The 922,746-nt window shown below is 59.5% G+C and carries 745 protein-coding genes, 10 tRNA genes, 1 other RNA gene, 7 pseudogenes and 1 CRISPR repeat array (1 of these 764 only partly in view); of the genes and pseudogenes, 405 read left to right on the forward strand and 358 right to left on the reverse strand.

What is annotated here, in order from left to right:
- Window positions 1-676: 676 nt before the first annotated feature.
- The 4 genes from IPP95_00005 to IPP95_00020 form a co-directional block, all read right to left on the reverse strand.
- Window positions 677-823 carry a hypothetical protein gene (locus IPP95_00005; GenBank protein QQS72655.1) on the reverse strand — a complete coding sequence of 49 codons (147 nt, stop codon included), beginning with the start codon at window positions 821-823 and terminating at the stop codon, window positions 677-679.
- 482 nt (window positions 824-1,305) lie between these two features.
- Window positions 1,306-1,647 (reverse strand): hypothetical protein, encoded by a 342-nt coding sequence (locus IPP95_00010; GenBank protein QQS72656.1) that lies wholly within the window; start codon window positions 1,645-1,647, stop codon window positions 1,306-1,308.
- A gap of 2,194 nt (window positions 1,648-3,841) precedes the next feature.
- A complete protein-coding gene (locus IPP95_00015) occupies window positions 3,842-4,027 on the reverse strand; it encodes an SDR family NAD(P)-dependent oxidoreductase (protein QQS72657.1) in 186 nt (61 codons plus the stop codon).
- A 1,047-nt stretch (window positions 4,028-5,074) separates the two neighbouring features.
- On the reverse strand, window positions 5,075-5,221 hold the full coding sequence (locus IPP95_00020; protein QQS72658.1) for a hypothetical protein: 147 nt from the start codon (window positions 5,219-5,221) through the stop codon (window positions 5,075-5,077).
- 1,178 nt (window positions 5,222-6,399) lie between these two features.
- Here IPP95_00020 and IPP95_00025 point away from each other — a divergent pair.
- Entirely contained in the window at window positions 6,400-6,843 is a 444-nt protein-coding gene (locus tag IPP95_00025) for a hypothetical protein (GenBank protein ID QQS72659.1), read from the forward strand.
- Between the two features lie 119 nt (window positions 6,844-6,962).
- Complete coding sequence (locus IPP95_00030) at window positions 6,963-7,106, forward strand: hypothetical protein (GenBank protein ID QQS72660.1); 144 nt, start codon at window positions 6,963-6,965, stop codon at window positions 7,104-7,106.
- A 6-nt stretch (window positions 7,107-7,112) separates the two neighbouring features.
- Here IPP95_00030 and IPP95_00035 read toward each other — a convergent pair whose 3' ends face one another.
- Window positions 7,113-7,265: a hypothetical protein gene (locus IPP95_00035; GenBank protein QQS72661.1), complete on the reverse strand. Its 153-nt coding sequence runs from the start codon at window positions 7,263-7,265 to the stop codon at window positions 7,113-7,115.
- Window positions 7,266-7,548: 283 nt separating this feature from the next.
- Between IPP95_00035 and IPP95_00040 the strand changes: the two genes are divergently transcribed.
- From IPP95_00040 to IPP95_00110, 15 genes are all read left to right on the forward strand, one after another.
- Window positions 7,549-8,187: a 2-hydroxyacyl-CoA dehydratase gene (locus IPP95_00040; protein ID QQS72662.1), complete on the forward strand. Its 639-nt coding sequence runs from the start codon at window positions 7,549-7,551 to the stop codon at window positions 8,185-8,187.
- 29 nt (window positions 8,188-8,216) lie between these two features.
- Window positions 8,217-8,726, forward strand: a complete 510-nt coding sequence (locus IPP95_00045; GenBank protein ID QQS72663.1) for a hypothetical protein — start codon at window positions 8,217-8,219, stop codon at window positions 8,724-8,726.
- A complete protein-coding gene (locus tag IPP95_00050) occupies window positions 8,726-9,598 on the forward strand; it encodes a hypothetical protein (GenBank protein ID QQS72664.1) in 873 nt (290 codons plus the stop codon). Before IPP95_00045 ends, IPP95_00050 begins: the two co-directional genes overlap by 1 nt.
- A gap of 53 nt (window positions 9,599-9,651) precedes the next feature.
- Entirely contained in the window at window positions 9,652-10,794 is a 1,143-nt protein-coding gene (locus IPP95_00055) for a saccharopine dehydrogenase NADP-binding domain-containing protein (protein ID QQS72665.1), read from the forward strand.
- Window positions 10,795-10,803: 9 nt separating this feature from the next.
- Window positions 10,804-11,655 (forward strand): benzoyl-CoA reductase subunit D, encoded by an 852-nt coding sequence (bcrD, locus tag IPP95_00060; protein ID QQS72666.1) that lies wholly within the window; start codon window positions 10,804-10,806, stop codon window positions 11,653-11,655.
- Between the two features lie 83 nt (window positions 11,656-11,738).
- Window positions 11,739-13,484, forward strand: a complete 1,746-nt coding sequence (locus IPP95_00065) for an AMP-binding protein (protein ID QQS72667.1) — start codon at window positions 11,739-11,741, stop codon at window positions 13,482-13,484.
- 1 nt (window position 13,485) lies between these two features.
- Entirely contained in the window at window positions 13,486-14,676 is a 1,191-nt protein-coding gene (locus IPP95_00070; protein QQS72668.1) for a 2-hydroxyacyl-CoA dehydratase, read from the forward strand.
- 5 nt (window positions 14,677-14,681) lie between these two features.
- Window positions 14,682-16,511 carry a 2-dehydropantoate 2-reductase gene (locus IPP95_00075; protein ID QQS72669.1) on the forward strand — a complete coding sequence of 610 codons (1,830 nt, stop codon included), beginning with the start codon at window positions 14,682-14,684 and terminating at the stop codon, window positions 16,509-16,511.
- Window positions 16,508-17,767 (forward strand): thiolase family protein, encoded by a 1,260-nt coding sequence (locus IPP95_00080; protein ID QQS72670.1) that lies wholly within the window; start codon window positions 16,508-16,510, stop codon window positions 17,765-17,767. Before IPP95_00075 ends, IPP95_00080 begins: the two co-directional genes overlap by 4 nt.
- A gap of 4 nt (window positions 17,768-17,771) precedes the next feature.
- Window positions 17,772-18,833, forward strand: a complete 1,062-nt coding sequence (had, locus tag IPP95_00085; GenBank protein ID QQS72671.1) for a 6-hydroxycyclohex-1-ene-1-carbonyl-CoA dehydrogenase — start codon at window positions 17,772-17,774, stop codon at window positions 18,831-18,833.
- A gap of 21 nt (window positions 18,834-18,854) precedes the next feature.
- On the forward strand, window positions 18,855-19,955 hold the full coding sequence (gene oah, locus IPP95_00090; GenBank protein QQS72672.1) for a 6-oxocyclohex-1-ene-1-carbonyl-CoA hydratase: 1,101 nt from the start codon (window positions 18,855-18,857) through the stop codon (window positions 19,953-19,955).
- Between the two features lie 33 nt (window positions 19,956-19,988).
- Entirely contained in the window at window positions 19,989-20,789 is an 801-nt protein-coding gene (locus tag IPP95_00095) for an enoyl-CoA hydratase/isomerase family protein (GenBank protein QQS72673.1), read from the forward strand.
- Between the two features lie 13 nt (window positions 20,790-20,802).
- Entirely contained in the window at window positions 20,803-22,803 is a 2,001-nt protein-coding gene (locus IPP95_00100; protein ID QQS72674.1) for a 3-hydroxyacyl-CoA dehydrogenase/enoyl-CoA hydratase family protein, read from the forward strand.
- Between the two features lie 114 nt (window positions 22,804-22,917).
- Complete coding sequence (locus tag IPP95_00105; GenBank protein ID QQS72675.1) at window positions 22,918-23,298, forward strand: transposase; 381 nt, start codon at window positions 22,918-22,920, stop codon at window positions 23,296-23,298.
- Between the two features lie 461 nt (window positions 23,299-23,759).
- The gene (locus tag IPP95_00110; protein QQS72676.1) at window positions 23,760-27,281 is read left to right on the forward strand and encodes a PKD domain-containing protein; all 3,522 of its coding nucleotides are present in this window, start codon (window positions 23,760-23,762) and stop codon (window positions 27,279-27,281) included.
- A gap of 51 nt (window positions 27,282-27,332) precedes the next feature.
- Here the strand turns inward: IPP95_00110 and IPP95_00115 are convergent, their stop codons facing one another.
- Both IPP95_00115 and IPP95_00120 read right to left on the reverse strand, forming a co-directional pair.
- Window positions 27,333-27,737: a hypothetical protein gene (locus IPP95_00115; protein ID QQS72677.1), complete on the reverse strand. Its 405-nt coding sequence runs from the start codon at window positions 27,735-27,737 to the stop codon at window positions 27,333-27,335.
- A 208-nt stretch (window positions 27,738-27,945) separates the two neighbouring features.
- Window positions 27,946-28,320 carry a winged helix-turn-helix domain-containing protein gene (locus IPP95_00120; protein QQS72678.1) on the reverse strand — a complete coding sequence of 125 codons (375 nt, stop codon included), beginning with the start codon at window positions 28,318-28,320 and terminating at the stop codon, window positions 27,946-27,948.
- Window positions 28,321-28,645: 325 nt separating this feature from the next.
- Between IPP95_00120 and IPP95_00125 the strand changes: the two genes are divergently transcribed.
- Genes IPP95_00125 through narI form a run of 5 tightly spaced genes read left to right on the forward strand, consistent with a single transcriptional unit; the run spans window position 28,646 to window position 36,302 of the window.
- Window positions 28,646-29,491, forward strand: a complete 846-nt coding sequence (locus IPP95_00125) for a c-type cytochrome (protein QQS72679.1) — start codon at window positions 28,646-28,648, stop codon at window positions 29,489-29,491.
- Between the two features lie 16 nt (window positions 29,492-29,507).
- Window positions 29,508-33,134 (forward strand): nitrate reductase subunit alpha, encoded by a 3,627-nt coding sequence (locus IPP95_00130; GenBank protein QQS72680.1) that lies wholly within the window; start codon window positions 29,508-29,510, stop codon window positions 33,132-33,134.
- 20 nt (window positions 33,135-33,154) lie between these two features.
- Entirely contained in the window at window positions 33,155-34,648 is a 1,494-nt protein-coding gene (narH, locus tag IPP95_00135) for a nitrate reductase subunit beta (GenBank protein QQS72681.1), read from the forward strand.
- A 26-nt stretch (window positions 34,649-34,674) separates the two neighbouring features.
- Window positions 34,675-35,340, forward strand: a complete 666-nt coding sequence (locus IPP95_00140) for a hypothetical protein (protein QQS72682.1) — start codon at window positions 34,675-34,677, stop codon at window positions 35,338-35,340.
- A gap of 8 nt (window positions 35,341-35,348) precedes the next feature.
- Complete coding sequence (gene narI / locus IPP95_00145; GenBank protein ID QQS72683.1) at window positions 35,349-36,302, forward strand: respiratory nitrate reductase subunit gamma; 954 nt, start codon at window positions 35,349-35,351, stop codon at window positions 36,300-36,302.
- Window positions 36,303-36,403: 101 nt separating this feature from the next.
- Here the strand turns inward: narI and IPP95_00150 are convergent, their stop codons facing one another.
- Genes IPP95_00150 through IPP95_00160 form a run of 3 tightly spaced genes read right to left on the reverse strand, consistent with a single transcriptional unit; the run spans window position 36,404 to window position 38,900 of the window.
- The gene (locus IPP95_00150) at window positions 36,404-37,099 is read right to left on the reverse strand and encodes a Crp/Fnr family transcriptional regulator (GenBank protein ID QQS72684.1); all 696 of its coding nucleotides are present in this window, start codon (window positions 37,097-37,099) and stop codon (window positions 36,404-36,406) included.
- Between the two features lie 26 nt (window positions 37,100-37,125).
- Window positions 37,126-38,169, reverse strand: coding sequence for a cytochrome-c peroxidase (locus IPP95_00155; protein ID QQS72685.1), 1,044 nt, complete (start codon window positions 38,167-38,169; stop codon window positions 37,126-37,128).
- On the reverse strand, window positions 38,166-38,900 hold the full coding sequence (locus IPP95_00160) for a hypothetical protein (protein QQS72686.1): 735 nt from the start codon (window positions 38,898-38,900) through the stop codon (window positions 38,166-38,168). The genes IPP95_00155 and IPP95_00160 overlap by 4 nt, the downstream gene beginning before the upstream one ends.
- A gap of 234 nt (window positions 38,901-39,134) precedes the next feature.
- Between IPP95_00160 and IPP95_00165 the strand changes: the two genes are divergently transcribed.
- From IPP95_00165 to IPP95_00185, 5 genes are read left to right on the forward strand one after another with little or no spacing between them, the layout of a single operon-like run.
- Window positions 39,135-41,186: a T9SS type A sorting domain-containing protein gene (locus IPP95_00165; protein ID QQS72687.1), complete on the forward strand. Its 2,052-nt coding sequence runs from the start codon at window positions 39,135-39,137 to the stop codon at window positions 41,184-41,186.
- A gap of 17 nt (window positions 41,187-41,203) precedes the next feature.
- Window positions 41,204-43,189, forward strand: coding sequence for a tetratricopeptide repeat protein (locus IPP95_00170; protein QQS72688.1), 1,986 nt, complete (start codon window positions 41,204-41,206; stop codon window positions 43,187-43,189).
- A 3-nt stretch (window positions 43,190-43,192) separates the two neighbouring features.
- A complete protein-coding gene (locus IPP95_00175; GenBank protein ID QQS72689.1) occupies window positions 43,193-43,609 on the forward strand; it encodes a cytochrome c in 417 nt (138 codons plus the stop codon).
- Entirely contained in the window at window positions 43,599-44,519 is a 921-nt protein-coding gene (locus IPP95_00180; GenBank protein QQS72690.1) for a hypothetical protein, read from the forward strand. The genes IPP95_00175 and IPP95_00180 overlap by 11 nt, the downstream gene beginning before the upstream one ends.
- Complete coding sequence (locus IPP95_00185) at window positions 44,516-44,941, forward strand: hypothetical protein (protein ID QQS72691.1); 426 nt, start codon at window positions 44,516-44,518, stop codon at window positions 44,939-44,941. Before IPP95_00180 ends, IPP95_00185 begins: the two co-directional genes overlap by 4 nt.
- A gap of 6 nt (window positions 44,942-44,947) precedes the next feature.
- Here IPP95_00185 and IPP95_00190 read toward each other — a convergent pair whose 3' ends face one another.
- A complete protein-coding gene (locus IPP95_00190) occupies window positions 44,948-46,606 on the reverse strand; it encodes a multicopper oxidase domain-containing protein (protein QQS72692.1) in 1,659 nt (552 codons plus the stop codon).
- A gap of 140 nt (window positions 46,607-46,746) precedes the next feature.
- On the opposite strand from IPP95_00190, the gene IPP95_00195 reads away from it, so the two are divergent.
- From IPP95_00195 to IPP95_00205, 3 genes are all read left to right on the forward strand, one after another.
- Window positions 46,747-47,205 carry an OsmC family protein gene (locus tag IPP95_00195; GenBank protein QQS72693.1) on the forward strand — a complete coding sequence of 153 codons (459 nt, stop codon included), beginning with the start codon at window positions 46,747-46,749 and terminating at the stop codon, window positions 47,203-47,205.
- 168 nt (window positions 47,206-47,373) lie between these two features.
- Window positions 47,374-47,784 carry a hypothetical protein gene (locus IPP95_00200; GenBank protein ID QQS72694.1) on the forward strand — a complete coding sequence of 137 codons (411 nt, stop codon included), beginning with the start codon at window positions 47,374-47,376 and terminating at the stop codon, window positions 47,782-47,784.
- Window positions 47,785-47,804: 20 nt separating this feature from the next.
- Complete coding sequence (locus IPP95_00205) at window positions 47,805-48,266, forward strand: hypothetical protein (protein ID QQS72695.1); 462 nt, start codon at window positions 47,805-47,807, stop codon at window positions 48,264-48,266.
- Between the two features lie 371 nt (window positions 48,267-48,637).
- On the opposite strand, the gene IPP95_00210 is transcribed toward IPP95_00205, so the two are convergent.
- Entirely contained in the window at window positions 48,638-49,699 is a 1,062-nt protein-coding gene (locus IPP95_00210) for a cytochrome-c peroxidase (protein QQS72696.1), read from the reverse strand.
- A gap of 279 nt (window positions 49,700-49,978) precedes the next feature.
- Here IPP95_00210 and IPP95_00215 point away from each other — a divergent pair, with 279 nt between their 5' ends.
- The 9 genes from IPP95_00215 (at window position 49,979) to IPP95_00255 (ending at window position 58,774) form a co-directional block, all read left to right on the forward strand.
- Window positions 49,979-50,398, forward strand: coding sequence for a hypothetical protein (locus IPP95_00215; GenBank protein ID QQS72697.1), 420 nt, complete (start codon window positions 49,979-49,981; stop codon window positions 50,396-50,398).
- 15 nt (window positions 50,399-50,413) lie between these two features.
- Window positions 50,414-50,995 carry a cytochrome b/b6 domain-containing protein gene (locus tag IPP95_00220; GenBank protein ID QQS72698.1) on the forward strand — a complete coding sequence of 194 codons (582 nt, stop codon included), beginning with the start codon at window positions 50,414-50,416 and terminating at the stop codon, window positions 50,993-50,995.
- Window positions 50,996-51,089: 94 nt separating this feature from the next.
- Window positions 51,090-51,794 carry a carboxymuconolactone decarboxylase family protein gene (locus tag IPP95_00225; GenBank protein ID QQS74153.1) on the forward strand — a complete coding sequence of 235 codons (705 nt, stop codon included), beginning with the start codon at window positions 51,090-51,092 and terminating at the stop codon, window positions 51,792-51,794.
- Window positions 51,791-52,381 (forward strand): TetR/AcrR family transcriptional regulator, encoded by a 591-nt coding sequence (locus IPP95_00230; GenBank protein ID QQS72699.1) that lies wholly within the window; start codon window positions 51,791-51,793, stop codon window positions 52,379-52,381. Before IPP95_00225 ends, IPP95_00230 begins: the two co-directional genes overlap by 4 nt.
- Complete coding sequence (locus IPP95_00235; GenBank protein QQS72700.1) at window positions 52,378-52,809, forward strand: hypothetical protein; 432 nt, start codon at window positions 52,378-52,380, stop codon at window positions 52,807-52,809. Before IPP95_00230 ends, IPP95_00235 begins: the two co-directional genes overlap by 4 nt.
- The gene (locus IPP95_00240) at window positions 52,806-54,143 is read left to right on the forward strand and encodes a TolC family protein (protein QQS72701.1); all 1,338 of its coding nucleotides are present in this window, start codon (window positions 52,806-52,808) and stop codon (window positions 54,141-54,143) included. The genes IPP95_00235 and IPP95_00240 overlap by 4 nt, the downstream gene beginning before the upstream one ends.
- 7 nt (window positions 54,144-54,150) lie before the next feature.
- Window positions 54,151-55,197, forward strand: coding sequence for an efflux RND transporter periplasmic adaptor subunit (locus IPP95_00245; GenBank protein QQS72702.1), 1,047 nt, complete (start codon window positions 54,151-54,153; stop codon window positions 55,195-55,197).
- 33 nt (window positions 55,198-55,230) lie between these two features.
- Complete coding sequence (locus IPP95_00250; GenBank protein ID QQS72703.1) at window positions 55,231-58,329, forward strand: efflux RND transporter permease subunit; 3,099 nt, start codon at window positions 55,231-55,233, stop codon at window positions 58,327-58,329.
- Window position 58,330: 1 nt separating this feature from the next.
- Window positions 58,331-58,774 carry a DUF2141 domain-containing protein gene (locus IPP95_00255; protein QQS72704.1) on the forward strand — a complete coding sequence of 148 codons (444 nt, stop codon included), beginning with the start codon at window positions 58,331-58,333 and terminating at the stop codon, window positions 58,772-58,774.
- 80 nt (window positions 58,775-58,854) lie between these two features.
- Here the strand turns inward: IPP95_00255 and IPP95_00260 are convergent, their stop codons facing one another.
- The 3 genes from IPP95_00260 to IPP95_00270 all read right to left on the reverse strand — a co-directional run bounded on the left by IPP95_00260 (window position 58,855) and on the right by IPP95_00270 (window position 63,888).
- A complete protein-coding gene (locus IPP95_00260; GenBank protein ID QQS72705.1) occupies window positions 58,855-59,751 on the reverse strand; it encodes a hypothetical protein in 897 nt (298 codons plus the stop codon).
- Window positions 59,752-60,301: 550 nt separating this feature from the next.
- Window positions 60,302-61,591 carry a putative DNA binding domain-containing protein gene (locus tag IPP95_00265; GenBank protein ID QQS72706.1) on the reverse strand — a complete coding sequence of 430 codons (1,290 nt, stop codon included), beginning with the start codon at window positions 61,589-61,591 and terminating at the stop codon, window positions 60,302-60,304.
- A 416-nt stretch (window positions 61,592-62,007) separates the two neighbouring features.
- Window positions 62,008-63,888, reverse strand: a complete 1,881-nt coding sequence (locus IPP95_00270) for a gliding motility-associated C-terminal domain-containing protein (protein ID QQS72707.1) — start codon at window positions 63,886-63,888, stop codon at window positions 62,008-62,010.
- A gap of 408 nt (window positions 63,889-64,296) precedes the next feature.
- Between IPP95_00270 and IPP95_00275 the strand changes: the two genes are divergently transcribed.
- Together IPP95_00275 and IPP95_00280 are read left to right on the forward strand one after the other, a co-directional pair.
- Window positions 64,297-64,776 carry a cytochrome c gene (locus IPP95_00275; GenBank protein ID QQS72708.1) on the forward strand — a complete coding sequence of 160 codons (480 nt, stop codon included), beginning with the start codon at window positions 64,297-64,299 and terminating at the stop codon, window positions 64,774-64,776.
- Window positions 64,760-66,169: a cbb3-type cytochrome c oxidase subunit I gene (locus IPP95_00280; GenBank protein ID QQS72709.1), complete on the forward strand. Its 1,410-nt coding sequence runs from the start codon at window positions 64,760-64,762 to the stop codon at window positions 66,167-66,169. The genes IPP95_00275 and IPP95_00280 overlap by 17 nt, the downstream gene beginning before the upstream one ends.
- 19 nt (window positions 66,170-66,188) lie before the next feature.
- On the opposite strand, the gene IPP95_00285 is transcribed toward IPP95_00280, so the two are convergent.
- From IPP95_00285 to IPP95_00295, 3 genes are read right to left on the reverse strand one after another with little or no spacing between them, the layout of a single operon-like run.
- Window positions 66,189-67,250, reverse strand: a complete 1,062-nt coding sequence (locus IPP95_00285) for a response regulator (GenBank protein ID QQS72710.1) — start codon at window positions 67,248-67,250, stop codon at window positions 66,189-66,191.
- Window positions 67,247-68,455, reverse strand: coding sequence for a PAS domain S-box protein (locus IPP95_00290; protein ID QQS72711.1), 1,209 nt, complete (start codon window positions 68,453-68,455; stop codon window positions 67,247-67,249). Before IPP95_00290 ends, IPP95_00285 begins: the two co-directional genes overlap by 4 nt.
- A 16-nt stretch (window positions 68,456-68,471) precedes the next feature.
- Window positions 68,472-69,017: a cysteine dioxygenase family protein gene (locus IPP95_00295; GenBank protein ID QQS72712.1), complete on the reverse strand. Its 546-nt coding sequence runs from the start codon at window positions 69,015-69,017 to the stop codon at window positions 68,472-68,474.
- A gap of 108 nt (window positions 69,018-69,125) precedes the next feature.
- Here IPP95_00295 and IPP95_00300 point away from each other — a divergent pair, with 108 nt between their 5' ends.
- Window positions 69,126-69,947 carry a universal stress protein gene (locus tag IPP95_00300; GenBank protein ID QQS72713.1) on the forward strand — a complete coding sequence of 274 codons (822 nt, stop codon included), beginning with the start codon at window positions 69,126-69,128 and terminating at the stop codon, window positions 69,945-69,947.
- A 10-nt stretch (window positions 69,948-69,957) separates the two neighbouring features.
- Here the strand turns inward: IPP95_00300 and IPP95_00305 are convergent, their stop codons facing one another.
- The 6 genes from IPP95_00305 to IPP95_00330 all read right to left on the reverse strand — a co-directional run bounded on the left by IPP95_00305 (window position 69,958) and on the right by IPP95_00330 (window position 78,807).
- Window positions 69,958-70,392: a thiol-disulfide oxidoreductase DCC family protein gene (locus IPP95_00305; protein ID QQS72714.1), complete on the reverse strand. Its 435-nt coding sequence runs from the start codon at window positions 70,390-70,392 to the stop codon at window positions 69,958-69,960.
- Window positions 70,389-71,438, reverse strand: coding sequence for an agmatinase family protein (locus IPP95_00310; protein QQS72715.1), 1,050 nt, complete (start codon window positions 71,436-71,438; stop codon window positions 70,389-70,391). Before IPP95_00310 ends, IPP95_00305 begins: the two co-directional genes overlap by 4 nt.
- A 353-nt stretch (window positions 71,439-71,791) precedes the next feature.
- On the reverse strand, window positions 71,792-73,504 hold the full coding sequence (locus tag IPP95_00315) for a PspC domain-containing protein (GenBank protein QQS72716.1): 1,713 nt from the start codon (window positions 73,502-73,504) through the stop codon (window positions 71,792-71,794).
- A gap of 65 nt (window positions 73,505-73,569) precedes the next feature.
- Entirely contained in the window at window positions 73,570-73,905 is a 336-nt protein-coding gene (locus IPP95_00320) for a PadR family transcriptional regulator (protein QQS74154.1), read from the reverse strand.
- A 274-nt stretch (window positions 73,906-74,179) separates the two neighbouring features.
- Entirely contained in the window at window positions 74,180-75,883 is a 1,704-nt protein-coding gene (locus IPP95_00325; GenBank protein QQS72717.1) for a T9SS type A sorting domain-containing protein, read from the reverse strand.
- A 35-nt stretch (window positions 75,884-75,918) separates the two neighbouring features.
- Window positions 75,919-78,807, reverse strand: a complete 2,889-nt coding sequence (locus IPP95_00330) for a TonB-dependent receptor (protein QQS72718.1) — start codon at window positions 78,805-78,807, stop codon at window positions 75,919-75,921.
- 267 nt (window positions 78,808-79,074) lie between these two features.
- Here IPP95_00330 and IPP95_00335 point away from each other — a divergent pair, with 267 nt between their 5' ends.
- The 3 genes from IPP95_00335 to IPP95_00345 all read left to right on the forward strand — a co-directional run bounded on the left by IPP95_00335 (window position 79,075) and on the right by IPP95_00345 (window position 82,757).
- The gene (locus IPP95_00335) at window positions 79,075-80,493 is read left to right on the forward strand and encodes an amino acid permease (GenBank protein QQS72719.1); all 1,419 of its coding nucleotides are present in this window, start codon (window positions 79,075-79,077) and stop codon (window positions 80,491-80,493) included.
- 331 nt (window positions 80,494-80,824) lie between these two features.
- The gene (locus IPP95_00340; GenBank protein ID QQS72720.1) at window positions 80,825-81,187 is read left to right on the forward strand and encodes a hypothetical protein; all 363 of its coding nucleotides are present in this window, start codon (window positions 80,825-80,827) and stop codon (window positions 81,185-81,187) included.
- Between the two features lie 157 nt (window positions 81,188-81,344).
- The gene (locus tag IPP95_00345; protein ID QQS72721.1) at window positions 81,345-82,757 is read left to right on the forward strand and encodes an MBL fold metallo-hydrolase; all 1,413 of its coding nucleotides are present in this window, start codon (window positions 81,345-81,347) and stop codon (window positions 82,755-82,757) included.
- A gap of 3 nt (window positions 82,758-82,760) precedes the next feature.
- On the opposite strand, the gene IPP95_00350 is transcribed toward IPP95_00345, so the two are convergent.
- Window positions 82,761-83,762: a tryptophan 2,3-dioxygenase gene (locus IPP95_00350; GenBank protein ID QQS72722.1), complete on the reverse strand. Its 1,002-nt coding sequence runs from the start codon at window positions 83,760-83,762 to the stop codon at window positions 82,761-82,763.
- Between the two features lie 85 nt (window positions 83,763-83,847).
- Here IPP95_00350 and IPP95_00355 point away from each other — a divergent pair, with 85 nt between their 5' ends.
- Together IPP95_00355 and IPP95_00360 are read left to right on the forward strand one after the other, a co-directional pair.
- Window positions 83,848-84,306: an energy transducer TonB gene (locus IPP95_00355; protein QQS72723.1), complete on the forward strand. Its 459-nt coding sequence runs from the start codon at window positions 83,848-83,850 to the stop codon at window positions 84,304-84,306.
- 56 nt (window positions 84,307-84,362) lie between these two features.
- Window positions 84,363-84,848 carry an energy transducer TonB gene (locus tag IPP95_00360; GenBank protein ID QQS72724.1) on the forward strand — a complete coding sequence of 162 codons (486 nt, stop codon included), beginning with the start codon at window positions 84,363-84,365 and terminating at the stop codon, window positions 84,846-84,848.
- 68 nt (window positions 84,849-84,916) lie between these two features.
- Here IPP95_00360 and IPP95_00365 read toward each other — a convergent pair whose 3' ends face one another.
- Window positions 84,917-85,303, reverse strand: coding sequence for a hypothetical protein (locus tag IPP95_00365; GenBank protein QQS72725.1), 387 nt, complete (start codon window positions 85,301-85,303; stop codon window positions 84,917-84,919).
- A 121-nt stretch (window positions 85,304-85,424) separates the two neighbouring features.
- Between IPP95_00365 and IPP95_00370 the strand changes: the two genes are divergently transcribed.
- Window positions 85,425-85,646, forward strand: a complete 222-nt coding sequence (locus IPP95_00370) for a hypothetical protein (GenBank protein ID QQS72726.1) — start codon at window positions 85,425-85,427, stop codon at window positions 85,644-85,646.
- 109 nt (window positions 85,647-85,755) lie between these two features.
- Window positions 85,756-86,145 (forward strand): response regulator, encoded by a 390-nt coding sequence (locus IPP95_00375; GenBank protein ID QQS72727.1) that lies wholly within the window; start codon window positions 85,756-85,758, stop codon window positions 86,143-86,145.
- 4 nt (window positions 86,146-86,149) lie between these two features.
- Here IPP95_00375 and IPP95_00380 read toward each other — a convergent pair whose 3' ends face one another.
- Window positions 86,150-86,917: a S1/P1 nuclease gene (locus tag IPP95_00380; protein QQS72728.1), complete on the reverse strand. Its 768-nt coding sequence runs from the start codon at window positions 86,915-86,917 to the stop codon at window positions 86,150-86,152.
- Between the two features lie 216 nt (window positions 86,918-87,133).
- On the reverse strand, window positions 87,134-87,442 hold the full coding sequence (locus IPP95_00385) for a hypothetical protein (GenBank protein QQS72729.1): 309 nt from the start codon (window positions 87,440-87,442) through the stop codon (window positions 87,134-87,136).
- A gap of 157 nt (window positions 87,443-87,599) precedes the next feature.
- Between IPP95_00385 and IPP95_00390 the strand changes: the two genes are divergently transcribed.
- Window positions 87,600-87,851, forward strand: a complete 252-nt coding sequence (locus IPP95_00390; protein QQS72730.1) for a hypothetical protein — start codon at window positions 87,600-87,602, stop codon at window positions 87,849-87,851.
- Window positions 87,852-87,870: 19 nt separating this feature from the next.
- Here IPP95_00390 and IPP95_00395 read toward each other — a convergent pair whose 3' ends face one another.
- Genes IPP95_00395 through IPP95_00405 form a run of 3 tightly spaced genes read right to left on the reverse strand, consistent with a single transcriptional unit; the run spans window position 87,871 to window position 90,864 of the window.
- On the reverse strand, window positions 87,871-88,131 hold the full coding sequence (locus IPP95_00395; protein QQS72731.1) for a hypothetical protein: 261 nt from the start codon (window positions 88,129-88,131) through the stop codon (window positions 87,871-87,873).
- Entirely contained in the window at window positions 88,109-90,028 is a 1,920-nt protein-coding gene (locus tag IPP95_00400) for a helix-hairpin-helix domain-containing protein (GenBank protein QQS72732.1), read from the reverse strand. Before IPP95_00400 ends, IPP95_00395 begins: the two co-directional genes overlap by 23 nt.
- Window positions 90,029-90,048: 20 nt before the next feature.
- Window positions 90,049-90,864, reverse strand: coding sequence for a hypothetical protein (locus IPP95_00405; protein QQS72733.1), 816 nt, complete (start codon window positions 90,862-90,864; stop codon window positions 90,049-90,051).
- Window positions 90,865-91,055: 191 nt separating this feature from the next.
- Here IPP95_00405 and IPP95_00410 point away from each other — a divergent pair, with 191 nt between their 5' ends.
- The 7 genes from IPP95_00410 to IPP95_00440 all read left to right on the forward strand — a co-directional run bounded on the left by IPP95_00410 (window position 91,056) and on the right by IPP95_00440 (window position 97,435).
- Complete coding sequence (locus IPP95_00410) at window positions 91,056-91,595, forward strand: hypoxanthine phosphoribosyltransferase (protein QQS72734.1); 540 nt, start codon at window positions 91,056-91,058, stop codon at window positions 91,593-91,595.
- Window positions 91,596-91,633: 38 nt separating this feature from the next.
- Entirely contained in the window at window positions 91,634-92,200 is a 567-nt protein-coding gene (locus tag IPP95_00415) for an adenylate kinase (protein ID QQS72735.1), read from the forward strand.
- A 159-nt stretch (window positions 92,201-92,359) separates the two neighbouring features.
- Complete coding sequence (gene obgE / locus IPP95_00420; protein QQS72736.1) at window positions 92,360-93,385, forward strand: GTPase ObgE; 1,026 nt, start codon at window positions 92,360-92,362, stop codon at window positions 93,383-93,385.
- Window positions 93,385-93,966: a phosphatase PAP2 family protein gene (locus IPP95_00425; GenBank protein ID QQS72737.1), complete on the forward strand. Its 582-nt coding sequence runs from the start codon at window positions 93,385-93,387 to the stop codon at window positions 93,964-93,966. The genes obgE and IPP95_00425 overlap by 1 nt, the downstream gene beginning before the upstream one ends.
- Window positions 93,963-94,331, forward strand: coding sequence for a CrcB family protein (locus IPP95_00430; protein ID QQS72738.1), 369 nt, complete (start codon window positions 93,963-93,965; stop codon window positions 94,329-94,331). The genes IPP95_00425 and IPP95_00430 overlap by 4 nt, the downstream gene beginning before the upstream one ends.
- Complete coding sequence (locus IPP95_00435; GenBank protein QQS72739.1) at window positions 94,328-95,944, forward strand: alkaline phosphatase family protein; 1,617 nt, start codon at window positions 94,328-94,330, stop codon at window positions 95,942-95,944. The genes IPP95_00430 and IPP95_00435 overlap by 4 nt, the downstream gene beginning before the upstream one ends.
- Before the next feature lie 138 nt (window positions 95,945-96,082).
- Window positions 96,083-97,435: an OmpA family protein gene (locus IPP95_00440; protein ID QQS72740.1), complete on the forward strand. Its 1,353-nt coding sequence runs from the start codon at window positions 96,083-96,085 to the stop codon at window positions 97,433-97,435.
- 26 nt (window positions 97,436-97,461) lie between these two features.
- On the opposite strand, the gene IPP95_00445 is transcribed toward IPP95_00440, so the two are convergent.
- From IPP95_00445 to IPP95_00505, 13 genes are all read right to left on the reverse strand, one after another.
- On the reverse strand, window positions 97,462-99,156 hold the full coding sequence (locus tag IPP95_00445; protein ID QQS72741.1) for a sensor histidine kinase: 1,695 nt from the start codon (window positions 99,154-99,156) through the stop codon (window positions 97,462-97,464).
- A gap of 22 nt (window positions 99,157-99,178) precedes the next feature.
- Window positions 99,179-99,565 carry a hypothetical protein gene (locus IPP95_00450; protein QQS72742.1) on the reverse strand — a complete coding sequence of 129 codons (387 nt, stop codon included), beginning with the start codon at window positions 99,563-99,565 and terminating at the stop codon, window positions 99,179-99,181.
- Window positions 99,562-100,587, reverse strand: a complete 1,026-nt coding sequence (locus IPP95_00455) for an aminotransferase class I/II-fold pyridoxal phosphate-dependent enzyme (protein ID QQS72743.1) — start codon at window positions 100,585-100,587, stop codon at window positions 99,562-99,564. Before IPP95_00455 ends, IPP95_00450 begins: the two co-directional genes overlap by 4 nt.
- Window positions 100,588-100,633: 46 nt before the next feature.
- Window positions 100,634-101,020, reverse strand: coding sequence for a TerB family tellurite resistance protein (locus IPP95_00460; protein QQS72744.1), 387 nt, complete (start codon window positions 101,018-101,020; stop codon window positions 100,634-100,636).
- A gap of 60 nt (window positions 101,021-101,080) precedes the next feature.
- Entirely contained in the window at window positions 101,081-101,524 is a 444-nt protein-coding gene (locus tag IPP95_00465; GenBank protein QQS72745.1) for a DUF2007 domain-containing protein, read from the reverse strand.
- Between the two features lie 2 nt (window positions 101,525-101,526).
- Window positions 101,527-102,168, reverse strand: coding sequence for a class I SAM-dependent methyltransferase (locus IPP95_00470; protein QQS72746.1), 642 nt, complete (start codon window positions 102,166-102,168; stop codon window positions 101,527-101,529).
- Entirely contained in the window at window positions 102,168-103,364 is a 1,197-nt protein-coding gene (locus IPP95_00475) for a T9SS type A sorting domain-containing protein (protein QQS72747.1), read from the reverse strand. Before IPP95_00475 ends, IPP95_00470 begins: the two co-directional genes overlap by 1 nt.
- 139 nt (window positions 103,365-103,503) lie before the next feature.
- Window positions 103,504-104,469, reverse strand: coding sequence for an OmpA family protein (locus IPP95_00480; GenBank protein ID QQS72748.1), 966 nt, complete (start codon window positions 104,467-104,469; stop codon window positions 103,504-103,506).
- Between the two features lie 125 nt (window positions 104,470-104,594).
- Window positions 104,595-105,596 (reverse strand): T9SS type A sorting domain-containing protein, encoded by a 1,002-nt coding sequence (locus IPP95_00485; GenBank protein ID QQS72749.1) that lies wholly within the window; start codon window positions 105,594-105,596, stop codon window positions 104,595-104,597.
- A 28-nt stretch (window positions 105,597-105,624) separates the two neighbouring features.
- Complete coding sequence (locus tag IPP95_00490; protein QQS72750.1) at window positions 105,625-105,915, reverse strand: hypothetical protein; 291 nt, start codon at window positions 105,913-105,915, stop codon at window positions 105,625-105,627.
- A 42-nt stretch (window positions 105,916-105,957) separates the two neighbouring features.
- On the reverse strand, window positions 105,958-106,980 hold the full coding sequence (locus tag IPP95_00495; protein QQS72751.1) for a T9SS type A sorting domain-containing protein: 1,023 nt from the start codon (window positions 106,978-106,980) through the stop codon (window positions 105,958-105,960).
- A 121-nt stretch (window positions 106,981-107,101) separates the two neighbouring features.
- Window positions 107,102-107,749 (reverse strand): response regulator transcription factor, encoded by a 648-nt coding sequence (locus IPP95_00500; protein ID QQS72752.1) that lies wholly within the window; start codon window positions 107,747-107,749, stop codon window positions 107,102-107,104.
- 3 nt (window positions 107,750-107,752) lie between these two features.
- Window positions 107,753-110,974 carry a hypothetical protein gene (locus IPP95_00505; protein QQS72753.1) on the reverse strand — a complete coding sequence of 1,074 codons (3,222 nt, stop codon included), beginning with the start codon at window positions 110,972-110,974 and terminating at the stop codon, window positions 107,753-107,755.
- Window positions 110,975-111,005: 31 nt separating this feature from the next.
- On the opposite strand from IPP95_00505, the gene IPP95_00510 reads away from it, so the two are divergent.
- Window positions 111,006-111,524: a hypothetical protein gene (locus tag IPP95_00510; protein QQS72754.1), complete on the forward strand. Its 519-nt coding sequence runs from the start codon at window positions 111,006-111,008 to the stop codon at window positions 111,522-111,524.
- A gap of 12 nt (window positions 111,525-111,536) precedes the next feature.
- Window positions 111,537-112,541 (forward strand): hypothetical protein, encoded by a 1,005-nt coding sequence (locus IPP95_00515; protein ID QQS72755.1) that lies wholly within the window; start codon window positions 111,537-111,539, stop codon window positions 112,539-112,541.
- Window positions 112,542-112,733: 192 nt separating this feature from the next.
- On the opposite strand, the gene IPP95_00520 is transcribed toward IPP95_00515, so the two are convergent.
- The 10 genes from IPP95_00520 to IPP95_00565 all read right to left on the reverse strand — a co-directional run bounded on the left by IPP95_00520 (window position 112,734) and on the right by IPP95_00565 (window position 127,786).
- On the reverse strand, window positions 112,734-113,951 hold the full coding sequence (locus tag IPP95_00520) for a hypothetical protein (GenBank protein QQS72756.1): 1,218 nt from the start codon (window positions 113,949-113,951) through the stop codon (window positions 112,734-112,736).
- Between the two features lie 264 nt (window positions 113,952-114,215).
- Window positions 114,216-116,027: an acyl-CoA dehydrogenase family protein gene (locus IPP95_00525; GenBank protein QQS72757.1), complete on the reverse strand. Its 1,812-nt coding sequence runs from the start codon at window positions 116,025-116,027 to the stop codon at window positions 114,216-114,218.
- 155 nt (window positions 116,028-116,182) lie between these two features.
- Window positions 116,183-117,424, reverse strand: a complete 1,242-nt coding sequence (locus IPP95_00530; protein ID QQS72758.1) for a hypothetical protein — start codon at window positions 117,422-117,424, stop codon at window positions 116,183-116,185.
- Between the two features lie 324 nt (window positions 117,425-117,748).
- On the reverse strand, window positions 117,749-118,177 hold the full coding sequence (locus IPP95_00535) for a hypothetical protein (protein QQS72759.1): 429 nt from the start codon (window positions 118,175-118,177) through the stop codon (window positions 117,749-117,751).
- A gap of 152 nt (window positions 118,178-118,329) precedes the next feature.
- A complete protein-coding gene (locus IPP95_00540) occupies window positions 118,330-119,505 on the reverse strand; it encodes an acetyl-CoA C-acyltransferase (GenBank protein QQS72760.1) in 1,176 nt (391 codons plus the stop codon).
- 160 nt (window positions 119,506-119,665) lie between these two features.
- The gene (locus tag IPP95_00545; GenBank protein ID QQS72761.1) at window positions 119,666-120,247 is read right to left on the reverse strand and encodes a hypothetical protein; all 582 of its coding nucleotides are present in this window, start codon (window positions 120,245-120,247) and stop codon (window positions 119,666-119,668) included.
- Window positions 120,244-122,520: a restriction endonuclease subunit S gene (locus IPP95_00550; protein ID QQS72762.1), complete on the reverse strand. Its 2,277-nt coding sequence runs from the start codon at window positions 122,518-122,520 to the stop codon at window positions 120,244-120,246. Before IPP95_00550 ends, IPP95_00545 begins: the two co-directional genes overlap by 4 nt.
- A 184-nt stretch (window positions 122,521-122,704) precedes the next feature.
- Window positions 122,705-125,068 carry a 3-hydroxyacyl-CoA dehydrogenase/enoyl-CoA hydratase family protein gene (locus IPP95_00555; protein QQS72763.1) on the reverse strand — a complete coding sequence of 788 codons (2,364 nt, stop codon included), beginning with the start codon at window positions 125,066-125,068 and terminating at the stop codon, window positions 122,705-122,707.
- A 111-nt stretch (window positions 125,069-125,179) separates the two neighbouring features.
- Window positions 125,180-125,614 carry a winged helix-turn-helix transcriptional regulator gene (locus IPP95_00560; protein ID QQS72764.1) on the reverse strand — a complete coding sequence of 145 codons (435 nt, stop codon included), beginning with the start codon at window positions 125,612-125,614 and terminating at the stop codon, window positions 125,180-125,182.
- Window positions 125,615-125,731: 117 nt separating this feature from the next.
- Window positions 125,732-127,786 (reverse strand): gliding motility-associated C-terminal domain-containing protein, encoded by a 2,055-nt coding sequence (locus IPP95_00565; protein ID QQS72765.1) that lies wholly within the window; start codon window positions 127,784-127,786, stop codon window positions 125,732-125,734.
- A gap of 119 nt (window positions 127,787-127,905) precedes the next feature.
- Between IPP95_00565 and IPP95_00570 the strand changes: the two genes are divergently transcribed.
- Window positions 127,906-128,814 carry a hypothetical protein gene (locus IPP95_00570; GenBank protein QQS74155.1) on the forward strand — a complete coding sequence of 303 codons (909 nt, stop codon included), beginning with the start codon at window positions 127,906-127,908 and terminating at the stop codon, window positions 128,812-128,814.
- Here the strand turns inward: IPP95_00570 and IPP95_00575 are convergent, their stop codons facing one another.
- On the reverse strand, window positions 128,815-129,486 hold the full coding sequence (locus IPP95_00575) for a hypothetical protein (GenBank protein ID QQS72766.1): 672 nt from the start codon (window positions 129,484-129,486) through the stop codon (window positions 128,815-128,817). It abuts the gene before it with no gap.
- A gap of 74 nt (window positions 129,487-129,560) precedes the next feature.
- Window positions 129,561-130,268, reverse strand: coding sequence for a DUF2807 domain-containing protein (locus tag IPP95_00580; protein ID QQS72767.1), 708 nt, complete (start codon window positions 130,266-130,268; stop codon window positions 129,561-129,563).
- Between the two features lie 100 nt (window positions 130,269-130,368).
- Between IPP95_00580 and IPP95_00585 the strand changes: the two genes are divergently transcribed.
- A complete protein-coding gene (locus tag IPP95_00585; GenBank protein ID QQS72768.1) occupies window positions 130,369-131,013 on the forward strand; it encodes a hypothetical protein in 645 nt (214 codons plus the stop codon).
- Here IPP95_00585 and IPP95_00590 read toward each other — a convergent pair.
- On the reverse strand, window positions 130,989-132,203 hold the full coding sequence (locus IPP95_00590; protein QQS72769.1) for an alanine dehydrogenase: 1,215 nt from the start codon (window positions 132,201-132,203) through the stop codon (window positions 130,989-130,991). The two genes, IPP95_00585 and IPP95_00590, sit on opposite strands and share 25 nt — an antisense overlap.
- A 151-nt stretch (window positions 132,204-132,354) precedes the next feature.
- On the opposite strand from IPP95_00590, the gene ssrA reads away from it, so the two are divergent.
- Window positions 132,355-132,751: a transfer-messenger RNA gene (gene ssrA / locus IPP95_00595) on the forward strand.
- A gap of 77 nt (window positions 132,752-132,828) precedes the next feature.
- Here the strand turns inward: ssrA and IPP95_00600 are convergent.
- The 4 genes and pseudogenes from IPP95_00600 to IPP95_00615 form a co-directional block, all read right to left on the reverse strand.
- Window positions 132,829-133,449 (reverse strand): hypothetical protein, encoded by a 621-nt coding sequence (locus IPP95_00600; GenBank protein QQS72770.1) that lies wholly within the window; start codon window positions 133,447-133,449, stop codon window positions 132,829-132,831.
- Window positions 133,439-134,947 (reverse strand): hypothetical protein, encoded by a 1,509-nt coding sequence (locus IPP95_00605; protein ID QQS72771.1) that lies wholly within the window; start codon window positions 134,945-134,947, stop codon window positions 133,439-133,441. The genes IPP95_00600 and IPP95_00605 overlap by 11 nt, the downstream gene beginning before the upstream one ends.
- Window positions 134,948-135,085: 138 nt before the next feature.
- Window positions 135,086-136,309, reverse strand: coding sequence for an NADP-dependent isocitrate dehydrogenase (locus IPP95_00610; protein ID QQS72772.1), 1,224 nt, complete (start codon window positions 136,307-136,309; stop codon window positions 135,086-135,088).
- A 199-nt stretch (window positions 136,310-136,508) separates the two neighbouring features.
- A pseudogene (locus tag IPP95_00615) lies at window positions 136,509-138,277 on the reverse strand (DNA polymerase III subunit gamma/tau).
- A gap of 220 nt (window positions 138,278-138,497) precedes the next feature.
- Between IPP95_00615 and IPP95_00620 the strand changes: the two are divergent.
- The 6 genes from IPP95_00620 to IPP95_00645 all read left to right on the forward strand — a co-directional run bounded on the left by IPP95_00620 (window position 138,498) and on the right by IPP95_00645 (window position 144,567).
- Window positions 138,498-138,878 (forward strand): 30S ribosomal protein S6, encoded by a 381-nt coding sequence (locus IPP95_00620; GenBank protein ID QQS72773.1) that lies wholly within the window; start codon window positions 138,498-138,500, stop codon window positions 138,876-138,878.
- Window positions 138,879-138,889: 11 nt separating this feature from the next.
- The gene (locus IPP95_00625; protein QQS72774.1) at window positions 138,890-139,207 is read left to right on the forward strand and encodes a 30S ribosomal protein S18; all 318 of its coding nucleotides are present in this window, start codon (window positions 138,890-138,892) and stop codon (window positions 139,205-139,207) included.
- Window positions 139,208-139,219: 12 nt separating this feature from the next.
- Complete coding sequence (locus tag IPP95_00630; GenBank protein ID QQS72775.1) at window positions 139,220-139,666, forward strand: 50S ribosomal protein L9; 447 nt, start codon at window positions 139,220-139,222, stop codon at window positions 139,664-139,666.
- Window positions 139,667-139,975: 309 nt separating this feature from the next.
- The gene (locus IPP95_00635; GenBank protein QQS72776.1) at window positions 139,976-141,277 is read left to right on the forward strand and encodes a threonine/serine exporter family protein; all 1,302 of its coding nucleotides are present in this window, start codon (window positions 139,976-139,978) and stop codon (window positions 141,275-141,277) included.
- An 86-nt stretch (window positions 141,278-141,363) separates the two neighbouring features.
- Window positions 141,364-143,640, forward strand: a complete 2,277-nt coding sequence (locus IPP95_00640; protein ID QQS72777.1) for an aconitate hydratase — start codon at window positions 141,364-141,366, stop codon at window positions 143,638-143,640.
- Between the two features lie 150 nt (window positions 143,641-143,790).
- Window positions 143,791-144,567, forward strand: a complete 777-nt coding sequence (locus IPP95_00645; GenBank protein ID QQS72778.1) for a PorT family protein — start codon at window positions 143,791-143,793, stop codon at window positions 144,565-144,567.
- A gap of 165 nt (window positions 144,568-144,732) precedes the next feature.
- Here the strand turns inward: IPP95_00645 and IPP95_00650 are convergent, their stop codons facing one another.
- Window positions 144,733-145,389 carry a PorT family protein gene (locus tag IPP95_00650; protein ID QQS72779.1) on the reverse strand — a complete coding sequence of 219 codons (657 nt, stop codon included), beginning with the start codon at window positions 145,387-145,389 and terminating at the stop codon, window positions 144,733-144,735.
- Between the two features lie 201 nt (window positions 145,390-145,590).
- Between IPP95_00650 and IPP95_00655 the strand changes: the two genes are divergently transcribed.
- From IPP95_00655 to lhgO, 3 genes are all read left to right on the forward strand, one after another.
- Window positions 145,591-146,757, forward strand: a complete 1,167-nt coding sequence (locus IPP95_00655; protein QQS72780.1) for an OmpA family protein — start codon at window positions 145,591-145,593, stop codon at window positions 146,755-146,757.
- A 121-nt stretch (window positions 146,758-146,878) separates the two neighbouring features.
- Window positions 146,879-148,201 (forward strand): MFS transporter, encoded by a 1,323-nt coding sequence (locus IPP95_00660; GenBank protein QQS72781.1) that lies wholly within the window; start codon window positions 146,879-146,881, stop codon window positions 148,199-148,201.
- Window positions 148,202-148,215: 14 nt separating this feature from the next.
- Window positions 148,216-149,448 carry an L-2-hydroxyglutarate oxidase gene (lhgO, locus tag IPP95_00665; protein QQS72782.1) on the forward strand — a complete coding sequence of 411 codons (1,233 nt, stop codon included), beginning with the start codon at window positions 148,216-148,218 and terminating at the stop codon, window positions 149,446-149,448.
- A gap of 105 nt (window positions 149,449-149,553) precedes the next feature.
- On the opposite strand, the gene IPP95_00670 is transcribed toward lhgO, so the two are convergent.
- Window positions 149,554-150,099 carry a hypothetical protein gene (locus IPP95_00670; protein QQS72783.1) on the reverse strand — a complete coding sequence of 182 codons (546 nt, stop codon included), beginning with the start codon at window positions 150,097-150,099 and terminating at the stop codon, window positions 149,554-149,556.
- Window positions 150,100-150,196: 97 nt separating this feature from the next.
- Between IPP95_00670 and IPP95_00675 the strand changes: the two genes are divergently transcribed.
- Window positions 150,197-150,673 carry a hypothetical protein gene (locus IPP95_00675; protein QQS72784.1) on the forward strand — a complete coding sequence of 159 codons (477 nt, stop codon included), beginning with the start codon at window positions 150,197-150,199 and terminating at the stop codon, window positions 150,671-150,673.
- Between the two features lie 66 nt (window positions 150,674-150,739).
- Here the strand turns inward: IPP95_00675 and purB are convergent, their stop codons facing one another.
- Window positions 150,740-152,095, reverse strand: a complete 1,356-nt coding sequence (purB, locus tag IPP95_00680; GenBank protein ID QQS72785.1) for an adenylosuccinate lyase — start codon at window positions 152,093-152,095, stop codon at window positions 150,740-150,742.
- A 99-nt stretch (window positions 152,096-152,194) separates the two neighbouring features.
- Between purB and IPP95_00685 the strand changes: the two genes are divergently transcribed.
- Entirely contained in the window at window positions 152,195-152,755 is a 561-nt protein-coding gene (locus tag IPP95_00685; protein QQS72786.1) for a hypothetical protein, read from the forward strand.
- Window positions 152,756-152,915: 160 nt separating this feature from the next.
- Window positions 152,916-155,153 (forward strand): S46 family peptidase, encoded by a 2,238-nt coding sequence (locus tag IPP95_00690; GenBank protein QQS72787.1) that lies wholly within the window; start codon window positions 152,916-152,918, stop codon window positions 155,151-155,153.
- 163 nt (window positions 155,154-155,316) lie between these two features.
- On the opposite strand, the gene IPP95_00695 is transcribed toward IPP95_00690, so the two are convergent.
- The 4 genes from IPP95_00695 to IPP95_00710 form a co-directional block, all read right to left on the reverse strand.
- Window positions 155,317-155,682: a hypothetical protein gene (locus IPP95_00695; protein ID QQS72788.1), complete on the reverse strand. Its 366-nt coding sequence runs from the start codon at window positions 155,680-155,682 to the stop codon at window positions 155,317-155,319.
- Window positions 155,683-155,779: 97 nt separating this feature from the next.
- Entirely contained in the window at window positions 155,780-157,678 is a 1,899-nt protein-coding gene (gene yidC / locus IPP95_00700) for a membrane protein insertase YidC (protein QQS72789.1), read from the reverse strand.
- Window positions 157,679-157,805: 127 nt separating this feature from the next.
- The gene (locus tag IPP95_00705) at window positions 157,806-159,446 is read right to left on the reverse strand and encodes a CTP synthase (GenBank protein QQS72790.1); all 1,641 of its coding nucleotides are present in this window, start codon (window positions 159,444-159,446) and stop codon (window positions 157,806-157,808) included.
- Between the two features lie 177 nt (window positions 159,447-159,623).
- Window positions 159,624-161,951 (reverse strand): carboxypeptidase-like regulatory domain-containing protein, encoded by a 2,328-nt coding sequence (locus tag IPP95_00710; GenBank protein ID QQS72791.1) that lies wholly within the window; start codon window positions 161,949-161,951, stop codon window positions 159,624-159,626.
- Window positions 161,952-162,573: 622 nt separating this feature from the next.
- Here IPP95_00710 and IPP95_00715 point away from each other — a divergent pair.
- The 4 genes from IPP95_00715 to IPP95_00730 all read left to right on the forward strand — a co-directional run bounded on the left by IPP95_00715 (window position 162,574) and on the right by IPP95_00730 (window position 166,620).
- Window positions 162,574-163,011, forward strand: a complete 438-nt coding sequence (locus IPP95_00715) for a hypothetical protein (protein ID QQS72792.1) — start codon at window positions 162,574-162,576, stop codon at window positions 163,009-163,011.
- 521 nt (window positions 163,012-163,532) lie between these two features.
- Window positions 163,533-164,303 carry a T9SS type A sorting domain-containing protein gene (locus IPP95_00720; protein QQS72793.1) on the forward strand — a complete coding sequence of 257 codons (771 nt, stop codon included), beginning with the start codon at window positions 163,533-163,535 and terminating at the stop codon, window positions 164,301-164,303.
- Window positions 164,304-164,358: 55 nt separating this feature from the next.
- The gene (locus tag IPP95_00725; GenBank protein ID QQS72794.1) at window positions 164,359-165,588 is read left to right on the forward strand and encodes a hypothetical protein; all 1,230 of its coding nucleotides are present in this window, start codon (window positions 164,359-164,361) and stop codon (window positions 165,586-165,588) included.
- Between the two features lie 252 nt (window positions 165,589-165,840).
- A complete protein-coding gene (locus IPP95_00730) occupies window positions 165,841-166,620 on the forward strand; it encodes a tail fiber domain-containing protein (protein QQS72795.1) in 780 nt (259 codons plus the stop codon).
- 443 nt (window positions 166,621-167,063) lie between these two features.
- On the opposite strand, the gene IPP95_00735 is transcribed toward IPP95_00730, so the two are convergent.
- Entirely contained in the window at window positions 167,064-169,514 is a 2,451-nt protein-coding gene (locus IPP95_00735) for an LPS-assembly protein LptD (protein QQS72796.1), read from the reverse strand.
- Window positions 169,515-169,611: 97 nt separating this feature from the next.
- On the opposite strand from IPP95_00735, the gene IPP95_00740 reads away from it, so the two are divergent.
- From IPP95_00740 to IPP95_00755, 4 genes are read left to right on the forward strand one after another with little or no spacing between them, the layout of a single operon-like run.
- On the forward strand, window positions 169,612-170,844 hold the full coding sequence (locus IPP95_00740; GenBank protein ID QQS72797.1) for an N-acetylmuramoyl-L-alanine amidase: 1,233 nt from the start codon (window positions 169,612-169,614) through the stop codon (window positions 170,842-170,844).
- Between the two features lie 11 nt (window positions 170,845-170,855).
- Window positions 170,856-171,878 (forward strand): MCE family protein, encoded by a 1,023-nt coding sequence (locus IPP95_00745; GenBank protein QQS72798.1) that lies wholly within the window; start codon window positions 170,856-170,858, stop codon window positions 171,876-171,878.
- Window positions 171,875-173,200: a (Fe-S)-binding protein gene (locus IPP95_00750; GenBank protein ID QQS72799.1), complete on the forward strand. Its 1,326-nt coding sequence runs from the start codon at window positions 171,875-171,877 to the stop codon at window positions 173,198-173,200. The genes IPP95_00745 and IPP95_00750 overlap by 4 nt, the downstream gene beginning before the upstream one ends.
- A complete protein-coding gene (locus IPP95_00755; protein QQS72800.1) occupies window positions 173,197-173,988 on the forward strand; it encodes a (Fe-S)-binding protein in 792 nt (263 codons plus the stop codon). Before IPP95_00750 ends, IPP95_00755 begins: the two co-directional genes overlap by 4 nt.
- Window positions 173,989-174,041: 53 nt before the next feature.
- On the opposite strand, the gene IPP95_00760 is transcribed toward IPP95_00755, so the two are convergent.
- Window positions 174,042-177,326, reverse strand: coding sequence for a PD40 domain-containing protein (locus tag IPP95_00760; GenBank protein ID QQS72801.1), 3,285 nt, complete (start codon window positions 177,324-177,326; stop codon window positions 174,042-174,044).
- Between the two features lie 192 nt (window positions 177,327-177,518).
- On the opposite strand from IPP95_00760, the gene IPP95_00765 reads away from it, so the two are divergent.
- The 3 genes from IPP95_00765 to IPP95_00775 all read left to right on the forward strand — a co-directional run bounded on the left by IPP95_00765 (window position 177,519) and on the right by IPP95_00775 (window position 180,648).
- Window positions 177,519-178,079, forward strand: coding sequence for a hypothetical protein (locus tag IPP95_00765; protein QQS72802.1), 561 nt, complete (start codon window positions 177,519-177,521; stop codon window positions 178,077-178,079).
- Between the two features lie 87 nt (window positions 178,080-178,166).
- Window positions 178,167-178,574: a hypothetical protein gene (locus tag IPP95_00770; GenBank protein ID QQS72803.1), complete on the forward strand. Its 408-nt coding sequence runs from the start codon at window positions 178,167-178,169 to the stop codon at window positions 178,572-178,574.
- Between the two features lie 52 nt (window positions 178,575-178,626).
- Entirely contained in the window at window positions 178,627-180,648 is a 2,022-nt protein-coding gene (locus IPP95_00775) for a right-handed parallel beta-helix repeat-containing protein (protein QQS72804.1), read from the forward strand.
- 7 nt (window positions 180,649-180,655) lie between these two features.
- Here IPP95_00775 and IPP95_00780 read toward each other — a convergent pair whose 3' ends face one another.
- Window positions 180,656-181,348, reverse strand: coding sequence for a DUF2461 domain-containing protein (locus IPP95_00780; protein ID QQS72805.1), 693 nt, complete (start codon window positions 181,346-181,348; stop codon window positions 180,656-180,658).
- A 48-nt stretch (window positions 181,349-181,396) separates the two neighbouring features.
- Window positions 181,397-182,863, reverse strand: a complete 1,467-nt coding sequence (locus IPP95_00785; protein ID QQS72806.1) for a Fic family protein — start codon at window positions 182,861-182,863, stop codon at window positions 181,397-181,399.
- A 113-nt stretch (window positions 182,864-182,976) separates the two neighbouring features.
- Between IPP95_00785 and IPP95_00790 the strand changes: the two genes are divergently transcribed.
- Entirely contained in the window at window positions 182,977-183,807 is an 831-nt protein-coding gene (locus IPP95_00790) for an alpha/beta hydrolase (protein QQS72807.1), read from the forward strand.
- Between the two features lie 6 nt (window positions 183,808-183,813).
- On the opposite strand, the gene IPP95_00795 is transcribed toward IPP95_00790, so the two are convergent.
- Window positions 183,814-184,230, reverse strand: a complete 417-nt coding sequence (locus tag IPP95_00795) for a hypothetical protein (GenBank protein QQS72808.1) — start codon at window positions 184,228-184,230, stop codon at window positions 183,814-183,816.
- Window positions 184,231-184,406: 176 nt separating this feature from the next.
- Here IPP95_00795 and IPP95_00800 point away from each other — a divergent pair, with 176 nt between their 5' ends.
- Window positions 184,407-184,745, forward strand: a complete 339-nt coding sequence (locus IPP95_00800; protein ID QQS72809.1) for an alkylphosphonate utilization protein — start codon at window positions 184,407-184,409, stop codon at window positions 184,743-184,745.
- A 42-nt stretch (window positions 184,746-184,787) separates the two neighbouring features.
- On the opposite strand, the gene IPP95_00805 is transcribed toward IPP95_00800, so the two are convergent.
- From IPP95_00805 to IPP95_00835, 7 genes are all read right to left on the reverse strand, one after another.
- A complete protein-coding gene (locus IPP95_00805) occupies window positions 184,788-184,973 on the reverse strand; it encodes a hypothetical protein (protein QQS72810.1) in 186 nt (61 codons plus the stop codon).
- A 112-nt stretch (window positions 184,974-185,085) separates the two neighbouring features.
- Window positions 185,086-185,667, reverse strand: coding sequence for a YdeI family protein (locus IPP95_00810; protein ID QQS72811.1), 582 nt, complete (start codon window positions 185,665-185,667; stop codon window positions 185,086-185,088).
- Between the two features lie 227 nt (window positions 185,668-185,894).
- Window positions 185,895-187,589 (reverse strand): gliding motility-associated C-terminal domain-containing protein, encoded by a 1,695-nt coding sequence (locus tag IPP95_00815; GenBank protein ID QQS72812.1) that lies wholly within the window; start codon window positions 187,587-187,589, stop codon window positions 185,895-185,897.
- 598 nt (window positions 187,590-188,187) lie between these two features.
- Window positions 188,188-188,388: a hypothetical protein gene (locus IPP95_00820; GenBank protein ID QQS72813.1), complete on the reverse strand. Its 201-nt coding sequence runs from the start codon at window positions 188,386-188,388 to the stop codon at window positions 188,188-188,190.
- A gap of 611 nt (window positions 188,389-188,999) precedes the next feature.
- Entirely contained in the window at window positions 189,000-189,644 is a 645-nt protein-coding gene (locus IPP95_00825) for a hypothetical protein (protein ID QQS72814.1), read from the reverse strand.
- Window positions 189,641-190,747: a DUF262 domain-containing protein gene (locus tag IPP95_00830; protein QQS72815.1), complete on the reverse strand. Its 1,107-nt coding sequence runs from the start codon at window positions 190,745-190,747 to the stop codon at window positions 189,641-189,643. Before IPP95_00830 ends, IPP95_00825 begins: the two co-directional genes overlap by 4 nt.
- A gap of 165 nt (window positions 190,748-190,912) precedes the next feature.
- On the reverse strand, window positions 190,913-192,559 hold the full coding sequence (locus IPP95_00835; GenBank protein QQS74156.1) for an acyl-CoA carboxylase subunit beta: 1,647 nt from the start codon (window positions 192,557-192,559) through the stop codon (window positions 190,913-190,915).
- 193 nt (window positions 192,560-192,752) lie between these two features.
- On the opposite strand from IPP95_00835, the gene IPP95_00840 reads away from it, so the two are divergent.
- Window positions 192,753-193,160: a collagen-like protein gene (locus tag IPP95_00840; GenBank protein ID QQS72816.1), complete on the forward strand. Its 408-nt coding sequence runs from the start codon at window positions 192,753-192,755 to the stop codon at window positions 193,158-193,160.
- A 70-nt stretch (window positions 193,161-193,230) separates the two neighbouring features.
- Here IPP95_00840 and IPP95_00845 read toward each other — a convergent pair whose 3' ends face one another.
- The 6 genes from IPP95_00845 to IPP95_00870 all read right to left on the reverse strand — a co-directional run bounded on the left by IPP95_00845 (window position 193,231) and on the right by IPP95_00870 (window position 207,065).
- Complete coding sequence (locus IPP95_00845; protein ID QQS72817.1) at window positions 193,231-194,061, reverse strand: T9SS type A sorting domain-containing protein; 831 nt, start codon at window positions 194,059-194,061, stop codon at window positions 193,231-193,233.
- A 130-nt stretch (window positions 194,062-194,191) separates the two neighbouring features.
- Complete coding sequence (locus tag IPP95_00850) at window positions 194,192-194,611, reverse strand: hypothetical protein (GenBank protein ID QQS72818.1); 420 nt, start codon at window positions 194,609-194,611, stop codon at window positions 194,192-194,194.
- Between the two features lie 199 nt (window positions 194,612-194,810).
- Window positions 194,811-195,245 carry a cold shock domain-containing protein gene (locus IPP95_00855; protein QQS72819.1) on the reverse strand — a complete coding sequence of 145 codons (435 nt, stop codon included), beginning with the start codon at window positions 195,243-195,245 and terminating at the stop codon, window positions 194,811-194,813.
- Between the two features lie 249 nt (window positions 195,246-195,494).
- Window positions 195,495-199,916 (reverse strand): lamin tail domain-containing protein, encoded by a 4,422-nt coding sequence (locus tag IPP95_00860; GenBank protein ID QQS72820.1) that lies wholly within the window; start codon window positions 199,914-199,916, stop codon window positions 195,495-195,497.
- Between the two features lie 296 nt (window positions 199,917-200,212).
- A complete protein-coding gene (locus IPP95_00865; protein QQS72821.1) occupies window positions 200,213-204,880 on the reverse strand; it encodes a T9SS type A sorting domain-containing protein in 4,668 nt (1,555 codons plus the stop codon).
- Window positions 204,881-205,100: 220 nt separating this feature from the next.
- Window positions 205,101-207,065 carry a T9SS type A sorting domain-containing protein gene (locus IPP95_00870; protein QQS72822.1) on the reverse strand — a complete coding sequence of 655 codons (1,965 nt, stop codon included), beginning with the start codon at window positions 207,063-207,065 and terminating at the stop codon, window positions 205,101-205,103.
- A gap of 237 nt (window positions 207,066-207,302) precedes the next feature.
- Here IPP95_00870 and IPP95_00875 point away from each other — a divergent pair, with 237 nt between their 5' ends.
- Complete coding sequence (locus IPP95_00875) at window positions 207,303-208,634, forward strand: PhoH family protein (GenBank protein QQS72823.1); 1,332 nt, start codon at window positions 207,303-207,305, stop codon at window positions 208,632-208,634.
- Between the two features lie 81 nt (window positions 208,635-208,715).
- Here IPP95_00875 and IPP95_00880 read toward each other — a convergent pair whose 3' ends face one another.
- The 3 genes from IPP95_00880 to IPP95_00890 all read right to left on the reverse strand — a co-directional run bounded on the left by IPP95_00880 (window position 208,716) and on the right by IPP95_00890 (window position 213,105).
- On the reverse strand, window positions 208,716-210,866 hold the full coding sequence (locus IPP95_00880; protein ID QQS72824.1) for a choice-of-anchor J domain-containing protein: 2,151 nt from the start codon (window positions 210,864-210,866) through the stop codon (window positions 208,716-208,718).
- A 118-nt stretch (window positions 210,867-210,984) separates the two neighbouring features.
- Window positions 210,985-212,244, reverse strand: coding sequence for a PKD domain-containing protein (locus tag IPP95_00885; protein ID QQS72825.1), 1,260 nt, complete (start codon window positions 212,242-212,244; stop codon window positions 210,985-210,987).
- Between the two features lie 51 nt (window positions 212,245-212,295).
- Window positions 212,296-213,105 (reverse strand): hypothetical protein, encoded by an 810-nt coding sequence (locus IPP95_00890; GenBank protein ID QQS72826.1) that lies wholly within the window; start codon window positions 213,103-213,105, stop codon window positions 212,296-212,298.
- Window positions 213,106-213,604: 499 nt separating this feature from the next.
- Between IPP95_00890 and ychF the strand changes: the two genes are divergently transcribed.
- The 4 genes from ychF to IPP95_00910 all read left to right on the forward strand — a co-directional run bounded on the left by ychF (window position 213,605) and on the right by IPP95_00910 (window position 219,703).
- On the forward strand, window positions 213,605-214,696 hold the full coding sequence (gene ychF / locus IPP95_00895) for a redox-regulated ATPase YchF (protein ID QQS74157.1): 1,092 nt from the start codon (window positions 213,605-213,607) through the stop codon (window positions 214,694-214,696).
- Window positions 214,696-216,630, forward strand: a complete 1,935-nt coding sequence (locus IPP95_00900) for a cytochrome c/FTR1 family iron permease (protein QQS72827.1) — start codon at window positions 214,696-214,698, stop codon at window positions 216,628-216,630. Before ychF ends, IPP95_00900 begins: the two co-directional genes overlap by 1 nt.
- Before the next feature lie 89 nt (window positions 216,631-216,719).
- Entirely contained in the window at window positions 216,720-218,855 is a 2,136-nt protein-coding gene (locus IPP95_00905) for a M3 family metallopeptidase (GenBank protein ID QQS72828.1), read from the forward strand.
- A gap of 95 nt (window positions 218,856-218,950) precedes the next feature.
- On the forward strand, window positions 218,951-219,703 hold the full coding sequence (locus IPP95_00910; GenBank protein QQS74158.1) for a glycosyltransferase family 2 protein: 753 nt from the start codon (window positions 218,951-218,953) through the stop codon (window positions 219,701-219,703).
- Here the strand turns inward: IPP95_00910 and IPP95_00915 are convergent.
- A complete protein-coding gene (locus tag IPP95_00915) occupies window positions 219,667-221,067 on the reverse strand; it encodes a hypothetical protein (protein QQS72829.1) in 1,401 nt (466 codons plus the stop codon). The two genes, IPP95_00910 and IPP95_00915, sit on opposite strands and share 37 nt — an antisense overlap.
- A gap of 459 nt (window positions 221,068-221,526) precedes the next feature.
- Here IPP95_00915 and IPP95_00920 point away from each other — a divergent pair, with 459 nt between their 5' ends.
- The 6 genes from IPP95_00920 to IPP95_00945 all read left to right on the forward strand — a co-directional run bounded on the left by IPP95_00920 (window position 221,527) and on the right by IPP95_00945 (window position 231,344).
- On the forward strand, window positions 221,527-224,487 hold the full coding sequence (locus tag IPP95_00920; protein ID QQS72830.1) for a fibronectin type III domain-containing protein: 2,961 nt from the start codon (window positions 221,527-221,529) through the stop codon (window positions 224,485-224,487).
- A gap of 151 nt (window positions 224,488-224,638) precedes the next feature.
- Complete coding sequence (locus tag IPP95_00925) at window positions 224,639-225,328, forward strand: hypothetical protein (GenBank protein ID QQS72831.1); 690 nt, start codon at window positions 224,639-224,641, stop codon at window positions 225,326-225,328.
- A 168-nt stretch (window positions 225,329-225,496) separates the two neighbouring features.
- The gene (locus IPP95_00930; GenBank protein QQS72832.1) at window positions 225,497-227,416 is read left to right on the forward strand and encodes a type IIA DNA topoisomerase subunit B; all 1,920 of its coding nucleotides are present in this window, start codon (window positions 225,497-225,499) and stop codon (window positions 227,414-227,416) included.
- Window positions 227,413-228,138, forward strand: a complete 726-nt coding sequence (locus IPP95_00935; GenBank protein QQS72833.1) for a hypothetical protein — start codon at window positions 227,413-227,415, stop codon at window positions 228,136-228,138. Before IPP95_00930 ends, IPP95_00935 begins: the two co-directional genes overlap by 4 nt.
- On the forward strand, window positions 228,135-228,560 hold the full coding sequence (locus IPP95_00940; GenBank protein QQS72834.1) for a hypothetical protein: 426 nt from the start codon (window positions 228,135-228,137) through the stop codon (window positions 228,558-228,560). Before IPP95_00935 ends, IPP95_00940 begins: the two co-directional genes overlap by 4 nt.
- A gap of 33 nt (window positions 228,561-228,593) precedes the next feature.
- Window positions 228,594-231,344: a DNA gyrase/topoisomerase IV subunit A gene (locus tag IPP95_00945; protein ID QQS74159.1), complete on the forward strand. Its 2,751-nt coding sequence runs from the start codon at window positions 228,594-228,596 to the stop codon at window positions 231,342-231,344.
- Between the two features lie 61 nt (window positions 231,345-231,405).
- On the opposite strand, the gene IPP95_00950 is transcribed toward IPP95_00945, so the two are convergent.
- Window positions 231,406-232,200: a universal stress protein gene (locus tag IPP95_00950; GenBank protein QQS72835.1), complete on the reverse strand. Its 795-nt coding sequence runs from the start codon at window positions 232,198-232,200 to the stop codon at window positions 231,406-231,408.
- 109 nt (window positions 232,201-232,309) lie between these two features.
- Here IPP95_00950 and IPP95_00955 point away from each other — a divergent pair, with 109 nt between their 5' ends.
- The gene (locus IPP95_00955; GenBank protein ID QQS72836.1) at window positions 232,310-233,905 is read left to right on the forward strand and encodes a choice-of-anchor B family protein; all 1,596 of its coding nucleotides are present in this window, start codon (window positions 232,310-232,312) and stop codon (window positions 233,903-233,905) included.
- Here IPP95_00955 and IPP95_00960 read toward each other — a convergent pair whose 3' ends face one another.
- A complete protein-coding gene (locus IPP95_00960; GenBank protein QQS72837.1) occupies window positions 233,906-234,853 on the reverse strand; it encodes a hypothetical protein in 948 nt (315 codons plus the stop codon). It abuts the gene before it with no gap.
- Between the two features lie 34 nt (window positions 234,854-234,887).
- Complete coding sequence (gene tsaD, locus IPP95_00965; GenBank protein QQS72838.1) at window positions 234,888-236,312, reverse strand: tRNA (adenosine(37)-N6)-threonylcarbamoyltransferase complex transferase subunit TsaD; 1,425 nt, start codon at window positions 236,310-236,312, stop codon at window positions 234,888-234,890.
- Here tsaD and IPP95_00970 point away from each other — a divergent pair.
- A complete protein-coding gene (locus tag IPP95_00970) occupies window positions 236,289-240,455 on the forward strand; it encodes a translocation/assembly module TamB domain-containing protein (protein QQS72839.1) in 4,167 nt (1,388 codons plus the stop codon). The two genes, tsaD and IPP95_00970, sit on opposite strands and share 24 nt — an antisense overlap.
- A 233-nt stretch (window positions 240,456-240,688) precedes the next feature.
- Here the strand turns inward: IPP95_00970 and IPP95_00975 are convergent, their stop codons facing one another.
- From IPP95_00975 to cas1, 3 genes are all read right to left on the reverse strand, one after another.
- Complete coding sequence (locus IPP95_00975; protein QQS72840.1) at window positions 240,689-241,906, reverse strand: bifunctional 3,4-dihydroxy-2-butanone-4-phosphate synthase/GTP cyclohydrolase II; 1,218 nt, start codon at window positions 241,904-241,906, stop codon at window positions 240,689-240,691.
- A 382-nt stretch (window positions 241,907-242,288) separates the two neighbouring features.
- A CRISPR array of direct repeats spans window positions 242,289-246,071; the repeat unit is 36 nt; unit sequence GCTGTGATCTGATACCGCAACGCGATCTTTGACAAC.
- 228 nt (window positions 246,072-246,299) lie between these two features.
- Window positions 246,300-246,605: a CRISPR-associated endonuclease Cas2 gene (gene cas2 / locus IPP95_00980; GenBank protein ID QQS74160.1), complete on the reverse strand. Its 306-nt coding sequence runs from the start codon at window positions 246,603-246,605 to the stop codon at window positions 246,300-246,302.
- A 59-nt stretch (window positions 246,606-246,664) separates the two neighbouring features.
- The gene (gene cas1, locus IPP95_00985) at window positions 246,665-247,549 is read right to left on the reverse strand and encodes a type II CRISPR-associated endonuclease Cas1 (protein ID QQS72841.1); all 885 of its coding nucleotides are present in this window, start codon (window positions 247,547-247,549) and stop codon (window positions 246,665-246,667) included.
- 155 nt (window positions 247,550-247,704) lie between these two features.
- Between cas1 and IPP95_00990 the strand changes: the two genes are divergently transcribed.
- From IPP95_00990 to IPP95_01000, 3 genes are read left to right on the forward strand one after another with little or no spacing between them, the layout of a single operon-like run.
- Window positions 247,705-247,959, forward strand: coding sequence for a nucleotidyltransferase domain-containing protein (locus IPP95_00990; protein ID QQS72842.1), 255 nt, complete (start codon window positions 247,705-247,707; stop codon window positions 247,957-247,959).
- The gene (locus IPP95_00995; GenBank protein ID QQS72843.1) at window positions 247,931-248,158 is read left to right on the forward strand and encodes a hypothetical protein; all 228 of its coding nucleotides are present in this window, start codon (window positions 247,931-247,933) and stop codon (window positions 248,156-248,158) included. Before IPP95_00990 ends, IPP95_00995 begins: the two co-directional genes overlap by 29 nt.
- Window positions 248,143-248,256, forward strand: a complete 114-nt coding sequence (locus IPP95_01000) for a DUF86 domain-containing protein (GenBank protein QQS72844.1) — start codon at window positions 248,143-248,145, stop codon at window positions 248,254-248,256. The genes IPP95_00995 and IPP95_01000 overlap by 16 nt, the downstream gene beginning before the upstream one ends.
- Window positions 248,257-248,282: 26 nt before the next feature.
- On the opposite strand, the gene IPP95_01005 is transcribed toward IPP95_01000, so the two are convergent.
- Entirely contained in the window at window positions 248,283-252,464 is a 4,182-nt protein-coding gene (locus IPP95_01005; protein QQS72845.1) for a hypothetical protein, read from the reverse strand.
- Window positions 252,465-252,618: 154 nt separating this feature from the next.
- On the opposite strand from IPP95_01005, the gene IPP95_01010 reads away from it, so the two are divergent.
- Window positions 252,619-253,128 carry an HIRAN domain-containing protein gene (locus tag IPP95_01010; protein QQS72846.1) on the forward strand — a complete coding sequence of 170 codons (510 nt, stop codon included), beginning with the start codon at window positions 252,619-252,621 and terminating at the stop codon, window positions 253,126-253,128.
- 216 nt (window positions 253,129-253,344) lie between these two features.
- On the opposite strand, the gene IPP95_01015 is transcribed toward IPP95_01010, so the two are convergent.
- The 4 genes from IPP95_01015 to IPP95_01030 all read right to left on the reverse strand — a co-directional run bounded on the left by IPP95_01015 (window position 253,345) and on the right by IPP95_01030 (window position 257,664).
- The gene (locus IPP95_01015) at window positions 253,345-254,535 is read right to left on the reverse strand and encodes a glycosyltransferase (GenBank protein QQS72847.1); all 1,191 of its coding nucleotides are present in this window, start codon (window positions 254,533-254,535) and stop codon (window positions 253,345-253,347) included.
- On the reverse strand, window positions 254,532-255,731 hold the full coding sequence (locus IPP95_01020; GenBank protein ID QQS72848.1) for a glycosyltransferase: 1,200 nt from the start codon (window positions 255,729-255,731) through the stop codon (window positions 254,532-254,534). Before IPP95_01020 ends, IPP95_01015 begins: the two co-directional genes overlap by 4 nt.
- Window positions 255,706-257,151: an LptF/LptG family permease gene (locus IPP95_01025; GenBank protein ID QQS72849.1), complete on the reverse strand. Its 1,446-nt coding sequence runs from the start codon at window positions 257,149-257,151 to the stop codon at window positions 255,706-255,708. The genes IPP95_01020 and IPP95_01025 overlap by 26 nt, the downstream gene beginning before the upstream one ends.
- Window positions 257,152-257,226: 75 nt before the next feature.
- Complete coding sequence (locus tag IPP95_01030) at window positions 257,227-257,664, reverse strand: SRPBCC domain-containing protein (GenBank protein QQS72850.1); 438 nt, start codon at window positions 257,662-257,664, stop codon at window positions 257,227-257,229.
- 13 nt (window positions 257,665-257,677) lie between these two features.
- Between IPP95_01030 and IPP95_01035 the strand changes: the two genes are divergently transcribed.
- From IPP95_01035 to IPP95_01060, 6 genes are all read left to right on the forward strand, one after another.
- Window positions 257,678-258,187, forward strand: coding sequence for a pentapeptide repeat-containing protein (locus IPP95_01035; protein QQS72851.1), 510 nt, complete (start codon window positions 257,678-257,680; stop codon window positions 258,185-258,187).
- 74 nt (window positions 258,188-258,261) lie between these two features.
- Window positions 258,262-258,335: transfer RNA gene (locus IPP95_01040), tRNA-Met, on the forward strand.
- A 186-nt stretch (window positions 258,336-258,521) separates the two neighbouring features.
- A complete protein-coding gene (locus IPP95_01045; GenBank protein ID QQS72852.1) occupies window positions 258,522-258,950 on the forward strand; it encodes a DUF4440 domain-containing protein in 429 nt (142 codons plus the stop codon).
- A gap of 22 nt (window positions 258,951-258,972) precedes the next feature.
- Window positions 258,973-259,584, forward strand: coding sequence for a rhomboid family intramembrane serine protease (locus IPP95_01050; protein QQS72853.1), 612 nt, complete (start codon window positions 258,973-258,975; stop codon window positions 259,582-259,584).
- Window position 259,585: 1 nt separating this feature from the next.
- A complete protein-coding gene (locus IPP95_01055; protein ID QQS72854.1) occupies window positions 259,586-260,083 on the forward strand; it encodes an HAD family hydrolase in 498 nt (165 codons plus the stop codon).
- Complete coding sequence (locus IPP95_01060) at window positions 260,083-260,925, forward strand: aminotransferase class IV (GenBank protein QQS72855.1); 843 nt, start codon at window positions 260,083-260,085, stop codon at window positions 260,923-260,925. Before IPP95_01055 ends, IPP95_01060 begins: the two co-directional genes overlap by 1 nt.
- Here the strand turns inward: IPP95_01060 and IPP95_01065 are convergent.
- Window positions 260,918-261,505: a YqgE/AlgH family protein gene (locus IPP95_01065; protein QQS72856.1), complete on the reverse strand. Its 588-nt coding sequence runs from the start codon at window positions 261,503-261,505 to the stop codon at window positions 260,918-260,920. The two genes, IPP95_01060 and IPP95_01065, sit on opposite strands and share 8 nt — an antisense overlap.
- A gap of 78 nt (window positions 261,506-261,583) precedes the next feature.
- Here IPP95_01065 and pdxH point away from each other — a divergent pair, with 78 nt between their 5' ends.
- A complete protein-coding gene (gene pdxH / locus IPP95_01070; GenBank protein QQS72857.1) occupies window positions 261,584-262,228 on the forward strand; it encodes a pyridoxamine 5'-phosphate oxidase in 645 nt (214 codons plus the stop codon).
- 206 nt (window positions 262,229-262,434) lie between these two features.
- On the opposite strand, the gene IPP95_01075 is transcribed toward pdxH, so the two are convergent.
- From IPP95_01075 to IPP95_01100, 6 genes are all read right to left on the reverse strand, one after another.
- Window positions 262,435-262,713 carry a 30S ribosomal protein THX gene (locus IPP95_01075; protein ID QQS72858.1) on the reverse strand — a complete coding sequence of 93 codons (279 nt, stop codon included), beginning with the start codon at window positions 262,711-262,713 and terminating at the stop codon, window positions 262,435-262,437.
- Window positions 262,714-263,072: 359 nt separating this feature from the next.
- Entirely contained in the window at window positions 263,073-263,777 is a 705-nt protein-coding gene (locus IPP95_01080) for an RNA methyltransferase (GenBank protein QQS72859.1), read from the reverse strand.
- Window positions 263,778-263,849: 72 nt separating this feature from the next.
- Window positions 263,850-264,122 (reverse strand): HU family DNA-binding protein, encoded by a 273-nt coding sequence (locus tag IPP95_01085; GenBank protein QQS74161.1) that lies wholly within the window; start codon window positions 264,120-264,122, stop codon window positions 263,850-263,852.
- Between the two features lie 249 nt (window positions 264,123-264,371).
- Window positions 264,372-265,328 (reverse strand): methionyl-tRNA formyltransferase, encoded by a 957-nt coding sequence (locus tag IPP95_01090; GenBank protein ID QQS72860.1) that lies wholly within the window; start codon window positions 265,326-265,328, stop codon window positions 264,372-264,374.
- Window positions 265,325-265,906 (reverse strand): DNA-3-methyladenine glycosylase, encoded by a 582-nt coding sequence (locus IPP95_01095; protein QQS72861.1) that lies wholly within the window; start codon window positions 265,904-265,906, stop codon window positions 265,325-265,327. The genes IPP95_01090 and IPP95_01095 overlap by 4 nt, the downstream gene beginning before the upstream one ends.
- Before the next feature lie 2 nt (window positions 265,907-265,908).
- Window positions 265,909-267,690, reverse strand: a complete 1,782-nt coding sequence (locus IPP95_01100) for a RecQ family ATP-dependent DNA helicase (GenBank protein QQS72862.1) — start codon at window positions 267,688-267,690, stop codon at window positions 265,909-265,911.
- A 77-nt stretch (window positions 267,691-267,767) separates the two neighbouring features.
- On the opposite strand from IPP95_01100, the gene IPP95_01105 reads away from it, so the two are divergent.
- From IPP95_01105 to IPP95_01115, 3 genes are all read left to right on the forward strand, one after another.
- A complete protein-coding gene (locus IPP95_01105; protein ID QQS72863.1) occupies window positions 267,768-268,838 on the forward strand; it encodes a branched-chain amino acid aminotransferase in 1,071 nt (356 codons plus the stop codon).
- Between the two features lie 138 nt (window positions 268,839-268,976).
- Entirely contained in the window at window positions 268,977-269,636 is a 660-nt protein-coding gene (locus tag IPP95_01110; GenBank protein ID QQS72864.1) for a hypothetical protein, read from the forward strand.
- Window positions 269,637-269,685: 49 nt separating this feature from the next.
- Window positions 269,686-271,038: a hypothetical protein gene (locus tag IPP95_01115; GenBank protein QQS72865.1), complete on the forward strand. Its 1,353-nt coding sequence runs from the start codon at window positions 269,686-269,688 to the stop codon at window positions 271,036-271,038.
- A gap of 10 nt (window positions 271,039-271,048) precedes the next feature.
- Here the strand turns inward: IPP95_01115 and IPP95_01120 are convergent, their stop codons facing one another.
- The 6 genes from IPP95_01120 to clpB form a co-directional block, all read right to left on the reverse strand.
- On the reverse strand, window positions 271,049-271,540 hold the full coding sequence (locus IPP95_01120) for a histidine phosphatase family protein (protein QQS72866.1): 492 nt from the start codon (window positions 271,538-271,540) through the stop codon (window positions 271,049-271,051).
- Window positions 271,541-271,559: 19 nt separating this feature from the next.
- A complete protein-coding gene (locus IPP95_01125; GenBank protein ID QQS72867.1) occupies window positions 271,560-272,003 on the reverse strand; it encodes a hypothetical protein in 444 nt (147 codons plus the stop codon).
- A 321-nt stretch (window positions 272,004-272,324) separates the two neighbouring features.
- Window positions 272,325-272,768, reverse strand: a complete 444-nt coding sequence (locus IPP95_01130) for a hypothetical protein (GenBank protein ID QQS72868.1) — start codon at window positions 272,766-272,768, stop codon at window positions 272,325-272,327.
- Window positions 272,750-273,115: a nucleotidyltransferase domain-containing protein gene (locus IPP95_01135; GenBank protein QQS72869.1), complete on the reverse strand. Its 366-nt coding sequence runs from the start codon at window positions 273,113-273,115 to the stop codon at window positions 272,750-272,752. Before IPP95_01135 ends, IPP95_01130 begins: the two co-directional genes overlap by 19 nt.
- Window positions 273,108-273,503 (reverse strand): nucleotidyltransferase substrate binding protein, encoded by a 396-nt coding sequence (locus tag IPP95_01140; GenBank protein QQS72870.1) that lies wholly within the window; start codon window positions 273,501-273,503, stop codon window positions 273,108-273,110. Before IPP95_01140 ends, IPP95_01135 begins: the two co-directional genes overlap by 8 nt.
- A 101-nt stretch (window positions 273,504-273,604) precedes the next feature.
- Entirely contained in the window at window positions 273,605-276,256 is a 2,652-nt protein-coding gene (gene clpB / locus IPP95_01145; GenBank protein QQS72871.1) for an ATP-dependent chaperone ClpB, read from the reverse strand.
- Window positions 276,257-276,452: 196 nt separating this feature from the next.
- On the opposite strand from clpB, the gene IPP95_01150 reads away from it, so the two are divergent.
- The 5 genes from IPP95_01150 to IPP95_01170 all read left to right on the forward strand — a co-directional run bounded on the left by IPP95_01150 (window position 276,453) and on the right by IPP95_01170 (window position 286,752).
- Window positions 276,453-280,883, forward strand: coding sequence for a gliding motility-associated C-terminal domain-containing protein (locus IPP95_01150; GenBank protein QQS72872.1), 4,431 nt, complete (start codon window positions 276,453-276,455; stop codon window positions 280,881-280,883).
- Between the two features lie 174 nt (window positions 280,884-281,057).
- Complete coding sequence (locus IPP95_01155; GenBank protein QQS72873.1) at window positions 281,058-282,719, forward strand: tetratricopeptide repeat protein; 1,662 nt, start codon at window positions 281,058-281,060, stop codon at window positions 282,717-282,719.
- A 197-nt stretch (window positions 282,720-282,916) separates the two neighbouring features.
- Complete coding sequence (locus tag IPP95_01160; GenBank protein ID QQS72874.1) at window positions 282,917-283,090, forward strand: hypothetical protein; 174 nt, start codon at window positions 282,917-282,919, stop codon at window positions 283,088-283,090.
- Window positions 283,087-284,682: a hypothetical protein gene (locus IPP95_01165; GenBank protein ID QQS72875.1), complete on the forward strand. Its 1,596-nt coding sequence runs from the start codon at window positions 283,087-283,089 to the stop codon at window positions 284,680-284,682. Before IPP95_01160 ends, IPP95_01165 begins: the two co-directional genes overlap by 4 nt.
- 15 nt (window positions 284,683-284,697) lie before the next feature.
- Complete coding sequence (locus IPP95_01170; protein QQS72876.1) at window positions 284,698-286,752, forward strand: T9SS type A sorting domain-containing protein; 2,055 nt, start codon at window positions 284,698-284,700, stop codon at window positions 286,750-286,752.
- 63 nt (window positions 286,753-286,815) lie between these two features.
- On the opposite strand, the gene xseB is transcribed toward IPP95_01170, so the two are convergent.
- The 7 genes from xseB to IPP95_01205 all read right to left on the reverse strand — a co-directional run bounded on the left by xseB (window position 286,816) and on the right by IPP95_01205 (window position 291,451).
- Window positions 286,816-287,022: an exodeoxyribonuclease VII small subunit gene (xseB, locus tag IPP95_01175; GenBank protein ID QQS72877.1), complete on the reverse strand. Its 207-nt coding sequence runs from the start codon at window positions 287,020-287,022 to the stop codon at window positions 286,816-286,818.
- Window positions 287,009-288,391, reverse strand: coding sequence for an exodeoxyribonuclease VII large subunit (xseA, locus tag IPP95_01180; GenBank protein QQS72878.1), 1,383 nt, complete (start codon window positions 288,389-288,391; stop codon window positions 287,009-287,011). The genes xseB and xseA overlap by 14 nt, the downstream gene beginning before the upstream one ends.
- 147 nt (window positions 288,392-288,538) lie before the next feature.
- Entirely contained in the window at window positions 288,539-289,306 is a 768-nt protein-coding gene (locus IPP95_01185) for a C40 family peptidase (GenBank protein ID QQS72879.1), read from the reverse strand.
- Window positions 289,307-289,396: 90 nt separating this feature from the next.
- Complete coding sequence (locus tag IPP95_01190; GenBank protein ID QQS72880.1) at window positions 289,397-290,575, reverse strand: acetyl-CoA C-acyltransferase; 1,179 nt, start codon at window positions 290,573-290,575, stop codon at window positions 289,397-289,399.
- Between the two features lie 367 nt (window positions 290,576-290,942).
- Window positions 290,943-291,034, reverse strand: a tRNA-Ser gene (locus IPP95_01195).
- 40 nt (window positions 291,035-291,074) lie between these two features.
- Window positions 291,075-291,148 (reverse strand) — tRNA-Arg (locus IPP95_01200).
- A gap of 228 nt (window positions 291,149-291,376) precedes the next feature.
- Window positions 291,377-291,451 (reverse strand) — tRNA-Pro (locus IPP95_01205).
- Between the two features lie 130 nt (window positions 291,452-291,581).
- Here IPP95_01205 and creD point away from each other — a divergent pair.
- Together creD and IPP95_01215 are read left to right on the forward strand one after the other, a co-directional pair.
- Complete coding sequence (gene creD, locus IPP95_01210) at window positions 291,582-292,958, forward strand: cell envelope integrity protein CreD (GenBank protein QQS72881.1); 1,377 nt, start codon at window positions 291,582-291,584, stop codon at window positions 292,956-292,958.
- A 148-nt stretch (window positions 292,959-293,106) separates the two neighbouring features.
- Window positions 293,107-296,301, forward strand: coding sequence for a right-handed parallel beta-helix repeat-containing protein (locus IPP95_01215; protein ID QQS72882.1), 3,195 nt, complete (start codon window positions 293,107-293,109; stop codon window positions 296,299-296,301).
- Between the two features lie 130 nt (window positions 296,302-296,431).
- On the opposite strand, the gene IPP95_01220 is transcribed toward IPP95_01215, so the two are convergent.
- From IPP95_01220 to IPP95_01255, 8 genes are all read right to left on the reverse strand, one after another.
- Window positions 296,432-297,184 carry a tetratricopeptide repeat protein gene (locus IPP95_01220; protein QQS72883.1) on the reverse strand — a complete coding sequence of 251 codons (753 nt, stop codon included), beginning with the start codon at window positions 297,182-297,184 and terminating at the stop codon, window positions 296,432-296,434.
- On the reverse strand, window positions 297,181-298,932 hold the full coding sequence (locus IPP95_01225) for a protein BatD (GenBank protein QQS72884.1): 1,752 nt from the start codon (window positions 298,930-298,932) through the stop codon (window positions 297,181-297,183). Before IPP95_01225 ends, IPP95_01220 begins: the two co-directional genes overlap by 4 nt.
- Before the next feature lie 3 nt (window positions 298,933-298,935).
- The gene (locus IPP95_01230) at window positions 298,936-299,655 is read right to left on the reverse strand and encodes a tetratricopeptide repeat protein (protein QQS72885.1); all 720 of its coding nucleotides are present in this window, start codon (window positions 299,653-299,655) and stop codon (window positions 298,936-298,938) included.
- Window positions 299,643-300,794, reverse strand: a complete 1,152-nt coding sequence (locus IPP95_01235) for a VWA domain-containing protein (GenBank protein ID QQS72886.1) — start codon at window positions 300,792-300,794, stop codon at window positions 299,643-299,645. The genes IPP95_01230 and IPP95_01235 overlap by 13 nt, the downstream gene beginning before the upstream one ends.
- Window positions 300,791-301,873: a VWA domain-containing protein gene (locus tag IPP95_01240; protein QQS72887.1), complete on the reverse strand. Its 1,083-nt coding sequence runs from the start codon at window positions 301,871-301,873 to the stop codon at window positions 300,791-300,793. The genes IPP95_01235 and IPP95_01240 overlap by 4 nt, the downstream gene beginning before the upstream one ends.
- Window positions 301,857-302,816, reverse strand: a complete 960-nt coding sequence (locus IPP95_01245; protein QQS72888.1) for a hypothetical protein — start codon at window positions 302,814-302,816, stop codon at window positions 301,857-301,859. Before IPP95_01245 ends, IPP95_01240 begins: the two co-directional genes overlap by 17 nt.
- A gap of 55 nt (window positions 302,817-302,871) precedes the next feature.
- Window positions 302,872-303,750, reverse strand: a complete 879-nt coding sequence (locus tag IPP95_01250; GenBank protein QQS74162.1) for a DUF58 domain-containing protein — start codon at window positions 303,748-303,750, stop codon at window positions 302,872-302,874.
- Between the two features lie 140 nt (window positions 303,751-303,890).
- On the reverse strand, window positions 303,891-304,925 hold the full coding sequence (locus IPP95_01255) for a MoxR family ATPase (GenBank protein QQS72889.1): 1,035 nt from the start codon (window positions 304,923-304,925) through the stop codon (window positions 303,891-303,893).
- Window positions 304,926-305,102: 177 nt separating this feature from the next.
- On the opposite strand from IPP95_01255, the gene IPP95_01260 reads away from it, so the two are divergent.
- On the forward strand, window positions 305,103-305,489 hold the full coding sequence (locus tag IPP95_01260; protein ID QQS74163.1) for a nucleoside triphosphate pyrophosphohydrolase family protein: 387 nt from the start codon (window positions 305,103-305,105) through the stop codon (window positions 305,487-305,489).
- A gap of 9 nt (window positions 305,490-305,498) precedes the next feature.
- On the forward strand, window positions 305,499-306,005 hold the full coding sequence (locus IPP95_01265; GenBank protein QQS72890.1) for a DUF4442 domain-containing protein: 507 nt from the start codon (window positions 305,499-305,501) through the stop codon (window positions 306,003-306,005).
- A gap of 234 nt (window positions 306,006-306,239) precedes the next feature.
- Here IPP95_01265 and IPP95_01270 read toward each other — a convergent pair whose 3' ends face one another.
- Window positions 306,240-307,064, reverse strand: coding sequence for a hypothetical protein (locus IPP95_01270; GenBank protein ID QQS72891.1), 825 nt, complete (start codon window positions 307,062-307,064; stop codon window positions 306,240-306,242).
- A gap of 91 nt (window positions 307,065-307,155) precedes the next feature.
- Between IPP95_01270 and IPP95_01275 the strand changes: the two genes are divergently transcribed.
- Window positions 307,156-307,737 (forward strand): glutathione peroxidase, encoded by a 582-nt coding sequence (locus tag IPP95_01275; GenBank protein ID QQS74164.1) that lies wholly within the window; start codon window positions 307,156-307,158, stop codon window positions 307,735-307,737.
- Window positions 307,734-308,459: a bacillithiol biosynthesis deacetylase BshB1 gene (bshB1, locus tag IPP95_01280; GenBank protein QQS72892.1), complete on the forward strand. Its 726-nt coding sequence runs from the start codon at window positions 307,734-307,736 to the stop codon at window positions 308,457-308,459. The genes IPP95_01275 and bshB1 overlap by 4 nt, the downstream gene beginning before the upstream one ends.
- A gap of 12 nt (window positions 308,460-308,471) precedes the next feature.
- On the opposite strand, the gene IPP95_01285 is transcribed toward bshB1, so the two are convergent.
- The 13 genes from IPP95_01285 to lpdA form a co-directional block, all read right to left on the reverse strand.
- Entirely contained in the window at window positions 308,472-309,611 is a 1,140-nt protein-coding gene (locus tag IPP95_01285; GenBank protein ID QQS72893.1) for a hypothetical protein, read from the reverse strand.
- Window positions 309,612-309,638: 27 nt separating this feature from the next.
- Window positions 309,639-315,281 carry a hypothetical protein gene (locus tag IPP95_01290; GenBank protein QQS72894.1) on the reverse strand — a complete coding sequence of 1,881 codons (5,643 nt, stop codon included), beginning with the start codon at window positions 315,279-315,281 and terminating at the stop codon, window positions 309,639-309,641.
- Window positions 315,282-315,388: 107 nt separating this feature from the next.
- A complete protein-coding gene (locus IPP95_01295) occupies window positions 315,389-317,470 on the reverse strand; it encodes a hypothetical protein (GenBank protein ID QQS72895.1) in 2,082 nt (693 codons plus the stop codon).
- A 25-nt stretch (window positions 317,471-317,495) separates the two neighbouring features.
- Entirely contained in the window at window positions 317,496-318,944 is a 1,449-nt protein-coding gene (locus IPP95_01300) for a hypothetical protein (protein ID QQS72896.1), read from the reverse strand.
- A 162-nt stretch (window positions 318,945-319,106) separates the two neighbouring features.
- A complete protein-coding gene (gene uvrA / locus IPP95_01305; GenBank protein QQS74165.1) occupies window positions 319,107-321,938 on the reverse strand; it encodes an excinuclease ABC subunit UvrA in 2,832 nt (943 codons plus the stop codon).
- Window positions 321,939-321,969: 31 nt separating this feature from the next.
- Complete coding sequence (locus tag IPP95_01310) at window positions 321,970-322,902, reverse strand: transglycosylase SLT domain-containing protein (GenBank protein QQS74166.1); 933 nt, start codon at window positions 322,900-322,902, stop codon at window positions 321,970-321,972.
- A gap of 37 nt (window positions 322,903-322,939) precedes the next feature.
- The gene (locus IPP95_01315) at window positions 322,940-324,025 is read right to left on the reverse strand and encodes an undecaprenyl/decaprenyl-phosphate alpha-N-acetylglucosaminyl 1-phosphate transferase (GenBank protein QQS72897.1); all 1,086 of its coding nucleotides are present in this window, start codon (window positions 324,023-324,025) and stop codon (window positions 322,940-322,942) included.
- Between the two features lie 4 nt (window positions 324,026-324,029).
- Entirely contained in the window at window positions 324,030-324,575 is a 546-nt protein-coding gene (gene rfbC / locus IPP95_01320) for a dTDP-4-dehydrorhamnose 3,5-epimerase (protein ID QQS74167.1), read from the reverse strand.
- Window positions 324,575-327,034: a polysaccharide biosynthesis tyrosine autokinase gene (locus IPP95_01325; protein ID QQS72898.1), complete on the reverse strand. Its 2,460-nt coding sequence runs from the start codon at window positions 327,032-327,034 to the stop codon at window positions 324,575-324,577. Before IPP95_01325 ends, rfbC begins: the two co-directional genes overlap by 1 nt.
- A 12-nt stretch (window positions 327,035-327,046) precedes the next feature.
- Window positions 327,047-327,805: a polysaccharide biosynthesis/export family protein gene (locus IPP95_01330; GenBank protein ID QQS72899.1), complete on the reverse strand. Its 759-nt coding sequence runs from the start codon at window positions 327,803-327,805 to the stop codon at window positions 327,047-327,049.
- Between the two features lie 43 nt (window positions 327,806-327,848).
- Window positions 327,849-329,075 (reverse strand): glycosyltransferase, encoded by a 1,227-nt coding sequence (locus tag IPP95_01335; protein ID QQS72900.1) that lies wholly within the window; start codon window positions 329,073-329,075, stop codon window positions 327,849-327,851.
- Window positions 329,076-329,108: 33 nt separating this feature from the next.
- Window positions 329,109-329,972, reverse strand: a complete 864-nt coding sequence (locus tag IPP95_01340; protein QQS72901.1) for a class I SAM-dependent methyltransferase — start codon at window positions 329,970-329,972, stop codon at window positions 329,109-329,111.
- Between the two features lie 49 nt (window positions 329,973-330,021).
- Window positions 330,022-331,410, reverse strand: coding sequence for a dihydrolipoyl dehydrogenase (gene lpdA / locus IPP95_01345; GenBank protein ID QQS72902.1), 1,389 nt, complete (start codon window positions 331,408-331,410; stop codon window positions 330,022-330,024).
- A gap of 253 nt (window positions 331,411-331,663) precedes the next feature.
- Here lpdA and IPP95_01350 point away from each other — a divergent pair, with 253 nt between their 5' ends.
- Window positions 331,664-332,170, forward strand: coding sequence for a hypothetical protein (locus tag IPP95_01350; protein QQS72903.1), 507 nt, complete (start codon window positions 331,664-331,666; stop codon window positions 332,168-332,170).
- Window positions 332,171-332,246: 76 nt separating this feature from the next.
- Window positions 332,247-332,714, forward strand: a complete 468-nt coding sequence (locus IPP95_01355) for a hypothetical protein (protein QQS72904.1) — start codon at window positions 332,247-332,249, stop codon at window positions 332,712-332,714.
- A gap of 116 nt (window positions 332,715-332,830) precedes the next feature.
- Here the strand turns inward: IPP95_01355 and IPP95_01360 are convergent, their stop codons facing one another.
- A complete protein-coding gene (locus IPP95_01360; protein ID QQS72905.1) occupies window positions 332,831-333,208 on the reverse strand; it encodes a RidA family protein in 378 nt (125 codons plus the stop codon).
- Window positions 333,209-333,336: 128 nt separating this feature from the next.
- Here IPP95_01360 and surE point away from each other — a divergent pair, with 128 nt between their 5' ends.
- The 4 genes from surE to IPP95_01380 are packed head-to-tail and all read left to right on the forward strand — an operon-like array spanning window position 333,337 to window position 336,723.
- Window positions 333,337-334,116 carry a 5'/3'-nucleotidase SurE gene (gene surE, locus IPP95_01365; protein QQS72906.1) on the forward strand — a complete coding sequence of 260 codons (780 nt, stop codon included), beginning with the start codon at window positions 333,337-333,339 and terminating at the stop codon, window positions 334,114-334,116.
- A complete protein-coding gene (locus tag IPP95_01370; GenBank protein QQS72907.1) occupies window positions 334,106-334,426 on the forward strand; it encodes a hypothetical protein in 321 nt (106 codons plus the stop codon). Before surE ends, IPP95_01370 begins: the two co-directional genes overlap by 11 nt.
- On the forward strand, window positions 334,405-335,520 hold the full coding sequence (lpxB, locus tag IPP95_01375; protein QQS72908.1) for a lipid-A-disaccharide synthase: 1,116 nt from the start codon (window positions 334,405-334,407) through the stop codon (window positions 335,518-335,520). Before IPP95_01370 ends, lpxB begins: the two co-directional genes overlap by 22 nt.
- 33 nt (window positions 335,521-335,553) lie before the next feature.
- Window positions 335,554-336,723, forward strand: a complete 1,170-nt coding sequence (locus IPP95_01380; GenBank protein ID QQS72909.1) for a SpoIID/LytB domain-containing protein — start codon at window positions 335,554-335,556, stop codon at window positions 336,721-336,723.
- Between the two features lie 68 nt (window positions 336,724-336,791).
- Here the strand turns inward: IPP95_01380 and IPP95_01385 are convergent, their stop codons facing one another.
- Window positions 336,792-337,478, reverse strand: coding sequence for a PorT family protein (locus IPP95_01385; protein QQS72910.1), 687 nt, complete (start codon window positions 337,476-337,478; stop codon window positions 336,792-336,794).
- Window positions 337,479-337,949: 471 nt separating this feature from the next.
- Between IPP95_01385 and IPP95_01390 the strand changes: the two genes are divergently transcribed.
- The 5 genes from IPP95_01390 (at window position 337,950) to IPP95_01410 (ending at window position 344,316) form a co-directional block, all read left to right on the forward strand.
- Window positions 337,950-339,677: a hypothetical protein gene (locus IPP95_01390; protein ID QQS72911.1), complete on the forward strand. Its 1,728-nt coding sequence runs from the start codon at window positions 337,950-337,952 to the stop codon at window positions 339,675-339,677.
- Between the two features lie 194 nt (window positions 339,678-339,871).
- Window positions 339,872-340,411 (forward strand): hypothetical protein, encoded by a 540-nt coding sequence (locus IPP95_01395; GenBank protein QQS72912.1) that lies wholly within the window; start codon window positions 339,872-339,874, stop codon window positions 340,409-340,411.
- A 480-nt stretch (window positions 340,412-340,891) separates the two neighbouring features.
- Entirely contained in the window at window positions 340,892-341,473 is a 582-nt protein-coding gene (locus IPP95_01400) for a radical SAM protein (GenBank protein QQS74168.1), read from the forward strand.
- A gap of 161 nt (window positions 341,474-341,634) precedes the next feature.
- The gene (locus tag IPP95_01405; GenBank protein ID QQS72913.1) at window positions 341,635-343,569 is read left to right on the forward strand and encodes an OmpA family protein; all 1,935 of its coding nucleotides are present in this window, start codon (window positions 341,635-341,637) and stop codon (window positions 343,567-343,569) included.
- 102 nt (window positions 343,570-343,671) lie between these two features.
- Window positions 343,672-344,316 carry a DsbA family oxidoreductase gene (locus IPP95_01410; GenBank protein QQS72914.1) on the forward strand — a complete coding sequence of 215 codons (645 nt, stop codon included), beginning with the start codon at window positions 343,672-343,674 and terminating at the stop codon, window positions 344,314-344,316.
- Between the two features lie 21 nt (window positions 344,317-344,337).
- Here IPP95_01410 and IPP95_01415 read toward each other — a convergent pair whose 3' ends face one another.
- From IPP95_01415 to IPP95_01425, 3 genes are all read right to left on the reverse strand, one after another.
- Window positions 344,338-345,141, reverse strand: a complete 804-nt coding sequence (locus IPP95_01415; GenBank protein ID QQS72915.1) for a pyrroline-5-carboxylate reductase — start codon at window positions 345,139-345,141, stop codon at window positions 344,338-344,340.
- Between the two features lie 187 nt (window positions 345,142-345,328).
- Window positions 345,329-345,658, reverse strand: coding sequence for a multidrug efflux SMR transporter (locus IPP95_01420; protein QQS72916.1), 330 nt, complete (start codon window positions 345,656-345,658; stop codon window positions 345,329-345,331).
- A gap of 24 nt (window positions 345,659-345,682) precedes the next feature.
- Window positions 345,683-346,258 carry a hypothetical protein gene (locus tag IPP95_01425; protein QQS72917.1) on the reverse strand — a complete coding sequence of 192 codons (576 nt, stop codon included), beginning with the start codon at window positions 346,256-346,258 and terminating at the stop codon, window positions 345,683-345,685.
- 48 nt (window positions 346,259-346,306) lie between these two features.
- Between IPP95_01425 and vsr the strand changes: the two genes are divergently transcribed.
- Window positions 346,307-346,759, forward strand: coding sequence for a DNA mismatch endonuclease Vsr (gene vsr, locus IPP95_01430; protein QQS72918.1), 453 nt, complete (start codon window positions 346,307-346,309; stop codon window positions 346,757-346,759).
- A 77-nt stretch (window positions 346,760-346,836) separates the two neighbouring features.
- On the opposite strand, the gene IPP95_01435 is transcribed toward vsr, so the two are convergent.
- The 3 genes from IPP95_01435 to IPP95_01445 form a co-directional block, all read right to left on the reverse strand.
- Complete coding sequence (locus IPP95_01435) at window positions 346,837-347,163, reverse strand: prolipoprotein diacylglyceryl transferase (GenBank protein QQS72919.1); 327 nt, start codon at window positions 347,161-347,163, stop codon at window positions 346,837-346,839.
- A gap of 81 nt (window positions 347,164-347,244) precedes the next feature.
- Complete coding sequence (locus IPP95_01440; GenBank protein ID QQS72920.1) at window positions 347,245-348,396, reverse strand: PD40 domain-containing protein; 1,152 nt, start codon at window positions 348,394-348,396, stop codon at window positions 347,245-347,247.
- 264 nt (window positions 348,397-348,660) lie between these two features.
- Complete coding sequence (locus tag IPP95_01445) at window positions 348,661-348,945, reverse strand: acylphosphatase (protein QQS72921.1); 285 nt, start codon at window positions 348,943-348,945, stop codon at window positions 348,661-348,663.
- A 127-nt stretch (window positions 348,946-349,072) separates the two neighbouring features.
- On the opposite strand from IPP95_01445, the gene IPP95_01450 reads away from it, so the two are divergent.
- On the forward strand, window positions 349,073-352,741 hold the full coding sequence (locus tag IPP95_01450) for a PQQ-dependent sugar dehydrogenase (protein ID QQS72922.1): 3,669 nt from the start codon (window positions 349,073-349,075) through the stop codon (window positions 352,739-352,741).
- Between the two features lie 108 nt (window positions 352,742-352,849).
- Here IPP95_01450 and IPP95_01455 read toward each other — a convergent pair whose 3' ends face one another.
- From IPP95_01455 to katG, 3 genes are all read right to left on the reverse strand, one after another.
- Entirely contained in the window at window positions 352,850-353,449 is a 600-nt protein-coding gene (locus IPP95_01455) for a carboxymuconolactone decarboxylase family protein (protein ID QQS72923.1), read from the reverse strand.
- A 2-nt stretch (window positions 353,450-353,451) separates the two neighbouring features.
- Window positions 353,452-353,994: a peroxiredoxin gene (locus IPP95_01460; protein ID QQS74169.1), complete on the reverse strand. Its 543-nt coding sequence runs from the start codon at window positions 353,992-353,994 to the stop codon at window positions 353,452-353,454.
- A gap of 621 nt (window positions 353,995-354,615) precedes the next feature.
- Window positions 354,616-356,859, reverse strand: a complete 2,244-nt coding sequence (katG, locus tag IPP95_01465) for a catalase/peroxidase HPI (protein QQS72924.1) — start codon at window positions 356,857-356,859, stop codon at window positions 354,616-354,618.
- Between the two features lie 160 nt (window positions 356,860-357,019).
- Here katG and IPP95_01470 point away from each other — a divergent pair, with 160 nt between their 5' ends.
- The 6 genes from IPP95_01470 (at window position 357,020) to rimO (ending at window position 362,425) form a co-directional block, all read left to right on the forward strand.
- A complete protein-coding gene (locus IPP95_01470; GenBank protein QQS72925.1) occupies window positions 357,020-357,967 on the forward strand; it encodes a LysR family transcriptional regulator in 948 nt (315 codons plus the stop codon).
- A gap of 85 nt (window positions 357,968-358,052) precedes the next feature.
- Entirely contained in the window at window positions 358,053-358,235 is a 183-nt protein-coding gene (gene rpmG / locus IPP95_01475) for a 50S ribosomal protein L33 (GenBank protein ID QQS72926.1), read from the forward strand.
- 1 nt (window position 358,236) lies between these two features.
- Entirely contained in the window at window positions 358,237-358,395 is a 159-nt protein-coding gene (locus IPP95_01480) for a DUF4295 family protein (GenBank protein ID QQS72927.1), read from the forward strand.
- A gap of 65 nt (window positions 358,396-358,460) precedes the next feature.
- Window positions 358,461-359,414: a signal recognition particle-docking protein FtsY gene (gene ftsY / locus IPP95_01485; GenBank protein QQS72928.1), complete on the forward strand. Its 954-nt coding sequence runs from the start codon at window positions 358,461-358,463 to the stop codon at window positions 359,412-359,414.
- Window positions 359,414-361,096, forward strand: a complete 1,683-nt coding sequence (locus IPP95_01490; protein QQS72929.1) for an STAS domain-containing protein — start codon at window positions 359,414-359,416, stop codon at window positions 361,094-361,096. The genes ftsY and IPP95_01490 overlap by 1 nt, the downstream gene beginning before the upstream one ends.
- Window positions 361,097-361,114: 18 nt before the next feature.
- Window positions 361,115-362,425, forward strand: coding sequence for a 30S ribosomal protein S12 methylthiotransferase RimO (gene rimO, locus IPP95_01495; GenBank protein QQS72930.1), 1,311 nt, complete (start codon window positions 361,115-361,117; stop codon window positions 362,423-362,425).
- Between the two features lie 51 nt (window positions 362,426-362,476).
- Here rimO and IPP95_01500 read toward each other — a convergent pair whose 3' ends face one another.
- From IPP95_01500 to IPP95_01510, 3 genes are all read right to left on the reverse strand, one after another.
- Window positions 362,477-363,544 (reverse strand): SAM-dependent methyltransferase, encoded by a 1,068-nt coding sequence (locus IPP95_01500; GenBank protein ID QQS72931.1) that lies wholly within the window; start codon window positions 363,542-363,544, stop codon window positions 362,477-362,479.
- 151 nt (window positions 363,545-363,695) lie between these two features.
- Window positions 363,696-364,190 carry a heme-binding domain-containing protein gene (locus tag IPP95_01505; protein ID QQS72932.1) on the reverse strand — a complete coding sequence of 165 codons (495 nt, stop codon included), beginning with the start codon at window positions 364,188-364,190 and terminating at the stop codon, window positions 363,696-363,698.
- Between the two features lie 88 nt (window positions 364,191-364,278).
- A complete protein-coding gene (locus IPP95_01510) occupies window positions 364,279-365,883 on the reverse strand; it encodes a DUF4384 domain-containing protein (protein ID QQS72933.1) in 1,605 nt (534 codons plus the stop codon).
- A gap of 90 nt (window positions 365,884-365,973) precedes the next feature.
- Here IPP95_01510 and bshC point away from each other — a divergent pair, with 90 nt between their 5' ends.
- A complete protein-coding gene (bshC, locus tag IPP95_01515; protein ID QQS72934.1) occupies window positions 365,974-367,554 on the forward strand; it encodes a bacillithiol biosynthesis cysteine-adding enzyme BshC in 1,581 nt (526 codons plus the stop codon).
- Between the two features lie 16 nt (window positions 367,555-367,570).
- On the opposite strand, the gene IPP95_01520 is transcribed toward bshC, so the two are convergent.
- Window positions 367,571-367,963 carry a hypothetical protein gene (locus tag IPP95_01520; GenBank protein ID QQS72935.1) on the reverse strand — a complete coding sequence of 131 codons (393 nt, stop codon included), beginning with the start codon at window positions 367,961-367,963 and terminating at the stop codon, window positions 367,571-367,573.
- A gap of 147 nt (window positions 367,964-368,110) precedes the next feature.
- On the opposite strand from IPP95_01520, the gene IPP95_01525 reads away from it, so the two are divergent.
- Window positions 368,111-368,914, forward strand: coding sequence for a universal stress protein (locus IPP95_01525; protein QQS72936.1), 804 nt, complete (start codon window positions 368,111-368,113; stop codon window positions 368,912-368,914).
- A 102-nt stretch (window positions 368,915-369,016) separates the two neighbouring features.
- On the opposite strand, the gene IPP95_01530 is transcribed toward IPP95_01525, so the two are convergent.
- Together IPP95_01530 and IPP95_01535 are read right to left on the reverse strand one after the other, a co-directional pair.
- Window positions 369,017-372,898 (reverse strand): lamin tail domain-containing protein, encoded by a 3,882-nt coding sequence (locus IPP95_01530; GenBank protein QQS72937.1) that lies wholly within the window; start codon window positions 372,896-372,898, stop codon window positions 369,017-369,019.
- Window positions 372,899-373,346: 448 nt separating this feature from the next.
- Window positions 373,347-373,625: a hypothetical protein gene (locus tag IPP95_01535; GenBank protein QQS72938.1), complete on the reverse strand. Its 279-nt coding sequence runs from the start codon at window positions 373,623-373,625 to the stop codon at window positions 373,347-373,349.
- A gap of 239 nt (window positions 373,626-373,864) precedes the next feature.
- Here IPP95_01535 and IPP95_01540 point away from each other — a divergent pair, with 239 nt between their 5' ends.
- Window positions 373,865-376,312 (forward strand): hypothetical protein, encoded by a 2,448-nt coding sequence (locus IPP95_01540; protein ID QQS72939.1) that lies wholly within the window; start codon window positions 373,865-373,867, stop codon window positions 376,310-376,312.
- A 378-nt stretch (window positions 376,313-376,690) separates the two neighbouring features.
- Here the strand turns inward: IPP95_01540 and IPP95_01545 are convergent, their stop codons facing one another.
- On the reverse strand, window positions 376,691-377,602 hold the full coding sequence (locus tag IPP95_01545) for a tyrosine recombinase XerD (protein QQS72940.1): 912 nt from the start codon (window positions 377,600-377,602) through the stop codon (window positions 376,691-376,693).
- Window positions 377,603-377,667: 65 nt separating this feature from the next.
- Between IPP95_01545 and aroQ the strand changes: the two genes are divergently transcribed.
- Window positions 377,668-378,093 (forward strand): type II 3-dehydroquinate dehydratase, encoded by a 426-nt coding sequence (aroQ, locus tag IPP95_01550; GenBank protein QQS72941.1) that lies wholly within the window; start codon window positions 377,668-377,670, stop codon window positions 378,091-378,093.
- Here the strand turns inward: aroQ and IPP95_01555 are convergent.
- Both IPP95_01555 and IPP95_01560 read right to left on the reverse strand, forming a co-directional pair.
- Entirely contained in the window at window positions 378,051-379,118 is a 1,068-nt protein-coding gene (locus IPP95_01555) for a glycosyltransferase family 2 protein (protein QQS72942.1), read from the reverse strand. The two genes, aroQ and IPP95_01555, sit on opposite strands and share 43 nt — an antisense overlap.
- A 72-nt stretch (window positions 379,119-379,190) precedes the next feature.
- Window positions 379,191-381,725: a hypothetical protein gene (locus IPP95_01560; GenBank protein QQS72943.1), complete on the reverse strand. Its 2,535-nt coding sequence runs from the start codon at window positions 381,723-381,725 to the stop codon at window positions 379,191-379,193.
- 222 nt (window positions 381,726-381,947) lie between these two features.
- Here IPP95_01560 and IPP95_01565 point away from each other — a divergent pair, with 222 nt between their 5' ends.
- Window positions 381,948-382,925, forward strand: a complete 978-nt coding sequence (locus IPP95_01565) for a hypothetical protein (protein ID QQS72944.1) — start codon at window positions 381,948-381,950, stop codon at window positions 382,923-382,925.
- Here IPP95_01565 and rlmD read toward each other — a convergent pair whose 3' ends face one another.
- Entirely contained in the window at window positions 382,926-384,344 is a 1,419-nt protein-coding gene (gene rlmD, locus IPP95_01570) for a 23S rRNA (uracil(1939)-C(5))-methyltransferase RlmD (GenBank protein QQS72945.1), read from the reverse strand. It lies immediately after the preceding gene.
- Between the two features lie 245 nt (window positions 384,345-384,589).
- On the reverse strand, window positions 384,590-385,564 hold the full coding sequence (locus IPP95_01575) for an SIMPL domain-containing protein (GenBank protein ID QQS72946.1): 975 nt from the start codon (window positions 385,562-385,564) through the stop codon (window positions 384,590-384,592).
- Between the two features lie 346 nt (window positions 385,565-385,910).
- Between IPP95_01575 and IPP95_01580 the strand changes: the two genes are divergently transcribed.
- From IPP95_01580 to IPP95_01610, 7 genes are all read left to right on the forward strand, one after another.
- Complete coding sequence (locus IPP95_01580; protein ID QQS72947.1) at window positions 385,911-386,909, forward strand: sensor histidine kinase; 999 nt, start codon at window positions 385,911-385,913, stop codon at window positions 386,907-386,909.
- Window positions 386,906-388,225, forward strand: coding sequence for a sigma-54-dependent Fis family transcriptional regulator (locus IPP95_01585; GenBank protein ID QQS72948.1), 1,320 nt, complete (start codon window positions 386,906-386,908; stop codon window positions 388,223-388,225). Before IPP95_01580 ends, IPP95_01585 begins: the two co-directional genes overlap by 4 nt.
- A 487-nt stretch (window positions 388,226-388,712) precedes the next feature.
- A complete protein-coding gene (locus IPP95_01590) occupies window positions 388,713-390,002 on the forward strand; it encodes a Glu/Leu/Phe/Val dehydrogenase (GenBank protein QQS72949.1) in 1,290 nt (429 codons plus the stop codon).
- 2 nt (window positions 390,003-390,004) lie between these two features.
- Window positions 390,005-391,126, forward strand: coding sequence for an NAD(P) transhydrogenase subunit alpha (locus IPP95_01595; protein ID QQS74170.1), 1,122 nt, complete (start codon window positions 390,005-390,007; stop codon window positions 391,124-391,126).
- A 5-nt stretch (window positions 391,127-391,131) separates the two neighbouring features.
- A complete protein-coding gene (locus tag IPP95_01600; GenBank protein ID QQS72950.1) occupies window positions 391,132-391,458 on the forward strand; it encodes an NAD(P) transhydrogenase subunit alpha in 327 nt (108 codons plus the stop codon).
- Entirely contained in the window at window positions 391,455-392,834 is a 1,380-nt protein-coding gene (locus IPP95_01605; GenBank protein ID QQS72951.1) for an NAD(P)(+) transhydrogenase (Re/Si-specific) subunit beta, read from the forward strand. The genes IPP95_01600 and IPP95_01605 overlap by 4 nt, the downstream gene beginning before the upstream one ends.
- A gap of 1 nt (window position 392,835) precedes the next feature.
- Window positions 392,836-393,243, forward strand: a complete 408-nt coding sequence (locus IPP95_01610; GenBank protein ID QQS72952.1) for a GreA/GreB family elongation factor — start codon at window positions 392,836-392,838, stop codon at window positions 393,241-393,243.
- Between the two features lie 109 nt (window positions 393,244-393,352).
- On the opposite strand, the gene IPP95_01615 is transcribed toward IPP95_01610, so the two are convergent.
- From IPP95_01615 to IPP95_01635, 5 genes are all read right to left on the reverse strand, one after another.
- A complete protein-coding gene (locus IPP95_01615; GenBank protein QQS72953.1) occupies window positions 393,353-393,751 on the reverse strand; it encodes a DUF1801 domain-containing protein in 399 nt (132 codons plus the stop codon).
- A gap of 68 nt (window positions 393,752-393,819) precedes the next feature.
- On the reverse strand, window positions 393,820-394,227 hold the full coding sequence (locus IPP95_01620; GenBank protein ID QQS72954.1) for a glyoxalase/bleomycin resistance/extradiol dioxygenase family protein: 408 nt from the start codon (window positions 394,225-394,227) through the stop codon (window positions 393,820-393,822).
- A 17-nt stretch (window positions 394,228-394,244) separates the two neighbouring features.
- Complete coding sequence (locus IPP95_01625; protein QQS72955.1) at window positions 394,245-394,823, reverse strand: YdeI/OmpD-associated family protein; 579 nt, start codon at window positions 394,821-394,823, stop codon at window positions 394,245-394,247.
- Window positions 394,824-394,911: 88 nt separating this feature from the next.
- Window positions 394,912-395,376: a GyrI-like domain-containing protein gene (locus IPP95_01630; GenBank protein QQS72956.1), complete on the reverse strand. Its 465-nt coding sequence runs from the start codon at window positions 395,374-395,376 to the stop codon at window positions 394,912-394,914.
- Between the two features lie 225 nt (window positions 395,377-395,601).
- On the reverse strand, window positions 395,602-396,273 hold the full coding sequence (locus tag IPP95_01635; protein QQS72957.1) for a DUF1698 domain-containing protein: 672 nt from the start codon (window positions 396,271-396,273) through the stop codon (window positions 395,602-395,604).
- Window positions 396,274-396,368: 95 nt separating this feature from the next.
- Between IPP95_01635 and IPP95_01640 the strand changes: the two genes are divergently transcribed.
- Window positions 396,369-396,821, forward strand: coding sequence for a MarR family transcriptional regulator (locus IPP95_01640; protein QQS72958.1), 453 nt, complete (start codon window positions 396,369-396,371; stop codon window positions 396,819-396,821).
- A gap of 43 nt (window positions 396,822-396,864) precedes the next feature.
- Entirely contained in the window at window positions 396,865-397,455 is a 591-nt protein-coding gene (locus tag IPP95_01645) for a YceI family protein (protein QQS72959.1), read from the forward strand.
- Window positions 397,456-397,476: 21 nt separating this feature from the next.
- Here the strand turns inward: IPP95_01645 and IPP95_01650 are convergent, their stop codons facing one another.
- The 3 genes from IPP95_01650 to IPP95_01660 form a co-directional block, all read right to left on the reverse strand.
- Window positions 397,477-397,785 (reverse strand): phosphoribosylpyrophosphate synthetase, encoded by a 309-nt coding sequence (locus IPP95_01650; protein QQS72960.1) that lies wholly within the window; start codon window positions 397,783-397,785, stop codon window positions 397,477-397,479.
- Window positions 397,786-397,928: 143 nt separating this feature from the next.
- Window positions 397,929-398,924 (reverse strand): SPFH/Band 7/PHB domain protein, encoded by a 996-nt coding sequence (locus IPP95_01655; protein QQS72961.1) that lies wholly within the window; start codon window positions 398,922-398,924, stop codon window positions 397,929-397,931.
- A gap of 3 nt (window positions 398,925-398,927) precedes the next feature.
- Complete coding sequence (locus tag IPP95_01660) at window positions 398,928-399,383, reverse strand: NfeD family protein (GenBank protein QQS72962.1); 456 nt, start codon at window positions 399,381-399,383, stop codon at window positions 398,928-398,930.
- A gap of 116 nt (window positions 399,384-399,499) precedes the next feature.
- On the opposite strand from IPP95_01660, the gene IPP95_01665 reads away from it, so the two are divergent.
- The 8 genes from IPP95_01665 to IPP95_01700 all read left to right on the forward strand — a co-directional run bounded on the left by IPP95_01665 (window position 399,500) and on the right by IPP95_01700 (window position 409,713).
- Window positions 399,500-401,317 (forward strand): glycosyltransferase, encoded by a 1,818-nt coding sequence (locus IPP95_01665; protein ID QQS72963.1) that lies wholly within the window; start codon window positions 399,500-399,502, stop codon window positions 401,315-401,317.
- Window positions 401,318-401,387: 70 nt separating this feature from the next.
- Window positions 401,388-403,085, forward strand: a complete 1,698-nt coding sequence (locus tag IPP95_01670) for a hypothetical protein (GenBank protein QQS72964.1) — start codon at window positions 401,388-401,390, stop codon at window positions 403,083-403,085.
- The gene (locus IPP95_01675; protein ID QQS72965.1) at window positions 403,082-404,527 is read left to right on the forward strand and encodes a hypothetical protein; all 1,446 of its coding nucleotides are present in this window, start codon (window positions 403,082-403,084) and stop codon (window positions 404,525-404,527) included. Before IPP95_01670 ends, IPP95_01675 begins: the two co-directional genes overlap by 4 nt.
- Window positions 404,524-405,555, forward strand: coding sequence for a glycosyltransferase family 2 protein (locus tag IPP95_01680; protein ID QQS72966.1), 1,032 nt, complete (start codon window positions 404,524-404,526; stop codon window positions 405,553-405,555). Before IPP95_01675 ends, IPP95_01680 begins: the two co-directional genes overlap by 4 nt.
- Window positions 405,556-405,597: 42 nt before the next feature.
- Entirely contained in the window at window positions 405,598-406,602 is a 1,005-nt protein-coding gene (locus IPP95_01685; protein QQS72967.1) for a glycosyltransferase, read from the forward strand.
- The gene (locus IPP95_01690; GenBank protein ID QQS72968.1) at window positions 406,589-407,860 is read left to right on the forward strand and encodes an O-antigen ligase family protein; all 1,272 of its coding nucleotides are present in this window, start codon (window positions 406,589-406,591) and stop codon (window positions 407,858-407,860) included. The genes IPP95_01685 and IPP95_01690 overlap by 14 nt, the downstream gene beginning before the upstream one ends.
- Window positions 407,861-407,883: 23 nt before the next feature.
- A complete protein-coding gene (locus IPP95_01695) occupies window positions 407,884-409,110 on the forward strand; it encodes a DegT/DnrJ/EryC1/StrS family aminotransferase (GenBank protein QQS72969.1) in 1,227 nt (408 codons plus the stop codon).
- Between the two features lie 3 nt (window positions 409,111-409,113).
- Entirely contained in the window at window positions 409,114-409,713 is a 600-nt protein-coding gene (locus IPP95_01700) for a sugar transferase (GenBank protein ID QQS72970.1), read from the forward strand.
- Between the two features lie 5 nt (window positions 409,714-409,718).
- Here the strand turns inward: IPP95_01700 and IPP95_01705 are convergent, their stop codons facing one another.
- From IPP95_01705 to IPP95_01715, 3 genes are all read right to left on the reverse strand, one after another.
- The gene (locus tag IPP95_01705) at window positions 409,719-410,030 is read right to left on the reverse strand and encodes a hypothetical protein (GenBank protein QQS72971.1); all 312 of its coding nucleotides are present in this window, start codon (window positions 410,028-410,030) and stop codon (window positions 409,719-409,721) included.
- Window positions 409,945-410,580, reverse strand: coding sequence for a hypothetical protein (locus tag IPP95_01710; protein ID QQS72972.1), 636 nt, complete (start codon window positions 410,578-410,580; stop codon window positions 409,945-409,947). Before IPP95_01710 ends, IPP95_01705 begins: the two co-directional genes overlap by 86 nt.
- A gap of 176 nt (window positions 410,581-410,756) precedes the next feature.
- The gene (locus IPP95_01715; protein ID QQS74171.1) at window positions 410,757-411,623 is read right to left on the reverse strand and encodes a nucleoside phosphorylase; all 867 of its coding nucleotides are present in this window, start codon (window positions 411,621-411,623) and stop codon (window positions 410,757-410,759) included.
- 168 nt (window positions 411,624-411,791) lie between these two features.
- On the opposite strand from IPP95_01715, the gene IPP95_01720 reads away from it, so the two are divergent.
- Window positions 411,792-413,525: a hypothetical protein gene (locus IPP95_01720; protein QQS72973.1), complete on the forward strand. Its 1,734-nt coding sequence runs from the start codon at window positions 411,792-411,794 to the stop codon at window positions 413,523-413,525.
- Between the two features lie 259 nt (window positions 413,526-413,784).
- Here IPP95_01720 and IPP95_01725 read toward each other — a convergent pair whose 3' ends face one another.
- From IPP95_01725 to IPP95_01745, 5 genes and pseudogenes are all read right to left on the reverse strand, one after another.
- The gene (locus tag IPP95_01725) at window positions 413,785-414,519 is read right to left on the reverse strand and encodes a DUF4197 domain-containing protein (GenBank protein QQS72974.1); all 735 of its coding nucleotides are present in this window, start codon (window positions 414,517-414,519) and stop codon (window positions 413,785-413,787) included.
- Window positions 414,520-414,536: 17 nt separating this feature from the next.
- Window positions 414,537-414,944, reverse strand: coding sequence for an acyl-CoA thioesterase (locus IPP95_01730; GenBank protein QQS72975.1), 408 nt, complete (start codon window positions 414,942-414,944; stop codon window positions 414,537-414,539).
- A 129-nt stretch (window positions 414,945-415,073) separates the two neighbouring features.
- Complete coding sequence (locus IPP95_01735) at window positions 415,074-415,475, reverse strand: hypothetical protein (protein ID QQS72976.1); 402 nt, start codon at window positions 415,473-415,475, stop codon at window positions 415,074-415,076.
- Window positions 415,472-416,540: pseudogene (locus tag IPP95_01740) on the reverse strand (polysaccharide biosynthesis protein). The gene IPP95_01735 and the pseudogene IPP95_01740 overlap by 4 nt, the downstream one beginning before the upstream one ends.
- Window positions 416,541-416,678: 138 nt before the next feature.
- A pseudogene (locus IPP95_01745) lies at window positions 416,679-417,464 on the reverse strand (hypothetical protein).
- 35 nt (window positions 417,465-417,499) lie between these two features.
- Between IPP95_01745 and IPP95_01750 the strand changes: the two are divergent.
- The 7 genes from IPP95_01750 (at window position 417,500) to IPP95_01780 (ending at window position 424,254) form a co-directional block, all read left to right on the forward strand.
- Window positions 417,500-418,501, forward strand: a complete 1,002-nt coding sequence (locus IPP95_01750) for an NAD-dependent epimerase/dehydratase family protein (protein ID QQS72977.1) — start codon at window positions 417,500-417,502, stop codon at window positions 418,499-418,501.
- A 53-nt stretch (window positions 418,502-418,554) separates the two neighbouring features.
- Window positions 418,555-419,691, forward strand: a complete 1,137-nt coding sequence (locus IPP95_01755; protein ID QQS72978.1) for a glycosyltransferase family 4 protein — start codon at window positions 418,555-418,557, stop codon at window positions 419,689-419,691.
- Complete coding sequence (gcvT, locus tag IPP95_01760) at window positions 419,642-420,757, forward strand: glycine cleavage system aminomethyltransferase GcvT (GenBank protein ID QQS72979.1); 1,116 nt, start codon at window positions 419,642-419,644, stop codon at window positions 420,755-420,757. Before IPP95_01755 ends, gcvT begins: the two co-directional genes overlap by 50 nt.
- Before the next feature lie 135 nt (window positions 420,758-420,892).
- Window positions 420,893-421,642, forward strand: coding sequence for a 2-phosphosulfolactate phosphatase (locus IPP95_01765; protein ID QQS72980.1), 750 nt, complete (start codon window positions 420,893-420,895; stop codon window positions 421,640-421,642).
- A gap of 74 nt (window positions 421,643-421,716) precedes the next feature.
- The gene (locus tag IPP95_01770; GenBank protein ID QQS74172.1) at window positions 421,717-422,661 is read left to right on the forward strand and encodes a S1/P1 Nuclease; all 945 of its coding nucleotides are present in this window, start codon (window positions 421,717-421,719) and stop codon (window positions 422,659-422,661) included.
- Window positions 422,662-423,067: 406 nt separating this feature from the next.
- Entirely contained in the window at window positions 423,068-423,691 is a 624-nt protein-coding gene (locus IPP95_01775) for a hypothetical protein (protein ID QQS72981.1), read from the forward strand.
- Window positions 423,685-424,254: a hypothetical protein gene (locus tag IPP95_01780; protein ID QQS72982.1), complete on the forward strand. Its 570-nt coding sequence runs from the start codon at window positions 423,685-423,687 to the stop codon at window positions 424,252-424,254. The genes IPP95_01775 and IPP95_01780 overlap by 7 nt, the downstream gene beginning before the upstream one ends.
- A gap of 168 nt (window positions 424,255-424,422) precedes the next feature.
- On the opposite strand, the gene IPP95_01785 is transcribed toward IPP95_01780, so the two are convergent.
- A complete protein-coding gene (locus tag IPP95_01785; GenBank protein QQS72983.1) occupies window positions 424,423-424,884 on the reverse strand; it encodes a carboxymuconolactone decarboxylase family protein in 462 nt (153 codons plus the stop codon).
- Between the two features lie 123 nt (window positions 424,885-425,007).
- Here IPP95_01785 and dcm point away from each other — a divergent pair, with 123 nt between their 5' ends.
- Window positions 425,008-426,261: a DNA (cytosine-5-)-methyltransferase gene (dcm, locus tag IPP95_01790; GenBank protein QQS72984.1), complete on the forward strand. Its 1,254-nt coding sequence runs from the start codon at window positions 425,008-425,010 to the stop codon at window positions 426,259-426,261.
- 51 nt (window positions 426,262-426,312) lie between these two features.
- On the opposite strand, the gene IPP95_01795 is transcribed toward dcm, so the two are convergent.
- Window positions 426,313-426,891 (reverse strand): DUF3365 domain-containing protein, encoded by a 579-nt coding sequence (locus tag IPP95_01795; GenBank protein QQS72985.1) that lies wholly within the window; start codon window positions 426,889-426,891, stop codon window positions 426,313-426,315.
- 111 nt (window positions 426,892-427,002) lie between these two features.
- Entirely contained in the window at window positions 427,003-427,632 is a 630-nt protein-coding gene (locus tag IPP95_01800; protein QQS72986.1) for a carboxypeptidase-like regulatory domain-containing protein, read from the reverse strand.
- Between the two features lie 138 nt (window positions 427,633-427,770).
- Between IPP95_01800 and IPP95_01805 the strand changes: the two genes are divergently transcribed.
- Window positions 427,771-428,829 (forward strand): T9SS type A sorting domain-containing protein, encoded by a 1,059-nt coding sequence (locus IPP95_01805; protein QQS72987.1) that lies wholly within the window; start codon window positions 427,771-427,773, stop codon window positions 428,827-428,829.
- Here the strand turns inward: IPP95_01805 and IPP95_01810 are convergent.
- Both IPP95_01810 and IPP95_01815 read right to left on the reverse strand, forming a co-directional pair.
- Window positions 428,826-429,419, reverse strand: a complete 594-nt coding sequence (locus tag IPP95_01810) for a hypothetical protein (GenBank protein QQS72988.1) — start codon at window positions 429,417-429,419, stop codon at window positions 428,826-428,828. The two genes, IPP95_01805 and IPP95_01810, sit on opposite strands and share 4 nt — an antisense overlap.
- Window positions 429,420-429,421: 2 nt before the next feature.
- Complete coding sequence (locus IPP95_01815) at window positions 429,422-429,910, reverse strand: DinB family protein (GenBank protein ID QQS72989.1); 489 nt, start codon at window positions 429,908-429,910, stop codon at window positions 429,422-429,424.
- Between the two features lie 73 nt (window positions 429,911-429,983).
- On the opposite strand from IPP95_01815, the gene aroC reads away from it, so the two are divergent.
- The gene (gene aroC, locus IPP95_01820) at window positions 429,984-431,063 is read left to right on the forward strand and encodes a chorismate synthase (GenBank protein ID QQS72990.1); all 1,080 of its coding nucleotides are present in this window, start codon (window positions 429,984-429,986) and stop codon (window positions 431,061-431,063) included.
- Window positions 431,064-431,201: 138 nt separating this feature from the next.
- On the opposite strand, the gene IPP95_01825 is transcribed toward aroC, so the two are convergent.
- On the reverse strand, window positions 431,202-432,692 hold the full coding sequence (locus IPP95_01825) for a DUF5106 domain-containing protein (protein QQS72991.1): 1,491 nt from the start codon (window positions 432,690-432,692) through the stop codon (window positions 431,202-431,204).
- 102 nt (window positions 432,693-432,794) lie between these two features.
- Window positions 432,795-434,390, reverse strand: coding sequence for a peptide chain release factor 3 (locus IPP95_01830; GenBank protein QQS72992.1), 1,596 nt, complete (start codon window positions 434,388-434,390; stop codon window positions 432,795-432,797).
- A gap of 163 nt (window positions 434,391-434,553) precedes the next feature.
- Here IPP95_01830 and IPP95_01835 point away from each other — a divergent pair, with 163 nt between their 5' ends.
- Window positions 434,554-436,173: a PQQ-dependent sugar dehydrogenase gene (locus tag IPP95_01835; protein QQS72993.1), complete on the forward strand. Its 1,620-nt coding sequence runs from the start codon at window positions 434,554-434,556 to the stop codon at window positions 436,171-436,173.
- Window positions 436,174-437,289: 1,116 nt separating this feature from the next.
- On the opposite strand, the gene IPP95_01840 is transcribed toward IPP95_01835, so the two are convergent.
- Entirely contained in the window at window positions 437,290-445,650 is an 8,361-nt protein-coding gene (locus IPP95_01840; GenBank protein QQS72994.1) for a fibronectin type III domain-containing protein, read from the reverse strand.
- 619 nt (window positions 445,651-446,269) lie between these two features.
- The gene (locus IPP95_01845; GenBank protein ID QQS72995.1) at window positions 446,270-451,489 is read right to left on the reverse strand and encodes a T9SS type A sorting domain-containing protein; all 5,220 of its coding nucleotides are present in this window, start codon (window positions 451,487-451,489) and stop codon (window positions 446,270-446,272) included.
- A 318-nt stretch (window positions 451,490-451,807) separates the two neighbouring features.
- On the opposite strand from IPP95_01845, the gene IPP95_01850 reads away from it, so the two are divergent.
- The 4 genes from IPP95_01850 to IPP95_01865 all read left to right on the forward strand — a co-directional run bounded on the left by IPP95_01850 (window position 451,808) and on the right by IPP95_01865 (window position 454,782).
- Complete coding sequence (locus tag IPP95_01850) at window positions 451,808-452,389, forward strand: tRNA-(ms[2]io[6]A)-hydroxylase (GenBank protein QQS72996.1); 582 nt, start codon at window positions 451,808-451,810, stop codon at window positions 452,387-452,389.
- A gap of 37 nt (window positions 452,390-452,426) precedes the next feature.
- Window positions 452,427-453,716 (forward strand): competence/damage-inducible protein A, encoded by a 1,290-nt coding sequence (locus IPP95_01855; protein QQS72997.1) that lies wholly within the window; start codon window positions 452,427-452,429, stop codon window positions 453,714-453,716.
- Between the two features lie 67 nt (window positions 453,717-453,783).
- Window positions 453,784-454,023, forward strand: a complete 240-nt coding sequence (gene rpmB, locus IPP95_01860; protein ID QQS72998.1) for a 50S ribosomal protein L28 — start codon at window positions 453,784-453,786, stop codon at window positions 454,021-454,023.
- A 108-nt stretch (window positions 454,024-454,131) separates the two neighbouring features.
- Window positions 454,132-454,782 carry a phosphatase PAP2 family protein gene (locus IPP95_01865; protein QQS72999.1) on the forward strand — a complete coding sequence of 217 codons (651 nt, stop codon included), beginning with the start codon at window positions 454,132-454,134 and terminating at the stop codon, window positions 454,780-454,782.
- A gap of 221 nt (window positions 454,783-455,003) precedes the next feature.
- Here IPP95_01865 and IPP95_01870 read toward each other — a convergent pair whose 3' ends face one another.
- From IPP95_01870 to IPP95_01895, 6 genes are all read right to left on the reverse strand, one after another.
- Complete coding sequence (locus IPP95_01870; GenBank protein ID QQS73000.1) at window positions 455,004-456,134, reverse strand: sorbosone dehydrogenase family protein; 1,131 nt, start codon at window positions 456,132-456,134, stop codon at window positions 455,004-455,006.
- Window positions 456,131-456,574 carry a universal stress protein gene (locus tag IPP95_01875; protein QQS73001.1) on the reverse strand — a complete coding sequence of 148 codons (444 nt, stop codon included), beginning with the start codon at window positions 456,572-456,574 and terminating at the stop codon, window positions 456,131-456,133. Before IPP95_01875 ends, IPP95_01870 begins: the two co-directional genes overlap by 4 nt.
- Before the next feature lie 97 nt (window positions 456,575-456,671).
- A complete protein-coding gene (locus tag IPP95_01880) occupies window positions 456,672-457,271 on the reverse strand; it encodes a hypothetical protein (GenBank protein ID QQS73002.1) in 600 nt (199 codons plus the stop codon).
- A 105-nt stretch (window positions 457,272-457,376) separates the two neighbouring features.
- Complete coding sequence (gene selD / locus IPP95_01885) at window positions 457,377-458,429, reverse strand: selenide, water dikinase SelD (GenBank protein ID QQS73003.1); 1,053 nt, start codon at window positions 458,427-458,429, stop codon at window positions 457,377-457,379.
- Window positions 458,407-459,435, reverse strand: coding sequence for a tRNA 2-selenouridine(34) synthase MnmH (gene mnmH, locus IPP95_01890; protein ID QQS73004.1), 1,029 nt, complete (start codon window positions 459,433-459,435; stop codon window positions 458,407-458,409). Before mnmH ends, selD begins: the two co-directional genes overlap by 23 nt.
- A gap of 301 nt (window positions 459,436-459,736) precedes the next feature.
- The gene (locus IPP95_01895) at window positions 459,737-461,140 is read right to left on the reverse strand and encodes a GWxTD domain-containing protein (GenBank protein ID QQS73005.1); all 1,404 of its coding nucleotides are present in this window, start codon (window positions 461,138-461,140) and stop codon (window positions 459,737-459,739) included.
- A 128-nt stretch (window positions 461,141-461,268) separates the two neighbouring features.
- Here IPP95_01895 and IPP95_01900 point away from each other — a divergent pair, with 128 nt between their 5' ends.
- A complete protein-coding gene (locus IPP95_01900; protein QQS73006.1) occupies window positions 461,269-462,441 on the forward strand; it encodes a class I SAM-dependent rRNA methyltransferase in 1,173 nt (390 codons plus the stop codon).
- An 18-nt stretch (window positions 462,442-462,459) separates the two neighbouring features.
- On the opposite strand, the gene IPP95_01905 is transcribed toward IPP95_01900, so the two are convergent.
- From IPP95_01905 to IPP95_01925, 5 genes are all read right to left on the reverse strand, one after another.
- Window positions 462,460-463,590, reverse strand: a complete 1,131-nt coding sequence (locus IPP95_01905; GenBank protein ID QQS73007.1) for an AI-2E family transporter — start codon at window positions 463,588-463,590, stop codon at window positions 462,460-462,462.
- A gap of 5 nt (window positions 463,591-463,595) precedes the next feature.
- Entirely contained in the window at window positions 463,596-464,051 is a 456-nt protein-coding gene (locus tag IPP95_01910; protein QQS73008.1) for a hypothetical protein, read from the reverse strand.
- Window positions 464,038-464,448 carry a hypothetical protein gene (locus IPP95_01915; GenBank protein QQS73009.1) on the reverse strand — a complete coding sequence of 137 codons (411 nt, stop codon included), beginning with the start codon at window positions 464,446-464,448 and terminating at the stop codon, window positions 464,038-464,040. The genes IPP95_01910 and IPP95_01915 overlap by 14 nt, the downstream gene beginning before the upstream one ends.
- A gap of 74 nt (window positions 464,449-464,522) precedes the next feature.
- Complete coding sequence (locus IPP95_01920) at window positions 464,523-464,882, reverse strand: YtxH domain-containing protein (GenBank protein ID QQS73010.1); 360 nt, start codon at window positions 464,880-464,882, stop codon at window positions 464,523-464,525.
- A gap of 196 nt (window positions 464,883-465,078) precedes the next feature.
- Window positions 465,079-465,942 (reverse strand): cyanophycinase, encoded by an 864-nt coding sequence (locus tag IPP95_01925; GenBank protein ID QQS73011.1) that lies wholly within the window; start codon window positions 465,940-465,942, stop codon window positions 465,079-465,081.
- A gap of 170 nt (window positions 465,943-466,112) precedes the next feature.
- On the opposite strand from IPP95_01925, the gene cphA reads away from it, so the two are divergent.
- The 3 genes from cphA to IPP95_01940 all read left to right on the forward strand — a co-directional run bounded on the left by cphA (window position 466,113) and on the right by IPP95_01940 (window position 472,556).
- Window positions 466,113-468,773, forward strand: a complete 2,661-nt coding sequence (gene cphA / locus IPP95_01930) for a cyanophycin synthetase (GenBank protein QQS73012.1) — start codon at window positions 466,113-466,115, stop codon at window positions 468,771-468,773.
- A gap of 235 nt (window positions 468,774-469,008) precedes the next feature.
- Window positions 469,009-471,522, forward strand: a complete 2,514-nt coding sequence (locus IPP95_01935) for a response regulator (protein ID QQS73013.1) — start codon at window positions 469,009-469,011, stop codon at window positions 471,520-471,522.
- Window positions 471,519-472,556 carry a response regulator gene (locus IPP95_01940; protein ID QQS73014.1) on the forward strand — a complete coding sequence of 346 codons (1,038 nt, stop codon included), beginning with the start codon at window positions 471,519-471,521 and terminating at the stop codon, window positions 472,554-472,556. The genes IPP95_01935 and IPP95_01940 overlap by 4 nt, the downstream gene beginning before the upstream one ends.
- A gap of 13 nt (window positions 472,557-472,569) precedes the next feature.
- On the opposite strand, the pseudogene IPP95_01945 reads toward IPP95_01940, so the two are convergent.
- From IPP95_01945 to trmD, 3 genes and pseudogenes are all read right to left on the reverse strand, one after another.
- Window positions 472,570-472,808, reverse strand: a pseudogene (locus tag IPP95_01945) (GlsB/YeaQ/YmgE family stress response membrane protein).
- A gap of 87 nt (window positions 472,809-472,895) precedes the next feature.
- Window positions 472,896-473,324, reverse strand: coding sequence for a 50S ribosomal protein L19 (gene rplS / locus IPP95_01950; GenBank protein QQS73015.1), 429 nt, complete (start codon window positions 473,322-473,324; stop codon window positions 472,896-472,898).
- 74 nt (window positions 473,325-473,398) lie between these two features.
- Window positions 473,399-474,091, reverse strand: coding sequence for a tRNA (guanosine(37)-N1)-methyltransferase TrmD (gene trmD, locus IPP95_01955; protein QQS73016.1), 693 nt, complete (start codon window positions 474,089-474,091; stop codon window positions 473,399-473,401).
- A 105-nt stretch (window positions 474,092-474,196) separates the two neighbouring features.
- On the opposite strand from trmD, the gene IPP95_01960 reads away from it, so the two are divergent.
- Complete coding sequence (locus IPP95_01960; GenBank protein QQS73017.1) at window positions 474,197-474,937, forward strand: hypothetical protein; 741 nt, start codon at window positions 474,197-474,199, stop codon at window positions 474,935-474,937.
- Between the two features lie 96 nt (window positions 474,938-475,033).
- Complete coding sequence (locus IPP95_01965; GenBank protein ID QQS73018.1) at window positions 475,034-477,172, forward strand: WG repeat-containing protein; 2,139 nt, start codon at window positions 475,034-475,036, stop codon at window positions 477,170-477,172.
- Here the strand turns inward: IPP95_01965 and IPP95_01970 are convergent.
- Together IPP95_01970 and IPP95_01975 are read right to left on the reverse strand one after the other, a co-directional pair.
- On the reverse strand, window positions 477,161-483,370 hold the full coding sequence (locus tag IPP95_01970; protein ID QQS73019.1) for a gliding motility-associated C-terminal domain-containing protein: 6,210 nt from the start codon (window positions 483,368-483,370) through the stop codon (window positions 477,161-477,163). The genes IPP95_01965 and IPP95_01970 overlap by 12 nt on opposite strands.
- A 111-nt stretch (window positions 483,371-483,481) precedes the next feature.
- On the reverse strand, window positions 483,482-484,135 hold the full coding sequence (locus IPP95_01975; GenBank protein QQS73020.1) for a methyltransferase domain-containing protein: 654 nt from the start codon (window positions 484,133-484,135) through the stop codon (window positions 483,482-483,484).
- Between the two features lie 54 nt (window positions 484,136-484,189).
- Between IPP95_01975 and IPP95_01980 the strand changes: the two genes are divergently transcribed.
- Together IPP95_01980 and IPP95_01985 are read left to right on the forward strand one after the other, a co-directional pair.
- A complete protein-coding gene (locus tag IPP95_01980) occupies window positions 484,190-485,248 on the forward strand; it encodes an adenylate/guanylate cyclase domain-containing protein (GenBank protein QQS73021.1) in 1,059 nt (352 codons plus the stop codon).
- A gap of 10 nt (window positions 485,249-485,258) precedes the next feature.
- Entirely contained in the window at window positions 485,259-486,362 is a 1,104-nt protein-coding gene (locus tag IPP95_01985) for a hypothetical protein (protein QQS73022.1), read from the forward strand.
- Here IPP95_01985 and IPP95_01990 read toward each other — a convergent pair.
- A complete protein-coding gene (locus IPP95_01990) occupies window positions 486,356-487,417 on the reverse strand; it encodes a hypothetical protein (protein ID QQS73023.1) in 1,062 nt (353 codons plus the stop codon). The genes IPP95_01985 and IPP95_01990 overlap by 7 nt on opposite strands.
- 82 nt (window positions 487,418-487,499) lie before the next feature.
- Between IPP95_01990 and IPP95_01995 the strand changes: the two genes are divergently transcribed.
- Window positions 487,500-488,063, forward strand: coding sequence for a hypothetical protein (locus IPP95_01995; protein ID QQS73024.1), 564 nt, complete (start codon window positions 487,500-487,502; stop codon window positions 488,061-488,063).
- Here IPP95_01995 and folP read toward each other — a convergent pair whose 3' ends face one another.
- Entirely contained in the window at window positions 488,064-488,834 is a 771-nt protein-coding gene (folP, locus tag IPP95_02000) for a dihydropteroate synthase (GenBank protein QQS73025.1), read from the reverse strand.
- 101 nt (window positions 488,835-488,935) lie between these two features.
- Here folP and IPP95_02005 point away from each other — a divergent pair, with 101 nt between their 5' ends.
- Window positions 488,936-489,481: a DUF1599 domain-containing protein gene (locus IPP95_02005; GenBank protein QQS73026.1), complete on the forward strand. Its 546-nt coding sequence runs from the start codon at window positions 488,936-488,938 to the stop codon at window positions 489,479-489,481.
- On the opposite strand, the gene IPP95_02010 is transcribed toward IPP95_02005, so the two are convergent.
- Entirely contained in the window at window positions 489,478-489,984 is a 507-nt protein-coding gene (locus IPP95_02010) for a hypothetical protein (GenBank protein ID QQS73027.1), read from the reverse strand. The two genes, IPP95_02005 and IPP95_02010, sit on opposite strands and share 4 nt — an antisense overlap.
- A 206-nt stretch (window positions 489,985-490,190) precedes the next feature.
- Between IPP95_02010 and IPP95_02015 the strand changes: the two genes are divergently transcribed.
- The 13 genes from IPP95_02015 (at window position 490,191) to IPP95_02075 (ending at window position 513,673) form a co-directional block, all read left to right on the forward strand.
- On the forward strand, window positions 490,191-490,757 hold the full coding sequence (locus IPP95_02015; GenBank protein ID QQS73028.1) for a carboxypeptidase regulatory-like domain-containing protein: 567 nt from the start codon (window positions 490,191-490,193) through the stop codon (window positions 490,755-490,757).
- Window positions 490,758-490,919: 162 nt separating this feature from the next.
- Window positions 490,920-492,260: a DoxX family protein gene (locus IPP95_02020; GenBank protein ID QQS73029.1), complete on the forward strand. Its 1,341-nt coding sequence runs from the start codon at window positions 490,920-490,922 to the stop codon at window positions 492,258-492,260.
- A gap of 100 nt (window positions 492,261-492,360) precedes the next feature.
- Window positions 492,361-493,143 (forward strand): triose-phosphate isomerase, encoded by a 783-nt coding sequence (locus tag IPP95_02025; GenBank protein ID QQS73030.1) that lies wholly within the window; start codon window positions 492,361-492,363, stop codon window positions 493,141-493,143.
- Window positions 493,143-493,973, forward strand: a complete 831-nt coding sequence (gene prmA, locus IPP95_02030) for a 50S ribosomal protein L11 methyltransferase (GenBank protein QQS73031.1) — start codon at window positions 493,143-493,145, stop codon at window positions 493,971-493,973. The genes IPP95_02025 and prmA overlap by 1 nt, the downstream gene beginning before the upstream one ends.
- A 65-nt stretch (window positions 493,974-494,038) precedes the next feature.
- On the forward strand, window positions 494,039-498,442 hold the full coding sequence (locus IPP95_02035) for a hypothetical protein (protein QQS73032.1): 4,404 nt from the start codon (window positions 494,039-494,041) through the stop codon (window positions 498,440-498,442).
- Between the two features lies 1 nt (window position 498,443).
- On the forward strand, window positions 498,444-499,094 hold the full coding sequence (gene plsY, locus IPP95_02040) for a glycerol-3-phosphate 1-O-acyltransferase PlsY (GenBank protein QQS73033.1): 651 nt from the start codon (window positions 498,444-498,446) through the stop codon (window positions 499,092-499,094).
- On the forward strand, window positions 499,091-505,471 hold the full coding sequence (locus IPP95_02045; GenBank protein QQS73034.1) for a PD40 domain-containing protein: 6,381 nt from the start codon (window positions 499,091-499,093) through the stop codon (window positions 505,469-505,471). Before plsY ends, IPP95_02045 begins: the two co-directional genes overlap by 4 nt.
- 46 nt (window positions 505,472-505,517) lie before the next feature.
- A complete protein-coding gene (locus IPP95_02050) occupies window positions 505,518-505,793 on the forward strand; it encodes an ATP-dependent Clp protease adaptor ClpS (GenBank protein ID QQS74173.1) in 276 nt (91 codons plus the stop codon).
- A 2-nt stretch (window positions 505,794-505,795) separates the two neighbouring features.
- Entirely contained in the window at window positions 505,796-506,596 is an 801-nt protein-coding gene (locus IPP95_02055; GenBank protein QQS73035.1) for a M48 family metallopeptidase, read from the forward strand.
- A gap of 55 nt (window positions 506,597-506,651) precedes the next feature.
- Window positions 506,652-506,725 (forward strand) — tRNA-Arg (locus IPP95_02060).
- Window positions 506,726-507,020: 295 nt separating this feature from the next.
- Window positions 507,021-511,655: a T9SS type A sorting domain-containing protein gene (locus tag IPP95_02065; GenBank protein QQS73036.1), complete on the forward strand. Its 4,635-nt coding sequence runs from the start codon at window positions 507,021-507,023 to the stop codon at window positions 511,653-511,655.
- Window positions 511,656-511,695: 40 nt separating this feature from the next.
- The gene (locus IPP95_02070; protein ID QQS73037.1) at window positions 511,696-513,219 is read left to right on the forward strand and encodes a T9SS type A sorting domain-containing protein; all 1,524 of its coding nucleotides are present in this window, start codon (window positions 511,696-511,698) and stop codon (window positions 513,217-513,219) included.
- The gene (locus IPP95_02075; protein ID QQS73038.1) at window positions 513,176-513,673 is read left to right on the forward strand and encodes a hypothetical protein; all 498 of its coding nucleotides are present in this window, start codon (window positions 513,176-513,178) and stop codon (window positions 513,671-513,673) included. Before IPP95_02070 ends, IPP95_02075 begins: the two co-directional genes overlap by 44 nt.
- Window positions 513,674-513,818: 145 nt before the next feature.
- On the opposite strand, the gene IPP95_02080 is transcribed toward IPP95_02075, so the two are convergent.
- The 3 genes from IPP95_02080 to IPP95_02090 all read right to left on the reverse strand — a co-directional run bounded on the left by IPP95_02080 (window position 513,819) and on the right by IPP95_02090 (window position 515,259).
- Window positions 513,819-514,211, reverse strand: a complete 393-nt coding sequence (locus IPP95_02080) for a DUF1987 domain-containing protein (GenBank protein ID QQS73039.1) — start codon at window positions 514,209-514,211, stop codon at window positions 513,819-513,821.
- A gap of 143 nt (window positions 514,212-514,354) precedes the next feature.
- Window positions 514,355-514,759 carry a hypothetical protein gene (locus IPP95_02085; GenBank protein QQS73040.1) on the reverse strand — a complete coding sequence of 135 codons (405 nt, stop codon included), beginning with the start codon at window positions 514,757-514,759 and terminating at the stop codon, window positions 514,355-514,357.
- Complete coding sequence (locus tag IPP95_02090; GenBank protein QQS73041.1) at window positions 514,756-515,259, reverse strand: tetratricopeptide repeat protein; 504 nt, start codon at window positions 515,257-515,259, stop codon at window positions 514,756-514,758. The genes IPP95_02085 and IPP95_02090 overlap by 4 nt, the downstream gene beginning before the upstream one ends.
- 260 nt (window positions 515,260-515,519) lie before the next feature.
- Here IPP95_02090 and IPP95_02095 point away from each other — a divergent pair, with 260 nt between their 5' ends.
- Window positions 515,520-516,629, forward strand: a complete 1,110-nt coding sequence (locus IPP95_02095; GenBank protein QQS73042.1) for a hypothetical protein — start codon at window positions 515,520-515,522, stop codon at window positions 516,627-516,629.
- 2 nt (window positions 516,630-516,631) lie between these two features.
- Here the strand turns inward: IPP95_02095 and IPP95_02100 are convergent, their stop codons facing one another.
- Together IPP95_02100 and IPP95_02105 are read right to left on the reverse strand one after the other, a co-directional pair.
- A complete protein-coding gene (locus tag IPP95_02100) occupies window positions 516,632-517,792 on the reverse strand; it encodes a hypothetical protein (GenBank protein ID QQS73043.1) in 1,161 nt (386 codons plus the stop codon).
- Window positions 517,793-517,865: 73 nt separating this feature from the next.
- Complete coding sequence (locus tag IPP95_02105; GenBank protein ID QQS73044.1) at window positions 517,866-519,470, reverse strand: hypothetical protein; 1,605 nt, start codon at window positions 519,468-519,470, stop codon at window positions 517,866-517,868.
- A gap of 122 nt (window positions 519,471-519,592) precedes the next feature.
- On the opposite strand from IPP95_02105, the gene IPP95_02110 reads away from it, so the two are divergent.
- Window positions 519,593-520,003, forward strand: a complete 411-nt coding sequence (locus IPP95_02110) for a hypothetical protein (GenBank protein ID QQS73045.1) — start codon at window positions 519,593-519,595, stop codon at window positions 520,001-520,003.
- A gap of 7 nt (window positions 520,004-520,010) precedes the next feature.
- On the opposite strand, the gene IPP95_02115 is transcribed toward IPP95_02110, so the two are convergent.
- Both IPP95_02115 and IPP95_02120 read right to left on the reverse strand, forming a co-directional pair.
- Complete coding sequence (locus IPP95_02115) at window positions 520,011-521,309, reverse strand: replication-associated recombination protein A (GenBank protein ID QQS73046.1); 1,299 nt, start codon at window positions 521,307-521,309, stop codon at window positions 520,011-520,013.
- A 106-nt stretch (window positions 521,310-521,415) separates the two neighbouring features.
- Entirely contained in the window at window positions 521,416-530,502 is a 9,087-nt protein-coding gene (locus IPP95_02120; protein QQS73047.1) for a hypothetical protein, read from the reverse strand.
- Window positions 530,503-530,796: 294 nt separating this feature from the next.
- Here IPP95_02120 and bcp point away from each other — a divergent pair, with 294 nt between their 5' ends.
- The 3 genes from bcp to IPP95_02135 all read left to right on the forward strand — a co-directional run bounded on the left by bcp (window position 530,797) and on the right by IPP95_02135 (window position 533,681).
- A complete protein-coding gene (gene bcp, locus IPP95_02125) occupies window positions 530,797-531,273 on the forward strand; it encodes a thioredoxin-dependent thiol peroxidase (protein ID QQS73048.1) in 477 nt (158 codons plus the stop codon).
- Window positions 531,274-531,389: 116 nt separating this feature from the next.
- Window positions 531,390-532,406: a recombinase RecA gene (recA, locus tag IPP95_02130; protein QQS73049.1), complete on the forward strand. Its 1,017-nt coding sequence runs from the start codon at window positions 531,390-531,392 to the stop codon at window positions 532,404-532,406.
- 333 nt (window positions 532,407-532,739) lie between these two features.
- The gene (locus tag IPP95_02135) at window positions 532,740-533,681 is read left to right on the forward strand and encodes a tetratricopeptide repeat protein (GenBank protein QQS73050.1); all 942 of its coding nucleotides are present in this window, start codon (window positions 532,740-532,742) and stop codon (window positions 533,679-533,681) included.
- A gap of 279 nt (window positions 533,682-533,960) precedes the next feature.
- Here IPP95_02135 and IPP95_02140 read toward each other — a convergent pair whose 3' ends face one another.
- Window positions 533,961-536,135 (reverse strand): S9 family peptidase, encoded by a 2,175-nt coding sequence (locus tag IPP95_02140; GenBank protein ID QQS73051.1) that lies wholly within the window; start codon window positions 536,133-536,135, stop codon window positions 533,961-533,963.
- Between the two features lie 603 nt (window positions 536,136-536,738).
- Here IPP95_02140 and pyrR point away from each other — a divergent pair.
- From pyrR to IPP95_02170, 6 genes are all read left to right on the forward strand, one after another.
- On the forward strand, window positions 536,739-537,284 hold the full coding sequence (gene pyrR, locus IPP95_02145) for a bifunctional pyr operon transcriptional regulator/uracil phosphoribosyltransferase PyrR (protein ID QQS73052.1): 546 nt from the start codon (window positions 536,739-536,741) through the stop codon (window positions 537,282-537,284).
- The gene (locus IPP95_02150; protein ID QQS73053.1) at window positions 537,281-538,234 is read left to right on the forward strand and encodes an aspartate carbamoyltransferase catalytic subunit; all 954 of its coding nucleotides are present in this window, start codon (window positions 537,281-537,283) and stop codon (window positions 538,232-538,234) included. Before pyrR ends, IPP95_02150 begins: the two co-directional genes overlap by 4 nt.
- 183 nt (window positions 538,235-538,417) lie before the next feature.
- Complete coding sequence (locus IPP95_02155; GenBank protein ID QQS73054.1) at window positions 538,418-538,792, forward strand: STAS domain-containing protein; 375 nt, start codon at window positions 538,418-538,420, stop codon at window positions 538,790-538,792.
- Window positions 538,793-538,796: 4 nt separating this feature from the next.
- Entirely contained in the window at window positions 538,797-539,555 is a 759-nt protein-coding gene (locus tag IPP95_02160) for a T9SS type A sorting domain-containing protein (protein ID QQS73055.1), read from the forward strand.
- Window positions 539,556-539,618: 63 nt separating this feature from the next.
- Window positions 539,619-540,545, forward strand: a complete 927-nt coding sequence (locus IPP95_02165) for a ribonuclease Z (GenBank protein ID QQS73056.1) — start codon at window positions 539,619-539,621, stop codon at window positions 540,543-540,545.
- Between the two features lie 155 nt (window positions 540,546-540,700).
- Window positions 540,701-541,552 carry a hypothetical protein gene (locus tag IPP95_02170; GenBank protein ID QQS73057.1) on the forward strand — a complete coding sequence of 284 codons (852 nt, stop codon included), beginning with the start codon at window positions 540,701-540,703 and terminating at the stop codon, window positions 541,550-541,552.
- Here the strand turns inward: IPP95_02170 and IPP95_02175 are convergent.
- The 6 genes from IPP95_02175 to IPP95_02200 all read right to left on the reverse strand — a co-directional run bounded on the left by IPP95_02175 (window position 541,488) and on the right by IPP95_02200 (window position 553,748).
- Entirely contained in the window at window positions 541,488-543,860 is a 2,373-nt protein-coding gene (locus tag IPP95_02175; protein QQS73058.1) for a hypothetical protein, read from the reverse strand. The two genes, IPP95_02170 and IPP95_02175, sit on opposite strands and share 65 nt — an antisense overlap.
- A gap of 78 nt (window positions 543,861-543,938) precedes the next feature.
- Window positions 543,939-545,627 carry a glutamate formimidoyltransferase gene (ftcD, locus tag IPP95_02180; GenBank protein ID QQS73059.1) on the reverse strand — a complete coding sequence of 563 codons (1,689 nt, stop codon included), beginning with the start codon at window positions 545,625-545,627 and terminating at the stop codon, window positions 543,939-543,941.
- Window positions 545,628-545,754: 127 nt separating this feature from the next.
- Window positions 545,755-546,549, reverse strand: a complete 795-nt coding sequence (locus IPP95_02185; GenBank protein QQS73060.1) for a CPBP family intramembrane metalloprotease — start codon at window positions 546,547-546,549, stop codon at window positions 545,755-545,757.
- Window positions 546,512-547,786, reverse strand: coding sequence for an imidazolonepropionase (locus IPP95_02190; GenBank protein QQS73061.1), 1,275 nt, complete (start codon window positions 547,784-547,786; stop codon window positions 546,512-546,514). Before IPP95_02190 ends, IPP95_02185 begins: the two co-directional genes overlap by 38 nt.
- 211 nt (window positions 547,787-547,997) lie before the next feature.
- A complete protein-coding gene (locus IPP95_02195) occupies window positions 547,998-552,734 on the reverse strand; it encodes a M4 family metallopeptidase (GenBank protein QQS73062.1) in 4,737 nt (1,578 codons plus the stop codon).
- Window positions 552,735-552,899: 165 nt separating this feature from the next.
- The gene (locus IPP95_02200) at window positions 552,900-553,748 is read right to left on the reverse strand and encodes a hypothetical protein (GenBank protein QQS73063.1); all 849 of its coding nucleotides are present in this window, start codon (window positions 553,746-553,748) and stop codon (window positions 552,900-552,902) included.
- A gap of 151 nt (window positions 553,749-553,899) precedes the next feature.
- On the opposite strand from IPP95_02200, the gene IPP95_02205 reads away from it, so the two are divergent.
- The 3 genes and pseudogenes from IPP95_02205 to rocD all read left to right on the forward strand — a co-directional run bounded on the left by IPP95_02205 (window position 553,900) and on the right by rocD (window position 558,243).
- Window positions 553,900-556,671, forward strand: coding sequence for a serine hydrolase (locus tag IPP95_02205; protein ID QQS73064.1), 2,772 nt, complete (start codon window positions 553,900-553,902; stop codon window positions 556,669-556,671).
- A 43-nt stretch (window positions 556,672-556,714) separates the two neighbouring features.
- Window positions 556,715-556,894, forward strand: a complete 180-nt coding sequence (locus IPP95_02210) for a hypothetical protein (GenBank protein ID QQS73065.1) — start codon at window positions 556,715-556,717, stop codon at window positions 556,892-556,894.
- A gap of 103 nt (window positions 556,895-556,997) precedes the next feature.
- Window positions 556,998-558,243 (forward strand): annotated as a pseudogene (gene rocD / locus IPP95_02215) (ornithine--oxo-acid transaminase).
- 135 nt (window positions 558,244-558,378) lie between these two features.
- Here rocD and IPP95_02220 read toward each other — a convergent pair.
- The 3 genes from IPP95_02220 to IPP95_02230 all read right to left on the reverse strand — a co-directional run bounded on the left by IPP95_02220 (window position 558,379) and on the right by IPP95_02230 (window position 564,124).
- Complete coding sequence (locus IPP95_02220) at window positions 558,379-558,768, reverse strand: hypothetical protein (protein ID QQS73066.1); 390 nt, start codon at window positions 558,766-558,768, stop codon at window positions 558,379-558,381.
- Window positions 558,769-559,006: 238 nt separating this feature from the next.
- Window positions 559,007-561,517: a carboxypeptidase regulatory-like domain-containing protein gene (locus IPP95_02225; protein QQS73067.1), complete on the reverse strand. Its 2,511-nt coding sequence runs from the start codon at window positions 561,515-561,517 to the stop codon at window positions 559,007-559,009.
- Window positions 561,518-561,595: 78 nt separating this feature from the next.
- Complete coding sequence (locus IPP95_02230) at window positions 561,596-564,124, reverse strand: cation-translocating P-type ATPase (GenBank protein ID QQS74174.1); 2,529 nt, start codon at window positions 564,122-564,124, stop codon at window positions 561,596-561,598.
- 347 nt (window positions 564,125-564,471) lie between these two features.
- Between IPP95_02230 and IPP95_02235 the strand changes: the two genes are divergently transcribed.
- Window positions 564,472-566,865 carry a gliding motility-associated C-terminal domain-containing protein gene (locus IPP95_02235; protein ID QQS73068.1) on the forward strand — a complete coding sequence of 798 codons (2,394 nt, stop codon included), beginning with the start codon at window positions 564,472-564,474 and terminating at the stop codon, window positions 566,863-566,865.
- A 221-nt stretch (window positions 566,866-567,086) separates the two neighbouring features.
- A complete protein-coding gene (locus IPP95_02240) occupies window positions 567,087-569,486 on the forward strand; it encodes a PKD domain-containing protein (GenBank protein ID QQS73069.1) in 2,400 nt (799 codons plus the stop codon).
- 162 nt (window positions 569,487-569,648) lie between these two features.
- On the opposite strand, the gene maf is transcribed toward IPP95_02240, so the two are convergent.
- From maf to IPP95_02260, 4 genes are read right to left on the reverse strand one after another with little or no spacing between them, the layout of a single operon-like run.
- Window positions 569,649-570,248, reverse strand: coding sequence for a septum formation protein Maf (maf, locus tag IPP95_02245; GenBank protein ID QQS73070.1), 600 nt, complete (start codon window positions 570,246-570,248; stop codon window positions 569,649-569,651).
- The gene (locus IPP95_02250; protein ID QQS73071.1) at window positions 570,245-571,276 is read right to left on the reverse strand and encodes a geranylgeranylglycerol-phosphate geranylgeranyltransferase; all 1,032 of its coding nucleotides are present in this window, start codon (window positions 571,274-571,276) and stop codon (window positions 570,245-570,247) included. Before IPP95_02250 ends, maf begins: the two co-directional genes overlap by 4 nt.
- Before the next feature lies 1 nt (window position 571,277).
- Window positions 571,278-571,805 carry a 3-deoxy-D-manno-octulosonate 8-phosphate phosphatase gene (locus tag IPP95_02255; protein QQS73072.1) on the reverse strand — a complete coding sequence of 176 codons (528 nt, stop codon included), beginning with the start codon at window positions 571,803-571,805 and terminating at the stop codon, window positions 571,278-571,280.
- Window positions 571,786-572,571, reverse strand: a complete 786-nt coding sequence (locus IPP95_02260; protein ID QQS73073.1) for a DUF2520 domain-containing protein — start codon at window positions 572,569-572,571, stop codon at window positions 571,786-571,788. The genes IPP95_02255 and IPP95_02260 overlap by 20 nt, the downstream gene beginning before the upstream one ends.
- A 353-nt stretch (window positions 572,572-572,924) precedes the next feature.
- On the opposite strand from IPP95_02260, the gene IPP95_02265 reads away from it, so the two are divergent.
- Window positions 572,925-573,302 (forward strand): hypothetical protein, encoded by a 378-nt coding sequence (locus IPP95_02265; GenBank protein ID QQS73074.1) that lies wholly within the window; start codon window positions 572,925-572,927, stop codon window positions 573,300-573,302.
- Window positions 573,302-573,604, forward strand: a complete 303-nt coding sequence (locus IPP95_02270) for a type II toxin-antitoxin system RelE/ParE family toxin (GenBank protein ID QQS73075.1) — start codon at window positions 573,302-573,304, stop codon at window positions 573,602-573,604. Before IPP95_02265 ends, IPP95_02270 begins: the two co-directional genes overlap by 1 nt.
- 48 nt (window positions 573,605-573,652) lie before the next feature.
- On the opposite strand, the gene ccsA (IPP95_02275) is transcribed toward IPP95_02270, so the two are convergent.
- From ccsA (IPP95_02275) to IPP95_02295, 5 genes are all read right to left on the reverse strand, one after another.
- Complete coding sequence (ccsA, locus tag IPP95_02275; GenBank protein ID QQS73076.1) at window positions 573,653-576,439, reverse strand: cytochrome c biogenesis protein CcsA; 2,787 nt, start codon at window positions 576,437-576,439, stop codon at window positions 573,653-573,655.
- A gap of 136 nt (window positions 576,440-576,575) precedes the next feature.
- Window positions 576,576-576,971 carry a cytochrome c maturation protein CcmE gene (locus IPP95_02280; GenBank protein QQS73077.1) on the reverse strand — a complete coding sequence of 132 codons (396 nt, stop codon included), beginning with the start codon at window positions 576,969-576,971 and terminating at the stop codon, window positions 576,576-576,578.
- 27 nt (window positions 576,972-576,998) lie between these two features.
- Window positions 576,999-577,214 carry a CcmD family protein gene (locus IPP95_02285; GenBank protein ID QQS73078.1) on the reverse strand — a complete coding sequence of 72 codons (216 nt, stop codon included), beginning with the start codon at window positions 577,212-577,214 and terminating at the stop codon, window positions 576,999-577,001.
- 76 nt (window positions 577,215-577,290) lie between these two features.
- Window positions 577,291-577,917 (reverse strand): cytochrome c biogenesis protein CcsA, encoded by a 627-nt coding sequence (gene ccsA / locus IPP95_02290; protein QQS74175.1) that lies wholly within the window; start codon window positions 577,915-577,917, stop codon window positions 577,291-577,293.
- A 393-nt stretch (window positions 577,918-578,310) separates the two neighbouring features.
- Window positions 578,311-578,979 (reverse strand): heme exporter protein CcmB, encoded by a 669-nt coding sequence (locus IPP95_02295; GenBank protein QQS73079.1) that lies wholly within the window; start codon window positions 578,977-578,979, stop codon window positions 578,311-578,313.
- 259 nt (window positions 578,980-579,238) lie between these two features.
- Between IPP95_02295 and IPP95_02300 the strand changes: the two genes are divergently transcribed.
- Both IPP95_02300 and IPP95_02305 read left to right on the forward strand, forming a co-directional pair.
- Window positions 579,239-580,279: a hypothetical protein gene (locus tag IPP95_02300; GenBank protein ID QQS73080.1), complete on the forward strand. Its 1,041-nt coding sequence runs from the start codon at window positions 579,239-579,241 to the stop codon at window positions 580,277-580,279.
- Window positions 580,280-580,767: 488 nt separating this feature from the next.
- Window positions 580,768-582,192 carry a DEAD/DEAH box helicase gene (locus tag IPP95_02305; protein ID QQS73081.1) on the forward strand — a complete coding sequence of 475 codons (1,425 nt, stop codon included), beginning with the start codon at window positions 580,768-580,770 and terminating at the stop codon, window positions 582,190-582,192.
- 86 nt (window positions 582,193-582,278) lie between these two features.
- Here IPP95_02305 and IPP95_02310 read toward each other — a convergent pair whose 3' ends face one another.
- Complete coding sequence (locus tag IPP95_02310; GenBank protein ID QQS73082.1) at window positions 582,279-583,238, reverse strand: sterol desaturase family protein; 960 nt, start codon at window positions 583,236-583,238, stop codon at window positions 582,279-582,281.
- 361 nt (window positions 583,239-583,599) lie between these two features.
- Between IPP95_02310 and IPP95_02315 the strand changes: the two genes are divergently transcribed.
- On the forward strand, window positions 583,600-584,313 hold the full coding sequence (locus tag IPP95_02315) for an FkbM family methyltransferase (protein QQS73083.1): 714 nt from the start codon (window positions 583,600-583,602) through the stop codon (window positions 584,311-584,313).
- Window positions 584,314-584,378: 65 nt separating this feature from the next.
- Here IPP95_02315 and IPP95_02320 read toward each other — a convergent pair whose 3' ends face one another.
- Both IPP95_02320 and gyrA read right to left on the reverse strand, forming a co-directional pair.
- Entirely contained in the window at window positions 584,379-585,551 is a 1,173-nt protein-coding gene (locus IPP95_02320) for a tetratricopeptide repeat protein (protein ID QQS73084.1), read from the reverse strand.
- A 32-nt stretch (window positions 585,552-585,583) separates the two neighbouring features.
- Window positions 585,584-588,160 (reverse strand): DNA gyrase subunit A, encoded by a 2,577-nt coding sequence (gyrA, locus tag IPP95_02325; GenBank protein QQS73085.1) that lies wholly within the window; start codon window positions 588,158-588,160, stop codon window positions 585,584-585,586.
- Between the two features lie 255 nt (window positions 588,161-588,415).
- Here gyrA and IPP95_02330 point away from each other — a divergent pair, with 255 nt between their 5' ends.
- Complete coding sequence (locus IPP95_02330) at window positions 588,416-591,001, forward strand: ATP-dependent Clp protease ATP-binding subunit (protein ID QQS73086.1); 2,586 nt, start codon at window positions 588,416-588,418, stop codon at window positions 590,999-591,001.
- Window positions 591,002-591,139: 138 nt separating this feature from the next.
- Here the strand turns inward: IPP95_02330 and IPP95_02335 are convergent, their stop codons facing one another.
- From IPP95_02335 to IPP95_02345, 3 genes are read right to left on the reverse strand one after another with little or no spacing between them, the layout of a single operon-like run.
- Entirely contained in the window at window positions 591,140-591,787 is a 648-nt protein-coding gene (locus tag IPP95_02335; protein ID QQS73087.1) for a hypothetical protein, read from the reverse strand.
- Window positions 591,784-592,161, reverse strand: a complete 378-nt coding sequence (locus tag IPP95_02340) for a hypothetical protein (GenBank protein ID QQS73088.1) — start codon at window positions 592,159-592,161, stop codon at window positions 591,784-591,786. Before IPP95_02340 ends, IPP95_02335 begins: the two co-directional genes overlap by 4 nt.
- A gap of 7 nt (window positions 592,162-592,168) precedes the next feature.
- Window positions 592,169-592,444 (reverse strand): DUF493 family protein, encoded by a 276-nt coding sequence (locus IPP95_02345; protein ID QQS73089.1) that lies wholly within the window; start codon window positions 592,442-592,444, stop codon window positions 592,169-592,171.
- 398 nt (window positions 592,445-592,842) lie between these two features.
- Between IPP95_02345 and IPP95_02350 the strand changes: the two genes are divergently transcribed.
- The 15 genes from IPP95_02350 to IPP95_02420 all read left to right on the forward strand — a co-directional run bounded on the left by IPP95_02350 (window position 592,843) and on the right by IPP95_02420 (window position 608,644).
- Window positions 592,843-593,586 (forward strand): hypothetical protein, encoded by a 744-nt coding sequence (locus IPP95_02350; protein QQS73090.1) that lies wholly within the window; start codon window positions 592,843-592,845, stop codon window positions 593,584-593,586.
- A gap of 45 nt (window positions 593,587-593,631) precedes the next feature.
- Window positions 593,632-594,501: a hypothetical protein gene (locus IPP95_02355; GenBank protein ID QQS73091.1), complete on the forward strand. Its 870-nt coding sequence runs from the start codon at window positions 593,632-593,634 to the stop codon at window positions 594,499-594,501.
- Complete coding sequence (locus tag IPP95_02360; GenBank protein ID QQS73092.1) at window positions 594,498-594,638, forward strand: hypothetical protein; 141 nt, start codon at window positions 594,498-594,500, stop codon at window positions 594,636-594,638. Before IPP95_02355 ends, IPP95_02360 begins: the two co-directional genes overlap by 4 nt.
- A gap of 8 nt (window positions 594,639-594,646) precedes the next feature.
- On the forward strand, window positions 594,647-595,198 hold the full coding sequence (locus tag IPP95_02365) for a cation transporter (protein ID QQS73093.1): 552 nt from the start codon (window positions 594,647-594,649) through the stop codon (window positions 595,196-595,198).
- 90 nt (window positions 595,199-595,288) lie between these two features.
- Window positions 595,289-596,296 carry a trypsin-like peptidase domain-containing protein gene (locus IPP95_02370; GenBank protein QQS73094.1) on the forward strand — a complete coding sequence of 336 codons (1,008 nt, stop codon included), beginning with the start codon at window positions 595,289-595,291 and terminating at the stop codon, window positions 596,294-596,296.
- 48 nt (window positions 596,297-596,344) lie between these two features.
- Complete coding sequence (locus IPP95_02375) at window positions 596,345-597,124, forward strand: hypothetical protein (protein QQS73095.1); 780 nt, start codon at window positions 596,345-596,347, stop codon at window positions 597,122-597,124.
- On the forward strand, window positions 597,099-597,611 hold the full coding sequence (locus IPP95_02380) for a hypothetical protein (GenBank protein QQS73096.1): 513 nt from the start codon (window positions 597,099-597,101) through the stop codon (window positions 597,609-597,611). Before IPP95_02375 ends, IPP95_02380 begins: the two co-directional genes overlap by 26 nt.
- A gap of 3 nt (window positions 597,612-597,614) precedes the next feature.
- Window positions 597,615-598,349 (forward strand): phospholipase D family protein, encoded by a 735-nt coding sequence (locus IPP95_02385; GenBank protein ID QQS73097.1) that lies wholly within the window; start codon window positions 597,615-597,617, stop codon window positions 598,347-598,349.
- 357 nt (window positions 598,350-598,706) lie between these two features.
- A complete protein-coding gene (locus IPP95_02390) occupies window positions 598,707-599,816 on the forward strand; it encodes a hypothetical protein (GenBank protein QQS73098.1) in 1,110 nt (369 codons plus the stop codon).
- A 5-nt stretch (window positions 599,817-599,821) separates the two neighbouring features.
- Complete coding sequence (locus tag IPP95_02395) at window positions 599,822-600,433, forward strand: sigma-70 family RNA polymerase sigma factor (protein ID QQS73099.1); 612 nt, start codon at window positions 599,822-599,824, stop codon at window positions 600,431-600,433.
- A complete protein-coding gene (locus tag IPP95_02400; GenBank protein ID QQS73100.1) occupies window positions 600,430-601,350 on the forward strand; it encodes a hypothetical protein in 921 nt (306 codons plus the stop codon). Before IPP95_02395 ends, IPP95_02400 begins: the two co-directional genes overlap by 4 nt.
- Before the next feature lie 235 nt (window positions 601,351-601,585).
- On the forward strand, window positions 601,586-602,953 hold the full coding sequence (locus IPP95_02405) for a sugar MFS transporter (protein QQS74176.1): 1,368 nt from the start codon (window positions 601,586-601,588) through the stop codon (window positions 602,951-602,953).
- A 190-nt stretch (window positions 602,954-603,143) separates the two neighbouring features.
- Window positions 603,144-604,064: an ROK family protein gene (locus IPP95_02410; protein ID QQS73101.1), complete on the forward strand. Its 921-nt coding sequence runs from the start codon at window positions 603,144-603,146 to the stop codon at window positions 604,062-604,064.
- Window positions 604,065-604,242: 178 nt separating this feature from the next.
- Window positions 604,243-607,152, forward strand: coding sequence for a GH92 family glycosyl hydrolase (locus IPP95_02415; protein ID QQS73102.1), 2,910 nt, complete (start codon window positions 604,243-604,245; stop codon window positions 607,150-607,152).
- A gap of 238 nt (window positions 607,153-607,390) precedes the next feature.
- Window positions 607,391-608,644, forward strand: coding sequence for a sugar MFS transporter (locus tag IPP95_02420; GenBank protein ID QQS73103.1), 1,254 nt, complete (start codon window positions 607,391-607,393; stop codon window positions 608,642-608,644).
- 125 nt (window positions 608,645-608,769) lie between these two features.
- Here the strand turns inward: IPP95_02420 and mazG are convergent, their stop codons facing one another.
- Window positions 608,770-609,567, reverse strand: a complete 798-nt coding sequence (mazG, locus tag IPP95_02425; GenBank protein QQS73104.1) for a nucleoside triphosphate pyrophosphohydrolase — start codon at window positions 609,565-609,567, stop codon at window positions 608,770-608,772.
- 352 nt (window positions 609,568-609,919) lie between these two features.
- Between mazG and IPP95_02430 the strand changes: the two genes are divergently transcribed.
- The gene (locus tag IPP95_02430) at window positions 609,920-610,855 is read left to right on the forward strand and encodes a T9SS type A sorting domain-containing protein (protein ID QQS73105.1); all 936 of its coding nucleotides are present in this window, start codon (window positions 609,920-609,922) and stop codon (window positions 610,853-610,855) included.
- Between the two features lie 189 nt (window positions 610,856-611,044).
- Here IPP95_02430 and IPP95_02435 read toward each other — a convergent pair whose 3' ends face one another.
- On the reverse strand, window positions 611,045-611,803 hold the full coding sequence (locus IPP95_02435; protein ID QQS73106.1) for a rhomboid family intramembrane serine protease: 759 nt from the start codon (window positions 611,801-611,803) through the stop codon (window positions 611,045-611,047).
- Window positions 611,804-611,886: 83 nt separating this feature from the next.
- Here IPP95_02435 and IPP95_02440 point away from each other — a divergent pair, with 83 nt between their 5' ends.
- The 10 genes from IPP95_02440 to mscL all read left to right on the forward strand — a co-directional run bounded on the left by IPP95_02440 (window position 611,887) and on the right by mscL (window position 623,775).
- Complete coding sequence (locus IPP95_02440) at window positions 611,887-612,384, forward strand: hypothetical protein (protein QQS73107.1); 498 nt, start codon at window positions 611,887-611,889, stop codon at window positions 612,382-612,384.
- Window positions 612,385-612,440: 56 nt separating this feature from the next.
- The gene (locus IPP95_02445; protein ID QQS73108.1) at window positions 612,441-613,751 is read left to right on the forward strand and encodes a serine hydrolase; all 1,311 of its coding nucleotides are present in this window, start codon (window positions 612,441-612,443) and stop codon (window positions 613,749-613,751) included.
- A 42-nt stretch (window positions 613,752-613,793) separates the two neighbouring features.
- Window positions 613,794-613,877, forward strand: a tRNA-Leu gene (locus IPP95_02450).
- Between the two features lie 715 nt (window positions 613,878-614,592).
- On the forward strand, window positions 614,593-616,497 hold the full coding sequence (locus IPP95_02455; GenBank protein ID QQS73109.1) for a T9SS type A sorting domain-containing protein: 1,905 nt from the start codon (window positions 614,593-614,595) through the stop codon (window positions 616,495-616,497).
- A gap of 176 nt (window positions 616,498-616,673) precedes the next feature.
- Window positions 616,674-617,981 carry a T9SS type A sorting domain-containing protein gene (locus IPP95_02460; protein ID QQS73110.1) on the forward strand — a complete coding sequence of 436 codons (1,308 nt, stop codon included), beginning with the start codon at window positions 616,674-616,676 and terminating at the stop codon, window positions 617,979-617,981.
- A 77-nt stretch (window positions 617,982-618,058) separates the two neighbouring features.
- Window positions 618,059-618,994, forward strand: a complete 936-nt coding sequence (locus IPP95_02465; protein ID QQS73111.1) for a hypothetical protein — start codon at window positions 618,059-618,061, stop codon at window positions 618,992-618,994.
- 12 nt (window positions 618,995-619,006) lie between these two features.
- A complete protein-coding gene (locus IPP95_02470) occupies window positions 619,007-619,777 on the forward strand; it encodes an enoyl-CoA hydratase/isomerase family protein (protein ID QQS73112.1) in 771 nt (256 codons plus the stop codon).
- A gap of 74 nt (window positions 619,778-619,851) precedes the next feature.
- A complete protein-coding gene (locus IPP95_02475; protein ID QQS73113.1) occupies window positions 619,852-621,318 on the forward strand; it encodes a SpoIIE family protein phosphatase in 1,467 nt (488 codons plus the stop codon).
- A 128-nt stretch (window positions 621,319-621,446) separates the two neighbouring features.
- Complete coding sequence (locus IPP95_02480) at window positions 621,447-623,303, forward strand: DUF349 domain-containing protein (protein QQS73114.1); 1,857 nt, start codon at window positions 621,447-621,449, stop codon at window positions 623,301-623,303.
- 49 nt (window positions 623,304-623,352) lie between these two features.
- Complete coding sequence (gene mscL / locus IPP95_02485; protein ID QQS73115.1) at window positions 623,353-623,775, forward strand: large-conductance mechanosensitive channel protein MscL; 423 nt, start codon at window positions 623,353-623,355, stop codon at window positions 623,773-623,775.
- A gap of 287 nt (window positions 623,776-624,062) precedes the next feature.
- Here mscL and IPP95_02490 read toward each other — a convergent pair whose 3' ends face one another.
- Window positions 624,063-624,839, reverse strand: coding sequence for an ABC transporter ATP-binding protein (locus tag IPP95_02490; protein QQS73116.1), 777 nt, complete (start codon window positions 624,837-624,839; stop codon window positions 624,063-624,065).
- Entirely contained in the window at window positions 624,836-625,849 is a 1,014-nt protein-coding gene (locus IPP95_02495; protein QQS73117.1) for an iron ABC transporter permease, read from the reverse strand. The genes IPP95_02490 and IPP95_02495 overlap by 4 nt, the downstream gene beginning before the upstream one ends.
- 357 nt (window positions 625,850-626,206) lie before the next feature.
- Here IPP95_02495 and IPP95_02500 point away from each other — a divergent pair, with 357 nt between their 5' ends.
- Window positions 626,207-626,497 carry a DUF3817 domain-containing protein gene (locus IPP95_02500; GenBank protein QQS73118.1) on the forward strand — a complete coding sequence of 97 codons (291 nt, stop codon included), beginning with the start codon at window positions 626,207-626,209 and terminating at the stop codon, window positions 626,495-626,497.
- A gap of 138 nt (window positions 626,498-626,635) precedes the next feature.
- Here IPP95_02500 and IPP95_02505 read toward each other — a convergent pair whose 3' ends face one another.
- The 4 genes from IPP95_02505 to IPP95_02520 all read right to left on the reverse strand — a co-directional run bounded on the left by IPP95_02505 (window position 626,636) and on the right by IPP95_02520 (window position 631,022).
- Window positions 626,636-628,408 (reverse strand): LysM peptidoglycan-binding domain-containing protein, encoded by a 1,773-nt coding sequence (locus tag IPP95_02505; protein QQS73119.1) that lies wholly within the window; start codon window positions 628,406-628,408, stop codon window positions 626,636-626,638.
- On the reverse strand, window positions 628,405-629,940 hold the full coding sequence (gene guaA, locus IPP95_02510; GenBank protein ID QQS73120.1) for a glutamine-hydrolyzing GMP synthase: 1,536 nt from the start codon (window positions 629,938-629,940) through the stop codon (window positions 628,405-628,407). The genes IPP95_02505 and guaA overlap by 4 nt, the downstream gene beginning before the upstream one ends.
- Before the next feature lie 124 nt (window positions 629,941-630,064).
- Window positions 630,065-630,655, reverse strand: coding sequence for an ORF6N domain-containing protein (locus IPP95_02515; GenBank protein QQS73121.1), 591 nt, complete (start codon window positions 630,653-630,655; stop codon window positions 630,065-630,067).
- 118 nt (window positions 630,656-630,773) lie between these two features.
- Window positions 630,774-631,022, reverse strand: coding sequence for a hypothetical protein (locus IPP95_02520; protein ID QQS73122.1), 249 nt, complete (start codon window positions 631,020-631,022; stop codon window positions 630,774-630,776).
- A 260-nt stretch (window positions 631,023-631,282) separates the two neighbouring features.
- Here IPP95_02520 and IPP95_02525 point away from each other — a divergent pair, with 260 nt between their 5' ends.
- Complete coding sequence (locus tag IPP95_02525) at window positions 631,283-631,717, forward strand: STAS/SEC14 domain-containing protein (GenBank protein ID QQS73123.1); 435 nt, start codon at window positions 631,283-631,285, stop codon at window positions 631,715-631,717.
- Between the two features lie 76 nt (window positions 631,718-631,793).
- On the opposite strand, the gene rimK is transcribed toward IPP95_02525, so the two are convergent.
- On the reverse strand, window positions 631,794-632,672 hold the full coding sequence (gene rimK / locus IPP95_02530; GenBank protein ID QQS73124.1) for a 30S ribosomal protein S6--L-glutamate ligase: 879 nt from the start codon (window positions 632,670-632,672) through the stop codon (window positions 631,794-631,796).
- A 209-nt stretch (window positions 632,673-632,881) separates the two neighbouring features.
- Between rimK and IPP95_02535 the strand changes: the two genes are divergently transcribed.
- Together IPP95_02535 and IPP95_02540 are read left to right on the forward strand one after the other, a co-directional pair.
- Window positions 632,882-633,610 carry a phytanoyl-CoA dioxygenase family protein gene (locus tag IPP95_02535; protein QQS74177.1) on the forward strand — a complete coding sequence of 243 codons (729 nt, stop codon included), beginning with the start codon at window positions 632,882-632,884 and terminating at the stop codon, window positions 633,608-633,610.
- A 95-nt stretch (window positions 633,611-633,705) separates the two neighbouring features.
- On the forward strand, window positions 633,706-634,506 hold the full coding sequence (locus tag IPP95_02540) for an SDR family NAD(P)-dependent oxidoreductase (protein ID QQS73125.1): 801 nt from the start codon (window positions 633,706-633,708) through the stop codon (window positions 634,504-634,506).
- Here the strand turns inward: IPP95_02540 and IPP95_02545 are convergent.
- Window positions 634,484-635,149, reverse strand: a complete 666-nt coding sequence (locus IPP95_02545) for a hypothetical protein (GenBank protein ID QQS73126.1) — start codon at window positions 635,147-635,149, stop codon at window positions 634,484-634,486. The two genes, IPP95_02540 and IPP95_02545, sit on opposite strands and share 23 nt — an antisense overlap.
- Before the next feature lie 63 nt (window positions 635,150-635,212).
- On the opposite strand from IPP95_02545, the gene IPP95_02550 reads away from it, so the two are divergent.
- Both IPP95_02550 and IPP95_02555 read left to right on the forward strand, forming a co-directional pair.
- Entirely contained in the window at window positions 635,213-636,739 is a 1,527-nt protein-coding gene (locus IPP95_02550) for a glycosyltransferase family 39 protein (GenBank protein ID QQS73127.1), read from the forward strand.
- A gap of 48 nt (window positions 636,740-636,787) precedes the next feature.
- Window positions 636,788-637,540 carry a TerC family protein gene (locus IPP95_02555; protein QQS73128.1) on the forward strand — a complete coding sequence of 251 codons (753 nt, stop codon included), beginning with the start codon at window positions 636,788-636,790 and terminating at the stop codon, window positions 637,538-637,540.
- A gap of 80 nt (window positions 637,541-637,620) precedes the next feature.
- On the opposite strand, the gene IPP95_02560 is transcribed toward IPP95_02555, so the two are convergent.
- The 6 genes from IPP95_02560 to IPP95_02585 form a co-directional block, all read right to left on the reverse strand.
- Window positions 637,621-638,598, reverse strand: coding sequence for a hypothetical protein (locus IPP95_02560; GenBank protein ID QQS73129.1), 978 nt, complete (start codon window positions 638,596-638,598; stop codon window positions 637,621-637,623).
- Window positions 638,598-639,704, reverse strand: a complete 1,107-nt coding sequence (locus tag IPP95_02565) for a hypothetical protein (protein ID QQS73130.1) — start codon at window positions 639,702-639,704, stop codon at window positions 638,598-638,600. The genes IPP95_02560 and IPP95_02565 overlap by 1 nt, the downstream gene beginning before the upstream one ends.
- Before the next feature lie 43 nt (window positions 639,705-639,747).
- On the reverse strand, window positions 639,748-641,823 hold the full coding sequence (locus tag IPP95_02570) for a PD40 domain-containing protein (GenBank protein ID QQS73131.1): 2,076 nt from the start codon (window positions 641,821-641,823) through the stop codon (window positions 639,748-639,750).
- Between the two features lie 64 nt (window positions 641,824-641,887).
- A complete protein-coding gene (locus tag IPP95_02575) occupies window positions 641,888-643,627 on the reverse strand; it encodes a hypothetical protein (protein QQS73132.1) in 1,740 nt (579 codons plus the stop codon).
- 1,013 nt (window positions 643,628-644,640) lie between these two features.
- Window positions 644,641-646,071: a dicarboxylate/amino acid:cation symporter gene (locus IPP95_02580; GenBank protein QQS73133.1), complete on the reverse strand. Its 1,431-nt coding sequence runs from the start codon at window positions 646,069-646,071 to the stop codon at window positions 644,641-644,643.
- Between the two features lie 31 nt (window positions 646,072-646,102).
- The gene (locus IPP95_02585; GenBank protein ID QQS73134.1) at window positions 646,103-650,014 is read right to left on the reverse strand and encodes a hypothetical protein; all 3,912 of its coding nucleotides are present in this window, start codon (window positions 650,012-650,014) and stop codon (window positions 646,103-646,105) included.
- 69 nt (window positions 650,015-650,083) lie between these two features.
- On the opposite strand from IPP95_02585, the gene IPP95_02590 reads away from it, so the two are divergent.
- Both IPP95_02590 and IPP95_02595 read left to right on the forward strand, forming a co-directional pair.
- Window positions 650,084-651,226, forward strand: coding sequence for an FAD-binding oxidoreductase (locus IPP95_02590; protein ID QQS73135.1), 1,143 nt, complete (start codon window positions 650,084-650,086; stop codon window positions 651,224-651,226).
- Between the two features lie 90 nt (window positions 651,227-651,316).
- Window positions 651,317-652,888 carry a T9SS type A sorting domain-containing protein gene (locus IPP95_02595; GenBank protein ID QQS73136.1) on the forward strand — a complete coding sequence of 524 codons (1,572 nt, stop codon included), beginning with the start codon at window positions 651,317-651,319 and terminating at the stop codon, window positions 652,886-652,888.
- Between the two features lie 7 nt (window positions 652,889-652,895).
- Here the strand turns inward: IPP95_02595 and IPP95_02600 are convergent, their stop codons facing one another.
- Together IPP95_02600 and IPP95_02605 are read right to left on the reverse strand one after the other, a co-directional pair.
- Window positions 652,896-653,273: a hypothetical protein gene (locus tag IPP95_02600; protein QQS73137.1), complete on the reverse strand. Its 378-nt coding sequence runs from the start codon at window positions 653,271-653,273 to the stop codon at window positions 652,896-652,898.
- Between the two features lie 114 nt (window positions 653,274-653,387).
- Window positions 653,388-653,462: transfer RNA gene (locus IPP95_02605), tRNA-Thr, on the reverse strand.
- A gap of 167 nt (window positions 653,463-653,629) precedes the next feature.
- On the opposite strand from IPP95_02605, the gene IPP95_02610 reads away from it, so the two are divergent.
- From IPP95_02610 to IPP95_02620, 3 genes are all read left to right on the forward strand, one after another.
- The gene (locus tag IPP95_02610) at window positions 653,630-654,487 is read left to right on the forward strand and encodes a GNAT family N-acetyltransferase (GenBank protein QQS73138.1); all 858 of its coding nucleotides are present in this window, start codon (window positions 653,630-653,632) and stop codon (window positions 654,485-654,487) included.
- A gap of 128 nt (window positions 654,488-654,615) precedes the next feature.
- Complete coding sequence (locus IPP95_02615) at window positions 654,616-654,792, forward strand: hypothetical protein (protein QQS73139.1); 177 nt, start codon at window positions 654,616-654,618, stop codon at window positions 654,790-654,792.
- A 190-nt stretch (window positions 654,793-654,982) separates the two neighbouring features.
- Entirely contained in the window at window positions 654,983-657,112 is a 2,130-nt protein-coding gene (locus IPP95_02620) for an elongation factor G (protein ID QQS73140.1), read from the forward strand.
- 3 nt (window positions 657,113-657,115) lie between these two features.
- Here the strand turns inward: IPP95_02620 and IPP95_02625 are convergent, their stop codons facing one another.
- Complete coding sequence (locus IPP95_02625; GenBank protein QQS73141.1) at window positions 657,116-658,972, reverse strand: M1 family metallopeptidase; 1,857 nt, start codon at window positions 658,970-658,972, stop codon at window positions 657,116-657,118.
- 206 nt (window positions 658,973-659,178) lie between these two features.
- Window positions 659,179-659,661 carry a response regulator gene (locus IPP95_02630; protein QQS73142.1) on the reverse strand — a complete coding sequence of 161 codons (483 nt, stop codon included), beginning with the start codon at window positions 659,659-659,661 and terminating at the stop codon, window positions 659,179-659,181.
- A gap of 140 nt (window positions 659,662-659,801) precedes the next feature.
- On the opposite strand from IPP95_02630, the gene IPP95_02635 reads away from it, so the two are divergent.
- The 5 genes from IPP95_02635 to IPP95_02655 all read left to right on the forward strand — a co-directional run bounded on the left by IPP95_02635 (window position 659,802) and on the right by IPP95_02655 (window position 667,234).
- Entirely contained in the window at window positions 659,802-662,120 is a 2,319-nt protein-coding gene (locus IPP95_02635; GenBank protein QQS73143.1) for an Rv1355c family protein, read from the forward strand.
- Window positions 662,121-662,143: 23 nt separating this feature from the next.
- Window positions 662,144-662,902: a hypothetical protein gene (locus IPP95_02640; protein ID QQS73144.1), complete on the forward strand. Its 759-nt coding sequence runs from the start codon at window positions 662,144-662,146 to the stop codon at window positions 662,900-662,902.
- A gap of 87 nt (window positions 662,903-662,989) precedes the next feature.
- On the forward strand, window positions 662,990-665,116 hold the full coding sequence (locus tag IPP95_02645) for a sensor histidine kinase (protein QQS73145.1): 2,127 nt from the start codon (window positions 662,990-662,992) through the stop codon (window positions 665,114-665,116).
- An 8-nt stretch (window positions 665,117-665,124) separates the two neighbouring features.
- Window positions 665,125-666,651, forward strand: coding sequence for a response regulator (locus IPP95_02650; GenBank protein ID QQS73146.1), 1,527 nt, complete (start codon window positions 665,125-665,127; stop codon window positions 666,649-666,651).
- A 64-nt stretch (window positions 666,652-666,715) separates the two neighbouring features.
- Complete coding sequence (locus IPP95_02655) at window positions 666,716-667,234, forward strand: hypothetical protein (GenBank protein ID QQS73147.1); 519 nt, start codon at window positions 666,716-666,718, stop codon at window positions 667,232-667,234.
- Window positions 667,235-667,324: 90 nt separating this feature from the next.
- Here the strand turns inward: IPP95_02655 and paaK are convergent, their stop codons facing one another.
- Window positions 667,325-668,416, reverse strand: coding sequence for a phenylacetate-CoA oxygenase/reductase subunit PaaK (gene paaK, locus IPP95_02660; GenBank protein QQS73148.1), 1,092 nt, complete (start codon window positions 668,414-668,416; stop codon window positions 667,325-667,327).
- Window positions 668,417-668,574: 158 nt separating this feature from the next.
- On the opposite strand from paaK, the gene paaA reads away from it, so the two are divergent.
- From paaA to IPP95_02690, 6 genes are all read left to right on the forward strand, one after another.
- On the forward strand, window positions 668,575-669,516 hold the full coding sequence (paaA, locus tag IPP95_02665) for a 1,2-phenylacetyl-CoA epoxidase subunit A (protein QQS73149.1): 942 nt from the start codon (window positions 668,575-668,577) through the stop codon (window positions 669,514-669,516).
- 106 nt (window positions 669,517-669,622) lie between these two features.
- Window positions 669,623-669,913, forward strand: a complete 291-nt coding sequence (gene paaB, locus IPP95_02670; GenBank protein QQS73150.1) for a 1,2-phenylacetyl-CoA epoxidase subunit B — start codon at window positions 669,623-669,625, stop codon at window positions 669,911-669,913.
- Between the two features lie 2 nt (window positions 669,914-669,915).
- Window positions 669,916-670,674 (forward strand): phenylacetate-CoA oxygenase subunit PaaC, encoded by a 759-nt coding sequence (gene paaC, locus IPP95_02675; GenBank protein QQS73151.1) that lies wholly within the window; start codon window positions 669,916-669,918, stop codon window positions 670,672-670,674.
- 10 nt (window positions 670,675-670,684) lie between these two features.
- Window positions 670,685-671,167, forward strand: a complete 483-nt coding sequence (paaJ, locus tag IPP95_02680; protein QQS73152.1) for a phenylacetate-CoA oxygenase subunit PaaJ — start codon at window positions 670,685-670,687, stop codon at window positions 671,165-671,167.
- 187 nt (window positions 671,168-671,354) lie between these two features.
- Complete coding sequence (locus IPP95_02685) at window positions 671,355-672,308, forward strand: glycosyltransferase family 2 protein (protein QQS73153.1); 954 nt, start codon at window positions 671,355-671,357, stop codon at window positions 672,306-672,308.
- 106 nt (window positions 672,309-672,414) lie between these two features.
- Window positions 672,415-673,869, forward strand: a complete 1,455-nt coding sequence (locus tag IPP95_02690) for a hypothetical protein (protein QQS73154.1) — start codon at window positions 672,415-672,417, stop codon at window positions 673,867-673,869.
- Window positions 673,870-673,911: 42 nt separating this feature from the next.
- Here IPP95_02690 and IPP95_02695 read toward each other — a convergent pair whose 3' ends face one another.
- Entirely contained in the window at window positions 673,912-675,024 is a 1,113-nt protein-coding gene (locus IPP95_02695; GenBank protein QQS73155.1) for a glycosyltransferase, read from the reverse strand.
- A gap of 197 nt (window positions 675,025-675,221) precedes the next feature.
- Between IPP95_02695 and IPP95_02700 the strand changes: the two genes are divergently transcribed.
- Both IPP95_02700 and IPP95_02705 read left to right on the forward strand, forming a co-directional pair.
- Window positions 675,222-677,735: a T9SS type A sorting domain-containing protein gene (locus IPP95_02700; protein ID QQS73156.1), complete on the forward strand. Its 2,514-nt coding sequence runs from the start codon at window positions 675,222-675,224 to the stop codon at window positions 677,733-677,735.
- A gap of 182 nt (window positions 677,736-677,917) precedes the next feature.
- Window positions 677,918-678,301 carry a lactoylglutathione lyase gene (locus IPP95_02705; protein QQS73157.1) on the forward strand — a complete coding sequence of 128 codons (384 nt, stop codon included), beginning with the start codon at window positions 677,918-677,920 and terminating at the stop codon, window positions 678,299-678,301.
- A gap of 208 nt (window positions 678,302-678,509) precedes the next feature.
- Here IPP95_02705 and recQ read toward each other — a convergent pair whose 3' ends face one another.
- On the reverse strand, window positions 678,510-680,363 hold the full coding sequence (recQ, locus tag IPP95_02710; protein ID QQS73158.1) for a DNA helicase RecQ: 1,854 nt from the start codon (window positions 680,361-680,363) through the stop codon (window positions 678,510-678,512).
- 179 nt (window positions 680,364-680,542) lie between these two features.
- On the opposite strand from recQ, the gene IPP95_02715 reads away from it, so the two are divergent.
- Window positions 680,543-681,334, forward strand: a complete 792-nt coding sequence (locus IPP95_02715) for a universal stress protein (protein ID QQS73159.1) — start codon at window positions 680,543-680,545, stop codon at window positions 681,332-681,334.
- Between the two features lie 87 nt (window positions 681,335-681,421).
- Window positions 681,422-682,006, forward strand: a complete 585-nt coding sequence (locus IPP95_02720) for an SAM-dependent methyltransferase (protein QQS73160.1) — start codon at window positions 681,422-681,424, stop codon at window positions 682,004-682,006.
- A 212-nt stretch (window positions 682,007-682,218) separates the two neighbouring features.
- Here the strand turns inward: IPP95_02720 and IPP95_02725 are convergent, their stop codons facing one another.
- Window positions 682,219-682,917: an RDD family protein gene (locus IPP95_02725; GenBank protein ID QQS73161.1), complete on the reverse strand. Its 699-nt coding sequence runs from the start codon at window positions 682,915-682,917 to the stop codon at window positions 682,219-682,221.
- A gap of 56 nt (window positions 682,918-682,973) precedes the next feature.
- Here IPP95_02725 and IPP95_02730 point away from each other — a divergent pair, with 56 nt between their 5' ends.
- Genes IPP95_02730 through IPP95_02755 form a run of 6 tightly spaced genes read left to right on the forward strand, consistent with a single transcriptional unit; the run spans window position 682,974 to window position 689,231 of the window.
- Entirely contained in the window at window positions 682,974-683,960 is a 987-nt protein-coding gene (locus tag IPP95_02730) for a stage II sporulation protein M (GenBank protein ID QQS73162.1), read from the forward strand.
- Window positions 683,914-684,795, forward strand: coding sequence for a hypothetical protein (locus tag IPP95_02735; GenBank protein QQS73163.1), 882 nt, complete (start codon window positions 683,914-683,916; stop codon window positions 684,793-684,795). Before IPP95_02730 ends, IPP95_02735 begins: the two co-directional genes overlap by 47 nt.
- 27 nt (window positions 684,796-684,822) lie before the next feature.
- Complete coding sequence (locus IPP95_02740) at window positions 684,823-685,644, forward strand: DUF4129 domain-containing protein (protein QQS73164.1); 822 nt, start codon at window positions 684,823-684,825, stop codon at window positions 685,642-685,644.
- Window positions 685,641-686,870 carry a hypothetical protein gene (locus tag IPP95_02745; GenBank protein ID QQS73165.1) on the forward strand — a complete coding sequence of 410 codons (1,230 nt, stop codon included), beginning with the start codon at window positions 685,641-685,643 and terminating at the stop codon, window positions 686,868-686,870. The genes IPP95_02740 and IPP95_02745 overlap by 4 nt, the downstream gene beginning before the upstream one ends.
- Before the next feature lie 40 nt (window positions 686,871-686,910).
- A complete protein-coding gene (locus IPP95_02750; protein QQS73166.1) occupies window positions 686,911-687,900 on the forward strand; it encodes a MoxR family ATPase in 990 nt (329 codons plus the stop codon).
- Complete coding sequence (locus tag IPP95_02755) at window positions 687,897-689,231, forward strand: DUF58 domain-containing protein (GenBank protein ID QQS73167.1); 1,335 nt, start codon at window positions 687,897-687,899, stop codon at window positions 689,229-689,231. The genes IPP95_02750 and IPP95_02755 overlap by 4 nt, the downstream gene beginning before the upstream one ends.
- Before the next feature lie 18 nt (window positions 689,232-689,249).
- Here IPP95_02755 and IPP95_02760 read toward each other — a convergent pair whose 3' ends face one another.
- The gene (locus IPP95_02760; protein ID QQS73168.1) at window positions 689,250-691,238 is read right to left on the reverse strand and encodes a VCBS repeat-containing protein; all 1,989 of its coding nucleotides are present in this window, start codon (window positions 691,236-691,238) and stop codon (window positions 689,250-689,252) included.
- A 266-nt stretch (window positions 691,239-691,504) separates the two neighbouring features.
- Between IPP95_02760 and ppsA the strand changes: the two genes are divergently transcribed.
- The 4 genes from ppsA to IPP95_02780 are packed head-to-tail and all read left to right on the forward strand — an operon-like array spanning window position 691,505 to window position 694,725.
- Window positions 691,505-693,967: a phosphoenolpyruvate synthase gene (gene ppsA / locus IPP95_02765; protein QQS73169.1), complete on the forward strand. Its 2,463-nt coding sequence runs from the start codon at window positions 691,505-691,507 to the stop codon at window positions 693,965-693,967.
- A 44-nt stretch (window positions 693,968-694,011) separates the two neighbouring features.
- Entirely contained in the window at window positions 694,012-694,257 is a 246-nt protein-coding gene (locus tag IPP95_02770; GenBank protein QQS73170.1) for a hypothetical protein, read from the forward strand.
- Between the two features lie 20 nt (window positions 694,258-694,277).
- The gene (locus tag IPP95_02775) at window positions 694,278-694,505 is read left to right on the forward strand and encodes a type II toxin-antitoxin system HicB family antitoxin (protein QQS73171.1); all 228 of its coding nucleotides are present in this window, start codon (window positions 694,278-694,280) and stop codon (window positions 694,503-694,505) included.
- 4 nt (window positions 694,506-694,509) lie between these two features.
- The gene (locus IPP95_02780) at window positions 694,510-694,725 is read left to right on the forward strand and encodes a type II toxin-antitoxin system HicA family toxin (protein QQS73172.1); all 216 of its coding nucleotides are present in this window, start codon (window positions 694,510-694,512) and stop codon (window positions 694,723-694,725) included.
- Between the two features lie 69 nt (window positions 694,726-694,794).
- Here the strand turns inward: IPP95_02780 and IPP95_02785 are convergent, their stop codons facing one another.
- Window positions 694,795-695,841 (reverse strand): NAD(P)-dependent alcohol dehydrogenase, encoded by a 1,047-nt coding sequence (locus tag IPP95_02785; protein ID QQS73173.1) that lies wholly within the window; start codon window positions 695,839-695,841, stop codon window positions 694,795-694,797.
- A gap of 107 nt (window positions 695,842-695,948) precedes the next feature.
- On the opposite strand from IPP95_02785, the gene IPP95_02790 reads away from it, so the two are divergent.
- Both IPP95_02790 and IPP95_02795 read left to right on the forward strand, forming a co-directional pair.
- Window positions 695,949-696,479 (forward strand): hypothetical protein, encoded by a 531-nt coding sequence (locus tag IPP95_02790; GenBank protein ID QQS73174.1) that lies wholly within the window; start codon window positions 695,949-695,951, stop codon window positions 696,477-696,479.
- 46 nt (window positions 696,480-696,525) lie between these two features.
- On the forward strand, window positions 696,526-697,251 hold the full coding sequence (locus IPP95_02795) for a YiiX family permuted papain-like enzyme (GenBank protein ID QQS73175.1): 726 nt from the start codon (window positions 696,526-696,528) through the stop codon (window positions 697,249-697,251).
- 55 nt (window positions 697,252-697,306) lie between these two features.
- Here the strand turns inward: IPP95_02795 and IPP95_02800 are convergent, their stop codons facing one another.
- A complete protein-coding gene (locus IPP95_02800; protein ID QQS73176.1) occupies window positions 697,307-698,257 on the reverse strand; it encodes a phosphoribosylaminoimidazolesuccinocarboxamide synthase in 951 nt (316 codons plus the stop codon).
- 118 nt (window positions 698,258-698,375) lie between these two features.
- Entirely contained in the window at window positions 698,376-699,353 is a 978-nt protein-coding gene (locus IPP95_02805) for a PhoH family protein (protein QQS73177.1), read from the reverse strand.
- A gap of 96 nt (window positions 699,354-699,449) precedes the next feature.
- On the opposite strand from IPP95_02805, the gene IPP95_02810 reads away from it, so the two are divergent.
- The 12 genes from IPP95_02810 to IPP95_02865 all read left to right on the forward strand — a co-directional run bounded on the left by IPP95_02810 (window position 699,450) and on the right by IPP95_02865 (window position 710,983).
- A complete protein-coding gene (locus IPP95_02810) occupies window positions 699,450-700,274 on the forward strand; it encodes an SAM-dependent chlorinase/fluorinase (GenBank protein ID QQS73178.1) in 825 nt (274 codons plus the stop codon).
- Window positions 700,271-700,603, forward strand: a complete 333-nt coding sequence (locus IPP95_02815; protein QQS73179.1) for an antibiotic biosynthesis monooxygenase — start codon at window positions 700,271-700,273, stop codon at window positions 700,601-700,603. The genes IPP95_02810 and IPP95_02815 overlap by 4 nt, the downstream gene beginning before the upstream one ends.
- Window positions 700,600-701,475: a tetratricopeptide repeat protein gene (locus IPP95_02820; protein ID QQS73180.1), complete on the forward strand. Its 876-nt coding sequence runs from the start codon at window positions 700,600-700,602 to the stop codon at window positions 701,473-701,475. Before IPP95_02815 ends, IPP95_02820 begins: the two co-directional genes overlap by 4 nt.
- Window positions 701,476-701,738: 263 nt before the next feature.
- Complete coding sequence (locus IPP95_02825) at window positions 701,739-702,779, forward strand: IS5 family transposase (protein QQS73181.1); 1,041 nt, start codon at window positions 701,739-701,741, stop codon at window positions 702,777-702,779.
- A 160-nt stretch (window positions 702,780-702,939) separates the two neighbouring features.
- Window positions 702,940-703,932, forward strand: coding sequence for a hypothetical protein (locus IPP95_02830; GenBank protein ID QQS73182.1), 993 nt, complete (start codon window positions 702,940-702,942; stop codon window positions 703,930-703,932).
- 241 nt (window positions 703,933-704,173) lie between these two features.
- On the forward strand, window positions 704,174-705,112 hold the full coding sequence (locus IPP95_02835) for a hypothetical protein (protein QQS73183.1): 939 nt from the start codon (window positions 704,174-704,176) through the stop codon (window positions 705,110-705,112).
- Window positions 705,113-705,120: 8 nt separating this feature from the next.
- Window positions 705,121-705,456, forward strand: coding sequence for a T9SS type A sorting domain-containing protein (locus tag IPP95_02840; protein QQS73184.1), 336 nt, complete (start codon window positions 705,121-705,123; stop codon window positions 705,454-705,456).
- A gap of 287 nt (window positions 705,457-705,743) precedes the next feature.
- Window positions 705,744-706,469: a gliding motility-associated ABC transporter permease subunit GldF gene (gene gldF / locus IPP95_02845; protein QQS73185.1), complete on the forward strand. Its 726-nt coding sequence runs from the start codon at window positions 705,744-705,746 to the stop codon at window positions 706,467-706,469.
- Window positions 706,469-708,211: a gliding motility-associated ABC transporter substrate-binding protein GldG gene (gene gldG / locus IPP95_02850; GenBank protein QQS73186.1), complete on the forward strand. Its 1,743-nt coding sequence runs from the start codon at window positions 706,469-706,471 to the stop codon at window positions 708,209-708,211. Before gldF ends, gldG begins: the two co-directional genes overlap by 1 nt.
- Window positions 708,208-709,233, forward strand: a complete 1,026-nt coding sequence (locus IPP95_02855) for a hypothetical protein (GenBank protein ID QQS73187.1) — start codon at window positions 708,208-708,210, stop codon at window positions 709,231-709,233. Before gldG ends, IPP95_02855 begins: the two co-directional genes overlap by 4 nt.
- Before the next feature lie 158 nt (window positions 709,234-709,391).
- On the forward strand, window positions 709,392-710,513 hold the full coding sequence (gene dnaN, locus IPP95_02860; protein ID QQS73188.1) for a DNA polymerase III subunit beta: 1,122 nt from the start codon (window positions 709,392-709,394) through the stop codon (window positions 710,511-710,513).
- 32 nt (window positions 710,514-710,545) lie between these two features.
- Window positions 710,546-710,983, forward strand: a complete 438-nt coding sequence (locus IPP95_02865) for an META domain-containing protein (GenBank protein ID QQS73189.1) — start codon at window positions 710,546-710,548, stop codon at window positions 710,981-710,983.
- A 115-nt stretch (window positions 710,984-711,098) separates the two neighbouring features.
- Here IPP95_02865 and IPP95_02870 read toward each other — a convergent pair whose 3' ends face one another.
- The 3 genes from IPP95_02870 to IPP95_02880 all read right to left on the reverse strand — a co-directional run bounded on the left by IPP95_02870 (window position 711,099) and on the right by IPP95_02880 (window position 719,389).
- A complete protein-coding gene (locus tag IPP95_02870; protein ID QQS73190.1) occupies window positions 711,099-715,349 on the reverse strand; it encodes a T9SS type A sorting domain-containing protein in 4,251 nt (1,416 codons plus the stop codon).
- A gap of 301 nt (window positions 715,350-715,650) precedes the next feature.
- Window positions 715,651-719,127: a T9SS type A sorting domain-containing protein gene (locus IPP95_02875; protein ID QQS73191.1), complete on the reverse strand. Its 3,477-nt coding sequence runs from the start codon at window positions 719,125-719,127 to the stop codon at window positions 715,651-715,653.
- Window positions 719,102-719,389: a hypothetical protein gene (locus tag IPP95_02880; GenBank protein QQS73192.1), complete on the reverse strand. Its 288-nt coding sequence runs from the start codon at window positions 719,387-719,389 to the stop codon at window positions 719,102-719,104. The genes IPP95_02875 and IPP95_02880 overlap by 26 nt, the downstream gene beginning before the upstream one ends.
- Window positions 719,390-719,586: 197 nt before the next feature.
- Here IPP95_02880 and IPP95_02885 point away from each other — a divergent pair, with 197 nt between their 5' ends.
- Window positions 719,587-721,407, forward strand: a complete 1,821-nt coding sequence (locus IPP95_02885; protein QQS73193.1) for a sensor histidine kinase — start codon at window positions 719,587-719,589, stop codon at window positions 721,405-721,407.
- A 15-nt stretch (window positions 721,408-721,422) separates the two neighbouring features.
- Window positions 721,423-722,775, forward strand: a complete 1,353-nt coding sequence (locus IPP95_02890) for a DEAD/DEAH box helicase (protein ID QQS73194.1) — start codon at window positions 721,423-721,425, stop codon at window positions 722,773-722,775.
- Here the strand turns inward: IPP95_02890 and IPP95_02895 are convergent.
- From IPP95_02895 to IPP95_02915, 5 genes are all read right to left on the reverse strand, one after another.
- Entirely contained in the window at window positions 722,772-723,461 is a 690-nt protein-coding gene (locus IPP95_02895) for a peptidylprolyl isomerase (protein ID QQS74178.1), read from the reverse strand. The genes IPP95_02890 and IPP95_02895 overlap by 4 nt on opposite strands.
- A gap of 51 nt (window positions 723,462-723,512) precedes the next feature.
- On the reverse strand, window positions 723,513-724,031 hold the full coding sequence (locus tag IPP95_02900) for a hypothetical protein (protein QQS73195.1): 519 nt from the start codon (window positions 724,029-724,031) through the stop codon (window positions 723,513-723,515).
- Between the two features lie 51 nt (window positions 724,032-724,082).
- Window positions 724,083-724,616 carry a 1-acyl-sn-glycerol-3-phosphate acyltransferase gene (locus IPP95_02905; GenBank protein QQS73196.1) on the reverse strand — a complete coding sequence of 178 codons (534 nt, stop codon included), beginning with the start codon at window positions 724,614-724,616 and terminating at the stop codon, window positions 724,083-724,085.
- A 97-nt stretch (window positions 724,617-724,713) separates the two neighbouring features.
- Window positions 724,714-726,600: a 30S ribosomal protein S1 gene (gene rpsA, locus IPP95_02910; protein ID QQS73197.1), complete on the reverse strand. Its 1,887-nt coding sequence runs from the start codon at window positions 726,598-726,600 to the stop codon at window positions 724,714-724,716.
- 212 nt (window positions 726,601-726,812) lie between these two features.
- Entirely contained in the window at window positions 726,813-728,144 is a 1,332-nt protein-coding gene (locus IPP95_02915; protein QQS73198.1) for a gliding motility-associated C-terminal domain-containing protein, read from the reverse strand.
- 217 nt (window positions 728,145-728,361) lie between these two features.
- Between IPP95_02915 and IPP95_02920 the strand changes: the two genes are divergently transcribed.
- Complete coding sequence (locus IPP95_02920; protein QQS73199.1) at window positions 728,362-729,600, forward strand: 4-hydroxy-3-methylbut-2-enyl diphosphate reductase; 1,239 nt, start codon at window positions 728,362-728,364, stop codon at window positions 729,598-729,600.
- Entirely contained in the window at window positions 729,597-730,493 is an 897-nt protein-coding gene (locus tag IPP95_02925; protein QQS73200.1) for a hypothetical protein, read from the forward strand. The genes IPP95_02920 and IPP95_02925 overlap by 4 nt, the downstream gene beginning before the upstream one ends.
- A 13-nt stretch (window positions 730,494-730,506) precedes the next feature.
- On the opposite strand, the gene IPP95_02930 is transcribed toward IPP95_02925, so the two are convergent.
- The 11 genes from IPP95_02930 to IPP95_02980 all read right to left on the reverse strand — a co-directional run bounded on the left by IPP95_02930 (window position 730,507) and on the right by IPP95_02980 (window position 743,974).
- Window positions 730,507-731,208, reverse strand: a complete 702-nt coding sequence (locus IPP95_02930; protein ID QQS73201.1) for a (d)CMP kinase — start codon at window positions 731,206-731,208, stop codon at window positions 730,507-730,509.
- Between the two features lie 161 nt (window positions 731,209-731,369).
- Entirely contained in the window at window positions 731,370-732,425 is a 1,056-nt protein-coding gene (gene porQ / locus IPP95_02935) for a type IX secretion system protein PorQ (GenBank protein QQS73202.1), read from the reverse strand.
- A 114-nt stretch (window positions 732,426-732,539) separates the two neighbouring features.
- Window positions 732,540-733,766: an S-adenosylmethionine:tRNA ribosyltransferase-isomerase gene (locus IPP95_02940; GenBank protein ID QQS73203.1), complete on the reverse strand. Its 1,227-nt coding sequence runs from the start codon at window positions 733,764-733,766 to the stop codon at window positions 732,540-732,542.
- Window positions 733,766-734,971: a hypothetical protein gene (locus IPP95_02945; GenBank protein QQS73204.1), complete on the reverse strand. Its 1,206-nt coding sequence runs from the start codon at window positions 734,969-734,971 to the stop codon at window positions 733,766-733,768. The genes IPP95_02940 and IPP95_02945 overlap by 1 nt, the downstream gene beginning before the upstream one ends.
- A 135-nt stretch (window positions 734,972-735,106) precedes the next feature.
- Window positions 735,107-737,557 (reverse strand): endopeptidase La, encoded by a 2,451-nt coding sequence (gene lon, locus IPP95_02950; protein QQS73205.1) that lies wholly within the window; start codon window positions 737,555-737,557, stop codon window positions 735,107-735,109.
- Window positions 737,558-737,671: 114 nt separating this feature from the next.
- Window positions 737,672-738,856, reverse strand: coding sequence for a glucose-1-phosphate thymidylyltransferase (locus IPP95_02955; GenBank protein QQS73206.1), 1,185 nt, complete (start codon window positions 738,854-738,856; stop codon window positions 737,672-737,674).
- An 86-nt stretch (window positions 738,857-738,942) separates the two neighbouring features.
- The gene (locus tag IPP95_02960) at window positions 738,943-739,599 is read right to left on the reverse strand and encodes a carbonic anhydrase (protein ID QQS73207.1); all 657 of its coding nucleotides are present in this window, start codon (window positions 739,597-739,599) and stop codon (window positions 738,943-738,945) included.
- Entirely contained in the window at window positions 739,596-741,215 is a 1,620-nt protein-coding gene (locus IPP95_02965; GenBank protein ID QQS73208.1) for a SulP family inorganic anion transporter, read from the reverse strand. The genes IPP95_02960 and IPP95_02965 overlap by 4 nt, the downstream gene beginning before the upstream one ends.
- 115 nt (window positions 741,216-741,330) lie before the next feature.
- The gene (locus tag IPP95_02970) at window positions 741,331-741,654 is read right to left on the reverse strand and encodes a hypothetical protein (GenBank protein QQS73209.1); all 324 of its coding nucleotides are present in this window, start codon (window positions 741,652-741,654) and stop codon (window positions 741,331-741,333) included.
- Window positions 741,655-741,767: 113 nt separating this feature from the next.
- Window positions 741,768-743,168 carry an inorganic phosphate transporter gene (locus IPP95_02975; protein ID QQS73210.1) on the reverse strand — a complete coding sequence of 467 codons (1,401 nt, stop codon included), beginning with the start codon at window positions 743,166-743,168 and terminating at the stop codon, window positions 741,768-741,770.
- 158 nt (window positions 743,169-743,326) lie between these two features.
- The gene (locus IPP95_02980) at window positions 743,327-743,974 is read right to left on the reverse strand and encodes a DUF47 family protein (GenBank protein ID QQS73211.1); all 648 of its coding nucleotides are present in this window, start codon (window positions 743,972-743,974) and stop codon (window positions 743,327-743,329) included.
- A gap of 231 nt (window positions 743,975-744,205) precedes the next feature.
- Here IPP95_02980 and IPP95_02985 point away from each other — a divergent pair, with 231 nt between their 5' ends.
- The 5 genes from IPP95_02985 to IPP95_03005 all read left to right on the forward strand — a co-directional run bounded on the left by IPP95_02985 (window position 744,206) and on the right by IPP95_03005 (window position 748,447).
- On the forward strand, window positions 744,206-744,799 hold the full coding sequence (locus IPP95_02985) for a transferase hexapeptide repeat family protein (protein QQS74179.1): 594 nt from the start codon (window positions 744,206-744,208) through the stop codon (window positions 744,797-744,799).
- A gap of 158 nt (window positions 744,800-744,957) precedes the next feature.
- Complete coding sequence (locus tag IPP95_02990; protein QQS73212.1) at window positions 744,958-746,688, forward strand: cation:proton antiporter; 1,731 nt, start codon at window positions 744,958-744,960, stop codon at window positions 746,686-746,688.
- A 241-nt stretch (window positions 746,689-746,929) separates the two neighbouring features.
- Window positions 746,930-747,376, forward strand: coding sequence for a response regulator (locus tag IPP95_02995; protein QQS73213.1), 447 nt, complete (start codon window positions 746,930-746,932; stop codon window positions 747,374-747,376).
- Window positions 747,373-747,741 carry a response regulator gene (locus IPP95_03000; GenBank protein ID QQS73214.1) on the forward strand — a complete coding sequence of 123 codons (369 nt, stop codon included), beginning with the start codon at window positions 747,373-747,375 and terminating at the stop codon, window positions 747,739-747,741. Before IPP95_02995 ends, IPP95_03000 begins: the two co-directional genes overlap by 4 nt.
- Window positions 747,734-748,447, forward strand: coding sequence for a HAMP domain-containing histidine kinase (locus IPP95_03005; GenBank protein QQS73215.1), 714 nt, complete (start codon window positions 747,734-747,736; stop codon window positions 748,445-748,447). Before IPP95_03000 ends, IPP95_03005 begins: the two co-directional genes overlap by 8 nt.
- Before the next feature lie 15 nt (window positions 748,448-748,462).
- Here the strand turns inward: IPP95_03005 and IPP95_03010 are convergent, their stop codons facing one another.
- Window positions 748,463-749,413, reverse strand: a complete 951-nt coding sequence (locus IPP95_03010; protein QQS73216.1) for an NYN domain-containing protein — start codon at window positions 749,411-749,413, stop codon at window positions 748,463-748,465.
- 112 nt (window positions 749,414-749,525) lie between these two features.
- On the opposite strand from IPP95_03010, the gene IPP95_03015 reads away from it, so the two are divergent.
- The 14 genes from IPP95_03015 (at window position 749,526) to IPP95_03080 (ending at window position 765,444) form a co-directional block, all read left to right on the forward strand.
- The gene (locus IPP95_03015; GenBank protein ID QQS73217.1) at window positions 749,526-750,089 is read left to right on the forward strand and encodes a hypothetical protein; all 564 of its coding nucleotides are present in this window, start codon (window positions 749,526-749,528) and stop codon (window positions 750,087-750,089) included.
- A gap of 45 nt (window positions 750,090-750,134) precedes the next feature.
- Window positions 750,135-751,445, forward strand: a complete 1,311-nt coding sequence (locus tag IPP95_03020; GenBank protein QQS73218.1) for a sensor histidine kinase — start codon at window positions 750,135-750,137, stop codon at window positions 751,443-751,445.
- A 514-nt stretch (window positions 751,446-751,959) separates the two neighbouring features.
- Window positions 751,960-752,469, forward strand: a complete 510-nt coding sequence (locus IPP95_03025; protein ID QQS73219.1) for a low molecular weight phosphotyrosine protein phosphatase — start codon at window positions 751,960-751,962, stop codon at window positions 752,467-752,469.
- Window positions 752,459-753,172, forward strand: coding sequence for an SAM-dependent methyltransferase (locus tag IPP95_03030; GenBank protein ID QQS73220.1), 714 nt, complete (start codon window positions 752,459-752,461; stop codon window positions 753,170-753,172). Before IPP95_03025 ends, IPP95_03030 begins: the two co-directional genes overlap by 11 nt.
- A gap of 183 nt (window positions 753,173-753,355) precedes the next feature.
- Window positions 753,356-754,429 carry a fatty acid desaturase gene (locus tag IPP95_03035; protein QQS73221.1) on the forward strand — a complete coding sequence of 358 codons (1,074 nt, stop codon included), beginning with the start codon at window positions 753,356-753,358 and terminating at the stop codon, window positions 754,427-754,429.
- A 222-nt stretch (window positions 754,430-754,651) separates the two neighbouring features.
- Window positions 754,652-755,161, forward strand: a complete 510-nt coding sequence (locus IPP95_03040; GenBank protein ID QQS73222.1) for a GNAT family N-acetyltransferase — start codon at window positions 754,652-754,654, stop codon at window positions 755,159-755,161.
- A 15-nt stretch (window positions 755,162-755,176) separates the two neighbouring features.
- Window positions 755,177-755,515, forward strand: a complete 339-nt coding sequence (locus tag IPP95_03045; GenBank protein ID QQS73223.1) for a hypothetical protein — start codon at window positions 755,177-755,179, stop codon at window positions 755,513-755,515.
- Between the two features lie 303 nt (window positions 755,516-755,818).
- Complete coding sequence (locus IPP95_03050) at window positions 755,819-757,984, forward strand: T9SS type A sorting domain-containing protein (GenBank protein QQS73224.1); 2,166 nt, start codon at window positions 755,819-755,821, stop codon at window positions 757,982-757,984.
- Between the two features lie 172 nt (window positions 757,985-758,156).
- Entirely contained in the window at window positions 758,157-760,250 is a 2,094-nt protein-coding gene (gene paaZ, locus IPP95_03055; protein ID QQS73225.1) for a phenylacetic acid degradation bifunctional protein PaaZ, read from the forward strand.
- A 105-nt stretch (window positions 760,251-760,355) separates the two neighbouring features.
- The gene (locus IPP95_03060) at window positions 760,356-760,718 is read left to right on the forward strand and encodes a hypothetical protein (protein ID QQS73226.1); all 363 of its coding nucleotides are present in this window, start codon (window positions 760,356-760,358) and stop codon (window positions 760,716-760,718) included.
- A 98-nt stretch (window positions 760,719-760,816) separates the two neighbouring features.
- Window positions 760,817-761,035, forward strand: a complete 219-nt coding sequence (locus IPP95_03065) for a hypothetical protein (protein QQS73227.1) — start codon at window positions 760,817-760,819, stop codon at window positions 761,033-761,035.
- Window positions 761,025-761,369, forward strand: a complete 345-nt coding sequence (locus IPP95_03070; GenBank protein ID QQS73228.1) for a type II toxin-antitoxin system RelE/ParE family toxin — start codon at window positions 761,025-761,027, stop codon at window positions 761,367-761,369. Before IPP95_03065 ends, IPP95_03070 begins: the two co-directional genes overlap by 11 nt.
- Entirely contained in the window at window positions 761,366-761,620 is a 255-nt protein-coding gene (locus tag IPP95_03075) for a hypothetical protein (GenBank protein QQS73229.1), read from the forward strand. The genes IPP95_03070 and IPP95_03075 overlap by 4 nt, the downstream gene beginning before the upstream one ends.
- Window positions 761,617-765,444 (forward strand): ATP-dependent DNA helicase RecQ, encoded by a 3,828-nt coding sequence (locus IPP95_03080; protein QQS73230.1) that lies wholly within the window; start codon window positions 761,617-761,619, stop codon window positions 765,442-765,444. Before IPP95_03075 ends, IPP95_03080 begins: the two co-directional genes overlap by 4 nt.
- A 117-nt stretch (window positions 765,445-765,561) precedes the next feature.
- Here the strand turns inward: IPP95_03080 and IPP95_03085 are convergent, their stop codons facing one another.
- The 3 genes from IPP95_03085 to IPP95_03095 all read right to left on the reverse strand — a co-directional run bounded on the left by IPP95_03085 (window position 765,562) and on the right by IPP95_03095 (window position 767,856).
- Window positions 765,562-766,587 carry a serine/threonine protein kinase gene (locus tag IPP95_03085; GenBank protein QQS73231.1) on the reverse strand — a complete coding sequence of 342 codons (1,026 nt, stop codon included), beginning with the start codon at window positions 766,585-766,587 and terminating at the stop codon, window positions 765,562-765,564.
- Between the two features lie 4 nt (window positions 766,588-766,591).
- Entirely contained in the window at window positions 766,592-766,897 is a 306-nt protein-coding gene (locus IPP95_03090; GenBank protein QQS73232.1) for a hypothetical protein, read from the reverse strand.
- A 575-nt stretch (window positions 766,898-767,472) separates the two neighbouring features.
- Entirely contained in the window at window positions 767,473-767,856 is a 384-nt protein-coding gene (locus tag IPP95_03095; GenBank protein ID QQS73233.1) for a hypothetical protein, read from the reverse strand.
- A 127-nt stretch (window positions 767,857-767,983) separates the two neighbouring features.
- Here IPP95_03095 and IPP95_03100 point away from each other — a divergent pair, with 127 nt between their 5' ends.
- From IPP95_03100 to IPP95_03115, 4 genes are all read left to right on the forward strand, one after another.
- Window positions 767,984-768,202, forward strand: a complete 219-nt coding sequence (locus tag IPP95_03100; protein QQS73234.1) for a hypothetical protein — start codon at window positions 767,984-767,986, stop codon at window positions 768,200-768,202.
- Window positions 768,192-768,536, forward strand: coding sequence for a type II toxin-antitoxin system RelE/ParE family toxin (locus IPP95_03105; protein QQS73235.1), 345 nt, complete (start codon window positions 768,192-768,194; stop codon window positions 768,534-768,536). The genes IPP95_03100 and IPP95_03105 overlap by 11 nt, the downstream gene beginning before the upstream one ends.
- 373 nt (window positions 768,537-768,909) lie before the next feature.
- Window positions 768,910-770,784 carry a PLP-dependent transferase gene (locus tag IPP95_03110; GenBank protein QQS73236.1) on the forward strand — a complete coding sequence of 625 codons (1,875 nt, stop codon included), beginning with the start codon at window positions 768,910-768,912 and terminating at the stop codon, window positions 770,782-770,784.
- A 169-nt stretch (window positions 770,785-770,953) separates the two neighbouring features.
- Window positions 770,954-771,487: a hypothetical protein gene (locus IPP95_03115; protein ID QQS73237.1), complete on the forward strand. Its 534-nt coding sequence runs from the start codon at window positions 770,954-770,956 to the stop codon at window positions 771,485-771,487.
- Window positions 771,488-771,544: 57 nt separating this feature from the next.
- Here the strand turns inward: IPP95_03115 and IPP95_03120 are convergent, their stop codons facing one another.
- Window positions 771,545-772,879: a fibrobacter succinogenes major paralogous domain-containing protein gene (locus IPP95_03120; protein ID QQS73238.1), complete on the reverse strand. Its 1,335-nt coding sequence runs from the start codon at window positions 772,877-772,879 to the stop codon at window positions 771,545-771,547.
- Window positions 772,880-773,217: 338 nt separating this feature from the next.
- Here IPP95_03120 and IPP95_03125 point away from each other — a divergent pair, with 338 nt between their 5' ends.
- Together IPP95_03125 and IPP95_03130 are read left to right on the forward strand one after the other, a co-directional pair.
- Entirely contained in the window at window positions 773,218-775,887 is a 2,670-nt protein-coding gene (locus IPP95_03125) for a hypothetical protein (GenBank protein QQS73239.1), read from the forward strand.
- 97 nt (window positions 775,888-775,984) lie between these two features.
- Complete coding sequence (locus IPP95_03130; GenBank protein QQS73240.1) at window positions 775,985-776,554, forward strand: ester cyclase; 570 nt, start codon at window positions 775,985-775,987, stop codon at window positions 776,552-776,554.
- Window positions 776,555-776,725: 171 nt separating this feature from the next.
- Here the strand turns inward: IPP95_03130 and IPP95_03135 are convergent, their stop codons facing one another.
- A complete protein-coding gene (locus IPP95_03135; GenBank protein QQS73241.1) occupies window positions 776,726-779,425 on the reverse strand; it encodes an amidohydrolase family protein in 2,700 nt (899 codons plus the stop codon).
- 286 nt (window positions 779,426-779,711) lie between these two features.
- Between IPP95_03135 and IPP95_03140 the strand changes: the two genes are divergently transcribed.
- Together IPP95_03140 and arsB are read left to right on the forward strand one after the other, a co-directional pair.
- Complete coding sequence (locus IPP95_03140) at window positions 779,712-780,131, forward strand: arsenate reductase ArsC (protein ID QQS73242.1); 420 nt, start codon at window positions 779,712-779,714, stop codon at window positions 780,129-780,131.
- Window positions 780,128-781,159, forward strand: coding sequence for an ACR3 family arsenite efflux transporter (gene arsB / locus IPP95_03145; GenBank protein QQS73243.1), 1,032 nt, complete (start codon window positions 780,128-780,130; stop codon window positions 781,157-781,159). The genes IPP95_03140 and arsB overlap by 4 nt, the downstream gene beginning before the upstream one ends.
- A gap of 96 nt (window positions 781,160-781,255) precedes the next feature.
- On the opposite strand, the gene IPP95_03150 is transcribed toward arsB, so the two are convergent.
- Window positions 781,256-781,672, reverse strand: a complete 417-nt coding sequence (locus IPP95_03150; GenBank protein QQS73244.1) for a helix-turn-helix transcriptional regulator — start codon at window positions 781,670-781,672, stop codon at window positions 781,256-781,258.
- A 152-nt stretch (window positions 781,673-781,824) separates the two neighbouring features.
- Between IPP95_03150 and IPP95_03155 the strand changes: the two genes are divergently transcribed.
- The 10 genes from IPP95_03155 (at window position 781,825) to IPP95_03200 (ending at window position 788,303) form a co-directional block, all read left to right on the forward strand.
- Window positions 781,825-782,526, forward strand: a complete 702-nt coding sequence (locus IPP95_03155) for an NAD(P)-binding domain-containing protein (protein ID QQS73245.1) — start codon at window positions 781,825-781,827, stop codon at window positions 782,524-782,526.
- A gap of 64 nt (window positions 782,527-782,590) precedes the next feature.
- Window positions 782,591-783,589, forward strand: a complete 999-nt coding sequence (locus IPP95_03160) for an aldo/keto reductase (GenBank protein QQS73246.1) — start codon at window positions 782,591-782,593, stop codon at window positions 783,587-783,589.
- A 295-nt stretch (window positions 783,590-783,884) separates the two neighbouring features.
- Window positions 783,885-784,190, forward strand: a complete 306-nt coding sequence (locus IPP95_03165) for a winged helix-turn-helix transcriptional regulator (protein QQS73247.1) — start codon at window positions 783,885-783,887, stop codon at window positions 784,188-784,190.
- Window positions 784,191-784,202: 12 nt separating this feature from the next.
- On the forward strand, window positions 784,203-784,436 hold the full coding sequence (locus tag IPP95_03170) for a TM0996/MTH895 family glutaredoxin-like protein (GenBank protein QQS73248.1): 234 nt from the start codon (window positions 784,203-784,205) through the stop codon (window positions 784,434-784,436).
- Between the two features lie 2 nt (window positions 784,437-784,438).
- The gene (locus IPP95_03175) at window positions 784,439-785,413 is read left to right on the forward strand and encodes a permease (GenBank protein QQS73249.1); all 975 of its coding nucleotides are present in this window, start codon (window positions 784,439-784,441) and stop codon (window positions 785,411-785,413) included.
- Complete coding sequence (locus IPP95_03180) at window positions 785,410-786,099, forward strand: formylmethanofuran dehydrogenase subunit E family protein (protein ID QQS73250.1); 690 nt, start codon at window positions 785,410-785,412, stop codon at window positions 786,097-786,099. The genes IPP95_03175 and IPP95_03180 overlap by 4 nt, the downstream gene beginning before the upstream one ends.
- Complete coding sequence (locus tag IPP95_03185; GenBank protein QQS73251.1) at window positions 786,096-786,527, forward strand: hypothetical protein; 432 nt, start codon at window positions 786,096-786,098, stop codon at window positions 786,525-786,527. The genes IPP95_03180 and IPP95_03185 overlap by 4 nt, the downstream gene beginning before the upstream one ends.
- The gene (locus IPP95_03190; protein QQS73252.1) at window positions 786,527-787,234 is read left to right on the forward strand and encodes a sulfite exporter TauE/SafE family protein; all 708 of its coding nucleotides are present in this window, start codon (window positions 786,527-786,529) and stop codon (window positions 787,232-787,234) included. Before IPP95_03185 ends, IPP95_03190 begins: the two co-directional genes overlap by 1 nt.
- A gap of 12 nt (window positions 787,235-787,246) precedes the next feature.
- Complete coding sequence (locus IPP95_03195) at window positions 787,247-787,702, forward strand: DinB family protein (GenBank protein ID QQS73253.1); 456 nt, start codon at window positions 787,247-787,249, stop codon at window positions 787,700-787,702.
- A 109-nt stretch (window positions 787,703-787,811) separates the two neighbouring features.
- Window positions 787,812-788,303 carry a hypothetical protein gene (locus IPP95_03200; protein QQS73254.1) on the forward strand — a complete coding sequence of 164 codons (492 nt, stop codon included), beginning with the start codon at window positions 787,812-787,814 and terminating at the stop codon, window positions 788,301-788,303.
- A 12-nt stretch (window positions 788,304-788,315) separates the two neighbouring features.
- Here IPP95_03200 and IPP95_03205 read toward each other — a convergent pair whose 3' ends face one another.
- The 3 genes from IPP95_03205 to IPP95_03215 all read right to left on the reverse strand — a co-directional run bounded on the left by IPP95_03205 (window position 788,316) and on the right by IPP95_03215 (window position 791,312).
- Window positions 788,316-789,170, reverse strand: a complete 855-nt coding sequence (locus tag IPP95_03205; protein QQS74180.1) for a ChaN family lipoprotein — start codon at window positions 789,168-789,170, stop codon at window positions 788,316-788,318.
- Window positions 789,171-789,246: 76 nt separating this feature from the next.
- Entirely contained in the window at window positions 789,247-790,785 is a 1,539-nt protein-coding gene (locus IPP95_03210; GenBank protein QQS73255.1) for a T9SS type A sorting domain-containing protein, read from the reverse strand.
- 239 nt (window positions 790,786-791,024) lie between these two features.
- A complete protein-coding gene (locus IPP95_03215) occupies window positions 791,025-791,312 on the reverse strand; it encodes a hypothetical protein (GenBank protein ID QQS73256.1) in 288 nt (95 codons plus the stop codon).
- A gap of 263 nt (window positions 791,313-791,575) precedes the next feature.
- Here IPP95_03215 and IPP95_03220 point away from each other — a divergent pair, with 263 nt between their 5' ends.
- Complete coding sequence (locus tag IPP95_03220; GenBank protein QQS73257.1) at window positions 791,576-793,024, forward strand: aminoacyl-histidine dipeptidase; 1,449 nt, start codon at window positions 791,576-791,578, stop codon at window positions 793,022-793,024.
- A gap of 98 nt (window positions 793,025-793,122) precedes the next feature.
- Here IPP95_03220 and IPP95_03225 read toward each other — a convergent pair whose 3' ends face one another.
- Complete coding sequence (locus tag IPP95_03225) at window positions 793,123-794,733, reverse strand: hypothetical protein (GenBank protein QQS73258.1); 1,611 nt, start codon at window positions 794,731-794,733, stop codon at window positions 793,123-793,125.
- A 218-nt stretch (window positions 794,734-794,951) separates the two neighbouring features.
- Between IPP95_03225 and IPP95_03230 the strand changes: the two genes are divergently transcribed.
- The 3 genes from IPP95_03230 (at window position 794,952) to IPP95_03240 (ending at window position 796,398) form a co-directional block, all read left to right on the forward strand.
- Window positions 794,952-795,398, forward strand: coding sequence for a hypothetical protein (locus IPP95_03230; GenBank protein ID QQS73259.1), 447 nt, complete (start codon window positions 794,952-794,954; stop codon window positions 795,396-795,398).
- Window positions 795,395-795,601, forward strand: coding sequence for a hypothetical protein (locus tag IPP95_03235; GenBank protein ID QQS73260.1), 207 nt, complete (start codon window positions 795,395-795,397; stop codon window positions 795,599-795,601). The genes IPP95_03230 and IPP95_03235 overlap by 4 nt, the downstream gene beginning before the upstream one ends.
- 71 nt (window positions 795,602-795,672) lie before the next feature.
- Window positions 795,673-796,398 carry a hypothetical protein gene (locus tag IPP95_03240; GenBank protein QQS73261.1) on the forward strand — a complete coding sequence of 242 codons (726 nt, stop codon included), beginning with the start codon at window positions 795,673-795,675 and terminating at the stop codon, window positions 796,396-796,398.
- Between the two features lie 49 nt (window positions 796,399-796,447).
- On the opposite strand, the pseudogene IPP95_03245 reads toward IPP95_03240, so the two are convergent.
- Together IPP95_03245 and IPP95_03250 are read right to left on the reverse strand one after the other, a co-directional pair.
- Window positions 796,448-797,670: pseudogene (locus IPP95_03245) on the reverse strand (MFS transporter).
- Window positions 797,671-797,756: 86 nt separating this feature from the next.
- Complete coding sequence (locus IPP95_03250; GenBank protein ID QQS73262.1) at window positions 797,757-798,140, reverse strand: hypothetical protein; 384 nt, start codon at window positions 798,138-798,140, stop codon at window positions 797,757-797,759.
- A gap of 92 nt (window positions 798,141-798,232) precedes the next feature.
- Between IPP95_03250 and IPP95_03255 the strand changes: the two genes are divergently transcribed.
- Window positions 798,233-798,670, forward strand: coding sequence for a DinB family protein (locus IPP95_03255; protein ID QQS73263.1), 438 nt, complete (start codon window positions 798,233-798,235; stop codon window positions 798,668-798,670).
- A 92-nt stretch (window positions 798,671-798,762) separates the two neighbouring features.
- Window positions 798,763-800,007, forward strand: coding sequence for a T9SS type A sorting domain-containing protein (locus IPP95_03260; GenBank protein QQS73264.1), 1,245 nt, complete (start codon window positions 798,763-798,765; stop codon window positions 800,005-800,007).
- A 12-nt stretch (window positions 800,008-800,019) separates the two neighbouring features.
- On the opposite strand, the gene IPP95_03265 is transcribed toward IPP95_03260, so the two are convergent.
- From IPP95_03265 to tnpA, 3 genes are all read right to left on the reverse strand, one after another.
- A complete protein-coding gene (locus tag IPP95_03265; GenBank protein QQS73265.1) occupies window positions 800,020-801,660 on the reverse strand; it encodes an aryl-sulfate sulfotransferase in 1,641 nt (546 codons plus the stop codon).
- Between the two features lie 64 nt (window positions 801,661-801,724).
- A complete protein-coding gene (locus tag IPP95_03270; GenBank protein ID QQS73266.1) occupies window positions 801,725-802,807 on the reverse strand; it encodes an iron-containing alcohol dehydrogenase in 1,083 nt (360 codons plus the stop codon).
- A 660-nt stretch (window positions 802,808-803,467) separates the two neighbouring features.
- Complete coding sequence (gene tnpA / locus IPP95_03275) at window positions 803,468-803,914, reverse strand: IS200/IS605 family transposase (protein ID QQS74181.1); 447 nt, start codon at window positions 803,912-803,914, stop codon at window positions 803,468-803,470.
- Between the two features lie 268 nt (window positions 803,915-804,182).
- On the opposite strand from tnpA, the gene IPP95_03280 reads away from it, so the two are divergent.
- Window positions 804,183-804,557 carry a DoxX family membrane protein gene (locus IPP95_03280; protein ID QQS74182.1) on the forward strand — a complete coding sequence of 125 codons (375 nt, stop codon included), beginning with the start codon at window positions 804,183-804,185 and terminating at the stop codon, window positions 804,555-804,557.
- 106 nt (window positions 804,558-804,663) lie between these two features.
- Here IPP95_03280 and IPP95_03285 read toward each other — a convergent pair whose 3' ends face one another.
- Both IPP95_03285 and IPP95_03290 read right to left on the reverse strand, forming a co-directional pair.
- Window positions 804,664-806,304: a T9SS type A sorting domain-containing protein gene (locus tag IPP95_03285; GenBank protein QQS73267.1), complete on the reverse strand. Its 1,641-nt coding sequence runs from the start codon at window positions 806,302-806,304 to the stop codon at window positions 804,664-804,666.
- Between the two features lie 340 nt (window positions 806,305-806,644).
- A complete protein-coding gene (locus IPP95_03290; GenBank protein QQS73268.1) occupies window positions 806,645-807,871 on the reverse strand; it encodes a DegT/DnrJ/EryC1/StrS family aminotransferase in 1,227 nt (408 codons plus the stop codon).
- Window positions 807,872-807,922: 51 nt separating this feature from the next.
- Between IPP95_03290 and IPP95_03295 the strand changes: the two genes are divergently transcribed.
- Both IPP95_03295 and IPP95_03300 read left to right on the forward strand, forming a co-directional pair.
- The gene (locus IPP95_03295) at window positions 807,923-808,258 is read left to right on the forward strand and encodes a translation initiation factor (protein QQS73269.1); all 336 of its coding nucleotides are present in this window, start codon (window positions 807,923-807,925) and stop codon (window positions 808,256-808,258) included.
- Between the two features lie 73 nt (window positions 808,259-808,331).
- A complete protein-coding gene (locus IPP95_03300) occupies window positions 808,332-808,682 on the forward strand; it encodes a DUF488 domain-containing protein (protein ID QQS73270.1) in 351 nt (116 codons plus the stop codon).
- 77 nt (window positions 808,683-808,759) lie between these two features.
- Here the strand turns inward: IPP95_03300 and IPP95_03305 are convergent, their stop codons facing one another.
- On the reverse strand, window positions 808,760-809,626 hold the full coding sequence (locus IPP95_03305; GenBank protein ID QQS73271.1) for a hypothetical protein: 867 nt from the start codon (window positions 809,624-809,626) through the stop codon (window positions 808,760-808,762).
- Window positions 809,627-809,816: 190 nt separating this feature from the next.
- Here IPP95_03305 and IPP95_03310 point away from each other — a divergent pair, with 190 nt between their 5' ends.
- Window positions 809,817-810,569: a hypothetical protein gene (locus IPP95_03310; protein QQS73272.1), complete on the forward strand. Its 753-nt coding sequence runs from the start codon at window positions 809,817-809,819 to the stop codon at window positions 810,567-810,569.
- A gap of 2 nt (window positions 810,570-810,571) precedes the next feature.
- Here the strand turns inward: IPP95_03310 and IPP95_03315 are convergent, their stop codons facing one another.
- Window positions 810,572-812,596 (reverse strand): dehydrogenase E1 component subunit alpha/beta, encoded by a 2,025-nt coding sequence (locus IPP95_03315; GenBank protein QQS74183.1) that lies wholly within the window; start codon window positions 812,594-812,596, stop codon window positions 810,572-810,574.
- A 404-nt stretch (window positions 812,597-813,000) separates the two neighbouring features.
- Between IPP95_03315 and IPP95_03320 the strand changes: the two genes are divergently transcribed.
- The 6 genes from IPP95_03320 to nth all read left to right on the forward strand — a co-directional run bounded on the left by IPP95_03320 (window position 813,001) and on the right by nth (window position 819,175).
- Window positions 813,001-814,851, forward strand: coding sequence for an LTA synthase family protein (locus IPP95_03320; protein ID QQS73273.1), 1,851 nt, complete (start codon window positions 813,001-813,003; stop codon window positions 814,849-814,851).
- On the forward strand, window positions 814,848-815,714 hold the full coding sequence (locus IPP95_03325; GenBank protein ID QQS73274.1) for a diacylglycerol kinase family lipid kinase: 867 nt from the start codon (window positions 814,848-814,850) through the stop codon (window positions 815,712-815,714). The genes IPP95_03320 and IPP95_03325 overlap by 4 nt, the downstream gene beginning before the upstream one ends.
- A gap of 262 nt (window positions 815,715-815,976) precedes the next feature.
- Window positions 815,977-816,759 (forward strand): CPBP family intramembrane metalloprotease, encoded by a 783-nt coding sequence (locus IPP95_03330; GenBank protein QQS73275.1) that lies wholly within the window; start codon window positions 815,977-815,979, stop codon window positions 816,757-816,759.
- Window positions 816,760-817,150: 391 nt separating this feature from the next.
- Window positions 817,151-817,774: a hypothetical protein gene (locus IPP95_03335; protein ID QQS73276.1), complete on the forward strand. Its 624-nt coding sequence runs from the start codon at window positions 817,151-817,153 to the stop codon at window positions 817,772-817,774.
- Entirely contained in the window at window positions 817,758-818,543 is a 786-nt protein-coding gene (locus tag IPP95_03340; GenBank protein QQS73277.1) for a nucleotidyl transferase AbiEii/AbiGii toxin family protein, read from the forward strand. The genes IPP95_03335 and IPP95_03340 overlap by 17 nt, the downstream gene beginning before the upstream one ends.
- Window positions 818,540-819,175 carry an endonuclease III gene (gene nth, locus IPP95_03345; GenBank protein QQS73278.1) on the forward strand — a complete coding sequence of 212 codons (636 nt, stop codon included), beginning with the start codon at window positions 818,540-818,542 and terminating at the stop codon, window positions 819,173-819,175. The genes IPP95_03340 and nth overlap by 4 nt, the downstream gene beginning before the upstream one ends.
- Window positions 819,176-819,681: 506 nt before the next feature.
- On the opposite strand, the gene IPP95_03350 is transcribed toward nth, so the two are convergent.
- Window positions 819,682-820,269 (reverse strand): sigma-70 family RNA polymerase sigma factor, encoded by a 588-nt coding sequence (locus tag IPP95_03350; GenBank protein ID QQS73279.1) that lies wholly within the window; start codon window positions 820,267-820,269, stop codon window positions 819,682-819,684.
- A gap of 315 nt (window positions 820,270-820,584) precedes the next feature.
- Between IPP95_03350 and uvrA (IPP95_03355) the strand changes: the two genes are divergently transcribed.
- The gene (gene uvrA / locus IPP95_03355; GenBank protein ID QQS74184.1) at window positions 820,585-823,398 is read left to right on the forward strand and encodes an excinuclease ABC subunit UvrA; all 2,814 of its coding nucleotides are present in this window, start codon (window positions 820,585-820,587) and stop codon (window positions 823,396-823,398) included.
- 117 nt (window positions 823,399-823,515) lie between these two features.
- On the opposite strand, the gene IPP95_03360 is transcribed toward uvrA (IPP95_03355), so the two are convergent.
- The gene (locus tag IPP95_03360; GenBank protein ID QQS73280.1) at window positions 823,516-823,743 is read right to left on the reverse strand and encodes a hypothetical protein; all 228 of its coding nucleotides are present in this window, start codon (window positions 823,741-823,743) and stop codon (window positions 823,516-823,518) included.
- A gap of 173 nt (window positions 823,744-823,916) precedes the next feature.
- On the opposite strand from IPP95_03360, the gene IPP95_03365 reads away from it, so the two are divergent.
- On the forward strand, window positions 823,917-824,846 hold the full coding sequence (locus IPP95_03365; protein QQS73281.1) for a DUF58 domain-containing protein: 930 nt from the start codon (window positions 823,917-823,919) through the stop codon (window positions 824,844-824,846).
- Between the two features lie 225 nt (window positions 824,847-825,071).
- Window positions 825,072-825,145 (forward strand) — tRNA-Asp (locus tag IPP95_03370).
- Between the two features lie 752 nt (window positions 825,146-825,897).
- On the opposite strand, the gene IPP95_03375 is transcribed toward IPP95_03370, so the two are convergent.
- Window positions 825,898-826,035, reverse strand: a complete 138-nt coding sequence (locus IPP95_03375; GenBank protein ID QQS73282.1) for a hypothetical protein — start codon at window positions 826,033-826,035, stop codon at window positions 825,898-825,900.
- Between the two features lie 170 nt (window positions 826,036-826,205).
- Here IPP95_03375 and IPP95_03380 point away from each other — a divergent pair, with 170 nt between their 5' ends.
- The gene (locus IPP95_03380) at window positions 826,206-826,589 is read left to right on the forward strand and encodes a hypothetical protein (protein ID QQS73283.1); all 384 of its coding nucleotides are present in this window, start codon (window positions 826,206-826,208) and stop codon (window positions 826,587-826,589) included.
- Between the two features lie 864 nt (window positions 826,590-827,453).
- On the opposite strand, the gene IPP95_03385 is transcribed toward IPP95_03380, so the two are convergent.
- The 6 genes from IPP95_03385 to IPP95_03410 all read right to left on the reverse strand — a co-directional run bounded on the left by IPP95_03385 (window position 827,454) and on the right by IPP95_03410 (window position 831,331).
- A complete protein-coding gene (locus IPP95_03385) occupies window positions 827,454-827,930 on the reverse strand; it encodes a hypothetical protein (protein QQS73284.1) in 477 nt (158 codons plus the stop codon).
- Between the two features lie 310 nt (window positions 827,931-828,240).
- Entirely contained in the window at window positions 828,241-828,705 is a 465-nt protein-coding gene (locus IPP95_03390; GenBank protein ID QQS73285.1) for a hypothetical protein, read from the reverse strand.
- A complete protein-coding gene (locus IPP95_03395; protein QQS73286.1) occupies window positions 828,702-828,992 on the reverse strand; it encodes a helix-turn-helix domain-containing protein in 291 nt (96 codons plus the stop codon). The genes IPP95_03390 and IPP95_03395 overlap by 4 nt, the downstream gene beginning before the upstream one ends.
- Before the next feature lie 77 nt (window positions 828,993-829,069).
- Complete coding sequence (locus tag IPP95_03400) at window positions 829,070-829,936, reverse strand: hypothetical protein (GenBank protein QQS73287.1); 867 nt, start codon at window positions 829,934-829,936, stop codon at window positions 829,070-829,072.
- Between the two features lie 28 nt (window positions 829,937-829,964).
- Entirely contained in the window at window positions 829,965-830,450 is a 486-nt protein-coding gene (locus tag IPP95_03405) for a tyrosine-type recombinase/integrase (protein QQS73288.1), read from the reverse strand.
- A 32-nt stretch (window positions 830,451-830,482) separates the two neighbouring features.
- Complete coding sequence (locus IPP95_03410; GenBank protein ID QQS73289.1) at window positions 830,483-831,331, reverse strand: phage integrase SAM-like domain-containing protein; 849 nt, start codon at window positions 831,329-831,331, stop codon at window positions 830,483-830,485.
- A 421-nt stretch (window positions 831,332-831,752) separates the two neighbouring features.
- On the opposite strand from IPP95_03410, the gene IPP95_03415 reads away from it, so the two are divergent.
- The 5 genes from IPP95_03415 (at window position 831,753) to IPP95_03435 (ending at window position 837,067) form a co-directional block, all read left to right on the forward strand.
- A complete protein-coding gene (locus tag IPP95_03415; protein ID QQS73290.1) occupies window positions 831,753-832,772 on the forward strand; it encodes a hypothetical protein in 1,020 nt (339 codons plus the stop codon).
- The gene (gene mnmA / locus IPP95_03420; GenBank protein ID QQS73291.1) at window positions 832,769-833,872 is read left to right on the forward strand and encodes a tRNA 2-thiouridine(34) synthase MnmA; all 1,104 of its coding nucleotides are present in this window, start codon (window positions 832,769-832,771) and stop codon (window positions 833,870-833,872) included. Before IPP95_03415 ends, mnmA begins: the two co-directional genes overlap by 4 nt.
- On the forward strand, window positions 833,869-834,558 hold the full coding sequence (locus IPP95_03425; protein QQS73292.1) for a hypothetical protein: 690 nt from the start codon (window positions 833,869-833,871) through the stop codon (window positions 834,556-834,558). Before mnmA ends, IPP95_03425 begins: the two co-directional genes overlap by 4 nt.
- A 287-nt stretch (window positions 834,559-834,845) precedes the next feature.
- Entirely contained in the window at window positions 834,846-836,468 is a 1,623-nt protein-coding gene (locus IPP95_03430; GenBank protein ID QQS73293.1) for a S8 family peptidase, read from the forward strand.
- On the forward strand, window positions 836,465-837,067 hold the full coding sequence (locus tag IPP95_03435) for a leucyl/phenylalanyl-tRNA--protein transferase (protein QQS73294.1): 603 nt from the start codon (window positions 836,465-836,467) through the stop codon (window positions 837,065-837,067). Before IPP95_03430 ends, IPP95_03435 begins: the two co-directional genes overlap by 4 nt.
- Here the strand turns inward: IPP95_03435 and IPP95_03440 are convergent, their stop codons facing one another.
- Window positions 837,068-837,748: a copper homeostasis protein CutC gene (locus IPP95_03440; GenBank protein QQS73295.1), complete on the reverse strand. Its 681-nt coding sequence runs from the start codon at window positions 837,746-837,748 to the stop codon at window positions 837,068-837,070.
- A gap of 1 nt (window position 837,749) precedes the next feature.
- The gene (locus IPP95_03445) at window positions 837,750-838,754 is read right to left on the reverse strand and encodes a N(4)-(beta-N-acetylglucosaminyl)-L-asparaginase (protein ID QQS73296.1); all 1,005 of its coding nucleotides are present in this window, start codon (window positions 838,752-838,754) and stop codon (window positions 837,750-837,752) included.
- Here IPP95_03445 and IPP95_03450 point away from each other — a divergent pair.
- Complete coding sequence (locus tag IPP95_03450) at window positions 838,736-839,086, forward strand: DUF2141 domain-containing protein (GenBank protein ID QQS74185.1); 351 nt, start codon at window positions 838,736-838,738, stop codon at window positions 839,084-839,086. The genes IPP95_03445 and IPP95_03450 overlap by 19 nt on opposite strands.
- A 968-nt stretch (window positions 839,087-840,054) precedes the next feature.
- On the opposite strand, the gene IPP95_03455 is transcribed toward IPP95_03450, so the two are convergent.
- The 13 genes from IPP95_03455 to IPP95_03515 all read right to left on the reverse strand — a co-directional run bounded on the left by IPP95_03455 (window position 840,055) and on the right by IPP95_03515 (window position 855,989).
- Window positions 840,055-840,708 (reverse strand): phosphatase, encoded by a 654-nt coding sequence (locus IPP95_03455; protein QQS73297.1) that lies wholly within the window; start codon window positions 840,706-840,708, stop codon window positions 840,055-840,057.
- 140 nt (window positions 840,709-840,848) lie between these two features.
- Window positions 840,849-841,871 (reverse strand): CBS domain-containing protein, encoded by a 1,023-nt coding sequence (locus IPP95_03460; protein ID QQS73298.1) that lies wholly within the window; start codon window positions 841,869-841,871, stop codon window positions 840,849-840,851.
- A 147-nt stretch (window positions 841,872-842,018) separates the two neighbouring features.
- Window positions 842,019-842,867: a 3-deoxy-8-phosphooctulonate synthase gene (gene kdsA / locus IPP95_03465; GenBank protein ID QQS73299.1), complete on the reverse strand. Its 849-nt coding sequence runs from the start codon at window positions 842,865-842,867 to the stop codon at window positions 842,019-842,021.
- A 93-nt stretch (window positions 842,868-842,960) separates the two neighbouring features.
- Complete coding sequence (locus IPP95_03470; protein ID QQS73300.1) at window positions 842,961-843,581, reverse strand: fumarylacetoacetate hydrolase family protein; 621 nt, start codon at window positions 843,579-843,581, stop codon at window positions 842,961-842,963.
- Between the two features lie 152 nt (window positions 843,582-843,733).
- The gene (locus tag IPP95_03475; protein QQS73301.1) at window positions 843,734-844,504 is read right to left on the reverse strand and encodes a 3'-5' exonuclease; all 771 of its coding nucleotides are present in this window, start codon (window positions 844,502-844,504) and stop codon (window positions 843,734-843,736) included.
- Window positions 844,505-844,571: 67 nt separating this feature from the next.
- Complete coding sequence (locus tag IPP95_03480) at window positions 844,572-846,797, reverse strand: PD40 domain-containing protein (protein ID QQS73302.1); 2,226 nt, start codon at window positions 846,795-846,797, stop codon at window positions 844,572-844,574.
- Window positions 846,798-846,883: 86 nt separating this feature from the next.
- Window positions 846,884-848,206, reverse strand: a complete 1,323-nt coding sequence (locus IPP95_03485; protein QQS73303.1) for a 2-oxo acid dehydrogenase subunit E2 — start codon at window positions 848,204-848,206, stop codon at window positions 846,884-846,886.
- Between the two features lie 87 nt (window positions 848,207-848,293).
- Entirely contained in the window at window positions 848,294-850,192 is a 1,899-nt protein-coding gene (locus tag IPP95_03490; protein QQS73304.1) for a glycosyltransferase, read from the reverse strand.
- Between the two features lie 131 nt (window positions 850,193-850,323).
- Window positions 850,324-850,941, reverse strand: a complete 618-nt coding sequence (gene recR, locus IPP95_03495; protein QQS73305.1) for a recombination protein RecR — start codon at window positions 850,939-850,941, stop codon at window positions 850,324-850,326.
- Between the two features lie 183 nt (window positions 850,942-851,124).
- Window positions 851,125-851,886 (reverse strand): MBL fold metallo-hydrolase, encoded by a 762-nt coding sequence (locus IPP95_03500; GenBank protein ID QQS73306.1) that lies wholly within the window; start codon window positions 851,884-851,886, stop codon window positions 851,125-851,127.
- A gap of 192 nt (window positions 851,887-852,078) precedes the next feature.
- Window positions 852,079-853,617, reverse strand: coding sequence for a GNAT family N-acetyltransferase (locus IPP95_03505; GenBank protein ID QQS73307.1), 1,539 nt, complete (start codon window positions 853,615-853,617; stop codon window positions 852,079-852,081).
- Window positions 853,614-854,969, reverse strand: a complete 1,356-nt coding sequence (locus IPP95_03510; GenBank protein ID QQS73308.1) for a DUF389 domain-containing protein — start codon at window positions 854,967-854,969, stop codon at window positions 853,614-853,616. Before IPP95_03510 ends, IPP95_03505 begins: the two co-directional genes overlap by 4 nt.
- Before the next feature lie 117 nt (window positions 854,970-855,086).
- A complete protein-coding gene (locus IPP95_03515) occupies window positions 855,087-855,989 on the reverse strand; it encodes a mechanosensitive ion channel (protein QQS74186.1) in 903 nt (300 codons plus the stop codon).
- A gap of 218 nt (window positions 855,990-856,207) precedes the next feature.
- Between IPP95_03515 and IPP95_03520 the strand changes: the two genes are divergently transcribed.
- The 3 genes from IPP95_03520 to IPP95_03530 all read left to right on the forward strand — a co-directional run bounded on the left by IPP95_03520 (window position 856,208) and on the right by IPP95_03530 (window position 859,036).
- Window positions 856,208-857,035 carry a mechanosensitive ion channel gene (locus tag IPP95_03520; GenBank protein QQS73309.1) on the forward strand — a complete coding sequence of 276 codons (828 nt, stop codon included), beginning with the start codon at window positions 856,208-856,210 and terminating at the stop codon, window positions 857,033-857,035.
- A gap of 21 nt (window positions 857,036-857,056) precedes the next feature.
- Complete coding sequence (locus IPP95_03525) at window positions 857,057-857,869, forward strand: ion transporter (protein ID QQS73310.1); 813 nt, start codon at window positions 857,057-857,059, stop codon at window positions 857,867-857,869.
- Window positions 857,870-857,968: 99 nt separating this feature from the next.
- Window positions 857,969-859,036, forward strand: a complete 1,068-nt coding sequence (locus IPP95_03530; protein ID QQS73311.1) for a CoA transferase — start codon at window positions 857,969-857,971, stop codon at window positions 859,034-859,036.
- Window positions 859,037-859,142: 106 nt separating this feature from the next.
- Here IPP95_03530 and IPP95_03535 read toward each other — a convergent pair whose 3' ends face one another.
- Together IPP95_03535 and bshA are read right to left on the reverse strand one after the other, a co-directional pair.
- A complete protein-coding gene (locus tag IPP95_03535; GenBank protein ID QQS73312.1) occupies window positions 859,143-859,709 on the reverse strand; it encodes a hypothetical protein in 567 nt (188 codons plus the stop codon).
- Window positions 859,693-860,841: an N-acetyl-alpha-D-glucosaminyl L-malate synthase BshA gene (gene bshA / locus IPP95_03540; GenBank protein ID QQS73313.1), complete on the reverse strand. Its 1,149-nt coding sequence runs from the start codon at window positions 860,839-860,841 to the stop codon at window positions 859,693-859,695. The genes IPP95_03535 and bshA overlap by 17 nt, the downstream gene beginning before the upstream one ends.
- Window positions 860,842-861,320: 479 nt before the next feature.
- Here bshA and serC point away from each other — a divergent pair.
- The 5 genes and pseudogenes from serC (at window position 861,321) to IPP95_03565 (ending at window position 866,524) form a co-directional block, all read left to right on the forward strand.
- Window positions 861,321-862,390, forward strand: a pseudogene (gene serC / locus IPP95_03545) (3-phosphoserine/phosphohydroxythreonine transaminase).
- A gap of 4 nt (window positions 862,391-862,394) precedes the next feature.
- Window positions 862,395-863,369 carry a D-2-hydroxyacid dehydrogenase gene (locus IPP95_03550; protein ID QQS73314.1) on the forward strand — a complete coding sequence of 325 codons (975 nt, stop codon included), beginning with the start codon at window positions 862,395-862,397 and terminating at the stop codon, window positions 863,367-863,369.
- The gene (locus IPP95_03555) at window positions 863,366-864,583 is read left to right on the forward strand and encodes a DUF1015 domain-containing protein (protein ID QQS73315.1); all 1,218 of its coding nucleotides are present in this window, start codon (window positions 863,366-863,368) and stop codon (window positions 864,581-864,583) included. The genes IPP95_03550 and IPP95_03555 overlap by 4 nt, the downstream gene beginning before the upstream one ends.
- Before the next feature lie 8 nt (window positions 864,584-864,591).
- Window positions 864,592-865,260 carry a YggS family pyridoxal phosphate-dependent enzyme gene (locus IPP95_03560; GenBank protein ID QQS74187.1) on the forward strand — a complete coding sequence of 223 codons (669 nt, stop codon included), beginning with the start codon at window positions 864,592-864,594 and terminating at the stop codon, window positions 865,258-865,260.
- Window positions 865,261-865,504: 244 nt separating this feature from the next.
- Entirely contained in the window at window positions 865,505-866,524 is a 1,020-nt protein-coding gene (locus IPP95_03565; GenBank protein QQS73316.1) for a hypothetical protein, read from the forward strand.
- Window positions 866,525-866,529: 5 nt separating this feature from the next.
- Here IPP95_03565 and IPP95_03570 read toward each other — a convergent pair whose 3' ends face one another.
- Complete coding sequence (locus IPP95_03570) at window positions 866,530-866,751, reverse strand: hypothetical protein (GenBank protein QQS73317.1); 222 nt, start codon at window positions 866,749-866,751, stop codon at window positions 866,530-866,532.
- Window positions 866,752-867,274: 523 nt separating this feature from the next.
- On the opposite strand from IPP95_03570, the gene IPP95_03575 reads away from it, so the two are divergent.
- From IPP95_03575 to trxA, 3 genes are all read left to right on the forward strand, one after another.
- Complete coding sequence (locus IPP95_03575) at window positions 867,275-867,823, forward strand: transposase (GenBank protein ID QQS73318.1); 549 nt, start codon at window positions 867,275-867,277, stop codon at window positions 867,821-867,823.
- 542 nt (window positions 867,824-868,365) lie between these two features.
- Entirely contained in the window at window positions 868,366-872,034 is a 3,669-nt protein-coding gene (gene dnaE / locus IPP95_03580; protein ID QQS73319.1) for a DNA polymerase III subunit alpha, read from the forward strand.
- Window positions 872,035-872,175: 141 nt separating this feature from the next.
- Complete coding sequence (gene trxA, locus IPP95_03585; GenBank protein QQS73320.1) at window positions 872,176-872,505, forward strand: thioredoxin; 330 nt, start codon at window positions 872,176-872,178, stop codon at window positions 872,503-872,505.
- Window positions 872,506-872,682: 177 nt separating this feature from the next.
- On the opposite strand, the gene IPP95_03590 is transcribed toward trxA, so the two are convergent.
- Together IPP95_03590 and truA are read right to left on the reverse strand one after the other, a co-directional pair.
- Window positions 872,683-874,428: an ABC transporter ATP-binding protein gene (locus tag IPP95_03590; protein QQS73321.1), complete on the reverse strand. Its 1,746-nt coding sequence runs from the start codon at window positions 874,426-874,428 to the stop codon at window positions 872,683-872,685.
- A complete protein-coding gene (truA, locus tag IPP95_03595; GenBank protein ID QQS73322.1) occupies window positions 874,425-875,186 on the reverse strand; it encodes a tRNA pseudouridine(38-40) synthase TruA in 762 nt (253 codons plus the stop codon). The genes IPP95_03590 and truA overlap by 4 nt, the downstream gene beginning before the upstream one ends.
- Before the next feature lie 110 nt (window positions 875,187-875,296).
- Between truA and IPP95_03600 the strand changes: the two genes are divergently transcribed.
- Window positions 875,297-875,803 (forward strand): metallophosphoesterase family protein, encoded by a 507-nt coding sequence (locus IPP95_03600; GenBank protein QQS73323.1) that lies wholly within the window; start codon window positions 875,297-875,299, stop codon window positions 875,801-875,803.
- 138 nt (window positions 875,804-875,941) lie between these two features.
- Here IPP95_03600 and IPP95_03605 read toward each other — a convergent pair whose 3' ends face one another.
- Complete coding sequence (locus IPP95_03605; protein QQS73324.1) at window positions 875,942-876,415, reverse strand: DUF4293 domain-containing protein; 474 nt, start codon at window positions 876,413-876,415, stop codon at window positions 875,942-875,944.
- A gap of 222 nt (window positions 876,416-876,637) precedes the next feature.
- Here IPP95_03605 and rho point away from each other — a divergent pair, with 222 nt between their 5' ends.
- Window positions 876,638-878,605 carry a transcription termination factor Rho gene (gene rho / locus IPP95_03610; protein QQS73325.1) on the forward strand — a complete coding sequence of 656 codons (1,968 nt, stop codon included), beginning with the start codon at window positions 876,638-876,640 and terminating at the stop codon, window positions 878,603-878,605.
- Window positions 878,606-878,711: 106 nt separating this feature from the next.
- The gene (locus tag IPP95_03615) at window positions 878,712-879,200 is read left to right on the forward strand and encodes a DUF4199 domain-containing protein (GenBank protein ID QQS73326.1); all 489 of its coding nucleotides are present in this window, start codon (window positions 878,712-878,714) and stop codon (window positions 879,198-879,200) included.
- Between the two features lie 18 nt (window positions 879,201-879,218).
- On the opposite strand, the gene IPP95_03620 is transcribed toward IPP95_03615, so the two are convergent.
- Entirely contained in the window at window positions 879,219-880,598 is a 1,380-nt protein-coding gene (locus IPP95_03620) for a peptidoglycan synthetase (GenBank protein ID QQS73327.1), read from the reverse strand.
- Window positions 880,599-880,728: 130 nt separating this feature from the next.
- On the opposite strand from IPP95_03620, the gene IPP95_03625 reads away from it, so the two are divergent.
- Both IPP95_03625 and IPP95_03630 read left to right on the forward strand, forming a co-directional pair.
- Window positions 880,729-882,138: a T9SS type A sorting domain-containing protein gene (locus IPP95_03625; GenBank protein QQS73328.1), complete on the forward strand. Its 1,410-nt coding sequence runs from the start codon at window positions 880,729-880,731 to the stop codon at window positions 882,136-882,138.
- A 302-nt stretch (window positions 882,139-882,440) separates the two neighbouring features.
- Window positions 882,441-883,304 (forward strand): MBL fold metallo-hydrolase, encoded by an 864-nt coding sequence (locus IPP95_03630; protein QQS73329.1) that lies wholly within the window; start codon window positions 882,441-882,443, stop codon window positions 883,302-883,304.
- A 183-nt stretch (window positions 883,305-883,487) separates the two neighbouring features.
- On the opposite strand, the gene IPP95_03635 is transcribed toward IPP95_03630, so the two are convergent.
- Both IPP95_03635 and IPP95_03640 read right to left on the reverse strand, forming a co-directional pair.
- On the reverse strand, window positions 883,488-883,850 hold the full coding sequence (locus IPP95_03635; protein ID QQS73330.1) for a Rieske 2Fe-2S domain-containing protein: 363 nt from the start codon (window positions 883,848-883,850) through the stop codon (window positions 883,488-883,490).
- The gene (locus IPP95_03640; protein ID QQS73331.1) at window positions 883,850-885,904 is read right to left on the reverse strand and encodes a ComEC family competence protein; all 2,055 of its coding nucleotides are present in this window, start codon (window positions 885,902-885,904) and stop codon (window positions 883,850-883,852) included. The genes IPP95_03635 and IPP95_03640 overlap by 1 nt, the downstream gene beginning before the upstream one ends.
- A 136-nt stretch (window positions 885,905-886,040) precedes the next feature.
- Between IPP95_03640 and IPP95_03645 the strand changes: the two genes are divergently transcribed.
- The 7 genes from IPP95_03645 (at window position 886,041) to IPP95_03675 (ending at window position 892,345) form a co-directional block, all read left to right on the forward strand.
- Window positions 886,041-886,607: a hypothetical protein gene (locus IPP95_03645; GenBank protein QQS73332.1), complete on the forward strand. Its 567-nt coding sequence runs from the start codon at window positions 886,041-886,043 to the stop codon at window positions 886,605-886,607.
- A 26-nt stretch (window positions 886,608-886,633) separates the two neighbouring features.
- Window positions 886,634-887,362, forward strand: a complete 729-nt coding sequence (gene dapB / locus IPP95_03650; GenBank protein QQS73333.1) for a 4-hydroxy-tetrahydrodipicolinate reductase — start codon at window positions 886,634-886,636, stop codon at window positions 887,360-887,362.
- 245 nt (window positions 887,363-887,607) lie between these two features.
- Window positions 887,608-889,167: a signal peptidase I gene (gene lepB / locus IPP95_03655; protein ID QQS73334.1), complete on the forward strand. Its 1,560-nt coding sequence runs from the start codon at window positions 887,608-887,610 to the stop codon at window positions 889,165-889,167.
- Window positions 889,164-890,099 carry a signal peptidase I gene (lepB, locus tag IPP95_03660; GenBank protein ID QQS73335.1) on the forward strand — a complete coding sequence of 312 codons (936 nt, stop codon included), beginning with the start codon at window positions 889,164-889,166 and terminating at the stop codon, window positions 890,097-890,099. Before lepB (IPP95_03655) ends, lepB (IPP95_03660) begins: the two co-directional genes overlap by 4 nt.
- A gap of 236 nt (window positions 890,100-890,335) precedes the next feature.
- Complete coding sequence (locus tag IPP95_03665; protein ID QQS73336.1) at window positions 890,336-890,821, forward strand: hypothetical protein; 486 nt, start codon at window positions 890,336-890,338, stop codon at window positions 890,819-890,821.
- A gap of 6 nt (window positions 890,822-890,827) precedes the next feature.
- A complete protein-coding gene (locus tag IPP95_03670; protein ID QQS73337.1) occupies window positions 890,828-891,472 on the forward strand; it encodes a CoA pyrophosphatase in 645 nt (214 codons plus the stop codon).
- 87 nt (window positions 891,473-891,559) lie between these two features.
- On the forward strand, window positions 891,560-892,345 hold the full coding sequence (locus IPP95_03675) for a T9SS type A sorting domain-containing protein (GenBank protein ID QQS73338.1): 786 nt from the start codon (window positions 891,560-891,562) through the stop codon (window positions 892,343-892,345).
- A gap of 264 nt (window positions 892,346-892,609) precedes the next feature.
- Here the strand turns inward: IPP95_03675 and IPP95_03680 are convergent, their stop codons facing one another.
- The 5 genes from IPP95_03680 to recN form a co-directional block, all read right to left on the reverse strand.
- A complete protein-coding gene (locus tag IPP95_03680) occupies window positions 892,610-894,805 on the reverse strand; it encodes a hypothetical protein (protein ID QQS73339.1) in 2,196 nt (731 codons plus the stop codon).
- Entirely contained in the window at window positions 894,700-895,740 is a 1,041-nt protein-coding gene (locus IPP95_03685) for a hypothetical protein (protein ID QQS73340.1), read from the reverse strand. The genes IPP95_03680 and IPP95_03685 overlap by 106 nt, the downstream gene beginning before the upstream one ends.
- 27 nt (window positions 895,741-895,767) lie before the next feature.
- Window positions 895,768-897,915: a hypothetical protein gene (locus tag IPP95_03690; protein QQS73341.1), complete on the reverse strand. Its 2,148-nt coding sequence runs from the start codon at window positions 897,913-897,915 to the stop codon at window positions 895,768-895,770.
- 111 nt (window positions 897,916-898,026) lie between these two features.
- Complete coding sequence (locus IPP95_03695; protein QQS73342.1) at window positions 898,027-898,842, reverse strand: SDR family oxidoreductase; 816 nt, start codon at window positions 898,840-898,842, stop codon at window positions 898,027-898,029.
- A 251-nt stretch (window positions 898,843-899,093) separates the two neighbouring features.
- The gene (gene recN, locus IPP95_03700; protein ID QQS73343.1) at window positions 899,094-900,755 is read right to left on the reverse strand and encodes a DNA repair protein RecN; all 1,662 of its coding nucleotides are present in this window, start codon (window positions 900,753-900,755) and stop codon (window positions 899,094-899,096) included.
- Between the two features lie 245 nt (window positions 900,756-901,000).
- On the opposite strand from recN, the gene IPP95_03705 reads away from it, so the two are divergent.
- Window positions 901,001-903,475 (forward strand): hypothetical protein, encoded by a 2,475-nt coding sequence (locus tag IPP95_03705; protein ID QQS73344.1) that lies wholly within the window; start codon window positions 901,001-901,003, stop codon window positions 903,473-903,475.
- Window positions 903,472-904,872 (forward strand): hypothetical protein, encoded by a 1,401-nt coding sequence (locus tag IPP95_03710; GenBank protein ID QQS73345.1) that lies wholly within the window; start codon window positions 903,472-903,474, stop codon window positions 904,870-904,872. Before IPP95_03705 ends, IPP95_03710 begins: the two co-directional genes overlap by 4 nt.
- Before the next feature lie 59 nt (window positions 904,873-904,931).
- Here IPP95_03710 and IPP95_03715 read toward each other — a convergent pair whose 3' ends face one another.
- The 4 genes from IPP95_03715 to bamD are packed head-to-tail and all read right to left on the reverse strand — an operon-like array spanning window position 904,932 to window position 908,207.
- Complete coding sequence (locus tag IPP95_03715) at window positions 904,932-905,834, reverse strand: DUF4835 family protein (GenBank protein QQS73346.1); 903 nt, start codon at window positions 905,832-905,834, stop codon at window positions 904,932-904,934.
- Window positions 905,824-907,050, reverse strand: a complete 1,227-nt coding sequence (gene coaBC / locus IPP95_03720; GenBank protein QQS73347.1) for a bifunctional phosphopantothenoylcysteine decarboxylase/phosphopantothenate--cysteine ligase CoaBC — start codon at window positions 907,048-907,050, stop codon at window positions 905,824-905,826. The genes IPP95_03715 and coaBC overlap by 11 nt, the downstream gene beginning before the upstream one ends.
- Before the next feature lie 15 nt (window positions 907,051-907,065).
- Entirely contained in the window at window positions 907,066-907,401 is a 336-nt protein-coding gene (locus tag IPP95_03725; GenBank protein ID QQS73348.1) for a DNA-directed RNA polymerase subunit omega, read from the reverse strand.
- Complete coding sequence (bamD, locus tag IPP95_03730; protein ID QQS73349.1) at window positions 907,398-908,207, reverse strand: outer membrane protein assembly factor BamD; 810 nt, start codon at window positions 908,205-908,207, stop codon at window positions 907,398-907,400. The genes IPP95_03725 and bamD overlap by 4 nt, the downstream gene beginning before the upstream one ends.
- Window positions 908,208-908,423: 216 nt before the next feature.
- On the opposite strand from bamD, the gene IPP95_03735 reads away from it, so the two are divergent.
- On the forward strand, window positions 908,424-909,668 hold the full coding sequence (locus IPP95_03735) for an aminotransferase class I/II-fold pyridoxal phosphate-dependent enzyme (protein QQS73350.1): 1,245 nt from the start codon (window positions 908,424-908,426) through the stop codon (window positions 909,666-909,668).
- 303 nt (window positions 909,669-909,971) lie between these two features.
- Here the strand turns inward: IPP95_03735 and IPP95_03740 are convergent, their stop codons facing one another.
- Window positions 909,972-910,370 (reverse strand): DoxX family protein, encoded by a 399-nt coding sequence (locus tag IPP95_03740; GenBank protein ID QQS73351.1) that lies wholly within the window; start codon window positions 910,368-910,370, stop codon window positions 909,972-909,974.
- Between the two features lie 166 nt (window positions 910,371-910,536).
- Here IPP95_03740 and IPP95_03745 point away from each other — a divergent pair, with 166 nt between their 5' ends.
- The 5 genes from IPP95_03745 to rplT all read left to right on the forward strand — a co-directional run bounded on the left by IPP95_03745 (window position 910,537) and on the right by rplT (window position 914,688).
- Complete coding sequence (locus IPP95_03745; GenBank protein ID QQS73352.1) at window positions 910,537-911,121, forward strand: hypothetical protein; 585 nt, start codon at window positions 910,537-910,539, stop codon at window positions 911,119-911,121.
- Window positions 911,122-911,282: 161 nt separating this feature from the next.
- Window positions 911,283-913,226, forward strand: coding sequence for a threonine--tRNA ligase (gene thrS, locus IPP95_03750; GenBank protein ID QQS73353.1), 1,944 nt, complete (start codon window positions 911,283-911,285; stop codon window positions 913,224-913,226).
- Between the two features lie 30 nt (window positions 913,227-913,256).
- Window positions 913,257-913,856, forward strand: a complete 600-nt coding sequence (locus IPP95_03755) for a translation initiation factor IF-3 (GenBank protein ID QQS73354.1) — start codon at window positions 913,257-913,259, stop codon at window positions 913,854-913,856.
- A gap of 197 nt (window positions 913,857-914,053) precedes the next feature.
- The gene (gene rpmI, locus IPP95_03760; GenBank protein ID QQS73355.1) at window positions 914,054-914,245 is read left to right on the forward strand and encodes a 50S ribosomal protein L35; all 192 of its coding nucleotides are present in this window, start codon (window positions 914,054-914,056) and stop codon (window positions 914,243-914,245) included.
- Window positions 914,246-914,343: 98 nt separating this feature from the next.
- Complete coding sequence (gene rplT / locus IPP95_03765; GenBank protein QQS73356.1) at window positions 914,344-914,688, forward strand: 50S ribosomal protein L20; 345 nt, start codon at window positions 914,344-914,346, stop codon at window positions 914,686-914,688.
- Between the two features lie 184 nt (window positions 914,689-914,872).
- On the opposite strand, the gene IPP95_03770 is transcribed toward rplT, so the two are convergent.
- The 5 genes from IPP95_03770 to prmC all read right to left on the reverse strand — a co-directional run bounded on the left by IPP95_03770 (window position 914,873) and on the right by prmC (window position 919,958).
- Window positions 914,873-915,475, reverse strand: coding sequence for a 3'-5' exonuclease (locus IPP95_03770; protein ID QQS73357.1), 603 nt, complete (start codon window positions 915,473-915,475; stop codon window positions 914,873-914,875).
- A 104-nt stretch (window positions 915,476-915,579) separates the two neighbouring features.
- A complete protein-coding gene (locus IPP95_03775; GenBank protein QQS73358.1) occupies window positions 915,580-916,473 on the reverse strand; it encodes a 4-hydroxy-tetrahydrodipicolinate synthase in 894 nt (297 codons plus the stop codon).
- A 7-nt stretch (window positions 916,474-916,480) separates the two neighbouring features.
- Window positions 916,481-917,053 (reverse strand): hypothetical protein, encoded by a 573-nt coding sequence (locus IPP95_03780; protein QQS73359.1) that lies wholly within the window; start codon window positions 917,051-917,053, stop codon window positions 916,481-916,483.
- Window positions 917,050-919,068 (reverse strand): NAD-dependent DNA ligase LigA, encoded by a 2,019-nt coding sequence (gene ligA / locus IPP95_03785; protein ID QQS73360.1) that lies wholly within the window; start codon window positions 919,066-919,068, stop codon window positions 917,050-917,052. The genes IPP95_03780 and ligA overlap by 4 nt, the downstream gene beginning before the upstream one ends.
- 11 nt (window positions 919,069-919,079) lie before the next feature.
- Window positions 919,080-919,958, reverse strand: a complete 879-nt coding sequence (prmC, locus tag IPP95_03790; GenBank protein QQS73361.1) for a peptide chain release factor N(5)-glutamine methyltransferase — start codon at window positions 919,956-919,958, stop codon at window positions 919,080-919,082.
- Between the two features lie 174 nt (window positions 919,959-920,132).
- Between prmC and IPP95_03795 the strand changes: the two genes are divergently transcribed.
- Both IPP95_03795 and IPP95_03800 read left to right on the forward strand, forming a co-directional pair.
- Window positions 920,133-920,206: transfer RNA gene (locus IPP95_03795), tRNA-Ala, on the forward strand.
- 83 nt (window positions 920,207-920,289) lie between these two features.
- A tRNA-Ser gene (locus IPP95_03800) sits at window positions 920,290-920,376 on the forward strand.
- Between the two features lie 394 nt (window positions 920,377-920,770).
- On the opposite strand, the gene IPP95_03805 is transcribed toward IPP95_03800, so the two are convergent.
- Window positions 920,771-921,814: an SRPBCC family protein gene (locus IPP95_03805; GenBank protein QQS73362.1), complete on the reverse strand. Its 1,044-nt coding sequence runs from the start codon at window positions 921,812-921,814 to the stop codon at window positions 920,771-920,773.
- 110 nt (window positions 921,815-921,924) lie between these two features.
- Between IPP95_03805 and IPP95_03810 the strand changes: the two genes are divergently transcribed.
- Window positions 921,925-922,509 (forward strand): hypothetical protein, encoded by a 585-nt coding sequence (locus tag IPP95_03810; GenBank protein QQS73363.1) that lies wholly within the window; start codon window positions 921,925-921,927, stop codon window positions 922,507-922,509.
- A 72-nt stretch (window positions 922,510-922,581) separates the two neighbouring features.
- Here IPP95_03810 and IPP95_03815 read toward each other — a convergent pair whose 3' ends face one another.
- Window positions 922,582-922,746, reverse strand: the end of a protein-coding gene (locus tag IPP95_03815) for a hypothetical protein (protein QQS73364.1). It continues 888 nt past the right edge of the window; only the last 165 of its 1,053 coding nucleotides appear in the window; its start codon lies off the right edge, out of view; its stop codon occupies window positions 922,582-922,584.

Genomic DNA, 922,746 nt, shown 5'->3' on the forward strand with positions numbered 1-922,746 from the left:
GGGCCGATGCGCAGATGGTCGCCTTTCGTTTGTCACTTCCTTCAGCGCGGCGTGCCCGTAGAGGTCGACGGGCAGGGGTGCCATCCCGGTGCCTTGGAAGGAATTCACCAGGACGTCGGTGCCGTAAAGCGAGAGCGAAGTCGTCCGCGTGTTCCACCTGAAGCCATGGCCACGGCTACGCTGCGGTCCGTGGTTTTACAGGAAGATGCGCTCTGCGGTGATGTGGTTGCTCGGATAAGGGGAATTGCCAGTGCTATCGCGGATGATGCGCCCAAGGCGCATCATCCGTCTTATGACGAACCACGGATGGACACGGATGAACACGGATACTGAACGTACCGGCCTCGCCAGTTGGTCCATGGCCGCTGTCCCATGGTCAGGCCATCCGATGTGTGGATGATATGTATCCGTGGTTCATTCTATTTGCGCAGCATGACGTCAGGTACGACCTCTTGTTCTTTTTCTTCTCCTTCATCAGCTGCAGCACGCGTTCGGGGCGGATGGGCGGTTGCGGCGGGATGCCGCCACGCGTCGCCGGATATGGCGTTGGCATTGGCGGGGATGGGATGCAAGGCGCCTCGCCTGATCCCTTCGCGCCGAACGGGCCCCTTCCAGTTGGTTCATCACGGTGTTGGCAGTATGCAAGTTCCGGCGTGTCAACGGGGTGGGCATCTTGCTAATCGGGGAAGTTGTTGTTGATCGACAAGCCTTCGTGGTAGCGCATCTCCTCATCGCTCATGGCACGGCCCGATGCCCGTGTGCCAGGAGCCTTCAGGCTGGCCTTCCACAACGCAGGCGGGTTCGGGGCCTTTCCCGCGGTCATTGCGCACGCCCCAGACGTCGAGGATGCTTCCACGCGGCCCGATGCGCGGTCGGCGAATCACTTCCACGGCGCGGGCACCGAAGGAATAAGGACGGGCTGAGGCCCGCGCCGCTACCTTTGAAATCGCCGTCAAGCTTCGGGCTGATATACTTGCCGCTGTAGTTCACGGCGCCCCTTCCGGCGGTAATCGGGTCTACCGGCTTCCCGATCCACGGAAGGTCAACGGGCGGCTCGTTGCTGCGGACGCGCGCGTGGTCGAAATTCAGTTCCTCCCGCGGCGATGCCGCTGGCGGCGCGACACCGCCTCCGAAGGCGTCACAGCGCAACTGCTCCGCCGCGTCCTTAGCGGCGTTCCCGCCATGAAGGTCACCCGGCTGGAATAGCTGCGGGTCCACAGGCGTGAGAGCGTGTCGGCGCCGAGCACGAAGAGGTGCTCCCGTATCTGAGGCCGAGCACCTCGCCCACCACGATCGCCAGGCATCTTATCGCTGCCCACTGTCCGATGTCGTTGGCACCGGGTAGTCGGTACGCAGCCATCGAAATCCAGCAGGTGGACGGTGCTTTGCGGCAGACCGTTGCGGATGATGGCGGCAATGCGCTTCCGCTGATGAAAAAATACGACCCGCCCGGCCCATGTCCGTAGGGCGGTTTCCGTGGCGTTCACTCCACCGACCGCTGCGCCACGCTCTGGATCGAGTCGCGGCTGCCGTTGGAAGTGATGCAGTATTCACCGACGGTGAGGTGTGCGGCTCGAAGTTCTTCATGCGCATCTCCACCGGGTCCGTACCGTTACGGTGCGCGATATCGTCGACGAGCGATTCCACGGCGAAGCGCGGATTCACCGCGCCGCTGGCCGCGCCTTAAGCTGCCCTCTGCGGTTTGTTGACGCCACACGCGGTGGGTGGTGAGGCCGAAGTTATCCGAGCTTGTACGGGGCCTGCAACAGCGCCCGTTGCAATAGCTGGTCACCACGCCGAAACTGCCGTACGCACCGCCGTTTCGGTGATGTTGGCATCGAGCGCCTTCAGTACCCATCGTTATTCACCTAGTTGGATGGTCATCCGCGAAGGATGCCGACCGTGGTTGGTGAGAAGCCCTCCTCCCGGCTCAGGCGGACGCGGACCAGGACGCCCTGTGCGCCCGTGCGATGTGCGAGACTGATGATCTCTCGTGCAGGAAGGGATCAGGCTCTTGCCGCCGAAAGCCACCGCCGACCCGCGGCTTGATCGCGCCCGGTGCAGCGGCACTCCAGAGCTTCGCCAAGGCGCGGGTGCAGGTAGTGGGTGACTGCGTGGGGTGGTGATCAATCAGTGTCCGTTCTCGTCCCAGAACGCGTTGGCGGCATGCAGCTCGAGTAGACCCGTAGTTCCACTCCATACTGAAGGTCATCGCGCTCACCACATCGGCGTCCTTCAATCCGGGCACAGTCGCCGAAGCCGGGGATCGACTCTTATGCGTTATTGCCATGGCGCGTGTATGGCGTGGATCTACCTCCTCCGCCCCAACATCCGCTGGGCTCGTCCATGGTGAGGAGGACACGATGGGGCGGTATGAACACCTGGATCGGGGCGCGAGCCAGCCGAAAGCGATAGTCTCCGAATCCCCCGCGACCGGCCGCGGCAATCGCCGATGTATGCGAGTCTTCCACAGCGCCGTAGCGGGGTCTCGTCCTGCGAAATCAATCTGCACGCCGAAGGGATGGACAAGCTCGGTGCCTGTGGCGACGTATTGCACGCCGGCAGACGCATCACCTCGGCGGTATCGATGCCACCAAGGATGTACGCTGAGGATGCGGGCTGGAAGAACTACTTGCAGGGGCGTTCTTCGCCGGGGAAAGTCATCCGGCGAGTCGGCGATGCCTGTCGCCTTGCGAGCCGCCTCGATGAAGGAGCGGCCCGTGCCCACCATGCCAGTCGGGCGCCGGTGAGGCGGAACGGCGTCCTCCTGCTGCTCTTGGCGTATTCGGCCACGGCCTCGATGGTCTTCTTGTAGCCGGTGCGGCGGCTGCACGTTCCCGGAAAGCGCCTCGCCGAGTCCCTCCACGTCGGTCAATCGCTTGCAGGCCCATGGTCCAGCGCGGTGGGCACCATGCCGGGCGTGCAGAAGCCATTGGACGGCGCCCGCCTCCACAATTTCTATTGCAGACGGTGCAGTTCCGCGTTGGTGGATAGCCCCTCGACGGTGGTGTTGGCGGCACCGTCGAAACGCATGGCGGGCGTGATGCAGTTGAGTACCGGTTCGCCGTCCACCTGGCGCGGTGCGGAAGCGCCGCAGCTGCCCTGCGAGCAACCGTCTTGGACAACGTCAGCCCGACCTTCGTCCGGATCGCTTCCGAAAGCATTTCATGCGGACCCACCAGCACGTAGTGTTCCTGCCATTGTTAGTGAACCGGGCTGTTCCCAGGATGCGAGCGGTTAGTAGTGAGATGAAGTGAGCGGAGGGTCGTCATCGTGGGGTGTTCGTTCGTGGTCAGATTCCGGCGCCGATGCTTTGCCGCCGTCCGCATAGAAGTCTGCCCGGTGATGAAGCGGGCCTTGTCGGAAAGCAAGAAGGGAGGCGACAGTGTGCTCCGTTTCATCACCGGCTGGCCCATGGGGCGTATGGGTTGCGCGACGATCGGCGTTAGAGCACTTCGGGTTCGAGGCTTTAGGTGAGCGGCGTATCGGTCCCGGGCCAGGGTGCCACGGCGTTCACGCGCACGTTGGAAGGGCGAACTCCAGCGCGAGCACGCGGGTGAGCGCCACCACCTGCAGACTTGGAGGGCCGGCGTCGTTGCTCTGGCCGGGATGCCGAACCGGGCGCGGGAAGAGATGTTCACGATTAGGCCCCGGACTTCTGGTGAACGCATGCGGATAGCGGCTCGCGGCACATCGACCAGTGCCCTGCACGGTTTCACGTCCAGCACCGCTTGCGAAATCCTCCAGCGTCATTTTCCAGGTCGGCCGGTCGCGGATGATCACGCGTTATTCACCACGGCATCCACCTTTCCCGCGAAGGCCATCACCTGCTCGAAACGGGTCACACGGCCTCCTCCTGCCGGATGTCCACGGCGATGAAGGTGACCTGTCCTTGCCGAATCCGTTCGTGTGCTTCGCCCTGCAAAACGTGGTCGATCTCCACGGCGACCACGTAGTGGCCCTCCGCCACGAGCTGCCCGGTGATGGCGCGCCCGATGCCCTTGGCGGCGCCGGTGAGCGATGGCAATGGGTCCGTTGCTCATGATGCAATACTGTTTTCACGCGGATCGATTCGGCGAGGATACTCACGACGATACTCACCTCCGGCCCCGCTTCCGCGCCGATGTCGATGCCCATGGGCATCCACCCGCGCCAGTTCCTCCACCGGGTGGCGATGCCGCCCTCTTGGAACATCTTCCGTCATTTCCACCTTGCGCTGACCACCGATGATGCCCGGAGTAGGCGAAGGACTTCTTCAGGCGGAAAGGCGAAGATATGCCGCCGGTCCATCGGATGGCTGTAGGTCATGATGGCGATGTAGCTGCGTTCATCGAAAGGCTGGGCAGCTGACTGGTCGTGCGACCGGCAGTTGATTGATCAAGTATCGGTCGAAGTCCCTGAACTGGTCCTTGCGGTCATCCACAAAGACCTCAGAAACCTGTCCGATGGGCGAGATTGGGCAAGGCCGTTCCCGTATGGCACGCGCCGAAAATGTAAACTGTTCTTCTTCATCCCACCGGCTCGATGCTCAAGGATGTCCACGCTTGCCCCCACGACATGCCGTTAGTGTTGCACCAAGGTCGTGGCACGTCCCAGGAGGTTACGCCGGTGCGGATGACATCAAGGCCTGCTGGATGACCGAGCGTTCCAACTCCCACCGCCGATGGTGCCATGGATACTCCCACAGAGGCCACCACAAGCATCTTTGCACCCACTCGCCGGGGCGTGGATCACCCGTGGAGACGATGATGCACAGGGCCGCGGCCTCCTTCCCGTCCCGCACCGGATGGTGCTGGTATTCGGGTCCATCAGCAGAGCATGATGGGGCCGGTCAGGTGTAGTGCCGGGAGTGCTCCTCCGGCGTATTGATGTTCGGCGAGACACGCAAGGATCGGCGGTGGGTACGCGATGCCGTGCGGACCCGGAGAAGAGCAGGTTGAGCGGCGTGTCCGTGCTTCGTCGGCCTGAACGAGTTCGATGAGCGGACGACCGATGAGCACCGGATGGCCACCAAACGCTGTCTGCTCGGTGTGATGTACGGTGCTTCTTCGCGTGCGGCGTAGAGGTGCGCCGATCAGCTCGGCTCCACGAACGGGTTGTCGATGTTCTGGACGAAGCAATAGCGGGCGGGGAAGCGCCGCCAGCCCCAAGCGCAGGGAATGGGCACGCCGGGGAATCGGTCTGGGTTGCGTACGATACGCACGCCGGGGGATACCTTCATACAGTTCCGTGGGGATCGTCGGTTGCCACCACCAGCGCCAAGGTGCAAAGGTCCGAGGAGGCCAGGGGTGAATCAATTGATGTGGGACATATGGGTGCCAACACCCGGGAAGGGCAGCAGCGCCTTGTGCGCGCCATCCGCCGGAGCGCCCGGCGGACAGCACCACGCAGCCCGCATCGTGCTTGGGCGCTGCTTCATGGCCTGTGATGTCTGCGGGATGGTGGCACTTGCTCAGTATGGCGGGGTTCTTTTTGGGAAAGCGTTCCTGCCGGATGTGCATGTTGCCGGTGCCGATGCAAGTTCTGACACAGATCGGCAATGTCGGAGCAGGTGTTGAAAAATATTATGATATAAATCCATATTGTTGGTTGAGAGTTGATCTACCTGAGCCCGCAATGACTGCGTCCCTTCGACAGGACACAACACCACTGCGAATGGCCGAACAATTGACCCGAAACCCCGCGCGCGCCTTGGAGCGATCCTGGCGGAATGCGAAGAGGTCGCCTTCGATCTCGGAATTCAAACGTGCCAGCAGTGGCGGGAAGCGGCGCCGGACCGCCTGCTCGTCGGCTACCTGCCGATCTCATCCCGCGTGAGGTGCTGCACGCGGCCAACGCGCTGCCGGTGGGCATAAGCGGGCGCGGGCGACCGCAAGCGAGACTTCATCAAGGGCGATGCCTACTACCAATCCTACATCTGCCACCTGCCGCGCGGGGTCATCGAGATGGCGCTGGACAGCAACCTCGTGGGCTTCGGTTTCCTCTTCCCCCGATTTGCGATTGCGTCCGCAACCTCTCCGGCATGTTCAAGCTGGCGAAGAAGGGAAGTTCACCCGCTACTTCGACTATCCGCAGAACTTCACCGAGCATCAAGGGCGCACCTTCTCTCCCGCGAGCTGATCCAGACGGTCCAACAGGACATGTTCAAGCTGAACGGGAGGAGATCACGCCCGAGCGGCCCATGCGACCGGGCTGTACAACTCACGCAACCGGCGGATGATCGAGAAGACCTACGACATCCAGGAAATACCCGGTGGCGCCTCCGCCGTCGATACCTAATACATCCTGCGCGCCGGGCTGGCGATGCCGGTGGAGGACCACAACGTCATCCTCGAAGAGGTGCTTCACCGTTGGTCAAGCAGGACCACGGCGAGCCGATGGACTGGCATCCGCGTGGTCATGGCCAAGTTCCTTCTGCGAGCAACCGCCCATCGGCATGCTGAAGTCCATCGAGATGGTGATTGCTACATCGTGGACGACGACCTGATGCTCGGCTCGCGCTGGACGCAGGGCGACGTGGACGAGAACACGGCGGACTCCCTGGGCGCCATCGTCACTGCCTTCCTCACGAAGAGCCCGGCCTCTTCCATAAGTGTACGACGTGGGAAACCCCAAGGGCGCGCGCTTGATAAAGCTGGTGCGGCGCCGGGCGAGGCCGACGGCGTGAAATCTTCTGCGCGGCCAGCTTCTGCGACCCCCGCCCTGCTGGGACGCCCCGAGCCGCAAAAGGCCTGCGACGCGGAAGGCGTGGCCCACATCAACTTCCAGTTCACAGTTAACCGGCCAGTTCAAGACATCGGGGAACAGGTGGCGTTCTCCGATTCCATCAAGCTCTGGGTCTGACCCACCAACGCACAAGCACAATCCCATAACACCAGCACCCCATGGCACAGGCGATCCCGAAGCTATCAAGGAAAAGAGCATGCTCATCCAGAAGGAGATGCTCGCCGAGCTCTTCACGGATGAGCACCGCCAAGGAAAAGGCCGCAAGGGTGGTCCACACCTTCGTGCCGGGGGACCCCACGGAACTGATCACGGCCATGGACATGCTCCCGGTATACCGGGAATCAACGCCCCGCAGTCCGGCATGCGGAAGAAGTCCGTAAGCTACATCAGGACGCGCAGAAGGCGGGTTTCAGCGAGGACGTCTGCACGTACGTGAAGTGCGACATCGGCATGATGCTCAACGGGAACATCGGGCCCACCGGCGAAAACTGCCGGAGCCCGACCTGCTGCTGCTGAGCTACCGGCTGCTTCACCTTCATGAAGTGGTTCGAAACCTCGAGCGCCTCTACCCCGGCGTGGAGATCGCCATGCTGCACACGCCCTACCAGGAGGACGGGCGCATCACCGACGACAAGAGTGGCCTACATGGTGAAGCAGCTGGAGGAGGAGGGTGATCCAAGATGGAGAAGGTCGCTTAAAAGAAGCTGGACCGTTGCGCGCCTTTCGAGATGCTGGAGGATTCCCTCAAGGCGGAGGACCTGTGGGTGAAGGTGCTCGAGTCGGCCAAGAACGTGCCCTCGCCGATCGACTCCTACTTCGCCGGTGTCTACTACATGGGCCCGTTGTTCACCGCTTTCCGCGGCAGCGAGCGCGCCTTGGAATACTATCAGGAACTGCACGACGAGATCGCTGGCCCGCAAGGAACAAGGTCTGTTCCCCATCACGCCGGAAGGGGAAATGAAGGAGGAGCGCTTCCGCTTGGTGGTGGAAGGGCCGCCGAACTGGACCAACTTCCGGGAGTTCTGGAAGATCTTCTACGACATGGGCGCGGTGATTCGTGGCCTCCACCTACACGAAGGTCGGCGGCGTGTGATCAGGGGTTTCCGCCACGATCCGAAGAACCCCATCGAGAGCCTCGGCCGCTACTGCATGGGCTGCTACACCAACCTGAGCCTGCCCCAGCGCGTGGACCTGCTGGAGAAATACATCAAGGAATACAAGGCGGACGGCTTCCTGATCAACTCCATCAAGAGCTGCAACTCGTTCTCCGCGGGCCAGCTGCTGATGATGCGCGAGATCGAGAAGCGCTGCAGCATCCCGGTGGGCTTCATCGAGAGCGACCTGGTGGACCCGCGCTACTTCAGCTACGCCAACATCAAGAACCGTTTGGAGTCCTACTTCCAGATGCTGGCCCAGCGCAAGACCATCCTGGCCCAGGAAGCCACCACTGAACAAGCCTGAAATCCACGAGCAACAATAGATCACCGGCCATGAGCAAGTACTATCTCGGCGTCGACCTCGGGTCCACCACCTCCAAAGCGATCATCATCAACGACAAGGATGAGATCATCGGAAGGGGCATCACCAACACCCGCGCGAACTATTCGGTGGCGGCGGACATCGCACGCGACGAGGCGGTCTACGACGCCCGCTTCTCCGTGCTGAAGAAGAACCTCGAGGCCGAGCTCACCGCAAAGCCCGCCTACCGCAAGTACATCAACGACCTGGAGAACGTGTTCCGCTACGAACAGTTCAAGGTGCGCCTGGACAAATTGGGCGATGAACTGGTGAAGACCTGCAGCGAGTATTTCACGGAGGAAGAGACACAGCAGGAGTTCCTGAGCCACCTGCGCTCCATCCGCCGGGCCTTCAAGCCGAAGATCAAGCACGACTACCTGTACAACGACCTGGGCTCGAAGAACCAGTTCTTCCGTGACATCGTCTCGGAGAAGTACAACGAACAGGTGAACCAGCTTGCCCCGATCTCTTTGAGCCGCTGATGACCCTTTGGGACAAGAGCATCACCCCGGCGGAGAACGAGGTGGTGAAGTTCGACTTCAAGACCCTGGTACACGAGGCCATGGAGCTGCTGAAGGAGAAGTACGCCAGCCTGCCGGACGAGCCGCAAGGGACGCCCATCGCGGACGGCCCCGCTTTCGATCAAGAGATGTACGTGCTGAAAGGACAGTTCGGTGCCGTGGCCGATTCCCTGCGCGACCGCATCGATGAAGTGGCCGGCCTGGAGTTCCACATCGCCAACATGACCGGCACCGGTTACGGCCGCGCGCTGCTGCCCTTCCCGGAGGACTGTATCCGCTCGGAGATCCTCTGCCATGCCTTCGGCGCGCATGCCGTGTTCCCGGACACGCGCACCGTGCTGGACATCGGCGGACAGGACACCAAGGCCATCCAGGTGGACCAGTACGGGCTGGTGACCAGCTTCCAGATGAACGACCGCTGCGCCGCGGGCTGCGGGCGCTACTTGGGGTACATCGCCGATGAAATGAGCATCTCGCTGAACGAGCTGGGGCCGCTGGCCCTGAAGGCCGAGAAGGAGGTGACCATCTGCAGCACCTGCACGGTGTTCGCGGGGGCCGAACTGCGCGAGCTGACCAACCTCGGCGAGAAACGCGAGGACATCCTCGGCGGCCTGCAAGGCGATCATCATGCGCGCCATGTCCCTGATCGCCCGCTCGGCGGCGTGTTCAACGAGTTCACCTTCACCGGCGGCGTCGCCCGCAACCAGGCCGTGATCAAGTACCTCGGCCAGCTGGTGCGCGAGAACTACGGCGAGGGATCAAGATCAACATCCACACCGATTCCATCTTCATGGGCGCGCTCGGCGGCGCCATGTTCGCCCGGCGCAACGTGAAGGCGGAACTGCCCGGCCAAAAGAAGACGAGCGCGAAAGTCGCGTAACACAAGATGAGCGAGAAGAAGGTATTGGTCCTGGGTGCCGGCCTGATCGGAAAGGCGATCGCCATCGATCTGTGCCGCAGGCATGCCGTCACCAGCGCCGACCGAAGCCCTGAAGCGCTCGAGGAACTCACACGTCAGCATCCCATCACCGCGCTCGTTCTGGACATCACCGACCACCGCGCTTTGGCCGAGGCGGTGTTGCCCTTCGACCTGGTGATCGGCGCGGTGCCAGGGGCCTTGGGCTTCGCAACGTTGCGCACGGTGATCGAAGCCGGGCGCGACGTGGTGGACATTTCGTTCTTCCCGGAGGACGCGCTGGCATTGGACGCACTGGCCCGTGAGAAGAACGTCACCGCCGTGGTGGACTGCGGCGTGGCGCCCGGTCTGTGCAACATCATCGCCGGTCATCATCACCGGAAGAGCCCGCTCACTCATTACGAATGCTTAGTGGGCGGACTTCCGCGCAAACCCGAATGGCCCTTCGGCTACAAGGCCGTCTTCTCCCCTGCTGATGTCATTGAGGAGTACACCCGTTCGGTACACATGCGGGAGGACGGACAGAACGTGGTGCGTGAAGCATTGAGCGGGATCGAAGCGATCGACATGGAAGGCGTGGGCCGCTTGGAAGCCTTCAACACCGATGGCCTCCGCACCCTGCTCACCAGCATGCCCAAGGTGCCGAACATGGTGGAGCGCACGCTGCGCTATCCGGGGCATGCGGAACTGATGAAGGTGTACCGCGCCACCGGCCTCTTCTCCGCGGAACCAATTGACGTGGACGGGAAGAACGTATCTCCCTTGAAACTCACAAGCGCCCTGCTCTTCCCTCGGTGGAAGATGAAGCCGCAGGACGAGGACCTCACCGTGATGCGCGTGACGCTGAAGAACAGGAAGGGGACCATTACCTACGACCTGCTCGATCATTTCGACCGCGAAAGCGGAACCAGCTCGATGGCGCGCTGCACGGGATACTCCTGCACGGCGGTCGCTGAACTGGTGCTGCAAGGCACGTTCACGCAAAAGGGGATCAGCCCGCCGGAGGTAGTCGGTGCGGAGGACGCTTGTTTCGATGGCGTGATGGACTACCTGAAGGAGCGCAAAGTGAATTGCACGGAACGGAAAATGGAACTTCAACTGCGAACAGCATAGAACGGAACAATGGAGCACAGCACATACACCATGGGGATCGACGTGGGCAGCAACTTCATCAAGTTGGTGCTCATGGGCTACGACGGGGAACCCGAGATAATGGACAAGCGCACCGAGAAGATCCGCAAACGTGACCCGTCGGCGCTGGGGGATGAAATGGTGCAGTCGATGCTGGATCGCAACAAACTCAAGTACGAGGACATCGCCTACTTGGCCAGCACGGGCGAAGGGGACATGGTGAAGCGCAAGCGCGGCCACTTCTACGGCATGACCACCCATGCGCGCGGCGGTAACTTCTTCTTCCCGGAGGCCCGCACCGTAGTGGACCTCGGCGCGCTCTATGTCCGCGCAGTGCGGATCACCACCGAGGCCCGCGTGGAGGACTACAAGATGACCGGGCAATGCGCATCGGGATCCGGTCAGTTCCTGGAGAACATCTCGCGCTACTTGGGCCTGAGCATCGAGGAAGTGGGCGACGTCTCCTTGACGAGCACCCAGCCCGAGGTCAGTTCCGGCATCTGCGCGGTGCTGGCCGAGACGGACGTGATCAACATGGTGTCACGCGGCATCTCCACGCCGGACATCATCAAGGGCATCCACATCAGCATCGCCTCGCGCATCATCAAGCTGATGAGCTCCTTGAAAGCCGTTTCGCCCATCGTGCTCACCGGCGGCATGGCGCTCAACAAAGGCATGATCCAGGCCATCAACGAGGCCTTGGCCGAAAGCAGCAAGGGCTTCGAGGTGCGCACCCATCCCGACGCGATCTATGCCGGGGCCATCGGTGCCTGCCTTTGGGGCGGGTACCGCGACGCCAAGCTCCGCGAAAAGGAGGCCCAACGCGCGATGCAGGCCGGATGATACGGAACTGTATGGTCGGGCGATGACCCTTCCACCCAAGGCACACCGCAGAAGCACAAGTGATGTAACCAAACCGATAAACGATGCAACTCAGCGGACCCGAACTACCCCCCGGTGCATTGATCCCCAACGTGGCCACGTTGCTGGAGATGAACGCGCATCTTTTTGGTGATCGGCAGGTGTACTGTGAAAAGCGCGACGGCGTGTATGAAGGCATCACGTGGAAAGCGCTTTTCGCCGACGTACGCTCGATCGCTCACAACCTGCGCACGCGTTACGGGTTCAAGCCGGGGGAGAAGCTGGTGATCTTCTCGCCGAACCGTTCCGAGATGCTGCGGCTCCAACTGGCCGTGATGGCCTCGGGCGGTATCGCCGTGCCCATTTTCGCCTTCTTCCACCAAGAGACCGCGGAGCTGCTGATCCAGCATAGTGATGCCCGCTTCCTCGCCGTGGCCGGCGAACTGCAACTGGAGCGGCTTGATCCGGAACTGCCCTTGGAGCATGTGTTCTGTTTCGATCGCGTCAAGCACCCGGAGCGGAAGAACCTGGTCGCATTCAGCGAACTGCTGGCGCCTCCGGCCAATGGCGCCGACGTGCTCGAACCCAACGCCGACCCGGACGCACTGTGCCTGAACATGTACACCTCGGGCACGATGGGCACACCGAAGTGCGTGCAGCTGAGCCATCGCAACATCCTTTCCCAACAGGCGGCCTTGGGGATGCTCTGGGACCTCGGCCCGGGCGACCGCTTCCTCAGCTACCTGCCGTGGCACCACAGCTTCGGCGGCATCTTCGAGCTCTTCACGGCGTTGCGCTCCGGCGCCACCCTCTACTTGGAATCCAGCTACGGCAAGGACGCGAAGGAGATCATGGAGAACTGGAAGTTGGTCAGGCCCACGGTCTTCTTCAGCGTACCCAAAGTGTACCAGAGCCTGGTGGAACTCACGCGGCAGGACCCGGAGGTCGATCGCATCTTCTTCCACGCCGGGCTGAAATTCATCTTCACGGCGGCGGCGGCGCTTCCGCAAAAGCTCTCCGAGGAATTCGAGCGACGCGGCGTCCCGGTGGTGGAGGGCTGGGGCCTTACGGAGACCTCGCCCTGCTGCACGTTGACGGATCCGGTGCGGAAGCGCACCACCGGCGTGGTGGGCAACCCGATCCCCGGCGTCACCATCCGCTTTGCCGAGGACGGCGAGGTGCTGGTGAAAGGCCCCAACGTGATGTGCGGATACTACAAGAACGACGAGGCCAACGCCGGGCTTTTCACCGACGACGGCTTCTTCCACACGGGCGACATCGGCGAGGCCACGCCGGACGGACTGAAGCTGATCACGCGCAAGGACCGCATCTTCAAACTCAGCAACGGCGAGAAGGTCATCCCCTCCGACCTTGAGAAGCTGATCGAGTTCAAGTGCCATTACATCTCTTTCGCCATGGTGGTGGGCAGCGGGCAGGAATATCCCATCGCGCTGCTTTTCCCGAACAAGAAGCAACTGGACCATCCCGATTACTCGGTCAGTCCGATGGAAGGCTGCTTCTGCCCGCGCAGCTTGGACGAATTGAGCAACTGCCTGCGAGGTTGCCTGCACGACGCCAACTGCGGCATCGGCCAGAAGTTCGCCAAGATCAAAGCCGCCATGATCATCGACGATGAACTGTCCCTGGCCAACAACACCCTTACGCCGAGCATGAAGGTGGCGCCGCGCAAAGTAGTGGAGGCCTACCGCGCACACTTGGAAAACCTCTACGGCGCCGACAATCCGCTGGACGAGGAGGTCTTCATCATCAAGCTCGACGAGATCAACACCGTGGGAAGAAAGATCGCGTGACATGCGTACGATAGAGTCCACCAACGAATTGAAGCGCCTGATGGGCGCGTACTTCCAGGGCATCAAGAAGCCGGTGGCCTGGTGTACCAGCGTGGGCCCCGCGGAATTGCTCCGGTCCTTCGGCTTCGAGGTGTATTTTCCGGAGAACCACGGCGCCCTGCTCGGCGCCACGCGGACGGCGGGCGACTACATCCCCGCTGCCGTGAAGGAGGGATACGCCGGCGACATCTGTTCCTACCTCACCAGTGATATCGGTGCGCACCTCAGCGGCGAAACGCCCTTGAAGAAGCATTACGGATTGAAGGAGGTGCCGCGCCCCGACCTGATCGTGTACAACACCAACCAGTGTCGCGAAGTGCAGGACTGGTTCGGCTTCTTCGCCAAGGAATACGACGTGCCCGTCTTCGGCATCACCCCGCCGCGACACGTGGACGAGGTGACATCGGCCCATGTGGCGGACGTCGTCTCGCAGTTCAAGGACATGTTGCCGCTGTGCGAGAAGATCAGTGGCAACCGCTTCGACATCGACCGCTTCCGCGAGACGCTCCGGCTCAGCCGGGAGGCCACGGACCTGTGGAAGGAAGCACTGGCCACCGCGGTGAACAGCCCGGCACCGATGCTCTTCTTCGATGCCACTATACACATGGGCCCGATCGTGGTGCTGCGCGGCACGCAGGAGGCGAAGGACTACTACGCGCTGCTGCTGAAGGAGCTGCAGGGCATGGTGGCCAAGGGCGAGGGCGCCATCCCCCGCGAGGCCTGCCGCATCTATTGGGACGGCATGCCGATCTGGGGCAAGCTCCGTTCGCTCAGCGACCTCTTCGCCAAGAACCAGGCGGCGGTGGTGGCCTCCACCTATTGCAACAGCTGGGTGTTCGACGCCTTCGATGAGCGTGATCCATTCACCTCCAGCGCGCTGGCCTACACGGAGATCTTCATCAACCGCAGCGAGAAGGCGAAGACCGCCATCCTCGGCCGCATGGTGAAGGACTTCGGGATCCACGGCGTGATCTTCCACGACGCCAAGACCTGCCACAACAACTCCAACGCGCGCTTCGGCATGCCGCAACGCCTGAAGAAAGAGGCCGGCGTGGAGACGCTGGTGCTGGAAGGCGACCTCTGCGACCTGCGGTTCTACAGCGAAGGCCAAAGCCACACCAAGATCGAGGCCTTCATCGAACAACTCACTTGATCACCATGGAAGAGCACAACGGGACCTTGCGGGTGGGCGTGATCGGCATGGGGCCGGTGGGGCAGATACTGGCCGTCCACCTGAAGGAGGCCGGCTGCCACGTCACCGTCTGCGACCGCAACAAGGAGCGCGTGGAACTGATCCGGAAGGAGGGCCTTCACCTGGAGGGGAAGATGGCCAAGCAGGTGATGCCGGACGAGGCTTTCGATACGGTGACCGAGCTCGCTTTGCAGCGGCCGGACGTCATCATCCTCGCCATCAAGGTCTACCACACCCGCGCGGTGATCGATGAGCTGATCGCGGCGGGAGGGGACAAGCCGCACATCATCTGCGCGCAGAACGGCATCGATGTGGAGGAGCCCGTTATCGACGAGTTCGGCGAGCAGCACACCTTCCGCATGGTGCTCAACTTCGCCGGCAACCTGGCGCGGCCCAACGCGGTCAACGTCACCTTCTTCAACGCGCCGAACTTCATCGCTTCCGTGGATGATTCCCAGGAAGCCTTCGCGCAGCGCTTCGCCGCAACGCTCACCAGCGTCCATCTGGACACCGTGGTCGTCGACTCGTTCTCCCTCGTGGACAAGGTGTGGGAGAAGACGATCCTGAATTCCTCGCTCAGCGCGCTCTGCGGCATTTCGCGCCTCACCATCCGCGAGGCCATGGAGCAGCCGGGCATGGCGGAGATCATCGAGCAGGTGATCACGGAGAGCGTGCAAGTGGCCAAGGCGGAGGACATCCGCTTCGGCGACAACTTCGTCAAGCTGTGCATGCGCTACCTGCGGAAGGCCGGCAACCACTTCCCCTCGTTGGCGGTGGACATGATGAAGAACAACCAGACCGAGATCGACCACTTCAACGGGCAGTTCGTGAAGTACGGCCGCAAGCATTACGTGCGTACGCCGCTCAACCTGCTCTTCACCAACATGGTGCAGTCGCACACGAAGAAGGGGGGCGCTCTGGATGCGCCGGAACCCTTGACCCTCGCGGGCATGTTCGCCATAGAAGGCACCGGCGCGATCAAGGAGACCAATGCCGGCGCGCATTACGTGGGGGTCGACATCGGTTCCTACTACACCAAGATCAGCGTGATCGATGAGGCCGGTGAAGTGGTGTACCGCGAACTGCTGCGCACGCTGAACCGCGACAAGAACGCCGTGCAGAACACGCTCAAGGACATCGAGAGCCGCTATACCGTGGAAGGGATCTGCGCATCGGGCTACGGCCGCGAGCATTTCCCGAACGCCCAGAGCACGAAGACCGAGGTGAGCTGCGCGGCGTTCGCGATCGACTCCCTGTACCCGGGACGCAAGAACATCGTGGACATCGGCGCGGAGGACATCAAGCTGATCCGCGCGGGCGACGGCGGCAAGGTGGAGGACTTCTACATGAACAACAAATGCGCGGCGGGCACCGGCGCGTTCATCACCGAAGTGGCGGAACGCGCCGAGATCGACCTGCGGCAGATGAGCGAACTGGCCGGCCGGTCCGAGGCGATGAAGGAGCTCAATAGCTTCTGCACCGTCTTCGCGAAGACCGAGATCATGGGCTGGATCTTCGCGGAGATGCCCGTGGAGGACATCGCCAAGGGCATTTACCTCAGCGTGGCCAACCGCATCTACAAGATCCGTATGGAGCCTGACCTCCCGATCTATTTGGTCGGCGGCGTCATCGCCTATCACCCGTATTTCAAGACCATCCTCTCCGAACGCTTCGGGCAGGAGGTGGTGATCCCGGACCATCCGCAGTTCATCGTCTCGCTCGGCGCCGCCCTTTACGCGCGCAAGCATGCACAACTGCAGGTCGCCGATAACAACGAGCAGAAGGAAAGGGCATGAAGGCCATACACGATAAAAAGAAGGGCTTCGGCATCCAGTACGACGGGATGTTCCTGGTCCAAGGGGCGCGCACGGCATTCGGCAAACTGGGCGGCACGCTCGCCCGGATATCCCCGACGGACCTGGCCATTTTCGCCAGCCGCGCAGCCATGGAAAAGTCGGGCATCCGTCCGGACGAGGTGGATCAGGTGATCATGGCGAACATCGGACAGAGTTCGTACGATGCCTACTTCCTGCCGCGCCACATCGGGCTGTACGCCGGCGTTTCCCAAGGGGTGCCCGCCGTGATGGTGCAGCGGATCTGCGGCTCGGGCTTCGAGACGATCACTGCCGCCGCGGACCAGATCACCTTGGGCAAGGCCGGCGTGGTGCTGTGCGGCGGCACGGAGAACATGTCCCTCGCGCCCACGGTGTCTTATGGCAACCGCATGGGCTATCCCTTGGGCCGCGTGGAATTCAAGGACGTGCTCTGGGAGGCGCTCAACGACAGCGCCGCCGTGCCCATGGGCAACACCGCCGAGAATGTGGCACGACTGCACAGCATCACACGTGCGGAAGCGGACCTCTTCGGAAAGCTCAGCGTGGACCGCGCCGTGGCCGCCACCGAACGCGGCTGGTTCAAGGAGGAAGTGGTACCGATCGATGCGAGGGTATTTGAGGCCGAGGGCCTGCTGCCGCGCAAGGTCGGCCTGCCCCGAGGCGTGAAGGGATTTGTCACCGATGAGCACATCCGGCCGACCAGCTTGGAGGACATGGCCAAGCTGCAACCCACGTTCGACAAGGACGGCGTACAGACAGCGGCCAACTCGAGCGGCATCGTCGACGGTGCTGCTGCCGCCGTGGTGGCGGGCGCGGACCATGTGCAAGCGCGCAAACTGCAACCGCTCGCCCGCATCGTGGCATCTACCACCAGCGGTGTCGATCCGCGGACGATGGGCCTCGGCCCTGTGCCCGCCATCCGATTGCTTTTGGAACTCACCGGCCTGAAGCTCGCAGACATCGGCCTGTTCGAGATCAACGAAGCCTTCGCTGCGCAGTTCATCGGTTGCGAGCGCGAACTGGGACTTGACCGTTCGATCTGCAACGTCAACGGTGGTGCCATCGCATTGGGCCATCCACTGGCCGCCACCGGCCTGCGCTTGTCGCTGACCCTTGCCCGCGAGATGAAGGCGCGCAAGGTGCGCTACGGCATCGCTTCCGCATGCATCGGTGGTGGGCAGGGCAACGCCATCCTTTTCGAGAACACGGAGCACTGATCACATGGCAACAATGGAACAATGGCAGATGACCGCGCTGAAGGCGGACTTCGCGCGAGTGGAAAGTGAACTGCCGGCGATCACTGCCGATGAGGCGCTGGTGAAAGTGGCTGGCTGCGGCGTGTGCCACACGGACCTCGGCTTCTGGAACGATGGAGTCCGCACGAAAAAGGAACTGCCATTGACGCTCGGCCACGAGATCAGCGGCACGGTGCTGGAAGGACCCGCTCACCTCAAAGGCCGCCACGTGATCGTGCCCGCCGTGCTGCCCTGTGGCGAGTGCGATCTGTGCCGCAAGGGCCGCAGCAACATGTGCCAGAAGCAATTGATGCCCGGCAACGACCTGCACGGCGGCTTCGCATCGCACGTCGTTGTGCCGCACCGCTACCTCTGCGTGCTGCCGGAAGATCTGCTGCAACGGTACCCGTTGGAAACGCTCGCCGTGATCGCCGATGCGATCTCCACGCCCTACCAAGTGGTGCGGAAGAGCGAACTCGAAGCGGGCGACCTCGCCATCGTGATCGGCGTGGGCGGCGTGGGCGTGTACGGCGCCTTGATCGCGGGTATTATGGGCGCGAAGGTGCTTGCGCTGGACATCGACGACGGCAAGCTGGAGCGGGCGAAGGCGCACGGTGTGCATGCCACCCTCAACACCAAAGGGATGAGCGGCAAGGACATCAAGGCGCGCGTCCGTGAACTGGCGGTGGAATTAGGCGCACCGGAACTGGGCTGGAAGATCTTCGAGTACTCCGGCACCACCGCAGGTCAGGAGTTGGCCTTCAGCCTGATCACCTACACGTCCACACTTAGCGTGGTGGGCTTCACGATGGACAAGCTCGAAGTGCGCCTGAGCAACCTCATGGCCTTCGATGCCAAACTGATCGGCACCTGGGGCTGCAAGCCGGAGCTCTATCCCGAAGTGGTGGACCTGATCGCCAGCGGCAAGCTCGACATCCACGACTTCGTGGAGGCCGTCCCCCTGTCGCGGATCAACGAGGTCTTCCGCAACTCGCTCGCCCACAAATACACGAAGCGCATCGTTCTCGTGCCCGATCACAGCAATTGAAACCGGATCCCTCCGCATACCATGGAAGCACTGCACAGCCACAACATCGTTGAACACACGTTCACCGAGATCATCTTCGAGAAACGTCCTTGCTTGGACCGCGATGGCAGCCCCGTGAAGGGCTTGTTCAACGCGTGGATCATGCTGAACAATCCGAAGCAGTACAACTCGTACACCACCGCAGCGGTGAAGGAGGTGATCCTCGCCTTCCGCACCGCGTCCAACGACCGCAGCGTGGTGGCCGTGGTGTTCACCGCCGTGGGGGACAAAGCCTTCTGCACCGGTGGCAACACCAAGGAATACGCGGAATACTACGCGGGCAATCCGCAGGAGTATTCGCAGTACATGCGCCTGTTCAACGACATGGTGTCGGCGATCCTGATGTGCGAGAAACCTGTGGTGTGCCGCGTGAACGGCATGCGCATCGGCGGCGGGCAGGAGATCGGCATGGCCTGCGATTTCAGCGTCTCCAGCGACTTGGCGCGTTTCGGGCAAGCGGGTCCCAAGCACGGCAGCGCGCCTATCGGTGGTGCCACGGACTTCCTGCCGTTGTTCACCGGGATCGAACGGGCGATGGTATCGCTCACCCTCTGCGAACCGTGGACCGCGCACCAGGCCTATTGGAACGGCGTGATCTGCGAGATCGCACCGGCCTTGAAGGTGGACGGCAAGTTCATCGCGAACCCCTTGGTGCGCCTGGACCGCGTGACGGACGACCATGGCCGCATCGTCTTCGGCACGATGAAGAGCGGCGATGAATTGGCGAAGGCCAAGGAGATCATGGCCAAGGGCGAAGTGGACCTTTCGATGCTGGACGCGGCGGTGAACGCGCTCATCGCCAAGCTGCTGCACACCTTCCCCAACTGCATGAACAAGACCATCAGCGAGGTGCGCAAAGTGAAGCTGGACCGTTGGGATCGCAACAAGGAGAGCAGCCGCGAATGGCTTGCGTTGAACATGATGACCGAGGCCCGCTCCGGCTTCCGCGCCTTCAACGACGGGCCCAAGGAGAACCGCGAAGTCGATTTCATCAAGCTGCGCCGCATGCTCGCAGAAGGGCATCCGTGGAACGACGAATTGGATCAGGCGATCTCGCCCCAGTACCAAGCGGCGAAGCAATGATCACAACGAACTAAGAATGCAACAGCACGAGCGATGACACCGACGATGGCGACGCAACAATTGGAGAAGACACGACTGATGATGGAACACGGCGGCGCAGTAGCGCGGATCGTGCTCGACGACGGAAAGGGGAACGTGCTCGACCATGTGATGATGGAGAGCTTGCAGCAGATCCTGGACGGACTGAAAGACAAACCGGATGTCAAGCTCATCACTTTCGAGGGCAGCGGCAAGCACTTCTCCTTCGGGGCCAGTGTGGAAGAGCACCAGAAGGACATGGCGCCCACCATGCTGCGTTCGTTCCACGCGCTGTTCTTCACCATTCGCGACTTGTCCATACCGACCCTCGCACGAATCAGCGGCCAATGCTTGGGCGGCGGCATGGAGCTGGCCATCATGTGCGACTTCCTTTTCGCGGATCAAAGCGCGCGGCTCGGGCAACCGGAGATCGTGCTTGGCGTGTTCCCACCTCCGGCATCGGTGATCCTGCCGGAGAAGATCGGCCTCTCGCGCGCCACTGACCTCTTGCTCACCGGGCGCACCATCGACGCGCAGGAGGCGCATGCGATCGGCTTGGTGAACGCTGTCGTTGCGGACCGTGCAGCGCTCGAAGCGCACGTGGAAGCCTTCATCGTTGCGCAGATCCTGCCCAAGAGCGCGTCCTCCCTGCGCTTCGGGGTGAAGGCCGCCCGTGTGAAATTCAACCATGTGCTCGGCAATTTCCTGCCCACGCTGGAACAACTCTACGTGAACCAACTGATGAACACCGCCGACGCCAACGAGGGCATCACCGCCTTCATCGAAAAGCGTGCGGCGAAGTGGACCAACCGCTGAATCAAGACCAGCTATGAGAACGATCAAGACCGTCGGCGTGGTCGGTGCAGGCACAATGGGTGCGGCCATCGCCCAGAAATTCGCGCAGGAAGGCTTCACCGTCCTGCTGGCCGACCGCGACCAAGCTTCCGTGGAGAAAGGCCTGGGGCACATCCGCACGATGCTGGCCCAAGGCGTGGAGCGCAAGGTGTTCAGCGAAGCGCTCATGAACGGGGCCTTGGCGCGCATCACCGGCACCGCCGACCTGCAGGATATGAAAGGCTGCGACCTCGTGGTGGAAGCCATCTTCGAGGACCGTGATGCGAAAGCACAATTGTTCCGCACGCTGGACGGCATTGTTCCGCCGACCACCATCCTGGCCACCAACACCTCTTCGTTCTCGATCACCGAACTGGCCACGTTCGCGTCGCATCCCGAGCGCTTCATCGGCCTGCACTACTTCTACCATGCGGCGAAGAACCGTTTGGTGGAGATCATCCCCGGAGCGCACACATCGCCCGAGGTGTTCGATGCGGTGCGTGCCTTCTGCGACCGCTCGGGCAAGGACGCCATCACCTGCAAGGATGCTAACGGCTTCGTGGTGAACCGCTACTTCGTCCCCTGGCTCAACGAGGCATCGCGCCTGCTGGAGGAAGGCGTGGCCGACATCCCCACCATCGATGCCGTGTGCATGCGCACCTTCGGGATCGGCATGGGGCCGTTCGCGCTGATGAACGCCACCGGTGTTCCCATTTCTTATCACGCCCAACGCACGTTGGAAGTCTTCGGCCCCCTGTACGCCGTGAGCAATAGCCTGAAGCATCAGGCCGAGGCCAAGCAGCCTTGGACGCTGGAAGGGGAGGCCGATGCGGACGAGGCGAAGGCCCGCCTGATCTCGGAACGCATGCTGGGCACCGTGTTCCTTGTCTGTTCCCAACTGCTCGATGAGCAGGTCTGCGGCGCGGTGGAGATCAACCGCGGTGCGCGGATCGGTCTACGCTGGCGCAAGGGCCCGATCGATCTGATGGAGCGCTACGGCGAGGCAGAAGTGCGGAGGCTCTTGTCCGCCATGGCTGCGCGACACGGCACTCCCGTTCCCAAGTCCATCGGCCCTGCGCATTGGAGCATGGAGTTCGTGAAGTTGCGGAAGAAGAAGAAGAACATCGCGGTGATCGAACTGGACCGCCCGGAGGACAGCAATGCGCTGAACGAACTCGTGGTGCGCCAGTTGGACGCGAAGTTCAAGGCCGCGGATGAAGACCCTTCGATCGATACGATCTTCCTCATCGGTTCCGGCAAGGCCTTCATGGCCGGTGCCGACATCAAGTTCTTCGTCGATCACATGAAGAAGGGCGATCTGGAAGGGATCGATCGCTTCACACAGTACGGCCAGGAAGTGTTCGCACGGATCGACTCCTCGGCGAAGAAGGTCGTGGCCGTCCTCAATGGCCTCACCTTGGGCGGCGGTTTGGAACTCGCCCTGTGCGCCGACCTGATCCTCGCGTTGCCCGGTGCAAAGCTCGCGTTCCCGGAAACGGGGATCGGTATCTACCCCGGCTTGGGCGGCACCCAGCGCAGCGTGGCGCGGGTAGGGAAGGGCATGGCCAAATACCTCATTCACACCGGCCGCATGCTGGATGCCGCGCAGGCGGAAGAGATCGGCTTGGTGGACCAAGTGATCGACCGCGATCTTATGGCGGATCTGTTGGACGGCCGTGAAGCCCTGCCGCATCGCTGTGACCCTGAGTTGACGACCAAGTGGAGGTCGCTCGAGGACCTCTTCGGCAACCACGGGGTCGATGAACTGCTGGCCAAGGACCACGAGCCGAACGGCCTCGATCTCGAAGAGATCGCCCGCATCAAGAAGATCCTGTCCAGCAAGGCGCCCATCGCACTGCGCCTCGCCGACCGTTTGATCGACGAGGCCAAGGGACCGAGCTCCGAGCTCGCGCACCTACAGACCGTGTTCTCCTCGAAGGATGCCATGCTGGGCCTTACGTCGACCGGGAAGAAGGTGGTGTACACCGGGGTGTAGGGTCGCACACAATACTCTGGCGCGGGAGTTAGGCGAGCGGAGGCAAGTGCGCGGCGGGCCGTCCTCCCGTGCCCTTCAAAGATCGCTGATAGTCCGGCAATCTTATCTTGCAGGATGAGCCGCAAATACAAGTTCCATGACCCGGCCGGGGTATACTTCATCTCCTTCGCGACAGTGGGTTGGATCAATGTCCTCACCCGATCTGACTACAAGGACATCATCGTGGAAAGCCTTCGGCATTGCCAGAATGGAAAGGGACTGCTGCTCTATGAATGGGTGATCATGACCAACCACGTCCATCTGCTGGCAGCTGCCCGGGAGGATTATTCCATGTCCGACATCATGCGCGACCTGAAGAAGTTCACCAGCGGGAAGATCCATACGGCGATCAAGGAACATCCGGGTGATAGAGGCCGGGACCCGAAATCCACAGAACGCATCCTTCCAGCTCTGGCAGCAGAACAACCAGCCGATGCAGGTGACCAAGCTTGCTGAGATCGGCCGTGTGATGGACTACATAGGGATGAATCCGGTGACGGAAGGGACCGTCGATCGACCGGAGAGTTACTGTTATTCATCGGCCTATGAACCCGCGATGTTGAGGTTGGACCATGCGTAGTGTGTGGATAGTGGAGACGAAGTCTCCCGAACCACCATAGCCGTATTCGTTCTATGGTACGAGACACCATGCCTGCGGCAGGCAAGCCCGCTATCTGGAACGCAGACCACCGGAGGCGGAAGTCTCGCGCCAGAACGAGGCCGATCTTTCCGGTCTGGCCAATGACCGGATCGGATATAAAACAGGTGTGCCATGTGCATTTGGTGGATGCGGACATGATGGCCGCGACGGGCCTTCGCCTTGATATTGAAAAAAAATAGGATGATGGATCCAATGCCACAGCCTACTTTCGGCAAGATCTTCCCATTGACCGTGATCGACCTTGACCTTTGAAAACATGAACATCCTGCATTCCCGTTCCGTCTTGTTGCTGATGTCGGCATTCTTGCTGACGGGCATCCGAGCCCAAAGTTTCAACCCTGGCAACGCACAAGAATGTGGTTTCGAGGCCGCGCACCAGCGCATGATGGGCACGGACCCGCACTATGCCGAGCGCACCCAGGTCTTTGACGGGCTGATGCGGACCGGGATCGCAGTGGAACGCGACGGCAACCCCTTCGTGGTACCGGTGGTGGTACATATCATGGAAGCGGGCAACGCGCTCACGCAGATCACCGATAAGGAGGTGCGCGAGGCCATCATGATCCTGAACCAACGCTTCCGTAAGGTGCCGGGCACGATCGGCGATGGCAGCGGGGAGGACCTCGGCGTGGAATTCGCCTTGGCGGCGCGCGACCCGCAGGGCAATTGCACCAGCGGCATCACCCGTACCGACCTGAGCGGCTTTCCGGACTATGCGAACTACGGTATGCTTTCGGACGGTGCCTTGGGGATGACTGAGATGGACGTGAAGGACCAGGACCGTTGGGACCCCTTCAACTACTACAACATCTGGGTGGTGAACGAGATCGATAACAACGACGGCGGTTCGGGCACGCAGGGCTTCGCCTATTTTGCTTCGGCACACGGCCAGGATTACGACGGCATGGTGATCCTGTGCAACAGCTTGAAGGACCCTACGCGCACCACGCTGACCCACGAGCTGGGCCATGCATTGAACCTCTACCACACCTTCGAGGGCGATGCCAACGGTACGACCTGCCCCCCCAATACCAACTGCGCAACACAGGGGGATCAGGTGTGCGATACCCCGCCGCACATCCGTAGTCCGAGCACCTGCCCCTCCGGCGGCACCAATGCCTGCGACGGCGGTTCCTCCAACACGCTGTATGTCTTCAACTACATGGATTACTCCAACTGCCGCGATGGCTTCACCTCAGGGCAAGCCGTGCGCACAGGCCCGGCACTTACCACACAGCGTGCTTCATTGCTCGCCGTGAACGGCAACCTCTCGTTGGTGCCCCCGACCGGCTCGGCACCGCTGATGGACCTGTTGGCCACCAGCACCATGGTGTGCGGCACGGGTCAGGATGTCACCTTCTTCGATCATAGCTCATGCATCCCGAACACGTACTTGGAGGACACGCCCATGCCGGGCATCAGTTTCGCATGGACGGTGACCAACGGCGTGGTGACATACAACTCCGCCATGCACAATCCCACCTTCACCCTGGCCCAAACGGGTGTGTACAATGCCACGCTCGCCATCACCACCGCGAACGGGACCTTCACCCGCACCGAGCAGGGCATCGTGGTGGTGACGGCCTCGCCGGTGGCGGCCTGTGCCCCCACGACCAATAATGCGGCCAACTACGGCCAGACCGTGAGCAAGGTGGTGTTCAATACCATCAACGCCACCAGCAGCACGATCACCAATGTCGCGTACACGGACCTGTCGTGCGGCCACAATACCTCGGTGGCCGTGGGCGGCACTTACCCGCTGTCCATCACGATCAACGCGGGCGGTAGCGCGGCGGAATCGCTCAACGCGTACATCGATTACAACAACAACGGCGTGTTCGAGGACCCCAGTGAGCTCGTGGCCACCGGTTCGCAACCGGCGAACGGGTCGAGCGTCGTCGCTGCCAACGTCACCATTCCCGGCGGCGCGGTGACGAACACCCTGTTGCGGATGCGCGTGTTCGGCGAAGCCGGCACCTTGAGCGCGAACGAGCGGAACTGCGTCTCGGCCCTGTTCATCGGTGATGTGGAGGACTATGGTGTCTACGTCAGCAACAGCATCGCATCGGTCTCCATCGCTGCGGCGCCGGGCAGCACGATCACTTACGGCACGCCCGTCACCTTCACCCCGACGCCCGTGAACGGCGGCGGCGCACCCACTTATGCCTGGTTCCGGAACGGGGAGCCGGTCGCTACCGCAGCCACCTACCAAAGCAGCGACCTGCTGCCCGGCGAGGCCGTGCATTGTGAAATGACCTCGGACCTCGCGGGCGTGATCGCATCACCGGCGTTGTCCAACACCATCACCATGGTGGTGACCGGTCCGCCGCTTTCGGACTTCGGTGCATCGACCGTCGCCACGTGCGAGGGGACCGGTATCACCTTCACCGACAAGTCACTGCTTTCGCCCACCTCGTGGAACTGGAGCTTTCCCGGTGGGACCCCTTCCACTTCGACGGATCAGGATCCGGTGGTGAGCTACGCCGCACCCGGCACCTACTCCGTCACGCTGACCGCATCGAACGGCGAAGGCACGGGCTCCACGGCCACCTACACGGACCTCATCACCATCTATGCACCACCGCCCACGGCGTGCGCGGTCACGCGATCCAATTCGCCCACGTCCGGCATCGGTATCACGAACGTGACGCTCAACACCATCAACCACAGCACGCCATACAATGATGCCGTGATGAACGACTTCACCTGCACCGCGTGGACCACCCTGCAACCTTCCACGAACTATCCGATCGCGGTGACCGTGGGCAGTTCCAACAACCAATGGGTGCGTGTGTACATCGACTACGACAACAACGGCACCTTCAGTGCCGGTGAACAGGTGTTCGCGCCCGCCACCGGTACGGGCGTACGCAGCGGAAACTTCACCACGCCGGCCTCGCCGACCACGGGTGCCCTGCTGCGCATGCGGGTGATCACCGACTTCGTGAACACCACCGCCGGTGCCTGCACCAGTCCGGTGCAATATGGCCAGGTGGAGGAATATGCCGTCGTATTTGTTCCACCAGCCGCCGTGCAGGTGGCCGCGCGTGGGTTCCTGGACGGGCCGTACAATGCCACCACCGGTGTGATGAATGACGCCCTCCGCGGCTTGGGCGCATTCCCGCTGGCCGAGCCTTATACGGCGCTTGGTTATGCGCACACCGGAGGGGGTGGGGGAGAGACCATCCTGCCCGCCGTACTGGCCGTCTCGGGGAACAACGCGATCGTGGATTGGGTGGTGCTGGAACTGCGGGACGCCAACACAAACTCCACCGTGCTCGCCAGCCGCAGTGCGCTGTTACAGCGCGATGGCGACGTGGTGGACGTCGATGGCACCTCGGCGGTGAGCTTCGGCCTGCCACCGGCCAACTACTTCATGGCGCTGTTGCATCGGAACCACCTTGGCGTCATGACGGCGAGCAGTGTGGCCTTGGGCGCTGCACCCTTATCCGTGGACTTCACGAGCAATGCGACCACCACCTACGGTACCGATGCGCGCAGGAGCGTGACCGGGGCTTTCCCTGCGGAATTGCTCTGGTCCGGTGATGTGAACTTCGACCATTCGTTGAAATATGTGGGTACCGGTAACGACCGTGACCTCATCCTGTCCTCCATCGGTTCATCCATACCCACCAACACCATTACCGGCTACCACATGGAGGACGTGAACATGGACGGTGTGGTGAAGTACGTTGGCAGCGCTAACGATCGCGACCCCATCCTGTTCGCCATCGGAGGAACCGTCCCAACGGATACGAGGCCGGAGCAGCTGCCGTGAGGTCGTCAATGTCCGTTCGGGTGCTTAGCGCGATTACTCTCCGCAGCCATGCTAAGGGTTCCGATGTAGCGTGGTAGAGTCCGTAGGTACCGGCACATCGTCCATATAGCGTATGTGTGAGGTCAACTTGCCCTGTGCGTCCCACTGGGTGTAATCGCCGTTGAGCCGGTCGTTCACGTACATGCCTTCGGTGAGCATGGTGCCATCGTTTCCCCAAGTGGTCCAGATGCCTTGGCGTTTGCCCTTGTCGAACTGGCCTTCCATGCGTCGCTTGCCGTTCTCGTAGTACCAGGTCCATCGGCCGTTGTTGAGGTCGTTCACCACATTGCCGCTGTACCTGATCTGCCCGTTCTCGTAGCGCGTGGGGTCCTTGTCGCGGGCGGTGAAGTGGAAGGCCGCCCACAGCACGATGATGATCCCGGTGATGAACTTGTGGTTACTGTTGTAATTGAACATCGCCTGTTTGGGATACCGGTATTAAAGGATAGTGGCGTGGCAGGCCGGGGCTGCTGGCCGTTGTTGTTGACCATGTCCACCGAGGGGACGTGGTCCCGTGTACCGGTGCGGTTGGTTGAACATGTCCATGACGCCGATAATTCGCGAAAAGTAATACGGACGGGCTGCTTGCACAGCGGGCGGGGCACTGTGCGTACACGCTGCATGGCTATAAGTCGGCCGGGAGCATTACAGCTTCCAGGAAGGCTTTATGCGCAGCCTCGATGGACCGGAACGCGGCGATGAGCCGGAGGCATTGATCGGTCAGCTTCGTGCCCCCGCCGTCCGGGCCACCGCTGGTGCGGACCACAAGGGGGGCCACGGCCATTGCGTTCATCGCGTCCACCAACCGCCATGCCTTCTTGTAGGACATGCCCATGTGCTTTGCAGCTTGACTGATCGAGCCGGTGGAGGCGATCTCTTCCAGCAGCGCCACCCGGCCGCGGCCAAGGAAAGCGTGGCCATCACAGATTACCCAAATGCTGCCCATCACGGCAAAGGGGGAAGGGGAGGTGGGGAGGGATGTGGAGCGGGGGGGCGTCATAGTCGTAAGGGGATAACGGGCGCAATCTATGCTTCGGAGGCGGATGCGCTCACTGAGCTTGGTCATGTGATACCGCCCTGGTGCGGCACGTGTACATGAGCTGAAAGTCGCGTGGGTCAAAGGATGTAAGCATCGCTGCACGTTCGCCCCAAAGGTGTGCGGAGGGGCTTCAAATGCATCGGAGCGCCATCGGGTCCGTCCGCACCCTTGGCGGTTGTCCGATGCAAAAGTGACATGGGTCATATTCTGTTCCGTGCCGTGCGTGAACATTGGCCCAGCGGAATTGAACCTGCTTCACGCTTACGATCACCAACGATCACCACCGATGCGACAACCGATCAAGCTTCTTCCGATCCTGTTCTTCCCCCTGTTATTGGTCCATCAACCGGCCTCGGCCCAGGATGGGGAAAAGATCTTCAAACAGAATTGCGGCGCGTGCCACATGATCGGCCGCCGCTTGGTGGGGCCTGATCTTACAGGGATCACGGACAAGCGGTCCAAGGAATGGGTCCACTCCTTCGTCAAGTCCTCGCAGACGATGGTCAAATCCGGCGATCCGGACGCAGTGGCCATTTTCAAGGAATACAATGAGATCATGATGCCGGACCAGCCCCTCAGTGCCGGGGATGTGGATCAGGTGCTTGATTACATCAACAGCTTCGGTGCAAAGGGGGCCACGGCCTCCTTGGATACGGCCGCGGCAACGCCCATCATTGCGTTCACGGACGCGGACCGCGAAACGGGCCAGGCCCTGTTCACGGGCCGCTCCCGCTTTACGAACAAGGGTGCCGCGTGCATCTCCTGCCACAACGTGACCAACGACCAGGTGATGATGGGAGGGAGCTTCGCGAAGGACCTCACCGGCGTTTACGGGCGTATGGGCCAAGCGGGCGTCGCGGGTATCCTGGGGGCGCCGCCTTTCCCGGCGATGGCCACCGCCTATGCCAACACGCCGCTCACCGAGCAGGAGGTCCATTCGCTAACGGCCTTCCTCGAGCATGCCAACGCGGTGAGCGCCGATCAGGCGGTACGGTCACACTACAGACCCTTCGTGATCTATGGGGGCGGCGGATTGATCGCGCTGCTGGCCTTCATCGGCTTTCACTGGCGCGGACGGATCAAGAGGACTGTGAAGGAGGACATCTACGATCGGCAACTGCGATCCAACTGAAGAAAAACGGAACACCATGAGCTGGATAGAAGACATCATTTCGCCCAAGTCCCGACAGTGGGAGGAGTTCTACCGCAACCGCTGGCAGTATGACAAGGTGGTGCGCAGCACCCACGGCGTGAACTGCACCGGTGGTTGTTCTTGGAACATCCATGTGAAGGACGGCATCGTGGTATGGGAGATGCAGGCCCTGGACTACCCGTTGCTCGAGGAGGGGCTTCCGCCCTACGAGCCGCGCGGCTGCCAACGGGGCATCTCCTATTCGTGGTACCTCTACAGCCCGATCCGCGTAAAGTACCCGCTGATGCGCGGTGCCTTGATGGACCTCTTCCGCAAGGAGAAGGCACTGACCGGGAACGACCCGGTGCAGGCTTGGGCCAACATCCAGAACGACCCGGAGAAACGCACGCGTTATCAACGTGCCCGTGGTAAAGGCGGCTTCCGCAGGGCGCATTGGGACGAGGTGCTCGAGCTGATCGCCGCTGCCAACATCCACACCGTACAGAAGTACGGACCGGACCGGATCATCGGCTTCTCGCCCATCCCGGCCATGTCCATGATGAGCTACGCTTCCGGCGCACGCTACCTGCAGCTCATGGGCGGTGTGAACCTCAGCTTCTACGATTGGTACTGTGACCTGCCCTGTGCATTCCCCGAAGTGTGGGGCGAACAGACCGATGTCTGTGAAAGCGCCGATTGGTTCAACTCCAAGTTCTGCGTGAGCATGGGCGCCAACCTCGGCATGACCCGCACGCCCGACATCCACTTCTTCTCCGAAGCCCGGCACAACGGCACGAAGACCGTGGTGATGTCGCCGGACTTCAGCATGGTGGCCAAGCACGCCGACCAGTGGATCCCCTGCCACGCCGGCAGCGATGGCGCGTTCTGGATGGCCGTTACCCACGTGATCCTCAAAGAATGGCACTCGGACAAGCGGACACCCTACTTCCATGAGTATGTGAAGCGCTACACGGACTGCCCCTTCCTGGTGGAACTCGAACCCAACGGGGAGCACTTCAAGCCCATGAAAATGGTGCGTGCCAACCGCCTGGATAAGTTCAAGGACATCAGCAATGGTGACTGGAAATTCCTGTGCCTGGATTCCAAGACCGGCCAGCCCGTGACCCCTAAGGGCACCATGGGCTACCGTTGGGACAAGGAGCCGGGCAACTGGAACCTGAAGTACGAGAACGGTCCGGACAACGCGGTATATGATCCCGAACTGACCTTCCTGGAAAATTGCGAGGAAGTGCTCCAAGTGGAGTTCGTGGAATACGGGTTGAAGAAGAAGGTCCTCCGCGGCATCCCGGTAAAATACCTCACCGGTGTGGACGGCCGTCGCATCCCGGTCGCCACGATCTATGACCTCACGATGGGCCAATACGGCGTGGGCCGTGGTCTTTCCGGCGAATACCCGAAGGATTACGACGACAAGGAGCAGGCCTACACACCGGCATGGCAGGAGATCTTCACCGGCATCGGCAAGAAGACGGTGATCAAGTTCGCCCGCGAATGGGCCTCCACCGCCGAGGCCACCGAGGGCAAGTGCATGGTGATCGTGGGCGCTGCCATCAACCACTGGTTCCATGGCAACCTGATGTACCGCGCGTCCATCATGGCGCAGATGCTCACCGGGTGCAACGGCAAGAACGGTGGTGGCATGAACCACTATGTGGGCCAGGAGAAGCTCGCACCGGTCGATTCGTGGGGCACCATCATGGCGGCCAAGGACTGGGTCGGTGCCAACCGGCTCCAGCAAGGGCCCATCTGGCACTACATCAATTCCAGCCAATGGCGCTATGACGGCTGCCAGGCCGATTACAACAGCATCCCCGATGATGCCAACCCGCTGGCGAAGATGCACTCGGCGGACTGGATCGTGAAGTCCGTGCGTAACGGATGGATGCCCTTCTACCCGCAATACAACAAGAGCAACTTGGAGATCGCCAAGGAGGCCAAGGCCGCCGGAGCGAACACGGACAAGGAGATCGCGGACCATGTGGTGTCCCGCCTGAAGTCCGGCGATCTGCTCCATTCGGTGGCCGATCCGGACGATCCGGTGAACTTCCCCCGCAACTGGTTCATCTGGCGCGGAAATGCCCTGATGTCAAGCGCCAAGGGCCATGAGTACATGCTGAACCATTACCTCGGCACGCACCACAACGACATCGCCGATGAGGTGGCCGGGACCATGGTCAAGGACATTGTGTATCGCGACAAGTCACCCTCGGGCAAGATGGACCTGGTGGTGGACATCAACTTCCGGATGGACACCTCCGCGCTCTATTCGGACATCGTGCTGTCCACCGCCTCCTGGTATGAGAAGGCGGACATCAACAGCACGGACATGCACTCCTTCATCCATCCGCTTTCCGAGGCTGTGCCGCCGGTGTGGGAGGCCAAGACCGACTGGCAGATCTTCCAGATCATCGCGCAGAAGGTCAGTGAATTGGCCAAGCATCACCTGCCCACGCCTGTGACGGACATCGTGAACGTGCCGCTGCAACACGACAGCGCCGACGAGATCACGCAGACCAGCATTCAGGACTGGAGCAAGGGCGAATGCGAGCCCATCCCCGGCAAGACGATGCACAAGATCGTTACCGTGGAGCGCGACTATACCAAGATCTACGAAAAGTACATCTCGCTCGGTGGGAACATGAACACCAAGACCCTGGGCGCCCACGGCAACTCGTACATGGCCGACGACGTGTATGCGGAAATGATCGAGGATAAGCGGCACGTGCAGCGGATCGATGGCAAAGACCTGCCATCGCTGAGGGAGGATGTGGAGGCCGTGAACGCCGTGTTGAAGCTCTCCACGCTCACCAACGGGATGCTGAACGACCGTGCGTACAAGAACATGGAGGTGAAGGCCGGCATGGTGCTGGCCGACCTCGGCGAGGGCAGCAAGGACGTGCGGATCGATTACAAGGACCTGCAGGCCCAGCCCCGGCGCTACAACACCTCGCCGCTGTGGTCCGGCCTCATGAACGATGGCCGTGCCTATGCCGCGTACACCTACAACGTGGACCGCCTGATGCCTTGGCGCACGATGACCGGGCGGCAGCACACCTACCTCGACCATGATGGCTACATCATGTTCGGCGAGCACTTCACCACCTACAAGCCCTCGCCCACACCACAGGTCTATGGCGACCTGCGCAAGACGGTGAACGACGGCAAGGCCAGGATGCTCAACTGCCTCACCCCGCACGGCAAGTGGCACATCCACTCCACCTACGGTGATACGTTGCGGATGCTCACCCTCTCCCGCGGCATGGAACCGTGCTGGATCAATGAAAAGGATGCGGAGGAATTAGGTATCAAGGACAACGACTGGGTAGAGGTGTACAATGACCACGGGGTCTACTGCACGAGGTCCTGCGTCAGCTCGCGGATCCCGCGCGGGGTATGCATCGTGTACCACTCACCGGAGCGCACCTATTCCGTGCCCAAATCGCAAGTGCGCGGTGGGCGTAGGGCAGGTGGGCACAACAGTTTCACACGCGTACACCTGAAGCCCAACCTGCTGATGGGGGGCTACGGCCAGTTCTCCTACCACTTCAACTATTGGGGACCGGTGGGTGCAAACCGCGACACCCACGTGCTGGTGCGCAAAATGGACAAGGTCGAATTCTGAACCACGATAAAGCCAAGACCATGAACGTCAGATCACAGATCACAATGGTGTTCCACCTCGATAAGTGTATCGGGTGCCACACCTGTTCGATCGCCTGCAAGAACATCTGGACCGATCGCCGGGGTGCGGAATACATGTGGTGGAACAACGTGGAGACCAAGCCCGGTACCGGTTACCCCACCAAATGGGAGGACCAGGACGTCTACAAAGGCGGCTGGGTGAAGGACGGCAACTCCGTATCCCTGCGCGGGGCGGGCAAGTGGAAGGGGTTGAAGAACATCTTCCACAACCCGAACATGCCCGTGCTGGAGGACTACTACGAACCTTGGACCTACAAGTACTCCGACCTGTTCACCGCACCGGAGGGGGATGACCAGCCCACGGCGCGCCCCGTGTCCTTGGTGACCGGCGAGCATATCGACGTGAAGGCCGGGCCAAACTGGGACGATGACCTTGGCGGCTCGCAGGACTACGCCCGCAAGGATGTCAACTTCAAGGAGCTCTCACCGGTGGAGCAGGAGAGCCTGTTCCAATTGGAGCGGATGATGATGTTCTACCTGCCGCGTATCTGCAACCATTGCCTCAACCCGGCCTGCGTGGGTTCCTGCCCGTCAGGTGCCCTGTACAAGCGTGGTGAGGACGGCATCGTGCTGCTCAACCAGGAGCGTTGCCGGGCATGGCGCATGTGCGTCACCGCATGCCCGTACAAGAAGAGCTACTACAACTGGAACACCGGCAAATCCGAGAAGTGCATCCTGTGCTACCCGCGCCTTGAGTCGGGCCAGGCGCCTGCCTGCATGCACTCCTGCGTGGGCCGCATCCGCTACCTCGGCGTGATGCTTTACGATGCCGACATGATCGAGGCCGTGGCCTCCTGCCCGGAGAACGAGCTGGTGGACCGCCAGATGGCCATCTATCTGGACCCGAACGACCCGCAGGTGATCGCCGCCGCCAAGGCCAATGGTATCGCCGACTCCACGATCCGCGCGGCACAGCAATCACCGGTGTACAAGTTCGTGAAGGAATGGGGCATTGCCCTGCCCTTGCACCCGGAGTACCGCACGTTGCCGAACCTCTTCTACGTGCCGCCGATGCTGCCGGCCATGGCGAGCGTGGACAGCGATGGCGTGTATGATTCCACCACCAAGTCCCTGTGGGGCGGAGTGGAAACCTCCCGCCTGCCCATGAAGTACCTCGCCAGCCTCTTCACCGCCGGTGATGAGGAGAAGGTGCGGAACGTCCTGCGCAAATTGCTCGCGGTGAAGATCCACCGCCGTGATGCCACCGTGGGCGACCTGACCAAGGAGGAAGTGGAGGAAGCACTACAGATCGGCAGCACCAACCCCGGTGAAGCGGACGCTATTTTCCGGCTGACCTCTTTGGCCACCTTCAACGAGCGTTTCGTGATCCCGCCCGCACACCGCGAGGAGAGCATCGAGATGATCGAAGCGACCGCCGACGTGAAAGGCGAGACCGGGTTCGGATTCAAAATGAAGCCCGCCCGCGGCCTGTGATCATGCAAGCCGAACGCTATGCCCTGATGGCCGGATTGTTCCGGTATCCCAGCCCCGAATTGCCCGGGGCCGTGCAGGCATGCCGTGCCATGTTGATGGCCACCTATCCCGAGGCCGTGCCCGATCTGGAACGCTTCGCGACCTGGGTGGAGAATACCGCGATGTACGACCAGGAGGAGATCTATACCCGGACCTTCCACGTGCAAGCCATCTGCTACCCCGATCTCGGTTATGTGATCTTCGGGGAGGACTACAAGCGCGGTGAGTTCCTCGTGAACATGAAGCGCGAGCAGGCGGAAGCACAGAACGACTGCGGAGGTGAGTTGCCGGACAACCTGGTCAACGTCCTGACCTTGTTGCCGTTGATGAAGGACCATGCCATTCGCGATGAATTGTGCGTGCGCATCGTCATGCCCGCACTTCGCCTCATGCTCAAGGAGTTCGAGACGGCGCGCATGGCGCTACGGGAGAAGATGCTCATGCGCAAGCACAACGCCATCGTGCTCCAAGGGTGCGAGGACGGGAACGTGTACGGCAACGCGCTGAACGCATTGCTCACCCTCCTGCAAAGTGAACATATCGAGATCGAGAACCACGTGGACGAACTCCCGGCCTCACAAGCATTCATTCACGGTGCCGCCACCTGCGGTACCTGCAGTACCCCACATCCTAAGACCTTAAAAACGACCTGACCATGGTGATGCTTACCACAATACTCGGCGATTGGGCCCTCCCTTTGTTGCTCGTGCTCGGGGCGGCGGTACTGTATTTGGCGATCGGCGCATACCTCAAGGCCAAGCGGACGATCCAGGAACAAGGCATCGCACCAAGGACCCATAGGCCCAACTATGTCATGGTGTTCTTGGCCATGCTCGGTGTGGCGGTCCTGGTGTCCTGGGGGCTGAAGCTCGGCTGGGACGCGGGCGGGGCGGTCATCAACATGATGACGCTCGTGGCCTTCCCGTACATCGCGTTGGCCATATTCCTGATCGGCTCGGTCTACCGTTACATCAACCGGGGCTTTCAGGTCTCCTCGCTCTCCTCGGAATTCCTGGAGCGCAAGAAGCTCTTTTGGGGAAGCCAGCCATTTCACTGGGGCCTGATGTGGCTCTTCTTCGGCCACCTGATCGCCTTTCTCTTCCCGGCAAGTGTCCTTGCATGGAACGGTGAGCCTGTGCGGTTGTTGATCTTGGAGATGAGCGCCTTCGTTTTCGGACTTGCCACCTTGATGGGATTGGTGCTCTTGATCCGTCGCCGCCTCGGGAGCCGCAAGGTGATGATGGTGACCAACCGCATGGACATGCTGGTGTATGTGGTCCTGCTCGTCCAGATCCTGAGCGGATTGATAGTCGCCGTGGCCAACAACTGGGGAACCTCTTGGTTCGCTTCGTCGATCACGCCCTACCTGCGCAGCGTCTTCGCCTTCAACCCTGATGTGGCGGCGGTGAGTGCCCTGCCATGGACGGTGAAGATGCACATTTTCTCGGCCTTCTTCATCGTGGCCATCATCCCCTTCACCCGCTTCATGCACTTCCTGGTGGCACCGGTGGATTACATCTGGCGCGGTTACCAAGTGGTGATCTGGAACTGGAGCCGGAAGGCGATCCGTTCCTCCACGAATTACTTCCCGGGCAAGAAGGGGATGAACCACTGAGCGCACCCTCCGCAGGTCAGGCCCCAAGTGTCCGACCCTGCGGAGCCATAAGGTCTATGCCATATGGAGCATGGCCTGCCGGGCGTTGACCGGTTCGTCGATCAGGACGATCGCATTGCCTTTTCCAGCTCCCGCTTCTTCAGCACACGGATCTCCTTTCCCACGAGTTCGATAATGCCTTGCTGTTGGAATTCGGCCAAGGTCCTGATCACCGATTCGTAGGTGGTGCCGGCCATGCTGGCGATGTCCTTTCGGGAAAGGGTGAATGCGAATTTGCGCTTGTCCGTTTCATCGAAGCCGAAGGTGTCCCGGTTCCGCAGGAGCGTTTTGGCCACGCGCTGGGGCACGTCCAATTCCATCTGGTCGCGCATGTCCTGGTCCAGCTTGCGCATTTCTTCGGTGAAGTAGAGGAGGAAGTGGTAGCAGAACAGGTTGTTCGCCCGGAGCGTGCTAAGGAAGAGGGGCATGGGTATGGAGTTCACCCGGGTCTCGCTCAAGGCTGTGACAGCTGCGGTGTAAATGGGCTTGTCGCCGATGGCCCGATGGCCCAGCACTTCGCCGTCGCCCGCCACGCGGATGATGCGTTCGGACCCCTCGGCCTGGCGCACGACCACCTTCACCCGGCCTTTGTAGATCATGAACATGTGCGTGGCCACTTGCCCATCGCTGAAGATATGCTCGCCCTTGCGGAATGTGAGCACGGTGTTGCCCTCCCGCAGCAGTTCCCGCCATTCGGGGCTACAGTGTTCGGCGATCAATTTGTCAAGGCGAACGGGTTGTGCAGGTGTCTTTCCCATGGCCGCCAAGTTAGCGGTCAGTGCGTTCAGAAGGGGCTGGCCAATGCCGTGTCGGTCAGGAAGGTCTGGTCGGTGAAGGTGTGCAGGAAGGCCACCAGGTCGGCTTTCTGCTGCGGGGAAAGGTTCAGCCCCGTCTCCTTGCCGGGCTTGGTCATGATCGGGTCAAGGCTGGCCGAAGGCCTCACGCCGGAGTTGTAGTGCTCCACCACTTCCTCCAGTGTGGCGAACCGGCCGTCGTGCATGTAGGGCCCGGTCTGTGCGATGTTCCGCAGGGAAGGGGACTTGAAGGCCCCCATGTCCGTGGAGTTGCCCGTTATCATGTAGCGGCCCTGATCATTGCCCGTGAAGACCGAGTCCAGCCCGATGTTGTGGAAGGCATTGTCCGTGAGGAGCGGGAATCCGTGGCAGTGGAAGCAATCGCCTGTCTCAGTGAGGTAGACCATCATCCCGTTCATCTCCGAGGGCGTGAGCCCGATCTCGTACCGGAGATACTGGTCCAGCCGGCTGTTGGAGGAGATCATGCTGCGGAACCATTGTGCCAATGCTTTGCTCACCGCATCCTGCGTGATCGTGGAGCTGCCTAATGCCGATTGGAACAACTGCGGATAATCGGGGTCATTCTGCAGGACGCTCACGTCCACTTCAAAGAACTCCTCCACCTCGAAGCGCATGATGTCCTCCAGCGTGCCCTGCACGTTGCCCTTCCACAAAAAATTAGTGCTCCAGCCTAAGTTGACATGGGGCAGCACGTTGAGAAAACCGGGGGGGACGGTGGGCACACTGAAGCCCAGCTCCTGGGAATGGCAGCTACTGCACGAACGGCCTGCCCTGGGGCCGTTCGTGGAGAGGAGGGGGTCGTAGTAGAGCCTGCGCCCCAGTTGGATGCCTTCCTGCGTGGTGGGGTTGTTGGCCGGTACGGTCATCTGCGGGAAGTATCCCGGCCCTGCGAGGTCCACGGGTGTTCCGGATGGGCCGGAAGTGGCCGCTGTTGGTTCAACCGAGTCCCGTTTGCAGGAGGAGGCCAGAAGCACCGGGATGAGGAGGAGGCCCGCAAGAAGGGATTTGTTCATGGCTGATAGGCGATGGTGAAGGCGTTCGCGCAATTCTCCTGCAGCTGGCCCATCAGGTCCATGTTGCCCATGGAATAGTTGCCCGTAGCGAGGTCATACGTGTTCGGCGTGCGGAATACTTCGTTGAGGTTAAAGGTGAGCTGCAGTTTTCCGCCGCTGCCGGTGATGGTAAAGCCTTGTTGCAGCTCGGCGTGGGGCAGGAAGGCGTTCTTACCGATGTGCATGGCATAGCCCGGTGTTGTTCCGTCGGAAACGAAGCGACCCTCGAACTTGATAAAGTGGTAACCGCCGCCCATCGGTTCCGGCCAGGCCATATTGATGTTCTCGATGGTGTTGGGCAAGGCGCCCGTAATGTTCAGCGCCGGGGGCAGGCCCAGCAACATGGTTGCCCCGCTGTACGTGCCGGCGCGCAAGCTGCTGAGGTCGAAGTCCGTCACCCCGGCGGCGTTCACGTACCACGGGCCGTGCAGGGTATCATTCGCGGTACTGCCCGTGCCCATCAGCACCAGCTCGCTCAGGTAGTATTCCACCTTTGTGACACTGTAAAGCGCACCCGCCTCATTCGTATAGAGCAAGGTGTCGTAGGTCAACGGCAGGCCGTCCACCACATGGCTTACGCTCAGAACAGCCGGGTCGGCAGGAACGGCGGCGGGCGGGTACGTCGTCTCTTTTTTGCAACCACTAACGAGCATGGATAGCAGGAAGGAGGGGAGCAGGAGATGTCGGAGCATGATGGTTAAAAGTTGTTCGTTCCACAAAGAACGGGATCGGTCGATCATTTATGGTGATATGTATCACATAGGATGAATGTGGATCAGGCATGGGGTGATCTAAAAAGTCAATGAATACGGGGGAAGGAAGGTGTGGCATCGTCGATATCCACGATCAAGTTGAAAAATAATATGACATAGGTCATACAAATGCCTGTTGATCTCCCTACCTTGCCCTCACAAACGCCCCACACGATGCGACACCTTTACCTTCTGCTCCTTCTGCTGTTGATGGTCCGGACCGGTACGGCCACGGCCCAATGCACCACCAACAATGCCACCTCCTGCGCCTGCCCTGACGGGAGCCAGGATTGCGACCTGCTTCCGGACGTGACGATCTCGTGGTATGCCCTGTTGAACTACTTGAGCGGGCCCAACGAGGAGGCTGGCCGGATCTATGTGACCGGCTCCACACCGAACATCGGCATGGGGCCCTTGGAGGTGCGCGGCGTGGACCTCGACGGCTATCGGCGTTTTACCTGCGGTACGGACACCTTCACGGTGTACGACCCGAACGCGCAGCAGCAGTTCGCCTGCCCGAACGGCGGCACGGCCAAGCAGCTCACCACCCAGCGCATCTTCCACAAGAACGGACCGACCATGACCTCCCGGGAGCGCGTGATGCCGCAAGGCATGACCTATCACCCCACTCACGGGCATACGCACTACGACCAATGGGGCATCTACAGCCTGCGGATACCGGAGGCAGGGGTGACGGACCCGCGGGAATGGCCGATCCTGGGGCAGGGCTACAAGCTCGGCTTTTGCTTGATGGACTACAATAGCTGTGGCAGCTCATCGGTAACGAACCATTGCAAGGATGACAACACCGTGTACAACGCGGGGAACAGCTTGACGACATCGGATTTCCCGAATTACGGGCTCGGCGGGCCTTACGGCTGCAGCATGGTCCGCCAAGGGATCTCCTCGGGCTATACCGATATCTACAGCGAGTACCTCGATGGCATGTGGATCAACATTCCCGCCAACACCTGCAACGGCGATTACTGGATCGTCTATGAGGTGGACCCGCTCAATGTGGTGGAGGAGGCCAATGAGGAGAACAATTTCACCGCCGTGCCCATTACGCTGACCCAGCAGTCCTCTTCCGCCCCGCCCATGGCCGCCATCCATTGCGATGAGCAGGCTTATGTATGCCCTGGCGGTCAAGTGAAACTGCAAGCCAATGCAGGCGTCTCCTACCAGTGGTCCAACGGTGCTACGACCAATTCCATCATGGCAGACCCCGGTACGTACTCTGTAGTGGTGACCACGTATTGCGGTACGGCCACCTCCGCGCCGTTCACCGTTACGGAACTCCCCCAACCCGGGCCGCCCGTGGTTGAGGATGCCTTGGTCTGTGAAGGCGGGATCGCCGTGCTCACCACCACCGCTTCAGATCCGGTATGGGCCGATGCCCAAGGAAATACACTGGGGACCGGATCCAGCTATGAAACACCTCCGTTGTACGCCTCCACCACCTATCAGGTGACCAGCACGAATACGCTGGCCGGTGCCCTGTTGCACGGTGGGAAGCTCGATAACAGCGGGGGAGGCAACTACCATGCGGGAGGGATCGCCCTGAAATTCGATGCGCAGAAGTCCTTCCGGCTGAAGTCCGTGCGGCTCTTCGCGGGCAGTGCGGGCATGCGCACCATCGAAGTGGTGGACGTGGTCGGCGTGGTGCGCCATACACGTTCTGCCTTCGTTCCCGCCGGCGAATCGCGCATGGACCTGGACTTTGATATCCTTCCAGGAACGGACTACACGCTCACTGTTGCCGGCCAAGTGGACCTCTGGCGCAGCACCAGCACCGTTTCCTATCCTTACACCATCGGCGATGTGGCCACCCTTACCACGTCGAGCGTGGGCTCGTCCTACTATCCCTATTTCTTCGATTGGGAAGTGGAAGTGGGCGGTGGGCAATGTGCCAGTGCGCCCACCATGGTACAGGTGGAGGTGGAGATCTGCACGGGGGTGAATGAGCCGCTGTCGCTGCGCGGCTTCGAAGTATATCCGAACCCGAGCAACGGCTTCTCCGAGATCTCTCTGCACTTGCTGGCACCGGCCGAGGTGCTGTTGGACCTCACCGATGCGCTGGGCCGGAACGTCCGTACCGAGCGCTTCCACGCAGTAAGTGGCCAAGTGCTGCGACCGCTCGACACGAGCGTGTTGCCCAAGGGCATCTATCTGCTTTCCCTGCGGATCGAGGGGCGCCTCTTCCAGCGCAGGCTGGTGGTCCAATAGCAACGGGATGATGGGCCATGGCGACTAAGCGGACCCGCTCGTTCGGCAAGTGGCGCACGGCCACCCTCGTGGGCGTACATCTGCTTTTCATCGCCCATTTCATCCACTGGAAGCTGCGCGGGCGCACCTTGGCGCCGCTGGAGTTCAACGAGGTGCTGTACACGATCCATCAAGGCATCGTAACGGCGGGCTTCATCTTCATGGCGCTGGTGATGGTGGCCACCTTGTTCTTCGGCCGCTTCTTCTGCTCGTGGGGATGCCACATCCTGGCTTTGCAGGATGCATGCGGCTGGATGATGGACAAGCTGCGCATCCCGCGGACCTCGATCCGTTCGCGCACCTTGGTCTGGATCCCTTTCGTGGTGATGGGCTACCTTTTCATCTGGCCGCAGATATTGGCCTTGTTCCACGGGCTGGACCCCGCATCGCTCCATGTGGTAGAGGCCAGTGCAGCAGGTGGCTGGTCCTCATTCAGCACGGACAACCTCTGGCGTAACCTCCCGCCACCGGGCATCGCTGTGCTCACTTTCTTCATCTGCGGTTTCCTCATCGTTTACCTGCTGGGCAGCCGCGGCTTTTGCTTTCAGGCTTGCCCGTACGGTGCGCTCTTCAGCATCGCCGACCAGTTCGCCCCGGGGCGTATCGCTCTGAACGTCGCCAAGGATTGCACCTCATGTGGCTTGTGTACCAAGGCCTGCACCTCGGACATCCTCGTGCACAAGGAGCTGGCCCAGCACGGCATGGTGACGAATCCGCGCTGCATGAAGGACCTTGACTGCATCGCGGCCTGCCCCGAGGATGCCATCACCTACGGGTTCCGGAAGCCGCCCCTGTTCCGCAAGGGCCACCCGTTGGGCACCTATGCAGGCCGGTACAGTTTCTCCTTGGGAGAGGATATCCTGCTGGCGGTGGTCTTTCTGATCGCGATGTTCATTTTCCGGGGGCTGTACGATGCCGTCGCCTTCCTGATGGCCGTGGGCCTATCGGTGTGTACCGCTTATCTCGTTCTGATGGGTTTCCGCCTGTGGAAACGGAAGACCATGAAGGTCCGTGGACTGGTGCTGCGGAGCGATGGCCGGTTGCACTCGGCCGGTGTCGCTTACGGTGTGGTCGTGCTGGCCTTGGTGGCGTTCACGCTCCACAGCGGTTTTGTGCAATTCCTCACCTGGCAAGGAAAGTCCGCGTTCAAGGAATTGGCCGGTGCGCCTGCCGGAAAGATCGACCGCACCGAGCTCGACGAAGCCATCTCCCATTACGAAAAGGCATTGTATTACGGTCTGGTCGCACCCATTGACCGGCGCAAGGAACTGGCGAACCTCTATCTGCTTGCCGGCCAGGCGCCCAAAGCCATCACCCTGCTTGAAGGCATCGTGGAACAGGACCCCGAACATGTGGAGGCGCGTTACCGGTTGGGCGAGCTGGCCATGGCGGCAGGGGACCGGAAGCGGGCACTGGAACATTGGAGGAAGACCCTTGAACTGGGGACGCCCCGGCCGCATGGCAAGGACGAGGAACTGCTGGGGAACGCCGCGCTCCAAGTGGGGATCGACTTGGCCGGTGCCGGCAAGATGGACGAAGCACGTGCGATGTTCCAACGGTCGCTCCAAGGAATGCCGGGGGACCCGCGCCCGCAGTTGGCCTTGTCCGCGCTGGAAAGTGCCGCAGGACATGACGATGCCGCCATCGATCTGCTGGAACAGGCCTTGCGCAACGGTGCGGAAGAGGCACTGGTGCGGAATAATCTGGGCGCGCTCCATCTTCGGCAGGGGCACTGGCAGGAAGCACTTTTCCAATATGATCGCCTTGTGCAATTGCGCCCCGGGGACAGCAATGCGCAGTACACCCTCGGCGTGGTCCAGGCCCGGACCGGCGACACCAGCGGCGCGCGTTCTACCTTGCAGCACGCTCTTGCGCTCGATCCCGGGAATGCACGTGCCCGGACGGCCTTGTCCGTGCTTGATCACCAAGGGGGTGGTGCCGGGAACGCGCTTAACGAACAGTGAACCATGGCACACCGATCGATCCCCTTCATCCTCCTTTTTTTCATGCTGATCACAGCCTTCCGACTTTCCCAAGGCACGGGCGACCCATGGAAGGCCCCGGCGGAAGCTGACGCCTTGGTGGACCCCTTGGCCAAAGATGCCAAGGCTGTCACAAAGGGAGCACGGGTTTTCACCTCGCTCTGCTGGACTTGCCACGGTATGCAGGGCAAAGGCGATGGGCCGAACGCGGCCGTGCTCACGGTCCACCCGGCCGATCTGGGTTCACCGGGGATCCAGGCCCAATCCAACGGCGCTTTGTACTGGAAGCTCACCCACGGGCGCGGGGAGATGGCCTCCTACGAACAGGTGCTTTCGCGCGAGCAGCGCTGGGCCGTGGTGCATTACCTGCGTACCTTGAAACACGGTCCGGATGAAAAGTAGTCCACTGTTCGTCCATTTATTTTTCGGGGCACTCCTGTGTGCGTCCACGGCCGGGGTGCAGGCCCAAGAGGCCGGTAAGCCCGAGCTGGTAACGAACACCTTCTCGTGGTCGCAGGTGATCAATGCGCAGTCCATCGAGGTGGTGCCCAGAAAGCGTTCCTTCGGCTTCATGATCCAGCACCGCTTCGGTGCCTTTGGCATGGATGATCAATCCTACAAGCAGTTCTTCGGCCTGGACCTGCCCGCCAATATCCGCTTCGGCTTCCAGTATGCGGTGAGCGACCGGATCCACTTGGAGGTCGGCCGTTCCAAGAACGGCAAACTGGTGGACCTGGCGGTGAAGGCCCGGATCCTGCGGCAGACCGTGGACAATACCATGCCCATCTCGGTCACCGGCTTCTTCGATGCTGCGGTGATGACCGATGCGTTCCCCGCCGTGGCGGATAACTACTACTTCGCCGATCTGACCACGCCTTTCGTTTACGAGTTCAAGCACCGTATGTCCTACAACTCACAGGTGATCGTGGGCCGCCGCTTCAACGAGGTGTTCTCCCTGCAGGCTGCGGGCGCCTTCGAGTACCGGAACCTGGCACCTGCCGGAGGGGAGAACCTCACTATAGCCGTCCCGGTCAGCGGGCGGATCAAGGTCTCCACCAAGGGGGCCATCCTCTTCGAGTATGCACCGGTGGTGCAAGGGCGGCAACCCGTTGACCACCTTGACCCGGTGGCCATTGCTTACGAGCTGGCCACCTTGGGCCACGTGTTCCAGATCATCATCGCATCGAGCGGGGAGATCATGGAGCAGCGCTTGTACACTGCGCCACAGGTGCGCTACGATGAAGGCAACATGCTGCTCGGCTTCAACATCTCGCGCACGCTATTCGTCAAACCCAAGAGTCCACGTCCATGAGCACCTGTCGGGTTGTGTGGCCCATCGCGGCATTCATACTGTTGCTAATGGCGGGATGCGCCAAGGATGAGGGTCCTGTAGTGCTTCCCCGAGCGGATGTACCAGGCACGGTGGACACCGCCTACTTCAACACGGAGGTGGTTCCCATCTTCACCCAGCACTGTTGGAATTGCCATCCGACCAATGGCGGACTGGATCTTGGTGCTGCGGCGGCGTATACCGACCTGGTGAACGTGGTCTCCATGGGCTATGCGCCGGATGTGCGAATCGTGCCCGGCGATCCGGATGCATCGGTGCTGTGGCACAAGATCACGGGATCTACGAGCTATGGCCTCACCATGCCACCGAACGGCGCCACGCTGAACGCGGCAGATCTTCAGACCATCCGCGACTGGATCGAGCAGGGCGCCTTGGACAATTGATCGGCCTTATTCCCGCACCACACGGACCCGTGCCGATGATCCGGGCCCATCCAGCACGATGGTGTACAGCCCCGCCGGGAATGATCCCATGGCGATGCTGCCCTCTGTATTTCCGCTTCCCGGAGCACGTTGAAGGACACGCCCCGTGAGATCCATGATGGTAGTGGACCGCACGGCGAACGGTGCCTCGTAGGTTACGGTGGAGGATGTGGGGTTCGGGAACATGCGCACGTGTGCGGAAGCCGTTGCCTCTGTGATCCCCATGTTCGGGTCCGTCACGATGAACTGCAGCATCATCATGTTGTCCTCGTGCATCAGGTTGTGGCAGTGGTACATGTAGGGGTAGCCATTGCTCAGGTGCTCGAAGCGCATGATCGTGCGCACCGTTTCGAACCTGTCCACCAGCACCACGTCCTTCGCTCCGGCCTCTTCGGGTGCCACCGCAACACCATTCCGGTCCAGCACGAAAAACGAGACGCCGTGGACGTGCATGGGATGCGCCATGTTGGAGTTGTTGACGTAGGTCCAGATCTCCGTGGCGTCCAGTTGCACCGTGTCGTTCACCACGTTGATGTTGAAGACCTGGCCGTTGATCAGGAACATGCCCATGCCCACCATGCCGTTTCCGGTGATCGTTTTCACGCGGGTGCGCACGGCTTGTGCCTCGGGTATAGGCGTTGCACTGCCCAGCACGGCGGGGATGCTCGTGACCGGGTTTGTGGTGGGCGCCTGCACGCGGATGCGAAGCAAGGGGAAGTCGATGCCGTTGAGCGCACTGGTCTCCCAGAGGATATTGGCGCTGCCGGGCACGGTGACGGGAAGCTCGCTGCCGAAGCTCATCAGCAACAGGCTGTCGCCCTCCATTCCGGTAAGGTCCAGAAGTACTTCGGCGCGTTCACCGTTGCTGAGGTCCAGGCGTTGTAGCGGTACCGGAGCGTTCAACAGCCCACCGTCACCGGCGATCATGGTGAACATGCTACTGTCCTGCAGCCCGACACGATAAACACGCGAGTTGGATCCGTTCAACAGCCGCAGCCGCACCATTTGTGCGGGCAGGTCGAGGTAAGGGTGCGGCGTTCCGTTCACCAGCACTGAATCACCGTAAGGTCCAACGACGAATTCGCCGCTGGCCAAGAAACGACGGTCCTGCAACACCACGGGAATGTCGTCAACGCCGTAGGTGCGGGGCAGGTCCAGCGCGGATTCCTCATCGTCCTGCACGATGATCAAACCGGCGATCCCGCGCGTGGCCTGCGTTCCGGTGAGCATGTGCGGGTGCGGATGGTACCAGTACGTTCCCGCCGGGTTTACCACGTCGTACTTCACGTCCCAGTCCATGCCGGGGTCGATGGTGCGTTGCGGACCACCGTCCATGTCGCCGCTCACGTGCATACCGTGCCAGTGCATGGTGGTGACCTGCGTGAGCCCGTTGTGGACGCGCAGCCTTGCCGTATCCCCTCGATGGAAGATCAATGTAGGGCCGAGATAGTCGCCGTTCACGCCCAGTGTGGTGGTATTCATGCCGGGATAGAACTGGTGCGTGTGCTGGCCCACGTTCAGGTGGAAAGTGTCCTCGTCCAGCGCTGGCGGAATGGCCAACGGCTGCTGGGCGAAGGCACTGGAAATGGAAAGCACGGCAACGGATGTGAGGAAAAGTGGACGCATGTATGAAGGGTGTTCTAAGGTGGTGCAACAAACGCGGGTGCAATGTACCCATGGTGACATTGCTCACATCCCGGAAGGTGCGGAGGCAAGACCTTTGCGCATCGCCGATCGGATGTTCCGGGCGGCATAATTCAAAGACGATGACACACGACGTGGATGCGGTATGGATGGGAAAGATGCAGTTCAATGCACTGGTGGGCGGCCACACGGTGATCATGGACGGTCCCGAGCGCGCAGGCGGGGAGGACCAAGGGCCGATCCCGAAGCCCTTCATGCTCACCGCGCTGGCGGGCTGCACCGGCATGGACGTGGTAGCGCTGCTGCGCAGGGCGGAAAAGCCGCTCGATCGTTTCGAGGTCCGCGTTTCCGGGGAGATCACCAAATCACACCCCATCCAGTATTCCAGCGTCCACGTGATCTATGAAATGCACGGTGAAGCGGCACATGAGGAAGAAGCCCTTCGCGTGGTGGACCGCTCCCAGAATGAGCTGTGCGGGGTGAGCGCCATGATCAAGAGGGCCTTGCCCGTCACATGGGAGGTGACCTACAATGGGGTCGAGCGCTTCAACAACAAGGAGGCAGAGGTCGTCGGCGCGTAGTTCCAGACAATATCTCACACAGGGCCTTCCGTCGTACGGCGGAAGACCCTGAGCGGAAGGAGGTCTTGAGTGTGACTTGCTCCCGTGAACCATTCAGCCGGACAGCGTTTTGTTTCTGACAATGGTCAGCTTCCCGGACCACCTTGTTGGCCACTTTTGGAACGACCCATGAAAAAGCAACTCTCCTCTCCGCGCGGATCCCTGATCACCGCGGGGGTGATGGGTCTTTTCGGGCTCATCACCTTGGCGGCCAGTAGCTCGTTGTTGTTCAACCTTGGGGGAGCGCAGGAGGCCGCAGGTCATACCGTTCCGGTGGTGCTGTGGATGAACTTCTTCGTAGCCTTCCTCTACCTGATCGCGGCATACGGATTGATCTCCCGCAAGGGATGGACGCCGGCCGTACTTGCCATCGCCGTGGTGCTGATGCTGGTCGCCGCGATCGGCTTTTACTTCCATGTAAGTGGTGGCGGCGCGTATGAGCAACGCACGATCGGCGCGCTGTCATTCCGCATCTTTGTCACCGTGCTGCTCTATGCGGCCGCACGGTACTACATCCGACGTTCAAATCCAAGCAACTGATCAATACAACTCTTGAGCCCATGAAGACCACACCGATCATCCCCTTCTTCCTCGCAGCCCTGCTGGCCACGGCCTGCGGCAGTTCCGACACGACCCACGAGGGTCATGACAACGATACCACCGCGGTGGAAAGCCCGGAGCATGATGACCACGCCGGCGACGAGGGCAACGCGGTGCAATTGGACAACGGCAAGACCTGGGAAGCCAACATCGAGACCACCGACGGGGTGAATGCCATGTTGGATCTGGTAGAGGCCTATGACCCGGCCAGCGGCAAGGGTGCCATGTTGAAGGAGGAGCTGGAGGCGGAGTTCAAGGAGATCTTCGCCAAATGCACCATGACCGGCGAGTCGCACGAGCAACTGCACAACTACCTCATCCCGATCCACAAGACGCTGGACAAGCTTAGCCCGGAGCCATCGGCCGCGGAGCTTTCGCAACTCGGTGACTACTTGAAGACCTATGGGAACTACTTCCACTGAGGAGTAGCGCGACCCCACCGGGGAATTGATCTCCGGTACACAAAGACCCCGCCCGACGCGACCGCGTCAGGCGGGGTCTTTTATGCCATTTCGTAGTACAATTCAGTCCGAAGCCGGGAGCGGCATTCGAGGTGGCTCCAATGTTGAGCGGGGCCATTCAATTTGGACAGGATCAGCTGATCATTGCTGGAACCAGAATGTTCGGACGGGAGATGGAAAGCGAACATCGAAGCAGTATAGCAGCCCCAAAAATCGGGTGCAACTGTAATGAGAAATGGTACTGGGTTTTGTTAGATCCGCGTTGGGGTCACGGTGTGAATGGGAAATGAGGACCAGGCTCGCACGCAGGAGCACCGATACATGGGGGCTCTTCACGGGGTGGCCGCACTGACCTTGGCGGTGGCGGGGACCACACCTGTAAGCACTTCGAGGAAGGCCTTCAGGTCCGTTACCTGCTGATCGCTAAGCTCCTTGCCCAGCTGTACTGTACCCATGATGCGGATAGCCTTGTCCAGTTCCGCCACCCGGCCATCGTGGAAATAGGGTGCTGTCTTCGTGATATTCCGTAGGCCAGGCACCTTGAATAGGTCCCTGTCGCCCTCAGCACCGGTCACATCCTTCCGACCCTGATCGTCAGGACTGCTCCCCGTAAGTGGACGGAAATCGGCATGCACGCCGAACTTCTGCAGCATGGTACCGCCCATGGCCGCACCCGTATGGCAAGTGGTGCATCCCACCTCCATGAAGGTGAGCAGGCCAGCACTCTCACTAGGGGTAAGCGCTGTGGCATCGCCCTTCAGGAAGTCATCGAAACGGGAAGGGGTCAGCAACGTTCGTTCGAAGGCACCGATGGCCTCGCGGATGTTGGCATATGTAAGTGGGTCCTTATCGGCTGGGAAGGCTGTGCTGAATAAAGGTGAATAGTCCGCTATCCGCTTCAGCTTCTTCACCAAGGTACCTTCCGATGGGATCCCCATTTCCACGGGGTTCATCACCGGCATACCGGCCTGCTCTTCCACGTCGACAGCACGCCCGTCCCAGAACTGCATGTTGTGCAGCGCGGCATTGTATACCGTGGGTGAATTGCGCGTACCTAATTGACCGCGCACTCCCGTGGAAGTGGGCGTGCCGTCCACGCCATACTTGTCCAGCTGGTGGCAAGAGTTGCAACTGATAGTACCGTCCGAGGAGAGTTGTGGGTCCATGAAGAGCTTAGCACCAAGAGCGACCTTCTCCGGCGTATCCGGCACGGCCGGATGCACCACCACCTCCGGCAGGGGCTGGAAGTAGTTCAATGCCTGAACCCGCAATGCTTTGTCGATCTCCAGTTGGTCCGCAGTACTGCCCGCCGCAGGGGGAAGGGTCGGCGTTGTGCTGCCCCCTCCGCAGGAAGCCAGCAGCATTACGAAAAGATAGCCTGTTGAAATGCGCATGGGTCTGTGGTTGGCATGTAAGGTAGGCCTTTTCCGGGGCCAATGCCCTGATAGGAGTCAGTTCCTTCAACCTCTGCACGGACTCCAGCGCTTTCGGCGAGGACCCTGCAGGCCGGTCCGGGTGCGCAGGGTCCCGAGGTGGAGGGCCTGCGCAGTTCTGAGGTCTGACCCTGCCTTGAACCCCTTGGCCCATGCCGCATGTAGCGGTAAGTGACAACTATCACCGTTTGCGCATGTTAGTAATCACTAACTTCGTCCCCGAAAGAAAAGAACAGCATCATGAACGGCAAGAACAACATTGCGATCGGCTTCCTCATCATGGGCGGATTCATGCTCTATGGCTTCCTATTGATCTACCTGCGCGATTTCGCTCCGGATAAGCAGGCATGGGTGGACACCTACTCCACGGGCAAGCACTTTGAATCGCGCTTGGCGCACGTGCATGGCAACCTCTTCGCCGTACTGAACGTGATCATCGGCTATCTGCTTCTGCACTTCCACGGAAAATTGAACAATTCCAAAGCGATCTCCTGGTTGGCCATGGCCGGTCTGCTAATGCCCATCGGCATACTGGCCGAGGTCTATTTAGGCGTACCGCCGGCACTTGTTCTGGTCGGGGCCATCGCCATGACCTCTTCCGTGATCTGGCTTGGCATCTCGTTCTACACCATGAAGCTCACAGCGAAGGAAGCGGCGTAAAAAGGCCGGCCCACCATGGAAAAGAGAAGCTATCCCGCCATCTACCGGATCGTCCACTGGGCCATCGCGGTTTCATTCATGCTGTTGCTGATCACGATCTTCCTGCGGTTGACATGGATGAACAAGTACAACGTGGCGGCCATCATCCAGGACCAGCTGGCCGTTACGGGGCAACAGCTCTCCCAAGACCAGGCCATCGCCATGGCCAAGAAGATCAGGCAGCCGATGTGGGACTGGCACATCTACACGGGCTATGCGCTCACGGGCTTGTTCGCGCTCCGCTTCATGCTTCCCGCCTTCGGGCGAATGAAGTTCCAGAACCCGCTGGGCAAAGGCTTGTCCACAACGGCGAAGTTCAGGAAGTGGACCTACCTCATTTTCTACGCCTTTGTGGTCGTCTCATTGGTCACCGGGCTGCTGATCGTCTGGGGGCCGAAGGGATGGAAGGAGCCGCTGGAGCAGGTGCATGTGCTGAGCATCTACTACCTACTGGGGTTCATCGTGGTCCATTTGGCAGGTGTGCTGAAGGCTGAGTTCACGGACCGGAAGGGGATCATTTCAAGCATTGTAAGTGGCCCTGATGATGCCGGACGATAAAGAAACGATCATGGACCAGGAAGGGACAAGTGCCCTGTTATCCGGTACCGTTCCTGTGCAGGAGGGATCCCTGTTGAAGGCTTCCGTCCAACCCATGGATGCGCACAATACAAGCGAACAGCGGAAGCCGACACCGGAGGAAGTGATACCCGGGTCGATACGCTTCAGAGCGGAGTACAAGCGCAAGTTCAGTTTCTTGGAGATGTACCGCTCTTTCGTATGCGTGCCAAGCGCGATCATGTGCATGGTCGGGAACAACAAGAGCAAGTTGGTGGACCCCGATCTCGTGCGGCGGATACAATTGGCCGTGACCGAGGTGAACGGTTGTGCAGCGTGTTCCTATGAGCATGCCAAGAGGGCCCTGCGCCAAGGGATGAGCGGTGCGGAGATCAGCAGCTTCCTAAGCGGAGCGGATGGCTTCATCAAGCCCGAGGAAGCAAAGGCCATCGTGTTCGCCCAGCATTTTGCGGACTCACGGGGCTTTCCGAAGGAGTACGCCTATGAAGCGATCGTGAGGGAATACGGGGAAAAGAAAGCGCGCATCATGCTCGCTGCGGCCCAAGTGATGATCGCCGGGAACATGTACGGCATACCCTACAGTGCCTTCCAGTCCCGGCTCAAGGGAAAGCCCTTCAAGGACAGTTCCCTGTTCTTTGAGCTGGGGATGTTGATAGGCGGTGTGCTTTGCCTGCCGGTCGCGATCCTTCATGCGGTCCTACGGGGCTCGTTCGACTTGGAGAACGAACGGCTGGACAGGTCCACTACCGATCAACGGACAACGGGAAACATTGAACAATGAGAACGGACATCACCCCTAGGCAATTGGAGATCATCGCCGCAGCCGGCCAGTTGATCAGTGAGGACGGCTATGCCAAGCTCACCACCAAGCGCCTGGCAGAGCGCATGCACTTCAGCGAAGCCGCACTTTATCGGCACTTCGCCAGCAAAGAGGACATCCTGGTGAAGATGCTGGAACTGCTCACCGCATCGGTGCAGGAACGCATGGAGGCGGTGACCGCACAGGAGGAAAAGCCGGACATGCGTTTGCGCGCCATGTTCGACAGCCACTTCACCTACTTCAAGGCGCACCCGGAATACCTGATGGCCATTTTCGCCACCAACTTCATGGAGCCATCACCGGTGATCGATACCGCGATCAAGAACTTGATGGAGGTGATGCGACATCATCTGCGAGCGGTCGTAAGCGCTGGCCAGAAAGCGGGCACCTTCACCCGGGTGATCCCCACCGACATGCTGGTGCAGATCGTGATGGGCACCTTCCGGCTGCACATGTTGCAATGGCGCATGACGGGCAAAAACACCGATGTGAAAAAGGTCGGCAACAAGTTGATCAACACCGTACTCACCTTAATAGCTGCAAGATGAAGAATACACGAAATACAAATCGGGTACGGTGGGCATTGATCGCGGTGCTGCTGCTATTCGGCGGTGTCACGTTGTTCCTGAGCACCTCGGTCCTGTTCGATCTCTTCGGCATGCGGGAGAAGGAGGGCAACTATGTGCAGATCGTGGTGCTGGCGAATTTCTTCGCGTCGGTCCTCTACATCGTTGCGGCGATCGGCCTTCTCGCGCACCGGCTCTGGGCGCGCTATCCCCTGTGGATGGCCAGCGTGGTCCTGATCACGGCATCCATGGCCTTTGCCTGGCATGTGTACCAAGGCGGCATCCACGAATCACATACCATCAGCGCATTGGTCTTCCGCACAGTGCTCACGCTCGCTTTCTACGCAACGGCTGTCTGGGTCGGCCGTGCGCAACAGCAACAGCATCACACGACCACTGGACGATCATGAACCACAAACTCACGATCATCACCGCAGCACTTGCGCTCCTGCGTTGGCCGCTCGTGGCCGCGTTGTTGTTCAGCCTTGCTCCGGTGCATGCACAAGTGATGTCCCTGCAGCAATGCATCGACTCCGCGCTGGTGCATGAACACCGCATCAAGATCGCCGATACCGATGAGCGCATCGCCGACGAACGGCTCCGCGAAGCACGCGGCGGGATGATCCCGAAGTTGCGTGCCGGGGCGGATTACAAGTACTACGTCGACCTGCCATACCAACTGATGCCGGCGACCGTTTTCGGCGGACCTTCCGATGTGTACCGCGCGATCCAATTCGGCACACCGCAGAACGTAACGGCCAACCTCGCATTGCAAGTCCCGCTCTATGACCCGACCGCCATCGGCGCCATCCGGGTGAACAAGGAAGCCGCTGCCATGGCGGGCATTCAAGGCGAACGCACACGCGAGGACGTGGTGCTGGAAGTGAGCGCTGTGTACTACAACGCGCAGATCATCCAGAGCCGCTTGGCCTTCGTGGACAGCAACCTTGTGAACGCCGAGGAACTGGTGCGTTCGCTAAGCCTTCTGCACGAGCAGGCCCTGGCGCGCGGTACGGACGTGGACCGGATGAAGCTACAGCGCGATCAACTGAAAACACAGCGCGAGCAAGTGCGGTCGCAGCGCGAACAAGTGCTCGATGTCCTTCGGATCTTCATGGGTATGCCTACGGATGCTCCCGTAGCCGTTGCCCCCGTGGAGCCGGTCACGGTAGAACCCGTGGCCGGATCGGGCACCACAACGGCGATGCGCCTTGCAGACCAAGCCTTGCACCTGCGTTCCGCGAAGCTGAGCCTGATGAAGCAGGCGCGCTATCCGAGCCTGAGCGGACAAGGCTTCTATGGCACCACGGGCTTCGGGCCCGTCGGCGCGGACGATCAGTTCGACTTCTATCCCATGAGCTTCCTCGGGCTTCAATTGCAGGTGCCGCTTTTCCAAGGCACCATCGTGCAGCACCGCATCAAGGCGGAACGCTACGAACTGGAGAAGGCCGAAGAACAACGCGCCGCATTGCAGGACCGCGAAGGCATGGAACGGCGGACGGCGGAGCGGCAGTTCACCGTGGCACAAGGGACGGTGGTGAACGCCGTGGCACAGCTCGAACTCGCGGGCCGGATCCGGAGCAATACCGTCGCACTGCATCAGCAGGGCTTGGCCGCTGTCTCCGATCTGGTGATGGTAGACCAATCCCATCGCCAAGCACAGCAGAACTACTTAGACGCCTTGGTGGACCTACGGAAAGCACAACTCGAACTGGAACGCCTCAACGGCGGTCTCTTGAAATGATCAGACCATGAAACGCAACATCATCTGGATCGTCCTCATCGTTCTTCTCGCCTTGACCATCTGGAAACTCGCCAGCAACAAGAGCATTCAGGAGGAGCGCGTCTACCGGCACGACCGCAACGCGGCGGTGAATGTCACGGTTGACACCGTGCGGCAACAGGCCTTCACCGAGGGCGTGCGCTACACCGGCACCATCAGCTCTTTGTTGGAAGGCAAGGTGATGGCGGAGGTCCCCGGCCGCGTGGTGGCCGTGGCGGTCGCGGAAGGGCAATGGGTGGAGAAAGGCCAGGTGATGGTGAAGCTGGACGGCGACCTGCTGCGCTTGCAGATGCAGGCTGCCGAAGTGCAGGTGGAAGGCTTGGAGAAAGATCAGCAGCGCTACAGCATCCTCACTGGCGCGGATGCCGTGCAGGGCGTGCAGTTGGAGAAAACCGAACTGGCTTTGCGCGGTGCGCGGATCCAGCTCAGTACGCTGAAGGAACAGGTGCAGCGCACCACCATCACTGCACCGTTCAGCGGCTTCGTCACGCAGCTCGGCGTGGAGGTGGGCACGGTGTTGAACCCCTCGATGCCGGTGGCCATGCTCACCAACGACCGCGCCTTGGAACTGGTGGTATCGGTACCCGGCCCCGAGCTTACCGCATTCCGCAAGGGACAGACCGTAATGGTGATGCCGGAAAGCGGCGAGGCGCAAGTGCCCGGCACCGTGGAAAGCGTGGGCAATCGCGGTGACATGGCGCACAATTTTCCGGTGCGGATCACCCTAAAATCCGATGCGGACTACGGCGTGAAACCGGGCATGGCAGCCACCGTGCGCTCCATACCCACGGATGCGAAGGCGTGGCCGACCATCCCGTCCACGGCCATCATCGGCTCTTCGCTGGATCCCGAAGTGTACGTGGTGGAGAACGGCATCGCCAAGCGGAAACGTATTGTAACGGCCGGTCGCGACGAAGGCCTGGTGGCCGTCTCCCAAGGCCTCGCTCCTGGTGAGACCGTTGTCACCAGCGGATTCATCAGCCTCGCCGACGGAGCACCCGTGAAATTCCGCTGATCAAAACGAACAAACGGAAACAAACCCGGCACCATGAGCATCACCGAACTCGCCATCAAGCGCCCCTCGCTGATCATCGTCATCTTCGGTGTATTGCTGCTCGGCGGCGTGGTGGCTTTCAAAGGTTTAGGCGTGGAGCTGATGCCGGACTTCAATCAGCCGGTGATCACCGTGCGCACCATGTACCCCGGCGCCGCGCCGGAAGAAGTGGCCAACACGGTGACACGTCCGGTGGAAGATGCGCTGAGCTCGTTGGAACACGTGGACTTCATCTCCAGCCGCTCGCTGGCGAACGCGTCCATCATCATCGTCAACTTCAAGTACGGCGCGAACCTCGATCTGGCGATGCAGGACGCACAGCGCCAGATCGACAACATCCGCAAGGACCTGCCGGACGGCATGCAACCACCGGTGATGACCAAGGTGTCGCCCAACGACCTGCCGATCATGAGCGTCACCGCGTTGAGCAATTTGCCCGCTCCGCAGTTCTACCAGATGATGCACGACGAGCTGCTGCCGCGCTTCCAACAGCTGAAAGGGGTGGCGGAGATCACGCTACTGGGCGGTGAGCAGCGCGAGGTACAAGTGCAGGTGGACCAAGCCAAATTGATGCACTACCGCGTGCCGCTTCCCCGCGTAACGGAAGCAATCCTGCGCGCCGGGAAAGAGGTGCCCGCGGGTAACGTGCGCACGGAACGCGACAAGATCACCGTGAAACTCGCAGGCAAGATCCACACCGTGCAGGAACTGGAGAACGTGGTGGTGGCCATGCCATCACCGGGCACCGTGGTGCGGGTGAAAGACGTCGCCACTGTGGTGGACGGCATCGCCGACATCACATCGGTGAACCGCTACAACGGCGAGGAAGGCATCGGCCTGCTGGTGAAAAAACAAGGGGATGCGAATGCCGTGGAAGTGAGTGCCGCCCTGCGGGAAGAATTCACCCGGATCGAACAGGAGCAGAAGGCTTCGGACATGCGTTTCGTCCTCGCCGACGACAGCAGCGACATCACCATTGAAGCGGTGAACGGCGTGCTTTTCGACCTCGGACTGGCCGTGCTGCTGGTCTCCTTCATCATGCTGATCTTCCTGCACAGCCTGCGGAATTCGCTCATCGTGCTGGTGGCCATCCCGGCCTCGCTCGTAAGCGCATTCCTCGCCATGGGCCTCTTCGGCTACACGCTGAACCTGATGACCCTGCTCGCCATGTCGCTCATCATCGGCATCCTCGTGGACGACTCGATCGTGATCCTGGAAAACATCCAACGCTATTTGGACAAAGGCCACGACAAGGTCACCGCTGCGATCGAGGGCCGCGCGGAGATCGGCTTCAGCGCGCTCTCCATCACCTTGGTGGACGTGGTGGTCTTCCTGCCGATCATCTTCGTGCAGGTCTTCGTGGCCGACCTGCTGAAACAGTTCAGCGTGGTGGTGGTGGTGAGCACACTGATGAGCCTTTTCGTGAGCTTCACCCTTACGCCATGGCTCGCATCGCGCATGGGCAAGAAGAGCGAGCTGAAGCCGACCAACCTCTACGGACGCATGCTGATCCGTTTCGAGCGCGGCGTGGAAGATCTGAGCGATTGGTACGAGGGCGCGTTGCGCTGGGTGCTGCGCCACAAGCTCGTTTTCATGGGCATCATCCTCGCGCTGTTCGCGGCCACCGGCATCATGATGACGCAAGGTATCATGGGCAAGGAACTCATCGCCACCGGTGATCAGGGCAAGTTCATGCTCGCCTTGGAATTCGATAAGAGCACCGCGTTGAAAGAAAACAACCTGCGTGCCTTGGCGGTGGAGAATTACTTGTTGTCGGAACCCGTGGTAAGCTCCGTGTTCAGCAACGTCGGCGGGCCCAGCACCGGCATCGGAAGTATGGGTGTTGGCGCGGAGAACAAGACCGAGCTCACCGTGTCGCTGCTGCCGAAGGATGAGCGCGGCGGCATCCGCACCGATGCCTTTATGCAGGACGTGCGCCAAGCGCTGCAGGACAGTTTCCCGGGGATCGACTTCACCATGTCCGCCATCGGATTGATCCCGCGCACCGCACCGGTGGAGATCACCCTCAGCGGCGCGGACCAAGACCTGCTGATGCGCACCGCGAACGCCATGAAGGATACGCTGATCGGCATCCCCGGAGCGAACAACGTGCGCATGAGCATCGAAGCGGGAAGCCCCGAACTACAAGTGGAACTGGACCGCGACCGCATGGCCAACCTCGGGCTGGACGTGGCCGTGGTGGGCGCCACGCTGCGCAATGCACTGGCCGGGAACGATGACGCCAAGCTCTTCGAAAAAGGCACCGAGTACCCCATACGCATCCGGCTGGACGACCTCGACCGGCGCCATGAACAGGACGTGGACAAGATCCGCTTCATCCGGCCCGACGGCTCATCCGTTAGGCTGGACCAATTCGCCTCGGTGGTGCGCCAAGAACCGCACGCCATGGTGGAACGCATGGACCGCCAGAACGCGGTGACGATCACCGCCGACGCGCTGGGCCGGGGCAGTGGCACCGTGGCCGACGAAATGGTGGCCTACGTGAAAGAGCATCCCCTTCCGGCGGGCATCCACATGGCCTGGGGCAGCGACATCAAGCGGCAGAACGACAGCTTCGGCGCGCTGGGCGGGGCTTTGCTCATCTCCTTCATCCTCGTCTACCTCATCATGGTCGCGCTCTACGACAGCTTCCTCTACCCCTTCGTGGTGCTCTTCAGCATCCCGGTGGCCATCATCGGCGCCTTCCTCGCGCTCAACCTCTCCATGTCCACGCTCAGCTTGTTCACCCTCTTGGGCATGATCATGCTACTGGGCCTGGTCTCGAAGAACGCCATCCTCATCGTGGACCGCGCCAGCCAATTGAAGGCGCAGGGAAAGCACTTCAGCGAGGCCGTAGTAGAGGCAGGGCGCACACGCCTACGGCCCATCATGATGACCACCTTCGCCATGGTCTTCGGCATGTTGCCCATAGCCCTCGCGACCGGCACCGCCAGCGAATGGAAGAACGGCTTAGGCTGGGCACTGATCGGCGGCCTCACCAGTTCCATGATCCTCACCGTGTTTCTCGTGCCGGTGGTGTACTACGCCGTGGATGCGGTGAAGGAGCGGTGGACCAAAAGAACCGCGAAGTGATATGAGCGCGTTGATCAATAGCTCGCTGGCCTTGCTGTTCTTGTTCAGTGCATTCGTGACCCCGAATGACGCATCCTATTCCTTGACCGTAGAGGTGAAAGGGCTGCGCAATTCAACCGGAGAAGTCCAGTTCGCGTTGTACAACAAGGACGGGACGATACCGGATGAACACTTCGAGAAGTACTACAAACTGTTGAAGGCAGAGATCATCGATGGAGCTTCTACGGTCCTGTTTGAGAACATCCCTCAGGGCACCTACGCCGTGAACATCCTACACGATGAGAACAAGAACGGTGAGATCGACAAAGGCTTCATTCTCCCCAAAGAAGGCATAGGTTTTTCGAACATCGCATCGATCGGACTTCGGAACAAGCCGAGTTTCTCGAAAGCCAGCTTTGACCTGAAAAGCGATCGGACGATCGAAGTGAAGGTAATCTATATGTAGGGGGTTGCTCTGAAAGTCCCGACGCAGGTCCGATATGTATCGGACCTCGAGGCGATGCCCCTGCGGGGATTTGAAGATTTTTATACCTTCGTTAAGCTAACCCAGAGCTTCATTCTATCAGGCAGCAGGGATAGATTTTGATACATGAAATCGGTGATTGTTTTCGTGTCAATAAAATGAATATTTGACTTGGGTAAGCCTCGGTAATTTCCCTTTGTCGTAAATAGATAAATTTCGGATTCTATTCCACTATAGTCATCTGAGGATAGGTCAACATATCCATTTTTAACCTGCACGACCGCCTTTCTTCCGGTTTCCCTGTGCTTTAGTTCGTACTCATACGTCATCGTATCACTTTTGCATGAGCTGGGAATTACCATGTATCCCTTTTCTACTTGCAGATAGAGGGCTATCGCATCCTCGCAATCAGAAGAAGAGAGTAGAGAATAAATGTCCTTTCCAGTTAGAGATTCTATGTCATAAAATGTGGTTCCGATTTTCTTGTTATAAAGAATTTTCGAAAACAGTAGAACGGTTTCATCATTGACTGCTTGTACAGTCCTGGCAGGAATGAAGCTATTTACAAGCTTGCCAGGAGCTGATTCAATAGTGCCAATTTTCTGCCAATCGCATTTCCGAACATTTACAATGTCAGCTTGTGCGAAATCTGGAGTCGTTTCGTAGTGCCAATCGCTTTCTATACGACCAACGTAATAGATCCCTTGCCAATCTCTTGTCCAAATTAAGTCGTCCGTCTTAATACGGTTATAGATTGCATTTAGAGCCGGCCACCAGCTTTTATCCCCATTATTGTAATAGATTTCAATTGCCTTCCTCTCATAGTCTTCCCATAGCACTGGTTCGCTCTGCCAATCAATTTGCCACCCAACGCCTACAATCCCCTTATCAAGGCATAACCGTCTCGGGTCAATTCCAGCCGCAGCACTAGGCTTAAGATTTATCCTCCAAACGTTCATGAGAATGGATCGTCGAATTCATTTTGTGCGAATGATAATGTGCCGCGTTGAATGATTCAAAGCACTTCAGGAGGGATATGCCACTGATATGTGAATAGGTCTACTTCGGCCGGGGTTGGGTGTGCTAACTCGGCATGCTTCAAATATAGTGCAGCTCCGTACCGCTGCGAACGATGTGCATAACGCTGCCCAAGAGCAAGGGCTTCTTTCCGGTTGTTCCAGCTCTGGCATAGCCTGTTGCATCTTGGGCAAAGGCTATCCGCCATATATCCGCCACATATCCGCCATTCGGCAGTATGTAGCGTGAGCCCTTCTTATCGCCTTCCCGTTGAACCGCACCCGTGGATGCCAGTCCATCGAGGTCCCTCAAGACAGTTCGGTTCCTTGTTCGGTCCTGCCGTGCTTGATGGCTGCAACGCTGCCAAGATCAAGCCTTCTACCAGGTTGTACTGGTGCGCTCTCGCCTTCTCTGCTAGTGCAAACCTGTCCTGTTGGTTGCTGGAGATTTACCCGCCACTTGCGTGCCATTTATGCGCCATTTATGCGCCACTTATGCGCCATTCAAGAGGACGTAACGCGCGCCTTTCAAGTCGCCCATCCGCTCCACTTCACCGGCGGTGACCAGCCCGTCAAGATCTCGTAAAGCTGTCCGCCTCGACACATCGAACAGCGCTCTGTATTCTTCATTGGTTAAAGACCGATGTTCCTTCAGGTGCTTCAACGCCTTCTGCTGCCGTGCGTTCATGACGCGATAGGCTACATGTTCGGCTACTTGTATGCTCGTAATGCGCGTGATCGTCAACAGGAAGCCGCCGTCCAGTTCGGCCATAGCCGGGTCGGGGAGTTCGGCAGCTGTGCAGCTGTCTATGATCTTGATGGTACCACGGCCCCATGCATCGATGTATCCGCCTTTGAAAGCCACATCGGCAAGAATGGGGTTCCGAGGCCTTGAAGCATGCGAGCGTTTCAGCGCGGCCAAGGTCAAACCCTTGGGCAGGAAGCCTTCGTTCCAGATGCTCATCTTCTGGTCGTAGACGCGGATCTGAACGGGGGCGCCCATGTAGTTCCTGTGAATGAGCGCGTTCAACAGCATCTCGCGAATGGCCGCGGTCGGGTATTGGCCTTTCTCGATGCGGTGCATACCCTCGAAGTCGATCGCCTTGACAAGGAACTTCCGGTTCAGCTGTTCCTGCACGGCTTGGACGAGCGTGATCAAGTTGCCTTCTTCCACTTCTTGGAATTTCAGGTCCGCGTCATCCTTCCCGAAGCGGCCCACCTTGACGAAGGTGTTGGGATAGAATTTGCCCGGGTCCTTGCCAAAAAGGATGATGGCCGCCCGCTTCAGCTTCCCATCTACGGTGAGCCTGAGTTTCTCCAGGAGTTCGGGCAGCGCAAGATCGAGGTCTTCCGGAAGCCGCCCAGCATTCTTGGCGGCTTTCAGATAGATCGCGATACTCTTCGGGTCGATGTCGTCAAATGAGGCTCTTGGTTCCACCACATCATCCCACGTGCGACCACTGCGTTCGAGGAGGAATTCGTTCAAGGAGGTACCCGTCAGCTCTTGTTTGGTGCTACCGCTGCGGTAATAATAGCGGCCACGCAAAGAGATGGGAACGGAATAGGGAGGCACCACGATCTCAATGAAGCTTTTGCCATCGGCAAGGTGCATGTTCACCGCGGTGGTGATGCCCATGAGGTTGCGGATCTTGTTGGGAATGGCATCCATCAGGTCCTCGCACTTTTCCACGTGAACGGCCTTGCCTTTGTCGTCCTTGCCGATGAAGATGCTCCCGCCTTGGGCATTCGCAAAACCGCATACCCATTTTATACCATCTCGCAATACAAATACACCCGATCTACTTGCTCTTTTTCACCGATGCTTCTCCAAAACAGTGGTCCCATAGCTATGGCTATGCAACCACTATTTTGTATCGCCTCGATAAAAAATAGCTACGCATCTTCGGGTGCATTTGTATCACGAAATGGTATTAGCTAATCATCATGCCAGCTCTGCTTGAATTCTATGTTCTGATGTTCGGGCATACCAATACCGGCTATCTAAAAGGGCCTTCAAGTTTAACGTTTCCTCGCCGCCTGCGGCAGTTGTAAAGTAATCCTTTACAACTCGATATGCGAGTAACACCTTGTCAACCAATATGCTTCCGATGAATTGGAAAATGTTCTGATCCGAGGTGTCAAAAAGTTCCGCGAGCTGGTTCTGATTCATCCAGACCATGCTGTCGCACGAATAAGCCTTCAACGTAGCAACTGGACATATCCGGTATACCGCTTCGAGCTGGTCCGGTCCAAAAGGGCGTAGTAGTAAACCCCTTCAGGTACATCGTTGCCATTCTGTTGATGTTTCCCGCGCCAGATGTCCGAAGCATTTCCGCTTTGGAAGATGTCCTGGCCCCAACGGTCCTTGATGGTCAATGTGAATGCAGCGGGTAGGGAGCGGATCACAAAGCCATCGTTGACCCGGTCATTGTTCGGGCTGAAGACGTTCGGGATGATGGGAGGGCAATCCGGGGCAATGGTCATTACTTGGGTCGAGGTGTGCTGGCCGGAAGGAGAGGTTACGGTGAGTTGGACAGCATAGGACCCTTTCTCCGTCCAGCATACTTCCGGAGGCGTGCTACCTACGTGGCTGTCCGGAATGCCATTCTCGAATTGCCACACCCACTCCGTAGGGCCATGCCGCGAGCTGTCGAGAAAGGTATAGCAGGAGCTAAGGCAGTCATTGTCCGGCATGGGCACCACATGGAAGATCGATGAAGGTGGAATGTTGGCACATGCGGTAAATGGCACGATCTCCGGTGCATCGATCGCGACCACATCGATCGGCGTTACTGTTACTGCAAGTGGTTGGCTGCTGTCACTGACCAAGGTCTCCGTGAAGGTCTGGTCCACCACGGATAAATTGTGGTCGTAGGTAAAGCAACCGGCATCGCCGTTCGGCAAGGTGCGCAGGAGGTAGGTGTCCCTCATTTTTCCGGTCACGTGCATATCGCCGACCATGATCAGGCCGCCGTTCGAGGCAGCAACAATATCCAGCACGTAGTTCGTGAATTGGGGTTCATAGGCGTAGGTCTTGTTCCAATTGATGGTGAGGTCCGAAAGGTTCAGGGACACCACGGCCGGGCTTCGCCCATCACTGGACCCGTGGTCATAGCTTATGGCCAAGGTGCCATCATTGATGAGCGTTGCACATCGTGCTTTTTCTGCGCCATTGCCGCTATCGAAATGCCGGGTGGCAAGGACCTCGCCGTTCAGGTCCGTTTTGATCAGAAAAATGTCCCATTCACGTTGGATATCGTAGTTGCGTCCGATCAAGTACAAGGAGCCTTGGGCATCCATTAGGAACGCAGCCAATTCATCATCGTAGGTCGTGTTGAAATGCTTGGTCCAGAGCGGTTCCGCAGCCGCGTTGAGGCGCATCAGGAAGACGTCCGTAAAGCTGGGTTCCAGCTTGCCTGTGCCGGCCAGGTACAGGTCTCCGTTCCGCGTGATCAGCTTGATGGTGGAAAGTTGGTAGTTGTCCGTGTTGATCTGTTTGGACCAAACCACGTTGCCGCCCATATCGATCTTCAAGCAAGCGATCTCCGCATACCCCGATGAACTTGGATAGGTTATGCCAGCGAACAGATACCCATCGTCGACGGCTACCACATCGGTGGTACGTAGCCCATTTCCCGCTTCCAGGTACTTGCTCCAAAGCACATTTCCGGCCGGGTCGGTCTGGCTTATCCAAGTGTGCGAGTTTGTGATCCCGACCAATAGGTATCCATCGCCGTTAGGCATAACATGCTCCAGAAAACTGGTGCTGCTCAGCGCGGAGAACTTCTTACACGAAATGAGCCCTCCGGCGTCATTGGTCAACAAAAGCCCGGGATAGACCATCCTGCCCGCATTGGGGTTCGAGAGCTGCATGACCGTGGCGATCACATGGTCGTTCCGGACAGCTACGGCATTGCCTTGTTCGGTAAAATTCGCGCCGTATGATCGGAAGAACGAAATGTCTTGAGCGTTCAGGTCAATGCTCGAACAAGCCGAGATCGATCCTGCCAAGAAGGTCGCAGAAATGGACACGCGCAGATAGCGCAACAGATAAATGGTTTGGTGCTTGATCGACATCATGTGGTAATGAGACGCTCAAACGATTTGATAGGCTGCTTGTGCAACGAATTATGCCGCCTGCCAACCCTGTATCGGATGTCCGGGCCGCTGTGCACGATGTGCATAACGCTGCCCAAGAGCACGCTCTCTGGCCGATTGTTCCAGCGCCGCATTCACTTCCTCTTGTGCGTGACCTTGTATTCCTTGCCGTCGGCGGCCTCACCAGCTCCATGATCCTCAGTGCTCCTGGTGCCCTAAGCGGTGGATACGATGAAGGAGCGTATATCCAAGAGGAGCCTTTCGAGAGGAGGGGGCCAGTCGAAGGGATATCGATGTGTTGGTGCCGGAAGTGCATAGCGCGGCATCTCCTGAAATATGACCTATGTCATAAAAAGGAAGGACCGGTCCGGTACGTTTGTACGTGCATTCATGTCCAAGAAGCAAATGGTCCCGAACGGGTCGCTAGAGCCGAGTGGGGTTGGTGTACGCCAGCGTCGCACGGTCTATTTCATCTTGATCGGGCTATTCGTCCTACAATCCGGGCTTATCTATACGGTGTCCACGGAAGCATCTTCGCCTGCTGCGGAATTGAACGCTTCGGCCCGACGCGGCGAAGCCCTGTACCGGGAGTTCAACTGCACGGCCTGCCACCAATTCTACGGCTTGGGTGGCCACATGGGGCCGGACCTCACCAACGTGGCCATAGCGCAAGGGAAGGGTCCGGAGTATGCGCGTGCCTTTATCCTGCACGGTTCGGGACGCATGCCCATGTTGGGCGTATCGAAGGAACAGGCCGACGATCTCGTCGCCTTCCTTGAAGCCGTTGCAGCCACCGGTACCTATCCCATCCGGAACCTGGACCTCACACCGTGGGGAACCTACCAACAGATGCATGGCGATGCGAAGTGAGCTGACTCCTGCCAAGGGCTTTGTGATCGCGGGTCTGCTGTCCTTGTGGTGCGGGGCGCTCTTCGGGGTCATTGGATCGTGGCAACATGTGGTGCCCAATGTGGTGGACGCTATTCCTTTCGTGAAGTCGCGGCCCTTGCACGTGTCCCTGGTGATCGCATGGATCTTCCTCACTGCGGTGGGCGGCGTGTACCATTACCTGCCTCGGATCGTTGGCGCACCCCTGCACTCCACGCGGCTGGCCTGGTTGCACTTGGCGGTGTTCATCGGGACCGGCATCGCCGTGATCGCCTCGTATTTCATGGGCCGCTTCGGCGGAAGGGAGTATTGGGAGTTCCCGCCCGTGCTGGGCATTCCGATCGCCTTGTCCTGGGGTTTGCTGATCTACAACTTCTTCCGCACGGCGAACAAGCACAAAGGTCCGTGGCCGGCCTACCTGTGGATGTGGGCCACTGGTATCGTGTTCTTCCTGATCACCTATGCCGAGGCGAACCTCTATCTCTTTCCGCACTTCACCGGCAATATGGTACGCGAGATCACCGTGCAGTGGAAGGCCTATGGTGCGCTCACCGGATCTTGGAATATGTTGGTCTACGGCACTGCAATGGTGGTGATGGAACGCAGCACCGGAAACATGGCCATCGCCCGCTCCAAGACGGCCTATCTCTTGTTCGGACTCGGCTTCACCAACCTCCTGTTCGGCTGGGCACACCACATCTATCCCGTGCCGTCCGCCTTGTGGATCCGCATGCTCGCCTATGCGATCAGCATGACCGAGTGGATCATTCTGGCGCGTATGATCCACCAATGGCGCACCACCGTGGAAGATGGCAAGCGCGGCAGTTCCACCCTGTTCGGACGCTTCCTCTTCGCCGGTGAAGTCTGGGTCTTCCTTAACCTCGGGGTCGCGTTGCTCATCTCCATTCCCGCCATCAACCTGTTCGCGCATGGTACGCACATCGTCGTTGCGCACGCCATGGGCAGCACCATCGGCATCAACACCACCATCCTCTTCGCATCGGTGTTCTTCATTGCGGGAAGAGCGCCATCCGGATCGATGCGGGCAGGCTTTTGGATCTTCAATGGCTCCTTGCTCGCCTTCTGGATCTGCCTGATCGGTGCGGGTTTGGTGAAGGGCTGGTTCACGGTGATGAGCGATCTGCCCTTCCAAACGATCACGGAGAAGATATGGCCCTACATCGCAGGTTTTGCCGTGAGCGGTATCGGCTTGTTCACGGGCCTGAGCATGTTGGTGTGGGGTGCATTGAAGGTCTTGTTGGCCTCCAACAGCAAAGAAGTGGTGTATGGGCACAAGGCCTATGGGCTTGATGCGGTCCCGGTGGAAGATGGGCGACCTTCCGTGCCAGAGAAGCCCATGCTACACCGGCGATGAGCCTTGTACGGAACGGCGCTCAGATATTCGCTAACCGTGCCAACCCGCGCTTGTCCGCGATCTTGATGTCCCTTCCCTGGGATTCGATCAGCCCTTCGTCTTTCAGGTCGGTGAGGCACCGGATGAGCGATTCGGTGGCGGTGCCCACGATAGCGGCAAGGTCGTCGCGACTGATGCGCACGCCTAGGTTTTCCGACGGGTCCTTGCTGAAGCGTTCGTGCAGTTGCAACAGCGCTTGTGCCACCCGTTGGCGGACGCTGGCGTAGGCCAATTGCAGCAGGCGCTCCTGCCGTTCGTTCACGTCGTGGGTGAGCATGCGGATGAAGCGCATCGACACGTCGCGGTCGCGGTAGAGCAGGCGTAGCAGGTCCTCGCGTGGCACCATGGCCACTTCGCTTTCCTCCAGGGCCTCCGCGGTCTCCGTGGCATGGCCGCCTTCCAATAGGCCGAGGTAGCCGATGAAGTCGCCCGGCACGTGCAGGCCGGTGACGAACTCTTTACCGTCGTTGTTCACTTTGAAGGTGCGCACTTTGCCTGAGACCAAGAACGGCACGGTGCGCATTTCGTCGCCTTCGTGGAAGAGGATCCCCTTGCGCTCCACGTTGCGCGTCTTCCGGTCCTTGCTGATGTCGTCCAAGGCGGATACGCCGCGCGCCTGATCCATGAAGTCGTTCAATCCGTCGAGGGTCCGGTCGAAACCTTTTCGGAACAGGTCACTGCGTTTGATCCGGCCCTCGATGGCGTTCAGCAGCTCACTTTCCTCGAAGGGCTTTGTGAGGTAGTCGTCGGCACCGAGCTCCATGCCGCGCCGCACGTCGCCGCGCTCGGCCTTGGCGGTGAGGAAGATGAAGGGGATCTCGGCGGTGTCCGGCGAGCGGCCCAGCATGTGCAGTACACCGTAGCCGTCCAGCTCGGGCATCATGATGTCGCACAGGATGAGGTCGGGCATTTCCTTGCGGGCGATATCCACGCCCTGCTTGCCGTTCCCGGCTTTCAGTACGCGGTAGTGGGCGAGCTCGAGCATTTCGGCAGTGTTGTCGCGCACATCCGCGTCGTCCTCGATGAGCAAAAGGGTCTTCATGTTCCGTGTTTGATTTTTGGGATGCGCACATTGAACGTGGATCCTTCCCCGGGCGTACTGGTGAAGGTGATGGTGCCGCCCATCAGGTCAAGGTATCGCTTCACTAAGTTCAGTCCGAGGCCGGTGCCTTGGATGGTGAGCACGTTCTGGGCGCGGAAGAAGGGTTCGAAGAGATGGGCCTGGTCAGCGGACGGGATGCCCATTCCCTTGTCGATCACTGCGACGCGCAGGCAGCCGTTGTCCACCGACGTGCGCAGGATGACAGGCCGCCCTTCGGGAGAGTACTTGATCGCGTTCGTCACTAAGTTGGTGATGGTGTTCACGAGCGTGCTGTGGTCCAGGGTCACGGTGCGCTCATCGCTTGTGTGGTCAAACTCCAAGGCCTGTCCGGGCTTGGTCATTCCGCGCAGTTCCTCGATGAGGCCGATGCACAGATGTACGATGTCGAGGTCTTCGGGCACGGAGGGGAGGTCACCTTGGCCGATCCGCTCGAAAGAGAGGAAGTCGTTAAGGATGGCGGTGAGGTCGCGCACCTTGGCACGGATCCGCTGCACGTGTTTGTGGACTTTCTCATTACCCGGTCCCTCGGTGTAGCGCGCGATCAGGTCTGCCGAACCCATGATGGTGCTGAGCGGAGTGCGGAATTCATGCGAGGCCATGGAGACGAAGCGTGATTTCAGTGCGCTGAGTTCCTTCTCCCGCTCCAAGGCAAGTTCCACCGCGCGCGCGCCCTTCGCAAGTTCCGCCGTGCGTTCCTCCACGCGCTTCTCGAGCTCCGCCGTATTGCGCTGCAGCGCGTCTTCCGCCTTCCTCCGTTCGGTGATGTCCGTCACCAAGGCCATCACGTACAGCTCCTTGTCCACCGTAAAATGGTTCAGGCCCACTTCAACGGGGAAGATGGTGCCGTCCTTGCGCACCCCGTTCAGTTCACGCCCTCGCCCCATGTGGCGTTTGGCGGGCCGGGCATTGTAGTTGGACCGTTGTGCCAGGTGCGCGGTGCGGAAGCTCTTCGGCAGAAGCAGATCGATGGAACGGCCGAGCAGATCCCCTTCCTCGTAACCGAACATCTCCAGCAGGCGCGGGTTGTTCATGCGGACGGTCCCGGTGCGGTCCACCAGCACCAGCCCTTCCGCCGCGGTGCTGAACAGCAACTCGCGCACCCGTTCCAAATGGACCGGATCGACATTGGATTCTCCTTGGGACATCTAAGTCCGGGCGAAGTTATTCGCCATCGGCCTCGGCCGTGCCCAAAAGCGAGGCCAGACCGGTCCGTTCATCGTAGACCCGCCAGCGACGGATGGGCTGTGAGTAGAGGTTCAGAGTGATCGCACGTCCCGTTCCGGCGTTGGAATGCCGGTGGATACAGTTTTTGGCCGCCATGTAGGATAGGCTGCCGACGCCGAGGGTCTTCTCCCCATGGAGCCTGAACTTCCCGTCGGCATTGGCCTTGAAGCGCTCTTCCCGCACCGACCCCAGTACAGGCTTGATCCACGCCATTTGGCTGTCATAGTCATGGATGCTGGTACTTTGCCCCGGTTCATAACCGATCAGCATCAGTTCAAAATCGTGCGTGCGGTGGATGCACTGCCGCGTGTAGTGCCGGCTGTTCCATTGGCTGAACGAGACCAGTTCCTCGGGTGGGATGGACGTCCGCAACAAGGCATCGGTGTAACCCGCGGGATGGGATTCCCGGTCGAGGGCACGCACCAGCTCGGCAAGCGAACCGATCGTTTCCGAAAGGAGGCCGGGTTCCAGTATCAGAGCCATGGCCCAAGGTTAGCGGAACGTGGGCGTTTGGACGATGACCTTTGTCAGCCGGGCCAAGCTGCCGGGGGCGGAAGCGGTCCGCTACCTTTGTGCTTTCGATCCCACACCATGGCCCACATTCTGCTCCCCACGGACTTCAGCGACAATGCACTCCACGCCTGCGCCTATGCGGGCGGTTTGTTCGGCGCGGAGGACAATGTCTACACCTTGATGCACGCCTATATCGACGCGGCCCCGTCCATCAGTACCTGGCCCGGCATGGCGGATGAGCTCTACAAGGCCTCGGTGGCGGGCATGGGCACATGGGCCGAACGTGCCCGGGCCTTGCCCGAGCTTGAAGGTGCGGTCGTAAGGACGGAGGTGATGTACGGCATTCTGCCAGACGTACTTAACGGACTGGCCGAGGAAAAGCGTGGGGATATCGTGGTGATGGGCACCCAAGGGAGCTCGGGCAGTGACCTGCTGGGCAGCAACGCAGGAGCCGTGGTGAAGCACAGCAAAGTGCCCGTGCTGGTGGTGCCGAACAAGGCCGTACCGAAGCCCGTGAAGCGGATCATGTACGCCGAAGACGACAGGCATGTAGAGGTGACCGGCAGCCGGATGCTGCTCGACATCGCACTGCGCACCAAGGCTGAAGTGGTGCTGGCCCATGTGCTGAAGGACCCCGATGACGTGCCGGACCCGGATGTGGTGGCCATGTATGAGGAACTGTTACAGGCCGTGCCGCACCGTTTTATTTCCGGTGAGGGCAAGGACATCGCCGGGGTGATCGACTTCCTCGCGGATCAGGAGGGTGCGGACATGGTGGCCGTCCTGCACCGGCATAGCGGCTTTATCGAGGGCCTCTTCCGCACCAGCACCGCCAAGCGCTTGGCGCTGCACACGCACATCCCATTGCTCGTGCTGCAACAGCTCGACCCACAGGGGTGAGCCGATCGTGCTATTCAAGAAAGCGCTCGCGCAGTTCCGATGTCGGCACCATGCAGGCATCGCGCTTTCCGGACCAGCGGTAGCGTTTTCGCGCCACGAGGTCGTACACGGCATCGCGGATGAAGCGTGGCACCAGCATGAAGAAGTAGGCAAAGGCCCATGGCCCGCCGAGGTCATTCGCCACGTTCAAGGCCGCGCTCGACCGGGTCAGCATCTTGCCTTTGCGCCAATACACCAGTGAATCAAGGTGGCTTTCGGCGAGCCCATGGGTTTGAAGGAATCGCTGGCCCACCTCCGACTGGAGCGAGGCGAAGCGGAAGCGCCCGCGCTTGTCACGCCGGATGATGAAGTGGACCAAGCCGTTGCAGAGGTTGCACACACCGTCGAAGAAGAGGAGGTATTCAGGCAATTCGCCCGCACTGCCGTTGCCCTCATCCGGGATCATTGCGCCTTTGCCAGCACGCCGCACAGGTGCCAGAGCGATCGCGCGCCCACGTTGGCGTCCCAGTCGCCGTGCGGCCCAGGTGTCACCTCCACCAGGTCGAAACCGATAATGGTCCTTTCGCTCGCGGCCAACCGTGAGAGCAGATAGGTGGCCTCCTCAAAAGCGAAGCCGCCGGGCACGGGCGTGCCGGTATGCGGACACAGTGCAGGGTCCAGCGCATCGATATCGAAGCTGATGTGGACCTTCTCCGGCAGTTGGTCGATGATGCGGTCACATTGTTTCTGCCAGGTCATCCCCTCGAATTGCTCGCGGCGTAGTTCGGCGCTCCGGTGCAGGCGTACACGAAGTTCTTCCTTGGCGAAGACGCGGGCCTCTTCTTCGCAGAAATCGCGGATGCCCACCGAAACGATGTTCTCCACTTCGGGGATGGCCAGCGCATTGAACATGATGCTGGCGTGGCTGTACGTGAAGCCTTCGAAGGCCTTGCGGAGATCAAGGTGTGCGTCCAAGTGCAGGATGCCGAAGCTCTCGTGGCGCTGCGCCAAGGCGCGGTAGAAGCCGAGCGGCGTGCTGTGGTCCCCTCCGACAAGCCCCACGAGTTTTCCTTGGTCCAGCCAGTAGCCGGTGCGCTGCTCCACCCAGTCGTTCATCACGGCGCTCTCCTCGTTCACCAGCTTCAGCGCTTTCGTGGCACGGTCCTTCTTCGCCTTGGTCCCGCCGTGTACCAACAGGTCGATCACATGCGCGGCCTCCTTCTTCAAGGCATCGCTCTGCTCCAACAGAGCTACGGGGATCTCGTCCATCGCGATGCCGCGTTTCCACAGGTCGGCGAACTCCGGGTGGAACAGGTCAACTTGGAAGGAGGCTTCTTGGATAGCCTCAGGACCATGCGCGGTGCCGCCTCCGTAGCTTGTTGTCACTTCCCAAGGGACAGGCACGAGAACGATATCGCTTTCCTCCGCGGTGAAAGGCAGTCCATAGATCCCGGCGTTGGCGTTGCCCGGGCTGTTGGGGTCGAAGGCTTTGATCTTGGCGGCTTTGGTCATGAGGGTCCGGCGTTGAGGGCGCGAAGTTCGGCACTGACGGGGCATCGTGGGTTTTTTACCACGGAGGCACGGAGGCACAGAGAAGAGGCAGGGATGATGGACGTAAGTATCGAATGGAATAGGCCGCGGAGGCGCGGAGACGCAGAGAAGTGAAGGAGGAAGGCATTTATCTGCGTCCATCCGCATTCATCTGCGGTCCGCATTCCTCCGAGGGCCGTATTCATCTGCGTCCATCTGCGAGATCTGCGGTTCGCATTCATCTGCGGTTGAGAATGCGAACGGCCCCGGGATGGTTACCGGGGCCGCCGCTGGCCGATCGAACGAAACCCCTCGTCGCGCTGATGGCCGATCGATCATGGCCGGAACCCGGCCGAAAGCAGTTGAAGCAGGTTGGGCATGGCGGGGCCCGTGCCTTGGTAGGAAATTGTTGTTCCAGCGGTCGGGGCCGCAGGTGGTTGCGGGGATGGCGTGACGGGAGTGGGAGCGGGCACCGGATGAGGCGCGTTCGGCGCGGGATCTTCCGGGTCCTCCAATCCCCTGGAGGTCATCGTCCAGGTGCGCCCCACCATGTTCCCATCATAGGTGTTCGTGGTGTTGTCAATGTCATCGAGCAGGGTCCTGGAGCCTTCCCGGAAGAAGACGCTTTTCTCCAAGGGGACCTGCACGATGAACCGCACTTCCTGGGCGCGCACCTTGTCCGTAATTGAAAAGCGTACCACCGGCGAGAGTTGGAGCACATTGTCCTGTTGCCGATAGTCGAAGCCGATGTTTCCGGCACGGGCACTGGCGACTTTTACCGTCCTTCCACGGGCCTCACGCAGTACCAAAAGGTGATAGAGACTGTCGGGGCTGCGCTGAACATCCAATTGTCCCCAGGCACCGCTGATGTTCCCGTTGTCCACGTGGATCCCGCTCATGTCCGTCTTCAACCAGCCGTGCTTGTAGCTCACGCTCCAGCCCTGGCCTAGGCTGTCCTGCGGTTGCAACATGTCCAAGTACATGGTGTTGCCGACGGGCTGCACAAGGCTGACCTCCTTGCGCACGGTCGTCTCGCGGCGGAAGTCATTGGCCAGGTTCACACAAGTGACGACCATCAGGATGAGCGCCGCGATCCAGACCAAGCTGATGGTCCAGCTCAACCAACGGGGAGCGGGAGAACCGAGGAGAAGTCGGAAACCGGCTAGAAAGATGCCGAGGATGGGCAAGGCAACAAGGAGGAGCAAAGCAAGCCCGGCCCAGATCACCTGGGCCGGACTGTTGAACACGTAGCCGCCGAGATCGAGCAAACTGATGTCGTCGCTGCCCCAGGTGCTGTGCCAAAGCGAGACGGAACCACCGATCAGCGCGGTGACCAAGCCTAACAGCAGGCTGACACCGAAAATAATGAGTGCGACCCCGATCAATTTCAGGATGATCTCCCCTGCACGGGTGCCGGTCCCCCGGGAGCGCCGCCCCCAGTTCTTCCCGAGGTCCCTTGCTTCATGGGCCATACGCTCTCCGCCCGCTTTCACACGTTCGGTACCTTCCTCGAACACGCGCTTGATGTTGTCAACCGTTACGGGCTCGCCCTGCATTTCCAGTCGTTCTGCCGCGGTGGAGGCCTCGGGGATGAGCGCCCACAGGACCAAGTAGAGCAAAACCGGCGATCCCCAGCCTGCGATCAACACCACGATGAAGGCGATGCGGAACCAGAGCGGCTCCGTGCCGAAGTAGTTGGCCAAGCCGCCGATCACGCCGCCGACCCAGCGGTCCTCCGGGTCACGGAACAGGCGTTTGTTCTTGCGTGATCCGCTGTGCTGGTAACTGCGTTCTCCCGCGGAGCTTCCGCCAGTACCCGTTTCATCGTCCACATAGTCCTCGGGTTGGCCCATTACCTGCTTCACGTGGTCCACGTCCGCGAGGGACACGGCTTGGCGGCCTTGGAGGCGTTCGGTGAACAGTTCGGCGATGCGCGCCTCGATGTCCGCCATGATCTCCTCCGCTTCCGCGCTGCCACTGAACTTTGCGCGGATGTTCGCGAGGTAGCGTTGCAACTGGTCATAGGCGTCCTCTTCGATATGGAACACGGTCCCATTGAGGTTTGCGGTGAATGTCTTTTTTCATCTTGAAGCGCCGTAGCTCGGCGAAGGCGTTACGAGGGGTTGTTGCGGGTGGCTTTTTTAACGGCTTGGACGAGTTCGTCCCAGGTATCATCGAGTTCCTTCAGGAATTTCCGGCCCACGGGGGTGAGCTTGTAGTACTTGCGGGGCGGGCCGGAACGGCTTTCCTCCCAGCGGTAGGCCAGGTAGCCCGCGTCCTTGAGCCGGGTGAGCAGGGGGTAGAGTGTTCCCTCCACCACGATCAACTTCGCGTCCTTCAGTTTGGCGATGACGTCCGAGGGGTACATCTCCTCCGCGCTCAGGAGCGAGAGGATGCAATACTCCAGCACGCCTTTGCGCATCTGTGCTTTGGTGTTCTCCACTTTCATCGCTTGGTGCTCTTCATTGTCATCGGGCAGTACCCGGTAGCTGACGATGCAAATATATGGGTGTAAGATGGTACTATGCAAAACAAAGTACTATTTAATGATGAACGGTCGACGGGTGGGATGAAGGCACACTAGAGGAGGGCCACGAATACGGTAAGGATGTTTAGCCGACCATTCTCACCGTTCCGACCGTGTTCACCGTTCGATCCGAATGCCAGGAAATTATAAAGGGCCGCGATCTGCGGCCCTTTATAGAGAGATGGAAGTATTGTGATCAGTCCAACATCAACTTGCGCGTTACCGTGCCTTGGTCGAAGGTGAGGGTCACGAAGTAGGCACCCGGCTTCAGGCCGTCGCGGTGGAGGTTGAAAGCGGTGTTCTCAACGTTCTCGGCACGCACGCGGCGACCGTTCACGTCATACACCTCCATCATGCGGATGGTCTCTTTCGCACTGCTGATGCGCACCACGTCATGTGCGGGGTTGGGGAACATGTCCACGCCCACGGCGATGGGGTCGTTCTCCTGCAGGCCGACCAAGGCGCAGGGGCCAAGGTCCAAGGCGCAGGCGATGCGCGGGTTCATATAGCCCATGATGGTGTCGATGTAGGCGCGGCCTTTGGTCGGGCTGAAATTCGGATTGCTGGCCTGGCTGGCCTGTGTGGCGGTAATGGGCGGCGGACCGGCGGAAACGACCGTCTGGGCGATCGCGCTGTTCGGGTCCCACCATTGCCATGGGCCGGCTTCTTCCAATGGCGCTACGGCCATACCGGGCCAATCCGGAGTGACCATGGGGAAAAGGCCCTCGACGTCGGAGTTCACGTGTACCGAGACGGGACCATGTACTTGATCCGTTCCATAGAGGGACCGCGCGCGTGCCGTGAAGGCTTCGCCACCCGGGTTCGGCAAGTTGGCGAAGCTGGAGTTGTTCCCATAGGTGTTCACGAGTTCCATGAAGAGGTTGCTTCCCTGAAGCGGTAACACTTGCTCGCCTGTCGTGGGGACGATCACCACACCCTCGGTGAAGGGCGCGAAGGGGTCGAACACGGTATGGAAGGATACCATGGGCACATCGCCCGGTGCCAACCAGCTGGTGTCGGCCAATGCACCACCGGCGTTCACGCAGAAGTGCACACGGCTGTCAAAACCGTTGGGGCGGTACAGCGCCAAGGAACCACCGAAGCCGTCGATGTTACCTACCGTGGTGGAATCCACATAGCTCACGTCGGGCTGGAATGGATCGGGCAGGAACTTGTCGATATAGAGTTCGGCGGGATGGTCCAATGTGACGGTGGCCAGAGTGATGTAGCCGCCGGTGCCCTCACCGTACAAGATGACCTTGTCCGGGTTGATCGCATAGTTGTTCGGACCGGCCGCATCGGCCTTGAGGTTCCGCACGCACTGCTTCACATCGTGAATGGCGCGGTAGATGGCATTGAGCAGGGTGCCCCGGCGGATCTCCACGGTGCTTCCCAACGGATTCCAGCCATTGCGGTAGTCCATGCTGATGGCCACGTAGCCGCGGCGTGCCATGCGCTTGCACACCTCCACCGCGCTGCTGTCCGTCCGTGTCCCTGTCGGGCTCCCGTTCAACGGGGGGGGCAAGGCGTTGCCGGCATGCACGAAGACGAAGACCGGTCTGGCCGTCTCAGTGTCCACGGTTTGATCGGGCTGGTACACGTCCATCTTCAGGTGGGTGACCTTTACCACGGTGCTGGCGTCCTGAGGGTCGAAGTAAGGCGCCGGGATCGGTTCGCCCGAACTCACCAAGCCTTGTAGCTGCATCACTTCCGGGCCGTACAGGGAAGGGTTTGCAAAGGAGGAGGTCAGGAAATCGATGTTCGTGCCGAAGATCACACCACTGGTCAGGGTCACCTCAGATGGGGTGAACACCTCCGAGAGGTAGCGGTCCTGGGCATGGACCTGAGCAGAGAAGGCCAGAGCCGCGAGCGGAATGGCATAACGTATGTTTCGTTTCATGATGTTCAGGGTTTGATCTCCGAAAGTTAAGGTTTTCATCGCTTGCTCAGCTCATAACTGATCTGGGCATAGGCCAAGCGCCCGATGCGTGGGCCGCCATAGACCAGATACACGTCATTGTTCAGCGCGCGATCAAGGCGGTCATTGTCAGGGACGGCATTGTCCCACAAGGGCAGTACGCCGAAGAGGTTGCTCGCGCCGAGTTTCAGGGTAATGTGCTGTTTGGGGAACTGTACGCTCACTTGAGCGTCCACCATGTCATAGCTGGAAATGGGCCCGGTGAACTGAGGCGAGCCTTCAAAGGTGTAGCCTTCCACATATTTCCAGTTCACGCCGTAACCGAACCGCTTCAGGTCCGTGAACGGGATCTTCCTGTCCCGTGCATTGAATCCGGCATTGAACTTGTTCTGCGGTGTGTTGAAGGCAGGGATGATGGGGTCGTCCTCGCCGGTGATGAGCTTGTTGTAGCTGTAGTTGAAGGAGTATGTCAGCCTGGGGCGGTACCACGTTAAGCCAGCGTTCACCCCGCGCGTCACCACCTGTGAGGTTGCGTTCGCAGCCACCCGGAAGACCTGTAATCCCCCAATGGGGAATCCGGTGGTCTGGTCGAATTGCGTATGCAGCCCGACCACGTAACCGATGAAATCCTTGTACCAACTGTTGTAGGCGCCGATGTCGATATAGACGTTCTCCCAATGGGTCCCGCGGTAGCCGACCTCCACCGTCTTCACCTGTTCCGGCCGGATCCGGTCCACGTTGAAATAATCCAGCTTCCCCAAGCCTTCGAGCAGTCCGCCGGGGGAGTCGCGGTATTCGTTGAAGCTGTCAATGGTGAACATCGAATCGCGCCCGGCCTCGAACTGGCCGTCGATATTGCCCAGTAGCAAGGCACGGCCCACGTTGTAATAGAGGTATTGGTCCGCCAGGGTGGGGTTGCGGATGGCACTGCTGAAGCCGACGCGCCAGACGTGCGCCGGTGTGTTGGCGTAGACCAGTGAAAGAGCGGGGGAGAAGAGCGCTTTGAAATTCTCGTTCTTGTCCATCCGGAAAGTCACAGTGCCGGTGAGCTTGTCCTTTAGGAGCTTTTTCTCCAGGCCGGCCACGAGACCGAATTCACTGTTGCGGATGTGTACGTCGCCGGTATCGCGGAAGATGGTGCCTTCGCTATTGGGCATGTATTGCCGGAAGTTGCCGCCTACGGTCACCTCTCCGAACGCTGGTTTGAACTTGTATTCCCCCACGGCATGGGCCAGGATGCTCTTGTCATAAAAGAGCGATCCTCCGTCGGAGAAACGCTTGTGGGTGATCTCGTCGAACTTCTGGTCGTAGCGCTCGGTGCCGGGGGCATAGAAGGGATCCAGATAGGCGGTGTTGACGGCGTTGGTATGTTCAAGCGTCTGCTCGTGATAGCCTTGGAATACCGAGATATTGTCCTGGATGAACTGGTCCTGCCACGCGATCCATTGGGCTTGGTTCCAGCCCATCCCCGCCGCCTGTGTGGCAGTGATATATCCGGGTGTGCCATGTACTAACGGAGTGATCACGTTGCCCCAGTACTTGTTGTATTCGAAGTTCCAGCCATTGGCTCCTCCCGTGGGGCCAGCGGCATCTTGTAAACGCAAGGCCGTGGTATAGATGTCATAGGTCTGCCCGGCATCCTCGTGGGTGACATATCCACGCACGAACCACTTGCCTTCATGCATGATCTCCAAACGGTGCTGAAAAAATTTGATGTCCTTCAGGCGGTAGCGGTTGTCGCCTTGATACACCGTGTTCCCGGTGCTGAAATTGCTGGCCGCGATGATCTCAAGGCTGTCATTGATGCGGTAGTGGAGCGATCCACCGAGCTTGAGGTTCTGCGTTCCGTAGTCCACCAGTTCGCTCTCCGTATACCCGTTCCGTATGAATTTGCCCAGACCGGGATAGCTGCGCCGGCCGGAGAAGGTGCTGTAGTTGTTGTTCAAGCTCACATCCTCGTCGCCATAGATGTTCACCGCATCGTATCGCCCCGGGTTGTCAATGCCGGTCGGGCTGTTCTCCGTCGGGCTGTAGTTCTCGGCCTGCCAATCGTCAGCGCGAAGCCCGTACGCGTTCAGCTTATAGGCCCAGCGCGCCCGGCCATCCTTGTTCTTGAACACTTGGGCCCAACGCACGGCGGTCTCCAGCATGTTGCGCTCACCGCCCTTCACGCTCACGCTCAGTCCGGGGAAGTTCCAAGGGCTTTTGGTGGTCATGTTGATCACTCCGTTGAAGGCGCCCGGCCCGTAGTATGCCGTGCTGGCGCCCGCGATCACGTCCACCTTCAGTACGTCCAGGTCGCTGGCCCCGAGGAAATTTCCGAGGGAGAAGTTGAGGCCCGGGCTCTGGTTGTCCACCCCGTCGATCAGCTGCAGCGAGCGTACCGGACTGGTGCTGTTGAAGCCGCGCGTGTTGATCACTTTGAAGCCGAAGCTCGCCGCGGTCATGTCCACACCCTTCAGGTTGCCTAGGCCTTCGTAAAAATCGCCGCCGGCCACTTCCTTGATCGCCAGCAGGTCCATGGTCTCCACGGTCAACGGCGCCTGCTTCTGTTTATCGCTGATGCGCTGCCGCACCACCTGTGCATCGCCGAGCAGCACGGCGTCCGTGGTCATCTTCACGTTCACCTCCTTGTCCAAGCTTATAACGGCAACTTCCTTCGGGGCATAGCCGAAGTAGACCACCGAAAGGGTGAACGGGGGCCGGTGTTCCACCTTGAGGGTGAACTTCCCATCAAGGTCCGTAACCACCCCGCCGGGCATGTCCTTCACCTTCACCACCGCTCCGATGACGGGCTCGCCGTTGCCCGCATCACTGACCGTGCCCTTGATGCTGAGCTCTTGTGCGTTCGCGCAGGTCCCCAACAGAAGACCGGCAATAAAAGGGAGGATGCGGAGGCGTCTCAAGTGGGGGAAGTGTTGGATGGGTCCGTGCAGCGGAGGCAATATAGCGGGCCGGACAATAGGTGGATCCCATACGCGCAAGCAATTTATTCACCGGCAGTACAGGACATGTTCCGGGGCAGGTGTGGAATGAAGGGGACGTAGACTTGTTCGCGCCGGTTACATTGCCGACCGCATTGATGCAGGCTGTGCGGAACTGATGCCAGTATAATGGCCAGTTCTTCATCCGCGCCTGCGCGACCCTGCGGCTTATACACCGACACCACCACCATGCCCGGATTCAAACGCTCTCTCACCTTGTTGGATGCCGTGATGCTCGTTGCCGGTTCCATGATCGGCAGCGGCATCTTCATCGTCAGCGCCGACATGATGCGGCAGCTCGGTTCCCCGGCCTGGATGCTCACCGCTTGGGTGGTGGCCGGTGTGATGACCATTCTGGCCGCACTGAGTTACGGTGAACTGGCCGCGATGATGCCCAAAGCGGGCGGGCAGTACGTCTACATCCAGCGCGCTTTCGGAAAACTGCCCGCCTTCATGTACGGGTGGACGGTCTTCACGGTGATCCAGACCGGCCTGATCGCGGCGGTGGCCGTGGCCTTCGCGAAATACACGGCGGTCTTTCTCCCGGTGCTGGGCGCGGACAATATCCTGATGGACCTCGGTTTCATGTCGGTAAGCGCGGCGCAGGTCTTCGCCATCGCCAGCATCGTGCTGCTCACTTGGTTCAATACACGCGGAGTGCGCAACGGAAAGATCCTGCAGACCAGCTTCACCTTGGCCAAGATCATCGCGTTGCTGGGCCTGGTCGTGCTCGGGCTGTGGGTCGCCTCCGGCACGGGGGTGCTGGCGGAGAATTTCAGTGTGGGCTGGCAGGCCACCGGTCTTTCCTTGGCAGGCGACGGCACGGAGACGAGCACGTCGCTTTTCGGGGTGGCGCTGCTTTCGGCTTTCGGCGTGGCACTTGTGGGATCGCTCTTCAGCAGTGACGCATGGAACAACGTCACCTTCATCGCGAGCGAGGTGGACCGGCCCCAGCGCAACATTCCCTTGAGCTTGCTGCTCGGTACAGGTCTGGTAACGGTGCTCTACCTCTTGGCGAATTACGCATACCTGGCATTGCTGCCTGTGGCGGAGATTCAGCATGCACCGGCTGACCGGGTGGGTGCCGCTGCGGCCGGAGTGATCTTCGGCGGAGCGGGCACGGCCATCATGGCGGCGCTCATCATGGTGAGCACCTTCGGCTGCAACAACGGCATCATCCTTTCCGGCGGTCGGCTGTACTATGCCATGGCGAAGGACGGGTTGTTCTTCAAAAAGGCGGGTGAACTGAACAAGGACGCGGTACCGGGCTTTGCATTGTGGGTGCAGTGCATCTGGGCATCGGCGCTTTGCCTGAGCGGACGGTATGGTGACCTGCTTGAGTACACCATGTTCGCTTCCTTGCTCTTCTACATCGTCACCACTCTTGGCCTGTTCCGCCTTCGTTATCGCGAACCGGAAGCCGAGCGTCCATACCGCACGTGGGGCTATCCCGTATTGCCGGCCCTATACATCGTGGCTGCCTCCGCGTTCTGCTTGAACTTGCTGTGGAGCAAACCGCTCTATACCGGCTTGGGTCTGGGCATCGTTGCGTTGGGGGGCGTGGTGTACGCCCTGCGCCCAAAGTCCGTGGTCGCGGAGCGGGAATGACGGTCGACGTGATCGAAAGTGGATCAGCGGGCGAAGCTCCTGCATTGTTACGCACAGGCGCGGCTTGTGGAAACGCACATTGCCATACCCTTGGGGACGTGTCCCTCTCGGCAGTCGGATACCTCATACCGTTTCGCAATAAAGCTGCGTCTTAAAGAGCGAGCAGATCGGATGCAGCTAAATTGCGAACCGGTATTACGTCGCGCAGCGGATGGTACAACTGCGATCAAACCTTTTGGCACGGTCCGTGTCATACTCCCCGTAATCAAACCAACAGCCCCGTCGGCTTTATGGCGGATAGAACATGAAACGGATGATGATCGGTATGGCTATGGCCCTCTTCACTGTGGGTGTGGCCAGTGCACAGGACATGGATAAAAGACCACCGGCAGAGCGTGCCAAGCAACAAACGGAGCGGATGACGAAGGAACTGGGCCTCGACCCGGACCAAGCTGCCAAGGTGGAAGCGATCAACGCGAAGTATGCTGAAAAGACCGAGGCGGTGCGTGCTGAGCGCAAGGACAAGATGGCCGAGACCAAGGGCAAAGGTGCCGATTTGAACGATGCCCGTATGGCCGACCTCAAAGGTGTGCTGACACCCGAACAGTATGCCAAGTGTGAGAAGAACATGGAGGAGATGAAGGAGAAGCGGCAAGAAAAGCGCAAAGAGATGCGTGGTGCCAAAAAGGAGTGAACACCTGCACATACGTGGTGAAAGCCCCGGCCGATCGAACGGCCGGGGCTTTCCAGTTGAAGGCGGCACCGTTCATTAGCTAGGTCAGGGCGTTTTTTCGACAAGTACTTGCGAGGCTATCTTGCATGCCGATCAAAAGCGACTTGATCCGATCAATATGCCCCTGTCCATCACCTTCCACGGCGCCGCAGGCATGGTCACCGGCAGCAAGCACTTGCTCGAACTTCCCGATGGAAAGCGTGTGCTGTTGGATTGTGGCATGTTCCAAGGGGAAGGCCCTGCGAGCGATGCGCTGAACAGGCGTTTCGGCTTCGACCCCCAAAGCATCGATGCGCTGGTGCTCTCCCATGCGCACATCGACCACAGCGGCCTGATCCCGCGGTTGGTGGCCGAGGGTTTCCGCGGGCCCATTTTCGCTACGCCCGCCACGCTGGACCTCTGTGAGATCCTGCTCGCCGACAGTGCCTATATCCAGGAGAACGACTTTCGCTATGACGTCAAGCGTGCCAAGAAACAGCGCCGGGCGATGACGGAGATCGGGCCGCTATACACCGCCGCGGACGTTGATGCGGCGATGACGTTGTTCAGCACGGTGCAGTACGACACGCCCACCGAGATCCTGCCCGGCCTCACGCTCACCTTCATTGATGCGGGGCACATCCTTGGTAGTGCATCGGTACATCTCACCGTGGCCGGTAGGGAAGGTGTGCGCCGGATCACCTTCAGTGGGGACGTGGGGCGCTATGTGGACCGCCTCCTGCCGGATCCCAAGCCCTTTCCACAGGCGGACGTCATCATTTGCGAAAGCACGTACGGCGACCGCGATCACCCGGAGGCCGGGGCCACGTGGAAGGAGCTGTTGGGCCATGTGCAACGCGTGTGCGTGGAGCAACACGGCCGTTTGATCATCCCGGCCTTCAGCGTGGGGCGCACCCAGGAGATCCTCTACGCGCTGAACCACCTGTTCAACGAAGGGAAGCTGCCCCGCGTGCCCGTCTTCGTGGACAGCCCGCTCTCCATCAACGCCACCGGGATCTACCGCAAACACTCAGACCTGCTGCAAGCGGACATCCGCAAAGAGCTGGAGACAGACCCCGACCTGTTCGGCTTTCAGGGCGTGGAATTCATACGTGAGGCCTGGCGCAGCAAGGAGCTCAATACGCGGAAAGGACCGAGCATCACCATCGCGGCGAGCGGCATGATGGACGCAGGCCGCATTCGGCACCATTTGCTGCATGGCCTGCCTGATGCGAACAACGCAGTGCTCATCGTCGGCTTCTGCGCACCGGGTACCTTCGGGGAGCGCCTTTTACAGCGACCGGAAACGGTGAAGTTGTACGGTGAGGTAGTGCCGGTCCGCGCTGCCATACTCTCTATGGACAGCTATAGCGCACATGGCGATCGCAACGAACTGCTGCGCTGGATCGCCTGCCAAGAGCCGACCTTGGTGAAGCACGTCTTCCTGGTCCATGGCTCGGACCACGCGCTGGAAGGCCTGCGGGATCGCTATGCGGAACACGGTTTCCGGGACATCCAGATCCCGGAACTGGGCCAGCGCTTCGAGGTATGAGCCTCAACCCGCGAACTGCACCGCCTTCTTCAAGGCTTCAGGCAATGGCGGCAACTTCCGGCGCTCGAAGAGGAAGCTACTGAGGTCCGCGACCTCCGAGAAAACGTGGTGGCTGTCCATCGCGCCTTTCAGGTAGGATTGGCCGGTGCTGCCGCCGGTGCCCACGCGCAGGCCGATCATGCGGTGAACCATGCTGATGTGCCGCGCGCGCCACGAGGCCATCACCGTGTCGATGTCCAGCAGCGAATCCAAGAAGCGGAATGCCTGCTGGAAGATCGGCTCGTCGCGATAGAGCATGATGAAGAGCGCGCTGCGTGCTGCTGCGGGGGAGAAGTGCCGTTCCGGCGAACCGTTCACGAAGATCTTTTTCCACAGTTCCGCGTTGCCCTCCTCGCCTTTCACGAGGCTGCCCACGTACAGTTTTTCCAAGCGGCCGAAGAAGTCCGGTTCGCCGGGCCAGAAGCGTTCCTGCAGGAAAGGCATGCGCTCCAGCCATTTGTTCACCAGCTCCAGCAAAGTGGGCTCCGTCTCCAACGCTTCGATCTGCGCCTTGTGGTCCGGCCGCAGTTGGCTGGTGTAATACTGCTTGCCGAAGCGTGCCTCCATGCGCAGGCCCAAGCGGGCCTCCAAGATCTTGAACTGCATGCTTTGGAATCCGCTGGCGGGCCGCAGCTGGTCGCGGAAGTCCAGGAAGTCCAGCGGCGTCATCGTTTCGATGATCTCCCACTGATGCACCAGCACGTCGAGGATCGTCTTCACGCGCTGTAAGCGGTGTACGGCGATGTTCAGCTCGCCGCCGTTGTCATCCACTTTGTTATGCTTGAAGATCTCCATCACGCTGCCCACCTCGTACAGCACTTGCTTGAACCACAGCTCATACGCCTGATGGATGATGATGAAGAGCATCTCATCGTGGGCGTGCGTGCCGGCCTTGTCGCTCTCAAGCTCTTGTGCGCCGAGGATCTTCTCCAGTTGGAGGTAATCAGGATAATAGACGTTGCTCATGGAGTTGGATATGGGTTCCGCCAAATGTAATCGGGGGAGGTTTTCCACCCTGAAAACGGTCAAGACATTAACTTCGGGCATGCGGATGAAAGGATCGATCTTCGCCATGTTGATGGTAATACAGGGAAGTATGGCATTTGGGCAATCCAGCGTGGGCGCTTTGGGCGGTGCGTCCGATGCGGCACAGCGGGTGTTCGATGGCAGGACCCAAGAACCGGTGGACACCATCATGGATGCGTCCACGGCCGAGGTGCGGCCGCAATACCCCGGCAGTGATACGGCCATGTACAGTTATCTGAGAAATTCGATCACCTTTCCGAAGGATGAAGCGGAGCAAAAACTGTCAGGAAAGGTCATTGTGCAATTCGTCATCGGCAAGGACGGGAAAGTTGATCAAGTGAAGGTCCTACGCGGTGCCGATCCAGCTTTGGATGCTGAAGCTGTGCGGGCCGTACGCGCCATGCCATCATGGACACCCGCAAGGATGAACGGCAAGCCTGTCGCCACGCGATACGTGGTGCCCATCAATTTCGTGGCCGAATGAACCGCGTATGTCCTTCGCATAGCGCCCGATCGTCCAACCTTAGAACACGCATAGCCATGTTGAACAAAAAAGGTCCCCGATTTTCCGCACTCCGGTATGCCCTCGGCATCCCGGTGGTAGTGGCATCGTTACTTGCGGTTTCCTGCATTCAGCAGGATGCGTCGCCATCATCGCCTCCGCCACCGCCACCGGTGCCACCGATCATGGACCTGTCCGAAGTGGATGTGCCGCCGGAATTTCCGGGAGGTATGGAGGCCATGCACACCTTTATGCAGAAGTCCGTCCACTATCCGGAGCAGGCGCGGGATGAAAAGGTGCAGGGGAAGGTCTATGTACAGTTCACGGTGGACCACGATGGCAAGGTGAAGGATGTTGAGATCAAAAGAGGCATGCGCGAGGATCTGAACGAGGAGGCTTTGCGCGCAATGCGTGCCATGCCGGATTGGTCACCGGGCAGCAAGGATGGCCAAGCGGTGGCTACGAGGTTCATCATGCCCATGGAGTTCCGCTTGGACAGCACGAATTCCACCGGAAAGGACTGAGCATGCTCTTTGAAAAACAAGACGGCCCGGGATCACCGGGCCGTCCTGTTTTATAGACCGATCGCCGGTCAATCCGTCGATTCCACTTCTTGTATCTCCCTGCCGTCCTCCGTGCGCTTTTCATGGCCCTTCTGCAACTCCATCCACTTTCCGTATTGCTCCGGGGTGAGGATCGCTTTCAGGTCGGCGTCCATCCTTGCGGTCAGTTTTTCTTTCTCATGGCCCCTGTTGCCAGTGGCTTCCCCGGCCTGCCGGTCGTCCAATTGCTCCGCATACTTCACGTACATCGCATTCACCTGATCCACCTGCTGAGCGTTCAGTTCGAGCTGCTTCGTCATGCGCTCCGTAGCATGTGCTGCTCGCTCGGCGGGGGTGGGGGATTGCCCTTTTGTGCTTTGCGCGAACGCATTTCCCAGCAACAGGACGGACAGGGCGAGGGTCATCAGCAGTTTCATGTGGTGGGTGTTTTATCCGACCAAGGTAAGGAGCTGGGCACCAAGGATCGGGAGTTGTGTTCACGGATGACAAGGAGGAACCATGGGATGTGTTTCCTTTGGGACCATAAACCCCGTACACATGCGATCCATCAAATACCCTGTTGCCATTGCCGCACTTGTGCTGGCGGGCCTTGGCGCCATCGGCTGCACCAATGAGAACGGCGCGGGCAGCACTTCGGACGGTACCAGCGCCGAAGGCTATGAGCTCCGATCCGAGGAGAACCTGGCCCCGCCGATGGACAGCGTGAAGTCCACCTTGGCGGACAGCACGGCCGTGGACAGCGCCGTTAGCGGGGAGTAGTTTCCCCGTGGAGCGGGGATGATCCTGCCGCCTTCCCGGTCCATGGGGTCATTGTGGACGCACGTGCCGTTCATAGCGGCATGGCCCGTGCTTTGTCTTTTCCGTTGCGATGGAACACATGGATCGGCCAAAGAATACAGTCTCGTTGATACTGGTGGATGACGACAAGGACCTCCTTTGGCTGATGTCGCACGCATTGAGGCTCCGTGGTTTTCAAGTAGAGGCATTTGATCATGCCCCGAGCCTTGCCCAGGTCCGCGATCTACATCCATCGGTGATCCTCTTGGACGTGGAGGTCGGGGAGGAAATATGCGGGAAGATCAAGGGCGGGACGGACCCGTCACCAGTCCCGGTGATCCTTCTTTCCAGACATCCCATTGACAAGCTGCGGGAAACCGTTCTCCGCTGCGGTGCGGACAGCTACTTGATCAAGCCTTTCAATGTGGAGCGCTTGACCCGATCGGTCCACCGGTATGCCAAGGACCGGCCGGTGGCTTAAGCTGCTATCCGAAGATCGCGTTCAGCAAGCATGCCAATCGGACCCCGCCCTTCAGCAATTGCTGCTGCACCAACGGCCAGTTCAGGTATTGATACTCATAGCCGAGCTTGTCCCCGGCCTGAAGGTCATAGATCTGCGGCCGATAGGCCAGATTCTCCTGTGCCCAGTCCACAGCGGTGCCGCGCGACCAATCCCGCAATTGCTCCTTGCTCACGTGGTCGATGCTGCAGGCGAGTTCCGTGTAGCTCAGGTCGTTCGTATCGATCATTCCGCTGTCCCACACGCGGTGCAAGTTGCTTCCCTTGCTGAACCATTGCACTTGCACGGTGTTGCCGCCCTTGTCATCCCCACGGCCCACGTGCAGCGGCTGGTGGAGATCGCCAACAAGATGGATCAACACCTTCAGGCAGAACAATTGACGGGCGGGGGATAGCGTATCACTCTTCAGCTTGGCCACCATGCGCTCGATCGCCTCGATGGCATCTCCGTCCGGGTTTTTCTCTGCAGCGGCGTAGGTGCTTCCGTCGGGTATGGTCACCCAGTGCCAATCGCGCATATGGTCGTACGCGTGGTCGCTGCGCACCTCGTCCATCCAGGTGGCGGCGGTCGCCATGGATCCCTCGCCCAAGATCCGGTGTACCGCCTTGCGGGCCTTCCGTGAAAGGTGGTCCTCCGCGATGGCGCCCACCACGCGGTGGCCGGTGGCTCCCCATGCGAAAGCCGGAACAGGTTGGAGCAGAAGGACAGGCAGAAGTGCTTTAAGCAATTTCATGGTGCAATATCACATGCAAACGTACATGGCCGGATCTTAGACACACCAGAGGGGTGCACGCAGCGTATGAATACCGCCGGTCGAGGGCCGGAAACGAAGTTGCAAGCTTGTTCACCATGGGCCGGACCCGAATCGGACGGTCGGCGGCCAAGGACTCCTTGGCTTCATGGCACGTTCGTACCGATGGTGCGATTTAAGGGCGCGGTCTGCTTCGTTCTATTTCTTCAGTAAGTCACCAGGTCCGCTGGTCACCGGCGGCTGCATGCTATCGGGTATCCGGATGGAAAATAGCGGGCTGTCTTTGCCATGACGGTACTGCAGTTCGATGAAGCGGTACAGGTCATGGTCGTAGATGGCATAATAGAAGGGGATCAATTCCTTGCGGATGATGATGGTGGAGGTACGTGAGCATGGGGGGCGCGACGGCACGGGACGCGATCGTTCGAGAAAACGCTGGAGCAATTCCTGTTCAAGTTCAGGGTCGCGTCGCTCCAATGAGGTTCGGCCGGTGTTCTGTTCTTCCATTTCGGACTGGTCGCTTCTTGCATCACACGCTGTGGTGCCTCTTGTCGATCGGAATAGCGAAGTGGGTGCCATGGGGGAACGAAAGGACCCCGTTCGTGAGTTCACCCGAAAGGACGATGTGATCCCAGAGAGATAGGAACGCCCCATGTGCGCCTGCATGGGCATGGGTCCGGCCAGTGCCGCATCACCGGACATGATCTTGGGATGCTCGCACTCGGTGCAGGCCCCTGTAGTCCGCCATGGCGTGCAGCTATTTCCCCATCATCAGGAAGGAATGCCCATGTTCTTCATCATCGGTGTATTGCTGATCGTGGGGGCGATCATTGCGGTGTACGCGTACCGACACTACAATAGTCCGGAGAGCATCCAGCCCGTGCCGGAGCAGCAGGCCATGCCGTTGACACTGTGATCCGGTAGGTGTTGGAAGGCTAGAACTTCACGCGGAGCTCCATTTTCAGGTCGCTCTTATTGCTTCCCGAGATCTCCTGCAGTCCGGAGCTGATCCGATCGCGGTCCGTGAACATGGTGATGCCATAGCGGGCCCACACGTCGATGTTCCGGGCCACGGACCAGCGCAGCATCGTGTACCAGCGCATGCCGCGCCCGTAGATCGGCGGCAGGCTGAACACGCCGGGGATGTCGGACTCGAAGGCATAGATCCTGGAGTCATAACTGTCCGTGGAGAACAAGGCGATCCTTCCGGTGAACTCGACCCGGCCCTTCTTGGGGCGGTGGATGATGTCCTGATAGATCAGGAAGCCGTGGTCCACAGGGTTTGATCCGCGCTGATAGTCCACGCTTTCGATGCGCGTGCGCAAGGTGACGCCCGGGCTTACGCGATAGCTGGCGTTGAAGCGGTAGTTGTTCTGTTTGGTGTCCACTAATGGGAGTATGCCGCTGACGCTTTCCGTGGTATTGCGCGGTTTCATCTGGGTGCGGGCCTTCACGTAGACCTGTACGGCCTTGCTGGGCGTCCACGTCAATTGGCCCAAGGCCTCGTATCCGCTGCTGAGGCCGTTGGTCTGGTAGCGGAGCCACGGGAAGGTGAACTGGTCGTAATAGGCATTGAAAACCCACTTCCGGCTGGGCTTCAGCTCGATGCTCGGCATAGAGGCCGCGTTCGTTCCACGGGTTGGAGCTTTCCGCGAAGGCGCTGCTGTACAACCCTTGGAAATCGCGTTGCAGGTCGCGGTACAACATGGCCAAGGAAAGCCGCTTGTCCAGTGCCACCAGCAGGCCGGTGACGCCCGCCATGCCCCCGTTCGAGCTGCGCGCACCCTCGCCGAACCAAGTAACGTTGCGGGACACGGCGTTCCAGTCAAAGCCGTAGGTGGTGTTGCTGTTCCCTTGGAACTCGTATTGGTTGTAGGGCTGGGTACTTGACTTCACCAGTGTGTTGTCGAAGTTCACTTGCGCGGCCGTGGCGCCAAGGCTCCATCCGGTCCGCTTATATTCGAGGTGCCCTCCGTAGATGAACTCCTCCAACGCGTTCTTTTTCCCCAGTTCGGTATTGGTGCGGTGGTAGCCGTCTTCCAGGAAGGAACTGAAGGTGCTCTGTTCGTCGCTGAACCCCGTGCTGCTCGTGTCAGTAGAGGTCTGCACGTTGGCGTCGTACTTCTTCTTGCTGATGAACGCGGTGCCCTCGAGGTGCTTGCCGAAGCCCATTGTGGCGCCCGCGCCGCGCAGGAACTGGTTCTCGTTCACGCTGGCGTAAGGTGAAAGCCCCGGCGCGTTCTTGCTGATGTTCATCGTATAGGCCGACTTCCGCGCGAAGGAGAGTCCGCTGGAGAACACGAGGCCCTGGCCGAACTGCGCTTGGTAGTCGCCGATCGCCACTGCCTTTATCGGGCCGATGTTCCGCAGGAAGAGGTGCGCCGAATAGAAATCGAAGCCCTGTTTTTGGCTGCCTTTGAAAAATTCCTCGCCCTCGTCCTTCTCGGCGGTGATGCCGAAGTCCAGGTTGCGCCTGTACTTGAACCGGTAGCGCGCATAGGCCTTCCACGGGCTGCCTAAGTAGACCTTGTTGTTCGCGCGCAGCGAATCCAGCACGTGCGGGTCGTCCACATCCGGCAACGGGTCGCCGTCGGGGTCCCTGTACGGACTGTTGAAGGGGTCGCCACCACCGAGAAAGCCCTTGCGCTGTTCGATGTTGATCTGCGTGCGGAACAGGAACTCGCTCTTGCCATTGGCCAGCATCTCCTTCAGTGAGGTACGCGAGCTGCCTTCGCCGCTGACGGTAACGAAGGGCCTCATGATCTCCAACGTGGCGTTGTCCAAGCCGTCCACCGTCTGTAGCTCATAGATGCTGATGTACTTTCCGAAGTGTATGATGTGCGCGAGGATGGCGTTGATCTGGATGTCGGTGAGCAGGTGCAGGGAACCCAGCTCCTCCGCATCGGTGCGGTTGAGGTTGATCGGGTCGCTGAGGCGTTCGGTGAGCTGGTCGGCCAGTGAGGAGAGGTCCACGTCACTCTCGTCGCCAAGCTGTTCCGCGATGGTGGCGATGCGCTGTTCGATCAGGTCGCGCAGCTCCGGGGAAATGTCGTCCTGCGCACGCAGGGCCATCGCCCCGAAAAGAAGCGCCATGCACAGCAAGAGATACCGCATCATTTGAAACGGTAATTCAGGTTCACCATCGGGGTGAGGCCCAGCTGCGATCGCATTACTGCCGCCACGTCAACGTCCAGTTGTTTCACGCGCACGCCCACCCCGAAGTGTGCCTTCGTGGGGCCGGTGCTGATGCCCGTGCGCAGGAACAGCGCCGAAATGGGCCGGTACTCAATGCCGGCGTGGTATTCCTCCGGGCGGTCGATGTCCTTGGAAACTTCGCCCGTAAGCGTCACCTGTTCACTGAAGGTGTAGCCGAGCCCCGCGCGGACCACCGTGGGCGCTTTCTCTTCGTATGGCCCGCCCAGCTTGGCGCGGTTGGGGTTGTACAGGTGCGCGCCGATCCACAAATGCTCGGTGAGCTTCGCCTGCACACCCAGTTCAGCGGTGATGGCGCTGGTGCTTCCGTAGTCGTCGCCCAGCCTGATGTTGAGGTAGTCCAGCTGCACGCCCACGCGCAGCCCGTCGTTCAGCTTCATGGCATAGGCCAGCCCGAAGGTGCGCTGGGCATAGAGCGTGTTGCCGAAGGAATTGGCGCTGACCGCGAAGGTGCCCTTGCCCACGGGCAGCGCGAAGGCCAGCCCTTGCATGGCAAGGTCCGGGGAGAGCCAGTGTTGCTGGTAGTAGGCCCCGGCCACCGGACGCTCCAACCCCGCAAGGCCTGCCTGGTTGCTGCTCACGCTCCAGAGGTCCACCAAAGTGATGCCCGCATGGCCCATCCCGGCGAAGCGGGCACCCACGGGAAATTGCTCGCCCCCGGCGAGCACTGTAGCAGGGACCAAGGTCACTGCCAAAAGGAAGGTCGTCGTGCGCATCGGTCCGAAAGTAGGTATCCGGAGCATTGGTAACGAATTGAACATGCCGAAACAAGAGAATGCGGCATGCCGATAGCGCTGCGTTCGATCATATCGGGAGCTGGAAGTGGAAGCATGGTCGGATCGAATACCGCCTTCAATGGCGATCGGGGTGAGCCACCGCTCACGATCGCTACCTTCGGCCCCTGCCCATGGAAAAGGTCACCCTTCACGACAAACAGTTCGAGCCGTTCATCAGTGCTACGGACCTGAGCGCGGCCATGGATGCCGTGGCCAAAAAGGTCGCAGCTGAATACGCGGACAAAGTGCCGCTGTTCGTGGGCGTGCTCAACGGCGGCTACTTCTTCGCCTCGGAGCTTTTGAAGCGGCTGCCCATCACCTGCGAGATCACCTTCGTGAAAGTGGCGAGCTACCACGGCACGGTCAGTTCCGGCACCGTGAGCCAATTGATCGGGCTTAACGAGCGCATCGCGGACCGCCACGTGGTGGTGGTGGAGGACATCGTGGACACCGGCAACACCATCGCGCACATCGTGGAGGCCTTGCGGGAAAAGAACCCCGCGAGCATCGCCATCGCCAGCCTCTTGCTGAAGCCCGATGTGTACAAAAAAGACATCCCGATCAATTTCGTGGCCATGGAGATCCCCAACGTCTTCGTGGTGGGTTCCGGCCTGGACCACGATGGCTTTGGAAGGAATCTGCCGGGTATTTATCGGATCGTAAACAACTGAAATTCCAGCGTCGGAATCGGCGTTCACCAATGGACAAAATGAACATTGTGCTTTTCGGCCCTCCGGGAGCGGGCAAAGGCACGCAGAGCAAATTCCTGATGGAGCGCTATGGTCTCGACCACCTGAGCACGGGCGACCTGCTGCGCGCTGAGATCAAGGCGGAAACACCGCTTGGCTTACAGGCCCAGGAGCTGATGAGCGCCGGCGAATTGGTGCCGGACCACGTGGTGGTGGGCATGATCCGCAACCTGCTGGAGGAAAGCCCGGATTCCAAAGGCTTCATCTTCGACGGCTTCCCGCGCACGCGAGCGCAGGCCGAGGCGTTGGACGGAACGCTGGAGAAGATCGGCAGCGACATCTCCCTGATGTTGGCCTTGGAAGTGGAGGAGGAGGAATTGGTGAAGCGCCTGCTTGGCCGCGGTGCCACCAGCGGTCGCCCGGACGATAAGAGCGAGGAGGTGGTGCGCAAGCGGATCCGCGAATACGAGAACAAGACCGCGCCCTTGAAGGCATACTACGAGGAGCAGGGCAAGCTGCGGCGGATCGATGGGATGGGCGGGATCGCTGACATCACCGCGCGGCTCACGGCTTCCATTGACAAGTGACCTTTAGTTGTCGGTTGTCGGTTGTTCGTTGTTCGGCTGCCGACGCTTTTAGCAGGCAGCCCTTTTTCGGGCAATACGTCCGTGATCTGTGCCATCCTTGTTCAGGCGGGACCCACCTACGGAAAACCATTCCTCCCAGCCATTCACCACCTTTGCGGCATGTCCTCAGCGAACTTCATCGACCAGATCAAGATCGAATGCCGCTCCGGCAAGGGTGGCGCGGGCAGCCGCCACATGCGGCGCGAGAAGTACATCCCCAGGGGCGGCCCTGATGGTGGTGACGGTGGTCGCGGCGGCCACATCATCCTGCGCGCCGATCCCCAATTGTGGACGTTGTTGCATCTGCGCTACACCAAGCACGTGATCGCCAAGGACGGTGAGAGCGGCGGCGCAAGCCAGAGCAGCGGCAAGATGGGGGAGGACCGCATCATCGAAGTGCCGTTGGGCACCGTGGCGAAGGACCCGGAAACAGGTGAGGTCTTCTGCGAGATCACCGAGCCGGGCCAGGAGGTGATCCTCCTTCAAGGCGGCCGCGGCGGATTAGGCAACCAGAACTTCCATAGCTCCACTTTCCAGACCCCACGCTTTGCGCAACCCGGGGAGCCGGGGCTGGAGCAATGGTTCGTGTTGGAGCTGAAAGTTTTGGCGGACGTGGGCCTCGTGGGCTTCCCGAACGCGGGAAAGAGCACCTTGCTTTCCGTGGTGAGCGCGGCCCGGCCGAAGATCGCCGACTACCCGTTCACCACGCTGGTGCCCAACCTCGGCATCGTTGCTTACCGGGACAACAAAAGCTTCGTGATGGCGGACATCCCGGGCATCATCGAGGGTGCGCACGAGGGCAAGGGCATCGGCCTGCGCTTCCTGCGCCACATCGAGCGGAATAGTGCGCTCCTCTTCATGGTGGCCGCGGACAGCCCTGACATCGCGGCGGAATACAAGGTGTTGCTGAACGAACTGGCGCAATACTCGCCGGAACTGCTGGACAAGGAACGCCTGCTTGCGGTGACCAAGAGCGACCTCTTGGACGAGGAGCTGATCGCGGCCCTGCGTAAGGAGCTGCCCAAGAATGTTGAGCACGTCTTCATCAGTTCCGTGGCCAACCAAGGGCTGGACAGTTTGAAGGACATGATCTGGTCGAAGATCCATAGCACGGTGGAGCCGGAGCCTCCGCCAAGCCGCTTTTAATGAGTTGGACGGATACGATACTTTCCGCCGACCGTGCAGGATTTCTGGCCGTGAACGGCGCACATAGTGCTGCGGCCGATCCCTGTATGGTGCTCTTGAGCGATCCGCGGGTCTGGATACCGGTCTATGTGCTTTTCCTGGTTTTGGTCAAGCTGCGCTGGGGCTGGCGCGGACTGTGGTGGTCCTTGCCTGTGGCAGCCTTGATGATCTTCTGCAGTGACACCGGTTCCGTAGTGTTCTTCAAAGACACCGTACAGCGCTTGCGCCCCTGCCATGCCCCGGACCTGCAAGGTCTGGTCCACTTGGTGGACGGCTACTGCGGGGGACAGTACGGTTTCATCTCTTCCCACGCTGCCAATCACTTCGCGCTGGCCACGTTCATGGCCGGTATGCTGCGCCGCGATCCCTGGTGGACCTTGCCGCTGCTGTTGCTTTGGGCGGGCCTGATCGCGTACAGCCGCGTGTACCTTGGGGCGCATTATCCCGGCGACGTCATCGTGGGGGCGCTCTATGGCTCGCTTATCGGCGGCCTGGCCTACTCTCTTTTCCGTGCCATTCACCAAAGGACCGGCGAACGATGAACATCTGGGCAGCGGTATTCCTCGGCGGCGGCATTGGCAGTTTGCTGCGTTTTGGCATTACACGCCTGCTTTTGGCGTTGGACCTCCGGGGCGCATTCCCTTGGGCCACGCTGATCGCGAACGTTCTGTCCGTTATGATCCTCGCTTGGGTGCTGCTTCGCGTTCCGGCGCATTTCCAGCAGCGCCCGGCTCTTTCCGCATTCATCACCGTGGGGATCTGCGGCGGGTTCAGCACCTTCAGTACGTTCAGCTACGAGAATTTCCTATTGATCCGGGAAGGCCTTCCGGGCATGGCACTGGCCAACATCGCCGTGAACGTGGTGGCCTGCTTGGCGATCTTCTTCATCATGGCCCGCAGCGTATGAGACATGCCCTGACCGGAGCTTGTGCGCTCCTTTTCGTAGCCGCTCAAGCACAAGATCCCCAATGGACCGATCCTCCGAAGCTGGTGGTGGTCATCGTGGTGGACCAGATGCGCGTGGACAACATCTACCGCTATTGGGACAACTTCAGCGACGGCGGCTTCAAGAGGTTGGTGCGTGAAGGTTCATTCCAGCGCGATGCGCATTACGACTATGTGCCCACCTTCACGGCCCCGGGCCACACGAGCATCTACACCGGCACCACGCCCGCTCACCACGGCATCGTGTCCAACTATCCCTACGTCCGGGGTCTCCGCCGCAGCTGGTATTGCGCCAAGGACACCACCGTGGATCCGGTAGGCACGGCCGATCTTAGCGCCCAACGATCGCCCTATCAACTCTTGGCCAGCACCTTGGCGGATGAGCTTGAGCTGCGCACGGACCGCCGGTCGCGCACCGTGGGCATCGCCTTGAAGGACCGCTCCGCGATCATGCCCATCGGCCGCACGGGCGATGCCTCCTATTGGTACGTGGGAGGTGAAGAAGGCAAGTTCGTAAGCAGCTCTTGGTACATGAAGAAACTCCCCGCGTGGTTGGACGCCTTCAACCAAAAAGGCCTTGCTGCGAAGTACCTGGACCGGACCTGGGAACTCTCACTGCCGCGCGACCGCTACCATACGCCCTTGCCGGACGACAATCCCTACGAGGAGGCCTTGGGCAAGGACCTCCGTCCCACGCTGCCGCTGGACTTGGCCGCCTTGCGGAAAGCGGGGGCCGATCTACGGCTGCTCATATACACGCCCTGGGGCAACACGCTCACCACGGACATGGCCATCGCCGCCATCGCCGGGGATTCATTGGGCATGGATGTGGTGCCCGACTTGCTGGCACTGAGCTACAGCAGCCCGGACGAGCTCGACCACATGATGGGGCAGCGCTCCATCGAGGGAGAGGACATCTATGTACGCTTGGACGCGGACCTCGCACGCTTGCTGAGTTACTTGGACGAGCATGTGGGAACGGGCGAGTACACGGTCTTTCTCACCGGCGATCATGGTGGTGCCGATGTGCCCGCCTACCTGCGCGACCTCAAGGGCAGTGCGGGCTACACCCCGATGGCGGAACTACAGATCTGGCTCGGTGCGCATGGTTTTGCGGGCACGATCGACACCGTCCGGCAGGGGCAGGTCTACCTGAAAGCGGATGCCCCGAAGGAAACCGCTGAAGCGGTGGCCCATGCGTTGAGCATGCACCCGGCGGTCGCCTGTGCTGTTTCCGGCGAGCGCTTGCAGGACATGGGCCAGCTTCGGGGCATCGCGCAGGCCATGGCCCGGGGCTACATGCCGCAACGTTGCGGGGATGTGCTCTTCTCCCTGCACCCCGGCTATTTTGAGGCGGAATACAGCAATGGCGGTGTTGGCACCGAGCACGGGACGGCGTGGAACTACGACACCCAGGTGCCGGTCGTTTTCTTCGGTAAGCATGTGGTGAAAGGGGAGGTCATGCGGCGCACCTCGATCACGGACATCGCACCCACGGTTTCCACCATTCTGGGCATGGCCCTGCCCAATGCCGCAGATGGACGGGTGGTGCCGGAGGCCATCAGCACACATTGATCATCCTGACCGGCGAACGTAAGCTCAGGATACTCTTTGTCAAAGGGCCCGGACCGAAAGGTGTTGGAGCGGATTGTTAGAGCTTTCATGCCGGTGGACTGGCGCCGCGTTGTGCAGTGTTCTAAGTTAGCTCCGCCAATGCCACTGCACATTCCTTTCCGGGGGATCCTCTTCTTCTTTTTCCCGTGGACGTTCGGCTTCCTGTCCGCGCAAACACCGCTGTCGTTGGTCGCCCAAGGGACCGTTGATTCCATCGCCGTGACGGGGTTCGTGGGAGATCCGGGGTCCGGTGCGGCCGTGTTCCGGGCGGATTGGACCGGAATGGACGGCCAAGCACCTGCGTTCAAGTTCAAGGAACCGGCCGGTCAACACGGGGACAGCAGGACTTCATTGGACGAGCTGATCATCGCCGGCGTGGAACAATACCTTGACCAGCGGGTCCACTTCACCCGCGATGGTGTGCAGGTCGATATCCCCGTACCGCGCTTGGCTTCCGGTATTGATAGGATGATCGGCACGGCGGCGGCGCGTTTCGGGGCGCCGGCCATACCCTTGTCCGCTGCCACTAAGGAGCAGCTGGGCCGTGTATCCCGGATCGATTGGAGCCAGGCGACCTTCGGCATTGACGGGGGCGACGACCAAGAGAAATACCTCGCGATCTACTACTACGTAAGGGCACAACGTCAGGAGTTGGAGCGGCAGCTTCACAATGACCTTATCCAACTGTCGACCGTGGACGTGCTTCCTCCGCAGGGAGCGGCCCAGCGGGATCCCGGCAAAAGCGAACCCGTGCCCACCGTCTGCAGCACCGTCTTCGATGAGGAAAACTACCTCTGCGCCCTGGACCTGAAAATGGACAGCGGCAAGGCGTCTCCGGACGTGAAGTTGACCGATGCGATGCTTTCGGACATCGCGATGAAGGCCAAGGAAGCGGAAGAGCTGCCACCGGCACCCAAGCTGCGCAAGCGGGACCGTTGGTTGAAGGCGGAGCTGGACGCCATCAACCGCAGGATCGACCAGAGCGATCAACGCAAGGAGCTTTGGGCGTTGCGCGACCGGATGGATGACATGGAGGGGCGTTTGGACGACATCGGCCTACAGGTGGACGAGCTGAAGACGGACCGTGCCGCACCGGGCACAACGGACAATCCAGTGGCCACATTGAGCGCGCTCACCGGGCGCAATGTGACCGTGCGTTTCAGCAAAGGATCATCGGACCTGGAGCCGAATGAAAGGGCATTGCTCGCTGAAGTTGCCCTCTCCATGAGGCAAGCGCCGAACGGGCGGGTGCTGGTGACCGGATATGCGGACAAAACCGGAGATCCGGGATCGAACTTGGCCCTGAGCGAGCGGCGCGCCAAAGCGGTGCGGTCCTATCTGCTCGGGCAGGGCATTGACGGCAGCCGGGTCCTGATGAATTATTACGGCTCCAGCCAAAGCTCGGGATCGGACCCGTCGGAGCGCAGAGTGGAGCTGGAGTGGGTCCGCTAACAGGCCTTAATTGCCTTTCGCGTCGCTCATTTGGCATACCGGTCACTGCGGAAGGTCACTTCCACAAAAGTGCCGCCGTCGTGGGTCACGCGCATGGTGCCGTCGAGCTGGTCGGTGAGAGCTTCCACCACTTCCAGTCCCAATTGCGTTTCCTTGATGTCCTCTGGACTGAAGCCTTTGCCATTGTCCTTCACACCAAGGATGAACGTACCATCACCGGGATCCCGCACTGTGATCTCGATATGGCCGCCGGTGGCATAGGGGAAGGCATGCTGGTGGCAGTTGGCGAGCAGTTCGCAGAAGACCATGCCGAGTTGGATGGCGGTGTCCGCGTCACAGTGGATACCGGCGGCGTCCACGTTAAAGCTCACCGAGCGGCTGTCGGGGTCGAACATGGCGGCGATGGCCTTGGCCAGATCGTCGAGGAACACGCCGAGGTCCACGGCGGAAAGATCGGTCTGTCGGTAGAGCTTATGGTGGACCAAGGCCATTGAATCGATGCGTCGTTTGCCGCGCATGAACTCGCTCTGTGCCTCGCTGTCGGGAACGCGTTGGGCCTGAAGGTTCAGCAAGCTGCTGACCACTTGCAGGTTATTCTTCACCCGGTGATGGACCTCGCGGTCCAGCACTTCGCGCTCGTCAATGGCCTTCGCCAAATGCCGGGCTTGCACGCTCGATCGCCGTTCCTGGCGCTGTACGCGCCGTTCCGAGCCCCGGTTCAGGAGAAAGACCATCGTCAACAGCGCGGCCAAGAGCACAAGCAGCACGAACACCGACCACAGGGCGATGCGCGCTTCCCGGTTCCATTCTTGGATCTCGTGCCCCCCGATCATCACCCCGGTGTAGATCTTGGCACCGTTCAGATCCAAGGGAACAATACGCCCGATCCACGGTTCTTCTCCGATCGATCCATGGAAGTCCGTGATCGGTCGGTCCTCGCTCCAGACCAGCAGGGTCCTGCCCCACAACCGTCCGATGGAGGATGTGTCATCCGCATTTGTCAGTAAACGGCCTTTGGAATTCAGCTCGATCGTGGAAACTTCAGGGGTCCACTGCGACAACCGGGAGAACATCGCATCGGCATCGACGTCGAAGTGGACCACCCTATATGCCGAATCGTCCGACCCGCCCCGGACCAAGAGGGAAATATGGAGGACTTCCGAACCATGCGCGCCTTTCCCCTCCGACCATACAGGCTGGTCCCGTCCATTCTCCAGTGCATGGCTGAACCAGATGTCCTCCCGGGGATCATTGTCAGCTTCAGCGGCGACCGGCATCGGTATTCCGGCGAGCCTGACCGGCCATTCCGAACGGAAGGTGCGTGCAGGAACACTGGCACGCACGGTCGATGTGAAGCGCCACGTGCTGTCCACAAGCTGGAGGATTTGCTCATCACCCCGATCGTTGGCGACCCCGATGGCCCGGATCGCGAACCGGCTGCGCATCACGGGCAACCAGCGCTTGATCAATTCCGTGTCGCTGATCGTATCGTTTTCCTGCAAGTAATTCGCCTCTTCATTCAGGTTCCAGGCGAACGTGTTCGTGAGCAGTTCCAATTGCCAGCGCTGGCCGTCCAAAGAGCGGTCCAACGCCAGCTTGCTCAATTGCTCGCCGCGTTCGGTGTTGTGCGACAGACCTCGCGCCAATAGGCCCAAGGCCAACACCATCAGTATGGCAACACCGATGATCGTCCACCGTTCTGATATGCGCTTCTTGATCAAAGTCGTGAGCTGATTGGGTCGATCAGGGGCATGATACGGATCGTTCCACGCTGTATCCGGTCAATTCCACTTTGGTATCGGGGCTGGCAGCCTGTTCAGGCGTGAGTTTCTGCGGAACGAAGTAGATGCCGTTCAGTTTGCCGTTGAATGTCCGCCCTGCGGGAATGCAGGTATCCGCCGTGAACTGCTCCACGGTAAAGGCCTGATAATAGAGGTCCAGCCCCAAATGCATCCGCTGCGGGGACGAACTTGCGTTCACGATCTTCAACAACAGCTCGCTCGGCTTGCCGGCCCTGTGGTTCCAGCGATAACTCACGGACACATCGTCCTCCTGCCCGGCCTGTATGAACTTGGGTGCTGCACAGCCCAGAACGAGCGTCGACAAAAGGAGGAGCAGACCTTTTTTCATTTCTCAATAGACCGCATCACGGCGATGGTTTGGTCGACGGCGTCATCGTCCACGTCCCGGTGTGTCACCATGCGCACCATGAACGTACCGAACTGCGAAGCCAGAACGCCGTTCTGCTTCAGTTTGACGATCAATTGCGTGGCGGGCATTGTGGGTTTCAGGACGGTGACCACGATGTTGGTCTGCACGGGCAATACGTGTTCAACAAAGGAAAGACCGGCCAGTGATGCTTCCAACCGCTTGGCCCGGGCATGGTCTTCCGCAAGGCGTTCCACATGATGGTCCATGGCATGCAGGCCCGCTGCCGCCAGGATGCCCACCTGCCGCATCCCCCCTCCGATCCGCTTCCGCACGCGCCGGGCTTGAAGAATAAAGTCCTTCCCGCCAACCAGAACACTTCCTACAGGCGCGCCAAGGCCCTTGCTCAGGCAGATGGAGATCGAATCGAACGGCGCGCCCCATTCCTCGGGAGAGCGACCGTCCACCGCCATCGCATTGAAGATCCGGGCCCCGTCCAGATGGAGCATCAGTTCATGTCGGTCACAAACGGAGCGGATGCGCTTTGCCTCGCCCAGATCCCACACGCTGCCACCTCCCCGGTTGTTCGTGTTCTCGATGTTCACCATGCGGGTCCGGGCCAAGTAGGCGGCGTCCCGGTCGTTCACGGCGTCGGCCACGGCTTCCGCGGTGAAGCGTCCGCGATCTGCCGGGACGAATTTCACGCTGCATCCACTGGTGGCCATCACGCCGCCACCTTCGTAGCGATAGATGTGCGCGCCTTCCTCGCAGATCACCTCGTCTCCCGGCCGGGTATGGACGTTGATCGCGATCTGGTTGGTCATGGTGCCGCTTGGGCAGAAAAGACCGGCTTCATGGCCAAAAAGCTTGGCCATTCTTTCTTCGAGCGCGTTCACCGTGGGATCCTCGCCGAACACATCATCACCCACCACGGCGGTGGCCATGGTCTCGCGCATGGCCGGGGTGGGCATGGTCACGGTGTCCGAACGCAGATCTATCGCCATGAAGGGGCCAAGATAACAAGGTGCGAAAGGCGTATGATGCGACGGTTCAATGCAAGCGCCGCTTCAATTCGGCGAGCATCCGCAGTTCCTTGGCGTTCACACCATGGAACGCATGGGCCACCACGTCAGCGGCCCGAAGGACAAGTTCCTTTTGCTCGTCACAGAGCCGGTCCTTGTGCTGGGTGAGATAAGTGGCGAAGGAGTCGAATGCTTCTTCAGGAGCTTCACCGCGGTCGGCCTGAATGTCGAATTCGAACTCGGTGATGTAGGCCTGGTCCGTACCGAAGTGGTCCGTCGCGGCCTCCTGTGGCACCAATTGCTCGGAGACGATGCGCTTCATCGTGGCGGCCTCCTTGGCATGGATACGCCCGTCCACCGCTGCGATCGCGTAAAGCAATCGCCCGAGTTCCGCATAGAATTTCTTCTGGTCCACGCCGAAAGGTAATCCATCGGGGATCAGAAGGAGCAGGCCCGGTAACTTTTTAAGCTTTCATCAGGTGGTGACCGCAGCAACTTCCTCGGGGACGAATTGTTCGCCGCAGGCGTTGCAGTTCATACCCCGCTCCATAACGATGGGATACACCCCGAAGAGGAGGCCCAACAGCCAGTGGAACTTACCACTGTTGGTGCGCGGCTTCGACACGCCGCTTTGAAGATCGGTCGAGCCACACTTGGGGCAGCATACGGGCTGGTCGTCCTCGTCCAGGTAGGGCCGGTGCTCGGTCTCTTGCAGGATCAGTAGCGCCTGTTCTTTGTCGGTCGCGGCGACCTTGAGCTTCACCCCGCCGAGCGCCACGCCAAAGGCCCGGTTCAGACCGATGATGTGCTCGTCGTGGATGTATGCCTCGATGCCTTCGTTCTGCAACAGGCAACGGCCGAGGTGTGCCTCCATGGGGTCGTCATAGAAACGAACGGGCACGAGGTCGTTCGGCTCCATGGTCATTTTCGGCGGGCCACCATTAGGCCGTCGCGCAAGGGCACCATCACGGTCTCCACGCGCGGGTCGGCATTTACGCGGCGGGCGTACTCCACCAGCGCTCGGGTCTGGTCATCCTGCTTTTCCTTGGGCTTCAATACCTCGCCGCTCCATAGCAGATTGTCCGCGATGATGAGGCCGCCGGGGCGCACCTTTTCGATCACCGCGTTGAAGTAGTTCGGGTAATTCGGTTTATCGGCATCGATGAAGACGAGGTCGAACGGCGCGGGCAGATCGGGGATGACCTCCAACGCGGGCCGGTGGTGCATGGTGATCCGGTCCTGCATGCCGGCCTTCCCGATGTAGCGGTCCACCATCTCCGGCAAGTTGGGGTCGATGTCGATGGTGTGCAACATGCCGCCTTCGGCCAAACCTTCCGCAAGGCACAGTGCGCTGTAGCCGGTGAAGGTGCCGATCTCCACGATGATCTTCGGCTTCACCAAATGGCTGAGCATGGCGAGGAAGCGTCCTTGCAGATGGCCGCTGAGCATCTGCGGCATGTGGACTTTCTCCTGGGTCTCCGCAGTGAGTTCTTTCAGGTAGGACGGCTCGTTGCCGCTGTGTGCTTCGCAATAGGCGTCGAGTGCGGGATCGAGGAATTGCATCAAGGAAGTTTGGTCAATATGCCGCGAAGTTGCGTCGGTCCATGTTGGGCTTCCACCACGTAGCGGCCGGGCGCTAAACGACTAACATCGATGGGGGAGCCGCTGTTCACTTGTTGATCCCGTACCGTGCGACCCACGGCATCGAGGATGAGGATCCGGGCATCGGGCCATGTTTCCGACCAGATAATGGTCATTGAGGTGGTGGCAGGGTTTGGGAAGAGTTCGATCCGGGGCATGTCCCGGTCCTCGATCCCCAAAGCGAAGTCCAGTCTCCACCAGTCCTTATGGCGCGTAAGGCCCTGATCCAGTCCCAGGCCGAAGAAGAAAGTGTTGTTCCAGTTACTCGGGGCCGGGATCCCTGCGCCCACACCGCCGCGCCGAGGTCCGCCGGGGAACGGGGGAAGGCTTGACCATTCATTGGTGTACCCGCTCCATGCATCATCGTGGAAGACGGTGTCACTGTCCGCCCCGCCCACGAGGACCATTATGTATTGTGTTCCTCCCTTCATCTCGTACCGGGGAGCGGGCAGGCCGGGCCGTGAATAGTATTGGCCGGTCTCAAACCAGACCGGATAGCTCCATGCGTCGCTAAGCGCGGTGCCTGTGGAGTCGGCCCCGCCGAGGATCAACATGCCGCCGCCATCCTGAATGGCCACGGCGCGGTGCCGGGAAGGACCGGGCACCGGGTTGATGGCTTCCCATGTGTCGGTCGCGGGGTGGTACTTCCATGCTTCCTTGGTGGGCACGCCGCTGGCCAACATGCCGGTGGCCACAATGCCATAGTTCCAAGCTTCTACCGCCGCTGCGGCATAGCGGGCCTCGGCGGCCATGGAGCTTTTCTGCACCCACTGATCGGTACCGGGGTAGTAGGCCCACAGCTCGCTCAAGGCACCGTTCGCATCCACGCCGCCGAAGACATAGCCGGTGTCATAGACGGTGAACGCGGCGCAATATTGGCGGGGCGTGGCGGGCATGGCCGCGATGGCAGCCCAGTTTCCCGTCTGCGCATCGAAGCACCACCAATCGTTGGTCAAACCCCAACCCACTTCCATGCCCGTGCCCACATAGATCTTGTTCCCGATGCTGAAGGATGCCGCATCATCGCGCGCTGTACCGGGGAAGTCCGGGAGTTGCTGCCAGGTCTGCGCGGAAACCACAGTAGCGGACAGAAGCAGAAAGGGGAGAAGGCTGCGCATGTTCGAAGGTACTATCGGGACGGCCCCACCATTTACGTGGACCCACGAAAAAGGTGAGGCCCGCACTTCTGGGCGGGCCTCTTCAAAGCAACATCTCTTTCTGTTACCGGTCAGAACGGGTTCTTCCCCGCCTCCGCCCTCACCGCGCTACCACCTCTACGCGGCGGTTCAGCTGCCGCCCATCGGCCGTGGTGTTGGTCGCCACCGGCACCAGCGGCCCTACGCCGTGGCCCGCCAGACGCGCTTGCTCGATCCCTTGCTCGGCGACCAATAGGCGCACCACTTCGTCGGCCCGTCGCCGGCTCAGGTCCATGTTGTGCTCCAGGCCGCCGGTCATGTCGGTGTGTCCCACGATGTACACGTTCAACTTGGGGCGGGCTTTCAACAGCTTGCCGATCTCTGCGACCACGGGCATGGACGCGGGCTGCACCGTGGCCCCGTCGGTGTCGAACAGCAGGTCGTTGAGGGCCACCTTGCCCTGGCGGTCGATCTGCTGCATCATCCATTCGGCATTCACACGGATCTTGTCGGTGGCGATGCCCACTTCCTCGATCACGTCCACCAGCACCAGTTTGGTCCCGGTGGTGTATTGTGCGCCACCGATCACTACGTGTACAGGAGTCCCTTGGTCGTCCAAGGTGCCTGCCAGCATGAAGGTCCCGCCGGAGGTGGCGGACCCGTTCAGCAGGACGATGCCGGCGCTCGGCGGGAATTCGTTCCGTGCGTAGTGGACGCCCAGAAAGGAGCGGCTGCCCACATTGGGCGATGTGGACTTCATCTCAATGCCGTCGGCGAGCATTTGCGCTCCGGCCCGCTGCAATGCACCTTGGTAGTTGAGGTAAATGTCCCGGATGCTCATGTCGCCTTCCACCGTGTAGTAGATGCGCGTGCGCTTGCCCGTCACCTCGGTCCATTCGTCGATCTGCCGGTAGCCGGTGATCGGCCCGTGGGCGATGGCGTACGCAACATGGTTCTGCTCCTCGCAGTAGGTGATGAACGATCCCGGATAGCGGGTGATCACCGGATGGTCCTTGCACCCGGACTTGTCCTGCGCGAAGATCAGGGAGGGGGCCGCCAACAGGAAGAAGAGGAGCAAGAGTCTCATGGTGGAGGATTTGTGTTCGATCGACGGTGGTGAATTGATCCTCCACAGGCCCACCTGAGGAATGCAGCGATCCTTCGGAGGACCAATGTCCATAGAGGCAGAAGGTGCGGAGGATGTAACTGACATCACTGGACCACTACGCGGGTGGTCTGTGCCTTGCCGTTGCGGAGGAAGGTGATCACATAGACACCACTGGCCAGACCCGCGGTGGGGAGTTCCATGCCTTCCCGGCCAAGGGTAGTACGGTCGAGGGCGGAGATCCGTCGGCCATTGAGGTCGGTGAAGGTGAGCGATCCCGTAGTGGGTGCCCAGGACCAGATGCGGATGGGATCACCGCGCCGTACTACGGTGTTCAGCACGTTGAGACCAGCAGTTGCGGAAGGAGCATCCGCCATGCCCACTTGAAGCGGGTTCAGCGACCACCTGTTCAGGTAGGTGACAACACCACCCGGGTTGAGGTTTTCGCCCACTTCCAGAAGCCAGAACACCCGGTCCGGGCTGATCCAACGGTGGACCTCCGACTCGTAGACAGCACCGACGGACGATTGTGTACGCTCTTCGCGAAGCCTGATCGTGTTCATGTAGGTGCCATTCGGCAGGATCAAGGTTCCCCATGCATCGGCTTCGATCGATTTCGTCCCTGAGATATACTGTTGAACGCCCAGCGCGCCTTGCGTGCCCTCGAACGTGTCGCTCTCTGAATTCCCGAAAGTGAACGGTACGCTGATGATGCGTTCCGGGTCCAAGGCAAGGTCCATTTCTATGATACCGAATCCGGGTTGGTCCTTGGCGAGCCCGATCGATTCGACCGTGCTCCCTGTCAAGTTGTAAAAGAAGTAGGTCGTGTCCTGCATTCGTGCGGCCAGATTGGCGGCCGGGAACGAGTCCTGGAACGGCGTTTCCGAGGGGTCCATGAAGATGTAGGAGTGCTCCGTGATCTGCGGCAGTGTGCTGAAGTCCCAGGTCTGGTCGGCTCCAGCAGGCCCTGGAGGAACCCCTGGGAAATCGTTCACGCCCAATGTTACCGTTACTCCCGCTTGGGGTAGAAATGGAACATCCAAGATGGGTTGGGCCCATACCGGGGCAGTTAGTAGTGCGGCAAAGGCAGTGAGTAGTTCTTGTTTCATGGCATGGGTAGGTATGATGAAATCGGGTTCAGCGTGTCAGTTCAAGAGGCTCGGTGGAAATGTGTCCGTTGTGGAGCAGGGCCAGGTGGTAGACGCCGTTGGCTATTCCGGCATGCGGGTTCCGGTCGTCGATCGCCCTGTACCCCGTTATCGGGCCATGAGCGATGGCGTACGCCACATGGTTCTGCTCTTCGCACCACGCAAGCATGGCACCGGGATAGCGGGTGATCAAGGGGTGGTACTTGCATCCGGCTGTGTCGTGGGCGGCCGTGGGTTGAACAAGGGCGAAAAAAAGAAGGATGATCAGGAAGGAGCGCATATCAGGTTCCGTTGTGCAGTGGGTTCAAGCAGCAGGACATGGCTATCGAACGACCAATCGCGTGGTCCCCGCGGTTGTTCCGTTCGGTCCGAGGAAACGCACCACGTACACGCCCGGTGCCATGGCATCCGTGCTGATACGCGTGGTCCCGACCGGGAAGGTCCGCAGAGAACGACCGGTGGCGTCGATCACTTCCATGCGCAGGGCGGAGCGATCGCTGTTGCCCACGATGGAGACCGACGTGCCCGGCTCAACGGGGTTGGGATGGAGGGACCATGCGGCCTGCGCGACCTCGACCTGGCCTGTCGGTCCGGCGAGCGCGGGGTTCTTGTCGTACCAAACTTGCTGGCTCGTATTGAACCCATCGTAATTGATCTCCATCAGCAGCAACCAGAACCGATGATCGGCAGAGACCCAGGCCCACTGCTCCTTGCTGGTCTGCACGGTGTTGCCGAAGACGGTGTTGTTCTGGATGCGATCGAAGTGATAACGCACCACGTCATCGTACATACCGGTAGGGAGGATCAAGGTGCCGTGGCCATCCACCTGCAGATCCACCGTACCGTCCATCGTGCCTAGGAAGCCAGATGCGCTGAACGTTCCACTGAAGTCATCCAAGAATGCATCCCCAAAGCTGTAGGGCAGTTCCAGGATACGCTCGGTGTTCCCGTTGAACAGGAACTTGGCGGTGTCCTCCGGCGGAGGCCCGGGGACAATGATCGCATTACCCTCTGTCTCCAGGGCGGAGGCGCTCAGGATGTAATAGCTGTATGCATCGTCCCAGCTGATCCCGCACAGGTTGGAGTTCGGGAAGTCGGCCGTCCAGGGTGTGGTGGCCGGATCCACGAAATAGAATTGCTCTTCGCTGAATTCGGTCAAGCCACTGAAGTCCCACGTTTGCATCGCACCGGCGCTTGCATCCAGTGCGTCAGCATCAATAATGTCCGTGCAACGACCAATGGTGACCACATCGCCGAGCTGCGGCAAGTTGTTCACGGTGATCGTCGGTTGCGCCTGAATGAAGGTGGCGGCAAAAAGGAGTGAAAGGAAGGTAGGCGTGCGCATGGCGGTGGTGTTTACGCGCCGGTGTTCGGCGCATGTGTGTCGAGTTCTTCGCATGTCGTTGATGTTCACGGGGCAAAGCAATCCCCCTGCACCATGCCGCGCCATCACCCATTTGGGTGGATCAGATCAGCCGGTCCCGCAAGGCTTTGCGGACTGCTTCCGCCCGCGTATGCACCTGCAGCTTTTCGTAGACGCGCTTGATATGCGCCTTCACCGTGTTGGTGCTGATGAAGAGCGCCTCCGCGATGCTACGGTAGTTCTCTCCGTCACAGAGCCTCGCCAATACTTCCGTCTCGCGCTCGGAGAGTGCCGCATGATCCCGTACCGGCTGGAATGTGCAGACCACCAAGCGGGCGATCGCGGGCGACATGGCCGAGCCGCCTTCATGGACCTCGGTGATCGCCTTAAGGATCGCCTCGGGTGATGCGTGCTTCAGCAAATAGCCCGAGGCCCCTGCGCTCAACGCATGGAACACGGTCTCCTCGTCCTCGCGCACGGAAAGCATCAGGAACTCGGTCCCGGGCAGCTTTTCCTTCAAGGTCCGTACGCCCTCCACGCCGTTCATCCCCGGCAGGTTGACGTCCATGAGCACCACGTCGGGCGGTTCTTCGGGCAAGAGCTGCAAAGCCTCCTCGCAGGAGGGGAAGCCATGGGTGAAGTGGAAACCGTCCTGTTCTTCAAGGATGAGCCGGAGCGCCTCGCGCACCTCGCGATCGTCCTCCACCACGGCCACGGTGATCACGCGCGGTATGTCGCTTCCCCGGCTCATGCTTTAGGTATTCTCCAGTGCGGCTTGCAGGGATCCCATTGGTACGCGCAAGGTGATCTTCGTTCCTTGGCCAGCGGCGCTATGGATGCCGAGGGCGGCCCCGATCTCCGAGGCGCGCTGCTGCATGTTGCGCAGTCCACGGTGGTCGGCTGACCGCTGGGCCAGCGTGTCGAAGCCGCTGCCGTCATCCTCCAGGTCGATCACCAAGTGTGCCTCCTCCATCCGGGCGCTCAAGTTACAGCGGCGGGCCCCTGCGTATTTGGCACAGTTGTTCATGGCCTCCTTCATGAGCAGGGTGATCGCACGGCGCGTCTCCATGGTGACGTGCATGCGCAATGCGGATGGCGGCGGAGCGGTCACTTTGAAGGCCGTGGGCGTGGCATCGAAGAGGGCCAGCCCGAAGGAGGTGAGCCGTTCCACGGTGTCCCCGAGGCTGTCCCGCGTGGGGTCCATCGTCCAGATCAGGTCGCGGATGCCGGCGGAAAGTTCCCGGCTGGCGGTCTCGATCTTCAGGAGATGCGGGACCAGTTCCGGGTTTCCGGCGGCGCGCTGGCGGACCAGTCCGGTGAAGAGATTGATGCGGGTGATGCGCGCCCCGGCCTCATCGTGGAAATCGGCGGCGCTTCTGCGCCGGAAGCCCTCGAACTGCTCCGCCTTGGCCTTTTCGGCGTGCGCATTTGCCGCTGCTTCCCGGCGGACCATACGCAGGCGCATGCTGAAGACCGCATAGAGCACCCCGCCCAGCAAGCCCGCATACACGAGGTAGGCGTACCAGCGCAGCCAGGGCGGGGCGAGCACATGGATCGCGAGCGCGGCCCCTTCGGTGTTCCAGACCCCGTCGTTGTTGGCGGCCTGCACATGCAGCCGATAGGAGCCCGGCGCCAGGTTGGTGAAGGTGACATCGTTGCGCGGGCCGAGGTCCACCCACCGTTCATCGAAACCTTCCAGCCGGTACCGGTAGCGGTTCTTCTCCGGGGCGATGAAGTTCAGCGCCGCAAAGGTGAAGGTCAGCACATGGTGGTGCCAGGCCAGATCGAGCTGTTCCAGCTGATGTGGTGGCCGGTCGAGCGCGAGATCGTCGCCGGTCCCTGCGGGCCGGACGGGCAGGGGCTTGTTGTACAGGGCGATGCCGGTGAAAAGCACGGGAGGCAGGCGCGTGTTGGTCGCGAGGTCCGCTTCCCGGAACCAGGACAACCCGATCGCACCACCGAAGTACAGCGTGCCGTCGTGGCCCTTGAGAAAAGCGTTCTGGTTGAACTCGTCCCCCGGTAGGCCGTCGCCTTGATCGAGCACGCGCAACACTGTCCCACTGTCGGGATCCCATTCCACCAGTCCGTCGTTGGTGCTCAGCCAGAGATGGCCGCGCCCGTCGGGCTGGATGCCATAGATCACCTCGTTCGGCAATCCGTCCGCACGGTTGTAACGCTTGAACATTCCTTCCTCCGCGTGGCCCTCAAGTACGGTGCGTCGCAGTTCCGCGTTCAACGGTCCGCGTGTGCGGCAGAGGCCGTTCACTGTGCCGGCCCAAAGCCGGCCCTTCGGGTCTTGGTACAGGCAGAGCACGAGGTCCGCGCTGAGGCTGCCCATGTCCTCCGGTTCATGCTTCACCGTTCCGAAGGTGCCATCGGGGGAACGCAGCAACAGACCGCCGCCCGCCGTGCCCGTCCAGAGGTACCCGGCATCGTCCTTCAGTAGGGTGAAGAGGTAGGGGTGCGAAGGGCCGTCGCTACCACCGGTGGGGCCTTGGCAGGAAAGCTCGCCGGTGGCACTGTTCAACCGGCAGAGACCCGCACCGCCAGTGGCGAGCCAGACAGTCCCGTCCGCAGTGGGCAGGATGTGGTGAACGATGTCTGCACGGCGCGGGTCGTCCAGGCCGACAGGCCTGTGGCGCTTGATCTCGATCTTCCCGTCGCGCTCGACCACCTCGTTCAATCCGCCGCCCAAGGTGCCAACGAGGATCCGTCCCTGGCCGTCCATGGCGAGTGACAGCACGTAGTCGGCGCCTAGTGATCCGGGATTTATCGGATCATGCCGCAGGTGCCGGAACGAGTCCTTCGCGCGATCCCAGATCGTCAAGCCGGACGGGGAACCGATCCAGATCCGGCCTTGCAGGTCCTCGATCAGCGCGGTCACGCTTGCATGCAACAGGCCGTTGGTGTCCCCGGGTGAATGCGTCAAGGCATGGACGGTCGGCTCCAGGCGGTCGATGCGGTCCAGCCCGTTGCGCGTGCCCACCCAGATCTCGCCGCCGCGCCCGGCATGGATCGAAAGGACGTGGTCGTCCGCAAGACTGGATGGGTCATCGGGCCGGTGCCGATGGATGTACGTGGCACCGCTGGAGCGGACCATGAGGACCAGGCCGTGCGTGGTGCCGATCAGGATGTGGTCCTTCAGAAGCAGGAAACACTGGAAGCCCATCTTCGGGTCGGCCCCGGAAAGCGAGTCCACGTCCACCAGTGCGGTTTCCTCCGCAGTGCGCGGGTCGATCCGGTACAAACGGTGGTTCTCCAGCACATGGACAGCCTCCGGGGTAGCGGTCAAGGCGGTCACCTCCTGTTCCGTGCCGGTCTTTTGGCCCTGCTTCAAGACCTCCACTCCGCCGGTGGACATTGTGAACCGCAGCAGTCCCGCCCGGCCTTGGAGCAGCAGGTGGTCCGCATCACCGGGGGCCATGGCACCGATCAGGTCCCCTTCGGCCATGCCGCCCTCGATATAGCGTTGAACGCTTCCGGTTTCCATGTCCAACCGGTCGAGCCCCTTGCCGGTGCGCACCCACAGCGCACCGGCAGGGTGCTCCAGCAAGCCCAGGACGCGGTCGCTGCTCAGGCTCCGGGGATCTCCCTCGGCATGCCGGAAATGGCTGAACGCGCCGGTGCCGGGGTCATAGCGGTCGAGGCCGCCCCCGTATGTGCCGATCCACAGTGCGCCGTCCTGCGCTTCCAAGGAGGTCCACACATAGTTGTTGGAGAGGCTGTTCGCCGTCCCATCGTTCCGGTAGGTGATAAAGCCGTGCCCGTCGTAGCGGCACAAGCCGTCCTGCGTGCCGGACCAGAGGAAACCGTACCGGTCCTCCAGCATCGTGTTCACGGAATTCTGGGGAAGCCCGTTGGTGTTGTCCAAGTGATGGAACCGCAGCGGGCCGGGTTGCGCGAAGGCGATCAGGTTGGCCGCCGCCCAGACAAGGGCTAAAGCAATTCGGGCGGGATCATGTGGAGCAATGCGCATGCTGGGCGAGCAACTAACCTACGGAGGATCCATGGAAGATCCACCCAAATGGGTCATGCGCGGGCAAAAGCGATGGGCGACCTTCGTGCCAAAGAACATCATGACCATGGACATTATTTCAAGGAAGTTGATATTCGGCATGCTCCTGCTCTCGGCCTGCGGCACCGGCACCACTGCGGAGGAGGCCACGGGGACGCAGCAGGATATCCCTGCCGTGGAGGCGGCCACGGCGTGCGATCCACTGGTGGGCGAGTTCCGCGATCTGATGGCCGACTATGAGGCCGGTCTTAAGGAGATGGTCGCCGATGGGAAGGTGGATGAGGAAAGGCAGAAGGAATGGTCCGCGAAGGCCAAAGACCTGGGCGAGCGGATCAATGCCAAGGGAGAGCGGGAGCTGGGCCTGAAGTGCTACCAGGAGTTCAACACCATCGGGCAGGTGTACGCGCCGCGCATCGCTGAGCTCGGCATGCAACTGGCCCTTCTGCAGATGAAGGACAAGGGCATGGACCCGGCCGCCATGGAGCAGGTGAAGAAGGCCATGGGGCAATAGCTTTTGCGCAGCATGGAGGAGAAGACACGGACGGCCAAGTTGTTGCCGGGCTTGGGCCTTGCGCTCAGCGCCATGGTGCTCGGGCTTTTCGCCGGGGGGCTGGTCGGCAGGCTCACGGTGCCGAAGACCGAGGGTTTAGCGGGAGCGGTCGAGGTTTTGGCCTACGCGCTGTTCGGAGGGCTGCTTCTTCTGGTCTCGGCGGTTGTGCTGGTGTGGCGGTCTCCAAGGGGTATCAGCATCCGCTTGTTGATCTTTTCGGGCCCCTTGGCCGTCATCTTGCTCTCGTACGCCACGTGGAGCTTCATGAAGAACAAGGCTGAAAAGGACCGCCAATGGGAGGAGGAGCAAAGGCGCTACAGGGAGATGAAGCCTACCGCGCCCGCCGCACCGGTCATGTTCGCTGCATGGAGCACCGCCGGCACTGCTGCGGCAACGAGGCCCCCGGAGCAGGGTCCGCAGCGCTTGGGCCTCGGCATGGCTGCACCTGTGATGGAGACCGGGGTCTTTCATTTCTACGCCGGACCGGACATGGACCGAATACCCGATCCCTCCCAAGCGCTGGACAGCCTGATCTTCGAGAAAGGGAAGCACTACATCGGGATCGCGTCGGCCCCGCCCTGGTTCGTGCCTGCCCACATGAAGCTGGACTACGGACTGCTCTTATTGAAGGTCATCACGCTCTCGCGCAACTGGGTGGAAGTGGAGGTGAACACCTTTGATGGCGCCACACGTTGGGTGGACCGTCAGGAATTAGGCATCGCGCTGTGGCCCGAGTTCATCAGCACGGTCAATTCCGTGGAGATCATCGACCCGGAGACGAATCCGATTCGCATCAAGCCTCTGGATCATGCTTCGATCATGGCCGATGGCGCGGATGCGTTGCTGAAGCCGCTGGCCGTGCAAGGCGATTGGCTGATGGTGGATACATCCGGGCTTGCCGACCGCATCGCCCCGACGGGCTGGATCCGCTGGCGTGATGGGGAGCGCTTGCTGGTGCGCTACAACCTGCTTTGCTGAAAAGTGGGAGCTCGCCGTGTCGCCGGGCTACTGTTCAGCATCCGATCTAGATCGTTTCCCTGATCCGGTCAGAAGGGATCCTTCCCCGCCTCGATCATCTTCTTCGACACCAGCTTCCAAAGCGCCGCAGTGCTTAGTTCGTGTTCTTGCAGAAGCGGTCCACACCTATCAGCATCGTGACGGCGGTCGAACTCAACGATGTTCCGTGGTCATCCGAATTGCATCAAGGAATGCAGCATCACGTCCCTGGATCACATCATCGATCGTCCTGGCAACGGGATGGGTCGGCATTACACCGTGGCCATCATCTTTTCGGTCCACGAGTAGCCATTGTCTTGTGGAGATCGTGCAGTTCATGCCGGTATGCGGCAAGGTCCAGGTCTTTCCGCTACCGCTCATCACGGTCCTGTCGCCTCCGCTCTCCTCGCCGATCAACGGACCGCGCTGGTGAAGTTCCAACTGAGCCAGCACCATGGTCGTGACGGAAAAGCTACCGCCGTCCATCAGGGTGTACAACCGGCCTTGGTACGGTCGCTTCACCGGATGTGCCGGACCACTCGCCGGACCAGCCGCGACGAGCGTGAACGGCCGGTTGAGTAGATGAGCAAGGAGCACCTTGGCCACCGCCGGGTCTCCCCCTTGGTTGCCGCGCAAGTCGAGGATCAGGTGTTCAATGCCGCGTTCCGCGATCAGGACAAAGGCATCCTTCAAGGAGCTTTTCATCTTAGGTAGGGTTACGCGATCGAAGGTGGGGATAGACAGCAAGGCCACGGAACTGTCCACATGGAAAGACAGTGAGATCCCGGACTGCTGATCGGTGGGGCAACGCCCACCAATGCTGTCACTGGGCTGTGCGGTAAGCATCACCGTGCGTGAACCATCTGCTTGTTCCAATTCAAGCTCGAAGTGCTCAGGCTGACCAAATGAGAAACGGAAATAGGGCCTGAACCAGCGATCGAGTATCCAACGCGGATAACTAAGGTCGTGCCCGTCTCGAACCTGGCGCCTGAGCATCGTGTCCATGACAACCGCCGCAGCCATCCCATTGATCGCGAGGATCCGTGCTCCGGCCTGTAGGCCATCTGTTCGCGAAGGGTCGCAGCGCAAGTACAGCGCCGTATCGATCCATGCCACATCCAAAGGCAGGTACATGGGGCTGATACCGCTGTCCCCACGTCCGCTTGGAAGCAGGAGTGTGTGACCATCGCCTAAGAGCGGGTACAAGGCTGCGATCCGACCTAGGAACTCCAGTTCGGTGAGGGGGCGGTCGAGGGTAGCCCTCAGACTGTCTACGCAACGGTCGAATTGCGCCGGTGTACAGTAACGGTGTAGCGCGGGGTGGTGTTTACGCAACAGACTGACAAGTGTGTTCAAGTCGCTCTGCAACTCCGCGGGCTGCCAGGTATGCATGCCAGCGAAAGGGCCTCGCTGGGCAAATGCTGGCCTGGTAAAAGTCCCCAGCAGGAACACCGACAACAGGATCAGTCGAACGTTGCGGAAAATCATACCGTATAGTGTCGATGTGTCGCTATACCGGTCGCGATTGCCATTGGAGCATGTACCCGCCTGAAATGGGAACGACGCATTCTGTTGATCATCCTTCCCATTGCCATGTTGAGATCCCATCCTCCCCGGCATTCCATATTCTGATCCGCTGATCGCCCGATCTTCCGATCAGAAGGGATTCTTCCCCGCCTCGATCATCTTCTTCGCCACCAGCTTCCGTAGCGCCGCCGTGTTCAGGTTGGAGCTCTTGCAAAAGCGCTTGGCGCCCATCAGCATGGCACGTTGCTCATCGCCCTCGGCGAAGTTGTTCACGGCCTCCTTCGCGTACTTATGGATGCGGTCCGCAGCATCGTGGACGTACAGTTGGGTCATCGCCACCTGCTCCGTGATAGCGCCATCGCCCTTCACGTTCGCGAGCTTCAGTGTCCGCAACAACACGCTCTCCGCGAGGTAGGTGTCGATCACCATGTCCGCGATGTGCATCAAGGTCTCTTGGTGCTTCGCCAGTTCCAGGCCCAGCTTCTGAGCAGCGCCACCGGCCACCATCAGCACGGCCTTCTTGAAGTTCGCCACCATACGCTTCTCGTCGCCGAGGAGTGAATCATCAGGCTCCGGCATGTCCGGGAGGCCCATCAGCTCCGCGGCCACGGCCTGTGCAGGACCCATCAGATCCAGCTGGCCTTTCATCGCGCGCTTCAGCAGCATGTCCACCGTCAACATGCGGTTGATCTCGTTCGTCCCCTCGAAGATCCGGTTGATCCGGCTGTCGCGGTAGGCGCGCTCCACGGGGCTCTCGGCGCTGTAGCCCATGCCGCCGAAGATCTGCACGCCCTCATCGCACACATAGTCCAAGCACTCGCTACCGGCCACCTTCAGGATGGCCGCCTCGGCGGCATACTGCTCCACGCCCTTCAGGAATGATCTGGCAGGGTCCGCGCCGCCGGCCTTGAGTTCCTCAATGGCACGTTCCATGTCGTTGCTGCAGCGGTAGGTCGCGCTTTCCACCACGTAGCAGTAAGTTGCTTGGTCGGCCAACTTCTGGCGGATCGCGCCGAAACTGCTGATGGGCCTGCCGAACTGCTGGCGTTCGTTGGCGTACTTCACGCTTTCGTCCACCACGGCCTTTGCACCGCCCAGCGCAGCGCCCGACAGTTTGATGCGCCCGATGTTCAAAATGTTCACAGCGATCTTGAAACCGTTGCCGCGCTCGCTCAGCAAGTTCTCCACCGGCACCTTGCAATCGTTGAAGAACACCTGCCGGGTGCTGCTACCCTTGATCCCCATCTTCTTCTCCTCGGGGTTCAGTGTGATGCCGCCGAAATCCTTCTCCACGATGAAGGCGCTGAGGTTCTTGTCCATTTCCCCGGTCTTCGGGTCCACCATTTTGGCGAACACGGTGAAGACGTCCGCAAAGCCGCCGTTGGTGATCCACATCTTCTGGCCGTTGAGGATGTAGTGCTTGCCGTCATCGCTCAGCACGGCCTTCGTTTTCCCGCTGTTGGCATCGCTGCCGGCCCCGGGTTCCGTGAGACAGTACGCGGCCTTCCACTCGCCGGTGGCCAACTTCGGGATGTACTTCTTCTTCTGCTCCTCGGTGCCGTAATAGAGGATCGGCAACGTGCCAATGCCTGTATGTGCCGCGATGGCCACGCTGAAACTATGACCCGCCCCGGTCACTTCCGTCAGGAGCATCGTGGTCACGAAGTCCTTGCCGAAGCCGCCGAACTGCTCCGGCACCGAGATGCCCAACAGACCAAGCTCGCCGGATTTTTCCAGCAAGCTCTGCATCAGACCTTCCTCCATGCTATCGATGCGGTCCAAGTGCGGCCAAACCTCCTGAGACAGGAAGTCCCTCGCCGTCTGCGCGATCATGCGCTGCTCCTCATTGAATTCCTCGGGGATGAAAATGTCCTGCGGGTCGCTTTCGCGGATCAGGAATTCGCCGCCTTGAAGGGCTTTGGGTTTGGTCTCGGTCGCCATTGTTCAGTTCGAATGTTCAGGCCGTTGATGTCTGCTGCCAATTGTAACGAAATGCGGTATGCACTAGTTCGCATAAAGGTATGCATGCATACCATATTCTGCAAGTATTGGGAAGGAATGCCGGAAACGCCCATTGTCAGCCGGGGAACAGCACGCTAGTTCCAAGGACCGGTCTTTGTTACGTGGAAGAAGCGCTTCCCACCTGTCCTGAGCGATGCCGGTCCCTCCAGAGCCTGTCGAAGGGAAGGATCGAAGCGGAAGAGCCCCTTCCAACCACCGAACCAGAACCGCCCTTCCCGGTCCTGCAAGATGGCCAGAATGCCGTTCGTGTCGAGGCCATCCTCCGTGTAGTAGTTGGTGAATCCGCTATCGCCTGCCCTGAGCGAACCTGCCTGTCCGGTAGGCAGGGCCGAAGGGTCGTAGCGATAAACTCCGAAGTTCTCAGCAGCGAACCAGATGTTCCCTTTCTTGTCCTCGTAGAACGCACCGACCTCCATGCCTTCGATCACGCCGTCCTTGGTGAAGTTCTCGAAGGTCTTGCCATTGTATCGGCTCACTCCACCGAAGCTGCTGCCGATCCACAGGTTGCCCCTGCTGTCCTCCATCAAACCAGTTACGCTATTGTCGCTCAGGCCGTCTTCCGTGGTGTAATGCGTGAAGGCCGTACCCGACCCATCGACCATTGCGGACGGGTCAAACTTGAACAGGCCACCGGCATCGCGTCCCAACCAGATGTTCCCCTTGCTGTCCTCCAGGATGCACGTGATGCGCGTGGGGGAGAGCATGGCCGTGGTGTCGTCGGCCCGCACTGCTGGAATAGGTACGGTGGTGAATGCTTGGGTCCCGAGCGGACCTGCCTGTCCGGTAGGCAGGGCCGAAGGATCGAAGCGGCATAGCCCGTCCATCGTGCCGAGCCAGATCGTGCCGTCGCGCCCCATGGTCATGCTCCAGATCTCATTGTGGAGCAGGCCATCCTTCGTGGTGTAGTGACTGAAGCCACGACGACTCATATTCCGCGTGTCGGTGGGATCGTACTTGAAGAGTCCCTCGCCATCCGTGGCCAGCCAGACGTTCCCTTCGCGGTCCTCCACGATCCCGTTGATCCGCCCTCCGGTGATGCCTACGCTATCGGCGAAGTACTCCAGCGTATCGTTCTGGTAGCGGATCACGCCGTAGTGATTGGTGCCGAACCAGAGCGCACCGCGACTGTCCTGGAGCATGTTGCGCACCCAGTGGCAGAGTTGCCCTTCGTATGAAAGGCGCACGGGCCACTCGCCCGGGATCGGAACGGTATCGTTCGTGATCACTACCGGGGCTTTGGGCAAGGGTTGGGCGTTGCAGGAGGAGAGGAAGGTGATCGAGAGCAGAAGCTGGCACAGCAGCACTGGAGGCGCCACAGCTTTCTGATGACCACACCGGCTACGATCAGTAACCGGTTGCCCTTGCACCGAACCCAACTGGTAACGATCTGATACCAGTTGGCCATCACCCATTTCAGTTGGTGACAAACCGTCACCGACTGAACCCGCTCTTGCAGCCGAGCCCAACTGGTGATGACTTGTCACCGGTTGGAAATTGGCGGATGGTAGCAGGGCGCTCATGGGTTCAGTGGGCGACGGTTTCTTCGTCAACGCGCATTGGACAACATACGGACAGGTTGCCGTGCATGAAGCGGGCCTTGTGAGGGCCGTTCTTTGGAAAGGAAGTCGCAGACTTCATGACTACTTATTCTGTCGCTTCAAATCGCTCTTGTCGAAGTTGTCAGCCCCGGTTTCAAGTCGTGTCTTCCAATGTTTGAGATTCTCCGGGGTCAATGCGTAGCCAATCTCTGGGTTATCCCAATCGAACGCAGTAGCGCTCACAATCTCGCCGTCGGCGGTTCCGTCGTTCAACATGAAATGCTCGGAGGTCATCAACGCAAAGCCGATTGTGTTCAAGTCTTCGGTGGAAATATTACTTGCAATGGCATCGTTGCAAAGCATGAGCATATGCACTCGCGTCACCTTGAACTCTTCTTCACCAGTGAGTTGAATGACACGGACCGAGGTTGTGTCCTGACCAGTGCGGATTTGACTTCCATGCACATCGCGTGATAAGTCTCCGACTGACAATTTGCCTTCGAAATAGTCTTTCAGCGCTTGCTCAGTCATTGTCTATGGTCTCAGTGCATTTCGGGTGAGCGATTGAAGCGGGTACCCCGCAGCGAGGAACGAGTGAGGAGTACAAGCGGAAAGCGCGACGGCGAGTCTTCGAGCCGGCACGCCCACATCTCGACTCCGCTCGATGTGACAACGCTGCTCCATCAATTCAACAATTCGAACACACTCGCAGCTCCTTGCCCGGTCCCCACGCACATCGTCACCACGCCGTACTTCTGTTTTCTACGCCGCATCTCATTGAAAAGCTGCACGCTCAGCTTCGCTCCGGTGCAGCCCAGCGGATGCCCCAGCGCGATCGCGCCGCCGTTCACGTTCACGATGCTCGGGTCCAGCCCCAACTCGCGGATCACCGCCAATGACTGCGACGCGAAGGCCTCGTTCAGCTCGATCAGCTCGATGTCCTTCAACTTCAGCCCGGCCTTCTCCAGCGCCTTCGGGACCGCCGCGATCGGACCGACGCCCATGATGCGCGGCTCCACGCCGGCCACGTGGTAGGAGAGGAGGCGCGCGATCGGCTTCACGTTCAGTTGCTTCAGCATGCGCTCGCTCACCACCAGCACGAAAGCCGCGCCGTCGCTGGTCTGGCTGCTGTTGCCGGCCGTTACGCTGCCCTTCGCATCGAAGACGGGGCGCAGCTTCGCCAGCCCTTCCAAGTTGCTCGCGCGCGGACCTTCATCGGTGTCCACCACGTACTTCTCCACTTGGCGTTTCTCCTTTGCATCGAGGAACACCCGCTCCACCTCGAACGGCACGATGTCCTCCTTGAAGCGCCCGGCGGCGATGGCGGCGAGGGCCTTCTCCTGGCTCGCAAGCGCGAACGCGTCCTGGTCCTCGCGGCTCACCTTGAAGTCGCGCGCCACGGCCTCGGCGGTGAGGCCCATGCCCCAGTACCACGTCGGGTGCTTCTGGGCCACGGTGTGGTTCGGCACAATGCGCCAGCCGCCGAAGGGGATCGGGCTCATGCACTCCACGCCCCCGGCGATGATGCAATCGGCCATGCCGCTGTGGATCTTGGCGCTGGCGATCGCGATCGTCTCGCTGCCGCTGCTGCAATAGCGGTTCACCGTCATGCCCGGCACCTTCTCGTTGTTCAGGCCCATCAAGGCGATCATGCGGCCGATGTTCAGGCCCTGCTCGGCCTCGGGCGTCGCGTTGCCCACGATCACATCGTCCACATGGTCGCTGCTGAGGTTCGGGACGGAGGCCATCAGGTGTTTGATCACGTGCGCCGCGAGGTCGTCGGGGCGGGTGAAACGGAATTTGCCGCGCGGGGCTTTTCCTACTGCGGATCTAAATCCGGCGATGATATAAGCATCCATAGTGCTGTTGCTTTTTAGTTCGTTGGTGTCGTCACACTGAGCTTGTCGAAGTGGGGCGTGCCCCGGCTCAAATGCAGCCGGGTCGGGCTATTCGCTGCAAGTCCTCGCGCCGAAGACGGCGCTCCGGGCTTTCCGCTGCTATCCCTCACGCGAAGTGTCGTCAAGAAAAGAGATGCCATTTCCATGGAAGTATGTACTCATAAGGTTGACGATCTGCCTTGTGCTCAAGTATGCGAGCTTGCCGTAGGATTTCCTCGAAGGAGTTCAGGATTTCCTTCTGAACACGTTCGCATGCTTGCATGACTTCACTTCGCTCAGCATCGGTAGTGGCACTCAATAGCTCATTCGTAGGACGAATGAGCCATGCCATGGCATCATCTGACCAAATACCATAAGGGCCATCTATATGATCCATTGCGACATGGAACTCCTCATTGATGCTCAATAGGTTCTTGCGATATGCATTGTCGAAGAAAGTCTTGAAGCGGATTGAACTTGAGTCTCTTCGGACCTCGAGCTCCAGATTGGCCAGTGGTTCGAGCAAATTGGAACGAACAGCTTGATCAAATCCGAACGTAAAGACAAGATTGTTGAGGGTCTGGTCGATGAGGTACGTTTTCTGAATATGCTTCCAAATCATTCGGTTATGCTCGGACAATGGCCTGAATACAAAGTTGATGAGGCCAGCTAAGAGGCCACCGGCAGCGCCGATACCAGCAAGTAGATACCCAGTGTCGTTCATGCTGTCAAGCGTTCTAGGAAGGATCTTGCAATTCCGGTATTGTCGACTTCTTCTGCACGATGCTCAAAGTGATAGGACACTAGTTGCGGGATGCCACCTTCAAGGCGACTATAGAAGTAACAAGCTGGTTGCTCCTTCTCCTTCATCTGAACAAGTGGAGCTATTCCGAGCGCTTTTGATCGGCCCGTCTCGAGTAGGTAAAGCTGGCCTTTGACCACATGCTGCACTAACTCTAGGTCTTGCGTTTTGAACTGAGGGTTCGAACCTGTCAGTACACGCACGGAAACGCGCGAAGCACCGCTCGGTAAGCCATCTGCAGAGCCTGCTTGGACGAGCTGTAAACTGTAGAACGAGCTCCCAAGACGATCTCGGACCGTCTGCAAGAGCCCGGCGAGTTCCTTGTGTTGTTCTTCCGCTTCTGCTTCACTGATGGCCCCACCGTGGGCTTTCCGGTTGCGCATGTTGTTGGCAGCCTCAAGAATTTGGCTCAAGCCTTTGTCGACTAGCCCTTCCAAACAACCCTGTGATACAACTGAGTACAGATCTACTAATGCTTGCTTGTCATCGTCCTTTCCGTTCAACATCGCCCTTGTCTCTTTTGCCAGAGCGTTGTAGACGGTGCACCAAAGGCCGAAAGAACCTCTGCGGAAGTCAAGGTCAGCACCGGTTGATGCGCGTTTCAATTTGTCTTGAACGAGTAACCATCTGCCGGGATCAGAGGTGTATGCGCTCAAATGAATGATTGCCATGAACTCGGCGAACGCCTCGAAGAAATGCAGCAGTCGCTCCCGCTTGTCTTTGAATGACCTGTCCACAGCGTGGTAGTGGCGGAGAATAGAGGCCAATGGGAATGGTAACGTCTCAACCCAGTCTGCGAATCGAGCTAAGTGGTCTGTCTTAGGCAGCTTTCCAGCGATCTCATCCAAGGAGCGAGTACTACTCCATATTGCTGATTCAGCTTCATTGAGTTCGATGCGCATTTGGTCGACGACACGTTGCGTGCTCACCATCCTTTCCTGTTGGGGGAGAGGCGGAAGAGGAAAGGATGATTCCTTGAGAACGCTAATCGATATCGCTGGAATTGTCGTGCCTGAACTGTTCATCCTGCGGAATAGCTGTCCCGCCTCGGTATTGAACCAATGAGCTAGGTACTCTGGGTGGGCAACATCAGGTTTGGCAATGAGCTGTAGGTATGACTTCAGCTTTGTTGGAAGACGATCTTGGGCGGTCGTTGCGCGGGTTGCGCCCATAGTGGGCAGGTAGACTGCATTTTGCTGCTCAGGCAATGGCTCGAATTCAGCAGCACTCTTTTTCGACGCGACCACTTTGACTATGGCGTTGTTGAATTCAGTTAAAGGGCCGACCTTCCATCCAGGAGTGTTAGCGATTGTCTCCTGAGTTTGAATGGCAGCACAGCCATAGAAGTTCAAGCGGTCGATGAGAATTCCATTGGCCAGCCTGCCGCGATGTTTGCGTTTGAGCAGGCCTTGTATCAGGCCCGGAATACTCTCTTCGTTTGCCTGTGCCTCGACTACATAGAGCTGCTCGAAATCCTTCTTCTGGAGGATTGCAATGGCGAAAGGCACACTCGAAATGGGAAGCAGGACACCGGCAGGAAGTTGAATCCATCCGGTAAGGTACAAACCGAGCTTGCCCAAGTTCTGTCGAACTGATTTTGAGGACTGGTCAAACGCAAATCGGGGAGGAACCAGCCATGCAATGATGCCCTCGTCTGATAACTGGCCTGCCGCTGAGCACATTTCGAGGAGGCCAATGTCATCTGACAACTCTGTGGCACGAATCGTCCGCGATTCTCGCATCCCAATAGGTCCGAGGGATACAATGGCATCATACTGCGTTGGTCGTTCTGGTTGCAAGCTGCTCCATCCTTTTCCAATTCGTACATGTACCCTTGAATCACCAAAGGCTTTAGACCAAACCTCTGCTTCACCATTGATTGAAGCCACGTCTAGCCGCTCAATGGATTGAAGTGCATCGGCAACTTGGAGAGCATCCCATGGCATGTAGCTCCACGGGTCCAACACCGTTTTGACGTTGTGCGCTCGTAGTAGCTCTGCCACCAGTCGTGCCACGAACCGAGGTGCAATGACTTCACCCGTTCGCGAGGACATTCGGCGAATCGCATTGAGCGCTTCATCAAGGCTAACCTCGATGCCCTCACTCTTTGCCCTCAGGATCAGACTTGGTGTCAGTTGCGCAGTGCCTCGTTGATCTTCAAGGTAGTTCCACAAGCCAGTCATCTCGGTTTTCATAGTACGCGAGTAATCTTATTCAACAGTGATTGCCGTAGTTTGCGTGAGCGATTGAAGCGGAAAGCCCACAGCGCGGTAATCCGCGCGAGGACTTGCAGCGAAAGCGCGACCCGGCTGCCCCCGGATGCAAACTCCGGGGTGAGCCGGGGCACGCCCAAAGAACCGATATGCTTCAGCGCATTCATCAGTTCCGCAACACCTTTCCAGTAGTAATGATGCTCTGCAACCGCTCCAACGTCTTCCGCTGCATGCACAGCTCCAAGAACGTCTTCCGCTCGAGGTCCAGCAGGTATTGCTCGGAAACCTCCGTGATCTCCGAGAGGTCGCCGCCGCACATGACGTAGCCGAGCTTTTCGCTGATGAGCGCATCGTGCTCGCTGATGTAGTTGCCGCTTTGCATGCTGTTGGCGCCGACGTAGACGATGCCGAGGCCTTCCTTGCCGAGCACCTTGATGTCGCGGCGCATGGGCGGCTTGGTGTAGCCCTTGCTCCAGAGGTCGAGCGCGCAGGCCTTGGCGTGGGCGAGCTGGTGGGCGCGGCTCACGATCACTTCGTCCTGGCCGGGGCGGAGGTAGCCCAGGTCGAAGGCTTCTTCGCCGCTGGTGCTCACTTTGGCCTGGCCGATGGTGAGGAAGCGCTCGCGCATCCGGTTGATGCGGATGTCGCCTTCCTTCAGTTCGTCGCTGAGGCGCAACGCGAATTCCTTGGTGCCGCCGCCGCCGGGGATCACGCCGACGCCGAATTCCACGAGGCCCATGTAGGTCTCGGCGTGCGCCACCACTTTGTCCGCGTGCATGCAGAGCTCGGTGCCGCCGCCGAGGCAGAGCTGGTGTGGTGCGGCCACCACGGGGATGCTGCTGTGGCGCATGCGCATAATGGTGTTCTGGAAGGTGCGGATGGCCATGTCGAGGTCCTCGTATTCCTGCTCCACGGCCATCATGAAGATCATGCCCACGTTGGCGCCGGCGCTGAAGAGCGCGCCGTCGTTGTAGACCACGAGGCCTTTGTAGCCCTGCTCGGCGAGGTCGATCGCTTTGTTGAGGCCTTGGATCACCTCCGCGCCGAAGGTGTTCATCTTGCTGCTCCAGCTCACGGCGAGGATACCGTCGCCGAGGTCGCGCACGGTGGCGTCCTTGTTCTTCCAGACGATGCTGCTCTCCGGCATGTCGGCCAGCACGATCAGTCCTTCCTGACCCGGCACCGGCTTGTAGCTCTTACTCGGGATGTCATAGAACAGCCGCACGCCTCCTTCGCGCTTGTAGAACTGCGTGTTGCCAGCGGCCACGAAGTCCTTCACCCAAGGCGCCGCCTTGATGCCCTTCGCATCCATGTCGGCCAGCACTTCCTTCACACCGATCGCTTCCCAAGCTTCAAATGGTCCCAGCTCCCAACCGAAGCCGGCGCGCATGCCGTCGTCGATGCGGTACAGCTCGTCGCTGATCTCGGGGATGCGGTTGCTCACGTAAGCGAACATCGCTTGGAAGGAGCGGCGGTAGAATTCACCGGCCTTGTCGGTGCCGTGGTACACGAGCTTCGTGCGTTCGCGCAGGTCGTCCACCTTCTTGGCCGCGTCCAGCGTGGCGAACTTGGGCTTCACCTGCGGTTTGTACTCTAGTGTTTTCAGATCGAGGGAAAGGATCTCGCCTTTCTTGCTGCTGCGGTCCTTGAAGTAAAAGCCCTTACCGGTCTTGCTGCCGAGCATTTGCTTCTCAACCATTTTCTGGAGGTAGTCCGGAATGGCGAAGAGATCGTTGCGTTCGTCCTTAGGGCAGTTGTCCTTCACGCCCTGCGCGACTTTCACCAGCGTGTCCAGTCCTACGACATCCGCCGTGCGGAAGGTGGCGCTCTTGGGACGGCCCAATACAGGACCAGTGAGGCGGTCGACCTCTTCCACGGTAAGGCCCATCTCTTCCACCAAGTGGAACAGACCCATGATGCCGAACACGCCGATGCGATTGGCGATGAACGCGGGCGTGTCCTTGCACAGCACAGTGACCTTACCGAGCACGCGCTGGCCGTAATCTTCCAGGAAGCTGAGCACAGCGGGATCGGTACCCGGACCGGGGATGATCTCCAGCAACTGCAGGTAGCGCGGCGGGTTGAAGAAGTGCGTGCCGCAGAAGTGTTTCTTGAAATCGTCGCTACGTCCTTCCGCGATCGCGTGGATCGGTATGCCGCTCGTGTTGGTAGTGATCAAGGTGCCCGGTGTGCGATACTTCTCCACGTTCGCCAGCACCTGCTGCTTGATGTCCAAGCGCTCGATCACAACTTCGATGATCCAGTCGCAGTCCTTGATCTTCGGTAGGTCATCGTCGAAGTTGCCGGTGCTGATCCGGCTCGCGAATTTCTTGTCGTAGATGGGAGAGGGGTTGCTCTTCAACGCGAAGGTCAGCGCGTCGTTGACGATCTTGTTTCTGTCGGCTCCCTCTTTCGGGACGATGTCCAGCAGCAATACTTCACATCCCACGTTGGCGAAGTGGCATGCGATCCTACTACCCATTACGCCGCTTCCGAGGACGGCAACTTTTTTGATGGTACGGTTTGGCATTTGGGGTTGATTTTTTCACCGCCACGACGCCAAGGACGCAAAGGCTACGCAACGCCAATGGAAATTCCTTGGCGGGACCGTGGCGTTCGTAGCGTCGTGGCGGTGAGGCATTCACTTGAAGAGTTCGTCGTTGTCTAACAGCGTATTGATCTTGTTCATCACGTTATGGAAGGTCTGCAGCTGTCCGGCGGGGATCTTGGCCTGCACGACCTCATTGAAGCGGATCACGGTGTCCTTGCTCAGGTCGCGCATCTGTTTGCCCTTGGCCGTCAGCATCACCCGGCTCATGCGGCCATCGGAGCTGTCGGACACGCGCTTGATCAGACCTTCCGCTTCCATGTTCTTCAGGGTTCGCGTGAGGCTGCGTGCCTCCATGCCCATCTTGGGTCCGAGCTTGGTGCTTGGCGTTCCTTCGGGATCGATGTTCAGCAGCACATAGCCGATGCTCATCGAGCCGCCATGCTCTGAGGCCTTTTCATTGTAGCGCCGCATGATGCGATGCCACGCCCAGCGGATCGGATGGTCTATGGTCTCCTCGGGCCTCATGGTCGTCACAAGGTCCGAAGGTAATCAGGAATAGTATGCGTGCATACAAAATAACAAACGTGAACAAGCCGCTTTCGTTGGATGCTTGGATCACGCTTGTATGCAGGAAGAAGCGCTTTAGCGGATCAAGCTCAGATGCCCGTGGAAGGTCTCGTTGTTGATCTGCACTTCGTAGAAGTATACCCCTTCGCTCGCGGGTCCACCGTTCTCCTGCTTACCGTCCCAGCCATTGTTGCCGCCGTTACTTTCATGGACGAGTTTGCCCCAGCGATCAAAGATCCGCAACTGGAAACAGGGGTCAAGCGTTTGCGTCGACTTCAGCTTGAACCGGTCGTTCACATTGTCGTGGTTGGGCGTGAAAACATTGGGCAGCTCGAAGTGTACGAGTTCGCCGTACGGGGCGACCTCGATGGTTTGTTCGGCGTAGCCGGTGCAGCCCGTGTTGGTGGTGGTCTGCAGACCGATGGTGGTGGGTCCGTTGAAGGGCAGCAGGAATTCGGGGCCGTTCTGCCCTACTGTCGTGGCCGATCCGTTCACGGTCCAAGTGGAACCCACGGTGTTCGGGCTGGTATCTATGGCCCGGGCGAGGATACCCAAGCAGGTGGTGTCCGTGGTGACGGTGAATTCCGCCGGTGGGGTGGTGAGAATGTTGATCGGTTGCATGGTCTCCATCGTGCATCCGTTCAAGGAGCGCTCCACGGTGATCTGTCCGATGCCGGGGTCTCCCCATGCGATGGTGACACAGCTGCTGTCGGAACCGGAAAGGATCGTGCCCCCGGTCACGGTCCACGTGTAGGTGGCATTCTCGATCAGCTCGGTGCAGTATTCCGCCGTGGTCTGGCCGGAACAACCGATGCCCAACCCGGAGATCGTGGGCGGCGCCGAACTGGGCACTACATTGATGGTGACGGTGGCGCTGAAGGTCGCGGGTGGGCACCCTTCATCATACACCAGTACGGAGAAGTTGTAAGGATCCGTGCTCCCTTGGGCGCAGACCGTGGGCCAGCAGAATTGCGTGGTGAGCAGGCTGTCCCCGGTGGAAGGCCCGGTGATCGTCGCGGGCGGATCGGTCTGTACGTTCGAAAAGATCGCGCCGATGGCGCTGAAGATGATCACATCACCATCGGAGTCCGTGAAGGTCATGGGGAAGCACAGGGTGTCCCCGGCCACCACTTCGTAATTAGCGACGAACTGCCCGTCCAAGGGCTGCGGTGCGGCATTGCTTCCGCTGCATGGCACGCTCAGGAGCTGGAGGTCGCTCCGGATCAGGCCGATCAGTTGACCGTTCCGGTATTCCCGCACTTCCACCACCACCACCCAGTTGCCGATCATCGGCGCGACATATTCCGTGGCGCCGGTCACCGGGTCGATACTTGCGTAACCGCTGGGGCCGAACGGCATGGGCGTGGTGATCCCCAGACCGTATTGCACCGGCTGCAGGGGCCAGTCCAAAAGGGTGGGCGGGTCGATCACGCCACCGATGTTGTCCTGTGAACCATAGGGCGTAGCAAAACTGAACACGAGTGAATCTCCGTCGCTATCGATGGCCGCATTGCTGAACGCCGTGGTGTCGGAGATGCAGATGTACGGCACCGGCGTCCCGGTGAACACGGGCGAAGAATTGGCGATGGAGGTGGGCGGCATGTAGGAATAGAACCCCATGCCCGCTTCGCCGGGATCTTGCAGATTGACGATGGCGCCGTTCCGGGCGAAGAGCTGCAGATAGAGGTGAAAGCCGGTATTACTGGCCGAGAGCACCACCTCGCCTTCCAACCGGCTTTCCTCCACGCACTGGCCATCGCCCAAGTTGCAGCCGGCGGGTATGTTGGGCGTGATCACGCCATAGGAGGTCAGATAGACCATGGCGGTCTGGATCTGGTTCTTGTCGGCGCCGGGCGCGGTGGGGTCGTCGGCATAGACTCCGACGGGCAGGCCTGTCGATGCGTTGCCGAGCAGGTCGATGATCGAAGGATAGCTTGAACCGGAGCCGCAGTTGATAAAGAGCCTTACGATCACTTTATACCGGTATTCCCCGGTACCCGGAGCGGTCTCACCTAGGTATTGATAGCCCAGATCACCACCGACGATATGGGTGGCGCGTGCGCTAAATGATGTGGCGAGGCAGGCCAATAAGAACAAGATCCGCACAGGCCGAATAATGAATTGTATCATCTGGCGTATTTTGAAAGGGTCCCCAAAATAGGGAGATCGATCGATCCCGAGGACTATTTCGCCGAAAAGGGCGGTAGTTGGTGCATCCTTGTCCATATTTGACGACCGCCCTGACGAAAATGAAGATGAACGCAAGATCCTTCCTTCCGCTGCTCGCCGTTGCCGTTCTTTTTGCCTGCCAGAAAGAACGACCAGATCCGATCCCATCGGTTCCTGCGGCAACAGCCCCCCGCTTGATCATGAAGTTCAAATTCGACAGCACCCAGGTGCGGTTAGGCAGCCACGGGGAGCCGGTGTCGGTGCCGACCGGGCATGGGGCACAAAGCCCGCGTTTCAACGTGATGAGCGCCCATTATGTGGAGTTCACCCCCACGGCATTGACCCCGTTGGGTCAGGGAGATGTGGTCTACACAAGTCCGACGACCACGGCAGGCGGTGCCAGCGCGATCGATTACGCGCAGGAAGTGAAGGTCGGGGATGGCGGCACCTTCCTCGATATCCCGCTCTCCTCCTTGGCCCCGGGCACATACGAATGGCTGCGGGTGTCACTTGCATACCAGAACTACGATGTCAATTTCCGATATACGGATCCGACCTTCGGCCAGTTCAACCTCACCGGCACCTTGGCCTCCTTCATCGGGGTGAATACCTACATCGGGAGTTATCAGGTAGACCAGCAAACGGTCACGGTTAATGGCAACAGGCTCCAAGGTTACTGGGGTTTTGAAGTGCATGACCCTCCGGTGCCGCTTGCACCCACCACCGGACAGGCCCCGGGTACCACGGTGGTCAATCCATTATTCGGCACTTCAGCCATTCCGGCCGGGTCCTGCGTGGTCACCGGAGGTTTTGCACAGCCGCTTACGATCACCGGCAACGAGACGCAGGATGTCACGATCACCGTTTCGCTCAGCACGAACAAGAGCTTCGAGTGGAGCGATGCCGCCGACGACAATATCTATGAGCCGCTCGCAGGGGATACGGTGGTGGACATGGGCGTCCGGGGTCTGATCCCGATCGTGGAGTGATCAGGCCGGGTCCTTCGGTAGGCGAGGCATCCCGTCCACCACAAGGATCATCCGGTCGCCATCGTACCGGTATTTGACCCGGCTTGCGGGGAACATCACTTCCGTTCCGCCTTGGAGGTCATCATAGAGCTGGAGGCTGTCCCCGGTGAAGGAGAACTCGAAGTGATCGTCCGCGCCATGCACCACGGTGCGCGGGGCGATGTTGCCGCGCCATTGCTGAAGACTGTCCATGCGTGTCTTCCATTCACGGTAGGCCACGTCCAACCAGCCGAGATCGATGAAACGGTGACCCTTCAGCCAAAAGACGTTCTGCCCCCAGCTCTCCAGCCCACCATAGTTGGCCAGAATGACAGTACCGTCGGCGGTGTCGCCGGTGGAGAAGTAGGTGGGGAGCATCACTTCGCTGTCGTAGGCCGGTTTGGAAACGGCGAGAACCTCGGCGCTGCTATCCGGTCTTGGCCTGTACAGGATGAGCCGGAGTCCTTCCCGCTTGTCGTCCGCGTGCTTGGCGGCCATAACGAACTCGCCGTTGCCCAGATCATGGGTGGTGTAGACCAAGAGGGTGTCGTTGCGTACGTTCTCGTCCAAGTTGGGAAGATCCTTCAGGCTGAAGGTCTTTGCGTGCTCCAAGGGAGCGATCGCCCCGGCTTGTCCGGTGGTGTCGGTGGACATAGTGCCGACGGATGTTCCTTCCGGGGCAGAGCACGAGGCCAGCCCCAAGGCTGCGAACAGAAGGGTGCAGCTTTTCATTGGACCGGTGTTACGGACCCACTTCCGGAGACGGAGGATCTCACATCAGGTTTACCTGCGTACCGGACCTCTCCGCTTCCGGAGACTTTCGCGTTGAGTTTGCTGATGGCCGTGATCGTGGCGCTACCGCTGCCGGAGACCTTCAGGTCCGCCTCATTGGCCGTGAGTTCCTTTCCATGTAGGTCGCCGCTGCCGGAAAGCGAGGCATCCAGCTCGCTGCAAGTGCCGCGGACGGTGATGGTGCCGCTGCCGGAGATCCCCAGCTCCAATTCCTTTTCGTTGATCCCGGAAATCGTGATACTGCCGCTTCCTCCGGTGCTCAGATCGGTGTGGCCTGTACCGAAAACGTCATCGCTGAGCACGTCCGAGCTTCCATGCACTTCGATGGAATTGAGCAGGGACGGTGTGACGATGTGAACGGTGAATTCCGCATCGGATATCCAGCACTGGGAGGTCCGGATGTCCCAAACATCCCCTTTCACCTCCGTGTTCAGCAGGTCGATCAGCTCCGGCTGCGCGGTCACTGTGATCTTCTGTTCCGCTCCTTTTTCGATCGTGACCCGTGTGGAGCCGCCCACCTCGATACCGGTGAACGAGGCTACCACAAGGGTCCGTTCTTCCACGGGGCCGCTACCTTTTATGCAGTTGATGTTGCAGCCGGTGGTAAGCAAGGCAAGGGCTGCTGCTAAAGCAAGGGTCTTCATGGGGTGGGATGATGTTGGAAGGAAGGTCCGGAAGTGGTCGACCCCGTAAAGGAATGAAGGATCCCGGACTTTTTGGGAACCAAGTCACCCTTGAGGACGTATGACACAACCTCAAAGTGGTTACGCAAAGTTGCCGCCGAACAGGATCATGGAGCATGCCATTCCGCTTCCGGAAATGAGCCATCGCTGGCTGGACAAGGCGAGGTCGCGTCTACTTGTGGAACCGTCGGACATGCTCGTTTTTGAGCATTCCGGCGCGGTGCATGCGGACCTCATCCCCGACATGCTCGATCTCGTTGAGGCCCATAGCTATGCCTCCGGTGATCCGATAGTGCTGCGCAAACGGTTGATCCACGTTCTGGTGGAGTCTGTTGACAATATGCGCCGGCATGCCTTGGGCATTCTGGCGGATGCTTCGTTCGCCTTGTTGGTCAGGAACAAGGATGGGTACCGGTTCACTACGGGCAATGCCGTTCCCCATGCCACGGCCATGCTTCTCGCCAAACGGGTGGAGATCTTGAACGCGATGGAAGGGGAGGACCTGAAAGAGCACTATATGAAGTTGCTCACCAACGATTCGCGGTCCACGAACGGAGGGGCAGGATTGGGTTTGTTGACGCTTGCTCGCAAAAGCATGCGGCCGATCCTCACCACCAGCGATACCCTCGGACCGTTCACCTCATACTTTTCCTTTGAACTTCAGGTGTGCGGCGATGCCGACTATCCCGCTCCTCCGGCGGCATAAGTGGTGAGATACGCGTACTTCCCGGTCAAATGCCCACCCTTGGCGATGGTGGCGCGCTCGATCATCCCCTCGGCATCCGTGCCCGTGAGGTGTGGCAGCACGTTGGTCATCAGGTCGCGTCCAAAAGACTTTGACGAGTCGCGCGGAAGCTCGCAAGGAAGATTGTCCACGGACATCACGGTAATGCTGCCGGGCGCGCCCACAGGGCATTCCTGCCCGGTGGCGATGCCATAGCCAAAGAACGGGTCGGCGATGGTGCTGGCCCGAAGCGTGCTATCGATGGGGCCGTCAATATCGCAGCTGATGTCGGCCACCACTTTCAGGCTGATGCCCGTTCCGCGCAGGTCCTCGGCGGAAAGGATCTTGGGCCCCCGTGCATCCCAGAAGTGGCAGGCGATGTAGATCTGTGCCCGCATGGCGAACGGGAGGAAGTTGGCATGATGGCCGCGTGGATCGGCATGGAATGCAGCACGGTCGAACGGTTTCCCATCGTCCCGTACGTAGAGGTCCTCGCTGCCAAGCACGGTGTATACAGGCCGATCGAAATTCTTATCGAGGAAGTCCGCCGGGGACACCTTGGTCATTCCCGCGCGGTCCAGGGTCTCCATGGCTCCGTGGCCCACACGGCCTGTTCCGGTGAGCGCCACCCGGAGGTCCTTGGGAAGTGGGAAGGCCGCCAGATGAAGGTCCATTTCTGCCCGGTCGTGGCAGGCATGGGCGGGCTTCAAGGTCTTACCTCCGCCCTCTGTGGCCTGCCAAGCGCGTACAGCGTTGTAGGCGCCCACAACACCGGCCCACTTGCCGAAGGCCAGCACCCGCTTTCCCTTGGTGTCCGTGAGCAGTTCATGGTCCAACAGGGTGATGCGCCTTTCCAGCACGGTGCGCAAGAGCTTGGCGTTGTGCGGCTGCTGCTTGATCGTGTGCGAAAAGAAGAGGTAGGCTTTGTTCGCCATCAGCATGTCCAACGGCACCTCTTTGACGCCGATAATGAGGTCACGGTCCGTGAGATCCTCCGTCAGACGTACCGCCTGCGCCGTGTATTCGGCATCGGTGTAGGCCCGTACGGGGCTGCGCTGCACGGCGATGTCGATACCTTGAAGCATGGCCTCGTGGCATTGCTTGGGAGTGAGCGGGACGCGACGGTCAGGTGGTTGTTTGCCTTCGCGGATGATGCCGATCTTCTTGAACATGTGATGGTTTGCGGGCGGCGAAAGTAGAAGTTGTTGCCGAGGCGTTCCCTGTCCATCGTCAGGGACCGTCCATCGGTGATCGCAGCCCGGGATGATCTCCCCGTGGATCGCCGTATCTTTGCGGTGTTCTTTGAAAGCACACAGCAGTATTGGGGCCGACATGGTTTCGACAGCGGCTACGTGGTGCGTGTAAGCATGCAGAGCGGTGGGGAACGGCTCTTCAAAACGATCTCCAAGCCCTAACAGGCAACACTGAGTACGCACTTGCTGCTTAATAGCCCAAGGCTATGAAGCTTTACCCCGTGAACAACAGTAGCGGGGGCAAGTATCCTTCGGGGAGGCCCGCAACCCTCCTTCCCGGCCCAAGGATATCATCATGGGAAGCTGGTCAGCGCGGTGGTCCGTAGCGCTGATGAGACAACAGGACCTAAGCTGTCAGTAGGGTGTCCTTCCCCGGCTGGCTTTCGAAAACCAACGGAGGAAGAAGCATGTGGAAAGCTCGTGTTGCGGTCGTTTGGACGAGGGTTCGAATCCCTCCGGCTCCACCAATGCAAAAGCCCGCCGTCCGGCGGGCTTTTGCATTGGTGGCAACCTCTCCTCTGGTGCCTTGGCTAACGCATTTCACCTAAAATCCGATGCCCACACCGCCGCTCAAGATCGGGCCTTGGCCATAGTAAATGCTGTTGGGGTCCTGAAGCACCTCGAACAGGACTTGCAGGTAGAATGAACTTCTGCCGCCGATCGGTTGCACATAGCCCGCACCCAACAGCAGGTGCGGCACCCAGATGCGGCCAATGTGGTTATCGAAGTAGTAGAACGGCTGGGTGTTCACATGCAGGAACTCCGCGTGCAGATAGGCTTGTGGGATCACACGGTACCGCGTGAAGACGCGATATCCATAGTTGCTCTGCTCATAGGCCGGCACATAGCGGTTATCGCGGAAATAGGAATAGCTCAGCCCCAGCCCTGTGGAGAGTTTTCGTTTGTTATCGAGATAGACGCCCAACAATGGGTCCAATTGTACCACGGTCACCGTACCGAAGCTGAGGCCTATCCCGCCACCGAACCAGATGCGGTCCTTGAAGGGGACGGGCTTCTTCTGCGGCTTCTCGGAAACGTATGCCGTGCTGTCCTGTGCATGGGCTGCTTGCAGCGAAAAAGCGATCAAGATCAGGGAAAGCAAACGCAGCATGGTGACGAAGGTACGTGGGCTGTGCGAGGCCTGCGCGGTGGTCCTATCTTCCATCCACTGTTCGGTCAAGGAATGATGTTGTCGTGGGCATTCGCGCTTCATACAAGATCCACACCGGTTTGGCGTTCTCCCATTCGTACCACCGCAAGGCCTGCTCTTTCCACCAAGGGAGCGTGGTCATTTTCAGTTGCCATTCCGGCGTGCCGGCTTTTCCGCAATGCTTGAGACCCGGGCCGGCAACAAGGAGATCAACGCCCGTGCCATGAACGGAAAGCAGCGGACAGGGGTCGGTGATCACGCTGTCGGTGGCCGTGCCGGACAAGTAGAAGGGGGGAATGCGGATGTCCCAAATGTTGGTCTCATCAGCGAGGTAGTTGATGCGAACTGACCGGCCCGGATAGTTCTCCTCTATGTGCTTGGCCAACGTTGTCCGGCCAGCACCGGCGGGAGAAGTGGCCACAACGGCAAGGGCCAGGCAGTTCACCGTGAGGATCAGCATGACCGAGCCACGCAGCACCGGTCTCCACGATGGCCGGGCAATTACTTGCAGATCTTGCCAAGCCAACACCAGCAAGAGCGGTACAAGGTCCACCAAGGGAAAGAGGAAGCGGAGTTCCTTGTGCGGGATCACCATCAACAGGAAGAGGTAGGGCCAGATGCACCAAACGATGAAGGACCGGGGCCGCTTGATGGTGGACCAGGCCAGTGCAGCGAGTATTGCGGCCCCGATCGGCCATGAGGCGTATTTGGCGGACCAGGCGAAGTAGTACCACCAAGGGAAAATTTCCACCACGTTCGGCAATGGCCGGATGCGGAGGATGCTCAGGGTGTTCAAGTGCAGGTAATTCCAGAATGACCAATTGAACTCTTGATAGAACCAGGAGTCGGCTGCCAAGCCGATGATGGTGGCCAGGACCACGCCCACGGCAAGCCTCGCGGCCGCAGCCGTGCGTCCGCCCCGGGCAGGCAAAAAGGAGATCATTGCGAATGCGCACACCAGCAGCATCACAGGCTTGATGAAAATGCTGAGGCCGAGACAAAGCCCCGCGACGGTCCAACTCCATCGGCCCTGTGGCGAGCGCAATAATTCCGCGATCCCGAGCAGGAGCAGTAGCCCGGCCCAGGTCTCACTGGAGAACCGGACGTGCTGAAAGGGAAGGAACCAGATGAAGAAGGAAAGAAAGAGAAAGGCGGGGCGAAGCGGTTCCTTCACCAAGTGCCAGGCACTGCCCACGAAGCGCTTCACGATGGCCATAGCCACGATCGCGGTCAAAGCACGAAGCAGGAAGGCAAGGAGGAAAGGAGAGGATGCCCCGGCGGCTCCTGCGGTCTTGAACACTGCAACACAAAGCGTGGGCAGCAACCCTGACCGCAGGCGGTCGGCATATTCCCAGGCCAATTGGTCCTTCGGGAACTCACCCATGCGTGCTTGGGCGAACTCGATGATCTGGTAATGTTCATCCGCCGCGTAGTAGCCCGTACTGAACCACGCCGTGATCAAGTGGACGACAACGGCCGCGAGGAAGATCCAACGTGTGCGCGAAGGGTGCATGCCCCGCGAAGATGCGGTGATCCCGCCGGATGGTGCGGCTACGGCTCACGGAACCTGTTCTTCACGCACGGTGTTGGCGAGATAAATTTCCTTGGCAGTCATCTTCCAGCCCTGCCACGGATCATCACAATTCGACTCTCACTTCATCCCGCGCTCCAATCCTTCGCGCAGCGCCGCCATAAAGGCTTCACTGGTAAGGTACTGGTCCGGCGTGGCCTTGCTGCCGTGGATGCAGACCGCGAGGTCCTTGGTCATCTTGCCGGCCTCCACGGTCTGGATGCAGACGGCTTCCAGCTTGTGGGCGAAATCCACCAAGGCTTGATTGCCATCAAGCTTCCCGCGGAAGGCGAGGCCGCGCGTCCATGCGAAGATGCTGGCGATGGGGTTGGTGCTGGTGGGCTTGCCTTGCTCATGCTGGCGGAAGTGGCGCGTTACGGTGCCGTGGGCTGCCTCGGCCTCCATCGTCTTCCCGTCGGGCGTCATCAGTACACTGGTCATCAGGCCCAGCGAGCCGAAGCCCTGTGCCACGATGTCGCTTTGCACGTCGCCGTCGTAGTTCTTGCAGGCCCAGATGAAGCCTCCGCTCCACTTCATGGCAGCGGCTACCATATCGTCGATCAGGCGGTGCTCGTAGGTGATGCCCGCCTTGCCGAAGTCGGCCTTGTAGTGCTTCTGGAAGATCTCATCGAAGATGTCCTTGAAGCGTCCGTCGTACTTCTTCAGGATGGTGTTCTTGGTACTCAGGTACAGCGGCCACTTCTTCTCCAACGCGAGGTTGAAACAGCTATGCGCGAAGCCCTCGATGCTCTCGTCCGTGTTGTACATGCTCATGGCCACACCATCGCCCTTGAAGTCATACACGTCCCAGGTGGTGGACCCGCCTTCCTCCGGGGTGAAGGTCATGGTGAGCTTTCCCTTGCCTTTGATCACAGCGTCGGTGGCTTTGTACTGGTCTCCGAAAGCGTGGCGGCCGATCACGATGGGTTTGGTCCAGCCGGGCACCAAGCGTGGGATGTTATTGATCACGATGGGCTCGCGGAACATGGTGCCGCCGAGGATGTTGCGGATGGTGCCGTTGGGCGACTTCCACATCTCCTTCAGGCCGAACTCCTTCACGCGCGCCTCGTCGGGCGTGATGGTGGCGCACTTGATGCCAACGTGGTGCTTCTGGATCGCCTTGGCCGCGTCCACGGTCACTTGATCGTTGGTGGCATCGCGGTGCTGAATACCGAGATCGTAATAGTCCAAGGGCACGTCCACGTAGGGCAGGATCAGTTGGTCCTTGATCCACTTCCAGATGATGCGCGTCATCTCGTCACCATCGATCTCCACTACAGGGTTCGCCACCTTGATCTTCTGCATGCTTTCGCTATTGACTTGTTTTACGGGCCGCGAAGGTATCGCGCCGCGTTGAACCCAAGAAAGGTGTTCTGGTCAGGGGGCAGACCTTGGCCACAAGCCATAAGCTCCAAGCTCCAAGCCGCAAACTTGTGACGGACAGCTTGCGGCTTGGAGCTTATGGCTCGTGGGTCAAGGCTCACGACTCAAGGACTATTCGGAACTACCCGAGGTCCAGATCCAGGTCCTCCCTGAGCTTCAACAAAGCGGGGTTCTTCTCCGCCATGATCATGAAACGGTCCTTCGCGGTGTAGCGGGGGCGCAGGTCTTTCGCTTCCTGCTTGGTCACTTCCAGTTCCAGGCCGGGGACCCCCATTTCGCGCCGCAGATGCCCGAGCAAGGCTGGCTTTTCCTCCTTCATGTAGTTCTCCTGCACCGTGTTCACGATGGTGAAGGAGATCGATCGCGGCCCGGTGATCACGGGTTTGTTGGCGATCAAGGTGGCGTGCATGCTGCTTTTCCCTTGTTGCTTCAAGGCCTTGGCATGATCGCCCCAGGTCTTCAGCAGCAAGGCCTGGTTCAGCTCCCTCGTGGGGCCGGTTTGGCTTTTCCCCATCGGTTGATCGCCGGGCCGATCGGACAGGTCCGTTCCGGCCATGGTTTCGGCAGGGGAGTCCAGATGTTGCCGGATCGAGACCGCGCCTGCCATGCGCCTGGAGGAGCGTTCCGGTGCCGAAGCGACCGGCGCTGCAGGAGCGGGCCTTTGGGCAGGTTCAGGCTCTGCAACGGTTGTAGCCGCTGGTGCCGTTGGGCGCACCGTGGCCGTGGCCTTGGTCAGGTCAGGACTTTTTTTTTCCTGCGCCACGGCAGGCCGTTGAGCCGTGGGGGCGGTCGCAGTGCGGTCGCCGTGATGGGCCAATTGGATCAGTGCCAGTTCCACCAGCAACCGGGGTTCCTTGCTGTTCTTGTACTGCGAATCCACTTGCCCGAGACGGTCCAATCCCTGCACCAGCAGTTCCCGTGGTACCGCTTGGGCCTGATCGGCGTAGCGTGTGCCAAGCTCATCGCTCACCTCCAGAAGTGGAATGGTCCGGGATCCTGGCTCACCAACAGGTCGCGGAGATGGCGCGCAAGGCCGGCAACGAATAGATGCCCGTCGAAGCCTTGGAAGAGGATGTCGTTAAAGATCACGAGCGCACCGGCGGGGTCGGCCTTCACCAAGCTATCGGTGATGTTGAAGTAGTGCTCATGGTCAAGTACGTTCAGGTTCTTCAGCACGTCCGCATAGGTGAGCCGGTCCCCGCCGAAACTGACGAGCTGGTCGAAGATGCTGAGCGCGTCCCGCAGCCCGCCGTCGGCTTTCTGCGCGATGGTGTGCAAGGCCTGGGCCTCGGCGGTGATGCCCTCCTTTTTGGCGATGCCGGCCAAGTGCTTGGCGATGTCCGACACGGTGATCCTCCGGAAGTCGAACACTTGGCAACGGGAGAGGATGGTGGGAAGGATCTTGTGTTTCTCCGTGGTGGCCAGGATGAAGATGGCGTAGGAGGGAGGTTCCTCCAAGGTCTTCAGGAAGGCATTGAAGGCCGCTGAGCTGAGCATGTGTACCTCGTCGATGATGTACACCTTCTTCGTGCCTACCTGCGGGGCGATCTGCACCTGTTGGATCAGGTTGCGGATGTCGTCCACGCTGTTGTTGCTGGCAGCATCCAGCTCGAAGATGTTGAGGGAATGGCCCTCGTCGAAGCTCTTGCAGGAAGGGCATTCGCCACAGGTGGTGACGTCCTCGTTGAGGTTCTCGCAGTTGATGGTGCGGGCGAGAATGCGGGCGCAGGTGGTCTTTCCCACGCCGCGCGGGCCGGTAAAGAGGAATGCTTGGGCCACATGGTCCGTGCGTACGGCATTCTTCAACGTGCCGGTGACATGCTCCTGTCCCACGACGGAATCGAAGGTGTCGGGGCGGTATTTTCGGGCGCTGACTACGTATCGTTCCATGAGCGGCGGCTAAGATAGTTGCCTCCGGGGAGTCTGCCTCCTGTCGATCTCCGGATAGCCGCAAGCCGCACGCCATAAGCCACAAGCTTGAGGCTTGAAGCTTATGGCTTGTGGCTTCTCAGGACAAGCGCGGATCCACTTTTTCAGCGTCATCTGCGTTCCATGTAGTGCCATTTCCACCAAAACCCTACATTTGCACCCCAAATTTACCAAGAGTCACATGACCAACCGGTACGAGACCGTCTTCATTTTAACTCCCGTTTTGTCTGAGGACCAGGCAAAGGAGGCGGTCACCAAATTCAAAGACCTTATCAAGAAAGGCCATGGCAAGGTCCGCCATGAAGAGAACTGGGGGATGCGCAAGCTCGCCTATCCCATCCAGAAGAAGTCCACGGGCTTCTACCACCTGATCGAGTTCGAGAGCGACCCTTCGCTCATCGCCAAGCTCGAGACCGAATACCGCCGCGACGAACGGGTGATCCGTTTCCTCACGGTGGCCATGGACAAGCACCACATCGCATTCGCCGAAAGCCGTCCCGCAAGGGGAGGCAAGGAGGCTGGCGAAGGTCGCGCACCACGTAAGAAGAAGGAAAACGCCTGAACCCAACGGAAATGAGCGAAGAGACGACCACTTCCGCAGCCCCCGCCGCCGCTAAGACGGGCGGAGGCGCCAGCAATGAGATCCGCTACCTGACGCCGATCGCCATTGAGACCAAAAAGGACAAATACTGCCGCTTCAAGAAGCTCGGTATCACCTACATTGATTACAAGGACGCGGACTTTCTGCTGCGCTTGGTGAACGAACAGGGCAAGATCCTGCCCCGTCGCCTCACCGGCACCAGCCAGAAATATCAGAAGCGCGTGGCACAGGCTGTGAAGCGCAGCCGCCACCTCGCCCTGATGCCGTACGTGGCCGATATGCTCAAGTAAGAACGCACGACCATGGAAGTGATCCTCAAACAAGACGTGGAGCATCTCGGTTTCGCCAATGACCTGGTGAAAGTGAAGGACGGCTTCGCCCGCAACTACCTGCTCCCCCGCAAATTGGCCGTGGCCGCCACGCCCAGCGAGCGCAAGCAGCTTACCGAGACCCTCAAGCAGCGCGCCCACAAGGAGACCAAACTCCGCGATGAGGCCGACAAGAACGCAGCCAAGCTCATCGATCAGACGATCAAGATCGGTGCGAAGGTGGGCGAGAAGGGACGCATCTTCGGCAGTGTCAACACCATCATGCTCAGCGACGCCTTCAAGCAGCTCGGCATCGATCTGGACCGCAAGTACATCAAGCTGAAAGGCGAAGCCATCAAGACCATCGGAACCTATGAGGCCGAGGTGACCTTCCACCGCGATGTGGTGAAGATCATCCCCTTCGAGGTGGTGGAGGAGTGAGCTTTTAGCGAACGCAATGAAAAGGGCCGTCTCGTGAAGAGATGGCCCTTTTTCGTTGAGTCAACTTTCTACCTCATTTGCATGGCCATGCAAACGTGCGCTTTTAACATTTCCGGAGGTTGCCTTGCGCCGTGATAAACTACCGGGGATCTGCGCAACACTAGGCCTGGCGGGGTGTTGCGCTGGACCCGAGGGAGGTGGTCGGATGCTGATGACGTTGGGTTCATGATCGTTTTCCTCATTTGCATGGCCATGCAAACGTGCCACTGACAAAAAGCTTTCTCCCGTTCCCCTGTAGCTTTCGCCGCCATGGCCGAAGGTGATCCTGATCAGCGACTCTTGCTCCAATTCCTGGCGCGTTTAGGCCAGGCGGAACTGGCAGCGGGCAATGCCGTGGCCTTGGTGGAGCGCGACCTCGGGGATATCGCCAAGCGCAACGGGCAGGCCAATATCGTCGTGTTCGCCCTGCCTACCGTGCTCATGGTGCAGAGCGACGATGGGGAGGAGCACCGCGTGCAGATCACCCCCGGGCCCTATCGCGTGGGGGACCTGCGCTTCGATCAAATGGAAGGTGTGCTGGAGATCGCACGCGAGGCCCGCGCCGGTCGTCTTTCCCCGAAGGACGGCCTGCGCAAGCTCGACGCGATGTGGCGCATGAAGCACCGGTACGGCGACTTCGGCTTCGTGGTCGGCTATCTGATCACCACCATCGGTACGGCCTTGATCCTGCGGCCCACATGGAGCGGCTTAGGTTACGTCGCCGTGCTCGGCCTCATCTGCGCCATGCTCTTGGTGGCGGTGCGGCGCCAGCCTGCGTGGAACGCCGTGATGCCCGTGGTGGCCGCGTTCATCCTGGCCTCGGTGGTGGCGGTGTTCTACCGCTATGGAGTGAAAGAGGCGCCCTTCCAGTTGCTGATACCGCCCTTGATCATTTTCCTGCCGGGCAGTGTGCTCACTGTTGCCGTGGTGGAGTTGGCCTTTGCCAATACCGTCTCCGGAGCATCAAGGTTGGTGGCCGGCTTCGGACAGCTGATCCTTCTGGCTTTCGGGCTCTTGGGCGGGTTCCGGCTTTTCGGGGAGGGGACCCCGGAGCTCGTGGACCATACGGAACGCTTGGCACCATGGCTGGCGTGGGCGGGCGTGGTGCTCTTCGCCATCGGCCTGCACCTCTTCAAAAGCAGCCGTAGACGTTCCCTGCCGTGGGTGATCCTTACCATGCTCATGGCCTACCTTGGGCAGTACGTCTCCGGCCTCTTCATCGACGGGGCCTCCACGGCGTTCTTCGGCGCGGCGGTCATGGCCATCACAGCGCTTCTGATCGAATACCGCTTCAATGGGCCGCCTGCTCTGGTGACCATCCTGCCCGCGTTCTGGCTGCTGGCTCCCGGCTCTTTCGGTCTGGTCAGCATCACCACCATGGCTACCGATGGCATGGGCACGGCGGGCAACATCCTGCGCTTGCTTTTCATCCTCACCGCCATAGCCTCCGGCTCCCTCATCGGGGCTTTCATATATAGCGGCCTGCTGCATGTGCGCAAAGCGCGTTTGTGGCGGAAGGGGCCACCAGTGCCTGTAGATCCTTTGGCGAGGAGTGAAGAAGAGGGAACGTAGTGAGGGCGGCGCTTTCACAGGTCCCTTCGATCAAGCCTTTCCCGATATGTACCTTTGCGGCCTCTTAACTATCGCACAGAACAACCATGGCCCACATCTTCGATATCGACATGATCAAGGCGGTTTATGACCGCTATCCCGAACGCATCGCCGCTGCCCGTAAGGCATTGGGCAAACCGCTCACCCTTACGGAGAAGATCCTCTACGCGCACCTCACCGAGGGAGCGGCGACCAAGGCGCTGAAACGGGGAGAGGATTATGTCGATTTCGCACCGGACCGCGTAGCCATGCAGGACGCCACCGCGCAGATGGCCCTGCTCCAGTTCAAGACCACCGGCCGAGCCCATGTGGCCGTACCCAGCACCGTACACTGTGACCACCTGATCCAAGCGCGTGTGGGCGCTGAGAAGGACCTCCAAGAAGCACTGTTGAAGGGCAATGAGGTATTCCAGTTTCTGGAAAGCATCAGCAACAAGTACGGCATCGGCTTCTGGCGTCCTGGCGCGGGCATCATCCACCAGGTGGTACTTGAGAACTATGCCTTCCCCGGTGGCATGATGATCGGCACGGACAGCCACACGCCAAACGGTGGCGGCCTTGGCATGCTGGCCATCGGCGTGGGCGGCGCGGACGCTTGCGACGTGATGAGCGGTCTGCCATGGGAGCTGAAGATGCCGAAGGTCATCGGCGTGAAGCTCACCGGCAAGCTCAGTGGTTGGGCATCGGCCAAGGACGTGATCCTCGTGGTTGCCGGCATCCTCACCGTGAAAGGAGGTACAGGTGCCATCGTGGAGTACTTCGGCCCCGGTGCCGAGAGCCTTAGCTGCACCGGAAAGGGCACTATCGGCAACATGGGCGCGGAGATCGGTGCCACCACCAGCACCTTCGGCTATGACGACAGCATGCGCCGCTACCTCAACGGCACCGGGCGCGAAGAACTCGTGAAACTGGCCAACAAAGTGGCCGAGCACCTCACCGGCGATCCCGAGGTCTATGCCGACCCGAAGAAGTACTTCGACCGTGTGATCGAGATCGACCTCGGCAAGCTGGAGCCGCATGTCAACGGACCGTTCACACCGGACCTCGCTTGGCCGATCAGCAAGTTCGCCGCGGCGGTGAAGGAGAACGGCTGGCCGGAGGAACTGGAGGTGGGCCTCATTGGTAGCTGCACCAATAGCAGCTACGAAGACCTCACACGCAGCGCTTCCATCGCGCAGCAGGCCGTGGACAAGAAACTCAAGACCAAGAGCGAATTCACCGTCACGCCCGGAAGTGAGCAGGTGCGCTTCACGGCGGAACGCGACGGGCTGCTGGACACCTTCGAGAAGATGGGGGGGCTCGTCCTTGCCAATGCCTGCGGTCCCTGCATCGGCCAATGGGCGCGGCACAATAAGCACCCGGAGAAGAAGAACTCCATCCTCACCTCCTACAACCGCAACTTTGCCAAACGCAACGACGGCAACGCGAATACCCACGCTTTCGTCGCCAGTCCGGAATTGGTAACGGCCATGGCCATCTCCGGCAGCCTGCTTTTCAACCCGCTCACAGATGAACTGGTGAACGAGGAAGGCAAGAAAGTGAAATTGGACGAGCCGAAAGGAATGGAAATGCCGCCCAAGGGCTTCGACGTGAAAGATCCCGGCTTCAAGGCCCCGGCCAAGGACGGCAGCAGCGTGGAAGTGGTCGTGAAATCCGATAGTGACCGCATCCAGCTATTGGAACCTTTCCCCGCCTGGGATGGCAAGAACATCACTGGCGCAGTGCTGCTGATCAAGGCGAAGGGCAAATGCACCACGGACCACATCAGCATGGCCGGACCATGGTTGCGCTACCGCGGGCACTTGGACAACATCAGCAACAACACCCTGATCGGGGCCATCAACGCCTTCAACGGCGAGGCCAACAAGGTGAAGAACCAGCTCACCGGCGAATACGGCGAGGTGCCCGCCACGCAGCGCACGTACAAAGCCGCTAAGCAACCCAGCGTAGTGGTGGCGGACCAGAACTACGGCGAGGGTTCCAGCCGCGAGCATGCGGCCATGCAACCGCGCCATCTGGGCGTGAGCGCTGTGATCGTGAAGAGCTTCGCGCGCATCCACGAGACCAACCTGAAGAAGCAGGGTCTGCTGGGCGTAACCTTCGATAAGGAAAGCGACTTCGACAAGGTGCAGGAGGACGACCGTATCGACTTCACCGACCTCATGGATTTCGCACCGGGCAAGCAATTGACCGTGGTGCTGAACCACAAGGATGGCTCGAAGGACACGATCAAGTGCAACCACACGTACAACGAAGCGCAGATCGGCTGGTTCAGGGCCGGCAGCGCACTGAACGAGATCAGGGCGGCGATGGCGAAGAAGTGATCCCAACATACGGACATGGAAGAAGCCCCGCTTGGTAGCGGGGTTTCCTCTTTTTAAATAGTGAAAGAAAGGGGCGGGCATCCCCCGAATTGGGGAGTTGTGGAAGTGGAGGCGGATGTCTACGTTTGGCAAAATTCCAACCATCCAACCATGAAGCGCGTTTGCACTGGACTCTTGCTCGGTTCCGCCCTCCTGTTCGCGAATACCCTCACTGCGCAGGTGAAATTCGGCATCAAGGTGGGGGGGAATTATCTGATCGCCTCCCAAAAGATCCAGCCGGAACCCAAGAACCCGCCGACCAGCCCCAAAGGGTTGGGTCTCATGTTCGGCGTTTACGGAGAAATTCCTTTTTCCGATCTGGTGGGTCTTCGCCCCGAACTGGGTTTCTCCTTCCGCCGGGGAAAGTCGGAGACCACCGACAATCAAACTCTGACCAACAATACTGAGGTGACGAACAACCAAGGGGCCTATACGGGGAGCAGGGACTACAAGCTGGAGGATGACCAACGCCTTTCCTATTTCCAGATCACTACGCCCTTGACCATTAAAGCTACTGAAGAGTTTCGCGTCATGCTCGGTCCATCGTTCAACTTTTTGATGGGAGGGAAGGACAACACGGATGAGACCACCGACTGGAAAGGTTCGGTCACGGGCCAGAACGCGCAAGGGCAAACGGTCACTCAGGCGATAGACCAGCAGGATTTCTTGACCACGAAGAAGAAAGGCAGTGCGGCCATCAAGGACTTCAAGAAATTCGATATCGCGGTGATGGCCGGGATCGGGTATACGCTGCCGGTGGGTTTTGATCTGGACCTGCGGTATTACAGGAGCCTCACCCCGACCTACGACCGTACCGAGAGCAATACCCGGGCCCGATTCTGGACTAACCTCGTGGAGTTCTCCATTGGGTGGACCTTCGGGAAATAAAGGCCGATCAACGGTAGGGTTGTTTGACGGGTCCGATCATCGGAAAGGGCGCTCTTGGGGCCGATGCTCCTCTCTGTAGCCGTATAAAACAGAAAGGCCATCCTCAGGGTGGCCTTTCCACAATCGTTTCCGGATCTATTCAGTTTTCATCAAGGGGGCGGTCGCTTACCGGCGGCGATGCCCACGGCGATGGCCACGGCCACCGTCAGACCATTTGAAATAGTACATCACGGAGATCTGTCCCACGGTATTGATGGATATGCTCGCGGACTCATCCGTTGACTTGCTGATGTTGGCCAACCCCAGATTATATCGGTACCCGACACCGATGCCGGTCCGATGGATGTAACCGAGGCCGACGAGGAAGCCGTAATCCGTGCCGCTGAAATTATCCTTGAGCTTCTTCTTTACCGGTTTCCCGTTTTCGGTAGCATCAACTTCGCTTTCACCATCGTATTTCGCGTTCATCAGCAATCCGAGATCGACCCCGGTCTCCAGATACAGGCCGAACCCGAAACGGTAACGGAAATAGAGGGGGACATCAATGTAATCCAGCGAGTAGGGCTTATCGACCACCGTGCTCCCTTTCTGGCTGTACAGCACATCGAGACCTATGCCGAAACGGCCTTCCCTGCCGAATCCGTAATGCAGGGTGGGGCCGACGTGGAAGCCCAGCTTGCTCTTGTTGTCCACGAAGTCCGTATTGACGATGTTCGCCATGTTCAGTCCAAGCTTACCCCCGAACTTGAAACCCTCTTGGGCCTTCAGGATCCCCGGGAGCACCAGTGCGGCGATCGCCAAGGTTTGTGTAAGGTTTTTCATGTGTGCTGATCTTTTGGTCCGATTTATGGTCCGAATGTAAAAATTGTACACTTCACCGACCAACTCCCGCCAGACGCTGTCCCGTGGCCCTTGCAAGCAGCGTTAATACCGCATCCCTCCTTCGGCATTCATGCACCTATGGCCCATATGGCTAAATTGCCGCCGAATCATTCATCCTTGCACCCTTCAACGTCCCCCCGCATGATCCACCGCCTCTCCTTGATCACCCTTGCCTTATCACTTGGCCTTGCTCTTTCCGCACAGGAAGTTCCGGACAGCCTGAACATGATCGCCAACGGTAGCTTCGAGGAAGTGGAAGGGAAGCTGCGGCGGCTGGGCGGGATCGAGGCGGCCACGGGGTGGGACAGTCCCACCGATGCGAAGGCGGACCTGTACAGCGAATCCGTGGATAGCGAATCACCGATCAAGGCACCCAAGAGCGCCAACGGTTTTCAAAGTGCGTTGAGCGGTGTGAACTACGCAGGTGTGCTCTGGTACAGCTACATGGACAAGGAGCCGCGTAGTTACTTGCAGGTGAAGTTCAAGAAGATGCTGAAGAAAGGGCAGAAGTACTGCATCAGCTACTATGTGAGCCTCAGCGACCTGAGCAAATACTCCAGTGATCATATCGGGGCGTACATGAGCCGCATCGCGGTACACAAGAAGGATGAGGCCAGCCTCACCTATGAGCCACAGGTCCCGGCCCTGATGACAAAGGTCTACGATGATGTGAACGGTTGGCAAGGCGTGTGCGGCGTATATGAAGCGAAAGGCGACGAGCAGTATCTCATCATCGGCAACTTCGCGCCAACGGAAAAAGTGAACACGGGGAAGGTCCGCCGCCAGCGCGGGGAAACACGCCCGCAGCGGCCTTTTGCCTACTACTTCATCGACGATGTGAGCGTGAAGCCCGTAAAGCGCCTCAGCGAATGTTCGTGTGAGCAGGTGGACAAGGACCAGAGCGAGTACATCTACGACCGCAAAGTCACCATCAATCCCAACCTGGCCCCTGTGGAACGCGTGGGCCGTAGCGTGATCTACTTCAAGCGCTACAACAAAGACATCGATCCCTCCATGACGGCGCTGGTGGACACCTTGGCCTCCGTGCTCAAGGCCGACCCGGCGATCAAGGTGAAGTTGACCGGCAATACCGATGTAAAGGAAGTGGACCGCGTGCGTATGCGCCCGGACCTGACCGAGCTCGGCAAGGAGCGCGCCGAGGCGGTGAAGAATTATCTGGTGGACGCCGGGATCGCGGCGGACCGCATCATCGTTGCGGGCGACAAGGGGGACAACCCCGCCGTGGAGGGTGATGACGAGGTTTCCACCAGCCAGAACCGCCGCGTAGAGGTGGATGTGGTGAAGTAGATCCGTGCCGGGCGATAAAGCTGCGAGGGTGCGAGGAGGCGATATCCCATTCCTTGCACCCTCGCCTTTTTTACCATTTGCACCGTTCTCGCCGTTTGCATCAGCAACTTACCTTGGCCCGATGCAGAAAGGGGATCCCCGCCTGATCCGGGCATGGACGATGTACGACTGGGCCAACTCGGCCTATTCGCTCACGATCACCTCCGCCATTTTTCCGATCTACTTCGCCGCCATCACCACGATCGGCGGAGAGGACCAGGTGCTGGCCACCTATGGCCTTCCGGCGGCATCACTGCAATCCTACACGCTCTCGTTGGGCTTCCTGATCGTGGCGTTGGTGGTACCCATCCTCTCCGGCATCGCCGATCACCGCGGCAACAAGAAAAACTACCTTAAGTTCTTCTGCTATCTCGGTTCCATCAGTTGTGCGGGCCTGTTCTTTCTCACCTATGATAACCTCTGGCCGGGCCTGCTCCTGTTCATGCTGGCCTGCATCGGCTTTTCAGGAAGCCTGATCTTCTACGATGCCTATCTCCCGGAGATCGCTGAACCGAAAGACCATGATCGCGTGAGCGCGCGCGGTTATGCGATGGGCTACGTCGGAAGCGTGATCCTGCTGGTGATCAACCTGCTGATGGTGATGAAACCGGACCTTTTTGGCATCCCCGACCGCGATGGCCTCCCGGCGCGGCTGTCGTTCCTTACGGTGGGGCTCTGGTGGGTCGGATGGGCCCAGATCACTTTTCGGAACCTTCCCGATGCACGCGCGCCTAAAGAGGACAAGGTGAACGTGTTCACCAACGGCTACAGGGAACTGCGTAAGGTATGGCAGCAGATGCTCGGCCTCAAGCGCCTCCGCCGTTTCCTCACCGCGTTCTTCGTCTTCAACATGGGGGTGCAAACGGTGATGTACCTCGCCGTCACATACGCCAAGCAGGAGATCAAGGACCCCGACGGCTCACCCATCGCTGACAGCGGATTGATCGTCAGCATCCTGGTGATACAGCTCGTAGCGGCCGTAGGGGCGTTGCTTTTCGTGAAACTGAGCAAGCGGTACGGGAATATCGTGGCCTTGATCATCGGCCTTGTGATCTGGATGGGCATTTGCTTGGCGGCCTGGCGCATCAATTGGACGAATGAGTTCTATGTATTGGCCGCATTCGTGGGGCTGGTGATGGGCGGCACCCAGGCGTTGTCACGAAGTACCTATGCCAAGCTGCTTCCGGAGACCGAGGACCATGCCTCATTCTTCTCCTTCTATGATGTGACCTTCTATCTCGCCACCGTTCTGGGCACCTTGGCCTTCGGCCTGGTGAATCAGATGACGGGCGACATCCGCAACACCATCATCGCCATCGGTTCCTTTTTCGTGGTCGGCTCGTTGCTGTTGCTGCGGGTCCCGAGGGAGGAACGCATTGCTCCGGCAGTGGACCCTGCACAGTAACTTCGCCGCCCTTCATGGAAACATCGTTGAGCGCCGAACCGTGGGACGTTGTGATCGTAGGAGGCGGCATCGTCGGTGCGGCCACCTTGTACAAGTTGCAAAAGCGCTTCCCGGCCAAGCGTATTCTCCTGTTGGAGAAGGAAGCGGTGCTGAGCGATCACCAGACCGGGCATAACAGCGGTGTGATCCACAGCGGCATCTACTACGTCCCCGGCAGTAAGAAGGCGATCACTTGTGCCAATGGGCGCAAGGAGCTTGTTGCTTTTGCGAAGGAACACGGAGTGAAGCACGATGTATGTGGAAAGATCATCGTGGCCATGGAGGCCGATGAACTGCCTCGCTTGGAAAAGATCCACCAACGCGGCATTGCCAACGGCATCGAGGACCTCAAGCTGATAACTGCTGAAGAGATCAAGGGGATCGAGCCGTACTGCACCGGCATCGCGGGCCTATGGGTGGGCTGCACCGGCATCATCGATTTTCGCGGGGCCACCAACAAGATGGCCGAACTGGCCTTGGCGGTCAATCCCGCCTCGAAAGTGCGCACTGGCGAAGAAGTGCTCGGCTCGGTGCCGGGCGAGGACACCAGCACCGTGCGCACGAACAAGGGCACCTACAAGGCCAAGTGCGTGATCTTCTGCGCCGGCCTGCAGAGCGATCGGCTTGCGCGTGCGGACGGTGTGCCCGTGAAAGAACAGATCGTGGGCTTCCGCGGGGATTATTACGAGCTGTCCGAGAAGGGCAGGCACAAGGTGAAGAACCTGATCTATCCCGTACCGGACCCGCGTTTCCCGTTCTTGGGCGTCCACTTCACGCGGATGACCGACGGCAGCACCGAGTGCGGACCGAACGCCGTGTTCACCTTCAAACGTGAAGGCTATGGCAAGACGGACTTCAGCCTGCGCGATACCTGGGACGCCCTTACCTACGGAGGCACCTGGAAACTTTTCTTCAAGAACATGTCCTACGGCATCGACGAGTACCGGCGGGCCTTCAGTAAGAAGCTTTTCCTGAAAACGCTGCGTCGCCTGATCCCGACCTTGGAGATGGACGACATTGAACCGGGCCGTGCAGGTGTTCGAGCAATGTTGCTAGGCGCCGACGGTGAAATGGTTGACGACTTCAGGATCGAACGGTGCGGCAACCACATCCACGTGCTCAACGCCCCCTCACCGGCGGCAACGGCCTGCTTGGCCATCGGTGAGCACATCGTGGAAATGGCGGAGGGGGAAGGGGTGTTGGGGTGACGGAGGAAAAGTTGAAAGAGGAAAGCTGAAGATCGAAACGGGGTACTTGACGACCACCGGTTTTTCAGCTTTCCAGTTTCAACTTTCAGCTTTAGCTAAACAACCTCACGAAGTCACCTTCCAATCATCGAGCAGCTCGGCCCAATCCCAGAGGCAGTACTGCATCAACTTATTGATGCGGCCGAGGATGATGGGGTTGGGGGCTTTCTGTTCGCGGAAGTAGGCGTCCTGATGACGGAACAGGTCGTACTTATGAAAGATCGCCTTGCTCATCGCGTACACCGTGTTCTTGCTCGGGTGGTTGATGCGCGACATGAAATGCTGCAAGGCGATGGTCTCTGTCTCCAGCTCGGCGGCGGAGGTGTCCATCAACGGGGCGAACTTCGAGTAGGCATGCTGGGCTAAGCGTTGATCCTGACCGGCAGGCATGTGCTTGGGGGCCTCCATCAAGTTGCCTGCGAAGAGGATCAGGGCGAAAAGCTCGTCATCACCGGGCCCGAACACGGGGCGGGTCACGAATTCGCCGGCTTCCTCCAGCTCGGCCACCACCATTGGGTAGCCCTCTTCCGTGAGGCGCAGTACGGCATTCACGAACACGTTCGCGAATTTGTCCTCACTGATCTTCTTCTTTCCGAAAATGGTTCCGATCATGGCTGCGCCGTTCACTGCGCGAACGTAGTGGATCCCTTAGGGGCGAAATCCCGGATCCTTGCGTATTTTCAACACCGTTATCCACGTGAACACGATCATGAAAGTCCTCATCCATCAATTTGCCGCCTATGACCTGTGGGCCAACACACGTATTGTCGAGCGTTTGCAACGCGAAAATGACAACATGTTTGGCCGCCATGTGAAGAGCAGTTTTCCCGCGCTGGGCCTGACGATCATGCATATCAGGGATGCGACCAACACGTGGATGGGAAGGATCTTCGGTGAGCCGGAGGAGGGGTTGGACGATAGCATCGGCTCATTGCTGAAGGTGAGCGTGGGGATGAACGACAAGGTGCAGGCGCTGGATGAAGAAGGACTTCACGAGATAATTCGCTATGCCAACACCAAATGCGAGAAGTTCGCCCAGCCCCGTTGGCAGTTGCTGATGCATTGCTTCAACCATTCAAGCTGTCATCGGGGTCAAGTGGTAACGATCATGCGCCAACTGGACATGACGGATATCCCGACCACGGATTTGATAGCCTACCAGCGTCTGCTGTTGGCAAGGACATGACGGAGTTGGATCAGTGATCGGTGAATGGTGGTCGGAGCCTCACGACTCACACGACTCCCGCCAGACTCAGGGAAACAGATCAACTCCCAAGTACGTACTTGGCGAAAGCCTACGCAAGCGGACTTTCACCCGCTCCTCCACATCCAGCGCTTCAATGAACTCGGCGATGTCGCTCTGGCCGATCTTCTCCTTGCCACGTGTCAGTTTTTTAAGCAGCTCGTAGGGTTCCGGATAGCCTTCGCGCCGCAGGATCGTCTGGATCCCTTCGGCCACCACGGCCCACTGTGCTTCAAGGTCGCGGGCGATCGCAGCCTCGTTCAGCAGGAGCTTGTCCAAACCCTGCATCACCGAGCTGATAGCGATCACCGTGTGGGCCATGGGCACGCCGATGTTGCGTGTCACGGTGCTGTCGGTGAGGTCGCGTTGCAGGCGGCTGATCGGCAGTTTTTCGCTGAGGTGCCCGAAGAGCGCGTTCGCCAGACCGAGGTTCCCTTCCGCGTTCTCGAAGTCGATCGGGTTCACCTTGTGCGGCATCGCGGAGGAACCCACTTCGCCGGCTTTCACGCGCTGGCGGAACCAGTCCATGCCGATGTATGCCCAGAGGTCGCGGCAGAGGTCTATCACGATCGTGTTGATCCGTCGCATCGCATCAAATAGCGCGGCCATGGAATCATAGTGCTCTATTTGCGTGGTGAAGCGCTGGCGTTGCAGTCCCAGCTTTTCCGCAGTGAACCGGTCTGCCAGCGCTACCCAGTCCAGTTCCGGGTAAGCGGCATGGTGGGCGTTGAAATTGCCAGTGGCCCCGCCGAACTTGCACGAGAAGGGAACTTCGCGTAGCAGGCGCAATTGATCGTCCAGGCGCTCGGTGAAGACTTCCAGTTCCTTGCCAAGGCGCGTGGGGGAAGCGGGCTGCCCGTGCGTGCGAGCGAGCATGGGTACTTGCGCCCATTGCAAAGCCAGCCCATGGATGCGGTCGCGCAGGGCGTTGATCGCTGGCAAGTAATGCTGCTCGGTGAAATCCTTCAGCAGCAGGGGCATCGCCGTGTTGTTGATGTCCTGAGAGGTGAGCCCGAAGTGGATGAACTCCTTGGCCGCACCGAAGCCGAGCGCGTCCAATTGTTCCTTGAGCCAGTATTCCACGGCCTTCACATCGTGGTTGGTGGTACGTTCGATGGCTTTCACGGCGCGGGCGTCCGGCTCGGTGAGCGCTGCAATGCGCTTGGCCAGATCGTCCAGCCCGGTGGGTCGGACATCCTTCAGCTCCGGCAGAGGGACCTCGCAGAGGAAGCGGAACCAGTGGAGTTCCACCAGAAGGCGGTAGCGGATCAGTGCCAGTTCAGAGAACCAGGCGGCCAAAGGCGCTGTGCGCGCACGATAGCGCCCGTCGATAGGGGAGATGGCTGTGAGCGGGTCAAGTTCCATGCCCGGCAAAAGTAGCCCGCGCACCCCAGCAGCAACGATCCCTCCCGGATCGGCACGGTCTTCGCCATGAACGGATGCAATTAACTTCGCGCCATGCAGATGCCTACATTGATATTCGCCGCTGCTCTCCTCGCCTTTACCGGCGGGTGCAAGAGCAAGGAAAAGATGCCCGACGCCTCAGCGAACGGCACGTCAATAGCAGAACAGGTGGAACCTGTGAAAGAGATGCCCCGGGATGAGGCGGAAGATGCGGTAAATCTGGCCCAATTGGAAGGGGATAGCGTCTTCTTTTCCATTGAGCGGACCCCTTGCTTCGGCACCTGCCCCACCTATAAGCTCACGATCCTGCAGGACGGCTCCGCGACCTATTTGGGCCGCCGTTTTGCTGCGCGCGAAGGACACTTCACGGGCCATGTGAACGCCGCGACGATGAACGCATTGAAAGCCGCCGCGGACTCGTTGGGCTTCTACAAGTTGGAGGACAAGTACGACCAGCCGGTGACGGACCTCCCAAGTGTGATCATCCGCGTACATGCGGACCAGCGTGATAAGCAGGTGATCGGCAGGGTGGGCTCACCGGAGGAATTCAAGGCGCTGACCAAGCGGGCGGAAGCATTGCTGGCCGACGTGGAGTGGACCAAGGTCGGTGACCTGCGTTGACAACGGGCGGTATTTACCGTTCCATTCGCCGTCCATCACGGCAAAAGGCCGCTTTTCCATGGGCCGTCATGAACTTGGCCGTAAACGTTAAATTCGCGGCCCCGGAGCTGTTCGCGGCTGCGGCCGTCCAATTTCTTAAAACGATCCCAGACCGACCGATATGAAGAAGATCATTTCCTTGCTCCTCGTAGCCGTGCTTACGATGGGCAGCGCCTTTGCCGGAGAAGGCATGTGGCTGCTGAACAAGCTGAAACAGGTTAACGAGGCGCAGATGCGCAAGCTGGGCTTCAAGCTCACTGCGGAGGAAATCTACAGCCTGAACCAAGCGAGCATGAAGGACGCGGTAGCGCGGCTCGGCGGAGGTTTTTGCACCGGCGAGGTCGTGAGCGCCGACGGACTGATGCTCACCAACCACCACTGCGGCTTCGATGCCATCCAGAAGATCAGCAGCGTGGAGCATGATTATCTCACCGACGGCTTTTGGGCGATGACCCGCGACCAGGAAAGCCCGGCGGCTTTCGAGGTCAGTTTTCTGCAATACATCACCGATGTCACGGACACGGTGATGAGCCAGCTCAGCGCCGACATGACCGAGGCCCAGCGCGATTCGGTGCTCGGAGTGGTCGGCCAGGCGTTGGAGTCCAATGCCACGGAAGGTAAGCCGCACCTCCTGGCCGATTTCAAAGTCATGTTCGAGGGCAACGAATTCTACCTCTTCGTCTACAAGAGCTACCCGGACGTCCGGCTCGTTGGCGCCCCGCCCAGTGCCATCGGCAAGTTCGGCGGTGACACCGACAACTGGGAGTGGCCCCGCCACACCGGCGACTTCAGCATGTTCCGCATTTACACCGGCCCGGACGGCGAACCCGCCAATTACTCCACGGAGAACATCCCCTTCAAACCCAAGTGGCACTTCCCTGTGAGCTTGGACGGCGTGAAGAAAGGCGATTTCAGCATGATCATGGGCTTCCCCGGAAGCACGGACCGTTTTCTCAACAGCGACGGCGTGAAGTTGGCCCTGGACGTGGAGCAGCCCGCCCGCGTGAAAGTGCGTGGCGAGAAGCTCGATGTGATGAAGGAGCACATGAACGCCAGCCCGGAAGTGCGCATCAAGTATGCCAGTAAGCATGCGCAGATCGCCAACTATTGGAAGTACTTCATCGGCCAGCAGAAGGGTCTGAAGCGCCAGCATGTCTTTGACAGGAAGAAGGAGCAGGAGGAAGCCTTGATGGCCTGGGTGAACAGCGACCCCGTCCACCAGGACAAGTATGGCGACGTGGCCAAGGATCTTTCGGAAGGCTACGCCCAACGCGCCAAGTTCGAAAAGTCCAGCACCTACATGCAGGAGGGGGCTTTCGGTTGCGAGGCCGTGATCTCGGGTTTCCGCCTCTATGGCTTGAAGATGCAACTGGAAAAGGATCCGAAGGCCACGGACAAGATCACAGCGATGTCCGCCCAGGCGAAAGCCTCCGTGCGCAAGATGTGGAAGGACTATGACCCTGCCACGGACCAGGACATCACCGCAGCGATGTTCAAGATGATCCATGAGGACGTTGACCCGGCGCAGCAGCCGGACATCATTGCCGTGGTCACCAAGAAATACAAGGGTGATTTCACCAAGTGGGCCGCGGACATGTTCAAGACCAGCATCCTGACGGACAGCACCCGCATGATGAAGTTCCTGGACAACCCGAAGGCAAAAACCTTGCAGAAAGACATGGGCATGCAGACGATGCTGAGCTGCCTGAGCCTGTACCGTGGCGTGCTCGCTCCGGGCATCCAGGACGCACAGGTGGAGATCGATCGGGGCTACCGTTTGATGGTGGCCGCCATGCGGGAGAAGGACCCCGAGCAGATGTGGTATCCCAATGCCAACAGCTCTGAGCGCCTCACATACGGCCAAGTGAACGACTATTCCCCGGCGGACGCCAAGCAATACAGTTTGTCCACGACGCACGTCGGCATTCTGGAGAAGGAGGACAACACGGACGAGGAATTCGTGGTGCCGAAGCGCGAGCACGAGATGCTCGTCGGCAAGGATTTCGGCCGCTACGCGAATGTGGACGGCAACCTGCCCATCTGCTTCATCAGTGAGAACGACATCACCGGCGGCAACAGCGGCAGCCCGGTGATCAACGGCAACGGCGAGCTCATCGGCATCGCCTTCGATGGCAATTGGGAGGCGATGAGCGGCGACATCTCCTACGAGCCTGAGCTGCAGCGCACCATCAGCGTGGACATCCGCTACGTGTTGTGGGTGATCGACAAGTACGCCGGTGCGAAGCATATAGTGGACGAGATGACCTTGGTGTCAGCGCCCAAAGTCGTGGAACCTGTTCCTGCACCCACACCAGTGGTCGCTCCTCCCGCCAAGAAACCCGCAGGTGCCAAGAAATAAGCATTTCAGGAACTGTAATGCGAAAAGGTCGCCCCGTCCGGGGCGGCCTTTCGCATTTGGTCCAGTTGTGCATTAGTCCGCTCAGCGGTCCCCCGCAGGGAACCCTGAGCAACAGCAGCGAACCCCCGACCCCTTCTTTTGGAAGGGGGAGGAGACCGCAAGCTCACTTCGGCCGCATCATGAGGTCGAAGCGGAACTGCTTCACGCCTTTGGGGATCACCGGGGCGCGCCTTCCCAGGTCCTTGTAGCCGTCCTCGCGCTCAATGCGCAGCTCGAACGGGATATGCGCAGGGATGAACATGGCATACTGGCCATCGCTGTTCACGGAGGAGATGGACCGGCGGTCGCCTTCCAGATCGTAGTAGGCCACAAGGCAATCGTACACAGGCTTTCCGGTGAGGCTGTCGGTCACCGTGCCGAACACCTGCACGCGGTCCGCGGAACTGTCCGGCGGAACATCAAGCTGCGGCTTCTGGGCTTGAAGACCACAAGTAAGGAAGAGGAACAGGGCGATGTGCCAAGCGCGCATGGGGGCATTTCAACGCATGGGGAAGACCGATGGTTCCGACGGTCCGCGTAGAATGTGAGCGGTCGTTCGTACCGCGCTTTCGCAGTCCTGAAGTATCCTACCGTCGCTTTTTCGCCGTCTGCTGCTGCTTCTGGATCTCCTCCATGCGCTGCTGCCACTTGCTCTTCTTGCGGGGCTTCTTCATGTTGGCCAGCAGTTGTTCACGCAGCTTATCCTCGTCCAGGAACCACTTGGTGATCACCGTCATCTGGAGGATGCTGATCACGTTGGCGAGGAAGTAGTAATAGCTCAGGCCGGCGGGGAGCGAGTTCATGAAGAAGAGCATCATCACCGGGAACATGTACATCATCACCTTCATGTTCGGCATGCCCTGCTGTTGGGGCATCTGCTTGCTGTTCACGAGGGTGTAGATAATGGTGCTGGCGGCCATCAGCAGGGTGAAAAGGCTCACATGGCTGCCATAGGCGGGGATGTTGAACGGCAGCGTTAGGATGCTGTCATAGCTGCTGAGATCGTCCGCCCAGAGGAAGGACTGTTGCCGCAGCTCGATGCTGCTGGGGAAGAAGCGGAACATGGCATAGAGCACTGGCATCTGCAGCAGCATGGGCACGCAACCGGCCACGGGGCTCACGCCGGCCTTGCGGTAGAGGTCCATGGTGGCCTGCTGCTTCTTCATCGCGTCGTCCGAGCCGAACTTGGCGGTGATGGCGGCGATCTCCGGTTTCAGCGCACGCATGCGGATACTGCTCTTCTGGTTGCGATAGGCGATGGGCAGCAGCAGCATTTTGATCACCACGGTGAGCACAAGGATGATGATGCCGTAGCTGAGGTTGAACTGGCTGAGGAAGTTGAAGATCGGGATCACCAGGAAGCGGTTCATCCAGCCGAAGATGCCCCAGCCCAGGTCGATGACGCGGCTGAAATCGGGGATACCCGTTTGGCGCAGGGTATTGTACTGGTTCGGGCCGAGGTACATCTGCATGGCCAGGATGGCGTGCTCGCTGGGTTCCTGCCCGAAGAACAGCTTGGCGTCGTATCTTTTGGAATAGAGCGTGTCATCGGGGAGCGTGGTGATGGAGATCTCCGATCCGTTACTGGTGAAGCCGTCCTTCTTCACCATGGCCACGGTGAAGAAGTCCTGCTTGAAGGCCACCCAGTTCGTCTTGGCCTCAAGCTTCTTGGAGTCGTCCTTGCTTTCGCTCAGGTAGTCCCGGTCGCTGTTTAGGTATTTGTAGTAGACGGTGGAATGCTGCTCCTCGGTGGGGCGGTGTTTCTCATTGTGGAAACCGGTGAGGTTCCAGTGGAACATCACGTTCCTCGGGTCGATCTCCGGTAGCCCCACCAGCTCGGCGGTGGTGTTCATGAACCAGGTGCCGCTGTCCAACTGGTAGGTGATCTGGAGATATTTCGAGGGGTCCGTGGTGGAGGCTCTTAGTCGTACGCCCGTGGTGCCGAGCTTCTCAGCGGTGAAATTCATGTCCTTCGTGCTCAGCTTGCGGTTGCCGAGGAAGAAGTTGTACTCGTATGCGCCGCTGTCGGGCACGGAAAGCAGCAGTGGGTTGTGCTCGTGATAGGTTTTGTATGCCTTCAGTCGGATCACATTGGGCCGGGCCCCGAAGGTGTTGATGGCGACCTGCAGGTGCTCGTTGGCGATCGTCACCACCTCGTTGTGCCCGCTGGCGGCGGGGCCGAAGATGCCCAAGCGCTCATGCTGCTTGGCGGCGAGGAGGCTGTCGGCATTGACGCTGTCCGCGACCAGGCCGGTATCCATCGTAGCATCCGCCGTGGCCACGGTCGTGGCGTTCTTCACCTGTTGCTGCTGGTCGGCCAGAGCGGAATCGGCATGGTCCGCCTGCTTTTTGATGGCCACTTCGGCAATGCTGTCCTGCTCATGCTGCATCCGGGCGCGTTCCTCCGCGCTGGGCATGGTGAGGTATTGATAGCCAAAGAGGATGGCTATGATGAGGAGGATGCCGATGATCGAATTGCGGTCCATACTGATCCGTGGTCGCTGTGGTGGGAACGTGGAAAGGCCGCGAAGATAACCGCTTGGGTCCGGGTAAACGCGCCCTTTTCGCCCCGCAAGTGCCAAGAGGTCGGAACGGCCGTGCTATCGGAGCGGCTCAGACCTTGGTCTTTTCGCGTTTCGCGACCACGGCATGCTGCGCCAAAGCCTCCCTCACAAAGCGTGTGAAGAGGGGATGGGGCCGGGCCACGGTGCTCTTGTATTCCGGATGGTATTGCACGCCCACGAACCACGGGTGGTCCTTCAGTTCCACCACTTCCACCAGCTTGGTCTGGGGATTCACGCCGGCGGCGATCATGCCGGCCTTCTTGAACTCCTCGGTGTAGGCGTTATTGAACTCGTACCGGTGACGATGGCGCTCCTTGATGCTGGTCTTCCCGTAGGCCTGTGCGCTGAGGCTTCCTTCGGTGAGCTTACAAGGATAGGCGCCCAGACGCATGGTCCCGCCCTTGTCCACTTTGGCTTTCTGTTCCTCCATCATGGCGATCACCGGCCACTTGGTTTCGGGGTCCATCTCGGTGCTATTGGCTTCCGCATGGCCCAGCACGTTGCGGGCGAACTCGATCACCGCGCACTGCATGCCCAAGCAGATCCCGAGGAAGGGGACTTTGTTTTCCCGCGCATAGCGGATCGCATCGATCTTTCCTTCGATCCCCCGGTTACCGAAGCCGGGTGCCACCAGGATCGCGTCGAGGCCGCCGAGGTGTTTGGCCACGTTCTTCGGCGTCAGCTTTTCGCTGTGGACCCAACGGATGTCCACCTTGGTCTCGTTGGCCGCACCGGCATGGTCCAAGGCCTCCTTGATGCTCTTGTAGGCATCGCGTAACTCCACGTATTTGCCTACCAGGCCGATCTCCACAGTGTGCTTTGGTTCCTTGTGCCGCCGCAGGAATTCGCGCCATTGGGTGAGGTCCGCCTCCGGGTAGTTGGCGATGCCGAGCTTCTCCAGCACCACCTCGTCCAGTTGTTCCTGCTGCATCAGCAAGGGAACGTCGTAGATCGTCTCCGCGTCGGCACTTTCGATCACTGCCTTGGGGTCCACGTTGCAGAACAGGGCGATCTTCTCCTTCATGCCCTTGATCATCGGGTGCTCCGTGCGGCACACGAGGATGTCCGGCTGCACGCCGAGGCTGAGAAGCTCCTTCACGCTGTGCTGTGTGGGCTTGGTCTTCAACTCGCCCGTGGTGCTGAGGTAGGGGAGCAGTGTGAGGTGGATCGACAAGGCATCGCGGCCCTTTTCCCACTTCAGTTGGCGGATGGCCTCGACGTAGGGCAGGCTCTCGATGTCGCCCACGGTGCCGCCGACCTCGGTGATCACAAAATCGTAGATGCCCTTCCGTCCTAAGAGCTGGATGTTCCGCTTGATCTCGTCGGTGATGTGCGGGATCACCTGAACGGTCTTGCCGAGGTATTCGCCCCGGCGCTCCTTGTTGATCACGTTCTGGTAGACCCGGCCCGTGGTGATGTTGTTGGCCTGGCTGGTGGGCGTGTCCAGGAAGCGCTCGTAGTGCCCCAGGTCCAGATCGGTCTCGGCGCCGTCCTCGGTCACGTAGCATTCCCCGTGCTCGTACGGGTTCAACGTGCCGGGGTCGACGTTGATGTACGGGTCCAGCTTCTGGATGGTCACCGTGAAGCCGCGCGCCTGCAGCAGTTTGGCCAAGGAGGCGCTGACAATGCCCTTGCCCAAGCTGGAGGTGACCCCTCCGGTAACGAAAATGTACTTTGTGGAACCCGTCATCACTTGTTGATCCCGCCCTGAATGGGGATGGTGATCACGGGGTGTAAAGCTAATCCGATGTTCGGAACCAAGAGGGAGAAAGCTGAAAGATGAAACAGGAAAGCTGAAAAGATCGGTCGCCGAGCGCCCTGTTTCACTTTCAACTTTCCAGTTTCAGCTTTCCTGTTTCATCTTTTGCTAAAACGTGTACGAGAACCCCAAGCTCGGCAGCACCGGCAACTGGTACACCTCCTTGCTGGTCACGCGGTCACGATAGAAGATATTGTCGCGGTCGTAGGCATTGGTGACGCTGAGGTCCAACTGGACGACTTGGTGCTCGTCGAGCTTCCAGATCTTGGTGATGCCGACGTCCAGCCGGTGGTAGTCCGTGAGGCGTCCGCCGTTGAGCGGGCCGTAGATCACCGTGAGGTCACCGTTGGTGTTGTTGATATCGCTGTTGACGCCGTCGCTGAAGGGCAGCCTTTCGTAGAAGCCCTGGTTCTGGGTGAAGGGGAAGCCGGAGCCGTAGTTCCAGCGGGCGCTGGCCTTCCAGCTGTCGTGCTTCCCGAAGGTGTAGCTGGCCACGAGGTTCACGTTGTTGCGGCGGTCCCAGATCGGACTGTAGGTCTGCGTACCGTCGAAGCGGTCCACGAAATTGAGCGAGTAGACCACCCAGAGGTAGAGGCCCTTGTTCTCGTACTTCAGCAGCATGTCCGCCCCGTAGGCACTGCCGGTCTCCACCACGAAGTCCTTCTTCAGCTCGTCGGGCTGGTTGATGAATTCCGGCGTGTCGTTGTAAAGCTTTTCGCGGTTCAGGTTGGTCACTTGGCGGAAGTCCTTGTAGTAGCCTTCGATGTTGATGCTGGTCTTGGGGGTGAGGTCGTACTCGAAGCCGCCCACGAGGTGGTTGGCGCGCTGCAGCGGGTCCTTGATGTCACGCGTGTTCCCGTTGGAGGTGGTGATGGTGGAGGGGATGTCGTCAGGCGCGGTGATGAAGCCGTAGAAGAGGTTCACCACATCGCGGTCGTTGTTGGTGGCGATGAGGTTCTGGCTGTAGATGCCGGCGGCGCCTTTGATGCGGAAGCGGTCGCTCACGTTCCACTTGAAGCCAAGACGGGGTTCGGGGTTCAGCACGGCCAAAGTGGCGTAATACTGGAGGCGGACACCGGGGTTCAGCACCCATTTGCCGATGCGCAGTTTGTAGTTGATGTAGCCGGCCAGCTCGGTGCTCACCTTCTGCTGGCCCAGCTCGTAGCCGAGCGAATTGTAAAAGCTGAGGTCCGTCTTCACGCCGGTGACGTTGATGCCGTACTGCACCTCGTTGTTGCCCATGAAGTATTTGAAGTTCAGCCCGGCGGTGAAATTGTTGATGCTGCTGGTGCGGGGCTGGAGATCGCCTTCCAAAAGTTCGATCTTGTAGTTGCTCAGCGCGAATACGCCCTCGATCAGTACGGCGCTGCCCGAGGGGACCAGCACGAAGTTGGTGCCCGCGCCCCAATTCTTCCAGGCCAGGTCACTGATGCCCCTGTACTGGGCACCGTCGGTGAAGTTGAAGCCGAAGAAGTTGACCTTGCTGCCGTTGGCGGCGTTTATTGAGATCTTGCCATAGAGGTCGGTGAACTTGAAGGGCAGCCCTGCGGAGTCCACATAGGTGTAGAGGCTCTTACTGCTCTGGTCCAGATAGCTGTGCTTGAAATTGAGCAGGAAGGAACTGCTCCCCTTGCCCGGCGCGCTCTGCTTCTTCAGCGGTCCTTCCAGCAGGGCCTTGGCCGCGAAGGTGCTGGCGGCCACTTTGCCGCTGAGGCGGGTCTTGTTGCCGTCGCGGGTGGTGATGTCCATCACGCTGCTGATGCGCCCGCCGTACTCCGCGTTGAAGCCGCCGGTGAGGATGTCCGCATTGCGGATGATGTCGTTGTCGAACACGCTGAAGAGGCCGATGCTGTGGAAGGGATTGTACAGGGTCATGCCGTCCAGCAGCACCTCGTTCTGCACGGGGGATCCCCCGCGGATGTAGAGTTGCCCGCCCTGGTCCCCGGTGAACACCACGCCCGGCACCACCTGCATGTATTGCGCAAGGTCCGCCTGTCCGCCGATCGCCGGTAAGCGCTCGATCTGCTTCGGGGTCAGCTTGGTGACGCCCACGCGCACATTGTTCTGCGCCTTCTGCTTCTCCGCCGTCACCACCACGGTCTTCATCTCGATGCTGCCTTTTTTCAGGTACAGCTGTTCGGTCTGGATCAGATCCGCCTTGATGTCCACCTCCTTGCTTACCGTGTCGTAGCCCAAATAGACCACCTGCAACGTGAAATGCCCCGGAGGCACCTTGCTGATGGAGAAGTAGCCGTTCACGTCCGTTTGCGCACCATGGTCCGTGGCACCGCGCAGCGAGACCGGCGTGAAGATCGACGGTTCACCGGTGGCCTCATCGTACACGAAACCGCGCACGGTACCGGTCTGGGCGAGGGAAAAGAGGGGAAAGGCCAGCGTGCAGAGCAGCGCCAAGCGGTGGATCAGGTTTCGGGTCATCGATGAAGGCTTCCTTGCAGGGGGCGCTAAAGTAGGTGACGGGCGCGGGCAGGCCAGCGGCGAACTTGGGGAACGGTGGGAAGGCTGCGGGCATTGGAACGCTGATAACACAGAAAGGGCAGATGGTCACGGGTCGTGTGTCTCAGATAGCTGGATCGAGATTATTGGATCTCGCCCAAAACAGGCGCTCGCGTTTTTTCGCGAGTGCGTGGGTTGCTGAAGACCTTCGGCATCCTCCGGCCATTCTCACAAGGAGTCAGGCACAAAGGATTAAAAGTAGGCAAAACATAGGGACTCCCGTGAACTGTTTTTTACTAAGCTTCACTCCCGAAATGGAACGATCCGCCACACATTCGCGCGTAGGGATGTCCGCTTCGGGGCCGATACGTATCGGACCGAACAGTTCATCAGCGTGGGTGCCGAGCGAAGTCGAGGTGCATCAACCCGTCAACCCGTCAACCCGTCAACCCGTCTTCTAAAGTTACCGTCAGCAGCTTCACCGCCACCTCCCGTCAAGGGCGTTTCCCAACGCGGCATAGTGCAGATCCCCCTTGCCATGTTGCGCGGTGGCCTCTTAGCACTGTTTCTGGTCTGCCCGCTTTGGGCTTACCTTCGGGTTTCCATGGAAACTGTGGAGTCCCGGTCCATACTGGCCTACGTGCGATCGGCTCCCGGCATGGGTTTGGAAAAGCACAGCCTCGGATGGAGCGCTGTTGCAGGAACCAACCTACGCTGCGAGCAGGATACCACGAAAACATCCCGTGCGGAACAGGTGGGCAGCTACCAACACCCCGACCCGGAAGTGTATAGGGAAATACTGTGGCAGATGAAGATGGATCGCCAGCGCCAAGCGACAACGCTGGAAGGATGCGCAAGCCAACTGCATGAACTTCAACAGCGTGTGGATTTCCTGGAATTGTACGTGGACGAGCTGCGGAAGCACATTGCTTACGAACTTCCCATCTCACATGAGGCTCCTAAACTCACACCTGCACAAGCGCAATACCTGCGGGAATTGATCCAGAGACCAGTGCCGACCCCATCAACAGAAGAAAAATGAAAAAGCCCCCGGTGCGCTAACACCGAGGGCCGTGTCACGAGGGCTGAGGCCCTCGAAGCCCATGTCCCACCTAAACTGCGAAGTAAAATGAAACGGAGCTGAGCAAAGGTAAGGCGAAGGTTGAAGCACAGTAAGCCGCGCCTAAGTGGATACCGGACCCACATGCCCCCAAGCTGCCGCGAGTTGGGAGAGCATAGAAAGGAGCGGCATTTTTGGACTGGGACGATGCTCTCGGCCAAACATGAACAAACGAGTAGAAGAATAAGACCATGCTTCCCTGTGGCAGACAATACCGAAAACTGGTCGCGATGCTTGCGCTGACGTGCCTTGGAGCAAGTCAACCGGCATTCTGCCAGAATTGGGTGCCCAATCCGGGGTTTGAGGAGACGGATTCCTGCATAAACGGGATCGGCCTTTTACCTCTAGGAACAGGGCCGACCAGCTGGTTCAGGGCCAATCTCACCTTCGACCATTTGCAAAACTGCCTGCCTTACGGTGCTGTGAACGGCCTGCCTTTGAACATGTTCACTTTTCAAGAACCATACGAGGGTAATTCGTGCATTGGATTAGGGACGTACATTGACACCGGAAGTGAAGAGCAACGTGAATGGATCATGGTGCCCTTGTTGGAAACCTTGGTGCCGGGCCAGACCTATTACTGCAGTTTTCGTGCGAACGCCGGTTTTGGCGGGAATTTGCTCCATCCGACAATCTGGGTGGCCAGTAATCATGTGGGGATGCTTTTCACCACTTATGCCCGGCACTGGAATGGAGGCGACCCCTATCCTGCTGCTTTGAACAGGGCTGACATCCAATACCCCCAGATCCTTTCCGATACGGTGGACTGGACTTTGGTAAGCGGAAGTTTTGCGGCGGACAGTGCATACACCTGCCTGATGATCGGGAACTTCTTCAGCAATGGCCAAACGGATACCATTCGCTTCGCGGACTCATCTAATGTGGAGCAGTGGTACAACAACGGTTATACCTTGATCGATGCGGTCTGCGTTTCTCCCGTGCCAAATGGATGTGAACTGGAGCAAGGGGTTGCTGAAACGGCGAATTCGACGCCCTACGTGTTTCCCAATCCGGCGACCGATGACTTGTTCATCGGGCATGCAGCCGGGCAGGAGGCCACGGTGTCGGACATGCTGGGGCGCCGGATCTGGCAAGGGAAGGTGAACGGTGATCGCTATGCGTTGTTGGTGGCGGATTGGGCGCGAGGCCCTTATGTGTTACAGGTAAGCGGAGCAGGTAGACTGCAATTCGTGAAGTTCATGTTGACCGAATAAATAGCATCGTTCCGGTTCTTTTCGGTGAAAACAAAAACCAAAGAACATGAAAACGATGAAGAACATACGGCATCTGTTGATCGCCGCGACCATCATGGTGTCAGGGGAGGCGTTCGCACAAGCGGATGTCACTAATCACGGAGGAGGTTTTGGTTACTACTTGGGCTGGAATGCCAACGCGCTCCAGAACTTGGAGATCCGTCACGACGGGGACTTTCCGATACAGTTCTGGACCAGCGGAGATTTCCGTGGGTTGATCAACGAGAAGGTAACCTACGGGAGCCTCAACGGCTTCCCGAACATCCCTGCCGACGGCTTCAACCTGATCACGCCGAATGATGGTTTCCTGCATCAGGCGTCCAAAGGCCCGTTCAGCCGGCTGCACTTGGCCGAGGGGGGCGAGGATCTCAACGCGCAGGAATGGGGCTACCGGCCTTGGCAGCGCAACGGCATCACCTTCACGGGGAATGGTGACCAAGGCTACATCGGCCACAAATACAAGGACAAGGATGTAACGGACATGGTGATCCAGTGGAGCGACAACCCGGGAACATGGAAGGGAGACCGTATGCGCTTCCTCTTTACTTCCGGTTACAACCCAAGTGCCACCACGGGGATGAATTCCGCAGAAGGGTTAGAGGGCATGCGGCTATTCCCCTCAGAACATGACGAGATTTTTGTAGGCGTGGGGGATTTCTACGCTGGTGGAGACGATCCCACGGAGCGCTTGGATGTGCGCACGGGCCGGGTGCGCATTCGGAAGTTGCCCACGGATCCGGAGGCTGCCACGTTGGACCAGTACATGGTGGTGGACAATACAGGAGTGGTGAAGTGGAGGCATTTGCCAAGTGTTTCAAGTTGCAGTTCGGGCTGGTCGCTGCAAGGGAACAATGCGGTTACCGCGTTCAATGGCAATCCATGCCCGCCACAGGATGCGAACTATGTGGGTATGGGTACACCTTTATCCGGATTTACCTTACCGGTAAACTCGCCACCATCCTTCTACACCACCAAGGTAAACGTGCTGAACAATAACTTCAATACCGGGATGCTCTCAAAAACCACCCGGTCAACAACGGGAGAGAACTTTGGAGTGATGACCGATGTTACGGGCAGCAGCTACCTGAACGCCGGTATTGAGGTGAACGTTCACGGCTATTCGCCCTATACGCGGGGCATTCGGGTAAAGGGTACCTCGAAGAACCTCGAACCGATGGCACAAGCGCTTATCGTTCGTGACAGCCAAGGCGCGACGAAAGGAAGTTACCCGAAGGTAACTGACTGAGGAGCAACGCAGGATGGCCGAACGAGAACGCTTGCCCGAAGGGGCGACGCGCAGCATCGCTGACACGGGAGCGAGGTTCTTCGAGGTACCCTAAAGACCAACGGTGCGTACACTAGCGCATATGCAGGAGCTTTCCTAGCCTATGACAATGCCGATCACACAATAGGCGCGGAGGGCATTTCCTATGGCGGAACCCTCGAAAGCATCGGGTTGTGGGGCGAAACTTCAGGCACGGCAGCAAAGAGTTATGGCGTGTTCGGCAAGGCAACTGCCCCGAACAGTTGGGCAGGCTGGTTTGAAGGCAATGTGATGATCAACGGCAACGGCTTTCTCACGGGGATGATCCCGATCACATCCGATGCCAACCTGAAAACAAATGTCCAGGCTCTCACGAATGCATCGGAATTCTTGGATCAACTACTGCCGAAAACCTATGATTTCCTGGTCGATGAACATCCGGAGATCGCTTTGCCGTCGGGACCACAAATGGGCTTTATTGCGCAGGACGTTGAACTGATCCTGCCTCAACTTGTGAAGCAGGCCACGATCCCTGCGACCTATGATTCAACGGGCGCGCAATTGACCGCGTCGGAGGACATCAAGACATTGAACTACATCGGCATCATCCCTCTTTTGGTCGCAGGCTATCAGCAGCAACAAGCCACCATCGCCCAACTCCAAGACCAGATCAACAACTGCTGTTCTGCACAAGGAGGCGTGGCCCCACAAGGCGGCTCAGAGCACAGAATGGTACCACAAGAGAACGACCTCCACGAGCAGCGCTTGCTCATCATCCCCAATCCGGTTGCGGACCTCACCATGCTCGAGTACTACGTGCCGAAAGCAGGTAAAGTGAGCTTGCAGGTGAGCACCAGTGATGGGAAGCCCTTGGCCACCTTGCGTGAGGAGCTGGCCGAAGCCGGTGCATACAACTACAGTTGGAACACCACCAAGCTGGCGGCGGGCACCTACTTCTGCACTTTCATGTTGGACGGTGCTGTGGTGGTGAAGCGTGCGGTGAAGGTGAAGTGAAAAGAACAGGATAAAGGTGACCGCAGGGTCCGCCGACCATCGGAGATGATGGTTGGCGAGACCCTGCGGCTGCTTCTAACCGGCAAGGTGGTCGGTCAAGCCACGACGGTCGGCAATCTGGCTACACCAGACTCGCGCGAGTCTTCCCTGAATAATTTCTGGCGCGGGAGTTAGGCGAGTGTAGGCCTGTGCGCGGCAGGCCGTCCTCCCGTGCCCCCTTGAACAGTCATCAGGCTACGGATCCGGGATGTTGAAGGTGGATCTATTTTTAGCGTGTGTTGAGCGGAGACGAAGTCTCCCATGTCATCGCTGTTGGATCCGTTCATTGGCACGAGACATCCGCCTTGTGGAGCGCATAGTTCCGGAGGCGGAAGTCTCGCGCCAGAGAATTATGAGATCAACGTTGCGTCCGTTGTGAACGTTTCGGTTAAAAAACGGCGGTCTCAGTACAGCAGCTCGTTCTTATTCCCGAACGGCCTCCTCAGCTCGTACTTCAGGTCGTGGAGCACGCTGGCCTTCACGTTGATGCGGAAGGTGAAGCTCTTGCGCACGCCCATCGGGATCACGTTGGCGTTGAACTCCCAGCAGTGCAGGTCCCAGTAGAGGTTCAATGAGGTGGGCGTCCATTCGCCGGCCTCCATGTCGTAGCCGCTGCTGAAGCCGAGCTTCCAGTATTTGAGGATGTTGAGGTCGCCGCTGAAGAGCACGCTCTGCGTCTGCTGCTCGGTGTATTCCGCCACATGGTAGGCGCGGGCCATGCTCCAGCTGTAGTTCACGCGGAGGTGCCAGGGGATGTTGAAATTCACGCGTGCCCCTTTGCTGGGATCGGCCTCGGCCACCACTTGGTCGTCATCGGATTTTTCCGCCAAGGACTTACCGTAGCGCTTGCTCTGGAGTTCGAAGCCCAAGGCGGCGGTGGCGGTGCGCAGGTGGGCGAGCGAACCGTCCACTGTGCGGGTGGGGCGGTCCACGTTCCGGCCCAAGCTGTCGGTGGCATACGGGTCCCACGTGCTGGCGAGGTTGAGGTCCAAGAAGTTGAGCAGCCGGGTGCGGGCGGCGATGTTCACCGCGCTCCAATTCAGGGAATCCTTCAGCAGGTCGTAGTTCGCGTTGATACCGAGGTAGTCCAGGAACTTGATCTTCGTGAACTGCTGATCGCCTTTGGCATCGGGCTTTTTCGAGAGCATCTTCCCTTCGATGCTTTGCACAAGCCCCAAGGATACCAAACCGCTGGCTTTCGGGGAAGGCTGGCCATAGATGCCGATGTCATAAGGTGAATAGGATGCTTCCGCGCCATTGTACCCGAACGGGCCGGTGATCCGGGTATCGTTCCCCGGCAGGTAGGTGAGCGCTGCGGACGGCGTGATCACATGGCGGATCGCCTTCAGTCTTCCCTTCCGGAAGCCATACATGCCGTAGAGCTTGCTGGTGGCGGTGGCACCGATGTTCCAGTCGAATAGGTTGTACAGGCCCGGCACGGTGTCCACGGCCACGGAATCGTTCGCGGCGTAATAGGTCTTGCTCAGCGCGTCGAAATAGTTGCGGTCGGTGATGTTCACCTGCGGGTTCAGCGTGAAGGCGCGCGTCTTGATGGAGGAGCTGATCGATGCGGTATGGCGGACGCCGTTGCGCAACTTGTCGATCAGGTTCGGGATGTTGGCGATGGAGATCTGGTCCTCGGTGGTGCTGAGGCGGTTGTCGAAGACGGAGTTCCACGTGACGCCGATCTGGTCGAACCATTTCGGCTTGCCGGTGGCCTCGGGATGGAACCAGGTGCCGGGGAAGAAGCGCTGCGCATTGAAATTCACCGAGGGCAGGGTGATGTCGAAGGTGCCGTTGATGGTGTTCTGGCTGTGCCGTGCGGCCACGCTGAGGCTGTAGGGCTTTCCGGGCCAGAGGTGGCTCCAGTTCACGTTGCTCTGGAAGGTGTTGCTGAGGTAGTCCTGCGTGGAGCTGTTGAAGTTGTTGGTGAAATTCTGGCTGGAACCCACGTTCACGCTGGCGTTGAAGCGGTCGGTGAGGCTGGCCCGCGGGTCCATCAGGTGGCTCCAGCGGACGAAGAAGGTGCGCTGCTCGCTGAAATCCGGGTACTCGCGGATGCTGTTGACCTTGTCGCTGTATTGCAGGTCCATGTTCCCGCCATAGCGGTAGCGCTTTTTGTAGCGCGTAACGGAGCGCAGGCCCCAACTGCCCTTGCTGTAGATGTCGCCCGTGAGATGCTCGTCGAAGTTGTCGCTGATGGGGATGTAGTAGCCACCGTTCAGGAGGTAGAAGCCGAACTGGTCCGAGGTGCCGAATGTGGGGATCAGCAGCCCGGCGGTTCCGCCTTTGTGGTTGGGGAAGAAGCCGAATGGCGCCACCAGCGGGGTGGGGACCTTTCCGATCTTCATGATCGCCGGGCCTGTCACGATCTTGTCGTCCGGGATCACCATCATCCTGCTCACGGCGAAACGGTAGTGCGGGTGGGGCCGGTCGCAGGTGGTGAGGCTGCCGCCGCGGCTATGGATCTCCCCGTTCGCGTGGCGCTTGCTGATGCGGGCCATGGCGTACATCTGGGATTCCTGCGTGCGCACCTCCTTGATCAGGCCCTCCTTCGTCTTGAAGTTGTAGCGGATGCTGTCCGCGGTGACCTTCTCGCTTCCCTGCGTAAATTCCGGAAGGCCCACCGGCGCTCCGGCGCTGTCCCGCGTTCCGAAGGCCTGCACTTCCTCGTGCGCCAGATCGAGCATGATGCGGTCCGCCGTGAGCTGCACATCCTCGAATTTCACCTTCGCGGCGCCAAAGAGGTACACGGTTTGCCGGGCCAGGTCGTAGCGTATGCTGTCCCTTGCCCCATACTTCACTTCACTTTCCAGATCCTGCGCGGCGGCGGCGCCCCATGCGGTTACTGACATGAGCGTGATGAAAAGCGCGCGGAGCGTGGCCCCGGCCCTGAAGGGACGGCCCATACTTTCGCCGCGACGGCCTTTGTTTGCCGTTATGTTACCGGATATGCAGGGATCACAGGACATCAGCGGGCACGCCTGCTCGGCGACCGCGCCGAAAGTAGCGGTTGGCACCGGCGCAGAGCGGCAGATCATCAGGGATAGGAGCAGGGAATGGTGGCTGATCGCTGTTTTCGTGCTGGCCTGCACCGCACATGCCATGCCGCAAAAGTCGGTAAGCGATGCCAATATGGTCGGCACGGTGGTCCTGGACGCGGGCCACGGCGGTAAGGACCCCGGCAACCTCGGCACCAAGCGCTACAAGACCACAGAGAAAGACGTGGCCCTGGCAGTGACGTTGCTGGTGGGCAAGTACATCAATGAGAACCTGCCGGAAGTGAAGGTGATGTACACCCGCGAGGACGACCGCTTCATCGAGCTGATGGAACGGAACAACATTGCGAACAGGAACAAGGCCGATGTGTTCATCAGCATACACTGCAACGCGAACAAGAGCACGGACCCCCACGGTTGCGAGACCTATGTAATGGGCCTGCACAAGACGGAAGCGAACATGCGCGTGGCCATGAAGGAGAACGAATCCATCCTCTTAGAGGCGGACCATGCCCTGAAATACGACGGCTACGACCCGAAGGACCCTGAGAGCATGATCGCCCTGAGCCTACGCCAGAACGCCTATTTGGACCACAGCTTGCTGCTGAGCTCCTTGGTGCAGGCCCAGTTCAAGGACCGTGTCAGTCGCGTGGACCGTGGCGTGAAGCAGGCGGGTTTTCTGGTGATCAGCTACACCACCATGCCTGCGGTGCTCATCGAGCTGGGCTTCCTCACCAATGCGGACGAGGAGGACTTCCTGCAAAGCGCCAAGGGGCAGGACTACATGGCATCCGCCATCTACCGGGCCTTCAAGGAGTACAAGAACCGGATCGAGCACAAGGACGTCACTTTCGTGGAGCTGGAAGCCAAGGCCGACAGCACTGCGGTCGACACCTCTAAGACCGTCACGAAGCCGGTGAAGGACAACAGCGTCCGGTTCAAGGTGCAGATCGTCACCAGCAGCAAGCGTATTCCGGTGAAGTCGCCCAAATTCAACGGGTTGGACGTGGAGGAGATGCAGGCCGACGAGCTTTGGAAGTACAGCGTGGGGGGCGAGCCTGATCTGGCAGGGGCGAGGAAGATCCAAAGCACCTGCAAGGACAAGGGTTTCACCGGCGCTTTCATCACTGCTTGGCAGAACGGAAAGCGCATCGATCTGCAGCAAGCTGTTAATTTGGTCCGCTAACCTCCACGCCCGTGCCAAAAATCAAACGACAGTATTCCATCGCGCTGATGGCGATCGGTGGCATCGTCCTGCTGATCTTCGGGTTGAACTTCCTCAAGGGGCTGGACCTGCTGAAAGGCCGCAACGTTTACCACGCGGTCTATACCGATGTCTCAGGCATCAACGACGCCACGCCGGTGCTGTTCAACGGCTACAAGGTGGGGCAGGTGATCAGCACCGAAATGCTGCCCGACGGAACAGGGCGCATCGATGTGAGCTTCCAGATCAAAGAGAACCGCCTGAAGCTCACCAAGGACACCCGTGTCGAGCTCTTTAGCGCCGATCTCTTCTCCCGAGCAGTACGCGTCATCTTGGGAAATGGTCCGGAGGCCTTGCGCGGCGACACCTTGGTCGGTAATGCCGAATTGAGCCTCACGCAATCGGTGGGCGCCCAGATCGACCCCCTGAAGCGCAAGGCCGAGGGCATGCTCGCCAGCGTGGACTCGGTGCTCAGCGCCTTGCAGCTGATCCTCAATGAGGATGCGCGAGGCGACATCGATGCCAGCTTCACCAACCTGCGCGCCACCATGGAGAACATCAACTCCACCACGCACGGCCTGGACCAGCTCATCGCGACGCAGACCAAGCATATCAATGCGATCCTCTGCAACCTGGACACGCTCTCCGGCGCTTTGGTGGCCAACAGGGAACACTTGGACAACATCTTTACGAACATGGACAGCGCCACCGCCGCCTTGGCCAACGGCCGCCTGGAGCGCATGATGGCGAATCTGGAGTCCACCTCCAACGACCTGAAGGCCACCATGGAGAAGATCAACAGCGGGCAGGGCACGCTCGGAAAGCTGATGACCGACGACAGCCTGTACCACAACCTGAATTCCGCCAGCCATCAGATGGACCTGCTGCTGGAGGACGTCCGCTTGAATCCGGGCCGTTACCTCTCCATCTTCGGCCGGAAGGACAAGCTGCCCAAGCTCAGCGGCTCCGACATCGAGCGCATCCGTGACGCCTATCCACCGAAGACCACGCCATGAGCATCGCGTCCATTGTCTTCCTCCTTGCGTTCGCGGCCGCCGCTTGGTGGTTCACGTGGAATGTGAGGCGCATCCGGAGGAACATCCTGCTGGGCCGTGATGAGGACCGCACGGACCGCCCCGCGGAGCGTTGGGCGTTGATGACGAAAGTGGCTTTGGGCCAGAGCAAGATGGTGGTGCGGCCCGTCGCCGGGATCTTGCACATCGTCGTTTACGCGGGCTTCGTGATCATCAACATCGAAGTGCTTGAGATCATCATCGACGGCATCTTCGGCACACACCGCGTGCTCAGCTTCCTCGGCGGCTCCTACGACTTCCTCATCGGCAGCTTCGAGATCCTCGCGGTCCTCACGTGGTTGGGCTGCGCGATCTTCCTCATCCGGCGCTTCATCCTGCGCATCAAGCGTTTCTGGTCAAGGGAGATGACCGCCTGGCCCCGCACGGACGCCGGTCTCATCCTCACCTTCGAGATCCTGCTGATGTCGGCCTTCCTGCTGATGAACGCCGCCGACCACACGCTGCAAGGCATGGGTGCGGAGCACTACATCGTGGCCGGAGCCTTCCCCATCAGCGCGCACCTTGCACAGCTCTTCCACTTTGGCAGCCTCGCACCTTCCACCCTCATCGGCATCGAACGATCCTGCTGGTGGTTCCACATCATCGGCATCCTCGGTTTTCTCAACTACCTGCCGTACAGCAAGCACTTCCACATCCTGCTGGCCTTCCCCAACGTGTGGTACAGCAAGCTGAAGCCGAAGACGGAGATGTCGGAAATGCCGCGCGTGTCGGCGGAGGTGAAGAGCATGCTGGACCCGTCCATCCCGCCGCCCGCCCCGCCTGCGGAACCCACGAACGGTCTTCCGCCCGAGCACTTCGGTGCCAAGGACGTCTTCGACCTCACCTGGAAAAGCCTGATGGACGCCTACACCTGCACCGAGTGCGGACGTTGCACCAGTGAATGCCCGGCCAACATCACCGGCAAGCTGCTCAGCCCGCGCAAGATCATGATGGACACCCGCGATCGCTTGGAGGAAGTGGGCAAAGTGATCGATTCGAAAGGCAAGTGGGAGGACGACGGCAAGAGCCTCTTCAGCCGGATCAGCGAGGAAGAGCTCTGGGCCTGCACCACCTGCAACGCCTGCACCCAGGCCTGTCCGGTGAACATCGATCCGGTGAACATCATCCTTGACATGCGCCGCTACTTGGTGATGGAGGAAAGCAAGGCGCGCCAAGAGCTCAACGCCATGTTCACGACGGTGGAGAACAACGGGGCCGCATGGGCTTTCGGGCCTGATCAACGCATGAAGTGGACAGAGGAATGAGCGAACCCATCCAAGTGAAGACCATGGCCGACTACGCGGCCAGCGGAGAAGTGCCCGAGGTCCTCTTCTGGGTGGGTTGCATGGGCTCCTTCGACGATCGGGCGCGTAAAATTTCCAAAGCTTTCGTCCGCATCATGAACGCGGCCAAGGTGAAATTCGCCGTGCTGGGGCAGGAGGAAAGCTGCACTGGTGATCCCGCGCGTAGGGCCGGCAATGAGTTCTTGTTCCAAATGCAGGCTTTGCAGAACGTCACCGTGCTCAACGGCTACGGCGTGAAGCGCATCGTCACCGCGTGCCCGCACTGCTTCAACACCATCAAGAACGAATACCCTGCGCTGGGCGGCGAGTACGAGGTGATGCACCATACACAGTTCATCAACGCGCTACTGAAGGAAGGCCGCATCACCGTGGACGGTGGCAGTTTCAAAGGCAAGCGCATCACTTTCCACGATCCCTGCTACTTGGGACGGGGCAATGGCGAATACGAGGCCCCGCGCGAGGTGCTGCTGAAGCTGGATGCCGCGCTGGTGGAGATGAAGCGGAGCAAGGCAAAAGGGCTGTGCTGCGGTGCGGGCGGCGCGCAGATGTGGAAGGAGGCCGAACCCGGCGACAAGGAGGTGAACGTGGAACGTGCCGAAGAGGCCATTGGCACCGGGTCCGACATCATCGCGGCCGGATGCCCGTTCTGCAACACCATGATGACCGACGGCGTGAAGCACTTCAACAAGGAAGGCAGCGTGGTGGTGAAGGACGTCGCGGAACTGATCGCGGAGGCGGGAGATCTCTAACCCCTCTCACTCAGTGGGCCGAACCGGCGACATTGAGCGAACTAAGGGCTGGATCATTTTTTTCCTTCTAACAACACTTTCACCGCCGCGCCGATCTGCTGGTCCGTGCCCGTGCTGAGCAACCCGGGTTCAGCGGCCTGCTTCACATCGGGTTCCAACTGCTGGTTCTCCAGGTAATTCCCGTTGTTGTCCACCATGCCCACCTGCGGGATCCCGAAGATCACGCCGTTCTGCAGGTCCTCCCACCAGACGGCGGTGCCGGTGCCGGGCACGGGCATGCCCACCAGCTTGCCGATGCCGAGGGCCTTGTAGGTGAAGGGGAACATGTGCGCATCCGAATAGTTCGATTCGTTCATCAGCACCACGCTGGGCTTGGTCCATTTGAACTGTGGCTCGGTGCCGAGGTCCTGTCCGCGTGGCTGCAGATGCATGTAAACGTGGCCGTTGAGGAAGGTGGCGAGGTCATCGTGCAGCCAGCCGCCCCCGTTGAAGCGGGTGTCCACGACCAGTGCGTCTTTGCCGTAGTATTTGCCAAGCACCTCCTCATACACGGTCTTGTAGCTGTCGTTGTTCATCCCGCGCACATGCACATACCCCACGCGGCCCCCGCTGATGCTGTCCACTGCGTGGCGGTTCCGTTCCACCCAGCGGTGGTAGAGCAGCTCGTTCTCCTCACCTTCATCGATCGGCTTCACCGTCTCTTCCCAGCGCTTGCCGGTCTTGGGGTCGAAGAGGGAGAGCAGTGTATTGCGCCCCGCTTTGCGGTCCAGCAGCCGGGCGGGATCCTCCTTGCTGGAGATCGCGATGCCGTCGATCTTCTCGATCACCATACCGGCCTTGATCTTCGAACCCGCTTTTATCACGGGCGAACGCTCCATCACTTCGGCGATGGTCAGCCCCGGCATGGTGTCGTTGGTATAGAACAGACCGAGGTGTGCCGTAGCATCACCCTGCGGATCGCGGTCCCGGTAGTAGGCACCGGTATGTGACGCGTTGAGCTCGCCCAGCATCTCGCTCAGCAGCTCGGCGAAGTCGTTGTCATTGTTGATGTACGGCAGGTATTGCGCGTACTCCTTCTTGTAGTATTCCCAGTCCGTGCCCTGAAGGTCCTTCACGTAGAACTTCTTCACCATCTGCCGCCATACATGCCCGAAGAGGTGGTCACGTTCGGCCGCGGCGTTCAGTGTCATCTCGCCATTGATGCCCACGCCCTTCACCTCACCCTTGTCCAGGTCCACCATGGATATGCCGCCGTTGTTGAGGAAGAACAGGTTCTTGCCCTCCTTGTCCATCTCCAGACTGCCCGCGTCTTCAGCGCCGATCTTCACCAGCAGCTTCGTCTCCTTGCTGCGCACATTCGTCTCCCAGAGGTCATAGCCCTTTTCAAAGGAGGCCAAGTAGTAGAGCTTTTCACCGTCCTTGGAAAGCACCGCGTCCGCCAGATCAGAGGAGTTGATCGTGAGGCGCACCTTCCGGTCCTCGATCCCGTCCAGTTCGAATTTCAACGGCGCGACGGTGCTGTCCTTCTTCACTTCTTTACTTCCCTTACCTCCCTTACCTCCTTTACCACCCTTACTGTCCTTACCATCTTCACCATCCTCTCCCTTCTCATCGCCTTTGCCCTGCTTCTTCAGCAATTCGTATTCCTCCTTGTTCAGCTTGAAGGTGTCCAGCGCTGCCTGCGTGAAGAACATGGCGTACGCATCCTCCTGGCCTCCCCAGCTGGCCTGGTTCTTCATGCCGTCGCGACCGCTGAACCAGAGCATCGCTTTGCCGTCCAGTGCCCACTTGGGGTGTGCGCCGCCGTGCCCGCTCTTGGTGAGGTTCACCACGGGAGAATTCCCCGATGCGCTCACAAGGCCGCATTGCGTGATCCACTGGTTGCCCTGGAGGAATTCCACCAGCAGCCACTTGCTGTCCGGTGACCATGAGAAGTATTGATCGCCGTCGCTGTAGCTGTAGTTGCGGTCGCCCGGCAGGATGGTGCGCGTTTTTCCGCTGGCAAGGTTGACCACCTTCACGGTGGTGCGCTCCTCGAGGTAGGCCACCTCTTTGCCGTCGGGCGAGAAGACGGGCTGGAATTCCTCTGCGGGCGTGGCCAGCACGGCTTCCTCCTTCAACACCGTGGCATTGAAGAACTGCTTCTCGGATTTACGTGTGAGCGAGGACCGGTAGAGATCCCAGCTGCCTCCCGCAGCATTGCGGGAGCGCTCGCTGGCGTAAATGATGCTGCGGCCGTCCGGGCTGAAGCTGGCGGAGCGCTCCTGCTCCGGCGTATCGGTGATGCGGCGTGTGGTACCCTCCTTCACCGAGGTGACGAAGACATCGCCGCGATGCACGAACACCACTTCGTTGCCGTTCGGCGAAAGGGTGATCTCCGATGCATCGCCCTTCACGGGTATGGTCTTTTCGGCGGCGTACCGGCTGTCGGTGGCAGTGCTCACTGTGATGCGTTGCGGGGCCGCGCCGGGTGCCATGGTGTACAGGGCGCCGCGGAAGGCGAAGCACAGCGTTCCGTTGGAGCTGATGGAGAGGTAACGCACCGGGTCCTTGTCCAGAAAAGTGATCTGCGTGGAAGGTCCGCCGAAAATGCTCGTGCGGAACACGTTCATGGAACCCTTCGCTTCGCTGAGGAAGTACACCTGCATGCCGTCCGGGCTGAAGACCGGGTTCAGGTCCTCACCGTTGAAGGTGCTGATCTGTGCGTACTGCTTGTCCTTGACGTCGTACGTCCAGATGTCACGCGTCACCGATGAGGTGTGGTGCTTGCGGAAATTGTTCTCGTAGCCCTTGATGTCCTGGTAGACGATGGTGGTCCCGTCCGGGCTATAGCTCGCATTGACGGCCGCTGTTGACATCACGCGCAGAGCCTCGCCACCGCCCACGGGCACTTGGTACAGGTCCCCGAAGCGACCGCTGGGGAACTGCCGGTCCGCTGCGCTATACAGGCGGTTGCTGCTGAAAAGGACGGCGGAGTTGTCCGGCGTGAGATCGCTGGGGACATCGTTGGCGCTGTTGTAGGTAAGCCGGGTGGCCGGGCCGCCGGTGCTCGGCATGATGAACACGTCATTATTGCCATGGCGATCGCTGGCGAAGGCGATCCACTTGCCATCATGGGACCACACCGGTGAATGCTCATAGGCTTCGTTGGTGGTGAGCAGGGAGGCCGTTCCTCCGGAAGCATCCACGCGCCACAGGTCGCCCTGGTAGCTGAAGACGATGCTGCTACCGTCCGGTGAAATGGCAGGGTAGCGGAGCCACAATGCCTCGTTCTGCGCGGTGGTGGAGAGGGGGAGGAGGGTGAGCGCGCCGAAAGCGTAAAGGAGGATGCGGTCCATGTTGAAAGATGTCGTTGGTGGACGATCGAAGGTGCCAAATCTATCCGTCAGCAGCCAAGCGCATGGTTGAATATACTAGGGCGATCGCTTCTTCCGGTTCAGAGTTTCACGACGGTGTTGAGTTTTCCCCTCCTTTTTTCAAGGAGGGGAAGGGGTGGTGCATTACTTGAGCGAACCACCCCCAACCCCTCCTTGAAAAAAGTAGGGGAGACCCCGGCCTTGAATGTGATGGCCGGTGATGCCGACCTTTGCCCCATGGAAGCTCAGACCACAAAACCGACACTTGCCACGATGCCCGCCCATTCCAGGGTATGGATGTACAAGAGCGCCGTTGCCTTCACCCCGGAGCGATCGGCTGCGATCAGCAAGCAGGGGCAAGCCTTTGCGGATTCATGGGTCTCCCATGGCGAAGAGGTACGGACGGCCTTCGGGGTGCTTAACGACCATTTCGTGGTCATCGTCGCCGACATGGCGGACATGGTGATCTGTGGTGGCAGCGTTGACGGATCCGTCCAGTTCATCAAGCGGCTGGAAGATGACATGGGCCTCAGCCTGACCGATCGCATGGTGGTGCTCTATGAAAAGGACGGCGCCATCCGCTCGTGCCGCGTGCCCGAAGTGGAGGACCTGTTGAAGACCGGGGAGATCACCGCCGACACCATCGTCTTTGATGATCTGGTGGCCACAAAAGCCGATCTGGACGCGCGTTTCCGCACGCCGCTGCGGAACACATGGATGGCACGATACCTCTGACCTTGCGCCGGTTACTCACGGTGCATTGTTGGCGAAAGCCGCCTTCCACGGTCCTGCTCCACGCCCGTGTTCCTGAAATTCGCCGTTATGCGCGAACAGATGGACCATTGGTGGCGGATCTTTCCTGCGGGCACGGGGGACGTTGTCGTGCTGCTCGTCCAGTTGATCGTGGCCCTTGCCGTAGTGGGCTGGGCCTATAACCGGGGCTATCGGGCCCATGACCGAGGACCCTTGCTGCGCTTGCCGCTCCTGACCGTATCGTTCGGACTGGCCCTGCTGGTCCGCAGCTTTCACCAGGAATGGTGGCAACCCTTGGTGATCGCCTTCGCTGTCATCGTCGCGGGCTTCTTCGATCGGAACGACAATGGCCGTGGACTGGTGGTGCCCATCATGCTGATCGCCACATTGCTGGGCCTCGGACTGATCCTCAGCGCCTTGGTGCTCACGGTGGTGGCCTTGCTCGTGTTCATGCTCAGCCCCGTCGCCAAGCGATGATCCGGTATAGCGACCACAGCGCATGAGGAAAGGGAGGCGATCCAAGACCACGGTGCAATCATGGTTGTTCGGCCTCGCCGTGCCCGCCGTGGCGCTCTTCATGATCTTTTCGCTTTTACCATACGATCGGATGGTGGCACATTGGCCGTGGGGCATCGGCAAAGAGGAGGTGATGGCCTATCAACACCTCTTCGACCGCCGGCCCGGGCAACATGTGCAAGGCGATGCGGAACTCTTCAAGCTCACTGGCGGGGATCAAGGGAGCGTGACATTGAGCGCGGGAAAGGAGGAAGCGGCGGCCACCATCATGCCTTTGATGATGAACGCAAAGGGTACGCCGGTCGTGGGCGGGATCGCTTTGGACTTTCCCGAAGAGCACCCTTTCCGCGGCACCACGGCCATGGCTTTGGTACCTGCGGACCTGCGCTCGTTGGAAGCGCTGTACGCCCAAGCCGTTACCGATTCCTTGGACATCCTTGCGCCCGGATCCGCGTTGGTCCAAGTGGAACGCGACGGAAAGAAGCTCGGTGCCTTTCTCGCTCAGGAACGCATCACGTCCGACTATGTGCTGAAGCATGCGCCCTTGGCCATGGTGCTCGTGTCGGAGAACGGCACGGTGCCGCCGGACGGACGACCCACGACCGTCGTCGGCGATACGTTGGGCAACGCGGAGAACCAACCTTTGCACGCGGACCGCTTTGACACTTCCGCCACCGCGGCCTTGGGTTTGCTGGCCCTTGCGGAACAACGGAGCAGCCTTCTCAACGGAATTGGCGGCGCCTTGTACGACCGCGTCACCGGCCGGGTGCTGCCGCTCTACCGCATGCGCTTCGGCGCGGACACTGCATGGACCGACGGTCCTATTGCTACAACCTTCCGCAACGCGATGGCCACTGCGAAGAACCGATCAAGCATCACCCGGCTGGCCGATCGCTTGCGTGCGGACAGCGCAGCTTGGACGGCACGATTCCTCGCCATTGATTCCGCAGCGGTGCCCGTATTGGCCAACGGCCGCAACATCGGGCTGGTGCAGGCGGAGGTGGACCACACGCGGGAGCAGTTCATGCAGCGCCTGTTCCATCCGGCAACGGCGGGCTTCATCGGCGCGTCCACTGCGGAGCCTGTAGCTGCCGCAATTCCGTTGGACCCTTGGCTGAAGCCCTTCCGCAGCGACCCCGACACCATCCGTTTCGTGCGCGGCAAGTACGAGATCGATCATGACCTCGTGCTGCCGAAGGGCATGGCGGTGGTGCTGGAACGAGGAACGCGTTGGTTCATCGCACCGGGCGTGAGCGTGGTGGTAAACGGCGAGTTGCACATGCGCGGCACGGACCTCAATCCCGTCTTCATCCGCCCCATGGACGATGCGCAGCCTTTCGGCTCCATCGCTGTGAACGGCACCGGCGCTACACGTGTCCGCATCCGCGGTTTGCGCATGAGCGGCGGCAGCGACCTGCTGCTGGACGGCATCCGGCATGGCGGCATGCTCAGCTTCATCAGCGCCGACGTGCACGTGGATAATTGCAGCATTGGCCCCACATTCGGGGATGCTTCCATCAGCCAGCGTCGCGGCACTTTGGCGATGAGCGATTGCTATCTGGCCGGAGCGGGACATGGATACGTGGACCTCTCGGAGGTGAACGGATCCATTGAGCGCTGTGCCTTCATCCAACCTGCTGGTGGCGGCGATGCCAAGACCCGCACCGGACTTGGCCTGCGTGCCTCGCACATGCTGGTGCGTAGCTGCACCTTTGCCGATCTGCCGTTCGTGGCACTGCGCGCGGGGCGGGCCAGCGAGGTCTTGGTCACAGGCAGCCAGTTCACCAACAACGCAATGGCCATGCGTGGCTCGGACGGGTCAAATCTGGACGTGGACGCATGCACCTTCACGGGGAACGAAAAGGTCTTCGTGCTGCACCGCGACAAGGTGGTGCTGGGAGGTGCCACCTTGATGCTTTACGCCAACACCTTGACGGGCAACACGACCGAACAGGAGGTGGATGCCACGAGCACCGTGAAGACCGGTACCGCCGTGGATCCGAAGCTGCGCCAAACGTTCGGCGCGCAGAACTGATCGTTGCCTACAACGGGTTCCCGTTCTCGTCCGTGGTGAGCACCTCGCTCATGTGGTCGAACAAGGGTCTTATGGTTTTGAAACTGGCGTTCACGGTATCCGCGAAACCGGGTGCCAGAACCTCCTTGTCCGTGAAGGAATGGCGGAACAGGAACTGCGTGCGCCGCAACAGGTCGATGGCTGCGTGGTCCTTCGGAAAGCCACGCGGCGCGGTCTTGAGTTGATCCCCTTCAATCGTACCCAAATGCTTGCGCAAGGCCTTTCCTTTCAAAAGCCTTTCCCATGTTTCATGATCATACAGGATGTCCATGCGGATGCGTTTCAGGTCCGCCGCTTCCGGGGCGAAGAAGCCGCACGCGATGAACGAAGCACCTGGCTTGATGCTGAAGTAATAGCCTCCGCGCAAGGCCGGTTTCACCCGCGCCAGCCCGCCGCCGAAACGCGCTTTGTACGGCGGGCGCTCCTTGTGGAAGCGCTGGTCATTGTAGATGCGCTGGAGGCTCGCCTTTCCTGATGCTGTTTCGATCCGGTCGTGCCGGTTCATCCGCTCGATCAAGGCATCCGCGAAGTCGCGCATGTTCTCCAAAGCGGCTTGGTAGCGCTCCTTGTGGGCAAGGAACCAATCGCGGTCGTTGTGTTTGTCGAGGTCGGCAAGGAATTTCAGCGTTGTTGGCGCGATGCGGATCGGCGTTGTGGTCATTCGAATGCAGTGTCTGCCGGCTATTTATTCGGCTTAGATAGTTCCGGGTCAAGGTTGATCATCACTTGTCGCTCCCGAAAGAGGCGGCTCCATACCACCGCGGTTCACCCAATGCTCAACGTGACTGGCTACGGCATTGCCGAATTGACGATTGATATCCTCAATAATGGAGGGAGGCAGAGCTTTGTGCAGGAGTCCTTCAGCCACCTTTATTGATTTCCGCTTACTGCTCCCCTCATTGAATTGATCGATGTGTACCTCGTAGTGATGATAGCTGATCACGACCTCGGCGTGATACACACAGCCGAATCCATTCTTGCCGAGGAACTTGAAATCCCCAAGAAAAGCGTTGAACACAAATCTTCCTCCCGAATTAAGGGATGCATCGCTATCGATGATCTGTTGCCGCAGCGAGGCGCTCACCGCTGTCGGTGATTCATCGGCGAATTGCATGCTTGCGACCATATTGGTCGTTACATGTGGTATCTCCCCAACTTCTTCGCGCAGATAAAGGTGATGTGCCGGCTTGATGAAGAATTGATGAAATTGCTGGGTCGTCTGGATAAGCTCCTCGAACATGGGGCTTATCCAAGCATCCAACATCCAAAGCAAGTGCTCGCGGCTGAAGGTCCACTGCACGGTCAAATCCGGGTCCATGTTCGCGAACTGCTTGGAAAGGACATTCAATCGCTTATGAAGATCATTGGACTCCTCAATTCTTTCACCCTTGCCCGCCTTGATACCCAGTTCCAAAGCCCATTCTTCCTGTTCGGCCAAGTATTCAGTGAACGGCTGAAGGTCCCCTGCATCCGCCTGTTGCAATGCTCGCAGATAGTTGCTCTTGTCCGCGCTCTTGATCACGACCGGCATGTAGCCTGCGCGCATCAGGATGTAGTTGGTGATCAAACGGGCGGTCCTGCCGTTGCCGTCCCCGAACGGATGGATGGCAACGAAGCTGTGATGGAAGATCGCTGCCTTCTCTACCGGGTGCAGGTCTTCGGTCTGGGCGAACCAGTCCATCAGTTCATGCACCTTCGCCGGCGTCTCCTCAACACTTGCAAATCGGAAGATCTCGCCGTTCGCTAACCGGACATTGTTCGGCTGGCGCTTGTACTCTCCGGGCAGGATCTGCACCCGTGTAGGTTGTCCGTCCGGGGTGATCGCCTCCTTCCAGAAGGGGTCCTTCAGTAGAATTTTGTTGAGCTCACGCAGGTTGATCTCAAGCAACGGTCGCTCCGGATCGTCTGCCCATGAGCGCACCATGGAGACGGCGACGTCATGGGCTTTCATCTCCTCAAACTCGCGCATGGAGTGCCCGCCGTTGGTCTGACCATGGATCAGCAGCAAAAAGGTTTCGCCGTAGGTGAGGGTGTTGCCCTCAATGTGGTTGCTGTTGTAGTTCCACTCCAAGCGCAGCTTTTGCCAAAGACGCTGCTCATCCTCCGGGGCCAATGGTCGCAAGGCGTCCAGTTCCGACTTTAGAGAATCGATGCGGTCTAAGGCTTCCGTAAGCATTGGGGAGGTTGCCGAGTAAAATGGCGATCTGAGGAGGCCAAGATAGCGGGGGGAAGCCGTAGTAGCCGCTGCCCATCGTCCGTTTAGAAGCACAATTTCGTCAACTTCGCACCATGCGCTCGATCATTCCCCTCGCCCTGTTGCTCTCCACCACGCTTAGTGCCCAAGTGCAGAGCACATCCCGGACCACCCCCTTCGTCTTTGGCGATGTTATCACCTTCCATTCCGAAGCCCTTGACCAGGAGCGCGTGCTGAACGTCTACCTGCCGGAAGGGTATACCGACAGCACGTTGAACTATCCGGTGATCTACGTGCTGGACGGTTCCGCGAACGAGGACTTTCCGCACATCGCCGGGCTGGCGCAGTTCATGAACATGTACGACCTGCTTCCGAAGAGCATCGTGGTGGGCATCGCCAACAACGGCAAGTCGCGCTACCACGATTTCACCGGCGCTACGCAGAGTGACAGCGACAAGGTCTGGTTGCCCACTTACGGCGGGTCCGCAGCCTTCATCAGTTACTTGGAGAAGGAAGTGGAACCGATGGTGAAGCAGCATTACCGCACCTCGGGGCATCGCACTTTGATCGGCCAATCCTTAGGCGGGCTGTTGGCGACGGAAGTGCTCTTCACCAGACCGGAGCTCTTCGATGACTACATGCTGATCGGTCCCAGTCTTTGGTGGAATGACGGTGCGCTCGCAGCCGGTGCGGAAGCTTGGGTGAAAGCACATCGCGACCTGCACAAGCGCGTCTTTATCGCCTCCGCCGGGAACGAGGACATGATGAAGGAACAGGTCGGGCAGGTGGTGGATGCGCTCCGCAAATATGGAGGACCATCACTTCAAAGTTGGTACGAATACTTCCCGAAAGAGACCCACGCCACCTTGCTGCACCGTGCGGTGTACAAAGGGTTCGAGCGGTTCTGGCCGCAGGTGGAGAAGTGATCCAGGTCACGCTCGCTCCGCAGCCAGCCGGTAGCCGATCCATGCCATCGGCAGATAGGCCACCACCAGGTCCAGCGTGCTGAACCAGACCGGTGCATTGGGGATCATGCGAACGGCCATGATGCCGCCGAGCATGAAGAAGGCACCGATGATCATGGCCAGGGCCAAGTGCCGGGAGGCTGCCAGCTTCGCCGCGAGGAAGGCTCCCACCAATACGCCTGCCGCATGCGCGATGAAAGGCGCCATGAGCTGAAGCACCGAATACTCACCAATGTGCGCGTTGATGCTGGCGATGTCGTTCACGTCCACGCCCGCCGGTGGCGGAAGGAACTTTCCGCCGAGGATGATCAGGCCCATGTTCACGAAGCCGCCAACGACGAGGCCGGCAAGAACAGCGAGGATGTTGCGGAGGATCGGGTGCATGGTGCGTGGGTTTGGTGGATCGGAGCGGGCAATGTACGCGATGGTGACAGGTCGATGCCTGAAGCGCAATGGGACAATGGCGCCACGCACCGGCTTGACGAGCGGAACAGGCCACAGGAATGCCCCGGCCAGCATCATTTGCTTTGGGTAGCTTCGCAGCTTGTTATACCACAGCCATGAGCACCACGCCCCCATGCCCGCAATGCAAGTCAGCCTTTGCTTACCCCACTGGCCAAAGTCTGATGTGCCCCGAATGCGGTCACGAATGGAACCCGGAGGAATCGGCTGCTGAAGAGGCTGGCCCGGTGGTGAAGGACGCGAACGGCAACATCCTGCACAACGGCGATGATGTGGTGATGGCCAAAGACCTCGCCGTGAAAGGCGCTCCCAAAGCGCTGAAGGCGGGCACCAAGGTGAAGAACATCCGGCTGGTGGAAGGTGACCACAACATCGATTGCCGCATCGAGGGCTTCGGTGCAATGGCGCTGAAGAGCGAGTTCGTGAAGAAGGCGTAGGTGGCAATTGCCTGCTTTGTTCGCGTAAGGTTTGAACAAAGCTCAACTCTCTTTCTTCGGCATCCGCGACCAGAAAAGGATCGAGAACGCCAGACCTGCAAAAAAGACGGAAGCCGCCCGTGCCGTATGCCCTCCTTGCAGCCCCAAATAGGCCGATGCCGTGCAGGAGATCATGATCCCGGCGATCAGCAACACGATGACTTTGCGACGTAGTGCGGGGTTTTTCATGTGGGCCAAATGTAGGCGAAGGTAGATTGGCTCACCACCTTAGCTGGATCCCGATCGCCCATGCTCGTGACCACGATCGTTCGATCATTGTCCGATCGAAGGGCTGAAGGTCTTACTGGTCATCCAATCCCTTCCCCTCCAAGATCCGGTCGACATTTTTCTCCACCCGCGCCATCCGCGTTTTCTCTTGCTTGGCTGAGGAGAAGTAGAGGAGGTAGCCGCGCTGCCGGCCGGGCGTCAGGGCTTGAAAGGCTTTCTTCAGTTCCGGCATCTCTTTCAGTGCTTGTGCGAACTCCTCCGGCATGTTGAACTCCTTCGTCTTCTTCATCGGCACCTTCGTGCCGGCCTTCTCCACAGCAATGGCCTCGTGGATGTAGGCCTTCAGCACCGGCGCCAGTTTCTTGATCTCCTTCAGGCTCTTGAAGCGGATCTGTCGCACGACCTGCACGTTCTCCGTCTGCTGGGTCATAATGCCTACGTCATCCTTCAGCAGCACGCCTTTGTGGAACAGCAGCGCGCAGTAGTCCTTGAAGCCGTGCATAAGGACCACATTCTTGCCCTTCAAGGTGTAGCAGGGGTGGCCCCACTTCAATTCCTCATCGAGGCCGCACTCCAGCGCGATGGTGCGCAGGGCCTTGAATTCCGCCTGCCACTTTGAGTCCTTGTCGAAATACCAGTCCACTTTGGGGTTCATGGGTCCATGGATTGAATGTCCGAATCACCACATGGGGGGATGCACGGACGGTATGCTGGCCCGAAAATTATTCATTGGCGGAGGAGGGACGAAATCTGAACGTGGAGTTTTCTTATTCTCCCCAACATATGCGGAGATCAAGCGGGATATTCTCCGCATCGGACCATTGCAAGGGCGATCGGCCGGCAGTCTGTGGCAACGGGCATCGGTGGTCCGGGAACTCCGCTTCACCGCAACACCGTGATGGTGCCGTTGGCTTCCTTGTCGATGACAGCGCCACACTCCGCCCGGTAGGCGACCTTGTAGAAGTAGGTGCCATCGGCCACATCTTTCGCGTTCCAGGACCCCTTCCCACCGCTGCCGGCATCGAACACCGTCTGCCCCCAGCGGTCGTATACGGTCAGTTCGTAGGTGTCGAACAAGGCGGTGACGTCCATGTCGGGGTCTGCGGGCAGGAAAGGCCGCCACACATCGTTCATGCCATCGCCATTGGGCGAGACCACGTTGGGGAGTGTGATCGAGCTGAGGTCCACAGTGGGCACCGAGGTCTCCGCGATCACCACGGACGCTTGATCCGTGCATCCGTCCTCCAAATCGGTGACAAGAACGGTATAGGTGCCCGGTTGGGAGATGGTGGGCGAAGCCTCGCTGCTGAAGGCCGGGTCGGTGCCGCTTGCGGTCACGGCCGTCCACACGTAGTTCACGGCCTGCTCCGGAAGCACCTGAACGCCTTCCACGGTGATCGAGGTTATCGAGCAGGAAAGACTGTCCTGTTCCTGGGGGATGAGCACCTGTATCACATGGTCCGGTATGGTCACCTCAGCCAAGATGTTACAGCCCGCGGCATCATCCACATGCAGCACATAATCGCCGGCCCAGAGCCCTGAGGCGGTGCCGTCGGGAAGCACGGTCCCCCCCAGCGTGAAGGTGACCGGTGCGGTCCCCCCGGACACGTGGACAGCCTGCAATGTTCCGCCCATCCCATTGCACGCGGAGGTGACCTCCACGGTATAAGAGAACGGTGCGATGATGGGTACTTCAAAAGTGGTCTCCACCACGATGTTGCCGCACGGGTCCTCCACGTTCCCCGATGTGGACGTGATGGTCAGTGTGTAAATGCCGCCTTCCATGGGAACGTCGTCCAAGGTGATGGTATAGCCCGATTGTGAGACCGCGCCCGGAACGTTCGGGGTGACAGTGCCGAAGGGGAGCACAACGCCGGAAGGGGAGGTCAGGGTGAAATCCGTCGGGATCACCGTACTGGTGACGATGGGTTCGCTGAAATTCACCACAAAGCTCTGGTTGGAACAATCCGTGGTGACCGATACCGGCACCGGTGGGACATTGTCATAGATCGCCGCCGTGCTTTGCGTGAAATCGATGTTGTACCCGTCCGGGCTGCCGGACCAGTTCATCACCACCAAGGCATAGGTCTGCCCGACCGTTACGGGGAGGTCGGCATTGAAGGCCGGCCCGTTCAGGTCGCCGGGGCCGTTCGTGCTCCCCGTACCTCCATTGGCGGTGGAGATCCCTGTGGGGCCGTTCGTGCCAATTACACCATAGGAATTGCATTCCACCTCCGGTGAAGAACCGTTCTGTGCATTGATGCCGGCGCAGCCCCCGTCGGTGATGTTGAACAATCCCCAGTCGTAGTCGTCCGCATCGTTCGCCGGGTCGAGCACGAAGCTGAGATCGCCGGCTTCCTGCACCGTGAAGGTGTACCACAGGCTTGCGCTCTCCGCATTTTGGTTGCAGATCCCCGTGAACTCGAACACGTTCCCCGAACCCTGCGGAGCGGACAATTCGGTGTAGACGCCCCCGCAAAGCTGGATGGAACCGTCGCAGTCGCTCGTACTGGTCTGTGCGAACAAGGTTCCAGAGAACGCGATGCAGAGGCTGGCGAGGGTGCGGAGGTTTTTCATCGGAGCGAATATAGGTGAGCGGTCCGGGATCCATGTTCCTCTACCCCCGCGCTCGGCCCCGGAGCCTCATCCGGGGTCCCGGGTGCCAGGTCTCGTGCGGCCTCCGGCCGTCTTCAATCCTCATCTCCGAACATCTTTAAAGGACTCCCATCGTGCGCGCAGCTGTACGCGTAATGCTCCGGCAACATGACCAAGCCCTGCTCAACCGGTTTGTTGCCCAATGCTCCCGCAAGTCTTCCCGGCTGACCAAACTTGGCGCTCCAGCTTGCTCGGCCGGGGCGACTTGTGGGTGGTGTACATGCTTCCATCCATGCTTTTCCGTGAAGTCTTCGGACTTCACACAGCGGGGTTCGAACATATCGAAAGGAGACAACGCATGCTCTTCGATCCAATGCAAGTGCTCCGGAGGTAGTTCCGTGTGGCAGTCTGAAGACTGCGAAAGTTTCAGGGCCGCGATAGGCTTCTGAGGTTTCAAACCACAAGTCGCCCCGGCCTGTTCATGTCAGGAGCTCCCTTTATCCTGGGGCCGGGAAGACTTGCGGGAGTGAGGGGAACCACCACAACCCGATGAACCGGATGAACCATGGAACAAACGGCCTCACGAAAAATAGACCAGCGCACCAATGACCAACCCCACGGCCAACATCCCGACGCCCCCGGACAGTTCAAGCCTTTCATCCGCCCAATGATCAAAGGTCTTCCGCCTTCCCGTTATGTGGTACAGTATCAGCGCGCCCGGATAACGAAAGATAAAGACAGTGAGGATGTAGCCAATGGCACTTGCGATTATTTCGCCCATCGTTGCTGCAATAGTTCCATGTTGCACACCTTCATCGGCGGTGCTTCAAACGTTATCTCGATACCTGTCTCGTATATCATGGCGCCATTTCGTTCGTCTCCGGTGCGGGTTTGTCCCACATTACTTTGGCTCTTTCCGGATGTGGCCTCCAGTAGCGTATCATGCGGTGCTCTCCGATACACCATTTGGTTCCTATACAATCTTTGAACCAATCCGAGGAGGAGGAGACGGTGTATGTGTTATCATTCACATCGAACTCGAATACAGTCACCAAATTGCTCCGCCCAGAACGGTAAACGTTGACAACCGTCCCGATCGCTTCACCAGCATCGCTCTCCAGTTCCCTATCCTGTTGCCATGACTTTGGTATGTTATAGGCAAGCACTCCGACAACCACAACGATGGCAATCCAAGTCTTCTTGTCAGATGGTAGGAGGCGTTTCCAATTCACTTTACAAGTTTTTCAAGTCTGCAACTCCACAATATTAAGCCCTTGTCTTAGCGCCAGCGTCCACGCTCATGTTGATGAATAGTGTGATCGATTAAACGCACGAGCGAAGATGCTCGCGCGAGATGGCGGATTATGAGGACCCGAGCACGGGAATGGGGAACTATGGTTGCTTTCTAAAGAGACCTGTAGATACGGCATTGCACAAATCAGTGCGCACGTGATCAATCATTTCAACAATTTCGCGATGCAAGTGATTGTAGTCCGACTTATTCAAAGGAGGTTCACTCCCGTGAGCAATATCGTTCCGGTTCTTAAGTAGTTGCTGGTCTATCAGTTTAAACCTAAGTTCGTAATAAGATACATCAAGACCTACTGTAGCGTAAATCTCTTTTAGGATATTTGAATTCAGGTTTGAGCCTGTCCTTATCGAGTATGTATCAGAGAAGTCCACTTTGTCGGACAACCCACTTTGGACGTAATCAAGAAACTGTACATGCAGCGTGGCCTTATTCGTCTCTTCAAACTGACTTAGTCTCTGCTTTAACGACAGTGCCAGAATTGACGTGTTGACTTGATTGAGGCTCAGTCCTTGGTACTTCACATAGTTTAGATAATACTGTGTGGAGTTCTTAACGAACCCTTCCCAATGAGCATAGAGCATTACAGAGGCGCAACGAAGTGCTTTGGGAAGGAGCTTTTCTGAAGCACTTTGTACATCGATATTGAGCGAGGTAAGCTCCTTCTTCCTCCATGCCAAATCTTGCTCAATACGGTTGATGCAGTCTTCCTTCGACCGAATTTTCATGGCCGCAAGATGGTCTCGCCTAAGGGAATAATTGCAGGGACTCTTGAGGTTACATTGACACCTGCTCCATATCGAGACTGAAACTTAGGATTAGACCAAATATCCTTCACCTTATCGACAAGTGATTCTGGATCCTTGTCTTTCCAAAGACTAATGTTCTTTCCAAGCCCAATTGCCACCGCTTCAAACGCGGCAACGAGGAATTTACCTTCGAACCTTTGCTTATCAGAATTGTATCGCTGAAAGGACGAATCACCAAGTGAGGCGTCAAGAAGGGTGAACGTCCGGGTGAATTTATTCTCCATTGAAACCCTGTCGAATTTCTTGTCATTGACGATGGACACCATCTTCTCCGTGATAAACTCGCTGAAATCATTTACGCCTTTCACCTCGTTGGGGTCAATTAGGCTGAGTATGACGAACCTCAATGCTAGTTCCATGTTGTACTTCTCCTTAAGAAGTCTCTCTGCAATTGATATGGTACTCAAGAAGTGCTCGTCCTCGGAGAGGTTCTTGAGCCAGTCGTGGAAAGGTCGGTCAAGCATCACTAAAAGGCAATTCCTCACCTCTTGATCGGATAGCTTTGAACCAAGTGTATTGAGTCTTTGGAATAGCTCATACTTGATTGAGTCATCACTTTCCTGCTTCACTATCTTCACATCTATCTTCTCCCTCTTAAAGGCAATTCTCATTGCGGCGTCAAGAGAGTTTGCAGGATCATCAGTATTCTCCCAGGCCTTTCCTTCTAATGAAGGAAGGTATTCGGTTCTAATCAAACGACTCCCTGGAAGCACTTTGCCATTCTCATCTTTAAGTATGCCGATGAACTCAAATATGGTTGAGAGCCTTTGCAGCCCATCGACAACATCCCACACACCGTCCTTTCGTTGCGATACGAATATCGAGGGGATTGGAATACCTAGGAGTATGCTCTCAATTAGTCTAGTTCGTTGCAATGGTTTCCAGCGGAAGAGGCGTTGAAATTCGGGGTGTATGTCTAGCTCGTCATCCTTGTATAAGTTCACGAGTTCACCAATGGACATTGGATATCCGTCGGTGATGATTTCCCGTTTCTTACTGAGTATCTCATCTTGAAGTGCCATGATTATCAGGGGTCGGTGCGTAAAGTGTTGAATTCGGTCTGATTGACCAAGCTGTTAGTGATTCGCCATTTGCTCAACTCAAATATATGGGCCCGACCATTCTTGCGTTCCCCCCTAGTTCTTTCCCTCGACTCGAGGTAAGAGTTTCCCGCCAGTTGCGCAGCCTTACACCTGCAAAACCCCCATATTAAACTCCCGCGTAGCCGGGCTCTGCGCCGCCGCCTCGATCCCCATGCTGATCCAAGTCCGAGTTTCCAACGGATCAATAACCGCATCCAGCCAAAGCCGCGAGGCCGCATAGTACGGCGAGGTGGTATCCTCGTACTTCTTGCGGATCTTGTCCAACAGTTGCTTCTCGTTCTCCGGCGTGATCGTTTCGCCGCGGCCTTTCAGCGCGCTCACTTCGATCTGGAGCATCACCTTGCTGGCCTGGTCGCCGCCCATCACGGCGACGTTGGCGCTGGGCCAGCCCACGATGAGGCGTGGGTCGTAGGCCTTGCCGCACATGGCGTAGTTGCCGGCGCCGTAGCTGTTGCCCACGATGATGGTGAACTTCGGCACCACGCTGTTGGCCACGGCGTTCACCATTTTCGCGCCGTCCTTGATGATGCCGCCCTGCTCGCTGCGGCTGCCGACCATGAAGCCGGTGACGTCCTGCAGGAAGACCAGCGGGATGTTCTTCTGGTTGCAGTTGGCGATGAAGCGGGTGGCCTTGTCGGCGCTGTCGCTGTAGATCACACCGCCGAACTGCATCTCGCCCTTCTTGCTCTTCACCACTTTGCGCTGGTTGGCCACGATGCCCACGGCCCAGCCGTCGATGCGCGCGTAGCCGGTGAGGATGCTTTGGCCGTAGCCCTCCTTGTATTCGGTGAATTCGCTGCCGTCCACCAAGCGCGCGATCACTTCGCGCATGTCGTAGGGCTTGGTGCGCTCCTTGGGGAGTATGCCGTAGAGCTCTTTTTCATCGGCCTTCGGCTTGGCGGATTTTTCCCTGCTGAAACCAGCGTCTTTCGGCTTGCCGAGCTTGTCCACGATGGTGCGGATGGTCTTGAGGCATTCCGCATCGTCCTTGCATTTGTAGTCCACCACGCCGCTGATCTCCGTGTGTGTGGTGGCGCCGCCGAGGGTTTCGTTGTCGATGTCCTCACCGATGGCGGCTTTCACGAGGTAGCTGCCGGCGAGGAAGATGCTGCCGGTCTTCTCCACAATGAGGGCTTCGTCGCTCATGATGGGCAGGTAGGCGCCACCGGCCACGCAGCTGCCCATGATGGCGGCGATCTGCGTGATGCCCATGGAGCTCATTACGGCGTTGTTGCGAAAGATCCTGCCGAAGTGCTCCTTGTCGGGGAAGATCTCGTCCTGCATGGGCAGGAACACACCGGCGCTGTCCACGAGGTAGATGATGGGCAGCCGGTTCTCGATGGCTATTTCCTGTGCGCGGAGGTTCTTCTTGCCCGTCATGGGGAACCACGCGCCGGCCTTCACGGTGGCATCGTTGGCCACCACCATGCACTGGCGCTTGCACACGTAGCCGATCACCACGACCACACCGGCACTGGGCGCGCCACCATGTTCGGCGTACATGCCGTCCGCGGCGAAGGCACCGATCTCGATGCGCGCCTGCCCGCTGTGGTGGGGGCTCTTGGGGTCCAGCAGCGCGTCGATGCGCTCGCGGGCGGTCATCTTGCCTTGCGCGTGCTGCTTGGCGATGCGCTTCTCACCGCCGCCTTCGTGGATCTTGTGGAGGCGCTTGTGCAGGTCGGAGCAGGCGAGCTTGTTGTGGTCCTCGTTCTTGGAGGCTTCGATGTCGATCTTTTGGGCCATGGTAAACTGATTAGCGGATGGGCAGATTAGCCGATTAGCCGATGGGATTGTGCGAAGATCGGGACCGGAGCTCAAATGACCGAATTATCGCCCTGCCATTGTCTTTATTGGACTTGCGGACGTTTGCGGAGGAAGTGGTCAGGTCAGGAGATTCCATAGCTTTCACCCGAAAAGTACCACTATGGATATTCGGAAGACCTTCATGCTGACTGCGGTTTGTCTCCTGATGGCAGGCTGTGCCAAAGAAGGCCCCGCAGGCCCCACAGGACCGGCTGGCCCTACTGGGCCGGATGGGAACACTGATTTTCATGTCGAGAGTTTCACCGCGCTCAGTTCTGATTGGGAACAACTGTCAAACGGAATACAGTATACGCAAGAGATTCCCAGCCTTACCCAGGAAGTGATCGATAATGACGCGGTGTTGCTGTATATGCACAAGAACAACATTTGGTATTTGCTTCCGCATCAATTGAGCACCCTTCAATACACGTACAGCTACCAGCCTGGCGAGATCACCATCACCGTGATTGGAACCCAAATACCTACCACCCTCATCTTGAAGTTGGTGTACATGGAGGATTCGGAATAAACAGGCTTCTCCTTGTGCGGAATTTCCGTTTCAGGAACCCCGCGTAAGGACAATAGCCGGATCAACGGTTTCACCGCCCCACGACAAAGCGCAACGTCCGGCGTATGCCGCTGATCGTTGCAGTTGCGCTATAGTTGCCAGATGGCAGGCCGCTCAGGTCAACCGCACCAGCAGATATTCTTGCAGGCGTTTCAACGCGCTGCCCGAGCGCATTGACGATCGAGAGCGAATTGGCTTGCACATCGCCCACGATCCTCAAAAGACCGGAAGCGTTATCGAACCACATCGCCACGGGGCGGTCGTTCGCGTCAGCACCGATGGAGGTGGACAGTTCCACGGTGATGACGACATCGTCCGAGATAAGTTGGAAGCAAGGTCCACTATCGCTGGTCCACCGTAAAATGTTCTCACCCTCGCTCAAGTCGGTTACCGTGGCGTATGGGTCATTCGGGTTGCTGAAGAGACCCGTGCCTTGGATCAGCGACCAAGTGCAGACCTGCGGGGCGATCGGAGGCGCCGCGCCCATGGTGGCGCTGAACGGCGGCGCATAGATGGATTGATCCGGCCCGGCATTGGGGATCGGCGGATCGACCTCGTAACGGGTGATGCTCACTTGATCGGCGGTCGTATCCACCGGCGTGATGATGGTCCAAGTGAGAACGTTCTGGCCAAAGTAAATTCCGGTAACGGAGGTCGATGGGTCCGAGGGATCGGTGATGGTGACCATGCCGCTTGTCAATGACCACATGCCGGTCTCCGTTGGCAAGGGTGTGTTCGCCTGCATGGAGGTCGTATCAAAGCAGGTCTCCTGGTCGGGCCCGGCGTTGGCTATGGTCTGGGCATTTGCAATGACCGGGAAAGTCGAGAATGCAAAGAGGATAACGAACTGTTGTGCGCGCATGTTGATGGGAACTTGAACGAAGTTCGCCGATCATGCCTCTTGCGAAAATGTTTCCGAGGGAATGATCCAACAGGAGACTATGGGATCCTCGGCACAGCGATGCTTGACTGGTCGCCGCAAAGCCGAGCGCTCAGCTCCCTGTCCGTCCAAGCTCCTCCATCTGCTTCTTCAGCCATTGGTGTGCATCGGCTTCGGACGGGGTTACATGGATGCGCGTGAGCTGTGGGTGGTACGCGAAGTAGAGCTTCAGGATCATTTCCATCATGTCCGCACGGGCCACCACGGCGATGGCGAGCAGCGCACCTTCCTTGCGGTCCTCGTGCAAATGGTCCACCGTGATGGCGGACACGGTGTAGTCCACGTCCTCCGGAATGATGCTGAGCATACAGTACGGGACCTTTCCCATCAGTTTGTGCCGGGCCCGCTGCACCTCTTCCAAGGAAGCGGTATTGAGCACGGCGCCATGCAGGTAATGCGCTTCGAGATGGTCGGGGCGCATCCGCTTAAGGATGGCCACGCTGGTGCGGATCTCACGCGGTTCAATGGACATGGCAGTTGACCAAGGTACGAACTTGCCGCTGGGTGGCTTTCGTACTTAGATCTCTTGCTGTTGCGGTGCCGCACCGCAAGCATTGCGGAACGAGAATCACAAGTCGAGGCACAACAGGAACGACCAGTTCAAGATAAATGGGGACCGGTGCTCCGTGCACGGGACGGAACCGGCCGCCCCGCATTTCAATTCATTTGTATCAGACCTTCTGCACGCGCACGGCGTTCATGCCCTTGGGTCCGCGTTCGAGCTCAAAGCTCACTTTGTCGCCCTCGTTGATCTCGTCGATCATACCGCTGATGTGTACAAAGTAACGCTCTTGGCTACCGATCTCGTTGATGAAGCCGAACCCCTTCGAGGTGTCGAAGAAGTCCAACTTGCCCTGGTGCATGGGGTCCACGTCCACTTTTTCGCGTTTGGGCACGCCGAGCTCGATCTCGCTGGCGTCTATTTCAACCCTGTTGGCAGGGTCCGGCGGGGTGTCCACGATCTGGCCGAACTCATCGACGTAGGCCATCATGGAGTCCAAGCTGCTTCCACCGGGATTGGCCTTGCGCTCTTCCTTCTTACGCTGCTTCTCTTGTTTCTTCTGCAATCGTTTCTTTTCCTTCTGCCGTTTCTCGAATGTTGCCATGTGCTATCCCTGCATGGATGTTCCGTCCCGGGTGATCAATTGGCGCGGATCCTTTTCAGGAAAAGCACGCCGGTGGTGTTTGGGGCGGAAAGATGCAGGTGTGCGAAGATACGCTGTGTTGGGCACAGGTCCGTGAACATGCAGGATGAATGCGTCGGAATGGTCGCTCTCACGATCCGCAAAACGCCGAAGGGCCGCCCATTTCTGGACGGCCCTTCGGCTCTTGGTATGATGGTTTCCTCGGTGGCCTTACCGGAGGATGCTCAACCGCTGGACGGTCTTCTGTCCGTTGACGGTGAAGTTCACCAAGTACACTCCGCTGGCGATGTCGCTCGGCAGGTCGAGGATGGTGGTGAAGCGCTCACCGCTGTTCCCGAACTCCTTGGCGAAGACCTGCTTGCCGTAGACGTTCTGGATGTCCACGATGATCTGCTGGTCCGCGTCCTGGATACCGTCGATGCTCAGGTTCACCTGGCTTTCACGCACCGGGTTCGGCCACATCGTCGCCGTTCCAGTGGCTTGTGCCATGCTGGCCTCGGGGCGGGGGTTGCCGTTGTTGATGGTGATCGTACAGGTCTGGCCGCAGAAGCCGCTGTAGGTGGCTCCGACTTTCACGTTCACTTGCACGTTGTAGGTGGAGCCGTTGACCATCGGAGGACGGTTGTTCCACTTCAACTGCAGGATGTAGGTGCTGCGGATGAAAGTTTCATCGTAGCCCTCGCTGGGGATGAAGATGCGGAACTGGTACTCCGTCGCGCCCACCACCGGCAAGGCATAGATGAAGCTGTTGTTGGTGTTGAAGGCGCGTTCCTCGCCGCAAGAGTGCCCGTAGGTGGGTGCGCTGATCAGCTCCGTGCAAGGCACCGTCGACGACATGGCCACTTCGCAACCCGTGCCAAAGTGCGCGCTGGCCAAGGGGCCGGCTTCGTTGGTGCGGACACGGACGAAGTACTTCACGCCTGGCGTGAGCGGACTGGTGTGCATCTGGTTGAAGCGCACCTTGTTGGTGTTCACCGCGATCCGGCGGATGTACCCTTCGTCGGGGTCGGAGAACTCGAACTGGTAGCTGGACGCTCCGGCCACGTAGCGGCAATACACGTAGCTGTTCATGCTGAAATCGAAGATGCCGCAGGACTTGTTCGCGACCTGGGCGGGGCCGGGAGGCAGGCAGAAGCTGTGCCCGGACCCATAGGCCGGGTATGCCGGAGTGGAGCTGGGTGAATCGTAGCCGTTGGCGAAGTCATCGCCCATGAACACCTTGCCATCGGTGGTGCGTAACTGCCAGTAGCCATTGCCGGTGAGGCCGTCCCCGTATCCATCATAGAGATGGAATGTGTAACAAGCGTCAACCGGCGAGACCCCGATGCAGACCGTTTCGGTGACGAGGGTGTTGTTCTGCCCCGTGTAGGGGCCGCCATAGGCGACGGAAGCATTGAGGTCGTCCAAGACTTCCCATGAGGTCTGATCGCCGTTGGCATCGGTGTGGATGGCCACCACGAAGGAGTTGCCCGGGCAGGCCAAGGTGGTTATGTCGATGGTGTTGGAGTTGGCCGACGCACACGCACCGGATTCCGCGCGGACGCGGAAGTAGTACGTGGTGCTGGTGTTCAGGCCGGTCACGGATTGGGACGTGCCACCAACAGCCAGATCCTCATATCCCGGTAGGAAATACGGATCGATGTCGTTGAAGGCATGGGCGCCGAGGTAGCTCACATCGTCTTGGGCATACACGGCCCACTCACCGTCCAGCGTGGGAAAGGCAGCGGGCGGGTTGGCCGTTACGCCACCGGTGACATCGGGGTTGCGTACCAAGGTCTTGTTCAACGTGGTGCGGCCGCCGGTTCCGGTCCATTGTGTCCCGGGGTCTTCCCCGATCTTGCCGATAATGTCCAAGGTGTCACCGGTAGTGGTGTTCATCAGGAGAAGTGCGTCGTCCCCATTGAAGTTGCAGACACCGGTGGTTGTTACGGTTCCAACGTATGCGGTGGCGGCGGAATTCGCATATACGATCGTGGCACCATTGGCCAAGGTGCCGGAGAGGGCTTGCACGGTCGTCGGGATAGTAACACCATTGGCGAAGAGCGTCAGGCTGTAGTTGGAGAGGTTCACGCTGGCACCCGTGCCGTTGAAGATCTCGATGTATTTGTTGTTGCTGCCACCTTCGACGTATTCGGAGATGAAGAGCTCACTGGCCACGACGGGCGTGCCGAACAGGGGCAAGGTGCTCACGTCAAGGCGATAGCCCGTCGCACCGGCCGCCGCGTTCCAGGTCGCAGTGAAATCGTTCGTGTTGATGGTACCCGGCATGGTGGCCTCGGGCGCCTCGATGGGGTCCGTCGTGAAGCTCTCCTCCGTGCCGTAGGACGTTCCGCCGTTATTGGTGCCGTATGCCACGTAGTAGTAGGTGGTGCATGGATCAAGGCCGGTGAGGGTGCTGGAGAAGTTGCCGCCGGAGATATTTGTGCTGCTAACCGGTGTGCCGGTGCCGGGGGTAAAGCCCATGGAGGTGCTGTACTCGATCCCGTAGTCGGTAAGGGCCGAGCATCCTTCGTCGGTAAGGCTGCCGCTTACCTCTGCTTGGTCCATGCCCACTACGGTGCCACTGGTCGCCATCGTGGGCGGGGTATCGATGCCATCGCCGGTAGCGGCCACGGTGATGTCCGAGGCTCCGCCGCCGCCCACGGTGATGTCGCCGTCGTAGTTCTGCTCAAGCGTTGGCGTGAAGGTCACCCAGATGTCCTGCGAGAACGTGCCGCCGGTCTGAGGGATGGAGAGGGACGCCGTGTACGTTCCGAACTCAGTGGTCGAGTAGGTGAATCCGCTCAAAGCGGCCACGGTCACATCCACAAAGGCGGTGAGGTTGGTCCCGTCCACATGGAAGGCGAAGGGGCCGCCGTCCGCATTGAGGCAGATAGCGCCGAGATCTTCCAAGGTCCCGGCCGTGAGAATTGGGTCGATGCCGACCGCAGTGACCACCTCGATCGGGGTACTATTGATCGTGGTAGGGCATCCGCCGCCGGTGGCGCGCACGCGGAAGAAGTAGTGTGTAGAAGGGGTGAGTCCGGTGACACTGTATGAGGTCACGTTGCCCAGAATGAACGGGGAACCGGATACCATGGTCTCGCCGGTGCCGCTGTAAGTATGGCTGCCCAAGTCGGACAGTGAATTCATCGCCAAAGGCGTCCATTCACTGTCCAAGGTGGGGAATCCGGCTGCAGGGTTTGAGGTGACACCTCCTGTGATGGATGAATTCCGAACCAATGTTCCGTCTTTCGTAGTCCGTCCGCCAGTACCTGCCCACTCCGTTCCGGGGTCTTCGCCAATGCGACCAATGATGTCGAGCGTATCCCCCGTGACATTGTTCAGTAGCAGTACGCCGTCGTCGCCATTGAAGTTGCAGACCGATGATGGCGTGGCACTAGGGTATCCGGTGGAGCTGGAGTTTCTGTAGACCATGACCTGTCCGTTAGCCAATGTTCCGGACAGGATATCCGTTGACTGCGCGGGTATATTGCCATTGGCGAACAGCTGGATGGTGTAATCGGAAAGGTCCACCGTAGCACCTGTGCCGTTGTATATCTCGAGGTATTTCTCAGTGCCTACGCTGCCTTCCATGTATTGGGAGAAGAACAGCTCGCTGGTGGGAATGGGTCCGTCGGTATATACGTCCAGCTCATAACCTGTTGCACCTGCGCTGGCGTTCCAGGTCGCGGTGAAGTCCTCGCTGTTGATGATGGCAGGCGTGGTGGCCACCGGAACGCCCAGCGCCTCGTTGTCGATCACCGTAAGGGTGTCAGTATGATTTGCGCCGACAAATGGGAACCCTTGGCCGCCTGTGATACCAGATATAGAGAAGTAGACATCCTCATCCCCGTTGCAGATCGCGTCGTCGTCCAAGGTGACGACAACGTTCTCGTCGTCAATGCTGCCCCCTCCGAAGATCACCGGTGTGGTGAAGGAAAACACACGGGTCGTGGCCCCGGAGGTACTGATGGTCACGGTGGTGGAATTGACCGGATCGGGGTTCGTGATATGGAGCGCAAGGTTGATGGGGCCGCCATCTTCAGCCACGCTGCCGGTGGTGCTGACAAATTCCACGGAGGTGTTCGATCCGGCCGCATTTACGGCACCTCCGATGGCAAGGCCGTATGAACCCGCCGAGACTGAATAGAATCCCCATCCGCCCGTCGTGGTCTGGCCGGAAGCGTAGTACCGCAATGTGATAGTCGTCCCTGCTGCCACGCTCTGCAAGGCGGACACCCCGCTCACATCGATCTGTGTCAAGGGTGTCGTGTTGCCGACGGTCACTTGTGGCGTCCCGATCAAAGTGAAGGTTATTCCATCGAGGCTGTACGCGAATTGATGGGTAACGCCCGGGCTATTGGCGAATGAAGCAGTGCCGTTGAATTTGGCATCGATGGTGGAGAGGGAGACGGCATATCCGGTGGCGGCACCGAGCGTGACTTCGAAGTAGTCCGTATTGCTGGTCGAGATGCCTTCATTCTTGAAGCCTTGGGTGCGGAACGAATTCGAACCCGAGCTTGAAGTAGCAGTGGCACCACGGGTGATGAGGTTCGACGATGAAAGATTGCCATCGAAGACGTCCGCAGCCGAAGTGGCCGGAGAGCTTTCGCCATTGAAATCCCACGCCGCGATCTGTGAAAAGCCCATCAAGGATGCCGGTAAGAGGCAGCCGAGCAGAAGAAGGCGGTGAATGGACCGAAAGAGTCTGGATCTGCACATGGGATGTATTTTTTTGATGGTTTGGTCTTCCGGATACCGCAATCAGTGATCGGGCCTTCCTTGGGTTTTGGGAACCGAAACTATGTTTTTTTGCTATTCCAACAAAACATTGTTGATGCTTTGTTCGTGTGTGCCCTCCAGCAATGAAGGATGTATTGTTGCGGTTCCGGAGGTTATGGGGGGAGCCCCCGTTCCGATAGCATTTCATAGGAGGGTGAGATCGGCTATTGCTTCACGAACCGCAGTCGAGAAACATCCCCGCCGTTTTGGAGGTCGACCACCAGCAGGTAACTCCCCGGCGCCAGGCCGACGATGTTGAGCTGCGTGGTGTTCTCTTGCCGCAGGACCGCGTGCCCCAGCATGTCGTACACCACGACGTCCATCGGCCTGCCAGTGGCACTGGCCAGGAACAGTTCCGTGCTCGCCGGGTTCGGATAGGCCATCAAGCCCAAGTCCCCGGCGATCTCCGCAATACCGATCGCGTCGCCCACTTCAAGGGAATATTCCTCGGCCTGTCCATCGTTGTACACGGCACACGGGTCGGAGGCGTAGTTGTTCGCGTTCATCAAGATCCGCATCCGGAACGTGCCGACGGCCGCTGCGGGCGGTACCGTGATGGGCAACGACGCCGGGCTTTCGCAGGCAACGCCGGTGATCGTTCCCACGCTCGCCACGGTCTCGAACACACCATTGCCGTCCCAGTCGAAGAATGAAGATACGAAACCCGTGCCTCCTCCGGCATTGCCACGGACCGTGAGCGTGTACGTGTGTCCTTGAAAGACTTGGGCCGTGAAGGTGCTGAAGTCCTCAAAGCCGGGGCTGCTGTTGAGCGTTCCGTCCGAGGCATGGTCCAGATCGGCAAAGCTCGTGTTACAGATGGGCAGCACCGTGTTGTTGAAAGCCACCCCGGTACAATAGCAATCCACAGGTGGTGCGAGGTCCACTAGCCGGGGCATACTGAACGTCGCACCGGCGGCAGCACAGGTGACCTCGGCCCGGTACCATGTGGGGGCCGACAGTGAAGTGGTGAAGGTGGCCTCATCACTGTTTCCCGGGGCATCGGTCCAAATGGCCCCGTCGGTGCTGCGCTGCCATTGGTAGCTGATGCCGGTCTCGAGGGTCACCGTCCCCATACCGAGCGTGAAGGGTGTGTTGGGGCAGATGCTGTCGGGGCCCGTAGTGTTGCCGGGTTGGGGCAACGCATTGCAGACCGGTGCGGTCGCAACATGGATCAAGTAATCCTCGCCTTGGCCCGAAACGTAGGTGTCGCACGGGTCGGAGGGAATGTTGAAGTCGCCGATCAGCACGCGCATCCGGCTGTTTCCGGCCAGTGCGAACATGGGCACGGCCACCAGGGCGGTGAGTTCCGTGGTGCAGCTATTACTGGTGATGCTTCCCAATGGGACGGAGGTATCAAAAACGCCGTCCTGATTCCAATCGAAGAAGGCCACCACTTGGGAAGTTGTGATGTCTGAATAGCCCTTCACCGAAAGGGGATAGGAGAAGCCGGTGACCACTTCGCCCGGCGTGGTGGCGGTAAAGTCCTCCAAAGGGAAGGTGCCGCTACTGCTGTTGTCGATCCCGGCGAAGGACACATGGCAGATCGGTTGTACTTGGTAGCTAAAGCTGAGCGTGTTGCAATAGCAGTCCGTCGGTGCGTTGATGCCGACGTGCAAGGGGGCGCTGGCCGTGGTCCCGGCCACGTCACAGGTCATCTGTGCCCTATACCACATGGGTTCTGTTTGTGAGGTCGAGTAATGGCTTTCCATACTGTTCCCGGGTGCTTCGGTCCAGATGCTTCCATCGGTCGAGAATTCCCATTGATAGCTTATTCCGACCGATGACGAGGGGTTATCCAGGCCCATGGTGAAGAGGACATCAGGGCAGGCATGATCCGGACCGGTGGTGTTGCCCGGCGTTGGCAGCGCATCACAGAGGTCCGGAAGCGTGACATTCACCAAGTAGTCCTCGGCCTGTCCGTAGCTGTATGTGGCGCAAGGGTCCAACGGGGAAGGCCCCGCGTTCTTGACAACGCGCATCCGGGAGGTTCCCTCCAACGCATCAATGGGGACACTGATGATCCCGGTTGCGGGCACGCCGCAATCCGTGTTGGTGATGCTGCTCAACGGAACGGCGGCATCAAACTGGCCGTTCTGGTCCCAGTCGAAGAAGACCGTGATCCGGTCGGTCAGATTTCCGTTGGTATTTCCGGTCACGCCGATCGGGAATTCCGAACCCGCCACAAGTTCGGCGGCTGGCACATCGGTGAAATCTTCCACCGCCGGTGAGCCGTCCACTGCGCCGGGGCTGTCGTTGTCAATGCCCGCGAAAATGACCTTGCAGATCGGTTCCACCTGTGCAGTGAAATCCACGCTCGTACAGTAACAGGTGTTGAACGGATCGGTCGCGACCAACAAGGGCGTGCTGGTGCCGGTGCCTGCGGCATCACAGGTCACCTGCACGCGGTACCAAGTATCCGAGGCCTGCGAGGTTGAATAGCTTGTTCCCGTGCTGGCGCCGGGCGCGTCGGCCCAGATGCTTCCGTTGGTCGAGGTCTGCCATTGCCGGGAGATCCCATTGGTCGTGGTGGGGTTTCCCATGCTCAACGTGAACAGGATCCCCGGACAGATGCTGCCTGGCCCCGTGGTGGCGCCGGGCATGGGCACTTCATCGCATACCACTGGAGCACTTCCGACGAATTGGATCTGTGCGATCGCGCCGTCCGGTCCTTGGTTTGCGGGCGGTGGAGAAGCGGGGTCAGGGTTGATCGCATCGTTCTGGAACAGCAAACCACGGGCTGCTCCCGTCTGAAATGCCGACCACTGGGCCGTGCAGTTGAAACCAACACTATTTTCATCAACGGCCACCACGATGTTGCTCGTGCCGTCCCAAGTGAATGGTGCGTCCAAAGTGATGTCCATCCATGAGCCGGCCACCGGTGTGACCGTTCCGGTGTAGACCTGTTCCAGCGACGGGAATGGCACCCAGTCCGTTTGGCTGTTGAAGGCCGCTTGGCCGGTGTTGCCCAAGTACACTGTCCAGTTCGACCAGGAGGAAGGATCGGCGGAGCCGCCCTGGTACTTGAAGCGGATGTGCGTGATGGTGGGGCTTCCGTTGTATTCACTGGCGAGGTAGATCTGCTGGGAGTAGTTGTACCCATAACAGGAATTGATGGGGTAGGAGCCATCCGCGTCCGGGCCATTGCCGATCTGGTAGGTCCCCGGTGTGAAGTCTGCCGGTCCTGCCCACGTGCTTTGGTCCGCATCGGAGCATCGGCTTCGCACCCATACATGTACAGGTATGCCCTCTGCAAGGCTGGTCAACGGTTGGCTGATACCGGGCACGGCCGTGAAGTTGGGCGTGGTCCCGGCGTCCGGTGGCACCGTGCTGGTGCTGAAGTAGACATCGTAGCCATCGGCGGGCGGATCCGCCGGGGCGTCCCATGAAACGGACCCCGCGTCCAGGCCCGTTGCAAAGGCGGTGAGTTCGAGCACTTGTTCACACGTTGGTGACAAAACCAAGTGGATGTCGTCCAGGAACATCTGCCCCGGGTTTCCTCCGGACATGGCGAAGTAGTGGAAGCCGATGTAGTACACGCCGGTGTCGTCCGGCGTGAAATCCACAGTGTTGGCGAGGGTGTTCACGGTACTGATGGAGAGGTGCTCCGCGATCATGGCAATGGTGTCCAATGCGGTGCGCCCGGTGCCGTAATAAACGGAAAGGTTGTCTTGTGTGGCAAGGTTGCCGTTGCCGTATTGGTAGGAGAGGCGATAGCTCGTTCCTCCTTGCAAGTTCAGCCCTGTGGTGAAGAGCCAGGCGTCCGGGTAGAAGACTTGGTCGTATGCGGCATGCGCACAATTCCCGCTCATGCCCGGAAGCGAGGCGGCCGTTGTGTTCCACATGCCGCCGACCACGGCTTCCGAGGAGAAACAAGCGGGGATCGCGGGAGGCGTGCTTCCGCCGAAGTTCTCCGTGTAGGGGATCCCGTCAGCCTCACAAGGGGTGCGCACTTCCACGGCATAGCTCCACAACGAAGGCGATCCGTCGCAGGTGCCGCGCACATAGATGAAGAACGCGGTGTTCGGCAGAAGGCTCTCCACAGGAGTGGCCGCCAAGCCCGAGACGACATTACCGGCTGCAAATAGACCTGTAGACCCGGATCCGGGTCCGCCGCTGCTTCGCACCTCGTAGGAATAACTGTCCGAAGCGTTGTCGGTCCACGTAAGATCGAGGGAAGTGGGGGTGATATGCTCCACCGTGAGGCCGGACGGAGGCAGGCAAGAGGCCACCGCACCTTCGAACTGTATCTGAGGCAGGATGTCCGATGGTCCGATGTTGGCGACCGGAGGTGAGGCCGGGTCCGGGTTCACCGGGTCGCTGCGGAACAGCAACGCTCTCTCGCTGCCGGCATTGTACGCCTTCCATGCCGCGGTGCAACCAAAGCCCGGGCTGTTCTCATCGATGGCCACCACCACGTTCTGGACGCCGTCCCAAGGGAAGGGCGTATCAAGCATCAGCTCCATCCAATTGCCGATCACCGGTTGGACGGTCCCTGAGAACACCTGTTGCAGCTCGGTAAAGGGCACCCAATTGGAGGTCCCGCTGAAGCCCGCCTGTACTGTACTGCCCATGTACACGGTCCAATCGTTCCAGCCGGTGCCGAGGTCGTCCGCCCCGGCCACATGATGGAAGCGGATCGCCGTGATGTCGCCGGCCACACCGCTGGTGGCAGTGATCTCATCGGCCAAATAGATCAGCTGGGAATAGTTGTACGTGTAACAGGAGTTGATCGGAAGATCAGGCGTTGTCACACTCCCGTTGCCGATGGTGATGGTGCCGGTCTGTCCGTTCACTTGCGCCGCGAAGAGCAGGAAGACGGGCAGGAGGTGCAAAAACCGGTAAGAAAGTGTCAGTGGACGAGGAGTGTGATGGGCCATGGAATGGATGAAAAAGGAACAGGTGGTAGATCTGCACGTTTGTGCCGGTTTCCTTATGCGTCGAATTTAAGGTCGATGGCGCAGTTCCGGATCATGATCCGGGGCGGGAGGGTGGAAAGAAAAAGGCCCCCCGATGTCGGGAGGCCTTTTCGTTCAATGTTAACCGGAACACTGCTCACTGCTTCACGAAGCGCGCGTGGGACCGCGCAGTGCCTTTCTCATCGATGATCATCACGCTGTAGCTGCCCGGCGCGAGGCTGGTGATGTCAAGGCGTGTAGCCATGTCCTGTTCCATCGCCAAGTGGCCTACCATGTCGAACACCTTCACATGCACGGGCTTACCGGTCGGGGTGTTGATGAAAAGCTCCGTGCTGGCAGGGTTGGGGTAAACGGCCAGTTGATGCGGTGGTTCAACTTCCCCGACGGCCTGCCCGAAGTCGGTACCTACGCAGACATCAAAGGCGGACGATTGATTGGGAGTGGATGTCCACGTGTAGACCTGCAGGTAGTAGGTGGTCCCGACCGTCAATCCGCCGATATTCAGCGTCTGGGGGTCGCTGCAACTGCCGGGAACAAGCGTCAGGTTCCCGCAATCGCCGCTCCAGAGGGCCATGTACATGTCCGAGGTGGAGCCGGTGAAGTTGATGAGGCTGATGCGATGCAGGGTGTCCGTTGCGGTGAAGCTGAACCAGACATCGTCATCGGCGGTGCCACCACAGGTGCTGGTGACATTGGACGCCGTGGCACTGGCAACCGTGCCGGGTGTCACCGAGCTGCAGCTATAGTCCGGGTTCACCGTGAGGGCGACCGCTCCGCTGCATTCATCATTGGCGGGCGGCGGGGGCGGGGTGCCGATACAAACGTTGAACGTGGAGGTCTGGCCCGGAGCGCTGGTATAGGTATACACTTGCAGGTAATAGGTAGTGCCGGGTGTCAGGCCGGCCATGAACGCGCTTTGCGGGTCGCTGCAACTACCGGGAACGAGCGTCAGGTTCCCGCAATCACCGGTCCACAGGGCCATGAACATGTCGGTAGTGGAGCCGGTGATGTTGATCAGGCTCACGCTGTGCGCGGTGTCGGTAGCGGTGAAGGAGAACCAGACGTCGTCATCGGCCGTGCCCCCGCATGTCGAGGTAACGCCCGAGCCGGTCGCTCCGGCCACCGTGCCCGCCGTCACCGTTCCGCAACTGTAATCCGGGTTCACGGTGAGGGCGATCGCACCGCTGCACTCGTCATTGGTGATGCCGGTGGTGAATGGGAAACCGTTGCTCCAGTTGCTGAAGGTGCCATCGCCACAGTCGGACCTCACGAACGCCGTGTACGGCGTGCCGCTTTGCAGACCGATGATCGTCATGCCCGTGCCGTCGCCGCTGGCGAGTTCGTTGTTGCCGTCAGGAAGCCCGCCTGCGGTCACCGCCCATTCGTAACCGGCGCTGCCGTTGTCCATCCAGCCGATGATGCCGCCTTCCACGGTGATTCCTGTTACGGCCAGATCTTCAGGTGCGGCGCAGCTCACGCGTTCTATCATGATATTGTCCAATGCCCACCACCAGTCCCAGCCAGCGCTGAACTGGAAGCGTATCTGCGCGGCGGCCGATCCACCCGTGGCGGTCGTGATGTTGATCGAAGTGGTCACCGCCGGATTGGGATATCCAACGTTGGTGGTCGTGTAGTTGGCGACCTGGTTCCATGTGTTCCCGTCGTAGACCTCGACGCGGCCGAAAGATGCCAAGCGGGCCCTGAACTGTTGGGAGAACGACAGGATGTAGCTGCCTGTCGCCGAAGCGTCGAAGGGTGCGGAGATCAAGTAGCTGTTCACTGTAATGCCGCTGGCACCGCATTCATCGGAATCCAGAAATACGAAGTCCGTGTCGAACCCGGCACCTGTGGGCAAGGCCCCGCCACCGAGCTGACTGAAGGCATCGGGGGTAAGACCTCCCGGTGCGTAGATCCACGAGCAATCACTGGCCGTGTCCGCCACGGTAAATCCCGTGGTGCTGGCGCCACCGGTGAATTGCTCATTGAGCACCACCTGTGCGTTGGTGCTGGTCGTGAAGGCAAGCACTGCAGCGAGAGCTGCGGTATGCCAAGGCAGGCTGCGCAACATGCGTCCGCCCGATCGGGTGTCGTGTGTCATCATTTTGTCCGGAGGTTAAGGGTTTTTAGTTAAGACCGCATGCACACTTGACTTTTCCTTGGTGCACGAACGGGCTTGAAGGTACAAGGTTATTTCTTGTGGACGGCAATGGCGTGGTGTATGGATGAATTAACAGCGGTGAGGTCGTCAGGCCACGATCGATCGTGCAAAACTGCGGCGCTCGGACCTGCTTTCGCCCTGCTGTGCCTCCCACATTTGGCCAAGCCCGAACACAAGTACATGAAGAAGAAGGACCGGAAGATCTTCGTCTTGGACACCTCGGTGATCCTGTACGACCATTCGGCCATTGAAAGCTTTCAGGAGCATGACGTGGCCATCCCCATACAAGTGCTGGAAGAACTCGATACCTTCAAAAAGGGAAACGATACCATCAACTTCGAGGCAAGGGAGTTCATTCGCCATCTCGACGGCATCGTGCAGCATGACCTGCTCACTGACTGGGTGCCCTTGAACGGCCCCACGAAGGGCCAGTTCAAGGTGGTGGCCAAGCACGACCTCAATGGCGTGGATGCCACCAAGGTGTTCCAGGACGGGAAGAACGACCACCAGATCCTCAATGCGGCGCTCACGCTCCAGCGCCAGAACAAGGACCGCAAGGTGGTGCTGGTGAGCAAGGACATCGCGCTGCGCCTGAAGGCCAAAAGCCTGAACATCGTAGCGGAGGATTTCCTGACCGGCAAGGTGCGTGATCTTGGCCGCAACCTGTTCAACGGGCTCACGGTGGAGGAGCGGATGGACGAAAGCACCATCGATGACCTCTTCATCAAGGGCTCGGTCCCTGTAGAAAAGATCGGTGAGGAACCGAAGGGGAACCACTTCTTCATCCTCAAGAACGGGAAGAAGAGCGTGCTGGCGAAGTACGATCCACGCCAGCGCACCGTGACGCGCGTGGAGAAGCACGCCGTGTTCGGCATCGGCCCGAAGAACGCCGAACAGGCATTGGCGATGAGCGCCCTGCTCGATCCCGAGATCAAGCTCGTCACCATGCAGGGAGCGGCCGGAACGGGCAAGACCCTGTTGGCATTGGCCTGCGCGCTGGAGCAACGGCGCGACTACCGCCAGATCTTCGTCACCCGCCCGGTGGTGCCGCTGAGCAACAAGGACATCGGCTATCTGCCCGGGGACATCCAGAGCAAGATGGACCCGTACATGCAGCCGATCTGGGACAACTTGAAATTGATCCGCGGGAATTTTGAGAAGAACGACAACACGCTGAAGCGGATCGATGAGATGGTGGAGAACGAGAAGATCACCGTGGCCCCGCTGGCCTACATCCGAGGTCGTAGCCTCAGCAACATATTCTTCATCGTTGACGAGGCGCAGAACCTCACGCCCTTGGAGGTGAAGACGGTGATCAGCCGCGCGGGCGAAGGCACCAAGATCGTCTTCACCGGTGACGTTCACCAGATCGATACGCCCTACTTGGATTCCGAGAGCAACGGCCTGAGCTACCTCATCGACAAGGCCAAGGGCGATCCGCTCTTCGCGCACATCACCTTGGAGAAAGGCGAGCGCAGTGCCTTGGCGAACCTGGCGAACGAGCGGTTGTAGGATCACATGCTCCGTAAGGAGAAAGGGGCCGCCTCAAGTCGAGGCGGCCCCTTCATGTCGGGTTTTGCTTTTGGCTTGACCTTAGCGCACCACTAACCGTTCCACGCGTTGGCCGTTGACATGCTTCAGGCACACTAAGTACACCCCGCTGGTGAGGCCCATTTTGCCGAGGTCGAAGTGCAATTGCTCTTCGTCGGCGTTCACTACTTGGTCGTAGATGGTCCTTCCGGTCATGTCCAAGAAGGTGAGCGTACCGGTGGATGCACCGGCCAGGTCCAGCACCACGGTGAGGCTGTTGCTGGCAGGATTGGGCATCAGGCCCATGCCGCCGCTTTGGGCGAGTTCATCAATGCCCACGTTAACGCCATCGATGTTCACGTCGTCGATATAAAGGTCATTGGAGGCCGGGCCGGAGGAATATTCGAACTTTAGGCGGACATTATTCTTGGCGTAAAAGCTCGAGAGGTTGAAAGTCGCCTCGCGCCATTCGTTCGCTATGGGGACGTAACCGGGCGATTGAACGCCGGCGGTCACGAGGTTTGCTCCGGCAAGGGTCAAGTTCGGGGTGGAGCTCCAGCTCTTTCCGCAGCTCGTGGATGCGTATACCTTAAGGCTTTCCGTGATCTGGGACGGGTTTCCGGTCTGTGAGCTGTATGCGTACCAGAAGCTTACTGTCAGGTTTTGGACGAAGCGCAGGTCGAGCATCGGGGTCACCAAGAGGTCCTTATCATGGAATTCGTTCGGAGCGAGCCCGTCCTGTACCAATGTATATGTGTTTGAAGCGTTCAACATGGCGCTACCTGGTGCATCATGGCCAGCCTGGTCGTTCCAATGCCAGTAGGAGTTGTTGTCCTCGATGTTGAGCGTGGGCCAACGCTGGAAGTCGTTGTTCGTGTTGAAGGGCTCATGGAGCAGGCCGTCCACTTGGCTGTAGTCAGCACCCACTATGAAGGTGAACCACTTGGTGGTGGTGCTGGAACCGAAGTCGTTGCCCGCGGTAAGGGTCACGGCATGGTATCCCGGTCCATCGAAGGAAACGATGGGGTCCTCTTCCGTGGATGTGGCGGGGTTGCCTCCTTCGAAGGTCCATGCCCAAGAGGTGGGCGTGGCGCGCCTGGAGTTGTCCTTGAAGCGGACCGGGGTGCCTTGGCAGACGAAATGGTCGAGCGCGTAGAAATCGACCTCGGGCCCGCAGGTCAATTCATGCCCGGCGGTCCCGGTATACTGGTGGTTGGCCTCCTGCCAGAGACTGCTCCGTCCACTGACGGGACTTTCCAAGGTAGCACGCATCCTGTCCCGCTGTCCCTTGGTGAACATGTGCTCGCAGAAGGAGTAGTCCATGTAGTTCTGATAGTTCTCGAAAGAATCGGGGTTGCACACCTTCGACTGTTCAGCACCGGGGCAGAATTGCCATCCCTTGGTGACCGGGGTGTCCGCCACGCCATCATCGCCGCAGGACTGTGCGACCGTTCCATTCCCCCAGACATGCTGGAGGTTGAGCCAGTGGCCGATCTCATGGGTGAGCGTGCGCGAACTACCGGGACTGCTGGTGCCGATGTCACCACAATATGTGTTCAACATCATTACTCCGTCGATCAGGGAACCGTTCACATCCTGCACATCGGAGGGGAACATGGCATATCCGGACACGCCGAAATCAGCGACCGAGCCAATGCTGTTGGCCACCCAGACGTTGAGGTAGTGGTCGCGGAACCAGGGGTGGAGCTTGGCGTAGTTCTGGGCCAAGGTGGACCGCTGCGTGGTGATGCGGTCAATACCGTTGGTGCAATTGCCGAAGGGGTCTTTGGTGGCTAATTGGAACTGTATGTGCGTGTTGGCCGCCCGCGAAAGGAAACCGCAACAGACCTGCGTGGTGTCCGCGTTCAGCTTGGCGTAGTCCTGGTTCAGGATGTTCATCGCACTGTAGACCTGCGCATCGCTGATGTTGTGCGCATCCGATCCCGTGGTGGGGTCAAAGAGGATGTGGAAGACGATCGGGATGCGGTACACGATCGTGTCCGCATCATCACGCAGCCCCGCCTTGGCCTGCAGGTATTCCTGTAAGCCATGCTCGTATTCGGCTTCTTGGTGGAGCAGGTCAGGATTTCCAGCGATCATGTGCTGGCGGACCTCATCCGCGCCGCACCGGTCCGGGGCCTGTGCGTGCAGGTTCCCTGTGGTCAGCAGTACCGGGGATAAGGCCAAAAGGAAAACGAGGGAAAAGAGCTTCATGGTGTGGGTTCGAGGGGCGCGAAAGTAATGGAAGGGGGGGATTTCCCCCGTTGTGTTCCACACTCATGCACGCGGCTTCCCGTTCCGGGCCCCCATGGTATTTCGCACGCTTGCTTCCTCAGCGCACCACGAGTCTTTCCACGCGCTGGCCGTTGGCATGTTTCAGACGCACGAGGTAGACACCGCTGGTGAGGCCCATCTTGCCGAGATCAAAGTGCAATTGCTCCTCGTTGGCGTAAACGGCTTGGCTGTACACGGACCTTCCGGTCATGTCGAGGAAGGTGAGCGTACCGGTGGGGGCGCCGGCCATGTCCAAAGCAACGGTGAGGCTGTTGCTGGCGGGGTTGGGCATCAGGCTCATGCCGCCACTTTGCGAGAGTTCGTCGATGCCCACATTGGTGCCCTCGATGTTCACGTCGTCAATGAAAATATCATTGGAGTACAGGCCGGAGGAATACTCGAATTTCAGGCGGACATTGTTCTTGGCGTAAAAGCTCGAGAGGTTGAAAGTCGCCTGGCGCCATTCGTTCGCCAAGGGGACGTAACCGGGCGATTGAACGCCGGCCGTCACGAGGTTTGGGCCGGTAAGCGTCAAGATCGGGCTGGAACTCCAGTTCATGCCGCAGCTCGTGGATGCGTAGACCTTCAGGTTCTCCGTGATCTCTGAGGGGATACCGGTCTGGCTGCTGTAGGCATACCAGAAGCTCACCGACAGGTTTTGGACGAAACGCAGGTCGAGCATCGGGATCACCAGCAGGTCCTTGTCATGGAAATCGCTCGGGAAGACCGCGTCCTGGATCAAGGTGTACGTATCTGACGCGTTTAATACGGCACTTCCAGGAGCGTCGTGTCCCACCTGGTCGTTCCATTGCCAGTAGGAGTTGTTACCCTCGAGGTTGAGCGTGGGCCAGCGCCAGTAATCATTGAGATCGTTGAAGGCTTCGTGGAGCAGACCGTCCACTTCGCTGTAGTCGGCACCGACGATAAAGGAATTGTATTTAGTCGTGCTGCTGGACCCGTGATCGTTGCCCACGGTAAGGGTCACGGCATGTTCGCCCGGCTGATCGAAGGAAACGATGGGGTTCTCCTCCGTGGAGGTGGCTGGGTTGCCACCATCAAATGTCCAAGCCCAAGAAGTGGGTGTGGCACGCTTGGAATTGTCTTTGAAGCGGACCGGAGTGCCTTGGCAGACGAAATGGTCGAGCGCGTAGAAATCGGCCTCCGGCCCGCAGGTCACTTCATGGTCGCCGATACCGGTATATGCGTGGTTGGCCTCCTGCCACAGGGTGCGGCGTCCGCTAACGTCACTGTTCAAGGCGGCGCGCATGCGGTCGCGCTGGCCCTCGGTGTACATCACCGAGCAGTACGAGTAGTCCATATAGTTCTGGTAGTTCTCCTGGACGTTCGGGTCGCAGATCGAACAGTTGTCCTATCCGGGGCAGAACAGGTCGTAGCCTTTGGTCACCGGGGTGTCGTCCACACCATCGTCACCACATACCAACCCGGGGTCATTGTTGTTCCCCCACACGTGCTGAAGGTTCAGGTAGTGGCCGATCTCATGGGTCAGGGCGAAGGAGACCAAGGATGTGGATTCGATCATGACCCCGTCACGCAGCGCACCGATATCGCCCTGCACATCACTGGGGTAGTTGGAATAACCGGCCACAAAAGGCGAGTTGATCGAATTGCATACCCAGATGTTCATGTAGTGGTCCCTGAACCACGGATCCAGCTTGGAGTAGTCATTTGCCGCAGTGCCACGCAGCGTCGTAATGCGGTCAATGCCATTGGTGCAGTTGCCAAAGGGGTCCTTGGTGGCCAGGTCGAACTGGAGGCGTGCATCCGCCGCGATGGCTTCAAAACCACAGCAGATCTGATCTTGGTCCGCGTTCTGCTTCCTGTATCGGATGTTCAATTGGTTCACCGCATTGTATATGGCCGCATCGCTGACGTTGTGCGCGTCCGATAATGAGGAGGGGTCATACAGGACATGGAAGACGATCGGGATGTGGTACACGACCGTGTCCTCGTCATCGCGCAGGCCGGCCCTGGCTTGCAGGTATGCCTGAAGGCCAAGCTCGTATTCAGCTGCTTGGTGAAGCAGGTCGGGGTTTTCCGAGATCAAGACCTGGCGGGCCGCATCGATGCCACACCATTGCTGGGATTGGGCATGCAGGGCTCCGGTGGTCAGCAGTGCGGAGGCCGTGGTCAACGAGAGGACGAGAGGAAAAAGCTTCATGGTGTCGATTGGATGTGTGCGAAAGTAAGGAGCGGACGGCTTTTTACAGGCTTCTGATCGTCGGTGGGGCTGAAGTAAAGAGGATGCGGAACGTTTCAGCCCTTGCTTCCAAAGGGATGGGTAATGGACCTGGGTTTTTCTCCGACATGGATCGTTTGCATGGCGAAGCTAATCATTCAGCCCGTCCGGACGTCCCCGACGGGCATGCGCCCGATCGTAGTTCATGCGTTGAAGGACATGTTGGCGGAGGACTCCCGGTCTGTCGTGGTTGCTGCTGAAATGCATGACTATCAGGGGTTTTTAGCATGGAACCGGCCCCGGGCGATGCAATCGCCGGGTCTGGTCCGGTCGTGTTGGACCTGTATATGGCCGACCCATATTGGAGACCGATCGGGCTTTCCATTGAGGCTGTCCACGGCGATCTCCGTGGACGGGCCAAGAAGTACCTTCGCGGCCCGCCGGAAAATCGAAGGGCGACAATTCCAAGGAAAGCATGGGTTTGAAGTGTGGTATCGTGGGGCTGCCCAATGTGGGGAAGAGCACCTTGTTCAATTGTGTCAGCAGCGCGAAGGCCCAAGCGGCCAATTTCCCGTTCTGCACCATCGAGCCCAACACGGGCATCATCACCGTGCCGGACCCGCGCCTCAATGCCTTGGCGGGGATCGTGAACCCCCAGCGCATTCTGCCCACCACGGTGGAGATCGTGGACATCGCCGGTCTGGTAAAGGGTGCCAGCAAGGGCGAAGGCCTCGGCAACCAGTTCTTAGGCAACATCCGCGAGTGTGACGCTATCCTGCACGTGCTCCGATGCTTCGACGACCCCAACGTGGTGCACGTGGACGGTAGTGTGGACCCCGTCCGGGACAAAGAGGTCATCGACATCGAGCTGCAGCTGAAGGACCTCGAAACGGTTGAAGCCCGGCTGAAGAAAGTGGAGAAGCAGGCGCAGATCGGGGAGAAGGAGGCCAAGCGCCGCTTCGAGCTGCTCAGCCGCATCAGGGAGGCGCTGATAAAGGGTGAAAGCGCCCGTACGGTGGTGACGGCCAACGACGACCCCGCGCTGCTCAACGAGTTTCAACTGCTCACCAGCAAGCCCGTGCTCTATGTGTGTAACGTGGAGGAGAAGAGCGCAGTGACCGGCAACGCCTACGTGGAAGCCGTCCGCAAGGCCGTGGCCAGTGAGGACGCCGAGGTCATTTTCGTCACTGCGGCCATCGAGGCGGAGATCGCCAGCATGGAGACGGCCGAGGAGCGTGAGATGTTCCTGCAGGATATCGGCCTGAAGGAGCCCGGCGTCAACAAGCTCATTCATGCCGCTTACGACCTGCTCAAGCTGGCCACCTACTTCACCGCCGGGGTACAGGAGGTACGCGCCTGGACCATCCACCAAGGCATGACGGCTCCGCAGGCCGCCGGTGTGATCCACAGCGATTTCGAAAAAGGCTTCATCCGCGCCGAGGTGATCGCCTTCAATGACTTTGTAACGCTGAAAGGCGAAGCCGGGGCCAAGGCGGCCGGCAAACTGCGGGTGGAAGGGAAGGAATATGTGGTGAAGGACGGCGACGTGATGCACTTCTTGTTCAACGTTTGATGCGCACGCTCCGGCTATTCCTCATCCTTTTCCTGGCATTCGGTATCCGATCCTGGGCGGTGGCCGTACCGGGGAATGAGGACCAGGCCCGCACCGTGGTCCATATGCTGGATTATGTGAGCGTGGACTACCCTGTCTTCGTGAAGGACGGCCAGGTGCTGGACGCGGCGGAATATGCCGAACAACAGGAATTCGCGCAGCAGGTAATGGTGCTGCTGGAGGCATTGCCGAAAAAGGAAGGTGGCAAAGACCTCATGGCCGAAGCGCGCAAACTGCGGGAGCGGATCGCGCAAAAGGCGGACGGTGCGGAAGTGGCCGCCTTGGCCAAGGCATTGCGCGGGGATGTGATCTTGGCTTACGGCGTTACCGTGGCACCCAAACAGGTCCCGGACCTTGCACGTGGAAGGACGCTTTACATCGCCCATTGCGCCTCCTGCCACGGGCCGACCGGTGCCGGCGACGGCCCACAAGCTGAAGGCTTGGAACCGGCACCGCGCAACTTCCACGACACGGAGGCCATGGATGTCCGCAGCCCGTTCGGCCTGTACAACACCATCACGCTCGGGGTGGAAGGCACTTCGATGCTGGGATACGGCGCGTTGACGGATGCCGAACGTTGGAACCTCGCATTTTACGCAGCAAGTGTTGGCATCAATTCCGCATTGGTCAAGCAAGGCGAAGCACTATGGAATAAAGGTGAAGGCACGGATCAGTTCACGGGCCTGCGCGCGCTTGTGACCGCCACGCCGTTGGAAGTGGAACAGCAGCATGGTGCCGACCGGGCTGCGGTACTGGCCTTCCTGATCGCCCATCCGGAAGCGGTTAAGGCTTCGGCTCCCTCGCCGCTGGCCATCACTCGGGCCCAGTTGCAGGCCGCGCTGGAGGCGTACCGCAGCGGCGACCTGGCCACAGCAAGTCAGCTGTCCATCAGCGCCTACCTCGAAGGCTTCGAGTTGATCGAAGCACCGCTGGACAATGTGGACGCCCCGCTGCGGAAGCAGACCGAACACGAAATGATGGCCCTGCGCTCCACTATCGGTGCCAACGCGCCAGCGGATTCGGTTTCCGCAAGCATCGCCCGCATCAACGTCCTGCTGGACCGTGCCGACGAAAAGCTCTCCGGCGATGGGCTCTCCACCACGGCGGCCTTCATCAGTTCCCTGCTGATCCTGCTGCGCGAGGGTTTGGAGGCCATCCTTGTGCTCGCGGCCATCATCGCCTTGGTGATCAAGACCGGTCGCCGCGATGCGTTGGCCTGGATCCATGCAGGATGGATCGCTGCGGTGGTGCTGGGCATCCTCACATGGTTTGTGGCGCGTACGGTGATCTCGATCTCCGGTGCAAACCGCGAAATGACCGAAGGTGTTACCGCCTTGCTCGCAGCGGCCATGTTGCTCTATGTAGGCTATTGGCTCCACAACAAGTCCAATACCAAGGCATGGCAGCACTTCATCCGGGAGAAGGTTGACTCCGCGCTGGGCAAGGGTACGCTTTGGACGCTCGCAGGCATTTCCTTCCTGGCGGTCTATCGCGAGCTCTTCGAGATCATCCTTTTCTACGAGACCTTGCTCAGCCAAGCCGGACCAGCAGGCCAACAAGCGGTCTTGGGCGGTATCGGTGCGGCGGCGATACTGCTGGCGGTCATTGGCGGTGCCATCCTGAAATTCAGTGTGCGCCTGCCCATCGGGCCCTTCTTCGCCGCAACCGCCGGTCTGTTGGCGCTGATGGCGGTGGTCTTCACGGGGAACGGTGTGGCCGCGCTACAGGAAGCGGGCGTGCTGCACGCCACCATGGTACGTTTCATATCGGTGCCTTTGTTGGGGATACATGCCACCTTGCAAGGCCTGATCATGCAGGGCATCGTAATGGCACTGGTGATCGGGGGCGTGCTGTTGGGGCGCTGGCGGATGGCGCGGGAGACACACAAGGCCTGAGACAGCTTCAGACAGATTTTTATTATTGGTTCTCAATATCCTTGTCCATTATCGGTCCGCTACATTCGCCCTCCCATTCCCATTTCCGCATGAACCATTCCCTCGCCGCGTTGTCCGTACTACTGCTCGCCGCCTCCTGCGGAACGAGTGACACCACGAAAAAAGAAATGCCAACGACCGCACCGGCCCACGAAGATCCCTTTGCCTCCGAAAGCACGCTTTACCTCGGCGCGCCGGACTTCACCAAGATCCACAACGGCGACTTCGGTCCTGCGATGGAGGAGGGGATGAGCAAGCAACTGGAGGAAGTGAAGGCCATCTCGGACAACAAGGACGCAGCCACCTTTGAGAACACCATCATCGCCTTGGAGAAGAGCGGACAGGAGCTCACCCGTGCCAGCAAGGTGTTCTTCAACCTTGTGGCCTGCAACACCAACGATAGCCTACAGGCCACGAATACCGATATCGCACCGAAACTGGCCGCACACAGCGACGCCATTAACCTCGACCCGAAGCTCTTCGCCCGCGTTAAAAGCCTGTACGACCAACGCGGGTCATTGGGCCTGGACAGTGTTTCCACTCGGCTCATCGACCGCTACTACACGCGCTTCGTCCGTGCCGGCGCCCTGTTGAACGAGGCCGACCAGAAGAGCCTGCGTGCGCTCAACAAGGAAGAATCCACCCTCGGCACGCTGTTCAGTGAAAACTTGTTGAAGCAAGTGAACAAGGCCACCGTGCTGGTGGAAGACAAGGCCCAGTTGGACGGCATGACCGAAGCGGATATCGAGGCCGCCGCTACCACCGCCAAGGACAAAGGACATGAGGGCAAGTGGCTGATCACCTTGCAGAACACCACCACGCAACCCGTGCTGGCGGAGCTCAAGGACCGGGCGTTGCGCGAGCGGATCTTCAACGCTTCCATCAACCGCGGTATGCTGGGGGATTCCTCCGATCAGCGCTCCACCGTGAGCCGTCTTGCGCAACTGCGCGCCCAACGTGCCAAACTGCTCGGCTTCCCGAACTACGCGGCCTATTCCCTGGACGACCAGATGGCCAAGACGCCCGATGCCGCCGTGAAGCTCCTCACCGGCATGGTGCCCGCCGCCGTGAAGAACGTGAAAGCCGAAGCCGCCAAGCTGCAAGCCGTGATCGACAAGGAGAAGGGAGGCTTCACGCTCGCGCCTTGGGACTGGGACTTCTATGCCGAAAAAGTGCGCAAGGCGGAATACGACCTCGACGAAAGCCAGATCAAGCCCTACTTCGAGCTGGACCGCGTGCTGCAGGACGGCGTCTTCTTCGCCGCGGAACGGATGTACGGCATCAGCTTCAAGGAGCGGAAGGACCTGCCCACCTACCGGCCTGAGGTGCGCGTGTTCGAGGTGTTCGACGCGGACAGCAGCACCATCGGCCTGTTCTACGCCGACTATTTCGCACGAGACAACAAGCAAGGTGGTGCATGGATGGACAGCTTCCAAGACCAGAGCGGGTTGCTGGACGAGAAGCCCATCGTCACCCAGAACATGAACATCCAGAAGCCCGCCGAGGGCCAGCCCGCGCTGCTGAGCTTCGATGAGGTGACCACCGTATTCCACGAGTTTGGCCACGCCCTCCATGGGCTATTGAGCAAGCAGCAGTATCCTTTCTTCTCCGGCACCAACGTGCCTCGCGACTTCGTGGAATTCCCCAGCCAATTCAACGAGAACTGGGCCTCGGACCCGAAGGTGTTCGCTAAATACGCCAAGCACTACAAGACCGGTGAGGCCATGCCGAAAGCCTTGGTGGACAAGATCAAGAAGTCCAGCAAATTCAACCAGGGCTTTGCCACAACTGAATACCTCGCCGCCGCGCTCATGGACCTACAGTGGCACATGCTGCCAGCCGACGCGCCGGTTCAGGACGTGCCCAAGTTCGAGAAAGCCGCGCTGGCCAACTACGGACTGGACCTGCCGATGGTGCTGCCACGCTACCGCACCTGCTACTTCAGCCACATCTGGGGCGGCGGCTATGCGGCCGGTTACTACGCCTATCTCTGGGCCGAAGTGCTGGAGGCTGATGCCTTCCAATGGTTCGAGGAGCACGGCGGGATGACGAGCGCCAACGGCATGCATTACCGCGCCACTATCCTCTCACAGGGCGGCAGCAGGGATGCGGGCGAGCGCTATCGCGACTTCCGCGGCCGGGACCCCGAGGTGGGGCCGTTGCTGGAGAAGCGCGGGTTGAAGTAGGCCGGATGTCCGGCGTTCAAGGCAGCCGTGAGGGGAATGCTGAGTATACGATCACTCCTCACTGGCCAAACTGATACTCCCCAATTATCCCCGCCATCCAAGCGCATACCCTCTCCATTCTTGTGCCCGCTTACAATGAAGCGCGGACCATCGCGGCCGTCCTGAAGGAACTGGTGGCGCTTGAGCTACCGGAGGGAATGGGCAAGGAGGTGATCGTGGTGGATGACAGCTCCACGGACGGTACGGTGCGGACGGTGGAGGAATTCATTGCGGACGAAGGGCAAGGTCTGGTACGCTTGGAACGCCAGCCCATGAACCGGGGTAAGGGCGCGGCCATACATAGGGGGATCCATTCCGCAACAGGGACGTTGATGGTGGTACAGGACGCCGATCTGGAACTGGACCCGAACGATCTTGTTGCCCTGCTCGGCCCGCTGCTTAGCGGGGAAGCGGACGTGGTATACGGCCACCGGTTCCACAATGGTCCCCCGTATCCGGGCTTTCCCCGTGGGAGCTATCTGGCGAACCGGTTTTTGACATGGCTCAGCAACCGGCTCACGGGCTTGGACATTGGCGACATGGAGGTGTGCTATAAGTTGATGCCACTTGAAGTGGCCAGGGATCTGGAGTTGCGTGAAGAGCGCTTCGGTTTTGAGCCGGAGGTGACTGCCTTGCTGGCGCGGCGAAGGGAACTGCGTTGGGCGGAGGTGCCGGTCCGTTATCGTGCCCGGACCGCTGCGGACGGGAAGAAGATCGGCTGGCGGGACGGGCTTCGGGCCATCTGGTGCATCGTGAAGTACTCCCGGCGAGGTCAAGGAAGGAGGTCGGTACTGTCCAAACTGGAATAGGGGCCGGGCTCGACTTGGAACATGGGCCTGACCTTGTGGATGGGCTTGGGTTCCCAACGTCGCAGGAGCATCACACTGTCCGGCAGGTGGGCATACGCGCTGTCGAACGCCAGGTCTTCGGTGGTGATCAGACTGACGGTTTTTCCCGATTCCGCCTTGCTGATCAGCAGGGCCTCCATGGGCAGGCTCCATTCCCACCCCCAGCCGAACGGATCCATGAAACCCGCAGGGATCAAGCATTTTTCGTGACCTTGTTGCCCACACGCCGAAGTGATCGCCATGATGGTCCGTGTCCGCAAGGCCAATTGCCTGCCTTGTTCCGTGATGAAATAAGACCTCACACCCACCAGAACTATCAGGCAGATCAAAGCAGCCCATGTCGAACGCGGACCCAGGCGGGGCAGGCCGGAGACACCAAGGATCACCAGCAACGTGAAGGCGGGGAAATATGCGGAGTCAATGTATCGCGAAGCGTCAGTGGCGTCCATGGCGGTATTGACCACCAACACCACGACCAGGGTCCCTGCAAGCAGGAGCACGGCCGGGAGCAGTGAACCCCGGCGCACGGAGATGATCAGCCCGAAAAGAGCCAGTGCGATGAGGTCCGGAAAATGGCTCAGGAACAGGACCGCCACTTTCCATGCATAGGCCGGGTGGAGCCAGCGTAGATCCCCGTTCCAGGCATTGCCCAATTTGCCTTCTTCATACTCGCTCAGGAAGAACACCTTGATGAACACCAGGACCGCCAATGGCCCCACGGCCATCAAAAGGGTCCGCCATTTCCTGCCATTCCCTGCCCATACCACGGTGGTGATCACCAGAAAAGTGATCGCATGCTCCGGGTGGCTGGTCACCAGAAGCAGGGCCAAGAAAGACCATACGGCCAATTTCGAACTGCGTGGAACGGGGTCCGCCTGCCAATAGCCCAGCAGTACCACGGCGGCGGTGGCCCCGTAGCAGATCTCCATCATAGGTGAGAAGAACAGCCAGGTCTGTCCGATGAACTGTAGCAAGGCCACGGCAACGGCCAGTTCAGGGCGCGCCATCCGCATACACCACACCGCTGCCAGCCATGCCCACAGGACATGTCCCAAAGAGTACACCAGAATGATCCCGCTTAATGAAGAGCCTGCGTAGAGCGCCACCAAAGCGGGGAGTTCGGCAAGTACAAGCGAGTAGCGTTCATGGTCCACCCAGGGCAGACCCGTGTCCAAGGTGTGCAACAGATAGTAGGAAGAATCAGCGTAGAGGCGCTCGTAGCGGAAGTGGACAGCAAGTATGGCCAACAACAGAAAGCATCCATGGATGAACCATTTCCATTTCCGGTATGCGGAAATGGGAATTTCGGCCGTGCTCTTGGACATGCTGCAATGATAGCACCTTCTGTCCTGTAGGCCTGTCCGGTACGGGGTACCTCGAAGAACCTCGCTCCCGTGTCAGCGATGCTGCGCGTCGCCCCTTCGGGCAAGCGTTCTCGTTCGGCCATCCTGCGTTGCTCCTCAGTCAGTTACCTTCGGGTAACTTCCTTTCGTCGCGCCTTGGCTGTCACGAACGATAAGCGCTTGTGCCATCGGTTCGAGGTTCTTCGAGGTACCCTACGGTCTCCCGGTAATCCCGTTCCTGACCCGATCAGCGGCCATGGAAAGTGGGGACGGAATAGCTGAGTTGTGCTCCTTGACATGCCAAGGAGCGCTCATCGGTCGCGATCCGGACCTATGGGCCCGGTCAAGAGCTACTGCTTGTCGAAAAGATATGATAGGCTTTCTCCTGAACAGTTAGCTTCGTGACGGTCGGGCCATTCAAGGTCTTGATCCGAACTGCCCATGATCCGTCGCTCCGCCGCCTTTTTCGCTTCGTTTTTCCTTTTGCTCTCCCTGTTCAGCCAAGCCCGTTCCGGTGGCTTGGTCTCGGAGCACATTCAGGCCATACAGTCCCGGGGCGTCGCTTTTGAGCCAGTTGAACTGTTCACTCCGGTGGCCACATCCGCTGCCACGGACGCACTTTGGTCGCGGGCGTGCTATCGGGCTACGGTATTGCGCTTCGATCCGACCAAAGCGGCAGACGTCCTCGGAAGGCAGCCTCACCATATCAGCCTTTCAGTCCCCGGCGCGAACGGCCCCGTGGTGCTGGACCTCGAGAAGGTGGACATCACCACCTCGGATTTCCGCGTGGTGCAAGCGAGCACGGACCTGCCAGTGCGGCGAACAGCCTCGGTGCATTACCAAGGCATGGTGCGTGGCGAACCGGGCTCCATCGCGGCGATCAGTGTTTTCCCCGACCAAGTGATGGGCCTGTTGGCCGATGCCGACGGCCAGCGGGTGATCGGTCGCTTGGACAACGACCGGGATGGGCTTCATGTCTTCTACCGGGAGCAGGACCTGCGCGGAAGTCCCGGTGCGCAATGCGATGTCAGGGAGGTGCCGGGAGATGCGAGCCACCCCGTACCGGCAGCTCCGGGGGAACGGACCACGCGGTGCGTGCGCTTTTACTGGGAGGTGGACAATGACATTTTCGTCAACAAGGGCAGCGTGACCAACGCCACGAACTACGTCACCGGCCTCTTCAACCAAAGCTCCATCATCTATGCGAACGATGGGATCGATGTGGCGCTTTCCGAAGTGTACGTTTGGGACGTTACCAGCCCATATACCAGCAACAGTTCCGGAGAGTTGCTGGACCAGTTCGGTGACTACCGCACCAGCTTCAACGGTGACCTGGCCCATTTGCTCGCTTTTCGTGGGGGAGGTGGCATCGCTTGGTTGAACACCTTGTGCAACGGCACGCGTTACCGGATGGCGTTCAGCGGTATCAGCTCCAGCTACAGCAGTGTTCCCACCTACAGTTGGAGCGTGGAAGTGGTGACGCATGAGCAAGGGCACAATATGGCGTCGCCGCACACGCATGCCTGCTCGTGGAACGGCGACTACACGGCCATCGACGGTTGTGGCCCTGCCGCTGGTTATGTGGAGGGAACCTGTCCAGCGGCTCCGGTACCATCGTCCGCGGTCGGTGGTACGATCATGAGCTATTGCCACCTGGTCAGTGCAGGGATCAAGTTCGTGAACGGTTTTGGCCCACAGCCTGCGGCGTTGATCGTAGGCCGGGTGAACGCAGCGACCTGCTTGGCCGTCTGCGGTACCTCCTGCGATCCGCCAACTGGGCTCAGTGCCAACATGATCACCGTGAATTCAGCAAACCTCACGTGGGCCTCGGCCGGGGCTACCGCTTACACCCTGCAATGGAGGCTTTCACCAAGCGGTGGCTGGACCACGGTGACAGGGCTGACCGACAGTAATTATGCACTGACGGGCCTGGCGCAAGAGACCGCGTACGACTTCCGGGTGCTTTCCGAGTGTGGTGCTGAGATGTCCACGTATTCGGCCATCGCCACCTTTACCACCGTGGCACCCTGCCCGGACTTCGTGGAGCCGAACAATAGCCTGGGCACCGCAGGGGCCGTTGCCGTCCCGGTTTCCATGGATGCGTTGATCGCGACCGCAGCGGACGAGGACTATTACAGCTTCACCGTGGCTTCGACCAGTAACATCAACATGAACCTCAGTGGGCTGGCCGGCGACTATGACCTGGAACTGCTCGATGCCGGAGGGACGCAACTCTCTATTTCCCAGAACGGGGGCACTACCAGCGAATATATCAATTTCTCCGGGGCTGCACCGGGCACCTACTACGCCCATGTATACGGCTATGGCGGTGCCTTCAGTGCCACCCAATGCTACCACCTTTACATTTCTGCCCAAGTTTCGTCCTGTCCTACGCCGTCGGGACTTCAGGCCCAGAACATCACCTACAACAGCGCATTGCTGTCCTGGGCTGAGCTGCTTGTTGTCACCACCTTCAACCTGCGCTGGCGCCGGACGGCGGACGTCACTTGGACGGTCGTTAGCAACGTCCAAGCGAATTCGTACGCCCTCAGCGGCTTGGACCCGGCGACGGAATATGAGTTTGAGGTAAGCTCGGCTTGTCCTGGAAGCAATGCGCAGTATAGCGGGCCGAAAGTCTTTACAACACTGGAAGAGCCATGTGAGGTAACGCCACCCATAATTCTGAGCATCAGCGTATTATTACAAGGTCCGTATCGTGTTTCCGACGGGTTGATGGTGGATTCCTTGCGTGCCGCCGATCTGCTGCCGACCGATGAGCCGTACACGGTCATGGGCTTTCCGGTGGCGGGGCCAGTGACGGTCGATCCAGCTGTTTTCACCGTTACCGGTCCGGATGCCATTGTGGACTGGATGCTGGTCGAGCTTCGGAACGCGACCGACCCCACCGTGGTGGAGGAAACTCGCGTAGGTCTGCTTCAGCGGGATGGCGATGTCACCGCGCTTGACGGCGTTTCCCCGCTGGGCTTTTGCTCGAACGCGGGCAACTACCGGGTAGTGGTGCGCCACCGGAACCACTTGGGGTGCATGTCGGGAACCTATCTGCTGTCCTCCACGGCCACGGACATCGACTTCAGTCTGGCTGGAACAAGCACCTACGGCACCAATTCGCGCAAAGTGGAAGGCTCTGTGATGCTGCTCTGGTCCGGCAATGTGAACGGGAATACCACGGTGAGCTATACCGGGGCCGGCAACGACCGGGACCCGATCTTGCAGGCCCTCGGCAGCTCCCCGGTCACCGGCTTCATCAGCGGCTACTGGGGCACGGACGTGAACATGGACGGCAAGGTGAGGTACACCGGGGCGAACAACGATAGGGACCTGATCCTTTCGAACATCGGCGGAAGTGTGCCCTCCGACGTGGTGAACGAGCAACTGCCGTGACCAGGAGACGGGCATTTGGGTGGAATGAGAAAGGATCACCCTGACGGGCGATCTTCAGGTATCTGAACAAGTACATTCGTGCATGGCTAATTCATCCGGCCTATTGTCCACGAACTGCTTGCGCCGCCCATTCGGAGGCGTTTGCTTCCGCATGATGCTGCTGAGCATCGGCCTGTTCGGAACCATTTTGGGTCGAGGGCAGAGTATTGAGGTAATGGCCGGTTTCGTTCATGGATGGGGAGCTGAGCTGGTGAGCAAGGATAGGGTCAAGCCATCTGCTATCGGGAACGGTTGGCAGCTTTCGGCGGCCTATCATTTCGGAGCGGATACCGTGACCCACATGAGCCTCGGCGTGGGTTGGTCCACGGTGTTCTGGGACCAGAAGTTCCGTTCGGTTGATTGGACCGGTGACTGGATTTATGACAAATCAGGAACGATGGAGACACGGACCGGACAGGTGTTGCTGACACCCCTGCTTTCCGTGCATTTATCGAAGAGAGTCCACATATTGGTCGGTGCCGATCTGGGACTCAATGTTCAAGCAAACCGACATGAAAAGAGCTCGGGTACGATCACTTGGCAAGGATATAGTTCTCATGGTGGCCCTCCGGCCGGTCACATCCATGTGGACAGCGTGTATGCGGACATGGAACAAATGAACCCCTTCGCCTTCGCTCCCTATGTCGGGTTGGAAGGCTCATTTGCCAAGCACTGGACCATCCGAGGGGAAGGAGTGCCTTATTCGTCCAAGTTCGCCACGTTCCGCCAAGTCGGTCCAAGACCAGCGTATGTGCGACTGATGATCGGTTATCGCTTCTTCAGATCGTCGGCCCGCCCGTGAAGCAGTATCCCTAGATCGGATGGTCGCCAAAATGGCGGTTCTGTTGAAAACCCGTCGCCGATCGTTGATAACGCGACCGGCATGGGGGCCGTACCCCTTGCCGGGCAAGGATTAACTTCGTGCCGACGCGCGGGAACCCTTGTCGACATTGAGGTTCCGCACCCATACATGAGCGAGACGAATTACGGCGAAGAGCATATCCGGTCGCTGGACTGGAAAGAACACATCCGGCTGCGGCCGGGCATGTACATCGGTAAGCTGGGCGACGGCAGCAGCTTCGACGACGGCATCTACATCCTGCTGAAGGAGGTGCTGGACAACTGCATCGATGAATTCGTGATGGGCCACGGCAAAAAGGTCGAGGTCACGATCGAAGGCCCGCGCGTGGAAGTGCGCGACTACGGGCGGGGTGTGCCATTGGGCAAGGTGGTCGACGTGGTGAGCAAGATCAACACCGGCGCCAAGTACGACAGCAAGGCCTTCAAGAAGAGCGTGGGCCTGAACGGCGTGGGTACGAAGGCGGTGAACGCGCTGAGCAGCTACTTCAAGATCGAGAGCGTGCGGGAGGGGCAACTGAAGCGCGCCGAGTTCGACCGCGGCGTGTTGCGCAAGGACACCAAGCTGGAGAAGAGCGACGAGCCCAACGGGACCCGCGTGGTCTTCGAGCCGGACGAGCAGATGTTCAAGCAGTACCTGTACCGCGACCAGCACATCGAGCGGCTGCTGTGGAACTACTGCTACCTCAACACCGGCCTTACCATTCATTACAACGGCCGGAAGTTCCAGAGCAAGAACGGCCTGCTGGACCTGCTGGAGACCAAGATGGACGGCGAGCCGCTGTACCCCATCATCCACCTCATCGGCGACGACATCGAGGTGGCGATCACCCATGCCAACCACTACGGCGAAGAGTACTACAGCTTCGTGAACGGCCAGCACACCACGCAGGGCGGTACGCACCAAGGCGCCTTCCGCGAGGCCGTGGCGAAGACCATCAAGGAATTCTACAAGAAGGACTGGGAGGCCGGTGATTGCCGCACGGGCATCGTGGCCGCCGTAAGCGTGAAGGTGGTGGAACCGGTCTTCGAAAGCCAGACGAAGACCAAGCTCGGCAGCCTCGAAGTGGAACCCGGAGGCCAGAGCATGCGCAGCTTCGTGGGCGACTTCCTCGGCCGCGAATTAGACAACTTCCTGCACAAGAACCCTGCTGTGGCCGAGGTGCTGCAGGGGCGCATTTTGCAGAATGAGCGCGAGCGGAAAGAGCTCAGCGGAATCCGCAAGCTGGCCCGTGAACGCGCGAAGAAATCCAGCCTGCACAACAAAAAGCTGCGCGATTGCCGCGTCCACCTCAGCGACCCGAAGAAGGACGACCGCAAGGAGAACAGCACGCTCTTCATCACCGAGGGCGACAGCGCCAGCGGCAGCATCACCAAGAGCCGCGATGTGAACCTGCAAGCGGTCTTCAGCCTGAAGGGGAAGCCGCTGAACTGCTACGGCCTCACCAAAAAGGTGGTGTACGAGAACGAGGAATTCAACCTGATCCAGGCCGCTCTGGACATCGAGGACGGCATGGAGGGCCTGCGGTACAACAAGATCGTGATCGCCACCGATGCGGACGTGGACGGCATGCACATCCGCTTGCTGCTGATGACCTTCTTCCTCCAATTCTTCCCGGACCTGGTGAAGAACGACCACCTCTACATCCTGCAAACGCCGCTCTTCCGTGTGCGGAACAAGAAAGAAACGCATTACTGCTACAGCGACGAGGAGCGCCAACGCGCCATCGCCAAGCTGGGCAAGAGCGCGGAGATCACCCGCTTCAAAGGTCTTGGAGAGATCAGTCCGGACGAGTTCAAGCACTTCATCGGCCCGGACATCCGCTTGGAGCCGGTGATGATCACCAAAGACGCCAAGGTGAACGACCTGCTCGGCTTCTACATGGGCAAGAACACGCCGAACCGGCAGCAGTTCATCATCGGTAATTTGAAGGTGGAAAAGGACTTGGTGGAAGAGACAGCTGCGGAAGCGGCGGCTGCAAGTGTGAGGGCCATCGCGAAGAAGTTGGAGGAGAACGAAGTGGAAGTATGATCATGGTCCTGCGGCGCTTCCTTCTGTTCTTGGCTTGGCTGCCCGCCGTTGCGCTGATCGCGCAGACTTCCGGAGAGCTCCGCCTGGAGATCGATCCCCCGACCTCCTTCTCCTACAGGCTTGATCACCAGTTCACCATGCAGAGGCCCGAGTTGGAACTGCTGGAAGGTGCGCACCACTTCAGCTTTTGGGCACCCCAGCGAAATATGGTGGACACCACCATCACCATCGCCGGTGGGGAGGCTCGATCACTGGCTCTGCGCTTGCCCTTCTCGAAAGAATACCTCGTTTACCAGCGGGACCTGAAAGCCTTCAGGAACGATAGGCAGGTGATGCGGCTCATTCCCGCCGTGGCCACCGGCGCTTCTTTGCTCTACACTTCGATCAGGTACAGCAAAATGAAGAAGGCGCACGACCGGTTGGACGACGATCGCCAGGCTTACAATGAAGCCGCTTCGCCCAATGCCATCACCGTGTTGAAGAGTGAGACCATTCCTTCGCACGAGGACGAATTTGACAAGGCCCGCACCGGCTATTTGGTCGCGGCGGGCGTCACGGTGCTTTTCGCCGCCGCCACGACCTACTTGTACCTGCGTTCCGCGAAAACGAAGAAGCCTGTTTTCATCGACACGGAAAAACTGCGCTTTGACGGATTGAGCTGGACACCCGGAACAGACGGCGGTGAATGGACCGGCGGCTTAACATGGAATTTCTCCCGATGAGGCGCGCGTGGTTGATCTGCATTCCCCTGATTATCGGTCTGGCTGGCTGCCTGAAGGACGACCTTGACCCAGCAGGTCTCACCTCCAATCCCTTGGACCCGGATTACAACGGGCCCGCGTTGATAGAACTGGTCTCCGACACCGCACGGATCGTATACAGCGGTCCGGTCCACGTGGACACGGTAGTGGAACAAACGATCCACGTCCGTGCGGACCTGTTAGCGCCCGGCACGGACTACACGCTCTATGTCACCTTGGTGAACACGGGCGAGGTCTTCGATTACTCAAGCGAGTTCCCGCCCCCGGAAGATCGCGCCTACCACCATGTGGTGCCCGGCGTTTCCTATTGCTACGATTACCAGCTGAAAGTGCAGTTCTCAAAGACCAAGGTCTACCGGTACTGCACCACTGCGAACCCCTGAATACTGGAATTCCGCATAGTGGCGGTGAAAACGATGAGTGACGAATTGGACGACAACCAGAACGCGGAAGAGGGTGAGGAGATCACCCCGAACGGAAGCGAAACGCCTGAAGGCGTACCAGGCGCGGGCCAGGCGGGCACCTTCAGCGTGAGCGGCATGTACCGCGAATGGTTCCTGGATTACGCGAGCTACGTGATCCTGGAACGTGCGGTGCCCGCGCTGTATGACGGCCTGAAGCCTGTGCAACGCCGGATCCTGCACAGCATGAAGGACCTCGACGACGGGCGCTACAACAAGGTGGCGAACATCATCGGGCATACCATGAAGTACCATCCGCACGGTGACGCCAGCATCGGTGATGCGCTGGTGCAGCTCGGCCAGAAGGACCTGCTGATCGACATGCAGGGCAACTGGGGCAACACGCTCACCGGCGACAGCGCCGCAGCCCCGCGTTACATCGAGGCACGCCTCAGCAAATTCGCGAGCGACGTCGTCTTCAATCCGAAGACCACCGAATGGCAGAGCAGCTACGACGGGCGCAACAAGGAGCCGGTCTTTCTGCCGGTGAAATTCCCGCTGCTGCTCGCACAGGGCGGCGAAGGCATCGCGGTTGGCCTCAGCTGCAAGGTGCTGCCGCACAACTTCAACGAATTGATCGACGCCAGTATCGCCGTGCTGCGCGGGAAGAACCCGAAGCTCGTGCCGGACTTCCCCACGGGCGGCCTCGCCGACGCGGACAACTACGATGAAGGCCGTCGCGGAGGGCGTGTCCGTTGCCGGGCACGGATCCGCAAGGAGGATGCGAAGACGCTGATCATCTCCGAGATCCCCTTCGGCACCACCACGGCCAGCCTGATCGAGAGCATCATCAAGGCCAACGAGAAAGGCAAGATCAAGATCCGGCACATTGAGGACAACACCGCCGCCGAGGCGGAGATCCAGATCCACCTCGCCACCGGTGTCTCGCCGGACAACACCATCGACGCGCTCTTCGCCTTCACCGACTGCGAACTCAGCATCGCACCGAACGCCTGTGTGATCGAGAGCGACAAACCGCGCTTCCTTGGGGTGAACGAACTGTTGAGGACCAGCACCGAAAACACGCTGCGGCTGTTGGAACTGGAGTTGCAGATCAAGAAGGCCGAGCTGCAGGAGCAATGGCACTTCGCATCGTTGGAACGCATCTTCATCGAGAAGAAAGTGTACCGCAAGATCGAGGAGGCCGAGACGTGGGAGGAAGTGATCAGCTTCATCGACAAGGGCTTGAAGCCTTATGTGAAGGAGCTGCGCCGGGCCGTCACTGAAGAGGACATCGTGCGCCTCACCGAGATCCGCATCAAGCGCATCAGCAAGTTCGACAGCTTCAAGGCCGACGAGCACATCAAGGGATTGGAGGAGCAGCTTGCCAGTACGCAGGGCAAATTGGATGCACTGGTGGAATACGCCATCGACTACTTCAAAGAGCTGAAGCGCAAGTACGGCACGGGCCGCGAGCGCAAAACGGAACTGCGCGCATTCGACACCATCGTGGCCACCAAGGTCGCCGTGGCCAACCGCAAGCTATACGTGGACCGCGCGGAGGGTTTCATGGGCTGGGGCCTGCGAGGTTTCGAGCAAGTGGACGAATGCTCGGAGATTGACGACATCATCGTCTTCCGCGACAACGGCACCATGCAGGTCACCAAGGTGGCGGACAAGAAATTCATCGGCAAGGGCGTGCTGCACGTCGCCGTGTGGAAGAAGAACGACGAGCGCACCATCTACCACCTGATCTACCAGGACGGTGCGCAGGGGCCGAGCTACATGAAGCGCTTTTCCGTCACGTCCATCACGCGGGACAAGGATTACGACCTTACCAACGGCAGTAAGGGGAGCAAGGTGCTCTACTTCACCGCCAACCCGGACGGCGCGTCGGAGACCATACGCATCAACTTGCGTCCTCGCCCCAACCTGCGGAAGACCCAGTTCGACGTGGACTTCGGCGATCTCATGGTGAAAGGGCGCGGCAGCAAGGGCAACCTGCTCACGCGCTACATGGTGCATAAGCTGACGCAGAAGGAGCGTGGCGGAAGCACGCTCGGCGCGATCCCGATCTGGTTCGACGAGACCGTGCGCCGCCTGAACGAGGCCGGGCACGGGCGCTATCTGGGGCGCTTCAGTGGGGACGACAAGATCCTCGTGATCCTCAACACCGGCCACTACCAGCTCTTCCCGTTCGCCTTGGGTACGCACTTCCCTGATGAGGCCGTCACCATTCTGAAGTGGGATCCGGAAGTGGCGATCACTGCCGTGTACTGGGAAGGGGAGAAGCAGCAGTACAACGTGAAGCGTTTCCTCGCCGAGGCCGCGCGCGATCCCGTGCAGTTCATCACCGACCATCAGGACAGCAAGCTCGTCCTGCACACCCTCGTTCCAGAGACGGGCCTGCACGTCGTCTTTGACAAGCGAAGCAATGACCGGCCCGATGAGGAGGTGGCGCTTTCAGAGTTCATCGCCGTGAAAGGCGTGAAGGCTTTGGGCAACCGCTTAACCCCGTACAAGGTGAAGGATCTTAAGCTCACCGGTGAGGTCTTCACCGTGATGACCCCGGAACTGGAGGAAAAGCAGCGGATGTTGATCTCCGACGACGAGATCGGCCATTTGGACCCGCCCGAGGAGGAAGGCTTGGAGCGCTCGCCGATGGAGGAGTTCCGCAAGAGCCAAAAGGCGCCCAAGGAGGACGATCCCGATCAACCGATCATCGGTTACAAGCCCGGAAAGCAAATGGACCTGGGATTGGATTAGTCCCCCTAAGTGATCTTCCGAAGGGGTTCCTGAGGCACGACTTCTTTCGATCGAAATGGGCTCACACCGCGCAAAGGATCGGGATCCCCTTTTCGTTCACCAATAGGTCCTGCTTCTCCTTGTCCGCGATCTTCTTGTGGTCGCCGCTGGCGTTGGCCATGATGGCGATGCAGCTGGCGCCCACCTTGTTCGCATAGCGGATGGTGCGGACGGCGAAACCCTCGTAGAATTTCTCCACGGGCTCATGCACCTCTTCGTGTTTGATGCCTTCCTTGGCAAGGCGCTCCATCATCTTCACCTTGTTCGCCAAGAGCGTATTGCTGGTGGTGCTGCCTTCCTGCAGCTGCTGGTACACGTCAACTTCGGCCCCGGAGATCTTGGCCAGCAGGCATACGGCGTCCAATAGCGGAGTGATATCGGCATGGCCGGCCACCGGCATCAGTATGTGGCCTATGTTCTCCGTGCGCGGGGAATACATCTGCACCACCAACGTGGGGATGGGCACTTCGCGCACGAGCTTCAGCATGTCGGACCCCAGCCACTCCTGACGCAGACCTTGCACACCGTGTGTGCCGGCGACCATCAGGGCATGGCCGTTCTTGGCCTCGGCGACGATCTCCTTCAAGGGTGATCCCTCGCGGTCCACACGGTTCACTTTCACGCCTTGCTTTGACAACAGGTCCAAGGTCTTCACGTGCGGGCCGGGGTTTCCAATGTCGTTGTTCTTAACCTCCTCCTTGGTGAGCACATGGAAAAGTGTGACCTCCCCATTGCCCCGTTGGGCGATGTTCCCGGCATGGGAAAGAGCGATATCGGTGGCCAAGGTGAGGTCGGTGGGGCAGAGGATCTTCATCATGGATGTTAGTGGTAGGCGGGCACCAAACTACGTTTTTCTGCCGTTTGGATCACCATCGAAGGGCAATAGCGGGCGTATCCGCCCGGACGATCCGGCGTATGCTTGCAGGATGAAGACCGCGTTCACCCTGGTGTTCCTATCAGCTATTACGCTGGGTTCCAATGCCCAGACCAACATTGTTGAACTGGGCCATCTGGACTACGACAGCCTGCGCAGCAGCGATCTTTCCAATCTGTGGGGCTATGCGGATGAGGAGGGGAATGAGTATGCCTTGGTCGGGGTCAATGGCTCGGGGGCACCGAACAGCGGGGGACTTTCCGTGGTGAACGTTACCGACCCGGCCCATCCGGTGGAGGTCTTTTTCGCGCCGGGGCCGCCCAGCATCTGGCGGGAGGTGAAGGTGTGGGGAGATCATGCCTATGTGACCACCGAGGCGAATTTCGGCCTGCTGATCGTGGACCTGTCGCCGTTGCCGCAGAGCACGGACCTGCCGGTGACCATCTTCCATGGCCAGGGTTGGAACACGGCACACTCGCTCTTTATCGATGAAAATGGAAGGCTCTATGTGCAAGGCACTAACCGGGGAAACGGCGGGGTGATCATGTACGACCTTACTCAGGACCCCGAGGCACCGGTGGAGGTGGGGAGCTATGACCCGCTCTATTGCCACGACAGCTTTGCCCGGGGGGATACGCTCTATGCTGCGCATGTCTATCAGGGGATCTTCACCATCGTGGATGTCAGCGACCCGGCTTCTCCGGTCATGCTGGGATCGCATGCGTCCGCCTCGAATTTCACGCACAACCTGTGGCTTGACGATTCGGGACAATACCTTTTCAGCACGGATGAAGTGTCCAATGCGTACGTCGCGGCGTATGACATCGGCGACCCTACGGACATCCGTGAGGTGGACCGGCTCCGGAGCGATCCCGGGAACAATGTCATACCCCACAACACCTATTGGCTGGACCATTTCCTGGTGACCAGCTACTACACCTATGGCGTGGTGATCTACGATGCCACCCATCCGGAGAACCTCGTGGAAGTCGGGCATTTCGACACATCACCTTCTACCGGGTACGGCTTTCATGGTGATTGGGGCGTCTATCCGTTCCTGCCCAGCGGGAACTTGCTCATCAGCGACATTGAAGAAGGCTTGTACATCCTAGGGCCGACGTATGTGCATGCCAGCTGGCTTCAAGGCCTCATCACGGACGCGGGCACCGGGGATCCGGTGAACCAGGCCACGATCACCCTGGAAACCACCACGGCCGCGGACAGTACCGGTTTTGACGGGCTGTACGCATTGGGCACGGATGTTCCGGGAAGCTATACCGTCACGGTGTCAGCGGCAGGTTATCCGACGGCCACCATCTCGGGTGTCGAGCTGGAGAGTGGGCATGTCACCGTGCTGGACGTGCCGTTGGGGGGTGCCGTGAACGCCGGTTTGGCGGAGTTCACCGATCGCCCCTCGTTCTTCATCAGCCCGAATCCCTGTTCCGGAAGCTTTACACTGGAAATGGCAGGCCCAGCTATGTTGATGGTGGATGTGGTCGACACACAGGGCCGTGCGGTCATACCGTCGTTCCATATGGTGGGAACGGCGTACGGGGCAGTTGAGGACCTGATGCCGGGCGTGTATCTTGTGCGTGCCACGGACCTGGATGGTCAGGTACGTGTGCAGCGGTTGTTGGTGGAGCAGTGATCAGCGTTTCTTCGGCATGCCGGAGCAGTGCTGCTTGATCAGGCCGTCCACCTCCGGTGCGCCGCCCATGGCCTTGGACAGGGTGAGGTCATCACAGGCCTTGTCCTGATCGCCCTTTCGCAAATACAAAAGTGCACGGGTCCGGAGGGCATAGGGATTCGCAGCTTCCGCCTTCAAGCTGCGGTTCACGGCGGATAAGGCCTCCGCGTCACGGTCCAATTTCAGCAGCGCGTGGGCCTTATTGCTCAGTACCACCGGTTCGTCCTTGTCGAAGTCCAAGGCCCTGTCCAGCACTTGCACGGCTTCTTCGTACCGTTCAAGTTTGCTGAGTTCGAAGCCCCGGTTGCTCCAATTACCGATATCCCCCGGCTCTGCCGCGCACAGCCTTTCCAGCACGACCAAGCTCTTGGAGGGCTGGCCCGCGGCATCATAGAGCCGTGCCAAGGTCTTCATCGCGGGCAGGTCGTCCAAGCGTTCGTCCAGTCCCTCGGCGAGGTCGGTGATGGCCTGTGCGTTCATGCCCAGTGCGGCCTCGGCCTCACCCCGCAGGACCAAGGCCCGGCCCCAGAGTTCCCGGGTGCCTTTGGGCTGTACGCGTGAAGCGAACCCGATCGTTTCCGAGTTGTTGCCCGACCTGAATGCATAGAGCGCCCGTTGATAGTTGGCGTTGGCGTGCAGGCTGTCCAATTTCAATGCGCTCGCCACGTCCGTGATGAACTTGTCATACTTGCCCAAGTAGTACCAGCCACGTGCCCGGCCCGCATAGGTGTCCGCTGTGGGCGCAAGGGCAATGGCGGCGTCATACACTTCCATGGCCTTGGTGCCACGGTCGGCCTCCAACAGGCTGTCACCTTGGGCGATAAGCGCTGCGGCATCCTGGGCATGGGCGCCGGCCATTGCCGCGAGGAACCATACAATAAACAGGGAAACGGCGCGGTGTTTTGCCATGGCGGGCAAAGGTAGCCTTGTCGGCGTGGCTGTATCAATGTGTGCGTGGCAGGGGCACCATGTCCAATGGGGCAAGGCGTCCAGCTTCGAGCAAATGCAGTCCGGCCATGGCGATCATGGCCGCGTTGTCCGTGCAGTAGGAGAAGGGCGGGATGAACACCTCCACATTCTCCTTCTCGCCGAGCTCTTTCAACCGGGCCCGCAGCCCGCTGTTGGCCGCCACTCCGCCAGCAATGCCTACGCGGTCCACCTCGTGCAGGCGGATGGCGCGGCGTGTCTTGGCCATGAGGTGGTCGATGATGGCGTTCTGCAAAGAGGCACAGAGATCGTCACGTTCGGCCTTCGCGAAGCCGGGTTGTTTTTGCTCCCCGCGCTGCACCATCGCAACAAAGGCGGTCTTGATCCCGCTGAAACTGAGGTCCAGCCCGGTGATCGCCGGCTTGGGCAGGGCAAAGCGGTGCGGATCACCGGTGCGGGCATGAAGGTCCACCAAGGGGCCGCCGGGATAGGGGAGGCCCAGCACCTTGGCGCCCTTGTCGAAAGCCTCGCCGGCCGCGTCGTCCAGCGTGGTGCCGATGATCTCCATGTCCAACGGGGAACGGACCAGCACCAATTGCGTGTGACCGCCGCTCACGGTGAGGTTCAGAAAGGGGAAGGCGGGCATGGGCCGGTCCTGGCCGTCCCGGATGAAATGTGCCATCACGTGGGCCTGTACATGGTTTACCGCCAACAAGGGGATGTTCAGCGCCTGCGCCAAGGACCGTGCGAAGCAGGAACCCACGAGCAAGGCGCCGATCAGGCCCGGTCCGTTGGTGAACGCCACGGCGGAAAGATCCTCCTTCGCGATGCCTGCTGTGTCCAAGGCCTCGCGGACCACCGGTACGATGTGCTCCTGATGGGCCCGGCTGGCCAGCTCAGGCACCACGCCGCCCCACTTGGCATGAACCTCCTGGGAGGCCACCACGTTGGAGCGGAGCTCACCGTCCACCAATACGGCGGCCGCGGTCTCATCACACGAACTTTCGATGCCGAGAATGACCTGATGCACGGGCTGGGGCAAGAGCGGGGTTAATTTGGCCGATCGGGCCTGATGCTTGATAGTGTACAGCACACTACGAAGGTCCGAAGCTAAGCAGGGATGGCACAAAGGAAAGTGAAGCGGGTACGGCCGTGGCGCACTGGGCGCAGGGTGTTCCGTGTGCTTGCGGTGCTGTTTATTCTGGTGGTCTCCGTGGTCGGGGCGTTGATGACCCCGGCGGTGCAGACCTACCTGGCCCAGCAGCTCAGTACGACCCTCAGTGCGGAATTGGGTGCCGAGCTGCGCATCGGGCGCGTGGAGTTGCGGCTCTTCGGGGCGAACCGCTTGCACGGGGTCTTTATTGCGGACCTGAACGGCGACACCTTGGTGGCGGCGGATGAGATCTGGGTCCGCGGATTGAGGATCCACCCGGATGCCCATGTGCTGGAGGCCAAGCGTGTGGAGCTGCACCGCTCGCGATTTGCCTTGGCCAGGGCGGCTGACGACCCGCACAGCAACCTGACCAACCTGTTGGAAAAGCTCTCCTCGCCCTCCGGAAGCGACACCACCACCTCTGCACCGTGGTCTGTCCGTGTCGCCCAAGTGGACATCCGAGACCTGCATTTCAGCCACCATGACGGCCATCACGCCCGGCTGCCCTTCGGGGTGGACGTGAGCCACGTGGACATCCCTGACGCCAACATCATCGGCCGGGATTTTCTGCTAGCGGGCGATTCGATCCTTTTCCGGTTCGACCAACTTGCACTGACGGAGCAGAGCGGCTTGGTGATCAAGCAGTTGGCCGGTTCGGCACGGGTGGCCCCGCGGGGGATCAAGGTGGACCGGTTGCACTTGATCACAGGTGGCCAACATCCGGGCAGCACGGGCAGCGACATCCGCGGGGATATCGACCTGCGCTCGAAGAGCCTTGCCGAATTCGAGTACTACAATACCAAAGTGTTCATGTCGGCGCGCTTGGACAGTTCCCGGTTGCAGTTCGCCGATGTGGCACTTTTCGCACCGGACCTTGAGGGCGTGGATTATCTGGTCGCCGTGAGCGGCAAGGTACAAGGGCGGGTGAACGAGCTGAAAGGGCGGGACATGGACCTGTACTTCGGGAAGCGTTCCATATTCCGGGGAGACATCGAAATGACGGGCCTTCCCGATTTCCCGAACACCTTCATCGTGCTCGATGCGAGCAGTATCCGCACGGACCCCGGTGATCTCTCCTTGTTGCCCGTTCCTCCGTTCACGTCGAAGGCCACCTTGGTCCTCCCTCCTGAGGTGGAGCGGCTTGGGCGCTTGTCGTTCAGCGGGAACTTCACGGGCTTCATCAACTCCTTCACCACCTATGGAAGCGCGACCACCGAGGCGGGAACGTTGCGCAGTGACATCTCCTTCGAGCGGGATACGGTGACCAAATATTTCGAGCTGCGCGGAAAGTTGGCCACGGACGGCTTCGATCTCGGGAAGGTATTACAGAGCAAAGCGGTGGGCCGGATCGCCTTGGATACCAAGGTCGCAGCCCGGGGAAGGGACCTCAACACCATGGAGGCGGAGATCGAAGGGACTGTGCCCGAGCTGGGCTTGGCGCACTACACGATCGGCGGGATCACCCTGAACGGAAAGCTCGAAAAGAACCTCTTCAACGGCGAGCTGCACTGTCGCGACCCCAAGCTCAACTTGGATTTCAATGGCCTGGCGGACCTTCGCGGCAGGTGGCCGGACGTGGACTTCACAGCGGATGTTCGCCGGATGGACCTGCGTGCGCTGGGCCTCATCGGTGGGGACGGGTACAGCGACGTGGCCATGCAGATCAATGCCAAAGGCCAGCTCGCTCCGGACAGCCTGCAAGGGAAGATCAGGCTGCGGGAGGTGAGCTACTGTGAGGATTCCATCGATCTGCACCTCGGTGACATCGCACTGGACGCATGGCGCGACAAGGGTGTGCCTATGGTGAAATTGGAAAGCACCGTGGCGGATGCGATGATCAGCGGCCCTTTCTATCCGACATTGCTGCCCGGGGCCTTCCAAAGCGTGATCTTCAGCATCTTCCCTTCGATGCAGGAGCAGGTGAAATACGACCAAGAGGACCAGAACTTCACCTTCGACGCCACCTTGAAGGAGGCGCGATCCCTGCTGGAGCTGGTAGTGCCGGGCCTGGACCTTGCGGCGGGCACCCACGCCACCGGCAGGTTCAACAGCCGGACCTTCGACCTGGGCCTGGACGCGCACCTGCCGACCATCGGCTACATGGGCTACTCGGGTGATTCACTGGACATCACCTTGGGCAAGACCATGGACCTGGTCGCCTTCAGTATCAAGGGCAATGGCAAGATACGGAAGGACAGCAGTGTCACCCTCAGTGACCTGTACATCACCGGGACGGCTTACCAGGATGAAATACGCTTACGCGCGGATTGGGCCGGCGAGGACAGCGTGGCGAGCGGCACGGTGAACCTGAACGCATTGGTCAAGGGACCCGCGTCCGTATTGATCGACATTGAACCGAGCAGCGTGGACCTGGGCCAGGGTATTTGGCACAATGAACGCACGGCGCACATCCAAGTGGACAGCAGCACGATCACGATCGACACCCTGCTGATGTTGAACCAAGTTCAGGCCGTTCGGCTCGGTGGCACCATTGGGCGCGATCCCGGCCAAGCGCTCTCGTTTGAACTTCAGGACGTGCGTTCCGAGAACCTGAAGCCCCTTTACGATGGCCCGGTGGTGCATGGGGCCATCAGCGGCGACGGGCGGATCTTCGACCTGTACGGGAAACCTTACCTGCTGAGCTACCTGTGCGTGGACAGTTTGGCCATAGCGGACAAGCCCGTGGGCGATCTGCGTCTGGCCGCCACCTACAACGAGGGCGGGGATGCCATTGACGTAAATGGGTCATTGCAACGGGACACCTTGCGGGCCTTTGATTTTTCGGGGAAGGTCAATCCCGGCAAGGACCAGGAACTCGACCTGAAATTGCGCATGGACCGGTTCGACCTGCGCTTCATCGATCCCTATCTGCCGGAGGCGATCAGTGAGATACAAGGAAAGGTCACCGGTGTGGTCGATATCACCGGAAAGCTCAATGACCCGCAGATCAATGGCTCGGCCACGCTGGAGAATGCCGGCCTCCGCGTCAACTACCTGAACACCTTCTACAGCTTCTCGCACAAGGTTGACATCAAGCCGGACATGTTCGCATTGGACCAAGTGCTGTTGCATGACGATGAAGGCCACACGGCGACCGCCAACGGAACCATCATCCACCACGGGCTGAAGGACTGGAACTTCGACGTGAGCATGGACGTGGACAATATGAAAGTGCTGGACACCGATGCGCGCCGGAACGAGCTGTACTATGGGAAGGCCTATGCGATGGGGATCCTGGGCATCAGCGGTTATGCGGACAACCTGGAGATCAACGTGGACGCAGCCACAGGGCCGGGCACGGACATCCATTTCCCGTTGGGGGCCAGCCAGGAAGTGGGCGGCATCTCCTTCGTCCGCTTCACCGGCAATGGCATCTCAGCGGAACAGAGCGACCAGGCGGTGGACCTCAGCGGGATCCGGCTGGACATGAAAGTGGCGGTGACCCCGGATGCACGCTTCGAGCTGATCTTCGATCCCACGGTGGGGGATATCATGCGCGGGCGGGGCAACGGCAACATCGCCATGGCGGTGACCCCCTCGGGCGATTTCAGCATGAAGGGCGACGTGGAACTGGTGGACGGGGATTACCTCTTCACGTTGCGCAATCTGGTGAACAAGCGCTTCGGCGTGGAGCCCGGGGGGCACATCACTTGGTACGGCGACCCCTTCAACGCCATTATCGATGTGGATGCGGTGTACCGGCTCCGTGCCAGCCTCTATGACGTGATCCCGCCGGCCCTTCGCACCGAGGCCTACAAGAAGCGCTTCCCCGTGGAAGTGCTCATGCACTTGTCACAGAACCTGATGAACCCGGAGATCGGATTCGATGTGAGGCTGCCTTCGGTGGACGAGGGCGTGCGCACCCAGGTGAACAGCGCCTTGGCCACACCGGACGACATGAACAAGCAGGTTTTCTCCTTGATCGTCCTGAACCGCTTCCTGCCCAGCGATGCCACGGGAGGGCCTTCGGACAACAGCGGACTGGGCGGTGCGACCGCGGCCACGGGCACCGAGCTCCTCAGCAACCAGTTGAGCAACTGGCTCAGCTCCTTCAGCAGCAACTTCGATCTGGGCGTGAACTGGCGTACGGGCGATGTGATCTCACAGGATGAGGTTGAACTGGCGGTCAGCACGGCCATCTTCAACGACCGGCTACAACTGAACACGAACGTGGGCGTGGCCTACGGTGCAGGAGGAACGCAACAGGGTTCCAACACCGTCATTGGCGATTTTTCCGCCGAGTACAGCCTTACCCAGGACGGTAAGTTGCGCTTCAAGGCGTTCAGCCAGAGCAACGACCGCAATTTGAACCAAGTGGACCAGGCGCAGACCACCCAGGGCGCGGGCCTGGCCTATCGCGAGGAGTTCGACACGTTGGGTGAATTCTTCCGCAAGGTGACGACGGTGTTCCGGAAGAAGGACAAGAAGTAGTTCCTCACAAAGGTTTATCCGCAGATGTCGCAGATGCCACGGATAATGCTGTCCGATACCGATCGGACCTCCGACTTCTGAGGACGATACTTGGCTTCTTCCGCGCAGCCGAACTTCTGCGTGATCTGTGACATCCGCGGTTCTCTTCCTCGGCAGCCGCATGCTCTCCATCCAGAAGACACATCTGCGTCCATCTGCGACATCTGCGGTTCTCTTCCTCGGCGGTCCGACGATCAACCTTCCAGGTCCAGGTGGTGGCCCATCTTCAGCTTCTTGGTGAGCAGGTACTTGTGGTTGTGCTCGTTGGGCACGATCTGGATGGGGATGTTCTCGGTGATCTCCAAGCCGTAGCCCACCAGACCGGTGCGCTTCTTCGGGTTGTTGGTGAGCAGACGCATCCGCCGTACACCGAGGTCATGCAGGATCTGCGCGCCCACACCGTAGTCGCGGGCGTCCATGTCGAAGCCGAGCATGAGGTTCGCCTCCACGGTGTCGGCGCCTTCTTCCTGTAGCTTGTAGGCTTTCAACTTGTTGAGCAGCCCGATGCCGCGACCTTCCTGCTGCATGTACACCACCACGCCCTTGCCGTCGCGCTGCACCATCTCCATGGCCGCGTGGAGCTGGGGGCCGCAATCACAGCGGCGGCTCCCGAAGATGTCGCCGGTGAGGCAACTGCTGTGCATACGGACCAGCACCGGTTCGTCCTTTTCCCAAGTCCCTTTTACCAAGGCGAGATGTTCCTCCCCGGTGTCCTTCCCCCTGTACGCGATCAGGTGGAAATCCCCGAAGTCCGTGGGCATGTTCACCTCCACGACACGTTCCACCGAACGCTCCGTGCGCATGCGGTACGCCACCAGGTCCTCGATGCTGATCAACTTCAGGTCGAACCGCTTCGCCACCTCGCGCAATTGCGGAAGACGGGCCATGGTACCGTCGGCGTTCATGATCTCCACCAGCACCCCGGCGGGCTCCATGCCGGCGAGCCGGGCGAGGTCCACCGTGGCCTCGGTATGCCCCGTGCGCCGGAGCACGCCTCCGTTGCGGGCCTTGAGCGGGAAGATGTGGCCCGGCCTGCCGAGGTCGGAAGGCTTGGTGACCGGGTCGATCAGGGAAAGAATGGTCTTGCTGCGGTCGCTGGCGCTGATGCCGGTGGTGGTGCCATGGCCGCGCAGGTCGATGCTCACGGTGAAGGGGGTCTCGTGCAAAGCTGTGTTGTCCTGCACCATCAGGTCCAGTCCCAGTTCATCACAGCGCTCTTCAGTGAGCGGTGTGCAAATAAGACCGCGTCCATGGGTGGCCATGAAGTTCACCACTTCCGGTGTGGCGTTCCGCGCGGCGGTGATAAAGTCGCCTTCGTTCTCGCGGTCCTCGTCGTCCACCACGATCACGAGCTTGCCCGCGCGGATGTCGGCAATGGCACTTTCAATGCTGTCGAATGGGGAGGTGTTCATAGTGGATAGCGCGCTGACATAAGTCCATACTTGTAGCGCGGGTGCAAATTTACGATACGGCGGGCCGGCGTGCTTGTGGGTGAATGCGAATGAACCACCCCGGCTTTCGCCGGGGCAGGCTGCTGGGCACGGATACGCATGGATAAGATCAAGACTGCTCTTTTACTGGTGCGAGCATCCGCGCTCGTGCCTCTTCTGAAAGTTGGACCGGGTGCTCAAGCGCACGAGCGTGGACGCTCGTGCGAAAACTATGATAGAGCGGTATCTGCCGCGCGGAGCGCGGTCCTGAAAACCTATATGCCAGCGCCGCAGGCTGAGTTGGCCGGTTGGCCCCCCAAGATCAGGCGGAAGCCTGATCTTGGGGTCCGAGTGGCCAGCTCATTCTGTGATCTGATACCGCAACGCGATCTTTGACAACGTGACATCAGCGAACTACAGACCCGCCAAAGCTGTGATCTGATACCGCAACGCGATCTTTGACAACGAAGGCCTCTTTGCTGCGCTCATAAACCGTGCTGTGATCTGATACCGCAACGCGATCTTTGACAACGCCGTCGAGGATGGACGCACGCGCCACTTCGCTGTGATCTGATACCGCAACGCGATCTTTGACAACCTACGGCGACAACCTCTGCGCACGGTTCAAGCTGTGATCTGATACCGCAACGCGATCTTTGACAACACGATGCAAGCGGCGACCGACCGCCTCTACGCTGTGATCTGATACCGCAACGCGATCTTTGACAACCTTCCTTCATTTAGTATTCTCGCTCGTGAAGCTGTGATCTGATACCGCAACGCGATCTTTGACAACCGACTGCTCTATGCTTTGTGTTGAGTGATGGCTGTGATCTGATACCGCAACGCGATCTTTGACAACCGGGGTATGCGGGCGGTTCAACCGGTGGTGGCTGTGATCTGATACCGCAACGCGATCTTTGACAACAGGCGCGGCCATGCTTGCAAAAATGTCCAGCTGTGATCTGATACCGCAACGCGATCTTTGACAACGACCTTCAGCCGGTCCCCGTGGAGAAATGGGCTGTGATCTGATACCGCAACGCGATCTTTGACAACCCTTCCACTGTACACGCTTTCCCAGACCTGGCTGTGATCTGATACCGCAACGCGATCTTTGACAACTCCACGGCATCAGCCCCAGCAAGAGCGGCAGCTGTGATCTGATACCGCAACGCGATCTTTGACAACTTCATCAATGGAGCCAATTGACGGAAAGCAGCTGTGATCTGATACCGCAACGCGATCTTTGACAACGGCGGGTCCACGGGGTCTTCGGTGAGGTAGGCTGTGATCTGATACCGCAACGCGATCTTTGACAACATTATCATCGTTTACACTTGGCTGATGCTAGCTGTGATCTGATACCGCAACGCGATCTTTGACAACATCAGGATGTGAATGACTTCACCTCGTTCAGCTGTGATCTGATACCGCAACGCGATCTTTGACAACTTTATGTCTCGGACCTGACCGGTGCGCGAGCTGTGATCTGATACCGCAACGCGATCTTTGACAACATTCATCCGCATTGCTCGGCGATGTTTCAGGCTGTGATCTGATACCGCAACGCGATCTTTGACAACCGATGCCGCGCTGTTCCCCATGCAGTTGATGCTGTGATCTGATACCGCAACGCGATCTTTGACAACCACTTGGTTCGTGGCCACTGCGGTCTTGTAGCTGTGATCTGATACCGCAACGCGATCTTTGACAACATGGGGCAAGGCACACGCATGCCCAGCGCCGCTGTGATCTGATACCGCAACGCGATCTTTGACAACTGTGGAACAAGGCCAACGGCAAGATGAAGCGCTGTGATCTGATACCGCAACGCGATCTTTGACAACCACGGCTACGGCTTCGAGGGCAGCGGCATTGCTGTGATCTGATACCGCAACGCGATCTTTGACAACGTATCGCATCGTTGTGCCTCTCTTCTGCGGGCTGTGATCTGATACCGCAACGCGATCTTTGACAACATACACCGTCTGGCATCTCAGCCACTTTGTGCTGTGATCTGATACCGCAACGCGATCTTTGACAACCCACGGCGACATGCAGCGCCCGCGCTCCGCGCTGTGATCTGATACCGCAACGCGATCTTTGACAACTCGAAGCCCATTGCACGCAGCACGACCTTAGCTGTGATCTGATACCGCAACGCGATCTTTGACAACGGGGGTAGGCCAGCCCCTAACAGCACGGTAGCTGTGATCTGATACCGCAACGCGATCTTTGACAACAACGCCCGCCATGGAGGCTGGTCTTACCAGCTGTGATCTGATACCGCAACGCGATCTTTGACAACTGCGGGGCGTCGAATGAATAGGACCACTCGGCTGTGATCTGATACCGCAACGCGATCTTTGACAACTCTGAGTTGGGTCGCCGTCACCGGCGCAAGGCTGTGATCTGATACCGCAACGCGATCTTTGACAACACAGGCCCATGGGGCTGCACGTTGACCGGAGCTGTGATCTGATACCGCAACGCGATCTTTGACAACCCTCGCTCCTGGTCCAGTACGGTGCCGTGAGCTGTGATCTGATACCGCAACGCGATCTTTGACAACCGGAGACGGTGACGGTCCACTGGCAGTATGGCTGTGATCTGATACCGCAACGCGATCTTTGACAACAACCAAAGCATGAGTGCTCTGCTATCTGCTGCTGTGATCTGATACCGCAACGCGATCTTTGACAACTAGCTGATTCACATGCATCCGCTCCGCCTGGCTGTGATCTGATACCGCAACGCGATCTTTGACAACCCAGCGTCCTCCCACACGATAACGTGTCCAGCTGTGATCTGATACCGCAACGCGATCTTTGACAACTGTAGTCCTCCAGCTTGCCGCTCTCGTCCAGCTGTGATCTGATACCGCAACGCGATCTTTGACAACGCGCGGGCTGTTCGGGCTTGTCGGTCGGCCGCTGTGATCTGATACCGCAACGCGATCTTTGACAACGGACATGGCGCGCCTGCTGCGCTTTCTGGGCTGTGATCTGATACCGCAACGCGATCTTTGACAACCGGCCACGGTGATGCCGTACATGGTCTCCCGCTGTGATCTGATACCGCAACGCGATCTTTGACAACGAGGCGCAGTACGCGGCGGCGGACGCGGCGGCTGTGATCTGATACCGCAACGCGATCTTTGACAACGAGGCGCAGCCGCGCATCCCGCCGATCCTGGCTGTGATCTGATACCGCAACGCGATCTTTGACAACTGGTCCGACGCTAAGGACCGAGAAACCACAGCTGTGATCTGATACCGCAACGCGATCTTTGACAACACGCAGGGCGGCAGCGTGCCACCGCCCCGAGCTGTGATCTGATACCGCAACGCGATCTTTGACAACACGCGCGCGCGCCGGTCGCGGCGCGGACGGGCTGTGATCTGATACCGCAACGCGATCTTTGACAACCTCCCGCAGGCCGGGCAGGTCTGGCCATCGGCTGTGATCTGATACCGCAACGCGATCTTTGACAACTGCTCTTCAACTCCATCCGTATCGAGCGGGGCTGTGATCTGATACCGCAACGCGATCTTTGACAACATTAGCCCGGGGAAGTACCGGAGCACCGTGGCTGTGATCTGATACCGCAACGCGATCTTTGACAACCCATGGACATCAACTTCACCAACGATGGCCGCTGTGATCTGATACCGCAACGCGATCTTTGACAACTTCGGGATGGCCACGGACCGATTGGGGCTTCGGCTGTGATCTGATACCGCAACGCGATCTTTGACAACATCACCTTGGACCTGCTCCTGGCTGATCTGGCTGTGATCTGATACCGCAACGCGATCTTTGACAACAATTCCGCCGCGAGGGCGATGCGTACTTCGGCTGTGATCTGATACCGCAACGCGATCTTTGACAACTACAGGGGTGCGAGCATCTCATCACCAGCAGCTGTGATCTGATACCGCAACGCGATCTTTTGACAACCTGTGGGCCTTGTATCGCTGCCGACGGAGGGCTGTGATCTGATACCGCAACGCGATCTTTGACAACTGCCGCTGCGTGTCACGTAGGCTCTGATCCGATACCGCAACGCGATCTTTGACAACGTGCGCCGCGCGCCTTCCGCACGCTCGCCGCGATCCGATACCGCAACGCGATCTTTGACAACAGCGCGATCGATACCGCAACGCGATCTTTGACAACCCGCGGCGGCTGGGGCCGATACCGCAACGCTCTGACAACGGCAGCTGGTGCTGTGATCGATACCGCAACGCGATCTTTGACAACACCAATGGCACGTAGTCGCTCTGGACCAAGCTGTTAAGGGACCGTTGTGGTGGGAAGAAAAGAAGTCCCGGAAGGCATGCCTTCCGGGACCCTTCCCGAATTTCCTGTCCTAGAAGAGTTCCAATTGGCTCGGGGCAGGGGCAAGGGCTTCGCGGACCCTGCCAAGGATATTGATCATCCCGCTGTACTGCTTGTCCGTGATCTGTAGAATGGTCACCTGTCCTTCCTTAGGTACGAATTTCTGGACGCGCCTCATATGGACATGCATGCTTTCCCGACTGGCACAATGGCGCGTGTACACACTGTATTGGAGCATGTTAAAGCCATCCGCCATGATGTGCTTCCGAAAACCGGAATAGACACGCCTGTATTCACGCGTGCTTGTCGGGAGGTCGAAGAAGACAAAGAGCCACATGATCCGATAGGCGTTGAGGCAATAGTGCGTGTTCCGTCCCTGATGGCTTTTCATAGGGCTTATTTGAACAGGGGATAGCTCAATTTCCGCCCTTGCTTATCGAAGCAGCCCAATAGACTTTGCGCTGTCCGGTGCAAGGCCACCATCATAGGACCCTTTTTTCCATCCTGTTTCACATCGGCCAGCACCGCGCCGATCAATTGAGCTTTGGCAGCCTTGTTCAGCTCGTCGATGCCAAGTTGTTGCAGTTCCACCACCTCGGCATCGATGAACGGCCGGTAGGGTTCCATCAGGTCGTCCGCCAGGCAGAAGGCATTGTACTTATTGCTGTGGTGTATGCCCAGTGTGGGCAATAGGCCAGCGGCCACGATGGCCCTTGCCGTGGCTGCGCGAAGCACGGCATAGCCGTAATTCAATGCGGAATTGGGCCATGCACCTTCCCGCTCTCGGCGGAAATCAGTCAGGAACAGTTGGCCCCAATAGGCCTTGGCAGCTCGGGCCTCGTGGTTTTCGCTGTCGCCGCTCTTCACGTCATCGGCCATTTGGCGAAGAGCCTGTCCGCTTTTGCCAAGGCTTTCCAGCAAAGCAGCCTGGTTCTGGATCTTGGCCTTTACCGTTTGCTGCCACAATTGTTTGGTCAACGGTAGGCTTGCCCCGATCTGGCTTTGGAAGCGATGATGCTGTAATACATTTCCGCTGAGGGGGAGGAGCAGTCCGGCAGGGTGGTAGTCGGCACCGCAGAATACCACGGCCACATTGTGTGCCATCAGTTCCTGCATGGCTGCATGTGTGTACGTCAGCTGTGAATGTTCGAGCATCAGCACGGCCGTGTCCTCTATGGGCCGGTTGATGACCTCGCCCGTGTCCTTGTTGGTGATCACGAGCTGGCTCAGCTTCACCGAGAGGTGGTAAGGCTGGCTGAAATGAAGGATGCGTCCGACCATGGTGGTGGTTTATACGGGCAGACCCCTGCCAAGGATCGGGCCAAGGTGATATGCACCTGCACGGCTGTCTACATTTGAGCTCATGCTAAAGGAACTCATTGACCGGGACCGCGCCGCTTTCGGGGCCCTGCTGGCCGCGAACCAGGTCAGTCGCATTGTATGCCTTTGGCAGCAGTGTGCATGGTACTTTTGGCCCGGAGAGCGATGTGGACGTGCTGGTGGAGGTGGACGCCGCCGATGAAGTGGCGGGAGGCATGCTCATCAATATCTGGAACGGCTTGGAGGACCTTTTCCAACGGCCCGTGGACCTGCTAACGGAAAGCAGCCTGCGCAACCCTTACTTGCGTGCCGAGATCGAACGTACCAAGAAGCTGATCTACGATGGATCGAAGCGCCAAGTTCTGGTCTGACATCCTCACGGCGATCACCGAGATCGAGGGCTTCGTGGCTGGCATCGTTTTGCTGAACGGCTATACCCGCGATGTCAAGACCAAGCGCGCCGTTGAGCGCGGCTTGGCCATCATCGGTGAGGCCATTGTCACGCTCACTAAGCAGGATCCTGTACTGAAGGTGGACAGCGCCCGATCGTGGGCATGCGCAACCGCCTGATCCACTCCTATGATAATGCGGATGGCAAGATCGTGTGGGAAGTGGTGCGCATACACTTGGTTCCGCTGAAGGCGGTCGCGCTGGAGCGGTTGGGATGAAGCGTCCTTTGTCTCTTCCCCGATGGTCAGACCGTTGTTGGCAGTGGGCTCAGGTCGATGTCGATGCCGTCGAACTGGCATTTGAGCTTTGAAAGAGCGAAGCGCAACCTCTTGAGAGGGTTGGCCGGATTCCATATACTCTCTGTTTCCTTTGGGATGAGTTTCGGGTCGCGCGCATCGAGCACATTGGTCATGAGCATGCGGATATTGTTGCCATTCACCTGTAGCTCGTCTATGACGTAAGTGCGCCGGTTCATGTCCTCCGCATCGTCCCGCATGATCTCTTCCGGCCCGCTCTTGTACATCACCACTTTTTGCCCGGTATGGACTATGAAGGGGCGACCACTGAGCTTGATGACCTGCCACTCAGGATGCTCAGGGTGCGTGTGCGGTATGAGCTGGGGAAGTGATGCTCGAGTATGGCACTGCGCGGTTTTCGCGTATTGCGCCAGTTCCAACTGGCTGAACACGTAGCCGTATGGTCGGCCGCGTTCATCGGCATATACTGCTGCTATGGGATTTCCCCCGCCCGTAACCCACAACTGGTGCTTGTGTTCAAAGCCTGGCAATTGATCGCGGTGGGCTTTAATGCCAACCGGGTTCTTCACCCTGCTCTGGATCATCACGCGCACCTTCTTCATCTTCTGTATCGTGAAGGCATCGCCGTTCTTGGTGTTCATATCAAAGCCGCCGTTCTTCTTTATTTCGTCCAGATCCTTGTCAGCGAGCAGCGCCTTGATCGCTGGGTCCACTACGTTCGCCTTGTCTGCTTCCGTGAATGGGAACTGAGTAACGCCCAATAGGGATTTACGAATGACAGTCTGGAGTTCGTAGGACTTGGTTTCAACTTTCTTGTGCTTAATGCGGCCATAGAAGGTGTCTTCATGCAGTGAACCCCGCACCGTATCGCCTGTGGCTTTCACCTCCTTCCAGGTGCCGTCCTTCAGTTTCATTTTGGTGTTGAAGGTGCTTCGCCTCCCGATGCTCGCCTTGTCCACATGGTAGATGAGCGCGCCATCGCGCAGCTTGTGCATGTCCGTTCCAAAGCTGGTCCAAGGATGGTCAAAACTAGCGGTCGGGTCGGTCGAATCATGTACTTCATAGTACTGGGCAAGTGCATCGAATACACTTCGGTCAACGGCGGCGCACACGGCGGCATCCACCGCATGGTGGCTGTGCTTGCTGCGGTCCTTCTCTTTCACGAAGCTCTCGCCCATCCATTCCTTGCGGAAGGCGCTCAGTGCTTCGGGCTTGTAGCACACCACCTTCTCGAAATAGCTGTTCATGTAGCTCCGCGCCAGCTTGGTGATCTGCGCCGTGGCCACCAATTGCCGGTTCAGGAAGCGCGGCTTGATCTCATCGGCCATCAAGTGCTCGTACTTCGTGCGCCAATAGTTGCGGAAGAACTGGGCATACCAGCGCTTCTGTATGGCCTTGTCCTTTTGCTCCTTGGTGGTGGCCGACTTGCTCTTGTTGCGCAGCACTTCCACCTCGCGTTTGTACTTCATCCACTTCGCATAGATGGGCTTGGTGCTGTCATTGATCGCCGGACAATCGCGGTTCGCTGCGCGGGCCGGCATGCTGAAGTTGGGCAGTGATCCCGGCAAGCCCACCTTCTTCACATCGCGGTTGTAGCGCGTGTCGCACAGCATCTTGTTTGCCATGCTATTGTCCGCCGTCTTGCCCCGTGGCAGGGTGTGTTCTATCTCCACGCTTCCATTGAACAGGTCGTTTACGCCGATCGGCTTGCCGGTGTACACGCATTTGGCTTCGCCGAACAAGTGCCGCGCCTCCTGGTAGAGCCACATGCGTTCGATCTCGTCATCGGTGGGGTTGTGCGGGTTACCGCTCGCCTCGAAATGTTCGCGGAGTTCCTTCTCTGCCTCTTCGTTGTAGGTCTTCATCTCGGCCTGGTAGTTCTCCCAAGCCCGCCGCTTGTTGGCGCTGTCCAGCTGCCGGGCCATTTCGATGTGGACCACCGTCTTCTTGTCGATCAACCTCTTTGCTGGGTCGTCCGGTGAGATCATGTCGTTCACCAGTTTCCGCAGTGTGTGCAGCGCACGGTATACCATGGGATTCTTCATGCCGCGCGTAAGCGGGCTGCCCAGCCGGTCGTCGCGTTCGCGGTACATGCTTATGGCGCTGTGGTGGTAGAGTTGGTCCACGCGCCGCTTAAGCCCGCGCTTGTCGATGGTCTTGGCGAGTTCGTATTCCGGATATGTATCGATCAACCAGAACTTGATGCGGTCCTCCATTGAGGCCACTTTCTCGAAGAGCACCTTGTCGTGGCTCTCGATGTGGTGGAGGAACGCGGCCTTGATGCTTGCCGCAAGTTGCGCACGACCACTGTCGCCCATCTCCTGCTTTTGGCTGTTGGAGAAGGCTTCGTCGATGGCAAGGCCAAGCCGCTGGTCCCAGTCGCCGTTCCAGAAGTCCCGGCGTCGGCCCTTATCATTGAACTGGTCGCGGTAGTTGCGGATCAGGCCGTTGAGCAGGATCGTTTCCACGCTGTATTGTCGCTGACCCTTTACTTGTTCACGCATGCCATTGCGGATGCGCTCGCGTTGGTCTTCGTTCATATCGGCCCAGCGATCGTCCACATAGGGTTCAGGCTTTCCGTTGGGGCCGGTCCGTAGTTCAGTTATGAAGTCGCCGTTCTTGTCGGTGAGCGGCCGCCCGTTCGCATCCAGTTTCTTGTGTACCACTTTGAAGACTGTGGGCAGGTTCGCGAACAGCACGGCATCGTGATAGGGTATGCCTTGGTAGAGGTAGGGGAGGATGCGCCCCATAGCCCGCGCGCTCAGGTTGTGGTAGCCCTGCTTCAGGTCGAAGTTCTTCCTGTCCTTGACCTGTTCGTCGGTAAGGTGCCAAACGTTCTTGGCGTACTCCTTCAGGTCGCGTTGCTCGTATTTGCTCTCCGCTTTTCGCACATATTGTCCTTTCGCCTTGCGCTCACTGATCTCGCCCCAAGCGTTCTGTTCGCGATGGATCAGATTCCATCGGTCGTCCCATTTCTTGCGTTCGGCCTCATCCTCCGTACGCATGGGGCCGTACGCCCGTAGAATATCCACGCCTTCCACGTTCCAAAGTGCTGCCAAATGCGCGATGGTATGCGCCCCGGTCAGCTTCACCTCCTTGTTCTCCTTGGCCGCGCGGATCTCCCACTTTTCGTAGTTCAGTTCACCTTCGATCTTGGCCTTCTTCAAGGCTTTGCGCACATCGCCAATAGGAAAGGTGGGGCTGCTCTTGCGGAAGAAACACGGTAGCACGGCTTTGCGGCCGGCCTCAGTCAGGTTCTCCCCGTTCACCTTGATATTGTTCACGGCATGAAGCACATTGAACACCTCCGCGATCGGGCTGCTCATGGGTGCGCGCTTGTTGCCGGGCTCCAACGTACAGCGACCGACGTCTCCCTTCTTGCCCTTCAGTTCCCGTTGGAAGAACAGATCACCGTTCTTGCCATCTCCCAATTCCGCTTTCAGCGCATCGGACAGCAGTTCCTTGTGAAAATCCTTCTGTGCATCCCACAGCTTGTTGAACTCATCGACAAGGTCAATGCGCATCACATAGCGGTTGCGGATCGGCGTATGGGTTTTATGCAGTTCAGCGCCCGCCTTGCCGAGCGTATCGTAACGCTCGATCAACTTCTTCGTCTCATCATAGCCCGTGATACCCCGATCAGGTGAACCTTCATGCAGGGTCTTCTGCTCTCCGTCACCGCCCTTGCGATTGCTCCGGAAACCTCGGCGTTGCGCGATGTGGTAAAAGATGCGCCCCAACTCCAACGGCATCAGTTTCTCTTGTAGTCCCTTCGCACGCAACTCGTAAGGGTTCAACATGAACCAAGAGGTGAAGCCATCTTCTTTTGGGTAGATGCCTTCCTTCTTCCATAGGTGCAGTCCGCCTTCGCTTAATGGGCACATTCCATTTTTAATCAAGTGCTCCAGCAAACGTTGCTTCCGCATGCGACGGCGCATGTACAGTCGCCTCGTCCGCCTCGCTCCAGTACGTGTACTCACTGAGGGCACCTCGTGGCCTTTCACCCTCGCAACACCTTCACTGAAGATCACCGATCCAGCCAGCACCGGATTGTGACCGATGCTCTCTTCTGGGTCATGCGCATTGATGTATTTCTTTCCATTCACTTCTGTAATGATCGCCCAACCAATGCTATTGGTGCCAAGGTCCAGTCCAAGTGTCCGCTTCATAATGCTGGTGGATTATCCGTCAATAATCGGTTTGTAATGTAGAAATTCATTTACTTTGCAGCATCAGATCACAGTAAGGCTATAAGCCGCAGTGAAAACTTGGCCTCTGCTTCGGTGGGGGCCTTTCTGTTTTTATTGCCACCCATTTCCCGCCATGGACCGCTCCACCTTCCTCCGCAACATGCTGGGCAAAGCCGCCTTGCTCACCCTGCCACCGTGGGCCATGCTGCCCAAGCCGGAGCAGGACCGTTTGGCGTGGACGCAGAACTGCCACGGTGTCTTTGTGTTCAGCGCATTTGTGCGCGGCTTCCAGTACCACAACGGCCCGGCGCTGATACAGAAGATGCAGGCAGAGGACACGCTGGACCTGGTGCGCGAACACGGGAACGAACACGATACCAACGCGGTGGCCGTGTATTGGGAAGGGCAGAAGCTGGGCTACCTGCCCATGGGCGAGAACGTGAGCTTGGCCACCATGCTGGACCATGGCCTGCTGTTGGAAGCGGAGGTGGCCTACACCGCGCCGGAGCTGGCCCCGTGGGAGCAATGCTTCATCTCGGTCTACCTGCTGGTGCCGGCCACACCTTCCTTCGATGCATACCTGAATGATTACATGGAGCGGCCGGATGCGGGGTATAAGTTGCGGCCGGAGTATGGCGGGTAGTTGTCCGTTGTCCGTTGTCAGGCGTGGCCTCGCCGGACCGTGATGGCGGCGACAGCCTGAAGCATGCGGCTTGAATGCCAAGAGGCCGAAGACCTGAATGCCGGGCCTGATTACACCAAAAGCCAAGGGGCCAAGGCACCTGGGCACCAAGAGGCCGAATGCGCCTGAAGTTTGTAACCTACAGCCAAGGAGCCGCCAGGCCCACTTGATGCTATCCTAAACACTTTCTTGCAAAGGCGCCGGGAACATCAGCCTGTCCAAGCGCTCGGTGGACCGGTCCCAGTCGAACGCCTGGTGTACGAAGCGCTCCCCGTTCGCCGCGAGGCGATCGCGTTCCTCGGGATGGTCCAACAGGCGTAAGATGTGGTCAGCATAGTCGCGGGGATCGTGGCCGATGAGGATGGAGGCTCCGGGCTCGGCACCAACGGCGTTGTTGGCCAGGTCCGAGGTGACGCAGGGCATGCGCATGGCCAAGGCCTCGAGCAGTTTGTTCTGCAGGCCGGTGCCGATCTGCATGGGGGCCACGAATATCCGGGCAGAGGCGTATGAATCGCGGATGTCCTTCACCCAGCCGCTCACGGTGACCCGCGTATCGCGTACGGCCAGCTCGCGCACCCGCTGGTCAGGGTCCACGCCGGCGATCAGCAGGGTGGTGCCCGGCCGTTGCGCATGCACCAATGGCAGCACGTGATGGACGAGGAAGAGCACACTGTCAATGTTGGGCGGGTAGTTCATGTTCCCGGTGAAAAGCAGATCGTGCTTTTTTTCGGTCTCCCGCGGGGTGAAATAGGCCGTGTCCACACCGTTGGGGATCACCTCCACCTGGTCCCGTTGCGGGTGGTAAAGCAGGTCGCGGTCCTGTGCGCTGATGATCGCATGGTGGTCGAAGAGGTCGAGCATCAGGTTTTCATAGCCGATCAGTCTTCGCGTCTCGGTCTTAAAGAACGGGCGCAGATGGAACGGGGCGTTCTCGGCGCGCCGTTCCATGCCCTTGCTCAGGGTGTCCATATAGTCCAAGGTCTTGCCCAGGTCAAAGCGGTGCCGCACATACTCGGTGGTGCGGACCAGTTGGCAAAGCACATGGTCCGGCCGGAAGTCCCTGATCACGCTGTCGATCGCTCGTTGGGCATGCCGATGGTGGAAGTAGCTCACTTGAAATGGGAGACGGGAGAAAACGGAGGTGACGGCGCGCAACAGGATCCGCCAACGGGGGAGGTGTACCACTTGCAGATGCTTGCAGAAGCTGCGCAGGTGCTCCGCATCTTCAGGCTTGATGTGCTGGTCGCTCAGGCAGAACAAGTATATCTCATGGCGTTTGGCCAGCCTCTTGATCAGGTGGTAGGCACGCAGCTTGTCGCCCTTTTCCAGCGGGTAGGGCATACGGGAAAGCACTACCAACAGCCTCATGTTTTTGCCAGAGAGGCGTAGAAGGCCACCAGTTCCTTGATGATGTCCGAATTGGTGTGCCTTGCGCGTACCAGTTTCCAGGCTTCTTTCCCGATGGCATCGGCCAATTGTGGTTCCGCGAGCACCTTGTCGATCTGGTCGGTGAAGGCGGCGGCGGTATCCGCGATCAGGATGTTCTTTCCCGGGGTATGGTCGATGCCTTCCGCGCCGATAGTGGTGCTGATGATGCACTTGCCCATGGCCATGCCCTCGATGATCTTCACACGCATGCCACCCGCACTAAACAGAGGGACGAGCATCACATGCCGTTGGGCGATGTAGCGGTTCGCGTCCGGCACGCGCCCCACCACGGTGGTGCCCGGCAGCCGGGCCCGGATCATGTCCTTTGGCATGCGGTTACCGGCCAGGTGCAGCTTGGCCTCCGGGTGCTTTTTGATCACACGGGGCCACACGGTGCGCAAGAGCCAGCGGATCCCTTCCTCATTGGGCATCCAGTCCATACTGCCCAAGTGGAAGAAGATGGGCCTGCCGGGCGGCATGGGTGCTTCGTAATCGCCGGGGTCGATTCCGAAAGGCACGGTGATGATGGGCGTCTCGCAGCCATGTTCCCTCATGTGTTGGGCGTCGGCGTCCGTGATGGCGGCCACTCCGTCCACCTGCTTCAGCACCTCGCGTTCATATTCCTTGAGCTGGCGGGCGAGGAATTTCCGGTAGGGCTTCTTCAGGATGTTGCGCTCCCCCTTGGCTATCCGCTCTTGGATCACATGTTCGAGGTTGTGTGACCGCAGCACGATGCGCGCCTTGGAGTAGCGGCGCAGCGTGGGGATGTAGGGCGTTACGAAAAGGCTTTCCAAGTGGATGATGTCGAACTCCTCCTGGGACAACAGCTGGATCAGCCGGATGTCCATGTCCGGGGAAAAGAAACGGCTGATGTTGTAGTTGTCCGCCGTCACCAGGTCGGTGAACGCGTCCACCACGTTCAGCGAAGTGTCCACGAAGACGCCTTCGATACGGGTGCGCTCGCGGTATTCGTCGGGTATTGAGGCGACCTTCAACGGGTGCTTGGCGGTGCTGATGCACAGGACCTTCACCTGGTGCCCCGCGTCCAGCAGGCCCTGCGTGATGTTGTGCATGGCCTTGGACCCGCCATCGAGGGGCGGATAGGGGGGCTTATTGCACAGTTGGAGGATGCGCATGGCGTGGTTTGAGGAGCGATCGGAAACGGTTCCACGTGCGATCATACGCATCGCGGTCGAACAACGGGCTGTCCGTTGCCGCTTTCCAGGTGAGGAAGATGCCGATGGGAAGCAGCACCATGGTACTGATCCACATGCCGGGCCATGCGGAAAGCGTGCCGGCCTTCACCATTTGCTCGGTGGAATAGCTCAGGATATGGAACACGAGGAAGAAGATGATCGCGATCACGGTGGGCACGCCCATGCCCCCTTTGCGCACGATGGCGCCCAAGGGTGCCCCGATGAAGAAGAAGATCACGCAGGCGAAGGCGAGCATCAGCTTGCGGTGCCATTCCACCTGGAACTTGGCGATCTGTTCGGTGCGGTCCCGCCGCTCGTCCACGGATCGCCCCAGTTCGTTGATCGTGTTGCGCGCCTTGTCGGTGGCGGTCTGGAACCAGATCTTCCGTTCCTGTGCGGCGGCGAGGAGGCCGGCACCTTCTCCGGGTTCCATTGCGGCACTCCCGGTCGTGCTGTCACGCGTCACGAGGAACCCGTTCCGCAGGTTTTGTTCCTGCTCCTTCTTTCGCGTGTCCAGTCGCTTCGCCAAGCTGTCCTCCGCATACTGCAGCTGCCCAAGGGTCAACATTTTATAATGATCCTTGAAGAGGTCCTCGTCCGTGCGTTTCATGCCCATGCCGGAAAGGTCGAGGCGGATCTCTTCCCGCTGGAAGCGGCCGCGAAGCAGCGGGTAGCTCCCGTTGGCCCGTGCGGGATTGTCCGATCGCTCATCATAGATCCTGCCATTCTCCAGCACCAGCACTAGGTAATGACCGTCCGTGCTGCGGCGCATGGTCCCTTTCTCCGCGCGGACAACGGTCTTGTTCGCCTGGAACGGTTTGCGATGGTCGTAGATCAGCACATCCTTCAACTCTCCCGTGCGGTCGTCCTTGTCACCCACGCGGATGGAGAAGCCGTCCAACCCGCCGAAGAAGACGCCCGGTCTCAGGTTCAGCGCCGGTTTCGCGCGGGTGACGTCCCACAACAGGCTTTGGAATTTCAGGTTGGCCACCGGCAATACGTTGTTGCTGAAATAGAACGAGAACCCCGCGAGACCGACCACGAACACCACCAAGGGGGCCATTATCTTGAACAATCCCAGGCCAGCGGACCTCATCGGCGTCAGCTCCGATCGTTCGCCCAGCCCGCCCATGGTCATAATGGAACTGAGCAGTACCGCGAGAGGAAGCACGGCAGGGACGAAGGCAGAGGTGGCGAACGCGATCAGTTTGGTGAGCACGTCCCACGGCAGGCCCTTTCCCATCAGGTCGTCCACCCATTTCCACAGCCATTGCATGCTGAAGAGGAAGAGCACGATAAGGAAGGTGACGAGCAGAGGTCCCCAATAGACCCCGATGATCATGCGGTGCAAACGCTTCATGCGCGGTATGCAAAGATCGCCAAAACGATGGCGCTGAGGTCGAACGCTGAACATCGGCGTCCGAAGAAGTACGGATCAAGCGCCCAGGACCCGGGTAAGGGTGTGGATCTGCGATTCCCAGAGGGCCTTTTCCTCTTCCAGGTCCCTAGGCCACGCGTGATCCGTCACCACCAAGCAGGTCTCATTGGTCATGCCGTCGATACGGATGCGCAGTTCAAAATAGGCGTTCGGGTCCTCGTCCATGTCGTCCGCCCATCGAAAGCGGATGTACTCGCCGGACCGTTGGTTCAGGCATTCCGCGACCTCGGTATCTTCTCCCCATTTGAAGGTGTACATGCTGTCAATGACGTTCACGTCATCGCAGAACCATTTGCTGAAGCCACTGGGCGTGCTGATATGTTCGTAGAGCGATGCGACGGAGGCGTTCAGGTAGAATTCAAGCTGGTATCGCTGCTTCAGGGCCGATTTTGGCGGACGTACCGGGGCCGCTTCCTTCTTCGGGAGCTGCGCCACCGAGGGGACTGTTTTGGCGGGGGCCTTCTGTGCCGGGGCCTTTTTCACGGGCGCCTTCTTTGCGGGAGCATTCTTCACCGGGGCCTTTTTCACGGGCGCCTTCTTTGCTGGGGCCTTTTTCGCTGGGGCTTTTTTCTCGGGTGCCTTCTTTGCTGGGGCCTTCTTCGCCGGGGCTTTTTTCACGGGTGCCTTCTTTGCTGGGGCCTTCTTCACCGGGGCCTTTTTCACGGGTGCCTTCTTGGCGGGAACCTTCTTTGCCGGGGCCTTTTTCACGGGCGCCTTCTTGGCTGGGGCCTTCCTCGCCGGAGCTTTTTTCACGGGCGCCTTCTTGGCGGAGGACTTCTTTGCGGGAGACTTATTCGCGGGCGCCTTCTTGGCGGAAGCCTTTTTCGTGGATGCGGCTTTTCCCTTGCTCATTTTGCGCCCGACGGACGGTTTGGCGGGTTTCGCAGCCTTACTGCGGGGCTTGGTCTTCAATTGCGCCATGGTCGAAAAGCTCGGTATCGGTGTGGGGGAAAGGTAAGCAGATCCGGTTGCCGTGCAAGTATGGCCCAGTTTTCAAGGTTCGGGCACCTTGCTATATTCGCGGCCCGAAATGGCGCGGTAGCTCAGCTGGTTAGAGCGCGTGATTCATAATCACGAGGTCGAGTGTTCAAGTCACTCTCGCGCTACTCCTACGGTAGCAAGCCCTTCAGCGAAAGCTGGGGGGCTTTGTTTTGGGAGCGGGCGTCAGGAGTTCAATTTCGGCCCGGTCATTCAAATGCGGCAGGGTGGCAGGTCCGCAGGATCCTTAGCTTCGGCCTGTGTCCAGAAGTCGGCTTAGGAGAGTCCTATTTCAATCCGACCAGAGGCCCCACATGTACATTAAGATCTTCCCTGTCGTGGTCCTGTTGTTATTGGCAGCTTGCGCGGCTCCCACGTTCTCCTCATCGGACATGGATGCCATCCGTTCAACCATTTCCCAACAGGAAAAGGCCTGGAATAACGGCGACATCCCCAGCTTCATGCAGGCGTATGATGACAGTGCTTGCTTCATCAGCCTCAAGGAGAGGACCTGCGGAAAGTCCGTGGTAACGGCACGCTATGAAAAACGGTATCCGGACCGGGAGGCGATGGGGACACTTGATTTCGGGCAGTTGGAGATCCTGGGTGCAGGGGCCGACCATGCCTGGTGTACGGGCACGTGGCGTCTGGTCCGTTCGCAGGACACCCTTTCCGGCGGCTTCAGCCTTTTCTGGGTGCGAACACCCCGAGGCTGGCGGATCTTGCGAGACCATACATACTGAGGGTGGCGGCTAACTTGCGCCCATGTCGATCACCCTCGTCATCATAGCGGTCACCGTAGTGGTATCCTTGGCTGCGCTCAACAACCAGCGGTTGTTCGAGAACCTCTTGTTCCAGCCTTTCGTGATGCACGATAGCAAGGACTGGTTCCGCTTCATCTCGCACGGCTTCGTGCATGGAAGCATCATGCACCTGCTGGTGAACATGTACGTGCTCTGGATGTTCGGCACGGCAGTGGAGAACGCTTATGGTGAACTCACTGGCAAAGACCCACTGCTGCCATATCTCATTCTGTACCTCGGCGGCATCATCCTGAGCTCGCTGCCCGGCTACTTCAAGCACCGTCATGATCCCCAATACCGTGCGGTGGGCGCATCAGGCGCCACTTCCGCCGTGGTGTTCTCCTTTATCCTGTTGCATCCGGACACCAAGCTGATGCTCATCTTCCTGCCCATTCCCATGGCGGCCTGGATCTTCGGCGGCCTCTATTTGGCCTACGAATGGTACATGAGCAAAAAGGGAAGGGACGGCATAGCGCATGACGCGCACTATTTCGGTGCCTTGTACGGTATAGCCTTCACCGCTTTGCTCGGCCCGCACGTGGTGTCGCACTTCATTGAAGCGGTCAGTTTCTGATATGGGCGAAGGAAGGGCCGCTTTGTTCCTTGACCGCGACGGTGTGATCAACCGGGAGCGCGGTTCGCACACTTGGAAGTTGGAGGATTTCGAGATACTTCCGGATGTGGGGGAAGCTGTCAAAGCGGCGCATGCGGCGGGGCTGCCCGTCATCGTGGTGACCAACCAGAGCGGGATCGGACTGGGTCTTTACGGCCACGGCGATGTGGAACGTTTACATGGCTATCTTCACCGGCAGCTTGCCCTGCAGGGCGCACAACTCGACGCCGTGTACTACTGCCCACATCATCCCTCCCAAGGCCGGTGCCTGTGCCGCAAGCCGGCCGGCCTGCTTTTTGAACGTGCCGTGGCCCGCTTCGGCATCGATCCATCACGGTCCTTGATGGTGGGCGACCGCCAACGCGACCTGGACGCCGCCGCCACGGTCGGCATTCGCGGGGTGCTGGTACCGGCCGACCAAGCTTTAATGCCATTGTTGAAAAAGGAAGATTTTATCTGATGGGGGCCTACGTAAATCTCAATGGAGCTCTATGCCCGGCCGATGCGCCGGTGATCCCCTTGGACAACCGGGCCTTCCACTTTGGTGATGGCGTGTTCGAGACCATGCGGATCGTGCGCGGGCGCATCTGCTTTTTGGATGCGCACTGGTCCCGCCTCGTGGAAGGGCTGAAGGTCCTGCGGATCTCGATGCCGAAGAACCTGGACTTCGAAAGCCTGGAACAGGCGATCACGGAACTGTTCGAGCGCAATGAGATGCCTAATGCGCGCTGCCGCCTCACGGTGTTCCGTGATTCACCGGGCTTTTTCAGGCCGGAACGGAACGACGGTGCGTACACCATTGAACTAATGCCCGTGGAGCGGGACACCTATATCCTCAATGAACGGGGACACACTGTAGATCTCTATCCCGAAATGCGAAAGGCCGTCAATCTGCTCTCCGTCCACAAGACGTTGGATTCGCAGCTTTACGTGATGGCCTGTCTGTGGTCCATTGAGAACCACCTGGACGATTGCCTTTTGCAGAACGACCGCGGCAACATCATTGAGAGCAGTTCCGGGAACATCTTCATCGTGAGCAACGGTGTACTGTACACGCCTCCGCTTACCGACGGCTGCTTAGGCGGCATCATGCGCATGCAGGTCATCAACGTCGCGCTGGAGAACGGCATCAAGGTGTACGAGAGCTCATTGACGCCGCAGAACTTACTGGTGGCGGATGAGCTGTTCTTCACCAATGCGGCCTTGGGCGTACAGTGGGTGGGCGCTTATCGCACCAAGCGTTATGCGCACCGCATGGCCTTGCGCTTGCAGGACCTGTTGGTGAAGAAGGTGCTCAGTTGAGCGAGGGGTCTTCCGGAAAATTCGCGAGCGGTGCATAGGCGGGACCCATGGTCCGCAGCGTGTTAGCCCACAGGTTTTCCGTACGGGAATTCATCACCACGCGCTTGTCCGCAGGATGGATCAACCAGGAACGTTGTTCGATCTCCGTGTTCAATTGATCCGCGCCCCAACCACTGTATCCTACGAAGAAGCGGACATGCTTGGCCAGTTTCGGCGCTGCGGAGAGCATTGCTTTGAGCTGGTCATAATCGCCGCCCATGTGGATGTCGTCCACCACCTTCATGCTTCCTTCAATGCGCGGCCCCAAGGTGTGCAAGTAGAAGAGGTTGCCGCTTTGCACAGGACCTCCGATACCTACGGAGGAAGGTACGGTCGGCATGTCCTCCATGAGATCCGATACGGCCATGTCGATCGGGCGGTTGAGGACCAGACCGAAGGAGCCCTCGTCATCATGCATGCACAACAGCACCACGGACCTTCTGAAATACGGGTCGGCGAGATAGGGGCCGCTCACGAGCAGTGTTCCCGGAGCGGGAGGCAACGGGTTGGGCGGGTCGAGTTCAAGCGGGTCGGTCGACATGGTGCAACGGATGAAATGTACGATTTCATCCGATCATGCCGCAACGGATAACTTCGCCGCAACAGAAAAACGCAGGCCATGGGCGAGGAACGAAAAGTGGGGGAACGGAATGAGTACGATCGGTCGTCGCTGATGGAAACGGATGCGGGGATGGACCCGATGCGCTTGTTCCTGTCATGGCTGGACGAGGCGGAGCGAACGGGCCAACCGGACCACAACGCGATGATGCTCTCCACCGTCGGCAGCATGAGCATCAGTTGCCGCGTGGTGCTGCTTCGTCAAGCGGATGAGCGCGGCTTCGTCTTCTACACCAACTACAACAGTCGCAAGGCGATGGACCTGGAGCGCGATCCAAGGGCCGCGCTCACCTTTTTCTGGCCGGCGTTGGAGCGTCAGGTCCGGATCGAGGGAAAGGCGGTGAAGCTTCCATCGGAAGAAAGTGATGCATACTTCGCCGATCGCCCGAGGGCAAGTCGGATCGGTGCTTGGAGCAGTGACCAAAGCAGGACCGTGGAGGACCGGGCTGCGATGGAGGAGCGATTCGAGCGCTGGACCAAACGGTTCGAAGGACAAGAAGTGCCGCGCCCGGAACATTGGGGCGGCATCCTTGTAAGGCCGGTGAGGATGGAACTGTGGCAAGGACGTGCGAGCCGCTTGCATGACCGGCTTGCCTACGAGCGCTTCAGCGACGGTAGCTGGCAGCGCATGCGGCTCCAGCCCTGAACCGGCCCCGCGTCCGTACTTATGCATGACGACCTGAGGGATGGTCATCATCCGGGTTTTCGGGACCGTGCCGAAGAGGGACGGTCCGTGAGGGAGCCCGGTGTCATTCATGTGGACTTGCGTTCCGATGATGGTGTGACGGAACATCCATATAGCAGAAGACCCCCGATCTCTCGGGGGTCTTTGCTTCTGTCGCGTTCTGCCGCTTACTTCTTCTTCTTGGCAGCGGCCTTCTTCTTAGGAGCTGCCTTCTTGGCGACTGCCTTCTTAGCGGCTGCCTTCTTCGGCGCTGCTTTTTTAGCGGCTGCCTTCTTCGGCGCTGCCTTTTTAGCGGCTGCCTTCTTCGGCGCTGCTTTTTTCTTTGGCGCTGCTTTCTTGGCAGCGGCCTTCTTGGCAGAGGCTACCGTGCGCTTGGCAGGACGAGCCTTGCCTTTGCTACCAGCGGTACGCTTACCCTTCTTCGTCTTCATATCACCTTTACCCATTGTCTGGAGTGTTTAGGATTTGATCCAAATCTATCCGCAAGTTGTAACGCGCACATCATGAGTACGGTTTCATTTCTCCACTGAACTGTGTTGAGAACCATCGGTCCGATCAACGGTATTGATGGTCATCGCAAATGCGGGTTGAAGTTGCTTGAGCGCTGAACGCCTTGTCAACGCTGATGTTTTTAAGTGCCCGCATCTTCAATGTGATCTACTTCGTGCATGTTCGTGATGATGAAGATGGAGTCGTTCAACACGTGCGATCATGTTCTCATGGACGGTCGCGAAGTGAAAAAAAAGTGCGTGACCGGTCGTGCCGTCATCGCAAGATCGTGTTCGCTGGATCATGGAAGGGGCGATCACTCCGATACTTCCTCATCGGAAATGCCGTCGGCCTCCTTGTCGAAACGCGCTTCAAGGAATTGCGCGGAATGCACGGTCTTGCGCGCCCACGAAAGTTTGAGCGCGTCGATCGCGCTTTCGTCCAACCGCCATTCCACGTCCGAATTGCGCAGACGTTGCATCACTGTATAAAGGACGATCGCCGCGGACACCGAGATGTTGAAGCTCTCCGTGAAGCCGTGCATCGGAATGCGCAGGAAGGTGTCGGCGTGCTCCATCATGCCATCGCTCAGTCCGGTGAGCTCGGTGCCGAAGCAGAAGGCCATGGGCTTGTCCAGCGGAATGGTCTCCGGTGTCATGCTGTCCGCCCGTGGAGAGGTTGCGACGATACGGTAACCGTTCTCCTTCAATGCGGTCACGCAGGTGAGTACGTTGTCCGCGGCACGATCGCGATAGCGGATCATGTCGGTCCACTTCGAGGAGCCCAGTGTGACGTCCGGGTTCACGGTGTACTTGTTCCGATTCTCTATGATGTGGATATCCTGCACGCCTAAGAGGTCGGCCGTGCGCACCACCGCGCTTGCATTGTGGGGTTGGTAGATGTCCTCTAACACCACGGTGACATGCCGTGTGCGCTCTTGGGCGATGCGCTCGAAGAGGGCCCGCTTGTTGTCGGAAATGAAGGGGGCAAGTTGGGCGTATCGCTCGGCGTCGGTGGCCATGGGTGAATGTTGAAGTGGTACAAAAGAAAAGGTCCCCCACGAATGGAGGACCTTTCCAATGTCGGGTGATGATCACTTCACCTTCTTGCTCAGGTCCGCACCGGCCTTGAACTTCACCACTTTCTTAGCGGCGATCTTGATCTCCTTGCCGGTCTGCGGGTTGCGGCCTTTACGGGCTGCACGCTTGGTGATGCTGAAGGTGCCGAAGCCAACGAGGGCTACGCGCTCACCTTTTTTCAAAGCCTTCGTGGTGTTGTTCACGAAAGCGTCCAAGGCACGCTTGGCGTCCGCCTTGGAGATCTTCGCCTCAGCGGCGATCGATTCGATCAATTCTGCTTTGTTCAGTCCCATGTTCTTTTGGTTTTGAGTGTTGGTTAGATGATGAACTCGGAGCAAATGTATTTGGAAAGCCCCTGCTGTCAAGGGTTTCAGAGGGATTGAGCGGAAAATGTTGAAAAATCAGGGGGTTTGTTCATAAGTCGGGCGCATAACTACTGATACCAAGGGTTTGCGGGAACGGTCCCAAATGTCTCAAGGAGGAGGAAGTGAAGAGCCGGATCCCCTTCACTTCGACGGTGATGAACAACTGGGTTTTTATGCGACGTGGATCCCTGTCCGGTTATGAAGCCCGCGTAAAAAGGCCTCCGCGCTCATCGGGCGTTTGCCTTGCATCTGCACTTCCAGCGCCTCGATCGGACCGTTGCTACATCCGATCAACAGGCGATCGTCCACCAGGGTCACCTGGCCGGGCCGTGACTTTTCCGTGGAGGCCGGTGCGCGCCGGGCCGCGAGGATCTTGAACTGGCGATCGTCGTGCCCCTCCTCCTTCCATGTGGTCCATGCACCGGGATAAGGTGATAGTCCTCTTATATGGTCGTGGACGCGTTGTGCGGAAAGATCCCAGTCGATCCGGGATGAGAGCGGCGTCAACTTCGGTGCATCGTGTACGCGGTCCCCGGCGAACTGTGCCTGGGGGATGCTTTCCACCGTGCCGTCCAGAATGTCCTTCGCCGTACGAACGAGCAGGTCGGCACCGATGCTCATCAACCGGTCATGCAGGGCGCCGGTGTTTTCTTCGGGACCTATCTCGACGACCTCTCGGAGCAGGATGTCACCGGTGTCGATGCGTCCGTTGATCATGAAGGTGGTCACCCCGGTGCGCTGCTCGCCATTGATCACGGCCCAGTTGATCGGGGCCGCACCGCGATAGTCGGGGAGGAGCGAGGCATGCAGGTTCACCGTGCCATTCTTCGGCCGCGCCCACACCGCCTCGGGCAGCATCCGGAACGCCACCACCACATAGAGCGATGCTTTCGTTGCATCCAATTGCGCATGGAACTCGGGCGCTTTCAAGTTCTCGGGCTGAAGTACAGGGAGGCCGAGTTCCAACGCGCGTTCCTTCACGGCGCTCATGCGCAATTGCCGCCCGCGCCCCGCAGGCCGATCTGGTGCGGTTACCACGGCGGCCACATCCATTTTGGCATTGATGAGCGCGTTGAGGGAGGCCACCGCGAACGCGGGGGTGCCCATGAAAACAATGCGTCGGTTCATTTCAGTATACGGGGATCGAAGTGGAAGCGATAGGGGAGCAACGCATCCTTGCCGGCATAGTCCACGCCGATACGCGGGCCGATGATAACGGAAGTCCGGGGAATGGTGATGCCGTGGTCCTCGACGGTGATGAGATCGCCCAGCAGATCGGTGCCGGTATGTGCCGTTCGGATGCCGAGCGACTGGGACAGTGTTCCGGGGCCGGTGGTGGTGAGCACCTTAGCGTTACGCCTTCGTAGCATGGTCTCTTTTCCTTGCAAGGGATGGATGGCGCGCACCAGCACGGCATGAGCGATGCCCGGCATGTCGGTGACGATGTTGAAGAGATGGTGGATGCCGTAGCAGAGGTATATGTAGGCGAAGCCCGGTTCTCCATACATGATGGCATTCCTCTTGGTCACCTTTCCCCCATACGCATGCGATGCACGGTCCACTGCGCCGGCATAGGCTTCGGTCTCGGAGATCACACCTGAGGTGAGCTCCCTGTCGATGTTCGTCACGAGCACCTTGCCTAAAAGTTCGCGCGCCACTTCGACCACATCGCTATTCGCATAGAATCTCCGGTCCAACTTTTTCATGCTCAGTTGCGATCGCGGATCGCATGCCCTTCATCCACCTCCCAACGAACAGGCGGCTCCTGCACGATGTTCGTCCGGTCGGCTGCCTGGCAGTTGTCGCACCGGCGACAGGGCGCTTGCGGTGTCTCCCCGAAATAACGGAGCACCGCGGATTCCCGGCATCCAAGATCATGGAATGCGAACGCCACCATCGCTTCCATCCGCTCGCGTGCGCGCTCCTCGCGTGCCTGTAGAGCTTCCTTGTTCAGTGTCAACGTCCGTGCATCGCGTCGCGGGATGAGCAGCGTCGCCGTGGGTGAATCATTCCTTGGCCGATAGAAGAGCACATTGGTGCGGGAGAGGTCGAACAGCAGGTTGCGCACGTGCATCACGGACTTGCCCAGGTGTTTGGCCAGCGCTTCCTCGTCGATGATGGCGGCTTCCTCGAAGAGCCCGCCATACAGCCGCAACAGGGCCTCCAGCAAAGGCCCGGCGCGGTTGTCCTTCACGCGCAGGTCGTGTACAGTGTCCGCCCCGGCGCGCATCAGCACGCGTGAGGGGGAATGCGCACCGTCCGACAAGGCGATGCCACCGTCGAGCTCAAGGGCCTTCAGCGCGTTGTTCACTTTGGCCACGGGCAGGGTCGCCCTTCGGCCCAGTTCAGCCAGGTCCAGGTTGTAGGCCTCGAACTCGCCGGCGCCCAAGGCGATACCATGTTGATCGGCGAAGGCCTGGTAAACGCGGCGGACCTCGTTGAGCGACGGGAAGGAAGCATCCACCTTTTCGCGCAGCTTCCCCTCGTCCGCCGGATGGGTCAAGAGGAATGCATAAGCGGATTTGCCGTCGCGTCCGGCGCGCCCCGATTCCTGATAGTAGCTCTCCATGTCCGGCGGTGGTTCCAGGTGTACCACGGAGCGCACGTCGGCCTTGTCGATCCCCATCCCGAAGGCGTTCGTTGCAGCCACGAAGCGCGTTTTTCCTTCCGACCATTCACGTTGTACCCGTTCACGGTCCTCGAACGGGAGCCCTGCGTGGTAGGCTTCGGCGCTGATGCCGTGCTGCTTCAGGTATTGTGCGATCCGCACCGTGCCGCGGCGGTCGCGCAAGTAGACGATGCCGCTGCCTTGCACCTTGTGCGCGATCCGCAACAACCTTCCGAGCTTGTCCTCGCCACGGCTTACCCAGAAGGTGAGCTCAGGCCGGATGAAGGAGCCGCGTAATTCGTTCTTCTTCCGGAAATCCAGCCGCTTCATGATGTCCTTCGCCACCTCCGGTGTGGCCGAGGCGGTCAATGCCAGGATGGGTACCTTGGGATGGGCTTCGCGGAGCGAGCCGATAAGCATGTACGCGGGCCGGAAATCATAACCCCACTGACTGATGCAATGGGCCTCGTCCACCGCGATGAGACCGACGGGCATACGCGAAAGACGCGCCTTGAAGAGATCCGAGCCCAACCGTTCCGGCGAGACATAGAGGAAGTCCAACTTACCGAGCATCGCACTGTCCAAGGCATTGTCGATCTCCACATGGCCCATGCCGCTGGTGACGGCAGTGGCGCGAACGCCCTGTTTACGGAGCCGTTCCACCTGATCGCGCATCAGTGCGATCAGCGGCGACACCACGATGCAAAGCTTGCCCATTGCGAGGGCCGGCACTTGAAAGCACAGGCTCTTCCCTCCACCGGTGGGCATCAACGCGAGCGTGTCTTCGCCGTTCATCACGGCCCGTACCACCTCTTCCTGCATGGGCCGGAATTCGGGATAGCCCCATACGGAGAGAAGGACTTCTTGGATATCGCGGGCCATTGGAAGCACAAGGATACGGGTCCGGGTTCTGGGAATCCTTAGCGAGAGAGGTTACATTTGGGCACAAACACAGCGAAATGATCAGTGCTGCACCAAGTATGGATATTAGGAACATCGAACGTTCCCGCCTTCCGGAGACCGATCTGGAGCATTTGAAATTCGGCCGGGTCTTCACCGACCACATGTTCGTGATGGATTTTGTGGACGGTGCATGGCAACGGCCGCAGATCGTGCCTTTCGGCGATCAAGAGATGAGCCCGGCCACGCTGGTGATCCACTATGCCCAAACGATATTCGAAGGCATGAAAGCCTATCGAAATGAACAGGGCGAGGTGACGCTGTTCCGGCCGGAGGCGAACATTGCCCGGATGAACCGCAGTGCGAAGCGGATGTGCATGCCCCAGATCCCGGAGGACCTTTTTCTGGAAGGGCTGAAGGAACTGGTGCGCCTGGACGGGGCCTGGTTGCCGGAAGGGAAGGACGGCGCGTTGTACATCCGTCCGTTCATGTACGCGGACGACGAATACATCGGTGTGAAGCCCAGCGACGGCTACCGCTTTATCATCTTCATGAGCCCGGTCCGTGGCTACTATCAGGAGCCGTTGAAAGTGCGTATCGAACTGGAGTACAGCCGGGCCTTCCCCGGAGGGACCGGCGAGGTGAAGTGCGGCGGCAACTATGCGGGCGGGCTTTATCCCTCGAAGATGGCGCAGGATGCCGGCTACCACCAGTTGTTGTGGACCGATGCGATGGAGCACAAGTACATCGAGGAGAGCGGTACGATGAACGTCTTCTTCATCATCGACGGCGTATTGACCACCCCCAGCTTGGACGGGACGATCCTGGCGGGGATCACACGGGACAGCATCCTGAGGATCGCCGGTGAAATGGGCCTGTCCGTGAAGGAGCGGAGAGTGACCGTGGAAGAAGTGGTGTCCGGTGTGGGCAACGGCAAGGTGACCTCTGCCTTCGGCGCCGGTACGGCCGCCACGATCGCGCCGATCGCTGTGATCGGCTACAAGGGCGAGGACCTGAAGCTGCCACCGGTGGACGAGAACAGCGAAGTGATGCGGATCGGCAAGTTGCTGGACGACATCCGGCGCGGCCGCGTGTCGGACACCCGCGGCTGGGTGGTGAAGGCTTCTTGACGCTACCGGACCTGCACAGAGACTACCGGCCGTCCGGTACCGTTCCATACCGTAATGTCCTCCGTGTCTTCCCGCATGGATCCAGTGCAACGGTCTTGGTACCGTCTCTTGCCATGGGTCACCGCCTTTGCGGTGGCCATGGGTTTCCTTGAATCCGCCGTGGTGGTCTACCTGCGAGCGCTCTATTATCCGGACGGGTTCAACTTCCCCTTGGTGCCGATGGACACGACGCTCGTTCTGACGGAGCTGCTCCGGGAGTTCGCAACGTTGGTGATGTTGCTTGCACCAGGGGCGTTGATCGCGAAGGGGCGCATGGAGCGGTTTGCCTGGTTCTGTTGGGCGTTCGCGATCTGGGACCTTTTCTACTATGTCTTCCTGAAGGTCTTGTTGGGCTGGCCGGAAAGCTTCTTCACGTGGGATGTCCTCTTCTTGCTGCCCACGGTCTGGGTTGGACCGGTGCTGGCACCGTGCATGGTGTCGTTGGGCATGCTCGGCCTTGCGGCGGTGATCTTGCATGGGCGTACACGCATGCCCAACTATGGGCCGACACGTGTCCAATGGAGCCTGCTGATCGGTGCTGGCGCGATCATGTTGTACACCTTCATGTCCGATCCGATCAGGTACCTGCGGACCTTGGAGCCTGGCCGGGGCGTGGAGGCCACGGGGATGTCCGCGCTGGCCGACTATGTGCCCGTTTCCTTCCAATGGCCGCTATTCCTTTCCGCATGTGTTATAGCGTGTGTAGCTTTATTCTCCATGCTTCGCGATACGCGCCGGGCAACTGCGAAAGGGCATTGATCCTGCTTCCTGATCATGCATTCGGGAAGGATGTCGCATCTTTCCCTTGATGAAGCTGCGCTCGAAGCTCTTCCTTTTTGTACTGGCATGTGTATTCGCGTTGACCGGGCCAAAGGCGGCATCCGCTCAGACCGGCTCGCGGACGGTGCTGGTAGTGGACAGCCTGGATGGGCATCCCATTCCCGAGGTGTCGATCACCGTGGACGGCGTTCCGCAGCGAACAACGGAGGTGGAGGGCAAGGCGCAACTGCGATGGGACGCTCGATCGGATGTGAGGTTGCGTTTCGAACACGTCAGCTATCGTGCGTTGGAAGTCCGCTTGAAGGATATGGAGAAATTGGATGGTGCATGGGTCGTCCGCTTGGTGCCGAAGGACTATCAGCTTGGCGCGGTCACCGTAGGGCGCGCTGTTCCTGAGGTTGTCTTCGAGCGCCCGGACCTGCATGCGGCGGATCTTTTTATCAACGATGAAGGGCTCTGGGTGCTGGCCTACGAGCATCCGCGCATGGTGCGCTCGCAGGTGGATGCGAGCAAGGAGATCCTGCGTGATGTCCGGCTGGTGCTGCTGGATACGTCATTCAACGAAGTGGTCTCATGTCCGGTGCCCGAGGATGTGTTCGGGCTTCGGCACGACCTGCGGAACGACGTGGTGATCGAGGGCACGCGGCACGCGTTCAGTGTGGGACGCTCCGGCGATGAACTGGTGCTTCGGCCGTTCGGCTTGGATGAACTGCGCCGGGCGGTGTTGCCATGGTCGGACAGCATCCCCGGCTGGGTGTTGGGCTCGAACGCCGCCCCGGAATATCCGGCGCTGGACCACCTCGCCTTCGATCCGGAACGCGACACTACGCGACGGATCTGTTCCGTGGTGGACACCTTCATGATGGACCTGTTCCGCAGTTCGTACAAATACATGAAGGGGCCGGACAAGGTGGCGGCGATGAACCTTGCGGCGCAGCTTGGCGTGGACAAGGAAGTGGTGGCGGGATACATGAGCGGCTTCAGCCATAACATCTGGTACCGGCCGGTTTATGCGCCGCTCTTCGTGGTGGGCGACACCTTGTTGGTCTTCGACCACGAGCGTTGGCGATTACGGAAGTTCGCACGCTCCTTGTCCGCGGCAGGGGAGGTCGCGCTGCCGTACCAAGTCAAAGCGGAGGGGCGGTTCTGGTCCGGGGAACTTGTCCAAGACCGGATGACCCAACGGATCTACGCGGTGTTCCAGCGCAACGGGATCACGTGGTTGCGTTCCATTGATCCCGTTTCCGGCGCATTGGGCGATCCCTTCCGCTTGGCGAACAGCTATCCTGAACGTGTGCAGGTGCAGGCCGGCAAGGTGTACTACATCTGGCGCCCATACGCTTCGTTGCAGAAACGCACGGTCTACAGGGAACGGATGTAAGGTGATCGGCTCATCCCTGGTCGCTCTTCGGCGTATCCCACCACTTGAGCGTACCGGTGCCAGCGACGACCTCTTGCCAAGTGGCCACATGCAGATCAATACGAACGGTGGCACAGGTTGGCATGTCGCCGATGCCGTTCCCGGTAAGCAGTTCCACCAGTTCGCTCACTCCGGGGTTATGGCCGAACAACATCGCTTGTCGCACACCATCGGGCAGTTTGCCTATGATGTACAGGAGCGATCTGCGATCAGCCAGGTAGAGCTCCGGGATCTCATGGACAGGTGCGTTCTCCAATGCCGCAGCAAAGAAGTTGGCTGTGGTGAGGGCGCGTTTGGCGGGGCTGCTCATCAACAGATCCACGGGCTCCAGCCTGCCGTCAAAACGTTCGGCCATCATCGGTGCATCGTGCATGCCGCGCTCGTTCAAGGGGCGGTCGAAGTCGCTCATGCCCGGGTCGGCCCAGGAGCTTTTCGCATGGCGAACGATATACAACGTGCGCATCCGGCCGGACGGTAAAAGCTCAACCTTTGGTGAATTCCTTCAGCCCACCGATGATCGAATAGAGCAGCGCATTGGGGTCGTTGCTCACCAGTAGCGGCACTTGCATGGATTGAGCATCGCTGAACTGGTTCTTGCTCTCCGTGCCTTTACTGAGGTGCAGGAACAAGGTCTCCGGATAGTTGCCGGTAAAGAGCAGGTCCACCACCGCGCCACCGCGCATGCGCAGGTCGAACCGCGGATAGTGGTTCACGGTGTCCTTCCATGCAGTGATCTCGTCAAGCACATGGCCCTCCTTGCGTAAGTCGGCCTTCCATTCGTCCATCACGTAGAGCAGGACGTCCTCCACGAAGATCTCAGGGTCAGTGGGGAGCAACAATTGCTGGTGGTCCAGCGGTGCGAGGAGCCGTGCGTGCGTTTGGCGCAGGGCCACCAGCATTTCGTCCAATTGGGAAGTGAAAGTCATTTTAGTCTTCTCTGATGGGACGCAAACTACTCGCACAGGGGATGCGCGGTGGAAACGTCAAGGACGTGTTATGCACGATCGATCAACGATCGGGACTTTGCTCAGTTGCAATGGCCGAGCAGCGCGTAGATGATGATGAAGATCACCACCGTGCTGAGGCATCCGCCACCGAGCTTCTTTGCTCCATAGCCGGCAATGAGGGTTTTGAAGAGTCTGTTCATGACATTCGGTCTGGTTGATAACGCACAAGAACGCTTTCAGTTCGGGCTACGGCTCAAGGCGTGAGCGATCAGGGTCCAGGGGCAGCCGGTGCTTTTGAACTCAATCCCAATAGAGGTACCCGATCACTTGCGCTACAACCCCATTGTCCAAATAGACCTCTCGAAGCCTGTAATTCTTGCTTGAGGGACTCCTGCTGTATTCTAGGCCGACAAAGTGGGCCTTTTCGGGATATGGGGTATGCGGAAAGTCATAGGGACTCCATCGTGCCAAAGGTTCGCCAAGAATGTCAAGGACCTCATGCTCCGTCATCCCTTTCCGGATACGGCTAAAGCCTTCTTGGGAATAGCCATCCGCATATTTCGTGTCTGTCATTAGAAGTAGATCGCAGACCTCACCGGAGAAACCGTCGATCCGGATACGATCGGCCGCTATATGGTAATAGATGCCGAGCAGGAGCGAGAACAATACCGCCGCTGTGAAAAGGGTGCCGAGGCGCTTTGCCATTTTCAATTTCTTGCCATCGATCACGACGTAATCCTCCATCGCAAGGTACGGGGCGATCTTGACATTCGGGCCCACGGCACTTGCATCGTGCGCATCAAAGCGGCACACGTTGCCGTTCCACGATCTGTTTTGAATGGCATTCTCACCGTGCGCATGTCCAAGAGATCGACGCTGATGGGCAGGTCACTTTCCGCGAAGGCATATCGCAAGTCGCCGAGGGTGCCGATGGAAAGTTCATCCTCTGCTTCGATCGCGATGTCGAGATCGCTGAACTTTTTAGCCGTGCCAAGCACACGCGAACCGAATGCCCACGCCTTTGCCTGCGGAACATGTTCCGCTAGGATCGCACGGACGATTGCGAGATGATCGGAGGACAATTCAAGCATGGTGTTCTTTTAATGCACGGAGCAGCTTGGCTGCATCCTTGGTGAACTGCTTGAGGAGCCCCGCCACTTTGCGCGCATTGTCCTCGTCATAAGTGTTCGCCGTGAGGTTCCGGGCTTCATGGTATTCGAACCATGCCAACGGCTCATCGATCAACGCGAACCGTGCGGCTTGCCGAAATAATTCGCGCCGCGTAGTAATGGGCGAGTCGGTCATGCCTGCCCATTCCAAGTGCCGCCGCATCATCTTCCATGCGATCTCGTAAGTGAACTCGAAGCGCTTAATGGCCGCATCGCGGACCACTTCATCCTCCAAGTCCATCCGGGTCACTTTCCGCAACGCGGCAAGTGATCGCTTGAAGGAGGCAAGATCCAGTTTGGCAGGTGACATGGCAGGCCGAAAACACGATAGCTCTCTTTGTTCCGTCTGAGGCCAAAGCAGTACCGTCGCGGCAACGCCTGACAACTGACAACCAACAACTGACAACTCCCTCACGCCTCCGCCTTCTTCCGCTTCCCCTTTTCCTCACCGTCCACCTTCTCCTCATCCTCAAGCGGCTTGCGGAAGACAATCTTCCCGTCGAAGACGTCGATCACCATCGGTGAGTTGACCTCCACTTTGCCCTCGATGATCCAGCGGCTCAGCTCGTTCAGCAGCTCCTTTTGGATCATGCGCTTGATGGGGCGCGCGCCGAATTGCGGGTCGTAGCCCAAGAGGGCGATGTGGTCCACCATTTCCTCGCTCGGGGTGAGCAACATGTCGCGCTCCGCGAGCTTGGCCATTAACGCATCGAGCTGGATCTTCACGATCTCCCGCACGTTGGCGCGGCTCAGCGGCTCGAACATGATCACCTCGTCAATGCGGTTGAGGAACTCGGGGCGCACGCTCTTCCGGAGCAGGTCCATCACCTCGTCGCGTGTCTTCTCCAGCACTTGCGCGTGGTTCTTCTCATCGATCTTCTCGTAGTTCTCCTGGATGATGTCCGAGCCGATGTTGGAGGTCATGATGATGATGGTGTTCTTGAAATTCACCACCCGGCCCTTGTTGTCGGTGAGACGGCCGTCGTCCAGCACTTGCAGCAGCACGTTCCACACGTCGGGGTGCGCTTTCTCGATCTCGTCCAGCAGCACCACGCTGTACGGTTTGCGGCGCACGGCCTCGGTGAGCTGTCCGCCTTCCTCATAGCCGATGTAGCCCGGAGGCGCGCCCACCAAACGGCTGGTGCTGTGGCGTTCCTGGTACTCGCTCATGTCGATGCGCGTCATGGCGTGCTCATCGTTGAAGAGCACTTCGCTGAGCGCCTTGGCCAGCTCGGTCTTGCCCACGCCGGTGGTCCCTAGGAAGATGAAGGAGCCAATGGGCCGCTTCGCGTCGCCCATGCCCGCGCGGCTGCGGCGCACGGCGTCGGCCACGGCGCGCACGGCCTGGTCCTGTCCCACCACGCGTTTGTGCAGTTCGTCCTCCAAGGTGAGCAGCTTCATACGCTCGGTCTCCAGCATGCTCGTCACGGGAATGCCGGTCCATCGGCTCACCACGGAAGCGATCTCCTCCACGTCCACTTCCTCCTTGATCATCTTGGAAGTGGTCTGCAGTTCAATAAGGTCCGCCTTGGCCTTCGCCAGTTGGTCCTCGGTCTCCTTCATGCGTCCGTAGCGGATCTCCGCCACCTTTTCGTAATCGCCTTCACGCTCGGCCTGCGCGGCGTCGAACTTCAATTGCTCCGCACGGTCCTTGGCCTCATTGATCTTCTCCACGAGGCCGCGCTCGCTTTCCCAGCGGGCCTTCAACGCGTCGCGCTTGTTGCCTAATTCGGCGATCTCCTTGTTCAAGCCCTCCAATTGGCTTTGGTCGCCTTCGCGCTTGATCGCCTCGCGCTCGATCTCCAACTGCATCACGCGGCGATCCACCTCGTCCAGTTCCTCGGGTTTGGAGTTGATCTCCATGCGCAGTTTGCTGGCCGCCTCGTCGATGAGGTCGATGGCCTTGTCCGGCAGGAAACGGTCGCTGATGTAGCGCGTGCTGAGCTCCACGGCAGCGATGATCGCGGCGTCCTTGATCAGCACCTTGTGGTGGCTTTCGTACTTCTCCTTCAGGCCGCGCAGGATGCTGATGGCGTCCTCGCGGGAAGGCTCATCGATCAGCACTTTCTGGAAGCGGCGCTCCAAGGCTTTATCCTTTTCGAAGTACTTCTGGTACTCGTTCAGCGTGGTGGCACCGATCGCGCGCAGCTCGCCGCGCGCCAATGCTGGCTTGAGGATGTTGGCCGCGTCCATCGCGCCTTCACCCCCGCCCGCGCCCACCAGCGTGTGGATCTCATCAATGAAGAGGATGACGTTGCCTTCCGCGCTGATCACCTCCTTCACCACGGCCTTCAGGCGCTCTTCGAATTCACCTTTGTATTTCGCTCCGGCCACCAACGAACCCATGTCGAGGCTGAAGACCTGTTTGCTTTTCAGGTCGTCCGGCACGTCGCCGCTGACGATGCGCTGCGCGATGCCTTCCGCGATGGCGGTCTTGCCCACGCCGGGTTCGCCGATCAGGATCGGGTTGTTCTTGGTGCGTCGGCTGAGGATCTGCAGCACGCGCCGGATCTCCTCATCGCGCCCGATCACCGGGTCCAGCTTGTTCTCTTTGGCGAGCTGGTTGAGGTTCTTCGCATATTTGTTCAACGCATTGTAGGTCTCCTCCTGGCTCTGACTGGTCACCTTGCTGCCCTTGCGCAATTCTTTGATCGCAAGCACGAGGTCCTTGTGGTTCACGCCGCCATCCTTCAGCAGTTGGGCCACATTGTCGCTGCCCGCCTCCAGTCCGATCAGCAGGTGCTCCACGCTGGCGAATTCATCGCCGAACTCCTTCAGTGAAGCCAACGCCTTGTTCAGCACCGTAGCACTTTGTCGGCTCAGCACCACATCGCCGCCCTGCACCTTCGGGTAACCGTTCACAATGCGGTCCAAGGCTGAAAGCAAGGTGGCCGTGTTGACGTTCAGTTTTTTCAGCAGGAATGGCGTCACGTCCTGGTCCACCTCCAGTAGTCCCTTCAGCAGGTGGCCGGTCTCGATCTGTTGCTGGCCCAAGCCGGTGGCGATGGTCTGCGCCTGTTGGATAGCCTGCTGCGAGCGGATCGTGAATTTGTTCAAGTCCATGTTTGTATTCAGTATTTCGCTGATCTTGGAAAACGCTCCTTCAGCGTTATGCGGCATGATCAAAGTTCGCACCAAGCGGAATCTGCGCTCAATACCTGAACAAATGGCACGAAGAATGGATCGCGGGGTGACGGGATGGCGGGGATTTGTTGTGTCCTTGGTTCATCCCATCGATCCACGATGCTACATTGGCAACATGATCGGCCATTTGTTGCCAAGCTTTCATGCCGACCGTTTGGCATTTCTTTTTTCGCTGAAGCGTTTGGTCGTTGTATTGGTGCTCGGAGCATTTGCCCCGGCACTTTTCGCCCAACATTGGATCACCAAGACTTCCAGCCCGCAGGCCGATCACATCGCTGACATGGTGTTGGACGGTTCGGGCAACAGCTACGTGATCGGCGACTTCAGCTTGGGCGCTTCCTTCACGCAAGGCATCAACACCTTGGGGAGCTTGAACTCGGCCGGCGGCAGGGACGTGCTGGTGGCGAAGTTCGCGCCGGACGGATCCCTGCTTTGGGCGAAGCGAGCGGGCGGTAATGCACTGGATGTCGGGCTGAAACTGGTGTTGGGCACAGCGGGGCTGGGCATCACGGGGCTTTTCACCGGTACGGCGGACCTGTTCGGAAGCTCGCATTCCGCGCAAGGCGGCAGCACCGACCTCTTCGTGGCGCTCTTGGACCCGGCGAACGGCAATGCGCTATGGGTGCGCACCGCCGGCGCACCGGGCTATACGGACACGCCCGGCGGCATCACCATGCGGCCGAATGGCGATATCGTGCTGGCCGGGAAGTTCAAGGGCGATGCCGTCTTCGGAACGGACACGCTACACAGCGCCTTCGACCCATGGACGAGCACTCTGGGTTTCGACGTCTTCATCGCTTCATGGGCTTCCGACGGCACGTACCAATGGGTGCGGCAGGGGAGCGGGCCGCATGACGATCAGGCCGTGGAACTCACTTCAGGCCCCGACGGCATGCTCTACATCACGGGGCAGTTCAGCGACACCATCACCTTCGGGGTGGAGCACCCCAACATCTCGCTCAACAGCATGTTCGTGGTGAAGTACGACGGGCAAGGGCAGGAGCAATGGTACCGCAAATGCGGCGGCAGCACCTTCAACCAGGTCAGCGACATTTTGTTCTCCTCGGAAGGCGACCTGTTGATCGCCGGCGATGTGGCCAACACGATGTACTGGGTGGACAACATCGCTACGCCCATACCGAACCCGGAGCCGCACGCCTACTTCATCCTGCGCGTGGACACAGCGGGCACCCTGCTCCGCGCCACCACCATGGGCTCGGTGTCGAACGTGCATGCAGCTTCGATCACGGAGCAGGCGGATTCGGTAGTGGTGTACGGCGAATTCGAATGCTCCTTCACCGGCCTTCAGGATGCGTACAACGCCAACGGCCTCTTCATGGCCACGGGGCTGAAGGACCTCTTCATCGCGAAGCATCTGGCATCGGATCTTTCCTTTGTTGAAGCACAGCAGTTCGGTGGAAGTGGGGCGAAACGGGCGGGTGCCGTGGCTTGGGCCGCGAACGGGCTACTGTTCACCGGTTCGTTCGAGCAAGAGCTGTTCCTGCCGCGAAGCTTTCCGATGTGGGGTGACCCGGTCGAGACCTTTCCCTTCGGCTGTTCCTATCTCGTCGCCAATGCCGGCCTCACCTACTGCGGCGACCCCAATTACGGCTACTTCGCTTGGGCTGTGAGCCAAGGACTTTCGGACGGTTTCCTTTCGCGGGGCTATGAAGAAACGCGGCAACCCTACGACTGGTGGAAGCGCCAGAACACGCCGCCTTGCGATAGGAGCGACCGTGGAAGCGAAGTCTGCATTTCCGAGCAATACCATTCGTGTACGGACACCATAGAGGCATGCGGATATGCCGTGCTCATGGTGAATGCACCGTTCCCGACGCAAGATGACTATTGTGGGATGGGGTTTAACATTCCCACAGTCGGGCCGTATGCCTACCAATGGTGGAATGGTGCCTTCCCTTTTGGTTCGACTGTGACTGTGAGTACCACCGGCTGGGTCGGCGTGACCGTCAGCACAACCAATAGTTGCACAACCTACACGGATTCCGTGTACGTGATCATCCACCCGGCCCCCACCGCCACCGTGAGCGACAGCAGCGGCATCTTCATGGACGACCTTTTGCCGCAACAGTACCAGAGCTGCGTGCCGATGGTCTTTTGGGCCACGCAATTCGCGCCCACCGACCAAGTGTACTGGACCTTGGGTACCGACACCACCTGGAGTGATACCATGCGCATGGACACCTCCGGTATTTACCGTTTACACCTGCTTTCGGTCGATGGCTGCGATAAGGAGTATACCATGAGCTTCACCCTGTTCCCGACCTCGGTCCTGCCGAACATCACGGATGCATCCTTCCATTTCGGCATAGGTGACACGCTCGTGTATTGTGGTACCTCGGCCTGCCTAACTGCATATCTGTATCCGGATTATTATGTGGACGGCCAACTGACCAGCCTGCCGCTAACCGTCCACATGCAGTATCAATTCCAGCGCACGTGTACGTCCACGAACCCGGCACCGCAGACGAACCCGTATGTGAACGCCCCCATCCAGTGGTCCTTGCCGCTCACGGGGCCGGGCTGGTATACGGTGGGGGTGCAGTGCACGCTGAATGCGCTGCCCTGCGACACCAATACCTACAGCTTCACCTTCTTGGACAGCATCTACGTCCTTCCGGGCGAACCGCCGCAGTTCACGGCCAGCAACGCGTTCCGTTGTACCGGGGACACGATCGCCATTCCATTCCAATGCACCAACTGTGACAGTGTGTCCTGGACCGGGCCGGGGATTGTTTGGACCTCCGCGAACGGGGATTCGATCCGGGTGAACGCAGATGGCCAGTACCATTTCGTCGTGTACAATACCAGTGCGGGGAACACATGCCAAACGAGTTCCTACCGCACAGTGTACGCTCCCCCGCCGCCGCCGATCTATATGCAGCCCTACTACGGCGTGATCTGCCCCAATGACTCCGTGCTGCTCTTCACGACCACGGTCGGCACCAACTATGAATGGACCGGTCCCGGGTTCACCACGATGCCCAACAACGACTCCATCTGGACCGACGATCCCGGCGACTACTACCTCACTGTTACGCATTATCCGGGTTGCACAGCGACCAACGGGCCACGAACGGTGCTCAGCTTCAGCTCGCCCTTTATTGAAGCGCTGCCCACGGGCTCCATCTGCCTCAATGGCACGGTGGACCTACAGGTGGCTACGGGCCCGGGCAGCACCGTGCAGTGGCAGGCTCCACTTTCGGGCACCGCGTTCGTGCATACGGTGAACGCGCCGGGCACCTACCAATGCATCGTGTCCAGTTGCGGCATCGATTGGCCGTTGAGCTACACCGTGCAGGCCAGCGGCGTCACCGCGGAGCTGGACACCACGGTCTACCTGCTTTGCGGCGCGGAACCTGTTACGCTCACCGGGCCGGACGGCGGGAACATTTACCAGTGGCTGCCATCGGGCACCACGGGCCAGTCCATTACGCTGAACGTGCCCGGGCAGGTGCAGTTGGTGGTGTTGGACGCCTTCGGTTGCGCGGACACTTCGGCCATGATCTCCGTGAACCCCTTTGCCTACACGCAACCGGCGATGGCCTTTGGCGACACCGTTTGTGCCGGTGGATCAGCCACGGTTTCGGCAACCGGTTCCGGCGATCTGTTCTGGTATGCTTCCGCGGATACGAACCTGCTTCTGAGCAATGGCAGCACATGGACGTTCGTGCCGTTGGGAAGCGACACCGTTTATCTGCTGCAAATAGAGGACGGCTGCGCAAGCACCTTCTTGGCCGTTCCCGTGGAAGTGGCCCCGGTCTCACCAGCTCCGTCCATCACTGGTGTCGTGGCGTACTGCGTCGGGGATACGCTGCTATTGATCGCCGAAGCGAGCGGTCCACCTGTGGAATGGAGCACGCCAGCGGGAATGGTGCAAGGCGGCTCCATCGGCCCGATGTTGGCGCAACCGTCCGCTGCGGGGCTGTATTCCTGCTGGGTCGTGGCCAGCGGTTGTGGCAGCGACACGGCAAGCGTGGAGGTGGACGTTTCCCTTGTTCCCGACATACCGGTGATCACCGGGGATACACTGCTTTGCGTAGGTGATACCTTACTGTTGGTCGCCGATGCCACGGGCGGGACCGTGCTGTGGCAAACGCCTTCCGGGCCCTTCAACGGTACCACGCTCACGGTGGATGGTGTGCTGTACGCAGACCAAGGGGAGTACCTGTGCATGGCATTCGATGGGGCCTGTGCCAGTGCGGCCGCCATGGTCCTGGTCCTGGTGGATCCATGCACTTCGGACACCACCGACTTTATCATCCCGAACATCTTCAGCCCCAACGGCGACGGTGTGAACGACGGCTTCTTCCTCGGCGGAGAAGGCATCCGCCGAGTGGATCTCCAGGTGTACAACCGGTGGGGTCAGCTAATGGCGGAACTGAGCGGAAGGAGCGTCCGCTGGGACGGCAGGACCGCCGGTGCAGGCGTGTTGTGCAGCGAAGGGGTATACTACTGGGTGGCGCAGGCCACGCGGAACACGGGGGAGAACGTTCAGCTTTCCGGTTATGTGCAGTTGGTGCGGTGATGACTTCTTGGGCTGGAGGACTTTCTCGTAAACGGGTCGATCTGGTTTTGACAGCGAGAACCCCCTCAAGAGACCAAAAAGCAGCGCTTAATTTTGAAACCGCCCTTTTTTCGGGAATTGGACCGCATGATCGTTCGGACTTTCTCAAACGCTGAACAAGGAACACGGGTCCTGTTGTCCCTTGTCCTGTTCGTGGCCGTCTTGTTCACGCCCGTTCGCGCCTACTCCGCAGGAAACCACCAAGATGCCACCACTTGCGAGGCCCGCATCGCGCAGGCCAAAGTCCTGCTGACCAGCGATCCGGATTCCGCCTTGGTGCTCGCGTTACAGGCCGAGAAGCAACTGGGGGAGCTTCCCACGGGGTGGCAAAAGGTTCGTGCGCTGATGGTCCTGGGCGACGCCTACCAAGCTGCCGGGGAAATGCCCGATGCCTTGGCCGCTTTCCAGCGGGCGCAGCTCATGATCGATGAGAAGCCGGACGACCAGGCCGCCGACACCTCGCTCATCCTTGCCCGCGTGGACCTTCAGCTGAAGATCGGCACGTTCTATTCCGACCTGCACGACTTTGACAAAAGCGTGGTCCGGTTGAACGACGCCTTGCGCATGCTCGATGCGGCGCTGGATGCCCTGACCCCGGAACAGCTGAACAGCAGGAAGGTCCGTGCCTTCAACAACATCGCCGGGGTCTACCTCCAGCGCTCGGACTATACGACGGCGTTGCCGTATTTCCAGCAGGCCGTGGCGATGAACGTATCGCTGAACAACCTGCGCTACGAGAGCGCGCTGAACAACAACATCGGCATCTGCTATATGGAGATGGGCAAGCACGACAAGGCTGACCAGCATTTCCTGAGCTCCCTTGCGGTACGCAAGCAGACCGGCGACGTGCGCGGGCAGGCGCAGGTGTTGAACAACATGGGCAAGAACCAGGCACTCATGGGCCGCTTCAGAGAGGCCCGCACTTATTTCGAGCAGGCGCTCGCGCTCGGCCGGTCGGTTGGCAGCCTTGCATCCATGGCCATTTCCTTGGAATCACTTTCCACCGCGTACGACACGCTTGGGGAATACAAGGCGGCGTTCACGGCCTTTCGGGAGTACAAGGGGATCAACGACAGCCTTTACAGCTCGGAGGCACGGACGACCATCGCCCGGATGGAGGACAGGTTCCGGCGCGACAAGGAGAAGAAGGTGTTCGAGCTCGAAGCCAAGCGCAAGGATGCCGTGAACGAGCGGCAGCGGCTCTTGAACATCGCACTTGCGGTGGCGCTGTTCTTCCTTCTGCTCACCGCCTTTCTGCTCTTCACGGTGATGCGCTCACGGGTGCGTACCAGCGCGCTGAAGCAGGAAACGCTCCGGCTGCAAAGCGAAAAACTGGAGGCCGAGAAGGTGATCCTGAAGGAGAACCTGGAGTTCAAGGAACGCGAGCTCACCGCCAATGCCTTGTTCCTGCTGAAGAAAAATGAGTTGATCGCGCACATCGTGGAGCGGCTCCTCAAGGCGAAGTCCACCTTCCGGCAGGAGAACCAGAAGATCGTACAGGACATCGTGCATGACCTTCAGGCGAGCCGTGATGAACATAACTGGGAGGAGTTCGAGGCGCATTTCACGCGGGTCCATACCACCTTCTACCAGACCCTGCAGGAGCGCTTCCCGTCGCTGACGCCCAACGAGCGGAAACTGTGCGCCTTCCTCCGGCTGAACATGAGCACCAAGGACATTTCCGCCATTACGCACCAGAGCCTCAACAGCATCACCGTGGCGCGGTCGCGGTTGCGCAAAAAGCTGCAGATCGATGGCGAGGATGTGCATTTGATCGATTTCCTGCAGTCCATCTGACCGTTTTCGGGCACACATTATAAACGTCTGTGGATCAGGTGCATGCTTGTTCCTGTATGGTCGGTGTAAGGTCATTTTTCGGCGTTGTACCGACCGTGTAAGGCCAATGTCTTAGCGTGTGCCGCTGATGTAAGGCTGTTCCCGGTATCAATGGGAAATTCCATGCGCAACATTGCGGCCCTCCAAGAAATTCCGCTTTGAAAACCCCGAAAACCGACGCCCTTCGATCGAAGGAGCTTGAAAACCTCGAACGCTTCCATCAGAAGATGAAGGACGAGGCCGAAGCTTGGCAAAAGCTGTTGGAGAACCTGGACAAGATGAAGAACCGCCGGACCGATAAAACTGAACCCAAAAACCCGACCGAACGATGAACACACGTTACTCTTTACTGGCAGGCTGTTGCCTTCTGCTGTGTACCGTCCCGCTGCTGCAGGCCCAGCCCGGCGCGCTCGACCTTACCTTCAACGGCACCGGTTACGAGGTGGATCCGGTGAATAGCTTGGACGTGGGACAGAAGATCCTCGTGCAGGACGACCAGAAGATCCTCGCCATCGGATCCAGCTTCGATGCCACCTACACCGCCCGCGCGTATGTGTTCCGTTACCTGCCCGACGGCACGCCCGACGCAACGTTCGCCACCAACGGGGTGTTCTCTTATGAACTGGACAACGAGGTGGATCTCTATTCAGCCGTATTGACCCCGGAGGGGAAGATCCTCCTTGCCGGAAGTACAACGGACTATCAGACGTACAGGCTGCTGCTCATCCAGCTCAACGCGCACGGTTCATTTGACAATTCCTTTGGGATCAATGGGGTACTGGTCCAAAGCGTAAGCGTGGTGGAGGCAAACGCCGAGGACATGGGGTATGACGTGGCGTTGGACACGCAGGGCAACATCCTCGTTTGCGGGTCCACCTACGATGCGGATACGATCCGTCATCCGTTCATCGCCCGTTTCTCGCCCAGTGGTGAGCTGGATACCTCCTTTGGTGTGAACGGGATAGCGACGATCCCCTCCTCCGGGGAAGGGTCGAGCGCTTTCAAGGGGATCGTGGTACAGCCGGATGGGAAGATCGTGGCCTCTGGATATTACGGCAATACCATTCTGTGGTATGTCATGCTCGTGGTGCGCTTCAACGCGGACGGCAGCCTCGATCCCGCTTTCGGCGACGCCGGTGTGGTCAAGTACAACTACGGAAATGTCGACGATGAAGGCGATGACCTGCAGTTGACCGCGGATGGTTCCTTTCTGGTCGCCGGAGTGACCGTTACACAGACCTACAACTACAGTGCGCTGCTCGCGAAGTTCACACCGGATGGCATGCTGGACACCACCTTCGGCAATGCGGGCACGGTGAAAGAGGACCTGAATACCTTCGATTTCGCCTCTAACGTTGTGGAGCTCCCTGATGGTAAGATCGTCATGGCCGGTTCGTCCGGTGTAGGGCCTCCAGGTGCCTTTGACCTCGCCGTGTGGAAGTACCACGCCGACGGTACGCCGGACATGACCTTTGGGACCAACGGTGTCGCCCAGCACGTGATCCCGCAATACAGCACCATGATCTATGCGATGGGCATACAGGCCGACGGGAAGATCCTCATCGGAGGCCAAGCGCGCACCACGACCAACCAGAACTATTTCTACATCGGCCGGCTGCAGAATGACCTCAGTACCGGGATCACGGAACGGAACGCTTCGGCGGAAGTCTTGGTGTACCCCGATCCCGCCACGGCAAGCTCCACGGTGACGCTGCAGGTTCCGGAAGCCGTTCTGCCCGGGGCACGGATCAGCCTGTATACTGCTGACGGCCGACTGGCCTTCACCTCCGCGGTAGATGAACTTCAGCATGACGCACAGCACATCAGCATTCAACTGCCCTCCGCTCTCGCACCCGGCGTCTATCAGTTGGCTTTCCAGCAGCAGGGCACCCGCCTTTCAACAAGCCTCTTCATCACCCGTTAACAACTGAAAGAACACATGAGAACATTGTACATCCCCTTGGTCTTTGCCGCGCTGGCCGCGGTATCGGCCTCCGCGCAACACAGCGCGACCATCACTGTCACGGACCTCGGTTCCGGCATGCCTGTGGAGAACGCGACTGTCTCGTTAGACGGCAACTTCATCGCCACGGATCCGGCCGGCCAGGCCATTTTCCCCGGACTTGCGGACGACACGTACGACTATTCCGTGTTCGCCACATGCTACAACGAAGGTTCCGGATCGGTCACGATAGCCGGCGCGGATGGCGCTTCATCCGTAATGTTGGACCCCTTAAGCACCAACAACGTGTTCTTCTTCATCGGTGATCCGCTGGCGATCACCGGTGCCACGGTGCAAGTGACCGATGGCGCGGACTACAACGCGAGCTTCGTGACCAGCGACCCGTTCGGCGGGGAGATCTTGGCGGACGTTCCATACGGCGACATCAGCTACACGATCAGCGCGCCTTGCTATGCGACGGTGACCGGCATGGTGACGGTGGACTGCAACAACGGTGACGGCATCGCGGTGTTCGAGAACCCGGCCCCGGCGACGACCAACAACGTGTTCTTCTTCATCGGCGATCCGCTGGCGATCACCGGTGCCACGGTGCAAGTGACCGATGGCGCGGACTACAACGCGAGCTTCGTGACCAGCGACCCGTTCGGTGGGGAGATCTTGGCGGACGTTCCCTACGGCGACATCAGCTACACGATCAGCGCGCCGTGCTATGCGACGGTGACCGGCACGGTGACGGTGGACTGTAACAACGGTGACGGCATCGCGGTGTTCGAGAACCCGGCCCCGGCGACGACCAACAATGTGTTCTTCTTCATCGGCGACCCTTTGGCGATCACCGGTGCCACGGTGCAAGTGACCGATGGCGCGGACTACAACGCGAGCTTCGTGACCAGCGACCCGTTCGGTGGGGAGATCTTGGCGGACGTTCCCTACGGCGACATCAGCTACACGATCAGCGCGCCTTGCTATGCGACGTTGACCGGCACGGTGACGGTGGACTGCAACAACGGTGACGGCATCGCGGTGTTCGAGAACCCGGCCCCGGCGACGACCAACAACGTGTTCTTCTTCATCGGCGACCCTTTGGCGATCACCGGTGCCACGGTGCAGGTGACCGATGGCGCGGACTACAACGCGAGCTTCGTGACCAGCGACCCGTTCGGCGGGGAGATCTTGGCGGACGTTCCCTACGGCGACATCAGCTACACGATCAGCGCGCCTTGCTATGCGACGTTGACCGGCACGGTGACGGTGGACTGCAACAACGGTGACGGCATCGCGGTGTTCGAGAACCCGGCCCCGGCGACGACCAACAACGTGTTCTTCTTCATCGGCGACCCTTTGGCGATCACCGGTGCCACGGTGCAGGTGACCGATGGCGCGGACTACAACGCGAGCTTCGTGACCACGGACACCTTTGGCGGTGAGATGCTGGCGGACGTGCCTTTTGGCGACATCAGTTACACGATCACCGCGCCTTGCTATGCGACCGTGACCGGCACGGTGACGGTGGACTGCAACAACGGTGACGGCATCGCGATCTTCACCGATCCGGCCCCGGTCGTCATCGATGTCAACGTTACTCTTACCGGCAGCACCCTCACCGCCACAGCGACCGGAGTGGGCTACCAATGGGTGGATTGCGATAACAACAATGCCCCGATCGTTGGTGCTGAAGGACAGAACTTCCTACCTGCGGAAAGCGGCGATTACGCCGTGGTCCTTACCAGCGGAGATTGTTCGCAGACCTCTGCATGCACGGAGGTGATCGTGACCGGCGTGGACGAGCTGGCAGGTCGTGATGCCTTCGCGGTGTACCCGAACCCTTTTGGTGACAGGATCACTGTGAGCACCAACGGCAAGCTCGGGCCTGTCCGCCTGGAACTTCTCAGCTTGACCGGCCAGGTCCTTTTGGATGAGACCCGAAGCGGCATGGAGATCTCTCTGCAGACTTCGGTGCTTCCTTCAGGCAGCTATATCCTGCGCATGAGCTCCGACAACGCGCGCTCCACGGTCCGTGTGGTGAAGTAGAACGGACCGTAATACGGGAAGGGGCCGTCTCATTGCGAGGCGGCCCTTTTCTATTACAGTTACTTACAACCCCAACTTCTTCACCAGCGCTCCCACTTCGGCCTCCGTGCTCCGCAGCATCTCGTTGCAGAAAGTGATCAGTACCACGGCGCGTTTCACTTTGCCGGTGAGCTCGTCCACGGAGATCTTGTCCTCCTGCAGGTCCTGCATGATGCGCTCCAGCTCGCTGTATGCTTTTTCGTAGGTGAGCTTCTCCTCAACTTTCTGCATGGGGTTCGATGGTGTTGATGGTGGACCAGGCCTTGCCTCGTGCAAAGGTCGTCTCCAACTGGTCACCGGCTTGCAGGGTACGTGCATCCTTCACGGCATGGCCTTCCTTGCGGGTGATACTGAAGCCACGCTCGAGGTGCTTCTCTGGTGAAAGCATCTGAATGGCGTCGTCCATGCCTTGCAGCCGGCCGAGTACGAGTTGGAAGCCGCGTTGAGCGATCACTGAAAGCGATCCGCTCATCTCGCGGATACGTGCGGATTCCACCTGTGCCAGCTTGTGGCGCGGCAACAGGGCGAGGTCGTGGGCGAAGGTTTCAAGGCCCCGGCGGGAAACGGCGATCTTGTCTGTCACGGTACGCGCGAACTGGCCCGTGGCGGTGTTCAACAGGCCCCGCTCGGTACGGCAGCGTACGGTGGGCCGCATGGCGACCATCTCTTTGAACATGCTCAATTGATCCTTCCGGTCGGAGAAGGAGGTGAGCATCGCGTTGTGGATGTGGACCAGCATGCCGGTCATCGCGGTCTCGAAATACAGCGTGCGGTCCACGAGGAAATCAGCGACGGCGGTGGGCGTCTTGTGGTGGCCGTGCGCGATGAGGTCCATTACGGAGACGTCCACATCGTGCCCAATGCCGGTGAGCACGGGGATGCGTATTCGTGCCGCCACGCGTGCCAGTTCCAGGTCGTTGTAGGGTTCGAGGTCCAGCTTGGAGCCGCCGCCACGGATCAGCACCACGGCATCGAATTGTTTTGGATCGATCGAGGATAGGGCCGCACGCAGTTCCTGCGCGGCCGCATCGCCCTGCACCACGGAGTTGAACACGCGCACATGGAAGCGGTAGCCATGCTCGTTGCGCTCCAAGTGCTGCATGAAGTCCGCGTAAGCCGCAGTGCCGACGGACGCCACCAAGGCGATGCGCTGCAACACCATCGGCATCGGGATGAAACGGTTCCGGTCGTACAGGCCCTCTTCTTTCAGCGTCGCGATCGTTTCCCGCTTGCGCCTTTCCAGCTCGCTGATGTTGAAGCTCAGGTCGATGGTCTCGATCACCAAGCTCAGCCCATGGACGAGGTGGTAGTTGGTCTTGGCGAGGAACAGGATCTCCACGCCGTCCTTGAGGATATTGCGGCTTTCGCTGCCCAATTCCTCCCGGATGCGGTGCAACGCGGACATCCAGATGGCACCGCGCATCACGGCCACTTTCTCACCGGCTTGGTGCTGCACAAGCTCCAAGTACGCGTGCTTGCCCACGTTGATGGACGCGATCTCCGCCTTTACCCAGAAGGACGCGCCGTGGGTAGCCTCCTCGATCCGTTGCTTGATCGCATTGCCTACCTGACGTAGCGTATAGATCTTGCGCTCCTCCATTTTCCGGGGGAACAAGTGTACCAACTATGGTGGTGAAAGGGGTGAGGGAGGTAAGGGAAGCGAGGGAGGTCACGGAGGTGGTGCCATCCCTCTCCTCCCTGTCCTCCTTGACTTCCATTACCCACTTTGCATAGGAGTACGGGAGGGTCACACCACCCGCTTGATCATCCGCAGTTTGTGGGTGTACTTCTTTTCCGACGCGTTGAAGATGCCTTCCTGATCGAGGTTGTCGATGCGTACGCGGCCGGAAGCATGGAGGATCCGTCGATTCTCCAGCACGATGCCCACGTGGACGATGCGGCCCTCCTCATTGTCGAAGAAGGCAAGATCGCCGGTGGCGGCCAGATCGATCAGTTCCACGAGCTTGCCTAATTCGGCCTGTTGCCATGCATCGCGGGGAAGTTGGATGCCGCCCACGAGAAAGAGCATCTGGGTAAGGCCTGAACAGTCCACGCCGAAAGGTGAGCGTCCGCCCCAGAGATAGGGTGTGTTCAGCCATTGGTCCATTACCGCGAGTAACCGCATCACCGGCGTGCCATTGGCCTGCGCGGTGGTGCGTCCGGGGAAGGCCAAGTGCTCGTTCCCGATCTCGAACTGCCCGGCGGAGTATGCCGGGAGCACCGCCCCGAAGGGTACCACCAGCGCCCCGGAGGCGGTGGCGACGTGCATGAACTGTTCGATGGAACGCACGGGTTTCACATCCACGCCGTCCCGCGCGGAACTGACCTGCTTGTTGTCCACCCAACCTTCATAGTCGTCATGGTGGAACTTCAGGCGCGTCCATTTGGAATTTCGCTCCAGCACGTCGGCGGTCTCACCGAAAAGCCATTGGGTGACCTGTTCGGCACGGTCGTCCGGCTCGCGGCGCACGGGCACGATGCTCAGCGTGCAGATGGCTTGGTCGTGTTCGCTCATGGCCGCGAAGGTGCATCTCCTACCATCCGTGGCAACGGACTGCCGGGCCAAGTTTTACGCGGGCGGGCGTTAACGAAAGGGAGGGAGGGGTCAGAGCACCTCGATCACCATCGCGCTGGCACCGCCGCCGCCGTTGCAGATGCCGGCCGCGCCGTACTTCCTGCCGTTCTGCTTCAACGCATGTAACAGCGTAACGATGATGCGCGCGCCGCTGCAACCCAAGGGATGGCCCAGAGAGACCGCGCCGCCATGGATGTTCACCTTGGCCGGGTCGAGCCCCATCAACTTCGTGTTCGCGATGCCCACCACGGAAAAGGCCTCGTTGAGCTCCACTAGATCGATGTCCTCCATCTTCAGCCCGGCTTTCTTCACCGCCAGTGGTACGGCCTTGCTGGGCGTGGTGGTGAACAGCTCAGGAGCCTGCTCGGCATCCGCGTAACCGATCACTTTCGCTAGCGGCTTCAGACCTAATGACTTCGCCTTCTCTGCGCTCATTAAAACCAGTGCGGCCGCGCCGTCGTTGATCGTGCTGGCGTTGCCGGCGGTGACGGTGCCTTCTTTGGTGAAGACGGGACGCAGCGTCTTCAGCTTCTCGAAGTTCACGTTGGAATATTCCTCATCCTCGCTCACCACCGTGTCTCCCTTGCGGCCCTTCACGGTCACGGGCACCACTTCATCCTTGAACTTTCCTTCTTTCCACGCCTTGGCGCTTCGGGTGTAGCTCTCGATGGCGAAGGCATCCTGTTCCTCGCGGCTGATCTTGTTGTCGGTGGCGCAGAGGTCGGCGCACACGCCCATGGCCTGCTGGTCGTACACGTTCATCAGCCCGTCCTTGCCGATGCCGTCGATAAGTTTGCCATCGCCGAATCGGTAGCCGTAGCGGGCGTTCTCCACATAGTAGGGCGTGCGGCTCATGTTCTCCATGCCGCCTGCGACCACCACTTCGGCATCGCCTAAGAGGATCTCCTGCGTGGCGATCATGATCGCTTTCATGCCGCTGGCGCAGACCTTGTTCACGGTGGTGGCCGGGGTGCTGTCCGGGAGTCCTGCGAACTTCGAGGCTTGGCGCGCGGGTGCCTGTCCCAGATTGGCGGACAGCACGCAGCCCATGATCACGTCGTTCACGTCCTCCGGCTTCACGCCTGCTTTTTCCACGGCGGCCTTGATGGCGGCGGCGCCCAGTTCGGTGGCGGGCACGGTGGAAAGACTGCCCCCGAAGGAGCCGATGGGGGTGCGTACTGCGGAAACGATGACGACTTCACGGGCCATGGGAAATGAATTTTGATTTGGGCGGCAAAGGTACGGATGGTGGAAATGGCAGGGTTTTGGGTGGAACCGCCATAGTTAGAGAGGTGAAGGAGGGAGGGGATCGCTTCGCGATCTCGACCTTGCTGTTTTTCTACCGCAACGTGCGCAACGGACACAACGACGTTGGCGAAACTGACCACCTCGGCGCCGCACCTATTCCGTTGCGCTCGTTGCGTCCGTTGCGGTTCCAACTTCTTGGCAGAACCTTGCTTGGCATTCCGCCCGACACGCTGCGAGCACGCCTTTGTTGGAGGGGATCGCGCGAGGCGCGCTATCCCTTTTGGGGGAGGCTTCAATGCAAAACGCCCGCTTTCGCGGGCGCTTGCACTGGCGGAGAGGGGGGGATTCGAACCCCCGGTACAGTTTAACCCGTACGGCAGTTTAGCAAACTACTGGTTTAAGCCACTCACCCACCTCTCCAATTCGGGCGGCAAATATAGCCGCCTCTTTGAAAACTTCGTGATCCCGGTTGGATTCGAACCAACGACCGCCAGCTTAGAAGGCAGGTGCTCTATCCAGCTGAGCTACGGGACCAAATACTTCGGCGAAAATAGAGATTGCATGGCCATACAGAGCTTCCGAAGGCTCAGCCGGATAGAGCGGCGTGCCTTTTTTGCGCTACGCGCGGGCTAGCTGAGCTACGGGACCGAGCCGCGAAAATAGGCGTGACGATCAGAACGAGGAAGCTCTTTGACAGGCATTTACCATGTGGTCACCCACGAAAAAGGGCCACCTTTTGCAAGATGGCCCCCTCGTTTTCCGTCGGGGTGGCAGGATTCGAACCTGCGACCCCCTGCTCCCAAAGCAGGTACGCTAACCGGCCTGCGCTACACCCCGAAAACGGGCTGCAAAGAAAGGCTTTTGGGCGACGCGCCCGACAGATCGCGGATTTTATCCATTTGTACCGGCTCCACGATACTACCGGTCCTGCTGTCACGTTCCCCGGTTTCACCCCATCCGATCCACCATGTCCGAACAAATGAACGGTCCCGCCCCTGCCACAGGTCCCATCGCTCCACGCCCGGACCGCTTGAGCTGGCTCCGCCGGTCGATGACCATGCGCGCGGTGTTGGTGGCGGTGCTCGTCCTGCTGCTGTTGGTCCCGCTGGCGATGGTGCAGGACCTGATCCATGAACGGGAGTATCGCAAGGACGATGCGGCCCGCGAGGTGAGTGCCACCTGGGGCGGTAGCCAGACCATCACCGGGCCAGTGATCACCGTGCCGTACCAAGCTACCGTGCGCGTGGACATAGGCGACGGGAGAACGGAGATGCGGAACGTTACGCAGTACGCACATTTCCTGCCGGAAAAGCTCGACGTGAAGAGCAGCTTGGACCCGGAAAAACGCCATCGCGGCATTTATGACGTGGTGGTGTACAAGGGCCATGTGGAACTATCGGCCACATTTCCGGCCATGGGCGGGCTGTTGCCGACAACGGCTTCCGCATTGCGCTGGAACGAGGCTGAGCTGTGCCTCGGGATCTCGGACCTGCGGAGCATCAAACAGCAAGTTTCCGCGAAGCTGGCGGTAAGCAGCCTGGCCTTTGAGCCCGGGCTCCCTTCGGATGATCTCATCGCCTCGGGGCTAAGTGCCGACATGCCGATGGACAGCAGTGCCTTAAGCAGGCCGTTCGATCTGTCCATCGTGCTGGAACTGAATGGCAGCGGCAGTTTCCGCGTTGTGCCCACGGGCCGGAACACCTCGGCATCCGCGCGCTCCTCTTGGCCGGACCCCAGCTTCCAGGGCGCATTCTTGCCTGACAGTTCCACGGTCTCGGCAGACGGCTTCACGGCGCATTGGACCGTGCTGCATTTGAACCGGCCCTATCCGCAGGAATTCACCGGGAGCCGCAATATGGAGCTTGAGGCGAGCGCCTTCGGTCCGGACCTGATCCTGCCGGTTGACGAATACCAGAAGAGCACGCGGGCGGCCAAGTACGGCCTGATGTTGATCGTGATGGTATTCCTCGTGTTCTTCTTCGTAGAGGTGCTTCAGAAACTGCGGATCCATCCCATCCAGTATTTGCTGGTGGGCTTGGCACTGTGCATTTTCTACACCTTGCTCATCGCGCTCAGCGAGCACATCGGCTTCAGTTCGGCCTACATCGCCTCAGCCATTGCAGTGATCGCGCTGGTGGTGTTCTATGCGCGGAGCGTGTTCAAGCAGATAAAGGCCACGCAGCTGTTGGGCTTGGTGATGGTGCTGGTGTTCGGCTTCATGTTCACGGTGATCAACCAGGAGGACTATGCGCTGCTGATCGGCAGCATCGGCCTGTTCATCGTGCTGGCGATCGTGATGGCGGTGAGCCGGAAGATCGATTGGGACCGGGCAGGGGAACAGTAGAGGATCGGCGCGCTCATCGGCTGGGATCCCCGCTTGTCGGGTGCTTGGGGCAGGTCGTCGAATTGTTGATCAATGGTCGGCAATATGTTGAGGCTGAGGCAGGTTCATAGGGATCTTCGCGGCACTTCAACGGTCATTGATGAACCTCATGCGCAACTTGCTCCTTCTCGCCGGATTGCTTTCGGCACTGCTCGCCTACTCCACGGACTACTACGTTTCCCCGGGCGGCAACGACTCCAACAACGGCACTTCACAGGGTACGGCTTGGAAGACGATCTGGCGGGTGAACCAAAGCACCTTCTCGTTCAACCCGGGTGATCGGGTGCTCTTTGAACGCGGCGGCGTATGGCGCGGCGAGATCGTACTGGGGAATTCCGGGACCGTCAGCCAACAGATCACCCTGGGCGCCTATGGAAGCGGGGCCAAACCGCTCATCAAGGGCAGTGAATTGGTCTCCGAGTGGTCCGTGTACCAAGGCCACATCTGGCGTGCCTCGGTAACCTCCGGCAGGGTGGAGCAGGTATACCTCGCCGGGCAGCGGATGACCCCGGCCCGCTATCCGAACACCGGCTGGTTGCGCAACAGCCAAGGCGGGGGAAGCCAGATCCAGAGCGCGGGCCTCACGCAGGCCAACGGGTATTGGAACGGGGCCTTGGCGATCGTTCGCAGCTCCAGCAGTTCCTTCGACACCATGAGCGTGTCCAGCTATTCGAACGGTACGCTCTACTTCTCCAACTCCACGCTCAACATGGGCAGCGACCCATGGGGCTTCTACATGCGGGGGAAACTTTCCGAACTGGACAGCCCCGGGGAGTGGTACTACGACGGTACGGCACAGCAGCTTTATTTCTGGCCGCTGAACAACGGCGACCCGAACAGCCAGTCCGTGGAGGCCGCCGTGTACAAGAACGGCGTGAACTGCTATTGGCATCGCGCCTACCTCCGTGTGGAGAATTTGGAGTTCCGGCATCAGCGCCTTGCGGGGGTGCTGAATGACGGGGCGGACCATGTGACGGTGGCCGGCTGCACGTTCAGGGACCTCTACCACGGCATCCGCTGTGCGGGAACAAATAGCAACTATAGCGGGAACATCTTCCGGAACACCTATGCCACTGCGGCCATGGCGTTCGGGGACAATGCGACGATCGCCGACAATACGCTCAACCAGATCGCCGTGGTGGACGGCGCGGGGGAGAGCACATGGGGCTATTTCGGAATCCGCACCACGGGCAACGGGGTGACCATCCGGAATAATCGCATGGACACCATCGGATATATCGGCATCATCGCGGACGGCACCGCGTTGATCGAGAAGAACGTGGTGCGGCATCCCCTGGCCACCATGAACGACGGTGGCGGCATCGCCATCGACCATGCGAACGGAATGATCATCCAGGACAACATCGTCAGTGACCCCATCGGCTCCTTTGCCAATGGGGCTGCCACCAATGCGCCGCATAACGAGCACATGGGCATCGGCATCTACTTCGGCAATACCTCCATCACGAACACCATCGCGCAGCGCAACACCGTCTACAACTGCCCGCAGTCGGGGATCCATGTGGACCACACCATGGTGACCACAGGCCTGCAGATCAAGGACAATGTGTTCTTCAACAACGGCGTACAGATCACCATTTCCGACTACTCAAATGCGACGGGCACCGGTGCCACGCCGCCCTATTACGTGCCCAACTACAATGATGTGTTCAGCGGCAACGTGATGTACTGCCTGAAGAAGGAGCAGTTGTGCATGCTACAGTACAACACGCACGGTGCGGACCCTGTGGACTTCGGTACCTACACCAACAACCGCTACTTCAACCCTTACAACGAGATGAGCATCAAGGTGATCAACTTCGTATCAGGGTCACCGCGCTATTATGCGCTGGAACGGTGGAGGACGGAGAAGAACGAAGATGCCGGCAGTACGCGCAGCCCGTTGCGTCTTCCGGATCATGTCACGATCCAGGAACTCAGCGATAACTTGGTGCAGAACGGCAACTTCACCAGCAATGTGAACGGTTGGACCGGCTGGCCGGACAATGCCCAGGTGAGCCGTGTGACGGACCACTTGGACAACGGCTCGCTGAAAGCCTATCTGCCGAACAACAACCAATACAGCAGTTTCGGCTTACACAATCCGGATCTTTTCCCGATCCAGGACCAAGCGTGGTATCGTGTCCGCTGTAGCGTACAGAGCGACACCGAAGGGGATATCATCGTAGGGGTGAAGGGCGAGTCCACCTTCTCGAACCCGTATTCGACCTGGGAACGGCAGGTGCCCTTCGATACGGAACGCCGTGACCTTGAGATGTATTTCCAGAGCGACCTTACCGATCAAGCGCAGGTCCAATTCATCAATCAGTGGACCGAGCCGATGTATTACTTGGACAACGTGGAGGTCACCAAGGTGACCGCTCAGGTGTTGGACCCCTTGGACCGGCACAAGCTGTACGTGAACGACCAGCCGACGCAGCAGAGCTTCGATCTGCCGGAGGGCTGTTGGAAGGATATCGATGGCAACTTGCTCTCCGCGTCCATCACGGTCCCGGCCTATTCATCCAAGGTGACCTACCGCTATGACGGACCGGAATGCGGTATCGTGGTGCCCTCCGGGGGGGTTCTGATCAAGATGCTGCTTGGCGGCGCTTTGGACGCCGGTAGCGCATTGATGCGCGACGATCTGCGCACACAGGGGCTGATCCCCGCCACGGAACCGTATACTGCTTTGGGCTACACGCTGGAGAATGCCGGTACGACCGCAACACCGAGCGTGATACAGGCCACCGGGGACCAGTCCGTGGTGGACTGGGTAGTGGTACAACTGCATGAGGACAACCCCGGATACACCGTGGCCGGCCGCCGGGCCGCGTTTGTACAGCGCAATGGCACGGTCGTGGACCCTCAGGGGAATGAGCTGATCAGGTTCAATGGGACTGCGGCCGGGCGGCACATCTCGGTGCTGCATCGCAATCACTTAGGCGTCCTCTGTACCGCATTGCTTGCGGGCAATGGAGAGTTGGTGGACCTTAGCCAAGCTTCCACGCCGACTTTTGGCAGTGAAGCGCAAAAGGTCATCGACGGCCGCAGGGCATTATGGCCCGGCAATGTTTCCGACGATGGGGAAGTGAAGTACACCGGGACCGGGAATGACCGGGACGGTATTCTGGTCACCATCGGGGGTGCGGAACCCACGAACTTCGTTCCCGGTTACTATGCGTCCGACACGAACTTGAACGGTTTTGTTTCCTATACCGGTTCGGGCAATGACCGGGACGTGGTGCTGATCACCACCGGAGGCACCTTGGGCACGGAGGTCCGCATGGAGCAGATGCCATAGGAGTCCAGGATCCGTGCGTAGCGGACCACGGTATTGAACGGATGCCTTGTTCCGGTTCGACCTGATCATGATCGAGGACCGGACCTTCACAAGAGGAGCCGGTTCTCGGCCTTTCCGGTACGGCCCCCGATCAGATGATCTCGATCGCTTCCTGCGGTACCCATCCCACCGCGCCGCTGGCCAAGCGCACCTCCTGCCATCCGTTCTGCTGCTGCAGAGCACCCACTTTGGTGCCTTGATGGAGGATGAAGAGCCGTGTGGCACCGGAGCGCGGTTCACCGAGGATCTCCACCGAGGGTGACATGATGATCGCCTGCGAGCGGCTTTCCACCTCCTGCACGCGATAGGCGGCCAGCGCGGTGGATACCAAGGTCGTCACCAAAGCCAATGCGGCCAACGCGAACAGGGTGCGCTTGAGCGCGCGCTGCCGCAGCAGGAGTCCTGCTATCGCGGCCAAGGCCAAGAGGGCACAGGCCCACAGCGAACGCCGCGCCCATTGGTCCACATCGGTGCCGCCCTGCAAGCGGTCCCAGATGGAACCGAGCGTGAAGGCCGGTAACTCGTTCACCCGGTCCACCACCTTGGAACGTTCGAGGTCCAGGTTGGCCTGCACGTCTTCGGCCCCGGGCGCCAACCGGAGGGCACGTTCGTAGTACAGGACCGCATGGGGCGTGTCGCCCAGCTTGCTCCAGCAATTGCCGATGTTGAAGAGGAGAGCAGGGGAGGTGAAGGTGGTGTTCACCGAGTCGTAAAGGGCGAGTGCTTTTTGGTGGTCCCCCTTGGAATAAGCGTCCTGGGCCTCTTGTAAAAGCTGCTTGGTGTCGGCAAGCGAAAGCAGCGGCAGGCCGATCGCGATCATGAGCGTGACGATGGGACGTATCATGTGCGAAGCTGGTTTTCGATCCGGCTGATGATGGCACTGGCCTCGTCGTAGGTCTGGCGCTGTGGCTTGTTCTCCATCGGTGCGAAGCGGGCCATTTCCGCGTCGCGGAGCAAGGCGATGTAAGCCTCGGCGGTGCGTCCCTCGTCCAAGCCTCCCAATTTGGCCTTGATCGTTCCGGCGTTCACTTCGGCCACGCCGAGGTTGAACTTGTCCGCGAAGTAGCCTTCAAGCGCTTTGCCCAGAGCATCATGGAAGGCCTCCCGGTCGTTCTTCTCCAAGGCCGTGGCCGCGGCGGCTAGGCGCTGCTTGGCCACCTTGTCGGCACCGCGCCGGCGTTGTCCTTGGAAGTCGCCCAGGCGTTGCTCTCTGCGCCGGTGCCAGAGGAAGACCAGCAGTATCAGGGCGGGCGGCACCGCCATACCCAGAACGTAGGCCCACGAACCGAAGAGGTGCTTGCCCTTCGCCTTGAGTTGGAGGTCGCCAGTGCGGATGTAGCGGATGTCCGAGCCCAATCGCTTCACATCGCTTTTCATCGGCGTGTTCACCGAGGCGCCCGCATCGGCGTCGCCGGGCTGCACATCGAAGGTCAATTGGCCGGAGCGCAGTTGCTTGTATGTGCCGCTGGACGGGTCGAAGTAACTGAAGGACAACGTGCCGAGGTCGAATTTTCCGGGGTGGCGCGGGATCAGCAGGTATTGGAATTCCCTGCTGCCGTTCATGCCCGCGCCGTTCACCGTGATCTTGTCGTTGACCTTCGGGTCGTAGCTCTCGAAATCAGGAGGGAGCTCGAGTTTGGGAGCATCGATCAACTTCAGGTTGGCGCGGCCGGAGAAGCGGATGGAGAGGTCGATGGCCTCGTTGGCCTTCACGGTCGGTGATCCCGCTTTCACCTCCATGTTCAGGTCGCCCACGGCACCGATGAAATCCGCGGGCTTTCCGGCGGGCAGTTCCGAAACGCTGACCTCGCTGGTGTTGCTCTGGATGCGAACGGGCGTGCCACTGCTGAAGAAACCGGGGTTCACCAAGTAGTTCAGCGTCATCGGTTCCACGCGCAGTTTTCCGCCACGCAGAGGGATCAAGACCTGTTTTTTCAGCACGGCCACATTGTAGCGCAGGCCGTTCACGGTGCGCGGCGTGGCTTCCCAGTTGCTCTGCCCCATGTCCACTTCCTCCGCCCAGAAGCCATTTAGCTTAGGCAGGTCGTAGTCGCGTGCTTGCAGCGAGTTGTAGCGGGAGAAGAGCGTATAGGTGGCGATGATCTGCTCGCCCACGTACGCCTTGTTCTTGCTGAGGGTGATGGTGCAGAACAGGTTGGCATCGCGCTTCTGGGCCTGGTCCGTAGCGGCATTGGAGCCAGCGGACGATTCCCCTTTGCTCACCTTTATGGCAATAGGGTCCGTCTGAAGCGTTCCCCCGCCCACGCGAACGGTGGAAGAGCCGATGGTATAACTGCCCGGTTGCGTGGCAGTGAGGTACCAGGTCCGGGAGGAGGAGCGGCTCATGCGTCCGTTGATGCTACTGAAACTGCTGCTCTCCATGGGGCCCTGTGCCACTACGAGACCGCCCCAGTCCGGGGTGGTCATGCCCCCGCCGGAAGATGCGTTTTCCAAGGAGATGGTGTACTTGACGGCCTCCCCGGCGGCGATCTCATTCCGGTCCACGCTGGCTTGGAACGAGACCTCTTGGGCCTGCGCGGACACGCCTATGAGCAGGAGCAATGCGATGGTATGGGTCAGCTTCTTGAACATGGTTCACCAGTCCTTCTCCGCAGGCGCGGCGGGTTTCGGCTGCATGATACGGCGCACTTTGTCCTGCACGTCCTTCTCCTGCTGCTGCGCGGCGTCCAGCATCCGTTTCGCATCCTGCGGGTTGATCCGCTCCTGTTGCTGTTGTTGCTGCTTCTTGTCCTGATCGTCCTTCGGTTGACCATCCTTCTCTTGGTCGTCCTTTTTCTGTTGATCCTTGTCCTGCTGGTCCTTGCTCTTTTGGTCCTGCTTCTGCTTGTCCTGATCCTTTTGGTCTTTGTTCTGGTCCTTGTTCTGCTGCTGTTGTTGCTGCTGGGCGAGTTTTTTCTGTGCGTATGCCAGATTGTAGCGGGTATCGTCGTCGTCCGGGGTCCGCTTCAACGCTTCCTTGTAGGCGTTCGCGGCCTCTTGGTAATTGCCTTGGCGCATCCAGCTATTTCCCAAGTTGTGGTAGGCGCGGGCCTGTGCCGGTGCGCCCTTGGCCATGGAGGCGGCGTTCTCATAGGTGCGCTGGGCCAGAGCAGTGCTGTCCTGCCGGTAGTAGGCGTTCCCAAGGTTGAACATGCCCCGCTCGTCCTTCGCCGCACCGGAGTAATTGGTGACGGCATCCTTCAAGTCGCCCTTCTCGTAGGCGGAATTGCCTTTGCGCAACGAGCGGTCCACCTCCTGCGCTTGGAGACCACAGGAACAAGTCACTGCTATCAGGATCAAGGTCAGGCGTGCCATGGCATCAGTTTATTCCATTTCAGGGACAGGGTGCGCTCACCGATGAGCATGCCAAGGAAGACCAATATGCAGGCCACGGCCAGAAAGTATTGAAAGCGGTCTTCGTGCCCGGCGAATTTGTAGGTGCCTAAGTCGGTCTGGTCCATGCCGCGCAATTTGGCGATCAAAGTGTTCACGCCGGTATCGCTGGAGGTGGCGTGGATGTATTCGCCATTCCCGGCGGAAGCGACACGGGAGAGCACGTCCTCGTTGAGCTTGGTGATGACGGTCTGTCCGTCCTTGTCCTTTTTGAAACCGATGAGCTGCCCATTGCGTCGCATCGGGATGGGGGACCCCTCCGGCGAGCCCATCCCGATGGTATTCACGATGATCCCTTCAGCGGCCGCATCTTTTGCGGCCGTGATGCCATCGTCCTCGAAACTTTCGCCATCGCTGATCACGATGATGGTCTTGCCCTTGGCGGCATCGGCCCCGAAGCTCTTCCGCGCCTGGTCGATGGCCGCTCCGATGGCGGTGCCTTGGGCACGCACCAGGTCCGGCCCGATGCTATTGAGAAAGATCTTGGCGGCGCTGCGGTCGGCGGTGATGGGCAATTGGGTGTATGCCTCCCCGGCAAAGACCACGATCCCCAGGCGGTCGCCGCTCATGCGGTCGATCAGTTGCGAGAGCGCGCGCCTGGCCACTTCCATGCGGTCCGGCTTCAGGTCCTCGGCCAGCATGCTGTTGCTCACGTCCAAGGCCACCACCACGTCCACGCCTTTGGCCGTGATCTCTTCCAAGCGTGTGCCCATTTGCGGACCGGCAAGCGCGAAGATCGCGAAGCTGAGGCCGTGGCGCAGAAGCAGGAATTTCAACGCACTGCGCCACGAGGAAACGCCGGGGACCATGGCGGTGATCAACAGGTCGCTGCTGAAGCGGCGCATCGCCCGGTTCTTCAGGGCCAGCCCGGTCAGGTATAGCATCACCAGCAGCGGCCCGGCCAGCATCGCCCAAAGCACTTCCGGACGTTGGATACGGAACTGGGGCAGGTAGTGCGCCATGGAGAACCAGAGCGCCAGGCCGATGCCCCAGGCCAGCACTTCGATGATCACGACGGTGGTCGCGATCGGGCCCGTGCGATATGTGCCGCGGGTGCTCATGGCGTGGTACGAAGCAATGTATTTCCCAGGAAGAGCGAGAGGAACAGCAGGGAACAACCGGCGAGCAACGGCTTGAAGTACTCCTCGGTGCGGCTGCTGTGCTCGGTCACCTTCACGCGGGTCTTTTCCAAGCGGTCGATCTCCTGGTAGATCTCCCGGAGCTTTTTCTCATCGGTGGCGCGGAAGTAGCGTCCGCCGGTCATGTCGGCGATCTTCTTCAGCATGCCCTCGTCGAGGTCCACGTCGACATAGTCGTACTTGTACTGTCCGTTCGGATAGATGGCCACCGGGGAAAGCGCGCGGCCCCGTGTGCCCACGCCGATGGTGTATACCCGGATGCCAAGTTCCTCCGCGATCTGTGCGGCGTCCAGCGGTTGGATGGTGCCGGCGTTGTTCATGCCGTCAGTGAGGAGGATGATCACTTTGCTTTTGCTGGTGCTTTCCCGCAGGCGGTTCACGGCGGTGGCGAGCCCCATGCCGATGGCTGTGCCGCCGGTGATCAAGCCGGTCTTGGCCTGTGCGAAGAGGGTCTTCAGCACATCATGGTCGGTGGTGAGCGGGCATTGGGTGAAGGCCTCGCCCTCGTACACCACCAGTCCGATACGGTCGTTGGGCCGGTCGTCGATGAAGTTCATGGCCACGTCCCGCGCGGCGTCCAAGCGGTCCGGCTTGAAATCTTTGGCGAGCATGCTGGCGCTGTAGTCCATGGCGATCACGATGTCGATGCCATCATGGGTCACGTCCTGCCAGCTGTCCTTGCTCTGTGGGCGCGCCATGGAAAGGAGCATGAAGGCCATGCCGAGCATGGCCACAGCGAAGGGCAAATGGCGCAGCCGGGCGAGCAGGTCGACGGGGCCGTTCCGCAACGCGCTCAAGGTGCTCAATGTGGCGTGCGGCCTGCGCCGGTTCCGGCGGATCACGTACCAGATGCTGAGGACCGGCACCAATAGCAGGCCCCAGAGCATCCGCGGGGAGGCCAGTTCGTAGTGCTCGCGCAGCCACCACGCCGCCACCAAGGCCGCCACATGCACCAGCACGAGCAGCACGATGAGGATGATGAGGTCACGCGAGCGGCGCATCGGGTCGGGTATCAGCGGTTTCCTGCACCAGCCTGATCGCGCTGGCCATCACCTGTTCGTTCTCTGTCGGCAGCGCTTTCCATTTGGCGAACTTCACCATGTCGGCCAAGCGGAGCAGTTGGGCCAATTGCTCGCGCGGTGCGGTGGGCATGCTGCTAAGGCGAAGGCCCGCCAGCAGTTCATCGGTGGTCTGTTCCAAGGCCGGGATGCCATAGCGTTCCTCAATGTAGCTCCGTAGGATGTCCGTAAGCTCGATGTAATAGTCCTTCGTCCGGTCCTGCTCCCAGAGTTTCTTCTGTTGCAAGGCCTCCAAGGCCAACAAGGTGCGCACATGGAGCGGTGCTTTCGGGGCCTCCGGCACGGGCGGCTTCGGCCGGCGCGAACGGCGGACAAGGAAGATGATCAACGCGGTGAGCATGGCTGCGCCCGCGATGCCGCCTGCGACCCACGGCCAGTATTCGCGCAGCCAGTCCAGTAGGCTGAAGGGAACCGTGTAGATCTCCTTGATGTCGCGGTACGCCTTGGAAGTGTCCGCCTCCACGGTGTTCACCGTTAGCAGGAGCGGCGTCGTGCCCACGGTGTCTCCGTTGATCACGAAAGTGAACGGCGGGATCGCCCAGTAGCCGGAATCCCACGCCGTGATCGTGAGCATGCGCGTTTGCTTGAAGAGGTAGGGGTCGTTCTGTTTGTCCGGCAGGATCGTGTCCACATGGCTGTCGTGCAGGATCGGCAACTTCGAAGTGATCGTATCGGTGATCATCGGCCAGATGACGTTCACAGCCCATTTGTTCACATGGTAGGTCACGCTCAGTTCCAGATGGGCCTGTTGACCGATCAGTATCGTAGCCGTGTCCAGCTTGGCCATCGGCTTCACATCCTGCGCCATCACAGGGGAGAACAGGCTCAGCAATGCGCAAGCAAAAGCAGTGATGAACTTGGTCACCCTGGATCTCCGTTGCGCCCCTGGCTGCCGAAGGCATGCTCCGCGTCCCCTCATCTCAATCCCGCTGGCGGAATAAGTTCATCAAAGGCCGCACATAGCCCTCCCGCGTACTGATCACCGCATGATCGACCCCCGCCCGGCGCAAGGCATCGCGGGAACGCGCTTGGTGCCGCAGGGCCTGTGACCGGTAGTGGTCACGCACGGCTTTGTTCCGCGTGTTCACCCATTGGGCCTCACCGGTCTCCGGGTCCGCGAACTGCACCAGGCCCATGTTCGGTAGTTCCAGTTCACGCGGGTCCGTGGTGCGCAGGACCACGAGGTCGTGCCGGCGGTTGGCGATCTTCAGCGCATCGTCGTAGCCCTCGTCCATCAGGTCGCTGATGAGGAAGGCGATGCTGCGCTTCTTGATCACATTGTTCAGGTATTTCAGTGCCAGGGTGATGTCCGTGCCGCGGCCTTTGGGGCGGAATTCCAGCAGTTCGCGCACGATCCGTAGGATGTGGCCCCGTCCTTTCTTCGGAGGGATGAAGAGCTCCACCTGGTCGCTGAAGAGGATCAGGCCCACCTTGTCGTTGTTCTGTATGGCACTGAAGGCGATCGTAGCGCAGGCCTCGGTGATCAGCTCGCGCTTCAATTGGTTCACCGTCCCGAAATCACCGCTTCCGCTCACGTCCGCCACGAGCATTACGGTAAGCTCACGCTCCTCATCGAAGATCTTGATGTACGGATGCCCCAGCCGCGCCGTCACGTTCCAGTCGATCGCCCTCACCTCGTCGCCCGGCACATACTCACGCACCTCGCTGAAGGCCATGCCCCGGCCCTTGAACGCGCTGTGGTACTCACCGCTGAAAATGTGGTTGCTCAGGCCGCGTGTCTTCAGCTCGATCAACCGCACCTTCTTGATGAGGTCCTTGGTATGTTGTAGTGTGGCGATGGGTTCTGGTGATTGGTGAACGGTGATTGGTGATAAGTGACTGGTGACCGAACAGGCTCAAGACTCATGACTCCCGACTTCTGACTCAAGACTTCGTCAGCAAATGGTTTTCAACTTTCACCTTTCCACTTTCAACTTTCTCAAGGAACTTCCACCGTATTCAAAACCCGGTCAATGATCTCGTTCACGCTGATGTTCTCCGCTTCCGCCTCATAGGTCAATCCGATGCGGTGGCGCATCACGTCGGGGCAGACCGCGCGGACGTCCTCGGGGATCACGTAGCCGCGCCGCTTGGTAAAGGCATAGGCCTTCGCGCCCAGTGCCATGTTGATGCTGGCGCGGGGGCTACCGCCAAAGCTGATCAGGGAGCTGAGGTCGCTGAGGCGGTAGTCGGCGGGCTTACGGGTGGCGTAGACGATGTCCACGATGTACTGCTCGATCTTCTCGTCCATGTACACCTCGCGCACCAGTTGCCGGGCTTGTACGATATCCTTGGGATGGATCACCTTCTGCACTTGGGGGCGCGCACCGGCACCGGTGTTCTGGCGGATGATGGCGCGCTCCTCCTCCTTCCGGGGATAATCCAGTACCACCTTCAGCATGAAGCGGTCCGTCTGGGCTTCCGGCAGGGGATAGGTGCCTTCCTGCTCGATCGGGTTCATGGTGGCCATCACCAGAAAGGGTTCCGGCAGCTTGTAGGTCGTGGAGCCGATGGTGACCTGCCTTTCCTGCATGGCCTCGAGCAGCGCGCTCTGCACTTTGGCGGGGGCCCGGTTGATCTCGTCCGCAAGGATGAAATTGCTGAAGATCGGCCCTTTTTTCACCGAGAACTCCTCGTTGCGCGGGCTGTAGATCATGGTGCCCACGAGGTCGGCGGGCAGCAGGTCCGGGGTGAACTGCACCCGGCTGAAACCCACGTCCACCACATCGCTCAGCGTCTTGATGGCGAGGGTCTTGGCCAGTCCCGGCATACCCTCCAACATGATGTGCCCGTCCGCCAACAGCGCCACGAGCAATTTTTGCACCATGTCCTTCTGCCCCACGATCGACTTTTGCATCTCCTGATCGATCAGGTCCACGAAGGAACTGGCCTGCTGGATGCGTTCGTTGAGGGCGCGGAGGGTATCGGAAGTGGATGCGGGGGCCGGAGCGGCCAAAGGGGATGTCTGTTCCATGTCCATAAAATGGGTTCCCGAAGGTTCGGGACGCAAAATTGCCACTATTGACGGGCCTTTCCGGGTGATTTGCAGTTAAGTTGTGTTAACCGGTATTAGCACCTATACATACCTTGTGACACCAATTTGACCGGTTTCATCACGACCGGTTTCAACCCTGCCATCTGACCCATGACTTTGCAAGAGACCATCGATCACGTACGCGCCTTCCACGATGCGTTCGGCATCGCCAATGCGGATGCGCCCGAGGCCGCGCTCAGCCCCAAAGAGATGCGTTTGCGCCATGAATTGATGCGCGAGGAGAACGATGAATACTTGACCGCAGCCGAGCAGGGCGACCTGGTGGAAGTGGCCGACGCCTTGGGTGACCAGCTTTACATTCTTTGTGGTACCATCCTGAAACACGGGCTACAAGACAAGATCGAAGAGGTTTTCATAGAGATCCAGCGCAGCAACATGAGCAAGCTGGACGCCGAAGGCAAGCCCATCTATCGTGAGGACGGGAAAGTCCTCAAAAGCGAGCGTTACTTCCGTCCGGACATCGCTGCCGTGCTGGACCGCTGAACACAGACCATGGAACTCGCACCGATCCTCGCCAAATCGCGCAATTCGGCTTTCACACGCTGGTGGATGAATATCGGCCTGCACTGGATGGTCCCTTTCAACCGACCCCACGGCTTCCGCGTGGTGCCGATGCCGGAGGGCGGCATCCGGGTGGAGATCCCGAACTGGCGTATCAACCGCAACCACATCAAGGGCATCCATGCCTGCTGCTTGGCCACCGCCGCCGAGTATTGCAGCGGGCTGGCACTTATGGAGCATCTGGACCCGAAGCGTTACCGCATCATCATGAAGTCCTTGGCCATGGACTATCACTACCAAGCCAAGGCCAAGGCACACGCCGAATTCGCACCCTCGGCCAGCGAGTTCGACGAGCTGATCCTACGTCCCCTACGCTCAGGAGAACCGGTGCTGTACACAGCGGAAGTGCCCTTGCACGACGTATCCGGGAACCACTTAGCCACGGGAAGGATCACCTGGCAGATCAAGGATTGGGGTCAAGTGCGCACGAAAGTCTGAATCCGCGAACAGCGCTCACCCCAACAAACCGCAAAGCGGTTTCCATCTGCGCCTATTTGCGCTTCAACCGGTCGGCAGGCGCACTATCTGCGCGCATCTGCGAAATCTGCGGATGTTCTCTTGTCGGCAGGCGCATTATCCACGTAGATCTGCGAAATATGCGGTTTCCCCTTGATGGAAGCTGTTATCCGTGCCCATCCGTGTTCATCCGTGGTTCTTCTCCTTGTCGGCGGATCACTTCTTCCCGCGCACTTCCACGCCAGTGGCCGTGTAGATGAAGTACAGGTCCACGAAAGGCCGCATCAGCACCGGCATCCGGCGGTTCTTCTCCACCGGCACGATCAGCAGAACCTTATCGTCCCAGCGGGCGCCTAAGTATGCGTGGTACTTTTTGAATTTCTCCAGCATCGGGTAGCGCTTCTCGAAGCTGTCTATGCCGTCGGGCCAGTTGCGCTCCGTGCTGCGGAAGATCACCGCATCGATCTCCGGCCTGCTCATCCCGGCCTTGTACAAAGCGCGTCGGCCGACGGTGTCCAGGGCCAGGTCGTAGGCTGCGTACAGTTGGTCCGGCTTGATGATCTTCACCTTCGCGTTCTTCTTCCACTGGGGGCCGCGGCTGATCGTGGGCCGGGGTTTTGGGACTTCGGCATTTTTCAAGGCCCGGTCCGGTAGCACGAGGTAGAGATCCGCCAAGGGACGCATGCCTTCCGGCATGTGGATGTTGCTCTTGGCGGGGATCATCACCAGCGACATCCGGCTGGTGTCCTCTTGGAATTCGCAGAGGCGGAAGCCCACATAGTTCTGGACGTACGGCGCATTGGCGGCGCGGCCGGTATCGGTGCGGATGCCCTCCGGCCATTGGTCGCGGTCGCCGTACTGAAGGATCAGCTCGGTCTCCTCGTCGCTGAAACCGGCGGTGCGCATGGCTTCCTGCACAGCCTTGTCCTTGCGGACATTTGGTGCATCGGCCAAGGCCTTGGCATCGGTGATCTTCACTTCCTGCTGCGCGAACAGGCTGGAAATAAAGGCAAAAGAGAGTGTCAGTAGCAGGCTGCGCATGGTTCTTCTTTCGTTCGGGATCCCGATCCAGGGCCAAAGATACCGGCGGAGCTTGGCTTTGATCGCGCAACTTTGTGGCCAAACCATGCACATGCGCAAAGCGATCATGCTACTTCCCCTGGCCGTCCTCGGTTGTGGAAGCACACCGGATGCCAGTATCATCACGGATCAACCTGTACAAGAACCGACCATCATGAATTTCCATCAGCTCACTGCTACGGACATCAACGGCAAGCCTTACGACATGGCCCAGCTTAAAGGCCACAAGGTGATGGTGGTGAACACTGCCAGCGAATGCGGCTTCACCCCGCAGTACAAGCAGTTGGAGGAGCTTTATGAAAAATACAAAGACAAAGGCCTCGTCATCATCGGTTTCCCCAGCAACGACTTCGGCAAACAGGAGCCGGGGGATGAGAAGACCATCGCCGCCTTCTGTGAGAAGAATTACGGCGTCACCTTCCCGCTGATGTCGAAGATCGCGACCAAAGGTCCCGAGCAAAGTCCGGTGTACACGTGGCTCACCGAGAAGAAGCTGAACGGCAAGTTGGACAGCAAGGTGAAGTGGAATTTCCAGAAATACCTCATCGATGAGGAAGGCAACCTCGTCACCATGTACCCCAGCGCGCAGGAGCCGATGAGCGATCCCATCCTCAACTGGTTGGACGGAAAATGAGCATTGAGAAGGTGGACATCCTCTGCATCACGGCGCACCCGGATGATGTGGAGATCGGCATGGGCGGCACCGTTGCACGCCACATCGCCCAAGGCCGCAGCGTTGGCTTGGTGGAATTGACGGCGGGCGAACTCGGCACCCGCGGCTCGGCGGAGATCCGCAGGAAGGAGGCCGAGGCCGCCGCCCAAGTGCTCGGCGTTTCCTTCCGCTACCAGCTCGGCTTGCGCGATGGCTTATTTCGGGCCGACGAGGAAAGCCTCTTGAAAGTCGTGGTCGCGCTGCGCAGGCACCGGCCCAAGGTGGTGTTCACCAACGCCGTCCGCGATAGGCACCCGGACCATGGACGTGGTTCCGAACTGGTCTCGGAGGCCTGCTTCCTCAGCGGCCTGCGCAGGATCGTTACCAAGCATGAAGACAAGGAGCAGCAGGCGTGGCGCCCCGTCACCGTGCTGCATTGCGTGCAGGACCGCTGGATCGAACCCGACCTCGTGATCGACGTCAGCGCGCATTGGGAGAAGAAGATGGAGGCGTTGAAATGCTTCGCCTCACAGTTCCACGATCCCAAGAGCACCGAGCCGGTGTCGCTCATCAGCGTGCCGGAGTTCCTGCCCACCTTGGAAGGCCGCGCCCTCGACATGGGCCGCTTGATCGGTGCGACCTACGGCGAGGGCTTCACGGTGGAACGGCCGCCGGGGGTGGGGGATGTGCTGGAGCTGGGGTGAACCCGGTCTGGTTTAATTTCCCGAAGCGTTCTTCCTTACCAGCACCGCTTGCGCACCGTTCGGCCCGAAGGCTCTTCCCGCCGTGATAAAGCCGCCGTCCGGTAGGACCGAGAGGCGGTGCAGCACATCCTCGTTCTCGATGTCGTAGGTGCGTTTCCAGATCTGGTCGCCGGTGGCGGAGATGCGCATCACCATGCCGTCCGTGAGGTGGCTGTTCCCGGCTTGCCCGGCCAGGAAGAACTCGCCGTTGTCGGCCACTTGAATGTCCTCGGCAGCACTTGCCTGACCAATATCGCCGATGGTGCGTGTCCACAGGGTATCCCCGGCGGCGTTCAGGGCGATCAGGTAGACACTGCGGACATGGAGTGCGCCCACCTGTGGGCCATAGCTATCCGTGTATCCGGCCATCACGAATTCGTTCCCGCTGCGTGCTATGCCTTTCAGCACTTCCTGATTCACGCCGCCCCAGCTTTGCCACCACTGTTCTGCGCCCGCATTGTCGGTGCGCAGGACGTAGGCATCCACGTTGTTGTCGAAACCGGTGATGCGCCCCGCCGCCATATAGCCGTTGCCGTCTAAGGCTACGCTGTTGGCAGTCTCTTCGGCGGTGGTGCCGTAGCGCTGCTGCCATTGCAGGTTGCCCGAAGGATCGAGCCGGACGAGCAGGGCGTCGCTGTCCGCCGTATCGCGCCGCGAGCCGCAGGCGATGTATCCGCCGTCGTCGGTACGCCGCACGTCTATCAGTTGCTCCTGAAGGCTTGGTGTGTTGGAGGTCCAACTCCAGAGCACTTCACCCGTAGGTGAGACCTTCGCGATCAGCGCGTCCTGATCCGAGCGGCCCGGCGCGATACGGGAGCCGCAGAGCGTGATGTTGCCATCGCCGGAGGGCACGGCAGCCTGTACGAAGCATGCTCCGGGGATCGCCACGTCGTACCACTGCTGGTTCTGCCCTTGCAGCGTGGTGCGCAGGATGCGGATCCGCATTTTGTCACCTTGTGGGAACGTTTCGCGGACCAGCGTGGTGTGGCCCGTGGCATCGCTCACCGTGGCCACGGCATCTTGCAGGTTGGCGCCCCCGAATTCAAGTTGAAAGCTCTGCGCGAAGGCGCCTGCCGTGGTGAGCAAGGAGAGGAAGAAAAGCCGCGATCGCATGGCGTGAAACTACAATGTGAGGTACGGTCACTTTGCGTTGGCTTCGGCCCCGGGCTTCACCACCGTCACCCATTGTCCGCCGTTCCGTGCGTTCACCGTGTTGTCGTACATCGCCGAGCAGGTGGTGCTGGGCAGGTGGAAGCGCCCGGTATAAGCGGCATTGAGGAAAACGCGGTAGGTCACGCTCTGCCCGGCGCTGAGGTTGAAGTAAGTCATCACGCGGTCGTCGCGGATGTCCTGGTAGTTGAAGTTGCTGTTCTCCTGTGCGCTTTCCGTGCCCTCCAACCGGCTGTTGCGGATCTCCCACCCGCTGGGGAACACCTGCGTGAGGGCGAGTTCCTGGTAGCTGCCACGTGGGCCGGGGTTCTGCACGGTCACTTCAGCTTGGAAGTCGCTGCCTTGGTCGAGGCTGGCGGGGTTGATGGGCTTGCCGTCCATGGTTTTGTACCTCACCTGCATGGCCAAGCCATTGCTGGCCGGGGTCTCTTCGCCGGCGATGGGCGTGCCCGTACGCACCAAGCGCAGGTACAGCAGGTTCTTGCCGGTGTTGGCGATGGTCACGCGCTTTTTGGCATCGGGCACGGGCAGGTCCAAACGGACGATCGGTTTCGCGCTCACACGGTTGTCGGCTTTCCCAGCTACGGTAGATGTGAAGTGCATCGTCTTGTCCAGCGCATGGTCCGCAGCAAAGCGGCTCACGACCATCATGCCCCATGCGGTGCTTTGGGTGCTGTACCAGCCGCCACTGCTGAGCTGTTGGGCGATCTCCCGGACCACGCCCGCCGCGCTGGCCTTGTCGTCCATGCGCATCAAGGCCTCTGCGATCACGGCCTCATCGCGCAGGTCGCTGCCGTAGGTCCAGCCCATTTCGCGGTACGGCGAAACGTTCGTGGTGAGGTCCTTCACGATCTCTTTCGCCACGTCCTTGCGGTTGTTCAAGGCATACGCTGCCGCGAGCATCCAGCGCGCTTGGTCGCTCAATGCGGGCGTGGTGCGCAGGCGGTTCATGGCACCGGCCTCGGCGCTGTTACCCAAAGCGAGGACATACAGGCGATAGGCCTGTGCCAATTGGTTCCGGCCACGGCTCCATCCGTCGTGCTCGCTCGGTGCCCAGTCGCGGGCTTGCCTGCGCGCATAGGACAGCCAAGCATTCTTCACGCCGGGCGGGGTAGTGAAGCCCTTGCGTTCGGCCTCGATCATGAAATGCCCCGCGTAGGTGGAGGTCCAATCGTTCGCTTCGCGGTCACCCGGCCAGTAGCCGAAGCCGCCGCCCGAGGTTTGGAACTGCTTCAGTTTACCCAGCCCGGCCTGCACGTTACGGCGCGGTTCGTCCACGGTGGCATCGCTCGTCTCCATCACGTCGGCGATGTAGAGCTGCGGGAAGGCTTTGCTGGTGGTCTGCTCCAAGCAGCCGTGCGGATAGTCGATCAGGTACTGCAGGCGGCGACCGAGGTCCACGGGTGGCATGGTGCTCAGCTCGAGGTACGCGCTGTTGGTACCCGCGATGCCGAGCGCTTCAGGGGCCACGTCCCAGCTTTTGCCGGGTTCGATGATGGCTTCCGCCGCATCCGTTTCCGGCTGCCCGGCTTGCCGCACATCGATCTCGATCGTCTGCGTGCTCTTCTCTCCGGCGCCTTCCGCTGTCAGCGTCACTTTGCCAACGCCGATGCGGTCCTTCATCTTCATGCGGAACATCACCACCTGCTCGCCGGTCTTGGGGAACACGAGTTGTTGCGACGCACCGCCTTCGATGCTGAAGAGGTCGTTCGCCGCAAGGCTCAGCGTGACGTTCCGCACCTTCGGGTCCATGGCGAAAACAGTGACGGGCAGGTCCACGGTCTCGCCTGGGCCGACCACGCGCGGAAGCGTGGCGAGCAACATCAAAGGCTTCTTCACCGGCACGGCTTTTTCGGCATTGCCATAAGCGCCTTGCGGGGTGCTGGCCACCACCATGATGCGCACGGAACCCACGTAGTTGCTGATGGTGAATTTGTGCGAAGCTTTCTTCCCCTTGGCCAACGTGAACGGTCCGACATAGCGCACTACCGGCTTGAAACGCTGTGCCTTCTTGGCCTCGGCGGGATTGGCCTGGTCGCTGCCGCCGAGCGCAAGGACACGCCGCAAGCGTTGGCCGAAGGCACCGATCACATCGTCGTAAAGGTCCCAGGTGCGCACGCCCAAAGCTTCCCGGGCATAGAAATGATTCCACGGGTCCGGAGTTTTGAAGCGGGTGAGGTCCAGCAATCCCTCATCCACGATGGCGAGGGTGTAGGACATGGCCTTGCCGTCCTTCTCCGTCACATCCACCGTGAAAGGCGCGTCGGTCTTGAATTCCTTGGTCGATCCGATCACCGGCGTAAGGTGGGTGGCCGCGTTCTCCACGGGGATCGGGATCACTCCGTAAAGGCGGATCGGCAGATCATTGTCTGCGCTGGAAGTGCTGTCTGAAGGTGCTGTCAGCGCGTGCGGCTGGATCAAGGTGACATGCGCGTAGATGTTCGGCGCCATGGCCCCGGTGATGGCGAAACCGTACTTCGTCTCCTTGTCCTTCAGGTCGATCCACTTCGCCTCGATGATGCGCGTGCCGGTCTCCAAGCTCACCAGGGCGCGCCCATGGCCGGAGCTGGGGATGGTCAGTTCGCAGCGGTCGCCCACGGCGTATTTCTCCTTGTCGCTGTTGAAGCGGAGCATGGCGGCGGCCTTACCGTCCTCGCGCTGGCTGCGGCCACCGTAACCCGGCCAGTCCACGTAAAGTTGTGCGGCGGAGGTATGGCCGCTCTCGGGATCGGAAAGGCGGATGACGAAGCGGCCCCATTGCGGGCGGTCCACGCGGAAGTTGAAGCTGGCTTTGCCGCTGCCGTCGGTGTTGAGGTCCTGCTCGCTGATCACGCGCGAACTCGGTGCGGTCATGTAGTTGGATGGATCGTCCATGTCGCCGCTCCACCACCAGTTGGAGCCGAGCTTCACCACCTGTGCTTTCAGCGCGTGATGCGCCAATGGCTTGCCGTCCGCGTCCACCGCGACCGCTTGGATGGCGTAGGTGGTATCGGTGATATAGCTGCCCCAGTAGCTGTTGCCTTCCGGGATACGCAGACCAGCATAGGCTACGTATGGATAGTACTGCACATCGGTGCGGTCGATGCTGGCGTCGCCACCGGCCTCGAACACGCGGGTGACGATGTTGGCCTTCACCGCTGCGGGCGCACGGCCGTTCATCTGCAGGTCGAAGGGGAAGGAGGCATGGCCGTTGGCGTCCAATTGGCCTTCATAGATCGGCGTCTCCTCTGTGTTGAGGTCGCTGTTCAGGTCGTTGAAGTCGTACTTCTCAAAGCCCTTGAAGCTGGCGTTGGAGCGCGTGAGGCTCACGGTGACGCGCGCAGTGAGGTCCTTTGCGGGCGCGCCGTGCAGCCAGTTGCTCTGGAGCTGAGCGGGCTTGTTGTCCGTCGCGGTCAGCCGTTCGCCACCGAGGTCCAGCAGGATCTTCAATCGGTTCGGCTTCACGGTTTCAATGCGGATCGGCTTGTAGAAGGAGGTGCCGCCCACGGTGACGCGCGCCCCCCATACACCCGTCGGTGCATCCGGCGAAGTGGTGCAGCGGAATGCATACGTGCCCTCCACGCCGCTGGTGCGCACGATCCGCTGGTCCAGCCTTCCTTGGGGATCGGTAAGCTCCAGCGTCACCGGGATGTCCTTCGGCAGCTTTTGCACGGACTGCTGTAGGATGAAGGAGAGGAAGAGGGTGTCGCCCGGGCGCCATACGCCGCGTTCACCGTAGAGGAATCCTTTCAAGCCCTTGTCCACGCTTTCACCGCCCACGTCGAAATCGCTCACGCTCAACGCGCTGCCGTCGTCCAATTTCAAATAGCCGCGCTGCTTGTCCTTTGACGCCACCAGCAGGAAGGGCTTGTGCGCCGTGGCCGGCAGGGTGATCATGCCGTCCTTGTTGGTCTTTTCCTTGGCCATGGTGCGCTGCTGCAGGTCCAGCACCTTCACCTCCACGCCATTTACGGGGTCGGTGGTGCGCAGGTCGCTCACGGCGATCAGCAGGGAGCCGTCGTTGCCGCGCTTGGCGATGATGCCCAGGTCCGAGGCGAGGATGTTCCGCTGCACCACGCTTCCTTTGTTGCGGAAGTAGCTCGGGGTACACGGGTCTTCTCGATCCCTGTAATTGTAATCTTCGTCGTAGTAGCCGTAGTCATCATCGTAGTAGTAGTAGTAGTAATTGCGCGGCGTGTCCCATTGGTCGTCCTCCAGTTCGTCCGGTTCTTGCGCCGTGAGCGGCTGCACCGCGGGCGTGCCCCCACAGGGATAAGTGGAATAGACCTGCCGGAAGCCGAGACTGATGCGGTAGATCGCGCCGGGTTCCTCCTTGATCAGTTTGTCCAGGTCCAAGTAATAGCGCTGCCATTGGCCGGCGCGCACTTTTTCCTTGGCGTCCAAGTGTACCGTCTTCTTCATCACCAAGCGGCCTACGCGCGCCAATTCCTGGTCGCCGCTCATTCGGTTCACTTGCAGGAACTGCGGCACATTGTCAGCATAGATCCGCACCACGCGTACGTCCACGGCGTTCAGGTTCACCGCCTCGAAGGGGAAAAGGAGGCCGTCCGTGCTGGGAAGGATGGTGCCTTTGCCCACCGTGCGCACATTGGGCTTCACCTCCTGAAAGGAGAGATCCACCGTGAGGTCCTTCCCGATGGCGCGGCCGTTCACGTTCTTCAAGCCCGCGGCTACGAAGGCAGTCTGATCGCCGGTAAGGCGGTCCTGCGGATAGAGCATCAGCTTGTTGCCCGTCACCGCAAGGCGCACGTTGTCCGCCCCGGCGATGCCCGCCAGCCCGTTGAGGTCCTGCGCCGCGTCCAACGGATCGCTGAAGAGCAAAGTCGCATACTGTTCGCCTTCGGTGAAGGTCTCGGCGGAGATCAGCTGGAGGTCGCCGATGGCCGGCACTTCGAAAGTGAGCTCACCATCACCCTTGCCGCCGATCTTGTCGGCATCCCATTTGAACACCACGCTGCTCGCTTTTTCGCCGCGCAGCACACTGTCCGCCACGGCGCGGTGAAGGGTGCCGCCGGGCTCATGCTCCCAGGTCATCTTCAACTTGCGCCCGTCCTGTGTGGCGCTCACGCTGCCTTCCAAGTCCGATACATATCGGACCTCTCCGGTGGCATCATCACTGGTGAACACGCCCACGATCACACGTTGCCACGTGAGGTCGGAGGGCGAGAGACTTTGCAGGTCGTTCACTCGAAGGTCGATGCTTTGCTCGAAGGTGCTGACGGTGAACTTGAGGTCCTGCAGGTCCTTCGGCACCTCGGCCAAGCGGCCCAAGTGGAAGGTGACGGTGTAGTCCGTGTTCTGCTTCAAGCGCTCCCGCGGCTGGAAGGCGAGGGTGTACGCATCCTGCCAGCTCACCACGCCGTCAGCAGCGGGGCTCAGCGAGAAGAGTTTTTGCAAGGCGTTGTCCGAGGTGTCCTTCAACGCCACACCTTCCGCGATGCGAACACGGATCGCCGCTCGCGCAGAGATATGCCCGGAGGTGAACGCGGAGACATAGGGAATGAAGGCCGCATCCGGTCGTATCGGGAGCTTCTCACGTTGGCAGCCGCTGGCCAGCAACAGCAATAGAACAGGAATGAACGAGACGCGGAACAAGCTGCGGTAATTCAACATGGGCTGGGGTGGGTCACGGGGCAGAAAGATAACGGCCCGGATCAAGAGAACGTGTGTCGTTCCTTGGGCATGCACGCGCGACACGCGAGCGCATGCATCGGTCGCACCTACTTGCCCTCAAGCAGCTTCTGGGCGTCCTCGGCCTTGATGATCCGGCCGTTCATTTCACCCACCACGAAGGCGTCCTTGAAACCAAGGTTCTGCAGCTCATTGCGGGCTTCTTCGGCAGCGGCACGGGAAGCGTATTCCCCGTAGAGGTAACGCACCACACTCTCGCCGGCCACTGGTTTCACGTTGCCCAGGTCCACGTACTTGCTCATGGTCTCCATAGGAACGTTGCCAGCGAACGTGCCCACCTGCACGCGGAAAGAGAGATGTTCCGGATTGATGCTGCCGGCCGGGATGTCGTTGAGGTTTTCCGGGCCGGTGAGCTGTGCGCCCGCCTCGGTGATGGAGACGCGCTTGCCATCCTTGAAGGCCACTAAGAAGGCACCCTCGAACCCTTTCAGAAGCATGTTCACCTTGTGCTTCGCCGCATCATTGATGTCGGTGAAGGTGCCGGTGTAATAGCGCGTCAAGCCGTCCTTGTCCTTCAGGGTCACAAGGTCGGAAATGCCGGTGAAGATGTTCTGTGAAAGCCGGTGCCGGAATGCGCCGAGCTGCACGCGTACCACCACTTTGCCCGTTTTCTCAGGCTCGACCGGGGTGATGTTGGAGAGCACCTCGTTCTCCCGCGGTGTGATGCCGCCTTCGGGCAGGTCCATCAGCTTGCCGTTCTGTTCGATCATCACCGTGCCCTCGAAGCCTTGGCCTTTCAATTGCAGTTCCCGCTTGATAGCATCAGGCAGCGCATCGTAGTTGCCCACTATGTAGAAGGTGGTGTCACCGCGCTCGATCGTGCGCACGTCCGGCAAGCTGAGGATGCGCTGGATCAATTCCTCACTGATGCCTTCCACCTGGGAGCCCACCTTCACGACGTAAGTGCGCTTGGCCGGTGTGGCGGCACGGGTCACCTTCGGCTTGCCGATGGGGCCGAAGGACTCCACGCGGCTGCTCACGATAGTGACATTGGCGGAGTCCTTGTAGTTCAACCATGCACGAAGCAGGTCATCGTCCGTGAGGGTGACACCGCGCTCGTCCACGGGGGCACCGGACAAGGTGCCCGGTTCATCGTCCATGTGGTCCGGAACCCCGTCGCCGTCGCTGTCCAATGGGCAGCCATGTTCATCCACGGCCGCGCCTGCCGGAGTATGCGGGCAGAGGTCGCTCCAGTCCATCACGCCATCACCGTCCTCATCGTCATTGAACGCGATGACGTCCATCTGCTCCGGAGAGAGCGTAGGCTTGAATTTTTTCTTCCTCGGCGTCGTGTTGATGGCGTATCCGACGGAAAAGGATGTAAAAAGGAAGCGATCCATGCGGCCGTCACCTTTTCGCTCCCCGATGCTCAAGTCGGAGACGCCGTCGATGAAGTCGGTGCGTGTGAAGTGCATCGTGGCACCGACGCGTGCATCGAAACCATGGCCGAGAAGCATCTTCACGCCCACGCCCACCGGAATGGCCCAGGTCTGCTCCTCGTACTTGCCGAACCCGTCGATGTTGCTTTCGCGCACATCGCTCTCATACGTATAGTCCCGCGGGATCTCCACGGCATCGGCCGCGTTCAATGCGTTTTCCGCGATATCGCGGATGGTGCCGTCGCTCCAATAATTGTAACGGCGGCCATGCGCGTCCATCAGATCGGTCTTGCTGAGGAATTCCAAGCTCTCAAAACCAACGCTCACGAAGGGTTCAACCACATGCCCGGGCTTCAGCAGTTGGTTGAAGGTGTACGTGAACTGCACTCCACCGGTGGTGATCCGCGACTCGAAGTTGAGGTTGCGTTCCACGCTGCGTTCGTTCGCGCTCAAGCGGCCGTGCATCGCGAAGAGGCTCACCTCCAGCCATTCAGTGATGGGGGAGGAGGCCCGCAGCTCATAGCCGATACGCGAGACCAGCGGACTGTAATTCTTGCTATTGAACCCGACATCGCCGTAAAACCCGAGCATGCCCGTGCCCAAGGAGAACGAGGGCTTAAGTTGGAAGCGGGCGGAATCGGACCGGACCTGTGCGAACAGTGTTGCGCATATGGACATCACGGCGCTCAACGCAAAGAGGCGGAGCGGGGAGGGCGTTGCCGGGATGCGCATCCAAGTGGGTTATGAAAAATTCAGCTCACTGCGCCGCGCTTTGTTTGGCGATCATCAAGGCTTCCTGCACGGTGATCCGCTCGCCGTTGTTGTATGCAGTGACGAAGGGGCCGGGGAAGTTGTAGTTGGCGTCAAGATAAGCCTGACGTTGGTCGCGGGCGGCGCGGTAGCGGTCGAACATGCCGGTGACGTACTTGATCCATCCATCGTTCCGCTCGATGCTGAAATCACCGTCGTAGCGGTGGCGCTGCACGAAATAGGGCTTGCCAACTTCGCGGTGGGCGGCTGTGATCTGCACCTTGAAGGTAATGCCGGATTCCGGTGCCGGGGTGGAAGTCACCTTGGCCTTGGAAGGTTTGGAAGCGACGGCATCCGTGGAAGGCTCTGTCCGGGTGGACTTGGTCACCGTGGGTACCGGTGTGGTCGTCGCCTGCTGCGTGGTGGTGGCCGCTGTGGAAGTGTTGGTTTCCGGCTTCTTCACTGGCGTGTTGTCCGCGACCGTTCCACCAACAGAGAAGTTGGTGGTGCCGATCACTGCGCGTTGTGTGAGGTCATTCAGCAAGTATCCGAATTCGCCGTTCACTGCGAGTTCGCCGCTGGCGGTGGTAGGCGCGATCAAGCGGTAAGTCACCTTCATCTCTTCTTTCGAAGGCAGGTTCAGCCAAACGAATTTGGCCATGCGGCCTTTGGTGCTGAAGATGGCATCATCGGATTCCTTTGCCACCACGGTGAATCCTTCCGGTACCGTCTCCTGCAATTTCCCGAATCCTCGCAGGAGGCCTTTCTTGATGGTCACCGCCACAAGCATCTCCGTAGCATTGACCGGGGTGATGGTGCGTGATGCGTTCACATCTCCGGGGCCGGTCTGCGGGAGGATGCTCGATATATCGGTCGCGGCGACATCGGGTATCACGGACTGTTCCAAGGCTGCCGCGATGGCACCTTGTGAGGTTAGGGCCTCTTCTGCCTGAGTGTCTTCGGTGGTCGTGCCACCCCCGCTACCCGCCGCTTGCTCGTTGACGGAGGAAGGTGTGGAGGCAACAGCGCTGCCGGTGCCGACGGTGATGTTGGACGGCACCATATCCACGGTCTTACGCTCGTTGTCCTCGATGTAGGACAGCCGACCGGTCACTTGCATGGGACCTGCGGCATTGGCATCGGCACTGAGGGTGTAGCTCACCTTGAAGGAAGGCTGGGTGGGCAACGCCATCCAGATGAATTTGGCCTTTCCGTCCGCGAAGGTGAAGGACGCTCCTTTGGTTTCGATGGAGGTTGCAGTAAGTCCCGGAGGCAGGTCAAGTTGCAGTTTGGCGAAGCCGGAGATCTTGTCCTTGTTGATCGTAACAGTGACGCGGACCTCCGTCCCCGGGTCCATTTTTGCAGGCATGTCCTGTACGATGCTGATGTCCCCGACGAAGAGCAGGTTGAAGAGGAACAGACCTGCTACATTGAGTAAGGTAAATATCTTGACCATGTGATCGGGCTTCGCGGATGGTTGCTTTTTTCGACGTGAGCAAACTTATCCGCGCGCCATGTGCCGCGCACCGTGCGCAGTGCGCCATCTTCCAACAACGGCGTGTTGAAGAGCAGGCCGCCTTCCATTTCTGGGAGAAGGCGTTCGTGCGACAGGCACGGTTCAGTTGAAGAGCTCGCGTTCCAGGAATTTGGCGGTGTGTCCGCGCCCCGTCAACGCCACTTCCTCCGGTGTGCCGTGCGCCACGATGCGCCCACCGCCTTCGCCACCTTCGGGCCCCATGTCGATCACATGGTCCGCCACTTTGATGATGTCCATGTTGTGCTCGATGGTGAGCACCGTGTTACCGTGCTCCACAAGTTTGTCCAGCACGTGGATCAATTGGCGGGTGTCGTCGAAATGCAGGCCGGTGGTGGGTTCGTCAAGAATGTAGAACGTGCTGCCGGTGTGGCGTTTGCTCAGCTCCGTGGCCAACTTGATGCGCTGTGCCTCACCACCGCTTAGCGTGGTGCTGCCCTGTCCCAAGGTGATGTAGCCGAGCCCGACGTCGAGCAAGGTGCTGAGCTTTGAACTGATGTTGGGGATCTCGCTGAAGACCTCCATCGCTTCTTCCACGGTGAGCGCAAGCACGTCGGCGATGTTCCTGCCCTTGAAGCGGACCTCGAGCGTTTCGCGGTCGTAGCGTTTTCCGCGGCACGTTTCACAGGGCACGGCCACGTCGGGCAGGAAGTTCATGGCGATGGTGCGTACGCCGGCGCCCTTACAGGTCTCGCAGCGGCCGCCCGGTGTGTTGAAACTGAACCTCCCCGTCCTGTACCCGCGGATCTTCGCGCTGGGCAGTGCCGCGAACAGCTGTCTGACGTGGTCGAACAGGCCGGTGTACGTGGCCGGATTGCTGCGCGGTGTGCGGCCGATGGGCGATTGGTCCACTTCGATCACCTTGTCGAGATGCTTCAGCCCTTCGATGCTTTTGTAGGGCAATGGATGGGTCTGCGCACGGTGGAAGGTCTTGCTGAGGATGGGGTAGAGCGTGTCGTCGATCAGGGTGCTCTTGCCGCTGCCGCTCACGCCGGTGATGCAGATGAAGGTGCCCAAAGGAAGCGTGAGGTCCACGTCCTTGAGGTTGTTGCCCGAAGCGCCTTTCAGGCGGAGCACGTGCCCGTTGCCCTTTCGACGCACTTTGGGAATGGCGATGCGTTCCTCTCCGGTGAGGTAACGCGCGGTGAGGGATCCGCTGCGCATCAGTTCCTCAGGTGTGCCTTGCGCCACCACATGCCCACCATGGATCCCGGCGCCGGGCCCGATGTCGATGATGTGGTCCGCGTGCATCATCATTTCTTTGTCGTGCTCCACCACCAGTACACTGTTCCCGCCGTCCCGCAGGTCCCGCAGGCTGTCGATCAGGCGGTGGTCGTCGCGCATGTGCAGCCCGATGCTGGGCTCGTCCAGGATGTAAAGCACGCCGGTGAGCTGGCTCCCGATCTGCGTGGCCAACCGGATCCGCTGTGCCTCGCCACCGCTAAGCGTGCGGGCGCTGCGGTCCAACGTGAGGTATTCGAGGCCCACGTCCAGCAGGAACTGGCTGCGCGATGCGATCTCCTTCACCACCTCATGCGCGATCACCGCTTGGCGTTCGTTCAACTTTTTCGGCAACGCCTGCATGTGTGCGTGCAGTTCGTTGATCGGCATTTGTGCCAGCTCCGCGATGTTCTTGTTCCCGATGCGGAACCAGCGCGCTGTTTTCTTCAGCCGGGTACCTTCACACAGTGGGCATTCCACCATGCGTGTGAACTGCCCTGCCCACTTGCGTGCGCTTTGTGGGCCGTCCTGCGCTTGCTCGAGGATGAAGGGGATGATGCCGTCGAAGCGGATGGTGCGATCGCTGAGGCCCGCCTTGCTGACGATCCGCAGTGGTTCGTCAAGGCCGTTCAGGATGGTGGTGAGCACCTCGTCCTCCATCTCGTCGAACGGCGTGTTCGCGTCATGCCCATAATTCTCCAGCACGGCTTCCACCTGCCGGAAGATGCCCATGGGTTTGTAGCTGCCCAACGCCGGGATGGCACCTCGTTTCAGGCTTTTGGAACGGTCGGGGACGATCTTCTCAGGTGCCGCCTCGGTCACCTGACCCAGGCCCCCGCACTGTGGGCACGCGCCATAGGGGCTGTTGAAGCTGAAGAGGTTCGGTTCGGGTTCCTCGTAGGCGATGCCGCTGACGGGGTCCATCAAATGGCGGCTGAGATAGCGCGGAGAGTCCGGATCCTTCGTGTCGAGCGCGATCATGTTGCCCTTGCCGTACTTCAGCGCGGTGGCACAGCTTTCCTTCAGCCGTTTGGCCTGTGCGGAGGATACCTTGAGCCGGTCCACCACCAGTTCGATGTCGTGCGTCTTGTAGCGGTCCAAGCGCGGCCGTCCGGTGATATCGATCACGTTCCCGTCCACGCGGGCGCGCAGAAAGCCTTGGCGCAGGAGTTGCTCGAAGAGCTCGCGGTAATGTCCTTTTCGGCCGCGGACCAAGGGTGCGAGGATCAGCAGGTCCTGCCCTTCGTGCTCTTTCATCAGCAGGTCGGTGATCTGCTTGTCGGTGTAGCGTACCATGCGCTCGCCGGTGACGTGGCTGTACGCATCGGCCACACGGGCATAGAGCAGGCGCAGCAGGTCGTAGATCTCCGTGATGGTGCCCACGGTGCTGCGCGGGTTCCGGCTGATGGTCTTCTGCTCGATGGCGATCACGGGGCTGAGCCCGGTGATCAGGTCCACGTCCGGCCGCTCGATCCCGCCAAGAAATTGACGGGCGTAGGCATTGAACGTCTCGATGTAGCGCCGTTGGCCTTCAGCATGTATCGTGTCGAAGGCAAGTGAGCTTTTTCCGCTCCCGCTAAGGCCGGTCACCACCACCAGCTTGTCCCGGGGGATGCGAACGTCGATGTTCTTCAGGTTGTGGACGCGCGCACCGAGGACCTCGATGTGCTCCTCCTCCAGGGGATCTGCCAACATACCGGCTTCCGCTGCGGAAAGGTTGTTCCCCTTATTGCTCATCGTCCGCCGTGGCCTGATCGAACCCTTTGTCCGGCAGCAGCACGGTATAGGTCTTCCCGGGATGGTCCGTGAGGATGTTGTCGCGCAGCCAGGGATTCAACAGTTTCAAGGTCTTATAGTTCGTTCCGTTCGCATTCGCGAAGGCGTTCAGGTCGGCCGCGGGAGGCGCCAACGTCACGGCATGCGTATGATACGGAGGGTAGAGGTCCTTCTTGCGCAGATGAAAACCATAGCGCTCCGGATCGGTGATGATGGACCGCATTGCCAGTACGCGGAAGATGTAGCGCGAGGTCTCTTCCGGCAGCAGCAGGTCGAAGTAGTTGGTTTCCTTCTGGCGGCCGAGCTGCTTCTCCAGATTGCCTTGGCCCAGGTTGTAGCTGGCAGCGGCCATGGCCCAGGAACCATAGCGGGCGTGGGCCTCCTTCAGGAAGGCGCAGGCGGCTTCCGTGCTGCGGACCACATTGTACCGCTCGTCCACCTCGTTGTTCACCTCCAGCCCCTCAGCGATAGCGGTGGCCTGCATGAACTGCCAAAAACCCACCGCGCCCGTAGGGCTCACCACATGGGTGAGGCCGCTCTCCACCAGGGGGATGTACTTCATGTCGTCCGGTACGCCCTCCCGCTTCAGGATCGGCTCGATCACCGGGAACCACCTGTTCGCCCGCTTGTGCGCCAGTAGTGAACTGCTCTGCCAGTAGGTGTTCACCAACAGCTCACGGTCCAAGCGTTCGCGCACGTCCACCTGTTCCAACGGCACTTTCTCGCCGCAGAATTCCAAGTGCGTGGGCAGGTTGAGGCTGAAGATGTTGTAGCTCTCGTTGAAACGCCGTTGATGGTCCAGATCGGTATCCTCACCGCTGGTACTGAAGGCGAGGACCTGTAGCGCAATGGCACCACCACCGATGAGCAGCAGCATCAGCATGCTTTTGCCGATGATGGAAGGGAAGTTGCGCATGGGGCTACAAAGGTCGGTCGATCCTCCGCCTTTTCGTCAAGCCGAAGAGAAAGATGAACACCACCAAGGCGTACCCGAGGAAGAGAAAGGAATGCAACGGACGCCAGACAGGGATGAAACGGAGCGCGATGAAGCTGAGGAAGCTGGATACCAGACCGAGACCACCGAACACCATGGCCACCTGTGAATCCGTGAGGCCGGCATAGCTCATGAAGTGCGTTGTATGGTCCTTGCCGCCCACGAACGGGGATTGGCCGCGCAGCATGCGGTTGATGGACACGGTGGTGGTGTCGGCAAGCGGTAGGATGAACACCATCGCGGTGATGGAGATCTGCCGCCAGGGTTCGATGGCCCCTGCGAGGGAAGTGCCGTTCCAGAAATAGCGGATGCCGAGATACGCTATGAAAACCCCCAGGAATTGGCTTCCCGTATCGCCCATGTACATCCGCGAGGGGTGCCAGTTGAAGAAGAGAAAGCCACCGATGGCTCCGCAGACCGCGATGATGATCACCGTGTTGACATCGGCGGCGTTGCCCAGGGGCAGCAATTGGATCAGCGCGGCGACAAGGATGGCCAAGGTCACCACCGTGGTGATGGCGTCCATGTTGTCCAGCATGTTGATCGCGTTCATCATGCCCACCACCCATAGGATGGTAAGTGTATTGTCCAATGCGGGGATATTGAAGAGGTGAATACCGGTGCCGGTGCCCAGCAGCAACACCCCGCAGGCCACTTGGGTCGCGAATTTCAGCAGGGGACGGGTATCGTAGGCATCGTCGGCCAGGCCCATGAGGAATCCTAGGCCGGTGGCCGCCAACAGGCCCAATAATTTCGGTTGGAACGGGTCGGATGCATTGTTCGGGAAGAGGACGCCGTAGGCAGCGAAGGCAAAGAGGAACACGATGAAGAAACCGATCCCTCCGAAGGCGGGTTTCGCCGAGGCGTTCCAGCGTACCATCGTCGGGGCGTCCTCGCGGATCCCGAAGGTCCGGAAGAAGCGCATGAACACCGAGTTCACCAATAAGGAGAACACCAGCGCCAGAAAGAACAGGCCGCTCAGGATGAGGAACAACTGGTTCGCTGTATACATGGGCCTAATTCTCCCAAGCTCGCGATGCGAAAGAGGAACCAGCGAGGTCTTTCGCACTGATCAATGGCTTCTCGACGCCCCAATGGATGCCCAGGTCCGGATCGTTCCAGAGGATGGTGCGTTCCGCTGCCGGGGCGTAATACGCGGAACACTTGTAGGCGAAGATGGTGTCGTCCTCCAAGGCCAGAAAACCATGCGCCATGCCTGCGGGGATGTACAGCATGTCATGGTCCACATGGTCCAAGCGGATGCTGAAGTGCTCACCAAAGGTGGGACTGCCCGGGCGCAGGTCCACACAAACGTCAAGCACGGCACCTTTGACCACCCGGACCAGCTTGGCCTGGGCATGCGGGGCGGTTTGAACATGGAGGCCGCGCAGCACACCTGCCGTGGATCGGCTTTCATTGTCCTGTAGGAACTGGTCGGTGATGCCCGTGGCTTGCGCGAAAGTGGCCGAATTGAACGGTTCCATGAAATGGCCCCGTTCGTCAGTGAATACCCGCGGGCGTAATCGCAATAGTCCGTCCATCCGGGTTTTGAAGACTTCGATCATATCCGGTTGAATAGCTTGGAGAACCAGTTGGAGGGCATTTTTGTTTTGGCGCGGTCCTCATAGTATCCGTAGCCATACCCATACCCATACCCATAACCATAGCCGTATCCGTAGCCATAGGCATAGCCGTATTTGTTGCGGTCCACATCCACTCCGTTCAGCACGGCACTGAGCCGTGTAATGTGGTTCTCGTTCATCAATCTGTCCACGTTCTGGACAAAGGACTTCTTGGAATAGTCCGCCCTGAAAATATAGATGGGGATATCGGCGCTTTGGATGATGGAAATACCGTCCGTCACCAAGCCCACGGGCGGGGTGTCGATCAGCACGACATCGTATTCCTTCTTCAGGGACTCCAATATGCGGGTCATGTTCGCGCTGATGATCAGCTCACTGGGATTGGGCGGTATCGGCCCGGCAGTGATGAAGTCCAGCCCCGGCAGATCGCTGTGCTGGAGGCAACTCTGGATCTCGTCCTTGCCGATGAGCAACGTGCTCATCCCCCGGATGTTCTCCACCCCGAAACCCAAGTGGATCTTCGGTTTCCGCATGTCCAGGTCAAGTATTACCACGCGCTTTTCGCTGAAGCTGATGATCCCGCCCAGGTTGATCGCCACGAACGTCTTGCCCTCGCCGGAGATGGTGCTGGTCACCGCGATCAATTTTGGTCCGGGGGAATTATCCACGAACTGGAGGTTGGTACGGACGCTGCGGAAGCTTTCGGCGATCAACGACTTCGGGTTCTTGTCCACCAGCAGTTGGCTTACGGGGATCTCCTTCTTGTATTTGGGCACCATGCCCAGGATCCCCACCGAGGAATTGCTCGCCTTGGCGATGTCGTTCAACGAGGTGATGTTGTTATGCAGGATATAGCGCACCAACACGATCAACACCCCTATGATAAGGCCCGTGAGGATATATGAGAGCATCACTATGCTCCGGTTCGGGGAGATCGGTGTCGTCGGCAACACCGCCGATTCCAGCACGTGGTTCTCGGGTACGAAGCCGGCTTTGCTGATCCGGTATTCGATGTCCTTCTCCAAAAGCTGGGTGTAAAACTTCTCGTTGATGTTGAACAGGCGGTTGATCCGGGCATAGGCCAGCTCCTGTTCGGGCATTTGGGAGAAACGAAGCTCGTATTCGCTCAGTTTCGCGGAATAGTCATCCATGCGTGAGGCAATACGGGAACGCATGGTCGCGACACTTTCCATGATCAGGCCCTGTTGCATTGCGATCTGCCTGTCCAACGCCATAAGGCTCGCATTTTCCAAAGTGACCTCGAAGGCCATCGTTGCTCTTTCCTCGAGCATCTTGCCCAGCCGGGTGATGGCAGCCTCCAAGGAGGAGGCGAAGTCGGTGCCGATCAGCATGGGCGTCAGCTCGTAAACGTTCAGGTGCCCCTCGTCCTGTTTCGCCGCATGCTCGATCTCCTTCAGTAGGTTGTCCTCCATGCGGAGCTTCAGCATCTCGTCCTCATATTCGTCCGAACGCTGGAGAAGGAGGGGGGTGAGCTGGTCCATGTCGGCCACCCGGTTGTCCCGCTTGAAAAACTCCAGTTTCAATTCGCTGGCCCTCAATTCCTCGAACACCGTGTCCTTCTGGCTTTCAATGAACCGGAGTATGTTCTCAGCACTTTCGGACTTCCGTTCCAGGTCATAGGTGATGTATGCGTCCGCCATGGCCTGGCAGATATCCCGGGCAAGTAACGCGTTATGGTCGCTATACCCGATGTTGATGGTCTTGGCACTCGGGTCGTTGATCGTCACGTTGATCCGGCTGGCGAAAACGCTCGTCAGCGACATAGGGTCATTAATTGTGAAATAGAGTGTGCCGCGTTCGATACCTGCGGGCCATTTGCGACCAGCATCGGTCACGATCCTGCCATTGAAATGAGGGGTGCTGAATTCCTTGCCCACGGTCACCGGGACAGTGTAGGGCGTCACGCCGATCGTATAGGTGAGCTGCAGGTTCCCGTCATCGAGCGGCATCACACTGATCGGCCTGCCCCACACCTCCGCGTCGATCACCTTCAGGTGGTCCACGTTGTAAAAGGATTGCCTATAGTATTCCTCGGTCAGGATCTGGCCCCGGAAGAAATAGCGTACTTCCAATGGAAGAAGTGCCACGGCCTTGGCGACAAAGAACTTCGAACGGAGCAGCTGAACATCCGCCTGCAGCGTATTGTTCTCCATCAGGTCGTTCACCTTCAGCACCATTTGCGCATTATTGCTTTGCCCCAACTGGAGTAGGACGCTGCTGGCATAAGTGGGCGCCGTATAACGCAGATAGAGATATGCTGCGCTGAAAGCCAAGAGCAGGCACATGCCGATCCAGATGAGGGACCGCCTGACGATATAGATGAAGAGGCCGAGGTCGAACTCGTTGCTGAAGTTGGTGATGCGCTCGCGGTAGCTGTCCAGCTGGGCCGCATTGTTGCTCACATCATCGTTCAGCATACCTGGGCCCGGTTAAAACGACTTTGCTATGCCGATCACCAGGATCGTTGTGGTCAGCAGGGTGATCAACGGAGTGATCTGCTGGAGAAGTCCTCTTGCGATCTCGGCGTTCGGTTGCACGTAGATCACATCGTCCGCCTGCATCACCATGTCCGCATACTTCAGGTTGTCGATATCGGAAAGGTCGAACTGGAACACCTTCCGGCCCCCGTCGCTGTCCCTGCGGAAGAGCTTGACCCGGTGCGCGTCGCCTCTGCTGGCCAGACCGCCGGCACTGGCCAATACCTCCAGCATCGTGGTGTTGTTCTTTTCCAAGGGGACGATCTTTGCATCGCCGCCGCCGCCGGGAAAGACCACGACACGCCGGTTGCTTACGGCCAACAGGACAAAGGGCTTTTGATAATACACCGTATACAGATTTTCCAACTTCATTTCCGCCTCGCGCACCGTCAAGCCCGAAAGATGCACCGCCCCGATCACCGGAAGCCTGGTCGCACCGTCGGGGTCCACGGTGTAGCTGAACTGGATGCGGTTGGTGGAGCTCATGCTCCCCTGATTTTCGTTCACCAGATCGATCATCTTGAATCCATCGTTGGAGAACATCCGGAAACTGAGGATGTCGTCCGATTGGATCTTGAACTGGCGGTCCAAGGTGTCGGACACCGTGTCGAACTCAAAGTCGTGCGGCGTCTTGAACATGATGTCCCGGTTGATCACGCAACCGGATAACATGAGCGCAGCCAAGGCCAGCACGATCGATACCCTCCCCATTCCCTCTGATTTCGGGCAAAAGTAAACCATAGGCGTCTCCCCTTCAGGCGATCAGCCGTTGATAGAGCTCGGCCGTGTCGCTGATGAGGCGTGAATAGTGGTAGCGCTCGCCCACATGTGCCCATCCGGCGGAGGACAAACGGGCGCGCAAGGGGGCATCATCCACCAGGCGCAGCAGGTTTTCCCCGAAGGACCGTGCGTCGTTGTTGGCGCTGAGCAGGCCGGTCACGCCGTCATTTACCACGTTCTCGATACCCCCAACGCGGGTGCTGACCACGGCGCGGCTGGCGGCCTGTGCCTCGATCAGGCTCACAGGGGTTCCCTCGTTGAAGCTCGTCAAAGCCACGGCGTCAACGCCGGCATGTACGATATCGATCTCCCGCACCCAGCTGGTGAAAGTGATGTCGGCACGGTCCACGATGGGCTTCCCGTTCACGCCATGGCCGAACCCGCCGCCGTTGAAGCTGCGGGCATGCGCCATGCTGAGGCCAAGTTCCGCCGCGGCACGCTGGATGCTCTCCCGTTCTTCGCCATCGCCCACCACAAAAGCCCTTACCTTCTTTCCGGTCCGGTCCCTTACGTGTTTCATCCCCTTCAGGAAAAGTGCGTGGTTCTTCACCGGGACCAACCGCCCAACGATGCCGATGGCCACCTCGTCGTCAGCCACGCCATAAACACGGCGGAACAAGGCCCGTTTCAGGTCCTGGTCCTCACGGAACTTGCTCAGGTCGAGCCCTAACGGGATCACGGTCACCTTGTCGGCGCGGCAGATCCGGTGCTCTTCCACCAGTTCGGTCTTCTGCCGATCGCTGATCGCGATGATCTGCGAGGAACGTCCGGCCAGATAACGCTCCACGTTCTTGAACACCGAAGTGCGCACCGGCCCGAAATAGCTGTGGAAGACGTGCCCATGAAAGGTGTGGACGATCCCCTTCACCCCGAGCTCGCTCGCCGCCATCCGGCCTACTGCGCCCGCCTTCGCGGCATGGGTATGCACGATGTCCGGCTTGAATTCCTTGATCACTTGCTTGATGCGGCGATAGGCGCTCAGGTCCCGGGAGGGGGAAATGGCCCGGCACATTTCCGGCAGTATCATGGCCTCCACCCCCAGTTCGGAGAGGATGTGGGCACTGCTCTCCTCCGTGCCCTCCGGGGGGCCGCCCACCAGCAAAGTCTCAAAACCAGCGGGCATATACCGCGCCAGATAGGCCAGATTGTGGGTGGGCCCCCCCAAGTTGAAGCGGTTATTGATGTGTAGGATGCGGGGCATTTGTGATTTCGGGTGAACGGTCGCCGCAATGGCTTATTCGTTCGGGCCGGGGGCTGCTTTTGATAGACGTTCAGGATGCGCTTGGTTGCCTTCCGTTCCCAAAGTTTCGGGTGGCGAATATCGGCTTTCGGCATGGACCATCAGGTCTGAACTGAGGAACCGGAGCCATGCGGCAGTGCCTTTCCGGTCGGAAAGGCCACGGGCCAAACGGATGGAAGCGTCCGGTAGCAGGTGGTTTGCCGGGAATATTGTGTGGTTCAAAAGGTCCCAGCCCTTGATGGTGAAGTGGCGTTCCACGATCGATCGGGTTTCGCGGAAGCTGTAGCGGTGGATGCGCAGGTCGCTGGTGAGGACATGGTCGCCTCGGCTGAAAAGCCGCAGAGGCCAACGGGCCAGCGCCCTGGTCCAGGAGTCCAGCGCATGCTTGTTGGTAAAGGTGGCCGTGAAGGTCCCGCCAGGGGCCAGGTGCCGGGCGGCGAAAGCCAGGTTCTTTTCCAATTCCTGCCGGTCCATATAGGTGGACACGCCAAGCATGAAGATGGCATGGAAACGGCGGTCGCCCATGGCGTGGTCGTAGGCATGGCCGAGAAGGCGTTGGGAAGCGGGTACTTTGCTTTTGGCCAGCATCCCTGCACTCACGTCCGTCGCGATGAAACGCATGTCCGGGAACCGGGTGATAAGCTTCGCGTACAGGTCCCCGGTCCCGCTCCCGATGTCCAGCACATCCCGGTCCGAAAGGTCCAGACCGAGGATGGCCTTTGTCAAGCGTTCCTGGAAAAAGTGGTCGTGAAAGCGGTCCTTCCCTCCGTACCGCTCCCCGTAATCCGGGGCCAGGCGGTCGAAAAAACGCATTACCCGTCCTTGATCTTCAAGAGCGTTGAATGCCAAGGTTTTCATCCGTGGTTGCCCCGTGGTACCAACCCCGGGGCGAAAGGTCTTTCGCCCCCTATAGGTGGATCACTTCGCCGTATGCCGCGGCCGCAGCCTCCATGATGGCCTCGCTCATGGTAGGGTGGGGGTGTACCGTCTTGATGATCTCGTGCCCAGTGGTCTCCAACTTGCGCATGGCCACGCACTCGGCGATCATCTCCGTCACGTTCATGCCGATCATGTGCGCGCCCAGCAGTTCGCCGTACTTGGCGTCGAAGATCAGTTTCACGAAACCGTCCTTCGCCCCGGCGGCGCTGGCCTTGCCCGATGCAGTGAAGGGGAACTTGCCGATCTTCAGCTCGTAGCCCTTTTCCTTGGCGGCTTTCTCGGTGTAGCCCACGCTGGCGATCTCCGGCGAGCAGTACGTGCAGCCCGGGATGTTGTTGTAGTCCAATGGCTCCGGGTTCTTCCCGGCGATCTTCTCCACGCAGATGATGCCCTCGGCACTGGCTACGTGCGCGAGCGCCTGTCCGGGGGTGACGTCCCCGATGGCGTAGTAGCCGGGGATGTTCGTGGCGCTAAAGCCGTCCACTTTGATCTTTCCCTTGTCCGTCACGATGCCCACTTCCTCCAAGCCGATGCCTTCGATGTTGCAGGCGATGCCCACCGCGCTCAGCACGATGTCGCACTCGATGGTCTGGTCACCTTTCGGGGTCTTTACGGTCACCTTGCAACCCTTGCCGCTGCTGTCCACTTTGGTCACTTCGCTGGAGGTCATCACCTCGATGCCCTGTTTCTTGAAGCTCTTCTCAAGCTGCTTGCTGACGTCTTCATCTTCCACGGGCACCACGTTCGGCATGAATTCCACCAGAGTGACCTTCGTGCCTAAGGCGTTGTAGAAATAGGCGAACTCACTGCCGATGGCCCCGCTGCCCACCACCACCATGCTCTTTGGCTGTGCGGGCAGGGACATGGCCTCGCGGTAGCCGATCACCTTCTTGCCGTCCTGCTTCAGGGCGGGCAGTTCGCGGCTGCGGGCGCCAGTGGCAATGATGACGTGCTTGCCCTCCAGGGTCTGCTTCTTGCCGTCAGCACCGGTCACCTCGATCTTCTTCCCCGGCTTCAGCACGCCGGTGCCCATCACCACGTCGATCTTGTTCTTCTTCATCAGGAACTGCACGCCGTTGCTCATGCCCTTGGCCACGTCACGGCTGCGCTGCACGATCCCTTTGAAGTCGGCCGTCGGCGCCCCCACGGTGATGCCGTAGTCCTTCGCGTGGTTGATGTACTCGAACACGTTGGCGCTCTTGAGGAGGGCCTTGGTCGGGATGCAGCCCCAGTTGAGACAGATGCCGCCTAGGGCCTCCTTCTCAACGATGGCCGTTTTCAGGCCCAACTGACTGGCGCGGATGGCGGCTACATAGCCGCCGGGGCCGCTGCCGAGAACGATCACATCATAGGTCATCTTCGCAGGGAATAGGATTGGTTGTTTTTGCTCGCCCTGAACAGGCGCGGCGCGAAGTTAGCCCGACGGCGCGAAGGCGAAGATCCCTCATTGAGTTCCGCTCCGGCTTGGCCCCGGTACCGTAGGCGCTCAGCTCGCGCCAATGCTCCTATCCCTCCGGTTATCAACGATCACACGGCGATATTCTGCCGGTTCTGCCGATCGTCAGCTTGTCGTGGCCGCTATTTTCGTTCGAACCAAAATCCACATCGGCATGAACGACACGAACACTTCAACCATGGGTGCTGCACCGGCCAGGCCCACATTGCTCACCGTGATCTGCATCATCAGCTTCATCATGGGCGCGTGGGGCGTCATCAACGGAATTCAGACGGTGACGACCGACCAGACGGCTGCGATCGAGGAAGGACGGGCCAAGATGGAGGAGGCCAAAGCGCAATTAGGGGATCAGGCGGACGGGATGGCCGGCCGCATGATGGATTCCGCGATGGAGATGACTGAACGGGCCGCTGAGAACGCAAAGCCCATGGGGATCGCGGGGGTCGTCCTTGCGCTGATAAGCCTGTTCGGCGTGTGGCAGATGTGGAACCTGAAGAAGAGCGGCTTCTGGCTGTACGTGCTTGCCGCGATCGGAGGGCTGGCGGTGCCCATCGTATATCTAGGTGGCAGTATGATGGCATTAGCGAGCGTGGGCTTTGTTGGCTTCTTCTCGCTCGTCTTCATCATCCTTTACGCGGTGAACCTCAAGCACATGCATTGAGGCTGACCATCCTTAACGAAAAAGCCCCCGGCGTGGTCGGGGGCTTTTTTCGTTGCTTAGCGCGGTGGAACAACAAATGGAGAAGATCGTGGTGGAAGCGCGACCGGTGATGCTGACGCGGCTCTGCGTGGCCAGCTTCATCAACCAGGGCGTGGTATTCCCGATCTACCTGATCGGTATTCTGGGCGCGTATGCGATAAAGAGCATGAGCGTGGAGGAGGTGCGCCAGATCATCGAGACCACGTGGTCCTCCTACTTAAAGCCGGACCAGCAAGATGCCTTGCTCACCTACGTGGGCGTGATGCGTGCCCACGGCGTGGCGCTCATGGGCGTCTTCGCCTTACGCACCTTGGCGCGCTTCGTCGGTGTCTTCCGCATGTGGAACGGAAAATTCGACGGCTTCCACATATACACCAGCGCACAACTGCTCGGTATGCTGGTCCCGATCATGATCGCAGGGTCGGCAACGCTCAACATCCTCGGTTTCTTCCTGGCCTTGAACTGGTGCTACCTCTACTTCATCCACCGGAAGTCGTTGAAGTAGATTCCACTCAGAGTCTCCGCTCCGGGACCCTGAGTTCATCGCGTCATCTGAGGCCCTCTTTCCGCCACAATTTATCAGCGGTGATCAGCCCTTTCAGCGTCATCTGCGTTCTATGTTCATCGCATCGCGATCCCGCTGATCTCCACGTTCACTCCGGCAGGCAATCCCTTTACCGCGACCGCCTCGCGTGCCGGGGGCACATCACCGAAGTACTTGCCGTACACCTCGTTCACGGCCCCATAGTGGTCCATGCTGCTGAGGAAGATCGTGCATTTCACCAAGTGCTCGAAGCTCAGTCCGGACGCCTTCAGCAGGATCGAGATGTTCTCCATCACCTGCTTGGTCTCCTCGGCAATCGAGGCCATCTGAAGCTTGCCGGTGCTGCCGATCAACGCGATCTGGCCACTGAGGAACACCATGCCGTTCATCTCTACTGCGGGGGAGTATGGCGCCAACGGCTTCGCGGCACCTTCAGGGATAATGGGCTTTTTCATGGCGCAAAGGTCGGATTTTCATCAAATGGCGGAAGGATCGATCTGCGATGATCAACCCTTTCTGCGTCCCCGGCTGCCGTAGGCATGCATTAGGGTTCCATTTGAAGCCCCGCTTAGCTTTGCCCCGCATGGAAAAGACCGATCGCCCTTTGATCCTCGTCACTAACGACGACGGCATTTTCGCACCCGGGATCAAGACGCTTGCGGAGGAGATGAAAGCCTTCGGGGAAGTGCTGGTAGTGGCGCCGGACAAGCCGCAGAGCGCCATGGGGCATGCCATCACCATCCACAACTTCCTAAGGCTCCGTGAAGTGGAGTTCATGGAAGGGGTGCGTGCGTTCAGTTGTACCGGCACACCGGTGGATTGCGTGAAGCTCGCGGTCTACCACATCATCAAGGGCCGTCCGGCGTTGTTGGTCAGCGGGATCAACCACGGCAGCAACCTCAGTATCAATGTGCTTTATAGCGGCACCATGAGCGCGGCCGTGGAAGGGGCGCTGGAAGGCATCCCCAGCGTGGGCTTCTCCCTGATGGACCACAGCATCGAGGCTTCATTTGAGCATACGCGGCCGGTGGTGCGTTCGGTAACGGCCAACGTGCTGGCGAACGGATTGGGCAAGGGCTGCTGCCTGAACGTGAACATTCCTGCGAATTCAGAAGGGCCGATCAAGGGCATCCGGGTGTGCAGGCAGGCGATCGGGCATTGGGAGGACGCCGTTGACACCCGGAAGGACCCTGCGGGCCATGAATACCATTGGCTCAAAGGCAAGTTCACGGCCAACGACCACGGAGAGGACACCGACGTCTGGGCCACCGGCCACGGCTATGCGAGCCTCGTGCCCGTGCAGTTCGACATGACGGCCCATCACGAAGTGGGCAATATCAACATGTGGGACCATGCGCTTTGACAACGTACGGACAGGCGTGATCGCAGGTCTGATCGTTCCATTGATCGGCCTGCTCCTGTATTCGGTCTTCATCGTCACCGTGCTTCGGCCGGAGCTGGAACTGGGATTTTTTCTCCGGGGCATGGTCTTCGGCATCCGGGGGAACATCGCACCGGTGCTGTCGTTGAGCCTCTTGGCTGACGTGGTGCTCTTTTTCGCATTCGACCAACGGCGGATGCTCAAGGCCATGCGTGGCGTCATCGGGGCGATGTTCGCCTATGGCGCGGTGATCGTGCTGTTGCTGCTGCTATGGGGAAGAGACTTTATGTGATCGCGGGCGAGGCCAGTGGCGACCTCCACGGCGGCAACCTGGTGCGGGCGCTCTTCGCTCAGGCCGGGCAAGAGGAACTGAAGGTGCGTGCATGGGGCGGCGACCACATGCAGGCCGCCGGCGCCGAAGTGGTGAAGCACTACCGCGATCTGGCCTTCATGGGCTTCACGCAGGTGCTGATGAACCTGCGCACCATCCTTCGCAACATCAAGGAATGCAAGGCGGACATCCTCGCGTTCAAGCCCGATGCGATCATCCTTATCGACTATCCCGGCTTCAACCTGCGCATCGCCGAGTTCGCCCATGCCCACGGTATCCAAGTGATCTACTACATCAGTCCGCAGGTATGGGCGTGGAAGGCCGGCCGCGTGAAGGCCATCAAGCGGAACGTGGACGACATGTACGTGATCCTGCCCTTCGAGAAGCAGTGGTACGCCGAGCACGGCATGGAGGTGGAGTTCGTGGGCCATCCGCTGTTGGACGCGCTGCCCGTCCACTCGGAAGTACGGCCGGAAGCCGCGGATATGAAGCCTGTGGTAGCACTGCTTCCCGGCAGCCGCACCCAGGAGATCACGCGCATGTTGCCCGTGATGCTCAGCACGGTGAAGCATTTCCCGGAGGTGGCTTTCAAGGTCGCGGCCGCACCCTCCGTGCCGGAAGCATTGTACCGGAACATCATCGGCGATGCGTCGGTGGAACTCGTTTCCAATGGCACTTATGACTTGCTCAAAACGGCGAAGGCCGCTCTGGTCACTAGCGGTACCGCTACGTTGGAAACGGCGCTCATCGGCACGCCGGAAGCGGTCTGCTACGGTGGTGGTGCGGTGAACGTCTGGCTGGCCAAGCGCTTCATCAAAGTGCCTTTCATCTCCTTGGTGAACCTGATCATGGGCCGCGAAGTGGTGCGCGAGCTGATCCAAAAGGACATGGCGCCCAAAGAATTGCGCAAGGAACTGGACCAACTGCTCAACGATGACGCGTACCGGAGCAGAATGCTGGCGGACCTCCAGGAGCTTCGCGAAAAGCTCGGCGGGCCGGGCGCATCGGCACATGTGGCCGATCGGGTGTGGAAAAGTCTGCGCGCACGTCCGTAACCCCGTATCGGGGCCGGGTAGTTTCGCGCCGGAATGAACAGGGTCTCTCTCGGCTTGGCAACAGTGCTGCTCTCCGCTACGGCTGTGGCGCAACAATATGCCGATGTAAGTGTCGGGCTGCTCCGGGACACGCCCACCGCCTCTGTGATGGTGATGGGCGACAAGGGGCCGTTGACGATCTGGGCTGATGGCAAGCAAGTGGGTGAACTCGCTTCATCGGACGGCTTGATGATCCGTTCCAGCGAGAATGGCATGCACGCCAAGTCCTTGGTCCTGGACATCACGGCGAAAAAGAGCTTCACTTTTCGTTCACCTGTCGGGAAAGGCTTCCGACTACGGAACATGGCACCGAAGTCCGCTGAGCGCGCCTATCCCGGAAGTTTGGAAGTGCTGAAAGCAGGGGGGCGCTTCTTGCTGGTCGCCACGGTGCCCATAGAGGAATATGTGGCCGGCGTGGTGCAGGCCGAGGCGGGCAAGGGCCACGATATCGAATACTACAAACTGCAGGCGGTGAGCTGCCGCACCTATGCCTTGGCCAACAAGCGCAGGCACCTCGGGGAAGGGTTCGAGGTCTGCGACGGCACGCATTGCCAAGTCTTTCAAGGTAGGAACCAGCAGGACAGCATCACACAGGCCGTGGCGCTGACCCGCGATCTGGTGGTGGTGGATTCGGACATTCATCTGATCCACGCCACTTTCCACAGCAACTGCGGAGGGGAGACCATGAACGCTGAGGACGTCTGGAGCAAAAGCGAGCCCTATCTCGTCAGCACCATGGACACCTTTTGCCTACAAGCACCGCACGCCTCGTGGGAGAAGAGCATCCCCCGCACCAAATGGCTCAGCTACCTGCGGCGGACCTACGGCGTGAACACCGATGACAGCAACGTTGTGGCCAGCGTAACGGACCACATCCCCGAATGCCGCGAACTCTACCTCTCCAACATCAGCCCGGAGGTGCCGCTAGCCCAGATCCGCAAGGAGTTCGGCCTGCGATCGGCTTACTTCAGTGTGCGTCCCGAGGGGGACATGGTGGTGCTCGAAGGGCGGGGCTTCGGCCACGGTGTGGGGCTCTGTCAGGAAGGTGCCATGCGCATGGCCCGCGACGGCTTCAGTTATACGGACATCCTGCACCACTACTTCGCCAACGTCCACCTCGTGAAGCTCCAGAACCTGGACTTCTTCCGCGACGACGGACTTTGAGCAGGTGTGTTCTCCCCTCCTTTTTTCAAGGAGGGGAGAACGTTAGACTAGCGGGAAACAGAACGTGGTCAGTTCTGGTCGTCCTCTTGAGCGCTGCGTTTCTTCTCCCTTTCCGAATTTGTGGAAAAACGCCAGGCCACTTGCAGGGAGTAGACCACGTTGTGCGAACGCTGGATCGCCTCGAAGGTGTTCAGGCTGCTCTGGCCGCGCAGTTCCCACATCCAATGCCCTTTCTCATGGCCAATGCCCAATGCCGCGCTGAATTGACTGCGATGGGTATTGTCACTGGGCGAGTAATCGTAGGCGCTCACCAAGGTGCCATCTTGATAATTCCGGACCTTCCCGAACAGGAAGTATCCGTACATCAGGCCGCCGCAAAGGAATAGCCCTTGAGGGTCCGGATTGGTGCTCACCTTCAGCATCAAGGGCAATTCCAGATAGTTGAGGGCGACGGAGCCGCGTGTCTTCAACTGGCTGTTCACGTTTACGCTTCCCTTGCCGATGTACATCGGCTCGATCAGCAGGCTTACCTGCGAGGTGAGCGGTGCCTCAAAGCTCCAGCCCGCGATGAAGCCGAGCTTCGGCAGGCCGTACCAAGAAAGGAACTGGCCGGCAGTCTGTGTGCCGATGTCGATGCCGATCTTGGGGCCGTTCCGAGATTCCTGTGCGGCCACGGAATATGGCAAGAGCAGTACGACGATGAGGCCCGATAGGCATTGGGCGCGGAAGGAGCGGGGCATGTTCATGTCGATCATGGTCGAGGGACGAAGGTGCACATCCCGTTCCGGTAGAGTTGATCGGGCCAGGTTATTTCTTCCCAAACGCTGGTTGATCGATCACTCCCGATTTGCAACGAAATTATCATTCGTCGATGAAAAATAGGTATTCGTCTTGACAAAGGGTTCATTGATGTGCGAACTTGCGGCAAATCGATCGTTCCCCATGTGGCCCATCATGACCCTCACGCTTCTGCTCCAGCTCACTTCCGAGGAGCAACTCTATGCCCAAGATGTCGGGCCTGTCCTTCAGCCGCAAGTTGAAGAACAGTCAACACCGGGGCCAGCTACCGATCCGGAAGAAAATTGCGCCCCTTGGAAGGAAGTAGGCACGACTGATTGCTGACCTCAATGGCCCGGCGACATTGGTCGCCGGCACTTCGGAAGCCCTGACGCTCCTTGCTGCGTCGGGGCTTCCCTCTTTTTAGGCGGACAAGGCCATCTTTGTGCATGTTCTGTCGTGAACGTCTCTTCTTCTTGCTCACTGCCATGGTCATCTTCAGGACCGTGGAAGCCCAATGGACCTTCACCGGTGACACGTCCGCCACCTGGCAACAAACCATCGCGCGCTATGCCAGCATGGTCTCATTGTATGAAGGCGCGAAGCTCACAGTGATCAGTAAGGATGATGACGGCCATCCGATCCACCTTTTCATCCTCAGCGACGGTAGCGGCTTCACGCCGGACAGCATCCGTGCAGCGGGCAAGAACATCCTTTGGATCACCAATGCCATCCATCCCGGGGAGCCGGACGGGATCGATGCCAGCCTCATGCTCGCACAAGCGCTGTTGGACAGCGATCAGCTAACGGGCCTGCTGGTGCATACCGCCGTGTGCATCGTGCCCGTGTACAACGTCAGCGGAGCCTTGAACAGGGGACGGTACAGCCGCGTGGACCAGAACGGGCCGCTGGAATACGGCTTCCGCGGGAACGCCAAGAACATGGACCTCAATCGCGACTTCATGAAGATGGATTCCGAAAATGCGCGCTCATTGGAAGCGGCATTGACGGCATGGGACCCGGACATCTACTTCGAGCCGCATGTCAGCGATGGCGCGGACCACCAGTACACTATGGCGTTGCTGGCCACGCAGAAGGACAAGCTTTCACCGCCGCTCTCGGAGTTCATGACCAAGGTCCTTCAGCCAGGCCAGTACGACCGGATGAATAGCAAGGGCCTGCTGATGTGCCCCTATTTTGAGACCACGGGCAAGGTCCCGGAGGAAGGGTTGCGCGGCTTTTACGACAGCCCCCGATACAGCAGCGGCTACAATGCTTTGTTTGATCGCATCAGCATCATCAGTGAGAGCCACATGCTGAAGCCCTTTGCCGATCGGGTGAACGCCACCTTCCAGCTGTTGCTGGGCACCTTGGCGGTCATGGACCAACATCCGGATGAGTTGAAGAAGGCACGCATTGCCGCTAAGGAGCGGACGCGCACTGCGGCCGGCTTCGGTTTGAACTGGCGGCTGGATACCTCTGCCGTGAGCAGCATCCCTTGGAAAGGCTATGCGGCAAGGATGGATACCAGCCTTGTCACAGGCCTCCCGCGCATCCGCTATGACCACAACGAGCCGACCGACACGGTCGTCCCTTGGCACGATACGTACCGGCCATCCTTCACCATGGCCAAGCCTAAAGCCTACCTGGTGCCGCAACAATGGAAGGCAGTGATCGACAGGTTGAAAGTGAACGGCGTGGAAATGAATATCCTTCCGAACGACAGTTTGTTGCAGGTGGAGCAGGACAGCATCGGGGAATTCACCACGGTGCCCATGGTCTATGAGGGGCACTACTTGCACCGCGACATCAACACCACGCGGCGGCGGACCGAAATGACCGCCCATGCCGGTGACCTGCTCGTGCCGATGGGCCGGACCACGGACCGCTATGTGATGGAGGCACTCGAATGCCGGGCCGAGGACGGCTTCTTCGCGTGGAATTTCTTCGACGGCGTGTTACAGCAGAAAGAGTGGTACGACAGCTACGTCTTTGAGGACATGGCCGCGCGGCTCCTCACGCATGCCGTGGATCTGAAGCGGGCCTTCGAGGGTAAGCGGGCAGCGGATCCCGACTTCGCGAAAGATGCTGGCGCACAGCTCACCTGGATCTATCAGCGGTCGCCCTGGATGGAGCCGACTTGGCGGAAGTATCCCGTGCTGCGTGTGGTGGAATAGCGGCCCCGTCGCATTTTGCCGGACGTGAATGCCGCCGGTGAACGCTCAGCCTTCCTCTGCGTTCTCGATCGCCGTATGACGGTTCCGTTCCTCTGCCGTCATACGTATGTATTCTTTGCGCTCTCCGCGTTCTTTGCGGTTCAATTTCATAACGCTTTCCATCCCCATCTTCGCAACCTCATCCCTTTCAACCCATGGATCTTTACGACATCGGCATCGGCGCACGTGTGAAGCACCCCACCCTCGGCGTAGGCGTGGTCTATGACCTGGACGCGCATTCCATCCACATCTTCTTCCGCGAGCACGGCGAGAAGCCCATCGCGCGCTCCTTTGAGGACCTCGTGGTGATCGCGCCCGGAGTGGAAGTGGAACCTGAGGCGCTGGACCTTGAAAGCGTGAAGGACGCACTGCGCGAGGTGCTTGAGGAGGACAACAGCCTGCAACGCCCGGTTCCGCTCGCGCGCCGTTGGCAGAAAGGCATCCTGGAAATGCGTTCCGCTGATCCCGCCCTTAAGAGCAAGGAGGTGCCCATCGAGGACTTCTTCCACAAGATCGTGATGATGCGCGACCGTTTCCGCGTGTTGGAGCAAAAGATCAACGCCAGCAAGGACCTCAGCGAGCAGGACAAGGTGGAGATGCAGCAGTACATCACGCGCTGCTACGGCAGCCTCACCACCTTCAACATTCTCTTCGAGGACAAGGAGGACCATTTCGTGGGGCAGAAGGGAGAGTAGGGTAGTCGGGAGTCTATGAGTCGTGAGTCTTGAGTCTGTGAGTATCGATCCTCGAACTCCAGCAGATTGAAAACGCTATCTGCATGGGTCAGTTCTTTCAGCGTCATCTGTGTTCCATTGATCGTTGATCGTTTCCGTTTGGCGATCTTCACCACAGCGCTTACCTTCGTTCCACGGACACGTTCTTTCTCAGCTATGTGCTGATCAACAGACAGCCCACATAGGCCATAGGTTCTCAAAACCAACACTTTTTACTCAGGATCGGAAGATCCAAAGGGCAAGGGCGCGCCTCATCGCCTTCGGGCGAATTCCTTCGGGAATGCCGAGGATTACCGACCCCTTTCCTGTCCGACCCGCTCATGTGATCCATGGGTTTTTTGAACTCGGTCCTGTGTGGGCTTTTTTTGTCCTGACGTGAACCAACTTGCACCCGTGAAACCAACCCAAGATCCCGTTCGGGCCGGCACTGTCCTGCCTGTGATGGAAGCCTTTTACACCGTCCAGGGGGAAGGGGCCTTCACCGGCCAGGCGGCCTACTTCATCCGCTTGGGCGGCTGTGATGTGGGCTGCACTTGGTGCGATGTGAAGGACAGTTGGGCCATGGACGCACATCCGATGCACAGCGTGGCGGACATCGTGGCCGAAGCGCTGAAGCATCCGGCGCGCATCGCCGTGGTGACCGGCGGTGAACCCCTGATGCATGATCTCGGCCCTTTGACAAAAACGTTGCGCGCCGCCGGCTTTCGCACGCACATCGAAACAAGTGGTACCTCACCGATAAGCGGGGAATGGCACCATATCTGCTTCAGTCCTAAAAAGTTCAAGGCCCCCGTGCCCGGCTTCCATGCACTGGCCGATGAGTTGAAAGTGGTGGTCTTCAACAAACACGACCTGCAATGGGCCGGGGAACATGCCGCCAAGACACAGGCCGACTGCGCCCTCTACCTACAACCCGAATGGACCAAACGCGAAACCATGATGCCGCTTGTCACCAACTACGTGATGGCGCACCCGCGCTGGCGCATTTCCTTGCAGACACACAAGTATTTGAACATTCCATGAAGCGGTTATCAGTTGTCGGTTGTCAGGTGCCCACGCCAAAGCGCCCTGGCGACGGCGTGTTGTCAGTTGTCAGGCTGCGTAGGGTGCTCCGTGGTGGTGGTGAGTTTTCTCGGTCACCAGTCACCAACTACCATTCACCAGCACACCGGATCCTCCGGAGCTTGCTCCTTGCTGCTTACTGCGTCTGCCAACTGCCAACTGCACAAGCTCAACCCGGTAACTACACCAGCACGGACAAGAAGGCCATCAAGCTCTATGAGAAAGGGGCCGAGTGCATGCGCCTTCAGGACTGGAGCTGCGCGGAGAACGGATTGAAGAAGGCGGCGGAGGCCGATCCGCGCTTCATCGAACCGCGGATCTACCTCGGGGAGATGTACGAGCAGCGCAACATGCCGAAGGAGGCCATGGCCATGTATGGCGAAGTGGTGGCGATCAACCCGCGCTTCTTTCCGCCCGCTGCGCTGCACCTGGCCGAACTTGAGATCACCGCCAGCGACTATACCGGAGCCCGGAAGCATTATGCCATGGCGAAAGAACTGGACAGCGATCCGAAACGGAGGCAACGCGCCTCACTTGGGATCGCCAACTGCGATTTCGCGGTGGAGGCCGTGCAGAACCCCGTCCCATTCGACCCTGTGAACCTCGGCCCGGGAGTGAACAGCAAGGACCCCGAGTATTTCCCGTGCGTTACAGCGGATGACAGCACGTTGATGTTCACGCGCTTATTGATCGATGCCCGCTCACAGTTCGGCAAGCAGGAGGACTTTTTCGTCAGCCACAAAGGGGGCGATGGTGCATGGGGAACGGCTCAGCCGATCAGAACGGTGAACACGGTGGACAATGAAGGCGCGGGAACGCTCACACCGGACGGGCGCTTCATCGTTTTTACGAAATGCGCAGGCATCGACGGCTCCTACGGCAAGGGACTGAAGGGACTGGGCAGTTGTGACCTCTTCATCAGCCGCAGGATCGGCGACCGCTGGACACCTGCGCAGAACCTAGGCAGCCCGGTGAACACGCGTAACTGGGAAAGCCAGCCGAGCATGGGCAGCGACGGCCGCACGCTCTACTTTGTCCGTGCATCGCAAGCTGCGGACGGACTGAAGAGCATGGACATTTATCGTACGGTGCTCGGCGAGGACGGGGCCTTTGGCAAACCGGAGCGCTTGGGCGACAACGTTAACACGGCTGGCCAGGAGGAAAGCGTGCAGATCCATCCCGATGGCAGAACGCTTTACTTCAGCAGCGACGGCCATCCCGGCATGGGCGGACTGGACATCTATGTGAGCCGCATGCAGACCGATGGCTCTTGGGGAAGGGCACAGAACCTGGGATATCCCATCAACACGGGCGGCGATGAGAACAGCGTGCTCGTAGGCGCCGAAGGCAAACTCGCCTACTTCGCCAGCGATCGCCCCGGAGGCGTGGGCGACCTTGACCTGTACAACTTCGTTCTTCCGGAGGAGGCTCGTGCTTCCGCGGTCGGATACATCCACGGAAAGGTGACGGACCGCACCAACGGCAAGCCCGTGGAGGCCGATGTGGAACTTTATGATCTCGCTTCCGGGGCCTTGGCCACGGCCGCATACAGCGATCCGGAGAGCGGGGAATTCCTCGTGTGCCTGCCGCGCGGTAAGGACTATGCGCTGAACGCCTCGGCGGAGGGCTACCTCTTTTTCTCCAAGAATTACAGTGTGGCGCAAAGCGATGCGACCTCGACACCGGATCTCGATGTGAAGCTGAACCCCATCGTCGCAGGCGAGAAGATCGAGCTGCGCAACATCTTCTTCGAGACAGCCAGCTATGAATTGCTCCCGGCTTCCACGGTGGAATTGGACAAGCTGGTGAAGCTGATGACGACGAACGCTGCGATGCGCATTGAAGTGGGCGGCCATACCGACGACGTGGGCAATGACGCCGCCAACCAGAAGTTGAGCGAGCAGCGCGCCAATGCCGTGCGCGACTTCCTCATCACCCACGGCATTGAGGCCTCGCGCATCGTGGCGAAGGGCTACGGGGAGACCAAGCCCATGGCGACGAACGATACCGACGAGGGCCGTGCAATGAACCGGCGGACGGAGGTGACGGTGTTGTGAGGCGGCCAGTTGGCAGAAGGCAGTGGCAGTTGGCAGCGGCGACATGAGATGTGTTCTCCGATGCTCCTTTCGGCCTGAAGACGTGGGGCCGACCTTTGCACCATGAAAGTGAAGATCTGGTCCGATGTGGTGTGCCCGTACTGCTACATCGGCAAGCGCGAGTTTGAGAACGCCTTGGCGAAATTCCCGCACAAAGACGAGGTGGAGGTGGAATGGAAGAGCTTCGAGCTGGACCGCGACGCACCGGTCCGCTCCGAGGATGACATGTTCGAGCATCTGGCGAAGAAGTACGGTCGCACGCGTGAGCAGGCCCAGGAGATAGTGGCCGGCGTGGTGGAGCGCGCACACTCCGTGGGGCTCGAGTATGATATGGAGAACGCCGTGATGGGCAGTTCCTTCGATGCGCACCGCTTGATCCAGTTCGCAAAGACCAAGCAGAAGGGATCCGAAGCGGAAGAACGCTTGTTCCAAGCCTATTTCCTCCGGGGTGAGCACATCGCTGACCGAGCGGTGCTAAAGAAGATCGCCGAAGAGATCGGTCTGGACGGGACCGAAGTGGAGGAGATGCTGGTCGGCGATGCCTTCACCGAAGCGGTCCACGCCGATGAATACGAAGCGCAGCAGATCGGTGTGGGCGGCGTGCCGTTCTTCGTGCTGGATGACAAGTATGCGGTGAGCGGCGCACAGTCCAGTGACCACTTCCTCGGTGCGTTGCAACAAGCGTGGAGCGCGCGAAAGACGGATTGAACGAAGTTGTCTGCGATCAGCTCAGGCCTGCGAAAGCTCCTTGGAACGCCGTTCGGCGGCCAGGATGCCCCGCTCCAAGGTACCCGCGAGATCAGCGGAACGGAACACGTCGAACGCGGCCTGCGTGGTGCCTCCCTTGGAGGTGACGGCCAGTATCAGCTCATCCGGGGTGCGGTCGGAGTGGTACATGAGCTGTACGGCGCCGAGCATGGTCTGCTGCACCAACGCTGCGGCCACATGGTTCTCCAATCCCATCGCCCGCCCGGCCTCGGCCAAGGTTTTGGCGAAGAGGAAGACGTAGGCGGGTCCGCTGCCGCTGAGCGCCGTCACCGCATTGAGCTGGTCCTCATCCTCCAGATGTACGGAGCGCCCCGTGGTGTTGAGCAGTCGCTCCACGGTGATCGCCTGCCGCATGGTGAGGTCCTGCGCCGTGGTGTAGGCGGTGACGCCCAGACCGATCTGCGCCGGAGCGTTCGGCATCGCACGCACCACCATGCGGTGGGAAAGCGAATCCTGAAGCCGCTTCAACGTGATACCGGCCATGATGGAAAGCACGACCTGCTCCTGTTGTAGCACTGCGGCAAGGACGGGAGCGAGCGCGCCGAAATCCTGCGGTTTCACAGCGATGATGACAATGGCGCAATCCGCGATCCGTGCGTCCACCACCGGGACCGCGGTGCCCAGGTCCATGGCGGCCACGGTCGCGCATGTTGCTTCATTCCGGGTGATCAGCAGCAGTTCGTCCCGGTCGGCGATGTGGTTCTTCCGAAAGCTGCGGGCATAGGCCAGGCCCATATTGCCGCATCCGATGATGGCGATCTTCATGGCTGCAAAGTAGGAGCTTTGGAAAGTTGAAGTTGGAAAGCTGAAAGATGAAAACGGGAGGAGCAAGGTTGCAGTCGGCAGTGGCAGTGATCAGTAGGCAGTGGCAGCAGGCAGCCGCCCGATCACTGATCGCCATATCCCGATCTCTCTGCGCCTCCGCGCCTCTGCGGCCAAATAGCTCACCAACTCACGAATTCGAAACGAGCTTCAATCCGGCGATGCTGGCGATCAGCGTGAACAAGAAGAAAAGCCGCCAGAACTCCGCTGGTTCCTTGAAGAGCACCATGCCCACTACCACTGTGCCGAGAGCGCCTACACCGGTCCACACCGCATAGGCCGTGCCCATGGGCAGCGTCTGTGAAGCGCGGTAGAGCAGGTACATGCTGGCCACGAGGCAGATCATGAACCCGGTCCACCATAGCAACGCGGTGTTGCCCGAGCTTTCCTTCACCTTGCCGAGGCAAGTGGTAAAGCCCACTTCAAAAAGCCCGCCGATGAAAAGCAGTATCCAGTTCATGGGGCAAAGAAACGGGGCGTGGCGTTAGACCAAGCTCCCCGGCTCGGGCGGGAATACCGCGCGCTTGTGCATCCCTTCACGTGGGTCGCGCTGCATCGTATAATCCGAGGTGAGCTTATTGTGGAGGTACAGGGCCAAGGCGATCACCGCAACGGTGAGGACCAACCAAACCATTGTCCGAGGATCGGCTATGTCCAAATTGTGCTTTCGATTCCACCAATGGGTTCCTGTGATGAAGGCGAGAAGTGCGATACCGGAATAAGGTCTGTTACGATTATTTGTGGAGGTGACTCCCAAAAACAAAAGGGCGAGCGGGAGGGCAAAGTAGAACAGCAGACGCAAGGAGCCTTGATCTTGGTAGAGCATTCCCACCTGCCAGAAGTAGAAGACGGAAAGCGCCACGACCAGCACCACCAAGATGTTCCGCTCATTCTTGAAATGCTCACGGGCCATGAGCGACGGGGTAAAGCGTACCGCGTTCGCCAGGTCTTCATTGTCCGCCGTGGGTTCCTCGACGCGAAGCGCATCATAGGCGTGCTGGCGACTGTAGCCCATGGCGATCTTCGCGGCGGCGGCTTTGCGCAGTTCCCTCCTTTTCATGCCGAAATGTAGCGGTATTCCATCCTCACCTTTGTAAGGGGCAAAGAGATGACCGAACGCAAATACATCCGCGATGGCCGTGCGCCGGTGCCCGTGGACCCGCGTGTCAGTGCGGTCATGAGCCGGATCCAGTCGAAGAACACCGGACCGGAGAAAGCCATGCGCGCGGCATTGAGCGAGGCGGGGATACGCAGCTTCCGCTTGCAGTACGCCAAGGCCCCGGGCAGGCCGGACATCACATTCGTGGGCCGAAAGGTCGCCGTCTTCATCCACGGATGCTTCTGGCACAGCTGCCCGCATTGCCAGCCGCGCAGGCCCAAGACGCACAAGAAGTTCTGGACGGAGAAATTAGATCGGAACATAGCCCGGGATAAGCGCAACGTTCGCGCCTTGCGAAAGGCGGGTTGGAGCGTGATCACCGTGTGGGATTGCCGCCTGAAGAAGTACCCGGTCGCACAGGTCCGGCGCGTGCACAGGGCACTGGCGAAGCCTCCTATGTGATCAGAATAGGATGGTCTTCGTGTTCGTATTGTCCCTGGCTGCCGCAGACATGCCTTCGTGGTATGTGCTCATCGCCCTCACTTCTTCCTGCCGAAGATCCGGTTGAAGAAGCGCTTCTCGAACGCCCAGAAAAAGGCGAACTGGCCCAGCAGCGCCCCGTAGATCAACAAGATCACGTTGTAGAAAGGCAGGATCAGGATGTAGTACAGGATCGAGAACAGCATCGGGGTGCCTCCTTCCTCCTGGGTGAAAAAGGCCACCACCGGGCGTTTCAGGAACATCACCGTGAAGCCCGTGCAAGCGAACACCGTTAGAATGATCACCGCACGGCCCGCGCTGACTCCCCAATGCGCGCCCAGTCTGTTCAGCCAGCCGGTTCCCTTCGCCACCTCCTTCTCAGCCATGTGCGCGAAGTTCGCCCATCATTCCAAACCCTTGCCGATATTCCCGGGAAATACCCCGATCAGGGTACATGGGGTGCAACACTATTTCCACTCCGCGATGAAGAGGTTCGTCTCGTGGTCCTTGCCGCCGCGGTTGCTGCTGAACACAAGGTACTTGCCGTCTTTGCTGAAGACGGGGAAGGCATCGAACATGTCCGTGTTCGTCAGCGGTTCCAAGCCTTGGCCATCGGTACCGATCATGAACAGCGTGAAGGGGAAGCCGCGTTCGGCCTTGTGGTTGCTGGCGAAGATGATGTGCTTCCCGTCAGGGTTCCAGTAGGGCGCCCAGTTGGCCTGGCCCAGGTCGGTGATCTGCTTGGCGTCGCTGCCGTCGGCGTTGGCAATGAAAAGCTCCATCTGCGTGGGCATCACCTGTCCGATCTTCAACAAGTCTTTGTATTCCTTGATGGCCTCCGGCGTCTTGGGGCGGGACGCGCGCCACACGAGCTTCGACCCGTCCGGGCTGAAGAAGGCGCCGCCGTCATAGCCCAGTTCATGCGTGATCTGCTTCACGTCGCTGCCGTCGATGTTCATGGTGTACAGGTCGAGGTCACCGTTGCGCATGCTGGTGAAAATGATGCGGTCGCCCTTGGGCGAAACGGTTCCTTCTGCATCATAGCCGGAGGTGTTAGTGAGGCGCTTGCGGATGTTACCCTTCAGGTCGCTGACGAAGATGTCGAAGCTCGGATAGATGGGCCAGATGTACTTGCCACCGGGCACATGCGGAGGAACGGGCGGGCAGTCCTTGGAATCAAGGTGGGTGCTGGCGAAGAGCACCAAGCTGTCACCCGGCAGGAAGTAGCTGCACGTGGTGCGTCCGCCATTGATGCTGATCTTTTGCGGGGGCGTGTTCCGCAAGTCGTCGGTGAACGGGTTGAAGACATAGATCTGGTCGCACTGTTCGCTCCAAGCGGGTACATGTGCCTGAAAGGAGAGCTTGTCCCCTGCGAAATCCCAGTAGGCCTCGGCATTGTCACCGCCGAAGGAGAGCTGGCGCAGGTGTGCGAAATGCGTTTCAGCCGGATCGATCAAGGAGTCCGCATTCCAGTATGCACTGTCCGGGACGGCCCTCGACATGGCATCGGTGGTGGCCACCGTGGTATCAGCACTGGCCGCAGCCTGGTTTTCAGGGGAGGAGGAAGTGCCACAGCTGAAAAGCAGTACGGTGGGGAGGGCAAGGATCGATAGCTTCATGTGGTTTTCTGGAAAGGCCGCGAAATTATCCGTTGTTCCCGGATGTTTGTCAGACCAGCGCAATACCGCACAACGATACCTCCAGATCACGGTCATTTCTATGCTCCATCGGACTCTTCGTGTCTTTTGTGCCCTCCCGAAAAGATCAGGATGAAACAATTGCGGTAAAGGGAAGCTGCCTTGACCGCATGCCGGTGCCATGGGGGCGGAGTACCCAGCGATGCACACAAAACGGCGTCGTTGTGGACCTGAGCCGACAGGATACTAGCGGCGGATCACGAATCCCGACAAGCCCTGCATCGCACCCTGTTCGATCACCACGGAAACCACCTCAGCTATTGGAGGCCCTTTGTGGCACCATGAAATGAACGCATCCATATCGGCCCGCGTTCCTTCCGCTTCGATCAGGACACGGCCATCAGGAAGATTCTCGACATGTCCCGAGATGTTCATGCGCATGGCGGCTTCCCATGTGCCTTGGCGGAACCATACACCTTGCACGGTCCCGGAGACCCGAATGCGACAGTGAAGAGATGCGGAAGGATCCATCCAGCGAAGGGTTGTGAATAAGTAATGTTGACAATACCCCGTCAAATCCGCATATTTGCTCGACTAAGGTAATAATTCGCCCGACGAAACCGGCGTGCTGATGTGTAGATCTCTATTGTTCAGGGTGGTGGGAGCCACCTGGATCAGCTTTTTCTTTTCCGTCCCGGCCAGTGTCGCACAGACCGTGCCCAGCGGTTTCAACGATGCGGTGGTGATCAGTGGCTTCAATGCGCCAGTGGGCTTCACTTTCGATGCCAACGGCCGTATGTACGTCTGGGAGAAGAGCGGCACAGTGTGGATCGTTGACAACGGCACGCGCCTTCCGGTCCCGTTGATCGACCTCAGCGAGGAAGTGGGCAATTGGCGTGATCATGGATGCCTTGGTTTCACCTTGGACCCGGCCTTCCTCTCCAACGGGAGGATCTACCTGTTTTACACCGTGGACCGGAACTACCTGATGAACTACGGCCAACCGGGATACGATCCGGACGCTGACCAATACTTAAGCGCCACCATCATGCGGGTGACGCGCTATACCGCGATCGGACCGGCGTTCACATCCGTGGACCTGAATAGTCGCACGGTGCTTCTCGGTGAAACAAAGAAGACGGGCATTCCTTTGCTGTATGAATCACACAGCACGGGAGCATTGGTCTTTGCCAGCGACGGCACCCTGATGCTAACCGCAGGTGACGGTGCCAGTTACAACGCTGCCGACGTGGGCGGTGATCCGCAGACCTACTTCGCACAAGCCTTGGCGGACAGCATCATTACACCTGCGGAGAACGTGGGGGCGATGCGCTCGCAGCTATTGAGCAGCATGAACGGCAAAATGCTGCGCATCGACCCGGAGACCGGCAACGGTGTGCCGAGTAATCCGTTTTATGACCCGGCCGCCCCGAGGTCCCCCCAAAGCCGGGTTTGGGCCTTGGGTCTGCGCAACCCATATCGGTTCACCTATAGGCCGGGCACGGGCAGCACGGATCCGGCAGCTGGCGATCCCGGCGCCTTCTATATCGGCGATGTGGGGTGGACCAACTATGAGGAGTTGAACGTCTGCTATTCAGCGGGCATGAACTTTGGCTGGCCGATCTTCGAGGGCATGGAGGAGAACGGCTCCTACCTCAATGCGAGGACGCAGAATATCGATGCACCCAACCCGCTGTATGGACAAGGGCTGTGTACCAAGCGGTATTTCGACTTCCACGACCTGATCAAACAGGAGTCCTTGGTGCATCCCACCGGCCTGCCCAATCCGTGCGATCCCGGCACATTGATCCCGCCGAACATCCACATCTTCACCAACGACAGGCCCTTGATCGATTGGGTCCATGGCAACCAATCCCGTTGTAGCGCCTTCAATGGGAATACGGCGGTACAGTACGACCTGGACGATCCAAGCTCCCCCGTGCCCGGCCCGCGCTTTGGCGGCAATGCAGCGGTGGGCGGCACCTTCATCACCGGCACCGGTTGGCCGGCAGGCTATCAGGGCAGCTATTTCCAAGGGGATTACGGAGGAGCGTGGATCAGGCGTGTGAATGTGACCCCCGACAATAAGGCCGTTGAGGTTTATGATTTTGGCACCAACCTTGGCGCAGTGGTGTTCCTGAAGGAAGGCCCGGACGGCGCACTGTGGTATGTGCGTTATGAGACCGGCCAGATCCGGAAAATAGCGCCATTGGGCGTCACGAACCTGCCACCTGTTGCGGTTGCCGGGCAGAACGTGCTGTTCGGTCCCGGCCCGTTGACCGTTCAGTTCACAGGTTCCAACAGTACAGATCCGGAGAACGGTCCCCTGACCTATCTGTGGGATTTCGGCGATGGAGGGACAAGTATCACTGCAGACCCTTCACATCAGTTCATCGCCCCGCTGGGCGTGCCCACCACCTTTACGGTCACGCTTACCGTGCGGGACGATCAGAATCAACCTAACACCACAACTTTGCTTGTGAGCGTGAACAACACCCCGCCGGTCGTGGACATAACCAGCTTCCCCAACGGACAGCTTTACCCTGTGGGCGTGGACACGACAATGACCTTGGCGGCCTCGGTGACGGATGCGGAGCACGGACCTGCCCAGCTCAGCTATTCGTGGCAGACCGTTTTCCATCACAATACGCACGTACATTCCGAGCCGGTGGACCACGCGGTGACCACCTCATCGGTGATCTCCGGACTTGGCTGCTATTCGGAAACTTATTACTATGAAGTGCGGCTCACCGTCACCGATGCCGGGGGCCTGTTCACCACGGTCTCCCATTTCCTCTATCCGCACTGTTCCGCCATCGCTCCCACGGCCGTGATCAACGCCCCGTTGTTCTATGGCACCTCGCCGTTCCCTGCCACCATGGACGGCAGCAGCAGCGTGGACAACGGTACAATCGTGAATTATAGTTGGGACTTTGGGGATGGCACCACCGACAACGGAGCGGCAGTGAACAAGACCTTCACCGAGAACGGTGATTATATAGTAACCCTGACCGTCACCGACAACGACGGGCTTTCCTCCTCCACGGTGAAGGTGTTCTCAGTGTACACCTTGGACCCGCCACAATGTGTGGGGCCTGCTGGAAGTGTACTCCGGGAGTACTGGACGGGCATCACGGGGTCCACGGTCAGCTCCTTGATCAATAGCCCCGGCTATCCGGATTCCCCTACGGGCATCACCTTCCCCACGAGCATCCGTGGACCGGTGAATTTCGCGAACAACTACGGCACCCGCATGCGTGGTTACATCATCGCACCGAGCACGGGGAACTACACGTTCAACACGACATCGGACGATGCCTCCGTTTTCTACCTGAGCCTGAACGCCGATCCCGCGCTGAAGCAGGCGATCTGTTCCGTTCCCGGGTTTACCAATGACACCCAATACGACAAATATCCGGTCCAGCAGAGCGGGAACATCGCCTTGGTAGCTGGGAAGTACTATTACTTCGAATTTCTCCAAAAGGAGGGAAGCAGTGGTGACCACATGACGGCGCGTTGGACGCAGCCTGGCAATGCCACCCTCACTGTGGTGGACGGGGCGTACTTGGCGCGCTGGGAGGATTGCCCGCCAAGCCTGAAGCTTCGCTTGGCCTTGGCCGGCCCGTATGATGCGGGTACAGGTCAAATGGAGGACGATCTGCGCGCAATGATGGCCATACCGTTACAAGAACCCTATACGGCCATGGGTTTTGCCCAAGTGGGGGGCGGTGGTGAAACGGTCTCACAGGCCATGTTGGACGTCACCGGTAAGAACGCCGTGGTGGATTGGGTACTTGTGGAACTGCGTAGCCAAGGGAACCCATCGGTGATCGCGGCCACACAGGCGGCCTTGCTACAGCGCGACGGCGATGTAGTGGGCACGGACGGCTATTCGCGGATCATCTTCAACGTTCCGAGCGACCAATACTACGTCGCTGTGCGACACCGCAACCATTTGGGCGTGATGACCGGATCGAAGGTGTTCCTCGACAGGAACGTGGCTACGGTGGACTTCACGGATCCCGGCTTGGCAACATATGGCGGCGGGGCGCAAAAAGTGTTCACGAACGGGAAATCCGGCTTATGGTCCGGCAATTCGGTGAACGATGGACGCTTGAAGTACACCGGGGCCACTAATGATCGCGACCCCATGTTGATCGCAGTGGGTTCGGGCATACCTACACACAGCGTATCGGGATATTTCCCGGAAGATCTCGACATGGACGGCTTTGTGCGGTACACAGGGGCCCAGAACGACCGCGACAAGCTTTTGATCAGTGTCGGGGGGAATGTTCCGAGCGCGGTGCGCGAGGAGCAATTGCCTTGACCGGAATACCATATCCGACGGAGCCACGACGGATCCGGGCAGGATAGGAGCAGCTCACAATAAAAGGAGCCGCCTTTTCGGGCGGCTCCTTTTGTTCTTGCGGAGCGGTCAGTAGGCGATCCGGTCGTAGCTCGCGACCACGGAAGCGATGCGGATGGCGTCCCACACCTGTTCCTCGGGGGCACCCAGGGCGATCAACGAGGATTCATGGCTTTTTACGCACTGCTCGCAACCGTTCACCGCGCTCACGGCGAGGCTCATCAGTTCGAATAAATGCTTGCCGGTGGCGGGGTTCATCATGATGTTCATGCGCAGCGACGGGCGCATTTCATTGTACTTTTCCTTGCCGGAGAAATGCCGGAAGCGGTAGAGCACGTTGTTCGCAGCGAGCAGACTGGCACAGGCCACGGCCTCCGCCGTTTCTTCATCGGAAGCGCCTTGCGTTAGGGCCATGGCCTTGAAATGGTCGATCAGCGCGCCGTTCTTCTGGTTCGCTGAGACGCTCAGGGCCAACAGTGCGGCCTCCTTCTCTGAAAGGTGGGCGCTCTTCAGTACGGCCTTCAGGTTCAGTTTCAGGTCGCGGCTGTAGCGTGATCCCACGGCCCCAAGGAGCCGAAGCGCGGAATTGGCATGGTCCACAGGAAGGCCCACCTCCTCCAACAAGGAGGCGGTGCCTTCTTCGTATGCGGTCAGGGGCTGGTCGGCCATCCTTAGTTCAAGGTCGCTTCGCCCTTGGTCCAGTTGCAGGGGCAGAGTTCATCGGTCTGCAAGGCGTCCAGCACGCGGAGCACCTCGTCCACGCTGCGTCCAACGCTCAGGTCGTAGGCGCTCACCCAGCGTACGATGCCCTCGGGGTCGATGATGTAGGTAGCGCGATAGGCCACTTTCTCGTCGGCGGTAAGGATGCCGAGCTCCTCGGAAAGGCTCTTGCTGGTGTCGGCAAGCATGGGGAATTTCAGGTCGCGGAGGTCCTCATGGTCACGGCGCCATGCGGCATGCACAAACTCGCTGTCGGTACTGGCGCCGATCAGTTGGGTATCGCGGTCCTTGAACTCGCCGAACGCTTTATTGAAGGCGGCGATCTCGGTGGGGCATACGAAGGTGAAGTCCTTCGGCCACCAGAACATCACCGTCCAACGGCCTGGGGTGTTGGTAATGTCGTCGCTGGTGATCTCGGTGAACTCCTTGCCTTTTGCGATGCTCACGCATGCTTTTTTCTTGAAGATCGGGAATTTGCTTCCGAGGCCCACCATACGCTGCGGGGCCAATTGCACTTGTCCTTTGGTTTCCATTGCTCTTGTTCAATTGATGGCCTCATCGGCCGTTTTTTCCGTGGTGCAAAGGTCGCAGATCGTTTTTATTTACCAAACTGAATGTTTTAATGATATCATTGATAGAATGAATGATCAGTTTGAAGGACGATGACCGTTCAGTAGATCCAGTACATCACGGTGATCGACACGCACCGGCACTATGCGCGGGCGGCGGATCGATCGAGATGCACACAAAAGACTGAGATGTCGGCCTTGGCCGTGCATGGGGCTTGTTGCCAACTTCCTTAGTGACAGGCCACTGGTCCGAAGGCATGCACATGGATGGTGTGGTGGATCCGGCCGGATAGAACAATGGTCGGGACCTTGTTCCAATGGGTCTCGGAGGTGCCCTACGAACAGGATGTACTGCCTGCAAGTATTTGATCCCCCTGTGGGAAGACCCATTGCCAGGACAGTTTGCCCGATCTGAAAAGACCTTCAAGGTCATCGCCCATCGGTAGCCCCTTTCATCGATCTCCATGTGGTCCATCCGTGAAAAGGCAAAAAAAGGGGCCGTCCCAATTTTGGACAGCCCCCTCCATCTGTTAAGAATTTGCGGGGTCACTTCAGGTCGAACCTGTCCAGTTCCATCACTTTGGTCCAGGCTAGAACGAAGTCCTTCACGAACTTCTCAGCGCCATCGATCTGGGCATAGACCTCAGAGAGGGCGCGCAGCTGTGCGTTGGATCCGAAGATCAGGTCCACGCGGGTCGCTGTCCATTTGCGATCGCCGGTCTTGCGGTCGTGCGACGCGTAGAGGCCTTCCTCGCCAGCTTTCGGTGCCCACGCGGTGCGCATGTCCACCAGGTTCACGAAGAAGTCGTTGGTGAGTTGGCCGGGGCGATCGGTGAGCACACCGTGTTTGGATCCGCCAGTGTTGGCGCCCAGCACGCGCAAACCGCCCAAGAGCACCGTCATTTCCGGTGCGCTCAGGGTGAGCAGTTGTGCCTTGTCCACGAGCATCTCTTCAGCAGGAACGCTGTAGGCCATCTTCTGCCAATTGCGGAAACCATCGGCTTGTGGCTCCATCACGGAGAAGCTTTCCACATCGGTCTGCTCCTGGCTTGCATCGGTGCGGCCGGGGGTGAAGGGAACGGTCAACGTGGTGCCGGCCTCCTTCGCGGCTTTCTCCACGGCAGCGCATCCTCCCAGCACGATCAGGTCTGCGAGGGAGACCTTTTTTCCATCCTTCGCGGAAGCGTTGAAGTCTTTCTGCACCTTCTCCAAGGCGCTAAGGGCTTTGTCCAGTGCTGCGGGATCGTTCACGGCCCACGTCTTCATCGGTGCCAGACGGATGCGCGCACCATTGGCACCACCGCGCTTATCGCTGCCACGGAAGCTCGAGGCCGAAGCCCATGCCGCAGCTACGAGCTGCGAAATGCTGAGGCCGGAGGCGAGGAGTTTGGCCTTGAGTTCGGCGATGGCCTTGGCATCGATGAGCTTGTGGTCCACGGCCGGGATGGGATCCTGCCAGAGCAATTCCTCAGAGGGCACTTCAGGTCCTACGTAGAGCGCCTTGGGGCCCATGTCGCGGTGCGTCAATTTGAACCAGGCCCTTGCGAATGCATCGGCGAAAGCTCGTGGATCCTTGTGGAAGCGTCGCGAGATCTTCTCGTAGATCGGGTCAAACCGTAAGGCCAGGTCCGCTGTTGTCATCATGGGCGGATAGGATTTGCCGGAACCGTGCGCATCAGGGATCATATGCTCCGCCTTGCAATTCTTGGCCACCCATTGCTGGGCACCCGCAGGGCTCTTGGTGAGTTCCCATTCGTAGCCGAAGAGCATGTCGAAGTAGCCGTTGTCCCACTTGGTCGGGTTCGGCTTCCACGCGCCCTCGATGCCGCTGTTGGTGGTATCTACGCCCACGCCGGTGCCGAACTTGTTGGCCCAGCCCAGACCCATGGCTTCGATGGGTGCTGCTTCGGGTGCGGGACCGACCAGGGCTGTATCGCCTGCGCCGTGCGCCTTTCCGAAGGTGTGCCCGCCGGCGATGAGGGCCACGGTTTCCTCATCGTTCATGGCCATCCGACCGAAGGTGTCGCGCACATCGCGACCGCTGGCCACGGGATCCGGGTTGCCATCAGGACCTTCAGGGTTCACGTAGATCAGGCCCATCTGAACGGCAGCGAGCGGATCCTCCAGATCGCGATCGCCGGTGTAGCGGCTGTTGGGTTTGTCGCTGGTAGCGAGCCACTCGGATTCGCTGCCCCAGTACACGTCCTGATCGGCCTCCCAAGTGTCCGCGCGGCCACCTGCGAAACCGAAGGTCTTGAAGCCCATTGACTCCAGCGCCACGTTGCCCGCGAGGATCAACAGGTCCGCCCAAGAGAGGTTGTTGCCGTACTTCTGCTTGATGGGCCACAGCAACCTGCGTGCCTTGTCCAAGCCTACGTTGTCGGGCCAACTGCTCACGGGTGCGAAGCGCTGTTGTCCACGCCCTCCGCCGCCGCGACCATCACCGGTGCGGTAGGTGCCCGCGCTGTGCCAGGCCATGCGCACGAACATGCCACCATAGTGTCCCCAGTCAGCGGGCCACCAGTCCTGGGAGTCGGTCATCAGGGTGTTGAGGTCCTTCTTCAGGGCTGCATAGTCGAGCTTTTGGAACGCCTCGGTATAGTTGAAGTCCGGGCCCAGTGGGTTGCCGGTGGGATTGTGTTGGTGCAGCAAGCCCAGGTTCAGGTGGTCGGGCCACCAATCGCGGTTACGGTTGCCTCGGCCCGAGACGGATATGCGCGAGGTGCCGTGGATCACCGGGCATTTCCCTTCGCCGTGGGAGGCTTGTGTACCGATCGGGTTGTTTTCCATTCTTGTCGGTTTGAATGCAAGTAGTTCTTTTTTCCTCTACCGGTTACGGAGAGTTCCCTCAGGTTGAGGCAATACCCCGCTCGGCGCTGAGCCGAAGGTACCCTTGCGGATCGTATAGACCTGATTGATATATTTGATCATCTCATAGAGTTGGTATATCATGACATTGCAGCAGCTCCAGTACATAGTGGCCATCGATACGCACCGGCACTTTGCGCGGGCGGCGGAAGCCTGCTTCGTGACGCAGCCGACGTTGAGCAGCATGGTGAAGAAGCTGGAGGAGGGACTGGGCGTGGTGCTCTTCGACAGGAGCAAGTCCCCGGTGGTCCCCACGGCGGAGGGGGAGGTGCTGGTGGAGCAGGCGCGGTCGGTATTGAAGGAGGTGCAGTTGCTCAAGGAAATGGCGGACGCCACGCGCGGGGAGCATGCCGGCGAGCTCCGGATCGGGATGATACCCACCTTGGCGCCTTATCTGTTGCCCTTGTTCTTAGGCGATCTGTTGCAGAAACATCCGGCCTTGAAAGTGTCCGTGGAAGAGCTCACTACGGAGGTGATCACCGAGCGCCTGGTCCATGGCCGATTGGACGTGGGGCTGCTGGCGACCCCGCTGGGCGTGGCGGGCCTGAAGGAGGAGCCGTTGTTCAATGAGCGCTTCCTTTTATACGTTTCGCCGGAAGAGGGCATCGGGAAGAAGCATTACGTGTTGCCATCGGAGATCCATGCGGACCGGCTTTGGCTGTTGGAGGAGGGTCATTGTTTGCGTTCGCAGGTGATGGACCTGTGCGAACTGCGGGAACAGGGCGACGGGAACGGTCGATTCGCGTACGTGTCCGGCAGCATCGAGGCCCTGATGCGGATGGTCGACGTGCAGGGCGGGCTCACGGTGGTGCCCGAACTGGCCACGGTGGGCATGGTGCCTGAACAGCGAGCGCGCCTGCGCGATTTCCGTTCTCCGGTGCCGGTGCGCGAGATCGGCCTGGTAACCTACCGGCACTCGGCGAAGGACCGGCTCCTGCAACTGCTGCGGGAACATGTGCTGGCCGGGGTGGCGCCCCACCTGCGGCAGGTACGGACGCCGAAGGTGCTGCCGGTGGGGACGGTCGATTGACCATCTTCAGCGTTCCCCTCGTGTTTTCCCGGTAATTTTGCCACGTAGCCGGAACGTATTACATTCGCGCCCCATTCCCATATCGATGGCCAAGAAAGGAAACCGCGTACAAGTGATCATGGAGTGCACCGAGCATAAGACCTCGGGCCTGTCGGGCACTTCCCGCTACATCACCACGAAGAACCGCAAGAACACCACCGAGCGCCTGGAGTTGAAGAAATACAACCCCATCATGCGCAAGATGACCGTTCACAAAGAGATCAAGTAACATGGCAAAGAAGACCGTTGCATCGTTGAAGAAGGCGGACGCCAAGGTGTTCGTGAAAGTGATCCGCATGGTGAAGAACAGCAACACCGGCGGATACAAGTTCAATGAGCTGGTGATGCCCGCGGAGGACGTGGACAAAGCCCTCGCCGCCAAGAAGTAACTTCACAATCCCTTCCGGCAAAAAGGCTTCCACCAACTCGGCGGGGGCCTTTTTGCTGAACAGCCATGGCACTATTCGGATTATTCGGCAGTAAGGAGAAGAAAGAACAGCTGGACGCCGGCCTGGACCGCTCCCGCAACTCTCTCTTTGGCAAGCTCACCCGGGCCATTGTCGGGAAGAGCAACGTGGACGACGAAGTCCTCGATGCCTTGGAAGAGACCTTGGTCACCAGCGATGTCGGCGTGGAAACCACGCTGAAGATCGTCGGACGCGTACAAGAGCGCGTGAAGCGGGACGGCTACCTCGGCACTTCCGAACTGAACGGGATCCTGCGTGCGGAGATCGCCGGTCTGATGCGCGATGCGGACGGTGGCAGCGAACCCTTCAAGATCACCGGCGCCAAGCCCCATGTCATTATTGTGGTGGGGGTGAACGGCGTGGGCAAGACCACCACCATCGGCAAACTGGCCCATGCTTACAAGCAGGCCGGCAACACCGTGATCTTAGGGGCCGCCGATACTTTCCGCGCTGCCGCAGTGGACCAACTGAGGATCTGGAGCGAACGCACCGGGGTTCCCTTGGTGCAGCAGGGCATGGGCGCGGATCCTGCGGCCGTGGCCTACGATACCGTGGAGAGCGCCAAGTCCAAAGGCATCGACGTGGTGATCGTGGACACCGCCGGCCGCCTGCACAACAAGGTGAACCTGATGAACGAGCTCACCAAGGTGAAGCAGGTGATGCGCAAAGTGATACCCGAGGCGCCGCACGAAGTATTGCTCGTCCTGGACGCCAGCACCGGTCAGAACGCCATCGAGCAGGCGCGCGAATTCACCAAGGCCACACAGGTGACGGCATTGGCGTTGACGAAATTGGACGGCACCGCAAAAGGCGGCGTGGCCATCGGCATCAGCGACCAGTTCCAGGTGCCCATCAAATACCTTGGGGTGGGCGAGGGGATGGAAGATCTGCAGGTATTCAACAAGGAGGCTTTTGTTGAGAGCCTTTTCGGCGACCAGTGATGAACTCTCCGGCACCCGCTAAGCAGGGGGGCGGCAAGGAACCGTCCGAGTTCGGCTTCACCCCGAAGCTGTATTCCTTGTGGAAGGACGGCATCTCCAAAGAACAGCTCAAGAAGGACATCATCGCCGGTGTGGTCGTGGGCATCGTGGCCCTCCCGCTGGCCATCGCTTTCGCCATCGCCTCGGGCGTTTCACCGGAGAAAGGTCTGATCACCGCCATCATCGGCGGGCTGGTGGTCTCGCTCCTCGGCGGCAGCCGTGTGCAGATCGGCGGGCCCACCGGGGCCTTCATCATCATCGTCTTCGGCATCGTCAATAAATACGGCATCGAAGGGCTCACCTTGGCCACCTTCATGGCGGGTTTCCTTATCATGCTCATGGGCTTCCTGCGCGCGGGGCAGTTGCTGAAGTACTTCCCGCACACCTTGGTGGTGGGCTTCACCGCAGGCATCGCGGTGGTGATCTTCTCCACCCAGGTGAAGGACCTGTTCGGCCTGCAGATCGCCGAGGTGCCCGCTGGCTTCTTGGACAAATGGGCCGTACTGGGCAGCCATTTCAATACCCTCGACCCGGTGGCCACCACCTTGGGCATCGTCTCCGTGGTGTTGTCCTTGTATCTGTCGCGTGTTACCAAGGTGATCCCCGGCCCCATGGCCGCGATCCTCGTCTGCACCGCGGCCGTGTACTTCATGAAGTTGCCCGTGGAGACCATCGGCAGCCGGTTCGGGGCCATTTCCGCGAGCATTCCCATGCCCAAGCTTCACTTGGTGGACATGGCCACGATGCGCGAGCTCATCCAGCCCGCCATCGCCATCGCGCTTCTGGGCGGTATCGAATCACTGCTCTCGGCCGTGGTGGCCGACGGCATGATCGGCGGGCGGCACCGCAGCAACATGGAATTGGTGGCACAGGGCGGTGCGAATGTGCTCAGCTCGATGTTCGGCGGCATCCCGGTCACGGGTGCCATCGCGCGCACCGCCACCAACGTGAAGAATGGCGGGCGCACACCGATCAGCGGCATCGTCCATGCCCTTACCCTGCTGGTGATCATGCTCGTGGCCGCGCCGCTTGCCGGCCTGGTGCCCATGGCCTGCTTGGCGGGCATCCTGGTGGTGGTGGCCTGGAACATGGGCGAATGGAGCTACTTCCGCAACGCGGTCAAAGGCAACCGCTATGACCTGGCCGTGCTGCTGGTCACCTTCGGCATCACCGTGCTGTTCGACCTGGTGCTGGCGATCGAGGTGGGCATGGTGCTCGCCGCCTTCATCTTCATGAAGCGCATGGCCGACGTGACCGAACTGCATCCTGCACTGGCCGAAAGCACCGGCTCCACCACGCGAGAAGTGGACCGGGAGCTCAAGGACCTGCCCAAGGACATTCAGGTTTTCGAGATCACCGGCCCCCTGTTCTTCGGCGCCGCATTGCGGTTCCAACAAGTGCTCGCGGAGATCAACGACAAGCACCGCGTGGTGGTGCTGCGCATGAAGTACGTGCCCCTGATCGATGCCACGGGCGTGAAGCGCATCGAGGACATCGTAAAAGGCATGCAGGCCAGAAAGCGCACCGTCTACCTCACCGACATCGGGCCGTCCGTGCTCGAAGAGTTGGAACAGCATGCCTGGTTCACTCCCGAGCTGCATGCCAAGGACCTCGCCGAAGTGCTTCGCAGGCACAACGGGTAACTTCGCGGCGCCGCACCCATGAAAGCCAAGACCCTCAAGCCCACGAAGGTGAACGTCGTCACCTTAGGCTGCTCGAAGAACACCGTGGACAGCGAGGTGCTGATGGCCCAACTGAAGGCGAACAGCATCGCCGTGGAGCACGAGTCCACTTCCGGCGACCACAACGTGGTGGTGATCAATACCTGCGGCTTCATCGACAATGCCAAGCAGGAAAGCATCGATACCATTCTGTCCTGGGCCAATGCAAAGGATCGCGGAGAAGTGGAGAAGGTCTACGTTACCGGCTGCCTCAGCCAGCGCTACGCGCCCGAGCTCAAGGACGGTATCCCGCAGGTCGATGCTTGGTTCGGCACCCGCGACATGCCGCGCCTGCTGAAGACCCTGAAGGCCGATTACAAGCATGAACTGGTAGGGGAGCGGCTGCTCACCACGCCGGTCCATTACGCCTACTTCAAGATCAGTGAGGGCTGCGACCGCAAGTGCTCCTTCTGCGCCATCCCGCTGATGCGCGGCGACCACATCAGCACGCCCATCGAGGCCTTGGTGAAGAGTGCGAAGCACTTGGCCGCGAACGGCACCAAGGAACTGATCCTCATCGCGCAGGACCTTACCTACTACGGCCTGGACATCTACAAGAAACGCAACCTGCACGAACTTCTCGCGCAGCTGAGCGATGTGGAGGGCATCGACTGGATCCGCCTGCACTACGCCTTCCCCAGTGGTTTTCCCATGGAGATACTGGATGTGATGAAGGAGCGTTCCAACATCTGCAAGTACCTCGACATGCCGCTGCAGCACGGCAGCACGAACATGCTCAAGCGCATGCGCCGGGGCATCACGCAGGAGAAGACCGAGGCCTTGGTGGACACCATCCGCCAGGAGGTGCCCGGCATCGGCATCCGCACCACGCTCATCGCCGGTTTCCCGGGCGAGACCGGGGCCGACCACGCCGACAACTTGAGCTGGATCGAGCGCATGCGCTTCGATCGCTTGGGTGCATTCACATACAGCCACGAAGAGGACACGCACGCCTTCAGCATGGAGGACGACGTGCCGGACGAGGTGAAACTGCAACGTGCCTCGGAGATCATGGAACTGCAGGGCGGCATCAGCTTCGAGCTCAACCAACAGAAGATCGGCAAGACGTTCAAGGTGCTCGTGGACAAAGTGGAAGGCGGCAACTACTACGCCCGCACCGAGCACGATTCACCGGAGGTGGACAACGATGTACTGATCGCCACTTCCGCCGGACACCTGCGCGTGGGTGATTTTGCGGACGTGCGCATCACCGAGGCGCGGGAGCACGAGCTGACGGCGGTGCCGGTGTGAGTTATTGAAGGGCTTCCAGGCCATCCGGTCTATGGACCTCCTTCACCTCCCTCACTTCTTCCTGCACACCAACATGGTGTGGTATTCCCCAAGCCGGATGTCCTCCTTCACTTCGAGACCGGCCTGCTCGATCAATCGCTTGAACACGCCGGAGGGATACATCTTGCTGTTCCCATTGGCCAGGACCGTGAAATAGAGCGAGGTCGCTTCCAGGATGAATTGGGATGCCTTGAACGTCTGCCGGTCGGTGAAGGTCTCCACGATCGCCACTTCGGTGAGATCGTCCATGGACCCGGCACAGACTTTCAAGATCTTCACGATCTCCTCTTCCGAGAAGCAATCCAGGAACTGGGACATCCAGATCAGGTCGGCTCCTTTAGGGATCTGCGGGTCTTCGGACAACCAATCAATGGGATGGGTGGAGATCCGGTCTTCGAAACCATTTTCCTTGGCATTGACGCGCGCCATTTCCAATTGCCCGGGCAGGTCGACGATCTTCAGGCGTACCTCTGGATCAAACGAACAACATTGGATCGAGAACTTCCCCGTGTTCCCTCCGATATCGAAAATGGTCCGGGGCTTGTTCAGGAAGATCCTTCCCATGGCCTCCTCGAAAATATGATCGGAATAATGGTGGTCGAAATCAAACCAGGATTTTTGCTCCAAGGGTTTCAACTGCGAAAGGCCTTCATAGATCGTCTTCCATTGGCCCAGTTCCTTCAAGCCCTCCGGCTTTCCGTTCTTAATGGAATTCTCCAAATGGAAAAGGCCCTTGTAGCAAACGTCATTCGCGAAATTCAGGTTCACGCTGGCCGTGGGGCTATAGTTCAGGAAGTAGCCCACTTTGGTCAGCTCATACCGAAGATCCGGATCCTTGCAGACAATATCCGAGGTTTCCGCGATCTCCAGCAGCACCTCCACCCCATAGCGGCTGAGTGAAAGTTTTTCGGCTATTTCAGCGGCCGTGGGGCCTCCTGCATGCCGTTGGTCAAAAATGTATTCAAGTATCCCCAGGTTCCGAAGTGATACCGAAGCCTGGAAGACGAAGGGCGCAAAAGCAATCCAGTGTGCCTTTTCCAGCGCCTTTACGGCAGTCATCTCCTTGGCGGTCAGTAGCATGTCACAGTTTGTTGGTTGGTCCGCTTTCGCTTGATCGGTTGCTAACGCGTTGGCAATGATAGTCAAGGAAGTAAGGGATGTAAGGGTTGATCTCTTCCTGATCTGATCACTTGGCTTCCCTCTTACCTGATTTTAGCACGCGGGGGATCTTCTACTTGCCTTGGCCAGCGGCCTTCCGCCGGGCTTTCTCGACGTCCCATGAGCCGTCCCGCAAGCTTTTGAAATAGGCATGGAGCTTCTTGTTCTGCGCATCCGTCAACTTGGCATCGGCATGCCGCCCCAGATAGAAATATTCGGGAATGGGCATCTCCTTCTTTTCCAGCTCCTCCATGCCCTCCTTCGCCTGGTGGTCCCGGTCGTAGCCCTCCACACTGGCCCATGTGGAAGCGTCGAAGTCCTCCCGCCCATCCTTGATGTGTTCGTTCAACATCCAGTTCACGGGGGTGATGGCGAAGTACCACGGATAGCGCGGCTGCCCGCTGTGGCAATCGTAGCAGGACGTCCGGAGCATCTGCTCCACCTCGGCATCGGGTTTCGTCACGGCGATCAGGTCCGTTGCGGGATCGACGGGCTCGGCGATGCGTGATGGCCGGATGAATTGTGCGATAACGATGATCGCGATCAGGATGTACAGGATCTTTTTCATGGAATGGTTAAATTGATCCAAGAAAGTTAAGCGCACCCGCGTGCTAGGAAACTGACGATCGTTGGCATTGCCGGAACGATGCCCCACTTCATTGCTTTTCGATCTTCAGGACAATGGCCAGCGTGGTTTTTTCCGCCGGGGCCTTCGCCCCGAAAGTCCCGCCCTCGCTATAGGTGGGCGTTCCCGCATCGATCAGCTCATTCCCCACCACGGCCGCCAGTTTGGCATCCAGGCCTTGCGCTGCGTTCGCCTTCATGGCCGCGTTGATCTTCGGATAATCCAGCGGCTGATCGGCCACCAGGATCGCCATCACGTCGGTGCTGCCCACCTCGTCCGCCGTCAGGCTCTGATCTTTCGGGAAGATGCGCGTGCCGGTAATTCCGCAGTACGGCGAATGCTTCGGCGTGTAGGGGAAGAGCACGTAGGTGCTGCCGTCCGTATCCAGGCCGAAGAGGTAGGTGTAGCACTCGGCGTTGTTGGTCACCTCGATCTTGAAGCGGTCGCCCTTGTGGACGGGCGTGACGGTGCGGAACACGCGGCCCGCCTCATGCCGCAGCGGGATGTTCTTTCCCGTCGCGTTGCCTTTGGCGTCCACCTGCGCCAGCCCGAAGCGGATGTCGAACACCGATGGCTTCACGTCCACGCCTTCGCCCTGCGGATACACGGCATACGCCTCCTTGGCGAAGATGTCGAAGTCACTGTAGCGCACCCAGCCGATGCCGTTGTTGCCCCATTCCGGCCCCCAGCTGTTCATGATCTGGAAGGCGCCGCCGGCCTTTTCGTTCTTCACCTTGTAGTCGTCGTAGCCGATCACGCACATGGCATGGCCGCCGAAGCCCTGCTGGCGGTAGTCATTCTGCGTGGGCGTCCACAGGTCCTGGCCTTCCATGCCCTGCATGAAGCTGCCGCCCACCATCATGCCGATCACCACCGGCGAGCCCTGCGCGAGCTGCTGTTTCATGGCCAGCATGTCCGTGCGCTGGTCGTCGCCGCCCTTGCTCAACCGCTGGAAGCCTTTGATCCGGTACTGCTGGGCCGCCAGCTTGTCGCCGCTGTCCGGCAGCTTGCGGCAGTTATCGTCGGTGTAGGCGAATTCGCTCAACGGCAGCACGCCGGCGGCCTTCATCGTCTGCATCGCGTTCATGATGTACGCGCCTTGGCAATCGTTTCCGAGCTTGATCTGGTTGTAGAGGAAGCTGGGGCTGAAGGCCGTTCCGTTCGGGTCCTGCTTGGTGGCTTCGGCCTGGACGATGGTGCGGGCGCCGTAGGCACTGGCCCAGGCCACGCACGATCCCTGCTGGCCTTGGTTCAACCGGCGCGGAGCGAACTGTTCCAAGCTCACGCGTTCCGGCAGTGGGGCATCCACATTGTCCGCCAGTGGCTCGTACACCTCGGCCTGGTCGTACAGCTCGGGGTCGAAGTCCGCACCGCGCGAGGTGAGCAGTTGGCCGGCCTCGTTGGTGATGGTGCCGCCGCCGCTGTCGCCGGAGCAGCCGTTGCCGAAGAAGTAGTAGAGGCCGAAGAGCACCGCCGCCACCAACAGCAATTTCGGGCGCTTGATGAGGAAGCCGAGCAGCAAGGGAAGGAGGCTGCCCAACAGGCCGCCACCACCGCCACCACGACCGCCGCCGCCGGAAGGAGGAGTGGGCCGTCCTTCGTTCCGTCCCTCGTCGGGGGTCATCCGTATGGGCATGTGCGGTGCTGTTGGTGCGGTGAAAAATACGCCTGCGCGGCTTTCCCTTCGGATTTTCCGCCCCGCGCCGGCCCGTTACCTTCGCGGCCCATGCAGCGCACCGCCATTTCCTATCGCGACACGGGCCGGTTCTCGCCCTTGGCGCTGGACTACCTGGATGCCGTACCGGGGCTGCGCGAGTTCTATCGCTGGAGCGCGGACGAGGACGGGCTACATGCCGCCGCGCAGGCCCGCGCCTTCGATGCGGTAACACGGCGGACGCTCTGCGACGCGCTCGATCGGCAATACGCGCAAATGGAGATGCGGCCGCAAGTACGCGCCAACCTGGCCCTGTTGCGCAAACCGGACACGCTTACCGTCACCACCGGCCACCAGCTCTGCCTCTTCACCGGGCCGCTGTATCTGCCGTTCAAGATCCTCAACGTGGTGCGCTTGGCACAACAGCTCAGCACCGCCCAGCGCGCCGTGGTCCCCGTGTTCTGGATGGCCACCGAGGACCATGACCGGCCGGAGATCGACCACACCTTCATCCACGGAAGGAAGGTGGTCTGGCCCGGGACCACCGCCGGCGCCGTAGGCCGCTTGAAGCTCGATGGCATCAGCGCCGTGCTGGACGAGGTGGACGCACGGCTGGGCCCCGGCAGCCATGCCGATGAGCTGCGCGCCCTGTTGCGCCGATGCTACCGCCCGGAACATGATCTGGCGCAGGCCACGCGCCTATTCACGGACGCGCTCTTCGGCCACTACGGCATCCTCATCCTCGATGGCGACGACCCGGGGCTCAAGCGCGTGTTCGCGCCCCTGATGCGCGAGGAACTGCTGAACCAGGTGGCCCTGCGCAGCGTTCGCTATGCCGATGAAAAGCTGTCCGTGCATTGGCGCACGCAGGCCCATGCGCGGGACATGAACCTCTTCCACCTGCGCCCCGGCCATCGCAGCCGCATCGAATTGCAAGGGGACCGCTACCACGTGCTGGACGGCGGGCCTTCCTTCAACCTGGATGAACTGCTCGCGGAACTGGAGCAGCATCCTGAAAATTTCTCACCGAACGTGCTGCTGCGCCCGGTGTACCAAGAGGCCGTGCTGCCGAACATCGCCTACGTCGGTGGTGGGGGAGAGCTGGCCTATTGGTTCCAGCTGAAGTGGCTGTTCCAAGCGTTGCAAGTGCCCATGCCCGTGCTGCTGCTGCGCACCTCGGCCGCGTTCCTCCGGGACAAGGACCTGGGCCGCCTGAAGGCGCTCGGCCTCACCGTGGCCGACCTCTTCGGTCCGCTGGAGGAATTGCGCGCACAATTGGCCACCGAACAGGCCTCCTTCCCCACGGCCATCACGGCGGAAAAGGAAGAGGCCGAACGCTTCTATGCCGCGTTGGCGGCCCGTGTCCGTGCCGCCGACCCCACGCTGGAAGGAGCCGCACATGCCATTGCCGTGCGGGCCATGCACGGCTTGGACGCCATGGGCAATAAGCTGGTGCGGGCCGCCAAGCGGGAACAGGAAGCACCGCTGGAGCAGCTTGCCCGGATGCATGAGCACCTCTTCCCCGGTGGTGGTCTGCAGGAGCGGCGCGAGAACTTCATGCCGTGGTACGTGCGCGAAGGCCCGGCCTTCTTTGATCGCCTGTTGGCGGAACTGGACCCGCTGGACGCGCGGTTCAAGGTGCTGCCCGGATAAGGACGCACCTGCCGGCCTACTTGAACACCTCCTCCAACCGTGCGATCATGCGCTCTTCGGCCTTGCTCTTGCCGGCGAAGGCTTGGGCGATGGCCTTGGCCGTGCGGACGACCATGTTGCGGGTGCTCTCATCGAACTCCGCAGGGTGCCCGGCATGCACGGCCTTGAACCGTTCGAAGGCGACATCCGGCGTCATGTGTGCATCGTTCGCATGGTCGAAGCCGATCTCGATGTAATAGGCCAGATCGCTCCCGGCACTGTCCCTTTCGGGTTCCAACGGCATCCACTGGTCCTTCACCAGCTTCTTCAGCTTTTGGATCTCGGTCGGTACCACGTGGCCATCGCTTGCGGCAATGCTGTAAAAGAGGTGGCCGAGGCCTGCGTACACATCTTGTTTCCCGTCCTTCATCACGTGTAGGTTGTTGTCGCCATGGCCGGATATCGGCGCCGGGGGCGGTGTTCCGCAAAGATGGCCATTCGAGCTGCGGTGGAAAGTGACGATCGTCGCTTTCAGTCCGCGCGATCATGCCCAACTTTACATCTGACCAATTGCACCATGAAGCACATACTGCTCCCCACGGATTTCAGCGGGACCTCCGTCAAGGCGGCCTATTTCGCCATGGACCTGTACGGCGCGGAGGACGCCCGTTACACCCTGCTGAACACTTATCTGAAGCCGGCCTACGGCAACGTGCTCCTGCCCCCGATGCCGGACACGGAGCGCGCCTCGCGGAACGGACTGCGGCGGGTGGAGCGGCGCTGCCGGAAACATGAGGGCAAGGTGTACATCGGTCAGGTCGCCACCTTCCATGAATTGACCCGGGCCGTCCAGGAGGTCCACCGGAAGAAGCCCGTGGACGTGGTGGTGATGGGCACCCAGGGCGAAGGGAACTATGGCCGGGTGGGGCACAACACCTCGGCGGTGGTGACCGGGGGCGTGCCCGCAGTGATCACCGTTCCGGCAGAATGGAGATCAGCGCCGATCAAGCGCATCCTCTTTGCCGATGACGGCCAGGGGATCACAAACGCCGGCATGGCGCCGCTGCTGGGGATCGCCGAGCGCACGGGCGCACACGTCACGGTGCTGTACGTCGGAAATCCCGCGGAGGACCCGAGGACCAAGGAGCACCTGCGGAAACTATCGACCAGCTTTGGCGACATCCCCCATTCCTTCGTCACCGTGGACAGCGACGGGGTAACCGGGGCGATGGACCGCATGGTGGTGGAACGGCAGATCCACTTGGTGGCCGTGGTACACCGCGAACGCAGTTTCTGGAAGCGCATCTTTTTGGCCAGCACCTCCAAGCGCATGGCCCTGCACACTACCGTGCCGCTGCTGGTGCTGCGGGAAGGTCATTGAAAATAGGAAAGTGGAAAGCTGAAAGTGGAAAACGAGCAGTCGTTTTCAGCCTTCAGCTTTCCACTTTCAACTTTCCCGGTCAGCTTTCACATTTCAGCATTCCTAAAAAGCTACCCGCGTGCTCTCCGTCCGCGCACCATCGGTCATGCGCAGCAGGTACACCCCGTGCGCCATGGCGTCCAGCGGCACCTTCACCAGGCCCTTGGCCGTGATGCCCGTGCTGCCCACCACGCGGCCTGCGATGTCCATTACCTCCAGCGTGCTGCCGGGGGCGAAGTCGTGCATCAGGAAGAGGCCATCGTCGCCGTAGAGCACTTGCAGGGGCTGGCCGCGGCCGCCGCTGAAATACACCGGCACCGCATCGCTCACCTCGGTGGTGCCGTCGAGGTCCGTTTGGCGCAGGCGGTAGTAGCTGAGGCCGTCCAGCGGCGAGGGGTCCACATCGGCATAGTCGATCACGCTCTGGCTGTTGCCCGCGCCCGGCACCTGCAGCAGGGCGGTGAAGGCTACCGCGTCCGCGCTCCGTTCCACCGTGAAGTGGTCATTGTTCTGCTCGCTTGCCGTCCGCCATTCCAGGTCCACCTGACCGCCATTGGGCTGCGCGGTGAAGGAAAGCAGCTCAATGGGCAGCGGGTTCGCATTGGTGAGCGAGCCCAGCGTCCAGTAATTCGCCGATTGGAGGAAGGAGCTCTGTTGGGAACCCGATATGATCCCGCCGGCAGCGGTGGTCCCATTCGTGCCACCGTTGCCACGGGCCGTCCATAATACACCGGTCCAATAGGCCACTTGCAGGGTCGGCAAGAAGGTCACGCTACAGCTCACGGGGTCCACCCAGCTAAGGGAGACGAAAGCATTCGGTACGCCGCTGCTGCGGTCGATCCGCCAGTACTCGCAGGCGCTCACATGGTGCAAGGTGGCATCATGGTCCAGACCGGTGGGCCCGAGCGTGGTGGTGGGGGAGGCGTTGAAATACTCGGCGGTGAAGGCGACGGCGGCGCCGCCGGAGATGGTGGAGAGGGCAGCGGGCCTGTACAGGTTGTTCTTGCCGATGGGGAAGACAATGTTCGTGTCGCCGATCTTCTGCATCGGGCCGTCCACGTGGCTGGCGTTGCTCATGTTCGCCGGGATCCCCGTGGCGCTCAACGTCAGCAGTGTGGCCGTGCTGGAGAGTATCCGGCCCTGGGTGAAGTTCAAGACCTTGTTCACCGTTAAGTAATTGGTCAGCAGCAGGTCCCCGCCGGACTTGTTCATGGTCAAGTTATAGAAAGCCTCATTCCATACCGCGGAGGTGATCGTCTGGTCGGTGCTGCCGTTGAAGACCACGGTGCTCAAGGTCTCCTCGAAATGGTCCGCGTCCTCCGCATTGTTGAAGTCGCCGCCCAATTCCAAGGTGCCCCCGCCCAAGCCATACAGGTCCAACATGCCGCCCGGGTTGATGTTCATGTCCCCGGAAACCTGCAGAAGGCTGCCGACCCGGTCCGCCCTTAGGCTGGCTTGTGTCGCACCGAGGGTATATCCCGACAAGTTCACCGTGGCGGCTTTCAAGGTGGCATTGTCAAGTACCGAGGTCACGATGCCCCCGGCACCGGAGGGAAAGTTCAGCGTTAGCGCGCCCCCGATATTCAGGGTGCTGTTGACATCCACGATCAAGGACTTCGGTGTTCCGGGAGGGAACGTCTGCAGCAGCGATCCGCATACGGCGGTGCCGCCCGGTTGTAGCCCTGTGCCCAAGCCTACGACGCAATTCTGGGCCGCTTGATTCCCGATCAACACGTTGGTGGCCGCGGTGGGCAGTCGCGCATCATCCCAGTTCTTGCACTCGAACCAATCCGTATTGATCGCCCCGCGCCACACCCCGTTCGTCATGGTGCCTACAGTGATGTTCATGATGGGCGCCGTGAGCCAGTTGTAGCCGTTGGTGTCGTATTGCCCGCAGTCCGGGTAGGAGCCCCAATTGGCCTGGTTGTCGATACGGATGATCCAGTCCCGCTGCGTGGCGAAGGTGTTGGGACCCGTGTATTTGTTGAAGTCAGAGGCCAGTGTGGGCGCCATGCTGAAACATTCCACGCCGGGAGGCCGGTCGCTGCGCTGGGTGGATCCGCAGCTTGCGCTCCACGAGTTTGGCGGGGCGACGGTGCTGAAAGCGTAGAGCACGGTGCCGTCATAGGTGGCATCATGGCTACCGCTATTGGTACCCGGGAACCATGTATCGCCTTGCATGAAAAAGAGCTGGTCGCCGCCCACATTGAGGTTGAGCGCGGTGCCCAGAATGCCGATCGAGGCGCAGGTCCAGTTGGCGTCCGGAGCTACGGAATAGACATTGTTGATACCCGGCGAGCTTCCGTTGACGCGGAAGGTGATCACCTGCCCCGCAGGGATCGCGGGCCCGGTCCGATACATCTCCACGGTGCCCTCGCCGGTACCCCACTTGCCCGGGGTGCAGCGCGAATAGCCATTGTCCGTCAGGATGATCTTCGTGTGATAGGTGATCTCCTTGAAGCAGAAGAAGCTGATCTCGTCGTCACCCGCGACGCCACTGCAACCGTTCGTGTTCGCGTTCACGCCCACAATGGCCAGATCGCCGGGGGATAAGACCGTGGGGGGCGAATCGATATCGCCGATGTACAAGGTGGCGTTGTCGTTGGAACCGATGGCGAAACCCAAAGGCACAGAGGAAACGGTGAACTTGACCCACTCCGTGGATTCCGGTAAACCGTCCAATAGTGGGGTGGCGGTAAATGTTACGGAGGCGGCATTGAGCGGAACGTTGCGTACGAACGTAGCCGCCGGTGCAGGAGGATTGGTGATATAATCATTTCCTAATCCATAGGTCGCCCCGGGTCCGTTCGCAACCGTAAAGGTCGCGGTGAAGGAAGCATGGATGGGAGGGACAATGTTCAGGGTGAAGGTCTGCGCGGGCGCACCTTCCAGCGCGGTGACGCTCAACGTGCTGAACTCGATCGTCGGCGTGTTGTCGTTGTCCGTGATGGTGAACTGATGGGTGAGGTTGGCACCGAGCGTAGTGCCGCCGGTGGCATTGGTGAGGGTGAAGTCGATCGTTTCGTCGCCTTCGGTCAGTCCGTCATCATTGATGATCACGTTGAAGCTGGCCGCGCCAATTCCCGCTCCCACGGTCACGGAAATGGTGCCGGGGCCAACGGGGAAGGTGGTGTAATCATTGGCACCGCCATAAGTGGCCGTGCTGCTGCCATTAATGGTGATGGTGAAGGTGGTGCTCGCCGTGGTGACCGGGCTGATCGTCATGGTCACCGCTACCGTGCCCGCGCTTTCCAAGGCCGCGCTGCTGGCCAAGTCGAAGTTCACCGTAGGGCCGCAGAGCATGGTGTGGCTGCCAAGGTGGGTTGCATCGTCTACATTGAATACATCCCACTGGGAGTCCAGTGTCGGGAAGGTACAAGGAGGCCATCCTGGGTTGCTGGTCACTCCGGTGCAGATGTTGGCTTTCCGCACCAGCGTTTTATTCAAGGTAGATCGACCTCCGGTGCCGGTCCATTGTGTGCCGGGGTCACAACCGATGTTGCCAATGATGTCAACCGTACTGGTGGTCACGGTGTTGTACAGATCAATGGCATCATCGCCATTGAAGGCCACCGCTGAATTGGTAATTTCGCCTGGTACTGCCAATGCGGCCAACGAGTTCTTGTAAACTACTGTTGCACCAGCTGCAAGTGTACCCGTCATGGCCGGTGCCCCGGTCGTGGTCACCGTCCCACTGCCATTGGCATACAACCTTAATTGATAGTTGGCCAAGTTGATACCGGCTGCTGTTCCATTGTAGATTTCGATGTACTTGTTGTTGCTGCTGCCCTCCAAGTATTCCGAAATGATGAGGTCGGTGGCCTGTGCGCTGGCCACTGCGGCCATGGCCCCTGCCAGCAGCAATGTGAGGGAGCGCCTCGCCCTTGCGTTGCGCGGGCGTGCGGGCAGATCAAGGCGGGTGATATCGGTGGAGCATCCCATCATCTCATACAAATATCGTCATTTTCAAGGTCCAAACCACGAACGTGGAATAGGACGGCTGTTAAGTTTTACGCGATCGTTGAAAAGGGGGGCTTCCCGCAGTGGTACAAGGAATTGTCGCACCGGATCGTTCAGGGTTACCGATCCGGCCCGGCGTACCACGGATAAGACGCAGCCCGGTGGGTGATGGTTGTGTCCGTTCCACGTTGGTTTTCCCCTTCTTTTTTAAGGAAGGGCAGCCCGATAGGTTTTCCCCTCCTTTTTTCAAGGAGGGGAAAGGGGTGGTTCTGTAATGATGTCCGGACCACCCCCAACCCCTCCTTTTGAGGAAGGAGGGGAGACCCACCACAAGCGTCATCGGGGAGACCCACCACAAGCGTGACCGGACTCACAATTCCAGAACTCCAGACTCACAACTCCGGACTCACGACTAAAGGACTCCAAACTCCCCTCACTCCTTCATGCCCGGCTGGAACTTGGCCCGTGGCGTCAGCACGGTGACGGAGGGTTCCTCATGTCCGTAATTACACTTGGGGCAAGCATTACGGCTTTCGCGCTTGAAGCGGTGCCCGTTGCTGCACTCGAAGGATTCCACGATCACATTGGGGTCATGGAGGTGCGGCCCGCCCGGCCCCGGTTTGGATGCGGAGAAGCCGAGGTCCGTCTTCGTGTTCTTGCGGGCGTATACGATGGAGGACTTATTGCGGACTTCACACTCGGGGCAGTTCATGATCTTCGGGTAAGCAGTGATGCATTTGCGGATCGCTGAAGATAGCACAAGGTTGGTTGTCGGTTGTCAGTTGTCAGTTGTCCGGCTGCATGGGGAGGCGATGAAAACGCATGGTCGCATCCCGTTCTTGTCGGCCTGCCGTAGGCATGGTCACGGCCATCGCGGCCCCACCCGACAACTGATAACGGACAACTGACGACCGATCCCGTAATTTCGGACCTCACTTCATCACCTGCTCCATGTCCGTTCCCGCCCGTTCCCTGGTCCTCTTCAGTGTGCTCGTGCTTTGCGCAAGCGCCATGGCCCAGCCCTACAAATACGGTTGCCACTATTTCCGTGAGCATCCCCATGCGCCCGCCGTGCCCACCGCCGCGGACCGCGCCTTGATCGACGACATCATCGCGCGCAGCGACACCTTCGACATCCTGCACTACGACATCGCCATCGACGTGACGGACTACAGCGCACAGCAGCTGAAAGCCGCCACCACCATCACCTTCACGCCGCTGATGGCGGGGCAGGACTTCATCCGCTTCGAGCTTTGGGACCTGCAGGTGGATTCCGTCACCTCGCCCGCCGGGCCGCTCACCTTCAGCAACGACGGACAGACGTTGCGCGTGGACTTCCTTGTGCCGCCGGACTCCGGCAGCGTGGATACGCTCACGGTGCACTACCAAGGCCATCCGCACCGCGACCCCGACTGGGGCGGCTTCTACTTCCAGTCCAACTACATCTACAACCTCGGCATCGGCCTCACCACCATTCCACCGAACTTCGGCAAGGTGTGGTATCCCTGCTTCGATTCCTTCGTGGAACGCGCCACGTACACCTACCATGTGAAGAGCTCGGGCACCTTCCGCGCGCACTGCCAGGGTGAATTCCTCGGCGAGGTGCAGCTGGGCGGCGACACGGTGGTGCGCACTTTTAACTTCGACCAGCGGATCCCAACGCACCTCTCGGCCATCGCCGTGGCGGATTATGTGGACACGGACTTCGTGCATGTGGGCGCCAACGGCGACGTGCCGGTGCGGCTCACCGCGAAGCCGGCGCAGATGGCGGCGATGGAGGCGAAGTTCACGGACATCGGCGCGGCCATCGACGCCTGTGAATACTGGTACGGCCCGTATCCGTGGCAGCGGGTGGGCTACGTGCTCACCACGGACGGCGCGCTGGAGATCCCCACCAACATCGCCTATCCGGATTTCATGCCCACGCAAAGCCTCCTCGACAATCGGGGGCTCTTCACCCACGAGCTGGGCCACCACTGGTGGGGCAACATGGTGACGCCGCACACGCAACAGGACATGTGGCTCAAGGAAGGCCCGGCGGAATACAGCGCGCACCTCTTGGAGGAATGGATCGGCGGGCAGGCGGCCTTCGATGCCGTAGTGAAGGACAACCAGCTCTACGTGCTACGGCAGGCGAACAACCAGGACGGTGGCTACCAGCCGCTTTCGCCCATGCCGGACCCGTACATCTACGGGATCACCACTTACAACAAGGGCGCGGCGGTGCTGCACAACCTGCGCGGCTACCTCGGCGATACGCTCTTCCGCCAAGGGATGTACGATGCGCAGACGGCGCATGCCTATTCCACGCTGGACGCGGCCGGCTTCCGCGATGCGCTGGAGGCCAGCACGGGTTACGACCTGCACCCGTTCTTCACGGACCAGGTGTTCGCGCCGGGCTTTTCGGTGTTCGTGGTGCAGGGCATGGCCGTGCATCCCGGCGGCGGCCTGTGGGACGTGAACCTCATCATCCAGCAGAAGCTGCGCGGCGCCACGGTTTTTCACCAGGAGGTGCCATTGGACATCACGTTGATCGGTGCTTCCGGTGAGCGGAAGGAATACAGGCAGCTCGTGGGCGGTGAGTTCAGCGCCGTGCCGTTGCAATGCGCCTTCGAGCCGGTGATGGCGGTGCTGAACGGGCACAACCGGCTGAACCAAGCACGGATGGACATCGATCAGCAGTTGGTTCCGGGCGAGGCCTTCACCACGAACCTGCCCCGGGTGGATTTCCGCCTTTACGCGGACAGCTTGGCCGACACCACGCTGGTGCGTATCGAGCACATCTGGGCGGCACCGGACCAAGGGCCGCTCGGTACGGCCATCGATGAATTATCGCCCGCGCACTACTGGACCGTGGACGGCTTGTGGCCCGAAGGAACGGCTTTGCACGCGCGCCTGACGTATTCCGCGTTGTCCCCGGCCTCCGTGGACCATGACTTCCTTGGCACCGATGAGACGGGCTTGCTGGTGGCCTACCGGGCCGATGCCTCCATGCCGTGGGAAGTGTACGCGAATCAGGATGTAAGCACCGGGATCGTGACCAACGGCACCGGCTACGTCGACCTCGACGTGCTTCGCAAGGGGCAGTACGCGTTCGCGAAGGGCGATCTCTCGGTGGATGTTCCCTTCACGGAAATGGCGGAGGACGGACTAACGCTCTATCCCGTTCCCGCTGCGGACCGGCTGCTCGTCGGCGGTCTGGACAGCCATGGAAGCTCCGTGCGGATCAGCATCTACAACGCTGATGGCCGCTTGGCGCTGAGGGCGATGCGCGATCCGGTGCAAGGTGTTCCGCTGGCCTTGGACATTTCGCGCTTAGCCCCCGGCAACTACGTGCTGCAGGCGGCATCCATGCAGGGGAAATGGATGGCGCGTTCCGGTTTCGTGGTGGCGCGGTAAGTGTCGGCCGCATCAAGGTCCTTGTCCACAGATGGCACGGATGGCCACAGATGATGCCTGCGGCACTGACGTCCGGGAAATTTTCCGGCAACGGCCCGGAATGTCCGTCCTGTACGGTTGATCGTCCATTTCACCGACAAGGATCCCACCTGTCGCATTCGGAAATGAACACCAGCTGCGACCCCTTCAGGGTCGAATACCCTCATGTCCATGACAAAATGCTGCGCCCCCCTCCGGGGTCGAGATCCGGCAGCAACGAGGCTTTTGACCCCGGAGGGGTTAAAACCTGTTGCACTGGGAGGTGGATCGACCACGACCTTGAAGGGGTCGCAGCCGGTGTTTGTAGATTTCGCGGACGCCAGTGACTGCGAAATGGGTTCAGCCCTTGCCTTTGGCGCGTGGGTGGAAGCGCATGATGTTGCTGCGCAGGTATTCGCGGTCCAGGTGGGTGTAGATCTCCGTGGTGGTGATACTGGCATGGCCGAGCATCTCCTGCACAGCGCGCAGGTCGGCACCGCCTTCCACCAGGTGCGTGGCGAAGGAATGCCGGAAGGTGTGGGGGCTGATCTCCTTGGTGATGCCGGCCTTCAAGGCGAGGGCCTTCACCAGCTTGAACACCCAGACGCGGGAAAGCCCGTTGCCACGTATGTTGAGGAAGAGGATGTCCTCCGCCTTGGGCATTACCGGCAGATGCACGCGCACGGTTTTGCGGTAGAGGTCGATCTGCCGCATGGCCTCCGGCCCGATAGGCACCAAGCGTTCCTTGTCCCCCTTGCCCACCACGCGGATGAAGCCGTCCTCGAAATGCAGCCTGCTGATGCGCAGTCCGCAGAGCTCGCTCACGCGCAAGCCGCAGCCATAGAGGGTTTCGATCATGGCGCGGTCGCGGTGCGCCATGTGATGGCCCATGTCGATGGCGGCGACCAGGGCATCGATCTCTTCCACGCTGAGGAAGACCGGGAGATGTCTGCCGGTGCGCGGGCTTTCGAGCAGCGCCGTGGGGTCATCGGTGATGTGCCGCTCGATGCGCAAGCATTTGAAGAAGCCACGGACGGCGCTGAGGAGGCGGGCTTGGCTGGTGGCCATCAACCCTGTTTTGGCCTGCTGCGTGATGAAGGCCTGCAGGTCGTCCAAGGCGAGTTGGTCGGGTTGGATAGGAGGGGAGAGGCTGATGGCGAAGTCGCGCAGCTTGCCCACGTCGCGCAGGTAGGCGTCCACCGTGCGTTCGCTCAGGGCGCGTTCCAGTTTCAGGTGGACCCGGAAGTCCGTGAGCGCCTGTTTCCACTCCATGGCCCAAAGTTGTGCCGCCCGTAAGGTGCTCCGATGAACTCTATTGATCACTTTTGCGCATAACCATGCACATCCGCATCATCAACGGCCCGAACCTGGACCTCTTGGGCACGCGCGAACCGGCGACCTACGGCACCCGGACCTTCGAGGAATACTTGCAGCTTTTGCAGCAGGCCCACACCGGCCATGTGATCGACCTGTACCAGAGCAACGTGGAAGGGGAACTGATCAACGCGTTGCGCACCGCGGACGCGGAATGTGACGGCGTGGTGTTGAACGGCGCGGGGTACACGCACACCAGCGTGGCGCTGCGGGATACGTTGGCGATGATGAAGGTGCCGGTGGTGGAAGTACACATCAGCAACATCCATGCGCGGGAGGATTTCCGGCAGCGTTCGCTCACGGCGGTGCATTGCGCGGGCGTGATCACCGGTTTCGGCCTGGAGGGTTACCGCTTGGCGGTGGACCACCTCTTGCGGCGCGGTGGCTGATCCATCTCGCTCTGGTCCAGCTCGGTGAACTTGCGCCAGCCGAGGATGTAGCGGTCGTAGGCGATGCTGCGGTGGTACATGCCGGTGAGGTCGGGGTTCCGCTCCATGGTGCGCAGGCGTTTGCGTTCGCGCATCACGCGCGGCAACCAGCGGATGAACTGCCGATGTGCGGCGCCCACCTTCCAGGCGTGCGCGGCATGGCCTTCGGTGAGGAACTTCATCGCGGCGAAGAAGTCCAAGGTGAAGCGGTGGAAGATGCGTGCATAGATCCAGCGGGAATCGAGATGCTTGGCGAGCACCACCAAACTGTTCCGGAAGTTGAGGAAGGTCTTTCGCGGGTCGCCGTATCCCAACGCCCCGCCACCGACGTGGTACACCTTGGCGGTGCTGGTATAGCCGATGCGCCAGCCCATGCGGCGCAGGCACCAGCAGAGGTCGATCTCCTCCATGTGCGCGAAAAGCGTGGCGTCGAACCCGCCGGCAGCGCGGAAGGCCTCGGCACGGATCATCAGGCAGGCACCGGTGGCCCAGAACACGTCGCGGTCATCGTCGTACTGTCCGCTGTCCTTCTCGGTGAGCTCGAAGATGCGCCCGCGGCAGAAGGGATATCCGTTGCGGTCGATGAAGCCCCCTGCTGCCCCGGCATGTTCGAAGGTGGAGCGGTTCCGGTGGCTGAGCATTTTGGGCTGGCAGGCCGCCATGTCGGGGTTCGCCTCCAAGTGGTCCCGTAGTGCAAGGACCCATCCGTCGGTCACTTCCACGTCCGAGTTCAGCAGCACGAAATACTTCGCGTCCACCTGTTGAAGGGCTTCGTTGTACCCGCCTGCGAAGCCTTGGTTTTCGGGCATACGGATCACCTCGACGGCGGGCAGGTTTGAACGGACCCACGCGACGGAACCATCGGTGCTTCCGTTATCGGCCACGATCACGCGGGCGTGCCTCGCGGAACGCTCCACGACCGCGGGCAGGAACTGTTCCAGCCAGCGTTGGCCATTCCAGTTCAAGATCACTACTGCTGTGTCCATCCGCCCCTTGTTCCTACGGGCAAAAATGGTGAAGAACGCCGGGCCGGGATCCCGAAAAAAGCCAACAGCCTACTAGCGCGGACTACGCTTCCCGCTGTTACCGCCGCTATTTCCACCGCCGGATCCCTGGCTGGGGGCCGATGGCGTGCTACGCACCGGTGGTGCGGAGGGTGCGGGCGCCGTGCGCGTAGGGGCGGGCGAACGCTGCACCGGTGGGGCCGTGGGCTTGGTGGGCGCAGTGCTGCGTTGCTGCTGGTATCCCTTGAAGTCGTTCACGCGTTGGTCGCCACGGCTCCGTTCCTCCTGAATGCGCTGTGGATCACGCTCCGGGGAGGTGTAGCGCGAACGGTCGGGAGTGGTCTGTGGCTGGCGTTCGGGGAAGGTGGTGGTGCGGTCCGGTTGCGTGGTGGCGGGTTGCTTTTCTTGGTATGTTTTCGTGCGGTCCGGCTGTGTTGTCGGGGTCTTCCCGCCGGGGGCATTGCTGAACTGCCCGTCCCTGCCACTGTTCGGGCTCCGATCGATCCGGTCCGTGTTGGCGGGCATCTTCGTCCATTGGCCGTTGCGGAATTCCTCCGTCCGGTCACCGTCGGTCCGGAAGACGTTTCCATTCCGGTCGATGAAATAATCCCGATCGGCGGCTTTCGTCACCTGCGTTCCGGATGTGCGTTCAGGAGTGCGCACCTTCTCGATCGTAGCTGTCCGTTGGTGGTCCACCACGGAAGGACGCACACCGGGGACCTTGTGGCTGGTATACAGGTCGTTGCTGCGCAGGTCGCTTGCGGACCGCCCGCCGGAGCTTCCCGCGAAGGAGCCGCGGTGCGCAATGCGGGTGCCATTGCCTTCGCTATAATGCTGCCCATAGAAATGGCCGTAGCCGTATCCCGTATGGCCGTAGTAGTTCCAACTGCCGGGGCAATAGGCGTAGGGCCCCCACCATCCCCAGGAATGCGTGTTATAGTAGCCGTAGTAGTTCCACCGCGGATAGAACCAGTCGTAGCCCCATGAGGACCCGAAGCCCCAGCCGTACCAAGGGTTGTAGTACATGTTGAAGCCCCAGGTGTATGGGCGTGGATACCAGAAGCTGCTGCGCCAAGGGTCGTAGTAGTAACCGGTGCCGTAGATCACGGTGCCGCCCTGCACATAGCTGCCGAGATAGCCGGGGGTGTAGCCCACGAAGACATTGTCCGGCGTGGAATCATAGATGTACACATAGCGCACGCGGTAGTTGGGGTCGGAGGGCGGGATGTCGTTCACCTGCGCGGGCACGGAGGTGCTCACCGTCCACGGGCCGTCCGGGGTGTCGCTATCGTACCACACCGCATTGTCGCAGACATGGTAGTGCCCGTTGATGCGCAGCACGGTGGTGCTGGCGTTCACGGCGGAATAGACAGCGGTGCCCGCGACTTGTTGGAACTGCGGGTCGCCGTCGTAGCTCACGCTCAAGGTCACGTTCCTGCGGTCCACTTGGGCGGTCTGCGGGATGCTGGCATCGCGCACGGCCTCACGCGCGGCGTTGGTGCCGGCCACGTGGGCGAGGATGCCGTCCTTCGCTGAACCTTCGGGCACCTTCGCGAAGTCCGCGGGCAATTCTTCCGGCGACACATAGCGCCACGGGCCGTTCTGCAGGTCCTTGGTGGCGAACCACCGGCCCGAGGCCAGGAGGTAATACTCCTGCGTGGGGATGTCCATGAAGAGGTCCTTGTCCGTATTGGTCACGTACATCAAGGAGGTGTTGTCGAAAGGCTGCATCTGCGGCGCCCCGTTGATGTCCAGGAGCACGGCGGGCTTGGTGGTGACCACCACCTCGGGGATGATGCCGTCCACGGGCTTTTCGGTGGTGCTGGCGGTATCCACTTTCTGGGCTAACGCCTCCAGGGCGGCCGGGGCTTTTTTCTCATACGTCCATGGGCCTTGCACGGTCTTCGCGGAATACCAAAGGCCGGATCCGTAGAGCCAGTTGTTGCCGCCCTTGGGCCGCACGAGCAGGTAAGGGGTGTTGGCCACGCGGTCCAGCTCCGGTCCGCTGCCGGCGTATACGGGGTCGCCGCCTTGGTCGTCGTTCTTCACGGCTTCGTAGACCGGTTCCCCGTCGATGAAGACCAGGATGCTGGGCTTGTCCTTGTAGATGATGGTGGGCGGAGCGTTGTCGTAGGAGGTGGAGCTCAGTTTCTCTTCTTCCAGTGCGGCCACTAACCAATCAATGGGAATGGGCGCGGCATGTGCGGGAATGCCCTGCGAGAGCATTTCCCGTATGCGGGCCTGTTCCGCGCTGTCGGTGATCCCGGGGAAACGGGCATCGGTCACCTTGAAGGTGGTGAGGGTGCCCATGCGGTCGCTACGGTCCACTGCCAGAATGCCATTGCCCCAGATCGCGCCGAAGACGGGGCTGCCGTCCTGTGGGCGTTGCAAGGCCACGGCGGCGCGGGCGGTAAAGCTGGTGCCGTCGAAGGATTCGGGCTGTGGTTTGAAGACCTGCACTTGGTCTTCACCGGAGGTGAACACCAGCGGCCAGTCGGAATTCTTCTCTTGGGCGTGGGCTCCGAAAGTGAGGAGGGCCGCTGCGAGGGGCCATGCCAGATGGCGGAGGGAGGGGGATGTGCGGATCATGGTACTAAGGATCTGTGACCTGTTATGCCAAGTATCGTGCCAGTGTCGAAGTTCGGTATTTTCCCTTTTGTCGATCGGCCTCGGGGATCATCTTTCCCAAGATTCGTAACACCTGAGCATCCTTCCCGGCCTATGGCGATTTGTGCCGAAAGCCCCGATCCCGTTACTTTTACTCCTCCCTGGCCCGGTACCGTGATATCGGATCTGCAAGAGGAGATCGCAATGAAGACCGTAGTTGGCAGAATGATCGGTGGTGGCGGGGCGATGGCCTTGTCCTTGCTGGCATGGGGCAGTTCCTTGGATCTGGACGGCATTCTGATGATCAGAGGGATGTCCATGGCAGGTGCCCGTGTGATCATCGTCACCCCCGACGAGGAACCCCGGACCCTCACGACGGGCCTTGCCCATTTCTCCTTGCACCTGAAATTGAACACCGACTATCTCCTCTCTTTTGAACGGCCCGGTTGCGTAAGCAAACAGCTACAGTTCAACACGGCCGTGCCGGACGGTTATCCGGTGGGGGAAGGCTTCTATTTTCCGTTCCAGGTCACCCTTGAGCCGATGCCGAAAGGACAAGAATTCGCCTATGCCGGCCCGGTGGGGTTGATCCATTTTGATCAGTACATCAATGCCTTCGGCTATGATACCGATTACCGCGTCACCAAGAACGAGGTGTTGGCGAAGCGCCTGGAGCTTGCCCGGACCGGGCTGGAGCAGCAGGCGGAGCCCGTGCGGGGAGAGGCCGCCGTGCCGATGCCGGGTTCTTCGGGAAATCTCTCCGGGAAGGGCGTGGAGGCCCCCGATACCCCTCATGACGTGTTGGCGCCGGTGGTGTCCCGAACGGCCCCGAGGGTACACGTGTTGGAGATGCCTAAGGAAAGGCTGGAACCGGTGCCCGCCCATTCCGCGTCGCTGCATGTGGCGCTGGATGAGTTCCGGCCGAGCAGACCCGGACCGGAGCTTTTGGCATTGGGCGCCGCACCTGCGAAAAATGAATTGAACGCTCCTGTTGCGATGTCATCTGACCGATGGAAGGTGGTGCATGCGGACCGCTTGCACGTCATCACCAGCATCAAGGTGCAGGAAAAGGATCGCGAGGTCGAGTACCGCCGGGTGGTGAGCTACTATGGCGGCATCACCTTTTTCCGCGACGGCTTCCCATGCTCGGAGAAGACCTATGAAGACGGGTCGGCCCGTTGATCAACGCCTCTCCAGCCGGACGACGTTCTCCACGTGCCAAGTATGGGGGAACATGTCCAGCGGTTGCACACGGGTGATGCGGTAGAGGTCCTTCAGTAAGGCAAGGTCGCGGGCCTGCGTGGACGGATTGCAACTGACATAGACGATGCACGGCGGTGCCATTTCACGGATGCGCTCCACCACTGAAGGATGCATGCCGGCGCGGGGCGGGTCGAGCACCAGCACATCCGGCTTCCCATGGCGCGCGATGAATTCCGCATTCAACAGGTCCTTCAGATCACCGGCCTCGAAGGCCACGTTCCCGATCCCGTTCAGCTCCGCGTTCGCATGTGCGTCCGCGATGGCCTCCGGCACGATCTCCGCCCCGATCACCCTTCCGCAGTGCCGGGCCAGAAAGAGCGAGATGCTGCCGGCACCGCAGTACAGGTCGTACACCAGTTCATCACCCTTCAGTTCTGCATAGATCCGGACCAGCTCGTACATCACCTGGGTCTGCTCGGGGTTGGTCTGGAAGAAGCTCTTTGCGCCGATACGGAAGCGCAGCGGTGCGTGGCCATCATCGATCAGTTCCTCGATGATGTGGTCGCGCCCGTGGAACACATGGACGTCCAGGTCCCAGATGGTGTCGTTCATCTTCGGATTGATGCACCAGAGGAGCGAGGTGATCCCCGGGAATTCCTGAAGTACGGCGGCGAGCAATGCCTCGCGTGATCCCTTGTCCTCGTAACCGAAGGCGAGCAGCACCATGACCTCGCCCGTAGTGGTGGTGCGGATGGTGAGGGTGCGAAGCCAGCCTTCATGTTTCCGGATGTCATAATAGCCCAGTCCATGCGCGGTGGCGTAGGCCCCGACGAAGTTGCGGATGGCATCGCTGGGCGCTGGCTGCAGCCAGCATTTCTCCACGTTGAACACCTTGTCGAACCTGCCCGGCAGGTGATAGCCCAAGGCCTTGCGGTCCTCGATCACCTCCCCGGTGTCCAGTTCCGCCTTGGTGAACCAGCGTTGCGCGGTGAAGGTGTACTCGAGCTTGTTGCGATAGTGCTGCGTCTTCGCGGATGCAAGGATCGGAGGTACCTCCGGCAGCTCCAGCCCTCCGATGCGTTGCAGGTTGTCCACCACCTCCTGATGCTTGTTCAGCAGTTGGGCCGCGTGGGCATAGTCCTGCCATCCGCAGCCGCCGCAGATGCCGAAGTGTGCGCAGAAGGGTTCCTCGCGGTCCGGTGAGGCCGTGATCAGCCGCGTGGTGGTGGCCTCGGCATAGCTCTTCTTCTTACGCTTGACCTGCAGGTCCACCACATCGCCGGGCACCGCGCCGGTAATGAAGACCACCAGCCCGTCCACTTTGGCGATTGCCTTGCCTTTGGCACCCCAGCCGGTAACGGTGATGTGCTCGAATACAGGAAGTGGTTTTTTCGCCATGGGGCTGCAAAGAAACCGCATCCCGGGTTCTCCGTGCGGCAAGGCAGGGCTATCGGGGCTTCCTCCCGCTCCTGACCGCTTGTGCATGAACAGGAATGAACCACGGATGCACACGGATCGGCACGGATCAAATTAAGACTGCTAATCACCGTCACCATCCTGTTAGCAACACGGATGCTGACTATCCGTGTGTATCTGTGTGCATCCGTGGTTGAAGAACCGGTCCCCGCTTACAGCGCCTTCGTTCACGGCAGCGCGATCGTCTTCGCATCACCCTTGTCGGTGATCCAGAGGTACTTGATGATGTCCTTCGCTTCCTTTTTCGGAAAAGCCTCCGGCAGTTGGCACTGCATGGTGAGGTTGTAGGTGTATTGCACGGGCGGTTCCGTGATGTCGGCATGCAGTACGATGTCGAAATTGCCGTACGGCACCTTGTTGTAGAACAGCGTGGTGGGGTTGCGGACGTCGTTGATCAACTGGCCTCTGCGACGGCTGTTCAGCGAGGTGCGCGTCCGGGTCTTGTAGGTGGTGTAGCGGTCCAGGGGAAAGTAGGCGCCGTTCTCTTCGGCGGCGATGCGGTGGCTTTCCTCCACCTTGAGGCCGAGCTTGGTGAAATTCTTCAGCTTGTCCTGCATCAGCTTGGTGGCGAACATCCGCAGCGTGTCGTAGCAGGCGCTTTGATCCTCCACGAAGTAGTCCATCTTCACCAGGTCGTAGATGCCTTCCTTGGCGGCGGCGCTCACGATCTTGTCCAAGATCCGTGCATCCCTGAATTTGATGTGGATGTTCTTCTGGATCTCGAACCCGGCGGGCACTTCCTGATAGGTGGTGCTGAAGAACTTGCGGGTGGTCTCGATCTCGTAAACGGGCACGAAGGAGAGCATGTCGGTGAAGAGGTCCGCGTCCTTCACGCCCACTTTATGCAAGCGTGTCATCAGCCTTTCCATGCGGCCGTTCATCAGGGAATCCGCCTCCTCGGCTGATTGGCCCAACTGGGTGAGATTGAAGATGGCGAGGTAACTGTCCGCGCGCATGTTCATCATGGCGTCCACTTCCAGCACCAGCACATTGCCTTGCAATGTGGCCTTCACGGCCTGTTCCGCCTGCTGGAAATAGATGCGGCTGTTGGTCTCGTACATGAGATTGCCCATGGCTTGCGGCTTCGCGTGCAATGCGGTGAACAGCACCGTGGTGATGGCGAGGGTCCGGGAGATCGACATTCGTTTGTTCGGTTGTTTGTCCTCGGTACACGCTGCTGACAGAACGGTTCACCGGACCTGTGCAACGCGCCGAAGCAGGGGAGCTGACCGGGAGAGCCATACCGAGGCGCAGCTGCCAAGTGCGACCATTGCACTTTCCCGTGACCTGTCGTGGGAAGGCATGTCCATGTTCCGAGATCTGGCGGGAGTGAAGCCGCAGGGCAGGAATACCTTTGCCGATCAGGGATCATCGGGAAGAACACCACCATGCCGGACAAGGTCAACAAGCGGGAACTAGCAGAGCGGGTAAAGGAGCTAGGCTGCCTGTATGCCGTTGCCCGATCGGTGCAGCTGCACTGATCGCTCCTTGCCGGAACTGCTTCACCATGTGGTGGAAGTGGTGCGGGAGGGCTGGCAATTCCCCGAGGAGGCCCGTGTTCGTATCCGGCTGGACGATGCAGTATTCGGCGATCCAGTGGATCATCAAGATGCCATGCGCGCCGATCTGCTGGTGGACCGGACGGAGCGTGGTCAGATCACAGTGGCATACCCCGATGCATCGATCGCCGTGGAAGGCCCGCTGTTTCTTCCGGAGGAGCAGCCCTTGTTGGACAGGATCGCGTCCGATCTTTCCGCCGTCATTGAAAGGCATGAGCGTCGCCAGCACCAGCAACTGCTGGAATCGCGGATGCGGAGCAACGACCGGCTAACGATACTGGCGGAGATCACCGCGGGCATCGCGCACGAGTTGAACACGCCGCTGGGCAATGTGCTGGGCTACGCGGAACTGCTGAAGAAGGATGAGACCGTCCGGGAGCGGCGCAGCGACCTCCAGCGGATCATCGACTCGGCGTTGATCGGACGCGAGATCGTAAAGAAGCTGATGTACTTCTCCTGCGAAATGCCCGCGCAGTTCCAATTGGCCGATGCGAACAAGGCCCTGCATGATGTGCTGCACCTGCTTGAGCAGCGGCTGGAGCAGCAGCACGTTACCGTTCAATGGCAATTGGCCAACGGCATTCCGCCCGTGCGGTTGGACCAGGTGCAGTTCGCGCAAGTGATCTCCAACATCGTGCTCAACGCGGCCGCGGCCATGCCCGAGGGCGGCACGATCGCCCTTTCCACCGAGTGCCGGGTCGGTCTGGTGTTGATCACCATCGCGGACACGGGCAAAGGCATCGGCGAGGCCGACCTGAAAAAGATCTTCCAGCCCTTCTTCACCACCAAGCCCACCGGCGAGGGTACCGGCTTGGGGCTTTCCGTGGTGCACGGCATCATGAAGGGCCATGGCGGCGGCGTTGCGGCATCCTCCACGGTCGGGGAGGGCACCACCTTCACCCTCTCATTCCCCATACCCTCCCCATGAAGGAACGACCTTCCGTGCTGCTGGTGGACGATTCCCGCGACATGCTGGAACTGCTTCGCCGCTATATGAACGGCATGGGCCTCACGCCGTTCACCTGCAACAACGTGGTGGATGCGATCGAGGTACTGGAGCAAGGCCCTGTGGACCTTGTGATCACGGACCTGAACATGCCCGAGGTGAGCGGCACGCAACTGGTGAGATATATCGGGCAGCACTTTCCGAAGATCCCTGTGCTGGTGATCACCGGCTTCCCGGACGTGCAGGTGGCCGTTGACGTGATGAAGCAGGGCGCGGTTGAATTCCTGGTGAAGCCGGTGACGGAGGCGGAGCTGCGCACGGCGGTGGAAAAGGTGTTGGGCACGAACACCGAAGAGGTGGCCGAAGTGCCTGCGGAAAGCCATGGCCAGGTGCTGGGCATGGTCGGGCGTTCGGCGGGGATGCAGGAGGTGTACCGCATCATTGAGCGCACGCGGAACAACAACGCGACGATCCTGGTGAGCGGGGAAAGCGGTACGGGCAAGGAAGTGGTGGCGCGCGCGGTCCACTACAACAGCGATCGCTCCACGGCGCCGTTCCTCGCGGTGAATTGCGGGGCCATCCCGGACCAATTGCTGGAGAGCGAGCTGTTCGGCCACACCAAAGGAGCGTTCACCGGTGCCACCACCAACCGGGCGGGCTTCTTCCAGGCCGCTGACGGGGGGACGTTGTTCCTTGACGAGATCGGTAACGCCACCGCGGCAGTGCAGGCCAAATTGCTACGGGCCGTGCAGGAGAAGGAGGTCACCATGCTGGGCGGCACCAAGCCCCAGCGCGTCAACGTGCGGTTGATCTCCGCGAGCAATGCCGACCTCAACGAACTGGTGCGCACGGGCACCTTCCGCGAGGACCTGTACTACCGCTTGAACCTGATCAACATCCACCTGCCGGCCTTACGCGATCGGAAGGAGGACATCCCGTTGCTGATCAATCACTTCAACGCCAAGTACAGCAAGGACATGGGCAAAAAGCCCTTGCGCATCCCCGTGCGCGTAATGGACGCGCTGGAAGCCTACCTGTGGCCGGGCAATGTGCGGGAATTGGAGAACTTCATCCATCGGTTGGTGATCATGAAGGACAACGCCGTGGCCATGGAAGACCTGCCCGACACCATGAAAATGGATAGCCCGGAGCGGCCCGGCGACGGTACGTTGCAGACCCTCGCCGAGGTGGAGAAGCAATACATCCAACGGGTGCTGGAAAGCACCGGGCAGAACAAGACCAAGGCCGCTGAGATCCTGGGGATCGACCGGAAAACCTTGCGGGAAAAACTGAAATAGCACCGGCCCTTTTCGTACCGGCCGGGGAATTACTCCCCGGTTTTCAGTCGGCAATTTGAAGTGGTAATGTGGTTTGGCACGCGGGGCCTGAAAATCATTTTATCAATATCATCAAGCTTTTCCGGCCAATAATGATCCCGTTTCAACATCCCGGAACGGTTCCATGGCACGCCTCTTGGCAATAGCGGCGCCATGACAATGCAGAGCAACCGTGTAAAGCGCCGGACCGGTCCATCACCGGGGGTATGCGGCAACTGCGTGCATGGCGGGAATTGCGTGTTCCAACGGACTTCCCTCGTGCCGATCCTCTTATGCGAGGAGCACGAGGTGGAACCGGTTATAGAGCCCGTACACGTTACCACCAGACCGGAGCCGATAACCCCAAGTGTATCTGGTATCTGTGGGACCTGTGATAATTTTGCCACTTGCGTGCTACGTTCCAACGAGCACATCACCTATCACTGCGAACACTACCGATAACCCTCAAATGACAACGAGAACCGTCGAAAAGCCCGTCCGCAAGGAAGGCATGTATGAAGTGGTCATGGAGCAATTTTCCCATGCCGCCGACATCATGGACCTGGACCCGGGCGTCCGCAAGATCCTGGCCAAGACCAACAGCGAGATCGTGGTCCACTTCCCCGTGCGATTGGACAGCGGCAAGATCGAAGTGTTCACCGGCTATCGCGTGCAGCACAACAACGCGCTCGGGCCCTACAAGGGCGGCTTGCGTTACCATCCCACGGTGGACATTGACTCAGCGCGCGCCTTGGCCATTTGGATGACGTGGAAGACCGCGTTGGCCGGCCTGCCGTACGGCGGTGCGAAAGGCGGCATCCAGATCGATCCCAAGCAATACTCGCAGGGTGAGCTCGAACGCATCACGCGCCGTTTCACTTATGCGCTGGGCGACAACATCGGCCCCGACCTGGACATTCCGGCACCGGACGTGAACACCAACGCGCAGATCATGGCATGGATCGCGGACACGTTCTCCTCCACCAAATCCCCCGCTACGCGCTTCGCTAATCTGCACGTGGTGACCGGTAAGCCTTTGGGCGCCGGTGGGCTGGAAGGACGCGACCGGGCCACAGGCTTTGGCGTGGTGGCCAACCTGAAGTCGTGGGCCACACGGCACGATCACGAACTGAAAGGCATGCGCTTTATCGTCCAGGGCTTCGGCAACGTGGGCTATTGGACCGCGCACTTCCTGTTGAAGGAAGGGGCCGTTCTCATCGCGGTGCAGGACGCAACCGCCACCCTTCACGACCCCAAGGGCATCGACCCGGAAGCGTTGCTGGCGCACAGTGACGCGAACGGCCGCAACATCAAGGGCTTTGCCGGCGCGAAGGAAATGGAGCCGAAGGACTTCTGGGCCTTGGAATGCGACATCGTCGTTCCCGCGGCATTGGGCAATCAGATCACCGGCGAGAACGCGGGCGGCATCAAGGCGAAAGTGGTGGCCGAAGGGGCCAATGGACCGGTGAACACCGCCGGCGAGGAGATCCTGCGCAAGAACGGGATCGACATCATCCCCGACATCCTGTGCAACTCCGGCGGCGTGATCGGCAGCTACTACGAGTGGTTGCAGAATAAGCGCAGCGAGATCTGGAAGATCGACGAGGTGCTGCGGATGATCCACGACAAGGTCGACATCGCCTTTGCGCAAGTGGTTGCCACATCGGCGGAGTTCAAGGTGGACTGGCGTACCAGCGCCTACATCGTGGCTCTCCGCCGCTTGGAGAAGACCTATAAGGAGCGCGGTATTTTCCCTTGAGCATGGTGCGGATCGGGATATTGAAGGAACGTGCTGACCGTCGCGTCACCGTATTGGCCCCTGCGGGAGTGGAACGGCTGAAAGACAAGGCAGAGATCCTTGTGCAGCGGGACGCGGGGCGGTCCGCCGGCTTTACCAACGACGCCTACGAGGCCGCCGGGGGGAAGTTGATGGGCTCTGCGGAGGAGGTGATGTCCGGGGCGGACATCCTGTTGAGCTACGACCATCATTACGATGGCGAGGAACTCAACGGTGACAAGACCTTCATCGGTGTCTTCAATTTCCTCTGGATGCCGGAGCAGGTGGGCCGCTATCTGCATCCCGGCGTCACCGTGCACAGCTTGGACCTGATCCCGCGCAGCACCTTGGCGCAGGCCATGGACGTGTTGTCCTCGGTGGGTTCCATCTCCGGCTATCAGGCCGTGCTGCTGGCCGCTGAGCGTTCCTTGGCCACTGTGCCGATGATCACAAGTGCGGGCGGCACCTTGCGGCCTGCGCAGTTCCTGGTGATGGGCGCCGGGGTGGCTGGCCTGCAGGCCATTGCCACGGCGCGCAGGCTCGGTGCCGTGGTGAAGGCCTACGACGTTCGCGCCGCATCGAAGGAGGAGGTGGAAAGCTTGGGCGCGACCTTCATCGAGGTGGAGGGCGCGGTGGACGACAGCAATGGCGGTGGATATGCCTCCCAGCAGTCCGAGGCCTTCCTGCAAAAAATACGGGACCGCATCCACGAGGAAGCATCCAAGGCGGACGTTGTCATTACCACGGCACGGGTCCCCGGGAGAAAGGCACCCTTGCTGATCACCGAGGAGATGGTGATGGGCATGAAGCCCGGTGCCGTGGTGGTGGATATTGCTGCCGCCACCGGAGGGAACTGCGCATTGACCAAGGCGGACAAGACAGTGATGCACAACGAAGTGACCATCCTTGGCCCCACTTCCATCGAATGCAGCTGCGCGCACAGCACGTCGTTCCTGCTCTCGAACAACTATGTCGCGTTCATTGAGCATTTGCTCAAGAACAAGGAAGTTGACGCCGACGACCCCATCCTACGGTCCACGCTCGTGGTACGGGACGGTGCGTCGGTGAACGAGCGGGTCCTTGCCCTGCAAACGGCCGCAAACTGACCTTCATGGACTGGAGCTACAGCATAACCCCCATTGACGGCGTGTTCGTACTCGCGCTGAGCCTGCTGCTGGGCTTCGAGGTGATCAAGAACATACCGGCCGTGCTGCACACACCGCTCATGTCAGGGTCGAACGCCATCAGCGGTATCATCCTTTTTGGTGGTATCGTGCAATTGCTCAATACGCCACTGGACCATGGCTGGACCCTCGCTGCGGCATCGCTTGCGGTGCTGCTGGGTTCCATCAATCTGGCCGGGGGCTTTTTCGTCACACACCGCATGCTTTCCATGTTCAGCGTGAAGCGCAAACCCGCCAAGGGTCCGAAAGCATGATGATGCAGTTCGCATATCTATTTGCCACTGTGGGGCTTGTGCAAGGCCTCAAGTTCATGGGCGATCCCGCCCGCGCTAAAACGGGGAACATGCTGGCAGCCGCCAGTGTGGTACTTGCTTTGGCAGCCGTGGTGGTGGCCACTGGTTGGGCGGGGTCGACCCACTTGCTTCTATTGCTGGGCCTGCTTGCCATGGGCACCGTGATCGGAAAGGCATGGAGCAACCGTGTGGCCATGACCGCCATGCCGCAGTTGGTGAGCATCTTCAACGCCTTGGGCGGTGCTTGCGCGGTGGTGCTGGGGTTGAACGAGGTTTATGGAACGGGCACTCCGGTGGACAATAAACTGCTCGGTAGCGTATTGATCCTTGCCACCCTTTTCGGCGGGGTGGCCTTCACCGGCAGCATGGTGGCATTTTTGAAATTGGTCGGCCGCAAGCTGCCCCGCCCCGCACAAGCCCACAAAGTGCTGGCGCGGGTGCTGCTCATCTTGTTGGTGGCGGCGGTGATCTATTACCTCGCCATGCCTGTGGACGCATCGGCGTACCCCGCGCTGTTGCTGGGCATTGCCATTGCGGCGTTGGCGTACGGCGTGTTCCTCACGTTACCGATCGGCGGCGCGGACATGCCCGTGCTGATCTCGTTGCTGAACGCTTTGACCGGTGTGGCCACCTTGTTCGCTGGCCTGCTCTTCCATGACCCCGTGATGATCATCGGCGGCATTCTCGTGGGCGCTACCGGCATCCTGCTCACCCTGCAGATGTGTTCCGCGATGAACCGTTCATTGGGCGGTGTGCTTGCTGGAAAGATCATTTCGGGCAAGAGCACTCAGTCCGAAGCAGAGCAGGACATCCGTTCCATCACTGCTGTGGAAACCGCGTCGTTGCTGGCCTTCAGCAAGCAGGTGGCCGTTGTGCCCGGTTATGGCATGGCCGTTTCGCAAGCACAACGCGAGTGTTTTGCGTTGCAGGAAATGCTGAAAGGAACCGGCGTGGACCTGCACTTCATCATCCACCCCGTGGCCGGCCGCATGCCCGGGCACATGAACGTACTGCTGGCCGAGGCGAACATCCCGTATGCCTCCGTGCTGGAGATGAGCGAGGTGAACAACACCATGGAGCACTACGACACCGTGCTGGTGATCGGGGCCAACGACGTAGTGAACCCTGCGGCGGAGAACGATACTGATAGCAGCATATACGGCATGCCCATCATCCGTGCGTACAAGGCCAAGCAGTTGGTGGTGATGAAACGCAGCATGGCCAAAGGCTACTCCGGCGTGGTGAACACATTGTTCGACCGGCAGAACTGCAAGGTGCTCTTCGGCGATGCGAAAGAGAGCCTTTCAGCCATCATCACAGAACTCAAACGCATTTGAAATGACCAACCCGAAATTGATCGTTTCCGCCAAGGAACGTGACCTGATCATGTCCTGGATCATCGGCTTCACCCCCGCCGACATCACCGTGCAAGAAAGCCTGGACCTGCTCTTCGAGGAATTGAAGCAGGCGGATGTCCGCGAAGAGAAGGACCTGCCCCAAGACGTGGTGAGGGTGAACAGTGTGGTGACTTTCCAATCCCCGACCGCACGAAAGGAGAACCTGCAGCTCGTAATGCCGAAGGACGCGGACCTCAAGGCCAATAAGCTGTCCGTCTTCACCGTGATGGGCTCGGCCTTGATCGGTTACCAGGAAGGGGCGGACATCCACTGGCGATTGCCGAAAGGGGAGGAGACGATCCATCTGGAAAGGGTGGACAATTCCAAGGTTTTGGAACTGGAGGGATAGGTCCGAAGGCAGGGACTCTGTTGCTGACGGGGCAACCACAACAATTCAACTTCACATGTAGGGGTGGAATTTTTGGGGCCACCACTTTCATTTTCCGGGCGCAGTACGATCAAGATGCAGTGAAACCCTTATTCGGTTTTGCTTGTGTCTTCACCGGATACTTCGCGTTCATCGCCTCCACCTTCGCCATTACGATCGCCTTCACCAATGCTGCTGGCAAGGGCTTTTCAGGTGTGAAGCGGATCGTGCCTTTGCTGACCTTGAAATCCTTCAATTCCGCATCGAAACCCTTCGGCATCATGCCATACAATGCGCAGTGGGTCTTGGCCGCGCCCATGTACAGCAACGGATGGCCGTTGTACCTGAAGCCCGGCAAGCCATAGCCGAAATACTCTTCGCACTTCGGAGCGGCGGAGAGGATCTGCTTGCGAAGCTTTTGCAAGGCTTTGGTCTGGTCGTCCGGCAACATCGTTAAGTATTCGTCAGTGTTCTTGGCTGAAGGTTTCATGTTGGAATGTGCCGATGAGATGGTAGCACCATGCCACGTCCGGCTCCCGCTCGTCCCCCCATATCGGATCAATCCACCGACGAAGTCCCCATCCAGAACACTTCCCAGATGTGGCCGTCCAGATCATTGAAGCTGCGGCCATACATGAAGCCGTGGTCCTCCGTAGGACGACATTCCGTCGCTCCCGCAGCGATGGCCTTGTCGTAGATCGTGTCCACTGCATCCTTGCTTTCGAATGAAAGGGCCAGCAGCACTTCGGTTTGCTTCGTCGGAACAGCGGCGGACTTCCCCTTCGGAAGGAAACGCGTCATACTTGTCGGCGTATGCAACATCGCGTAGATGGTATCGCTGATCACCAAGGCAGCCGCATCGTCGTTGGTGAACTGTGCATTGAATGAATAGTCGAGCGCTTCGAAAAAGGCTTTCGACTTGGCCAGGTCATTGACCTGCATGTTGACGAAGATCTGGGTGGTCATGTTGTCTTGGATGGTTATCAATGAATGGTTTCGCCGCGCTCCATCATCCCAATATAAAGCGCGAGCCGTTTGGTACGTGTTTCCTCTTTCTTTGCCGTATGCAGCCGGTGCAGGATCGCGTAGCGGTTGCTGCCGGTCAACGTCTTGAAGAACGCAGCAGCTTTCTTGTTCTTCATCAATGCCGCTTGCAGTTCCGGTGGAATGGTGATCGTCCTCGCCGGGGCGTACGCGTGGTCCCATTGGCCGTTCGCTTTGGCGATCCTTACTGTGGCAAGCCCAGCGGGTCGCATCAACTTGGCCTTGATCAGCTGTTGCACCTTCCTCTTGTTGATCTCGCTCCAGATGCTGCGTGGACCGCGCGGTGTGTATTTCTGCAAGAAGTAGGTGTCGTCATACTTGTTGCGGACCGCATCGATCCAGCCATGGCAGAGCGCTACTTCCAACGCTTCGGCATAGTTCACCGAAAGCACGTCGCTAGCCTTCTTCGCGATCTTGATGAAGATGCCCCGCGAGTTGTGGCCGTTTTCCGCAAGCCATGCGTCCCAAGCTTGCGGAGTTTCGAAGGAGATGATGGGCAGCTCTTTGGTCTCTGGCATTTCTGTTCTGTGGTATTAAGTATCGCTGATCGCGCCTGTATGTCGACCCGGTGGGTCGACGGTACAGGTGCGCTGAACGGATCGCGTGCTATTCTCCGATCACGCAATTCAGCTCCGTGCGGTATTCCTTTGGATCTTTCACCTCAGCCGGGTTGATCAAGTAGCACTCCCAAAAACGCCCTGTTCCGTTCAATTTCTGTGCGTTTACCCACCTCTCCAATTCGCCCCATGCTTGCCCAAGTCCTTCGTATGGCCCGTGGTAAACCGAGCGCACAACCTTCTCCGCAGGCAACGAGCCGTTGACCACACGCCCTGTTGGCTTGATCGCCTTCGGCACCGGGAAGCCGATCTCAAAGTCAAACGTGTCCGCTGGGCGGCGGTGATGATAGGAGAACATCGGACCAGCCGGTTGAAGACCATGGTCCGTCAGCGCTTTGAGGATCTCCTGTATCGCCGGGTCCATGTACTTCGGCATGTCGCGGCCGGGGATCTGTAGGTGGATCACGGCGGTAGGCAATTCCATGGTAGTGATGATCTCAGGTGTGGTGTTCATGGTCTTGCAGTTAATGATCGTTCACTTCGCGGAGACACTCTGCCAAACGATCTGGTCCAGTTGGTTGACGCCCGGGTCGCCTTCCGGAAGCAGGAACGAAGACCATCACTTCAGTCATCGAACTCCGCGCCCGACCTATCGGAGGGTTCCCCATTACGCTTTACGGGCATCCACGCAACTGCGATGAATTAGCCTTGCCGGTGGGGCATCGGCCATGTGCCACGCTCAATCCCCCGTGTCAGGAGGAGGCACAGCACCAAAGAGAATGTAGCGGTAGGGCATCTTCTTGTACAGGATGCCCACGTCGCCGTAGCCGAATTCAGTGACCTCATCCGCCACGGTGTTGAAGCCCATGCGTTGGGAAAGTGGCGGTCCCTCCGGGGTTTGTTGCGGGATGTAGTTCACCAGGTAAAAGGTGTGCGGGTCCCGCACGCCTGCCATTAACTGCGCGAACCAGGCCTGCCGATCACCTAACTGGGAGTATTCCCGAGTGATCAATGCCAAGTCCACCTCATTGGGTATGAGCCCGGTCACGCCGGGGGTGGTCAGCCGGACGAGCAAGCGTTCGTCACCGATGCCCTCTGCCTTCTTGCGCGCCTCCAAGGCGGCGATGTTCGCAGGGTTGTCGTCGATGGCCAGTACCCGGGCCCCGGCCCCCAGCAGTTTCCATGTATAGTAACCGTCCCCGGCGAACATGTCCGCCACCACTTTACCTTGAAGGGGACCCATGACGGTGAGCAACGAATCGCCGCTGCTCCAGTCATCGGAGCCATTCTGGGCCGTGCCCTGAGCCGGATCCACAGGGGCAGGCGTGCCCCCGCTTTCAGGCTGTTCAGGTGTGGTGCAACCGGCCAGAAAAAGACCGCCGATCAGGCAAAGTGGAAGCAATTGGCGCATGGACATTTCTTGAGGGGACCAATTTAAGGGGGACCAGGGAAGGAGTGATCGCCCAATATATTCACCATGGAAAATAATTCGATTAACTTTGCATCATGGCCAGTATCGAGAAGGAGCTTCGGATGGACTTTAAAAGCGAGCATCAGAAGTTGCTCCTCAATCTGCTCTTCACCTCCAATTGGCTGAAGCATCACGAAACGGAGCGCCTGAAGCCGTACGACCTGAGCCCCCAGCAGTACAACATTCTGCGGATCCTTCGCGGGGCGAAGGGAAAGGAGATGTGCATGCATGAGGTGCTGGAACGGATGCTGGACCGCGCACCGAACGCCACGCGCCTAACGGATAAACTGATCGCTAAGGGACTGGTGCTCCGTGAGCGCTGCGAAAAGGACCGTCGTGTGGTCCATCTGCTGATCAGCGAAAAAGGGAATGCCTTGCTGGCGGTGATCGAAAGCGCTACGGAGGAGCTCGTTGCGAAGGTGGCACGAAGGTTGTCCACAGCTGAGGCCAAGGCAATGAACCACGGCATGGACAAGCTGCGTCCATAGGCCGGATCACAACATTCAGCACACGAAGGATAAACCCGAACTCATGATAAAGACACTTTCCCTCGCGCTCCTGTTGGCAGGCACCGGCGCTGCCATGGCCCAGTCCACTTTCACCATCGATCCCACGGCCACCAAATTGGTCTGGACCGGTAAAAAGGTCACAGGCGAGCATCATGGCTCGATCGGCGTTCAGTCGGGCACGATCGGGTGGGGGGAGAACGGGCTTACGAACGCGGATGTGACGATCGACATGACCACCATCACGAATGCCGACATGGACAAGGAATATGCCGCCAAGCTCGAAGGCCACCTCAAGTCACCGGACTTTTTCAATACGGCCGAATTCAAGACGGCCAATTTCAAGACCACCCGGGTGGAGGCGATCCATGGCGTGGAGAACGGCAAGCCTAATTATTCCGTCACTGGCGACCTCACGATCAAGGGCATCACCCATCCGGTGACGTTTGATGCATTGGCCTGGAAGGAGAAGAAGGGCATCCGGACCGCCGGTACCATCATCTTCGACCGCACACATTACGATATCAAGTTCCGCTCCGGGCAGTTCTTCGATTCACTGGGGGACAAGATGATCGACGATATGGTGGAACTCACTTTCGACCTCGTCGGTAAGTGAGCTCCGCTACTAGGCCACCGCTCAGCGGTGCGTGGCTAATTTGTCCACCATCGTCTGGTTGAGGCTCGTGGCGTCGGGGCCGAAGGCGTTCACCAGCACCCCTTTCACCTCGTGCTTCACGGATCTGATCGCATAGACGATGCTCTCGTCACTGGGGTTGGATTCCCCCTCGAAGCGATGGAACTCGTCAATGATGAAGTCATCCGGGTGTAACGCCGTGTTGTTCCCGTTGCAGATGACGCATTCATCATGGAGCGTCAATTCATCAGTATAGCCGCGTGCCTGTAGATCGTTCACGGCTTGGGACAGGGTATCGTATGAGCGTGCCATGGTAACGAAGTTACATCTGGAGGGAGGACCTTGTTCGGACGTGCAGGTGCGATGGGAAAGCATCGCGCCTCTGGAACATCCGGGGACAAGGACCAAAAAGAAAGCGGACCTGGGCCCGCTTTCTTTTGGTGTGGATGGAAGGGCTACTTGCCTGTTCCGCCCGCCACTAGCATGTCCTTGATACCGCCCAGACTGCTGAGCACCCCGGTGGCTTCGTAGGGCATATAGATCACCTTGTTATCCTTGCCGGAGGTCATATCCTGCAGGGTATCGAGGTATCTCATAGCGATGAGGTAGTTGGCCGGATCGGCGTTGGCGCCCTTGATGGCCTCCGTGACCAAACGGATCGCCTCGGCCTCACCTTGTGCGCGGCGGATTCGGGCCTGTGCGTCGCCCTCGGCCTCGAGGATCTGTGCCTGCTTCTGCCCGTCGGCCTCGTTGATCTGCTTCTGCTGCACCGCCTCGGCCTGCAGGATCACGGCGCGCTTGGTGCCCTCGGCGTCGATGATCTGTGCGCGCTTGTCGCGCTCGGCGCGCATCTGCTTCTCCATGGCCTCGCGGATGTCGCGCGGCGGGTTGATGTCCTGCAATTCCACGCGGTTCACCTTCACGCCCCATTTGTTGCTGGCCTCATCGAGGATGTTGCGCAACTTGGCGTTGATGGTGTCGCGGCTGGTGAGGCACTCGTCCAGGTCCAGTTCCCCGATGACGTTACGCAGCGTGGTCTGGGTGAGCTTCTCGATGGCCAAGGGGAGGTTCTCGATCTCGTACACCGCCTTCACGGGGTCCATGATCTGGAAGTAAAGGAGCGCATTGATCTCAGTGCCCACGTTATCCTTGGTGATCACGTTCTGCTTGGGAAAGTCGTACACCGTCTCCCGCAGGTCGAGGCGCTCCTTCTTCACGAACTGCACGTACTTGTTGCCGTCAGGCAGTTCGCGGGAGTAGCGGAAGATGATCTCGCGGGGCTTGTCGAACACCGGGATGATGACGTTGAAGCCGGCGGTGAGCGTTTCGCGGTATTTGCCGAAGCGCTCGATGATCATCGCCTCGCTTTGTTGGATGATGCGCACGCCTTTCGCGACCATGAAGATGACGAAGAAGGCGATAAGCAGGAGTATGATGGTTCCAGGACCCATGGTTCAAGAGTTGGTTAGGGGTTTTATGATCAGCGTATTGCTTTCCACACGGACCACCTCGATGGTGTCGCCGATGTGGAGCGGAGAATCAGAGAGGCACTCGGCACGCCAGTCGTCGCCGCCCACTTGCACGCGGCCCAAGCGGAGGCCGGGATCGAAGTCCTGACTGACGCGGCCGCGCAGCCCTACAAGTGCGTCGGCATTGGTGCGCACATGCTCTTTTGTCCAAAAGCGCCGCATCAATATGGGGCGCACCGTGAAGAAGGCCAGGAGGGAAAAGGCGGAGAAGAGAAGTAGTTGGCCAGCAGGCCCGAAGCCAAGGCCGGCGGTGATGCTCGCGGCGATGCAGCCGATGCCGAGGCAGAACAGGAAGAAGCCGGGGAGGAAGATCTCGGCGATCATCATCAACAAGGCCAGACCCGCCCACCAGTGCCATTGAAAAAAATCCATGTCCATCATTTCTTCGATGCGAAAGATAGCCCACCTTTTCCGGCCTATGAGAGCGTTTCGGGATGAGCGGTGCCAAGGGCTGATGAAGGCAAGTAAAGCGGCCAGTTGCGCTACTTTCGCCGCCCATGGCCGGGAAGATAAAGGACTTGCTGCGTTCACCGCAGGGGCGCGACAGCGTGCTCACCTACTTGACCGAGGCGCTGTCCATGGTGGGCATGGTTCTGGCGTACCGGCTGGCGGCGCAGGTGAGCAAGCAGGATCTGGACCTCTATGTGATCGTAAGGCGTACCGTTTCCTTCGTCTTTCCCGTGGTTTTGATGGGGGCCATGGTGGGCTTGACGCGTTTCGTGGCCATGAGCGCCTCGACAGACCGCCAGCGCGGCTACCTGCGCGGTGCCTTGTACTGGGTGGTGCCCTTGGGCCTCTTGGTGTGGGGTGTCTGCACGCTCTTTGCGAAGCCTTTGGCCTGGGCCGTGTTCGGAAGCGAGGCGCAGGCGGAATTGATGCCGCCCTTGGGACTGATGACCGTCGGGATCAGTTTGCACGGGGTGGCCTACGGCTATTTACGCGGAAAGAGCGCCATGGTGGCGGCGAACGCCGTGCAGCTCATGGTATTGGCGATCGCGCCCTGCGCGGCGTTTTTGGTCTTCCATGAAATGGTGGACGTGCTGTGGGCCACGGCCATCACATGGACCGTGGCGCCGCTGCTGTCGATCCTGCCCGGGCTCATGGCACCCGCCAAGGAGAAAATGCGAAAGGAGCGGAGCGAGCTGCTTCGCTACGGCCTTCCCCGTGTTCCCGGGGATATCGCGCTGGGCGCCCTGCTCACGATCCCCGGTTATGTGGCCATGCGCACCTATGGCCTCGATCTCAGCGGCGAGGTGGGCTTCGGCGCCACATTGCTGAACTTGGCCGCTGCGGCGTTCTCCCCGGTGGCCTTGTTATTGCTCCCTGCGGCCTCCAGCCAGCTCGCCGCTGGTGATCATACCGGCCTGGAACGAAAGATCGCCCGCATGACCTGGGTGATCCTCGCGGCTTCCTTCGCCTTGATGCTCGGTTTCGAACTGCTTTCCGGTCCATTGCTGGAACTCTATCTGGGACCTACCGGGGCCAACTATTTATGGATGAGCCGTCTGATCTTCCTCGGGGCACTGCCCTTTGCGTTCTTCAACGGTATGCGCAGTGTGCTGGATGCTTACTTCCATACTCCACGGAACGGGATCAATCTGGTCATGGCCTTTGTGCTGCTGCTCGTGGGCAGTATGGTCCACCTGCTCATTCCCACACCCCGGTACACCATGGGTGTGGTCCTGGTGGTTTCCATGCTGTACTTAGGTTGGGCCACGTGGCGCGATGTGCGGTTCGTCCGCAGCGAACTGCTCCGGCTTGCCTCGCGGGAAGCGCATCGCCTCAGTGTGCTGGTGATGATCCCGGACAAGGAGGAGGGCAGCACCTTCACAGCCTCCAAGGCCCAGGCCCGCGCCTTTGAAACGCAGGGTTCTGAAGTATGCTTGTTCCATTTAGAGAGCCGTTCCTCCATCAGGCAGCTCCTGCGTTCCAGAAAGCGGATGAAGCGCTTGATACACGAACGCCGACCGGACGTGGTCCATGTGCACTTCGGGTCGGTGGCCGCCTTGTTCGCCGTGCTGGTCAGCTCGGTGCCCGTGGTGGTCACCTTCATGGGGAACGATCTTGATCGCCGCGGGATCCCCGGCATCGCCCGGCCATGGGTGGGCGGGATTTTCAGTCAATTGGCCGCCTTCTTCACTGCCGGCATCATCTGCTCCGATGAAAGCGTGCGTGAGCATTTGTGGTGGCGGCAGAGCGAGGCGATGGTGTTGCCTTTGGGCGGGGACGGCACCACGCACGCCAGGGAAACCTTGGATCATTTGCGGGCGGTCGCCTTCCATCGCACCTCCGAAAAAGAAGCAGGCGCGGTATGAGGCGGTCGATCGCTTACTTCATTGACGATGGTCCTGTGCATCGGCGGTCACAAGATCTTCCATTGAAGTGATGGCCCGACCGTTCACCATATCCAAGGCCCGCTGGGGGCATGCGACCACGTTCATGGCGGAGGGACTGGTGCTTGTGGCCACGGTGCTCGTATATAAGCTGGCGGCGGACCGGCTCGGCGATCAAGGCTTTGAAAGCTATACCATCGTCCGCCGAACCACATCCTTCATGCAGACCATTGCCATGTGCGGCATGGCGGTGGCGATCGTGCGTTATGTGGCGATGGCGGCCACCAAGGAGCGTCAGGTGGGCCTGTTGCGCGTGGCGGTGAAGCGGTTATCGCTGATCTCGATCGGAATGTTGGTCACGGCGGCGGGGATCCCCGGTGCGTTGTCAAGCGCGTTCTTCGGCACCTCCGACCATGCCTCGCTGATCCTTCCGATAGCGTTGCTGGCCACGGGACTGCTCTTTCATACCCTCGCCCACGGCTACCTGCGGGGCAATGGCATGGCCACGCGCTCCAACATCCTACAGGCCGTGAATATTGCGGTGGTGCCCAACGGCGCGATGCTTTGGTCCAACGGGCTGGAGCATGTGCTTTGGGCGACCGGCTTGCTCTGGGTGGGCATCAGTGGCGTGGTGTTGCTGCGGTCGGCATTGACCGGTCCGGCGCTGCGTGATCCGGAGGACGCAGCGCGCATGGTCCGTTTCGGTACGTTGCGTCTGCCCGGCGATATGATCTTCGCTTCATTGTTGTCGTTGCCGGTGTTCTTGGTGAACCATGTGGAAGGCATTTCCACCGGCGCCAGCCTTGCCTTCGCCATCACCTTGGTCAACGTGGCCGGCGCTGCCTATTCGCCCTTGAGCTTGATCCTTTTGCCGTCCGTGGCATCGATGCTGGGGCGTAAGCAATGGAAAACCTTGCGGCAGCAGATCATCCGGGTATCCTGGTTCGTTCTCGGCTCCGGCGTGGTGATGGTGCTGCTCTTCGAAGCGGTGGCCACACCCTTGTTGCGCGTCTATCTCGGGCCGGTGGGTGAACAGATGGAACCCATGTGCCGCGTGGTCTTCCTCGGTGCGGGCATGTACGGAGTCTACGTGTCGTTGCGCAGTGTGCTGGATGCATATCACAATGCGCCGCGCAACACCTTCAATCTTTTCTGGGCCTTGGTGGTGCTTGTCTTGGCGGGTCTGCTCTACACGTGGGTGACGCCCGTGTGGTGGTTGGCCGCGATACTGGTGCTGGCCCCGCTGGTCGTGCTGGCGCTGCTCACCTTGCGTGATATCCATTGGGTTGCCAAGGACCTGCGTGCCAAACAGGACGAGAGCGCAGCCGTGGTGGTACTGGAACCGGTGACCGTGACCGAAGTTGCTTCGGATGGCACAGGCGAGGACAAACAGTGGCTGACCTTGCGGTTGCGCGCTGGTGGTGGCATCCTTGGGGCTTTTGCGCGAGCATCCGCCCTGCGCCGGGAGGAACGCCGAAGCCATCCCGAATTCATTGTGGTGCGCCAGGACCCCGCTTCCGCATTGCTCTATGCCGTTATTTTGCGTGCGCCGTTGGTACTCATAGTGGGTGCTGCACCCGGTCGCTGGGACCGCTGGGCGTCGCTGGTCGCATTGCGGGTGATCTGCCCCACAACGGCAGCGATGGAACACCTTCAAGGTTGGGCCACCAGCGTACGCCAAAGCGACCGCTTGGATGAAAAGGGGATATTGTCGCTCCTTTTGGAGGGAGAGAACACCGCACCTCAATGATCAGTTACCTCATTCTCATCGCCATCACGGCCTTTGTGGTATGGGCCACAGTGTGGATCGTGAAGCGCACCGGCCAGTGGACCTTTGTCGTGGGCATGGCCGTTCTCTATGCCTGGACCTTCCTCGGTGCGTGGTTTTTCATCGGTGATGCGCTCTCGGGATATCAAGGCTATCACATCGGGTTGAACTACTACTACTTGATGGAGAAGATGTTCCCGTTCGAATTGGACCGGAACTACCGTATGGCGCTATTGGGCTATTTCGCTTATACGGCGCTGATGATTGTCGGCGTTTGGTACATGGTGCGGAGGATCCGCCTAGGAAAGATCCCTGTCGTCCCGGCACGAATGGTCGATCATCGCGTCTTCTTCCTGTTGGCGCTGGTGGCGGGGTTGGGCAGCTTCGCCATTATTCGTCCCGTTCTCATGGACGCTATCGCCGCGCACCTATCCATTTACCAGTACACCCGCCATACGGAATATGCCGGGGCCAGCATTCATGGCCTTTGCAATGAACTGGTCTGCTTGTCGCTGCTCCTGGGTTGGGCCATCCAACTCACGGGCCGGAATGCTCGCTACTTCACATCCCGGGGCCAACGATGGTCGAGTTGGGCCTATCCGTCGGCCCTGATCGTCTATTCCCTTTATTTGATGCTCCTTGGAAACCGGCATGAGCTGTTCATGGCGTTGATCCTGGGCAGCATGGTCTTCTTTCTCAACAACGGCCTTCCACGAAGGTGGCAGTTCGCTCTCTATCTGGCGGTGGTCTTTGTGCCTTTGATGGTGACCGGCAAGGTGCGCAACCTCACGTGGCAGGAAATGAGCGCCTTGGATCTTGAAGGCAATCAGAAGCTCCCCCCGTTCACCCTGCCGATCATCCAGCATGTGCCCCGGCAAACCAAGGGGGGGATCCCGGAAATGGGCGAACGCATCTTCTCGAACGAATTCTTCTGCGCTCATTTCTCACTTTATGGCATCCTGCGAAAGGAGGTGCGGCCCAAGCCGTACATCAGTGTGCGTTACATCGCCGCATCCATGGTACCGCGCATGATGAAAGAGGAGCGGCCACCGACCGCCTACGATCATTATGCCGAGCAAGCGCAGTTGGAACCGGGCCAAGGGTATACCATCCATCAGGCCGCAGGTTGGTATATCAACGGGGGCTGGGCAGGACTTGCCATCGGTGGGCTGCTGCTCGGGCTATTATGGGGGGGGCTCATGCGGATGCGGGCAGCGCCGCCACTACACTCCTTGGTATGGCATGTCTTTGCCATCATGGGCACCAGTTGTTTTGCCGCCTTCATGCCCATCCTCATCCGCGATGGACCGGAGATCGTGAAGGCATTGGTGTTCGAGGGCTTCGCAATGCCCATCGGGATCGTGTTCTTGGCAACCTTCCTGGGTTGTCGGCGAGAATCAAGGAACAAGCCGATCGCACCATGAGCCATCGGGTCACCATTATTATTCCTTGCCGCAATGAGGCCGCCCATGTCGACCATGCCGTGAGCGATGCCTTGGCCCAAGAACGACGGGGCTTTGACATTGAAGTGCTGGTGGCCGTCGGACCGAGCGAGGATGATACACAAGGCATCGTGGAACGGATCGCCGCGAAAAATCCGGAAGTGGTCCTGGTGGAAAACCCCGCTGGCGTGGTGCCCCATGGACTGAATGCGGCCATCCGTCTTGCTACTGGGGATTTCATCGTCCGGATGGACGCACATTCACGCTATCCGAACGACTATGTAGCCGTCCTCACCGAGGCTTTGGACCGCCTGCACGCGGACAATACAGGCGGCGTGTGGGAGACCTTGCCCGCCAACGGCAGCAACAAGGCATGGGCCATTGCGCAGGTTTTGAGCAGCCCGCTGGGCGTGGGCAATGCGATGTTCCGGATCGGCGTGGAAGGGGAACAAGAAGTGGACACGGTACCTTATGGTTGTTTTCGGCGGGAGCTCTTCGATCGCATCGGGTTTTTCGACGAGGAACTGATCCGGAACCAGGACGATGAGCACAACGGGCGCATTATCAAGGCGGGGGGGCGTATCATGCTTCTTCCGCAGGTGCGGATCCAATACTACGGCCGCGATCAGATCTCGAAACTCTGGCGGATGTACCGTGAGTACGGCTTGTTCAAACCCTTGGTGAACATCAAACTTGGCGCGCCGGCCACCTTGAGGCAGTTCGCGCCACCGCTCTTCGTCCTCGCCCTCTTGGGCCTTCCCTTGCTGGCATTGGCCTTGCCATTGCTCAGCCTCGGCTGGGCAATGATGGTCTCCGCCTATTTGCTCGTGGTGGCCGTAGTCTCGGCCCGCATCGCCGCAGCGGGTTCGCGGATGTCCGCCTTGCTTTGGATGCTGGTGGCCTTCTTCACGGTGCATGTGGCCTATGGTGTGGGATACTTGCAAGGCATCGTACGTTTCGTGCTGCTGGGCCGAAGGGTGCGTCCGGCGGATATCGGCACCAACCGCTGAGCCGGGTTTGGTGGCGGCCGCGCGGCTCCCCATCTTCGCCGCATGGTTGAAGCTGAGGATGACAAGCCGTTGCGGCTTCTGGTGGTGATCCCCGGCAGGGCCGAGGAACGCACCATGGTCTTCTCCCGTCGCCAAGCGAGAGCCATGGCGGAGATGCACCATGCGGTGGTCGAGATCTTCTTCCTCGAAAGCCGCACCTCGCCTTCCGCGATCATCAAGGAACGGCGGCGGATGAAGGAGACCATGAGCCGTTTTCGCCCGGACGTGGTACATGCCCACTACGGTACGGTCACTGCCCTGTTATCCGTGATGACCAGTCCCGTGCCGGTGGTGATCACTTTTCACGGAAGCGACCTCAACCACACTCCGCATGACGGATTTCTTCGTGACCTGCTTGGGCGTCTCATGTCCCAGTTCGCAGCACTGGGTGCTTCGGGCATCATTTGCGTGAGCGAACAACTGCGCGATCGCCTCTGGTGGAAGCGCGATCTGGTGCGGATCCTGCCGATGGGCGTGGAATTGCGGCGCTATATTCCCGTGCCCCGAGATGAGGCGAGACAACGGCTGGGCTGGTCCGCGCGCCCGCAGGTAGTGATCTTCAATGCCACCTCTCCGGCCCGCAAGCGCTTGGACATCGCACAGGAGGTGGAGCGCAAGTTGCAGGCCGAGGGAGTGCCGATGGAACTCGAATTGCTGCAAGGTGGCATCACCCAGGAAGAGATGCCGGTATTGCTCAGCGCGGCGGATGCATTGCTGATGTGCAGCAACAGTGAAGGCAGCCCCACGATGGTGAAGGAGGCCATGGCCTGCGACCTGCCCGTGGTGACGAACGATGTCGGTGATGTGCAGGACCGGCTGGCCGACGTAACCCCGGGTGCCATCGTGTCTCAAGACCCGGAGGAACTGGTCGAAGCGCTGCGTTCCGTCCTGCGTGAAGGTCGTCGGTCCAACGGTCGCGCCATGGCGTTGCGGAACAAGGCCGACGCGGAATCGCTGGATGCCCTGACATTTGAATTGTTGCGATCCTGCGCCCATGGAAAAGCCTGAAGCCGCTCATCGGGGAATGGCCGGGCGTGCCCTGGAAGTGGCGGCGGTGGGCATCGCCATCGCCTTGCCGCTCTGGCCTGCTCTGCTTCCCCCCTTGGTGGCCTTGTTGCTGTGCTGTGTGATCTGGGCCCGTGTAACGCACCGCTCGGTTCCGGGGAAGCTGACCGTCCGCTCGCCTTTGTTCTGGTCAGCTTTGCTTTATGGCGCGCACGTCCTGGGCCTGCTCTGGAGCATGAACATGGATTTCGCGGGTCTGGACCTCGGTATCAAGGCTTCCTTGGTCCTCTTCGCACTGATCGCGGTTGTTGGTGTCCCGCAATTCCGGAGCGACCGGCCCAAACTCGCGTTCATCGGCGGCAATGCCATCGCGGTGGTGATCTGCGTTGTGCGTGCAGGCTATCGCTCGGCGGACTTGTACCTGCATCCAGATCCAGCGGGAACGCTTACCAACTATGCGCTTAGCGTTCCCTTCTTCGCTTCAGATTTTTCCACATTCCTGCACCCCTCCTATATGGCGATGTATCTCACGTTGGCCTTGATGCTGCTTGCACGTCCGCTGGGCCAACGGACAGGGGGTAAGCGCCTGAGGATGGCAACGGCCTTGCTACTTGTACTAGGCATCGTGCTCTGCGCAAGCAAAGCGGGCTGGATCATCTTGGTCCTCGCGGCGATCGCTGTACTGGCCGAACGTTGGAGCGATCGTTGGATGCGCATCATCGTGGGCTGGGGCTTTCTGGCCGTGCTCCTCGCGGGTATTACCTTGTACTTCACCACCGATTATGTGCATGAACGGGTAGGGCAGGTGCTGAACACCTTTCAGGGAAGCCAGCTACAAAGCGATGCCGCCAACAGCACTGATGACCGCAGGCTCGTTTGGCGTACGTCCATCGCCGTTGTGGCAGCTCATCCTTGGTCCGGTGTAGGCACCGGGGACGTGAAGGACGAACTCCTGAAGACTTACGCGAAGAGAGGCTACGTGGAGCCGTTGAAAAAGAAGTTGAACGCGCACGACCAATACCTGAACACTGGAGTGGCGTTAGGCCTTGGCGGCATGCTGCTGCTGGTCCTGATGGTCATCGTCCCGACCGTGTACGCCTTCGGGCAAGGAGATGTGATGCTGGCCTCCTTCCTGCTGTTGAACGCGTTGAACTGGACCGTGGAGAGCATGCTGGAGGTACAGGCAGGAACCATCTTCTTCGCCTTCTTCGCATGGCTGCTCACGTTGGATCCATCCCGAACTTTGCGGTCGACGGACTGAACCATTCCTTGAACGATTTGCCCATGATCCCCTTCGCTCCGCCGCGCATCGACGATCGCACGATTCAGGCCGTAACGGAGGCCCTGAAAAGCGGCTGGATCACCACCGGCCCGCGCACCAAAGCTTTTGAGAAACACCTCGCTGAGTACTGCGGAGTGGAGAAAGTGATCGCGCTGAACAGCTGGACCAATGCCTGCGAGTTGGCTTTGCGCTGGTTCGGCGTAGGCCCCGGCGACGAGGTGATCGTACCCGCATATACGTACTGCGCCACCGCCAATATCGTGATGCACGTGGGTGCTAAGCCGGTAATGGTGGACGTGCTGGACGATTTCACGATCGATCCGGCTGCTGTCCGCGCCGCGGTCAATCCGCGTACCAAGTGCATCATTCCCGTGGACATCGGTGGCATGCCGGCACGGATCGCGGAGCTGATGAAGATCGCCGACGATCTGTGCGCCTACTTCACCCCGAAAGTGAATCTGCGCGTTGCGGGCAGCAATCCGCAGATGAAGCTGGGCCGCATCCTCGTGCTCAGCGATGCCGCACATTCCTTCGGGGCCTCTATCAATGGCCGGAAGCTCGGTACGCAGGCGGACATCACCGGCTTCAGCTTTCACGCGGTGAAGAACCTCACTACCGCCGAGGGAGGCGCGCTCGCCTTCAACCTACCTGCCCCTTTCGATCCGCAGGAGCTTTACAAGTGGTTCAACACCATGAGCCTGCATGGGCAGAGCAAGGACGCCTTGGCCAAGACGGGACCAGGGGCCTGGCGCTACGACGTGGAGGCTGCGGGCTGGAAATGCAACATGACGGATATCCAAGCGGCCATCGGGCAGGTGGAACTGGACCGCTATGACAGTGAGACCCTGCCACGGCGCAAGGCGCTCTGTGAGCGCTATCAAAGCGCCTTCAACAAGGACGACCGGTTCATCGTTCCCCTGCTCCATGACGCCGATCGCGAAAGCAGCCATCATCTGTTCATGCTTAGGGTGAAGGAGGCCAGCGAGGAGCAGCGTGACGCCGTCATCGCCGCCATCGCCAAGCGCGAGGTGAGCGTGAACGTCCACTTCATTCCCATGCCGTTGTTGAGCCTCTACAAGGGCCTCGGTTACCGGATGGAGGATTACCCGAACACCTATCGGCAGTACAGCCGCGAGATCAGCCTGCCGGTGTACTACGACCTCACGGACACCCAAGTGGACGAGGTGGTTGATGCCGTAAAGAGCGCCGTGGCCGAGGTCATGGGCTGAGCGATGGTAAAGCGCACGTTCGATATTCTATTTGCGCTGGTGTTGCTACTGATGTTGCTCCCGGTCCTACTGGTGTTCGCGTTGCTTGTCGCCTTCACCTCCAAGGGCGGGGCCTTTTTTCGCCAGGTGCGTGTGGGGCGTGGAGGGATCGAGTTCCGCCTGCTGAAGTTCCGCACGATGCGCCCGGACAGCGAGGCCCAGGGACAACTGACCATCGGAGGCCGCGACCCGCGTATCACATCGGTCGGCTATTTCCTACGGAAGACGAAGCTGGACGAACTGCCCCAACTTTGGAACGTGTTGGTGGGCGATATGAGCGTGGTGGGGCCACGGCCGGAAGTGCCGAAATACGTAGCGATGTACGATCCGGAACAACGTGCGGTGCTCTCGGTGCGCCCCGGCATCACAGGCATGGCCAGCATCGACTATATCGACGAGAACGAACTGCTGGCGCGGTCCGCAGATCCCGAGCGCGCATACATCGAAGAGGTGATGCCGGCCAAGCTCCGATTGGACCTGAAATACGTGAAAGAGCGGAACTTCTGGCTGGATCTGCGGATCATCCTGGCCACTGTGGGCCGGGTCTTCGGAGGCTGGCGGTAGCTGGACTACAGCGCCGACAACAACCGCTGAAGGTCCTCCACGCGGTCGGGGTCGTTCAGCTTCTCGTAGCTGTTCAGCAAGTTGTTCAGAAGCCTACGCACGATATCGATGTTGGAGCAGGGCTGGTAAAAACTTTCCCGCGTTGGCAGCTCCAGCTTCCCGAGGAATTCATCGATCTCCGCCTTGCCCAGGATGTCCCCTTGGCTGAATGCGTTCACGTAAAAAAGGACATCACCGTGGCCAAGCTCGCTGGCGGCTACTCCGGTCTCGTCCATGTAGGCCAGCACGAAATGGTTCGGCAGGTTCACGCCGCGCATCGGCAGGTCGAGTTCCTCCGCAAGCACCTGATATCACGGCAAGAGAGAGCGGGTTGCCCTTTTTACATTCCAACACCTCGTTGATGTAGCTGTTCTGGGGCGCGTGGTAGTTGCGCTTGTTCCCTTTGAATCCGTGTACCTGAAAGAAGATGTGGTTGAACACGCGGACTTTCTCGAAGGCTGTGAGGTTGTCGTTCAATTCCAACCAAATGTCCTGCCTCAATGCGGCGATCCGGCCTTTCACCCGGTTCTCGTCAAGTTCGGCATAGCGGTACCGGCACACGATCAGTGCTCCGGCCAAGAGGTCCTCGCCGCCTTCCTTTTTCCAGGCCACGAGCCGGTTGTAGGTAAGGTCCAGATGGATCGTGTGCAGTAAGTCCTCGATGCGGTTCCGGAACAGGTCGCCCAGGTCATCCACTTCCCAAGCATGCTCCAAGACGGGGACCACGGGCTCCCCGAGCGTTAGGAGGCGCTCCCGCACATGCGAGTAGATCCCCTCGTCGGGGTCGTCGATCAAGGCGATCAATGCTTGGATCTCGGTGTCGCTCATGGGGACGTGCAGGTGTTGCATACGTCGGGACGATGGCCTTTGATACGGTCCCGACTTGGGCGAAAGTATCGGGTGAGGCAGGGGGCAGCTGGAATGCCGCGCCCATCTTTCAACCATGCACCTGTTGATCCCGGACCGGCGCGGAGGCTGGAAACGGGGATCGGTGAGGGAGCCTATCAGCCCACCAAGCGCTCCAACACCTGCCCGATCATCCGTTCGATGGCCGTGTGGTGGTCCTTGCTGTATTCCTTCCGGAGGCGGTTGGCCACCACGGTGCAGACGGTGCAGGCGCGATGGCCCAAGAGCCCGCTGAGGCCGTAGAGCGCGCTGGTCTCCATTTCGAAGTTCAGTAGGCGCAGGTCTTCGTGCTTGAACGAGGTGAACGCTTCGTTCAAGCCGCCCACGCTGGGCACGGCGCGCAGCTGCCGGCCTTGAGGACCGTAAAATCCGCCGGCAGTGGCGGTCAGCCCCACATGGTTGCCGTTCCCGAGCCGTGCCACTAATTGTTCATCTCCGGTGGCGAGGTAGGGCAGGGGAAGGTTGTCCGGCCACTCGGTATGCTGAAGGAAGGCTTGAAGGATGCGGAGCTCGGCATCGGTCTGCTCGTGGGCGTAGTAGTGCAACACATTGTCCAAGCCAAGGCCGCTGTGGCTCACCACCAGTTCGTCGCATGGCACATCCTCCTGCAACGCGCCGCAGGTGCCCATGCGAACGATCGTCAGTGCTTTGTGCTCTTTTTTCGGTGTGCGTTTCTCCAGGTCGATGTTCACCAGCGCGTCCAGCTCGCCCATCACGATGTCGATGTTGTCCGTGCCGATGCCCGTGGCCAGCGCCGTAATGCGCACGCCATGGTACGTTCCGGTGTGGGCCACGAACTCGCGGTTCTGACTTTGGTGCTCGATCTTGTCGAAATGCGCGCTGATGCGTTCCACCCGGCCCGGGTCGCCCACCACGAAGACCAGATCGCCCAGATGTTCCGGGCGCAGCGCCAAGTGGTATACCGAGCCGTCGGGGTTCAAGATCAGTTCACTGGGCTCCAGGATCACGCCGGGTTCGGTCAGAAGGATGGGATGCATATCGGTTTGTGGTTTGTTCGGCCCTGGAGCATGCCCCGGAGGCGAGGCAAAAATGCACAGTATCGCCGAAAGTGGGAGCCTGACATTTTTCCGGGCTTTGTCAATTCCGCTATATTGCCTCCAAACAGCGTCCACATGAATCGATCGATACTCACGTCACTCCTTGCACTTTCACTGATCCCGGTCATGAGCCAGCAGGTCCTTTTTACGGAGGATTTTGAAGGGGCACAACCGGCATTCACGATGAATACCACCGATATGGGATCCACCGCCGGTGGGGACAATTCCTGGTTGGTGAACAGTTCCTACGCGGGTGGTGACGGCACTTTGGTGTGTTTTGGCTTCCCATTCTCCTTCAACATTCCTCTTACGGCGGCGCAGCCTGCGGGAATAAGCAATGCGAACGGCAGTTACATGCACATTACCAGCGCAGCCGCTGTTTCCAGCGGGATCACGAATTGCAACTTCGCAGCGGCTGACGGCTTATGTACCGATGCGGCGAACCACTTCACCCGCATGAGCAGCGATGTGAGCACCGTGGGCGCATCCGAGGTCAACTTGACCTTCTGGTGGCTTTGCGCTGGCGGCCCGAACAGCTATGGGGAGGTCTACTACAGCACGGATGCGGGAATGAACTGGACCATGGTCTCCACGCCGGTCGCCGCGTACAGGAACCAGTCCGCATGGATCCAGCAGACGTTGACAATGCCGGCCTTTGCTGGCCAGGCCACCTTGCGCTTCGGCTTCCGCTTCGTGAATGCTGAAGCCACCGCTGCAAGCGATCCGGCTTTCGGAATTGACGATGTTGTGATCACCTCGTCCTCGGATGAAAATGCCATTGCGGCCGGTACGCTCGCCTTCTCCTCGTACTGCGCCGGTAGCGCCGTCACAGTACCGTATACCGCCAGTGGCGCATGGAACGCGGGAAATGTGTTCACTGCGGAACTCTCCGATATCAACGGAAGCTTCTCCTCGGCCGTGGACATCGGCAGTGTGGCATCGACCACATCCGGTTCCATTGCAGGGACCATCCCGCCGGGCACCGCAACAGGCACCGGCTATCAGGTCCGGGTCACCGGAAGCGATCCATCGGGGATCGCCGATACCTCCGCCACGGTGATCACCATCACCGATGCGCCTAACGCAGGTACTGACACCCATGCCTCCTACTGCGAGACCGATGATCCCCAAGTGCTGATCAACCTCCTTCCGGGGGCATCCGCGTGCGGGCAATGGACCGGTCCAACGGGATCGGTCATTTCGGGCATCTTGGACCCGGCGACCGCTGTGAGCGGCCCATACACCTACACCACCAATTGCCCCGGTAACTGCCCACAGGACGCAGCGGTGATCACCGTGGGGATCGTCCCGGCAGCCGATGCGGGGGAAAACGCCAACCTGACCGTCTGCTCGGACGGGCCGGCCTTTTTCTTATTGGATTCGTTGGGCGGAACGCCGAACTCCGGTGGGGCTTGGAGCGGCGGTCTTGTCGGTGGTATGTATGATCCTGCAGTACACGCTCCGGGCTGCTACACCTATACCGTCACGGGCGTTTCACCTTGTGCGAACGCGATGGCAACGGTGTGTGTAGCCGAAGAGACCTGCACAGGCATCAACGAGATGAACGGTGGCTTGGTCGGTCTCCGTTGGTCCGGCCAGCAAGGCGGTATCCAGCGGATCGATCTCGGTGCCAACCGGATCGACGCGGTTGACCTCCTCGACGCATCAGGACGCCGGTTGCGTGCCGCGACGATCGTTGAAGGCCAGACACTGTCGATCAACATGGCGGGCATGGCGTCCGGTATTTACGTGGTCCGCATTCATTCCGCCGATCGCGTCGGAGTGCTGCGGTTAGTGAACGGGAAGTAGGGGAGCGCTGGAACCTTAGTCAACACACATATCAAAGCTGCCGGAACTTTCGGGCAGTTGTTTTCCATCCCCGGTCCGCACGTTCTGGTCTCTGTTAGGATGAGCTGATTAGCTGATGTGCGAGATTAGCTGATGGTGTTGCCCAAGGCGACCATCAGCTGATCAGCTAATCCTTCTCATCAGCTAATCTGTCCATGGTTGCAACTTGCCTGCAAACGGACTCAAGACTGAACCTCGATTTCTTTATTGCGAAAAGGGCTTACTGCGCCCCGAACACGCGCCTCAGTAGGTCCGTGGTGCGGGCCATCGGGTCCTTGCGGATCTTCTGCTCTTCATCGGCCACCAGAATGAAGAGGCCATCAATGGCCTTTTGGGTCACATACGCGTCCAGGTCAGGATCAACGGCACTGCCGCCGGTGAACATGGAAGCCTTGTTGTACGCGCCGGCCAGCGGTGTCCAATAACTGGTGAGCGCTACTTGCTGCGTGGCTTTCTCAACGATGGGACGGAACATATCCGTGAGTTCCGCCGTGGTCTTGTCCTTGAGAAAGTTGGTGGCGGCATGGTCCCCGCCCTTCAGGATGGCGAAACCGTCGGACACGCTCATGCCCTTGATCGCGTTGACGAAGACCGGAACCGCCTCCTTCGTCGCGGACTCAGCTGCGCGGTTCATGGTCAGCTCGAACTTGTCCACTTGGGCGGACATGCCGAGGTTGTTCAGCGTGCTCTTCATCTTCTCAGCTTCGGGCGGAAAGGGGATGCGCAGCCGGTCGTTCTTCCAGAAACCGTCCGTCACCGAGGCGATGTCCACCGAATGCTCGGCGCCTTTGGTGAGGGCCTCCTTCAGGCCGGAGACCACATCGGCATTGGTCAGCCCGCCGGTGGAGCCGCTGCCGGTCACGGTCTTTGCGGCATCCGTCAGGGTTTTTGGGAACTGCGCGCTGCAGGAGGTTCCGAAGAGGACGAGCAGGGCCAGGGCGGTGATGTTCTTCATGTGGGCTTTCATTGGGTTCATTCGTTCTCCATCATTCGTGCCAAAGCCTCACGCCAGGCTTCGGGCAGTTCGAAGCTTCGTTGTTCGTTGTAGTTGAAACAGACCATCACACTGCGGCCCTCGGCGAAGATCCGTTCGTCTTCCGTACTGCGGACAGCGTAGTGCAGGTCGAAACTCTTCGCACCGATCCTTCCGCACCAGGTCTCTACTTGCACGGCATCAGACAGCTGGATCGGGATCCGGTAGTCCACCTCATTTCGCGCGAGGATCAGCCCGGTCCGTGTCCAGTCGTGGTCTTTTGGAATGAATTTTCGTAGCAAGTCCATTCGTCCCAGCTCGAAGTACTGGAGATAGACCGCGTTGTGAACATGGCGCGCCAAGTCCACATCGTTGAATCGGATCTGTATCGGGGTGGTGTTCCGCATGGTGTACAACTGTGTTCGGTCAATAGAGGCATTTCTCGGAACCGTCATTCTGGCAAGGACCGGTCCACATGCGTTACTCAGATCTGCGTAAATCCCTCTTTCAGCGTCTTCCGCGTTCCATTCCGGCTATTACGAGATCGGGTTCAAGGTCACCGAGAACACCGTGATGCTGTTCGGATCGCGATCAAAGAAGAGCTTATCCAATGCCTCCAGCACGTTCTTGGCGCGGAAATAAGACGTGTTGAACTCGCCCTCGCCGCGTGCGCTCCATTGCACCGTGTAGCTGCTTGTGCGGTCCTTATAGGTGCTCACGTATTCGCGCATGGCCCGCAATGCCTCCAGTTTGGTCCCGCCTTCAGTGGAGTGGAAGAGGAAGCTCTGGTTGTGGCGCGGGTTCAGCGTGATCAGGTAGAGCTTGGCGCCCTTGCCGGGTTCCTCCACGTAGTTGAACATGAGGCTGTCCACGCCCACGCCGATGTGGTCGCCTATCTCCTTCTGCAGCTTGGCCGTTTCGATGTTCTTGTCGGTCATGATCTGTTGGGCTTTGCCTTCTCTTTCGTTCCGGTCCGTGGCGTCACATGCTGTGGACCGTCCGGTGCGTCGAATTTACCATAGGAGGAATTCTGGCTGCGATATTCCCGCACCAGGGCTTTCATGCCCCGCACGCAGGCCTCGGCATCGCCGGTTTCCGCTGCGTCCAATATCGTAGCGATGGCAGTGTTGGTGGCCTGTGGTTCCGCATTGCGCGTTTTGCCGATGAGGATGCGCGGATGGTGTGTAGGCAAGGTCCCTTCCTGGTCGGCCAACAGCTCCTCGTAAAGCTTTTCGCCGGGACGCAGGCCGGTGTATTTGATCTCGATGTCCTCGCCGGGCTCCATCCCGCTGAGGCGGATCATGCGGTCGGCGAGGTCCGCGATACGCACTGGGCTGCCCATGTCGAACACGTAGATCTCGCCGCCCTTGCCCATGGTAGCGGCCTCCAGTACCAACCGGCAGGCCTCGGGAATGGTCATGAAGAAGCGGGTCACTTCCGGGTCGGTCACGGTGACCGGGCCACCTTCGGCGATCTGGCGGCGGAACAGCGGGATCACCCGATCCGTTGCTGCCGAGCACGTTGCCGAAGCGCGTGGTTACGATGGACAACGACGGGTTCAGCGTTCCCAGGCTCTGCATGTACATCTCTGCGCAGCGCTTCGTGGCGCCCATCACACTGGTGGGGTTCACCGCCTTGTCCGTACTGATGAGGATGAACTCCTTCACGCCGTGCTTGACGGACAGGTCCGCCATGTTCCGCGTGCCGCCGATGTTGGTATGTACGGCCTGGTCCGGCTGGGCTTCCATCAAGGGCACGTGCTTGTAGGCGGCGGCGTGCAGGACCACTTCGGGTTTGACCTCCGCCAGAAGCCGGTCCATGGCGTCACGGTCGCGCACGTCGGCCACCATCGGGCGGAAGGCGCTCTGGCCTTTGCCGCGCAATTCCATCTCCAGGTCGTAGAGCGCGCTTTCGGCGTTGTCCACCAGCACGGTCTCTTTGGCTCCGAGGAGGATCAACTGCCGGCTCAGTTCACTGCCAATGCTGCCCGCAGCGCCCGTCACCATGACCTTCCGGCCGCGGAAATGCTCATGCACCAGTGCATCCTCCAAGCGGATCGGCGACCGGCCCAAGAGGTCCTCAATGCGCACTTCCCGGATCTGGCCGCTGCTCAATTGCCCGTTGATCCAATCCCGGACCGGAGGCACGGTGCGCACGGCGACCTTCGCGGCCATGGCCATGTCCACGACCTTCCGCCGGTTCTCGTTGTCGGGCTGTTGGATCGCGATGATCACTTGGTCGGCACCTTCTTCGCGAAGCAGCTTTGGCAGTTCAGCGGTAGCATGCACCAGCACGCCTTCCAAGCGCTTGCCCACCTTACCCGGGGCATCGTCCACGAAAGCTGTGATGCTGTAGCGCGCCGAACCTTCCCGTTCCAAGGTCCGCTTGGTGATCAGGCCCGCCTCGCCGGCACCATAGAGCACCACCCGCATCGCATCCTTCCCCCGGCCTCTGCGGCGCAGGTGCAACAGCTTGAAGCCGATCCGCGAAGCGATCAGCAGCATGGCGGTGCCAAGAAAATCGATGATGATCACCGAGGTGGGCAGCACGAATTGGCCGTCCACCAGGTAGTAACGCATGGCATTGAGAACGAAGAGGGTGATGCTGCCGCCCAATACGGTGAGAAAGATCCGCTTGGCGTCATCGGTGCCGGTGTGGCGTACCATGCTGCGCTGGATCCCCGCGCCTAGGTGCCACGCCAAGCGGACAACGAAGAACAGCGGGAGCACCGGCCAGAGCAATTGGTACTCATAAGCCGGAACGCTGAAGTTGAAGCGGAGCTGATAGGCCGCCAGCAGCGAGATCGCACACATGGCCAGGTCGATCACCGTGATCATCCACCGGGGAAGCAGTCGTTGCGAGGCCATGGCCGCGAAGGTAGCCGCAGCGCGACGTTCCATGTTGGCCCTTTGAGCCGTTGCCCGCATCTTTGCCCGCGTACCGGACAAGTGATTCAATGATCATGACCCAGACCCTGACTTCCTTGGTGACCGGCGGCGCCGGCTTCATCGGCGCCCATGTCGTGAAGGACCTGCTGGCCATGGGCCATCGCGTGGTGGTGCTGGACGACCTCAGCGGCGGCTTCCAGGACCAAGTGGACCCGAAGGCGGTCTTTGTCCATGGCTCCATCACCGACGATGCCCTTGTGGAACGGCTCTTCACGGAGCACGGCTTCACCTACGTGTACCACTTGGCCGCCTATGCCGCCGAGGGCCTCAGCCATTTTATCAGGCGCTTCAACTACGAGAACAACCTCATCGGGAGCATCAACCTGATCAACGCCTCGGTCCGCCACGAGGTGAAGTGCTTCGTTTTCACCAGCTCCATCGCGGTGTATGGGGCGCTGGAGCCACCAATGCGCGAGGACATGCGGCCCGTGCCGGAGGATCCCTACGGGGTGGCGAAGTTGGCCGTGGAGATGGACCTCTATGCGGCCAAGCACATGTTCGGGCTGGACTATGTGGTGTTCCGCCCGCACAACGTCTATGGCGAATACCAGAACCTCGGCGACCGTTATCGGAACGTAGTGGGCATCTTCATGAACCAGCTGATGCAAGGAAAGGCCCTCACCATCTTCGGCGATGGCAGCCAGCAGCGCGCCTTCACCTACGTCGGTGACATTTCACCGTTGATCGCCCGATCGGCCAGTATGCCATCGGCCTACGGCGAGATCTTCAACGTGGGAGCGGAGAAGCCATACACCGTGAACGAGCTGGCCACCCTGGTGATGAAGACGATGGGGAAGGAGGGCGCGTTGAACCATCTGGAAGCGCGCAACGAGGTGGCCTTCGCCTTCAGCGACCACAGCAAGGCGAAGCGGGTCTTCGGGGAAACTCAGGAAACTTCCTTGGCGGATGGCTTGCATCGCATGGTGCCGTGGGCCTTGGCTACCGGCGCGCGGGAAAGCACCACGTTCGGGAACATCGAGATCGAACGCGGCCTACCACCGAGCTGGAAGGTCTGATGGCCGCCCCGAGCTATCTTACGGCGCAGCATAGCGCATCGAATTAGGACTTCATGCCCCGCATCCTCTTCATAGCATCGCACCGGCCCGGTCGCAGCCCCAACCAGCGCTTCCGGTTCGAGCAGTACATAAGCCATCTGGAGCAGAACGGTTACGAATGCGTGGTCTCCTACCTGATCAGCGAGGAAGATGACCGGATGCTCTACAAAAAGGGCAACCTGGCCGGCAAAGTGGGCTTTGTGCGCCGCAGCATCGCCAAGCGCCGCGCCGACGTGGCCCGCATGAACGGGTTCGACATCATCTTCGTGTGCCGCGAAGCCCTGATGACGCGCAGCACTTGGTTCGAACGGGCCTTCCGTCGCGGCCGGGCCAAGGTGGTCTATGATTTTGATGATTCAATTTGGCTCTCCAATGTCAGCGATGCCAACCGCCGCTGGAAATGGGTGAAGGACGCCGGGAAGACCTCCAAACTGATCCGCATGGCCGACATGGTATTCGCAGGGAACGAATACTTAGCCGACTACGCCCGCCACTACAATGCCCATGTGGCGGTGATACCCACCACCATCGACACGGAGGAATACTTGCCGCGTACATCCCGTGCCGAGGGTCCCGTGGTGATCGGCTGGAGCGGAAGCCTCACCACGATCCAGCATTTCAAGCATGCTGTCCCTGCGTTGCTTCAAGTGAAAAAGAAGTACGGCGACCGCATCGCCATTCGCGTCATTGGCGACGGATCCTTCCGGTACGAAGAACTCGGTATCCATGGCCTTCCGTGGAAGAAAGAGACCGAGCTGGACGACCTGCGCGCCATGGACATCGGCATCATGCCCTTGCCGGACGACGAATGGGCGCGGGGCAAATGCGGGCTGAAGGGCTTGCAGTACATGGCGCTTGCCATTCCTACGCTCATGAGCCCAGTCGGCGTGAACAGCGACATCATCGAGAATGGTGTCAACGGCTTTTTACCCAAGACCGAGGCTGAATGGGTGGAAGTCATTTCCCGTTTGGTCGAGGATGCCGAGCTTCGCCGCACTATTGGCACCGCCGCGCGCAAGACCGTAGTGGAACACTATAGCCTCCAAGCCTGGCAACAGCGCTATGTGGGCTTCTTCAACAAACTGATCGATCGACCCGAAAATGGAAACTACCACAGCAACCAAGACCATCACGCTCACGCACATCCATGAAGCCCTTGGCGCCAAGATGGTGCCCTTCGCCGGCTTCCTCATGCCCGTTCAGTACACCGGCGTCAACGACGAACATCTCACCGTGCGCAAGGCCGTGGGCGTATTCGACGTGAGCCACATGGGCGAATTCATCGTGCGCGGACCCGGTGCCTTGGACCTCATCCAAAAGGTCACCAGCAACGACGCTTCCAAGCTGGAAGTGGGGAAGGTGCAGTACACCTGCCTACCCAACGCCACCGGCGGCATCGTGGACGACCTGCTCGTGTATAACATGCAGCGCGGCGACGACCATCACTATGTGCTTGTGGTGAACGCGGGCAACATCCAGAAGGACTGGGACTGGATCAATGCGCACAACACCTTCGATGCACAATTGGAGAACATCAGCGACAAGATGTCCCTGCTGGCGGTGCAAGGACCGAAGGCCACGGACACGCTCAAGGGCCTGTTCACGGAGGACATTGGAGCCATGGTGTATTACTCCGCGATGTACGCCGAAATGAAAGGCGTCGGCCTGGTGCTCATTTCTTCCACGGGCTACACCGGTGCGGGCGGATACGAGATCTACATGCCGAACCCTTTGGCGGAAAAGGCATGGAACGCCGTGATGGAGGCCGGTAAGCCCTTCGGCATCAAGCCGGCCGGGCTCGCCGCGCGCGACACGCTCCGCTTGGAGATGGGCTTCTGCCTTTATGGCAACGACATCGACGATACCACTTCGCCGTTGGAGGCGGGTCTGGGCTGGATCACCAAGTTCACCAAGGACTTCACCAACTCCGCAGCGCTGAAAGTCGAGAAGGAAGCGGGTGTGAAGAACAAGCTGGTCGGCTTCGAACTGATCGACCGCGGTATCCCCCGGCACGATTGCCCTGTGGTGAATGCGGAAGGAAAGCAGGTCGGCAAGGTCACCAGCGGAACCATGAGCCCCAGCCTGCAAAAGCCCATCGGCATGGCATACGTGCCCAAAGAGCAAAGCGCACCGGGAACCGAGATCTTGGTGGACGTACGAGGAAAAGTGCTGAAGGGAGTTGTGGTGAAAACGCCGTTCATCCAGGTCGGAAAGTGAAACTGGGCCGCTGAGTCGCAGAGACGCGGAGAAGGCTATTGGTGATCGACGCCCAGACTCACGACTCACAGACTCAAGAATCCGGACTTACTGACTAAAACCTGTCCTCTGCGTCTCCGCGTCTAACTCCATAGTATGAAGGCTGTCTCCCAGAATACCGACTACCAATACCGCGTCGAGGTGTGCTACACCCCAGGCCAGTTCCCGCTGTACAAGCAGGACATGGGCATTGTGGTCGTCATCGACATCCTTCGCGCCACCAGCGCCATGGTCACCGCGTTCGAATACGGCGTGAAGGACATCATTCCCGTGGCCACCATCGAGGAAGCGCGCCAGTACATCGGTCGCCCGGGCCACATCGCGGCGGCCGAACGCAACGGTGAAGTGGTGGAGGGCTTCCCCGTGGGCAACTCACCGCTGGCCTTCAAGGGGATGGACCTCAAAGGCAAGACCATTGTCCTTTCCACCACCAACGGCACGCAGGCCATCCACACCGGTCGCGAGGCGCGCCAGCTCGTCATCGGTGCTTTCCTCAATCTCACCGCGCTCACCGACTGGCTATTGAAGCAGGACGACAACATCCTTCTGCTCTGCTCCGGCTGGAAGGATAAGTTCAGCTTAGAGGACAGCGCCTTCGCCGGGGCCGTGATGGACCGCCTGCTCGAAAGCGGCAAGTTCGGCGTGGAGGAGGACAGCAGCATCGCTTCGAAGTATCTTTACATGGCCGCACGCGACAACTTCATGAGCATCCTCAAGGCCGCGCCGCGCCGGAAACGATTGCAACAACTGCACCTGCTGGACGACGTGAAATACTGCCTTACCCCGGACCAGAGCAACGTCATCCCAGTCTTGCTCGGTGACCGCTTGGTGCCGCTCGACCATTGACCACCATGAAACGGACCACGCTTCTCCGCTCATTCTGCCTCTTCGCCGCATTGGCGTTACTGTGGCCGTTCTTAATGCAGCGCGACGCCGAGGCATGGGGCTTCTACGGGCACCGCCGCATCAACCGCATGGCCGTCTTTACGTTGCCACCGGCGATGTTCGGCTTCTACAAGCGCCACATCGATTACATCACCGACCACGCCACCGACCCCGATAGCCGCCGCTATGCCGTGGCCGGAGAGGCACCGCGCCACTACATCGACATCGACCATTATGTGCCGGCAGGGGAGGATCCCTTCAAGGAAGTTCCCGAAAAATGGGACCTCGCCGTGCAGAAATTCACCGAGGATACGCTCCAAGCATACGGCATCGTGCCTTGGTACATTCCTGTGGTCTATGGGCGTTTGGTGAAGGCATTCGCGCGCGGAAACGTGGACCGCATCCTGTATTACAGCGCGGAGATCGGCCATTACATCGCCGATTCACACGTGCCGTTGCACACCACCGAGAACTACAACGGCGACATGACCGGCCAGCACGGTATCCACGCCTTCTGGGAAAGCAGGATCCCCGAGCTCAGCGCTGAAAACTATGATCATTTCGTAGGTCGTGCGCACTACATTGAGGATCCGCTGAAGTTCGCATGGAGCAACGTGATCGCCAGCCACGCCGCATTGGACACGGTGTTCGGCATGGAGAGAGAGCTGCAGAAGAATTTCCCGGAGAGCGGGAAATACGTCTACGAGCAGCGCGGGCGAGGCAGCGTACAGCTATACTCCAAAGAATTCGCCAAAGCCTACGAAGAAGCCATGGGCGGCATGGTGGAACGCCGCATGAACGCATCCGTCATCGCCGTGGGCAGCTACTGGTATTCCGCTTGGGTGGACGCCGGCCAACCCGACCTCGACCACTTCGAGGAGAAGGACGTGAGCGACAGCCTCAAGCAAGTGCTTAAGGCGGAAGAGGAGCAGTGGAAGATGTCCAACAAGAAGCTGGGACGACCGGAGCCGAGTGAGTGATGAACTTGGGTTCGGCCAACGTGATGGTTGGACCACTTTGACGGCCGAAGGGCGTGAGAGATGAGGCACTTGGGAAAAAATCGAACGCTGGGAGGGAGATGTACCACAGTCGTGAAATACTTCATTCCTGTGTTGCTCTTTGTCCTTTCCTTGTCCATTAGGGCCCCATCTCGCACGAGTCTTCCATGAATAAATTCTGGCGCCGGCTGGCGCGAGACTTCTAACAAAACTTTGGCGCGGGAATTAGGCCATTGCAGGAAAACTCAGGTCGGGCCGTCCTCCCGTGCCCCACTGCTCTCGCAACGCTCCACTGGCATCGACGGACTACTCCGGGCTGTGACCGAAAGATCCGAAGCCCGCACTTGATGATGGATACTTGAAACCGCCCCACCAGCGTTCCATGTGCATGAGGACCCCGGCTGCCATCCTACTCGCACTGATCGCATCCTCCTTGCGTGCCGGGTCACCTCCGGAGAAAAACGACCGGGCAGGCATGGTCTCCATCGGTGGCCGCAGCTCCATCAGCCTTTTCAACGGTACTGACAGCAACAGCCCCGGTACCGGTGCCGGCGGGCAGTTGCGCATCCGCCTTGCGGACCGCGTGAACACGGATTGGTTCTATGACTTCTTCCGGGGCCCCATCGGCGACTACGGCCATCGCCAGGACCAGCACATCGGATGGAGCGTGCTCTTTTACCTGCGCGATCCGGGAACGACCCGCCAGACCGTGCAGCCGTACATCCTTGCCGGCCATTGCTTCGACTACACCATGCAGCAAGCCAACAACGACCCTCACAACTTCGCCGAACGCTGGAGCAGTGCGGCACAGGCCGGCATAGGCACGCACTTCAACCTCACCGACCGTATGGACATCTCGCTCGTGGGCCAGTACATGATCCACCTCGGCTCGGACGTGCATGCGGAACAGGAGGACGGCGAGGTCGAGTTCCACAAGGAGCGTGGCTCCAGTTTGGAAGGCCATCTGCTCTTCCATCTCAGCTTCAACTACAAGCTCTTCCACGTATGGTAGCGCGATGGATCACCGTGATACTGGTCTCTTCCGCGCTGTCAGTACGGGCGCAGGAAAGCGATCCGTCCAACACGGCCGGGCTCGTGCGCATCTCGGCGGCGGTCAGTCCGGGGTTCCAATTGAACGCTCCTTCCACGAACATCTACTTGAACGGCAGGCTGGAGTATTTTCCGGAAAGCCGCATCAGCTTCCTTGGGGAAGTATACTGGTACAGGGGCAACCAACAACGAACAGCGTTGATGGCGCGGAACGATCAAGTGGTGGTCGGTCCGTTCTACCATTGGGTGCATGGCCGCCTCGATCTTTCCCTCGGCATGGAAGCCGGTATTTCGTTCGCACGGCCTGAGCGATCGGAAATTCCGCCACCTGCAGGAATTGATCCGTTGCGTGTCATTCCCAATGTTGCGCTGTGCAGTGGGCTCACATACACCATTTGGGACCACTTCCATTTCTTTTTGGACGCCCGCTTGGCGCATGCGGAATACACAGGTGCCGAAAACGGGACCATCCCATTGGACGAGGTGACCGTGGGAGGAGGGCTCGGTTGGCATTTCCGGCCGTGAGGACGGTAGACTGCTCCTCCGTCCCGGCGCTCTGCTTTGCGAGAACCTCACATATCTGCCGCGCCTGCCTACCGTAGGTAGGTGCCCAGCACTCATCCACTGAACCTGCCCCGCAGCCGCATCCGGGGGCGGGTTCTATGAATACTGGCATGTGCAGATACTCCGCCCTCAAGCGTGCTCCTTCACCTTATACGTCCCCGCCGGGGTCCGCCCTGCGATGCTCAAGCGGTTCCACACATTGATCACGGAGATGGCGAAGGTGAGGTCGGCCAGCTCGGTGGGGCTGAAGTGCGGGCGCACCTCCTCGTAAACCGCGTCCGGCACATTGCCATCGGTCACCAAGGTCACGGCTTCGGTCCATGCCAGCGCGGCGCGCTCACGGTCCGTGTACCAGGTGCATTCGCGCCAAGCGTCCAAGGAATAGAGCCGTTGCTCAGTCTCGCCCAATGCGCGGAGGTCCTTCCAATGCATGTCCAAGCAATACGCGCAGCCGTTGACCTGTGAGGCGCGCAGCTTGATGAGATGGATCAAGGGGATCTCGATGGAGCAGGAATGGAGGTATTCCTCCACGACGCCCATGGCCTTGTAGATGCCGGGGGCGTTCTTGGCATAATTGGATCTTGGTTTCATGATCGGTTTTTGATCGGATCCGAAAGTTAGCGAGATTGACAGGTCAGCGGTTTCCGGGCCGGGGTGTTCATAACGGCGCGGTGCGGCCGCATCCGGGGTGGAAGCACTGGATAGTTTTGGCCCATGCCGAAGAAGTCGCCCAAGGGTGCTGTGCGCGTGATCGAGCTGTTCGCGGGCGTAGGCGGGTTCCGCATCGGCTTGGAGCGCGCATCGAAGGCGTTCCGGACGGTATGGAGCAACCAATGGGAGCCTGCGCGGAAACGGCAGGATGCTTCGGAGATCTACGTGGCCCGTTTCGGCGCGGAAGGGCACAGCAACAGGGATATTTCCAAAGTGCCGGTGACGGAGATCCCGGACCATGACCTCTTGGTGGGCGGCTTTCCCTGCCAGGACTATTCCGTGGCCCGCACGCTGAACAAGGCGGACGGGCTGGCGGGAAAGAAGGGCGTGCTGTGGTGGGAGATCCACCGCATCCTCAAGGCCAAGCGGCCCGGCTTTCTCTTTTTGGAGAACGTGGACCGGCTGCTGAAATCACCGGCCAAGCAACGCGGACGCGACTTCGCGGTGATGCTGGCCTCCTTGGCCGACTTGGGTTACGTGGTGGAATGGCGCGTGGTCAATGCCGCGGATTATGGCATGCCGCAACGCAGGCGTCGTGTGTTCTTCCTCGGTTATCACACCTCCACGGAGTCAGGGCGGAAGGTCACAGGATCCAAGAAGAAACCCGAGCTCCTACTACAGGAGGGGATCTTCGCAAAAGGATTTCCAGCGCATACGAAGAACGACCGAGCCCCCACCTTCACCCTTGAAGGTGACCTTGCGGACATCACCGAACGCTTCAACAACGGGGCCTCCCGTGGCACAAGCCCATTTGGAAACGCAGGCATTATGATCGGAAGGCAGGTCTTCACCATGACCGTGGAGGCGGAGCACACGGGTGCGTCCACCACACTCGGCGACATCCTGCTCCCGGAGAAGGATGTGCCAGCGGAATTCTTCATACCCGACGGGCGGCAGAAGGACTGGGCCTACCTGAAGGGCAGCAAAAAGGAGAAGCGCACCAACAAGACCAGCGGCTTCGCCTACAACTACGCGGAAGGCGCGATGGCCTTTCCGGACGCATTGGACAAGGCCGCACGCACGATCATCACCGGCGAAGGAGGTACTGCGCCTTCACGTTTCAAGCATGTGATACGGACCAAGAAGGGCCGACTGCGGCGTTTGGCCCCTGTGGAGTTGGAGCGCCTGAACATGTTCCCCGACGGCCACACCGCAGGGACCACGGACGGCCGAAGGGCTTTCCTCATGGGCAACGCCTTGGTGACCGGCGTGATCGAGCGGGTGGGGAAGGAACTGGTGGAGCGGATCAAGGGCTAGGCTTGTTCCCTGAGTCACCAACGCTCCTGAATGTGATCGGGACCTATGCCGTCAGCGGGCCCAACGGATGCTCCACATGCCCCGCAGATCCCCGAGCTCGTATCCCGTAGCCCGGTCATCCGGATAGCGCTCCTCGATCATGCCTAAGGCGGAAGCGTCCACGCTGCCGTCGGGATCGCCGTGGCACTTCAGGCAGGCCGGTGAACTGATGAAGATGGGCGCGTAGAAGGCGACGCTGTCCCCGTGTTCCATCGCACGGGCCGGAATATTCGGTTCTTTTCCCCCAGCTTCCCATTCCGCCAACATGGCCTGCATGATCCGGGCTTCCTCGGCATTTGGTTTGTCATGCGGGGCGCGCACCCGGTCGCTGGTGCGGCGGATGTGTGCACCATGGGCATTCGACAGCGAGTCCACGATGGAAAGCGCGTTGAGCGAGCAGAAATCCACCGCGTGGGCGGGTCCGCCTTCCTTCATCGCCTGCTGAAGGCGGTAGCTGAGAGCCTTGAACGAGGCATCGGCGAGTGTAGCACCTTGCTCCAATGCTGCTTTCTCTTCCGCATCCGAAAAGGGCGTCCCGCATCCTGCGGTAGCAACGATGGCCAATACCAGCGGGGCGATGATCGATCTCATACCAGCAAAGCTACTTGGATCCTGAAGGTGCCCGGTGACATTTATCCCCGATCACTCATGGCTTATCAGGCCTTGGGAGATCGGCAGAAAGCGTGGTCCCTGATGGGCCAACTACGGCTTCTTCTTGAAACTCCCGGCCTTCCAAGCTTGCACGAACTGCGCCCACGCTATCGGGTTGAACAGGTTGATGCTCGGCGCCATGCCTTGGTTGTAGATGCGCGTATTGTCCAACGAGGCCTGGTAGTGCGCGGCAAGCCCGGGGTCGGGCGGAAGGTTCTCCATGCGCTGGATGGCCTCGGCGGAATTGAGGTGCTTCAACACGCGCTGATACTCATCATCCGAGACGTCCAACGCTAAAAAAGCCTCGCGGAACTGCTCCCGGCTGGGCCACGGGTACACGTCCAAGGGCCGCAGCATCACCGTGTCCGGAAAGAGCACATGGATCATGGAATACTTGTTCTCCTTCAGCGAATCGGGGATCATGTAGTTGCCGCGTTTGAAGCCCACCGCCGCGAACTCCAAAGTGTCACCGGCCTGCGCCACGAAGCTGAAGTAGCCGTAGACATCACTGATGGTGCCCCGGTAGCTGCCCTTGGTGATGATGCTGGTGAAGGGCACCGGTTCCAAGCTGTCGCCCGTGACCACGACACCGCTGAACTGCACCAGCCTGCGGCCCTTGTCGGATTGTCCGAAAGCGGTGAGCGAAAAGGTAAAAAGAAGGAAAAGAAGGGTATGGCGCATCGGTCCAAAGGTAACGGTGGCGGACTGCGGATCCCGTGCCAAGGATCGCGCTCAATACTTGATCAACTCGAATGGGATCTGATCCGACCGGTGGACGGGTGAGATCAGGAACACATCATCCCGTGGTAATTTGGCCCCATGAAGCACATTTCCCGTCCGCTTTTCATGATCCCGGTTTTCCTTGGTGTCACCGCCTCCGCACAGATCACCATCGGCCCGGCCGATATGCCTTCCGCCGGGGACACCGTGCGCTACCGGAACACCATTACCACGGCGGACATGGCGGACACGGGGCCTTCGCACCTGTGGGACTTCAGTGCCTTGGTCCCCAACGCCGAAGCTGCGGATACCATGGTCACCGTGGGCAGCACACCGATCCTCTACCAGTTCTTCTTCAATAACTCGTTCGTATACCCGGAGAACAAGGCGGACTTTGCGATGCGGGGGCCGTCTATTGGGATACAAGGGTTCTCCATCAGCAACGTGTTCAACTACTTCAAGTCCAATTCGGCCGGATACCGCGATGTGGGCTTCGGTGCCAATGTGAACGGCCTGCCCACCTCGGTGCAGCGCACGCCTGTGGACTGGATCTACCGCTTCCCGCTGAACTTCGGCGATCAGGACAGCTCCGCGAGCCACTACCAGATCAGCGTGCCCACGCTCGGGTTTTACGGCCAGGATCAGATGCGGCGCAACGAGGTGGACGGCTGGGGCACGCTGATCCTGCCTGCCGACACCTTCGAAGTGCTGCGCGTAAAGTCGCGGATCGAGCGCACGGACACTGTGTACATCGAACAGTTCAACATCGGTTTCGCCATCCCGGAACCGGAGACGATCGAGTACAAGTGGATCGCACAAGGCATGGACGAGCCTGTGCTGCAGGTCACTTCCGTGGGTGGTGTCAACACGGTGGTGCGCTTCTTTTATCAACCCGATGACATCACCACGGGCATTGCGCCGGGGAACGGATCTGATCCGTTGCGGGCCTGGCCCAATCCCGCCAGCACCGTGCTCCATCTCGAAGGTGCATCACTGGGAACGTTGGAATTGGTCGGTGCCGATGGTAGCGTTGTGCGTACTCTTCCCCAGAGTTCCCGGACCACAAGGACGGTGGATGTGAGCAACTTGGCGCCAGGGTTGTATACGCTCCGGTCCAACGTGGACGGCACCACAACCCACGTAGTGATCGCCCGCTAAACAAGGTTCCGCCTTCGGTATTCCTCCGTCGCCGTTGCGATGGGGCCAGCCTGCATAGCGCACCATTCATGCACGCTACGTACATCGTCTTGATGTACGGCGATCACCACCGGATGCTGTTCGGCAGCAACACCGATCATTTGGAGGAGCACTTGCCGGCCGAGGTCCGCTTCCCGTTCCAGTTCACTTCCGTCGTGGACCGGTCGGCGGAAGAGCAGGGCACGTGAGGCATATTGCCAAGCGAAGGCCGATACGTAGCGCGCTTTGGCAAAGAAGCTCCGGCCAAAGCGTTCCGCCTGCGGAAGATGACCGACCTCATGCGCAAGGTGTACAAGCCATTTCCACAAGGACCGCAAGGATCCATCACCGAGGCCGTATGGCTCGGACCAGATCCGGGTGAACCAGATGGTGCGGCCCACGGTGATCGCGCCGCCGCGATGGTAACTGTACCACGGCGCATGGAGCCAATTGGAGCGTGAAGGCCGGATGCGGACCGCGTGCAGCAGTTCTTCATCCACACCGGTAACGGCATGCAGAAGCACTATGGCGGCTTCATTCAATGAGCCGTCCTCGCACACGGGACCGGGCATGCTCAGACCATCTTAACGCCGTACAACTTGCACAGCCAGGCCAATTGGCCGCTGTGCCCGCCCTCGTGGCGGATCGCATGGGTGATCACATCGCGGACCGTGGTGCCGATGGCGAGTTTGGTGGGGTTCGGCGCATTCAATTGATCCTCGTTCAAGGTGGCAATATGGGCAATGGCCTTCTGATGCACGGACTTGAAGGTCTCCCACACCTCCTCATAGGTCGGGCATTCTTCAGGTGGAAGGCCGGGCGCGCCCAAGGTGAAATGCTTTGCCCACCAGAATTTTTCGAAAGGGCCGCCTGCTGCGGCGAGCAGGAGACCGTTCTGCGAGGTGGCCATGTGCGCTACCAACCAGAACACCGTGTTCAGTTCTTTGCCGTCACAATCGAAGCGACGGTGCGGATCCTGGCTTTTCAGTCCACTGAGGTAGTACCGCGTCCATTCGCGAGTGCGGTCCATCATGTGGCTGAGTACTTGGGCTTCGGTCGGCATGGGGAGTTGGAGTTGGGGTGCAAAGGAAGCGTATGGAAGAAGGATGAGTGTTTGTCTCTTTACTTTCGCAACCATGGCCGGTAGCAACTTCGGAAAGGCATTTCAGCTTGTAAGCTTCGGTGAAAGCCACGGCGCGGCCATCGGTGGCGTGGTGGAAGGTTGCCCCGCTGGGCTGAAGTTGGACCTCGAAGCCATACAACAAGAGTTGGACCGCCGACGCCCCGGCAGCACGCCCTTGGGCACCGCGCGCAACGAAGAGGACCAAGTGGAATTCCTCAGTGGTATTCTGGACGGCGTGACGTTGGGGACGCCCATCGGCTTCATCATCCGCAACAAGGACGCGAAAAGCGGGGACTACGATCACCTGAAAGACACCTACCGCCCCGGTCATGCCGACCTGACCTGGGAACAGAAGTTCGGTATCCGCGACCATCGCGGGGGCGGAAGAGCCAGCGCGCGGGAAACGGCCGTGCGCGTGGCGGCTGGCGCGATCGCGCGGCAGTTGTTGGCCACGGCCGGGGTCAGCGTGCAGGGCTGGGTGAGCCAAGTGGGGGAGGTGCGGCTCACGAAGCCTTCTGCTGAACTCGCGCTGGAGAACACCTACGCGAGCGATGTCCGCTGTCCGGATCCGGAAACGGCAAAGCGCATGACGGCCTTGATCGAGCAGGTGAGGGGCGAAGGCGATACGTTGGGCGGCCGCATCACCTGCGTGGCGCGAGGTGTTCCTGCCGGGCTGGGAGAACCCGTTTTCGACAAGCTCCACGCTGATCTCGGCAAGGCCATGTTCAGCATCAACGCCGTGAAGGGTGTGCAGTTCGGCAGTGGCTTCGATTCCATCGCAATGCGCGGCTCGCAGCACAACGACGCCTACGTTGCCAAGGGATCAAGTATCGGCACAGCCACCAACTGGAGCGGTGGCATGCAGGGCGGCATAAGCAATGGCGAGGACATCCTGTTCGACATCGCCTTCAAGCCGGTGAGCACCCTGATGCGCGATCAAGCCAGCGTGGACCGCCAAGGCAACGCGGTGATCTTGGAGGGAAAAGGGAGGCACGATCCCTGTGTGGTCCCACGTGCCGTGCCCATCGTGGAGGCCATGGCCTGCTTGGTATTAGCGGACCACCTGCTACGTCAGCGATTGGCAAGGCTGTAGGCTACCATTCCACGCAATGCGGGAACTTCTGCTGAGATCAAAGGTCCAATTCGGACGGTATTCGACCGAAGGTCGCATCTGCGTCGATCTGCGGTTTCCTCATTTCAACGGAAACCTCCAAGGCGACTATCCGCGGTCTCATTTCATCTCCGCCTCCCGCTTGTTCAGGGACTTGATCAGCTCCACCATCTGGTCCACGTCAAGCTGCTTGCCCACGATCTTCCGGTCCTTGTCCATCAGGAAGAACTTCGGGGTGCTGTACACGTCCCAAGTCTCTGCGTAGTTCAGGCTTTCGATGGTGGTGAACTGGGGGATGAACTTGTAGGACGCGACCTTGGCCTCGGCGAAGACGTGCCAAGTGAGGCCCACGTTCGTCCAGTCCAAGTCGTTCTCCTTGATGAATTTCCTCCAGTCGGCGAAGAGTGTGCTGTCCGTCGCTTTGGCGACGGAGAAGGCGCCCACGTCCAACGGCTTCAACTTCGCCTTCCAGTCCTCATGCAGCTTGGGCAGGACCTTTTTGCAGTGGCCACAATGCGGGTCCCAGAAGATGATCAGCACATACTTCTGTGGCATCTTGTAGTAGCTGATCCAGTTCTGCTCGGTGGTGTCCGTCAGGATGATATCCTTGCCTTTCGCGCCGATGATCAGCGGTGCTTCCTTGCGGGCGCGCTCGCAGAGCTTGTCCAGCTTCTCCTTGTCCATCCAGGTCGCGCGGCTCTTGCTCCCGTCGCTGGGGCAGTAGTAGGTCTGGGCCATGTGTACGAACACCGCGTCCATGCCCATGATGTCGCTGGTCTCGTACTTGTACGTGATGCCGTTCACCGCGAACTTGAAGAGGTCGCCGCCATCGTCCATCCGGCGGATCAGGTCGTCAGCGCATTTGTTGATGGTGTCCGGGATCTGCGGCACCACTTTGCCGATGTATTCGTCGAACTTGTTCTGGAACACCGGCGTGCGCATGTTCCGTGGGTCTTTCAGGTCGGTGTTGTCCCAGAAGTGCGCCCGGTAACCGTAGTAGGTGGCAGCACTGTCCAACGTGCCGTCGGGTTTGCGCACCTCGGTCTGTTCCGGCGCGATGCTCATCTTCACGATGCTGGCCACGTAGGTCCCCGGGTTTTCCGCCACCAGCTTCTTCTGGTAGTCAGTGATCTCGGTCTCCAATTTCTTCAACTTGTCCTTGAAGCCCGCCTTTGCGATGGGGTCCTCGGTGGCCTCCCTCAATTTGCTCACTTCATCGGCCTCGGCCTTTTTAGCACCGAGGAAAAGCACGTAAGCCTGGAACAGCTTGTTCTCGTCGGAGCGCTGCACCACGAGGTGCTCGTTCAAAGCACCGGTATCGCTCTTCATTTCGATCACGGGCTCGTTCACGATGAACTCGAAGTATTTCGGGCCGGGAACTACTAAGGCATAGACCCCCGCCTTGTAGCCATTGGGTCTTTCAAAGACGCTGACACCCTTGGCATTGGCCACGGTGGTGTCCGAGTAATAGAGTTTGTTGCCGAAGTAATTGGCGAGGTACAACGTATCGTGGGCCGTACCGTCAATGGAGAATTGCAGGCGCCGCTTGTCCTGCGCTTGGGACATGCACGACGTTGCAGCGAGCGCCAGTAGGAGGATGTTCTTCAACATGGGAGTCAAAAATAGAGGGGGGAGCATCCGCCCCGCCACCATTAACGATCATTTGACGCTTTCCCGGCCGGGCTATGGCCAGGCGGGACCGGATCCCTATGATCAGGCTTGGAGCGTCTTGAATTCGTTCGTCAAGTGGAATTCGATCTCGGGGTTGTTCCGCTCTTCCAGTTCCAGCATATACGCTGACGGTGCCATGAAGACCGGGTTCTCGTCCTTGTCGTATACCACTTGGTTATTCTTGATCCGGATGAATTCCCGGAGCGCTGCGGGATCGCTGCTCGTGAGCCAACAGGCCTTGTGCGCCTGTATGGCCTGGAAGGAGCACTCGGCACCGTACTCGTGCTCCAGCCGGTAGCGGATCACCTCGAACTGCAGTTCGCCCACGCAACCAACGATCTTCTTGTTGCCGGGCTGTTGGGTGAAGAGCTGCGCCACGCCTTCCTCGGTGAGCTGGCGGATGCCTTTGTCCAACTGCTTGCTGCGCATGGGGTCCAGGTTCACCAACTCCCGGAACAGCTCCGGGGAGAAGGAGGGGATACCGCGGAAGTTGAACGTCGACCCCTCGGTGAGGGTGTCGCCGATCTTGAAATTACCGGTGTCGAATAGCCCGATCACATCTCCGGGCCACGCCTCTTCCACCAAGGATTTCTGGGCGGCGAGGAAGGCGGTCGGGTTGGCGAACCGCAGCGACTTCCCCGAGCGGACGTTCTGGTAGAAGGTGTTCCGCTTGAAGTGGCCTGAACAGATGCGAAGGAAGGCCACCCGGTCCCGGTGGTTGGGGTCGAGGTTCGCGTGGATCTTGAAGATGAAACCGCTGAATTCCTTGGCCTCCGGGTCGACCTTTCCCTGGTCGGTCTCCCGCGGGCCGGGCGGAGGCGCGATGCGGACGAAGGTGTCCAGCACTTCCCGCACGCCGAAGTTGTTGAAGGCGCTGCCGAAGAAGACCGGTGCCAACTCGCCGCGCCGGTAGGCTTCCAGGTCCAATGGGTCATACACGCCGTTCACCAATTCAATGTCATTGCGGAGCTCGGTGGCGGGTTCGCTGCCCAATAGCGCGTCCAAGCGGGGATCGGCGAGGTCCTTGAACTGTGTACTGGCGATCTCCTTCTTGGTCTTACTGGCCTCGAATATTCTGAGGTCGTGGTCGTACAGGTCGTACACCCCTTGGAAGGTGGCGCCAACGCCGATGGGCCAGCTCAGGGGCCGCACCCTGATCGAGAGCTTCTCCTCCAGTTCATCAAGCAGTGAAAAGGGGTCGCGCCCCTCCAGATCCAGCTTGTTGATGAAGATGATCACCGGCGTGTTGCGCATGCGGCACACCTCCATCAGCCGCTCGGTCTGCGCTTCCACGCCCTTCGTGGAATCGATCACCAGCACCACGCTGTCCACGGCGGTGAGCGTCCGGTATGTGTCCTCGGCGAAGTCCTTGTGGCCGGGGGTGTCGAGCAGGTTCATCAGCGTGCCCTCGTAGGCGAAGGTCATCACGGACGTGCTCACGGAGATCCCGCGTTGCCGCTCGATCTCCATGAAATCGCTGGTGGCGCCCTTGCGGATCTTGTTGCTCTTTACCGCTCCGGCGGTCTGGATCGCACCGCCGTAGAGCAGGAATTTCTCCGTCAGCGTGGTCTTGCCGGCATCGGGGTGGCTGATGATGGCGAACGTGCGCCGTTTGGCTATTTCTTCGTGCTGGCCCATGTGCGGAAAGGGCCGCAAATGTAGCGTTGGCGGCCCGGCCTGGACCCCGTTCCTTCGGGGGGGCGGTGCTTTGTTGTGATCGCCCTCCCCGGCCACCAGTAAAATGATCTTTGTCAGTTTCCGTACTTTCGGACCGCCCCGACCAGAATTACGGAGTATCATCATGAAGAGAACCCTACTCGCCCTGACACTGACATTGCCGATGCTGTTATCGGCCCAATTGAACCCTGTTCGTATCGCCTTGCACAACTGGGCCACCGGTCTTAACAGACCGGTTTGGTTAGCGAATGCGGGCGACGATCGCCTGTTCGTGGTGCAACAGGGAGGGATCATCAAGATCATCACCGACAGCATGCAGGTCATGTCGACCCCTTTCCTTAACATCACATCAGCGGTGAACAGCAATGGCAATGAGCAAGGGCTGCTCGGCTTGGCTTTCGACCCCGAATATGCCACTAACGGCTATTTCTACGTGTACTACATTTTTGGAAGTGGGAACGGTACCAGCCGGATCTCCCGGTTCCATGTGAGCACTGACCCGAATGTGGCGGATGCCACGAGCGAGACGGTCCTGTACACCCTCGCCCAGCCCTTCACCAATCACAATGGCGGATGTCTACAGTTCGGACCGGATGGTTATCTCTATTGCGGCTTTGGTGATGGTGGGAGCGGGGATGATCCACAGGGCAATGGACAGAATTTTAGTACTGCGCTTGCCAGTATGATCCGGATCGACGTTTCCCAGCATGATTCCACTTATGCTGTTCCTCCGGACAATCCATGGGTGAGCACGCAGGATACCCTCCCGGAGCTCTGGGCCAAGGGACTCCGAAATCCCTGGCGTTATGGTTTTGACCGGCTCACGGGTGATATGTGGATCGGCGATGTGGGCCAGAATGCGTGGGAAGAGGTGGATTTTTGGCCAGCGGGCGACAACAGTGGCCCCAACTTCGGCTGGCGCTGCCGTGAAGGGCTGGTGCCCACTCCAGGGGTCAGTCAATCCGGTTGTGCGGCAGCGGCACCCTTCGTGGAACCGGTAGCGGTATTCAACCACACCACGGAAGGGTGGTGTTCTGTGATCGGTGGCTACGTCTATCGAGGTCCCAGCTTTCCGCACCTCTACGGGAAGTACATTTTTACCGACTACTGCAACGGTGATTTCCTGACCTTCGGTGAAAACTACGACTTGGATACGCTCTTACTGACCTCAAACTTCGGATATGCTGCTTTTGGCGAGGATAGTGCGGGTGAGATGTACGTGGCCGATGTGGAGAACAACAACGTAAAGAAGATCGTGGACCCCTGCCCGATGCCGGACCCGGTGATCAGCTTTGACGGGGAAACCTTGACCAGCACGGCCGCTATCGGTTGGCAGTGGGTGCTTAACGGTTTTGCTGTGAGCGGTGCCACCGGTCAGAGCTACGTGCCGCAGGCAAATGGCGCTTATCAGGTCCGTGCGAACTTCGGCGGGGCATGTCTGCTGATGTCGGACACCATACAGGTCATCATTTCCGGGGTACACGAGACAGGAGGGCTCATTCCGGCGGTATATCCCCAGCCAGCATCGTCCAGCTTCCAACTGCGTTCCGACGACCGTTCCAAGCCCACGTTCACGGTGGACATGATGGATGCGGTAGGCAACAAGGTGGGCACGTTCACATGGCCGGGCACGGAGCCGACGCTCACCATAAATGTGGCCGATCTGGCCGAGGGCAGCTATGTGCTGCGAGGCAATGATGGCGGTGCTCAAAAATGGGCGCGGATGGTCATGGTGGCGCATTGAACCTCGCACAGGTTTTTTCCCTCGGGTGCGTAGGATGGAGCACCCACGTACCAGCGCTGCTGGAGAGCCGTGGCAGCGTCACGGAACCCGATGACTCGGGAAGCTGAAGGCTGCTCCGGCCGACCGCAGCGGCCGGTCACGCACATCGGTCGACCATGGCGGTGATCATCTTGCCTTGGCCGGATCGAGGTGGGAAGTGGTCCGCTCTGGTAAGCATTGGGATATTTCGTGCTCGGTGAGCAGTGCAACTATACTTGGCCCCGACATGAAGGCGATCGAACAGGCCAGCAAAAAGGCCATATGGCAGGAGGAGAAGAAACCGCTCGAATAACCTTGTCCAGCGCGGTTATACCATTTCGTCATACAGATGCGACTACAGCCGCGAAGCTATTTTCTGGCCAAGCGATACAGAAAATTGTTGCATAGCCATAGCGGAACTATTTTCTGGAGAAGCATGGGCGGAAAGAGCGGGTTGATCGGATGGATCTGTATGACGAATTGGTATTATGCCTTGCGCAGTCGCTGGCGTCCGCAGTAATTATAAGCACGTCCTATTGTGATCCCGGGTCGGGGCCCGGAATGACATTTGCTCTTAGGGGCGGGTTCTCGAACAGCTGTGCCGGGCGCGTCTATTCGAGAACCCGCCCCGCTCATGGTTGTCGGCCACCGGGCCGGGTCTCACACGAACGGCATTTTCCACGCTGAGGAAACGAGGGGTCCGGACCCGTCAAGCGCAATTCATGTAGTACGGACAGCATTTTAGGCGCATTGATCGGTGCTATCCCGGACGCCAGCGACTGCGAATTGGTATTCTTCGAGCGGCCCCTCCCCAAACGATGGTCATCCTGCGCTTGAACCCGCAGTTGATCGGGGCGGGCAAATGCTATCACCTCTTGCTCATCGGACCGGCCAACCAATGCGGCAAACCCATCAGTGCCAGTGATACCAATGCTCCTCGAAGAGATGAGCATTTGACCGGACGCCAGTGATCCGGATCTGGTATTGCCGGTCAAAGGACCTTGGGTTGAGGTCCTGATATAGTGAAGGCCCAAAGGCTCAAAAGCACGAAGGGCCGCCTCAAATGAGGCGGCCCTTCGGCGTTTGGTGCTATATCGGTTACTTGATGATGCTCAACCGCTGGACGGTCTTCTGTCCGTTGACGGTGATGTTCACCATGTACACTCCGCTGGCGATGTCGCTCGGCAGGTCGAGGATGGTGGTGAAGCGCTCACCGCTGTTCCCGAACTCCTTGGCGAAGACCTGCTTGCCGTAGATGTCCTGGATGTCCACCGTGATGTTCTGGTCCGCGTCCTGGATACCATCGATGCTCAGGTTGACCTGACTTTCACGCACCGGGTTCGGCCACATCGTCGCCGTTCCAGTGGCTTGTGCCATGCTGGCCTCGGGGCGGGGGTTGCCGTTGTTGATGGTGATCGTACAGGTCTGGCCGCAGAAGCCGCTGTATTCCGTGCCCACTTTCACGTTCACTTGCACGCTGTAGGTGGAGCCGTTGACCATCGGCGGACGGTTGTTCCACTTCAACTGCAGGATGTAGGTGCTGCGGATGAAGGTCTCATCGTAGCCTTCGCTGGGGATGAAGATGCGGAACTGGTACTCCGTCGCACCCACCACCGGCGTGGCATAGATGAAGCTGTTGTTGGTGTTGAAGGCGCGTTCCTCGCCGCAAGAGTGCCCGTAGGTGGGCGCGCTGATCAGCTCCGTGCAAGGCACCGTCGGCGTCATGCCCACCTCGCAACCTGTGCCGAAGTGTGCGCTGGCAACGGGGCCGGCGTCGTTGGTACGTGCCCGGACGAAGTACTTCACGCCTGGCGACAGCGGGCTGGTGTGCATCTGGCTGAAGCGCACCCAGTTGGTGCTCACCGCGATCCGGCGGATGTAGCCCGCATCGGGGTTGGAGAACTCGAACTGGTAGCTCGTCGCTCCCACCACCTCGCGGCAATACACCTTGCTGTTCATGGTGAAGTTGAAGATGTCGCAGGACTTGTTCGCGATCTGGGCGGGGCCGGGAGGCAGGCAGACGACATGGTCGAAGTAGGCGGAGTAGGCCGGGGAATAGGTGGGTGAAGACGCCCCGTCCACGGCTCCGTCGAAGAGGTCACGGATGAGGACCTTGCCGTCCGGTCGTTGCAGCTCCCAGTACCCGTTCCCGTTGGAGCAGCACAGGCCGTCCCCGAAGCTGTCGTACAAGTGGAAGTAGAAGCAGAAGCCGAAATCGACGGGCAGGCAGTGGTACTCACTGACCAGCTCATTGGTCCCTGGTACTGAGGAGGGACCGCTCGCGACGGTGTTGTAACCATCGTCAAAGATCTCCCAGTACAGCCCGCTCCCATCATTGGCATCGTTCTGAATGACCACTACCAAGGCCTCACCGCCCACGTCGACAGCAACGTTCTGGCCATCGTTGGCCGGAATGTCATCCGCCACACCGTTGGGGAGGCTGGTGGAAATGGAGAGCGTCTGGGCCGGACCTGCCTGGGCCGGGACCGTGGGCAGGGTGACGTTCGCGGATGCTCCGTAGGCGAGGTTGCCCGTCCAGTTGTGGACGTACGGGATCCCGAGGGAGAGCCCATAGGTGATCTGTACGCTGGTGAGGTTGTTGTCCCCATTGTTCAGCAGGGTCACTTGCGGGGCCATCGTGGTGCCGCAGAGCAGGCCCGGGGCCGGATCGAGGATGGCGGTGATCGACGCGTCGTTATGCGCCGGGTGTTCCACCAACAGCCCGAAGGTGCCGCTGATACCCGAGCCGCCTGTGTTGTATACCAGCAAACGGTACCAGGTGTTCTGGGTCACGTTCTCCACATTGATCCCGCCGGCGTCAACAACGCAGCTCACGCTATTGGTGGCACCGAGCCCGTCACATAGGCCCGAATAGAGGGCGTAATTCAACGTGCTGGCCGAGTACTGGTTGTCTTCATCATTGTCCAGCAGGGTGATCAAGGTGTGATCGAAGTTGCCGGTGTTGAAGGTGAACCAAACGCCTTGCACGGGCAGCGTGCCGGAGCAAGTGGTCGGGGCGTCCACTGTGGCGCATACGTTGGTGTACTCCGTAGGCATACCCGTGCCGTCAGCCACCGTGTTGTTGACCCCCGTCGCACTGCCACAAAGGTCATTGCCGGGAGGCGTGCAAACAGGGCTGCAGATCAAGCTCAGGGAGTAGGAACCTTCCTGGGCACCGCTTCCTGATACCGCGATCCAATAGGAGTTGTTCGTGACGGTGTTGAAGGTCAACGTGCTTGACCCGCCGGGGCAACCGGGGCTGTCATCCATCATACCCAAGCAGGTGAGGTTGTTGCAGTCCGCTCCGGAGAACACCGAGATGCGGGTGTCGAAGCCCGCTTGTCCGCAGGTGCTCACGGTCACGGCCTGGTCGGAAGCGGCCGTATAGACAAACCATTCCGCACCACCTGTGGAAGCTGGCCCGTTGAAGGGGCAGGCGTTCGCGGGCATGTTGTGGCCCAGGCCGGTTGTCAGTCCCGGATAGGTGAGGCCGCAATCCACGGGGTTGGCATTGCAGGCCTGGCCAGGGTGGTAGGCACACTGCACGGTCCAGTCAAACAAGGTCGGCGTTACCGAACCGTCGGTGGTCAAGGTCATGAACAGGTCGGAACCCGTGGCCGTCACCGTTACACCCGTGAGGTCCGTCTGGGCGGAGGGGTTCTGGTACAGTATCGGTGCATTGCCGTCCACACCGTCACGGATCGTGAGCTTGTCCCAAGTGAAACTCTCGATGTCTCCGCTGTTGAAGGTGAGGGTGAATGCACCCGTGCCGTTGGAATGATAGGCCCAGTATTGGTTGTCATTGTCAACCGGCTGGTAGAACTCGTCCACCACGGCACCTCCGCAGTTCACTTGGACGGGCGGCGGCGGATCCATCACGCACAGGGCGAAAGGACCGGCTTCGGCGGGTCTGCAGAGAACACGGACGATATAGGTGTTGTTTGCGGTAAGACCTGTCACCATGTACTCCGTCCCGAGGGCATCGAAGGTCGGCCCGATCAACTTGCAAAGGAGCTGCGTACCGCCGCAACCATTGTAGGCGGCCAGCATGTACACCTTGTTCGTGGAATCCTGGCTCATGGTGATGATCTGCCGATCACCGTTGGCCACGAAGCTGTAGAACACGTCAGCGGTGCCAAGGGTCGGGTTCACACAGCTCGGATTGGCCTGTGCGGAATGCGTGGCGCCGAGCAGTTGGCCGATGGTCGGTGTGCAGGCACCGTAAGCCGATACGGTTACGGGATCGGCGTTGGCGCAATCATCGTTCGAAACCGGTTGTACGCTGCTTTCGCTCACGCAGAGGGTGAAGTTGCCGGTACCCGTGGAGGCGACCCGAACGTAGTAGGTGTTGTTCAACGTAAGCCCGGACACCAAGGTGGTCCCGCTGTTGAAGCCGCTACAGCTCAGTTCATTCCCGCCGCAGGCGTCGAACACCGAGGCGTTGAAGCTGCCCGAAGCGAAATTGAGCGTGATGTTCTGGGCAAAGCCCGTGGCCACGAAGGAATAGTACACCGTCGGAAGTGTCAACACGTTATTGACGCAACCTGAACCGGTCATCGGCTCCGTGCTGGCATTGAAGGTGCTGCCGTTGGTCATGACGCATCCGTTCTCCGGGTATACCGTCAGCCCTTGGGCTGAGCCGCAGGCCTGATTGGTCGGCGTGCAGGCGTAGGTGGTGCTCACGTATTCATCGCACAAGGCCGTCCCGAACGAGACCAGATAGGTCACGTTCGTACCGTTGGGGTAAGGGCCGAAGGTGTATGTGCCCGTGGGGCCGTTCTGTTGCGCACTGCCTTGGTCATCGTCCACCGTAACGTTGCCAGGGGCGTCGCCCACGCTGGTCACGTCCACGTTCACAGTGAACTGGAAATTGCCGCAGTCGGGAACGGGTGTGGCGGTGGCCGTAGGGGCCGTGCAAGGTGCTGCCGTCACGTCCAAGGTATAGTCCTCCACTTGGCCGAAGCCGGAATTCCCGCAGGGGCTATTCTGAGGTCCGTTGATCGTATTATCCAACCGGATCCGCATGCGGGTGGTCCCGGCCAAGGCATGGGCGGACATGTGGAAGTTGGTGTTCACCGTATAGCCGTTGGGGCCAACGTTCGCCGGGGGATTCGCGCCCGTCGCCACCAGTTCACTACCGGAGAAGACCAGATCGTGGTTGAAGTCGATCCATACGCGGATGCGGTCAGCATCATATCCGTCCTGCACGGCGATCGCAATGGGGTAGAACGCCCCTGCCTGTACATGGCCCACCACTGCGGTTTGGTCATCGTATCCGAGCGTACTTGAAGTGGCGTTGTCCACATCGGCAAAGGTGACCTGTGCGATCTTGATGTTGGTCGTGGCATCGTCGTCCGAACCGGCGGCACAGTAACCCATGTACACGCTGGTGGTGCTCCAGTAGCTGGAGTCCGCGGCGTTGCACCATCCCTGCAGGTAGAAGTAGTACTGGCCGCCGGGGGTGAGGCCGCCAATGATCGCCGGACCGTTTCCTACATGGTAGCCGGAGGCAATGGGAGCGGGATCACCGGGGTTGCCGGTCGCACGCAGTTCCCAGTTGTAGCTGAAAGAGGCGTTGTTCATCCAGTCGATCGTGGCGGTGGTGCCGCCGGTCAAGCTAGTGACCGTAGCTACCGGTGCTATGCAGGTCGGGGTTTCCACACGGAAGGTGTAGTCCTCGGTCTCTCCATAGTAGGTGCCGGTGCCACATGCGACCGGTGCATTTAACCAATCCGTGCGGATGCGCATCCGGTAGTCACCATCGGCCTGCCCGGTAGGTACGTCGAAGCTGCCTGCATCACTCGATGTATAGCCGGCGTTAAGGAACACCTGTTCGCCAACGTCGTTGAAATCCAAGTCGTTGTTCCAATCCACCCAGATACTGGAACGGTAGGTGTCTCCCGGGTAATCGGCCGCGAAGTTCACCGTGCCCTCAGCCATTTGGGACACCACCAAGGAGGTGAAGTCACCATAGCCATTGGTGGAGAAACCCGAATTCAGGTTGGAGATGTTGAGGAAGCCGCCGGTAGTGGAGAAACTGCCGATCTCGTATGCCGTGCTGGTCGACGTCGCTTGGCAATAGCCGGTGAAGAAGGTGGTCTGCGCCCATGTGCTAAAGCCATCGACGTCGCAATCACCGCGCACGTACAGTTTGTAGGTTGTGTTGGCCACGAGCGGTGTTGCTCCAACAACGGTGGTCACGCCGTATGCGGTCGTCCCGGACACATCGGGTGAGGGGTTCCCGGCGGGAAGGCCGTCGCTGCGGATCTCCCACACATAGCCGTTGGCGGGGTCGGAGACGCTGGCGGTCCACGAGAGGTCGGCCGTGGTGGCGGTGATGTTCGTCACGCTCAAGGCCGTGGGGGGCAAGCAGTTCGGTGTTTCCATCACACTGAAATCATCCACGAGCAAGTCGTTATAGAACGCACTCCCCGTGGGGGACTGGAGCGCCACCAAACGGAAGCGGCTGGTGGTGGGGATACTTCCCGGGATCGCGGCGGTGCGCTCCACCCAGTTCGGGTCGTTCCCGCTGAAGGTGGCCAACGGTGTCCATACGGCACCGTCCCAAGCGTCCAGCCGGATCGGGTTGATGGCGGCATCGTCCACGTTGTTCGAGAGCATCCAGAAGCTCACCTGTGGGTTTGTGAGGCTGCTGAAGTCCACATCCACGCTTTCCAAGCCGTTGGCCAGAATGCCGCCGCTGCCGTCGATCCAAGCGTAGTTACCGCTGCCGGAATGGTCCGCCGCGCCGTTTACGCCGTAATCAGGACCCGGAGGGGCCAAGCTCGGAAGGAATCCCCAATTCTCGCCAGTGCCTTGGTTGACCCAGCAGTTGGGCAGGCTGGCGACCGCATCAAAGTTCTGCGTGTATGGCGCGGTGACGGTGCCACACACGGTGTTGAAGTTGAACGGTCCGGCCCAATCGCTGGGGCCACCGACGCAAAGACTGCGCACATAGAATTTGTACGACGAGGAAGCCGATAACCCTGTGGCGCTTGCCGTGAGGGTGCTCGTGGGATCGGTGCCGAGGTCGTCCTCTCCGCCGGTACCGGGAAGGCCGCTGGTGCGCACTTCCCACTCGTACCCGTTGACCGGGACCGAGGCGCTGGCCGTCCAGCTAAAGTCGGCGGTGGTGGTGGTCGAACCGGTGAGCGCTAAGGCTGTAGGGGCCACGCAGGCGGGGCTTTCGATCACTGAGATCTCGTCCAGTACCAAGATGTCCATGTTCGCGAGGGACTTGGCATGGAAGCCGATGGTGTAGTCCCCGTTCGTGGCCGGTGTGAAGTCCAAGGTATTGGTCGCATTACCCACCCCTGAGATGGACGGGTGGTCGAACAGCAGGTCCGTCATGGATGCCGAGGTTGCCCCCGTGCCGTACCAAACGTCCATTGCTTCCGGATAGTAAGTGCCGCCATCGTTGCCGTACTGGTAGCTGAGGCGGTAAGAAGTGCCGCCGACGAGGCTCAGGGGCTGAGTGAAGAGCCATGAATTAGCGTTATTGGCAGGGTCATAGCCATACATGGCCACGTTGCCCGTGAACGGTAGTGCGTAGGTGGATGCTAAGAAGGACTCCCAATCGTTACCGGCGATCGTTTCACGGCTCCAGCAAGAGGGCAGGGCAGGGGTGACCGCGAGATCGAAATTCTCAGAGTAAGGCACAGTAGCCGCATTGCATGGGGTATGGAACGAATAACCGTTCGACCAAGGGCTGAGGCCGCCGCAATCGCTCTGCACATAGAGCACGTAGGCGGTGTTGGCGACGAGCGTTGAAGCACCGATGACGGAGGTCACGCCGTAACCGGTCGTGCCGGTCGCATCGGGTGAGGGGTCTCCGGCGGCACCGCTGCTGCGGATCTCCCAGATATAGCCGTTGAGGGGGTCGGAGGGGCTGGCGGTCCAAGAAAGATCGGCCGTGGTCGTGGTGATGTTCGTCGCGATCGGAAGCGTGGGCTTCTGGCAGGCGGCAGGCGGCGCAAGGGACAAGTTGTCCACGCCGATGTCATCATTCCCGAAGTCGGAGGTACACTTGAACCGGATGATCGTGGTGGCCGAGGTGCTGTTGATCGTGAACTCATGCGGGGTCCATGAAGCTACGGCCCCGAGCGGGGTGCCCAAGGCAGTGAAGCTTGTGCCGCCGTTGGTGGAGTAGGATACGTCCAAGACGTCCGTACCGGTGGGGTTGATATGGTCAAAGCTGAGCACATCCGTTCCCGAACCGGCGCTCATGTCGAGGTAGAGGTCGAGGCTTCCTTGGCTAGCGCCGGGAGCACCATAGGTGTGGAACGCTGCTGAATATGCACCGCTGCTGAAGGTGGGCGAATACGCCCCCCCCGGCAAATAGGACCAACCTGCGCTGGCACCTAAGTCGTTGCGGCGCCATGAATTGTTGCCGGTGGCCGGGGTGTTCTTCCAGCTCGCGCCGGGGATGTCAGTGGTACCGCACGCGTTCACCCAGGCTTCGAAGTTCTGTACGTAGGAGACGCCGTTGTATGCGAGATAGGCTACCGGATTGGCTGCAACGGAGACCTGAAGCGGTGTGCTGGCCACGGGGTTCCCGGCATCGGCATCGCAGGTCACTACGCATTGGTACCAGATCGCAGCGGCAGGCAGGAGTACCAAGCTGGAGGATGTCGCTCCCGTCACATCCGTATAGGTCACGTTATTCGGGGAACTTTGCCATTGGTAGGTAAGACCGGTTTCGGCAGCTTGTTGGGTGCTCAAGGTGATGGTGCTGCCGGTGCAGAAGTCCGCGGTGCCGGTAGTGAGGGTGTTGCCCGGTGCTGCAATGGCGCACGCTGTGGACCCTATATAGGTCAGTACCAAGCGGGGGCGTGTGGTCCTGGTCCCGGTGTTCGTCAAGGAGGCAGTTCCGCAGCCTGTGGCCACATCGGCCCGGTAGGTATGCTGGCCATTAAAACCGATGAGCGTGCTCCATTGGATCGCCGGGTTGCTGGTGTATCCAGTGGCGTTGTGGCATACTTCCACAAGCAGGTTCCCTCCGGTGTACGTGAATGAACTCACTGGGAATTTGATGTTGCCGGCATAACCGGACGTATAAGAGTAGGCCGTAGGTCCATACACCACAGCGGTGCCGGCCTCCCAACTGGCAATGGGCAGGTCGGTGGTGGCGGTGTTCTTCATGGAAATGGTGTAACCGGGCAGGTTGTGGCCGCTGATGGTCGTGGCGTTGGCCACCCAACCGATCTCGGTGATCAACATGCCGTTGGTGATCCCTTGAGCGCCCAATTCCGCAGCGGTGTAGAGGTACTGTGCTCGCTGGGATTGATAATAGTGGCCTAAAGGACAGGGGTACGAGGTAGTGGTATTGGCACCACTGTTGGCACCGATGATCACGGTGGTTTGGGCGCTTAAGGTGCCCAGCATCACGAACAGGGCAAGGATCGAAAGCATCCTCCACCACGGAATTCGTTGTGCTGTAACGGCGTGTTGGTCGTTCATGGGTCGTGGGGTTGGTTTTTTTACGATGTGGCTTGAAGTTTGTGCGGATGCGGGACACTCAAGGGACGTCATTGGTCGTTCAACTAAGGTTCCAGTTTGGCTTCCAAAGAGTGCATGTGATCTTGGTAGCGCCCCCAATGTACCGGGATTGTTGCCCAACGATGCAAGCGTTTTTATTTTTGAACATTAGGCAACCCTCTTGCGCACCTTCCGACCGCGGAAATGTGCAGGCCCCTGACGATGCTATCGAACAGGCTGGACGTGAGTATGATATGGCTGTTTTTGGATGGAGCGATCGGCTTTTATGGTCTGGCCTGATCAGGGGAGTTGGAAGGTGGATCGTTGATTTCTTTCGATCGGAACGGGCAACGGTTTTGAGGCATTTGCGCCCCAAAGTGAAGTTTTCCGAAGTGGCCGTTTGCATTTTTTATCCGGTTTTGGTCGGGTCAAATGTTCCGTTGGGATCCCTCGATCAGGCGTTCGCAAGCTATACCTTGGGTCCGTACCAGCATCAAGTTGACCTCGCAAAGCAAGAAGGGCCGCCCCTCGCGGAACGGCCCTTCGCCTTATAACTCCAGAGCTCCCGCAGCGGTCACCCGAAGGGGACCTGCGGTCACGGTTACTTGATGATGCTCAACCGTTGCACGGTGGTCTTTCCGTTCACGGTGATGTGTACCAGATACGTTCCGCTGGCGATGTCCCCCGGCAGGTCCAGGGTGGTGGTGAAGCGCTCGCCGTTGTTCCCGTACGCCTTGGCGAAGACCTGCTTTCCGTAGAGGTCCAGGATATCAATGGTGATCTGCTGGTCCGCGTCCCGGATGCCGTCGATGCTCAGTTTGACCTGCCCGTCCCGCACGGGGTTCGGCCACATCGTCGCCGTTCCGGTGGTCTGCTCCATGCTGGCCTCGGGGCGCTCGCCGCCATTGTCGATGGTGATGGCGCAGACGTCCCCGCAGAAGCCGCTGTATACCGTGCCCACCTTCACGTTCACCTGCACGTTGTACGTGGAGCCGTTGACCAACGGAGGCCGGTTGTTCCACTTCAGCTGCAGGATGTAGGTGTCGCGGGTGAAGGTCTCATCATATCCTTCCCCGGGAATGAAGATGCGGAACTGGTACTCCGTCGCACCCACCACCGGCATGGCATAGATGAAGCTGTTGTTGGTGTTGAAGGCGCGCGTCTCGTTGCAGGAATGCCCGTAGTTGGGCGCGCTGATCAGCTCCGTGCAGGTCACTGACAGCGGTCCGCTCATGCCCACCTCGCAGCCGGTGCCGAAGTGTGCGCTGGCCAAGGGGCCTGCGTTGTTCGTCCTTACCCGGACGAAGTACTTCACGCCGGGCGTCAGCGGGTTGTTGTGCATCTGGTTGAAGCGCACCTGGTCGGTGTTCACCGCGATGCGGCGGATGAAGCCCGCATCGGGGTCGGAGAACTCGAACTGGTAGCTGGTGGCTCCAAGTACTTTGTTGCAGTACACCTTGCTGTTCATGGTGTAATCGAAGATGCCGCAGGACTTGTTCGCGATCTTGGCCGGGCCGGGAGGCAGGCAGAAGCTGTGGTCGTAGTAGGCGGAGTAGGCCGGGCTGTACGTGGGTGAAGAGGACCCGTCCACGGCGCCATCGAAAAGGTCACGAAGGAGGACCCTGCCGTCCGGCCGCTGCAGTTCCCAGTACCCGTTCCCGTTGGAGCAGCAGAGGCCGTCCCCGTAGTTGTCGTACAGGTGGAAGCTGAAGCAGTTGCCGAAGTCCATGGGCAGGCAGTGGTATTCACTGATCAGCGTGTTGGCCTGGCCTGCCGTGTAGGGTCCACCGGACAAATAGTAGGAGAAGGTCTCATCATAGATCTCCCAGGTCAGCCCTTGATCGTTGTTGGCATCGAGCTTGATCTTCACCACAACGGCCTCGCCACCCACGTCGAGGGCCACGCTCCGGCCATCGTTTGCCGGAACATCATCGGCCACACCGTTGGGGAGGCTGGTGGTGATGGAGAGCGTTTGGCCCGCACCCACCTCCGCCGGAACGGTGGGCAGGGTGATGTTGGCGGACGCTCCGTAGGGAAGGTTACCCGTCCAGTTGTACACGTGGGACGCACCACCGGAGAGCCCATAGGTGAATTGCAGTGTGGTGAGGTTGTTGTCCCCGTTGTTGAGCAGAGCCACTTTCGGGGCCATCGTGGTGCCGCAGAACAAGCCTGGGGCCGGATCGAGGATGGCGGTGATGGCCGCGTCATTGTGCGTAGGATTTTGCATCATCAGCCCGAAGGTGCCGCTCACGCCGGACCCGCCGGTGTTGTACACCATCAGGCGGTAATCCGTATGGGCTGCCAGCAGGTTGACGGTGGTCCCGGCGGCATCGCTCAGGGCCGCATCGGGCTGAGCCGCCCCCGGTCCGGAGCAATTCCCTGTAAAGAGGGCATAGTTCAGGGTGCTGGCGGTGTATTGGTTGTTCTCGCCATTGTCCAGCAAGGTGATCAATGCGTGTTGGTAGGCACCCGTGTTGAAGGTGAACCAGACGCCTTGCACGGGCATGGTGCCGGAAACGACGGTCGGGGCGTCCACCGTGGCGCATTCATTGGTGTATTGCACCGGAGCGGGCGTGCTCATGCCATCGGCGACCGTGATGCCGATCGCGATGGCATCAAGGCACAGGTCATTGGCGGGCGGGGTGCAGATAACACCACAGATGACGGTCAATCCGTACGTGCCTTCGGAGGCGCCTTCACCACCGACCGCGATCCAATAGGTATTGCCGGCATAAGCGTTGAAGGTCATCGTACCGGTGCCGCCGGCGCAACCGGGGCTGTCATCCACCATGCTCAGGCAGGTGAGTCCGTTGCAGTCCGCTCCGGAGAACACCGAGATGCGGGTATCAAAGTTCGCGGCGCCGCAGGTGCTCAGCGTCACGGACTCGTCGGTGGTAGGCGTGTATTTCCACCAGTTCTGGCCACCCGTGCTGGCCGCACCGTTGAACGGGCAGGCATTGGCCGGCATGCTGTGGGCCACCGCCACCGTGTTGCCGTTGTAGGTCTGGCCGCAAGCCACCGCATAGGCCGTGGCGCAGGTGTTGTGCGGTGGGATCACGTTCACCGTGTAATCCTCCGCCTCACTGTTGTTCATGTTGCCACAAGCGCCGGGTGAGGATCCGTTGCCGGCCCTGACGCGCATGATCGTAGGTCCTCCTACAGCGTTCACGGGAACAGTGATGTTCAACGGGGAGCCGCTGCTGGCGCCGTTCGACCAGAACACAGTGCCCAGATCATATTTCTCGGAGGCATCAAATGTGCCGTTCTGGTTCCAATCGATCCAGACGTTGACGTATGCGGTGCTGAAGAAACCGGGGGAGTTGGCGCTGACCGACAGGGCGAAAGTGTGGCCTGCGTCCACGGTGGTGCTCTGGGCGCTGAAGTCGCTATAGGCCGGGTCTCCCGTGGAAGGGTTGGAAATGGTGTTGAAGCTCACGTTCGTCACGCCCGTGGCGTTGTCGGTCGTTGCCGTGGCGGCACAATAGCAAGCTGCGGCCAAGGCATTGGGCGTAACGGCCACGGGAATGCTGGTCCCCGGGTTGCCGGAACAGGTCGCCACCACTTGGTACCAGGTGGGCACTGCCGTATTGGTCACCTGGGTGGTCGCCGTTCCTAAGCCGTTGTTGGCGAAGGGGCCTCCCGCGCCGGTGGTGCTGCTTTGCCATTGGTAGGTGACGCCCGATCCCGTGATGGGGTATTGGAACTCCAGGGTGAAGTCCGCACCGGGACAGGGGGCGGTCAAGGACGCGGTGGTGTTGCCCGGATAAGGGGTGCCGCTGCAAGGCAATTGGACCTGGACGTTCACCGTGTAGTCCTCGGCCTCGCTGTAGGTATTGTTCCCACAGGCGGTCGGTGCCGAATTGTACCTCACGCGGACGCGCATGACCGTGTTGCCCGGAAGCGCAGTGAGAGGGACTTGGATGTTATTGGGGGAACCGCTCGGCGCGGCATCCGCAACACCGTAGGCCGATCCCAGGTCGTATTCCTCGGAGCCGTCGAAGGTCCCGTTTTGGTTCCAGTCGATCCAGGCCTTCACATGAACGGTGTAGCCTCCGTCCGTGTTCACGCGGACGGAAAGGGGGTAACTGGCCCCTTGGTCCACTGAGGTGGATTGCGCACTAAAGTCGGAGTAGGCAGGCGCACCGACGGAAGTATTGTCGATGGTATTGAACATCACGTTCGTCAAGCCTGTGTTGTCATCCGAACTGGCCGTCGGCACGCAATAGCAAGCTCCGCTAAGGGTTGGTGTCACCAATATGGGCGTACTATGCCCTGTATTCCCGCTGCAGGTAATGCCGATCCGGTACCAAGTGGCCGTGCCCGGTGTGGTCACCTCTGTGGTCGCGGTGCCTAAGCCGTTGTTGGCGAAGGGGCCACCAGCGCCGGTGGTGCTGCTTTGCCACTGGTAGGAAAGCCCCGATCCCGTCACCTGGTCCTGAAATCCCAGTGTGACGCTGCTTCCCGGACATGGTGTCGCATTGGTGACCGTGGTGTTTCCGGGATCGGGCGTACCGGTGCAGGGCGGTGGTACAAGCACGTTCAGCGTATAATCCTCGGCCTCGCTATAACTCTGGTTTCCGCAGGCGTTGATCGTCGAAGAGCGCCTCGCACGGACGCGCATGACCGTGGTGCCGGGAAGCGCGGTGACCGGGATCATGAGGATCTGCGGGGATCCGCTCGGTGCACCATCGGTCACGCCGTATGCCGATCCCAGATCGTATTCCTCGGAGCCGTCGAATGTCCCGTTCTGGTTCCAGTCGATCCATGCCTTGACGTAAACCGTGTTGTTCCCGTTCGTGTTCACCCGCACAGAGAGCGGATAGCCCGTGCCTTGGTCCACCGGGGTGGATTGCGCACTGTAGTCCGTGTAGGCAGGCGCGCCACTGGAGGAGTTGTCAATGGTGTTGAAAGTCACGTTCGTCACCCCGGTATTGTTATCCGAGCTGGCTGTCGGCGTGCAGTAACAAGCTCCGGAAAGGGTGGGAGTCACCCATACAGGCGTGCTGTAACCCGTATTCCCGCTACAGGTCATGGCGATACGGTACCAGGTGGCCGCACCCGGTGTGGTCACCTCCGTGGTCGCGATGCCTAAGCCGTTGCTGGCGAAGGGGCCGCCGGCGCCCGTTGTGCTGCTTTGCCATTGGTAGGAGAGACCGAGGTCCGTGGAGTGGTTCTGGAAATCGAGGGTCACGGAATTACCTGGGCAAGGCATCGCATCGTTGGCCGTGGTGTTCCCGGGGTCGGGCGTGCCGCTACAGACCGGGAGCGCCATCACGTTGATGGTGTAGTCCTCCGCTTCACTGTTGTTCGTGTTGCCGCAGGCGCTGGGGGCGCTTCCTTGACGGGTCCGGATGCGCATACGCGTGTTGCCCGATGTGGCCGTAAGAGGTACGGTGATGTTCAAGGGCGAGGCGCTTGTATTGCCAATCGCTCCGCTCCAACCTGAATTCAGCGTGCCCAAGGCGTAGGTTTCCCCAACATCATCAAAGTCGCCATCGTGGTTCCAATCGATCCAGCCCACGGCGGTATTGTTCGTTAAGAACCCGGTGGCTTGGATCTTCACCGAGAGGTCATGGGACGAACCCTTCAGGACCGTGGTCGATTGCGCTGTGTAGTTCGTATAGGCCGGGGTACTGGACGAACTGTTGTCGATCGTGTTGAAGATCACCTGCGTGATGCCGGCGGAACCGGCACTGCTTGCACCTGCCGAGCAGTAGCTCTGCGCTTGGGCCAGGCCCGCCATGCCGCTCAAGGCAAGCATCCAGATCAAGGCCAGTAGACCGGGGGCGCGATAGCGTGGGGTCGTGTTCCGTGTGTCCATGGTGTGAAGGGGTGTTTGTGGTTCTTCGTTTCGTAGCGAGAAAAGTGGTGCGTCGTTCACTGGCTTTGTTGCACTCGTAGTTTGTGTCGATGAATGTCATATTTCTATCGACCAATGCAAGTTTATGGCGATGAAAGAACAGATGTCAAGTGCGACCGCTCCTCTTTTCGGGGGATCAGCTTCAAAATGCCCCGTATTTTCTGATCCGAGCGGTTCATCGTAATTCGCCCGTAGAGCCAGTTCAGGCTCTGATCGGTCTCTCATTTGGCATTGCCCGCCCGCCGGGATGGCTTTCCTTTGCGAGCGGTACCGAAGTCCATGCTAAATCTTCAACTCCCCACTGACCCACGCTGGGCGGCCCTGGTGAAGGAGGATCTGCGGACCTTGTTGATCGACCATGCGTGGTGTGAGCACAAGGCCGCCAGCAATGCCATGTCCATCATTGTCCGCAATCCCGGGCTCACGGACCTCGTGGAGGCACTAACGCGGATCGCCGAGGAGGAGATGTCCCATTTCGGCATGGTGGTGCAGCGTATCCGGGAGCGGGGCTGGACCCTCGGCCCGGAACGCAAGGACAGCTACGTGAACGAACTGCTTACCTTCCTCTCCAAGGATGGGTCGCCGGAGGCGAGGTTGGTGGACCGATTGCTCTTTTCGGCCATGATCGAGGCGCGCAGTTGCGAGCGGTTCAAGCTGCTCAGTACCACGGCGGCTGATCCGGAGCTTCGGGAGTTTTACAGGGATCTCATGGAAAGTGAGGCCGGGCACTACGCTACGTTCATCTCTATGGCTCGGAAGTATGGCCCGGGCGTAGAAGTGGACAGCCGTTGGAAAAACTTTTTGGCTTTTGAGGCCGAGGTGGTGGCCCGCTACGGCACCAGCGCGGAAATGCACGGCTGAAGTAGCCATTTATCAATACGATCGACGAGAACGAAAGATGACAGGACCAGGGACCGAGGTCACCGCCGAATGCCTGTGCATCGGCGACGAGCTGTTGATCGGGCAGACCCTCAACACCAATGCCGCGTGGATGGGCCAGAAGCTCGGCCTCGCAGGCATCCGCCCCATCTTGACCCGCGTGGTGGGGGACGATAAAGAGGTCATTCTCGATGCATTGCGCACGGCCAGCGCGGATATCGTGCTGATCACCGGCGGCCTCGGCCCCACCAAGGACGATATCACCAAGCATACCCTGTGCGCGTTCTTCGGCACGCACTTGGTACGGAACGAAGAGGCCGAGGCGCGGGTGGTAAAGCTCTTCACCCGCATGGGCCGTGATCCAAAGGAGGTCAAGGAGGCCGATCTGGCCCAGGCCCAGTTGCCCGAAGGATGCTTGGTGCTGCCCAACGAATTAGGCACGGCCAGCGGCATGTGGTTTGAGCGGGAAGGCCGCGTCTACGTGAGCATGCCCGGAGTTCCGTATGAAATGCGCGGGATCATGCGTGCCCCCGTGCTCCCCATGTTGCGCGAGCGTTTCAAGCCGCCCACCATCGTCCACCGGACGGTGAAGACCACCGGCATGGGTGAGACGCAGCTTGCGGAGCGTATCGCGGCCTGGGAGAGCGCATTGGTGAAGGAGGGCATCCGGCTGGCCTATCTGCCCTCACCGGGCTTGGTGAAACTTCGCCTTTCCACATATGCGGGCCCCGACCCCGCCGAAACCGCGCAACGCGTGGACCGTCAAGTAAAAGTCCTTTACGGCTTGATCCCCGAACTCATCTACGGGGAGGGAGAACGTTCCTTGGAGGCGGTGGTAGGGTCGATCCTGAAGGACCATGGCCAAACTTTGGCGCTGGCGGAAAGTTGCACCGGGGGATACCTCAGTCATCTGGTGACCTCCGTGCCGGGGAGCTCAGCCTACTACATCGGCGGTGTGGTAAGCTATGCCAATGCCGTTAAGATGGAGGAATTAGGCATCCCCAGTGACATGCTGGAACTGAACGGCGCCGTGAGCAAACCTGTGGTGGAGCGCATGGCGGAAGGGGTGAGGAACGCCTTAAAGAGCGATTGGGCCGTGGCCACCACGGGCGTGGCGGGACCGGACGGCGGCACGCCCGACAAGCCCGTGGGCACCGTTTGGCTCGCGGTTGCAGGGCCACATGGCGTGGTGTCCAGTAAAGGCGTGTTCATGGGTACCCGGGACCTGGTGATCCGCCGGTCCGCCATCGCTGCGCTGAACATGCTCCGGAAGCAATTGCTGCTAGCCCGCGAGACCACCACCGCATAGCCCGGCTGTTTTTCTTCACCTGTGTAGTGATTTTTCCATTACTTTCGCCGCCCGAAATCGTACAGCCATGTCACGCATCTGCCAGATCACCGGAAAGCACGTCATCACCGGCAACTCGGTGAGCCACTCCCACCGCAAGACCCGCCGCACCTTTGCGCCCAACCTGCAGGAGCGGAAGTATTTCATCCCCGAGGAGGACCGCACGGTGAAACTGCGTGTTAGCGCGGCCGGTATGCGTACCATCAGCAAGATCGGGATACAAGAGGCCCTGAAACGCGCCAAAGCGAAGGGTTTCCTTAACGCCTGATCCCTTTTTAGTGCTGCCGAAAGGCGCTGTGGCCCGTCCACAGCGCCTTTCTTGCGTTTTCGGAACGGGGTTGTGGGTCCAGAATATCATCCGGGATACATTTGGACCATGCGCGAGCGAAGCATCTGGACATTTACCGCTTGCGCTGTGCTCCTTGCCATTCCCGGTCTCATCGGCGTCTTACGGCTGGACCATCTGGCCCTGCACATGGCCGTTAACCGGTTCCATGCGCCGTGGGCGGACGTGCTTTTCCCCTACTTGACGGAGATGGCCAACGGCTGGGTGCCCACCGCGTTGGCCGTGCTCCTGCTTTGGAAAAGCTGGCGTTCGTTCCTGATGGTGGGGCTGAGTGCCGGTTTAAGCGCGATCGTTGTCCAGTCCCTCAAGCATTTGTTCTTTGCGGACATCGACCGGCCGGGCATGTTCCTGGACCGCATGCCCGGACTGCACATTGTGGCGGGAATGGACCTTTACCACCACTTCAGCTTCCCGAGCGGGCATTCAACAGCTGCGTTCAGTATGTGCGCGGCATTGGCCGTGGTGATAGGGAGGTCGAAACCTGCAGCTTTACTTGCGGTGCTGGCAGCTCTGCTCGCCTTCACCAGGGTGTACCTCTCGCAGCATTTTACGGAGGATGCGCTGGCCGGTGCCTTCGTGGGCACGGTGGTGGCCGTCGGCGTGTACTTCCTCCTCTACCGGACGGCCTGGGGCAAGCGCACCACACTGGACCGTGCCCCGTTCAACAGCCCGTTCAAGTAGCGGACATCCCGAACTCGCGTATCCGGGGATCTCTACTTTCAAACGGTACTATACCTTTTCGCAATAGAGATGCACCGATCTTTTGATCGGGATGGGCAGCGATGCAAATTCCTGATCCGCTGATCCCTGATTTCGACCGCCGACGAGGTCTGTCGGAATTAGGGATCAGGAATTTGCGGATCCGCCAGCTACTTCGGGCGTTATTGTAATGCGAAACGGTATTACTTGCCGTCGTAGGTGATCCGGTAGATCAGGTCGGCGGAATCGTCGCTCAACAGCATCGAGCCGTCAGGGAGTTCCAAGAGATCCACCGGTCGTCCCCATGCACTGTTCCCGTCCAGCCAACCTTCGGCGAAGACTTCCGTGGTGGCCGTGCCATCGTCTTTGGGAAAAGCTACGGCGACACGATATCCGATAGGCGTGCTCCGGTTCCATGAACCGTGCTCGGCGATGAAGATGGCATGTCGGTACTTCTCCGGGAACATGGAGCCGCGATAAAACTTCATGCCCAATGCGGCCACATGGGGGCCGAGCAAAGCGGCCGGCGCGGCATAGTCGGAGCAATCCTTGCCCTTTCCGAATTCCGGATCAAGAATGTCGCCCTGATGGCAGTAGGGATAGCCGAAGTGCCGGCCGACGGAGGTGAGATGGTCGAGTTCGTCATTGGGCACATCATTGCCCAGCATGTCGCGGCCATTATCAGTGAACCAGAGCGAGCTGTCCTTTGGGTCCCAGTCGAAGCCCACGCTGTTGCGCACACCGTGCGCGATGATCTCCATGTTGCTTCCGTCCGGGTCCATGCGCGTGATGGAGGCGAAGATGCTGTCCTCACTGAGGCAGATGTTGCAGGGCGCTCCCACCGGCACATAGAGCTTTCCGTCCGGACCGAACGCGATGTATTTCCAGCCGTGATGCTCCTTGTCGGGGTATTGGTCATAAACCGTCACAGGGGCGGGTGGATCCCCGAGCCTGTCCGCGATGCCGGGCAACTTGACGATCTTGCTCACGGAGCTGACGTAGAGGTCGCCTTCATGCCAGGCCACGCCCACGGGCATGTTCAGCTTGGTGGCAATGGTGAAGAGGGTGTCGGCCGTGCCGTCCCCATTGAGATCGCGGAGTGCGTAGACATTTCCCTCGCCCCGGGAACCCACGTATACTGTGCCGTCAGATCCCAAGCTCATGCCGCGCGCATTGCGCACGTTTTTCGCAAAGATCGAAAGATGGAATCCCGGGGGCAGGCTGATCTCCTGTAGGCGCGGTTGGCCGGCGAACATGGTGGGTTGGCAAACCCCGCCCATGAAGAGGAGCGCGGCCAAAGGAAGAAGTCGGACTGTGGTAGACGTGATCTTCATTCGTCGAGGGGAGTGGGCACTACGAGCACTGCGAAGCGGTTTGCGCGAAGGACATCATCACAGGTACTGCCCATAAAGGCTTTTGCCAATCCCCGCCGTCCGTGGGTGCCCATCACGATGATGTCCGCGTGAAGGCGTTCGGCCTCGCCAAGGATCGTCTCCACCGTTGGCCCCATCACCAAGAGGGGCTGGGCGCTGATGCCCTGGGCGGCGAGCCGGGAAGTGATCTGTTGCAGTTCGCCATGTTCCTCGCGCAAGGTGTCCGCTCTAACATCGCGTATGTATTGGGGGCCGGCCTCATAGCCGACGAAATCCGGGTCCGGTGCGGCCACGTGCAGGACCCACAGCTTCGCGTCCATCTTGCTGGCCAGTTCAGCGGCGTGTTGCAGTACGGTCCCGGTCTCCGCCTTCAGGTCGAGGGGGGTGAGGATGTTTTTCATGGTGCGTTGAGCAACTTTGGAAAGTTAACCGGGGCGGACCGAAAATAAAAATGGCGGTCCCAAGACCGCCATTTCCATGCCAGATCAAGGCCAAAGGCTATGACGCCATTTCCACTTCCGGGGCAAGCACCAAGCGGTCGTAATGCTGCTTGCGCAGTTTTCCACTGCTTTGGAAGAACCAGTCCTTCATTCCGTAGTGGTAGCCGCGGCGCAATCCGCTGTGGTGGGTGCCCAGCAATTTCTTTTTACCGCTCAGCTTTTGGAGGGCGCGGGTCAGGAACGCCTCGACCTCCGCAGCGGAGAGCGTGGGTTCATGGTTGGTCGCCCACGTAGTGGCATGTTCAAGCAATTCCTCTTTGGGCAGGAGCCTGCCGGTAGAGTTGATCGCATTGAGGATCACGTTGTCCCATTCGTTCAGCGCGCGTTCCTTGCGTTCGCGCTTTTTGGGCCTTCCCGGCTTTCCGGGGGGCTTGGCGGCAGTTTCGGACTTCCTGGGCCGGCCTGGGCCGCGCTTCACCACACCGGCAATGGCCGGTTTCGGGCCGGTGGACCGGACCGGAGCGGTTGCCTTGTCCTTCTTCAGGTCGGCAATAGTGGACCGCACTAAGCCTAACTGGAAGTTCAGCCTCCGCCTTTCAGCCCGATAATGGCTGAGGAGTTGGTCAATGTCCTTTTCACTCAAGCGTTTCTTCGCCATTGCAAAATCAGTTTATGATGTATTTTTTTTGGAGCGGTACAAAGGTATGGATCATCACACGACCCTGTCAGGGCATGTTCACCACTTTAGCATTAATTGAGGTTTCTATTCAACGGTGATCAATGCACCTTTCTTATGCTCATGGAGAATGCCGATATTATCGACGTGTTGCCCGTTACTTGCGACCAATGCGGTTATTTCGGGAATTAGTTCTTTGGAACAGGAGATGAGCAATCCGCCGCTCGTCTGGGGGTCGTTCAATATCATCATCCGCTCCATGGTCCCTGCGCCTTCTACCTTGTCGGCAAGGCTTTTCCAATTTCGCAATGCGCCGTCCGCATAGCAACCCTCTTTCACATAGGCCAAGGCTTCCGGTATCAGGGGAATATCGGCATAAGCCAACCGGGCATTCACGTGGCTGCCTTGGCACATTTCCGCCAAGTGCCCGAGCAGCCCGAACCCGGTGACATCGGTAAGCGCATGGACACCCGGCATTTCGCCCAGTTGCGTCCCGATACTATTGGGGCGTACCATGATATCCCTGGCGATATGTGCATGTTCCGGCCGAAGTATCCCGCGCTTTTGTGCAGTGCTGAGAACACCCACGCCCAACGGCTTTGTGAGCAGGAGCACGTCCCCGCCACGCGCGCCATCGTTACGTTTGACATGGGCGGTCTTCACCTCGCCGGTAACGGCCAGACCGAAGAACGGTTCAAGCGCATCGATGCTGTGCCCCCCGGCCAATGGGATCCCACAGTCATGGCAGGCCTGACGACCGCCCTCCACCACGAGGGCTGCCAGTTCAGCACCGAGCTTCGCCAAGGGCCAACCTAGGATGGCGACCGCAAGCAGTGGCCGGCCCCCCATAGCGTAAACATCACTAAGGGCGTTGGTGGCCGCGATACGGCCGAAATCGAACGGGTCATCCACAATAGGGGTGAAAAAATCAGTAGTGCTGATCAAGGCACGGCCATCCCCTAAGTCGTACACGGCAGCATCGTCGCGGCTTTGGTAGCCGACAAGCAAACGGGGATCCGGCAATGTCCCCAGGTCGCTTGCCAAGATCTTCTCCAGGTCCGCCGGAGCGATCTTGCAGCCGCAGCCAGCACCATGGCTGTGCTCGGTAAGGCGGACCTCAGTGGTTTTTGCTTCGCTCATGTTCCAGTAGTTTCAGGGCAAGTTGTTGGTGGCTGCACTCCCCAGCGGGAAGAATGCGCGTTTTCTTCGGGTCGCGTGCCGCCAAGCCCCGTGCATATGTTTTGTCGTAATACGTCAGCATGATCAGCGCCACGCGATGCAGGTCGCCCGTTTTCAACGCCTCCAATGCCTCCTTGGCGTGTTGTGGCCCTAAACGTTTCTGTATTCTTAGTGTGGCAGCGGCCAGCTCTTCCTCTGGGAAATCCCCATAATCCTTGACCAGCCTTGCGGCGCGTTGCTCCACGGGCATGTCGATAAAATGCACCGTCCGGGAACGCATTTGTGCAAAGAAGGGATCAGGGATCTTCACGTGCCCCACCAGTTGGCTTTCGTCCTCCACCCAGATCGACCTTCCGGGATCAAGTTGGGACAAGGCATCCCATAGCAAGTTCTCGAAGTGCTCCGTGGTGGGCTGTACCTTTTCGCCAATACCGCCAAAGGAGGATCCCTTGTGATGCGCCAGTCCTTCAAGGTCCACGATCTGCTCACCTTCCTGTCGGAGCAGGCCCAATAGCTCGGTCTTTCCGGTGCCGGTATAGCCCCCGAGCACCTCCAGGACCCAAGACAAGGAGAGTGATGCAAGCACACGCTCCCGGAATGACTTATAACCCCGTTTCAGGACGATCACCTCTTGGAACCCGGCCTTTTCGAGCAACCAGGCCACGCTGGCACTGCGCTCGCCACCCCGCCAGCAATGCACGCCCACTTTGCCGTCCGGAGCCAGTGTACGGGCCTGTTCCACGATCTCGGCCATTTTCGGGCCGATGATGCGCAGGCCCTCCAACATGGCCGCGTCCCGTCCGGTCTGCTTGTACAAGGTCCCAACAACGGCACGTTCCTGATCCGTGAAGAGCGGAACGTTGAATGCCCCCGGAATATGACCTCGAAGGTATTCCCCCGGCGAACGAACGTCGATCAGCGGCACGCGGGCTGAAAGGAACCGGTCAATAGGAGCTGAGAGTGGCACGGGACGAAATTAGGTCAAGGCGTTGTGGCCTCCGTTCAGCGGAAGTTCCAAGCTCGTCCGTCTCGGCCGGTTTGCAGTGATGTGCAGCTCAGTAGACATGTGTGGTTCATGCGTTTAATATTTTGAACCTCAGTTACATGTGGTAGATCAGTATAAGTGAAGGTGGAATTATTGTCCGTATGAACTGATCGATCGCTTTACCGGATCGATCACGGGCAATTTCGCTCACCGATCGCGTCGATCTTCTTGTGCTTGTAGCGAGAACGAAGCACACCCCCACAAGACCGGACAAACGCTCCAGCTACCGGGGATTGTTGTAGTTGTCCATGATCTCGCCGCGCTCCGCGCCGCCATCGGCAATTCCGGGGGCAAGCATGTCCAACCAGGTGTTGTTATTGAGCTCACCGGGCATGTCGGAGGACAACAGGGTCCAACACGTAGTGGACCGCTCGGGCTGGTAGAAGACGAAGCGGCGGTTGGTGTACTGCCCGGCCCTGTAGTAGTGCCAGATCATATAAGGCAGGGCGGAAGTACTGTTGGCCCGGTCCACCACGGTGTTCGGTGCCCCGTAGCGCAGGTAGATGTAGCCTTGGTCGCTCTGGTAACCGCGCTTGTTCCGGCACCCGAATTTTTTATCCACGTAGTTAACCGCCTGCAGGTAGCGTTCCCAAGCGGCCTTCGGGTCGTTGGGCGCCCTGTTGTACCAGAAGGTGTACATCAGCTGCCGCATCAGTTCCGGCTTCTTGTCCTTCCAGCGGTCATCGATCATTTTTCGCTCCAGTTCATCGGCTATGGGGCGCATGGAGCTGAGGTATTCCGCCAGTGTGTCCGCATCGGTGAATGCATCCGTGAAGTTGGCCCCCAGTTCACCCTCGGCTAGCGTTGTGGGATCGAAGGCGATCGGGTTATTACGCTGGAAAAACTGGGTCTTCCGGTCCACCAAGGAATCGCTGCGGTCTCGCACCTCCACGGCTAATTGATAGTTCCCGGTGGGCAGCTTCCCGATGCCGAACTCCATCCCCAGCGGCACCACGGTATCCGCCCTCAGGCGTTGCACGGTCCTGAAATTGCCGGCCACGTGTTTGGTCTCATAGTCCTCGATCTGCGTCACCGCCAAGAACGGCCCACCATTTCCGAACTTGTGGATCGTCCCGTACACCTCCGCATAGAAACCGAGCTTGCCGGTGCCCCCGGGATAATACGCGCCGGGGAAGGGCGTGGGGCCTTCGCCCTCCTCACCTTGGAGGGTGAACATGATATCGGAGATGGACACGGCGTTCGTGCGGGCCGGTATCACCAGGGGGATACGGACATAGGTGCGGGCGGTGTCCGCGATGTTCTGGTCATGCAATTCCACGGAAAGGGCATAGCTGCCGGGTTTGAGGACGAAGCGCTCCTGATGGATGAAATCGCCCTGCAACGTGTCGGCGCGTTCCGGCGAGCGCACGAGGGTCTTGCGGAAATCCACGATGTTCCCGTCCTGCTCCACCACCGTCAACGCCTCCACTTTTGCCTGCTGGAACCCGCGTTCGTCCATGGTCCAGAGCGCCGTATTGCCGATCACGGAGATGTTCACGTCCACGCGGTCACCGCCGCCCGGTGCGTTGAAACGCTTGGCCTCCACCACGGCATCAAGCTGTGATTGGGCGAAGCCGGCGGAGGAAAGTACCAATGCTGCGAAGAGAATGGAACCCCGGTTCATCATGCCTCAAAGTTAACCGTGATACTTTGCCGATAATGACCGATGGTCGCTCCGGACGGTCCGTTCGCCGGGAAGGCAGGTCAGGTGAACGGGTCTGGCCGGACCTACCTTCGCGACCTTTCAAACGCATCATGCGCGACCGGATCTACATCGAAGACACACGTCAACGCATCCGGCAAGGGCACCCCTGGGTGTACGACAATCAGGTGCTGCGCTTCGAGGGAAGGCTTCAACCCGGTGGCATTGTGCAGGTGTTCGATGTGAAGAAAGGACCGTTAGGGCAGGGCTACTTCAACCCGAAGAGCAAGATCCGCGTGCGGATGCTCACCAAGGACCTCGATGAGCCCATCGATGCCGCGTTCTTCCACCGGAAGATCAAGGCCGCGTGGGATTATCGTCAGCGCTTGGGCCAACCTGAAAGCTGCCGTGTGGTCTTCGGCGAAGCGGACGGATTACCCGCCTTAGTGGTGGACAAGTTCAACGATGTGCTCGTGTTCCAGACCTTGGCTTTGGGCATGGACCGCTTCAAGCCGGAGATCGTGCAGGCCCTGCGGGAAGTGCTGGCCCCGCGCGGCATCTACGAGCGCAATGACGTGCCGGTACGCGAGAAGGAAGGGCTGGAGCAGATCACGGGGCCGGTCGGGGAGGCGTTCGACACCAACCTGATCATGACGGAGAACGGATTGAAGTTCCATGTGGACCTCGCCGAGGGCCAAAAGACCGGCCACTTTCTGGACCAGCGCTTGAACCATGCGGCGCTGGAGCACATTTCCAAAGGCGCGCGGGTGCTGGACTGCTTCACGCACACGGGCGGCTTCGCCCTGCACGCGGCGAAGTATGGCGCGAAGGAAGTTTTGGGACTGGACATCAGCGAGGATGCCGTGGCCTTGGCGGGAAAGAACGCGCAGCTCAACGGAATGGAAGGCATCTGTACGTTCAAGGCGGCGAATGTCTTCGATTTCCTTTCCGGGCCGGTGAAGGACAGCGGCCGCTGGGACGCCATCGTGCTGGACCCGCCAGCGTTCGCCAAGAGCCGCGCTGCATTGGACAACGCCGTACGGGGCTACAAGGAGATCAACTTGCGGGCGATGAAAGCACTTCCGCCCGGCGGTTTTTTGGTCACTTGCTCCTGTTCCCAGCACATGGTGCCGGAGCTCTTCCGCAAGACCATCGCCGATGCCGCGCGCGATGCCCACCGCGAGCTGCGTGAAGTCTACGCAGGCGGCCAACCGCCGGACCATCCGGTGCATTGGGCCATCCCTGAGACGCACTACTTGAAGTGCTTGGTGTTGGAGGTGCTTTAGATCCTGTGCGAATAGCGCTTACACCGGATCCTTTCCTTCTTTTTTCCCACCGCGCTTGCGTTTCCCGACCTTGGGTTCGTCCCCGAGGATATACCCCCAAGGCTTTAGCGAGGGGATCTCATCGAACACCAGCTTCATCATGCCGGTGATGGGGATGGCCACGATCAGGCCCATCAGGCCCCAGAGCATGCCCCAGGCGATCAGTGCGACCATGCTGGCCAACGGGTTGATGCTGACGCTGGAGCCGACGACCTTGGGGGTGATGAAATTGTTGTCGATGAACTGGGTGACGGCAATGACGGCTAAAACGCCCACGGCATACATGGCCGAGTCCTTGGTGAGCAGGGCGATGAGCACGGGCACCAACGCGCCTAACCAAGGGCCCACATACGGGATCACGTTGAGGATCGCGGCGGTGACCCCGAGGAGGATGGCATACTTCAGCCCCAGCACGAGGAAACCGATGGAATCCAGCACCGCCAGGAACAGTACCACCGTCAGCACACCCTTCAACCATTGCCGCGATAGTTCCGCGATGTTCTCCACGATACGAAGCACCGTGCCGTCGCCTTGGTCGCGCAGTTGCGAGAAGAATTTCCGGAATTGGCCCTTCATCAGCAGCAGGAAGAAGGTGAAGATGGGGATGACGACGACCGTTGCAAGCACGGTGCCGGTGGCGGAGAAGAGGTTCATGGCCATGGCACCGCCGCTTTCCGCCAGTGCGGCCAGTTCTTTGTTCAGCCAGGCGGTCTGCTGCCCTTGGCTCACGTTGAAGCGCGTTTCCAGATAGGTCTGACCGCTGTCGATCCGTGCCACCAATGCTTCCTGCAATGTGGGAAGGTCTTTGCCGAAATGGGCGTACTGCAAGCCTATGAAGGTAAGGGCACCGAAGAACACGACCAAGAGCAGCATGCAACTGGCGGCGGCGGCCAGCCATATGGGCCAGCCCCATTTTTGGAGCTTCCGGCAGAAGGGAAGCATCAGGAAACTGAATATCCCGGAAATGAAGAGGAGAACAAAGAGGGTTTGGCCAAGCGCCAGCACGGTCACGGTGCCGATCAAGGCGAGCAAGACCAGCACGTAGCGGAGCAGTGCTCCGCTTTGTTCAGGTCGGGAAGGGGCGGGGAAGAGATTTGGAACAGGGGGCATGCGGCTCAAAGCTGCACATTTTCCTCCTTGTCATTTCTAAATTCCTTTTCCTCGCGGCGTTGCTGCACGTGGTCCTTCAGCCGCTCCCAACTGACACCGAACTCATGGAGGATATCCGGGAGGGAGATGGACTCCACCTTTTGCAGGAGCTTCGGAGCGGCAAGCCCTAGGGCGAACAGCGCAACGCGCTTCCACAGGCCTCCTTTCCCTGCACCCAAAGCAAGGCTAAGGCCATTTCCCAAACCACCACCACCTATCAAGGACCCCAGCAAATTGTCTTGGGCAAAGCTTCCCAAGGCGTCCTTCATCGTATTCTTCACCAAGGCGCTCCGGAATTCGCTCTGTTTCAGGGCTTGGAAATGGTTATCCAGCCGGGCGGCGTGCGTATCTCGCACCTCCTCCAAGCGGAGCAGTTCCGCGTTGACGGAGGTAAGGTCCTTGAAGCGTTCACTCCTCATCATCGTAGAATGAATTGATCACGTTCAAGGAGAACGCGCGGCGGATGCGGCCGTTGGCGACAAAACGGATGATCAAGAAAGTCATGAGATAAATGCCGCCAACGACGAGAAAGCCCAACGCCGTGCTGCCCATGCGGGAACCGGCCCAGAAAGCGAGCGCAATACTTGTGAAAAGGAGGAAGATCAGCCCGGACATGGCCGTGAGCAGGCCGCTGAACATGTTTCCCGCGGCCCTGCCGATCTGCTCCTGAGCGCGCAGTGTGAGGTAGTTCTTCTGGGCGGTGAAATACGCTTTGCCCTCCGATACGGCTGAATCCAAGAACTCGCTCATGTCAACATGGTCTGCGGCATCGGGGCCGGCATAGCGATCCTCCTCGCCCTCGTGATGTCGGTGGCTCATCTGTTGTCGATCTATTGGGTATGACGGGACCGCCGCGCGGGTATCTCCCGTGCGGCGGTATTCCAGATGGATGCTTAGTTGCTCGCGATCTTTTCCGCAGTGCGCTTGCCCGCGCTTGAAACGTCGCTGCCCGTGGACTTCACGTCATCGGTGATGCGGTCCTTCAGGTCGCTGCCCTCGGCGGACATGAACTGGAGGAAGTCCTTGATGTCGTGCTTGGTCATGTTGGCGCGGTCCACCATCTTGTTGCGGACCTTCTTCCACTTCTTGTAGCCTTTGTCCAACTGTTCGCTGAGGCTGTTCTGGGCCTGCTTGCCCTTTTTCTTCAGGATCAAGCGGGTCTCTTTTCCTGAACGCGGGGCCATCAGGACGCCGATGGCTGCTCCGGTGGCGAATCCTATCACGGCTCCCAGTAATACTTTCTTAGTGCTCATGGTGTTGTGGTTTTTGGGTGATACCGGTAGAATGGAATAAGCGTGCCGGTTTCGCAGAATGTACAAAAAAATCACTAAAACGCCAAAAAGGCAGCGTTCGCAGCGGATGTCCGACAATAATGCAGCGATCTTCGTACGTGTACACGGTTCCCCACATCGGGTCCAAAGTACCCACGGAGGCTTCCCTCAAGAAAAGCTATACGGGGACCCGGACGGCGGTGAACGCACGCTCCCGCAACGAGTAGCAATGGCCCTTGGAGATGATATGCACCCGCATCCCTTCGATGCTGAAGGTCGCGCCTTCCTCCACGTCCGCGAAGTTGCTATAAGAGATCTCGTGCCCATCGAAGATCATCACCTGTCCGCTGCCGATGGTCTCCAGGTTCTCGCCCTCGGTGATCACCACGCCGGTATCCTCCCCGAGGCCGATGCCGATGGCGTTCGGATTGCCCGCAATGGCCTGGGTCAGGCGGCTGAAACGCCCTCGCTGCACAAAGTGGCTGTCGATGATCACATCGCCGATGAAGCCCGCGCCCGAGGTCATCTTCACCCCGCCCTTGATGAGCCCGGTGGAGCTGTGGCCCTGATAGATCATGGTACTGCTCATGCACATGGCCCCGGCACTGGTGCCCGCCACCACGTAGCCGACTTCGTTCATGTAGCGCCGCTTCATCAGTTCGAGGAAGGCCGTGCCACCGAAGATCGTGGTGAGCCGTAACTGGTTGCCGCCGCTCATCATTACACCATCCGCCTTGGACAGACGCTTCACCATGTCGGGTTTCACATCGCTCCGTTCACGGATGTCCAGGATATCCAGATCGGTCACGCCGAGCTTGCCGAAGGCTTCCACATAGTTGGCCGCCACTTCCCTGGGGATGCTGCTGGCGGTGGTGACCAAGGCGATCCGCGCCGCGTGGTGGCCGCCCATCTCGTCCACCACGCGGCGCAGGATGCTGTCCTCGATGAACGTGCCGCTGTCCGCGCCGGGCTTTTCCTGTTCGTTTCCCTTATCCTCGGCACCGCCGATGGCGATCAATTTGCCTTTGGGCGTATTGTTCATGGATCTTGTTTTACCCCCGCCCCGTGCCGGCCATATGCCCGTTCCCCGGAGGGAAGGCTTGGCCGAGCTTGGCGAAAGTAGGGGAATTGGTTTTTTATCGCTCGGGCGGTCACCGGGAATTGTTCAACACGCCGATCTTCATACATTGACCGCATTAAAACCACGAGCACATGCGGATCTTGGAACTAAAGGCCATGCGCGGCCCCAACTATTGGTCCGTCAAGCGGCATCGCCTTGTGGTGATGCGGCTGGATATTGAGGACCTGGAGGAGCGGCCCACGGACAAGATCCCCGGCTTCTATGAGCGGTTGAAGGAGATGCTGCCGACCATGTATTCGCACCGCTGCAGCGAGGAACATGAGGGCGGTTTTTTCGAGCGCGTGCAACGCGGCACATGGATGGGCCATGTGATCGAGCACATCGCGCTGGAGATCCAGACGCTGGCAGGCATGGAGACCGGCTTCGGGCGTACGCGCGGCACCGGTGAACATGGCGTATACAATGTTGTGTTCAGCTATGTCGAGGAGGCGGTGGGCCTGTATTCCGCCAAAGCTGCGGTGCGCATCGCCGAGGCTTTGATCGATGGTCAGCCATACCGCTTGGAAGAGGACATCCAGCGCATGCGCGAGTTGCGCGAGGACACCCGCCTTGGCCCCAGCACGGGCTCCATTGTGGAAGAGGCCACGAAGCGCGGTATTCCGTACCTGCGCTTGAACGGGCAGAGCTTGGTGCAACTGGGGCATGGCGTGCATCAGAAGCGGATCCGCGCCACCATCACCAGTAACACCAGCAACATCGGTGTGGAGATCGCCTGCGACAAGGAGGAGACCAAGGACCTGTTGGAAAGTTATGAGATCCCCGTGCCCAAAGGCCGCGTGGTGCGCACCGAGGAAGGTTTGGTCGCAGCATTGGAAAGCGTCGGTTTCCCGTGCGTGATCAAGCCGATAGGCGGGAATCATGGGAGGGGCGCCACCATCGGGATCAAGAATTTGGAGGAGGCGAAGACGGCCATGGAGGTGGCGAAGGAGATCAGCCGCAGTGTGGTGGTGGAGAAGGAGATCAAAGGACTGGACCACCGTTTGCTGGTCATCGACCACAAGTTCGTGGCAGCTGCCAAACGCACGCCCGCCTGCGTGGTGGGCGACGGAAAGCTTACGATCCAGGAATTGGTGGCCGAGGTGAACAAGGACCCGCGTCGCGGCTTCGGGCATGAGAACGTACTGACACAGATAACGATCGACACCCACACGCTGGAATTGCTACAGCGCCGGGACATGACGCCCACCAGCATCCCCGTGGAAGGTGACACGGTCTACCTCAAGGCCACGGCCAACCTCAGCACCGGTGGTACGGCCACAGATGTTACCGAACTGGTACACTCATACAACGTCTTCATGGCGGAGCGCATCTCGCGCATCATCGATCTGGACATCTGCGGTATCGACATCATGACGGACGACATCACCGTGCCGCTCAGCGAGAACGGTGCCGTGCTCGAGGTGAACGCGGCACCGGGCTTCCGCATGCACCTGGACCCCACGGAAGGCTTGGGGCGCAACGTGGCGGAGCCGGTGGTGGACATGCTGTTCCCTCCGGGCGCGCCGAGCCGGATCCCCATCATCGCGGTGACGGGCACCAACGGCAAGACCACCACCACGCGCCTCATCGCACACATCATGCGCAGCCACGGCAACCGCGTGGGCATGACGTGCAGCGACGGGGTGTACATCATGAACCGCTTGCTCATGCAGGGTGATTGTACCGGCCCGGTAAGCGCCCAGTTCGTGCTGAAAGATCCCTTGGTGGACATGGCCGTGCTGGAGACGGCGCGCGGCGGCATGGTGCGCAGCGGCCTCGGTTTCGAGAGCTGCGACGTGGGTATTTGCACCAATGTTGCCGCCGACCATTTGGGGCTGAAGGACATCAACACCTTGGAGGACCTGGCCAACGTGAAGGGCACTGTGCCGCGCAGCGTGCGCCGCGACGGTTACGCGATCCTGAACGCCGATGACGATCTGGTAATGGCCATGCGCAAGCAGTGCGATTGCAAGATCGCGCTCTTCAGCCTCGACGAGAATAACCGCCTCATCCGCCAGCACTGCAAGCTGGGCGGTTTGGCGGCCGTGTACGAGAACGGCTTCATCACCATCAGCAAGGGCGAGTGGAAGCTGCGCATCGAAAAGGCGGTGAACGTGCCCCTGACATTGGGCGGCAAGGCCGTCTTCAACATCCAGAACATTCTGCCCGCCGTGCTCGCCGCCTACGTGCAGGGCGTGAAGATGGAGGAGTTGAAGGAGTCGCTCAGCACCTTTGTGCCTTCACCGGCTCAGACCCCGGGCCGCTTGAACCTCTTCCAGTTCAAGAATTTCCAAGTGGTGGTGGACTATGCGCACAACCCGCACGGCTTCGAGGCCTTGGGCCGGTTCCTCAGCAAAGTGCCGGACAGCCCCAAAGTGGGCGTCATCGCAGGCGTAGGCGACCGCCGCGACGAGGACACCGTTACGCTCGGCCGCCTCAGCGCACAGATGTTCGATGAGATCATCATCCGCCAGGACCGCAACCTGCGCGGCAAAAGCGACGACGACATCATCGCGCTGATGATGAAAGGCATCCAAGAGGTCGATCCCAAGAAGAAGGTCACCATCATCAAGAAGGAGGATGAGGCCATCCGCCACGCCATCAGCACGGCCAAACCCGGCAGCTTCCTCACGCTTTGCAGCGATGTGGTGCCCGATGCGCTCGCCTTGGTGATGAAGCTGAAGGAGGAAGAGGACCGCGTGCCCTTCAACAAGGAGGACATCCCGAACTTGAACAGGGAGCTGGTGGGGTGATGGAACTCAGGTACTCGCTACCATGCCTTCGGCAGGCAAGCACGCGAGCACCTGCGAGAGGACATTGATGGACCGCGCCAATGCGGTCCATCAACGTCCATGCCTGTCCATTTAAGGACGAGGTGGAGCCTATGAGCCGGATAGATCGACCGGCCTACCTAATAACAGGTATAACTACCGGTTTTCGGCCATGTCCACGCCAACCCGGTAATGTCGTGCGTACTTTGCGGAGGCCATGCGCATCTTTGGGAAGGAGGTATACAACTACGCGCTTTACGGTGCCCTCTTTGGGCTCTGCTTCCCGATCTTCGGCACGCTGATCCAAAGTTCGCACTTGGGGACGGGCTTCGGCATCGAAGGTTTTATCGCCACACAAAGGAGCACTCCATTGCTCTGGATCATCGATACGGCACCGCTTTTTCTGGGGCTGTTCGCTTCGCTGGGCGGTTACTACATGGACAAGTTGAAGGAGCGCAACAGGCACCTGCACGATGATTTTCAGGAGATGGAGCGGTTACGCGACTTGGCCGACACGGCAAACAAGGCCAAGAGCGATTTTCTGGCCAACATGAGCCATGAGATCCGAACGCCGATGAACGGCATCATCGGGCTGAACCACTTGCTCTCAAAGACGGAAATGACGCCCAAGCAGCAGGATTACAACGTGAAGGTGGATCGTTCCGCACGGTCGCTGCTGCGCATTGTGAACGACCTGCTTGATTTCTCCAAGATCGAAGCAGGAAAGCTGGAACTGGAGGCCATGCCTTATTCCACACAAGAGATGTTGGAGGCCGTAGTGGACACGGTGAACGCCAGGCTTTCGGGAAAAAAGGACGTGGAGTTCATCATCGACCGGTCGGCCAATTTGCCTGCGGAATTGATCGGTGATGAACTGCGTATCAAGCAGGTGCTGATCAATCTGCTGGACAACGCGATCAAGTTCACGGAAAAGGGCGAGGTGATCCTGTCCATCGTCGCGGAAAAGCGCGGGCCGGAGCATTGCGCGGTCACCTTCAGCGTGAAGGACCAAGGCATCGGCATGAGCCCTGCGCAGATCGCCGACCTCTTCAAGCCCTTTAGCCAAGCCGACCTCTCCCATACCCGCAAGTACGGCGGCACCGGGCTGGGCCTTACCATCAGTGACCGCCTGATCCACAAGATGGGTGGCAAGATCCTGGTGGAAAGCGGGACCGGGAAAGGCAGCCGGTTCTTTTTCACCATTGGCCAAGAGGTCCGTGGCAGACGGGGCACAGACGCGTTGCGTCTGCCCTTCAAGGACAAAGTACGCGCTCTATTGGTGGACGATTCCAGCATAGCCCGCACTGTTCAAGGCGCCATGTTGAAGGAGATGGGCTTCGACGTGATCACCGTGGGCTCCGGTAGGGAGGCGGTGGAGGCGGTGCGGACGAGCATGATGGAGGCGAGGCCGTTCGCGTTGATCATCATGGACTGGATGATGCCGGAGATGAGCGGCTTGGAGGCCGCACGCTACTTGAAGGAGGAATTCCTGAGCGACGCCCCCATGGTGCTGATGGTGACGGCCTTCGGTGTCGATGATGTGCGCACTGCCGCCCAAGTCGGGCAGATCGATGGCTATCTGGTCAAACCGGTGGACCCCTCACTGCTCTTTGACACCTTGAACGGCATCTTCAAGTTCGATCTGGAGGGAGTGCGCAAGACCACCCGGGAACACTTGGACATGGACCAAGTGCGCGGGCTGTTGGACGGAAAACAGATCTTGTTGGCCGAGGACAACGAGATCAACTGGCAGGTGGCCTCGGAGCTGCTGCAGGACGCGGGGGTCAAACTGGACCATGCCGAGAACGGGGAGGAGGCTGTGCGGATGTTCGCCGAGAAGAAGTATGACGGCGTGCTCATGGACATCCAGATGCCGTTGATGGACGGCTTGGAGGCCACGCGCAGGATCCGCGCCCTTCCCGGCGGCAACACGGTGCCGATCATGGCGATGACCGCGCACTCCATGAAGGGCGAACGTGAAAAGAGCTTGGCCGCAGGAATGAACGACCACCTCAACAAGCCCATCGACCCGATCCTGCTTTACAAGAGCTTGATGCATTGGCTCTGCGAGACCACCGAGAGCGAGGTGAGCGCGATGCTGGTCTCCGGCCCGGCAGCAGATAGCCAAGATGAGATCCGTATCGCAGGGCTGGACACGGCAACGGCGCTGACAAGGATCCGGAACAACCGGGGGACATACACGGAGTTGTTGGAGCTTTTCGTGTCCAAATGGAGCAAAGCACCTGCTGAGTTCCCCGAATTGTTGCGGGCAGGTGATCTGGAAACTCTGCGCGGGTCCGTGCATACCCTGGCGGGGTCAGCGGGCAATCTGGGCGGAGATGGCGTGTTGACAGCGGCGAAGAGGGTAGAGCAGGCATTGACCGACGGAGCGGGCCCCGATGATGCGGAGCTGAACGACCACATGGCCAACTTGTGCATTGAACTGTGCGGAACACTGGAAAGCATAAGCGGTTACTTGAAAGCGGAAGTGCGCGAGGCAGCGGTCCCTGAACCTACCACGGCATTGGATGAAGAGGATCTACGAACAGCCGTCCGCGATGTCCTACGGCTATTGGAGGACCACGACGCCCGTTCCCTTAAAGCCGTGGAGGAGCTGGTCCTGGCCACAGCGGACACCAGCCGGAAACAGATGTTCGAGCGCGCGCATGAGCAAGTGAAGAACTGGGAGTTCGACCAGGCCCTGAACACGTTGTCCGAAGTAGTTCCATGAAGCCCGCCACGATCATACTCGGGAATGAGAAGCAGACCCTGTTGCTGGTGGATGACAGCCCGGAGAGCTTGACCATGATGGTGGGGCTGCTGGGCGAGGATTATGTAGTGAAGGTGGCTAAATCCGGAGAGGCCGCGCTTGAACTGGCCGTCAAGGAACCCTTGCCGGATCTGATCCTGCTGGACGTGGTGATGCCGGGGATGGACGGTCACCAAGTGTGCAAGACCTTGAAGTCCAACAGCCGTACCAAGTCGATCCCCGTCATATTTCTCACCTCCTTGGTGGGAACGGCGAACGAGGCCAGAGGGTTCGAACTGGGGGCCTCGGATTACATCTCCAAGCCTTTTGACCCCACGATCTTCATGGCGCGGGTGCGCATGCAGTTGGAATTGGTCTCTGAACGCAAGAAGACAGGTCGTTTGCTTGCTAATTTTCTTCCACGGCGTGTGGTGCAGGAGTTGATCTCCACGGGGACCTCCAAGCCGGAGCAGATCGATGAACTGAGCATGGTCTTTTGCGACCTGGTGGATTTCACCGGCATAGCCGGGCAATTGGCGAAGGAGACCTTGTTGGATGAGCTATCGGATATTTTCAGTGCCTTCGACATCATTATGGAAGCCCATGTAGGCCAGCGGTTGAAGACCATCGGTGATGCCTACATCGGTCTGGTGGGCTTGAACCGGCCGGTGCCGGACCATGCCGACCGGGCGGTGTCCGCAGCCTTGGACATGATCGACCACTTGAAGGCGCGTGAAAACGGTTCGGGCCCGAAATGGAAGGTACGCATCGGGGTGCATTCCGGGTCGGTCATTGCCGGGCTTGTGGGCACGCGCCGTTATCAGTATGATATTTTTGGGGATGATGTGAACATCGCTTCGCGCGTGGAAAGCGCCTCAGAGCCGATGCGTGTTACCATTTCGGCGAATACCATGGAAAGAATAAATGCTGACGGCCTGCTTATCCAGCCTCGTGGCAACATCGACCTTAAAGGCAAGGGCGAGCGGGAATTGTTCTTCGTGGACCGGAGACGATAGACGTAGGGGAAGTCTACTTCCTCAATGCGCGCACCAGTACGATCAACAACACCGCGCCCACCGTGGCACGGGTCAGCTGGCCGACGAGGTTGGTGGAGGCGATGCTGAGCAGAGCGAACGCCCATCCGCCCACTAGGCCGTCCGGATACCGAGCAGGATATTGACCAGCACGCCATAGTCTTGGCCTTTCATGATCAAGTCGGCCATCCAGATAGAGATGCCGCCGATGATGAGGCTCCAGATCAGTCCCATGGTGCTCAATTTGATTTGTTCAGCACAGGGTAACATAAAAGAAAGATCCCACCGAGGCGGGACCTTTCAAGTGTTTGGGAACGCTGGTTATTTGGCCTCTGCGGCTGCAGTAGCCTTCTTGGTCTTGGCCTTTGCTTTGGCGCTGGCCTTGGATTCCTCCTGGGCGACGGACATGCGCTTTTCCTTGATGCGGGCGCTCTTGCCGCGACGTTCACGGATGTAGAAGATGCGGGCACGGTTCACGTCGCCGTGCTTGTTCACCTCCACTTTCTCCAAGAAGGGGGAGGCCACGGGGAAGATCCGTTCCACGCCCACGGACCCGCTCATTTTGCGGACGGTGAAGGTGGCGGTGCTGCCGCTGCCCTTGCGTTGGATCACCACGCCCTGATATTGCTGGATACGCTCCTTGTTGCCTTCGCTGATGCGGTAGTGGACGGTGATGGTGTCACCGGCTTTGAAGGCTTCCTGTTGCTTCACAGGTGCCCATTCTTTCTCGAGTTGCTTGATCTTGTCCATGGCGCTCAGCGGTTTGCGGCGTTCATCCCCGCCGTTTGGGGGCGCAATATTAAGGAGAATTCCGCTTGGAATACCTATTCGGAGGCATCATTTTCTCCCAACAGCCCCGGTCGCCGCTCCCGTGTGCGTTCCATGCTCTGCTGATGGCGCCATTCCTGGATGCGTGCCGCATGCCCGCCCATCAACACCTCCGGCACTTTCCATTCACCGTAGGTTTCCGGCCGGGTATACGCGGGCGGGGCCACCAGACCGTCCTGAAAACTGTCGGAAAGGGCGCTGGTCTCATCCCCAAGCACACCGGGCAGCAGCCTGATGAGCGCATCGCTGAGCACGGCCGCAGGCAGTTCCCCGCCACTGAGAACATAGTCGCCGATGCTGATCTCGCGGGTGACCAAGTGTTCGCGCACGCGTTCATCCACGCCTTTGTAATGCCCGCACAGGATGATGATACTCCTCAGGGAGCTCATCCGGTTCACCAAGGGCTGGTCCAGCAATTCGCCGTCGGGGCTCATGTAGATCACTTCATCATAATCACGCTCGCCCTTCAGCCAAGTGATGGCCTTATGGACCGGAGCGATGGACATCACCATGCCGGCCCCGCCACCGAAGGGATAATCATCGACCCGCTTGTGTTTGTCCTCGGAGAAGGAGCGCAGGTCGTGGATGTGTACTTCGGCCAGCCCCTTCTGTTGGGCGCGCCGGAGGATGCTGTCATTGAAATAACTGTCCAGCAAGCTGGGAAGGGCGGTAAGGATGTCGATGCGCATGGACCGCGAAAGTACCGGCCGGCACGGGTTATCCGTCGCCGGATCGTGCCCGTTCATACCTTCGGCATCGATCTTGCCATACAAGGCAAACAAAACGACCCACCAATGAAGCGGTATTTTCTCATCTCGACAATGGCCTTTCTGGCCCTCACCACCACTTCCAGAGCGCAGGAAAAGCAGTATGATGACCTGCTAGTGAAATATGTGGACGAGAAATATGAGGATTGCTTGGCCAAAGCGGAACGCTACACTCAGAACGACAACACGAAGCGGGACCCGTTACCGTACCTGTACATGAGCATGTGCCTTTTCGAGATGAGCAAGATCCCGAAGTACCAGGAGATGGACGATTATAAGAAGGCGGACCGTGACGCGCTGAAATGGGCGGAGAAATACCGCAAGAAGGACAAGAACAAAGAGTTCTTCAATAATTACGAGGACTACTGGAGCGAGCTTAATACCATGGCCCAAGAGAGCGGGATGAACGAATATGAGAGCGGACCCAAGGGCATGAGCAAGGCGCGGCGCTACTTCGACTCCATGACAGGCTATTACCCCGAGAACCCAGGCGGATGGATGATGCTAGCTTTGACGCAATATCAGAGCAATTTGGCCAAGGACGGTGACGAAAGCATCGTGAAATACAAGGAGGCGCTGGAAGCTGCCGGTGGCATTGCGCTCCTGCCGGAAGACCAGAAGAAGCTGATGAAGGCCGGCTTGATCCACTACGCGGAATATTTGGACGGCAAAGGGGATAAGAGCGGGGCCCGGGCCGCTATGGAGACCGGTAAGGACGCGTTCATGGACGACGCGGAATTCAAGGGCGCCTACGAGGAATACCACTAGTCGGTCCGCAACGGAAGAGGTTCATCTCAGGCGGCCAATGGTGGAGCCGTCATGGTCTCTTGGCGATCATAATGCGATCGGCGGTATTTTCGCGGCATGTCACGAACATGGAGGGGAGGGACGGTGGCCTTGCTGTTGGTCTTGATGGCCACGACCACATATGCGGGGAAGCTGGAAAAGGCCTTTGCGGCCTTGGAGGTCCACGACTATTTCAAGGCCAAGGATCTGTTCGAGAAGGAAGTCAGGAAACAACCGGCCGCGGCCTGGTACGGTTTGAGCGTGATCACCGGCAGGGCGGACAATCCGTTCTACCGCCTGGATTCGAGCCATGCGGCCATACTGCGGTCCGCAGCGGCCTACCGCCTACTTGACGGGCGGGGCCGCGACAAGATCGGTAAGTTGGGAGTGGACTCCGCAGCGATCCAGGCCCAGATGGATCATGTGGCTTCGATCGCTTGGAAACAGGTAAGCGATGTGGACCGGCTGGAGACCTATGAGCATTTTATTGATACCTATACCGGCAGCGACAGGATCCCCTTGGCCATCGACCGGCGGAATGAACTCGCGTTCATGGATACGCGAAAAGCGAACACATCCACGGCTTACAAGCAGTTCCTTGACCGGTATCCCGAAGCCAAGGAAGCCTATGGAGCACGGTCCCGTCTCCAAGAGGCGATCTACCGGGAAGCCACGCCTAACGGCACCATCGCGCAGTATGAGGCCTTCATCAAGGACCATCCGGAAAACACGTACCTACGGGACGCACAGGACCGTCTTCTGGAGCTGAACACCCCCGGCCACAGCTCTGGGGAATTTGCGGCCTTTATCCACCGATACCCGGAGAATCCCAATGTCCCCGAGGCTTGGAGAAGCATCTACGACCTTTACACGAAGGAACTGAGCGTGAACAACATCACCCGGTTCCTGACGGACTATCCGGACTATCCGTTCATCAATGAGCTGATGAATGACTACAAGGTCGCCAGTCTGGTGTTGTACCCTTTCCGCCAAGGGGGGAAGTGGGGTTTCATCGATGATACAGGGGTTGAACGGATCAAGGCGGAGTTCGATTTTGCCGAGCCGTTCATCCATGGGCAGGCACAAGTCGGAAGGGATGGACAAATAGGTGCGATCAACAAGCTGGGCAAACCCGTGGTGCCGATCATCTACGACGATGTGATGGATTACAAGGAGGGCTTGGCCACCGTGGAATTGAACGGCAAACAGGGAGCGGTGGACCGCAATGGGAAACTTGTGGTACCCTTGGAGTATGATGAGGTCGGTGAATACGACCATGGGCTGGCGGCGGCCTCCAAAGGCGGCCTCTACGGCTATATAGACGAGGCCGGAAAAGAGATCATCCCGTTCATTTATGATCGGGCCATGCACTTCATCAATGGCATGGCGGTGGTCTCCAAGGATGACCAGAGCGGCATCATTGATGCGAACGGTGAACTGGTGGTGCCATTCCAGTATGATTGGGTGGAGGGCTTCGTAAAGCTCCCGCTCTCCCGCGTGCGGAAGGGCGGCAATATGGGCTTCATCAACCGTTTCGGTGATGTGCTGCTCGCTGTGGAACACGACCACGTCGGCACCCTCAATGACAGCTTGGTGCTGGTGATCGACAAGGGGAAATGCGGCTACGTGAACGCCAATGGCGCGTGGGTGATACCGCAACGGTTCGATGCGAACGCGCTCACGATCAACCTTGGGGATCTCCACAATGGTGTGGCGCGTGTGCTCTCCGGCGGAAAGCTGGGTCTCGTGGACGTGAAGGGAAACCGGATCCTGATCCCCCAGTATTCGGACATCGGTCTGTTTGAGAGCGGTCTGGTGCCGGTGAAGAAGAAGAAATGGGGTTATGCAACGCACACTTCGGCGATGGCGACCGAATTCAAATATGATCAGGCTTGGGAGCTGCATGGTGGATACGGGCGGGTGGAGCTCGGGGGCTTGTTCGGATTGGTGGACAGCACGGGGGCTGAGCTCATCGCGCCCCATTATACCGGGCTGAGCGATCTGGACAAGGGCATATTGATCGCGACCGGAGATCATGGCAGCGGTGTGGTGAACGCCACGGGGAAAGTCCTGGTAGCCTTGGAATATGATACCGTGGGATGGGTAGGCACAGGCCTGATCAAAGTGACACGGGAGGACCGATTTGCCTACGTGAAGTTGTCGGATGGCCAGATCCTGTGGAAGGAGGACGGCTTTGACGGATCCTCAGCGGACTAACGTCACACTGCCACGAAGGCGTTCCTGAACGACCCCGGCATCAGTGACGGTCCCGTAATGAACGTCCCATACATAGACCCCCACCGGCGCTTCAACGCCATTCACCTTCCCGTCCCAAGCGACACCCGGCACGTCGGTAGTGAAGATCAACTCCCCCCATCTGTTGAAGATGGAGAAGGACCATGACCGGACCGCATCCGACACGATGGGCGTGAAACTGTCGTTGATGTCATCGCCGTCGGGTGTGAACGCGTTCGGGATATGTACCTCCGGCGCACAGTTCCCCTCCGTGATCAATACCGTATCGGACGCGAGGATACAGGGGCCTTGGGCGGTCACGTGGTAAACACCGGGCCGGTCGACCACCAACGCGGACTGGTGTGATCCGTCATTCCAGATGTAGGATGCTCCGGGTATCGTCGCATCCAAGGTCAATGTGTTATCCGGACAGATCCTGCCGTCCGGTCCAAGGTCCAGTTGTGTGATGACGGGGAGGAAGGTGATCAGGGCTGCGTCGCTGGTAACGCATCCATCCAAGGACAAAGTCACGGAATAGGTTCCGGTGCTTGTTACGGCCAACGCATCACCGGTAGTGCCGTTGTTCCACACCACCTGCGCAGGTCCGGAGGATACGAGAAGCAGAGCGGTGTCACCGGCACATAGTGTGCGGTTTTCGCCGAGGTCCGGTTCCAACAGGGGTGTGAAGCCGATGTGTACATCATCCTGTGCGGTGCATCCGCCCACAGCGATATTCGCTTCATATGTCCCCGCGGTGGATACGGTCCGTTGCGTGGCGGTGGAGCCGTCCTGCCATGCGACCATTGCGCCCGGGACCGTCACTGCAAGCACCAAAGTTTCACCCGGGCAGAGCACCGTATCGGGTCCAAGGCTGAAGTTGGAAAGATCCACAAAGGCCACATCCACATTCGCTGCTGCTACGCAGCCATCGCGATCCACCGTGACGCCGTATGTGCCCGGTGCGTTCACCAAGAGGGAAGGGGAATTGCTGCCCGTGGACCAGAGATAACTGCTGCCGGGTTGGGTAACGTTGATCGACCATGTCTCACCCGAGCACAGGGTCGTATCAGCGGGCAGCGATAGTGTGGGTGAGGGCAACGGATCGATGCGGATGCTATCAGTGGCACTGCATCCAAGTGCGCTCACTTCCACGGACCATGTGCCGGCAGAAACACTGCGAGCAGGGAGCGTGCTGCCATCGTTCCATAGATAGCTGCCGCCAAGTACGGTGGCATCGAGGTACAGCAACGCGGAGGCGCATAGTCCCGTGTCCGGACCTAGCTGCACCACCGGCAAGGGAATGCCGGTCACATTGACCGTATCGGAGGCCGAGCATCCGTTATTCGTCGCCATGGCCCAATAGGTGCCCGGCTGGTCGATCGTTCGTGCGCCTGCGCTCGATCCATCGTCCCAGAGCAGGGAATTAGCGTTCACTGTGAGTTGGAGCGTGCTGCCCGAACACAGGTCCTGGTCCGGGCCAAGGTCGATCGCAGGGAGATGAAAGACAGTGACCGAAATGGAGTCCGTGAAAGCGCAGCCTGAAACAGTGGTGGTGGCAATGAAAGTGCCCGATGTGCTCGCGGTCACCATGGGAGTGGAGGAATTCACCGCCCCGGTCCATTGGGTGTTCCCGCCGGGCAGGCCTGCATCCAGAAGAAGCGAGGTACCTTCACAGATGGCCGTGTCAGCTCCGAGGTTGAAAGAGGAAGCGTTCAAATAGGCCACATGGATGGAGGCCGTATCAGTACACGTTGCGGCATTCGTGGCCACCACCCAATAGTCCCCCGCCGCGTTCACTGCGAAGTAGTTGCCTGAAGACCCGTCCTGCCATTCAAACGTCGCATTCGCGCTGGACACCTGTAGATCCAGCGTTTCTCCGGAGCAAAGCGTGGTGTCATTTCCCAGGGTGATCGAAGGGGATTGAACGGACTGGACGATGATCGTGTCACCTGTCAAGCATGCGCCTTGGGTCACGGCCACGGACCAAGTCCCGCCGATAGTTGTCGTCAGGACGGCGTTCGTTGTTCCATCGCTCCAGAGATATCCGGATGCACCCGGCATGGTGGCGTCCAAGGTGACCGGCTCCCCTGCACATACGCTGGTATCCGGTCCAAGGGACAAGGCGCCGGGGTCCGCATAGGAAATGGTGATGGCGTCCGTACTGGAACAGCCTTGGGCATCGGTCACCGTAACGGATGCTGTTGTGGTTGACGTTACCATGATGCTCTGGCCGGTCGCACCCGTGCTCCACAAGTAATTCGTGCCGGAAGGACCGGCGTTCAACACGATGGAAGAATTAGGGCAAAGCGTGGTGTCGGGGCCGAGGTCAACAGCGGGTGGTGTCAAGTTCGTGATCGTCGCCACATCGGAGGCCGTGCAGCCGTTCACCATAACATCCACCGACCAAGTGCCCGTACCGACGGTGATGGTCGGCGTGACGGCACCGTTGCTCCAGAGGTATGATCCCCCAAGAAGCGTGGCATCCAAGGTGGCCTGAGCGCCCGGGCACACAGCTATGTCGGTACCAAGATCCACCACAGGCAGTGGAGTGACGGACACGCCGATGGAATCCCGCACAGCACAACCGTTGAGCGTGGCGTCCACCCAGAACGTTCCTGTAGAAGAGACGGCGATGGAATCAGTGGTGGCACCGGTGTTCCAGAAATAGGTTGCACCAGCAACGGTTACGCCGATCATCACGGACCCGCCGGCGCAGATCGTACGGTCCGGCCCGAGGCTCACCGATTGCAGGTTGAAGTTGGAAAGGTCCGCCGCGTCCGAGGTAGAGCAGCCGTTCACGGTTACTTGCACGGAATAGTTACCCGGCGCGTTTGTGGTGAGTGTTGGTCCCGTGGAACCATCGTTCCAGAGGTAGGTGGCGCCTGCCGTGGTGGCATCGAAGGTGGCTGAAGCGCCGGGGCAGACCACTTGGTCAAGACCAAGATCCACCGTGGGCGGCGTCAAGTTCGTGATGGTGGCGGCATCGGAGGCCGTGCAACCGTTCACCGTCACATCCACGGACCAGATGCCCGTGCCGACGGTGATGGTCGGGGTGATGGCACCATTGCTCCAGAGGTAGCTGCCTCCTGGTGTTGTGGCATCCAAGGTGGCCTGGGCACCCGGGCAGACCGCGACGTCAGGGCCAAGATCCACCACGGGTAGCGGGGTTACGGATACATCGATGGAATCCCGCACAGCACAACCGTTGAGCGTGGCGTCCACCCAGAACGTTCCTGTAGAAGAGACGGCGATGGAATCAGTGGTGGCACCGGTGTTCCAGAGATAGATCGCACCAGCAACGGTTACGCCGATCATCACGGACCCGCCGGCACAGATCGTTCGGTCCTGCCCGAGGCTCACCGATTGCAGGTTGAAGTTGGAAAGAAACGCGGCATCCGAGGCGGAGCATCCGTTCACGGTTACTTGCACGGAATAGTTACCCGGCGCGTCTGTGGTGAGTGTTGGTCCCGTGGAACCATCGTTCCAGAGGTAGGTGGCGCCTGCCGTGGTGGCATCGAAGGTGGCTGAAGCGCCGGGGCAGACCACTTGGTCAAGACCAAGATCCACCGTGGGCGGCGTCAAGTTCGTGATGGTGGCGGCATCGGAGGCCGTGCAACTGTTCACCGTCACATCCACGGACCAGATGCCCGTGCCGACGGTGATGGTCGGGGTGATGGCACCATTGCTCCAGAGGTAGCTGCCTCCTGGTGTTGTGGCATCCAAGGTGGCCTGAGTGCCCGGGCAGACCGCGACGTCAGGGCCAAGATCCACCACGGGTAGCGGGGTTACGGATACAATGATGGAATCCCGCACAGCGCAACCGTTGAGCGTGGCGTCCACCCAGAACGTTCCTACAGAAGAGACGGCGATGGAATCAGTGGTGGCACCGGTGTTCCAGAAATAGGTTGCACCAGCAACGGTTACGCCGATCATCACGGACCCGCCGGCACAGATCGTACGGTCCGGCCCGAGGCTCACCGATTGCAGGTTGAAGTTGGAAAGGTCCGCCGCGTCCGAGGTAGAGCAGTCGTTCACGGTTACTTGCACGGAATAGTTACCCGGCACGTCTGTGGTGAGTGTTGGTCCCGTGGAACCATCGTTCCAGAGGTAGGTGGCGCCCGCCGTGGTGGCATCGAAGGTGGCTGAAGCGCCGGGGCAGACCACTTGGTCAAGACCAAGATCCACCGTGGGCGGCGTCAAGTTCGTGATGGTGGCGGCATCGGAGGCCGTGCAACCGTTCACCGTCACATCCACGGACCAGATGCCCGTACCGACGGTGATGGTCGGGGTGATGGCACCATTGCTCCAGAGGTAGCTGCCTCCTGGTGTTGTGGCATCCAAGGTGGCCTGAGTGCCCGGGCAGACCGCGACGTCAGGGCCAAGATCCACCACGGGTAGCGGGGTTACGGATACAATGATGGAATCCCGCACAGCGCAACCGTTGAGCGTGGCGTCCACCCAGAACGTTCCTACAGAAGAGACGGCGATGGAATCAGTGGTGGCACCGGTGTTCCAGAAATAGGTTGCACCAGCAACGGTTACGCCGATCATCACGGACCCGCCGGCGCAGATCGTTCGGTCCGGCCCGAGGCTCACCGATTGCAGGTTGAAGTTGGAAAGAAACGCGGCATCCGAGGCGGAGCATCCGTTCACGGTTACTTGCACGGAATAGTTACCCGGCGCGTCTGTGGTGAGTGTTGGTCCCGTGGAACCATCGTTCCAGAGGTAGGTGGCGCCTGCCGTGGTGGCATCGAAGATCACGGATGATCCCGGGCATACGGTGGTGTCGAGCCCGATGTCGGCCACAGGTAGTGGCTTCACCGTCACTTGGATCGCGTCGGTCACTGAACATCCGTTCAGGTCCAGATCAACTTGGTAAACCCCGGTTGCGGACAGCAGAAGGGTAGGGGCCGTGCTTCCATCCTGCCACAAATAAGTTGCACCGGGTACGGTCGCATCGAGCGTCATGGAGGCACCGGCGCAGATCGACGTGTCGTTCCCAAGGAATACCGTCGGCATCGGCTTGTAGCCCACCACGATAGAATCCCTGGCGGAGCAATTGTTCCGGGTCACTTCGGCCCAATACAGTCCGGATGTCGTTACGTTGAACGTTGCTCCCGTTGATCCATCCTGCCAGAGGTACGTGGAACCCGGTGCAAATGCGGTAAGCGTGAGGTTCTCACCTGCGCATAGCATAGTGTCCGCACCAAGGTCAACGACCGGGAGCGGGTTGTAGGCAATGGACACCTGGTCCGAATTGCTGCAATTCTGTGCCGTTACGGTGACGCTGTAGTTACCTGCGGATGTCACATGGAATGTAGGATCAGTGCCACCGTCCTGCCAGAGGTAAGATCCTCCCGGAATGCTGGCGTCCAGGTCCATCATGTCCCCCGCACAGAGAGCCAGGTCAGGGCCAAGGTCTACCGAGGGCAGGGGCGTAACGGCCACATGCACGGTATCGCGGAGGATGATCGTGCCGGAAATGTTGATGTCATCGATACCGAAGTCATCACCGACGCCGTCAGCAGAGGTAATGTTGATACAGGCAGAGACACTGGTCTGTCCGGGACCGGCGGTCCAAAAGGTGCCGAATGGCTGCCATCCTGCGCCATAGGCGCCAAATGTCATATCGGGCCACTGGGCCAGCACGCCGTCCATCACCCAGACGGCACGGGCCGGCAGGGCATTGCTCAGTGTCCGGGCTGAGAACCCCAAATAGTAGGTCTGTCCAGGACAGCACGGAATGGTCTGGCACCAAACGTCCTGCTGGTTGTTCACCCAGCTTACGTATCCGCCGTTACCGATCAGGAAGTTTCCATTGCCTGTTCCTTGGAATTGAGCGTGGTACCAATTCGCATTGGAGCCGACCGTATAGATGCCCTCATTCTGCAAGGAAGTCGAGGAATAGGTGTACTCGGAGCTAAAACCTGTGTTCCCGGCCGAAAAATTTCCGTTCACCACGAGATTGCCGCTGGGATAGCTCACTTGGCACCAATAATCGCCAGCACTCGTCACATTGATGTCCGGCGTGGTCTCCCCGGTGCTCCAGAGATAAACGCCGTATCCGGCTGGCCCGTGCAAGGTGGCTGTACCGCCTTGGCAGATGGTGGTGTCCGGCCCGATATCAATGGAACAGATAGGCTGGGCCTGAACAATGTGCCCAAGCGACCAGGCAAGCAAAAATGCTGCCCACCCCGTCCGTGATATGCGGTGGCCTTTCAAAGCGATCTGGTCACTGGTCAAATTTCGGGCCGTTGCAGTGCAATATGTCACTATTGACGGACTATTCGTTCACGACGCTGTCAACACCCGGTTGATCCCTTGGTAAAAGTGTTCGTCCGTCCGAGTAAAGTGAAGACGCAGAAGTTCGCTCACGCGTTGGCTGCGGAGGCGGCTCTGTTCGTTGTGCACAATGGTGTTGAAACAAAGCAGGCCGCCGGGGGAGGTACACTTCCTCAGGTCGCGGATGAAGGGCTCCTCGTCCACGCCGGGGGCCAGGTCCAACTCATGGCAAAGATCCACCAGGACCAGATCGTACTCATTCCCATGATCCTGCACGAAGGCCAAGGCATCGCTTTCCACGAGTTCCAGGTCCCGCAGTTTGCCCACTTTGTAATAGGTTCTGGCCAATCGGAGCATCTCCGGATCGCCGTCCACACCAAGGATGGGGGTTGAAAGCCCCATTTCCTTGCGCAAGATCCCGGCGGCACTGCCTGCGCCGAATCCAAGGATAAGTACACTTTTAAGTTGACGTTCAGCTACTTTAAGCTCGTTCAGGCATTCCTGCCAGACCGCATGGAGGCTCCCATAGCTCTGGTTGGCATTGCCGCTGTTCACCACCAGATGGCCACCCTCCCATGCCATGCGGAGCGGTCCGTATTTGCCCGGGCCTTCCCAAACCGTGACCGGCCACACGTAGCTCAGCAAGCACTTCACAACAGACATGCTGCAAAGATGGGCCATGCCCCCCTGCCTAACTTCGCGGCCCAATATTCTGCTTTGGAACGTATTTCAGCAATTACGAGGCACAAGCTGCGCAAGCTGCTGAAGTATGCCCTTGTCACCGCCGCCATTGGTGCGGTGTTAACCCTTTTGAGCGGCCATGGGGGACTGCGTTTCCTGCTGGGCTGGGTGTTGCTTGGCACTTGGACCGGCATTCTGGAAGAGTTTCTCTTCGGCAGGCGATTCCGGTCGTTGGCCATACCTCTTCAGTTTCTGGGCAAGGCCTTGGCCGTGAATCTTTTCACGATCGCCTTGTTGGCAGCTACCTTGGCTGCGAACCGTGGCCATACGCTCCCGTTCACCGGTGATGCAGGCCTTACCGTCGGGCATTTGTTGGCCTCCGGGGAGATCTTTCGCTTCGCCTTGCTGGTGGTGGTGGTAACCTCGGTATCCATTCTGGTCATCCAAGTGGAGGAATTCATGGGCCGCCGTTTCTTCATGGGCTTTTTGCTGGGCTGGTATGACAAGCCCCGCGAGGCGGAACGGGTGGTGCTCAGCATTGACCTGGTAGGCAGTTCAGCGCTTAACGAACGGCTTGGTGATCTGCTGTATTACCGGTTCCTGAACACTACGCTTTCGTTGATGACCGACTCGGTATTGCGCCACGATGCGGAGATCCACAAATACGTCGGCGACGAGGTGATCTTCACCTGGACCATGCGTGACGGCACGCACAATTTCAATTGCCTGGGGCTGTTCTTCGACATCAAGGAACGCTTGGAGGCGCACCGCCAGATAATGATGCGCGAGTTCGGCGTGGCGCCGGAGTTCAGGGGCGGCCTGCACGGGGGGCGCGTCATCACCGCGCAGGTGGGCCATATCAAGCGTGCCATTGACCTGAGCGGCGACGTGATGAACACCACCAGTCGCCTCCAGTCTCTGGCGAAGGAGCTGAAGGCGGACCTCATGATCACCCAAGAGCTGCGTGATCGCATGCCCGACGCCGACAAACGGTTCACCTTCGGGGATCTGGAGTTGCTCCGGGTGAAAGGCGGAAAGCGGCAGATGGGCGTTCGGACCGTGGCCCGGAAAGTGGTTGCTGCCACGCTCCAATAACGATCGACGAATGATGCGCTACCTTTTCACCTGCCTTGTCCTTTTCATGATCGGCCTTACGGGCATCCATGCACAAAGCGTGGTGCCTGTCATCACCTCGTATGGGCGTCTGGTGGTTTTTCAGAAGGGTGCCTTCCAAGAAGTGGACGCCCGCAAACCGCAGGCGTTGTTTCCCAGTGGTGACAGGCTGGCCTACCTGACCGATGCTGGAGACCTGAAGCTCTTCGCGGACGGGAAAGTGACGACCCTGCAAGGAGGTGAACCCGTGCAGGTGGGCATGTCCAAGTACCTCTTGGCCTGGAGGACAGGACCATCCTTGCGCATACCGGCCGCAGGAGGGTCGAAGATCCTTTGCCGCAGCGTCGGCCGTTTCACGGTGAGCGACAGTATCATCGCCTTCCATGATCAGATGCAGCAGACCCTTTCGGCCTATTGGAACGGGAGGGCCGTGCCGATCGCGGACGTGCTGATGACCAGTGAGGATGTGGTATGGAAGAGCGGTTCCAACACGCTTCTACTGTACGATCTGGGCCACCGGCGCGTGCTGCTATTCTATCGCGGCAGGGTCTCCGTGCTTTGTAACGGCGACGACCCGTCCCGCTCGGAAACGGGCGGTGACATGGTGGCGTACATGGACGAGTATGACGATACGTTCCGCGTGTTCAACAAAGGGGACGATTATGAGGTGGAACCGTTCGCCCCGGCCAGCTTTCAAGTGGGGAACGGCCTTGTCGCGTACGTGAACAGTTCAGGGTCGTTCAAGAGTTTTCAAGGAGGTCGTGTCTGGGACATCTCTGATTTTGCGCCGGATGAATACTGGGCACGGGACAGTGTGGTCGTGTTCCGCGAAGGGGACCTGTTCAAGGTGTTCAGCGGTGGGGCCGTACAAACGCTGGAGCGCACGATGCCTGCGCAATGGAAAGTATCCGGGGGCATGATCGCATGGCTGGACGTGAGCGGGGTGGTGCAGCTTTTCCATAACGGCGAACGGATCACTGTCAGCAAGGAATCTGGGATCTCCCAATTCGACCTCTTCCCAGACGCTGTTTCCTTTATGAGCAACAGCGGTGCCACCAAGGTCTGGTGGTCCGGAAAGCTGTATGATCACTACTGAGGTTTCTCCGTCAAAGACAAGGTGTAGAGTTCCACAGCGTTCCGCTTCCCCTTTAGCGGTATGCTGCCGATGGGAGTGACGGTGTACGGGAGCGAGCGCAGCGAAAGCACGTCCAGCAGCTCTTTGCTCACCAAGTTGTCCACGCCCATCACATTGCAACTGGCCTGGATGTGGGCTGTAGTGTTCACCACATCGCCACTGAAAATGGTCTGCTTCTTCACCATGCCCACCTCCCCGCTGGTTACCCGTCCAAAGTGAAAGCCCGCCTTGAAGACAGGCTCGGTGCCGTAAGTGTTGCGGTAGTATTCCGCACGTTTTCGGAGTTTCTCACGGATGGAGAAAAAGCATTTGATGCAGCGGTCGTTGCGGATCCCCCTGTCCAGCCGCCAGCTCACGCTGATCTCGTCGCCCACGTACTGGTAGATCTCACCGCCGGAATAGACCACCGGGTCGGTGATGTCCGCATAGAGGTCGTTTAGCAGCTTGAAATATCGCGTATCACCGATGGATTCCGCAACCGACGTGCTCGATCGCATGTCGAGGAACATGAAGATCCTCAGTTCCTGCCGGGGTCTGCGATAGCGGTCGATCAGGTAGCTCATGGACCCACCGCCGTATTGGTCGTTCAGGCGAAGGATCAGCATGGTACCGCCCATCAAAAGACCCCATTGGAGAAAATGGCCGATCATGCGCCATCCGCCTGCCGCAGCCGCCGGGCCATCGGGCCAGACCAGTGGAAGCAGCCAGTCCCATGAAAGCGTGACCGCGACCACGAGGCTCATCACGATCGCCAGACCATGAGTGAAGGGCAGCTTGCGCAATGGATCGTGCAGGAGGAAGATGTACCAACCGCCGAAAAGGAGACCGCCAACGAGGGCGTTTGAGAGGTGTACCCAGAGGATCCCCATGCGCTCCGGCGATGTGCCGGAATTGGCGAGCACGTTGCTTTCCAACATAGCGGTGAAGCCGGCAATGAGCATCCAAGCGCCCGTGATGCGCAGCGTGCGGCGGGTACGACGGCCTACTTTGGAAAGTGTGATGGACAGCTGGGCCATGCAAGTGCCGCGAATGTATTGCCGGACTGATGTGCCGGATGCATGTTTGACCCCAAAGCGTAGCCGAGGGTAGTTTAGCGGCATGGTAACCCGTCTCATGGCCAGTACGGTCCTGACCATTTCCCTTGTGCTCGCCCCGGCGATGGAAGTTCATGCACAACGCTTTAATGTGAAGCTTGAGGGTCAGGTCACCGAACTCTTCTCCGGAGACCCGATCAGGGGCGCTTTGGTGCGGATCCTGAAAGCCGGTCAGGAGGATCAGCAAAATGTCACCCGCTCGGACGGCCGGTATGAATTCACCTTGGAGCGCGGCTGGAAGTATGAGGTCTGGTTCAGCAAGAAGAGCATGGTGACAAAGCACGTGGTCATCGACACGCGGGATATCCCTCCATATCCTGATGTGCCCTTTTACGAGATGGACCTGCAGATGACGCTCTTCCCGTGGGTGGCGGACCTGGACCTTACGCCCTTCGAAGAGGCCCTAGGGCTGGCGGCATATAAACCCAGCGTGCGGAACATGAGCTGGGACATGCCATATACGCAGGAGAAGAGGCCTGTCTTTTCCAAGGTGATGGATGAGTATGAGAAGACCTTCCACGGCTACTACAAGCGCCGCGACCGCCGGAACCGGGAAGAACAGCGTTGATCAATCCCATGCCTCCAACAGCTTGACGGCCTCCATGGCCGGCCTCACGTCATGCACGCGCAAGATGTCCGCCCCGTTCAGCAAGGCCAGTGTGTTCAATACGGTGGTGCCGTTCAAGGCTTCTTCCGGCCGCGTGCCGAGCACTTCATTGATCATCCGCTTTCGGGAAAGGCCCACAAGCACCGGAACGCCGAGCTGCTTGATGGCGGGAAGTCCCCGCAGCAGTGCGTAATTGTGGTCCCGGTCCTTGCCGAAACCGAACCCGGGGTCGATCACAACGTCCGCTATACCAGCCTGCCGGGCCGCGTGTAGCCGTTCGGACAGGAATTTCACCACCTCGGCCAGCACGTTCTTGTAGAAAGGTGCATGTTGCATCTTTCGCGGGGTGCCCTGCATGTGCATCAGGACATAGGGTACGTGCAGGCCGGCCACGGTCGTCAACATGGCCGGGTCCATCAGTCCGGCGCTGATGTCGTTCACCATGGACGCGCCAGCATCCACCGCTTCCCCGGCAATGGCGGCCCTCCAGGTGTCGATGCTGATCATCGCTTCCGGGAACCGGTCGTGCAGTGCCTTGACCACGGGAATGACACGCTTGCGCTCTTCTTCCAACGGGATCTCCACCGAGCCCGGACGGCTGCTCGCTCCGCCAACGTCGATGACCGACGCCCCTTCGGCGAGCATCCGTTCCGCGGTCCGGAGGGCATCATCCACGGAAGCTTGGCGGCTTTCGTGATGGAAGGAATCGGCCGTCATGTTCAGGATGCCCATCACCGCCGGTGTATGAAGCCTCACCAACCGCCCGTGCAGGCCCCGCACAATATCTTCGCCGCCGCTGTTCACGCCGCAAAGTTCGGGCACACGCACAACCGATGGACAAGACCCTTCAGGAATACGACGCCGTTGTGGAAACGTGCATGGCGCTCTTCACCAAGAAGGCCCATGACTATGGCACGGCATGGCGGATCCTGCGGGTCTCTTCGCTCACCGACCAGGTGCTGATCAAGGCGCAGCGCATCCGCACGTTGCAACAGGTAGGGGAGAACAAAGTGGGTGAAGGCATCCGGCCGGAACTGGTGGGCATCGTTAATTATGCAGCGATGGCCTTGGTCCAGTTGGAGAAAGGCGTAGTGGACGCACCGGACCTCCGTGCCGGGGAGGCTACCAAAGCGGTCCGTGCCAAACTGGTCCAGGCGCGCGACCTTATGATGCGCAAGAACCACGACTATGGGGAGGCCTGGCGCAGCATGCGCGTAAGCTCACTGGTGGACTTGATCCTCATGAAGTTGCTCCGTGTGAAGCAGATCGAAGACAACCAAGGCTCCACCTTGGTCAGCGAGGGCATCGACGCGAACTTCCTGGACATAGCGAATTATGCCGTATTCGCGATGATCTTGTTGAACGAGGAGGAAGGTTAGTCGTCCTTCGGTAGTGAGAACGAGTTCATCATCGCCTCGGCCAGGAACAAATTGTCCTTGAACGCCTCCGGCGAAGTGGTGAAGGTCAGGATATAGGTCTTCTTGTCCTGCACCATCACACGTTGCGAACCATGCAGCGGCACGCCGTCAACCGTCCCGGTGAACTCCGTGCTGTACGCACCGGACGCATCCGGACCTTCGGAAGCGATCATTTCGGATCCCTTTGGAAGGTCCTTGGGCGAGGGGCCTTTAAGACGCTTTTCCTTAATGACCACGGATACCGCGGATACGGGGGAGAGCGCGTCCGCAACAGTCCGGAAGATCACGGCCGTATCTCCGTTCATCGCCGCGCCCAACTGCCATGAACCTGGATAGTTCATTGAGCATCCTTCGCCCTTCCACGTATTCCATGCAGGGATGGTATCGGTCACGATCCGGGTGACCACACGGGCATCCTGATCTTGGGAGAACAGGGAAGTGGTGAATGCCAAGAGGAGCGGCATTGTGAAAAATCTGACCATTTGAGCGGGTGTATGAAAGTGCCAAGGTCGCCATTGCACGGGAATTTAAGGTGAGGTTGGTCAATGAAATGAACATCGGGCTGTTGGTGGATAGTCCAAAAAGGGGCACATCCGGCTTGGATCCCAGTATTGACGGGGATAGTTTCGCCGCCTGCCATCAGTTGGCTGGAAACCCAAATGGAGCGAACATGCGACTTGCCACTTGTATCTTGATCATAGCGTTGCTGGGCATCTGCCAAGAAGCCTCGGCCTTCCGTCTGCACTTGAACGGCTTGGTAACGGACTATGCGACCCAGCAGCCGATGTCCGCCGCCCGGGTGCGCATTTATAAGAACGGCGTGATGCAGCGCGTGGCCCGGACCGGGGCCTTGGGCCAGTATTCCATCATTTTGGACAATCATGCCGATTACGTGGTGCGGGTGGACGCTCCCGGCTATCAGGTCAAGTGCATCACCATTGATACGCAAGGACTGGAATGGGAAAGCGACCGGCGTGTGAGCCATCTGGAGGTGGAGATGCGACTTCCGACCTTGCAAAGCGGTATCGACCTTTCCTATTTCGACCTTCCCCTCGGTATGGCGCGGTTCGAGCCGGCCACGGGCCTCACGCGCTGGAACATGACCTACGAGAGGATCGTTAATGCGGCCGCTCAAGAGGTAATGGCCAGGTATGACCAGCGATGTATGGAAATGGGAATGCCCGTCGCACGTGGCGACATGGAACTCGGGGCTTTCCTGGTCCACGAAAAGCGATAGGGGCGGTATGGCGTAAGCGGCCGGAAGATGACGGTAGTCCGGAACTGGAATTGGCAACCTTTCCCAAACGGGGAAATCGTTCTAAGTCTTGCGGGCTAAATTCGTCGGCTCCGGAGGCGGCTTTTTATTAGAACCTCTTGTCCGCGACCGGATCTCCCTATCATGCGCATCCTTCTATTTATCTGCCGCATCCTGGTCGGCGCCACGTTCATCATCAGCGGCCTCATTAAGGCCAATGACCCGGTCGGGTTCAGCATCAAGCTGGAGGAATACTTCGCACCCAGCGCCCTAGGGCTTCCCTGGCTTATTCCCTTCTCGCTCGCGTTGGCCATGCTGGCCTGTTTGGCCGAAGTGGTGCTTGGTTTTGCCGTGCTGGTCGGCGGACGGATGAAGCTGGCCACGTGGTCCCTGCTGATCCTGACGGTCTTCTTCGGTTGGCTTACGGCATACACCGCCACCTGCGATCCACAGGGGAAATATGAGGTCGTCGTGAACGGGATCACGGAGATGCGCGATGTGACCTGCGTTACGGATTGTGGTTGCTTCGGTGATGCGATGAAGGGTTCGCTGGGCCGGCCCATGACACCGTGGGAGAGCTTTTCCAAGGATATGGCACTACTGGTTTTCGTGCTTCCGCTGTTCTTCTTCCGCAAGCGGATCAAGTTCAACACGTGGGGGGATGACTTGGCCCTGCTTCCGGTGTCCATGGTGCTGCTGGCCTTTTATTGCTGGGTGTTCGCCTGGTGGTTCCCATTGCTTTTCGCGGTCGGCGTATTGGCCGGGTACATGGTCATCAAGCGCATGCTGGAAGGCCCCCGGGCGGAATGGGCGGTGGCGGCTTGGGTCGCGGTGGCCATACTGGCCTTCATGTGGCATTGCTATGCCCATCTGCCGGTCAAGGATTATCGCCCCTATGCCATCGGCAAAAGCATCATCGAGCAGAAGGAGGAAGCCAAACCACCTGTCAATCTCACCTATGTGAGCTATCGGAACAAGACCACCGGCGAGGAGACGGAATACCTCACTTCGAAGCCCTATCCGTGGGATGATCCGAACTTTGAGAATGTGCCGAACAGCACCCGTGTGGTGGAGGTGGAGCCGGGGGTCGCTTCACAGGTACAGGACTTCATTCTCTCGGACCGGGACGGGGAGGATGTGACCGATGATGTGCTGATGGCAGAGGAGCCCGTGCTGCTCGTGGTCGCGAAGACCATCAGCGACACCCGCACTGGCTGCCAGCCGGCCATCAACAAATTGGCGGAGGCAGCGGAAAAAGCCGGGTGGAAGGTGTACGGGTTGACCAGCAGCTCTTACGATGAATCCGAGGAATTCCGCCATGCCAACCAAAATATGTTCGATTTCCTCACCTGTGATGAGGTGACATTGAAAACGATGATCAGGAGCAATCCCGGAGTAGTTGTGCTTCAGCACGGAACGGTTCGCGGCAAGTGGCATTGCAACGACATCCCCTCCTTCGCGAAAGCCGGAAAAGCACTCCGGTGAGGCACCCGGTCTTTACGGCATCATCGTTGACAAACTGCTTGCGCGGTCGTCGGCGCAAAGATCCTTGCGGCGATCTTTGTATCTCAAAAGACGGATGTAGATGAGCGCGAGGACCATAGTGGCGGGGAATTGGAAAATGCACACGGACGTCGCAGATTCTGCCAACCTGTTGGATGCCGTAGCGGCTTGGTGCGCCGCACATCCGGGTTCCGTGGAAGTCATCGTGGCACCGCCGTTCCCATTCCTCGCCACGGCCATAGCGCGGGCCTCCAAAACCGGTGGAGCCATCGTCATCGCTGCGCAGAATTGCCATCAGGAAGAGCAAGGTGCGTTCACCGGAGAGGTGAGCGTACCCATGTTGAAGTCCCTCGGCGTGGGGGCCTGCATCGTGGGGCATAGTGAACGGCGCGAGTTCTTCGGGGAGACGGATGTCCTCATAGGGCGAAAGGTCGTCGCGCTTTTGAAGCACGGTCTTCAACCGATATACTGCTGCGGGGAGCGGAGGGAAGACCGCGAAGAAGGTCGCTATCTTGACGTGATCTCCACCCAGCTGCACAGTGCCCTTGGCTCGCTTCCGCCCAAGGATCTCGCGAAGATCATCGTAGCTTATGAGCCGGTCTGGGCGATCGGTACGGGACTGACAGCCTCACCTGAACAGGCTCAGGAGATACATGCCTTCATCCGTGCCGAATTGCGCGGGTTCATCGGTGATGCGGCGGATGACGTTCCCATACTTTACGGTGGTTCATGCAACCCGGGCAACGCTGCGGGTCTTTTCGCCGGCAACGACGTCAATGGTGGATTGATCGGTGGGGCCGCACTTGTTGCGGAGAAGTTCACGGAACTGGTGCGTATCGCACAGGAGGTGAAGAGCACGGTCTGATGCGCTACACAGAGGTCAACTTCTTGGTCAATCCCGTGGAGCCTTGGCGCGATGTGCTGATGGTGGAGTTGACCGAGGTCGGTTATGAGGGCTTCGAGGAGACCGCGCACGGGATAAAGGCGTTCATACCGACCGCCGAATTTGACCCCTCCGTCCTGCGGTCTTTGCTGGTCCCGAAGGATCCGCATGTCTCCGTGACCTTTACGGTGCATGAAGTTCCGGAAATAAACTGGAATGCCCGCTGGGAGCAGGAATTCCAACCGGTTGAAGTGGACGGAAAGGTATTGGTGCGCGCGGAGTTCCACCCGGCGGCACCACCATACGAGCATGAGATCATCATCACCCCGCGAATGGCCTTCGGTACCGGCCACCACGCCACCACCCGCATGATGGTCAAGGCCATGTTGGCCATGGACCTGCGGGGCAAACGGGTATGTGACCTGGGTTGTGGCACCGGCGTGCTCGCGATCTTGGCCGAGCGTCTCGGTGCCGCCGAAGTGGTGGCCATTGACCACGATCCCGTCGCCGTGGAAAACGCACGTGACAACGTGGCGATGAACCATTGTCAGCGCATAGTTGTGGAAAAGGGAGATACCGATCTGGCAAATGGCGCTGGCTATGATGCTATTTTGGCCAATATCGAGCGGAATACATTGGTACGGTCCATGGTTGACATGGCTGCAGCATTGGCGGCGAACGGAAAACTGCTCTTGAGCGGCTTTGTGCGGGAGGACGGCGAGGTGATGGCCAAGTCCGCCATGGACGCGGGTTTGAGGCATGTGTTGACACTGGAGGAAGGGGAATGGGCGTTTTCAGAATGGGAAAAATGAGATCCGGACTGCCGCATATGAAAAGTCTCTTTGCTTTCCTGTCCGTAGCTGTCTGCCTCATTGCGATGCCCATGACCACCCGGGCGCAGACCGTGGTGTTCACCGATGACCAAGCAGCATACTTGGAAGAGATCACCGGCTTCTTGACAAGCGCGAATAAAAAAGAAGGTTCGGCCTTCATCGAGAACGTGTTCGCACCGTTTTGGAACGGAGGCTTTCTGGGCAATGAGCAGCGTTCACGTCTGGTGTCCATCTCCAATGTGATGAGCAAGAAGCGCTTCCGGGCCATCCCGGATTTCATGGACATGCTCACCACCGTGTCCGATTTCCCCGGACACGGCCACGACCAAGCGGAATTCGATGCCTGGATGAAGGGATCGACGCAAGCAGGGAATTCATCGCGCAAGCAGGACCTGTCCGATTATCTGGAAATGAGCAAGGGGCTTATTTCCGGCAACATCCTGTACCAAAGTGCAGGATTCACGTGGCGTTCCCGTGCGGACAAGTTCACCTTCACCTTCGATACCGTCCCCAAAGCGGTCTTTGGGAACACCGATCTGGTATGGGCTTCCAAGTCCGACAGCTCCATTATTGCGGGAACTAGCGGCACGTATTATCCGCTATCGAACATGTGGGAGGGGAAAGGGGGAACGCTCACTTGGCAAAGGGCAGGGCTGCATCCGGGATCGACGTTCGTGAGGTGGGAGCACAAGTTCGCCTTGCTCCTAAAGACCACGGAGGTCCGCATTGATAGCGTGAACCTCACCGATCCGTACTTCGAAAGGCCCTTGCTCGGCACAGTGGTGGACAAGCTGCGGGCGAATGTCACGGAAAGCTCGGCCAGCTATCCCCGGTTTGAAAGCTATGACCTGCGGAAGCGGATCAACGACATCGTCACCGGGGTCGATTTCGAAGGCGGCTTCACCTTGCAGGGCGCCAAGTTGCAAGGCTATGGCACCAAGGAGGAACCCGCCTCGCTTACTTTCAAAAGGGAAGGACGCCCCTTCATCATTACTAAGGGACTCGTATTTACCATCGAGCCGGACAAAGTGGCCAGTGGGGATGTCGCGGTCACTGTGATGCTGGATAAGGATTCGATCTACCATCCCAGTGTGACGCTGCGTTTTCTTCGGGAGAAGAAGGAGCTGACCCTGATCAAGCCGGACGAGGGGCTTTCGAAGGGACCGTTCTATGACACCTACCATCAGCTTGATATGTATTTCGAATCACTCCGTTGGAAACAAGGAGATCCTTTGGTCCAACTCGGCAACATGCAAGGGACCACCCAGACCCGGACCTCATTTGAGAGTTTTAATTATTTTGAACAGCGGCGCTTTGCGGCGTTGCTCGGGATCGACGCGATCCATCCCCTTTCAAGGCTTCATGAGTTCAGTAAACAGGCTGGCAACGATTTCTATGCAATGGATTATGCAAAGTATTGCAAGTTGCAGATGTCCCAAGTGGAACCCATGCTGATCGACATGGTGAACAAGGGGTTCATTCACTACGACGTGGAGGATAAGCGCGTCACCATCATGCCTAGGCTCATGCAGCACATCCGGTCAAGTGCGGGCAAGGTGGACTACGATGTGCTGCAATTCAACAGCAACAGTCCGGATGGCGTGAACGGGACCATCAACCTGCTCAATAACGACCTGGCACTGAAAGGGGTCTCGCGGATCACCATGAGCGATTCCCAGGATGTGAATATCTATCCGGCGGAGAAGCTCGTCACCATCAAAAAGGACCGGGACTTCAGCTTCGGCGGTGTGGTGAAGGCCGGTAAGCTCACCTACTATGGCAAGGAGTATTTCTTCCACTATGAACCCTTTGTGATCGACCTGCTGAATGTTGACAGCGTCGGATTCCTGGCGGAGAGCTTCGAGCCCGATGATGAAGGACGGCACAGGCTGGTGAAGGTGAAGAACGTGCTGGAGAATGTAACCGGCACGTTGGAGATCGACGCGCCGAGCAACAAGAGCGGTCTGCAACAGAAGAAGTATCCGGAATATCCCAAGTTCAACAGCACCAAGGAAAGTTTCGTCTTCTATGACCGGCCCTCGATACAGAACGGGGCTTACAAGCGGGACAACTTCTACTACAAGAGCGATCCCTTCGTGATCGACAGTTTGGACAACTTCACCAATGAAGGTCTGAATTTCGACGGCACCTTGATGAGCGCAGGCATCTTCCCCGACATCCGTGAGACTTTGCGCCTCCAGCCCGATTATGCCTTGGGCTTCGTGCGCCCCACAGGGGACGGAGGCTTGCCCTTGTATGGCAAGAAGGCCAAATTTTCGCAGACACTTAAACTGGACAACGCCGGTCTTCATGGCGAGGGGGACCTCCATTTCCTCACCACCATCGCCAGCAGCAAAGACCTGTACTTCACGCCCGACACCACGTTCGGCGTGGCGGACACGTTGTACAACGGCGCTGCCTCAAGCCCCACCATGAACGTGCCCACGGTGCAGGCTTCCAACGTGTTCCTGCGCTTGGAACCCGCCAAGGACGTGCTGCTTGCCCGCAATCTGGGGGCGCCCATGGTCATGTATGACAAGCAGGCTTATCTCTACGGAAAGACCGAGCTCAGCCCACAGGGTATGAGCGGCGCGGGTCTGGTGGATTTCACCAACGCCACGCTCAGTTCACGGCTGTTCGACTTCAAGACCATGACGGTGCATGCGGACACGAGCGACTTCAGGCTCACCGAGGGTGATACGGCCAGCATCGCTTTCCGGACGGACAACGTGAACGCCACCGTGAAACTCGATGAGCGCATCGGCGAGTTCGTCAGCAACGGTACGGAAACCAAGGTGGAATTCCCATACAACCAGTACATCTGCTTCATGGACCGCTTCAAGTGGTACATGGACCAAGGCGATATCGAACTGGAGAGCGACCGCACCGCTTCCGCCGGAAACGAGGACCTACAGCTTTCCGGCAGCAATTTCATCAGTGTCAACCCCGATCAGGACTCGCTCCGGTTCATGGCCCCCAAGGCCCGGTATGACCTGAAGAAGCACCTGATCACGGCCAATGAGGTCCAGTACATCCGTGTCGCCGACGCGTTGATCACTCCGGACAGCATGATGGTGCGCATCGGGCGGAACGCGAAGATGGACCCGCTGACCAACGCCACGGTCACCGCCAACTTCGTGAACAAGTACCACACCATTCATGATGCCACCGTGAACATCGCTGCGCGCAAGCAGTATAGCGGTTCCGGCACGTACGACTACAAGGATGAGACCGGGAAGATCTTCCCGATCAACATGAACAACATCAACGTGGACACCACCTATCAGACCTATGCACGGGGCAGGGTGGCACAGGATGAAGGATTCCAGCTCAGCCCGGCCTTCGACTTCTTCGGGGACGTACTGCTCTTGGCATCCAACAAGGAGCTCAGTTTCACCGGCAACACGCGCATCCTGCAAGACTGCGCTGGCATTTCCAGGAACTGGATGGGCTTCACGGGTGAGATCGACCCGGCGGAGGTCTTCATTCCGGTGAGCGATTCCCTGGTCGATGCCCAGGGATTCCCCATCGGTGCGGGCATCTATATGACCAAGGACGATCCGTTCACCACTTATGGGACCTTCCTGAGCCGCAAAGAGGACAAGGCGGACCGGGACATCATCAGCGCCAAGGGCCTGCTCTTTTATGACAAGCCGAGCAAGTCCTACCTGATCTCCAACAAGGACAAGATCCGCCAGCGCAACCTGCCCGGGAACCTTGTGGGCCTGAGCACGACCACCTGCGTATTGACCGGCGACGGACACATCAGCCAAGGCGTCGATCTGGGGCAGGTGCAAGTGGATGCGTATGGTGAGCTGGAATACCGCGGCGACAGCGCCAAGACCACCACGCATGTCACGCTCTTGGCGGATTTCCCTTTCTTGGACAATGCCCTGGAAAAAATGGTCGCCGACATTGCCGCCTATCCGGAACAAAAGCAGGTGGACCTGTCCAAGACACCGTATGAACGTGCCATCCGTGAAGTGCTCGGCAAGGAGAAAAGCGATAAGCTGATCAGTGAGCTCAGCATCAAGGGCGAAATCAAGAAGCTGCCTGATGAGCTGGTGAAAGCCTTGGTCTTCTGCGATCTGGACCTTCAGTGGAACGCCGCTGATGAAGCCTGGCAGAGCAGTGGCCCGATCGGCCTTGGCACCGTGCTCAAGAAACCGGTGTACCGCTACTTGAAAGGCAAAATTGAATTCCAGCGCAAGCGCAGCGGCGATGTGATGACCATCCTGCTGATGCTCGACGACCAGACCTACTGGTTCTTCCAGTACGCCCGCAACTACCTTTATGCTTACAGCGGCAATGCGGATTTCAATACGATGATCAGTGACCTGAAGGACGACAAGCGCAAGTTCGCCGGCAAGAAGGACGTGCCCGATTACCAGTTCATTTTGACGAACAAACGAAAGGCGGACGAATTCCGTGACCGCTTTGGATTATAACATGGATTTCCCTTGGATGTTCGGCCTTACGGCCATGGTGATCAGCTACCTCTGCGGGAGCGTTCCCTCTTCGGTATGGTGGGGCAAAGGCTTCTTCGGGGTGGATGTCCGTGAACATGGAAGCCATAACGCCGGTGCTACGAACACCTTCCGGGTGCTGGGACCCAAGGCCGGCATCCCTGTGCTCCTCTTGGACGTGTTGAAGGGCTTTCTGCCGGTGCGCCTGCTGCCCCTGTGGAGCGGGGCGGAACCCTATTCAGACGTATGGACCTTGCTCCGGGTTCTTTTGGTATTGACTGCCGTGGTCGGACATCTCTATCCTGTTTTCGCCGGGTTCCGGGGAGGCAAAGGGATCGCCACTTCGCTGGGCGGGGTGTTGGCCATCCATCCCGGCTCGGCGCTGATCTGCATCGGCGTGTTCTTCGTTGTCTTTCTGGCCACGCGGTACGTTTCCTTGGCCTCCCTCACTGCGGCCCTCGCGTTCCCCCTCGCGATCGCTTTTGCATTCCACGAGCAGAGCCACGTGTTGCTAGGCTTCGCCATTGTTTTGTGCGCAGTGGTCTTCTTCACCCATAGGCACAATATCGGCCGTCTGCTGAAGGGAAATGAGAACCGCATGGACCTTTTCGGAAGATCGACCGTGAAGTCATGAGGCATTTGGTCCAAATCCCCTACCTGGCCACGATCGGTCTGATCCTGCTGGTGGCGCTTCCGGACAACGCCCGAGCGCAAGGCGGTGACAAAGCCATGCAGGCCCAAGCGGACGCGCTCTTCGAGAAGGGTGAATACGCACAGGCCTATCCGATGTACTCCCAGTTGGTGAGCCTTTCGCCGCAGGATCATGTGCTGAACTACAAATTCGGCGCTTGCACCTTGTACGGAGGTGATGACAAGGACAAGGCGATCGGCTACCTGAAATTCGCGGTCACCGGACCGGCCACGCCCAACCTCGCGCGATACTTCTTGGGCAGGGCCTATCAATTGGATTACCGCTTTGATGATGCCATAACCGCCTATCAGCACTACAGGGGTACTGCTGACAAGAAGCTTTTGGCGCAGTTCCCGGTGGATGCCATGGAACAGCAATGCAGGAACGGCAAGTATTTGTTGAGCAACCTGAAGGACATCGAGGTGATGAACAAGGTGCAGGTGGACGCTGCGGATTTTTTCCGGTTCTATGACCTGAGCGACATCGGTGGGAAGATCGTGGTGACGCCGGACGAACTGCTCACGAATTACGACCGCAAGAGCGGCGAACCCTTCCTGACCTACCTGCCCACTGGAGGCGGCCCCATTTATTTCAGCAGCTTCGGCAAGGACGGTAAGACCGGCAAGGACATCTACCGGAGCGAACTGTTACCTACCGGAGGTTATGCCAGCCCCATGAAGATCGCGGGCTACATCAATACGGCGGAGGACGAGGCGTACGCCGTGATGGCACCGGACGGCAAGACCTTCTATTTCTGCAGCAAGGGCCACAACAGCATGGGGGGCTATGATGTGTTCAAGAGCACCTATGACAAGGGCATGGACACGTTCGGTGCGCCGGAGAACATGGACTTCGCGGTGAACACCCCGGCCGATGAACTGCTGTACATCGTAGGCCCGGACGGTGAACAGGCCTGTTTCGCCAGTGACCGGGACAGCAAGCAGGGTATGTTGAACGTGTACCGGGTAGGCACCACGCAGACCCCGATCAACATCACCGTGCTCAAGGGCACCTATGCATCCGCCTTCGACCCCACGGACCGGCGGGCGCACATTATAGTGGAGGATGCGCTCACCCGCGAGCGCGTGGCCGATGTCAATACGGACATGAACGGAAGCTATTTATTGGCGCTTCCACGTGGCGGCAAATACAAATTTCTGGTGGAGGGAGGGCCGGGCGGCCTGACCCATTTAGAGACCGTGGACGTGCCACCGAACGATCGACCGAAGGTGTACAAGCAGGAGGTCCAACTGGTGGAACAAGGCGGCGAAAAAGTAGTGATCAAGAACTACTTCGACCAACCGCTGGAGGATGATGTGATGGCTTTGGCCTTGAACGAGATCAAGCGGCGGGCCAAACTGGACGTCACCGGTGAAAAGGCCGTGGACCAGGTGACAGTCCAAGCGAGCCGCTCTGACGAGCCTTTGCAAGCTGCCGGTTTCGATGGCACAATGACCATGACCAAGGCGCAGGACCTGGCGCGAAAGGATGCGGACGGATCGACAGCCTTGGCTGTAGAACAGGACCGTCAGGCGAATACCGCGTATGACATGGCGCTGAAAAACGTCACTACGGCCGAAGCCGCATCCAAGCGTGCCCGCGAATTGGTGCAACAGGCCGATCGGGCGGAAAAGGTGGAGGAGAAGGACCCGATCATGCGGCAGGCGGCCGAAGCCAAGCAACTCTCCCAAGAGGCCAATGAACGTGCCCGTGCCGCATATCGTACAGCCGGTGAATTGGAAGCCGCAGGCCAGGCCACCCGAACGGAAGCGGCCACTGCGGCTGCCTTGACCGCGGCTATTGCCCAAGCACAGGCCTCCGGGGACCGCGACATGGCGACCACGGCTCTGAAGCAACTGAAGGCCCGCATGGATGCGAAGAACGGCCCCGAAGGTCAACTTGATGAGGCCGAACGTACCAGGCGCGCGGCCACGGTTGCGGGATCGGAGGCTTCCCAAAAGATGAGGCAGGCCACCGCTCAACGGGAGGAAGAGAACCTGTTGGCCGAGCGTATCGACCGTCTGAAACGGGATGCGGCCAATGCGAAAGGTCGGAAAAAGGAAGAGATCAACGGACAACTTTCCGTGTTGGATCCCCAACGTTCCGCTCTCCATGACGAAGTGGAGGACGCCTTCGAAAAAGCACAGGACGCCGAGGACCACGCTGCTTTGGCAAGGGGCCAAGCACAGTTGGTGAGGTATTTGAACGGTGATAAGAGCGCTTGGAAGGAAGACGCCCTGCCAAAGAACGAATTGGCCGGTATGGAGCAACGCCTGTCCGACGTGAGGGCTGAAAATAAGGCATTGGCCATCGACGAGCGGTATGCTCCGTTGCGCTCCATGTCCGCGGAAGAGCGGGAGCGTAGCACCTTTGATTGGGGAACGAACTGGTCGATGGCCGATCTGCTGAACGGCAACTATCTGGCGGTATCGAAGTCCAGGACCGGGGTGGACGCCGTTCAAGGCGAACAAGCGGATGTCCTGGCCGTTACCAGTTCTCAAGAAGTATCACAAAAGAGCGATGGCAGCGCTCCCACGAGCGGTGCCGATCAACGGCAAGATGCATTGGGGACCACGGTTACAGGTACAAGCACGAGCGATGCGACCGGAAATATGACCGGGAATAATACAGGAACGGAAACCAGGCCTGAAAATGATGATCGATCCAACAGTTCCGTCGATACAAGCACGAACGAGGATCTGGCCATGCAGGCGGACCGGCCAGCAGCGAACAAAATTGACAAGGAACAAGCCTCCTCGGACCGCGACACTTCCGTGGTGGGCGATGGCCTCTCGGGGAATGATCCGGAAGGAACGAACAGGAACGCGGAAAGCAGCGCGGGCAACAGGTCACCCGGCGAAAGAGCGGGGACCGATGGAACCCTGCGAGCGGGGAATGATACTGGATCCATTGCAGGGGCCGATACAAAGGCGCCGGGCACACCGATCGCAGGTAGTGCTTCCGCTGACAGCGCAAAGGGAGGCTCATCCGACCAAGCGGCCCAGAACGGGGACAGCTCCGATGGGGGCAAGCCGCTTGCGGGGAACAACGGCACTTCGGTGACCGATCGGAAAGAAGATGGAACGCGGGAGCTTGAGGGCAACACAACCAACGCGAGCAACACCTCCAACGTGAGCAATACGGACAATGCGGGCAATGCCGCCAACACAGGGCAGCATACCTCCGCGGACGCTGACGAACAAGCCTTCATCCTAGCGAACAAACTCGCGGAACTGGAGCAACTGCGCGATGGTGAAAAGTCCAGGGCGAAACGCGACAGCTTGGACCAGGCCATCACCGACCAACGCAAGCTGATCAAGACCTATCAGACCGACCACACCGGAACCGTTGCTGAGACCACGCCCGTGGTCGTTGAGCGCAATGCGCCGGTCGATTACAAGCCGTTGGAATTCGACCTGTCCATATTGGACGAGCAACTGGCGGAAGAGGCCTACCCCGGCTTCAACCTGCGCAAAAAAGAGATCTTGGACGGCCCCGGCGATGCGCGCGACAAGGCGAACATGCTGCATGCGCTCGAAATGGAGCTGGTGGACAGCATCGATGCGCAAACAGCGAAGAATTTGACGGTGTTGGACCAGCGACCGGAGCTTGCGGACAAGATCCTGCCCAGATTGGAACGCTGGCGCCAATTGAAGTCCGCGCACGTGGACAGCGCTGCGGCAGCCCTGGCCGAAGTGGACAAGGAATACGTTGCGTCCGAATCTCGGGCCATGGAGGATGCTCAATTGTCGGGTCAGGCCATCAAGCAACAGCCTTCAAACGGGAATGGGCAGCCCGCAACACCGCACAACGACGCCTATGTGACCATCGCTTCCGACCTGTCACAGATCTACTCGAGCGCCTTGGAGGCACGCTCCAATAAGAACCGGGAGGCGGTGGCGTTGAAAGACCGGGACCTCGAACAGGTAGCACAGAAGTTGGCCGAGGTCGACAGTTTGGAAAAGGTGTTGCAGGACACACCGGGAGGAAAGAACTATGACAAGCTACGGCAACGGATCGACCGGAAGATCGATGATGTCCTGATCCAGAACGTGGAATTGGGGCAGCGCATGGCCTTCATCAGCAACAGTGAGTACGATGTGGCCAAGGACAGTGCGAAAGTGCTGGAGAAGGCGGTGTCCCGCATGGGGCTTCCCCCGAATGAGCCTTTGTTACAGATGGTAAAGTCCTATGTAGGAGCGGCGGACGATGCCATGGGAAAGGCCAAAGCGTTCCGTAAGGATGCCGACCGTACCGATGATATCCTCAAGCGGAACTCGCTCTACCGCCAGGCCTATGGGGAGGAGTTGAAGGCGCTTCGGGACTACGACCGCTCGCACACGGTCCGGAATTATTTATTGAGCGGTCAAGCTGTTCCCAGTGCGGCCCTCACCTATGAGCAAGTGGAGGAGCTGATGTTCAAGCCTGTACTTGCCGCCGCACCGGCCCGCAATTCCGGCCGGGAAGATCAAAAGGGCAACATGGAAAAACCGGCCGGGACCGCGGTGGACACCCTTGCGGAGAAGCCTGTTGATGTTGTTTCCGTGGTACCCGTTAATGGAGGGCAGGATGTTGCTGAAACGGACCAGGCGAACGCGGACCTGCCCGGCTCAGTGAAGTCCGACCGGAAAACGACCGGTGAAGCTGCTCGTCCGGGAGGTGTCCCCATCGCATCGCCGATCGCCACGCAGACGGACAGCTCCCTGCTCTCGAAGTATCTGGACAACTACTACTACCTCAGCCCTTCCGAGCGCGCCACCGTGAAGGGCGGTGATGAGGAACGCAGGTATTTCCTGATGAAGGGAAGCTCGATGGAGGACCGTGCAAAGGCGGATGCCGCAAGTACGGAGGCTGAGGGCGCGGCCCAATTGGCAACTGACTTGCGTACCGAGGTCGTTTCGGAACAGGGTTCGGATGGATCGTCCGCCGCCCCGGATGCTGAAAAACGCACCGGACTTTTGAACACTCGTGCGGACGCGCTCATGCAGCGGTCCGACTCACTGCATCGTGTGGCTGACCGCTTGATCTCCAAGGCAACATCGAGTGACGCCCAAGCCGCCATCTTGATGCAGGGCATGCCAGCGGACCGTTCCGCGGCGATCATGGACCTCGAGCAAGGCCGCCGGCGCACCGAGCCGTTGTTGGCCCGGACCAGGCCCACGCCGGAAGCAGAGGCTCCCGGGGCCTCGAATAATGATCAGGCGGTGGTCATTGCTGATAGTACCGTTCCTACTTCAGCGACCCCGGAGCGGACAGAGGACATCGGGGCCAATGCCCCGGAAACCGCACCTGCGCGGGTCAATGCCGGTGCGGAACGCATTTCCCGGGTGACGCCCGTGGTCGGCAACGCCCCGGCACCTTTCACCGGTCCCTTGGTGAATGATGTCTTCCAATTCGCGGATGCGGCACCACTGCGCGAAGAACCGATCCCCATCGATGTGCCCATGCCAGAGGGCGTGGTGTACAAAGTGCAAGTGGGGGCCTTCCGCAACGCCTTGCCCATCGAGGCCTTCAGCGATATGACCCCGGTGGCGGGAGAGCATGCCGGGAACGGTCTGGTGCGGTACACGGCCGGCATGTTCACCAGCGCCGACGCGGCCTCGAAGGCAGGAGCCAAGGTGCGTGCCCGCGGCTATCGCGACGCGTTCGTGGTGGCGTACATGGACGGCAAGCGCGTGCCCTTGCGGGATGCGATGATCGCGGAACGCCAAGTAGCCGCAGCGGCGCCGACGGCCCAAGTGCCTGTATCCGCTCCGGCCAGCACAACACCACGGCCTACGACGACCACGACGACGACCACTGCGGCGGTCACCCCGGGCACCACCGCACCGGTGCCCGCCATGGTCCCTGTTCCGGCGACCGTACAAGTACCGCAAGCCGATGCGGAAGCCGCAGTGTTGGCGGCCTATCCGTCCTCGGCGGAGGAAGTGCTCGCGGAGTTCAAGCCTGCAGCCGGGGCATCGGAGTATTACAACGATCCCACGGCCGCACCGGCCAAGCAGGTGGAAGCGGTGAAGGGGCTCTTCTTCACGGTACAGGTCGGGGTGTACAGCAAACCGACCGCCTTGGACAAATTGTTCAACATCACCCCGCTCAACAGTGAATTGACCGCCAACCAAAAGATCCGCTACACCACCGGGATATTCCTGGACGAGGGGAATGCCGTGACGCGCAAGAACGGTACCGTGTCGCTGGGGGTGACGGACGCCTTCGTAACGGCCTACCTCAACGGCAAGCGCATCCCGGTCCGGGATGCGCGGGCATTGTTGGCGAAATTCGGTCGCTCCGTATTGGTTGATCCAACACTGGTCACACAATGACCGGTTCCTTAACTTCGCCTTCGGAAGAACCCAAAGCCCGATGAAGATGGAGCGGAACGGAGAGGAGCAGGGCCGGCATGAGACCCATGTGCTTGAGGACAAAGCCAAGGAGATCGTGCTGCACAATGATGACGTCAACACGTTCGAGCACGTCATCGTGAGCCTGATGGAGATCTGCGACCATGATCCCCTGCAGGCTGAACAATGTGCATGGCTCGTCCACTACAAGGGCCGATGCAGCGTGAAGCGGGGCAGCTTCGATGTGTTGCGGCCCCTGTGCGAGGCCCTGTGTGAACGCGGTCTTTCCGCGGACATTCAATGAACATGATCAGGATCAAGCGGTTCACGACCGGCATCGTTCTGGCCACGATGATGGGCTGTAGCACGGTGCCCATTACCGGCCGCCGCCAGCTCAACCTTCTCCCCGAAAGCGAGATGATGAGCATGAGCCTCACGCAGTACCAGCAATTCATCAGCGAGAACAAGACCCTGCCGGACAGCGATCCAAAGTCGCAAATGGTGAAGCGAATAGGTGAACGCCTCGCCGCCGCAGCCACCAAGTTCTTGAAGGAGAACGGAGCAGCGGACCGCGTGAAGGATTTCCAATGGGAATTCCACGTGGTGGACGATCCCCAGGTGAACGCCTGGTGCATGCCCGGTGGGAAGGTGGTGGTGTACACCGGCCTGCTGCCGATAACACAGGACGAGCCCAGCTTGGCCTTGGTGATGGGTCACGAGATCGCGCACGCCATAGCGCGCCACGGCAACGAGCGCATGAGCCAGGGCATGGCCGTGCAAGGCGCAGGCATGACCTTGCAGGTACTGGCCTCCGAAAAGCCCACCATGGCGAGCGACCTCTTCCTGCAATCCTTCGGGATCGGCAGCCAGCTGGGCCTCTTGGCTTATGGGCGCAAACAAGAGAGCGAGGCCGATAAAATGGGCCTCGTGTTCATGGCCATGGGCGGCTACGACCCGCGCATAGCCCCGGCCTTCTGGCAGCGCATGGCGGCACAAGGCGGAGCCAAGCCCCCGGAACTGCTCAGCACGCACCCAAGCGACGAGCGCCGCATCGCCGACATCGAGGCGTACATGCCGGAGGCGATGAAGTATTACAAGCCCCGTTGAGACGACGCTTATTATATTCGCGCCCGCTTTCAGCCTTTTCCGGCCGATCGCATTTGCACTCGTAGCTCAATTGGATAGAGCACCTGACTACGGATCAGGAGGTTTGGGGTTCGACTCCCTACGAGTGCACGCATACAGCAGCAAGCCCCCCAGCACAAGTTGGGGGGCTTGGTTTTTGGGGGTGATGGACCACGGACCCAATGTTCTGTATGTTCCGATCTGCCAGAAGCTGCCGGTGTAGTCGATTTACTGCAAGTTATCAACAACAGGACGAGGAGTCTTGACGATCAGTACCCTTTAGAGTACCACGGAATGCGGTAAGTTGAATCGTTAAATTCAGCAAATATCGGGCTGTAAAATACGACTGAGCCCCATTTAAGTCCCTGCCTAATATCGGTGGCGAAAACCCCACAACCCTTCCCCCATGATCAACATACCCACACCTCTGACAACAAGGTCCGGCAACTGGTCTACTCTTTTCAATAAGCTGAAGTTTCAGCGAAGGAAGGACTTCCTCTTTGTGCTCATGGCATTGCCATTGGCTTCGCCGCTCATGGCCCAATCTCCGCTCGTGCCAACGGTGGAATGGCGCATGATCAGTGCCGAGCATGAACGGGCGGGCGCGGGCACGTACAACGATATCAGCTTCGACGGAACCGAGTGGGTGCATACCCCTAGCGTGGACCAGAATTACGGTGCGTCACAAACACCGGAACAATCCGGTGAGGATTGGTATTATGGGCATTGCAACATCCGCTCCGGCGCTAATGTCGTGGGCATCTTGGCCGCGGGTTATGTCACTTGGCCTAATTGGACATTCCGCGGTGCGACTGGTTGTGCAAGCTCCGTCACTTATGGAGGTCCTAATATCGGGGAGTTCGAAACATCAAACCACCGGAAGGGAGAAGGGGTCGGCTATGTGGCCAAGCATGACCTTGATGGGCATGAGGTGTGGAGCAAATGCCTCTTGCCGGGCCTGTTGCGGAACGCCATTCAGGATGCGGACAACAATTTCCTCGTGGTGGGCAACGCCTATACCAATGCATGGGCTATGGATCCAGGTGATGGGAACAACCCAGTGATCGGGCTGAACGGGATCGCCGGTCTGGACATGAACGATGTGGATTGCGGTGACTTTACCCAACCAGCCGGCACGAAAGGCTATGTGTCGAAGCTCGGCTCCGACGGTCATATCATCTGGACCACCATGTGCAACGGAGAGCTGGGGACCGACCAGGAGACCAACTGGAATGTTGGTTCTTACCTTACGGACATTGTGGCCGTCACGATTCCTGGCACCGCTATTAAATACTGTGCGGTGGGCATGACCACAACGACCGGAGTAGCAGGTCTGCGCCCTTTGTTGGTATACTTGGACAACGATGGAACACCGGTGGAGCGCTATACCTACGCACCCGGAACCCCGGCGAATTGGTCGGCGGGAAATGTCGCCGAGTTCATCTCCATCGACGTTCAAGGCACGGACCTCTTTATTACCGGATATTCGCTCGGCTCAGGCATCCCCGCACAAGCCTTCGGGATGTTGCTCCATGCGGGAACGGACCGCTTCAATTTCCCTTGGAGGCATTTTACCGCCGACCTTGGGGACCCTATATGTAACATAGGGTTGCACAATCCCAACAGCACCTACTACACCAATAATTCAACTGGCGGCGGGTTCGTGCCAGAGACCGGTGGCGTCCACATCGTTTGGCCCACCATGGGCAATTTTTCAGAAGGGAGCGTTTATGGCGGTTCGGCCAACGTGGCCACACTGCTCGTTCATGGCCTTGACTTGGATGGCACCCTCCTGTGGACTACGGACCTGGGCGAGGTACGGGCCTATGACCTGCAAAGCGACATGACCCCGACCGCCGATGGAAAGGTGGCTCTGGTCTCGACCAAGCTCTCCGGTGCGGACCTCACCCTACCGTCCCTGCCGATCAGTTGGGACGACTTCAGCCCCTCCCAGAAAGCTTGCCTCAACGGCACTTTCGGGTTTGCGAATCCGGATCTGCCGAATACAACGGAGAATGAGGCAGCCGGGGTGAATTGGGATTACGACGGTTCCACGAACCCTGAAAGCGGGAACGACCCCACAGGTTTGTATCACTACTGGAACACGTACGCCTATGTGGCCAAACTGGACCCGGAAACCGGGAACCTGATCTGGCAAACCCAGTTCGATGCCCACCCCGGCGTGCCCGGTGCGTGCCCTTACGCCAACATGCGCAAGCAGGAGTGCATGTACAAGATCTCCGAGACCGATGACGGTGGCCTCGTGGTCAGCGGCAACACCAGCGACAATTTCGATGATTTCTATCTGGCCGAGCTCAATGACTGCCAGACCAGGGTCAACTATGCCGGAAGCCCCGCGCTCGACCCCAACAACGAACACCACATCACCTCCCCTACCACGTGGAGTTCGGACATGAACGTCCATGGAAAGATCATCGTGGACCCGGGTGCCACCCTGACCATCAACAACAACGCCGTGATCAGTTTTGCGGACAGCAAGCAGTTGTTGGACCACCCCACGGAATTGGTGGTGGCCAAGGGAGGCCGACTGGACGTGAATGGCAATGCCCGGCTCACCAGCATCGCCCAATGCCCCAACAGCATGTGGGACGGCATAAGAGTGATGGGGGATTCGCACCTCTCGCAAGACCCTGTCAACAATTCGCCGCAGGGCATGGCCTCGCTCTCGGCCTCCACCATTGAAAATGCCCGCGCGGCGCTCTTGACCGGGGATGCCTCCTTCGACGATCCCACAGGGACCATGCATGGATCGTCCGCTGGCGGCTACATCCGTGCCTCCCTTATGACGTTCAAGAACAAACGGTACGACGTGGTGATGCGCAAATTCGAGAACCGTGATCCCCACGATTTCTCGCACATCCTCAACAACCGCAGCTACTTCGACCGGTGCGCCTTTGCCGAGGATGCGCTCCTGAATGATGGGAACAGCCCGCGGGACCATGTCCACTTGAACGGTGTCCGGGGCATCAACTACACGGGTTGCTCCTTCGCCGGCGTCTATCAACCGGACCAGGTATTCCACGGAATGACCCAAGTGGGCACAGGTATCCGGTCCATCAACAGCTCGTTCAGCGTCCGGTCCAAGTGTACCATCCTCCTTTCCTACGGCCAGACCTGCCCGCCGCAGAACCTGATCAACAGCACCTTCGACAAATTAGGCCAAGGGGTTACGGCCACGGCGTTGACCCCGGACAAGACCTTCATCGTGGACAGGGCCACCTTCACCAACTGCCCCCGCGGCATCCGCACGGACGGGGTGCGCAACGCCGGTATTACCCGCAACAGCTTCAGTGTGGTGGACTACTTGAACCCCAATGTGCTCGGAACCCCTTTTGGAGCCTATCTCGACCAATGCACGGGCTACAAGATCCAGAACAACGCCTTCACCTCCACCGGCTCACACCAGAAGTCGCGGGTAGGCTTGGTGATCAAGGACAGTGGGCCGGAGTACAATACCTTTTACAACAATACGTTCGATGATTTCATCAGCGCAGCCAGTGTGGGCTCCTTGATCGAGGGGGATAACGCCAATGCCCAAGCAGACTACCTGACCGGATTGGAAGTTATGTGCAACGAATACGGCCAATTTGACGGGCCTAACCGCTTTGATGTGGCGCTTACCGGGCAAGAACCGACTGTACAAAGGACACAGGGGAAGTATCTCGGACCTTCAATCATTACCGCCCCGGCGGGCAACCTCTTCAGCTTGGAGGGGGAGGCAGAAAGTGATTGGGACGTGAGCAATGCTTCCAATTATGTGACCTACTACAGCCATGGTCACAATGGTTCCAGCGAACCTTGGATCCCGCAGTACTACGATATAGATTACTTGTTACCTGCGGTTACCCCAGTGCATTGGCCACAAGATCGCGCCGATGCCTGCCCCGACAATTTTGACAACGACGGTCGCTTGGAAAAAATGCAGCAATCCGCCGCAGCGGATGCCGACCTTGCGGACAGCAAGGACGCCTACGATGCCACCAAGGACAACGGCGATACCTATACGCTGGAAAGCTATGTGGCGGACCCCGGACACAGCTCCACACAGGTGCGGAACGCCCTGCAGAGCGTGGCTCCCAAGGTGAGCACGGCCGTGTGGAAGGCGGTCTTTGCCCGCGAACCGGCCATGGACCCCTGGCCGCTTACTCAGGCACTGGTGTCCAACAGCCCTTTGCAGCCGGAGGTGACGAAGATGGGCTACGACAGTGAACTGGACGATTTCTACTACAACCTTGTGGTGAGCGCGCAAAGCGGGGACGTGAATGTGCTGAGCCAATTGGAGAGCGAGATGGCCAAGTATGCTGGCGATAAGGGCGAGGCCCTTACGGACCTGGGACGCCTGTGCTGGTTGGACACAACGGACGTGGGCACCGCCATGGAATACCTGAAGCTCTGGCACGACAGCCTACCGGCGGACGACGGCGCCAGCGTATTGGCCGGCTACTACGCCGCCAAGGGCGATATGCCCGCCTTGTATAGCATGGCCGAGGCCGAGAAGCTCACCAGCGCCACCCCGGAGATTTTTGAGGTGTTGAAGCGCTACGCGGACCACGAACTGAATGCACCAGATGACAGCTTGGACGCCGGTACAGTACAATGGCTCACCGACTTGGCTGCGGACCGTTGGACCATTGGCTCCGCCCAAGCAAGCGCATGGTTGCAAGGCGCAACCGGTGCTGATCCGCTGGATGAAGTGATCATCCTGCCGGATGAAACGGAGCAGCGCAGCACAAACCAGCGACGCGTGCGCAACCGCACCTCCCAAACCCCGATGCTCCTACAAGCCTACCCCAATCCGTCCGACGGACCGGTTTATGTGGTGTGTAATGTGCCGGAAGGAGTGGATCGGGCTCGTTTAAGCATTCGGGACCTGAACGGGCGCTTGGTGAAAGAGATCGCGCTGGACCACGGAGCAGGCATTGCAGAGATCCAGCCCGGCTTTACCGCAGCGGGAATTTATTTGGCGGAACTCCAACTGGACGGAATTCGTGCAGGGCAGGTAAAGCTGGCCTTGCAATGAACCGATGACTGCTAAAACGCTGCGCAAGATCTGGATGGTTATGTACCTTGGGCTTGTGCAAATACTTGCACAAGCCCAAGGCTTTAACCGGCACTACGATGCTTACAATGCTGGCTTCTACGAACAAGGTTGGGACATCGAGCCGGCAGGCAACGGCTGGATGGTGTTCTCCGGGAGTTTTGAACCGGATACGCTGGGTCCGGACAGTATTGTAGGTGTTTACGTTGCCCTCCTGCAACGCTTGGATGAAGAGGGGAACCTCACCTTGGAAAAGCGAATTCAACTTCCCGGCCATTCCATCTATTTGGGCTGGGCGGATTGTTGCGATACTACTGCTGCGGACGACGGCTACGTGATCAGTGGCAGCAGTGGTGAATACTATACGGAAATAGTAAAAGCCCGCCTCATGCGTTTGACCGCTATCGGCGATACTCTCTGGACCCGTTCATACGGGAGTATAGGTGATTTTTGGATCGGCTCGCAAGTGAAGCAAACACCGGATGGTGGTTTTCTCATTTGTGGCTACACCGGTCCAACAACAGGTTCACATTTCGATGGCTTTGCGTTAAAGGCCGACAGCCTCGGCAATGAAGCATGGCGTCACACCTATGGGCTTGGCGCGTTGGACGAGGACTTAGCTTGCATCGCATTAGTACCGAACGGCTTTGTTCTGTCAGGTGTCACTACTTCAACTTCCAATAGCGTCGATTTTTGGATCACCAAGATCAACAACGAGGGAACGGTAATATGGACCAATCGCTTTGGAAGCCCGTTCGAGGAACCCGAACCTACAATACTTCATTTGGAAGATGGTCGGTTGGTCCTGGCAGGAGCATGGGCTGCCAATTCAAATGTATTTATGACCCCCTATTTGGCTTTCATTGATACAGCCAATGGGGATGTACTAAACTCTCACCTTTATGGTGTTCCCCATTACAGCACGACACTCTTTGCCGCAAAGCAATTTTCAAATTCGGACATCATTCTTGCCGGTGTCAGTTATAGTGAGGGCCCTCAACAAGGTCTTTTAATACGCACCACGAGCGATGGCGACAGCCTGTGGATGCGCAACTACTTTTACTACGATGCCGATGTGGAAGAGGGCCAAGGGCGTTTCTTTGATGTGCTCCCCACGGCGGATAACGGCTGCATTGCCGCCGGGGTGGCCTACAACCCGGTGAACGCCCCCTACCCACCGGGCCATTCCCAGGACACTTGGGTGGTGAAGGTGGACAGCATGGGCTGCGTAGTGCCGGGCTGCGATGGCATTACCGGCATTACCGAGCAGGTCACCAACCTTACAAGTGCGTTGCACCTCTACCCCAACCCGGTGCATGGGTTATTGCATGTGGGCATAGAGCTGCCGCCCAAGCTCACTACCAGCGGGCCGCTTACGCTTACCGTTACAAGCCTAAGTGGGCAGGTGGTGTTGCAGGAGCAAGTTCCATCAAGCGCGCCGGATGAGGTGGAGCTGGATGTGGGGCACTTTGCCGCTGGTACTTACGCGCTGCATTTGAGCGATGCGCATACTTGGCTGGCGGGGGCGAAATTCGTGGTGGAGTAAAGCTCACCCAATGTCATCAGCGGTTTCACGTTCCATGTTCATCCGGTCGGAGCTTTCCCACGCTGCGCCAACTGCACTGCTGGAATGGGAGGGCATCGATACCGTACATCCCAACCATCCCGTGGGCGGCAACGCCGTCACGCGAAAGATGAGCAAGAAGAGCATTGGCTGGGAAGCCTCCGGGCCTCCGTCTCGGGTCATGCCCGGGATGACAGCCCGGAGTGACGCATCTGTGGGCCGCGTGTGGATCAACGACGAAAAGCACTTCGATGGCGTGCCCGAGGCCGCAAGGAACTTCTATATCGGCGGCTACCAGCCCGCGCAGAAATGGCTGAAGGACCGCCACGGCCGCACCCTCACCTTCGATGACCTGCGGCACTACCAGCGCATCATCGTGGCGTTGACGGAGATGGGCAAGGTGATGGAGGAAGTGGATTCGGCGGGGGTGGTGTGAGGCTCACCATAGTTTTGAGGACCACAAGAGCGTGAACGCTCGCGCGCGAATTGCGTCAAATGCTTTCGCCCGAACGGCGGGAAACGCCCAGCCTTCCTGCTTCGTGTTCTTGGCGTCCTTTGTGGTAGACCACCCTCGACCAACCTCAAAAAAGATCCCTCACCTCGATGAAGTTGAAACTCATCGGGAACAAGCTTTGGTAGTCCTTCCCGGTCTCGGCCATCTCTTCGTCACCGGTCTCATAATGCCAGTTCACCTGCACCTGCTTTCCGTGCTCGTTCACGGCGCTAAGGCGGTCGAAGATGTTGTAGAAGTGCTTGCTGCTGCTGGTATCCAAGTAATCCAGCCGCATGTTCACCGTGGTCTGCTCCCTCGGCTGCTTGAGGTATTCCTCCAACCAGCGGTACACGCGGTCGTAGAACTGCTCGCTGTTGGCCGGCAGGGAACGACCGATAAAATCAATGGTTCCGTGCTCCAGATCCAGTTCGATCTCCGGCGATGTTGCCGTACGGTCGATGTGCATGTGTTTCAGCGCCATGGTCACGGTTCACTCGGACCAAATTAGGCCGCGCCGCAGCGAAGGGGCCACCCCCGAAAAGAATTCTGTGAACAGCCGAACGTGGATGGACTCCACGATCATGGCATCGGGAGCGATGCGCGCCGGCGGATCAGAGCCGCCGCCTACTTTCCTTGATAGACGCTTACGATCTCACCATCGCTCGGGAGGATGATCTCGGTATCGTTCACCCGCCTGGCCCAGTAGAGGTATTTGCCCGTTCCGTGGCAGGCGAAGGCGGTCATGGTCGCGCCTCCTTCAAGGGTCTTTACCGGAAATGTCCTCCACGTTCCGTTCTGGTCTTCCATGGCCACTTTCACTTCCATCATCTCACCGCAGATGTTCTTCAGTTCCACCTGGTACACGCCGCTGAAGTCCCGCTTGAAACCCTTATAGTCCTCGCATTTCTCACAAGGTTGCCCCCAACTGCTGGAAGCCTTCACCAAGCAGTCCGCATAGGTCTGGTCCTGGGCCTGTGTGGATGAACAAAGCCAGGTCACTGTGAACAGAAGGAGGATGGATCGTGTCATTTGCAGCGGTTGTTCTTTAGGATGATCTTGGCTTCGGCGTTACCCATTTTCTTGCTTTTCAACCAGTCCGCGCAGGCCCCTTTGGTATTGCCTTGGGCCTTTTGGGCCCAGCCGCGGTTGTTGTAGGCTTCCTGATCTTCGGGGTCCAATTGAAGCACTGTGTTGAAATCCTGGATGGCGAGGTCCTGCTTGCCCAGTTTGCCATACGCACTGCCCCGGCTGGTGTAGGCCCACAAGTGGTCCTTCTTGCGCTCGATCACAGAGGTGAAGTCGGCGATGGCAGCGTCGTATTCACGCTGCAGGCTATGGCAGAAACCGCGTTGGAGATAAGCGTTGAGGTATTCCGGGTCCGCCGCGAGGACTTCCGTGTATATGTCGACGGCCTTCGCATAGCCACCGTTGTTGTACGCCTGCTCCCCTTTATGGAAAAGGGCGTCGATATCCGCGCCGGACGCCGCGACCGGCTCCTGTGCCATGGACACTTGGGTCAGGAGAAGCATGGCTGGAAAGAGCAGCGTTTTCATCATATCTGGCCGTTCATACGCAGGAGAGGAGGCGCGGTTTCAACTGTACTGCATGAAACCTCCGGTATGGTGGCTTCGTAATGAAGGGCAAAACCATCCGGAAAATGAAAAAGCCGAATAACAACGTGGCCATGCGCACATTGGTGATGGCCGCGGTCCTGGTCATGGGATTAGTGGCCACCCTGCTGGCCAAGGGCCTCATCTCCACTGCGCTGCTGGCCTCCTGATCGGTCCCGATGAGCCTTCGCCGCACTCTTCCTGCCCTGCGGACCCTGTCGTTCATGCTGGCCATGGCCATTTCGGCCATCGGCATGTCGCAGGGCCGGTTCGTTATCAACGGCCGGCTGAAAGTGGACGGTGGCGGGCTGGACGGTTGCAAGATGGTGGTGTACCGCGACGGGGAAAAATTCAAGACCATCTCCGCCGACCTGAATAAGTTCAGCCTGGAACTGGAGTTGAGCAAGAACTATGTGCTTTCCTTCGAAAAGCCCGGTTTCGTCACCAAGAAGTTGTCCTTCAATACGAACGCCCCGGCCTCTGCATCGCTGATCGGATTCACTCCGTTCGACTTCGTGGTCTCCTTATTCAAGCAATATGACGGCATGAATACGGTCGTCTTCAACCAACCGGTGGGCATGATCCGGTTTGATGAGAGGCTGGGCGACTTCGACTACGACACGGACTACACGAAAAGCATACAAAGCGCTTTGGAGGCAGCCCAGGCCGAAGTCGCGCGGAAGCAGCAGGAGGAAGAGCGCGAGCTGGCCGAGGCGGCCAAGCGCAAGGAGCAGGAGGAAAAGGATAAGGCCAAAGCGGATGCCCAAACCCAAAAGGAAGCAACAGCCAAGGCAAAAGAAGACGCCAAAGCACAAGCCAAGCAGGAAGCTGCGGCACGCGAAGCTCAACAGGCCCGGACCGCTGAAGTGAAACCTGAACCCAAGCCAGTGGCGCCGCCGCCCATTGTGGAAAAGGAAATACGCAAAGTGCCGAAACCGCGCGCTGCCGCCGTGGCACGTGCGATCGCAAAACCACGAGAGAACAACGAAGGGCGCAGCCCAACAGCCCCGCGCATCGCTGAGGAGCGATCGCCTGTGGAGCCTGCTTTGGCCCGTGTTTCCGAGGAACCCCGGCCCAAATTCGAGGCTACGCCCATTGCCATCGTACGCCATCAGGACGTGATCGTGGAGCCCAACCAAGTGGTGACCGTGGTGCGGCTGGAACGCGGTGCCACGCGAACGGAATACCGCAAGGTGATCCGGAAGTACAGCGGCACGTTCTATTTCAAGGACGGTTCAAGCTGCACCCGCTCCACCTACGAGAGCGAGGCTTTGGCGGAGGTCCGATAAGTTCACCACGCAGCCTCAATGTTCAGCGCAAGGGCCTTGCCGCTGAACTCATTGGAGAAGAGCCCGATGGCATTGGGCGTATGCAGGCCGATGCGGAAGTGTTTGCCAAGCATGCTTATCAAGCCCGCCGAAGCGCGGAAGTCCCCGAACCCGCCGTACCCGGCACCGATCGAAACGGCCATGCACTTCGCAAACACCAGGTTGCGCACGATCGTGGCATGAGGCAGATAGCCGGGCAGGTAGCGGTAGTCTACCGATAGTTCATAAGGCTGCATTCCATGGAAGTTGGATCGCTTGTGGAACTTACCGGCTCCAAGCCGGGCTTCGACCCGTGCAGGCAACGCCCGCATGAAGCTCCCCTTGGAATATCCAAGCCCGAGGCTGTCCTGCAAGGTCGTTTTGTTCACTAACAACCCGTCCAGGTCCAGAATGTCCTCGACCTCTATGCCCTCATAGCGTATGGTGGAATCCTTCGTGACGGAAAGAGCGTTGTCGTTCCAAGCGATGAATCCCAAGTCGGTAACGCCCAAAGAGAACACGGCCGTGGACCGGAAGAGTTGGAACCTGTGCCGCCACTGCACGTTGATGGCCGCACCGATCCCCTTGTTGAAACCGTTCCGTGCCGTATCGCTCCGATGGTATTCCCCGTTAAGTTGAAGTTCAAGGAGCCTCCCGAAAGGCGCCGTGTAGAGATCGGCCTTTTCAATTTGCCCGGCGTTCAACGCCTGTCCGTTCACCACGGCCAGTTCCACGAAGGACCCGGAATTCCTGTCCTCCACACCGAGCCCGAAGGTTTGATACGTGACCTGCTCGAACGCACTGGGACCAAGGTGTGCGGTGAGGTCCTCATAGCCCGCATTCCCAAAAAAGGAAAGGGCATAGACATCCGTGGTAAAACGGATGCCCATTACACTTTGGTAAGCCAGACTGAAGCGCGGCATCCATCCGGTGCGGCCGAAAAATTTGTCCCCCCACGCATAGGTGGCCATGCCGCCCAGTTCATAACCTGCCCGGTTGGCATTCCCCATGTTGTCCAATGTGCGTTGGCGCACTTCGCTGCTCAAGGCCCCCCCAAAGTAGATCCCGGTCACCAGATCATTTCGGAGCACGTTCGAATCAAAGCCGGCTGAAACCACCATGGTGAACCGGTGTCCATCGGTCATGATCGGAAGCGGGAGGGAGTCCTGCTGGGCCGAGACGAGGATCGGGAACAGAATGGGAAGCAGATGCCAGCACCTATTCATCGCCGTTCACCGTGTAGTTGGCGCCAACGGTCAGCTGCAGATCCATCCGGTAATCACTGTGTAACTGTATGTGTTGGGATTGATCCGCCGTATTGAAGATGGCCGAGATCCGCACTTTTCCGATGGCTTGAAGCAGGTCCATTTGGTCTGATGATACGTCGAAATCCAGGCGGCTGGAGACGCTCGCGGAGACGGTCCCATCACTGCCCAAGATGCCCGAAGAGACGGCTCCTCCGGGATATAGGACGGTGAGTACTTGGTCCGCTTCATCCACGATGGCCAGCTCAATGGCCGCGCTGAACGGGAAGCCATTGTCCACGAACAGGTGCAAGGTGCCGCTTCGCCATGCATGACCGTCCGCATTGCCCGGCAGGTCCAAGGCCACGGTCTTGCGCAGCGTGAGGTCCGTGGCGATCAGGTTCAATGGGATGTCTATCTCCAGGTCGGCGGAGAGCTTGCTGTCGTGGTAGAGGAAATCATGGCCATTGCTGATGTCACCAAGCGGGTTGATGGTGATGTCCAAGGCATAGTCCACCCGGCTTGGCAGGTTTTCGATGAAGAGGTCGATATTGCTGTTGCCTTGGTCAAGGTTGAACGTGTTCAATGCCGATTGGAACATTCCGCCCAGGTCCAATGCCCGGTCGATGTTCACGGGACCGGATGTGATGGCATGCGTCAAATCAACCGTGTTGCCGGTATTGTTGTTCACCGATCGCAAATAGTGGATGTTCGCCCGGGCATCCACACCGATGCCGTTACGGATCTTCAGCCGGGCGGTCACTTGGTCCAGGTCCAAAATTCCGCTGATGTTGTTGAAGAGGTCGAGATCGGTGGAGGAGGGGTCCACCGCGATCGTCCGTGTCCCGAAGGAACCCGTGGCATATTGGGGTATGATGTCGTGATAGCTCACCAGCGCCAGCAAGCTGTCTTGATCGGTTATGGAAATGATCGTGCCGTCAGGGGCATTGGAGTAGCTGATATGTGTGGCCAACGAGTTCACTTGGTCGAACGAAGGACCGCGCATGTCAAAGACGTAGCCGTCCAACGGCCTGCTGCTGCTGGCCACGCTGGGCGACGCGGGCGTACCCGGAGGCAAATGCTGAACGATGGAGAACGGAATGCCGTTCAGGGAGGCGCCGGGCAAGGCGAAGTCCCCGATGATCTGGCCGTTCATCATGTTGGTGATTGCGACGTCCACCTGCCCGCTGCGCACTTGCAATTGCGTGAGTTGGAGGTCATCGATGTCGAAGCGGGTCACATCGTCGTTTGTATTGAAGGTGGCACCGGGTTGGAATTGGATCGGTCCGGGGAAGGGCAGGGCATAGGCATATCGGAAACTGGTGTCCGGGGCGGTGAGCACCGTGTCCAAGGAAAGTGCGAACAGTGCACTGGAATAGAGAATATTCACGTTGCCCTGTTGGTCGGTGGTAAGAATGCTGTCGGGCACAATGTCCCCGATGGTCAACGTGGTTTTGGCCAACGGTGCCAAAAGCTCCAAGTCCCATTGGGGCGGTGCGGGGTCCTTCTGACAGCCGGAAAGGGCCGCCGCCGCGCAGAGCACGCATGCGAACAGAGATCTGGAGGGGAGGCCGCTCATGGTGGGAAAGGTAGGTGACAAGGTTCTTTCGGTGGACTTGCTCTGGCTTTGGAGCTTAAATTTGCCGCAAGGGTAAAAGCCCGGTGGTATTGCTAAAACGACGCATACTTTTTCCTTGGCTGTTGAGCGCAACGGTGATGTACGGCATCTCCTATGTCTGGCATGGCCTTGCGTTGACGGACATTTCGGAGTTGAAGATCGATCTTTCAACTTATCTCGTGCTTTCCGGGCTTGCCTATTTGGTGATCGGCCTTGGGTTGGTGACGTTGATGCACATTGGCATTGGCCGAGAATGGATCTCCTTGAAGTCCGGCTTCCCCCTGAAGTGCATGATCGCGGGTGCTTGCGCCGGGGTCGTTATCTACTTGGTCATTTTCATGTCCGGGCTTTCTTTTGCGAGCCACGGTCTACAGCACGTGGTGGTGGACGCGTTGTGGCAGGTGTTCGAGCAGGCCATCGGGGGCTTGATGGTGAGCCTTGGCCTCATCTATGACATGCACCGCAGCTTCATGGAAGCGGAGCGTGTGCATTAAATACTGGTCAACTACCGTACTTGGTTCCCCAAACTTGCTTCAAGTAGGCGGCGAACCCTTGCTCCCTGCGGTTATCACCCGGGTTGTAGAGTGTGGTCCCGCTCAATTCCTCGGGGAGGAACTCTTGCTCGCTGAAATGTCCCGGGGCATCATGACTGTATTGGTAGTCCTTCCCATGTCCAAGTTCCTTCATCAGTTTGGTCGGTGCATTGCGCAAATGGATGGGCACCGGGAGATCCCCTTTTTGCTTTACCAGCTCCTGGGCGGCACCGATGGCGAGGTAGCTAGCGTTGCTCTTAGGCGCGCAGGCCAGATACACGGCGCATTGGGAGAGTACGATCCGGCTTTCAGGCCAGCCGATCATCTGCGCCGCCTGCATGGCGGTGGTGGCCATCAGCAAAGCGTTCGGGTCAGCATTCCCGATGTCCTCACTGGCCAAGATCAACATCCGCCGGGCAATGAAGAGCGGGTCTTCCCCGCCTTCCACCATCCGTGCCAGCCAATACACGGCGGCGTTCGGGTCGCTGCCACGCATGCTCTTGATGAAGGCACTGACGATGTCGTAATGCTGTTCGCCCTGTTTGTCATATCGTGCGGCCGTGGTCTGGACCACCTCATGGACCAGCTCATCGGTGATCACGATGGTCGGCTTTCCAGCACTGTCCCGATGCTCGGGTTTTCCTGCCCGGACACATAGCTCGAACGTGTTCAGCAGCCTGCGAGCATCACCGCCGCTGGCCCGCATCAATGCGTCCGTTTCCTTGATCTCGATGTGCTTCTGCTTTAACTCGGTATCCTCCCGCATCGCACGGCGGAGCAGTCCGGTGAGGTCTTCCACCGTAAGGGGTTTCAGCACATAGACCTGTGAACGCGAGAGCAGCGCGCCGATCACCTCGAAGGAGGGGTTTTCCGTGGTGGCACCGATCAATGTGACCACGCCTTTCTCTACCGCGCCTAAGAGCGAATCCTGTTGTGCTTTGCTGAAGCGGTGGATCTCGTCGATGAAGAGCACCGCGCTGCGGGAAAACAAACCGCCTCCCCCGGCCTTGGCGATCACCTCCCGGATATCCTTCACCCCGCTGCTGATCGCGCTCAGCGTGTGGAACGGCCTGTCGAGTTCCTTTGCCAGCAGGCGGGCCATGGTGGTTTTTCCCACTCCGGGCGGCCCCCAGAGGATCATGCTCGGCAGGATCTTGCCGGCGATGGCTTTCCGGATGATGCCTTCCGGGCCCACCAGATGCCCTTGGCCCACGATCTCATCGAGGGTGGCAGGGCGCATCCGTTCAGCGAGCGGGGTGGTTTCCATGTTCGGGGGAGTGCGAAATTACCCCATGCCCAAGAGATCCTGAACAGACCCATTGACGAAAGCCCCCGCTGATGGCGAGGGCTTTCATCAATGGATATCAAGAAGATCAGGGCCTGTACATGATCTTGCCTGTTGCTTCTTTGCCGTTCAGCATGATGCGGTAGAAGAAGAGGCCGCCACTTGTGCTTTCAGGCTTGAATGCCAAGGCCACCTTGGTACCTTTTTCCACCTCGCCGTCGAAGAGGGTGGCGACGTTGTGGCCGAGCATGTCCATCACGATCACCGTGGCACGGCCATGGGCCTCGCTGGTAAAGCTGATCATGCTCTCATGTCGGAAGGGGTTCGGGGCAACCTGTACCTTGTCGATGACCACGGCGTCCGCAGTGGCGTGCTGGTTCAGCGGTGCTGCTTCACCGTCGCCCATCACGTGGATCACCTGCGTGGTGCTGGCGGTATTCCCGCATGCGTCCATCGCGGTATAGGTCCTGGTGATGGTGTAACCGCTTTCGCAGTCGCCCTTACCGGTCTCCTCGCTCATGTTCACCTCCACGTCCATGTCGCAGTTGTCCGTGGCCGAGCACTTATCTGCAACCGGGATCGAATTGCAATCCACGGTCACTTCGGAAGACACACAGCTCAGCACCGGCGCTTGGTTATCGGTGATGTAGATCATCTGGACGCAGTTCTCCTCATTGTTGTCCTCGTCCCTGAAGGTCCACGTGCGTGTCACCGTCACGGGGCAGATGCCGCTGGTAATGTCCTCATAGGTGAAGAAGTTCACCAGCGGGCAATCCGGGTTCTTGCGTGTGATGGGGATGCCGATGTCCTCCGGGTCGATGGAAGCACCGCATTCCACAGTGGTGACTGCAGGAGCGCAGGAGATGATGATCGGTGCTTCACATTCCGTTTTGCAACCGATCACTGTGATCACCTGTGTAGCGGAAGCTGTGTTGCCACAGGCATCGGTGGCGGTGAAAGTCCGCTCGACCGTATAGCTGCTTTCATCCGGTCCGGGGATCATTACGTCCTCCACATGTACGGTGAGGTCGTTCTTGCAATCCGACGCCCAGACGTCCTTGGGCTGGAAAGGAACCTTATCACATTCCACGGTGATGTCGGCAGGAACGTTCATCAGCACGGGGTCCTGGGTGTCCGTGACCAAGATGGTCTGGGTGCAGGTCTCCTCATTCCCCTCCACGTCGCGGAAGGTCCAATGACGCGTGACGGTGATCGGGCAGATGCCGCTGAATTCGTCGTAGTAGTTGAAGTAATCCACCAACGGGCAGTCGGGGTCCTTCCTGGTGATGGGAGTTCCGATATCATCCGGGTCTAAGGAACTTCCGCATTCCACATTGATCACGGCCGGGCCGCAGTCGATGATGATCGGCGCCTCGCAGCCTCCACAATCCTGCGGAAGGGCCTGTGCCGTGGCCGTGCTGGTGCAGCCATTGGCTCCGGTCACCACCAAGGTATAGGTTCCGGCATCGGCAACCTCGGGGTTTTGCTGAGTGCTGCTGAAGCCGTTCGGACCGCTCCATGCGAAGGTGCCGTTGCCATAACCGTGCAGGGTCACCGTATGCGTGGTGCAATCGATCATGCCACCGGATGCTTGTGCGCCTGGCGGGGTGATGATCTGGTCCACCATGGCGGTGGCCGTGGCGGAACAACCGTTGAGAGGATCGGTCACGGTGAGCACGTAGCTGCCGATGGCCGATACCGTCGGGTCTTCCATGCTGCTGGTGAACCCACCAGGTCCGCTCCAGCTGAAGGTTGCTCCGGAGGAAGTGCTTCCACCGTTGAGCGTAACAGTTGTAGCGGCGCAGGTGAGGGTACCGCCGGTGGCTGTGGCTCCAGGTGCATTGCTATCGGCATGTACAGTAGCCGTTGCCGTGCTCTGGCAACCGTTGCTTCCCGTCACCGTGAGGGCGTACGTGCCAGCCTCCGTTACCACAGGATTCTGCAAGCTGCTGGTGAATCCGTTGGGTCCGGTCCAAGCGAAGCTGCCGTTGCCGGTGCCTTGCAAGGTGATCGAGCTGACGTTGCAGTTGAGCGTTCCGCCAGCGGCTTGTGCACCGGGAACCACGTTATCCAGGATCACATCAGCGTTATCGGTGCTGGTGCAACCGTTGGTGCCGGTGACCACGAGGACGTAGTTGCCAGCCTCCGTTACCACAGGATTCTGCAAGCTGCTGGTAAAGCCGTTGGGTCCGGTCCAAGCGAAGCTGCCGTTGCCAGTGCCTTGCAGGGTGATCGAGCTGACGTTACAGTTGAGCGTTCCGCCAGCGGCCTGTGCGCCGGGGACGGTTCCGTCCTGTTCCACTTCAGCCGTTGCCGTGCTGGTGCAGCCGTTGCTTCCGGTCACCGTTAAGGTGTACGTACCGGCGGTGCCAACTGTCGGGTTCTGCAAGCTGCTGGTGAATCCGTTGGGTCCGGTCCATGCGAAGGTTCCGTTGCCGGTGCCTTGCAAGGTGATCGAGCTGACGTTGCAGTTAAGCGTTCCGCCAGCGGCCTGTGCGCCGGGGACGGTTCCGTCCTGTTCCACTTCAGCCGTTGCCGTGCTGGTGCAGCCGTTGCTTCCGGTCACCGTTAAGGTGTACGTACCGGCGGTGCCAACTGTCGGGTTCTGCAAGCTGCTGGTAAAGCCGTTGGGTCCGGTCCAAGCGAAGCTGCCGTTGCCGGTGCCTTGCAAGGTGATCGAGCTGACGTTACAGTTGAGCGTTCCGCCAGCGGCCTGTGCGCCGGGGACGGTTCCATCCTGTTCCACTTCAGCCGTTGCCGTGCTGGTGCAGCCGTTGCTTCCGGTCACCGTTAAGGTGTACGTACCGGCGGTGCCAACTGTCGGGTTCTGCAAGCTGCTGGTGAATCCGTTGGGTCCGGTCCAAGCGAAGGTTCCGTTGCCGGTGCCTTGCAAGGTGATCGAGCTGACGTTGCAGTTAAGCGTTCCGCCAGCGGCTTGTGCACCGGGAACCACGTTATCCAGGATCACATCCGCGTTGGCAGTGCTGGTGCAGCCGTTGGTGCCGGTGACCACGAGGACGTAGTTGCCAGCCTCCGTTACCACAGGATTCTGCAAGCTGCTGGTAAAGCCGTTGGGCCCGCTCCACGCGAAGCTGCCGTTGCCGGTGCCTTGCAAGGTGATCGAGCTGACGTTACAGTTGAGCGTTCCGCCAGCGGCCTGTGCGCCGGGGACGGTTCCGTCCAGGATCACATCAGCTGTGGCCGTGCTCCTGCAACCGTTGGTGCCCGTCACGGTGAGGTTGTAGGTCCCGGCCTCTGTCACAACAGGATTCTGCAAGCTGCTGGTAAAGCCGTTGGGTCCGGTCCACGCGAAGCTACCGTTGCCGGTGCCTTGCAAGGTGATCGAGCTGACGTTGCAGTTGAGCGTTCCGCCAGCGGCTTGTGCACCGGGAACCACGTTATCCAGGATCACATCCGCGTTGGCAGTGCTGGTGCAGCCGTTGGTGCCGGTGACCACGAGGACGTAGTTGCCAGCCTCCGTTACCACAGGATTCTGCAAGCTGCTGGTAAAGCCGTTGGGCCCGCTCCACGCGAAGCTGCCGTTGCCGGTGCCTTGCAAGGTGATCGAGCTGACGTTACAGTTGAGCGTTCCGCCAGCGGCCTGTGCGCCGGGGACGGTTCCGTCCAGGATCACATCAGCTGTGGCCGTGCTCCTGCAACCGTTGGTGCCCGTCACGGTGAGGTTGTAGGTCCCGGCCTCTGTCACAACAGGATTCTGCAAGCTGCTGGTGAATCCGTTGGGGCCGGTCCAAGCGAAGGTTCCGTTGCCGGTGCCTTGCAGGGTGATCGAACTGACGTTGCAGTTGAGCGTTCCGCCGGTGGCTTGTGCACCAGGGGCACTGCTATCGAGGATCACATCAGCGTTCGCGGTGCTGGTGCAACCGTTGGTGCCGGTGACCACGAGGACGTAGTTGCCAGCCTCCGTGACCACGGGGTTCTGCACACTGCTGGTGAATCCGTTGGGTCCGGTCCATGCGAAGGTTCCGTTGCCGGTGCCTTGCAAGGTGATCGAGCTGACGTTGCAGTTAAGCGTTCCGCCGGTGGCTTGTGCACCGGGAACCACGTTATCCAGGATCACATCAGCGTTGGCAGTGCTGGTGCAGCCGTTGGTGCCGGTAACCACGAGGACGTAGTTGCCAGCCTCCGTTACCACAGGATTCTGCAAGCTGCTGGTAAAGCCGTTGGGCCCGCTCCACGCGAAGGTTCCGTTGCCGGTGCCTTGCAAGGTGATCGAGCTGACGTTACAGTTGAGCGTTCCGCCAGCGGCTTGTGCACCGGGAACCACGTTATCCAGGATCACATCCGCGTTGGCAGTGCTGGTGCAGCCGTTGGTACCGGTGACCACGAGGACGTAGTTGCCAGCCTCCGTTACCACAGGATTCTGCAAGCTGCTGGTAAAGCCGTTGGGTCCGGTCCAAGCGAAGCTACCGTTGCCGGTGCCTTGCAAGGTGATCGAGCTGACGTTACAGTTGAGCGTTCCGCCAGCGGCTTGTGCACCGGGGGCAGTGCTATCGAGGATCACATCCGCGTTGGCGGTGCTGGTGCAGCCGTTGGTGCCGGTGACCACGAGGACGTAGTTGCCAGCCTCCGTTACCACAGGGTTCTGCAAGCTGCTGGTAAAGCCGTTGGGTCCGGTCCAAGCGAAGCTGCCGTTTCCGGTGCCTTGCAAGGTGATCGAGCTGACGTTGCAGTTGAGCGTTCCGCCAGCGGCCTGTGCGCCGGGAACCACGTTATCCAAGATCACATCAGCGTTTGCGGTGCTGGTGCAACCGTTGGTGCCGGTGACCACGAGGACGTAGTTGCCAGCCTCGGTGACCACAGGGTTCTGCAAGCTGCTGGTAAAGCCGTTGGGGCCGGTCCAAGCGAAGCTGCCGTTGCCGGTGCCTTGCAGGGTGATCGAACTGACGTTGCAGTTGAGCGTTCCGCCAGCGGCCTGTGCGCCGGGAACCACGTTATCCAAGATCACATCAGCGTTTGCGGTGCTGGTGCAACCGTTGGTGCCGGTGACCACGAGGACGTAGTTGCCGGCCTCGGTCACGACCGGGTTCTGCAAGCTGCTGGTAAAGCCGTTGGGTCCGGTCCATGCGAAGGTTCCGTTGCCGGTGCCTTGCAAGGTGATCGAGCTGACGTTGCAGTTGAGCGTTCCGCCAGCGGCTTGTGCACCGGGAACCACGTTATCCAAGATCACATCAGCGTTAGCGGTGCTGGTGCAGCCGTTGGTGCCGGTGACCACGAGGACGTAGTTGCCAGCCTCGGTGACCACAGGGTTCTGCAAGCTGCTCGTGAATCCGTTGGGGCCGGTCCAAGCGAAGCTGCCGTTGCCGGTGCCTTGCAGGGTGATCGAACTGACGTTGCAGTTGAGCGTTCCGCCAGCGGCCTGTGCGCCGGGAACCACGTTATCCAAGATCACATCAGCGTTTGCGGTGCTGGTGCAACCGTTGGTGCCGGTGACCACGAGGACGTAGTTGCCGGCCTCGGTCACGACCGGGTTCTGCAAGCTGCTGGTGAATCCGTTGGGTCCGGTCCAAGCGAAGGTTCCGTTGCCAGTGCCTTGCAGGGTGATCGAGCTGACGTTGCAGTTGAGCGTTCCGCCAGCGGCTTGTGCGCCGGGGGCAGTGATGTTCTGGCCCACTACTGCGGTGGCCGTTGCGGAACAACCGTTGACGGGATCGGTCACGGTAAGCACATAGCTTCCGGGAGCCGATACAGTTGGGTCTTCCATGCTGCTAGTGAACCCACCGGGTCCGCTCCAGCTGAAGGTCACGCCAGAGGTAGTGCTTCCTCCGTTGAGCGTAATGCTGGTCACTGCGCAGGTCAATTCGCCGCTGGCGGTCGCGCTTGCGTTCGGTGCCGTCGTGTTCATGGCCACCGAAGTCGTGGCGTTGCTGCTGCATCCGGTCTGCACCACGGTCACCGTGAGGGTGTAGGTGCCGGCCGCGTCCACCGTCGGGGTGGCCGAGTTGGCACCGCTCACGATATGACCACCTCCGCTGGCGGTCCATGCGAAGGCCACACCACTGGTGCTCGATGAGCCGTTCAGAGTTACCTGCGATCCGGTCGTGCAGGTGATCGTCTTCGCGGGGCCGGCGTCCACGTTCGGCGTTCCACTGGAACCGATCGTTACAGTGATATGGGCCGTGCATCCATGCGCATCGGTAACGTCAACGTAGTAGGGCCCGGGAGCCAGGTTGTTCACCGATGCACCGGTGCTTCCCTCGCTCCAGAGATAGGTGTACGACGAGGTGCCTCCGCTGATGTTCACGCTGGCCGATCCATCACTGTTGTTGCAGGTCGCGTTCACCCCGTTGATCAAGCCGGAAAGGACAGCTGGTTGTGAAACCGTGAATGTGTGCGAGGCTTGGCACCCATTGTTGTCCGTCACCTGCACCGTGTATGGGCCGGGGGCCAGGTTGCTGATCGTAGCGCCTGAGCCACCATTGCTCCATGAATAGATGAAAGGCCCAACACCCGTGGAGGACGCGGTGATGGATCCGTCGGCGGCACCGTTGCAGGAAACATTCGTCACCGTGCCGCTCGCTTCGATCAGTTTTACCGTCACCACCTGGTCCGCGGCACCTGCGAGGATGCATGCATCACCACCGATGATCCGGCGGATGAAGGTCTTGGCGTTCACCACGCCGATCATGGAGCCGGGAAGGTCTTGCGCAGTGGCGCCGCTGATGTCGCTCCATATCAGGCTGTCGCTGCTGATCTGCCATTGAAAAGTGGTCGCAGAGCCCAAGGACGGGTAGCTGGACGCACTGTTGTTGCGGACCACCGTGGGCAGTGAATAGGCCGGAGTGCTGCCGGTGATGTCCCCGGGGACCGAGCCCGCACAAACGTTCTGGTTGCCGGTAATGGTGTTCCCCAACAGGTCGGGCGGGTTGGCCCATACCACAATGCCAGGCTCGTAGTCGCTGCTGAGCTTGGTGGTGTTCAGGGCTCCTTGGGTAAGGGGGATGTTGTTCGACTTGGAGGTCACAATGGTGTAGATGCGGCAGTTGCTGAATTTGATGCCACGCTCACCCACTGGATCGTAGTCATCACCCGTTCCGCCGTAGTAAGTGCTGAAATTGAGCGTGGAAAGGTCAGTGCTCAGCTTCAGGAAAACCTTGTCGTTGGAGCCATTGTTGGTGGCCTGCAAGGGCACGTTCGGTCCCGAGCTTACCGGGAAGTTGGTGCTGTTGGTGTAGCCGAACACATAAACATCATTGTTAAGGTCCGTGTTCAAGCCCATCATGTTCACCTCATTGTCGGAACCACCGATATAGGTGCTTCCGAGGAAGTTCTGGTTTAAGTCCATCCGGGCGATGAACAGGTCGTTGCTTCCTCCGTTGTAGCTGTTGTCATATGTGCCGCTGGAAGAAGTGTTGCTGGAGGCCAGTCCCGAAGTGACCCCTCCGAAGAAGATCTCACTACCAGTAGTGTTCATGGACATGCATAAAATGGCCAAGCTCTTGCTGCTGGCTGCCTGGAAGTAGGAGGACCACAAGGTGGTGCCGCTCCCCGACACGCGCTGGAGGAAGCCGGCCTCAGTGCCACCGAGAGTGGCTTGACGGGGGCTAAGGGTAGGGAAGTTGGAGCTCTTGGTCCGGCCACCTAGGAAAATGTCGCCGGAGGTCGGCTCATAAAGCATGATCTGCGCCAGGTCATCGCTTGAGCCGCCGTAGTTCCGCATCCACTGAAGGGCCGAAAGATCCCCATTGATGCGGAACAGGAGCACGTCGTTGCCCCCGGAATTCGTGTTGGAGGCGCCACTGCCGCTATTGACGGTGGCCAAGGTGGTGCTGGTGGTGTTCCCGCCGATGATCACGTCCCCATTGGGAGTGAGGCGGAGGTCGAATGCGCTGTCCGTTCCATTGCCGCCCACTACGGCCGACTTGATCGAGTTGCCGTCGGTGTTGATCTTCACCACGTAGACGTCATCCCCGGATTGGGATTGTTGGTTCACGCTGCTGCCGGAGAAGGCTGAGCCGCCGATCAGGGGGAAGTTCGTGCTGGCCGTGTAACCGGTGATGTACAGATTTCCGTCAGCGCCTTGCTCCATGGCATAGGGGTTTTCAATACCATTTCCCCCAATGTAGGTCTGCCATACACGGCTGCCGCTGCCGCCGATAGTGGCGGGTTCCAAGTATTTTCCCACCACCATGTCATAGCTTCCATTCTCCGTCGTGTCAAATGCACCCGGGGTGATCTGGTCGGTGCCACCGCTAACGCGCGACACCACGTAAATGGCCTGGTCCGTGGGATCCACCCAAATGCAGTGTCCATGGTTGTCCGAGCCGGAGTTGGTGTTCATCCAAGTGGCCCAACGCAGGGCGATCGGATCGATCACCAAGCTTTCGTTCTTGTCATAGGCGCCCAGTTCAAAGCGAAGGGTGTTTTTCCCCTCCACTTTGTAAGCGGCCTGCACGGTGTGCTCCTTGCCATTTACGCGCTGATAGACCACCGGGGCCGGATAAGAGAGTTCTCCCAAGCTGGTGTTCAACACCAGTTCGCCCTTTGTGTTGACCCGGATCTGGTCAATGCCTTCAAATTGAATGGCCACTTGCTTGGGGTCGCTGCCCGGCTTGCAGATGATGTCGTACTCGAGCGACCCGTCCTCGGCCGGGTAGTAACGCACATCAATGCCGCGATACGTGTTGTTGTACCACACCTCCTGATAGCTGTGTACGTCCAAGGCCGAGACCGCACCGAGGAAGTAGTTGGAAATGACTTCATGGCTTTTGCGGCTTTCCACCTTCATGCCCGGTGAAGCACCTTGAAAGCTCAGCTTCCAACTATGGCCTTTTTTGTTTCTGACGGGATCACGATGTGGCAAGCCTTCCTGGATCTCTTTTTCGAATGCAACGCCGTCCAATTGGAATTGCGCGATCGAAACGGGATCGAAGGCGGTGATCACCATGCCGGAACTCGTGGCTACCGCTTGCCCCATGGGCAGATCGGCACGATACAGCACCGGAGAGCTGAACTGCCCCTTGTTCTCCATGAAGTGGATCTCCTTGTCATGCTCATTGAGCAGACCTGAGAGGTCGTCATGGTGGTCATGCTGCACATCCTTTGAAAGCATCGCCTGCGTCCGGGCGAGTTGTGCATGGCCTTGAAGGACCATCGCGAGGACCATGATCAGCGTCATGGCTTGCCGGATAAACGAATCGGGTCTGGTGTTCCTCATTTGCGTTGGGGTGAAAGATTGAATGATCGAAGCCTTGTTCATTTTTTTGATCGAAGGGGGCAAATATTTTGGCATCCGTCCCCTTTTGTCAAGGACTCATCTGTGAATATCCCCATTTTGTAGGGCATTTAGCCTTGTTCGTCGTCGAAAAAAGTTACGATGACCTGATGGGTAAGGTGTAAAAAACCGACCTGTTCAAAACTTTTTCGGGTGGCTCATTTGGTCAATCATTCGCAATGTGCTTAATTGCACGTCATTCATCTGACGGATATATCGTCAATCGAGCATAGGGCCATGACCACCTTGAAAACCGGCGACATAGCACCCGCGTTCAGCGGGATCGATCAGGACGGGAAGCCGGTCACGCTCGCGGACTTCGCGGGGCGGAAGCTGGTCCTTTACTTCTACCCGAAGGATGACACACCCGGCTGTACCGCCGAAGCCTGCAGCCTGCGCGATGAACATGCGGCGCTGCGAAAGGCCGGCTACGAAGTGCTCGGCGTAAGCCCGGACAAAGCCACCAAGCACAATAAGTTCGCGGACAAGTACGACCTGCCTTTCCGCCTGCTCGCCGATCCGGACAAAGTAGCCGCGAACGCCTACGGGGTATGGGGCCGCAAGAAATTCATGGGCCGTGAATACGACGGCATCCTACGTACCACCTTCCTGATCGACGGGAACGGTGTCATAGAGCGCATCATCAACGATGTGCGCACAAAAGACCACGCGGCACAAGTGCTCGAAGAGAGTAAAGGGAAAGCTGAAATTTGAAAGCTGAAAATAGAAACACGCAACCCGCCAACTGACCAACCCGGAACAGGATAACCCGTAACCCGCAACCGGTCAACGCACAACACTTTACCACGAAACCACAACAACACGATAACATGGCAACCGAGATCAACAAGGACAAGCTGAAGGCATTGCAGCTGACGATGGACAAGATGGAGAAATCCTTCGGCAAGGGCGCGGTGATGCGGATGGGCGATGACGCCATCGAGAAGGTGGAGGTGATCCCCTCGGGCTCCATCGGACTGGACCTCGCGCTCGGCGTGGGCGGCTATCCCAAAGGCCGCGTGGTGGAGATCTACGGTCCGGAGAGCAGCGGTAAGACCACCTTGGCCATCCATGCCATCGCGGAATGCCAACGCAACGGCGGCATCGCGGCCATCATCGACGCGGAGCACGCCTTCGACCGTTCCTATGCCGAGGCCTTAGGTGTGGACACGGAGAACCTGCTGATCAGCCAACCGGACAACGGTGAGCAGGCTTTGGAGATCGCCGACAACCTGATCCGCTCCGGCGCCATCGACATCTTAGTGGTGGACAGCGTGGCAGCGCTCACCCCGCGCGCGGAGATCGAGGGCGAGATGGGCGACAGTGTCGTGGGCATGCAGGCCCGCCTGATGAGCAAGGCCCTGCGCAAGCTCACCGGCACCATCAGCAAGACGGGCTGTTGCTGCATTTTCATCAACCAGCTCCGCGAAAAGATCGGTGTGATGTTCGGCAACCCCGAGACCACCACCGGCGGCCACGCACTGAAGTTTTATGCATCCATCCGCTTGGACATCCGCCGTTCCAGCCAGATCAAGGACGGGGAGAACGTGCTGGGCAACCGCACCAAGGTGAAGGTGGTGAAGAACAAAGTGGCACCACCGTTCCGCAAGACCGAGTTCGACATCCTTTACGGCAAGGGTATCAGCAAGACCGGCGAGATCATCGACATGGGCGTGGAACTGGGCATCATCAAGAAGAGCGGCAGCTGGTTCTCCTACGATGAGACCAAGCTCGGTCAAGGACGCGATGGCGTGCGCCAGCTCCTGGACGACAACGCCGAGCTCTGCGATGAACTGGAAAAGCGCATCAAAGAGGCCATGACCCCGGCAGCCTTGCCCGTTGCCTGATCCATTCCCGGCGTACCCCGTTCCATACCTGGCGGGCGGCATCACCGGGTTTACTTTTGACCCCCGCGACCGGAGTGCAAAAAGCACCACCGGCGCGGGGATCATCTCATCATGGCCGGACCCATCAACTATTCCAACAGTCAGTGCTCGCGTGCCGCGAGTGCCATGCTTTTTACCATGGCAAGCGCTCACGTGTCGCAAGTGCATCGGTACTCGCGTGTCGCGAGTACCATGCTATGCATTTCCGTCCTTGTAATGCTTTTCGCATGCGGAGGATCGAGCACAGGCACAGCACCAGCCCCCGTAGAAGCACAGGACCCCTTCACCGCGTCCATGGATTCCATCAACGCCCGGATCGTGACAGACCCCGGCAGGGCCAACCTCTACGACCAGCGTGCGGAACTCTTCCTTTCGGTGGACAGTCTGACCGCAGCGCAACGTGACATGGAACGCGCCATCCGCTTGGACAGTAATGACGTGGACCGCCACCTGCGCCTCGGGGACCTGTACTACCGGACCACCCAAGTGGCCAAGGCACAGGCCCAATTCGAGAAAGCCGCGAAGCTGGACCCTTCCAACACCTCAGCTTTGCTGAAGCAGGCCGAGATCCAGCTGGTGCTGCGCAACTACGCCAAGAGCATGACCATGGTGAACGAGGCCTTGCGTCAGGACCAACACGCCGCGCACGGCTACTTCCTCAAGGGCTGGATCCACATGGAGACCGGCGACACGGCGCTGGCCTTGAGCAGCTTCCGCACCGCGGTGGAGCAGAACGCGGAGGATTATCCGGCCTATATCATGTTGGGGAAGATCAGCGCTGCCAAGCACGACCCGCTCGCCGAGCAGTACTATGCCACTGCTATCAGCCTGAGGCCAAGAAGCGTTGAGGCGTGGTACAACAAAGGCATGTACCACCAGGAGAACGGCCAGGACAGCTCGGCGCTGGACTGCTACCGGCAGATCATGGACATCGATCCCAACAATGCACTGGCCTGGTACAACAGCGGCTACATCCGCTTGGAGCACGAGCACGACCTCGCCGGTGCCAAGAAGGACTTCAGCAAGGCCATTGAACTGGAGCCGGGCTATGCCGACGCCTGGTACAACCGCGGCCTCGCCGAGGAACGCAGCAACGAACTGGACAGCGCTGCCGCCAACTACCAGATCGTCATCAGCATGCGGCCTAACTATGTGCTGGCCGCCGCCGCGCTGGACCGCTTGCAGAAGCAAGGGGTGCGGATAAAGATCAGGGAGAATGGGAGAGGGGGGAGATAGGCAAGCCGCACAGCCAACTTGCGGTGGCAACTTCTTTCATGGACAAAGGCCATGAAGGAAATTAGGGGCGAAGCTCGACCTTGAGCACATTTCAAAAACCCTTTATCTTACTCTGTTCGTTTTTTCGGCACCGTCCCATACCGGTACTTCGTATCCAATTTTCGCGCATCCAAGGTCCCGAGGCGGAATTTGATGAAACTCTGAGGCATGAGGCTTCAACGCACAAAGCCCCGATGCGATGAAGCATCGGGGCTTTGCTTTACGATACCAGAGAAGCGATCACTTCGCCTTGGCGGCCGCCCGATACTCCGGAGTCACCCCGATGTTGTTGAAGAAGAACGCCCACTTGTCGGCCTCCTCCTGGATGATCTTGCTGGTGGGCTTGCCCGCGCCGTGGCCGGCATTGGTGTCCACGCGGATCAACACCGGCGCGTTCCCTTCCTGGGCCACTTGTAAAGTGCTGATGAACTTGAAGCTGTGCGCCGGCACCACGCGGTCGTCATGGTCGGCGGTGAACACCAGCGTGGCCGGGTAGTTGGCCGGCTTGATGTTGTGCAGCGGTGAATAGGCGTGGAGGTATTGGAACTCCTCCTTGCTGTTGTCGGCATCGCCGAACTCCGGCACCCAGCCGAAGCCTGCGGTGAACTTCTGGTAGCGCAGCATGTCCATTACGCCGACATGCGGGAACGCCACCGCGCACAGGTCCGGGCGCTGGGTCATCACGGCCCCTACGAGCAGGCCGCCGTTGCTGCCGCCCTCGATGGCCAAGTGGTCCTTGTCCGTCCACTTCTGCGCGATCAGGTATTCCGCCGCCGCGATGAAGTCGTCGAACACGTTCTGTTTCTTCTCCTTCATGCCGGCCTTGTGCCAGGCCTCGCCGTACTCACCGCCGCCCCGCAGGTTGGCCAACGCGAACACGCCACCTTGCTCCAGCAGGATCATCCGGCTGGTGCTGAAGCTCGGCGAAAGGCTGATATTGAACCCGCCGTAGGCATAGAGCAGCGCCGGGTTCTTGCCGCTCTTCTCCACGCCCTTCTTGTGGACGATGAACATCGGGACCTTCGTGCCGTCCTTGCTGGTATAGAAGTCCTGCTCGGTCTCGTATTCGTCGGGGTTGAACTTCAGCTCAGGACGGTAGTACAGCTCGCTCTTTCCGGTGGCGTAGTCGTACTTGAAGATGCTGCCCGGGTCGGTGAAGGAGGTGAAGCTGTAAAAGGAATACGTGTCCTCGCGCTTTCCGCCGAAGCCGCCCGCGCTGCCTAAGCCGGGGAGTTTCACTTCCTGCTCGCCGCTGCCGTCCGCGGCGTAGCGATAGATGCGCGTGGTAGCGTCCTTCAGGTAGCTGGCGAACAGCTTGCCGCCACCCGTGTTCACGCCTTCCAGCAGGTCATCTTTTTGTGGGATCACGTCCTTCCAGTTCTCCTTCGCCGGGTTGGCCGGGTCAACGGCCACCAAGCGGTACTTAGGGGCGTCCACGTCGGTGGTGGCCAAAAGTTTGCCGCTTTTCGGCTCATACGCGATGATGCTGGTCTTTTGCTCGAAACCCTGTTGGAGCGGTGTCCATTGCGTGGCAGGCGTGGGGATCACGCCTTTGCGAAGGTCGAAGAAGTACTGCTCGAAACCGTCCGTGCCGGTGGCGATGTACAGTGTGGCGAATTCCTCGCCCTCGGTGGTGTTAACACCCACATAGAGATTCGGCTCGTCGTCGTTCTTCCACACCAATGCGTCCTTGGCTTGCGGGTCGCCCAGCTTGTGGTAGTACACTTTCTGGTATTGGCTGGCCGCGCTCAGCTCCGTGCCTTTCTTCGGCTCGGGGAAGCGGCTGTAGAAAAAGCCGTCCTTGTACCACGCCACGCCGCTGAACTTCGCCCAGTACAGGGTGTCCGCCATCGGCGTCATTGTCTTCAGGTCCCACAGGGTGATGTCCTGCCAGTCGCTACCGGCTTTCTGCACGCTCACCGCCATGTAGCGGTCGTCCTTGCTGGCACCCATCAGACCGATGCTCGTGGTGCCCGCAGGGTCCACCGCGTTCGGGTCGATGAAGACCTTGTCCTCCCCGTCCAGGCCGGTGCGTACGTGGATCACGCCCTGGTTCTGCAGGCCGCTGTTCTTGGTGCTGAAAAAGAGGTTGCCCACTTTCCACGGCGCACCCTCCTTCGGAAAGTTCAAGATGTCCTCATACCTCTTGGCTATCGCGTCCCGGAAGGGGATGTCCGCCAGATAGGCCTGCGTCACCGTGTTCTCGCGCTTCACCCAGTCGGCCGTCTCGGCGCTGGTGTCGTTCTCCAACCAGCGGTAGGGGTCGGCCACCTGCGTGCCGAAAAAGTCGTCCACCACGGTGGTGTCCTTGCGGGTTTCCGGGTAGGCGATCTTCTGCATGGGCTTTTTGGCGGGTTCGGAGGAAGTGCCGCAGGATGCGAGCAGCAGGACGGCGATGGGCAGTGTTTTGTGCATGGGGTGGGAAATGGAAGGGGCCAAAAGTAGTCTTCTGCTCCAGCGGCTCAACGCGGCCGGATGGGGCAACGCAAAAGGAAACGGAAGTTCAAGGGAACATGCACTAAGCGCTGAGCATCATTTGACTGAACGAAAAATATCCGACCGTGGGGCAGCGCTGATAAGAGCGTGAAGCGTCTTATCGAAAGGACCCTGGATCAAGCGCCTTTCGGACCATGATCATCTCCTATTTGACAAGCGGCGTGCAAGCGTCTTGGCTGTGGCGGCAAGCACCTGCCGGTATGTACATTAGGTGTTCGGATCTTATCGTGTGAAGTCCGAAGACTTGCGGCAGCGGTGGGCTCCCTTTCTCCGTTGCTCGAACTGGTCGCCGGACCACCCCGCGCCGTCGCCGACTCGGCCTTCGTAGCCACTTCGGCGAAGTAGGCACCGGCTATGGCTAAATACGACCGCCCTCTCCTTTTAAGGAAGGAGGGGAGACGACTCACTGATACGGATCGTTTGAAAGACGATAGGTTTTCCCTCCTTGAAGGAAGGAGGGGAGACAGTACTGTTGCCGTGGATCTTCTCGTGCTTGCATCCTCCGGTTATCTTCGCCGCGCTATGCAGGCGCTCACCATTCTGGAGTCCACCGCCTTTGACCTGACGGTGCAGCGCCTTTGCCATCAATTGATCGAGGACCGCGGGCACTTGGGCGATACGGCGTTGATCGGCCTGCAGCCCCGCGGGGTGTTCTTCGCGCGGCGCCTGCGGAACGAACTGCTCCGCATCACTGGTGAGAAGGAGATCACTTACGGAGAACTGGACATCACCTTCCACCGCGATGATTTCCGTGAACGCGCCGTTACGGCGATCCCCGGCACCACGGAGCTGGACTTCAGCTTGGACGGCCGCCGTGTAGTGCTGATCGACGATGTGCTCTACACGGGCCGTACCATCCGTGCCGGCCTGGACGCCATGCTCGCCTTCGGCCGTCCGCGCTCGGTGGAACTGATGGTCTTCATCGATCGCCGCTTCAGCCGGGAATTGCCCATCCAACCGGATTTCACGGGCCGTTCCGTGGACAGCATCGATGGGCAACACGTCACGGTGGAGTGGAAGGAGAGCGATGGCGTGGACCGTGTTTCCCTGAACCAAGTGGAGCTATGAGCGACCTGCTGAGCACCGGCCACCTCTTAGGGATCGATGACCTGACGGCAGCGGACATCGAGCTGATCTTCCGCACGGCGGACGGCTTCAAGGAGGTGCTCTCGCGGCCGATCAAGAAGGTGCCTTCGTTGCGCGACATCACCATCGCCAACCTTTTCTTCGAGAACAGCACGCGCACCCGCATCAGCTTCGAGCTGGCGGAAAAGCGCCTCAGCGCGGACGTGGTGAACTTCAGCAGCAGCAGCAGCAGCACCAAGAAAGGGGAGACCTTGATCGACACGGTGAACAACATCCTGTCCATGAAGGTGGACATGGTGGTGATGCGCCACCCGGACCCCGGCGCGGCGGTCTTCTTGAGCCGGCATGTGGGCGCGCGCATCGTGAACGCGGGTGACGGCGCGCACGAGCATCCGACGCAGGCATTGCTGGACGCCTACAGCATCCGCGAAAGACTCGGGAAGGTGAAGGGCGTGAAAGTGGCGATCGTGGGCGACATCCTGCATTCGCGCGTGGCCTTGAGCAACATCCTCTGCCTGCGGAAGCTGGGCGCGGAAGTGATGCTCTGCGGCCCCACCACCCTGATGCCGCGGTACGCCAAGGAATTAGGCGTGCAGGTGACCCACGACCTGGATGAGGCCCTGCGCTGGTGCGACGTGGCGAACATGCTGCGGATCCAGCTGGAGCGCCAGGGCAGCGACGGGGTGGCGAACTTCCCGTCCCTGCGGGAATACGCCATGATGTTCGGTTTGGACCGGAAGCGATACGACGCCATTGGCAAGGAGGTGGTGATCATGCACCCGGGGCCGATCAACCGCGGTGTGGAGATCACCAGCGAGATGGCGGACAGCGCCAGCAGCATCATTCTGGAACAGGTGGAGAACGGCGTGGCGGTACGGATGGCGGTGCTTTTCCTGCTGGCGGGCGGGCTGGACCGCGCGGGCCGTTCCTGATCCGGCCGGAAGGGATCCCCGGACGCTTTTTTGTTGTCCTCGGCCTCTTTGGTCCGGAGGAGAAGCCGCTCCTGACTTGGCAGTATGAACGTTGGGCTGTCCATTGATTATTCAGGGGTACTGCACATTTCCATTGCCATGGCTGATTATCTTTGACCGCAACGCTTGCAAAAGGCAACGCACATGAACTTCACCATAGCCAACAAGGACAAGTACACGCTGGTCTCCACCAATGTGGACAAGCTCGATACCACTTGCGCGCCGGAGCTCAAGAGCGAACTGGTCTATTTGAACAAGACCAATGTGCGCAACATCATCATCGACATGGGCAAAACGCGCTATTGCGACAGCTCCGGACTGAGCGCCCTGTTGGTGGCCAACCGGCTGTGCAAGGGTGTCAATGGTTCCTTGGTGATCTGCGCGTTGCAGGAGCCGGTGATGAAGCTGGTGCAGATCAGCCAGTTGGAAAGCGTGCTGTCCATCACCCCGACGGTGGAGGAAGCCGTGGACCTGCTGTACATGGAAGAGATCGAAAAAGACGTCAAAAAAGAAGACTGAAAACATGATGAGAACCCTACTCTTAGCCACCCTCGCAGCGGCCTCTTTGAACTCCTTCGCCCAGTGCATCCCGAACGCCCTTTACACGGACAGCGTGTACGGCGTATGGCCGGACACCACAGCGGATTTCGCCCCCGGTATGATAGGCGTGTTCTATAGCGATACGCTCAACTTGCTGGTGCCTTCGGATGCCGGACTGATCGACCCGCTCTTTTCCGGGTTCACCGTGGATTCGGTGCGCTTGGACCAGCTGTCCGGACTTCCCCCCGGGGTCACCGTAGGCTGTAACTCACAGACCGGTGCGGCCTGCACCTACCTGTCCAGCCAAGTGGGCTGCGGCCTGTTGGAAGGAACACCGACACAAGTGGGGACCTTCCCGATCAGCATCGAAGTCACCGCATACCTCGTGTTGTTCGGCAGCACCCAGGGCATCCCCCAGACCTTCGACGGCTATTCCATCACCATCGGGGACAACACCACGGGTGTGGAGAATGCGGCACCTGCGAAACTGGGCCGGGTGCAGAACGTGCCCAATCCTTTCGCGGACCGCACCGTGATCGAGTTCGGCCTCACCAAGGCCGCCACGGCGAAGATCAAGGTGTTCAACCTCGTGGGCGGGGAGCTCTGGAACAGGACCGTGCAAGCGAAAGCCGGTACCAACCGCGTGCCCTTCGAGGTGAACGACCTGGAGAGCGGCATCTACATCTACCATGTGGAAGCGGCCGGCGCCACCTACACGGGCCGAATGATGGTGAACCGTTGAGATGCGCCTGTCCCTCTTACGAAAAGCCCCCGGTGATCCGGGGGCTTTTTACTTTTCCCCGCCATGCGTTTCGCGGTGACCACGTTGGGGACCGGGGCGGCGCTGCCCGCACGCGGGCGGTATCCCTCCGCGCAATTGCTCAACGTGCGTGAACGGCTGTTCCTGATCGACTGCGGCGAGGGAACACAAGAGCGCCTGCGCATGGCCCAAGTGAACATGGGCCGTATCGCCCGGATCTTTATCAGCCACATGCATGGCGACCATTACCTAGGCCTGATGGGCCTCATCAGCAGCATGCACCTGCTGGGCCGCACCATGGCCTTGAACATACACGGGCCTCTGGAACTGCGGGAAGTGATCGAACTCCAATTACGGATCTCCAAGACCTACCTGCGCTTCCCCTTGCGTTTCCATGCGGTGGCCCATCGCAGCGGGCAGCCCGTGTACAGCGACGAGCGCGTGGAGGTGACCGAACTGGCGCTGCTGCACCGGATAGAATGCACGGGCTACTTGTTCCGTGAAACACTGCGCATGCGCCACCTGAGGAAGGAGACCGTGGAGCTGATCCCGCACTATGCACGGAAAGCGGTGAAGATGGGCGAGGACCTGCGGCTCCCCGACGGCCGCGTGATCCCCAACGCCGAACTGACGGAGCCGCCCTCGCCGCCGCGCAGCTACGCCTATTGCTCGGACACAGCCTATGCGCCTGAGCTGGTCCCAGAACTGGAAGGCGTGGACCTGCTGTACCACGAGGCCACCTTCACCGAGGACATGGCCGCACGGGCCAAGGAGACCATGCACAGCACCGCCCGCCAAGCCGCCACCATGGCCCGCGACGCCCATGTGGGGCAGTTGCTGCTGGGGCATTTCAGCTCGCGGTACAAGGACACGGGCCGGTTGCTTACCGAAGCCGTGGAGATCTTTCCGAATACGCTCCCGGCTCAGGAAGGACGCACCTATGAGGTAGGCCTTCCCGGTGTGCAAGGCTGATCGCAGGCGAGCGGGCGAACCTCCGGCAGAAGCGGGGCGTGAACAATACGGCGGCCTTGGTCCTTTATGCAGTGAAGAACGGGCTGTTCAGCCCGAACAAGTTTTTTCAACTCCTAAGAACTGGCGCGGTAAGTTGGCTGCCATAAAGCGGTGAAATGATCCTCTTGATCGGCGATATCGGTGGTACAAGTTCGCGTTGGGCGCTGCTTTCCAGCCCCGATGACGAAACCCGTACGATCGATCTTCCAGGGTTCAACCCGGTGACCGGTGACCCGGTCGCCATGCAAGCGGCATTGCGCCAATCGGGCATTGGAGGTGAAGCGGAGAACGGCCCGTTGAAGGTCATCGCCTATGGTGCCGGTTGCGGTGCGAAAGCGCGGGCGGACCTCTTGCGGACGGCCTTGGCGGAGGTGTGGCCGCATGCGCACATCCAAGTGGAAACCGATCTGCTGGGCGCGGCCCGCGGGCTGTACGGAAGCGATGCGGGTCTGGTCCTCATTCTGGGCACGGGCATGAACGTCGGTTACTACGACGGCAGTGCACTGCACATGCCCATGCCGTCGCTGGGTTACATCTTGGGCGATGAAGGAAGCGGGGCGGACATCGGCAAGCACCTGCTCCGCGACGCGCTCTACGGCGTGCTCCCGGAGCCGCTGAAGGACCGCTTGTTCCCGGACGGACTTGATCTGGCCTCGGTACTGGGGTCGACGTACCGTTCTTCAGGGCCTCAGGCTTACTTGGCCTCCTTCACGGCTTTGCTGGCGGACCACCTCGAGGAGACCTACGTCCATGACCTGGTCGCGTCCCGCTTCTTTGCGCTCACACGCTTATTGGCGCGCTGCTTTTCCGCACAGGAACTTCAACAGGTGCGGGCCAGTGGCTCCGTCGCCTTGGGCTTTCGGCAAGTGCTGACCGAGGCCTTGGGCCAACGGCGGATGCACCTTACTGCCGTGGAGCGCGACCCGCTGCCGGGCTTGGCGGCCTACCACGCGCAGGCCATTCCGTGATCTCCGGGCCACCGAGGATCAGTTTGCGCAGTTCATTGAACGCTTGGTGGTTCCCGGGTGCGTCGATCGTCGATAGCACCTGCTTCTTCTCCACGGCAGTGAGATGCCAGCTCAGGCTGATCTCATCCTCGTCCGCATGGCGCAGTTGGAGGTCCACCACGTGCAGGGGCACCGGCATCCACGCGTCGGCGGTCTTCAGGGCAAGGTCATAGTCCTGGTCCTGTCCCTTCACGAAGTTGCCGTAGATGCTGCCCACCGGGTCTATCAGGCGGCCGATGAGCGATCCACCGATCGGCTTCACGTCCAGTTCCCGTTGCTTGTCGCGCATCTGCAGGATCACGACCCCGCTCACGTTCTCCTTCAGCCATTCACGGTAGGTCCGGAGGAAGGCCATGGTGGTGCGGTAGCCATAGTTGTCCCGCACGCCGGCGTCCATCACCCGCATCCGGGGTTCGCTCGGCAGCGTGACCACCGGCGTGATATAGGGGAAGGTGGCGTTCATCCGCAAGGCGCTGGACAGATTCAGGTTCAACGGGTCCTGGCCCTTGAAAAGGCGGAGGAATTCGATGCTCTCCGGTTCGGTCGCTGCATGGACCGGGGACTTCGGCTTGATGTCGGTGAGATAGGCTGAAGGCAGCGCACTGATCACCAATCGCCGGCCATCATTGATCGACGTTGGGCTGATCACGAGCATGGGCGTCTCGGCACTTTGCTCCGCCAGTACCATGTCCTTCAGCCGGATGTTCAGCGTGCCGCCAGAGAGCGAGTCCAAACGCTGCTCGAAGGCATAGCCCCGGTCCAGTGTATACGTGCGGCTGCCGTCCTGCACTTTCCGGTAGCGGATGAACATGTCGTTGGTGACGAAGCTGAAGGTCACCGGGTTCAGGATGTCCGATGCCATCTGGTCCAGGTGCCGGGGATCGCCGGGGCGGGCCTCGCCGCCATTTTTCGCCGCGAGCACGAGCTGCCGATAGTAGGTGGCCCCGATCAATCCACCGCTGCTGCCGGTCATCAGTGTGGAACGCTTCATCAGTTGCCCGTTGAGCAGGCTGTCCGCCACCTGCAGGCAGCGGAATGTCCACAGCATGGCGCGCGATCCCCCGCCACTGGTGTTGATGATGATCAACGGGGGCTTCACGCCGGCGTGGGGCAGCCCCTGATTGTGCTTCAGCCACAGATCCAACGTGGCGCGGTAGGCATCGGCGTCCGCCCGTGCCGTAGCCGTGTCCGTGGCCAGGGCGTGGATGGCATCCCTGTCGTACCGTGCCGGGGGGGCATCATAATCAAGTCCATAGGCCTGCGTGTCATAGAAGAAGTCCTGCGTCTGCCAGCTCAACGCGTTGAGCGCGATCACCACCCCGATGAGCAACGTGACCAGCCATCCCTTGATCCAACTGGTAAAGGCGCTGAAGAGCATCAGCAGCATGGAAAAGAGCAGGAAAATGCTGGCGCCGGCCGGGATCGCGAAGAAGTTGGTGTTGCTGAAGGCGCCCAAGGCAATAAAGGTGACCACGACGACCACCTCGAAGATGCTGCCATTGATGTGGTTCTGCCAAAGCACGCCGCGCAGGAGTTCCTTGTCGTAGTGGGTGCTGCTCCGGGCAAGTTTCACGTGCAGGGGCCAGGTGATGTACGTGTCCACCCGCCACTTCCGCGCACGCTGCTCCCGCCTGAGCCAGCGGCTGGCCTTGCGTTGCTGCTGCCGCACCGGCGGGATCGGGGCCATGATGTCCTCCATCACCGGTTCGGGACGGAAGGCGTCCGCGTCCTTCGCCAGCATCTTGTGCAGGTCGATGTTGGTGCGCGTGAAATAGAGCAGGGCGATCAGCAGGAAGAGGCCGACGCCCACCAGGAAGCCCAGGAGGTTCAGGACGGTATCGCCCACGGGCACCAGTTCCTTGTAGATCTGCAGCTTGGCGGAGCACCACAGGTAGGTGAGCACGAACACCGCGGGAATGATCCCGTTGTTGATGTTGAACTTCAGGAAGGGGCGGGCCAGGGTGGCCACGAACGGGAAGCGATAGGCGTGCGCAGTGTAGGTGAACAGGTTGAACGCGGTGATGAAGCCGCCAAGCGAGAACCCCAGCAGCAGGAAGGACCAGGGGTTGGCCGTGCCGAAATACTCCGGGAATAGAAAGACGTACGGAATGCCATACTTGACGCCGACGTTCTGTGTGATGTAGCCGAAGAACACCAGCCAGCAAAGCAAGGTGAGGTGGTTCTTCTTCAGGTGCAGCAGGACGAGCTGGAACGGGAAGAAGAACAGCACACGGGCGCCGATCTGACGAAAGTGCGCCTTCGGGCTCATGACCGGTTGTATCGGATCGGCATGCAGACAAGATAAGCGGGGAAAAATGGCCGCCTACCTACCTTCATACGTGATCCGTCAAAGTTTGGCCATGGTGGCCTCCATCACCTCGGCCTCGATGGCCTCCGCCTTGGCTTTCAAGGCTTCGGCCTCGTTCATTACGGACTGCTGGAATGCGGCATCCTCAAAGCCTTTGAAGTTGGTGCGCACGTTGAGGTAGGCGGCCAAAGCACCGGTACGGGCGCACATAACGCCCACGCCCACATCGCTCACGCTGCTGGGCATGCCGATCGACACCATGGCCTGCATCACTTCCATGCTGGCCACGCAGATGCGCAAGGTCTCCAGCGGAACAAGGATGGCGCCCTTGGTGGCCTCATGCATGGCCGCCTTCCGCGCCGCCGCTTCCTCCGGTCCGTTCTTCGGCAGTTGCATCGCCTGCATGATGCCTTCGTAGGCGCGGGTGTCCTCGTCCACGAGCTTCAGGAGCTTGGTGCGGTAGGCTTCCCCCTTTTCAGCCCATTGGCTGAACTCCTCCCAACGGTCGTCCCAGCCGCGCTTGTTGGCGCTGAGGTTCGCCACCATGGCGCCCAAGGCGGCGCCCATCGCGCCGACGATGGCCGCCACGGAACCGCCACCGGGCGCAGGTGTTTCCCTTGCGGTCTCCTCGGTGAAGCGCGTGAGGCTGAGGTTCACCAAATGTGATCCGGCCTCGTTCTCCAGTTGGTATTCGATGATCTTCTTACGCGGGTCGAAGGGGGCGAGGTCGTCCAGGCCCAAGGACTTCACTGCGATGGTGATCTTCTCGCGCTCGGTGATGCCCAAGCTCCGCTGCTGCTTCCGCAGGTAGAAATCGGCGGCGTCCAGCAAAGCCTGCTTGGGGATCAGCCCCACCAGCTCACTGCCGGTGACGCGGATACCGCGCTCCGCCGCGCTCTTGCAGGCCTCGTCGAAGGCCACGTGCACTGGCGTGACGTCGACGTCGTTCAGGTTCAGCGACAGCTGTGCGATACCGTATTCCTCGATGAACCAGCCGATGCCCTTCACTGACTTCAGCTTGCCGGGCTCGACCACGGGATCACCGTTGGCGTCGGTGATGATCTTGCCGGTAAGGCTACCGCCCTCGCGCTTCACACGGCCGCTTTCCCGCAGGTCGAAAGCGATGGAGTTGGCCCGGCGGATGCTGGTGGTGTTGAGGTTGACGTTGTAGGCGATGAGTATCTTGCGCGCACCGACCGCGGTAACACCGCTGCGCTTCACCGAGGCGTTCCAAGAGGCAGGGCCGAAGTCCGGTTTCCAAGCAGGGTCGGCGAGCTTCTTCTCCAGCCCTTCATATTCCCCGGCGCGGTTGTTGGCCAGGTTACGGCGCTTTTCCTCGCGAGCGGCGGCCTCATAGGCGTAGACAGGGATACCGAGTTCTTTACCGATGCGTTCGCCGAGCTTGTGCGCATAGGGCACCAGTTCCTCCAGGGTGATCCCGCTGATGGGCACCAATGGGCAGACATCCGTGGCGCCAAAACGCGGATGCTCCCCGTGCTGCACGCTCATATCGATCAGTTCCTGCGCCTTCTTCACCAAGCGGAAGGCGGCCTCGATCACCGGCTCCGGCTCACCCACGAAAGTGATCACCGTGCGGTTGGTGGCCTTGCCGGGGTCGACGTCCAAAAGGCGCACGCCATCCACGGTCTCCACGACTGCGGCAATGGCGTCGATCTTGGCGCGGTCACGGCCTTCACTGATGTTCGGTACGCATTCAATAATGGGCATTCCAAGGATCCTTTTTAGGGGTGCAAAGCTACAGGGAGGTAGTTGTCAGTTGTCGGTTGTCAGTTGTCAGGCGGGGCCGCGACAAGCTCGCGCTATCCATTGCAGCCTAGCAACTGACAACGGACAACTACGAACTGTGCGGCAACACCATGCTCGCGCAGTTGTTCAACAGGTGCAGGAACACGCCGGTCCAGATGGAGCCGGTATTGGCACGTGCATAACCGAGGAACACGCCCAAGGGCAGCACGTAGAACATCAGGATGTACCAGTCGTATTGTTGATGCACGAAGGTGAAGATGCCAGCCACGATGGCGACGGCCACATGCTTGTCCATCAAGTGGCGCAGCGAGCCGTAAAGCAGTCCGCGCAGCAGGAACTCCTCGAAGATAGCGGGCATGATCCCGAGGCCGAGGACGAGCATGGGGTAATTGGTCACCGATGCGAGGACCTTTTCCATGAACGGGCTGTTGAGCTCGGGGAATACCAGTGAAATGGCCTCCAAGGCGGTGAACAGGAGCACGAAGAGGCCCGTCCACACTAGGAACTGCTTAAGGCCGGGCCATCCCAAGGCCAGGAAAAAGGCGGTGCGTGCCCGCTTCCAACGGTAGGTAACGAAGAGCAATAGAGCCAGGCCCACGGCACCGGAGAGCAGGCTGACAACGGAAAGCACGTCGCCGTTGGCGGCCAGTTCCATCCAGCGTTCCTGAAAGGCCGGGGTGTCCAGCAAGCCCAATGAAAAGCCGTCCTTGGCGAGGCTCGGCGTCAGGGCCATCACGCGCCAGATGAGGAAGACCATCTGCGCGAACATGAAGGTCATGAAGACCAGCGCGAAGTAGAGCAGACCCCGCGCCATCTCCAGCCCCGGGGGCCGCAACGGTGTGAGGTCAAGCTGTGGCGTCTCCTGTGCGGACGGGTCTTCCATCTATGATCACGGTATCGATGTGGTCGGTGCCGAAGGCGTACGGCAGGTAGGCGAGCGAGGGCACGGGCTTGGTGATGATGAAGCTGGCCCGTTTACCAACGGTAAGGCTGCCCAGTTCATTTTCGAGCCCCATGGCAGCTGCCGCGTTCAGGGTCGCGGCGTTGATGGCCTCCTCCGGCAGCATCCGCAGACGGATGCAGCCCAAGGCCACCACCAAGTTCATGTTACCGGTAGGCGTGGTGCCGGGGTTGAAGTCCGTGGCCAAAGCGACGGGCAGGCCTGCCTCGATCAGCTTGCGCGCCGGTGCGTAGGGAATGCCGAGAAAGAACGAGCAGGAGGGAAGGAGAGTGGGGATCACCGAGGTTCCCGTCAATGCTTCAATATCGGCATCCTCCATCACTTCCAAGTGGTCCACGCTGAGCGCATCTTTCGCTACGGCTGCCTTAATCCCACCGATGCTGGTGAACTGGTTCACATGCACCTTGCCCCGGAGGCCATGCTCCATTCCAGCGACGAGCACCCGTTCCATCTCGGCGACGGTGAAGTAGTTGGTCTCGCAGAAGCAGTCCACGTATTGCGCCAGCCCTTCTTCCGCCACGCGCGGGATGATCTCATTCACGATCAGGTCCACGTATCCGTCGCGGTCGGCCTTGTATTCCGGTGGGATGGCATGCGCCGCCAGTAGCGTTGTCCTTACCTGCAAGGGCAAGGTTTCCTTGAGGCGCTTGGCCACGCGGAGCATCTTCAGTTCGCTGTCGGTGGTGAGGCCATAGCCGCTCTTGATCTCCACGGCCACGGTGCCTTGGCGCATCATCTCCTCCACGCGTGCCTTGGCGGCGGAGTAGAGTTCTTCCTCGCTCATCGCACGCAGCTTGGCCGCGCTGTTGAGTATGCCTCCGCCTTTCGCGGCGATCTCCTGATAGCCCAGCCCGTTGATGCGGTCCACGAACTCGCCTTCGCGCGATGCGGCGAACACGGTATGTGTATGCGGGTCGCACCAGCCGGGCAGTACGTAGCGGTCCGTGGCGTCGATCACGTCCAAGCCGTTCCAGTCGGTAATGCCCGGCCAGTCCGCATCAGTGCCCATGGCGGTGATGATGCCGTTCTCCGCCATCAGCCAGCCCTGCTCCAATTGCGGCAGCTCCCGCATGGCGCTTCCGGCAATGCGATCCACACCGGCGGCATGTGTGCCCACCAGCGCCTTTGCATTCTTGATCAACAATCGTTCTCCGCCCATCGTCCGCGAAGTACGGCATGGCCAAGGGAACTTTCGGCCCAAAAAGGCGCAAAGGCCGGGCTTTGGTCTACTTGCCAACTCAAAGCCTCGCGAGTGCGACCCCGGCTCAAAGGGCCGGGGTGACAATTATGGGAGGAGCTGGTGATCCCGCGTCCATCAATAGGAAAGGCCACCCTAAGGATGACCTTTCCACAGTGCGCAGTGCGTTCCCCTATTGCTTGGTGATCCGCACATGCCGCAGTTCCTCGCCGATCTGCAGGCGAAGGATGTAGCTGCCATCGGCCAGCTCGCTGATGTCAACCGCATTTTCACCGTTCCGGAAGACCCGTTCGGATGAAACCGTGCGTCCGGTGGCATCGGTCATCCGGCCACGAGCGGTCCCTGAAATGCCCGACAGGCGGACGGTGAAATGCCCATTGCTGGGGTTGGGCATTACGGTGATGGTGCTGGCTGCGGTCTGAAGGATCCCCACAGTGCCATACTCCACTACAATGGTGTCCATCACCGTACACCCCGCATCGTTCATTGCAGCCAGGATCACCGTGTATGTGCCATAGGCGGCGTAGGTATGCGCGGGGGCCTCCTCCGCGGAACTGCCTCCATCGCCGAAGTCCCAGAGCCATCCGGTGGCCCCGGAACCCGTGGAGGAAAAGTCCACCGCACCATTGTTATCGTTCGGGTCCGTATGCGCGATCTGCGCGGTAACCGGATCCTCCACATGCACCACCATGGTGTATTGCGTGCTGAACGGCGGGGTGCCTGCGGTGAGGACCACCGTGTAATCACCAGTTGCCATGTAGGCATGCATTGGAGCTTCTGCTTCGGAGGAGGTACCGTCGCCAAAATCCCAATGCCACTCCGTGCCGCCGTTGATGGTGCTGTTGGTGAACTGCACTTGGCTTTGGCAGGGGCCGTTGTAGCTGAAGTTGAACTCGGCGCAAGGCAGGTCGAGGATGGTGATGGACACAGGGACCTCCGTGCTGGGCAATGCGGGATCACTGGACCGCACTTGGATCAGATCCAGCGATGTCCCCGGTGTTGTTGCATAAGTGGGGATCGTAACGGACACCACCGTGCTGTCACCGGCCGGGATCTCGCCTTGGTCGGGATTTGTTTGGAACGGCCCCGAATAGCCTACCTCAAGAGATACCTGGTCGATCGCCCAGACGTCGTAGGTCGCACCGCTGTTGTCCACTTGGCGAAGCCGTAGTCTGGTCTGACCACTGGCCGCGGCCGCTGGTATCACGGCATCGACCATGGCCCAATCCAGATGTTCGGAGAGGGTGGCATAGCTCTCCAGTATTGTCCATGCCGTACCATTGAGCGAATACTCGAGCACGACGTACTCGCCGGCCTCCACCGTTTCACAGGCACCGCCCGATCCATATTTCAGGAAGAAGGAAAAGTGGGCGTTCTCCGCCAATGGCAAGGGCAAGGTCTGGATCGACCGTGTTCCGCCCGCACTGAAGCGGTGCGAGAGGGATCCCTGTTCCGCATCGCAATCAGCGGAATTCGCGCCCGTTGAGGACGCCCACAGGTCCGCGTTGTAGCTGGCAGCTTCGAAATCGTCCGTCAGTTCCGAGGCCAGTGTCCAGCTCAACGACCCGCCCCCGGTGTTGTGAAGGGTGAAGGAGCCGTACAGGCTGTCCTCGCAAAGGGTTCCTGTCAGGAACAAGGTGTCCGGCGTGGTGGCAATGGTGCCGGGCACCTGCACTTGGAGGTAAAGGGTATCCTGGTCGGTGCTTGCGCAGTTGCTCGCCGTAAGGACCACGGTCTTCGCGCCGCTGGTGAGGTAGGTATGCACGGGGTTCTGGAGAACACTGCTGGTGCCGTCCCCGAAATCCCAGTTCCAAGCGGAAGGTGTCTCCAAGCTGTTGTCCGAGAACTGCACGGACTGGCCGTAAGCAGGGTTCATGTCATCGGCGGCGGCGATGGTGGTGAGGTCCTCCTGGGAACCGATCTGCGCGGTCCAATTCACCGCGAAACCATCGTCCGTCACACTCTGGTCCGACGTCCAAGCGACGAACAACTGACCTCCGGTGGTGGTGAATGAAGCCGGGATGGTCGAACCGCTGAACTGGCCCAATGAAGGGGCCAAGGCGTCCGCTCCGTCATAGAAATTGAGGAAGTCATAACCGGATTCGGTCCGGAAAGCATCAAAGCTCACGGTGATGCTCGATGCGCAAGGCGGAGCGATCAGCAGGGTACAGAACTCATTGCTGAGGTAATCCGCCGTTTCACCTTCCGGGTCATAGAAAGTGCCGGTGAAGGCACCGGTGTTCGAAACCTCGCACAGATTGAAGGAATTCACCACGCGGATGAAGTCCGGGATCAGCAGTGTGTCGCTTCCATGCGCGTTGGCCACGATCAACTGCACGTCATAGTAACCGACGGTTGAATAACTCACCTGTGGGTTTTGGGCCGTGGACGAGGTGACGTCCCCGCCCTCGAATGCCCAGGTCCATTGGGTCGGCGCGTTCAAGGAAAGGTCCTGGAAGGAGACCGTGGAGCCCGGAAGCACGGTAAGCGGGTCCGCCGTGAACGCCGCGATCGGCGGTGCGTCGTTGTCGAGGACGATCACCGAATAATCCTCGGCCTGTCCACCGGTGACCGTACAGGCCGTGGTGATGGGCTGGCTGCTGGAGATCACCCGCGCCCGCAGCCGCGTGCCGAAGACCGTGCCCGCTGGAATGATCACGTCCGCGGCATGTACCAAGCTTTGGCCATTGGATGTGTACAGCAATTCAGCAGCGGTGAAGGCACCGTCGTTGTTCAGGTCGATCCAGACGGCGGCGTACGCTGCCAGATGCAGTTCCACGCTCAAGGGATAGCTCATCCCCTCGATCACCGTGGCCACCTGTTCACAGCTAAAATCCTGATAGCCGTCCACCGCGCCGGTGCTCGTCTTGTCGATGTTCCCGAACTGCACCCGGAAGATGCCGGCGTCCGAAGCAGGGTTGGTCGCGGCCGGTTGGCAGGCCGCAGGCGCAAGTTCCCCCAGGTCCTCCACCACGATCGGCTGGTCCATCACCAGTGTGTCCGTTGAATTGCACTGAGTGGATCCCAAGGCGATCAAGGAGACCGTATAGCTGCCCGTGGTGGCGTAGGTATGCGATGGCGAAACCAGGGTACTGGTGGTGCCGTCACCGAAATCCCAGAGGTAGCTGGCCGCGTTGAAGGAGCCATTGGTGAACTGCACCGTGGCCGGAGCCATGCAACTGTAGTTGGCCGAGAGTGTGAAACCGGCCAATACCGCATCGTTGAACGGCGCTCCAACGCCCACCGCGTACCAAGCGTTCGTCACCGCGATCAATTCCGGGGAACATGCTCCGAACAGGTCCGTGGCGGCCTGGATGGAGTTGGCGCGCGCGTCCGCATATTCGGAATTCGAGGTCATGTACATCGTCAGGCTGCGGAACGCGATATCGCCCGCCTCTTCGATCCCGATGCCCTGCACATTGTACACGTCAGCGTTGTCGTTCGTGCCGGCACCACCTTCGCTCAGCAGGTAGAACCAGAAGTTCTGCACGCCACTGTTGGTGTGAACGCCGCCATGGTCCGCAGTTCCGGAATACCAGTAGTCGCCGAGGTAAGTATCCGGGTCGCCGTTCGCGTTCGGGTCGGCCAAGTTGCGGAAGCCGGTCCCGCTAAGGCTCATCTCATCGCCCAGCTCCCAAGAGAAATCCCCTGGTTTCGCATAATGTTCAATGCAACTGCCCATGATATCACTGAAGCTCTCGTTCAACGCGCCCGGTTCATCCTCATAGACCAGTCCTGCGGAATTCTCCGTCACCCCGTGGGTGATCTCGTGCCCTGCCACATCAATGACAGTGAGCGGGTTGAATGTCGTCCCGTCGCCGTCGCCGTAGGTCATCCGCTCCCCGTCCCAAAAGGCGTTGTTATTGTTCGAGTAACCGTATTCGATCAGGTTGAAGTGCACATAGCTGAGCATGGGGGAGTCGTTGTTGTCGTAGGAATCCCAGTTCTGCTCGTTGTGGTAGAAATCGTAGGTACGCTCGGTGCCCCAATGTGCGTCCAGGATGGAATTGGCCGTCAAGCTTCCCAGGTCCCAATCGTTCACGGGGTTCGAGGGCACGATCGCCACGCTGTAGTCGGCGGTATTCAAGCAATCGTACGTGATGATGCCGCCGCCGCGCGAATGGTCCTCCAACTGATAGGGACCGCTGGCGGAAGGGCGATAGGTGATGATGGGACGGGTGCCGCTGTAGGCGGTCTGGGCCGTACCCGGTTCATCGATGCTGTGCATCCGTTCAAAGGACGCGAACACTTCCCCGGTCCGCGCATCCACCAGCACCTCCTGCCGGGACCGTGGTGACAACGCGTATACGTCCAGCTTGTACACCAGCCGCAGTTCACCCGTTAGCTTCGGGAAGGCAAGCGGGTAGTAGACCAGTTCCGCTTTCGGCTTGAAACTGGCTTCCGGGTCATGCTGCTCGCGTTTGATGAAGGCTTCCATCTCTGGCGATCCCCACATGTAGGACGTTGCGCCCACGTATCGTTCTGCGCTCTCGATCGCGGCCTGTGGATCCAACGATGGTGTTCGATCCCCGGTGGTCACCTTGGCCGACAGCAGTTCCCCGTTCATGGAACGGAGCTGGCCATTTTGGCTATGGACCGCAACGGTGGCACCGAAGACGGGAATGCCCCCGACGAACTGTTGATAGCGCTGATGACTGTAGCCGAGCTTGTCCACCACGGGGCGTCCTTGAGGCGTCAGGCCATATCCGGTCGGCCAGCCCAGTTCGGCCTCCAGCGCGGGCACCAGTGCGGCTTCGGACATCCCTTCATGGAAGGTGATCCGATCCGGGAATGCCTTGTTCCGCTCGTTCGAACGCGTGGCGATCTGTTGCGCCGATGCGCTGAACGAGAAGGCCATGCCAAGGGCAAAAGCAAGGAAGAGAATGGTACTGGTGCGAGTTTGCTTCATCGAGGGGGTACAGGGTAGGTGAACCTGAAAGGCCTTGGGATAAGGTTGGATCCGTACGGAAATGGGAAGCTCACCGCATCACGACAGTTCACCGTTCCGGCCGGAAAAGACGGTCAAAATAGAAGATCTGACGGTTCTGGACCGGTTCTGCCTCAAGATCCGCCGCTATCGCCCTTCCTTGGGCGGAGCATTGTACGGCTTGCTTTTGCCGGTCTGGCGCAAGTCGACATCCCGGTCCAGCCGCCAATGGTCCTTGTCCCACGTATAGCTGTCGAAGCTGAGGTCCGGCGCCGTGAAGGCGGGCTGCCCAGCGAACTCCGGACTGGTGGGAGAGAGATGATCCAGCACGATGGCCTTGCGTTCGGGCATCCATTTCAGCTGCATGCTGGCCTGTGCGGTGTAGGCGAAGACCTCCCGCTGGTGTCGCTGGCGGTCCGCTGGGAACAAGGGCGCACCGAACTTCGGCATGGAACCGCCGAGGCTGAGCACCTCGATCACCTTCCGTGTCTCCACCGGACTGAAGCCCTTCCAGCCGAGCAATGTGTAATAGGTCTTGCCTCCGCGCTCCACCGGGATCACCGCGTAGTACAGCGCACCGTACCAGTTCTCCGGGGTGAGCTGTACCGCGCTCGCCTTGGTGATGTGATCTGTCATGTCGCGCAGTTCATACAGCGCATGCTTCTTGCGTCCCGGCACCAGCAAATAGCCTTCGTACAGGAATGAACCATTGCCGCGGCGCACGTTCCAGGTGAACAGCCGGAAGGCCCCGTCCGGAGCGGACACATGGCTGATGGGCACGCCGGCAAAGGAGGCGGTAAGCCCGCTGTCCGAGTTGAGGATCGCGCCGAGTTCCTTCTTCACCAAGGCGCTGGCACTGTCGCTTGCGGAGACCGAATCCGCATCCCCGATCGCTTTCAGGTGGGCGGTCAACGGCCCATACCCACCGGTGCTCCCGGCTTGGCCAAAGAGCAACAACGGAGCGATCCCAAGAAGAAGGAGCAAGTAGCGGGTCACTGTGCGTGAACGTTTGATCGACCGCGAAAGTACCCAGCGCGGCCTGTGCGCACTGCGTCCAACAACCATGCTATACCGTCCGTTCTGTTGACAAGTGGCACGGCTCTTGGCCCAAGTGCCCAAAGGGTGCCGATAGTTTTGACGGCTATTCATGAAACGGACGATCATCATATCCATCGGGGCCTTGTTGGGGGTCATCACCCTTGGGGGGGGCACGCCCACCACCGTGCGGAAAACGCTGCCCCCATTCCTTGAGCGCCCTTCGCCTTGGGCGGATTCCGTGCTGGCCTCTTTGAGCCTCGAACAACGCATCGCGCAGTTGATGATGGTGGCCGCCTACAGCAACCAGGACGCCAAGCACATCGCAGATATCGATCAATTGGTGAAGCAGTACGGCATCGGCGGCCTGATCTTCTTTCAAGGCGGGCCGCTGCGGCAAGCGGACCTCGTGAACCGTTACCAGGCCGAGGCGAAGACGCCCATCCTCATCGGCATGGACCTCGAATGGGGCCTTGCCATGCGTTTGGACAGCACCATCAAATTCCCGCGCCAAATGACCTTGGGCGCCACTTCCGACGAGGAGGGCATCGAGCTGATGGGCGAGGAGATCGCCCGCCAGATGAAGCGGCTCGGCGTGCAGGTGAGCTTCAGCCCCGATGTGGACGTGAACGTGAACGCCGCCAATCCGGTGATCAACGACCGCAGCTTCGGAGAGGACCCGGAAATGGTGGCCCGCAAAGGCATCGCCTACATGAAAGGCCTGCAACGCGGCGGCGTCCTCGCCACGGCCAAGCACTTCCCCGGCCACGGCGATACGGACCAGGACAGCCACAAGACCTTGCCGGTGGTGGCCGCTTCCCGCGAGCGTTTGGATTCCGTGGAACTGCATCCCTTCAAGCGCTTGATCGACAATGGCGTGGGCGGGGTGATGGTGGCCCACCTCGAAGTGCCCGCACTGGACAGCACGCCGGGCCTGCCGAGCACCATGAGCAAGCCCATCGTCACCGATCTGCTGAAGGAGGAGATGGCCTTCAAAGGATTGGTCATCACTGATGCCTTGAACATGAGGGGCATCGCGAACGCGGAGAAGCCCGGGGAGATCGAGCTGCGCGCGCTGAAGGCCGGCAACGACATCCTGCTCTTTCCGCAAGATCCCGTGAAAGCGATCCAGCGCATCAAGCAGGCCGTGGACAGCGGGGAGGTCGCACCGGAAGTGATCGACGAAGCCTGCCTGAAAGTGCTCCGCGCCAAGGACTGGACCGGGCTGGACCACGTTAAGCCTGTGCAGCGCGAGCATCTGTACGAAGACCTCAACACGCCCGATGCCTTGGCCCTGCGCCGCAGGCTCTATGGTGAAGCACTCACCGTGGTCCGCAACGACGGCACCCTGCCGGTCCAAGGGCTCGACACCCTGCGCATCGCATCATTGGTGATCGGCGACACACTGCACAACAGCTTCCAGCAGGCCTTGGGGCGCTATGCGAACATCACTGAGCTGCGCTGCGAGAAGATCCTCAATGCCGGGCAGTCACAAGCATTGTTGGACAGCCTGAAGCAGTTCGACCTTGTGATCGCCTCCGTCCACAACACCTCGTTCCGCGTGAGCAAGGAGTTTGGCGTGCCGCAGCTCACACTGGACTTTCTGCGCCGCTTGGCCGATCAACAACGCATGGCCTTCGTGCTCTTCGCGAATCCTTACCGGCTCGGCTTGGCTTATGGCGCGCAACGCTGGAACGCGCTGGTGGTGGCCTACGAGGAAACCGATGACACGCAGGACCTCGCCGCACAATTGCTCTTCGGCGCCATTCCCGCCAAGGGGAAGCTGCCCGTCACGGCCTCGTCCTTCTTTCCATACGGCCAAGGGGTGAAGGTGCCCGCCATCGGCCGGTTGCGCTACGGGATGCCCGAGGAGGATAGCATGGAGACCGGCGACCTCCTGCGCATCGACACCATCGTGCGCGAAGGCTTGGACGCGAAAGCCTACCCCGGCTGCCAAGTGCTCGTGGCGAAGAACGGGAACGTGATCTGGAACAAGGCCTACGGCTCGCCTACCTACGCCGGCGCGCGTCCTTTGAACACCGATGACATCTATGACATCGCCAGCATTAGCAAGGTCGCCGGGACCACGCTGGCGCTGATGAAACTGGTGGATGAGGGCAAGCTGGATGTGGAGAAGACCTTGGGCGACTACATCCCGCAGATCGTGGCCGGCCATCCCTACCACGCTTCGCTGAAACTGAGCGAGATCCTCGCGCACCAAGCAGGTCTGCGGCCTTTCTCACCGTTCTACCTGCGGCTGTTGGACAAAGGGAAATTGAAAGCGGACATCGTCACCCGCGCCCCGGATGCCGCACATGACATGCGCGTGGCCGATAGCGTCTACATCAGCAGCAGCTACCGCGATTCCTTGGTGCAATGGGTGATGGATACGCCAACCGCCGAGCGCGGCAAATACGTGTACAGCGACATGGGCATGTACCTGCTGATGCGCGTGGTGGAAAAGGTCTCCGGCATGCCCTTCGACCGCTTTCTGAAGACCCAATACTATGCGCCGTTGGGCCTCACCACTCTGGGCTACCGCCCATGGGAACGCTTTCCGCTGGAGCGCATCATGCCCACCGAGGACGATACCAACTTCCGCCACGAGCAGATCCACGGCGATGTGCATGATCCCGGTGCCGCGATGATGGGCGGCATCGCCGGGCACGCGGGCCTCTTCTCCGATGCCGAACGACCTGGCCGTGATCATGCAAATGCTCCTGAACGGCGGCACCTACGGAGGCAAGCGCTACCTGAAGGCGAAGACCATCAATGCGTTCACCACCTGCCACTTCTGCACGGGCCACCCAAAGACGGACAACCGCCGCGGCCTGGGCTGGGACCGCCCGCAGGAGCGCGGTACCCCCGGCCCCAGCAGCGATAACGCCAGCAAGGAGAGCTTCGGCCACACCGGCTTCACCGGCACCATGGTCTGGGCCGATCCCGCCAACGGCACCGTCTATGTCTTCCTCAGTAACCGCGTCTACCCCGATGCGAACAACAAAAAGCTGGCCCATATGGACATCCGCACGAAGATCCAAAGCGTGGTGGAGCGGGCCGCAGCGGAGCCGATCAGCTTGGTGGAGCCGGTGCAACACCAGAACTGAACGCGGCCATTGTGTGTTGTCATCGCTTCCGGGGGCAAGTGGCGTTCGCACGCCCCTCCCTGAATCCGTACCTTTGCGGCGCATTCAAGAGATCCTGTACACCATGCCTACTACCCAGCATAACGAGACCCGCAGCCAACGTGCCATCCGCCTTGAGGACCGCTTCGGCGCGCACAACTACCACCCGCTGCCCGTGGTGCTGGAAAGGGGAGAGGGCGTCTTCCTCTGGGACGTGGAAGGCAAGCGCTACTACGACTTCCTCAGCGCCTACAGCGCGGTGAACCAAGGGCACTGCCATCCGAAGATCATCGAGGCGCTCACCGCGCAGGCGAAGAAGCTCACGCTCACCAGCCGCGCCTTTCTACAACGACGTGCTCGGCGAGTTCGAGGAATACATCACCGGCTATTTCAAATACGACAAGGTGCTGCCGATGAACACCGGCGCCGAGGCCGTGGAGACCGCGCTGAAGCTGGCCCGCAAATGGGGCTACGAGCGCAAGGGCATCCCGCGCGACCAGGCCCGCATCATCGTGTGCGAAGGCAATTTCCACGGGCGCACCATCTCCATCGTCAGCGCCAGCACGGACCCGGACAGCCGCAAAGGATTCGGACCGTACACCCCGGGCTTCGATGTGATCCCTTACGACAACATCCCGGCGTTGCAGCGGGCGCTGGAGCATCCGCACGTGGCGGCCTTCATGGTGGAACCGATCCAAGGTGAGGCCGGTGTGATGGTGCCGCATGCGGGCTACCTCAAGGAAGCATTCGAGGCCTGCAAGGCACGCAACGTCCTCTTCATGGCGGACGAGGTGCAGACGGGCATCGCCCGCACGGGCAAGCTGCTGGCCTGCGACCACGAAGGCGTGCGCCCCGATGTGCTGATCCTCGGCAAAGCCCTCAGCGGCGGTGTGCTGCCGGTGAGCGCGGTGCTCGCGGACAACGAGATCATGCTCTGCATCAAGCCGGGCGAACATGGCAGCACCTTCGGCGGCAATCCGCTCGCGGGAAAGGTGGGTATCGCCGCCTTGCAGGTGGTGAAGGACGAGAAGCTCGCCGCCAATTCGGAGCGCCTCGGCCAGCTGTTCCGCGATGCCATGCAGAAGCTCGTGGAGGAATTCGACTTCGTGAAACTGGTGCGCGGCAAGGGCCTGCTCAATGCCGTGATCATCGAGCCGCGCAAGGACGGTCGCACCGCTTGGGACCTCTGCCTACTGCTGGCGGAGAACGGCCTGCTGGCCAAGCCCACGCACGGGGACATCATTCGCTTCGCACCGCCGCTCACCATCACTGAGGAAGAACTGATGGCCTGCTGCGCGATCATCCGGAAGAGCGTGGCGGCGTTCCAATGAGGCCGGACCGCTAAGGACACGAAGGACGCAAAGAAGAGTATGGGAGCGGTGGCCTGCTTGTGGGCCTCCGATACTGGACGTGGCAATGGGAATGAGGCTTAATATCGGTCGCTCCGAGTGATCACTGGTGGCTGATCACGGCTTTGTGGACCTGTCCACCGTGCGGATCAGCTGGCCCCTCTCGAAGTACTTCTCCAAGTAGATCTGCCCATCGGGCGCGTACTCGATCTGCACGCCTTCCTCCAGGCCCTTGTCCCAGTGCTCGGTGTACTTGCGGGTGCCGTCCTCGTAATAGTAGTTCCACTCGCCCTGCTCTTTGCCGTCCTCGAAGCGGCCCACGTAGTCCAGCTTCCCGTTGGGGTGGTACACCTTCTCCATCACTTTCACGGCATCCTCGCCCTTGCCCTTCAGGAAGAGCACCACCTCAGGCTTTCCAGTGGGGTATTTGCTCGCGACAAAGCGGTGCGTGGAACACCCGGTCGCCACCAAACAGCAACAAGCGAGCGGAAGAAGGAAGCGTTTCATGTCGGGCAATTTACGGGAACCTTCACATTCCGTGAAAATCGAACTTGATGTATTGCTTCCTGGGGAACTCTACTTCCGGGGATAACCACAGTAGAGAATGAAAAAAAACCGCAGATGTCGCAGATGGCGCAGATGCGGCCTCAACAGCGGCCGCATTCCCCGCTACGCGGGCCATCTGTGACATCTGCGACATCTGCGGAAAAAAGCAGGGCGGTCCCCGGATCCGCCTGATCACCGGTCAGAACCGAGCGATCAACTTCAGGTTGATCCTTCTCGGCGTCAGGAACTCCGGGATGCCGTAGTAGCGCCCCTGCACATCCTGCACCCAGGTGTAGTCCACCGTGTTGTTCAGGTTGATCAGGTTGAAGACCTCCAAGGAGAGCCAGAGGTCTTTGATGTGCCGGAGCACGCCGGTCTTTTCCTGCCCGGGCGCGCCTAAGAACTGCTTGCTGAAGCCGATGTCCACGCGGCGGTAGAGGCTGGTGCGCAGGGTATCGGCGTAGCGCGTCTCGTTCGGCGGGCCGTAGGGCAGGCTGGTGCCGAAGACGAGGTTCAGGTGGACCTTGAAGGTGGGCCAGCGCGGCATTTCATCCTGAAAGAACAGGGCGAAGCTCACGCGCTGGTCGGTGGGGCGGGGGATGTGGCCCGCTTCCACGCGAACGCTGTCCACCGGTGTGCGGTCCTGCGTATCGATGGCATCGGTACGCTCCCCGGCGGCGTTGTACGTGCGGTAGTAGAAGTCGCCGTCGATGTCCTCCTCGGTCTGCATCACGGAGAGCGAGGCCCAGGATTCCACGCCCTTGATGAACTCGCCGTTGAGCTTCATGTCGATGCCGGTGGCGTAGCCCTTGGCATTGTTCTTCGCATAGTAGCGGATGCGGACGTTGTCCAGTTCGTAGGGATTGAGGTCGCTGAGCGCCTTGTAGTAGGCCTCGGTGGAGAATTTGAACGGGCGGTCCCACATCTTGAACTGCCGGTCCATGCCAAGGATGAAGTGGATGCTCTTCTGGGCCCGCACTTCCGGGTTCAGCACGCCGTTAAAGTCACGCAGCTCCCGGTAGAAGGGCGGCTGGTAGTACACGCCGGTGGCGAACCAGAAGCTGTAATCACGCGGTACGGTGTCGCCGGCGGCCACCACTTTGCGCCATCCGGGATGGTAGGCCAAGCGCAGCCGCGGGCTGAACACCGTCTGCCCGTTGTAGCTCCAGTTCTGGCCGCGCACGCCGGCCACCAAGGCCCAGGAACGGTCGCGGCCGGTCTTCCACTCCCAGGCGTTCTGCACGTAGGCGGAGGTGCGGACACTTTCCAGATCGATCTTGGTCTTCACGCTCGTGTTCAGCTCCAGCACAGCGCCGCTGCTCTGCGGAATGCTGTAGCCCGCGCTGTCCACCACGTACCATTCGCTCAGGCGGTCATTGATCCGCTCGGTGCGCGCCTCCAGACCCCATTGCAGGTTGTTTCCACGGCCCCAAAAGAAGGATCCCGTGTGCGTGGCGCTCAGCACCGTTGCCTCCAAGCTGTTGCGTGCATGCTCCAAGTAGGCACCGATGCCGAGGTCCCGCACCACTTCGCCGAACTGCTCGCTGGCGAGGTTGCGGTCCAGCTCGCCCAAGCGGTATTCGCCGAGGATGTCCATCCGCTCAGTCTCGTAGGTGTTGAAGGCGCTGCCGGTGAACTTCAGCACGGTACGGGGGGAAGGGCGGGCGGTGAGGCTGAGCGCTCCGGACCACGTTTCGTAGGCCGTGCGTTCCTGGCCTTCGAAGTACACGGTGTAACGCAATGCCTGATTGAAATTCCCGAGTTCCGTCTCGCGGTCCTGCGGGGTCACATCGTAGCGGTTGCGTGAATAGAGGCCGAGGAAGCCGATCTCCACCTTGTCGCTGAGGTCGTAGGTCCAGTAGCTCTGCAGATCGGTGTAGGTGGGGACGTAGTCGCCTTTGGTGTCGAGGCCCTTGAGGATGGTGCTGAGCGTGCGGTAGCGGAAGCCGGTGATCTGGCGCAGCCGCTGGTGGGCCATGGCGCTGCCCACCGTAACGGAGCCGCCCAGCAGGCTCGCGCTCACGATGGCATCGAACTCGCGGGGGCGCTTATAGGTGATGTCCAGCACGCTGCTCAGCTTGTCGCCGTAACGCGGCTCCCAGCCGCCGGCGCTGAAGTGGATCCGCTCGATCATGTCCGGGTTCGGGAAGCTGAGGCCCTCCTGCTGGCCACTGCGCACTAAGAAAGGACGATAGACCTCAATGCCGTTCACATACACCAGGTTCTCGTCGAAGTTGCCACCGCGCACGTTGTAGCCGCTGCTCAGCTCGTTGCGGGTCATCACGCCGAGACTGCCTTGCAATAAGCTGTTCACATCGCCGAGCGAAGGCTGGAAGTGCGAGGTGCGCGCATTGAGCTTGTCGATGCCCGCATCGCGAAGGCGGTCGTCCGTAACGGTAACGGGACCGATGACGGAGGACCGGATCATTACGTCCAGCGACCGCGTTTCCCCGGCCTTCAGCTTCAAGGTGCGCTCCACGGTCTCCGCTCCGGGGTAGGCAAAGCGCAGCACGATCTCCCGTTCAGCAGGAACAATGATCGAATAGCCACCCGTAGCATTCGAGGAGGTGGCGGCTTGCCCCACAACGGCGATGCTCGCATCGGGCAGCGGCCGGTTCTCATCATCGCGCACTGTGCCCGATACCGTGGCCGTTTGAGCCGCAAGCAGGAACGGGAGGAGGAGATGAAGAAAAAGGAGGGAACGCCTCATGCAGGGATAACGGGGGCGGGTGGCTTCTTTGGGGACGGCCAAAGTAACGGGGAAGCGCCGGGTTTAGTGCCGCAGACCCTATTCCGCTGCTGCCAACTCCGCCGCACGCGGCCTCCGCTTCAGCCATTTGTAGACCTCGAACCAAGCCACCGATGCAAAGCCGATCACGGCGGTAAGCGCGAGCTGGCCCACGGTGAGCGGTGCCATATCGAACAAGCGGGCCACCGGTGGAACATACAGCGTGATGCCAAGCGCCAGCAGGGTGATCAGCACCACGATGCGCAGCACCAAATTCCTGTTCCGGGCCGCCACGATGAAGGAGCGCGTGAAGGAGCGGTCCACGAAGGTGAGGCCGATGTTGGCCATGATCAACGTGCTGAAGACCAAGCTTCTTACAAGCTCTTCATGAAAGCCTTGTTGAACGCCGATCCGGTAGCTGGCCAAGGTGCCGAGCGTGATCACCAGCCCTTGCAAGAGGCTGATCCGGATCTCCTTCCACGAGAGGAAGGTCTTGTCCAACGGCCGCGGCGGGCGCTGCATGCCGCCCACTTCCAGCGGCTCGCTCTCGTAGGCGATGCTGCACGTGGGGCCCATGATCAGCTCCAGGAAGATCACGTGCATCGGCGTGAAGATGTTGGGGAACTTCCAGCCTAGGAACAGCGGCAGTGAAACCGTGAGGATGATGGGGATGTGGATGGAGATGATGTACTGCACCGCCTTCTTCAGGTTGTCATAGATCTTGCGGCCCATGGCCACGCCGTGTACCATGCCGGCCAGGTCGTCGTCGGTGAGCACTAGGGAGGCGGCCTCCTTGGCCAGTTCGCTGCCGCGTTTGCCCATGGCCACGCCGATGTGTGCCGCCTTCAGCGCCGGCCCGTCGTTCACGCCGTCGCCGGTCATGGCCACCACATGGCCGTCCGCCTTCAAGGCGTTGATGATGCGCAGCTTGGCCTCGGGGAACATGCGGGTGAAAATGTCCGTCCGGCGCACTGCTTCGCTGAACGCGGGTTCTTCCAAACGCAGCAGTTCCTCACCGTCCATGGTCCGCCGGTCTCCGTGGAAACCGATCTGCTTGGCGATGGCCGCCGTGGTGACGGCGTTGTCGCCGGTGATGATCTTCACTTGGATGCCCGCCTCCTCGAATTGGCTGAAGACTTCGCGGATGTTGGGTTTCGGGGGATCGATGAAGGCGACCAAGCCGAGGTATTCGATCAGGAATTCCTCCTGGCTCTCCGGATAGGTGTCCGGTGGGTCCTTCACATAGCCCACGCCGAGCACGCGCATGCCCTGCCGGGCGAAAGCCTCCACCTGGGCCATGGCCGCCTGTTTCTCCCCGTCGGTCAGCACGGCTTGCCGCAGGATCCGTTCCGGGGCGCCCTTGCAGGCGATGATGCGATGGCCCGCGCCGTTGGCGAAGACGTGGGTCATCATCGGCGGCTTGCCACTGATCGGATATTCATGCACCATCCGCCGGTCGGGCCGCTCATCGTGCGTGGCGGTGCGGGCATAGGCCGCGTGCAGCCCCTTCTCCATGGGGTCGAAGGGCACGGGCTCGCTGGCCCACATGGCCATTTCCACCAGTGCAAAGGCTTCAGGCGATAGCTGCTCCGCATCGGCCTTCTCCACGGTGTCGGTGGCTTTTACATGCAGTTCCGCCAAGGTCATGCGGTTCTCGGTGATGGTGCCGGTCTTGTCGGTGCAGATCACCGTGGCCGCGCCCAAGGTCTCCACGGTAGTGGCCCGCTTCGCGATGACGCCCTGTCGCGCCAACCGCCATGCGCCCAACGCCAGGAAAGTGGTGAAGGCCACGGGGATCTCCTCCGGAAGGATGGACATGGCCAAGGTGAGGCCGGAGAGCAGGCTGGCCGAGAAGGAACCGGTGCGGAAGAAGGCCACCACCCATACCAGCACGAAGAAGACCACGCCCACGATGGCCATGTCGCGGACGAATCGCCTGATCTGCTGCTGAAGTGGAGTAGGGGGCGGTTCGATCGACGCCAGCGAGCCGCTGATCTGGCCCAAGCGAGTGCCCATGCCCACGGCCTCCACGCGGTAGAGCGCGAGTCCCGATACCACCTGCGTGCCTTTGCTTACCCGTGCGTTCTCCGGATCCTCCGCGCTGCGGGCCACTGCGAAAGCCTCGCCGGTAAGGATGGATTCATTCACGCTGAAATCATTGCTCTGCACGATGATGCCGTCGGCCGCGAGCAGGCTGCCCTCCTCGGCCACGGCATGGTCGCCCACCACCACGTCCTCCACGGGGATCTTCTCCACTTGGCCATTACGCACTACCGTGGCCTGCGGCATGCTCAGGGCCTTCAAGGTGCTCAAGGCCGTCCGGCTCCGCGAATCCTGATAAAGCGAGATGGCCGTGAGCAGCAGGATGGCGCCCACCATGAAGAGGCCCTCGTTCCACTCCCCGAGAATGAAGTAGATCAAGCTGGCCGCCAGCAACAGGAGCACCATCGGCTCGGTGAGGGCGTCCTTCAAGGCAGGCCAGAAGAAGCCTTTGTCGTCCTCTTCCAACACGTTCCGGCCATGTTGCGCACGCGACGTGAGGACCTCGCCCTCGGTCAGGCCGTCAACGTTGAATGGATTTCCTTGCATGTCGCGCGGTGCTGGCCAAAGATGCACATCCTGCGGCATGGGATGGATGACTTTGGTCGTGAACTTGTATTCACTTGGCCAAGAGGCCATGTCGGGCACCCCGTTGTTGACCGGCCTGTTTTCATGTCAGTCGCGGGCCGGGACCGTAGCTCCATTGCCCCGTTTGGTCGAAGAAACTGCTGGTCAGGCATCGTGCGGAACCCTTCTCATCCATGCCCTCCCGTGGAAAACATCGCCGATCGCCGTGTCCATGCATCCCTCCGTGCCGATAAGTTCGACCCGGTATAGCGTGTCCGGTCGGACGGGCCTTGCCTGAAGGATCGGACCGAAGCTGAGCGAGCCCTGCCATGAAAGAACGCCATTACTTGATCGCGTCCCTTGCCGGGGCGCTGTTATTTACCTCCGGGCTATGGGCACAGGTCCCGACAAAGTGCTTGGAGATCGAGAGCATCCTGGCGGACGCCTGCATCTCCGACACGGACTGCCCCGGCAGCACCGAAGGGATGAACGAGATGGTGCGCTTCATCACCGGCCCGGCACCGATCGCCCTTGGCAACCTGCAGTTCGAGTTCTACAGCAGTTCCTTCCAGGGGATCTCACAAAACAGCACCACGGCCGATCTCACCGCACAGTTGGACGCTTCCATCCAAGGCTGCGGCCACCTGCTGGAGCCGCCGGGCGGAGTTATCCCCCCGGGGAGCCAAGTGATCTTCGTGACCTCCACCGCAATGTGCGTGCAGGCCAACTCCTTCACCGCGCTGAGCGACACGCTCTACATCATTTACCAGAACGCGGGCAACAGCCAAGGCCACTTCAAGAACAACAACTTGGTGTTGCAACCGGTTTCCCCGACGCCCGGCCCGCCTTTGTCGCGCTGGTTGCGCATGTTCGTCACCGGCACTGGCTGCGGGGACACCGCCACCTACGATGCCAACCAATTGGTGAACATCTATGGCACCTACGGCGGGCTGAGCGAGGAGAACGACGGTGCCACGGCCGTTTTCGCATGGCCCGGCCAACCCACGGCTACCTATTTGAACTACGGGTGCCAAGCCCCGTTCACCCCCACGCTGGTGTCGGTGGTATCCGGCGGAGGGCCCATTGCGTGCGGTGCCTCCACTGCCCTGGTGGGCAGCGTTTCGGGCGACTATGCTTCCTTGCTTTGGCAGGGCGGAGGAGGCAGCTTCAGCGACCCGAATGCCTTGACCACGAGCTACACCCCGGGAGGTGGCGACAACGGTGATGTGGTGTTGTCCTTTTGTGCCATCACTGCCTGCGGCGATACCCTTTGCGCACAGGTGACGGTGACCACCGGGGAAACGCCACAGGTGACCATCATCGGAGACAGCACGCTGTGTCTGGACACTGATCTCAACACGCTTACCGCCTCCGGCGCGGACGGCTACCTCTGGAGCACCGGTGAAGTCACACCGTCGATACAAGTGGGTCTCACGGAACTGGGACCGGTCTGGGTGCTGGGCACCTCCGCCTGTGGCAGTGATTCGGCCTTTACTACCATTTCCATCTTGACCGATACGCTCTCCCATCAGGACATCACCTGCAACGGGGCCTCCACCGGGGAACTGACATACACGGTGCAAGGGGGCGCCCTGCCATACAGCTTCCTCTGGAACACAGGGGCCACCTCCGAACAGCTTACGGGGCTGGCAGCGGGGACCTACAATGTTTCCGTGACCGATGCAGATGGCTGCACGCGCCAAGCATCCTACACCTTGATCGAGCCTTCCGCACTTACCGCCACCGTAGGAGCCGACACCACCATCTGCCCCGGAGGCCAGGCCGTTCTCACCGCCCAAGGCGCTGGAGGCACGCCGGACTATACCTATGCGTGGTCGCCGGAAGGGCCGGTGGTCTCCCCGGCACAGACCACTGCTTATACCGTGGTGGTGAGCGATGCCAACGGTTGTGAGGCCGCGCCCCTGCAGGTCACCGTGACGGTCCCCGAGGGTCAAGCGGTGAACGTTACCAGCACTGCATTGGACGGTTGCGCTACGCATTGCATCACTTTCACGGCGTCCTCTTCCGCACAGAACAGCTACACCTGGAATCTCGGCGATGGCGCCACGGCCGCGGACAGCGTGGTGGAACATTGCTATGCCACGCCGGGGCAGTACACCGTAGATCTGGTGGTGGTGCAAGGCAGTGGTTGCCCGGATATCACTTCCTCGGTAGGGCCGTTCACCATCGCAGCTGCTCCAGCGGCCGACTTCTCGTGGACTCCGACCACGCCAACAGGCAGCAATCCCCAAGTGCAGTTCGCCGACCTCTCCTCCGGAGCCTCGTCCTGGGCATGGCAATTCGGCGATCCTGCCGGCTCAAGCTCTACGGATCCTTCGCCCGCGTTCATCTATCCCGGCGCGGGCTGTTACCCGGTCTCGTTGGTGGTGACGAACGATGCAGGCTGCACGGATAACGCGGCGCAGCAGCTTTGCATCTCAGGCCAGGATTCCTTGATCGTGCCGAATGTTTTCTCCCCGAACCACGATGGCCGGAACGACTTCTTCCAGATCACGGGCGGGGGCCTCACAGCTCTGGATGTGCAGGTCTTCAACCGTTGGGGGCAGGAGATGGTGCGGCTGAAGCGGGTAGGGCAGACCTGGGACGGTCGCTCACCGACCGGCGATGTGCTGCCCGAAGGCACCTATTTCTATGTGCTTCATGCAGTGGAGCATTCCGGGGAAACCTACGACCTGCACGGCACGGTGACCTTGCTGCGCTGATCGGCAGTGCGTACTTGCCACCACCGAAAATCAACCCGAGCGTGGCGTACCACGTGAAGTACCTCGCATCGGAAAGCAGCTCGCCTTCATCATTGAAACCCTTGCTCAATCAGGCCTCCAAGGTGACCACGGCGATGTCCACGCCCAAGCCTCAGGGCATGTTTATCATACTTTCCCAAGCCGGGTGCGCCCTTGAGCCCGAACTTTACGTCCTATTCCCAATGCTGCGCACCCCAGGTGTCCTGAACACCATTTTTCATCTCACCGCTCCGGTGTGCGTTCTGGGCATGCTATCGCCTTTGAACTCGGCGGCACAGTGCGGTCCGGTGATCGGCACGTTCCCTTACAGCGAAGGCTTCGAGACGTCCGCCTCATGGGTCAGCGGCGGCACGGGCAATGATTGGGCTTGGGGAACACCTGCACATCCGCTGATCAACGCTGCCGGTGGCGGCACAAAGAGCTGGTGCGTGGGCGGGCTCACGGGCACTTTTTACAACAACAACGAGAGGTCCTATCTCGAAAGCCCCTGCTTCGACTTCACTTCGCTGAACACCCCGCGGATCTCCTTCAAGATCTTCTGGGAAGTGGAACGTCAATATGACGGCATGACCTTCCAATACTCCACCGATGGCGGCCTCACGTACAGCAACGTTGGGGCGTTCAACGAACCGGCGAACTGCAACACCGCGTATTGGTTCAACTCCAGCAACCTCACCAACCTCCCTTCATCGATCAGCCCCAAGCATGGTTGGAGCGGGCGGCAGGGTTCCACCCAGGGAAGCTGCTTGGGGGGCAGCGGCAGCCAAGGCTGGGTAACGGCAAAGCACTGCTTGGGCTGGTTAGCCAACGCACCCAGCGTCAGGTTCCGCTTCTTCTTCGGTGCAGGCAGCTTCTGCAACAACTACGACGGCATCGCCATCGACGACATCCTCATCGATGAGTCCGATCCGGTGGTGGCTTCTTTCAGCGGGGATTGTGATGGCACCACTGTGGATTTCGCCAACACCTCCACACCTTGCCCGGACATCTTCTCTTGGAATTTCGGCGACCCCGGTTCCTCACAGAACACCTCCGTGCAGGAGAACCCCTCGCACAACTATGCCAACCCGGGCAGCTATACCGTCACGCTCACGGCCACTGATGCCTGCGGGGCCTCGAACACCACCACACAGACCATCCATGTTCTTGGTGTGACCATCACCGCAACGGACCCGACCTGTGGACAGGACAACGGCTCGTTGGAGGCAACGGTCACTGGTGCGGGCGGAGCGGTGAACTATTACTGGTCTCCCGGCGGAGCCACTACACAGACACTTTCCAATGTGGGACCCGGGGATCACACCGTCACGGTCTCCGCAGTGAGCAGTTGTTCCGCCAGTGCCACCGCCACGCTTGCGCCTTCGGTAGGCAACTTGGCCGTGGACCTCACACATACAGATGTGACCTGCAATGGCCTGAATGACGGCACCGCCACCGCAGTACCTTCAGGCGGTGTGGCGCCGTTGACGTATTCCTGGGCACCTGGCGGGGCTGCAACCGCCACGGTCACCGGGCTTGCTCCGGGGGACTATTCCTGCACGGTCTCCGATGCTTCGGGTTGTTCCGCACAAGAGGAGGTGACCATCGCAGTGCCGACACCGATCGCACTGACCGCAGGACCGGACACGGCCGTGTGTGCAGGAAGTACGGTCACGTTGGTAGCGGAGGCCAGCGGAGGAACGCCGGGGTTCACCTATGCGTGGACACCTGACGGACCCACGGTATCCCCAATGGTCACAACGAGCTACTCGGTGACCGCAACGGATGCACAAGGCTGCACTTCCGCCCCGGAGAGCGCCACCGTTACTGTTTCCGCCGCCTTCCAACCCGCCTTCACCTACTCGGACACGGTCGGATGCACGCCGCTCTGTGTCACCTTCAATGCGCAACCCGCCGGGGCCAACGTTTATCAATGGAACTTCGGGGATGGATCAACGGAAACGGATGCCTCCGTTGCACACTGCTTTTCGGAAGGCGGCCTCTATTCGGTGGGCCTCACCGTAACGGACGCCACCGGCTGCACGGGCACGGTCTCGATCCCCGACCTTGTGAACGCACATGCCGCTCCCTCTGCCTCCTTCACCGCCTCACCGCCCACCGCCACCAGCGACGATCCGCTGATCCATTTCATCAACACCTCGCAGAACGCCACGGATTTCATCTGGTCCTTCGGGGATGTCGCGAACAGCGGTTCATTGGAGCGTTCGCCCTCCTTCAGCTTCCCCGCCGTGGACTGCTATACCGTGACCTTAGTGGCCGCGAACGACATGGAGTGCTTGGATTCCACCACGGCGCTGATCTGTGTGGAAGACCCCTTCATGCTGTTCATGCCGAACGCCTTCACACCGGACGGCGATGGCATCAACGATGTGCTCCTGCCCATCACCTCGGTACGGTCGCCGGTGGATTTCCGGTTCATGATCTATGACCGATGGGGCACGCCGGTGTTCACCACTGAAGACCCCCACCAAGGCTGGGACGGCACTTCATTCCCGCAGGGCATCTACGTGTGGAAGATCTGGATCACCGATCCGCAGGGGATCGGCCATATCGAGGTGGGGCATGTTGCGCTGCTGCGTTAGATGAAGTCCTGAGTCGCGAGTCTGGAGTCCGGAGCCACAAGCCTAAAGCCGCAAGCTGTGCGCCGCAAGCTTGAAGCTTTAGGCTTGTAGCTATGATCGCAGAACGGCTGACCACTGGATCCCAAGCAATTCTTTGCGCCTCCGCGCCTCTGCGTCCACCTATCAGCCTTCTCCGTTCCCCAGCCGCTTCAGCGCTTCATACAGCTTGTGCATCGGCAGGCCCATCACCGTGTAGAAGGATCCCTCGGTGCGTTCCACGGCCGTATAGCCGATCCAATCCTGTACGCCGTAGGCACCCGCTTTGTCCAACGGTGAATGGCGGTCCACGTAGTACTGGATCTCTTCCGGAGAAAGCTCCTTGAAGCGCACCTTGGCCGTGTCGCGAAAGCAGGAAGTGCGCTTTGCGGTCCGCAGGCACACCCCGGTGATCACGCGGTGTTCCTTGCCGGAAAGGATACCGAGCATGCGCATGGCATCTTTCGCGTCCACGGGTTTGTTAAGGAGAATATCACCGATCAACACTGTAGTATCAGCGGTCACAAGCACTTGGTCATCAGCAAGGGTACCGGTCCAAGCTTCTGCTTTTTTTCGGGCGAGGAATTCGGCCACCTCCTCGGCAGGCAGGTCTTGGGGAGGAGTCTCATCCACGTCCACCTCGGTGATCTCCACCGGCAGGTCCAGCCCATGCAACAAATGCCTTCTGCGCGGTGAAGCGGAGGCGAGGACCAAGCGCCACGGAAAAAGGGGAGGGGCCGGGATCATAAAACCTTGAGGATAAAGAAGGCGAAAGCCACCGCAATGGCCATGGCGAATTTCAGGATGTGGCCTGCCGTGTTGAAGCCATTCCTGTCGTTCGCCCCGTAGGTGAACCCCGCCGAAAGCAACATCGGCAGCACGACCCCGGCACCGATGTACCAGTAGGAGAACTTGTCGGTGAGCACCACGGCCCGCAGCAACAACAGCGCGATGATGGCCACCGCGAGGTAGAACAAGGTCAACGCCTTGGCCCAATTAACGCCCATGACGATCGGCACCGTTCGGCAGCCGTCCGCCTTGTCGCCCTTGATGTCCGCCATGTCCTTCTGTAGCTCACGGACCAAGGTGGTGAGAAAGGCGAAGGCCGTAAAGCCGAGGATCCAAGGCCAAAGTTCATTGAAATGAAAGACCACTTCGAGTTCCTGGCCACCTCCGATGTTCGCCGACGCGGAATTCCCGTAAGCACTGGTCAAAGCGGGGATCTCGTACAGCCCAACGGAAAGGGGCACCAAGGCCACGAGCAAAGCCACAAGCCCGTTGCCCAAGAGGAAAGTGCGCTTCAGTTTGGTGCTGTAGTACCACAAGGCCCCTGCGGCGAAGACGGGAATGACCGCCAAGTGCAATTGGCCGCTCCGCCATGCGACCACGGCGCCGATCAAAATGCCCAACGCTGTGAGCACCAGATGGCCCATCATTGCCACGCGGCGCTTCACGGAGCGCCCTACGATCACCTCATCAGGCTTGTTCACCCGATCGATGCGCGTGTCGAAGTAGTCGTTGATCACATTGCCGCCCGCTGCGATCAATACGGTACTACAAACCAGCAGCCAGAACAACAGTTCATTGAAGGCATGCACGAACGTGTTGTCCGGCACCTGCGCGAAAAGGGTCACATCCGGCGAGGGGGCCATGTGCCGCAGGTCCACGGAACTCACTTCAAGGTATCCGCCGATCACGCCATAGCGTATGGCCACCATCGTGAAGGCGATGATCAGCAGGTTCAGCGGGCGGGTGAGCCGCAGGAAGGCGCCCATGCTACCAGCTATGGGCCTGTTCGGTGAGCCACTTGTCCTGCACCTTCATGGCCTGTTCCAACACGTCGCGGACACATCCACGGCCTCCGGGAAAGCGGGATACATAGCGGCTGATGAACTTGACCTCCTCGGCGGCATCGGACGGGCAGCAGGGAAGGGCCACGCGCTGCATCACCCGCAGGTCCGGGATGTCATCGCCCATGTAGGCCGCGCGCTTCAGGTCCAGGCCGGTATTGGCGACGAGTTCGTCCAGCTTAACGTTCTTGTCCTTCACGGAGTGGTGGAATTCCATAACACCCAAGCGACCGAGGCTTTGGCCAATACCGTCGGAGATCCCGCCGGTGAGGACGATGATCCGCACGCCTTCCTTCAGCGCGTGCTGCACCGCATAAGCGTCGCGGGTGAAGAAGGTGCGGATCGGGTCGATGCCCGGCGCAAGTTGAACGGAGCCGTCTGTGAACACGCCGTCCACATCGAACAGGAAGGTATCGATACCGGCAAGGAGTTCCTTATAGGTCTTGGAGGTCACGGGACTCGGGGTGATAGGTGTGGATGATCAGGTCGCTCAAAGCGGCGTACGCGCGGCGAAGTTCGGGTTCGTCCGCCAAAAGGTCCATTTGCTGGGCGATGGTCTTGATGTCGCCGCGCCGCGCCGGGCCGGTCACCGCGTTGTCCGCGCCTTGCAATGCCTTTTCGGTGGTCGCTTTCCACAGGGGATGAAGCAGATCCGGCGCGATCTTGTGCGCCGTGAGCAAGCGCTCGGCCTCACGCAGCAGAAAAGTCGGGAAGTTCGAGGCGATGACGGCGCTGAGGTGGAGGTGTTGGCGAAGTGGGAAGGGGAGGTGTACCACCGTGGTAGAAAGCCGTTCGGCCAGTTCCCGCAGCAGGCCCAAGGTCGCTTCATCGTCCGCATCCACGATCAGCGGCACTTTCTGAAAAGAAATAGGCATTCCGGGACTGAAGCTCTGGATCGGCCACAGCACGCCGCGATGTTCGTGAGGTTGCAAGAGGTCCACTGGCTTGGAGCCGCTCAGGTGAATGGTCGGCGTGCCGTCCGGAGGAAGCGTTTCTGCGACAGGGTGGATGGCATCATCACTGACGGCAAGTATCCGCAGGTCGGCGTGAGGGAGCGCATCGTTCAACCCGAATTCCGAGCAACCAAGATCTTTTGCAAGTTCAGCGGTCTTCGTCGCATCACGACCGGCCAAGCCGACGATCGTATAGCCCGCACCGCGCAAAGCATGCCCCAAGTGGAACGCCAAGCGGCCGGTGCCGATGAGAAGAACGGAATGCATGAGGCGCGAAGGTCGGGAGGAATGAGGAACCGGGAGGTTTGCCGCAGAGGCACAGAGGAGTCAGGGGGCAGTGACAGTAGTCAGGGGATAGTAGGCAGTGGCAGTGGCAGTGGCAGTGGCAGTGGCAGTGGCAGTGGCAGTGGCAGTGGCAGTGGCAGTGGTAGTAGGCAGTGGTAGTAGGCAGTGGTAGTACGCAGTGGCAGTAGGCAGTGGCAGTAGGCAGTAGGCAGTAGGCAGTCGTCTGATCACCAATCACCATTAACCGATCACCTTCATCAATCGCATTTCTCCGTGCCTCCGTGCCTCTGTGGTGAGAACGCATTTGCTGTTAGCTTTGGAAAGATCTCATCACCATGGACCTCAAGACCCTCAAGCTCGAACTGCTGGAACGCATCGCCCTGTTGGAAGACGAAGCGCGCCTGATGGCCTTGAAGCGTCTGCTGGATTCCCCGCGCGGCTATGGCATTCCGAACGAGCACCTCAGCGTTGTGAAAGAAGGGGAGGAACCTTACATCAAATTGGAGGACCGGAGTTATTCCGCCGATGAGGTGCGGAGATTGATGGAGAGCCTCATTGACCAAATTGAAATAGACCAGAGCGATCCGGAGGGTCAGTTGAGCGAGGAAGAGTGGGATGCGCTGGAGAAGGACCGGGAAGCCTACCTACGTGGCGAAGGAAAATTCACTACTTGGGAAGAGATCAAGGAGCGGTGGAGAAAGGAGAAGCTTTAATGTCGCGCAGGATCATTTTTCGGTCGGAGGCTGATGCTGACCTGGCAATGGTGCGCTTGTGGTATTCATCGGGTGATGGCCACGCCGCTCAGCGTTTCGAGGAGGAAGTGGATCGGACCATCGGATACATCTCCCAATTCCCGAATGGCTTCCTATTGCGACGACCGCCTTTCCGTTTTGCGCCACTGGCGAAATTCCGCTATTTCGTCATCTACACCATAGAAGATGATGCCATCGTAGTATATCGGATCCGGCACATGCACCAAAGGCCGATGAAACGCTACTTCGGAGGTTTGGGCTGATGGTCCTTGGTTAACAGAAACGCTGCGCCCTCGTTGCGCCACCGCGGTTCAAGCTTTCGCCTTCCCCCCAGTCCCCCGCACCCGCTGCCGCACCGCCACCAAGGTCCCCAACGCCATCAGAATACATCCGATCCACAGGATGTTGATGCCGGGGAACATAATGGCCTGCATGATCACGAACTCCCGCTCGCTCACGTTCAGGCCCACTTGGTCGCCCTTCACGGTGGCGAGGTCGAACTTCACGTTCAGCTCCGGTATGGCGAAGCCCTTGCTGCCCACGTTCTGTCCGTCGTGGTAGATCACCACGGGCTTGGCCTCGAACCAGCGGTTCTGATCGTAGAGGTCACGTACACGCATGTTCAGGATGTACACGGTGAAGTCCGGGCCCAAGCGCGCCAATGTGACGCTGTCCCGAACGGTGCGGATGCTGTCGATCAGGATCACGCAGGTGGGCGTTACGATGGTGTCACCAACGCTCTTTTCGTAGGTCCGCGCAGGCATATGGCCGTCCGCGGCGGTGTCCAATTTCGCGTACCGGATGTGCGTGTAGAGGTCGTGGTCCACCCAATGTTTGGTGCTGGGTTCGGCCACGTTGCCAAAGCGCGGGTTTAGCTGCACCATGGGTTTCAGCGCGAATTCCTTCGGTCCGGCGCGGTGGCTGCTCCAGTCAGATGCGCGCCACATCTCGCTGCGCGTGAAGGTCTCCAAGGGTGCCCAATGCTCAGGTTGGTCGCTGAGAAAGTTGTCGCTAGCCACGTGGTCGTCCTTGGCGATGAAGAGCATGCTCCGCACGCGCACCGTGTCGCCCACGTGGAAATTGCGGGGTACGGACTTCATCCAGTCCATGTCGTAATACAGGTTCACGCCTTCCTGGCGCTTGCCCTTGAAGGTGACGAAGTGCTCGCCCACCGGTAGGGTGTCGCCGAGGTAGAGCAGCATGTCCTTGCTGTCGTTGAAGTCCTTGTTGAGGAAATTCAGCACGGGCCCCGTCTGGTTGCGGGTGACGATCTTCTCACGGGAGGTGCTGATCAGCGCGCCGAGCAGCACCAGCGCGAAGCCCACGTGCGCGATGGAAGGACCGGCCTTGCTGAGCTTGCCCTTCAAGACCATCGGGATGTAGAAGGCATTGGACAGTACGGCGAAGCAGGTGGCGAACAGGAGCGCCACGAGATTGCCCTCCACCAAGCGGTATTCCAGCCACCATGTGGCCAGTATGGTGAGCACCAAGGCCCCGATCAGCGACCAGCGCAGCTCGCGGAAGAACTTTTTCTTGTCGGTCTTCTTGTAGCGGAGGTATTGTCCGAAGGCCACCAGCATCGCCACGATGAAGGCGAAGGGGATCTGCCACTTGTTGAAATGTGCCTTGGCTTCCACCGGCGGGGCCAGTTTGTCCGTTGCAAGGGTGTGCGCCCAGCCCCAGCCCGTCGCGTCGTGCAGGCTTTGGAAGGCGCTTTGGAACGGGGCCAACAACAGGTTGAACACCGGAATGGACGTGCTGAAGATGATCTGCATCGCGCTCAGCAACAGCACCAACGAGGCGATGAACAGCCAGAACTCACGGGTCAGCAATTGCTCTTCCTCGTGCCCGTGGAAGGGCCCTTTCCGGTAGGCCACCACGGTCATCACCAAGCTGACGGCGACAAAGAGGATGATCGCGGGCACCTGCACCTGTAACGTCACGCCCAGCACGAAGATCAGCACCGAAAGCCCGAAGTAGAAGAGGCGGTCCGTGCGGTGCGTGTTCAGCGCGGTGACGGCCACCACCACGAAGGTGAGCATGAAGATGAGCAGGCCCGGCAACATGCCCTCGCCGGTGAAGCTGTGTACGCTGGTATCGCCAAGCACGCCGCTGCGGGTGAGGAAGGTGCTGTAGAGCACCAGCAGGAAGGTGAGCAGCGCGAGGAAGAGCGTGGTGAAGAGCGAGGTGTCCTTGCGCTTGTTGATCAGCATCAGGTGCCCGGTGCCGACCAGCGTGAGCCAAGGCACGAGCGAGGCATTCTCCACCGGGTCCCAGGCCCAGAAGCCGCCGAAGCTGAGCGCCTCGTAAGCCCAAGCACCGCCCATCAGGATGCCGGTGCCCAGTACGCCAATACCGAAGAAGGTCCACGGCAGCGCAGGTTCCATCCACTCCTTTACCCGCCTCGTCCACAAGCCGGCTATGGCGAAGGCGAAGGGTATCAATGTGGAAGCAAAGCCGAAGAAGAGAGTGGGAGGGTGGATCACCATCCAATAGTTCTGCAGCAACGGGTTCAATCCGCGGCCGTCCTTGAACTGCGGGATCATGGCGAGGTAGGTCGGCAGTTTCGTCCACGGCAGACCGATGTTCTCCGGAAGTTCACGGATCAAGAGGAAAGGGCTGCTGCCCACGCGCACATCGAACACATAGATGCCCAGCAACATCGTGGCGAGGAACACTTGCACCAGTGCGAACACCGCCAGCACGGGGCCTTCCCACGTCTTGGCTTTCCAGATCAGGAGGTTGCCCAGCACCATCGTCCAGAAGGTCCAGAGCAGGAACGAGCCTTCCTGACCTTCCCAGAAACAGCTCGCGATGTAGCGCAACGGCATCTCCGTATTGCTGTGCTTCCACACGTAGTCGTAGGCGAACCAGTGGTTGAAGAGCATGGTGAACAATGTCACCACAATGCCAAGTATCGCGATCGAATGCACCCGGAACGCGGCCCGTGCCAAGGTGCGCCAGCCCAAGTCCTTGGTCTGCGTGAAGAGCGTGTAGGCGACCAGCGCCAAGAGCGCGCCCGAAAAAGACAGGATGGTCAAAATGTGCCCAAGCACTCCGGCCCAAGCGTGTTCGCCGATGTAAGAGACTTGTTCCAACGGATTAGCTGATTAGCGGATGGGCTGCCCCGATATGTATCGGGGAGCTGATGGCTCCATGCAGGAACCACCTGGCGCCATCGGCTTCATATGAAATTCTTCTTTGCGCCTCTGCGCCTCCGCGGCCCTCATTTGTTCACAGCCCTGCGGTCACTTTGTTCTCCTCGTTGTACTTGCTGGGGCACTTCAGGAGCATGTCCTTGGCGTGGAAGTTCCCGTCCGCGTCGGCCTCGCCGATCAATACCAAGCGTTCGGAACGCTCCAAGTCGTTGGGCTTCGCCATGGCGAGGTGTACGTTGCACTTTTTGCCGTTGAGGTCCACCATGGAGAACTTGGTGAGGCTCGCGTTCACGCTAGGTTCGTAGACGATGGGCTGCGAGCGGTCCAAGGTGCCCACCACGTGGAATTCCCGGCCGGGCTGCTCGAAGGCTTCGCTCAAGCTGGCATAACTGCTGCTGTCGCTCAGTGATCCGATCAATGCCGCTATCGCGACGGCAATGATGACGAGTGCGATGATGTGACTGCGTTTCATTTGGATTAGCTGATTAGCTGGTGGCGATCATCTGATCTTCTGATCGCCTGATCTTCTGATCCCCTTCTCCAGCTTGCTGATCTTCCGGTCCATGTTGAACATCCAGATGGCAAGTCCGATGAGCACTACGCTCACCACCATTACCACCGTATTGATCTTGCCCGAGGCGAACATCGTCTCCTCCAACCATCCCGGTGCCTCGGATGCCGCAAAGGTACTCACGGGCAGAAGGAGCAGGGCCATGACGGCCATCAGTTGGGCCAACCTTTGTAAAGTTCGCTTGCCTAACGACCGGTCGCGCTGGTCCTTCCACGGAAAACTATTCAGAAGCTTCATCGAAATGTGCTTTGATGCGTGAAACGCGCAGGTGCAGGGTATAGGCCCAGACGCCGAGCAGCACCCAGCCGGTCACCGCCGGATAGAACACCGCGCGCAGGCTGCTGTCGAGGTCGTAAGAGCTGAAGGCCGGATTGCCACCGTTGCCAGGGTGAAGTGAATCGGTGAGGCGCGGCAGCACCATGATGAAGACGAACATCAGCACGTAGGCGAAGATGTTGTAGATCGCCGCCAGCCGCGCGCGTTTGTGGCCATCTGGGATGGAGCCGCGCAGGATCAGGTAGGCGGCGTAGATCAACACGGTAACGGCCGCGCCGTTCAGTTTCGGGTCGGTGGTCCACCAATCGCCCCAGGTGGCGCGGGCCCAGATGCTGCCGGTGATCAGGCCCATGGCGGCAAAGAGCAGGCTGACGTCCACGGCGGAAAGGGCCATGCGGTCCGCGCCGAGATCGCCGGTACGCAATACGCGCAGGCTTTGCCAGAAGGAGATCGTCATCAGCACCATCATGGTGAACCACATCGGCACATGGAAGAAGAGGTTGCGGATGGTCTCGTTCAGGATGGCACGGTCGGGGAAGTGCCGTGCGGAAGCGATCGGCGAAACGTCCATTCCTGCACATGGCGTGCTTATCGCACCTGTGCCCAAGCCTTCCGTAAAAAAGGCTTCGTGAAGTACGAGGTCGCCGTCCATGCCGGAGGCTACTCTCAGGTCAGAAAGTTGTTCGCTGAGGCCTGAAGGGATTGTCCCTGACAGTTGAAGCTTTTCCGGAGAAATAACCTTCACTGTCAGGCAGGTACTGACGTCGCCGTTCTCGATCCAGGCCCATACCTCATCCTTGAATTTGGTATTGTAGCCAGTGACCTCGAAGCTGACCTCGCCGGGAGCTATCCTATCTGCAGAAACATGGACCAGCGCCGGACCCAAGGGCGTATGCAGGCCCACGATCACCACGTAAAGTAGGAGCACCACGCTAAGCCCCTTCCACCACCAGCCCTTCATTTTTCAGTCGCGCCAAAGGTAGGGGAAGAGCAACCACGCCAATACCACGGTGATCACGTCTATCAACAGCAGCCAGATCACATATTTCCCGGTGACGTCCCAGCCCATGCCGTCGAGCGCCAGCTTGCTCGCTTTCATCACGCTCAGCAACATCGGCAGCACGATCGGGAAGCCCAGGATGGCCATCAGCCCGATGCCGTTACCGGCCCGCGCGGCCAAGGCCGAGATCAACGTGAGCACCAGCGCAAAACCAACGCCGCCGGCCATCACCACCAGCACGAACGTGCCCAGTTGTGCACCCTCAAGAGGAGCGCTGCCGATGAAAAGCGCATAAGCTGCAAGGCTCAGCAAGCTCAGCACTGCCATGGTGACCGCATTGTAGATGGTGCGCGCCAACACCACGCTGCGCGGCGAGGCCAACGTATAGAGGTAGAGTTGCCGTCCGGCGTTCTCCCGCTGGAAAGACCGGCCCAGCGCATTGAATGCCGCGAACAGCAGGATGATCCAGAACAAAGCGTTCCAGATCGGCGCCTCCGCCAAGTGCCGTACGCCTTGGTAGCACACGTAAACCGTGCTCACCACATACAGCGCCATACTGCCCCACGCGTGCTTCTGGCGGCGGTCCAGCTGCCATTCGAGCTTGAGTAGGTGGGCTATCTCGGCGGAGCGCATCGGGGGTGAGGGACCGCAAAGAACGCTAAGAACGCGAAGAAGAGGTTAACCGCAACGGTCGCAACGAGCGCAACGCAATACAGGACTGCGGGGCGGCTTGAAGCGCCAAAGCCGTTGCGTCCGTTGCGAACGTTGCGGTAGAAATCCATCAGATCTTCGATCGCGAAGCGAACACTTTGCGCTCTCTGCGCCCTCCGCGGTTAAAAATCAGGTAGGTCCCTTCGTGTTCTTAGCGTCCTTTGCGGTAGAAAACCTTCACGTGCGGATCTCCTACGCCCCATACCGCCTGCTCTTCAAGCACCCCTTCGAAACTGCGCACGGCGTTCGGGAGGGAACGGACAGCATCTTCATCCGGCTGGAAGAAAATGGCATCACGGGTTATGGGGAGGTCACCTTGCCGCCGTACCTGAAAGAGAAACCTCGGGATGTTCTGGACCGGCTCAATGGACCGGTAATGGCCGGGGTGAATAACACAGCTGAATTAGAGACCTATCTGAATGATCCGGAAGCTTGGAATAACCATCAACAGGGTTGCCGAGCGGGACTACAATTGGCTTTGATCGACTTGGCAGGAAAGACACAACAAAAAACTGTTGCTCAGTTGATTAACATTCTTCAAGCAAAGTCCTGTAAAAGCTTAATGACCATCGGCATAACGCCCGTGGAGAAGGTGGCCGAACGGCTTCATCAACTCCCCAAAAGCGACTACCTTAAGGTCAAAATGAACGGACCGGGATCCATTCCGATGCTGCTTGAAGTGCTGAATCACGACCGGCGCCCGGTGTTTATCGATGGCAACCAAGGCATGCAAAGCGTCCGGGAAATACTGGAAGTTTGCCAAGTGGCGGGGGACCGGCTGGTCGGATTGGAGCAGCCGTTTGCGGTGAAGGATGCCGGACTTCAGCAGGAATTACAACTGAAACTGCCGGTCTGCGTGTATGGCGATGAATCGATCTGGGGCATGGACGATCTGGAAGCGGCGCCAGGGGTATTCGACGGCGTTAACATCAAATTGATGAAATGCGGCGGCTTGGACAAGGCCAAGGCCATGACGGACCGGGCGACGGAATTAGTACTGAAGGTGATGTTGGGCTGTATGAGTGAAAGCTCGCTCGGCTGCACGGCAATGGCGCACTTGGCCGGAGCCGCCGACCTGATGGATCTGGACGGTCCGGTGCTGATCAAGAACGATCCGTTCGAGGGGATGGTGCTGGAGAACGGAAAGCCGGTGATGCCAAACCGGCCGGGTATCGGTGCCATCCTCAAAGCTGAGCTTGAGTTCAAATATATCGGCGCATAATTTATATTATGTTAACTTTGATTTGGATGGATACTCCCCTGTAGCTCATTAGGTTCCTCCTCAGAGGAAACGAGGCATGGAGAATTTGTATTGGTTGTTGGCGGTTCACCCTACTTGAACAATTGGCCGCTTCGGTGGCGGTTTTCCTTCTCGGTAATGGACAGCCATGGACCACGCTGGACGGCGCCCACCGCACCGGTTCATCTCTACTGCGGATCCGCATTCATTCTAACGATCTGCGGCGTCAGCATCCCAAGTCGCGGCAACGGCGTTTCCATTGTCTGATCATCTGATTTTCTGATCGTCCGATCCGGTTCCCTACATTTGCGCCGCCCAAGCGCCAAACTTTCATCCGTTCTTCGGATCCATCGTCCAGGCGCCATCCCCAGCGGATCATTGCACGCCGGACCGATCGAGGGCTTTTCCTAAACACACATTCCGCGTGTCCATGGCTCAATGACCGGGACCGTTCGTACTGAAGCATTTACATGCACCAAACCACTTTTGACCAGCTCGGTCTGATCGAGCCCATTCTCAAAGCCCTTCAACACGAAGGCTACACCCACCCCACGCCGATCCAGGCGCAAAGCATTCCTTATCTCTTGGAAGGTCGTGACCTGCTGGGTTGCGCACAGACCGGTACCGGAAAGACCGCCGCGTTCGCCATCCCGATGATCCAGCGGATGGTCAACGCACAAAGCGGTGGTCCACGCGGCGGCCGCAAGCCCATACGTGCGCTCATCCTAACGCCCACCCGGGAACTGGCCATCCAGATCGACGAGAGCTACAAAGCCTATGGTCGCCATACGGACCTGCGCACCACCGTCATCTTCGGTGGCGTGGGCCAAAAGCCGCAGACCGATGCGCTGCGCCGCGGCGTGGACATCCTCGTGGCCACTCCCGGCCGCCTGTTGGACCTGATGAACCAAGGCTTCGTCAACCTGAAAGAGCTGGAATACTTCGTGCTTGACGAGGCCGACCGCATGCTCGACATGGGCTTCATCCACGACGTGAAGAAGGTGATCGCGGCCATTCCACGCCAACGCCAAACGCTCTTCTTCAGTGCCACCATGCCGCCTGAGGTCCAACGCCTTTCAGCCTCGCTGCTCCACAACCCCGTGAAGGTAGAGGTGACGCCGGCCTCCTCCACTGCGGAAACCGTGGAACAGGAGGTCTTCTTCGTGGACAAGTCGAACAAGGCCAATTTGCTCGTGCACCTGCTGAATACTCGCGACATTGCCGAAGCGCTCGTATTCAGTCGCACCAAGCACGGTGCTGACAAGCTGGTCCGCATCATCGAGAAGGCCGGCATCCGTGCCGAGGCCATCCACGGTAACAAGGCCCAGAACGCCCGTCAGCGCGCCCTGAAGAACTTCAAGGACCGCAAGACCCGCGTGCTGGTGGCGACCGACATCGCTGCACGTGGCATCGACATCGATTCCCTCTCCCACGTGGTGAACTTCGACATCCCCAACGTGCCGGAGACTTATGTACACCGCATCGGTCGCACCGGCCGCGCAGGTGCCAGCGGCATCGCCATTTCCCTCTGCGACGTGGACGAGCGCGTGTTCCTGCGTGACATCACCAAGCTGATCGCACGGCAGATCCCCGTAGTTGAGGAGCACCCCTTCCCCGCCAGCGGAAATGCCAGCAAGCCCCTTTCCCCGGAACCGCCGAAAGGCCAAGGTCGGCAAGGAGGAGGTCGTAATGGCGGCGGACGCGGCCAAGGTGGCCGTTCCACTGGAAATTCCGGAGGGAACGGGCAGCCGAAGGATTTTGCTACGCTCACTGCGGAGCTGATCAACGACTTGGAAGGCGGCGGTGCCAAGCCGAAGACCCCATCCGGCACCGGAAGTAACAACCGCAGGCGCTGGCGCGGGCCGCGGCCAGGAGGTGGTGGCGGAAAGCGATGAATTGACCTTACTCGAAACGAAGAACGCGAGCTGCTCCCAAGAGTTGCTCGCGTTCCTCGCTTGGTAGCGGTGAGATCCCTACGCGTTCAATTCGACCGGATGAAGATGTGCTCAGGCACTTCCCGACCTTCTGCTCTGGCCTGTTTCAGCTCCCTCTGAAGCTGCCTACTGGTCATGCTGCTGCCGTCGTGGCTCCAGCCGGGGGGGCCGAAGATGTACATGAACTTGTTCTTCAGGCCGGGCGCCTTTTTTACGTCCTTCCAGATCTCCTGAAATTCAAAGAGGTTGTGCGTGATCGGGTTGTCCGTGCCGGGGTTGTGGTTGATCCCGTATTTGGGCGCCACACCTTTGATAGGTGGTTGCCACGTACCATAAAGCCGGTCCCAGATGGTAAGGATACCGCCGTGGTTGAAGTCCAAGTATTCCGTGTTGCTGCTGTGGTGCACGGTGTGGATATACGGCGTGTTGAAGAGCTTCTCATACAGGGGCAGTGAGGGCACCAGTTGGGAGTGCAGGAAGAACTGGTAGAAGGAGTTCATGATCAGGCAGGTGGCGATCATGATCGGCTCAAAGCCGACCAAGGGCAACCACATCCAAAAGATGGGCTTGTACAAGGTGATGAACCAGCCGTTGCGGATGCTCACCGTGAGGTTGAAGGTCTTGGCGGAATGGTGTGGCAGATGGGCCGCCCAGAGCACGCGAATGCTGTGGCTGAGGCGGTGGTGCCAGTAGAAGTTATGGTCATCGGCAAGCATGCAGATGATCCAGACGTACCACGCGAAGCCCAATGTGGTGTATCCGAAAAGGCTTTCACGGAGCGGTGCTGCGAGATAGAACAGGAAGAGGTAGATGGTGATCTCGAAAACGTTGGTGAAGATCCTCATCAACGTGGCCCCCACCAGGATGACGAAGCTGGCGAACGACTCCCGAAGGCTGTACAACTGCTTGGCATTGAAGTACTCGATCAGCAGCAGCACAAGGAAGGCGGGATACACGTACAGGAGGCCTATTCGCTCGATCGGCAGAGGAGGAAGCTGCTCCTTCATGTGAAGCCAAGCTTCAATGGGGTTGAATGTCATGTGTCAGTTATCGAGGGCCGTAAATGTATCCACGTGGCGGATGACGGAGGTCAGGAATTGAAAAACCGGCCATCGGTATGCGGACGCAGTGGTCATCCACCATTCCATCTTGATCGCATCGTTCTTTGTCCGTGCAACCCGAATGACGTCTCGCTTTTCCGCTGGTGCATCGGGGATCCAGACCTACATTCGACCGATGGAATTCTTCAAGCGCCCTATACGCGGGTTGGTACGTTCATTGGTTCATGCCGTGCCGGTCCGTGGAAGGCACCGCTTGGTAGATACGGTCGGCTCTTGGATCGCCCCGCCGGCCGAGACCCCTTTTCGGATGAACGGGTTCAACATCTTGTTGGACCATCGGGTGCGCCAACATCGGATGATGTACTACGGTATGTATGAGGAGAATATCATGAACTTCCTCAAGGAACGTATCCGCCCGGGCGACGTGGTGCTCGACCCCGGTGCCAACATCGGCTATGTCACCGCCCACTGCCTCGGTCTGGTCGGACCTTCAGGCCATGTGCATTCATTCGAGCCTTCCCCGTCCGCGAATGCCCATATCCGGAGTTGCAACTCGGTGGCGGACCATCCCAATTGGTCCCTTTGGGACATGGCGCTCACCGATCACGAGGGCAGCGAGACCTTCAATGACACGCCTCGTGTAATGGTCTTCGGATATGCCTGCTTGTCAGGGGCCGCTGACCCCGAGGACAAGGTGCCCCATGAAGTGCAGGTGACAACGGTCGACGCATTCTGCGCGCAACAGGACATCGAGCGGGTCCGCTTTCTCAAATTGGACATCGAAGGCTCCGAATGGCCCGCCTTGAAAGGAGCTTCCCGCATGATCGCAAAAAAAGCCATTGATATCATCATGGTGGAGACCTCCATGCCGGGTAACGGAAGGAAGATCGCCCAACGGATCGACACCATGCTGCGCGACGCAGGCTATCACTCCTTCCACGTTCATCGCAATGGCGAAGTGCATCCCATGGAAGTGATGACCGATGTCACCTTCCGGGAGGATGTGATCTGGATGCTGTAGGGTACCCTTCCCTCTTGCAGGGAACAGTTCAAGTCGTTGATCCGACGGAGGCTGGAGCTAATTTCCTATTCCCCCAATTCCTTCTTGATCTCGTTGTACTTGGCCGTGTCGCCCGTCTTGGCATACAGCTTTTTCAGCTGTTGCATGGTGGCCTGATCGTCCGGCTTCAGTTCGTGGGCTTTCTCGAAGTACGGGATGGTTTTCAAGTAGATATCGTCGGCCACTTTCTTGCAGGCCGCGTACTTGGTGTCGTCCTTGATCTCGGCGCACTTCTCATACTCATACGCCGCGCGGTTGTTGTAAAGCACCCCGATGTTGTAGTAGCTGTCGAAGAAGGAGGAGTCCGCCTCGATGCTCTTCTTATAGGCCTGCTCCGCCAGGTCGTACCATTTGACCATGTCGGCCTCGCTCACCTTGCCTTCCTTCGGATTGGCCTTGCCGTCGTACAGGCTGCCCAGCACGGAATAGAGCACCGGATTCTTGGGGTCCTTCCCGATGGCGGCATTCACGCTGGTCTCGGCCTCGTCCATGCGGTTTGCTTCCAGCAGGAAGGCCACTTGGTCCAGCATCATTTCCTTGTTCTCCGGGTATTTGGCCAAGCCCGATCTCGTGGTCTTGATGGCTCCGTCCAGATCACCGGTCCTCTTCTTCATGCTCGCTAAGTAGCGGAACACTTCCGGCTTGTCGTAACCGATCTTGATGCACTCGGCGTAGCGGTCCATGGCCATGGCGGTGTCGCCCTTGGCCTCGTACGCCAAGGCGCTGTTGAATACGGCGTTGCTGTCCACCCGGCCGAAGGCCTTGGCGATCCGCTCGCTCATCATATACCCTTGGATGGCCTTGTCGTAGTCCTTCTTGTTGAAGGCGTCGTTGCCACCGTTGAGCGCCGTGATCTGCAGGTTTTGCAGGGCGCGGTCGTTCTCTTCCTTGTAATCGCCCTTCGTATCCAGCTCGTTCGCCTTGATGTAGCTGTCCACTGCTTTCGTGGCAGCATCGGGGAACTGGGCCTTCAAGGCCTCGTCCGTGCCCATGGAGATGTGGGCGTAGATGGCCCCGCGGTAGCGCCAGGTCTTTTCCTTGCCGGAAGTGGTTTCATTGGTGGTGGCCGGTTCGATGTACTCGGCGGCTTTGGCATAATCGCCGTCGCCCATGTAATTGTAGGCGCTCACCACCTTGCTGTTCTGCGCGTGCAGCGCGAAGGGTGCGGCCAATGCCGCCATAATGAAAAGATGCTTCATGCTATGGGTTCCTTGGGTCATGCTTCCGCTGCTCATTCAATTTCGGTGCCATTCTCCTCAGAGCCGTTCTCGTCCGCTCCATTCCCTTCCTCACCACCTTCACTGGCCTCTCCACCTTCTTCCCCTTCAGCAGCCTCCGGTTCCTCTGCAAGTGAACTGTCCACTTTCGCCACTGCGGCGATGGAGTCGCCCTTTCGCAGGTCGATCAGGCGCACCCCTTGGGTAGCCCTGCCCAACACGCGCATTTCGGTGAGGTCCATGCGGATGGTGATGCCACTCCGATTGATGATCATCAACTGGTCATCCTCCTTCACGGATTTGATGGCGATCAGCGGACCGGTCTTGTCGGTGATCTGGATCGTCTTCACGCCTTTGCCACCGCGGTTGGTGATGCGGTAATCGTCCACGGGGCTGCGCTTTCCGTATCCCTTTTCGCTCACCACGAGCACCTGCGTGTTGGCGGTCTCCTCCCCTTCCAGGGTCACCATGCCCACTACCTCGTCCTTGTCATCGGCGAGCTTCATACCGCGCACGCCGCTGGCCCCACGGCCCATGGCCCGCACACGGTCCTCTTCGAAGTGGACGGCCTTGCCTGCCTTGCTGGCGATCACGATGTGGCTGTTGCCGCTGGTGAGCTTGGCCTCCAGGAGTTCGTCGCCCTCTCGGATGTTCACGGCAATGATACCGTTGGTGCGCGGGCGGCTGTACGCCTCCAGCGTGGTCTTTTTGATCACCCCTTTCTTGGTGACCAGCACCACAAAGTGGTTGTTGAGGTATTCCTCCGACTTGAGGTCGGTAACATTGATGTAGGCAAGCACCTTGTCGTCACCGTCGATCTGCACCATGTTCTGGATGGCGCGGCCCTTGCTTTGGCGGCTTCCTTCCGGGATGTCGAACACACGCATCCAGTAGCAGCGGCCTTTCTGGGTGAAGATGAGCAGGTAGTTGTGGTTGGTGGCCACGAAGAGGTGCTCGAGGAAATCCTCGTCACGCGTGGTGCTGCCACGGCTGCCTTTGCCGCCACGCCCTTGGGTGCGGAACTCGTTGAGGCTGGTGCGCTTGATGTAGCCCAGGTGGCTGATGGTGACCACCACGGCCTCGTCGGCGATGAGGTCCTCCATGCTCATGTCACCGCTGGCGTGGACGATCTGCGTGCGGCGCTCATCACCGTATTTGTCGCGGACCTCCAAGGTCTCGGCCTTGATGATGTCGTAGCGCATGCCCTCGTTGGCGAGGATCGCCTTGAGGTGGTCGATCAGCTTCATTAGCTCGGCGTGCTCCTCGCGGATCTTGTCACGCTCCAGACCGGTGAGACGCTGCAGGCGCATGTCGAGGATAGCGCGGGCCTGGATCTCGCTCAGCGCGAAGCTGGTCATCAGTCCTTCGCGGGCGATGTCCGGCGTCTGGCTGGCGCGGATCAGTTTGATCACCTCGTCCAAGTGGTCGAGCGCGATCAACAGGCCTTCCAGAATGTGTGCCCGTTCCTCGGCCTTGCGCAGGTCGAACTTCGTGCGGCGCACCACCACGTCGTGGCGGTGATCCACGAAGTGTTGGATCATGGGCTTGAGACCCAGCAACATGGGACGGCCCTTGACCAGTGCGATGTTGTTCACGCTGAAGCTGGTCTGCAACGAGCTGTATTTGTATAACTGATTGAGCACCACGGTGCCCATGGCCTCGCGCTTCACGTCGTACGCCAAGCGGATCCCTTTACGATCACTGTAGTCATTCACGTCGCTGATGCCCTCGATCCGCTTGTCGTTAACAAGGTCCGCAACACCCTTATAGAGCTGCACGGCCTTGTTGACCTGGAACGGGATCTCGGTGACGATGATGGTCTCACGACCGCTCTTCGGATCTTCCTCGATATGGCATTTCGCGCGTAGCACTACCCGGCCTCGGCCGGTCTCATAGGCCTGGAGGATCCCTTCGGTGCCGTAGATGATACCGCCCGTGGGGAAGTCGGGGCCTTTGATGTGCTCCATCAGCCCCGCCACGTCGATGTCGCGGTTCTCGATGTAGGCCATGATGCCGTTGCAGACCTCGGTGAGGTTGTGCGGCGGCATGTTGGTGGCCATGCCCACGGCGATGCCGGAGCCGCCGTTCACCAGCAGGTTCGGGATGCGTGTGGGCATCACGGTCGGTTCCTCCAGCGTATCGTCGAAGTTGGGGCGCATGTCCACCGTCTCCTTGTCCAGGTCGGCCATCACCTCCTCGGCGATCTTCCGCATGCGCACCTCGGTGTAACGCATGGCCGCCGGACTGTCACCGTCGATGCTGCCGAAGTTCCCCTGGCCGTCCACGAGCTGGTAGCGCATGCTCCACTCCTGGGCCATGCGCACCATGGCGTCGTACACGCTCTGGTCGCCGTGCGGGTGGTACTTACCGAGCACCTCGCCCACGAGCCTCGCGCTCTTCTTGTAGGGACGGCTGCTGCTCATGCCCAGCCCTTCCATGCCGAAGAGCACGCGGCGGTGGACGGGTTTCAGGCCGTCGCGCACGTCGGGCAACGCACGGCTCACGATCACCGACATCGAATAATCGATGTAGGCGGTCTTCATTTCAGTCTCGATGTTGATCGGAATGATCTTCTCTCCTCCTTCTGCCATTATGTTCTGTTGTCAGGTCTTGCACGGTTATTGGACAGCCCTGCAAAAACGGTCCCGAAGGTACCCTTATCAGGCGGAACAGGACCATGGAATTTTCCACAACCGCACACTCCGGTGTGAATAAAAGAAAACCAAGCCGAAAGGTCCGTTCCACAACGCTTCAATAGCTTGCCGCCGAACCGATGCACGTAACTTGCACGTAAGCAAGGAAGCAAGTGACTGCGGAACGGTCCGATACAACGCCCGACGAACAAGATGGACGCTAAATTTTCTCCCCGTGTAAGAGAGGTCATCGGCTTCAGCCGGGAAGAGGCGCTACGCCTCGGCCACGACCATATCGGCATTGAGCACATCCTGCTCGGCCTTATCCGCGAAGGCGACGGCAACGCCGTGAAGATCCTCCGCCACATGGACGTGGACCTGGAGGACCTGCGTAAAATGGTAGAGGCCGGGATGGAGCCTGCCAGCGCTGTCCGCCCACCGGAAAAGGACAAGATCACCTTGGTGAAGCAGGCCGAGAAGATGTTGAAGATCACCTTCCTCGAGGCCAAGCTCTTCAAAAGCCCGCAGATCGACACGGAACATGTGCTGTTGAGCATGCTGAAGGACCAGGACAACCTGGCCACACGCGCCCTGCACAAGTTCAATGTGGACTATGAGCACGTGAAGCACGAGGTGGACACGATCCTCGCCGGCGACGGCCCCACCCCCGCTTCCGAGCGCCCAAGCCCCAAGGCCCAAGGCCCCCAGAGCGCCGACGACGATGATGACGACAGCGGAAGTGCGAGCTATGGCGCCGGGGCTAAGAAGCCCGGCGACAGCAAGAGCAAGACGCCGGTGCTGGACAACTTCGGCCGCGACCTCACCAAAATGGCCGAGGACGGCAAGCTGGACCCCATCGTGGGCCGGGAGAAGGAGATCGAGCGCGTGAGCCAGATCCTCAGCCGCCGCAAGAAGAACAACCCCGTGTTGATCGGCGAGCCCGGCGTGGGCAAATCGGCCATCGCGGAAGGTCTGGCATTGCGCATCATCCAGCGCAAGGTGAGCCGCGTGCTCTTCGGCAAGCGCATCGTGGCGCTTGACATTGCCAGCTTGGTCGCGGGCACCAAGTACCGAGGCCAGTTCGAGGAACGCATGAAGGCCGTGATGCACGAGCTGGAGAACAGCCCGGACGTGATCCTCTTTATCGACGAGATCCACACCATCGTGGGCGCGGGCGGCGCCTCCGGCTCGCTGGACGCCAGCAACATGTTCAAGCCCGCCTTGGCACGCGGCGAGATCCAGTGCATCGGCGCCACCACGCTGGACGAATACCGCCAATACATTGAGAAGGACGGTGCCTTGGAGCGCCGCTTCCAAAAGGTGATCGTCGAGCCCACCAGCGTGGACGAGACGATCCAGATCCTCAACAACATCAAGGAAAAGTACGAGGACCACCACAACGTGGACTACACGCCGGAAGCCATTTCCGCCTGTGTGAAGCTCACCAACCGCTACATCACCGACCGGCACCTGCCGGACAAGGCGATCGACGCGCTGGACGAGGCGGGAAGCCGCGTCCACATCAGGAACATCGTGGTGCCGCAGTCGATCTTGGACGTGGAGAAGAAGATCGAGGAGGTGAAGGATGAGAAGAACAAGGTGGTGCGCAGCCAGCGCTACGAGGAAGCGGCCAAGCTCCGCGACCGCGAACGCACCCTGTTGGAGGAACTGGAAGTCGCCAAGAAGAAGTGGGAAGAGGAAAGCCGCTCCAACCGCACCGTGGTCTCGGAGGACAATGTGGCCGAAGTGGTCGCCATGATGAGCGGCATCCCCGTGCAGCGCATCGCCGAAAAGGAAAGCGGCAAGCTGCAGCGGATGAAGGAGGAGATGGAGGGCAAGGTGATCGGTCAGGAAGAGGCCGTGACCAAGGTGGTGAAGGCCATCCGCCGCAACCGTGCCGGCCTGAAGGACCCCAACCGCCCCATCGGCAGCTTCATCTTCCTCGGCCCCACCGGCGTGGGCAAAACGCAGCTCGCCAAGGAACTGGCGCGTTACATGTTCGACACCGATGAGGCCCTGATCCGGATCGACATGAGCGAGTACATGGAGAAATTCTCCGTGAGCCGCCTCATCGGTGCGCCTCCCGGCTACGTGGGCTACGAGGAAGGCGGCCAGCTCACCGAGAAGGTGCGCCGCAGGCCCTACGCGATCATCCTGCTGGACGAGATCGAGAAGGCCCACCCGGACGTCTTCAACCTGCTGTTGCAAGCGCTGGACGACGGACAGATGACCGACAGCCTCGGTCGCCGGATCGATTTTCGGAACAGCATCATCATCATGACCTCCAACATCGGCGCGCGCGACCTGCAGGAATACGGAAGCGGCGTGGGCTTCGGCACCAAGGCCAAGGTGGATGGAACAACCGATGCCAACCGGGGCATCGTGGAGAAGGCGTTGAAGAAGGCCTTCGCCCCCGAGTTCCTCAACCGCATCGATGACATCATCATGTTCAATTCGCTGAAGCGGGAGGACATCCACAAGATCATCGACATCGAGCTGGGCTACGTGTACATGCGCATTAGCGAGCTGGGCTACGACCTGAAGCTCACCGACGACGCCAAGGACTTCCTCGCGGAAAAAGGCTACGACGAGAAATTCGGTGCCCGTCCCCTCAAGCGCGCGATCCAGAAGTACATCGAAGACCCCATGGCCGAGGAGATCATCAACCAAAAGGTGGAGGAAGGCGACAAGATCACCGTGGGCCTCAACAAGGACAAGAGCGACGTCACCATCAAGGTAACCAAGAGCAAGAAGAAGGTGAGCAAGGGTGAAGAGGATACGGCGGAGCCGGAGGCGTAGCCCCGTTGGGGAATGAAAAATGTAGAATGGCTCCGTCGCAACTGACGGGGCCATTCGCATTTATGGACGTTAGCAGGCCTCACGACCCTTGAGCCCAACCGCGCAGATCCACTCTTTCTGCGTTGTCTGCGTTCCATCTCACCACACCTCATCCTTCAACTTCCGGAAGCTCGTGCTGAAGCCCAAGCCCACGGTGAGGAAGTGATACGGTGCCCCGGTATCCGTGCGGCCGGGAAAGCGATCGAGGCCGATGACCCCGGGACTGAAACGCGTGGCGTCCTGCTCGTATCCCAAGGAAAGCCCGAAGGCGAGATTGTCCGTGGCATGGACGGACCAAGCCGCGTTCAGCCCCCAGTGAAAGCCGGACTGGCGCTCATTTTCGGTGCAGCTGCGGCAATTCCAAGCCCATGTGCTTTGTCCCAGCTTCGTGGAAAATTCAAGAAAAGTGCTGTTGCCGGTGTAGCGGGTCCAGTTCAGTTTGGCGAAGTAGAGCATCCTGCGGACATCGCCATCGGTGGGCACCTGTGAGGACAGCCCGAACTCGTTCAGCTCATACCACGTGGCGTTCACCCCCACCCCTGCGCCGAACCCCTTGTACACCGGTAATTGGAAAGACCCTTCCACCTGACCCAGCACGGCGGTGAGGTTGTCGAAGATCGGGTTTCCCAAGGCCACCGGCAGAAAGAGAATGCCTTGCACGGTGGGCTTCACATCGGGGCGCCGTTGTGCCAAGGCGGACACGGAGAGCACCGCCATCAACACACACAAAGCCCATTGCCTCCTCATGCCTTTCTGACGATAAACCGCCGCTCCGTGCGCTGCGTCTGCGAGGCAAGTTCAAAGAAGTAAGTGCCGTCAGCGTCTTCGCTCAATGGCAGTTCCAACACATGGTCCCCCTTCGCCAACCGCACGGAAGGCCACGAGGAATGCGGCGCATGCACGTCCGAGAGCATCGCCAGCAGGAATTCCTCCTCCCGGGGCACGCTCACCTGAACGCGCAGGACCAGCGGATGATAGGTCACCTCGATGGCCAGAAGCTCCATCTGCTGCGGCACGGGCGTATGATGGCGCTTCACATACTGGCGGTAACGGCGCACCGCCAGCACCACCACCAGGATGGACAAGGTGATGATCAACGTGGTACGGATGTTCTCTATCATGCGGACCTTATAGCACGATCACCCCTTCGATCAGCGCGGCCTTGTCATAGCGGGCCACCACCTCGTCGGCGCTCAGCATCACCTCACGGGCGGTGAGGCTGAGGTATTTGCCGGCCTTGCTGTACTTGCGGAGTATCTCCGCCTCGGGCGGGAACAGGGCCAGCACGGCGTTCAGGCGTTCTTCCTCCGGCTCGAAGATGAACTTGAACATGTAGACCGCCGGCCATTTATGGACCAGGTCCAAGGCCTTGCGCATACGGTCGCGGGCATCGTCGTGCTCCATGGTGGCAAAGGTAGGGCTGGGTAGTTGTCCGTTGTCCGTTGTCAGGCGTAGCCGCGACCGGGACGCGATGCTACTGGGTTCCCCATTGCAGCCTGACAACTGACAACCAAAGACATCCACTGGCACTCTCTTATCTTGCCCGGCGATCATGCGAACATCCGATCTTCTGATCTTCTGATCCACTTCCACCATGGCCCTCTTCCGATCCGCAATACTCAACAAATATCTCAAGGAACCACCGTACGAAGAAGGAGATCGATGCTCTGGTGTACCAGCTTTATGGGTTGACGGAGGAGGAGGAGGGGGTTGTGGAAGGGAAGAATTGATCAGAAGATTAGACAATTAGATGATCACAAGATCGAATTGCGCACACCACTTTGAAGCAAACAAGCAACGACATGAGCAAGCAAGACGCGTATCAAAGCCTGGTCAAACAACGCAGAACATGTAGTGTTTGTGCCTCCGCTGGATACAAGAACCAAACGGACTTAGGGGACGATACCAATGAGATCGGGAACCTCAGTACGTGGGCCAATGACCTCGATGCTGATATCCTTATCGTTGCGCAGGACTTCAGCAACCAAGAGATCTATCTGCGCGACAAAGGTCGAATAGAACCGAAGCCAATTACCGAGACTTCAAAGGCCAGCGAGTACTCCACTGCGACCAACTATTACCTACGCGAACTCACCAAGCTCATCGGCCGGGACATAGGGCTGCCTACTGGAAATTCAGGCAAGGGCATTTTCATTACGAATGCCGTTCTCTGCATGAAGCCCGGTGCCATGAATGCGGCTAATCCGAGCAGTGTAATCTCCCATTGTGGCACCCATTTCCTAAGGCCGTTGATCGAGATTGTAAAGCCGAAAGCCATCGTTTCATTGGGTGCAGTTCCAGCGCAGTCTGTTCTGAAAGTCTATGCAACAGAGAATCCTGAATTGGCTGCATTACAGCGTTCCGCATTCGGCCCAGTATTCCGGAAATGGCCGATAACACTTGGGAAGAGCGGGACTCGCTTGTACCCTATGTTCCATCCCGGTCTTCTTGGTCAATCGCAAAGGCAACGTGCTGAACCAAGTGGTGGGAACGGTTGGGAATTGATGAAGACAGATTGGCTGCGGATGAATAGTGAGTTGGGTTGACGGAGGCGGAAGTGAACGTGGTGGAGGGGAAGTAACACAAAGGAGATGAAGAAGACCATCAAGAAGAAGACCCTCTCAGTGCCGGAGCGCATCCATGGCTTCCGATCTCGCTGGTCATTAAATCTGACCGATGAAGCTCGTTGGATTGAATTCAAGGATCGGTTCATGAATACGTATGCAGACGTGGTACGCCTGCATTTCATGTCGAATGACGGGAATGAAGATGAGTTCTACCGTTTTATTGGCAAACACAAACGCGCGAAGGAATCACACGATACGACGGGTAGCTGGGGCATTACCGAAATGCTGGGAAGTTGTCCTGTATACCAATTGATGTTGTCGACTGCGAACATGATGGAGTTCACCTTGCAGGTTCAAGCTCTATTCTGGGTCAGTTCGTTGACGGCAGTCAAGAAAGAGGAATTACGTCGGCGTCTACTAGAAGACATTCGGTCCAGTGGTGTGGCAATGGAAGTGACCGGAACAGGAGCAGCTGTTCTCGTGTATCCCGCAGGTGCCAAGTTCCTTGACGAAGGCGTGGTGAACGAATCATTGACTTGGCTTGAGCCATGCGGAGATGCCTACGATCGATTCGCTATGGCTTTAACGTTGTTAGGCAAGCCCAATTCGGCAAGAGAGGTTGTTGACAATCTGCGTTTGTCCTTGGAGTTGACAATGCGTCACGTCCTTGGGAATTCAAAAAGCCTAGAGAATCAACAGGCTGTTCTAAAGACCTTCCTGAAGGAGAAGAATATTGGAACTGAAGTGTCAACTATGTACTGGACAGTCGTCGACTTGTACTCGAAATTCCAGAATGACCGAGCGAAGCACGGGAACAAGGTGCAAGAGCAAGAGGTCGAACTGATCCTCTACCTGACCGGTACATTCATCCGATTCTTGATGACACTGAGATGAGCTACTTCACCGAGCAGCAGGCCAAGGCCCACGCGCTGCAAGCGGAGATCGACAAGACGGACCGGGAGATCGATGCGCTGGTGTACCAGCTGTATGGGTTGACGGAGGAGGAGGTGCGGGTTGTGGAGGGGAAATAGAAGAAGGCATGGCCAGCACCGATCGTCGCACGCTGCTTTGGGTATTCGCTATAAACGCGGGCTTCTTCGTAGTGGAGAGCGTGGTGGGCTGGTTGGCGCACAGCATGGGCCTGGTGGCAGACGGGCTGGACATGGGTGCCGATGCCGTGGTGTACGGCCTTAGCCTGTGGGCCATTGGCAAGGCCGCATCCGTTAAGCAACGTGTGGCGCATGGCAGCGGCTATTTGCAATTCGCCTTGGCCTCGCTCGGTTTCGCCGAGGTGCTGCGCCGCACCATCGTTGCTGTGGATCCACCGGAACCGATCGCCATGGCCGTGGTATCGGTATTCGCCTTGGCGGGCAACCTGGCCTGCCTCTACCTCCTGCGCAAAGCGAAGGATGGCGAAGTACACATGCAAGCCTCTTGGATCTTCACCAGCAACGATGCGAAAGTGAATGTGGGCGTGCTGGCGGCCGCCGGCATGGTTGCCCTTACCGGCGCACGTTGGCCGGACCTGCTCATTGGTACCTTTGTCTTCGTGCTGGTGCTGCGTGGCGCATGGCGGATCATTCACTTGTAGCGGGCCGGTCGGTCATGTGACACGGACAGGAACACGGCAAGCGAAGATGGACAAAACGGGTCAGTGGATCGCAGTTGTAAAAGGGAAAGCATGAGGATACGCCTGCACATAGCACCCCTGCTCCTCTGCACCCTCGCGTTGCCCGCACTGGCACAGGATGCGGGTGTGCGCGTATTCGCACAAGCAAGCGGTGCCGTGGCCTGGGTGGAGACCCTGAGCGCGGACAGCCTGCACCACCTGCGCAGCAGCGGCGTGGTGCTGAAGGAACAAGGCTGGCTGCTCACCTGCTTCCACGGCTTCAAGAACGGCGGCAGCATCGCAGCGCGTTTGGGCGACGTGCCCTTGCAATTGGGTGCGGTGATCACGGCCGATGAAGCCCGCGATCTGGTGGTGGTGCAAGTGCTGGGCACCGAGCCAGCTTCGGCGTGGAAGTCGGTGCCGACGCTGGCCACGGTGACCAGCGATGCCATACCCACGGGAGCGGATGCCTATGCGATCGGCAATCCGAACGGCGCGGAGCTGGTGATCAGTTACGGGCTTGTGAGCGGGCTACGGCCTTTCGGAAGAACGGCGCGCAAGCTGTTGCAGTTTTCCGCGCCCATCAGCGAAGGCAACAGCGGCGGCGCCTTGGTGGACAGCAAAGCACGGCTGCTCGGCCTGCCCATGGCGTGGCATGCTGACGGCGGCGGACAGGCGCTCAACTTCGCCCTGCCGATGGAGGAGGTCTTCGCCGCCGTGGCCAGCCCGCGCAATGACCTGCCGGTGGCCGATACGGCATGGCTGAACGCCACGCAGGTCTACCGGAAAGGCGAATGCTTGCAGGCCGAAAAATTGTTCCTCGGCTTCATCGATAACACCAACCCGCACGCACGCGATGCCGCCTACTTCAGCGCACGGTGCCTGCAACGCACCGGGCTCACGGAACGCGCACGTGCCATCTACGAGCACTTGGTGTTTGTCGACCCCTTTGATGCGAAAAGCATGTTCCGCTTAGGGGAAGTGCTGCTGAAACTCGGCGAAACAAAACGCGCCTTCGAACTGCGCCAGGAGGCCGGCCGCCTAAAACCGGAGCTGCTCACCAACGATCAATGGGATTGATGCACAGGAGAAAAAAATGAGTTAAAGCCACCCGCCTACCTTTGCATAGTGGAAAAGCGAGCGACATTCGAAGTGGTCCTTCAAGGTGCCAAGGGGGGTAAGCCCATGGGTCCGGAGGATTATGACATCAAGGCCCTGCGCGATCTGTTGGCCGAGGTGGAAGTGCTGCTTTTCCCCAACGACCGGCGCGAGCGGCCCGTGATCAGCTATGAAGTTCGGGAAGGCTCCGTGCGCCACCTCTTCCTTACGGGGGTGCAGGCCGTGGCACAGACCGGGGCCGTGCTGGGGCTGGTGGCCTCCACCGGAACGATCGATGTGCTGGAGCCGCGCACGGCCAAGGCCATCGAGGCCATGCAGCGCTGGGCGCAGGAAAGCGACTACACGTTCACCTTGCGGACCTCCCTGCCCGGCACCGCCGAGGTGAAGATCGACAGCAGTACGCACTACTTCCGCACCGAAGCCACTGCGGTGGAGACGGAAGTGTATCTCTATGGACGCGTGGTGGATGCCGGTGGCAAGGAAAAGCCGAACATCCACCTGCACGTCCCGGGCCAAGGCACCTACCTGATCGCCGCCACAGAAGCGCAGTTGACCGGCCGCGAGGATAACTACCTGTACCGTACAATGGGTATCCGGGCCACGGGCAAGCAGGACATTCAGACCGGCGAGATCGAAAAAGGGTCGCTGCAGCTTCTCGAACTGATCGACTACGAAGAGAAGTACGAAGAGGCCTACCTGAAGCGCTTGCAAGGCCGGGCCTACACGTGGCTGAAGGACATAGACCCGGACCAATATCTCAACGATGTCAGGGGCGAATACGGGGCTTGAGGCCGTGCGCGGGGTGTTGGTCGATACGAGCTTCGTTATCCGGCTGATGAAACCGGACGACCCCTTGGGTCCGAACGCATCAGCTTGGTTCCGCGAACTGCTTGGCCGGAAAGTGCCCCTGCACCTGAGCACCATCGTGATCGCGGAATGGTGCGTGAAGGGCGGTTTCGAGGACCTCCCGTTGCGCAATATGCGCGTGTTGCCGTTCAATGTGGAACATGCCCGCCGTGCGGGTCCGTTGATGGAAGTGTTGCTGCGGAGCCGGGAGCAGGGCGGGGCGGAAGAACGGAACGTGGTACTGAACGATGTGAAACTGCTTGCGCAAGCGGAGGCCACCACCGCCATCAGCCATATCCTGACCAAGGACGGTGGATATGCCAAACGCATTGCCCGCCTGCGGTCCGAGGGGCACCAGATCACCACACAGGTATTGGACCTGCATGTTCCAATGGCCGACGCCTTGGGCCGGTTGGATTTCCCGGAGTAACCCATGGCCCATTTTCTCACCACCACCGACAGCAGCGCGGCCATTGAGCGGGTGATCCGCGAGGCGGAGCGGTCGCTCACGCTCATCTCTGCGTTCGTCGCGCCGCGCATCGTCCACCTGCAACGCCTGCGGGATGCGGCCGAGCGCGGGGTGGAGATCACCTTCATCTTCGGCAAGAAGCCCATGCACCTGGGCGTGTTCCGCGACCTGCGCACGCTGCCGAACATGAAGCTGTACTTCCTGCGGGAGCTGCACGCCAAATGCTATTTCAACGAGCACGAGGCCGTGGTGACCAGCTTGAACCTGCTGGGCGGCTCGGAGCGGAGCAACCGCGAAATGGGCGTGCTGCTCAATGCGGCCCATGATCCGGAAGCCTATGGCCAAATGGTGCAGGAGAGCCATAGCATCCTCCGCATCGCCGACCTGGTCCACAGTACGGTGCCGGAGAAGGGTCTGGAGCGGATCAAGGAGGAATGGGGCAAGCGCGTGGCGGTGATCGAGCCGCAGGAGGATAGTTCGGAAGAGGAAATGAGCACCATTGAACGGGTGCGGAAGAAATACCCGCGCGCCTATCTCCGCTGGTCCCCGGAAGAAGACAGCCTCTTCCAGGAAATGATCAAGCGCGGCATGGCGCAGCTGGCCATCAGCGGCCTGCTGGAACGGCAGCCATCCGCCATCGCGTCCCGGATCGAGAAGTTGAAAGGGGACAACGACGCTCCCCCGTTAGCTTCGTCTTGAATTGTGGGAACAGTCCATCAAGCCTCCGGATCCACGCCAGGGCTATCGGGTCTTATTTCTCGCGCCTTTCGGCGCTTCGCACAGCATTCAAGGAACCACGGATACACACGGATCTACACGGATGAGGGTCAGAACAGAACAATAGGGTCATAGCGCATGCACTCATCGATCTTGGGGCTTGGATCCGTGCCGATCCGTGTCCATCCGTGGTAAAGAACACTCGGTCTTGTGCGCCCGCAGGGCGCTCAAGACCCGATAGCCCTAGGATCCACGGAACACCGGTGATGATCCGGTCCTGTGATCCCCATCTTTGAACCTCCCACGGACCGGCGTGTACAGCCCCTCGAAACCCGAACCATGAACAGGCTTATCCTGATCTTTCTGCTCGTGCTACCGCCGTTGCTGGGCGTGGCCCAGGCGCAGGACCGGAAGCAAGATGCCCCGCCTCCCCCGCCGGTGAACGTGCTGCAAGGCGGCTGGGACAACAACGTGGCCAATTCGCAGGCCGCGCAATGGAAGGACGCCAACACCAACGCGCCGAGCAATGCGCTGATGCAGCTGAACTGGTTGCGCAGCGAACAGAACGCCATGATCGGCAACAACAACGGTGTGCTGAAGACGGCGGACAAGGCCCAACTGGACCGCATCGCGAATGACATCAAGACCACCGCGCCGGGCAGCTTCGAGCAGCACTTGGCGGATTACTTCGTGGAATTCCCGAAAGCTGCTGCCTTCACTGAGTTGGAGACAGCATACAAACTGGCCCCTGAACGCACCGAACTGCTGGCGCCGATGCTCTCCAAGGCCATGCTGGACGGCGATGCGGCCGAGCTGAAAAAGTGGAGCGGGGAAATGCAGCGGCGCGGCGGGGTCGTCCCTCAGTTGAAAGCCGCCGCGGAAGATGTGCTGCTGAGCCTGCCCGCGGACGGCATCCTCTTCACCAATGGCGACATGGACACCCAGCCCGCCGTGGTGGAGCAAGTACAGCGGAACGACAAGCCGGGCGTGCTCATCGTCGACCGGCGCCTGTTGGCGGATCCCGGCTACCGGCAGCGCACCTGGCAACAGGCCGACGCCACAGGTTCCGTGCCCACCGCCGGACCGGACTTCGCGAAGGGCTTGTTGCGCTCCGGCACACGTCCGGTGTACTTCGCCCTGAGCTTGGACCGGAACTGGTTGGACGCCTTCAAGGGCCAACTGCATGCGGTGGGCGCGGTATTCCGCGTGGGGCCTGCCAAACTGAACGATGACGCCCTGCTTGCACAGCATTGGGCCGCGATGAAGAAGCCGTTGGACGCGGGGCCGCTCAGCCGGAACTACCTGCTGCCGGGCGCCATCCTGCTCCACCAGTTCCGCAGTAGCGGCAATGAGGCCGGGGCCTCACTGCTGGAGCATGAATTGCGCCAGATGGCCGTGGCCACCGGTGCCACACAGGACCTCTACAAATTGGGCATCCTTCAACATTAAGGTGCATGGGCCTCTTCCGCACCGACCCCGTGGACCTGAGCGATGAGCGGCTCATGGAGCTTACCGTGCGCGGCGATGAGCGCGCCTTCACCGTGCTCTACGACCGCTACCAGCGCAAGCTCCTCTCCTACTTCCACCGCATGCTGTGGAACGACCGGGAGCGCGCGGAGGACTTTCTGCAGGACCTTTTCACCAAGATCGCGCAGAAGCCCGATAGCTACAATCCTGAACGGCCCTTCCGCACCTGGCTCTACAGCGTGGCGAACAACATGTGCAAGAACGAATACCGCAGGATGGCCACACGCACGGCGGCCGTTCCGGAACTGAAAGCCACGAACAACCACACCGTGGAAGCGGTGGGCGGCATCGGCGTGGACCGGGCGCTGTTCTCCGCCAAGTTGGAGGAGGAATTGGACAAGCTGGACCCGGACCACAAAGCCACCTTCGTGATGCGGCACCATGAGGACATGGCGATCAAGGAGATCGCCGAGGTGTTCGGCATCTCCGAAGGCACGGTGAAAAGCCGCCTCTTCTACACGGTGAAAAAGCTGGCCGCCAACATGCCGGAATTCGACCCACGACCTAAACAAGCGGACCCTGTTGTGAGGCCGCGATGAAAAAGATGGAACGCCCTGAACGATACGACCCCGAGGACCTGGAGCACCTGATGCTCGAACGCGGCTTCGACGAGCTGCTGGAGGAGGAACGCGCCTATGCGCTGCGCCACTTGGAGGGCCGCGCCGAATACGAGCGGATGCGCGCCCTGCTGCACCACGTCCGCGAGGACAAGCGCGACCACGCCCCGATGGACGCGGACCCGGTGGTGCGCGAGCGCGTGCTGGCGGCCTTCCGCGTGCAACAGCGGCCCCAATGGCGGATCTGGCTGAACAGTGTGGGCGGCTTCCTGCTGCCTGCCCGGCCCTCCATGTACTGGCGGCCCGCGCTGGCCTTGGGCACCGTGGCCGTCTTGATCTTCGCCTCGCTGATGATCTGGAATGCGATGGAGCCGAAGGAGAATAAAGTCTTGGCGGAGGTGAGGCAGGAAATGCCGGCCCCGCCCGCCAAATCGGCGGTGCAGGAGGACGAGGTGCGACCGGCCACGACATCGTTGGAGAAGGAGCATGCACCGGAATCCAGCGCCGTCACCTCCACGCTCAGTTTTGATAAGCAAGCTGAGAATACCGACATGCGCGAAGAGCAAACCTCGGCCGGTGCCACTGCGAAACAAGCCCGTGCGGCCGCCCCCATCTCAGCCCCGGTGGCTGATGCTCCCTCAGAAATGGCGGATGAAGCTGCGACCACTGGATATGCGGAGCGTCTGGAAAATATGAACAAGGTCGCGGCCAATGAGGACCGGCTGCGTGTTACGAAGGCCACCGGCACCAGCGCCCGCCCGGACAGCCCGGCCGAAGTTGCTGAAGATGCAGGAGGCACTAGGTCTTATGATGCCCTATCTAGTGAGCATAAAAAGGACGAGGCCAAGCCGGGCTACTCCGAGGATGACCTGCTGGGCCTGCTGCGCGCAGCTTGGTAGGAATTCTGTAGCAGCTCCGTGAACAGATCCCGGAAAGCGGGATCGTCTGCATGAATCTGCGACATTCCGCTATGCCGAACAGGTACTGCGGTTCGTATTCATGTTTGATCTTGCTTGTTTGTTCAGTGGATCCATCCAAGGCCGGTCCGCTTCCCGCCCGTATCATTGCTTCGGAATCCACCCAATGACCGAAAGCCCTTCCTCTTCGGCCCCGTCCGCCCGCATCGCATGGCCTATGGCGGTGCTCACCACGCTCTTCTTCATGTGGGGCTTTATGACGGTGATGAACGATGTGCTGATCCCGCACCTCAAAGCCGTCTTCACGCTGAGCTGGTGGCAGAGCATGCTGGTGCAGTTCTGCTTCTTTGGGGCGTATTTTCTGGGGTCACTGGCATACTACCTGATCTCGCGCGGCGGCGAGGACCCTATCCAGCGCATTGGCTACAAACGCGGGCTGATCGCTGGACTGGTGCTGAGCGCCGTCGGCAGCGCGCTTTTCGTTCCGGCCACTTATGTCAGCGTTTACGGTCTGTATCTGGTCGCGCTGTTCGTGCTGGGACTCGGGTTCACTTTGCTGCAGATCGCGGCCAATCCGTTCGTGGCCATCATCGGTCCGGCGGAGACCGCCAGCAGCCGCTTGAACCTCGCGCAGGCCTTCAATTCCTTGGGCACCACGCTGGCTCCGCTGATCGGCGGCACGTTGATCTTCGACCTTTTCAAAGGTGATGCGGCGGTGCGTTGGCCGTATGCCTTCTTTGCCTTGCTGCTCTTGCTGCAAGCGGTCTGGGTGTATTTCACGGCTTTGCCGGAACCGCCACGCACGGAAGTACACGAACGGCGGAACGCTTTACGGCACCGTCAGCTTCGCAATGGCATGATCGCCATCTTCTGCTACGTGGGCGCGGAAGTCGCTATCGGCAGCCTCATCATTGGCTTCGTTGGGCTGGACGGCGTGCTGGGGCTTTCGCACAACGACGCGAAGAACTACCTGAGCCTCTACTGGGGCGGCGCCATGTGTGGCCGCTTCTTAGGCGCTGTGGCATTGAGCGACCGCTTCAATGGATCTAAACGCGTGGCGGTGCTGGCGTTGATCGGCGTGGCGATGTTCCTGTTGCTTTGGATCGTGAACCGCGTAGGCGGCGGCTTGGACTTGCAGCACCTCTGGCCGCTGGCGGTGCTGATCGCCGCGAACATGGGCGCCTTCCTCATCGCGGGCCGCAAGCCGGGCCGGGCCACGGGGCTGTTCGCCTGCATCGCGGCGGGATTGCTTGTGGCCACGATGGTGAGCAGCGGCGCTGTCGCCATGTGGACGATCCTCGCCATCGGCCTGTTCAACTCGATCCTGTGGAGCAACATCTTCACCCTCTCCATCGATGACCTGAAGGGCGACACCGGCCAAGGCAGTTCCCTATTGGTGATGATGATCCTCGGTGGCGCATTGATCCCGCTGGCACAAGGCGCATTGATCGATGTGCTCCAACAGCACGGAACGCCGGAACGGGCCATGCACCTCAGCTTTTTCCTGCCGTTGCTGTGCTATGCGTACTTGGCGTGGTTCGGGTTCGAGGGAAGCAAGCCGGCTGCCGGAATGGAACGCAGATGACGCTGAAAGAGGGGATCCCCGCAGATCAGAATTTGGAGGCGACCGTCCGGGTCGGTTTGCTTGCAAGAAAGGTGCTACTAGCAAGAAGATCACCTTTGTGTCCTTCGTGTTCTTCGTGGTCCAAACCAAGAAGGACCTCCGGCAAATCATCTGCGTCCATCTGCGAAATCTGCGGACCGATCTTCAAAGCATGATCATCGGCATCGACATCGGCGGCACCACGACCAAGATCGGCCTGGTCGACAACGGACGTGTGACCGCCACTACACGCATCCCCACCACGGGCCATGTGGATGAATTCGCCTTTGCCGATGCACTGGCGGAGGCGGCTCTGCAACTCGGCACCGATCACAGATCACCAGCTACCGATCACCAAATTCAAGCAATTGGAATAGGCGCCCCCAACGCCAACCAGCTCACGGGCATCATCGAAATGGCACCGAACCTGCCGTGGAAGAACGACGTGCCTTTGGCGCGAATGGTGGAGGAGCGCACCGGCATCCGCAGCGTGCTGGGCAACGATGCCAATGCGGCGGCGCTGGGTGAATGGCGCTACGGCGCAGGCCAAGGCTTGAAAGATCTGCTGCTGGTGACGCTCGGCACCGGCGTGGGCAGCGGCTTTATCGTGAACGGTCAACTGGTGCTCGGCAGCCACGGCAATGCGGGCGAATTGGGCCACATGACGATCGTGATCGATGGCCGGGACTGCACTTGCGGCCGCAAAGGCTGCTTAGAAGCCTATGTGAGCATCCGCGGGTTGCGTCAGACATTCTTGGAACTGGACGGCGATGCTGAAGTTTTGAAGGAGGAAGGTGTTTTGTGCATCGCGAAGGCCGCCGAACAAGGCGATGCGGCGGCGTTGCAGACCTTCCGCCATGCGGCGCGCTGGTTAGCCGTGGGCTTGGCGAACGCTGTGGCCGTCACCGGCCCGGAGCGCATCGTGCTCTTTGGCGGGATAGCGCGCAGCGGTGATCTGTTGATGGTCCCGTTACAAGAGCGCTTCCAGGAATACCTGCTGAACATCTACCACGGTCGCGTGGACCTGGTGGCCTCGGCGCTGCCGGATGATGATGCGGCGATACTTGGTGCTGCGGCGCTGACGACGTTGTGAGTTTTTACCGCAACGGACGCTACGAGCGCAACGGGAATGCCGGGATAGCTCGGGGTCGACGACATCCAACGGCCTTACGACGACGTTCAGAACGTTGCGCTCGTTGCGTCCGTTGCGGTTCCTATTCTCATTAGACTTTGCGTCGTGGCGGTGAACCTCAGACCCGTATTTTCGGCCAATGCTCAACCGGCTCTTTCTCTCCGCGCTCCTCCTTTCCCCTGCGGTCCTTCCTGCGCAGGACACCACCACGTGGGCCACCAACTACGCCACTGAACTGGTGAACCCCTTTGTAGGTACCGGCGGCCATGGGCATACGTTCCCCGGTCCGTGCGTGCCCTTTGGGATGGTGCAGTTGAGCCCCGATACCCGCATCGACCCCGTGGAATGGGACGGCTGCGGTGGCTACCATTACAGCGACAGCCTGATCTACGGCTTCAGCCATACGCACCTCAGTGGCACCGGCGTCTCGGACCTCTGCGATGTGCTGCTGATGCCGTTGAGCGGCGGCCTTACCACGAAGCCCGAGGAATACCGTTCCCGTTTCTCGCACCAACGGGAAGAAGCGCACGCAGGCTATTACAAAGTGCATCTGGACGATCCGAACGTGGACGTTGAACTCACCGCCACCAAGCGCGTGGGCATGCACCGCTACCACTTCGCGAAGGCCGACGAGCGTTCCATCGTGATCGATCTCCGGCACCGGGACCGTTTGTTGGCCAGTTCGATCAAGCAGACCGGCGTGAGTGAGATCGTCGGGGAGCGCCGCAGCAGCTCCTGGGCACGCGACCAGCGGCTCTTCTTCTGCATCCGTATCGATCGCAAGGTGATACTGGACCCCGTGCTCTCCGACAGTTCCAAGGCCGTGATCGCACTTCCCTCGGACAGCCTGCCGGTGCTGGTGAAAGTGGGCATCAGCGCGGTGAGCGTGGAAGGTGCGCGGAAGAACATGGAGGCCGAGGTGCCCGGCTGGGAATTCGATGCTGTGCGAGAACAGGCCGAAGATGTCTGGGACAAGGAGCTGGGCCGCATCGAGGTGCTGGGCGGCGAGCCGGAGCAGCAACGCATCTTCTACACGGCGCTCTATCACAGCCTGCTCGTCCCCTACCTCTTCAACGATGTGGACGGCCAATACCGCGGCAACGACGGCAAGGTCCACACCGCGAAGCACGACGTGTACACCGTCTTCAGCCTGTGGGACACCTTCAGGGCCGAACATCCGCTGTTCACCATCCTGGAGCCGGAGCGCACGGTGGACTTCACCAAGACCTTCTTGGACATCTACTCGCAAACAGGCCGCCTGCCCGTGTGGGAGCTTTGGGGCAACGAGACCGATTGCATGATCGGCTACCACAGCGTGAGCGTGATCGCCGACGCTTACCTGAAGGGCATCCGTGGCTTCGATGCCGAGCTGGCGCTGAAGGCCATGGTAGCCAGTGCGGACCGCGACGAGGCCGGCCTGAACGCCTTGCGCGCCAAGGGCTACATCAGCAGCGAGGACCAGAGCGAGAGCGTGAGCCGCACGCTGGAATACGCCTACGACGATTGGTGCATCGCGAAGATGGCGAAGGCCATGGGCAAGGACAGCATAGCCTCGGTGTTCTTCGATCGCGCAAGCAACTGGCGGAACCTCTTCGACCCGGGAACAGGCTTCTTCCGTGCCCGCTACAACGGCGGCTTCAAGGGTCCGTTCGATCCCTTCGAGGTGAACTTTGACTTCACCGAGGCGAACGCATGGCAGTACAGCACTTTCGTTCCGCAGGACGTGGAAGGCTTGGACCGAGCGCTGAAAGCCACGGGCCACGGTGGCTTGGAACAGCGGCTCGACGAGCTCTTCGAAGCGCACCCCAAGACCACCGGTCGCGACCAGAGCGATATCACCGGCTTGATCGGCCAGTACGCGCACGGCAACGAACCGAGCCATGCCATGGCCTGGATGTACGACCGCGTGGCCCGGCAGGACAAAGCCAAACGCATGGTGGACCGCCTCCTGACGGAATTCTACCACGACACGCCGGACGGCCTGATCGGCAACGAGGACTGCGGCCAGATGAGCGCGTGGTACGTGATGAGCGCTTTGGGCCTGTACCAGATCGCGCCGGGGGATCCGGTGTTCGAGCTGCATGCGCCGCTGTTCCATGCGTACCGCATCCACCTGCCGAACGGGAAGGAAGTACATGTGCGTTGCAGCGGGGAGTTGATCGGCGATCGCTTGATCCGCTCCACGGTGCTCAATGGCGAGGCCGGCCGCTTGAGCTCCGTCCCCTGCTCCACGCTCATGCAGGGCATGGACCTGCAGATCGATCTCGCCGCAATGTGGCGACCGTTGGAAGGAGCACGTATCACCACCGTGGCACGTGATCCGATCACAAGCTATCCGCCCTCCGCACCGATCATCACGGCGTCCAGCCAGGCTTTCACGCAACCGCTGGAGGTCTCCATCAGCACGTTGCGTTCGGATGATCAGATCCATTATACGGTGGACGGGAGCCGGCCCACACGCAACAGCCCTGTTTATGATGGACCGGTCACCGTAGCGTCCACCACCGTGGTGAAAGCCATCGCCGTGGACAAGGACCGGACCAGCCCTGTGATCAGTGCGCACTTCACGCAGATCGATCCCGACCGCACCATCAAAGTGGAAAGCAAGTGGTCCTCGCAGTATGCCGCCGCCGGTGAGGTCGCCTTGATCGACGGCATCCGTGGCGCACAGGACTGGCGCACCGGCGCTTGGCAAGGCTATCTCGGCACCGACGTGCTGGCCACGGTGGACCTCGGCAGCATGAAGACGCTGAAGCACCTCGGGCTGGGCGTGCTTCAGGACCAGCGTTCGTGGATCTGGTACCCGGAAAGCGTTCAGTTCGCGTGGAGCATGAACGGCCACGATTGGAGCAGCGCCACGGTGGCCAACACGGTGCCGCGCACGGCGGAAGGAACGCAGACCATGGAAATGACCACCGAGCTACTGAACAAGCACGCGCGCTACATCAAGGTGATCGCCAAGTACGCCGGCCCCTGCCCCGACTGGCATCCCGGCAAAGGCGAGGCGTCGCACCTCTTCACGGACGAGCTGTTGATCGACTGCGAGTAAGAGAGGGACAGAGTTATTTGTTTGGTACAGGGTACTGGGTATAGGGTACAGGGTATCTGAAGGGTCGTGTTAGGACTCCGATGCCCTGTACTCGGTACTCAGTACCCGGTACCCTGTACCAAACGACCGATCTCACATAATGTCCACCACATTCCTCACACCTTCCTGCGCATAACTGCTTGAGCGATCGCCTGTGGGCAGCACATGGCCGGATACTTTCACCGCCAGAGTCCATCGCATGTCCGGGAAAACGCACACCACTTCCGCCGTCGTCATCATCGGCGCGTTGTTCTTTCTTTTCGGCTTTGTGACGTGGATCAACGGTCCGCTGATCAGCTATCTGAAGATCGTGTGCGAGCTGAAGGAAGGCGCGGAGCCTTTCTATGTCACGTTCGCGTTCTACATCGCCTATTTCGTCACAGCACTGCCGATGGCCTGGGTGCTGGGCAAGACCGGCATGAAGCGCGGCATGATGTACGGCCTGTTCACCATGGCATTGGGCGCGCTGCTCTTCATCCCCGCCGCGCAAGAGCGCTCTTACGGCCTGTTCTTAGCGGGGCTGTTCGTCATCGGCACGGGACTGTCGTTGCTACAGACGGCGAGCAATCCCTACATCACGGTGGTGGGTCCGATCGAGAGCGCTGCGGCGCGCATCAGCGTGATGGGCATCTGCAACAAGATGGCCGGGGTGCTGGCTCCGTTCGTCCTCGGTGCCTTGCTCCTTTCCGATGCGGACACCCTGCAGGCCGACCTCAGTGCGCTGCAAGGTCCGTTGCTCGCCGCTCGCCTGGATGAGCTGGCCCAGCGCGTGATCCTGCCCTACGGCGTGATGGCCGCCTCCCTCGTCGCATTGGGCCTGATGATCAAATACTCCCCGCTTCCGGAGCTGGACCCCGAGGTGGATGCGCCCGGCGTGGCCACCGATGGCCGCAGCATCTTCTCCTTCCCCAACCTGATGCTCGGCGTGATGGCGCTTTTCCTCTACGTGGGCGTGGAGGTGATGGCAGGCGACACCATCGGCATTTACGGCCAGTCCCTCGGGTTGCCGCTTAGCGAGGCCAAGCACCTCACCAGCTATACGCTGGTCGGCATGGTGGTGGGCTATGTGATCGGCATCGTGGCGATCCCCCGTTTCATTTCGCAGGCCAAGGCTTTGGCAGCCTCAGCGGTGCTGGGCGTGGTGCTCACCATCGCGGCCACGCTGCTCCCGGCACACGCCTCGATACTCTGCATTGCCCTGCTGGGCCTGGCCAACGCGTTGGTGTGGCCCGCGATCTGGCCTTTGGCGATCTCCGGGCTGGGCCGCCACACCAAGATCGGCAGCGCGCTGCTCATCATGGCCATCGCGGGCGGCGCTATCCTGCCGTTGATCTACGGTAAGCTCGCCGAGGAGCCAAGCATCGGCCACCAACACGCATATTGGATGATGGTGCCCTGCTACCTCTTCATTCTGTGGTACGGTGTGAAGGGACACAGCAAGAAAGCGTGGTGATACGGCGGTTCGTGGTGCGATAACCTATTCCCTGTCCTCAGGACCCCCTTCGGGAGATCGCTGAGGGAACTAGTCCCATCAACGTCTTCCGCCGTACGGCGGAAGACGTTGATGTTAGAGGAACCTCAGCGCCTCTTCGCCCGCTCCCAGTAGGCGTCCATCTCGGCAAGGCTCATCTCGCCGAGCTTCTTCCCGTCCTTGCGCGATTCCGTCTCCAAGAACTGGAAACGCTGGATGAACTTGCGGTTGGTGCGTTCCAACGCCTCGTCCGGGTCGATCTTCAGGAAGCGCGCGTAGTTCACGATGCTGAAGAGCAGGTCGCCAAGCTCATCCGCCTGCTTGTCGCTTTGCGTCTCCACCTCGTGCTTCAGCTCCGCCAATTCCTCGTGTACCTTCTCCCATACTTGGTGCGCGTGCTCCCAATCGAAGCCCACGCCACGGGCCTTGTCCTGTATGCGGACCGCCTTCACCATGCTGGGCAGGCCGCGGGGCACGCCTTCCAGCACGCTGCGCGGCCCGTCGTCTTGTCGACCCGATGGGTCGACGCTACGCCGTTCCTTCAGCTTGATCTTTTCCCAATTGGCCTTCACCTCCTCCTCATCCTGCACCTGCACGTCGCCGTAAATGTGCGGGTGCCTGCGGATCAATTTCTCACAAATGCCGTTGAGCACGTCGGTGATGGTGAACGCGCCTTTCTCCTCGCCGATCTTGGCATAGAACACGTTGTGCAGCATCAGGTCGCCCAGCTCGTTCTTCACCTCCTGTAGGTCGTTGTTCAGGATCGCATCGCCGAGCTCGTAGGTCTCCTCAATGGTGAGCGGCCGGAGCGTTTCCAAGGTCTGTTTGCGGTCCCACGGGCATTTGGCGCGCAGGTCGTCCATGATGTTCAGCAGGCGTTCAAAGGCTTCTAAGCGGGGATCCATGGTGCAAGTGTAGGGAGCGGGGCGCGGAGGTGGTTGTTGGGGTTTGGACGCGGAGGCGGAGGAATGCGGCAGGTGACCTTCGTGGCAACCATGGATCAGTAAAGCCGAAGAAGACCAAGTAGTATTCAGGCTGCCGGACGGAACGATCTTCGGTACACGATCCGTGGCGTTATTGTACATTCGATGGTCGGATCTTATCGTGTGAAGTCCGAAGACTTCACGAGGAAGTATGGATGAATGCAGCGTACATCAACCACAAGTCGCTCCGGCCGTCCATGTTGGAGAGCAAAGTCTGGTTGGCCGGGAAGACTTGCGAGGGCGTTGGGCAAAAGACGGGTAAAATCGTTTTACAATGAGATCGATGTTGACATGGATGCTGAGTACGTTGTTGTTCTGCATGACAGCTCATGTATGCCGTGCTCAGGCCTATCCTGACTCCTCCGCGTCATGGTGCTTTTCCGATTTTAATAATTCGGAGTTCACACGCATTCAAATGATCTTGGGACCTGATCCGGACACGGTGATTGCTGGCCAGACCTATAAGCGCATATTGGAATACATCATGAACGGTTCGTTTGATCATTCGGAACTGGTTCAGCGATTTTATGTGCGATCCGATACCACAGGCAAGGGCTACGTTATGCTGCTCGATTCCATGCAGGAGTATCTTGCGGTTGATGTCGCGGCGAATGCGGGAGATACGATCCCTAATGTGCTAACATCCTATACTTGGGGGCCTGATCCAGACTATGAGATCAGGACCGTGGTCGTGGATTCTATTCTATTATTGGAAAACAATGGAATCACTGTCAATCGTCTATTTATACATGCAATTGGCTGGGAGCCACTCGTCCCATATATTGGTTATTATATGTTTTGGCAGTCAGGAATTGGAGGTTCGACCGGCCCTCTATTACAATTGGAAATAATATATGGCAATACAGATCCAGATTGTTTAAGACTACATGATACCTACGTCTATTCCGAACAGTCCGGCAACCCGGGCCTTCCGGGTATTCCTTGTGATTGCTCGCTATTACCTGTTGGTATAGAGGAATTGCATTCGGCCATGACGGCCTTCATCACTCCCAACCCCTCCACCGGCCAGTTTATCCTCGTCCTCGCACAAAAAGCAAAAAGCATCGCTGTGTATTCTGCTACCGGCCAACAGATCTGGCAAGGCAGCGGCAACACCATAGATCTCACCACGCAGCCGCCCGGTGTGTACACGGCGGTGGTGGCCACTGAGCGGGGCAGGCAGGCGGTGCGGTTGGTGGTGGTTAGGTAGATCAGCGGATGAGATCGATTAGCTGAACAGCTGATGGACGCACGAAGAACCCCGCGCTCACAAGTGACCAAGCCATTGGATGGGGAGCACAGCTGCGGAGCGGGCATAGTGCAAAACACTTGCAAGGGAACTGTTCATTCCAAAACAGACAGAGTCTAAGCCTGACAACCGACAACCCATAACTCGGCCCTACCCTTCCCAAGGATAGGTGCTGCTCGTGCGTGAAGGATCATACATGGGGTCGGTCTGTCCGTCTTGGCCGACACGGGGTTCAGGAGGTTGCTCATCACCGGGGTCACTGCCTGGAAGCAGAAGTTCCTCTTCGTCCTCTTCCTCCTCTTCAACCCTTGGCGGCGGCACATGGGCAGGCGGCACGTTGCGGTACCACCAGGCCAGCAACGACCCTACGACCCCGCCGAACAGATGGCTTTCCCAACTGACGCCGGGTTGGATGGGCAGGACGCCCCACCACATGCTGCCGTAGAGGAAGACCACGATCAAGGAGACGGCCATCAGCGCGATGCGCCTGCGGAACAGCCCGCTGAAGAAATGGAAACCCGCCAAGGCATACACGATGCCACTGGCGCCGATGTGATGGCTTTCGCGCCCCATGGCCCACACCCACAGCCCGGTGGTCAGCCAACTGACCAGCACCACGCGCCCGGCGGCCTTCGGATAGAAGTAGACGGTGAACCAGCCCAGCAGTAGCAAGGGTAGACTGTTGTTCACCAGATGCTCCAACCCGCCATGCAGGAAGGGCGCGAACACGATGCCGCGCAAACCCGTGATGGTGCGGGGAAGGATCCCGAAACGCGCCAAGTCCAAGTGGTAGACCAGGTCGAAGCCCAGCACCACCCACATCAGCGCGACCACCATTGCGGGCGGGATCAGCGCGGTGAGCAGCCGCCTGCGGTCGTGATCGATGGACTGGACGTAAATTATTGCCATGTATCACGCAGTCTTCACGATCTTCGGGCCGGAATAGACTTCGGCCACCTTGTCAGGCGAAGATGAACAAACAACGACGATCCATGCATTCGATCCAACATTCCTCTGTACAACGCATTGGTGTTATAGGTGTCGCCACTACGCTTTTCTTTCTCCTCGCATGTTCTTCCAGCCGGAAGTCCGAAGCACCGACCGCCCCGCCCGCGGCGGAGACGGTGCGGATCGTGAAGGGGGATCCGCCTGCCAAAAGCGAACTGGCGCAGCTGATGCGTGAAATGACCGCCTTTGCCGATACCACCGGGAAACGGCTCAGTGAAGGAAGGGACCTTCTGCCATTCCCGGAACAGTTCAAGAAGCTGAAAACAGCGGAAGCCACACCCGGGATGGTGCACCGGGGCACCTTCGATCCGTTCGCCCAGGCCTGGCTGCACCAGTTGGATTCGCTCTACACCACGCCTAAGGCCGATCGCACAAATGTGTTCAACGACCTGATAATGGCCTGCGCCGGCTGCCATGGCCAGATGTGTCCCGGTCCGCTGGTGCGGATCAATAAATTGAGCATTCCGGAGGATGGGGAATGACCTCCGGCGTCGGCGTCCGCATTGAACCATTCCCGGTCCCGCACGTCAAAACCAGCATGCAGTCCTCCACACTGATCCCTTGCTTAGCCCTCTTGGCGCTCCCTTCCTTTGCCTTGGCCCAAACACCCTACTTCCCGGCGCCTGTTGCCGGAAGCACATGGGAAATCACGGACCCCGCGACGCTCGGCTGGTGCCCGGAACGCATCGATTCGCTCTACGCCTATCTCGGCGACCACCACACCAAAGGCTTCATCCTGCTGAAGGACGGCCGGATCGTGCTGGAACACTACTTCGGCACGTTCACGCAGGACAGCTTGTGGTACTGGGCCAGCGCCGGAAAGACCTTGACGAGCACCATCGTCGGGATCGCCCAGGAGGACGGGTCCCTTGATATCAACGAACCCGTGAGCACCTATCTCGGCCCAGGCTGGACGGCGGAAACGCCCATACAGGAGGCCGCCATCACGGTAAGGCATCAGCTCACCATGACCACGGGCCTGGATGATGGCGTGGCCAACAGCGACTGCACCGACCCGGCGTGCTTGGCATACATCGCCGACGCCGGTGATCGCTGGGCCTATCACAATGCGCCTTACACGCTGCTCCAGGAAGTGGTGGCCAATGCCACCGGCCAGAACTACTACACCTACTTCAATGCCCGGCTGCGGGATCCCATCGGCATGGAGGGTTTCTGGCTGCCCATCCTGTACAACCGCGTTTATTTCAGCACGGTCCGCAGCATGGCGCGTTTCGGGCTGCTGGCCTCCAACGGCATGGTGTGGGGCACGGACACCATCCTGCATGACAGCGCGTATTTCCATGCCGCCATCACGCCTTCACAGAACCTGAACCACAGCTACGGCTACCTCTGGTGGCTGAACGGACAGGACAGCTTCATGCTGCCCAGTAGCCAGTTCGTATTCCCGGGGGAACTGGTGCCGCACGCCCCAGCGGACATGTACAGCGCGCTCGGGAAGAACGACCAGATCATCAATGTGGCACCCGGCCAAGGGCTGGTGCTGGTGCGCATGGGCGACCCCGCATATGACGCACAATTAGTCTCCTCGGTCTTTGATGACCACGTATGGCAATACGTGAACGCGTTGGATTGCAACACCGGCATCGATGAAGTCGGGCTGCAGCAGGGACCGGTCCTTGCGCCAAACCCGTGCAAGGACGTGGTCCGGTTCCAATTGCCCAACAAGGTCCGTTCCGCGGAGGTCACCTTGTTCGACACCATGGGCAGGACCGTGCTGACCACGCGCAGCACCGGGACCATCGACGTTTCAATGCTGGCCCCGGGATCCTATGCTGTGCGCATCATTTCCGACGGTAAAACATGGACTTCGGCCCTCAAAAAAGAATAGCGCTTTCCGCTATGCGGGACGCTTCTATATTTGCGGCCCCTTGCCCAGGTGGTGAAATTGGTAGACACGCACGCTTGAGGGGCGTGTGGCCGAAAGGCTGTGCTGGTTCGAGTCCAGTCCTGGGCACTTGGTGATCTAGCCCTGTCGCGAAGCGGCAGGGCTTTTTCGTGACCGACTTGCCAAGCGAAGCTTGAGCAAGGAAGGGCACGAAAAAAGACCGTGAGCGAAGCGAGGGGGCTTGATCCACTCCACGGCTAAACCTGGTCCGACGAAGTCAATCCAGTCCTGGGCACTTTCGTGAAACGATAGTGGTGATAGCTCATGGAATGAGGGCACGCGATCCACTCCACGACCAAACCTGGTCCGACGAAGTCGATCCAGTCCTGGGCACGCGATCCACTCCACGGCCAAACCTGGTCCGACGAAGCCGATCCAGTCCTGGGCACCAAAGGTGCAAAATGGCTCCGCGAAAGCAGTGTCACCTACTGAATTCCTACAGCGGTCGACCGCAGCAGTCGTTCCTGATGTGGTGCCGCTATGACCATTGGGGCCGACATCCATGGCCGTGTTGTTCAAGGGGCACCACGCCACGAGGCCGGAGGTGGGCACGTAGCTCGGCACTTAGACCATGACTGAGAAAGTGAAGGCGCTAGCGAGACAGAGTAAAACTATTCTCATCGTTCAGTGATCTTGGCTTAGGGCATGGCCACGGTCCGTGGTCTTTCACATGACGGAAGTAAAGCGATCGCACCGCGTCGCTGAGCATCTGCGGAAAGCTGATCCTCCGAGTACGGACAACTAAATGGATCTGCTCTCGTCTATGATGAAACTCCACCCGTACATGCGTCGACTTATTACACTTCTCCTCCCGGCACTGCTGCCATTTGCCAGCATGGCCCAATGCAACTTCAACTACCAATTCTACCAGACCGGTAATTGTTACTTGGTCGGGTTTGATATCGGGCTTATCGTTTCCGGTGGGACCGCACCCTATACGATCACCTGGTATGCCCAAGGAATGCCCATCGGCACAGGCGAGATCATTTCGGTTCAAACGACCATGAACAGTCCCCTCGTAACGGTGGAAGTGACCGATGGGTCAGGCTGCACCGAGAACACCGCGGAGTATTGGATCGACCCGGGAAGCTTTGTGACAGCGGATGTCAGTTCGCAACCGGACCCCTTGGACTGCTCGAACAACGTGTTGACCCTGGACAATGTCAATAGCGTCGGTGGTTGCGGAAACGTCATCGTGGCCTTGGGATCCCCCTCAAATGAGATCGGCAGTTATTCCCAATCTCCCATCGTGCTTTCCGGCTTCCCCTCTGGAACTTCCACCCTGTTCCTCATCCCCAACGGTCAGTGCGGACTTTGCCCTACCCTCTTGACCGTGAACGTTCCCAACACCTGTGGTGCCAACACCATCAGCGGGCGGGTCTATGTGGACAGCGACAACTCCTGTACGTTCAACAACGGTGACGGGCCGGCCCCGGGGGTGTTCGTGCGGGCGGATGGTCCCCAGGTCCAATCGGTCGCCACGAACACGGCTGGATCGTACACTGCTCACCTCATTGACGGTCAGTACGCACTGGACCTTCCGGGCTTAGGTCCGATCTGGAACATCAGCTGCATGCCGAGCGGTGCTCAGAATGTGACCGTACCGCCCAATGCCAATGCTATGGACTTCGGCCTCACGCCCGTTGGCACCTTCAACGACCTTGCGGTTTCCATCACCGGCCAAGGCCAACACCGGGGCGGCATTAACACCCAGTTGATGGTGACCTGCCACAACAGCGGGAACACGACCATAGGCGGCACATTGAACCTCACCTTTGACCCTGTGCTTTCATACATCGTCAGCATTCCTGCGGAAACAGGGCTGTCCGGAAGCTCCGTTAGTTGGTCCGTGCCGCCCATTGCACCGTTCGCGTCAATGACCTACCACGTCACCTTGCATGTGCCGAGTTCAGCCACATTGGGGGATACGTTGACCTATACCGCGAACATCTTCACAACACCCGCGGATGACGCCTCCGCAAATAATTCCGACCAGGTGGACCGCATCATCGTAGGAAGCTTCGACCCGAATGACAAGCAGGTACTTCCCGCTGGCGATCTGCCCATCCTGGAGGCCCAGAGCGGGCGCACGCTGGATTACATCGTGCGGTTCCAGAACACCGGCAATGCCGAGGCCTTGAACGTTCGCATCGAGGACGAGATCGACCCCTTGCTGGACCTGAGCACCTTGGAGGTGGTGGATGCCAGTCACGCTTGGAGCGCGGTCGTCACAGAACGATCGGCCGTTTTCCGGTTCGACGGCATCAACCTGCCCGACAGCGGAAGCGACTTCGCTGCGAGCCAAGGCTTCATCCGTTACAGGCTAGCACCGGTCCCGGATGTCGGCGTGAACGATCTGATCACCAATGAGGCCAACATTTTCTTCGACTACAACCTGCCTGTGATCACCAATACGGTGAGCACGACGGTGGTGGACGTGTCGACCGGGATCCGGACCGTAACGGACAACAGCCTTGACCTCCTGTACGATGCCGATGGCCTGACCCTTCGTTCGACCAGCGCGATAGAACGTGTGGATATTTTCGATGCCACGGGTCATCTGGTGAACACTGTCTCAGGCAAGGGCCAGCGGCGGCTCCGCCTCGCCATGAACGGGCTTAGCAACGGGGTGTATCTGCTCAAGGTGCAGCGACCGCAAGACCTGCGGATGGTGCGCGTGGTGCATTGATACGTACCGGTCCGGGTATCTGGCCACCCAAAAACTGCCTCGACACTGCGCTTTTTCATGTCGCACGTGGCCGTATCCATGTGGAGCTGAGCGGGTATTACAAAAGTGGGCAGCATGGAAAAGCTTGACCAAACTGCCGAGGTCCATGTGGTCGTGGTAACCACTACGTTTGCTCAATGCGGCTGCTGCCATCCCTCTCCACCTTCTTCTTGGTCGGTGCGCTGAGCGCCCAGTCCCCAGCACTCATCGGGTACTGGCACAACTGGGACATCGCCGGTGCCCCTTACATATCCTTGGACCAGATCGATCCGCGCTACGATGTGATCGAGGTCTCATTCGCTGAACCGGTTTTCGGCTCAACGTCGCAGATGGTATTCACGCCCAGCGCGACCGATCCGACCACCTTCGCGGCGCAAGTGGCCGCTCTGCGCTCCTCCGGCCACAAAGTGCTCATCAGCATCGGAGGGGCCAATGCCACGGTGCAGTTGAACAGCGATGCCGAACGCGATGAGCTCACGGCCAGCATGCTGGGGATATTGGCCGACTTCGGCTTCGACGGGATCGACATCGACCTGGAGGGAGCTTCCATAAGCATCACCGGCGGCACGATCACCACCCCGATCGATGCGCCGATGCTGCGGCTGATCCAGGCGATCGAGGACATCGGCGATGCCTTCGAACTGAACACCGGCACTCCGATGATGTTGACCATGGCCCCGGAAACGGCCAGCGTGCAAGGTGGACAAAGTGCTTTCGGCAGCATCTGGGGCGCCTATCTCCCCTTGATCCATGCGCTGCGCGACCGCCTCGACATCCTGCAAGTGCAGCTTTACAACAGCGGCAGCATGTACGGCATCGATGGCGCCATCTACGACCAAGGCACCGCGGATTTTATCGTGAGCCAGACGGAGGCGGTGATCCAAGGCTTCACAACTTCGGGCGGACCTTTTAACGGGTTGGCGCCGGAACAGATCGCCGTGGGCCTTCCCGCTTGTGCCGATGCGGCGGGCGGCGGTTATTCGGATACGGCCACCGTTGCTGCGGCATTGCGCTACCTGCACGGCACCGGCCCGCAGCCGGGCTCCTACACGTTGGCCCAGACCGCCGGTTATCCCGCTTTGCGCGGCATGATGACCTGGAGCATCAATTGGGACGCGGCCGGAAGCTGCGACGGCACGTACAGTTTCGCGGAGAACTACGAGCGGATCTTTCAAGGCAACACCACAGCGGTGGCGGCACTTTCCAAGGGCCCGGCATTGCTGCTTTCACCGAACCCGGCCACGGACATTATTACTGTCCGCGGACTTGATCAGGGAACGCATGCGGTGAATATCCTGGACCTAAGCGGCAGGGTGCTTCGGACAATGGCATTGCGGTGGACGACTCCCTCGATCTCCGTAAGTGACCTGCCCGCAGGATCGTACTTCCTCCGGTTTGATGCGGATCAGAAACAACGGCCCATCGCGTTCGTGAAAATCCCGTAGGCGGCATCCGGGGAACACTATTGTGTTGATCGTGTACAGCACGTACTGATCAACTCGCCATCTCCGTTCCTGCCAAGATGCGCATTCGCAAATGGATCGGCCGGGCCATGGCCTCCCCTTGGCTCTCCTTGGTGAATTTGCTGTTGATCATAGCAGCGGTAATTGCCAACAAGCAACACCAGTACTTCTGCCGACCGGTGCCTTGGGCATCGGTCGCGCTGGTGGTCGCGTTCCTGCCCGTGGTACTCTATCCCTTACTGAAGGAACGCCTGCGGACCTTTCGCGCCCCGGTATTCTTCATGCTCGGCATCGCTGCTTGCATTTGCGTGTATTGCATCGTGTTCATCGGCATGATGGATCCGAGAATGATGCTCCTCGTCCCCTTGTTCGCCATCTGGCAGCCGGTGGCCGCACTTGTCTTTCTCCCTCACTTTTTGCTCGCGCAGATCATCTTCCACCTGGTCACTTCAATCGAAAGGCGCAGATGGCGGAAGTTCTTTGCATCCGGTGTTGGCCTTTGCTTGGCGTCCGCGCTCTTGATGGCTGTTTGGTTCAACAGGAGCTATCCGTCCGTTCAAGCGGCTCTTGACGATCCCGTCCGGAACGCAGCAATGGTCAAACCCTCCTACATGACGGAACGCATGCTCGGCATGCACTTCAAGTACCACATGTCACTCTGCCTGTTCGACGGCTGGCGCCCTCCTCTGCACGACCCGCTCCTTGTCGTGGCGACTTGGTTGAACTTCTCATTCATGGACAACCCCTCGGCAAAAACATTTCGAAAAACCCTTTTCCGGGGTTCTCCCGGAAGTCCCTTTGTTACCATGACCCCGCTCTATCTCCAAAATCGGATCACGGCTTACCAGCTCGTTTTCCCCGGAAAGCCGGTCAAAGAGGATTGTTCTTGTGCGAAGAGTTACAGCAACGAGTACCTGACCTCTCCGTGGTTCATGTTGAAAGCCCCGCGTCCTTCACCACCACAAACGCAAGAACACGATCTTCGCGACCGCTAACAACTGCATCCCATGGACGAAGCCTTTGTGAAGACCGCGATCGCCGACGGCATTGCCACCGTCACTTTTTTTCACCCCAAGAGCAACAGCTTGCCCGCCGACATCCTTGCCGCATTGGCGAAGAACATCGAGCAGGCCGGTGCTGAGAAAAGCGTCCGCGTGATCGTACTTCGGAGCCAAGGCGAAAAAGCCTTCTGCGCCGGTGCCAGCTTTGATGAGCTGATGGCGATCGATGATGAGGCGGCCGGCTTGGCCTTCTTCAACGGCTTCGCCTTGGTGATCAATGCGATCCGCACGGTGCCCTGCTTCGTGATCGGCCGCGTGCAGGCGAAGGCCGTGGGTGGTGGCGTGGGCCTTGCCGCCGCAATGGACGTGTGCTACGCGCATGAAAGCGCCGCGGTGAAGCTGAGCGAGCTCGCCATCGGCATCGGACCGTTCGTGGTGGGCCCGGCGGTGGAACGCAAGATCGGCACGGCCGCTTTCGGCTTTATGAGCGCCACCCCTGCGGCTTGGCGCACGGCGGAATGGGCCGAACAAAGGGGCCTGTATGCCGAGATCTTCGACAAGACTGAAGAGCTGGATAAGACCGTGGCGGCCCATGCCCTTGAGCTGAGCGCATACAGCCCGGAGGCCATGGCGGAACTGAAGCGCATCATGTGGCGCGGCACCGAGGACTGGGGCAGCCTGTTGCCGGAGCGTGCGGCCGTCAGCGGCAGGCTGGTACTTTCCGAGTTCACGCGGAACGCCATCGCGGAGTTCAAGCGGAAGACGGCCGCCCGATAGGATCGGTCACAACTCTACCACCCTTTTTTACGTAGGAACGCGGGCCTGTTCATCAAGCGGACGGGCGCCCCGCCGTGAAGAAGTATTTCGCCACCACCTCCCGCAAGGTCCTGTTGATGCTCTATGGAGCTTCGCTGTTGATCGGTGTGACCGTCATCTTCCGTTCGCACCGGGGTGAAAAAGAGGCGATGCAGGAGCAGACCATGGCCCGGCTGGCAGGCGTTACCGGCACCCTCTCCGCGCAATTGGACGGCGGCCGCATCACACGCTTGCTGAAGACCTACGATTCACGCGGCATGCTGGTGAAGAACACCCAGGACGCCTGGTACTACGTGCAGCACGGTGACTTGCAGAAAAGCGCCGATGCCGCGGGCCTCACCTCGCCCTTGGTCATTGTGGCATACGACGCACAGAAGCAGGAATTGCAGACGGTGGTGACCTCGGCAGAGCGGCCGGAACTACGCAATGCGTACACCGGCCCGGCCGCCACGGAGATCCGCAGCTATCTCCAGCGGAACGGGAACAAGCCCTTGCGCATCACCCGGGCCGGTGAGCTGATCGCCATCGATGCGGTGACTGATGCACAAGGCAAGGTCGTTGCCGCGCTCGTGGCCCGATCACCATTGGCCTTGCTCCGCACCGACACCAACGCGCAGCTGGTCCGGGAGATCGGGATCACCGGTTTGCTGTTCGCGGTGATCGGACTCCTGCTCTTCCGCCGTGTGGGCCGCTTGGTGCGTCACGAGGAAGACGAGCGTAGCAACCTGCAGGTGCGGCACGACGGCATCACCGACAGCATCGCCTATGCGGGAAAGATCCAGTCCGCGCTGATCCCTTCACCGGAGCGCTTCCGCGAGCAGTTCGACGATTTCTTCGTGCTGAACCGCCCCCGTGACGTGGTGAGCGGCGACTTCCATTGGTACCATCGGATCAGCGAGCACGAATGCTTGGTCGCGGCCGCGGATTGCACGGGGCACGGACTTCCCGGCGCCATGATGGCCGCGATCGGATGTTCCCTGTTGAACGACCTGGCCCGGGACCTTCAGGGCCACGACCCGGCGGAACTGCTCGGCGAGCTGAACCAGCGGTTGATCAGCACGCTCAACCAGGAAGGGCGGCGTACCGGCGCCGGGGACGGCATGGACATCGCCTTGTGCCGCATCGACCGGAAAGCGAAGGAGATCCTTTTCGCCGGTGCCTTCCGCCCCTTGTACTGGATGCATGAAGGACAGCTCACGGTGATCAACGGGGACCGAAAGCCGGTTGGCGGATCACAACATGGCACCCAACGCAAATTCAGCGTACACCGCATCGCCTACCACGAAGGCGACAACATCTACCTCTTCAGCGACGGCTATGTGGACCAGTTCGGCGGGCCGGACCGGAAGAAATTCATGGCCGCGCGCTTCAACGAGATCCTCCTGGCCAACCACGGCCTGCCCATGGCCATGCAGGCCGAAGCGCTGGACCGCGCCTTCAATGAATGGAAGGGAACGCAGCCCCAGTTGGATGATGTTTGCGTGCTCGGGATCGCCGTTTAGGAAGAGGTATTGCACCACTTCGCGGACCCGGTACGTGCGCAACGTTGATCGATCGCCGCCGAACTGACCTGAGCCTTCTATATTTGGTGGCGCGGCCACGCACAATGAGGGCCGCCATCCGGAATAGCATGGCAACGAAAAGCGAGTTGATCGGCCGTATGGAGGAATTGCTCCAACAGCCGGACGTGGAACGGTCGTCCGAGGCGGTCGAGACGGTGAAGGAAGCATACGAGGACCTGGTAGCAGCGGAGAAAGCCGAGGCGGAGGCCAGAGCTGCGGAAGCCCAAGAAGAGGAGGAAGCGGCCGCACCCGAAGTGGTGGAAGATGCGGAAGAACGGGTGGGTCCACCGCCAGCAGCTGAGCCGATCGTTCCGGTGGCTGCCCACCAGCCCATTGAATCCGCACAGCTCACCAGCGAGGATGACAAGAAGTTCAAGCAACTGCTGGACGCCTTCAACACCAAGGTGAACGACATCCGTCGGAAGCGCCAGAAGGAAGAGAACGACAACTTGGCCGCGAAGCAAGCGCTCATGACCGAGCTCCGGGCGTTGATCGCCAACGAGGAGAACATCGGAAATGCCTTCCAGCGGTTCACCGAGATGGGCGACCAATGGAAACACATCGGCCCGATCCCGCAACAGAGCTATCGCGAACTGCAGCATGAGTACAGCCAGCTCCGCGAGGAATTCTTCTACCACATCAGGATCTACCAGGAGCTCCGCGACCATGATCTGCGAAAGAACACGGCGTTGAAGCAGGCATTGGTGGCGGACATGGAGGCCGTGCAGCGGGTGGACAGCGTGCGGGAGGCGGAGAACCTTGTGAAGGAATACCAGGACAAGTGGCACCAGATCGGCCCGGTGACCAAGGAAGACCGCGAGGCCGTCAGCGAAGCCTTCTGGAACGCCACCCGCGTGGTGTACGACCGCATCAACGACCACTACAAGGCCCGCCGTGCCGAGCACGAGACCAATTTGGCCGCCAAGCAGGCCCTGGTGGAGAAGGTGGCCGAACTGGGGAAGCAGGCCGAAAGCCTCTCGACCAACGAATGGAAAACGTTGACCGATCAGGTCCTGGAACTGCAGAACGCTTGGAAAAACATCGGTTTTGCCACCAAGAAGGACAACGAACGGATCTGGCGGGAGTTCCGCGATGCCTGCAACGTCTTCTTCGACAGGAAGAACGCGCACTATGCGGCCATCAAGGACCAGTACAAGGCCGTGCGGGTGAAGAAGGAAGCGCTCATCACCGAGGCCATCGAACTGAAGGACAGCACCGCGTGGCGGCAGACGGCGGACAAGTTGAAAGCCCTGCAACACCAATGGAAGGAGGCCGGCAGCGCGGGCCAGCGCGACGAGCACAAATTGTGGGGCCGCTTCCGCGAAGCCTGTGACGCCTTCTTCAAGGCCCGCAGCGCCTCCTTCGACCAGCAGGACGCCGAACAGGCGGAGCACGCCAAGGAAAAGGACGCCCTGATCGCCGAGATCGAGAACTTCACCCTCACCGGCGACCGCAACGCGGACATGGAAAGCCTGAAAGCCTTCAGCGGGCGCTGGCTCAATGGCGGCCGTATTTCACCAAAACATTACGACCGGCTGAGCACGCGCTACCGGACCGCCCTGGACAAGCAATACGGGCAATTGAAAATGAACGACGGGGAGCGGCGGAACATGTCGTTCCAGAACCGCGTGCAGGACATGGCCACCGCCCCGGACGGCAAGGAGCGCATAGAAAAAGAGAGCCGCTTCGTGAAGCGCAAGATCGAGGAGTTGGAGATCGAAGTGCGCCAAGGCGAGGAGAACATGGGCAAGTTCAATTTCAAGAGCGCTGCGGGCGCGGCCATGAAAAAAGACATGGAAGGCAAGTTGGACCGCACAAGGCAGGAGATCGACCGCTTGAAGACCCAGCACAAGCAGCTACGCGCCGAGATGCGGGCCGCACAGCCGGAAGAGGCCGCGAGCTCTTCCAACGAAGCCAACGCCTGATACCGACCTACTTTCGCGCCATACACACCTAAACACGGACCAAATGGGAATGCTTAAGGAGTTCAAGGAGTTCGCGATGAAGGGCAACCTCGTCGACATCGCGGTCGGTTTCGTGATGGGTGCCGCCTTCACGCGCTTGGTAACCTCATTCACCGGTGGCATCGTCACCCCGCTGATCAGCATGATCACTGGCGATGTGAAGTTCGATAACCTGAAATTGGTGCTCCGCGATGGTATACCGGAGGTAAAGGATGCCGCAGGTGCCGTTACCACGCCCGGAATTGCAGAGGTGGCTGTGCTGTATGGCGACTTTCTACAAGCCACTGTGGATTTCATCATCGTCGCTTTCGTGATGTTCATGGTGGTGAAAGCCGTGAACCGGATGAAGACTCCCGAGGCAGCAGCCGCTCCTGCAGGCCCTACCGATGACCAGAAATTGTTGATGGAGATCCGCGACCTGCTGAAGAAGTAGGGACAGATCATTTCCGCATTGAAAAGCCCCGGCATTAGTCGGGGCTTTTCTCGTTTTAATGCCGCTTGTGGCCGAGATAGTGCATGCTTAAACTCTTTCGCGATTCCGTCCCGGCTCGTTGGCCGGGATGACAGCCCGGAATTAAGTTCGTTTTTGGATCGTGTGCTCGAATAGCTGCGCTGGGCGCGGCTAATCGAGCACACGATCCTTACATGATTGTCACCCCGGCCCTCGAGCCGGGGTCGCGAAAGGGTGTCCAGTTCATTGTATCCCGGGCTTTGATATCATCAAGGCAGGAAACGGTGCGTTCCGTTGCCCGGATCAAAACGCACCCCGCTGCTGGAGAACGCTCGTTCCAGTTCACCGGAGACCAGGGATTCCCTTGGCGTTCCTTGCCATAACCCCTCCCCGCTCCGCATCAGGATCACCCGGTCGCAGAGGTCCAGGGCCAATTGAATATCATGAGTGCTGAAGAGCACGGCCTTCCCCTCGCCGTGTGCTATGGACCGCAACATGCGCACGATCTCCGCGCGGTTCGGCAGATCGAGGAATGCCGTGGGCTCATCCAGCAGTAGCACGGGCGTGGCCTGTGCCATGGCCCGTGCGATCAGCACCTTCTGGCATTCGCCGTCGCTGCACGCTATCACTTCCCGATGGCGCAACGCGATCGCCCCGGACCGCTCCAGCGCGCTTTCCACCGCTTCCTTGTCGGCGGCCGTGGTGCGTCCCCAGCGATCGGTCCACGGCTGCCGCCCTAAGCCCACCAAGGTCTCCACGTCCAACATGCCCACCTGTGGCCTTCCAGTAAGCACCACCGCAATGCGGCGTGCCCGTTCCATGGCGGACATTGTGTGGACGTTCGTTCCGTCCAAGAGAACCTCGCCCACCATGGGCGGATGCAGCCCGGCCAGCGTACGCAGCAACGTGCTTTTCCCGATGCCGTTGATGCCGATCAACGCAGTGAGGCTGCCGGAGGGCAGGTCCAAGCGGATGCCCTCCAGCAAAGGCGTGCGACCATAACCCACAGTGAGATCTTCGGCGCGAAGGAGGCTCGTGTCCGTCATCCTTGCCGTGCCCATTTTCTGCCACTGAGCAGCACCCACAACACTACCGGTGCGCCCAAAAGGCTCGTCACCGCGTTCAACGGCAGCATCATTTCCGTTCCCGCACCGCGCACGATGAGGTCGCAGCACAAAGCGAGCACCACGCCGAGCACGATCGTCGCGGGCATCAACACGCGGTGGTCGGCGGTGCGCAGAAAGGCGCGGGCCACGTGCGGTACGGCCAAGCCGAGGAAGGCGATGGGGCCACAAAACGCCGTGATGCTTCCGGCCAACAGGCCCGTGGCCCAGATGGCGCGCCGCCTGACACGGGCTACGTCCACCCCCATGCTGCGCGCATGATCATCGCCGATCAGCATCGCGTTCAGCGGCTTGATCAGCATCACCGCCATCACCAAGCCGATCAGCACGGGCGCCGCCAGCCAAGGCAACCGTGCAAGGTCCATACCGGCGAAGGAGCCCATGCCCCAGAGCACGAAGCCTTTCAACACGCGGGCCTCGCTGGAAGCCTGCAGCACGCTCACCAACGCGGAACAGAGGTAGCCCACCATCAGGCCGAGGATCAGCAGCGTGATCCCGTCGCCCACGCGCCGGTCGGCGGCAACGATCAAGAGCAGCACCGCAATGGCACCGGCCAACGCCGCTACCGTGATCATCAGGTCCTGCGGGAGCGGCAGCATCGCCCAGAGCGGCTGGGCCAGCATCACCAAGGCCACGCCCAAGGCCGCACCTCCGGTCATGCCCAGCACTCCGGGGCCCGCTAAGGGATTGTGGAAGGTCGTCTGCATCAGCAGACCAGCCGCGGCCAATCCGGCACCGGCCATTATTGCGGTGAGGATCTCCGGCAAGCGCACCTGCAGCACGATCACATCATAGGGCCCTTGCCCGGTGTAAAAAAGCGCATTCCACACCGCATCCAACGGCACGTGCACGCTCCCGATGGCCAGGCTGAGCAGCGCCAACAGCACGCCAAGCGCCGCGAACACCACCGACCACCAACCTTTGCCCCGCATGCGGCAAACTTAGATGGCATGTGCCAAGGCACGTTCCGGCCAAGCAGGGCTATCACCTCTTCTTCTTTCATTTTGATCACGGAACCAGTACCCTCTTTTGAGAAATTGAGGGGACTGTCATTGGTATTCCCCACGAAACGCGCCTGAGGATCCGTCTCCCCTCCTTCCTATAAGGAGGGGTTGGGGGTGGTCCGGCCACACGAATACACCACCCCTGCCCCTCCTTGAAAAAAGGAGGGGAAACCCCAGTACTCTTGTGGAATTCCTTGACCGGAAAAGGGGATGGGCCTGCCCGCGAACGAATCGTTGCTCTGCCATGACCGGGCATCCTGTACATGGGCGATCTTTGCGGCCCCAATGAAGGAACATCCTCCCACGATCCGCCGCTTCCGCTTAGTGGCCATCCTTGAAGGCATCAGCTTTCTGGTCCTGCTTTTCATCGCCATGCCCCTGAAGTACATGGCCGATATGCCCTTGGCCGTGAAATACGTCGGCTGGGCGCACGGCGTGCTCTTCATCAGCTATATCCTGCTGGCCATTCCCCTGTTCACCCGGCTGAAATGGCCCATGGAACGGATCTATGGCGTGGGCATCGCCTCGCTCCTGCCCTTCGGCACCTTCGTGCTGGAGCGCCGCTGGCTCCGGTGAAGATCCGGTCGGACAGTTCGTTATCGGATCACACTGCGTTGCGTGCGTTGGGTGAAACCGGAACTTATGCCTCGGGCATTCTATCTGCGTCCATCTGCGAGATCTGCGGATAAACCTTCATCCCCGCACCTCCGCAGATCACTTGGCCAGTAAAAGCCCGCCCGGCAAGTACTCCAGCATCACCGCGCTGGAGTTGCTCCATCCGTTCTCAGGCCCCAGCTTCTGCATCCTGAGATCCAAGTAGAGCGGCTTGGCATGCACCTGGGCATAGAACTTCGGAAAATCTTCCCCGAACTGCATTTCCGCCCGGATGAAATACGTCGCCACGTCATAACCGAGGAAGGCATATTCGCCGGGTTCATTGCGGAAGCGGGTGCGGTACGCGGCGACAAAGGCGTTCACCGCCGGGGAAGAGCGATCGATGAAAGCATTGGCCGGCAGATGCACGTTCAACTTCATCAAGGCGTTTACATCCAGCGTGCTCATGTTCGTCCACGTGTCCAGACCGTAGACCGTGATCTTGTACTTGGGCACCAGTGCCATGAACTTGGTCAACACGGTGGTCACGAACTCCACATCCTCGCTCGGGACCACCAGAATATTGGGCCGGACGGGGTCCAACTTCGCCACGGCGGCGGCAACATCGCGACGTCCACAAGGCACCACTAGGAGTGAATCCCGCAGCTTGGCGGGTTGCGCCAGCAGGGCTTGTTGCAGTTCCCGCTCCATGAGCCCCTGCACATCACGTTCGCTGAAAATGTCCGGTTTCAGGAGCATGACATTGCCCGCCGCGTGGTGGAACGCGATATAGCGGGCCATCAGCTTCAGGCGGTCGGTCCTGCCGCCTATGGCCTTGCTCACCGAAGGGTTGCCCAAGATCACCTTGTTGCTCTGCGGCACAGGACAAATGATGGGAGCACCCCCGGAAACACGCGCGAGGCTTTCAATGGCCGCACGATGGAACGGCCCGATGTACATATCCATGCCACGCATCGCGTCGCTCTTTAGCACGGGGTCCCATTGTGCAGGCTTCATCCCGGTGTCGAACACCAGCACGTCCGCGTTCAATCCTTGGGCCTGCAAGCTGTCCAAGGCCATGGCCATTCCGGCGCGGAACTCCACGGCGGCCTCGGTCACGGAGGCCAAGCGCTCGCCATCCTCGCCGGTCGCGGCGGTATCCTGGGCCGTTGCGGTGAAAGGCAATAGCACAGCGATCCGGCGGCGCATCGAGAGCGATGGTCGCGGCAACGCCTCCGTGATGATCGTGCTGTCCGTAACTGCTTTAGTGCCGCGCGGGATGCGCACATAGATGCCCGCTTTCAGCCCTTCGGGCAGGCCTCCGTTCGCGGCCTTGATCGAATCCGCGGACACGCCGAACTGCTTGCTCAAAGCATACAATGTTTCCCCCGGTAGCACTCGATGGAACTCATCGCGGTCCATTACGGCAGGCAGTACGGCCATGGGCGGTGCGGCCGTGCTGCGGGCCACTTGAATGCGGAGCACCATACCGATCCGCAGGCCATAAGAGAGGTCCGGGTTCAGCCGCCTCAGGTCCTCTTGGTCCACTCCGTATTTCCGGGCGATGCCGTAAAGCGTTTCCTTTTTTGTGACCGTATGGAGCAGTTCCCCGTCGTTCAGCTCGGGAGCCGTCTTCAGGTCCTTTTTGGACTGGGCCTTGCGCGGGATCAGCAGCACCTGCCCGATGCTGAGGCCCTGTTCCGCTCCGGGGTTCGCCTCGGTGATCGCATCGAGCTCTACCGCGAAGTGCCTGCTGATGCCGAACAAGGTCTGCCCCGCCTCCACCGTGTGGACGATGTACTTTTCGCCGTCCACGGTGCGGATCTCCTGACCAAGAGAGGCCATGGTGAAGGCACCTGCGAACAGGACAAGAAGGAGCAGTCTGCGGATCATTCCCATTCAATGGTGGCGGGCGGCTTGCTGCTGATGTCATACACCACGCGGTTCACGCCCTTCACTTTGTTGATGATGCTGTTCGAGATCCGTGCCAAAACCTCATAGGGCAGGTGGCACCAGTCAGCGGTCATGCCGTCCGTGCTGGTGACGGCGCGCAGGGCCACGGCGTTCTCGTAGGTGCGCTCATCGCCCATCACGCCCACACTGCGCACGGGCAAGAGGATGGCACCGGCCTGCCACACTTGATCGTACAGCCCTGCATCGCGGAGCTCTTGGATGAAGATGTGGTCCACCTCCTGCAGCAGGGCGATCTTTTCCGCAGTGATATCGCCGAGGATGCGGATCGCCAGGCCCGGCCCGGGGAACGGATGCCTGCCGAGGATGGTGGGATCCAATCCGAGGGTCTTGCCCACGCGGCGCACCTCGTCCTTGAAGAGGGAGCGCAGCGGCTCCACCACCTTCAGTTTCATGTGCGCGGGAAGCCCGCCCACATTGTGGTGGCTCTTTATGGTGACACTGGGGCCATGTACGCTCACGCTCTCGATCACATCCGGATAGATCGTCCCCTGCGCCAGCCACTTGATGTTGCTGATCAGCTTGGCCTCCGCGTCGAACACCTCAATGAAGGTGCGGCCGATGGCCTTGCGCTTTGCCTCCGGGTCGTCCAGCCCTTTCATTGCGGTGAGGAACTTCTCCTTCGCGTCCACGCCCTTGATGTTGAGGCCCATGTGGCGGTAGCTCGTCAGCACCTGCTCGAACTCGCCTTTGCGCAGCAGCGCGTTGTCCACGAAGATGCAATGGAGGCGCTTGCCGATGGCCTTGTCCAACAGCATGGCCGCCACGGAGCTGTCCACGCCGCCGCTCAATGCGAGCACTACATGGTCCTCGCCGAGCTGTTCCCGCAGGGCGTCCACGGTCTCCTCCACAAAAGCTTTGGGCGAATGGTCCGCCGGGCAGTTACAGATGTCAAAAGCGAAATTCCGCAGCAGTTGCAGGCCGTCCGTGGAATGGAATACCTCCGGGTGGAACTGCACGCCGAAAGTGTCCTCCCCTTTCAAGCGGAAAGCGGCCACGGGCACGGTATGGGTGCCGGCCAGGATCTCCATGGCGTCCGACGCAGCGAGGATGCTGTCCCCATGGCTCATCCACACCTGTGTTCCGGCGTGGATGCCCTTGAAGAGCGGCTGTTGCACAAAGATGTTGTCCAAGAAGACGCGCCCGTATTCGCGCACATCGCTGCGCACCACTTGCCCACCGGCGCGCTTGGCTAAAAGCTGCGCGCCGTAACACACCGCCAGCACGGGCACCTTCCCTTGCAGGCCTTTCAGGTCCGTGTCCGGAGCACCCTCGTCAAAAACAGAGGCCGGGCTGCCGCTGAGGATCACGCCCTTCACGGAAGGGTCGTCCGCAAAGCGGCTGGCGGAGCTGAAGGGATGGATCTCGCAATAAACATCCAGCTCACGGACGCGGCGCGCCAACAGCTGGGTGTACTGCGATCCGTGGTCGAGGATGAGGATCTTGGTCTGCAAGGGGAGAAATGGTTGGCCCGATACTTATCGGGCCGCCAAAGGTATTCGCGGGGTTCGGATGGGCGGTGGCAACGGACCGGCAACTCGCGCTGACCGCCAGAGGCGGATCAGGCTATGGCCCCGTTCACTCTTCCTTCTTCCGTCCCATGCGCTTATATCCCGCTTCTGGCCGCGCCTTCATCTTTTCCTTGGCGATCTGTGCCAGAAGCACGCGCTCGGTCTCGCGCTTTTCCATCTGCTTCAAGTAGCGGAAGATCACTTGGATCTTGCCCGCGTGTTCCTTGGAGCTGTTCCTCAGCTTCTCCAATTCCAAGATCAGGTCCTTGTGCGTGAGGAGCATTTCACGCATGCGGGTGAAGAGCCGGATGATCTGGATGTTCACCGCGATGGCCCTTTCGGAGTTCAGGACGCTCGACAGTTGCGCGACACCGTTTTCGGTAAAGGCGTAGGGCGCATAACGCAGACCCTGCTTGATGCTTGGATTGGAGGTGCCAAATTGGCTCCTCCAATTTTCCAGTTCGGCCTTGGAAAGCTCGAACATGAAGTCGTCCGGGAAACGGGCAGCGTTCCGTTTCACTTGGCGCTTCAGTTGCTTCACCTCCACGCCATACAGCTCCGCAAGGTCACGGTCCAGCATCACCTTCTGGCCACGGATGAAGTGGATCCTACGCTCCAGCACCTCATCCGGGATCTGCACATCGGACTTTTGGGACATGTAGCGAAGATAGAAGGTGTCCTTCACTGGGGCGAGCGTTCACGCTCGTGCCTTTTGTGAATGTTGGCTTGGGTGGACAGGCGCAAGAGCGTGGACGGTCACTTGTGTTGAGAATGGGCTAATGTCGCCATGACCCGTTCAGTTTAACTTCCTTGATCGCCTCTTCAATGCGGGCAAGGCTCAACTTGTCCTTTCCGTTCCGCGCTTGGGGATGCCACGTCTGGATGAAGAGCCGATGTCGTCCTCGCCATTCCGTCCAATTCCAATAGGTATTCTTCGGCAAGACCTTCACCAGCGTATCATCCCATTGCAGATCCACACCAGCGATGACAATGACATCCGGGTCCAGCAATTCCAACTGTTTCACCAACTGCTTGGAGAAATGCCTTGCGTGAACAATGACGGTGGCATATCGCTTGAGTCAGATCCGGGCAGCTTCTTCAGGTTCAGCACGGCTATTGACCGTAGTAGCCGCATGCGGTCTTCATTCGTGATCACGTTACACAAACTCTGGCGCGGGAGTTAGGCCGACCAGCACGTCCAGCGAATAGCCGTCCTCCCGTGCCCTGAGGGATCGGGCCGGTCCAGATCCCCTAACTTTACCAAGGTATCTGAGAACACCCCACCATGTCCTCCAACGCGCTATCCGAGATCGTCCTGTTCGAGGAGCCCTTCCTCCGGATCACATCCAACGTCGCCCACCGGTGGATCCGGCTAACGTGGAACGGCCATGCGCGCAGTGACCAGTACCGGCACGGCTTGACGGTAGCGCTGGAGTTCATGGAGGCGCACAAGGAGGTCCGCTACTGGATCGCGGACCTGCGGGAGATGACGGCGATCATGCAGGCGGATGAGAAGTGGGCGAACGAGACCTGGTTCCCGCGCTTGTTCAGTACGGGGCTGGAGCGCATGGCGATCATTGCCTCCAAGGATTACTTCAACCAGACCAGCGTGGAGCGCTCCTTCACGGCGGTGCAAGGGCAGCTCACCTTCGAGGTGGCCTGGTTCCGCACGGCCGAGGAGGCGCTGGAGTGGATCGGCGGGAAAGCATTGGTGATGTGAGCTATTGCTCTGGGCCTTGTTTGCGCGACAAGCGCGGGCGGACCTCGATCTCACAAACGTACCAAGCAGTCCCGGTTCAGTGTTTCGCCCCCCGTTCCACGTAGGCGATGATCTCGCCTGCGATGTCCTTGCCCGTAGCCTTTTCGATGCCCTCCAGGCCCGGGGAGGCGTTCACCTCGATCACCAAGGGGCCTTTGGAGCTTTGCAGCATGTCCACGCCGGCCACCTTGAGGCCCAAGGCCCGTGCGGCATGGATCGCGATGTGCTTTTCCTCCTCGGAAAGATCGATCAGTTCGGCCTTTCCGCCACGGTGCAGGTTGCTGCGGAACTCGCCATCCTTACCTGTGCGCTTCATGGCGCCCACGATCACACCGTCCACCACGAAGGCCCGGATGTCCTCCCCACGGGCCTCGGCAATGAACTCCTGAATGATCACGCGGGCCTTGAGGCTGTTGAACGCCTCGATGACAGCTGTGGCCGCCTTGCGGGATTCGGCCAGTACCACTCCCAACCCTTGGGTACCCTCCAGCAGCTTGATGATGCAGGGCGCACCGCCCACGCGTTCCACCACGCCGGCCACGTCCTTGCTGTAGTTGGTGAAGACCGTCCGGGGCATGTCCACCCCGGCGCGGCTGAGGATCTGCAGGCTGCGCAGCTTGTCGCGGCTGCGCACCAGCGCCTGGCTCTCCATGGTGGTGAAGATCTTCATGGACTCGAACTGGCGCACCACCGTGGCCCCGTAGAAAGTGACGCTGGCGCCGATGCGCGGGATGATGGCATCCACCAGCGCCAAACGTTCCCCGTTGTAGACCACATGCGGGTCTTTCGGTGCGATCACCAGGTCGCATTTCACATGGTCCAGCACGGCTACTTCATGGCCCCGGGCACGGCCCGCCTCTACGATGCGACGAGTGGAATACAGCTTGGCATTGCGGGACAGAATGGCGATCTTCATGGGGTACGGGAAGGACGGCAAAGCTAAAGGGCCGTCATCCACACCACCGGGGTCTTACAACCTTTGCAACAGTTGGCTACAACCTATCGGCCTGTATCCTACATTCGTCGGGTCTTAACGCACCACCAGTGGCACGCATCATTGAAGCCAGCACTCCGCTGGGCACAGCACTTACGGAGGAGCAGAAAAGCTCCTTCGCGAAGCACGGCATGATCCATTTTCCGGGTTTCATCACGCGAGAGACCGTTGCGGCCATCTGGAGCGCGGTTGAAATGGTGCAGGCGGAATGGATCACGGAGAACCGGGAGAAAGTCAATGGCGTGCCCATCAAGTACGGCAACGATGTGGACGGCAAGCGGATCGTTCAGCGCTTCGCCTTCGCCAACCAGCAGAGCCCCGTGCTGGCGGAGTTCCTCAAAGACCCGCGCTTCAATACGCTGCTGGGCTTCGTGGGTCCGCAGGCCCGCTTGGGCATCAACGAGAAGGACGGCTTAGTGGTGAACCACTATGTGAACACCGACGCGAGCAAGTTCACCCAGATGGGCTGGCATACGGACAGCGTTCGGGACATCTTCCTCGGCAAGAAGATCCTGCCGATGCTGAACGTGGGCATCCACTTGGACGACCAGGACCCGCGCAACGGCGGGCTCCGCCTGCTGCCGGGCACCCAGGAACAGAACATGTGGAACATGCTCTTCCGCAAGAAGAACTTTTTGGACAACGAGCCGGACCCGAACGAAGTGGCCTTCGACATCAAGGCGGGCGACCTTACCGTGCATGACGGCCGCTGCTGGCACCGGGTGGAGAAGAGCAGCCTGACGGGTGACGCGAGCCGCAGGCGGGTGATGTACATCCCCATCATCGCAGGGAAGTACACACCGAAGTCGGAGAAGAGCCCCACCCCGTTCTATCATCGCTTCCACCACTTTGTGAAGTGAGGCCATGTGCCCTCACGTGGCGCTGACCGCATGACCTGATCGATCTTGGGAACTTGACGCACCGCGTCAGGCATCACCTCCAGTTTTGAACGACCATGAACGAAGACCGCGGATACGCCCTGATCACCGGAGCCAGCCAAGGCCTTGGGGCCGCCATCGCATTGGAATTGGCGGGGCACGGCTTCGGCGTGCTGCTGGTGGCGCGGTCCGAGGAAGCCTTGCAGAAGGTGGCAGCGGAGGCCGGTGCGCTCAACGGCGGCAGGGCACAAGTGCTCGCGGCCGACCTCTTCACCGCTGACGCCGCCGGGCGCCTGGCGGACCGGGTGAATTCACTGAAGCTGCCGCTGAACTGCATCGTGAACAATGCCGGGCAAGGCCTGTGGGGGCTTTTCGATGCGTTGCCCGTGGAGGACCAACTGCGCATGATGCGGCTGAACATGGACATTCCCGTGGAGTTGACGCACCGACTGCTCCCCACCTTGAAAAAGGCCGAGCGCGCCTACATCCTGAACATCTCCAGCATGACGGCCTATTCCCCCATGGCCACCTTGGCCGTGTATGCCGCGAGCAAGTCCTTCGTGCGCGTTTGGTCCCGTTCGTTGCGGATCGAGCTGAAGAAGGGCCCGGTGACGGTGACCGCGGTCTGCCCGGGAAGCATCATCACGGGCTTCACCCAGCGCGCGGGCATGATGGCGATGGACGACCTCGCACGGAAATTCGGCACCGGACCGGAGCCGGTGGCCAAGAGCGCGGTGAAGGCCATGCTGAAGGGCAAGGCCGAAGTGGTGCCGGGGCTGCTGAACCGCATCACCGCCACGGTGCAGGGCTGGCTTCCCACCGGGGTGAACGAGCGCCTGGCCAGCGGGATCTACCTCAGTCGGCTACCGCAGAAGTAGGCAGACCGGCCTTCCGCAGGATCGCCCCCGCGGCGATCCATGCCAGCCAAGCTGCCGGGACCGCAGCGAGCACGTCCACCGTCCAGTGGACATGCTGCACCAGCACGAGGGAGCCCACCGCCGCCATACAAAAGGCCGCGAACCAGCGTACCGGACCTTTCCGGGCCAGGAGGATCATGATCGTCAGCGTGGCCGTGTGGCCGGAAAAGAACAGGTCCTTCAGAAAAGGTGTGGTTCCCGGATAAAAGACCTGTGTGAACGGATCAACGAGCGGGATGATGCCGGGCGGTGGCTCCAACGTGAAGAGGCTCATGGCGAGCATGCGGAGCAGCAGCATCAGCACATACGCTGACAGACCGTGCAGGATGCGCATGGGCGAGCGCGCCACCGAAGCGATCACGATCACCAACGTACCGTAGATCACCGTGAAGGTGAGATCGGAAACATCTTGCGCCATCCATGCGGCCAATACCGGATCGTGCATCAGGCTGCCAGGCTTGCCTTGGATCCGATCAAAGAAACGCGGGAGCGCAACGGCCACAGCGATGCCCGCAGCAGCAGCCACCAGCAAGGCCCGGGAAAAGGCGGGGATCGCCAACGCCTTGCGCCAGGTCAATGGCGCGTGGTGCCCTGTTGCGGTCATGGTGGCCGAAAGTAGGTGAGACATTTGCTCAACGTTCGCTCGGACAGTGGCTAATTTGCCCCCGTGGAGAACATGCGCATGAAGGACTTTGTCGCGGGGATGAAACAGCGCCCCCTGTTCTGGCTCACGCTGATCGCGCTTTTGCCACGTGTGGTCGCGGCGATCTTCTCGGGCGGCTACTTCGCACAGGACGACCATTTCTTGGTGATCGAGGCGGCACAGAGCTGGGTGGACGGTTTCGACTACAACAATTGGCTGCCGTGGAACCAGGGCGCGGATCCGGTGCCGTCGGGCCACATGATGCTGTATCCGGGATTCCATTTCCTGCTCTTCAAACTGTGCGGTTGGCTGGGCCTTACGGACCCTTCCTGGAAGATGGTGCTGGTGCGGCTGCTCCATGCGCTGTGGAGCTTGATCACGGTGCGGGCGGGCTACCGGATCGCCTTGCGCCTTTCCACACCGGAGGTGGCCTGGCGCTGCGGGCTGTTCCTCGCCTTGTTCTTCTTCATGCCCTTCCTTTCCGTCCGCAACTTGGTGGAGATGGTGAGCATCCCGCCGCTGATGTTGTGCGCATGGTGGTTGATCCGCACCGTCGCGCGGCCCACGTGGAAGGATGCGCTGGTCGCGGGGATGTTCGCCGGGCTAGCGATCGACCTGCGATTCCAGTCGGCCTTCTTCGGCTGCGGCGCGGGCCTCGCCCTCCTGTTGCTGCGCGATGTGCGCGGTGCCGTGCTCTTCGGCGTGGGGATGCTGATCCCCGTGGTGCTGGTACAGGCGGGCATCGACATGTTCATCTGGGGCCGGCCATTCGCGGAGATGACCGAATACGTGCGGTACAACCTGGCCAATTCCACCACTTATTTCGACCAACCGTGGTACAACTACCTGCTGGTGCTGGCGGGGATCTTCATCCCGCCCTTCTCCCTGGCGGTGCTGTTCGGCTTCTTCAAGCGGCCCAAGCCTTTGCTGATCTGGCTCCCGGTGTTCAGCTTCCTCTTCTTCCACTCGCTGTTCCCGAACAAGCAGGAGCGGTTCATCCTCACCATCGTGCCTATGGTGCTGGTCCTCGGCTACACGGTCTGGGAAACGTTCCGGGAAAAAAGCAGCTGGTGGCAGCGCCACCGCGGCCTGTGGCGGGGCGTGCTGGCCTGGACGTGGGCGCTGAACATCGTGCTGTTAGTGCCGTTGTGCTTCAGCTACAGCAAACGGGAACGCGTGGAGGCCATGCTGATGTTGCGCGACCGGCCGGTCCATGGGGTCATCATCGAGGACACCGCTGAACAAGACCCGCCGATGTTGCCGCTGTTCTACCTCGGGCAATGGCATGTCACGCAAAAGGTCCTCACGGACCCTGACGCGGACGTGAAGGCCATCGCGGCCCAGCTCGGCGCGGGGACGGACATGGTGCTGTTCATCGGAAAGGAGCAGTTGGGCAGCCGTGTGAAACATGTGGAGGACGCCTTGGGACCGATGCGGTTGATCGGCCGTGCTGAACCGGGCCTGCTGGACCGTGTGATGCACTGGCTGAACCCGGTGAACCGCAACGTGGTGATCACGATCTATGCCTTTGGAACACCCACTGGGGACTGACTTTTCATAGGACAACGGGCGGGCCGGTAAATTCGCCCCCCATCCAGCATGCTCCCGCTCCACGATCTTGACTTTTCCGTGTTCCTCACCTCCCAAGGGTGGATACAGTTGCTCACGCTTACGGCCTTGGAGATCGTGCTGGGCATCGACAACATCGTAATGATCAGCATCCTCAGCGGCGAGCTGCCCAAGGAGCGGCAGGCGCGCGCACGTCGCCTCGGCCTGGCCTTCGCGCTGATCACCCGGATCTTGCTTTTGCTCACTCTTAGCTGGATGATGCGCTTGGTGGAGCCGCTCTTTCACATCGGCTCCATGCCGTTCACGGGCAAGGACCTTGTACTGATCAGTGGCGGGCTGTTCCTGATCTGGAAGGCCTCGGTGGAGATCTGGCACAAAGTGGAGTTCATCAAGGAGAAGGAAGGTCATTCACGCGCGCCCACCACGTTGGCCCTGGTCGTGTTGCAGATCGTCCTGCTCGACATCGTCTTTTCATTGGACTCCGTGATCACGGCGGTGGGCATGAGCAACGAGCTGCTGATCATGGTGCTGGCCGTGATGATCGCCGTGGTGATCATGCTGCTGGCCGCGGAACTGATCAGCGACTTCGTGAACCGCCATGCCACCGTGAAAGTGCTGGCACTGGCTTTCCTGCTGATGGTCGGTGTGGTCTTGTTCTTGGACGGCTTAGGCCTGCACGTGGACAAGAACTACCTCTATGCGGCCATGGGCTTCTGCGTGCTGGTGGAGTTCCTGAACCTGAGAATGCGGAAGAACGCCAAGCGCCAAGGGCAGGAGGAATAGCCCGTTCAGGTATTGCGTGTCAGTTGTCCCGATGTTCATCGGAAGTTGTCGAGCTGCCCATCGGGCCGCGGCCAGGAGCGCTACGGCAACTGGTCCGTGCGTGTTCCCGTCGGGGTGGTACCGATATTCGATAGCAGCAGGTCCCTGTCGTTCGCGGCACCGGTATACTTCACCGCACCGTCCATGTTCAGGTCCTCCTGGGCTGACCCAATGTAAACTTCCGTGGGAAGGGTGCCGCCAATTCGCACCAGCAGCGGGTCCCGGTCGTTCATCGGTCCGGTGTACCGCAATACGCCGTTGTTGTCCGCATCCCCCGCCCAGAGGCATCGGGAGGTACCGATGAGCGTGGTGGCGTCGCCATCGCCATGGATCGGAACAGTGCCATCGGTCAGGTCGGTCATGGAGCCGATATCGGACAAGGACCGGGCTGTCGCGGTCATGATGCCCAAGTGGTTGCGGTGCCTCAACGCGATAAAATACTGGTCCGCCGGAAGGCCCATGAAGGTGACATCACTGACGCCGTCCACGTCCACGACGGTACCGTTCCTCCGGATCAAGCCTGAACGTGTGGCCAATATGATCGAGGGGTCGTTCTTGTCCCGTAGTTCCACCACTACCCAGTCCACCACGCGTTCCGGACCGGTGACGTCCAGCACGACCTGAGAAGTGGATTCACCACCACCATCGCCATGGTGTACATAGCCCAACGCGCTATAAGGCTCGATCAAAGGCACCAGGTCCGCATCGTTCAATGCGGTGGACATCATGACGGAAGCCGGAACAAAAGGCCCTTGCAACATCGCCTTAAGCCGTACTTCGACCATGGCCGGGGAACCGTTGGGGTCATACCCGTCCATTGCAACGGTGGTGTTGGCGGGATCCAGCCAATCACGTAAGCGGGATGATGGACCGGTGCCTCCATCCCAGTTTTCACTGAATTTGGAACAGTATGATGGGATCGTGGTGGCAGTTTCACAAGTCTGCACCCCCCCTACCATATGCCCCACCACGCGCTTGTTCTGGTCGAAGAGCGGGGCACCACTGGCACCGGACTCCACTATTCCGTTGTACCAGTAGACCTGCCAACAGGGATCTGCTCCACGTCGGCATAGTAGGTGGTCGCCGGCGTGTTAAAGAAGGAGATCTTCTTCACATCGGCCTGCGGATCGAGGATGGTGGCTCCGCTCTGTGGCGGGTTCCCGCTGTTGTCCCATCCGGCATAGTAGGCGTTGAAGCTGGCAGGGGGATCTTCATTGATCTCCATCAGGCAGTAATCGCCATGATAGAGGATGGAGCGCCGCACCGAGCCAGAAAGGGTCTGGGCGGTCTGGCCCGTGTCCCCCACACAGGTCGGGCTTTGGTAGTTGAAGTAGAAGATCCACTGCGATTCAGTGGGCTGGTAGCAATGGTTGGCGATAAGCACGTACGGCGTTCCGTCCTCAGCGGTGTTGTTCAGCAAGGTACCGTTGCAACCGCGGCCGTCCGGCATTACGAACCACAGCGTAGCATGGTTCTGCTGCTGCCAATCCGCGGCAATGGGGCATGCGACATTGTTATGGCACGGCAGGCTTTGATAGCCGGGGTCGAGATCGCGCTCCGATGATGCCTGAGGTGCATGAATGCTGCGCCATGCATGGGTGATGCCGGCCAAATTGATCTGTGCGGGCACCGCACCCGGAGGTTCCTGATATTCGATCGTCACTGCGTCGCCCGGAAGCAAAGCCGTGGCAAATTCCTCATTGGGCTGCCCATTGGCCTGTGTGAACCCGCCCAGAAAACGGGTCCGCCCCTCGTCATAGAGAAAAAGCCGACCGCCCCATGGTAGCCTGAACACGCTGAACTGCACGCTCATCATCACCGCGCCGCTGCTTTTGACCGTGTACCGGCATACCCTTCCCCCATCGGCCGTCGCGTTCCATTGCCCTTGGGCGATCATGTCCACGTTCACCATGCGCTGGATGCCAAATCGGAAGCCCCCGGGGGCGCCTGCTGTATCGGCAGCTGTTGTGGCCGCCACCGGATCCACGGCGCCCAGCTCCGTGGCAGGCCACAAGGCCGCATGTATCGCGGAACCACCCCATCCGATCGGGGCACCACCATGGGCCAGCTGGCCGTAAGCACTGAGCGTAGCGAACGCCAACACGAATGTCAGGGGTCTTATCATCACTCCGGGTTCAGTTTGATAACACCTCTGAAACAGCGCAGGTTCAGCGCGAGGTGATCACGAAGGTAGTCCTGCGGTTCTCCGCCCGACCTTCCTCGGTGGAATTGGAGGCGATGGGCACCGTGGGGCCGTAGCCATTACTGGTGAGCCTGCTGGCCTTGATGCTATGTCCGGTGAGGTATTCCGCCACCGTGAGCGCCCGATCGCGGCTTAGCGTCATGTTGCTCTCCATGTCGCCCACATTGTCCGTATGGCCCTGCACTTCGATCCGTACCGTGGGATTCTCCTTCAGAAAGATGATCAGCTCATCCAGGATGAACCGGCTGGCCCCGGTGATCTCCGCACTGTTGGTGGCATACTTGATGTCGTTGACACGATAGCTCTTGCCCACTTCGATCTTTTCCAACTTCATGTCCGCCTCGGCCACGCCGCCCCGGACCGTATCCTCCAAGCTGTAGGACCGGCTGTCGAACACATGGTCCGGCTTCTTCACAGTGACGATCACATCGGAACCGGCCTTCAAGTTGACCACGGTCGCATAGTGCCCGTCGGCCGGGTCCACCTTCAGCACTTCCGTTTTTCGGGTGTCCATGTACGTGATCGACACCGTGGCGTCCGTCACGGCTTTCCCGGCCTCGTCCTTCACTTCGCCTTTCACGATGAGGATATCCTGCGGTCGGGCCTCCTTGGGCAGATCGATGCCGTAAATATCCAGCCCGCCCACACCACGGAAGCGGCTGCTGGCGAAATAGGCGGTGCGGCCGTCCGCACTTACGATGAGCCCGTGCTCATCCTGCGGGGTATTGATGGGGTTTCCGAGGTTCTTCGGCCGGGACCAGGAGCCGTCGTCATCCAGGCGGCTGTAGAAGATGTCATAGCCCCCGATGCCGCGATGGCCCGCGGCCAGGTCCTCCTTTCCGTTCTCATCCCGTGGGGGACGCGCTGCGAAGTAGAGCGTACGGCTATCACTGTGCATGAAGGGTGCCTTTTCGTCCCCGGCGGTGTTGATCGGTGCGGGCAGGGGTTCCGCCTCGCTCCACTCCCCCTTGTCGTCCCGCTTGCTGCTGAAGATGTCCGTGCCTTGGCTGCCGAGCCGCACGGTGGCGAAATACAACGTACGCCCGTCCGTACTGAGCGAAGGTTGGCTTTCCCATCCGTCGGCCGTGTTGATGTTGGGGCCGAGGTTGGTCAGTTCGCCCCATTCGAAGACCTGCTTCCCGCTGCCGAAATCCATGTGCGTGTCGTAGTGGGTGCGGAAGATGTCGCAGTTCTTGTACTCAGTGGTCACCGGCGTACACACGGTAACGAAAAGCTCCTTGTTGTTCAGGCTCACGCTGACGCCCCCATAGCTGGCCCCGGTATTGAACGGGGCCGGCAAGGCTTCGCCATTGTCAAAGTCGTCCTTCACGCTGGCGCGTCGGGTCTCTGTCAGTTCTTCCACATCGAGCGGAAAACGGTCGCCCTTTGCTTGGTACTTGCTGAGGCGGGTGAAGAAGAGCAGTTCATTGTCCGGGGAGAACATGGGCAGGTATTCATCAGCCGGGGTGCTCACGCCGACTAAAACCTTGGGTTCCAGCGGGCGTGAATTCTTGTAGAAGTCCGTGTAAAACGCCAGCTCCGGCAAGAGCTGTTCCACCTCTGCGGTCTCACGGTCCACATCGGGGCTCATCTTGGCGGGGTCGTCCGAAGAAAAATCCAAGAACTTCCGGAAGGCCGCGGAGGCATCGGCGAACCGGTCCTGCGCGTAGTACATGTTGCCGAGGTAGTAGTACAGCTCGCTGTGGTATTCCGGGCAGCGTTCCTTCAATTCCTCGAGGTACTTGATGCTGGTGTTGAAGCTTCCCGCACCGGCCTTGGCGCGCTGGTAGGCACTTTCGCCGGTACGGTAGAGGCATTCCGTGCATTCCGGCCGGTCCTCCAGCAACGCTTTCAGCTTTTGATGGCGGTCTGTCGGGTTCTTGGTGGACGAAGCATCGTCCAACTGCTTCAACACTTTTTTGTCGGTGGGCCGGTCGCATGGCCCTCCTTCATCTTCGTCTTGCGCCCAAATGCTCGTGACGGAGAACAGGGTGACCAGCACATAGACCATGCTTCGCAACGCCATGGTATTCCATCTCATTCCACCCTTCATTCCGACATGAAACCTACACAACTGCATCTACTTCCTAAAACCCGGCCCAAGGTTACTTCACGGTGGTGTTGGTGTTCTCCGCTTTCTGGATCAAGGCGTCCCCTTGCTTTCCGGCTGCGTCCACAATGCTATTGGCCCGCTTATCCGCCTCGGCGATGAACTTCTGTTCCTGTTCATCAGCGGCTTTCTTCGCTTTGTCCGCCGCGATCTTGGCACCGGCCTTGGCCAACGGATTGGTCGTCTGGTTCACCAGGTCGTCCGCCGCTTTGTAGCCCTGTGCCTTCACATTGGCCGCCTCGCTGCGGGCCTTGGCCTTGATGTCATCCGCCTGCTTCTGTGCTTCCGCCAACAGTTTGGCCGCCTCATCGCGTGCGCGTGCAATGGCGTCCGCCTTCACTTTGTCGATCTGCTCGTTCACCTGTGCCTTCACCTCTTCGATCACCGTCTCCTTCAGGTTGCTGCCACCGCCACCGAACACGGGTTTCACCACGGGCTTGTCCACCGTGCCGGTGATCCTCGCCGTGAGGTCCAGCTCCTTCGGCAGTTTCGCATCGGTGCCGACCGCACGGTTCAACTGGCCCAGCAGTCCGCTCACCAATTGGCCGGCGTTTGCTCCGAACATGTCCGTGGGTACCTTGGCCTTCATGGTATAATCGATGGCCTGATCAGCAAATGCCGTACTGCCGCCCACGTTCGCCGTAAGCCTGTCGATCTTCACATCGAACGGCTTGGTGATCATCTTGCCGTCCTGGATCTCATAGCTGAAGTCCACGTTCGCCAATTCCACCTTCGAGAGCTGTGGCATCTTCAGCACATTGCTGATCTCAACCAGCGGCTTGAAGCCTTCGATGGTGACGTTCTTCGTCCGGAGCGTCCCCTTTCCGACCAACGAGCCCATCACCGGGGACATCCGCTGGTCCAGATCACCCGCCAATTGCAGCGTGGTCGTCACGCTGCCTAAGCAGTTCTTGGCGATCGGGGCCATCTTCTGGATCATCTCAACGCCGTCCACCATCTGCTTGATGTCCATGTCCTTCACCGCGAGGTCCATGTCGAACTTCGGTTTGGCCTTGTCCTGTGTGCTGTAGGAGCCGTCCATCCCCACCCTGCCTTCGAAGAGGTTGAAGCCGAGCCCGCGCATGTCCACACGCTCATCATGCACATGCAACGCGCCCTTGGCATCGGTCAGGGTCAGATTGTCGTAAAGCACTTTCTTCCCGGCGGCGTTCAGGGTGAAGTCGATGTTGTTCGGTATTTCCACAACGCCCGTTGCGGAGGTGTCCGCAGGTGTGGTGGCGGTGGACGTTACATCGGACGGCCCCATGAGTTCGTTCAGGTCGAAAAGGTTGCTGCTCACGTTGAAGGTGCCGGTGAGCGCACTGTCCTTCAGCCACCATTGCAGGTAATTGTCCATGCGGCCATTGGCCGCGATGTCGCTCTTGCCCACCGTGCCATCGAAGCTGGTGAGGGCGAGGAATTTCGGGCTGAAGTCCAGCACCAAGCCGTTGATGCCCACGGTGTACGGCAGTGAGTCGCTCTTGTAGGTCATTCCGCTGAGGGCGAGCTGCCCTTCCGCCTTGAACTTCTCATAACGCTGGGCTTCCACATCGCTCATGCGCCCGGCCATTTTCACATCGGCGTTCACCTTGCCGACGAGATCGTCCCCCTTCGCCAAGGGCACCACCTTCTTCACGCTGGCCAGGTCGAGGTCGGCCTTCAGCGCTGCGTCCACGTTGGGGTCGCTGATGGGCGTACTGAGGTGCATGCGCGCCTCCACGGGTGGTGATCTCATTGTAGGTACCCTTCACATAGCCGCTGAAGGCCGCCTTGCCGCTCAGGTCCACGCCCTTCATGTCGCTGGCAAACTCAGCGGGGACAAGCGAGAGCAACGCGCCGATGTCGTTCTTCTTCATGTTCCACTTCAGGTCCATGTCGATGTCGTCGTGCGGCATGGCGACCCAGCCGTCCAGGCCGAGGGCAAGCTGGTTCACCTTGATGTCGTTGTCCTTGAAAGTGAATTTCATGTTCGGCATGTCCATGTCCAGATCGGCGGTGATGTCGGCCTTCACGTTCTTCAGGTACTTCACGCCGTCGTACACCACGGTCACGCTGTCGGCGACGGTCTTGGTGCTGAGGGTGAAGAGGTCCTGCGTGAAGTCCCCTTTGCCCGTGTGGTCCACGCCACGGAAGTCCATCAGCATGGGAAAGCTTTCGTCATCGTAGATGATGTGCCCCTTGGCGATGCTGTACTTCTTCAGCGCCACATTGAACTTGGTGGTGGATGTGTCCACCGATCCGAGTTCTGCGATAGTACTGTCAGGAATGGCGATGTCCCAGTTCGCACGGCCGTCCTTCAGCACCTTCACATCGATGACCGGCCTGTCCAACGCGACGTTCTGGATCTGGATCTGGTCGCCGAAGAGGCTCATGAGCCCGATCGTGACGCGCACTTCGCCGATGTCTGCCAAACAGATGCCTTCGAAGGGTGCCTTGTTGCAAACGCGGACATTATCCACGGAAACGGAGGCATTCGGGAAGCTGCGGATGATGCCGATATCCCAATCGCCCCACTCCACCGTGGCATTGACGCTCTCATTCACCTGCTTTTTCACGGCTGCCTCGATCTTGCCCTTGTATAGGATGGGGATGAGGACCGCTGCCACCAGAAGCAGGGCAATGAGGATCCCGATAACGATGAGTATGCGTTTGGTCAACTTGGCCATGTTCTACTGCTTTTGGATCAGGTGGTATGGATGCCGACGGGGCATGCAAAGACCATGCACTAACGGAACTGCCCCGCAAAGATCATGCGGCTTCGAGCTTTTCCTTGTCCATGAACAGTTTTTCACCTTGGGAGTGCGCCACCACGGAGCAAACGGCGGCATCGCCGGTCACGTTCACCACGGTCCGCATCATGTCCAATGGGCGGTCAATGGTGAAGACGATGGCCACCCAGGCGGGATCGAGGCCAAGTGAGGAAAGCACCACCACCATCAGCATCATGCCACCGCTGGGGATCGCGGCCGCGCCGATGCTGGCCAAGGTGGCCGTGAGCACGATGGTGAGCTGCTGCCCCAAAGTGAGGTCCACCATGTGCAGTTGGGCCAGGAAGATCACCGCCACCGCCTGCATTAAGCTGGTGCCGTCCATGTTCACCGTGGCGCCCACAGGCAGTACGAACCCCGCCGTGGCCTTGCTTACGCCGATGTTCTCCTCCACGCAACGGATGGTGGCCGGCAGGGTGGCCGCACTGCTGCTGGTGCTGAAGGCGAGCAACTGGGCGGGACTGATCGCGCGCAGGAAATCCTTGTATACGTTCCTCCGCATCAACAAACTCATCATCGCGGGGTAGATCACCACCACGATCAGCGCCAGCCCGAGCACAATGGTGAGCGCATAGCCCACCAATCCCTTGAACAGTTCGCCCACGGCGGCGATGTCATCACCCGCCATGCGCGCCACCACCCCGGTCATCAATGCGAAGACGAACCACGGCGCGGCCAGCATGATCACGTCCACCATCTTGATGAACACCTCATTGCAGGCGTTCATGAAGGTGTTCAACGGGGTGGCGTGCTTGGGGTCGACCAAGAGCAGCATGATGCCGAAGAGGATGGCGAAGAAGATCACCTGCAACATCCGCATCTCAGTGAGGCTCTCGAAGATGTTGCCCGGCACGATGTCCACTAGGAACTGCAAAGGCCCCGCCTCTTTTCTAAGCTCAGCGGTGGCGCCGGCGGCCTTGGTCCATTCGTTCGGCATGGTGGTTCCCCGGACAGCGGCTATGGAATCGCGGAGCGCGCTGTTGGCGGGCTCACAGGCCAAGCACTTTCCGTCCAATGGCACTTGTACCTCCGCGGTCTCCTGCACCCATAACTCGTAGTTGATCCGGTTCGCGACCCGCTTGTCATCATCCCCCCACTCACCGGGCTTGATCGTGTTCACGAGCACCAAGCCCAAGGAAACGGCCATTACGGTGGTGAGGAGATAGAGGCCCAAAGTCCGCAGCCCGAGCGAACCCAATCGTCGCACCTCACCCATGCTGGCCACGCCGGTGATGATGCTGAAGAGAACCAAGGGCACCGCGACCAGCTTGAGTAGGTTGACGAAGATCTTGCCGAACGGATCTATCCAATCCAGGTTGAAGCGGCTCCAGCCCATGAAGCTGCTCAGGAGCGCCCACAGCACACCTGCCGCCATACCGAGCAGAATGCGGACGTGAAGCGGTAATTTCATCGGGCTGCTCGGGGAACGGACGTGGGCCGGCTTACAGTTCGGTGTTCACCGACCAGATCTGTTCGCTGATGCTTTGTCCGTTCTTGAAGTAGAAGGTGCCCCACTTGGCGATCACCTTGCTGTACTCATCGGCCTTGTTGCCCTGCACCACCACACGCCGGATGATGACCTTGTTCCCCTCGGTATAGCTTTCCTCGGTGACACCCTGCTGATACTGCGAAGCCAGCTCATTGCGGTTGTAGTCCGCATAGGAGCGCTGCTTATCTGTGGGGATGTTGTCGATGCGGACCTTCTCGTTCAGGGCCCTGTCATGCGCCCCCGAAATGAGCTGCTTCTCCCGTGCTTCACGATTCTGCTTCATCAGCTCTACCTGCTCCCGTTGGCGGTCGCCCGAGGCATTGCCCCTGATATTAAACACGGCTAATTGATCTTCCTGCTGAAGCGCTTGGTCGCGGGCGGCATTGGTCCGCTCCATGCCCGCCTGTGCTTTATCGTCCAACTGCGAGGTCCAGCTTTGTTGCTGCTCCCTGACGGTATTCACATTGCTAGTATGTTCTTCTTGCCGGGCCGTGGCCATCTGCTGGATGTCCGTCTGTTTCGCGGAGGTCGCTTCCATGGCCTGTTCACTGTCCTGTCTGCCCTTCTCCTGCAGTTCCTTCTTCCGCTGGGCCAAGGATTCCCGGAAGGCCTCCACCTCTTCAGCGTTGCGTTTGCGCATCTCCTCACTGCCGCGGTACAGCTCTTCGGAGCTGGCCATATAGTCCTTGTTTTGGTGCGCCGCGTCTTCCTGCCGTTGCTCGGCTTTGGCAGCATTATCCTCTTCCTGTTGCCGCACCAATTGCTGTAGGCGCTTGATCCGGCCGTACTTCTCCACTTCCTCGCGTTCCCGCGCCTCGCGCATGAACTCTTCCGCCTCCTGTTCCTTACGGTTGTCGGCCGTACTGGTCTGGGGAGACGGTGGCGGGGCCTCGTTGGCTTGTTGCTCGGCCAGTTCACGCTCCCGTCTCAAGCGCTCCTGCTCAGCGAGCATCATGTCGATCTGGTCGATCTTCACCTGTGGATAGGTCTCCTTGGGCTTAATGTCCATGGCCTGTGTGTAGAGGCTGCGCGCGGAGGGATAATCCTTGTCGGCCATGGCATTGTCGGCGTCAAGGACCGTCTGTGCATATCGGTCATCCAACGCTTTCTGCCCTTCCCGTTGCTGCCGGGCACGGTCCAAAGCCGCCCGCGCGGAATCTGCGGCCGCAGCTTCCCTTCGCAGGCGTTCCTCCTCGGCCAAGCGGTCCCGTTCGGCCGCAGTAGCTGAAGCTTGCTTTGCCTTCAGTTGGTCAGCAATGGCCTGATCGATGGCTTTGAGACGGTCATTCGGATATTTCTCATTTGGTTTCACACCGAGCGCCTCGGTATAACCTTCGCGGGCCGGGTCATATGCCTTCCTGTCGAAAGCCGCGTCCGCCTTGGCGATGGCCTGGTCATAACGGGCTTGAACATCCGCCTTGCTGTTGCGCTCCGCCGCCAGCCGTGCCCTTTCCTCCGCCTCCCGCGCCGCTTTCAGGCTGTCGGCCTCCGCTTTCAACCGGGCCTCTTCCGCCAGCCGGGCCTGCTCGGCGGCATCCTTTGCCGCCTTCAAGCTGTCCGCGGCGGCCATTTTGGCTTTCAGGGCAACAATGGCAGCCAACTGGTCATTGGGATATTTCTCCCCCGGCTTCACCTCCAAAGCTGAGGTATAGCCACTGGTCGCTGCATCATAGGCTTGGCCCTTGAAGTCCTTGTCCGCCTGGGCGATCAGGCCCGCGTATTGTTTGTCCTTTTCCTGCTTCTCGCGTTCCAAGCGCTCTTTCTCGGCCTGCTCCTTCGCCTTGGCATCCAGCAGCTCATTGATCGTCGCGATGCGGTCCTTCGGATATTGTTCGTCCGGTTTCAACTGCGAGGCGTTCTTGTAATCGTTCAAGGCATCGCTGTTCTTCTTGGTATCGAAATTCTTGTCCGCACTGGTGATCAACGCCGTGTACTTGGCGTCCAGTTCATCCTTCTTGCGCTTTTCCTCCGCTTGCCGGGCCAATTCGGCCAACTTGGCGTCGATCTCCACGATCCGCTCCTTCGGGTGCGCCTCATCGGGCTTCACCCCTGATGCTTCCTGAAATTTGGCTTTGGCATCCTCGTATTTCGCAGCCGTGAACAGACCCTCTGCCTTATCCACGAGAGCTTGGTACTTCGCATCCAGTTCCTTGGCCTTCTTCTCCGCCTCCGCCTTTGCCGCGTTATCCGCTATGGCCTTGTAGATCGCCTTCAACTGATCCGCCGGATATTTCTCCTTCGGCTTCAGGACCAGGGCTTCGTTGTATTTCTTTTTCGCCCCTTCGTAGTCGGTGCTTAGGAACGAAGCATCGGCAGCGGTGATGGCCGCCTGATACTGATCGTCCAGCTCCTTGGCTTTTTTGTCCGCTTCGGCCTTGGCGGCCAGATCCGCCAGCTTCTTGTCAATGGCCACCAACTGGCCCGCCGGGTACTTCTCCTTCGGCTTCAGGACCAGTGCTTCGTTGTACTTCGCCTTGGCCTCATCGTAGTTGGCGCCTTGGAAAGCGGCATCAGCGGCGGTGATGGCGGCTTGATACTGCACGTCCAGCTCCTTCGCCTGCTTGTCCACTTCGGCCTTGGCGGCCAGTTCCGCCAGCTTTTGGTCGATGGCCTTCAGTTGGTCGGCCGGATATTTCTCGTTCGACTTAAGGCCCAGTGCCTCGTTGTACTTCGCCTTGGCGGCATCATAAGTGGCGGCCTTGAAGGCGGCATCACCGGCCTTGATGGCGGCATTGTACTGGTCGTCCAGCTCCTTGGCCTTCTTGTCCTCTTCGGCCTTCTTGGCCAGCTCGTCCAGCTTGGCGGCGATCGCGGCTAATTGCTGCGGCGGGTACTTCTCGTCCGGTTTCAACCCGGCGGCCTCGGTGAATTTTCCCTTGGCGTCCTCGTATTTGGCGGCCTTGAAGGCGGCATCGCCAGCAGCAACGGCAGCATTGAACTTATCGTTTCGCTCCTTGGTCTTTTTGTCGGCCTCCGCCTTGGCGGCCAGGTCGGCGATGAAAGCATCGCACTCCTTGATCTTCTGTTTTGGGTAGGCTTCCTGATCTTTCAACCCCGAGGCCTCCGCGTACTTGGCCTTGGCATCCTCGTAGCTCTTCTTACCGAACAGGCCGTCCGCTGTCTTGATCAGGTCGGCGTACTGTTGTTCCTTCTTTTCCGCCGCGAGCAGCTCGTTCACCTTCATCTGCGCATCGCTGAGCTTCGCGGTGGCGATAGGGTCCCCCGCCTTCAGGCCCAAGGCTTCCGTATAGTTCTGCACGGCTTTCTTGTAGTCCTTTGATGCCATGGCGGCGTTGCCTTGGTCCATCAACTTGTTGAACTGCTCGTCGGCATTGGCCTCCCGCTTTTTCTTGTCGTCGTATTCCTTCAGCAACCGCGCCATCTCCGAGCGGATCTGCTCGGTATACTCGAGGTCCCACGCCAGCATGTGGGTCGTGGGGTCGTACTTGGACTTGCCGATGGGCTGTTGCAGCAGCTTGAAATCGATGCCCGGGATGTCCTGGAAAAGCGTCATCTCCACGTTCATCGCCAAGCCGCCCACACGGTCCTCCTCCGGGATGCTGCGCGTATTGATGGCGACGTTCTTGCCCACCATGCCGGGTTTGTCGAAGAGCAGCTTGTATTCGTAGCCGTAATCCAGATTGAACTCGTACTTGCCGTTGGCGCTGGTGACGACCGAGGAGAGTTTGACGCCGTCCTTGAAGACGGTGACGTTGATGCCATCCAACTTCTTTGAGGTGTTGTAGTCCTTCACCGTGCCGTAGACGTACACGTTGTCGATCTGCGCACTGGCGTACAGACCGGAGCACAGCAGCAGCAGCACGAGGAACGTTCGGAGCGGGCGAAGAAAGGGGGATGCGGCCATGCAGGGCTTGCTTGCTGAAGCGGGGCGGACGAAGCGGCAATTTACGACAACTTTGCGGGGTGGCCCAATATGGCGGGCCGCGCAGCGCGCATGTACAGCATTTGGGAAAGTCGCTCGTTCCATGGAGACCCGGACCTGGTGGTGGTCGGCGCGGGCATCACCGGGCTTTTTACGGCCTTGCATCATCGCCGGAAATACCCCAAGTGCAGGGTGCTGGTGCTGGAGCGCGGCCCCCACCCCGCCGGCGCCAGCGTGAAGAACGCGGGCTTCGCCTGCTTCGGCAGCCCCAGCGAGCTGCTGCACGATATCGAGACGGAAAGCGAGGTCGCAGCACTTCACCGGGTGGAAGAACGCTGGCGCGGACTGGTAGAGCTGCGTGAAACGCTCGGCGATGCGGCCATCGGCTTCGAGGCCGTCGGTGGATATGAGCTCTTCGGGAAGGATAGCCCCCTGTACACGCGCGTCGCCGAACGGTTCGATGCGCTCAATGCCGCACTGCACGGCATCTTCGGGAAGAACGTGTTCACCTGGGCAGACCAGCGCATCCCCGCATTGGGCCTCAACGCCGATCATTTGGTCTGGAATCCGTTGGAAGGCGCGGTGGACAGCGGGAAGCTGATGCGGGCACTGCTGGCAAAGGTGCAAGGCGAAGGCGTTGAGGTGAGGTTCAGTTCCTCCGTGGAAGGCTGGGAGGAGAAACCGGACGGCGTGGAACTCCACGTGGCCGACGTCGGCACCGTGAAGGCCGCACAAGCCGTGATCGCCACCAACGGCTACAGCCGGACATTGATCCCCGCGATCGACGTCCTGCCCGGCCGCGGCCAAGTGGTATTGACCTCCGTGATCCCCGGTCTGAAGCTGAAGGGCACCTTCCACATGGATGAAGGCTTCTACTACTTCCGCGAATACGAAGGACGCGTGCTGCTGGGCGGTGGACGCAACTTGGACAAGACCGGGGAGACCACCACGGAGGACGGCACCACGCTACAGATCCAGACCGCGCTGGAGGAACTGCTGCGGCAAACCATCCTGCCCGGGCGGGACTTCAGCATTGCGCAGCGCTGGAGCGGTGTGATGGGCTTCCGCTCGCAAGGTGGGCCTCCCGTGGTGGAGCACATCACACCGCATGTGGTGGTGGCAGCTGGCTTGGGTGGGATCGGTGTGGCCATCGGGATACAGGTGGCACGACAGGCTGCAGAGCTGGTGGGGTGAAGGGTTCAGATGATTAAATGCTGAAAGACGTCAGCCCTTGATCTTATTGCAAGGCACCCTTTTCTTTCTAATGGACCCGAATGGACGTGGATGGACGCGCTTATTCGCGTCCATCCACGTCCATTAAGCTGCCCTTGTCTTAAGCTGGCTGGCTACCTTGCGGCCATGCGTTTTCTTCTTCCCTTCCTGCCCATATTACTCTCTATTGGTCCACTGTCCGCACAGACCTGGGAGCCCGTTGGCAGCGGTGCCAGTTCCACCGTGTATGCCTTGGAACCATTCGGCGGGGAGCTATTTGCAGGTGGGGTGTTCACGGAGATCGGCGGAGTGAACACGGACTACTTGGCACGGTGGAACGGAACGGCATGGAGCAGCATCGGCAACCTTGCCGTTTACATGTCCGCGGACGGTCTCTATGCGAACGATACGGCGCTCTTCATCGGGGACGGTGGACGTGTGCGGTTCTGGAACGGTATCAACATGTTCAACCTTACCGGGGTCAATAGTTCGTCGTTCAACAGCCAAGCTTACAGTATGGCCCATTTTCAGGATACACTGTATGTAGGCGGCGTTTTCTCCTCTCCTTTTGCCCACATCGCCCGCTGGAACGGTTCGAGCTATGAGGGCCTCACCTCCGGTACCAGCGGGCGGGTCACGACGATGGCCCCCTTCGATGACCAGCTCTTCGTGGGCGGAGGCTTTTTCACAGCCGGGGATTCGGTGGTACACTATACCGCCCTGTGGAACGGCAGCGCATGGAACGGCATGGGTGCCGGGGTGAACGGCGACGTGTACATCCATTGCATTTTCCAGGACACCCTTTACATCGGCGGGGATTTCACCCAAGCGAACGGGCAGCCCGCCAGCCGCGTGGCCAAGTGGAACGGCAGCCAATGGGTAAATGTGGGCGGCACCTTGAACGACTACGTCACCGCCATGACCGTATATCGTGACCAATTGTACATCGGAGGGTCGTTCACCTCACCCAGCCGCATCGCCCGCCTTTCAGGGAACTCGTGGGTGCCAGTGGGAAGCGGGTGCAATAGCACGGTGAAGACCATGGAGGTCTTCCATGACAGCCTTTTCGTGGGTGGCCTCTTCACCATGGCCGGAGGCGATTCCGCAAAGCATATTGCCAAATGGCACCTGCCAGAGGCACCTGTGGCCGCCTTCACCGTGGGGAGCGGAACACTTTGCCCGAACGAATGCACCAGCTTCACGGACAATTCCCCGAACGGCGTTTCGTCCTGGGCTTGGAGCTTTCCCGGAGGCACGCCGGCCACCAGCACGGACAGTATGCCCATGGTCTGCTATGCAACGCCCGGCACCTATCCTGTCACGCTCACGGTGACCAATGTCGGCGGAAGCGATTCCACAACAGATAGCGCGGCCGTATTGGTGGACATCTGCTCGGGGATCGAACATTCAACCATTGTGGAAGATATCCTTGTGCGGCACGATCCCGTCCAGCGGTTTATCCACCTGAAACTGCCCGGAAAGGGTGGCATAGCAGTGATGGATGCGCAGGGCCGCGTGGTGCTTGCGATGCACAGCACAAGTGCGGAGCAAGTACTGGATATCGCCGACCTGCCCGCAGGCACCTACGTCGTGCGCTTTTCCGGTGAAGGTCGTGTGGCCTCCGCGAAGTTCGTGAAGGAATAGCTCCACTTCACTCCTCCTCCACCTCGATATCCTTCAGTGTAGCCAGCTTGATCTCCGGCTTGCCATTATGCTCGACGACCATGCCGTGGATGACCAACCTCTTCCCGGAAAAGCGTTCCGGCAATTCACTGATCTCCGCACCGGCCACGGTACCCCAGATCACCACAGTGAAGGTGTGGTCGGGGAATTTTGCTCCGAAGTTGAGGAAAACCGGACCTTCATGGTCCTTCCCACGCACGGTCACTTGGGCGGGCGTACCGCAGAAGTCCACCGTCTTTCCCACTTGCTGTGCCACTGTTTCCAAGGTGGAAGTACACCGGTCGTCTTGGGCAAATGCGGACAAGGCGGTGGCAAAACAGAGGGAGAGGATGATCGTGCGATGCATGAACATGAGGGTTGGTCGTTGCTATCAAAGGTAGTAGCGCGGAACATGGTGCTCATGGTCCGGTCCATTTAGCCCGTCCTTCACGACAAAGCCCCCGCTGGAGCGAGGGCTTTTTGGAGCCTCCTGTCAGAATTGAACTGACGACCTGCTCATTACGAATGAGCTGCTCTACCGCTGAGCTAAGGAGGCCTTTTTGATCCACTCATTCTGAATGAGCGGGCGGCAAATGTAAACCTCCTCCGCACACATCGGGAATGAGTGTTGGGAAAAGGGCGTAACGGTCATTGCAGCGGTTTGTGCGGTCCACCATATTGATCCGAAGGCATGTAGGCGGAACAGCGGATTATCTTGGCCGCATGCAGGACCATGAACTGAGGCCGGTGCAGGTGGACGATGCCACCATCGCCAAGATAACGGACTTGTTGCGGGCGGTCTTTCCGGGATCGGACCATTTCACGGAGGAGGTGCTGCGTTGGCAGTACAAGGACAACCCGGAGGGCACCGCGGTCGGTTTCAACGCTTGGTATGGCGAGGAACTGGCCGGCCATTATGTAACGATCCCTATGAAGGCCATGGTGGACGGGACCTTGGAAAAAGGCCTGCTTTCACTGAACACCGCCACGCATCCGAGCCACCAAGGCAAGGGGCTGTTCACCAAGCTGGCCAAGGCGACCTATGCACGCGCAGCTGAGGAGGGATACAGCTTCGTCACCGGCGTGGCCAACGCCAACAGCACCCACGGCTTCACGAAAAAACTCGGCTTCGAGCTCGTTTCACCGCTTCGGGCCATGATCGGGATAGGGGCGCTGCCGCTCGGGGAACGCACGCCGGACGTGCAATTCGCACACGCTTGGGACCCTGCTTCAGTCGCGTGGCGGCTTCAGCACCCGGCCTATCGTTACTCCTTGAAAAAGGAACGGGGCCACGGATTGATCCTTTCCCAACGAAGTCAGTACGGTGCCCGCTATGTGCTCGGCGTGCGTGACCTGCCGCTTCCCGATACATCGGTCCCCATGGAGGAGGGCACCGTACACCGGAAGATCTGGATCGGCCTGGACCCCGCGATGCGCTGGGGTGGTGCAGCATATCTGAACATCCCCTTGCGTTTCCGCCCCTCCCCGCTCAACTTGATCTTCAAGGACCTCACGGGACAGGGCCGTGTTTTGGATCCCGCCCGGGTGCGCTTCGATGCCATGGACTTCGATATCCTATGAGGCGCGACTGGTCCGATCGCGGTGCATCCTCGGAAGCCCAGCCGTGATCCCGCCCCTTTCCGCTGTTGTGTTTTTTTGAGAACCTGTCTATATTTAGCCCCGCATCCCTGCAAGGATCACGTTGCCCCATGGAACAGAACGATAAAAAGGAGCCGGACACTGACCGCTCATATACCGCCGATAACGGTGCCGCGCATCTCAACTTCGATCCGTTGAAGGATCTGAATCTTCCCTCCAGCTATGAGGAGGTGCTTTCCCGCTTTCGCCAATTACAGGGCGAACGCGCATGGGAGGCTTTGAACTAGGTGAACGCCGCTCAGCATCTTGGCCCCGGGTTCTCCGGGGCTTTTTCGTTCACCACATTTCACATAAGGGCTGTTGCCGGGATTTGGAGAAGTTCCGCGGCGGAGTAATTTCAGGCTTGCTAACGGCGGTGGCCGGTGCACTTGCCGGGAGCTTCACGTTCCTTCCTTAACAGGCAAACACCCTAGTGCCATGAAGACCTATGATGAGAAACACATCAAGAACGTCGTACTGCTGGGCTCCCACGGAAGCGGCAAGACGACGCTGGCCGAGACCATGCTCTTCGAAGCGGGCCTCACCACGCGCCGCGGCCGCATCGAGGACAAGAACACAGTGAGCGACTTTACCGAGCTGGAGCAGGAACGCGGATGCAGCGTCCACGCCACCTGCCTCCACACCGAGTGGCGGAACTACAAGATCAACCTCATCGACACGCCGGGGCTGGACGACCTCGCCGGAGAGGCCGTGCCCGCGATCCGCGTTGCCGATACCTGCGTGCTGCTGTTGAACGCGCGCAACGGCGTGGAGGTGGGCACGGACCTGATCTGGGAGCATATCACCTCCGCCTCGCGTCCGGTGATCATGGCCGTGAACCAGTTGGACCAGCCCTTGGCCGACTTCGAGGACACGGTGGCGCAGGCACGGGAACACTTCGGGAACGCCGTCACCCTGATACAATATCCCTTGGAGCAGGGCGAAGGTTTTCACCGCATCATCGACCTGTTGAAGATGACGATGTATGTCTTTCCCGATGACGGCGGCAAGCCCCGCAAGGAATACATCCCCGCACAGGAGCGCGATCGTGCTGAAGCCCTGCACAAAGTGCTGGTGGAAAAAGCGGCGGAGAACGACGAGGCCTTGATGGAACACTATTTCGAGCAGGGGGAACTGAGCGAGGACGAGATGCGCAAGGGGCTCAAGAAGGGTATGATGTCCCGAAACTGCATTCCGGTATTCTGCCTCAGTGCACTGCGCAACATGGGAAGTGGGCGGCTGATGGGCTTCATCGACAATGTGGCGCCCAGCGCGGAAGAGATGCCTGCGGCGATAACCGAGGACGGTGTGGAACTGCCCTGCTCGATCAGCGGCCCCACGGTGCTGTTCACCTTCAAAACGACCATCGAACCCCGGAGCGGTCGCATCACGCTGTTCAAAGTGATGAGCGGTGAGTTGAAGGAAGGTGATGAACTGACGAACGCCAACACCGATGCCAATGAGCGGTTGAACCAGTTGTTCATCCTGGAAGGCAAGGAACGGAAACCGGTGGACCGGCTGGTGGCCGGGGATATCGGCGGGGCCATGAAATTGAAGGACACCGGCACCGGGCAGACCCTGCATGCCAGAGGTTCCGAACATAGGCTCCCCGCCATCGGATTCCCCGAACCACGCCTGCATCGCACGGTAAAGGCCACCGACCCCAAACAGGAAGAACGGCTGCACACGGCCCTGTTGGAACTGCAACAAGAGGATCCGGCGTTCACACTGCGCTACGTGCGCGAGACGGCGGAGCAGGTCATCGGCACCTTGGGCGAACTGCATTTGGGCGTGATCCAGTGGAAGTTAGCCAAGCTGTACAAAGTGGACGTGGAGTTCGGAAGTCCGCGCGTGGCTTACCGGGAAACGATCCGGAAGCCGGCCGCGGCCATGCACCGGCACAAGAAGCAGACCGGCGGCAGCGGCCAGTTCGGCGAGGTGCATCTGCGCATTGAGCCTTGGCATGAAGGCATACCGGAACCCACGGGTGTGAGCATCCGCGGCAAGGAGGTGATCGATCTGCCCACCGGGGGAAAGCTGGTCTTCTATAACTGCATCGTGGGCGGGGTGATCGACAATCGCTTTATGCCCAGTATCCTCAAGGGTGTGATGGAGAAGATGGAGCAAGGCCCGCTCACCGGCTCACCCGCGCGGGACATCCGCGTTGTGGTGCATGATGGCAAGATGCACCCGGTGGACAGCAACGACATCAGCTTCCGCATCGCCGGTCTGATGGCCTTCAAGGAAGCCTTCACCCAGGCGGACCCACAGTTGATGGAACCGATACAGGAAGTGGAAGTGCGCGTGCCGGAGGAGCTCATGGGCGACGTGATGACGGACCTGCAAAGCCGGCGGAGCATCATCCTCGGGATCGAAGGCACGGGACAGATCCAGGTGATCAAGGCGCAAGTGCCGACGGCCGAACTGGACCGGTACAGTACACGCCTGCGGAGCCTCACACAAGGCCGGGGCAGCCATACCGAACACTTCCTTGAGTACAGGCCGATTTCCGCAGAGCTGCAGCACAAGCTGGTACACGGCCATCTGCGGGAGGAAACACCCGCTTGATCTTCAACGCTCCATCACCCCTTGCGTGCCGGGGGTGATGGACATGCCGTCGTTGGAGCGGTCCACATCGCCGAGCCTTCCGAAGGGGTCCAGTTCGATGCGTTGGATGCGCGCCAGCGGCACCGGGATGGTGAAGGAATACGTGGGGTCGGTCCATTGCCATGGAGGCAGTGTGTGCCATTCGTGCCCGTCGGGCTGTTCTTTGCGCGCGCCCAGCATTAACGAGAGCGGGATGTGGAACAGCTCCAATTCGCCCTGTGCTCCTTGCACGACCACGTCCACCGGCATCAGCATGAGGTCCTTCCGCTCCAAGGTCACCGTGGTGCTGTCCCCGTGCTGCATCACGCCCTTCACCGCATAGTCCAATTTGCGCGTGGTATTGATCCATTCATTGAAGTACCACGCTAATTGCAGGCCGCTCTCCTTCTCCATGACCCGCTGCACATCAATGGGCCGGGGATGTTTGAACCCGCAAGTCGCGTAGTAGCGGCGCAGCCCCCGTTGAAGCGTGCTGTCGCCGATCACCGCACCGAGCTGGTCCAGAAAGAATTCGCCCTTACTGTAGGTGTTGTCGCTGTATGCCCGGTTTGTGGCGAACTGGTCCGCCTCGAGGCTCATCGGCTCATGGTGCGGGGATGCCACAAGCCGCAGATAAGCGGCCATGGCATCAGAGTGGACGCGTCCTTTTGTGTTTCCGGGAAATAGTTCTTTCATCACTTTGCTGCCCGCGTACTCCGAAAAGCCTTCATCCATCCATGGGAAGCTCAGCTCGTCACTGGCCAGCACGCCGTAGTACCAATTGTGCAGCACCTCATGTACGCTGGTGCCAACAAGGCTGCCTAAGCGCCGCTCGCCGGTGATCAATGTGAACATGGGGTATTCCATCCCGCCATCACCACCTTGGGCAAAGGTGAAGGTGGGCCACGGGTACTTGCCGAAATTCCGGTCCATGTATTCCACCGTGCGCACCATGTAGCCGGGCAACTGGCCCCAGACTTCTTCAAACTTTGGGGAGTCTTTGTAGATGAAGCGCAGCAACGGCCCACCAGGCACTTGGGCGGTAACGTTCTTATAGTCCGGGTCAGCGGACCAAGCAAAGTCATGGACCTTCGGAGCCTTGAAGTGCCACGTGAGCTTGCCGTCGGAACGCTTTTGGTTTTTTGTCCGCTGCGCGTAGCCGTGGCCGATCTCCTTCGCATTGGCAAGCACCCCGGTTGCCGCAACGGTGAACGTGCTGTCCAAGGTGATCTTCACGTCGTAGTCCCCCCATTCACCATAGAACTCGCGGCTCACATAGGGGTCGGCATGCCAGCCGCGGTCATCGTATGCCGCCACTTTCGGGAACCATTGCGCCATGCTATAAGCGACCCCTTCGGCATTGTCGCGGCCACTGCGGCGGATCTGGACCGGCACCTGCCCATGAAAATCGATGCGCAATGTGGTGTGCTTCCCCGGGAGCAGTGGTCGGGCAAGCGTGACGCGGAGCACCGTTCCCAGCGGTTCCAACCGTACCGCTCTCCCGTCTTGTGTAATGAGGGTGCAGGTCAGGTCGCCTACCTCCTCCTGCGAAAGAGCAGCGATGCGGTCACCGACCCTGGCGTCCGGATCGACGATGGTGCGCGCCCGGACATCCATTTCACTGCCCGGCTTAAATGCATTGAGATACAGGTGGAAGAATAGCTCCCGGAGCGTATCCGGGCTGTTATTCTGGTATCGGAGGACTTCCGTACCCGTGAAACGGTGCGACTTCACGTCCAAGTCCACGATCAGGTCGCAAGTGATGTGTTGCTGCCATCGGTCACATTGGGCGCTTACGGAAAGCGCGACGAAAAGCGCCGCAGCGATGGAATAATACCGCATGGCCCAAAGATGGCCTGTTCCGGATCACGGTCAGGCCACGGCTTGTTAAGAGAGCCAACGGCAAACACCTCCAAGACCGGATATTCAGTAACCGGTCGGCCTGTGGATAAGCCCTTGGAAACCTGTTTGGAACCTGTGGAGAAGCCGAGGAAAACCTGTTTGGAACCCGTGCGTAGCCTGTTCACCCATGGTGAACAACTTGTTGATCAGGACAGAAGGCTCTGCCGTAGGGCGAACTCCAACTGACGATTGGATTCGATCAACTTCTCCGTGAAGGCGGCCCGCTCATGCTCAGCTTTGTAGTCGGCCCAAGCGGACATCACTGCGGTGCGAACCTCCTTGGCCTCCCACGGTTTCTGAATGTAGTGGCACACACCGGCCTGGTTCAGCGCGTCCACCAGTGCCTGCAGGTCGGCATGGGCGGTTATCAACATCCGCCTCACCTGTGGGAACCGTTCCTTGATCTGGCGTAACGCCTCACAGCCCACCACACCGGGCATGCGTTGGTCGCAGATCACCACATGGACCTCGTGCTGCTGTAATATGGGCCAGACCTCAGGCAGGTCGCCCGCCACCAATACGTTGAAAGTGTTGCGGAACGCCGCCTTGAAGGTTTGCCTGTTCGCCCCCTCATCGTCGATATAGAGCACGGTGGGGAGCAAGGCTTGGGAACGGTGGATCTGATGCATGCTGTTGGGGGTTGATCGTCAGCCTCCATACGTTGCTTGTCGAAAAAAAGTTATCAACGATCCAATCTTTTTTTGTTGATAAGGTCCGCCATGCTACATTCGACCCCTATTCATCGTCATTCACAGCCAGTTATTGCTCTATGGACAACACGTTGGAAACCTTACTGGCCGCCGGTACCGTTCCCGGCACGGATGAATACCGTCCCACGTTCTATCGGCTTCCTGCCGACGAGGCGGCCTTGAAGAACCTCATCAAAAGCAGGCCCGGCATCCGGGTATCGGACCATATTCAGGCACAGGTACGCGAACTGGTAAAGTCGCTCGATCCGAGCGCGAAGTTCACCGATGATTCACTTGAAAAAGCCGTAATCAAGCACCTATCAGGCAGAAAGTTGAGAGACTATGGCTCGTGGGTTTTCTATCCATGGAGCGACCGCTTGGTACACGTGCTTGATGAGGAGGAGTTCTCCGTGGTGCGCACGGATCGGAACCGGAACAAGATCACCCGCGAAGAGCAGGCCGTGCTCGCCACGAAGAAGATCGGCGTCATCGGCTTGTCCGTGGGGCAATCCGTGAGCGTGACCATGGCCTTGGAACGCTGCTTCGGCGAGATCCGGCTGGCGGACTTCGACACCTTGGACCTCAGTAACTTGAACCGCATCCGGTCGGGGACGCACTCCTTGGGGCTGAACAAAGCCATTGTGACCGCCCGCGAGATCGCCGAACTGGACCCTTACCTGAAAGTGATCTGCTTCACGGACGGCTTGACCAGGGAGAACATGGACGCCTTTTTCACCGAAGGTGGGAAATTGGACATCCTGGTGGAGGAGTGCGACAGTGTGGACATCAAGATCCTGGCCCGGCAAAAAGCCAAGTCACTGGGCATTCCGGTGGTGATGGACATGAGCGACCGCGGCTGCTTGGACGTGGAACGTTTCGACCTGGAGCCCGAACGGCCCCTGATGCATGGTTGGATCGTCCATCTCGACCTGGAAGCGGCCACCCTCCCCATGACAGCGGAGGAAAAAGTACCCTACATGCTGCCCATTTCGGGCGTGGACACACTAAGCCCCAGGATGAAAGCCTCGGTGATCGAACTGGGCCATACCGTGAACACCTGGCCGCAGCTGGCCACCTCGGTGGTGTTGGGCGGTGCCTTGGCCGGGGATACCGTCCGGCGCATCGCGCTCGACCAGTTCCACGCCTCGGGCCGTTGGTTCGTCGATCTAGAGGAAATAGTGGCCGATCCCCCGTCCCCTGCGCTTCTTGCCCCACCAGCTCCACCGGTGTTCGAACTGCGGGAGGCCGATATCGAGGCCTTGGAAGAACACCTTGGCCCGGCCTCTTCCGATGCGATTGAACTTGATCAGGACATGGTCGAGCAGCTCATAGTGGCCGGGGGCTTGGCCCCGAGCGCCGGCAACATGCAGCCTTGGAAATTCACGTGGAGCCAAAAGCGCTTGCTGCTTTTCCATGACAAGAGCCGCTCATACTCCCAATTAGATCCGGACCATCAGATCGCGGATATTTCATTGGGAGCTTGTATCGAGAACATCGTTTTAAAGGCCCATGCACTGAGGCTCGAAGTGCGGACTACCCTTTCCGAGGACAAGAACACCCCATCGCTTACGGCCGTGTTCGACTTCTTTGGTTCTCCCGCCAAGGGCACGGAACCCCATGTGGTGGATGAACTGGCCCCCATGATCGAAAAGCGCTGTACCAATCGCAAATTCGCCATGCCGCAGCCCTTGCCGAAAGGAGCCTTTGAACGCATGGCCAAAGCGGTCCTGACAATGCCCGGCTGCACTGCCGACCTGCTTGACAGCCGTGAGTCGCTTTCCAGATTGGCCGACCTGTGCGGTGCGGCCGAACGGATCCGTGCGGTCAATCCCTCCGGCCATCGGGAGTTCTTTGAGCATGAAGTGCGCTGGACGGAGGAAGAGGTCAGGCGCACCAAGGACGGTCTGGATCTGGCCACGATGGAGCTTCGTCCGGTGGATCTGGCGGGAATGCAAGTGGCCTCCGACCCGCGCGCGATCGCGCTGATCGATCAATGGCGGGGAGGTAAGGGGTTCGAGGGGATCTCAGCACCGGCGATCCGCATGTCATCCGCAGCGGCATTGATAAGTGTCACGGACAATACCAAACAGGGGCGCTTGAACGGAGGTCGTGCGATGGAGCGGCTCTGGATGAGGGCCAATGCGGAAGGACTCTCCGTCCATCCGGTCGCGGCACCTATCTTCCTTACGCAGATGTTACCGTTCAACCTAAAAGCATTTAGGGCCCATGAACGTGCCGAGCTGGAGCAGATCCGAGAATACTTCAACACGCTGTGGAGCCTTGCCGGTCGGCATCCGTTGTTCTTGGTGCGATTGACCCCCGGTAGCGAACCCAGCGCACGCTCCTTGCGCCTTGATCTGCGAGACTTGTTGGTCCCAACCCCGATTATTGCGTCGTAGTTCCGTAGTTCAAACCAAATCAGATGGAACAAATAACACTCATCAGTTTCCGTGCTCCGAAAGAACCTGCACTTTGCGAAGAATTCAAGGTGGAACATGCGAAGGTCTTAGAAGACTTCGGCATATTGAATGTAACAAAATGCAGTGGTGAATGGCATTTGGACAATGATTGCCATGTTATTGTCGCAATGCACCCTTTACTCGGAATGGTCGGAGGCATTCGCTTGCAATTGGACCATGCTGGCTCCAAATTACCAATGGAATTAGCCGTGGGTGGACAAGATCCACGCGTGGGTGAATTTTTAAGCGGTATCCGTGAATTAGGAAATGGAGAAGTATGCGGCCTCTGGAATGCAAGTCGCTATGCCAACATGGGGGTCCCAGTGCTCTTAAGCCAAGCTGTCACCGCGATTTCAGTACAAGCTGGAATGAAGCGTATGGTGTGCTTGGTGGCTCCATACACAAAGCGGCACCCGAGCAATAATGGTTTCGTTATGGTGGAAGAGGTCGGCGACAATGGCGCTTTCGCTTATCCACGACCAGACTTCAAGGGAATAGTCATGGTGAACCCAGATACCCATTTACTCAGTTATGCGCATCCATTGCAGAGAGCAGTTCTAATGAGCCTTCGGCTCCGCCCGGTTCAGACACGGATCGAACAACCGGGACGCGCACCGCTGGAGGTGCGCTACTTACTTCAGGGGAATTCCGACCAAAGTCAGGCTGCGGCATATCAGTATATCCAAGAGGAGCACCGCAGGTACTTCGGTCGGGTCGCGTAACGTAACCCCAAGGCAGCCTTACCGTAGTACGGTGCCATGGAACGAAGCGGTCGGCAACACCGGCTAATAGCCTTCTGTATTCTATCGGTGGCAACCTTCTTGTTTGGCAGCATTTCATGCCAGGCATCGGAAGCACCCCCGCTTGATGGGTATATGTTCAATGGTGAGGACTGCTCTCCCTATTTGGGTCGACAACTCTCCATCCTGGAGGACAAAGGAGGAGAATTGACCATTACAGAAGTCTTCCATTCCGAATTATTCCAATATCAATCCTCTGACATTCCTGATCTTGGACTTGGTCGATCAGCCTTTTGGGTTAGGCTTAATCTGTATAATTTATCCGCCTCAAGCAGGATATTTCTTCACATCGCCCACAGTGAGATCGATGAGCTGGATATCTATAAATTAACGAACGATGATCAGGTAAGCCGAATTGCTCATGCCGGCCTTTCTCGTCAAGTGGACAAGACATCCCAGCCCTCATCTGAATTTGCATTTCCAGTTGAGGTTCCACAATTCACCAAGGGGACCTTTTACATCAGGCTTCGCAGCACGAAGCAATTACGGCTACCGATTACGGCGGAATCTTCCCAAGGTTTCTATTCCCAGCAATTAAACCGGAACTTGTTCATTGGTGGATATCTCGGCATCATGCTTGTCATGGCGCTGTACAACTTCTTCATTTTCTTCTCGACCCGTGATAAAGCCTATGCGTTCTACGTGGCCTACATCATTCTGGTCACCTTGACCCAAATGGCCTTCATTGGAATGCTCGCATTCACGACATTCAAGAACATGCCTTGGCTGTCGTCCCATTCAGCACTATATCTGACAGCCTTCACGGCTATCGCCGCAGGAGAGTTCATGGTGCGATTCATCCATATGAAAGCGCTTTACCCTGTTTCGATGCGGGCGATGCGTCTATTCTATCTGGTACTATTGTTTGGGCTGGTCATTGATATGGATGCCAAGTCAGTCATTGCCTACCGAATTATTCAAGTTGGGGCTGGGAGCTTCGCTCTCTTCCAACTTGTTATTCTCATCCGTGTTGCAGCTCAAGGATCACGGCCTGCGCGTTACTTTCTGATAGCTTGGGTCTCCTTCTTATTGGGAATTATCTCATTCATCTTGAAGGACTTGGGCTTCTTGCCTTTCAACGACCTTACACGCTTTGCCATGACCATCGGCTCCGCGGTCGAAGTCGTGCTGCTCTCCTTCGGTCTGGCCGACAAGATCAATGTGTTCCGGGAAGAGAAGGAACTGTCTCAGGCGAAAGCTATCGCCATGGCCAAGGAGAATGAGCTCTTCGTCCTGAACCAGAACGTAGACTTGGAACGGAAGGTGACCGAACGGACACATGCCCTACAGGAGACCAATGATCATTTGAAGCGCACCCAGACACAGCTGGTGAGCGCCGAGAAGATGGCGTCATTAGGCCAGCTGACCGCCGGCATCGCCCACGAGATCAACAATCCGTTGAATTTCATCAGCAGCAACCTCCCCCCGCTCAAACGCGATCTCCTGGAGCTTAAAGAGGTCTTGGACGCTTATCGCAGCGTCACCAAGGACGTTATCGGGCTTGAGGATGTGCGTGCCCTGGAGGAGCGCATTGGCGTGGATTTCACGGTTAACGAGGTGCATGAGATCCTCAAGTGCATTGAGACCGGTGCCACCCGCACGTCGGACATCGTACGCGGCCTGCGCACATTCAGCCGGTTGGACGAGGACGACCTGAAGACGGCGGACATCAATGAGGGGCTGCGCAGCACAGTGGTGGTGCTGGGCCCCCAGTTCCGTGATGTGGTGCACATTGAATATGAACTTGGGGATATCCCGCAAGTTGAATGCTATCCGGGCAAGTTGAACCAGGTGTTCATGAACCTCTTGAACAATGCGGCCCATGCGGTGAAACAGCGGCATGGCGATTCCGGCGGGGAGATCCGGATCGCCACGTCCGTCAGCGGCGAAATGGTCACGATCACGATCGCTGACAACGGCATGGGAATGGACGAGACTGTTCAAAGCCGGATGTTCGAGCCGTTCTTCACGACCAAGGATGTTGGTGAAGGCACCGGACTCGGGCTGTCCATCGTTCAAGGGATCATCGAGAAACACAACGGTCATATCGTACTGGAGAGTGCCGTGGGGCAAGGCAGTACGTTCACCCTGACACTACCGGTCCACCAGACCGTGGAATTCGCAAAAAGTGCTTGAGCATGGACATGGAACGCATCAAAGTCCTTTATGTGGACGACGAGGAGGGCAACCTGATGGCCTTCCAAGCGAGCTTTCGCCGGGATTTCGACATCCACGTGGCGCTAAGCGGTTCGGAGGCCTTGGCCTGGTTGGAGCAGAATACCGTGCACGTGGTGATCAGCGACCAGCGGATGCCGGGCATGACCGGTTCCGAATTCCTTGCCATAGTTAAGACACGCTGGCCCCGCTGCGTCCGTTTGTTGCTCACGGGGTTCTCGGATATCCAGGCCGTTGTCGATGCGATCAATCTGGGCGGCATACATGCCTACATCACCAAGCCTTGGGACCCCACGGACCTCAAGCTCCGGATCGAGCAAGCCCACGAAGTGCATGCCTTGCGCGAGGAGCGGGAACGGCTCTTTGACCGGTACCGGCAAGTGTTCGATGCCTCGGGCGACCCGATCGTGATCGTGGACGGTAAAGGCTGCTTCCGGGAAATGAACGCGGCCGCCGAACAGTTAATGAAGGTGGACCGGGCCACCATGCTCAACTCCGGCTTGGGCAAATTCGTGACGGATCTTCCAGAAATGGTCCGCCGAATGCGGCACAATCGGCACGGCCGCACCTATAGAAATGTGGATGTGACCCTGCAAACGCCGGGCGGCCATACCATTGACTGCTTAGTGACCGCCACGCATGTGGGACGGACACCGGAGGGCGTCAGCATGTACCAGGCGATGATCAAGGACATCACCGACCGGAAACAACAGGAAGCTTACTTGAAAAAGCTGAACAGCGACCTGGACAAACGAGTGGCCGTGCGCACCAAACAACTGCTTGAGGCCTTGGACGATCTGGGCGCATTCTCGTATTCGGTGGCCCATGACCTTCGTTCCCCATTGAAGAACATCAAAGTACTCAGCGACCATTTAAGCGGCTTGGCCGCCGTGCGCGGAGATGAGGAAGAGCGCGACCTCAGCCATCGGATCCACAAAGGGGCATCACGCTTGATCAACCTGGTGGACGACTTGTTGCGCTTTGCCCGCACGGACTCCCAAAAGGTGGAATGCAGGGACGCCGATGTCAATGAGATCATGCATGAGTGCCTTAGTGACCTGACCTTGCCGCAGGAACATGTGGAATTCGTACTTCCGGAACCGGGCACAGCCATCATCCATGCGGATCCCGCGATGGTGAAGGTGGCGTTGAACAACCTGCTTGCCAATGCGGTCAAATTCACCCGGAATACGGCGCAGGCCCGGATCGAGGTAGGTCATTCAACGAAGGATGGCGATGATATCCTTTGGGTGAAGGACAACGGCGTCGGCTTTGAGAGCCAGAAGAAGGACCAACTGTTCGGTGTCTTCAAGCGGCTTCACACCACCGCCCAGTTCGAAGGCACCGGGATCGGACTGGCCCTTGTGGACCGCATAATGAAGAAGCACGGCGGCTCCTGCTCCGCTGAAGGTGCCCCAAATGAAGGCGCGACCATCTTTCTGCGTTTTCCCGGTCAGCGGCAGGCCGACGAAATGCAATACCGTCAAGCCGGTTGAGCGTAACCAAGCGGCCCCGACCTCCGTTTACACCCCGTATCGAGAGATCATCATTGAGAGCAACATGAAAAACACAGCATTCACCCTGATCGCCCTTTTCGCAACTCCGACCTTCTGCCATGCCCAAAAACTGGTGGAATCCCGGGACCAGGCCTCCGGTTGGTATGTGCCGGTCAAACTACAGGTGACCGCTGAAGGCACCAAGGCCAAGAACCTCGCCGTGCAGGTTTATCAAGACAACGAACTGCTGCAGGAGATCCACTCCAAAAAAGGCAAGTTCACCCTCAATCTGGATCTTGACAACACCTACACCTTCGTGCTCAACCAAGAGGGTTATCGACCAAAATCAGTCTTCATCGACACCCATGTTCCGGTCAAACAGGTGCAGTATTCGGAGTATGCTTGCTACATGAACTTGGAAGCGGCTGATAAATTCACCCACTCCGATCCCTTCTACATGGATTTCCCCGGTGCGATCGTCCGGTGGAACGATGAGTCGCACGGATTCATGCCCAGCATGGGTTACCTCACGGACATCCAGTCCAAGATCGGTATGCTTGAAGCTCAGATGATCCCACACTGACCACATCCACCCGCCTGCCAAGTAACCAACGCACCTTGGCAGGGGCTGCGATAAGCGCCCGCCGCAAGGCCGGGCGTTTTTGCATTGGGCTCAGTGCTGGTCGTAGTCCACCACCACGCGCTCGGTGAGCGGGTGGCTCTGGCACGTGAGCACATAGCCGTCCTCCACCTCCTCGTCGGTGAGCGCGTAATTCATGTCCATGGCCACCTTGCCTTCCACAATGCGGGCCTTACAGGTGCAGCAAACCGCGCCCTTGCACGCGTAAGGCACGTCCAATCCGGCAGCCTCCGCGGTATCCAGGATGCTATCGCCCTTCGCCCCCACTTCGATCTCCGTTTCATTGCCGTCCAGGATGATCTTCACCCTGGCCTTCCCCTTCAATGGCACCTCGCCTCCTGATGAGGCGGGAGTTTCAGGCTTCTTCGGCTCGCTCGTCACCGGTGTGGTGAACAGTTCCACATGGATGTGCTTCTTTTCCACGCCGGAACGCTCCAAGGCCTCGCTAACGTTCACCATCATCTGCTCGGGTCCGCAGATGAAAAACTCCTTGTGCAGCGGGTCGTTCACAAAAGCCTTCAGCAGGTTCACGGCTTTTTCATTGGTGATGCGGCCGTTGAAAAGCGCCTCCACATCATTCCCGCGGCTCAGGATGTGGAATACGTTGAGGCGGTCCGGGTAGTGGACTTTCAATTCGTCCAGCTTCTTCCGGAAGATGATGCGGTCCACATCGGAATTGCCGAAGAACAGGGTGAACTTGCTCTTATGCTCAGTACGGAGCACAGTGGTGAGGATACTGAGGATGGGCGTGATACCGCTGCCGGCCGCGAAGGCGATGTAATGGTGCTCTTGTGCGGGGTCCAGCGCGGTGTGGAAGTTGCCCATGGGCGACATCACCTCCAACTTGGAGCCGGGCTTGAGCTGTTCCACCAGCTGTGTGGAGGCCCTGCCTCCGTCCACTTTTTTCACCGCGATGCGGATCTCACCCGGGTCCAGCGGGCTGCTGCAGATGCTGTATGACCGACGCAGTTCAGTGCCGTTGACAATGAGCTTCAGGGTGAGGTATTGGCCATGGATAAAGGAAAAGTCGGCCTTCAGCTCAGGCGGGACGCGAAAGCCGATGGAAATACTGTCCGCGGTCTCGTGATGGATGTCGGCTACTTCAAGGGTATGGAAACGGGCCATTCTGACTGGGGTATCTGGCATTGCGGACAAGGCGCCCCGGAGCATGTGGACCGGGCGGGCGGCAAAAGTAGCCGCCTATCACCGCATCGCGATGCGTGTGGCATATATCGAACCCATCGCCCATCGCTCCTTACCTTAGCGACCAGCAATCACGAAGGATGATGGAAGAGAAACAGGCCGAGGAGGACTTTCAACGGAAAGTGGATGCCGAGCAGAAGATCGAACCGAAGGATTGGATGCCGGCGGACTACCGAAAGAACCTGATCCGGCAGATCAGCCAGCACGGGCACAGCGAGATCGTGGGCATGCTGCCGGAAGGCAACTGGATCACCCGGGCACCCAGCCTGCGCCGCAAGACCGTGCTGTTGGCCAAGGTGCAGGACGAGGGTGGCCACGGCCTTTACCTCTATGGTGCTGCCGAGACCTTGGGGATCGGCCGGGATGAGATGGTGGATCAACTGCTCACCGGCAAGGCCAAGTACAGCAGCATCTTCAACTATCCGACCATCACATGGGCGGACATGGGCGCGGTGGGCTGGCTGGTGGACGGTGCCGCGATCATGAACCAGGTGATGTTGTGCCGCACCAGTTACGGCCCTTACGCCCGCGCCATGGTGCGCATCTGCAAGGAAGAGAGCTTCCACCAGCGGCAGGGGTATGAGATCATGACCGTGTTGAGCAATGGCACGCCGGAGCAAAAGGCCATGGCACAGGACAGCCTGGACCGCTGGTGGTGGCCCAGCCTGATGATGTTCGGCCCCAGCGACGCAGAAAGCCCGCACAGCGCCCAGAGCATGAAGTGGAAGATCAAGCGGCAGAGCAACGACGAACTGCGCCAGACCTTCATCGACAGGACCGTGCAGCAAGCCGAAGTGCTTGGATTGAAGATCCCCGACCCCAAGCTGAAATGGAATGAGGAAACGCAGCACTACGACTGGGGCGAGATCGACTGGACGGAGTTCTTCGACGTGATCAAAGGCAATGGACCGTGCAACAAGGAGCGGATGGCAGCACGCCGGAAAGCCCATGCGGACGGGGCTTGGGTGCGCGAGGCGGCGTTGGCGTATGCAGAGAAGAAAGCAAAGCGGAAGGCCGCATAGTTGTCAGTTGTTCAGCCTGCCCCGGGCGTGGACCCGGGGTTGTCAGTGGTCAGGCGTTGCTGCGCCGAGCCCCATTCAACTATCACTAAACACCAATCACCGGTATATGAGCAACGAAAAAGACTTTCCCCTCTGGGAGATCTTCATCCAGAGCAAACGCGGCCTGGACCATAAACATGTGGGCAGCCTGCACGCCGCCGATGCACAAATGGCCATTGAGAACGCGCGGGACGTGTATACCCGCCGAAACGAGGGCAACAGCATCTGGGCGGTGCTGGCGGAGAACATCCATTCCAGCAAGCCGGAGGACCAAGGCGCCTTCTTCGATCCTGCGGACGACAAGGTGTACCGCCATCCCACCTTCTATGTAATGCCCAAGGAGGCGAAGTATATCTGACCATGACGCAACAAGAAGCCTTGTTCCGCTATGCGGTGCGCATGGGCGACAACAGCTTAGTGCTCGGCCACCGCCTCAGCGAATGGTGCGGTCACGGTCCCCAGTTGGAAGAGGACATCGCGCAGGCGAACATCGCGCTGGACCTCATCGGTCAGGCCCGGAACTACCTCACCTATGCAGGCGAAGTGGAAGGCAAGGGCCGCAGCGAGGACGACCTCGCCTACCTGCGCACCGACCGCGAATACCTCAACGTGCTGCTGACCGAATTGCCCAAAGGCGATTACGCACAGACCATCGCACGCAGCTTCCTGTTCGATGCCTTTCACCTGCCGTTGCAGCAAGCGCTCACCACCAGCACCGACGAGCGTTTAAAAGGTATCGCGGAAAAAGCCGTGAAGGAAGTGACCTACCACCTGCGGCACAGCAGTGAATGGCTGATCCGCTTCGGAGACGGCACCGAGGAGAGCCACAGCCGTGTACAAACGGCGCTGGACGACCTCTGGCGCTTCACCGGTGAGCTTTTCATTCCTGATGAGGCGGAAGAGCTATTGGCCAAGGCCGGTATTGCCCCGAAGCTGGACGACATCAAGAATGAATGGAGCACCACGGTGGACAGCGTGTTGAAAGAAGCCACCTTGGAACGACCCGCGGACGGCTGGATGGCTACTGGCGGCAAGAAGGGCGTGCATTCTGAGCACATCGGACCCATGCTGGCGGAGATGCAGACACTTCAACGCACCTACCCCGGCGTGCAGTGGTAAACGGAGAAAGATGAGGACCGAGGCAGAGATCCGGGACCTGTTGGAGCAGGTGAAGGATCCCGAGATCCCCGTGATCAGCATCCGGGAGCTGGGTGTGCTTCGCGATGTGAAAGTGGACGGTGATCGGGTGGAGGTGACCATTACACCCACCTACAGCGGATGCCCTGCCATGGACGTGATGAAGGAGGATGTGGAAAAGGCGCTTCGCGAAGCCGGGATCGAGCGGTTCAACGTGAAGCAAGTGCTCACCCCGGCATGGAGCACGGACTGGATCAGCGAAAGCGGCCGGAAACATCTGCTGGATTACGGCATTGCCCCCCCGCCGCACACCTCGGACATCCGTGCCTTGAAAGGCGGTGTTCCGGTGACCGCCTGCCCCCAATGTGGCAGCACGGACACGGCGTTAGTGAGCCAATTCGGGTCCACAGCCTGCAAGGCGCTATATAAATGCAATGCGTGCAAAGAGCCCTTCGATCTGTTCAAGTGCCTTTGAGCATTTAACCGCAGAGGGCGCGGTGAACGCGGAGGGAATGCCGACCGCAACGGGGAAACGGGGAGAACCATCCGCGTCCATCAGTGTTATCCGCTATTTTCCTCGGAGGTCGGCATTTCTCTTCTTCGTGCTCTTTGCGTCCTTTGCGGTAAAATCAGACTGCACCTCCGCAGTACATTCGCCGCGCATGGACATTTCCGTCGTCATCCCCTTGTTGAACGAGCGTGAATCACTGCCGGAACTGGTGGCGAAGCTGCATGAGGCCATTGGCGGAATGGGCAAGAGCTATGAGGTCCTACTGATCGACGATGGCAGCCGCGACGGTTCTTGGGAGGAGATCCAGCGACTCCATGCGGCGGACGGCCGGGTGAAGGGCATCAAGCTGGGCCGCAACTACGGGAAAAGTCCGGCACTGAACGAAGGCTTCCTTGCCGCACAAGGCAACGTGGTGATCACCATGGACGCTGACCTGCAGGACGACCCGGCGGAGATCCCCGAGCTGTACCGCATGATCACCGAGGACGGATTCGACCTGGTGAGCGGTTGGAAGAAAAAGCGCCACGACCCGCTGAGCAAGACCATCCCGACCAAGTTCTTCAATGCCACCATGCGCTGGGCCAGTGGTGTACAGCTGCACGATTTCAACTGCGGCCTGAAAGCATACAGCAGCAAGGTGGTGAAGGCCATTGAGGTCTATGGCGAGATGCACCGCTATATCCCCTTTATCGCGAAGAAGGAAGGCTTCCACAAGATCGGTGAAAAGGAGGTGCTTCACCACCCGCGGAAATACGGGGTGAGCAAATTCGGGCTGGACCGCTTCATCAATGGCTACCTCAGTCTGCTGACGATCACCTTCGTCTTTCGCTTTGGCAAGAAGCCGATGCACTTTTTCGGGGCGATGGGCACACTGATGTTCTTCCTCGGCTTTCTGGCCACACTGTGGTTGTTGGGAAGCAAGTTGTACAGCGTGTTCCAGCACGTACGGGCACCGCTTGTAACGGACCAACCCGTGTTCTACATCGCGCTCACGAGCATGATCATCGGGGCGCAGCTTTTCCTCGCAGGCTTTGTGGCGGAATTAGTGGCGCGCAACTCGGCGGAGCGGAATAACTACCGGGTGAGCGAACGGCTGGGGCTTTGAGTTTGGGCCGCAGAGGCGCGGAGGCGAAGAGAAAGGTGAACCGCCACGGCCGCAATGATCTCAGGACCGCGGGGGCGCTGAGGAATGCAAACCGCAGATGACGCAGATGGGCGCAGATAAAAGCCGATCCTCCATGGAGTTCTCTGCGCCTCTGCGCCTCCGCGGCATATTTCTGATCTTCGCTTCTCTCCTCTGCATCTCCCTGCTGAAGTACTTCTGGCTTGCAGGCCATGCACACCCCGTGGCGGATGACTTCTGCTATGCGGCCAAGTCGCGCGGGGCTTCGCTGTGGGCCTGGAGCTATTCCGAATGGATGTACTGGAATGGCCGTTATGCCAGCAATTTGTTGATGATCCATGGGCCGCTCAGTTGGTCCTCCGACTTCCTGCCCGGTTATCGGGCGGTGCCGGTCCTGTTGATCGCGCTCACGTTCTTGAGCATTTGGTTCATCCTTCGCCGCGTCACTCGGCATGCGCTTTCAACCGGCCGGGAACTGTTGGGGACGCTCGTTTTTTTGGCGCTCTACCTCAACCTGATGCCCGACCTTGGTGAGGGCTTTTTCTGGTACACCGGCGCGGTGACATACCAACTGGGAAGCATCCTGATGCTCTTGCACCTTGGCTTGCTTGCCGGTTGTTCCCGGAAAGGATGGCAGGGTGCGTTGAACCTGTTGGTGAACATCATGCTCACGGTGGCGATCGTTGGCATGGACGAGATCCACATGCTGCTGATGGTATGCCTGCATGCCGTTCGTTTCATTTGGCTGCTTCGGAGGCGTTCCGGCATTGGGGCGGGCCTAGTGCTATTGGCCGCGGTGGCGGGTGGCGCGGTGCTGATGTACTTCGCCCCGGGCAATGCCGTGCGCGGGGGCATGTTCGCGGACACGCACCTGTTATGGCGATCGCTCGGTATGAGCGCGTTGCAGGCGGTCAGGTTCATCGGCACATGGGTGCTCTCCCCTGCCCTACTGGCGTTCAGTGTGCTCTACATCCCGGTGCATCGCTACCTTTTGGAACATGTGCCAGCCATGAAAAACGTGCGGCGCCTATCCCGGTGGATCATTGCATTGTTGCCTTTTTCCCTCGTGATGGCCAGCACCTTCCCCGCCTATTGGGGCACCGGGCTGCTCGGCCAGCACCGGACGGTCAACGTGGCGTGCCTTTTTTTCATACCACTGTGGTTCCTGAACCTTTCGATCTGGCTTGAGCGCAGGCCGCTCCGAAAGCTGGCCGGCATGCACCTCCCGTCGAGGGCGATCGGCTTCGCCATGGTGCTCGCCCTGCTGGGACTGAACCTTACAGGGAACGGATACGCGGCCAATTCGGACCTGTTCAGCGGGCGCGCCGATAACTATGACCGCATGCTGAGCCAGCGCGAAACCGCCGTTAAAAAAGCAGCGACCGACCCGGAAGCCCGCATCACCTTCACTCGTTTGGCAGCCCCTCCGCTGACCTTACCGAACTATGAAGAGCACGGCCCGTTGCGCAGTTGGATGGTGGATTGTGAAGCACGGTACTTCGGTGCACAGGAACGGCAGGTGAGGATGGATGCGGAAAGGTGAAATATGAAACCTGAAAACAGGAAACCGTGGAGGCCGAGTTGATCACAGTCCTTCGGTAAATTCCACCAATCCTTTTGCGAAGCGCTTCCATGAAAGCTCATCCCGCAGAGCCGCAATGTTGGTGCGTAAGGTTGATGGATCCCTGGCGAAGAACTCCTTGACGCCTGCTGCAATGGCACTTGCTGAGACCTCCGGCACCACTATGCCGGCACGTCCGTCGTACAACGCCTCCTTCAACCCGCCAACATCCGTGGCGATCACCGGCACCCCGAAGTGGTATGCGATCGCCGTAATGCCGCTTTGGGTGGCACTCCTGTACGGCAGCACTACGGCATCAGCGGCACTGAAGAAGGCAGGCACCTCCCCTTCGGCTATGAAGCGGGCATGCAAATGGATGTGACCACGCTTTGGGCTGGCTTCGATAAGCCGTTTGTATTCGCCGAAGTCACCATACGGTTCACCTGCGACCACCAGATGGTAGCGTTCATCCAGTTTTCCGAAGGCCTCGATCAGCAGGTCCAGCCCCTTGTAATCACGGATCAGTCCGAAGAAAAGCAGTACGCGGGCCTCTACCGGCAGCCCCAGCTTCCTTCGCGCCTCCCCTTGTGGCAACGGTGCCCCGAAGTGGTCATAAAGCGGGTGCGGCATCAGCTTCACATTCGCCGATGGGCACAAGGTGCGGAGGTCTTCAGCCACAGCTTCCGTCATAGCGATGAAGCCGTCGTTCCTCCGCAGAAACCAGCGCGTAAGGGACCTGTCGTAGAAGTGCGGCTCATGCGGCAGGGCATTGTCCACGATGGTGATCACCTTCACGCCGTTCTTCCGCAAGGTTGCAGCGACGGTGCCCATGGCCGGGGCGAAAAAAGGCATCCAATAACGCAGGACCGCCACGTCCGGTTTGGCTTCAAGCATGCGTTGTGCAGTACGCTGCCAACTGCGCGGGTTGACACTGTTCAGCACCCTGACAGCCCCGATGCCGTCCGAACTATCCGTATCGTACTGTGATGTGCCGGGGAACAGCAGGTCCGGATATTGGCATGTGAAGGTGAATGCCAGCACGTCATGCTCCTTCCGCAGCTCAAGCACCAAGGAGGTGCTGAACTGCGCGATGCCGCCACGGTACGGAGGGAAAGCGGAAAGGAAGGATAAGCGCATGGAGCAATGTTACAGGACCGTGCGAAGATGGGGAAACCGGGGGATCGGGCGTAGGAAGCAAGCTCTCTTTTGCTCCCTACCTGCCCCGAACAGTGATCACTGTCAATTTCTTCCACATCGCCTTGGTTGATCTTTTCATGCTGCTGATCCGGTATGTTTTGCTGCATTAGGTGAACTTTGCGACAAACCGACAGTCCATGTGTAAACCTACATTACTCATCGTTCTACTCAGCCTCGGCGTACTTCAGGCACAAGGATCCGTGATCAATGCGCCAGCGCCCTTCCCCGCCAACGTTCTAGCGACGCCGGCCATGGCCGCACCGGTCAATGACCTCTGTTCCGCGGTCACGGTGATGCCGCTGCCCATCGGAGGAGCGCTCACGTTCACAGGGGACAACACAGAGGCCACCTTCACCGGGGATGCCGTGGCCGGATCGCTTTTGGATGAATACCCCTTCCCCAACACCTGGCACGCCTTCACCACCACCGATTGCGCCAACGTGACCGTGAGCTACTGCGCCACCGATAGCGGATGGAGCAATGTGTGGCGATTGCTCACTACCCAATGCCCTGCGGATTCGGTGATCCAGGCCAGTATTTCGGACCAGACCACCTGTGGCAATGGAAATTGGACTTTCCGCTTTAACCAACTGGCCCCGGGCACCTATTACCTGCCCGTCCCCAACGTCGGCTTCGGCCAAGGCGGCGGTCCATACAGCATCATTGTAAGCGCAGCAGACTGTAGCGACCTGCCGACCAACGACCTGTGCACTGAGATAACCCCGGTACCGCTCACCGTGGGCAGCACGATCTCCTTTACCGGCGACAACACCAACGCCACCTTCCCTGGGGATGCCGTACCGGGATCACTGCTCGACCAATTCCCTTTCGCCGATACTTGGCACGCCTTCACAACCACACAATGCGCTAATGTCACCGTGAGCTACTGCGCCACCGACAGTGGTTGGAGCAATGTATGGCGATTGCTCACTACCCAATGCCCCGCGGACGAGGTGATCCAATCCTCCACTTCAGAACAGACCACCTGCGCCAACGGCAACTGGACCTTCCGATTCAACCAGCTGGCCCCAGGCACCTACTATCTGCCCGTTCCCAATGTCGGCTTCGGCCAAGGTGGCGGGGCCTATAGCATCGATGTTAGCGCGATGACCTGCGGCAACGACCTGTGCGGCGACATCAACCCGGTGGCGCTGCCCATTGGCAGCACGCTCACCTTTATCGGCGACAACACCAACGCCACATTCCCCGGGGATGCCGTGCCGGGATCACTGCTCGACCAATTCCCCTTTGCCGATAGTTGGCACGCCTTCACCACCACACAATGCGCCAACATCACCGTGAGCTATTGCGCCACGGACAGCGGCTGGAGCAATGTGTGGAAGCTGCTCACAGAAGTATGCCCCGCCGATGCGGTGATCAACGCGACCACTTCCGAGCAGACCACTTGCGCCAACGGCAATTGGACCTTCAGTTTCGCCGAGCTGCCCGCAGGCACCTACTACCTGCCCGTGCCCAACGTCGGCTTCGGCCAGGGAGGCGGTGCCTATAGCATCGATGTGAGCGCGGTCTCCTGCGGAATTGACCACTGTGCCGACATCTCCCCACAAACGCTTACGTTGGGAGGCATGCTCACCTTTACCGGTGATAACACGAACGCCACTTTCCCCGGGGATGCGGTGCCTGGATCACTGCTTGATCAATTCCCCTTCCCTGACACTTGGCATGCCTTCACCACCACGCAATGCGCCAATATCACCGTGAGTTATTGTGCCACGGACAGCGGCTGGAGCAACGTGTGGAAGCTGCTCACAGAAGTATGCCCCGCCGATGCGGTGATCAACGCGACCACTTCCGGGCAGACCACTTGCGCCAACGGCAATTGGACCTTCAGTTTCGCCGAGCTGCCCGCAGGCACCTACTACCTGCCCGTGCCCAATGTCGGCTTCGGCCAGGGCGGTGGCCCATACAGCATCACCGTGAACGCGACGGCCTGCAGCAATGACCTGTGCGGCAACGTCACTCCGGAGGCGCTCACCGTGGGCGGCTCACTCACCTTCACCGGCGACAATACCAACGCCACCTTCCCCGGGGATGCCGTGCCGGGATCCTTCCTTGACCAATTTCCCTTCCCTGACACTTGGCACGCTTTCACCACCAGCGAATGCTCCGACGTTACGGTGAGCTATTGCGCTACCGACAGCGGTTGGAGCAACGTATGGCGGTTGCTGACAATGGATTGTCCTGCGGATGCGACCATCAATGCCTATACGACCGATACGACGAGTTGCGGAAACGGGAACTGGACCTTCAGCTTCCACCAGTTACAGCCAGGCACCTACTATCTGCCCGTGCCCAATGTCGGCTTCGGCCAAGGAGGCGGCCCGTACAGCATTGATGTGAACTCTTCAGCCTGTATTCCGGACCATGTGAATGTCGTGAACGGCAATAGGGATTGGACCGTCTACCCGAATCCCACCAATGGCGAGGTGACCATCATCGCACCACGCGAATTGGGAACGGCCACATTGGAATTGATCGATATGACCGGCCGCACGATGTACAGCACGGAACTCGTGATCACTGCCAATGGCACCCATCAATTATCACTGGGCGGGTTTGCCCCGGGTACGTACGCGCTCCGCATGACCACGGCGAGCGAGCGAAGCACACAACTGTTGATCTTGAAGTGATCAAAGCAGAAGGTCAGCGACCTGTACGCTACCAGCAACTCCCGCAAGGTCCCAATATGGTGATCTTGCGGGAGTTTTGTTTTTTGAGGTGTGGACCAGGGTGCCGCACGCGTGAAGAAACAAGCATCCGACGCGTAGTGCCCGCTGAGCGATCAAACGAAAATTGCGACCACCTTTGCCCCATGCAGGTCGAATTCATCCTCTATGTGGCGGACCAGGCCGCCAGCAGGGACTTCTATCGTGCCTTGTTGGCGAAGGAGCCCGCCTTGGACGTGCCCGGCATGACCGGCTTCGACCTTGGCGGATGCCGGTTGGGCCTGATGCCGACTGCGGGCATCGCGAAGATCATCACCCCTGTCCTGCCCCATCCGGATACCGCTCACGCCGTACCCCGTTGTGAATTGTACCTGCCGGTAATCGGCTTGGATAAGGCGATGGAGCGCGGGCTGGCGGCTGGCGCCGTGCTGGTCTCACCTCCGGCAGATCGGGATTGGGGCCACCGCGTGGGCTACCTCGCCGACCGCGATGGCCATGTGGTGGCGCTGGCGGAGGCCGGGAGTGAGTGAGGCCACCCTGGGTCATACCATTTCGCAATAGAAGATAACCTGATCCTTTCGCGTATCTCAGCCCCAGCTTTCCATCTGCTTTCCGAATGTTCATTGTCGAAAGGATTAGCTGATCCGACCGCGGTTGCGGAGATCTGGCACGGAACCATGACAAGGCTCAGGGGTTCGTACAGCTTCGGGTCATTTTGTAATGCGAATTGGTATTACATCACCTTGCCACCTCTCCGATCACCGCTAAGAACCGCTCCGCGTACATCTTCGTCTTGTGGTCCCCCACACCGTTCACCAAGCGGAACTCGTAGACGTTGCGCGGCTTCTTGATGGCCATGTCGATCAAGGTGGCATCGCTGAAGACGACGAAGGCGGGTTTGCCGATCTCCTTTGAGACGGTGAGGCGAAGCGCCTTCAATCGGACGAGCAGGTCGGCACTGGCGGGGGCTACTTCCGTGGCTGGCGGCAACTTGGCCTTGCGGCTCCGCTCTTGACGCTCCTTCACGGTGTCCGGTGTCACCAAGCGCACGTTGTGCTCTCCTTTCAGCACGCGGTGCCCGAGCGGCGTGATCTTCAGATGGTAGTGGTCCTTGTAGTCGATCTCGAACAAGCCTTGCTGGAGGAATTGCTGGATGAACATCACCCAGGCGAAGGCGCTGACGTCCCCTCCGGCGCCGAAGGTCTTCACTTGGCTGAGGCCTTGCGCCTGTACCTCACTGCTATGCGTGCCCTTCAGCACGTCGATCAGCACGCTCATGCCCACCGTCTGGTGGCAGCGGAACATGGCGGAAAGCGCTTTTTGCGCGAGCAGCGTGCCGTCGAAATACTTCGGCGGGTCCTTGCAGACATCGCAGTTGCCGCAGGGCTTTACCACCTCCTCACTGAAGTAGCTGAGCAGCACGGTCCGGCGGCAGACCTGCGCCTCGGCATATTCCTTCATGCGGTCCAGCTTGGCGCCCATGATCGCCTTGTACTGCTCGTCCTCCACCTCTTCCATGAAGTGCATGTGGGTCTGCACATCGGCGTAGCTGTAAAAGAGAATGGTCTCGGCCGGCGCACCGTCGCGGCCCGCGCGACCGATCTCCTGGTAGTAGCCTTCCAGTGTACCGGGCATGTTCCAGTGGATCACGAAGCGCACATCGCCCTTGTCGATTCCCATGCCGAAGGCAATGGTGGCGCAGACCACGTGGAGTTTTCCGGAGATGAAGTCGTCCTGCACGCTGTCACGGTCGGCAGCGTTCATCTTGGCGTGGTAAAAATCGGCCTTCACGCCGATGCCATGGAGTTGTGCAGCGAGCTTCTCGGTGCCTTTGCGGCTGTTGCAGTAGATAATGCCGCATTCGCCCCTGTGGCGCGCCATGATGCGCTGGAGCATTGCCCAGCGGTTCTGCCCCGGCAGCACGGCTAAAGAGAGGTTGGGCCGGTCGAAGCTGGAGGTGAAAAGGCGCTCGTTGCGCATACCGAGGTGCTGGGCGATGTCGCCGCGCACGGCCTTGTCGGCGGTGGCGGTGAGGGCGATGAGCGGCACGTCCGGAAAGACCTTCTTTAGGATGTCCAACCGCTTGTACTCCGGGCGGAAGGCATGGCCCCAGCTACTGATGCAATGCGCCTCGTCAATGGCGAAGAGGCCCGGCTTCCACACCGCCACGCGTTCCAGAAAGTGCTGTGAAAGCAGGCGTTCCGGTGACACGTAAAGCAACCTCAGGTCGCCATTTCGCAACCGGACCTCTACGGCCTGCTCTTCGGAATAAGCCAGCGTGCTGTTGAGGAATGCGGCAGGGATGCCGTTGGCCTGCAATGCCTGCACTTGGTCCTTCATCAGGGCGATCAGCGGAGAGACCACCACTGTGAGACCGTCCATTGCCATTGCGGGCACTTGGTAACAGAGGCTTTTGCCACCACCGGTGGGCATCAGCACCACGGCATCATTGCCGGCCAGCACATGCTCAATGACCTCTTGCTGCCCCGGGCGGAAGCTTTTATAGCCGAAGTGCCTTTCAAGCAGGTCAAGGGGGCCGGTGTTAGGCTCGGGAACAAGGGTTCCGGCAGTCTCAGGCGTGACGTATTCCATGGCGATCTGAAGTTGGCCAAGTTATCCGGCCTGCTCCAACATGTCTTGGCACGGAGGTCTTAGTTTTCAACCCGAACTGAGCAGCGCGCCTTCTACCTGCAAATCGGTATTTTGCGGCCATACCGTCGTTTTGCATTGATCGGCCCCCTACCTTTATCCTAGCCCGCGCCACACACACCATGAACGACATCCTCTGCCCCACCGACTTGAGCGAAACCTCCTTGCATGGCTTGCGCTACGCGGACCATTTGGCCTCACGATTTGCAAGCTCGATCTCGCTCCTGCATGTGATGGGCAAGAAGGAGCTCACAGAGGAAGGCCGCAGCAATGCGAAGGACCGCATGGAGCAGCAGCGATCACAGATAACGAAGTCACCCACAGTGGTACACTTCCGGGAAGGCGACTTCATTTCGGAGATCGCTGACGAGAGCCGGAAGGGGCACAGCCTCATGGTGTGCACCACCCACGGGTTGCGGGGCCTGCGGCAATCACTTTTTGGTGCGGACATCCTGAAGCTTGTCCGCCATGTGGAAGTCCCGACCTTGGTGGTGCAGGCCAAAAGCCCGGAGCAGAATTCCTTCGCAGTGATCGTAATGCCCGTGGCGGCACATCCGGACATTGAACACCTTCTCACCGGTGTCGCGCTTCTTGCCAAGACTTTTGGCAGCACCGTTCACGTCTACCAGTTGGTCAGGCCGGGGGAATCTCCCAGTGACGAGCTGCTGGCGAACAAGGCCCGCATGGTGGAATGGTTGGGCAAGGAAGGCATCGCCGTCAAGACCGTGGAAGAACCGAGCACCTCATTCTCCGTCGGCTTCTCCTGGCCCACCATCGACTATGCGAAGCGCGTGGGGGCCGGATGCATCGCCATCATGTCGGTCGCCTCGGATGAATACCGTTACATCGCTGACGCAGAGAAGGAACGCCTTCTCACCAACGAGCCGGGGATACCGGTGTTGTGCGCGAAGTAGTTGTAGTTGCGGGTTACGGGTTACGGGTTGACACCAGTTTGGCATTCTACATTCTACATTTTTCATTTTTCATTCCTACCTCTCCTCATGGAACCCACTGCCGATTTCTGGAAAGAACGCTATGCCACCGGAGATACCCGTTGGGACCTGGGTATGGTAAGCACGCCGCTGAAGGCATACTTCGACCAGCTCACCAACAAGGACCTGCGGATCTTGATCCCCGGTGGAGGACGGTCCTACGAGGCGGAATACCTGCACCGGTCGGGCTTCCGGAACGTGTTCGTCCTGGACCTCGCCGACGCTCCTCTGGCGGACCTGGTGCGGCGCTGCCCGGACTTCCCGCGTGAGCACTTGATCGTCGGTGATTTTTTCCACCACCAAGGGCAGTACGACCGTATCATCGAGCAGACCTTCTTTTGTGCGCTGCACCCGAGGTTCCGGACGAGTTATGTGGACCGGATGCACGAACTGCTCGTTCCCGGCGGCATGCTCACGGGCGTGCTCTTCGATGACCCCATGGACACGGACCATCCACCTTATGGCGGCGATGCCGGGGAATACCGGCAGGTCTTCGGCCACAAATTCGAGGAATTGACGCTAGCCCCTTGCCACAACTCCGTAGAGCCACGTGCCGGACGGGAGGTATGGCTGCGAGCGGTGAAGCGGACGTAGCTTGCTTTTCCTCATTCCTATGTCCCTTTCGCAGCCATTTTCCACCGCGGGGCTTCTACCAATGGGTGGGCGCGAAATATTTTCACAGGGCTGTTGCTCTGGGCGACCGTGGAGGCTACCGCGCAAGAAGTACGCTTCACGGTCCTCAAGGGTGAAGAACCTGTGGACCACTTGCTCATGAGCCTGGTGTTCCGAATGGGTTGACCGCTACCCTATCGCCCGGTCAGGTACAGATAGTCGGCGAGCAGCGTGCGTAGGAATTTCTCCGGATCTGCCGGGCGATCCAGGGTTAATTCCTCTTGGAACCGGATAGCGAGCTTCAACACGGCGACCGGTTTGGCTGCGCTGCTATTGCCGAGCACTTCCTTGATGAGCCGTGCTTGCGCGTCCGTGAGGCGCGCAGCTTCCCGGAACTCCACTTCATGCCCTTCGGGAACATCCGTCAGCAGCGTGTCCTCCAAAGAGAAGCGTTGTTTGAGGGAGATCACCGTGGTGCCCGCTGCGATGTCTCCCAGCCGCTGGCCCTTGCCGTTGAACAGGATCACCACCGCGCCGAGGAAGAAGAGCGCGTCCACCATGCGGAGCATCCAGCGCAGCAGGTAGTGGCCGAGGCCCGGCTGTCCCCCGTCCAGTCGGGCCACCTTGATGTTGCGTGCGCGCTTGCCGAAGCTCTGCCCGTCCATCAGCAACTCGCTCACCAGGTGGTAGAAGGTCCACGGAACACCAAAAAGGATGATCTGGGCCCATTGCGGAGTATCGAGGTGGAGCTTGTTGCCCAGCATCATCAAGGCTATCGTGTATCCGGCGAGCAGCAACCAATCGATCACCACCGCTAATCCCCGGTCCACGATGGTGGCCACCTCGTAGTGCAGGGCCACGTTCTGCGTGGTTTCGATGTGGACGGTCTCCATGACGGCCGCAAAATAGGGTAACGAAGGAACGTTATGTTTGCTCAAGTGATCTGCACATGCGTGAAGCGGCGTTCGTAAAGCGGAACAACGGGAAGTGGCGTCGGCTGGAACTGCTGGTGGCAGGCCGCAGCGTGGACATCACCCCGGATGAGGCCAGTGCGCTGTACATCGAGCTCAATGACGACCTGAGCTACGCGCGCACCTTCTATCCGGGCGCCAAGGTTACCGGCTACCTCAACACCTTGGCCGCAGGAATGCACCGGCACATCTACCGGAACCAGCGCACAGGCATGGGGCGTTTGGTCTCCTTTTGGGCCACGGAGCTGCCGTTGCTGATGGCCTCCACGCGCAAGCAGTTGGGGATCGCCGCCGGGGTCTTTCTCATCGCCGTGATCATCGGTGGCATCAGTGCGCGGTACGACGCTGACTTCACACGGCTGGTCATGGGCGATGGCTACGTGGACATGACCTTGGAAAACATCAAAGAAGGCAAGCCCATGGCGGTCTATGGCAGCGCCCCGATGATGGACATGTTCTTCGGCATCACCCTCAACAACATCAAGGTCTCGTTCTATGCCTTCGCCTTTGGGCTGCTTTTGAGCTACGGCACCTGGATGATCCTTGTACAGAACGGCATCATGTTGGGGACCTTCCAATACTTCATGTACGATCAAGGCGTGCTGCGCGAGAGCCTGATGGGCATCTGGTTGCACGGCACCGTGGAGATCAGTTGCATCGTGATCGCCGGGGCCGCCGGGATCGTGATGGGCAACAGCATCCTCTTCCCGGGCACGTATACACGGCTGGCGAGTTTCCGGCGCGGTGCCTTGAAAGGCGTGAAGATCGTGATGGGCCTGGTGCCCTGCTTCATCCTGGCGGGCTTCATCGAGTCCTTCATCACCCGGCGCAGCGCCACCATGCCGCCCGCGCTGAACATCGCCATCATCGGTGGCAGCCTTGCTTTCATCATCGGTTACTTCATCCTTTACCCCTACCATGTCGAACGGACCCAACAACTACATCGAGTTACGCCAACAACGTGACTTCAGCGCCGTGATCAGCACCGGCTTCCAGTTCATCCGCCAGAACTGGAAAACGCTCTACCGACCCCTGGTCTTCATTTGCCTCCCGGTCTACCTGGTGGCCTCGGTGCTCTTTGGCAACTTCTTCCGCACCATGTTCACCAGCGCCCGGGGCGGCAATATCGAAGGCATGATGGCCAGTATGGGCAGCATGATGATAGGCTACCTGCTCCTTCTGATCTCCATGCTGTTGCTCTATACCATGGTCTACGAATACATGCGCTTCTACATGGTGAACAAGGGCATGGCACCTGCGATGGGCGAGTTGTGGAAGGAGGTGAGCCGACAACTGCCGTCCTATTTCGTGATCGGCCTGTTGGCCGGGATCATCGCTTCTTTCGGCGTGATCCTTCTGGTGATCGGGGCCATCTGGCTCAGCATCGTTTTTACCATGGCATTTCCGCTGCGCGCCTTCGAGCGGGCCGACATCGGCGATTGCATCGGGCGCTCCTTCAAGGTGATCAAGGGGCGTTGGTGGATGACCTTCGGCCTGGTCATCGTACTGTCAATGCTGATCGGCTTTATCAGCTACATCATCTACCTGCCCTTCATCCTCCTCTCCGGCTTCGGGGCCATGAGCGGGATGGGCGGCATGGACGACCCGGCGGCCATGGGCGAACGCATGGGCTGGCTGATGACGCTGATGATGGCTTTGGGCGGGGTGATGAGCGTACTGTTGCAACCCTTTCTGCAAGTGCCCATCGGTCTGCACGCGCTATCGCTGATCGAGGAGAAGGAAGGCCGAGGGCTGCTGGAGCGTGTGGACGAGGTCAATGTGACGCCGCCCACCGCCTGAGCTGGCAAGCAAGCAAGCATCCCGTCCGTGAGCCGCACGTCCGTTCTCCTTTTCGTTGCCTTGTTCTGGGCGGCCTCTTGCGCCGCCCAGAACGATAGCACCCCGACGGATAAGGACGCCGCCAGGGATCCCGCCGTGGCGACCATGGATGCTGCGACCGACAAAGACGCGGCCAAGGACAGCACGCTGGACAAGAAGGACTGGGCGGCGATCGGTGATGATACCATTTCGGTGCGCGCTGGGCAGTTCGACACCACGGCGGTCCGCGCGCTTCAGGCCGACCCGGAATACGACTACGACCGCGACCTGCATGTCAACACGCTGTGGTGGGAACGCTTGAAGGAGTGGATCGGCCATTGGCTGCAAAGGCTCTTCGGCAGCAAGACAGGCGGCTGGGTGTTCGGCCACTTGCACTGGGCGATCTTGGCCTTCGCGGTGGTCTTCCTGCTGTTCTTCTTCCGGAAACGGCTCTTCCACAGCGCCCTCATCCCGGAGTCCGGCAGGCCACGGCAGGTCACCACCATCGAGGAGAACATCGAAGCGCTCGACCTCGACAAGCTGCTCGCCAAGGCGGAAAAGGCACAGGATTGGCGCACGGCCCTGCGCTATCAATACCTCAAGGTGCTGCGGCGGCTGATGGACGAGGGCCTGATCAAATGGCAGCCGCGATACACGGACCGGGACTACCTGGGCCAACTGAAGGAATCCGCCAAGCGTGCCGCCTTCAGTGAAGCCAGCTTCCTCTTCAAGTGGGCGTGGTACGGCGACGCCCCCATGGACGAGACGCGTTACCGCGCCATGCTGCCCGCCTTTGTGCGCCTTCACACCCCGAACGGGAGCGACCGATGAGCCGCGCGGAAAAGGTCATCCTCGCAGTGACGCTGGCAGTGCTGGCATTGGTGGTCGTCTTGGAGCAGCTAACGCCGAAGGAGCCGAACTGGCAGCCCAGCTATACGCGGTACCGCACCGACCCCTTCGCATGCGGCCTCGCGTACGACCGCCTAACGGACCTCTTCCCGCAGGGCGTCACCACCGTGCGGGAACCCATCTACGTCACCGCACAGGAACGCTTGGCCACCGACAGCACAGATCGGCCGGTGATCCACATCTTCATCAACAGCGGTTTTCATGTGGATGACCTGGACCTGGAGAACCTGCTGAAGATGGTGGACCGTGGCGATGACGCCTTTATCGCCGCGCAATACTTCCCGGACAAAATGATGGACACCCTCCGGTTCCGCACGGAATACCAGTGGAAGAAGCCGGACAGCTTGGCCACCGCCGCAGGGCTGAACAAGCTCCTCCGTGGGGACACCGACCTGGTGCGCTTCACAAGCTGGCCCTTACGTCAGGTCGGGGACTTCCAATTCGCGCACGGCGGCATCGACTACATCTTCAAGAACTTCGGCATGGACAGCGTGCAGGTGCTGGCGGAAAACCAGCACCACGCGCCCGTGCTTTTGCGGATGCGGCACGGCAAAGGCTCCCTTTGGCTGTGCACCGCACCGCGCGCCTTCACCAACTACTACCTGCTGAAGGACGGTGCGCGCGGCTTTATGGAAGGCGCCTTCAACATGCTGCCCGACCGGCCCGTGCTGTGGGACGAGTATTATAAAGTGGGCCGCGCAGGCAGCCGGACGCCCCTACGCTACATCCTCTCCCAGCCTGCGCTGAAATGGGCCTACTGGACCGCCATGGCCCTACTGCTGCTCACCGTGCTCGTATACGCGCGCCGCCGCCAGCGGGCCATCCCCGTGGTAACGCCCCCACGCAACACCAGCCGCGAGTTCGCGGACACCATGGGGCGCCTCTACTACTTCCGAGGAGACCATGCCGACATCGCGCGAAAGCTCACAGTGCAGTTCAAGGACGAGGTCCGCCGTAAACTGCGCCTGCATCGCACGATCTGGGATGCGGAGGCGATCCAAGAGATCGCCCTGCGCACCGGCATCAGCGAAGAGGAGCTCAACCACGCCAACCGCCTCATGGACCACTACAACAAAGTGGAACAAGTCTCTGAAGAACAACTGCTAACCCTCAACAAGACCCTCAGCAGCCTGCGCAGCAGGCTATAAGGGTAAGGGCGATGCATGCATCGCCCCAACACTCCCCAACATGGAAGAAGAAACCACCAATCCCGACTACTCCCCCGGCCTCCCACTCACCGAACTGCGTGACGCCGCCGGGCGCATCCGCAATGAGATACAGCGCGTCATCATCGGCCAAGGTAACGTGATCGACCAGCTCATCATCGCCCTGCTCAGCGACGGACACGTACTGATCGAGGGCATGCCCGGCGTGGCCAAGACCCTCGCCGCAAAACTGCTCGCGCGCACCGTGGCCACGGGCTTCAGCCGCATCCAGTTTACGCCGGACCTGATGCCCAGCGACGTCATCGGCACCAGCATCTTCGATCCGCGCACCAATGCCTTCGCCTTCAAGCCCGGGCCCATCTTCAGCAACATCGTGCTGGTGGACGAGATCAACCGCGCCCCGGCCAAGACGCAGAGCGCGCTCTTCGAAGTGATGGAGGAGCGGCAGGTCACCGTGGACGGCGTGACGCATCCTGCGGGCGTCCCGTTCATGATCGTGGCCACACAGAACCCCATCGAGCACGAAGGCACCTACCGCCTGCCAGAAGCCCAGTTGGACCGCTTCCTCTTCAAGATCGACATGGGGCATCCCTCGCTGGAGGAGGAGGAACAGTTGCTGCTGCGCGCGCAGGAAGGTCCCCACCGCTTGGAGGTAGGCCAGGTGCAGGCGGTGATCACCACGGAGGAACTTGCACGGCTGCGCGCACTGATCGACCATGTGCGCTGCGATGCCAAGCTCGTGCGCTACGTCGCGGAGATCACCCACGCCACGCGGAACGACGGATCCCTGATGCTGGGCGCTTCCCCGCGTGCCAGCCTCGCCGTACAGCGCGCCTCCAAGACGGTGGCGGCCATGCAAGGCCGCGATTTCGTCGTGCCGGAGGACATCCAGCAGGTGCTGCCGGCCATCTTGCGCCACCGCATCCTGCTCACGCCCGAGCGCGAGATGGAAGGTCTGCGCCCGGATGAAGTGGTCGCACAGGTCATCGCCAAAGTGCCCGTTCCCCGGTGAAACGGATCGTCACATCGCTGTTCCTTACCCGGCGCTTTTTCAGCCTCGGATGGGGCGTCGTGGTGCTTTTCGTCGCGGCGTTCCTCCTGCCCGTGCTGCTGCCTTTGGCGGTGGTCGCCGCCGGGCTGTTGGCCGCAGGGACCGTTCTGGATCTCGTCCGGCTTTTCGGGGTGCCGGAGGGCATCGTGGCATCACGCCACACCTTGGCCAAGTGGAGCAACGGCGATGAGAACCCCGTGACCGTGGAGGTGAGCAACCGCTACGGCTTCCCCGTGCATGTGCGGGTGCTGGACGAGCTGCCGGCGCAACTGCAGGAGCGCGGCCTGGACCTGCGGCGGCGCATTCCCGGCGGCTCGAAGGCACAGCTCGCGTACATGGTGCGGCCGCTCTCCCGTGGCGTTTATACCTACGGCGCGATCAATGTGCTGGCACGCACAAGCTGGGGTCTGGCCGAGCGGCGCTATAAGCAGGAACAGGGCCGCGAGATCGCGGTATACCCCAGCTACATCCATCTGCGGAAATACGAGCTGATGGCCGAGGCCGACCTCTTCAGCATGTCCGGCGTGCGCAAGGTGCGGCGCAGTGCGCAGCGGAGCGAGTTCGAGCAGATACGCGACTACATCCCCGGCGATGACCGTCGCACGGTGAACTGGAAGGCCACGGCGCGCCGGGCCAAGCTGATGGTGAACCAATACCAGGACGAGAAGGCGCAACAGATCGTCTCGCTGATCGACACCGGCCGCACCATGAAGATGCCCTTCGGTGGCCTCACGCTGCTGGACCGCGCCATCAACGCCGCCCTCGTGCTCAGTGACATCGCCCTCAAGAAGGACGACAAAGTGGGCATCATCACCTACAGCAACACGGTACATAACGTGCTGCCTCCGGCCCGCGACCGCGGCTGGATGCACCGTGTGATGGAACTGCTCTACGCCCAACGCACCGACTTCGCGGAGACCGACATCGAGGCGCTCTTCCTACGGGTGAAACACACCGTGGCCCAGCGCAGCCTGCTGGTGCTGTACACCAATTTCGAGAGCCTTTCCGCCATGCGGCGCCAACTGCCCTTTCTGCAACTGCTCGCCCGGGCTCACTTGGTGGCCGTGGTGATCTTCCGCAATACGGAGTTGGATCAGCTGCTCAGCCCTGCGGACAAGGACACCATGGATGTGTACGTGAAGGCCGTCACCCGGAAATTCATCCGGGAAAAGGAGCTGATCGCCAAGGAACTTGAAAGCCACGGCGTGCTCACCATCCTCACCTCGCCGGAGGAGCTGAGCGTGAACGTGCTGAACAAGTACTTGGAGATCAAGGCTCGGGGAATGCTGTAGGCTTTCCCCCAAATGGGATCACTCCTTCACGAACTGTTGCCTGCTCATCGCCGTGCCGCTCCGAACGGAAAGCACATAGACCCCGGTGTTCAGGCTGGAAACATCCACATGACCGCGGGTCAGTGTTCCTTGCAGCACACGCTTCCCGGTCACGTCCAAAACCTCGAACGGATCGTTCAGCGCAACATCCCCTCCGATCACCGTCAGGACATCCTTCACCGGGTTCGGGAACAAGCCGAAAGCATGCTCCGCAGCGGCATCCGCGATACCGGTGGTAAGGGTCATGCCCTCCGTAATGGTCATGGCCTGGTCCACCTCGGCGGATGAGAACTCATCAACAATACCGGAAGGCCAATGCACCGTCACCCCGGTGATGACCGAGTCCGTGCCAAAACCGAAGTGGGCATTGAGGCTGCTCATGTACCTGAAGCCATCACCACTGCGGATCTCCCTGATCTGTGAACCAAGTTCGCTGGTGACCTGTATCCGGGCACCGATGCCGTTCCTGTTGCTCACCGTACCGATCAGGTTCACCGTGAGCCAATGGTTGTCATTGCCTTGGTTCATCATGGCCGTGCTGCCGCTGACGATATCCAGGAAGCCGTCATTATTGAGGTCGCCGATGGGGCCGTTCTGCGGTGCCGTGTTGTCCGGTGAAAAGGTGAGGTCGCCGTTGTTGTAGTGGATCGCACCACCGCCGATGATGTCCAGGTATCCGTCATTGTTGAAGTCACGGGTGTTCCATTCAATGCTCTGCCCACCGAAGCTGTCGAAGCCCGAGCCGGCGGTGATGTTGGTGAAAGTACCGTCACCGTTGTTGCGCATCAATTTGTGATAGCTGCTGGAGCTGGAGCCCACGAGCACGTCCATGTCGCCATCGTTGTCGAAGTCGCCCCATGCGCTGGACCAGCTCTGGTGGCTATCCGCGAATCCCAGTGCGGCGGCCATGCTGGTGAAGGTGCCATCACCATTGTTGCGCATCAGGATGTCCACGGGATCGCAGCCGCACTTGGCCACAAAGAGATCCATGTCGCCGTCACCGTCATAATCCACCCAGATGCTCCCATAGTTGCCGCAGCTAGTGCCGAACTGGCCTTGCCCAAAGGTGAGCGTACCAGTGCCATCGTTCATATAATAGACATTTGCGCTTACATCGTGGCACATGAAGGCGTCCAGATTCCCGTCATTGTTGATATCGATCATGTTGCCCCGTTGGCTGAACACATATTGTGGAAAGTTCTGCACCACATAATCGGTGCCGGTGCTGTTCGCCATCAGGAAAGAAACTCCGCTGCCATTACCGTACTGGAGGTCGTTGTAGCCGTTCCCGTCCAGATCGCCCGCCGCCATGCTCCATGTGGCCGGAAACTGTACGTTACCTGTGGGATAATTATGGGGCGTCATACCCCCAAGGACCTCTTGCTGCAAGATGTTGATGTTCGAACCGGTGACCGAGACCATGTCGTCCAGAAAATCCCCGTTCATGTCCACGGCACCATAGCTGTACCCTGAAACCCCCGAGAACGTCTGCGGAGTGAAGGCCACGGTGCCCTCGGCAGGCGGCGGCGGAGTGATCACCACGTTTTCCTCCATGGTGAAATCAAAAGTGTAGGAGTTCCATTTGTTATCGAAGGCAATAATGTAGGTGGTCCCTGCTGTGACATCGAAAGTGGCCAAGGAGGTGAGATTTCCCCCTCCATCATCATCCCCGGCATGGCACAACAAAGCACCGCAACCACCGGTGTAAACATGGAAGCGCGTATCGAGCCCACTTGCCACGGTGCTAATGGTGACCGCCGTGTCCATGAGCGGGGTATAACTATACCACGCACCCATGGTAGCTCCTACTCCATATTGCGAGCAGATGGGCAGGGGCACTTCCGAGCCGCTGACAAAGTTCACCGTGTATGTGCCCGGTGTGATCGGCAAAGACGTGATGCAGGTGGTCTGGGCATGGGCCTGGGACAAAAGCAGACCAGCGACGGAAAGGAGCAGTGTTGTTTTCATGGGTCGTTCGAGTAAATAGGGCGCGTTCGGCTTTGAAATTCATGGACACGGTATGGAGGCTGAAATAACACCGACCTTCCACCTTCCGGTCCGTCGAGATAAGTCAAGGACGTAAGAAAAGGGGAAAAGGTGGCTTCAAAGAGCAACGTTGCCTCAGGTAACTTGCGGCCGAAATCCCGATCGCGGTCCCAGCACCGGAATAAGCTGGAGCCAACCTTCACCCCCGATCACCGTTCAAAGCCTTATAAACGCTCAGGACCGTACCCATGGCACAAGCAGAATACCTCAAGTGGCTCCACGAAGTTGAGCTTAGCGATATCCCCACCGTTGGCGGCAAGAACGCCAGCCTCGGGGAAATGATCCAAAATCTCGGAAAGCTCGGCGTGCAGGTGCCCGGCGGGTTCGTGGTCACCGTGGCCAGCTACGAAGCTTTCATTGCCCACAACGTGTTGGACCAGAAGATCCGCGACATCGTGGCGGGCTTGGACGTGGACGACGTGGAGAACATCCGCCGCACCGGCCTCGCCGTGCGCACATTGATCAAGAACGGCAAGTTCCCGGAGGAGATCTGGAAGGGCATCATGGCGCGCTATGATGAAATGTCGCAGAAATACGGGCAGGAGGCGACCGACGTGGCGGTGCGTTCCAGCGCCACCGCGGAAGACCTGCCCGATGCATCCTTCGCCGGGCAGCAGGAGACCTACCTCAACATCCGCGGGCACCAGGAGCTCATCAGCGCCGTGCGCAACTGCTTTGCCTCGCTCTTCACCGACCGTGCCATCGTGTACCGCGAAAGCTTGGGCTACGACCATTTTCAGGTGGGCCTCAGCGTGGGCGTCCAGAAAATGGTGCGCTCCGACGTGGGCAGCAGCGGCGTGGCCTTCAGCTTGGACACCGAAAGCGGCTTCAAGGACGTGGTGCTGATCAATGGCAGCTACGGCCTCGGCGAGATGGTGGTACAAGGCGCCGTGAGCCCGGATGAATGGATCGTCTTCAAGCCCACACTGGCCGAAGGGTTTACCAGCATCATCGAAAAGAAATTAGGCAACAAGGACCGCAAAATGGTTTACGGCGTGGAGCCGGGCAAACCCACGCTCATCATCCCCGTGGAGCGCGCGCAACGCAACCGCTTCTGCATCACGGATGCGCAAGCCTTGGAAGTGGCGCGCAGCGTGGCGGCCATCGAAAAGTATTACAGTGAGCTGAAGGGCCATTGGTGCCCGATGGACGTGGAATGGGCCGTGGACGGCTTGACGAAGGAACTCTTCATCCTTCAGGCGCGCCCGGAGACCATACACAGCAACAAGGCCACGGACCGCGTGGTGGAATATAAGATCGACAAGCCTGAGGGCGTCAAGGAGGTCGCGCGCGGCATCGCCATCGGCGACCGCGTTGGAAGCGGCAAGGTCCGCATCCTCTTCAGCCTCGACGGGCGCGGCGGCGACGGCGACGGCAAAGATTTCCAAAAAGGCGACGTTCTTGTGACCGACATGACCGACCCGGACTGGGAGCCGATCATGAAAAAGGCCAGTGCCATCATCACCAATAAGGGCGGGCGTACCTGCCACGCGGCCATCGTGGCGCGCGAAATGGGCGTGCCCGCCATCGTGGGCTGCGGCAACATCACCGACCTGCTGGACACCGGCATGGAAGTGACGGCCAGCTGCTGCGAAGGCGATACAGGGATCATCTACCAAGGCATCATTTCTAGCACTGTTGAGGAAACGTTGCTGGCCGACATACCGGAAACGAAAACGCCGATCATGCTCAATGTGGCCAGCCCGGATCTGGCCTTCAAGTTCAGCGGCCTGCCAAACGCCGGTGTGGGTTTGGCGCGCGAGGAGTTCATCATCAACAACTACATCCAGGCGCACCCGCTGGCATTGCTACAACACAAAGAGCTCGGCGACGTGGCGCTCAGCGGCAAGATCAGTTACTTGATCAACGGCTATGAGGACGAAGAGACTTTCTTCATAAAGAAGCTCAGCTACGGCATCGCCAAGATCGCCAGCGCCTTTTACCCCAACAAGGTGATCGTGCGCTTCAGCGACTTCAAAAGCAACGAGTACAAGAACCTTCTGGGCGGCGAGCACTTCGAACCGGACGAGGAAAACCCCATGATCGGCTGGCGCGGCGCGTCCCGCTACTACAGCGATGCGTACAAGGAAGCCTTCGGGTTGGAATGCAAGGCCATCCGACGCGTGCGTGAAAAAATGGGCCTGAAGAACGTGGTGGTGATGGTGCCCTTCTGCCGCACGGTGGAAGAGCTGCAAAGCGTCACCGCAGTGATGAAGGAATACGGCCTGGAGCGCGGCAAAGAGGGCCTTGAGCTCTTCCTGATGGCGGAGATCCCCAGCAACATCCTCATGGCCGAGGAATTCAGCGAGCACATCGATGGCTTCTCCATCGGCAGCAACGACCTCACCCAGCTCACCCTCGGCCTGGACCGCGACAGCGCACTGGTAAGCCACCTCTACGACGAACGCAACCCGGCCGTGAAGCGCATGCTGAAAATGCTGATCGAGACCGCCAAGCGCACCGGCACCAAAGTGGGCATTTGCGGCCAAGGCCCCAGCGACTTCCCGGACTTCGCGCAGTTCTTAGTTGAACTGGGCATCGACTCCATCAGCGTAACGCCGGACAGCTTGCTGAAGACGAAACGGGCGATTGCGGAGGTGGAGAAGACATTGGCGGGAAAGACCGCCACTGCACGGGCTACTGCGGGTTGATGAGCATGTAGATGTCAGCTTAACTTTACCACATCCGCCAAATCATGTTCACCAAACTCGATCTTATCGAACGCCTCATCGCTACCACTGATGAAAAGGTGCTTGCCAAAGTGGGGGATCTGCTCGCAAGGGAGAAAGGTGAATTCACCTTCACCAAAGAGCATTTGGCATTGCTGGAAGAGCGCAGAGAACGCCGTAGACTTGGGCAAGGGAAAGGCTATTCCCTTACAGAAGTGAAGGCTATGCTGAAGAAGAAGAACGCCTGGAGAAAGGCGAAGGTAGTAGCGTAACTTCGTGCAATTCTATTCAGATGGCACAACGCACATACCGGATCCTTTTGACCAAAGAGCCTGAAGGTGGCTATACCGTAAAGGTTCCCGCCCTTGCAGGTTGTGTGACTTATGGCGAGAGTGTGGACCACGCCATGAGCATGGCGCAAGAGGCCATTGAGCTTTACGTGGAAACGCTGAAGGCTGAAGGAGAACCGGTACCGGACGATAGCGCAACGTTGGAATACTCGTTAGTCGTAGGCCTTTAGCCCTATGACTGGCACGCCAGCACTAACGCCTGAAGCACTAATCAGGTTGCTCCGAAAACACGGATTTGAATTCGTCCGGGCTAAAGGTTCGCACCAAATCTTTAAAAATTCCGAGACCGGCAAAATGACGATTGTCCCCATGCATCGACGCGACCTACCAAAAGGAACGTTGCTTGCCATCCTCAAACAAGCCGGGATAGACAAGAGCAACCTGCTTTAACTTCCGTGCCTCAGGAGCTTGGCCCAAAGAACGCTGCCAAAAGCACTTTCGGCCAGCGCGAAGCTCCCCCTACCCCAACGACTTCATATCGATCACGAAGCGATAGCGCACATCGCTTTTGAGCATACGCTCGTAGGCCGTGTTGATCTGGTCGATGGGGATCAGCTCGATGTCGCTGAGCACGTTGTGCTTGGCGCAGAAATCAAGCATCTCCTGGGTTTCCTTGATGCCGCCGATGAGCGAACCTGCAAGCTGTCGGCGTTGCAGCACAAGGGAACTGGCGTGGATGGGCGCGGCATCGGGCATACCCACCAGCACCATGGTGCCGCCCCGGCGCAACAGGCCGAGGTAGGCGTTGTAATCGTGCGGCGCCGAAACGGTATCCAAGATGAAGTCGAAGCGCTTGGCGTTCTTCTTGAAGGCATCGGCATCCTTGGAGAGCAGGAAGTCGTCGGCGCCCAAGCGTTCGGCATCGGCACGCTTGCTTTCGGAATGGCTGATCATGGTGACGTGCGCGCCCATGGCCTTGGCGATCTTCACGGCCATGTGGCCCAAGCCGCCGAGTCCCACGACGCCCAGCTTATGGCCCGCCTTCACCCCGAAGCGGTGCAAGGGCGAATAGGTGGTGATGCCCGCACACAACAGCGGTGCCGTGCGGTCCAAGGGCATGCCTTCGGGGATGCGCAGCACGAAATCCTCGTTCACGACGATGCTGGTGGAATAGCCGCCATGGGTCACTGTTCCATCACCGTATCGGTCCATGGAATTGTAGGTGCCGGTCATGCCATTCTCACAAAACTGTTCCTCGTGTTCCTTGCAGGAAGCACAGGTCCGGCAGCTGTTCACCATGCAGCCCACGCCTACTTGTTGGCCCACCTTCCAGCGGCTCACCTCGCTGCCCACGGCGGCGACCATGCCCACGACCTCATGGCCCGGTACGATCGGGTAGCGCGTGCCGCCCCATTCGTCGCGCACCGCATGAACGTCAGAGTGGCAGACGCCGCAATAGGCGATCTTGATAGCGACATCATTTGGACCTGGGGCACGGCGTTCGATGGTGACCGGCTCAAGGGGTGATGTGGCGCTTTGTGCAGCGTAGGCTTTTGTGGTTGACATGGCCACAAAGGTCGTTGATCCTTGAGGGCATGAAGGAAGTTGCCATCATATCATACCGTACCAAGGGCAGTGACAGCCCTGATTTCCTCTGCTCCTACCTTTGCTCCATGACCGAAAAGAAAGGGATCACCATGGACAAGGCCTTCGCGGCCCTGTTGAGCGAGGACGATGCCAAAGCCTTGGACGCGCTGGCAGTGATCCATGAAATGGGGGACGCCAACTCCATCTTTCCACTGTTACATGCTTTGGCAGCAACGGACGAACCGGCGCGCCAGCGCCGCATTCAGGCCTTGCTCTTTCAAGTAAAGGTGAAGGACGCCGCAGCCGAATTAGGCCGTGCGCTGGAGGTGCCGGAACTACTGGATGTACGAAAGACCGTGATCGCGGCTTTCTGGAACGCGGGGCTCGACGCCGGGCCATACACGGAACGGTTGATACAGATCGCCACTGAAGGCGATGCCCACGAAACCTTCGAGGTGCTCACGGTGATCGAAAACCAGGAGCTGCTGCCGGAGAAAGCGGCCCGGCTAGGGTTGGCACGCTTGAAAAAAGCCGTGGCCGCGGAGCCGGACGAATACAAGAAAGCACTGCTCGAAGACCTGCGCGCAGTGCTGGAGGACCGGCTCGGCGTGAAGTAGATCCGACGGATCGAAATGTGGACGTGAAGGCTGACCTATTTCCACCATGACCATTGGTCCTTGGATCAAAAACCTGCCTCAGAAGCAAGGCACACGGTTGGCGAGATCGCTCGTGTTGGGCCTTTCGGTGGTCGCGGTGCTTTGGGGCTTGAAGGTGTACTACCTCCCTTCCCTCCGGCTAAAGCAGGCCGACCATGCCGTGATCGGGCTAGCGGACAAGCACCAGTTGCGTGACGGTGACATCATCTTCCAGACCTCCCGGTCGGCGCAAAGCCAGGCCATCCAATTGGCCACCGGATCCAAGTACAGCCACTGCGGCTTGATCTTCCAAGCGGACAATGGCAAACAGGAATGGGTCGTGCTGGAAGCCGTTCAGCCAGTGAAGTGGACCCCGCTCTCCAGCTGGATCGCCCGCGGGGAAGGCGGGCATTACGTGGTGAAACGGCCAAGGACGGACCCTCCATTGAGCGGGCAAATGCTGCAGGCGGTGAAGGCCGCCGGAGAACAATTCGTTGGGAAGGACTATGACCTCTATTTCGGGTGGGGCGACGAGCGCATGTACTGCTCCGAGTTGATCTGGAAAGCCTACCATACCGCCACCGGACTGGAGATCGGAAAGCTGCAAAAGCTCCGTGACTTCGACCTGTCCGATCCCGTCGTCTCCAAAAAGCTTAAGGAACGTTATGGCGACAAGCTTCCCTTGGACGAGGAAGTGATCTCCCCGGCGAGCATCTTTGAGAGCCCGTTGCTTTCAACCATCGCAGAGGAATGAGCAAAGACTTCCGAAGCACAGGGCCAATTGAGCCAGGGAGCGATTGAAAGAGTACTCACCCTATCCACTGCTCAAGCGCCCGCTGCACCCGTCCGTTAATGTCCTCCGTATCCGCTGGAACGAACTGTTCCCCGGTGATCCGCTCATACAGCTCCACATAGCGCTCGGTGACGCTTTGCACGAAGGCATCGTCCATGGCAGGCAGCTGTTGGCCTTCCTTGCCCATGAAGTGGTTCGCGATCAGCCATTCGCGCACGAACTCCTTGCTCAATTGCTTCTGGCGTTCCCCTTTGGTTTGCCTTTCGGCATAGCCGTCGAGTTGGAAATAGCGTGAGCTGTCCGGCGTGTGGATCTCGTCGATCAGCAAGATGTGACCATCCGGTGTGCGACCGAACTCGTACTTGGTATCCACGAGGATCAGCCCACGTTCCTTGGCGATGCGGCTGCCTTCGGCGAACAAGACCAAGGCATAGCGGCACATGGTCTCCCATTCCTCAGGTGTGCAAAGGCCGCGCACCAAGATCTCATCCGGCGTGATGTCCTCGTCGTGGCCTTCATCGGCCTTGGTGCTGGGCGTGATCAGCGGAGCGGGAAAGGCATCGTTCTCCTTCAGCCCTTCCGGCATTTCGGCACCGCAGAGCATGCGTTCCCCTTGCTGATAGGTGCGCCAGGCGTGGCCCACTAAGTAGCCGCGCACCACCATTTCCACCTTCACGGTGGCGCAGCGATGGCCCACCACTACGTTCGGGTCCGGCGAGGCGATGGCCCAGTTGGGCGCGATGTGCGCCGTGGCCTGAAGCATGTTCCAGCTAAGCTGGCTGAGCACTTGCCCCTTGTGCGGAATGCCACGCGGCAATACCACGTCGAACGCGCTGATGCGGTCCGTGGCGACCAGAATGGTACGGCCGTCCTTCAGGTGGTAGACGTCCCGCACTTTTCCGTGGTAGACCTCAGCGACGCCCGGCAGGTCCAGGTCGGAACGCATGAGGGTGTTGGACAATACCATTGATTAGCTGATTAGCTGATGTGAAGGATTAGCTGATGCGAGTTTGGCGATCGGCGAATGGTGATCAGCGACTGGTGATTGGTGATTAGTCGACTGCTGAATGCTTACTGCCAACTGCTTACTGCTGACCGTCATTAGCCGGAGGCCGATTCTCTTCTATATCCTTGAACGCGGCGATCACACGGGTCACCAGTTCATGGCGGATCACGTCCTTCTCGTCGAGGTCGATCACGGCCACGCCTTCCACGCCGCGCAGGTGGTCCACGGCGGGCACCAGGCCCGAGCGCACACGATCCGGGAGGTCCACCTGGGTGGCGTCTCCGGTGATGACGAACTTGGCGTCGCGGCCCATGCGGGTGAGGAACATCTTCATCTGCGGCAGACTGGCGTTCTGGGCCTCGTCGAGGATCACGAAGGCATGGTCCAGTGTGCGACCGCGCATAAAGGCTAACGGGGCGATCTGGATCACGCCCATTTCGAGGTATTCCACCAGTTTCTGTGGTGGCACCATGTCCTTCAACGCATCGTAGAGCGGCTGCAGGTAGGGGTCCAGCTTCTCCCGCAGGTCTCCTGGCAGGAAACCGAGGTTCTCCCCCGCTTCCACGGCCGGGCGGGTGAGAATGATCCGCCTAACCTGCTTCTCCTTCAACGCCCGAACGGCCAAGGCCACGGCGGTGTAGGTCTTGCCGGTACCCGCAGGCCCCACGGCGAAAAGCATGTCATGGGTAGCGATGGCATCCACCATCCGCTGCTGGTTGCGGGTTCGTGCCCTCACGCGCAAGCCGGAGTTGCCGTGGACGATCACATCATTCCCGTCGCCACCTTCCCCGTCCGCTTCACCGTCGCCGCTGCCCATGATCTCATCCAGCACCTTGCGCGGCAGCTCATTGTACTTCACCACATGGCGCTGTAGCTGTTCGAAGCGCTCTATGAACACCTCGATCTGCTCGCCCGGGCCGATCAGTTTCAACTCGTCGCCGCGGGCGACGAGGTTCAATTTGGGAAAGTGTTCCCGGATGGCCCGCAGGTTCTGGTCGTTGGGGCCGAACACCGCCATGGGCTCCACGGCGGTGATGTGGATGGTGCGTTCGCTCAAAGGAATGGATGGATTGAAACTGCTTTCCGCCTGATCGCTCAAGGCGGTTAAATTTGACCGGTCGAAGGTAATCCGGCGACGCATTCCCCACATTAAATGGCCATTATCACCCTTACCTCGGACATGGGCACGCGCGACCATTACGTCGCGGCGGTGAAAGGGGCTATTCTCACCCAGTACAACGAGGCCGTGATCGTGGACATCAGCCATTCCATCGCGCCGTTCAACAACATGCACGCGTCCTTCGTGCTGCGCAATGCGTGGCCGGAATTCCCCAAGGGCACGGTCCACATCATCGGCGTGAACCCCGAGGCCGACGGACAGACCCCGCACGTGGTGGTACGCCATGGCGGCCATTATTTCATCGGTGCGGACAATGGCATCTTCTCACTGCTCTTCGACAAAAAGCCGGAGGAGATCTATGAGCTGACCATGAAATTGGACACCGACCACCTCGCCTTTCCCACAAAGAACATCTTCGTGAAAGCGGCCTGCCATATCGCCCGCGGCGGCACCGTGGAAGTATTGGGCCGCAAGGTGAACGCGGTGCGCGAGCAGCTCAATGTGCGCCCGGTGGTGATGGACGACACCATCAAGGGCGAAGTGATCCACATCGACTATTACGGCAACGTGGTCACCAACATCACACAGTCGCTTTTCTCCTCGGTGGTAAAGCACCGGAATTTCAAGATCTCCTTCGGGCGGCCCATGCACGACATCCGCCAGATCCACAAGACTTATTCCGATGTGCCCCATGGTGAACGCGTGGCCTTCTTCGGCGATTCCGGCTACTTGGAGATCGCGCTGAACAAAGGCGTGGCCGGTGCCGGTGGTGGTGCCGCCCAGCTCCTCGGATTGCATGTCACCGATGTGGTACGGCTGGAACTGGAAGCCGTGGCACGAACCGTTGCCCGCGCATGATCGTCCGGCTGGTGAAAATGACCTTCCGGACCGGGGAGGTGGCGCGTTTTCAAGAACTCTTCGAGGGTTGGCGGCACCGGATCATCGCATTTCCCGGCTGCAAGAGGCTGGAACTGTTGCATGATATCGCCGAGCCGGGCATCTTCTTCACCCACAGTGAATGGGAGTCGGCGGAAGACCTGGAGGCGTATCGCAACTCGGCGGTCTTCGCGGACGTTTGGCCGACGGTGAAAGGGCTTTTCGCGGCCCGCGCCGAGGCATGGTCCTTGCACCGGGAACACAGCATGAACGCCGCAACCACCGGGGAACCGGGAACCCCCATCGCATGAAGATACTTACCGCCCTGCTCTTCTCCCTGTCCCTGATACCCGCCTTGGCACAACCGGATGCGGAGACCCACATGATGGCCGCGACGGCCGCGTACGATGTGGGCAAATTGGACAGTGCCTTGGCGGAGGTGGACCGTGCCATCGCCTTCGACCCCGCATTGGCCAAGGCCTTCAAGCTCCGTGGCGACATCCATCAGCACAAACGGAAATACGATGCGGCCATGGACGACTACAAGGCATCGGAGAAATTGGATGACACGGACCCGCGCCTCTACGTGAGCCGCAGCGCCCTGCGCATCACGGACGGCAACTACAAGGCCGGGCTTCGCGATGCGGACAAGGCCCTGGAACTGGACCCGAATGATGCCGATGCTTGGTACAACCGGGCCTGGGCGCTTTTCAAAGGCAACGATGAGGATGCCGCGCTGAAGAGCGTGCGCAAGGCGCTGGACTTCCAACCGCAATTCCCGGAGGCGCTCTACCTCTCCGGCGTGATCAAAGGCGCCCGGTACGATGAGAAGGAAGGCGTGGAGGAGATCGCGGAGGCATTGGCCATGAAGCCGTCCATCCCCGGCGGGCTGATGAGCTTGGCCGTTCTGCTGTATGAGGACAAGCGCTACGAGGATGCCATCCCGAAATTCACCGAGGTGATCGCCAACGACACCACCGAGCTGGCCGGCGCCTATTACTACCGCGCCGACAGCTACTACAACATCGGCGACAAGGACAACGCCTGCTTGGACTGGAGCAAGAGCATGCGCTTGGGCGACAAGGATGCGGCCTTCATCAAGCGGAACTATTGCGACACGGACGCCAAGAAGATCCCCAAGAAGCCCAAGCGGTTGCCGCGAAAGACGACCATTGAGTTCTGAGCATTCCCTGACTGGATGCTGTATTGGGGATCATCGCTCCTGTTTTCCCCATCGTCGTTGGCTCATAACTAACGGAACCAAAATCGGGTGAATAACTAATTGCCAGACCACAAGCGAATGAGGCCGATCTGCCCTTACTTTAGCTGCCAACCAACCCCTCCCATCCGATGCGCCAAACGCCAAACGGGTAGTTCGAAGAACCTGTTGACAACTTCACGCACTGGGATCTTGACAATCTGAGCCGTGAACGATCTCTTTGAGGCATGAAGAAGCGACCCTCCCGCAGCCTGTTTGATGAACAGATCAAGCACCAGAAGCTTGAGCAGATCAACGACGTATTGCCGCGCCTGTCCAAGATGGTCAACTGGGAAGCATTCCGGGCACAATTGGATGCGGCCTTCCCTGTGCGTGATCCGAAGAAGGGAGGACAGCCACCCTACGACCGTGTGATGATGTTCAAGGCCATCGTGCTGATGGAACTCTATGGACTGAGCGCCGAGGCCTTGGAATACCAGATCAACGATCGCGCGAGTTTTCAGCGTTTTCTGGGCTTGGAGCCACAGCACCAAGTACCTGATTCCACCACGGTCCGTCTCTTCGCCGAACAACTCACCAAAGCCAAGGCGATGGAGCAGCTCTTTGCCGCGTACCATGCGCGACTAAGCGCTGCGAAGCTGGTGGTCAATGAAGGCAAGATCGTAGATGCCAGCATGGTGCATGCGCCGATCCAGCACAATGGGCGCGATGACCGGGAGAAGTTGGAGGACGGGAAGCTCCCGGAGAACTGGTCCTCGCGCAAGAAGGCGCAGAAGGACTTGGATGCCGACTGGACCAAGAAGCATGGCAAGAGCTACCATGGCTACAAGAACCATGTGAAGGTGGATGCGGGCAGCAAGGTCATCGACCATTACGTGGTCACCCCTGCATCAGTGAGCGATGGCAAGATGGCTTGGGAACTGCTTGATGAAGCCGATCAGGGGCAAGGCTTCTACGGGGACAAGGGCTATGACTGGCAGGACGTGAAGGACGGGATCGCCTTGGCCAAGATGAAGGACTGCGTACTCAAACAGCCCCGCAAGAACACCCCGCTCAGCGAAGAGGACGAGCTGCGGAACAAGGACCTAAGCCGCGTACGCGCACGGGTCGAGCATGTCTTCGGCAGCATGAACAAGCAACTGCACGGACTTAGCGTAAGGTGCATCGGCTTGGCACGTGCAACCTTCCGTGTGGGACTCACCAACCTGTGCTACAATCTCCTGCGCTCCTTGCACCTCATACCCCGCTCATCCGTGGGGAGCGTGTGACCTGTTGGCTCAAAATGGCCTTGGAAGAGGCCCAAAAAGCACGGAATGAACCATGTCAAAATCAACTCCACTCACCAATCGGCGCAAAACCGATTCTTCGGACTACCCAAACGCCAAACGCCAAACGCGCATAGCGCTTAGGCAAGCAGGCTTTTTCACAATGCTGCTTTGCGGCCTGACGGCTTGCCAAAAAGAGGAGACCACATTGCCTTCTAGCGACGGAACCACCATCGCGGACGTAACACCACGGGTAAAGGATTTTGTAGCGCAAGCCACGCACCGCAGCCACGACCGTGACGATGCCACCATTAGCTCGGACAGTGCTGCTTGGTATTTGGAGGCCGGCATAAACTACAGTGCCGCACAGATCTGGATCGACCATTCCGAAACTTCGACCGACACTTTGGTCCTTCCTTTCGACTTCAGTTCAGGAACTGTTTCTGAAGGCACCTTGTTCGATGCCTATGCCCAACTCGAGCAAGCGGTAGCTCCCCTCACTACCAGCGCACAAAACCTCCTGTTCGTCGATGTGGTGGAAACCCCTGAAGCGCTCAGCACCGGGCAGCTCATCGTGGTCTGTCAAATAGGGAGCGGCTATGACCGCAGCTACAACCTTCCACCGAGCACATATTATCCCACAGGTTACTCCTGCTCGTGGGACAATTCCCAACAACCAAGCATGCCCTGCAACCAGATCAGCGCCGATGATGTGATCCAGTTCAGGATCAATTATGCCAACGCGGGCATCTTCAGTTACGGCGATTACACCTATAGCGTGGAGTCATGGACGGTATCGCATATCCCCACCAACACTTCCGCCAAGAATTTCTATTGGAAGGATTCCTACATTGCCAGTAGCACCCCGAACAACAACGGTGTCCATGAAACACTGTTCTTTTCCGCTAAAATGGTGAGTCCGGCCACGTACAATTGCTTGGACGATACGGAAATGGCCTATTGGACGGGCAACGCCACCACCAATGGCACATGGAGAGGCATTACCAAGATCCGACAAGGGTATTGCCCCAGTAAGATTTTCTTTAGCTGCACCTTGAACGGTGCAGTGTTGCCTTCGCCACAGGACCCAAATGTGAATTATGGCCTGCATGCTTCACAAATGAGTTTTGGCCTCATCGGGCACACCCGGAACTAGGTGGTTTGCGATGAGTCAATTGTTCCTGTCCTCGTTACTCGGGGTGCTGCTCACCTTTAGCGCGTACTGCCAACCGGTCTGGGAATTGACCATCGACCCGGTTGGTCAATATGGAAGTGCAACTACGGCTCTATACAGTGCAGAGGGTAGATTGTTCATAACTCTCGGGGAATTTGGCCAACCGTTCATGCCAGCGCGACTTTGCGAAGTTTCGAACGAAGGATCCTTAATTGTGTCGAACATGACATCGTTACCCGATCGAATAAGTAATGGGCTGTTACTTCTCGGTGAGAACGGAGGGGGGGACCTGATCGCCTTTGCCCCAGGGTATATCCAAGATCCCGAGGACGGCGATTCAGTACGCATGGTCCTTTGGCGCTTCGGAACCGACCTTGATCAATTGAATGCGGACATGATCGGGAAGCCGGGCAAGGACATTAGCTTTAATACTGCCTTCATCGGACCCGACAGCACGATCCGGATGGTCTACACAACCGATGATTGGGCGGGCAACCTGCATCAACTGGAGGCCTTGAAACTGACCATGAGCGGGGACTCGATCACCGGAAGGCAGCTCTACAACGGGATGAGCCAAGGGGCTGTAACTTCCTTGGCCATGCATCCCAATGGACAAATGGTGATGGGTTCGGCCTACGCGGACTGGGGTTATGTTCCCACCTCCGGAGGTAACGCCACCTATTTGGAGGAGGATTTCAGCATCGACAGCACCTATTATCTGGAGCCTGTAGACCTGAACAACCCATCCCCTTTGTTCGATGCCCCGATGCATCCGATCCAAGTGCTTCCATTGCCAAGTGGGAACTTGTTGGTCTCCGGCCAGTTCTGGCGTGATTTCGGCACGAACCATCCAGCGGTGATCCAACATACGGACGCCCAAGCTCATGTGATCGACCAATATGTGAATGACAGCCCCTTTGAAGATGATATCCCGGCTGTTATCAGGGCCATGGATCTGGCAGGCGATGGGTCACTCTATTTCGCCCAGATGAACAACTGGAACGGAAACGCCTATATCTACAGCCCCTTCCCCTCCCAAGTGGAGATCACGCATTTGGACACCTCCCTGAACGTGTTGGGGCGCTACGTTTTCGATGGGACCCTTGACAGCATTTTTACGTGCCATACAACGTGCTTTCCACACCTGATGGCGGAGTGCTAGTGCTGGGAATGAAGCGCGAGCTTTCTATCCCCGGCGCCCCCGCCAAGGCGTGGATCGCCAAGCTCGGCCCGGACAACTTCACGGCGATACGGGAAGATCACGATCTGGTACTGAAACTCTATCCAAATCCCGGCACGGAAGGTTTCAACCTGAACCTGAAGGAGCGCGTGGAGCAAGGACGGATCCAATTGCACGACATGCAAGGGCGGCTGTTACTGGACCGGGCATTGGACGGCATCAATGTGTATGTGCCCACGCCCAATTTAGCTACAGGCCTGTATGCCGTCACCATCCGCGATCGCAGTGGGAAGGTCCTTCAAAGCCTGCGTTGGGCAAAGAATTGAGCAGACTTTCCCGAACGGACACTCCCTGGCCCCGAACAACTGCGCCTCGGGCCCGCACGACTTTTCCTTGGCTGATCTTTGGCGCGGGAGTTTGGCGAGCGTGGATGAGTCTCAGATTCTGTAAATCCTGTAATCCTGTCCCTAAAGATCATGTCTCCCGGCCACTCCTGTCTTAACTTTTCCAACACGGTCCGCCGTTCCTCGGAAAGCCCGGGATCCGCATGAAGGCCGCATTACCTTCGGCCCCTTCATCCCCCGCCCTCTTTGGGACTGGTTGAACAAGGAGCATGCGCGCACTGATCAGTAAGGAAATAAATGGCTTTCTGGGTTCGCTGATCGGGCACATCGTCATCGTGGTCTTTTTGCTGCTTACCGGCCTTTTCGTGTGGGTGTTCACGGACAACGTGCTGGACAAAGGCTACGCGGACCTCGGCACCCTCTTCTACATCGCCCCGTGGGTCTTCCTCTTTCTCGTGCCGGCCGTCACCATGCGCAGCTTCAGCGAGGAGCGCCGCACGGGCACCATCGAACTGCTGTTGACCAAGCCGATCACGGAGATGCAGCTGGTGCTGGCGAAATACCTCGCCGCCGTGGTGCTGGTGCTTCTGGCGTTGATCCCGACATTGGTCTACTGGTACAGCATCGGCAACTTGGCCGTGCCCGCATGGAACATCGACAGCGGCGGGATCTGGGGCAGTTACATCGGCCTGTTCTTCCTCGCCTCCACCTTCACGGCCATCGGCATCTTCGCCAGCTCGCTCACGGAAAGCCAGATCGTCGCCTTCCTCATCGCCGTCTTCCTCTGCTTCATCATCCACGTCGGCTTTGAGCTGATGGCGGACTTCAGCGTAATGGGCGGCTTGGAAGGGCCGATCAAGAACCTCGGGGTCCAGCAGCACTATGACAGCATGAGCCGCGGGGTGATCGACCTGCGGGACGTGCTGTACTTCCTCGGCGTGGACGTGATCTTCCTGCTGGCCACCCGCACCGTGATCCAAAGCCGCACCTGGTGATGAAGGTCTCCAAGCACACCACCCGAAAGGCAGTCGGGCTCATGGAGCTCGGCATCGGCATTGCCTGCGTGGTGCTGGTGCTCTTCATCGGCTCTTTCACCCGGGTGCGTGCGGACCTTACTTCCGAGAAGCGCTATACCCTCACACCCGCCACGAAAAACCTCGTGGACAGCCTGAAGGACGTGGTCTTCGTGAAGGTCTACCTCAGCGGGGACCTTCCGGCGGACCTGCAACGGCTCAGCGGCAGCCTGAAGGACCTCTTGGACGAGATGCGCGTGCGCAATCCCGGCGAGCTGCAATACGAATTCACCGATCCCAGCGCCAGCGTAGATGAAAAGACGCGCAACCAGGTATACGAGCAACTCCAAAAGGAAGGGCTGCAATACACCAGCATCCGCACGCAGGACAAGGGAGCGCAGAGCGAGGTGATCGTCTGGCCGGGCGCCATCATCACCTACCAGGGCAAGAGCATGCCCGTGCAACTGTTGAAATCGCAGTTGCGCGCCACGGACGCCGAGACGGTGAACCGCTCGATCAACAACCTCGAGTACGACATGGCGAGCGCCATCCGGCAGATCACCAACTCTTTCCGGCCACGTGTGGCGTTCATCGAGGGGCAGGGCGAGCTCGGGAAATTGGCGGTGCAGGACCTCACCGACGCCTTAAGCGAGGAATATGATGTGAGCCGCGTGCGCTTGGACGGAAAGATCGATGCACTTAGTGTGAGATCAGAGGGCATCACCTTCCGGGCGAACAACTTCGAGGCCGCCATCGTGGCCAAGCCGGACAGCCTGTTCTCTGAGAAGGACCGCTTCATTCTGGACCAGTTCATCATGAACGGCGGGAAGGTGCTCTGGGCCGTGGATGCGATGGACCCGCACTTGGACAGCCTGCGCACCAATCAGTTCTCCATGGCCACCCCCTTGGACCTGGGCCTGGACCAGATGTTCTTCGCATACGGCGTGCGCATCAACAAGGACCTGCTGTTGGACAAACAATGTGCCCCCATCCAGATCTACACCCGGCCATACGGGGACCAGCCCAAACTGGAGACCCTGCCCTTCCCCTTCGAGCCCTTGGTGCTCCCTTCCAGCGACAATCCCATCGTCAGCAACATCGACCCGGTCCACCTCAAGCTCGCCAGCAGCATTGACACCATCGGGCTGGACAGCGCGCACAGCACCATCCTGCTCACCACTTCGCGTTACACCCGCGTCCTGCGCAACCCGGTGCGCGTGAGCTTGGCCGTGGTGGACATGAACCTCGGGCTGGAGAAGAACAACAACCCGTTCCAACCGGTGGCGGTGCTCACCCAAGGCAAGTTCCGGTCCGCCTTCGCCGACCGCATGGCCATGCCGGACAGTGTCCTGAAGGCCATCGGATTCCGCGAATGGAGCCGTTCCACCGTCCAGGTCTTTATCAGCGATGGGGATGCCATCGCCAATCCGGTGGACCTGGCCAAAGGCACCTATTACCCGTTGGGGTATGAACGGGCGGCGCGGGCGAAGATCTTCGGGAACCGGGAATTCTTCATCAACGCGATGAACTACCTGCTGGACGACAAGAGCTTGATCAGCATCCGCTCGCGCGCCATCCGGCTCCACCAGTTGGACCCGCACCGCACCGAAGTGGACCGGAGCGCGATCCAAGTGGCCAATGTGGTGCTGCCCATCCTGATCGGTCTGCTGGGCGGCCTTGCCTTTTACCTGCTGCGCAAGCGGCGCTATGCCCGCTCCCGATGAAAAAACGCTGGATCCCGCTCCTTCTACTGGTCGGCTTGGCCGTAGTGGCCTGGTGGCTTTGGAAGGGCAATACCGGCAACACCTTGGCCGGTCCGCTCACCGACTTCGCCATCCCAGATACGGCCAAAGTGGATCGCATCTTCATCGCCGAGAAGACGGGGGGGACGGCGGACCTCCGTAGAACGCCCGAAGGATGGACCATCAACGGACTGCTTGCCAAGGGCTTTCAGGTGAACCTATTGTTGAAGACCTTCAAGCTGGTGGAACTGCGCAGCCCGGTGCCGAAGAGCGCCGAGCCGAACGTGTTACGGGTGATGGCAGGCACGGCCAAGAAGGTGGAGATCTACCAAGGTGGGAGCAAGCCGGTGAAGATCTGGTGGATCGGCGGGTCCAGCGCGGACCATTACGGCACCTACATGGTGCTGGAGGTCCCGGGGAAAGGCCGCAGCAGCGTACCCTTCGAGATGGGCATGGCGGGTTTCACCGGCGTATTGAACACGCGCTTCCACACCGATATCGACTCCTGGCGCAGCAGCAGCGTCACCTCTTACCCCAAGCTGGCGGAAGTGACCAAGGTGCAGGTGGAACTACCGGACTCCGCTGATCAGGGCTTCAGCATCACTTATGCTGGCGGCGACAACTTGTCCCTCTTCAACGACCAGGGCAGGCAGGTGCCCATGGACACCGCCCGGGTGCAGGACCTGATGCTGGCGATCAGGGCAGGGAGCTTCGAGGGCTTTGAACGGAGCCTGACCACCACCGCACGTGATTCCGTGCTGGGTTCCACTCCTTGGTACATCCTCACCATCACCAGTTCCAAGGGTGTTCAGCGCATCCCCTTCTGGCGGAAGAACCCACGGCCGGGTGAAAGGGACCTGGACTTCAAGCCGCTCATTGCGGACCGGGACCGGATGTACGCGCTGCTGAACGATACCGCCTTGGTGGTGGTGCAGCGCTTCTGGTGGGACCGCGTTACGCGGCCGCTGGTTTCCTTGGAACCACACTGGCGCGCTCAGCCATAAAGGCCTCATCCGTAGGACGGGATCGGCGGGAATGTGGATAAAGCCCCGTTACTGTTGATAACCCGCACCCGGCACAGGCTTGGCCACGGATATATTTGCCGCCCATGCCGGAAGTACAGCCCCTTGAGGCCCCAAAAGCAACCCGAACAGCATCTTCAATGAAATTCATTGTGTCCAGCAGTGCCCTGCTCAAGCAACTGCAAAGCCTGCAAGGCGTGCTCGCCAGCAGCAACACCCTGGCGATCCTCGACAACTTCCTCTTCGAGATCGACAACAAGAAACTCACGGTGACCGCCAGCGACCTGGAGACCACCATCACCGCCACCATGCCGGTGGAAGCCAAGGACAAGGGCAGCGTCGCCATTCCCGCAAGGCTCCTTTTGGATACCCTGAAGGCTTTCCCGGAGCAGCCCCTCACCTTCAGCGTGGACGGCAAGCACTTTGGCATCGAGATCAGCAGCGACCAGGGCAACTACAAGATGACCGGTTTCGCGGGCGCGGAATTTCCGAAAAGCCCTGTGCTGGAGGACCCCACCACCTTCGCCATCCCTGCTGGCACCTTGGCCACGGCCATCAACAAGACCCTCTTCGCCACCGGCAACGACGACCTCCGCCCGGTGATGAGCGGCATCTTCTTCGAACTCTCCGACGAGGCCGTGCGCTTCGTGGCCACCGATGCCCATAAGCTCGTGCGCTACACCCGCAGCGACATCAACTCGCCCAAGGCAGCCAGCTTCATCGTCCCGAAGAAGCCCCTCACCCTGCTGAAGAACTCGCTGTCCGCCACCAATGCCGAGGTGAATGTGGAATTCAACGAGAACAACGCCTCGTTCACCTTCGACAATGTCCGCGTAGTGTGCCGCCTGATCGATGGCAAATACCCCAACTACGAGGCGGTGATCCCCAAGCAGAACCCGAACAAGCTCACCATCGACCGGCAGAGCTTTTTGAATTCGATCCGCCGCGTGGCCCTGTTCAGCAACAAGACCACCCACCAGGTGAGGCTGAACATCGCCGGTAGCCAATTGGCCATCAGTGCAGAGGATCTGGATTTCGCCAATGAGGCCAATGAGAAGCTCACGTGCAACTACGAGGGCGAGGACATGACCATCGGCTTCAACTCCCGCTTCCTCATGGACATGCTGACGAACCTCGACAGCGAGCATGTGGTGATGGAGATGAGCGCACCGAACCGGGCGGGCATCCTGTTGCCCAGCGAAGGCAACGAGCACGGCGAAGACGTCCTGATGCTGGTGATGCCGGTGATGCTGAACAGTTGATGGGCGGCAGGGCTTTTGCATGGGCACGGACCATGAATAAGCTACAACTCCCCATTCTGGTCCTTGGCGGGATCATCGTTCTCAGCGCTGGCACCTGCTCCAACAAAGATCCGGACAAGCAGCACGCCATGTCAGGCTTTGCGGAAGGCAAGTGGGTCCTGGAAAACTTGAACGGCCAAGAGGTACAGGTCCCGAAAGGGACCGAAACTCCGTACATCGCCACGGACAGCACGGGTGAGAGCATCTCCGGCTTTGCCGGTTGCAACCGACTTTCGGGCGGGGTGAAGATCGCGGGTGATTCCATCTCCTTTCCGGGCCTCCTTTCCACCCGGATGTATTGCGTGGAGACCCAGATGCTGGAGAACAGCTTCCTCGACGCCCTGCGTGCTACACGGACCTTCACGGTCAAGGGCGATGTGCTGACCTTGTCCTCCGGGAAGGAGCTTGCCGTGCTGCGGCATCGCAAATAGACGCATCCAGGGCTGTCGGGCCACAATATGCCCCCGGCCTTCCGGCCATCGTACACTGATATAAAGCAGAAAAGCCCCCGATCGCTCGGGGGCTTTTCACATGCAACGGACGTGATCAATGGACGATCTGCAAGCGCTGGGTCTTCACCCAGTCATTGGTAGTGATCGTCACCGTGTAATTACCGCTATGGAGCCCGTTCAGGTCGAAGCTGTTCACCCCGCCCGTATTGTTGAAGGTCTGCTGATGCACGGTACGCCCGGCGATGTCAACAATGCGCATGTCAGCGGCCCCGCGCGCGATCATGGGCAGCACGATCGTGAGCTCGCCCGTGGTGGGGTTCGGGTATATGGAGAAATCGCTCGGGGGAACCTCATGCACACCGACGGCACCGCATTGGACCATCCAGTGTAACGGAGGCGAGGCATTGCCCGTGGCACAGGAATACCCTGAATTGGACACCACGCGCATGAGCAGTGCATGCGAGCCGCTTGTCGAGTTCATGGCAAAACCGGTCATGTTCCCGTTCAGATTTCCCTGCCAAAGCAACGAATCGGGCAAGGCACTAACGCCGTTGTAGATCTGTACATGATCATCTGCCAGTAACTGCCCCCAGAGGAATTCGATGGTCACCGGCACGTTCTCCGTCCCTTGGTAAGCAAACCAAGCGGTGTCATTGTTGGTGTAGCAGTACTCATAGGCCTCGGCCGCACAGACCGAATCCACACAAGCTATCGAAGGCGAAGTGAAAGCCGGGCTGAACACGCGGCACAGGTTGTTCGTCTCATTCATCACCGTCAATGTTACCGTGCTGTCCATGGGGAATGGTCCGACGATGTTCATACCGGCCATGATGTTGGTCAACGTGTCCGTGGAAAGCGAGTTGGCGATGCGCACGAAAGAGCCGCTGCCGGTGGAGTCCACGTTCACCTCGATGGAGAAGGAATGATGGATGCAATCCTCCACCATGGTATAAGTCGCTCCGGGGTTGGTGCAGTCCAAGCAGCCCACTTCCCAAGCCCATTCGGTCTGGCTGCCACTTGAGCAGCTCACCGAGCCGTCCGAGGAGTTCGTCATGTAAAGGTCCGCACCGGTGGAGATGACCAACAGGCCGGTAAGATCCTCGGCTCCCCCCACGTGTTCGTACAGAATGTCCGAGTTCCCATCGGGTCCGTCATAAATTGTCAGGTGGTCGAATGTCGCGGACTCGATCGATCCAGCGGAGAACTGGATCGCCAAGGGTTGGCCGCCGGAGGACTGCCAATGCCACTCGTGGTTGTCGTTGTTGATGTAGCAGTAGGTCTCGTTCAACGTGGCCCCGCCGCAGTCAACGATCGTCGGGCACAGCGGGTTGGTGAGCGATATCGAGTGGACGCTGCACAAGGGGTTCACGTCATTCTCCAAGGTGATCACCACCGTGCTGCCGAAGGCGAAAGGTCCGACCGTATAGGTACCCTCCGCAGAAGCGGCCACGGGCAGGGCTCCGCCGTTGTTGGTGATGTCCACCACGGGGTCACTGCCCAATACGGTGATGTCCACCTCCACGTTGAACTGCATCAGGTCACAGTCCGACACCACCGTGTAGGTGGCTTGCGGGGGTGTGCAGTCCAAGCAGCCCACCTGCCAAACCCATTCGGTCTGCCCTCCGCCTGCGCAGCTGGACGAGCCGTCGGAACTGTTGTCCATGTAGATGTGGCCGCTAGCCGCGATCACCTGGAGACCCGCCAAGTTCTCGGCAGCCCCGACATGTTCGTATACGGGTGTGCCCGTGTTGTCAGGGCCGTCAAAGATCCGTAAATGGTCATACGTGGCCGATTCGATCGTACCAGCCGAGAAGATCAGGATCAACGCCTCCCCGCCGGAGGACTGCCAGTGCCAGGTGTGCGCGTCGTTGTTGATGTAACAGTAGGTCTCATCCAAGGGCGGCCCGCCACAGACCACCGGGGTCGGGCAGAGTGCATTCACCAAGGATGCCGAGTGGATGGAACAGAGCGCGTTGGCGTCATCGGACAAGGTGATCGTCACCGGGGTGTTCGCCGTAAAGGGCCCTACCGTATAAATGCCGGTGGCCGAGGCCACCACAGGGAGAGCACCGCCATCATTGGTGATATTGATGTTCGGGTTGCTGCCCATGGCGGTGATGTCCACATCCACGGAGAACTGGAAGTTGTCACAATCCGTCACCACGGTGTAGGTCGCTTCAGGCGCTGTGCAATCAGCGCATCCCACGATCCACTCCCACTCCGTTGTGGCTCCGCTGCTGCACGAGCCGGTGCCGTCGGAGGTCATTTCCATATACATGTCCGGTCCGGAAGAGGTGACCTGTAGGTCGGTGAGGTCGAACACCGCCGTTACCGTATGCTGGAAAAGCAGGAGGCCGGTATTGTCCGGTCCACTGAAAATGCGCAGGTGGTCGCCAAAGGAAGATTGGATGGTACCGGCCGTGAAGCGCAAGGAAAGGTTATCGCCAGGGGTCGCTGCCTGCCAATGCCAAGCATGCACGTCATTGATGCCATAGCAATAGGTTTCCATGATGGCCGGGTCGCCGCATTGGATGATCTGCGGGCACAACGGGTTTACCAGAGGAGCGGAATGCACGTTGCAGAGGCTGTTGTCGCTGTTCATCAAGGTGATCACAACCGGGCTGTTCGCAGTGAACGGCCCAACAGTGTAGACACCCGTATCGGTAGCAGTGGCCAGCACCGTGCCGAGAGTATCAGCGCTGATGTCCAAGGTCCCGTCGCTCCCCAGGTCGGTGATATGCACTTCCACGGAGAACTGATAATTGTCGCAATCGGTGATCACAGTGTATGTAGCCGTGGCCGAGGTGCAATCCAAGCAGCCAAGCAGCCAGACCCATTCGGTCTGCCCTCCGCTTGAGCAGCTGGACGAGCCGTCGGAACTATTCTCCATGTAGATGTGGCCGCTGGCAGCGATCACTTGGAGACCCGCTAAGTTCTCGGCAACCCCGACATGGTCGTAGATGAGCGTTCCCGTGTTATCCGGTCCATCATAGATCCGAAGGTGGTCATAGGTGGCTGATTCTATCGTGCCCGCCGAGAAGATCAGGATCAAAGCCTCTCCGCCGGAGGATTGCCAGTGCCAAGTATGGGAATCATTATCGGTGTAGCAGTAGGTCTCATCCAAAGGCGGCCCGCCACAGACCACCGGGGTCGGGCACAAGGGGTTTACCAAGGGTGCCGAGTGGACCGAACAGAGCACGTTGGCGTCATCGGCCAAGGTGACCGTCACCGGGATGTTCGCCGTAAAGGGCCCTACCGTGTAGATGCCGGTGGCCGATGCGACCACCGGAAGAGCACCGCCATCGTTGGTGATATTGATGTTCGGATTGCTGCCCATGGCGGTGATGTCCACATCCACGGAGAACTGGAAGTTGTCACAGTCCGTCACCACCGTGTAGGTCGCTTCAGGGGCTGTGCAATCGGCACATCCAACGATCCACTCCCACTCCGTCGTAGCTCCACTGCTGCATGATCCGAAGCCGTCGGAGGTCATTTCCATGTAGATGTCCTGCCCTGAAGAGGTAACCTGCAGGTCGGTGAGGTTGAACACTGCTGTTGCCGTGTGGTCAAAAAGCAGGGGTCCGGTATTGTCCGGCCCGTCATAGATGCGCAGATGGTCGCCGAAGGAGGCCTGAATAGTACCGGCCAAGAAGCGCAAGGAAAGGATGTCCCCCGAGTTGGCGGCCTGCCAATGCCAAGCATGTACGTCGTTGATCCCATAGCAATAGGTCTCCGTAATGGCCGGGTCGCCGCATTGGATGATCTGCGGGCACAGCGGGTTCACCAAAGGAGCGGAATACACGTTGCAGAGGTTGTTGTCGCTGTTCATCAAGGTGATCGTCACCGGGATGTTCGCCGTGAACGGCCCCACGGTGTACACGCCAACGTCCGTTGCGGTGGCCAGCACCGTACCGTCAACGGAGATGTCCAAGGTGCCATCGCTGCCCAGGTCAATGATGTTTACCTCCACGGAGAACTGGAAATTATCGCAATCGGTGACCACGGTGTATGTGGCAGTGGCGGGGGTGCAATCCAAACAGCCCACCTGCCAGTTCCATTGCCACGCTGCATTGGTCGAGCAACTCACAGAGCCGTCGGAGGTGTTCTCCATGTATATGTGTCCGCTGGCAGCGATCACTTGAAGGCCCGCGAGGTCCTCGGTGGCACCGACATGGTCATAGACGGGTGTGCTCGTGTTGTCTGGTCCGTCATAGATCCGCAAATGATCGTAGGTGGCCGATTCGATCATGCCCGCAGAGAAGATCAGGATCAACGGTTCACCGCCGGAGGATTGCCAATGCCAGTTGTGTGAGTCGTTGTTGATGTAGCAATAGGTCTCAGCCATGGGATCGCCGCCACAGGTCACGGTCGTTGTATCCTGCGCGCGCAGCCCTTGCAGGGGGGACAGAAGGAGCAAACCAAATGCAAGGCGCGTGAGGGGTAATCTTGAGATCATTGAGGGTCGGTTTTGGTGTGGATCCGGTCGGAAAGATAACGGCTTTCACCATAAGGGCAGTTACCGCCTTCAAGCTGCTGCGACCGGCATGCACGGCCTAGGTCATACAGGGAAACCAGCCACGGGTCAATTGGCCTAAAGCAGAAAAGCCCCCGATCGCTCGGAGGCTTTTCAAAAGCAACGGACGTGATCAATGGACGATCTGCAAGCGCTGGGTCTTCACCCAGTCATTGGTAGTGATCGTCACTGTGTAGTTACCACTATGGAGCCCGTTCAGGTCGAAGTTGTTCACCCCGCCCGTATTGTTGAAGGTCTGCTGATGCACGGTGCGCCCAGCGATGTCAATGATGCGCATATCTGCCGTCCCGCGCGCGATCATGGGCAGCACGATCGAGAGATCGCCCGTAGTGGGGTTCGGGTACATGGAGAAGTCGCTCGGAGGGATCTCATGCACACCGACGGCACCACATTGCACCACCCAATGCAGCGGCACAGTGGCCTGCCCGGTCGCACAGGAACCGGCCCCGTTGGAGACTACCCGCATAAGCAGGACGTGATCGATGTTCGTCGTATTGATGGCGAAACCGGCCATGTTCCCGTTCAAGTTCCCCTGCCAGAGCAGGTCCGTAGGTATAGGCGACGGGCCGTCATACACTTGGACGAAATCATCCGCCAGTAATTGTCCCCACAGGAATTGGATTGTCAATGGCACGTTCTCCGTCCCTTGGTAGAGGAACCAAGCGGTATCCTGGTTGGTGTAGCAGTACTCATAGGCCTCCGCGGCGCAAACGGAATCCACACAAGCCATCGAGGGCGAGGTGAACGCCGGGCTGTACACGCGGCAAAGGTTGTTCGTCTCATTCATCACCGTGAGGGTCACCGTGCTGTCCATGGGGAATGGTCCGACGATGTTCATCCCGGCCATGATGTTGGTCAACGTGTCCGTGGAAAGCGAGTTGGCAATGCGCACGAAGGAGCCGCTGCCGGTGGAATCCACGTTCACCTCGATGGAGAAGGAATGATGAATGCAGTCCTCCACCATGGTATAGGTCGCTCCGGGGTTGGTGCAGTCCAAGCAGCCCACTTCCCAGGCCCATTCGGTTTCGTTGCCGCTTTCGCAGCTCACTATGCCGTCCGAAGTGTTCGTCATGTACAGGTCCGCGCCAGTGGAGATGACCAACAGCCCAGCGAGGTCTTCAGTTACCGTACCCACGTGGTTATACAGGATGTCCGAGTTCACATCCGGCCCATCATAAATGGTCAGATGGTCGAATGTCGCTGATTCGATCGTACCGGCAGAGAACTGGATCGCCAACGGCTGGCCGCCCGAGGACTGCCAATGCCATTCGTGGTTGTCGTTGTTGGTGTAGCAGTAGGTCTCGTTCAACGTGGCCCCGCCGCAATCCACGATCGTCGGGCACAGCGGGTTGGTGAGTGGTGCCGAGTGGACGCTGCACAAGGGGTTCACGTCATTCTCCAATGTGATCACCGTGGTGGTACCCGCCGGGAATGGTCCGACCGTATAGGTACCTTCTGCCGAGGCCGCCACCGGCAACGCACCGCCATCGTTGGTGATGTCCACCACCGTATCGCTGCCGAGCAGTGCGATGTTCACCTCCACGTTGTACTGCATCAGATCGCAATCGGGGACCACGGTGTAGGTGGCTTGCGGAGGAGTGCAATCCAAACAGCCCACTTGCCAGACCCATTCCCATGCCGCATTGGTGGAGCAGCTCACGGACCCGTCCGAACTGTTTTCCATGTAAATGTGCCCGCTGGCGGCGATCACTTGGAGGCCCGCGAGGTCCTCGGTGGGTCCGATATGGTCATAGACGGGAGTGCTGGTGTTGTCCGGTCCATCATAGATCCGCAAGTGATCATAGCTGGCTGATTCGATCATGCCCGTCGAGAAGATCAGGATCAAAGCCTCTCCGCCGGAGGATTGCCAGTGCCAAGTATGGGAATCATTATCGGTGTAGCAGTAGGTCTCATCCAAAGGCGGCCCGCCACAGACCACCGGGGTCGGGCACAAGGGGTTTACCAAGGGTGCCGAGTGGACGGAACAGAGCACGTTGACGTCATCGGCCAAGGTGACCGTCACCGGGATGTTCGCCGTAAAGGGCCCTACCGTGTAGATGCCTGTGGCCGATGCCACTACGGGAAGCGCCCCGCCATCGTTGGTGATATTGATGTTCGGGTTGCTGCCCATGGCAGTGATGTCCACATCCACGGAGAATTGGAAATTGTCACAATCCGTCACCACCGTGTAGGTCGCTTCAGGGGCTGTGCAATCGGCACAACCCACGATCCACTCCCACTCCGTCGTAGCTCCACTGCTGCATGATCCGAAGCCGTCGGAGGTCATTTCCATGTAGATGTCCTGCCCTGAAGAGGTGACCTGCAGGTCGGTGAGGTTGAACACTGCTGTTGCCGTGTGGTCAAAAAGCAGGGGTCCGGTATTGTCCGGCCCGTCATAGATGCGCAGATGGTCGCCGAAGGAGGCCTGAATAGTACCGGCCAAGAAGCGCAAGGCCCCCGAGTTGGCGGCCTGCCAATGCCAAGCATGTACGTCGTTGATCCCATAGCAATAGGTCTCCGTAATGGCCGGGTCGCCGCATTGGATGATCTGCGGGCACAGCGGGTTCACCAATGCCGTGGAATGCACGTTGCAGAGGCTGTTGTCGCTGTTCGCCAAGGTGATCACAACAGGAATGTTTGCCGTGAAGGGACCTACCGTGTACACGCCCGTGTCGGTGGCAGTGGCGAGCACGGTGCCTAAACTGTCCACGCTGATGTCCAAGGTGCCGTCGCTGCCCAGGTCGGTAATGTGTACTTCCACGGAGAACTGGAAATTATCGCAATCGGTGATCACGGTGTATGTGGCAGTGGCGGGGGTGCAATCCAAACAGCCCACCTGCCAGGCCCATTCCCATGCCGTGTTGGTCGCGCAGCTTACGGACCCGTCCGAACTGTTCTCCATGTACATCTCACCGCTGGGAGCCACTACTTGCAAGCCCGCGAGGTCCTCGGTGGCGAGCATAGTGTGGTCGTACAGCAGAGTGCCCGTATTGTCCGGACCATCGTAGATCCGCAAATGGTCGTAGGTGGCCGATTCGATCATACCGGCTGAAAAGATCGCGATCAGCGCCTCTCCGCCCGAGGATTGCCAATGCCAATGGTTATTGTCGCTGTTGACGTAACAGTAGGTTTCATCCAAGGGAGCTCCACCGCACTGGATGATGGTGGCGCAGGTATTTCCGGAGACCAATCCGTTGAAATGGATGTTGCACAGTGGATCGCTGCTGTGGGCGACGGTCAGGTTCACCACCTGGCCCACGGTGAAGGGACCGATATTGTAGCTCCCCGTTTCAGGGGCGGACATGGTCTGGTCCGCGCCGCCGTCCACGCTGTAGATCAGGTCCACGCTGGTGCCATCGCCGATGCTGGTGACATTCACCGTAATGGAGAATTGGTTGTTATCGCAGTCATCCACGGCGACCACGGTAGCCACCGGTGGCGTGCAGTCCAGCATGAACTGCACAGTGGTGACCAAACAACCGGTGCTTGTAGCGCAAAGTGAATCTGCGTTCCAATGCACATAGAGATCGCCCGCTACTGTCGCCGTGGCCACTAATGGTGAATTACCCTGCGCGATCACTGCCGTCAACGGCTCCTTCCCGGACCGTGACGTACCCTCCGGTTTCCACCGCAAAGGTGTAGCTCCCTCCAGCCACAGCGGGTCCCACTACTGAATAATCCCCGAAGTAGGAACAATTATCGATCGAGGTGACCGCCCCCAAGGGGTCCGGCAAGATGGTGTTGCTCGGATACTGGAGGTCGTTGATGCAGCCTTGAGCCTTCAGACCCGTCCCGAGAAGGAAGAGTGATCCGGCCAAAGCCGTTGACTTCAGGAGTACTGGTAGGTTCATTGATGGGGCGTTTGGGGTCCGTTAGGGTGCGAAAGGTAATAGCCCTCCTTGCATCCCGATCGAAGAATGGAGGCAACTTCCGGAATTGGATCACGAGTACGCCAGTCCTGCCCTATTGTGGCTACTACTTTGCCGATCTGTGCGGCTTTATTGGAAAGCTGGAACCCTGATGACAATGGCGCGTATGATGCCCCATCATGAGATCCACCCTCATCCCGGCATTGGTCTTGGTCCTCTTGGCAAGTACCGCATTGGACGGACATGCATCCCCAAGCCCTTTGGATGATGCCACCCAAGAACTTGGTCGTTTGCAGACCCAAGTAAAGGCGGCAGAGACGATCGGGCGTAAGGACCTTGTGGTAAAGGAATTGCGCCAGTTGCGGAACTACCAGACCCGGTACGGCGCCCTGGATTCCGCCATGCGCACCTCACTTCGGATCGTGAGCATGACCGGAGCCACAACGGACAGGACCGCCATGGCAGAGGATTGGCAAGCCTTGGCCCGCTTGGGCCGGAACACAGGGGATCTTTCCCAAGCCGTGGCAGCTGCCAAGCGGGCGGTCTTGATCCTGAAGACGACAGTGGACAGGGAGCGGAGGAATTCTGCGACACTGGAACTCTTGGACCTTCTGCTGGAAGCCAAGCGGTACACCGAGTTCAACCACCTGAGCGAGGAAGCCCTGCTCAACTTCCGGACCGAAAGGGACCTTGCAGGCCAAGCCGAGGTACTCTATTGGCAAGGCCAGTGCCTCATCGGGGAAGGGCGGGCGGCCGATGCGCTCTCGTTGCTCCATTTGGCCTTGCGCAATCGGGGTGCCATCAGGGACGACAAGGTGACCGCCAAGATCCTTTTCGCCTTGGCACGGGCCAACGCTGAGATCGCCGAATGGGCACCTGCCCGGGCGGCCATGGAAGAAGCGCTCCGGCTGGACCCGCAGGCCCCGAAGTCCGTACCAGGGCTGCACGGGCTTTGCGCCTCGATCGATGAAGGCGTGGGCGACCTTCCGGCAGCACTACATTGCTTGCAACAGGAGCGCTTCGTGAAGGATTCCCTCACTTCGGCAGGCATTGCGGAACGGATGACGCGGATCCAGGCCATGTACGCAGTACGCGCAAAAGATAAAGCCGTGGAAGAGCTGCACGAATTGAACCGGGCACTCACATTGCAGTTGGCCGACAAGAGGACCACTACCCGTTGGGCATTGATGGCCTGTGCCGGCCTTTCGGTCGGTATGCTTGTGCTGCTCATGTTGCGGGGGATGCGGTCCTCCACCATGCGGCGCGTCCGGTTGAGGAACGCGGTCATCGTTCGGCAAGCCGACGAGATCCAGGCCCGGAGCACGGAACTCGAAAAGCAGAATCTCCATCTGTCCCAAGCTCTGGTCCGCGACGGGAATAATCGGCAGCAAGGAGCCGGGCAGGACTTCCTTGCCGGGAACGGGATCCAACTGATGGACCTGTTGGTGAGGACCCAGAAGGAGAACACCGACAACGAGGGGCTGGCCGCCGCCATCGATGCCCTTCACGGAAGGGTCCGGGCAATGGCGTTGGTCAATGAAAATCTGGGTAAGGAAGGGACCCGGGGAAGGCTTCATCTGAAGGCGCACTTCGCATCACTGGCCGACATGCTCCTTCGGGAAAGGGGGCTCTTGGACAGAACAATGGTCGATCTGGACATTTCAGGCGAAGATGCCTTCATGCAAGATCTGCTTCCCTTGAGCCTGCTTGTGAACGAACTGCTGCAGATCAGTTTGGCTCATGCTTCGGGAATGAATACCCGGAGCCGTATCACCATTTCCCTCCGGCGCTTGGGTGAACACCAATGTGAATTACTCTATTCCGACACCAACGGTTCCATAACAAAAGACCATATCCACAATGGCTCGGTGGGTGCTGACCTGGTGCAGGCTTTGGCCAGAACGTTGGACGGCACGATCATGCTCCTGAAGGGCGAGGCCACCACATTCCAGCTCACCTATCAACCGGGGACGGCCATGGAGCTGCGCAGAGCTTCCTGAACGTGGCGCAGGCGGATGATCTACATTCGCGCCTCATCCGCCGAAGCAGGCACATTCTTGTACAGCACGTTGGAAACTACCGCACCGGTCACCGATTTTCAAGCCCTTGGCCTCGACCCCGGCCTATTGGACGGCCTTCAGGCCATGGGCATTCGCACTCCCACCCCGATACAGGCGCAGGCCATACCCGCCGTAATGGACGGCCGCGACCTCATCGCCTGCGCTCAGACCGGAACGGGCAAGACCGCCGCTTTCCTGTTGCCGTTGATCGAGGTGATCTTCGGGTACAAGCCCAAAGTGGAGAGTTCCGTCCGAGCGCTCATCGTGGTCCCCACACGTGAACTGGCCCTGCAGATCGACCAGCAGATGCAGGCCATCGCCTACTTCACCCCCATCACGTCCATGCCCGTCTACGGGGGCAGCGACGGTGCTTCATTCGACCAGCAGAAAGCAGCTCTGAGCGGAGGTACCGAAGTGATCGTGGCCACGCCCGGAAAACTGCTCAGCCACCTGAACCTCGGCTACGTCTCCATCGAGGGCCTGGAGTTCCTCGTGCTGGATGAGGCGGACCGGATGATGGACATGGGCTTCATCGACGACATCAACCGCATCATCAAGTTCCTCCCGAAGGAGCGGCAAACATTGATGTTCAGCGCCACCATGGCCCCACCCATCCGGGAGCTGGCAAAGAACATCCTCCACGACCCCGTGGAGATCTCCATCGCGCTGAGCAAACCCGCCGAAGGCGTCAAGCAGGAGGCCTATGTGGTACACGAGCCGCAGAAGGCACCGATGATGGAGGACATCCTGAAGACCAACGAGGCATCAAGCATCATCATTTTCGCCGGCCGCAAGGTGGAGGTGAAGAACCTCGCACGGCACCTGCACAAGCGTGGCTTCAACGCCCAAGCCATGCACAGCGATCTGGAGCAAGCTGAGCGCGAGCAGGTGATGCTGGACTTCCGCAACCGCAAACTGCGCATCCTCGTGGCCACCAATGTAGTGAGCCGCGGCATCGACATCGACGACATCGACTTGGTCATCAACTACGACGTGCCGCAGGACCCCGAGGACTATGTGCACCGTGTGGGCCGTACGGCGCGCGCCTCGAAGAAGGGACAGGCGATCACCTTCGTGACCGAGAAGGACATGCGCGAGTTCGGCAAGATCGAAGCACTGATCGGATACCCGGTGCAGAAGATGCCCCTGCCGGAACGGTTCGGCGAGGGTCCGGAGTACCGGGCCGAGGGTGTAAAGCGCTCCAGGTCCGGATCCAACGGAAACCGCCGCGGTCCCGGAGGCGGGCAACGCGGCGGAAATTCCGGTGGCGGTAGAAAGCCCGGGGGTAGCGGGCACGGCCGGCGTTAACGGGCCTGGAACTTGGCCTTGTCGGCCTCCAGCACTTTCTTCTCGTCGAATGCCTTGGCGTCCGCGCCGTTGGCAATGATCTTCAAGGTCGTGATGGAATCGCCCTGTTGGATGGCGTCCACCACGTCCTGGCCACTGACCACATGACCGAAGATGGTGTGCATACCATCAAGCCAAGGTGTGGGCACGTGCGTGATGAAGAACTGGCTTCCGTTGGTGCCTGGTCCTGCGTTCGCCATGCTGAGGATGCCGGGCTTATCATGCTTCAGGCTGGGATCGAACTCGTCCGGGAACACGTAGCCGGGGCCTCCCCTGCCCGTGCCGGTGGGGTCCCCGCATTGGATCATGAAATTGGGGATCACACGGTGGAACACGATACCGTCGTAGTACGGCACGTCGGCGCCTTTCGCGCTGTTCTTCTGCTCACCCTTTGCCAAAGCCACGAAGTTGGCCACGGTCATGGGGATTTTTGCGTACTCGAGTTGACAAACGATCGTGCCTTTCGAGGTGTTGAATTCGGCGAAGAGTCCTTCGCCCAGATCTTTGTTTTCCACGGCTTTTGCAGGTTGTTGGGGTTGCGTAACGGGTTCTACGACGGCAGTTTGGTCGGTTAATACGGCTGTTGCAGGGCCTGAGCCGCATGCGAAGATCAGGGCCATGGAGGCGAGGATCGTGGGGATTTGCATGGTCTTCATGTGCTGTTTAGGGGTGCGAAGTTAGTTCAGTGCGGTACGCGATCAAAGCATAGGCTCCTCCAACGCGTCCAGCTTGTCCACTTCGAACTTGCCGGATTCGCGGTGTACGATCTTGCCCGCGGGGTCCACGGTGAAGAAGTAAGGGATGTTCCTGTCCGTGATACCCAAGGCGTGCAGCAGCGCATCAGCATCACCGTTGAAGAAGAGCACCCGGCGGACGATGTCGGCGTCCACGTTCTTGCGCAAGGCGTTCATGCTGGGGCCATAAGCGGCCTTGTCCGCTCCGGTAAAGACCGGTACGAGATAAAGCTCCGCATCATAACTGGTCGCGAACAGCCCGTTCTTCACCACGAAGCGGTTGTACGCGGGCGCGAACCACTCCTCCACCAGTGGCTGTGCCTTTTTGCCGCACGCCACGGCCACGATGGTCCATGCACCGTTCTCAGGAGCTGGGAGATGCACTTCAGCGCCATCTGCGGTCTCGCCGGCAAGGTCCGGGAAGCGCCCTTGCGCGAACAGTAGCACAGGGATGATGGCAAAGGTGGAAAACAGGACGCGCATGGAATGGCGAATGGAGATCGCACGGCAGAATACCAAAGATGGTGCCGTTCCTCAATGATCGTTCTTTCCCTTGAACGGTTTGAAATAATCCATCAACGTGACGATGTCCTTGTCCATGTCCTCCCCTAAACGGAAAGGCTCACTAAGCGTGACCTCCTTGCGCTTGTAGTCGAAAGAGGTGAGCACCAAGGGCACATCCGCCTTTTTCGCGATCCGCCAGAACCCGGTCTTCCAAGCCTCCACCTTCTTGCGTGTTCCTTCCGGGGTGATCGCGATGGAAAAGTCGGGGACGGTGTTGAAGTATTCCACCACTTGGTCGGTGATGTGCATGCTTTTGGACCGGTCAACCGGATAACCGCCCGTCGCCCGAAAGAACCAGCCTACGGGGGGATCGAACAAGGACTTCTTCGCCAGATATTTCGCTTCGATCCGGGCCACGCTCCGCGCAAATAGGCCGATGAAGAAATCCCAGTTACTGGTATGTGGGGCCACGAGGTAGATCGCGCTGCCAAGGCCCGGCGGCCGATGATCAATGACCCGCCAACCGAAAAGCCGGAGCGCCAAATGGGAGAATGCCCTGAACATGGGCGGGCAAGATAGCGGCATCTTCGCTTTCACCCGGTCCGTTGAATGAACGAGGGCGGCCCATCGGGCCGCCCTCGTTCGTTCGTTCATGCAGGGATCAACCCTCCATGTCCATGTCATCTTCGTCCTCCTCGCGGCTTGGCTTGCGCTTGCTCTTACCGGTCCGCTCAGTGGTTTCCATTGCATTCTTCAGGTCGCTGAGAACGCTCAGGTCCCCAAGCCGGGATTTCTCCACCTTTTCGTTCACACTGCGAACGCTGGGGCTTTGGCCTCCTCCATGTTCATCTGAGCCTTTGCGGCTTCCGCGCTTTGCAGGGGCTGCCACCACGGCGTCGTCACCCTCCTCGAAGGTACGGGTGTGGCTGAGCACGATGCGACGGGCATCGCCATTGAACTCCAGCACCTTGAACTGGAGCTTGTCCTCCACGTTGGCCTTGCTGCCGTCCTCTTTTTTCAAGTGCTTCAAGGCTACGCTGCCTTCCACACCATAAGGCAACGCAACAATGAAGTTGCTGCCGGCACGGCTGGTAATGGTACCCTCGTGGTCACTGCCCACTTTGAACGTGTCCGCAAAGACCTCCCACGGATTCTCCTCCACTTGCTTGTGGCCGAGACTGAGGCGGCGGTTCTCCTTATCCACCTCCAACACCTGTACCTCGACCTCGTCACCGATCTTACAGAAGTCGCTGGGATGCTTAACCCGCTTGGTCCAGCTCAGGTCGCTGATATGGATGAGGCCGTCCACGCCCTCCTCCAACTCGGCGAAGATGCCGAAGTGGGTGAAGTTGCGCACTTTGGCGGTGTGGCGTGAATTGACGGGGTACTTGAATTCGATGTCGGCCCAGGGATCGGCAGCAAGTTGCTTCATACCGAGGCTCATCTTGCGCTCTTCGCGGTCGATGTTGAGGACCTGCACCTCCACCTCCTGGCCTTCCTTGAGGAAGTCCTTCGGGCTGCGCAAGTGCTGGCTCCAGCTCATCTCGCTCACGTGCAGCAGGCCTTCCACGCCGGAGGCCACCTCCACGAACGCGCCGTAGTCGGTGATCACCATCACCTTGCCGGTGACCTTGTCCCCGGCATTGAGGTTGGGGTCCAAAGAATCCCAAGGATGCGGACTGAGCTGCTTGAGTCCGAGTGCGATGCGGCGCTTCTCGTCGTCGAAGTCGAGGATCACCACGTTGATCTTGTCGTCGAGTTTCACCACCTCCTCCGGATGGCTCACGCGGCCGTAGCTCAGGTCGGTGATATGGACCAGGCCGTCCACGCCGCCGAGATCCACGAACACACCATAACTGGTGATGTTCTTCACGGTGCCTTCCAGCACTTGGCCTTTCTCGAGGCCGCCGATGATCTGCTTCTTCTGTGCTTCGATCTCCGCTTCGATCAATGCCTTGTGCGAGACCACCACGTTCTTGAACTCCTGGTTGATCTTCACGACCTTGAACTCCATGTTCTTGCCCACGTACTGATCGTAGTCGCGGATAGGCTTCACGTCGATCTGGCTGCCGGGCAGGAAAGCCTCGATGCCGAACACGTCCACGATGAGGCCGCCCTTGGTGCGGCACTTCACGTAGCCCGTGATGATCTCGTTGGTCTCCATCGCACCGTTCACCTTGCCCCAGGCATTGTGGACGCGCGCGGTCTTGTGGGAGATGATCATCTGGCCGGACTTGTCCTCCTGCTTCTCGATGTACACCTCCACCTTGTCGCCGATGGCGAGGTCGGGCTTGTAACGGAACTCGCTCAAGGGCACAACCCCCTCGCTCTTGTATCCGATGTTGATCACCGCCTCCTTTTTGTTCAGGCCAACGATGGTTCCCATCAGCACTTCCTTCTCGGAGATGCTGCTGAGGGTGTCCTCATACCGCTTTTCCACCTTGGCCCGCTCAGCGGTTTCCTCAGGAGCGGTGTTTTCGAGGGCGTCCCAATCAAAATCCGCGGGCGGTTCGGCGAAGACGACCTTGTTGTTCTCTACTGATGACATGTACTGTCCGTTTGTATCCCGGGCCAAGGCGGCACTGCCCGAAAGGTGTTTTTTTGGGTTGCCCGTGGTGCCGCTGCACGGGCAGTTCCCGAAATGGGGCCGCAAAAGTACTACGAATATCAATGCTGTCGACAGTATTCTGTCCGGGCAATTACAAGCTAATGTGCCAAGGGAACCGGGGGGGGGCTAAGGGATTTCGCCCCAGCCCATCCTCAATGACCGCCTAAAAGTGTCACCGTGCCGTTCTCCTTTTCCTGGGAAAGGCTTCCATCGTTCGATCGGTTGCCGTATTGGATGGTCCAGAAGTAGGTACCTGAGGGCAACACCCCGCCTTCCGCCCTTCCGTTCCAACGGATGCTCGCCTTGGAGGATGTGAACACCTCCTGACCCCAACGGTTTCGGATCACCATGCTGAAGTCGGCCGGTTCGCCGGTGAAAATGGGGCCGAAGCTGTCGTTCACCCCGTCGCCGTTCGGGGAGAAGACATTCGGCATGGTGAGGTCCGTCTCACAGGTGTCCAAGGTATAGGTGACGGAGGCCGTGGCATTCACACAGCGGCCTTCCACGGTCGCGGTGTAAGTGCCTGGCCCAGGGACGGTGATCCCCGTTGAAAGCTCGCCGGTGCTCCAAGAGTATGTCAGATCCGAGTATGGCCATTCGGGAGGCACCAGTTGGGCCTGCACCTGCGTGGTGGTGCCCGGGCACAATGCGCCATCTTCGCCAAGGTCGACGACCGGGGCCTGTGGGAGCACGGTCACCTCGATGGAATCCGTGTAGGAGCACAAGGGCGAAAAAGTGATGTCGTCCAATGCGAAATCATTCCCGCTCGTGGCCAATTGCTGGTTGATAATGCAGATGTTGGCCGAGGTATTGTTGCCTGAATTCCACACCGCGTAGAATTCGTTCCATTCACATAGGGTATTGGAAGCCAGCAATGGCGTGCCCAAGCTGTTGCCGTTCACCAGAAAATCCATTTCCGCAGGATTGTCCGGGGTAACGGACATCAGCCATGCGGAGAAGGCGTAGTAGGTGTCCGGTATGACCGTGATGGTCTGGCACCAGATGTTCGCATTTGGCTGAGCGGACCCGTTCACCACAAGCATCTGTCCGCCACCGGTATGGTCCGCGCAGCTCGCGAAATTATTGTGGACCAATGACGGGTCCGTAGTAACGGCATAGGTCCCTTCATCAGAAAGCAGGCCGTACGGGCCGCCGGGCGTACCATGTTGAAAGGCCGTGGTGAAATCGACGTCGCCTTGGGAAAAATCGCCGTTCACCACAATGTTGCCGCCCGCTTGCGGAAAGGTTGCCGTACACCAATAAATGCCCGAGGTAACTGCGCTGATGTTCTGGGAGACAAAGCCGTTCTGCCAAACGATGGAGAGGGCGCCAGAAGGTCCGTGCAGGAGGATGTTCTGACCGTCGCAGAGCGTGGTGTCCGGTCCGAGGCTGAACTCGCAGTCCTGGGCTTGGACCCATCCCGCAAAAGCCAGTGCTGAAAACCAGGCAATGGCCACATTCTTGATGTTCGATCGATATCGCATGTGGCGCAAGTATAGCGTTAGGTGAAGATCCCGTTCACCATAATGGCCCCTATCTCGGAGACCTTCAGGACGAACAACAGTGTCTCTGCGGTGCCTGGGACCGAAGTGATGAAAGGAATGCAATGTCCGACGGCCCTACCTTTGCCGGGCCGCTCAAGTTCATTGTCAAACTGCGGCTGACGCATGGTTTCGCCAGGCGGGCCAAAGGTTTCAACACATGCGCACCTTCAATATCCCCACGCACTACCGTTCAAGCCTCATCGGTCGCTTGAAGGCCTTTCGCAAGGTAAAGGACCCGAAGAAAAAGGACCTCGCCCCCACCCTGCTGGACCTCGGTACGGTGCGCTTCATCTTGGCCCGTCATTTCGGCTTTTGCTACGGTGTGGAAAACGCCATCGAGATCAGCTACAGGGCCTTGGAGGACAACCCCGGCAAGCGGATCTTCCTGCTGAGCCAGATGATCCACAACCCGGAGGTGAACGAGGACCTCGAAGGGCGCGGCTTGCGCTTTATCCAAGACACCCACGGGCAGATGCTCATGGACTGGGACGAGCTGAAAAGCGACGACATCGTGATCATTCCCGCCTTCGGCACCACGTTGGAGACGGAGGCCCGGCTGAAAGCGTTGGGCATCGACCCGCTGAAGCACAACACCACCTGCCCCTTCGTGGAGAAAGTGTGGAAGCGAAGCGCACAGCTTGGTGAATCAAAGCACACCGTGATCATCCACGGGAAGGCAGCGCACGAGGAAACGCGCGCCACCTTCAGCCACACGGCCATGGGCTCACCGGCAGTGATCGTGAAGGACATGGCGGAAACGGAAGAACTGGAGCGCATCATCACCGGCGAAATACCCTTGGAACGCTTTGCGGAACTGTTCGGCACCCACTGCACGCCCGGCTTCGACCCGGCCAAGGACCTGCAACGCATCGGAGTGGTGAATCAGACCACCATGCTGGCCACGGAGACCCAGGCCATCGCCGACCACCTCAAGCAGGTGATGCTGAAAAAGTATGGCGAAGCCGAGCTGAATAAACATTTTGCCGACACGCGCGACACGCTTTGCTACGCCACCAACGACAACCAGGACGCCACGCTTGAATTGTTGAAGCAAGAGGCCGATCTCGCCTTGGTCGTTGGCGGCTACAACAGCAGCAATACCAGCCACATCGTGGAACTGCTGGAGAGGCAATTTCCCACCTATTTCATCAATGGCGACAAGGAATTACTGAGATCCGGCGAGATCGAACACTTCATTTATCCGGCGCACAAGTTGAAGCGCACGGCGGATTGGTTGCCCACGAAAAGACCTGTCACCATTGTGCTCACCAGCGGCGCCAGTTGCCCGGACACCTTGCTGGACCGGGTGATGCTGAAAGTGTTGGACTTTGTGGAGGGAGCGACGGACGCGGAAACCGCTGTGAGCGCATTGGTGGAGAACGGTCCTCCGCAATGAAACCGGCGATCGCGATACTTTCTCTCTTTCTCGCGCTTCCCTGCTGTAACGCACAGACCCCGAAAGAGAAATTCATCACGTTTAGCCTGCAGATCGAGCGCGCTGAAACGGCCGCCGCCCATGGAAAGCATGCGCAGGCCATGGACACTTATGATTCGGCCTTCGCGCTGCTGCCTTTCATGGGATATGATTACTTCGATGCCGTGGTGAACGCATTGAAAGCGGGCAGCGATGAAAGGGCGAACGAATTGTTGATCCAAGGCACGGAAAACGGCCTGATACTGAAAGGTCAGTACGACTCCACCTTACATTCCTTTTTACAGTCCGAACGCTGTATGCCCTACCTCAATATGCAGGACTATATGAGGGCCCGCTGGTTGTCGCACGCCGACACGGTGTTGATGCGTAAATTGAGGAATGTGGGCAGTTGGTACGTCATGGTAGAAGACAGTAGCGGCAATACCGTACAAGTCACGGACAGCAGTGCCTTCGTGCGGCTCATGGCCTTGGTGAAGGAAAGCGGATGGCCCACGCCGCTTACCGTAGGAAGTGATTTCTATCGCGCGCAAAGCCTGCTCTTCAACCAACTCTACGACTATCCCGCCAGCCCGAAGTGGCAGCAGATCTTGCCATATATCCAAACTGCGATGAACCGGGGCGCTTTGCCACCGGATTTCCTCGCACCGTTCCAAGACATGGCCGACATCGACAAAGGCAAGCCGACGACCTACGGCGTCATGCTCGCATTTTACAGCGAGGATCCCTCGAAATGGGATCTGGTCGATCGTGCGACGTTGAACAAGAACCGGGCATCGATCGGGCTTGGTCCCGTCGAGGACTTCGCGTTCCGTTACAACATCGACCTGTCCAATGCCCGCTTTGCGGAACCCTGATCTCCGGTCGGATTCATGCTTCCGCCACCACCCCGATCGTCTTCACCACGAAGCCCAAGGCCAAGTCGAACTGCTCGGTGGCGGTGAGGTCGCTGTTGTCGATCTCCAAGGCGTCCGGGGCTTTTAGCAGTGGGTCGGCTTCGCGCTTGGTGTCGTCGTCGTCACGGCGTTCGATGTTCTCCAGCACACTGGCATAGTCGATCTCCACGCCCCGGCCTACCAGTTCCAAATAACGGCGCTGGGCGCGGACCTCCGGCCGGGCCGTCATGTAGAGTTTCACTTCTGCCCTTGGAAAGACCACCGTTCCAATGTCTCGGCCGTCCATCACCACGCCGCCGTCCTTTCCCAAGGCCCGTTGGATCTGGACCAGTTTGGCCCGAACTTCCGGCACCGGGCTTACCAGCGTGACATGTCTGCTCACTTCCATGCCACGGATCCGGTGCTCCACATTGTGGCCATCGAGCCAGGTCTCGCTACGCTGCGTGGCGTCGTCGTGCTTGAAGCTGATGTCGATCTTGTCCAGCACCCGCAGCAGGTTGGGCTTGTCCAGTTTGCCTTCGACCACCAGGCCGTTCTCGATCACGTAAAGCGCAATGGCCCGGTACATGGCCCCGCTGTCGATGTAGGTGTAGCCCAAGTGATGCGCCAATTGTTTCGCAAGCGTGCTTTTTCCGCAGCTGCTGAAGCCGTCTATGGCGATATTGATGCGACGCATGGGGCGCGCTAAAATACGAGTTGGGAATTGAGGAGTTAAGCCGCAGAGACGCAGAGGCGCGGAGAAATGCAAGATGACGAACCGCAACGAACGCTAGGAGGGCAACGAGAATTCAGCATTCACGCTCACCTCTGCGCCTCCGAGCCTCTGCGGCCAATTTCCTACCCCTCGGTCTTTCGCTTCAGATCTGCGAAGCGCAAGGCCAAGGTGAACGTATTACTGGCCCCCGCCGGATTGAACTTGGCGAAGCTGTAGCTCACGATCACCCGGCTCACCTTCAGGCCGATGCCGAAGCTCACGCCCGTAAGGCCCGGCTTCACGTCCACGGCCAGTTCCTGGCGACGGCGGTAGTTGTATCCGAGGCGGATCATGAAATTGGGTCCGAAGAGGATCTCGGCATTGGGCACGATGTGCAGGAGCGTACGTTCGGCAGTGGTGACCTTTTTGGCGATCACTTCACCGGTCGTGGGATCGATCTGGGTCTGTTCGTTCGGGTCGTCATAGGTCAGGTCCCACTGTTGCAGGTTGTCCAAGGAAAGGCCCAAACGGAAGGGTGCATGGCGAAATTTATAGGTGGCTGCAAGTTGCACTTGGAACGGCAGTTTCTCCTTGGTATCCGTGTAGCTGCTTGAGACGAAGCCGATGTTGCGCAAGGTGGCCGCCACGGTGAGCCCGAGGGCCTTTTTCACGTAGACCCCTCCGATGTCCGCGGCCCAGCCGGTAGCCGTGTAGGATTCGATGTTTGAGGTGATGAACTTCAGGTTCACCCCAACACTGAACAAGCTATCGATGGCCCGGCCCGCGCCTACTTGTACCACGTACTCCCCGGCCTTGAAAGTCCCTTGATCCTCCCCGGTCTCGTCCCGGCGCGTGAACGTACCGTAATCCACGTATTGCACGGAGCCGCTGAGGGTGATGTTGGCACTGTCCAGATGCTGGGAGTAGGCCGCATAACCGATGTTGATACCGTCGATATAGGGCATGTAGCTCAGAGCGACCTGCCTACCCATGGAGGCGTTCAGCAGGGCCGGGTTGAAGAGACCCAGATTGATGTCGTTGTCGTAGACCGCTACGGGCGACCCCCCCAGGCCGGAAATGCGCGCGGAGCTGGGGATGTCCAGCACACGGAAGACCGCGGAACCACCGAGCTGGGCATGGCAGGCCACTACGAGCAACAACGACGGTACAACAAAAAGAAAGCGTAGGGACTTGGGCATATTGGATGTTCTGTCGCGATGGGAACGCAAGATAGGCGCAGGTAGTATTCGGAGGTCGCAGGTGAGTCTTGAGTCCGTCAGTCGTGAGCCTTGAGTCTGAGTGTTGCAAGTCACCTATTTCTGCTCCCCTTTTCGCCATAGCAACGAACCATCGCCATAACTGAGGAACCGGTAGCCTCTGCTCAGGGCGTGGTCATAGACTTCGCGCCACTGCGGCCCGATGAGCGCTGCTACCAAGAGCAATAACGTGCTGCGGGGCTGGTGAAAATTCGTGATCAGAGCATCCGTGAGACGGAACCGATAGCCCGGTGCGATCAACAGCCGGGTAGCACCGCTCACCACGTCCAGTTCATGCCGGTCCATCCAGTTCAGCACTGCCGTCAAGGCCGCTTCGGGTCCCACTCCCGGGCTGTCTTCATACGGTTGCCATTGGCGAACCTCCATTGTCCGGGGCTCCGCACCATGCACGAGATCCGCGCCGAACCAATACAGGCTTTCGATGGTGCGCAGGGCCGTGGTGCCTACCGGGATGACCGGACCCGCGCCGAGCCGATCACGGATGGCTTCTATTGCCGAGCGGGGGATCCGCAATTGCTCGCTGTGCATGTCGTGGCCCTGCATGGTGGCACTTTTCACCGGCAGGAAGGTCCCGGCGCCGACATGCAACGTAACGCGTGTGTTTCTTACGCCCTTCGTTGCCAAGGCGCTCAATACGGCAGGTGTGAAGTGCAGGCTGGCCGTGGGCGCGGCCACCGATCCGGGGCGTTCCCCGAAAACGGTGTTGTAGCGGGCGTCGTCATCCGCTTCCGCGGCACGGCGCATGTAAGGCGGCAACGGCACCGTGCCGAAACGTTCCAACTGGTCCATAAAGATCCCTTTCCCCGACCAACGGAATTCGATGAGATGCTCGCCATCACAATGCTCGATCCGCGCGGCTGCGAACCGGCGTCCGTCCTGCTCCAGGGCGAGTTGCTCCCCTTTCCATCGCTTGGCATTTCCCAGCATGCACCACCAGCGCGACATTTGGGTATCGGTCAATGCCTGTTCGATGGTACGGCCTTGCTCCGGGGTCAGCACCATGCATTGGATCACCGCGCCCGTGGCCCGTTTGAAGGTGATCCGCGCATGCACCACGCGGGTATCGTTGAGCACCAACAATATGCTTTCCGGCAATTCAATGGGCAGGTCGCTGAAGTGGCGGTCGGTGGTACGCCCGTCACGGTAAATGAGGAGTTTGGACCGGTCCCGCTCAGCCAGAGGATGCTGTGCGATGCGGTCCTCCGGCAGCTCGTAGGTCAGGTCCGCGATGGCGATGGCGCGCGGGTCCACGAAATGCTCCATCAAATGCCCATTTCCACTTGTAAGAACAGGCCCCACTGGTTGCCTGTCCGCGAAAAATCCGCATCACCGTTTTGCCAGGTGTACGATACAGCCGACTGCAATTTGATGCGGTGCCCGTTCACGTAGTACGACCAACCGGCCCACGCCTCTTCACGCTGTGAAAAGCTCATGGCCACGCGATCACTGGGCATGAAGGCGGAGTAGCGGAGAACGGCCTGGGAACGCTTACCCACCATACGGCCCAACTGGCTCGTAATGCCCCAGCCTTCGTCCACAGCGATGATGGCGTTTGTCACCGTGTCACGCAGCAACGGCGATCCTTCGGTGTGCCTTTGGTCGAACTCGTTCTGCCACGACCAGCCGTTATTTTTAAAGAGCATATCGGCAAAAAAGGTGTCGATGGTGCGGCCTTGACCGTCGGGGAAGCGTGGGCCGTTCACGCCCAAACTGCGCCGAGCATTGCGGTTGGTGCTGAACGCTGTGGCGATGGAGAGCTTCGGTGCGGGTTCGCGCAGGATGTCGCCTTCCATGTAATCGCCGTCCTTACCACTGAAAGCTCCGAATGCCAGCCATTCCAAGCGGCCAGAGTAATGCAGGCCCAGGTCGCCAGCGGTGGAGCTTCTGCCCTCCCCTTGTGTGATCGCTGCGCGCAACCGCACCAACTGTACGCCGGCATGCACGGAGTGGTCGGCAAAAAGGCCGAAATCCCTGTCAGTGGTGAAAGGTCCGTTGGCCAACGGGCGCTCGGGCAATTCCAACTCACCGGAAGAAACAAGCGCTTCACGGCCGCCGGGAAGTTTGCCTTGGCCGAAGCCGACGGACGTGTGTGGCGCCACGGTGTAGAAAACCATCGCATCCAGCAACGGGCTGGGCGGAGAACCGTCGCCCACGTTCTGGTCATTTGCCGAAAGGCCGAGCTGCACTTTGTATTTCAGGCGGGGTGTAAGGGCGAAACCCTCCAATTTCAGGCGGAACCGGCGGACCAAGAAAGATGCTGAGGCGTTCTCAAGGTCATCGCCCGTGTTATGGGTGAAGGCCACGCGGTCCTGCATGCGGAACCGGAAGAGCAGCTCGAAGGTGGTGTCCCGCTTGAAGACCAAGCCTTTGTCCGGCACCAGCGCAAGCGTGGTGCCTTGTTGAGCGGTGACTTCAATCGCGGAATGGAGCAGTGCTAAGCCAAGGCAGAATGAAAGGGATGTGCGCATGGCAGTGACTTGGCGGCAAAGATGGGCGGAATGCTCCATCGTCGCGAAGACTCGACCAAACAGGTCCACTCGACCGGAGCTTGGCATCAACTGCGCGGCCGTCCGCAGCCCGACAACTAACACCGTCCAACTAGATCACGCCACCAAAAGCGCGTGCTCCACTTTTTCCTTCAGCAGCGCATGCTTCACCACATCGATCATCTCCGTGATGTAGTGGAAACGCATGCCTTTAACATAGCGCGCGTCGATCTCCTCAATGTCCTTGCGGTTATCCTCGCTCAGCACGATCTCCTTGATACCTGCACGCTTTGCCGCGAGGATCTTCTCCTTGATGCCACCTACGGGCAGCACTTTCCCACGCAGGGTGATCTCACCGGTCATGGCGAGGAACTTGCGCACTTTCTGCTGGGTGAAGGCGCTCGCGATGCTGGTGAGCATGGCGATGCCTGCGGAAGGCCCGTCCTTTGGTGTTGCGCCCTCCGGTACGTGGATGTGGACGTTCCAGCGCTTGAACACTTCCTGTTCCAAGCCGATGATGTCGCTGTGGGCCTTGAGATATTCCAACGCGATCATGGCGCTCTCCTTCATCACGTCGCCGAGGTTGCCGGTGAGCGCAAGCTTGCCTTCACCTTTGGTGATGCTGGTCTCCAAAAAGAGGATGTCGCCGCCGGTGGGAGTCCATGCGAGGCCGGTGACAACGCCCGCCACGTCATTGCCTTGGTATTTATCCCGGGCATGGCTCGGGCCGTAGATCTTCACGAGGTCCTGCACACCGATGGTGACGGCGAATTTTTCCTTCAGGCCGATCTGCTTGGCGCGGTAGCGCACCAGTTTGGCGATGCGCTTCTCCAATCCCCGTACACCGCTCTCGTCGGTGTAGTTCTCCACGATGGCCTCCAGCAATCCCTCGCCCAGTTTGAACTGCTTGGGCTTGATGCCGGAGTCCTTCAACAGCTTGGGCAGCAGATGGCGCTGTGCGATCTGCACTTTTTCCTCGAGCGTGTAGCCGTTCACCTCGATGATCTCCATGCGGTCGCGCAACGCAGGATGGATGGTGCTGAGGGAGTTTGCCGTGGCCACGAACATCACGCGGCTGAGGTCGTACTCCATCTCCACGTAGTTGTCGTAGAAGGCGTGGTTCTGCTCAGGGTCCAGCACTTCGAGGAGCGCGCTGGCAGGGTCGCCATGGAAGTCCTTGCCCACCTTGTCGATCTCGTCCAGAACGAAGAGCGGGTTGCTCGTTCCGGCCTTCTTGAGGCTTTGGATCAAGCGGCCGGGCATGGCGCCGATGTACGTTTTGCGGTGCCCGCGTATCTCGGCCTCATCGTGCAGGCCGCCCAAACTCATGCGCACGTACTTGCGCCCGAGGGCCTCCGCCATGCTCTTGCCCAAGCTGGTCTTGCCCACGCCGGGAGGGCCGTACAGGCAAATGATCGGGGCCTTCATGTCACCCTTCAGCTTCAGCACGGCAAGGTGCTCGATAAGGCGCTCCTTCACCTTCTCCAGGCCGAAGTGGTCGCGGTCGAGGATCTTCTGGGCGTTCTTCAGGTCGAACTTATCGGCGCTGTATTCGCCCCAAGGCAGTTCCAGTAATAGCTGTACATAGTTGAACTGCACGCTGAACTCGGCACCGGCCGGGTTCATCCGTTGGAGTTTCAGCAGTTCCTTCTCGAAAAGTTCGCCCACCTTCTTGGTCCACTTCTTCTTGCTGGCCGTTTCCCTCATCTCCTCGATCTCCTGCTCGATGGGGTTTCCGCCCAGTTCATCTTGGATGGTCTTGATCTGCTGATGGAGGAAGTATTCGCGCTGTTGCTTGTCCACTTCGGTGCGGACCTTGCTCTGGATCTCGTTCTTCATCTCCAGCATCTGCAGCTCCTTGGTAAGGTGCGCCAGCAGCATGTTGGCACGCTCCCTCAGGTCGGCCACTTCGAGCATCCGCTGCTTCTCCGCCACTTCGGCGTTCATGTTGCTACTGATGAAGTTCACCAGGAAGCTCGGGCTGTCGATGTTCTTGATGGCGAAACTGGCCTCGGTGGGAATGTGCGGGCTGGCCTTGATGATGTTGGTTGCGAGATCCTTCAGTGAGCTTACCAACGCCTCGAATTTCTTCTCTCCCTTCTCTGGACGCTGCTCCGCAAATTCCTTGATTTTGGCCGTGAAGTAGGGCTCGGTCTTCACCATTTCGATCATCTCGAAACGCTTCTTCCCTTGTATCACCGCAGTGGTGCTACCGTCGGGCATGCGCAACATGCGAATGATCGTGGCGATGGTGCCCACATTGTTCAGGTCCTTCGGCTCCGGCTCCTCGATCTCGGAATCCTTCTGGCTCAGCACGCCAAGCGTACGATTGCCGCGATAAACCTCCTGGATCAGCTTGATACTGCGGTCCCGCCCCACGGTGATGGGGATGACAACACCCGGGAAGAGCACAGTGTTGCGCAAGGGAAGGATGGGGAGCTCGGGCGGAGTGCTCTCCGCATTCATCAACTCCTCGTCCTCGGCGGTGATCAACGGGATCAGCTCGGTCTCGTTGTCGATCTCTCCTGAGGCGAGGAATGGGTTTTCGTTCATCAAAAAATCGTTCATGCAACTGGGTGCCAAAATGTCGGTGGTAAAAATACGATGATCGCCAACGGCGCGGATCAAGCGGAGCGGCGCAAAAGGCAAGGACCATGCCGACCGCACGGGTCTGCGAAGTTGTCAGCGCCGGAAGACTTCCGTCATGTTGAAAACATGGCGCAGGATCTTTTCGTCCTCGTCCGTGAAGGGCACATGGCGCCGGTCCATGACCCGCGCACATGTGCTGAAAGCCTTGTCCAGCGCATATACTTCACTTTCGCCCCACGAAAATGAGGGAATGTGTTTGGCAGCGAAGCCGCTGCCGAACACATTGGCGCAAACGCCTGCCACGGTGCCGGTGTTGAACATGGTGTTGATGCCGCTCTTGGCATGGTCGCCCATGACCAAACCGAGGAATTGCTGTCCGGTATGGACCAATGTCTCATCGGCATAGCTCCATGCCGCCACTTCGCCATACGTGTTCTTGAGGTTGCTGGTGTTGGTGTCCGCGCCCAAGTTGCACCACTCGCCCAGCACGCTATTGCCGAGAAAGCCATCATGGCCTTTGTTGCTGTAGCCGAGGATGACACTGTTGTTCACTTCCCCGCCTACCCGGCATTCCGGGCCGAAGGAGCAGGCACCGTAGATCTTCGCACCCATTTTCAATTGGGCATTGTCGCCCAAGGCGAACGGACCTCGGATCATACAGCCCTCCATCACCTCAGCGTCCTTTCCGATCCAAATGGGGCCGTTCGTGGTGTTGAAGATGCTGGCCTCCGCCTTCGCTCCTTCCTCCAGAAAAACCAACTTCGGGTCGCCGATCACCGTGTTCAATGCGCTGAGGGGCGCACTGCGGCGGCCTTCCGTCAGCAGGGCGAAGTCGTTCGTGATGGCCGTTGCGCAATGTTGGAAAAGATGCCAAGGACGTTCGATCACGAGCACTTCTCCTTTGAACTCCACTTGTGCCAGAAAAGTGGGAGGTACGGCCCAATGCCCTTCCGACGTGTGTGAGGCGCCTTCCAAACAGAAGGCCAATGGCTTGCCGTGCTTCAGCAATACTTGGCCGGGCTCCAGATCGACCACTGCTCCTGCTAAGGCCTCCGTGGGCAGTAGGCCGCCATGGACCTCGAAGACGCGATCGGCCTTCACCGCCGGGAATTTGGCCTGTAGGTAAGACTCGGTGAGAAAGCCAACGGGCATGTCCACCAAGCGTTCCCAAGTTCCCGCGATCGTGAAGATGCCTGCGCTCAAAGCCCCTACAGGCCGCGTATAGGTCAATGGCAAAAGGTGCTTGTGCAACCCGGCGTCAGAAAGTAAGATGGCCATGGCGCGAAGATCGCCACACTTTTGCCGGTGAAACGAAAGACCCCGGAAAATCCGGGGTCTTTCGTTCCTAATAGGCCGCTCATTTACTACAGCGGCCCCGCAGTGGGCGCGGCCTTCTGCACATGCTCACAAGCGTTCATGATCTCCACTGCGCCGGAACTGACATTGTACATCGCTCCTGCAAGCCCGACCTCGCCCGAATCCATAAGGCGCTTCACCTCCGGGCTGCGGTCGAGGATCGCATCGATGGAGGCGCAAACATTGGCCGCGGCCACCCGGTCCATCCAAGCCTGCGGATCGCCGTTCAACGGCGCGGCACGGCCGATGGAAGGTTTGATCTTCTCCAGCATGCCGGTGAGGTTACCAAGCCGCACATCGGAACAAGCGCCGGCAATGGCCCCACAGCGGGTATGGCCGAGCACCACCACGAGCTTCACGCCGGCCACCGCCACGGCATATTCGATGCTGCCGAGGATGTCATCGCTGACTATGTTCCCTGCGATACGGATGCTGAAGATGTCGCCCAACCCTTGATCAAAGACAAGTTCGGTGCTGGTGCGCGAATCCATGCAGCTCAGCACTACCGCAAGCGGAAATTGGCCTTCGGAGGTCTGTTCAACTTGAAGACGCAGGTCGCGGTTGGCCTTGTGGTTCTTTTGGAATCGTTCGTTCCCTTCGATCAGGATACGCAATGCATCGGCCGGTACCAATGGCGCACGGCTTTCTTTGGTCTGTGCGTTCATGGTCGTGCCGGATCTACTGGGGTGGAAGAGACAAAATGGAAGGTCTCCCGAACATGTTTGACGCTCAGCCATGCCGCCACACGATGTCTTCTGTGCGCGTCGATCCCGATGATCTCCACAATGGAGCCCTTGTTCTTTGCGCGTGTTTGACCATCGGTAAGGATCTCGTGGATATCCGGGTCCAGCCTTACCGTGCGGCTCACATCGATAATGATGTGCGAGCCCGTCGGCAGTTCGGCCAGTGTACGTTGGATGCTGGCCTTGTTGAGAAAACTCGCTTCTTCGCCCAAGGCGAGACGCACCGGCTCTCCAGGCGACACCGAGCGCTCCAAGAGGTGGAAGGGCACTTTGTAGTTGTTCCGCAGGATGATGAAAAGCGCGACGGCCATGCCAAGTCCCACGCCTTTCAGCAGGTCGAGGAAGACCACGCCGAGCACCGTAACGAGGAAGGGGGTGAACCGTGTCCAGCCGCCTTGCCACATCTCCGTGAAGAGTGCGGGCCTGGCCAGTTTGAAGCCCACCTGCACGAGGATCGCGGCCAACGCGGCCAAGGGGATCATGCCGAGCAGCGTCGGAAAGAGAAGCACCGCCACCAGCACCCAAAGGCCATGTAGCATTCCGGAAAGCTTTGTGCGTCCGCCGGACTGCACGTTCGCGGAACTGCGCACGATCACCTGCGTCACCGGCAGTGCGCCGAGAAGACCCGCGACCACGTTACCGAATCCTTGTGCCATCAATTCGCGGTTCTTCGGTGTTTCGCGCTTCTGGGGATCGAGCTTGTCCGCCGCTTCAACGGAGAGCAAGGTCTCTAAGCTGGCGACCAGTGCCAGAGTGAGCGCGGTGGTCCACACTTGCATGTTGGAGATACCGCTCCAGTCCGGGCCCGGGAAAAGCGATCCGAGTGAAACACCGGAAAGATCCGGCAACTGCACAAAGTGGTTAGCCGACAAGGACAAGAGCGGCACTATTCCGCCCAACGCTGCCAAGGTGATACCGATGATCACAGCCAACAAGGGGCCTGGCACCATGGATAGAACCTTGTTCCGCTTGATCGAGGGACTTTCCCAGAGCAACAACACGGCAAAGCAGGCAGCAGCAATGATCAACGCACCGAAATGTGGCGCGGCGAACATGTTCACGAGGTCGCCGAATACACCGCCCTCCGCACGGGGCACCACGGAATCCGTGGCCCGCTCCTTGTCATGCCCGAAAGCATGGGGGAACTGGGTGAGGGCGATGAAGATGCCGATGCCGGCCAACATTCCTTTGATCACCGCCGAGGGAAAGAAATAGGCGATGACGCCGCCGCGCGCCAGGCCCATAAGGAACTGAATGATCCCTGCCAACAACACGGCGAGCAGAAAGAGCTGGAACGAGCCAAGCGCCGCCACACTGGTGAGCACGATGGCTGCGAGGCCCGCGGCAGGGCCGGAAACGCCCAGCTGCGACCCGCTGGCCGCACCTACGACGAGACCGCCAATGACACCTGCGAGAAGACCTGCGAAAGGCGGCGCACCAGAAGCAAGCGCAATGCCGAGACACAGCGGCACGGCCACAAGAAAGACAACGATGGATGCGGGAAGGTCACGTTTTACGGACCCAAAAAGGTTGTTCATGAAATGAAAAATGAAACGGTTGTGCGGGGACCCGCCAAAGGCCAAGCCAAGTGCGCACCGGGTCCCGGTGGATACGCTTCACAGACTGGCAGAAGACACCTCGCGGGTGTCGGGGCTACGACCGCTTCGGCGGCTGCAAAGGCACGTCACTGATGGGACCGGAAGGCACGGCCTCGTCGCTGTGGCGGAAGCTGGCGCGCATCTTTTCGCGCATACAGACCGCTGAGCCATCCCATTCGGAATGCTGATGCGCGGCAGACTTTTGCAGATCCCGTCCGTGCATTTGCTCTTCTTCAACCGGAACCGGTGCCGCAATGGCCTTCCCGTAGGAAACGCTCATCACTGTGGGCAGCACGGCGGTGCTCAACAGCAAGCTGCTGAACAACATGGCCAAGGCCATGAAGTACAAGTTGAAACCGATAGTTGCTGCTTTTTTCACTGCGCGAATTTACGAAATTCAACGGGAACAGTTTCAGCAGGTGCAGGACCGGAGGATCCTAAAAAAGTCAAATGACCACCTTGATATTGGCTGAAATAGTTCTTCAAGGGGCCTCAAAGACCAAGCGCAACGCAGATCCAATACGCCACCGCAGCGATGGCCGCGCTTACCGGAATGGTGATGATCCAAGCCCAAAGCAGGCGGATCGTCACGCCCCAGCGCACGGCGCTGAGCCGCTTGGTGGCCCCCACCCCGATGATGGAGCCTGTGATCGTGTGGGTGGTGCTCACGGGGATGCCCATCTGCTCGGTGAGGTACAGAGTGATGGCCCCGCCGCTCTCGGCGCACACACCTTCCAGCGGCGTCACTTTGGTTATGCGCGTCCCCATGGTCTTGATGATCTTCCAGCCACCGCTCATGGTGCCCAACGCAATAGCGGTATAGCACGCCAAGGGCACCCAAGTGGGCATGTCCTTGAAGTCCTGGATCTCCCCTCCGGCGATCAACGCGGCTGCGATGATGCCCATGACCTTTTGCGCATCGTTGCCACCATGACCGATGCTTATCGCTGCGGACGACAAGAGCTGCAGTCGTTTGAACATCTTGGCCATGCTGAATGCATTGGGAGTTCTGATCTTCTCTACGTAGAGATAGGTGAGAATGAAGATCAGCGAGAACAGCATCATGCCGTAGCGGATGTAACTGTTGTCCCCTTTGGCGATGGCCTTGGTGAGCTTATCTTGATCCAGTGCGGGTGCCACGTCATGAATGATCCGCTTGGCCACGCCTTCCGCACCGATGTTCGGATAGAGTGCCAACAAGGGTGTTGCCTCGTCCAATTGCCGGGAAGCCTCTTCGTAGTCCGCAGTAAAAGCCGGGTCCATCAGCACCTGTTCCTGAAGCGTGTTCACTTGCAACACACCGGCGATGTTGTCCTGCATCTTATTCTCCTGCAGGTGGATGAACAAGAACCAAGTGAAGATGGACGTGAGCACGATGAGGCTCACCCGGTACCAGGTGTTCTCCACTAAGGTGACCAGAGAAACGAACATGCTGATGGCCATGCCCAACAACGGAGCAAGAAAGATGAAGGCGACGATCTTCATGATCATGCCCATCTCCACCACCGATGCGACCGACACTCCGTTCTGTGTGGAAAAGGCATGTGTGAGCGCCGCACCGGCGAAGCCGCCGATCAAGGTGTGGGAGCTGCTGCTGGGGATGCCGTACCACCAGGTGAGCAGGTTCCAGATGATCGCGGCGACCAGTCCGCTGAGGATCACCGGCAGGGTAATGAACTCCTGATGGACGGTTTTGCTGATGGTATTGGCCACCGCGTGGTCCTTGAAGATGAAAAAGGCCGCGAAATTGAACATCGCAGCCCACATCACGGCCTGGAACGGGGTTAGCACCTTGGTACTGACCACCGTGGCGATGGAGTTGGCCGCATCATGGAAGCCGTTGATGTAATCGAACACCAAGGCGAGGATGATGATGACGACCAAGAGGCTCATTCAGTAATGCGGTATGAACAAACCGCAGAGACGCGGAGGCGCGGAGGAATTGCCGGGAACAGTTGGCAGTGGCAGTTGGCAGCGGCCTCGCCACTTACCATTCTCAACACACTTCTCTGCGCCTCAGCGTCTCTGCGGCCAAAAAACAAACCTTGCATTTAAGCGTACTTGAGCATGATCGATTCGATCACGTTCGCCACGTCCTCGCATTTGTCGGTGGCCGATTCCAGCATCATATAGGTATCACGCATCTTGATGACGTGGATGGCATCCTTCTCGTGGGCGAAAAGCTGCTCGATGGCCGCGTCGAAGACCTCGTCAGCCTCGTTCTCCATGCTGTTCACATCGATCACGAACTGGTGGTGGGCGTTGGGTTTGTTCAGGTCGCGAAGATGATGCACGGCCATCTGGACGATCTTCGCCCCTTCGTTCACCAGGCGTGCCAACTCCCGACAGGTCTCATCCGGTTTATTGATGTGGAAAAGCTCCAGATTCTTTGCACTGGCGAGGATGTAGTCCGCCACATCGTCCAAGCTGCCAGCCAAGGAATGAATGTCCTCCCGGTCGATGGGCGTGATGAAGTTCCGCGCCAACTCCTTGAAGATGGTGTGCGTCAGATCATCATTGGCGCGTTCCTGCAAAACCAGCCTTTCCAGCAAGGCGGTGCGATGCGCTCCCGGTTCCGATGCCATGATCAGCATCAGGTCCTCGCTCATCTTCAGCACATTCGCTGCGGAAGCCTCAAAGTGGTGGAAAAACACCCGATCCTTGGGCTTGAACAGGCGGAAGAAGGCTCCTATGAACATGGTGGCTTGCTTGTCGCGGCCAAATGTAGCCGAACCGGACGGGAAAGCTCGACCCAAATTGAACTTAACGCAATGGTAACGCTGAAGGGCCCTGCCCATAGCAGGTTCGGGGCGCTTCACGCTTGTGGACCCTTCACAACACGGTTCGCGCAACCTCCCTAAGTTCGCATACCCTCCTTTACCTTTTCCTCCTTCCACGTTTTCGTGATATTCATCGATCCGACGCCCGACATGACGTACTCCTTCAACGGTTACCGGCCCGTGGTCCATCCCACGGCCTTTGTGCATCCCTTGGCAGCCGTCACCGGCAACGTCATCATTGGCAAGGATGTCTATATCGGACCCGGTGCCGCCTTGCGAGGCGATTGGGGCGAGATCATCGTCGCTGACGGCTGCAACGTGCAAGAGAACTGCACCATTCACATGTTCCCCGGCATCACCGTGCGCTTGGAGGAAAGTGCGCACATCGGCCATGGCGCGATCATCCATGGTGCACACGTGGGGCGTAACTGCATGGTGGGCATGAACGCGGTGCTGATGGACCGTGTTGAACTCGGGGATGAGTGTATTGTAGGAGCCTTGGCTTTCCTTCCAGCGGATTCCGTTTGGGAGCGTAGGAAGGTGATCGTGGGCAATCCGGCACGGGCCGTGAAGGATGTGAGCGATGCGATGATCAAGTGGAAGACCGAGGGCACGAAGCTGTACCAAGGCCTTCCGAAGGAATTGCATGCCACTTTGGAAGCCTGTGAACCCTTGCGCGAGGTCCCAGCGGACCGGCCACCTATCTCGGCGAACTATCGCACTTGGAACGAGACGAAGGAGTGAACGCTGTGCTCTGACCGCCGGATCAACAGGTGGTCGTTCGCCGAATGAACGAAGGCGTGTGCTTCACCTGACCTGTGGCATGGAAATTCGCGGCATCTGTTAGCAGGCCCGTTCCGTGATGCCTGTGACAGTCGCAGGACCGCCCACCAACAAGTGACATGCAGGACGGACTTTACAAGGAATTGGTAGTGGTACTCGCCCTGGCGGTGGGCATCATCCTGCTGTTCCGGCGGCTGAAGATGCCCGGCGTGCTGGGCTTCATCATCGCGGGCATGATCGCTGGGCCGCACATGCTGGGCTGGGTGGACGAGGCCGAGACGGTGAACGAACTGGCGGAGTTCGGTATGGTGTTCCTGCTCTTCGTGATCGGGATGGGCTTCAGCCTGAAGGAGCTCTCGACCATCGGCGTCATGGTGTTCGTCGGGGGAACTTTGCAGGCCCTGTTCACCATTGCGATCACCACGGGTGTCTGTACGCTTTGGGGCATGGGCCTTCCGGCTGCGGTGTTCATCGGCTTTCTGGTCACGCTCAGCAGCACGGCCATCGTGCTGCGGGTACTGCAGGAAAAAGGCCGTTTGGATTCTCCGGTAGGCCGCGTCACCTCGGCGATCCTCATCTTTCAGGACATCCTCGTGGTGCCGATGATGCTGGTGATGCCCATGTTGGCGGGCAAGAGCGGTGATATCGGCGGCGACCTGCTACTGCTGCTCGGCAAGGTGCTGCTGCTCGTCTCGGTGGTCTACGTCAGCGGCCGCTGGGCGGTGCCGCGCCTCCTTCGCATGGTGTCCAAGGGGCGCAACAAGGAACTCTTCATCATCACCGTGGTGCTGTTGTGCTTCGCGGCGGCCTGGGGTACTTCCGCGCTCGGCCTTTCCCTTGCCTTAGGCGCATTTTTCGCCGGACTCATCATCAGCGGCACTGATCAGGTGCATCATGCTTCGGGCATTGTGCAGCCGTTCCATCAGTTGTTCATGAGCTTCTTTTTCGTCAGCATCGGCATGTTGGTGGACCCCGGCTTGTTCGTCTCCACCCCTTTCACCGTGCTCGGACTGGCGTTACTGGTGATGGCCGGCAAGACCTTGGCGGGTTTCCTTGCCGTATGGCTGCTCCGCCGTCCGGTGCGTACGGCCCTACAGTGCGGGCTGGCGCTTTTTCAAGTGGGTGAATTCTCTTTCGTACTGGCGCTTTCCGGGATCGGGTACGGCCTGCTTTCACCGGACCACCACCAGTTGTTCCTTGCCGTTTCCATCATCACCATGGCCGCCACACCGGTGGTGATGGCGCGCTCGAACCGCATCGCGGGTGGCACTTTCAACCACCTCCTGCCACGCACGGGTGAAGCTTTGGACTCCTTGTTGAACGTCGGCTCGGAACCACAGCAGGCCGATCATCCGGGCTTGAACGACCATCTGTTGATCATCGGTTTCGGGTTGAACGGGCAGAACGTGGCGTTGGCCGCGCAAAGCATGAAAGTGCGCTGTGCCGTGGTGGAGGAAGACCCGGACCTGGCCCAGCTGGCGGTGGAGCGCGGGATCCTCACGGTGCAGGGCGATGCTTCCCAAGGCTCCATGTTGGAGAAGGCCCATGCAGGCACGGCACGGATGGTGGTGATTGCGCTTCCGGACGGCCTGCAGTCGAAGCGCGTGGTGGCGAATGTCCGCGCCCATACCAAGGCCCGGCTGGTGGTCCGTTCGCGCTTTGCATCGGATGAGGCCGACCTGTACGCCACCGGGGCTGACGAGGTGATCTCCGAGGACCTGGAGGCCAGCCTTCTGTTGGTGGACCGGGCCTTGCGCGCCTACCAAGCTCCGGAAAATGGGATCCAGGAGGTAAGGGCCCACCTGCGCACGCTACAGCAGAGTGCATTGGAGGACCCCAAGGTTGGCTAGTATGCCATCCGTATATCCTGAACTGTCTTCACCTCCCTTTCTCCCTTCTGCGGCGTTGGAACAATCCGCCGTAGCGACTGCTACGCCGCGCATGTTCCGCCTTGCATAAGGAAGAAATTGAGGCTAATCCTCAGTCCACCAACTTAAGGTTGGCACACTGGGCGCATCCCGCAAACCTGGTTGCGACAGAGATCCGCCCGGGGCTATAACCATCCGTGGCACCACTGCGTATGAACCGGCCATGGACACCCCGCACGGCATGACCGTTACCGATAACCCTCCGTTGCACGTCATGATCGTGGACGATGAGGATGATTACCACCTGATCACACGGTTGATGCTGAAAAAGGCCGGGTTCAAAGGCCGGCTTTCAGCATTCCTGGACCCGCATGAGGCGATGGAGCATCTCCGAAGCAGCAATGAGAAACCCGACCTGCTGCTGGTGGACATCAACATGCCCTCCACCGATGGCTTCGAATTCCTGAAAAATTGCGAGCAGGGAACATTGATCGAGTGCGGCATGACCACCGTTGTGATGTGCTCCAGCAGCAATCGCCCGGTGGACATGGAAATGGCCCGCAATGTCCGTTGTGTCAGAGAATACATCGAGAAGCCCCTCACACCTGAAGAATTCAACCGCATCGCCAACGAGCATGCCCAACGCAACCAAGCTCCGCAGAACCCATGAAAAAGATACTGATCATCGAGGACGAGGCCATCATCTCCTTCGGATACCGCCTGCAATTGGAACAGATGGGGTTCGAGGTGACCGGCAGCGCCTCCAGCACGGCGGAGGCTGAACAATTGATGCAGCAGGAACATCCCGACGCCATCATGATGGACGTCTACCTGAAAGGGGAAAAGACGGGACTGGATCTGGCGCGTGAGATCCGCCATACCGACAAGCTCCCGATCATCTTCCTCACCGCGAGCAACAGGCCGGAGATCGTGGACGGCATCAAGAACCTTGGTGGGTGCCACTACCTTTTGAAGCCGATCGACCCGGACGGGCTGAACCAGGTGCTCCACCGCATCATGCGCGGGGATGCATGACGAACAGGCACCGTTCGACCCGTGCAACGCGCCTTTGCGCGATGAGCGGCTGCACCGGTTCTCCCATGCTTTGAAGAACCGGCTCGGTAGCCTGTGGCAGGCCGCGGCCATGTTGCACGACCTGCCGGAAGGCCCGGAGCGGGCACAGCTACTGGCAATGGCCGAGAAGAACTACTTCAACGGCGCACGTGAACTGGAGGGCCTGATGGACGATTTCTCCGTGCCACGCGGCATTTCCAAGCTGCACCGCGCCCCGGTCGAACTGAAAGGCCTCTTGGAGCAATGCATCGGGAACGTCGCTTTCCGCACAGAGAAAAAGAACCAGCACGTGAGCTTCCAAGCGGACGATGCGATCACCATGGACGGGGATCGGCAAGTTCTGGAACAACTGTTCGAGGCCCTGCTCTCCAACGCCAGCAAATTCTCGCCCAAAGGATCGACCATCGAGGTGACCGCCAAGTGCAACGCTGGCGATGTATTAGTGGAGGTCAAGGACCAAGGCGTTGGTCTCACGGAAGAGGACCTGCAGGAGGTCTTCACGCGCTATGCGATCCTGTCGTCACGGAGCACCGATGGGGAATCCCAGGCCAGAAGCACGTTGGCAAGGGCCAAGCAGTGGGCCGAGGCCCATGGTGGTGACCTGACGGCAGCATGCTCCGGCACCGGAAGAGGGTGCAGCTTCTCCGTACGCCTTCCGAGAGGCTGACCGGCTTATTGGGAACTACTCCGGATTTTGTTCGACGGCAGGGCGTGAAATATGCTTTGCCACACGTTGGCCCCGGCTGTTCATGGCCACATTGAACTCCAGCATGAAGCCCACTGAAAGTTCAGTGAAATCAACCTCCTCCAGGTCGTCGTGCAGGAAGAACACATTGTTGTCCGGGAAGCGGATGAAGCCGTAGCCGTTGTGCAGGCTCATCACCTCGCCGGTGTAGCGTTCATCATCAGGGTAGTCGGACATGCTGACCAAGGGCCTGTCGATATCGTGATCGCGCGGGACCGATTCCTTCAGCACGAACATGTCGCGCACCACTTCGTCGTCATCGCGCAGGCCTTCCTCCACCATGTGGGCCATTTCCAGCGGATAGCTCACCGCGTTCCATAGGTCCGTGCTGGTCTTGGTGGTCTGTTGTTCGCCCGTGGTCTCATCCGTGTATTCAAAATCCCAACCGAGCAACATGGTCTTGCAGCCCAAGGCGTGCAGCTTGCGGACCAGGGGCACGTGGTCCCCGTCACTGGCGATGAGCGCGACCACGTCGTACCGTTTGTGCATGCAGAGCTCGAAGGTCTCCAGCGCCATCAGCACGTCGATGCCCTTTTCCCGCTTGCGGCCCATCAGGTCCTTCACGGGCAGGTAGTGCGTCTGCACGCCGTTGTACATCAACACATCGTCGAACACGCGGTCGTAGTAAAGCTGATTGGTCTTTTCGTTGGCGTCCTTCGCGCTGAACCGGCCCCGGAAGAAGTGGGCATCGATGATGTGGCAGAGGCTCGGGGGCGTTCCCTCCCGTTCGGAGACCATGTGCTTGATGAACTCATGGACCCCGCCGATGTGAAGCCTGCGATGATGCGGATGGACGTAGTTGTAATAGTTGCTCACATGGGTGAAATAACTGCCGTCATAGAAGACGCCCACCTTGAGCGCCGGATTGCGTGGATGATCTGAATTCATGGTCAAATAAATGATCTGGTGGACCGCTAAGGTATTGGCCATCACCTTTTCCGGGATCCGCACTTGACGATATTTCACATGGCCACGGGCGCTTGGCCGCTAACTTTCGGCCATGCGCGCCGCCCTCACCCTGCTGCTGCTCGCCTGTGTAGTGCGGGCGATGCCGCAAACTTCAGGGCTTGACGGACCGCGACCGCTGGTGATCACCGAGGCCGTAGCGCTTCCCCTCTCCAAGGCCCAGATCTATGCCGCTGCGGTGGACGCGTGGGAATTTTCCTTCGGGCAGGAACCCGGTGCAAAGCTCACCGATAGGGACACCTCCAACAACCGGATCGAAGGGGTGGCCCGGGTGAACTACCGCAGTGCCCAGCTCGGGAGCCGGCTGGGGTCGATGGGCGTGATCAACTACAATATCACCATCCAGACGGAAAACGGCCAATGCCAGGTACGGATCAGCCATTTGTCGCATACCGGCAACCGGAACGCCCCCAGTGGAGCGATCGACCTGGGCACGATCTATACGGGGAACCGCCCGGAGGAGCCGGTCCCCGGCGTCAGCAAAGGCTCGGCGGAACGCCTGCATGCGGACATGCGGGCGCAGGCCACGGCTCACATCGGCGATGTGATGAAGCGCTTTTCCTCCGCCATGCGGCGCGCCGCGGGGCCGATGCGGTAACGCTTCCGCGCTTCGCTGCGTTGAACGGGGCATAACTAAGCACCCGTGAAAACCTCCATCTGGCGTTTCATTCCCTTGGCGGCCGTGGCCCTGGCCGCCCTGTTCACCGTTTGGGACCTCGGCCTGATGTCCCGTACGGCGACGATCCAGCACCGACTGGACCAGCAGGTGGCACTGCTGGACGGCCTTGGCAGGGTGAACGCTTCGATCGACGAACTCGTACAAGCCCATGCCTATGACATCCGTTACGCCGGGCGTGACTGGACAGGCCAATTGGCGAGCACCCGGGCCGTGACGGCCAGCGAGCTCCATGGCATGGATGAAGCATTCGGCATCGCCGGGCTTAAGACCCGGCTGGCCCGTGACCTGGCCGCATGCGATTCGCTGCACTGGGAGGCCGAACGCAACAGGAACGAACCCCAAGCGGCTGAAATGAGCAATGCGGTGTTCAGCCTGATGGCGCAGCGCGCACGTGGCCATGTGGAGAACACCGTGCGCGCCGTGCAACAGGACGGGTTGGGCAAGGAGACCGTGGCCCTGAGCGGCCAATGGAGCGAAGCCCAATGGCTCCTCGGCCTGGCCAGCCTTTTCGCCATGATCTGCGCCGTGTTGGTGGGTTATGTGGCCAAGCTGCTCGCCCGCACCCACGAGCGCTCCGAACTGCTCGCACGCACCGGCGCGGAGCTGGAGCGCAGCAACCGGGACCTGCGCGAAACGATGCTGAGCAAAGAGGAAAAGGAGGTGATGCTGAAGGAGATCCACCACCGGGTGAAGAACAACCTGCAGATCGTCCGCAGCCTGATCCGCTTCCAGACCGACAAGGTGAGCGACCCACGCACCATGGAGCTCTTCAATGAATGCGTGAACCGCGTGGGCGCCATGGCCTTGGTGCATGAGCAGACCTACATGAGCAAGGACCTCGCGAACATCGACGTGGGCAACTACCTCAACAGCCTGATCCGCGACCTCGTCTCCGCCTACAACATCCGCCTGAAGCTCCACATGGACGTGGACATCCAGGTGAAGACCTTGGGCGTGGACACGCTCACCCCGCTCGGGCTGCTGCTCAACGAGGTGATCAGCAACAGCTTCAAGCACGCCTTCACCGGACGCGAGGAAGGCACCATCATCGTACACCTCAGCGGCACCGAGGAAGGCGGCCTCCACCTCCGCGTGGGCGACGACGGCGTGGGCATCCCCGACCATGGCAAATGGGAAAAGCCGAACAGTTTAGGCATGGAACTGATCCAGACCTTGGCCGGACAATTGAACGGCACCATGGACCTGCAACCCGGACCGGGCATGGTCTACGAGCTGCGATCGGCGCCGGAGGCGGAGGTGCGCAGGCGGGCGTGAGCTACTCCACCACCATGCTCCCACTACAAGACACCGCTGCCGTAAGTCTTCCCGGCCAACCAAGCCTTGCGTTCCAACATGACCAGCTGGGGCGACTTGTGGAAGATGTACAAAGCGTTCATCCATGCTTCTTCGTGAAGTCTTCGGACTTCCCACCGCTGCCGTAAGTCCTCCCGGCCAACCAAACTCTGCGTTCCAACATGAACAGATGGGGCGACTTGTGGAAGATGTACAAAGCGTTCATCCATGCTTCTTCGTGAAGTCTTCGGACTTCCCACCGCTGCCGTAAGTCCTCCCGGCCAACCAAACTCTGCGTTCCAACATGAACAGCCGGGGCGACTTGTGGAAGATGTACAAAGCGGTCATCCATGCTTCTTCGTGAAGTCTTCGGACTTCACCCGAAGAGGTCCGATCACCGAATGTACATCACACACGTGCTTGGCACCTCAGCGAGCATCCCTCTTTCAGCGTCATCTGTTTTCCATCTTCCCCGCGGATACCGGTTCTTTGCACCATGTCTTCACCCCAACGCCTTCGCCAGGCTTCGGCGTTTCAAGCGAAAAAGATCCTCCTCGTCTGCCTCGGCAACATCTGCCGCTCGCCCATGGCGGAAGGGCTGCTGCGCGAAATGGCCAAGCAGCGCGGGCTGGACATCCAGACCGATTCCGCAGGCACGGGCAATTCACACCTGGGCCAAGCACCGGACCCGCGTGCACAGGCGGAGATGCGCAAGCATGGTATGGACATCAGCGACCTTCGCGCCCGGCTCTTCACCCGTGCGGATTTCGAGCGCTTCGACCTGCTGCTGGCGATGGACCGCTACAACCTGAAGGACATGCAGCGGCTCTCCCCTTCCGACAGTCACGCTGCGAAAGCCCGCCTGATGTTGGACTGGTCGTCGGACCGGCCCGGCAGCGACGTGCCCGACCCGTGGTTCGGCGGCAGCGAAGGCTTCGGGCCTGTACACGATATGCTGCAGGAGGCGATGGACGCACTGCTTGACGAGATCGAACATGAAGGCTGAAGGCGCGCTCTACCTATTGCCCGTGTGGCTCGGCGATGAAGGTGGCACGGAGCTGCTGCCACCGGCGAACATCGCCATCGCGGAGCACGTGAAGCTCTTCTTCTGCGAGAACGAGCGCACCGCCCGCCGGATGCTGCGCAGGATGTCGAAGACCATCGACCTTGATGCGATCGAGCTGCATCTGTTGAACAAGGACAGCACTGCGGCGGAGATCACGGAATTCGGGATCCTGCTGGGCACACGCGATGCGGCGATCATCAGCGAGGCGGGCATGCCCTGCATCGCGGACCCCGGGGCGCGCTTGGTGGCCGAAGCCCATCGGCGCGGCATTTCCGTGGTGCCGCTCACCGGGCCATCCTCGCTCCTGCTGGCCTTGGCGGCCTCGGGCATGAACGGGCAGCACTTCACCTTCCACGGATACCTGCCCCGGGAGACCGCGCAGCGCAAGCAGCAGATCAAAAAGCTGGAGCAAGAAGCCCAGCGCACGGGCGGCGCCCAGCTTTTCATTGAGACGCCCTATCGCAACGACGCCCTGCTCGCGGACCTGCTTTCCACCTGTACGGGCAACAGCCGGCTTTGCTTGGCCATCGACCTGGAACAGCCCGGTGGCAGCGCCATCACCCGAAGCGTAGCAGCTTGGCGCAAGTCCGTGCCCGCCTTGGGTAAGCGGCCTTGTGTCTTTATCCTGAGCGGTGAAGGTTAGCCTCGGGCAAGGTGTTACGGATAGCAGCGGGCGGTTCCGCCTACCTTTCACCCGTTACATCGATCGGCACCACGCTAGGACCATTCTGTCTCATCCTATCGGTCGACCCACTGGGTCGACGCTACGGATGCTGGCACCATCCTCCGCTGGTAGCCGCATCTTCAATTCTTGCCTCACCATCGCATGATCGCACTTCCGCTGAACACCGATCCCGGTTATATCGAGCCACAGGTGGTGGGTCGCATGGACCGTTTCTTCCTTCGGCTGATCAACGACAAGCGCGATCTGCCGTTCGTCCACCTCATCCGAAAGGTCAGCTTCAGCATCGTGCCTTTGGCCGTGCTGCTCTTCCTGCCTTTCGTCACGGGCTGGGCTTGGATAGCCATTGCCGCGGTCTATCTGTTCGTGAACAACGTGACCTACAAAGGACCCTTCGGCCTGATGCTGCATTGCTCCAGCCACCGGCCCTTGTTCCGCACACAGTACGGTGCGCTGAACTACCTGATCCCCTGGGTGCTCGCCCCGTTCTTCGGCCAATCGCCGGAGACCTACTTCGCACACCACATCGGCATGCACCACGTGGAGAACAACATGGAGGAGGACGAGAGCAGCACCATGCCCTACCAGCGTGATTCCGGGGCGCACTTCACCCGCTACTTCCTCACCTTCCTCTTCACCGGCATCTATACGCTGGCGGTGTACCACTTCACCAAGCGCAGCAAAAAACTGGGCTGGCGCACGGTGCGCGGGGAAATGCTCTTCATCGCCTTCTGCACCGCACTCTGCTTCGTGAACTGGCAGGCCACGCTGGTGGTCTTCATCCTGCCCTTCCTCGCCTTCCGCTTGGTGGCCATGGCAGGCAACTGGGTGCAGCACACCTTCATCTGCCCGGAGCAGCCAGCGAACGACTACCGCAACAGCATCACCTGCATCAACGTGAAGTTCAATCACAAGTGCTGGAACGACGGCTACCACATCAGCCATCACATCAACCCCACCCTGCACTGGACGGAGCATCCCACGTACTTCCGTGAGCATCTGGACGAGTTCGCCCAGAACCGCTCGGTGGTCTTCGCCGGGCTGAATTTCCTGGACATTTTCATCCTGCTGATGCGCAAGCGCTACGACACCTTGGCGGACCATTTCGTCAACGTGGGCGGTGTGTTCAAGGATGACGCGGAGGTGATCGCCCACCTGAGGCATCGCATGGCGCCGGTCCCTTTCCCAAAGGCTGAAGGGGTGGCCTTGGCGGCGTAGTCGGAGGGTTGTTGACCAGCTATTCCATTCAACACTGGCGGGTCGCAAATGGACTTAATGGACCGGGATGGACGGGCCAAAGGCACCCGTCCATCCCAGCCCATTGGCTACCTGCCCGCACCGTTGACTTGTCTTATCCCCACTTCATTTCGCCTCTCCATGAGCGGGCCTGGCCGGGCAAGGAATAGTTTTACGCATTGAAAGAGCAATGCCAATCTAAAAATGGCTGTCACATTCAGGCTCCGGCCGTGGACATTGGACGACCTGCCCGCATTGGTGAAGCACGCCAATGACCCTTCGGTGGCGGAGAACCTCACGGACGCATTCCCGCATCCATACACTTCGGAACACGGCAAGGCTTTTCTCCAACGCTTCATGGCGCAAGACCCGCCACTGGTGTTGGCCATTGATGTGGGCGGCGAGGCTGTGGGGGCGGTGGGTGTACACCCCCAAAGCGACGTGTACCGCCGCAATGCCGAGTTAGGCTACTGGATCGCCAAAGAGCACCGCGGCAAAGGCATCATGACCGATGCCATACGGCAGGCCACGGCCCGTGCGTTCGAGCTGTTGCCTGCCATCCACCGGGTGTTCGCCCGGCCTTACGGCCGCAACACAGCCTCGCAACGCGTCCTCGAAAAAGCGGGATTCACACTGGAAGTACGGCTTGTCGGCACTTTCCTGAAGAACGGCCGCGTGGAGGATGAGTTGATCTACGCCGTGCGAAGAAGCTAAAACCCAGCCGCCGACATGGGCCCATCCACGAAGCTCACCGCCATCAAGGTCCTGCACACCGCGATCTGGATCTTCTTCAACATCGTGATCTTCTATCTGCTCTATGCCGTGTTCGCCGACCGCATCGACCGCTGGTTCTGGACCGGCTTGGGGATTGTGGGGTTGGAAGTGCTGGCCCTGCTCCTCTTCCGCTGGTCCTGCCCGTTGACCGTGGTGGCCCGCCGGTATTCGGGATCCGACAAGGCCAATTTCGACATCTACCTCCCGCTCTGGTTGGCGCAATACAATAAGGAGATCTACACGGTGATCATGGCGGTGGTGCTGCTGGGGATGGCGTGGCGGTTGGCGGGCTGAACGGTGATGCCATTAAGCTTGGCCTGCCTTCTGGCCATTCACCCTTGGGGTACGCCAATGGACTTTAACCGACCCGGATGAACGGGCCGATGGTGCCCGTCCAGAACCGCGAGTTCCTTATCGGACAGTTCCAGAAGTTCGAACACGGGCGGAATGCCGCGTGAGGGATGCCGGCAAGCAGCCCACAAGGCGGAAAGACAACCCAATATCGCCTTGGCCGTCTTAGGGTCGGCCATGCGTATTTTGCTTGGCCCACAGTCCTACTTTTGTTTGGCACCCAAGTTCCACCACTTGACCGCACCAATGAGAACATCACTACTCCTCACCTTCCTCGCTGCGTACCTGCAGGCGAACGCTGTAACGGTCTACATCTACGCGAACGTTCAACCGCTCTGTTCGATCGCCACCGGGAGCTTGTCCGCCTACGCGAGTGGAGGAGTTGGGCCATACACGTACTTGTGGAGCCCGGGCGGGGAAACCACGGCGGACATCAACGGCCTACTGCCCGGCACGTATTCCGTAACGGTGACCGATCTTAATAGCGACCAGGCCACCGACCAGATCGACCTCACGGCCCAAGGTTACGCGCTCACCACCTCCGCCATCAATCACTCGGGATTGTGCAATGGATCGTGGACCGTGTCTTTCTCCCCGAATGGCGGTCCATTCATTTTTGGGCCACCTCCGTATTACGTGGACGGGCAGATGATGGAGGTAACGCCGGACGGGGTGTATTTCAAGCATTTCGAAAGTCCCGAAAGCCAGTTCTATGGGCAATTCGTTCCGTTGCCCTTTGAGGACGGGAACGGTTGCACCGGCACGATGAGTGCCTACTGTGGCTGGCCGCTGGAATTGCCGGAAGTGACCGTGCTGGACGTGCAGGGCAGCTGTTCCGGTGGCAACAACGGCAGCATCACCTATTCTGTCGGCGAGGAGGGGCACCAACAGGAAGTTGATTACGGCGTAGACTATCCGGACGGGACGAGATCCGGTAGCGGAACATTGACGCAAACCGCTACAGGCCTTGCATCCGGTGACCACTGGATCATCCTGCGCGGTGGGGCCTACATCACGCAATCCGGTTTCGGTTGTTATGATTCCCTCCTGGTGAACGTGCCGGACCTCGGCAACAGTTGTGGAAATGTGAGCGGCAATGTATACATGGACTACGATGCGGATTGTACCGCGCAAGCAGGTGAAACCCGAGTGCCGGGCGCCTTGCTGGAGGTGCTTCCCGGCCCCTATTATGCGTTCTCCAATTCACACGGGAACTATTCATTGAACCTTCCGATCGGCAATTTCACCGTGCAGCAACTTGGCTCCACCGTTGCGGAGCATTGCTTCGGCGCACCGATCCCGTTCAATATCACGGGGATCATTACCGGTGTTGATCTGGCTGATACCAGCCTTGTGGCCTTGGATGCAAAGATCACCGGGGAGCACAGCCCCGCGCGGCCCGGCTTCCCGTTCATGTTGGGACTAAGGCTAACGAACCTCACACCCGCCGCCACCGGCAACACCTCCACCGTGTTCACCTTCGATCCTGCATTCAGTTTTGTGAGCTCGGAACCCGCAGGAACCGTTGTGGGGAACACCATTACTTGGGACCAAAATTCATTGGGTGCTTTCGAGCAGCGCTACCTAACGGTGTATTTGCAGGTTGCGCCGGATATCAACCTGCTTGGTACCACCTTGGTCAATACGGCCACGGTCACCACGGCGAACACCGATGCGGATCCCACCAACAACACCGTGCAATTGCCCGTGACGATCACGGGGGCATACGACCCGAATGAGAAGGTCGCGACCACTTCCACCCGGTCAAGCACTGACCTGTACTACCTCGACCTTGATGAATGGGTCGACTACACCATCCGCTTCCAGAACACGGGCACGGACACCGCCTTTAACGTGGTGATCACCGACACCATCCCGCTGGAACTCGACCTGGGCACGTTGGAGCTCGGGGCTTCATCGCATGTCGATTCGGTCTCGATCACGGAAGGCCATGTGTTGCGCTGGGCGTTCGACAACATCCAATTGCCGGACAGCAACGTGAATGAATTGAAGAGCCACGGTTTCGTCTCCTTCCGGATACGGCCCCGCCTGCCGCTCACGGCCGGCACCGCGATCAGCAACACCGCCAACATCTTCTTCGACTTCAACCCGCCGGTGATCACCGACCCGAGCGTGTTGACGGCTGAATTCAGCACGGGCATCACTGGCCGCAGCCTGCCGGAAGGCTTGTTGCTCTCCCCTGTCCCGGTGCGCGACGTGCTCCATTTCACCAGTACACAAGAACTCATCAGAGTGAAGGTGGTCGCAACGGACGGTAGGCTCGTATTGCAGCAGCCGGTTCAAGGGAAGAGCGGCGACCTGCACATTTCGGGCCTGAAAGCCGGGATGTATGTGCTCATTGGCAGCCATGGTGATGGCAGCACCACCCGCCAACGGTTCGTGAAGGAATAGTGCCAAGTCCGCTTTGGACCGCGGCAGCATTTTCAACGCAAGCAGTTGTCCATTCAACGGAGGGCTGGCCAATGGACTTTATTGGACTCGGATGGACGGATGCCATCGGCCCGTCCATCCGAGTCCATTGGAGTCCATTAACAACCTGTGGCCACGGTTAACTTCGCCACCAATGCAACTACACAACTACATCGCCGGCCAGTGGGTTGCCGGTACCGGCAAACAAGCCGAACTCACGGATGCCAGCACCGGCGAACTCATCGCCACCACCAGCAGCGGCGGACTCGATTTTGGTGCCATGCTCCACTACGCCCGTGAGGTCGGCGGCCCTCCCCTGCGCAAAATGACCTTCCCGGAACGCGGGCTTATGCTGAAGACACTCGCCATGTACCTTATGGATCGCAAGGACGAGTTCTACCAAGTGAGCTACAAGACCGGCGCCACCAAGGCCGATAGCTGGGTGGATATCGAAGGCGGCATCGGCAATGTGTTCGCCAATGCGAGCTTGCGGAAACAGCTCGGCAACATGCCCTTCTATGTGGACGGTCCGCCCGTGCTCACCAGCCGCACCGGCACTTTCATGGGCCACCACATCATGGTGCCAAAGGAAGGCGTCGCGGTACACATCAACGCGTTCAACTTCCCTATTTGGGGCATGCTGGAAAAGTGCGCCGTGAACTGGATGGCCGGGATGCCCGCGGTGGTGAAACCCGCCACCGTCACCAGTTTCCTTACCGAGAGCATGGTGAAGGCCATCATCGAAAGCAAGATCCTGCCCGAAGGCGCGTTGCAACTCATCGTCGGTTCCGCCGGTGATCTGTTGGATCATGTCGAGAGCCAGGATGTCGTCACCTTCACCGGTAGCGCCACCACGGGCCAAATGCTTAAAGCACACCCGCGCATCATCGCCGAGAGCGTGCCCTTCAACATGGAGGCCGATAGTTTGAACAGCATCGTGCTCGGTCCCGATGCCACCCCGGATACCGACGAGTTCACGCTCTTCATTAAGGAAGTGGGCAAGGAAATGACGCTGAAGTGCGGCCAGCGCTGCACCGGCGCGCGGCGCATCATGGTGCCCGAGAACTTGGTGGAGGATGTGCAGATCGCCTTGGGCAAACGCCTCGGCGGCACCGTGATCGGCGACCCGCGTGCCGAAGGTGCCATGCCTGACGGCAGGCAGGTGCGCATTACTATGGGTGCCCTCGCCGGACCTACGCAACTGCGCGAAGTGCGCGAGCAGCTCGCCAAGCTGATGGAAGGCAGCGAACTGGTGTACGGCGATCCCGAACACGTGAACGTGAGCGGTGCCGATGCCGACAAGGGTGCCTTCATGAGCCCCATCCTGCTGCTGAACAGCGACCCGTGGAAGAACCAACAGTGCCACAACATCGAAGCCTTCGGACCGGTGAGCACGCTGATGCCCTACACCGACATCGACGAGGCCGTGGCCCTTACCAAGCTCGGCAAGGGCAGCCTCTGCGCCAGCATCGCCACGTACGATGACAAGGTGGCGCAGCAATTCGTGTGGGGCGCCGCCAGCCACCACGGCCGCATGCTCGTGATCAACCGCGACATGGCGAAGGAGAACACCGGCCACGGTTCGCCACTGGCCACACTGGTACACGGCGGTCCCGGACGTGCCGGTGGCGGCGAGGAGATGGGCGGCAAGCGTGGCGTGCTGCACTACCTGCAACGCACCGCCATCCAAGGCAGCCCCACCACCATCACCGCGCTAACGCAGCAATACCAGCAGGGTGCCAAGCCCACCATCACCAAAAAGCATCCCTTCCGCATGCACTTCGAAGAGCTGCACGTGGGCGATACCCTCCTCACCGAAAAACACTTGGTGACGCTGGACGACATCGACAACTTCGCGGACCTCAGCGGCGACAAGTTCTACGCCCACATGGATGCCGATGCCCTCGACGGCACCGTCTTCACCGGTCGCGTGGCGCACGGCTATTTCATCCTATCGCGTGCTGCGGGCTTGTTCGTTGATCCGCCGAAAGGGCCCGTGCTGCTCAACTACGGCATCGAGGAAGCGCGCTTCACCAAGCCTGTTTATCCGGGTTCTACCATCCAAGTGAAGTTCACCGTGAAGGAAAAGGTGGACCAGGAGAAGAAGCCCAAGACCGCCGACTCACCCAAGGGCTCGGACATCGCCACGGGCATCGTGAAGTTCCTGGTGGATGTGGTGGATGAGACCGGCGAGACCGTGGCCATTGCTACGATCTTGACGATGGTGAGGAAGTTGGATCAAGAATGAACAAACTCGCTTTCATCGGCATCCTCCTCTCACTCGTAGCCTGTCATCAACCTGCGCCTACAAGCATTTCATTTTTCCAAACAGTGAATTCGGGACGTGGATGCAATGAACACCGACACGCTCGCCACCCTTCGGCATCACAATGAACGCGACAGGTTGATCCGACAAGTGACATTCAGTTTGCACGGGCAGGCACACGTTGTCGCGGGGTACACGGATGACTATGCTCCAACTGACGGCGGCTCATTCTGGCTTGAGTTGGACAGCCTCGGTACGATCTATAGCCATAGCACCACTTGGCCGGGATTTGGGTTGGTCCGATCCAACAACGACAGCGTGAATCAGCTTATCACTATGGCATTGGCGGCGGCTTCCCAGCCGGGCCACTTTGGGGTGAGGTATCCCCTGCCACCAGAACCTGAGATCGAGACCGTGCAGTTCATCGCCAACGATTCGCTTTCGAAATGATGGATGCAGATGATGAGACCGGAGAGACCCTGGCCATTGCTACGACCTTGACGATGGTTCGGAAGTTGGATCAGAACTGACACCTTACTTTTGAGAGTATGAAAGTCCCGATAAGTACGATGAATGATGCTGACGGCAACGTGCAAGCCGTTGTGGTCCCGGTCGAGGAATGGAAAGACCTTGTTGAGAAGGTCCGTAGCTATGAGCAGCTGCTAAAGCTCAAGAGCCAGCTAAGCAGTGCGTTGGATCAAGTGGCGCGCATGCGAACCGGGAAACTCAAAAAGCGGACCCTTAAGGACGTGCTGCGTGAAGCATAGCGTGATCCCAACGCCCGCGTTCGAGAAGGAGTTGCGGCCGCTTCTTAAACGCCATCGGTCCTTGGCCAAGGATCTGCTTGCCTTGCAGAAGGAGTTGGAAATACGCGCCCCTATTGGCACAAGCCTTGGCCAAGGGCTATACAAGATCAGGCTGGCCATTACCAGCAAAGGCAAGGGCAAAAGTGGTGGTGCTCGTGTAATTACCTATGTCGTTACGGAAGACCACGAGGTTTACCTGCTCAGCATCTACGACAAAGGCGACTACGATACCGTGGATACAAAGGCCATGAAATTGGTGATCGCCGAACTGAGGAACCAGAAACGCAAAGGATGACGCGATCCAATTTGCCATACCATACACGCCAAATGCCCAATGCCGCCGTGCTGCACTCGTCCCGCCTTAGCGGGAAGAAGAAGCCCAAGACCGCCGACTCACCCAAGGGCGCGGACATCGCCACAGGCTTAGCCTGCCCCGGGCAGCGACCCGGGGTGAAGTTCCTGGTGGATGTGGTGGATGAGACCGGCGAGACCGTGGCCATTGCTACGATCTTGACGATGGTGAGGAAGTTGGATCAGAGCGCATGACCGGCTTGAACGCTCTTGATTCTTTGGGCGTGCCCCGGCTCAAATGCAGCCGGGTCCGGCTTTCCGCTGCAAGTCCGCACTCGTCGTTCCTCCTCGCTTGCGGGCTTTCCGCTTCAATCCGTCACGCGAAATGCACCATGGAATCGATGACTCTACTCGACAACTACCGGCAAAGACTCCGTTCCAACATTGAGCAACTACATGCTTCAGGCAAAGTCGTTGTATACAAAGGATATCAACGCGAGATCTTTTCGGGCACTGGTCTAGATCTCTATCTGAACCCAACGGATGCTGACGGCAACATCGACCCGCTTTCCATTGAAAGCAATAAGAGAGCGGTGTACAAGGAGTTGATCAGCCCCGCCGCCCCTTTCCTCATTCTGTTCGAGCAGCTTGCTTTCGCGATTGAGAATTCGTCATTCGACCCAATCAACGAGAACTTGGTTATTGTCGAGGACAACCTACGCGCCCTATTTCCATACGCGGTGGCCGCGCCGCTCGCAGTCGATGGCGAGATTGACGGAGAACAGGTTTTGACCCCGCCGTTGAACAGCTATGCACAGGTCATCACTATTGGCGAGAAGCAATACACTACTTATGTCTCTTCACCTGAACAGGTCAGGTCGCAGTCACTCTTCTCAGATTCTGTGGAACCTGAACGGGTCTATCAGAAGGACCACCCAAGTCTCGTAGATATCGAAACCGATACTACCTCCATTGACTTATTGATCAACGAGTCTTTGCTCACTTCAAATGTTCCCGCGGTATGCGTGGAACTCTCGCAGTGCGACCCCATGTTCCCCCTTCTTGCTGAGAGATTGGCGATCCTCAATGGCTGTTTCCAAGAAGCTGGTGGGCATTTGTGCTTCTACTCTGGCCAGGTCACTGTGCAATCGGCACAGTCCGGCATACGGTTGATGGAATTGCTCCAACGTTACTGGGGCCCGAGTGCCTCATTTCGTCCGATCAATTTTTATTCACGTCCCGAGGTTTCGAAGGCAACACATCAAGTGGGCCAAGACGTGATCGTGGACCACATTCTTGCCCAGTGTGATAACGCCTCCAAGAAGAGGGACTATCGTGACATTTTCATCACTGCCCCTACAGGCGCTGGCAAGTCGTTGCTTTTCCAGTTGCCGGCCTTTCACCTTTCCGAGCTTGGCCAGGTGACTGTGGTAGTGTCACCATTGATCGCCTTGATGAAGGATCAAGTACAGGCCATCATACGCGATAGGAACTACAGCAAGGTGGCATACCTGAACAGTGAGCTAAGCCTAGTCGACAGGGAGAGGATCATTGAGCACGTCAAGCAGGGAGATATTGATGTCCTGTACTTGTCACCCGAGTTGTTGTTGTCATACGACATCAGCCATTTCTTAGGGGAGCGTAAGCTCGGCCTGGTAATCATCGACGAGGCCCATTTGGTAACAACATGGGGCCGTGACTTCAGGGTAGACTACTGGTTTCTGGGCAATCATCTACGCAAGACTAGGAAGTACAGTGGCCATGACTTTGTCATCATGGCGTGTACAGCTACTGCCGTGTTTGGCGGTGCGAACGACATGGTGTTCGACTGTATGGACAGTCTCTATCTGAAGAGTCCCATATACTTCATTGGTTCCGTTACACGCGACGACATCCACTTCGTCATTGGGCGGGAAGAGAGTCCGGAGAAGGGTTTTGATGCGTTCAAGATTAAGCAGACGACGCAACTGTGCAAAGACGTCCTTGCGAAGACAAATCTTAAAGCACTTGTCTACGCTCCGTACGTTAAGCAGATCACGCAGATTCAGGATGGGCTCGATGCGGATGAGAAGGGTCAGGTTAGCCTGTACTATGGGAGTTTGGACATGGCATCGAAGAATCACTACTTCGACGAATATCTTGATGGGAGGAGGCGCCTGATGCTAGCAACCAAGGCATTTGGGATGGGCATTGATATCAAGGACATCGAAGTTGTTTACCATCACGCACCCTCAGGACAGTTGGCGGACTATGTGCAAGAGATCGGCAGGATTGCGCGCGACCCTTCACTGGAGGGTTATGCTCTCATCAATTTTTCGGCCCGTGATGTGCGATACATGAACGTACTTCACGGCATATCGTCCATCAAGCCATGGGAGTTACGTGGGGTACTCGATAAGCTGGCCAAGGTGTACCAACGCGAACGAGCAAAGAACCTGCTATTCTCCGTTGATGATTTCGCCAACATCTTCCCTGATGTATTGGACCTCGGGCAAAAGGTCATGACCGCATTGATGATGATTGAACGGGACTATCTCATCAAGTCCCGGTTCAATGTGATCATCGCCCGACCGAAGAAGCTATTCACCCGTGTGTTTGCACGAATCGAACGCGACTTACTGTCCACGTTCCTTCGAGAATACCGCGCGACATGCACGGAGATTCCATATCAAACTGGTGGCCCCGATAATGCATATGCCTTTATTGAGATTGATCTCGACCATCTCTGGAGGTTGCGGTTCCGTGATATCAGCTTCCCGATGCTGAAGGCGAAGTTCTACAATCGGACTCTCTTTGGTGCACAGGCCACAGCGGTGGTGCCGCAATTGAAGTTCACCTTCAAGTTGACGGGCGAATTTGACCACGCCATGAAGCAGTTCCAGCGCTTCCTAAGCCTAGTGTTTGAGTTCTTCTCATCAAGCAACAGCTATTTCAAGGAAGAGGACTTAGCCGCGTACCTGAGGCGCAACGGGTACGACGAAGCCAGAGCCAAGAGTATCAGTCAGCGGCTGCTCGCCATGTATGGTAGCCATCGCGAATCCAGCCAGAAATTGTATGACCCCAATGCATTCCTTCAAAGGAGGCACTCTGCTGAACCGGGTGTTGCTGAGTACACGGTGTTCAGAAACATGCATCAAGCAGAGCATCAGCAACTGCTGCGTCTCGTCCAGAAGATATTTGACCAGGCCGGTGAGAAATACGTGCGTTACGCTGGAAAGGATGAAGGATTCGACGGTCGCTTGATGCGTCTAGGCTACCTTATGGAAATGGCAGAGGCCGGCCTATTCGAGACCGTTGGAGGAGAAGCTCCTATGGTCTTTGTGCGTTTGAACGATCCACGAAAAGTGCTCTACGATGCAAGGAACCCGCACTATTCCAACATCCTTCTTGCAGACGTTCACAGGCGCCATCACGTAAGCGTGGACATCTTCAAGCACTTCTTCCTTCGCGACATGCCAGATGAGACTAGGTGGAACTTCGTCGAGGATTATTTCCTTGGCAAGGACACTGAAGAGCTCTTGGAACTCTACCCAGGTGAAGCCCCCGGGTCGCCGAATGATATCGTGGCCCTGTTGCCATCATCAGAATCGAGTGGCTCTGAGAGCAACCGCGGTCCGGCAAACAATGTACCTGTCTTTTTTCCCCCAACCACTGGTCGTAATTACACCGGCAAAGACCTGCTTACCCTGCAAGGGAGCAAGGGTTCCGAGACCAAAACCGTATCCCAGTGGATTAAGGATGCTCCTGTAGACTTGGCATTGGCAAGGGATGAGAATAAGCTATCTCTCGACTATGAATCCTTCACGGTCCTTGAGTCCATTGTCACGCAGGATGCTAATTACATGAAGAGGAAGAAGGGCTTTGAACACAAGACGAGTTTGGTTCCTGGTGGCATCGTTAAACCTGCGCGCAGTCACTTTCTGGAGGATCCGGTCAAATTCTACAAATGGTATTGCGCCAACCCCACCGCCCTATTCCTGACTCTGAAGGACAAGATTCTGATCTATCAAGAGGTTTACAACCGGAACAAGGGTGTCCTGCGCGGGGAGCATCGAAAGCTGCTTGCTGCCAAGAAATAGCCCCCCACTTAGCACGATTGTGCGCTCGCGACTTAGGACTCCGCGAACCTTTACTTGCTTCCTTCGAAGTAGTACTTCACGCAATCAATGGCGATCCACTTGCCATGCCCGCTAATCCTATGATCCGTTGGCCACGTAGCGCTGTAGCACGCGCCGGATTGCCTTCTTCATCTCCGCAAGCGTTAGGGTGGCAAAGCAGTCTTTCTTAACTCGGCGCACGTCTCCATCCGCGATCTGCTTTGTCGTCTCAATCGAGAAGCGCCCTCCCACCATCGATGTGATGTTGACCTTGTACTTCGCGGTCCCAATGCGCGCACGGTATCGGACTACGCTCCCCTTTTGTCGTAAGGTCCAATCGCAGTGCAGCAGCACGCCCTCTAGGGCTTGTCTGAACTCCGAAGCGCTATCAAAGCGCTTAGAAGGATCAACATCCATACAGCGATTGACTATGCGCTGCACTTTCGCCGGTACGTAGGGGCGATAGCGTCCTCGGTTGGGATAAGTGCCCGCAAGGATCATATCGATAAGCTCTCCAGAGTCAGTTACCTCCGGCAGGAATGCGTCCCCGTTGATCATCCGATACGCCGTTAGCCCAAGAGCATATTGGTCGGACAGCTTGGTCATTCCTCCACCCTGAACTACCTCCGGTGCTAAGTGAGTTCGATAGCCAAAGGGCGAGGCCGTTCCATCCACTGAGAGTTTGGTTGCAAGCCCGAAATCTGAAAGCTTACCCCTATTGTTTCCGTCGATAAGAACGTTCCCCGGCTTGATGTCTCTGTGAATGAACTCCCTGGCGTGCGCATACTCCAGCGCCCAACAGACATCCTTCACCAGCCCAATACACTTGGTCAATTGGATGGGTGCACTTCGATAGACCTGCTCAACCGACCCGTGTCTCAGGTACTCCATTGCCACGTAAAGTGTGCCGTCATTGAGTCTCCCCGCGTCTTCTACACGAACAATGTGTTCGTGCCGCAGCTCCATCAAGGCACGAGGCTCATTGTAAAAATCACTAGGGTCCGTGACGCTCTTTACGGGAACGAACTTCACCGCTCGCTGAACATTCAGTGCGTGATCTTGCACGAGCCAAACCTCACCAAAGTGGCCCGCCCCTAGTCGTTCAAGTCGCTCAAAGTCTGGCATCAGCTCAAGAGGGTAGTAAGGCTATGGCCGCGACGGTCGCTTCTTGAAAGTTCGGCACATTGAGTTCCCCAAGTTGCAGTCTACCTGCGAACACGCGGTCGAGGTACCGTGCAGGCTCGGTGAAATCAGGGATTGCTCGCTTTATCTGGGCTTTCACCATCTCCTTACATTCGATGCCAAGCTCAGTGTTCAGGTACTCCTGAACTACCGCTTCGATCTGCAAGCGCTCGCACGATTTGTTCCTTGCATTGTGCTCGATGATCTTGATGCAGGCTTCGTCTATGCCTGCCTGCTGCATGACCTCGGCCATCTGCCTGCGAACCCAGGTAAGCGCCGCAGGCCATGTTGCACCAGCCGGGAGCTTGAACCGCCTATGCTGCACACAGCCCGGATTGGATTGCGTCCCTTCCAGGACAACAACGGAGAAACCATCGGGAAACGAACGTATGCCTAGTACCATCTTCGGTTGATTGCGCGGACCCGTGGACCCACATACAAGGATATGGTTCCAGCCGCGTACATCGGCTCTATCAAGTCTGCTTCTTCTGTCGCGCTTAAAATCGATCATACCTCATCCCGGCGCTCGCGTGTTTAGCGAGTGCCTCGTCATTCCGGCCTCCGGCCATCCTTTTCCTGTCCGACCAAAGGATCATCGCGAGGTTCGACCCACCTTGAACCGGGCTTCCACTTCTTCCTGAGAGAACATGCGCCCGGCTTTGAAGTCAGCCTCTGAACGAGCCGCGCGGGCGGCAATACCATCTCGCAATACAACTACACCCCATCTACTCGCTCTTTTTCACCGATGCTTCCCCAAAACAGTTGTCCCATAGCTACGGCTATGCAACAACTATTTTTGATCGCCTCGATAAAAAATAGCTTCGCATCTTAGGGTGCATTCGTATCCCGAAATGGTATGAGCACCTCCTTCCACCGCGATGCCTCTTGATCTTGCTGAATGAATGCAGTGACACGGGACAGGAAGCCGGGGTCATGCTGTTCCTCGATCAACCGCTTCAACCGTGCTTGGAGAATAGGAAGCGGCTCCGGCTCCTTCAGCACCAACCCGCTGATGTCCGGCTCATCATCCCCGTAGGAGTTCTGTCCAAAGATCGCGGCGGCGGCTATCAGCGCCTCTTCCTCTTCTTCCGTGCGTCCCGGCGTCTTGGCGCGCAGCAATTCCAAAAGACGCTTCACCTTGGTCAGCACGTTGGCGTCGTTGGTGGAGACCAACTGCTGCACGAGATCGAGCTTGAGGGCTTGGATATCCATGGTGCATCAAAATTAGCGGTCATCGGCCGACACGACGAATCAGCATCTTTCCCCATCCCGGCGCTCGCGTGTTTCCCGAGTGTTTTGTTTTCCGCCTCATGCCCCGAACATCTCTATCTTTGAGATCATGAAAGTCCCCGTGAACTACGTGAATGATGCCGATGGCAATGTCCAAGCTGTTCAGGTCCCTGTGGAGGACTGGAAGAAGCTATTGGAAAAGGTGCGCCATTATGAACAGTTGCTCAAGTTCCGTTCCACGCTGAGCAATGCACTTTCGCAAGTGGCACGGATGCGTACCGGCAAGTTAAAGAAGCGCACCTTGAAGGACGTGCTGCGTGAAGCATAAGGTCATACCGACACCAGCGTTCGAGAAGGAGTTGCGGCCCCTTCTTAAACGCCATCGGTCCTTGGCCAAGGACCTACTTGTATTGGAGAAGGAGTTGGAAGCTCATCCGGCCAAAGGCACGGCCCTCGGGCACGGGCTCTACAAGGTCAGGTTGGCCATCACCAGCAAAGGGAAGGGCAAAAGCGGCGGTGCACGGGTCATCACCTATGTCGTTACGGAAGACCATGAGGTATACCTGCTCAGCATCTACGACAAAGGCGATTACGATACCGTGGACACCAAGGCCCTGAAATTGGTTGTCGCCGAGCTGAGGAAAGAGAAGCGCAAAGGATAAAGCCGCCCCGCTTTCTGAGGGCGCTAGAGGGTATGGGCGCGAGTGCCTCGTCCTTCCGGCCACCTTAATAGCCAAAGCCAGAAGGCATAGGACCATTGACCAAAAGCCCAAACCAAACCACCGACATAGAAGGCCAAGAAACGTAACCCACGTCGGGTAAGACAACAGCGCAGGATGATCACCGCTGTGGCGCGGCCCGCTCCCCCAACACGAACGGGAAATCCTGTCCGCCCATGCGATGTAGGATCGTCCACCACATGGCAGTTCCCCTTATTCGCCCCCGAACAACGAAATTTGCCACCGATCGATCGGTCGAACGGGGAACGATGCTCGAACCAAGCACACCCTGAAGCAGCCGATCAGATCACCCAATATGCAAGAAAAAGAAGTGCTGCGATCGATCCAGAAGGTATTAGCCAACATGCCCGGCGACTGGCTGAAGCTCACCACCCATCGGCTGGATATCTATGATGAATCGCGGGCAAAGACCCAGTTCCTCGCTGAGTTCGAGCGCGTGCTGCAGGACGGTGGTGCCGGGCCGGATGCATGGGCGACGCTGCCTACCGCGTACGATTACATTCGGTTGGGCCATCCCTTGTCCTCGATCCTGGAATGGGCGATCGCCCAGTTGAACGGGTTGCGAGCGGACTATGTGATCAGTTTCTCATCGCGGATGATGCCGGTGTTGGCGGTGTTGCGGAAGAATTTGTTGGACAAGAAGCAGACCCGGATCGTGCATACGGAGGAGTTGCCCGCACATTTCGACGCAACGATCTTGCGTGCAGTTTATGGGTATGCGTTCGAGCTGGTGCGCATGGAAGTGGGTGAAGAGATCCCGGCATTCAGCGGGTCCACGATCCTCCTTTCGCAACAGCGCCTTTTCGGCAAAGTGGAATTCCCTGCGAACGTCGACTTCTTCGTGGGTACACACGCCACGATGGGGAGCGTGATGCTGGTCAATGGCGAAGCGAATGCGGCTTACATCAAGGAGATCCAACATGTGCGGCGCAGGGAATCCATTGCCATGACACCAGCTGATTGCCACTTGGCCTTACAGATGATGGTGGATGGGCCATCCATTCCAAACCCGAAACACGATCGCGCAAGGGACATGGCCAAGGTGCAGGCGTCGATCCAGCAGATCACGAACTCCCCTACCAAGTCGCTCGTTGCCTCCAGTGGTCTTTCCATGCAATACGCCATCATGATGGGCCTCGTGCACGATGCACAGGAAGTACACCCGGGGCAGCACATCCGTTTCATCGTACCACCGAATTGCTACGGCGGCACCAACGACCAAGCGCGGCGCGTGGCGGCCTGCAATGAACACGTGGAGATCGTTGACCTGCTCGTGGACGGCGATAACGAACTGGTTCGGAGCCTCGAGGCGATCTTGGAACAAGTGGCCAAGGAGGATGCCATTCCATACATCATTGCAGAGATCCCGACCAATCCCCGCGTGGAGGTGCCCGACATGGAGGCACTGCGCACTGTGCTGAGCAAGAAGCGCAAGACAGCGTCCGGTTTTTTTGCGGTGGATCCGGTGTTCATCCTGGACCAGACCTTCTGTCCGAACGTGCATTTTCTTGGTGATGGTGACCTGCTCTCCACGGTGCGCACCATCGCCTATGTCAGCGGGTCCAAGTTCCCGAGCGGGGGGCTTTGCACAGCTGGCTATTGCGTAGGCAATGCACTCACGGACCGCTTGATCGAAAAGATCGACCTCCACCTTCGCCTCTGCGACAACGAGGCGACAGATCTGCAATTGGAGATCTTGGCCAAGCAGCTACCCTCGATGAACCAACGCATTGCGGATGCCTACCGGAACACCCGTGATTTCGTCAGCTTCATCCAACAAACCTTGCCCGGGGCGAAGATCAATTTCGTGAGCGACGAGCTGGCCGAGCAAGGGTTCACGCCCTCGGTATTCGCGCTGGACCTTCCTGCCCAAGGCAACACGGATGAAGAGCGGGAAGCGCACAAAAGAGCGCTGAACCTGAAACTGATCCACCGGATGATCACGCAGATCCCGCAAGAGAGCAAGTTCTGTGTGAGCTACGGGCAGCTGAAAGGATGCTACTGGACCATTCCCGCCACCTCCACGCAAGGCACCACCAAGGAAGGAGATAAGGATTACATCGTCCGCGTGGCCGTTTCCCCGGACCTGGACCTTGAACTGCACAAGCAGGTTTTTGCGGGGTTTGTGGAGGAGGATGTGGTGGTGAAGATCGGTTCTCAACCACAGTAGGGTCTGCCTGAGCAGGGTCTTCGCTTCGAGAGCCTGCGCTTTTGACCTTGACCGCTGGGTCCCCCCCAGAGCGCGGGAGACCCTGCGGAGGTTTCGCCTGCACCCAACCACGTTGGACCAACATTTGCAAAGCGTTCGTTGAACTGCTTCCGTGTTGAACTTCCGAACCGTGAATCACGCCACGCACATAGCACTCGCATTGCTGCTGCTCGCTGCCTGCAAGGAGCCCAGTTCGCAACGACCTGTATCCGCGCCTTTGGCAGCTTCGGATGGTGTAGTGATAGCGCCGGTGCCGAATGCCCCGGTGGACACTGCGGCACAAGTACAGCCTACAACAATTGCACCTGCGACAGCCGCAGTGCCATACGTTCCGGAACCGCACGAGGGTTGCTCGGAGTACATCGATGGCAATGCTTCGGGCATGCGGGCAGTGCGGTACCTGAAGCCTGCGGAACTATCCGCACATCCGGAGAAGATCACCGATGAACTGCCATCGCTCTGGATCTTGGCCGAGCAAGGCGCCCCGGTGAGCATCGCGGACGATTTCGAGCACGGTATTTCCACCGAGCACCGGCACATGCCTGATACGCTGTCCATAGAGGTATGGATCTATGCTGAATGCGCAGACCGGAAGCCATATGCGGTGCAACGGTACGGCATATGGCGCACCGCTGAAGGAAGTCCTGAGTGGCGCCGCCGGTAGCCTCACACGGAGCGGTAACCCTGCGCAAGTTCCAGGGCCTCCCCTCCTTCGCCCCCTTCAATCCATCAGGCAGCGCAGGCAGAACCCGAGCTGCTGGTCGAAGCCGAAGCGGCCGATACCGGTATTGTTGTTCTGCAGGTAGCGGCACCAGGCCTTGTCCGTCGTGCTCACCGTAGTGCTCCACCAGTATCCGTAGTACGGCAGGTCGTAGAAGAAGCCGGTATCACTATCCCTGTTCCCGCCGGGAAGTGCCGCGAAGCCGCTGCTGTTGGAGGCACCGTTATTGGGGGCGACCCACAGCGAAAGGCTCTTGAGCTGGCCGCCCACATTGGGGATGGTGCCGCGCCAACTGGTGGCCGACAGTTCCGTGGGAAGCATGCCCAAGGACAGTTCCAGCGCCTGCCAGTCAGCGTCCGTGGGCACGTGCCAACCTTGGGGGCAGATGCGGACATCGGATGCGGCGAACCAGTTGTACAGTTTGCCATACAGCGCATCGTACGCCGTATCGTTATTGTAATTGCTCCATGCTCCGGTACCCAGTACGGTCCATGCCGTGGTGTCCGTTACGTTCGGGATCTCGGCACCATCGCGGTACCGGGTGGTGCGCAGGTTCTCCGCCATCCAGCATTGGCCGCCGATGGACACCACCGGGTAGGTATTGCCATCAATGTCGGTAACACTGGGGGAATCGGCACAGACCAGTCCGTTGGCCAGTTGGATCGTCCGGTCCGCGCTGACCGTGGGCACCTCGTTGATCCACCCGCTGGCGGCCTGTCCTCCGGGCAAGGTGGCGTAACCGGTGATCCCGAGCTCGTCACCTGGCGTCCAGGGGAAGACGTCCCGGGCATCCTTGAGCATCAGGTTTCCATGGACGGCCCCGATGTTCACCAAGTGGACCGGGCCCGCATGCCCTTCGCCCACCATTACCGTGCGGATGGAGCGGCGTTTGCCATTCAGCTCCGCCCACAGCAACTGCACACCGGGCTGGCCACCCCACAGTTGGAACCGCTGGGTGCCGGGGGTAATGGGACCTTGATAGTTCGCCACTTCCCGGCCCGACGCATCGCTCACGCCCATGCGCAGCACACCGGCCTCGTTCACGTACAGGTCCACGTTCATGCGGTCACTGTAAGGATTGGGGTGGCCGGGGCCGAGGGTGATGCCGTCGCGATGCGCCGTGGCCCCTGCGCCGATGCCGGTGGACCCGAGCACCAGCACGGTATCCGGGTAGTAGAGCGTGACATCACCACCTTGGGTCAAGTTCAACACAAGCATACTGTCCAGCGATACGGGATCTCCTTGGTACTGGCCGGTGAAGGTGAGCGTGATCACTTGTGCCTGCCCGTGAAGCAGGCAGCTGAACAGGGCTACGGAGAGCAAGTTGCGAAGCATGGCGCGGTGTTTCAAGGTGTTTTTTTTTGGAAGCGGCGCAAGATAAGATCCCGACTTGCGCTCGAACATGACTTTTGTCGCTGGCTGCAGCCGGGTCCCATCCCGGCGCTCGCCCCCGGAGCTTTATCCGGGGTCGCGCGTGCCGCGTCATTCCGGCCGCCGGCCATCCACCTACTGCCCGATCCCGATGCGGACCTTCTCGAAGCGCACATGGTCCACATCGATGGGCTTGCCGCGTGCCTGCCCCGGTGTGGGCCGTTGAACATGGCAACGAAAGTGCGCCTCCCGCCAACGGACAACCCCTCCCCGGCTCCCCGCGTCACGTATTCACCCCGCCCATGCGCTTTCCCTTCTCCGTCCTGGCCATTTTGCTTCCAAGCCTCCTTCCGCTGGTGCTCATCGCACAGACCAACGGTATCCGGTGCAACAGCACATCGTCCGTATCCCCCGCCATACTACGGGCGGCTCAGGGATACAGCGGCCATCGGGACGGCACGCGCTATGTGAAGATCAAGGCCATCATCGGCTCGCAGGAGGGGCCGGGCGGCGATGCCAGCACACCCAGCATCGTGCAGCGCGATATCGATGGCATGAACGCGCTCTACGCGCAGAACAACACGGGCATCCAATTCGAACTGTGCGGTCCGGTGCAAGTGGTGGACAACTACAACCTCTTCGCACTGTGGAGCCTGGATCCCGCGGCCTTGAACCCGTACTACGAGCCGGGCTACATCACGTTGGTATACGCCGCGTTGCTGCCAAACGGCCTTGCCGGTTTCAACACTGGCGACATCGTGTACCTGCACGGCGGGGGCAACATCCAGGTGGCGGCGCATGAAGTGGGGCACGCGCTCGGCCTGATGCACACGCACGATACCGTCTTGGGTGCCGAACTCGTGGACGGTAGCAATTGCGCCACCGCGGGCGACTTCATCTGCGACACGCCCGCCGACCCCGATCTCGGACTTCCCGGCATGATCGCCTATGCGGGCTGCACGTATATCGGCACTGCGCTGGACGCCAACGGCGAGGCCTACCACCCCAGCACCAGCAACATCATGAGCTACTCGCCTTGCGAACTCAGCACCTTCACCCCCGGTCAGGCCCAGGTGATGCAATACGTGCTGGACAATGTGAAGACGAACCTCCGCGTGAGCTATGTACCGATCGCCATCACGCCCTTCGATACGCGGCAATGCCACAACACGGGTTCCATCGGGCTCTCCGCCACGCCCGGTCCGGGCTCTTTCGATGGTCCGTTGGTGAGCGGCACCACCTTGAACAACGCACCGAACACGCCGGGCGAGTATTTCGTCACCTACACGCCGAGCTTGCCGCCGTTGGACAGCAGCACCTTCATCGATCAGGCGTACACGATGTACGATCAGTACCTCAGCTATCACTACACCTACACCGTGCTGGACAGTTTGGTACAGACCATTACCACCGGCGCCGATGGCCGCCTGACGCAGGTGGACTTCCTGCTGCACGACAGCCTGCCGAACAACTTCCGCCTGCGCGTCTACAGCGGTGCCGGTGCCGGTGCGGTGCTGCTGCACGAAAGCACGCTCTCCGTTCCGTGGATCGCGGACACCTCTTGGCTCTCCTTCCCTGTGACGGACCTGGTGCCCATGGCCAACGAGGCCACGAACACGCTGGAGCTCGTGGCGGACCATGCCTTCACGCAGGTCACGAGCTTCGGCGCGAACTGGGCCTACTATGACTACACGCGCGGCAGCAGCAACATCGATGCCTACCACGATGCCGCGTTCCGCACCTGGGTGCATGCGCTGCCGCCGTGCCAGAGCGCCATCCGCTATTATGAACTGTACCACGTGCCGGAGCATTACATGCTCAACATGGCCGATGCGTATTGCGCGAGCGATACGGATACCGTATGGCTAATTGGCGACGACAATGCTTCGCCCGATGCCGACATCTGGATCGAAGGCGCGCACACCAGCGCCTTTGTGCCCTCGGTCCTCGGCGAAGGCGCGCACACGTTGCAATACATCAACACGGCCTTCGATTGCACGGACACCACCGTCTCCATCATCACGATCACCGCGCCCGCGCTCGGCATCCCTGCGCTCAATGAGCCGGTGTGCCTGAATGCCGGAACCTTCGTGCTTCAGGGCGATCCGCTCGGCGGCCACATCACCGTGGACGGCGTGCGCGACAGCCTGTTGAACGCTTCCGCGCTCGGCATAGGTCCGCACTTGGCGCAGTACTACTATGAGGAAGTGCTGGACACCGTTTCCTTCACCGATCAGGCTTCCGGTCTGTCCGGCTACAGTTCCGGCGCGCAGGGCACAGCTGATGTGGGCACTGAACTGTGGCAATCGTTCACCCCGGCGTTCACCGGAAGGCTGGAGCATCTCATCATCGCGCTCTACGGGAACCAAGGTCCCTTCAGCTACGCCGTGCGCATGCTTCATGGCACCGGGCCCGATGGCCTCCTCATCGGCACGGACACGATCACCGTTGTCGGCTCCTACCCGGACATGCTCGGAAGCATCCACCCCGAGGTATTGCGTGATTCGATCTACACCATTTGGATGCAGCGCGTAGCGGACACGCTCCCTACGGCGGACCAGGTCTATTACTTCACGGATGGGACCTTCTACGCGCGGGGCACCGGGCAGTACGGCACCACGGACGATATCGACCTCTACTTCCAAGAGATCGTGTCGCATACCTACACCTGCGCCGATTCCATCGCCGTGCCGTTCACGGTGGAAGTCTGCACGGGTGTGCAGGAGTTCACGGAAGGCACGGTTCTCATTGGCCCGAACCCGTTCACCGATGTGCTCACGTTGCGCGCACGCACCGATCTGCGGTATGTGCTCTACAATGCAGTGGGTGCTGAGCTGCTCTCCGGCACAGCGCTTGGTGGGGCGATCACCATGCTGCCTACCGCGGAGTTGGCGGCAGGGTTGTACACGGTGCGTTGCACGGCGCTGGAAGGGACGGGTGCGCGTACGGTCGCGGTGGTGAAGGCGGAGTGATGATCCTGGGCGCGGCTGACCCCATGCATCCGTTGCGGATCCTGGAAAAAACTATGAGGTGGTTAACTTTCGGCTTCATCTTAAAACCCACCGACCCATGCATGCACTACTGAGCACCCTTCCGATCGCAGGCATCCTCCTGTTCGCGGCATGCGAAAATGCCGAACACGAAAAGGCCGAGCACCATGACCCCATGAATGCGATGCATGCGGAAATGATGAAGACCGATAGTGCGGCGAAGGCCCAAGAGGCAATGGTGACCGCGATCAATGACCGGTTCAACAGCAACAACATGGAAGGCATCGAGGACTTGATGACCGCCGATGTCGTGGATCATCAGATGGACCCCTCGATCAAAACCACCGGCATCCAGAGCATCAAGGACCTGTTGAACATGTACCACACGGCCTTTCCGGATGTGAAGCAGGAGATCCTCGGCATGGCCACCAAAGGTGACCGCACATATTTCCAAATTCATATGACCGGCACGAATACGGGTGCTTGGGGTGACATGCCCGCCACGGGCAAGGTCATGGACGTGATGGGCTGCGACGTGATGCGCTTTGAGAACGGCAAGGCCGCAGAGCATTGGGGATACACGGAAGAGGCCAAGATGATGATGCAGCTGGGCCTGATGCCACCGCCCGCCGCTCCGAAGAAGAAGTAGGCCACAGAAGGATATCATGACGAACGGCGGGGAGGCGACTTCCCGCCGTTCTTATTGTGCATCGGTCGCTCTTACGGCATGCACCGCAATGCCCCCTCATTCTCTGTCCTCTCCGGACCGAGCACAAGAAATGCAGAGGGAACCTGCGGGGCCAGTTCATTGCCGTCGACGTCAAAATGCCTCGCCAAACGTGAAGAAAACCCCGTTCTGATCGGTCGAGGTGCCGTAGTCGAGGCGCAATTTCACGTTGGCGTTAAGCGCGAAGCGGATACCACCTCCGTAGCTCATGCGCGCATCCTGGAAGACACCATCGGTGATGTCACCCACATCCGTGAAGGCCGCGCCGGAGAAGCGGCCATACAGGGGGAAGCGCATTTCCACCTGACCCGCGTAATACCTGCTCCCCCGGAAGCGGTTGCTGTAAAAGCCGCGCAGGGTATTGGTGCCGCCCAATGCGTAACGGAACAGGTAACTGGGGTCGCCATCGGCATAGCCACCACTGAGGCGGGCGGCCAGCACGTAGCGCGAATCGTGGATGTACCGGAAGTAGCGCAGGTCCGCGTTCACCAGCAGGGCACCGCGATCGACGCCTGCCACGTTCAGCTCCCGGGGAACGTCCTCCAGGGAAAGCTGACCGAAGAAACCCTTCTTCGTGCTGAAGGTGTTGTCCCGCGTGTCCAATTGCACGGAGGCGCCGAAGCCCAGCGTGTTTTCATCAGGGAACACCTGACCGCTGAGCTGCTCATCATCGCGGTCCTCCGCGCGCGTCTCGTGGCGGCCGCGCAGGTCGGCGAAGAGACTGGTGCTCCACGACCGGTGCAGGTCGTAAGTGAGTTTGGGCCGCAGCTGGTAGACCGATGCATAGATCTTCTCAAACACGTCGGCATTGGTGGCGCTACCCTCGCCGAAGTAGTATTGGAAATAATCCGAGAAGGACGCTGCGACGTTGAGATCGGTGCGCTTGAACAGCCCATAGCGTGTGTGGTCCACCAGCACGTTGACCTGCCCGCTAAGGATGGCCTGCACCTGACCGGAGAAGAAGCTGCCCGGCGTGCGCAGCGGAAAGCGGAAGTAGGCGCCACCAAGGATGAGCCCCAGCACCGGGTCATAGCCGATCACCGGTGATACGGCATAGTCCGAAGGGCGGATGGGGACCGGGGCCGGGGCGCTGTAGGCCAATGTGTCGCTGCGATCGAACACCAGCTTTCCATCGCTGTACGTGCGCACCACTTGCGTGTCGTAGAGCCCCATTCCATCCCTTTCGAATACGGGCCGGTCCAACACCACGAAGTCGGCCAACTGCCCGGTGGCGATGGTCCCGAAGGACTTGTCCTCGCCCAGCACGTACGCACCGTTCGCCGTGTAGGCCCGCACCGCTTCCTCCACCGTGATGGTCTTCCCTTCGGTCCCCGCTATCGGCGTTCCGTCCGGTGCGCGTCCGGTCACGTTCACGGCCATGGCCGGGAATGGATTGAGCCCGTCGATCATGGGGTAGTTCGCGAAGAGCGTATCCATGCCGTAGGGGAGGTCGCTGGTGAGCGCGCCACGCGCCATGCGCACCTTGGTCCGTGTATCGAGCAGCCGACTTGGATCAAAGGGCTCGCCACCTTCCGGATGAACGCTGGAATAGTATCGGATCAAAGCGTCCATATCAAAGGTCTGCCCGCCGATGATGGTGACGGCAAGCCCTTGATCATGGATGCGTTGCACCTGCTCCGGTGAGGCATAGCCCGCATGGTCCACCACATGCCGGTGCGGACGCAAGCGGCCCCCATACTTGGCATCTGTATCCAACAGGCGCTCAATGCCCTCCGCACCCTGCACATGGAACGCGTGGGTCTCCTGGGGGTACAGCAGGAAGATGTCCTTCAGTTGGCGGTCGTCCAAAAAGACCGTTCCTCCCGGCTCAACGGCCTGTCCGGCATCATCCGGAACGGAGAGCGACATGTCCACGAAATGCTTCATGGCATGGTAATGCACGCGCTCCAGGTCCACCCCGGAGGGGATCAGGCGCAGCTTCTTCTGGCCGAGGCCCGCCATCAGCCCCGCGGTCAGTGGGATGCGACCATAGCTGCGTGCCCGGACGCGCATCTGGAGAAGCCCATGCTTCTGCAGTTGCTGGTAGATCTTGAGGTTGTAGGGGCTGAAGGTGTTGTCGCCGATGGTGGTGATCCCATATGAGAGCGCCTTGTGTTGGGCCTTCCCGATCGCCTCTTGGATCGTGGCCGCCGAGAAATGACCGCTCACGGCCTTGTTCGCTTCCATCGCCGCCGCTTCGAACAAGTAACCCGTGAGCCGGCCGGAGGCGTCGGTCCCGATGGTGCCGTCCGTGATGCGCGTACCCGGAGTGAAACCCATGGAACGCATGGCCGCCGAGTTGGCGAGGGCCGCATGTCCGCTCTTCAGGAAGATGACAGCCGGGGTGGTCGGGAACACCTCGTCCATAAGATCGATCGGCCGTTCGATGCCCTGCAACGGCGGATAACCCAGATCGCGCCCCACATACATGCCGTCCAGCAATTCGCCCTTTGTTCCCACCATCCGTGCCTTCCAAGAGGCGGTGGTCGCCACATCGAAAAATCCGACTTGAAGCATTCCCAAGGCACCATCGATGAAATGGATGTGGCTGTCCACGATCCCCGGTATCACCGTGGCGCCCTCCAGGTCCACGCGCGATCCAAAGGCAGTGGGTCCTTCGGTCGGCGCGCCCTCTCCCACTTCTACGAAACGCCCACCCTCCACCACGAAGAAGGTAGCGAAGTGTCCGACGCTATCCGAAGTGAAGATATGTCCGTTAAAAAAGAGCGTGCGCTGCGCTTGGGCAGCGTTGCATGCCAGCAGCGTGAACCAGAATGCCGAGCGGACCGACATGGCCTTTCTTGAGGCCCGAAAATTAAATGTGGCCAAGCATCCTTGCAACGGTTCATGCCACGTAAGAACGGACGTTGAGAACCGCGCCACAATGAAGTACGCCATGCCCAAAACGTTCCGCCGAGGAACTGGTGCGACCGCCGGCCAAGGAACACCGGCGGGTAACAAGCAACACCTGCTTTAGATTATCAATCGTACTTTTGCGATGAATAGAATTCAACGAACAGCCATGCGTTCCACTTTCGCTCTTCGTAAACCTGCCAAAAGCAATACCCGCCGTTGATCCATGCGCATCCTCGTCCTTTGTACTGGCAACAGTTGCCGCAGCCAAATGGCCCAAGGCTATTTGCAACACTTCGCCGGAAAACGCGCGGAGATCTTCAGCGCCGGCGTGGAGACTCATGGCGTGAACCCGCGCGCCATCGCGGTGATGAAGGAGGACGGCATCGACATCAGCCACCACACTTCGACCAACGTTGATGAATACGCGGACATCGCCTTCGACCATGTGATCACGGTGTGCGACAATGCCCGCGAGGCCTGCCCGGTCTTCCCAAGCCACGCCGCGAAGCACCACCACAACTTCACCGACCCCGCGAAGGTGACGGGCACCGAGGAGGAAGTGATGAACGCGTTCCGCAAGGTGCGCGGGGAGATCAAGGCTTACTGCCGCGACTTCGTGGAACGGCACGTTCTCGTCCTATGAAGAAGCGCCTGAACTTCCTGGACCGCTTCCTTACGCTCTGGATCTTCGCGGCCATGGCCTTGGGCGTGGGCATCGGCTACTTCGCACCCGGTATCACGGCTTCCATCAATGACGCTTCCAGCGGCACCACGAACATCCCGCTCGCCATCGGCCTTATTCTGATGATGATCCCGCCGCTCGCCAAGGTGAACTACGCCAAGCTCGGCAGCGTGCTGAAGCATCCGCGCGTGCTGGGCACCGGCCTGTTCATGAGCTGGATCGTGGGGCCCGCGCTGATGTTCGGCCTTGCCCTGCTCTTCCTGCGCACCATGCCGGAATACTTCTCCGGTGTGATGCTCATCGCCCTCGCGCCGTGCATCGCCATGGTGCTCGTGTGGAACGACCTGGCGCAAGGCGACCGCGAACTCGCGGCCGGACTGGTGGCACTGAACAGCATCCTGCAGATCCTCTTCTACAGCAGCTACGCGTGGCTGTATGTCACCGTGCTTCCGCCGCTGTTCGGCGTGGAAGGGTACACGGTGAACGTCACCATCGGCGAGATCACGCGCACCGTGCTCATCTACTTGGGCATCCCCTTCGTCACGGGCTTCCTGCTCCGCTTCTTCCTGGTCCGCTGGAAAGGAGAGGAATGGTACACCACGCGCTTCATCCCCGCCATCGCGCCCATCACGCTCATCGCCCTGCTCTTCACCATTGTGGTGATGTTCAGCCTCAAGGGCCGCATGATCGTGGACATCCCGCTGGACGTATTCCGCGTGGCACTGCCGCTCACGCTGTTCTTCCTGCTCATGTTCCTCGGCACCTTCTTCCTGGTGAAGCGGCTCGGTGGCAGCTACAAGGAGACCACCACCCTCGCGTTCACCGCAGGCAGCAACAACTTCGAGCTCGGCATCGCCGTGGCCATCGCCGTGTTCGGGTTGAACTCCGGGCAGGCCTTCGCGGCCGTGGTAGGTCCGTTGATCGAAGTACCGGTGCTCATCGCCCTCGTACACTTCGCCTTGAAACGAATGGGACGCTTCAACTCCTGAACATGGACCCGGTACCGCATCCCTCCTCGTCCTCCGGCAAGAAGGCCTCGACAGGGACAACAACGAGCTGCCTACGTTGGTACTTGTCGATGTGAACTAAGCCAGAGCGGCCTTCAGCTTCACCGCCTTCTTCTTCACCGGACGTTCCACCTTCTCGATGGTGCCGTTCTTCTTGCCCATCATACGCCCCCACTTGGCGATCTCCTCCAACAGCGGCAGCAGTGTGCGGCCGTGCGGCGTGAGGCTGTATTCCACACGTGGTGGCACTTCGGCGTGCACTTTCCGGCTCACGAAGCCGTCCTTCTCCAATTGGCGCAATTGCAAAGAGAGCATCTTCTCGGTGATGCCCGGGATCGATCTGCGCAGTTCGCTGAAGCGCTTCTTGTCCTTGCGCAGGTACCATAGCACGATGGTCTTCCACTTGCCGCCCACCATCTCCATGGTGACGTCCAATGCGCAGTGATAGACCTGCCCGTTCATGCGGATCCTGTATTCGTTGCCGTCGATGATCATGGTGTTGAAAACTTATGGTCGGATCGCCGCCCTTATCCGGTGCCGAAACCGGCGCGCATAGCAGGCACTATCCTTCGTGACAGTACTTGTTGAAAGTATACAGGCCGGTCATCTTTGCAGCGGCTAAGAAAAGGAAACCAACCCACACAACAATGAAGATCGGTGTATTCGGAACAGGCGTGGTCGGACAGACGCTCGCCGAGAAACTCGAAAGCCTGGGCCACGAGGTGGTGATGGGCACCCGCGACGTGCAGCAAAGTCTGACCCGTGCCGACAAGGACAGCTTCGGTCGTCCGCCACTGAAGGACTGGCTGGCACAGCACTCCGCAGTGAAGCTTGCCACCCATGCGGAAGCGGCGGCACACGGAGCATTGCTGGTGAACGCAACGAACGGTATGGGCACATTGGACGCCTTGAAGCTCGCTGGTGAGAAGAACCTGAACGGCAAGGTGCTGCTCGACATCTCAAACCCGTTGGACTTTTCGAAGGGAATGCCACCAACGCTCTTCGTGTGCAACACCGATTCGTTGGCCGAACAGATCCAGCGCGCCTATCCGCAACTGAAGGTGGTGAAGAGCCTGAACACGCTGAACGCCTACCTGATGGTCGCACCGCGCATGCTGTCGGAGGACCACAGCATCTTCCTTAGCGGCAACGATCCGGATGCCAAGAACGACGTGCGCGGTATCCTGCGCTCCTTCGGTTGGAAGGATAGCGAGATGATCGACCTTGGTGACGTCACCACCGCGCGCGGCACCGAGCAGTTGTTGCCGATCTGGGTGCGGCTGTGGGGCGCACTGCAGAACCCGATGTTCAACTTCAAGATCGTGATGGGGCCGGCGCCGAAGGCGTGACCTCGGGATAACACCAGCTTCCGGACCCGTACTATTTTTGGTCCGACCACGAACATACCGACCCATGCAAGAACGTCAACTTGGAAAGACAGGCCCGCACAGCTCCGCCATCGGTTTGGGCTGCATGGGCATGAGCGATCTCTACGGAGCCAGCGACGACGCCGAGAGCATTGCGACCATCCACGCGGCGCTCGATGCGGGCATCACGCTTATCGACACGGGCGACTACTACGGCATGGGCCACAATGAACTGTTGATCCGTGACGCGTTGAAGGGCCGCGACCGGTCGAAAGCCCTGATCAGCGTGAAATTCGGCGCATTACGCGATGCGGCCGGCAATTGGATCGGCATCGATGGCCGACCCGTCGCTGTGAAGAACGCGCTGGCCTATACGCTACGTCGTCTCGGTACCGATCATGTGGACATCTACCGCCTTGGCCGCACCGATCCCAATGTGCCGATCGAGGAGACCGTGGGAGCGATCGCCGACATGGTAAAGGCAGGGTACGTGCGCCACATCGGGCTTTCGGAAGCTGGCGTGGACACCATACGGCGTGCCGCAGCCACGCATCCCATCAGCGATCTGCAGATCGAGTACTCGTTGGTATCACGTGGCATCGAGGAAAGCATCCTTCCGCTCTGCCGGAAATCGGGTATCGGCGTCACGGCCTATGGCGTGCTTTCGCGCGGATTGATCAGCGGGCATTGGACGGCCGATCGCGATCTGGCCCCGGACGACTTCCGCAAGTATGCGCCGCGCTTCAGCGCAGAGAACGTGCAGCGGAACCTGGCGCTCGTTGAAGCACTGCGGAAAGTGGCGGAAGGGCGCAACGCCACCGTGGCGCAGATCGCCATTGCTTGGGTGCTATCGCGGGGCGAGGATATCGTACCCTTGGTCGGTGCGCGCCGTCGTGACCGGATGAAGGAAGCCCTTGGTGCCTTGGAGATCCAGTTGAGCGGAGCTGATCTGGCCTTGATCGAAGAGGCGGTGCCAAGCGGTGCCGCAGCAGGGGAACGCTATCCTACGCCGATGATGGCGCATCTGGACAGCGAGCGGAAGTAGGAGATCAAAGACCGGCTCCTCACCGGTCCGCTACCGGGCCAAACTGGTCGATGAACTGGCGAAGGGCCTCGCGATGAGCATACTGGATAGGAACAGACCTTGGCATAGGTCCTATACGAATACGCCGTCCGGCTCGTACTGCCTATCACATCGGACAGTCGTGCAATTGCGCGGGCATCGTGTGGAGCTTGCATCCACACCGGATCATCGCTGGGTGACAAACGTCACTTCCTATGTGCACGACCCATCGTTCATTTGCGATGGACACATGACCGCTGCACCAAAGGACTGAACGATGTTGCGCACAGCCGTTGATATTGAATACACCGAGCAAGAGGAGGAGACCGCCCGCTATGCGAAGGCGCTGGGTCATCCGGTGCGCATCCGCATCCTCAGGTTGCTGGCCAGCCGCTCGTGCTGCTATAACGGCGACCTCACCGAGGAGATCCCCATGGCACAAAGTACCATCAGCCAGCACCTAAAAGCGCTGAAGGAGGCCGGCCTCATCCAAGGCGAGATCCTTCCCCCGAAGATCAAGTACTGCATTAACAAGGAGAACTGGAAGCATGTGCAGAAGCATTTCCGCGACCTGCTCCGATAGACCAACGAACCCATGAAGACCATCAAAGTACTCGGCACCGGATGTGCCAAATGCAAGTCCACCATCGCCGCTGCGGAAGAAGCCGTACGCACCACCGGTGCGGATGCCCAAGTGATCAAGGTGGAGGACATCCAGGAGATGATGAAGTACAACATCCTCACCACGCCCGCGCTGGTGCTGGATGAAGTGGTGATGATCAAGGGCCGCGTGCCCAGCGTGGACGAGATCGCGGCCATGCTGCGCTGATCATGTTCGACTGGCTCGACCAACTTATTGCGCTGCTGGTGTACGACACCATCGGGCTTTCGTCGGAGAGCCGCTGGGGACATGCGCTGCACTTCTTCTTCTACGATTCGATCAAGATCCTGCTGCTGCTGTTCCTGATCACCTTCCTGATGGGCATCGTGAACAGCTACTTCCCGATCGACCGCATCCGCGCCTTCCTCTCGCGCAACAAGCTCTATGGGGCGGAATACCTGATGGCTTCCACCTTTGGAGCGATCACACCGTTCTGCTCGTGCAGCTCCGTACCCCTGTTCATCGGCTTCGTAAAAGGCGGCATCCCGCTGGGCGTCACCTTCGCCTTCCTCATCACCTCTCCGTTGGTGAACGAAGTGGCCATCGCCATGTTCATCGGCATGTTCGGGCTGAAGACCACCTTGATCTACGTGGCCAGCGGCATCTTGCTCGGCACGCTCGGCGGCTACGTCCTCGGCCGCTTGAAGCTGGAACCGCTGCTGAGCGACTGGACACAAGGCGTGATGCACCAAGCGCAGGAGGAAGAGGCCTTCAGCGAAGGACGGCGCACCTTCTCGCAACGCCTGCCGGAGATCACGCGGGAAGCCTTCGGCATCGTGAAGAGCGTGGTGCTGTATGTGCTCATCGGTATCGGGATCGGAGCGGCCATGCACGGGTTCATCCCCACGGGTTTCTTCGAGCAATACATCAGCAAGGGGAATCCGTTCGCGGTCCCGATCGCGGTGATCCTGGGCGTGCCGATGTATTCCAATGCGGCCGGGGTGTTGCCCATCATTCAGGTGATGGTGCAGAAAGGCGTTCCGCTCGGCACCGCCATCGCGTTCATGATGGCCGTGGTGGGCCTTTCACTCCCCGAAGGCACCTTGCTCAAGAAGGTGATGTCGTGGAAACTCATCGCCATCTTCTTCGGCACGATCACCTTCCTCATCATCGTTTCCGGCTACCTCTTCAACTTGATCCTGTGATCCGCGCACTCGTCATAGCATTGCTGTTTTCTGCGTGTTCCACAGAACCTGTTGCGGATGCGCCCGTAGCGAATGCTGCTATGGAGTGGCGCGTGGTCGACACGGACTTCAGCAAAGGACGTCTCGGCAACGAGCAGGCCGTAAGCTTCGATGATCTGGTGACCTTCCATGGGCATTGGTGCGATGGGCTCGTGGTGGGCGCGGTGGGTTTGGGCGAAGCGCTGCACACGCTGTACCCCTCGGCTCCTATCGATCGCACCGACCTGCGCATCATCAGTCGCTCCTCGCCCTGCCTCACCGATGTGGCCGTGATGCTCACCGGCGCCCGTGCCCAGTTCGGCACCTTCCAGGTGAGCGACACCATTCCGGCGCTCTACATCGTGCAACGCATCAGCGATGGAAAGACCGTTTCCGTGGCGTTGCGTCCCGGAGTGAAGCCGGAGCGCGTGGACAGTCTCGGTCGCCTCGCCGTGCAACAACTGCTCTCGCCGTGCGGATTGGATTCGTTGCAAGCCATCGAGGAGCATTTCGGAAAGGACTTGCTCGCAATGGATCCGAAGGAAGCCTTCATCATCTCCGAGATCCCTGCATTCACATGGCCCGCAGCCAGCGGACCCACCTTCACCAAGACCGACATCCTCAACAAGAACGCGCCCCGCTGCGCATCATCAACCCAAAGACCATGAAACACCTGCTCCACCTTTCAGCGCTCACACTCGGCTTGCTCTTCACAGCATGTTCGAGCAATGCGCAGCAACCCACGACCTCAACGTCCTCCGCTGTTGCCACACGGATCGATGTGATCGAATTCCACAGCGAGCACCGCTGCGAAACATGCATCAACATCGAGGCAATGGCCCGGGAGGTCCTGAACACCGGATTCGCCACACAGATGAGGGATGGCACGATCACCTTCCGCTTGGTGAACGTGGAAGAAAAGGCGAACGCGAAGATGGCCGAGGAGTTTGGCGCGTATGGCACAGCTCTCTTCCTGGATGTACATAAGAACGGCACCGACGAGAAGGTCGACCTCACCGAATGGGCCTTCATGAAAGCCAACGATGCGGTCGCGTTCAAGGCTGAGCTGACACAGAAACTGCGCTCAAAGCGCTGATGGACTGGTTGCGCGACATCGCCACGGCGCGGGAGACGCCCGCCTTGGCGGCCTTCGCTTTGGGACTGCTTACCGCAGTGAGCCCATGTCCGTTGGCCACCAACATCAGCGCCACGGCCTACATCGCACGCGAGCTGAAGTATCCGCGAGCAGCACTCGTGAGCGGTCTCCTGTACACGCTGGGTCGTGCATTCAGCTACACGGTGCTTGGTGCTGTACTTTATTGGGGCGCCAGCAAGTTCCACGTGGCGCGTTTCTTCCAAAGCAAGGGCGAGCTCTTCCTCGGTCCCATCCTCGTGCTGCTCGGCCTGGTGCTGCTCAACGTGATCAAGATCGGCAGCGGCACCGGCGGTGGTTTCCTCAACAAGCTCACGGAGCGCTTCAAGAACAAGGGACATCTCGGTGCGTTGGTGCTGGGGATGCTCTTCGCCCTGGCCTTCTGCCCATACAGCGGGGCGCTCTTCTTCGGCTCGTTGATCCCCATGACGCTCGCTCCCAACGGTGGCTTGCACTTGCCGGTGATCTTCGCCATTGGCACCGGCCTGCCCGTGCTGCTCTTCGCCGGCGTGATGGCCTATAGCGCCAACCAGCTCAGTCGCGTCTTCAACATGGTGACCCGAGTCGAGAAGGTGATGCGTGTTTTGGCGGGTTTGGCCTTCTTGATCACCGGACTTTATTACATCGGGATCTTCGCTGGTCTCTGGTAAACAACAACACGAATGGATCCACGCACCACCTCCCTCCTCGCCCTCTGGAAAGAAGGCCGCACCCGCCTCACCAACCAGCTGCCCAAGCTCACCGAAGCCGACCTGCCGAAGAAGCTCGCGCCCGGACCCAACAGCGCCGGTTTCCTGCTGCGCCACATCGGCGACGTGGAACTGCTCTTTGCGAAGAACGTGTTCGGCTTGAAAGATGTGCAGGTGCATGCCAGCACCGTGGCCAAGGGGCATGACACCGGTGAATGGACCGACTTAGCCGCATTGACCGCCTACGCGCGGGAAAGCGCCGAAGTGCTGGAACGCGCGATCGTTGCACAGACCGATGCCGACTGGGACGTGGAGATCGAAACGAAGGAGTTCGGGAAGAAGACCAAGGCGGAAGCGCTGGGGCGCATCACAACGCACACGGCCTACCACGCAGGGCAGCTGACGATGGTGGTGAAGTACGGGGCGTAGGGCTACTTTCTCAACTCGTCGCAGTGATCACAAGAAGCCTACAGGTATGTGAACCTACCTTCGGCGCTCTTGAATCAGAGGTCCCACTCGAACGCATATGACAACCACCGTGTCCGTTCGCACGATCTTCCCCTGTTCGTTGGAACGGGCGTTCAAGACCCCGATGCTTTGTGATGTCTCCAAAGTCCACACCGGCTATGGCATCATGCCCCGGGTGACGCATTGCACGGACGACGGATACTGGGGAACACCGGGTTCCAGCAAGAAGGTTTTCGTGGCCCCCTCTCCTACCCAAAAGGGCGGCTTCGCATCCGTGGACAACGTGCTTGAACGCGTGGAGAACGTCTACTGGACGATCGAGGTGAACCAGTTCCAGACGTGGATGCTGGGCTTCTCCAAGTTCGTAGGTACGTGGAGGACCACGGAGCTAGGACCGGACAGCATCCAGGTGGACTACAGCTACACGCTGCATTCGGACGTCGCGCTGCTTCAGCCTTTGAACTGGCTCTTCGCGCATACGTTCTGGAAGACTTACATGGGGCGGGTGGCAGAGAACGTAAAGCAACTGGCGATCAACGGGGAGCCTTATCGCTACGCGTAGGAACGCCCCCCTTCAATCCGATCCGGGAATATCCTCGTCCACACACAGGATGATGTCCGCTTGGCCACGGAATTCGGCATCAAGGCGGTCCAATTGCTCCGGGATCACCGTGGCGATGGTCATCACCTTCCATTCCGGGTGCGCCTGCTTCAAGTACCAAGCGATGCCTTCATGGAAGTCCGAATGAAAGGATCCGTTGAAGTTCAGGAAACGTGATCCCTTCTTCGCGTTTTGCGCGATGAAGTACGCCATGGTGGCATCCTTCAGGGCCTGGGCCTTCACCACGTCCGGGGTGCCGTGGTCGCCCAGCATCGTCAGCATCTTCATATATCCGGGCAAGTTGGGATCGAAGGGTATCGGCAAAGACGCCATCCAAGCGCGTTCCGCTGGCGGCACGGTGTCCAGGGCCTCGAAGCCACCCCTGCTCACCGCACGGGCATATCGCCGCGGCACATTGGTGGCGATGAACGGCAAGTTCTTCTCCTTGGCCAGGTCCACCAATGCGGCGTAGTCCGTGGCGTGGTTCGGCCACAGGCATGCGAGCGTATCGAAGGCGGCCTGGTCGATCTCCCCGCGCAGGTAGCGGTCCAGCACGGTCTGGTCGTCGGCCTCGATCATCTCGGCGCCCATCACCAGCGGGCCGCGCGCAGCAAGCTCCTGTGCAACCACCAGCTCCAGCCAATGCGCGATCGGGTTGTTGTGCTGTTCGCCGAAGAGCACCACGTCGGCATCGGACACCGTGCGCAGGAATTTTTTGTGTGAGATCTTTTTGCCGTTCGCATTGAAGAGGGCGTAGGCCGGAAGCACCTGCGCACTTGCTGCGCCCACCAGCAGGAAGGCTGCAATGAGGCTCGGGACCCGGCCCATCGGACCGGAATGGAAGGGCTTGCTCATGGAACGAAGTAACGTGATCCCACCTACAGTCGTTGGTCGATGCGTGCGTTCACTCCTTTACAAAGCGACAGTTCAGCATCTGGTTACCGGCCTGGACGCGGATCATGTAGGCACCTTGAGGCACGGCGGATACATCCACGCCGCGCAGCCCGGTAGTGGCATCCTGTTGACTACGCACGGTCCGGCCCAAGGCGTCCAGCAGTACAATGTCCACTGCGCCACTGAATGCGGAGAGGTCCAAGGTGATGTGATCCTTGGCCGGGTTGGGATAAACGGAGAGTTGCCCGGTCGCTGATGCATCCACTACTCCCGTGCCCACATCCTGCCAGCGCGTGAGAAAGAGATGGTAGCCCTGCGCCGGGAATTCGATGCCGCCTAGGTGCAAGGTGTCGTACGCGAAGCCCAGCATATAGACCGCATCGTTCCCGAACGTGGCTATGCTCTGCACGGCCTGTGCGTGGTTACTCTCATCACCGGTCACCATTTGCTGAGTTCGTCCGGCCGCGTCCACACGACGGAAATACAATTCCTGCCCCGGGATGGCGGCATTGGTGTACACCTCATTGCCCCAGCTGAGGTTTCCGCGTGAAAAGCCACCTTGCCATACGCCACCGTCCGGGTGCAGCACCAGCTCCCGCCCGTAGGCACGTGACGCATCCCCCAAGGTATTGCCGGGGACCGGCTCATTCAGCCAGGTGACCGTTCCGGCGGTGTCCATTTGCACCAGGAACTCGCCATAGACCCAAGCGGGATCCGTGACGGTGAAAGATCCAACTTCCGCAGGAATGCTGGCATCCGCGCTGAAGTAGGCGTTGCCGGCATTGTCCAGTTCCACGCTGGGCCTCGGGCAGGTGATGTCATGCACGATCAGGTGGTTTTCCAACGTGCCCTCGGCCGTGAAGGTGGCCAGAAGAAGGGTGTAGTCCGGAAAGGGATTGCTGATCGTCATGCCGTTGAGGTCCGCGCTCTGGTCCAGACAGGAACCCGCGATGGCCACCGATCCGGATGCGTTCACAGCAATATCAGAGAGCAGGCCGACACCGTCCAATGGCCAAGTTCCCAGTGGATTCCCGTCCGCATCCACTTGGGCCACCACCGAGTTCTGGAAATCCCATGCGGCGATGTACAAGACGCCGTCGGCACCCACCGCCAAGGCCTGCACACTGCTCAGCCCCAACTCGGCCGCGTCCTTCACCCAGGTCACCGTGCCGTCCAGTTCCATGCGGCATACGAAATGCCCGATGGACTCAACCTGTCCCACCGTGCTGAGCAGGGCATGACCGGGGAAGCGCAAACTGTCCAAGTATGGACCGATGACATAGAAGGACCCGTCATCTGCGACCATGTCCGCAGCCCCGGCGACCGCGGGGAAGACCACGCTCACAAGCGGCTGGCCATCCGCATCAAAAACCTGCCAGGACAGATCTCCCAATATCTGACTGCTCCAAAAGGTGATGTCGCCCGCCGGGCCGAACACCGCCGCTTGTCCTTGGTCGTCAACCGCCAACGAAAGGCTCGTGAAGACCGCATTGTTCGGAACGTCCATGTCCAGTGGGGTGAACCAGTCCAACGTCTGGCCTTGCGCCAAGACCGGAAAGAAAGCGAGAATAACAAGCGTGCGAAAATGATGCTTCATGGTGATGGGACGTGCGTGATCCGTAATTCGCTGCCTGACACCCGTCCGGTATGAAAAAGCCGGGATATCCGGGCCATTGTCAAAGGACGGCATGGGCCGGGCAGTCCGTACGGCCCCCCGGTCCGGCCGAATTCTGGATCCACGCGGCTTAGGCGGGCCGAAGACCATGTCCTGGATCCAGCATCAAGTGCTCAGGTCAACCCGTACACCACTGCGCAAGCGATCGCGATCAACGCGATCTGCACCAGCAGTGACCAGGCCGCTGCCCGTGGCTCTTTCGGGAGCCATTTCACCGCAAAAAGTACGATGATGGGGATTTGCAATATGATCAGCAACTGGAAGATGTGCGCGGCAGTGCCTTCATCCGCCTCGGAGGTGGTGCCATAGATCAGCGCATGGCCCGCCACCATGGCAATGGCGATCATGGACATCAGGATCGGAACAAATACTCCGGGGCGGGTGAGCGGGATGGTCTTCATAGTAGGATGTGGACATGGTCCGTGATGCTAAGTTAACGTCGATCCTTATTGGATGTTTTCTTGCATGATCCCATGCGCGGCCCTACCCGTTATTGTGGGCGGCTGATGCCGTGCACTTAACGATCGTGAAGAAGTGGTGCGCGGCCAGCTGTCTTCAATTTCTTTGGTCACTGATAAAACCGGTCGCGAGGCCAAGATCCACGGGATCCTAACTTCACCGATCCAGGATCCAGATCCGTATAAGTCAAAACCATCCGTCCCCCATGAACGAAGCCATCCGCGCCCTCGAACCCAAAGCCCTCTGGAACCACTTTGCCGACCTGAACGCGGTGCCGCGACCGAGCAAGAAGGAGGAACGTGTTATCCAATTCATCAAGGAATTCGGGGAGAAGCTCGGGCTGCCCACGCAGGTGGACCAGGCCGGCAACGTGATCATCAAAAAGCCCGGCACCAAAGGCAAGGAGAAGGAAACGCCGGTGGCCTTGCAGAGCCACCTGGACATGGTGCATCAGAAGAACAACGACACGCAGTTCAACTTCGACACCGACGGCATCAAGATGAAGGTGGAAGGCGATTGGGTGAAGGCCGATGGCACCACCCTGGGCGCGGACAACGGTATCGGCGTGGCCAGTATCATGGCCCTCTTGGAGTCGAAGGACATTCCCCACCCGCCCTTGGAGGCGCTCTTCACCATCGATGAGGAGACCGGCATGACCGGCGCTTTCGAGCTGAAGGGCGGATTGCTGGACGCGCACATCCTGCTGAATTTGGACACCGAGGAGGACAATGAGCTCACCATCGGTTGTGCCGGTGGCGTGGACGTGACCGCTACGGGCACCTACGCCGGTGAAGCCGCTCCGAAAGGCATTAAAGGCTATCGCCTAAAAATAGAAGGCTTGACCGGCGGGCATTCCGGCACGGAGATCCACATCGGACGGGGCAACGCGAACAAGCTGATGAACCGGATCCTGCTCGAGAACGAGGGGCACGGCATCCGCGTCTCCACCATCGAGGGCGGCAGCCTTCGGAACGCGATCCCGCGCGAAAGTGTCGCCAGCATCGGCGTGCCTACGGACAAGGTGGATGCCTTCACCAAGGATTTCGAGAAACTCCGCGACACATTGAAGTCGGAGTATGGCACCACCGATCCGGAACTGAAGATCGGGATGGCACCGGCGGACCTGAACGGCAAGGTGATGGCCACCGCCGACCAAGGCCGTTTTCTGCGCGCGGTGCAGGCCTGCCCGGGCGGCATCTACCGCTTGAGCCCCGATGTGGAGGACCTGGTGCAGACCAGCAACAACGTGGCCCGCATCGAACTGAAGGACGGCAACTGGACCGTGATGTGCCTTACCCGCGGCTCGGTGGACAGCGAGAAGATGGACGAGGCCAACAGCATCAAGGCCGTCTTCGAACTGATCGATGCCAAGGTGGAATTCACCGGTGCCTACCCCGGCTGGACGCCCCGCCCCGATGCCAAGATCGTGAAGCTGATGGCCGACATCTACCGGGAACGTTTCAAGAGCGAGCCGCATGTGCTTGCTTGCCACGCCGGCCTGGAATGTGGCATCCTCGGCACCAACTATCCGAAGATGGAGATGATCTCCTTCGGCCCAACCATCCGTGGCCCGCACTCGCCCGATGAGCGGGTGCAGATCAGCTCGGTGCAGAAGTACTGGGGTTTCCTGTTGGAGACGTTGGAGCGGATCTGAAGGAGCGGATCAAGCAACGGGTGATCTACAGCTTTTGGGCTTTGGATAATAATATTTTCTCCCGAGCGAGAAGAACAAAAGACGAAGGAATCGCCTTATCACTCCAATAGAAGAGTGTGTCGTTCGCCGGATCTGGTCGTCAACGTGAGCACATAAAGGCCTATGCTTTTCGGGACTTTGTCCAGCACAACGTGTCTATGGCCGGCTGCATGCTGCGGATCTTCGACCGTGAAGATCGATCGCCCTTGTGTGTCGTACAGATCCAATTGCACGCTGCCAGGCCTATCCAATGAATAGGAGACCGATAGCGATCCATCCGCATTCCGATACCACGATGCTTCGCTCAAGTCTTGTTCAATATCCGGAATGCCGGTATAGGATCCGCGCATGAACCTCATCACCAGGGCCTCCCGGGGGCCGGTGGCTGAGGTGCCCGCCATCCCGCAAACAAGGACTTTCCCATCATCCTGGATATTCATCGAGTACACCGCAGTGCGTTCCTGTTGGTTGATGGACATGGCGACCTTACCATATGTGCCGAACTGGGTATCCAACACCCCTGTCGGGAGATAGCGCGATATCGCAACTCCCACATCCGTCGGTTGGTAATCAAGAAGATTCCCCACGGCGATGATCTTTCCATCCGGGTCCTCCCCAAGGCGCCTGATCCACGAGGAATAGCCACTGAAGGCCGTGGTTACCTTGCCGCTGCCGCCCCATGTCTGATCGAGTGAACCGTTAGGGTCAAAGCGGACCAGGGCGAACCGGCTAAGTGGAAATCCAAATTGCCCTCCTACCAATATATCCCCATCCCCCATCACTATTACGGAATTGGCGAAAGCATCCTGGTCTGTTTGGCCTTCTTCCCTGATTCCACCAGTGCCGAAGGAAGGATCCAAGGCACCATTTCCCAAGAGCCTTAGCACAAGGAATCTTCCCCAAGTACCAAAATGGGACCCGGCCGCCACGATCTTGCCATCGGGTTGTAGCGTAATGGCGTCAACGACACCACCCGATCCGCCCGGATATACCTCCACGCATCCATTGCTGCCAAATGTGCTGTCCAACCCTCCATCGGTATTGTACCTCGTGATCAGGCCCTCATGATAATAGTAGCTTCCAAAACGTGCCCGCCCACCCGTAATGATCTTGCCATCAGGTTGGATCACAAGGCAGGTCGTACTGCATGGTTTTGGGAACAGGTTCCTGATCACTACACCGTTCATCCCGAAGGTGCTGTCCACCGCGCCATCGGGCATGAAGCGCATCAGGATCTGTGCGGCCCCCATCTGCATATTTTGTCCTTGGGTGCCTGCCACCACGATACGACCATCGGATTGAAGGGCTACCCCTGTAAAAGTGATCGTATCCAGCGTAGAGGTAACGATGCCTTGCTCACCGAAACCGGTGTCAAGGTTGCCAGCGGGAGTAAAGCGCAGCACATAGGAACGCCAATTATCCACATCGAATGCCGAGCTGACCGCGACTATCTTTCCATCCGGTTGAAGCGTCATGCACCGTACCGCACTTTCGCCGGATCCATAGTTTTGGATGCTAATACCGTTGCCGTGAAATGCCGTGTCCAATGCACCTGGCTGGGCAATTGCCATCGGGCCGATAAGGAAAAAAGGCATCATTCGCAGGGAGCGGACTATTTTTAGCATGACCATCGTGTTGATCCAACCAAAGTAGGGATAACGCCGAATCATGGAATCGAATTGGTTGAAGATGTTTAGTTGGATAGGTCGCGTTGAACTCGAATACGGGCCACGGCACCATCCGACCGAAGATGGAGATGATCTCCTTCGGACCAACCATCCGGGGCCCGCACTCGCCGGATGAGCGCGTGCAGATCAGCTCAGTGCAGAAGTACTGGGGGTTCCTGTTGGAGACGTTGGAACGGCTGTGAGCGAAAGCCCTAAGAACCATGATCAGAAAAATCTTCCTTTCAGCAACACTTCTGACCGTGGGGACGCTCATGGCACAGGTCAACGATCCGCTTCTCCCCTTGCATGGCACGTGGGAAGGCACTGTGAACGGCAACCGCTACGTGGAGCAATGGACCTGTGCCAATGGCGTGTGCGATGGAAGCGCAACCTCTTATGGAGGCGATACGGTGGCGATGAAGGAGACCACACGTATCATGGAATTCGCGGGACAATGGCTCTACTTGGTGGCAGCAGGTGAAGGGCCGGTGATCGCCTTCGTGCGCATCACTGCCAATGACAGCACATGGACCTTCGAGAACACGGAGCATGATTTTCCGCAACGCATCAGCTACACGGTGAACGGCGACGCGCTCAATGCTTCTATCTCCGGACCAGGGCAGGATGGCGAAATGCGTTTCGATTTCAACCTGAAGCGGGTGGAGTGATCATCCATGGCCTGAACGGAAAGGACAAAGGCCGGACCTCCATTGATCTGGGCAAGTCCGAGTTCGATATCGGTAAAAAGGACAGTGCCTTCTCCCCTTACTTCATCGTGGGCGGGATCGCCGCGTTAGTCGGTATCGTGCTGGTCGCGGCGGGTAGAAGTGAGATCTGGACGGTGGACGCAGGAGCACCCCCAACGCAATAAACAGAAGGACTGCAACCGGTGGGATCACAACACTCCGTGGTGAAGTAGTTTGGCGGAATAATATCCCCGCCATGGCTTGGAAGATCGCTATTGTTGTCGCGCTGCTCACCGCCGTGGTCACGGCGATCGTTGCCATCCCAGTAGCCACGTATGTGGCACAGGCTAACGGCGTCAACGACCAGGACGGGGGCCGGAGCATGGCCATCTTTTTCTTCCTGGCTCCCGTGGCGTTCGTCGCGGGTCTGTTGCTCGGGCTGTTGGGTACCTACCTGATGCACGCAACGGAATGGGCGCAGTTCTGGAAAGCTTCCGGGGCATCGGTGGGAATAGCGATGATCGTCATCTTCGCCATTGCGGGCTTTTTCATGCTGCAAGCACCGATCACGCCGGAGGAAGGTGGATCACCCTTGGTCTTGCAGGTGGAGGTGTACATCCCCATGGAACGCGTTCCCGCAATTCCGGATGAATTGGACCCGATGCGGATGAGCCTATACGCCGGGCCGAGGGATAACTCTTTCGCGAGCATCGACACGGCGCTTAACCGCACGGAGAACGGCAAACTGATCGTGACCGGGCATGCCGGTCTCAACAGCACTTCCGCTTCCCGCATCCTGTCATTCAACATCGACGAGAGCACATGGCTGGCGCTGTACGACCTGCCAATAGCGGCCACGCCGAGCGGGAAGGACTCGGTCTGGAGCGCTCTGATGCCGATGCGCGATGCGAGGATCGCAGAACCGCATTACACGGATGTGCTGGCCCGCGTGCGGGTGGTGAAGCGGGACCGGACGCCTTAGCCTCAGCAGTTCCTCTGTCGGAGCGCGTTGCATGGGTTCTTTGGCCCCATCAAGCTTTTTGCGTTCCGGCGTGCTCCCGCGCCATGTTCCGTTCCACCAGGTAAAGCATGCCCGCACCGATCGCAAGCATACAAGTGAAGCACCACCATGTTATCGTGAATCCGAAGTGGGCAATGAGGTTCAACCCCAGCGTATGCCCGAAGATGTGCGCCACGCTCCACGAAATGGTGAAGAGCGCCATGTAGGCCCCCGGTTGGCCACGGTCCGAGCGGTCCAAGGCCAAGCGGTTCATGAAGGGGAAGTTGAGCATCTCCCCATCGTCATCAGCACAATGCCCGCCCAGAGGAAGGCGTGGACCGGGAAGAGGTTGAGCACCACGAAGCTGAGCGCGAAGAGCAGCACGCTGAAACGCAGGACGGAAAACCGGCTGAAGCCCTTGATCTCGCAGTATTTGATCAAGGGCATTTCCAAGAGGAAGATCAACAGCCCGTTCGCGCCGAGCAACAGGCCGATGGAGAACTCGCTCAACCGGTGTACCTCGCTGTAGAACACGGGGACGGTGCTGAAGTATTGGAGGAACGGGATGGTGATAAGGATGCTGCTGAACAAGAGGAAGAGATAGGGCCGGTCCCGATAGGGTGAGCCTTTTGCCAACGCCGCCTGGGCCTTCTCTTCCGCCGTGGAGCGCTTGGGCACAAGGGCCACGAGCATGAGGCCGGCTGCCGCGAAACAGCTGATCCCGTCCACCCAGAACAACCCTTCATAGCTCACGTGCGTGATGATCAGGCCCCCGATGGCCGGGCCCAAACTGAAGCCGAGGTTGATCGCTAAGCGCAAGAGCGTGACCGCCCGGGTGCGGTTCTCCGGCTTGGAATAGCCCCGGATGGCCACGAACAAGGCGGGACGAAAGCCGTCCGACAGGAGCATCAGCACGAAGACGCTCGCACAGAACGGCCAGAAGCCCCGCACGAACTGCAACCCGATGAAGGCCATGCCGGAGGTGAGCAGGGCGCCGACCATCACCTCATAGAAGCCGAACCTGTCACTCAGCTTACCGCCTAACCAAGAGCCCACCACCGAGCCAAGCCCGAAACTGCTCATCACCCAACCCACCTGGGGCAGGGAAAAGCCCATGCTATGTGTGAGGTACAACGAAAGAAAGGGCACCACCATGGTACCCGCCCGGTTCACGAAGGTGACGGCCGCGAGGATCCAAACCTCTCTGCGGAAACCGCTGAAAGAGCCGATGTAGAACCGGAATGCGCGGGCCAAGGCTTGCACGCGGTAAACCTACGCGCGGAGGCGTTCAGACATACAGCCCATGGCCGGGTAACTACCACCTGCGGCTCCGGTGGAGGTCACTGTGCATGCGCCGTATGGTTGATCTCCGCGCATCCTTGCGTACCGTCCGTCTGTGCTTGATCCGGTCGCACATCACCATCGATCCACACTTGCAATGCTCCGGCGTTCATGGCCGAATCCAGGTGGCAGGCCCGAAGGAAAATATTGTCCCCGTCCTTCAGCTGCAGCGTCCATTGGCGCTCCTCCGCGATGGTATCGCCGCTGCCTTGGTCCACCACGCCGAGCAGGGTGTCCTTCTTGGATTGGGACACGCCGGAGGCATAGCTCACCACGCACTCCCTGCATTTGGCATGGAGCGTTGCCTTCAGCATCGGGTCCTCCTTTTTGCAGGAGGAGGCCAGGAAAGCCCCGGTCAGGAGCAACAGACTTATGCGGCGCATGGGCGGAAAGTTATCCATGATGCTCCAATCCGGAAATTTGATCGGAGCGCCGTGCTGGAAAAGATGGGATCCCTTGTGTTATTTGCACCCTGATGATCGAACATCTCTCCACCCTTTTCGACCGCGACCTGCAGCGTCTGAGAACAGAGATCGAGGTATTCAACAAAGAGGCCGACCTCTGGGAGGTTTCCGGTTCGGTCACCAACAGTGCGGGTAATCTCTGCCTTCACCTCTGTGGCAACTTGGAGCACTTTATCGGCGGAGTGCTCGGCGGCTCGGGCTATGTGCGTGACCGGGAACATGAGTTTGCGGCAAGAAACATCCCCCGTTCCATGCTTCTGGCCGGGATCGACAGCACGCGGGATGCCTTGGCCAAGGCATTTTCAACCATGTCCGACGAGCACTTGGACAAGACCTTTCCGCTGAAAGTCCTCGGTGATGACATGACCATCGCCTACTTCATGCTCCACCTCGAAGGGCATCTCAACTACCACTTGGGACAGGTGAACTACCTGCGCAGAATGCTTTAGCGAGGCCTCCGACCATGGCGGATCAGCTGCCTGGGCCTTCATGTACCTTCGTTTCTGCAACGCGCTAACTTTGATGGATAAACCTCCGCGTCATGCTGCGTTCATCCTTGCTGCTCTTCGTTCTAGCGGGCATGGCATCGGGCATCAGCGCCCAGCCAGATTGCAGCCAGACTTCCACTGGTCACATCCCGATAAACGACCTCGGCACGGGAACCTATTTGGGCATGACCGGCGGGCTCTATGCGAACGGGTCCAATTTCCGTCCGCCGGCGCATCAGGCCGCCGGGTTGGCTTTCGCGGCGCAGGTACAGCCATTGGATGCTTCGGGCATGCCTGATCCCGTGAACGGTAAAGTGGCATGGCTGAGCATCGGTTTCAGCAATGCGACCATGGAAACGCAGGCGTTCATTCCCTTGGCCACGGCGCTCCCGGACCTGGACCCGCACTTGGTATTGGTCGACGGTGCTCTCGGTGGGCAGACCTGTACGATCCTGTCTACTACGGACGATCAATCTTATGCTCCCTATTGGAACACGGTGGCCGATAGGTTGTCCAGCGCCGGGGTAACGGCGGAGCAGGTGCAGGCGATCTGGTTCAAGGACGCCAACATAGCGGGCAACACGCCGGTGCAGGAGTATGCGGATACGATGCTGGTGCAATGCAAGCGCATCATGCACGAATTCCACACCCGATTTCCAAATGCCCATCTCTGTTATGTGGCCAGCCGGATCTATGCGGGTTATGCGACAACGGGCCAGAACCCGGAACCCTATGCCTACCGCAGCGGATGGACGATGAAGCAACTGATCGCCGACCAGGTGAACGGTGACCCGCTCTTGCAGTATTCCGGGGCCGGTGCGAACGCGCCTTGGATCTCCTGGGGACCTTATCTCTGGGCGGACGGCACCACCCCGCGGAGCGATGGTCTCACGTGGATCTGTCCGGACGACTTTGCGAATGACGGTACTCATCCTTCCACCATCGGCAGGGCCAAGGTGGCCGGAAAGATGTTGGACTTTTTCAGCACGGACAGCACCGCGTGCTCTTGGTTCCTCAGTGATTGCGGTATCGCAACAAGTGTTTCCATGCCACAAAGCGGTACGTTTTCCATCCATCCGAACCCGGCCGCCTACACGGCCACCATCGAAGATGATATTCCGGGCCTTACGGAATTGCACGTCTATGACGCTCTTGGTCGGCCCCTGTCTGGCGTGCCGGCCACCATCACCGGCAATGCGGAGATCGACGTGTCCAATGCGCAGCCCGGCCTCTATTGCGCGAGGCTTATCAGTAGCCAAGGACAACGCACGGCCTGGTTCGTGGTCGCGGGCCGATAGGCGGGGCCGCTCTCAGGGTTCAAGGACCAAACGTGAACTGTACCTGGTCCCGGTGTCCTTTCCTACGAGCACCAACGTATAGACACCAGGTGCGATGCCGGATAGGTCGCACACAACATTTGGACCTTGGACCGTAAACCGAAGGGCGACATTTCTTCCGCTCGCATCCATGAGCTGTATGCTGGATGGTAGAACAGATGAAGTGATGACCAACCGGTCCTTCGCGGGATTGGGATGGACGGACAGCGGCTCACTTGGGGCCTCATTTACCCCGGAGGTCAAGCACAGGGAGGGCAGCGGGTCCAGCTCGATCTCATCGCCCGGTGTCAGGTCGTGGCCGGCGAACCCGGGGAAATCCTCCGCGTAGTGCTCACAGCGAAAAACAGAGTTGGTCATATTGCTGCTCCCCTGTTGGTCGGGCCCGGAGATCGTCACAGGGTCCACATATCTCCAGACCTGTACGCCATTGCCATCGATCCCAATGAACTGACCGGACGGGCCGACGGTGAACAGGAATCCATCGCCCACCGGAAATGCACCACCGAGCCCCTGGCCATAAAAGTCCGTGGGGACAGGTGCCGTCCATGTCCAGAATGCGGAGCCGGGTCCGTATGCAACACCGTTCTCCAGCACATAATGGCCCGCTGTGTCCAGCGGCGGATCGAAGATCACAACGCTGGAGTAGTTGCCCTCGGCACCTGCGTTCAGATTGTTGAACACCATCATCTTTCCCGCGTCGGGATGGCCCGGCGGCAGCCAGGTAGCATGGTGCTGGTGATGAAATTTGCGGTCGGCCACCGACCCGGTCCCATAGGCCATCGGGTTGCCCCATCGGTATAGCAGGTCGCCTCCATGGCCGCTGGCGCCGCCCGTACTGCCCGCAGCCTCCGCCGTGGTGGTGCTGTGGTCGATCACCCAGACCTCATTGAAATTGTGGACGCTCACCATCACCTCATCGCGATCGGCATTGTAGGAGACGGAATTGATATGGAGCCAGTCCGTCAAGAACGGCCCACCGTCCCTGTAGTTGATATCGATCCGCCGGGGGCGATCGGAAGGTGCCCCGAAGTTGGGCAGATCGGGATCGAAGCGCTGGACCAGATGGTCCCATGCGCGCCAAACCCAGACCACGTCCGCTTGGTCAGATCCTGTGGGATGCAGTTCAATGAGCCGTTCGCTCCAGATCTTGTTGGTCGTGTAAGCGGTGTCCAAGCCGAGTGCAAAGGCATCCAGTGCCGTGTGCACCTCCCAAGCGACGGTGAGGATGTTCCCGTTCGGCAGAACAATGAAATCATGATGCTGGCACAGGCTGTCGGAGGAGATCGGAAAGCTCCAGATCAGGTCCCCGGTCCAACCGTAGCGCTCAATTATGCCACCATTCCCGCCGCCATGAAAATCGGGATTGTTCGTGCTTCCTGTCCGCAGTAAGGTACCGTCCGGTTGCAGTTGGGCACTTAGACCGGGTGTGTGCGTGCTGACCCATTGATGCACTTCCCTCCCGCATCCATCGATGAGGTAGGTGGTGTTGTTCGGCATCGGGGAGAACAGGACATACCCCGGAAGGTCAGCGTCGTGCTGCGTAAGGCCGATGGTGCGCTGGGCTTGCGACTTCGTTGAAAGAAGGAGGAGGAAGAGGAAGAGGAAATGGCGCATGCGCGGTAAAGAATTTGTAAAAGGAAAGGCCAATGTAGAACAGGCTCCGACCATGTGGGCCGGCTCACATCCTCCGGTACCAGCCCTTGATCCGCTCGCGGTCCAGCACCTGCTCCCATTCCGGTCCGAAGGCATGGTCCCACATGTGCGGCAGGTTGTAGGCCACCTCGGCCATCGCGTCGATCGTTTCTTCGCTCCAGCCCTTGGCAAGGTCCTGCGGAATGTGGATGTTATTGTGCTTCACCATCTGCTTGAACTCCTGCACGTTGTCGCCATAAACATCCTCCAGTTTGTCGAAGGCGATGCAGTTGGCCAAGCAGTGGTGGATCTCCAGCACCTTGCCCAACCCATAGCTCAGCGCATGGCAGACGCCCACCTCGCTATAGGTTAGGCTCAAGCCGCCCATGTAGCTGGCCACCATCAGGAATTCGTCGCTCTTCGGATCTGTGCGGTCGCGCTTGAGGAAGACCTCGCGGCACAGCTCCAATGCCTTCTCACTGTACGCCTCCGCGAAGGTGTTCTTCTTGGTGCCCGTGATCGCCTCGACGCTGTGGATGTAGGTGTCCATGCCCGTGTAGAACCATTGGTCCTGCGGCACCGTGGCGATCAGGTCCGGGTCCAGAACGATCTGGTCCAGTACGGTCCAATCGCATTTCAGGCCCAGCTTCTTCACCGGTCCGGTCAACACCGCCGTCATGCTCACCTCCGCGCCCGTGCCGCTGATGGTGGGCACGCCGCAATGGTAGATGCCGGGCTTCTTGATCAGGTTCAAGCCTTGGTACTGTACGCTACTGCCTTCATTGGTGAACATCAGCGCGGTGGCCTTGGCGATGTCCATCACGGTGCCGCCGCCAATGCCGATGATGCCCGCAGGCAGGCCGCGCCGCGCAAGGATATCGTCCCGAAGCGCATCGATCTGCTTGGTGCTGGGCTCCTTCAGCGAACTGATGAAGTGGACTTCATCCTCGGAGCGGGCGGGGATGCGCTTTTTGAAGTCCTCCTTGTCGGCGAAGTAGTCATCCACCACGAAGACCATAAAGACCTTGTTGGCCGATCGCTGCGGTTCGAGGATCTCGCCGAGCTTATCCAAAGAGCCACGGCCGTAGCAGGTCTTGGTGACGGACTTGAAATTGCGGAAGAGGTTCATTGTCGATCAGATGATTGGTCGATCGGTCGATCAGATGATCAACGATCATGGATATTTGAGGGCACAAAGGAACGGACGAAAGGCTTGGGCAAGGCTTGGCCTCGATCCACCGCATAGGCCTGTGCTCAGGAATTGGTGCCGACCCCGAAGGGCGTCGCAACACGTATCGAGGAAATCATAGAAGGTTCTCGACCCCGAAGGGGTTGCAGCAATTACCGAGGAGATCATCGAAGGTTCTCGACCCCGAAGGGCGTCGCAGCAATTACCGAGGAGATCATCGAAGGTTCTCGACCCCGAAGAGGTTGCAGCAATTACCGAGGAGATCATCGAAGGTTCTCGACCCCGAAGGGCGTCGCAGCAATTACCGGGGAGATCATCGAAGGTTCTCGACCCCGAAGGGGTTGCAGCAATTACCGAGGAGATCATCGAAGGTTCTCGACCCCGAAGGGGTTGCAGCAATTACCGAGGAGATCATCGAAGGTTCTCGACCCCGAAGGGGTTGCAGCAATTACCGAGGAGATCATCGAAGGTTCTCGACCCCGAAGGGGTTGCAGCAATTACCGGGGAGATCATCGAAGGTTCTCGACCCCGAAGGGCGTCGCAGCATCTATAATAGATCCAATACGTGATCGACCCCGGAGGGGTCGCAGCCGGTGTTGCCTATGGGAAGTATTTCGGGTCGAACGTGACGCCAGCATCCTTCAATAGCTCTGCGTATTCTTCGTGAAAGTCCCTTTTGCCATGATGTTCCTCCTGTCTGGCGATGTAATCCTTGATGCTGTCCCTCTCCCGCCACCCGACAGAGAAAACCCCGTACCCCTCCTGCCATTGGAATGATCGCAGCCCATGATGAGCCCGCACCCATTCCGTGGATGCCTTCTTCAATTCCCGCACAACATCAGGAAGGAGCTGGGTGGGCTTCAGGTCGATCAACAGATGAACATGGTCATTGTATCCGCCAACACCGTGAGGAACACCACCCAGGCCTCGGATGGTGCCGCCCATGTATTCCCATAACTGCGCCCTCCATGCTTTATCCAAGCATGCGACCCGCCTCTTGGTCGCAAACACAATGTGGTAGTGCAATTTGAAATAGGTTGACATGATGTGTGATCTAATTGATGAAGGTAAACATGGAATACCGGCTGCGACGCCCTTCGGGGTCGGCGGCATCGGTGTTTACGCTGCAAGATGCTGCGACGCCCTTCGGGGTCGGCAGCATGGATGTCTCCGCTGAAAGATGCTGCGACACCCTTCGGGGTGGTTGACCCTCCACCGAACGATCCGCCCATGCCTATCCTTGCGGACCGATCCCGCTTCCATGAACTGCACCGCGTCCTGCCTCGCCGCCCTCGGCCTCACTCCCGATCACCTGATGCAACTGGCCTTCGCCGCCTTCACCGCCGTGCTCTTCCTCCAATCCGGTCTGGACAAGCTCTTCAACTGGAAAAGCGAGAAGGAATACCTGACCAAACAATTCAGCAAGAGCATTCTCAACGGTTCGGTGCCGCTGCTTCTGCCGGTGATCACGCTGGTGGAATTCTCGGCCGGGCTGTTTTCGGCGCTCGGCTTCGGGCAGGTCCTGTTCACCGGCGATTCGGGTTTGGGCACGGTGGGCATGCTCTGCGCCGTCACCGCCATCACCATGCTGTTCTTCGGCCAGCGTATGGCGAAGGACTATGGCGGGGCAGCCGCGTTGGTGCCCTATTTTCTGATGACCGTTGGAGGACTGTGGTTCTTCCTCGCTTGATCAAAGTGTTAAGCGGTCACTCCCTGGATGCACACGCTTGGCTATTTGCCGAGTGGGTGCCAGTTTATGGCCTCTGGCCCGCCTCAGGCTGTGGCGCATTCAACCGTCATGGACGGGCGATCATCAGCTTCACAATCGCCCTGCTGCTCACCCCTTCAGCGCTCAGGAGGTAAGTGGCGGAAGGAAGTCCGCTGATGTCCAATTGCATGTTGTCGGCCGAAGCCATGCTGAACTCCTCTACCACTCGTCCAGTGAGGTCCATGATGGTCACGCGGACGGGTGCCCCAAAGGCGCCCAGACCGGACACCATACATGAGTTGATCGCCGGGTTCGGCACAAGGGACAGCGAGGAGTTGCGTACCGGTTGCTCTACGCCAAGCACAAAGTCCACGGAAGCACATGCTGTGTTGTCGTCCGGGGCACGGTCCGCGAGATGGTCCGGTGCCAAGGCAACGATGCAGATATCCCCCGCCCCGGCAGCCTGAGCCGTTTGAAGGCCCAGTTCAACATTCACCACACCGAACGGAAGGCTCAGTGTATCTCCTGGTGCCAGTGCAAAGCCGGTGGTATCGATACGTTCCACGGGTTGGTTGCATAAGATCAACGGCACTTGTATCCACATGCTTAGCACCACACTGTGCAGGGTGTCCGTGCCGTGGTTCACCACAACGCCTGTGATGTCCGCCTGTCTGTCCCAAGGGTAGTATCCTGGCACGAACCTCGTCCAAGCGGAATCAACCTGCAGGAGGACTTCTACATCCTGGTCGTGCTGTGGCGCATCCCCTTCCATGGAAAGCGTGCGGATGATCCCGGTGCCGCGCCAGCTGATGTACGTGTTACCGACGGAGAGCACCGTACTGTCGCGGACAGCGCAACCATTGCTTGAAAAGTTGGGCAGTGCAGGCCATGGAAAGAGGAATGTGGGCGTGCCGTCCGCGGCCAGTTGGTACAAGCCCGCTGCCGTGAACACAAAGAGGTCACTTTCCGAAACGACGAAGGAGCTGTTCGCATCCAGTTCCGGCAATGCCGTAATGCCTAATGGGGCCAAGTCCGTACCGAAATGAAGGATACTGTCATCCGCCAGCACGAACAGATCTTGCCCGTTCCAGTCCATATCCACCACCGTCGGCCCGATAGGGGTTGACACCAGCTCCGTCCCATGGATGCCCATCAGATGCAGGTCCGTGCCTCTGACAACGAATAGAGTGGTATCGCCCGCCCAGAGGATCCTATTGATATCAGGGAACGGAGGTTGGTATCCGCCGACCACATTCCCATCCATGTCCATCACGTGCAAGGAATCCCTCGATGCGACCGCCAGTAGCCCAGTGGAGCCCTTCGCCGCCATAGTGATCGGCTCTGAAAATAGCGGTTCCATGGTTCTTTCCCAAAGCACGGTACCATCAGGGGCATAGCGTCGCACGCGGCTGTCCGGCCAGGAATCACAACCATCGTAGATGCCGACCTGCAAGAGGCCGCTGTCGGGCAACATGACTACTGCGCCATAGCCTTGGCCCGTGTAGTACATATCAATATGCTCCCAAGCGATCGTTCCGTCCCCGTTCCGGACGCTGATCATGTGGCTCCCCCCCATTTGGGTGCGCCCGATCGCCGCCCAACGACCACCACCTACTGCGAGCGCATTCTCCAAGTGCATCTCCTCACTGCGTTGGTCCGCCGATTCCCATAACTGGGCATGGGCACTGAACGAAAGTGCGGCGAGAAGGATGAATGAGATGCTTCGCATGGCTGAAAGTTGATTTTTTATGGGACGCCACTTGGATAGACATTGTGAAGATAGTAATAGCTGCCTGAGCGCACAGGGAAGTGACGACATGTAGTGTGCTTGAAGGGAGCGCAGCATTTCGTTCGGCGGGATGAGCCCGATCAGAATAACCCAACGTGCAAGGCTGCCGCGATTGACTGAACGCAACCCCGCGTTAGGGATTGAAGCGGAAAGCCCACAGCAACCCCGGCTCGTAGGCCGGGGGTGCGAGGACTTGCAGCGGAAAGCCCGACGGCGCGGCGCATTTGGACGCGCCGGAACGCCCAAATAACCTACGCCTCCACCCCCTCCATCACCTTTTTCAAATCGCCGTAGCCTTGGCGAAGGCGTTCCTCACTGCCTTCTCCACCTTGTCCAAGTAGGCGTTCAGCTCCGCCTCGGTCCACGTCACGCGGATGTTGAAGCTGATCAAGCGGCTGAGCACTGCGTCGCTCTTGGGGAACTTCTGCGTCTTCAGGTCCTGCGGCAAGCCGAGTTCGTGCGCCACCGTGCGGAAGGGCATCTTCATCTCCTTCAGCTGGTTCCACTGCTTGATGTAGTGGTACATGTTGTCGTACCAGTAGGCGCCGCCCACGCCGGCGTCGATCATCGCTTTGTTCGCCGCGCGCGCCGTGGCCTCGTCGGGGAAGAGCATGTGGAAGAAGGTGGCGCTGTCGCCGGCATCGTCGCATTGCTTGCGGAAGGCCAGTCCGGGGATCTTCGACAGGCGCGCTTGGATGATCGCCTTGTGCTTGCGCTGCTGGCTGATGATGTAGGGCAGCTTCCGCGCCTGCGCCAGACCGATCGCCGCGTTGATCTCGCCCATGCGGTAGTTGGTGCCCATGACGTGGTGCGGCTCCATGCCGCGGTTGTCGCCCTCGTGGCTGTGGCCGTGATCGCTGAAATGGTCCGCGATGGTGATCAGCTCCGCATCATTCGTGATGATGACGCCGCCCTCGCCGCAGGTGTTGATCTTGAAAAAGTCGAAGCTGAAGCTGCCCATCTTGCCGTAAAGTCCGAGGTGCTTGCCCTTGTAGGTGGCGCCCAAGGCTTGTGCCGTGTCCTCGATCAGCATGATACCCCCGGGCGCCGACCCGGGGTTTTCCTTGCACACGGCGAGGATCCCATCGAGGTCCGCAGCGGCGCCGCACATGTGGACGAGCAGCACGGCCTTCGTCTTCGGGCCGCACACCGCGCGGATGCCTTCGGCGCTCATGCACAGCGTCTCATCGATCTCCGCGAATACAGGGATGGCCCCGGCAAGCAACACGCTCTCGATAGTGGCGATGAAGGTGAAGGGCGGCACGATCACCTCGTCGCCGTAGCCCACGCCGCACGCGGCCAGCATGGTGCTGACGGCGGTGCTGCCGCTGCTGACGGCCAAGGCATGCTTAGCGCCAGTGAACTTCGCGATCTCCGCCTCGAAGTCCTTCGCCTTCCAATGGCCCTGGCGCTGGGCATCGTGGTTGTAGCGGAAGAGCACGCCCGTGTTCAGGACGTCCATCACTTCCTTGCGTTCCTCTTCTCCAAACAGTTCCGTTCCCGGCATTTTCAAGCGGTTGAGGTCGCGAAGTTAGCCCTGCCCCTATTTTCGTGGCAGATGAAAAAGCGACCGACAGGCGGAATGGTCTACAGCACCAACCCCAATGCCAATACCGGATCTTTCGGCGAACGGGAACCGGCCACCTTGCCACCAGCTCAGCAGGACCTACGTATCCACCTCGACCGCCTCAAAGGCAACAAGGAAGTGACGCGCATCGTGGGCTTCATCGGCAAGGATGACGATCTCTCCGAGCTGGGACGCACACTGAAAAGTAAGTGCGGCGTGGGAGGAAACACCAAGGACGGTGTGATCCTGCTACAAGGCGACCATCGCGAGAAGGTGCTGAAGCTGCTGGCGGAAGCGGGATACAAAGCGAAGAAGGCAGGGGGATAGAGTTGTCGGTTGTCGCTACTCAGGCGATGAACCTTGCGGGCGAGCTACTTGTTTCCACAACGAAGCTTACATCATGGACATTCGCATCAAACGGATCTATGAGGCACCGGCGAAGGATGACGGTTACCGCTTGCTGGTGGACCGGCTCTGGCCGCGCGGCATGACGAAGGAACATGCGCACGTCGACGAGTGGGACAAGGAGATCGGCCCTTCAACGGAGTTGCGCAAATGGTTCGGCCATGAGCCGCCCAAGTATGCCGAGTTCAAGAAGCGTTACACAAAGGAGCTGCATGCGATGTCGGATGAACTGGAACGCATCCGGGCTTTGGCACGCAAGCAGCGCGTCACGTTGGTGTATAGTGCGAAGAATGAGGAGCACAACCAAGCGGTGGTCTTGCGGGAAGTTCTGTTGGGCGGAGCTTGATGCCGTGCCTCGAACGGCAAAGGGCCGCATCATCTTGTTGATGACACAGCCCTTTGGGCGTTGATCTCACTATTGTTCTATTGCATCACCACCTGCTGGCGGAATGTCCCTTGGGCTGTGCGCAGCTCCAGCACACCCATGCCTTGGAAGGCGGAGACATCGATATTGAACCGATCAGCCGCAGCGGGGATGCCTTGGGCCAAGATCCGACCGGTGGCGTCATACAAGGTCCATGCTTGCACAGTGCCCATTGTGGTTGACGGTTCAATTTGAAGCTTGTCGGTCGCAGGGACCGGCCATGCGCGGAAACCGACGGAGCCACCCTCCGCAACGGATTGAACAATGCTCGAACAAGCTGTCACGTTCACATCGTCAATGTACCAGCCGGCCCGGTTCACCACGGTGGTGGCCCAAAGCTTAAAGGCCAATGTGACCGCGGACTGGCCCAGGAATGGGGAAAGGTCCACCGTGGTTTGCAGCCAGATGTTGCTGTCCTCCAACGTGTCATTCCGGAAGACCTCCGTTCCATTGGCCGTGATCAACAAGTAATCAAAGTTGGTGAACACTTCGAACCAATGGGCGAACTCCAGTTGGGCGGAGAGATAGTCCACGTCGCTCAGGTTCACCGTGAATTCAAGGGTGTTGAACCCGCTCGGGGTCTGGTTGTGGTAGCAATCGTTCAATAGGGTCGCCCAGCCCTTGGTGCCCGAATATGCGCCACCGGGAGAGCTGAAGGCTGCGCTTTCACAGTTCGCACCCGCTATGATCGCGGGTATGTCACCGTACTCCCAGTCAACGCCTGCGACCGGTATGAGCCCGCCATTGTCCGTCTCAAAATCCGTGGAGTAGATCGTGACGAGGTTCTCTGGTGGGCATTGCGCCATGGCCGTCAAACCAAGCGCGCCTGCAACCATTGCGGAAAAGAGGGGTAGTTTTTTCACCATGATGGCATGAGGTTTTGTGTCCAGCCAAGATAACCCATATTCCGGGAATGCCACTACTCGATCGCCCTGCCAGGATATGCGCAACTGCTTACATGGTGCCTGAAAGTGACAGACGAACAATTGGATACCTGCTGGACTTTCTGATGTATCAGAAGTCCGCTTCCGGCACTGTTCTTGTGCCCCCTCGGGCATGACGACATTCAAGAAACTCACATCCTGCCTGCTCTTTTTACTGCCCCACCTCCACGCCACCGCACAATCCAAGCCTTATGACGACCTGCTCGTCCTCTATGTGGACGAGAATTATGAGAAATGTGTCTACAAGGCGGAGCGCTATGTGGACAAGAAGGATTCGCACCGTGACCCGCTCCCCTACCTCTATGCCAGCATGTGCTACTTCGAGATGAGCAAGATCCCGAAGTACCAGGAAATGGACGAGTACAAACGCTCCGGTCGCGATGCGCTGAAATGGGCGGCCAAATACCGCAGGAAGGACAAGAACATGGAGTTCTTCGCCAACTATGAGGATTATTGGAGCGAGCTTAACACGGTGGCCCAGGAGATCGGTATGAACTACTTGGACGAGAAAGCCTATAGCAAGGCCAAGTCACAGTTCCAGCGGATGACGCGTTACAACCCGGAGAACCCGGGCGCATGGGCCATGTTGGCGTTGACGCAGAAAAAGATGAAGGCCGCCCGCGATGCCAAGGAAAGCACGGAGAAATTCCATGAGGCCCTGAAGGCCGTGCCCGATGTGGAACATCTGCCGCTGGACCAAAGCAAGCTGCTCCGGGAAGGATTGGTGCGCACCGCCGAGGACTTTGAACAACGCGGGGATCTCGACGCTGCGAGGACCACGATAGACCTCGGTAAGCAGTACTTCATGGAGAACCCGGAGTTCAAGGCGCTCTATCGGGAGCTGGAAGGTTTCGCCGGGAAGTAGCGCTAGTATTCCGCCAACTTCGCCAGTGCGGCTTTCAAACGCGCCTTCGGTAGGAACTGCGCCTCCAGCGCAAGCGAGAAAGGTACCGGCGTATCAATGGACGCCACGCGCATCACGGGCGCGTCCAGGTCGGTGAAGCATTCCTCCATGATCGTCGCGGAGATCTCGCCACCGATGCCGCCGGTGAGCGTATCCTCATGCAGTACCAAGGCCTTGCCGGTCTTGCGCACGCTTTCCAGCACGCGCTCCTTGTCCCATGGCAACAGTGTGCGCAGGTCGATCAGGTCGGCACTGATGCCCGGTTGCGCGCTCAGCGCTTCGATGGCCCAATGCACGCCCATGCCGTAGGTGATGATGGTGAGGTCCGTGCCTTCGAGCAACAGCGCCGCCTCGCCGATCGGCAAGGTGAACCAGCCTTCGCGCACATTCCCGTGCAAGCTGCGGTAGAGGTTTTTGTGCTCGAAGTACATCACCGGGTCCGGATCCTCGAAAGCTGCGCAGAGCAGGCCCTTCGCATCGTTCGGGAAAGCAGGATAAACGACTTTCAGTCCCGGTGTTTTGAAGAACCAGGCCTCGTTGCTCTGGCTGTGGAACGGCCCCGCGCCGGAGCCTGCGCCGGTGGGCATACGCACCACAACGTCCGCGTTCTGGCCCCAGCGCCAATGCGTCTTCGCCAGGTTGTTGCAGATCTGCGTCATGCCCTCGCTCACGAAATCCGCGAACTGCATCTCCACCATGCTCTTCATGCCGTTGATGCTGAGCCCTAGCCCGGCGCCCAGGATCGCGCTCTCGCACAAGGGCGTGTTCCGCACCCGCTCCTTGCCGAACTCCGCCATCAGCCCGTCGGTGACCTTGAACGCACCTCCATAATCGGCGATATCCTGTCCCATCAGAACGAGGTTGTCGTGGCGGATCATGCTCTCGCGCAGGCCGTCCTTGATCGCGTCCAAGAACCGCATCTCCTTCCCTTCCACAGGCGCTTCCACCCGTGCCGGGGAACGATCGCCCAGCACGATCGGCTTCGCGTAGACATCGTTCAACTCCGTCGCCAGGTCCGCCTTCACGGCTTCCTCCGCAAATGCCGTTTCCACCGCATGGGCCACCTCCTGCTTGATGGCGTGGTGCGTGGCGTCCTTCACGGTCTCGCTCAGGATGCCTTGTTCGACCAGCCAGTTCTCATAGTTGATCACGGGGTCCTTCTTCGCCCATTCAGCCATCAGCTCCTTGGGCACGTACTTGGTGCCGCTGGCCTCCTCATGGCCGCGCATGCGGAAGGTCATGCACTCCACCAGGATCGGGCGCGGACGGCGGCGGATGCTTTCGGCCACCTCGCGGATGGTGTGTACCACATCCAGGATGTTGTTGCCGGCCACCACGCGGCTTTCCATGCCGTAGCCGAGCGCCTTGTCGCTGATATACCGGCACTTGAACTGCTCGCTACTGGGCGTACTGAGGCCGTAGCCGTTGTTCTCCACCACGATGATCACCGGAAGGTCCCACACGGCGGCGGTGTTCACGCTCTCGTGGAAGTCGCCTTCGCTGGTGGCGCCGTCGCCGGTGAAGACAAGGGTGCATTTTTTCTCCTGGCGAAGCTTGTGGGCCAGCGCGATACCGTCCGCCACACCGAGCTGGGGACCTAGGTGGCTGATCATGCCCACCATCTTGTACTCCTGTGAGCCGAAGTGGAAGCTGCGGTCCCGGCCCTTGGTGAAGCCGTTCGAGTAGCCTTGGAACTGGCTGAAGAGCCGTGCCATGGGCACACCGCGCGTGGTGAAAGTTCCGAGGTTGCGGTGCATTGGCAGGATGTACTCGTCCGGCTCCATGGCCAAGGCGGCGCCCACGGCCACTGCCTCCTGCCCGATCCCGCTGAACCACTTGCTGATACGCCCCTGCCGGAGCATGCTCAGCATCTTCTCCTCAATGAGGCGCGGGCGCAACAGGCGCTCATAAATGTCCAACAATTCAGCGTCGTCGAGCTTCTTCCGGTCGAAGGTGAGCTGCTTCTTCTCAATGGTATCGAGGAACATGGCGGGATGCCCGGCTTTTACGGGCGGCGGCAAAGGTAGCGGGATGCCGGAGTGAAGGAACCGCAAGGTCTCCGGTTTATTAACCGCAACGACGTGCCTGCGGCAGTCAGGGGCGCAACGAACGCAACGCATACTCCTTGGGGCGTGAGCTACAAGCCGTAAGCCTCAAGCTTGTGGCTTGTGGCTTGTAAAACTATATCACCGTCCAAACCTCAGATCCACGTAAATCATAACGATCTGCGTGATCTGCGTTCCATTCGGCAGCGGCAGGCAGCGTCGGCAGTACCCGGTAGCCAGTACCCAATACCCTGTACCAGAAACTCCATCACCGACCTCAGCTCGCGTAAATCATAACGATCTGCGTCATCTGCGTTCCATTCATCCCGCGTCCCGATCTTCGCACCGTGCCAAACCTGCGTCCGCTCCGTGTTCTACTGCTCCGTATCGGGGTGATCGCCTTGGTGTTCAGTATCCAGCGGCTCCTCTTCGCCCAGCTGAACCACGATGCCTTCCCCGCTCCGCCGGCCTCCGCCTTCCTCGGAGGCGTGCGCTTCGACCTCAGTGCGATCGCATGGCTGTATCTGCCTTGGGTCCTTACTGTTCTTATCGCCCCGGCGCCCAAACGGACATTCGCCACGGTGCAGAAGGTTTTGTTCCACCTGAGCAATGTGTTCTGCTTTTTCCTGAACAGCACCGATCTGGAGTACTTCAAGTTCACCCTGAAGCGGAGCACGGCGGACCTCTTCGGCATCGCCACCGGCGGGGATGACCTGGCCAACCTCGCCCCGGTTTTCCTGAAGGATTACTGGTACGTGGTCCTGATCTTCATCGGCTCGTTGGCACTGGCGGAAGCCGGTTATCGCTTGGCGGGGCGCCGGACCAACACGGAGCCCGCAAAGCCTTGGTGGCTATGGCGTGTACTGGCCATCGGCATCGTGCTGCTCCTCTCCCGCGGTGGACTTCAGTACATCCCGCTCGGCGTGCTGGACGCGAGCACGTATGCGCCCCCGGCCTATATGCCGCTGGTGCTGAACACGCCGTTCACCTTCATGACGAGCATCGGGAAACCGATGGTGCAGGAAAAGCACTTCATGGCCCAGGAGGAGGCCGATCGCCTCTGGCCGGTCATTCACCATTACGGCGATACATCAGTTGCGGCGACGAAGCCGAACGTGGTGGTGATCGTTCTTGAAAGCTTCAGCGCGGCTTACAGCGGAAGGCTCAATGGCACGGGCCAAGGCTATATGCCTTTCCTGGATTCGCTCATGGGCCAAAGCCTCTGGTGTGAGCACGCGTATGCCAACGGCCGTCGCAGCATTGACGGCATCCCCGCGGTGTTGGCCTCCCTGCCGAAGATGATGGCCGAGGCCTTCATTGAATCGCCCTATGCGCAGCAGCCCATCAGCGCATTGCCCGGCTTGCTCGGGAAGGAAGGCTATTCCTCGGCTTTCTTCCACGGCGGGCATAACGGCACCATGGGCTTCGATGCCTTCGCCAAGGCCGCAGGGTTCCAGCGCTACGTGGGCCGCGATCAATACCCGGACGAGGCGGACGACGACGGGGTCTGGGGCATCCGGGACCGGCCCTTCCTCCAGTTTTTTGCCCAAGAGCTGAACAAGCAGCAGCAGCCCTTCCTGGGCTGTCTGTTCACGCTTTCCAGCCACCACCCCTACAAGCTGCCGGAGGCAGATGCGAAGCACTTCGCGGGCGGCAACCTCCCCATCATGCCCACGTTGCGCTATGCGGATGATGCCCTGCGGCAGTTCTTCGCCACGGCGCAAACGATGCCGTGGTACCGGAACACGCTCTTCGTGATCACCGCGGACCACACCGCCGACCTCCTGCGCAACGGGGAGACCAGCGGTGCCGCGTTCGACCATTGGATACCCCTGCTCTATTTCATGCCCGCTGCCATCCGGCCGGAACAGCACAGTCGGGTGACCCAGCAGATCGATATTCTCCCCACCGTGCTGGACCTGGTGGACTACCCCAAGCCCTTCTTCGCCTTCGGAAGCAGCGTCCTGCGGCAGGAGCGCATGCCCGCCGCCGTCAGCGAGAACAGCGCCACATGGCTGATCATCGGGGACAGTTGCCAACTGCGTTCGGACGGGGAGAATATCCTATGGTCAGCAGGAATGAATAAGGCGAAGCCCCAGGCCCATGACCAACAGACGCTGCTCCCGGTGCTCCAAGCCGCCATTCAGCAGTACAACAACCGCTTGCTGCACCACGAGCTTGTGCTCAAGGAAAAATGAAGATCACGGTGGTCATCAATCCCCGCTCGGGGAAGAAGCGCGCGGAAAGCCTGCGTGGCTTGGCCGAGCAACTGGGCCATGAGGGCGGACATGAGCTGGAATTCCACACCATTGCCGCGCCAGGCGATGGCAAGCGTTTCGCGGAGGAAGCCATTGCCACAGGTATGGACCGCATTATCTCCATCGGTGGCGACGGCACATTGAACGCGGTGGCCTCCGGCATGGTCGGTTCCCCGCTGCAGCTCGGCATCGTGCCCATGGGCTCCGGGAACGGCTATGCGCGCTCCTTGAAACTGCCTCGTGATCCCGGCGAAGCGCTACGCGTGGCCTTCAACGGTAAGGTGCGCCAGATGGACGTCTGCTACCTGAACGACCAACTGTTCTTAGGCACGGCAGGCATCGGCTTCGACGCCCGCGTGGCCCATGCTTTTGACCAAAGCAAGGGGCGCGGCATGTGGAACTACATGCGGCTCATCATCAAGCACATCCTCGGGGCCAAGCCCATGCACACGGTGACGAAGGCCAACAACCACACCCGCGAGGACGAAGTGCTGATGCTCGTGTTCTGCAACACCCGCGAGTTCGGCAACGGTGCCGTGATCAGCCCCGGCTCCCTGCCCGATGACGGCCTGACGGAATTGCGCATCGTCACCAAGCCGCCCCTGTTGCCGATGCTCACCGCCTTCATCCGCATGTACAACGGGCGGATCGACGGAAGCCCCTATGTCACCAACATCGTCACCGATCAGGCGATGGTACATCAGGATGGCACGCTCGCACATCTGGACGGCGAGCCGGTGGAGATCGGGCAGGAAGTGCGCTTCCGGTTGGAGGCGAAGCGGCTGTGGGTGGTGGTGGGTTGAATCACATATCTTGCACGGCATGCTCCGGCTTTATCATGCGCCAGGTTGCCACCTGAAGATCAGAAGTACCGTCTACCCTTTGAAACCTGATGAAACTGCTACGCATTACCAAGGATCCAACAATGGCATACCGGCATCGGAGCGGTCATCAACGTCCTGCGATCTTTGGACTAACCAATTCAACTGCGGTACTATCAATAGGTCCTGACAAGTACACGAGTTCTGCATCGCTACGAACAAACCCTACTAAAGAGATCAGTTCGTGAAATTGGATCAAGAACATAAAGCTCTGATCTTTACAATTGCTGGATTTGCAGTATATCTCTTGTTAAGAGAATATTTCGCTCCGATCAAAGAGCAGTTGGACAAGATCACTCAAAACGGACTTGCAAATTATATTCTGACATATGCTATTCTTGGAACTCCGATCTACATAGGAGCATATATCATAAATCCAAAGTTGAGCATTATAAGAAATTTAGGGCTGTATCATAATCCAATAAAACCGTTTATGATCGCATTGTTGTTTTCAATGCCTATGTTTTTAGGTGGATTTGCGTTTTTTAAAATTAACGGAGACTTCTCAGTTCCCAATTTGATCGCAGGGTCGATCGTGATCGGCATTGTTGAAGAACTATTTTTTCGGGGATTCCTGTTCGGGCAACTGTTCAAATACACAAGACTTGGTTTTATTTCTTCAATCGTTTTGGGAGCAATAGTTTTTGCATCCGGCCATTTGTATCAAAGCCATGATACAGTAGAATTGATAGGTATTTTTTCAGTCACATTTATGGGGGCTGTGCTGTTTGCTTGGTTATTCGTAGAATGGAACTATAATTTGTGGATACCTATATTTTTACACGCGCTAATGAATTTATCCTGGCATGTGTTTGAAATGGACCCGACCGCATTGGGCGGTGTATTGCCAAATGTTTTCAGGGGATTGACTATTTCATTGGCAATAGTATTCACCATAATGTATAAAAGAAGGCGAAAATTGGATCTGATAATAACAAAGAACAAATTATTAAGAAAAACACTTTAGAGCGCGCGTATGGCTACGTGCGATAATATCCTATAACTAAACGCTATTGCATTCAATAGGCCAAGGATTGAGCCGTAAATTGAATGCGTCAGGTGTGGCACGGACCATACACGAACAGATCAGCGGTGAAGAGCCGCCCTTCCGGGTTCTGTCATACATCTACGTTTTCTGTCGCCCCACTTCATCGATGTGATCCCGCACCTTTGTCCGCCCCATGACCCCTCCTGGCGCGACTCTACAATTGCCCTCGGTTGGATGGACCAACTTTAAGGGCGAGATGAGGATCCCCGGAGAGAACTGAGCAGGCGGCAGGGGACCCAAGCTCGCGTGAGTTTCAGGATTACGCTTTATGTCACGAAAGGGCTAATTTTGTCCCCCTCGTGACATAAAGATGAATTTCAGGGATTTCGCAGAGGTCTATGCCGAGCGTCCGTGCTTCACCGTGCGCGAGGTGTCATTGCGCTTTCCTGGATTCAACGACCGCCAACTGCACTATTGGCAACGGAAAGGATGGGTACGCCAATTGCGACGCCCCTATTACCGGATCACCGAGCGGCCTTGGACGCTGCATGAACGACAAGCGGTGGCGAACACGGTCTATGCACCTTCATACATTTCGCTGGAATCCGCCCTGTCGCACCATGGCTTTATTCCGGAAGGCGTGTTCCACATCACCTCGGTCACTTCGCGCCACACGCTCACATTTGAGGTGGACGGCATTCGCCACTTCTACAGGAGCGTCCAGCCGTCCTGGCTTTTCGGTTTTACCATTCTGGAGCAGGGAGGGGTCGCCGTGCGCATGGCGGATCCTGAAAAGGCTCTATTGGACCTGCTCCACTTGAATCCTCAACTGAAGAATCCAGAAGATATCGAGGGGCTGCGACTTGATCGAACGGGGATCTTGGAGGCGGTCCGGCCTATGATCTGGCAGGACTACCTATCCCTTTCCACGAACAATGCGCTGCGTACCCGTGCGGACGCATTCCAAAACTGGTTACATGATCACGCTGGCTGAGATCAAGAAACCCTACGCACAGGAACTTCATGCCCACGAGGGATTCCTGATGCGTGAGTACCTGCAATACCGCGTTCTGGGCATCATTTTCTCATCCCCGTTCGCGGAGAAGTTGGTGTTCTTGGGCGGAACCTGCTTGCGCATCGTGCATGGGAACCGCCGCTTCAGTGAAGACATTGACTTCGACAATTTGGGGCTGACCAAGCCGGAATTCGCGCAGGTGGGCAACCTCGTCAAGCAGGAGTTGGAGCGGGAAGGCTATACCGTTACCGCTGAAATGGCCGGGCTGAGCGCGTTACGTTGCCGTGTGCGCTTACCGGGCCTGTTATTTCATCACGGCCTTACCGGGCACAAGGACCAGACGGTGTTGATCCAATTGGACACTGAACCGCAGGGTTACGCATACGAGCCGGAACCTTGGTATTTGGCACGGTGGGACGTACGGCAGGACATCCGCTGTTGCCCGTTGCCCCTGCTTTTGTCGCAGAAGTGCCATGCCATCCTCGATCGCAAGCGTGCCAAGGGACGCGATTTCTTCGATGTGAGCTTTCTGCTTGGCCTCAATGCGGAACCCGATATGCGCTACTTGCAGGAAAAGACAGGATTGAACACGACGCAAGAATTAGCCGATGCGCTTTTGGAACGATGTGCCCAGTTGGATATGGAAGCGATGGCCACCGATGTGGAGAAATTCCTTTTCGATGCGAATGGCCGCCTCGGCGTCACACGCTTCCCACAGCTCATCCAACAACATTGGCTCCGCCCATGACCAAGCAAGAGAAAGCTGCGTTCGTCGCGAGGGCACTGAACAAGCTCTACCCACGGCCCGCGATCCCGCTGGACCATCGGGACCCGTACACGCTGCTGGTGGCGGTGGTGCTCAGCGCCCAATGCACCGACAAAAAGGTGAACGAGATCGCACCGCTCCTCTTCGCCAAGGCACACACCCCGAAGCGAATGGCAGCGCTGGACGTAGAGGAGATCCGCGAGATCATCAAGCCGTGCGGGCTTTCACCGGCCAAGAGCAAGGGGATACACGGGCTTTCGAAGATCATCATGGAGAAGCACGGCGGACAGGTGCCGAACACCTTCCCGGAGCTGGAGGCCTTGCCCAGCGTGGGCCACAAGACGGCCAGTGTGGTGATGTCGCAGGCCTTCGGTGTACCGGCCTTCCCCGTGGACACGCACATCCACCGGCTGGCTTGGCGCTGGGGATTGAGCACGGGCAAGAACGTGGAGCAGACCGAAGCGGACCTGAAACGTTTGTTCCCCGAGGATACATGGAACGTGCTTCACCTGCAGATCATCTACTTCGGGCGTGAGCATTGCCCGGCGAAGGGGCATGACCCGCTGAAGTGCCCCATTTGCAAGGAGATCGGGAGAAGGGAGCTTTTTCAGTGATCCCACGGAAGGATCACCACCGAGGCACATAGGCACAGAGGCACGGAGAAATGCAAAATGGCGATCACTATACACCGGTCACCAAAAACAAGAACGGGGCATCATCACTGATGCCCCGTTCGGATTCTTTTGTTGATGCGAACTCAGTTCAGCACCACGTCCATCTGGCCGATGGGCGGAATTTTCACCACCCTCAAGGCTTTACTGTAGCTGAGGATAGCATGTACCGTGGAAGGCCGCGGGCCGGAAAGAACGGGCATTTCAACGCTTTTACGTGAAGGTCTCCGAAGTGTAGAGTGTGCCATGTCTGTGGATTTTTGCTTAGAACGCCTGTGCGCCGGAGCATATTGCATGGCGTGGAAAACAGTCCCCTCAGCGATCTTCCGAAGGAGATCCTGAGGAAAGAGAGGCATACAACGTCCCCTGCGGGAGACGTTGATGGTACTAAACACGAACGCCGGCTTACGGGCCGACGTTCCTGGGGCGGGATCCCTCACGTGTAGGGATCAGGCCCTTTCAAGCTGCATGCCGTGCTGCTTGATCAGTCTCCGCATATTGATCAGGGCGTAGCGCATGCGCCCCAAGGCCGTATTGATGCTCACGTCGGTGTGCTCGGCGATCTCCTTGAAGCTCATGCCCAAGTACGTGCGCATCACCACCACTTCCTTCTGCTCGGGAGGCAGCCTGTCGATGAGCTTGCGCACGTCCTCGTCGATCTGGGCGTTCACGATGCGTTCCTCCACGTTCTTGTCCGGCTGGGAATGCGTGGCGAAGACGTCGTAATCGTCGTTGCTCCGCACCATGGGCATCTTCTTGTTCCGCCGGAAATGGTCGATCACCAAGTTGTGCGCGATGCGCATCACCCAGGGCAGGAACTTGCCTTCTTCGTTGTATTTCCCCGCTTTCAGGTGGTGGACCACCTTGATGAAGGCCTCCTGGAAGAGATCCTCGGTGATCTCCCGGTTCCGCACCATGAGGAAGATGTGGGACCACACTTTCCGCTTGTGGCGAAGAAGCAGGGTTTCAAATGCGGCTTCGTCACCCTCAATATAAAGGTGTACGAGCTCGACGTCTGTAAGTGACTTGGACAGCATGACCTTTCCCGTTTAGGTCCGAAGGGGATGAAAAGAGCACTTCGGTGTAGAGGTCTTGCTATGGGCTGTCCGTTTGGTTTTTAATGTGCTCCCAAAACGGGAGGCGGGGGTGAACTTAGTGCAGACGCTTGGTGTTGGGTAAACGTTGCCTGTGGGTGTCCTATTGTGCGGGGACGTCCAATTTTTCTGTGGACCAAATATACGTACCCGGATCAAAACCGGTTCACCGGGCAGTAAATTTGCCGCCCCTTGACAAAACCCGTCCATGATCCCAATGTCCGTACGGAGCCGGTAAAAGCCGCTTCCAACGGGCGGTTGCCGCATCGCTCCCCCGGCATCATCAGCGTGCAGGGTGCCCGCGTCCACAACCTGAAGAACATCAGTGTGGACATCCCCCGAGGCAAGCTGGTGGTGATCACCGGCCTCAGCGGTAGCGGAAAAAGCTCCTTGGCCTTCGATACGCTCTATGCCGAGGGTCAGCGCCGCTATGTGGTAAGCCTCAGTAGCTACGCCCGGCAATTCCTCGGCCGTCTGGAAAAGCCGGACGTGGACCGCATCACCGGCATCAGCCCCGCCATCGCCATCGAGCAGAAGGTGATGACGAGCAACCCGCGCAGCACCGTGGGTACCAGTACCGAGGTCTACGACCACCTCAAACTGCTCTTCGCCCGCGTGGGCCACACCTTCAGCCCGGTCACCGGTCGCGAGGTGAAGCGCGACACCATCGAGGATGTGGTCGCCGGTGCCAACGCTTTCCCCAAGGACAGCACCGTACTGCTGTTGAGCCCGATCAACCTGCCGGAGGGGCGTTCGTTGCGCGAACATCTCGATGTATTGCAGCAGCAAGGCTTTGCGCGCGTCCACGATGGCAAGGAGGTGCAGCGGATCGAGGACCTGCTGATCGCGAAGGACCTTTCCAACGGACCGTGGAGCCTGGTGCTGGACCGCATCACCGTGGACCCCGGCAACGAGGAGACCGAAAGCCGTGTGGCGGACAGCGCCGAAGCCGCCTTCTTCGAGGGCCAAGGTGCATGCATGCTGTTGGGCGAGGACGCAAAGGGCAAGCCGCTGCGTCGCAACTTCAGCGACCGCTTCGAGCTGGACGGCATCACCTTCGAGGAACCCACACCGAACCTCTTCAGCTTCAATGACCCCGTGGGGGCCTGCCCGCGCTGCGAAGGCTATGGCAACATCATCGGCATCGATGCCGACCTGGTGATCCCCGACAAGACCCTTTCGCTGTATGACGATTGCGTGGCCCCGTGGCGCGGCGAAAAGCTGAGCGAATGGAAGCGTGACTTCATCCGCGACGTGGCGGAGCGTGACTTTCCCATCCACCGCCCCTACCGCGAGCTGAACGAGGCTCAACAACACTTGCTATGGAACGGTGCGAAGGGCGTACATGGCATTGACGCGTTCTTCCAGTACTGCGAGCAGAAGAGCTACAAGATCCAGTACCGGGTGCTGGCCAGCCGCTACCGCGGGAAGACCAGCTGTACGCTCTGCCACGGCAGCCGTCTCAAGCCCGAAACGCGGCACGTGAAGGTGGCCGGGCATGACATTACCGAGCTGGTGCGCCTGCCCATCACCGAATGCTTGGCCTTCTTCAAGCACATCGAACTCTCCCCCGCCGACGGCAAGATCGCGGAACGCCTGCTGAAGGAGATCGTCAACCGCCTGCGCTATTTGGATGAGGTGGGCGTGGGCTATCTCTCCTTGGACCGGCGTAGCAACACCCTCAGCGGCGGCGAGACCCAGCGCATCGACCTGGCCACATCGCTCGGAAGCAGCTTAGTGGGCAGCATGTACATCCTGGACGAACCCAGTATCGGCCTGCATCCGCGCGACACGCACCGGCTGATCGACGTGCTGAAGCAATTGCGCGACCTCGGCAACACCGTGATCGTGGTGGAGCACGACGAAGAGGTGATGCGCGCCGCGGACCACATCATCGACATGGGGCCGGAAGCAGGCACCCACGGTGGCGAAGTGATCTTCAGCGGCACGCACGACCAACTGATGACCAGCGATGGCCTCACCGCCAAGTACCTCACGGGGCGCGAGAAGATCGCACGGCCCAAGCGGAGGCGTCCGGTGAAGGACCGCATCACGGTGAAGGGTGCGTGCGAGAACAACCTGAAGGACATCGACGTGGCCTTTCCGCTGAACATGCTCACCGTGGTGACCGGCGTGAGCGGAAGCGGTAAGACGACCTTGGTGAAGCGCATCCTCCACCCCGCCCTGCGCCGCGAGCTGGAAGGCGGCGGCGGTGAGCGGCCCGGCGCGTTCAAGGAATTGGCCGGCGACATACGCCGGGTGGAGGCCGTGGAGATGGTGGACCAACATCCCATCGGTCGTTCCTCGCGCAGCAATCCGGTGACCTATGTAAAGGCGTGGGATGACATCCGCCAGCTCTTCAGCGAGCAGGAAGCCGCCAAGATGCGCGGCTACAAACCGGCCTACTTCAGCTTCAACGTGGACGGCGGCCGCTGTGAGGTCTGCCAAGGCGAGGGCGAGGTCCACATCGAGATGCAGTTCATGGCGGACATCAGCCTGAAGTGCGAAGCCTGCCATGGCAAACGGTTCAAGGAGGAGATCTTGGACGTGAAATTCCACGGCAAGGACGTCGCGGAGCTGCTGGACCTCACCGTGGACGACGCGCTGGACTTCTTCCAAACCCACGCGGACAAGCACACTGCCGTGAAGCGGATCGTGGAGAAGCTAATGCCCTTGCGGGAAACGGGCCTTGGCTATGTAAAGCTCGGCCAGAGCAGCAGCACACTTTCCGGCGGTGAGGCACAACGCATCAAGCTATCTTCTTTCCTCGGCAAAGGCCATGACGCCAAGGCCACGCTCTTCATCTTTGACGAGCCCACCACCGGCCTGCACTTCCACGACATCGCCAAACTGCTGAAGGCCTTGAACGCCTTGATCGAGAACGGCCACAGCGTGCTGGTGATCGAGCACAACCTGGAAGTGATCGCCTGCGCGGACCACCTGATCGACCTCGGTCCCGAGGCCGGGGATGCCGGGGGTGCGATCGTGTTTGAAGGGACTCCGGAGGCCTTGGTGGCGAGTGGTGTTGGGCATACCGCGCATTTTCTGAAGGCAGTGATGGGGCGGGATTAGTTGTCAGTTGTCAGGTCCGTTCCAGAAGTTTCATCCCCACCCGATGGGCAAGCACGATCCACGTTGGCAGGCGTGTCGGTGGCCTAACAACTGAAAATTGACAACCGCCACATTCCTTCAGCCGACCACAAAATCCTTCCCCTCACCCGGCATCACGGAGATCTCCGCGCCATTCACCCCGGACACTTGCACCACCCAATCCCCGGTTTCGGAGCGTTGGAGCAAGGTCACCCGTACAGCAGTGGAGCCGTCCAGATAGAATTCCACCCCGGCCCCGCGGTCCAAGTGGTCCGAGGGTCCTTTCGGGTGGGTCAGGCGTACTTGGGGGAATCGGGAATTGCTCATCTTGTACAAATGTGATCTCGACCGGCGGGCGAAGGAACGGCTAAAAGATCGTGGATGCGGGAGCTGTTCTCAGCAAGGGCCGTATCAGGAGGATCCCTGTGAACTCGGGGAGAAGCGTTACACCGCAAAGACCGATCTTTGCCCCCTCCCTTCCGCGCCGCGGGAACCCGCCCATGCCCATCGACCAGCACCACATCCAAGCCCTTAGCCAGTTGGAGTTCCATGCGCGGCAGGTGGTGGAGGGTTTCCTTGCGGGATTGCACAAAAGCCCCTTCCACGGTTTCAGCGTGGAGTTCGCGGAGCATCGCGCGTACAACCCCGGCGAAAGCACCCGCCACATCGACTGGAAGCTGTATGCCCGCACGGACAAGCTATTCGTGAAGCGCTACGAGGAAGAAACCAACCTGCGCTGCCAGTTGGTGATCGACGCCAGCAGCAGCATGTACTATCCGGAAACCTCAGAAAAGGCGCCGAAGCAGTTCAACAAGATCGAGTTCGCCACCTATGCCGCTGCGGCCTTGATCGCCCTGCTCCGCAAGCAGCGCGACGCCGTGGGTTTCACCGTCTTCGCGGATGACGTGCTCATCACCGAGGAGGCCCGCAGCAATGCCGTCCACCTGAGGCATCTGATGGCGGAACTGGAGAAGCTGCTCAGCACTACCGCGCCCACCAAGGACAAGCGGACGAACGCGGTGGACGCCCTGCACGACATCGCGCGCCGCACGCACCGCCGCTCGCTCGTGGTGCTCTTCAGCGACATGATGGACAACAGCGAACGGAGCGCGGAGCTTTTCGATGCGCTGCAACACCTGCGCTACAACAAGCACGACGTGATCCTCTTCCACGTGGTGGACCGCAAACACGAGCTGGAACTCGGCTTCGAGGACCGCCCCTACACCTTCGTGGACGTGGAGAGTGGCGCCCAGGTGAAGGCCCATGCGGCGGAAGTGCGCGCGGAGTACAAAGCGGCCATGGCGGCTTACTGGCACGAGTTGAAACTCAAGTGCGGCCAATACCGCATCGAACTCGTGGAGGCCGACATCAATGCGGGTTTTGAGAACATCCTGTTGCAGTTTTTGCTGAAGCGGAGCCGGTTGTACTAGTTGTCAGTTGTCAGGTTCCCCCGCCAAAGCGCCCTGGCGTCGGCGGGTTGTCAGTTGTCAGGGCGCCCACCGCCAAAGCGCTTTGGCGACGGCGTGGTGGGCGCGGCTTTTGGACGGTCGTGGCTTTCACGTGCAACTTTCAGCACTTGCTTCCTTGAGACGAAACTTGCGGGATCGAACGGACGGATTACATTTGCAGCCGCTTCGGCGGAAGTTGAAGCCAACGGTTCGGTAGTTCAGCTGGTTAGAATGCCGCCCTGTCACGGCGGAGGTCGCGGGTTCGAGTCCCGTCCGGACCGCAACGGTATCGCCGCATCCCTTAGAGTATCAAGGGAATGCGGCGATCCTCGTTGATGGTTGTTGACCGTTTGTTGACCCTTTTGCCTCAATTCCTCCCCTTTTGTGAGTTCAGGTCGCGGCAATGGGTGTTGTACTGAAATGGGGCACGAGTGCCACTTTCTTAGGCTGGAAGGAAAGTCACTGATGGCGCATTTTATGCAGGTCAAACGGTTGCGGCCTATTCACGCGCGGGCATCATGCCCCGGCTCGGAGGAATGGCCAAGGCTGCGTATTCCTCCCCTTCGGCATATTCCTGGCCTTCCCTACTGGGGCGGGTGAACAAGGCACTTTTAGCCATTTTCACAATGCCATGTGTGGGTAAGGCTATCCATGGACATAGGGGGTAGCCCGGGGTGGGGGGGCAAATGCGGAAGAGAAAATGACACTCCAAAAGGGAAAGGGGACCCGTTCTACTTATCCTGCGTTCGAGTGCCTTTGCACTGGCCGTGGCATGGGTAGCTCCATGTCCGTAGCCTCGCATATAAGCAGCAAAGTCTTCAGGTTCACGCCCCTACCTTCCATCAGGTTCGTGAGGGATGTCCCGCTCACCAAGGTGTTCCGTGTCTTTCCGTCGCGCTGGGCGATTTCGTTCAGCCTCTTGCACACAAGGTACTTGGTCATCTTCTTGTCGGCCATACGTGTGCGGATGAGGCGACCTATTTCGGCCATGGCCTGATCTGCGGGGCTGGGCTGCGACACTGTGACTTTGGGTTCAATGATGTGTGCATGGGTCATTGCGTCCTCCGCCTCCATCCTTCGTGCCGCCCTCCACCATCTGCGTGTACTTCCCCTTCACTCCCGCATCCTTTTCCTCCTTCAGTTTTTTGGACAGGAACAACGTCATCTTCATGATTTCGGGGTCCGTCCACTCTCTCTGTTTGTCCATTGTGATTGATTGAGGCGTTCGCGCTAAGGTAGCGGTGGGTGAATTTGGAGGTTTGGTGCAGAATTCAGCCGCAAGTGGCCCAAATGTGCCTTGGATTATTCTGCTACCTTCGTTTGGTGAATGAACCACGACCCATGAAAAAACTGATCCTCCCTATTCTAATTGCCGTCGCCACAATCTGTCAGGCGCAAGATCCTGGGACCTTCATCCCGGCGCACTATAACAGCCAAGGCATCTTCATACCCGGCCATTACGAGAAATACGATGAGAGTGGGGTCCCGCCCCAAACAAATCCAAACGGGGTCAACCAAAGTAGGAGCTCTTCAGTGGGCAAATATGGAGGTAGACCCTTGTACGCCCCCGTGGTCAGGCCGGTGCAGTATGTAGCGCCTGTTTCCCAGCCCATGTCAGCAGAGCAGGCCCAGTATTTGGCCCAGCAGCGTCTTGAACGGAGAAGAGCGGGCAAGAAGAAGGCAAACGAGAAGGCAGCGAAGGAGGCGAGGAAGAAAGCCAAGTAAACCCTTGCAAACCCTCTTCTCGCCTAATTGGGAGGTTCCAGCGTAAACCGGACATGTCCATGCTGATGCGCACCTTCACATCCTTTGGAATGATAGGCAATCGTCGGTTCAAATGACCAAGCGGAGTATCCGACCGGAAGAGATGAATACGACGTCCTGCTGTTTGCCAATATCATCCCGTTGTTCTCGATGCTCACCCGCACCCCTTCGTCGAGGTCCGCGAGGTACCAACCAAATCCGGTGGTGTTGTGGTCTCAAGCGTAGGCCAAAGTTGATTGACTGTCCAGACAGGCGTGACACCAAGCATCAATATGAATAGCGCCTTCATAGGGCAATACTACAGCGCCTTATTCGATTTCGCCTTCATCCCGGTGGTTGTGAGCCTTGGCCCCAATGGACGGATGAATGGAGTATGGTCGAATAGCAGAGGGTTGTAATGTTGGGTTGGTTGCTGGCAGCGTTGCGGCAACTTTTGCCGGCCTTCCCATATCGTTGTTCGCTGCAATACTTCGACCGTGGATCTTGCCCAGATATGTCCCGCCCACAAGTGAGGCAATGTCGGTTGTCCATGATGTCGTCCCCGCTATCCTTAGCCCGGACCTTTGCACCCCTTATCGTATAGGGTGCAAAGGTCCGAATTGGCCCTTTTTCGGGATGGTCGGTTGATGTTACCCCCGTCGGTGTAAAGGTCCGGCGTGCGGTAAGTATGGTGGGTTTTACCCCGTCTGGGCAAAGGTCCGGGGTCGGGCCGTCGTTCAGCTCTTCCAATTTGGCAGCGATCAACCTTCGCAGGGTAGCCTTTAGGCCGTCGGGGGCATGTCGCGTGTAGATGTCGTTCAGCATCTTCCGTTTCGCCGCCGTTTGTCAGCCGCCCAATAGATGGCTGGCCAATAGTTCGACCTGTAAGGGCCGAAGTCCTGGCCTTTGTATTCCCGGCTCCACGATCAACAGTTCGTCGAACCTTGCCAATGCGTACCCCTGCAATGCGGCCCATGTGGACGGCTCCATTAAGTCGGACAAAGTGCGCACCCCGTAGCGTTCAAGTTGGCGCATCTTCCGGGCGGCTAATTCAAACCGGAGCAATTCGGAGGGGCCATCGTACTCAATGCCCAATGCCTTGCAAACGGGCACCATGTGCAATGCCTTATCGTAGAACTTGAACCGGTATAGGTTGCCATGCGTTCGTTTGTTTTGTGGTGTATCCGGGTGGCAAATAGTAATCCCCTGCGCTGGAGCATCCATCGGCCTTGCATGCGATGTTCGGTGCAGCACGATCGACCGCAGCACCTCGGCCGTGGCCATGGGCGGAATGATGTTCACGCCCACCTCGACATTTGACAAAACAAGGTTTGAAGAGTGAAGGCCGAAGGTGTGCAAACGAGTAACAACCTCAACGAATTGGTGAACGAAGTCCGCCAGGGGTAGATTGTGGAATGAACCCACCATCCGGGTGCAACGGGTTTCATCCCCGTGAAAAGTGAAGGCACCCCACCGGGCGGTATATCGTGGGCAACCGTTGCGGCCTGGCCCCTTGTACGTCCACTTCAACAGGTGGTGCGTTCGCAACCATTGTTGGTCACGTCCCCGGATCCGTATCTTTAGACCGTCGATCATGCGGCATGTCCCATGTAAGGCAACTGGATAGACGGGGTCAATAGCCCCCGTTGTCGCGTTCAGGCGTTACGTGGGCCGCTGGGGGTATCTGTAGCCATGGGATCACACTGCGGGCGAACTTCACCCGTTCGGGAATGCTGAACTTTTGTAGGCCGGTGAAGTAGAACACGATCAACCGCCGGGCATCCGGGGTGAAGTGGAACACGACCACGTTCCGGCAAACCTTCCCGGCATACACGTCGGCATGGTCGCCAACGAACCACTGTTCTATGTCCGTGGGGATCAACCCGGTGTGGAATGTGCGGACCTTGTTGCGCGTGGGGCCGTCAATGATCATATCCGCGCCCACGGCCTTGCGGGCCTTGTCCCATGTACGTTTCACCTTCAGCCATTCTGGCACCTTGGTGAACGGAATGATGGCGGGATCCTTCAAATAGCGACCGCTGGGAACGTCGTTCGTGAACGTGACCACGGCATGTGAGGGGCAAACTGGATTGTTCATGCCCGTTGTTGTTTACCGGCGGTGCGCATCTGTTGCAATGCGTTCAGCACCTCGGAATGTTTGTACAGGACACGGTTGCCCATGCGGTACCCCTTCACGTAGCCACGTAGGGTGTATTGCCGCAACGTGGGGAGGGTAACGTGTAGCTGTTTGGCCGTTTCAACCCGCGTCAACAACTCTTCAGGCGGTGGCGGTGTTGCGGTGTCCATGTCCGCACGCATGGCGCGGACAATCTCACTTACCAAGTCGGTGAGCGGTACGGAGGAAAGAACTATCTGTTGATCCATTGGTCGATTTGTTTCGCCAAATGGACCGCCGTTTCACGCCCCCGGTGTAACCGGACCGTTACCGGTAACGCTCCGAATTACTCCATTTCGTCAGCGTTTGGCACGATCAAAATACCCTTGTCCGGGATCTGGAATTTCGCCGTTTTGGTTTCGGGTAAAGGGCGCGGTGCCGATGGCCTCAGCCGCACGCGAAGTTGCTCCACGGTGAGGGAGTTCCCATCTTCGCCTTTCACATCGAACGCCTGCAATAGCACACGCGCAAAGCCGGTGAAGTTGGGTTCGTTTTCTTTTCCGCCCCTTCGCGGTATTGGGAAGTAACCGGCGTTTGAAAGGGTGGTGAAAATGTGAGCAAACGCGGAGGTGGTGGATGTCCAAGGCAGGCGTTCCGGGGTACCCTTCGTTGCTGTAGGTGCCAGTTCTACGGGGTTGCCTAATGCGGTGGGAAGGTTCGTGATCGTGTCCGAAATTCCCTTTTTCAACGCACGCCACTCTGTACAACCAAGCCTCGGAAAGCCGTGGAGTGGGTAGTCCTGTGCGTTGACAATCTCTACTTGATCAGCCAACCATGCCAGCCGATTGAGCATTGCGGGATCCTGCGGACGTTGTGAAATGTATTCTCGTATTGCAGGAAGCAACGGTGCAAACCTTGCGGATAGCTCATGGCGCATGATGCGACCGTTTGCGTTTTCCTGGTGGTCAGTAAGAGAGGGAAATACACCTCCCACCCCATTTTTCCCAAGACGCTCGTTAGCAGCATAGGCATCGCGTCTCAACGCTCCATACAAGGCAAGTGAGAACTTTCTGCCAATTGCTGTTTTTGCATAGTCCATGAACTCCTTGAACGCATCCATCGGCGAGAGTTCCTGTACTGTGAGAAATAGGTCCGGTAGTGAGAATTGCTTTAACACTTCGTCCTTGGTGGGACCGGCCAATATCTCGCCCATGCGGTCGTGATTGTCGTAACTCATGCGATCAAACGGCCTTCAATACCGGCATGGTGAACAGGCTGGACTTGGCCATGATGTCCGCGTGTTCATCATTAGTCAGGCGGATGTACCGCATGAATGCCTGTTCCGTGCGGTGTCCGGTTACGGCCATGATCGTGCGGGCGGGGATACCGTCGCGGTAGCAGTTGGACGCGAAGGACCGGCGGGCGGTGTGCGTCGTTACCCGTTCCCATTTGTACCGTGCCACTTCCCGGCGGATGCCGCCCTTTGTTCGGCCTTCCATGGTTTTCACCTGCAATGCGGGCACCATGGCAGCGGCCTCTTTGATGTAGCCGTTTTGTTTTTGGTTCGATATGCCTGAAGGCACACGCCCGCCATACTTGGCCATGATCGCAGGAATGCACGGGTGTAGCGGTATCGTTACCTCTTTGCCGGTTTTCGATGTTCGTACCCGCAGCCGTCCCCCTTCGATGTGTTCCGGTTGGATGCGGGATAAGTCCCCGAACCGCAACCCGGTCCACGATCAAAGAACAGGTCACGGGGTCAAGGCGGGTGTGCGTTCAGGTCCAGCCGGTAGAAGGCATCCAGTTCGGCGGCGGTCAAATAGACTTGTTCGCTGGGATCTTCCTTCAGCGTATAGCGTTTGCTGAACACTTCAGGGTTAACCTCCTTGCCCACTTCCCGGTGTTCCTTGGCAAGTCGCAGGAACTTGCGCAAGGTCCGGGAATACTTCACGACGGTGTTGGCCGCGTAGGTCTTACCGTTCACGCCCTTGGTGAGGAAGTGCGTGAACCCGGAAACGAATGACCCGTCAACTTCGGAGAAATACACGGGCGGCGGTGTTTTCCTGTTGGCGCGTTTCGCAACGTATGCCTTCAGCAGTTCCAAGGTCAACACGTAGCGGTTCACCGTGGTGAAATGCAGTGATCCGGACCCGTCCACATGTTCCCGACCTTCCTTGCTATCCACGAAGTTTTGAACGAAGGCCAACAGGTCAAGGGGTGCATCCCTGGTGGCCTTGCCGTCCGCGCTGTTGAGCGCGTCCCGCAGCTCGTTGCGCGAAGGTGCCCGGTTGTGTTCCCGTGCGAAGGTGTCCAAGATGCCCACGGCACATGCCTGCAACACCTTCAGGCGTTCGTTGATGTCGCGGTGGGCCTCAACTGCGAAGGGCCTACCGTCCGCGTTCACCCGGTCGCTGGGGGGCGGTGAGCAATGCGGGCACGTTGGGGCCTTGCCGGTGACTTGCTCTTTTGTCGCGTTCCAATGCCGGGGCACCACTTTGCACCCCGTGGGATAGACAAGGCGTTGTCCCGCCCATCGGATGTGAAGGTGTACGGCGGTGGGTACGTCAACGGGTTCCGCGTCGCGGAGGTAAAAGTGAAAGGTGGCCATGGGGTTGCATGTGAGGTTACTGGATACCGCGAAGATAGATCGTTGACCCTTTTGTTGACCCTTTGTTGACCCTTTTCCCTTTCTTCCTTCCGATACCCGTTTCCCCCATCCGTTACCAATGCCCCGCCATTGCTGGACAAATTGGCGTTTCAGCAGCGGAACCGGGAAAGGCGGAATGTGCTGAATTTAGTCCCGTCCGGACCGCAAGAAAGCCCCTCTTTCGGGGGCTTTCTTCATTTTAAGCCTTCCAGGCCGCAATGGCCTTCCGCATCACATACAGCACCAAGACAATTCGGCGACCCCGCGTTCCGGGCACCGATCTTGCAAACAGGCCTTGCCCGATCCCTTCAACACGGGACCACACCAAGGCCGACCCCTACCCCGTTCTTACCTTCGCGCAAGCGAAAATCGCTCACACCCTATGACCTTCCGTTCGATCCTCCTTTCCTGCTTCACCCTGTTAGCCACTGTTGGCATGGCACAGCCCGGCGCCGCCATCAACCAAAAGGACGCCCAAGGCCGCAAACAGGGACCGTGGCAACGGAATTGGGCGGAAAGCAGCCAATTGCGCTATACGGGGCAGTTCAAAGATGACAAGCCCATGGGCGACTTCATCTACTACAGCACCGCCGGCAAGGTGGAGAGCCGCATCGATCACTATGCAGGAAGCGACGCGGCGCATGCCAAACACTATCACCCGGACGGCAAGCTGATGGCCGAGGGCCGCTATGCGGGCGAGGACAAGGACAGCACTTGGAACTATTACGACACCGACGGCATTCTCCGCAGTACCGAGCACTGGAAAAAAGGGGAGATGGACGGCGAGATGACCACCTTCTATCCCGATGGGAAGATCACCGAACGGCGGCATTTTGAGAACGGGACCGAGAACGGGAAAGCTGAGCAGTTCTATGCGAGCGGTACTTCCCGCTACCTAGCGAACTACGTGAACGGGGCTCCGGAAGGTATCGAAACGTTCTACTTCCCCAGCGGGAAGAAGGAGATCGAAGGCAACTATGTGGACGGCGTGCGCGACGGACGTTGGGCCTACTACAACGAGGACGGCTCCGTGCAGATGCAAGTGCTCTACGCACAAGGGAAATTCGTGAAGCAGAAGTATGAGAACGGCACCTTCAAGGAATACTGGACGGACCAGCAGATGAAGAGTGAGACCACCTACAAGAACGGAAAGCGTGAAGGCCCATTCACCGAGTGGTATGACAACGGGACATGGACCGATGTGCCGGTGAAACTGGGGCCGCAGGGCGAAGAGCAGAGCGAGGTGGAACGCGAACTGAAGGGCCAGACGAAGAAGCGCGAAGGCAGCTATAAGAACGACGTGCTGCAAGGCCCGGTGAAGGAATACGACGAAAAAGGCAAGCTGGTCTCCACGCTGGTCTATGAAAATGGCTCGCCCAAGACGGGCGGCGTAAAACCATGAGCAAGCACGGACGTGTGCTGGTGGCGATGAGCGGCGGGGTGGACAGCTCCGTGACCGCACTGATGCTGCACGAACAAGGTTACGAGGTGATCGGCGTCACCATGAAGACGTGGGACTATGCCGCGAACGGAACGGGCAAGCGCGTCACCGGCTGCTGCGACCTGGACAGCATCAACGACGCGCGGGAAATGGCGGTGAGCCGTGGCTTCCATCACATGATCATCGACATCCGCGAGGAGTTCGGCTCGGCGATCATCGGGAATTTCACGAGCGAGTACATGGCCGGCCGCACACCGAACCCCTGTGTGCTGTGCAACACCTTCATTAAGTGGGAGGCCCTGCTGAAGCGCGCCGATATGCTTGACTGTGAGCTGATCGCGACGGGCCATTATGCCAAGGTGCGCGAGGAAGGCGGCCGCTACGTGGTGAGCAAAGGCATGGACCCCGGCAAGGACCAGAGCTATGTGCTGTGGGGCTTGGAGCAGAAGAACCTGGCCCGCACGCGCTTCCCCATCGGCGGCTTCCGGAAGAGCGAGATCCGCGCCATGGCCGTGGACAGCGGCTTCCCTGAACTGGCGCAGAAGAGCGAGAGCTATGAGATCTGCTTCATCCCCGACAACGACTACCGTGGTTTCCTGAAACGGAAGGACCCGGTGGCGTTCGAGCAATTGAAGCACGGCAAGCTCGTGGGCACCGACGGTGCTTCGCTCGGGGAGCACGACGGCTATCCCTTCTTCACCATCGGCCAACGCAAGGGCTTAGGAATTGCCACGGGCACACCGATGTATGTCACGGAGATCTTTCCGGAGACCAACACCGTGGTGCTTGGTGGGAAAGACGACTTAGACAAGCAGACCGCCTGGGTGCGGCAGCCGAAATTCCAAAAAGTGCCGGAGCTGCGCGGTGAAATGGAGACCGTGACGAAGATCCGATACAAGGACAAAGGCACGCCGGCCACCATCAGCATGGACGATGAACATGTGCGTGTGGATTTCCATGCAAAGGTGAAAGGCATCGCACCGGGGCAAAGCGCCGTCTTCTATGATGGGGACGATGTGGTCGGTGGCGGCTTCATCGACCGAGAACCAGCCAGACCATGAAAAAAGCACTCCTCCCTCTTGCCGTGGCCGTTACGGCATTGCTATGGACATCCGGTTGCAAAAAGGACGAGGACCCGCAGCCCGTGGACCTGGGCCACGCCTACTTTCCCACCGACACGGGGCGGTGGGTGGACTTTGCCGTGGACACCGTGTGGAGGAATGACCTGAGCGGCGTCACTGACAGCCTGCACTACAACCTGCGGGAAAAGATCACCGAGGACTTCACCGACCCGGAAGGCCGCCCGGCGCAGCGGCTGATCCGGTACCGGCAGGACAGCGCCACGGGCATCTGGATACCCAAGGACGTGTGGTGGCAGGTGCGCGGCAATACCCAGGTGGAACGGGCCGAGGAAAACCAGCGGCGCATCAAGCTGATCTTCCCGCCGCGGACCGGGCAATTCTGGAACACGAACGCGCTCAATACGGACCGGGAGTATGAACTCACGTATATGGAAGTGGATGAGCCCTGGGGTATCAACGGCCTGAGCTTTGACAGCACCTTGCTCGTGAAGACCACCTACTCGAACAACGCGGTGATCACCAACACCTATTATGAGCGTTACGCAAAGCACATCGGACTGATCTATCGCCAGGTGGACAGCACCGACACGCAGACCGACGTGAACGGCGTGGTAAGGATCCGTGGTACTTGGTACAAACAGGTGGTCACGGGCTACGGTCATTGAATATGGGACGTGGAGGCGCGGAGGCGCAGAGAATGCACGGTTTGGAAGGAAGGGTACAGGGTACCGGGTACCGGGTACAGGGTATCCCGCAGCGCGGCAGTCGTATTCCCGCCGGTGATACCCGTTCTCGATCCTCAGTACTCACTACCCGGTACTCGGTACCCTGTACCAGAAAAACCGCTCACCGACCCCTATTGACTTTCTCTGCGCCTCTGCGCCTTTGCGGCTATTCCCTACCCGAACTCTTCTCTGCGCCTCTGCGTCTCTGCGGCCTTTTCCTGCCCCTCTTGATCTCTGCGCCTCTTCTCGCCCAGACCGCTCCCGCCACTTATTGGGTGCAGTTCACCGACAAGGACCACACGCCGTACAGCCTTTCAGCCCCGCAGGAATTCCTGTCACAGCGTGCCCTTGATCGCCGCATCCGGCAGAACATCCCGATCGATTCCCTCGACCTGCCAGTGGACCCGGCCTATGTCGCGCAATTGATGGCCGCCGGTGACTTCCAGTTGCTGACCCGGAGCAAATGGTTCAATGCCGTCACCATCCGCAGCACGGACACCCTGGCCCTGGACTCGCTCGGCTTGTTGCCCTTCATCCATGTGGTGCAGATCACGGTGGACGGAAAACCACGCCCTGCGCGCCATGCCTTGAAGTTCGGGATGGAGACCAAGACCTACGCAAGCGACTATGGCCTCTCGTTCCGGCAGATCGAGATGATGAACGGCCACCTGTTGCATGCCGTGGGTGATGCTGAAGGACAGGGCATGCTTATCGGCATTCTCGATTCGGGCTTTCAGGACGCGGACATATTGCCGGGGCTTTCCGCGCTCCGCGATCAGAATGGTATCGTCCTCACCCGCGACCTGGTGGAGCCCGGAGGCAACGTTTACGCGCAGCATTATCACGGCAGAAGTGTGCTCTCGCTGATGGCCGGGAAAGTGGAAGGGCAACTCTTGGGGACCGCGCCCTTGGCGAACTACGCCCTTGTCCGGACCGAGAACGTGGCCACCGAATACATCGTGGAGGAGGACAACTGGGTCAGCGGCGCAGAGCTCTGCGACAGCCTTGGCTGCGATGTGCTCAACACGTCCTTGGGCTATACCACCTTCGACGACCCCACGCAGGACCACAGCTATGCGGACCTCAACGGGCTCACGTCGCGCATGACGCTCGCGGCGGACATCGCCACGCGCAAAGGCATGATCCCCGTGAACAGTGCCGGGAACAGCGGTGCCGCACCATGGCATTACATCGGTGTCCCGGCGGACGCGTTCGACATCCTCGCTGTGGGTGCCGTGGGCAGTGACCGCATCCTGGCCGACTTCAGTTCCCGCGGACCCAGTGCGGACGGGCGCATAAAGCCGGACGTTAGCGCCATGGGCTTAGGCACGATCGGCATTGGCACCGGCGGGCAGGATGTGTACGCCATCAACGGCACCTCCTTCTCCTCCCCGCTCGTGGCGGGCCTTACCGCATGTCTGTGGCAGTTGCATCCCGATCGCACCGCGCACGACGTCATGACCGCCGTACGGCGCAGCGCTTCGCAACACGATCATCCCGATGACGATCTCGGGTACGGCATCCCGGACTTCTGGCGGGCGCACCTCCTGCTCGGCGGAAGGGACCTGACCCATCTTGCCGACCCCACAGTGCTCGCCGTGATGCCCGTGCCGTTCACGGATTTTCTGGATATCGAAGTGTACGCCGGTGAAAGCGACGCGATGGACCTGAAGATCTATGACATGCTCGGCCGGAAATTGTGGGCCTCCACCACGGGCTTGGAACCGGGGACCTACTCCCGCGTGCGGATCCAGAACGATCTGCTGACACAATTGCGCGCCGGGGCCTACATCGTTGAGGTGCAAGTGGGCGGGTCCCGTCTGACGCAGCGTGTCATCAAGGCGGAATGACCCCTGGCCGATCCTCTTCCGGGAAGCTCCAGCTCACGGCCGATCTCCTGCTTGCTGCTTACAAGCAGGGCTTCTTCCCCATGGGTGATGAGCTTGGTGAGTTGGAATGGCACAGCCCCGATCCCCGTGCGGTCTTTCCGTTGGAAGCCATCCGCCCGAACGCACGCTTTCTTCGCTTCCTGCGGAACAGCGGGCTGAACTGCACGCGTGACACCGGATTTGAGAAGGTGATGCGCTACTGCGCCACCGCACATGGTGACACTTGGATCACGGAGGAGATGATCGCGGCATACACAGCGCTGCATCGCATCGGGCATGCACACAGCGTGGAGACCTGGGAAGGTGACAAACTCGTGGGCGGGACCTATGGTGTCAGCATCGGCGCGGCGTTCTTTGGGGAGAGCATGTTCAGCCTTGTTCCCAATGCAAGCAAAGCGGCCTTCCATCACTTGGCCGATCATTTGCGTGCCCACGGCTTCACCCTGTTCGATTCGCAGTATCTCAACGATCACACGGCCTCCTTGGGCGCGATCGAAATACCTCGGCCCGACTTCCTGGAACTGTTGAAGGACGCCCTCCAGCGGCCTTGCACTTTCTGATCAACGCCCCCCAAGCCTCAGCACTTGGACCAAGGCCTGCACCTCATTGGGATCCGCGATGTGGTCCGTGGAGTTTGCCGTTATCGCGGAACTGTGGTACTCGGTAGCACCCGTGGCCGCGATGATCTCCGCAATGTTTTCGCTGCGCACCCCGCCGCCCGGCATCACCACGATGCGCCCGGCGGCCTGTGCCACCAATTGCTTGATGATGCGCGCGCCTTCCAACGCATTGGCGTGAAGTCCGGAGGTGAGCACACGTGCGCACCCCGCTTCGATCAACACTTCCAACGCGGACGAGGGATCCGGCACTTGATCAAAGACCTTGTGACAGGTCACCGCCATCGGGCCCGCCTCTTGCACGATGCGCTTCATCAGGCCCACATCCAACGAGCCATCGCTGCGCTGCGCTCCCGCCACGATTCCCGGACAGCCCAGCTCGCGGCAGGCCCGGATGTCGCGCCACATCACGTCCAGTTCTTCCGAGTTGTAGATGAAATCTCCTCCGCGGGGCCGGATCATGGGAAACACCGGCAGCCCCAGCTCCATCGCAGCGGTGATCATTCCCCAGCTCGGCGTGGTGCCGCCTTGCAACGGGCCCGAACAGAGTTCAACGCGGTCCGCCCCTGCTTCCCTCGCGATCCGGCAGGAGCTCAGCGAGTAAGCGCAGACCTCCAGCAGCATCTCAGAAGTGGTGTTTCACCGGTATGCTCTGCTCCGTGGAACCGCTCTTCACCGAGAAGGTGAAGCCGTCCTGCAAAGCGTACGCCCCGTAAGAGCCGTCCCGCCCCAACGCGAGGAAGCCTACCTGCACCGCTTTCGCAGCCGCGGGGTCGCGATGGACGATCCGCTCCACCGTGGCCCGGCAGGCCTCTTCGGGTGAATGCCCTTGGCGCATCAGTTCCACCACGGTATGGCTGCCCACGATGCGGATCACCTCCTCGCCCACGCCGGTACTGGTGGCCGCCCCCACCTCGTTGTCCACGAAGAGGCCCGCGCCGATGATGGGCGAATCGCCAACACGCCCGCGCAGTTTGTAGGCCATGCCGCTGGTGGTGCAGGCACCGCCAAGATCCCCGACCGCATCCAACGCAAGGATCCCGATAGTGTCGTGGTTCCGTTCGCCACCCGGCAACGCGTTCTCGATGTTGGGCACCGGCTCGTACTTCGCGGTCTTCAACCACTCCTGCCACTCCAAGCGGCTTTGCTCGGTGAGAAGGTCCTCTTTTGTGAAGCCGTTCTCCAAAGCGAACTGCAGTGCGCCTTCACCGGCCAACATCACATGGGGCGTGCGGTCCATCACCATGCGGGCCACGGAAACAGCATGCACGATATGCTCCAACGCGGCCACCGATCCACAACGTCCGCGGGCGTCCATGATGCAAGCATCCAAGGTGACGTGACCATCGCGGTCCGGACGTCCGCCGAGCCCCACGGACTGGTTGGTCGGGTCGGCCTCCGGCACGCGCGCTCCGGCCTCTACGGCATCCAAGGCATGCCCGCCATCCTTCAAGATCTTCCATGCGGCAGCATTCGCCTGCTGTCCAAAGTCCCAAGTGGAGATCACAATGGGCGATCCGGTGGCCCGCCGAGGTGCGGAAGGTTGGCGCCTCATGGCGAATGAACGTCCTGCCAGCGCTGCCGCGGACGTGATGGCGGAAAGGCGCAGGAATTTCCTTCTATCGATCATGGGAACAGGTCCGGACCGGAAAGGTACGTCCAGCATACGACAAGAGCTGGATCGGTTGGACGCAAGAACCCTATGGCCTCAGCAATGATGCACCGATGAATGCGGGACCGCCTTCATTCAACCCATCTGCTATCGGGGTGAAGGCCGAGGGCGGACAGTCTGGGTGCGGCTGCGGAGAGCACGTGCAACGCACAATTTCAACACGTGATAAGTTCCCCGTGCAACCAAAGGTGGAACCAGCCCAACTGGAGCAGGAAAGCCGCCGCCAGGATGGGAATGCGCCAGCGGGAACGAGCCATGACATCGCCCGCGAGCAGGAAAAGCGGGAATAGGACCGTGCTGAAGCGAGGCATGGATGCGACCGAGCCACTACACAAAGGCAGCAGGATACTGACTGCGATCAAGAGGTTAAAGGACAAGGGCAGCTTCTTGCGCACTGCAATTGCCAAAGCGAAAAGTGCCAGTGTATACCAAGAGTCGAACTGCGTGGCAATATCACCGCCATTGAAGAAGCCCATGAAAGGCCATGTGAACGACCTGCCCCAACCGGCTTGTGCGGAGGAAAACGCGAAGGGATCCCCCGTTCGATCCCATTGAAATACGCCGTATGCCGCGAAAGCCATGACCGGGAATGCCAATGGCCACGACCGTTTCAGCCAACGGTACGGCTTTCGCCAAATATCATCGATGCGGGCACCGTCCACTTCCACCGCGTAGACCAGAAGAACGGGAAGGAGGAACAACCCGTTGGGGCGCGTGAGCACCAAGGCCGTGGAACACACCGCCAGCCCCATGGAAGAATGCCTCGCGACCGAATAGAAAGCACCCAGAAGCGCACAGAGGAAAAGGGCCTCCGTCATGCCAAGATGGAAATAGATGCCGAACGGCTGCAAGAGCATGGCCATCACTCCCCAAAAGGCCACAGCAGTACCTTTCAGGACCGTGAAGAAGCGGAGGGCCAATAGTGCAAGCAGGCCCGATAAAAGCGCACCCAGCAGGAGCATGGAATCGGCAGTGCTCGATCCCGTTATCTGGACGGTTGCTCGGACCGCCCAGGGATAAAGTGGAAAGAACGCCCATTCCGTCTGATGGATGTCGGCACCGTGCCAATGGCCGAGGTCCCCGTCCACAGGTGTACGGTAGCCCTCCGCAGCGATCTGTTGGTACCAGCCGGCATCACAGTTCACGCAATCCCGGGTGGGGACGTCCGCAATCTTGCCCCAGATCGAATAAAGCGAACTTATTCCCAGCGCAACGCCGATGACCAAGAGCATGTGTGAACGGGCAGGGAACATGGAGTTCAGCGCCTACCTCGTTCCACCTTGGGTTCCGTGGCGTTGCGCTCCTGTAAATACCGTTGGTAGCCTTGGCTGTACGCGGCACGTTGATCAAAGACCTCGGTGAAATTCCCGAGCAGTTCGATCACCGCTTCAGTTCCTTCCCTCAACCCGTTCTCCCCGCCACTGCATGCCGTCACGATGTCCGCATCGCCGCGTGCGATCACATGTTCGGTGAAGCGCAAGCCCGCTTTCCGCCCGATCATCACCCGCAGGCCGCATTGCTTGGCGAGCGCCAAGTCGATGGCATCATCGAAGAAGAAAGCCACTTCCTCGGGCTTCAGTCCATTGTCACGCAGGAACACTTCGAACGCATCCGGTTTGTTGATGAAACCCATGTAGATGGCATGGAACTTCTCGCGCTGAACGAACTGCTCCGCCTGCGGATTGATCTGTCCCGTGATCACCGCCGCTGGTGGGTTCGCACCGTTCTTCAGCCAAAGGGCAAAGCGCAGCATGTTCACGCCCATGCTCCCTGTCTCACTGAACGGGCTGCCACGATCAAGGTCCTTCCAACCGTCGTTGAACACCCCGTCCCAGTCGAAGAGGACGGCCTTGATCTTCTTCACACGGCGTTGCAGTTCCGCAGGCTCGTGCAGGTAACGGGTTTGGTGCATTCCAGTTGTCAGTTGTTCGTTATCAGGGCGGAACTTGAACGTCAGTGGTGGGATGGTAACGTCAGCGTGATATACTGTCGCGGCAAAGCGTCGGCAGCCTGACAACTGACAACTGACAACCGACAACTATTCAAAGACCACTACCCCGCGATCGCCTTCATCATGTCCTGGATGTCCAGCATGCCGAGTTGCTTACCATTCTCACTGACGCTGAGCGTATCCACCTTGTGCTCCTTGAAGAGCTTCTGAGCCTCGTCCAGCAAGGCTTCCGGGGAAACGGTGTACGGCGCATTGAATTTCAGCGTGCTGAGCTTCTTCGAGAGGAATTTGTTGCCTTCCTTCTCGATGCCGCGACGCAGGCCGCCATCGGTGAAGACGCCCTTGTTCTTGCCTTTCGCGTCCACCACCATCACGGCGCCGAAGCCGTGTTTGGTCATTTCCACCAGCGCCTCGCTCACGGTCGCGGTCTCCTTTACCACAGGGTTGCTGCGCGAGAGCACGTCCTTCACCTTCATGGTGATCAAGCGGGTGTGCTCATAGAACTGCTGCGTGCCAAGCGTGGTCATGTTGTTGTCGGTGAGCTGCTTCATCAGCTTCCAGGGCACGGTGATGGTGTGTACACCGATCTCCACCGCATTGCGCACATGCTCCACGGTGCGGACGCTGCTGAACATGATCTTGCTGTCGTAGCCGTAGTAGTTCACGGCCTCTACGCACTGCTGCACGAGACTGAGGGCATCATGCCCTTGGTCCTGCAAGCGGCCCACGAGCGGGCACACATAGTTGGCGCCGGCCTGCATCGCCATGTAGGCCTGCTGCAGCGTGTACACGAGGTGTACGTTCACCATGATGCCCTGGTCGCGCAGCATCTTGCAGGCGCGCAGTCCTTCAAGGCTCACTGGGATCTTGAAGACGGTGGTCTCCTTCTTGAGGCCCATCTTCAATTGGCGCTTCGCCTCCTTCACCACTTCCTCGGCCGTTTCACCCAAGGCCTCCACCTGGAGGATGGGCACCTTCTTCGCGAGGTCCAGGATCATCTTGTCGATGTTCGTGACCCCGCCCCGGTGCATGAAGGTGGGCGTGGTGGTGAGACCGGTGAGGAAGCCAAGTTTGAAGGCTTCGTCGATCTCCTTGATGTCGGCACTGTCTAAGTAGAGTTCCATGGTGAAGTTTCTACCGCAAAGAACGCTAAGAGCGCTAAGAAATGCGGGGTGGTTGAAGAATTTGTTTGTTGTCCGATGTCTTAGGTCCTACGCTTGTTATCCGGTGCAAGCATAGGACATAGGACAGAGGACAGTGTTGATCTGCGATCACTTGCTCACGGTTACGTCTTCCCGGTATTGCACTTCCACAGCGTGCAGGTCCATCAGTGGCTTCAGGAATTCCTCGAGGTCGTAGACACAAAGCTGGCTGGCCGCATCACAGAGGGCAGTGCTCGGGTCGGGGTGTGTTTCGATGAAGATGCCATCGACGCCAGCGGCCACTCCGGCGCGGGCGATCGTGGGCAGGAACTCGCGGTTGCCGCCGCGCGGATCGGCGCTGGGGATCCCGTACTTGCGGATGCTGTGCGTGATGTCGAACACCACGGGATAGCCCGCTTGGCGCAGGTGGTAGAAGGCGCGCGGGTCCACCACGAGGTCGTTGTAGCCCAGCACAAAGCCGCGCTCGGTCAGGATGATCTTCTCGTTGCCGGTGCTCTCGATCTTCTTCACCGGCTTCACCATGTTGTCCGGTGCAAGGAACTGCCCGTGCTTCAGGTTGATCACGGCACCGGTCTTCGCGGCCTCGGTCACCAGCGTGGTCTGCATGCAGAGGTAGGCCGGGATCTGCAGTACATCGCATACCTCAGCGGCGGCTTTCACTTGGCTGGGATAGTGGACGTCCGTGAGCAGCGGGAATCCGAATTCCTTCTTCACCCTCTCCAGCACCTTAAGCCCCTCGTCCAGGCCTGGCCCCATGTAGAACTCCACGCTGCTGCGGTTGTCCTTCATGAAGCTGCTCTTGTAGATCATGGGCACCTTGGTGCGCTCGCTCACCTCACGGAGCTTTTCCGCGGTGCGCATCATGATGCTCTCGTCCTCGATCACACAAGGGCCGGAAATGAGGAACAGTTGATCGGCACCGCAATCAATGTTGCCGACTTGTACGTGCTTGGTCATGCAGAAGTGGTGACTGGTGAATAGTGATTAGTGACTGGTGCGGCAGCCTGAAAACTGAGAGTTGGCAACTGACAACTGTTTCTCGTCGCAAATCTACCGTTTCCCTACCGTTGCGTTCAGCATGCGTTTGCCATTGAGGAGACCTTCCAGCACATCGCCTTCCACAATGGGGCCGATCCCTGCCGGGGTGCCGGTAAAGAGCAGGTCTCCCGGTTCCAGGGTGATGAAGCGGGATACGTATGCGATCAGCTCGGCGACGGGAAAAAGCATGTTCGCGGTGGAATCCTTTTGCACGGTCACCCCGTTCTTCTTCAGTTCGAGACCCAAAGCCTGCAGATCGGTGGACGCGGTCATGGGCAGTTCCACTTCCCCTAAGACGGCCGAGCCATCCCATGCTTTGGCCTTCTCCCATGGAAGTCCCTTTGCCTTCAGTTGGTTTTGGAGCGTACGTGCCGTGAGGTCGAGGCCCAAGGTGAAGGATGCGATCAGTCCCAATGCCATGGCCACAGGGACGTCCTTGGCATAACTATCGATCATCACTACCAGTTCCAGTTCGTGTTCGATCTCTCCCGGGATGTCGGGCAATAAGATCGGCTGGCCGGGATAAAGGCAGGCGGTGGTGGGCTTCAGAAAGAAGATCGGTTCGGCGGGGACCTCATTGCCGGTCTCCTTGGCGTGGTCGGCGTAGTTGCGACCGATGCAGATGATCTTCATGGTGAAAGAGGTTCACGAATAAGCCGCTGAGACGCGGAGGCGCGGAGAAAAGTGAGGTTCAGTGCAGGAATGGAACGGCGACCTTCCGAAAGTAATGCCCCGATCGGCGGCTTGCATTTCTCTGCGCCTCGGCGTCTCTGCGGCATTTTTCATTAGGCGTGTATGTCAGCCAGCACGTTCCTCATCACGGCCAAGGTACTGCCGGGCAGGTCGGCTTTGGTCATCAACCATTGCATGTAACCGGGATCGTTCCGGCCGATGTTCTCAATGGTCCAGCCTTTATACTTCCCGAAGGAGAGGCAAATACCACCGTGGTCGTCGAACTGCAATTTCCGGGCAGCGTCCGGTGCGCGTTTACGGTCCCCGCAGAACTCACCCAAGGCCGCAGCGTCCTTTGGCAGCTCCGGATAACGCTCCAATTGCGCGAGCAGAACGTCCGCCGTCATCTCCACATCGGCCAAGGCGTCGTGCGCTCCCGCGTGCTCACGGTCCAGATAGAACTGTGCGGCAGCGGTGAGGTCACGGCGCTCGAAGTGATGGTAGATCCGCAAAGCGTCGATAACGCGCATAGCGGACGTGTCCCAAGATGCACCCGCCCGATAGAGTTCTTCGCTGAGGAAAGGCAGGTCGAACCGGAGCACATTGAAACCGCACAGGTCGCAGCCTTCAAATTGGTGCAGCACTTCTTTCGCAAGCTCGGCCAACACCGGTGCATCGGCCACATCGGCGTCCGAGATCCCGTGCACGGCAGTGGCTTCCGGAGGGATGTGCATTTCCGGGTTCACCAGGCTCTGCCACTTTTCGCGTGTGCCGTCCGGCATCATACGGACCACCGCGATCTGCACGATGCGGTCATGCCCGACACGCACGCCGGTGGTCTCCAGGTCAAATACGGCCAGCGGCCGTTCCAATTCCATTGCCATGGCTGCAAGTTGGGCATGAAAAAGCCCCCGCGATCACGGGGGCTTTTCATTTTTTGAACAGTCCGGATCAACGCACCTTCAACTTCACGAACTGGAACTTGCCGTATTTCCCGGTGTTCTTGTAATCGCCTCCGTATTTGGGGCCCTGTACCAGATGGTTCACGGATTCGAGCAGCAGGTCCTTGGGATCCTTGCCAGCGGTCCTTACCGCGTCCAGCAGCGCTTTACGTGCCACCTCCATGCGCAGGTTGCTCAGCTTGTCATTGGTGCCGTAGGTCTTGGTAGGAACATGCGAGGCACTGGCTTCGATGGTCACTTTCACCTTGCCCTCCTTGACCAAGAGATCGACCACTTTGGTGGCGAATTCCGTCCACTTTGGGTCGTTCGTGTCAATATCCTTTTCGTTGTAGCCATGGTATTTCACGAACTCGGCTGCGAACGTTGCATCCGGGGTGACGTGCGTCTCACCCTCTTGCTTGCGTTGTGCATCGGTCTTCGGCTCCCCGGTCGTTGCTTCCGCGGTCGGAGGCACCACTTTGGCGGACGGTCCCACCACGGTCACTCCCTCCTTCACAGGTTCCCCCTTCTCCTTGCTTCCCGGGGGAGCGCCTTTTGGCAAGTCCACGATGCTGGCGGCTCCATCCAATGAAACGGGGTTCAGGTAGACCTCCTTGTTGATCTCCTGGTAGGCACTTTCACACTCTACGAAGATGTCCTCCGTATGCACCGTTTTGTCGTTCACGCGGTAGTCGAGGTTATAGTTCTTGCAGGGTTCCAATATGGCCACATAGACCCCGTCCCGCTGCCGTGGCTTATAGCTCTTCACCTCACCGGTCTCCTTGTTGGTGACATAGAGCGTGGTGGTCGGGGAAAGCTGTTCGCCGGGGGGCGGGATGATGAAGCCCTTTAGCACCGCAAGCCCCTCTGCCCCCATTTCGTCGGGGAAGTCCACGAAGTAGATGTCCTTTTCCCCATAACCACCGATCTTGTCCGAGCTGAAATAGCCGCGGCGGCCGTCGGCGGTGGTCACGAAGAAGACATCATCATCCACGGTATTCAAGGGATAACCGATGTTCACCGGGGTGCTCCATGTACCGTCCGCCTGTTGTTCCGTAGAGAAGATGTCGAAGCCGCCCATACTGCTGTGCCCCGTGCTGGAGAAATACAGGGTGCGGCCATTGGGATGGATGAATACGCCGTCCTCTTCATAGGAAGTGTTCACCGCATTCCCGATATTCTGTGCCTTGCTCCATTCCCCGCTGGGCAGCTTCACCACGCGATAAACGTCCCGCCCCCCATAACCACCGGGGCGGTTGCTGACGAAATAGAAGGTGTTGCCGTCCGCGCTCAAGGCACCATGGGTCTCCCAAGACTTGGTGTTGATGTCGGAGCCCATCTTCACGGGATCGCTCCACAATTCACCGACGAGCTTGCTCTCGTAGAGATTGCCATCGCCGTCATCATCCTTGTAGATGATCAAGGTCTGTCCATCGGCGGAGACGTTCACCGAGGCCAAGTGCCCCGCGGGTGGATTTATGTTCAGGGGCTCGGGGGACTGCCATGCACCGGTGCGGTCCTTGTAGCTCACATAGATATTCTCGAAGGGAAGCCCCGCGACCGGGTCGATCACACCGGAATTGCTGCTGTCCGGACGGATGCGGCGGCTGGTGTAGAACATGGCGTTGCCGTCCACGCTGATCACCGGGCTGAAGTCCGGATATTCGCTGTTGACCACCGGCCCGATATTGCTTATGGTGTAATTCTTCGGGTCGGCCATCAATTTTCGAGCGTTCGCGGTCTGTTCCAGTCCGTGCTCGGCCATGGGCTTGAAATCGCTACGGTTGTCCGCTTCCGCTATGAACTTCTTGTAACCCTCATCCGCCTTGTCGAATTGGCCGTCCAGATGGTAAGCCTTGCCTAACCAGTAATCCACTTTCGGCGGCGCATTGCGCTCCTTGGGGTCGAAGGGGTCATAGCCTGCCGTGTTCAACCCACCATAGCGCGCGGTCCTCTTCGTCGCGGCGACTTCCAGATAGGGTAGAGCTTTGGCCTTTTCATTATAGGAGAGCATGTAGGCCTCCCCTACCTTCCAGTTCAGGTTGGCGTTGTCCGGATCATTGGCCAAGAGCGCTTTCCATTCGAGGGCGGCCTGCCCATAGAGTTTCTCCTCCATCAGGAGACTGGCCTCCTCAAAGGTCGCTTTGTCCGCGACCCCATTGTCCTGAGCCTTGAGGCCCACGCCTAAGCAGAGCAAGGGGATGGCAAAAATCGTAGCGTGGAATTGTCTCCTCATCGCATGATGCATTCTGACGCTCCAATACCGGAGCGAGGTGGGTTTGTGGCTAAATGTAGATGTTTTCCGTTGCCGCGCATGAATTCCTATATCTCCGTGTCCAGCGACCATCCCTCGAGGATGTCAGCAACGCGCCGCACGAACTTGCCCCCAAGGGCCCCGTCCACCACCCGGTGATCGTAGCTGTGGCTGAGGTACATCATGTGGCGAACGGCGATCACATCCCCGGTGGGGGTTTCCAGCACGGCCGGTTTTTTCTGGATCGCCCCGAACGCCATGATGGCCACTTGGGGCTGGTTGATGATCGGTGTGCCGAGCACGTTCCCGAAGGTCCCCACATTGGTCACGGTATAGGTGCCGCCGCTGACCTCATCGGGCGTGAGCTTCCCTTGACGCGCCCGCCTGGCCAGATCGTTCACGGTCTTGGCCAAGCCCATCAGGTTCAGGCGGTCCGCGTTCCGCACTACGGGGACGATGAGGTTCCCCGAGGGTAACGCGGCTGCCATGCCGATGTTGATGTCCTTTTTCTTGATGATCGTGGTGCCGTCCACCTGGATGTTGATCATCGGCATTTCCTTTATCGCTTGGGCGATTGCCATGATGAACACCGGTGTGAAAGTGATCTTCTCCCCTTCACGCTTCTCGAAGGCGTTCTTCACCTTGTTGCGCCAAAGCACCAGATTGGTCACGTCGGCCTCCACAAAGCTGGTGACGTGGGGGCTGATGTGCTTGCTCATCACCATGTGGTCGGCGATCAGCTTCCGCATGCGGTCCATTTCGATCAGCTCATCGCCGGGGCCGGCCTTGATGCTTGGCGCCACGGGAGCGGCGCTAGCGGCCATGGCCGTTGGAGCCGTCGCCGGGGCCGGCTGTTCCGGGCTCCTACCATTGCCAACGTTCGTGGTACCGCGTTGTGGCAGGTAGTCCAAGAGGTCCTTCTTCGTCACACGGCCACCTTGTCCGCTGCCTTCAAGGGCTTCCAGTTCATTCATGGACACGCCCTCGCTCTTCGCGATGTTGCGCACCAACGGGCTGTAGAATTTTCCGCTCGGCCCTGTCTTTTCCACGGCAACGCCAGGTACGGCTTTCGCCGCCGGGGCCGCACTGACCTTGACTTCGGCCGCGGCTGGTACGGCAGCGGCTGAAGTGGCCGTCGCGACAGCACTGCCTTCGGCACCTATGTACGCAATGGGCTGTCCCACCTGCACTACGTCACCGTCCTTGACCAAACGCTTGATGAGGATGCCGTCCTGAGGGGCGGGTACCTCGCTGTCAACCTTATCCGTGGCGATCTCCACCAAAGGCTCATCAGCCTCCACACGGTCCCCGTCGTTCTTCAACCATTTGATAATAGTGGCCTCGGCCACGCTTTCGCCCATTTTAGGCAGTAGGATCTCGATCTGTGACATAGTTTTCCGCTTCTGGCAAGACGGTATCGCGGGCTGCGAAGATATCCGCTGCCCGGAAACAACCTGACTTCAGTTCGTACTGCCTGTTCAGGCCCGGCCCAGCCTCGCAAAATCCATTGCCACACGTCCCAGGTCCTTCCATACCCGGTAGTCCTTGGCATACTCCAGATCTTTGCGCTGTACTGTACGGCGGTCAGCCTTGAGGCCATCTCCACCGGAAATACCCAGCACTCCGGGGCTGATCCGCGGAATACGTGGATCGGGGCGGGGAGAGGCGTAACCTACCCAGGTCAGCTTCCCCACGAGTACCATGAACAGGTTCCGGGGGAACCCCGACTTGTTCCGGACGAATAAAATGCTGATGGGCAGGCTGAGCAGGAAGAACACGGACAGCAGTACGTCCATGGTCCGGCGCCGACGCCGCGAAGCAGAACTGTTCACCGCATGGTCGCGGAGGATCAGCAGGTCCTGCAAGCTCTCCGTAGAGCTGGGCCCGATGATGAATTCCGAGGACGGCTGGGCGATCTTGAAGACTGCTCGGGTGGTCCGCAGCTCTTCCATGATCTCGATGATACGCTGCATGCGCAGGTCCTTGGCACAGAACACCACCTCGTCCAGCCGTTGCCGCCTGATCAACTTTCGGAGCGTTTCCACGCCGCCCGATGCGTTTGCCGTGTCCGTGTCCATGGTCATTTCACGGCCAAGACCATAGTGGGTCTGCCATAGCAGTCCAAGGGCGAGCCTGGCCTCCACAACGGAGCCGGCCACCAAGACCCTGGCCCGTTCCACCCATGTGGAAGAGCGGCGCCTCAGGCCCAGCAAGTTCAACAGGCCACGAATGCACAGAAAGATGGTGCCCGCCATGGCCAAGAAGGGAAGTGCCCGCTCCGGTCCGGCCCCGGTCCAATACCGTACTGCAAGGGCCACAATGACCAATGCGGCCAAACCTTTAAGCACGTTCAACAACCTCAACGGGCGGTCGTAGGCACCAAACAAGGCCATTACGCCCACTACGCCCATCGCCACCAGCACTTTGTCCCAATAGGCCACGGACGATACCACTCCCGTTCGTTCCATCAGGAACATGCCACCGATCAGCAAGGACAGGTCCACCAGGGGCAGTAGCGCCTCGCGCAGGAACCGGGTGACGATGGCCGTGGCGGCGCTCAGGTAAATGGCACCCCGGATCACCAAGGAGAATAACTGCGGGCCGCGGCGCGTAAAATGCTTCCGCGCGAAAATGGCCATGGCATTATAGAAGACGAAGACATAGTTCACGCTGCTCTTCTTCGTGCTCTCGCCTTTGTAGTGGATGATCTTGGCTTGGGGCAGGTACCAGTTCTCAAAGCCGCCCATGGTGATCCGGTAGCTTAAGTCGATGTCCTCGCCGTACATGAAAAAGCTCTCATCGAGCAAGCCCACTTCGTCCAGCGTCTTCTTCCGGAGGAACATGCAGGCTCCGGAAAGGATCTCGATGGGCGCGGCCTCATCCTCGGGCAAATGGCCCAGGTGATATCGTCCGAAGAACCGGCTGTGCGGGAAAAGCCGGGAAAGTCCCATGATCTTGAAAAAAGCCACGGTGGGCGTGGGGAGACCGCGTTTGCTCTCCGGAAGGAAGCGGCCCGTGCCGTCGATCATCTTCACACCAAGGCCTCCCGCCTTCGGGTGGGCGGCCAGGAAATCGACCACCTTGTGGAACACGTCCTCCCCTACCACCGTGTCCGGGTTCAGCAGCACCACATATTCCGCGGTGCTTTCCCGGATCGCTTGGTTGTTGGCCCGGCTGAAGCCCACGTTCTCGCGGTTGGCGATGAGCCTCACGCTCGGATATTTCTCACGGACCATCTCCGCGCTCCCGTCCGTGCTCAGGTTGTCCACCACGAAGACCTCGCCCTCCATCCCGTTCAACGCCTCGAACACCGTCCGCAGGCATTGCTCCAAGTAGGCCTTGACGTTGTAGTTGACGATGATGACGCTGAGCTTCATTCCGGGAAATCGGTGCGTTGCGGGTTAAAAGTGTTACGGGTTACGGGTTGAAAGCGACCCTTGCAAAGCGAACTGCACCAACACGTAACCCATCAACACGTAACCCGCCAACACGTAACTGATCTCAACGCTCATCTCCGGACGCTCTGTTCATACGGTTTCCGGTCGGCGATACTGCGGCCCAAGGTCACTTCATCCACTTGGTCCAGGTCCCCGCCGATGCTGATGCCGCGGGCGATCATGCTGACCTGTACGCCCAGTTCGCTCAATTTGCGGTTAAGGAAGAAGCTCGTGGTATCCCCTTCCAAAGTTGCGCCCAAGGCCAGCACCACCTCGGTGATGCCGCCTTGGCCGATGCGGGTGATGAGCTGTTTGGTGTTCAGGTCGTCCGGGCCGACGCCGTCCATGGGGCTGATCACCCCGCCAAGCACATGGTAGAGGCCCTTGAACTGGCGGGTGTTCTCAATGGCGATCACATCGCGGATGTCCTCCACCACGCAGATCATGGTGCGATCGCGGGCCGGGTTGGAGCAGATGTCGCACACCGGCCGATCGCTGATGTTGCAGCATTCCGAGCAGTACATCACCTCCTCCCTCAGCCGGCGTACCGCCTCGCTGAAGCGGACCACTTCCTGCGGTTCCCTGCGTAATAGGTCCAAGGCCAAGCGCATGGCCGTCCGCCTGCCGATGCCCGGCAAAGTGGCCAATTGGTCCACGGCCTGGTCGAGCAAGGAAGAACTGAGCGCCATGCCGCAAAGATGCAAAGGCTTCAACACAGTTCCGCTCAGGACCTCCGCCCCGGGACCCCGAAGTCCTCGGATCCTTCACGACGTGCGGACCACAGATGTACGCTTATGGACGTTTTGGAAAGCTCACTCAGCGGTCTCCTCCTCGGGGTCCGAAATGCGTCGGACCATGAGGTACTCCGCTCCTCAGATCTGCACCTTCAGTCCATCATGCGCTATATGCACATGTGGCGGCAATTCCACCTCCGCATGGAGGCCCATGAAATGGCTGATGTGCGTAAGGTAGGCCCGGCCCGGCTCCAATTCCTCGATCAGGGCCAGCGCTTCCTGTAAGTTGAAATGCGAGATGTGCTCCTTCTTCCGCAGCGCGTTCACCACCAGCACCTCGCTACCGCGGATCTTCCTCTTCTCTTCGGGCGAGATCGATTTGGCATCGGTGATGTAGGTGAGCCTTCCGATCCTGAAGCCGAGCACGGGCATATGGTAGTGCATCACTTCAACGGGGACCACGGGAATGCCCGCCGCAACAAACGGCTCCCGGCCGATGGTATGCAGGTGGTACTGTGGCATGCCCGGATACTGCGAGCCGGAAAAAGCATAGGCATACACCCGGCGGACGGCGTTCAGCGTGGCCTCATCCGCATAGATCGGTACCGGCCGTGGCGGCTCATGCGCAAAGCTGATGGCGCGCAGGTCGTCCATGCCCGCGATGTGGTCCATGTGCTCATGGGTGAGCAGCACGGCGTCCAGGTCGGGCACGCCCTCGCGGAGCATCTGCTGGCGAAAGTCCGGACCGGCATCGATCAGGAGGGTCTTTCCATCCGTTTCGACCAGTACCGATGAACGCGTGCGTTTATCCCGCGGGTCGGTGCTGCGGCATACCGCACAAGCACAGGCGATCACGGGAACGCCTTGGCTGGTGCCGGTACCTAAGAATGTGAGCTGCACGCGGGATGGGATCTTCGGCGAAGGTAAGGGCCTCCGGTTCCTCGTCCCCGGCGCTTATTCCATGACATCTCCAAACGCTTGTTGAGTTTTTTTCAGGCACTAGGAGCTCCGGGCTTGGGCAGGAAGTTCTTCTGTCTCGCCGCCCATGGCCAAAGCCCTGCCTCAGTGTCCTCTTTAAGTGACCTGAGGGGACTACCCTTCCGCGGTCAACCTCAGCGTGTAGACGTCTTCGCGGCGATCTTTCAGATTCTGCACGCTGCCGCGATGGTGCAGGTCGCGCAGCAGGCTCATGTCCACGTCCACCACCAGCACCATTTCGGTGTTCGGCGTGGCTTCGCCCTTGATGCCCGTGGCCGGGAAGCCGAAGTCACATGGGGTGAACACCGCGCTTTGGGCGTACTGGATGTCCATGTTCTTCACCTTGGGCAGATTGCCGACGCTGCCGGCGATGGCCACGAAGCATTCGTTCTCCACGGCCCGTGCCATGGCGCACAAGCGCACACGTGAGAAGGCGTTCTGCGTGTCGGTAAGGAAGGGCACGATGAGCAGTTGCATGCCTTGCAGGGCCATCAAGCGCACCAGTTCGGGAAATTCACAATCGTAGCAGATCAGCACACCCACCTTGCCGCAATCGGTATCGAACACGCGTACCTGCTTTCCGCCGTGGATGCCCCAGGCATTGCGCTCGTTGGGGGTGATGTGGATCTTCTCATACCGCTCCCAGCTTCCGTCCCGGCGGCAGAGGAAGCCCATGTTGTACAGGATCCCGTTCTCCACCAAGGGCATGCTTCCGGTGACGATGTTCACGTTGTACTTCACCGCCGCTTTCACCATGAAGTCACGTATGGGGATTGTGTGCTCGGCAAGGCTGCGGATGGCCTCGGCCTCGCTCTGCTCGTCGTACATGGACATCAGCGGGGCGTTGAAGAACTCCGGGAACACGGCGAAGTCACTGCCATAGCCGCTGACCACTTGCAGGAAGAAGTCCAGGTGCTCGAACAGTCCGTCGATACCGGCGTAGTTGCGCATCTGCCATTGCACGAGGCCCAGCCGGACGTTCCTTGACCAGCTTCCGCCCATCTCGGCCTCATTGTGGTAGATGTTGTCCCACTCCATCAGGGTGGCGTACTCCATCGAGTTCACATCGTCCGGCATGTAGCCTTTCAACAGGCGCACCACATGAAATTCGTTGGAGAGCTGGAAAGAGAGCACCGGGTCGTGAATGGCCTTTTCACGCACTTTGGCGATGTACTGCTTAGGGGTGAGCTTCTTGGCGTGCTTGTGGTAATTGGGGATGCGTCCGCCGAACATCACGGAACGCAGGTTGAGCTGCTCGCAGAGCTCCTTGCGGGCTTCGTACAAACGCCTGCCGAGCCGCATGCCGCGGAACTCGGGATGGACGAAGACCTCGATACCGTACAGCACGTTCCCCTTGAGGCTGTGGGTATTGAAGGAGTAACCGCCGGTGGCCTTCATATAGGTGTGGTCGAACCCCAGCTTGTCGATGTCAACGATGATGGTGAGCGCGCAGCCGGCGAGCTTGCCGTCCACGAAGACGCCGAGCTGGCCTTGGGGGAACAGGTCCACCAGCCTGGCAATGGTCTCGCGCTTCCACAGGCCTCCGCTCCAGTCCGGGTAAACCGCGTTCATCACGGTGGCAAAATCATCGAACGCGTCCATGGTGAACGGCCTTACCTCCACTTTCTTGGAAGTACTTCTCTTCTTGCTCATCTTCTTCTCCGGTGTTCTTCCTCCTTGATCACTTTCGCGCTGTCCGCGGTAACGGCCAGGGCGAAATGCTTGTCGTTGAGGCGCACGATGAGCCAGCGGCGGATGCGGGCCATTTCCGCAGTGTCCGGATAATTTACGAAATGCGCGGCGACGACCTGCTTCATGCTGTCCTTGGCGCTGGCACCGGGAAGTTCCGCCGTTACGAGCCAGCGGAGCCCGGGGGCCATGGCCTTGGCCTCGGCCATGAGGGCCTGGTCCTGCTGCTTCACCTGCGACAAACTGTCGCGCACCGCTCCGAGGCGGGCCACCAGTACGTTCTGGTCATCGATCTGGCGTTGCATGCCCTCGTTCTTCGAGCGCTGCTCTTTGTCCAGCTCCTGCAAGGAAAGTCCCGTCCGGATCTTCAGGTCGGCCCCGGCGATACCGTGCAACGCGAGGCGTTGGTACATCTTGACGCTGTCGGCCGAAGTGATGCCATTGCCGAGGTAGGTGAGCGTGATCGACCGATTGGGGGCATCGATCGACTTGTCCAACAAGTAGTTCTCAGGGACGGTGCATTCATAGGCGATGAATTCCTGGGCCTTGTGGACGAAGGCATTTTCCACCACGAGCCTATACGCGAGCCAGATGCTCGGGACCACGGTGGCCAGGACGATCAACGTGGTATATCGCCGGATCTTCCCGGTGAGCTTCACGTCCTCCACAAAGCGCTGCGGGTACCCCAACCAGCGCACCATGGCCAATGCGGCGATGCTGATGAACACGGAGTTGATGAGGAAGAGGTAGAGCGCCCCGGCGAAATAGGTCCAGTTGAGGTGCGCCAGGCCGTAGCCCGCGGTACACAAGGGGGGCATCAGGGCGGTGGCGATGGCAACACCGGGCACCACGTTGCCCCGGACCTTGTCCTTACTGGTCACGGCGATTATACCGGCAAAGCCTCCGGAGAGCGCGATCAGCACGTCCCAGATGGAGGGGCTGGTGCGGGCCAGGATCTCCGAGTGCGCATCGCTCAACGGACTGATCAGGAAGTAGAGCGCGCTGGTGCCTATGCTCACCACAACAGCGAACCCGATGTTCTTCAGGGAGCGCCGCACCAGCCGGAGGTCCAGCACGCCAAGCCCGGCGCCCACGCCCATGATGGGGCCCATGAGCGGGGAGATCAACATGGCGCCGATCACCACTGCGGTGGAGTTCACGTTCAACCCTACCGATGCGATGAGGATCGCGCAGACCAGGATCAACATGTTGGTACCGCGGAACACCACGCCGCTCTCGATGGCTTTCATGGCCACCTGCGGGTCCTCGGCGTCATCGCCAAGGCGGAGGAAGTTGATGAGGGAGGTGAAACGCATGGCGGAGTTACAGGGCGACAAATGTCAGTGAAAAGCGTAGATCCATCATTTACGTGCCGACATTTTCCCAACACCGTAGTTGACCATTTCCGGCCATGAGGTATGCCTTGCGCATATTCAGTCCTTTTGAACCTTCACATTGATGGGCGGAACGCCGACCACTTGGAAAGTGGCGGAGGCCAGCTTGATGACGCCGTCCGTGGCTTCGATCTCGCGCAGAAGACGCGTGAACAGGGCGTCCTTGGTGCCGCGCCGTTGTTTGTAGTCCACCACGTACCGCAGGGTGAACTCCACCCAATTGTCGTTGAACGCCATGGTCACCCACGGGCTGGTGCGTGCATCCTCCACCATGAACTTGCTCACCATCGCCTTCCACTTGGCCTGGGAATCCGCGGTGAGGCCGCCCGCCACCTCCCGCAATACCTGATCGAACAATGCACGGGCGCGTTCATAGTCGCTGCCGAACATCACGGGCACCTTGATCTCGTCCCAGAGGAAAGGAAAATCCGCGGAATAGTTGAAGACCGGTTCCTTGAAGACAAAGCTGTTGGCAACGCGCACGATGCGGCCGTTGTAGAGGTCGCCATCCACCCATTGGCCTACCTCCATCACCGTGGTGCGGAGCACGCCGATATCGACCACATCGCCTTTGATACCGCCGAGCTGCACGCGGTCACCGGTGCGATAAAAGCCGCCGAACATCACGGCAAGCCAGCCCGCCACCGAGGCGATGACCTCCTGCAAGGCGAAGGCAATGCCCGCACCGGCCACGCCCAAAGCCACGGTAAATCCGCTGAGCTTGTCACTGTACACCACCATGATCAGCACCAGCACGAGCAGGTAGCCCGCTACGTCGAAGAGCTTCCTCACGCGGTACTTGGCGTCGGCCTGCTCCGTCCTGCCGGTGAAGCGGGCCTTGAGGAATTTCATCAACGTCCAGATCAACGCCACGCCGACCACCAGCCCCACGATGCGGCCCACCGTGGGGTTCAGTAGCCATTCACGGGTGAAACCCTCCATGTCCATCATGGTCGGCGCGGGGTGTTGCCGTGTACGCGTAACGATGCCAAATCGATCTGGGCGGTGGCATCGGCAACCACGAGGAACAGGGGTCGGAACAACATGTCGGGTGAAAGGTATCGACCACCATTGCATCAGCAAGGTTTTTTCCGAACGGCATCCAAGCAATGGGGGATGTGGCTTCCTTTGCGAGGCTGCTTCACGATCGCAACACCACCATGTTCACGGAGACCTTGTTCCATATCGGCGGCCTTGTCTTCACGGTAGGGCACGTGCTCTGGGCGATGATCACCATTGCCGTCGCCTTTCTATTGCTGCGATTGGTGAAAGCCGCCATGCACCGCCGCGCTAAAGGCGACATGGACCAACGCTCGCGACTGCATTCGGCATACCTCCTTGTGAAGTACGCCGTATGGGTGGGCACCATCATCATCGTGCTGCAAGTGCTGGGCATGAACATCACCTTCCTGGTAGCGGGCTCTGCGGCCTTGTTGGTGGGCTTGGGCATCGGGATCCAGCAGACCTTCAATGACATCATCTCCGGCATTTTCATCCTGATGGAAGGTACCATCATGGTGGGCGACGTGCTGGAGGTGGAAGGTCTGGTGGGCCGCGTGACGGAGATCAACCTGCGCACCTCCACCATCTATTCCCGTGACGGCATGAACGTGATCGTGCCCAACCACCGTTTCATCAACGAGAACGTGGTGAACTGGAGCCACAACGCGCTGGAAACGCGCTTCAACCTGAGGGTGGGCGTGGCCTATGGCTCGGACGCGGAATTGGTGAAGAAGATCCTGATGGGCTGCGCGATGGACCAGACGGACGTGGTCATGGACGATCCGGAGCACGCGGTGAAAGTGCGCTTCATCGATTTCGGCGACAGCGCCCTGATCTTTGAACTGCTGTTCTGGAGCCGGAACATCTTTCTGGTGGAACAGACCAAGAGCGACATCCGATTCCGCATCTTGGAACGTTTCCGCGAGGCGGGCGTCGCCATTCCTTTCCCGCAGCGCGACCTGCACATCATTCCCCCGAAGGCTTGATCGCGACCGCTACCTTGCAGCATGGAAACTCCCGGCCGCAGTGCCTTGCGGAATCGCTTGTACCGCACTGTCTTCGGCACTACCACGCCTGCGGGCAAGCTGTTCGATGTAGTACTGTTGTGGGCCATCCTCATCAGTGTGCTGCTGGTGATGCTGGAAAGTGTGCCCGCGATCAAGGCCCGCTATGGTCATGCGCTTTATTTGGCCGAGCTGATCTTTACCGGCCTGTTCACGGTGGAATACCTGCTGCGGCTTTGGATCGTGCAGAAGCCCCGGCATTATGTACTGAGCTTCTTCGGCATCGTCGACCTTCTCTCGATCCTGCCCACCTTCCTCAGCTTGATCATCGGCGGCGCCCAGTCGCTCATGGTGATCCGCGTGCTGCGCCTGATCCGGGTGTTCCGCGTGCTGAAGCTGGCGCGCTTTATCAACGAGGCCGGCATGCTGGGCCGGGCACTGGTGGCCAGCAGGAGAAAGATCATGGTCTTTCTCCTGGCGGTGCTCACCATCGTGGTGATCTTCGGCACGGTGATGTACTTGGTGGAAAGCCCTGAGGCCGGGTTCACCAGCATCCCCCGCAGCATCTACTGGACCATTGTTACCTTGACAACAGTGGGTTATGGCGACATCGCCCCGCAGACCACCATCGGCCAGATGATCGCTTCGATGATCATGATCCTGGGCTATTCCATCATCGCCGTGCCAACGGGCATCGTGGGCGTGGAACTGGCCAAGAGCGCGAATCCGGGCAAAGAGTGCATGACCTGCCACGCCACAGGGCACTTGGGAGATGCACGGTTCTGCAGGCGGTGCGGGGCGGAGCTGCCGGTCTGAGGTGATAGGTGATAGGCCACTGCCTACTGCCATTATCCTAAGGGCATTGCATTCCGTTCACTTATCACCGGCCACCTGCCACCGCTCTACATTCGTCCCATGCTGAAAGACCTCTTGGTGATCGAGACCGCCAGCGTACTCGCCGGACCCGCCGTGGGCATGTTCTTCGCGGAGCTGGGCGCCCGCGTGGTGAAGGTGGAGAACCCCAAGGCCGGCGGGGATGTCACGCGGAAGTGGAAACTGCCCACTGAAGACCCGGGATCAAACGTCAGTGCGTACTTCAGCAGTGTCAATTTCGGGAAGGAGCATCTCTTCTTGGACCTCACCGATGAAGCTGCACGAGCGGAATTCGACGCATTAGTGGCCAAGGCCGATGTGTTGATCAGCAACCACATGGCCGCGGACGCGGAAAAACTCGGGCTTACGCGCGATCGGCTAAGTGCGCTGAACCCGAAGCTTATCCAGGGCCACATCCGTGGCTATGCGGACGATGCGGCTCGCCCCGCCTACGACGTGGTCCTGCAGGCAGGGACGGGCTACATCAGCATGACCGGCACCGACGCGGAACACCCGGCCAAGCTCCCCGTGGCCATGATCGACATCCTGGCGGCCCATCAGCTGAAGGAAGGGATCCTGCTTGCCTTGCTGAACAGGACCAACAGCGGGAAAGGGGCATTCGTAGAGGTGACATTGGAAGAGGCCGCGCTCACGGGCTTAGTGAACCAGGCCTCCAACTGGCTGATGGCCGGTCACGTGGCGCAGCCGATCGGCACCTTGCATCCGAACATCGCACCGTACGGCGAGGTGTTCACCTGCTCCGACAGGAAGCGGATCGTGCTCGCCGTAGGAAGCAATGCCCAGTTCCGGAAGCTTTGCGAAGCGCTTGAACTCCCTGCGGTGAAGAACGATGCGGACTTTGCGGAGAACAACAGCCGCGTGGTGAACCGGGCACGCCTTGCAGAGCTATTGGCCCCGGCTATCGCGACGTTCCCACGGGAACCGCTATTGGAAAAGCTTCAAACTCGCGGGGTGCCTGCGGGTGCAGTGAATTCCATCGATGCGGCCCTCTCCTCCCCTTCCGCCAAGCGCATGACACGCGAAGAAATGCTGGACGGTATCCGTACGTTGAGGATCAGCGGCAACGCCTTCCGGAGCGAGTATTTTTAAAGGACGCGGAGGCGCTGAGAATACGGACCGGTGGGCTTGGGTGGGGAGTCTTGAGTCGGGAGTCCTGAGACTATTAGTCGGGACTCAAGACTCCCGACTAATAGTCTCAAGACTTTCTCTCCGCCTTCCGCTCCCGCTTCAATTCCGCAGCGAGCAGTTGGACCACCTCGCGCGCTTCCTCCTCCGTAAGGCCGCGGCCGAAGGCCACCTTCTTCTCGTGGTATTCAAAGCCTAAGCGCTCAGCTCCCCGCGTCCAGAAGGAGTCGCTCATTTGCCATTTCCAGGAGGTCTCGTCCATGTTCAACAGCCCCAGCCGCTGGATGTTAGCGATGAAGTAACGGGTCGCCTTCCCGAAGCGGTAGAGGCTGTTCTTGATGGTGAGCTCGCCGTCCTTTACCCGCCAGAGCTCAAAGCCTTTTTTGCGCCACAGCACCACACGTATGATCCGCAGCTCGAAGTAGCCCCAAAAAGCGAGCATGATGAACAACGGGACGCGCATGTCCGGGCCAGCGCCATGGAGGAACTCGTAGAGGAAGGCCACACCGCATAGCGTCCATGCCACTAACCAACCGATAAGAAGCGCCCACTGCCGCTTGGGGAGCCGGGAGCCGATGACGATGCTGATTCCTTCGCCCTGCCGCTCAACACTAACACGGTCACTGATGAACTCCATTCGCTTTCACTTGATCCACCACTTGTTGGTACAGGGCTTCATAGCGGGGCAGGACCTTCGCGATATCGAAGCGCTCGGCGGAGCGGGCAGCCCCTTTCCTAAAACGCGCCAGTGTTTCCGGGTCCTTCAGAATAGACAATGCGTTCGCCGTCATCGCAGCAGTATCGCCGATCGGGTTCAACAAACCGGACACTCCGTCCTCCACCACTTCGGCCGTGCCACCGGCATCGGTGCTCACCACGGGTACACCGCAGGCCATGGCCTCCAAGGCCGCAAGACCGAAGCTCTCGGCCTCACTGGTCAACAGGAACAGGTCACAGCTTGCCACCACCTCTTCCGGGTCGGTCATCTTCCCGAGGAAGAACACCTCGTCGCACGTGCCGTTGGCACGGCATTGCGCTTCGATCAGGTGCCGGTCCGGCCCGTCGCCGATCAGTAACAGCCGGACCGGCATCTGTTCGCGCACCCCCATGAAAACGGCGAGCACGTCCTGCACGCGCTTCACGGGCCTGAAGTTGCTCACATGCACCAAGAGCTTCTCGCCATTGGGCGCGAAACGTTTGCGCAGGACCGGGTCGATGCCCATCCCATAGCGTTCCGGGCAGATGAAATTGGGGATCACCTCGATGGCCCGCTTCATCGGAAAATGCGCGTAGGTGTCCTTCCGGAGGCTTTCGGAAACGGCCGTCACCGCATCGCTGTGCTCGATCGCGAAAGTGATCACCGGCTCGAAGCTCGCATCGCGGCCCACAAGGGTGATGTCCGTGCCATGCAGGGTGGTGATGAACGGTATGCGGATGCCTTGGGCCGCGAGGATCTGCTGGGCCATCCAGGCCGCCGAGGCGTGCGGAATGGCGTAATGCACATGCAGCAGGTCCAGGCGCTCGTGCTTCACCACGTCCACCAGCTTGCTCGTCAGCACCAGTTCGTACGGCTGGTAGTCGAAGAGCGGATAATCGCTCACGCGCACCTCGTGGTAGATCACGTTGGCCTTGCCCGTTCCCAGCCGCACGGGCCTGTCGTAGGTGATAAAGTGAACGGTGTGGCCTTCTTCCGCCAAGGCGAGGCCCAGTTCAGTCGCCACGACGCCGGAGCCGCCGAAGGTGGGATAGCAAACAATACCGATACGCATGAACGTTGATCTGTAAGGGGCGCAAAGGTCGGTAGTGGGGAGGAAAGGATGCGATGGGATCACAGGGCTATCGCCTCTTACAGGTCAACTTGATCGCGTAACCGGATAACTTCTTTGACAAGAAAAGCAAGGGAAACCAATGAATTCCCTGCAAAATGTCCCTGAGGATCCGTCTCCCCTCCTTCCTAAAAGGAGGGGTTGGGGGTGGTCCTTACACGGAAATGCGTACAGGGTTCTCACATGGAATGCACCACCCCTTGCCCCTCCTTGAAAAAAGGAGGGGAAAACCCAAAGTGCTCAGAATGGATCATGCCTGAGGATCAGTCTCCCCTCGTTGAAAAAAGGAGGGGAAAACCACAACCCTCGAACCAAAAGCCATGACCGGAAGACGCGATGGCCATGAAGCATACGAGGAGCTCCCCTCTCGAACCTTTACCTTCGCGCCGCGAATTCAACCTCTCAAGCTTCTCTTCCTCACCATGAAAGTCCACAACTTCAGCGCCGGCCCTTGTATCCTGCCGCAAGAGGTCTTTGAAAAAGCCTCCCAAGCGGTGCTTGACCTGGACGGCAGCGGCTTGAGCATCCTGGAGATCAGCCACCGCAGCAAGCCCTTCGAGGCGATCATGGCCAATGCACGGCAGCTGGTGAAGGACCTCTTGGGCGCCCCTTCGCACTATGAGTCGATCTTCCTCGGTGGCGGCGCCAGCATGGGCTTCCACCTCGTTCCGCAGAACTTCATGAAGCCCGGCGGCAAGGGCGCATACGTCCACACCGGCGAATGGGCCAAGCGCGCCATCAAAGAGGGGAAGCTGGCCGGCGAGGCCGTGGTTGTGGCCAGCAGCGAGGACAAGAACTTCAACTACATCCCCAAGGGGTTCAGCATCCCCAGCGATGCGGACTACTTCCACTTCACCAGCAACAACACCATCGCAGGGACGCAATACAAGCAGTTCCCAAAGAGCACGGTGCCGATGATCTGCGACATGAGCAGTGACATCTTCAGCCGCCCGGTGAACGTGGCCGATTTTGCGATGATCATGCCGGTGCACAGAAGAACATGGGCCCCGCCGGAGCCACCATGTACCTCTTCGATCCCGCGGCGTTGGGCAAGACCGGGCGCACGCTGAGCCCCATGATGGACCTGGCCAACCACGCCGCCAAGGACAGCATGTACAACACGCCGCCGGTGTTCCCGATCTACGTCATCATGCTCACCCTGGAATGGATGAAGCGGATCGGTGGCATCGCCGAGATCGCCAAGCGCAATGCCGCCAAGGCCGAGCTGCTGTATTCAACGGTGGACCGCTTACCGATCTTCCAAGGCACTACCGCCAAAGAGGACCGCTCGGAAATGAACGCCACCTTCGTGTTCAAAGATGCTGCAATGGAGCCCGCTTTCGACGCGATGTGGAAAGAGGCGGGCATCAGCGGCATCCGCGGCCACCGCAGCGTGGGCGGCTACCGGGCCAGCATGTACAATGCCCTGCCCATCGAGAGCGTGAAGGCCCTGACGGACGTAATGGAGGAATTCGCTAAAAAGAACGGTTAAGAAGATGCGTGTACACGCCAACGACGGCATTTCCGCCCCCGCCAAGGAACAGCTCCTTACCGAGGGCTTTACGATCACCACCGACTTCGTGCCCCAGGAGGAATTGATCGCCTACATCAACAAGGAGAAGGTGGACGCCCTGCTGGTGCGCAGCGCCACCAAGGTGCGCAAGGACCTCATAGACGCCTGCCCGAACCTGAAGTTCATCGCCCGCGGCGGTGTGGGCATGGACAACATCGACGTGACCTACGCCAAGGGCAAGGGTATCCGTGTGGTGAACACCCCGGCCAGCAGCAGCATCAGCGTGGCCGAACTGGTGATGGCGCACCTCTACAGCTTGACGCGCGACCTCTGCAAAGCCAACCGCCGCATGCCCTCCGAGGGTTGCACCGCCTTCGCCGAAATGAAGAAGGAATACGGCAAGGGTGCGGAGCTGCGGGGCAAGACCCTGGGCATCATCGGTTTCGGCCGCATCGGCAAGTGGGTGGCACGCTACGCGATCGGCAACGGCATGAAAGTGGTGTACGCCGACAACAATGCCACGGTGGACCATCTGGAGGTGCCCTTCAACGGTGAAACCGTCCGCGTGGGCGTCAAGATGCTTTCCTTGGAGGAACTCCTTGCCAAGAGCGATGCCATCACGCTGCACGTACCATCGAAGGCTGACGGCACGCCGGTGCTCGGTGCGGATGAATTCGCGAAGATGAAGCCCGGCGTGATCTTAGTGAACACCGCCCGCGGCAACTCGATCGATGAGGATGCCTTGATCGCCGCCCTGAAAAGCGGAAAGGTGAAGTCCGCCGGCCTGGACGTGTACATGAACGAACCTACCCCACGTGCCGACATAATGAGCCTTCAGAACGTAAGCCTCAGTCCGCACATCGGCGCGGCCACGTTGGAAGCGCAGGAGCGCATCGGCGGTGAACTGGCCGAACTGCTGATGGCCTGGCGCGAGGAGGTGACCGTGGGCCGCGGATGATCCATGTTCGCCCGTTCCGGGCTTGGCGACCGGCGCCGCACACGGCCCATCTCGTGGGCTCGCGCTCCTTCCTGAACTATTCCACGGAGCAGCTGCGCGAAAAACTTGCGGGCAATCCCTATACCTTCCTGCACATCGTATATGCGGACCACGACCGCCACGGCCTCACGCGTGCTGAACATTTTGATGGCGTGCGGCGCAAATTCACGGAGTTCACGGAGAAGCACATCCTGCAACGGGAGGAACATCCTGCCTTCTATCTCTATGAGCAGAGCTGTGGCGCCTTCACCTCGCGCGGCATCATCGGCGCGGTGGCCGTTACGGATTATCGCGAAGGCCGGGTAAAGGTCCACGAGCAAACGCTGGCCACCCGGGAGGAACTCTTCAGCGACTATCTGGACCATACCGGCATCAACGCCGAGCCGGTGTTGCTGGCCGTGCCCGACGCCCCCGACCTGGAGGCCGCGCTGGATGATATTGCCCAGCGCCCTACCCTGTATGATTTCTGCACCACCGACCAGGTCCGCCACCGGTTCTGGAAAGTGGACGCACCGGAGGAGCTTGTCGCTCTGGGCGGGCACTTCAAGCGGATGCCCGCGATGTACATCGCCGACGGCCACCACCGCTGTGCCAGCAGCGCACGGCTGGCGGACTGCCTTCACGCCGACCCTCAAGGCCCCAAGTCTGCGTTCTTGGCCTTCATGGTGCCGGAGCGCCAGTTGCACATCTACAATTACGACCGCACCGTGAAAGGACTCAACGGACTTTCCGAAGAAGCCTTTCTGACAGAACTGCGCAAGGTGGGCACATTGACCCCGCTATCGGGCGGCCCGGGAGAACCGGATCCGCAAAGCGTCCAGGTCCATGTAAAAAGCGGCTGGTATGCACTGGCTTTGCCGAAGACTTCCGGGAACAACCCCGTGGACGCCTTGGACGCGGCAGTGTTGAGCGAGGCCGTGCTGGGCCCTGTGCTGGGCATCAGCGACCTGCGCACCGATCCGCGCATCCGCTTCGTACCCGGCACCCACGACACTTCCGAACTGGAACAGGCGATAAGCAGCGGTAAAGCCGACGTGGCCTTCCATTTACGCGCGGTCACCTTCAATGAAATGAGGACCGTGGCCGACAGCGGTAGATGCATGCCTCCGAAGACCACCTGGATCGAACCCAAGCTGCGCAGCGGCCTCACCATTTATTCCTTGGAAGACCACTGATGGACACCGTGGCGCTTGCTGAGCGATATGCCCGCGTGAAAGGCGCGCTACCGGAGCACGTGAAGTTGATCGCCGTGAGCAAAAAGCGCACGGCAGAAGAGATCCAGAGGCTGTATGACCTGGGCCAGCGCGCATTCGGCGAGAATTATCCGCAGGAACTACGGGACAAACAGCCGGAGCTTCCGGAGGATATTGAGTGGCACTTCATCGGCCATTTGCAGACCAACAAGGTGAAATACATCGCTTCCTTCGTGCATCTCGTTCATGGTGTGGACCGCGAAGCGTTGTTGGACGAGCTGAACAAGCGGGCGGCCACTTCCGGAAGGACGATCGGTGTGCTGTTGCAGGTCCACATCGCCCAAGAGGAGACTAAGCACGGTTTTCTGCCGGATGAAATTCGCGCCCTCTGCGCTGGCGGTGACCTGCAGAGCCGCTGGCCGGCACTGCGTTTCCGGGGCTTGATGGGCATGGCCACCAACACGGAGGACCTCGGTCAAGTGCGGCGTGAATTCGAGGGCTTGGCCGCTCTGCGGAAGGAACTAATAAAGGGCGGGACGGTGAATGCGTTGCTCTTCACCGAGCTGAGCATGGGCATGAGCGGGGATGTTGAGGAAGCCGTGGCAGCGGGCAGCACGATGGTGCGCATCGGCACGGCCATCTTCGGGGAACGTGGATAAATACGGATCGGGTCCAGAGCCAGTTCAGGATCTCTTGGGCGATGGGCCGCGAGACTATTTTTCGATCAGGCGAAGCCGGAAGATCATCGCGTAGCGGGCCTACGGGTTGATCTTCCGGCGAAGCATGGGCGGAAAAGAGACCGGGGGGCCGCGTTCGAAGAGAACTTGAACAGGCTCTTAGGCAACCCACTGGGGCTGAAGGCGTCTTTCCATCGTACCTTCGATAGACCCAAGCCCGTTTCCCATGACCTACAAGTACTTTCCCGCAACCCTTTCCGCCTGTATTTTGGTCGCGACGGGCGTTCATGCACAACGCAACTTGGAGGTGGGGATCGCCATGGGCGCGGACCATTTCTCCGGGGACCTCGGCAACTATGATGGCGCGGTGCAATGGAACGGCATACGCCCCGGGATGAAGGTCACGTTCCGTGACTACCTCAACAACCCCAAGCGCTATATCACCCGGGCGTTGACCACGGAGACCACGCTGAGCTGGCACCGTATAGGCTATAACGAAGCCTCTCCCACTGGCGGCAAGTCAGGCACCGAGCTCCGCAACTACAGGCGGGGTCTGAACTTCCGGAACGACCTGTTCGGCATCAGCCAACACTTGGTCCTGAACATGTACAGGGAACCCTTTCAGGCCCTGTACCAGCAAAAATTCTTTGCCTATTCCTACATCGGCATCGGGCTGTTCTATGGCCGACCGAAGGCTGATCTGTTCAATGGTTCAGCGGACCTTTCCAACCGGTACTACGCATGGGAGGACGGCACGATCCGGGACAGGCCGCGCGGCGAGGAGAATGCCAACGTGATCGGTCAGGACGGTACCTATGAGACCGATCTGTACAGTTGGGTGACCGAGGGGAGCGGCGGAGGTCGGGAAGCCAGTGTATTGAGCAAGCCGCCCAGCCCTTGGCACGTGGGCGTTCCGATCGGTTTCGGGGTGCGCTATTTGGTGACCAAACAGATGTCGGTGGGCATGGAATTCAGCTACTACATGTTCTTCACCGACATGCTGGACGCGGTGAGCGACCGCTACGCCACCTATTCGGAGATCGGCCAGGTGTATACGGACAGCACCCAGCAATACATGGCGCGCTACATCAGCGACCCCACCGGCTGGGGCACCAACGGCAAGGAAAGCCTGTTCACCAGCCGCCGTGGCAATCCCGGCCTTCCGGATTCCTTCAGCTACTTCAGCGTGGAGGTCAGCTGGACGTTCAAGCGCAGCCCCATGCGCCGGAGCTTCGTGAGCCTCTGATCGGCCTAGTCCTTCTTCGGTGCGGCCTTCGCGGCGGTCTTCTTCTTAGGCTTCTTGGCAACGGGAGGTTTTGCGGCGGCTTTGATATCGGCGGCAACCTTCGCTGCGGCCAAGGCCATGCGCCTTTCGGTCACGGCCTTGCGTTTGGCCCGCGTATCGCTGGACTTGGCCGTGGTCTTTCCGTGCTTGCTCTTTCCCCTGCGCTGGGTGGCTCTCTTGGTCGTCATGATGTCTAGCGGTTTGCTGGCAAGCTACCGGAAAAACGGGGACCCGGACCGAATGCCCAAGGCCATTGGGTCTTGTACCCTTGGGCGCGACTTCAAACGAATGCTTCAACCACGGATGCACGCTCAACCATGGTCAGGTGCAGGATGAAGATCCGATAACCCACGCTCCTCACGCTCCCGCAAGTCTTCCCGGCCCAACCATAAAGTGAGCTCCTGAGCCAAACAGGCCGGGGCGACTTGTGGGTATGCTCTCCGGAGTCGACTCAGGCACAGAAGCCTCCAGCAGTCTTCAGACTGCCACATGGAACTATCTTCGGAGCTGCATGAGCCGCAGCTACAAATTCCACGACCCCGAAGGCACCTACTTCCTCACGCTCCCGCAAGTCTTCCCGGCCCAACCATAAAGTGAGCTCCTGAGCCAAACAGGCCGGGGCGACTTGTGGGTATGCTCTCCGGAGTCGACTCAGGCACAGAAGCCTCCAGCAGTCTTCAGACTGCCACACGGAACTACCTTCGGAGCTGCATGAGCCGCAGCTACAAATTCCACGACCCCGAAGGCACCTACTTCATCTCCTTCGCGACCGTAGAGTGGGTGGACGTGTTCACCCGTCGTGAATACAAGGACATTGTTGTGGAGAGCCTGAGGCATTGCCAGGAGAAGAAAGGACTGCTGCTCTATGCTTGGGTGATCATGAGCAACCATGTGCATTTGATCGCGGCGGCGGCGGGAGGCCATGCGTTGCCGGACATCCTTCGGGACCTGAAGAAATTCACGTCCTCGCAGATCTTGAAGGCCCTTGTCGAGAATGGTCAAGAAAGCCGCAAAGCGTGGATGCTACCGATCTTTGCCAAGGCCGGCGCGGCCAACCCCAACAACACGCATTACCAGCTTTGGCGCCAGGACAACCGGCCGATACAGTTGATCACTGCGGAAGTGATCATACAGAAGTTGAACTACTTGCACGATAACCCGGTGGTGGAAGGTTATGTGGAACAGGCTGAAGACTATGTTTACAGTTCAGCACCGGCCATTGCGGGAAAGCCGGGTCTGCTTAAATTGGAGCCGTACTAAAGACTCGGTGTGAAGTCCGAAGACTTCACCGATGAGCATGCGTGAAAGCATCGTACACCACCCACAAGTCGCCACGGCTGAGCATGCTGGAACGCCAACTCTTGTTGGCCGTGAAGACTTGCGGGAGCGCTGGGACAAGTAGTCGCTTTTAATCCAGCTACTACACAAGCCCGCAAACCGTTGACCCCCATTCCACCAAAAGCGCGGAACGGAGTTCAACATATAAGTGACCATGCTGTTCAAGGAACTCGCAGGGCATCGGATCGCGTTGGTGTAGTGCGGATCGTTGGCGACCGGGGTTGCGGTGGATGGTTGGTTCAGGATGACCGGGACTGCGGGTCGGGGCCCGCAGTGACGTACGACCGTCGGAACCGTTGTGACGTAAGACCGTCAGAACCGCTGTGACGTGCGCTTGCTGGAGCGAGGGAGATCGACTGAGCAGATCGGTTCCAGGTTGATCGAACGATCCACTTGTGGAAAACTGATCACTCCTTTCCGACCTGCTCCGGGTAACTTCGTGGCCCTCGCCCCCAAGTCCCGAAATGCAATTCTCCCACCTCCACGTCCACACCCAATACTCACTTCTCGACGGCGCCAGCAACATCAGCGCCTTGTTCAAGAAAGCGGCGGCGGACAGGCAGCCGGCGGTGGCCATCACCGACCATGGCAACATGTTCGGCGCCTTCAAGTTCGTGGCCGAGGCAGGGAAGCATAGGAACGAGGACGGCACTCCAAAAGTGAAGCCCATCGTAGGCTGCGAGTTCTACTTGGTGGAGGACCGCCACAAGAAAGCCTTCACACGGGAGGACAAGGACCAGCGCTACCACCAGCTGATGCTGGCGAAGAACGCCATCGGCTACATGAACCTCAGCAAGCTTTGCTCACTCGGATACATCGAGGGCTACTACAGCAAGTATCCGCGCATCGACAAGGAACTCGTCCTGCAGCATCACGAAGGGTTGATCGCAACCACCTGCTGCTTGGCGGCGAGCGTGCCGCGCACCATCCTACGCAAGGGCGAGGCCGCTGGTGAAGTAGAGTTCAAGTGGTGGCTGGACCTCTTCGGCGACGACTATTACATCGAGCTGCAGCGCCATGGTATTGAGGACCAAGACAAGGTGAACGCCGTGCTGCTGAAGTGGGCCGTGAAGTACAATGTGCCCATCATCGCCAGCAACGACAGCCACTACGTGGATCAGCAGGATGCCAACGCGCACGACATCCTGCTCTGCCTGAACACGGGCGAGAAGCAAAGCACGCCCAAGGCCACGGACGCCGATGCGGAGAACGGCACCACCAAGGGCAAGCGCTTCGCCTTCAGCAATGATGAGTTCTACTTCAAGTCGAAGGCGCAGATGCTGGAGCGCTTCAGCGACGTTCCGCAGGCGTTGGACAACACCAACTTGATCGTCGATAAGATCGAGACGTTGAAGTTGAAGAAGGATATTCTGCTTCCGAATTTTGAGATCCCGGTGGGCTTTGCGGACCAGGATGCGTTCCTGCGGCACATGACCTATGAGGGTGCTGTCCGGAGGTATTTGGGAGGTAACGGGGGTAATGGAGGTGAGGGAGGTGAGGGTATTGAGCCTGGTCTTGTTGGCGGGATCGACTCGTTGGACCCGAAGATCAAGGAGCGCTTGGACTTCGAGCTGTTCACCATCAGGACGATGGGCTTTGCGGGCTACTTTTTGATCACGCAGGATTTCATCAACCACGGCCGCGACATCGGGGTGGTGATCGGCCCCGGCCGTGGCAGCGCGGCGGGCAGCGCGGTGGCCTACTGCATCGGCATCACCAACATCGACCCGATCAAGTACGACCTGCTGTTCGAGCGCTTCCTTAACCCGGACCGCAAGAGCATGCCCGATATCGACACGGACTTCGACGACGAAGGCCGCCAGCGCGTGATCGACTACGTGGTGGAGAAGTACGGCAAGAACCAGGTGGCGCAGATCATCACCTACGGCAGCATCGCGGCCAAGAGCAGCATCCGCGACGTGGCGCGCGTGCTGGACCTGCCGCTGAACGAGGCCGACCGCTTGGCGAAGCTGGTGCCCGAAAGGCCCGGTATCAATCTCGGCCGCCTTTTGCATGCCCCGCTTGAGGGCCCCGGCAGCCTGAAGGAAAGGGAGAACCTGAGCAGCGACGAGATCGCCAACGTGAAGCAATTGCGCGAGGTGCAGCAAAGCGGCGAAGCCACGGCGGACGTGCTGAACGAGGCCGAAAAGCTCGAAGGCTCCGTGCGCGGCACCGGCATCCACGCGGCGGGGATCATCATCGCGCCGAGCGATCTCACGGACATCATCCCCGTGTGCATCAGCAAGGAATCCACCCTCCTGCTCACCCAGTACGACGGGCGCGTGATCGAGGATGCGGGCGTGATCAAGATGGACTTCCTCGGCCTGAAGACGCTCACCATCCTTCGCGATGCGCTGCGGATGATCAAGGCGAACCACGGCATCGACATCGCCATCGACGACATCCCGCTGGACGATCCAAAGACCTTCGCCCTGTACCAGCGCGCCGAGACCAACGGCACCTTCCAGTTCGAGAGCGGCGGCATGCAGAAGTACCTGCGGGAGCTGAAGCCCGACCAGTTCGGCGACCTCATCGCCATGAACGCGCTCTACCGGCCGGGGCCGATCGAATACATCCCCAGCTTCATCAAACGCAAGCACGGGCAGGAGGAGATCGTCTACGAGCTCCCCGAGATGGAGGAACTGCTGAAGGAGACCTATGGCGTCACCGTGTACCAAGAGCAGGTTATGTTGCTCAGCCAAAAGCTGGCGGGCTTCACCAAGGGCGACGCGGACGTGCTGCGGAAGGCCATGGGCAAGAAGGACCGCGCCACGCTGGACAAGATGAAGGGGAAGTTCCTCGAAGGCACGTCCACCAAGGGCCTCGACGCGAAAGTCTGCGCCAAGGTGTGGACCGACTGGGAGGCCTTCGCGCAATACGCCTTCAACAAAAGCCACAGCACCTGTTACGCCTTCGTCGCCTACCAGACCACCTGGCTCAAGGCGAACTACCCGGCGGAATTCATGGCCTCGGTGCTCACGCATTCGCAGAGCGCCATCGACAAGGTGACCTTCTTCATGGAGGAATGCCGCCGCATGGGCATCCCCGTGCTGGGGCCGGACGTTAACGAAAGCGGCTTCCAGTTCAGCGTGAACAAGCAAGGCCAGATCCGTTTCGGGCTGGGTGCTGTGAAGGGCGTGGGCGAAGGTGCCGTGGACGCCATCGTGAGCGAACGGCAAAGCGAGCGCGGCCCTTACGTGAGCGTGTATGACCTGATGCGCCGCGTGAACCTGCGCAGCGCGAACCGGAAATCGCTGGAGAGCCTGGCCTATGCAGGCGCGTTCGACGGCTTGGGCGGCATGCACCGGGCGCATTTCTTCTTCAGCCCCGGCGAAGGCAAGCCGACCTTCATCGAGACGCTGGTGCGCTACGGCCAGCAGCATCAGGACGGTGCGGACAGCTCGCAGGTGAACATGTTCGACATGAGCGAGGAAGGCGCCGCCATACCCGAACCGATGCTTCCGCCTGCGGAACCATGGAGCGCCTTGGAACAATTGCACCACGAGAAGGAGGTGATCGGCTTCTACCTCAGCGGCCATCCGCTGGACGACCACCGGATCGAGATCAAGCACCTGTGCAATGCGCAATTGCCGCAGCTTGCGGACCTGAAGAGCGTGGCGGGCCGTGAACTGTGCATGGCCGGCATCGTCACCAAGGCTGAGCACCGCATCGCCAAGAGCGGGAAGCCCTTCGGAAGCTTCTCAATGGAAGATCACTATGGCAAGCATGATTTCATGCTTTTCAGCGAGGATTACATGAAATTCAAGCTCTACCTGCAGGCCGGCACGCTGCTGCTACTGAAAGGCAGGGCCATGGAACGCACTTGGGGCCGCGACGAGGGCCAGTTGGAGTTCAAGATCTCCAATATCGACCTCTTGAGCGATGCGCGTGAGAAATACATCACCAAGCTCATCCTGAAGATGGACGCCGCCCGCGTGAACGAAGAATTGAGCCGGGAGCTTTCCGACATACTGGCCGAAAACAAAGGGACCTGCAAAGTGCTGATCTCCTTGGTCGATAGCGGGGAAAACATCATGGTGGACGCGCCGAGCAAAGCCAGAACGGTGGCCATCACCAATGAGCTTACCGACCGATTGGATAACTTGGTCGACCTGAAATGGTCGCTTAGCTGACCAAGTGTCAGGCAAAAACGGTCCGGTATGGTTTTCGACAAGCCGCACGTAATCCCGAACTTAGCGGCACCAAACGCTCCCTTGCCAAAGAAATCACACACCAAATCGGGCGACCGAACGCCCACAACGCAACACAAAAACATGGCACTTGAACTGACCGACAGCAATTTTGAGGAACTCGCGCTGAAGAGCGACAAGCCGGTGATGGTGGACTTCTGGGCGGAATGGTGCGGCCCTTGCCGTATGGTCGGCCCCGTGGTTGAAGAACTCTCCAAGGAATACGAAGGCAAGGCCGTGATCGGCAAGGTCAACGTGGACAACAACCCCGGCGTCGCCACCAAGTACGGCATCCGCAGCATCCCCACCATCCTCTTCCTGAAGAACGGCGAAGTGGTGGACCGCAGCGTAGGCGCGGTGCCCAAGGCACAATTAGCCAGCAAGCTGGAAGGGCAATTGACGCCTGTCGCCTAAGAGACAGCGAAAAGCATCTTTAGACCAGAAGGCCCGGACCGCTCCGGGCCTTTTGCATTTTGGATCGCCGCAGGCCCGCCATGTGTCGGAGATATGGCTGGGCGTGAGTAGCGGTGACGTTCGCCTTTGCGCGACCCCGGTAGGCACCGGGGGCGAAAATGTTCGGCCATGGTCGTTTCACGCGAACTGTAGATCGTACAACTTCCTGTACGCCCCGTTCATAGCCAACAGCTCCTGGTGCGAGCCCTGCTCGATGATGCGGCCTTCACCGATCACGAGGATGCGGTCCGCTTTCTGGATCGTGCTTAACCGGTGTGCGATCACGATGCTGGTCCTGCCTTGCGTGATCTTCTCCGTGGCCTGTTGGATCAACTGCTCGCTCATGCTGTCCACGCTGCTGGTGGCCTCGTCGAGCACGAGCACTTTGGGCTGGTTCACAAAGGCGCGCATAAAAGCGAGCAGTTGGCGTTGGCCCACGCTGAGGATGGCGCCGCGTTCCCGCACATCGGTATCATATCCCAGCGGCAATTGCATGATGAAGTCGTGCGCACCCACGGCCTTCGCGGCTGCGATCACCTCCTCACGCGAGATCTTGTCGTCGTGCAGCGTGATGTTGTTGTGTACCGTGTCGCTGAACAGGAACACATCCTGTAGGACCACGGAGACGCTCTTGCGCAGCTCCCCAAGGCGATAATCACGGATGTTCACGCCGTCCAGCAGCACTTTGCCCTTCTGGTATTCATAGGCGCGGCTCAGCACGTTCACGATGCTGCTCTTGCCGCTTCCGGTGGCGCCCACCAAGGCGATCATCTGCCCGGCTTTCGCGGTGAAGGAGATGTTCTTCAGCACGTATTCCTCGTCGATATAGGCGAACCAGAGATCCACGAAAGCGATGTTGCCTTGGACCTCGGCCGTGCTCAGGGTGCCACTCTCGTCCATGGTGGCCTCGGTATCCAGCACGGCGAAAACACGCTCACTGCCCACCATGCCCATCTGCAACACGTTGAAGCGGTCGGCCAATTGGCGGATCGGGCGGTAAAGCATGTTGATGAACTGGATGTAGGCGATCAGTTCCCCGAAGGTGGCCACGCCTTTCAGCACGTCGCCCACGCCCCACCAGATGAGGAAGGCCAGCGAAACGGCACTGAGGATTTCCACGATCGGAAAGAAGAGCGAGTAGGCGAACACGGACCGGATATGCGCGCCCCGATGTTCCTTGTTGATGGCCGTGAACTTGCGGTACTCCTGCCTTTCGCGCCCGAAAAGCTGAACGATGGCCATGCCTTGGATGTGCTCCTGCACGAAGGCGTTGAGCCGCGCCACTTGCGTCCGCACGTCCTGGAAACTCTTCTGGATGGCGTTCTTGAAGATATTGGTGGCCCACAGCAGCAACGGGATCGGCACCATGCTCCACAGCGCGAGTTCCCAGTTGTAAACGAACATCACGACCACCACCACGGTCAGCTTCAGGAGGTCGCCCATGATCGAGAGCAGGCCTTGTGAGAAAATGCTCTCGATGGTCCCGATGTCGCTGATCACGCGCGTGACGAGCGTACCGATGGGCGTTCGGTCGAAGTAGCGCATGCGGAAGCCCACGATCTTGGTGAAGAGCTGCTGACGCAGGTCGAAGGTGATGGTCTGCCCCAGCCAGCTCGTCCAATAGCCTTGGTAGAACTGGACGATACCTTCCACGACCAGCAGGCCCACCACGATCGCCATCATCATGTAGAGGCCGTTCAGGTCACCCTTGACGGCGTAGTTGTCCACCATCTTGGCCATCAGCACGGGGCGCACCACCGCTACCAGCGAAAGGAAAATGGTGAGCGCGAACGTGATCCAGAACAGCCTGCGGTAGGGCCGTACGAACTGCATCACCCGGCGGAACAGCCCCACATCGAACGCCTTGCCCTTGGTGCCGCTCATGCTTCTCGTTGCTGGATGAAGGGATATTCGATGCGCGATAAGTAGAGCCCGCAGGCCGGCGCGCTCTTGCCTGCCTTTCCGCGATCATGCGAGGCGAGCACTTCGGCCATGTACTCCACCGGCCAATGGCCCTTCCCGATGCGGATGCAGGTGCCCACGATCGCGCGCACCATGTTCCTCAGGTACCGGTCCGCGGTGATGGTGAAGCGATAACCGACCTCCGTGGCCACCCAGTTCGCTTGGCGCACATCGCAAATGGACGTGCCGTTGTCGCTGCCGGTGCGCTGGAAGCAGCTGAAATCCTGCGTACCGATCAACACTTGGCAGGCAGCATCCATGGCAGCGACATCCAGTTCCACGCTGAGCAGACAGGACTTGTCGTGGAGGAACGGATCCTTTCGCCGGTGGATCAGGTAGGTGTACTCGCGTTCCCGCGCGCTGAAACGGGCGTGGGCATCATCCGCGACCGGGATCAGGCGTTTGGCGGCGATGCTCGGCGGCAGCATACCGTTTATGCTGTTGTAGAATCCGTCCGTGTTCTCGATCGGCTCCGGAGCATCGAAATGGATGAAGTAGGAAGAGGCATGGACACCGGTGTCGGTGCGGCCGCAGCCCAAGGCCGTCACCTTCGGCCTTCTCAGCCGCATGCGGAGCGCCCTTTCAACTTCCTCCTGCACGGTGGTCGTGCCCGCCAGTTGCCGCTGCCAGCCCCGGTAGGGCGTGCCGTCATAGGCGAGTTCCATGAAATAGCGTGGCATGCTTGGGCGATCGGTCGATCGGTCGATCAGATGATCAGATGATCAGATGATGAGAAGATGGGAATGCGGGGCGCAAAAGTAGGACGGGAACAAGGGCGATCTTTGTCCGGATGAAGCGCATCGGACTCCTTAGCGATACCCATGGCTGGTTGGATCCGCGCCTGCAAGAGCATTTCAAGGAGTGTGATGAGATCTGGCATGCGGGTGACATCGGCGGGAAAACCGTGACCGATGAGCTGCAACGCTGGAAGCCATTGCGTGCGATCCACGGCAACATCGACGATGCCAAAACCCGTCTGGATTTCCCTTCCGACCAGCGCTTCACGGTCGAAGGCGTGCGCGTTTGGATGACGCACATCGGCGGAAGGCCCCCGCGCTACGACCCGGCCGTGCGGGACGAACTGAAGCGGGACCCGCCCACACTTTTCATCTGCGGCCATTCGCACATCTGCATGGTGAAGTTCGACGCCGCGTTGAACATGCTCTACATGAACCCAGGCGCTACCGGCAGGCACGGCTGGCACAAGGTGCGCACGGCGCTGCGTTTCACCATTGACGGGGTTAAACTGAAGGACTTGGAGGTGATAGAGTTGGGACCCAGAGGTGCTGGGGAATAGTTGTCAGTTGTCCGTTGTCAGGCGTTGCCGCGACACCCTCCGTCCGTGGCCGCGAGAAAACACTGAATTGCACTAAACGCCCATGGTGGCACCGGACCTGCAACTGCCCCCTGACAACTGACAACTCTAATCTGACAACTATCGAAGCCGATCCATGCTCTTCACCAGCGCCTGGTCCTTGCGGATACCGCTCTCGGCAAGCAGGATGAACACGATCATGAGCAATGGCAGGCCGGCGGAAACCCCGAACGTGCCTTCAACCCTTCCACCTTGTGCCAGATAAGCACGAACGGAGTTATCGGTGATGAAGAGGAAGACCACCACGGCCATGGTCAACAGGTTGGCGGTACGTGCGAGCAACAATTGGCGCCGACGGTTCTTGTAGAAGAATACGATCGCCACCAGCAGCACCGAGATCAGGGCGAGCACCGGGGCGAACGGGACCTTGACGGCGGCATCGACCACCGGCGTCCCATCGGCCATGAAAAAACCCGTGGTGCGAAAAACGAACCCTTGGTCGCCGCGCAGGAAGGAATCCACAGGGAACAAAAAGGTGAGCGCTCCGCAAAGTGCTGCCAGCAGCAGGAATACGGTCTGTCTTCGTTGGATCATGGTAATGGGGCGGTGCGCGAAGATCGCAAGCCCGGCGGAACCGGGGCCGACAAAAAAAATTGCACTTCAGCGGGATCACCGTTATCATTGCATCCTCTATCGCGGGTTGGCCCTCAGTATCGCCGCCCCCCTCCTTCCCACTTCGATAACGAATTTCTTTCCCTAAGCCTTCACGGCGATATGCGGCATACCGTGCCGCTTCCCCCATCGAACCCGAGTACCATGTACGAGAAAGCCGCACTTGAGGCCCTTAAGCTCACCGAGCTGAAGGAGATCGCCAAGCAATTGAAGCTGAAAAAGTTCGAGACCCTGAAAAAGCAGGATCTCATCGCCAAGATCCTTGAAGCCTCCCCGGCTCTGGATAATCGGGATACGGATGCCATCGCTCAACTGGCCATCGACGACGAGGCCCCCGATCCGGAACCGGATCCAGAACCGAAGGAGGACGACGATGAGGATGACGAGGACGACGATGAGGAGGATGACGATGATGATGACGACGAGGACGGAAATGACGATGAAGACGACGAGGAGGATGATCAGGACGAACAGTCCGGCGCCACGGCCAAGCCGGATGCACCGGAACGGCACAAACGCGAAGCGCACAAGCCGTTAGCCGCAAAGGACGAGGGGACGGATGAACGCCCCCGTCGACAGGAGGAGCGGCCCAATGACACCAACGACCGCTTTGACCCCCGTGACCGCCAGCAGCGTCGCGGACGCAGACCACGCGTCGAAGCCGACCGGCAGAACAAGCCCGAGCAAGGATCCCCCGAAGAACAGAACACAGGAGTTTCCGCGACCACTGAACAGTCCGCGCAGAACGAAGGCGGGAACGACCAGAACCGCGGTCAACGCGAAGGACGTGACGATCAACGCCACCCACGCGAGCAGGGTCAGCAAGGTCAGCAAGGCCGCGATCAGCAGCGGAACGAGCAGCGCAATGAGCCACGCCCACCACGCGAACAGAACGATCAACGGAACGACCCGAACCGTGATCAACAGCGCGAGCAGCAGCGCCGCAACGACCAGCAGCGCAATCAGCAGCAACAGCAGCCGCAGCTACCCGCCAGCTTTGAGGCGTTCATCGAAACGGACGGCGTACTGGAGATCATGCCCGAGGGCTACGGCTTCCTGCGCAGCAGTGACTACAACTACCTGCCCTCACCGGACGATGTCTATGTGACACAGCAGCAGATCAAGCAGGCCGGCCTCAAGTTGGGAGACACCGTCCACGGCTACGTGCGCCCGCCGCGCGACCAGGACAAGTTCTTCCCGCTGGTGAAGGTCGAGAGCATCAACGGCCGCGACCCCGAGTGGGCGCGCGACCGCGTTCCCTTCAAGTTCCTCACGCCGCTCTTCCCCGACGAAAAGTTCGACCTCACCACCAAGGGCGGCAACCTCAGCACCCGCGTATTGGACCTCTTCGCCCCGATCGGCAAAGGCCAGCGCGGCCTGATCGTCGCACAGCCCAAGACGGGTAAGACGATCTTGCTGAAGGACGTGGCCAACGCCATCGCCGCCAACCATCCGGAGGCCTACCTCATCGTGCTGTTGATCGACGAACGCCCGGAGGAGGTGACCGATATGCAGCGCAGCGTGAACGGCGAAGTGATCGCGAGCACCTTCGACGAGCCCGCCACCCGACACGTCGCCGTGGCCACCATGGTACTTGAGAAGGCCAAGTGCCTCACCGAATGCGGCCACGACGTGGTGATCCTGCTGGACTCCATCACCCGCTTGGCCCGCGCCTACAACACCGTTCAGCCTGCCAGCGGTAAGATCCTCTCCGGCGGCGTGGACGCCAATGCGCTCCAAAAGCCCAAGCGCTTCTTCGGTGCCGCGCGGAAGATCGAGAACGGCGGCTCCCTGACCATCCTCGCCACCGCGCTCACCGAGACCGGCAGCAAGATGGACGAAGTGATCTTCGAGGAGTTCAAAGGCACGGGTAACATGGAACTGCAGCTCGACCGGAAGATCAGCAACCGCCGCATCTTCCCGGCCATCGACATCCTTGCCAGCGGCACGCGCCGCGACGATCTGCTGCACCACAAGGACGTGCTGCAACGCACCTGGATCCTGCGCAAGCACTTGGCGGACATGACGCCGGTGGAGGCCATGGAGTTCGTGAAAGGCCGCATGGAAGGCACCAAGAGCAACGAGGAGTTCCTCGTCTCGATGAATGGCTAAGAGCAATAGGATCAGCTGATGTGTGAGATCAGCTGATCAGCTGATGGTCGCTTTCGATACCTGCATCAGCTAATCAACTCATCAGCTGATCAGCTAATCGACCCCAATGTCCGGCATCAAGACCACCCTACTGCTGGCGCTCTTGGCGATGGTGCTCCGGACCGGCCTGTTCTTTGCCGGCGTGGAAGTGGCGCCGTTCAAGTTCATTCCCGCACACCTGCTGCTGATCGTGCTGGCGGTGTACTTCAGCGGTCACGTCCTGTTGAACCGCGACCCGTCACGCGGCTTCGGGGAATTGCTGCGTGTCGGCTTCCAGTCCGCGTTGCTCTATGCCTTCCTGCTGTCGCTCTTCATCTGGGTCTACTACAAGACCATGGACAACACCGCGTTCAGCACTTACAACGAAAAGCTCATCCAAGGCTTCGTTGCGCAAGGACATCCGGAGGCGCTGGCACGGGAGAAGGTCGGCTCGATGTATAACGCAGGCAGCTATGCCGTGATCTCCTTCTTCGGGCTGTTCATGGCCGGTGCGCTCAACGCCATGGTATTCGGGGTCGTGCATCACAAGCTGTTGCGGCGGTTCCGCTCCCGATAGTTGTCAGTTGTTCTCCGATCAAGCAATGAACGCCTCCGCCATCGCATGGAGGTCCAGCCCGCCGAAGTTGCCGCTGCTCATCATCAGTAGCACACCCGATGAATCCGGGGCCTCCCACATGCCTTCACGCACCGCGCCCATCAAGGCGATCGGGTCGGTGAGCACCTGGAGGTCCTTTCGGCCGAAGGCGGCGCGGATGCGCTCCGTCGGCACAGGTGGAAGGCGTTTCAACTGCACCGCGTGCGGATCATAGAACACGAGCGCCTTGTCCGCGCTGTCCATGCATCCGGCGTACTGGTCGAGGAAGTTTTCGCTCAGGCTGCTGAAGGTGTGCAGTTCCATGCAGGCCGTCAGCTTCCGGCCGGGAAACTGCTCACGCACGGCGTCCACCGTGGCTTTCAGCTTGCTGGGCGAATGGGCGAAATCCTTGAATACCACTTTGTCACCATGCTCCGCCAGCTTTTCCAGCCGCTTCGCCGCGCCGGTGAAAGAGGCGATGGCATTGTAGAATTCATGGTCGCCGATGCCTAACTGATGGCACACATGGCGCGCACCTTCGAGGTTCATCAGGTTGTGCTTGCCGAAGATGTTCAGCGGTACTTCACCTTGCGCCGTCAGCAGCATGGTCCTTCCATCGCGGATCTCGTGCGGCGGCACACCGTAAGGGACTTGTGCCACGTCCTTCCGGCCCTTCCGTTCCTCCGCCAAGCGCTTCACCTCGGGGTCCTCCGCGCAATAGATCAGCTTTCCGCCCGGCTCGATCAGGCTGATGAAGGTGGTGAACTGCTCCACATAGCTCTCGAAGGTCTTGAAGACGTTGATGTGGTCCCACGCGATCCCGCTCACCAGCGCGATGTCCGGCTTGTACAGGTGGAATTTCGGCACGGGTTCCAGCGTGGACGCGAGGTATTCATCACCCTCGATCACCGCCACCTTGCTCTTCGCGCCTAACCGCACCATGCAGTCGAAACCCTCCAGTTGCGCGCCCACCAAGTAATCGAAGTCGGTGCCACCAGCGCGCAGGACATGCACGATCATGGAGGTGATGGTGGTCTTTCCATGGCTGCCGCCGATCACGACACGCGTTTTCTCCTTGGTCTGCTCGTAGAAGTAGGCGGGATAGCTGAAGACGGGAATGCCCAGCTCCTGCGCCCGCTGCAGCTCGGGATTGTCGGCGCGGGCGTGCATGCCGAGGATCACCGCGTCCAGGTCCGTCGTTATGTCTTCAGGGTGCCAGCCCATGCGTTCGGGCAGGAGGCCCAAGTTGCTCAGGCGGCTGTGGCTCGGCTCGAAGATCTCATCATCGCTTCCGCTCACCTCGTAGTGCTGCTGGTGCAAGGCAATGGCGAGGTTGTGCATGGCGCTGCCGCCGATGGCGATGAAGTGGACGCGTTTCATGGTGGTACAAAAATGCCGAATGCACAGTAGGCCGACCGATGTTCAACCGGGCAAGTATCCACGATGCGGTGTCAGTGCCGGTCACGTGCACGTACGAACACGGCGTAACCACAGCGCTATATTTGAGTGGATGAACAGATCACTTTACCTCCTCTGCGCAGGGGCCTTTCTGTTGTATTCCAGCGATGCCAGCGCGACGCAGTGGACCGTGGGCCCCGGACAGACCTACACCGCGCCGAGCCAAGTGGCCGCCTTGGTGGGCGATGGCGACACGGTGAACATCCAGGCCGGCACCTATCCTTCCGACGTGACCAATTGGACCGCCAACGACCTGCTGCTGCGCGGAACGGGCGGCCATGCCCAATTGGCGAGCAACGGCACAGCTTGGGGCGGCAAAGGGATCTGGGTGATCCAAGGCGATCGCACGCGTGTTGAATGGATCGAATTCGGCGAATGCAGCGTGCCCGACCACAACGGCGCTGGGATCCGCATGGAGGGCAAGAACCTCACCGTGCGCCATTGCGTGTTCCGCGACAATGAGAACGGGATCCTTGCGGGAACACCGGCGTCCGTGCCCAGCAACATCACCATCGAGCACTGCGAGTTCGACCACAACGGCTATGGCGACGGGTTCTCGCACAACCTGTACATCAACTACACCGACACGCTGTTCTTCCGCTACAACTACAGCCACCACGCCCATGTGGGGCAAGAGTTGAAGAGCCGTGCGCACGTGAACTTCATTGAATACAACCGCTTGAGCAATGAGGCCACCGGCGATGCCAGCCGCGAGATCGACCTGCCCGACGGCGGTCAGGCCTACCTGATCGGCAACTTCATTCAACAAGGCCCGATGGGGCAGAACAGCAACCTGGTCGGTTTCGGCGCGGAAAGCCTGAGCAACCCGGGGCCACATGCGATCTATGCGATCAACAACACGATGGTGAACGAGAAGAACGTCGGCAGTTTCTTCAGTATGCCCGCCACCGTGTCCTTCAAGGGCTATGCCAACATCATGGCCGGAGGCGGGACGATCATGGCCACCGGCTTCCCGAACGCGACGGACACCGCCGGTAATTTGCGCGCCCCGGACATCGCCGACCTGAACTTCCAATCGGCTGGCACCTATGACTACCGCCTATTTGCCCCTTCCCCGGCGCAGAACATGGGTATTCCCGCAGGCTACTCCACAAGCGGTTATCCGTTGGTGGCCTGGGAAGAATATGTGCATCCGGCGAACAGCGAGGGCCGTTGCCAGCAAGCCACCTTGGATGCGGGCGCCCATCAGCTTTGCACCACCGCGGTGGAGGAGCGCGCGGCCTCTGCGGCGATCACACTCTGGCCGAACCCCGGCCGGGAGACTGTGCATATCACTGGGGCCAATGGATCTCGCGTGGAGCTTTTGGACGCTCTGGGCCGGGCAACAGGAAGGATCGGGACGGCAGGTATGATCGACCTTCAGGGCATGGCCGCCGGATGCTACTTTGTACGGGTGTCCACTCCGAAAGGGAACCATTTCTTGCGGCTGGTTGTGGAATAAACGGCCTTGACCCCTTGTGCTTTGTCAAAATGCACATTACTTGCGGCATAGCTCTCTGGAGCCGAAGGTTCAGTATTCTGGACCCTTTCTTTGCCCACATCCGCGAAAATTGAACATATGTCCGCCCGACCCCACCTCGTTTCCTTTGTATTGTTCGTGCTATTGCTCTCAGGCGTTGTCCACGCATCCTCACCTGCTGATACCACCTCGATCGGGATGCGTTCGACAATTTCCCCCGGAAACATGATCGGTGATCACGACCTTCGCAGTCCGCTGTGGCCCGATGTCCTGGCGGATAACGCATGAAGCTTTACACGATCGATACCGGTTTCTTCAAGTTGGACGGCGGCGCCATGTTCGGCGTGGTACCGAAGGTGCTCTGGGAAAAGAGGCATCCGGCGGACGAGCGCAACCTCTGTTCCTGGGCCTTGCGCTGCCTGTTGGTGGAAACGGACGGCCACCTGATCCTGATCGACAACGGCATGGGCGACAAGCAGGACGCGAAATTCTTCAGCTACTACTACCTCCATGGCGATGCCACGCTGGTCGGATCGCTGAAGAAGCACGGCTTCACACCGGACGACATCACCGACGTGTTCCTCACGCACCTGCACTTCGACCATTGCGGGGGAAGCATCCGGCGCGAAGGCGATAAACTGGTGCCGGCCTTCAGGAATGCGACCTATTGGAGCAACAAGTTCCACTGGGAATGGGCTACCAAGCCGAACCCACGTGAAAAGGCAAGCTTCCTGCAAGAGAACATCCTGCCGATCCAGGAAAGCGGCCAGCTAAAGTTCGTGGACGCGGAACGGAAGCAGGACACGGACACGCCGTTCGTCAAGGGGCTTTTCCCCGGTTTCGACGTGCTGATGGTGAACGGCCACACGGACGCCATGATGATCCCACACATTGCCTACAAGGGCCGCACGGTGATCTACATGGCCGACCTGATCCCCAGCGCCAATCACATCCCCGTACCCTGGGTGATCAGCTACGACACACGCCCGTTGTTGAGCATGCAGGAGAAGGCACCGTTGCTGGAGTCCGCGGCGGACAAGGGCTCCATCCTCTACTTCGAGCACGACCCGGTGACGGAATGCGCAGTGGTGGAGCGCACCGAGAAAGGCGTGCGGCTGAAAGAGACCTTGCGATTGGGGGAGATATAGAGGTGGCTCATTCCATTTGGACGCTGAGGCGCGGAGGCGCAGAGAGCTGACGTGTCCTAGTGGGCAGGCGGCAGCGGCAGTTGCAGTTGGCAGTTGGCAGTTGGCAGCCTCAATAATCGCCAAACACCAAGCACCTTTCAGATGTTGGCATTTCTCTGCGCCTCCGCGCCTCGGCGTCCCCTTTCACCACAACTCCACCCCGAAGATCTTCACCGTGGTATAGGCGAAGCCGATGAAGACCCCGTCCGGACGCTCTTCCAGCGGAAAGACCTCGGCGTTGTCCATCCCACCGGAGCGACTTCGGCCCGTGGCGATGTTGAAGCCCATGCGGTGCATCGGGCAGATGAGGTCGCCGCCCTCGCACCAGCCGCCGATGAAGCTGCTGCCCTGGTGCGGGCATCGGTCCAGCAACGCGTGCAGTTTGCCGCCGTTGCGCACGATGCAGATCGATCTGCCGCCCACCTTCACGCGCATCAGCTTGCCTTCCGGAAGGGTTTCCGGACTGCCCTCCTCCACGCGTTTCCAACGAGTGCCTTCCACGATCATCAGGGGCGAACATACGCTCCGGCCTGCCGGATATCGAAGACCGCTGCGCCTTGCTTCTCGCCCCAGCGGCGCATCATCGAACGCTGGCGTCCGGACATGTCCGCGCTAAGCACCCATAGTGTCGATCCGTGATCCGGCAGTACTGCGAGATCCAGCCAGCCTTTGCCGTGCATCACGACCGTCCGCGGAGCGGCGGTCCGATCCAGCTCTTCTACTGTCCGCTCCACGGGAAGAAAATCGTAGCGCGATCCACCCTGTGACACGTATCGCGGCAGGCTGTCCACCCGCACCTCTTGCTCGATCCCGGCCCTCCGCACCTGGTCCTGGATACTGCGTTCCGTCCACGTGGTGGCCCCATCGGCGAAGACGTGCAGGGTGCGGCCTTGCACGAACACGGCCACGGTCCCGTCCCGGTCATTGTACACCGCAAAACTCCGCTGCGCATTGCGCTGATGGGCGGTCCATCCCCAACTGAACAGCAGGGCCGCGACCGTTGCCAAGGTCGCGGAGCGTGCCCACTTACTGTGTTGCAGCATCCACGCGGCCACGAAGACCAGCAACAGGTACAGGCCCACCATTCCCCAAAAGCCGATGCGGACGGCGGGGTACGCACCGGGCAATCCCGCGAAAAAGCCGGAGAGCCAACCCAGCAACAGCAGCAGCCATTTCATCAACGTGGCGATGAAAGGTCCGATCACCGGCACGGCATGAAGTGCCAGCAGCGCGATGCCGCCGTACACGCCCGCTCCCACCAGCCCCACGATGGCCATGTTCGCCGGCAGGAACCACACCGGGAACGCATGGAACACATAGAGGCAAAGCGGAATGGTGAAGGCCTGCGCGGAAAGGCTCACCACGATGAGCGACCAGAAGAAGCTCGCCACGGCGTTCGGCGGTGCCCACACCAGATGGATGGGCCGGTAGAAGACCGCGATGCCCAGCACGGCGAGAAAGGACAGCTGGAAGCCGAGCTGCAACAACATCGAAGGGTCCCACAGCAACAGCACGATCGCCGCGCAGGCCAAGCTGTTCAGCGATTCCGAACGCGCGCGCGACATCTCGGCCAAGGTGAAGAGGGAGAACATCACCGTGGCCCGCAGCACCGACGGGGAGAAACCCGTGATGCCCGCATACAACCACAGCGCGACCAAAGCGGCACAACCGCGGATGAGCCGTCCACGCTGGTCCTTTCCCAAGAAAAGCAAGCCCCACAGCACGGCGATGTAGATGATGCCCACGTGGGTGCCGCTCACCGCCAGCACGTGGATGGTGCCGCTTCGCACGAAGGCTTGGTTCTGCTCGGGTTCCAGCTCATCCCGCATGCCCAACAGGATCGCCTTCACCAAGGCACGTTCCCGGTCCGGAAGGCCCGACCGGAGCAGCCAGCCGGAGATGCGGCCCCGCGCTTTCTCAAAAAAGCCCAAGCCGCCGGGGCGGGAACCCAGCACGGACCAGCGGTCATCCGGCGCGAAACACTCATGCCCCGCACCATGGCCGGCCGCCCATTGGCGCACATCGAAGCCGCCGGGGTTGGGGACCCGCTCGATCGCGGTGGCGCGTGAGGCCAGCAGCAGGCGGTCGCCGTTCTTCGGGGTTTCACGGGTGCTGTCCCGAAGAAGCGTGACCAGCATCCGGCCGCTTGCGGGGACAGCTTTGCCATCAACAAAGGCAGCACGGACCTCTGCCCAAACCCGGACCGTGCGCTCCTTGGCCGAGGCTACCTCCGTTACTTCCACCTTCCAGCCGGAAGCGTTGGCGGCCAAACGGCCCACATGGTCCTCCCGGCTCTCTGCGGAATGCAGGCGCTGCCACAGGCCACCGAACGCCAACAGCAGAACGAACAAGGCCACGCCCGAAGCCCAGCGGCTACCGTATTGCTGCTTCCGGAAGGCCAAGAACGCCCATAGGCCGAGCGCCAGCAACACTGCGGCCCAACCGGTAGTGAAGGAGATCGGGAGCCACAGCCCCAGCACCAGCCCAAGGATGAAAGGGATCACGGCCCGCAGCAGCGGCGCGCGGATGATCGCACTGGTGAAGGTCCCGCTGCCATGCATGGTTCATCCGGTTTGTTCCCGCACTGAACAAGGGCAGAAAAACCTGCGCCTTGCCCCGATCATGGCCAAGATAGAGGCAATAATCCATGCTTCTCGCGTTGATCACCACGGGAAGCGATCTTTGTCCCGTTCCCCCATGCTCCGCCCGCTCGCACCATTCCTCCTGCTCCTCGGAACATCCGTTGCCGCCTTGGCACAAACGGAAAACATTCCGGCGGACAGCACTGGAAGCCGCGCTGACACCACTATGGTCCTGGACTGGCGTGCAAGGCATCAACCTCGGCGGGCGGCGATCTATTCCGCCATCCTGCCCGGCGCGGGCCAGGTGTACAACCGCAAATACTGGAAAGTGCCCATCGTGCTCGGCGGGCTGGGCGTTTCCTACTGGTTCATCCAGGACCACAACCGCCAATACCAGCGCTACAAAACGGCCTACTTGGACGTGGTGAACGGTCGTACGGACGAGTTCAGCGGGCAATACAGCGGCGACCAGCTTCGCGGCGTGGCGGACACCTATAGACGTTGGCGGGACTACAGCTATGTGGCCATCGGCCTCGTCTATATGCTGAACATCGTGGACGCCTCGGTGGATGGCTACTTCGTGCGCTTCGACGTGAGCGAAGACCTTACCGTGCGGGCCGGGCCATCCTTGAACATGGCGGCGCAGGGGGCGGTGGGGATCAGCTTGAGCGTGAGGCTATAGAGATCACCAAGACCAGACGAACCGGCATGAAGATCGCCCTCTACGGATACGGAAAAATGGGAAAGGTCATCGATCAAGTGGCGGTGGCGCGGGGCCATCAGGTGGTGCTGCGCGTGGACCATGCCAACGCGGGCACGCCACCCACCGGTGCGGACGTGGCCATCGAGTTCAGCAGTCCGGCCACGGCGATGGACAACATGCGGCTTTGCTTGGCGCACAAGGTGCCGGTGGTGGTGGGCACCACGGGCTGGTATGACCACCTTGGCGAGATCCGATCATTGGTTCAAGAAAAAGAAGGTAGCCTCCTATGGGCCAGCAACTTCAGCATCGGCGTGAACCTCTTCTTTAAGCTGAACAAGTACCTGACGGGACTGATGGATGGTCAGCCCGGATATGCGGCGCGGATCGATGAGACGCACCACGTCCACAAGCTCGATGCGCCCAGCGGAACGGCCATCACTTTGGCGCGGGATATTGATCTGAAGAGCGGACGGTACAGTGGTTGGGAGAAGGTGGAGAATGAGGTGATGGAGGAAAGAGAGGTGAATGAGCGGGTGCCCATTCACAGCGAGCGCATTGGCGAGGTACCGGGGACGCATACCGTGAGCTGGGCCGGTGCGGAGGATAAGATCACGATCACCCATGAAGCGTTCGGGCGGCAGGGATTCGCTACGGGCGCCGTGGTGGCGGCGGAATGGCTGCGTGGCCGCACGGGGCTGTTCACGATGAACGATGTGCTGGACAGCCAACTCTAGCATCATGTTCTTTTACCGCCACGGCGCAACGACGCCACGGTTTCGCAACGCCGGAATTTGATCTGTTCATCTTAGTTAAAATCCTCCGCGGTTAAATACTTCCCCGGCCTTTCGTGGCGTTGCCATGGCATCGTGGCGTCGTGGCGGTCCAATTTTGAGAGTCCATCCTTCCCCACCTTTGCAAACTTTAGTCCTGAAGAACTTCGCCTTGTGCGCACCTTGCGCCCTATCCTGAATCCCACCGCATGACCGCTTGGTTCTTTTTTGCGCTTTACATCGCCGCCCTGTTCATCTGCCTGCCGAAGATCTTCGCCAAGGCGGGACGGCCTGCATGGCAAGGGCTGGTGCCGTTCTACAACCTGTACGTGTGGAACAAGATCCTCGGGAAACCTTGGTATTGGCTGATCCTGTTGCTGGTCCCCGGCGTGAACCTGCTGATGCTGATCATCTACAACGTGAACACCAGCATTGCTTTGGGCAAGCGGACCTTGAAGGAGCACATGATCATGGTGGTTGTGCCATGGGTGGAACTGCCCAACTTGGCGTTCAACGAAAAGTACAAGTGGGTGGGGCCGATCCCCATGGGCTCGCATAAGCGGAACATGCTGGGGCAATGGGGCGACGCCATTTTGTTCGCGGTGATCGTGGCCACGGCCTTCCGCACCTTCACCTTCGAGGCGTTCACAATCCCTACGGAATCCATGGAGAAATCCTTGCTGGTTGGCGATTACCTCTTCGTGAGCAAGCTGAGCTACGGCCCGCGCCTGCCGATGACGCCGGTGACCTTCCCCTTCACGCACCACACGCTGCCGCTCACCACGAACACGCCGAGCTTCACCAACTGGTTCGAGCTGCCCTACATGCGCCTGCCGGGCTTCGGCACGCCCCAGCGCGGTGATGCCGTGGTCTTCAACTTTCCGGAGGGCGACACCGTGGTGGCGAATTACCAGAACATGAGCTACTACCAGCTCGCCCGGATGTGCGGACGCGAGAACCTGCTGGAACGGGACCGCGTCGTGTTCACCATGCCCGACGGCCGACAGGGCAGTACTCCCACGGGCGGCATCTTGATCCGCCCCGTTGACAAGCAGGAGAACTACATCAAGCGCTGCGTGGGCGTTTCCGGTGATACCGTACAGGTGATCGACGGCCTGGTCCACATCAACGGAAAGCCGGAACCATTGGTCGCCACGGGCCAGTACCAGTACAACTTCACGATCAAGGACGGCTTCAACAAGAAGGTGCTGAAAGACCAGTATGATATCACCACGACGGACGTGGTGGAAGACAACAGCACGGCGAACATGCCGCTGACGCAGCAGAAAGCGGTGGCGCTGAAGAACTTCGGCAACGTGACCGGCATGGCGCGCGAGGACAAGCCCAAAGGCTACTACGGCGCCAAGGACTTCTGGCCGATCTTCCCGAACGATCCGCGCTACGACTGGAGCGAAGACAACTTCGGTCCGCTGTGGGTGCCCAAGGCCGGCGCCACCATCACGCTCACGGACATGAACCTGCCGCTGTACAGGCGCGCCATCACCGTGTATGAGCACAACACGCTGGAGGTGAAGGACGGCGCGATCTGGATCAACGGCCAGCAGACCAACACCTACACCTTCCAGCAGGACTACTACTGGATGATGGGCGACAACCGGCACCGCTCGCAGGACGCGCGTTTCTGGGGCTTCGTGCCTTACGATCACGTGGTGGGCAAGGCGGTGCTGGTGTGGCTCACCGCCGATCCGGAGAAGGGCGGCTTCCCCATGGGCATCCGCTGGAAGCGGCTGTTCTCGCGGGTAAGATGAGGTTGAAGACGGCATGGGGCCGTGTCCCGGAATGGGGAAAGGCCTTCCTCATCGCCATCGGCCTTTTGCTGGGGACGCACCTCTTTGTGCTGCGCTGGGTGACCGTGCGCAGCACCAGCATGTTCGCCACGCTGATGCCGGGCGACCTCATAGGCGTGGAGCGCTGGCCGGTATGGACCGGGCTGCATCGCGGCGACATCATCGTGTTCCGCGATCCCGTGCAGGACGACCGGCCGAAAGGTCAACGCGAGCTGCTGGTGAAGCGGATCGTCGGCGCGCCGGGAGACCTGGTGGAACTGCGTGCTGGCGAAGTCTTCGTCAATGGCATTTCCGTGCCGCCCTATGCACACCAGACGGCACGCTGGGCGGTGCGGCTGAAAAGCGGGACCAACGCCACGGAACTGCTGGCACAGATCGGCCTTCCTGCGGATTTTGTCCTTCCGGGCCATACGGTGATCGAACTTCCTTTGAACTCAGACCTGGCCGACCAACTGCGGGCACGCCCCGATGTGGTGAGCGTGGAGCGTCGCGGCCCTGCTAGCGGCTCTCCCGGCCACCTTTTCCCTTTCGGCCCGAATTTCCGCTGGAACAATGACAGATACGGCCCCTTGCGCGTGCCCGCCGCTGGTGACACCGTCGCCGTCACCTCCTTCACCCTGCCCATTTATGACCGGCTCATCAGCCGGTACGAGCGCAACGTGATGGAGGTCTCCGACAGGGAACTGTTGATCAATGGCAAGACAGCAGAGCGCTACACGGTCCGGCAGAACTACTACTTCGTGCTGGGTGACAGCCGCGACAACAGCTCGGATTCCCGCTACTGGGGCTTCGTCCCAGCGGACCAGATCATCGGGCGCGCGGGCTTCATCCTGCTGAACGCACGGTCGTTCCATGGCGTCTCCGCCAATGGCCGGAATTTCAAGAAGCTGTAGTACCGGCACCGGTGTCCAGAAGAAGATACAGAGTCAACCTCTGCGTCTTTTTCGCGACCCCGGCTCGGGGGCCGGGGTGACAACCATGTAAGGGCCGGGTGCTCGAATATTCGCGCGCGGCGCGAATATTCGAGCACCCGGCCCAACAACAAATGTCATTCCGGGCCAGACCCGGAATCGCGAAAGTGCATCGTGAAGATTAACGCAAACCAGTAGCACCGGATTAACTTGCACCCATGCGTCCGCTCGCCCCTTTTGCCCTTGCCTTGATCGCCTTCTCCTGCACGCCGAACGATCCGGCATCCCTCTGCGATCGCTTTTTCACGCCCTATCCTGACCATGTGAGCGATCGATCGCGAAATTCGCTCAATGCTGACCTTGTTGATGCGATGGCCTTTTACGCGGACGAGGACTATGAAAAAGCCATCACCGGTCTGCAGCACGTGCTGGACCGGGACGCTTACAACATGACCGCACGCATGTACATGGCCAGCGCGCAATTGGCTGCTGGGCATCCGTACAAGGCGGAGATGCACTTGGACTTCATGGAGAATTACAAGGACCGCAGTTTCAGCGACCAGGTGGAATGGTACAACGCCCTGTGCTGGCTCTGTGAAGGCGACACCGCACGGGCGGCCAAGCAGGCCCTCTGGATCGCCTCCAAGCCGCAGACCTACCGCAAGGAAGCGCAGGAATTGGCCGATGCCATCGAGAACAAGTAAACCGCCGTGCCGCTCACCCCTTCCGACCTCCGAAACGCACTGCGCGGACCCTTGCCGGGCCATGCTGCCTTCGCGGACCTGAGCGGCTATCCGAGGCCCTCCATCGAGGCCGCTTTGACGCTCTCCCCGCCGCCGCGTGAAAGCGCGGTCCTGGTGCTGATCCACCCGGTGCAAGGCGTCGACCACACCTTGCTCATGCGCCGCCCGGTGTACAAGGGCGTACACAGCGGACAGATCGGTTTTCCGGGCGGAAAGCGCGAGCCGGACGATATTTCCCTGCATGCCACGGCCTTGCGCGAATTTCAGGAAGAGACCGGAGCGGGCACGGCCAGCTTTGAGGTGATCGGTGAGCTCAGCCGCATCCACATCCCACCGAGCAGGACCTTGGTGACACCCGTGGTGGCTTGGTGCGCGGACCTCGGCGCGTTGCGCCCTGATCCGCGCGAAGTTGCAGAGCTGCTGGCCGTGCCATTGGAGGAACTTATGCGCGACGACATACTGCACCGCAAGCCTTTCCGCATGGGTATTGACGGGGCAGTGCGTACGGCGGCTTACTGGGATATCCATGGCGAGGTGGTCTGGGGCGCCACCGCGCTGATGATCGCCGAGCTGCGCACGATATTGGGCCATCCCGTTCGTCCGGCGTGGTAGCTCCGCCGTCGATCGTGGAGAACAATATGCAGAGGGGTTGCATAGGACCGGCAGTTCGGACTACTTTTGCTTAACATCCTCATTACCATGAACCTTCACTCCTTCCTCAAGCCGCTTTCGCTCTTCGGCGTGCTTTTAACGGCCACATCCCTTCAAGCCTCGAACGTGGACATCACCATGGTGCCCAACAACGACGGGCAGTTGGAGGTGAAACTGCGGCCCAGCGCGAACTTCGACGGCATGGTCAGCAGCTTGGTGTTCACGGTGAAATGGGATGCCGGATCCGAGGCCCATCTGGGCGCGATCCAGCAGGAAGCTCCTGCGAGCACCTACCTCCCTATCAGCCGCAGCGGCGGTGAACAGGACGCTGGCGGCGACCGTTACCAGATCTTCGTGGGCTTTGGAATGACCCCGATGCAATGGATCCCCTCCGACTGGGTGGCCGGCCAGGAATACACGGTGGTGACCATCCCGGTGACCGGTACTGCGGAATTCAGCTTGGTGAACAACACATGGACCGGCTTGAACAATGCTGATTATTACCTCGCTTTGGGAGGAGCGGACGAGACCGGAACGATCTATGGTGACCTCTCCACCGGTGTGATCGCCGGCGACATGGGCGATGGCAGTGTGAGCGTGGTGCCCAACCCCACCAACAAGGCCACGGTGATCACCATGGACCTTCAGAAGACTCAGAGCCTACAGCTGGATCTGCTCAACGCCGCCGGTCAGTCCGTTTGGAAAGAGAGCGTACCGAACGCATCGGGCACCGTGCGCATTCCGCTCGATCTCACCGACTTCGACAAAGGCGTATACCTGCTGCGTGTCCAAGGCGCGGACAAGGTGGTCACCCACCGGGTGGTGAAACGCTAAAGCAAACGCTCGTTTCTGCCACAGAGGCCACGTCCAATGACGTGGCCTCTGTTGTTTTTTGCTCTGTTCGGGCAGAGGCTCGAGGTTGTGCATCCTGTATCGCAAAGGGGAGACGATCAATGGATGGCAGGGAAATTCATCGATGGCAAGAGGCCGGGATAAACAGGCACTCGGCACAGCCGGCTCTACACTTGCCCTTTGGTTGGTTGAACTCAGGCTGGTGCTCGCGAGCCCCGCTACCGAAGGCTCGGTCGCGAGTGCAGCTTATCCCGCTTCCTCCACCTCCACGCCCAAGCCCACTTCCTCAAGGAAGCGCTCGTTGGGCACGAGGCCCTGTTTGTCGCTGCTGAACTCGGGTTTGATCCTGCGCACGAAGTACATGTCGATCTTGCCCTTGTTCTTCGCGTCCACCTGGCCGCGGTGCTCACAGATGAAGTATTCCTTCACCAGTTCATACGTGGTGCCGCTGACGTTCACCTCGCCCGGCGCACCACTGCTTTCCATGCGGCTGGCGGTGTTCACGGTGTCGCCCCAGATGTCGTAGGCGAACTTGCTCTTGCCCACCACGCCTGCCACCACCGGCCCGGAGTGCAGGCCGATGCGCAGGACCCAGGCATCCTTGCCCGTTCCTTCCCGCTCCGCGTGCCAGCGGTCCATTTCTTCCCGCACATCGATCGCAGCCAGCACGGCCCTCAGAGCATGGTGTTCCACGGGCGCAGGCAGGCCGCAAGCGCTCATGTAGCTGTCCCCGATGGTCTTGATCTTCTCTATGCCGTAGCGTGTGGTGATGCGGTCGAAGCGCACGAAGCACTCGTCCAGTTCGGCCACCAGTTCCTCCGGGGTCATTTTTTCGGCCATCATGGTGAAGCCCTTCATGTCCGTGAACATGACCGTAACCTCATTGTACCGGCGTGCCGTGGCCTTTCCCGTGTCCCGCAGCTCATCGCTCACCACCTTCGGGAGGATGTTCAGCAACAGCTCCTCGATACGCACCTTCTGCCCATCGATCTCCTTGCTCTGGGCCACCACCTCCGCCGTACGTTCCTCCACGCGGTGCTCCAGGATCTGGTTGCGCATTTTCAACTGGCGCTCCCGCACTTTCACATAACTGATCGTACCACCGATCACCACGATGGCGACGATGATATAGAACAGCCAGCTCCGGTACCACGGTGGAAGGATCGTGAACGTGAACTCCGCCGGCTTTGGGCTGAAGAGGCCCGACCGGCCAACGGCCTTCACTTGGAAGACATAGTGCCCTGCAGGAAGTGATGGATAATGCACGTCGGTCTCCTCGGTAAGCGGCTGCCAAGTGTTGTCCAGCCCCTCTAAGAAGTATTGGTAGCGCACGGCCTCGGGATCACTGAGGCTGACGCTGCCGTATTCGATGCGGATATTGCTTTCGGTATGGTCCAGTTCAATGCCTGCGGCCGCAGGCCTGTCCTCCAGGTTCACCTTCAGCCCGCGGATGGCCACGGTGGGCGGCACCACTTTGTTCAGTCCTTGGGCCGGCCCTACGCAAATAGCTCCGTTGGCCGTACCGAACCACAGGTCGCCATTGGCCGTGCGCAGCACGCTGTTGGGCTTGGCCTCGATCCCGGTGAACCCGCTCCGCGCGGAATACCGGGTGAAATGGTCCTTGCCCGGATCCCATTCGTTGAGGCCGCGGTTGGTCCCGATCCAGACGTGATCCGCCGCATCGGTGACGAGCGACCGGATGGAATTGCTGATCAACCCGTGGTCGGTCCCATAGCTGGCCACCTGCCTGCCGTCCTTCAACACCAGAATGCCGCGCCCCTCGGTACCGACCCACAACCTCCCCTGACCATCCTCAGTGAAACTCGTGGGGCTATAGGTGAACCCCAGGTCCAAGCGCTGGACCTTACCATTCTGCACCCGGGCGACACCTCCACCGGAGGTCCCGACCCACAGCACGCCTTTTGCATCCCGATAAAGTGCGCTGACATGCTCGCTCGGTAGACCGTCGGCAATGTGCAGCACCGTGGGTATCGTCCCATCCATCGAATGCACGAGCCCGTTGATGGTGCCCACCCACAGCTCACCCTTGCCGCCTACAGCCAAGCCGGTCACCTTATTTTCAGCGATACTGCCAACCACGTCCAACTTATTACTGGGTCGGAAGGTGGCCGGATCAAAGTCAAAAAGTCCACCATCCTCGGTGCCTATCCAGATATGCCCTTGCTGGTCCTGCTCCAATGCACGCACGTGGTTCGTGGTAAGCTGGCCGCCCTGCATGGTGAGGTGACGGATGGTGCCTGCACCGTTCGGTTCGGGGATCAGGATGGTGATGCCGCCGTTCGTCCCGAACCAAAGATGCCCGTCCCTGGTCTCGGTCATGGCCCAGACCTGCTTGTCCACCAGATGATCGTCTTCGGTGAAAGACCGGAACCGGTCCCCTTTGTAGACCTCCAGGCCGGCATCATGGGTACCGATGAGCATGTTGCCCTCGCGGTCCCTGGCAATACATCGCATCCGCTGGCTGTGTGTGCCATCGTCCGTGTTGAACCGCCGGATGCCGTTTTTTCGATGCGCGCCAAACCGTTGTCCCAAGTGCCCACCCAGATCCGCCCCTGCTCGTCCTCCCCGAAGCAGAGCACGAAATTGCTGGGCAACGCCGAGGCGATGTCATAGGTGGTGACCTTTCCGGTCTTGGCCTCCACGTTGATGGCTCCCGCGCTTTGAGTCCCTATCCATAGGCCGTCCTTGCTGTCCTGGAAGACCGTGGTGACGCCCATCAACAAAGGCAGCCCTTTGGGTTTGAAAGGTGTGAAACCCATCTTTCCAGCATCCCACACCTTCATGTCCCCCGAAGCTTCAAGGAACAAGAGCTTGCCGTCGTTCAAGCGGGTCATTCCGGTGATGCGCGAACTAAGCCCTTTCCCCTCATTGAACTGATCGGTTTTCACAGGGCCTTTGTCAGGCACATCGCCGATGCGGTAGGCTCCATCGCCGAAGGTGGCCACCCATATCGCCCCTTTTTCGTCCTGGGCAATATCGGTGATATCCTTTGTCGGCGGGGTGCCTTCCAATTGCAAGCTGCGGAAGCGGTTCCCCTCGCGCAAGCTGATCCCGCCGCCCAAGTGTCCCACCCAAAGGCGCAGGTCCTTGTCCAAGAAGATGCTCCGCGCGCCGCTCGGGGCCAGATCTTCGCCCGCGCCAAAGGCTTTCACTTTATTTCCGTCGTAGCTGGCCAGCCCGGCCTCCGTACCGATCCAAAGCAGGCCCGTGCTGTCCTGCAGGAGCGCATACACTTTTGATGCGGGCAGGCCGTCCCGGACCGCGACATTCTCGAAGAAGTACCGCTGTGCCTGGCCCTGTAAAACGGACAAAAGCAACAAGGCCGAAAGAATACTTCTGTACATGCGGTGGAACATGGCCGTGCAATGTACGGGAGGACCGGTTTACCGCGTCAGTTCATAGAAACTGGGGTCGTTCCCGGCGGCATCGCTCACCACCAGGGTGGTCTTGATGCTTTCGCTGTAATTCTCCATCAGCCCTTTGAGCGGGCCATAGTTGTAGAACGAATAGATATCGTCCCCCTTGCCGTCCACCGGGATCCAATAGGCCTTTCCTCCCTGGCTGCGACCGTGGCCCTCGTACCAGACCAGCAGGGTGTTCACCTGTCCGCTGCGCACGAGGTCGCGCAGTTCGATGTTGAAGAACCGTTCGAGGTCCGTCTTGGATAAGTTTTTCTTCACGATGGTGCGTTGGGCCTGGTACTTGGAAAAAGCCTTGCGCATTTTGTCCATCCCGAGATTGGGCAGGGCCGGCAGATTTTTATAGTTGCCGTTCTCGATGTAGACGATCCAGGCGGTGCCCATGGGGGATGCTGCGGGTTTCTCCGGTGCCGGTTTCGCGGCCACCACCACGGGTGCGGCATGTTGGATCATGTACATCGTCTCGGTCACGTTCCCATAGCGGTCCTCGGCCCTCACGGTGAAGTGGTTCTTGCCTGTGATGTCAAGCTTGATGCTGAAGTCCGTGGAGATGGTATCGGGGATGAAACTGGCGAACATGCCGTCCACCATCACGGAGCGGATACCGCTGGGATCCACTGTCCGGCCTTCCACGAAGATCTGGTTCTTGTCAGCGGGCAGCACGGCAACGCGGTCCGCGGACATTTCGGGCTGTGTAACACTGAGCGCGGGGGGATCGCCCTCGGTACGCTGCACCTTCAACGTGGTGGTGGACCGGTTCCCGTAGACATCCTCGGCCATCACTTCGATCTCCCTTGCATCCGCCGCCAAGGGCACGGTAGCGCGGAATTCCGGGGACTTCTCCTCCGGGTCAAAATCCGCAGGCGTGCCTTGCACCACAATAGCTTTTATCAGGCTCTTGTCGCGGATGTGACCCGCCACCTTCACCTTGTTCAAGGCACTGCTCACTTGGACCATATCGTTCTTCAACAAGGGCTCCACCACGGTGATCGCCGGCGGGTCTGCTTCGCGGTTCATCTCGAACACCCGCGCCTGGACCCGCTCCTTACTGGCCGTGATCCCTTTGAGATCGGCCGCTGTGTATGCGGGATCCCCCTTCATCTGCTTCTCGGCCAGTCCGAGGTCTTTCGCGGCACCGTCCAGATCCAGGTTGGCCTCGCGGCATTCGGCGCGCAGAAGGAGAAAGCTCACGTTGTCCGGGGAAGCCAGCAACAGTTTGTTGAGGTCGTTCACCGCGTTCTGCTCTTGGCCGAAGCCGTGGTAATAGAGGGCGCGCTGGTAATAGACCACACTGTCCTCGCGGCCCAAGGCCACGCACTTGCTCACGTCATCGATCGCCTTGGAGAACTCCTTCTGTAGGGAATAGGCCTTGCTGCGCATGATGAGCAGTTCGGTGCTGGACGGGTTCAATTGCAGACCCAAAGTGCCTTGGTTGATGGCCTTCTCCAAGGCGCGCATCTGCATGGAAACGCCGCGATAACTTTGGTAAAGTGCCAACTGTGTTTCGCCGGAGGCCACATAGGCCGCTTCGTACAGGTGGTTCCATTCCAGCACCTTGTCCAGGTCCACGTCGGCGGTGGTGTAGTCGCCTGAGGCCATGCGCGAAAGGGCGTGCAGGTAATAAGTGTCGGTGGTCCCCTTGAGCGACAAAGCCGCATCGGCGGCGGCCATTGCACTGGTCACATCCTTCAAGGCCAAGCAGGCCCGCACCTTGGTCTGTAGGGCGTCCATGGCCTTTGACTTCACGTTCAAGGCCTCGTCGGCATAGTGCAATGCTTTGGCCGGGGCTTTGGCGTCCAAGCAGGCCATCGCGGTCAGGGTGAGGTTGTCGGCATCGCCCGGAGTGATGCGCGCCACATGCTCCATGTCGGCCATCCGATCCACCATCCGGCCCATGTCCAAGTACAGCGATGCCCGGCCCAGCAAGGCCTTCACGTAGTTGGAATCCACGCGGACGGCAAAGCCGTACTGCTCCAAGGCATCATCCAACTGGCCAGCGGCACGCATCTTCTCTGCATCCTTCACGAAGACTTTTCCGTCCTGTGCATGAGCTGCGGAGAACCCCGCAAGCAGAAGGAAAGCCGGCAGGATGCTTCGAAAGGGACCGTTCATTCCTGGATAGTGGTGTGTGCAATGGAGGAACAAAGTAACACGAAGGCACCATCCCCATTGGATATGCCAACGACCATGTCGTCAATTGCTCCACAAGGGCACATCCTTCGCCTATTCCGCAGTAAAGTTCTCAACCACGCTGAGCGTGGCGCCACTACTGCTGAAGCCGCCATCGTGGAAGAGGTTCTGCATGGTCACGTAGCGTGTGAGGTCACTGAACAACGCGACCACGTAGTTCGCGCAGTCCTCCGTCGGCGCGTTGCCCAGCGGGCTCATCGCCCCTGCGAAGTCGAACAGGTTGGAAAAACCTTTGATGCCGCTGCCTGCGGTGGTCTTGCTCGGGCTCTGGCTCACGGTGTTCACACGGATCTTCTTGGAGATGCCCAAGTGGTAGCCCCAGGAGCGGCCGATGCTTTCCAGCAGCGCCTTGGCGTCGGCCATGTCGCCATAGCCAGGGATCACGCGTTGCGCGGCGATGTAGGAAAGTGCGACGATGGAGCCGCCGTCCGCCAACGCATCGGCCTTCACCGCTGCTTGGATCATGCGGTGGAAGCTCATCGCGCTGATGTCCAGCGTCTGCTTGTACCAATCGTAGTTGATGTCATCGTAGGTTCTTCCCTTGCGGACATTGGGGCTCATGCCGATGCTGTGGAGCACGAAATCCACAGGGCCGCCAAGGTGTTCCTTCGCCCCGGTGAAGAGCTTTTCCAGATCCTCGTCCTTCGTGGCATCGGCCCCGATGACGAGGGAGCCGGTGCTCTCGGCCAGCTTGTCGATCTCGCCCATGCGCATGGCCACCGGCGCGTTCGTCAGCACGATCCGCGCGCCTTCCGCGTGTGCCAGTTCAGCCACCTTCCAGGCGATGCTCTGCTCATTCAAGGCGCCGCTGATCACGCCGCGCTTCCCTTTCAATAGTCCGTAGGCCATGTGCGTTGGTTTACGGCCCGAAGATAGACGGCTCTCCGGATCCATCCTTGGTTTTCCACCGCAACGGCATTCCTGCGGCAGCCAAGTTCGCAACGGACACAACGAATTGAGTGTCGGCCGACTAATGCCGTGGCCGCTCGGCCCCAGTCGCGTGGCATCTGGTCGGTCGCCCTCAGGCGACCACACCATCCTTACAACCTTACCTCCCTTACCACCATTCCCTCCCTCACCTCCTGTACCCTTCAGGCATCTCACTCCTTCCCCTTCAGCAACTCCTTGGCGTTCTCTATCGCGGCTTTGGTGGTCTTCTTGCCACTGAGCATCCGGGCCAGGGCCTCCACACGCTCCTTCGCGTCCAGCGGACGGATATCGCTCTGCACCTGCTCAGCCTCGTGGTCCTTGGTGACCAAAAGGTGAGTATCGGCCTTGCTGGCGATCTGCGGCAGGTGGCTGATGGCCAGCACTTGGCGCTGACGGGCCATGCGGGCCAGTAATACGCCGATACGGTTGGCCGTCTCGCCGCTGACGCCGGTGTCGATCTCGTCGAAGATCACCGTGGGCAGTTCCTTGCTGGCCGCTGCCAAGCTGATCAAGGCGAGCATGACGCGGCCGAGTTCGCCGCCGCTGGCCACCTTGTCCAAGGGTTCGGGCGCACGGTCCTTATTGGCCGAGAACAGGGCGCGGATGCTATCGATGCCGGTCGCACCGGGTTCCGTGCGTTCCAGCTTGAACCGGAATGCAGCATGAGGCATTCCGAGGTCCTGCAAGATCGCCGTGACCTGCTCCGCCAACGGCACCGTGGCCTTGGTCCGCTTGGCACTGACGGCTTCCGCCAGCCTCAACACCTCGGACTGCAAGGCACTTACGTTCCGTTCCAGTTCCTTCACGCTTTCGGCCAATGAGCCGATGCGGGAAATGCGCTCGCCCAGTTCATCGTGCAAGGCGATCAAGGCATCGACACCGTCCACGCGGTGCTTGTGCTGCAGGCGGGAAAGCAGGTCCGAGCGCTCACGCAGGCGGTCCGCTTCCTTGGGGTTGATCGAAATATGTTCCGCTAATTGCCCCGCTTCCTCGGCGATGTCCTTCAGTTCGATGGATGCACTTTGCAACCGCTCCACCAGTGCATTCACGGCAGGATCCAACCGTCCGGCTTTGGCTGCGTTCTGCTTGATGGCGGACAACTGTGCCGCAATGGCACGATCGCCGCTGACGCCTTCCTCCATGCCTCGCAGTGCCGTCACTAATTCCTCGGCATGGTCGGCGCGGGCCAAGGCTTGTTCCAGCTCCGGCTGTTCCCCTGCGACCAAGCGCGCAGCATCAAGTTCCTCGAACTGGAACTGGAGGTAGTCGCGTTCGCTTTGCGCCTGTGCTTCTTGTTCGCGGGCTGCGTCCAGCGCTTCCTTGGCTTTTCTCCAAGAATGGTAGCGTTCAGCGTACGTCTTCACCGCCGGGCCGTGGCCGATGAAATGGTCTAACAGCCCCAGTTGGAACGCCGGGGTATTCAGTAGCAGCGTGTGGTGCTGGCTGTGGATATGCACCAGTCCTTCACCCAGTTCGCGAAGCTGTTCCAAGCGCACCGGCGTATCATTCACGAAAGCACGTGAGCGGCCGCCCGGCTCCAATTGCCGCCGCAGGATCATCGGCGTTTCCTGTGGCACATTGTTACTGTGGCACCATGCTTCCACGAAGGTGGCACCGGACTCCGCGTCCACTTCCAGCTCGATCACGCAGCGCTTGGCCGGATCGCGCGGCAGGTTGCCCTCCGCCCTGTCGCCCATGGCCAGACCCAAGGCACCGATCACGATGCTTTTACCGCTGCCGGTCTCGCCGGTGATCACGGTGAGGCCAGCGCCAAGGTCGAGTTCCAATTGCTCGATCAGCAAGTAATTACGGATGGAAAGGCGGCGCAACATGGCGGCGTGAAGATCGGTGTTCGGAAGTGATCGGTGAAAACACAAGCCAGGCATCAATCCCAATAGCTGTTGAAAACTTTTTACTGATGCCGCCTAGAAAAGGGCATAGATTCGTTATGGTCAACCCCTAAAACCCATTGCATCATGAAACACGTGTTACCCATGGCATTGGTCGCGACCCTGGCCTGCGCCTTCACCCCCCCCCGCCTCCGAGTCCTTACATCCCGCCGGACCCGTACGGTGACATGCAAAAGGAGAGCTACGGGATCTGGCCGAACCAGGGCCAGATAACCGACTTACAGGGGAATCCGGTACCGGATGTCTCCTTCTACACGACCGGGTCCTTGCCCCGTGCGTATTTCCGCAAAGATGGGAGCTTCTCTTTGGTGTTGGCCTCTGTTGATACCACCACCATGGCGGATACCTTGCGTCGCCTCGATATTACCTGCGTGGGTCCGGAAGCCAACTATCCGGATCCCATTGTCTGGGAAATGAAGCAGCGCTATGCCAACTTCTACTTCCCGCAATGCGCGCCGAACGGTGCCACCAACGTACATGCGTACGCACGTGTGATCTATCCGGAGATGTACCCGCTGATCGACATGCAAATCTACAGCGGGAGGATGGGCCAGAAGCTCGCCTTCGTGGTGAACCCCGGCGGGGACCCCAAGGATATCGAATTGCAACTGACCGGCCAGGACCAGTTGGACGTTGACATTTACGGCAACCTGAAGATCCTCTTGGATGGCAAATGGGTGGTGTTGCCTGAGGCCGTCGCCTACCAAGTGGAGTCCAACAACGACATTACCCCGGTGAACTGGACGGCGGACTATGAAGTGAACAACGGACAAGCCACCGTGCGCTTCAACTTCGACCAGTTCGACCATGGCAAGCCCTTGGTCTTCCTCATTGGCCCAGCGGCCATGGGCGGCACTCCCTCCTACAGCGAGGAGGGTATCTGCTGGAGCACCTATTACGGTGGAGACGAACGGGACTACACCAAGGACGCCAAGGCCGACTTGGCCGGCGGTTATTATGTTGGTGGACGCACCTACTCTACTTTTGCCAGCTTCCCGAATTTGCCCGGTGCGATCAACATCATAGGAGCTACCGCAGTGGCTACGCTCACGAAGTTCAATGAAGGCAATGAGCTCCAATGGACCAATTATTTCGGAGGGTTGGTCTCAGTGGATAATTTCACGCATCCGACCACCGGTGAAGTAGTAGCAGTGAAAGAGGTACCATATCGCGCCATTTATTTGGCAGGAACCTCGAAAGCCCCGAACCTTCTGATTCAACCGGAGGCTGGAGCATATTCTGAACCGGGCACAGGCAACCTCTCCGATAAGGGGTTCATTGCCAAGTTCGATGAGTTCGGCCAAATATTGTGGTCCACCTATTTCGGGGACCATGACGTGGAGATCGAAGGCATGGATGTATTGACCCATAATAGGATCATCGTTTCAGGTCATTCGCCGAACATCCTTCCAGTCCCTCCGGAACCTTTGGCCGGGGCGACGGTCCTACCGTACGCAGGTGGAAGTTCGGATGGTTTTTTGGCGCTGTTTGATATTAATGACCAACTATCTTGGCGCACGTATTACGGCGGATCGGATAACGAGGATGGCGTGTTGGTCAAGACCTGCTCGGAATGGATCTACTTGGCTGGCAATACCCTTTCCTCGGATATCCCCCCTATCGAACCACAGGATTGTTACCATCAAACCTATCAAGGCGGCCAAGACTGCATGATCGCCGCCTTCACCATTGGCGGCACTCCGGTATGGGCCACCTACCTTGGCGGTGACGGGGAAGAAGTCTTGGGACCTAAAGGTTTGGCCACAAATAAGGACAACGAGGCCATGATGGTGGGTACCACGCAGGGCTTGGACGACTTGGTCTTTAATCCTGATCATTGGTATGATGACACACCCTCCTCAACGGAAAAGAATGGGTTCATAACCCGGTTCAGCGGAGAAGGTCACTTCACACCATTGTGGATCAGCTATCTCGGTTCAGGTCATTACCACTTTCCATGGTGCCTATCCATTGACGCTTATGGGTCCATGACGGTGGGGGGCTATACGAACGACCCGTTTTTTGAGGCCGTACCTCGTGCGGGCTACTACTATCAGCCCAATTATCTTCCCGACGGGATCGACGGTTTCATCACCCAGTTCGACGAACAACAGGACCGCGTATGGAGCACGCTCTTTGGTGGCAAAACCGGAGGGGTGATAAACGAGCATATCCCGGAGAACATCATGTCGCTCAACGACCTCAATGGATCGCTCTACGCAACCGGATACACCGAAAAGCACAATCAGCTGGTCAACTCCTACTTCCCTTTGGATAATCAGCAGAGCACGGCATGGTTTAATGATGTATTCAATGGGAACGGCCTCAGCAATGAATTCTCTGACGGATTCATTGCCCAATTCTGCAATGAGCTCTCCATTGGCATCGAACCCGTTTCAAGCTTCGCCAATGAGGGTCTTCAGCTCATTTCCCAAGCATCAGGTAATATCATCATCGCGGGTCTTGCTGATGGCCCTCACACTTTGCGCATCTTTGACGCACTAGGCCGCCTGCTGCTGGATCGTTCCGTACGCAGCACCACTGGCCGCACGGGTACGGTGGAACTTGGTGAACGCAGCAATGCCATGTATATCATCCAGGTTGATGGTACACGCACGACGAAATACATCCCTGTGCAATGAGCGGTTTCCGCCAAGCATGGCGTGGCGTTTGGGCAGTGGGGCTGGCCGCATGGCTGGCCCCGGCCCTAGCCCAGCATTGGGAATCGGCCGGGGTACCTTCCTTTATGATTTATCCCTATATCTGCTATGCGGACACGGCCAACGATGCCTTGTATACAGGTTCAAACCAGCCGTTTATTGTTGACGGCGTAGGATACTATGCCCTTTATCGGTATCATGGAGGACAATGGGATACACTGGGGCTTTTCGGAAATACAATACGGTCAGCTATTGTGTACAACGACACCTTAATCGTGGGAGGGGGCTTCCAAACGGTCCACGACCAGCCTCTTGAACGGATATCATGTTACGTAGATGGCACTTGGCAGTCATATGGGACTTTTGGACCTGGAATTGTTTCGCGGCTTCGGATCATTGACGGGGATTTATATGCCTTGGGAATCTTCGATATTGTCGATGGGGCATTTTGCAATGGCTTGGCCAAACGTGTTGGAGGCCATTGGGAGCCCGTAGGTACATTACCGATCTTCAATGGGGACGGTTCCGCTTGGTTCTTGGACGCAATCAACTACCAGGGGCAGTTGGTGGTCACGGGCAATTTCACCAGTGCGGACCAGACCATACATGATATTATGGCTTTTAACGGGACAAGCTGGCAGCCCGTCTGCCAATGCATGACGGGCGGCATGGACGGAGGAGGTTCTCTCGCTGTTTACCAAGGGGACCTGTACTTGGGCGGGCGCTTTTATTTCGGCCCAGGGAATGTGGGACAGGGCCTTATGCGCTGGGACGGCGTTCAATGGCATCAAGTGGGGCAATCTGATGGTGGGCTACAGCTCTACGACCATTCCGACCAGTACCCACCCACCGTTCACGGCTTTACCATACGCGATGGCCTGTTATTGGTGGCAGGTGCCTTCTTTTTCGCCGATCACGTTCCTGCGGCCGGCGTGGCCTCATGGGATGGCAGTCAGTGGTGCAGTTTAGGTGGTGGGCCTGCATCAGCGGGTGGTTTTGTATCCGCCATGGATTTCTACCAAGATACCCTCTATATCGGTTGCGGTCAGATCGCGGAAGGACAAGAAGTGAATGGAGTGGCCCGCTTTATCGGCAGCAGCTACCAAGAGGAATGCGCTGCAACGGGGATTCAAGAGACTGTGACGAATGTTGGTTTGCGAGTGCTTTCACCCCGACCCGGCACGATAGTTCTCACCGGCCTTTCCGATGGACCGCACGCCTTGCGGGTCTATGACGCCCAGGGTCGCTTGGTATTGGCACGACCGATCAATAGCACGAACGGACGAACGGCTGAGGTGCAATTAGACGAACAGCCTGCGGCGCTCTACCTGATCCAGGTGGACGAGGTGCAACGGGCGAAGTACATCCCGGTGCAATGAAAATCGGCACAACAAGGACACGGTAATAGCAGGGCCTGTTGATCAATGCGCGGTCTGTCCTACCGGCTGCCCTTCATCATCTCCATGTACTGGTTGATGTGCCCGGGGTCGATGATCTGCAGCGTATTGTACACCTTGGCGCGCTCCTGCGGGTCGGAGCCTTTGAAAAGGTCCACCAGCTCGTTGTACTTGCCATTGAAGAGCACCTGCAGGTTGTAGCTGCTGGGCTTCGCCTGATGAACCGACTTCAGCGTCTCGATAGCGGCAGCGCAGGCTTTACGGCCCTTGGCCGCGTCCGTGGACATCTCATCGAAGCCGTTGCGATGGTAGTCGTAGAGGAACTGGCGCAGCGGCCTGAACGCGCCCTGTTGCTGGTTGTCCACCAACCAATAGCGGTTTTTCTGGTCCTCGAAAGCCTTCCATCCGGATTCGCTCGCGTTCTGTGCATTGCTCACCACGGTCTGGGCCTGGGCATAAAAATCGCTGCCGCCCATGGGCGAATAGGTGTCACCGTCCACGCCCAAGAGAAAGTAGGCATAGAAGGCCACGACGGACGAAAGGTTGTTGGTGAAGCGCTCGGGGGCGAAATCGATCTGCGTGTTCTCCAGAAAGGTGAACTGGACGTTGTTGTCCAGAATGTCCACCACCGGGCTGAGGTAATCGGAGCCGTAAACGGGCCGCGAGTAGATCACTTGCAGCGAGGCCGAGAAGCGGTCCGCGGAACTCTGCTCGTTGATGGTGAGGAGCATGTTGCAGTCGATACGTTCCTGCGGGCTGAAATTCAAGGCGGTCCAGCGGCGCGTGTTCATCAACTGGGTGATGCTGGTCTCCATGCTCTGGAACACGCGCTTGGGCGTGCTCTGGATCTGCGGCGCGATCACCGACACCTTGCAATTGAACTCCTGCGCCTGTGCGGCGGTGAAGGCCAAAATGAGCGGTATTGCAAGGAATTTACTTCGCATGGGGCAAACTTATCTCGATCCGGTCAAGGATGGCACGGGCCACTTCGGTCTTTGACATCAACGGCAGTTCCGTGGACTTCTTGCCACGGTCGATCAGGGTCACTTTATTGGTGTCGTGGCCGAAGCCTGCACCGGCGTCCTTCAAGGAGTTCAGCACAATGAGGTCGAGGTTCTTGCGATCGATCTTCTCCTCGGCGTTGCGGCGCTCGTTGTCGGTCTCCAAGGCGAAGCCCACCAAGTACTGGCCTTTCTGCTTGACGCCTCCCATCCAGGCAAGGATGTCCTCCGTGGCTTCCAGTGCCAAGGACGGAAGCTTGTCCTTCTTCTTCATCTTGGCATCAGCAACGGAGGCGGGTCGCCAATCGGCCACGGCGGCGCTGAGGATCGCCACGTTGCATGCGGCAAACCGCGCCTTGGCAGCCTCGGCCATCTGTGCGGCAGAAACAACATCGGTGCGGCGGATGCCTGGGTGATGCGCTTCCAAGCCCACGGGGCCGGTGATCAGTTCCACCTGCGCACCGCGCGCAGCGGCCTCTTCCGCTAGGGCGAAGCCCATCTTGCCCGAACTGCTGTTGCCGATGAAGCGCACCGGGTCGATGGCCTCGTGCGTCGGCCCGGCGGTGATCAGCAGCGTCTTCCCCGCCAAAGGTGAGCGCCCCATTACGGCATCCGCCAAGCGCGTCACGATGTCCTCCGGTTCGGTCATGCGCCCCTCCCCGCTCAGGCCGCTGGCCAGTTCGCCTTCTTCCGGCCCGATGGTCTGCACACCGCGCTCCTTGAGCAGGGCGATGTTGGCGCGGGTCGCGGTGCTGCGGTACATCTCCAGGTCCATGGCGGGGGCGACGAAAACGGGGCATTCGGCGCTGAGCCAGCAGGCCAGCAGCAGGTCGTCGCAAAGGCCCTGGGCCATCTTCGCCAAGGTGTTCGCCGTGGCCGGGGCGATCAGCAGGACATCGGCCCAGCGCGCCAGGTGTACATGGTCGTTCCAGGTCACGGAGCCATCGCTGCGGTCCGTCATTTCGGTAAGCGCAGGTCTCCGGCTCAACGTGGAAAGCACCAAGGGCGAGACAAAACCGTGCGCGGCGGGGGTCATCACCACCTGCACTTCCGCGCCGGCTTTCACCAATGCGCGTACCAGCAGGGGTGCCTTATACGCGGCAATGCCGCCAGTGACGCCCAGCAGCACCTTGCGTGGAAGGACGCATGCAGCACCCATCCTTTCCGTAGAAAATTACCCGGCGGAGGCCGTCTCCTCTTCAGGGCGCCGGAAAACGATTCGGTCCTCGAGCATCTCCTCGATGGCGATGGCCGACGGCTTCGGCATGCGCTCATACTGCTTGCTCATCTCGATCTGCTCGCGGTTCTCGTAGATCTCCTCGATGTTCTCACCGGTCACGGCGAACTCCTCCAACTTCTCGTTCAGCTCCTCCTTGATCTCCACAGCGATCTGGTTGGCGCGCTTGCTGATGATCACGATGCTCTCATAGAGGTTGCCTGTCTCGGGGTCCAACCGGTTCACGTTGCGCGTGACGGTTGACCTGGCGGCGTTCATGTACTTCGGGTTCATGGGTTCGGAGTGCGTTGCGATCGTTTTTGCTGGGAGGTAAGGTCCCGGAGCAGCGCACGGGCCTGTGGAAGGCGTGCGCTTTGGGGAAAAGCGTCCGCGAAGGTATTGAATGATCGGATACCGGCCTCGATCCGCTCCGTTTTACGGTCCTCCACACTGTTCACGGCCAGGTCATGGTCGGCCTGAAGAACGCTGAAAAGGGCTTCTTCCCGATAACTGGAATTGGGCCATTTCCGCAGGAAACCCTGCATGGCCTCGCTGGCGGAACGATAGTACCGGGTGCGCAGGTATTGGCGTGCCCCGTAGAAGTCCTTCTTCTCCAGCTTCACCCGCAGCCCGTCGATGAGCGTGTTGCAGGAATCCTTCAACTCCGTGTCCGGATAGCGCACCATGAACAGCTCCAGCTTGTCGATGGCCATCTGCGTGTCCGTCTGGTCAAGTTCGAACTCCGGCGATTCCTTATAGTGGCAAAAGGCGGCCAAGAAGCTGCATTCCTCGGCATGGACGCTGTTCCGGAAGGTCTTGGCGAAATTCCCGAGGTAATAGCTGGCCATGATGTAGTCCTTCTGGCCGAAATGGCCCTTGGCATAGTAGTAGCTCACCTGCTCATAGAGGGTGTCTCCCCGGGTGAGGCTGAGCAGTTCCTCCAGCAGTGGCATGGCCCGGTCATAGTCCGGCTTCTCCATGTATTTCACGGCCGTGCGGTATTTGTACTGCACATCGGTGCTCTTCACCGCCTTGCTGAATTCGCTGCAAGACCCGAGCAACAAGGCAATGATCACGGTAAAAAGGAGGGGGACGCGCATAACGGGCGGCAAATGTAGCCTTCGCACCAACGCGGGGGGAAGATGTTTCGCATGTGTTGGCGAATGATGGAAGGAAAAGCTGAAAGTGGAAACTTGAAACGCGCAACCTACCTACGGTAGGCAAGCACGCCAACCCGCAACAGATCAACCCGGAACACGTCAACCCGTTCCGATATCTACCTTCGCCGCCGGAAAACGGTACTTCATTCTACAGCCATGAACGACATATTCGACAAGATCCGCAAGGACGCCGGGCCCATCGGCCGCCACGCCAAACAAGCCCATGGCTATTTCGCATTCCCCAAGTTGGAGGGCGAACTGGGCGCACACATGCAATTCCGGGGCAAGGAAGTGCTGGTATGGAGCCTGAACAATTACCTGGGCCTCGCCAACCATCCCGAAGTACGGAAGGTGGACGCACAAGCAGCCAAGGATTGGGGCCTCGCCTACCCGATGGGCGCACGCATGATGAGCGGTCAGACCAAGTACCATGAGCAGTTGGAGGACCAGCTGAGCGATTTCATGCAAAAGGAGGACACCTTCCTGCTGAACTTCGGCTACCAAGGCTGTATGAGCTGCATCGACGCCCTGCTTGGCCGCCACGACGTGCTGGTGTTCGACAGCGAAAGCCACGCCTGCATGATGGACGGTGCCCGGCTGCACGCCGGCAGGCGCTTCATGTTCCAGCATAACGACATGGCCAGCTTGGACAAGCAACTGGAGCATGCCCGCAAGGTGGCTGAACAAAGCGGTGGCGGCATTCTGGTGATGACAGAGGGCGTGTTCGGCATGGCCGGCGACCAAGGCAAGCTGAAGGAGATCGCCGAGCGCAAGAAGAAGTACAACTTCCGCCTTTTCGTGGACGATGCGCACGGCTTCGGCCAGATGGGCGAGCACGGGCGCGGCACCGGGGACCACCAGGGCGTGCAGGACCAGATCGACATCTACTTCGGCACCTTCGCCAAGAGCATGGCCAGCATCGGTGCCTTCATCAGCGGACCCGAGGATGTGATCATGTTCATGCGCTACAACATGCGCAGCCAGATGTTCGCGAAGAGCCTGCCCATGCCCATCGTCATCGGCGCGATCAAGCGCTTGGAGATGATGCTTACCATGCCGGAGCTGGGCGAAAAACTGTGGGAGATCACCAACGCCCTTCAAAGCGGATTGAAGGAAGCGGGGCTGGACATCGGCACGACCAACAGCTGTGTAACACCCGTATACATGAAGGGCGGTGTGCCCGAAGCCACCAATGTGGTGGTCGACCTGCGCGAGAACCACGGTATTTTCTGCAGCATTGTGGTATACCCGGTGATCCCGAAAGGCGAGATCCTGCTACGCCTGATCCCCACCGCCGCGCACTCCTTGGAGGATGTGAAGCGGACCATCGAGAGCTTCAAGACGGTAAGCGCGAAGTTGACCGCCGGGGAATACGCGTCGGAGAAGATCGCGACCTTTTAACGACCCCTTCAGGGATCGGGCATAACGCGCTGATGCATCCGCATCGGCATTGATGGATTTTCCCTATGGGAGGGCCTAGGTTCAAAAATATTCGTCTGTAGCCTTTTCGCGACCCCGGCTCGGGGCCGGGGTGACAACCATGAGAGGGTGTGGTGTTCGATCATCCGCGTTGGGCGCGGATGATCGAACACCACACCCCAAGAGCAAATGTCATTTCGGGCCTGACCCGGCCCCGGCATACGCCGGGGGCGAAGGAGCGTGGCCATGATAACCCGAACGCCAGTGACCGTCTGGACGGTCGGCCTACCGGAAGCTCAGCCGGCCGAGGCTGTACTTTCCGCTCCCGATGAAGAAGATGGCGATAAAGGCCATCATGTACAGGAAAGCAAGCTCCTGCTTGGCAAAGGGCTGATCCCCGTTCGCCATGAAGGCGGCCACGGCCATGGCGATGATCACCGGGATGGTGGACAGCCGCGTCCAGATGCCCAACAGTACCAACGCTGCACAGATCACCTCGGCGAAGAGGATCAGCGTGAGGCTGACCGTATGGCCCACGCCGATCGGGTCCCCGAAGGTGGAGGACAGCTCACCGAAGCGCAGGAGCTTGCCCCAACCGTGTTGCCAGAACAAGGTGCCGGCAGCCGAAAGGCGCAAAAGCAAAGCACCGATGTCGAACGAGACTTCGTCGGAATTGAGGAGCATGGGTGTTAAATTCCCCCCAAACGTAGCGGCTCGGATGCAACCTGCGGCCTACGCCATTGGATCATATCCACAGAGGGGGGTGCAGATCTGCCCGCTATAGAAATAGCCGTAGTGGCAATTCAAGGGATCACCCCATATTTGCACCAACAATAACCTCACCTGAAAAATGAACAGGATACTAAAGTCACTTAGCGTGCTGCTCGTTGCGGCAAGCGTCCCTGCAAGCCTCTCCGCCCAGGGTTTTGATGGCGGCGACAATGTGATCGGCCTTGGTGCCGGTGTTGGTGGCCTTTTTGGATTCGGTCCGGTGTTCATGTTGAACTATGATCACGGAATGGGGTTCAAGGCCGGTCCCGGGGTTGTGGGCATTGGTGCACTTGTAGCCTATAAGAGCAGCATTGACAATGGCACCTATAATAACTACAAATGGCAACGTAAAGCATACACATTTGCTGTGCGCGGCACCTACCACTGGAATTCGTGGCACAAGAACGACAAGCTTGACGTGTATGGCGGCGTGATCCTCGGTCTATCGGTCCGTACCGATAATCTGGACGACTACTACGACAATTACTACTACAACTACTACGGGTACCGCTACAACAGTTTGTATGACAGCGGCAAGGGCGTACACCCTGTTGCCGGAGTGCTGGTGGGGGCACATTGGTATTTCACGAACAACTTCGGTGTGTTTGCTGAAGCCGGTTCGTCGGTCTCCAACATTGGAGCGGGACTTACCCTCAAGTTTTAAGGAGGTCACCCTGTTTTCTACCATTCTCCACGAAGCGCCTCAAAAGGGCGCTTCGTTCGTTCCGGGCCATCCTTACCTTCGCCGCCCTCCCGGCGCATGCCGGGGCACCGCCGTAAGCTTGCCCCGCGCTTGTTGCGGGGTATGGCGGGAAATGCGAACCGATGAAGATCAATGTGACCCTGCCGGACGGAACTGTCCGGGAATATGAGCAAGGTGCCACCGCCATGGACGTGGCCCTCAGCATCAGCGAAGGATTGGCGAGGAACGTGCTTTCCGCCAAGGTGAACGGCGAGGTGCGCGAAGCGAACCGCCCTTTGCCCGGCGATTGCACCGTGCAACTGCTCACTTGGAAGGACGACGAGGGCAAGGCCACGATGTGGCACAGTAGCGCGCACCTGCTGGCGGAAGCCGTGGAAGCACTTTATCCCGGCACCAAATTCGGGATCGGTCCGCCCATCGAGAACGGCTTTTACTACGACATCGACCTGGGCGACAAGGTGATCAGCGACGCTGACTTCAAGGCCATCGAGGACAAGATGAAGGAGTTGGCCTCTAGGAAGGAAGTCTTCGCCCGCCGCGAAGTGCCCAAGGCCGAGGCCATCGCCTACTTCAAGGAGAAGGGCGACGAATACAAGCTGGAGCTGATCGACGGCCTCGAGGACGGCACCATCAGCTTCTACACTCAAGGCAACTTCACCGACCTCTGCCGCGGGCCGCACCTGCCGGACACCTCGTCCATCAAAGCGATGAAGGTGCTCAGCGTGGCCGGGGCCTACTGGCGCGGCGATGAGAAGCGCAAGCAGCTCACCCGCCTTTACGCCATCACCTTCCCCAAGCAGAAGGAACTGGACGAATACCTCGTGCTGCTGGAGGAAGCCAAGAAGCGCGACCACCGCAAGCTCGGCAAGGAACTGGACCTGTTCACCTTCAGCGAGAAGGTGGGCGCCGGCCTTCCGCTGTGGCTGCCCAAGGGTGCAGCGCTGCGCGAGCGGCTCATCAACTTCATGAAGACCGCACAGGAGAAAAGCGGCTACCTGCAAGTGGCCACGCCGCACATCGCGTTGAAGCAGCTCTATATCACCAGCGGCCACTACGAGAAATACGGGCAGGACAGTTTCCAGGCCATCCATACCCCGCACGAAGGCGAGGAATTCATGCTGAAGCCCATGAACTGCCCGCACCACTGCGAGATCTTTGCCAGCCGCCCACGCAGCTACAAGGACCTCCCGTTGCGCCTCGCGGAATTCGGCACCGTCTACCGCTACGAGCAAAGCGGCGAATTGCACGGTCTTACCCGCGTACGGGGCTTCACGCAGGACGATGCCCACCTCTTCTGCCGCCCTGACCAGGTGAAGGAGGAGTTCATGAAGGTGATCGACCTCGTACTGTTGGTCTTCAAAGCCCTTGGCCTGAACGATTACGAGGCCCAGATCAGCCTGCGCGACAAAGTGGACCGCACGAAGTACATCGGCAGCGACGAGAACTGGGAAAAGGCGGAGAATGCCATCATCGAGGCTGCCGCCGAAAAAGGACTGAAGACCTTCATCGAATACGGGGAAGCCGCGTTCTACGGGCCGAAGCTGGACTTCATGGTGAAGGACGCCATAGGCCGCCGCTGGCAGTTAGGCACCATCCAGGTGGACTACAACTTGCCCGAGCGTTTCGAGCTGGAATACACCGGCAGCGACAATGCCAAGCACCGGCCGGTGATGATCCATCGCGCACCATTTGGCAGCTTGGAGCGTTTCTTAGCCGTAGTGATCGAGCATACCGCAGGCCGTTTCCCGCTTTGGTTGACGCCTGAGCAGGCCATAGTCCTACCGATCAGCGAAAAATTCAACGAAACGGCGCAACAAGTGGCTGAATTGCTGAAAGAATGCGATATTCGCGCCATCATTGACGAGAGGAACGAAAAGATCGGTCGCAAGATCCGCGACGCAGAAATAGCGAAGACGCCGTTCATGCTCATCATTGGCGAAAAAGAAGCCGACGCAGGGACCATCTCCGTGCGCGAGCAGGGCCAGGGCGACTTGGGATCCATGACCCCCAACGAATTCGAGAAGCTGGTGAAGGACCGCATCCAGGCCAGTCTTTCCGCAGCCTAGTATCATCAGGAAAACGAACGAACAGCAAGTTTGGCAAAACGACCCCCCTTCCGTCCCTTGGGCCCACGCCCACCTCGCCCCGCAGGCGGCCGCCGTCCGCGCGGCCGCGTAGTCCGCGAAGACCCGCACCGCATCAATGACCGCATCTACGGGGTTCCCGAGGTGCGCGTAGTTGGCGATGACATAGAGCAGGGCATCTACCCCATTGAACAGGCCCTGAAAATGGCCGAGGAAAAAGGCTTGGACCTGGTGGAGATCAGCGCCAGCGCCGATCCGCCCGTGTGCCGGATCATCGAGTACAAAAAGTTCCTGTACGACCTCAAGAAGAAGCAGAAGGAGATCAAGGCCAAGCAGGCCGTGATCGAGATGAAGGAGATCCGCTTCGGCCCCAACACGGACGAACACGACCTCAACTTCAAGCTCAAACACGCCCGCCGCTTCCTGGAGGAAGGCCACAAGGTGAAGGCGTTCGTCTTCTTCAAGGGCCGCACCATCGTCTTCAAGGAGCGCGGCGAGATCCTGCTGCTGAAGTTCGCCCAAGAGTTGGAGGACATCGGCGTGGTGGAGAGCATGCCCAAGCTGGAAGGCAAGCGGATGATGATGTACTTGATCCCGAAGAAGAAGAAGTAAGTTCCGCTTCTTAAGTCGGGAGTCTCGAACCTTGAGTATATAGCCACAAGCCATAAGCCGCAAGCTTGAGGCTTGGAGCTTGTGGCTTGTAGCTTCCCCACCCCCCCAGGTCGCGAAGAAAAATCGGCAGGTTTGTCCCATATTCAGGAAAAATCACGAAATTCGCGCCCCGAACGTTCGATCAACACAGAGAGGCCATGCCGAAGATGAAGTCGAAGTCCGGTGCCAAGAAGCGGTTCAAGCTTACGGGCACGGGCAAAGTGAAGCGCAAGCACGCGTATCACAACCACATTCTTACCAAGAAGCACAAGAAGCGGAAGCGCAACTTGCAGAAGACCACGTTGGTGCACAGCCACGACGAGAAGGCTATCCTGCTGCTCCTGAAGTAAGACCGTTTCCTGCCGGGTAAACGGCGGGGTTAACCAGGGCTTGAAGCACCAAAGAGCCGTCACCGCACGGACGCTCCAGCCCGAAAACAAAGAGAAAGATGCCACGCGCAAAGAATAAAGTCGCCAGCCGCGCCCGCCGCAAAAAGGTCCTCAAGAAGGCCAAAGGCAATTTCGGCCGCAGAAAAAACGTGTTCACCGTTGCGGTGAACACCGTTGAGAAAGGATACAACCACGCCTACATCGGTCGCAAGATCAAGAAGCGCGACTTCCGCGCCCTTTGGATCCAGCGTATCAACGCCGCCGTCCGCGAGCACGGCATGTCGTACAGCGTCTTCATGAACAAGCTGAAGATCGCCGAGATCACCTTGGACCGCAAAGCCCTTGCCGAGATCGCCTTCAGCGATTCCGAAGGCTTCAAGGCCATTGTGGATAAAGTGAAATAGAGTTGTCTCCGGAACTTATCCGGTACTGAAGGGCCATTCCGTGAGGAGTGGCCCTTTTTCGTTGTTGGTTGTCAGTTGTCAAGATCAGTTGTCAGTTGTCCGTTGTGAGTTGTCCGACTGCATTGGATCGCTACGGCAGGTCGCGGGCCGGTCGCGGCCAGGCCTGACAACGGACAACCGACAACTAAGCAAGCAAAGTCACCTTCCCTCCCGGAGTCCGATGCTCTTGCGGGCTTAATCCACCGCACTTCAACTTGCTTTGCTTCAGCAGGTCATCCACGTTGGTAACGCCGGCCTTCCGGCTGGCACACAACACCAGTTTCGCAGCGGCCTCGGCATCGTTCCCGGCGCGGTGGTGCGCAAACTGGATCCCATGCATGTCGCACATCGGTCTCAGCCCATAGCCTTTATGGCCCGGCCATACCCGGCGACAGAGGCTCACGCTACAGAAATAGCTGAAGGTGGGCAGCGGCAGCCGGTGGCTCAGCAGCGTGCTGCGCAGGACGTTCATATCGAAGGCCGCGTTGTGGGCCACCACCACGTTGCCTTGCATCAAGGGCATGGCCTCTTCCCATACTTCCGCGAAGCTTGGCGAATTGGCCACATCCTGCGGACGGATGCCATGTACCGCGATGGTGAACGGCGAGAAATACGGCCATTGGCGCGGCTTGATCAGCCAGTTTCGCACCTCGCTGACCTGGCCGTTGCGCACGATGGCCAGACCCATTTCACAGGGGCTGTCCGGGTCGTTGGTGGCGGTCTCGAAGTCGAGGGCGAGGAGATCCATGAGTTGTTTTGGACGCAGAGGCGCGGAGAAATACGACGTAGTGATCGGTGGCTGGTGATCGGACAACTGGCCGCTGCCAACTGCCACTGCCGACTATCAGTTTGTCAAAGCTTCACCACCTCAGCATCCGCCAAGGCTTGATGGATCTTCTTGGCCGTGCCTTCGCTCACGGGTACCAGCGGGAGCCGCATGTGAACGTCGCAGAGGCCGAGGGACTTCAGCACCTCTTTGATACCGCCGGGATTGCCTTCCACGAAGAGCAGGGTGATGAGTTCAATGAGCTTGAGATGCTCCTTGCGGGCGGTCCCGAAGTCACCTTTCATGGCAGAATGGACCAAGCGTCCAAATTCCTCAGGAAGGCCATTGCCGACCACGCTGATCACGCCGTCTCCACCCATGGCGAGCATCGGGAGCGTAAGCGCATCATCGCCGCTGATGACCAAGAAATCCTTGGGGCGGTGCTTCAGGATCAGGCCCACTTGATCGAGGTTCCCGCTGGCCTCCTTGATGGCGATGATGTTCTTGAAGTCGCGGGCGAGGCGCAAGGTGGTCTCGGCCGTGATGTTGCTCATGGTGCGGCCCGGCACGTTGTAGAGGATGATCGGACGCAGGCTGACCTGCGCCAGCGCCTTGTAGTGTTGGTAGATGCCTTCCTGCGTGGGCTTGTTGTAGTACGGGCTGACGCTGAGGATCGCGTCCACGCCGTCCATGTCGAAAGCTTGGAACTGCTCGATGACCTCGGCGGTGTTGTTGCCCCCGATGCCGAGCACGATGGGCACGCGGTCGTGCACCACCTCGATCACCTGTGCCAGCAATTGCTTCTTCTCTTCGGTGGATATGGTGGCACTTTCGCCGGTGGTGCCCATCACCACGAGAAAATCGATGCCGCCGGTGATCTGATGTTCGATCACCTTGGCCAATGCGGCATGGTCGATGGCGCCATTGGCGCGGAAGGGCGTGATGAGAGCCACGCCGAGGCCTTGAAAACGGTTGTCCATGGAAATTTCAGTTTAAGGAAGGCACCTCCTTGGGGGCATTGATCATCATCAGGTACCGGTGGATATTGGCGACCAACTGGGGAAGGCTGTCCGCGCCGGCCGTGTCGATCATCATGTCCAGGAAATGGGCATTGGTATCGCCAAGGCGGCCCACCTTGAACCGGGCCTTGCTCTTGGCCATGACGTACTGAAGTGGCAGACTGTCGTGTACAGTGAGGTCGATGAGCACATCGTACTCCTCGGCGATGAAATTCTGTACGATGTTCCCGTGCGGAATGCGGTACCAATTAAGGTCCTTCAACGAGTATACGTCGAAATTGAGTTTGGCGTGGAGATAAAAAGGCAGCTCCTTGGCATCGAAATAGCCGAGGGCCATGATCCTGGTGATACCCAGCTCCTCCTTGATCTTCTTGACGTAGTTGCGCACCTTGTTATGCGCGTCCTCATCGGTGACCATGTACAGGATGCCCACCTTCACGGAAGCCGCCAAGTTCTTGGCCACGGGTCTACGGTCCGGAGCGGTCTCCTTCAGCAGCGCACGTCGGCCCAGCCATTCTTTGATGCTGTCCAGCAGCTTCATGCCTCTATCATCCGCTTGAATTCAACCTCGTCGATCACTTTCACTCCCAGTTCCTCGGCTTTTGCCCGTTTCGCCGGACCCATATCGGCGCCCGCGACCACAAAGCTCGTTTTCTTACTGATAGAACCGCTCACTTTTCCACCGTTTTCTTCGATGGCCTCCTTGATGCCATCCCGCGTGAAGGTCTCAAAAACCCCTGAGACCACGAAAGATGATCCTTTGAGGCGGTCACCTTGGGGACGGGCGGCGGTGATGTCCATGGCCAATTCCAGCCCGGCTTCACGGAGCCGTTGAATAATGGCCCTGTTTCCTTCTGCGCTGAAGAAATCCAGGATACTGGCTGCTACCACCGTCCCGACCTCATCCACGGCGGTCAGTTCTTCCGAGGTCATATCGGCAAGCCGATCGATGCTTCCCACGGCCCGTGCGATCTTTTTCGCGACCGTCTCCCCCACGTGGCGGATGCCCAAGGCGAAGAGCACCCGCTCAAAGGGCACGGTCCTGCTGGCCGCTATCCCGTCGACGATCAATTGGGTGCTGCGCTCGCCCCAGCCTTTGCCCAGATCGAGGAGATGCTCCTGCTTTAGGTCGTAGAGATCGGCCACATTGTGGATCAGGTCCGCTCGGAACAAAGCCTCCACGGTCTCCCCGCCCAGCCCGTCGATATCCATGGCCTTGCGGCTTACGAAGTGCTCGATCCTACGCATGATCTGTGGCGGGCAGGCATGTTCGTTCGGGCAGTAGTGCTGTGCCTCGCCTTCATCGCGGACGAGGGCGGTGCCGCATGCGGGGCATAATGCGGGATAGCTCACAGGAACGGCACCGGGCGCGCGACGAGCGATGTCCACGGCGGTGATCTTGGGGATGATCTCGCCGCCTTTCTCCACCTGCACCATGTCGCCGATGTGGAGGTCCAGCTTGGCGATCTGGTCAGCGTTGTGGATGCTGGCGCGCTTCACGGTGGTGCCCGCGAGTTCCACGGGCTCCAGCAGGGCCACGGGGGTGACCGCCCCGGTGCGGCCCACGTTGAACTCCACGCCGTTGAGCCGGGTGAATTTCTGTTCCGCCTGGAATTTGTAGGCGATGGCCCAGCGCGGGCTTTTGGCGCGCAGGCCCAGTTCCTCCTGCAGGTCAATGTTGTCCACCTTGATGACCACACCGTCCATTGCGATATCCAGATCATACCGCGCCTTGTCCCAGTGTGCGATGAAGTCCATGATGCCCTCAAGCGTATCGGTCTGCTCAATGAAACGCTTCGCATGGTCGGGCGTGCGGAAACCCCATTCGCGGCATTGCATGATGTTGTCGTACTGGCTGCGCGTGGGCAATTCCTCGGCTTGGAGGGTGTAAATGAAGTTCTGAAGCCCGCGCTTGGCCACGATCTTCGGATCTTGCAGTTTCAACGTACCGGCGGTGGTGTTGCGCGGGTTGGCGAAGAGCTCTTCTCCTTCCTCCTCCCGTTGCCTGTTCAGTTGCTCGAATGCCTTCCGGCCCATGAGGATCTCGCCGCGCGCTTCCAGTTCGGCAGGCGGGTTGCCGCGCAGGCGCAACGGGATCGAGCGCACGGTGCGGACGTTCGCGGTGATGTCGTCACCCTTTTCCCCGTCGCCTCGGGTGAGGCCGCGCACGAGTTCGCCGTTCCGGTAGGTGAGGCTGATGGCCACACCGTCGTACTTCAGCTCCATGGTGAAAGTGACCTTACCGTACTCCTTCACGATCCGCTGCACGAACTCCTCCACCTCCTCCCGGCTGTAGCTGTTGCTGAGGGAGAGCATGGGCCAGCGGTGCGGCACCGTGGCAAATTCCTTGGTGATGTCGCCGCCTACGCGCTGGGTGGGGCTGTTGGGGGAAGCGAGCTGCGGCCATTGGGCTTCCAGGGCTTCCAACTCTTTCATCAAGAGATCGAAGTCGCGATCCGAGATCACCGGCTTAACCTCCACGTAGTACAGATGGTTATGACGCTCCAATTCAGTGCTGAGCTCAGCAATGCGTTTCGCGGCCTGTTCGCGGTCCATGCGCGCAAAGATCACCTCTGCGCGCGAATGAACCGCGGGTTTCCGGAAAGGTCTTTGATCAATTTTGCCTCTTCAAAACCGGCGGCCTTCACAACAGCCATGGTATCGTGCGCATGGCGATAGTGGACCTCGAACCAGAGCACATCCCCTTGCCCCATGGCGGAAGCGGATGCGGCGGAGATGGCGCGATAGAACAGCTGGGGATCGGCATCCTCCACGAAAAGTGCGAGGTGCGGCTCATGGCGAAGCACCTGATCCTGCATGGAAGCTTTGTCGCTAAAGGGGACGTACGGCGGATTGGACACTACGTGCATTCCACCGGACGACCGTACCTTCTTCAGCAAAGGCGCCAGCTCCGGCCCGAGTGCGTCGCACGCGGTCCACTCCACCTCCAGCGCGTTCGCCTGTGCATTGGCCCGTGCCAGCTCCAAAGCGGAAGGACTGATATCCACGCCGACCACCTTCGCCTGCGGGAAGGCCTTCTTCAACGCCAAGGCGATACAGCCGCTGCCGGTGCCGATGTCAACAATGGTCGCAGGAGGTTGGGCAGAAGAACGGATGATGCGGTCCACCAGTTCCTCTGTCTCCGGGCGCGGGATCAATACCCGTGGATCCACAGCGATGCGCAGTCCGTGAAAATCCACATGGCCGAGCACATATTGGAGCGGTCCGCCGGCCCGCAAACGTTCCAGCGGCTCCTGCAGTGATGCCAGCTCCTCCGGGGTCAGCAGGCGCTCCGGCTCCGATTCCGGAAAGGCCAAAGCGAGCCGGTCCTGAAAAACAGCACGGAGCATGGCACGTGCCTCTGTCGGCCCATGAACGGCTATCAAGGCTTCGCGGTGCTCGTCCAAGAAGGCTTGGACGGTACAGGTGTCCGTGCGGAGTGACATCGGGCAAAGGTGGGGCGCGGTTTTCAACATCCTGAACTTGGCCGTTGCAACACATTGGCGGAAGTTCCAGGACATGCCGTTGGCAATACTCCCGTGGAGGGCAATTACCGGAAATGTGACCGCGATCTCAATTTCCAATGTCATGAACCGATCCGGTTCCGATATTTGCGGCATGGGGCAGTAGCTCAGCTGGCTAGAGCGCCGCGTTCGCAATGCGGAGGTCGAGAGTTCGAATCTCTTTTGCTCCACCCCCGAAGCCCTCTTTTATGGAGGGCTTCTTCTTTGAGCAGCTTCGGATAACTTCGCGCGCCATTGGACAAGCGCACACAAAGGAGAGGTGGCAGAGCGGTCGAATGCGGCGGTCTTGAAAACCGCTTTACCCTCACGGGTAACGGGGGTTCGAATCCCTCCCTCTCCGCCGATCGGCCCCGCGCAGCGGGGGCATGAATGCTAAAGGCCGCGACCAAGCTCGCTTGGAAGGGCGGTCTTCGGCATTCATGCGGGACCCGCGTAGCGGGTCGCCGATCGAAGCCTCCCCCTCCGGGAAAGCGCGCCTCGCGCAATCCCTCCCTCTCCGCCAACGCTGCCCGCGCAGCGGGCGATGCCGCAAGCCAGGAAGACGCGAAGCTTGCTTCAGGCGTCATCCGGGATTACGGCATCAAAGGCAGCGAAGCGGCCGCAGCGTTGAAGCCTCCCCTCCACGGGAAAGCGCGCCTCGCGCAATCCCTCCCTTCATTACTTCAAATCCCAGTGCTCTGGCAAAGAAAAAGGGCCACCAATTCGGCAGCCCTGCTTCAGAACCATCCTTCCGTCTATTCCACAGGATAGCAGATGTTCGTTACCCACTTCGAAGTATCCGGCTCCTGAGCAGGGTCGGTGACGTACTCCTCCACCGCCGCAAAGCGCAGATGTAATCCCTTCGCCGTCATCATATCGTCCATCGCCTCATGTGCGGTCCCCGTCCCGTCCAATCGACCGGTATGGACGATCATCAGCGCTTTGCCGGCCGGCACGGTCACGATCTCACATCCGGGTACCTTCACGTCAGAGGCCGCTTGAATGGGAACGCCGGCAAAGACATCGGCCTGGTGGCCCACCGTGTCCCATTTGTAATACAGCGCGCTCGGTGCCCCGGCCATTCCCACATTGGCTTTCTCCACCGCTTGTGCGGACTGTGGGAACACTTTTCCGAAGTAGGCTCCGAGCTTTTCCCACTTCACCACGTCCCGCTTGCCCGCGTAGGTCATCTCAGGACGCTCCACCGTCTCGATCCGGTATCCGCGATAGGTCTTGGCAGCGTCCTCGGCCGCCATGTTCACCGCATCAGTCTCGGAAAGGGCTTTCAACTGCAGAAGTCCGTCCTGAAAATCGGGTCCTACCATCTTGTCCATATCATTGAACATCAGGAAGATCCGGCTGAAGAAGCCATTTTCACCGGAGAAGGTCCACGTGGCCTTGGTGCTGTCACCCATGGCCTCCAGGTCAAGATCGGCCTTGGCCACCGCCGCAAACGGTTCGATGAAGGTGAGATCCAGGTCCACGTTCCTGTCCGGGACCATCGCAGTGATCTCTTGCTTTCCCTTGCCTACATCAGCATTCCCGGACCACGTGCTGGTCTGGCCCACCATGCCCTCCTCACCGGAATAGGTGACCTCCATGTCCGTGTCTTTCTTACTCCATGGGCTCCACTCCTGCATGTGTTGCAAAGAGTTGGCATGTGCGAATACGGTCGGGGCCTTGGCATGGATCACTACGGACCGGGAAACCGTGGAACTTTTCGGGCCCATCAAGCCCAAGATCACCGCCAAGGCCACAACGGCAAGGAGGATGATCAAAAGTGTTTTAAGTGCTCTCATGGTGGTCGGATTTTCCGAAAGTTGCGATTTTTCCCGGAAACGGGCGGTCCAATTCCATTGTGTCACCTATCCTTGGCATGATTTTCCGTTAGTACCAAAAAAAAATCGAAATGCGCCCCTTCCCCACCAGACCGGTTCACTTTTTCACCCTGCTTCCCCTACTGACCATGCTGGCCTTTTCGCTTCCGGCCTGCAAAAGCAGCAGCCCCGCCGGTGCGAAGGTGAAGATGCCTTTTACAGGCAACAAGTACGAGAGCAACAACCGTTTTTTCCGCGGCACCGGCAGTGGTGTGAGCGTGAAGCAGAACATCGCGCGCGGCAAGGCCGACATCGATGCGAAGAACCAGCTGGCCGCCCAAGTGAAGACGAACATCCGCACCGTGACGGACCAATACCTGGGACAGACGGAAAATGCGGAAGCTACTGAGGTGGCTGACAAGTTCCAGTCCTTGGTGCGGGAGGTGATGAACACCGAGATGGCGGACCTGCGGAAGGTCGGCGAGGAGACGCGCTACAACGAGACCACCAAGGAATACACGCAGTACGTGGCCTACGAGATCAAGAAGAACGCCATGTTCCGCTTCATGAAGAAACAGGCGAAGACGGACGACAAGATCAACGATGTGACGCGGAAGAGGATCGATGAGATCCTGGACGAGGAGATCAAGAAGGCGGATGCGGAGGATCACGATTGATCGAGCACCCGCTCCCCCCATAGTTGTCACCCCGGCCTTAGAGCCGGGGTCGCACACGATCGGCTGACCTGGTCACCGCCACTTCGCCACCACCGGCAAGTGATCACTGAAGCCACCTTTGTAGTGCCCGCCGCTGTACGTTTTGTCCGGTGAAGGGCCGTACTTGGGGTGTTTGAAGAACAGCCGGTCATCCCGGCAGGCACTGGCAGGACCTATGGTGAGACCGGGGCCGTTCAG

The organism is Flavobacteriales bacterium, from assembly GCA_016700415.1.
Classification (GTDB): domain Bacteria; phylum Bacteroidota; class Bacteroidia; order Flavobacteriales_F; family PHOS-HE28; genus PHOS-HE28.

Excerpts from the sequence above, each read along its gene's own strand:
- IPP95_00005 (QQS72655.1), bottom strand. The coding sequence starts at position 823 with ATGACCGCGGGAAAGGCCCCGAACCCGCCTGCGTTGTGGAAGGCCAGC.
- IPP95_00020 (QQS72658.1), bottom strand. The coding sequence starts at position 5,221 with ATGAAGGTATCCCCCGGCGTGCGTATCGTACGCAACCCAGACCGATTC.
- IPP95_00025 (QQS72659.1), top strand. The coding sequence starts at position 6,400 with ATGGCCAAGTTCCTTCTGCGAGCAACCGCCCATCGGCATGCTGAAGTC.
- IPP95_00030 (QQS72660.1), top strand. The coding sequence starts at position 6,963 with ATGAGCACCGCCAAGGAAAAGGCCGCAAGGGTGGTCCACACCTTCGTG.
- IPP95_00035 (QQS72661.1), bottom strand. The coding sequence starts at position 7,265 with ATGAAGGTGAAGCAGCCGGTAGCTCAGCAGCAGCAGGTCGGGCTCCGG.
- IPP95_00045 (QQS72663.1), top strand. The coding sequence starts at position 8,217 with ATGAGCAAGTACTATCTCGGCGTCGACCTCGGGTCCACCACCTCCAAA.
- IPP95_00050 (QQS72664.1), top strand. The coding sequence starts at position 8,726 with ATGACCCTTTGGGACAAGAGCATCACCCCGGCGGAGAACGAGGTGGTG.
- IPP95_00055 (QQS72665.1), top strand. The coding sequence starts at position 9,652 with ATGAGCGAGAAGAAGGTATTGGTCCTGGGTGCCGGCCTGATCGGAAAG.
- bcrD (QQS72666.1), top strand. The coding sequence starts at position 10,804 with ATGGAGCACAGCACATACACCATGGGGATCGACGTGGGCAGCAACTTC.
- IPP95_00065 (QQS72667.1), top strand. The coding sequence starts at position 11,739 with ATGCAACTCAGCGGACCCGAACTACCCCCCGGTGCATTGATCCCCAAC.
- IPP95_00070 (QQS72668.1), top strand. The coding sequence starts at position 13,486 with ATGCGTACGATAGAGTCCACCAACGAATTGAAGCGCCTGATGGGCGCG.
- IPP95_00075 (QQS72669.1), top strand. The coding sequence starts at position 14,682 with ATGGAAGAGCACAACGGGACCTTGCGGGTGGGCGTGATCGGCATGGGG.
- IPP95_00080 (QQS72670.1), top strand. The coding sequence starts at position 16,508 with ATGAAGGCCATACACGATAAAAAGAAGGGCTTCGGCATCCAGTACGAC.
- had (QQS72671.1), top strand. The coding sequence starts at position 17,772 with ATGGCAACAATGGAACAATGGCAGATGACCGCGCTGAAGGCGGACTTC.
- oah (QQS72672.1), top strand. The coding sequence starts at position 18,855 with ATGGAAGCACTGCACAGCCACAACATCGTTGAACACACGTTCACCGAG.
- IPP95_00095 (QQS72673.1), top strand. The coding sequence starts at position 19,989 with ATGACACCGACGATGGCGACGCAACAATTGGAGAAGACACGACTGATG.
- IPP95_00100 (QQS72674.1), top strand. The coding sequence starts at position 20,803 with ATGAGAACGATCAAGACCGTCGGCGTGGTCGGTGCAGGCACAATGGGT.
- IPP95_00105 (QQS72675.1), top strand. The coding sequence starts at position 22,918 with ATGAGCCGCAAATACAAGTTCCATGACCCGGCCGGGGTATACTTCATC.
- IPP95_00110 (QQS72676.1), top strand. The coding sequence starts at position 23,760 with ATGAACATCCTGCATTCCCGTTCCGTCTTGTTGCTGATGTCGGCATTC.
- IPP95_00115 (QQS72677.1), bottom strand. The coding sequence starts at position 27,737 with ATGTTCAATTACAACAGTAACCACAAGTTCATCACCGGGATCATCATC.
- IPP95_00120 (QQS72678.1), bottom strand. The coding sequence starts at position 28,320 with ATGACGCCCCCCCGCTCCACATCCCTCCCCACCTCCCCTTCCCCCTTT.
- IPP95_00125 (QQS72679.1), top strand. The coding sequence starts at position 28,646 with ATGCGACAACCGATCAAGCTTCTTCCGATCCTGTTCTTCCCCCTGTTA.
- IPP95_00130 (QQS72680.1), top strand. The coding sequence starts at position 29,508 with ATGAGCTGGATAGAAGACATCATTTCGCCCAAGTCCCGACAGTGGGAG.
- narH (QQS72681.1), top strand. The coding sequence starts at position 33,155 with ATGAACGTCAGATCACAGATCACAATGGTGTTCCACCTCGATAAGTGT.
- IPP95_00140 (QQS72682.1), top strand. The coding sequence starts at position 34,675 with ATGGCCGGATTGTTCCGGTATCCCAGCCCCGAATTGCCCGGGGCCGTG.
- narI (QQS72683.1), top strand. The coding sequence starts at position 35,349 with ATGCTTACCACAATACTCGGCGATTGGGCCCTCCCTTTGTTGCTCGTG.
- IPP95_00150 (QQS72684.1), bottom strand. The coding sequence starts at position 37,099 with ATGGGAAAGACACCTGCACAACCCGTTCGCCTTGACAAATTGATCGCC.
- IPP95_00155 (QQS72685.1), bottom strand. The coding sequence starts at position 38,169 with ATGAACAAATCCCTTCTTGCGGGCCTCCTCCTCATCCCGGTGCTTCTG.
- IPP95_00160 (QQS72686.1), bottom strand. The coding sequence starts at position 38,900 with ATGCTCCGACATCTCCTGCTCCCCTCCTTCCTGCTATCCATGCTCGTT.
- IPP95_00165 (QQS72687.1), top strand. The coding sequence starts at position 39,135 with ATGCGACACCTTTACCTTCTGCTCCTTCTGCTGTTGATGGTCCGGACC.
- IPP95_00170 (QQS72688.1), top strand. The coding sequence starts at position 41,204 with ATGGCGACTAAGCGGACCCGCTCGTTCGGCAAGTGGCGCACGGCCACC.
- IPP95_00175 (QQS72689.1), top strand. The coding sequence starts at position 43,193 with ATGGCACACCGATCGATCCCCTTCATCCTCCTTTTTTTCATGCTGATC.
- IPP95_00180 (QQS72690.1), top strand. The coding sequence starts at position 43,599 with ATGAAAAGTAGTCCACTGTTCGTCCATTTATTTTTCGGGGCACTCCTG.
- IPP95_00185 (QQS72691.1), top strand. The coding sequence starts at position 44,516 with ATGAGCACCTGTCGGGTTGTGTGGCCCATCGCGGCATTCATACTGTTG.
- IPP95_00190 (QQS72692.1), bottom strand. The coding sequence starts at position 46,606 with ATGCGTCCACTTTTCCTCACATCCGTTGCCGTGCTTTCCATTTCCAGT.
- IPP95_00195 (QQS72693.1), top strand. The coding sequence starts at position 46,747 with ATGACACACGACGTGGATGCGGTATGGATGGGAAAGATGCAGTTCAAT.
- IPP95_00200 (QQS72694.1), top strand. The coding sequence starts at position 47,374 with ATGAAAAAGCAACTCTCCTCTCCGCGCGGATCCCTGATCACCGCGGGG.
- IPP95_00205 (QQS72695.1), top strand. The coding sequence starts at position 47,805 with ATGAAGACCACACCGATCATCCCCTTCTTCCTCGCAGCCCTGCTGGCC.
- IPP95_00210 (QQS72696.1), bottom strand. The coding sequence starts at position 49,699 with ATGCGCATTTCAACAGGCTATCTTTTCGTAATGCTGCTGGCTTCCTGC.
- IPP95_00215 (QQS72697.1), top strand. The coding sequence starts at position 49,979 with ATGAACGGCAAGAACAACATTGCGATCGGCTTCCTCATCATGGGCGGA.
- IPP95_00220 (QQS72698.1), top strand. The coding sequence starts at position 50,414 with ATGGAAAAGAGAAGCTATCCCGCCATCTACCGGATCGTCCACTGGGCC.
- IPP95_00225 (QQS74153.1), top strand. The coding sequence starts at position 51,090 with ATGGATGCGCACAATACAAGCGAACAGCGGAAGCCGACACCGGAGGAA.
- IPP95_00230 (QQS72699.1), top strand. The coding sequence starts at position 51,791 with ATGAGAACGGACATCACCCCTAGGCAATTGGAGATCATCGCCGCAGCC.
- IPP95_00235 (QQS72700.1), top strand. The coding sequence starts at position 52,378 with ATGAAGAATACACGAAATACAAATCGGGTACGGTGGGCATTGATCGCG.
- IPP95_00240 (QQS72701.1), top strand. The coding sequence starts at position 52,806 with ATGAACCACAAACTCACGATCATCACCGCAGCACTTGCGCTCCTGCGT.
- IPP95_00245 (QQS72702.1), top strand. The coding sequence starts at position 54,151 with ATGAAACGCAACATCATCTGGATCGTCCTCATCGTTCTTCTCGCCTTG.
- IPP95_00250 (QQS72703.1), top strand. The coding sequence starts at position 55,231 with ATGAGCATCACCGAACTCGCCATCAAGCGCCCCTCGCTGATCATCGTC.
- IPP95_00255 (QQS72704.1), top strand. The coding sequence starts at position 58,331 with ATGAGCGCGTTGATCAATAGCTCGCTGGCCTTGCTGTTCTTGTTCAGT.
- IPP95_00260 (QQS72705.1), bottom strand. The coding sequence starts at position 59,751 with ATGAACGTTTGGAGGATAAATCTTAAGCCTAGTGCTGCGGCTGGAATT.
- IPP95_00270 (QQS72707.1), bottom strand. The coding sequence starts at position 63,888 with ATGATGTCGATCAAGCACCAAACCATTTATCTGTTGCGCTATCTGCGC.
- IPP95_00275 (QQS72708.1), top strand. The coding sequence starts at position 64,297 with ATGTCCAAGAAGCAAATGGTCCCGAACGGGTCGCTAGAGCCGAGTGGG.
- IPP95_00280 (QQS72709.1), top strand. The coding sequence starts at position 64,760 with ATGGCGATGCGAAGTGAGCTGACTCCTGCCAAGGGCTTTGTGATCGCG.
- IPP95_00285 (QQS72710.1), bottom strand. The coding sequence starts at position 67,250 with ATGAAGACCCTTTTGCTCATCGAGGACGACGCGGATGTGCGCGACAAC.
- IPP95_00290 (QQS72711.1), bottom strand. The coding sequence starts at position 68,455 with ATGTCCCAAGGAGAATCCAATGTCGATCCGGTCCATTTGGAACGGGTG.
- IPP95_00295 (QQS72712.1), bottom strand. The coding sequence starts at position 69,017 with ATGGCTCTGATACTGGAACCCGGCCTCCTTTCGGAAACGATCGGTTCG.
- IPP95_00300 (QQS72713.1), top strand. The coding sequence starts at position 69,126 with ATGGCCCACATTCTGCTCCCCACGGACTTCAGCGACAATGCACTCCAC.
- IPP95_00305 (QQS72714.1), bottom strand. The coding sequence starts at position 70,392 with ATGATCCCGGATGAGGGCAACGGCAGTGCGGGCGAATTGCCTGAATAC.
- IPP95_00310 (QQS72715.1), bottom strand. The coding sequence starts at position 71,438 with ATGACCAAAGCCGCCAAGATCAAAGCCTTCGACCCCAACAGCCCGGGC.
- IPP95_00320 (QQS74154.1), bottom strand. The coding sequence starts at position 73,905 with ATGAAAGTGGAGAACACCAAAGCACAGATGCGCAAAGGCGTGCTGGAG.
- IPP95_00325 (QQS72717.1), bottom strand. The coding sequence starts at position 75,883 with ATGAAACGAAACATACGTTATGCCATTCCGCTCGCGGCTCTGGCCTTC.
- IPP95_00335 (QQS72719.1), top strand. The coding sequence starts at position 79,075 with ATGCCCGGATTCAAACGCTCTCTCACCTTGTTGGATGCCGTGATGCTC.
- IPP95_00340 (QQS72720.1), top strand. The coding sequence starts at position 80,825 with ATGGCCCTCTTCACTGTGGGTGTGGCCAGTGCACAGGACATGGATAAA.
- IPP95_00345 (QQS72721.1), top strand. The coding sequence starts at position 81,345 with ATGCCCCTGTCCATCACCTTCCACGGCGCCGCAGGCATGGTCACCGGC.
- IPP95_00350 (QQS72722.1), bottom strand. The coding sequence starts at position 83,762 with ATGAGCAACGTCTATTATCCTGATTACCTCCAACTGGAGAAGATCCTC.
- IPP95_00355 (QQS72723.1), top strand. The coding sequence starts at position 83,848 with ATGAAAGGATCGATCTTCGCCATGTTGATGGTAATACAGGGAAGTATG.
- IPP95_00360 (QQS72724.1), top strand. The coding sequence starts at position 84,363 with ATGTTGAACAAAAAAGGTCCCCGATTTTCCGCACTCCGGTATGCCCTC.
- IPP95_00365 (QQS72725.1), bottom strand. The coding sequence starts at position 85,303 with ATGAAACTGCTGATGACCCTCGCCCTGTCCGTCCTGTTGCTGGGAAAT.
- IPP95_00370 (QQS72726.1), top strand. The coding sequence starts at position 85,425 with ATGCGATCCATCAAATACCCTGTTGCCATTGCCGCACTTGTGCTGGCG.
- IPP95_00375 (QQS72727.1), top strand. The coding sequence starts at position 85,756 with ATGGAACACATGGATCGGCCAAAGAATACAGTCTCGTTGATACTGGTG.
- IPP95_00380 (QQS72728.1), bottom strand. The coding sequence starts at position 86,917 with ATGAAATTGCTTAAAGCACTTCTGCCTGTCCTTCTGCTCCAACCTGTT.
- IPP95_00385 (QQS72729.1), bottom strand. The coding sequence starts at position 87,442 with ATGGAAGAACAGAACACCGGCCGAACCTCATTGGAGCGACGCGACCCT.
- IPP95_00390 (QQS72730.1), top strand. The coding sequence starts at position 87,600 with ATGGGCATGGGTCCGGCCAGTGCCGCATCACCGGACATGATCTTGGGA.
- IPP95_00400 (QQS72732.1), bottom strand. The coding sequence starts at position 90,028 with ATGGCGCTTCTTTTCGGGGCGATGGCCCTGCGTGCGCAGGACGACATT.
- IPP95_00405 (QQS72733.1), bottom strand. The coding sequence starts at position 90,864 with ATGCGCACGACGACCTTCCTTTTGGCAGTGACCTTGGTCCCTGCTACA.
- IPP95_00410 (QQS72734.1), top strand. The coding sequence starts at position 91,056 with ATGGAAAAGGTCACCCTTCACGACAAACAGTTCGAGCCGTTCATCAGT.
- IPP95_00415 (QQS72735.1), top strand. The coding sequence starts at position 91,634 with ATGAACATTGTGCTTTTCGGCCCTCCGGGAGCGGGCAAAGGCACGCAG.
- obgE (QQS72736.1), top strand. The coding sequence starts at position 92,360 with ATGTCCTCAGCGAACTTCATCGACCAGATCAAGATCGAATGCCGCTCC.
- IPP95_00425 (QQS72737.1), top strand. The coding sequence starts at position 93,385 with ATGAGTTGGACGGATACGATACTTTCCGCCGACCGTGCAGGATTTCTG.
- IPP95_00430 (QQS72738.1), top strand. The coding sequence starts at position 93,963 with ATGAACATCTGGGCAGCGGTATTCCTCGGCGGCGGCATTGGCAGTTTG.
- IPP95_00435 (QQS72739.1), top strand. The coding sequence starts at position 94,328 with ATGAGACATGCCCTGACCGGAGCTTGTGCGCTCCTTTTCGTAGCCGCT.
- IPP95_00440 (QQS72740.1), top strand. The coding sequence starts at position 96,083 with ATGCCACTGCACATTCCTTTCCGGGGGATCCTCTTCTTCTTTTTCCCG.
- IPP95_00450 (QQS72742.1), bottom strand. The coding sequence starts at position 99,565 with ATGAAAAAAGGTCTGCTCCTCCTTTTGTCGACGCTCGTTCTGGGCTGT.
- IPP95_00455 (QQS72743.1), bottom strand. The coding sequence starts at position 100,587 with ATGGCGATAGATCTGCGTTCGGACACCGTGACCATGCCCACCCCGGCC.
- IPP95_00465 (QQS72745.1), bottom strand. The coding sequence starts at position 101,524 with ATGGAGCCGAACGACCTCGTGCCCGTTCGTTTCTATGACGACCCCATG.
- IPP95_00470 (QQS72746.1), bottom strand. The coding sequence starts at position 102,168 with ATGCAATTCCTCGATCCCGCACTCGACGCCTATTGCGAAGCACACAGC.
- IPP95_00475 (QQS72747.1), bottom strand. The coding sequence starts at position 103,364 with ATGCGCAGCCTTCTCCCCTTTCTGCTTCTGTCCGCTACTGTGGTTTCC.
- IPP95_00480 (QQS72748.1), bottom strand. The coding sequence starts at position 104,469 with ATGAGACTCTTGCTCCTCTTCTTCCTGTTGGCGGCCCCCTCCCTGATC.
- IPP95_00485 (QQS72749.1), bottom strand. The coding sequence starts at position 105,596 with ATGAAACAAGAACTACTCACTGCCTTTGCCGCACTACTAACTGCCCCG.
- IPP95_00490 (QQS72750.1), bottom strand. The coding sequence starts at position 105,915 with ATGCGCTCCTTCCTGATCATCCTTCTTTTTTTCGCCCTTGTTCAACCC.
- IPP95_00495 (QQS72751.1), bottom strand. The coding sequence starts at position 106,980 with ATGCGCACGCCTACCTTCCTTTCACTCCTTTTTGCCGCCACCTTCATT.
- IPP95_00500 (QQS72752.1), bottom strand. The coding sequence starts at position 107,749 with ATGAGCCGGGGAAGCGACATACCGCGCGTGATCACCGTGGCCGTGGTG.
- IPP95_00505 (QQS72753.1), bottom strand. The coding sequence starts at position 110,974 with ATGCGCATTGCTCCACATGATCCCGCCCGAATTGCTTTAGCCCTTGTC.
- IPP95_00510 (QQS72754.1), top strand. The coding sequence starts at position 111,006 with ATGGAAGATCCACCCAAATGGGTCATGCGCGGGCAAAAGCGATGGGCG.
- IPP95_00515 (QQS72755.1), top strand. The coding sequence starts at position 111,537 with ATGGAGGAGAAGACACGGACGGCCAAGTTGTTGCCGGGCTTGGGCCTT.
- IPP95_00520 (QQS72756.1), bottom strand. The coding sequence starts at position 113,951 with ATGCATACCTGGCAGCCCGCGGAGTTGCAGAGCGACTTGAACACACTT.
- IPP95_00525 (QQS72757.1), bottom strand. The coding sequence starts at position 116,027 with ATGGCGACCGAGACCAAACCCAAAGCCCTTCAAGGCGGCGAATTCCTG.
- IPP95_00535 (QQS72759.1), bottom strand. The coding sequence starts at position 118,177 with ATGACTGAGCAAGCGCTGAAAGACTATTTCGAAGGCAAATTGTCAGTC.
- IPP95_00540 (QQS72760.1), bottom strand. The coding sequence starts at position 119,505 with ATGGATGCTTATATCATCGCCGGATTTAGATCCGCAGTAGGAAAAGCC.
- IPP95_00545 (QQS72761.1), bottom strand. The coding sequence starts at position 120,247 with ATGAACGACACTGGGTATCTACTTGCTGGTATCGGCGCTGCCGGTGGC.
- IPP95_00550 (QQS72762.1), bottom strand. The coding sequence starts at position 122,520 with ATGAAAACCGAGATGACTGGCTTGTGGAACTACCTTGAAGATCAACGA.
- IPP95_00555 (QQS72763.1), bottom strand. The coding sequence starts at position 125,068 with ATGCCAAACCGTACCATCAAAAAAGTTGCCGTCCTCGGAAGCGGCGTA.
- IPP95_00560 (QQS72764.1), bottom strand. The coding sequence starts at position 125,614 with ATGAGGCCCGAGGAGACCATAGACCATCCGATCCGCTGGGCGTGGCAT.
- IPP95_00565 (QQS72765.1), bottom strand. The coding sequence starts at position 127,786 with ATGATACAATTCATTATTCGGCCTGTGCGGATCTTGTTCTTATTGGCC.
- IPP95_00570 (QQS74155.1), top strand. The coding sequence starts at position 127,906 with ATGAAGATGAACGCAAGATCCTTCCTTCCGCTGCTCGCCGTTGCCGTT.
- IPP95_00575 (QQS72766.1), bottom strand. The coding sequence starts at position 129,486 with ATGTCCACCGACACCACCGGACAAGCCGGGGCGATCGCTCCCTTGGAG.
- IPP95_00580 (QQS72767.1), bottom strand. The coding sequence starts at position 130,268 with ATGAAGACCCTTGCTTTAGCAGCAGCCCTTGCCTTGCTTACCACCGGC.
- IPP95_00585 (QQS72768.1), top strand. The coding sequence starts at position 130,369 with ATGACACAACCTCAAAGTGGTTACGCAAAGTTGCCGCCGAACAGGATC.
- IPP95_00590 (QQS72769.1), bottom strand. The coding sequence starts at position 132,203 with ATGTTCAAGAAGATCGGCATCATCCGCGAAGGCAAACAACCACCTGAC.
- IPP95_00600 (QQS72770.1), bottom strand. The coding sequence starts at position 133,449 with ATGGAAGATAGGACCACCGCGCAGGCCTCGCACAGCCCACGTACCTTC.
- IPP95_00605 (QQS72771.1), bottom strand. The coding sequence starts at position 134,947 with ATGCACCCTTCGCGCACACGTTGGATCTTCCTCGCGGCCGTTGTCGTC.
- IPP95_00610 (QQS72772.1), bottom strand. The coding sequence starts at position 136,309 with ATGCAGAAGATCAAGGTGGCGAACCCTGTAGTGGAGATCGATGGTGAC.
- IPP95_00620 (QQS72773.1), top strand. The coding sequence starts at position 138,498 with ATGACCAACCGGTACGAGACCGTCTTCATTTTAACTCCCGTTTTGTCT.
- IPP95_00625 (QQS72774.1), top strand. The coding sequence starts at position 138,890 with ATGAGCGAAGAGACGACCACTTCCGCAGCCCCCGCCGCCGCTAAGACG.
- IPP95_00630 (QQS72775.1), top strand. The coding sequence starts at position 139,220 with ATGGAAGTGATCCTCAAACAAGACGTGGAGCATCTCGGTTTCGCCAAT.
- IPP95_00635 (QQS72776.1), top strand. The coding sequence starts at position 139,976 with ATGGCCGAAGGTGATCCTGATCAGCGACTCTTGCTCCAATTCCTGGCG.
- IPP95_00640 (QQS72777.1), top strand. The coding sequence starts at position 141,364 with ATGGCCCACATCTTCGATATCGACATGATCAAGGCGGTTTATGACCGC.
- IPP95_00645 (QQS72778.1), top strand. The coding sequence starts at position 143,791 with ATGAAGCGCGTTTGCACTGGACTCTTGCTCGGTTCCGCCCTCCTGTTC.
- IPP95_00650 (QQS72779.1), bottom strand. The coding sequence starts at position 145,389 with ATGAAAAACCTTACACAAACCTTGGCGATCGCCGCACTGGTGCTCCCG.
- IPP95_00655 (QQS72780.1), top strand. The coding sequence starts at position 145,591 with ATGATCCACCGCCTCTCCTTGATCACCCTTGCCTTATCACTTGGCCTT.
- IPP95_00660 (QQS72781.1), top strand. The coding sequence starts at position 146,879 with ATGCAGAAAGGGGATCCCCGCCTGATCCGGGCATGGACGATGTACGAC.
- lhgO (QQS72782.1), top strand. The coding sequence starts at position 148,216 with ATGGAAACATCGTTGAGCGCCGAACCGTGGGACGTTGTGATCGTAGGA.
- IPP95_00670 (QQS72783.1), bottom strand. The coding sequence starts at position 150,099 with ATGATCGGAACCATTTTCGGAAAGAAGAAGATCAGTGAGGACAAATTC.
- IPP95_00675 (QQS72784.1), top strand. The coding sequence starts at position 150,197 with ATGAAAGTCCTCATCCATCAATTTGCCGCCTATGACCTGTGGGCCAAC.
- purB (QQS72785.1), bottom strand. The coding sequence starts at position 152,095 with ATGGAACTTGACCCGCTCACAGCCATCTCCCCTATCGACGGGCGCTAT.
- IPP95_00685 (QQS72786.1), top strand. The coding sequence starts at position 152,195 with ATGCCTACATTGATATTCGCCGCTGCTCTCCTCGCCTTTACCGGCGGG.
- IPP95_00690 (QQS72787.1), top strand. The coding sequence starts at position 152,916 with ATGAAGAAGATCATTTCCTTGCTCCTCGTAGCCGTGCTTACGATGGGC.
- IPP95_00695 (QQS72788.1), bottom strand. The coding sequence starts at position 155,682 with ATGCGCGCTTGGCACATCGCCCTGTTCCTCTTCCTTACTTGTGGTCTT.
- yidC (QQS72789.1), bottom strand. The coding sequence starts at position 157,678 with ATGGACCGCAATTCGATCATCGGCATCCTCCTCATCATAGCCATCCTC.
- IPP95_00705 (QQS72790.1), bottom strand. The coding sequence starts at position 159,446 with ATGACGGGTTCCACAAAGTACATTTTCGTTACCGGAGGGGTCACCTCC.
- IPP95_00710 (QQS72791.1), bottom strand. The coding sequence starts at position 161,951 with ATGACCCGAAACCTGATCCACCGCTTGGCGCTGCTCTGCACGCTGGCC.
- IPP95_00715 (QQS72792.1), top strand. The coding sequence starts at position 162,574 with ATGGAAACTGTGGAGTCCCGGTCCATACTGGCCTACGTGCGATCGGCT.
- IPP95_00720 (QQS72793.1), top strand. The coding sequence starts at position 163,533 with ATGTTCACTTTTCAAGAACCATACGAGGGTAATTCGTGCATTGGATTA.
- IPP95_00725 (QQS72794.1), top strand. The coding sequence starts at position 164,359 with ATGAAGAACATACGGCATCTGTTGATCGCCGCGACCATCATGGTGTCA.
- IPP95_00735 (QQS72796.1), bottom strand. The coding sequence starts at position 169,514 with ATGTCAGTAACCGCATGGGGCGCCGCCGCCGCGCAGGATCTGGAAAGT.
- IPP95_00740 (QQS72797.1), top strand. The coding sequence starts at position 169,612 with ATGCAGGGATCACAGGACATCAGCGGGCACGCCTGCTCGGCGACCGCG.
- IPP95_00750 (QQS72799.1), top strand. The coding sequence starts at position 171,875 with ATGAGCATCGCGTCCATTGTCTTCCTCCTTGCGTTCGCGGCCGCCGCT.
- IPP95_00755 (QQS72800.1), top strand. The coding sequence starts at position 173,197 with ATGAGCGAACCCATCCAAGTGAAGACCATGGCCGACTACGCGGCCAGC.
- IPP95_00760 (QQS72801.1), bottom strand. The coding sequence starts at position 177,326 with ATGGACCGCATCCTCCTTTACGCTTTCGGCGCGCTCACCCTCCTCCCC.
- IPP95_00770 (QQS72803.1), top strand. The coding sequence starts at position 178,167 with ATGCGCGAACAGATGGACCATTGGTGGCGGATCTTTCCTGCGGGCACG.
- IPP95_00780 (QQS72805.1), bottom strand. The coding sequence starts at position 181,348 with ATGACCACAACGCCGATCCGCATCGCGCCAACAACGCTGAAATTCCTT.
- IPP95_00785 (QQS72806.1), bottom strand. The coding sequence starts at position 182,863 with ATGCTTACGGAAGCCTTAGACCGCATCGATTCTCTAAAGTCGGAACTG.
- IPP95_00790 (QQS72807.1), top strand. The coding sequence starts at position 182,977 with ATGCGCTCGATCATTCCCCTCGCCCTGTTGCTCTCCACCACGCTTAGT.
- IPP95_00795 (QQS72808.1), bottom strand. The coding sequence starts at position 184,230 with ATGCACCCGATCCTCCGCAACATCCTCGCTGTTCTTGCCGGCCTCGTC.
- IPP95_00800 (QQS72809.1), top strand. The coding sequence starts at position 184,407 with ATGAGCACCACGCCCCCATGCCCGCAATGCAAGTCAGCCTTTGCTTAC.
- IPP95_00805 (QQS72810.1), bottom strand. The coding sequence starts at position 184,973 with ATGAAAAACCCCGCACTACGTCGCAAAGTCATCGTGTTGCTGATCGCC.
- IPP95_00810 (QQS72811.1), bottom strand. The coding sequence starts at position 185,667 with ATGAACCCCAAAGTGGACTGGTATTTCGACAAGGACTCAAAGTGGCAG.
- IPP95_00815 (QQS72812.1), bottom strand. The coding sequence starts at position 187,589 with ATGAAAAACCTCCGCACCCTCGCCAGCCTCTGCATCGCGTTCTCTGGA.
- IPP95_00820 (QQS72813.1), bottom strand. The coding sequence starts at position 188,388 with ATGGGCGAAATAATCGCAAGTGCCATTGGCTACATCCTCACTGTCTTT.
- IPP95_00825 (QQS72814.1), bottom strand. The coding sequence starts at position 189,644 with ATGAAAATTCGGTCGAAGGAAGACTGCATCAACCGTATTGAGCAAGAT.
- IPP95_00830 (QQS72815.1), bottom strand. The coding sequence starts at position 190,747 with ATGGCACTTCAAGATGAGATACTCAGTAAGAAACGGGAAATCATCACC.
- IPP95_00840 (QQS72816.1), top strand. The coding sequence starts at position 192,753 with ATGGATATTCGGAAGACCTTCATGCTGACTGCGGTTTGTCTCCTGATG.
- IPP95_00845 (QQS72817.1), bottom strand. The coding sequence starts at position 194,061 with ATGCGCGCACAACAGTTCGTTATCCTCTTTGCATTCTCGACTTTCCCG.
- IPP95_00850 (QQS72818.1), bottom strand. The coding sequence starts at position 194,611 with ATGTCCATTGAACCGCGTGAGATCCGCACCAGCGTGGCCATCCTTAAG.
- IPP95_00855 (QQS72819.1), bottom strand. The coding sequence starts at position 195,245 with ATGGCAACATTCGAGAAACGGCAGAAGGAAAAGAAACGATTGCAGAAG.
- IPP95_00860 (QQS72820.1), bottom strand. The coding sequence starts at position 199,916 with ATGGGCTTTTCACAGATCGCGGCGTGGGATTTCAATGGCGAAAGCTCT.
- IPP95_00870 (QQS72822.1), bottom strand. The coding sequence starts at position 207,065 with ATGATGACACACGACACCCGATCGGGCGGACGCATGTTGCGCAGCCTG.
- IPP95_00875 (QQS72823.1), top strand. The coding sequence starts at position 207,303 with ATGAAGAAGAAGGACCGGAAGATCTTCGTCTTGGACACCTCGGTGATC.
- IPP95_00880 (QQS72824.1), bottom strand. The coding sequence starts at position 210,866 with ATGAAGCTCTTTTCCCTCGTTTTCCTTTTGGCCTTATCCCCGGTACTG.
- IPP95_00885 (QQS72825.1), bottom strand. The coding sequence starts at position 212,244 with ATGGACTACTCGTACTGCTCGGTGATGTACACCGAGGGCCAGCGCGAC.
- IPP95_00890 (QQS72826.1), bottom strand. The coding sequence starts at position 213,105 with ATGAAGCTTTTTCCTCTCGTCCTCTCGTTGACCACGGCCTCCGCACTG.
- IPP95_00900 (QQS72827.1), top strand. The coding sequence starts at position 214,696 with ATGCGCACGCTCCGGCTATTCCTCATCCTTTTCCTGGCATTCGGTATC.
- IPP95_00905 (QQS72828.1), top strand. The coding sequence starts at position 216,720 with ATGAACCATTCCCTCGCCGCGTTGTCCGTACTACTGCTCGCCGCCTCC.
- IPP95_00915 (QQS72829.1), bottom strand. The coding sequence starts at position 221,067 with ATGTCCAAGAGCACGGCCGAAATTCCCATTTCCGCATACCGGAAATGG.
- IPP95_00920 (QQS72830.1), top strand. The coding sequence starts at position 221,527 with ATGATCCGTCGCTCCGCCGCCTTTTTCGCTTCGTTTTTCCTTTTGCTC.
- IPP95_00925 (QQS72831.1), top strand. The coding sequence starts at position 224,639 with ATGATGCTGCTGAGCATCGGCCTGTTCGGAACCATTTTGGGTCGAGGG.
- IPP95_00930 (QQS72832.1), top strand. The coding sequence starts at position 225,497 with ATGAGCGAGACGAATTACGGCGAAGAGCATATCCGGTCGCTGGACTGG.
- IPP95_00935 (QQS72833.1), top strand. The coding sequence starts at position 227,413 with ATGATCATGGTCCTGCGGCGCTTCCTTCTGTTCTTGGCTTGGCTGCCC.
- IPP95_00940 (QQS72834.1), top strand. The coding sequence starts at position 228,135 with ATGAGGCGCGCGTGGTTGATCTGCATTCCCCTGATTATCGGTCTGGCT.
- IPP95_00945 (QQS74159.1), top strand. The coding sequence starts at position 228,594 with ATGAGTGACGAATTGGACGACAACCAGAACGCGGAAGAGGGTGAGGAG.
- IPP95_00950 (QQS72835.1), bottom strand. The coding sequence starts at position 232,200 with ATGATGAAGATCCTCTGCCCCACCGACCTCACCTTGGCCACCGATATC.
- IPP95_00955 (QQS72836.1), top strand. The coding sequence starts at position 232,310 with ATGAAGACCGCGTTCACCCTGGTGTTCCTATCAGCTATTACGCTGGGT.
- IPP95_00960 (QQS72837.1), bottom strand. The coding sequence starts at position 234,853 with ATGGCAAAACACCGCGCCGTTTCCCTGTTTATTGTATGGTTCCTCGCG.
- tsaD (QQS72838.1), bottom strand. The coding sequence starts at position 236,312 with ATGGGCATCCGGGTGGATCCTCAATCCGCGGACCCAGATCTCATCCGC.
- IPP95_00975 (QQS72840.1), bottom strand. The coding sequence starts at position 241,906 with ATGAACACCTCCCCATTCGACAGCATTGAAAGTGCCATTGCCGACATC.
- cas2 (QQS74160.1), bottom strand. The coding sequence starts at position 246,605 with ATGTGGCTCTTTGTCTTCTTCGACCTCCCGACAAGCACGCGTGAATAC.
- cas1 (QQS72841.1), bottom strand. The coding sequence starts at position 247,549 with ATGGTCGGACGCATCCTTCATTTCAGCCAGCCTTACCACCTCTCGGTG.
- IPP95_00995 (QQS72843.1), top strand. The coding sequence starts at position 247,931 with ATGGATCGAAGCGCCAAGTTCTGGTCTGACATCCTCACGGCGATCACC.
- IPP95_01000 (QQS72844.1), top strand. The coding sequence starts at position 248,143 with ATGCGCAACCGCCTGATCCACTCCTATGATAATGCGGATGGCAAGATC.
- IPP95_01005 (QQS72845.1), bottom strand. The coding sequence starts at position 252,464 with ATGAAGCGGACACTTGGACTGGACCTTGGCACCAATAGCATTGGTTGG.
- IPP95_01010 (QQS72846.1), top strand. The coding sequence starts at position 252,619 with ATGGACCGCTCCACCTTCCTCCGCAACATGCTGGGCAAAGCCGCCTTG.
- IPP95_01015 (QQS72847.1), bottom strand. The coding sequence starts at position 254,535 with ATGAGGCTGTTGGTAGTGCTTTCCCGTATGCCCTACCCGCTGGAAAAG.
- IPP95_01020 (QQS72848.1), bottom strand. The coding sequence starts at position 255,731 with ATGCGCATCCTCCAACTGTGCAATAAGCCCCCCTATCCGCCCCTCGAT.
- IPP95_01025 (QQS72849.1), bottom strand. The coding sequence starts at position 257,151 with ATGAAGCGTTTGCACCGCATGATCATCGGGGTCTATTGGGGACCTCTG.
- IPP95_01045 (QQS72852.1), top strand. The coding sequence starts at position 258,522 with ATGTACATTAAGATCTTCCCTGTCGTGGTCCTGTTGTTATTGGCAGCT.
- IPP95_01050 (QQS72853.1), top strand. The coding sequence starts at position 258,973 with ATGTCGATCACCCTCGTCATCATAGCGGTCACCGTAGTGGTATCCTTG.
- IPP95_01055 (QQS72854.1), top strand. The coding sequence starts at position 259,586 with ATGGGCGAAGGAAGGGCCGCTTTGTTCCTTGACCGCGACGGTGTGATC.
- IPP95_01060 (QQS72855.1), top strand. The coding sequence starts at position 260,083 with ATGGGGGCCTACGTAAATCTCAATGGAGCTCTATGCCCGGCCGATGCG.
- IPP95_01065 (QQS72856.1), bottom strand. The coding sequence starts at position 261,505 with ATGTCGACCGACCCGCTTGAACTCGACCCGCCCAACCCGTTGCCTCCC.
- pdxH (QQS72857.1), top strand. The coding sequence starts at position 261,584 with ATGGGCGAGGAACGAAAAGTGGGGGAACGGAATGAGTACGATCGGTCG.
- IPP95_01075 (QQS72858.1), bottom strand. The coding sequence starts at position 262,713 with ATGGGTAAAGGTGATATGAAGACGAAGAAGGGTAAGCGTACCGCTGGT.
- IPP95_01080 (QQS72859.1), bottom strand. The coding sequence starts at position 263,777 with ATGGCCACCGACGCCGAGCGATACGCCCAACTTGCCCCCTTCATTTCC.
- IPP95_01090 (QQS72860.1), bottom strand. The coding sequence starts at position 265,328 with ATGAACCGACGCATTGTTTTCATGGGCACCCCCGCGTTCGCGGTGGCC.
- IPP95_01095 (QQS72861.1), bottom strand. The coding sequence starts at position 265,906 with ATGAAAAAGTTGGACCGGAGATTCTATGCGAATAGCGATGTGGTCGAA.
- IPP95_01100 (QQS72862.1), bottom strand. The coding sequence starts at position 267,690 with ATGGCCCGCGATATCCAAGAAGTCCTTCTCTCCGTATGGGGCTATCCC.
- IPP95_01105 (QQS72863.1), top strand. The coding sequence starts at position 267,768 with ATGATCAGTGCTGCACCAAGTATGGATATTAGGAACATCGAACGTTCC.
- IPP95_01110 (QQS72864.1), top strand. The coding sequence starts at position 268,977 with ATGGGTTTCCTTGAATCCGCCGTGGTGGTCTACCTGCGAGCGCTCTAT.
- IPP95_01115 (QQS72865.1), top strand. The coding sequence starts at position 269,686 with ATGAAGCTGCGCTCGAAGCTCTTCCTTTTTGTACTGGCATGTGTATTC.
- IPP95_01120 (QQS72866.1), bottom strand. The coding sequence starts at position 271,540 with ATGCGCACGTTGTATATCGTTCGCCATGCGAAAAGCTCCTGGGCCGAC.
- IPP95_01125 (QQS72867.1), bottom strand. The coding sequence starts at position 272,003 with ATGACTTTCACTTCCCAATTGGACGAAATGCTGGTGGCCCTGCGCCAA.
- IPP95_01130 (QQS72868.1), bottom strand. The coding sequence starts at position 272,768 with ATGGAGGATTACGTCGTGATCGATGGCAAGAAATTGAAAATGGCAAAG.
- IPP95_01135 (QQS72869.1), bottom strand. The coding sequence starts at position 273,115 with ATGCTTGAATTGTCCTCCGATCATCTCGCAATCGTCCGTGCGATCCTA.
- IPP95_01140 (QQS72870.1), bottom strand. The coding sequence starts at position 273,503 with ATGTCACCTGCCAAACTGGATCTTGCCTCCTTCAAGCGATCACTTGCC.
- clpB (QQS72871.1), bottom strand. The coding sequence starts at position 276,256 with ATGGACTTGAACAAATTCACGATCCGCTCGCAGCAGGCTATCCAACAG.
- IPP95_01150 (QQS72872.1), top strand. The coding sequence starts at position 276,453 with ATGATCGGCCATTTGTTGCCAAGCTTTCATGCCGACCGTTTGGCATTT.
- IPP95_01165 (QQS72875.1), top strand. The coding sequence starts at position 283,087 with ATGAACACACGTTACTCTTTACTGGCAGGCTGTTGCCTTCTGCTGTGT.
- IPP95_01170 (QQS72876.1), top strand. The coding sequence starts at position 284,698 with ATGAGAACATTGTACATCCCCTTGGTCTTTGCCGCGCTGGCCGCGGTA.
- xseB (QQS72877.1), bottom strand. The coding sequence starts at position 287,022 with ATGCAGAAAGTTGAGGAGAAGCTCACCTACGAAAAAGCATACAGCGAG.
- xseA (QQS72878.1), bottom strand. The coding sequence starts at position 288,391 with ATGGAGGAGCGCAAGATCTATACGCTACGTCAGGTAGGCAATGCGATC.
- IPP95_01185 (QQS72879.1), bottom strand. The coding sequence starts at position 289,306 with ATGAGCGAACACGACCAAGCCATCTGCACGCTGAGCATCGTGCCCGTG.
- IPP95_01190 (QQS72880.1), bottom strand. The coding sequence starts at position 290,575 with ATGGCCCGTGAAGTCGTCATCGTTTCCGCAGTACGCACCCCCATCGGC.
- creD (QQS72881.1), top strand. The coding sequence starts at position 291,582 with ATGTCCGAACAAATGAACGGTCCCGCCCCTGCCACAGGTCCCATCGCT.
- IPP95_01215 (QQS72882.1), top strand. The coding sequence starts at position 293,107 with ATGCGCAACTTGCTCCTTCTCGCCGGATTGCTTTCGGCACTGCTCGCC.
- IPP95_01220 (QQS72883.1), bottom strand. The coding sequence starts at position 297,184 with ATGATACGTCCCATCGTCACGCTCATGATCGCGATCGGCCTGCCGCTG.
- IPP95_01225 (QQS72884.1), bottom strand. The coding sequence starts at position 298,932 with ATGTTCAAGAAGCTGACCCATACCATCGCATTGCTCCTGCTCATAGGC.
- IPP95_01230 (QQS72885.1), bottom strand. The coding sequence starts at position 299,655 with ATGGCACGCCTGACCTTGATCCTGATAGCAGTGACTTGTTCCTGTGGT.
- IPP95_01235 (QQS72886.1), bottom strand. The coding sequence starts at position 300,794 with ATGAGCACCCGCGGCACATATCGCACGGGCCCGATCGCGACCACCGTC.
- IPP95_01240 (QQS72887.1), bottom strand. The coding sequence starts at position 301,873 with ATGCGCCGCTCGCGTGACCTCATCATCCTCATCGTGCTGCTCGTGCTG.
- IPP95_01255 (QQS72889.1), bottom strand. The coding sequence starts at position 304,925 with ATGGAACAGACATCCCCTTTGGCCGCTCCGGCCCCCGCATCCACTTCC.
- IPP95_01265 (QQS72890.1), top strand. The coding sequence starts at position 305,499 with ATGGAACTCGCACCGATCCTCGCCAAATCGCGCAATTCGGCTTTCACA.
- IPP95_01270 (QQS72891.1), bottom strand. The coding sequence starts at position 307,064 with ATGCGCAGCCTGCTACTGACACTCTCTTTTGCCTTTATTTCCAGCCTG.
- IPP95_01275 (QQS74164.1), top strand. The coding sequence starts at position 307,156 with ATGCGCAAAGCGATCATGCTACTTCCCCTGGCCGTCCTCGGTTGTGGA.
- bshB1 (QQS72892.1), top strand. The coding sequence starts at position 307,734 with ATGAGCATTGAGAAGGTGGACATCCTCTGCATCACGGCGCACCCGGAT.
- IPP95_01285 (QQS72893.1), bottom strand. The coding sequence starts at position 309,611 with ATGCGATCGCGGCTTTTCTTCCTCTCCTTGCTCACCACGGCAGGCGCC.
- IPP95_01290 (QQS72894.1), bottom strand. The coding sequence starts at position 315,281 with ATGTTGAATTACCGCAGCTTGTTCCGCGTCTCGTTCATTCCTGTTCTA.
- IPP95_01295 (QQS72895.1), bottom strand. The coding sequence starts at position 317,470 with ATGCGCATCCCGGCAACGCCCTCCCCGCTCCGCCTCTTTGCGTTGAGC.
- IPP95_01300 (QQS72896.1), bottom strand. The coding sequence starts at position 318,944 with ATGGTCAAGATATTTACCTTACTCAATGTAGCAGGTCTGTTCCTCTTC.
- uvrA (QQS74165.1), bottom strand. The coding sequence starts at position 321,938 with ATGTTGGCAGATCCCCTGGAGGAGGAGCACATCGAGGTCCTCGGTGCG.
- IPP95_01310 (QQS74166.1), bottom strand. The coding sequence starts at position 322,902 with ATGCTGATGCTGCTGCTCATCGGTGGTGGTGCCATTGCGCTACAGGTC.
- IPP95_01315 (QQS72897.1), bottom strand. The coding sequence starts at position 324,025 with ATGTATACAGCGAACCAGTTGTTCCTCATCCTGAGCGGCCTGTTCTTT.
- IPP95_01325 (QQS72898.1), bottom strand. The coding sequence starts at position 327,034 with ATGCTGAACGATGATGTGAGCAACAATGCGGCCCAGCTGGACAGCTAC.
- IPP95_01330 (QQS72899.1), bottom strand. The coding sequence starts at position 327,805 with ATGGGGAGGGTATCGATCGTGCTGGCCTTGGCTGCGCTCATGTTATCC.
- IPP95_01335 (QQS72900.1), bottom strand. The coding sequence starts at position 329,075 with ATGCCCCGCATCCTACACATCAATAACCGCTTCAACTTGGGGGGGCCC.
- IPP95_01340 (QQS72901.1), bottom strand. The coding sequence starts at position 329,972 with ATGAAAACCTTGGCATTCAACGCTCTTGAAGATCAAGGACGGGTAATG.
- lpdA (QQS72902.1), bottom strand. The coding sequence starts at position 331,410 with ATGACCTATGATGTGATCGTTCTCGGCAGCGGCCCCGGCGGCTATGTA.
- IPP95_01350 (QQS72903.1), top strand. The coding sequence starts at position 331,664 with ATGAACGACACGAACACTTCAACCATGGGTGCTGCACCGGCCAGGCCC.
- IPP95_01355 (QQS72904.1), top strand. The coding sequence starts at position 332,247 with ATGGAGAAGATCGTGGTGGAAGCGCGACCGGTGATGCTGACGCGGCTC.
- IPP95_01360 (QQS72905.1), bottom strand. The coding sequence starts at position 333,208 with ATGAAAAAGCCCATTATCCCTGAAGGTGCCGCGAAGCCGTTGGCGCCA.
- surE (QQS72906.1), top strand. The coding sequence starts at position 333,337 with ATGGAAAAGACCGATCGCCCTTTGATCCTCGTCACTAACGACGACGGC.
- IPP95_01370 (QQS72907.1), top strand. The coding sequence starts at position 334,106 with ATGCGCTTTGACAACGTACGGACAGGCGTGATCGCAGGTCTGATCGTT.
- lpxB (QQS72908.1), top strand. The coding sequence starts at position 334,405 with ATGGGGAAGAGACTTTATGTGATCGCGGGCGAGGCCAGTGGCGACCTC.
- IPP95_01380 (QQS72909.1), top strand. The coding sequence starts at position 335,554 with ATGAACAGGGTCTCTCTCGGCTTGGCAACAGTGCTGCTCTCCGCTACG.
- IPP95_01385 (QQS72910.1), bottom strand. The coding sequence starts at position 337,478 with ATGATCGACATGAACATGCCCCGCTCCTTCCGCGCCCAATGCCTATCG.
- IPP95_01390 (QQS72911.1), top strand. The coding sequence starts at position 337,950 with ATGTTCTGTCGTGAACGTCTCTTCTTCTTGCTCACTGCCATGGTCATC.
- IPP95_01395 (QQS72912.1), top strand. The coding sequence starts at position 339,872 with ATGGATCTTTACGACATCGGCATCGGCGCACGTGTGAAGCACCCCACC.
- IPP95_01400 (QQS74168.1), top strand. The coding sequence starts at position 340,892 with ATGGAAGCCTTTTACACCGTCCAGGGGGAAGGGGCCTTCACCGGCCAG.
- IPP95_01410 (QQS72914.1), top strand. The coding sequence starts at position 343,672 with ATGAAAGTGAAGATCTGGTCCGATGTGGTGTGCCCGTACTGCTACATC.
- IPP95_01415 (QQS72915.1), bottom strand. The coding sequence starts at position 345,141 with ATGAAGATCGCCATCATCGGATGCGGCAATATGGGCCTGGCCTATGCC.
- IPP95_01420 (QQS72916.1), bottom strand. The coding sequence starts at position 345,658 with ATGAACTGGATACTGCTTTTCATCGGCGGGCTTTTTGAAGTGGGCTTT.
- IPP95_01425 (QQS72917.1), bottom strand. The coding sequence starts at position 346,258 with ATGAAAAGGAGGGAACTGCGCAAAGCCGCCGCCGCGAAGATCGCCATG.
- vsr (QQS72918.1), top strand. The coding sequence starts at position 346,307 with ATGACCGAACGCAAATACATCCGCGATGGCCGTGCGCCGGTGCCCGTG.
- IPP95_01435 (QQS72919.1), bottom strand. The coding sequence starts at position 347,163 with ATGGCTGAGAAGGAGGTGGCGAAGGGAACCGGCTGGCTGAACAGACTG.
- IPP95_01440 (QQS72920.1), bottom strand. The coding sequence starts at position 348,396 with ATGAAGCTATCGATCCTTGCCCTCCCCACCGTACTGCTTTTCAGCTGT.
- IPP95_01445 (QQS72921.1), bottom strand. The coding sequence starts at position 348,945 with ATGGATCCTTCCGCATCTCTTCACTGTCGCATTCGGGTCTCCGGGACC.
- IPP95_01455 (QQS72923.1), bottom strand. The coding sequence starts at position 353,449 with ATGGCCGACCAGCCCCTGACCGCATACGAAGAAGGCACCGCCTCCTTG.
- IPP95_01460 (QQS74169.1), bottom strand. The coding sequence starts at position 353,994 with ATGGTGGGCCTCGGAAGCAAATTCCCGATCTTCAAGAAAAAAGCATGC.
- katG (QQS72924.1), bottom strand. The coding sequence starts at position 356,859 with ATGGAAAACAACCCGATCGGTACACAAGCCTCCCACGGCGAAGGGAAA.
- IPP95_01470 (QQS72925.1), top strand. The coding sequence starts at position 357,020 with ATGACATTGCAGCAGCTCCAGTACATAGTGGCCATCGATACGCACCGG.
- rpmG (QQS72926.1), top strand. The coding sequence starts at position 358,053 with ATGGCCAAGAAAGGAAACCGCGTACAAGTGATCATGGAGTGCACCGAG.
- IPP95_01480 (QQS72927.1), top strand. The coding sequence starts at position 358,237 with ATGGCAAAGAAGACCGTTGCATCGTTGAAGAAGGCGGACGCCAAGGTG.
- ftsY (QQS72928.1), top strand. The coding sequence starts at position 358,461 with ATGGCACTATTCGGATTATTCGGCAGTAAGGAGAAGAAAGAACAGCTG.
- IPP95_01490 (QQS72929.1), top strand. The coding sequence starts at position 359,414 with ATGAACTCTCCGGCACCCGCTAAGCAGGGGGGCGGCAAGGAACCGTCC.
- rimO (QQS72930.1), top strand. The coding sequence starts at position 361,115 with ATGAAAGCCAAGACCCTCAAGCCCACGAAGGTGAACGTCGTCACCTTA.
- IPP95_01500 (QQS72931.1), bottom strand. The coding sequence starts at position 363,544 with ATGCTACTGACCGCCAAGGAGATGACTGCCGTAAAGGCGCTGGAAAAG.
- IPP95_01505 (QQS72932.1), bottom strand. The coding sequence starts at position 364,190 with ATGAAAAAGATCCTGTACATCCTGATCGCGATCATCGTTATCGCACAA.
- IPP95_01510 (QQS72933.1), bottom strand. The coding sequence starts at position 365,883 with ATGCCCATACGGATGACCCCCGACGAGGGACGGAACGAAGGACGGCCC.
- bshC (QQS72934.1), top strand. The coding sequence starts at position 365,974 with ATGCAGCGCACCGCCATTTCCTATCGCGACACGGGCCGGTTCTCGCCC.
- IPP95_01520 (QQS72935.1), bottom strand. The coding sequence starts at position 367,963 with ATGAAGGACGGGAAACAAGATGTGTACGCAGGCCTCGGCCACCTCTTT.
- IPP95_01525 (QQS72936.1), top strand. The coding sequence starts at position 368,111 with ATGAAGCACATACTGCTCCCCACGGATTTCAGCGGGACCTCCGTCAAG.
- IPP95_01530 (QQS72937.1), bottom strand. The coding sequence starts at position 372,898 with ATGATGGGATGCTCCACCGATATCACCCGCCTTGATCTGCCCGCACGC.
- IPP95_01535 (QQS72938.1), bottom strand. The coding sequence starts at position 373,625 with ATGAACTGCCCCGAGTGTGAAGTCCGCAATAAGTCCTCCATCGTATAC.
- IPP95_01540 (QQS72939.1), top strand. The coding sequence starts at position 373,865 with ATGTCCGTTCCCGCCCGTTCCCTGGTCCTCTTCAGTGTGCTCGTGCTT.
- IPP95_01545 (QQS72940.1), bottom strand. The coding sequence starts at position 377,602 with ATGGAGTGGAAACAGGCGCTCACGGACTTCCGGGTCCACCTGAAACTG.
- aroQ (QQS72941.1), top strand. The coding sequence starts at position 377,668 with ATGCACATCCGCATCATCAACGGCCCGAACCTGGACCTCTTGGGCACG.
- IPP95_01555 (QQS72942.1), bottom strand. The coding sequence starts at position 379,118 with ATGGACACAGCAGTAGTGATCTTGAACTGGAATGGCCAACGCTGGCTG.
- IPP95_01560 (QQS72943.1), bottom strand. The coding sequence starts at position 381,725 with ATGATCCGCACATCCCCCTCCCTCCGCCATCTGGCATGGCCCCTCGCA.
- IPP95_01565 (QQS72944.1), top strand. The coding sequence starts at position 381,948 with ATGAAGACCGTAGTTGGCAGAATGATCGGTGGTGGCGGGGCGATGGCC.
- rlmD (QQS72945.1), bottom strand. The coding sequence starts at position 384,344 with ATGGCGAAAAAACCACTTCCTGTATTCGAGCACATCACCGTTACCGGC.
- IPP95_01575 (QQS72946.1), bottom strand. The coding sequence starts at position 385,564 with ATGTCGATCTCCCGGACCCTCGCCATCACCACGGTGCTGTTCACCGCA.
- IPP95_01585 (QQS72948.1), top strand. The coding sequence starts at position 386,906 with ATGAAGGAACGACCTTCCGTGCTGCTGGTGGACGATTCCCGCGACATG.
- IPP95_01590 (QQS72949.1), top strand. The coding sequence starts at position 388,713 with ATGACAACGAGAACCGTCGAAAAGCCCGTCCGCAAGGAAGGCATGTAT.
- IPP95_01595 (QQS74170.1), top strand. The coding sequence starts at position 390,005 with ATGGTGCGGATCGGGATATTGAAGGAACGTGCTGACCGTCGCGTCACC.
- IPP95_01600 (QQS72950.1), top strand. The coding sequence starts at position 391,132 with ATGGACTGGAGCTACAGCATAACCCCCATTGACGGCGTGTTCGTACTC.
- IPP95_01605 (QQS72951.1), top strand. The coding sequence starts at position 391,455 with ATGATGATGCAGTTCGCATATCTATTTGCCACTGTGGGGCTTGTGCAA.
- IPP95_01610 (QQS72952.1), top strand. The coding sequence starts at position 392,836 with ATGACCAACCCGAAATTGATCGTTTCCGCCAAGGAACGTGACCTGATC.
- IPP95_01615 (QQS72953.1), bottom strand. The coding sequence starts at position 393,751 with ATGAAACCTTCAGCCAAGAACACTGACGAATACTTAACGATGTTGCCG.
- IPP95_01620 (QQS72954.1), bottom strand. The coding sequence starts at position 394,227 with ATGACCACCCAGATCTTCGTCAACATGCAGGTCAATGACCTGGCCAAG.
- IPP95_01625 (QQS72955.1), bottom strand. The coding sequence starts at position 394,823 with ATGCCAGAGACCAAAGAGCTGCCCATCATCTCCTTCGAAACTCCGCAA.
- IPP95_01630 (QQS72956.1), bottom strand. The coding sequence starts at position 395,376 with ATGAACACCACACCTGAGATCATCACTACCATGGAATTGCCTACCGCC.
- IPP95_01635 (QQS72957.1), bottom strand. The coding sequence starts at position 396,273 with ATGCGCCAATTGCTTCCACTTTGCCTGATCGGCGGTCTTTTTCTGGCC.
- IPP95_01640 (QQS72958.1), top strand. The coding sequence starts at position 396,369 with ATGGCCAGTATCGAGAAGGAGCTTCGGATGGACTTTAAAAGCGAGCAT.
- IPP95_01645 (QQS72959.1), top strand. The coding sequence starts at position 396,865 with ATGATAAAGACACTTTCCCTCGCGCTCCTGTTGGCAGGCACCGGCGCT.
- IPP95_01650 (QQS72960.1), bottom strand. The coding sequence starts at position 397,785 with ATGGCACGCTCATACGATACCCTGTCCCAAGCCGTGAACGATCTACAG.
- IPP95_01655 (QQS72961.1), bottom strand. The coding sequence starts at position 398,924 with ATGGGTCCTGGAACCATCATACTCCTGCTTATCGCCTTCTTCGTCATC.
- IPP95_01660 (QQS72962.1), bottom strand. The coding sequence starts at position 399,383 with ATGATGGACATGGATTTTTTTCAATGGCACTGGTGGGCGGGTCTGGCC.
- IPP95_01665 (QQS72963.1), top strand. The coding sequence starts at position 399,500 with ATGGCCGGGAAGATAAAGGACTTGCTGCGTTCACCGCAGGGGCGCGAC.
- IPP95_01670 (QQS72964.1), top strand. The coding sequence starts at position 401,388 with ATGGCCCGACCGTTCACCATATCCAAGGCCCGCTGGGGGCATGCGACC.
- IPP95_01675 (QQS72965.1), top strand. The coding sequence starts at position 403,082 with ATGATCAGTTACCTCATTCTCATCGCCATCACGGCCTTTGTGGTATGG.
- IPP95_01680 (QQS72966.1), top strand. The coding sequence starts at position 404,524 with ATGAGCCATCGGGTCACCATTATTATTCCTTGCCGCAATGAGGCCGCC.
- IPP95_01685 (QQS72967.1), top strand. The coding sequence starts at position 405,598 with ATGGTTGAAGCTGAGGATGACAAGCCGTTGCGGCTTCTGGTGGTGATC.
- IPP95_01690 (QQS72968.1), top strand. The coding sequence starts at position 406,589 with ATGGAAAAGCCTGAAGCCGCTCATCGGGGAATGGCCGGGCGTGCCCTG.
- IPP95_01695 (QQS72969.1), top strand. The coding sequence starts at position 407,884 with ATGATCCCCTTCGCTCCGCCGCGCATCGACGATCGCACGATTCAGGCC.
- IPP95_01700 (QQS72970.1), top strand. The coding sequence starts at position 409,114 with ATGGTAAAGCGCACGTTCGATATTCTATTTGCGCTGGTGTTGCTACTG.
- IPP95_01705 (QQS72971.1), bottom strand. The coding sequence starts at position 410,030 with ATGCGCGGCGTGAACCTGCCGAACCATTTCGTGCTGGCCTACATGGAC.
- IPP95_01710 (QQS72972.1), bottom strand. The coding sequence starts at position 410,580 with ATGAGCGACACCGAGATCCAAGCATTGATCGCCTTGATCGACGACCCC.
- IPP95_01720 (QQS72973.1), top strand. The coding sequence starts at position 411,792 with ATGAATCGATCGATACTCACGTCACTCCTTGCACTTTCACTGATCCCG.
- IPP95_01725 (QQS72974.1), bottom strand. The coding sequence starts at position 414,519 with ATGAAGAACATCACCGCCCTGGCCCTGCTCGTCCTCTTCGGAACCTCC.
- IPP95_01730 (QQS72975.1), bottom strand. The coding sequence starts at position 414,944 with ATGCGGAACACCACCCCGATACAGATCCGATTCAACGATGTGGACTTG.
- IPP95_01735 (QQS72976.1), bottom strand. The coding sequence starts at position 415,475 with ATGACCGACAAGAACATCGAAACGGCCAAGCTGCAGAAGGAGATAGGC.
- IPP95_01750 (QQS72977.1), top strand. The coding sequence starts at position 417,500 with ATGACCCAGACCCTGACTTCCTTGGTGACCGGCGGCGCCGGCTTCATC.
- IPP95_01755 (QQS72978.1), top strand. The coding sequence starts at position 418,555 with ATGCCCCGCATCCTCTTCATAGCATCGCACCGGCCCGGTCGCAGCCCC.
- gcvT (QQS72979.1), top strand. The coding sequence starts at position 419,642 with ATGGAAACTACCACAGCAACCAAGACCATCACGCTCACGCACATCCAT.
- IPP95_01765 (QQS72980.1), top strand. The coding sequence starts at position 420,893 with ATGAAGGCTGTCTCCCAGAATACCGACTACCAATACCGCGTCGAGGTG.
- IPP95_01770 (QQS74172.1), top strand. The coding sequence starts at position 421,717 with ATGCAGCGCGACGCCGAGGCATGGGGCTTCTACGGGCACCGCCGCATC.
- IPP95_01775 (QQS72981.1), top strand. The coding sequence starts at position 423,068 with ATGAGGACCCCGGCTGCCATCCTACTCGCACTGATCGCATCCTCCTTG.
- IPP95_01780 (QQS72982.1), top strand. The coding sequence starts at position 423,685 with ATGGTAGCGCGATGGATCACCGTGATACTGGTCTCTTCCGCGCTGTCA.
- IPP95_01785 (QQS72983.1), bottom strand. The coding sequence starts at position 424,884 with ATGAAACCAAGATCCAATTATGCCAAGAACGCCCCCGGCATCTACAAG.
- dcm (QQS72984.1), top strand. The coding sequence starts at position 425,008 with ATGCCGAAGAAGTCGCCCAAGGGTGCTGTGCGCGTGATCGAGCTGTTC.
- IPP95_01795 (QQS72985.1), bottom strand. The coding sequence starts at position 426,891 with ATGAGATCGATCATCGCCCCGCTGGTATTGGCCATCGTTGCTACCGCA.
- IPP95_01800 (QQS72986.1), bottom strand. The coding sequence starts at position 427,632 with ATGCGCCATACCCTTCTTTTCCTTCTTTTTACCTTTTCGCTCACCGCT.
- IPP95_01805 (QQS72987.1), top strand. The coding sequence starts at position 427,771 with ATGAAGCACATTTCCCGTCCGCTTTTCATGATCCCGGTTTTCCTTGGT.
- IPP95_01810 (QQS72988.1), bottom strand. The coding sequence starts at position 429,419 with ATGCCCGGTCCCGTGTGCGAGGACGGCTCATTGAATGAAGCCGCCATA.
- IPP95_01815 (QQS72989.1), bottom strand. The coding sequence starts at position 429,910 with ATGCCGACCGAAGCCCAAGTACTCAGCCACATGATGGACCGCACTCGC.
- aroC (QQS72990.1), top strand. The coding sequence starts at position 429,984 with ATGGCCGGTAGCAACTTCGGAAAGGCATTTCAGCTTGTAAGCTTCGGT.
- IPP95_01825 (QQS72991.1), bottom strand. The coding sequence starts at position 432,692 with ATGTTGAAGAACATCCTCCTACTGGCGCTCGCTGCAACGTCGTGCATG.
- IPP95_01830 (QQS72992.1), bottom strand. The coding sequence starts at position 434,390 with ATGGGCCAGCACGAAGAAATAGCCAAACGGCGCACGTTCGCCATCATC.
- IPP95_01835 (QQS72993.1), top strand. The coding sequence starts at position 434,554 with ATGAAGAGAACCCTACTCGCCCTGACACTGACATTGCCGATGCTGTTA.
- IPP95_01840 (QQS72994.1), bottom strand. The coding sequence starts at position 445,650 with ATGAACGACCAACACGCCGTTACAGCACAACGAATTCCGTGGTGGAGG.
- IPP95_01845 (QQS72995.1), bottom strand. The coding sequence starts at position 451,489 with ATGGACACACGGAACACGACCCCACGCTATCGCGCCCCCGGTCTACTG.
- IPP95_01850 (QQS72996.1), top strand. The coding sequence starts at position 451,808 with ATGCTAAATCTTCAACTCCCCACTGACCCACGCTGGGCGGCCCTGGTG.
- IPP95_01855 (QQS72997.1), top strand. The coding sequence starts at position 452,427 with ATGACAGGACCAGGGACCGAGGTCACCGCCGAATGCCTGTGCATCGGC.
- rpmB (QQS72998.1), top strand. The coding sequence starts at position 453,784 with ATGTCACGCATCTGCCAGATCACCGGAAAGCACGTCATCACCGGCAAC.
- IPP95_01865 (QQS72999.1), top strand. The coding sequence starts at position 454,132 with ATGCGCGAGCGAAGCATCTGGACATTTACCGCTTGCGCTGTGCTCCTT.
- IPP95_01870 (QQS73000.1), bottom strand. The coding sequence starts at position 456,134 with ATGAAGATCACGTCTACCACAGTCCGACTTCTTCCTTTGGCCGCGCTC.
- IPP95_01875 (QQS73001.1), bottom strand. The coding sequence starts at position 456,574 with ATGAAAAACATCCTCACCCCCCTCGACCTGAAGGCGGAGACCGGGACC.
- IPP95_01880 (QQS73002.1), bottom strand. The coding sequence starts at position 457,271 with ATGGCGAAGAAACGCTTGAGTGAAAAGGACATTGACCAACTCCTCAGC.
- selD (QQS73003.1), bottom strand. The coding sequence starts at position 458,429 with ATGAGCGAAGCAAAAACCACTGAGGTCCGCCTTACCGAGCACAGCCAT.
- IPP95_01895 (QQS73005.1), bottom strand. The coding sequence starts at position 461,140 with ATGATGAACCGGGGTTCCATTCTCTTCGCAGCATTGGTACTTTCCTCC.
- IPP95_01900 (QQS73006.1), top strand. The coding sequence starts at position 461,269 with ATGCGCGACCGGATCTACATCGAAGACACACGTCAACGCATCCGGCAA.
- IPP95_01905 (QQS73007.1), bottom strand. The coding sequence starts at position 463,590 with ATGCCCCCTGTTCCAAATCTCTTCCCCGCCCCTTCCCGACCTGAACAA.
- IPP95_01910 (QQS73008.1), bottom strand. The coding sequence starts at position 464,051 with ATGATGAGGAGTGAACGCTTCAAGGACCTTACCTCCGTCAACGCGGAA.
- IPP95_01915 (QQS73009.1), bottom strand. The coding sequence starts at position 464,448 with ATGAGCCACCGACATCACGAGGGCGAGGAGGATCGCTATGCCGGCCCC.
- IPP95_01920 (QQS73010.1), bottom strand. The coding sequence starts at position 464,882 with ATGAGCACTAAGAAAGTATTACTGGGAGCCGTGATAGGATTCGCCACC.
- IPP95_01925 (QQS73011.1), bottom strand. The coding sequence starts at position 465,942 with ATGAACAATACGCCCAAAGGCAAATTGATCGCCATCGGCGGTGCCGAG.
- cphA (QQS73012.1), top strand. The coding sequence starts at position 466,113 with ATGCGGATCTTGGAACTAAAGGCCATGCGCGGCCCCAACTATTGGTCC.
- IPP95_01935 (QQS73013.1), top strand. The coding sequence starts at position 469,009 with ATGCGCATCTTTGGGAAGGAGGTATACAACTACGCGCTTTACGGTGCC.
- IPP95_01940 (QQS73014.1), top strand. The coding sequence starts at position 471,519 with ATGAAGCCCGCCACGATCATACTCGGGAATGAGAAGCAGACCCTGTTG.
- rplS (QQS73015.1), bottom strand. The coding sequence starts at position 473,324 with ATGGACAAGATCAAGCAACTCGAGAAAGAATGGGCACCTGTGAAGCAA.
- trmD (QQS73016.1), bottom strand. The coding sequence starts at position 474,091 with ATGCGCATCGACATCCTTACCGCCCTTCCCAGCTTGCTGGACAGTTAT.
- IPP95_01960 (QQS73017.1), top strand. The coding sequence starts at position 474,197 with ATGAAGCGGTATTTTCTCATCTCGACAATGGCCTTTCTGGCCCTCACC.
- IPP95_01965 (QQS73018.1), top strand. The coding sequence starts at position 475,034 with ATGTCACGAACATGGAGGGGAGGGACGGTGGCCTTGCTGTTGGTCTTG.
- IPP95_01975 (QQS73020.1), bottom strand. The coding sequence starts at position 484,135 with ATGTCTGTTGTGAAGTGCTTGCTGAGCTACGTGTGGCCGGTCACGGTT.
- IPP95_01985 (QQS73022.1), top strand. The coding sequence starts at position 485,259 with ATGATGCGCTACCTTTTCACCTGCCTTGTCCTTTTCATGATCGGCCTT.
- IPP95_01990 (QQS73023.1), bottom strand. The coding sequence starts at position 487,417 with ATGGCCCAGCTGTCCATCACACTTTCCAAAGTAGGCCGTCGTACCCGC.
- IPP95_01995 (QQS73024.1), top strand. The coding sequence starts at position 487,500 with ATGGTAACCCGTCTCATGGCCAGTACGGTCCTGACCATTTCCCTTGTG.
- folP (QQS73025.1), bottom strand. The coding sequence starts at position 488,834 with ATGGGCATCCTGAACATGACGGCCGATTCCTTCCATCACGAAAGCCGC.
- IPP95_02005 (QQS73026.1), top strand. The coding sequence starts at position 488,936 with ATGGACAAGACCCTTCAGGAATACGACGCCGTTGTGGAAACGTGCATG.
- IPP95_02010 (QQS73027.1), bottom strand. The coding sequence starts at position 489,984 with ATGCCGCTCCTCTTGGCATTCACCACTTCCCTGTTCTCCCAAGATCAG.
- IPP95_02015 (QQS73028.1), top strand. The coding sequence starts at position 490,191 with ATGCGACTTGCCACTTGTATCTTGATCATAGCGTTGCTGGGCATCTGC.
- IPP95_02020 (QQS73029.1), top strand. The coding sequence starts at position 490,920 with ATGCGCATCCTTCTATTTATCTGCCGCATCCTGGTCGGCGCCACGTTC.
- IPP95_02025 (QQS73030.1), top strand. The coding sequence starts at position 492,361 with ATGAGCGCGAGGACCATAGTGGCGGGGAATTGGAAAATGCACACGGAC.
- prmA (QQS73031.1), top strand. The coding sequence starts at position 493,143 with ATGCGCTACACAGAGGTCAACTTCTTGGTCAATCCCGTGGAGCCTTGG.
- IPP95_02035 (QQS73032.1), top strand. The coding sequence starts at position 494,039 with ATGCCCATGACCACCCGGGCGCAGACCGTGGTGTTCACCGATGACCAA.
- plsY (QQS73033.1), top strand. The coding sequence starts at position 498,444 with ATGGATTTCCCTTGGATGTTCGGCCTTACGGCCATGGTGATCAGCTAC.
- IPP95_02045 (QQS73034.1), top strand. The coding sequence starts at position 499,091 with ATGAGGCATTTGGTCCAAATCCCCTACCTGGCCACGATCGGTCTGATC.
- IPP95_02050 (QQS74173.1), top strand. The coding sequence starts at position 505,518 with ATGGAGCGGAACGGAGAGGAGCAGGGCCGGCATGAGACCCATGTGCTT.
- IPP95_02055 (QQS73035.1), top strand. The coding sequence starts at position 505,796 with ATGATCAGGATCAAGCGGTTCACGACCGGCATCGTTCTGGCCACGATG.
- IPP95_02065 (QQS73036.1), top strand. The coding sequence starts at position 507,021 with ATGATCAACATACCCACACCTCTGACAACAAGGTCCGGCAACTGGTCT.
- IPP95_02070 (QQS73037.1), top strand. The coding sequence starts at position 511,696 with ATGTACCTTGGGCTTGTGCAAATACTTGCACAAGCCCAAGGCTTTAAC.
- IPP95_02075 (QQS73038.1), top strand. The coding sequence starts at position 513,176 with ATGCGCATACTTGGCTGGCGGGGGCGAAATTCGTGGTGGAGTAAAGCT.
- IPP95_02080 (QQS73039.1), bottom strand. The coding sequence starts at position 514,211 with ATGGCGCTGAAACACATGCACATCGACCGTACGGCAACATCGCCGGAG.
- IPP95_02085 (QQS73040.1), bottom strand. The coding sequence starts at position 514,759 with ATGACACGATCCATCCTCCTTCTGTTCACAGTGACCTGGCTTTGTTCA.
- IPP95_02090 (QQS73041.1), bottom strand. The coding sequence starts at position 515,259 with ATGCTTCTCCTGACCCAAGTGTCCATGGCACAGGAGCCGGTCGCGGCG.
- IPP95_02095 (QQS73042.1), top strand. The coding sequence starts at position 515,520 with ATGAGCCTTCGCCGCACTCTTCCTGCCCTGCGGACCCTGTCGTTCATG.
- IPP95_02100 (QQS73043.1), bottom strand. The coding sequence starts at position 517,792 with ATGACCGATGGACACCGGTTCACCATGGTGGTTTCAGCCGGCTTTGAT.
- IPP95_02105 (QQS73044.1), bottom strand. The coding sequence starts at position 519,470 with ATGAGCGGCCTCCCCTCCAGATCTCTGTTCGCATGCGTGCTCTGCGCG.
- IPP95_02115 (QQS73046.1), bottom strand. The coding sequence starts at position 521,309 with ATGGAAACCACCCCGCTCGCTGAACGGATGCGCCCTGCCACCCTCGAT.
- IPP95_02120 (QQS73047.1), bottom strand. The coding sequence starts at position 530,502 with ATGAGGAACACCAGACCCGATTCGTTTATCCGGCAAGCCATGACGCTG.
- bcp (QQS73048.1), top strand. The coding sequence starts at position 530,797 with ATGACCACCTTGAAAACCGGCGACATAGCACCCGCGTTCAGCGGGATC.
- recA (QQS73049.1), top strand. The coding sequence starts at position 531,390 with ATGGCAACCGAGATCAACAAGGACAAGCTGAAGGCATTGCAGCTGACG.
- IPP95_02135 (QQS73050.1), top strand. The coding sequence starts at position 532,740 with ATGGATTCCATCAACGCCCGGATCGTGACAGACCCCGGCAGGGCCAAC.
- IPP95_02140 (QQS73051.1), bottom strand. The coding sequence starts at position 536,135 with ATGCACAAAACACTGCCCATCGCCGTCCTGCTGCTCGCATCCTGCGGC.
- pyrR (QQS73052.1), top strand. The coding sequence starts at position 536,739 with ATGCAGGCGCTCACCATTCTGGAGTCCACCGCCTTTGACCTGACGGTG.
- IPP95_02150 (QQS73053.1), top strand. The coding sequence starts at position 537,281 with ATGAGCGACCTGCTGAGCACCGGCCACCTCTTAGGGATCGATGACCTG.
- IPP95_02155 (QQS73054.1), top strand. The coding sequence starts at position 538,418 with ATGAACTTCACCATAGCCAACAAGGACAAGTACACGCTGGTCTCCACC.
- IPP95_02160 (QQS73055.1), top strand. The coding sequence starts at position 538,797 with ATGATGAGAACCCTACTCTTAGCCACCCTCGCAGCGGCCTCTTTGAAC.
- IPP95_02165 (QQS73056.1), top strand. The coding sequence starts at position 539,619 with ATGCGTTTCGCGGTGACCACGTTGGGGACCGGGGCGGCGCTGCCCGCA.
- IPP95_02170 (QQS73057.1), top strand. The coding sequence starts at position 540,701 with ATGATCCTCTTGATCGGCGATATCGGTGGTACAAGTTCGCGTTGGGCG.
- IPP95_02175 (QQS73058.1), bottom strand. The coding sequence starts at position 543,860 with ATGAGCCCGAAGGCGCACTTTCGTCAGATCGGCGCCCGTGTGCTGTTC.
- ftcD (QQS73059.1), bottom strand. The coding sequence starts at position 545,627 with ATGCCCATTATTGAATGCGTACCGAACATCAGTGAAGGCCGTGACCGC.
- IPP95_02185 (QQS73060.1), bottom strand. The coding sequence starts at position 546,549 with ATGGAAGACCCGTCCGCACAGGAGACGCCACAGCTTGACCTCACACCG.
- IPP95_02190 (QQS73061.1), bottom strand. The coding sequence starts at position 547,786 with ATGGGCGGAGAACGATTGTTGATCAAGAATGCAAAGGCGCTGGTGGGC.
- IPP95_02195 (QQS73062.1), bottom strand. The coding sequence starts at position 552,734 with ATGAAGCAAACTCGCACCAGTACCATTCTCTTCCTTGCTTTTGCCCTT.
- IPP95_02205 (QQS73064.1), top strand. The coding sequence starts at position 553,900 with ATGAAACGGACGATCATCATATCCATCGGGGCCTTGTTGGGGGTCATC.
- IPP95_02210 (QQS73065.1), top strand. The coding sequence starts at position 556,715 with ATGGTCTGGGCCGATCCCGCCAACGGCACCGTCTATGTCTTCCTCAGT.
- IPP95_02220 (QQS73066.1), bottom strand. The coding sequence starts at position 558,768 with ATGAAACGCTTCCTTCTTCCGCTCGCTTGTTGCTGTTTGGTGGCGACC.
- IPP95_02225 (QQS73067.1), bottom strand. The coding sequence starts at position 561,517 with ATGAGGCGTTCCCTCCTTTTTCTTCATCTCCTCCTCCCGTTCCTGCTT.
- IPP95_02230 (QQS74174.1), bottom strand. The coding sequence starts at position 564,124 with ATGCAAGGAAATCCATTCAACGTTGACGGCCTGACCGAGGGCGAGGTC.
- IPP95_02235 (QQS73068.1), top strand. The coding sequence starts at position 564,472 with ATGAAAGAACGCCATTACTTGATCGCGTCCCTTGCCGGGGCGCTGTTA.
- IPP95_02240 (QQS73069.1), top strand. The coding sequence starts at position 567,087 with ATGCTGCGCACCCCAGGTGTCCTGAACACCATTTTTCATCTCACCGCT.
- maf (QQS73070.1), bottom strand. The coding sequence starts at position 570,248 with ATGATCCCGGCCCCTCCCCTTTTTCCGTGGCGCTTGGTCCTCGCCTCC.
- IPP95_02250 (QQS73071.1), bottom strand. The coding sequence starts at position 571,276 with ATGGGCGCCTTCCTGCGGCTCACCCGCCCGCTGAACCTGCTGATCATC.
- IPP95_02260 (QQS73073.1), bottom strand. The coding sequence starts at position 572,571 with ATGCATTCCGTTCTTCTCATCGGCACCGGCCGCTTGGCGTTCCACTTG.
- IPP95_02265 (QQS73074.1), top strand. The coding sequence starts at position 572,925 with ATGGACCTCAAGACCCTCAAGCTCGAACTGCTGGAACGCATCGCCCTG.
- IPP95_02270 (QQS73075.1), top strand. The coding sequence starts at position 573,302 with ATGTCGCGCAGGATCATTTTTCGGTCGGAGGCTGATGCTGACCTGGCA.
- IPP95_02280 (QQS73077.1), bottom strand. The coding sequence starts at position 576,971 with ATGAAACGCAGTCACATCATCGCACTCGTCATCATTGCCGTCGCGATA.
- IPP95_02285 (QQS73078.1), bottom strand. The coding sequence starts at position 577,214 with ATGGCCCTGCTCCTTCTGCCCGTGAGTACCTTTGCGGCATCCGAGGCA.
- ccsA (QQS74175.1), bottom strand. The coding sequence starts at position 577,917 with ATGGACGTTTCGCCGATCGCTTCCGCACGGCACTTCCCCGACCGTGCC.
- IPP95_02295 (QQS73079.1), bottom strand. The coding sequence starts at position 578,979 with ATGCGCTCCGCCGAGATAGCCCACCTACTCAAGCTCGAATGGCAGCTG.
- IPP95_02305 (QQS73081.1), top strand. The coding sequence starts at position 580,768 with ATGCACCAAACCACTTTTGACCAGCTCGGTCTGATCGAGCCCATTCTC.
- IPP95_02310 (QQS73082.1), bottom strand. The coding sequence starts at position 583,238 with ATGAAGGAGCAGCTTCCTCCTCTGCCGATCGAGCGAATAGGCCTCCTG.
- IPP95_02315 (QQS73083.1), top strand. The coding sequence starts at position 583,600 with ATGAACGGGTTCAACATCTTGTTGGACCATCGGGTGCGCCAACATCGG.
- IPP95_02320 (QQS73084.1), bottom strand. The coding sequence starts at position 585,551 with ATGAAGCATCTTTTCATTATGGCGGCATTGGCCGCACCCTTCGCGCTG.
- gyrA (QQS73085.1), bottom strand. The coding sequence starts at position 588,160 with ATGGCAGAAGGAGGAGAGAAGATCATTCCGATCAACATCGAGACTGAA.
- IPP95_02330 (QQS73086.1), top strand. The coding sequence starts at position 588,416 with ATGGACGCTAAATTTTCTCCCCGTGTAAGAGAGGTCATCGGCTTCAGC.
- IPP95_02335 (QQS73087.1), bottom strand. The coding sequence starts at position 591,787 with ATGAGGAGGCAATGGGCTTTGTGTGTGTTGATGGCGGTGCTCTCCGTG.
- IPP95_02340 (QQS73088.1), bottom strand. The coding sequence starts at position 592,161 with ATGATAGAGAACATCCGTACCACGTTGATCATCACCTTGTCCATCCTG.
- IPP95_02345 (QQS73089.1), bottom strand. The coding sequence starts at position 592,444 with ATGGAGCACGACGATGCCCGCGACCGTATGCGCAAGGCCTTGGACCTG.
- IPP95_02350 (QQS73090.1), top strand. The coding sequence starts at position 592,843 with ATGAGCAAGCAAGACGCGTATCAAAGCCTGGTCAAACAACGCAGAACA.
- IPP95_02355 (QQS73091.1), top strand. The coding sequence starts at position 593,632 with ATGAAGAAGACCATCAAGAAGAAGACCCTCTCAGTGCCGGAGCGCATC.
- IPP95_02360 (QQS73092.1), top strand. The coding sequence starts at position 594,498 with ATGAGCTACTTCACCGAGCAGCAGGCCAAGGCCCACGCGCTGCAAGCG.
- IPP95_02365 (QQS73093.1), top strand. The coding sequence starts at position 594,647 with ATGGCCAGCACCGATCGTCGCACGCTGCTTTGGGTATTCGCTATAAAC.
- IPP95_02370 (QQS73094.1), top strand. The coding sequence starts at position 595,289 with ATGAGGATACGCCTGCACATAGCACCCCTGCTCCTCTGCACCCTCGCG.
- IPP95_02380 (QQS73096.1), top strand. The coding sequence starts at position 597,099 with ATGTCAGGGGCGAATACGGGGCTTGAGGCCGTGCGCGGGGTGTTGGTC.
- IPP95_02385 (QQS73097.1), top strand. The coding sequence starts at position 597,615 with ATGGCCCATTTTCTCACCACCACCGACAGCAGCGCGGCCATTGAGCGG.
- IPP95_02390 (QQS73098.1), top strand. The coding sequence starts at position 598,707 with ATGAACAGGCTTATCCTGATCTTTCTGCTCGTGCTACCGCCGTTGCTG.
- IPP95_02395 (QQS73099.1), top strand. The coding sequence starts at position 599,822 with ATGGGCCTCTTCCGCACCGACCCCGTGGACCTGAGCGATGAGCGGCTC.
- IPP95_02400 (QQS73100.1), top strand. The coding sequence starts at position 600,430 with ATGAAAAAGATGGAACGCCCTGAACGATACGACCCCGAGGACCTGGAG.
- IPP95_02405 (QQS74176.1), top strand. The coding sequence starts at position 601,586 with ATGGCGGTGCTCACCACGCTCTTCTTCATGTGGGGCTTTATGACGGTG.
- IPP95_02410 (QQS73101.1), top strand. The coding sequence starts at position 603,144 with ATGATCATCGGCATCGACATCGGCGGCACCACGACCAAGATCGGCCTG.
- IPP95_02415 (QQS73102.1), top strand. The coding sequence starts at position 604,243 with ATGCTCAACCGGCTCTTTCTCTCCGCGCTCCTCCTTTCCCCTGCGGTC.
- IPP95_02420 (QQS73103.1), top strand. The coding sequence starts at position 607,391 with ATGTCCGGGAAAACGCACACCACTTCCGCCGTCGTCATCATCGGCGCG.
- mazG (QQS73104.1), bottom strand. The coding sequence starts at position 609,567 with ATGGATCCCCGCTTAGAAGCCTTTGAACGCCTGCTGAACATCATGGAC.
- IPP95_02430 (QQS73105.1), top strand. The coding sequence starts at position 609,920 with ATGAGATCGATGTTGACATGGATGCTGAGTACGTTGTTGTTCTGCATG.
- IPP95_02435 (QQS73106.1), bottom strand. The coding sequence starts at position 611,803 with ATGGCAATAATTTACGTCCAGTCCATCGATCACGACCGCAGGCGGCTG.
- IPP95_02440 (QQS73107.1), top strand. The coding sequence starts at position 611,887 with ATGCATTCGATCCAACATTCCTCTGTACAACGCATTGGTGTTATAGGT.
- IPP95_02445 (QQS73108.1), top strand. The coding sequence starts at position 612,441 with ATGCAGTCCTCCACACTGATCCCTTGCTTAGCCCTCTTGGCGCTCCCT.
- IPP95_02455 (QQS73109.1), top strand. The coding sequence starts at position 614,593 with ATGCGTCGACTTATTACACTTCTCCTCCCGGCACTGCTGCCATTTGCC.
- IPP95_02460 (QQS73110.1), top strand. The coding sequence starts at position 616,674 with ATGCGGCTGCTGCCATCCCTCTCCACCTTCTTCTTGGTCGGTGCGCTG.
- IPP95_02465 (QQS73111.1), top strand. The coding sequence starts at position 618,059 with ATGCGCATTCGCAAATGGATCGGCCGGGCCATGGCCTCCCCTTGGCTC.
- IPP95_02470 (QQS73112.1), top strand. The coding sequence starts at position 619,007 with ATGGACGAAGCCTTTGTGAAGACCGCGATCGCCGACGGCATTGCCACC.
- IPP95_02480 (QQS73114.1), top strand. The coding sequence starts at position 621,447 with ATGGCAACGAAAAGCGAGTTGATCGGCCGTATGGAGGAATTGCTCCAA.
- mscL (QQS73115.1), top strand. The coding sequence starts at position 623,353 with ATGCTTAAGGAGTTCAAGGAGTTCGCGATGAAGGGCAACCTCGTCGAC.
- IPP95_02490 (QQS73116.1), bottom strand. The coding sequence starts at position 624,839 with ATGACGGACACGAGCCTCCTTCGCGCCGAAGATCTCACTGTGGGTTAT.
- IPP95_02495 (QQS73117.1), bottom strand. The coding sequence starts at position 625,849 with ATGCGGGGCAAAGGTTGGTGGTCGGTGGTGTTCGCGGCGCTTGGCGTG.
- IPP95_02500 (QQS73118.1), top strand. The coding sequence starts at position 626,207 with ATGAAGGAACATCCTCCCACGATCCGCCGCTTCCGCTTAGTGGCCATC.
- IPP95_02505 (QQS73119.1), bottom strand. The coding sequence starts at position 628,408 with ATGATCCGCAGACTGCTCCTTCTTGTCCTGTTCGCAGGTGCCTTCACC.
- IPP95_02515 (QQS73121.1), bottom strand. The coding sequence starts at position 630,655 with ATGTCCCAAAAGTCCGATGTGCAGATCCCGGATGAGGTGCTGGAGCGT.
- IPP95_02525 (QQS73123.1), top strand. The coding sequence starts at position 631,283 with ATGTCCTCCAACGCGCTATCCGAGATCGTCCTGTTCGAGGAGCCCTTC.
- rimK (QQS73124.1), bottom strand. The coding sequence starts at position 632,672 with ATGAAGATCGCCATTCTGTCCCGCAATGCCAAGCTGTATTCCACTCGT.
- IPP95_02535 (QQS74177.1), top strand. The coding sequence starts at position 632,882 with ATGATCCATTTTCCGGGTTTCATCACGCGAGAGACCGTTGCGGCCATC.
- IPP95_02540 (QQS73125.1), top strand. The coding sequence starts at position 633,706 with ATGAACGAAGACCGCGGATACGCCCTGATCACCGGAGCCAGCCAAGGC.
- IPP95_02545 (QQS73126.1), bottom strand. The coding sequence starts at position 635,149 with ATGACCGCAACAGGGCACCACGCGCCATTGACCTGGCGCAAGGCGTTG.
- IPP95_02555 (QQS73128.1), top strand. The coding sequence starts at position 636,788 with ATGCTCCCGCTCCACGATCTTGACTTTTCCGTGTTCCTCACCTCCCAA.
- IPP95_02565 (QQS73130.1), bottom strand. The coding sequence starts at position 639,704 with ATGATAAGACCCCTGACATTCGTGTTGGCGTTCGCTACGCTCAGTGCT.
- IPP95_02570 (QQS73131.1), bottom strand. The coding sequence starts at position 641,823 with ATGAGATGGAATACCATGGCGTTGCGAAGCATGGTCTATGTGCTGGTC.
- IPP95_02575 (QQS73132.1), bottom strand. The coding sequence starts at position 643,627 with ATGAGATCACCACCCGTGGAGGCGCGCATGCACCTCAGTACGCCCATC.
- IPP95_02580 (QQS73133.1), bottom strand. The coding sequence starts at position 646,071 with ATGAAATTACCGCTTCACGTCCGCATTCTGCTCGGTATGGCGGCAGGT.
- IPP95_02585 (QQS73134.1), bottom strand. The coding sequence starts at position 650,014 with ATGGCCGCATCCCCCTTTCTTCGCCCGCTCCGAACGTTCCTCGTGCTG.
- IPP95_02590 (QQS73135.1), top strand. The coding sequence starts at position 650,084 with ATGGCGGGCCGCGCAGCGCGCATGTACAGCATTTGGGAAAGTCGCTCG.
- IPP95_02595 (QQS73136.1), top strand. The coding sequence starts at position 651,317 with ATGGACGCGCTTATTCGCGTCCATCCACGTCCATTAAGCTGCCCTTGT.
- IPP95_02600 (QQS73137.1), bottom strand. The coding sequence starts at position 653,273 with ATGCATCGCACGATCATCCTCTCCCTCTGTTTTGCCACCGCCTTGTCC.
- IPP95_02610 (QQS73138.1), top strand. The coding sequence starts at position 653,630 with ATGCAGGACCATGAACTGAGGCCGGTGCAGGTGGACGATGCCACCATC.
- IPP95_02615 (QQS73139.1), top strand. The coding sequence starts at position 654,616 with ATGGAACAGAACGATAAAAAGGAGCCGGACACTGACCGCTCATATACC.
- IPP95_02620 (QQS73140.1), top strand. The coding sequence starts at position 654,983 with ATGAAGACCTATGATGAGAAACACATCAAGAACGTCGTACTGCTGGGC.
- IPP95_02625 (QQS73141.1), bottom strand. The coding sequence starts at position 658,972 with ATGCGGTATTATTCCATCGCTGCGGCGCTTTTCGTCGCGCTTTCCGTA.
- IPP95_02630 (QQS73142.1), bottom strand. The coding sequence starts at position 659,661 with ATGCATCAGATCCACCGTTCCCAAGCCTTGCTCCCCACCGTGCTCTAT.
- IPP95_02635 (QQS73143.1), top strand. The coding sequence starts at position 659,802 with ATGGACAACACGTTGGAAACCTTACTGGCCGCCGGTACCGTTCCCGGC.
- IPP95_02640 (QQS73144.1), top strand. The coding sequence starts at position 662,144 with ATGGAACAAATAACACTCATCAGTTTCCGTGCTCCGAAAGAACCTGCA.
- IPP95_02650 (QQS73146.1), top strand. The coding sequence starts at position 665,125 with ATGGAACGCATCAAAGTCCTTTATGTGGACGACGAGGAGGGCAACCTG.
- IPP95_02655 (QQS73147.1), top strand. The coding sequence starts at position 666,716 with ATGAAAAACACAGCATTCACCCTGATCGCCCTTTTCGCAACTCCGACC.
- paaK (QQS73148.1), bottom strand. The coding sequence starts at position 668,416 with ATGGCCCGTTTCCATACCCTTGAAGTAGCCGACATCCATCACGAGACC.
- paaA (QQS73149.1), top strand. The coding sequence starts at position 668,575 with ATGATGGAAGAGAAACAGGCCGAGGAGGACTTTCAACGGAAAGTGGAT.
- paaB (QQS73150.1), top strand. The coding sequence starts at position 669,623 with ATGAGCAACGAAAAAGACTTTCCCCTCTGGGAGATCTTCATCCAGAGC.
- paaC (QQS73151.1), top strand. The coding sequence starts at position 669,916 with ATGACGCAACAAGAAGCCTTGTTCCGCTATGCGGTGCGCATGGGCGAC.
- paaJ (QQS73152.1), top strand. The coding sequence starts at position 670,685 with ATGAGGACCGAGGCAGAGATCCGGGACCTGTTGGAGCAGGTGAAGGAT.
- IPP95_02685 (QQS73153.1), top strand. The coding sequence starts at position 671,355 with ATGGACATTTCCGTCGTCATCCCCTTGTTGAACGAGCGTGAATCACTG.
- IPP95_02690 (QQS73154.1), top strand. The coding sequence starts at position 672,415 with ATGGGCGCAGATAAAAGCCGATCCTCCATGGAGTTCTCTGCGCCTCTG.
- IPP95_02695 (QQS73155.1), bottom strand. The coding sequence starts at position 675,024 with ATGCGCTTATCCTTCCTTTCCGCTTTCCCTCCGTACCGTGGCGGCATC.
- IPP95_02700 (QQS73156.1), top strand. The coding sequence starts at position 675,222 with ATGTGTAAACCTACATTACTCATCGTTCTACTCAGCCTCGGCGTACTT.
- IPP95_02705 (QQS73157.1), top strand. The coding sequence starts at position 677,918 with ATGCAGGTCGAATTCATCCTCTATGTGGCGGACCAGGCCGCCAGCAGG.
- recQ (QQS73158.1), bottom strand. The coding sequence starts at position 680,363 with ATGGAATACGTCACGCCTGAGACTGCCGGAACCCTTGTTCCCGAGCCT.
- IPP95_02715 (QQS73159.1), top strand. The coding sequence starts at position 680,543 with ATGAACGACATCCTCTGCCCCACCGACTTGAGCGAAACCTCCTTGCAT.
- IPP95_02720 (QQS73160.1), top strand. The coding sequence starts at position 681,422 with ATGGAACCCACTGCCGATTTCTGGAAAGAACGCTATGCCACCGGAGAT.
- IPP95_02725 (QQS73161.1), bottom strand. The coding sequence starts at position 682,917 with ATGGAGACCGTCCACATCGAAACCACGCAGAACGTGGCCCTGCACTAC.
- IPP95_02730 (QQS73162.1), top strand. The coding sequence starts at position 682,974 with ATGCGTGAAGCGGCGTTCGTAAAGCGGAACAACGGGAAGTGGCGTCGG.
- IPP95_02735 (QQS73163.1), top strand. The coding sequence starts at position 683,914 with ATGTCGAACGGACCCAACAACTACATCGAGTTACGCCAACAACGTGAC.
- IPP95_02745 (QQS73165.1), top strand. The coding sequence starts at position 685,641 with ATGAGCCGCGCGGAAAAGGTCATCCTCGCAGTGACGCTGGCAGTGCTG.
- IPP95_02750 (QQS73166.1), top strand. The coding sequence starts at position 686,911 with ATGGAAGAAGAAACCACCAATCCCGACTACTCCCCCGGCCTCCCACTC.
- IPP95_02760 (QQS73168.1), bottom strand. The coding sequence starts at position 691,238 with ATGAAAACAACACTGCTCCTTTCCGTCGCTGGTCTGCTTTTGTCCCAG.
- ppsA (QQS73169.1), top strand. The coding sequence starts at position 691,505 with ATGGCACAAGCAGAATACCTCAAGTGGCTCCACGAAGTTGAGCTTAGC.
- IPP95_02770 (QQS73170.1), top strand. The coding sequence starts at position 694,012 with ATGTTCACCAAACTCGATCTTATCGAACGCCTCATCGCTACCACTGAT.
- IPP95_02775 (QQS73171.1), top strand. The coding sequence starts at position 694,278 with ATGGCACAACGCACATACCGGATCCTTTTGACCAAAGAGCCTGAAGGT.
- IPP95_02780 (QQS73172.1), top strand. The coding sequence starts at position 694,510 with ATGACTGGCACGCCAGCACTAACGCCTGAAGCACTAATCAGGTTGCTC.
- IPP95_02785 (QQS73173.1), bottom strand. The coding sequence starts at position 695,841 with ATGTCAACCACAAAAGCCTACGCTGCACAAAGCGCCACATCACCCCTT.
- IPP95_02790 (QQS73174.1), top strand. The coding sequence starts at position 695,949 with ATGACCGAAAAGAAAGGGATCACCATGGACAAGGCCTTCGCGGCCCTG.
- IPP95_02795 (QQS73175.1), top strand. The coding sequence starts at position 696,526 with ATGACCATTGGTCCTTGGATCAAAAACCTGCCTCAGAAGCAAGGCACA.
- IPP95_02800 (QQS73176.1), bottom strand. The coding sequence starts at position 698,257 with ATGGTATTGTCCAACACCCTCATGCGTTCCGACCTGGACCTGCCGGGC.
- IPP95_02810 (QQS73178.1), top strand. The coding sequence starts at position 699,450 with ATGGCCATTATCACCCTTACCTCGGACATGGGCACGCGCGACCATTAC.
- IPP95_02815 (QQS73179.1), top strand. The coding sequence starts at position 700,271 with ATGATCGTCCGGCTGGTGAAAATGACCTTCCGGACCGGGGAGGTGGCG.
- IPP95_02820 (QQS73180.1), top strand. The coding sequence starts at position 700,600 with ATGAAGATACTTACCGCCCTGCTCTTCTCCCTGTCCCTGATACCCGCC.
- IPP95_02825 (QQS73181.1), top strand. The coding sequence starts at position 701,739 with ATGAAGAAGCGACCCTCCCGCAGCCTGTTTGATGAACAGATCAAGCAC.
- IPP95_02830 (QQS73182.1), top strand. The coding sequence starts at position 702,940 with ATGCTGCTTTGCGGCCTGACGGCTTGCCAAAAAGAGGAGACCACATTG.
- IPP95_02835 (QQS73183.1), top strand. The coding sequence starts at position 704,174 with ATGACATCGTTACCCGATCGAATAAGTAATGGGCTGTTACTTCTCGGT.
- IPP95_02840 (QQS73184.1), top strand. The coding sequence starts at position 705,121 with ATGAAGCGCGAGCTTTCTATCCCCGGCGCCCCCGCCAAGGCGTGGATC.
- gldF (QQS73185.1), top strand. The coding sequence starts at position 705,744 with ATGCGCGCACTGATCAGTAAGGAAATAAATGGCTTTCTGGGTTCGCTG.
- gldG (QQS73186.1), top strand. The coding sequence starts at position 706,469 with ATGAAGGTCTCCAAGCACACCACCCGAAAGGCAGTCGGGCTCATGGAG.
- IPP95_02855 (QQS73187.1), top strand. The coding sequence starts at position 708,208 with ATGAAAAAACGCTGGATCCCGCTCCTTCTACTGGTCGGCTTGGCCGTA.
- dnaN (QQS73188.1), top strand. The coding sequence starts at position 709,392 with ATGAAATTCATTGTGTCCAGCAGTGCCCTGCTCAAGCAACTGCAAAGC.
- IPP95_02865 (QQS73189.1), top strand. The coding sequence starts at position 710,546 with ATGAATAAGCTACAACTCCCCATTCTGGTCCTTGGCGGGATCATCGTT.
- IPP95_02870 (QQS73190.1), bottom strand. The coding sequence starts at position 715,349 with ATGGCTGAGACCTATTGCTACATCAACAACGACTCACACAACTGGCAT.
- IPP95_02880 (QQS73192.1), bottom strand. The coding sequence starts at position 719,389 with ATGAACCTACCAGTACTCCTGAAGTCAACGGCTTTGGCCGGATCACTC.
- IPP95_02885 (QQS73193.1), top strand. The coding sequence starts at position 719,587 with ATGAGATCCACCCTCATCCCGGCATTGGTCTTGGTCCTCTTGGCAAGT.
- IPP95_02890 (QQS73194.1), top strand. The coding sequence starts at position 721,423 with ATGATCTACATTCGCGCCTCATCCGCCGAAGCAGGCACATTCTTGTAC.
- IPP95_02895 (QQS74178.1), bottom strand. The coding sequence starts at position 723,461 with ATGCAAATCCCCACGATCCTCGCCTCCATGGCCCTGATCTTCGCATGC.
- IPP95_02900 (QQS73195.1), bottom strand. The coding sequence starts at position 724,031 with ATGCGCGTCCTGTTTTCCACCTTTGCCATCATCCCTGTGCTACTGTTC.
- IPP95_02905 (QQS73196.1), bottom strand. The coding sequence starts at position 724,616 with ATGTTCAGGGCATTCTCCCATTTGGCGCTCCGGCTTTTCGGTTGGCGG.
- rpsA (QQS73197.1), bottom strand. The coding sequence starts at position 726,600 with ATGTCATCAGTAGAGAACAACAAGGTCGTCTTCGCCGAACCGCCCGCG.
- IPP95_02915 (QQS73198.1), bottom strand. The coding sequence starts at position 728,144 with ATGCGATATCGATCGAACATCAAGAATGTGGCCATTGCCTGGTTTTCA.
- IPP95_02920 (QQS73199.1), top strand. The coding sequence starts at position 728,362 with ATGCGCACCTTCAATATCCCCACGCACTACCGTTCAAGCCTCATCGGT.
- IPP95_02925 (QQS73200.1), top strand. The coding sequence starts at position 729,597 with ATGAAACCGGCGATCGCGATACTTTCTCTCTTTCTCGCGCTTCCCTGC.
- IPP95_02930 (QQS73201.1), bottom strand. The coding sequence starts at position 731,208 with ATGCGTCGCATCAATATCGCCATAGACGGCTTCAGCAGCTGCGGAAAA.
- porQ (QQS73202.1), bottom strand. The coding sequence starts at position 732,425 with ATGCCCAAGTCCCTACGCTTTCTTTTTGTTGTACCGTCGTTGTTGCTC.
- IPP95_02940 (QQS73203.1), bottom strand. The coding sequence starts at position 733,766 with ATGGAGCATTTCGTGGACCCGCGCGCCATCGCCATCGCGGACCTGACC.
- IPP95_02945 (QQS73204.1), bottom strand. The coding sequence starts at position 734,971 with ATGCGCACATCCCTTTCATTCTGCCTTGGCTTAGCACTGCTCCATTCC.
- lon (QQS73205.1), bottom strand. The coding sequence starts at position 737,557 with ATGAACGATTTTTTGATGAACGAAAACCCATTCCTCGCCTCAGGAGAG.
- IPP95_02955 (QQS73206.1), bottom strand. The coding sequence starts at position 738,856 with ATGGCCATCTTACTTTCTGACGCCGGGTTGCACAAGCACCTTTTGCCA.
- IPP95_02960 (QQS73207.1), bottom strand. The coding sequence starts at position 739,599 with ATGAACGCACAGACCAAAGAAAGCCGTGCGCCATTGGTACCGGCCGAT.
- IPP95_02965 (QQS73208.1), bottom strand. The coding sequence starts at position 741,215 with ATGAACAACCTTTTTGGGTCCGTAAAACGTGACCTTCCCGCATCCATC.
- IPP95_02975 (QQS73210.1), bottom strand. The coding sequence starts at position 743,168 with ATGAGCCTCTTGGTCGTCATCATCATCCTCGCCTTGGTGTTCGATTAC.
- IPP95_02980 (QQS73211.1), bottom strand. The coding sequence starts at position 743,974 with ATGTTCATAGGAGCCTTCTTCCGCCTGTTCAAGCCCAAGGATCGGGTG.
- IPP95_02985 (QQS74179.1), top strand. The coding sequence starts at position 744,206 with ATGACGTACTCCTTCAACGGTTACCGGCCCGTGGTCCATCCCACGGCC.
- IPP95_02990 (QQS73212.1), top strand. The coding sequence starts at position 744,958 with ATGCAGGACGGACTTTACAAGGAATTGGTAGTGGTACTCGCCCTGGCG.
- IPP95_02995 (QQS73213.1), top strand. The coding sequence starts at position 746,930 with ATGGACACCCCGCACGGCATGACCGTTACCGATAACCCTCCGTTGCAC.
- IPP95_03000 (QQS73214.1), top strand. The coding sequence starts at position 747,373 with ATGAAAAAGATACTGATCATCGAGGACGAGGCCATCATCTCCTTCGGA.
- IPP95_03005 (QQS73215.1), top strand. The coding sequence starts at position 747,734 with ATGCATGACGAACAGGCACCGTTCGACCCGTGCAACGCGCCTTTGCGC.
- IPP95_03010 (QQS73216.1), bottom strand. The coding sequence starts at position 749,413 with ATGAATTCAGATCATCCACGCAATCCGGCGCTCAAGGTGGGCGTCTTC.
- IPP95_03015 (QQS73217.1), top strand. The coding sequence starts at position 749,526 with ATGCGCGCCGCCCTCACCCTGCTGCTGCTCGCCTGTGTAGTGCGGGCG.
- IPP95_03025 (QQS73219.1), top strand. The coding sequence starts at position 751,960 with ATGTCTTCACCCCAACGCCTTCGCCAGGCTTCGGCGTTTCAAGCGAAA.
- IPP95_03030 (QQS73220.1), top strand. The coding sequence starts at position 752,459 with ATGAAGGCTGAAGGCGCGCTCTACCTATTGCCCGTGTGGCTCGGCGAT.
- IPP95_03035 (QQS73221.1), top strand. The coding sequence starts at position 753,356 with ATGATCGCACTTCCGCTGAACACCGATCCCGGTTATATCGAGCCACAG.
- IPP95_03040 (QQS73222.1), top strand. The coding sequence starts at position 754,652 with ATGGCTGTCACATTCAGGCTCCGGCCGTGGACATTGGACGACCTGCCC.
- IPP95_03045 (QQS73223.1), top strand. The coding sequence starts at position 755,177 with ATGGGCCCATCCACGAAGCTCACCGCCATCAAGGTCCTGCACACCGCG.
- IPP95_03050 (QQS73224.1), top strand. The coding sequence starts at position 755,819 with ATGAGAACATCACTACTCCTCACCTTCCTCGCTGCGTACCTGCAGGCG.
- paaZ (QQS73225.1), top strand. The coding sequence starts at position 758,157 with ATGCAACTACACAACTACATCGCCGGCCAGTGGGTTGCCGGTACCGGC.
- IPP95_03060 (QQS73226.1), top strand. The coding sequence starts at position 760,356 with ATGAACACCGACACGCTCGCCACCCTTCGGCATCACAATGAACGCGAC.
- IPP95_03065 (QQS73227.1), top strand. The coding sequence starts at position 760,817 with ATGAAAGTCCCGATAAGTACGATGAATGATGCTGACGGCAACGTGCAA.
- IPP95_03075 (QQS73229.1), top strand. The coding sequence starts at position 761,366 with ATGACGCGATCCAATTTGCCATACCATACACGCCAAATGCCCAATGCC.
- IPP95_03080 (QQS73230.1), top strand. The coding sequence starts at position 761,617 with ATGACCGGCTTGAACGCTCTTGATTCTTTGGGCGTGCCCCGGCTCAAA.
- IPP95_03085 (QQS73231.1), bottom strand. The coding sequence starts at position 766,587 with ATGCCAGACTTTGAGCGACTTGAACGACTAGGGGCGGGCCACTTTGGT.
- IPP95_03090 (QQS73232.1), bottom strand. The coding sequence starts at position 766,897 with ATGGCCGAGGTCATGCAGCAGGCAGGCATAGACGAAGCCTGCATCAAG.
- IPP95_03095 (QQS73233.1), bottom strand. The coding sequence starts at position 767,856 with ATGGATATCCAAGCCCTCAAGCTCGATCTCGTGCAGCAGTTGGTCTCC.
- IPP95_03100 (QQS73234.1), top strand. The coding sequence starts at position 767,984 with ATGAAAGTCCCCGTGAACTACGTGAATGATGCCGATGGCAATGTCCAA.
- IPP95_03110 (QQS73236.1), top strand. The coding sequence starts at position 768,910 with ATGCAAGAAAAAGAAGTGCTGCGATCGATCCAGAAGGTATTAGCCAAC.
- IPP95_03120 (QQS73238.1), bottom strand. The coding sequence starts at position 772,879 with ATGCTTCGCAACTTGCTCTCCGTAGCCCTGTTCAGCTGCCTGCTTCAC.
- IPP95_03125 (QQS73239.1), top strand. The coding sequence starts at position 773,218 with ATGCGCTTTCCCTTCTCCGTCCTGGCCATTTTGCTTCCAAGCCTCCTT.
- IPP95_03130 (QQS73240.1), top strand. The coding sequence starts at position 775,985 with ATGCATGCACTACTGAGCACCCTTCCGATCGCAGGCATCCTCCTGTTC.
- IPP95_03135 (QQS73241.1), bottom strand. The coding sequence starts at position 779,425 with ATGTCGGTCCGCTCGGCATTCTGGTTCACGCTGCTGGCATGCAACGCT.
- IPP95_03140 (QQS73242.1), top strand. The coding sequence starts at position 779,712 with ATGCGCATCCTCGTCCTTTGTACTGGCAACAGTTGCCGCAGCCAAATG.
- arsB (QQS73243.1), top strand. The coding sequence starts at position 780,128 with ATGAAGAAGCGCCTGAACTTCCTGGACCGCTTCCTTACGCTCTGGATC.
- IPP95_03150 (QQS73244.1), bottom strand. The coding sequence starts at position 781,672 with ATGATCATCGACGGCAACGAATACAGGATCCGCATGAACGGGCAGGTC.
- IPP95_03155 (QQS73245.1), top strand. The coding sequence starts at position 781,825 with ATGAAGATCGGTGTATTCGGAACAGGCGTGGTCGGACAGACGCTCGCC.
- IPP95_03160 (QQS73246.1), top strand. The coding sequence starts at position 782,591 with ATGCAAGAACGTCAACTTGGAAAGACAGGCCCGCACAGCTCCGCCATC.
- IPP95_03165 (QQS73247.1), top strand. The coding sequence starts at position 783,885 with ATGTTGCGCACAGCCGTTGATATTGAATACACCGAGCAAGAGGAGGAG.
- IPP95_03170 (QQS73248.1), top strand. The coding sequence starts at position 784,203 with ATGAAGACCATCAAAGTACTCGGCACCGGATGTGCCAAATGCAAGTCC.
- IPP95_03175 (QQS73249.1), top strand. The coding sequence starts at position 784,439 with ATGTTCGACTGGCTCGACCAACTTATTGCGCTGCTGGTGTACGACACC.
- IPP95_03185 (QQS73251.1), top strand. The coding sequence starts at position 786,096 with ATGAAACACCTGCTCCACCTTTCAGCGCTCACACTCGGCTTGCTCTTC.
- IPP95_03190 (QQS73252.1), top strand. The coding sequence starts at position 786,527 with ATGGACTGGTTGCGCGACATCGCCACGGCGCGGGAGACGCCCGCCTTG.
- IPP95_03195 (QQS73253.1), top strand. The coding sequence starts at position 787,247 with ATGGATCCACGCACCACCTCCCTCCTCGCCCTCTGGAAAGAAGGCCGC.
- IPP95_03205 (QQS74180.1), bottom strand. The coding sequence starts at position 789,170 with ATGGGCCGGGTCCCGAGCCTCATTGCAGCCTTCCTGCTGGTGGGCGCA.
- IPP95_03215 (QQS73256.1), bottom strand. The coding sequence starts at position 791,312 with ATGAAGACCATCCCGCTCACCCGCCCCGGAGTATTTGTTCCGATCCTG.
- IPP95_03220 (QQS73257.1), top strand. The coding sequence starts at position 791,576 with ATGAACGAAGCCATCCGCGCCCTCGAACCCAAAGCCCTCTGGAACCAC.
- IPP95_03225 (QQS73258.1), bottom strand. The coding sequence starts at position 794,733 with ATGATTCGGCGTTATCCCTACTTTGGTTGGATCAACACGATGGTCATG.
- IPP95_03230 (QQS73259.1), top strand. The coding sequence starts at position 794,952 with ATGATCAGAAAAATCTTCCTTTCAGCAACACTTCTGACCGTGGGGACG.
- IPP95_03240 (QQS73261.1), top strand. The coding sequence starts at position 795,673 with ATGGCTTGGAAGATCGCTATTGTTGTCGCGCTGCTCACCGCCGTGGTC.
- IPP95_03250 (QQS73262.1), bottom strand. The coding sequence starts at position 798,140 with ATGCGCCGCATAAGTCTGTTGCTCCTGACCGGGGCTTTCCTGGCCTCC.
- IPP95_03255 (QQS73263.1), top strand. The coding sequence starts at position 798,233 with ATGATCGAACATCTCTCCACCCTTTTCGACCGCGACCTGCAGCGTCTG.
- IPP95_03260 (QQS73264.1), top strand. The coding sequence starts at position 798,763 with ATGCTGCGTTCATCCTTGCTGCTCTTCGTTCTAGCGGGCATGGCATCG.
- IPP95_03265 (QQS73265.1), bottom strand. The coding sequence starts at position 801,660 with ATGCGCCATTTCCTCTTCCTCTTCCTCCTCCTTCTTTCAACGAAGTCG.
- IPP95_03270 (QQS73266.1), bottom strand. The coding sequence starts at position 802,807 with ATGAACCTCTTCCGCAATTTCAAGTCCGTCACCAAGACCTGCTACGGC.
- IPP95_03280 (QQS74182.1), top strand. The coding sequence starts at position 804,183 with ATGCAACTGGCCTTCGCCGCCTTCACCGCCGTGCTCTTCCTCCAATCC.
- IPP95_03285 (QQS73267.1), bottom strand. The coding sequence starts at position 806,304 with ATGCGAAGCATCTCATTCATCCTTCTCGCCGCACTTTCGTTCAGTGCC.
- IPP95_03290 (QQS73268.1), bottom strand. The coding sequence starts at position 807,871 with ATGCCGGGAACGGAACTGTTTGGAGAAGAGGAACGCAAGGAAGTGATG.
- IPP95_03295 (QQS73269.1), top strand. The coding sequence starts at position 807,923 with ATGAAAAAGCGACCGACAGGCGGAATGGTCTACAGCACCAACCCCAAT.
- IPP95_03300 (QQS73270.1), top strand. The coding sequence starts at position 808,332 with ATGGACATTCGCATCAAACGGATCTATGAGGCACCGGCGAAGGATGAC.
- IPP95_03305 (QQS73271.1), bottom strand. The coding sequence starts at position 809,626 with ATGGTGAAAAAACTACCCCTCTTTTCCGCAATGGTTGCAGGCGCGCTT.
- IPP95_03310 (QQS73272.1), top strand. The coding sequence starts at position 809,817 with ATGACGACATTCAAGAAACTCACATCCTGCCTGCTCTTTTTACTGCCC.
- IPP95_03315 (QQS74183.1), bottom strand. The coding sequence starts at position 812,596 with ATGTTCCTCGATACCATTGAGAAGAAGCAGCTCACCTTCGACCGGAAG.
- IPP95_03325 (QQS73274.1), top strand. The coding sequence starts at position 814,848 with ATGAAGATCACGGTGGTCATCAATCCCCGCTCGGGGAAGAAGCGCGCG.
- IPP95_03335 (QQS73276.1), top strand. The coding sequence starts at position 817,151 with ATGAATTTCAGGGATTTCGCAGAGGTCTATGCCGAGCGTCCGTGCTTC.
- IPP95_03340 (QQS73277.1), top strand. The coding sequence starts at position 817,758 with ATGATCACGCTGGCTGAGATCAAGAAACCCTACGCACAGGAACTTCAT.
- nth (QQS73278.1), top strand. The coding sequence starts at position 818,540 with ATGACCAAGCAAGAGAAAGCTGCGTTCGTCGCGAGGGCACTGAACAAG.
- IPP95_03350 (QQS73279.1), bottom strand. The coding sequence starts at position 820,269 with ATGCTGTCCAAGTCACTTACAGACGTCGAGCTCGTACACCTTTATATT.
- IPP95_03360 (QQS73280.1), bottom strand. The coding sequence starts at position 823,743 with ATGAGCAATTCCCGATTCCCCCAAGTACGCCTGACCCACCCGAAAGGA.
- IPP95_03365 (QQS73281.1), top strand. The coding sequence starts at position 823,917 with ATGCCCATCGACCAGCACCACATCCAAGCCCTTAGCCAGTTGGAGTTC.
- IPP95_03375 (QQS73282.1), bottom strand. The coding sequence starts at position 826,035 with ATGAAGATGACGTTGTTCCTGTCCAAAAAACTGAAGGAGGAAAAGGAT.
- IPP95_03380 (QQS73283.1), top strand. The coding sequence starts at position 826,206 with ATGAAAAAACTGATCCTCCCTATTCTAATTGCCGTCGCCACAATCTGT.
- IPP95_03390 (QQS73285.1), bottom strand. The coding sequence starts at position 828,705 with ATGAACAATCCAGTTTGCCCCTCACATGCCGTGGTCACGTTCACGAAC.
- IPP95_03395 (QQS73286.1), bottom strand. The coding sequence starts at position 828,992 with ATGGATCAACAGATAGTTCTTTCCTCCGTACCGCTCACCGACTTGGTA.
- IPP95_03400 (QQS73287.1), bottom strand. The coding sequence starts at position 829,936 with ATGGGCGAGATATTGGCCGGTCCCACCAAGGACGAAGTGTTAAAGCAA.
- IPP95_03410 (QQS73289.1), bottom strand. The coding sequence starts at position 831,331 with ATGGCCACCTTTCACTTTTACCTCCGCGACGCGGAACCCGTTGACGTA.
- IPP95_03415 (QQS73290.1), top strand. The coding sequence starts at position 831,753 with ATGACCTTCCGTTCGATCCTCCTTTCCTGCTTCACCCTGTTAGCCACT.
- mnmA (QQS73291.1), top strand. The coding sequence starts at position 832,769 with ATGAGCAAGCACGGACGTGTGCTGGTGGCGATGAGCGGCGGGGTGGAC.
- IPP95_03425 (QQS73292.1), top strand. The coding sequence starts at position 833,869 with ATGAAAAAAGCACTCCTCCCTCTTGCCGTGGCCGTTACGGCATTGCTA.
- IPP95_03435 (QQS73294.1), top strand. The coding sequence starts at position 836,465 with ATGACCCCTGGCCGATCCTCTTCCGGGAAGCTCCAGCTCACGGCCGAT.
- IPP95_03440 (QQS73295.1), bottom strand. The coding sequence starts at position 837,748 with ATGCTGCTGGAGGTCTGCGCTTACTCGCTGAGCTCCTGCCGGATCGCG.
- IPP95_03445 (QQS73296.1), bottom strand. The coding sequence starts at position 838,754 with ATGATCGATAGAAGGAAATTCCTGCGCCTTTCCGCCATCACGTCCGCG.
- IPP95_03455 (QQS73297.1), bottom strand. The coding sequence starts at position 840,708 with ATGCACCAAACCCGTTACCTGCACGAGCCTGCGGAACTGCAACGCCGT.
- IPP95_03460 (QQS73298.1), bottom strand. The coding sequence starts at position 841,871 with ATGGAACTCTACTTAGACAGTGCCGACATCAAGGAGATCGACGAAGCC.
- kdsA (QQS73299.1), bottom strand. The coding sequence starts at position 842,867 with ATGACCAAGCACGTACAAGTCGGCAACATTGATTGCGGTGCCGATCAA.
- IPP95_03470 (QQS73300.1), bottom strand. The coding sequence starts at position 843,581 with ATGAAGATCATCTGCATCGGTCGCAACTACGCCGACCACGCCAAGGAG.
- IPP95_03475 (QQS73301.1), bottom strand. The coding sequence starts at position 844,504 with ATGGCAATGGAATTGGAACGGCCGCTGGCCGTATTTGACCTGGAGACC.
- IPP95_03480 (QQS73302.1), bottom strand. The coding sequence starts at position 846,797 with ATGAGGAGACAATTCCACGCTACGATTTTTGCCATCCCCTTGCTCTGC.
- IPP95_03485 (QQS73303.1), bottom strand. The coding sequence starts at position 848,206 with ATGTCACAGATCGAGATCCTACTGCCTAAAATGGGCGAAAGCGTGGCC.
- IPP95_03490 (QQS73304.1), bottom strand. The coding sequence starts at position 850,192 with ATGAAGCTCAGCGTCATCATCGTCAACTACAACGTCAAGGCCTACTTG.
- recR (QQS73305.1), bottom strand. The coding sequence starts at position 850,941 with ATGGCGCTCAGTTCTTCCTTGCTCGACCAGGCCGTGGACCAATTGGCC.
- IPP95_03505 (QQS73307.1), bottom strand. The coding sequence starts at position 853,617 with ATGAGCAAGAAGAGAAGTACTTCCAAGAAAGTGGAGGTAAGGCCGTTC.
- IPP95_03510 (QQS73308.1), bottom strand. The coding sequence starts at position 854,969 with ATGCGTTTCACCTCCCTCATCAACTTCCTCCGCCTTGGCGATGACGCC.
- IPP95_03515 (QQS74186.1), bottom strand. The coding sequence starts at position 855,989 with ATGGAGGGTTTCACCCGTGAATGGCTACTGAACCCCACGGTGGGCCGC.
- IPP95_03520 (QQS73309.1), top strand. The coding sequence starts at position 856,208 with ATGTTCACGGAGACCTTGTTCCATATCGGCGGCCTTGTCTTCACGGTA.
- IPP95_03525 (QQS73310.1), top strand. The coding sequence starts at position 857,057 with ATGGAAACTCCCGGCCGCAGTGCCTTGCGGAATCGCTTGTACCGCACT.
- IPP95_03530 (QQS73311.1), top strand. The coding sequence starts at position 857,969 with ATGCTGAAAGACCTCTTGGTGATCGAGACCGCCAGCGTACTCGCCGGA.
- IPP95_03535 (QQS73312.1), bottom strand. The coding sequence starts at position 859,709 with ATGGAGTTCATCAGTGACCGTGTTAGTGTTGAGCGGCAGGGCGAAGGA.
- bshA (QQS73313.1), bottom strand. The coding sequence starts at position 860,841 with ATGCGTATCGGTATTGTTTGCTATCCCACCTTCGGCGGCTCCGGCGTC.
- IPP95_03550 (QQS73314.1), top strand. The coding sequence starts at position 862,395 with ATGCGTGTACACGCCAACGACGGCATTTCCGCCCCCGCCAAGGAACAG.
- IPP95_03555 (QQS73315.1), top strand. The coding sequence starts at position 863,366 with ATGATCCATGTTCGCCCGTTCCGGGCTTGGCGACCGGCGCCGCACACG.
- IPP95_03565 (QQS73316.1), top strand. The coding sequence starts at position 865,505 with ATGACCTACAAGTACTTTCCCGCAACCCTTTCCGCCTGTATTTTGGTC.
- IPP95_03570 (QQS73317.1), bottom strand. The coding sequence starts at position 866,751 with ATGACGACCAAGAGAGCCACCCAGCGCAGGGGAAAGAGCAAGCACGGA.
- IPP95_03575 (QQS73318.1), top strand. The coding sequence starts at position 867,275 with ATGAGCCGCAGCTACAAATTCCACGACCCCGAAGGCACCTACTTCATC.
- dnaE (QQS73319.1), top strand. The coding sequence starts at position 868,366 with ATGCAATTCTCCCACCTCCACGTCCACACCCAATACTCACTTCTCGAC.
- trxA (QQS73320.1), top strand. The coding sequence starts at position 872,176 with ATGGCACTTGAACTGACCGACAGCAATTTTGAGGAACTCGCGCTGAAG.
- IPP95_03590 (QQS73321.1), bottom strand. The coding sequence starts at position 874,428 with ATGAGCGGCACCAAGGGCAAGGCGTTCGATGTGGGGCTGTTCCGCCGG.
- truA (QQS73322.1), bottom strand. The coding sequence starts at position 875,186 with ATGCCACGCTATTTCATGGAACTCGCCTATGACGGCACGCCCTACCGG.
- IPP95_03600 (QQS73323.1), top strand. The coding sequence starts at position 875,297 with ATGAAGCGCATCGGACTCCTTAGCGATACCCATGGCTGGTTGGATCCG.
- IPP95_03605 (QQS73324.1), bottom strand. The coding sequence starts at position 876,415 with ATGATCCAACGAAGACAGACCGTATTCCTGCTGCTGGCAGCACTTTGC.
- rho (QQS73325.1), top strand. The coding sequence starts at position 876,638 with ATGTACGAGAAAGCCGCACTTGAGGCCCTTAAGCTCACCGAGCTGAAG.
- IPP95_03615 (QQS73326.1), top strand. The coding sequence starts at position 878,712 with ATGTCCGGCATCAAGACCACCCTACTGCTGGCGCTCTTGGCGATGGTG.
- IPP95_03620 (QQS73327.1), bottom strand. The coding sequence starts at position 880,598 with ATGAAACGCGTCCACTTCATCGCCATCGGCGGCAGCGCCATGCACAAC.
- IPP95_03625 (QQS73328.1), top strand. The coding sequence starts at position 880,729 with ATGAACAGATCACTTTACCTCCTCTGCGCAGGGGCCTTTCTGTTGTAT.
- IPP95_03630 (QQS73329.1), top strand. The coding sequence starts at position 882,441 with ATGAAGCTTTACACGATCGATACCGGTTTCTTCAAGTTGGACGGCGGC.
- IPP95_03635 (QQS73330.1), bottom strand. The coding sequence starts at position 883,850 with ATGATCGTGGAAGGCACTCGTTGGAAACGCGTGGAGGAGGGCAGTCCG.
- IPP95_03640 (QQS73331.1), bottom strand. The coding sequence starts at position 885,904 with ATGCATGGCAGCGGGACCTTCACCAGTGCGATCATCCGCGCGCCGCTG.
- IPP95_03645 (QQS73332.1), top strand. The coding sequence starts at position 886,041 with ATGCTCCGCCCGCTCGCACCATTCCTCCTGCTCCTCGGAACATCCGTT.
- dapB (QQS73333.1), top strand. The coding sequence starts at position 886,634 with ATGAAGATCGCCCTCTACGGATACGGAAAAATGGGAAAGGTCATCGAT.
- lepB (QQS73334.1), top strand. The coding sequence starts at position 887,608 with ATGACCGCTTGGTTCTTTTTTGCGCTTTACATCGCCGCCCTGTTCATC.
- lepB (QQS73335.1), top strand. The coding sequence starts at position 889,164 with ATGAGGTTGAAGACGGCATGGGGCCGTGTCCCGGAATGGGGAAAGGCC.
- IPP95_03665 (QQS73336.1), top strand. The coding sequence starts at position 890,336 with ATGCGTCCGCTCGCCCCTTTTGCCCTTGCCTTGATCGCCTTCTCCTGC.
- IPP95_03675 (QQS73338.1), top strand. The coding sequence starts at position 891,560 with ATGAACCTTCACTCCTTCCTCAAGCCGCTTTCGCTCTTCGGCGTGCTT.
- IPP95_03680 (QQS73339.1), bottom strand. The coding sequence starts at position 894,805 with ATGCTCATCGGTACCCATGATGCCGGCCTGGAGGTCTACAAAGGGGAC.
- IPP95_03685 (QQS73340.1), bottom strand. The coding sequence starts at position 895,740 with ATGTTCCACCGCATGTACAGAAGTATTCTTTCGGCCTTGTTGCTTTTG.
- IPP95_03690 (QQS73341.1), bottom strand. The coding sequence starts at position 897,915 with ATGAACGGTCCCTTTCGAAGCATCCTGCCGGCTTTCCTTCTGCTTGCG.
- IPP95_03695 (QQS73342.1), bottom strand. The coding sequence starts at position 898,842 with ATGGCCTACGGACTATTGAAAGGGAAGCGCGGCGTGATCAGCGGCGCC.
- recN (QQS73343.1), bottom strand. The coding sequence starts at position 900,755 with ATGTTGCGCCGCCTTTCCATCCGTAATTACTTGCTGATCGAGCAATTG.
- IPP95_03705 (QQS73344.1), top strand. The coding sequence starts at position 901,001 with ATGCAAAAGGAGAGCTACGGGATCTGGCCGAACCAGGGCCAGATAACC.
- IPP95_03710 (QQS73345.1), top strand. The coding sequence starts at position 903,472 with ATGAGCGGTTTCCGCCAAGCATGGCGTGGCGTTTGGGCAGTGGGGCTG.
- IPP95_03715 (QQS73346.1), bottom strand. The coding sequence starts at position 905,834 with ATGCGAAGTAAATTCCTTGCAATACCGCTCATTTTGGCCTTCACCGCC.
- coaBC (QQS73347.1), bottom strand. The coding sequence starts at position 907,050 with ATGGGTGCTGCATGCGTCCTTCCACGCAAGGTGCTGCTGGGCGTCACT.
- IPP95_03725 (QQS73348.1), bottom strand. The coding sequence starts at position 907,401 with ATGAACCCGAAGTACATGAACGCCGCCAGGTCAACCGTCACGCGCAAC.
- bamD (QQS73349.1), bottom strand. The coding sequence starts at position 908,207 with ATGCGCGTCCCCCTCCTTTTTACCGTGATCATTGCCTTGTTGCTCGGG.
- IPP95_03735 (QQS73350.1), top strand. The coding sequence starts at position 908,424 with ATGAACGACATATTCGACAAGATCCGCAAGGACGCCGGGCCCATCGGC.
- IPP95_03740 (QQS73351.1), bottom strand. The coding sequence starts at position 910,370 with ATGCTCCTCAATTCCGACGAAGTCTCGTTCGACATCGGTGCTTTGCTT.
- IPP95_03745 (QQS73352.1), top strand. The coding sequence starts at position 910,537 with ATGAACAGGATACTAAAGTCACTTAGCGTGCTGCTCGTTGCGGCAAGC.
- thrS (QQS73353.1), top strand. The coding sequence starts at position 911,283 with ATGAAGATCAATGTGACCCTGCCGGACGGAACTGTCCGGGAATATGAG.
- rpmI (QQS73355.1), top strand. The coding sequence starts at position 914,054 with ATGCCGAAGATGAAGTCGAAGTCCGGTGCCAAGAAGCGGTTCAAGCTT.
- rplT (QQS73356.1), top strand. The coding sequence starts at position 914,344 with ATGCCACGCGCAAAGAATAAAGTCGCCAGCCGCGCCCGCCGCAAAAAG.
- IPP95_03770 (QQS73357.1), bottom strand. The coding sequence starts at position 915,475 with ATGGATCTCCTCGCCCTCGACTTCGAGACCGCCACCAACGACCCGGAC.
- IPP95_03775 (QQS73358.1), bottom strand. The coding sequence starts at position 916,473 with ATGGACAACCGTTTTCAAGGCCTCGGCGTGGCTCTCATCACGCCCTTC.
- IPP95_03780 (QQS73359.1), bottom strand. The coding sequence starts at position 917,053 with ATGAAGCTGCTGGACAGCATCAAAGAATGGCTGGGCCGACGTGCGCTG.
- ligA (QQS73360.1), bottom strand. The coding sequence starts at position 919,068 with ATGGACCGCGAACAGGCCGCGAAACGCATTGCTGAGCTCAGCACTGAA.
- prmC (QQS73361.1), bottom strand. The coding sequence starts at position 919,958 with ATGTCACTCCGCACGGACACCTGTACCGTCCAAGCCTTCTTGGACGAG.
- IPP95_03805 (QQS73362.1), bottom strand. The coding sequence starts at position 921,814 with ATGAGAGCACTTAAAACACTTTTGATCATCCTCCTTGCCGTTGTGGCC.
- IPP95_03810 (QQS73363.1), top strand. The coding sequence starts at position 921,925 with ATGCGCCCCTTCCCCACCAGACCGGTTCACTTTTTCACCCTGCTTCCC.